General features: G+C 37.4%; 844 protein-coding genes, 18 tRNA genes, 9 pseudogenes, 2 riboswitches and 1 other annotated feature (2 of these 874 cut by a window edge). Of the genes and pseudogenes, 378 read left to right on the forward strand and 493 right to left on the reverse strand.

The annotated features are described in order from the left end of the window. Positions 1-8, reverse strand: the 5' portion of a protein-coding gene (locus SB028_RS08275) for a GNAT family N-acetyltransferase (RefSeq protein ID WP_069369351.1). 586 nt of this gene lie to the left of the window's left edge; only the first 8 of its 594 coding nucleotides appear in the window; its start codon is at positions 6-8; the stop codon falls past the left edge of the window. Positions 9-273: 265 nt separating this feature from the next. Here SB028_RS08275 and SB028_RS08280 point away from each other — a divergent pair, with 265 nt between their 5' ends. Further along, the gene (locus SB028_RS08280; protein WP_069369350.1) at positions 274-612 is read left to right on the forward strand and encodes a tRNA-binding protein; all 339 of its coding nucleotides are present in this window, start codon (positions 274-276) and stop codon (positions 610-612) included. 94 nt (positions 613-706) lie between these two features. Next, on the forward strand, positions 707-1,396 hold the full coding sequence (locus SB028_RS08285; protein WP_069369349.1) for an AraC family transcriptional regulator: 690 nt from the start codon (positions 707-709) through the stop codon (positions 1,394-1,396). Positions 1,397-1,400: 4 nt separating this feature from the next. On the opposite strand, the gene SB028_RS08290 is transcribed toward SB028_RS08285, so the two are convergent. Continuing rightward, positions 1,401-1,841: a PACE efflux transporter gene (locus tag SB028_RS08290; protein WP_074454102.1), complete on the reverse strand. Its 441-nt coding sequence runs from the start codon at positions 1,839-1,841 to the stop codon at positions 1,401-1,403. Between the two features lie 450 nt (positions 1,842-2,291). Between SB028_RS08290 and thrS the strand changes: the two genes are divergently transcribed. The 19 genes from thrS (at position 2,292) to SB028_RS08380 (ending at position 20,893) form a co-directional block, all read left to right on the forward strand. Then, positions 2,292-4,220 carry a threonine--tRNA ligase gene (gene thrS / locus SB028_RS08295; protein WP_069369348.1) on the forward strand — a complete coding sequence of 643 codons (1,929 nt, stop codon included), beginning with the start codon at positions 2,292-2,294 and terminating at the stop codon, positions 4,218-4,220. Between the two features lie 3 nt (positions 4,221-4,223). After that, positions 4,224-4,763 (forward strand): translation initiation factor IF-3, encoded by a 540-nt coding sequence (infC, locus tag SB028_RS08300; protein ID WP_036937410.1) that lies wholly within the window; start codon positions 4,224-4,226, stop codon positions 4,761-4,763. A 94-nt stretch (positions 4,764-4,857) separates the two neighbouring features. Continuing rightward, on the forward strand, positions 4,858-5,055 hold the full coding sequence (rpmI, locus tag SB028_RS08305; protein WP_004263702.1) for a 50S ribosomal protein L35: 198 nt from the start codon (positions 4,858-4,860) through the stop codon (positions 5,053-5,055). A 42-nt stretch (positions 5,056-5,097) separates the two neighbouring features. Beyond that, positions 5,098-5,454 (forward strand): 50S ribosomal protein L20, encoded by a 357-nt coding sequence (gene rplT, locus SB028_RS08310; RefSeq protein ID WP_006537111.1) that lies wholly within the window; start codon positions 5,098-5,100, stop codon positions 5,452-5,454. A gap of 107 nt (positions 5,455-5,561) precedes the next feature. Next, positions 5,562-5,685: a sequence feature (Phe leader region), on the forward strand. Beyond that, positions 5,563-5,610, forward strand: a complete 48-nt coding sequence (gene pheM / locus SB028_RS20745) for a pheST operon leader peptide PheM (protein WP_120655563.1) — start codon at positions 5,563-5,565, stop codon at positions 5,608-5,610. It overlaps the preceding feature by 48 nt. A 100-nt stretch (positions 5,686-5,785) precedes the next feature. Continuing rightward, a complete protein-coding gene (gene pheS, locus SB028_RS08315; RefSeq protein ID WP_069369347.1) occupies positions 5,786-6,769 on the forward strand; it encodes a phenylalanine--tRNA ligase subunit alpha in 984 nt (327 codons plus the stop codon). 14 nt (positions 6,770-6,783) lie between these two features. Further along, entirely contained in the window at positions 6,784-9,171 is a 2,388-nt protein-coding gene (gene pheT, locus SB028_RS08320; protein WP_069369346.1) for a phenylalanine--tRNA ligase subunit beta, read from the forward strand. A gap of 4 nt (positions 9,172-9,175) precedes the next feature. After that, a complete protein-coding gene (gene ihfA / locus SB028_RS08325; protein WP_023582381.1) occupies positions 9,176-9,472 on the forward strand; it encodes an integration host factor subunit alpha in 297 nt (98 codons plus the stop codon). A gap of 369 nt (positions 9,473-9,841) precedes the next feature. Beyond that, positions 9,842-10,852, forward strand: a complete 1,011-nt coding sequence (gene btuC, locus SB028_RS08330) for a vitamin B12 ABC transporter permease BtuC (RefSeq protein WP_069369345.1) — start codon at positions 9,842-9,844, stop codon at positions 10,850-10,852. Between the two features lies 1 nt (position 10,853). Further along, complete coding sequence (locus tag SB028_RS08335) at positions 10,854-11,603, forward strand: ATP-binding cassette domain-containing protein (RefSeq protein WP_069369344.1); 750 nt, start codon at positions 10,854-10,856, stop codon at positions 11,601-11,603. 133 nt (positions 11,604-11,736) lie between these two features. Continuing rightward, positions 11,737-12,882, forward strand: a complete 1,146-nt coding sequence (gene arnB, locus SB028_RS08340; protein ID WP_069369343.1) for a UDP-4-amino-4-deoxy-L-arabinose aminotransferase — start codon at positions 11,737-11,739, stop codon at positions 12,880-12,882. Further along, positions 12,883-13,863 (forward strand): undecaprenyl-phosphate 4-deoxy-4-formamido-L-arabinose transferase, encoded by a 981-nt coding sequence (gene arnC, locus SB028_RS08345; RefSeq protein ID WP_069369342.1) that lies wholly within the window; start codon positions 12,883-12,885, stop codon positions 13,861-13,863. Beyond that, on the forward strand, positions 13,863-15,845 hold the full coding sequence (gene arnA, locus SB028_RS08350; RefSeq protein ID WP_069369341.1) for a bifunctional UDP-4-amino-4-deoxy-L-arabinose formyltransferase/UDP-glucuronic acid oxidase ArnA: 1,983 nt from the start codon (positions 13,863-13,865) through the stop codon (positions 15,843-15,845). Before arnC ends, arnA begins: the two co-directional genes overlap by 1 nt. A 9-nt stretch (positions 15,846-15,854) precedes the next feature. Next, the gene (arnD, locus tag SB028_RS08355; RefSeq protein WP_069369340.1) at positions 15,855-16,748 is read left to right on the forward strand and encodes a 4-deoxy-4-formamido-L-arabinose-phosphoundecaprenol deformylase; all 894 of its coding nucleotides are present in this window, start codon (positions 15,855-15,857) and stop codon (positions 16,746-16,748) included. Between the two features lie 7 nt (positions 16,749-16,755). After that, complete coding sequence (arnT, locus tag SB028_RS08360) at positions 16,756-18,420, forward strand: lipid IV(A) 4-amino-4-deoxy-L-arabinosyltransferase (RefSeq protein WP_069369339.1); 1,665 nt, start codon at positions 16,756-16,758, stop codon at positions 18,418-18,420. Further along, positions 18,420-18,761: a 4-amino-4-deoxy-L-arabinose-phosphoundecaprenol flippase subunit ArnE gene (arnE, locus tag SB028_RS08365; protein WP_069369338.1), complete on the forward strand. Its 342-nt coding sequence runs from the start codon at positions 18,420-18,422 to the stop codon at positions 18,759-18,761. Before arnT ends, arnE begins: the two co-directional genes overlap by 1 nt. After that, positions 18,758-19,156, forward strand: a complete 399-nt coding sequence (gene arnF / locus SB028_RS08370; RefSeq protein WP_069369337.1) for a 4-amino-4-deoxy-L-arabinose-phosphoundecaprenol flippase subunit ArnF — start codon at positions 18,758-18,760, stop codon at positions 19,154-19,156. The genes arnE and arnF overlap by 4 nt, the downstream gene beginning before the upstream one ends. A gap of 148 nt (positions 19,157-19,304) precedes the next feature. Beyond that, a complete protein-coding gene (locus SB028_RS08375) occupies positions 19,305-19,796 on the forward strand; it encodes a C40 family peptidase (RefSeq protein ID WP_069369336.1) in 492 nt (163 codons plus the stop codon). Between the two features lie 77 nt (positions 19,797-19,873). Then, positions 19,874-20,893, forward strand: coding sequence for a lipoate--protein ligase A (locus SB028_RS08380; RefSeq protein WP_069369335.1), 1,020 nt, complete (start codon positions 19,874-19,876; stop codon positions 20,891-20,893). A gap of 87 nt (positions 20,894-20,980) precedes the next feature. Here the strand turns inward: SB028_RS08380 and SB028_RS08385 are convergent, their stop codons facing one another. From SB028_RS08385 to SB028_RS08430, 10 genes are all read right to left on the reverse strand, one after another. Continuing rightward, the gene (locus SB028_RS08385) at positions 20,981-21,349 is read right to left on the reverse strand and encodes a helix-turn-helix domain-containing protein (protein WP_069369334.1); all 369 of its coding nucleotides are present in this window, start codon (positions 21,347-21,349) and stop codon (positions 20,981-20,983) included. A 506-nt stretch (positions 21,350-21,855) separates the two neighbouring features. Then, positions 21,856-22,650, reverse strand: a complete 795-nt coding sequence (locus tag SB028_RS08390) for a heme ABC transporter ATP-binding protein (protein WP_260664750.1) — start codon at positions 22,648-22,650, stop codon at positions 21,856-21,858. After that, a complete protein-coding gene (locus tag SB028_RS08395; protein WP_069369332.1) occupies positions 22,647-23,651 on the reverse strand; it encodes a FecCD family ABC transporter permease in 1,005 nt (334 codons plus the stop codon). Before SB028_RS08395 ends, SB028_RS08390 begins: the two co-directional genes overlap by 4 nt. Further along, positions 23,651-24,466: a heme/hemin ABC transporter substrate-binding protein gene (locus tag SB028_RS08400; protein WP_069369331.1), complete on the reverse strand. Its 816-nt coding sequence runs from the start codon at positions 24,464-24,466 to the stop codon at positions 23,651-23,653. Before SB028_RS08400 ends, SB028_RS08395 begins: the two co-directional genes overlap by 1 nt. 15 nt (positions 24,467-24,481) lie before the next feature. Continuing rightward, positions 24,482-25,531, reverse strand: a complete 1,050-nt coding sequence (locus tag SB028_RS08405) for a hemin-degrading factor (RefSeq protein ID WP_069369330.1) — start codon at positions 25,529-25,531, stop codon at positions 24,482-24,484. A 39-nt stretch (positions 25,532-25,570) separates the two neighbouring features. Next, positions 25,571-27,598 carry a TonB-dependent hemoglobin/transferrin/lactoferrin family receptor gene (locus tag SB028_RS08410; RefSeq protein ID WP_069369329.1) on the reverse strand — a complete coding sequence of 676 codons (2,028 nt, stop codon included), beginning with the start codon at positions 27,596-27,598 and terminating at the stop codon, positions 25,571-25,573. Positions 27,599-27,666: 68 nt separating this feature from the next. Continuing rightward, positions 27,667-29,850 carry a TonB-dependent receptor domain-containing protein gene (locus SB028_RS08415; RefSeq protein WP_069369328.1) on the reverse strand — a complete coding sequence of 728 codons (2,184 nt, stop codon included), beginning with the start codon at positions 29,848-29,850 and terminating at the stop codon, positions 27,667-27,669. An 81-nt stretch (positions 29,851-29,931) separates the two neighbouring features. Beyond that, positions 29,932-30,114 carry a hemin uptake protein HemP gene (gene hemP / locus SB028_RS08420; RefSeq protein WP_069369327.1) on the reverse strand — a complete coding sequence of 61 codons (183 nt, stop codon included), beginning with the start codon at positions 30,112-30,114 and terminating at the stop codon, positions 29,932-29,934. Between the two features lie 231 nt (positions 30,115-30,345). Beyond that, on the reverse strand, positions 30,346-31,395 hold the full coding sequence (locus SB028_RS08425) for a 3-deoxy-7-phosphoheptulonate synthase (RefSeq protein ID WP_069369326.1): 1,050 nt from the start codon (positions 31,393-31,395) through the stop codon (positions 30,346-30,348). 120 nt (positions 31,396-31,515) lie between these two features. Further along, a complete protein-coding gene (locus tag SB028_RS08430) occupies positions 31,516-32,382 on the reverse strand; it encodes a pyruvate, water dikinase regulatory protein (protein WP_069369325.1) in 867 nt (288 codons plus the stop codon). A gap of 221 nt (positions 32,383-32,603) precedes the next feature. On the opposite strand from SB028_RS08430, the gene ppsA reads away from it, so the two are divergent. Next, complete coding sequence (ppsA, locus tag SB028_RS08435; protein ID WP_128860560.1) at positions 32,604-34,976, forward strand: phosphoenolpyruvate synthase; 2,373 nt, start codon at positions 32,604-32,606, stop codon at positions 34,974-34,976. 455 nt (positions 34,977-35,431) lie between these two features. Here the strand turns inward: ppsA and ydiK are convergent, their stop codons facing one another. Beyond that, positions 35,432-36,544 carry an AI-2E family transporter YdiK gene (ydiK, locus tag SB028_RS08440; RefSeq protein ID WP_069369324.1) on the reverse strand — a complete coding sequence of 371 codons (1,113 nt, stop codon included), beginning with the start codon at positions 36,542-36,544 and terminating at the stop codon, positions 35,432-35,434. A 216-nt stretch (positions 36,545-36,760) separates the two neighbouring features. On the opposite strand from ydiK, the gene SB028_RS08445 reads away from it, so the two are divergent. The 11 genes from SB028_RS08445 (at position 36,761) to SB028_RS08495 (ending at position 48,951) form a co-directional block, all read left to right on the forward strand. After that, positions 36,761-39,817 carry an FAD-binding and (Fe-S)-binding domain-containing protein gene (locus tag SB028_RS08445; RefSeq protein ID WP_069730309.1) on the forward strand — a complete coding sequence of 1,019 codons (3,057 nt, stop codon included), beginning with the start codon at positions 36,761-36,763 and terminating at the stop codon, positions 39,815-39,817. Beyond that, positions 39,814-40,227, forward strand: a complete 414-nt coding sequence (menI, locus tag SB028_RS08450; RefSeq protein ID WP_069369323.1) for a 1,4-dihydroxy-2-naphthoyl-CoA hydrolase — start codon at positions 39,814-39,816, stop codon at positions 40,225-40,227. Before SB028_RS08445 ends, menI begins: the two co-directional genes overlap by 4 nt. Positions 40,228-40,399: 172 nt before the next feature. Next, entirely contained in the window at positions 40,400-41,020 is a 621-nt protein-coding gene (locus tag SB028_RS08455; protein ID WP_069369322.1) for a hypothetical protein, read from the forward strand. 416 nt (positions 41,021-41,436) lie between these two features. Then, the gene (gene sufA, locus SB028_RS08460; protein WP_077885145.1) at positions 41,437-41,805 is read left to right on the forward strand and encodes a Fe-S cluster assembly scaffold SufA; all 369 of its coding nucleotides are present in this window, start codon (positions 41,437-41,439) and stop codon (positions 41,803-41,805) included. Between the two features lie 17 nt (positions 41,806-41,822). Next, positions 41,823-43,325 (forward strand): Fe-S cluster assembly protein SufB, encoded by a 1,503-nt coding sequence (gene sufB / locus SB028_RS08465; RefSeq protein ID WP_069369320.1) that lies wholly within the window; start codon positions 41,823-41,825, stop codon positions 43,323-43,325. 44 nt (positions 43,326-43,369) lie between these two features. Continuing rightward, positions 43,370-44,116, forward strand: a complete 747-nt coding sequence (gene sufC / locus SB028_RS08470; RefSeq protein WP_069369319.1) for a Fe-S cluster assembly ATPase SufC — start codon at positions 43,370-43,372, stop codon at positions 44,114-44,116. Then, a complete protein-coding gene (sufD, locus tag SB028_RS08475; protein ID WP_069369318.1) occupies positions 44,091-45,398 on the forward strand; it encodes a Fe-S cluster assembly protein SufD in 1,308 nt (435 codons plus the stop codon). The genes sufC and sufD overlap by 26 nt, the downstream gene beginning before the upstream one ends. A gap of 11 nt (positions 45,399-45,409) precedes the next feature. Then, positions 45,410-46,648 (forward strand): cysteine desulfurase SufS, encoded by a 1,239-nt coding sequence (gene sufS, locus SB028_RS08480; protein ID WP_069369317.1) that lies wholly within the window; start codon positions 45,410-45,412, stop codon positions 46,646-46,648. A gap of 20 nt (positions 46,649-46,668) precedes the next feature. Then, on the forward strand, positions 46,669-47,097 hold the full coding sequence (sufE, locus tag SB028_RS08485) for a cysteine desulfuration protein SufE (protein WP_069369316.1): 429 nt from the start codon (positions 46,669-46,671) through the stop codon (positions 47,095-47,097). 116 nt (positions 47,098-47,213) lie between these two features. Next, a complete protein-coding gene (locus tag SB028_RS08490; RefSeq protein ID WP_069369315.1) occupies positions 47,214-48,131 on the forward strand; it encodes a L,D-transpeptidase family protein in 918 nt (305 codons plus the stop codon). 169 nt (positions 48,132-48,300) lie between these two features. Then, the gene (locus tag SB028_RS08495) at positions 48,301-48,951 is read left to right on the forward strand and encodes a hypothetical protein (protein WP_069369314.1); all 651 of its coding nucleotides are present in this window, start codon (positions 48,301-48,303) and stop codon (positions 48,949-48,951) included. A gap of 138 nt (positions 48,952-49,089) precedes the next feature. Here the strand turns inward: SB028_RS08495 and SB028_RS08500 are convergent, their stop codons facing one another. The 6 genes from SB028_RS08500 to SB028_RS08525 form a co-directional block, all read right to left on the reverse strand. After that, on the reverse strand, positions 49,090-49,329 hold the full coding sequence (locus SB028_RS08500) for an Lpp/OprI family alanine-zipper lipoprotein (protein WP_069369313.1): 240 nt from the start codon (positions 49,327-49,329) through the stop codon (positions 49,090-49,092). A 259-nt stretch (positions 49,330-49,588) separates the two neighbouring features. Further along, positions 49,589-50,653 carry a linear amide C-N hydrolase gene (locus tag SB028_RS08505; RefSeq protein WP_069369312.1) on the reverse strand — a complete coding sequence of 355 codons (1,065 nt, stop codon included), beginning with the start codon at positions 50,651-50,653 and terminating at the stop codon, positions 49,589-49,591. Positions 50,654-50,820: 167 nt separating this feature from the next. Continuing rightward, positions 50,821-52,233 (reverse strand): pyruvate kinase PykF, encoded by a 1,413-nt coding sequence (gene pykF / locus SB028_RS08510; RefSeq protein WP_069369311.1) that lies wholly within the window; start codon positions 52,231-52,233, stop codon positions 50,821-50,823. 466 nt (positions 52,234-52,699) lie between these two features. Further along, positions 52,700-52,776 (reverse strand) — tRNA-Val (locus tag SB028_RS08515). Positions 52,777-52,805: 29 nt separating this feature from the next. After that, positions 52,806-52,882 (reverse strand) — tRNA-Val (locus tag SB028_RS08520). A 148-nt stretch (positions 52,883-53,030) separates the two neighbouring features. Continuing rightward, positions 53,031-54,404, reverse strand: coding sequence for an MATE family efflux transporter (locus SB028_RS08525; protein ID WP_069369310.1), 1,374 nt, complete (start codon positions 54,402-54,404; stop codon positions 53,031-53,033). A gap of 307 nt (positions 54,405-54,711) precedes the next feature. On the opposite strand from SB028_RS08525, the gene SB028_RS08530 reads away from it, so the two are divergent. Next, the gene (locus SB028_RS08530) at positions 54,712-55,368 is read left to right on the forward strand and encodes a riboflavin synthase (protein WP_069369309.1); all 657 of its coding nucleotides are present in this window, start codon (positions 54,712-54,714) and stop codon (positions 55,366-55,368) included. Positions 55,369-55,464: 96 nt separating this feature from the next. Here SB028_RS08530 and cfa read toward each other — a convergent pair whose 3' ends face one another. Further along, positions 55,465-56,619: a cyclopropane fatty acyl phospholipid synthase gene (gene cfa, locus SB028_RS08535; RefSeq protein ID WP_069369308.1), complete on the reverse strand. Its 1,155-nt coding sequence runs from the start codon at positions 56,617-56,619 to the stop codon at positions 55,465-55,467. A 306-nt stretch (positions 56,620-56,925) separates the two neighbouring features. Further along, complete coding sequence (gene punC, locus SB028_RS08540; RefSeq protein ID WP_069369307.1) at positions 56,926-58,143, reverse strand: purine nucleoside transporter PunC; 1,218 nt, start codon at positions 58,141-58,143, stop codon at positions 56,926-56,928. A 118-nt stretch (positions 58,144-58,261) separates the two neighbouring features. Here punC and punR point away from each other — a divergent pair, with 118 nt between their 5' ends. Further along, positions 58,262-59,164, forward strand: coding sequence for a DNA-binding transcriptional activator PunR (gene punR, locus SB028_RS08545; protein WP_069369306.1), 903 nt, complete (start codon positions 58,262-58,264; stop codon positions 59,162-59,164). Positions 59,165-59,190: 26 nt separating this feature from the next. Here punR and purR read toward each other — a convergent pair whose 3' ends face one another. Then, the gene (gene purR / locus SB028_RS08550) at positions 59,191-60,216 is read right to left on the reverse strand and encodes an HTH-type transcriptional repressor PurR (protein ID WP_023582340.1); all 1,026 of its coding nucleotides are present in this window, start codon (positions 60,214-60,216) and stop codon (positions 59,191-59,193) included. Positions 60,217-60,483: 267 nt separating this feature from the next. Between purR and SB028_RS20750 the strand changes: the two genes are divergently transcribed. Next, a complete protein-coding gene (locus SB028_RS20750; protein WP_103004765.1) occupies positions 60,484-60,567 on the forward strand; it encodes a YnhF family membrane protein in 84 nt (27 codons plus the stop codon). A 137-nt stretch (positions 60,568-60,704) separates the two neighbouring features. Here SB028_RS20750 and sodB read toward each other — a convergent pair whose 3' ends face one another. Then, positions 60,705-61,283 carry a superoxide dismutase [Fe] gene (sodB, locus tag SB028_RS08555; RefSeq protein WP_069369305.1) on the reverse strand — a complete coding sequence of 193 codons (579 nt, stop codon included), beginning with the start codon at positions 61,281-61,283 and terminating at the stop codon, positions 60,705-60,707. A gap of 380 nt (positions 61,284-61,663) precedes the next feature. Here sodB and SB028_RS08560 point away from each other — a divergent pair, with 380 nt between their 5' ends. The 3 genes from SB028_RS08560 to SB028_RS08570 all read left to right on the forward strand — a co-directional run bounded on the left by SB028_RS08560 (position 61,664) and on the right by SB028_RS08570 (position 63,161). Further along, positions 61,664-62,188 carry a hypothetical protein gene (locus tag SB028_RS08560; RefSeq protein ID WP_069369304.1) on the forward strand — a complete coding sequence of 175 codons (525 nt, stop codon included), beginning with the start codon at positions 61,664-61,666 and terminating at the stop codon, positions 62,186-62,188. 29 nt (positions 62,189-62,217) lie between these two features. Beyond that, the gene (locus SB028_RS08565; RefSeq protein ID WP_069369303.1) at positions 62,218-62,577 is read left to right on the forward strand and encodes a hypothetical protein; all 360 of its coding nucleotides are present in this window, start codon (positions 62,218-62,220) and stop codon (positions 62,575-62,577) included. A gap of 176 nt (positions 62,578-62,753) precedes the next feature. Further along, entirely contained in the window at positions 62,754-63,161 is a 408-nt protein-coding gene (locus tag SB028_RS08570) for a hypothetical protein (protein WP_077885143.1), read from the forward strand. A 186-nt stretch (positions 63,162-63,347) separates the two neighbouring features. On the opposite strand, the gene SB028_RS08575 is transcribed toward SB028_RS08570, so the two are convergent. Further along, on the reverse strand, positions 63,348-64,163 hold the full coding sequence (locus SB028_RS08575; protein WP_069369301.1) for a sulfite exporter TauE/SafE family protein: 816 nt from the start codon (positions 64,161-64,163) through the stop codon (positions 63,348-63,350). A gap of 205 nt (positions 64,164-64,368) precedes the next feature. Continuing rightward, positions 64,369-65,172: a 2,5-didehydrogluconate reductase DkgB gene (gene dkgB / locus SB028_RS08580; RefSeq protein WP_069369300.1), complete on the reverse strand. Its 804-nt coding sequence runs from the start codon at positions 65,170-65,172 to the stop codon at positions 64,369-64,371. Between the two features lie 527 nt (positions 65,173-65,699). On the opposite strand from dkgB, the gene SB028_RS08585 reads away from it, so the two are divergent. Continuing rightward, complete coding sequence (locus SB028_RS08585) at positions 65,700-66,041, forward strand: Grx4 family monothiol glutaredoxin (RefSeq protein ID WP_006537039.1); 342 nt, start codon at positions 65,700-65,702, stop codon at positions 66,039-66,041. 118 nt (positions 66,042-66,159) lie between these two features. On the opposite strand, the gene rnt is transcribed toward SB028_RS08585, so the two are convergent. Both rnt and gloA read right to left on the reverse strand, forming a co-directional pair. Further along, positions 66,160-66,798, reverse strand: coding sequence for a ribonuclease T (gene rnt, locus SB028_RS08590; protein ID WP_069369299.1), 639 nt, complete (start codon positions 66,796-66,798; stop codon positions 66,160-66,162). A 98-nt stretch (positions 66,799-66,896) separates the two neighbouring features. Continuing rightward, the gene (gene gloA / locus SB028_RS08595; RefSeq protein WP_036937247.1) at positions 66,897-67,304 is read right to left on the reverse strand and encodes a lactoylglutathione lyase; all 408 of its coding nucleotides are present in this window, start codon (positions 67,302-67,304) and stop codon (positions 66,897-66,899) included. A 184-nt stretch (positions 67,305-67,488) separates the two neighbouring features. Between gloA and SB028_RS08600 the strand changes: the two genes are divergently transcribed. Together SB028_RS08600 and slyA are read left to right on the forward strand one after the other, a co-directional pair. After that, positions 67,489-67,728, forward strand: coding sequence for a DUF1289 domain-containing protein (locus SB028_RS08600; RefSeq protein WP_069369298.1), 240 nt, complete (start codon positions 67,489-67,491; stop codon positions 67,726-67,728). Positions 67,729-68,180: 452 nt separating this feature from the next. Then, a complete protein-coding gene (slyA, locus tag SB028_RS08605) occupies positions 68,181-68,609 on the forward strand; it encodes a transcriptional regulator SlyA (protein ID WP_069369297.1) in 429 nt (142 codons plus the stop codon). A 310-nt stretch (positions 68,610-68,919) separates the two neighbouring features. On the opposite strand, the gene SB028_RS08610 is transcribed toward slyA, so the two are convergent. Continuing rightward, the gene (locus SB028_RS08610; protein WP_069369296.1) at positions 68,920-69,387 is read right to left on the reverse strand and encodes a glycine zipper 2TM domain-containing protein; all 468 of its coding nucleotides are present in this window, start codon (positions 69,385-69,387) and stop codon (positions 68,920-68,922) included. A 221-nt stretch (positions 69,388-69,608) separates the two neighbouring features. On the opposite strand from SB028_RS08610, the gene anmK reads away from it, so the two are divergent. The 4 genes from anmK (at position 69,609) to pdxY (ending at position 73,818) form a co-directional block, all read left to right on the forward strand. Next, the gene (gene anmK, locus SB028_RS08615; RefSeq protein WP_069369295.1) at positions 69,609-70,721 is read left to right on the forward strand and encodes an anhydro-N-acetylmuramic acid kinase; all 1,113 of its coding nucleotides are present in this window, start codon (positions 69,609-69,611) and stop codon (positions 70,719-70,721) included. A 43-nt stretch (positions 70,722-70,764) separates the two neighbouring features. Next, a complete protein-coding gene (gene pdxH, locus SB028_RS08620; protein ID WP_069369294.1) occupies positions 70,765-71,418 on the forward strand; it encodes a pyridoxamine 5'-phosphate oxidase in 654 nt (217 codons plus the stop codon). Between the two features lie 132 nt (positions 71,419-71,550). Further along, positions 71,551-72,825, forward strand: a complete 1,275-nt coding sequence (gene tyrS / locus SB028_RS08625) for a tyrosine--tRNA ligase (RefSeq protein WP_069369293.1) — start codon at positions 71,551-71,553, stop codon at positions 72,823-72,825. Between the two features lie 123 nt (positions 72,826-72,948). Continuing rightward, positions 72,949-73,818: a pyridoxal kinase PdxY gene (gene pdxY / locus SB028_RS08630; RefSeq protein WP_069369292.1), complete on the forward strand. Its 870-nt coding sequence runs from the start codon at positions 72,949-72,951 to the stop codon at positions 73,816-73,818. A 179-nt stretch (positions 73,819-73,997) separates the two neighbouring features. Here pdxY and SB028_RS08635 read toward each other — a convergent pair whose 3' ends face one another. The 12 genes from SB028_RS08635 to pspF all read right to left on the reverse strand — a co-directional run bounded on the left by SB028_RS08635 (position 73,998) and on the right by pspF (position 84,891). Continuing rightward, positions 73,998-74,456, reverse strand: coding sequence for a hypothetical protein (locus SB028_RS08635; protein ID WP_069369291.1), 459 nt, complete (start codon positions 74,454-74,456; stop codon positions 73,998-74,000). Positions 74,457-74,488: 32 nt separating this feature from the next. After that, positions 74,489-74,806 (reverse strand): hypothetical protein, encoded by a 318-nt coding sequence (locus tag SB028_RS08640; protein ID WP_069369290.1) that lies wholly within the window; start codon positions 74,804-74,806, stop codon positions 74,489-74,491. A gap of 56 nt (positions 74,807-74,862) precedes the next feature. Next, a complete protein-coding gene (locus SB028_RS08645) occupies positions 74,863-75,408 on the reverse strand; it encodes a DUF4304 domain-containing protein (protein ID WP_069369289.1) in 546 nt (181 codons plus the stop codon). 101 nt (positions 75,409-75,509) lie between these two features. After that, positions 75,510-76,121, reverse strand: coding sequence for a glutathione transferase GstA (gene gstA / locus SB028_RS08650; RefSeq protein WP_069369288.1), 612 nt, complete (start codon positions 76,119-76,121; stop codon positions 75,510-75,512). Between the two features lie 211 nt (positions 76,122-76,332). Then, positions 76,333-77,037, reverse strand: coding sequence for a DUF3592 domain-containing protein (locus SB028_RS08655; protein ID WP_069369287.1), 705 nt, complete (start codon positions 77,035-77,037; stop codon positions 76,333-76,335). A gap of 234 nt (positions 77,038-77,271) precedes the next feature. Continuing rightward, the gene (gene fabI / locus SB028_RS08660; protein WP_069369286.1) at positions 77,272-78,060 is read right to left on the reverse strand and encodes an enoyl-ACP reductase FabI; all 789 of its coding nucleotides are present in this window, start codon (positions 78,058-78,060) and stop codon (positions 77,272-77,274) included. Positions 78,061-78,267: 207 nt separating this feature from the next. Continuing rightward, positions 78,268-79,077 carry a putrescine export ABC transporter ATP-binding protein SapF gene (sapF, locus tag SB028_RS08665; RefSeq protein ID WP_069369285.1) on the reverse strand — a complete coding sequence of 270 codons (810 nt, stop codon included), beginning with the start codon at positions 79,075-79,077 and terminating at the stop codon, positions 78,268-78,270. Then, positions 79,067-80,068: a putrescine export ABC transporter ATP-binding protein SapD gene (gene sapD, locus SB028_RS08670; RefSeq protein WP_069369284.1), complete on the reverse strand. Its 1,002-nt coding sequence runs from the start codon at positions 80,066-80,068 to the stop codon at positions 79,067-79,069. The genes sapF and sapD overlap by 11 nt, the downstream gene beginning before the upstream one ends. After that, on the reverse strand, positions 80,068-80,961 hold the full coding sequence (sapC, locus tag SB028_RS08675; RefSeq protein WP_069369283.1) for a putrescine export ABC transporter permease SapC: 894 nt from the start codon (positions 80,959-80,961) through the stop codon (positions 80,068-80,070). Before sapC ends, sapD begins: the two co-directional genes overlap by 1 nt. Then, positions 80,948-81,913: a putrescine export ABC transporter permease SapB gene (sapB, locus tag SB028_RS08680; protein WP_069369396.1), complete on the reverse strand. Its 966-nt coding sequence runs from the start codon at positions 81,911-81,913 to the stop codon at positions 80,948-80,950. The genes sapC and sapB overlap by 14 nt, the downstream gene beginning before the upstream one ends. A 3-nt stretch (positions 81,914-81,916) precedes the next feature. Further along, complete coding sequence (gene sapA, locus SB028_RS08685) at positions 81,917-83,602, reverse strand: ABC transporter substrate-binding protein SapA (protein WP_069369282.1); 1,686 nt, start codon at positions 83,600-83,602, stop codon at positions 81,917-81,919. Positions 83,603-83,895: 293 nt separating this feature from the next. Further along, the gene (pspF, locus tag SB028_RS08690; RefSeq protein ID WP_069369281.1) at positions 83,896-84,891 is read right to left on the reverse strand and encodes a phage shock protein operon transcriptional activator; all 996 of its coding nucleotides are present in this window, start codon (positions 84,889-84,891) and stop codon (positions 83,896-83,898) included. Between the two features lie 211 nt (positions 84,892-85,102). On the opposite strand from pspF, the gene pspA reads away from it, so the two are divergent. From pspA to tyrR, 8 genes are all read left to right on the forward strand, one after another. Continuing rightward, positions 85,103-85,771 carry a phage shock protein PspA gene (gene pspA, locus SB028_RS08695; protein WP_069369280.1) on the forward strand — a complete coding sequence of 223 codons (669 nt, stop codon included), beginning with the start codon at positions 85,103-85,105 and terminating at the stop codon, positions 85,769-85,771. Between the two features lie 36 nt (positions 85,772-85,807). Beyond that, entirely contained in the window at positions 85,808-86,038 is a 231-nt protein-coding gene (gene pspB / locus SB028_RS08700) for an envelope stress response membrane protein PspB (RefSeq protein ID WP_069369279.1), read from the forward strand. Next, positions 86,038-86,394 carry an envelope stress response membrane protein PspC gene (gene pspC / locus SB028_RS08705; RefSeq protein ID WP_069369278.1) on the forward strand — a complete coding sequence of 119 codons (357 nt, stop codon included), beginning with the start codon at positions 86,038-86,040 and terminating at the stop codon, positions 86,392-86,394. Before pspB ends, pspC begins: the two co-directional genes overlap by 1 nt. Before the next feature lie 119 nt (positions 86,395-86,513). Then, positions 86,514-86,768 (forward strand): peptide permease, encoded by a 255-nt coding sequence (locus tag SB028_RS08710; RefSeq protein ID WP_248620617.1) that lies wholly within the window; start codon positions 86,514-86,516, stop codon positions 86,766-86,768. Beyond that, complete coding sequence (locus SB028_RS08715; RefSeq protein ID WP_069369276.1) at positions 86,749-88,143, forward strand: YcjX family protein; 1,395 nt, start codon at positions 86,749-86,751, stop codon at positions 88,141-88,143. Before SB028_RS08710 ends, SB028_RS08715 begins: the two co-directional genes overlap by 20 nt. Beyond that, a complete protein-coding gene (locus tag SB028_RS08720; RefSeq protein WP_069369275.1) occupies positions 88,140-89,183 on the forward strand; it encodes a YcjF family protein in 1,044 nt (347 codons plus the stop codon). The genes SB028_RS08715 and SB028_RS08720 overlap by 4 nt, the downstream gene beginning before the upstream one ends. Before the next feature lie 376 nt (positions 89,184-89,559). Beyond that, on the forward strand, positions 89,560-89,979 hold the full coding sequence (locus SB028_RS08725; RefSeq protein ID WP_248620618.1) for a hypothetical protein: 420 nt from the start codon (positions 89,560-89,562) through the stop codon (positions 89,977-89,979). Positions 89,980-90,131: 152 nt separating this feature from the next. Continuing rightward, on the forward strand, positions 90,132-91,697 hold the full coding sequence (gene tyrR, locus SB028_RS08730) for a transcriptional regulator TyrR (RefSeq protein ID WP_069369274.1): 1,566 nt from the start codon (positions 90,132-90,134) through the stop codon (positions 91,695-91,697). Between the two features lie 68 nt (positions 91,698-91,765). Here the strand turns inward: tyrR and tpx are convergent, their stop codons facing one another. Further along, the gene (gene tpx / locus SB028_RS08735) at positions 91,766-92,269 is read right to left on the reverse strand and encodes a thiol peroxidase (protein ID WP_069369273.1); all 504 of its coding nucleotides are present in this window, start codon (positions 92,267-92,269) and stop codon (positions 91,766-91,768) included. 223 nt (positions 92,270-92,492) lie between these two features. On the opposite strand from tpx, the gene SB028_RS08740 reads away from it, so the two are divergent. Further along, positions 92,493-94,112, forward strand: a complete 1,620-nt coding sequence (locus tag SB028_RS08740; RefSeq protein WP_069369272.1) for a peptide ABC transporter substrate-binding protein — start codon at positions 92,493-92,495, stop codon at positions 94,110-94,112. A gap of 636 nt (positions 94,113-94,748) precedes the next feature. Here SB028_RS08740 and SB028_RS08745 read toward each other — a convergent pair. Together SB028_RS08745 and SB028_RS08750 are read right to left on the reverse strand one after the other, a co-directional pair. Then, entirely contained in the window at positions 94,749-95,309 is a 561-nt protein-coding gene (locus SB028_RS08745; protein WP_069369271.1) for a porin family protein, read from the reverse strand. A gap of 280 nt (positions 95,310-95,589) precedes the next feature. Then, the gene (locus SB028_RS08750; protein ID WP_069369270.1) at positions 95,590-95,931 is read right to left on the reverse strand and encodes a DUF4377 domain-containing protein; all 342 of its coding nucleotides are present in this window, start codon (positions 95,929-95,931) and stop codon (positions 95,590-95,592) included. A gap of 372 nt (positions 95,932-96,303) precedes the next feature. Here SB028_RS08750 and zntB point away from each other — a divergent pair, with 372 nt between their 5' ends. Beyond that, positions 96,304-97,287 (forward strand): zinc transporter ZntB, encoded by a 984-nt coding sequence (zntB, locus tag SB028_RS08755; protein ID WP_069369269.1) that lies wholly within the window; start codon positions 96,304-96,306, stop codon positions 97,285-97,287. 307 nt (positions 97,288-97,594) lie between these two features. Here zntB and ttcA read toward each other — a convergent pair whose 3' ends face one another. Next, a complete protein-coding gene (gene ttcA / locus SB028_RS08760) occupies positions 97,595-98,518 on the reverse strand; it encodes a tRNA 2-thiocytidine(32) synthetase TtcA (protein WP_069369268.1) in 924 nt (307 codons plus the stop codon). A gap of 500 nt (positions 98,519-99,018) precedes the next feature. Beyond that, positions 99,019-99,609 carry a leucine efflux protein LeuE gene (gene leuE, locus SB028_RS08765; RefSeq protein WP_069369394.1) on the reverse strand — a complete coding sequence of 197 codons (591 nt, stop codon included), beginning with the start codon at positions 99,607-99,609 and terminating at the stop codon, positions 99,019-99,021. A 435-nt stretch (positions 99,610-100,044) separates the two neighbouring features. Between leuE (SB028_RS08765) and SB028_RS08770 the strand changes: the two genes are divergently transcribed. The 3 genes from SB028_RS08770 (at position 100,045) to SB028_RS08780 (ending at position 101,346) form a co-directional block, all read left to right on the forward strand. Then, positions 100,045-100,341, forward strand: a complete 297-nt coding sequence (locus SB028_RS08770) for a putative quinol monooxygenase (protein ID WP_069369267.1) — start codon at positions 100,045-100,047, stop codon at positions 100,339-100,341. A 26-nt stretch (positions 100,342-100,367) separates the two neighbouring features. Next, the gene (locus SB028_RS08775; protein ID WP_069369266.1) at positions 100,368-100,685 is read left to right on the forward strand and encodes a hypothetical protein; all 318 of its coding nucleotides are present in this window, start codon (positions 100,368-100,370) and stop codon (positions 100,683-100,685) included. A gap of 61 nt (positions 100,686-100,746) precedes the next feature. Continuing rightward, positions 100,747-101,346, forward strand: a complete 600-nt coding sequence (locus SB028_RS08780) for a pentapeptide repeat-containing protein (RefSeq protein WP_069369265.1) — start codon at positions 100,747-100,749, stop codon at positions 101,344-101,346. 55 nt (positions 101,347-101,401) lie between these two features. Here the strand turns inward: SB028_RS08780 and SB028_RS08785 are convergent, their stop codons facing one another. Beyond that, on the reverse strand, positions 101,402-101,791 hold the full coding sequence (locus SB028_RS08785) for a VOC family protein (protein ID WP_069369264.1): 390 nt from the start codon (positions 101,789-101,791) through the stop codon (positions 101,402-101,404). A gap of 394 nt (positions 101,792-102,185) precedes the next feature. Between SB028_RS08785 and SB028_RS08790 the strand changes: the two genes are divergently transcribed. From SB028_RS08790 to SB028_RS08800, 3 genes are all read left to right on the forward strand, one after another. Continuing rightward, the gene (locus tag SB028_RS08790; protein WP_069369263.1) at positions 102,186-102,722 is read left to right on the forward strand and encodes an Ail/Lom family outer membrane beta-barrel protein; all 537 of its coding nucleotides are present in this window, start codon (positions 102,186-102,188) and stop codon (positions 102,720-102,722) included. A gap of 198 nt (positions 102,723-102,920) precedes the next feature. Next, positions 102,921-103,376 carry a GNAT family N-acetyltransferase gene (locus tag SB028_RS08795; RefSeq protein ID WP_069369262.1) on the forward strand — a complete coding sequence of 152 codons (456 nt, stop codon included), beginning with the start codon at positions 102,921-102,923 and terminating at the stop codon, positions 103,374-103,376. 172 nt (positions 103,377-103,548) lie between these two features. Next, on the forward strand, positions 103,549-103,830 hold the full coding sequence (locus SB028_RS08800) for a hypothetical protein (protein WP_069369261.1): 282 nt from the start codon (positions 103,549-103,551) through the stop codon (positions 103,828-103,830). A gap of 391 nt (positions 103,831-104,221) precedes the next feature. On the opposite strand, the gene SB028_RS08805 is transcribed toward SB028_RS08800, so the two are convergent. Beyond that, positions 104,222-104,551 carry an HI1450 family dsDNA-mimic protein gene (locus SB028_RS08805; RefSeq protein ID WP_409565727.1) on the reverse strand — a complete coding sequence of 110 codons (330 nt, stop codon included), beginning with the start codon at positions 104,549-104,551 and terminating at the stop codon, positions 104,222-104,224. A gap of 109 nt (positions 104,552-104,660) precedes the next feature. Next, entirely contained in the window at positions 104,661-106,121 is a 1,461-nt protein-coding gene (cls, locus tag SB028_RS08810) for a cardiolipin synthase (protein WP_069369259.1), read from the reverse strand. A 305-nt stretch (positions 106,122-106,426) separates the two neighbouring features. Between cls and SB028_RS08815 the strand changes: the two genes are divergently transcribed. Both SB028_RS08815 and tonB read left to right on the forward strand, forming a co-directional pair. Next, positions 106,427-106,609: a YciY family protein gene (locus SB028_RS08815; protein WP_036913581.1), complete on the forward strand. Its 183-nt coding sequence runs from the start codon at positions 106,427-106,429 to the stop codon at positions 106,607-106,609. A gap of 112 nt (positions 106,610-106,721) precedes the next feature. After that, positions 106,722-107,441, forward strand: a complete 720-nt coding sequence (gene tonB, locus SB028_RS08820; RefSeq protein ID WP_069369258.1) for a TonB system transport protein TonB — start codon at positions 106,722-106,724, stop codon at positions 107,439-107,441. Between the two features lie 147 nt (positions 107,442-107,588). Here the strand turns inward: tonB and yciA are convergent, their stop codons facing one another. Then, a complete protein-coding gene (gene yciA / locus SB028_RS08825) occupies positions 107,589-108,020 on the reverse strand; it encodes an acyl-CoA thioester hydrolase YciA (protein WP_069369257.1) in 432 nt (143 codons plus the stop codon). A gap of 205 nt (positions 108,021-108,225) precedes the next feature. Then, positions 108,226-108,774, reverse strand: a pseudogene (locus tag SB028_RS08830) (septation protein A); the annotation flags it as partial. Positions 108,775-109,083: 309 nt separating this feature from the next. Here SB028_RS08830 and SB028_RS08835 point away from each other — a divergent pair. Then, complete coding sequence (locus tag SB028_RS08835) at positions 109,084-110,889, forward strand: SulP family inorganic anion transporter (protein ID WP_069369255.1); 1,806 nt, start codon at positions 109,084-109,086, stop codon at positions 110,887-110,889. A 109-nt stretch (positions 110,890-110,998) separates the two neighbouring features. Here the strand turns inward: SB028_RS08835 and SB028_RS08840 are convergent, their stop codons facing one another. Next, a complete protein-coding gene (locus tag SB028_RS08840) occupies positions 110,999-111,772 on the reverse strand; it encodes a YciC family protein (protein WP_069369254.1) in 774 nt (257 codons plus the stop codon). A gap of 432 nt (positions 111,773-112,204) precedes the next feature. On the opposite strand from SB028_RS08840, the gene ompW reads away from it, so the two are divergent. Beyond that, positions 112,205-112,864 (forward strand): outer membrane protein OmpW, encoded by a 660-nt coding sequence (ompW, locus tag SB028_RS08845; RefSeq protein ID WP_069369253.1) that lies wholly within the window; start codon positions 112,205-112,207, stop codon positions 112,862-112,864. 673 nt (positions 112,865-113,537) lie between these two features. Here the strand turns inward: ompW and SB028_RS08850 are convergent. From SB028_RS08850 to SB028_RS08880, 7 genes are all read right to left on the reverse strand, one after another. Further along, the gene (locus tag SB028_RS08850; RefSeq protein WP_069369252.1) at positions 113,538-113,852 is read right to left on the reverse strand and encodes a BON domain-containing protein; all 315 of its coding nucleotides are present in this window, start codon (positions 113,850-113,852) and stop codon (positions 113,538-113,540) included. A gap of 274 nt (positions 113,853-114,126) precedes the next feature. Beyond that, positions 114,127-114,933, reverse strand: a complete 807-nt coding sequence (gene trpA / locus SB028_RS08855; protein ID WP_069369251.1) for a tryptophan synthase subunit alpha — start codon at positions 114,931-114,933, stop codon at positions 114,127-114,129. Further along, positions 114,933-116,123, reverse strand: coding sequence for a tryptophan synthase subunit beta (gene trpB, locus SB028_RS08860; RefSeq protein WP_069369250.1), 1,191 nt, complete (start codon positions 116,121-116,123; stop codon positions 114,933-114,935). The genes trpA and trpB overlap by 1 nt, the downstream gene beginning before the upstream one ends. A gap of 39 nt (positions 116,124-116,162) precedes the next feature. Continuing rightward, positions 116,163-117,518 carry a bifunctional indole-3-glycerol-phosphate synthase TrpC/phosphoribosylanthranilate isomerase TrpF gene (trpCF, locus tag SB028_RS08865; RefSeq protein WP_069369249.1) on the reverse strand — a complete coding sequence of 452 codons (1,356 nt, stop codon included), beginning with the start codon at positions 117,516-117,518 and terminating at the stop codon, positions 116,163-116,165. 4 nt (positions 117,519-117,522) lie between these two features. Further along, positions 117,523-118,521 carry an anthranilate phosphoribosyltransferase gene (gene trpD / locus SB028_RS08870; protein WP_069369248.1) on the reverse strand — a complete coding sequence of 333 codons (999 nt, stop codon included), beginning with the start codon at positions 118,519-118,521 and terminating at the stop codon, positions 117,523-117,525. A 1-nt stretch (position 118,522) separates the two neighbouring features. After that, positions 118,523-119,116, reverse strand: coding sequence for a glutamine amidotransferase-related protein (locus SB028_RS08875; RefSeq protein WP_069369247.1), 594 nt, complete (start codon positions 119,114-119,116; stop codon positions 118,523-118,525). Then, complete coding sequence (locus SB028_RS08880) at positions 119,116-120,693, reverse strand: anthranilate synthase component 1 (protein WP_069369246.1); 1,578 nt, start codon at positions 120,691-120,693, stop codon at positions 119,116-119,118. Before SB028_RS08880 ends, SB028_RS08875 begins: the two co-directional genes overlap by 1 nt. Positions 120,694-120,999: 306 nt before the next feature. Here SB028_RS08880 and rnm point away from each other — a divergent pair, with 306 nt between their 5' ends. From rnm to SB028_RS08900, 4 genes are all read left to right on the forward strand, one after another. Beyond that, positions 121,000-121,860 (forward strand): RNase RNM, encoded by an 861-nt coding sequence (rnm, locus tag SB028_RS08885; RefSeq protein ID WP_069369245.1) that lies wholly within the window; start codon positions 121,000-121,002, stop codon positions 121,858-121,860. Positions 121,861-121,884: 24 nt separating this feature from the next. Further along, positions 121,885-122,505, forward strand: coding sequence for an L-threonylcarbamoyladenylate synthase (locus tag SB028_RS08890; RefSeq protein ID WP_069369244.1), 621 nt, complete (start codon positions 121,885-121,887; stop codon positions 122,503-122,505). Between the two features lie 426 nt (positions 122,506-122,931). Continuing rightward, complete coding sequence (gene rluB, locus SB028_RS08895; RefSeq protein WP_069369243.1) at positions 122,932-123,855, forward strand: 23S rRNA pseudouridine(2605) synthase RluB; 924 nt, start codon at positions 122,932-122,934, stop codon at positions 123,853-123,855. A 205-nt stretch (positions 123,856-124,060) separates the two neighbouring features. Further along, positions 124,061-125,008, forward strand: coding sequence for a hypothetical protein (locus SB028_RS08900; RefSeq protein WP_069369242.1), 948 nt, complete (start codon positions 124,061-124,063; stop codon positions 125,006-125,008). 45 nt (positions 125,009-125,053) lie between these two features. Here the strand turns inward: SB028_RS08900 and cobO are convergent, their stop codons facing one another. Beyond that, a complete protein-coding gene (gene cobO, locus SB028_RS08905) occupies positions 125,054-125,644 on the reverse strand; it encodes a cob(I)yrinic acid a,c-diamide adenosyltransferase (RefSeq protein ID WP_069369241.1) in 591 nt (196 codons plus the stop codon). Between the two features lie 25 nt (positions 125,645-125,669). Then, on the reverse strand, positions 125,670-126,431 hold the full coding sequence (locus SB028_RS08910) for a YciK family oxidoreductase (RefSeq protein ID WP_171729951.1): 762 nt from the start codon (positions 126,429-126,431) through the stop codon (positions 125,670-125,672). 213 nt (positions 126,432-126,644) lie between these two features. Here SB028_RS08910 and sohB point away from each other — a divergent pair, with 213 nt between their 5' ends. Beyond that, positions 126,645-127,691 (forward strand): protease SohB, encoded by a 1,047-nt coding sequence (sohB, locus tag SB028_RS08915; protein WP_069369239.1) that lies wholly within the window; start codon positions 126,645-126,647, stop codon positions 127,689-127,691. A 494-nt stretch (positions 127,692-128,185) separates the two neighbouring features. Here the strand turns inward: sohB and SB028_RS08920 are convergent, their stop codons facing one another. Beyond that, positions 128,186-128,434, reverse strand: coding sequence for a YciN family protein (locus SB028_RS08920; RefSeq protein ID WP_069369238.1), 249 nt, complete (start codon positions 128,432-128,434; stop codon positions 128,186-128,188). 307 nt (positions 128,435-128,741) lie between these two features. Between SB028_RS08920 and topA the strand changes: the two genes are divergently transcribed. From topA to cysB, 3 genes are all read left to right on the forward strand, one after another. Next, positions 128,742-131,339 carry a type I DNA topoisomerase gene (topA, locus tag SB028_RS08925; RefSeq protein ID WP_069369237.1) on the forward strand — a complete coding sequence of 866 codons (2,598 nt, stop codon included), beginning with the start codon at positions 128,742-128,744 and terminating at the stop codon, positions 131,337-131,339. A gap of 152 nt (positions 131,340-131,491) precedes the next feature. Next, entirely contained in the window at positions 131,492-132,016 is a 525-nt protein-coding gene (sodC, locus tag SB028_RS08930) for a superoxide dismutase family protein (RefSeq protein WP_069369236.1), read from the forward strand. A 240-nt stretch (positions 132,017-132,256) separates the two neighbouring features. Beyond that, positions 132,257-133,231, forward strand: a complete 975-nt coding sequence (gene cysB / locus SB028_RS08935) for an HTH-type transcriptional regulator CysB (RefSeq protein WP_069369235.1) — start codon at positions 132,257-132,259, stop codon at positions 133,229-133,231. A gap of 61 nt (positions 133,232-133,292) precedes the next feature. Here the strand turns inward: cysB and SB028_RS08940 are convergent, their stop codons facing one another. After that, positions 133,293-134,123 (reverse strand): hypothetical protein, encoded by an 831-nt coding sequence (locus SB028_RS08940; RefSeq protein WP_069369234.1) that lies wholly within the window; start codon positions 134,121-134,123, stop codon positions 133,293-133,295. 219 nt (positions 134,124-134,342) lie between these two features. On the opposite strand from SB028_RS08940, the gene acnA reads away from it, so the two are divergent. Both acnA and SB028_RS08950 read left to right on the forward strand, forming a co-directional pair. Further along, a complete protein-coding gene (gene acnA / locus SB028_RS08945) occupies positions 134,343-137,015 on the forward strand; it encodes an aconitate hydratase AcnA (protein ID WP_069369233.1) in 2,673 nt (890 codons plus the stop codon). Positions 137,016-137,219: 204 nt separating this feature from the next. Beyond that, complete coding sequence (locus tag SB028_RS08950; RefSeq protein ID WP_069369232.1) at positions 137,220-138,629, forward strand: transferase; 1,410 nt, start codon at positions 137,220-137,222, stop codon at positions 138,627-138,629. 55 nt (positions 138,630-138,684) lie between these two features. Here SB028_RS08950 and SB028_RS08955 read toward each other — a convergent pair whose 3' ends face one another. Both SB028_RS08955 and ribA read right to left on the reverse strand, forming a co-directional pair. Further along, a complete protein-coding gene (locus tag SB028_RS08955) occupies positions 138,685-139,500 on the reverse strand; it encodes a MetQ/NlpA family lipoprotein (RefSeq protein ID WP_069369231.1) in 816 nt (271 codons plus the stop codon). 250 nt (positions 139,501-139,750) lie between these two features. Then, the gene (gene ribA / locus SB028_RS08960; protein WP_023582272.1) at positions 139,751-140,350 is read right to left on the reverse strand and encodes a GTP cyclohydrolase II; all 600 of its coding nucleotides are present in this window, start codon (positions 140,348-140,350) and stop codon (positions 139,751-139,753) included. 266 nt (positions 140,351-140,616) lie between these two features. Here ribA and pgpB point away from each other — a divergent pair, with 266 nt between their 5' ends. From pgpB to SB028_RS08990, 6 genes are all read left to right on the forward strand, one after another. Continuing rightward, on the forward strand, positions 140,617-141,336 hold the full coding sequence (gene pgpB / locus SB028_RS08965) for a phosphatidylglycerophosphatase B (RefSeq protein WP_069369230.1): 720 nt from the start codon (positions 140,617-140,619) through the stop codon (positions 141,334-141,336). Positions 141,337-141,555: 219 nt separating this feature from the next. After that, positions 141,556-141,813 (forward strand): LapA family protein, encoded by a 258-nt coding sequence (locus SB028_RS08970; RefSeq protein WP_409565726.1) that lies wholly within the window; start codon positions 141,556-141,558, stop codon positions 141,811-141,813. Between the two features lie 12 nt (positions 141,814-141,825). Next, positions 141,826-142,995, forward strand: coding sequence for a lipopolysaccharide assembly protein LapB (gene lapB, locus SB028_RS08975; protein WP_069369228.1), 1,170 nt, complete (start codon positions 141,826-141,828; stop codon positions 142,993-142,995). 45 nt (positions 142,996-143,040) lie between these two features. Beyond that, entirely contained in the window at positions 143,041-143,775 is a 735-nt protein-coding gene (gene pyrF, locus SB028_RS08980) for an orotidine-5'-phosphate decarboxylase (RefSeq protein WP_069369227.1), read from the forward strand. A gap of 5 nt (positions 143,776-143,780) precedes the next feature. Next, a complete protein-coding gene (yciH, locus tag SB028_RS08985; RefSeq protein WP_069369226.1) occupies positions 143,781-144,104 on the forward strand; it encodes a stress response translation initiation inhibitor YciH in 324 nt (107 codons plus the stop codon). 116 nt (positions 144,105-144,220) lie between these two features. After that, entirely contained in the window at positions 144,221-144,616 is a 396-nt protein-coding gene (locus SB028_RS08990; RefSeq protein WP_139152006.1) for a hypothetical protein, read from the forward strand. Positions 144,617-144,684: 68 nt separating this feature from the next. On the opposite strand, the gene SB028_RS08995 is transcribed toward SB028_RS08990, so the two are convergent. From SB028_RS08995 to SB028_RS09040, 10 genes are all read right to left on the reverse strand, one after another. Then, a complete protein-coding gene (locus SB028_RS08995; RefSeq protein WP_248620636.1) occupies positions 144,685-145,233 on the reverse strand; it encodes an RNA 2'-phosphotransferase in 549 nt (182 codons plus the stop codon). A 182-nt stretch (positions 145,234-145,415) separates the two neighbouring features. Continuing rightward, entirely contained in the window at positions 145,416-147,362 is a 1,947-nt protein-coding gene (locus SB028_RS09000) for an exoribonuclease II (protein ID WP_069369223.1), read from the reverse strand. A 114-nt stretch (positions 147,363-147,476) separates the two neighbouring features. Continuing rightward, positions 147,477-148,115, reverse strand: a complete 639-nt coding sequence (gene nth / locus SB028_RS09005; protein ID WP_069369222.1) for an endonuclease III — start codon at positions 148,113-148,115, stop codon at positions 147,477-147,479. 12 nt (positions 148,116-148,127) lie between these two features. Beyond that, positions 148,128-148,832, reverse strand: coding sequence for an electron transport complex subunit E (locus SB028_RS09010; RefSeq protein WP_069369221.1), 705 nt, complete (start codon positions 148,830-148,832; stop codon positions 148,128-148,130). 1 nt (position 148,833) lies between these two features. Next, positions 148,834-149,460 (reverse strand): electron transport complex subunit RsxG, encoded by a 627-nt coding sequence (rsxG, locus tag SB028_RS09015; RefSeq protein ID WP_069369220.1) that lies wholly within the window; start codon positions 149,458-149,460, stop codon positions 148,834-148,836. Positions 149,461-149,476: 16 nt separating this feature from the next. Continuing rightward, positions 149,477-150,553: an electron transport complex subunit RsxD gene (gene rsxD, locus SB028_RS09020; protein WP_069369219.1), complete on the reverse strand. Its 1,077-nt coding sequence runs from the start codon at positions 150,551-150,553 to the stop codon at positions 149,477-149,479. A 6-nt stretch (positions 150,554-150,559) separates the two neighbouring features. Then, a complete protein-coding gene (gene rsxC, locus SB028_RS09025; protein ID WP_318860116.1) occupies positions 150,560-152,722 on the reverse strand; it encodes an electron transport complex subunit RsxC in 2,163 nt (720 codons plus the stop codon). Next, positions 152,715-153,341 carry an electron transport complex subunit RsxB gene (gene rsxB / locus SB028_RS09030; RefSeq protein ID WP_069369218.1) on the reverse strand — a complete coding sequence of 209 codons (627 nt, stop codon included), beginning with the start codon at positions 153,339-153,341 and terminating at the stop codon, positions 152,715-152,717. Before rsxB ends, rsxC begins: the two co-directional genes overlap by 8 nt. Next, the gene (gene rsxA, locus SB028_RS09035) at positions 153,341-153,922 is read right to left on the reverse strand and encodes an electron transport complex subunit RsxA (protein WP_069369217.1); all 582 of its coding nucleotides are present in this window, start codon (positions 153,920-153,922) and stop codon (positions 153,341-153,343) included. Before rsxA ends, rsxB begins: the two co-directional genes overlap by 1 nt. A 94-nt stretch (positions 153,923-154,016) precedes the next feature. Next, positions 154,017-154,484 carry a DUF2569 domain-containing protein gene (locus SB028_RS09040; RefSeq protein ID WP_069369216.1) on the reverse strand — a complete coding sequence of 156 codons (468 nt, stop codon included), beginning with the start codon at positions 154,482-154,484 and terminating at the stop codon, positions 154,017-154,019. A 131-nt stretch (positions 154,485-154,615) separates the two neighbouring features. On the opposite strand from SB028_RS09040, the gene SB028_RS09045 reads away from it, so the two are divergent. Together SB028_RS09045 and SB028_RS09050 are read left to right on the forward strand one after the other, a co-directional pair. Then, positions 154,616-155,659, forward strand: a complete 1,044-nt coding sequence (locus SB028_RS09045) for an oxidoreductase (RefSeq protein ID WP_069369215.1) — start codon at positions 154,616-154,618, stop codon at positions 155,657-155,659. 22 nt (positions 155,660-155,681) lie between these two features. Then, on the forward strand, positions 155,682-156,671 hold the full coding sequence (locus tag SB028_RS09050) for a bile acid:sodium symporter family protein (RefSeq protein WP_069369214.1): 990 nt from the start codon (positions 155,682-155,684) through the stop codon (positions 156,669-156,671). A gap of 94 nt (positions 156,672-156,765) precedes the next feature. Here SB028_RS09050 and SB028_RS09055 read toward each other — a convergent pair whose 3' ends face one another. Both SB028_RS09055 and add read right to left on the reverse strand, forming a co-directional pair. Beyond that, positions 156,766-157,209 carry a hypothetical protein gene (locus SB028_RS09055; protein ID WP_069369213.1) on the reverse strand — a complete coding sequence of 148 codons (444 nt, stop codon included), beginning with the start codon at positions 157,207-157,209 and terminating at the stop codon, positions 156,766-156,768. Positions 157,210-157,342: 133 nt separating this feature from the next. Next, entirely contained in the window at positions 157,343-158,344 is a 1,002-nt protein-coding gene (add, locus tag SB028_RS09060; RefSeq protein ID WP_069369212.1) for an adenosine deaminase, read from the reverse strand. A 663-nt stretch (positions 158,345-159,007) separates the two neighbouring features. On the opposite strand from add, the gene SB028_RS09065 reads away from it, so the two are divergent. Beyond that, positions 159,008-159,976: a VWA domain-containing protein gene (locus SB028_RS09065; protein WP_128860533.1), complete on the forward strand. Its 969-nt coding sequence runs from the start codon at positions 159,008-159,010 to the stop codon at positions 159,974-159,976. 99 nt (positions 159,977-160,075) lie between these two features. Here SB028_RS09065 and SB028_RS09070 read toward each other — a convergent pair whose 3' ends face one another. Beyond that, a complete protein-coding gene (locus tag SB028_RS09070) occupies positions 160,076-161,761 on the reverse strand; it encodes a YdgA family protein (RefSeq protein ID WP_069369211.1) in 1,686 nt (561 codons plus the stop codon). Positions 161,762-162,331: 570 nt separating this feature from the next. On the opposite strand from SB028_RS09070, the gene fumC reads away from it, so the two are divergent. Together fumC and SB028_RS09080 are read left to right on the forward strand one after the other, a co-directional pair. Next, on the forward strand, positions 162,332-163,729 hold the full coding sequence (fumC, locus tag SB028_RS09075; protein ID WP_069369210.1) for a class II fumarate hydratase: 1,398 nt from the start codon (positions 162,332-162,334) through the stop codon (positions 163,727-163,729). Positions 163,730-163,803: 74 nt separating this feature from the next. Beyond that, positions 163,804-164,163, forward strand: a complete 360-nt coding sequence (locus tag SB028_RS09080; protein ID WP_069369209.1) for a hypothetical protein — start codon at positions 163,804-163,806, stop codon at positions 164,161-164,163. A gap of 8 nt (positions 164,164-164,171) precedes the next feature. Here SB028_RS09080 and tus read toward each other — a convergent pair whose 3' ends face one another. Both tus and SB028_RS09090 read right to left on the reverse strand, forming a co-directional pair. Next, positions 164,172-165,101 (reverse strand): DNA replication terminus site-binding protein, encoded by a 930-nt coding sequence (gene tus / locus SB028_RS09085; protein WP_069369208.1) that lies wholly within the window; start codon positions 165,099-165,101, stop codon positions 164,172-164,174. A gap of 535 nt (positions 165,102-165,636) precedes the next feature. Next, complete coding sequence (locus SB028_RS09090) at positions 165,637-166,923, reverse strand: MFS transporter (protein WP_069369207.1); 1,287 nt, start codon at positions 166,921-166,923, stop codon at positions 165,637-165,639. A gap of 124 nt (positions 166,924-167,047) precedes the next feature. Between SB028_RS09090 and SB028_RS09095 the strand changes: the two genes are divergently transcribed. From SB028_RS09095 to bioD, 3 genes are all read left to right on the forward strand, one after another. Beyond that, a complete protein-coding gene (locus tag SB028_RS09095) occupies positions 167,048-167,962 on the forward strand; it encodes a LysR family transcriptional regulator (protein WP_069369206.1) in 915 nt (304 codons plus the stop codon). A 128-nt stretch (positions 167,963-168,090) separates the two neighbouring features. Beyond that, positions 168,091-169,302: an ROK family transcriptional regulator gene (locus SB028_RS09100; protein ID WP_069369205.1), complete on the forward strand. Its 1,212-nt coding sequence runs from the start codon at positions 168,091-168,093 to the stop codon at positions 169,300-169,302. Between the two features lie 267 nt (positions 169,303-169,569). Next, a complete protein-coding gene (gene bioD, locus SB028_RS09105; protein ID WP_069369204.1) occupies positions 169,570-170,241 on the forward strand; it encodes a dethiobiotin synthase in 672 nt (223 codons plus the stop codon). Positions 170,242-170,540: 299 nt separating this feature from the next. On the opposite strand, the gene SB028_RS09110 is transcribed toward bioD, so the two are convergent. The 5 genes from SB028_RS09110 to dhaT form a co-directional block, all read right to left on the reverse strand. Next, positions 170,541-170,777: a DUF1161 domain-containing protein gene (locus tag SB028_RS09110; protein WP_069369203.1), complete on the reverse strand. Its 237-nt coding sequence runs from the start codon at positions 170,775-170,777 to the stop codon at positions 170,541-170,543. Positions 170,778-170,831: 54 nt separating this feature from the next. Further along, a complete protein-coding gene (locus SB028_RS09115) occupies positions 170,832-171,149 on the reverse strand; it encodes a DUF1283 family protein (protein ID WP_248620649.1) in 318 nt (105 codons plus the stop codon). A gap of 139 nt (positions 171,150-171,288) precedes the next feature. Further along, positions 171,289-172,038, reverse strand: a complete 750-nt coding sequence (ydfG, locus tag SB028_RS09120; RefSeq protein ID WP_069369201.1) for a bifunctional NADP-dependent 3-hydroxy acid dehydrogenase/3-hydroxypropionate dehydrogenase YdfG — start codon at positions 172,036-172,038, stop codon at positions 171,289-171,291. Positions 172,039-172,555: 517 nt separating this feature from the next. Beyond that, complete coding sequence (osmB, locus tag SB028_RS09125; RefSeq protein WP_006536908.1) at positions 172,556-172,777, reverse strand: osmotically-inducible lipoprotein OsmB; 222 nt, start codon at positions 172,775-172,777, stop codon at positions 172,556-172,558. A gap of 275 nt (positions 172,778-173,052) precedes the next feature. Next, on the reverse strand, positions 173,053-174,216 hold the full coding sequence (gene dhaT, locus SB028_RS09130; RefSeq protein ID WP_318860117.1) for a 1,3-propanediol dehydrogenase: 1,164 nt from the start codon (positions 174,214-174,216) through the stop codon (positions 173,053-173,055). Between the two features lie 257 nt (positions 174,217-174,473). Between dhaT and SB028_RS09135 the strand changes: the two genes are divergently transcribed. Continuing rightward, positions 174,474-174,800 (forward strand): metalloregulator ArsR/SmtB family transcription factor, encoded by a 327-nt coding sequence (locus SB028_RS09135; RefSeq protein WP_069369199.1) that lies wholly within the window; start codon positions 174,474-174,476, stop codon positions 174,798-174,800. An 83-nt stretch (positions 174,801-174,883) separates the two neighbouring features. Further along, positions 174,884-176,173 carry an arsenic transporter gene (locus SB028_RS09140; protein WP_318860118.1) on the forward strand — a complete coding sequence of 430 codons (1,290 nt, stop codon included), beginning with the start codon at positions 174,884-174,886 and terminating at the stop codon, positions 176,171-176,173. Between the two features lie 137 nt (positions 176,174-176,310). On the opposite strand, the gene SB028_RS09145 is transcribed toward SB028_RS09140, so the two are convergent. The 14 genes from SB028_RS09145 to SB028_RS09210 form a co-directional block, all read right to left on the reverse strand. Continuing rightward, positions 176,311-177,432 carry a cupin domain-containing protein gene (locus tag SB028_RS09145; RefSeq protein ID WP_069369198.1) on the reverse strand — a complete coding sequence of 374 codons (1,122 nt, stop codon included), beginning with the start codon at positions 177,430-177,432 and terminating at the stop codon, positions 176,311-176,313. Between the two features lie 312 nt (positions 177,433-177,744). After that, positions 177,745-178,101 (reverse strand): DUF4186 domain-containing protein, encoded by a 357-nt coding sequence (locus SB028_RS09150; protein ID WP_069369197.1) that lies wholly within the window; start codon positions 178,099-178,101, stop codon positions 177,745-177,747. Positions 178,102-178,140: 39 nt separating this feature from the next. Next, the gene (locus tag SB028_RS09155; protein WP_069369196.1) at positions 178,141-178,842 is read right to left on the reverse strand and encodes an ArsR/SmtB family transcription factor; all 702 of its coding nucleotides are present in this window, start codon (positions 178,840-178,842) and stop codon (positions 178,141-178,143) included. An 83-nt stretch (positions 178,843-178,925) separates the two neighbouring features. Further along, positions 178,926-179,240, reverse strand: coding sequence for an antibiotic biosynthesis monooxygenase family protein (locus SB028_RS09160; protein WP_069369195.1), 315 nt, complete (start codon positions 179,238-179,240; stop codon positions 178,926-178,928). Between the two features lie 80 nt (positions 179,241-179,320). Next, complete coding sequence (locus tag SB028_RS09165; protein WP_318860119.1) at positions 179,321-181,972, reverse strand: bpX6 domain-containing protein; 2,652 nt, start codon at positions 181,970-181,972, stop codon at positions 179,321-179,323. Then, entirely contained in the window at positions 181,965-183,869 is a 1,905-nt protein-coding gene (locus SB028_RS09170; protein WP_069369193.1) for a hypothetical protein, read from the reverse strand. The genes SB028_RS09165 and SB028_RS09170 overlap by 8 nt, the downstream gene beginning before the upstream one ends. A 41-nt stretch (positions 183,870-183,910) precedes the next feature. After that, the gene (locus tag SB028_RS09175) at positions 183,911-184,339 is read right to left on the reverse strand and encodes a hypothetical protein (protein WP_069369192.1); all 429 of its coding nucleotides are present in this window, start codon (positions 184,337-184,339) and stop codon (positions 183,911-183,913) included. Next, positions 184,336-185,454: an AAA family ATPase gene (locus tag SB028_RS09180; RefSeq protein ID WP_069369191.1), complete on the reverse strand. Its 1,119-nt coding sequence runs from the start codon at positions 185,452-185,454 to the stop codon at positions 184,336-184,338. Before SB028_RS09180 ends, SB028_RS09175 begins: the two co-directional genes overlap by 4 nt. A gap of 225 nt (positions 185,455-185,679) precedes the next feature. After that, a complete protein-coding gene (locus tag SB028_RS09185) occupies positions 185,680-186,921 on the reverse strand; it encodes a lipase/acyltransferase domain-containing protein (protein WP_069369190.1) in 1,242 nt (413 codons plus the stop codon). A gap of 4 nt (positions 186,922-186,925) precedes the next feature. Next, entirely contained in the window at positions 186,926-188,344 is a 1,419-nt protein-coding gene (gene amrS / locus SB028_RS09190) for an AmmeMemoRadiSam system radical SAM enzyme (RefSeq protein ID WP_069369189.1), read from the reverse strand. A gap of 3 nt (positions 188,345-188,347) precedes the next feature. After that, positions 188,348-190,597 (reverse strand): penicillin acylase family protein, encoded by a 2,250-nt coding sequence (locus SB028_RS09195; protein ID WP_069369188.1) that lies wholly within the window; start codon positions 190,595-190,597, stop codon positions 188,348-188,350. Beyond that, entirely contained in the window at positions 190,594-191,616 is a 1,023-nt protein-coding gene (locus tag SB028_RS09200; RefSeq protein WP_318860120.1) for an NAD-dependent epimerase/dehydratase family protein, read from the reverse strand. The genes SB028_RS09195 and SB028_RS09200 overlap by 4 nt, the downstream gene beginning before the upstream one ends. Before the next feature lie 5 nt (positions 191,617-191,621). Further along, complete coding sequence (locus SB028_RS09205) at positions 191,622-192,701, reverse strand: acyl-CoA reductase (RefSeq protein WP_069369186.1); 1,080 nt, start codon at positions 192,699-192,701, stop codon at positions 191,622-191,624. After that, a complete protein-coding gene (locus SB028_RS09210) occupies positions 192,698-193,738 on the reverse strand; it encodes a hypothetical protein (protein ID WP_069369185.1) in 1,041 nt (346 codons plus the stop codon). The genes SB028_RS09205 and SB028_RS09210 overlap by 4 nt, the downstream gene beginning before the upstream one ends. A 447-nt stretch (positions 193,739-194,185) precedes the next feature. Between SB028_RS09210 and SB028_RS09215 the strand changes: the two genes are divergently transcribed. The 6 genes from SB028_RS09215 to SB028_RS09240 all read left to right on the forward strand — a co-directional run bounded on the left by SB028_RS09215 (position 194,186) and on the right by SB028_RS09240 (position 200,031). Continuing rightward, positions 194,186-196,054: an amidohydrolase gene (locus tag SB028_RS09215; RefSeq protein ID WP_069369183.1), complete on the forward strand. Its 1,869-nt coding sequence runs from the start codon at positions 194,186-194,188 to the stop codon at positions 196,052-196,054. Between the two features lie 63 nt (positions 196,055-196,117). Then, on the forward strand, positions 196,118-197,716 hold the full coding sequence (locus SB028_RS09220) for an MFS transporter (protein ID WP_074454099.1): 1,599 nt from the start codon (positions 196,118-196,120) through the stop codon (positions 197,714-197,716). Positions 197,717-197,874: 158 nt separating this feature from the next. Further along, positions 197,875-198,168 (forward strand): VF530 family DNA-binding protein, encoded by a 294-nt coding sequence (locus SB028_RS09225; RefSeq protein ID WP_069369182.1) that lies wholly within the window; start codon positions 197,875-197,877, stop codon positions 198,166-198,168. Between the two features lie 117 nt (positions 198,169-198,285). Further along, on the forward strand, positions 198,286-198,933 hold the full coding sequence (locus SB028_RS09230) for an ArsR/SmtB family transcription factor (RefSeq protein ID WP_069369181.1): 648 nt from the start codon (positions 198,286-198,288) through the stop codon (positions 198,931-198,933). Positions 198,934-199,190: 257 nt separating this feature from the next. Beyond that, positions 199,191-199,511 (forward strand): thioredoxin, encoded by a 321-nt coding sequence (gene trxA, locus SB028_RS09235; protein WP_069369180.1) that lies wholly within the window; start codon positions 199,191-199,193, stop codon positions 199,509-199,511. Positions 199,512-199,548: 37 nt separating this feature from the next. Next, entirely contained in the window at positions 199,549-200,031 is a 483-nt protein-coding gene (locus SB028_RS09240) for a DUF2938 domain-containing protein (protein WP_069369391.1), read from the forward strand. On the opposite strand, the gene SB028_RS09245 is transcribed toward SB028_RS09240, so the two are convergent. After that, entirely contained in the window at positions 200,032-201,198 is a 1,167-nt protein-coding gene (locus tag SB028_RS09245; RefSeq protein WP_318860121.1) for a XylR family transcriptional regulator, read from the reverse strand. It abuts the gene before it with no gap. Between the two features lie 188 nt (positions 201,199-201,386). Here SB028_RS09245 and SB028_RS09250 point away from each other — a divergent pair, with 188 nt between their 5' ends. The 4 genes from SB028_RS09250 (at position 201,387) to xylB (ending at position 206,893) form a co-directional block, all read left to right on the forward strand. Further along, entirely contained in the window at positions 201,387-202,556 is a 1,170-nt protein-coding gene (locus tag SB028_RS09250) for a MalY/PatB family protein (protein WP_069369178.1), read from the forward strand. A gap of 6 nt (positions 202,557-202,562) precedes the next feature. After that, positions 202,563-204,038, forward strand: a complete 1,476-nt coding sequence (gene nhaC / locus SB028_RS09255; protein ID WP_069369177.1) for a Na+/H+ antiporter NhaC — start codon at positions 202,563-202,565, stop codon at positions 204,036-204,038. A 10-nt stretch (positions 204,039-204,048) separates the two neighbouring features. Further along, positions 204,049-205,365, forward strand: coding sequence for a xylose isomerase (gene xylA, locus SB028_RS09260; RefSeq protein WP_069369176.1), 1,317 nt, complete (start codon positions 204,049-204,051; stop codon positions 205,363-205,365). Between the two features lie 73 nt (positions 205,366-205,438). Beyond that, positions 205,439-206,893 (forward strand): xylulokinase, encoded by a 1,455-nt coding sequence (gene xylB, locus SB028_RS09265; protein WP_069369175.1) that lies wholly within the window; start codon positions 205,439-205,441, stop codon positions 206,891-206,893. Between the two features lie 95 nt (positions 206,894-206,988). On the opposite strand, the gene SB028_RS09270 is transcribed toward xylB, so the two are convergent. The 5 genes from SB028_RS09270 to yegD all read right to left on the reverse strand — a co-directional run bounded on the left by SB028_RS09270 (position 206,989) and on the right by yegD (position 214,514). Then, positions 206,989-208,692 (reverse strand): LeoA/HP0731 family dynamin-like GTPase, encoded by a 1,704-nt coding sequence (locus SB028_RS09270; protein WP_069369174.1) that lies wholly within the window; start codon positions 208,690-208,692, stop codon positions 206,989-206,991. Continuing rightward, positions 208,692-211,100 carry an ATP-binding cassette domain-containing protein gene (locus tag SB028_RS09275; RefSeq protein WP_069369173.1) on the reverse strand — a complete coding sequence of 803 codons (2,409 nt, stop codon included), beginning with the start codon at positions 211,098-211,100 and terminating at the stop codon, positions 208,692-208,694. The genes SB028_RS09270 and SB028_RS09275 overlap by 1 nt, the downstream gene beginning before the upstream one ends. Before the next feature lie 471 nt (positions 211,101-211,571). Beyond that, positions 211,572-211,835 (reverse strand): DUF3811 domain-containing protein, encoded by a 264-nt coding sequence (locus SB028_RS09280; RefSeq protein WP_069369172.1) that lies wholly within the window; start codon positions 211,833-211,835, stop codon positions 211,572-211,574. A gap of 174 nt (positions 211,836-212,009) precedes the next feature. Continuing rightward, the gene (locus SB028_RS09285) at positions 212,010-213,035 is read right to left on the reverse strand and encodes a threonine aldolase family protein (RefSeq protein WP_069369171.1); all 1,026 of its coding nucleotides are present in this window, start codon (positions 213,033-213,035) and stop codon (positions 212,010-212,012) included. Between the two features lie 126 nt (positions 213,036-213,161). Further along, entirely contained in the window at positions 213,162-214,514 is a 1,353-nt protein-coding gene (gene yegD, locus SB028_RS09290) for a molecular chaperone (protein WP_069369170.1), read from the reverse strand. A 200-nt stretch (positions 214,515-214,714) separates the two neighbouring features. On the opposite strand from yegD, the gene SB028_RS09295 reads away from it, so the two are divergent. After that, positions 214,715-215,191 carry a hypothetical protein gene (locus SB028_RS09295; RefSeq protein WP_069369169.1) on the forward strand — a complete coding sequence of 159 codons (477 nt, stop codon included), beginning with the start codon at positions 214,715-214,717 and terminating at the stop codon, positions 215,189-215,191. A 90-nt stretch (positions 215,192-215,281) separates the two neighbouring features. Here SB028_RS09295 and SB028_RS09300 read toward each other — a convergent pair whose 3' ends face one another. Beyond that, positions 215,282-215,695 carry a DUF6122 family protein gene (locus tag SB028_RS09300; protein WP_069369168.1) on the reverse strand — a complete coding sequence of 138 codons (414 nt, stop codon included), beginning with the start codon at positions 215,693-215,695 and terminating at the stop codon, positions 215,282-215,284. A gap of 102 nt (positions 215,696-215,797) precedes the next feature. On the opposite strand from SB028_RS09300, the gene SB028_RS09305 reads away from it, so the two are divergent. Then, positions 215,798-216,886, forward strand: a complete 1,089-nt coding sequence (locus tag SB028_RS09305; protein ID WP_069369167.1) for a linear amide C-N hydrolase — start codon at positions 215,798-215,800, stop codon at positions 216,884-216,886. A gap of 73 nt (positions 216,887-216,959) precedes the next feature. On the opposite strand, the gene SB028_RS09310 is transcribed toward SB028_RS09305, so the two are convergent. The 4 genes from SB028_RS09310 to SB028_RS09325 are packed head-to-tail and all read right to left on the reverse strand — an operon-like array spanning position 216,960 to position 221,636. Beyond that, complete coding sequence (locus SB028_RS09310; RefSeq protein ID WP_069369166.1) at positions 216,960-218,429, reverse strand: TolC family protein; 1,470 nt, start codon at positions 218,427-218,429, stop codon at positions 216,960-216,962. Continuing rightward, a complete protein-coding gene (locus SB028_RS09315; RefSeq protein WP_069369165.1) occupies positions 218,429-220,282 on the reverse strand; it encodes an FUSC family protein in 1,854 nt (617 codons plus the stop codon). Before SB028_RS09315 ends, SB028_RS09310 begins: the two co-directional genes overlap by 1 nt. After that, positions 220,272-221,312, reverse strand: coding sequence for a multidrug transporter subunit MdtN (mdtN, locus tag SB028_RS09320; RefSeq protein WP_069369164.1), 1,041 nt, complete (start codon positions 221,310-221,312; stop codon positions 220,272-220,274). Before mdtN ends, SB028_RS09315 begins: the two co-directional genes overlap by 11 nt. A gap of 3 nt (positions 221,313-221,315) precedes the next feature. After that, positions 221,316-221,636 carry a YtcA family lipoprotein gene (locus tag SB028_RS09325; RefSeq protein ID WP_318860122.1) on the reverse strand — a complete coding sequence of 107 codons (321 nt, stop codon included), beginning with the start codon at positions 221,634-221,636 and terminating at the stop codon, positions 221,316-221,318. A 226-nt stretch (positions 221,637-221,862) separates the two neighbouring features. On the opposite strand from SB028_RS09325, the gene mnmH reads away from it, so the two are divergent. Next, positions 221,863-222,948: a tRNA 2-selenouridine(34) synthase MnmH gene (mnmH, locus tag SB028_RS09330; protein ID WP_069369162.1), complete on the forward strand. Its 1,086-nt coding sequence runs from the start codon at positions 221,863-221,865 to the stop codon at positions 222,946-222,948. A 90-nt stretch (positions 222,949-223,038) separates the two neighbouring features. Here the strand turns inward: mnmH and SB028_RS09335 are convergent, their stop codons facing one another. Further along, a complete protein-coding gene (locus SB028_RS09335) occupies positions 223,039-223,782 on the reverse strand; it encodes a DUF4184 family protein (RefSeq protein WP_069369161.1) in 744 nt (247 codons plus the stop codon). A gap of 374 nt (positions 223,783-224,156) precedes the next feature. On the opposite strand from SB028_RS09335, the pseudogene SB028_RS09340 reads away from it, so the two are divergent. From SB028_RS09340 to SB028_RS09350, 3 genes and pseudogenes are all read left to right on the forward strand, one after another. Beyond that, positions 224,157-224,294: pseudogene (locus SB028_RS09340) on the forward strand (DNA-binding transcriptional regulator); the annotation flags it as partial. 177 nt (positions 224,295-224,471) lie between these two features. After that, positions 224,472-224,915, forward strand: a complete 444-nt coding sequence (locus SB028_RS09345) for a GNAT family N-acetyltransferase (protein WP_069369160.1) — start codon at positions 224,472-224,474, stop codon at positions 224,913-224,915. Continuing rightward, a complete protein-coding gene (locus SB028_RS09350) occupies positions 224,912-225,946 on the forward strand; it encodes a serine hydrolase domain-containing protein (RefSeq protein WP_069369159.1) in 1,035 nt (344 codons plus the stop codon). The genes SB028_RS09345 and SB028_RS09350 overlap by 4 nt, the downstream gene beginning before the upstream one ends. A 66-nt stretch (positions 225,947-226,012) precedes the next feature. Here the strand turns inward: SB028_RS09350 and SB028_RS09355 are convergent, their stop codons facing one another. After that, positions 226,013-227,665, reverse strand: coding sequence for a DUF4139 domain-containing protein (locus SB028_RS09355; RefSeq protein WP_248620659.1), 1,653 nt, complete (start codon positions 227,663-227,665; stop codon positions 226,013-226,015). A 354-nt stretch (positions 227,666-228,019) separates the two neighbouring features. Next, on the reverse strand, positions 228,020-229,420 hold the full coding sequence (locus SB028_RS09360) for an amidohydrolase (protein WP_069369158.1): 1,401 nt from the start codon (positions 229,418-229,420) through the stop codon (positions 228,020-228,022). A gap of 172 nt (positions 229,421-229,592) precedes the next feature. On the opposite strand from SB028_RS09360, the gene SB028_RS09365 reads away from it, so the two are divergent. Next, positions 229,593-230,831 (forward strand): TerD family protein, encoded by a 1,239-nt coding sequence (locus SB028_RS09365; RefSeq protein ID WP_069369157.1) that lies wholly within the window; start codon positions 229,593-229,595, stop codon positions 230,829-230,831. 102 nt (positions 230,832-230,933) lie between these two features. Here the strand turns inward: SB028_RS09365 and SB028_RS09370 are convergent, their stop codons facing one another. From SB028_RS09370 to SB028_RS09380, 3 genes and pseudogenes are all read right to left on the reverse strand, one after another. Next, positions 230,934-231,389: a YaiI/YqxD family protein gene (locus SB028_RS09370; RefSeq protein WP_069369156.1), complete on the reverse strand. Its 456-nt coding sequence runs from the start codon at positions 231,387-231,389 to the stop codon at positions 230,934-230,936. A 109-nt stretch (positions 231,390-231,498) separates the two neighbouring features. Then, complete coding sequence (locus SB028_RS09375; RefSeq protein WP_318860123.1) at positions 231,499-231,951, reverse strand: RNA-guided endonuclease TnpB family protein; 453 nt, start codon at positions 231,949-231,951, stop codon at positions 231,499-231,501. Positions 231,952-232,039: 88 nt separating this feature from the next. Next, positions 232,040-232,369, reverse strand: a pseudogene (locus SB028_RS09380) (helix-turn-helix domain-containing protein); the annotation flags it as partial. Positions 232,370-232,425: 56 nt separating this feature from the next. Between SB028_RS09380 and tnpA (SB028_RS09385) the strand changes: the two are divergent. Next, positions 232,426-232,846: pseudogene (gene tnpA / locus SB028_RS09385) on the forward strand (IS200/IS605 family transposase). A 71-nt stretch (positions 232,847-232,917) separates the two neighbouring features. On the opposite strand, the gene SB028_RS09390 reads toward tnpA (SB028_RS09385), so the two are convergent. Beyond that, on the reverse strand, positions 232,918-233,793 hold the full coding sequence (locus SB028_RS09390; protein ID WP_069367193.1) for an EamA family transporter: 876 nt from the start codon (positions 233,791-233,793) through the stop codon (positions 232,918-232,920). Between the two features lie 99 nt (positions 233,794-233,892). Here SB028_RS09390 and SB028_RS09395 point away from each other — a divergent pair, with 99 nt between their 5' ends. The 6 genes from SB028_RS09395 to fhuB all read left to right on the forward strand — a co-directional run bounded on the left by SB028_RS09395 (position 233,893) and on the right by fhuB (position 242,372). Beyond that, positions 233,893-234,375 (forward strand): MarR family winged helix-turn-helix transcriptional regulator, encoded by a 483-nt coding sequence (locus SB028_RS09395; protein ID WP_069367192.1) that lies wholly within the window; start codon positions 233,893-233,895, stop codon positions 234,373-234,375. A gap of 268 nt (positions 234,376-234,643) precedes the next feature. Further along, positions 234,644-236,242 carry an ABC-F family ATPase gene (locus SB028_RS09400; RefSeq protein ID WP_069367191.1) on the forward strand — a complete coding sequence of 533 codons (1,599 nt, stop codon included), beginning with the start codon at positions 234,644-234,646 and terminating at the stop codon, positions 236,240-236,242. A gap of 332 nt (positions 236,243-236,574) precedes the next feature. Next, positions 236,575-238,659 carry a TonB-dependent siderophore receptor gene (locus SB028_RS09405; protein ID WP_069367190.1) on the forward strand — a complete coding sequence of 695 codons (2,085 nt, stop codon included), beginning with the start codon at positions 236,575-236,577 and terminating at the stop codon, positions 238,657-238,659. Between the two features lie 74 nt (positions 238,660-238,733). Continuing rightward, complete coding sequence (locus tag SB028_RS09410; protein WP_069367189.1) at positions 238,734-239,516, forward strand: ABC transporter ATP-binding protein; 783 nt, start codon at positions 238,734-238,736, stop codon at positions 239,514-239,516. After that, on the forward strand, positions 239,507-240,415 hold the full coding sequence (locus tag SB028_RS09415; protein ID WP_074454062.1) for an iron-siderophore ABC transporter substrate-binding protein: 909 nt from the start codon (positions 239,507-239,509) through the stop codon (positions 240,413-240,415). Before SB028_RS09410 ends, SB028_RS09415 begins: the two co-directional genes overlap by 10 nt. Then, entirely contained in the window at positions 240,405-242,372 is a 1,968-nt protein-coding gene (fhuB, locus tag SB028_RS09420; RefSeq protein ID WP_069367188.1) for a Fe(3+)-hydroxamate ABC transporter permease FhuB, read from the forward strand. Before SB028_RS09415 ends, fhuB begins: the two co-directional genes overlap by 11 nt. 42 nt (positions 242,373-242,414) lie before the next feature. Here the strand turns inward: fhuB and SB028_RS09425 are convergent, their stop codons facing one another. After that, positions 242,415-242,942: an MFS transporter gene (locus SB028_RS09425; protein WP_318860124.1), complete on the reverse strand. Its 528-nt coding sequence runs from the start codon at positions 242,940-242,942 to the stop codon at positions 242,415-242,417. Positions 242,943-242,952: 10 nt separating this feature from the next. Between SB028_RS09425 and SB028_RS09430 the strand changes: the two genes are divergently transcribed. Continuing rightward, on the forward strand, positions 242,953-243,117 hold the full coding sequence (locus tag SB028_RS09430) for a hypothetical protein (protein WP_318860125.1): 165 nt from the start codon (positions 242,953-242,955) through the stop codon (positions 243,115-243,117). Between the two features lie 16 nt (positions 243,118-243,133). Here the strand turns inward: SB028_RS09430 and SB028_RS09435 are convergent, their stop codons facing one another. Next, positions 243,134-243,622 (reverse strand): MFS transporter, encoded by a 489-nt coding sequence (locus tag SB028_RS09435; protein WP_318860126.1) that lies wholly within the window; start codon positions 243,620-243,622, stop codon positions 243,134-243,136. A 140-nt stretch (positions 243,623-243,762) separates the two neighbouring features. Between SB028_RS09435 and SB028_RS09440 the strand changes: the two genes are divergently transcribed. After that, positions 243,763-244,353 (forward strand): TetR/AcrR family transcriptional regulator, encoded by a 591-nt coding sequence (locus SB028_RS09440; RefSeq protein WP_069367186.1) that lies wholly within the window; start codon positions 243,763-243,765, stop codon positions 244,351-244,353. A 76-nt stretch (positions 244,354-244,429) separates the two neighbouring features. Here SB028_RS09440 and SB028_RS09445 read toward each other — a convergent pair whose 3' ends face one another. Then, positions 244,430-245,026, reverse strand: coding sequence for a TetR/AcrR family transcriptional regulator (locus SB028_RS09445; protein ID WP_069367185.1), 597 nt, complete (start codon positions 245,024-245,026; stop codon positions 244,430-244,432). 153 nt (positions 245,027-245,179) lie between these two features. Here SB028_RS09445 and SB028_RS09450 point away from each other — a divergent pair, with 153 nt between their 5' ends. Then, complete coding sequence (locus tag SB028_RS09450) at positions 245,180-246,682, forward strand: MFS transporter (protein WP_069367184.1); 1,503 nt, start codon at positions 245,180-245,182, stop codon at positions 246,680-246,682. A 3-nt stretch (positions 246,683-246,685) separates the two neighbouring features. On the opposite strand, the gene SB028_RS09455 is transcribed toward SB028_RS09450, so the two are convergent. Both SB028_RS09455 and accA read right to left on the reverse strand, forming a co-directional pair. Beyond that, positions 246,686-247,573: a LysR family transcriptional regulator gene (locus tag SB028_RS09455; RefSeq protein ID WP_069367199.1), complete on the reverse strand. Its 888-nt coding sequence runs from the start codon at positions 247,571-247,573 to the stop codon at positions 246,686-246,688. Positions 247,574-247,651: 78 nt separating this feature from the next. Further along, a complete protein-coding gene (gene accA / locus SB028_RS09460) occupies positions 247,652-248,614 on the reverse strand; it encodes an acetyl-CoA carboxylase carboxyl transferase subunit alpha (RefSeq protein WP_069367183.1) in 963 nt (320 codons plus the stop codon). Between the two features lie 303 nt (positions 248,615-248,917). Between accA and ydeE the strand changes: the two genes are divergently transcribed. Next, positions 248,918-250,105, forward strand: a complete 1,188-nt coding sequence (gene ydeE, locus SB028_RS09465) for an efflux MFS transporter YdeE (protein ID WP_069367182.1) — start codon at positions 248,918-248,920, stop codon at positions 250,103-250,105. 164 nt (positions 250,106-250,269) lie between these two features. Here the strand turns inward: ydeE and SB028_RS09470 are convergent, their stop codons facing one another. After that, positions 250,270-250,806, reverse strand: coding sequence for a metallophosphoesterase (locus tag SB028_RS09470; RefSeq protein ID WP_069367181.1), 537 nt, complete (start codon positions 250,804-250,806; stop codon positions 250,270-250,272). Between the two features lie 132 nt (positions 250,807-250,938). After that, the gene (locus tag SB028_RS09475; RefSeq protein ID WP_069367180.1) at positions 250,939-251,784 is read right to left on the reverse strand and encodes a helix-turn-helix domain-containing protein; all 846 of its coding nucleotides are present in this window, start codon (positions 251,782-251,784) and stop codon (positions 250,939-250,941) included. Positions 251,785-252,008: 224 nt separating this feature from the next. Between SB028_RS09475 and SB028_RS09480 the strand changes: the two genes are divergently transcribed. Next, positions 252,009-252,566: a GNAT family N-acetyltransferase gene (locus SB028_RS09480; protein ID WP_069367179.1), complete on the forward strand. Its 558-nt coding sequence runs from the start codon at positions 252,009-252,011 to the stop codon at positions 252,564-252,566. A 65-nt stretch (positions 252,567-252,631) separates the two neighbouring features. Here the strand turns inward: SB028_RS09480 and SB028_RS09485 are convergent, their stop codons facing one another. The 4 genes from SB028_RS09485 to SB028_RS09500 form a co-directional block, all read right to left on the reverse strand. Further along, positions 252,632-253,915 carry a cystathionine gamma-synthase family protein gene (locus SB028_RS09485; RefSeq protein WP_069367178.1) on the reverse strand — a complete coding sequence of 428 codons (1,284 nt, stop codon included), beginning with the start codon at positions 253,913-253,915 and terminating at the stop codon, positions 252,632-252,634. A 279-nt stretch (positions 253,916-254,194) separates the two neighbouring features. Next, positions 254,195-254,995, reverse strand: coding sequence for a MetQ/NlpA family lipoprotein (locus tag SB028_RS09490; protein ID WP_069367177.1), 801 nt, complete (start codon positions 254,993-254,995; stop codon positions 254,195-254,197). Between the two features lie 219 nt (positions 254,996-255,214). Next, positions 255,215-255,748 (reverse strand): carbapenem self-resistance protein CarG family protein, encoded by a 534-nt coding sequence (locus SB028_RS09495; RefSeq protein WP_069367176.1) that lies wholly within the window; start codon positions 255,746-255,748, stop codon positions 255,215-255,217. Positions 255,749-255,949: 201 nt separating this feature from the next. Beyond that, positions 255,950-256,327 carry a lysozyme inhibitor LprI family protein gene (locus SB028_RS09500; protein WP_248620667.1) on the reverse strand — a complete coding sequence of 126 codons (378 nt, stop codon included), beginning with the start codon at positions 256,325-256,327 and terminating at the stop codon, positions 255,950-255,952. Between the two features lie 536 nt (positions 256,328-256,863). On the opposite strand from SB028_RS09500, the gene SB028_RS09505 reads away from it, so the two are divergent. Continuing rightward, positions 256,864-257,952 carry an alpha/beta hydrolase family protein gene (locus SB028_RS09505; protein ID WP_069367174.1) on the forward strand — a complete coding sequence of 363 codons (1,089 nt, stop codon included), beginning with the start codon at positions 256,864-256,866 and terminating at the stop codon, positions 257,950-257,952. A 63-nt stretch (positions 257,953-258,015) separates the two neighbouring features. On the opposite strand, the gene SB028_RS09510 is transcribed toward SB028_RS09505, so the two are convergent. Then, positions 258,016-259,398 carry a PLP-dependent aminotransferase family protein gene (locus SB028_RS09510; protein ID WP_260664555.1) on the reverse strand — a complete coding sequence of 461 codons (1,383 nt, stop codon included), beginning with the start codon at positions 259,396-259,398 and terminating at the stop codon, positions 258,016-258,018. A gap of 129 nt (positions 259,399-259,527) precedes the next feature. Between SB028_RS09510 and SB028_RS09515 the strand changes: the two genes are divergently transcribed. Next, positions 259,528-260,403 (forward strand): DMT family transporter, encoded by an 876-nt coding sequence (locus tag SB028_RS09515; protein WP_069367173.1) that lies wholly within the window; start codon positions 259,528-259,530, stop codon positions 260,401-260,403. Positions 260,404-260,455: 52 nt separating this feature from the next. On the opposite strand, the gene SB028_RS09520 is transcribed toward SB028_RS09515, so the two are convergent. Together SB028_RS09520 and ddlA are read right to left on the reverse strand one after the other, a co-directional pair. Then, positions 260,456-260,842, reverse strand: coding sequence for a VOC family protein (locus SB028_RS09520; RefSeq protein ID WP_069367172.1), 387 nt, complete (start codon positions 260,840-260,842; stop codon positions 260,456-260,458). 25 nt (positions 260,843-260,867) lie between these two features. Then, positions 260,868-261,968, reverse strand: coding sequence for a D-alanine--D-alanine ligase (gene ddlA, locus SB028_RS09525; RefSeq protein ID WP_069367171.1), 1,101 nt, complete (start codon positions 261,966-261,968; stop codon positions 260,868-260,870). A 200-nt stretch (positions 261,969-262,168) separates the two neighbouring features. Between ddlA and SB028_RS09530 the strand changes: the two genes are divergently transcribed. From SB028_RS09530 to SB028_RS09540, 3 genes are all read left to right on the forward strand, one after another. After that, the gene (locus SB028_RS09530; protein ID WP_069367170.1) at positions 262,169-262,600 is read left to right on the forward strand and encodes a helix-turn-helix domain-containing protein; all 432 of its coding nucleotides are present in this window, start codon (positions 262,169-262,171) and stop codon (positions 262,598-262,600) included. A gap of 136 nt (positions 262,601-262,736) precedes the next feature. Beyond that, positions 262,737-263,912: an MFS transporter gene (locus SB028_RS09535; protein WP_069367169.1), complete on the forward strand. Its 1,176-nt coding sequence runs from the start codon at positions 262,737-262,739 to the stop codon at positions 263,910-263,912. A gap of 371 nt (positions 263,913-264,283) precedes the next feature. After that, complete coding sequence (locus tag SB028_RS09540; RefSeq protein ID WP_069367168.1) at positions 264,284-266,029, forward strand: ABC-F family ATP-binding cassette domain-containing protein; 1,746 nt, start codon at positions 264,284-264,286, stop codon at positions 266,027-266,029. Between the two features lie 61 nt (positions 266,030-266,090). Here SB028_RS09540 and yqfB read toward each other — a convergent pair whose 3' ends face one another. From yqfB to SB028_RS09555, 3 genes are all read right to left on the reverse strand, one after another. After that, positions 266,091-266,411, reverse strand: a complete 321-nt coding sequence (gene yqfB, locus SB028_RS09545) for a N(4)-acetylcytidine aminohydrolase (RefSeq protein WP_069367167.1) — start codon at positions 266,409-266,411, stop codon at positions 266,091-266,093. A gap of 54 nt (positions 266,412-266,465) precedes the next feature. Next, positions 266,466-267,320, reverse strand: a complete 855-nt coding sequence (gene ada / locus SB028_RS09550) for a bifunctional DNA-binding transcriptional regulator/O6-methylguanine-DNA methyltransferase Ada (RefSeq protein ID WP_069367166.1) — start codon at positions 267,318-267,320, stop codon at positions 266,466-266,468. Between the two features lie 77 nt (positions 267,321-267,397). Beyond that, the gene (locus SB028_RS09555) at positions 267,398-268,006 is read right to left on the reverse strand and encodes a DNA-3-methyladenine glycosylase family protein (protein ID WP_069367165.1); all 609 of its coding nucleotides are present in this window, start codon (positions 268,004-268,006) and stop codon (positions 267,398-267,400) included. A 235-nt stretch (positions 268,007-268,241) separates the two neighbouring features. On the opposite strand from SB028_RS09555, the gene SB028_RS09560 reads away from it, so the two are divergent. Further along, a complete protein-coding gene (locus SB028_RS09560) occupies positions 268,242-269,261 on the forward strand; it encodes a methyltransferase (RefSeq protein ID WP_069367164.1) in 1,020 nt (339 codons plus the stop codon). Between the two features lie 71 nt (positions 269,262-269,332). Here the strand turns inward: SB028_RS09560 and leuE (SB028_RS09565) are convergent, their stop codons facing one another. Beyond that, positions 269,333-269,980 (reverse strand): leucine efflux protein LeuE, encoded by a 648-nt coding sequence (leuE, locus tag SB028_RS09565; protein ID WP_069367163.1) that lies wholly within the window; start codon positions 269,978-269,980, stop codon positions 269,333-269,335. Positions 269,981-270,509: 529 nt separating this feature from the next. On the opposite strand from leuE (SB028_RS09565), the gene SB028_RS09570 reads away from it, so the two are divergent. After that, complete coding sequence (locus SB028_RS09570; RefSeq protein WP_069367162.1) at positions 270,510-270,764, forward strand: hypothetical protein; 255 nt, start codon at positions 270,510-270,512, stop codon at positions 270,762-270,764. Between the two features lie 107 nt (positions 270,765-270,871). Then, entirely contained in the window at positions 270,872-271,639 is a 768-nt protein-coding gene (locus SB028_RS09575; protein ID WP_069367161.1) for a GNAT family N-acetyltransferase, read from the forward strand. A 45-nt stretch (positions 271,640-271,684) separates the two neighbouring features. Here SB028_RS09575 and SB028_RS09580 read toward each other — a convergent pair whose 3' ends face one another. Both SB028_RS09580 and SB028_RS09585 read right to left on the reverse strand, forming a co-directional pair. Beyond that, positions 271,685-272,290, reverse strand: coding sequence for a sugar O-acetyltransferase (locus SB028_RS09580; RefSeq protein ID WP_069367160.1), 606 nt, complete (start codon positions 272,288-272,290; stop codon positions 271,685-271,687). A 72-nt stretch (positions 272,291-272,362) separates the two neighbouring features. Beyond that, positions 272,363-273,130 (reverse strand): DJ-1/PfpI family protein, encoded by a 768-nt coding sequence (locus tag SB028_RS09585; protein ID WP_069367159.1) that lies wholly within the window; start codon positions 273,128-273,130, stop codon positions 272,363-272,365. A gap of 85 nt (positions 273,131-273,215) precedes the next feature. Between SB028_RS09585 and SB028_RS09590 the strand changes: the two genes are divergently transcribed. Continuing rightward, positions 273,216-273,848, forward strand: a complete 633-nt coding sequence (locus SB028_RS09590) for a TetR/AcrR family transcriptional regulator (protein WP_069367158.1) — start codon at positions 273,216-273,218, stop codon at positions 273,846-273,848. Between the two features lie 13 nt (positions 273,849-273,861). On the opposite strand, the gene SB028_RS09595 is transcribed toward SB028_RS09590, so the two are convergent. Further along, on the reverse strand, positions 273,862-274,587 hold the full coding sequence (locus SB028_RS09595; RefSeq protein WP_069367157.1) for a sulfite exporter TauE/SafE family protein: 726 nt from the start codon (positions 274,585-274,587) through the stop codon (positions 273,862-273,864). A 133-nt stretch (positions 274,588-274,720) separates the two neighbouring features. Here SB028_RS09595 and SB028_RS09600 point away from each other — a divergent pair, with 133 nt between their 5' ends. From SB028_RS09600 to glgP, 6 genes are all read left to right on the forward strand, one after another. Next, complete coding sequence (locus SB028_RS09600; RefSeq protein ID WP_077885062.1) at positions 274,721-275,602, forward strand: LysR substrate-binding domain-containing protein; 882 nt, start codon at positions 274,721-274,723, stop codon at positions 275,600-275,602. A 364-nt stretch (positions 275,603-275,966) separates the two neighbouring features. Further along, positions 275,967-278,150, forward strand: a complete 2,184-nt coding sequence (gene glgB / locus SB028_RS09605) for a 1,4-alpha-glucan branching protein GlgB (RefSeq protein ID WP_069367156.1) — start codon at positions 275,967-275,969, stop codon at positions 278,148-278,150. A 1-nt stretch (position 278,151) separates the two neighbouring features. Then, complete coding sequence (glgX, locus tag SB028_RS09610; protein ID WP_069367155.1) at positions 278,152-280,221, forward strand: glycogen debranching protein GlgX; 2,070 nt, start codon at positions 278,152-278,154, stop codon at positions 280,219-280,221. A 21-nt stretch (positions 280,222-280,242) separates the two neighbouring features. Beyond that, positions 280,243-281,592, forward strand: a complete 1,350-nt coding sequence (gene glgC, locus SB028_RS09615) for a glucose-1-phosphate adenylyltransferase (protein WP_069367154.1) — start codon at positions 280,243-280,245, stop codon at positions 281,590-281,592. Beyond that, the gene (gene glgA, locus SB028_RS09620; RefSeq protein ID WP_069367153.1) at positions 281,589-283,022 is read left to right on the forward strand and encodes a glycogen synthase GlgA; all 1,434 of its coding nucleotides are present in this window, start codon (positions 281,589-281,591) and stop codon (positions 283,020-283,022) included. The genes glgC and glgA overlap by 4 nt, the downstream gene beginning before the upstream one ends. Before the next feature lie 45 nt (positions 283,023-283,067). Then, entirely contained in the window at positions 283,068-285,518 is a 2,451-nt protein-coding gene (glgP, locus tag SB028_RS09625) for a glycogen/starch/alpha-glucan family phosphorylase (RefSeq protein ID WP_069367152.1), read from the forward strand. An 84-nt stretch (positions 285,519-285,602) separates the two neighbouring features. Here the strand turns inward: glgP and SB028_RS09630 are convergent, their stop codons facing one another. Then, on the reverse strand, positions 285,603-286,253 hold the full coding sequence (locus SB028_RS09630; RefSeq protein WP_069367151.1) for a helix-turn-helix transcriptional regulator: 651 nt from the start codon (positions 286,251-286,253) through the stop codon (positions 285,603-285,605). A 93-nt stretch (positions 286,254-286,346) separates the two neighbouring features. On the opposite strand from SB028_RS09630, the gene SB028_RS09635 reads away from it, so the two are divergent. From SB028_RS09635 to SB028_RS09650, 4 genes are all read left to right on the forward strand, one after another. After that, on the forward strand, positions 286,347-287,762 hold the full coding sequence (locus SB028_RS09635) for an MFS transporter (RefSeq protein ID WP_069367150.1): 1,416 nt from the start codon (positions 286,347-286,349) through the stop codon (positions 287,760-287,762). Between the two features lie 140 nt (positions 287,763-287,902). Then, the gene (locus SB028_RS09640) at positions 287,903-288,541 is read left to right on the forward strand and encodes a hypothetical protein (protein ID WP_318860127.1); all 639 of its coding nucleotides are present in this window, start codon (positions 287,903-287,905) and stop codon (positions 288,539-288,541) included. Positions 288,542-288,732: 191 nt separating this feature from the next. Next, a complete protein-coding gene (locus tag SB028_RS09645; protein ID WP_069367148.1) occupies positions 288,733-289,122 on the forward strand; it encodes a RidA family protein in 390 nt (129 codons plus the stop codon). Between the two features lie 4 nt (positions 289,123-289,126). Beyond that, complete coding sequence (locus SB028_RS09650) at positions 289,127-290,095, forward strand: threo-3-hydroxy-L-aspartate ammonia-lyase (RefSeq protein WP_069367147.1); 969 nt, start codon at positions 289,127-289,129, stop codon at positions 290,093-290,095. Between the two features lie 122 nt (positions 290,096-290,217). Here the strand turns inward: SB028_RS09650 and SB028_RS09655 are convergent, their stop codons facing one another. From SB028_RS09655 to SB028_RS09715, 13 genes are all read right to left on the reverse strand, one after another. Then, positions 290,218-291,129: a dihydrodipicolinate synthase family protein gene (locus SB028_RS09655; RefSeq protein ID WP_069367146.1), complete on the reverse strand. Its 912-nt coding sequence runs from the start codon at positions 291,127-291,129 to the stop codon at positions 290,218-290,220. 18 nt (positions 291,130-291,147) lie between these two features. Beyond that, positions 291,148-291,753: a dihydroxyacetone kinase subunit L gene (locus tag SB028_RS09660; RefSeq protein WP_069367145.1), complete on the reverse strand. Its 606-nt coding sequence runs from the start codon at positions 291,751-291,753 to the stop codon at positions 291,148-291,150. A 2-nt stretch (positions 291,754-291,755) separates the two neighbouring features. Continuing rightward, on the reverse strand, positions 291,756-292,751 hold the full coding sequence (locus SB028_RS09665; protein ID WP_069367144.1) for a dihydroxyacetone kinase subunit DhaK: 996 nt from the start codon (positions 292,749-292,751) through the stop codon (positions 291,756-291,758). Between the two features lie 148 nt (positions 292,752-292,899). Further along, a complete protein-coding gene (locus SB028_RS09670) occupies positions 292,900-294,390 on the reverse strand; it encodes a tripartite tricarboxylate transporter permease (protein WP_069367143.1) in 1,491 nt (496 codons plus the stop codon). Positions 294,391-294,405: 15 nt separating this feature from the next. Next, complete coding sequence (locus tag SB028_RS09675) at positions 294,406-294,843, reverse strand: tripartite tricarboxylate transporter TctB family protein (protein WP_069367142.1); 438 nt, start codon at positions 294,841-294,843, stop codon at positions 294,406-294,408. 31 nt (positions 294,844-294,874) lie between these two features. Further along, positions 294,875-295,819 carry a tripartite tricarboxylate transporter substrate binding protein gene (locus SB028_RS09680; protein WP_069367141.1) on the reverse strand — a complete coding sequence of 315 codons (945 nt, stop codon included), beginning with the start codon at positions 295,817-295,819 and terminating at the stop codon, positions 294,875-294,877. Beyond that, positions 295,819-297,063: a PfkB family carbohydrate kinase gene (locus SB028_RS09685; RefSeq protein ID WP_069367140.1), complete on the reverse strand. Its 1,245-nt coding sequence runs from the start codon at positions 297,061-297,063 to the stop codon at positions 295,819-295,821. The genes SB028_RS09680 and SB028_RS09685 overlap by 1 nt, the downstream gene beginning before the upstream one ends. Positions 297,064-297,376: 313 nt before the next feature. Continuing rightward, positions 297,377-297,691 (reverse strand): AzlD domain-containing protein, encoded by a 315-nt coding sequence (locus SB028_RS09690; protein ID WP_069367139.1) that lies wholly within the window; start codon positions 297,689-297,691, stop codon positions 297,377-297,379. Beyond that, entirely contained in the window at positions 297,688-298,401 is a 714-nt protein-coding gene (locus tag SB028_RS09695) for an AzlC family ABC transporter permease (protein ID WP_069367138.1), read from the reverse strand. The genes SB028_RS09690 and SB028_RS09695 overlap by 4 nt, the downstream gene beginning before the upstream one ends. A 90-nt stretch (positions 298,402-298,491) precedes the next feature. Then, positions 298,492-299,352, reverse strand: coding sequence for a helix-turn-helix transcriptional regulator (locus tag SB028_RS09700; protein WP_069367196.1), 861 nt, complete (start codon positions 299,350-299,352; stop codon positions 298,492-298,494). Between the two features lie 83 nt (positions 299,353-299,435). Continuing rightward, on the reverse strand, positions 299,436-300,446 hold the full coding sequence (locus tag SB028_RS09705) for a LacI family DNA-binding transcriptional regulator (protein WP_069367137.1): 1,011 nt from the start codon (positions 300,444-300,446) through the stop codon (positions 299,436-299,438). Positions 300,447-300,497: 51 nt separating this feature from the next. Next, positions 300,498-301,904, reverse strand: coding sequence for a sucrose-6-phosphate hydrolase (locus tag SB028_RS09710; RefSeq protein WP_069367136.1), 1,407 nt, complete (start codon positions 301,902-301,904; stop codon positions 300,498-300,500). Further along, complete coding sequence (locus tag SB028_RS09715; protein ID WP_069367135.1) at positions 301,905-303,275, reverse strand: sucrose-specific PTS transporter subunit IIBC; 1,371 nt, start codon at positions 303,273-303,275, stop codon at positions 301,905-301,907. A 677-nt stretch (positions 303,276-303,952) separates the two neighbouring features. On the opposite strand from SB028_RS09715, the gene dmsA reads away from it, so the two are divergent. From dmsA to dmsD, 4 genes are all read left to right on the forward strand, one after another. Further along, on the forward strand, positions 303,953-306,391 hold the full coding sequence (gene dmsA / locus SB028_RS09720) for a dimethylsulfoxide reductase subunit A (protein ID WP_128860461.1): 2,439 nt from the start codon (positions 303,953-303,955) through the stop codon (positions 306,389-306,391). A gap of 11 nt (positions 306,392-306,402) precedes the next feature. Then, positions 306,403-307,020: a DMSO/selenate family reductase complex B subunit gene (locus tag SB028_RS09725; RefSeq protein WP_069367134.1), complete on the forward strand. Its 618-nt coding sequence runs from the start codon at positions 306,403-306,405 to the stop codon at positions 307,018-307,020. Between the two features lies 1 nt (position 307,021). Then, the gene (locus SB028_RS09730; protein WP_069367133.1) at positions 307,022-307,879 is read left to right on the forward strand and encodes a DmsC/YnfH family molybdoenzyme membrane anchor subunit; all 858 of its coding nucleotides are present in this window, start codon (positions 307,022-307,024) and stop codon (positions 307,877-307,879) included. Positions 307,880-308,052: 173 nt separating this feature from the next. Next, positions 308,053-308,664 (forward strand): Tat proofreading chaperone DmsD, encoded by a 612-nt coding sequence (dmsD, locus tag SB028_RS09735; RefSeq protein ID WP_069367132.1) that lies wholly within the window; start codon positions 308,053-308,055, stop codon positions 308,662-308,664. 96 nt (positions 308,665-308,760) lie between these two features. On the opposite strand, the gene SB028_RS09740 is transcribed toward dmsD, so the two are convergent. Continuing rightward, positions 308,761-309,222 carry a nucleoside deaminase gene (locus SB028_RS09740; protein WP_069367131.1) on the reverse strand — a complete coding sequence of 154 codons (462 nt, stop codon included), beginning with the start codon at positions 309,220-309,222 and terminating at the stop codon, positions 308,761-308,763. Continuing rightward, positions 309,222-309,908 (reverse strand): ankyrin repeat domain-containing protein, encoded by a 687-nt coding sequence (locus SB028_RS09745; RefSeq protein ID WP_069367130.1) that lies wholly within the window; start codon positions 309,906-309,908, stop codon positions 309,222-309,224. Before SB028_RS09745 ends, SB028_RS09740 begins: the two co-directional genes overlap by 1 nt. Positions 309,909-310,135: 227 nt before the next feature. Between SB028_RS09745 and SB028_RS20755 the strand changes: the two genes are divergently transcribed. The 6 genes from SB028_RS20755 to kdpE are packed head-to-tail and all read left to right on the forward strand — an operon-like array spanning position 310,136 to position 317,991. Further along, a complete protein-coding gene (locus SB028_RS20755; protein WP_100158289.1) occupies positions 310,136-310,219 on the forward strand; it encodes a potassium-transporting ATPase subunit F in 84 nt (27 codons plus the stop codon). A 2-nt stretch (positions 310,220-310,221) separates the two neighbouring features. Beyond that, complete coding sequence (gene kdpA / locus SB028_RS09750; RefSeq protein ID WP_069367129.1) at positions 310,222-311,925, forward strand: potassium-transporting ATPase subunit KdpA; 1,704 nt, start codon at positions 310,222-310,224, stop codon at positions 311,923-311,925. Positions 311,926-311,936: 11 nt separating this feature from the next. Then, a complete protein-coding gene (gene kdpB / locus SB028_RS09755) occupies positions 311,937-313,994 on the forward strand; it encodes a potassium-transporting ATPase subunit KdpB (protein WP_069367128.1) in 2,058 nt (685 codons plus the stop codon). A gap of 10 nt (positions 313,995-314,004) precedes the next feature. Next, a complete protein-coding gene (gene kdpC, locus SB028_RS09760) occupies positions 314,005-314,601 on the forward strand; it encodes a potassium-transporting ATPase subunit KdpC (protein ID WP_069367127.1) in 597 nt (198 codons plus the stop codon). 1 nt (position 314,602) lies between these two features. Further along, positions 314,603-317,311, forward strand: coding sequence for a two-component system sensor histidine kinase KdpD (gene kdpD / locus SB028_RS09765; protein ID WP_069367126.1), 2,709 nt, complete (start codon positions 314,603-314,605; stop codon positions 317,309-317,311). Next, positions 317,308-317,991: a two-component system response regulator KdpE gene (kdpE, locus tag SB028_RS09770; protein ID WP_069367125.1), complete on the forward strand. Its 684-nt coding sequence runs from the start codon at positions 317,308-317,310 to the stop codon at positions 317,989-317,991. The genes kdpD and kdpE overlap by 4 nt, the downstream gene beginning before the upstream one ends. A 22-nt stretch (positions 317,992-318,013) precedes the next feature. Here the strand turns inward: kdpE and SB028_RS09775 are convergent, their stop codons facing one another. The 3 genes from SB028_RS09775 to SB028_RS09785 are packed head-to-tail and all read right to left on the reverse strand — an operon-like array spanning position 318,014 to position 322,980. Further along, positions 318,014-319,141 (reverse strand): ABC transporter permease, encoded by a 1,128-nt coding sequence (locus SB028_RS09775; protein WP_069367124.1) that lies wholly within the window; start codon positions 319,139-319,141, stop codon positions 318,014-318,016. Further along, on the reverse strand, positions 319,142-321,898 hold the full coding sequence (gene rbbA / locus SB028_RS09780; protein WP_069367195.1) for a ribosome-associated ATPase/putative transporter RbbA: 2,757 nt from the start codon (positions 321,896-321,898) through the stop codon (positions 319,142-319,144). A gap of 8 nt (positions 321,899-321,906) precedes the next feature. Then, positions 321,907-322,980, reverse strand: a complete 1,074-nt coding sequence (locus SB028_RS09785) for an HlyD family secretion protein (RefSeq protein ID WP_069367123.1) — start codon at positions 322,978-322,980, stop codon at positions 321,907-321,909. Positions 322,981-323,821: 841 nt separating this feature from the next. On the opposite strand from SB028_RS09785, the gene SB028_RS09790 reads away from it, so the two are divergent. Beyond that, a complete protein-coding gene (locus SB028_RS09790; protein WP_069367122.1) occupies positions 323,822-324,856 on the forward strand; it encodes an isoaspartyl peptidase/L-asparaginase family protein in 1,035 nt (344 codons plus the stop codon). Between the two features lie 339 nt (positions 324,857-325,195). Then, the gene (locus SB028_RS09795) at positions 325,196-326,188 is read left to right on the forward strand and encodes a tyrosine-type recombinase/integrase (protein WP_069367121.1); all 993 of its coding nucleotides are present in this window, start codon (positions 325,196-325,198) and stop codon (positions 326,186-326,188) included. A gap of 110 nt (positions 326,189-326,298) precedes the next feature. On the opposite strand, the gene SB028_RS09800 is transcribed toward SB028_RS09795, so the two are convergent. The 4 genes from SB028_RS09800 to SB028_RS09815 all read right to left on the reverse strand — a co-directional run bounded on the left by SB028_RS09800 (position 326,299) and on the right by SB028_RS09815 (position 330,818). After that, the gene (locus SB028_RS09800; protein WP_069367120.1) at positions 326,299-327,750 is read right to left on the reverse strand and encodes an AMP nucleosidase; all 1,452 of its coding nucleotides are present in this window, start codon (positions 327,748-327,750) and stop codon (positions 326,299-326,301) included. Between the two features lie 66 nt (positions 327,751-327,816). Next, positions 327,817-329,106: a hypothetical protein gene (locus SB028_RS09805; protein WP_069367119.1), complete on the reverse strand. Its 1,290-nt coding sequence runs from the start codon at positions 329,104-329,106 to the stop codon at positions 327,817-327,819. Positions 329,107-329,232: 126 nt separating this feature from the next. Beyond that, complete coding sequence (locus tag SB028_RS09810; protein ID WP_069367118.1) at positions 329,233-330,141, reverse strand: AEC family transporter; 909 nt, start codon at positions 330,139-330,141, stop codon at positions 329,233-329,235. 191 nt (positions 330,142-330,332) lie between these two features. Further along, on the reverse strand, positions 330,333-330,818 hold the full coding sequence (locus SB028_RS09815) for a GNAT family N-acetyltransferase (protein WP_069367117.1): 486 nt from the start codon (positions 330,816-330,818) through the stop codon (positions 330,333-330,335). Between the two features lie 143 nt (positions 330,819-330,961). Here SB028_RS09815 and SB028_RS09820 point away from each other — a divergent pair, with 143 nt between their 5' ends. Genes SB028_RS09820 through SB028_RS09830 form a run of 3 tightly spaced genes read left to right on the forward strand, consistent with a single transcriptional unit; the run spans position 330,962 to position 335,443 of the window. Next, on the forward strand, positions 330,962-332,071 hold the full coding sequence (locus SB028_RS09820; RefSeq protein WP_069367116.1) for a 1-acyl-sn-glycerol-3-phosphate acyltransferase: 1,110 nt from the start codon (positions 330,962-330,964) through the stop codon (positions 332,069-332,071). After that, positions 332,065-332,946, forward strand: a complete 882-nt coding sequence (locus SB028_RS09825; protein WP_248620696.1) for a phosphatase PAP2 family protein — start codon at positions 332,065-332,067, stop codon at positions 332,944-332,946. The genes SB028_RS09820 and SB028_RS09825 overlap by 7 nt, the downstream gene beginning before the upstream one ends. Beyond that, the gene (locus SB028_RS09830) at positions 332,930-335,443 is read left to right on the forward strand and encodes a PEP/pyruvate-binding domain-containing protein (RefSeq protein WP_069367115.1); all 2,514 of its coding nucleotides are present in this window, start codon (positions 332,930-332,932) and stop codon (positions 335,441-335,443) included. Before SB028_RS09825 ends, SB028_RS09830 begins: the two co-directional genes overlap by 17 nt. Positions 335,444-335,533: 90 nt before the next feature. On the opposite strand, the gene SB028_RS09835 is transcribed toward SB028_RS09830, so the two are convergent. After that, positions 335,534-336,019, reverse strand: a complete 486-nt coding sequence (locus SB028_RS09835; RefSeq protein WP_069367114.1) for a hypothetical protein — start codon at positions 336,017-336,019, stop codon at positions 335,534-335,536. Positions 336,020-336,279: 260 nt separating this feature from the next. Between SB028_RS09835 and catA the strand changes: the two genes are divergently transcribed. After that, complete coding sequence (gene catA / locus SB028_RS09840) at positions 336,280-336,921, forward strand: type A chloramphenicol O-acetyltransferase (RefSeq protein ID WP_069367113.1); 642 nt, start codon at positions 336,280-336,282, stop codon at positions 336,919-336,921. A 70-nt stretch (positions 336,922-336,991) separates the two neighbouring features. On the opposite strand, the gene SB028_RS09845 is transcribed toward catA, so the two are convergent. The 4 genes from SB028_RS09845 to SB028_RS09860 form a co-directional block, all read right to left on the reverse strand. After that, on the reverse strand, positions 336,992-337,984 hold the full coding sequence (locus tag SB028_RS09845; RefSeq protein WP_069367112.1) for an alpha/beta hydrolase family protein: 993 nt from the start codon (positions 337,982-337,984) through the stop codon (positions 336,992-336,994). A 170-nt stretch (positions 337,985-338,154) separates the two neighbouring features. Further along, entirely contained in the window at positions 338,155-339,720 is a 1,566-nt protein-coding gene (gene ahpF, locus SB028_RS09850; protein WP_069367111.1) for an alkyl hydroperoxide reductase subunit F, read from the reverse strand. A 70-nt stretch (positions 339,721-339,790) separates the two neighbouring features. Continuing rightward, complete coding sequence (ahpC, locus tag SB028_RS09855) at positions 339,791-340,354, reverse strand: alkyl hydroperoxide reductase subunit C (protein WP_006536680.1); 564 nt, start codon at positions 340,352-340,354, stop codon at positions 339,791-339,793. A 280-nt stretch (positions 340,355-340,634) separates the two neighbouring features. Continuing rightward, entirely contained in the window at positions 340,635-341,285 is a 651-nt protein-coding gene (locus tag SB028_RS09860) for a hypothetical protein (RefSeq protein ID WP_077885058.1), read from the reverse strand. Between the two features lie 253 nt (positions 341,286-341,538). Between SB028_RS09860 and SB028_RS09865 the strand changes: the two genes are divergently transcribed. After that, positions 341,539-341,712, forward strand: coding sequence for a hypothetical protein (locus SB028_RS09865; RefSeq protein WP_171729892.1), 174 nt, complete (start codon positions 341,539-341,541; stop codon positions 341,710-341,712). Between the two features lie 60 nt (positions 341,713-341,772). Here SB028_RS09865 and tnpA (SB028_RS09870) read toward each other — a convergent pair whose 3' ends face one another. Then, a complete protein-coding gene (gene tnpA, locus SB028_RS09870) occupies positions 341,773-342,165 on the reverse strand; it encodes an IS200/IS605 family transposase (RefSeq protein WP_318860128.1) in 393 nt (130 codons plus the stop codon). Positions 342,166-342,221: 56 nt separating this feature from the next. Between tnpA (SB028_RS09870) and SB028_RS09875 the strand changes: the two genes are divergently transcribed. Further along, complete coding sequence (locus tag SB028_RS09875) at positions 342,222-343,391, forward strand: RNA-guided endonuclease TnpB family protein (RefSeq protein ID WP_318860131.1); 1,170 nt, start codon at positions 342,222-342,224, stop codon at positions 343,389-343,391. A gap of 177 nt (positions 343,392-343,568) precedes the next feature. On the opposite strand, the gene SB028_RS09880 is transcribed toward SB028_RS09875, so the two are convergent. The 9 genes from SB028_RS09880 to SB028_RS09920 all read right to left on the reverse strand — a co-directional run bounded on the left by SB028_RS09880 (position 343,569) and on the right by SB028_RS09920 (position 355,314). Then, positions 343,569-345,092 carry a carbohydrate porin gene (locus SB028_RS09880; protein WP_069369129.1) on the reverse strand — a complete coding sequence of 508 codons (1,524 nt, stop codon included), beginning with the start codon at positions 345,090-345,092 and terminating at the stop codon, positions 343,569-343,571. A gap of 566 nt (positions 345,093-345,658) precedes the next feature. Then, complete coding sequence (locus tag SB028_RS09885) at positions 345,659-345,814, reverse strand: hypothetical protein (RefSeq protein WP_171729941.1); 156 nt, start codon at positions 345,812-345,814, stop codon at positions 345,659-345,661. Continuing rightward, positions 345,807-346,661: a PadR family transcriptional regulator gene (locus SB028_RS09890; protein ID WP_069369128.1), complete on the reverse strand. Its 855-nt coding sequence runs from the start codon at positions 346,659-346,661 to the stop codon at positions 345,807-345,809. Before SB028_RS09890 ends, SB028_RS09885 begins: the two co-directional genes overlap by 8 nt. Positions 346,662-347,063: 402 nt before the next feature. Further along, positions 347,064-348,899 carry a tyrosine decarboxylase gene (locus tag SB028_RS09895; protein ID WP_069369127.1) on the reverse strand — a complete coding sequence of 612 codons (1,836 nt, stop codon included), beginning with the start codon at positions 348,897-348,899 and terminating at the stop codon, positions 347,064-347,066. 515 nt (positions 348,900-349,414) lie between these two features. Further along, entirely contained in the window at positions 349,415-350,437 is a 1,023-nt protein-coding gene (locus tag SB028_RS09900; RefSeq protein ID WP_413242932.1) for an NAD(P)H-quinone oxidoreductase, read from the reverse strand. 131 nt (positions 350,438-350,568) lie between these two features. Further along, entirely contained in the window at positions 350,569-351,453 is an 885-nt protein-coding gene (locus tag SB028_RS09905; protein WP_069369125.1) for a 4Fe-4S binding protein, read from the reverse strand. Between the two features lie 14 nt (positions 351,454-351,467). Further along, positions 351,468-352,340, reverse strand: a complete 873-nt coding sequence (locus tag SB028_RS09910; RefSeq protein WP_069369124.1) for a dimethyl sulfoxide reductase anchor subunit family protein — start codon at positions 352,338-352,340, stop codon at positions 351,468-351,470. After that, the gene (locus SB028_RS09915) at positions 352,337-352,966 is read right to left on the reverse strand and encodes a DMSO/selenate family reductase complex B subunit (protein ID WP_069369123.1); all 630 of its coding nucleotides are present in this window, start codon (positions 352,964-352,966) and stop codon (positions 352,337-352,339) included. The genes SB028_RS09910 and SB028_RS09915 overlap by 4 nt, the downstream gene beginning before the upstream one ends. Further along, complete coding sequence (locus SB028_RS09920) at positions 352,963-355,314, reverse strand: DMSO/selenate family reductase complex A subunit (RefSeq protein ID WP_318860129.1); 2,352 nt, start codon at positions 355,312-355,314, stop codon at positions 352,963-352,965. The genes SB028_RS09915 and SB028_RS09920 overlap by 4 nt, the downstream gene beginning before the upstream one ends. Before the next feature lie 611 nt (positions 355,315-355,925). Between SB028_RS09920 and SB028_RS09925 the strand changes: the two genes are divergently transcribed. Further along, positions 355,926-356,684, forward strand: a complete 759-nt coding sequence (locus SB028_RS09925; protein WP_069369121.1) for an FNR family transcription factor — start codon at positions 355,926-355,928, stop codon at positions 356,682-356,684. A gap of 141 nt (positions 356,685-356,825) precedes the next feature. Next, positions 356,826-357,776 (forward strand): universal stress protein UspE, encoded by a 951-nt coding sequence (gene uspE / locus SB028_RS09930; protein WP_069369120.1) that lies wholly within the window; start codon positions 356,826-356,828, stop codon positions 357,774-357,776. 82 nt (positions 357,777-357,858) lie between these two features. Here the strand turns inward: uspE and pntB are convergent, their stop codons facing one another. After that, positions 357,859-359,247, reverse strand: coding sequence for a Re/Si-specific NAD(P)(+) transhydrogenase subunit beta (gene pntB, locus SB028_RS09935; protein WP_069369119.1), 1,389 nt, complete (start codon positions 359,245-359,247; stop codon positions 357,859-357,861). 11 nt (positions 359,248-359,258) lie between these two features. Further along, positions 359,259-360,788 carry a Re/Si-specific NAD(P)(+) transhydrogenase subunit alpha gene (gene pntA, locus SB028_RS09940; RefSeq protein WP_069369118.1) on the reverse strand — a complete coding sequence of 510 codons (1,530 nt, stop codon included), beginning with the start codon at positions 360,786-360,788 and terminating at the stop codon, positions 359,259-359,261. A 386-nt stretch (positions 360,789-361,174) separates the two neighbouring features. Between pntA and ydgH the strand changes: the two genes are divergently transcribed. Continuing rightward, positions 361,175-362,128 (forward strand): DUF1471 family protein YdgH, encoded by a 954-nt coding sequence (gene ydgH / locus SB028_RS09945; protein WP_069369117.1) that lies wholly within the window; start codon positions 361,175-361,177, stop codon positions 362,126-362,128. A 263-nt stretch (positions 362,129-362,391) separates the two neighbouring features. Further along, a complete protein-coding gene (locus tag SB028_RS09950; protein ID WP_069369116.1) occupies positions 362,392-363,786 on the forward strand; it encodes a basic amino acid/polyamine antiporter in 1,395 nt (464 codons plus the stop codon). Positions 363,787-364,045: 259 nt separating this feature from the next. Here SB028_RS09950 and hrpA read toward each other — a convergent pair whose 3' ends face one another. Continuing rightward, positions 364,046-367,942 (reverse strand): ATP-dependent RNA helicase HrpA, encoded by a 3,897-nt coding sequence (hrpA, locus tag SB028_RS09955; RefSeq protein WP_069369115.1) that lies wholly within the window; start codon positions 367,940-367,942, stop codon positions 364,046-364,048. A 233-nt stretch (positions 367,943-368,175) separates the two neighbouring features. Between hrpA and SB028_RS09960 the strand changes: the two genes are divergently transcribed. The 5 genes from SB028_RS09960 (at position 368,176) to SB028_RS09980 (ending at position 373,428) form a co-directional block, all read left to right on the forward strand. Continuing rightward, on the forward strand, positions 368,176-368,799 hold the full coding sequence (locus tag SB028_RS09960; protein ID WP_069369114.1) for an FMN-dependent NADH-azoreductase: 624 nt from the start codon (positions 368,176-368,178) through the stop codon (positions 368,797-368,799). A 350-nt stretch (positions 368,800-369,149) separates the two neighbouring features. Beyond that, positions 369,150-369,698 (forward strand): fimbrial protein, encoded by a 549-nt coding sequence (locus SB028_RS09965; protein WP_069730307.1) that lies wholly within the window; start codon positions 369,150-369,152, stop codon positions 369,696-369,698. 83 nt (positions 369,699-369,781) lie between these two features. Further along, entirely contained in the window at positions 369,782-370,483 is a 702-nt protein-coding gene (locus SB028_RS09970) for a molecular chaperone (RefSeq protein ID WP_069730306.1), read from the forward strand. After that, on the forward strand, positions 370,473-372,842 hold the full coding sequence (locus SB028_RS09975) for a fimbria/pilus outer membrane usher protein (RefSeq protein WP_318859371.1): 2,370 nt from the start codon (positions 370,473-370,475) through the stop codon (positions 372,840-372,842). The genes SB028_RS09970 and SB028_RS09975 overlap by 11 nt, the downstream gene beginning before the upstream one ends. Before the next feature lie 22 nt (positions 372,843-372,864). After that, positions 372,865-373,428, forward strand: coding sequence for a fimbrial protein (locus SB028_RS09980; protein ID WP_141002575.1), 564 nt, complete (start codon positions 372,865-372,867; stop codon positions 373,426-373,428). Between the two features lie 81 nt (positions 373,429-373,509). On the opposite strand, the gene SB028_RS09985 is transcribed toward SB028_RS09980, so the two are convergent. Genes SB028_RS09985 through SB028_RS09995 form a run of 3 tightly spaced genes read right to left on the reverse strand, consistent with a single transcriptional unit; the run spans position 373,510 to position 376,692 of the window. Continuing rightward, positions 373,510-373,842: a YdbL family protein gene (locus SB028_RS09985; protein WP_069369111.1), complete on the reverse strand. Its 333-nt coding sequence runs from the start codon at positions 373,840-373,842 to the stop codon at positions 373,510-373,512. Between the two features lie 10 nt (positions 373,843-373,852). Next, complete coding sequence (locus SB028_RS09990) at positions 373,853-374,059, reverse strand: YnbE family lipoprotein (protein WP_069369110.1); 207 nt, start codon at positions 374,057-374,059, stop codon at positions 373,853-373,855. Further along, positions 374,056-376,692 carry a YdbH family protein gene (locus SB028_RS09995; RefSeq protein ID WP_069369109.1) on the reverse strand — a complete coding sequence of 879 codons (2,637 nt, stop codon included), beginning with the start codon at positions 376,690-376,692 and terminating at the stop codon, positions 374,056-374,058. The genes SB028_RS09990 and SB028_RS09995 overlap by 4 nt, the downstream gene beginning before the upstream one ends. Positions 376,693-376,841: 149 nt before the next feature. On the opposite strand from SB028_RS09995, the gene SB028_RS10000 reads away from it, so the two are divergent. Beyond that, positions 376,842-377,840 carry a 2-hydroxyacid dehydrogenase gene (locus SB028_RS10000; RefSeq protein ID WP_069369108.1) on the forward strand — a complete coding sequence of 333 codons (999 nt, stop codon included), beginning with the start codon at positions 376,842-376,844 and terminating at the stop codon, positions 377,838-377,840. A 94-nt stretch (positions 377,841-377,934) separates the two neighbouring features. Here SB028_RS10000 and SB028_RS10005 read toward each other — a convergent pair whose 3' ends face one another. The 3 genes from SB028_RS10005 to SB028_RS10015 all read right to left on the reverse strand — a co-directional run bounded on the left by SB028_RS10005 (position 377,935) and on the right by SB028_RS10015 (position 381,210). Further along, positions 377,935-379,527: a methyl-accepting chemotaxis protein gene (locus SB028_RS10005; protein WP_069369107.1), complete on the reverse strand. Its 1,593-nt coding sequence runs from the start codon at positions 379,525-379,527 to the stop codon at positions 377,935-377,937. A 519-nt stretch (positions 379,528-380,046) separates the two neighbouring features. After that, positions 380,047-380,523: an NUDIX hydrolase gene (locus SB028_RS10010; RefSeq protein WP_069369106.1), complete on the reverse strand. Its 477-nt coding sequence runs from the start codon at positions 380,521-380,523 to the stop codon at positions 380,047-380,049. A gap of 66 nt (positions 380,524-380,589) precedes the next feature. After that, positions 380,590-381,210, reverse strand: a complete 621-nt coding sequence (locus SB028_RS10015; RefSeq protein WP_069369105.1) for a TetR family transcriptional regulator — start codon at positions 381,208-381,210, stop codon at positions 380,590-380,592. 90 nt (positions 381,211-381,300) lie between these two features. On the opposite strand from SB028_RS10015, the gene SB028_RS10020 reads away from it, so the two are divergent. From SB028_RS10020 to fetB, 5 genes are all read left to right on the forward strand, one after another. Next, entirely contained in the window at positions 381,301-382,215 is a 915-nt protein-coding gene (locus SB028_RS10020; protein ID WP_069369104.1) for a helix-turn-helix domain-containing protein, read from the forward strand. A gap of 193 nt (positions 382,216-382,408) precedes the next feature. After that, complete coding sequence (locus SB028_RS10025) at positions 382,409-383,341, forward strand: acyl-CoA thioester hydrolase/BAAT C-terminal domain-containing protein (protein ID WP_069369103.1); 933 nt, start codon at positions 382,409-382,411, stop codon at positions 383,339-383,341. After that, positions 383,319-384,224, forward strand: coding sequence for a DMT family transporter (locus SB028_RS10030; protein ID WP_069369102.1), 906 nt, complete (start codon positions 383,319-383,321; stop codon positions 384,222-384,224). Before SB028_RS10025 ends, SB028_RS10030 begins: the two co-directional genes overlap by 23 nt. A gap of 144 nt (positions 384,225-384,368) precedes the next feature. Then, complete coding sequence (fetA, locus tag SB028_RS10035; protein ID WP_069369101.1) at positions 384,369-385,019, forward strand: iron efflux ABC transporter ATP-binding subunit FetA; 651 nt, start codon at positions 384,369-384,371, stop codon at positions 385,017-385,019. Positions 385,020-385,060: 41 nt separating this feature from the next. Beyond that, a complete protein-coding gene (gene fetB, locus SB028_RS10040) occupies positions 385,061-385,834 on the forward strand; it encodes an iron efflux ABC transporter permease subunit FetB (protein ID WP_069369137.1) in 774 nt (257 codons plus the stop codon). Positions 385,835-386,022: 188 nt separating this feature from the next. On the opposite strand, the gene SB028_RS10045 is transcribed toward fetB, so the two are convergent. Genes SB028_RS10045 through SB028_RS10065 form a run of 5 tightly spaced genes read right to left on the reverse strand, consistent with a single transcriptional unit; the run spans position 386,023 to position 389,191 of the window. Continuing rightward, positions 386,023-386,499 carry a DUF6392 family protein gene (locus SB028_RS10045; protein ID WP_069369100.1) on the reverse strand — a complete coding sequence of 159 codons (477 nt, stop codon included), beginning with the start codon at positions 386,497-386,499 and terminating at the stop codon, positions 386,023-386,025. Positions 386,500-386,558: 59 nt separating this feature from the next. Further along, entirely contained in the window at positions 386,559-387,002 is a 444-nt protein-coding gene (locus SB028_RS10050; protein ID WP_069369099.1) for a YcgN family cysteine cluster protein, read from the reverse strand. Positions 387,003-387,038: 36 nt separating this feature from the next. Continuing rightward, positions 387,039-387,695 (reverse strand): fumarylacetoacetate hydrolase family protein, encoded by a 657-nt coding sequence (locus SB028_RS10055; RefSeq protein ID WP_069369098.1) that lies wholly within the window; start codon positions 387,693-387,695, stop codon positions 387,039-387,041. 53 nt (positions 387,696-387,748) lie between these two features. Next, positions 387,749-388,879 (reverse strand): lytic transglycosylase domain-containing protein, encoded by a 1,131-nt coding sequence (locus tag SB028_RS10060; RefSeq protein WP_069369097.1) that lies wholly within the window; start codon positions 388,877-388,879, stop codon positions 387,749-387,751. A gap of 24 nt (positions 388,880-388,903) precedes the next feature. Then, positions 388,904-389,191, reverse strand: coding sequence for a YcgL domain-containing protein (locus SB028_RS10065; protein ID WP_069369136.1), 288 nt, complete (start codon positions 389,189-389,191; stop codon positions 388,904-388,906). A gap of 133 nt (positions 389,192-389,324) precedes the next feature. Between SB028_RS10065 and minC the strand changes: the two genes are divergently transcribed. The 3 genes from minC to minE are packed head-to-tail and all read left to right on the forward strand — an operon-like array spanning position 389,325 to position 391,134. Beyond that, on the forward strand, positions 389,325-390,026 hold the full coding sequence (minC, locus tag SB028_RS10070) for a septum site-determining protein MinC (RefSeq protein ID WP_069369096.1): 702 nt from the start codon (positions 389,325-389,327) through the stop codon (positions 390,024-390,026). 22 nt (positions 390,027-390,048) lie between these two features. Further along, positions 390,049-390,861 carry a septum site-determining protein MinD gene (gene minD, locus SB028_RS10075; RefSeq protein WP_023582090.1) on the forward strand — a complete coding sequence of 271 codons (813 nt, stop codon included), beginning with the start codon at positions 390,049-390,051 and terminating at the stop codon, positions 390,859-390,861. Positions 390,862-390,864: 3 nt separating this feature from the next. Continuing rightward, complete coding sequence (gene minE / locus SB028_RS10080) at positions 390,865-391,134, forward strand: cell division topological specificity factor MinE (RefSeq protein WP_006536628.1); 270 nt, start codon at positions 390,865-390,867, stop codon at positions 391,132-391,134. A gap of 370 nt (positions 391,135-391,504) precedes the next feature. On the opposite strand, the gene rnd is transcribed toward minE, so the two are convergent. The 5 genes from rnd to SB028_RS10105 all read right to left on the reverse strand — a co-directional run bounded on the left by rnd (position 391,505) and on the right by SB028_RS10105 (position 398,135). After that, positions 391,505-392,623 (reverse strand): ribonuclease D, encoded by a 1,119-nt coding sequence (gene rnd, locus SB028_RS10085; protein ID WP_318859372.1) that lies wholly within the window; start codon positions 392,621-392,623, stop codon positions 391,505-391,507. Between the two features lie 98 nt (positions 392,624-392,721). Continuing rightward, positions 392,722-394,410 (reverse strand): long-chain-fatty-acid--CoA ligase FadD, encoded by a 1,689-nt coding sequence (gene fadD / locus SB028_RS10090; protein ID WP_069369094.1) that lies wholly within the window; start codon positions 394,408-394,410, stop codon positions 392,722-392,724. 301 nt (positions 394,411-394,711) lie between these two features. Continuing rightward, a complete protein-coding gene (locus SB028_RS10095) occupies positions 394,712-395,305 on the reverse strand; it encodes a Slp family lipoprotein (protein WP_069369093.1) in 594 nt (197 codons plus the stop codon). 92 nt (positions 395,306-395,397) lie between these two features. Next, the gene (gene tsaB, locus SB028_RS10100; RefSeq protein ID WP_069369092.1) at positions 395,398-396,099 is read right to left on the reverse strand and encodes a tRNA (adenosine(37)-N6)-threonylcarbamoyltransferase complex dimerization subunit type 1 TsaB; all 702 of its coding nucleotides are present in this window, start codon (positions 396,097-396,099) and stop codon (positions 395,398-395,400) included. A gap of 92 nt (positions 396,100-396,191) precedes the next feature. After that, positions 396,192-398,135, reverse strand: a complete 1,944-nt coding sequence (locus SB028_RS10105) for an ATP-dependent DNA helicase (RefSeq protein ID WP_077885135.1) — start codon at positions 398,133-398,135, stop codon at positions 396,192-396,194. An 85-nt stretch (positions 398,136-398,220) separates the two neighbouring features. Between SB028_RS10105 and SB028_RS10110 the strand changes: the two genes are divergently transcribed. Next, on the forward strand, positions 398,221-398,565 hold the full coding sequence (locus tag SB028_RS10110) for a RidA family protein (protein WP_069369090.1): 345 nt from the start codon (positions 398,221-398,223) through the stop codon (positions 398,563-398,565). A gap of 24 nt (positions 398,566-398,589) precedes the next feature. On the opposite strand, the gene SB028_RS10115 is transcribed toward SB028_RS10110, so the two are convergent. The 5 genes from SB028_RS10115 to zwf all read right to left on the reverse strand — a co-directional run bounded on the left by SB028_RS10115 (position 398,590) and on the right by zwf (position 403,629). Next, complete coding sequence (locus SB028_RS10115; protein WP_069369089.1) at positions 398,590-399,462, reverse strand: SDR family oxidoreductase; 873 nt, start codon at positions 399,460-399,462, stop codon at positions 398,590-398,592. Between the two features lie 102 nt (positions 399,463-399,564). Further along, the gene (locus SB028_RS10120; RefSeq protein WP_069369088.1) at positions 399,565-400,530 is read right to left on the reverse strand and encodes a lysozyme inhibitor LprI family protein; all 966 of its coding nucleotides are present in this window, start codon (positions 400,528-400,530) and stop codon (positions 399,565-399,567) included. Positions 400,531-400,789: 259 nt separating this feature from the next. Then, on the reverse strand, positions 400,790-401,122 hold the full coding sequence (gene mdtI / locus SB028_RS10125) for a multidrug/spermidine efflux SMR transporter subunit MdtI (protein ID WP_023582084.1): 333 nt from the start codon (positions 401,120-401,122) through the stop codon (positions 400,790-400,792). 2 nt (positions 401,123-401,124) lie between these two features. After that, positions 401,125-401,565, reverse strand: a complete 441-nt coding sequence (mdtJ, locus tag SB028_RS10130; protein ID WP_069369087.1) for a multidrug/spermidine efflux SMR transporter subunit MdtJ — start codon at positions 401,563-401,565, stop codon at positions 401,125-401,127. A 588-nt stretch (positions 401,566-402,153) separates the two neighbouring features. Further along, entirely contained in the window at positions 402,154-403,629 is a 1,476-nt protein-coding gene (gene zwf / locus SB028_RS10135; protein WP_069369086.1) for a glucose-6-phosphate dehydrogenase, read from the reverse strand. Positions 403,630-403,980: 351 nt separating this feature from the next. Here zwf and SB028_RS10140 point away from each other — a divergent pair, with 351 nt between their 5' ends. Together SB028_RS10140 and pyk are read left to right on the forward strand one after the other, a co-directional pair. Further along, complete coding sequence (locus SB028_RS10140; protein ID WP_069369085.1) at positions 403,981-404,823, forward strand: MurR/RpiR family transcriptional regulator; 843 nt, start codon at positions 403,981-403,983, stop codon at positions 404,821-404,823. 230 nt (positions 404,824-405,053) lie between these two features. Beyond that, a complete protein-coding gene (pyk, locus tag SB028_RS10145; RefSeq protein WP_069369084.1) occupies positions 405,054-406,496 on the forward strand; it encodes a pyruvate kinase in 1,443 nt (480 codons plus the stop codon). An 80-nt stretch (positions 406,497-406,576) separates the two neighbouring features. Here the strand turns inward: pyk and lpxM are convergent, their stop codons facing one another. From lpxM to znuA, 3 genes are all read right to left on the reverse strand, one after another. Next, positions 406,577-407,551 carry a lauroyl-Kdo(2)-lipid IV(A) myristoyltransferase gene (gene lpxM / locus SB028_RS10150; RefSeq protein WP_069369083.1) on the reverse strand — a complete coding sequence of 325 codons (975 nt, stop codon included), beginning with the start codon at positions 407,549-407,551 and terminating at the stop codon, positions 406,577-406,579. Between the two features lie 105 nt (positions 407,552-407,656). Further along, a complete protein-coding gene (gene mepM / locus SB028_RS10155; RefSeq protein WP_069369082.1) occupies positions 407,657-408,982 on the reverse strand; it encodes a murein DD-endopeptidase MepM in 1,326 nt (441 codons plus the stop codon). A gap of 12 nt (positions 408,983-408,994) precedes the next feature. Then, positions 408,995-409,939 (reverse strand): zinc ABC transporter substrate-binding protein ZnuA, encoded by a 945-nt coding sequence (gene znuA, locus SB028_RS10160; protein WP_069369081.1) that lies wholly within the window; start codon positions 409,937-409,939, stop codon positions 408,995-408,997. A gap of 74 nt (positions 409,940-410,013) precedes the next feature. On the opposite strand from znuA, the gene znuC reads away from it, so the two are divergent. Beyond that, positions 410,014-410,739, forward strand: coding sequence for a zinc ABC transporter ATP-binding protein ZnuC (gene znuC, locus SB028_RS10165; RefSeq protein WP_069369080.1), 726 nt, complete (start codon positions 410,014-410,016; stop codon positions 410,737-410,739). Then, positions 410,732-411,517, forward strand: coding sequence for a zinc ABC transporter permease subunit ZnuB (znuB, locus tag SB028_RS10170; protein WP_069369079.1), 786 nt, complete (start codon positions 410,732-410,734; stop codon positions 411,515-411,517). The genes znuC and znuB overlap by 8 nt, the downstream gene beginning before the upstream one ends. Before the next feature lie 110 nt (positions 411,518-411,627). On the opposite strand, the gene SB028_RS10175 is transcribed toward znuB, so the two are convergent. The 7 genes from SB028_RS10175 to aspS all read right to left on the reverse strand — a co-directional run bounded on the left by SB028_RS10175 (position 411,628) and on the right by aspS (position 417,537). Further along, complete coding sequence (locus SB028_RS10175) at positions 411,628-412,104, reverse strand: macro domain-containing protein (RefSeq protein WP_069369078.1); 477 nt, start codon at positions 412,102-412,104, stop codon at positions 411,628-411,630. A gap of 33 nt (positions 412,105-412,137) precedes the next feature. Next, positions 412,138-413,148 (reverse strand): Holliday junction branch migration DNA helicase RuvB, encoded by a 1,011-nt coding sequence (gene ruvB, locus SB028_RS10180; protein WP_069369077.1) that lies wholly within the window; start codon positions 413,146-413,148, stop codon positions 412,138-412,140. A 12-nt stretch (positions 413,149-413,160) separates the two neighbouring features. Next, positions 413,161-413,781: a Holliday junction branch migration protein RuvA gene (ruvA, locus tag SB028_RS10185; RefSeq protein WP_069369076.1), complete on the reverse strand. Its 621-nt coding sequence runs from the start codon at positions 413,779-413,781 to the stop codon at positions 413,161-413,163. Between the two features lie 103 nt (positions 413,782-413,884). Beyond that, positions 413,885-414,406 carry a crossover junction endodeoxyribonuclease RuvC gene (ruvC, locus tag SB028_RS10190; protein ID WP_006536599.1) on the reverse strand — a complete coding sequence of 174 codons (522 nt, stop codon included), beginning with the start codon at positions 414,404-414,406 and terminating at the stop codon, positions 413,885-413,887. 124 nt (positions 414,407-414,530) lie between these two features. Beyond that, positions 414,531-415,286: a YebC/PmpR family DNA-binding transcriptional regulator gene (locus tag SB028_RS10195; RefSeq protein WP_006536597.1), complete on the reverse strand. Its 756-nt coding sequence runs from the start codon at positions 415,284-415,286 to the stop codon at positions 414,531-414,533. 28 nt (positions 415,287-415,314) lie between these two features. After that, a complete protein-coding gene (nudB, locus tag SB028_RS10200) occupies positions 415,315-415,749 on the reverse strand; it encodes a dihydroneopterin triphosphate diphosphatase (RefSeq protein ID WP_069369075.1) in 435 nt (144 codons plus the stop codon). Positions 415,750-415,752: 3 nt separating this feature from the next. Then, positions 415,753-417,537, reverse strand: coding sequence for an aspartate--tRNA ligase (aspS, locus tag SB028_RS10205; RefSeq protein ID WP_069369074.1), 1,785 nt, complete (start codon positions 417,535-417,537; stop codon positions 415,753-415,755). A 266-nt stretch (positions 417,538-417,803) separates the two neighbouring features. Between aspS and SB028_RS10210 the strand changes: the two genes are divergently transcribed. From SB028_RS10210 to SB028_RS10230, 5 genes are all read left to right on the forward strand, one after another. Then, on the forward strand, positions 417,804-418,202 hold the full coding sequence (locus tag SB028_RS10210) for an MAPEG family protein (protein WP_069369073.1): 399 nt from the start codon (positions 417,804-417,806) through the stop codon (positions 418,200-418,202). A 187-nt stretch (positions 418,203-418,389) separates the two neighbouring features. Beyond that, on the forward strand, positions 418,390-419,145 hold the full coding sequence (gene cmoA, locus SB028_RS10215) for a carboxy-S-adenosyl-L-methionine synthase CmoA (RefSeq protein WP_069369072.1): 756 nt from the start codon (positions 418,390-418,392) through the stop codon (positions 419,143-419,145). After that, on the forward strand, positions 419,142-420,116 hold the full coding sequence (gene cmoB, locus SB028_RS10220) for a tRNA 5-methoxyuridine(34)/uridine 5-oxyacetic acid(34) synthase CmoB (protein WP_069369071.1): 975 nt from the start codon (positions 419,142-419,144) through the stop codon (positions 420,114-420,116). Before cmoA ends, cmoB begins: the two co-directional genes overlap by 4 nt. Positions 420,117-420,244: 128 nt before the next feature. After that, the gene (locus SB028_RS10225; RefSeq protein WP_069369070.1) at positions 420,245-421,042 is read left to right on the forward strand and encodes a hypothetical protein; all 798 of its coding nucleotides are present in this window, start codon (positions 420,245-420,247) and stop codon (positions 421,040-421,042) included. Positions 421,043-421,293: 251 nt separating this feature from the next. Beyond that, complete coding sequence (locus SB028_RS10230) at positions 421,294-422,868, forward strand: ATP-binding cassette domain-containing protein (protein WP_069369069.1); 1,575 nt, start codon at positions 421,294-421,296, stop codon at positions 422,866-422,868. A gap of 48 nt (positions 422,869-422,916) precedes the next feature. Here the strand turns inward: SB028_RS10230 and cutC are convergent, their stop codons facing one another. Both cutC and SB028_RS10240 read right to left on the reverse strand, forming a co-directional pair. Further along, complete coding sequence (gene cutC / locus SB028_RS10235) at positions 422,917-423,669, reverse strand: copper homeostasis protein CutC (protein WP_069369068.1); 753 nt, start codon at positions 423,667-423,669, stop codon at positions 422,917-422,919. Positions 423,670-423,823: 154 nt separating this feature from the next. Beyond that, entirely contained in the window at positions 423,824-424,378 is a 555-nt protein-coding gene (locus SB028_RS10240; protein ID WP_069369067.1) for a VOC family protein, read from the reverse strand. Between the two features lie 172 nt (positions 424,379-424,550). On the opposite strand from SB028_RS10240, the gene argS reads away from it, so the two are divergent. Beyond that, positions 424,551-426,281, forward strand: coding sequence for an arginine--tRNA ligase (argS, locus tag SB028_RS10245; RefSeq protein WP_069369066.1), 1,731 nt, complete (start codon positions 424,551-424,553; stop codon positions 426,279-426,281). 148 nt (positions 426,282-426,429) lie between these two features. Here argS and SB028_RS10250 read toward each other — a convergent pair whose 3' ends face one another. The 3 genes from SB028_RS10250 to SB028_RS10260 all read right to left on the reverse strand — a co-directional run bounded on the left by SB028_RS10250 (position 426,430) and on the right by SB028_RS10260 (position 429,999). Next, entirely contained in the window at positions 426,430-426,702 is a 273-nt protein-coding gene (locus tag SB028_RS10250; protein WP_069369065.1) for a hypothetical protein, read from the reverse strand. Positions 426,703-427,724: 1,022 nt separating this feature from the next. Beyond that, positions 427,725-429,260 (reverse strand): murein biosynthesis integral membrane protein MurJ, encoded by a 1,536-nt coding sequence (gene murJ / locus SB028_RS10255; protein WP_069369064.1) that lies wholly within the window; start codon positions 429,258-429,260, stop codon positions 427,725-427,727. A gap of 142 nt (positions 429,261-429,402) precedes the next feature. Further along, on the reverse strand, positions 429,403-429,999 hold the full coding sequence (locus SB028_RS10260; protein WP_069369063.1) for a TetR/AcrR family transcriptional regulator: 597 nt from the start codon (positions 429,997-429,999) through the stop codon (positions 429,403-429,405). Positions 430,000-430,102: 103 nt separating this feature from the next. On the opposite strand from SB028_RS10260, the gene SB028_RS10265 reads away from it, so the two are divergent. After that, on the forward strand, positions 430,103-430,774 hold the full coding sequence (locus SB028_RS10265) for a GNAT family N-acetyltransferase (protein WP_069369062.1): 672 nt from the start codon (positions 430,103-430,105) through the stop codon (positions 430,772-430,774). 86 nt (positions 430,775-430,860) lie between these two features. Here SB028_RS10265 and rimJ read toward each other — a convergent pair whose 3' ends face one another. Then, entirely contained in the window at positions 430,861-431,442 is a 582-nt protein-coding gene (gene rimJ / locus SB028_RS10270; protein WP_069369061.1) for a ribosomal protein S5-alanine N-acetyltransferase, read from the reverse strand. Between the two features lie 197 nt (positions 431,443-431,639). Here rimJ and mdtH point away from each other — a divergent pair, with 197 nt between their 5' ends. Next, complete coding sequence (gene mdtH, locus SB028_RS10275; protein ID WP_069369060.1) at positions 431,640-432,842, forward strand: multidrug efflux MFS transporter MdtH; 1,203 nt, start codon at positions 431,640-431,642, stop codon at positions 432,840-432,842. 42 nt (positions 432,843-432,884) lie between these two features. After that, positions 432,885-433,439, forward strand: coding sequence for a lipoprotein (locus tag SB028_RS10280; protein WP_069369059.1), 555 nt, complete (start codon positions 432,885-432,887; stop codon positions 433,437-433,439). A gap of 109 nt (positions 433,440-433,548) precedes the next feature. Here SB028_RS10280 and SB028_RS10285 read toward each other — a convergent pair whose 3' ends face one another. The 4 genes from SB028_RS10285 to ghrA form a co-directional block, all read right to left on the reverse strand. Further along, positions 433,549-434,127, reverse strand: a complete 579-nt coding sequence (locus SB028_RS10285; RefSeq protein ID WP_069369058.1) for a molecular chaperone — start codon at positions 434,125-434,127, stop codon at positions 433,549-433,551. A gap of 257 nt (positions 434,128-434,384) precedes the next feature. Next, a complete protein-coding gene (locus SB028_RS10290; RefSeq protein ID WP_069369057.1) occupies positions 434,385-434,993 on the reverse strand; it encodes a 2OG-Fe(II) oxygenase in 609 nt (202 codons plus the stop codon). A gap of 248 nt (positions 434,994-435,241) precedes the next feature. Next, entirely contained in the window at positions 435,242-438,106 is a 2,865-nt protein-coding gene (locus SB028_RS10295) for a hypothetical protein (RefSeq protein ID WP_069369056.1), read from the reverse strand. 198 nt (positions 438,107-438,304) lie between these two features. After that, a complete protein-coding gene (gene ghrA, locus SB028_RS10300; protein ID WP_069369055.1) occupies positions 438,305-439,246 on the reverse strand; it encodes a glyoxylate/hydroxypyruvate reductase GhrA in 942 nt (313 codons plus the stop codon). Between the two features lie 315 nt (positions 439,247-439,561). Between ghrA and SB028_RS10305 the strand changes: the two genes are divergently transcribed. Together SB028_RS10305 and dauA are read left to right on the forward strand one after the other, a co-directional pair. Next, positions 439,562-439,649, forward strand: a tRNA-Ser gene (locus SB028_RS10305). Positions 439,650-440,230: 581 nt separating this feature from the next. Continuing rightward, complete coding sequence (dauA, locus tag SB028_RS10310; protein WP_069369054.1) at positions 440,231-441,931, forward strand: C4-dicarboxylic acid transporter DauA; 1,701 nt, start codon at positions 440,231-440,233, stop codon at positions 441,929-441,931. A gap of 136 nt (positions 441,932-442,067) precedes the next feature. Here the strand turns inward: dauA and SB028_RS10315 are convergent, their stop codons facing one another. From SB028_RS10315 to hemA, 6 genes are read right to left on the reverse strand one after another with little or no spacing between them, the layout of a single operon-like run. After that, complete coding sequence (locus SB028_RS10315) at positions 442,068-442,991, reverse strand: TIGR01212 family radical SAM protein (protein ID WP_069369053.1); 924 nt, start codon at positions 442,989-442,991, stop codon at positions 442,068-442,070. An 8-nt stretch (positions 442,992-442,999) separates the two neighbouring features. Then, a complete protein-coding gene (gene kdsA, locus SB028_RS10320; RefSeq protein WP_069369052.1) occupies positions 443,000-443,854 on the reverse strand; it encodes a 3-deoxy-8-phosphooctulonate synthase in 855 nt (284 codons plus the stop codon). A gap of 50 nt (positions 443,855-443,904) precedes the next feature. Continuing rightward, a complete protein-coding gene (gene sirB1, locus SB028_RS10325) occupies positions 443,905-444,714 on the reverse strand; it encodes an invasion regulator SirB1 (protein ID WP_069369135.1) in 810 nt (269 codons plus the stop codon). Further along, complete coding sequence (gene prmC / locus SB028_RS10330; protein WP_069369051.1) at positions 444,698-445,546, reverse strand: peptide chain release factor N(5)-glutamine methyltransferase; 849 nt, start codon at positions 445,544-445,546, stop codon at positions 444,698-444,700. The genes sirB1 and prmC overlap by 17 nt, the downstream gene beginning before the upstream one ends. Further along, complete coding sequence (gene prfA / locus SB028_RS10335) at positions 445,546-446,628, reverse strand: peptide chain release factor 1 (RefSeq protein ID WP_069369050.1); 1,083 nt, start codon at positions 446,626-446,628, stop codon at positions 445,546-445,548. Before prfA ends, prmC begins: the two co-directional genes overlap by 1 nt. Before the next feature lie 28 nt (positions 446,629-446,656). Further along, complete coding sequence (gene hemA / locus SB028_RS10340; protein WP_069369049.1) at positions 446,657-447,919, reverse strand: glutamyl-tRNA reductase; 1,263 nt, start codon at positions 447,917-447,919, stop codon at positions 446,657-446,659. Positions 447,920-448,161: 242 nt separating this feature from the next. On the opposite strand from hemA, the gene lolB reads away from it, so the two are divergent. The 3 genes from lolB (at position 448,162) to prs (ending at position 450,707) form a co-directional block, all read left to right on the forward strand. Continuing rightward, positions 448,162-448,800 carry a lipoprotein insertase outer membrane protein LolB gene (lolB, locus tag SB028_RS10345; protein WP_069369048.1) on the forward strand — a complete coding sequence of 213 codons (639 nt, stop codon included), beginning with the start codon at positions 448,162-448,164 and terminating at the stop codon, positions 448,798-448,800. Continuing rightward, positions 448,797-449,672, forward strand: coding sequence for a 4-(cytidine 5'-diphospho)-2-C-methyl-D-erythritol kinase (gene ispE, locus SB028_RS10350; RefSeq protein WP_069369047.1), 876 nt, complete (start codon positions 448,797-448,799; stop codon positions 449,670-449,672). Before lolB ends, ispE begins: the two co-directional genes overlap by 4 nt. An 87-nt stretch (positions 449,673-449,759) precedes the next feature. After that, complete coding sequence (gene prs, locus SB028_RS10355) at positions 449,760-450,707, forward strand: ribose-phosphate diphosphokinase (protein ID WP_036912921.1); 948 nt, start codon at positions 449,760-449,762, stop codon at positions 450,705-450,707. A 220-nt stretch (positions 450,708-450,927) separates the two neighbouring features. Here the strand turns inward: prs and ychH are convergent, their stop codons facing one another. Further along, positions 450,928-451,206: a stress-induced protein YchH gene (ychH, locus tag SB028_RS10360; protein WP_069369046.1), complete on the reverse strand. Its 279-nt coding sequence runs from the start codon at positions 451,204-451,206 to the stop codon at positions 450,928-450,930. Positions 451,207-451,550: 344 nt separating this feature from the next. Between ychH and pth the strand changes: the two genes are divergently transcribed. The 4 genes from pth (at position 451,551) to SB028_RS10380 (ending at position 455,605) form a co-directional block, all read left to right on the forward strand. Next, positions 451,551-452,135 carry an aminoacyl-tRNA hydrolase gene (gene pth, locus SB028_RS10365; RefSeq protein ID WP_069369045.1) on the forward strand — a complete coding sequence of 195 codons (585 nt, stop codon included), beginning with the start codon at positions 451,551-451,553 and terminating at the stop codon, positions 452,133-452,135. A 182-nt stretch (positions 452,136-452,317) separates the two neighbouring features. Next, positions 452,318-453,409 (forward strand): redox-regulated ATPase YchF, encoded by a 1,092-nt coding sequence (gene ychF, locus SB028_RS10370; protein WP_069369044.1) that lies wholly within the window; start codon positions 452,318-452,320, stop codon positions 453,407-453,409. 215 nt (positions 453,410-453,624) lie between these two features. Then, positions 453,625-454,815, forward strand: coding sequence for a tyrosine-type recombinase/integrase (locus SB028_RS10375; protein WP_281110845.1), 1,191 nt, complete (start codon positions 453,625-453,627; stop codon positions 454,813-454,815). A 172-nt stretch (positions 454,816-454,987) separates the two neighbouring features. Continuing rightward, complete coding sequence (locus tag SB028_RS10380; RefSeq protein ID WP_163761951.1) at positions 454,988-455,605, forward strand: Fic/DOC family protein; 618 nt, start codon at positions 454,988-454,990, stop codon at positions 455,603-455,605. Here the strand turns inward: SB028_RS10380 and SB028_RS10385 are convergent. The 12 genes from SB028_RS10385 to SB028_RS10440 all read right to left on the reverse strand — a co-directional run bounded on the left by SB028_RS10385 (position 455,602) and on the right by SB028_RS10440 (position 468,090). Beyond that, positions 455,602-455,766 carry a hypothetical protein gene (locus tag SB028_RS10385; RefSeq protein WP_006536548.1) on the reverse strand — a complete coding sequence of 55 codons (165 nt, stop codon included), beginning with the start codon at positions 455,764-455,766 and terminating at the stop codon, positions 455,602-455,604. The genes SB028_RS10380 and SB028_RS10385 overlap by 4 nt on opposite strands. Before the next feature lie 404 nt (positions 455,767-456,170). Next, positions 456,171-456,566, reverse strand: coding sequence for a hypothetical protein (locus tag SB028_RS10390; RefSeq protein ID WP_163761950.1), 396 nt, complete (start codon positions 456,564-456,566; stop codon positions 456,171-456,173). Between the two features lie 5 nt (positions 456,567-456,571). Then, on the reverse strand, positions 456,572-457,141 hold the full coding sequence (locus SB028_RS10395; RefSeq protein WP_163761949.1) for a hypothetical protein: 570 nt from the start codon (positions 457,139-457,141) through the stop codon (positions 456,572-456,574). A 602-nt stretch (positions 457,142-457,743) separates the two neighbouring features. Beyond that, entirely contained in the window at positions 457,744-457,920 is a 177-nt protein-coding gene (locus SB028_RS10400) for a DUF4113 domain-containing protein (RefSeq protein ID WP_318860141.1), read from the reverse strand. Between the two features lie 43 nt (positions 457,921-457,963). Beyond that, entirely contained in the window at positions 457,964-459,766 is a 1,803-nt protein-coding gene (locus SB028_RS10405; protein WP_163761948.1) for a UvrD-helicase domain-containing protein, read from the reverse strand. Between the two features lie 2 nt (positions 459,767-459,768). After that, positions 459,769-461,979, reverse strand: a complete 2,211-nt coding sequence (locus tag SB028_RS10410; RefSeq protein ID WP_163761947.1) for an AAA family ATPase — start codon at positions 461,977-461,979, stop codon at positions 459,769-459,771. Between the two features lie 137 nt (positions 461,980-462,116). Then, on the reverse strand, positions 462,117-462,824 hold the full coding sequence (locus tag SB028_RS10415) for a PIN domain-containing protein (RefSeq protein WP_231039576.1): 708 nt from the start codon (positions 462,822-462,824) through the stop codon (positions 462,117-462,119). Positions 462,825-462,827: 3 nt separating this feature from the next. After that, complete coding sequence (locus SB028_RS10420; protein ID WP_281110844.1) at positions 462,828-463,460, reverse strand: hypothetical protein; 633 nt, start codon at positions 463,458-463,460, stop codon at positions 462,828-462,830. Between the two features lie 492 nt (positions 463,461-463,952). Continuing rightward, complete coding sequence (locus SB028_RS10425; RefSeq protein ID WP_163761945.1) at positions 463,953-464,576, reverse strand: hypothetical protein; 624 nt, start codon at positions 464,574-464,576, stop codon at positions 463,953-463,955. Positions 464,577-464,834: 258 nt separating this feature from the next. Then, positions 464,835-466,334 (reverse strand): hypothetical protein, encoded by a 1,500-nt coding sequence (locus SB028_RS10430; RefSeq protein ID WP_281110843.1) that lies wholly within the window; start codon positions 466,332-466,334, stop codon positions 464,835-464,837. Positions 466,335-466,702: 368 nt separating this feature from the next. Beyond that, the gene (locus SB028_RS10435) at positions 466,703-467,809 is read right to left on the reverse strand and encodes a hypothetical protein (RefSeq protein WP_281110842.1); all 1,107 of its coding nucleotides are present in this window, start codon (positions 467,807-467,809) and stop codon (positions 466,703-466,705) included. A 68-nt stretch (positions 467,810-467,877) separates the two neighbouring features. Next, positions 467,878-468,090 (reverse strand): helix-turn-helix transcriptional regulator, encoded by a 213-nt coding sequence (locus SB028_RS10440; RefSeq protein WP_272524065.1) that lies wholly within the window; start codon positions 468,088-468,090, stop codon positions 467,878-467,880. Positions 468,091-468,344: 254 nt separating this feature from the next. Here SB028_RS10440 and SB028_RS10445 point away from each other — a divergent pair, with 254 nt between their 5' ends. Then, a complete protein-coding gene (locus tag SB028_RS10445) occupies positions 468,345-468,941 on the forward strand; it encodes a hypothetical protein (RefSeq protein WP_115166750.1) in 597 nt (198 codons plus the stop codon). 5 nt (positions 468,942-468,946) lie between these two features. Here the strand turns inward: SB028_RS10445 and SB028_RS10450 are convergent, their stop codons facing one another. Together SB028_RS10450 and SB028_RS10455 are read right to left on the reverse strand one after the other, a co-directional pair. Beyond that, entirely contained in the window at positions 468,947-469,468 is a 522-nt protein-coding gene (locus SB028_RS10450; protein WP_281110840.1) for a hypothetical protein, read from the reverse strand. 69 nt (positions 469,469-469,537) lie between these two features. Next, positions 469,538-469,972, reverse strand: coding sequence for a DUF2787 family protein (locus SB028_RS10455; RefSeq protein ID WP_281110839.1), 435 nt, complete (start codon positions 469,970-469,972; stop codon positions 469,538-469,540). Positions 469,973-470,606: 634 nt separating this feature from the next. Between SB028_RS10455 and SB028_RS10460 the strand changes: the two genes are divergently transcribed. Continuing rightward, the gene (locus SB028_RS10460; RefSeq protein ID WP_281110838.1) at positions 470,607-472,865 is read left to right on the forward strand and encodes an autotransporter outer membrane beta-barrel domain-containing protein; all 2,259 of its coding nucleotides are present in this window, start codon (positions 470,607-470,609) and stop codon (positions 472,863-472,865) included. A gap of 230 nt (positions 472,866-473,095) precedes the next feature. Here the strand turns inward: SB028_RS10460 and SB028_RS10465 are convergent, their stop codons facing one another. The 3 genes from SB028_RS10465 to SB028_RS10475 form a co-directional block, all read right to left on the reverse strand. Continuing rightward, positions 473,096-473,407, reverse strand: coding sequence for a hypothetical protein (locus tag SB028_RS10465; protein ID WP_281110837.1), 312 nt, complete (start codon positions 473,405-473,407; stop codon positions 473,096-473,098). 15 nt (positions 473,408-473,422) lie between these two features. After that, positions 473,423-473,764 (reverse strand): hypothetical protein, encoded by a 342-nt coding sequence (locus tag SB028_RS10470; RefSeq protein ID WP_281110836.1) that lies wholly within the window; start codon positions 473,762-473,764, stop codon positions 473,423-473,425. 107 nt (positions 473,765-473,871) lie between these two features. Continuing rightward, positions 473,872-474,147: a helix-turn-helix domain-containing protein gene (locus tag SB028_RS10475; protein WP_001967176.1), complete on the reverse strand. Its 276-nt coding sequence runs from the start codon at positions 474,145-474,147 to the stop codon at positions 473,872-473,874. Positions 474,148-474,284: 137 nt separating this feature from the next. Between SB028_RS10475 and SB028_RS10480 the strand changes: the two genes are divergently transcribed. The 3 genes from SB028_RS10480 (at position 474,285) to SB028_RS10490 (ending at position 477,614) form a co-directional block, all read left to right on the forward strand. Continuing rightward, the gene (locus SB028_RS10480) at positions 474,285-474,701 is read left to right on the forward strand and encodes a hypothetical protein (RefSeq protein ID WP_001967075.1); all 417 of its coding nucleotides are present in this window, start codon (positions 474,285-474,287) and stop codon (positions 474,699-474,701) included. A gap of 61 nt (positions 474,702-474,762) precedes the next feature. After that, positions 474,763-475,593 carry a DNA translocase FtsK gene (locus SB028_RS10485; RefSeq protein WP_281110835.1) on the forward strand — a complete coding sequence of 277 codons (831 nt, stop codon included), beginning with the start codon at positions 474,763-474,765 and terminating at the stop codon, positions 475,591-475,593. Positions 475,594-475,655: 62 nt separating this feature from the next. Beyond that, positions 475,656-477,614: a nuclease-related domain-containing protein gene (locus SB028_RS10490; RefSeq protein ID WP_318859373.1), complete on the forward strand. Its 1,959-nt coding sequence runs from the start codon at positions 475,656-475,658 to the stop codon at positions 477,612-477,614. A gap of 193 nt (positions 477,615-477,807) precedes the next feature. On the opposite strand, the pseudogene SB028_RS10495 reads toward SB028_RS10490, so the two are convergent. Continuing rightward, positions 477,808-478,287: pseudogene (locus SB028_RS10495) on the reverse strand (site-specific integrase); the annotation flags it as partial. 667 nt (positions 478,288-478,954) lie between these two features. Here SB028_RS10495 and budA point away from each other — a divergent pair. The 12 genes from budA to lhgO all read left to right on the forward strand — a co-directional run bounded on the left by budA (position 478,955) and on the right by lhgO (position 491,344). Further along, on the forward strand, positions 478,955-479,782 hold the full coding sequence (budA, locus tag SB028_RS10500) for an acetolactate decarboxylase (RefSeq protein ID WP_069369043.1): 828 nt from the start codon (positions 478,955-478,957) through the stop codon (positions 479,780-479,782). Between the two features lie 67 nt (positions 479,783-479,849). Beyond that, positions 479,850-481,529: an acetolactate synthase AlsS gene (gene alsS / locus SB028_RS10505; RefSeq protein WP_069730302.1), complete on the forward strand. Its 1,680-nt coding sequence runs from the start codon at positions 479,850-479,852 to the stop codon at positions 481,527-481,529. Positions 481,530-482,002: 473 nt separating this feature from the next. Beyond that, complete coding sequence (locus tag SB028_RS10510) at positions 482,003-482,431, forward strand: PPC domain-containing DNA-binding protein (RefSeq protein WP_069369042.1); 429 nt, start codon at positions 482,003-482,005, stop codon at positions 482,429-482,431. Between the two features lie 77 nt (positions 482,432-482,508). Continuing rightward, a complete protein-coding gene (locus SB028_RS10515; RefSeq protein ID WP_069369041.1) occupies positions 482,509-483,090 on the forward strand; it encodes an ECF transporter S component in 582 nt (193 codons plus the stop codon). A 2-nt stretch (positions 483,091-483,092) separates the two neighbouring features. After that, a complete protein-coding gene (locus SB028_RS10520; RefSeq protein ID WP_069369040.1) occupies positions 483,093-483,797 on the forward strand; it encodes an energy-coupling factor transporter transmembrane component T in 705 nt (234 codons plus the stop codon). After that, positions 483,788-484,633 carry an energy-coupling factor ABC transporter ATP-binding protein gene (locus tag SB028_RS10525; RefSeq protein WP_069369039.1) on the forward strand — a complete coding sequence of 282 codons (846 nt, stop codon included), beginning with the start codon at positions 483,788-483,790 and terminating at the stop codon, positions 484,631-484,633. The genes SB028_RS10520 and SB028_RS10525 overlap by 10 nt, the downstream gene beginning before the upstream one ends. Then, on the forward strand, positions 484,617-485,438 hold the full coding sequence (locus SB028_RS10530) for an energy-coupling factor ABC transporter ATP-binding protein (RefSeq protein ID WP_069369038.1): 822 nt from the start codon (positions 484,617-484,619) through the stop codon (positions 485,436-485,438). Before SB028_RS10525 ends, SB028_RS10530 begins: the two co-directional genes overlap by 17 nt. A gap of 58 nt (positions 485,439-485,496) precedes the next feature. After that, a complete protein-coding gene (locus SB028_RS10535; protein ID WP_069369037.1) occupies positions 485,497-486,009 on the forward strand; it encodes a DedA family protein in 513 nt (170 codons plus the stop codon). Positions 486,010-486,397: 388 nt separating this feature from the next. Next, positions 486,398-487,432, forward strand: a complete 1,035-nt coding sequence (locus SB028_RS10540) for a TAXI family TRAP transporter solute-binding subunit (RefSeq protein WP_069369036.1) — start codon at positions 486,398-486,400, stop codon at positions 487,430-487,432. A gap of 12 nt (positions 487,433-487,444) precedes the next feature. Then, positions 487,445-489,412, forward strand: a complete 1,968-nt coding sequence (locus tag SB028_RS10545) for a TRAP transporter permease (RefSeq protein ID WP_069369035.1) — start codon at positions 487,445-487,447, stop codon at positions 489,410-489,412. Further along, positions 489,413-490,123 (forward strand): FadR/GntR family transcriptional regulator, encoded by a 711-nt coding sequence (locus SB028_RS10550; protein ID WP_318859374.1) that lies wholly within the window; start codon positions 489,413-489,415, stop codon positions 490,121-490,123. A gap of 18 nt (positions 490,124-490,141) precedes the next feature. After that, positions 490,142-491,344 carry an L-2-hydroxyglutarate oxidase gene (gene lhgO, locus SB028_RS10555; RefSeq protein ID WP_074454096.1) on the forward strand — a complete coding sequence of 401 codons (1,203 nt, stop codon included), beginning with the start codon at positions 490,142-490,144 and terminating at the stop codon, positions 491,342-491,344. A 66-nt stretch (positions 491,345-491,410) separates the two neighbouring features. Here the strand turns inward: lhgO and SB028_RS10560 are convergent, their stop codons facing one another. After that, on the reverse strand, positions 491,411-492,289 hold the full coding sequence (locus tag SB028_RS10560; RefSeq protein ID WP_069369134.1) for a LysR family transcriptional regulator: 879 nt from the start codon (positions 492,287-492,289) through the stop codon (positions 491,411-491,413). Positions 492,290-492,459: 170 nt separating this feature from the next. On the opposite strand from SB028_RS10560, the gene bla reads away from it, so the two are divergent. Continuing rightward, on the forward strand, positions 492,460-493,371 hold the full coding sequence (gene bla, locus SB028_RS10565) for a class A beta-lactamase (RefSeq protein ID WP_318859375.1): 912 nt from the start codon (positions 492,460-492,462) through the stop codon (positions 493,369-493,371). A 137-nt stretch (positions 493,372-493,508) separates the two neighbouring features. On the opposite strand, the gene SB028_RS10570 is transcribed toward bla, so the two are convergent. Then, positions 493,509-493,973 (reverse strand): Lrp/AsnC family transcriptional regulator, encoded by a 465-nt coding sequence (locus SB028_RS10570; protein ID WP_069369031.1) that lies wholly within the window; start codon positions 493,971-493,973, stop codon positions 493,509-493,511. 161 nt (positions 493,974-494,134) lie between these two features. On the opposite strand from SB028_RS10570, the gene SB028_RS10575 reads away from it, so the two are divergent. Further along, positions 494,135-494,746, forward strand: a complete 612-nt coding sequence (locus SB028_RS10575) for a LysE family translocator (protein WP_069369030.1) — start codon at positions 494,135-494,137, stop codon at positions 494,744-494,746. 56 nt (positions 494,747-494,802) lie between these two features. On the opposite strand, the gene SB028_RS10580 is transcribed toward SB028_RS10575, so the two are convergent. Further along, positions 494,803-495,372, reverse strand: coding sequence for a HutD family protein (locus SB028_RS10580; RefSeq protein WP_069369029.1), 570 nt, complete (start codon positions 495,370-495,372; stop codon positions 494,803-494,805). 113 nt (positions 495,373-495,485) lie between these two features. After that, entirely contained in the window at positions 495,486-496,901 is a 1,416-nt protein-coding gene (locus tag SB028_RS10585) for a PLP-dependent aminotransferase family protein (RefSeq protein ID WP_069369028.1), read from the reverse strand. Between the two features lie 136 nt (positions 496,902-497,037). Between SB028_RS10585 and SB028_RS10590 the strand changes: the two genes are divergently transcribed. The 5 genes from SB028_RS10590 to SB028_RS10610 all read left to right on the forward strand — a co-directional run bounded on the left by SB028_RS10590 (position 497,038) and on the right by SB028_RS10610 (position 501,785). Then, positions 497,038-498,372, forward strand: a complete 1,335-nt coding sequence (locus SB028_RS10590; RefSeq protein WP_069369027.1) for a cytochrome ubiquinol oxidase subunit I — start codon at positions 497,038-497,040, stop codon at positions 498,370-498,372. Next, positions 498,362-499,369, forward strand: a complete 1,008-nt coding sequence (cydB, locus tag SB028_RS10595) for a cytochrome d ubiquinol oxidase subunit II (RefSeq protein WP_069369026.1) — start codon at positions 498,362-498,364, stop codon at positions 499,367-499,369. The genes SB028_RS10590 and cydB overlap by 11 nt, the downstream gene beginning before the upstream one ends. Beyond that, positions 499,350-499,511, forward strand: coding sequence for a DUF2474 domain-containing protein (locus SB028_RS10600; RefSeq protein WP_074454095.1), 162 nt, complete (start codon positions 499,350-499,352; stop codon positions 499,509-499,511). Before cydB ends, SB028_RS10600 begins: the two co-directional genes overlap by 20 nt. 661 nt (positions 499,512-500,172) lie before the next feature. Continuing rightward, positions 500,173-500,556, forward strand: a complete 384-nt coding sequence (locus tag SB028_RS10605; RefSeq protein WP_069369025.1) for a DUF805 domain-containing protein — start codon at positions 500,173-500,175, stop codon at positions 500,554-500,556. A gap of 365 nt (positions 500,557-500,921) precedes the next feature. Next, positions 500,922-501,785, forward strand: coding sequence for a siderophore-interacting protein (locus SB028_RS10610; protein WP_069369024.1), 864 nt, complete (start codon positions 500,922-500,924; stop codon positions 501,783-501,785). An 87-nt stretch (positions 501,786-501,872) separates the two neighbouring features. Here the strand turns inward: SB028_RS10610 and SB028_RS10615 are convergent, their stop codons facing one another. From SB028_RS10615 to phoH, 6 genes are all read right to left on the reverse strand, one after another. Beyond that, on the reverse strand, positions 501,873-502,580 hold the full coding sequence (locus SB028_RS10615) for a molecular chaperone (protein WP_069369023.1): 708 nt from the start codon (positions 502,578-502,580) through the stop codon (positions 501,873-501,875). A gap of 12 nt (positions 502,581-502,592) precedes the next feature. Further along, on the reverse strand, positions 502,593-503,669 hold the full coding sequence (locus SB028_RS10620; RefSeq protein ID WP_069369022.1) for a fimbrial protein: 1,077 nt from the start codon (positions 503,667-503,669) through the stop codon (positions 502,593-502,595). A gap of 11 nt (positions 503,670-503,680) precedes the next feature. Beyond that, positions 503,681-506,194: a fimbria/pilus outer membrane usher protein gene (locus tag SB028_RS10625; RefSeq protein WP_074454094.1), complete on the reverse strand. Its 2,514-nt coding sequence runs from the start codon at positions 506,192-506,194 to the stop codon at positions 503,681-503,683. Between the two features lie 13 nt (positions 506,195-506,207). Further along, positions 506,208-506,900, reverse strand: a complete 693-nt coding sequence (locus SB028_RS10630) for a molecular chaperone (protein ID WP_069369021.1) — start codon at positions 506,898-506,900, stop codon at positions 506,208-506,210. A 46-nt stretch (positions 506,901-506,946) separates the two neighbouring features. Continuing rightward, complete coding sequence (locus SB028_RS10635; protein ID WP_069369020.1) at positions 506,947-507,537, reverse strand: fimbrial protein; 591 nt, start codon at positions 507,535-507,537, stop codon at positions 506,947-506,949. 452 nt (positions 507,538-507,989) lie between these two features. After that, entirely contained in the window at positions 507,990-508,775 is a 786-nt protein-coding gene (gene phoH, locus SB028_RS10640; RefSeq protein WP_069369019.1) for a phosphate starvation-inducible protein PhoH, read from the reverse strand. A gap of 350 nt (positions 508,776-509,125) precedes the next feature. Between phoH and SB028_RS10645 the strand changes: the two genes are divergently transcribed. After that, entirely contained in the window at positions 509,126-509,569 is a 444-nt protein-coding gene (locus tag SB028_RS10645) for a methyltransferase family protein (RefSeq protein WP_069369018.1), read from the forward strand. A gap of 11 nt (positions 509,570-509,580) precedes the next feature. On the opposite strand, the gene SB028_RS10650 is transcribed toward SB028_RS10645, so the two are convergent. After that, the gene (locus SB028_RS10650) at positions 509,581-510,564 is read right to left on the reverse strand and encodes an endonuclease (protein WP_069369017.1); all 984 of its coding nucleotides are present in this window, start codon (positions 510,562-510,564) and stop codon (positions 509,581-509,583) included. Positions 510,565-510,818: 254 nt separating this feature from the next. Here SB028_RS10650 and SB028_RS10655 point away from each other — a divergent pair, with 254 nt between their 5' ends. Continuing rightward, on the forward strand, positions 510,819-511,001 hold the full coding sequence (locus SB028_RS10655; RefSeq protein ID WP_069369016.1) for a hypothetical protein: 183 nt from the start codon (positions 510,819-510,821) through the stop codon (positions 510,999-511,001). Between the two features lie 4 nt (positions 511,002-511,005). Here SB028_RS10655 and SB028_RS10660 read toward each other — a convergent pair whose 3' ends face one another. The 7 genes from SB028_RS10660 to SB028_RS10690 all read right to left on the reverse strand — a co-directional run bounded on the left by SB028_RS10660 (position 511,006) and on the right by SB028_RS10690 (position 515,610). Next, on the reverse strand, positions 511,006-511,479 hold the full coding sequence (locus SB028_RS10660) for a threonine/serine exporter (protein WP_171729939.1): 474 nt from the start codon (positions 511,477-511,479) through the stop codon (positions 511,006-511,008). After that, positions 511,470-512,273 (reverse strand): threonine/serine ThrE exporter family protein, encoded by an 804-nt coding sequence (locus SB028_RS10665; RefSeq protein ID WP_069369014.1) that lies wholly within the window; start codon positions 512,271-512,273, stop codon positions 511,470-511,472. Before SB028_RS10665 ends, SB028_RS10660 begins: the two co-directional genes overlap by 10 nt. Before the next feature lie 301 nt (positions 512,274-512,574). Further along, positions 512,575-512,988 (reverse strand): hypothetical protein, encoded by a 414-nt coding sequence (locus SB028_RS10670; RefSeq protein ID WP_069369013.1) that lies wholly within the window; start codon positions 512,986-512,988, stop codon positions 512,575-512,577. 209 nt (positions 512,989-513,197) lie between these two features. Then, the gene (locus SB028_RS10675; protein ID WP_023582008.1) at positions 513,198-513,635 is read right to left on the reverse strand and encodes a universal stress protein; all 438 of its coding nucleotides are present in this window, start codon (positions 513,633-513,635) and stop codon (positions 513,198-513,200) included. A 66-nt stretch (positions 513,636-513,701) separates the two neighbouring features. Continuing rightward, complete coding sequence (locus SB028_RS10680) at positions 513,702-514,040, reverse strand: hypothetical protein (protein WP_036912877.1); 339 nt, start codon at positions 514,038-514,040, stop codon at positions 513,702-513,704. 115 nt (positions 514,041-514,155) lie between these two features. Then, positions 514,156-514,584, reverse strand: coding sequence for a universal stress protein (locus SB028_RS10685; protein ID WP_036912874.1), 429 nt, complete (start codon positions 514,582-514,584; stop codon positions 514,156-514,158). Positions 514,585-514,725: 141 nt separating this feature from the next. Next, complete coding sequence (locus SB028_RS10690; protein ID WP_069369012.1) at positions 514,726-515,610, reverse strand: NAD(P)H-hydrate dehydratase; 885 nt, start codon at positions 515,608-515,610, stop codon at positions 514,726-514,728. Between the two features lie 261 nt (positions 515,611-515,871). On the opposite strand from SB028_RS10690, the gene SB028_RS10695 reads away from it, so the two are divergent. The 4 genes from SB028_RS10695 (at position 515,872) to SB028_RS10710 (ending at position 519,052) form a co-directional block, all read left to right on the forward strand. After that, the gene (locus SB028_RS10695; protein WP_006536484.1) at positions 515,872-516,093 is read left to right on the forward strand and encodes a DUF2594 family protein; all 222 of its coding nucleotides are present in this window, start codon (positions 515,872-515,874) and stop codon (positions 516,091-516,093) included. A 733-nt stretch (positions 516,094-516,826) separates the two neighbouring features. After that, positions 516,827-517,189 (forward strand): hypothetical protein, encoded by a 363-nt coding sequence (locus SB028_RS10700; protein ID WP_069369011.1) that lies wholly within the window; start codon positions 516,827-516,829, stop codon positions 517,187-517,189. 256 nt (positions 517,190-517,445) lie between these two features. Next, positions 517,446-518,423: a porphobilinogen synthase gene (gene hemB / locus SB028_RS10705; RefSeq protein WP_069369010.1), complete on the forward strand. Its 978-nt coding sequence runs from the start codon at positions 517,446-517,448 to the stop codon at positions 518,421-518,423. Positions 518,424-518,587: 164 nt separating this feature from the next. Then, positions 518,588-519,052 (forward strand): HIT family protein, encoded by a 465-nt coding sequence (locus SB028_RS10710; protein WP_069369009.1) that lies wholly within the window; start codon positions 518,588-518,590, stop codon positions 519,050-519,052. A 105-nt stretch (positions 519,053-519,157) separates the two neighbouring features. On the opposite strand, the gene SB028_RS10715 is transcribed toward SB028_RS10710, so the two are convergent. The 7 genes from SB028_RS10715 to betI form a co-directional block, all read right to left on the reverse strand. Continuing rightward, the gene (locus SB028_RS10715) at positions 519,158-519,502 is read right to left on the reverse strand and encodes a low molecular weight protein tyrosine phosphatase family protein (RefSeq protein ID WP_069369008.1); all 345 of its coding nucleotides are present in this window, start codon (positions 519,500-519,502) and stop codon (positions 519,158-519,160) included. A gap of 2 nt (positions 519,503-519,504) precedes the next feature. Continuing rightward, a complete protein-coding gene (locus tag SB028_RS10720; RefSeq protein WP_069369007.1) occupies positions 519,505-519,723 on the reverse strand; it encodes a hypothetical protein in 219 nt (72 codons plus the stop codon). A gap of 258 nt (positions 519,724-519,981) precedes the next feature. Continuing rightward, positions 519,982-521,259, reverse strand: coding sequence for a cytosine deaminase (locus SB028_RS10725; RefSeq protein WP_069369006.1), 1,278 nt, complete (start codon positions 521,257-521,259; stop codon positions 519,982-519,984). Then, entirely contained in the window at positions 521,249-522,499 is a 1,251-nt protein-coding gene (codB, locus tag SB028_RS10730; protein ID WP_069369005.1) for a cytosine permease, read from the reverse strand. Before codB ends, SB028_RS10725 begins: the two co-directional genes overlap by 11 nt. Before the next feature lie 375 nt (positions 522,500-522,874). After that, complete coding sequence (betA, locus tag SB028_RS10735; protein ID WP_069369004.1) at positions 522,875-524,545, reverse strand: choline dehydrogenase; 1,671 nt, start codon at positions 524,543-524,545, stop codon at positions 522,875-522,877. A gap of 39 nt (positions 524,546-524,584) precedes the next feature. After that, complete coding sequence (gene betB, locus SB028_RS10740; protein WP_069369003.1) at positions 524,585-526,060, reverse strand: betaine-aldehyde dehydrogenase; 1,476 nt, start codon at positions 526,058-526,060, stop codon at positions 524,585-524,587. Between the two features lie 24 nt (positions 526,061-526,084). Beyond that, positions 526,085-526,687 (reverse strand): transcriptional regulator BetI, encoded by a 603-nt coding sequence (gene betI / locus SB028_RS10745; protein WP_069369002.1) that lies wholly within the window; start codon positions 526,685-526,687, stop codon positions 526,085-526,087. Between the two features lie 209 nt (positions 526,688-526,896). On the opposite strand from betI, the gene SB028_RS10750 reads away from it, so the two are divergent. Then, on the forward strand, positions 526,897-528,939 hold the full coding sequence (locus SB028_RS10750; protein WP_069369001.1) for a choline transporter: 2,043 nt from the start codon (positions 526,897-526,899) through the stop codon (positions 528,937-528,939). A gap of 62 nt (positions 528,940-529,001) precedes the next feature. Here SB028_RS10750 and SB028_RS10755 read toward each other — a convergent pair whose 3' ends face one another. Then, positions 529,002-529,616, reverse strand: coding sequence for a LysE family translocator (locus SB028_RS10755; protein WP_069369000.1), 615 nt, complete (start codon positions 529,614-529,616; stop codon positions 529,002-529,004). A gap of 204 nt (positions 529,617-529,820) precedes the next feature. Between SB028_RS10755 and SB028_RS10760 the strand changes: the two genes are divergently transcribed. Together SB028_RS10760 and SB028_RS10765 are read left to right on the forward strand one after the other, a co-directional pair. Beyond that, positions 529,821-530,696 (forward strand): LysR family transcriptional regulator, encoded by an 876-nt coding sequence (locus SB028_RS10760; RefSeq protein WP_069368999.1) that lies wholly within the window; start codon positions 529,821-529,823, stop codon positions 530,694-530,696. 158 nt (positions 530,697-530,854) lie between these two features. After that, complete coding sequence (locus SB028_RS10765; protein ID WP_069368998.1) at positions 530,855-532,012, forward strand: pyridoxal phosphate-dependent aminotransferase; 1,158 nt, start codon at positions 530,855-530,857, stop codon at positions 532,010-532,012. Positions 532,013-532,075: 63 nt separating this feature from the next. On the opposite strand, the gene SB028_RS10770 is transcribed toward SB028_RS10765, so the two are convergent. The 13 genes from SB028_RS10770 to SB028_RS10830 all read right to left on the reverse strand — a co-directional run bounded on the left by SB028_RS10770 (position 532,076) and on the right by SB028_RS10830 (position 547,063). Continuing rightward, positions 532,076-532,633: a fimbrial protein gene (locus SB028_RS10770; protein ID WP_069368997.1), complete on the reverse strand. Its 558-nt coding sequence runs from the start codon at positions 532,631-532,633 to the stop codon at positions 532,076-532,078. An 18-nt stretch (positions 532,634-532,651) separates the two neighbouring features. Then, a complete protein-coding gene (locus SB028_RS10775) occupies positions 532,652-533,647 on the reverse strand; it encodes a fimbrial protein (protein WP_069369132.1) in 996 nt (331 codons plus the stop codon). A gap of 19 nt (positions 533,648-533,666) precedes the next feature. Beyond that, positions 533,667-536,258, reverse strand: coding sequence for a fimbrial biogenesis usher protein (locus SB028_RS10780; protein WP_069368996.1), 2,592 nt, complete (start codon positions 536,256-536,258; stop codon positions 533,667-533,669). Positions 536,259-536,291: 33 nt separating this feature from the next. Beyond that, a complete protein-coding gene (locus SB028_RS10785; protein WP_069368995.1) occupies positions 536,292-536,984 on the reverse strand; it encodes a fimbria/pilus periplasmic chaperone in 693 nt (230 codons plus the stop codon). Between the two features lie 24 nt (positions 536,985-537,008). Beyond that, positions 537,009-537,551 (reverse strand): fimbrial protein, encoded by a 543-nt coding sequence (locus tag SB028_RS10790; protein ID WP_069368994.1) that lies wholly within the window; start codon positions 537,549-537,551, stop codon positions 537,009-537,011. Positions 537,552-537,613: 62 nt separating this feature from the next. Beyond that, on the reverse strand, positions 537,614-538,174 hold the full coding sequence (gene fimA, locus SB028_RS10795) for a type 1 fimbrial major subunit FimA (protein WP_069368993.1): 561 nt from the start codon (positions 538,172-538,174) through the stop codon (positions 537,614-537,616). A 270-nt stretch (positions 538,175-538,444) separates the two neighbouring features. Next, positions 538,445-538,780, reverse strand: a complete 336-nt coding sequence (locus SB028_RS10800) for a helix-turn-helix domain-containing protein (protein WP_069368992.1) — start codon at positions 538,778-538,780, stop codon at positions 538,445-538,447. An 810-nt stretch (positions 538,781-539,590) separates the two neighbouring features. After that, positions 539,591-540,598, reverse strand: a complete 1,008-nt coding sequence (gene oppF / locus SB028_RS10805; RefSeq protein WP_128860328.1) for a murein tripeptide/oligopeptide ABC transporter ATP binding protein OppF — start codon at positions 540,596-540,598, stop codon at positions 539,591-539,593. Continuing rightward, positions 540,595-541,581 (reverse strand): ABC transporter ATP-binding protein, encoded by a 987-nt coding sequence (locus tag SB028_RS10810; RefSeq protein ID WP_069368991.1) that lies wholly within the window; start codon positions 541,579-541,581, stop codon positions 540,595-540,597. The genes oppF and SB028_RS10810 overlap by 4 nt, the downstream gene beginning before the upstream one ends. Positions 541,582-541,591: 10 nt before the next feature. Continuing rightward, entirely contained in the window at positions 541,592-542,500 is a 909-nt protein-coding gene (gene oppC, locus SB028_RS10815) for an oligopeptide ABC transporter permease OppC (RefSeq protein ID WP_069368990.1), read from the reverse strand. An 18-nt stretch (positions 542,501-542,518) separates the two neighbouring features. Next, complete coding sequence (oppB, locus tag SB028_RS10820) at positions 542,519-543,439, reverse strand: oligopeptide ABC transporter permease OppB (protein WP_069368989.1); 921 nt, start codon at positions 543,437-543,439, stop codon at positions 542,519-542,521. A 78-nt stretch (positions 543,440-543,517) separates the two neighbouring features. Continuing rightward, positions 543,518-545,155 carry an oligopeptide ABC transporter substrate-binding protein OppA gene (gene oppA / locus SB028_RS10825; RefSeq protein WP_069368988.1) on the reverse strand — a complete coding sequence of 546 codons (1,638 nt, stop codon included), beginning with the start codon at positions 545,153-545,155 and terminating at the stop codon, positions 543,518-543,520. A 270-nt stretch (positions 545,156-545,425) separates the two neighbouring features. Continuing rightward, positions 545,426-547,063 (reverse strand): ABC transporter substrate-binding protein, encoded by a 1,638-nt coding sequence (locus SB028_RS10830; RefSeq protein WP_069368987.1) that lies wholly within the window; start codon positions 547,061-547,063, stop codon positions 545,426-545,428. A 1,046-nt stretch (positions 547,064-548,109) separates the two neighbouring features. Here SB028_RS10830 and SB028_RS10835 point away from each other — a divergent pair. The 5 genes from SB028_RS10835 (at position 548,110) to SB028_RS10855 (ending at position 553,166) form a co-directional block, all read left to right on the forward strand. Further along, positions 548,110-549,675: an ABC transporter substrate-binding protein gene (locus tag SB028_RS10835; RefSeq protein WP_069368986.1), complete on the forward strand. Its 1,566-nt coding sequence runs from the start codon at positions 548,110-548,112 to the stop codon at positions 549,673-549,675. Between the two features lie 85 nt (positions 549,676-549,760). Then, a complete protein-coding gene (locus tag SB028_RS10840) occupies positions 549,761-550,804 on the forward strand; it encodes an ABC transporter permease (RefSeq protein ID WP_069368985.1) in 1,044 nt (347 codons plus the stop codon). After that, a complete protein-coding gene (locus SB028_RS10845; protein WP_260663984.1) occupies positions 550,804-551,634 on the forward strand; it encodes an ABC transporter permease in 831 nt (276 codons plus the stop codon). Before SB028_RS10840 ends, SB028_RS10845 begins: the two co-directional genes overlap by 1 nt. Then, a complete protein-coding gene (locus SB028_RS10850; protein WP_069368983.1) occupies positions 551,627-552,463 on the forward strand; it encodes an ABC transporter ATP-binding protein in 837 nt (278 codons plus the stop codon). The genes SB028_RS10845 and SB028_RS10850 overlap by 8 nt, the downstream gene beginning before the upstream one ends. Continuing rightward, positions 552,450-553,166 carry an ABC transporter ATP-binding protein gene (locus SB028_RS10855; protein ID WP_409565628.1) on the forward strand — a complete coding sequence of 239 codons (717 nt, stop codon included), beginning with the start codon at positions 552,450-552,452 and terminating at the stop codon, positions 553,164-553,166. Before SB028_RS10850 ends, SB028_RS10855 begins: the two co-directional genes overlap by 14 nt. Positions 553,167-553,269: 103 nt before the next feature. On the opposite strand, the gene SB028_RS10860 is transcribed toward SB028_RS10855, so the two are convergent. Then, positions 553,270-553,914 carry a YchE family NAAT transporter gene (locus SB028_RS10860; RefSeq protein WP_248620231.1) on the reverse strand — a complete coding sequence of 215 codons (645 nt, stop codon included), beginning with the start codon at positions 553,912-553,914 and terminating at the stop codon, positions 553,270-553,272. 514 nt (positions 553,915-554,428) lie between these two features. Here SB028_RS10860 and adhE point away from each other — a divergent pair. After that, the gene (adhE, locus tag SB028_RS10865) at positions 554,429-557,095 is read left to right on the forward strand and encodes a bifunctional acetaldehyde-CoA/alcohol dehydrogenase (RefSeq protein ID WP_069368980.1); all 2,667 of its coding nucleotides are present in this window, start codon (positions 554,429-554,431) and stop codon (positions 557,093-557,095) included. Positions 557,096-558,320: 1,225 nt separating this feature from the next. On the opposite strand, the gene SB028_RS10870 is transcribed toward adhE, so the two are convergent. Next, a complete protein-coding gene (locus tag SB028_RS10870; protein ID WP_069368979.1) occupies positions 558,321-558,917 on the reverse strand; it encodes a thymidine kinase in 597 nt (198 codons plus the stop codon). A 509-nt stretch (positions 558,918-559,426) separates the two neighbouring features. Between SB028_RS10870 and hns the strand changes: the two genes are divergently transcribed. Continuing rightward, entirely contained in the window at positions 559,427-559,831 is a 405-nt protein-coding gene (hns, locus tag SB028_RS10875) for a histone-like nucleoid-structuring protein H-NS (RefSeq protein ID WP_069368978.1), read from the forward strand. Between the two features lie 233 nt (positions 559,832-560,064). Here the strand turns inward: hns and SB028_RS10880 are convergent, their stop codons facing one another. The 3 genes from SB028_RS10880 to rssB form a co-directional block, all read right to left on the reverse strand. After that, positions 560,065-561,072 (reverse strand): NAD-dependent epimerase, encoded by a 1,008-nt coding sequence (locus SB028_RS10880; RefSeq protein ID WP_069368977.1) that lies wholly within the window; start codon positions 561,070-561,072, stop codon positions 560,065-560,067. Positions 561,073-561,338: 266 nt separating this feature from the next. Further along, positions 561,339-562,247, reverse strand: a complete 909-nt coding sequence (galU, locus tag SB028_RS10885; RefSeq protein ID WP_069368976.1) for a UTP--glucose-1-phosphate uridylyltransferase GalU — start codon at positions 562,245-562,247, stop codon at positions 561,339-561,341. Between the two features lie 178 nt (positions 562,248-562,425). Beyond that, on the reverse strand, positions 562,426-563,430 hold the full coding sequence (gene rssB / locus SB028_RS10890; RefSeq protein ID WP_318859376.1) for a two-component system response regulator RssB: 1,005 nt from the start codon (positions 563,428-563,430) through the stop codon (positions 562,426-562,428). A gap of 165 nt (positions 563,431-563,595) precedes the next feature. On the opposite strand from rssB, the gene SB028_RS10895 reads away from it, so the two are divergent. The 3 genes from SB028_RS10895 to SB028_RS10905 all read left to right on the forward strand — a co-directional run bounded on the left by SB028_RS10895 (position 563,596) and on the right by SB028_RS10905 (position 565,296). Beyond that, on the forward strand, positions 563,596-564,069 hold the full coding sequence (locus SB028_RS10895) for a YchJ family protein (protein WP_069368974.1): 474 nt from the start codon (positions 563,596-563,598) through the stop codon (positions 564,067-564,069). A gap of 38 nt (positions 564,070-564,107) precedes the next feature. Continuing rightward, entirely contained in the window at positions 564,108-564,956 is an 849-nt protein-coding gene (gene purU, locus SB028_RS10900; RefSeq protein ID WP_069368973.1) for a formyltetrahydrofolate deformylase, read from the forward strand. Positions 564,957-565,211: 255 nt separating this feature from the next. Next, positions 565,212-565,296, forward strand: a tRNA-Tyr gene (locus tag SB028_RS10905). A gap of 31 nt (positions 565,297-565,327) precedes the next feature. Here SB028_RS10905 and SB028_RS10910 read toward each other — a convergent pair. Next, positions 565,328-566,191, reverse strand: a complete 864-nt coding sequence (locus SB028_RS10910; RefSeq protein WP_069368972.1) for a helix-turn-helix domain-containing protein — start codon at positions 566,189-566,191, stop codon at positions 565,328-565,330. A gap of 447 nt (positions 566,192-566,638) precedes the next feature. Here SB028_RS10910 and xthA point away from each other — a divergent pair, with 447 nt between their 5' ends. Then, the gene (gene xthA, locus SB028_RS10915; RefSeq protein WP_069368971.1) at positions 566,639-567,445 is read left to right on the forward strand and encodes an exodeoxyribonuclease III; all 807 of its coding nucleotides are present in this window, start codon (positions 566,639-566,641) and stop codon (positions 567,443-567,445) included. Positions 567,446-567,512: 67 nt separating this feature from the next. Here xthA and SB028_RS10920 read toward each other — a convergent pair whose 3' ends face one another. Genes SB028_RS10920 through SB028_RS10930 form a run of 3 tightly spaced genes read right to left on the reverse strand, consistent with a single transcriptional unit; the run spans position 567,513 to position 571,089 of the window. Next, positions 567,513-569,474 (reverse strand): DNA topoisomerase III, encoded by a 1,962-nt coding sequence (locus SB028_RS10920; protein ID WP_069368970.1) that lies wholly within the window; start codon positions 569,472-569,474, stop codon positions 567,513-567,515. 4 nt (positions 569,475-569,478) lie between these two features. Next, on the reverse strand, positions 569,479-570,522 hold the full coding sequence (selD, locus tag SB028_RS10925; RefSeq protein WP_069368969.1) for a selenide, water dikinase SelD: 1,044 nt from the start codon (positions 570,520-570,522) through the stop codon (positions 569,479-569,481). A 15-nt stretch (positions 570,523-570,537) separates the two neighbouring features. After that, positions 570,538-571,089: an NAD(P)H nitroreductase gene (locus SB028_RS10930; protein ID WP_069368968.1), complete on the reverse strand. Its 552-nt coding sequence runs from the start codon at positions 571,087-571,089 to the stop codon at positions 570,538-570,540. Between the two features lie 544 nt (positions 571,090-571,633). Between SB028_RS10930 and sppA the strand changes: the two genes are divergently transcribed. The 3 genes from sppA (at position 571,634) to pncA (ending at position 575,423) form a co-directional block, all read left to right on the forward strand. After that, positions 571,634-573,490 carry a signal peptide peptidase SppA gene (sppA, locus tag SB028_RS10935; RefSeq protein ID WP_069368967.1) on the forward strand — a complete coding sequence of 619 codons (1,857 nt, stop codon included), beginning with the start codon at positions 571,634-571,636 and terminating at the stop codon, positions 573,488-573,490. 243 nt (positions 573,491-573,733) lie between these two features. Next, positions 573,734-574,756, forward strand: a complete 1,023-nt coding sequence (gene ansA / locus SB028_RS10940) for an asparaginase (RefSeq protein ID WP_069368966.1) — start codon at positions 573,734-573,736, stop codon at positions 574,754-574,756. A gap of 22 nt (positions 574,757-574,778) precedes the next feature. Then, a complete protein-coding gene (gene pncA / locus SB028_RS10945) occupies positions 574,779-575,423 on the forward strand; it encodes a bifunctional nicotinamidase/pyrazinamidase (RefSeq protein WP_069368965.1) in 645 nt (214 codons plus the stop codon). Positions 575,424-575,529: 106 nt separating this feature from the next. Here pncA and SB028_RS10950 read toward each other — a convergent pair whose 3' ends face one another. Beyond that, positions 575,530-575,811, reverse strand: a complete 282-nt coding sequence (locus SB028_RS10950; protein ID WP_036912841.1) for a YeaC family protein — start codon at positions 575,809-575,811, stop codon at positions 575,530-575,532. Positions 575,812-575,892: 81 nt separating this feature from the next. Then, on the reverse strand, positions 575,893-576,330 hold the full coding sequence (gene msrB, locus SB028_RS10955) for a peptide-methionine (R)-S-oxide reductase MsrB (RefSeq protein WP_069368964.1): 438 nt from the start codon (positions 576,328-576,330) through the stop codon (positions 575,893-575,895). A 343-nt stretch (positions 576,331-576,673) separates the two neighbouring features. On the opposite strand from msrB, the gene gapA reads away from it, so the two are divergent. After that, on the forward strand, positions 576,674-577,669 hold the full coding sequence (gapA, locus tag SB028_RS10960; RefSeq protein ID WP_004243268.1) for a glyceraldehyde-3-phosphate dehydrogenase: 996 nt from the start codon (positions 576,674-576,676) through the stop codon (positions 577,667-577,669). A 113-nt stretch (positions 577,670-577,782) separates the two neighbouring features. Continuing rightward, on the forward strand, positions 577,783-578,667 hold the full coding sequence (locus SB028_RS10965) for a D-hexose-6-phosphate mutarotase (RefSeq protein WP_069368963.1): 885 nt from the start codon (positions 577,783-577,785) through the stop codon (positions 578,665-578,667). Between the two features lie 88 nt (positions 578,668-578,755). On the opposite strand, the gene SB028_RS10970 is transcribed toward SB028_RS10965, so the two are convergent. The 5 genes from SB028_RS10970 to fadR all read right to left on the reverse strand — a co-directional run bounded on the left by SB028_RS10970 (position 578,756) and on the right by fadR (position 585,576). Continuing rightward, the gene (locus tag SB028_RS10970; protein ID WP_069368962.1) at positions 578,756-579,508 is read right to left on the reverse strand and encodes a MipA/OmpV family protein; all 753 of its coding nucleotides are present in this window, start codon (positions 579,506-579,508) and stop codon (positions 578,756-578,758) included. 95 nt (positions 579,509-579,603) lie between these two features. Next, positions 579,604-581,907: a carbamoyltransferase HypF gene (gene hypF, locus SB028_RS10975; RefSeq protein ID WP_069368961.1), complete on the reverse strand. Its 2,304-nt coding sequence runs from the start codon at positions 581,905-581,907 to the stop codon at positions 579,604-579,606. Positions 581,908-581,956: 49 nt separating this feature from the next. Further along, positions 581,957-583,069: an alanine racemase gene (alr, locus tag SB028_RS10980; RefSeq protein WP_069368960.1), complete on the reverse strand. Its 1,113-nt coding sequence runs from the start codon at positions 583,067-583,069 to the stop codon at positions 581,957-581,959. 13 nt (positions 583,070-583,082) lie between these two features. Continuing rightward, positions 583,083-584,387, reverse strand: coding sequence for a D-amino acid dehydrogenase (locus SB028_RS10985; protein ID WP_069368959.1), 1,305 nt, complete (start codon positions 584,385-584,387; stop codon positions 583,083-583,085). Positions 584,388-584,856: 469 nt separating this feature from the next. After that, positions 584,857-585,576, reverse strand: coding sequence for a fatty acid metabolism transcriptional regulator FadR (gene fadR, locus SB028_RS10990; RefSeq protein WP_069368958.1), 720 nt, complete (start codon positions 585,574-585,576; stop codon positions 584,857-584,859). A 233-nt stretch (positions 585,577-585,809) separates the two neighbouring features. Between fadR and nhaB the strand changes: the two genes are divergently transcribed. Both nhaB and dsbB read left to right on the forward strand, forming a co-directional pair. Next, a complete protein-coding gene (gene nhaB / locus SB028_RS10995) occupies positions 585,810-587,354 on the forward strand; it encodes a sodium/proton antiporter NhaB (protein ID WP_069368957.1) in 1,545 nt (514 codons plus the stop codon). A 178-nt stretch (positions 587,355-587,532) separates the two neighbouring features. After that, positions 587,533-588,057 (forward strand): disulfide bond formation protein DsbB, encoded by a 525-nt coding sequence (gene dsbB / locus SB028_RS11000; RefSeq protein ID WP_069368956.1) that lies wholly within the window; start codon positions 587,533-587,535, stop codon positions 588,055-588,057. 81 nt (positions 588,058-588,138) lie between these two features. Here dsbB and SB028_RS11005 read toward each other — a convergent pair whose 3' ends face one another. The 4 genes from SB028_RS11005 to SB028_RS11020 form a co-directional block, all read right to left on the reverse strand. Further along, positions 588,139-588,447 (reverse strand): DUF333 domain-containing protein, encoded by a 309-nt coding sequence (locus SB028_RS11005; RefSeq protein ID WP_069368955.1) that lies wholly within the window; start codon positions 588,445-588,447, stop codon positions 588,139-588,141. A 33-nt stretch (positions 588,448-588,480) separates the two neighbouring features. Further along, positions 588,481-588,813 carry an SMR family transporter gene (locus tag SB028_RS11010; protein ID WP_069368954.1) on the reverse strand — a complete coding sequence of 111 codons (333 nt, stop codon included), beginning with the start codon at positions 588,811-588,813 and terminating at the stop codon, positions 588,481-588,483. Positions 588,814-588,945: 132 nt separating this feature from the next. Continuing rightward, complete coding sequence (locus SB028_RS11015) at positions 588,946-590,175, reverse strand: sugar transporter (protein ID WP_069368953.1); 1,230 nt, start codon at positions 590,173-590,175, stop codon at positions 588,946-588,948. A gap of 459 nt (positions 590,176-590,634) precedes the next feature. Then, positions 590,635-591,054 (reverse strand): hypothetical protein, encoded by a 420-nt coding sequence (locus SB028_RS11020; RefSeq protein WP_069368952.1) that lies wholly within the window; start codon positions 591,052-591,054, stop codon positions 590,635-590,637. 766 nt (positions 591,055-591,820) lie between these two features. Between SB028_RS11020 and SB028_RS11025 the strand changes: the two genes are divergently transcribed. The 4 genes from SB028_RS11025 (at position 591,821) to SB028_RS11040 (ending at position 595,983) form a co-directional block, all read left to right on the forward strand. Next, entirely contained in the window at positions 591,821-592,192 is a 372-nt protein-coding gene (locus SB028_RS11025) for a DUF305 domain-containing protein (RefSeq protein ID WP_069368951.1), read from the forward strand. A 165-nt stretch (positions 592,193-592,357) separates the two neighbouring features. Then, positions 592,358-593,269 (forward strand): AraC family transcriptional regulator, encoded by a 912-nt coding sequence (locus SB028_RS11030; protein ID WP_069368950.1) that lies wholly within the window; start codon positions 592,358-592,360, stop codon positions 593,267-593,269. 226 nt (positions 593,270-593,495) lie between these two features. Further along, positions 593,496-594,665 (forward strand): iron-containing alcohol dehydrogenase, encoded by a 1,170-nt coding sequence (locus tag SB028_RS11035; protein ID WP_069368949.1) that lies wholly within the window; start codon positions 593,496-593,498, stop codon positions 594,663-594,665. Between the two features lie 286 nt (positions 594,666-594,951). Further along, the gene (locus SB028_RS11040; protein ID WP_069368948.1) at positions 594,952-595,983 is read left to right on the forward strand and encodes a glycosyltransferase family 9 protein; all 1,032 of its coding nucleotides are present in this window, start codon (positions 594,952-594,954) and stop codon (positions 595,981-595,983) included. A 190-nt stretch (positions 595,984-596,173) separates the two neighbouring features. On the opposite strand, the gene SB028_RS11045 is transcribed toward SB028_RS11040, so the two are convergent. The 10 genes from SB028_RS11045 to SB028_RS11090 form a co-directional block, all read right to left on the reverse strand. Then, a tRNA-Leu gene (locus SB028_RS11045) sits at positions 596,174-596,260 on the reverse strand. Between the two features lie 172 nt (positions 596,261-596,432). After that, a tRNA-Leu gene (locus tag SB028_RS11050) sits at positions 596,433-596,519 on the reverse strand. A gap of 130 nt (positions 596,520-596,649) precedes the next feature. Beyond that, a tRNA-Leu gene (locus tag SB028_RS11055) sits at positions 596,650-596,736 on the reverse strand. A 5-nt stretch (positions 596,737-596,741) separates the two neighbouring features. Next, positions 596,742-596,815, reverse strand: a tRNA-Cys gene (locus SB028_RS11060). 25 nt (positions 596,816-596,840) lie between these two features. Next, positions 596,841-596,916, reverse strand: a tRNA-Gly gene (locus tag SB028_RS11065). A gap of 141 nt (positions 596,917-597,057) precedes the next feature. Continuing rightward, entirely contained in the window at positions 597,058-597,606 is a 549-nt protein-coding gene (pgsA, locus tag SB028_RS11070; protein WP_069368947.1) for a CDP-diacylglycerol--glycerol-3-phosphate 3-phosphatidyltransferase, read from the reverse strand. 55 nt (positions 597,607-597,661) lie between these two features. Further along, positions 597,662-599,494, reverse strand: coding sequence for an excinuclease ABC subunit UvrC (uvrC, locus tag SB028_RS11075; RefSeq protein ID WP_069368946.1), 1,833 nt, complete (start codon positions 599,492-599,494; stop codon positions 597,662-597,664). Then, positions 599,478-600,137 carry a LuxR C-terminal-related transcriptional regulator gene (locus SB028_RS11080; RefSeq protein ID WP_069368945.1) on the reverse strand — a complete coding sequence of 220 codons (660 nt, stop codon included), beginning with the start codon at positions 600,135-600,137 and terminating at the stop codon, positions 599,478-599,480. The genes uvrC and SB028_RS11080 overlap by 17 nt, the downstream gene beginning before the upstream one ends. A 206-nt stretch (positions 600,138-600,343) precedes the next feature. After that, the gene (locus SB028_RS11085; RefSeq protein WP_069368944.1) at positions 600,344-600,748 is read right to left on the reverse strand and encodes a GFA family protein; all 405 of its coding nucleotides are present in this window, start codon (positions 600,746-600,748) and stop codon (positions 600,344-600,346) included. Between the two features lie 96 nt (positions 600,749-600,844). Continuing rightward, a complete protein-coding gene (locus SB028_RS11090) occupies positions 600,845-603,904 on the reverse strand; it encodes a DUF2339 domain-containing protein (RefSeq protein WP_069368943.1) in 3,060 nt (1,019 codons plus the stop codon). 205 nt (positions 603,905-604,109) lie between these two features. Here SB028_RS11090 and glpX point away from each other — a divergent pair, with 205 nt between their 5' ends. Further along, a complete protein-coding gene (gene glpX, locus SB028_RS11095) occupies positions 604,110-605,090 on the forward strand; it encodes a class II fructose-bisphosphatase (RefSeq protein WP_069368942.1) in 981 nt (326 codons plus the stop codon). 107 nt (positions 605,091-605,197) lie between these two features. On the opposite strand, the gene SB028_RS11100 is transcribed toward glpX, so the two are convergent. The 4 genes from SB028_RS11100 to SB028_RS11115 form a co-directional block, all read right to left on the reverse strand. Beyond that, entirely contained in the window at positions 605,198-606,229 is a 1,032-nt protein-coding gene (locus tag SB028_RS11100; RefSeq protein WP_069368941.1) for a methylphosphonate esterase, read from the reverse strand. A 10-nt stretch (positions 606,230-606,239) separates the two neighbouring features. Then, positions 606,240-607,196, reverse strand: a complete 957-nt coding sequence (locus tag SB028_RS11105) for a DMT family transporter (RefSeq protein WP_069368940.1) — start codon at positions 607,194-607,196, stop codon at positions 606,240-606,242. Between the two features lie 130 nt (positions 607,197-607,326). Next, positions 607,327-608,064 carry a glutamine amidotransferase gene (locus SB028_RS11110; protein WP_318859377.1) on the reverse strand — a complete coding sequence of 246 codons (738 nt, stop codon included), beginning with the start codon at positions 608,062-608,064 and terminating at the stop codon, positions 607,327-607,329. A 27-nt stretch (positions 608,065-608,091) separates the two neighbouring features. Then, positions 608,092-609,312 carry a PfkB family carbohydrate kinase gene (locus SB028_RS11115; RefSeq protein ID WP_069368938.1) on the reverse strand — a complete coding sequence of 407 codons (1,221 nt, stop codon included), beginning with the start codon at positions 609,310-609,312 and terminating at the stop codon, positions 608,092-608,094. Between the two features lie 957 nt (positions 609,313-610,269). Between SB028_RS11115 and SB028_RS11120 the strand changes: the two genes are divergently transcribed. Then, entirely contained in the window at positions 610,270-610,761 is a 492-nt protein-coding gene (locus SB028_RS11120; RefSeq protein ID WP_069368937.1) for a DUF4822 domain-containing protein, read from the forward strand. Between the two features lie 128 nt (positions 610,762-610,889). Here the strand turns inward: SB028_RS11120 and SB028_RS11125 are convergent, their stop codons facing one another. Further along, positions 610,890-612,026 carry an AAA family ATPase gene (locus SB028_RS11125; protein ID WP_069368936.1) on the reverse strand — a complete coding sequence of 379 codons (1,137 nt, stop codon included), beginning with the start codon at positions 612,024-612,026 and terminating at the stop codon, positions 610,890-610,892. Then, complete coding sequence (locus tag SB028_RS11130; RefSeq protein WP_069368935.1) at positions 612,023-612,727, reverse strand: RNA ligase family protein; 705 nt, start codon at positions 612,725-612,727, stop codon at positions 612,023-612,025. The genes SB028_RS11125 and SB028_RS11130 overlap by 4 nt, the downstream gene beginning before the upstream one ends. 250 nt (positions 612,728-612,977) lie before the next feature. Here SB028_RS11130 and SB028_RS11135 point away from each other — a divergent pair, with 250 nt between their 5' ends. The 3 genes from SB028_RS11135 (at position 612,978) to SB028_RS11145 (ending at position 615,439) form a co-directional block, all read left to right on the forward strand. Beyond that, positions 612,978-613,766, forward strand: a complete 789-nt coding sequence (locus SB028_RS11135; RefSeq protein ID WP_069368934.1) for a glucose 1-dehydrogenase — start codon at positions 612,978-612,980, stop codon at positions 613,764-613,766. Positions 613,767-614,378: 612 nt separating this feature from the next. Next, complete coding sequence (locus tag SB028_RS11140; protein ID WP_006532995.1) at positions 614,379-614,636, forward strand: hypothetical protein; 258 nt, start codon at positions 614,379-614,381, stop codon at positions 614,634-614,636. A 110-nt stretch (positions 614,637-614,746) separates the two neighbouring features. After that, complete coding sequence (locus tag SB028_RS11145; protein WP_069368933.1) at positions 614,747-615,439, forward strand: XRE family transcriptional regulator; 693 nt, start codon at positions 614,747-614,749, stop codon at positions 615,437-615,439. Between the two features lie 21 nt (positions 615,440-615,460). On the opposite strand, the gene SB028_RS11150 is transcribed toward SB028_RS11145, so the two are convergent. The 4 genes from SB028_RS11150 to SB028_RS11165 all read right to left on the reverse strand — a co-directional run bounded on the left by SB028_RS11150 (position 615,461) and on the right by SB028_RS11165 (position 618,946). Then, complete coding sequence (locus tag SB028_RS11150) at positions 615,461-616,087, reverse strand: ABC transporter ATP-binding protein (protein WP_069368932.1); 627 nt, start codon at positions 616,085-616,087, stop codon at positions 615,461-615,463. After that, positions 616,081-616,857, reverse strand: coding sequence for an ABC transporter permease (locus SB028_RS11155; RefSeq protein ID WP_069368931.1), 777 nt, complete (start codon positions 616,855-616,857; stop codon positions 616,081-616,083). The genes SB028_RS11150 and SB028_RS11155 overlap by 7 nt, the downstream gene beginning before the upstream one ends. 99 nt (positions 616,858-616,956) lie before the next feature. Further along, positions 616,957-617,712 (reverse strand): molybdate ABC transporter substrate-binding protein, encoded by a 756-nt coding sequence (gene modA, locus SB028_RS11160; RefSeq protein ID WP_069368930.1) that lies wholly within the window; start codon positions 617,710-617,712, stop codon positions 616,957-616,959. Positions 617,713-617,962: 250 nt separating this feature from the next. Further along, positions 617,963-618,946, reverse strand: coding sequence for a sugar-binding transcriptional regulator (locus tag SB028_RS11165; protein ID WP_069368929.1), 984 nt, complete (start codon positions 618,944-618,946; stop codon positions 617,963-617,965). Between the two features lie 368 nt (positions 618,947-619,314). Between SB028_RS11165 and cutA the strand changes: the two genes are divergently transcribed. Then, entirely contained in the window at positions 619,315-619,623 is a 309-nt protein-coding gene (gene cutA / locus SB028_RS11170; protein ID WP_069368928.1) for a divalent-cation tolerance protein CutA, read from the forward strand. A 308-nt stretch (positions 619,624-619,931) separates the two neighbouring features. Next, the gene (gene sra, locus SB028_RS11175) at positions 619,932-620,165 is read left to right on the forward strand and encodes a stationary-phase-induced ribosome-associated protein (RefSeq protein ID WP_036912805.1); all 234 of its coding nucleotides are present in this window, start codon (positions 619,932-619,934) and stop codon (positions 620,163-620,165) included. A gap of 128 nt (positions 620,166-620,293) precedes the next feature. Here the strand turns inward: sra and SB028_RS11180 are convergent, their stop codons facing one another. Together SB028_RS11180 and SB028_RS11185 are read right to left on the reverse strand one after the other, a co-directional pair. Continuing rightward, positions 620,294-621,346, reverse strand: a complete 1,053-nt coding sequence (locus tag SB028_RS11180) for a DNA polymerase beta superfamily protein (RefSeq protein WP_069368927.1) — start codon at positions 621,344-621,346, stop codon at positions 620,294-620,296. Then, entirely contained in the window at positions 621,330-621,707 is a 378-nt protein-coding gene (locus SB028_RS11185) for a DNA polymerase beta superfamily protein (protein WP_069368926.1), read from the reverse strand. The genes SB028_RS11180 and SB028_RS11185 overlap by 17 nt, the downstream gene beginning before the upstream one ends. A 415-nt stretch (positions 621,708-622,122) precedes the next feature. On the opposite strand from SB028_RS11185, the gene SB028_RS11190 reads away from it, so the two are divergent. Next, entirely contained in the window at positions 622,123-622,746 is a 624-nt protein-coding gene (locus SB028_RS11190; RefSeq protein WP_318859378.1) for a helix-turn-helix domain-containing protein, read from the forward strand. Positions 622,747-622,826: 80 nt separating this feature from the next. Here the strand turns inward: SB028_RS11190 and guaA are convergent, their stop codons facing one another. Continuing rightward, a complete protein-coding gene (guaA, locus tag SB028_RS11195) occupies positions 622,827-624,404 on the reverse strand; it encodes a glutamine-hydrolyzing GMP synthase (protein WP_069368888.1) in 1,578 nt (525 codons plus the stop codon). 84 nt (positions 624,405-624,488) lie between these two features. Beyond that, on the reverse strand, positions 624,489-625,955 hold the full coding sequence (gene guaB / locus SB028_RS11200; RefSeq protein ID WP_069368887.1) for an IMP dehydrogenase: 1,467 nt from the start codon (positions 625,953-625,955) through the stop codon (positions 624,489-624,491). 169 nt (positions 625,956-626,124) lie between these two features. Between guaB and xseA the strand changes: the two genes are divergently transcribed. Then, positions 626,125-627,507, forward strand: a complete 1,383-nt coding sequence (xseA, locus tag SB028_RS11205; RefSeq protein ID WP_069368886.1) for an exodeoxyribonuclease VII large subunit — start codon at positions 626,125-626,127, stop codon at positions 627,505-627,507. A 100-nt stretch (positions 627,508-627,607) separates the two neighbouring features. Here xseA and SB028_RS11210 read toward each other — a convergent pair whose 3' ends face one another. The 5 genes from SB028_RS11210 to maeB form a co-directional block, all read right to left on the reverse strand. After that, positions 627,608-629,851, reverse strand: coding sequence for a TonB-dependent receptor (locus SB028_RS11210; RefSeq protein ID WP_069368885.1), 2,244 nt, complete (start codon positions 629,849-629,851; stop codon positions 627,608-627,610). Positions 629,852-630,012: 161 nt separating this feature from the next. After that, complete coding sequence (locus SB028_RS11215) at positions 630,013-632,181, reverse strand: S9 family peptidase (protein WP_077885130.1); 2,169 nt, start codon at positions 632,179-632,181, stop codon at positions 630,013-630,015. A gap of 27 nt (positions 632,182-632,208) precedes the next feature. Next, complete coding sequence (locus SB028_RS11220; RefSeq protein WP_069368884.1) at positions 632,209-633,018, reverse strand: energy transducer TonB; 810 nt, start codon at positions 633,016-633,018, stop codon at positions 632,209-632,211. Between the two features lie 18 nt (positions 633,019-633,036). Next, positions 633,037-633,906, reverse strand: coding sequence for a ChaN family lipoprotein (locus tag SB028_RS11225; RefSeq protein WP_069368883.1), 870 nt, complete (start codon positions 633,904-633,906; stop codon positions 633,037-633,039). A 168-nt stretch (positions 633,907-634,074) separates the two neighbouring features. Further along, positions 634,075-636,357, reverse strand: a complete 2,283-nt coding sequence (maeB, locus tag SB028_RS11230) for an NADP-dependent oxaloacetate-decarboxylating malate dehydrogenase (protein ID WP_069368882.1) — start codon at positions 636,355-636,357, stop codon at positions 634,075-634,077. A gap of 555 nt (positions 636,358-636,912) precedes the next feature. On the opposite strand from maeB, the gene SB028_RS11235 reads away from it, so the two are divergent. After that, positions 636,913-637,536, forward strand: coding sequence for a response regulator (locus SB028_RS11235; RefSeq protein ID WP_069368881.1), 624 nt, complete (start codon positions 636,913-636,915; stop codon positions 637,534-637,536). An 80-nt stretch (positions 637,537-637,616) separates the two neighbouring features. On the opposite strand, the gene SB028_RS11240 is transcribed toward SB028_RS11235, so the two are convergent. Then, positions 637,617-638,177, reverse strand: a complete 561-nt coding sequence (locus tag SB028_RS11240) for a hypothetical protein (protein ID WP_069368880.1) — start codon at positions 638,175-638,177, stop codon at positions 637,617-637,619. Positions 638,178-638,383: 206 nt separating this feature from the next. Here SB028_RS11240 and SB028_RS11245 point away from each other — a divergent pair, with 206 nt between their 5' ends. Genes SB028_RS11245 through SB028_RS11255 form a run of 3 tightly spaced genes read left to right on the forward strand, consistent with a single transcriptional unit; the run spans position 638,384 to position 640,556 of the window. Next, positions 638,384-638,755, forward strand: coding sequence for an ArsC family reductase (locus SB028_RS11245; protein WP_069368879.1), 372 nt, complete (start codon positions 638,384-638,386; stop codon positions 638,753-638,755). A 5-nt stretch (positions 638,756-638,760) separates the two neighbouring features. Further along, positions 638,761-639,891 carry a succinyl-diaminopimelate desuccinylase gene (dapE, locus tag SB028_RS11250; protein ID WP_069368878.1) on the forward strand — a complete coding sequence of 377 codons (1,131 nt, stop codon included), beginning with the start codon at positions 638,761-638,763 and terminating at the stop codon, positions 639,889-639,891. Continuing rightward, positions 639,888-640,556, forward strand: a complete 669-nt coding sequence (locus tag SB028_RS11255; RefSeq protein ID WP_069368877.1) for a M15 family metallopeptidase — start codon at positions 639,888-639,890, stop codon at positions 640,554-640,556. Before dapE ends, SB028_RS11255 begins: the two co-directional genes overlap by 4 nt. A 2-nt stretch (positions 640,557-640,558) precedes the next feature. Here the strand turns inward: SB028_RS11255 and SB028_RS11260 are convergent, their stop codons facing one another. Beyond that, on the reverse strand, positions 640,559-640,942 hold the full coding sequence (locus SB028_RS11260) for a DUF454 family protein (protein ID WP_069368876.1): 384 nt from the start codon (positions 640,940-640,942) through the stop codon (positions 640,559-640,561). Between the two features lie 99 nt (positions 640,943-641,041). Here SB028_RS11260 and SB028_RS11265 point away from each other — a divergent pair, with 99 nt between their 5' ends. Next, entirely contained in the window at positions 641,042-641,251 is a 210-nt protein-coding gene (locus SB028_RS11265; protein ID WP_069368875.1) for a YpfN family protein, read from the forward strand. Here the strand turns inward: SB028_RS11265 and SB028_RS11270 are convergent. From SB028_RS11270 to SB028_RS11280, 3 genes are all read right to left on the reverse strand, one after another. Beyond that, on the reverse strand, positions 641,214-643,262 hold the full coding sequence (locus SB028_RS11270) for a tRNA(Met) cytidine acetyltransferase TmcA (RefSeq protein ID WP_069368874.1): 2,049 nt from the start codon (positions 643,260-643,262) through the stop codon (positions 641,214-641,216). The genes SB028_RS11265 and SB028_RS11270 overlap by 38 nt on opposite strands. Before the next feature lie 2 nt (positions 643,263-643,264). After that, the gene (locus SB028_RS11275) at positions 643,265-643,717 is read right to left on the reverse strand and encodes a DUF441 domain-containing protein (protein ID WP_036936105.1); all 453 of its coding nucleotides are present in this window, start codon (positions 643,715-643,717) and stop codon (positions 643,265-643,267) included. A 61-nt stretch (positions 643,718-643,778) separates the two neighbouring features. After that, positions 643,779-644,663, reverse strand: a complete 885-nt coding sequence (locus tag SB028_RS11280) for a neutral zinc metallopeptidase (protein ID WP_069368873.1) — start codon at positions 644,661-644,663, stop codon at positions 643,779-643,781. A gap of 266 nt (positions 644,664-644,929) precedes the next feature. Between SB028_RS11280 and SB028_RS11285 the strand changes: the two genes are divergently transcribed. Both SB028_RS11285 and SB028_RS11290 read left to right on the forward strand, forming a co-directional pair. After that, positions 644,930-645,628, forward strand: a complete 699-nt coding sequence (locus tag SB028_RS11285; protein ID WP_069368872.1) for a helix-turn-helix transcriptional regulator — start codon at positions 644,930-644,932, stop codon at positions 645,626-645,628. Positions 645,629-645,721: 93 nt separating this feature from the next. Further along, positions 645,722-646,333, forward strand: coding sequence for a glutathione S-transferase family protein (locus SB028_RS11290; RefSeq protein WP_069368871.1), 612 nt, complete (start codon positions 645,722-645,724; stop codon positions 646,331-646,333). A gap of 167 nt (positions 646,334-646,500) precedes the next feature. On the opposite strand, the gene purC is transcribed toward SB028_RS11290, so the two are convergent. The 4 genes from purC to dapA form a co-directional block, all read right to left on the reverse strand. After that, positions 646,501-647,214, reverse strand: coding sequence for a phosphoribosylaminoimidazolesuccinocarboxamide synthase (purC, locus tag SB028_RS11295; protein WP_069368870.1), 714 nt, complete (start codon positions 647,212-647,214; stop codon positions 646,501-646,503). Positions 647,215-647,704: 490 nt separating this feature from the next. Next, entirely contained in the window at positions 647,705-648,295 is a 591-nt protein-coding gene (locus SB028_RS11300; protein ID WP_069368869.1) for a phosphatase PAP2 family protein, read from the reverse strand. Between the two features lie 286 nt (positions 648,296-648,581). Further along, complete coding sequence (gene bamC / locus SB028_RS11305) at positions 648,582-649,628, reverse strand: outer membrane protein assembly factor BamC (protein ID WP_069368868.1); 1,047 nt, start codon at positions 649,626-649,628, stop codon at positions 648,582-648,584. Between the two features lie 16 nt (positions 649,629-649,644). Then, positions 649,645-650,544: a 4-hydroxy-tetrahydrodipicolinate synthase gene (dapA, locus tag SB028_RS11310; RefSeq protein ID WP_069368867.1), complete on the reverse strand. Its 900-nt coding sequence runs from the start codon at positions 650,542-650,544 to the stop codon at positions 649,645-649,647. 215 nt (positions 650,545-650,759) lie between these two features. Between dapA and SB028_RS11315 the strand changes: the two genes are divergently transcribed. Both SB028_RS11315 and bcp read left to right on the forward strand, forming a co-directional pair. Beyond that, positions 650,760-651,317, forward strand: a complete 558-nt coding sequence (locus tag SB028_RS11315; RefSeq protein WP_036912784.1) for a glycine cleavage system transcriptional repressor — start codon at positions 650,760-650,762, stop codon at positions 651,315-651,317. A 17-nt stretch (positions 651,318-651,334) separates the two neighbouring features. Then, the gene (bcp, locus tag SB028_RS11320; RefSeq protein ID WP_069368866.1) at positions 651,335-651,805 is read left to right on the forward strand and encodes a thioredoxin-dependent thiol peroxidase; all 471 of its coding nucleotides are present in this window, start codon (positions 651,335-651,337) and stop codon (positions 651,803-651,805) included. A 75-nt stretch (positions 651,806-651,880) separates the two neighbouring features. On the opposite strand, the gene SB028_RS11325 is transcribed toward bcp, so the two are convergent. Then, positions 651,881-652,957, reverse strand: a complete 1,077-nt coding sequence (locus SB028_RS11325) for an AI-2E family transporter (RefSeq protein ID WP_069368865.1) — start codon at positions 652,955-652,957, stop codon at positions 651,881-651,883. Positions 652,958-653,111: 154 nt separating this feature from the next. Here SB028_RS11325 and SB028_RS11330 point away from each other — a divergent pair, with 154 nt between their 5' ends. From SB028_RS11330 to SB028_RS11340, 3 genes are all read left to right on the forward strand, one after another. Beyond that, a complete protein-coding gene (locus tag SB028_RS11330; RefSeq protein WP_069368864.1) occupies positions 653,112-654,584 on the forward strand; it encodes a tetratricopeptide repeat protein in 1,473 nt (490 codons plus the stop codon). 8 nt (positions 654,585-654,592) lie between these two features. Continuing rightward, complete coding sequence (arsC, locus tag SB028_RS11335) at positions 654,593-654,949, forward strand: arsenate reductase (glutaredoxin) (RefSeq protein WP_069368863.1); 357 nt, start codon at positions 654,593-654,595, stop codon at positions 654,947-654,949. Positions 654,950-655,645: 696 nt separating this feature from the next. Continuing rightward, a complete protein-coding gene (locus tag SB028_RS11340) occupies positions 655,646-656,896 on the forward strand; it encodes an MFS transporter (RefSeq protein WP_069368862.1) in 1,251 nt (416 codons plus the stop codon). Between the two features lie 219 nt (positions 656,897-657,115). Here SB028_RS11340 and hda read toward each other — a convergent pair whose 3' ends face one another. From hda to SB028_RS11360, 4 genes and pseudogenes are all read right to left on the reverse strand, one after another. After that, positions 657,116-657,823 carry a DnaA inactivator Hda gene (gene hda / locus SB028_RS11345; protein ID WP_006533048.1) on the reverse strand — a complete coding sequence of 236 codons (708 nt, stop codon included), beginning with the start codon at positions 657,821-657,823 and terminating at the stop codon, positions 657,116-657,118. A 223-nt stretch (positions 657,824-658,046) separates the two neighbouring features. Next, positions 658,047-659,252 (reverse strand): mechanosensitive ion channel family protein, encoded by a 1,206-nt coding sequence (locus tag SB028_RS11350; RefSeq protein WP_069368861.1) that lies wholly within the window; start codon positions 659,250-659,252, stop codon positions 658,047-658,049. Positions 659,253-659,640: 388 nt separating this feature from the next. Continuing rightward, positions 659,641-659,850: pseudogene (locus tag SB028_RS11355) on the reverse strand (NAD(P)H nitroreductase); the annotation flags it as partial. A 42-nt stretch (positions 659,851-659,892) separates the two neighbouring features. Next, on the reverse strand, positions 659,893-661,062 hold the full coding sequence (locus tag SB028_RS11360; RefSeq protein WP_318860142.1) for an RNA-guided endonuclease TnpB family protein: 1,170 nt from the start codon (positions 661,060-661,062) through the stop codon (positions 659,893-659,895). Between the two features lie 56 nt (positions 661,063-661,118). Here SB028_RS11360 and tnpA (SB028_RS11365) point away from each other — a divergent pair, with 56 nt between their 5' ends. Then, entirely contained in the window at positions 661,119-661,544 is a 426-nt protein-coding gene (gene tnpA / locus SB028_RS11365; RefSeq protein WP_318859379.1) for an IS200/IS605 family transposase, read from the forward strand. A 27-nt stretch (positions 661,545-661,571) separates the two neighbouring features. Here the strand turns inward: tnpA (SB028_RS11365) and SB028_RS11370 are convergent, their stop codons facing one another. Further along, positions 661,572-661,817 carry a hypothetical protein gene (locus tag SB028_RS11370; RefSeq protein WP_197672848.1) on the reverse strand — a complete coding sequence of 82 codons (246 nt, stop codon included), beginning with the start codon at positions 661,815-661,817 and terminating at the stop codon, positions 661,572-661,574. 287 nt (positions 661,818-662,104) lie between these two features. Continuing rightward, positions 662,105-662,407 carry an ArsR/SmtB family transcription factor gene (locus SB028_RS11375; protein ID WP_069367561.1) on the reverse strand — a complete coding sequence of 101 codons (303 nt, stop codon included), beginning with the start codon at positions 662,405-662,407 and terminating at the stop codon, positions 662,105-662,107. Between the two features lie 183 nt (positions 662,408-662,590). Here SB028_RS11375 and SB028_RS11380 point away from each other — a divergent pair, with 183 nt between their 5' ends. Together SB028_RS11380 and SB028_RS11385 are read left to right on the forward strand one after the other, a co-directional pair. Beyond that, entirely contained in the window at positions 662,591-663,463 is an 873-nt protein-coding gene (locus SB028_RS11380; RefSeq protein WP_069367562.1) for an MBL fold metallo-hydrolase, read from the forward strand. A gap of 32 nt (positions 663,464-663,495) precedes the next feature. Further along, on the forward strand, positions 663,496-663,918 hold the full coding sequence (locus SB028_RS11385) for an MAPEG family protein (protein ID WP_069367563.1): 423 nt from the start codon (positions 663,496-663,498) through the stop codon (positions 663,916-663,918). Positions 663,919-664,143: 225 nt separating this feature from the next. On the opposite strand, the gene uraA is transcribed toward SB028_RS11385, so the two are convergent. Continuing rightward, positions 664,144-665,445 carry a uracil permease gene (gene uraA / locus SB028_RS11390; RefSeq protein ID WP_069367564.1) on the reverse strand — a complete coding sequence of 434 codons (1,302 nt, stop codon included), beginning with the start codon at positions 665,443-665,445 and terminating at the stop codon, positions 664,144-664,146. A gap of 191 nt (positions 665,446-665,636) precedes the next feature. Beyond that, positions 665,637-666,263 carry a uracil phosphoribosyltransferase gene (gene upp / locus SB028_RS11395; RefSeq protein ID WP_023581896.1) on the reverse strand — a complete coding sequence of 209 codons (627 nt, stop codon included), beginning with the start codon at positions 666,261-666,263 and terminating at the stop codon, positions 665,637-665,639. A 231-nt stretch (positions 666,264-666,494) separates the two neighbouring features. On the opposite strand from upp, the gene purM reads away from it, so the two are divergent. The 7 genes from purM to SB028_RS11430 all read left to right on the forward strand — a co-directional run bounded on the left by purM (position 666,495) and on the right by SB028_RS11430 (position 674,696). Then, entirely contained in the window at positions 666,495-667,535 is a 1,041-nt protein-coding gene (gene purM / locus SB028_RS11400; protein ID WP_069367565.1) for a phosphoribosylformylglycinamidine cyclo-ligase, read from the forward strand. Positions 667,536-667,548: 13 nt separating this feature from the next. Continuing rightward, entirely contained in the window at positions 667,549-668,178 is a 630-nt protein-coding gene (purN, locus tag SB028_RS11405) for a phosphoribosylglycinamide formyltransferase (RefSeq protein WP_069367566.1), read from the forward strand. Positions 668,179-668,284: 106 nt separating this feature from the next. Then, entirely contained in the window at positions 668,285-668,875 is a 591-nt protein-coding gene (gene speG / locus SB028_RS11410; protein ID WP_069367567.1) for a spermidine N1-acetyltransferase, read from the forward strand. A gap of 46 nt (positions 668,876-668,921) precedes the next feature. Continuing rightward, positions 668,922-671,003: a polyphosphate kinase 1 gene (ppk1, locus tag SB028_RS11415; RefSeq protein ID WP_069367568.1), complete on the forward strand. Its 2,082-nt coding sequence runs from the start codon at positions 668,922-668,924 to the stop codon at positions 671,001-671,003. 4 nt (positions 671,004-671,007) lie between these two features. Then, positions 671,008-672,540 carry an exopolyphosphatase gene (ppx, locus tag SB028_RS11420; RefSeq protein WP_069367569.1) on the forward strand — a complete coding sequence of 511 codons (1,533 nt, stop codon included), beginning with the start codon at positions 671,008-671,010 and terminating at the stop codon, positions 672,538-672,540. Between the two features lie 232 nt (positions 672,541-672,772). Then, a complete protein-coding gene (gene mgtE / locus SB028_RS11425; RefSeq protein ID WP_069367570.1) occupies positions 672,773-674,236 on the forward strand; it encodes a magnesium transporter in 1,464 nt (487 codons plus the stop codon). A gap of 100 nt (positions 674,237-674,336) precedes the next feature. Then, on the forward strand, positions 674,337-674,696 hold the full coding sequence (locus SB028_RS11430) for a VOC family protein (RefSeq protein WP_197672849.1): 360 nt from the start codon (positions 674,337-674,339) through the stop codon (positions 674,694-674,696). A 58-nt stretch (positions 674,697-674,754) separates the two neighbouring features. On the opposite strand, the gene SB028_RS11435 is transcribed toward SB028_RS11430, so the two are convergent. Further along, positions 674,755-674,976 carry a hypothetical protein gene (locus tag SB028_RS11435; RefSeq protein WP_069367571.1) on the reverse strand — a complete coding sequence of 74 codons (222 nt, stop codon included), beginning with the start codon at positions 674,974-674,976 and terminating at the stop codon, positions 674,755-674,757. A gap of 770 nt (positions 674,977-675,746) precedes the next feature. On the opposite strand from SB028_RS11435, the gene SB028_RS11440 reads away from it, so the two are divergent. Next, on the forward strand, positions 675,747-677,120 hold the full coding sequence (locus SB028_RS11440; protein WP_069367572.1) for an MFS transporter: 1,374 nt from the start codon (positions 675,747-675,749) through the stop codon (positions 677,118-677,120). A 165-nt stretch (positions 677,121-677,285) separates the two neighbouring features. On the opposite strand, the gene dtpA is transcribed toward SB028_RS11440, so the two are convergent. Then, the gene (gene dtpA, locus SB028_RS11445; protein WP_069367573.1) at positions 677,286-678,752 is read right to left on the reverse strand and encodes a dipeptide/tripeptide permease DtpA; all 1,467 of its coding nucleotides are present in this window, start codon (positions 678,750-678,752) and stop codon (positions 677,286-677,288) included. Between the two features lie 562 nt (positions 678,753-679,314). Here dtpA and SB028_RS11450 point away from each other — a divergent pair. The 8 genes from SB028_RS11450 to fbaB all read left to right on the forward strand — a co-directional run bounded on the left by SB028_RS11450 (position 679,315) and on the right by fbaB (position 692,650). Then, entirely contained in the window at positions 679,315-680,550 is a 1,236-nt protein-coding gene (locus SB028_RS11450; RefSeq protein ID WP_248620269.1) for an MdtA/MuxA family multidrug efflux RND transporter periplasmic adaptor subunit, read from the forward strand. Continuing rightward, entirely contained in the window at positions 680,550-683,681 is a 3,132-nt protein-coding gene (locus SB028_RS11455) for an MdtB/MuxB family multidrug efflux RND transporter permease subunit (RefSeq protein ID WP_069367574.1), read from the forward strand. The genes SB028_RS11450 and SB028_RS11455 overlap by 1 nt, the downstream gene beginning before the upstream one ends. Then, positions 683,678-686,761 carry a multidrug efflux RND transporter permease subunit MdtC gene (gene mdtC / locus SB028_RS11460; protein WP_069367575.1) on the forward strand — a complete coding sequence of 1,028 codons (3,084 nt, stop codon included), beginning with the start codon at positions 683,678-683,680 and terminating at the stop codon, positions 686,759-686,761. The genes SB028_RS11455 and mdtC overlap by 4 nt, the downstream gene beginning before the upstream one ends. Next, complete coding sequence (gene baeS, locus SB028_RS11465; protein ID WP_069367576.1) at positions 686,758-688,134, forward strand: two-component system sensor histidine kinase BaeS; 1,377 nt, start codon at positions 686,758-686,760, stop codon at positions 688,132-688,134. Before mdtC ends, baeS begins: the two co-directional genes overlap by 4 nt. 24 nt (positions 688,135-688,158) lie before the next feature. Next, a complete protein-coding gene (gene baeR / locus SB028_RS11470) occupies positions 688,159-688,866 on the forward strand; it encodes a two-component system response regulator BaeR (protein ID WP_069367577.1) in 708 nt (235 codons plus the stop codon). Positions 688,867-688,985: 119 nt separating this feature from the next. After that, positions 688,986-690,365 carry a tRNA 5-hydroxyuridine modification protein YegQ gene (yegQ, locus tag SB028_RS11475; protein WP_069367578.1) on the forward strand — a complete coding sequence of 460 codons (1,380 nt, stop codon included), beginning with the start codon at positions 688,986-688,988 and terminating at the stop codon, positions 690,363-690,365. 292 nt (positions 690,366-690,657) lie between these two features. Continuing rightward, a complete protein-coding gene (gene yegS / locus SB028_RS11480) occupies positions 690,658-691,551 on the forward strand; it encodes a lipid kinase YegS (RefSeq protein WP_069367579.1) in 894 nt (297 codons plus the stop codon). Between the two features lie 49 nt (positions 691,552-691,600). Next, positions 691,601-692,650 carry a class I fructose-bisphosphate aldolase gene (fbaB, locus tag SB028_RS11485; RefSeq protein ID WP_069367580.1) on the forward strand — a complete coding sequence of 350 codons (1,050 nt, stop codon included), beginning with the start codon at positions 691,601-691,603 and terminating at the stop codon, positions 692,648-692,650. A 78-nt stretch (positions 692,651-692,728) separates the two neighbouring features. Here fbaB and SB028_RS11490 read toward each other — a convergent pair whose 3' ends face one another. The 5 genes from SB028_RS11490 to thiD all read right to left on the reverse strand — a co-directional run bounded on the left by SB028_RS11490 (position 692,729) and on the right by thiD (position 703,776). Continuing rightward, the gene (locus tag SB028_RS11490) at positions 692,729-694,084 is read right to left on the reverse strand and encodes a hypothetical protein (protein WP_077885084.1); all 1,356 of its coding nucleotides are present in this window, start codon (positions 694,082-694,084) and stop codon (positions 692,729-692,731) included. Beyond that, entirely contained in the window at positions 694,081-700,335 is a 6,255-nt protein-coding gene (locus tag SB028_RS11495; protein WP_318859387.1) for a protein kinase domain-containing protein, read from the reverse strand. The genes SB028_RS11490 and SB028_RS11495 overlap by 4 nt, the downstream gene beginning before the upstream one ends. 17 nt (positions 700,336-700,352) lie before the next feature. After that, the gene (locus SB028_RS11500; RefSeq protein WP_069367581.1) at positions 700,353-700,982 is read right to left on the reverse strand and encodes a 4Fe-4S single cluster domain-containing protein; all 630 of its coding nucleotides are present in this window, start codon (positions 700,980-700,982) and stop codon (positions 700,353-700,355) included. Beyond that, positions 700,982-702,820, reverse strand: coding sequence for an AAA family ATPase (locus SB028_RS11505; RefSeq protein WP_069367582.1), 1,839 nt, complete (start codon positions 702,818-702,820; stop codon positions 700,982-700,984). The genes SB028_RS11500 and SB028_RS11505 overlap by 1 nt, the downstream gene beginning before the upstream one ends. A 158-nt stretch (positions 702,821-702,978) precedes the next feature. Further along, a complete protein-coding gene (thiD, locus tag SB028_RS11510) occupies positions 702,979-703,776 on the reverse strand; it encodes a bifunctional hydroxymethylpyrimidine kinase/phosphomethylpyrimidine kinase (protein WP_069367583.1) in 798 nt (265 codons plus the stop codon). A gap of 51 nt (positions 703,777-703,827) precedes the next feature. Then, positions 703,828-703,917, reverse strand: a riboswitch (TPP riboswitch). Positions 703,918-704,668: 751 nt separating this feature from the next. Here thiD and pagP point away from each other — a divergent pair. Then, complete coding sequence (gene pagP / locus SB028_RS11515) at positions 704,669-705,304, forward strand: lipid IV(A) palmitoyltransferase PagP (RefSeq protein ID WP_069367584.1); 636 nt, start codon at positions 704,669-704,671, stop codon at positions 705,302-705,304. A 110-nt stretch (positions 705,305-705,414) separates the two neighbouring features. On the opposite strand, the gene SB028_RS11520 is transcribed toward pagP, so the two are convergent. Together SB028_RS11520 and mgrB are read right to left on the reverse strand one after the other, a co-directional pair. Continuing rightward, complete coding sequence (locus tag SB028_RS11520; RefSeq protein ID WP_069367585.1) at positions 705,415-706,797, reverse strand: amino acid permease; 1,383 nt, start codon at positions 706,795-706,797, stop codon at positions 705,415-705,417. Positions 706,798-706,945: 148 nt separating this feature from the next. After that, positions 706,946-707,122, reverse strand: coding sequence for a PhoP/PhoQ regulator MgrB (mgrB, locus tag SB028_RS11525; RefSeq protein ID WP_164996175.1), 177 nt, complete (start codon positions 707,120-707,122; stop codon positions 706,946-706,948). Positions 707,123-707,460: 338 nt separating this feature from the next. Between mgrB and SB028_RS11530 the strand changes: the two genes are divergently transcribed. The 3 genes from SB028_RS11530 (at position 707,461) to brnQ (ending at position 710,436) form a co-directional block, all read left to right on the forward strand. After that, positions 707,461-707,847: a helix-turn-helix domain-containing protein gene (locus tag SB028_RS11530; protein WP_069367586.1), complete on the forward strand. Its 387-nt coding sequence runs from the start codon at positions 707,461-707,463 to the stop codon at positions 707,845-707,847. A 127-nt stretch (positions 707,848-707,974) separates the two neighbouring features. Beyond that, positions 707,975-708,781, forward strand: coding sequence for a sugar-phosphatase (gene yidA, locus SB028_RS11535; RefSeq protein WP_069367587.1), 807 nt, complete (start codon positions 707,975-707,977; stop codon positions 708,779-708,781). A 302-nt stretch (positions 708,782-709,083) separates the two neighbouring features. Continuing rightward, positions 709,084-710,436 (forward strand): branched-chain amino acid transport system II carrier protein, encoded by a 1,353-nt coding sequence (gene brnQ, locus SB028_RS11540; RefSeq protein WP_069367588.1) that lies wholly within the window; start codon positions 709,084-709,086, stop codon positions 710,434-710,436. Positions 710,437-710,511: 75 nt separating this feature from the next. Here brnQ and SB028_RS11545 read toward each other — a convergent pair whose 3' ends face one another. Both SB028_RS11545 and SB028_RS11550 read right to left on the reverse strand, forming a co-directional pair. Further along, positions 710,512-711,372: an N-acetylmuramoyl-L-alanine amidase gene (locus tag SB028_RS11545; RefSeq protein ID WP_069367589.1), complete on the reverse strand. Its 861-nt coding sequence runs from the start codon at positions 711,370-711,372 to the stop codon at positions 710,512-710,514. Between the two features lie 107 nt (positions 711,373-711,479). Beyond that, entirely contained in the window at positions 711,480-712,952 is a 1,473-nt protein-coding gene (locus tag SB028_RS11550; RefSeq protein WP_069367590.1) for an alanine/glycine:cation symporter family protein, read from the reverse strand. Positions 712,953-714,298: 1,346 nt separating this feature from the next. On the opposite strand from SB028_RS11550, the gene SB028_RS11555 reads away from it, so the two are divergent. Continuing rightward, the gene (locus SB028_RS11555) at positions 714,299-714,532 is read left to right on the forward strand and encodes a DNA polymerase III subunit theta (RefSeq protein ID WP_069367591.1); all 234 of its coding nucleotides are present in this window, start codon (positions 714,299-714,301) and stop codon (positions 714,530-714,532) included. A 103-nt stretch (positions 714,533-714,635) separates the two neighbouring features. On the opposite strand, the gene yebF is transcribed toward SB028_RS11555, so the two are convergent. Together yebF and SB028_RS11565 are read right to left on the reverse strand one after the other, a co-directional pair. Further along, complete coding sequence (yebF, locus tag SB028_RS11560; protein WP_069367592.1) at positions 714,636-715,025, reverse strand: protein YebF; 390 nt, start codon at positions 715,023-715,025, stop codon at positions 714,636-714,638. Positions 715,026-715,121: 96 nt separating this feature from the next. Next, positions 715,122-715,304 (reverse strand): YoaH family protein, encoded by a 183-nt coding sequence (locus SB028_RS11565; RefSeq protein ID WP_069367593.1) that lies wholly within the window; start codon positions 715,302-715,304, stop codon positions 715,122-715,124. A 110-nt stretch (positions 715,305-715,414) separates the two neighbouring features. On the opposite strand from SB028_RS11565, the gene pabB reads away from it, so the two are divergent. The 4 genes from pabB (at position 715,415) to mntP (ending at position 720,160) form a co-directional block, all read left to right on the forward strand. Next, positions 715,415-716,800 carry an aminodeoxychorismate synthase component 1 gene (gene pabB / locus SB028_RS11570; protein ID WP_069367594.1) on the forward strand — a complete coding sequence of 462 codons (1,386 nt, stop codon included), beginning with the start codon at positions 715,415-715,417 and terminating at the stop codon, positions 716,798-716,800. After that, the gene (locus SB028_RS11575; protein ID WP_069367595.1) at positions 716,787-717,350 is read left to right on the forward strand and encodes a CoA pyrophosphatase; all 564 of its coding nucleotides are present in this window, start codon (positions 716,787-716,789) and stop codon (positions 717,348-717,350) included. Before pabB ends, SB028_RS11575 begins: the two co-directional genes overlap by 14 nt. 184 nt (positions 717,351-717,534) lie before the next feature. Next, positions 717,535-718,896, forward strand: a complete 1,362-nt coding sequence (locus tag SB028_RS11580; RefSeq protein ID WP_069367596.1) for an L-serine ammonia-lyase — start codon at positions 717,535-717,537, stop codon at positions 718,894-718,896. Positions 718,897-719,374: 478 nt separating this feature from the next. Beyond that, a riboswitch (yybP-ykoY riboswitch) is annotated at positions 719,375-719,487 on the forward strand. An 85-nt stretch (positions 719,488-719,572) separates the two neighbouring features. Further along, on the forward strand, positions 719,573-720,160 hold the full coding sequence (gene mntP, locus SB028_RS11585) for a manganese efflux pump MntP (RefSeq protein ID WP_069367597.1): 588 nt from the start codon (positions 719,573-719,575) through the stop codon (positions 720,158-720,160). A 92-nt stretch (positions 720,161-720,252) separates the two neighbouring features. Here the strand turns inward: mntP and rlmA are convergent, their stop codons facing one another. Beyond that, on the reverse strand, positions 720,253-721,068 hold the full coding sequence (gene rlmA / locus SB028_RS11590; RefSeq protein WP_069367598.1) for a 23S rRNA (guanine(745)-N(1))-methyltransferase: 816 nt from the start codon (positions 721,066-721,068) through the stop codon (positions 720,253-720,255). A 146-nt stretch (positions 721,069-721,214) separates the two neighbouring features. Next, complete coding sequence (gene psiE, locus SB028_RS11595) at positions 721,215-721,628, reverse strand: phosphate-starvation-inducible protein PsiE (protein ID WP_069367599.1); 414 nt, start codon at positions 721,626-721,628, stop codon at positions 721,215-721,217. Between the two features lie 224 nt (positions 721,629-721,852). On the opposite strand from psiE, the gene SB028_RS11600 reads away from it, so the two are divergent. Continuing rightward, entirely contained in the window at positions 721,853-722,299 is a 447-nt protein-coding gene (locus SB028_RS11600; RefSeq protein ID WP_069367600.1) for a universal stress protein, read from the forward strand. Between the two features lie 255 nt (positions 722,300-722,554). Further along, complete coding sequence (locus tag SB028_RS11605; RefSeq protein ID WP_069367601.1) at positions 722,555-723,139, forward strand: GrpB family protein; 585 nt, start codon at positions 722,555-722,557, stop codon at positions 723,137-723,139. 73 nt (positions 723,140-723,212) lie between these two features. Here SB028_RS11605 and SB028_RS11610 read toward each other — a convergent pair whose 3' ends face one another. From SB028_RS11610 to cycA, 3 genes are all read right to left on the reverse strand, one after another. After that, complete coding sequence (locus SB028_RS11610; protein WP_069367602.1) at positions 723,213-724,031, reverse strand: MBL fold metallo-hydrolase; 819 nt, start codon at positions 724,029-724,031, stop codon at positions 723,213-723,215. Positions 724,032-724,244: 213 nt separating this feature from the next. Further along, positions 724,245-724,679, reverse strand: a complete 435-nt coding sequence (locus SB028_RS11615) for a universal stress protein (protein WP_069367603.1) — start codon at positions 724,677-724,679, stop codon at positions 724,245-724,247. A gap of 273 nt (positions 724,680-724,952) precedes the next feature. After that, complete coding sequence (gene cycA / locus SB028_RS11620; RefSeq protein ID WP_069367604.1) at positions 724,953-726,356, reverse strand: D-serine/D-alanine/glycine transporter; 1,404 nt, start codon at positions 726,354-726,356, stop codon at positions 724,953-724,955. A gap of 260 nt (positions 726,357-726,616) precedes the next feature. Between cycA and SB028_RS11625 the strand changes: the two genes are divergently transcribed. Further along, a tRNA-Lys gene (locus SB028_RS11625) sits at positions 726,617-726,692 on the forward strand. Positions 726,693-727,460: 768 nt separating this feature from the next. On the opposite strand, the gene SB028_RS11630 is transcribed toward SB028_RS11625, so the two are convergent. From SB028_RS11630 to SB028_RS11730, 21 genes are all read right to left on the reverse strand, one after another. Beyond that, a complete protein-coding gene (locus SB028_RS11630) occupies positions 727,461-729,107 on the reverse strand; it encodes a hypothetical protein (RefSeq protein WP_318859388.1) in 1,647 nt (548 codons plus the stop codon). Continuing rightward, positions 729,104-729,697, reverse strand: a complete 594-nt coding sequence (locus SB028_RS11635; protein WP_196734776.1) for a hypothetical protein — start codon at positions 729,695-729,697, stop codon at positions 729,104-729,106. Before SB028_RS11635 ends, SB028_RS11630 begins: the two co-directional genes overlap by 4 nt. Beyond that, positions 729,669-730,391: a hypothetical protein gene (locus tag SB028_RS11640; protein WP_318859390.1), complete on the reverse strand. Its 723-nt coding sequence runs from the start codon at positions 730,389-730,391 to the stop codon at positions 729,669-729,671. Before SB028_RS11640 ends, SB028_RS11635 begins: the two co-directional genes overlap by 29 nt. Positions 730,392-730,393: 2 nt before the next feature. After that, positions 730,394-732,391 (reverse strand): phage tail protein, encoded by a 1,998-nt coding sequence (locus SB028_RS11645; RefSeq protein WP_318859392.1) that lies wholly within the window; start codon positions 732,389-732,391, stop codon positions 730,394-730,396. Positions 732,392-732,394: 3 nt separating this feature from the next. Further along, positions 732,395-732,952, reverse strand: coding sequence for a phage tail protein (locus SB028_RS11650; protein ID WP_060554721.1), 558 nt, complete (start codon positions 732,950-732,952; stop codon positions 732,395-732,397). Continuing rightward, on the reverse strand, positions 732,945-734,129 hold the full coding sequence (locus SB028_RS11655) for a baseplate J/gp47 family protein (protein WP_318859393.1): 1,185 nt from the start codon (positions 734,127-734,129) through the stop codon (positions 732,945-732,947). Before SB028_RS11655 ends, SB028_RS11650 begins: the two co-directional genes overlap by 8 nt. After that, positions 734,119-734,454, reverse strand: a complete 336-nt coding sequence (locus SB028_RS11660) for a DUF2590 family protein (RefSeq protein ID WP_036935273.1) — start codon at positions 734,452-734,454, stop codon at positions 734,119-734,121. Before SB028_RS11660 ends, SB028_RS11655 begins: the two co-directional genes overlap by 11 nt. Before the next feature lie 11 nt (positions 734,455-734,465). Beyond that, a complete protein-coding gene (locus tag SB028_RS11665) occupies positions 734,466-736,982 on the reverse strand; it encodes a phage tail tape measure protein (RefSeq protein WP_318859394.1) in 2,517 nt (838 codons plus the stop codon). Next, the gene (locus SB028_RS11670; protein ID WP_162837603.1) at positions 736,982-737,125 is read right to left on the reverse strand and encodes a DUF6890 family protein; all 144 of its coding nucleotides are present in this window, start codon (positions 737,123-737,125) and stop codon (positions 736,982-736,984) included. The genes SB028_RS11665 and SB028_RS11670 overlap by 1 nt, the downstream gene beginning before the upstream one ends. A gap of 44 nt (positions 737,126-737,169) precedes the next feature. Beyond that, on the reverse strand, positions 737,170-737,439 hold the full coding sequence (locus SB028_RS11675; protein ID WP_109373044.1) for a putative phage tail assembly chaperone: 270 nt from the start codon (positions 737,437-737,439) through the stop codon (positions 737,170-737,172). 108 nt (positions 737,440-737,547) lie between these two features. Then, the gene (locus tag SB028_RS11680) at positions 737,548-737,922 is read right to left on the reverse strand and encodes a hypothetical protein (RefSeq protein ID WP_249717673.1); all 375 of its coding nucleotides are present in this window, start codon (positions 737,920-737,922) and stop codon (positions 737,548-737,550) included. Further along, positions 737,922-738,254, reverse strand: a complete 333-nt coding sequence (locus SB028_RS11685; protein ID WP_159364093.1) for a M15 family metallopeptidase — start codon at positions 738,252-738,254, stop codon at positions 737,922-737,924. The genes SB028_RS11680 and SB028_RS11685 overlap by 1 nt, the downstream gene beginning before the upstream one ends. After that, positions 738,251-738,544, reverse strand: a complete 294-nt coding sequence (locus tag SB028_RS11690; RefSeq protein ID WP_036935263.1) for a phage holin family protein — start codon at positions 738,542-738,544, stop codon at positions 738,251-738,253. The genes SB028_RS11685 and SB028_RS11690 overlap by 4 nt, the downstream gene beginning before the upstream one ends. A gap of 18 nt (positions 738,545-738,562) precedes the next feature. Further along, positions 738,563-739,015, reverse strand: a complete 453-nt coding sequence (locus tag SB028_RS11695; RefSeq protein WP_318859398.1) for a phage protein — start codon at positions 739,013-739,015, stop codon at positions 738,563-738,565. Beyond that, positions 739,015-740,136 (reverse strand): DUF2586 domain-containing protein, encoded by a 1,122-nt coding sequence (locus SB028_RS11700; RefSeq protein ID WP_318860143.1) that lies wholly within the window; start codon positions 740,134-740,136, stop codon positions 739,015-739,017. The genes SB028_RS11695 and SB028_RS11700 overlap by 1 nt, the downstream gene beginning before the upstream one ends. A gap of 12 nt (positions 740,137-740,148) precedes the next feature. Continuing rightward, the gene (locus SB028_RS11705) at positions 740,149-740,835 is read right to left on the reverse strand and encodes a hypothetical protein (RefSeq protein ID WP_318859399.1); all 687 of its coding nucleotides are present in this window, start codon (positions 740,833-740,835) and stop codon (positions 740,149-740,151) included. After that, positions 740,832-741,320 carry a phage tail protein gene (locus tag SB028_RS11710; protein WP_318859400.1) on the reverse strand — a complete coding sequence of 163 codons (489 nt, stop codon included), beginning with the start codon at positions 741,318-741,320 and terminating at the stop codon, positions 740,832-740,834. The genes SB028_RS11705 and SB028_RS11710 overlap by 4 nt, the downstream gene beginning before the upstream one ends. Further along, a complete protein-coding gene (locus SB028_RS11715) occupies positions 741,317-741,769 on the reverse strand; it encodes a head completion/stabilization protein (RefSeq protein WP_318859401.1) in 453 nt (150 codons plus the stop codon). Before SB028_RS11715 ends, SB028_RS11710 begins: the two co-directional genes overlap by 4 nt. Positions 741,770-741,869: 100 nt before the next feature. Continuing rightward, positions 741,870-742,574 carry a phage terminase small subunit gene (gpM, locus tag SB028_RS11720; RefSeq protein ID WP_318859402.1) on the reverse strand — a complete coding sequence of 235 codons (705 nt, stop codon included), beginning with the start codon at positions 742,572-742,574 and terminating at the stop codon, positions 741,870-741,872. A 5-nt stretch (positions 742,575-742,579) separates the two neighbouring features. Further along, the gene (locus SB028_RS11725; protein WP_196544566.1) at positions 742,580-743,611 is read right to left on the reverse strand and encodes a phage major capsid protein, P2 family; all 1,032 of its coding nucleotides are present in this window, start codon (positions 743,609-743,611) and stop codon (positions 742,580-742,582) included. Positions 743,612-743,621: 10 nt separating this feature from the next. After that, entirely contained in the window at positions 743,622-744,458 is an 837-nt protein-coding gene (locus SB028_RS11730; protein ID WP_219409960.1) for a GPO family capsid scaffolding protein, read from the reverse strand. Positions 744,459-744,619: 161 nt separating this feature from the next. On the opposite strand from SB028_RS11730, the gene SB028_RS11735 reads away from it, so the two are divergent. The 3 genes from SB028_RS11735 to SB028_RS11745 are packed head-to-tail and all read left to right on the forward strand — an operon-like array spanning position 744,620 to position 747,749. Beyond that, the gene (locus SB028_RS11735) at positions 744,620-746,410 is read left to right on the forward strand and encodes a terminase large subunit domain-containing protein (RefSeq protein WP_161752063.1); all 1,791 of its coding nucleotides are present in this window, start codon (positions 744,620-744,622) and stop codon (positions 746,408-746,410) included. Continuing rightward, the gene (locus SB028_RS11740) at positions 746,410-747,444 is read left to right on the forward strand and encodes a phage portal protein (protein WP_286038939.1); all 1,035 of its coding nucleotides are present in this window, start codon (positions 746,410-746,412) and stop codon (positions 747,442-747,444) included. The genes SB028_RS11735 and SB028_RS11740 overlap by 1 nt, the downstream gene beginning before the upstream one ends. Then, the gene (locus SB028_RS11745) at positions 747,441-747,749 is read left to right on the forward strand and encodes an ogr/Delta-like zinc finger family protein (RefSeq protein ID WP_036935239.1); all 309 of its coding nucleotides are present in this window, start codon (positions 747,441-747,443) and stop codon (positions 747,747-747,749) included. Before SB028_RS11740 ends, SB028_RS11745 begins: the two co-directional genes overlap by 4 nt. A 1-nt stretch (position 747,750) precedes the next feature. On the opposite strand, the gene SB028_RS11750 is transcribed toward SB028_RS11745, so the two are convergent. The 8 genes from SB028_RS11750 to SB028_RS11785 all read right to left on the reverse strand — a co-directional run bounded on the left by SB028_RS11750 (position 747,751) and on the right by SB028_RS11785 (position 752,732). Then, entirely contained in the window at positions 747,751-747,933 is a 183-nt protein-coding gene (locus SB028_RS11750; protein WP_060554736.1) for a hypothetical protein, read from the reverse strand. 91 nt (positions 747,934-748,024) lie between these two features. Continuing rightward, positions 748,025-748,459, reverse strand: coding sequence for a hypothetical protein (locus SB028_RS11755; RefSeq protein WP_198631917.1), 435 nt, complete (start codon positions 748,457-748,459; stop codon positions 748,025-748,027). Between the two features lie 208 nt (positions 748,460-748,667). Further along, positions 748,668-750,788 (reverse strand): replication endonuclease, encoded by a 2,121-nt coding sequence (locus SB028_RS11760; protein ID WP_318859404.1) that lies wholly within the window; start codon positions 750,786-750,788, stop codon positions 748,668-748,670. A 1-nt stretch (position 750,789) separates the two neighbouring features. After that, positions 750,790-751,041, reverse strand: coding sequence for a DUF2732 family protein (locus SB028_RS11765; RefSeq protein ID WP_311748393.1), 252 nt, complete (start codon positions 751,039-751,041; stop codon positions 750,790-750,792). 76 nt (positions 751,042-751,117) lie between these two features. Next, positions 751,118-751,465: a DUF5347 domain-containing protein gene (locus SB028_RS11770; RefSeq protein ID WP_259598469.1), complete on the reverse strand. Its 348-nt coding sequence runs from the start codon at positions 751,463-751,465 to the stop codon at positions 751,118-751,120. A gap of 11 nt (positions 751,466-751,476) precedes the next feature. Beyond that, complete coding sequence (locus tag SB028_RS11775; RefSeq protein WP_318859407.1) at positions 751,477-751,812, reverse strand: hypothetical protein; 336 nt, start codon at positions 751,810-751,812, stop codon at positions 751,477-751,479. Between the two features lie 158 nt (positions 751,813-751,970). Next, positions 751,971-752,480, reverse strand: coding sequence for a phage regulatory CII family protein (locus SB028_RS11780; RefSeq protein WP_318859408.1), 510 nt, complete (start codon positions 752,478-752,480; stop codon positions 751,971-751,973). Positions 752,481-752,510: 30 nt separating this feature from the next. After that, entirely contained in the window at positions 752,511-752,732 is a 222-nt protein-coding gene (locus tag SB028_RS11785; RefSeq protein WP_318859409.1) for a regulator, read from the reverse strand. A 62-nt stretch (positions 752,733-752,794) separates the two neighbouring features. Between SB028_RS11785 and SB028_RS11790 the strand changes: the two genes are divergently transcribed. The 4 genes from SB028_RS11790 to SB028_RS11805 are packed head-to-tail and all read left to right on the forward strand — an operon-like array spanning position 752,795 to position 755,811. Beyond that, positions 752,795-753,460, forward strand: coding sequence for a phage repressor protein CI (locus SB028_RS11790; RefSeq protein WP_318859410.1), 666 nt, complete (start codon positions 752,795-752,797; stop codon positions 753,458-753,460). A gap of 2 nt (positions 753,461-753,462) precedes the next feature. Then, positions 753,463-753,948 (forward strand): BRCT domain-containing protein, encoded by a 486-nt coding sequence (locus SB028_RS11795; protein WP_318859411.1) that lies wholly within the window; start codon positions 753,463-753,465, stop codon positions 753,946-753,948. 14 nt (positions 753,949-753,962) lie between these two features. Beyond that, entirely contained in the window at positions 753,963-754,991 is a 1,029-nt protein-coding gene (locus tag SB028_RS11800) for a tyrosine-type recombinase/integrase (protein WP_318859412.1), read from the forward strand. Continuing rightward, positions 754,984-755,811, forward strand: a complete 828-nt coding sequence (locus tag SB028_RS11805; RefSeq protein ID WP_318859413.1) for a hypothetical protein — start codon at positions 754,984-754,986, stop codon at positions 755,809-755,811. The genes SB028_RS11800 and SB028_RS11805 overlap by 8 nt, the downstream gene beginning before the upstream one ends. 396 nt (positions 755,812-756,207) lie before the next feature. Here the strand turns inward: SB028_RS11805 and SB028_RS11810 are convergent, their stop codons facing one another. Both SB028_RS11810 and SB028_RS11815 read right to left on the reverse strand, forming a co-directional pair. Then, positions 756,208-756,471, reverse strand: coding sequence for a hypothetical protein (locus tag SB028_RS11810; RefSeq protein ID WP_139151972.1), 264 nt, complete (start codon positions 756,469-756,471; stop codon positions 756,208-756,210). Between the two features lie 169 nt (positions 756,472-756,640). Next, on the reverse strand, positions 756,641-757,087 hold the full coding sequence (locus tag SB028_RS11815; protein WP_069367608.1) for a DUF6386 family protein: 447 nt from the start codon (positions 757,085-757,087) through the stop codon (positions 756,641-756,643). 184 nt (positions 757,088-757,271) lie between these two features. On the opposite strand from SB028_RS11815, the gene SB028_RS11820 reads away from it, so the two are divergent. Both SB028_RS11820 and SB028_RS11825 read left to right on the forward strand, forming a co-directional pair. Continuing rightward, a complete protein-coding gene (locus tag SB028_RS11820; protein WP_128860583.1) occupies positions 757,272-758,177 on the forward strand; it encodes a hypothetical protein in 906 nt (301 codons plus the stop codon). A gap of 226 nt (positions 758,178-758,403) precedes the next feature. Further along, the gene (locus SB028_RS11825; RefSeq protein WP_069367610.1) at positions 758,404-759,234 is read left to right on the forward strand and encodes a hypothetical protein; all 831 of its coding nucleotides are present in this window, start codon (positions 758,404-758,406) and stop codon (positions 759,232-759,234) included. 117 nt (positions 759,235-759,351) lie between these two features. Here SB028_RS11825 and putP read toward each other — a convergent pair whose 3' ends face one another. Beyond that, positions 759,352-760,836: a sodium/proline symporter PutP gene (gene putP / locus SB028_RS11830; protein ID WP_069367611.1), complete on the reverse strand. Its 1,485-nt coding sequence runs from the start codon at positions 760,834-760,836 to the stop codon at positions 759,352-759,354. 469 nt (positions 760,837-761,305) lie between these two features. Here putP and putA point away from each other — a divergent pair, with 469 nt between their 5' ends. Beyond that, positions 761,306-765,274: a trifunctional transcriptional regulator/proline dehydrogenase/L-glutamate gamma-semialdehyde dehydrogenase gene (gene putA, locus SB028_RS11835; protein ID WP_318859415.1), complete on the forward strand. Its 3,969-nt coding sequence runs from the start codon at positions 761,306-761,308 to the stop codon at positions 765,272-765,274. A gap of 429 nt (positions 765,275-765,703) precedes the next feature. Here the strand turns inward: putA and fliZ are convergent, their stop codons facing one another. From fliZ to SB028_RS11860, 5 genes are all read right to left on the reverse strand, one after another. Further along, a complete protein-coding gene (gene fliZ, locus SB028_RS11840) occupies positions 765,704-766,234 on the reverse strand; it encodes a flagella biosynthesis regulatory protein FliZ (protein ID WP_069367613.1) in 531 nt (176 codons plus the stop codon). Between the two features lie 58 nt (positions 766,235-766,292). After that, entirely contained in the window at positions 766,293-767,015 is a 723-nt protein-coding gene (locus tag SB028_RS11845) for an RNA polymerase sigma factor FliA (RefSeq protein ID WP_036912728.1), read from the reverse strand. A gap of 441 nt (positions 767,016-767,456) precedes the next feature. Next, positions 767,457-768,575 (reverse strand): FliC/FljB family flagellin, encoded by a 1,119-nt coding sequence (locus SB028_RS11850; RefSeq protein ID WP_318859418.1) that lies wholly within the window; start codon positions 768,573-768,575, stop codon positions 767,457-767,459. A 315-nt stretch (positions 768,576-768,890) separates the two neighbouring features. Continuing rightward, on the reverse strand, positions 768,891-770,006 hold the full coding sequence (locus tag SB028_RS11855; RefSeq protein WP_318859419.1) for a FliC/FljB family flagellin: 1,116 nt from the start codon (positions 770,004-770,006) through the stop codon (positions 768,891-768,893). Positions 770,007-770,321: 315 nt separating this feature from the next. Beyond that, on the reverse strand, positions 770,322-771,458 hold the full coding sequence (locus SB028_RS11860) for a flagellin FliC (RefSeq protein ID WP_069368849.1): 1,137 nt from the start codon (positions 771,456-771,458) through the stop codon (positions 770,322-770,324). Between the two features lie 387 nt (positions 771,459-771,845). Between SB028_RS11860 and fliD the strand changes: the two genes are divergently transcribed. From fliD to fliT, 3 genes are read left to right on the forward strand one after another with little or no spacing between them, the layout of a single operon-like run. After that, positions 771,846-773,276 (forward strand): flagellar filament capping protein FliD, encoded by a 1,431-nt coding sequence (fliD, locus tag SB028_RS11865; protein ID WP_069368848.1) that lies wholly within the window; start codon positions 771,846-771,848, stop codon positions 773,274-773,276. 20 nt (positions 773,277-773,296) lie between these two features. Further along, positions 773,297-773,695, forward strand: a complete 399-nt coding sequence (fliS, locus tag SB028_RS11870) for a flagellar export chaperone FliS (protein ID WP_023581844.1) — start codon at positions 773,297-773,299, stop codon at positions 773,693-773,695. Positions 773,696-773,713: 18 nt separating this feature from the next. Continuing rightward, entirely contained in the window at positions 773,714-774,067 is a 354-nt protein-coding gene (gene fliT, locus SB028_RS11875; protein ID WP_069368847.1) for a flagellar protein FliT, read from the forward strand. Positions 774,068-774,301: 234 nt separating this feature from the next. Here the strand turns inward: fliT and SB028_RS11880 are convergent, their stop codons facing one another. From SB028_RS11880 to SB028_RS11895, 4 genes are all read right to left on the reverse strand, one after another. Next, positions 774,302-774,772, reverse strand: a complete 471-nt coding sequence (locus SB028_RS11880; RefSeq protein ID WP_069368846.1) for a GNAT family N-acetyltransferase — start codon at positions 774,770-774,772, stop codon at positions 774,302-774,304. 236 nt (positions 774,773-775,008) lie between these two features. Beyond that, positions 775,009-775,290, reverse strand: coding sequence for a hypothetical protein (locus SB028_RS11885; RefSeq protein ID WP_069368845.1), 282 nt, complete (start codon positions 775,288-775,290; stop codon positions 775,009-775,011). A 184-nt stretch (positions 775,291-775,474) separates the two neighbouring features. Beyond that, a complete protein-coding gene (locus SB028_RS11890; RefSeq protein ID WP_069368844.1) occupies positions 775,475-776,608 on the reverse strand; it encodes a hypothetical protein in 1,134 nt (377 codons plus the stop codon). 355 nt (positions 776,609-776,963) lie between these two features. Next, positions 776,964-777,179 carry a hypothetical protein gene (locus SB028_RS11895; RefSeq protein WP_023581839.1) on the reverse strand — a complete coding sequence of 72 codons (216 nt, stop codon included), beginning with the start codon at positions 777,177-777,179 and terminating at the stop codon, positions 776,964-776,966. Positions 777,180-777,455: 276 nt separating this feature from the next. On the opposite strand from SB028_RS11895, the gene SB028_RS11900 reads away from it, so the two are divergent. Then, positions 777,456-777,683: a hypothetical protein gene (locus SB028_RS11900; RefSeq protein WP_069368843.1), complete on the forward strand. Its 228-nt coding sequence runs from the start codon at positions 777,456-777,458 to the stop codon at positions 777,681-777,683. Positions 777,684-778,291: 608 nt separating this feature from the next. On the opposite strand, the gene SB028_RS11905 is transcribed toward SB028_RS11900, so the two are convergent. Next, complete coding sequence (locus SB028_RS11905) at positions 778,292-779,461, reverse strand: RNA-guided endonuclease TnpB family protein (RefSeq protein ID WP_318860144.1); 1,170 nt, start codon at positions 779,459-779,461, stop codon at positions 778,292-778,294. A 56-nt stretch (positions 779,462-779,517) separates the two neighbouring features. Between SB028_RS11905 and tnpA (SB028_RS11910) the strand changes: the two genes are divergently transcribed. Beyond that, positions 779,518-779,943, forward strand: coding sequence for an IS200/IS605 family transposase (gene tnpA / locus SB028_RS11910; RefSeq protein ID WP_074454066.1), 426 nt, complete (start codon positions 779,518-779,520; stop codon positions 779,941-779,943). Here tnpA (SB028_RS11910) and SB028_RS11915 read toward each other — a convergent pair. Then, complete coding sequence (locus SB028_RS11915; RefSeq protein ID WP_069367492.1) at positions 779,906-780,178, reverse strand: DUF2933 domain-containing protein; 273 nt, start codon at positions 780,176-780,178, stop codon at positions 779,906-779,908. The genes tnpA (SB028_RS11910) and SB028_RS11915 overlap by 38 nt on opposite strands. Before the next feature lie 254 nt (positions 780,179-780,432). Here SB028_RS11915 and SB028_RS11920 point away from each other — a divergent pair, with 254 nt between their 5' ends. After that, on the forward strand, positions 780,433-781,074 hold the full coding sequence (locus tag SB028_RS11920; protein ID WP_069367491.1) for a hypothetical protein: 642 nt from the start codon (positions 780,433-780,435) through the stop codon (positions 781,072-781,074). Positions 781,075-781,181: 107 nt separating this feature from the next. Then, positions 781,182-781,442, forward strand: a pseudogene (locus SB028_RS11925) (integrase); the annotation flags it as partial. Positions 781,443-781,447: 5 nt separating this feature from the next. On the opposite strand, the gene fliE reads toward SB028_RS11925, so the two are convergent. Further along, positions 781,448-781,759 (reverse strand): flagellar hook-basal body complex protein FliE, encoded by a 312-nt coding sequence (gene fliE, locus SB028_RS11930; protein ID WP_004248328.1) that lies wholly within the window; start codon positions 781,757-781,759, stop codon positions 781,448-781,450. 276 nt (positions 781,760-782,035) lie between these two features. Here fliE and fliF point away from each other — a divergent pair, with 276 nt between their 5' ends. The 13 genes from fliF to fliR all read left to right on the forward strand — a co-directional run bounded on the left by fliF (position 782,036) and on the right by fliR (position 793,116). Next, positions 782,036-783,763, forward strand: coding sequence for a flagellar basal-body MS-ring/collar protein FliF (gene fliF, locus SB028_RS11935; RefSeq protein WP_069367490.1), 1,728 nt, complete (start codon positions 782,036-782,038; stop codon positions 783,761-783,763). After that, positions 783,760-784,758, forward strand: coding sequence for a flagellar motor switch protein FliG (gene fliG, locus SB028_RS11940; RefSeq protein WP_069367489.1), 999 nt, complete (start codon positions 783,760-783,762; stop codon positions 784,756-784,758). Before fliF ends, fliG begins: the two co-directional genes overlap by 4 nt. Continuing rightward, the gene (gene fliH / locus SB028_RS11945; RefSeq protein WP_069367488.1) at positions 784,751-785,470 is read left to right on the forward strand and encodes a flagellar assembly protein FliH; all 720 of its coding nucleotides are present in this window, start codon (positions 784,751-784,753) and stop codon (positions 785,468-785,470) included. Before fliG ends, fliH begins: the two co-directional genes overlap by 8 nt. After that, on the forward strand, positions 785,470-786,837 hold the full coding sequence (gene fliI / locus SB028_RS11950) for a flagellar protein export ATPase FliI (protein ID WP_069367487.1): 1,368 nt from the start codon (positions 785,470-785,472) through the stop codon (positions 786,835-786,837). Before fliH ends, fliI begins: the two co-directional genes overlap by 1 nt. A 36-nt stretch (positions 786,838-786,873) precedes the next feature. Further along, positions 786,874-787,320 (forward strand): flagellar export protein FliJ, encoded by a 447-nt coding sequence (gene fliJ / locus SB028_RS11955; RefSeq protein WP_006533149.1) that lies wholly within the window; start codon positions 786,874-786,876, stop codon positions 787,318-787,320. Continuing rightward, positions 787,320-788,723 (forward strand): flagellar hook-length control protein FliK, encoded by a 1,404-nt coding sequence (locus tag SB028_RS11960; RefSeq protein WP_069367486.1) that lies wholly within the window; start codon positions 787,320-787,322, stop codon positions 788,721-788,723. Before fliJ ends, SB028_RS11960 begins: the two co-directional genes overlap by 1 nt. A 177-nt stretch (positions 788,724-788,900) precedes the next feature. Further along, a complete protein-coding gene (fliL, locus tag SB028_RS11965) occupies positions 788,901-789,383 on the forward strand; it encodes a flagellar basal body-associated protein FliL (RefSeq protein WP_069367485.1) in 483 nt (160 codons plus the stop codon). 5 nt (positions 789,384-789,388) lie between these two features. Then, positions 789,389-790,420: a flagellar motor switch protein FliM gene (gene fliM / locus SB028_RS11970; protein ID WP_069367484.1), complete on the forward strand. Its 1,032-nt coding sequence runs from the start codon at positions 789,389-789,391 to the stop codon at positions 790,418-790,420. Next, positions 790,413-790,823, forward strand: a complete 411-nt coding sequence (fliN, locus tag SB028_RS11975) for a flagellar motor switch protein FliN (RefSeq protein WP_006533153.1) — start codon at positions 790,413-790,415, stop codon at positions 790,821-790,823. The genes fliM and fliN overlap by 8 nt, the downstream gene beginning before the upstream one ends. Before the next feature lie 3 nt (positions 790,824-790,826). Beyond that, a complete protein-coding gene (fliO, locus tag SB028_RS11980) occupies positions 790,827-791,273 on the forward strand; it encodes a flagellar biosynthetic protein FliO (protein ID WP_069367483.1) in 447 nt (148 codons plus the stop codon). Next, a complete protein-coding gene (gene fliP / locus SB028_RS11985) occupies positions 791,273-792,043 on the forward strand; it encodes a flagellar type III secretion system pore protein FliP (protein WP_069367482.1) in 771 nt (256 codons plus the stop codon). The genes fliO and fliP overlap by 1 nt, the downstream gene beginning before the upstream one ends. Before the next feature lie 15 nt (positions 792,044-792,058). Continuing rightward, on the forward strand, positions 792,059-792,328 hold the full coding sequence (gene fliQ / locus SB028_RS11990) for a flagellar biosynthesis protein FliQ (RefSeq protein WP_069367481.1): 270 nt from the start codon (positions 792,059-792,061) through the stop codon (positions 792,326-792,328). A 5-nt stretch (positions 792,329-792,333) separates the two neighbouring features. Further along, on the forward strand, positions 792,334-793,116 hold the full coding sequence (gene fliR, locus SB028_RS11995; RefSeq protein WP_069367480.1) for a flagellar biosynthetic protein FliR: 783 nt from the start codon (positions 792,334-792,336) through the stop codon (positions 793,114-793,116). 21 nt (positions 793,117-793,137) lie between these two features. On the opposite strand, the gene SB028_RS12000 is transcribed toward fliR, so the two are convergent. The 13 genes from SB028_RS12000 to flgB form a co-directional block, all read right to left on the reverse strand. Next, complete coding sequence (locus SB028_RS12000; protein WP_069367479.1) at positions 793,138-793,599, reverse strand: hypothetical protein; 462 nt, start codon at positions 793,597-793,599, stop codon at positions 793,138-793,140. Between the two features lie 6 nt (positions 793,600-793,605). Beyond that, positions 793,606-794,010 carry a hypothetical protein gene (locus SB028_RS12005; RefSeq protein ID WP_069367478.1) on the reverse strand — a complete coding sequence of 135 codons (405 nt, stop codon included), beginning with the start codon at positions 794,008-794,010 and terminating at the stop codon, positions 793,606-793,608. A 325-nt stretch (positions 794,011-794,335) separates the two neighbouring features. After that, positions 794,336-795,280 (reverse strand): flagellar hook-associated protein FlgL, encoded by a 945-nt coding sequence (flgL, locus tag SB028_RS12010; RefSeq protein ID WP_069367477.1) that lies wholly within the window; start codon positions 795,278-795,280, stop codon positions 794,336-794,338. A gap of 31 nt (positions 795,281-795,311) precedes the next feature. Then, positions 795,312-796,955, reverse strand: a complete 1,644-nt coding sequence (flgK, locus tag SB028_RS12015; protein ID WP_069367476.1) for a flagellar hook-associated protein FlgK — start codon at positions 796,953-796,955, stop codon at positions 795,312-795,314. 117 nt (positions 796,956-797,072) lie between these two features. Further along, positions 797,073-798,059: a flagellar assembly peptidoglycan hydrolase FlgJ gene (flgJ, locus tag SB028_RS12020; RefSeq protein ID WP_069367475.1), complete on the reverse strand. Its 987-nt coding sequence runs from the start codon at positions 798,057-798,059 to the stop codon at positions 797,073-797,075. Continuing rightward, entirely contained in the window at positions 798,059-799,165 is a 1,107-nt protein-coding gene (locus SB028_RS12025) for a flagellar basal body P-ring protein FlgI (RefSeq protein WP_069367474.1), read from the reverse strand. The genes flgJ and SB028_RS12025 overlap by 1 nt, the downstream gene beginning before the upstream one ends. Before the next feature lie 14 nt (positions 799,166-799,179). Next, positions 799,180-799,923, reverse strand: coding sequence for a flagellar basal body L-ring protein FlgH (locus SB028_RS12030; RefSeq protein ID WP_069367473.1), 744 nt, complete (start codon positions 799,921-799,923; stop codon positions 799,180-799,182). 63 nt (positions 799,924-799,986) lie between these two features. Then, positions 799,987-800,769 (reverse strand): flagellar basal-body rod protein FlgG, encoded by a 783-nt coding sequence (flgG, locus tag SB028_RS12035; RefSeq protein WP_023581819.1) that lies wholly within the window; start codon positions 800,767-800,769, stop codon positions 799,987-799,989. A 19-nt stretch (positions 800,770-800,788) separates the two neighbouring features. Further along, positions 800,789-801,544 carry a flagellar basal body rod protein FlgF gene (locus SB028_RS12040; protein WP_069367472.1) on the reverse strand — a complete coding sequence of 252 codons (756 nt, stop codon included), beginning with the start codon at positions 801,542-801,544 and terminating at the stop codon, positions 800,789-800,791. 21 nt (positions 801,545-801,565) lie between these two features. Further along, the gene (gene flgE, locus SB028_RS12045; RefSeq protein ID WP_069367471.1) at positions 801,566-802,786 is read right to left on the reverse strand and encodes a flagellar hook protein FlgE; all 1,221 of its coding nucleotides are present in this window, start codon (positions 802,784-802,786) and stop codon (positions 801,566-801,568) included. A gap of 27 nt (positions 802,787-802,813) precedes the next feature. Next, the gene (locus SB028_RS12050) at positions 802,814-803,644 is read right to left on the reverse strand and encodes a flagellar hook assembly protein FlgD (protein ID WP_069367470.1); all 831 of its coding nucleotides are present in this window, start codon (positions 803,642-803,644) and stop codon (positions 802,814-802,816) included. 12 nt (positions 803,645-803,656) lie between these two features. Continuing rightward, positions 803,657-804,061, reverse strand: a complete 405-nt coding sequence (gene flgC / locus SB028_RS12055) for a flagellar basal body rod protein FlgC (RefSeq protein WP_069367469.1) — start codon at positions 804,059-804,061, stop codon at positions 803,657-803,659. Between the two features lie 10 nt (positions 804,062-804,071). After that, complete coding sequence (gene flgB / locus SB028_RS12060) at positions 804,072-804,482, reverse strand: flagellar basal body rod protein FlgB (protein ID WP_069367468.1); 411 nt, start codon at positions 804,480-804,482, stop codon at positions 804,072-804,074. A 209-nt stretch (positions 804,483-804,691) separates the two neighbouring features. On the opposite strand from flgB, the gene flgA reads away from it, so the two are divergent. The 3 genes from flgA (at position 804,692) to SB028_RS12075 (ending at position 806,378) form a co-directional block, all read left to right on the forward strand. Beyond that, positions 804,692-805,348: a flagellar basal body P-ring formation chaperone FlgA gene (gene flgA / locus SB028_RS12065; RefSeq protein ID WP_069367467.1), complete on the forward strand. Its 657-nt coding sequence runs from the start codon at positions 804,692-804,694 to the stop codon at positions 805,346-805,348. 276 nt (positions 805,349-805,624) lie between these two features. Continuing rightward, entirely contained in the window at positions 805,625-805,924 is a 300-nt protein-coding gene (flgM, locus tag SB028_RS12070) for a flagellar biosynthesis anti-sigma factor FlgM (protein ID WP_069367466.1), read from the forward strand. A gap of 16 nt (positions 805,925-805,940) precedes the next feature. Further along, on the forward strand, positions 805,941-806,378 hold the full coding sequence (locus tag SB028_RS12075; protein ID WP_069367465.1) for a flagella synthesis protein FlgN: 438 nt from the start codon (positions 805,941-805,943) through the stop codon (positions 806,376-806,378). Positions 806,379-806,497: 119 nt separating this feature from the next. Here the strand turns inward: SB028_RS12075 and SB028_RS12080 are convergent, their stop codons facing one another. The 18 genes from SB028_RS12080 to cspE form a co-directional block, all read right to left on the reverse strand. Continuing rightward, entirely contained in the window at positions 806,498-807,709 is a 1,212-nt protein-coding gene (locus SB028_RS12080) for a filamentous hemagglutinin N-terminal domain-containing protein (RefSeq protein ID WP_069367464.1), read from the reverse strand. A 232-nt stretch (positions 807,710-807,941) separates the two neighbouring features. Beyond that, entirely contained in the window at positions 807,942-810,032 is a 2,091-nt protein-coding gene (gene flhA / locus SB028_RS12085) for a flagellar biosynthesis protein FlhA (RefSeq protein ID WP_248620301.1), read from the reverse strand. Continuing rightward, entirely contained in the window at positions 810,025-811,173 is a 1,149-nt protein-coding gene (gene flhB / locus SB028_RS12090; RefSeq protein WP_069367462.1) for a flagellar biosynthesis protein FlhB, read from the reverse strand. Before flhB ends, flhA begins: the two co-directional genes overlap by 8 nt. A gap of 422 nt (positions 811,174-811,595) precedes the next feature. Continuing rightward, on the reverse strand, positions 811,596-812,252 hold the full coding sequence (gene cheZ / locus SB028_RS12095; RefSeq protein WP_069367461.1) for a protein phosphatase CheZ: 657 nt from the start codon (positions 812,250-812,252) through the stop codon (positions 811,596-811,598). 9 nt (positions 812,253-812,261) lie between these two features. Continuing rightward, positions 812,262-812,651 carry a chemotaxis response regulator CheY gene (gene cheY / locus SB028_RS12100; RefSeq protein ID WP_069367460.1) on the reverse strand — a complete coding sequence of 130 codons (390 nt, stop codon included), beginning with the start codon at positions 812,649-812,651 and terminating at the stop codon, positions 812,262-812,264. Between the two features lie 59 nt (positions 812,652-812,710). Beyond that, positions 812,711-813,763: a protein-glutamate methylesterase/protein-glutamine glutaminase gene (locus SB028_RS12105; RefSeq protein ID WP_069367459.1), complete on the reverse strand. Its 1,053-nt coding sequence runs from the start codon at positions 813,761-813,763 to the stop codon at positions 812,711-812,713. Further along, entirely contained in the window at positions 813,756-814,574 is an 819-nt protein-coding gene (cheR, locus tag SB028_RS12110; RefSeq protein ID WP_231039727.1) for a protein-glutamate O-methyltransferase CheR, read from the reverse strand. The genes SB028_RS12105 and cheR overlap by 8 nt, the downstream gene beginning before the upstream one ends. 78 nt (positions 814,575-814,652) lie before the next feature. Continuing rightward, positions 814,653-816,299, reverse strand: a complete 1,647-nt coding sequence (locus tag SB028_RS12115; RefSeq protein WP_069367457.1) for a methyl-accepting chemotaxis protein — start codon at positions 816,297-816,299, stop codon at positions 814,653-814,655. Between the two features lie 59 nt (positions 816,300-816,358). Beyond that, positions 816,359-818,065 carry a methyl-accepting chemotaxis protein gene (locus SB028_RS12120; protein WP_069367456.1) on the reverse strand — a complete coding sequence of 569 codons (1,707 nt, stop codon included), beginning with the start codon at positions 818,063-818,065 and terminating at the stop codon, positions 816,359-816,361. 383 nt (positions 818,066-818,448) lie between these two features. Continuing rightward, entirely contained in the window at positions 818,449-818,949 is a 501-nt protein-coding gene (gene cheW, locus SB028_RS12125) for a chemotaxis protein CheW (protein WP_023581802.1), read from the reverse strand. A 21-nt stretch (positions 818,950-818,970) separates the two neighbouring features. Continuing rightward, the gene (cheA, locus tag SB028_RS12130; protein WP_069367455.1) at positions 818,971-821,121 is read right to left on the reverse strand and encodes a chemotaxis protein CheA; all 2,151 of its coding nucleotides are present in this window, start codon (positions 821,119-821,121) and stop codon (positions 818,971-818,973) included. 35 nt (positions 821,122-821,156) lie between these two features. Next, positions 821,157-822,203, reverse strand: coding sequence for a flagellar motor protein MotB (motB, locus tag SB028_RS12135; RefSeq protein WP_069367454.1), 1,047 nt, complete (start codon positions 822,201-822,203; stop codon positions 821,157-821,159). Positions 822,204-822,205: 2 nt separating this feature from the next. Next, positions 822,206-823,099, reverse strand: coding sequence for a flagellar motor stator protein MotA (motA, locus tag SB028_RS12140; protein WP_069367453.1), 894 nt, complete (start codon positions 823,097-823,099; stop codon positions 822,206-822,208). A 134-nt stretch (positions 823,100-823,233) separates the two neighbouring features. Further along, the gene (flhC, locus tag SB028_RS12145; RefSeq protein WP_006533207.1) at positions 823,234-823,815 is read right to left on the reverse strand and encodes a flagellar transcriptional regulator FlhC; all 582 of its coding nucleotides are present in this window, start codon (positions 823,813-823,815) and stop codon (positions 823,234-823,236) included. 2 nt (positions 823,816-823,817) lie between these two features. Then, entirely contained in the window at positions 823,818-824,168 is a 351-nt protein-coding gene (gene flhD, locus SB028_RS12150) for a flagellar transcriptional regulator FlhD (protein WP_069367452.1), read from the reverse strand. 3,723 nt (positions 824,169-827,891) lie between these two features. After that, positions 827,892-828,590: an MgtC family protein gene (locus SB028_RS12155; RefSeq protein ID WP_069367451.1), complete on the reverse strand. Its 699-nt coding sequence runs from the start codon at positions 828,588-828,590 to the stop codon at positions 827,892-827,894. 402 nt (positions 828,591-828,992) lie between these two features. After that, entirely contained in the window at positions 828,993-829,187 is a 195-nt protein-coding gene (gene dsrB / locus SB028_RS12160) for a protein DsrB (protein WP_069367450.1), read from the reverse strand. A 109-nt stretch (positions 829,188-829,296) separates the two neighbouring features. Continuing rightward, positions 829,297-829,509, reverse strand: a complete 213-nt coding sequence (gene cspE, locus SB028_RS12165; protein ID WP_004243573.1) for a transcription antiterminator/RNA stability regulator CspE — start codon at positions 829,507-829,509, stop codon at positions 829,297-829,299. A gap of 455 nt (positions 829,510-829,964) precedes the next feature. On the opposite strand from cspE, the gene SB028_RS12170 reads away from it, so the two are divergent. Together SB028_RS12170 and SB028_RS12175 are read left to right on the forward strand one after the other, a co-directional pair. Next, positions 829,965-830,471 carry a YlaC family protein gene (locus SB028_RS12170; RefSeq protein ID WP_069367449.1) on the forward strand — a complete coding sequence of 169 codons (507 nt, stop codon included), beginning with the start codon at positions 829,965-829,967 and terminating at the stop codon, positions 830,469-830,471. Positions 830,472-830,627: 156 nt separating this feature from the next. Beyond that, positions 830,628-830,703: transfer RNA gene (locus SB028_RS12175), tRNA-Asn, on the forward strand. 143 nt (positions 830,704-830,846) lie between these two features. On the opposite strand, the gene SB028_RS12180 is transcribed toward SB028_RS12175, so the two are convergent. Both SB028_RS12180 and SB028_RS12185 read right to left on the reverse strand, forming a co-directional pair. Then, the gene (locus tag SB028_RS12180) at positions 830,847-831,440 is read right to left on the reverse strand and encodes an NAD(P)H-dependent oxidoreductase (RefSeq protein WP_069367448.1); all 594 of its coding nucleotides are present in this window, start codon (positions 831,438-831,440) and stop codon (positions 830,847-830,849) included. Positions 831,441-831,530: 90 nt separating this feature from the next. Further along, a complete protein-coding gene (locus tag SB028_RS12185) occupies positions 831,531-832,475 on the reverse strand; it encodes an AraC family transcriptional regulator (protein WP_260665128.1) in 945 nt (314 codons plus the stop codon). Positions 832,476-832,767: 292 nt separating this feature from the next. Between SB028_RS12185 and SB028_RS12190 the strand changes: the two genes are divergently transcribed. The 6 genes from SB028_RS12190 to SB028_RS12215 all read left to right on the forward strand — a co-directional run bounded on the left by SB028_RS12190 (position 832,768) and on the right by SB028_RS12215 (position 836,269). Beyond that, positions 832,768-832,843, forward strand: a tRNA-Asn gene (locus tag SB028_RS12190). A gap of 346 nt (positions 832,844-833,189) precedes the next feature. After that, a tRNA-Asn gene (locus SB028_RS12195) sits at positions 833,190-833,265 on the forward strand. A 319-nt stretch (positions 833,266-833,584) separates the two neighbouring features. Then, positions 833,585-833,660 (forward strand) — tRNA-Asn (locus SB028_RS12200). Between the two features lie 196 nt (positions 833,661-833,856). Next, a complete protein-coding gene (pyrC, locus tag SB028_RS12205) occupies positions 833,857-834,909 on the forward strand; it encodes a dihydroorotase (protein WP_069367447.1) in 1,053 nt (350 codons plus the stop codon). A 210-nt stretch (positions 834,910-835,119) separates the two neighbouring features. Then, a complete protein-coding gene (gene bssS, locus SB028_RS12210; RefSeq protein WP_064720401.1) occupies positions 835,120-835,374 on the forward strand; it encodes a biofilm formation regulator BssS in 255 nt (84 codons plus the stop codon). A gap of 292 nt (positions 835,375-835,666) precedes the next feature. Continuing rightward, positions 835,667-836,269 (forward strand): LuxR C-terminal-related transcriptional regulator, encoded by a 603-nt coding sequence (locus tag SB028_RS12215; RefSeq protein WP_069367446.1) that lies wholly within the window; start codon positions 835,667-835,669, stop codon positions 836,267-836,269. A gap of 264 nt (positions 836,270-836,533) precedes the next feature. Here SB028_RS12215 and ttrA read toward each other — a convergent pair whose 3' ends face one another. From ttrA to ttrB, 3 genes are read right to left on the reverse strand one after another with little or no spacing between them, the layout of a single operon-like run. Continuing rightward, positions 836,534-839,614, reverse strand: coding sequence for a tetrathionate reductase subunit TtrA (ttrA, locus tag SB028_RS12220; protein WP_069367445.1), 3,081 nt, complete (start codon positions 839,612-839,614; stop codon positions 836,534-836,536). Next, on the reverse strand, positions 839,607-840,635 hold the full coding sequence (gene ttrC / locus SB028_RS12225; RefSeq protein WP_069367444.1) for a tetrathionate reductase subunit TtrC: 1,029 nt from the start codon (positions 840,633-840,635) through the stop codon (positions 839,607-839,609). Before ttrC ends, ttrA begins: the two co-directional genes overlap by 8 nt. After that, the gene (ttrB, locus tag SB028_RS12230) at positions 840,632-841,375 is read right to left on the reverse strand and encodes a tetrathionate reductase subunit TtrB (RefSeq protein ID WP_069367443.1); all 744 of its coding nucleotides are present in this window, start codon (positions 841,373-841,375) and stop codon (positions 840,632-840,634) included. Before ttrB ends, ttrC begins: the two co-directional genes overlap by 4 nt. Before the next feature lie 177 nt (positions 841,376-841,552). Between ttrB and ttrS the strand changes: the two genes are divergently transcribed. From ttrS to SB028_RS12265, 7 genes are all read left to right on the forward strand, one after another. Beyond that, entirely contained in the window at positions 841,553-843,316 is a 1,764-nt protein-coding gene (ttrS, locus tag SB028_RS12235; protein ID WP_069367442.1) for a tetrathionate respiration histidine kinase TtrS, read from the forward strand. A gap of 10 nt (positions 843,317-843,326) precedes the next feature. Continuing rightward, entirely contained in the window at positions 843,327-843,929 is a 603-nt protein-coding gene (gene ttrR, locus SB028_RS12240; RefSeq protein ID WP_069367441.1) for a tetrathionate respiration response regulator TtrR, read from the forward strand. Between the two features lie 74 nt (positions 843,930-844,003). Further along, a complete protein-coding gene (locus tag SB028_RS12245) occupies positions 844,004-844,945 on the forward strand; it encodes a Kdo(2)-lipid IV(A) acyltransferase (RefSeq protein ID WP_069367440.1) in 942 nt (313 codons plus the stop codon). Positions 844,946-845,217: 272 nt separating this feature from the next. Then, positions 845,218-846,426, forward strand: coding sequence for a multidrug efflux MFS transporter MdtG (gene mdtG / locus SB028_RS12250; RefSeq protein WP_069367439.1), 1,209 nt, complete (start codon positions 845,218-845,220; stop codon positions 846,424-846,426). A 420-nt stretch (positions 846,427-846,846) separates the two neighbouring features. Then, complete coding sequence (locus SB028_RS12255) at positions 846,847-848,382, forward strand: peptide MFS transporter (protein WP_069367438.1); 1,536 nt, start codon at positions 846,847-846,849, stop codon at positions 848,380-848,382. Positions 848,383-848,542: 160 nt separating this feature from the next. Then, positions 848,543-849,322 carry a PhzF family phenazine biosynthesis protein gene (locus tag SB028_RS12260; protein WP_069367437.1) on the forward strand — a complete coding sequence of 260 codons (780 nt, stop codon included), beginning with the start codon at positions 848,543-848,545 and terminating at the stop codon, positions 849,320-849,322. 105 nt (positions 849,323-849,427) lie between these two features. After that, positions 849,428-849,838 carry an acyl-CoA thioesterase gene (locus tag SB028_RS12265; RefSeq protein ID WP_069367436.1) on the forward strand — a complete coding sequence of 137 codons (411 nt, stop codon included), beginning with the start codon at positions 849,428-849,430 and terminating at the stop codon, positions 849,836-849,838. A gap of 230 nt (positions 849,839-850,068) precedes the next feature. Here the strand turns inward: SB028_RS12265 and SB028_RS12270 are convergent, their stop codons facing one another. From SB028_RS12270 to SB028_RS12295, 6 genes are all read right to left on the reverse strand, one after another. Continuing rightward, complete coding sequence (locus tag SB028_RS12270) at positions 850,069-850,386, reverse strand: hypothetical protein (RefSeq protein ID WP_069367435.1); 318 nt, start codon at positions 850,384-850,386, stop codon at positions 850,069-850,071. Positions 850,387-850,520: 134 nt separating this feature from the next. Further along, complete coding sequence (locus SB028_RS12275) at positions 850,521-852,173, reverse strand: YadA-like family protein (RefSeq protein WP_069367434.1); 1,653 nt, start codon at positions 852,171-852,173, stop codon at positions 850,521-850,523. Between the two features lie 406 nt (positions 852,174-852,579). Beyond that, positions 852,580-853,209: a CatB-related O-acetyltransferase gene (locus SB028_RS12280; protein WP_069367433.1), complete on the reverse strand. Its 630-nt coding sequence runs from the start codon at positions 853,207-853,209 to the stop codon at positions 852,580-852,582. A gap of 254 nt (positions 853,210-853,463) precedes the next feature. Further along, positions 853,464-854,555: an NADH:flavin oxidoreductase/NADH oxidase gene (locus tag SB028_RS12285; RefSeq protein WP_069367432.1), complete on the reverse strand. Its 1,092-nt coding sequence runs from the start codon at positions 854,553-854,555 to the stop codon at positions 853,464-853,466. Between the two features lie 173 nt (positions 854,556-854,728). Then, positions 854,729-855,007 carry a DUF2798 domain-containing protein gene (locus SB028_RS12290; protein WP_069367431.1) on the reverse strand — a complete coding sequence of 93 codons (279 nt, stop codon included), beginning with the start codon at positions 855,005-855,007 and terminating at the stop codon, positions 854,729-854,731. Between the two features lie 239 nt (positions 855,008-855,246). Further along, positions 855,247-855,585 carry a DUF5713 family protein gene (locus tag SB028_RS12295; protein ID WP_069367430.1) on the reverse strand — a complete coding sequence of 113 codons (339 nt, stop codon included), beginning with the start codon at positions 855,583-855,585 and terminating at the stop codon, positions 855,247-855,249. Between the two features lie 290 nt (positions 855,586-855,875). On the opposite strand from SB028_RS12295, the gene SB028_RS12300 reads away from it, so the two are divergent. From SB028_RS12300 to SB028_RS12310, 3 genes are all read left to right on the forward strand, one after another. After that, entirely contained in the window at positions 855,876-856,478 is a 603-nt protein-coding gene (locus SB028_RS12300) for a hypothetical protein (RefSeq protein ID WP_139151971.1), read from the forward strand. A 688-nt stretch (positions 856,479-857,166) separates the two neighbouring features. After that, complete coding sequence (locus tag SB028_RS12305; protein ID WP_069367428.1) at positions 857,167-857,832, forward strand: response regulator transcription factor; 666 nt, start codon at positions 857,167-857,169, stop codon at positions 857,830-857,832. Next, positions 857,833-859,236 (forward strand): ATP-binding protein, encoded by a 1,404-nt coding sequence (locus SB028_RS12310; protein ID WP_069367427.1) that lies wholly within the window; start codon positions 857,833-857,835, stop codon positions 859,234-859,236. It abuts the gene before it with no gap. Between the two features lie 80 nt (positions 859,237-859,316). Here SB028_RS12310 and SB028_RS12315 read toward each other — a convergent pair whose 3' ends face one another. Beyond that, positions 859,317-859,643 (reverse strand): AzlD domain-containing protein, encoded by a 327-nt coding sequence (locus SB028_RS12315; protein ID WP_069367426.1) that lies wholly within the window; start codon positions 859,641-859,643, stop codon positions 859,317-859,319. Next, complete coding sequence (locus SB028_RS12320) at positions 859,643-860,305, reverse strand: AzlC family ABC transporter permease (RefSeq protein ID WP_069367425.1); 663 nt, start codon at positions 860,303-860,305, stop codon at positions 859,643-859,645. The genes SB028_RS12315 and SB028_RS12320 overlap by 1 nt, the downstream gene beginning before the upstream one ends. A gap of 85 nt (positions 860,306-860,390) precedes the next feature. On the opposite strand from SB028_RS12320, the gene SB028_RS12325 reads away from it, so the two are divergent. Then, the gene (locus SB028_RS12325) at positions 860,391-860,951 is read left to right on the forward strand and encodes a helix-turn-helix domain-containing protein (RefSeq protein ID WP_069367424.1); all 561 of its coding nucleotides are present in this window, start codon (positions 860,391-860,393) and stop codon (positions 860,949-860,951) included. 93 nt (positions 860,952-861,044) lie between these two features. On the opposite strand, the gene SB028_RS12330 is transcribed toward SB028_RS12325, so the two are convergent. After that, positions 861,045-861,899, reverse strand: a complete 855-nt coding sequence (locus tag SB028_RS12330; protein ID WP_069367423.1) for a D-amino-acid transaminase — start codon at positions 861,897-861,899, stop codon at positions 861,045-861,047. A gap of 193 nt (positions 861,900-862,092) precedes the next feature. Between SB028_RS12330 and SB028_RS12335 the strand changes: the two genes are divergently transcribed. Continuing rightward, entirely contained in the window at positions 862,093-862,671 is a 579-nt protein-coding gene (locus SB028_RS12335) for an HdeD family acid-resistance protein (RefSeq protein ID WP_069367422.1), read from the forward strand. 91 nt (positions 862,672-862,762) lie between these two features. Here SB028_RS12335 and SB028_RS12340 read toward each other — a convergent pair whose 3' ends face one another. Next, on the reverse strand, positions 862,763-864,385 hold the full coding sequence (locus SB028_RS12340; RefSeq protein WP_318859448.1) for a hypothetical protein: 1,623 nt from the start codon (positions 864,383-864,385) through the stop codon (positions 862,763-862,765). Between the two features lie 599 nt (positions 864,386-864,984). Here SB028_RS12340 and SB028_RS12345 point away from each other — a divergent pair. The 4 genes and pseudogenes from SB028_RS12345 to SB028_RS12360 all read left to right on the forward strand — a co-directional run bounded on the left by SB028_RS12345 (position 864,985) and on the right by SB028_RS12360 (position 870,441). Next, positions 864,985-866,241, forward strand: coding sequence for a mechanosensitive ion channel family protein (locus SB028_RS12345; RefSeq protein ID WP_069367420.1), 1,257 nt, complete (start codon positions 864,985-864,987; stop codon positions 866,239-866,241). Positions 866,242-866,599: 358 nt separating this feature from the next. After that, positions 866,600-869,032: pseudogene (locus tag SB028_RS12350) on the forward strand (DMSO/selenate family reductase complex A subunit). Positions 869,033-869,043: 11 nt separating this feature from the next. Then, positions 869,044-869,661: a DMSO/selenate family reductase complex B subunit gene (locus tag SB028_RS12355; protein ID WP_069367418.1), complete on the forward strand. Its 618-nt coding sequence runs from the start codon at positions 869,044-869,046 to the stop codon at positions 869,659-869,661. Between the two features lie 3 nt (positions 869,662-869,664). Beyond that, positions 869,665-870,441, forward strand: coding sequence for a dimethyl sulfoxide reductase anchor subunit family protein (locus tag SB028_RS12360; RefSeq protein ID WP_069367417.1), 777 nt, complete (start codon positions 869,665-869,667; stop codon positions 870,439-870,441). Positions 870,442-870,515: 74 nt separating this feature from the next. On the opposite strand, the gene SB028_RS12365 is transcribed toward SB028_RS12360, so the two are convergent. Beyond that, the gene (locus tag SB028_RS12365; protein ID WP_069367416.1) at positions 870,516-871,058 is read right to left on the reverse strand and encodes a DUF924 family protein; all 543 of its coding nucleotides are present in this window, start codon (positions 871,056-871,058) and stop codon (positions 870,516-870,518) included. A 698-nt stretch (positions 871,059-871,756) separates the two neighbouring features. Here SB028_RS12365 and SB028_RS12370 point away from each other — a divergent pair. Both SB028_RS12370 and SB028_RS12375 read left to right on the forward strand, forming a co-directional pair. Further along, complete coding sequence (locus tag SB028_RS12370; RefSeq protein ID WP_069367415.1) at positions 871,757-871,936, forward strand: GhoT/OrtT family toxin; 180 nt, start codon at positions 871,757-871,759, stop codon at positions 871,934-871,936. Between the two features lie 374 nt (positions 871,937-872,310). Next, positions 872,311-873,225, forward strand: a complete 915-nt coding sequence (locus SB028_RS12375; protein ID WP_069367414.1) for a helix-turn-helix domain-containing protein — start codon at positions 872,311-872,313, stop codon at positions 873,223-873,225. Positions 873,226-873,281: 56 nt separating this feature from the next. Here the strand turns inward: SB028_RS12375 and SB028_RS12380 are convergent, their stop codons facing one another. Next, positions 873,282-873,704: a GNAT family N-acetyltransferase gene (locus SB028_RS12380; protein ID WP_069367413.1), complete on the reverse strand. Its 423-nt coding sequence runs from the start codon at positions 873,702-873,704 to the stop codon at positions 873,282-873,284. 223 nt (positions 873,705-873,927) lie between these two features. After that, positions 873,928-875,097, reverse strand: a complete 1,170-nt coding sequence (locus SB028_RS12385; RefSeq protein WP_318860145.1) for an RNA-guided endonuclease TnpB family protein — start codon at positions 875,095-875,097, stop codon at positions 873,928-873,930. A 56-nt stretch (positions 875,098-875,153) separates the two neighbouring features. Here SB028_RS12385 and tnpA (SB028_RS12390) point away from each other — a divergent pair, with 56 nt between their 5' ends. After that, complete coding sequence (gene tnpA / locus SB028_RS12390; RefSeq protein WP_318859449.1) at positions 875,154-875,579, forward strand: IS200/IS605 family transposase; 426 nt, start codon at positions 875,154-875,156, stop codon at positions 875,577-875,579. A gap of 71 nt (positions 875,580-875,650) precedes the next feature. On the opposite strand, the gene SB028_RS12395 is transcribed toward tnpA (SB028_RS12390), so the two are convergent. The 5 genes and pseudogenes from SB028_RS12395 to SB028_RS12415 all read right to left on the reverse strand — a co-directional run bounded on the left by SB028_RS12395 (position 875,651) and on the right by SB028_RS12415 (position 876,893). Further along, positions 875,651-875,740, reverse strand: a complete 90-nt coding sequence (locus SB028_RS12395) for a hypothetical protein (protein ID WP_248620764.1) — start codon at positions 875,738-875,740, stop codon at positions 875,651-875,653. Beyond that, a pseudogene (locus tag SB028_RS12400) lies at positions 875,721-876,062 on the reverse strand (lysis system i-spanin subunit Rz); the annotation flags it as partial. The pseudogene SB028_RS12400 and the gene SB028_RS12395, both read right to left, overlap by 20 nt. After that, a complete protein-coding gene (locus SB028_RS12405) occupies positions 876,059-876,463 on the reverse strand; it encodes a structural protein (protein WP_069368017.1) in 405 nt (134 codons plus the stop codon). The gene SB028_RS12405 and the pseudogene SB028_RS12400, both read right to left, overlap by 4 nt. Continuing rightward, on the reverse strand, positions 876,456-876,608 hold the full coding sequence (locus SB028_RS12410; RefSeq protein WP_077885100.1) for a phage holin family protein: 153 nt from the start codon (positions 876,606-876,608) through the stop codon (positions 876,456-876,458). The genes SB028_RS12405 and SB028_RS12410 overlap by 8 nt, the downstream gene beginning before the upstream one ends. Before the next feature lie 150 nt (positions 876,609-876,758). Beyond that, positions 876,759-876,893, reverse strand: a complete 135-nt coding sequence (locus tag SB028_RS12415) for a hypothetical protein (RefSeq protein WP_282744743.1) — start codon at positions 876,891-876,893, stop codon at positions 876,759-876,761. A gap of 224 nt (positions 876,894-877,117) precedes the next feature. Here SB028_RS12415 and SB028_RS12420 point away from each other — a divergent pair, with 224 nt between their 5' ends. Then, positions 877,118-877,855, forward strand: a complete 738-nt coding sequence (locus SB028_RS12420; protein ID WP_069368016.1) for a helix-turn-helix transcriptional regulator — start codon at positions 877,118-877,120, stop codon at positions 877,853-877,855. Between the two features lie 138 nt (positions 877,856-877,993). Here the strand turns inward: SB028_RS12420 and SB028_RS12425 are convergent. The 4 genes from SB028_RS12425 to SB028_RS12440 all read right to left on the reverse strand — a co-directional run bounded on the left by SB028_RS12425 (position 877,994) and on the right by SB028_RS12440 (position 878,623). Further along, positions 877,994-878,069, reverse strand: a tRNA-Thr gene (locus SB028_RS12425). Between the two features lie 6 nt (positions 878,070-878,075). Beyond that, positions 878,076-878,163 (reverse strand) — tRNA-Ser (locus tag SB028_RS12430). 290 nt (positions 878,164-878,453) lie between these two features. Then, positions 878,454-878,529, reverse strand: a tRNA-Thr gene (locus SB028_RS12435). A gap of 6 nt (positions 878,530-878,535) precedes the next feature. Then, positions 878,536-878,623, reverse strand: a tRNA-Ser gene (locus SB028_RS12440). Positions 878,624-878,826: 203 nt separating this feature from the next. Here SB028_RS12440 and rcsD point away from each other — a divergent pair. Both rcsD and rcsB read left to right on the forward strand, forming a co-directional pair. After that, a complete protein-coding gene (rcsD, locus tag SB028_RS12445; protein ID WP_069368015.1) occupies positions 878,827-881,535 on the forward strand; it encodes a phosphotransferase RcsD in 2,709 nt (902 codons plus the stop codon). Positions 881,536-881,537: 2 nt separating this feature from the next. After that, positions 881,538-882,194, forward strand: coding sequence for a response regulator transcription factor RcsB (rcsB, locus tag SB028_RS12450; RefSeq protein ID WP_318859455.1), 657 nt, complete (start codon positions 881,538-881,540; stop codon positions 882,192-882,194). 222 nt (positions 882,195-882,416) lie between these two features. Here the strand turns inward: rcsB and rcsC are convergent, their stop codons facing one another. Both rcsC and gyrA read right to left on the reverse strand, forming a co-directional pair. Beyond that, the gene (gene rcsC / locus SB028_RS12455) at positions 882,417-885,263 is read right to left on the reverse strand and encodes a two-component system sensor histidine kinase RcsC (RefSeq protein ID WP_074454078.1); all 2,847 of its coding nucleotides are present in this window, start codon (positions 885,261-885,263) and stop codon (positions 882,417-882,419) included. 189 nt (positions 885,264-885,452) lie between these two features. After that, positions 885,453-888,080, reverse strand: coding sequence for a DNA topoisomerase (ATP-hydrolyzing) subunit A (gyrA, locus tag SB028_RS12460; protein WP_069368012.1), 2,628 nt, complete (start codon positions 888,078-888,080; stop codon positions 885,453-885,455). Positions 888,081-888,252: 172 nt separating this feature from the next. Here gyrA and ubiG point away from each other — a divergent pair, with 172 nt between their 5' ends. The 6 genes from ubiG (at position 888,253) to tyrP (ending at position 894,790) form a co-directional block, all read left to right on the forward strand. Next, complete coding sequence (gene ubiG, locus SB028_RS12465) at positions 888,253-888,990, forward strand: bifunctional 2-polyprenyl-6-hydroxyphenol methylase/3-demethylubiquinol 3-O-methyltransferase UbiG (protein ID WP_069368011.1); 738 nt, start codon at positions 888,253-888,255, stop codon at positions 888,988-888,990. A 348-nt stretch (positions 888,991-889,338) separates the two neighbouring features. Continuing rightward, complete coding sequence (gene nrdA / locus SB028_RS12470) at positions 889,339-891,627, forward strand: class 1a ribonucleoside-diphosphate reductase subunit alpha (protein WP_069368009.1); 2,289 nt, start codon at positions 889,339-889,341, stop codon at positions 891,625-891,627. Positions 891,628-891,638: 11 nt separating this feature from the next. Further along, entirely contained in the window at positions 891,639-892,769 is a 1,131-nt protein-coding gene (nrdB, locus tag SB028_RS12475; protein WP_069368008.1) for a class Ia ribonucleoside-diphosphate reductase subunit beta, read from the forward strand. A gap of 25 nt (positions 892,770-892,794) precedes the next feature. Continuing rightward, positions 892,795-893,073: a class I ribonucleotide reductase maintenance protein YfaE gene (gene yfaE / locus SB028_RS12480; protein ID WP_069368007.1), complete on the forward strand. Its 279-nt coding sequence runs from the start codon at positions 892,795-892,797 to the stop codon at positions 893,071-893,073. 90 nt (positions 893,074-893,163) lie between these two features. Next, the gene (locus SB028_RS12485) at positions 893,164-893,397 is read left to right on the forward strand and encodes a YgdI/YgdR family lipoprotein (RefSeq protein ID WP_069368006.1); all 234 of its coding nucleotides are present in this window, start codon (positions 893,164-893,166) and stop codon (positions 893,395-893,397) included. Between the two features lie 181 nt (positions 893,398-893,578). Further along, complete coding sequence (gene tyrP / locus SB028_RS12490) at positions 893,579-894,790, forward strand: tyrosine transporter TyrP (protein ID WP_069368005.1); 1,212 nt, start codon at positions 893,579-893,581, stop codon at positions 894,788-894,790. Positions 894,791-894,881: 91 nt separating this feature from the next. Here tyrP and SB028_RS12495 read toward each other — a convergent pair whose 3' ends face one another. After that, the gene (locus tag SB028_RS12495; RefSeq protein ID WP_069368004.1) at positions 894,882-895,424 is read right to left on the reverse strand and encodes a YfaZ family outer membrane protein; all 543 of its coding nucleotides are present in this window, start codon (positions 895,422-895,424) and stop codon (positions 894,882-894,884) included. A gap of 283 nt (positions 895,425-895,707) precedes the next feature. Between SB028_RS12495 and SB028_RS12500 the strand changes: the two genes are divergently transcribed. Further along, on the forward strand, positions 895,708-897,162 hold the full coding sequence (locus SB028_RS12500) for a catalase (RefSeq protein WP_069368003.1): 1,455 nt from the start codon (positions 895,708-895,710) through the stop codon (positions 897,160-897,162). 84 nt (positions 897,163-897,246) lie between these two features. Here SB028_RS12500 and SB028_RS12505 read toward each other — a convergent pair whose 3' ends face one another. The 7 genes from SB028_RS12505 to SB028_RS12535 form a co-directional block, all read right to left on the reverse strand. Next, positions 897,247-898,128: an AbaSI family restriction endonuclease gene (locus SB028_RS12505; protein WP_069368002.1), complete on the reverse strand. Its 882-nt coding sequence runs from the start codon at positions 898,126-898,128 to the stop codon at positions 897,247-897,249. Positions 898,129-898,206: 78 nt separating this feature from the next. Beyond that, on the reverse strand, positions 898,207-899,628 hold the full coding sequence (menE, locus tag SB028_RS12510) for an o-succinylbenzoate--CoA ligase (RefSeq protein WP_069368001.1): 1,422 nt from the start codon (positions 899,626-899,628) through the stop codon (positions 898,207-898,209). Continuing rightward, positions 899,616-900,587, reverse strand: a complete 972-nt coding sequence (gene menC / locus SB028_RS12515; protein WP_069368000.1) for an o-succinylbenzoate synthase — start codon at positions 900,585-900,587, stop codon at positions 899,616-899,618. Before menC ends, menE begins: the two co-directional genes overlap by 13 nt. Continuing rightward, entirely contained in the window at positions 900,587-901,444 is an 858-nt protein-coding gene (gene menB, locus SB028_RS12520) for a 1,4-dihydroxy-2-naphthoyl-CoA synthase (RefSeq protein WP_069367999.1), read from the reverse strand. Before menB ends, menC begins: the two co-directional genes overlap by 1 nt. 12 nt (positions 901,445-901,456) lie before the next feature. Next, positions 901,457-902,224 (reverse strand): 2-succinyl-6-hydroxy-2,4-cyclohexadiene-1-carboxylate synthase, encoded by a 768-nt coding sequence (gene menH / locus SB028_RS12525; RefSeq protein WP_069367998.1) that lies wholly within the window; start codon positions 902,222-902,224, stop codon positions 901,457-901,459. Then, positions 902,199-903,893, reverse strand: a complete 1,695-nt coding sequence (gene menD, locus SB028_RS12530) for a 2-succinyl-5-enolpyruvyl-6-hydroxy-3-cyclohexene-1-carboxylic-acid synthase (RefSeq protein ID WP_069367997.1) — start codon at positions 903,891-903,893, stop codon at positions 902,199-902,201. The genes menH and menD overlap by 26 nt, the downstream gene beginning before the upstream one ends. 337 nt (positions 903,894-904,230) lie before the next feature. After that, complete coding sequence (locus tag SB028_RS12535; protein WP_069367996.1) at positions 904,231-905,556, reverse strand: isochorismate synthase; 1,326 nt, start codon at positions 905,554-905,556, stop codon at positions 904,231-904,233. Positions 905,557-905,766: 210 nt separating this feature from the next. On the opposite strand from SB028_RS12535, the gene SB028_RS12540 reads away from it, so the two are divergent. Together SB028_RS12540 and SB028_RS12545 are read left to right on the forward strand one after the other, a co-directional pair. Then, positions 905,767-906,981 (forward strand): alpha-xenorhabdolysin family binary toxin subunit A, encoded by a 1,215-nt coding sequence (locus SB028_RS12540; RefSeq protein WP_069367995.1) that lies wholly within the window; start codon positions 905,767-905,769, stop codon positions 906,979-906,981. Positions 906,982-906,996: 15 nt separating this feature from the next. After that, complete coding sequence (locus tag SB028_RS12545) at positions 906,997-908,040, forward strand: alpha-xenorhabdolysin family binary toxin subunit B (RefSeq protein ID WP_069367994.1); 1,044 nt, start codon at positions 906,997-906,999, stop codon at positions 908,038-908,040. A gap of 60 nt (positions 908,041-908,100) precedes the next feature. On the opposite strand, the gene nuoN is transcribed toward SB028_RS12545, so the two are convergent. The 13 genes from nuoN to SB028_RS12610 all read right to left on the reverse strand — a co-directional run. Next, entirely contained in the window at positions 908,101-909,570 is a 1,470-nt protein-coding gene (gene nuoN, locus SB028_RS12550) for an NADH-quinone oxidoreductase subunit NuoN (RefSeq protein WP_069367993.1), read from the reverse strand. Between the two features lie 6 nt (positions 909,571-909,576). Beyond that, positions 909,577-911,106 (reverse strand): NADH-quinone oxidoreductase subunit M, encoded by a 1,530-nt coding sequence (gene nuoM / locus SB028_RS12555; protein ID WP_069367992.1) that lies wholly within the window; start codon positions 911,104-911,106, stop codon positions 909,577-909,579. A 19-nt stretch (positions 911,107-911,125) separates the two neighbouring features. Beyond that, the gene (gene nuoL / locus SB028_RS12560; RefSeq protein WP_069367991.1) at positions 911,126-912,961 is read right to left on the reverse strand and encodes an NADH-quinone oxidoreductase subunit L; all 1,836 of its coding nucleotides are present in this window, start codon (positions 912,959-912,961) and stop codon (positions 911,126-911,128) included. After that, positions 912,958-913,260: an NADH-quinone oxidoreductase subunit NuoK gene (nuoK, locus tag SB028_RS12565; protein WP_023581731.1), complete on the reverse strand. Its 303-nt coding sequence runs from the start codon at positions 913,258-913,260 to the stop codon at positions 912,958-912,960. The genes nuoL and nuoK overlap by 4 nt, the downstream gene beginning before the upstream one ends. Beyond that, positions 913,257-913,790 (reverse strand): NADH-quinone oxidoreductase subunit J, encoded by a 534-nt coding sequence (gene nuoJ, locus SB028_RS12570; RefSeq protein WP_069367990.1) that lies wholly within the window; start codon positions 913,788-913,790, stop codon positions 913,257-913,259. The genes nuoK and nuoJ overlap by 4 nt, the downstream gene beginning before the upstream one ends. A 12-nt stretch (positions 913,791-913,802) precedes the next feature. After that, complete coding sequence (gene nuoI / locus SB028_RS12575) at positions 913,803-914,345, reverse strand: NADH-quinone oxidoreductase subunit NuoI (RefSeq protein ID WP_006533299.1); 543 nt, start codon at positions 914,343-914,345, stop codon at positions 913,803-913,805. 14 nt (positions 914,346-914,359) lie between these two features. After that, positions 914,360-915,337 (reverse strand): NADH-quinone oxidoreductase subunit NuoH, encoded by a 978-nt coding sequence (gene nuoH, locus SB028_RS12580; protein ID WP_069367989.1) that lies wholly within the window; start codon positions 915,335-915,337, stop codon positions 914,360-914,362. Further along, a complete protein-coding gene (gene nuoG, locus SB028_RS12585; RefSeq protein WP_074454077.1) occupies positions 915,337-918,069 on the reverse strand; it encodes an NADH-quinone oxidoreductase subunit NuoG in 2,733 nt (910 codons plus the stop codon). The genes nuoH and nuoG overlap by 1 nt, the downstream gene beginning before the upstream one ends. A 53-nt stretch (positions 918,070-918,122) precedes the next feature. After that, on the reverse strand, positions 918,123-919,487 hold the full coding sequence (nuoF, locus tag SB028_RS12590) for an NADH-quinone oxidoreductase subunit NuoF (RefSeq protein ID WP_069367987.1): 1,365 nt from the start codon (positions 919,485-919,487) through the stop codon (positions 918,123-918,125). Further along, positions 919,484-920,029, reverse strand: coding sequence for an NADH-quinone oxidoreductase subunit NuoE (nuoE, locus tag SB028_RS12595; RefSeq protein WP_006533305.1), 546 nt, complete (start codon positions 920,027-920,029; stop codon positions 919,484-919,486). Before nuoE ends, nuoF begins: the two co-directional genes overlap by 4 nt. A gap of 2 nt (positions 920,030-920,031) precedes the next feature. Continuing rightward, positions 920,032-921,828: an NADH-quinone oxidoreductase subunit C/D gene (gene nuoC, locus SB028_RS12600; RefSeq protein WP_069367986.1), complete on the reverse strand. Its 1,797-nt coding sequence runs from the start codon at positions 921,826-921,828 to the stop codon at positions 920,032-920,034. A 76-nt stretch (positions 921,829-921,904) separates the two neighbouring features. Continuing rightward, complete coding sequence (locus tag SB028_RS12605; RefSeq protein WP_004243697.1) at positions 921,905-922,579, reverse strand: NuoB/complex I 20 kDa subunit family protein; 675 nt, start codon at positions 922,577-922,579, stop codon at positions 921,905-921,907. 17 nt (positions 922,580-922,596) lie between these two features. Then, on the reverse strand, positions 922,597-922,746 hold the 3' portion of the coding sequence (locus tag SB028_RS12610; RefSeq protein ID WP_036912633.1) for an NADH-quinone oxidoreductase subunit A. The gene runs 303 nt beyond the window's last position; 150 of the gene's 453 nt are visible here — the last part of the coding sequence; its start codon lies off the right edge, out of view — the gene reads right to left on this strand; its stop codon occupies positions 922,597-922,599.

The raw sequence follows: 922,746 nt of genomic DNA on the forward strand, positions 1-922,746 counted from the left end.
TTTTTCATAATAAATATTCTCTGGAGTTATTAATAAAATGCGTTTCTTAAGAATAGTTTTTATACATAACAAATTTATAAATTGATATGGTTATTTAAACGGTTATTAAAAAATAGACAAAATTCAGAATGATGAAAATAGAGAAAAAAGAGTGTGAGTGATTCTTTCTCAACAGAGAATGACTGTCTTGCCACAGGTGGGCTAGCACCATGTGTGTTAATCTATAATTCAGTAATAGTGATATAACCGTAAACATAATAGATTGGTAAAAAGATGACAGATTTCATTGAATGGGACGATTTTCTACGTGTAGAAATGAGAGTAGGAACGATTATTAGCGCAGAAATAAATAAGAAAGCGAATAAACCTGCTTATGTAATGGACGTCGATTTAGGTGAGTTGGGCATAAAGCGTTCAAGTGCTCAAATTACGGTAAACTACACACCTGAAGAGCTTGTGGGACGACGTATTTTGTGTGTATGCAATTTCCCCGTTAAACGCATTGCGGGTATAAAATCTGAAGTTTTAATTACAGGGGCGCCTGATGAAACGGGCGCAATTGTATTAGCGGAATTTAACTTACCTTTACCAAATGGTTCACGGTTAGCATAATAAGTATCTTGATAGACACTCTTAAATAGTGATGTTTTGCTGAGTTTTGATATAGTCATTATTCAATAGCAGGATGGATATAAAGGAGTGTCTTTTGTTATTACCTCAATTGCATTTGCGATGTTATACACAAGAGACGGTATCTCATCAGCATGATAATTTATGGCAGATTATTTTCGGGCTTTCGGGTTCGATGGAAGTTAATTTCAATCGAAAAGACTTTCTGATATGTAATCAAAACTGTTTGATTATTCCTCCAACTATTCATCATGCCTTTTCAGGCAATATAGATAATAAAAATCTTATTTTAGAGCTTCCAGCAACCTCACAATGGCAATTAAGTGAGAAAGGTGGGCAATTTGCGTTATCACCAGCAGCCGTTAGTTTATTAGAGTGGTTACATCAATACCCTCAGTCTCCAGATCAATATTCAACGATCACACGCTTATTACTCGCTCAAATGAAAATACAAAAAGGTTGGCGTGATAGTTTAGATGCTTGGTTAGCGAATAAGTTACATACACCATTAACAGCACATGATATTGCTTTTGCTTTTAATACATCAACGAGTACGTTACAACGAAAAATGAAAGCAGAGGTAGGCGTGTCTGTAATGCAATATGTCACTCAACAACGACTTAGCAAAGCTGCTGAATTATTAAAATACACATCAGTAAATATTGAAAATATTGCTCTAGCAGTAGGGTATGACTCGCACTCTGCATTTAGTCAGGCGTTTCGCCAATACTTTAATAAAAGTCCGACTGAGTATCGACAAGATTGAGCCATTACATCACTTTATTTTTTACCGAATAAATACGGGGACATAATTTATCGAAGGCGAAGGTGAATAAATAGGTATAAATAAAGAAGAACACTAATATAGTGATTTCCATGCTTATTGCTTTGATAAAGCTTACATGATACCACCACATATAAAGTGGAATGGTAAAGAAGAACAGACCTAATTCAAAACTTATTGCATGGGTAAGTCGTACAATGACTGTACGTTTTGTTATTTTTAGTTTTAACTCAATTAATTCAAAAAAAGAATTAAAAATATAATTCCAGATCAGAGCAATAATAGAAACAGCAATGGCAACAGGCAGTGAATCATGAGATTGGCTTTGGCTTAATACTGCAAGTAAAACAGTGCTTAACAAAATTGCGAGCATTTCAAAAGTAATAGCATAAACTAATTTACGAGCGCGGGGCTTTAGATAAAACACGTTATACACCTTTTATGTTAACAATAAAGGTTCTGGCCCGCCCCAGAGAATATTATTTTTAAAGCCACGGTTTCCGCTTGATTGGTACTAATGGTAATGAAATCCTATAAAAAAGCAAAGTTTGTCTAAGAGAAAAAAATATCGAGTCACTTATTACATTGTAATTAAAATGTAATAAGTGAGATTTTTTTGTCGTTTCTATTTCGTGTTTTCTCGGGGATATATAGGCAGATAAATGTATAAATCTTTACAGTCTGTGATAATATCCCCCCTGAGTTGCGATAAGGCTCAGTGATGCTATGGGTATTTATAAAATAAATATGTGTACATAACTGCGTACAAACCTCGCGAGGTAAAGTGAGAAATTGTCGTAACGTACTGAATATATATGAAATAAAAAGCTTACAAGTGATCTTGCGTATGGGTCACCACTGTAAATAAGGATTTTAAATGCCAATTATTACTCTTCCTGACGGAAGCCAACGTCAATTTGAAAATGCAGTTTCTGTCATGGATGTTGCTGCAGATATCGGTCCTGGACTTGCAAAAGCATGTATTGCAGGTCGTGTTAATGGTGAGCTGGTGGATGCTTGTGAATTAATCGAACATGATGCAAATCTGGCGATTATTACCGCAAAAGATGATGAAGGACTTGAAATTATTCGTCACTCTTGTGCCCATTTATTGGGACATGCAATTAAACAATTATGGCCACAGGCCAAAATGGCGATTGGTCCTGTTATTGAAAATGGATTCTACTACGATGTGGATTTAGACCATTCTCTAACACAGGAAGATTTAGACACTCTAGAAAAACGCATGCTAGAGTTGGCGAAAACAGATTATGACGTGATTAAAAAACGCGTAAGCTGGGCTGAAGCTCGTGAAACATTCGTTTCTCGTGGTGAAGATTATAAAGTTGCTATTCTTGACGAAAATATTAGCCAAGATTCTCAACCTGGTCTTTATCATCACCAAGAATATGTTGATATGTGCCGTGGACCACACGTTCCAAACATGCGTTTCTGCCATAATTTCAAATTGCAGAAAATCGCAGGTGCATATTGGCGCGGTAACAGCGATAATAAAATGCTACAACGCATTTATGGTACAGCTTGGGCTGATAAGAAACAGCTAAAAGCTTACTTAGATCGCTTAGAAGAAGCCGCTAAACGTGACCACCGTAAAATTGGTAAACAGCTTGATTTATATCATATGCAAGAAGAAGCGCCAGGTATGGCTTTCTGGCATAATGATGGTTGGACGATTTTCCGTGAGTTAGAAACATTTGTACGTTGCAAATTAAAAGAATATGATTACCAAGAAGTAAAAGGTCCATTTATGATGGATCGTGTTCTTTGGGAAAAGACAGGTCACTGGGAAAACTACAAAGAAAATATGTTCACAACGTCTTCAGAGAACCGTGAATATTGTATTAAACCAATGAACTGCCCAGGTCACGTGCAAATCTTTAAACAAGGTTTACGTTCTTATCGTGATTTACCATTGCGTATGGCTGAATTCGGTAGTTGCCATCGTAATGAGCCATCAGGCGCATTACATGGTTTAATGCGTGTTCGTGGCTTTACACAAGATGATGCGCATATCTTCTGTACTGAAGAACAAATTTTAAGTGAAGTAAATGACTGCATCAAATTGATTTATGATGTATATTCTACTTTCGGATTTGAAAAAATCGTTGTTAAGTTATCTACTCGCCCAGAAAAACGTATCGGTGAAGATGCATTATGGGATGTTGCTGAAGCTGACTTAGCAAAAGCCTTAACTGATAACAATATTGAATTTGAATATCAGCCAGGCGAAGGGGCGTTTTATGGCCCTAAAATTGAATTTACACTTTACGATTGTTTAGATCGTGCATGGCAGTGTGGTACAGTACAATTAGACTTCTCACTACCAGGTCGTTTAGGCGCATCTTATGTTGCCGAAAACAACGAGCGTAAAGTACCTGTTATGTTACACCGAGCAGTGCTAGGATCCTTAGAACGTTTTATTGGTATTCTGACAGAAGAATATGCAGGATTTTTCCCTACTTGGTTAGCACCACAGCAGGTTGTCGTGATGAATATCACGGATGGACAGGCTGATTATGTACAAAAACTCGTCAAAGAATTGCAAGATGCCGGAATTCGTGCAAAAGCAGACTTGAGAAATGAGAAGATTGGCTTTAAAATTCGTGAACATACTTTACGTCGTGTTCCGTACATGCTTGTCTGTGGCGATAAAGAAGTTGAATCAGGCAAAGTAGCGGTTCGTACTCGTCGAGGAAAAGACCTTGGCAGTATTGACGTTAACGAATTTAAAGAAAAGCTTCTGCAAGAAATTAGAAGCAGAAGTCTTCATCAGTTGGAGGAATAAGGTATTAAAGGCGGAAAAAGAATTCAATCAACGCGTCAGAATCGCATCAATGGTGAGATTCGCGCTCATGAAGTTCGTTTAACAGGTTTGGATGGCGAACAGATTGGAGTTGTTAGTCTGAAAGAGGCTCTTGAGAAAGCCGAGGAAGCAGGTGCTGATTTAGTTGAAATCAGTCCTAATGCCGAGCCGCCGGTTTGTCGTATTATGGACTACGGCAAATTCCTCTATGAGAAAAGTAAGACTCTCAAAGAACAGAAAAAGAAACAAAAAGTTATTCAGGTTAAGGAAGTTAAATTCCGTCCTGGTACAGATGAAGGCGACTATCAGGTCAAACTACGCAACCTGATTCGTTTTCTTGAAGATGGCGATAAAGCCAAAGTTACACTGCGTTTCCGTGGTCGTGAAATGGCACACCAACAAATCGGTATGGAAATGCTTAACCGCATCCGTGAAGATTTGGATGAACTGGCTGCTGTTGAATCTTTCCCTAATAAGATTGAAGGGCGTCAGATGATCATGGTGTTAGCGCCGAAGAAGAAATAGTTGGGCAATTCAAGTAATAGCGTCAGCCTTTAAAGGCTGATTGCTATTCGCCTCATTATTTTATGTTATTAACAATGCGAAGTGGATTATAGAAATGCCAAAGATTAAAACAGTACGCGGCGCAGCTAAGCGCTTTAAAAAAACTGCTGGTGGTGGCTTCAAACGCAAGCATGCTAACCTCCGTCACATTCTGACTAAAAAATCAACTAAGCGTAAACGTCATTTACGTCCAAAAGGCATGGTCTCTAAAGGAGATTTAGGCCTGGTCGTAGCTTGCTTACCATACGCATAAGTATTACTTTTTTAACAGAATATAGACATTTAGGAGTTTAATATGGCTCGTGCTAAACGTGGTGTTATCGCCCGTGCTCGTCACAAGAAAATTTTAAAGCAAGCTAAAGGTTATTACGGTGCACGTTCACGTGTATATCGTGTAGCTTTCCAGGCTGTAATCAAAGCTGGTCAATATGCGTACCGTGACCGTCGTCAGAAAAAACGTCAGTTCCGTCAGCTGTGGATTGCGCGTATCAACGCAGCAGCTCGTCAGAACGGTATGTCTTATAGCCGTTTCATCAATGGTCTGAAAAAAGCATCCATTGAAATCGACCGTAAGATTCTGGCTGACATCGCTGTATTCGACAAAGTAGCATTCGCTGCTTTAGTTGAAAAAGCGAAAGGTGCTCTGGCTTAATTATTTATTAAGCAATGGAAGAGGGAGTTTTCTCCCTCTTTTATTTTGTCTAAATTTGTGGCTTAATGATATAAATTCAATAAGTTAATATTTTAAGAGACATTATCCATGTTAAATATCGCTTTTTTCCGTTTCTTTTTTTACTTTAGCGCCTAATTCTAGGGGGCTTTTGCGCGTAAGAAAAGAAACGAAAAGTAGCGCCTGAGCCTCCAATATGGAGGCTTTTTTGTTTTCAGATCCCAATACTGGGTTAGAAACCAAAAAGGGCAATTTTATTCGTCATCATTGATAACAACTAATAGACCTCATCAGGTCAAAGGAAGAGGAAACGATGCCACATCTCGCTGAACTCGTTGCTCAAGCTAAAGCAGCTATCGAAGAGGCACAGGATGTTGCTGCGCTGGATTCGGTTCGTGTTGAATACTTGGGGAAAAAAGGTCATTTAACGCTTCAGATGTCCACGCTGCGCGACTTACCCGCGGAAGACCGTCCAGCTGCAGGGGCTGTCATTAATCAGGCTAAACAAGAGGTTCAACAAGGGCTGAACACTCGTAAAGACTATCTTGAATCAGCATTATTAAACGAACGTTTATCAGCTGAGAAAATTGATGTGTCTTTGCCTGGTCGCCGTATTGAAAACGGTGGTCTACACCCAGTAACTCGTACAATTGAACGTATTGAAACTTTCTTTGGCGAATTAGGGTTTTCAGTAGAATCAGGTCCTGAAATCGAAGATGATTATCATAACTTTGATGCGTTGAATATTCCTGCACATCACCCGGCAAGAGCCGACCATGATACTTTCTGGTTTGATGCGAAACGTTTACTGCGTACACAAACATCAGGTGTACAAATTCGTACCATGCAAGATAAACAGCCACCTATTCGCATCATCGCACCAGGTCGCGTATATCGTAATGATTACGATCAGACTCATACTCCGATGTTCCATCAAGTTGAAGGTCTAATTGTTGATAAAGACATTAGCTTTACCAATTTAAAAGGAACATTACACGATTTCCTGAAAAACTTTTTTGAAGAAGATATGGAAATTCGTTTCCGTCCTTCTTATTTTCCATTCACAGAGCCTTCTGCAGAAGTCGATGTAATGGGTAAGAATGGTAAATGGTTAGAAGTGTTGGGCTGCGGTATGGTTCACCCAAATGTATTACGTAATGTCGGTATCGATCCTGAGGTTTATTCAGGTTTTGCGTTCGGTATGGGTATGGAACGTCTGACTATGTTACGTTACGGTGTCACCGATTTACGTTCATTCTTCGAAAACGATCTTCGTTTCCTCAAACAGTTTAAATAAGGTGGGATTATCTCATGAAATTCAGTGAACTTTGGTTACGTGAGTGGGTAAACCCAGCGATTAGTAGCGAAGCGCTTTCTGAACAACTAACAATGGCTGGCCTTGAGGTTGATGGCGTGGAAGCTGTTGCGGGTGATTTTCACGGTGTGTTTGTCGGTGAAGTTGTTGAATGTGGACAACACCCTAATGCGGATAAATTACGTGTAACGAAAGTTAACGTAGGCGGTGACAGATTACTCGATATTGTTTGTGGCGCACCTAACTGTCGCCAAGGGCTAAAAGTTGCGGTTGCAACAATTGGGGCTGTATTACCCGGCGATTTCAAAATTAAAGCAGCAAAACTCCGTGGTGAACCCTCTGAAGGTATGTTGTGCTCATTTTCTGAATTAGCAATTTCAGAAAATCATGAAGGAATTATTGAATTACCTGCTGATGCACCTATTGGCATGGATATCCGTGAATACTTAAAATTAAATGATAATGCGATTGAAATTAGTATTACCCCAAATCGTGCTGACTGTTTAGGTATTTTGGGTGTTGCTCGTGATATTGCTGTTATCAATAAAATGGAATGCCAATTACCTGATATGTCGCCAGTTATGGCAACTTCTTCAGCAACATTCCCTGTACGTGTTGAAGCGCCAGAAGCGTGCCCACGTTATTTAGGGCGAGTTTTCACTAATGTGAATGTGAAAGCAAAAACACCATTATGGATGCAAGAAAAATTACGTCGTGGTGGGATCCGTTCTATTGATCCAATAGTTGATATAACCAACTTGGTTCTACTTGAAATGGGTCAACCGTTACACGCGTTCGATCTTGATCGCGTTGAAGGTGCTGTTGTCGTTCGTATGGGTAAAAACGGTGAGAAACTGACTTTACTCGATGGCAATGAAATTACATTAAAAGATGATGTATTAGTTATTGCTGACGAAAAACAAGCATTAGGTATGGCAGGTATTTTCGGTGGCGAATCATCAGGTGTTAATGAAGAAACGAAAAATGTCTTCTTAGAGTGTGCATTTTTCTCTCCATTGGCTATCACAGGCCGAGCACGTCGTTATGGCTTACATACGGATGCTTCCCATCGTTTTGAGCGTGGTGTTGATTCGGAACTGCAATACAATGCGATTGAACGTGCAACTAAGTTACTGTTAGAAATTTGTGGTGGTGACGTTGGCGAAGTGATTGATGTAACCAATAAAGCACATTTACCAAATATCGCACCAATCAAATTAACACGTAAAAAATTAGACCGTTTATTAGGTCATGTGATTAATGATGAACAAGTTTTAGATTCGTTAACTCGCTTAGGTTTCAACGTCTCTGTTGAAAATGATGGCTGGGTAGCAACTGTTCCTTCATGGCGTTTTGATGTTCAAATCGAAGAAGATCTGATTGAAGAAGTTGCCCGTATTTACGGTTACAACAATATTCCAGATGTACCATTACGCGCTGATTTGGTGATGACTAATCACCGTGAAGCGAACTTATCATTAAAACGCGTTAAAACAATGCTAGTAGACAACGGTTTCCAAGAAGCCATTACTTATAGCTTTGTTGATCCTAAGATCCAATCTTTGTTACATCCAAATGAAGAAGCATTAATTTTGCCTAATCCGATTTCAGCGGATATGTCAGCAATGCGACTGTCTCTATTAACCGGATTATTGACTACGACTGTATATAATCAGAACCGTCAACAATCTAGAGTTAGGTTATTTGAAGCAGGTCTGCGTTTTGTTCCTGATAATCAAGCAGAATATGGAATACGTCAGGAACTTATGCTAGCGGGTGTGATCGCGGGCAACCGTTATGAAGAACATTGGAGTTTAGAGAAGCAAACTGTTGATTTCTTTGATTTGAAAGGTAATATTGAATCAATTCTGGAATTGACAGGCCAGCTAGATGAAATTACATTTAAACCAGCTAATCATTCAGCACTTCATCCGGGACAAAGTGCTGGGATTTATCTGAGAAATGAATATATTGGCTGTATTGGCGTTGTTCATCCAGAGCTTGAACGTAAACTTGACTTAAACGGTCGTACGGTAGTATTCGAAATACGTTGGAATGCAATTGCAAATCGCAGTTTGCCACAAGCAAAAGCAATTTCTCGTTATCCTTCGAATCGTAGAGATATCGCTGTAGTTGTTCCGAATGATGTTGCTGCAGAGGATATTTTAGCCGAATGTAAGAAAGTTGGCGGAAATCAAATAGTTGGCATAAACTTATTTGACGTGTATTGTGGTAAGGGAGTAGCAGAGGGTTATAAAAGCCTCGCTATTAGCATAATCTTGCAGGATATCGAGCATACACTGGAAGAAGATGAGATTGCTGCAACAGTGAGTAATTGTGTAGCAGCATTGAAACAGCGATTCCAAGCATCCTTGAGGGACTAGACCTATGGCGCTTACAAAAGCTGAAATGGCAGAAAATCTGTTTGAAAAACTTGGTGTTAGCAAACGCGATGCAAAAGACCTTGTAGAATCCTTTTTTGAGGAAGTGCGTCGTTCTCTTGAAAACGGAGAACAGGTGAAGCTATCTGGATTCGGCAACTTTGACCTGCGTGATAAAAATCAGCGCCCAGGTCGTAATCCGAAAACTGGGGAAGATATTCCTATTACAGCTCGCCGTGTTGTTACTTTCCGCCCAGGACAAAAGTTAAAAAGCCGGGTTGAAAGCGCAACACCAAAAGAATAATATTTAAAAACATCCAAAACGGCTTTCTTTGAAAGCCGTTTTTTTATCGTTATTATCTGTATCTTATTTTGATGATAAACGTATTAGGATGTTTACATTTATCAATATAATCTGAATAGCTATTTCATCTAAATAGAAATATTTTTATTTTTCATTATCTTTCTTTTTATTCTTATTTTGACTCTTTCTTTTTAACCCTTGTTTCTATCAACATTATAATCATTAATTCTAATATTCCTTCTTTACTAGAAACAGGCTTACATGTTCTAAATTTAGGTTTTCATCATTGAATGCGAACGTGTTATGTTGCTAAAAATTATTTTATAAATAAAAACAGTAAAGCCCATTGTTTTATGAATAGGGAATGAAATGAATAAAGAAGTTAATCCCCTGATAAAATTGACTAAAAGACAACGCATTGATGACAGAAAAAAACTGTTTTTAATGGCGTTAGTATTATGTTTTTTGTTTGTTTTTTCTCTCTCTGTTGGTGAGATTTTGTTATTTCCAGATCAATGGTTAACAGATGAAGCCCATTTATTTGTTTGGCAACTCCGTTTACCAAGAGTACTTGCAGTTATGGCGGTGGGTGCTAGTCTAGCAATTGCTGGTGCTATTATGCAGGCTTTATTTCAAAACCCACTTGCAGAGCCGGGATTATTAGGGGTAAGCAGTGGTGCGGGAGTGTGCGTTGTATTACTTATTGTTTTACAAATTGGTTTAAGTCCTTGGTTAATAAGTAGTGCAGCGATATTTGGTGCATTAGGGATCACTCTCTTATTAATGTTCTTTACTCGAATAAAAAAGCTATCTAATGCTCAATTACTATTAATAGGTGTGGCACTAGGCGTTATGGCGAGTGCAATAATGACTTGGCTTGTTTACTTCAGTTCGGCTTTAGATTTAAGACAATTAATGTATTGGTTGATGGGGAGTTTTAGTGGCATTGATTGGCGCCATCAAATCTTATTTTGGGTCCTTATACCCATTATCTTAATTCTTATTCTACAAGCAGACGTTCTTAATTATTTATCGTTGGGTTCATTCAGAGCAAAGCAATTAGGTATATCTGTCAATCAATGGCGAAATTGGTTTATTTTAGCTGTTGGGATATTGATAGGGTTGAGCGTTGCTTTGGCGGGCGCCATAAGCTTTGTAGGACTTGTTGTTCCGCATTTATTAAGGCTATGTGGATTAACTCATTATAAAACGCTACTACCAGCGTGTGCGCTTGCTGGTGGTGGATTATTATTACTTGCTGATCTGCTATCTCGTTTGATTTTAAATGGTGCAGAAGTTCCGATTGGCGTGATTACCGCAACGCTTGGTGCGCCTATATTTATCTGGTTATTGGCAACAAAAGAGATGGGACGTTTGTAATATGATGTTACTTAAACTTGATAATTTAAGTGTTAACAAACGAATTAACGCATTTACAGAGCAAGTTAATTATGGAGAGCGCGTCCACTTAATTGGTGCTAATGGTGCGGGAAAAAGTACACTCTTAATGGCGATCGCTGGAGAGCTTCCATTTAGTGGTGAAATTATTCTAAACGAAACCTCAATAAAACATTATAAATATAATGATCTTTCTAGAATACAGAGCATTGTTATACAACAATTGGAAGCTTTGCCATTTATGCCTGTTTTTCATTATCTCTCGCTATATCATAAATTGTCGAAAATGGATGCACAGCAATTAAATAATCTGTTAAATGATTTTAAAATTGATAAATTATTGTCAAAAAATATTCATCATTTATCGGGAGGTGAATGGCAGAGGGTTAGAATTGTTGGTGTATTTATTCAATTATGGTCAAGTTATGATTTAAAAGGAAAATTAATGTTACTTGATGAACCAACAAATAATTTAGATGTCGTACAGTTGGCAATTTTAGACAAGTGGATTGAGAAATTTTGCCAACAAGGTGGTGCCGTTATTATGAGTACACATAATTTGAATCATTCTTATCAAAAAGCAGATAGAATTTGGCTCATAAAAAATGGATGTTTGGTCAAGTCTTGTGCTCCCGTGCTTTTGTTGGACGAAAATTTATTATCTACTACATTTAATGCAAATATTAAGTGCATCAATGATGTTGATCATATTGACTGGCTGGTTTTGCAATAATATGGTTGTTATTAAGTTCATCCCAAGGTAATTATTAAGGTTTTTTTAATATTTTCTTAATAAGGCGGATGTCGGTGAGCAATAGTTTGTATATAATTGTTTTTTATTCATTGATTAATTAGGCTACATTTTTATGAGTCACTTCCTTCCTTTCTCTCGCCCTGCGATTGGCGATGAAGAAATCAAAGCCGTTGAGGATGTACTGCGTTCAGGTTGGATTACAACAGGCCCTCAAAATCATCAATTAGAGCAAAATTTTTGTGAAAAATTTGGTAGCAAACATGCTATCGCGGTTTGTTCTGCTACTGCTGGTATGCATGTTGTTTTAATGGCGATGGGAATTGGTGCTGGTGATGAAGTGATCACTCCATCACAAACGTGGGTTTCAACGATAAATATCATTACGTTACTTGGCGCAGAACCCGTGATGGTTGATGTCGACCGTGATACCTTGATGGTGAGTGCAGAAGACGTCAAAAAAGCGATTACGCCTAGAACGAAAGCAATTATTCCCGTTCATTATGCAGGTGCACCTTGCGATCTTGATGCATTAAGAAAAGTTGCACAAGAAGCAGGGATCCCTCTTATTGAAGATGCTGCGCATGCTATTGGGACTCGATATAAAAATGAATGGATTGGTGAAAAAGGAACTTCTATCTTCTCTTTTCACGCAATTAAAAACGTAACTTGTGCAGAAGGTGGATTGGTTGTTACGGATAATGACGAATTAGCCAATAGAGTACGTTGCTTAAAATTCCACGGTTTAGGGGTAGACGCCTTTGATAGACAAATTCAAGGTCGTAAGCCTCAAGCGGAAGTTGTTGAACCTGGCTACAAATATAACTTATCTGATATTCATGCTGCGATTGCCGTGGTGCAATTAGGTCGTTTAGATGAAATGAATGCTAAACGCGCTGAATTAGTTGCACTGTATCGTGAAAAACTCAAAGACGCTCCATTAGAAATGTTGAGTGTCCCTGAATATTCACATCTGCATGCAAATCACCTATTTATGGTGAGAGTCGATAAAAATGCTTGTGGTATCGATCGTGATACCTTTATGGAAAAATTGAAGCAAAAAGATATTGGGACAGGGCTTCATTTCCGTGCTGCGCACACACAAAAATATTATCGTGAGCGCTATCCTTCTTTATCCCTTCCTCAATCAGAATGGAACTCTGCAACGTTATGCTCGCTGCCGCTGTTTCCTGATATGAGTCATGAAGATGTTATTCGCGTTGTCAATGCGATCAATGAAATTCTTTCGGAGCATATTTAAGTGTCAACATTTGAAAAAATCAAAAAAGTATCGGTTGTAATTCCCGTTTATAACGAGGAAGAAAGCCTTCCTCAGCTTTTAGAACGTACCATAAAGAGCTGTAAACAATTAGAACAAGAATATGAACTGATCCTTGTTGATGATGGTAGTAGTGACAATTCAGCTAAGATGTTAGAAGAAGCCGCTGCAATTGAAGAAAATCACGTTATTGCAATTATTTTAAATCGTAATTACGGTCAACACTCCGCCATTATGGCGGGTTTTAATCAGGCTGATGGTGATTTAGTGATCACATTAGATGCTGATTTACAAAATCCACCGGAAGAGATCCCAAGACTTGTCGCGACGGCTGAAGAAGGGTATGACGTTGTTGGAACACGTCGCCGTAATCGTCAAGATTCATGGTTCCGTAAAACCGCTTCAAAAATGATCAACTCCATGATCACTAAAGCAACCGGTCGCTCTATGGGAGATTATGGTTGTATGTTGCGAGCCTATCGTCGCCATATTGTTGATGCGATGTTACAGTGTCACGAAAGAAGTACATTTATTCCTATTCTTGCGAACACATTCGCTCGTCGTACTATTGAAATCGATGTTGCACACGCAGAGCGTGAATATGGCGATTCAAAATACAGTTTTTTAAAACTGATTAACTTAATGTACGACTTATTGACTTGTCTTACCACGGCACCATTACGTTTATTAAGCATTGTCGGCAGCGTGATCGCTGTATCTGGCTTTGTCTTAGCCTTATTGTTAATTATTTTACGTATTATTTTCGGTGCAATGTGGGCTGCTGAAGGTGTATTCACACTTTTTGCAATCTTATTTATGTTTATCGGAGCGCAGTTCGTTGCAATGGGCTTATTAGGTGAGTATATAGGCCGAATTTATAATGATGTAAGAGCGCGTCCTCGGTATTTTATCCAAAAAGTGGTTGGCGTTAATAAACCCAACGAAGATCAGGAAAAAGACTAATGAAAGCAATAGTATTTGCCTATCATGATATTGGCTGTGTTGGTTTAAAAGCACTTGAAAAAGCAGGTTATGATATTCAAGCTGTATTTACCCACACTGACGATCCTAATGAAAATCATTTCTTCTCATCTGTTGCTCGTGTGAGTGCAGAAATGGGGTTGACAGTATTTGCCCCCGAAAATGTCAATCATCCATTGTGGATTGAACGTGTTCGTGAAATGAAGCCTGATGTCATCTTTTCTTTCTATTATCGTCACATGTTAAGTGATGAGATCCTGAATTTGGCACCTAAAGGCGCATTTAATTTACACGGTTCTTTATTACCAAAATATCGTGGTCGTGCACCAATTAACTGGGCGATTGTGAACGGTGAAACAGAAACGGGTGTTACTCTGCATAAAATGACAGCGAAAGCGGATGCAGGTGATATCATCGCTCAAGAAAAAGTCACTATTGCAGATAATGATACTTCTCTGATTTTACATGAAAAAGTAAGAGAAGCTGCTGATAAGTTACTTTCTAACACATTACCCCATATTGCATCAGGAAATTATTCAACAACTGCGCAAGATGAAAGCCAAGCAACTTATTTTGGCCGTCGTTGCGCTGATGATGGTTTAATCGACTGGAACGTAGATGCAAAAACAGTTCACAACTTAGTACGTGCTGTTACAGAACCCTATCCAGGTGCATTCACTTTCTTAGGTGAACGTAAAATGATTATTTGGCGTTCACGCGTTGTTGCTGATAATCAAGATAAACGCCCTGGTACTGTCATTTCAACAGAACCTTTAGTGATTGCGTGTGCGAAAGGTGCAATTGAAGTCGTTACTGGACAAAGTGAAAATGGGCTTTATGTTCAAGGAAGTCGTTTAGCGGCTGAAATGGGCATTGTGACTGATGTTCGTGTTGGACCGAAAGCAACGGCACAAGTTAAACGTCGTAAACGTGTTTTAATTTTAGGTGTAAATGGCTTTATTGGTAACCATTTAACCGAGCGTCTATTGAAAGATGGTAACTATGATATCTATGGTATGGATATTGGTTCTTCTGCAATTGAGCGCTTTATCGGTAATCCACGTTTCCACTTTATTGAAGGCGACGTGAGCATTCATACAGAATGGATTGAATACCACATTAAAAAATGTGACGTTATTCTGCCATTAGTGGCTATTGCAACACCAATTGAATATACCCGTAATCCACTACGTGTATTTGAATTAGACTTTGAAGAAAACTTAAAAATAGTACGTTACTGCGTTAAATATAATAAACGTATTATTTTCCCATCCACATCAGAAGTTTATGGTATGTGTGATGATAAAGAATTTGACGAAGATAATTCACGCCTGATTGTTGGTCCAATAAATAAACAACGTTGGATTTACTCTGTATCTAAACAATTATTAGACCGAGTTATTTGGGCTTATGGTGCTAAAGATGGTCTGAAATTTACATTATTCCGTCCATTTAACTGGATGGGACCTCGTTTAGATAACTTAAATTCAGCTCGTATCGGTAGCTCTCGTGCAATCACACAATTAATTCTGAACTTAGTGGAAGGTTCACCAATTAAATTGGTTGATGGTGGTGAACAAAAACGTTGTTTCACGGATATCAATGATGGTATTGAAGCCTTGTTCCGTATTATTGAAAACCGTGATAACAAATGTGACGGCCAAATTATCAATATTGGTAACCCAACTAACGAAGCAAGTATTCGCGAATTAGCAGAAATGCTGTTAGATTGCTTTGAGAAACATGAGTTACGTGGTCACTTCCCTCCATTTGCGGGCTTTAAAAAGATTGAAAGTAGCAGTTACTATGGTAAAGGTTACCAAGATGTTGAACACCGTAAGCCAAGCATTAAGAACGCAGAGCGTTTATTGGATTGGAAACCAAGTATTGAAACTCGTCAAACAGTAGAAGAAACATTAGATTTCTTCTTACGTGGCGCAGTTGAAGAATTAGGCACTAAATAGGAATAAATAATGAAGAAAGTGGGTTTGAGAGTTGATGTGGATACTTATCAAGGAACGAAACAAGGTATTCCACAACTGCTGGATGTATTTGCCAGACATAACATTCATGCCAGCTTCTTCTTTAGTGTTGGTCCAGATAATATGGGGCGCCATTTATGGCGCCTTTTAAAGCCCAAATTTTTATGGAAAATGCTGAGATCTAATGCTGCATCGCTGTATGGCTTAGATATTTTATTAGCAGGAACAGCATGGCCTGGCAAAAAAATCGCTAAAAATTTAGGTTATTTGATGAAGAAAACCCAAGATGCGGGACATGAAGTGGGATTGCATTCATGGGATCATCAAGGTTGGCAGGCAAACGTTGGACGCTGGTCAACAGAAGAATTAATGCAACAAGTTCGTTTAGGTGTTGAAGCACTGGAAAAAGCACTTGAAAACCCTGTAAAATGTTCGGCAGTTGCTGGATGGCGAGCAGATGAACGCGTATTAACAGTTAAAGAAACTTTTCAATTCGATTACAATAGCGATTGTCGAGGAACGCATCCTTTTAGGCCTATTTTGGAAAATGGTTCTATCGGTACGGTGCAAATTCCAGTAACATTACCAACTTATGATGAAGTCGTTGGTACAAAGGTAAAGGATGAAGATTTTAATCAATTTATTATTGATGAAATCAAAAAAGACAACGGAATACCTGTTTATACTATCCACACCGAAGTTGAAGGAATGTCAAAAGCTGCTCAATTTGAGCAATTATTGGCAATGATTGCAAATGAAGGCATCGAATTCTGTCCGTTAAGCGATTTATTACCACAAGATAAAGAAATGCTTCCGATGGGTAAAGTTGTTCGATCTGACTTTCCAGGTCGAGAAGGCTGGTTAGGGTGCCAACAAGAGGTCTAACGAAACTATGTTGAATAACCGGGCGAGTAAAATCGGGGCCATCCTCTTGGCTCTTTTTTTTGTTCTTACCTACTTATTTCCATTGAACAGCCGGTTATTATGGCAACCAGATGAAACGCGTTATGCGGAAATTAGCCGAGAAATGGTGGTGAGCGGAAACTGGATTGTTCCCCATATGCTCGATATTCGCTATTTTGAGAAGCCCGTAGCGGGTTACTGGATCAATAATGTTAGCCAATTAATTTTTGGTCACACTAATTTTGCGGTACGTTTTGGCTCCGTTATATCTATTCTCTTAAGCACATTGCTTGTTTATTTATTGGCAAGAATGATGTGGCGTAACCGCCAAGTCGCTTTTGTCTCTAGCTTAATCTATTTATCCATGTTCTTAGTGTTTAGTGTAGGCACCTACAGTGTATTAGATCCTATGTTGGCACTTTGGGTTACTGCAAGTATGGTTTGTTGTTTCTGGGCGCTTAAAGCGACCACAGTAAAAACACGAATATTGGCGTGGATAACATTAGGACTTGCATGTGGTATGGCATTTATGACCAAAGGATTCTTAGCGTTAGCTATCCCGGTCATTGTTATGATACCTATCACTTTGTATCAAAAACAATTTACGCAAATGTTGCTCTATGGCTTACTGGCCGTATTTAGTGCTGCATTAATTAGTTTGCCATGGGCATTGGCTGTTGCAAAAGCAGAACCTGATTATTGGCATTACTTCTTCTGGGTTGAACATATTCAACGTTTTTCGGGTGAAGATGCTCAACATAGTTCTCCATTTTGGTACTATATTCCAGTTGTCTTATTAGGTGTTATCCCTTGGCTTGGATTGCTTCCAGGTGCATTAATGAGTGCTTGGAAGAAAAGACGTAAACGTCCTGAATTATTCTTCTTATTATGCTGGTTTGTTGTTCCATTCTTATTTTTTAGTATTGCGAAAGGTAAACTACCGACTTATATGCTGCCATTTATGGCACCGCTAGCAATGCTAATGGCGAAATATGGCGTAGATTGTGCTCGAAAATTTAGAATGAAAGCGCTACGTATTAACGGTTATATTAATATTTTTATTGGCGTTGCTGCTGTTATCGCTATTTTAGTCATCCAACTTGCCTCTTCAAAGCCTATTTATATGCCATATGAATGGTCGAAATGGGTATTAGCTATAGTGGCATTCTCATTATGGGGCATAATTGGCTATCTTTGCTCCACACTTAATGGAAAACATTGGTTGTGGGCGGCATCTTGTTCACTTGGCGTAAGCTTATGTATTGGTCAGGCAATACCAAATAGCAGTGTGGATGGAAAGTTGCCTCAAGAATTTATTCGCCAAAATATAGAGGCATTAAACGCAAGCAAATACATTGTGAGCAATAGTGTTGGTATTGGGGCAGGATTGGCGTGGGAGTTACAGCGTAGTGATATCTATCTTTATGAAAGAACAGGTGAATTAACTTATGGTGTTGAAAAGTATCCAGATTCTCAACACAAATTAATTAAACCTGATAATTTTGCTCAGTGGTTAGAAAAAGCGAGGAAAGAAGGGAATGTTTCAGTTGTTATTTCCTTTAAAGATCCTAAGAAATTAGCACAATTGCCAAGACCTGAAGAGTTGGTGACAAATCATCGCGTTGCTATTTTAACTTATGAGAAACGTAATTGATGTCATTTGTTTTATTGCTAATCGTGAGCTTTTTGACCTGCATTGGACAAGTATGTCAAAAACAGGCAGTGGTTAGCTGGCAAAGTGACTCATTAACAAAAGCCAGAAAAACGATCTTCTGGCTTTTTGTTGCTATTGCAATGCTTGGTTTGGGGATGCTATTTTGGTTACGATTATTACAAATCCTCCCGCTAAGTATTGCTTATCCTATGTTAAGTATTAATTTTATTGTAGTGACATTAATTGGTCAGTTTGTTTATAAAGAGCCCGTTAATATAAGGCATTGGATTGGTATCGCGTCAATTATGGTTGGTATTGTATTGATGAGTATGCAAGCATGAAAGGCTATCTATGGGCAATTGGAAGCGCACTATTAGTAACAGCGGCTCAATTGCTATTAAAATTTGGCATGTCTGAATTGCCGGATTTACAACTAGAAAAGCAGTGGTTTGATTTTTCATGGCTATGGGGCAATATAACGCCACTCGCTATCGTGTTTGCTGGTCTTGTTGGTTATGTCCTTTCTATGGTGTGTTGGCTATTCACTTTACGTACCATTCCTTTAAATAAAGCCTATCCGCTGATCAGCTTAAGTTATGTATTTGTTTATATTCTTGCAGTGATATTACCTTGGTTTCAAGAAACACCCTCATGGACAAAAACAGCAGGTGTTGTATTTATCATGGTTGGTGTGTGGTTAATAAGCCAAAAAACGAAAGAAGCGCAATCACACTAACATAATGATGATCGAATTTATTTTCTGAACTCTGTTGTTAATCGTGCTATTTATTCTACCAATCGTCACTCATTCATCTTCAATAACTTGTTTTTGCTTAAAAAAGCAGATAGATTTTAAAATCTATGATAGCAATAAGGTGGATGCAATGAGAAAGTCCGTTTTTTATCCTTTCTTACTCTGTATTATTCTGTTGGCTGGATGTTCATCAACTCCATCTAAGCGTATTCCACCAGCGCCTCCATTAAAAACACAACTTTCCGATCCTATCATGGTGATAGTGCAATTAAAATCGCAACTCGAGCAATGGTATGGTACGCCATATAGTTATGGTGGAATGACGCCTTCGGGCATTGATTGCTCAGGCTTTGTGTATAAAACTTACAGTGATCGCTTTGATATAAAGCTTCCCCGAATGACCATTGATCAAACTAAATATGGTACACAAATCAGTAAAAGTGATTTAATGCCAGGTGATTTGGTTTTCTTCAAAACCGGTGGCGGTGAAAATGGGCTTCATGTCGGTATTTATGATACTGATAATACATTTATCCATGCATCAACTAGCAAAGGCGTAACGCGTTCATCCCTTGATAATGTCTATTGGAAAAAGACATTCTGGCAAGCTCGTCGATTGTAGTTTCGTGCCATTTAACAGCCTAATATATTGAGAGTTATGGTATCTTATACCTTATTTTCTTCATATAGGTATTCCTTATGTCAGGCAAATTGCGTTTGTTAATTTCCGAGTCTTTTGATCCTTGGTTTAACCTTGCTGTTGAAGAGTGTATTTTTAGACAAATGCCCGCTGATCAACGCGTACTATTTCTTTGGCGTAACGATAATACGGTAGTTATTGGGCGAGCACAAAATCCATGGAAAGAGTGTAATACCCGTAAAATGGATGAAGATGGTGTTAAATTAGCGCGCCGTTCAAGTGGTGGTGGTGCTGTTTTCCATGATCTTGGCAATACCTGTTTTACCTTTATGGCAGGAAAGCCAGAATATAATAAAACGATTTCAACTCAAATTATTCTTAATGGGTTATTAAAAGCGGGGATTAATGCTACGGCATCAGGACGTAACGATTTAGTGGTTCCCCAAGATGAGGGCGAAAGAAAGGTTTCTGGATCAGCCTATAAAGAGACTAAAGATCGTGGTTTTCATCATGGCACATTATTAATAAATGCTAACTTATCTAGATTAGCTAATTATCTCAATCCAGATCCGAAAAAGCTTCAAGCTAAAGGTATCACTTCTGTACGTTCCCGAGTGGCTAATTTGGTCGAGCTTAAACCTAATATTACTCATGAAGAACTTTGTGAAACTATCACTGAAAGCTTTTTTGAATACTATGGTGAGCGAGTCGATGCTGAGATTATTTCACCGCAAAAGTTACCTGATTTACCTGGTTTTGAAGAAACATTTGCTAAACAAAGTAGTTGGGAATGGAATTTTGGGCAAGCTCCTGCGTTTTCACATCTTTTAGATAATCGTTTTAAATGGGGAGGCGTTGAGCTACATTTTGACGTTGAGCGTGGCAATGTTATTAGAAGCCAAATCTATACAGATAGTTTAGATCCTGCACCATTAGAAACATTATCAGAGATGTTGGTAGGGCAGCGTTATACACCTGGATCCTTAAAAGGGCTTATTGAGCAGCTCATTCAGCGTTATCCTAATAATAAAATGGAGCTTAATGAGCTTCAAGAATGGCTTGTGGCAGCAATAGCGTAATTTTTATTAATGCTAAAAAATAATAAAAAATAAAAACCAGCTAAAAGAGCTGGTTTTTTCATTAAGAATAATGTGATGCGAAATTGATTAATGATTTTCACATGACATAAAGCAATGAGTGTCTGGCATTTTGCCATTTTCTCTAAATTTAGCGGGTGTAGTATTGAAATGCTTTTTAAAGATACGTGTAAATGTTGCTTGAGAGCTAAAGCCATACATTAAAGCAATATCTAAAATAGACATGTCTTTTTCTTGTAATGATTTAGCGGCTTCTAATAAGCGACGTTTACGAACATACTCGCCTAATGTGCAGCCTTTAAAATCTTTAAAAATACGCTGCAAGTGCCACTTCGAGTAGCCGCTTTTATTTGCTATCGTATCGATTTTTATACCTTCGTTACGTTGTAACTGGGTTTCTAACCATTTCAGAATATCATTAACGACATTTTCAGCCATAAAACCTCCCACAAAAATGGTGGGGACACGATGCCCAAGTAAATAGAATAGTAACGTATGTTATTTATAACCTATTTTAAGCATGGGGAAAATAACAGGTAGGCAAAAAGTGCTTTTCGTGATTGATAATCATTATCACAATGATAGGTGTATCTTATATAGTTCAACCAAGGTTCAGTTTATTGAATCTTTCAGGTTAAAAATGTTATTTTGTATGACTTTTACTTTGTTGAATTTATTGATTTATTTTTTCAACTTAATAGCACTGTTATACCTTTTATTTTTAACTCTGTTATATTTTTTGTGTGAAATAAAAGCTAATCATTGATTAAGGTGTATTTTAAAGTCAATTAATTTGATTAAATGTCGAAAAATTAAAATAAGATTTATTAATCAATTAAAGGGGGCTTTTACTCTTTTATTTTCAATTGATAAGTTTATTGAGAATAAATTAACCAAGCCAACTCTTAGAAAGTAATGCTAAAAGGTGGCTTGGTCATAAAATTTTACCGACGTAGAAAGACTTGAGGATATAAATGTTCTGGATGAGTATTCACACTCACATCTGCGCCATACCATTTTTGAATATTTTCTGTTGTGAGTACACTGTATGGCGTACCTTCACAAACTAACTTTCCTTGATGCAATAATAGAATTCTATCAGCATAAAGAGACGCTAAATTAAGATCATGCAAAACACAGCACACCATAAGATTTTGTGTTTTTGCCAATTGTTTTAATAAACGTAAACTGTGTTGCTGGTGGTAAAGATCAAGTGCAGAGGTCGGTTCATCGAGGAACAATGCAGCATCTTGTGGTGTAGGGTGCCATAATTGCGCTAATACTCTAGCAAGTTGCACTCGCTGTTGTTCCCCTCCTGATAACTGGCGATAGTCTCTATCCTTAAATTTTAAACAATCTGTTTGGCGTAGTGCGGTTTCAATGGCGATTTTTTTATGTTGCTGACCATGAGGTGTTCTTCCCATGGCAACCACTTCTTCGACTGAAAATGAAAATGAGAGCTGACTATTTTGTCGCATAACAGCGCGGTTTTGCGCTAATTGTTGGCTATTCCATTGTGAATAGGTTTTTTGTTTAAAATAACATAGGCCTTGTGTTGGTCTTATATAGCCTGTTAATAAGCGTAATAGCGATGACTTTCCAGCACCATTCGGCCCAATAATGGTAACTAATTCTCCAGCATTAAGTGAAAGTGACACATCATCAATAATCGTCTTATTGCCAATTTGGTGAGTTAAATGATTTCCATAAAGTAATGGTGTGTTTTGTTTTTCGATCATGACATTCTTCCTGCGGGTTGTCGTAAGATAAGCCAAAGGAAATAAGGGCCACCAATTAATCCTGTAATAAGCCCCACAGGGATTTCTGCTGGAGATACCAGTGTTCGTGATAATGTATCAGCTGCGAGTAAGAGCGTAGCACCACCTAAGATAGTGGCTGGTAATAGCCATACATGATTACTACCAATACGTATACGAATAAGGTGTGGAATTACAAGTCCAATAAATCCAATAACGCCACTTAAAGCGACAGCACAGCCAATTAAGATGGCGCTAAGCAGTAGTAAAATAAACTTGGTTCTTCTTACATTTAGTCCTAAATAATGCGCTTCTTCATCACCAAGTTGTAATAGGTTTAATTTATGACTTTGCCAACATGCCAAAATACTGACAGGAATGATTACAAGGGTTGCAATGGATAAGGTTTTCCAGTCAATCTGGCTTAATGAACCCATCATCCAAAGAGAGAATTGACGTAATTGTTGATCAGTGCTGATATAACTTAATACACCAATAAAAGACATGCATAGTGCATTGATAGCAATCCCAGCAAGCAATAATCGTGCTAAATTACCGTCACTCAATTGGTGTAATGAGAAGATAATCATTGCCACAATTAAACCGCCAATAAAGGCGGCGATAATATGACTGTAAAATGCAAAGGCGGGTGAAAAAGAGAACGGTAGAATAATCACAATGGCTACCATTAGTGCAGCACCACTACTAATACCAAGTAAACCAGGATCAGCTAATGAGTTTCTAAATAATCCCTGCATTATCGCACCTGATATTGCTAAAGCACCGCCAACGAGAATGGCCAATAATACGCGAGGTAGGCGAATATCTAGCCAAATTTGCCATTCCATATCATCAAAAGAGCTATTCCATAATGTATGAAACGAAAGGGCTAATGCACCGCTATTCACAGAAATTAATGCAACAGTAATAAGCAAAAAGAGTAAAACTAAAAGACTCATCCACGGTGAATGAAAACGAGACATTATTGCTCCAACGCTTGACGAATTTGATGCATGACTTCTGGTGTTGAAAGGGTAAAGCCTAATAATCCCATGTCATCAACAACAACATAATGCTTGTTTTTACCCGCAGGTGTGTATTTTATACCGGGCAATTCCCACAGTTTTTCAATTCCGCCAATACCTTTAATACCTTCTTTGGTGACCAGCAAAATATCAGGTTGGCTTGCAATAACCCCTTCTTGAGAAAGTGGACGATAGCTTGTAAACCCTTGCATAGCATTTTTACCACCGACTAATGAAATAATGGTATCTGCGGCTGTATTTTGACCCGCTGCCATTGGAACAACACCACCATGACTCATGATATAAATGATTTTCTTATTGATAGGCGTGGTTGGAATTTGCTTGATTGAGAGGGCCAGTTTCTCTTTTAATTGATCGCCTTCTTGTTCTTTATTTAAAACAGTCGCAATCGTCTCTATTTTTTCATTAATGGCTTCTAATGAATGTGTACCGGTAATTGTTTTAACAGCGACTCCTGCTTCTTTAATTCGACGTAATGCTAAAGAAGGGCGAGCTAATTCGCTGGTAATGATCAACGTTGGTTTGACAGATAAGATCCCTTCAGGATTTAGCATCCGCATATAACCTACATCAGGAAGTGTTTTCACTTGTTCAGGAACTAAACTAGTGCTGTCTCTTGCGATAATCTGCTCGCCTGCACCTAATGCGAAAACAATTTCTGTAATATCACCACCAATAGTAACAATACGTTCATTGGCTGAAGTGATGAACGATAGGGTGCTACACAGGATCAAAAGAAGCCATTTTTTCATTAAACCATTCTCCGATTAGGCGATTTTAGTGAGGGTATTCACTTGTTCACGCCACTGTTGTTGCTCTGCAGTACCTTCAGTGCGTTGTCCATAGAGTTGAGCAATTTGTTGTCCCTTGTTATCAAAGATTTCAAGGCTGGTAACAAAACCATCTTGAGTTGGTTTACGTGTCACCCAACTTTCTGCGATTTCACTTTCAATTAAATGAAGAGTAAAAGCAGGATTGAAAATATTGATCCAAACTTGTTCGCTATTTTCAAATTGATGAGGAACTAGGCGATCAATTTGTCCTGTAAAAATTTGTACACAACCACGGCTACCGACGAAGATCATGATCTCGTTTTGTGCTTCTTTAGCGAGTTCTAATAAAGTTTTCAGTGCGCTGTTATCGACTTGATAGGCGAGATCGTCAGGAACCGCTTTAAATGCTTGTTGACGACTTAAGTTATTTTCTTTTAGTAGTTTGAAGAATTGGTGAACGTCAGTCATTGAACGCCATTGTTGTTCAAGTTGTTCCGCTAATTCATGACTAACTGGCGTATTTGAGTATGGTTCAACAGGCGTGATATCAAGAGCAGGATTTTCTTCCAATAAGAATGATTGAATAAGTGCATTCCATTCATCCATATTTGTGTTATCTGTCGCATAGATTTTATGTAATGCATCACCATGCATATCAAAGAATTGAATACTATAACGGATCCCTTTTGATGTCTCTTCGGCAAGGGCAAAAATGCTTGACCAATAAGCGAAGAAAAAGCGTAAATCCATTGCTCGGGGATTTAAGATTAAACCTGCGTGATCGCTAAAACGTGCATTTGTGTATTCACCAAGGTGTTCATGAACAGCAATATCATTGCGAGTAATAGCTTTGACTTCACCGACTTTACTTAATGCTTTTAATAATTCTTGTACCTCATTGCGTAAACGCATTGCATCGTGTTCTACGCGTGCGTGCGTGAGTTCAGCTTCACTGATATTTAAGTAAGCAGCAAGATCACGCGCATATGATGCTTTTTTATCCGCTTTAGCTTGCAGGTAGCTCTCATAAAGAGATTTATTCACAGAAACTCCTATTAGATAGTTCGTTGATTTTATTGTTAATTACCACTGATAACTTACCAGTACTTTTGCATTTCGACCTTCTTGAGGAATGCCGGCAGAAGAATAATAAGTTTTATCAAATGCGTTACTCAGTACAAATGAAGTTGTTAACCCTTTTAATGCAGCATTACCTTCATAACGAAGGTAAAAATCATTAACGCCATAACCTGCTTGTTGGCGATGGGTTGGGCGATTAAAACGGTCGTGTTTGGTAAAATCCGTTTTTTTGGTAAATTGACTAATCCAACCGACAGAAAAATCGGTATTGGGTACAGGCACATCAAAGCGATTGGTTAATGTATCTGGCTCAATTGAAGTAATTGAGGCGTTAGTCGCATTATCTTTCCCTTTGGTGTGGTTGTAGGCTAAATCCCAATTAAAGAATTTCGATTGGTAACTCATAGAAACATCCCACCCCCAAATAGTTGCTCTTGAAATATTTGTTGATTGTGTATATCCCTGAAAAATAGAGACATCGGCATCAATATAATCTTTTGCACGAGTATTAAAATGGGCAGCTTTAATTTTCAGATTATCATTATTAGATAATAAATCGTCGAATTGAAAACCGAACCCATATTCAGTAGTTGAATTGGTTTCGGGCTTTAAATTGGGGTTTGGACGCCAATAGTTTGTTGGCGCGCCAGGGAAAGGAGCATCAAAATGTTTCGCGTCGTTATACATCTCACCTAAAGTTGGCGCTCTAAATGCCTGTGAATAAGAAGTATAAAGCATTGACCAGTCAGTCGGTGTGATACTCATTGCCCCTTTTGATGACCATTTATCCGCAGTAATGTCATCATAACGATCGTTTTGACTTTTATATTTGTCAAAACGGGTTCCTAAAATTAAGGAGACAGGTAAATCACGTAAAGTGATTTCATCTTGCACCCAACCTGACATAAATCGAATATCGGCTTGTGGGAAGCTTTCGGCATGTTGGCTCGGTGATTGTTTTTGTTTATAAACCTCACCACCATAAGTCAATCCATGTGATGCAAAGTTGTATGTACCGATTTGTGAGCGGTTTTCGAGTTTTACGCCATAGGTTTTTTGTTCTCGACCTTCAAATCCTTTTTGTTCGGTTTTGGCATTGATATCAACTTCACTGTAATAAGCCTGTGTTTTCAAATTAATCCATTGTAAATCTGAAGGATCAAATTGATAGGTTAACTGAACATCTTTTTGTGTCGTGGTGCGATCCGTTTCTACATTAGCAAGTGTAGGATTCGAGGGAATTTGAGGATTTTTAGGTTGATTTGTATTGTTATGGTAATAGCGGAATTGTCCACTTAATGTGTTGCTATCATCAATTAGCCAACGCCCTTTAGAAAGGAGGTTAATAATGGTTTCATCATTTTGAGCGCGATAACCGCCACCATAACGGATATCACCTTTATCGCGAGCTGATAATGCAACGAGCCCATCAAGATTATCGTGTCTACCAAAAGCTGTAACACCCAAACCTTGGCTATGTTGAGCAGTATTGCCAAGACCAGTAATACGCACGCCACCTTGTTTGTTTTTTGGAAGTAGATCGCTTGCATCAACAGTGTCATAAGCGATAACACCGCCAAGAGCGCCACTACCATATAAAAGTGCAGATGGACCACGAATAACCTCAACTTGTTTTATAAGTAGAGGATCAACAAAAATACTATCGATATGCCCCGTATCTGTTCCTTGGCGTACACCATCTACAAGTGTCAGTATGCCATTTTTACTGTATCCACGCATACTGATGGTTTCACCATTAGTACGGCCCGCACCTGAAATAGAAATCCCAGGTACATGACGAAGTAATTCAGAAGCACTTCCTGCGGTTTCTGACCACGCATTATTATTTTTGATAACCGTTGACATTACGGGTAATGTAAAACTATCGCGTTCATTACCTGTCGCATAAACAGTAAGCACCTCAGAGTTTCTTCCTTCATTAGTTTGTGTTTTCTCTTGTGCAGATACACAAGCAGAAGAGATAGCAACAGCAAGCAAACTAAATTTAATCAATATAGATGGCTGAGACATGCGGATGGATCTCCGTTATTTAATGGGCTGTTAAACAGCCCTTTGTGATATAAATCATTGCTCCTCATCTACCAGCGATAACTGACGGACATTTTGATATTTCTGCCTTCTTGTGGCACACCTAATGCCGAGAAGTACTCTCGATTAAAGGCATTAGTGAGTACCAATGCGGCTTGAACATCTTTATTATTTTGAGATTGATAACTGATTGAGAAATCATGAATGCCATAGCCTGGATATTGAGTAATCAGCTCTTGCATTCGATTTGTTGTTTTGCCTTTTACGTGAGGTGCGCGCCCTTTGTGTGTGCCTTTATTTTCTGTTGCACTGGCAAATTTGCCCGACCATCCTAATGAGAAGGACGTTTTAGCAATAGGCAGTTGAATAAAGGTTGTGAGTATTTCAGGACGAACTGGCGAAATGGTTTCATGTGTGGTTAATTCAAGGGTTTTAGTGCGATTATAGCCTAATCCAATAGATATTAATGGATGTGAATAGCGTAGACCAAGATCAACACCGTCGATAAGTGCTTGAGGAATATTAATCGCTTGTAGATGAAGCTTTTTCGTTAGTACACGAGCATCCCAAATATCATAGGTAATATAATCTATGGCTTTTGTATCAAAATAAGCGGCATTCAGAGAAAATTCATCATTAGCTGTTAATAAGTGTGAAAAAGTCAGTTTTCCACCATATTCCCAAGTGCGGTTTTTTTCAGGACTAAGATTAGGATTTGGGATCCAAAATCCTTTTGCTGTACGACCCAAAATAGCAGGTATTTCAAAATGAAGTGAGTCGTTAAACATTTCATTTAGCGTGGGTACCCTCATATTGGTTGAATATGAGGTATAGAGTTGTAACCATTGTGTTGGTGTAAAGGTTAGTGCAATATTTTTACTAATATTGCTGTCACTTGCTTGATGAAAATCGGGTTTATGTTGTTTAAAATCCTCTAAAAGCACACTTAACTCGCTCTGAGGTTTATTTTTATAATAGTGATAACGTAAACCGGTTGTTAATGCTAAAGGTAAATGTGGTGTCGAGAACTGACTTTCTACCCAGCCCGCAGCATAAAGCATTTTGGCGAGAGGGAAGTTTTTAGCTGCTTGGTTAGAAACCATTTTTTGTTGATAAAATTCTGAACCCAAAGTCATTTTTTGGTTTAATTTATCTGAATAGGAAAATTGAGAGAGGTTCTCAATTTTTAATCCATAAGTTAATTGTGTCCGATCTTCATTTTTACCTATTTTCCCTTGTTGATTTTTTCTGCGTTGATAATCAGAAAGAGAGGTATCAGTCAAAAATGTTTGATTAATATTGAATTGTGAATAATACAAATGACTGGTTAGATTAATCCAATTGTGTGTTTCAGGCTCATAATGATAAGTAATCGAATAATTTTTCTGTTCAGATTTACGTTCTACTTGGTTACTTTTATTTTTTCCAAATCCGCCCATACGATGTAACACTTCTCGCTGAGTGCCTTTATTTTCATAATGTCGAGCTGAAAAAATAAGAGTCTGGTTTTCAGTTGGATAGAGATAAGCTTTAGCAAAAAAGTTATTAACATGTTCGTGATTTTCGAGTTTATCACCATTAGCAAGGCGAATAGGGCCTCGTTGACGTTGGCTGTAAGCAAATAAACCTTCAGCTATATCGTGTCGTCCTGCAATCACACCGCCATAAGTGAAATGCTTATCTGCGGAGGAAAGTGAGGTAAATAATTTGGCGCTGAGTTTTTCATCTATTTTTAATAAACTATGAGGATCAAGTGTTTGAAATGAAACAACGCCGCCCATTGCACCATGACCGTGTAATACGGGGGATGAGCCTTGTTTTATATCAATACGTTTAACTAATGAAGGGTCGAGAAAAATACCACCTAAATTGTTGATAGTAGTTTCTAAAGGTTGCTCGATACCATCGACTAAAATCTTGACGCCTTTTTGATCGTATCCTCGCATCAGAATATTCGCGCCATTTGTGATACCCGTTCCTGATAATGTCACACCAGCAACATCTTTTAACATTTCTCCCGCAGTGGATGCGGTTTGTGTTTTAGCTGAAGAAGCATCAATAACAGAGCGAAAATCTGAGGTTCGATCGTCGTTATAGCCAATAACAGTAAGAGAGTCCGTTCCTGTATTTTCAAGATGTGCAGAGGCAATAGGGGAATACAGCAGACAAAGTGCTGTTGCTATACCTGAATATTTGAAATGTTTTTTCAGCATACACATACCATAAATGTCCATAAAAAGTCCTTGTATATGGAGTTATTTAGCTGGCTGCCTAGCTGAAGGGGTAGGTGGCTTGCAAGTTATTGTTAAAAAAGATTATTTAGTCAGGATTAATTTTCCTGATTTTGTTTGGCGTAGTTGATACAACTCTCCGTTATGTTGAATGTAAACCACACCATCTTTACCTAATAACTCAATACTATTAATTGATTGAATTATTAAAAAATGAGAATTTTGTTTAGTTAAAGAACTATCCAAATTATTAGCTTTTTTATTCATAATACACTAAGAGTAATAAGCGTTATCATTATGATAATCATTATCGTTAACAAAAATGTTTAGACAAGCTTTTTTTAACGTAAACCAGTAAATTTAAGTCATATTGTGAATAACAGGGCGTGATACGATGAGAATTAGCACAGTGGAATAAAGGCAAGACTATAATTTTATCAAAATAGAGTAGAAGCAAAATAAAAAAGGGGATAGAAAGTATCCCCTCAAGCATAATGGTTATTTAAATCGATTTTCAACGGCTTGAGCAAGTAGTTCGAGAAGGTGTTCCGTATCATTCCAACTTAAGCATGGATCCGTAATTGATTGACCGTAAACCAAGGGTTTATCTTGAATGACTTTTTGTGAGCCTTCTTGTAAAAAGCTTTCAGCCATCACGCCAACAATCGCTTGTGAACCATCTTTAATTTGTTGACCAACATTTCTGGCTACTTCTAATTGACGACGATGGATTTTTTCACAGTTACCATGGCTAAAATCGATAATAAGATGCTCTGGTAAATCCACTTGTTTTAGTGCATCAACTGCATCAGCGATATCGCTTGCGTGATAATTTGGTTTTTTACCGCCACGCAGAATAATATGACCATAAGGATTACCACTGGTTTGATAAATCGTCATATGACCATTTTTATCAGGCGATAAGAAAGTATGACCTACTCGAGAGGCGCGAATAGCATCAATTGCAATACGGGTATTACCATCGGTGCCATTTTTAAAGCCCACAGGGCAAGAGAGTGCAGAAGCCATTTCACGGTGAACTTGGCTTTCTGTTGTTCTAGCACCAATGGCACCCCAACTAATTAAATCTGCAATATATTGGCCAGTGACCATATCGAGAAATTCAGTTGCAGTGGGTAAACCTAATGCATTTATTTCAATTAATAGTTTTCTTGCAAGGCGAATACCTTCATTGACATTGCAAGAGTTATCAAGGTAAGGATCAGAGATTAAACCTTTCCAGCCAATCACTGTACGTGGCTTTTCAAAGTAGGTTCTCATGACGATTTCTAATCGGTTATGATAGCGTTCTTTCAGCTGATTAAGCTTAGCAGCGTACTCTTTGGCAGCTTTAGGATCATGAATAGAACAAGGTCCGACAATGACGAGCAGTCGCTTGTCTTCACCAATAAGGATCGCTTCAATTCGTTTACGTGCTGATGTGATGTTTTGGGTTATCTCATCAGAAATGGGGAACTCTTTTGCTAAGGTTTCTGGTGTTACCAGACTGTCTAGCGCCTTAGTCCGTAGTTCGTCGGTCTTTAACATAATTCATCTCAATAAATATACAGGGTAAGTCTACCCAGTGATTAAGATCACAATAAACGAAATTCAGCTAATTTCAACAGCGTTCACAGAGAAAAACAAATAAAAAGTCGCCAGAAAGCGTTAAAACATTCTTCTCGCTAATCCCATAGAATCAATTACCTTGGTTGAAATTTCTTCAACAGAATAATTTGTGGTGTTGAGATAAGGGATATTGTTTTTTCTAAAAAGTGCTTCGACTTCAGACAATTCAATTCTGCATTGGCGAATCGATGCATAACGGCTATTTTCGCGACGTTCACCCCGAATAGCAGCAAGACGTTCTGGTGCAATAGTTAAGCCAAATAATTTATGCTGATATTCTTTTAGTTCTGCGGGGAGTTTTAAAAAGTCCATATCATCCGCCGTAAATGGATAGTTGGCAGCTTGAATACCAAATTGCATTGCTAAATAAAGGCTAGTAGGGGTTTTCCCGCAGCGAGAAACACCAATCAAGATCACTTGCGCTTGGTCGAGATTACGTAATGATATGCCATCATCATGAGAAAGGGTGTATTCGATGGCGGCAATACGCGCATCGTATTTACTAAGATTCTTTTCCGTTAATCCATGGGTTTTATTTAATTTTGGTGATGCTTGGATCCCCATTTCTTTTTCAAGTGGTATGACAAGAGATTGCACAATATCTTGGCAAAAACCTTCACTGCTATTTATTATCTGTTTAACTTCAGGGCTGATTATAGAATAAAAAACAAGGGGTTTAGTGCCGCTCTTTTTATAAATTTCAGCAATTTTCTGTTTTATTTCTTCAGCTCTTTCCACCGTCGAAACAAAAGGTAATGTATAACTTTTCATTTTTAATGGAAATTGAGAAAGTACCGCATGGCCTAATACTTCAGCCGTAATTGCTGTACCATCTGAGATAAAAAAGACTGTTCTATCAATAGGTTCATTATTATCACAGTTAATAGAATTCAAGCTTAATATCATAATGCTCACCTTTTTTTTAGCTGAATTAGCAAATCAAACAATATTATCTAAAGCATTTTTAGTGATTATAAAGGATAAAAAAATAAAGTTTTCTGGTTGATCGATTCACCTTTCTATATTCAGCATCACATTGTGATACGCTTATTTACGTTGTCGTTTTGACAGCGGGTTTTTCTTTTTTTCTCTCTCTCTCATAATTGTTTAAAAAAGGATTGTTCTCAATGTCCAGCAATAGCCTCACCCCGTGCAATGTGCTTTGGTATAACCAATTAGGTATGAATGACGTTGATCGTGTTGGTGGGAAAAATGCTTCCCTCGGTGAAATGATCACAAACCTAGCAGAACTGGGTGTTTCTGTTCCTAATGGGTTTGCTACCACAGCGCAAGCGTTTAATGATTTTCTGGAACAGAGCGGTATCAACCAGCGTATTTATGAATTACTTGATAGCGTTGATGTTGATGATGTTCATCAGCTGGCTCAAGCTGGTAATCAAATTCGTCAGTGGGTAATTGATACACCTTTTACGCCTCAGTTTGAAAAAGATATTCGCGATGCTTATCTCACATTAAGTGAGGGTGAATCTGAAGCGTCATTTGCCGTTCGTTCATCTGCGACAGCAGAAGATATGCCTGATGCTTCTTTTGCCGGTCAACAAGAAACGTTTTTAAACGTTCAAGGTATTGATGCCATACTCGTAGCAATTAAACACGTATTTGCCTCGTTATTTAACGATCGTGCAATCTCTTATCGTGTTCACCAAGGTTATGATCACCGTGGTGTTGCATTATCTGCGGGTGTTCAACGTATGGTGCGTTCTGATCTCGCTTCTTCAGGTGTGATGTTTACCATCGATACTGAATCAGGCTTTGATCAAGTTGTCTTTATTACATCAGCTTATGGTTTAGGTGAAATGGTTGTGCAGGGGGCAGTTAACCCAGATGAGTTCTATGTACACAAGCCAACTTTAGCAAAAGGTTTACCTTCTATTGTTCGCCGTAATCTTGGTTCTAAAAAGATCCAAATGGTTTACGCAGACAGTGTTGAACATGGTAAACAAGTCCGTATCGAAGATACGCCTGAATCACTGCGCAATCGTTTTTCCCTGACTGATCATGAAGTTCAAGAGCTGGCTAAACAAGCTGTGTTGATTGAACGTCACTATGGTCGACCAATGGATATCGAATGGGCTAAAGATGGACATAATGGTCGTTTATACATTGTTCAAGCACGCCCAGAAACAGTTCGTTCTAACCAACAAGTTATGGAGCGCTATCAATTAAATGAAAGTGGCTCTGTTATTATTGAAGGTCGTGCTATTGGTCATCGTATTGGTACGGGTACCGTGAAAGTTATTCATAACTTAAGTGAGATGGATAGAATTGAAGCGGGCGATGTGTTGGTCACTGACATGACAGACCCAGATTGGGAGCCTATCATGAAAAAAGCCTCTGCGATTGTGACTAATCGTGGCGGAAGAACATGTCACGCTGCAATTATTGCCCGTGAATTAGGTATTCCAGCGGTTGTGGGTTGTGGTGATGCAACAGAATGTATTACGGAAGGACAAGTGGTAACCGTTTCTTGTGCTGAAGGTGATACAGGATTTGTTTACGATGGCAAACTGGATTTTTCTATTCAGAGCTCCGCAATCGATAATATGCCTGAATTAGGGCTCAAAATCATGATGAACGTCGGCAATCCGGATCGTGCATTCGATTTTGCTGGTCTACCAAATGAAGGTGTTGGTCTTGCGCGTTTAGAATTTATTATTAACCGTATGATTGGTGTGCATCCTCGCGCATTATTAGAGTATGACGACCAAACTGAAGCATTAAAAGCCGAAATCAATGAAATGATGGCTGGCTATGAATCTCCAGTTGAGTATTACATCAGTAAATTAACGGAAGGGATTGCTACATTAGCCGCGGCATTCTGGCCTAAACGCGTTATTGTTCGTTTATCTGACTTTAAATCTAACGAATACGCTAACTTAGTGGGGGGGGATCGTTATGAACCAGATGAAGAGAACCCAATGTTAGGATTCCGTGGTGCAGGTCGTTATGTTTCTGACGATTTCCGTCGCTGCTTCTCGCTTGAATGTGAAGCGATAAAACGTGTTCGTAATGATATGGGTTTAAAGAATGTTGAAGTCATGATCCCATTTGTTCGTACTGTACGCCAAGCTGAAGAGGTGATTGATGAATTAGCCGCAAACGGTTTGAAACGAGGTGAGAACGACTTAAAAGTCATTATGATGTGTGAAATTCCATCTAATGCCTTATTGGCGGATAAATTCTTAGAGCATTTTGATGGTTTCTCTATTGGCTCTAATGACATGACCCAATTAACATTAGGTCTTGACCGAGATTCAGGTGTGGTCTCTGCACTGTTTGATGAACGCAATGATGCAGTGAAAGCATTATTATCAATGGCAATCCAAGCCGCAAAACGTAATGGAAAATATGTGGGTATTTGTGGTCAAGGACCTTCTGATCATGAAGATTTCGCACAATGGTTAATGGAAGAGGGAATTGATAGTTTATCTTTAAATCCAGATACTGTAATTAAAACTTGGGTAAAGTTAGCACAATAGAATTAATATCATAGATATGAATAAAAGCTCACAATATAATGTGAGCTTTTTTTATACAATTATAAAATAATAGGTAAAAAAAAAAGCCTATCATGGGCTGACAGGCAAAGACTACACACAGCAATATTTTATATTCATTAATCCCGCCAATTAATCTATTTATATGAAAGGCGAAATTATTAATTTGATGAAACATTTGTTTCGTTGATATTTATATTAAGAGAAATATGTTAATTATGCTCTAAGAATTATCTCAATAAAAAGAATATTGGATTATTTAAAAATGAATATAACTTGCTGGTAACAAACAGGTTTAAAAAAATGTAATTTGTTTCAAAATGTAAGTTTTAATATAAAAATATAATGGTTTATTCCTAAATTGATAATCTTTATTAAACTTTGCTCTGTTATTTTTAGAGCATGTAAGTAGCTACACTTACATGCTCCATTATTATTTATTCTTTTTCGATAAAGTTTTTATTCATAAATTCTACTGTTTCAGTTAAATCAGGATTAGGTTTTGGTACTTCATTAATCCATGCATTTAATAAACTATGGGCAACAGCGAGAACGACAGGGCCAATAAATAATCCAATCATACCTAATGTTAAAATCCCACCAATAACACCTGTGAGAATTAATACCATAGGCAAATCAGCGCCCATTTTGATTAAATAAGGTCGTAATACACCATCCATTGTTGCAACAGCACCGCCCCAAATCACCATGACAATGCCCCAAGTGGTATCACCGGTCCAAAATAGCCATAAAACGGATGGCACCAATACTAATAAAGGACCTATTTGAGCAAGGCAGCAAATAAACATAACGACGGTTAATACCGTAGCATAAGGTACGCCAGATACAGCAAGACCAATACCACCAACAATTGCTTGAATTAAGGCGGTTAAAACGACACCTAATGCAACAGCGCGAATAGACATAGATGCGAGTAAAATTGCGGCATCACCACGTTGACCCGCTAAGCGAATAGCAAAATGGCGCAACCAAGATACAACATTTTCACCTTGTAAAAACAATAGACCTGAAAATAACAACATCACACCCAAATGTAGGGCAAATCGACCAATATTCAAGGCTTGAGCAAAAAACCAGTTTGCAGCTTGTCCCACATAAGGTTGGATTTTTGTGATTAATGCATTACCCCCCGAGACAAGAATAGAATGCCATGTATCATAAAGCTTGCTTCCTATCATGGGGATATCATTAAGCCATAATAATTGAGGTGGTTGAATATTCGAAGGCGATTTCGCTAATTCAATTAAAGGGGCACTATTATCAATGACGCTACTAATTAATAGGATAATAGGGATAACGAAGATCAGTAATATCAAAATCATCATTATCATGGTTGATAACCAACGATATTTTACTCGTTTTTCAATAATAAGGAGTAAAGGCCACGTTGCCACAACAATCATTCCAGCCCAAATTAAGCCCACAATAAAGGGATTTAGGATCCAAAAACTGGCGATAATAAAAAAAGAAATAAAAAGAACAGTGAATAAAACTTTGGGTATATCTGTATGGATCTGCGGTTTTTCCATGGTTTTAAATCCCTACACGAATAAAAATGCTAGAAGCAGATGAATAAACATTGCAAATATCACGTTGTTTATCTCACTACGCAATTTGCCAGAATTGTATGATAAGGTGAACAGGTATCGGTCTGAAAGTACAAAATGAGGCAAAATCCCTCTTAGTATACATTTCAACATCTAAAATTAAGCAATGTGGACTATTAGATTAAAGAGCTATAACAAATGATCCCACGTATATCGCAAGCACCGCAAGTCAGTGAACTCACAACAGAATTTCTTGATACCCTTAAAAAAAACGGTTTCACCGGTGATATTTCCAGCAGTTACGCTGACAGACTTACTATGGCAACAGATAATAGTATTTACCAGTTATTACCACAGGCTGTCGTTTTTCCCCGCTCCACAGCCGATGTCACTATTATCGCTCGCTTAGTTGATGAACCTCGATTTCATTCACTCTCTCTGACACCAAGAGGGGGCGGTACAGGAACTAATGGGCAAGCATTAACAGAGGGTATCGTGGTTGATTTATCTCGCTATATGAAACGTATTATCGAGATAAACCCGCAAGAGCGTTGGGTAAAAGTGGAAGCTGGAGTGATAAAAGATGAGCTTAATCTCTTTTTAAAACCTTATGGCTTCTTTTTTGCACCTGAGCTATCTACCAGTAATCGCGCCACATTAGGTGGAATGATTAATACCGATGCTTCAGGGCAAGGTTCAATGGTTTATGGTAAAACGTCTGATCACGTTCTTGGTGTTAGAGCCGTTTTGTTAGGTGGTGAATTGCTTGAAACGCGAGCTATGGATACCGCACTAGCAGAAAACATTGCCCAAGAAAGCTCTACAATCGGTAAAGTTTATCGTACCGTTTTATCTCGTTGCAAAGAGCAACGGAAACTTATTCTTGAAAAATTCCCTAAATTAAATCGCTTTTTAACCGGGTATGATTTGCGCCATGTCTTTAGTGATGACATGAAACGATTTGATCTAACGAGAATTTTAACAGGCTCTGAAGGAACGCTTGCTTTTATTACTGAAGCGACACTCGATATCACGCCAATTCCTAAACAGCGCAGTTTAGTCAATGTAAAATACGATTCTTTTGATTCCGCATTACGTAATGCGCCTTTTTTAGTGAAAGCGAATGCTCTTTCTGTTGAAACGGTTGATTCCAAAGTATTAAATCTTGCTCGTGAAGATATTGTGTGGCACTCGGTTAAAGAGTTGATCACTGATGTGCCTGATAAAGATATGCAAGGTCTTAATATTGTTGAATTTGCGGGGGATGATGAAAATCTTATCGCTTCACAAGTGACATCATTATGCCAGCGCTTAGATTCATTAATGAAAGAGGGTCAGGGCGGCGTTATCGGCTATCAAGTCTGTGAGGATTTGGCGGATATTAACCGTATTTATGCCATGCGTAAAAAAGCGGTGGGTTTATTAGGTAACGCAAAAGGGCAAGCAAAGCCCATTCCTTTTGTAGAAGATACCTGTGTGCCGCCAGAACATCTTGCTGATTATATTACAGAATTTAGAGCGTTGCTCGACCGCCATCAGCTTAATTATGGCATGTTTGGACATGTTGATGCAGGGGTATTGCACGTAAGGCCTGCACTTGATATGTGCGATCCACAACAAGAATTATTGATGAAGTCTATCTCAGACGACATTGTTACGTTAACAGCCAAATATGGTGGGTTACTCTGGGGCGAACATGGAAAAGGCTTTAGAGCGCAATACAGCCCCGAATTTTTCGGTGAAACGCTCTATCATGAACTGCGCCAAATCAAAACGGTGTTCGATCCTCGAAATAGATTAAACCCTGGTAAAATATGCCCTCCATTAGAGGTCGATGAACCCATGAAGCAAGTTGATACGATCAAACGAGGTACCTTTGATCGCACAATTCCTTTATCTGTACGTCAAGATTTCAAAGGGGCATTAGATTGTAATGGTAATGGGCTTTGCTTTAACTTTGATGCCAAAAGCCCAATGTGCCCTTCAATGAAAATCAGCGGGCAACGTATTCATTCGCCTAAAGGGCGAGCTGCACTTGTAAGAGAGTGGCTACGTTTATTAACAGAACAAGGTGTTAGTCCAAAACAGCTTAGATCTAGCCTTGAAAATAATAAACCTAGCTTAAGAAGTTTGATTGAGAAAACACGTAATACATGGAAAGCCAAACGTGGTGAATATGACTTTTCTCATGAAGTGAAAGCGGCTATGAATGGCTGTTTAGCTTGTAAAGCCTGTTCAACCCAGTGCCCGATTAAAATTGATGTGCCATCCTTCCGTTCTAAATTTACTGAACTTTATCACCAGCGCTATTTACGTCCGTTAAAAGACCATATTGTCGCGAATGTTGAACTAACAACGCCAATTATGGCAAAAGCGCCGGGATTCTTTAATTTCTTTATGAAGCAACCCTTGGTGCAAACATTAAGTAAACATACAATAGGAATGGTCGACTTACCTTTGCTGTCATCACCGACGTTAAGGCAGCAATTGGCTGGACACAAGGCGTTAGATATGACGCTAGAAGACTTAGAGCGTTTATCTGAAAAGCAGCGAAGTCATTATGTTTTAGTAGTACAAGACCCTTTCACGAGTTATTACGATGCCAAAGTGGTCGCCGATTTTATCAAACTAATTGAAAAAATTGGGTTTAAGCCTGTTTTGTTGCCGTTTTCACCTAATGGTAAAGCGCAACATATTAAAGGTTTTTTACAGCAATTTAGTAAAACGGCACAAAAAACCTCAACTATGCTCAATCGTGTGGCAAAGTTAGGTATTCCTATGGTTGGTGTTGATCCTGCATTAGTGCTGTGTTATCGCGATGAATATCGTGAAATATTGGGTGATAAACGTGGGGATTTTAATGTTCAACTTGTTCATGAATGGCTAAGTAAATTGGTATCTGAGCCAATAGCCATTCGTGATAATGATGAAAAATGGTATCTTTTTGGGCACTGTACAGAAGTGACCGCGCTTCCACAAAGTATGAAACAGTGGCAGGCTATTTTCCAACGTTATGGGCAGCAACTCGAATTTGTGAGCACGGGATGTTGTGGAATGGCAGGTACTTATGGACATGAACTAAATAATTATGAAAACTCGTTAGGCATTTATCAACTTTCATGGGGTAATGCGCTAAAAAAATTACCAACAATGCGTTGTTTGAGTACCGGTTACTCTTGTCGTAGTCAAGTGAAACGTATTGATAATATTGAGCTAAAACACCCACTACAGGCACTTTTGGAGATTATGCCATGATATGGAAACGTGAAACGACAATTGAGTACCTTAATCATATTGGACAAAACAATATGATGAGCCATTTGGGCATAGAATTAACCTGTCTTGGTGATGATTATCTTGAAGGAACAATGCCTGTTGATCATCGTACTAAGCAGCCTTTAGGGCTTTTACATGGCGGTGCTTCGGTTGTTTTAGCTGAAACATTAGGCTCTGTTGCGGGGTATCTTTGTACCGAAGGTGAACAAAAGATTGTTGGGCTAGAAATTAATGCAAATCATATCCGTTCAGCAAGAGAAGGTAAGGTAAGAGGAGTATGCAAACCTATTCATTTAGGTCGATCACATCAAGTCTGGTCGATAGAAATATTTGATGATGAAGGTCGTCAAGTGTGTATTTCTAGATTAACGACATCTGTTATTTCTTAAAGAATAAAAAAGACATACGCACAAAGTGAAATACTCGCTTTGTGCGTTTTTATATTTATAGATAATGTCAAAAAGAATAAAAATAGAGAAAGAAAATAGAATTATTTCTTTATTTAGATTTTATTTTTAATGATAATCATTATCTTCATAATAAAAGATAAGACGATCAATAATGTTAACTATTTCTAAGTTCAACACCACAGTATTATTAATTGCGGGTTTATTAATCAGCGGATGTGATAATAATTCTACCTCTGCAATGAGTAATGATATAAGTAATATTCCAGTACAAACTGTTTCTGGATTTAATATGGTTTATCCCACTTCCTTTACCATGAGCAGAGAAGATACAGAAAATTATTTTAAATTATTACCCGATAATATTCAGGATGTCACAACAGAAATGATGGTTTATAAATCAGAACCCATTTGTGATTTAACAGAAGTTCGTCTGGTTTATTTCAAAATGATTGATGCAATGAGTTACGATGTGGATACAGGAGCACAAGGCATAGTTGATAATATTGCAATAATAGATGGGATGACTGAAATATCCACATCGATAAAACCGTTAACGATCCCAAATGTGGAGAGCCGACATGTCTTTTTTGAAGGGAAATATGCAAAAGAGAATGTGAGCTATGAAGGTGTTTTAGTGGCTGATCTTAAAACGAATCGAGTATGGCAACTGCAATTGATCAGTAACTTCAATAGTCAATCGGACAAACAAAAAAATAGTCAAATCCTTGAATGTACAAACAAATATATTCAAACTATTACTATCAGTAAATAAGTTCAAATAGCACACAATCCAATAAGATAGCATCACATAAGTGGTGCTATCTTACCCTTCATGATAAGCATAAAAATGAATATGAACAGAACTAATAGCCGTGTGTAAAAACACATATTTATGCTTTTTTCTCTCAATTTCAGTGATAAGATGTAAGGTGTATTTATATTGCAACTTATGTGCGTATTGTGCGAAAAATAAGAAAAATTAAAAGTTTTATTTTTTGAAATGAAAGAATAAAAAAGCGTTATATTACATTATGTTAATGTTAGCTATTAACAAAGTAACTGCAAAAATAGAACAAAAAACACACATTTATGGAATATCCTTTCAAAAGACAGGGTTGAAGTGATAAGGGTTATCATTACCATTAGTGTCAGGAAAGATATTAATCTCCTTTCGAAATGAGGTCAGAAATGGCAAACAACGTTGAAACTTTTTCTCTTAATGACACCGTTTGGCAAGGCATTGTATTAACGGATAATGCGGCAAAGCATATCTGCCATTTAGTTGAGAAAAACCCTGAAAAACAGGGGCTTTCCTTAAGTATCAAACCCTCTGGTTGTACAGGGTATGGTTATGTTATTGAACTCGCTACTGCCCCAAATAACGATGATCTTGTTTATGAACATAATGGAGCAAAACTCTTTGTTTCATTAAAAGCAATGCCATTTATCGATGGGTTAGTTGTTGATTATGTTCGTGAAGGGCTTAATCAAATGTTTAAATTTAATAATCCTAAAGCTCAAAACGTCTGCGGATGTGGTGAGAGCTTCGGGGTATAACATAGTGAAGTCAGATTATGTCTCAGAGCAATGTTGAAATTGGTGATGAAGTTCAGGGATGGCTAAGCGATCACCACTATAAAGAAGGTTTTTATACTGATATCTCAACCGACACCTTAGAAAAAGGATTAAATGAAGCGGTTGTGCGTGCAATATCAGCCAAAAGAAACGAACCCGAGTGGATGTTGGAATTTCGTTTAGATGCTTATCGCCATTGGTTAGAAATGGAAGAACCTCATTGGCTAAAAGCAGATTACCCATCACTCAATTATCAAGATTATAGCTATTATTCAGCGCCATCTTGTAGTTCATGTTGTGCTAATGGTAGTTGTGCTGGTGGTACAAATGAAGCAATTGCGAGTGATAAACAAGCCACACAAGACTATTTAACCAAAGAAGTTGAAGATGCTTTTAACCAACTCGGTGTACCTGTAAGAGAAGGGCAAGCTGTTGCTGTTGATGCTATTTTTGACTCTGTTTCTGTTTCAACAACCTATCGTGAAGAACTTGCCGAACACGGTATTATTTTCTGTTCATTCAGTGAAGCAATTCAAGAATATCCTGATTTAGTGCGTCAATATTTAGGTACTGTTGTATCAAGCCATGATAACTACTTTGCTGCACTCAACGCTGCGGTCGCCTCTGATGGTACTTTTGTCTATATTCCCAAAGGGGTTCGTTGCCCAATGGAATTATCGACTTATTTCCGTATTAATGCGGCTCAAACAGGCCAATTTGAACGAACAATTTTGGTTGCTGATGAAGGCAGTTATGTCAGTTATATCGAAGGTTGTTCTGCGCCTGTTCGTGATAGCTATCAGCTTCATGCCGCAGTGGTTGAAGTCATTATCCATAGAGATGCTGAAGTTAAATACTCTACTGTTCAAAATTGGTTCTCTGGTGGCGATAGTGAAGGCGGTATCCTTAATTTTGTGACTAAACGAGCTATCTGTGAAGGTGAAAACGCCAAAATGTCATGGACGCAATCAGAAACAGGTTCTGCAATCACATGGAAATATCCAAGTGTAATTTTAAAAGGGGATAATTCGACAGCTGAATTTTTCTCGGTTGCTTTAACGAATGGCAGCCAACAGGCAGATACAGGGACTAAGATGATCCACATTGGCAAAAATACCAAATCAACCATTATCTCTAAAGGTATTTCAGCAGGTAAAAGCCAAAACAGTTACCGCGGACTCGTAAAAGTACTCCCTAGTGCGCAAAATGCCCGTAACTTTACCCAATGTGATTCCATGTTAATTGGTACGCAGTGTGGTGCGCATACTTTCCCTTATGTTGAGGTAATGAACAACTCAGCACAGCTTGAACATGAAGCGACAACGTCACGTATTGGTGAAGATCAATTGTTCTATTGTCGGCAGCGTGGGTTAAGCGAAGATGATGCAATCTCAATGATTGTAAACGGATTTTGTAAAGATGTGTTCTCAGAATTACCGCTGGAATTCGCTGTGGAAGCGCAAAAATTATTAGCAATCAGCTTAGAACATAGCGTCGGTTAACCATCAACCAAATTCTGAGTATAAAGATACTGAAGGCATATATTATGTTAGAGATTAAAAATTTACATGTCAGTGTTGAAGGCAATGAGATCCTTAAAGGATTAGATTTGCAGGTTCGCGCAGGTGAAGTTCATGCGATTATGGGGCCAAATGGCTCAGGAAAAAGTACCTTATCGGCAACACTTGCTGGTCGTGATGAATATGAAGTTGATGAAGGTTCAATCACTTTTAAAAATAAAGATTTATTGGCATTAGAACCGGAAGAGCGCGCAGGTGAAGGTATCTTTATGGCTTTTCAATATCCTGTTGAAATACCCGGTGTCAGTAATCAATTTTTCTTACAATCTTCGGTGAATGCCGTAAGAGAATATCGTGGTAAAGAGCCGTTAGATCGCTTTGATTTTGAAGATTTTATTGAAGATAAAATTAAATTATTGGATATGCCACAAGATTTGCTAACACGCTCAGTGAATGTGGGATTTTCTGGTGGTGAAAAAAAACGTAACGATATTTTGCAAATGGCTGCATTAGAGCCTGAATTATGTATTTTAGATGAAACAGATTCTGGCCTTGATATTGATGCATTAAAAATTGTCTCTAATGGTGTTAATAGTTTACGCGATGGTAAACGTGCTTTTATTGTTGTAACACACTACCAACGTATTCTTGACTATATTAAACCTGATTTTGTGCATGTGCTGTATCAGGGGAAAATCATTAAATCAGGTGATTTTTCATTGGCGCAAAAATTGGAGGAACAAGGTTATGGCTGGCTTATTGACCCTCAATGAAAAACGAGAAAAACAGCGCCAAGTTGAACTTCGTAATCAACAAGCACTAAAGGCGTTTGCAGCGTTATACCATCAACGTAAAGGCGACGATAATCTCAATGCGCGTAATCACTGGTTGCAAGTCGAAAAAATCGGGTTCCCCGCTTACCGTCATGAAGATTGGCATTATACGCCCTTAGAAGAAACGTTAAGCCAATGCTATCAACAGTTGCCACCTTTTGATGTGCAAAGCTTAATGGCTAAATATGCATTATCTTTTGATTGCTACCGTATTGTTATGGTAAATGGCACATTTTCACCGATAGAAAGTAGTAAAGATTTTGGTCCTTATCAAGTCACTTTACTTGATAATCAAAGTGAGCTCCCTAACGCGGTAAATGGTGAAATTTTTCTGCACTTAGTTGAAAGTTTAGCGCCACACCCTTTGTTGATTACCTTGAAAGCTGGTGTTATTGCGGATAAACCACTTTATATCCTCAATATTACGCAAGGCGACCAAAGCGCAGAGGTAAATAGTGCAAATTATCGTTTTCATCTTGATGTTGGTGCGAATACCCAGATGCAAGTGGTGGAGCACTATATCAGTAGCGACAACGAAAACCGTCACTTTACAGGGGCAAGATTAACTGCAGAGATTGGTGATAATGCCTCTTTTAATCATATTAAATTAAGCTTTGAGAATAGTGTGAGTCAGCATTTTGCTCATAACGACTTGACGATAGGTCGTGATGCTCGGGTCAATAGCTATGCTTTCTTATTAGGCGCTAAACTGAGTCGTCATCATACAAGTTCGGCACTAAAAGGTGAAAATACGTCACTTTCAATGAATAGCGTTGTATTACCTAAAGCAGGTGAAATCGCGGATACTCGTACATGGCTGGTTCATGGTGAGAAAAATTGCCAGAGTCGTCAACTGCATAAAAGTATTGCGATGGATGCTGGTAAAGCCGTATTTAACGGTATGATCACGGTGACACCTCAAGCATTAAAGACAGATGGTCAAATGACAAATAACAATCTGTTGCTGGGTGAGAAAGCGCAAATTGATACTAAACCACAGCTTGAAATCTATGCAGATGATGTGAAATGTAGCCATGGTGCGACAGTAGGTCGAATTGATGATGAGCAACTATTTTATTTGCGTTCACGAGGTATTTCTTTAACTGACGCCCGTAAAATGATCATCCATGCATTTGCGGCTGAATTAACTGAATCGCTAGAAAATAGTGTGGTCAAGGCGCAGGTATTAGAGAGAATTAATCAGCGCTTATTAGAGGTATAAAATAAGGCATTATGACGCATTCCATTGAAAAAGCGCGAGATGATTTTCCAATCCTTTTACAACAAGTAAAAGGAAAACCACTGGTTTATCTCGACAGTGCCGCAAGTGCTCAGAAGCCGGCTTGCGTCATTGAACATGAAACGCAATTTACCTTAACACAATATGCCGCGGTTCACCGCGGTATTCATACGTTAAGTGCAAATGCGACAACGTTAGTTGAAAATGTTCGTAAAAAAGCCAGTGATTTTTTAGGCGCTAATAGCGAAGAAGAGATTGTTTTTGTTAAAGGAACAACGGAAGGGATCAACTTAATCGCAAATATTTATAGCCAACGATTTTTAAATGATGGTGACAATATCATCATCACTGAAATGGAACATCATGCAAATATTGTTCCTTGGTATATGTTGGCAAAACAGTATGGCTTTAATGTTCGAGTGTTGCCACTATTACAAGACGGCACTCTCGATCTGGCTCAATTACCTCGCTTAATCGACGAACGAACAAAATTACTCAGTCTTACGCATCAATCAAATGTATTGGGTACAGTGAATCCTATCGCTCAAATTATTCGTGATGCTCGCCAATATGCTATTGTTCAAGGAGGAGAGTTACATATATTGGTTGATGGCGCTCAAAGTGCAATGCATCAACCCATTAATGTTTCACAACTTGATTGCGACTTTTTTGTTTGTAGTGGACATAAACTTTATGGACCTACTGGTATTGGTTTACTGTATGGTAAAAAAGCGCTACTGGATGAGTTGCCGCCCTGGGAAGGTGGTGGCGCAATGATAAAGCATGTTCATATTAATGGTGATATTACCTATGCAGATGCACCTTGGCGCTTTGAAGCGGGGACGCCTAATATAATGGGAATGATTGGCTTAGGTGCTGCATTGGATTATCTTTCACAATTAGGCATGAATCATATTGCTGAATATGAAAACGGTATAATGAAGTATGCTCAAGAGCAGCTGCAAAAAGTAAAATCATTAACGCTTTATGGCAATGATTGTCGACAAGGTGTGATTGCCTTTAATTTAGGTAAACATCACGCTTATGATGTTGGAGCATTTCTGGATAATTATGGTATTGCTATTCGTACTGGGCATCATTGTGCGATGCCAATTATGGATTATTATCAGGTTCCTGCGATGTGCCGTGCATCTCTTGGCTTATATACCAATAAAAATGATATTGATGCGTTGGTGAATGCGCTATTGCGTGTTGAAATGTTATTAGGCTAAAGATTAAAAAGAGGTTATTCATGGCAGTTGCCAATTTGCCAGATGAAGCAAAACTATTGCGCAATTTTTCTCGTTGCCAAGATTGGGAACAACGTTATCTTTATATGATGGAGTTAGGTGAGCGTCTGCCGCCTCTAACAGATGAACAGCGCATTTCAGCTAACTTTATTGAAGGTTGCCAAAGCCAAGTGTGGATTGCGGTTTCTCTTAATGAGAACAAACATCTGGTGCTGGCTGGCGACAGTGATGCAGGTATTGTAAAAGGGCTTGTTGCATTAGTCATTATCTTATTTCAAGGTAAAACAATTGAACAAGCTTTAGCGACGGATGTAAAACATTATTTTTCATCATTAGCACTAGAAAGCCACTTAACGCCGTCTCGTACACAAGGTTTACATGCGATGGTTACGACGCTTATTAAGCGTTTTTCAGAATACGCTGTAGCATAAATGTTACCTGATCCCACATTAATGTTCTAAACTGACTTATTATATGAAAGCATAACAATGATAATGTTATCATCATAATAGTCAGTTTATTTTATTTCTAACACACGGGATAAACGATGAAAAAATGGTTAACTCTATTGGGAGTATCGCTGTTAGGGATGAGTAGTCACTTATCTTATGCAACAGAATATCTACTACCTGCTGATAACCAGCGTATTATTGGTGAAAACTTTTCATATATAGTTCCCGATGATAAACGCTCACTAGAAGCTATTGCGTCTGAATACCAAGTGGGATTGCTCAATATGATGGAAGCAAATCCTGGTATTGATCCTCTTTTACCTGATGCAGGTAAAACATTAACTATTCCATTACAGATGATTTTGCCTGATACAGTGCGAAAAGGTATTGTAATCAATCTTGCCGAATTGCGCCTTTATTATTACCCCAAAGAAGGTGGCACAGTTGATGTTTACCCTATTGGAATTGGTCAATTAGGCCGTGAAACACCTGAAATGGTGACATCGATTTCTCAATTAATTAAAGATCCAACTTGGACACCAACAGCGAATATTCGTAAAAACTATGCCGCTAAAGGGATCACGCTACCCGCTGTCGTTCCTGCTGGCCCTGAAAATCCAATGGGAGCATATGCTCTAAGATTGGCACATAGTCGAGGTGAGTATCTTATTCATGGTACTAATGCTGATTTTGGTATTGGCTTAAGAGTGAGTTCTGGCTGTATTCGTTTAAGACCAAATGATATTGAGACGTTATTTAATGTGGTACCTAAAGGTAGCCGTGTTCAGGTTATTAATAAGCCGATTAAATTTACTGAAACTGCAGACGGTAGGCAGTTTATTGAAGTTCATCAGCCACTGTCACGCAATGAAAATGACGATCCGCAAACCATGCCTCTTACATTCTCGAAGCAATTTAATGCTTGGTATGAAAGTGGAAAGGTTGATAAAGATAAAGTAGATACTGAAATAATTCGTCGCTCAGGTTTACCTGTTGATGTAACTGCGAATTAATATTTCTGCTGCTTAATAGATATTGAAAAACAGATGCTTAGACATCTGTTTTTTTAATAATAATTTATAAAAATAGTTTAACCTAATAAAGGTGTATTTTTAACATTAAATTGATGTTTTATTCTTTAATATCGATAACTTCTCTGCGTAAAATGAATGAGTTATAGATATGTACCTTAATAAAATAAATGTTAATCCTCATTATTCTGAATGTATTACTTCCAGTGATGGAAATAAAATTAGTCAATTGGGAAATAAAACTACTTCAATAAAAAATAGTATGGAAACTCTTTTTATTGGAAATGAAAAGAAAAGAAAACAGAATATTAATAAAATATGTGGTGAATTGATTCACCGGATCTCAACAAAAACAAAAAATGGTGAATATGAAAGAGTAGAAGCAAATAAATTGAATGATGGTGGGCGTATTAGTACTAGTTTAACTCATAAAACATTGGCTAATGATGTGACTAAATTATTCCACGCCATCAAAAATGAACTAATAAATCAAAAAGATAAGTCTTTATCAATCCTTGTGGGTCATGCTGATAAATCAGTCAATATAATGCTGGCGACACTTTATCAAGTTTATCAACAGGCGGATAAACATATTCAGAAGAATATTAATTTAGGTAATAATTCTTTATTAAAATCACAGATACCTGATTTTGTTAGTAAAGAATTTACCATTCAAAATGATAATTTAATGATTAAAAATCATGACATTATGACGGTACTTGAAGATATATATAAAAAACATCAAGGAGAAATTGAATTATTAAAAAGAAATGCGAGCGATAAAATTAATTCTAAGTTATAGGAAATTGGAAAAGATAGCAGAATTAGAGTATATTAATTTATAGTTTAATATATTAAAAATAAAGCCCCAATCATTGTGGATTGAGGCTTTACTATTAGTACTGGTCTGAAACTGATCCCAGTTTACCAGTCAATCAAATTACTTTTTATAAGTAGTGACTTGGTTATCTAAACGTTGATTTGCACGCGCTGCTTCGTCGTAAGCTGATTTAGCTTCAGCACGAGCTGATTGTACATCACTACTTAATTGTTGAACTTGAGTATTCAGGCGGCTTACATCAGAAGAGATTTGATCTAATTGTGCATTATTACTAGAAGAACAACCTGCTAATAAGCCTGAAGCCAGAATTACCGCACCTAGTACAAGTTTTGCTTTCATAGTTACAACCTCTATTATTAGTTTGTGTAAAGGAACAAGTAGCATTTATATGAAACCATTAGTAAGTATGGCACATATATAGGAAAATGCTGGATTTATTTACCACATTCTACTGAACCAGTAATTGAACAATAGAAAAAATAACACTTAAAACGCAAATATTCAGTACAAAAAATGCGTGTTATTTCACAAAAGATGTTTATTCATAACAGTCTGATAGAAAACATTTTATCAGTGTTGTTTTTATTGTTATTTATCTTTATTGCGCTATATCACCACCTAAATTTACTTTTATGAAAACAGGTTCTACTTCATTTTTAAACGATTCAAGCGTAAATTTTTGGAAGTTGAGATCGTTATATCCTCTAAAGAAGAGTATTCCTCGCTCTAAATCAGTGAGTGTTGTCCATACTGAAAACTCACTTGTATGAAGGGCTTTTAACGTGTTATGACCCAGTAAAGGATCGATAGTGGAATTTTTAGGGCGATCAAAACGGTTCATAATGTGAGCCAGTTCAACAAGTTGTGTGTCTTGATCAGAAACTTGGTGATAATACGTTGTGTAGTAAACGGCACGAATAAATCTATCAACAGACGTATCAGAGCTTGGCAATGTTGCTAAAGCAATCCCACTATCCGGTTGTTTTACCTTCATATTTCCCAGTGTACTGCTAGAAATATTAATATTAGAAAGATGAGTATAATTATTTAAGTTAGTAAGATGCCATGGAAATAATGGGCCATTGGTCATGCAATAAGTCGGATTATCATAAATATGTAACTTTCCTTCTGAAACCTCAACAACAATACAGGCGCCTGTTTTATCATAAAACGCATAATGGAAAGGGCTGGGTAAATTGCGCAATAGCAATAACTTTTGTGACCAAAATGCCGTTTTAGGGATATTTTCTTTTAATTCTTCAACGGTTGAATATTGTGCTAAAGCCCATTCACCAATGGCTGCGATAGGCACTGAGGTCGCGTAGTCTTCTGGGCTAATATCATCGAGCTTTGAATCAGGAAGCATATTCAAACTAAAAGAAAGTCCTTGTGTATTGACGCCTTCAAGTACGTCTTTTGTCCCTTCTAAATTAATTGGTGCTGTAATAGCGATAAATGGGTATTTAGTGACGTATTTTAAGCCTGGTGTACCATCGGGGGCATTTTGCTGGAATGTATGAGCTTTAGGATAATAGGCAAATATTGAGGCAGGTTTGTCTACTGAAAATTCCATTGTTCTACCGTGGTATATACGATTTTTCTTATCTTTAATCGCAAGGGTAGTACAAGCAAAAACACGGGTATTTATTGTATCGTCAGACATTTTACATCCTTATTGTACTTACATTAATAAAATAGTTTATTAAAAGCATAGAAGAAATAAAGGCGGTAAGAGAGAAAAAATCAGTAGACTAGAGAAAAAATAGAGGAAGAGAAGAAAAAAACGCCACGATAACCGTGGCGTTTAAGCGACTATCACATACGGTTAAATTACAGGACGTGAACAGATGAAGTATTTGTTGTACCACTATCAACGAGTGCGCCAGTCACCATAACAACACGCTCACCAGCATGAGCTAAACCACTTGCTAATGCGGCTTCTTTACCAATACGGTAGAAGTCGTCAGTAGACGCGATTTCGTTAACTAATTGTGTTGTTACACCTTTAACTAGCAGTAACTGACGAGCAGTTTCTTCGTTGTTTGTTAATGCTAAGATTGGTGCAGTTGGGAAATATTTACGGATAGAACGCGCTGATTTACCGCCGAAAGTTGCAACAACGATCAAAGGTGCATCTAAGTTTTCAGCCATTTCTACCGCACCGCGACAAACAGCTTCTGTTACGCGTAATTTCGCAGCGGTTTGTTTGTAATCAAGACGAGATTGCATGATACGGTCTGTACGGTCACAGATAGTTGCCATGATAGTCACAGCTTCTACTGGGTATTTACCTTTCGCACTTTCGCCTGACAACATAACAGCATCAGTACCATCTAAGATAGCATTCGCAACGTCACCTGCTTCAGCACGAGTAGGGCGTGGGTTTTTGATCATTGAATCTAACATTTGCGTTGCAGTGATAACAACTTTACGTGCAGCGTTACATTTTTCGATCATCATTTTTTGTGCAAAGATAACTTCTTCAACGGGGATCTCAACACCTAAGTCACCACGAGCAACCATGATACCGTCAGAAGCTTCTAAGATCTCATCAAAATTGTTTAAACCTTCTTGGTTTTCAATTTTTGAGATAATCATAATGTTTTCGCCGCCGTGTGCATTTAAATGAGCGCGCATTTCTTCCACGTCAGAACGCTTACGAATAAATGATGCAGCAACGAAATCAACGCCTTGCTCGCAACCAAAGATAAGATCTTGTTTATCTTTTTCAGCTAATGCAGGTAAACCGATAGAAACGCCAGGTAAGTTAACACCTTTGTTTTCACCTAAGTCACCGTTGTTTAAAACTTCACAAACAACTTCTGTATCCGTTACCGCAGTTACTTTCATACCGATAAGGCCGTCATCAACTAAAACGGTGTTACCAACAGTTAAGTCTTTAGCGAAGCCTTCATAAGTGACAGCAACACGGTCTTTGTTACCAACAACAGTTTTGTCTGTGGTGAAAGTGAACGTTTGACCCGCAACTAAAGTAACATCATTACCACCTTCTAATTTGATGGTGCGGATTTCTGGACCTTTAGTATCTAATAAGATAGCGGCTTTTTTGCCTGTTTTAGCGCAAACGTTACGTAGATTTTTGATACGGTTGCCATGCTCTTCATAGTCACCGTGAGAGAAATTTAGACGCATAACGTTCATGCCTGCGTCCAGTAATTGATTCAGTTTTTCTTCAGATTCGGTTTTTGGCCCGATGGTGCAAACAATTTTTGTCTTTTTCATGGCAGTCTATTTAATGGTTGTATTGTAATGGATGAATATGGATTCATGTCGCTGTTTTCTATTAACAGTATCAACGGTATAAAACTGGATGTACAAACTCATCTCTAATGGATAAGTTGCGCAACATGTTAATGTTTCAGCAACATCATAAAAATCTTGTCACTATTTTGTATCGAAGGTTGGTAGACATCTTACATTATAGTCTATCACGATTCATTTGTTCTGTTTTCTAAAGATGCCCGTAAATCAATACGCTGAAACCTTTCAACAAAATTATGTTTTGTATTATAGAGGTTAATTTCTATGAAGAAAATCGAAAAAAGGTAAATTTAAGTGATGTGATCAAAATACAGCGCTGACTGCTTGTTTTTTAAACACTTTGTTGCGCAATAAAATATTGCAAGCCAGATTAATTATTTTGTAGGGAAGGTAAGATGATAAAAATAAGAAAATAGAGAAAGAGAAATGGTGCGTCCAAGTGGACTCGAACCACCGACCCCCACCATGTCAAGGTGGTGCTCTAACCAACTGAGCTATGGACGCACTGTATTGAGAGGTTGCCGAGAAATAAATGGTGCGTCCAAGTGGACTCGAACCACCGACCCCCACCATGTCAAGGTGGTGCTCTAACCAACTGAGCTATGGACGCATTATCTATTAGGTGACAACGGGGACGAATATTAACGAGATGATTCGATTCTGGCAAGAGGAAAAACACAAATTTATATTCAACTGCTCGTATTTAAAGCTATTTGTTGATATTTGTGTCATTCCCTTGCCTAAATAACCGTTTTTCTTTAACGCTCTGAACGTAATAACACCACTTCATCAGATTGGCGCTGTATCCACCAAATACGGGATCCCATCATAATTGCTGAGGCAGTTAAACCTAGAATAAATCCAATCCAGAAACCAGCCGGCCCCATGGCTTCAACAAAATAATTAGTACGTCCTAAAATATAACCAGAAGGTAATCCAATCACCCAGTAGGCAATAAAGGTAATAAAGAAGATAGAGCGAGTGTCTTTATAACCTCGTAATACACCTGAGCCAATAACTTGCACAGAATCTGACAACTGATAAAGCGCAGCGAATAGCATAAGATGAGAAGCTAATGTCACCACTTCAATATTGTCGTTATACATTAACGCGATTTTCTCTCTAAAAATAATAGAGAAAATTGCGGTACAACTTGCCAACATTAGCCCAACAGCCAGCGCTGTGATGGCTGAAGTACGGGCTTGTTCTGTGGAGCGTTGTCCTAAGTTATAACCAACACGGATTGTTGCCGCTATTCCCAATGAAAGAGGGAACATAAACATCAGGGAGCTAAAGTTAAGTGCTATCTGATGGCTTGCAACCGCAGTAACGCCCAAAGGTGAAACTAATAATGCAACAACGGCAAACAGTGTGACTTCAAAGAATAAGGCTAGGCCAACGGGTAACCCTAGAAATGTAATACGTTTTATCGTGTGAAAATCAGGGCTTACTAAACGTTTTTTGGGCATAACGTCACGTTGAGTTGGTGCTCGGCGCACGTAATAACGCATCATTAAGAACATAGCCCAGAAAACAGAAGCCGTTGCAACGCCACAACCAATACCACCTAATTGTGGGGCGCCAAATTTACCGTAAATAAAGGCATAGTTAACAGGGATATTGATTAATAAGCCAATAAAACCAATTATCATGCCAGGTTTTGTCTTAGATAATCCCTCACATTGGCTTCTCAGTACCTGATAATAAAGGCAACCTGGTGCACCCCACATAATAGCATGAATGAATCCAATGGCCTTTTCGGCTAATTCTGGTTCAATATCATGCTGTGCTTCAATAATAAAACGGCTGTTATAAAGAACAGCAATGACCATGATGGATAAGAAAGTGGCAAGCCAAAAACCTTGCTGTGTACGATTAGCAATGTGTTTTCGTTGTCCTGAACCATTTAATTGTGCAACGATTGGCGTTAACGCCATTAATATGCCTTGGCCTAATAAAATCGTTGGCAACCAAATAGACGTACCTACTGCTACTGCCGACATTTCTGTGGCATTTACAGCACCCGCCATGACAGTATCAACTACACCCATTGCTGTCTGGGAAAATTGCGCGATGATAACGGGGATACCGAGAGCAAGTAAGCTACGCGCTTCTCTTATGTACTTCTGCACGCATACACCTTTATTTATAATAAGAAAAGGAAAGGAAGAGAATAAACATCGTATTGTTAAAATGACGTAAAGAGATCCTCAAGTCAGCTTATTCTAATGATAAAAGTTTAATTAGCAATGAAAGAAGTTTAGCTTTTTAAGCACAGGATTTTGATAATTTATTCAGTGTTTTTACGTTATATTTAACGGCAATAATCGACAAAGAATAAATAAGATATTTGTTCCTTTGTATTAATACGAGCTATGTTATCCTTAATAGCATAAACCTAATTGAGTTTACCAGTTTATCGATCCAAGGAGATGTAAGATGTTTACAGGTATTGTTCAGGGAAAAGGGCGGGTTATTGCTATCGAAGATAAAGGCGATTTTCGTACCCATATCATTGAATTACCCAAAGAGTTAGTCAGCAATTTAGAGACAGGTGCTTCTGTTGCAAATAATGGTTGCTGTTTAACGGTCACTAAAATTGAAGGTACACAGATTAGCTTTGATTTAGTGAAAGAGACATTACGTTTAACTAACCTTGGTGAATTAAAGGTCGGCTCCGAAGTAAATATTGAGAGAGCGGCTAAGTATGGTGATGAAATTGGTGGCCATGTGATGTCTGGTCATATTGTAACAACGGCTGAAGTTGCCAAAATCATTACGTCAGAAAATAATTTACAAATTTGGTTTCGTATTTTTGATAAAGCATTAATGAAGTACATTTTACATAAAGGTTTTATTGGTATTGATGGGATCAGCCTCACTGTGGGCGATGTCGTAAATAACCGTTTTTGTGTTCATTTAATACCAGAAACGCGCGATAGAACAACATTGGGTTGTAAACGCCTTGGTGATAAAGTCAATATTGAGCTTGACCCTCAAACTCAAGCGATTGTCGATACTGTAGAGCGTGTTATGGCACAACAAGCGCAGCAACAAGCTTTATTAGCAGCACAACAACTTAGCAATGAAGAATAAATTTCACATAATTAATGTTGTTGTTCTGAACAGATAGCCAAAGAAAAAGCCAGTTTGTCAATCAAACTGGCTTTTCTCTTTTTATCAAAAGAATAATTAACGCGGGATCTGTAGACCGCCGATCTGGCCTTTAGGACTGAGTACTATTTGCCATAACTGGATATCTCTAGCGCGAAATGCACCCGCACAGGCATTAAGGTAATAGCTAAACATACGTTTAAAGCGCGGAGTGTAGTTAGATTCAATATCTGGCCAACAAGCTAAAAAACGCTGATACCACGCCATTAATGTTTTATCGTAATCAGCACCAAAGTTATGCCAATCTTCCATCACAAATTTATTGTCCATTGCATGAGCAATTTTTTGAATAGATGGTAAACATCCATTAGGAAAAATATACTTGCTTATCCAGCTATCTACATTCACTTTATCGCGATTAGAACCTATGGTGTGCAATAAAAACAGACCATCTTCTTTTAAATTATGGCGAACGACATCAAAATAAGTGGCGTAATTCTTAGGGCCAACATGCTCAAACATACCGACAGAAACGATACGATCAAATTGTTCATGCAAATCACGATAGTCTTCTAAAATAATATTAACATCAAGTCCTTGGCATCGTGCTTGTGCTAATTTCTGCTGTTCAACAGAAATAGTGACCCCAGTGACAGAAACTCCAAAATGTTTTGCGGCATAAGCGGCAAGTCCACCCCAGCCACAGCCAATATCTAATAAGGTCATACCTGGTTTTAAATCTAATTTTCGGCAAATTAAATCTAATTTATGCTCTTGGGCTTGGTCTAAATTATCTGCATTTTTCCAGTAACCACAGGAATATTGCATATTAGGATCAAGCATGGCAGTAAATAGGTCATTACCAAGATCGTAATGCTCTTTACCTACCATCCATGCGCGTTTTTGTGTTTGTAGATTAAAAAGGCGGGCTGTTGCAATCTTAAAAATATCATGTAGGTTTTGTGGGAGCTTATCTTCAAGACCAGCACGTAAAACTTTATGAAAGAATATATCCAGTCGCTCACAATCCCACCAACCATCCATATAACTTTCGCCGAGACCTAATGAGCCTTGCTGTAATACTCTTTTATAAAAATTCTGATTGTGAACCTGAATATCATAAGGTTCTGAGCCATTAACTCGAATATCAGCGTGAGCTAACAGTTCTATTGCGATCTTTTTAAAAGGATCGTTGGAGGTCTTTCGGCCTTCTTCTACACAAGATGTACTCATATACTCTCCGCGTAAACTAAGCGGGTTTTGAAACATAAAGCTAAAAAAGGATGTGTGCAGATTGACAGTATTAAAATGGTATTGTGTTCAAAATGCATTGAACGAATAGAATTAATAAAATAACTAATCTGCCATAATCAGCAAATAATCTGTTTAATGTTTCAAAATCCGAAAGAAAAATAAATAAAACGCTATTACAGCGTATAAGCAAGTATAGAGATGTAAATTGTTTTTCTCTAGAAAAGAAAAAGGCCATTTTTTATAAAATGGCCTTTTTAAGATAAATCCTAAAAGGGAGGGTGGTGATTATTCTACTGTTTGAACCGTGTGTTTGATAACAGATTTATTTCGCTGAATAAAGTAGCCAACAGCCATTGGGATTGCGGTTAACGCCATAATTGCAGTGGTGTTAATCAGAGGTTGTTGGCTGATAAATGCAGACACAATAAAACTGGCTAAGCTGCAAAGACCCAATTGAAGTGCATTTTGTAACGCAGCGGCTTTACCACTGATTTCAGGATAAGCGGATAAAGCATTAGATACCGCGATTGGATAAGATGCACCATTCATTGCGGCCATAATACAGAACGGAATTAAAATAGTCGTTAATGTTGGTTCCGTAAATTTAGCAACAAGGTATAAGGCGGTCATACTGACAGCATAACCAATTAATAACAGTGGTAGTAACGTTTTACCAGTCATTTTTGACAGTAAAATACGGCAACCATAACCACCCACCATAAATGCAATAGTTTGTGGAATATAACTTAAACCGATATCCTGTGGCGAATAACCCATTTTTTCAAGAATGATGGGTGAGCCGGCTAACCAAGCAAAGAAACCTGCACTACAAGAAGCGTAAACTAATACGTTACCTGTATAGAGAGGCGATTTTAGTAAAGTGATAAATGAAGCAGAAGATTGGTTCGCATCTGTGACTGATTTTTGTTTAATGTTTTTTAGCATTAATGTCGGTAGCATTAATACTAACGTTACTGCCATTAACAGCATGAAAATCATACGCCAGCCACCGTGCTCTAATAGCGATGCACCGATTAAAGGTGCAAGTGCAGGTGATAATGCAACCAGTGGCATAATTAAAGCAAAGACATGCTGAGCGCGAGATTCATCAAAACGGTCGATAACAAGAGCTTGCCAAATAACGGCAGCAGAGCAGACGCCGAAAGCTTGTAGGAAGCGCATAGCCAGTAAGCCAGTTGCACTTTCAACCCACAGCATACCAAGGCAGCCTAAAGAGAAAAGGCTTAAACCGATAAGAAGAATAGGTTTACGACCGACTTTGTCAGAAAGTGGTCCCCAAAGTAATTGAGCAACAGCAAAGCCAAATAAAAAGATACTTAAGCTATTACTAATAGCCCCTTCGCTAATAGCGAGTTCACGCTGCATCATACCAAATGCAGGTAAATACATATCAATAGCTAAGTAACCTAGCATACTTAAACCCGCTAGGTACACCATAAAGCTCATAGGTGTTTTTGATTGTGTGGATGTTTTAGAATTCATTTTATTTTCTATGCTATGTGATGTAGAACATTTTATATATTGTAACGAAGACTTATTTTACTTGTGAAACGGGAATATTTGGTTAATGCTGTGAAAAATTTTCAAAGGAATAAACTCTATGTGGTCAGAATACTCTTTAGAAGTTGTTGATGCAGTCGCAAGAACAGGAAGTTTTAGTTCTGCTGCTCAAGAATTGCACAGAGTGCCATCCGCCGTTAGTTACACTGTTCGGCAATTAGAGGAATGGCTTGCCGTTCCCTTGTTTGAACGCCGTCACCGTGATGTAGAATTAACCGAAGCAGGTAAAATTTTTATCAAAGAAGCACGATCTGTTATCAAAAAAATGAATGACACTCGGCATCTTTGTCAACAAGTTTCTAATGGGTGGCGCGGTCAGTTTAGTATAGCCGTTGATGGCATTGTAAAACCAGAAAGAACACAACAACTTATTCTCGATTTCTATCGTCATTTTCCTGATATTGAACTGTATGTCTATCCTGAAGTGTTTAATGGCGTATGGGACTCCTTGGTCAATGGGCGTGTTGATTTAGCTATTGGTGCAACAAGAGCCTCACCAATTGGTGAACGTTATAGCTTTAGAGATATGGGTTTTATGCCGTGGCGCTGCGTTTGTCATGTTGATCACCCTTTAGCAAAAGCACAACATCCATTAACGGATGATGAAATGCGGCCTTATCCAAGTTTATGTTTAGAAGATACCTCACGCAGTTTGCCAAAGCGTGACACATGGGCGCTAAATAACCAACGCAGGATGGTCGTACCAACATGGGATATGGGGCTTGAATGTTTGTTAGCGGGATTATGTGTAGGAATGGTGCCTTGGCACCGTGCTGAATCTTTAATTAAACAAGGCAAGCTGGTTACTTTACAACTAGCACAACCATTGCCAGACAGCCCATGCTGCCTGACGTGGGTCGATAAAAGTGAATCTCCCGCTTTAACATGGTTGTTAGATTATCTTGGAGATAGCCAAACCTTAAATGAGGAGTGGCTTCGTTAGAAATCAGGTCGTTGAATAAATATGAATTAACGACGGTAGTCGATAAAAGGACCATCAGCGACTGAACGACGCTCAACTAATCGTGGATGAACTTCGATTGTTTGGGCGTCTTCGCGTTTATTGACGATGCGATCAAGCAACATTGATAATGCCATTTGACCTAAACGTTCTTTTGGCTGGTGGACGGTCGTTAGGGCCGGTGTAAAATAACGAGCATTACGAATATTGTCATAACCCACAATAGAAATATCGAAAGGAACACGTAGGCCAAGTTCATCTGCTGCACAAATCGCACCCATTGCCATCACATCACCACCACAAAAAACAGCAGTAGGGCGATGTTTTTGATTTAGCATTTGGTACATGGCTTTATAACCAGATTCCGGCTCAAAGTCGCCTTGTACAATCCATTCATCTTTTACTGTGATTTTTGCTTCTTCCATGGCTTTTAAAAAACCTTGTAATCGGCCACCACCAGTATTACGTTCTAATGGACCAGGAATAATACCAATGTCACGATGACCTCGCTCAATAAGATAACGACCCGCAATATAGCCACCGTGGAAAGCGTTATCGATGATGGTATCTGTAAAGTCGCCACGCGCTTTACCCCAATCCATGACAACCATTGGAATATTACGATAGCCTTCTAAAAGAGTCAGAAGGTGATCGGGATATTCAGAACACATGACTAATAATCCATCAACACGTTTTTGTGCCAGCATTGCTAAATAGGCTTTTTGTTTATCAAGGTTATTATGTGAATTACATAAAATCAGTGTGTAACCTTTGCTATAACAACTATTTTCAACAGCTTCAATCACTTCAGCAAAGTAAGGGGCTTCACTGGACGTGGCTAACAGGCCAATAGATTTGGTGTGATTGACTTTTAAACTACGCGCAACGGCACTAGGTGAATAATTTAATTCTTTTATAGCGGCCCAAACTGCTGCCCGTGTGTTCTCAGCAACAAAACGTGTTTTGTTGATCACATGAGAAACAGTCGTGGTTGATACGCCTGCGCGTTTTGCCACGTCTTTTATTGTTGCCATGGTGTGGAAAACTCCTGACCTTCATTGGTCTCTTTTATCTAATTTTGTGGTTTGACTGCCAGTATAGTCATACATAGGGCAAACACTGGCAATAATTTAGCGATTAGCTGTGAATTTTGTATGATCTAGCTCAAAAGTGAAAGTATTAATCAATGTTATAAATTGTGCACTGGTCGCTATTTTAACAAATATTGATATGTGATAATAATTAACCATGACAAGGTTATGGTTAAAATGTGTATTATAATCATTTTGAGGGAGAAATAGATGGATACGGATCTGAAATTTGGTTTGAGTACAGCAGTTGCAGCGCTTGTTATGATCGTTTTATTTTCGACTATGTTATTCTAATCACTGCTTTATAGATTATCCGATCAATTTAAATAATAAATTATCGAATATCTGAATATAACAAAGGGCTCGAGGCCCTTTGTTATTTTATCACCAAAAATGAATCTGAATCACTCACCTTTGATTATCAAGCTCAATTAAGCAAGGTTAGCTTCAACAAATGACCAGTTAACCAATGCCCAGAACTCTTCTAAATATTTAACGCGCGCGTTACGGTAGTCGATGTAGTAAGCATGTTCCCATACATCAACAGTTAACAATGGTTTGTCTTCGCCTGAAACAGGAGTTGCAGCGTTAGACGTGTTAACAATTGCAATCGAACCATCTGCTTTTTTAACTAACCATGTCCAACCTGAACCGAAGTTTTTAGCTGCCGCATCATTAAATTGTTTTTTGAACTCTTCAAAAGAGCCAAATGCTTTGTTGATAGCATCAGCGATTTTTCCTGTTGGTGCGCCGCCTGCATTTGGTGCTAAGCAGTTCCAGTAGAAAGTGTGGTTCCATACTTGAGCTGCATTATTAAAGATGCCACCATCAGTAGATTTGATGATTTCTTCTAAAGATTTGCTTTCTAAATCAGTACCTTTAACCAGATTATTTAAATTGGTTACATAGGTTTGGTGGTGTTTGCCGTAGTGATATTCTAAAGTTTCTTTAGAGATGTGTGGCTCAAGAGCATCTAACGCATAAGGTAATTTTGGTAATTCGAAAGACATTGCGTACTCCTTTAAACTATCTATTTCGGGTTTTGTGCCTGAAATCATTCCATCAAAATCATTTGAATTGATAAAATGAGGCAAATGAATCACTAAGTTGTTACTATTTTGCTAATTATTTTAACAAAAATCTGCTGAAATAACAGCTAAATATCTTTTATCTATAGTTATAAGCCATATAGATTAATTATACTCATAAGAGTATATCCCTCTTGCTTGCACGTAAAGTAGCAAAAGTACATTTGTAATGAGAGAAGTAAAAAGTACAAACTTCATTCTGTTAATGTGGTTTTGTGGGATAAGTTAACATTGTTTGTCAAGATAAGTCGTTATAATAAATACCCACTAATGTGAAGTTACACTCAAAGGAATGTATCAATATGAAAAAAATATTTATTGCTATGGGTATGATAGTTTTTTTATCTAGTTGTGAGCTTAATAGTAATGATCCATTGAAAATGGACTTTGGCAGAAATATTGATGATATTCCTTTTATAAAAAATGGGAAGTGTGAAACGGAAGAAAATATTATAACGTGCTTTTTTAATAATGAACCTCCTTTTGAAAAAGATTCAGATAGAAATGTATTAAAATTTTATGATGGTAAATTAATTGGTATTGGGCAATCTTATCTGGGAGGGGATGATATTGATTCGGTTTGTAAGCTTTTAGCTCAGAAAATGAAAAATATTTATCCCTTAGTTAAGGATAAAAAAGCTTTATTAGCTAAGGTGAATAGTTGCAAAGAGTTAGAGGTCATTGAATTAGAATCATCAAGTGAGGATGAAATATTTGTTTTTTCTGACTTAGAAGGTATTGAAGCTAAAGAAGGAAATATTGAAATAATGTATTCACATAAACCCTATCATTTGTATATTTATCGCAGTAGCAGCACATTATTTTGAATCTATAAAAATAGAATGTGGAGTGTGAAATGAGTTATAACATCGCATTGTTTGATTTTCCTGTTTCTGCTGATTTTGAAAAAGCATGTGAATATTTTGAAATATATGAAGATGAGGGCATAGAAGAATTAAGTCCTTTGATGTTACGTTTTTATCAAGAAATTTCTCATATATATCCGTGCCTTTGTGAATTATCTGATGATGAAATAGATGACAGCGTGTGGTGTGATGGACCTTTAATGAATAATTTTATGACTAAAGTTCCAGTTATTGGCTTTGTTTATTCTAAAGTGGATGAAGCACTACCGGTGGTTATTAGACTGGCAAATAATTTGGGAATCTCAGTTCTGGATTGGCAGCAAGGAATAGTATTTAATGCTGAAAAATAAAAATGATATTTGAGATGATATAAGGGTTGATTTTAATTCTCTGATAATAGTTTACGGTTTTTCAATGGAGTGATACAAGCATGCATGGAAGTATTATTTTTAAGTGTTTTTCTATAAAAAATTTAGCTCAGAGTCTATTTTTGCTTATTTTTTGTTGCGTGCTAAATGGTTGTAGTATGTTTTATGGCATTGCATGCAGTACCCGTATTTTATTTACACCATCAGAATCACAAGAAAAAATCTATATGCCAGAAGCTGTTGTTAATCAAAATTATGATCAACAGATTGAATTGGGTGTGTTTTCTGGTTTAGCTCCATATTATATTGTAGAAAGTTCTGAATGGGTTACTGTGACATTAATGATCAAAAATAAAAATGGGGAGTGGCTTTCTCTTATTACAGATAAAGATTGGCAAAAGTATGTCATGCATCAGGAAGTGCGTCCTATCATTTTTGCTCGCTTACAAGGGACAGCACCTAAAACTGGTAATGTACGGATAAAAATAAAAGCCAGAGTAGGGCGTACTATGTGTGGTACAACGGATCCTGTTTTTACTTTACAAGTCAAAGTGAGAAAAGAATAAAGCTATCCGTAATACTTAAATATATTTGTTTTAATTAGGTGAAGATTACCTAATAAGATCCGTCCATTTTATTTTATCTATAAATACGCTAACTGACTAAAATCTAACATGATTAGAAATATTAGATTTTAGTATTGCTTGTTTTTATAGAATAATTTAAAAGAATATGATTTTCAGATCAGATGTTTATCTTGTAATAAGCGTATACATCATTTTCACGACGACTAAGAATAAGAATAATGCAAATATTTGACGAACTCTAGGAATTGGTAAGCGATAAGCAACTTTAACACCAATAGGTGCGAAGAGTATGCTGGTAATACTTATCCCAATAAAAGCAGGTAAATAGATAAAGCCCAAATAATAGTGACTAATGTCTGTTTGAGCCCACCCATAAATAATACCCATTATCATCCCTACTGAGGCAATAATAACGCCTATCATTGAGGATGTTGCAATGCATTTACGTGTATTAAAACCCCAATGGCTTAAAAGAGGAATGGTGATGGTGCCACCTGCAATACCAATAAAACTTGATATAAAACCAATTAACGATCCACCGCTTATCAATGCGGGCTTAGCGATAATAGGATCTTTTACATCTTCGATGTGTTCAGTTTCTTTCTTTTTTGTTAATAATCCATAGATGGTATAAATCATGAAAATGCAGAACACGATTTGTAATATTGTATTTGACATTTTTTGTACAAAAAATGTGCCAACAAGCATACCGAGCAGTGTTCCTATCGCTAATAAAGGAAATTGATCCCATAAAATAGCTTTGCGTTTGTGATGAGAATAGGCTGAAGAGGCGGTGGAAAATATAATGACAGAAAATGAAGTCGATAAGGCAATTTTCATTACCATATCAGTTGGGATTGCTTGTTGACTCACGACATACATAACAACAGGAACAATGATTGCACCGCCACCAATTCCAAGTAGGCCAGCGAAAAAACCAGTTACACAACCCACAAAAAGAAACAGTAAAATCATGTCCATAATTGATACTCATAATAGTTTATAATAAATTTATGTATCAATATTATATCGCTTTTTGAGATCTGTTTTTAGCCTAAAAAATCAGATTAATGAAACTAATACTTCATCATTGGTTTATCGCACTCACTTAACGTATTAGCGCATCTATCGTTTATTTAAAAGAAAAGTAGAAACCATAAATTAATTATGATTTCTACTTAAATTATTAATCCCAGTGTGGGGCTAAACCTTCTGGGCTTACCAGTCGTTCATTTTTATCTAATTTTCTAATAGCATCTATATCATTTGCATCAAGTTGCAGTGTTGTTGAATGTAAGTTGCTAAGTAAATTTTCGCGTTTTGTTGATGATGGGATAACAGAGTATCCTTCGTGTATCGCCCATGCCAATACTACCTGTGCTGCTGTTGCACCATGTTTTTTGGCGATGGTTTTTATTACTTCATCTTTCAATGCATTACCATAAGCTAATGTCATATAGGAAGTAATATGAATACCATGCTGTTTTGCCCACTCAGTCACTTTACGATTTTGCAAATAAGGTGACAATTCTATTTGATTTGTGGCTATATTTTCTACACCAACGGATTCTATAGCTTGCTCCATTAGTGGAATGGTGAAGTTAGAAATACCGATTTCACGAGTTAATCCACATTTTTTTGCTTCCAATAATGCTTGCATAAATTCATCAACAGAAACTTCATCATTTGGCGATGGCCAGTGGATTAACGTTAGATCGACATAATCCATTTGTAAGTCACTGAGACTTTTCTTTAGGCTAGGGATCAGTTTGTCTTTAGCGAGATTTGCTACCCAAATCTTAGTGGTAACATATAGCTCATTACGCGCAATACCACTTTCCGAGATAGCTTGGCCAACAGCTGATTCATTTTCATATATTTGTGCTGTATCTATGGCTCTATAGCCAACTTCCAATGCATTTTTAACGGATGCGATGACTACATCATCTTTTAAACGAAATGTTCCAACACCAAGTACAGGGACGCTCATGTTTACCTCTTTAATATATTTAATGAGAGAAAATTTGATGAGCACAGAGTACAGGACTGAGTTTTGGGGATATATAGCAAAAACGATAATTAACTTTTGCTCAAAACTCAATAATAGCGAAAAATCTCTTTTATCATTACTATCAATTCTAATGATTAATTTGATGCTTGTGGTTAATTAAATGGGGACAAGGTCACTATGTCGACTAAAGTTATAGCAATTTTACTTTATCCGATGCGTCAAAACCCTCGGTCTTCAGTTCATTCAGGGCAGGGAGGATGTCAAGGCTTCGTGAGAATATAGCAGGATGGATAATAGGGTAAAAAAACACACACCTAAAAACAGTAATACATGGATTTATTTATTGCGGATATTTTTCATCAAAATCAGTGTGATTTTGTTTTAACAAGTTGATTTTTATTAAAAATAAACTTTACGTAGAGCTTTCTAATATAAAGTGGTATTCTTCTTTCATGTTTTCCCTATATAAAGCATATCGAATATAAAAGGCTGTAAGGACGTAATAAATGACGACTATTGAAAAAATTGAACGCCAGATCAATGAAAACCCAATTATTTTATACATGAAAGGTTCACCAAAATTACCAAGTTGTGGTTTTTCTGCTCAGGCAGTTCAAGCTATTTCTGCTTGTGGTGAGCGTTTTGCGTATGTTGATATCTTGCAAAACCCAGATATTCGTGCAGAGTTACCAAAATATGCGCACTGGCCAACCTTCCCACAATTATGGGTAGATGGTGAATTAGTCGGTGGATGTGACATTATTTTAGAAATGTATCAACGCGGTGAATTACAGAAGTTATTAAAAGAGACTGCTGATAAATATCGTGGTGAAGAAGAAGCGCAGTAATTAATTTTTATCGTTTCATATTGAAATGCATAAAAGTAATGATATTTTCAATAAAAAGCCAGTTCATTATGAACTGGCTTTTTATGTTATTCATAAATGTATCAGAGAAATCATGATTTCAAGGTGTAGGCAATGGCCATCCACCAAGTTTTTTCCAACGGTTAACTAATTCGCAAAAAAGTAATGATGTGCGGTTAGTATCGTATAATGCACCATGCGCTAATTTGCTATCAAAGGGAATACCGGCAGTGATACAGGCTTTAGCCAAAATTGTCTGCCCTAATACCAATCCACTTAAAGCTGCGGTATCAAAGGTGGCAAAAGGGTGAAAAGGATTACGTTTTAATCCTGCACGCTCAGCAGCAGCCATTACAAAGCTGTGATCAAAATTTGCATTATGAGCCACAATAATGGCGCGATTGCAATCTGCATCCTTCATACCTTTACGCACCATTTTAAAAATAGCATGAAGGGCTTCATATTCACTCACAGCGCCACGCAAAGGATTGGTTGGATCAATACCTGTAAATTCTAAGGCGGCGGGTTCTAGATTAGCCCCTTCAAAGGGGTCAACATGAAAATGTAATGTATTATCAGGTTTTAGCCAACCTTGTTCATCCATTTTTAATGTTATGGCGGCGATTTCAAGTAAACCGTCTGTTTTCGCATTAAATCCACCTGTTTCAACATCAATGACAACAGGGTAGTAACCCCGAAAACGGTTACAAAGCTTATTGGGATTATTTATATCAGGCATTAAGTTTGTACTTATCCGATAAAAAGAGAATATCGGAAATTGATAATCAGTAAGGCCAGAAAGATAAACATGCTATCTTTCTGGTTTTAAAATAAAATTTAGTTACCTAGAGCGTGACTTGCACTTTTGTTTTCGATGAGCTCGATTTTATATCCATCAGGATCTTCAACAAAAGCAATAATTGTTGAGCCACCTTTTACTGGGCCGGCATCGCGGGTAACATTACCGCCCGCTTGGCGAATGGCTTCACAGGTTGCAGCAACATCATCAACACCTAATGCCACATGCCCAAAAGCAGTGCCCATTTCGTAGCTGTTTACACCCCAGTTATAGGTTAATTCAATAACCGCACCGGTGCTTTCATCACCATAACCAACAAAAGCTAACGAGTATTTATATTCCTCATTCTCGCTAGTGCGTAGAAGTTGCATACCTAAAACCTTGGTATAAAAGTCGATAGAACGTTGTAAATCGCCCACACGGATCATGGTATGAAGTACTCGCATATAAACCTCTTGTGTTTTTTAATGATTAAACCCTACAGATAAACTGATGGCGGGGTACTATAACGCGTTAAAGCCCTAAAGTTCAATTTTACTACGCCTTTAACAGTTCAATAAATCATGTTGTGCAGATAATATCTCTATTAACTATACTCTATTGTAACAAACAATAGGGAGGGAAAATCAAATGCAAGAACAATTAGAATTTTTTGATATTCCTAGTCCTTGCATTGGACGTTGTGAAATGAATGTACAAGGATATTGCGTTGGATGCTATCGCAGTCGTCAAGAGCGCTTTAATTGGTCAACAATGAATCAACAAGAAAAAAGAAATATATTACGACTTTGTCAGCAACGTTATTTAAGAACATTAAAAAAATCGAGTTCTTCAATTGAAAAAGAGAATGAACAACTCAATTTATTTTAAATATTCTACTTATTTTTTAATGTTAGAATAATAATTAATTATCTTTTTTATTCATTATTGTTATTTATTGTAGTTGTGTGGTTTATTATTTTTTCTTTATTAATATAACGCGATGATTTTATAGTGTTGTTGCGTTATTTTTTCTTTTAATTGATTGATATAATAATATATTTCTCCTTCTTCTGATGTTGGTTTTAAAATAATAATAATTATTATGTAAAAAAATATAGATTAGTTTTTATAACAAGGTTATTCTTTATGAACTTTCGCTGCTGGAAAGAAATGATATTATTATGTCTGGAAAATAATTACTTATCTAATAAATGGGATTATAACTATATTAGTTATTAAAGGTAATGTTTTAATTAAAAAGAATAGGTAATAATTGTATTAAAAATGAATATCTAAACTTTGTAATAAGTTGACTGAAAATGCTAATTAAGGAGAGATAAGTGGAATCAAAATTAGGAGCTGATTTAGCGCGTTTAGTTCGATTATGGCGTGCTGTAATTGATCATCGTCTCAAACCATTAAAATTAACTCAAACCCATTGGGTTACATTGTACAATATCAGCCAATTACCTCCAGAGCAGTCACAAATCCAATTGGCAAAAGCAATAGGAATCGAACAACCGTCTTTAGTGAGAACCCTAGATCAATTGGAAGAAAAAAAACTGATATGTAGGCATACATGTGCAAATGATCGAAGAGCAAAACGTATAAAGCTAACAAAAGAGTCTGAGCCTTTTATTAATGAGGTTTATACTGTTATAGAAAAAACGAGACGAGAAATATTAGAAGGTATCCAACAAGACGAAATCGAAAGGCTAATAGGTATAATCCAAAAACTAGAAAAAAACATAAATAGGTTAAATGACTAATAATTTCAAATTTAATATATATTCTATTTAAATAATATTATTAATATGATGTTAACTATACTCTAATTAATTTGTTTCTCAGCGAGATAACAAGTGAGTGGAGCACTAGAGATATATAAAATATGTGATTGGTGGGGGTAAAGGACATCAACAATACTGAAGCTTGAAATATGACGAGTATATAGCAAAAAACATTATATATTTCTAATTCTAATAACTAGATTATATATCCGCTTTCTCTTTAGGTTACTTATTATTGAGTCATAAAATAAAACAGGCAACAATAACGTTGCCTGTTTTTTGTTGCTAATTAGCGAGGAGAAACCGTTAAGTTATTTCCGTTACCAATAACTGCAACACGTTGACCTTGACTATAAACTGTATTATCTGCTTTTTGAACGATAGCAACAGTTTTACCCGTATCTAAACGAACTTCAATTTGAACACCCTTAGTGGTATTTAAAGCACCTTGTGCTTGTTGCCCTGCCATACCCCCTGCAATTGCACCAGCGGCTGTTGCAAGGTTACGACCTGTACCACCACCCACAGTATTACCTAACATACCACCGAGAACGGCACCACCGATAGCACCTAAAATATTTTCATCGCTACCCGCTTGAATATTTACTGCACGCACAGAAACCACTGTACCATAAGTAATATTTTGTGCTTGTTTCGCTTGACTTGCGGTATAAGTATCACCGGATAGTGAATTTGTATTCACACAACCAGTAAGTACAGTCATTGTAAAAAGACCAATAAGTAAATGCTTAAACATAGTTACTCCTAAAGAAAATCTGATGTAAATGGCTCAGATTATACAAATGTTATCTAGTATCAGTTATAGCTTGTTTTTTGCGTATGTCGACACTGATTTTAATAATATATAGCTTATTATATAGTAAAGGCCGATAGTAAAAACAGAAGAGATTTCTGAAAAGAGAGAATATAACATTATATGTTAAAAGTTTGCATCATCTTGATTATAAGGAAAAGAACATGAGAGCAGGGCGGTACATTGGCGTGATGTCAGGCACAAGTTTAGATGGTGTTGATGTTGTATTAGCTGCAATCAATAATAAGTTCGTTGCACAACAAGAAACTCATTTTTTACCTTATCCACAAAATCTACGCCAACGAATTTTAGCTGTTTGCCAAGGGCAATCTACAACCTTGCATGAAATCGGTCTATTAGACGCCCAATTGGGTGAACTTTATGCGCAAGCAATTATAGAGTTGCTTGCAAAAGTAAAACTTAGTGCGAGTGATATTACGGCGATAGGGTGCCATGGACAAACTGTTTGGCATGAGCCAGAAAGTGATATGCCCTTTACTATGCAAATTGGTGACAACAACCGTGTTGCTGCATTGACAGGAATTACGACAGTTGGTGATTTTCGCCGCAAAGATATTGCTTACGGCGGACAAGGTGCACCTTTAGTACCGGCTTTTCATCTTGCTGTATTAGGACATCCTGCTGAAAAACGCGTGATTTTAAATATTGGTGGTATCGCCAATATCTCATTGTTATTACCCGGTATTGCCGTCAAAGGTTACGATACGGGGCCAGGAAATATGCTATTAGATAGCTGGAATTGGATCCATAACCAAACACCCTATGATGATAATGGTAAATGGGCTGCGACGGGTACGGTGAACCCAATTTTATTGAAAGATATGCTTTCGGATCCTTACTTTTCGCGTTCAGCACCTAAAAGTACAGGGCGAGAATATTTTAATACACAATGGCTAAATTACTATTTAGCAAGAGTACCTAATGTTTTTCCTGAAGATGTACAAGCAACACTCGTGGAATTAACGGCGATAAGTATTGTGCAACAGATCCAACTAAACGGTGGATGTGAACGTTTACTCGTTTGTGGTGGTGGGGCGAGAAATGGACAAATAATGCATCGTTTAGCGGCACTATTACCCGGTACAGAAGTTGCGACAACAGATAAATATGGGTTAAGTGGCGATGATATGGAAGCGTTGGCATTTGCTTGGTTAGCTGCTCGTACTATTGCAAATGAATCAGGAAATTTACCTTCTGTAACAGGGGCATCAAGAGAAACTGTTTTAGGGGCGATTTACCCTACAAATCCTCGTTAAGCGTGATATGCTGAATACAGTTTCTCAAAAGAGAGAGTGAAAAATGACAGAACTTGATTTTATTGATGTTGCAGATTTACGCCGCGAATATATGAATGGTGGACTACGACGTCATGAATTAACTGAACAGCCATTAGTTTTGTTTGAAAAGTGGTTGAAGCAGGCTTGTGAAGCGCGTTTGAGTGATCCTACTGCAATGTGTGTTGCAACTGTTGATGAAAATGGCCAACCTTACCAACGTATCGTGTTATTAAAACACTTCGATGAACATGGCTTAGTCTTTTACACTAACTTGGGCAGTCGCAAGGCGAGTCATTTAGAACACAATCAACGCGTTAGTTTATTATTCCCTTGGTATCCATTAGAAAGGCAAGTTTGTTTTTTAGGGAAAGCTGAAAAGCTTTCTCCCATTGAAGTCATTAAATATTTCCATAGTCGCCCTAAAGATAGTCAAATTGCGGCATGGGCTTCTCAACAGTCTTCCCGTATCTCGGCAAGAGGCGTGTTAGAAAGTAAATTCCTAGAATTAAAACAGAAATTCCAAAATGGAGAAGTGCCATTACCGAGTTTCTGGGGGGGATATCGAGTGACATTTGATTCTGTCGAATTTTGGCAAGGGCGAGAAAATCGTCTACATGATCGCTTTATCTACCAAAAATCACCACAAGGATGGGACATTGAGCGATTAGCACCTTAATAATGTGTTAATAAATTTACCTCAAAAAGTCTTTTTCTACTGGTACTTAATGTAGTGGCGCTTTATGCTATACCACTTGTGTTTCACTTATATTTTAAATAGACAAAAAACAATAAACCGATGGAGTCATTGATGTCTAGCAAGAACCTAATCACACAATTGCAGGAGCGTGGGCTAATCGCTCAGGTCACGGATGAGGCAGCTTTAGTAGAGCGTTTGGAGCAAGGTCCTATCGCTCTCTATTGTGGCTTCGATCCAACCGCTGATAGCCTGCACTTGGGGCATTTGGTTCCTTTGCTGTGTTTAAAACGATTCCAACTAGCCGGGCATAAGCCTGTGGCGTTGGTGGGTGGTGCAACGGGTCTAATTGGTGATCCTAGTTTTAAAGCCACCGAGCGCAAACTGAATACCCAAGATACTGTTCACGAATGGGTAGAAAAAATTCGTAAACAAGTGTCACCTTTCTTAGATTTCAACAGTGGTGAAAACAGTGCGGAATTAGCAAACAACTATGACTGGTTCGGTCAAATGGATGTGCTGACATTCCTGCGTGATATCGGTAAACACTTCTCTGTGAACCAAATGATCAACAAAGAAGCGGTTAAACAACGTTTAAACCGTGACGATGTGGGGATCTCTTTTACTGAATTCGCCTATAACCTATTGCAAGCTTATGACTTTGCGTCATTAAATACGCATTTAGGTGTTGAATTACAAATCGGTGGCTCTGATCAGTGGGGTAATATCACTTCAGGTATCGATTTAACCCGTCGTTTCAATCAGAAACAAGTATTTGGTATGACTGTGCCATTAATTACTAAATCTGATGGAACTAAATTTGGTAAAACAGAAGGCGGAGCGGTTTGGTTAGATCCTAAAAAAACAAGCCCATACAAATTCTACCAGTTCTGGATCAACACAGCAGATGCTGACGTTTATCGCTTCTTAAAATTCTTCACATTTATGAGCATTGAAGAAATTAATGCACTTGAAGAAGAAGATAAAAATAGTGGTCAAGCGCCTCGTGCTCAACGTGTATTAGCAGAACTCGTTACTGGTTTAGTTCATGGTGAAGAAGGTTTGATCGCTGCTAAACGTATTACAGAAAGCTTGTTTTCGGGTGCAATTGCAGATTTAACGCAAGCTGATCTTGAACAATTAGCACAAGATGGTATGCCAACAATTGAGTTAGAAAAAGGCAGTGATTTGCAACAAGCACTGGTTAATGCGGAATTAGTTCCTTCTCGTGGTCAGGCTCGTACAATGATCGGCTCTAACGCAGTTTCAATTAATGGCGAAAAACAAGACAACCCTGAATACGTCTTTGAAGAAAATGATTTCTTATTTGGTCATTATTCCATTTTGCGTCGCGGTAAAAAACATTACTGCCTTGTTATCTGGAAATAAATTGACAGTAAAGGGCAGCTGGTGAGTTGCCCTTTTTCTTAATAACAATAAATAAACGTATATACCTCGCCTATGATGATAAAGCTTGGGTGTTGTGTGTATTCACAATAATCGGTTTATGTCATGAAAAATATACTCTCTATTCAATCACATGTTGTTTTCGGTCATGCTGGTAACAGCGCCTCTGAGTTTCCAATGCGTCGTATGGGGGTGAATGTTTGGCCTCTAAATACCGTGCAATTTTCAAATCACACACAATACCCAGAAAAATGGACTGGCTGCGTCATGTCAGCAGAACATATTACTGAAATTGTTGATGGTATTGCCGCAATCGGTAAACTTTCACAATGTGATGCGGTACTAAGTGGCTATTTGGGATCGGCTGAACAAGGTTTACGCATTGTTGATATCGTCAAAAAAGTAAAACAAGCAAATCCTAACGCATGGTATTTTTGTGATCCTGTCATGGGACATCCTGAAAAAGGGTGTATCGTTCCTCCCGCTGTTTCAGGCGTGCTATGTGAAAAAGCATTACCTATTAGTGATATCATTGCACCTAATTTATTAGAGCTTGAAACATTAAGTGGTGGCAAAGCCCTTCATAATGTTGATGAATGCGTCAATGCAGCTCGTGAATTGTGTAAACAAGGCCCTAAGATTGTATTAGTCAAACACTTATCACGTGCAGGATATCGTCATGATCGCTTTGAAATGCTGCTAGTAACGGCAGAACACAGTTGGCATGTTAGTCGTCCATTAGTTGATTTTGGTGAGCGTCAACCTGTGGGTGTCGGTGACTTAACAAGTGGCTTAATGCTGGTGGATTTACTTAAAGGTGTTGAATTACAAACTGCATTAGAACACGTTGCCGCGGCGGTTTATGAAGTGATGCTAAAAACGAAAGAGATGAATGAGTACGAACTGCAACTTGTTGCTGCTCAAGATCAAATGGTGCATCCAACACACAGATTCTGCGCAACACAGATAGATTAATTGTAATAAAACGCATTTAATTAAAACAAGAACGGAGGCTTAATCGTTTCCGTTTTTTTAGGCGGTCAGTTGTCAGATATCGATGGAATATAAGAACAAAAATAATATTATATGTCGTAAAAAAATATTTTTTCGCAGTGCTCGAAATTATTATTTATTTTATTTCCTTTAGTTTTATATTAACTGTATTTTTTTAGTAAGTTTTCTATATTTTTAAAATCAACAGCATAATCATTAAGAACAATACCTTTAAAGGTTACCAATTTATTAAAAAAACTTTGTGCATGTAATGCCATTGTTTTTATAAGCAGATCTTTTTTAATGAACGATTTTCTTGATTTATTGGCATTGATGGTAATGAGCACATTTTCATTGATAGGCTGAAATTTTATTTCAATAGGTTGGTCGGGAAAGTTTGTTTTAAACTCTTGATTTTTACTTATTTTAACTAAACCTTCAATCAGGTAGCTCCATAATTGATCAACATAATCCCACATCCCTGTATCGATTATTTGGATATTATAAATAGATAACTCTATTGCACCTTCAATATAAAAAGTGTCATCTAGATTTCCGGTGTAGTCATTAATTTCAATAAAACTATTTTTAACTTTTAAATAAGTGCGAATGGTTATCATAAAATATTTCTTTTATTCAATTAGCCAAATAATCATGGAAAGATCTTTGTAATTATACCTTCCCCAATATAACCATTCTCCCAAATATTAAAACTCATATTGATTTTTAAATAAGGAAATATTTCTTCAGGCGATAGGAATATGATGGGAATGTTGTTTGCAGTTTCACCTGGATAGAGATTTATTTCTAGCTCGTTGATAAGTATTCTACAATCAAACCCATGTTGTGCTATTTCAATAGGAGATGCGAAAAAAAGAGGGCAGTGATAAGGTCGAGATGAAGTCATCGGTGATCTTCTACCGCCTAATTGTGTTGTAAACAACGTTATTGTCGCATGGATTTTACTCATATTCGTATGCCAATTTCTTTTAACGCATTATCTTGTTAAACACAATATCAAAGAAATTATAGCGTTATAATTTCTTTAAATACTTTTTTCATGCCACCCCCTAATTTTATTTTACTCAATCCATAGTGGGCAAATTCTTTAGCTGTATCAATGTTATTCAATGATAGCCAATATTTAGCACAAACATGACTTAAAGTGGTTTGAGTAATAGTATGCATTAAATAATTGGGAAGTGTACGGTTTTCTATCATATTCAGTGTGATCGGTGAAAACACATCATCAAGTGATATAAAATTATCAAAAAAATCTGTAATTCTAGATTCAAATAAAGATTTGAAAAAATCATGACTATTTATTGTTTCTATAGGAAAATCGCCTTGAGGATGAATTCTAAAACGTATAATGGAATCAATTTCTTTATTTGAGAATGTTTCTAAGTTAGGAATAATAGGGGAAACACCGAGATTAATAAAATATTTATCTCCACTGCTTTTACGTTGTAAGTTAATTGATTTGGTATAAAAATGAGATGTTTGAAAAACATTATTTTCATTAATTTTACGAAATCCCTGTTTAATAAAAAACTGACTAAACGCACTCATTATGGTCGATATCCTTATTGACTTAAATCTAGGAGGTAAATGTTAAAAATAACTCAGATAGGCAATTTACCTGAGTTATTTTAAATAAGAGCTAAGGGATATTACTCTTTAAGTAACCCTTCAGTGACCAGTGCGCTGTGCACATTAGGTCGTTGCGCAATGCGTATTAGGTAGTTTTGTAGGTGTGTTAAATCCGTTAAATCTAAACCAACATGCGGTGCCCACTGGCTTAATGTAAATAAATAGGCATCAATAACGGTAAAATGCTCACCACATGCACATTTTTGTTTACTCAATACATCATTAATATAAGCAAATTTACTCTTTAATTTACTTTTAACAATAGGTATATAGCTTTCAGGTGTCTCTGGTGAAAATAGAGGGCCATAGCCTTTATGCACTTCACTTGCAAGAAAGTTTAACCACTCAATTTGATGATAACGCTCTAGTGATTTTGGGGGCGCAATTAAATTTCTATCAGGTTTTAAATCCGCAAGATATTGAACAATTGCAACACCTTCAGTCAAAATATCACCATTATCTAATTGAAGAACAGGAACTTGCCCTTTGGGATTGATGGTTAGAAAGTCTTTCCCTGATTCTGTTTTCTTAGCACGTAAATCGATACGCTCTATTGAGAAATCTAAACCTGTTTCACGTAAAACGATATGAGGGGAAAGTGAGCAACTACCTGGCGTGTAGTACAATTTCATATTGAATAGCTCCCTATCAATGAGATGGCGAATTAAGTTACAGATATCAGAATATCTTCACTAATATAAGATGATAAGAGGTTCTAAGAAATTAGCAAACTCAAATGGTGCGAATAAAAAAGGCTTTTGTAAATCTGTGAACAAGGCAGTTAATTGATGAAAATACACGAAAAAATACTCCTTATATATTATAAATATAAGGAGTATTTATTTATGACTCTTCAAATGAAGGTAAAAATGAAATATCAAGGTAATAAATTTTAGGATTTTTTTTATCAACATAGACTGTCACGAACTCTCTATTAATATAAGGGGTAGGATCAAAAAAGATATAGCCACTTTTATAACGAATTAATCGATTGTTTAATGTATCGTGATAATCAGCAATAATTTGATAGGGATTACGGTGATTAAAACGAATATGATTATTAATGATAATTTCAGATATTTTTACATTGATAGGCATTCCATCTCGTTTTAATCGTTGATCTCTTGTGGCTCTTCTTCTGATAAAATACAAAGGGATAAGCCCTGTTGACGCAAAAACTAATCCAAAAATACTTAATATTGTTCCCGCACCATATAAACCTAAAAAATTATTTATTGTGGCTCTGTGTGGTTCAGTTGGAAGATAAATAACATTAATTCTTTCGCCAAGGTGAAAGCGAGATTGGCTCCTACCCTCCGGTGAGCGAAATGTTATTTCTCTATTATCTTCTGTGCTAAACTGAATAATAGGGTGATAAAGGTAGCTGCCATTAGATGATTTACTCACACTTTGGTCAATAACAATGCCGGTTGTTTCTATTCCATTTCTTACTACATTTAATTCAGATTTAATAACAAATAAAGCTACAATAAAAATAATTGCACCAATAAGAGCAAAAATATAAAACAGAAATCTAAATTTCTTCATACATTAAATCCTTTTATTAATATGTGATTATTCTATCGCTAATAGAATGAAAAACTTATAGGAATAAAGCTAAAAAAGTGAAATTTAGCTAATGATTTATAATATTAATAATGAAGGAAGAAATATATAAGATAAAAATACAAAAGTTAATCGAGTTAAGAGGAAAAGTAGAAAAGCGGCATAAAAAAACCAGCCTTAGTTGTAAGGCTGGTTTTTATTATTCATAGAACAGAATTATTTTAGTTCTAATTCATTCATTGCCGCGATGCTGAAACCACCATCTACGTGAACGATTTCACCTGTGATACCGCCAGATAAGTCAGAGCATAGGAATGCTGCTGTATTACCCACATCTTCGGTTGTTACAGTACGACGCAGAGGCGTTACTGATTCGCAATGGCTTAACATTTTACGGAAATCTTTGATACCAGATGCCGCTAATGTACGGATTGGACCCGCAGAAATACCGTTAACACGAATACCTTCAGGACCCATAGCATTTGCCATATAACGAACGTTAGCTTCTAAAGAGGCTTTTGCCAGACCCATAACGTTATAGTTAGGGATTGCACGTTCAGCGCCTAAATAAGTTAGAGTTAATAGAGCTGAATTTGGATTTAGCATCTTACGGCTTGCTTTCGCCATAGCAACGAAGCTGTATGCACTGATGTCGTGAGCAATTTTAAAACCTTCACGAGTGACTGCATTAACGTAATCACCATCTAATTGGTCAGCAGGAGCAAAACCGATAGAATGAACAAAACCATCGTATTTTGGCCAAACTTTTGCAAGTTCTGCGTACATAGTATCGATGCTTTCATCTTTTGACACATCACACTCTAATACGATATTCGAGTCTAATGATGCTGCAAATTCTTCAACGCGTGGTTTCAGTTTTTCATTTTGGTAAGTAAATGCAAGTTCTGCACCTTGGTCACGCATAGCTTTAGCAATACCATAAGCAATTGATAATTTACTAGCAACACCAGTAATAAGAATGCGTTTGCTGGTCATAAAGCCCATAGCTGTATCCTTGTTTTTTCGTAAATCGCGATAATAACATCATTCACAGTTTTATTTATCTGTTAGGTTATCACGCTTATTGTTAATAAACGTGGCTGATTCTACCACGACATTTGTAAATTTGTTTAATTTCCCTAGCACCTCCGAGGAGTTAAGGGAAAAGGGTGAAATAATGTGCAATTAACATTAGGCTTATATTGTTTACACTTAAGTTAAATCTTGACGCCAAGCTTCTGCTGTTAAGGCTTCACCAAAGTGGCTTGCTACCAATCTGCGAGTGACTTCATGTAAGGGGGACGCAAGAACTTCTGCTGTATTACCACGCTCAACGACTTCGCCATTATCCATCACAATGATTTTATCGCTAATATGTTTTGTCATGCCCAAATTTTGTGTCACATAAATATAGGCAATATCATGAGTCTCTTGCAGTTCTAACATCAAGTTTATAATTTGTGAGCGTAAAGACATATCCAATGAAGCGATTGCCTCATCGGCAATAATGACTTGAGGTTGTAATATCAATGCTCGTGCAAGTGCAATTCGTTGGCGCTGACCTGATGCAAACATATGAGGATAATAGTTTGCATGTTCAGGCAAAAGACCCACTTGACGTAATGTTTGATAAATTCGCTTCTCACGCTCAATCGCACTTAAGTCTGTATTCAGGCGTAAAGGGATCTCTAACGTTTGACCGATACGTTGGCGCGGATTTAATGAGTTAGTGGGATCTTGAAATATCATTCTAATTCGTTGGCTACGATAAGGGTAATCACCAAAAGACAGTTGATGTCCATTAATAAAAATATCGCCCCCCGTAGGCTCAGTCACACCAGATAACATTCTTGCTAGTGTTGATTTTCCTGAACCATTAGCGCCAATAATCGCTAAAGTTTGTTTGGGTTCTAGCGTAAAACTTACAGGTTTTACGGCTTCTAACTGCTGACGCCGAAATAATCCCGTACGATAGCGAAATGTTTTTGATAGATTTTTCACCTCAAGCAGTTTATCGAACATCAGTTGGCTCCACATTCAACGGAAAATGACAAGCCACGGCATGATTTTTAAATACACGTAACCGAGGTGCTTCAATACACTGTCGTTGCGCATAAGGGCAGCGAGGTCCTAAACGGCACCCCACAGGCAAATGCTCAAGGGAGGGGATTGCGCCAGGTAATGTATTTAAACGGCTCTTATGTGCCAATGAGTTGGTAAAATCGGGAATAGAACGGATCAACGCTTGGGTATAAGGATGATAAGGTGTCACTAATAACTCGTCAGGGGATGCTGTTTCGACGGTTTGACCACAATACATAACCGTAATTTTATTTGCCAATTTACTCATCCATTGTAAATCATGGCTAATCAACAAAATGGTCATATTGTTATTCTGATTGAGCCGAGTGAGTAAACGAAAGATTTGGGTTTGTGTTGCCGGCTCCATAGCGTTAGTTGGTTCATCTGCAATCAGTAATCTAGGCTGATTTGCAATAGCAATGGCAATCATCACCTTTTGGCATTCACCTTCAGTTAATTCATAAGGATAACTGCGCATAATATCTTTGTGATCTTTAATACCGACACGGTGCAACAGTTCAATTGCACGGCGTTTTCGCCAATGAAAGCGTTGCCACCAGTGACCTTTAAAAGTCCAACCGGGGATTGCCTGTATAAGCTGTTGCTCAATTTTTGTCGCAGGATCAAGACAAGATTGTGGCTCTTGGAAAATCATTGAGACATTATGGCCAATGACACGGCGTCGTGCTTTTGGTGATAATTTAAGTAAGTCGATATCATCAAAACGGAAACGATCGGCGGTTACACTGATATTATCTTTCGTCACGCCACAAATCGCTTTTGCAATTAAGCTTTTTCCCGATCCTGATTCACCAACAAGGCCTCTCACTTCACCTTCATTTAGGGTTATAGAAACTCGGTCTACTGCCTTTACTGGGCCATCAGGTGTCATAAATTCAATGGTTAAATTGCGTATATCTAATAAAGGCATTATTCAACTCCCTCATTTATTGCACGCTGCAAACCATCACCTAAAAGATTCACCAATAAAACACTTATCATAATTGTGGCACCCGGAATTAGGACTGTCCAAGGCGCAACATAAATTAACTCTAATGAATCACCTAACATCGCTCCCCATTCTGGTGAAGGAAGTTGGGCACCTAAATTGAGAAAACCTAATGCTGTAATATCAAGAATAGCAATTGAGAAGGCGCGTGTTAATTCAGAAACTAATACTGGCGTAATATTAGGCAACACGGTATACCATAAAATGGAAATATTCGATGCACCATCAAGTCGAGAAGCAATAACATACTCTTTGTTTAACTCATCATTAACAGCAGAGTAAATCATTCTGACTAAGCGAGGTAACAGTGCTAACCAAATTGCGATCATCGCGTGACCAAGACTTGCTCCAACAAAAGCGACAACAATAATAGCAAGCAGTAGGGATGGAATGGATAACAATGTATCTAATATATGATTGAGAATGGCGGATTTTAAGCCATGGGTCATGCCGGCAAAACAACCGATAATTAATCCCATCAGTGTTGCTGCAAAAGTGACAATAAATGCACCACCAAAGGTCATACTTGTACCAATTAAAATTCGGCTAAATACATCACGTCCTAAATCATCTGTACCAAAGAAATAAGAGACATTACCGTTTTGATACCAAGAAGGGGGAGTCAGTTGATGGCCAAAAAATTGTTGGTCAAGTGCATAAGGCGCAATATAAGGACCTATAATACTGAGCACTAAGAGAAAAAGAACGCCATAAAACCCTACCATAGAAATAACGTCTTTAGAAAAACATTGCCAAATTACCGCAGCAGGTGTAGGGGTTTTCTTCTCTTTATAAAATTGGCTATCTAAAGGCATATCCCACCTTGTGTTTCATTGGGTTGCTCATCGCGCCCACAATATCTGATAGTACGTTGACAATAATGACCATTGAACCCACTAACATTACGCCCGCTGAAATAGCCGAGTAATCTTGTTGGCGGATTGCTGTAACTAACCAACGACCAAGCCCTGGCCAGTTAAATACAATTTCTGTCACCATAGTGAGTGTAAGCATGGTGGAGAACTGTAAGCCTAATTTAGGGATGATAGGGGGTAAAGCATTATGAAGAATATGTCGACGAATAATTGTAAAACGAGAAAGACCTCGCGTTGCGGCTGCTTTCACGTAGTTTTCGGACATAATTTCTTCTGTACTGTTTCGCATTAATCGAATAACTTCGGTTGTTGGTGCAATAGCCAACGTTATTACAGGTAAAATCAGATGCTGTAATACGTTAATGATCATTTGTTGGCGATAAGGTGAATCAGATAACCATGCATCCACTAATGCAATGCCTGTAATCGGTTGTAAGTTATAAAGTAAATCAATACGACCTGAAACAGGTAGCCAACCCAAATTGAGTGAGAAGAAAAGAGTGAGTAGCAATGCCAGCCCGAATACAGGCACAGAGAAACCTAAGAGCGCAAAGTTACTGATAATAATATCGGCGGATTTATTACGCCAAACCCCCGCAATAATACCAGCAGGGATACCTAAAATAAGAGCAAAAAGAAAGGCTAATGTACAAAGCTCCATGGTTGCTGGAAGTGCTTCTACCAATTGTGCTTTGATAGGTTCACCATTGATAGAGGAAATACCAAAATCAAAATGGATCATATTATGGGCATAAAAAAAGTAGGCATCAGTGAGTGATGCACCACTTAACGGGGCATTGGGTGTGTAATAACTTAGGCTAAAGCTCACTAGCGACAAAAAGAACAGTGTCACAAGCAATAAAAGCAATCGACGTATTGAATAAATAATCATGGATTATTTTATAGCCTCTTTCTTGTGATTCTGCTCATCTACTTCTGCCTCTCGATAAACACCAGCAAAAGACGCATTACCAAAAGTACTTAATACCAATCCTTTAATATCATAACGATATGCTTGCATACGTAAAGAGTTTGCTAAAGGCAATACAGGTAACTCTTGAGCAAGAATATCTTGAGCCTCATGATAATAATCCATTCTTGAAGCAAGTTGCTGACTATAAAGCGCTTTTTTCAAAATGTCATCAAAGTTAGGTAAACACCAATGACTTAAGTTAGTTTGTGAGCCAATTGCAGCACAGCTAAATAGAGGACGGAAAAAACTATCAGGATCATTACTGTCTGTTGACCAACCAGATAAGGTCATATCATGACTCCGATCCATCATACTCGTCTCTTGATATCGCCCTTCAATAGGACGAATATTCATTTGAATGCCTACCTGTGCTAAATCTGCTTGAATGAGTTCAGCCATTTTTAATGGGCTTGGGTTATAAGATTGTGAAGCGCTAGGTACCCAAAGATTTAATTTCAGCTCATCAAGGCCGAGTTCTTTAAGAATTTGTTTCGATTTCTCAGGATTGTATTCTGTAATTTTTGCTCGATTATCATAAGCCCAAGATGCACGAGGAAGGACTGATGCTGCCGTCTCAGCCGTACCATAATAAATAGATTCCATTAAACGTTCATTATTAATGGCATAAGCAATAGCTTGACGAACTTTAAGATCATTCAAGGGGGGCTTACTGGTGTTAAAGGCTAAATAAGCGATATTCATACCAGAGCGCAATGTTAACCGCAGTCGCGGATCGTCACGTAAAACCTTCAGTTGGCTTGCTGCTGGATAGGCTAAAACATCACATTCACCAGTGAGTAATTTAGAGATACGACCAGTACCACCAGCCCCCATATCGATAACAACCTGTTGCATTTTTGGTTGGCCTTTCCAGTAATTTTGATTTCTAAATAAACGAACAAATTGTCCCGGTTGATATTCATCTAGAAAGAAAGGACCTGTTCCGACCGGTTTCCAATCAAGCTGTGTTTGATCGCCTGATTTTTCTAAATTTTTGGCGTATTCAGCTGAAAGAATAGGGGCGTAATGTGTTGCTAAATGCCATAGGAAAGAGGCATCAGGCTCTTTTAAGCTAAATTCTACCGTGTATTGACCTAGTCTTTTTATTGATTGGATATTATTGGCAAAACTTAAACTATCAAAATAGGGATATTTTCCACCATTGATTTGATTGAAAGGGTTTTGTGGATTAATCATCCTTTCAAAACTAAAAATAACATCATCAGCAGTAAGTTTACGTGTTGGTGTAAACCAAGGTGTTTGTTGAAAAGAGACATTTTTACGTAAATAAAAGCGGTATGTCGCGCCGTTATCTAATGATTCCCATCGAGCGGCAATTTCAGGGATCAAGCGATAAGTGTAAGGGTCAACATCTAAAAGACGATCATAGAGCTGTGCCGCTAGAGGATCAATAATTAATCCACTACTTGATAACTGTGGATTAAAGGTATTTACACTGCCATCAACACAGTAAACAAAGCCATTTTGATTAATTGGAGTTGGCTCAAGCGTTATAGATGGTGCTTGTGTTTTGGGTGCTACATCTGCGAGACAAGCCGCACTTGTAAAGGAGAGTAGCAAAGTACCAATAAATAAAATAGGACGCATAAATAATGTCTTTTAGAGAAACGATTTTGCTATTGTAACTTAAAAAACTTTCTATCCCAAAATAGTCAAAAAAAAACAAAGTGAGAAAAATTCTCAATAAAATGCTTTACAAATGCTAATGATAAAGATTATCATCCGTATTGTCCTTCGGCGGTAAGAGGTTTTCCGCAAAGGGCACGACATTGCTCACATTGCTTCCAGTATTTTTTTACTAGCCAGCTCGGGTGCTGGCTTTTTTTTTGCCTATTATTGACAAAGTCACTTTGAAATTAAAAAATTTATTTATCAATGAATTAAGTTGTTATTTTGTGTTTTTTAATTAGCCCTCTGAATTGATCGTAGCTTAGTGATAACTTTTCAGCCGCCTCTTTTTGGTTATATAAGCTCTCTTTTAATGCATTATTCACTAATTTTTTTTCTACATCATTTTGCCATTGACGCAAATCCAACGGTAAGGTAGGTAGTGAAAAATTTTCTTTAGACGATGTCTTTAATATGGGGATTCTGGGCGTTTGAAGACCAGCAAAAGGATCAATAATAATAGTGTTGAGTGTGTTATCACTGGTTCCATGACGATAAACTGAGCGTTCAACAACATTTTTTAGCTCACGAATATTACCCGGCCATGAATAATTTAAAAGTACTTGGCATGCGCTATCACTAAAACCAGGGAAAAAAGGTAAACCTAACTCTTGGCACATTGAAATAGCAAAATTCTCAGCAAGCAACATAATATCTGCACGTCGTTCTCTTAATGGCGGAAGTCTAATAACATCAAACGCTAATCTATCCAGTAAATCGGCACGAAATTTACCATCTTCAGCCATTGCGGGTAGATCTGCATTTGTCGCGCAAATCAGCCTAACATCAACATGCAGAGATTGACTGCCTCCCACTCGTTCTAAATGACCATATTCAATAACCCGCAGCAGCTTTTCTTGCACAAGCATGGGCGCTGTTGCTAGTTCATCTAGAAAAAGAGAACCGCCATCCGCTCGTTCAAAGCGTCCTTGATGACGATTTTTAGCACCCGTGAAAGCCCCCGCTTCATGACCAAAAAGTTCAGAATCAAGTAAATTATCATTAAGTGCAGAACAGTTGATTGAAATAAAAGGTCCTTGCCACCAAGGGGAAAGGTAGTGTAATCGATGAGCGATCAGTTCTTTACCAGTGCCTCGTTCGCCAATAATTAATACCGGTTTTTTTAATTGAGCAAGCGCTGAGGTTTGTTCTAATACATCAATAAATTGACTATCAACGCCGATTATTGTCTCTAAATTCTCGTTCATTGGTTAAATTCACCATATTGAGGTATTTTTTGCCAGTTTATCATGTGTTTAAAAAATAAGCTAAAAATACAAGTCGCTTATTATCAATGAGTTAAGTGAATCTTAAAAGTTGGCACGTAAATTGTATTAACTAAAGTATGCGGCGTTATGACAATGCGCCATTGTGAATAAATCAACATCACTAATTAGCATAGCTATTAAGGATAACATCATGGGTATATTTTCACGTTTTGCTGACATTATTAATGCCAATATCGCTTCTTTATTAGATAAAGCGGAAGATCCTGAAAAAATGATCCGCCTAATGATCCAAGAAATGGAAGATATGTTAGTTGAGATCCGCACAACCTCTGCACGTACTTTAGCTGAAAAGAAAGGATTAGAACGCCGTATCGAACAAGCTGAAAAACAGATGAAAGATTGGCAGGATAAAGCAGAGTTGGCGCTTATCAAGGGAAAAGAAGATTTAGCTCGTGCAGCATTAATCGAAAAACAACGTGTAGCATCAGTTAATGACACCTTGAAACACGAACTGATTATTATTGATGAAACGTTAACTCGTTTAAAAGGCGAAATTAGCGAGTTAGAAAATAAGCTTACTGAAACACGCGCAAAACAGCAGTCTTTAGTTGTACGTCATCAAGCTGCAAACTCATCTCGTCAAGTTCGTCGTCAATTAGACAGTGGCAAAATGGATGCAGCAATGGCACGTTTTGAGCAGTTTGAACGCCGTATTGACCATATGGAAGGTGAAGCTCAAAGTTACGGGTTAGGTAAAGAGAAATCATTAGACCAACAGTTTGCTGAATTAAAAGCTGATGATGAAATTAGCGCGCAATTAGCGGCATTAAAAGCTAAAATCAATATCAATAAAGAGTAACAGCAAGCGTAATAACCATCTTATAAAGGATATGTAATGGGCTATATATTTCTGGGAATACCACTGACCATTTTTATTTTGTTTATTCTCCCTATCTGGCTGTGGCTGCATTACAACAGCCAGAAAGGCGGAGGTAATGTTCAGCTAACCCAACAAGAAATGCAGCGACTGAGCGCGCTGGTGGATAAGGCTCAGCAAATGCAGGAGCGCATTAAGACATTAGAACAAATACTTGATGCAGAACATCCTAACTGGAGGCAATCATAATGACGATGCAGAGCAAACAATTGTATCGCTTGCCACAAGAGGGCGTGATCCGTGGTGTATGCGCAGGCCTAGCCCATTATTTTAATATTCCTGTTTTACTTGTCAGGGTTATTGCGGTGATTGCGCTGTTTGCTGGCTTTTTTGGTTTAACGATTATTGCTTATCTTGTCTTAAGTTTCTTTATGGAGCCTGCTCCTGCTAATTACCTGCAAGGTGAAGATCAGCAAGAAAGCTTAAAAGAAATTTTAAGTGGGGTAGATAATCAATTGATGCAAGGCGAAAAACGGTTACAACAAATGGAGCGTTATATTACCTCTTCTAGTTATCAGTTAAATAAACGCTTTCGAGATTTGTAATATTTTCGCCATTTAATCTGATAAGACGCTCCATTTTAGGGGCGTCTTTCTTTCAGGCCGTTTATCTTTTTCAATGCTTATATTGTAAGAGAGTAAAATTTCTGATTGAGGAGCGTATTGTGAATTCCAATCAAATATTCGTTTCTTTAAAAACAAATAAACTCGCCCAATTAGCCAAAAAAGGGTTAACATTTGGATTAATGTTATTCACTTTATTTGGACCAGCTGCAATCACAGGCGGTATATTAAAACGAGTAAGTAGCAAACCGTTACGTTGGCTGGTTCTATTGATAGCTGAGCCTATTATCAAAGCAGGCTTTAATAAGCTATCGCGTCAAGTGTCTTGGGAGAAACATGAAACGCCTACAAAATGAACTTACAGCTTTTATTAATCGCGGTGTTGATAGGCATCTTCGTTTGGCCGTAACTGGATTAAGCCGAAGTGGTAAAACCGCATTCATTACCTCTTTAGTTAATCAACTTATTAATGTGCACACTGGTGCGCGTTTACCGCTGTTTTCGGCTGCGCGAAATAAGCAACTACTCGGTGTAAAACGCATTCCTCAACACAATTTAAACATCCCTCGTTTTATGTATGATGAAGGAATGGAGTCACTTTATCATACTCCCCCAAGTTGGCCTGTTCCTACGAAAGGGGTCAGTGAAATTCGTTTACAACTGCGTTATCGATCTAATGAATCTTTAACGCGGTTTATAAAAGAAACATCTTCTCTTTATTTAGAAATTGTTGATTATCCTGGTGAATGGCTATTGGATTTACCCATGCTTGAGCAAGACTATTTTGAATGGTCAGAGCAAATGAATAAGGTCAATCGACAAAGAACGTCACCAGAACAACATTGGCTATCACTTCTTAATAAATGTGATCCTTTTGCGCCAGCGGATGAAACCTTATTAGCTGATATTGCCTCCGCTTACACTGACTATTTATTAGCATGTAAAAAAGAAGGACTTCATTTTATTCAACCAGGGCGTTTTGTATTACCTGGTGAATTAGCGGGAGCACCCGTTTTACAGTTTTTCCCATGGGCTGATTTACAAAAATACGATATTGCTAAATTAAAGAACGCAGATAAACGTACTAATATTGGTATGCTAAAACAGCGCTATGAATATTATGGGCAGCATGTTGTAAAAGGGTTTTATCGTGATCATTTCCAAGGATTTGATAGACAAATTGTTTTGGTTGATTGCCTACAACCTCTAAATCAAGGTGCTGATGTTTTTAATGATATGCGCCAAGCATTAACACAATTAATGCGCAGCTTTCATTATGGAAAAAGAACTTTATTGAGACGTTTATTTTCTCCTTGTATCGATAAACTTCTCTTTGCAGCGACAAAAGCTGACCATATCACGGTTGATCAACATGAAAATTTAGTCTCATTGCTTCAACAGCTTATTCAAGATGCTAAACAAAATGCTATTTTTGAAGGGATCAGTATTGATTGCATGGGACTCGCGTCTATCGCAGCAACTGAAAGTGGAATTGTTGATCATCATGGCGAAAAAATACCCGCCTTAAAAGGTTTTCGTTTAAGCGATAATACACCATTAGTGTATTTCCCTGGCGAGGTTCCTAAGCGATTACCTGAAAAATCATTTTGGGAAAAACAGGGGTTTAGCTTCGAATCTTTTAGGCCTCAGCATATATCAAGGGATAGTGCAGTTCCTCATATTCGTATGGATAGTGCAATGGAATTCTTGTTAGGGGATAAATTAAAATGAATGAGCCATTAAAATCGCGAATTGATTTTAAAGAGCCCATACTTCAAGAAGAAGTTACTTTGAAAAAAGGTGTTGGCTTTAATGAAAATGAGCAATTTTTGCCGGTTGATCCACAATTGGATGAAGAAAATGAAGGACAATTAGAAAGTGATGTTCAATCAATTTTAAAACCGAAAAAAAGTGTTTGGAAACGTTTATTAACAATTGCGAGTACCATTTTAGGGGTTAGTGTTATTGCCCAAACGGGGCAATGGATTTATGACTCATGGATAAATGCTGACTGGATTGCATTGGGTGCAGCCAGTGCAGGTGGGTTAATTGTTGTTGCTGGTATTGGATCTGTTATAACTGAGTGGCGCCGTATTTATCATCTACGTCAACGCGCAGATGAAAGAGATAAAGCAAAAGAATTACTTTATAGCCATGCGATGGGAAATGGTCGGCCATTTTGTGAAAAACTGGCTAAACAAGCGGGTATTAGCTCACAGCATCCCGCATTAATTCGTTGGCAAAGTGCGTTACATGACACACATAATGACAAAGAAGTATTAACGCTTTATAGCCAACTTGTTCAACCTATTTTAGATAAACAAGCCAGAGCTGAAATTAGTCGTTCTGCTGCGGAGTCAACTTTAATGATCGCTGTCAGTCCGCTAGCTATGGTTGATATGGCCTTTATTGGTTGGCGTAATATTCGTTTAATTAATCGTATTGCAGAAATTTACGGTATCGAATTAGGCTACTATAGTCGTTTAAAACTATTTCGTCTTGTTTTGGTCAATATTGCATTTGCTGGTGCGACGGAACTGGTGAGAGAAGTTGGAATGGACTGGATTTCACAAGATCTTGCTGCACGGTTATCAACAAGAGCGGCTCAAGGTATTGGCGCTGGTTTATTAACGGCACGCTTAGGAATAAAAGCAATGGAATTATGCCGTCCTTTACCATGGATTGATGATAATAAACCTAAACTAGGCGACTTTAGAAAAGAGTTAATCGGAAAATTAAAGAATACTATTAGTAGTAAGAAGAAAGAATAAATTATTATATTCATCTTTTAATTGTTTTCAAATAAGAACCGTAGAAACCATTCTGCGGTTTTTTTGTTTAAATGTTGGTAAGATATTGTTTATATAAAATCGTCTTAATAACGAAAGTGATGAAATATTGTTATTAAAATAAGGCATTGAATGCTATAACGTGTTTTTATATCTTAATCAAAATATTTCTTTTTTGAAAGAAAGTATCTTGAGTTTTATGTGATAAATAGCGTTAAACCTTATCAAGGAATAGATTAGAGTTCTATTATATCAATATGGTTACAATCATCTATTTTATAAGGTACTTGATATTTAATAAATAGAGATAGGTTTCTATTTATAAACAATAGTTAATAATTTTTTAAAAGGCTGAAAAATGGAAGAAGTGAAAATATCTTTAATAAAGAAACTTTCTAAATCAAGACGTAAACTTTATATAAGTTCGGCATTTCATATCTCAATTATTGATAATCAACTCAGTATTCTAATCCCTATTATTAGTGAAGCGATTAATGAGATTAAAAAGAGGCAATACCAAAAGCAACTTAAGTCATTTCAAATAAAAGAGATATCCCAAATTTTTGAATATCTCACTGAGTCGGGTAAGAAAGAAAGGGCAATAAACGCATTAAAGTATCTCCTTTTTTGTTTTGATTATGGATGTAAGACTATCAAACAGGTGATCCGTCGAGAATTAAGCCCTTTATTAAAGGATGTCGAACATCTTATCGATTTTGAACTAAAAAAAATAATAAAAACCTATTCATTTCCATTTTTTAGTTTATTTAAAGCATAATAGTCTTGCTTAAAAAGCAGAAGATTAATTTAATTGTGTAAAAATAAATGCTAGTGGTGTCAACCTTTGCTGACAAGCCTCTTTATTTCGTTGATATTTATGTATAATATCTAGAATTAGTTCAGGGTCACTCAGTATTAAGAAGGTTTATAATGCGTTTAGAGGTCACTTGTGAAGATCGCATCGGGTTAACCCGTGAATTATTAGATCTGCTAGTATTAAAAAATATTGATTTACGTGGAATCGAAATATTCCCAATAGGTCTTATTTACCTGAATTTTTCTCAGATTGATTTTGATATTTTTCAACCGCTCATGGCGGAAATACGTCGAATAAATGGTGTTATTGATGTGCGTACTGTTGCATTTATGCCATCAGAGCAAGAACATCGTGCAATTTGGACATTATTAGAATCTGTCCCTGTACCTGTTTTTTCTATTGATACCAAGGCTAAGGTTAAGTTACTTAACCCTGCGACAAGACTGCTTTTTGGTTTATCTCCAGATGATCACTCTGAGAAGACATTTAACCAATTAATTCCAAATTTTAATATTCATCGTTTTTTAGAGCAAAAAGAGCACTTTATTCAAATGGTGCCTATTACTGTGAAAAAACAGAATTTTGAGATGGAAATAGTCCCAATTAAATTGACAGACGATAACCAATATAACCATTGTGTTGGGGCTTTTGTTTTATTGAAATATCATGACATTATTTATGATCACCCTAAATTAGTGGCTAACGATCAAAGTGGATTTGACCAAATTATTGCCGTAACGCCTAAAATGAAGCAACTTGTTACTCGCGCAAAGAAAATGGCAATAATGAATGATCCATTGTTATTAGTGGGTGAAACAGGGACAGGGAAGGATTTATTAGCAAAAGCCTGCCATTTATTAAGTAACCGTTTAAGGTATCCCTTTCTTGGCTTAAATTGCGCTTCAATGCCTGATGATGTTGTTGAAAGTGAATTATTTGGCTATGCAGCGGGTGCTTATCCTAATGCTCTTGAAGGGAAAAAAGGCTTTTTTGAGCAAGCTAATGGTGGCACTGTTTTACTTGATGAAATAGGTGAAATGTCGCCGCAAATGCAGATCAAACTTCTACGTTTTTTAAATGATGGCACGTTCCGTAGAGTAGGTGAAGAAGAAGAAGTTAATGTAGATGTGCGTATTATTTGTGCTACTCAGAAAAACTTGTGGGAATTAGTACAAAAGGGATTATTTAGAGAAGATCTCTATTACCGCTTGAACGTATTAACACTCATATTACCGCCATTAAGGGAAAGAAAAGACGATATCATTCCGTTGACTACTCTTTTTATTAATCAGTACTGCCAAGAACAAAATATGGGTGTTCCGTCCATTTCTGCTGACTTCTCAAATTATTTAATGCAATATTCTTGGCCTGGTAATATTCGCCAATTACGGAATACTGTTTATCAAGCAATGGCTCAATTAACTGGAAATACATTGCGTGTTCAAGATATTACGTTACCTGAGCATACAGGTGAAACATTGTTTGATGAGAATCTATTAGAAGGTTCGTTAGATGAAATGACAAAACGCTTTGAAGCTTCGATTTTAACGCGTTTATACCGTGATTATCCGAGTACACGTAAATTAGCAAAACGCTTAGGTATTTCTCATACCGCTATTGCGAATAAACTAAGAGAATATAATCTTACAAACAAAAAGAGTGAGAAGTCTGAGGATTAATTGAGTCGTAAGATTTATTACATAATAAAAATAGACGAGAATAATACTCGTCTATTTTTTTATTAGTATTATTTCAGTGCTTTTAATGCATCATCATAATTTGGTTCAGTTGTAATTTCATCAACTAACTGGGTATAGAGAACAGTGTTATTTTCATCTAAAACAATCACTGCTCGGCTTGTTAAGCCTGCTAATGGGCCTGATGCAATTGCAACACCGTAGTTTTCTTTGAATTCAGCACCACGCATTGTAGATAATGTCACAACGTTATCTAAGCCTTCTGCGCCACAAAAACGTGCTTGAGCAAAAGGTAAATCAGCTGAAATACATAAAACGACCGTGTTATTTAATTCATTTGCAATTTTATTAAATTGGCGAACACTTGCCGCACAAACACCTGTATCTACACTTGGGAAAATGTTTAGAACTTTACGTTTACCTGCAAAATTCGCTAAAGAAACATCATTAAGATCTTTACCAACAAGAGAGAAATCTGTAGCTTTTTGACCTACGACGGGGAAATTACCCGCTAGTGCCACTGCATTTCCTTGTAAAGTAACTTGATGTGCCATTGTTGTTCTCCTTTATTAGTTGTCAGACTAATTGTTATTAATACTCATTATTAACGATAATTCTCGTTAATGCTTAACCATTATGAAAATTTGCCACTATTGGCATAGTGACCACCGAAAACATAAAAATTTATAAAATATTTGTAATCAGTGATTGTGCCTTTTTATCAGGCTCTTATAATTGTTCTGTTTATTCTCATACAGATTACAGGACGAAACAGACATGCGCAAAATATTCGTCATCTCATGTGCACTTGTCGTTCAAGGATTACTCATATCGCAGGTAAATGCGGCAGTAGTCCCCGAAGGAACGATACTCGATAAAAAGCAAGAAGTGGTTCGACATTTAAAAGATGAGCCTGCATCACTTGATCCTATTAATGCAGTGGGGTTAACAGAAGCTCAAGTGCAACGTGACTTATTTGAAGGGTTGACGATAGAAGATGAGCATGGGCGTCCTATACCGGGAGTCGCTCAAAGTTGGCGTACTGAAGATAATCGCGTATGGATCTTTACTTTACGCGATAATGCAAAATGGTCTAATGGTGAAAAGGTAACAGCAACAGATTTCGTCTATAGCTGGCAAAGGTTAGTTGACCCTAAAAATCTTTCGCCTTTTGCATGGTATGCATCACTTGCATCTATTGAAAATGCACAAAATATTATTGATGGAAAATTAAAACCCACATCATTAGGTGTAGAAGCCATTGATGAAAAGACACTAAAAGTCACTTTAGAACGACCTGTCTCTTACTTCCCAAATTTAACAACTAACTTTTCGCTATATCCTGTACCGCATCATAGTATTGAAAAATATGGCACTGAATGGGTTAAGGCTGGCAATTTAGTCGGAAATGGGGCTTTTGTTTTAAAAGATAGGGTCGTTAATGAGAAAATTGTATTAACGCCAAATCCTTATTATTGGGATCATAAAAATACAGTATTAACTAAAGTCACTTTTGTGCCTATTAATCATGAATCACATGCGACTAAACGTTATTTAGCGGGTGATATTGATATTACAGAGTCGTTCCCGAAAAATTTATATCATAAATTAATGAAAGATATTCCTAATGAGGTTTATATTCCTGATCAGTTAGGGACTTATTATTATGCTTTTAATACGCAATCAGGACCAACAAAAGATATTCGTGTGCGCAAAGCATTAGCGATGGCAATCGATAGAAAAATTATCACTGATAAAGTATTAGGAACAGGGGAGAAGTTAGCAAACCGTTTTACACCTGATGTAACAGCGGGCTTTACTCCAGAACCGACAATTTATGATGAATACAATCAAGATGAATTAGATAGTCAAGCTAAGATTTTGTTAGCTGCCGCTGGATATGGTCCTCATAATCCACTAACACTCTCATTGCTATATAATAATTCAGAGAATCATCAGAAAATTGCTATTGCAGTTGCTTCTATGTGGAAGAAAAAACTAGGAGTAAAAGTCGAATTACGTAATCAGGAATGGAAAACATATATTGATAGCCGAAATTCGGGAGATTTTGATGTTATAAGAGCATCATGGGTTGGTGATTATAACGAGCCTTCTACTTTTTTAAGTTTATTAGGTTCTAAACATGCAGGTAATATCTCTAAATATCAGAATAAGCAATATGATGAAGTGTTAACATTAGCTGGTATGACTATTGATCCAAATGAAAGAAATAGTCTATATAACCGTGCTGAGCAAATAATTGCTGAAGATGCACCCATCGCGCCTATTTATCAATACACAAATGGACGCTTGATAAAGCCGTGGTTAAAAGGTTATCCCATTGAAAACCCAGAAGATGTTGCTTATAGCCATACGCTTTATATTTTGAAACATTAATATAAAGACTAAATTAAAAGCTTAATTTAAAAAAATCATTAAACATCAATTACACCTCAAAGTTAACATCTACTTTGGGGTGTTTTTTTATTCTATTGCCCGTAGTAAAAAGTGAACGTGAATGTAAGAGTGTTGGAATTATAATTTAATATATATCGTTAGTAAGAACGCTCAAAAAATGTAAAAAATAAAAGAGAGTATAAATAAAAGAGAGTATAAATAAAAAAGAACCCCTTTAAAAAAGGGGCGTAGCAAAATAAAGCAGGATGACTTATTGTCTATATATAAATTATATTTTTCATGCTTTCTTTGCACGTTTTTTATTGTATCTAACTGTTACCGTTGTTAATAAAATATTTATAACAAAAAAAATCCCTCTGCTATAAAAACAGAAGGAGACTCAAAAGGAATAAACATTGCAGGTGATATGTTAATACATTTTTATGGTATTGTTTTGACCAATTGTGCAATGTGTTTGATGTTAAATATTATGTCTTATTTTATTTATAAATATAACTGCTTGATTATAATAAATCCTAATGTTTTTGTTATGCTTTTTAGGAGCGCACTAGTAAAATTACCTATTTTTTATTGTTAAGTAAAATTACGGATGAACAATAATTATTAGAAAATTATTTAAAAACGGTATCCTAGAGAGAATTGCAAAACACTTAATTCAATGTGTCGTTTATTTGACGTGGTATCAGAGTAAAGATAGCCTAAACTCAAAGAGATATCCTTAATAGGATTATAATCGATGCCAATTTGACCAATTACACTTGTTGTATTCACAATGTGGGAATCTGTTGTATTTATTTCATTATGATACTTATCTTCTTGATATTTTAATTTATTAGGACCCATTTGAGCATAAACAGAAAATTCAGGTGTTATTCTATAAGTTGGACCGATTAATAGACCTGTGGTTTTGGTTCGGTATTTTATTGTTGAAGGTATGGTAAAGCGGGGGTCAGTAAAATATTCTTTATGATTAGTATTTAAATGCAGTAGCGAAATTAATATTCCCCAAGCATTCTCTGTATCGTACCGATAACTGATTATTTTTCCTTTAGCAGTATCGCCTTTTATTTTACCATAAATATAACCACCAGAGAGAGTGTGTGTCTTCTCATTGGCATACAATGTAGAAGAGTAAGATAAAGCAAAACTAATTAAAATAAGCGCTAATTTATTCATTATAGAGTTTCTATGTTGGTGTGTAGAACACTATTCTTAGTAAAATTAATGTTTGTTTCAATATTAATTAATTGAAATTACTCTTAAAAAAAGTTTGATTGCTTATTTTTAAACTCAATAAAAAATTAAATTAGTATAAATAGCTAATTATTAATTAATATGAAATTTGTTAATGGCAGTATAATAATATGAGGTTATTTGAATAGGATTAAGTGTAATAGGAAAAGAGACTCACAATAAGCCTTAATGCCTATTGTGAGTGAGATTTTAGTATGATGTTCTATTTCTTATCTACAACTTCAATCAGTGTATATTTCACACTTGGTGCATCTGCTGGAGGATTAGGAATATCTGTAACATTAACTTTTAATGTGTATTCAGTGCCTGCTTTATATTCAAAACCATCAATATTTTGATAGAACAAAGACCATTCGCCAGAAGGCAACTCTTTCACCTTCATACATTTCATTGGTGCAACACCAACACAATCATACAGTTGAGGATCTACAAGAAGTGTTTTTGTTGTCCCAGTAGATGATGTTGTATTTGCACTTTCAGTTGAAGTAGCATCATTGCATCCAGCTAAAAGCAAAAATAAAGGAATAGCGATAAATTTTTTCATATTGATGACCTTATTTTAGGGTGCAATAAATGTATTAAAGTATATTTAGTATACACCAGACCGATGGTTATTATAAATTACAGCAGGTAATTTTTTATCTATAAATAAAATAAGTTACATGCCATTGTTTTAAGTATTAATATTTTAGCGTAATTATCAGTATTCAATTTAGTGTAATAATCCTAAAGTAATGAAAATTATAGAGGTTTTAGATAAATGAAAAAATAGTGTTGATATACAGCTAACTAGAAAAGATTATAGGATCATAGTTCAAAATATAGCGTTATAAAATGAAGGTAGATTAATCATATTTGACAGTTGAGCATTGAATTCAAGTATTATCTTTACTGCAAAAGTTATGGAGGAAGCTAAGTGAAAACAATTAATGACTCTGTTATACAAGATTCAGATGCTATTTATACAGCGCAGCTTGATGGGCATGGAGGGGTAACAGAAATCACGGCAGAGACTGTCGCAACAAATGAAAATCCATATTGGGTGCACTTAGATTACCGCAAACCACAAAGTGCGCAATGGATACAAGAGGCAGAATTACTTCCACCTATTGCTAAAGATATATTACTTGCAGAGAGTGTTAGACCAAAAGCACAACGTATTGGTGAAAGTATCATCATTAATCTGCAAACAATTAATAATAATCCTAATGATCGACCTGATGAGCTTGTTGCTTTTAGAATTTATATTAACAGCCAAACAATCATTTCAAGTCGTCACCGCCGAGTCAATTCTGTAGATTCTGTTATTCATGCTTTAGAACTCGGTAATGGACCTGAAAATAGCGGTGATTGGCTAATTACGATGGCTGACGCAGTGACCGATGAAATAGGTGAATTTGTTGAGACGCTACATGACCAATTAATTGAGTTGGAAGATATGATCCTCGATCAACAAATACCGGCAAGAGGTGAGCTTGCATTATTAAGAAAACAGTTAATTGTTTTACGTCGTTATATGGCGCCTCAACGAGATGTCTTCTCAAGACTCTCTATTGAAAAGTTACCATGGATGAGCGACAGCGATAGAGTTACGATGTTAGAAATCTCAGAAAGACTTTCTCGACGCTTGGAAGATTTGGATAGTAGTATTTCTCGTACGGCGGTGATTGCAGATGAAATAACCTCCATGATGGCTGATGCGATGAATAGACGTACTTACACTATGTCGCTAATGGCGATGTTATTTTTGCCAACAACGTTTCTGACAGGACTATTTGGTGTCAATTTAGGTGGGATCCCCGGAAATGAGTTTCCTTACGGTTTTACCATTTTTTGTTTATCTCTCTTTATTTTGATTGTGATTGTTACTTGGTGGTTAAAGCGTAGTAGGTGGTTGTAAATTTTCAGCAAATTAATCGTAACTAAATGGATTTAAAAAAGAATTCTCTAACTCAGTTTGAGATATATCAATTTTTTAAAATAGAACATCTGGCATTATAACTCTCGCAGGTGAATACAACGTTGAGCGATGAACGTTGTGCTCCATAATTGTAGTTTTTCTCATATTGAGTTCTTAATACAGAATAATTGACCATTATTATACCGATGTTTATTAACATCGGTTTTTTTTTGCCAAAATTTATTATTGACTATTATTTAGCCATAAAAATCCTAAGCCCTGTATGCAAGGCTTAGGAGATAGTGCATTATTTCACTTCAACAATATCGAGTTTATTTTGGCTAAAGTCAGGACGTTCATCATCTTCTTCCTGGAACATCACAGGAACGGCTGGAATATCGTCTTTATCAAAAGCTAAATCACCGCCATTAATGACTTCATCACCATGTTTGATATTCGCAAAATCAAATAATTGAGTATCACATAAGTGTGATGGAACAATATTTTGTGTCGCCCTAAACATGGTTTCAATACGACCAGGATAACGTTTATCCCAATCTCTTAGCATCTCTTTAATAACTTGACGCTGAAGGTTCGGTTGTGAACCACAAAGATTACATGGAATAATTGGGAATTGTTTAGCTTGTGCGAAACGCTCAATATCTTTTTCACGCGCATAAGCAAGAGGGCGAATAACGATTTGTTTGCCATCATCACTCATTAATTTAGGGGGCATACCTTTAAGCTTGCCACCATAGAACATATTTAAAAATAATGTTTCTAAAATATCATCACGATGATGGCCTAAAGCAATTTTAGTTGCACCAAGTTCTGTCGCTGTACGATATAAAATACCACGACGCAAACGTGAACATAAAGAGCAAGTTGTTTTACCTTCAGGAATAATGTCCTTAACGATCCCATAGGTATTCTCTTCAACAATTTTATATTCTACGCCAAGCCCATTTAAATACTCAGGTAAAATATGCTCAGGAAACCCGGGTTGTTTTTGATCCAAATTGACGGCAATCAGTGAAAAATTAATTGGCGCACTTTTTTGTAGATTCATTAAGATAGAAAGTAGCGTGTAGCTATCTTTACCACCAGAAAGGCAGACCATGATTTTGTCGCCATCTTCAATCATATTAAAGTCAGCGATAGCTTGCCCAACATCACGGCGTAAGCGTTTTTGTAGTTTGTTGAAATTATACTGCTCTTTTGGGATGCTCATTTTTACGGTTCTATATCGTTGCTGATTATTCTGTAATTTGCCAAACAAGGCTTTGTTCTTCGTTATTTTGATACCTTAACAACATGATATATCAATAAAATATTGATAGGGTCAAATAATAAGTTGTATGAAAAACAAAGTTATTTATGGCAAGAAAATTGATAAGTCGCCAATGATACCAGATGGTAGGGTGGTTTCGATATAGATAACTACGGTTAAGCGATTTCAATGCGGTAAAAATAAGGCGTATAGCCTTATATAAACGGGATAAGGCTATTAAACTTTTTTTGTATCACGCGGTAATTATTAATAAACATAGACCTTAATAAGGTATGGTTGGTCGTTTATGTAAAAGAGCATTTTTTCTACGTTCAGTAGTTAATTGTGACAACGTATTGTCCGCGACAAAATGAACGCATCTTGAGGACAAAACCCAGTATAAGCAGGGTCTTGACCTCTATGATTATATAATAATATTAATGGATATATGTTATTAAAAATTATGATGATAATGTTGCTAATTTAGTCGCGAAGCCCATAAAGAAAAGTCCGATAACACCATTACCTAATTTAGCGATATTTTTACGTGAGCCAAAGAAACGAGCAAGGACTACACCACCAAAGATTAGAAAAGAGAGATAGATAAAGCTAAACGCTTCAAGCATGGAAGCTAGAATGAGATAAGATAATCCGGTATGTGCATAATTAAAATCAATAAACTGAACAAAAAATGAAATATAAAATAAAATGGCTTTAGGGTTGGTCATACTTAAAGTGAGCGCTTTTCTAAAAACGTGTTTTTGTACTGTTGTTGTTTGTTCTGAATGTGATTTTTTAGAGAAAAAAGTGGCATGGATAATTTTTATGCCCAAATAGAGAAGATAAAAAGCACCTAAAAAACGGACAATAGTAAAGAGTAAAGGAGAGGCTTTTATTACAGATGCAACACCAATAAAGGCGAGAAAAATTAAAATAGCATCACCTAAGAACACACCAAATGCCGCACGATACCCATCGCGAACCCCTCCAGATGCACTTGTTTTTAGTACATAGAGTGTATTAGGACCAGGGACAAGAATAATAAAAAACATGCCTGCAAGGTATGTCCAGATATTGAGTACACCAAATTGTTCAAGCCACACGTTAACCCCCAATCCTACTGTCACTTTATTACTGAATGAATTGCTATTATATAAAGAGAATCTGCATTATTTAAACGGATATTTTCACTTATACAGAAGATAAATGTTTGATGCTTACTGCTTTCTATTTGAAACAGTACTTTGTTATTACTTCAATAGGTTACTGCATCGTTTTACCTTTGTTTTCAAAATGAGTTCACGATTAAGGAACGAGTGTTTAAAGAAAAATAAAAAAGGTAGATTGAAAAATTAACGTTATTTTTATTGGTTTTAAAAAGCATATTTCTTATGTAAAGAGGGTAGATCTCTTAAGTTAACTAGACTATATTCATCTGTGTTTTTATACAGTATTCCGTGCTGTCCAGTTATGGTAAGGGAAAAGTGATGTTAAAAGTGATTGCTGAAGATTTTATTAAAACAGAAGCGATAGAAACTGTTTTACCTCTTTATCGTGAACTTGTTGAAGCAACTAAGAAAGAACCTCTTTGTATTAGTTACAATTTATATGTTGATGAAAAAGATCCTGGCCACTTTATCTTTGTTGAACAATGGCCTGATCATGCTGCACTTGATGTGCATTGTGCTAGTGAACATTTTCAGCGGCTTGTTCCTATAATTAATGCATATAAAAAAGCTGAACCTAAATTTTTATTTATGGCAGATGCTTTTGATGAAAAATAATAGGAAGTAAAACAAGAGAGAAGGTGATGTTAGCGAAGTATATATCTCAAATTGTAAACCAAGAAGAGAGCTATGAAACTTTAAGTACACAGCGTTTTTCGGATAACTTAACAGAAATAACCAGAACAATTCATACTTGGCTGTTTTCTGATGGCGTCATCTTGAAATGCACAGAAGAGATGGAAACTGAATACTATGATAATGACGATCAATGTCCTGAACATTGGATCACTTGGGAAATTGTAGAGTCAAATAACAAACCGATTTCTCCTTGTCGAAAAGAGTTTTTTAATTTATGCCAGCAAAGCTTTTGGTTAAAAATGCAACTTGCTAATAGTCAATAATAAGAGCATCACAATCATTTTAATAGCGTTATTTGTTGATATAAATATAACGGAGTGAGTCATGGATAGTATAGAAAATAATCAGGATTATTTAGATATAAAATTTAATAAACTTGATGTAACAGAAGAAGAATTTAAAAATATTACATTTGAGCAATGTGAGTTTCATCAATGTGATTTCTCATCAGTAAATTTATCTCATTGTAAATTTATTAATTGTTTATTTGAACGTTGTAATTTAAGTTTGGCATATATAGCCAATACACGTTTTTCTAATACAGAATTTATCGGGTGTAAACTTGTTGGTATCGATTGGACAAAAGCACATTGGCCTCGATTTGATCTCTATTCACAACTAAGCTTTAAAAGCAGTATTTTAAGTGGATGTAATTTTTTTGGTTTAAAATTATACGAATCTATTTTTGATGATTGTCGATTACACGATGTTGATTTTAGAAATGCAGAACTGAAAAAGTCAGTAATGACAAACTCTGATTTTGCGAACAGTCTGTTTATGCAAACCAATATTGAAGCCGTCGATTTTACAAATTCACATTCCTTTGATATTGATATCCGCCAAAATAAAATTGCAAAAGCGAAATTTTCAAAATTCGAAGCTCTTGATTTATTACGGTATCTTGATATTCAATTAGTTGATTAGTCGTAAGACTTAAAAAATAGAATGCTACGTTCACTTAAGTAGCATTCTTGTGTAATTATGCGCAATATAATTCCAAAGGTAATCCGTCAGGATCTTTAAAAAAAGTAAATTGTTTATTGCTACTAGGATCAATTCTTATTGGTTCACAGGTAATGCCATTCTTTTGTAAATATTCAATGCTTTCTTCTATATTATCAACACTAAAAGCAAGGTGGCGTAAACCACAAGCTTCTGGATAATTTAAGCGAGCTGGTGGAGTTGGAAAGCTAAATAACTCAATTTGGTAGTTTTTGCCAAAAGCTAGCTCCGCCTTCCATGATTGTTGGGAGGCTCGGTATGTTTCTGTTAGTAGTGTTAAACCTAAAATATTACAATAAAAGTGTTTACTTACGTCATATTCAGTACAAATAATCGCGACATGGTGGATTTTGTTGAGTTTTAGCATAAATATTGAACTCTATTTTATTACGATTTTGAATTTTATTCATTATGAAACAAAATAAACGCAACAACAACTGATTAATATTTTAGATTAATACGGATTATTATCTATAAAGTAATATTAAATAAAGAATATCTCTACCTTAATTTATAAAATCATTTAGTATAAAAATAGTCTTAATATTTTATTAATCATAGTGAGAAATAGTACATGTTTGTTTTTAATTAGGATAGATCTTTAATTATCCTTTTAATCATAAATATTCCTTTATAAAAAAACATTAATAAAATATTATTTATAAATAATATTTATTAAGCATTCCGCTTAATTTTAGTCTGAACCTAAATTTTAATTTAGTTTCATTTTTGTATTTTTTGTTTTTATATAGAGAATAAAGATGAGCCGTAATTTATTTATTTCTGCTTCACTGTTAGCTATTTCTACAATTTCTTTTAATGTACACGCAGCTTTAGATAATACTTTATCAGTGGGTTATGCGTATAGCTCAATTAAAGTGAGTGATGATAAATTTGATGATAACCCTAAAGGGATTAACTTTAAATATAATCATGAATTTGATAATGATTGGGGTGTTATTGGATCACTGACATACACAAAATTAACATATAATTATTATGGTCGCTGGGGAAAAATTGGTTCCACTGAAATTGATTATGTTTCACTAACCACTGGGCCTAGTTATCGTTTTAATGATTACTTCAGTGCATATGGGTTAATTGGTCTTGGTCATGTTAACCAAGATGATAAATTTTACTATTCTAATGATGAATACAGTAAAACCTCTATGGCTTATGGATTAGGCTTACAAGTTAACCCAATCCCAAATGTAGCAATTGATGCATCTTATGAATATTCAAAATTTGATGATGCAAAATTTGGTACTTGGGTATTAGGTGTGGGTTACCGTTTCTAATTTTAAGCGAATAAAATAATTTTAAAAGGTCACTTTATGTGGCCTTTTTGTTAATATAAATGTAAGTAGCCATCGCTATATTTGGGACATTAACTTATCAAAATGCATTTAATATACATTAACTGTGTGTTTTTTATGCGTTTTTCTTGACTGTCAATAAAGTAGTTTTAAAATTCCCCATTTTATGGAGAGGAAACGATGTTAACAGTAATAAAAGCAGAACCTTCACACTATGATGAAATGATTGAAGTTTGGGAGTCATCGGTTAGAGCTACACACACATTTCTATCTGAAGACGTCATTTTATCGCTTAAGAAAGATATTGTAGAGCAGTATTTTCCGATGCTTAATACCTATGTTGCGATCGACAATAATAATATTATTCATGGGATCTTGGGTACAGCAGGAAATAAATTGGAAATGCTTTTTGTTGATGCGAAGTCTAGAGGGCATGGTTGTGGTAAATTACTTACAACTTTTGCGATAAATACACTGCATATTGATGAGTTAGATGTAAATGAACAGAATCCTCAAGCAATTGGTTTTTATCTTTATATTGGATTTGAGCAAATAGGGCGTTCAGAATTAGATGGACAAGGCAATCCTTTTCCATTGTTACATTTAAAATTAAATAAAAATAAGTATAAATACTAAATAAAGAAATATTAAAGATACAAAATAGGGCGAAAAGTAAAAAAATCTCTCTATTTTCTTTATGTAAATAATAATTATCCACCGAAGTTTGATTTATATCGTGATAATTACTCTGCTTTAATGAAATAATTTTTTCATAATTAAATAAATCTAGCACAATAGTGGAATAGTTATGAAAAAAACCTTAATTGTTATTTTATCTTTCTCTTTACTACCCGCTTGTTCTGAATCACAAGAAAATAAAGTTATTGAATATTGTATGGATACATTAAATATCTATAGTCATGTGAGCAAAGATCAATGTTTGTGTTTTTATAATGAAGCAAGTGATAAATTTTCTTCAACTGAAATAGACAGAATGGTCAAATCACCACCAATAAAACAAGACAGTACACTTACAAGAGAGGGCACTATGTTTTTAACTATTGCTCATTCATCTAAATGCTTTGAATAATAGATATTACGCGTAATAAGCGACAATAAGCTGATAAAGCCTAAGTAGTAAATTAAGTTGCTTATACCAAAGAGTATTGCCTCTAAAGTAAACACTACAAAATTGATAACCCCATCGCTATAAATTGAATATATCATTACTATTTCTATATACAGTTGGTTGTGGGTTTATCTTTAGTGTGAATTATGAGGAAATTATGTCAAAGCTTCGCTTACCTTACCTTAAACAAAGAGCATAACAATAATAACAACTACGCAGATATACCAATAAAATGCACCAAAGAAAGCTAAAGCAAAAATAGTGTCGATAATAAAGTCGTTTTCATGCATTTTATTTCTTTCTGAAATAAAAAATCACCTGCTAAAATATAAGCAGGTGATGATAAACGTGATTATGATTTCCAGATAATATGGAACATAGGCTGTAATGGATCGCGACTAATTAGAACTCGACCAAAAATATCATCAATATCGGAATTATCATCCGGAGCAAGACCAATAATCACTTCACTAAAACGGGCGGATGTGACAGGTAGACCAACAATAAATTGCCAATCATTACCTAATGGAACCACTTCAGCTGCGCCTCGTTCTTCAAATTGCAAGTTAAACAATAATTGGTCTGCAACATCTAAATTATCGGCGGCTTGTGCCAGAAATAGATCATAAGCTTGTTCTAAAGCGTCGTCTTCACTGATTAAGGTTGGTTCATTCATGGTAATGCCTATCTATTGTTCCAATAATTATCGTGTCATTTGTATCGCATTTCTACTAATCTAGAACGGTTAATTGTTACCAGTTCTGAGTAGTCTATGGATTATAACATTTCTGTTATAACAGAGGGCTAAAGAAATAGCAGATACGCTCTAGTACACGATTTAAGAATGGCCGTTTTTCCCATTCATCGATGGTTAGCTCTGTCGAGCGGGCAATATAATCATATTGAACAATGCTTAAATCACTTCCAAAACCTTCATCATCAATGACAACGGTAATTTCAAAGTTTAACCATAAGCTACGCATATCAAGGTTAACTGAACCTACCATACTGAGTTGCCCATCAACCATCACACTTTTAGTGTGTAATAAACCATCTTCAAATTGGAATATTTTCACACCTGATTCAAGCATTTCTGTAAAGAATGAGCAACTTGCCCAACGTACAAGAAAAGAGTCATTACTGCGAGGAACAATAATGCTTACATTAACACCCCGCATTGCAGCAGTTGATATTGCATGGGCCAGATCATCGCTAGGTACAAAATAAGGTGTTGTCAGTACCAATTCTTTTCTTGCAGAGTAAATGGCTGTTATAAGCGATTGTTGAATTAGCTCATCAGGAAACCCTGGACCTGAGGCAATGACTTGTGTTGTATGGCCGCTTTCTTGCTCACAAGGCATAATATTATCATCTGGAGGAGGGGGTAAATGGCGTTCACCCGTTTCCATTTCCCAGTCAAAGGCATAAATCATACCTAATGTAGTAGAAACTGGACCTTCCATTCTTACCATAATATCAATCCATTGGCCTACACCAGAATCTTGCTTGAAATAACGAGGATCAACCATATTCATACTTCCTGTGTAGGAAATATAATTATCGATCAATACGATTTTTCGATGCTGACGCAAATCCATGCGACGTAAGAAAAAACGGAATAAATTAACATGCAGTGATTCAACAAACTCTATACCCGCGGCTCTCATGACCTCTGGGCCATTAGTACGAAAGAAATTCCAACTCCCTGCGGAATCAACCATGACTCGGCATTTTACACCACGTTTAGCTGCTCTGATTAAAGCGTCGGTGACTTCATCAACTAACCCCCCTGATTGCCAAATATAGAAGACCATTTCAATGTTATCACGAGCGTTATTAATATCGCGTGTAATTGAATTTAGCGAATCTTCGCAGGTGGTTAAAAGTTCAATTTTGTTACCTTTAACACCTTTAATACCTTGGCGCTTAGCGGTTAATTGGAAAAGAGGGGTTGCAATATCGCTCGTACTTGTAGCAAAGATATGCTTACATTTTCTTAAGTCTTCAAGCCACGCAACAACAGAAGGCCACATCTGTTTAGCATGTTCGACACGTCGTTTTCCTAGGTGTAATTCACCAAAAGCAAAATATGCAATAATACCGACTAATGGCAGAATATAGATGATCAATAACCATGTCATCGTTGATGTGACAGGTCGTCGATGCATTAGGACTCGAAATGTGACCCCCGCAATTAATAGCCAATAGAAGAAAAAGGTTAGCCAACTTAATACAGTATAAAATGTTGTCATAGTAGAGCTATTTTCCGTTGAAAATGAATTGCATGGATAAGCTAAAGGCAATTTACTAAAAATAGTTCATTATTTTTGTTATTTGCCGAATGTTGTTATTAAATCAGGATTATTATCTCTGTCAAATCTCTTTCTTAAGAGATAAGCATCAAATAAGCAATAATACTCAATTCTTTATTCATTTTTTCTTTGTGAGAAATGCTAAAATAATGAATGAAATTAAAGCAAATCATAATTCCCCCCTTGGATCACAAAATGAACGTCTTATAATAGTCCACTTATTCGAAAAAATAGGTGCTGATAGCATGAGACATAGTAGGACTGAAGTCGCTCGTTGGCGAATGATGAGACAAGCTATACGTAAACGACGTCGATGGTTAGAAGGGCAATCTCGTCGTAATTTCCGAATTTATAAACTACGTAAACTTGATACTTCTAGAAAACATAGAGCACTTTTATTTGTACAACACATAGAATGGAACTCATAATTTCACTTTTTAACAGTTAATATCAATCATTTTGCTAAACGTTATTGAATATGATTGCTATTTGCATTTAAACTAGGGGCATATTTTTTCTTTAGGTGAAATAAGATCAGTTATGCGTTGGAAGCTTTGGGTATTCATATCGCTTTGTTTACATGCCTCACTTGTTGCAGCTGCGATGTTCTATGTTGTAGAAGATAAGCCTGTTACCCCTGAGCCTATCTCTATACAGATGTTGGCATTTGCAGCGGATGAGCCTGCTGGTGAACCAGAGCCTGTGGTTGAAGAAGTCACTCCTCCTGAACCTGAACCGGTTGTTGAACCAGAACCCGAGCCAGAACCAGAACCTATTCCTGATGTAAAACCTGTTATTGAAAAACCAATAGAGAAAAAACCAGAACCAAAACCGAAACCTAAACCAAAACCTGTGGAAAAACCGAAACCGCCTGTTGAGCGACCACAACCTTTAGTTGTTAATAAAGGTAATGATCTCAAAAATCTTAACCCGACGGCAAAGCCAAGTGATAAAGGCGATGAAAAACCCGTTGCAGTGGCAAGCAGTGGTGAAGGTAAAGTACCAAATGCAGTACGCCAAGGTTTACCTATATATCCACCACGTGCCCAGGCGGTGGGGATAGAAGGTTCAATTAAAGTTCGTTTTGATGTTGATGCGGATGGGCGAGTGGATAATGTAGAAATACTTTCTGCTGATCCTAAAAATGTGTTTGAACGCGAAGTAAAAAGAGCGATGCGTCAATGGCGCTATGAAAAAATCCCTTATAAAGGAAAAGTTGTTGTTATTGAGTTCAAAATGACTGGAATATCAACAAGCTAACTTTGATAAAACTCAAAAGCTAAGGAAAGCAATATCAGTTGTTGGATAGAAAATAAACAAAAGGCACTTTAATAAGTGCCTTTTTTAGTATTTCAAATTTTACTACTTTCACGCTATTTATCGTAATTGAATTGTCGTAATGGTGTTTTATTCCAGAGTACTTGTTAGCGTAAAGTGAGTTTTACCTTCAGGTAAGCGGCGAGCTGAGTTGTTCTCATCAACGGCAACATAGGTAAACACCGCTTCTGTTGCACGATAGCGTTGTCCGACAGGTTCTGTGGCGACTTTTTTAACCCAGACTTCAATATTAACAGTAATTGAAGAGTTACCCGTTTTTAAGCAACGCGCATAGCAACAAACGACATCGCCAACAGCAACAGGTTTAAGAAAGGTGATGCCTGTTACGCTTACAGTAACGACACGACCTAACGCAATTTCTTTTGCTAAAATTGCACCACCGATATCCATTTGAGACATTAACCAGCCTCCGAAAATATCACCATTGGCGTTAGTATCAGCAGGCATGGCTAGAGTGCGTAAAACGAGCTCACCATTAGGCAAAGATTGTTGTTCAGTCATGGAGAATTATTATCTGTCAATGTTTAAACCAAGGAAATATCTACTTATCTATGTCAAGCTAAATCATGATGAGTACACATCTCCCAATACAATAAAATGATTATTCAGATTTTGAATGAGCATCGTGTGATGTTGGCTTAGATGCTTGTTTTGTCATATCACCTGATAATTCGTGTTCACTATTTTCCGTCGTGTCGTTTTCAGTCTGTTCTTCTGGTAAACGGTTATTCCAGATATAAACCACACTCGCGATAGTAAAGATAAAGGTTAAAATAGTTAAGCCAAAAACTTTAAAATTAACCCAAGTCTCTTCCGCTAAAGAAAATGCCACATAAATATTACCGAGAGCACAAGCAAAAAAGAAAATTACCCATGCAATATTGAGTTTCTTCCAGTTTGCTGGTGGCATTGCAAGCTCTTTACCTAACATTCTTTCCATTAACGTTTTTGGCGTAAATAACTGCATTCCAATTAAAACGATGGCAAAAATGGCATAAATAGCGGTCACTTTCCATTTAATAAAATCAGCAGAATGGAAGAAGATGGTTAATGAGCCAAAAATAGTGACGACGATGGCGGTAATGAGTGGCGCTTTCTCAACTTTATGGAAAATAAGCCATGTCAAGCCGACTGAGATCCACGTCGCGATAATTAATGCACCTGAAGCATAGAAAATATCTTGCCATTTATAGAAGATAAAAAATACTAATAGTGGAGCAAAATCAAGTAATTGCTTAAGCCAGCCATTTTTCATAACAGATAGGAACCTATGGTAATTAAATTCATAAACTTGGCTATTCTAATGCAAAGCGACAGAAAATGGGTAAACAATTGCATATCTTTAATGACAGAGTGTTAATTTATACAAAAAATGCGCATTTTATCTGAAATAACTTAATGAAAACTCAACGTAATTGCATTTATGTAAAATTAAAACTCAAGCTTGAGTTATGAAGGAGGATTTAAATATTGCACTAGTATATGATTCATATACTCATCATTATCATCCGCCACTTTTTGATGAATACATAAATAAAAAAGTATTTCTGATAAGAGGAAATCAATGAACGGAAAAAGAATAATAAAATGGATGCCAGGATTAGGCTTATTATTTAACTATAAGCGTGAATATTTTGGCTATGACTTAAAAGCAGGGCTTTCAGTGGCTGCTGTCGCGCTACCTGTTGCCATTGCTTATACCGAATTATTAGGCATTAATGCGATTGTTGGGTTGTATGCCTGTATTTTCCCCATGATTATTTATGCATTATTTGGTACTTCACGCCAATTAATTACAGGGCCAGATGCGGCAACGTGTGCCGTTATTGCTGCGGTCGTTATTCCATTATCTGCTGGTGATGAAAATACACGATGGCAACTTGCAATTATCATGACGGCAATGACGGGGTTTTGGTGTATTTTGGCTAGCCACTTTCGGTTGGGGGCATTTACTGATTTTCTATCGCGTCCTATTCTTCAAGGTTTATTAAATGGTGTCGCGATCACCATTATGGTTGGGCAAATTAGTAAAGTATTTGGTTTTGTTACTTCTCCAGAGCACTTAATTGAAAAATTAATTGAAGTTCCATTTCGATTAATGGATGCACATGTCCCTACGGTATTGATGTCAGCGATAACGCTCGCTTTATTATTAGGCATTCGCTATTTTCGTAGCCGATGGCCAGCACCATTAATTGCCATGGTTGTAATGACCTATCTTAGTTGGCAATTTGATTTAGCAAGCTATGGCATCGCTATTGTGAATAAAGAGGCAGGAAATGTTGATCTATTTCTGCCTGTCGTCTCAATGAGCGGATTTCATCCAGGTGTATTACGAGAATTATTGGTTCCATCTATCAACTTGGCTGTCATTAGTTTTGTGAGTTTTATGATGACCGCCCGCAGTTTTGCCAGCAAAAATGGTTATGATGTCGATGCAGATCAAGAATTAAAAGCATTAGGTATTGCCAATATTGCGGCGGCGCTTTCTCAAGGATTTGCAGTGAGTGCGGCAAGTAGCCGTACCGCAGTCAATGATTCTGTCGGTGGTAAAACGCAATTAGTTTCTATTATTGCAGCACTGGTTATTCTGCTCGTGCTGTTATTTATGACCGATTTTCTCGCCTATATTCCATTATCTTCGCTAGGTATTGTGTTAATTGTTTCTTCATGGTCATTACTAAGTATTCGTCATATTTGGTCTTATCGTAAACGTAATAAACAAGCATTTACATTGGCATCATTTACCTTATTAGCAGTGTTATTAGCAGGGTTGATTAATGGTATTGGTTTTGCGGTTTTATTAGGCTTATTACAATTTTTGCGTATTGTTTTTCGACCAAGCGATCAATTATTGGGTGTTGATGAACAGGGCATGGTTCATTCAATGAATAAAGATAATGGTATTGAACCTATCGATGGTTTAATGATGTACCGTTTTAATTCACCATTGACTTATTTTAATGTGGGTTACTTTAAAAAACGGGTACTTCAACTTGTTGATAGTGCACCTCAACGCCCTGCATGGTTAGCCGTAGATGCGGCTGTCAGCTTCACTTATGACGATGTTAGCGTATTTGCAGCTATTGATGAATTAATACGAGAGTTGCGTATAAAGGGCGTGAAATTGGTTTTAGCTGGCCGTAGAACCGAGTTAAATCGCTGGATTGAACGTAACAGAATTTCGCTCAATGAAGATGACTTAATTATCGCCCCTGATCTCTATTTTGTGATCCGACTGTATCAAAGCCGACAGCAGATCAAAGAAAAGCAGAGAGAAGCAAGAAAAGAAGCATTAAAGCAAGAAGTAGAGGAACACGAAGCATCGATATCAGAAGTGAGCAGAGAGAGTCATACATCAATACCTTAAATAATTTTATATGTGGTGATGAATAAAAGTAAAATCCCGTGATAAGTTCTTAGCTTATACACGGGATTTTTTATCGGTCAATTTTGTCGGTAGCGAGGTTTTGAATAAATTAGCGCGTTTGTTGAGTCGTATATTTGTTTTCAACCAACATAAACAAACGAAACAGGTAAATAATCATCCAAGCGGAAGCCATATTTTTTAGAAGATAGAATAAGAAGTTATGGATAAGATCAGGCAGCTGAATTGTAAGATTACTCACAAAACCAATACCAAACTGCAATAAGATCCAAATACCTAAAGCAGGAATAAGTGAACCTGATTCACTAAATCCAATTTTCCAACCTAAACGAATTGCACTTCCCAGATTTTGTTGGCGCACTAAAACAACCGGCGCTAATGCAAAACCAATGAGTAAAATGATGCCAGGAATAATCATCACCATAAAACCGGCGCTAATTAAAATAGAGCACAGAACAATTAATAAAAACATTTTTGGTAAGCGAGGTAAACATGCGTTAAATGTTTGCCCAAGAGTGACATTGTGACCAGCAGAGATTGCCATGGCGAACATCAATAAAGTTAACACTAAGATGCTTTGTTGTAATGTCTCAAATGCATACAGTGACAACACTTTTTTGGCTATACCCACGACACTGTTTGACATTGCTTCTAACTCATCAGGAGAAGCAGAAGAAAGCTGCGTATTTTTAAAATTAGCCACAAATTCAATCATCAATTGGTATTCTTGAGGATTAGGGCCAATTAAGACATGAATGATCGCTAAAATAACAGCAAGGATAGCGGAAAGGGTAACAATGCTACGTCGTTCATTCTTATAAAAATTCAGACTGTCTCGGTAGATTGTGCGTGCCGTGGTAGGCATGAAACTGCTCCTATAAAAATAGACTGTGTCAATGCGCGCTATTGTACCTTCTACAACAACAAAAAGGGATATTTTCTCTTACTTCTCTTTTGGGTCTTTTTCTTGATGTTAATTATCATAATATCCTTCTCGCTTAAAATAAAACAAACATTATTTTAACATAAAGATAACTTTATTTTTAAATATGTCTTTTAAGGATATTTTTTATTCAAAAATTAGCAGTAACGATAAATTTAATTATAAGAAAAAATTGTATTAATCAGTAATTTGATGTGGATCAATTATAAATAATCGTATTGATAAATAATAAAAAGAGAAATAACACTTTCTGCAAAAATAATTCCAAAGTTGTGATCGGTATTAGATCATAATTATCAATAAATGGTTATATTTTTAGCGGAGATTTTACTTATTACTGGAATGGGTTAAATAATGAAAAAACTTTCTGCGCTTATTTTAGCGGCCGCAACACTTGCGCCTTCTATTTCGTTTGCTCACCAAGCGGGTGATTTCTTATTCCGTGCAGGTACTGCAACTGTGCGTCCTAATGCGGGTTCTGATGCAATATTAGGTGGCGACCACTTTGCTGTAAATAATAATACCCAATTAGGTTTAACCTTTGGGTATATGATTACTGATAATATTGGTGTTGAGCTATTAGCAGCTACCCCTTTTGAACATAAAATATCATTAACTGGTGTAGGTGAAATTGCAAAAGTTAAACATTTACCACCAACATTAATGGCACAATATTATTTTGGTAATAGCGAAGATAAACTGCGTCCTTATTTAGGTGCTGGTTTGAACTTTACCACGTTCTTTGATGAGAAATTTAATAATAATCCTGCTGTAGGTACTGGAGCAGGTGGTTTAGGTCTAAATGGCCTTGATCTTAAAGATTCATGGGGCTTTGCAGCGCAAGCTGGTTTAGATTATAACCTCGATAAAAACTGGATGCTGAATGCGTCTGTTTGGTGGATGAACATCGAAACAAAAGCAAGATTTAATAGTACTGTTGCTGATAAAGATTTTGATGTTAAAACCCGTCTAGACCCATTTGTATTTATGTTTGGTGTGGGCTACCGTTTCTAATTTTTCTTTCTTTAAAAGAATATCTCATAATGAAAAAGCGAAGATTGTCTTCGCTTTTTTTATCTTTTAAATTCAAACTACACCTTTCATCCTTATATGATATAAAGTCTCTAATTTATTGTTGAATACATCGTTTATGAGTAATTAAAAATAGAGATAAATAGGAAAGATGTATTTTAAATAAAACATTCAATATTAAAACACCACTAATAATGTATTTAATATGTATCTTTTATGGTTACCTTCTTAATAAGATAAGAAAGTGTATTGTTTTTATTAGAAACGAATAATTTTTTAATCAATAAAAGAGAGTGTTATATAGATGCATTTAAAATGCATCTTTTATTTGATTCTAGTACACGTGTTTTGTACATCAAGAGATAGAAAGAAATAAAAAAGAAATAACAGGGAATGAAGATAAAACATATTCATAAAAATAGACAGATTATGTTTTAACCATCAAATGATTAGTTATTTTTCTTAATTGTTCTTTTTATGAACGATTTTTAAGGCGAATTAAAAATACCCTTTTTTTAATCTATTGACGTTTTTTATAAAAATTGATCTGCATTATGATAAAAGCAAGATTAAGAACGCAGTGATGACGAAAAAAAGACCACCGCAAGGGTGGTCTAACAAGTAAGGCTAAAGGAAGACTAGAATAAATAGGGGATCAGCGGATCACCATTGAGTTGATAACACCTTTTACGCCAGTCACTTTACGGGTTGTTTCAATGGCACGGTTGGCGTCTGCTTGAGAAGAGACGAAACCACTTAATTGCACTTTGCCTTTAAATGTCTCGACGCTAATTTGTGTTGAGTTAAGATTTTTTTCACCTATTAATGCTGTCTTAACTTTGGTGGTGATCACGGAGTCATCAAAATAACCCCCAGTACCTTCTGATGTGGGCGTGGGTGAACATGCAGACAAGGTGAACGCCATCAGTAACGCTGCCATAACAGCGGAGATTTTTGCCCATAGTTTCATCATCAAACTCCTTTTAATCACATTATTGATTGAGTATTTCTGAAAAGAAAATATAAAGCGCTTTATAAAGTATGTGCAAAAAATAAAATTTTGCCAAATTTTTATTAGAACGGTTCAAGTCTCTTAAAATAAGACAAGAGGGAATATTGCACCATTTTATGCGGGTTAGGCAGCAAAATAAGCAATAAAAAGCCTGAGCTAGTCAGTGTGGATTTAAGAGTAATCCGCTTAGAAAAATAGCAAACTATTCTTCTAAAGCGGATCCAAAAGGTGATTAGGCAAGCGTTGCCGCTTTCATTTCTTTAACAAATTGAGTCAGTGTTTTCAGCATGACATCGGGCTGATGCAAGTTTTTCTCAATAATCTGAACAACTGCCGAGCCTGAAATTGCGCCAGCCGCGCCATTTGCAATCGCCTCTTTCACTTGTTTAGGTTCTGAAATTCCAAATCCTTGTAATGCAGGAGGTGCATGATAGGTTTTTAGTTTGTCAGTAAGATGTGTGAGTGATTGCTCTGCACGTTTATCTGTACCGGTTACACCCGCTCTTGATAGTAAATAGGTATAAGCTTTACCCGATATCGCTAATTCTTGTAACAGTTCATCATCAGCGTTAGGAGGACAAATAAAAATAGGACTGATATTTGCGCGTTCTGCTGCTTCACGAAACACTTTTGATTCACGTAAGGGAACATCACCAATTAAGACAGAATCCACACCGGCTTGCTCGCATTTGCTGTAAAAATTATCAATACCATTACTAAAAACAAGGTTGGCATAAACTAATAGACCAATAGGAATATTAGGATGTTTTTTGCGTACATTAGCTAAAAGTACAAAGCAATCCGAGGGGGTTACACCTACATTCAATGCCCGTAAATTAGCACCTTGGATAGTAGGGCCATCAGCAAGAGGATCAGAAAAGGGAATACCAATCTCTAATGCATCTGCGCCACCTTCAATTAACGCATCAATAATTTGTAATGACAATTCAGGGGAAGGATCACCTAATGTGACAAAAGGAACAAATGCGCCTTGCTGTTTTTGTGCTAATGCTTCAAAGCATACTTGATAACGGCTCATTAGATTTCTCCTCTTGCTGCTAAAATATCGTTTACAGTAAAAATATCTTTATCACCACGGCCTGATAAATTCACAATTAATAGCTGCTCTTTGTCAGGATTTTGTGCAATTAATTTCAATGCATAAGCCAATGCATGAGAAGATTCTAAGGCAGGAATAATTCCTTCTCGGCGAGAAAGTGCTTTGAATGCTTCAATGGCTTCGTCATCAGTAACAGAAACATAATCAGCACGACCAATGCTATTTAAATGTGCGTGCTGTGGTCCAACTGACGGGAAATCAAGACCCGCTGAAATTGAATATGACTCTTCAATTTGTCCTTCATCAGTCTGCATAATTGGGGATTTCATACCAAAATAGATCCCTAATTTCCCATGTTTCAGTGGTGCACCATGTTCACCCGTTTCAATTCCTTTACCGGCAGGTTCAACGCCAATTAGCTGCACCGACGTTTCTGGAATAAAGGACGCAAACAAACCGATAGCGTTGGAACCACCGCCAATACAAGCGATAACCGCATCAGGTAGACGACCTTCACGCTCTAGAATTTGGGCTTTGGCTTCATCTCCAATCATACGTTGAAACTCACGGACAATGGTTGGATAAGGATGAGGACCTGCCGCCGTTCCTAATAAGTAATGCGCGCGATCGTAACAACCAGACCAGTCACGTAATGCCTCATTACACGCATCTTTTAAGGTCGATGAACCACTGTGAACAGGAATAACTTCGGCACCCATTAAGCGCATACGAAATACGTTAGGTGATTGACGTTCAACGTCTTTAGCACCCATATAGATACGACATTTCATATTAAGCAGTGCACAGGCTAACGCTGTTGCAACACCATGTTGACCCGCACCTGTTTCTGCAATTATTTCGGTTTTCCCCATGCGTTTTGCTAATAAGGCTTGACCTAATACTTGGTTAGTTTTATGGGCGCCACCATGCAGCAAATCTTCACGTTTTAGATATAAACGTGTTCGCGTGCCTTCTGTCAAATTACGGCAAAGGGTTAATGCCGTTGGTCTGCCAGCATAATTTTTTAATAAATCTTGGAATTCTTGCTGAAAAGAGGGATCGTTTTGCGCATCAATAAAAGCTTGTTCGAGTTGATCCAATGCAGGAATTAAGATTTCAGGTACATATTGGCCACCAAATTCGCCAAAGTAGGGGTTAAGTTTTCTCATTGTGATGTCATCCTGTTTAAAATTTTTTCTTTGTGAAATTTAATTTAGCTGTAATTGTGCAAATACTTGCTTCAGACGTTGTGCATCTTTTATGCCCGGCGCCGATTCAACTCCAGAGTTAAAATCAAGTCCGATACAGCCTGTTTTCATCGCATCTAGGCAGTTTTCACTGTTAAGACCGCCTGCAAGTAACGCTTTTTCACGTAATGTATTAGGAATTTTTTGCCAATCAAATGTTGTTCCTGTGCCTCCCGTTCCGTTATCAAGTACATATTTATTAACGTGTGAAACGGGGAGGATATCAGTGTGGTTCGCCATATTTATTGCTTGCCAAATTTCACAATTTGGTTGAATTCTTTGGTGAAGTTGCTCAATAAATTGTGCATCTTCTTGCCCATGTAACTGAATAGCAGATAAATTAAGTTTTTCAGCATAGTCACAAATAAGCTCAATAGGTTGGTTTTGAAAAACCCCGACAAATGCTAAAGGAGCTTGTGTTATCAACGTTTGTGCTTGTGACATCGTCACTTTTCGAGGGGATTTCTCTGCAAAAATTAACCCCGCATAATACGCACCCGCTTGATAAACCGCTTCTACATCTTGTGTGCGAGTCAATCCGCACACTTTATGCTTTCCCAGAACGAGCGCTCTCACCGCTTGGTCAATATTGTCTTGTGACATTAAGGCACTACCTACCAGAAAACCGTTAGCATATTGGCTTAATTCTTGAACTTGCTGGTGGGTGTGAATACCTGACTCACTGATCACGATTGCATCTTGAGGTAATCCTTGGCTTAACTGCCGAGTACGCGCTAAATCGATAGAGAGATCACGTAAATCACGATTATTAATACCAATAACTTTGGCATTGAGATTAATGGCACGCTGGCGCTCTTCTTCGGTGCTGACTTCGGTTAATACCCCCATATTTAATTGATGAGCAACGGCTGATAGTGCGCGATATTGCTCATCATTTAAGACAGAGAGCATGAGTAAAATGGCATCCGCTTGATAAAAACGCGCTAAATAGATTTGGTATTCATCAATAATAAAATCTTTGCACAAAACAGGTTGATGTACGGCTTGGCTGACTTGACGTAAATAATCAAAGCTTCCTTGAAAATATTTTTCATCAGTCAATACCGAAATTGCAGCAGCATAAGGTTGATAAATTTTTGCAATCGTAGCGGGATCAAAATCAGCACGAATTAAGCCTTTTGACGGTGAAGCTTTTTTACACTCTAAAATAAAAACAGTATTAGGCTGTGTTAATGCCTGATAAAACGAGCGTGTTGATGGCACTATTTGGTGAACAAATTCTGATAATGGTTGATTCGCTTTACGTGCAATTAAATATTCAGCTTTATCTTTTACGATGGCGTTTAATACAGTCATACTCTTATCCTCTCGCGGCTAATGCTGTTACACGATTTATTGCTTTACCGCTATAAATGGCGTGCATAGCAACTTCAGTATTCATTTTTAAATCTTCTTGCCCATGTAAACGCATTAATAAAGCGACATTAGCTGCAACAGATTCGGTATGTGCTCTTTTTCCTTCACCTTGAAGTAAATCGGCTAATAATTGACGGTTTACTTCTGGTGTCCCCCCTTTTAAATCAGTAATAGCACAAGGGCGAAGACCAAAATCACTGGGTGTCAGTTCATAACGTGTAATGCGACCATTACGTAATTCAGCGACTTGCGTCGGTGCATGTAGTGAAACTTCATCCATTCCACCACTGTGAACAACAGCAGCACGCTCATAACCTAAAACATTCAATGTATCTGCAATAGGCATCAATAATTCTGGGCTATACACACCAATTAATGCTAATGGCGGGCGAGCAGGATTAATCAAAGGACCCAATACATTAAATAATGTACGTGTTTTTAGTTGTTGGCGAACGGGGGCGGCAAAACGAAAACCACTGTGATACTGAGGTGCAAATAAAAAGCATAAACCCACTTCATCCAGTAATTGGCGCGCATCATCAGCACTTCTGTCTAAAGGAATACCAAATGCAGCTAATAAATCAGAAGAGCCCGAACGACTGGATACGCTACGATTACCATGTTTTGCAACTTTGATACCGACTTCAGCCGCCACAAACGCGCTTGCTGTTGAAATATTGATACTATTGGCACCATCTCCTCCAGTGCCAACAATGTCGCAAAACGTGTAATCAGGGCGAGGAAACGGTTGTGCATTTTCAAGTAATGCACGTGCCGCCCCTGCGATTTCTTGAGGATGTTCACCACGCATTTTCATGCTGATCAAAACAGCCGCTAATTGTGATTCGGTTAACTCACCGCGAATAATGGCACTAAACAGTGTTTGGCTTTCTTCTAATGTTAACTGCTGTGCACTAAATAATTTATTGAAGATAGTTTCCATTTTATGCGTCTCCTTTAGGAGTTAATGCCCATGCGATGGTTTGTTCTAAAAGTTGTGCGCCTTTTGTGGTTAAAATTGATTCTGGGTGAAATTGAAAACCACACGTTTTATGTTGACGGTGACGCACCGCCATAACCGTGTTATCGCACCAAGCATTAATAATGAGCTGTTCTGGAATGTGTTCTCCTGACAGTGAATGATAACGAGCAACAGGTAAAGGATGAGGTAAATGCATAAACATTTCACTGTTATCGTGTTCCGCTAATGTCGCTTTGCCATGTAAGATCTCTCCACATGAAGAAACTTTGCCACCGTATGCCTCAATAATGGCTTGATGACCTAAGCAAATACCAATTACAGGTAATGTACCTAATACACGTTTTAACAGTTCAGGCATACAACCTGCTTGTGAGGGAGCGCCTGGTCCGGGAGATAACAGTAAGATCGGGTTATCAAGTTCACGTAATTTTTGTTCAATAAACTCAGCAGAGACGCTATTGCGATAAATCACAACGTTATTGCCAAGAGCACGTAATTGATCGACAAGGTTATACGTAAATGAGTCGATATTATCGAGTAGTAAGATAGTCGCCATTAGCAAGCCTCCTGAAATGGGGTATCAGTATGAGCTTGTAAAATAGCGTTGATGACAGCTTGTGATTTATTGCGTGTCTCTTCAGCTTCCATTTGAGGATCTGAATCAAGCACAATTCCAGCACCCACTTGAATAGTTGCAATATTATTTTCAACATAAGCAGAACGAATAACTATGCAAGTATCGAAATCGCCAGCGCCAGTAAAATAGCCGATAGCACCACCATAACTGCCACGTTTTGTTTTTTCGTAACGAGCAATCAATTGCATTGCACTGACTTTAGGCGCGCCTGATAGTGTTCCCATATTCATACAAGCTTGATAAGCATGAAAAATATCTAAGTCATCACGTAATTTGCCTACGACTCTTGAGACTAAGTGCATGACAAAAGCATAACGATCAACTTTTGTTAATTCTGCGACATAACGGCTACCCGCCTGGCAAATACGTGCTAAATCATTACGTGCTAAATCAACTAACATTACATGTTCAGAAAGCTCTTTCGTATCAGTGCGCATTTCAAGTTCAATTCGGCTGTCTAAATCCGCATTGATCGAACCATCTGCGTTACGTCCTCTTGGGCGAGTTCCTGCGATTGGATAGATTTCAATTTGGCGATCACTTGTTTGATATTTCAATGCACTTTCTGGTGATGCCCCAAATACCGTGAACAAAGCATCTTGCATATAAAACAAATAGGGGCTTGGGTTTTTCTCTTTCAACACTTGATAAGCGGCAAGAGGTGAAGGGCAAGCAACTTGAAAGCGACGTGATGGAACAACTTGAAAAATATCACCACGACGAATATAGGTTTTCATTGCCTCAACGATATCACCATAACCTTTATCATCCATATTCCCTTGTATTGTTGATTCTGCGGCTGTTAACGTGCGACGAATAGGATTTTTTAAGGGTTGTTTAGCCAGAGAAATTAACTCAGTTTGTCGTAAAGTGAGGCGCTGAGATTCGGTTGCATCATCAGTAAAAGCAATGGAAATGAGTTGACTATCTTTATTTTGATGGTCGATCACGATTAATTGTTCTGCTAAGTAAAAGCAGTAGTCAGGGCATGAAAAAAGCGTGTCTAATTCGGGAATAGGTTCAAATCCACTGACTAAATCATAAGCAAATAAGCCACCGACAAAAATAGCATTAGCCTCTTTAGTGTCTTTGTTAGCAAGAAAGAAGCGTAAAGCATCAAATACGCTGGCTGATTTTAATTTGCTTTCTTCATCAATATCTTGTGCAGGTGCTGAAAATGTAAAAACACACTGTTTATCGCTCTCTTGCATTAAGATAGCTTTTTCTTTTAGTGCGATTTTTAAAGCAGGTAATAAAGCTTGTCCATTAACGCTTAATGCATCAATGGTGACTTGGTTTTTTACGGCACTGATCCGTAATGCACTATCAACAATTAACAAACTTTTTAAGTTTGCTTTAGTGTCAACTTGTGCAGACTCTAACAACAATGTGTGATGTTTATTTTCACATAATGTATTGAAAAGTAAAGCAGGTTCGCTGTGATAAGGCAGTGGCGTTGCCTTGGTATTGAATGAGAATGCAAGTGATGTATTCATTATTATCGCTCTATATTATTTTTATTTAACTGTTTTTGGTGCATAAAAAAACCCGCGTAGGCGGGTTTTAGATATCACTGACGTGAAGCAGGAGATCAAACCGCCCATAAAAGAGTATTGCGCCACCAAAGAGCGATAAGATGTTGATTGATATTCATAAAATCTCCTTACAGCTAACGACAGATGATAAGTTAATAGACTAGCTCGTGTTGTGTACTAGTAAACTGGATTGCGTTAGGTTCGTCAAGTACTTTATGGCATACTCTTTAAAATTTATTATCTTGCTAAGATGAAAAGGGAGAAGCGATGACAGAAGTGCTATCTGATTTAAGAGTGATTTATGATTTGCACAGCCACACTACAGCGTCAGATGGCGAGCTTTCACCAGAAGAATTGGTTGAGAGAGCGATAGAGCGTCAAATTAATGTCTTAGCGATTACTGATCACGATACAACGGCGGCGATTACACCTGCTAATGATTATATTGCAGAAAAAAATCTGCCTCTTACCCTGATATCGGGTGTCGAAATATCGACTTTATGGGAGAATATAGAAATCCATATCGTTGGGTTGAATATTGATATTAACCATAACGCCATGAAGACACTGCTTTCGTCACAAAGCCAATGCCGTGAAACACGTGCAATGATGATAGGTGAACGATTAGAAAAAGCGGGTATTGCAAATGCATTTGAAGGGGCAAAGGCCTTAGCGTATGGCGGACAAGTTACAAGAGGACACTTTGCCCGCTTTCTCGTAAATGAAGGGCATGTTGCCTCGGTTAATAAAGTCTTTAAACGCTATTTAGCAAAAGGTAAAACAGGTTATGTGCCCCCACAGTGGAGCTCAATCGGTGACGCTGTCACAGCGATCCATGAGGCTGGTGGTGTTGCAGTATTAGCGCATCCAGGACGGTATGGTCTATCCTCTAAATGGTTAAAACGCTTAACGCTTTATTTTAAACAACTTGGTGGTGATGCGATCGAAGTGGCACAATGTCAACAACCACCACAAGAACGGGAACAACACGCAGCATTAGCGCAACTTTATGGGTTAAAAGCTTCGTTAGGTTCTGATTTTCATCGCCCTTGTTCGTGGATAGAATTAGGGCGTAATTTATGGTTACCCAGCGGTGTAGAACCAGTTTGGTCGCTATGGCAAGAGTAACATTAGAAATTCGTTGAGGGATGTATGAGCCAACTTTTTTATATTCACCCTGATAATCCGCAGGCTCGTTTAATTGAACAAAGTGCTGATATTTTACGCAAAGGCGGTGTGGTCATTTATCCAACAGACTCTGGCTATGCTATTGGCTGCTGTTTAGAAAATAAAGAGGCAATGACGCGAATTTGTCGTATTCGCCAATTAGATAAAAATCACAATTTTACACTGATGTGTCGTGATTTATCAGAAATTGCTAATTACGCCTATGTGGATAATGTCGTGTTTCGTTTAATAAAAAATAACACGCCAGGTAATTATACTTTTATATTAAAAGCGACTAAAGATGTACCAAAGCGTTTGATGAATGATAAGCGTAAAACGATTGGTTTACGTGTTCCTTCTAATCCTATTGCACTGGCATTGTTAGAAAATATTGGCGAGCCATTAATGTCAACAAGCCTGATTTTACCGGGAAATGATTTTGCTGAATCTGATCCAGAAGAAATCGAAGATTTATTAAGCAAACAAGTTGATTTGGTGATCCATGGTGGTTATTTAGGACAAAAACCAACAACGGTCATTGATTTAACAGAAGATACTCCCGTTATTGTACGTGAAGGTACGGGTGATATTACACCCTTTCAGTAAGTCTTTAGCGGCCTAAACTGAATTGAGTGTAAACAACTCGATAGTGAAGAAATTTATCACGCGATAAAGAGATAAAAGGTGAAGGGATTTGTCGCTTGTGTTAAATTTATCCGTTGCGATAAAACATTACACTGTCTGTTTTTGAAATCGGTTATATCAACGCGAATTTAAACGCTAAACTTTAAACGTTAAACATAATCGATTTGCAGACAAACGGCTAATCAGTTGTTAAGAGTTTGCCAACATCATTTTATCGCCACTATTTATCACAATGTTGATGTGAAAGCGCATCAACATTGTTTGCTATTTAATCAATAAATCTATGTTTATTTTCCTTTTAATAAATATGGGTTGTTTTTATCTAATTGATTTTTTAAATAATTCTATTTTTATGACGCCTGTGAAGGCGACACATGAGGTTGTTTCATGAGCGATAAATCGCAACGCACTGAAAAATTACAAAAAATCCTTGCTCGTTCTGGTCACGGTTCGCGTCGTGAAATTGAAGGCTATCTTCAAGAAGGACGTATCAGCATTGATGGTACTAAAGCGAAATTAGGTGATCGTATTGATGTCACCACTACTGCAAAAATCCGCCTAGATGGTCGTATTCTAAATATTCGTGAAGCACAAAAAGATGTCTGCCGTGTGCTTGCTTATTACAAACCTGAAGGTGAACTGTGTACTCGCAGTGATCCACAAGGTCGTCCAACGGTTTTCCAACGTCTTCCTCGCCTTAATAGTGCCCGCTGGATTGCTGTGGGTCGTCTTGATGTGAACACCAGTGGATTACTGTTATTTACAACAGACGGTGAATTAGCTAACCGTTTAATGCATCCTAGCCGTGAAGTTGAGCGTGAGTACGCTGTCCGTGTGTTTGGTGAAATTGATGATGCAAAAATTCGTCAATTAACGCGTGGTGTACAATTAGAAGATGGTCCTGCCTCATTCCGTTCTGTTTCTTACCGCGGTGGCGAAGGCATTAACCAATGGTACAACGTGTCTCTTACAGAAGGGCGTAACCGTGAAGTCCGTCGTATGTGGGAAGCGGTTGGTGTTCAAGTTAGTCGCCTTATTCGTGTTCGTTACGGTGATATTGATTTACCGAAAGGATTACCACGTGGTGGCTGGGTTGAGCTTGGATTAGAGCAAATCAACTATTTACGTCAGCTAGTTGAATTAAATGACGAAACAGTAACAAAAGTTGCCGTAGAAAAAGATCAGCGTCGCATCAAAGCGAATCAGATCCGCCGTGCGGTTAAACGTCATACTAAATTATCAACACGGACTTCAACATCACCAGCCAAAAGAGCCTCAAGTCGTCGCCAATCAGCAGGAAATAAAAAGTAATTAGCGAATAATTATTTATTATTTTAAATTAAAATATCATTTTTTATAAAGAAGCACCTATCGGAATAGGGTGCTTCTTTTTTTGATAGCTTTCTTTTTTCCATAAATAAAATTATGATGCACGGATTGATGAAATGAGAAGTCACGTTTATTAAAATAATATTTTATTTTATTTGTATATTTTACGATAAGGTATACGCGATATATGCATCGTTCTTTTTATTTAACAACAATATTATGTGCGACTACTCTTACTGCGGGTTGTGAGCAAAGAACTAATTTAAATTCACAGTCTGGCGTGTTTTATATTAGTAACAATAAAACAACACCGTTAGTCTTTCAAATTGATAATAATTCTTTTTGGCTTAATACCGGTGAAGTAAAAGAAATAAAATTAGAGAATGGGAAGCATGTATTAGTTGATGCTGAAGGGAAGAAGAAAACCTTTATGATTTATTCTGGCAATCATGGAGGAATAATTAATCCAGCTAAGGAAGTATACTACAGCTTTACTTCTAATTTTTCTCCTAAAGAAGATAATGAGCCTTTGTATTTAACAATGCGTTCTGTTTGGATTGATGGTCAGCTTGTGCATGGGGCGATTAATAGCTCCGATGCGATATTTATTGATAATAATGTTTTCCGTTGTGATGTTCCTTTAAATGAACCTATCCCAACTTATTTACCTGATTGGAGTAATAAGGGGGGAATTAATGTATTAACTAAGTGTTTTTCACAGACTGAATTTCAAGATTTTATATCAAGGAAACCATATGGTATTCATGTCTATTCAGGGCGTAATTTATTGGAAGCACATAAAGAAAAAGATAAATATAATTGGATAGATGATGGAAACACGCGGACAGATGATTTTATTCCAACATTGAGTCATATTGAGTTTAATAACAGAGAACTGTTGAAAGAAGCTAAAAGTATTTATAAAGTCACCAATTCCTATTTAGCTTCACGTGATCCGAATGAAAAGCAAAACTACTATAATGAATATCATTTTCATATAATGATAATGGCTATGGTTTATAGTCAACAAATACAAAATGATATATTTGATGATAAAGAAGCTTACTTTAAATTAATAAATGAAACAGGGCGTATATTTGGTGCAGGCATATTAAGCGAACCTGCTTTAATATAAATAATTATTCAGTTTTTAGTTAATTGAGACTCGGGTAAGAGATTATTACCAATCTATGCCTTTTTGTGCTTTTATCCCACTATCAAAAGCATGTTTAATAGGACGCATTTCTGTCACAGTATCGGCTAACTCGATTAATTTTCTATGACAGCCTCTTCCTGTAATAATGACATTTTGATGAGAAGGACGAGAGCCAATAGCTGAAACAACCTCTTCTAATGGCAAATAATTAAAGCTAATCATATAGGTAATTTCATCGAGAATAACGAGATCGTATTCTGGGTCATTAAGCATTTTGAGTGCATATTGCCAAGTATTTAAACAGGCAGCTGTATCCGTGCTTTTATCTTGTGTTTCCCAAGTAAAACCGGTTTCCATTACATAAAATGGTACACCGAATTGTTCCAGTAGGTTACGTTCACCGTTTTCCCATGTTCCTTTTATAAACTGCACAACACCGACCTTTTTTTGATGACCAACAGCGCGTGTGGCTGTTCCCATCGCTGCTGTTGTTTTTCCTTTACCGTTACCTGTAAAGATCATCAAAACACCTTGTTCTTGCTGAGCTTGCTCAATTCGGGTATCTACTTTCTCTTTTAAACGTTGTTGGCGTTTTTGGTGTTGTGCGTCATTCATTTTGCTACCTCAAACTTAACTTATATTATTCAGCAGGGCCCGCTTTACGACCAGGTTGTGCATCTAAAGACTGTCCTTTTACGTCAATACTGTCATCACTCATTAAATAGAGATATAAAGGCATCAAATCTTTCGGTGTTTTCAATTTTTGTGCATTTTCTTCTGGAAATGCACTTGCTCGCATTGCGGTACGTGTGCCACCAGGATTAATACAGTTAATACGCAAGGTACTATCGTTATATTCTTCGTTAAGTACTTGCATTAAGCCTTCTGTCGCGAATTTAGATACCGAATAAGCTCCCCAGCCATAACGACCTTGGCGACCGACACTCGAGGTGGTGAGGATAAGGCTTGCATGAGGAGCTTTGAGCATTAAAGGTAACAGTGCTTTGGTAAGCATAAATGTCGCATTGACGTTAACTTGCATAACATCATGCCAAAGGTTGCTTGGTTGATTAATAATTGGTTCAACAACACCTAATAGACCCGCATTTTGCAGCACACCATCAAGATGAGGGAAACGTTTAACGAGAGTATCCGCAAATTGCTGAAAATCGTTCTCTGTCGCTGTAAGTAGATCAAGTGGATATAACATAGGTTGTTGACCACCTGATGTAATTATTTCTTCTTGAACATCTTCAAGTTTTGATAGAGTACGACCTAATAAGATAAGTGTTGCGCCATATTGCGCATAAGTCAGTGCGGCTTCTTTTCCTATGCCATCACCAGCACCTGTTACTAGAATAATTTTATCTTTTAGCACGCTATGATCGGGTTGATATTGCAACATATTGATATCCTGTCTAGTAAAAAGTAAATAAAGTGTAACGTCTTATTTGTCTAGCGACCAGTTTCGTCTGACTTTTTGTTTACAATTTGTGGTTACTTTCTTTATTGTATTAAGCAGAATCATGCCTTTGCTGCTGGCGCTAAAGCAGAATTTGGTTAAACTAGGCATATTGATTTTAGTTAGTGTTATTAACCTTAAAAAGAGGTCTTTGTGGAGTATATTTTACAATATGGACTGTTTTTAGCAGAAATTGTCACTGTTGTTGTGGCGATTATCGCTATCGTGTTGTTTTTTGTTGTGATTGGAAATAAAAAGCAAAATCGTAAAGGGACGTTAAAAGTCACAGATCTTGCTGAAGCTTACGAAGAAAAACAGCGCGTTATGCAACAAGCAAAAATGGACGATGCTGAATTAAAAGTCTGGTATAAAGCGTTTAAAAAACAGCAGAAAAAAGAGAATAAACAGAGTAAAAACAATGCAAAAGAAGGTAAAAAAGGCGTTGTAAAACCTTGTTTATATGTGCTTGATTTTAACGGTAGTATGGATGCCCACGAAGTAGGAGCATTACGTGAAGAAATCAGTGCCATTCTTTCTGTTGCACAAGCCGGTGATGAAGTATTACTGCGCTTAGAAAGCCCTGGAGGCATGGTTCACGGATATGGATTAGCCGCAGCGCAATTAACACGCTTAAAAGAAAAGGGTATTAAACTGACGGCGGTTGTCGATAAAGTGGCTGCGAGTGGGGGATATATGATGGCATGTGTGGCAGATAAAATTGTTGCTGCACCCTTTGCGATTATTGGTTCGATTGGTGTTGTGGCTCAGATCCCTAACATTCACCGTTTACTAAAGAAAAATGATATTGATGTTGAGTTACATACAGCTGGTGAATATAAACGCACATTGACTTTATTAGGTGAAAATACTGAAGAAGGTCGTGAAAAATTTAAGCAAGATTTAAATGAAACGCATCTATTGTTTAAATCATTTGTGCATAAATATCGCCCTCAACTTGATATTGATAGCGTTGCAACGGGTGAGTATTGGTATGGCTCAGAAGCACTCAATAGAGGCTTAATTGATGAAGTTGGTGTGAGTGATGATTGGTTGATCAATCATATTAATGATTTTGAAGTCCTCGCTGTCCAATATGTTACCAGAAAGAAAATGGTTGAGCGTGTTACCGGTGGCGCAATGGAAAGTATTGATAAACTTATGATGCGCTGGGTACAAAGAAGTAAGAAACCGCTGCTATAAGCCCAGTTAATACACAATAAATGATATCAGTGATAATGATTATTGCTGATATCATCCTTTCTTACCCACTTATTATCCCTAAATCATCTCAATAAATCTTCTAACTTTCTATTTTTAAACCTTTTCATTTTGATAAGGTAAAAAAAAACCAGTGAAAATTTCACTGGTAATCAAAAAAATAATGATATTACTTATAACAACGTCAGGGTAAATATTTCCTCTTTCTAGGAGGCTTTAATATAGCGGTAAATCGAACATAAAAATAATTGATATTACTGATTGTATTAATAGGTAAGTGTAATCGAATGTTGAAATGGGACAGAAAATTTGTAGCATGATTAAATTGAATTTTTATTCTTTATTTTCATTTTGTTATGCCAGTTATTGGCATGTCAATGAATGCAATAACTGGCAAACAAGCACTCTTTTTTGTTATCGATAAAGAGTCAATTAATTGACTTGAGTGAATAAATAAAAAAGCTCACGAAGGTGACTTATTCTAAATGGTATTTATCAGATAACACATGAGCTAAATGTTTAAACATATTGAATGCAGCAGTGCTTTTTGCAGTGGGTAAACCTTGTTCATCTAAAAAAAATTCACCTTTAAATACGAGGACATTACCTTTTTGTTCTACCGAATCAGCACGCATACCTTGTAAATAATCTTCATGTTCGCATATGATTTTATTCGCTTTTTCAAGTAGCATCTCTGTTGTAATAGGTGTAGTTTGTGTTGACATAATATGTGCTCCTTAGAAAAATAATTTGTTGCGCCTCACTTTTTATCAGGTAGAGTGTGGCATTTTTAAAAGCTTAGCTACTCTATATGTAGCAAACAATGATTTGCCTGTGCCCGATCAAAGCAGAGAGGTGATTAAAATACCTCAAAAAAAGTTATGAGTTTTGAGCTTAAACAAAAGCTTTGAATAAAAACAGGTTGATATATTGCAAAACTAACGCAATATAAAAAAGAGATTTTAAACATTTTTTTAGTTGAGGGTATTAAACGATACCGTCATAACAAAGTTTAATTAGGTAAAGGTAATTATGGGTAAAGCTCTTGTTATCGTGGAGTCCCCGGCTAAAGCCAAAACGATCAATAAATATCTTGGCAATGACTACGTTGTTAAATCTAGCGTGGGTCACATTCGTGATTTGCCAAAGAGTGGTTCTGGCAGCCAGAAGAGCGAAAACTCATCCGCCACGAAAGGCGTGAAAAAAGTTAAAAAGGATGAGAAATCAGCCTTAGTCAGCCGCATGGGAGTTGATCCCTATAATGGATGGAATGCGAACTATCAAATTCTACCCGGTAAAGAAAAAGTTGTGGCTGAACTAAAAGCATTGGCTGAGAAAGCTGATCATGTCTATCTCGCAACGGACCTTGACCGCGAAGGAGAAGCTATCGCGTGGCATTTACGCGAAGTTATCGGCGGCGATGATGAACGATTTAGTCGGGTGGTTTTTAACGAGATCACTAAAAATGCCATTACACAAGCTTTCCAAACGCCTGGTGAGTTAAATATAGATCGCGTTAACGCGCAACAAGCACGTCGCTTTATGGATCGTGTTGTAGGCTATATGGTTTCACCTTTGCTTTGGAAAAAAGTGGCTCGTGGATTATCTGCGGGTCGTGTACAATCCGTTGCTGTGCGTCTTTTAGTTGAACGTGAGCGTGAAATTAAAGCCTTTGTTCCTGAAGAATATTGGCAATTACATGCATCACTGTTAACGCCTGACGAACAGCCATTGCGAATGGAAGTCACGCATTATAATGATAAAGCCTTCAATCCCGTTTCATCCGATGAAACACAGGTTGCGGTAAATGCATTACAAAATGCGATTTTTACGGTAAAAGATCGTGAAGATAGACCAACATCAAGCAAACCTAGTGCTCCATTTATCACATCCACCTTACAGCAAGCGGCAAGTACGCGTTTAAGCTTTGGTGTGAAAAAGACGATGATGTTAGCTCAGCGTCTTTATGAAGCGGGTTATATAACCTATATGCGTACTGACTCAACTAACTTAAGTCAGGATGCAATTCAAATGGCGCGTGGTTATATCAATGAGAATTTCGGTGCTAAATATTTGCCGAAAGAGCCAAATGTTTATTCAAGCAAAGAAAATTCTCAAGAAGCACACGAAGCTATCCGTCCTTCTGATATCAACGTTATCGCAGAATCTTTAAAAGATATGGATAACGATGCCAAACGTTTATATCAACTGATTTGGAATCAATTTGTGGCTTGTCAAATGACACCCGCAAAATACGATTCAACGACATTAACAGTCGAATCAGGTGATTATAAATTACGTGCTAAAGGTCGTACTTTACGTTTTGCAGGTTGGACGAAAGTCATGCCAGCGATGCGTAATAAAGATGAAGATAAAACCCTACCAGCAGTTGATGTAGGGGCAAAACTGACTTTAGCTGAGTTAGAACCTACTCAGCACTTTACTAAGCCACCAGCACGTTTTAGTGAAGCTACGTTAGTTAAAGAATTAGAAAAACGGGGTATTGGTCGTCCTTCAACCTATGCATCTATCATCTCCACTATTCAAGATCGTGGTTATGTAAAAGTTGAAAACCGTCGTTTTTATGCAGAAAAAATGGGTGAAATCGTAACAGATCGCTTAGAAGAGAATTTTAGCGATTTAATGAATTACGATTTTACGGCGCAGATGGAAGATCACCTCGACCATGTTGCTAATAATGAAGAAAACTGGAAAGCGGTATTAGATGCGTTCTTCACCGATTTTAGTCAGCAATTAGAGATCGCTGAAAAAGATCCGGAAGAAGGTGGCATGCGACCAAATCCAATGGTGATCACGTCGATTGAATGTCCAACTTGTTCTCGTCATATGGGAATTAGAACGGCGACAACCGGCGTATTCTTAGGCTGTTCAGGTTATGCTTTACCGCCTAAAGAGCGTTGTAAGCAAACTATTAACCTTATCCCTGAAGATGAATTATTAAATATTCTTGAGGGTGAAGATGCAGAAACTAATGCATTACGTGCGCGCCGTCGTTGCCCGAAATGTGGTACTGCAATGGACAGTTACCTGATTGATACTCATCGTAAGTTACATGTTTGTGGTAATAACCCTGCATGTGATGGTTATGAAGTTGAAGAAGGTGAATTCCGCTTAAAAGGTTATGAAGGTCCAGTTATTGAGTGCGATAAATGTGGCTCTGAAATGCACCTGAAAATGGGACGTTTTGGTAAATACATGGGATGTACTAATGATGACTGTAAAAATACCCGTAAAATCTTAAAAAGCGGTGAAATTGCACCACCGAAGGAAGATCCCGTTCCACTTCCTGAATTGCTATGCGAAAAATCAGATGCTTACTTTGTCTTACGAGACGGTGCGGCGGGTGTATTCTTAGCTGCAAATACGTTCCCTAAATCAAGAGAAACGCGAGCACCAAAAGTGGAAGAACTGGTTCGCTTTAAAGATCGTTTAGCAGAGAAAATGCGCTATTTAGCAGAAGCGCCGGTGGCTGATCCTGAAGGAAACCCAACGATTGTGCGTTTTAGTCGTAAAACAAAACAGCAATATGTTTCTTCAGAGAAAGAGGGTAAAGCAACAGGTTGGTCTGCATTCTATGTTGATGGTAAATGGGTTGAAAAAACCAAATAACATGAGCATTACGTGATAAATAAAAAAGCGACTAATGAGAGTTAGTCGCTTTTTTGTATTAAGAAGGTATGCTAATTAAATATACTGAAACAGTATTAATGGTTGATTTCTATTTGTCTAATATCTTACTTTGCTAATAAGACGGAGATACTATGAAACCGATGTCTTTATTACTATCTGGCTTACTTTTTACTTCTGTGGCAAGCGCTGCAACGTTAGATGTCACGTTAAAAGAAGCTTTACCGACGGGAGCAGGCAACGATATTGGTGTTGTCACTATCACTGAAACTGATTATGGGTTGTTATTTACCCCAAAACTCACTGGATTAACACCAGGTATTCATGGTTTTCATATTCATGCAAATGGTTCTTGTGAGCCTGATATGAAAGATGGCAAACCTGTACCGGCTTTAAAAGCAGGGGGGCATTTAGATCCTGAGAAAGTTGGTGCTCATTTAGGACCTTATAATAAAGATGGGCATCTAGGTGATTTACCTGGATTAGTTGTGAATGACAAAGGTGTTGCTAATTACGCAGTATTAGCGCCAAAACTCACTAAGCTTGAGCAAGTCAAAGATAAAGCAATCATGGTTCATGTGGGGGGAGACAACTACTCTGATGATCCCGAGGCTCTTGGCGGTGGTGGAGCAAGAATGGCATGTGGTGTGATTAAATAATTGAGTCCCACGATGACGATGAAATAAAAGCTGGCAGATAAGGTCAGCTTTTTTTATGCTTATTTATAGCTTATAACTATTTGATATAACAAAAGCTAAATAACCCTATTAATTACGTTAGACCGAAATGAAATAAGTGATATAGTGGTTATATATTACATCTTTATTATTCTTTTTAGTTATATGAATATAAATAGAATAACGGAATAATAAGTCTTTTGTTGAAGGGATAGCCTCTCCATGAAATTACAACAGTTGCGTTATATCGTTGAAGTGGTGAATAACGATTTAAATGTTTCGACCACGGCAGAGCGTTTGTATACATCTCAACCGGGAATAAGTAAACAAATTCGCATGTTAGAAGATGAGCTAGGTATACAAATATTTTCTCGCAGTGGTAAACATCTAACGCATGTCACACCGGCGGGTGAAGAAATTGTAAGGCTGTCTAGAGAAATTTTATCAAAAACAGAAGCGATTCGATCAGCCGCGGGTGAACACACTTATCCAGATAGAGGTTCACTATCGATTGCAACAACGCATACACAAGCTCGTTATGTATTGCCTCCAGTGATAAAAGGTTTTATTGAGCGTTATCCGGATGTTTCATTGCATATGAATCAAGGTTCACCCACACAAATTGCTGAAGATGTATGCAGAGGTAAAAGTGATTTTGCGATTGCCACAGAATCACTGCATCTTTATAACGATTTAGTGATGCTACCTTGTTATCGTTGGAACCGTATTGTGGTGGTTTCAAAAGATCATCCACTGGCACAAAAACGAGAAGTGACACTCAAAGAGCTCGCGGGTTATGATATCGTGACTTATACCCAAGGCTTTACAGGACGCTCCGATCTTGATGATGCTTTCGGTAAGGTAGGGTTAAAACCTAAAATTGTTTTCACTGCCACCGATGCGGATGTGATTAAAACGTATGTCAGACTGCATTTAGGCATTGGTGTGATTGCCAGTATGGCATTTGATCCTGTACTCGATAGCGATTTAGTTGCCATTGATATGCGTGATAAGTTTAGTTATAGCACCACTAAAATTGCGTTTCGTCGTAGTGGGTTTTTACGTGGCTATATGTATGATTTTATGTGGCGTTTTGCACCTCATCTTACGCGTAATTTAATTGAGCAAGCTGTTGCGTTGCGTACGCATGAAGAGATTGAAGCGCTATTTAAAGATATTGAATTACCCTTAGTGTAATACTGAAAGGCGGGTGATCCCCGCCTTCAAGCGTGTTCATAAACCTAATTTCTACGATTATTCACTTCAAATAAAAGTCTCCACTAAAAAAAGCGTCTGATTTTGCAATACTTAACTGACGATACTTATTTAAAAAGTCATAAAACTGTTGATTAATCAGTGGATCATCAAGTGCATTAGCATCAAAAATAGAGGTAATGGTGGTGTACTCTAAAGAGAGGGTAAATTTACGACCTATACAACTGGCGAGAAGCATTTTTGCTGATTGATAAGAAAAACGCAGGCTCAAAATTTTCAACTTTGGAACAAAAATAAGATGATTATTATGATTGAGGATCTCGGTGATCCCCGCAATAGTTATCGTTTGATAACTGTCTAATGATTTTCGTAAGCCGACTTCTATTTTTTGTCCTTGAGTACGTAAAAAATCAATAAATTCTCCAAGTGCAGGAGAGGTCGCATTGATTGCCGCGCCGAGTAATAATTGAATAAACGCTTGAGCAACAGAAAAATCAAAGGTTTGTTTATGAAGTTTCTTTGTTTCGATTTTATTGTGTCCTAGTAGTGGTAAATGGTTGAGAGTATCTAACCAATGTTCAGGACGATAATAGGCTTCATTATCCTCTTTTTTTAATGCAGCAAGATGGTTAGCCATAATAGAAATGAGTCCAATTTGAATATTTTTAAGTTGTGACATTTTTTCTATTTCAGAAGTTTCAAATGGTTTTGGCGACGCAATGATAAATTGTACTAAACCTTCTGAATCTTTTATATTTTGAGAATGTAATGTATTCATCGATAAAGTTTGCGGAAAAGGGGGGGTAATAGGCTCAGCAAAATAGTGATCGGCATTCATAATATTTTTTAGTAAATCAGATTGCTTGTTATTCATAAATAGCATCCTTACACAGTTATACCTTCCTCATTAAAGCCGAATTAAGTGAAAATCTAGAGACTATAATTTATTAACACTATGACAGTTATAACATCGTGTTAACAAATTGTGTGGTCTTTAAGCGAAATTCAGCGTTATATGATATGTTTAATAAATACCCTTACCTATTTTGATAGTTTAAACATGCTGTCAGTATAAAAATAATAAGGAGAAGCTATGTCGTTACGTTTGAAAAAAGAGAGCCATTCCACGCTCTTAGTCGGATCTCAAGAGTACGAGTATTACCGCCTTTCAGAAGTTGCCCGCCAATTAGGCGACATTACTCGTCTTCCTAAATCGTTGAAAGTATTATTAGAGAACTTAGTGCGTTATCTCGACAATGATACGGTTGTTGAAGAGGATATTAAGGCATTAGTTGAGTGGCAAAAAAACGCTCATGCATCACGTGAAATTGCGTATCGGCCTGCAAGGGTGCTAATGCAAGATTTTACAGGCGTTCCTGCGGTTGTTGATTTAGCGGCTATGCGTGAAGCAGTGAAATCATTGGGTGGGCAAGTGGATAAAGTTAATCCATTATCGCCTGTTGATTTAGTTATTGACCACTCTGTTATGGTTGATGAATATGCCAGTAAAAATGCGTTTGCTGAGAACGTGGAAATTGAAATGGCGCGTAACCATGAGCGCTACCTTTTCTTACGTTGGGGACAACAATCCTTTGAACGCTTTCGTGTTGTGCCACCAGGTACAGGAATTTGCCATCAGGTCAATCTTGAGTACTTAGGCAAAGCTATTTGGTCTGAAGTCCAGAATGGGCATCATGTGGCTTATCCTGATACTTTAGTTGGCACGGATTCTCATACCACAATGATCAATGGCCTTGGCGTTTTAGGTTGGGGTGTAGGTGGGATTGAAGCAGAAGCCGCAATGTTAGGTCAACCTATCTCAATGTTAATTCCCGATGTTGTTGGTTTTAAACTGACCGGAAAATTACGTGAAGGGATCACGGCTACTGATTTGGTATTAACCGTCACACAGATGTTACGCGCTCATGGTGTTGTAGGTAAATTTGTGGAGTTCTATGGCGATGGTTTGGCGTCATTACCTTTAGCCGATCGTGCAACAATAGCGAATATGTCGCCAGAGTATGGCGCAACCTGTGGATTTTTCCCAATAGATGATATCACCCTTGATTATTTACGTTTAACTGGACGTGAAGAACAAGACATTGCACTTGTTGAAGCTTATAGCAAAGAGCAAGGTCTATGGAGACATACAGGCGATGAACCTATCTTTACGTCAAAATTATCGTTAGATATGGGCACCGTTGAAGCAAGCCTTGCGGGGCCTAAACGTCCTCAAGATAGAGTTAATCTACCGAGTGTACCTAAGGCATTTAAAGCGGCAGTCGATCTTGAAGCGAATAAGAAACCGCTGACGGCATTTCCTCAAGTAAAAATTGATAATTATCCAGCCTTTGAATTGACCGATGGTGCTGTTGTTATTGCAGCGATCACATCATGTACCAACACCTCAAACCCTAATGTCTTAATGGCTGCTGGATTGCTGGCTAAAAATGCGGTAGAAAAAGGCTTGCAGCGTAAACCTTGGGTTAAGTCTTCTTTGGCTCCGGGCTCTAAAGTGGTCACAGATTATCTTAATCTAGCAGGATTAACGCCTTATCTTGATGAGTTAGGGTTTAATCTTGTGGGATATGGTTGTACAACCTGTATTGGTAACTCAGGACCTTTATTAGCACCGATTGAAAGTGCGATTAAAGATAATGATCTAACGATTGCTGCTGTCTTATCGGGCAATCGTAATTTTGAAGGTCGAATTCATCCCCTAGTGAAAACCAACTGGTTAGCATCACCACCTTTAGTGGTTGCTTATGCTTTATCAGGAAATATGAATATCGATCTTACTAAAGAGCCACTAGGCAAAGATAAACAAGGGGCTCCTGTTTATTTAAAAGATATTTGGCCTGACAGTAAAGCTATTGCTGATGCTGTTGAGAAAGTTAAAACAGAGATGTTCCATAAAGAGTACTCCGCGGTGTTTGAAGGTGATGAAACGTGGAAATCACTGCAAACACAAGACACGCCAGTCTATGGTTGGCAACCAGACTCTACCTATATTCGCCATCCCCCTTTCTTTGAAGGAATGTCAAAGATACCCGCTCCGATTAAAGATATTCATCAAGCCCGTATTTTGGCTATTTTAGGTGATTCAGTGACCACGGATCATATTTCACCAGCTGGTAATATTAAGGCAGATAGTCCTGCTGGACGTTATTTGCGTGAACATGGTGTTGAACCGAAAGATTTTAACTCTTATGGTTCAAGGCGTGGCAATCATGAAGTCATGATGCGAGGCACATTTGCTAATATTCGTATCCGTAACGAAATGGTGCCAGGAATAGAAGGTGGTTTTACCAAGCATATTCCAACGGGTGAAACACTGGCTATTTATGATGCGTCAATGCGTTATCAGCAAGAAGATACGCCGTTAGTGATTATTGCAGGTAATGAATATGGTTCTGGTTCTAGCCGAGATTGGGCAGCGAAAGGAACGCGTTTATTAGGTGTGAGGGCTGTTATCGCAGGCTCTTTTGAGCGTATTCACCGTTCCAACTTAATCGGTATGGGCGTTTTACCGCTAGAATTCCCAGCAGGCGTTACACGTCAAACATTAGGTTTAAAAGGTGATGAGAAAATTGAGATCACAGGACTTAATGCATTAACACCGAGCCAAAATGTCGCAGTGAATATTACTTTTGCTGATAATCGTACCGAAACAATTATGGCGCGTTGTCGTATTGATACTCAAACGGAATTAGCCTATTTCCAACACGGCGGCATATTACATTATGTTATTCGTAATATGCTATAAAATAATTTAGTAGATATAAATTAGAAGGCGAAGAATGATGAATTAATTCTTCGCCTTCTTTTTTAATAGAATATTTTTATATTTAATAATATCGACAAATGACTTCATTTAATACTATAAACCAACCATTAAATGCTAAACATATTTTTAATGAGTGTTAAGTTAATATAAGAATATTAACAGGATTTTATTATCGAGGTATTTATGAAGAAATATAAAATAACGAGTGAAAAAAAAGAATATAATGGTGTTACTTTATATAGAATTAAAAGAGTGTATACGGATAGTCCAGGCGGATGGATAGAAAATGAAAGTAATTTAAGCAGAGATGATAACTGTTTTATTTTTGATAATGTTATGGTATTTGGTAATGCTAAAGTCACAGGTAATGCAATTATCAGGAATAATGTGAAGATCCACGGTAATGCAATAATTAAGGGAAATAGTAAAGTAAATGACAATGCAGAGATTTATGGTAATGCGTTAGTGGAAGATAATGTGACAATATCTGATTACGCTGTGATATATGATAATGCTGTTATTAAAGATAATGCTAAAGTATCAGGAGCGGCTATTGTTCGTGGTGATGCAATAGTTGAAAAAAACGGTTGGGTGACGGGTTATGCGACTATTGAGGGTAGTACGATTGTATCGGAAGATGGGTTTGTTAATAGCCAATCTGGCTCTTGGGATGATATTGATAGACTAAGAGCATTTTATATTTATATTAATAAATTTAATGAAACAGCGACTGCATATGTTAATGGTAGACATCAGGTGCCTATTACTATTTATATAGAAGCCTTAGATAAAAATGGTCGTTTCATAAAAATATCCAAAGAAGATATTTATAGAAATGTACATATAGTAAATGAAAAAAACCTTCCTATTATTAACAATAATAATATTTCTTTGTCTGATAAAGATAATGGGTTTGTATTTCCAAGCAGTCAAGAAGCAACACTGAACTCCACATATGCATCCACTTGTGTTATTTATCTTTCTGTTAATAAAGTGATAGACACCTTTAATGTATGCGCACAAACTCACATTAAAGGAAAAGAGTATACTACAGCCTTTAAAAATAATTACAGTGAATATTTAAACTATATCACTCTGGATGTCGCACCAAAAAAAATATTTACAGAGGCAGATGTAGATATAAATCCACTGGTAAATCCTAAAATAGAAAAAAATGTAGAAACATCAGGTGATGTCTTAACGAAATATTATCTAAGGTTTAACGGCAATAATAAAACGGTAACTAAGAGTGTAGAATGTGAAGAAAATAAATCTTTTCATTTTTATCAAAAAGGTCATTACCAGATAATTAGCACTTCGACTGATAATCATATTAAACAAATTCCATTAACGCCTTATTATTACACTAAGAAATTTCATTTTAAACCTGATACTTTAATTCCAGTCACATCAGAAAATAATGAGGATGGGTTATGTTTCTGGAGCTATAGTATAGAATATGGGAAAGCATTTACATCCAGCAGGGAAGATAAAGAAATGAATTGTATTATATATGATCAATATGGTAATGATCTTAAAGTATCAATTAAAGCAGATGAAAACAATAAATTAAAGTTTTATTTTGGGTCATAACTATTAAATAAAGAGGTCACTGATTATAAGTGACCTGATAAATTATAAGTCGCGTTTACCACCCCTGAATAGCACCACCTTTAAAAATAGTTTCAGCGGCTGTTGCCACTTCGGGGGATTGATAGGCTTTAATAAAATCTCGCACATTATCAGCGTCTTTGTTTTCTTCTCTTGTCACAATAATATTGGTGTAAGGTGAATTTTTATCCTCAATAAAAATACTGTCTTTGGTTGGCGATAAATTAATTTGTTGGATATAAGTTGTACTGATAATAGCGACAGTGACTTTGGGATCGTTTAAAACTCGTGGCAATTGCGCGCCTTCTAGCTCCATAATTTTAAGCTTAAGTGGATTATCAATAATGTCGATAGCTGTAGGTAATAAACCACTGTTTGGTTTGAGTGTAATCAGGTTTTCTTTATCTAATAATAGTAAGGCTCGACCTAAATTGGTGGGATCGTTAGGAACTGCAATGGTATCGCCTAATTTTAACTCAGAAGGATGTTTAATCTTAGTTGAATAGCCCGCCATAGGAAAAACAAACGTATTGCCCACTGCCACTAAATTGTAACCGCGAGATTGATTATCTTGAGCAAGAAAAGGGCGATGTTGAAAAACATTGGCATCAAGTTCTTTGTTTGCCGTGGGATCATTAGGTAATAATGAACCACTGAAACTCACCAATTCAACTTCTAAGCCATATTTTTCTTTTGCGACTTTTTTGGCGACTTCAGCCACATCTTGCTCAGCACCATTAATCACACCTACTTTGATTGAATAGCTGTTTTTATCGCTATTATCACAGCCTGTTAATAATGTTCCTGCTAATAATAGCGCGCTGAAAATCCTACCAGAAAAATGTAGTGGCATAATGCATTCCTATCAAAATTTATTTATTAATAAATAACTTAGAATCAGATGAATAGTCAATGAAATCGCATATGACAAATATTCACATGATATAATTTAATGATAAAAACAATATGAAAATGAGGTGTAGAGTAGAAAAGTAGATAAAGAAGGAATGGCAAGGTAATAGAATAAAAGGAATAAATAAAAATCCGAGCACTCAGGCTCGGATTTGAAGATAATAAATGCGGTATTATTATTTATTACTTTATTATTGCGCTTTCTTAAATAAAAGATGGCCCATTTTATCGGCTTTAGTATCAAGATAATGTGCATTACTTGGATTACGTCCGACGATCAAAGGAACGCGTTCGATAACATTAATGCCTGCAGCTTTCATGATTTCAATTTTCTTCGGATTATTGGTTAATAATCGCACTTCATGAACACCTAATAGATTATACATATCAGCACAAAGGGTAAAATCGCGTTCATCAGCTTTAAAACCTAACTCGAGGTTCGCTTCAACGGTATCTAATCCTTTATCTTGTAATGCATAAGCTCGTATTTTATTTAGCAACCCAATATTTCGGCCTTCTTGGCGATGATAAAGTAATACGCCACGACCTGTTTTGCTTATTTGTGAAAGTGCAGCTTCAAGTTGAAAACCACAATCACAACGTAGACTAAATAAAGCATCACCCGTTAAGCATTCTGAATGAATACGAGATAATACGGGCTCTGAGCCTGAAATATCGCCATAAACAAGGGCGACATGATCTTTTCCTGTTGCGATTTCTTCAAAACCCACCATTAAAAACTCACCAAAAGGAGTAGGTAGTTTTGCTTCTGCGATACGTCTTAATTTCATTATTTTTGACTCATAATTTCAGGTGAAACTCTCGTTCAAGATTATACACTTTATAACGAGAACAAAGAGAAATAAAACACTGAAATGCTTCCATGTCTAATAGGCAAGGAAATGGGATTACACACACTTATAAATTCACACCACTACAAATTATCAGATTTTATGCCTTCTTGCATAATGATTTATTGCTAAACTTGCATCGTTTATACTGATCATCTTTGGCTGTGATCGGAAGATAACATGTGTATTTACAAAGGGGCGATATATTGGATAAGCAAATAACAAAGTTGATTCTGTTAGGTAGTGTGTTGCTCTTAGTCATACCAAGTGTTGTATTGCTATTGGGTTGGAAATGGCAACCGACTGATCATCCTTTAGGCGGTATAAGCACATTATGGATAGCAGATAGTGCAGCAAAACCTTGGGGCGCTGTGACGATGATTGTTTTTTTCGTGTTGCTCTTTAGGATCTTAAAATTAAAAAGTAGCCACTTTATTCAATTAGCTGTGATAATTATTGCTACATTATCTATTGGACAACTCATTAAAGTTGCGGTTAAAAATACAGTAAAAGAGCCTCGCCCTTATGTTGTTTGGGTTAGTGAAAGTTTGCACATGAATTCTGAGGCATTTTATCAAGTACCAAGATCTGAGCGAGAGCAATTACTTCAAAATGGCTTAGCTAATTCACCAGTGATCCCTGAATGGCAACTGAAACATTGGAAAGCTGAAACAGGTTATGCTTTTCCATCTGGTCATAGTTTATTTTCGGCAACACTCGCATTATTTGTTTTTGTCCTTTTTATGTTGCGTCGTCATTATGTTTTAGCGTCACTCGGGTTATTATGGGGAATTGATGTCACAGTAGGGCGTATTGTATTAGGAATGCACTGGGCATCTGATGTGATTGTCGGTATTCTTATCAGCACAGTGCTGGTTTGGTGTGCATTTAAGGTGATTGAGCGACGTTTATTGCTCAAATCCTGACGATAACCCTTATTTTTGAGATACAGAATGTCTTTTTCGATATTTATGTGAAAAAATATACGAAAATCAGATGATTCTAAGAAATGACTTTCTTTGTGCGCAGTGAAAATGCTACCTTTATCTGTCTACTAAAGAAAAGAGAATAAAAAAGGAAATAACGTGAAAAAAGTCCTACTTTTTATTTTGGTTATTCTTGTTCTTGCCATCGTGGTGATTGCCATGACTTTAGGCACAAATAACGATCAGGTAGTCACATTTAATTACCTTATTGCTCAAGGTGAATATCGGATTTCTACCTTGTTAGCGACCTTGTTTGGTGGAGGTTTTATACTTGGCTGGATTGTCAGTGGTGTTTTTTATCTACGTGTACGTTTATCACTAGGTAGAGCGAAACGTAAAATAAAACGCCTTGAAAGCGCCCAAGCAAAACAAGAAAACCAAGAAAGTCGCCCAACGGTTGCTTCTGCTACGAAATAAGGACGATAGCTGATGCTAGAATTGCTGTTTCTGTTATTACCTGTCGCTGCGGCTTACGGCTGGTATATGGGGCGTCGTGGCGCTCAACAGGATAAACAGCAGAACGCCGATCGCCTGTCACGTGAATATGTGGCGGGTGTAAACTTTTTACTTTCTGATCAGCAAGATAAAGCGGTTGATCTTTTCCTCGAAATGCTTAAAGAAGATAGTTCTGCTTTTGAAGCCCATCTTACTTTAGGTAATCTTTTTCGCTCTCGTGGCGAAGTCGAGCGTGCTATTCGTATCCACCAATCATTAATGGAAAGTGCCGCACTTTCCTTTGATCAACGTCTACTCGCTGTTCAACAGTTAGGTCGTGACTATGTAGCGGCTGGTGTTTACGATCGTGCTGAGAATATGTTTCAGCAACTTATTGATGAACAAGAATTTCGTCAAAGCGCACTGCAGTCTTTACTCGCGATTTACCAGTTAACTAGCGATTGGGGAAAAGCCATAGAGACGGCTGAAAAATTGGTTAAATTAGGTCAGCATGAATTAAAAGAACAAATTTCACATTTTTATTGTGAATTGGCACTTCAAGAAATGAGCAGTGATAATCTTGATAGCGCGCTTAGTTTGTTGCAAAAAGCAGGGCAAATGGATCCCCTCTGCGCTCGTGTTTCAATTATGTATGGTCGTATCTATATTGCTCGTGATGATAAACAAAAAGCTATCGATGTTTTAATGAAAGTGATTGAGCAAGATAAAGAGATGGTCAGTGAAACCTTGCCTATGCTTTTTGAATGTTTCCAGGCTCAAAACGATACTTCTCGTTGGGAAACCTATTTACGTCAATGTGTGGATAGTAATTGTGGTGCGATCGCAGAGCTTTACCTTGCGGATATTATTGAAGCTAAAGAAGGTATTGAAGCGGCTCAGTTATATATTAATCGTCAATTAGAGCGTCATCCCACAATGCGTCTGTTCTATCGTTTAATGCGTTACCATTTAGCTGAAGCAGAAGAAGGACGTGCCAAAGAGAGTCTTATCTTATTGCGCTATATGGTAGGTGAACAAATTCGCACGAAACCCGATTATCGTTGCCATAAATGTGGTTTTACTTCTCATGCATTATATTGGCATTGTCCATCCTGTCGTTCATGGGATACCGTTAAACCTATTCGCGGTTTAGATGGTCAGTGACGATGTCACTTTTTTAATAGTCTCTCTATAAATAAAGGCCCTAAAATGTCATTTCATTGTGATAAAAAATCGCCCGAGCTTACCTGCGCGCCCGTTATTGTGGCACTAGACTATGAAGACCAAAAAAGTGCATTAGATTTTGCACAGCGTATCGATCCCTCATCTTGTCGTTTAAAAATTGGTAAAGAAATGTTTACCCGTTTTGGACCTCAATTTGTGACTCAATTACAAAAAGAAGGGTTTGATATTTTCTTAGATTTAAAATTTCATGATATTCCCAATACCGTTGCAAGAGCTGTCGCCGCGGCTGCTGATTTAGGTGTATGGATGGTTAATGTCCATGCGAGTGGTGGAAGTCGTATGATGCGAGCAGCTAAAGAGAGTCTTGCTGTATTTGGTAAAGATGCACCACTTTTAACGGCGGTGACGGTACTGACCAGCATGGATCAATCTGATTTAATTGAATTGGGAATAACATTGACACCTGCAGAACAGGCAGAACGTTTAGCGTTACTGACAAAATCTTGTGGTCTTGATGGTGTCGTCTGCTCTGCACATGAAGCAACGCGTTTTAAACAGGTTTGTGGTGACGATTTCTTATTAGTCACGCCGGGGATCCGTCCAGCAGGAAGTGATGTTGGCGATCAGCGTCGCGTAATGACACCAGAGCAAGCTATTGCAGCCGGTGTTGATTATATGGTGATTGGACGTCCAATTACACGTAGTGATGATCCACTAGAAACGTTGCAACAAATTAATCGTTCTATACAAGGTATGTAATTAACATGGATAATAACTCTCGTTTGGTTTATTCCACAGATACGGGGCGCATAAAAGAAGAAGAACAAAAGCCAACTCGTCCTGCTGGTGATGGTATTGTACGTATTCAGCGCCAAACTAGTGGCCGTAAAGGCAAAGGCGTTTGCGTTGTTTCAGGTATTGATCTTGATGATGCAGAGTTAACTAAACTCGCAGCTGAGCTGAAGAAAAAATGCGGCTGTGGCGGTAGTGTTAAAGACGGTTTAATTGAAATTCAAGGTGATAAACGTGATTTAATTAAATCACTATTAGAAGCCAAAGGAATGAAAGTTAAGCTTGCTGGTGGTTGATTTCACGAGCTAGCAATGAAATGAATAATGGTGCGCTGATTTTTTATTGAGATCAGCGCATTTTTTATTGTTATGAATAGATGTGTTTTTAAAGGTATTTTATGAAAGCGTATTTAATGGCAGTTGTACTGTTATATTCTTCTGTGCTTTTTGCAGAAAACAAGATTGAGAACGTGGTTGTTCATGATAAATATTGCTCTTCACCAGAACAAACTATGGATGAAGTCTTTGAGAATGGGGCACTAACATATTGTGCTTATGCCGGGCTTTCAATTGTAGATGCATATAAAAAATATGTTAATGAGCATGATGAAGATTATCTCGTAAAAACCATTAAGGTGAATAACAACATCCAAAAAGAGTATTTAAAAGACAGTGTTTCTGTTGATTATAAATGGGAAAATTCGAAGAAATTAATGATAGAACAGCAGTTTGCAGGTGGTTTTACGGAACTTGTATTAGAAGAAGATACGACAGGCACTAAAATTACCATTACAGGCCATCCTGATTAATTTTGACTAAAATAGCGAGTTTATAAGTAAAATTATAGGTGACACTGTCACCTTTTTTATGTTTGATTCTATTCTTTTTCATCGATTCTTAGATATTTTACTGGCACTGAACGTGTTAGCCAAACACCGTTATCTGCTTGATAAAATTCAAAACCTTCACTAAACATTTTTCCACTATCTACGCTTAAAACAATGGATTTTCCATGACGATTGCCGACATTCACTGCTGTTTTATAATCTTGTGAAAGATGAACATATTGACGACCATTAGGTATTAAACCTTGTTTAAAAATACTATCGATAAAGCGAGTTGCTGTACCGTGAAAAAGTATTTTAGGGGGAGTAATCGCTGGGTAGTCAATAGTGGTTTTAAGGGAGTGGCCTTGAACGGCGCGGATAAAAAGGCCATCTTCTGAAATAGCAAAACGTTTTTTATCATTGGTTTTTACAACGTCTTTAATTAATTTAAGAGTGAGCGGTGTTCCATTTTTCTGTGCTAATAGGATTAATTTTGATATTTCACCCCATCCTTGCTCATCCAATGTTAAACCGATACTTTCAGGGGCATGACGTAAGATATAGCTTAAAAAACGACTAATTTGTACTTTGTCTTTCATTGAGTTAATCCATTTATTCGTTATTAAATTTATGATGCGAAAAAAATCACCTATGCATCATAAAAACATTTCCTTTTTTAAGGTTTTCTTTTATCGCTAGGTTTGACTAGACATTAAAGATATAAAAAAGCTGATAATTCTAAGTGAACTATCAGCTCTATTGTACACCGATTTAAGTCTTATTAGATAGGACGAGCAACGATATTACGTGTTTCTAGTTTTACATCTTCAATGCGAACAGGAATGATATCATTAAGTTTATAAGCTGTTTCGCCTTTCACAATGACGGTGCCTGTTTCTTGGCTACATTGGATTTCATCACGTACGGCATGTAAGAATGGCGCAGGAATAAAGGCAACCGCACCATTTTCAACGAGACGAACACGAACACCACCACGAGTAATATCGATAATTTCTGCATTAAATGGTGTTTCAGTGCCTGCAAAAGGTTTTAAGAAACGTGCATATAACCAATCACCCACATCACGCTCCGCCATACGGTTAGCTCGACGACGCTCCGCAATACGAATACCATCTTCTTCTTGTGGTTTCTCAGCGCTTTCTTTGCTGATAATCGCTTTGAGCAAACGGTGATTTAAAATATCACTGTACTTACGGATTGGTGAAGTCCATGTCGCATAAGCGTCTAACCCTAAACCAAAGTGAGGTCCAGGCTCTGCTTTGATTTCAGCAAAGTTTTGGAAGCGACGAATACGACTATCAAGGAATTGATTTGGCTGATTATCGAGTTCACGACGCAATTGGCAGAAACCTTCGAGTGTTAATAAACGTTCAGACGTCGTTTCAATCCCGTTATCTTTTAAGGTTTGTACAACTTGATCGATATAAAGTGGATCAAAACCGGTATGAACGTTGTAAACGCCAAAACCTAAGTTTTTCGCCAATACTTTTGCGGCACAGATATTGGCAGTGATCATTGCTTCTTCAACAATGCGGTTTGCGATACGGCGTTTTTCAGCAACGATATCTAAAACATTGCCACTATCATCAAGAATAAAACGGTAATCAGGACGTTCTTTAAAGACCAGAGCATGTTTTTCACGCCATTCATGACGTTTTTCACACATCTCTTTTAATAGCATGACTTGCTTATGAACCATCTCATTTTCAGGTTGCCATTGTGAATTTTCATCTTCTAACCAATCTGAAATGTTGTCATAAACCAGCTTAGCTTTTGATTCTACCCAGGCAGAGTAGAAGTGAATATCTTCAAGTAAACTACCATCTTCAGTGATATTGACTTGGCAAACTAATGCAGGGCGTTTTTCATTAGGGCGTAATGAGCAGAGATTATCTGACAGTTCGCGAGGTAACATCGGGATATTAAATCCCGGTAGATAATTAGTGAGCGCGCGTTGTGCAGCAATTTTATCTAATTCACTGTTTGGCAGAATATAAGCCGTTGGATCGGCGATGGCGATAAATAACGTTAATTGACCGTTCTCTTCTTTACGAATAAAGAGCGCGTCATCCATATCTTCTGTTGATGCACTGTCGATAGTGACAAAGGAGAGAGAAGTCAGATCTTCGCGAGGTAAAACGTCATGTAATGTTAGCGCTTCGTTCCCCATTTCAGGCGCATCACGTTCAAGTTGATGACGCATTAAGGTCACCCACCACGGCGCGAAGTGATCATCTTTATCCGTGATATAGTCGGTTATTTCTGCCTGAAATCCTTTATCACCTTTATTAAGTGGGTGTCGACGCATTACGGCAACAGCCCAATCTTGATCAACAAAGCTATGTGTTAAGCCTTGAGCTGGACGGCAAGGAATAGCATCTTTTAAAAGAGGGTGATCTGGGATTATCCACAGACGATTATCACCTTCTTTTTTCTGAATACGACCGACAAAACGCGTTAAGAAAGGTTCGACTAATTCTTCAGGCTCAACCGATTCTTTATCGCCATTGGTATGAACGGCAGCAATAACTCGGTCGCCATGCATGACTTTTTTCATTTGCGGAGGGGGAATAAAATAGCTTTTCTGACCATCAACTTCAAGGAAGCCAAAGCCTTTATCTGTTCCCTTTACAAGGCCTTCCACGCGCGGTGTCTGGGCATGGAGTTGCTGTTTTAGCTGTGCAAGCAGCGGATTGTCTTGAAACATATTTTTCCGGAAAGTCGGCAGTTTTAATAATAAAAAGTGGGCAATAGTTTTATTCGATTGTGTGTAGTGACGCAAGTAATATTGCATCAGAAAAACAGACAAATCGGTAAAAAATTATTCAGGATCTGTTTTTTCTTTAAATTCACAAAGATCTTCAATAATACAAGAGCCACACCGTGGTTTTCGTGCAATACAGGTATAACGACCATGAAGAATAAGCCAATGGTGACAATCAACTTTAAATTCTGCCGGAACAACCTTTAAGAGTTTTTGTTCGACTTCATTGACATTCTTACCAGGGGCGAACCCTGTGCGATTACTCACTCTAAAGATATGTGTATCGACAGCGATGGTTGGCCAGCCAAATGCGGTGTTTAAAACAACATTGGCAGTTTTACGACCGACGCCAGGTAAGGCTTCGAGTGCTTCTCTGTTTTCAGGAACTTCACTGTTATGCTTATCGACTAAAATTTGACATGTTTTAATGACATTTTCAGCTTTAGTATTATATAGACCAATGGTTTTAATGTATTTCTTAAGACCATCGACGCCTAAAGTCAACATTGCTTGTGGTGTGTTGGCAACAGGGTAGAGTTTAGCTGTTGCCTTATTAACACTCACATCGGTGGCTTGTGCAGAGAGTAATACGGAGATCAATAGTTCAAACGGAGAGTCAAATTTTAGCTCTGTCGTTGGTTGCGGATTGTTATCACGCAACCGAGTTAGAATTTCAATACGTTTTGCTTGATTCATTATGCTCACAAATTAGTTTTTAACAATATGACTACCACAGCCTTGTGCTTTTTCGTAAGTTTTCGTTGTCGAAGCGCTGCGTTTTTTCTGTCTTTCATCAATGAGGTATTTTGCTGCTAGCATAAAGCCTAAACCGATAAAAGCACCCGGTGGTAAAATGGCAAGCAAGAAAGGAGAGTCTAAATGTACTATCTCAATTCTTAATACTCGTGCCCATTCACCTAATAGCAAATCAGCCCCGTCAAATAATGTCCCGTTACCTAACACTTCACGTATAGCACCTAAAACAAAGAGTGCGGCAGTTGCACCTAATCCCATTGCTAGACCATCAATAGCAGAAGGAAAAACTTCATTTTTAGCGGCAAAAGCTTCAGCACGACCAATAACAATACAGTTAGTGACGATCAAGGGAATGAAGATCCCTAAAGATTGATATAAGCCATAGGCGTATGCGTTGATCAGTAATTGCACAGCACTGACGACTGACGCAATTATCATAACATAAATTGGGATACGAATTTCAGAGGGAACCCAACGACGTAAGCTAGAAACGGCGACATTGGTGCAAAATAGGACTAATGTTGTCGCAATACCTAAGCCTAAGGCGTTTGTTGCTGTTGAGGAAACAGCAAGTAAAGGGCACAACCCAAGTAATTGCACTAAAGCCGAGTTATTTTTCCATAATCCTTGAGAAAAGAGCTCTTTAATTGAGTTCATATTAATTTGCCTCACAGACAGAGAGTGTATCGAGTTTCTCTGGTAAAGATTGTATTAACCATGCAGTACGCTTTGATGAGTTGACAACAGCGCGAGGGGTGATCGTCGCACCCGTAAATTGATCAAAATCTCCGCCATCTTTTTTTACTGCCCAGTGCGGATCGTTTTCACTGGAAATGAATTTATTACTCAGTGTTGTGATCCAATCCGAAATACGTGTTTCAATTTTATCTCCCAACCCTGGCGTCTCATTATGAGCCGTTACACGTACCCCAAGGACATTGCCTTTAAAGTCGGCGCCCACAAGAAGTTCAATGGCACCTGAATAGCCATCAGGTGCAGTAGATTCTAACGCAGCAGCAACAGGTTTACCGTCTAAACGGGCAACATACAGTTTATGGGGCTTGGTATTACCTAATTCAGGCGCCGTAAGAAGATAGCAATCTTTGGAAAGTGAATTGTTATACATTGCTTGGGGGATCACTTGATCTAATAGTTTTTGTTTCTCTAAAGCCACTTGTTCTGCGATGGTATTTTCTGTGAGGTGATAGACCACAGCAGTTAAACCCGTCGTACAAGCTGCAAAGATAGCTAATGTGAGTCCATGGCGTTTTAAGATTTCGATCATCATTTTCTCCTTGGTATTAATGCCCGTAAACACGAGGGCGTGTATAGCTATCAATAAGAGGTACAGCGATATTGGCAAGTAATACAGAGAAAGCGACGGCATCGGGATATCCGCCATAAACACGAATAATCCAAACTAATAAACCAATCATTCCCGCATAAATTAAACGGCCTTTAGGCGTTGTTGAGGCACTAACCGGATCAGTAGCAATAAAAAATGCGCCTAACATGGTGGCTCCAGAGAAAATCTGTAATAGCGGTTGTGAGTAACGTGTGGGATCAATACCCCAGCTAATAACCGAACAGAGCGCTAATACAGAAATCATCGCAACAGGGATATGCCAGCTAATAATGCGTTTATAGAGCAGGATTAATCCACCAAATAAATAAGCTACATTCACCCATTGCCAACCAATACCGGCAAATTCACCTTGTAAAATAGGAGTCGCTAAGACTTCATCAATAGGATGAGTGAGTAAGCCAGTTTTAAAGCTATCAAGCGGTGTTGCTTGTGTAATGCCATCAACAGAGCGTCTTAAATCTTCAAGTGTTACGCCAGATGATGTTTGCCCTGTAAAGAAGATACTTAAACTATCCATGACATTATAAGAGACAGCTTGTAGTTCAACAGGGGGCATCCAAGATGTCATTTGTACGGGGAAAGAGATCAGTAAAACCACATACCCCACCATAGCAGGGTTAAATGGATTTTGTCCTAAGCCACCATAAATATGTTTTGCGATAACAATGGCGACGAAAGTACCTAAAACAATGATCCACCACGGGGCTAAAGGCGGAATACTAATGGCAAGCAATACACCCGTTAACAGCGCTGAATTGTCTTTTAGGTAAAGTAAGGGATCTTCTTTTTTGAGCTTTACGCAGAGTGTTTCAGTGACAAGAGCCACGATAATCGCTAACACAATTTGGTAAATAGTGCCTAAACCAAAGAAATAGATTTGGCTTAAGATCCCCGGTAGTGCGGCTAATGTTACCCATAGCATCACTTGGCTGGTGGATTGTTGGTTATGCGTAAAAGGTGAACTCGCAATTTTTAATTTACTATTGTTATTTTGTATTGGTCTGAATTTCATCTGTGATTAATCCAAGGTAACTTCTTCTTTAGCTCGACGTTGTTCGGCTTCTTTTTTTGCTTTTACTCTGGCAATGGCGGCAGCGACAGCAGCTTTACGTGGATCGATATCTTCCGCTTCAACATCTTGAGCTGGCGCTTCTGCGGTTGGTGCTTGAGAAGCTTGCTGAGCTTCTTTTTTTGCTTTTACTCTGGCAATGGCGGCAGCAACAGCAGCTTTACGTGGGTCGACTTCTTCCGTTTTAGCATCTTGAGCTGGTGCTTCTGCGGTTGGTGCTTGAAAAGCCTGTTGAGCTTCTTTTTTCGCTTTTACTCTGGCAATGGCGGCAGCAACAGCAGCTTTACGTGGATCGACATCTTCCGCTTCAACATCTTGAGCTGGTGCTTCTGCGGTTGGTGCTTGAGAAGCTTGCTGAGCTTCTTTTTTCGCTTTTACTCTGGCAATGGCGGCAGCAACAGCAGCTTTACGTGGATCCGCATCTTCGCGCTCACTCGCTATATTTTCACTTGATGTTTCTTGTGCTTTTTGCTGTGCTAATTTAGCGGCTTGTTTTGCTCTGACTTCTTCTTTACGTTTTTTACGTGCGGCAATAGCGGCTGCGTTATCAGGCTCTTCGCCCGCTTTAACAGAAATAATTTTGCCGATACTTTGTTTCGCTTTTACACGAGAAAGTGCAGATTGAACTTCACCGTGATCTTCATCATTAAGTTTTACAGCAGCACGTTGATGTCTTGCTTCGCGTTCAAGTTTTTCACGCTCCATACGTATTTTCTTAGCTTCAAAACGTGCTTTTGCTTCAGTTGCGCGTTTTGCTTCCGCATCAATTTCACGGATTTCTGCTTTTTCTTGGCGATAGTATTGAACTAGCGGAATATTACTAGGGCAAACAAATGCACAAGCACCGCATTCAATACAATCAAATAAATTATGTTGTTGTGCTTTTTCATGCTCTTTACCTTTACTAAACCAGTAAAGTTGTTGAGGTAATAAACCACTAGGGCAAGCATCTACACAATGACCACAACGGATACAGGCTTCTTCAAGGTTATCTGTATCCATCTCTTCAATTGAAGGGATAAGTAGGCAGTTGGTTATCTTAACAACAGGGGCATTTAAGTCTGGTAAGGTAAAGCCCATTAATGGCCCCCCCATAATCACCATTTGTTCAGAGCCTGCTACAAAACCCGCTTGTTTTAGCAATGAGTAAATAGGTGTCCCTAAACGAGTCCAAAAATTACCCGGTGTTTTCGCACCGTTTCCAGTGACAGTGACAACACGTTCAATTAATGGCTCATCATCAATAATGGCACGTTTGATGGCGACAACCGTCCCCACATTTTGCATTAACACGCCGATATCAGATGAACGCCCCCCTGATGGTACTTCTTTACCCGTTAAGATTTTAGTGAGTTGTTTAGCGCCCCCTGATGGGTATTTTGTTGGGATCACACGAATGAAAATACGTTTCTCATCAGGTACTGCACTTAAAGCGTGTTTTAATGACTCAATAGCTTCAGGTTTATTATCTTCAATACCAATTAGCACCTCATCCGGAGAGATAAGGTGAATTAAGACCTGACACCCAGCAATCACTTCATCAGCATGCTCTTGCATTAATCGATCGTCTGCTGTGATATAAGGTTCACATTCAGCCGCATTGATGATGAGTGTTTTTACAAGGTCGCCACCCCCTTTTAATTTTGATGCAGTTGGGAACCCTGCACCGCCTAATCCCGCAATACCGGCTTCATGAATACGGTTAAGTAACGTATCTCTGCTTTCCAATTGGTAATTAATGATAGGGGATTTTTTTCGCCATTCATCTTTGCCATCAGATTGAATTCTTACTGCAATTTCAGGTAATCCAGAAGGGTGAGCACTTGGAAAAGGTTCTATTGCCGTTACCATACCAGAGATAGAGGCATGTACAGGTAATGTTCTACCAATCCCTTTTGTTAAGGGCTGGCCTTTTAATACATGGTCACCTACGTTGACACAAAGTTGACCTGGTACACCTAAGTGTTGATGAATAGGGATAATTACTTTTTCTGGTAATTGCGCTATACGCATCGGTGTACGGCTTGACTGTAATTTCATTTCAGGAGGATGAATACCGCCTTTAAAATCCCAGATTTTATCTTTTTTAAATAACGAAAAGAGATTAAACATGAGCATTATCCTCCGTCTTTAAGGACGGTTCATCTTCAGGTGTTTCTTCTGGTTCTGCCGGAATGTTTTTTACAGGGATTGTATTTAAATCCCATTTCCAGTTTGAGGTGGTCACTTTGACAGGAACTAACGTTATACAATCAGTAGGGCAAGGAGGAACACATAAGTCACATCCCGTACATAAGTCTTCAATAACGGTGTGCATAGCGCGTGTTGCGCCCACAATGGCATCAACTGGGCACGCTTGAATACACTTGGTGCATCCTATGCAATTATCTTCATCAATTACGGCGACTTTTCTAATTGGGTTCAATGCTTCTTCGTCACCCTCTAGTGGCTGAGGGTCAACACCCATCAATTCCGCTATTTTTAACATCACTTGTTCGCCACCTGGCGCACAACGGTTAATCATCTCACCATTGTTTGCAACAGCATCGGCATAAGGACGACACCCAGGATGGCCACATTGTCCGCATTGGCTTTGCGGTAATATTGCGTCAATTTTTTCGACAATAGGATCTTCTTCCACTTTAAAACGACGTGAGGAATATCCCAAAATTAGCCCGAAGATAAGACCTAGTGCACCCAGTACACCAATTGCTATCCATAAAGAATTCATTACAGTTTCACCAAACCACTAAAACCCATAAAGGCGAGAGACATTAAACCAGCAGTAATTAAACCAATTGAAGCACCTTTAAAGGGTGCCGGTACGTTGGCAACGGCTAAGCGTTCTCGAATAGCGGCAAATAATACCATGACAAGAGAAAAACCAACGGCTGCACCAAAGCCATAAACGGCAGATTGCATAAACGTGTGGGCTTGATTGATATTTAATAATGCCACACCTAATACGGCACAGTTTGTGGTAATTAAAGGTAAGAAGATCCCTAATAAACGATAGAGTGTTGGGCTTGTTTTTCTTACGACCATTTCAGTGAATTGTACAACTACTGCAATAACTAAAATAAAGCTGAGTGTGCGTAAATAAAGTAAGTCCAAAGGGACTAAAATAAAACTATCCATCAGCCAAGAACTAATCGAGGCAATGGTCATAACAAAGGTTGTCGCAAATCCCATACCAATCGCAGTTTCTAATTTTTTTGATACACCCATAAATGGGCATAATCCAAGGAATTTGACGAGTACAAAGTTATTCACCAATACGGTGCCGACGAATAGAAGTAAGTAATCAGTCATTGTTATGCCAAAATTGTTAAACAGAGAAACAAAAAGCCTCCTGAAATAAAGAGGCTAAACAAGCGTATATAATATCAAGGGTAAAGGTGTGAAGTTATCGAACTTGTGTGAAAGTTTCACGAACACGTTTAGAGTACTTGATATAAGGCACAAAGCAGGCAGTCGAGAAAACAGACCATAGAAGAGATTGTAATGCGGTTTGGTCGTCAACAGGCGCAAAGCCAAAGCTCTTAATGGCTAAGAGTAAGTTGATAAGCAACCAAAAAACAAATAGGCGTGGAAAGTTTTTAGCACGATAAAAAAATTGTCGGAGTAGATAAAGCGTAAAGCTAAACATTACCCACGTTGTTAACGCAGAAAGATACCAACTTGATATCAAATGAAAAGGAAGCTGGTGGAGGATCGAAAAGTCTGAAAAATATTTAATAACATAGAGAACAGACATCAACCCAGAACCAATAACTGACAAGATCATATAAGCCAATGGCGCAAGCAACCACCCTGTAATAGGCGCTTTTCCTGAAAGGTTATTCTGTGTGTTTGCGTTGAGATCACATTTCATTAATTAATTATTCCTACTCGTATGTATAGAACTAAACGGGATATTATCACAAACTTTGTTATTATTTATTTAGCTACAAAAGTGAAAGTGATTTTTGTTAATAAAAAAACAGATAAAAATAGGATAGGGTTATGGCAATTAAACTCAATGTTGGAATTATCGGGTATGGGTATGCAAGTAAAACCTTTCATGCTCCGCTAATAACAACAACCGAAGGCTTAAATCTTAGTGCAATTTCAAGCTCAGATGAAAATAAAGTTAAACAAGATTTTCCGCACATAACGATTTATGCAGACCCTCAAGATCTTATTAATGATCCCTCAATAGACTTAATCATTATTCCAACACCGAATAATACTCACTATTCACTGGCTTCACAGGCTTTGGGAAAAGGTAAACATGTTATTGTTGATAAACCATTTACCCTGACACTGGAAGAAGCTGAAAAATTGACTCAGCAAGCAACAGATGCTGGTAAGCTTCTTTCCGTCTTTCATAATCGCCGTTGGGATTCTGGTTTCTTAACCGTTAAAAAGCTTTTAGCAGATAAAACCTTGGGAGAGATCAGCGCATATGAAGCGCATTTTGACCGTTTTCGTCCGACTGTACGTCAACGTTGGCGAGAAGATGCAGGGATTGGAGGGGGGCTCTGGTATGATCTCGCGCCTCATGTTCTTGACCAAGCGATTTGCCTATTTGGGGAACCCAAAGCGATTACTGCTGATATTGCTCAATTACGCCCTAATGCAAAAAATGCCGATTACTTTCATGCATTACTAGAATATGACAATCTCAGAGTTGTTCTTCATGCTTCTATGTTAGTCGCGTCTCCAACACCTATTTTTGCTATTCATGGGACAAAAGGAAGTTATGTTAAGTATGGTTTAGATACGCAAGAAGATGCCTTAAAAGCCGGTTATCGCCCTAATCAAACTTATAATTGGGGAATGGATAATAGTGATGGTGAATTAACAATACTATCAGAGTCTGGGGAGTTAGAAACAACCACACTCGCGACACTTTCGGGTAATTATCCTGCTTACTATCAACAAATTTATCGCGCAATTACATTGGGTGAAGAAAATCCCGTTACACCAATACAAGCAACAGCCATTATGCGTTTGATTGAAGCTGGCGAAATATCTAATCGTTTAAAGCAAACTATTACGTTATAGGCAGAAGGGAGCGCTAAATCTAATGTCTTGGTGGCAAAAACTAAAACTTGACCCTTTTCTCATGATTATGATTTGTGTGGTGACGCTAGCAACATTACTGCCCGCACAAGGTGATATCAAAGTTCTATTCCAATATCTTACGACGGCTGCAATAGCATTGCTGTTCTTCTTGCATGGTGCAAAGCTGTCTAGAGAGGCAATACTGGCAGGGCTTGGGCATTGGCGTTTACATCTTACTGTATTTGCCAGTACTTTTATTCTTTTCCCTATTTTGGGACTCGGATTACAAGTTATTGTGCCTGAATGGATGTCTCCAACGGTTTATATGGGGTTCTTATATCTTTGTGCGCTACCCGCAACCGTTCAATCAGCTATTGCTTTTACTTCTGTTGCTGGCGGAAATGTCGCTGCTGCTATTTGTAGTGCATCTGCATCCAGTATTCTTGGTGTTTTTCTTTCACCGGTATTAGTCGGTTTTTTAATGCAAACGCAAGGTTCAGCCAATGATTTTGATACAGCAGGGGCGATCCAATCAATTTTATTGCAACTCATGGTACCTTTTATTATTGGTCACTTATCACGCCCTTTAATTGGTCGCTGGGTCGATAAGCATAAAAAATTAGTTAATAGAACAGATCGTTCTTCTATTTTGCTGGTGGTTTATGTGGCATTTAGTGAGGCGGTTGTGGAAGGGATTTGGCATAAAATTGACGGTTGGTCGCTATTAATGATTGCCGTAGTGAGTTGTATTCTATTAGCAATTGTTATTTTTGTGAACGTGTACAGTGCAAGATTGCTTGGTTTTAATAAAGAAGATGAAATCACGATTGTTTTTTGTGGTTCTAAAAAGAGCTTAGCAAATGGTGTACCTATGGCGAATGTGTTATTTCCTGCTGCCACTGTTGGGATAATGTTATTACCATTAATGATCTTCCATCAGATCCAGTTAATGGTTTGTGCTGTGTTAGCACAACGCTACGCTAATCAGGCTAAAGAAGCGGGTAAGAAATAACGTATTTAAGCTGGTGGATAATCAATAATATTAATCAAATATTGATAATAAAATAAATAAGAAAAGCATCGATTTAATTTTTATCGGTGCTTTTTTATTTGCTATGATAATCATGACTTTTATTATTTTCTTTTTCGTCTGTCAATAAAGAAGATTGAGATTTAAATGGAAGCGGTAGGCCGAATAAAAAATAAATTAAGAAAACAAATCCCATATTTAAATAGTCGGATTTATTATTTTTCACATCAATCTTTAATTCACAGTCGATGGGTTCTAGCTGATCGTTAATGGTATATTTACCTTGGTAAAGTTCATTGAGTATTGCCTGTGCTTGCGTAAATTCTTTATAGTTAACGAGTAATTTTACCCCTCCAGTCGCTTGAGCATACACTTGGTTATTCCAAACAATATTTTCATCTAAAAGGAGCACATCAATACCTTCTGATTGAAGAAGACCCGCTTCAATAGAGGCATCAAGTGGCGATAGATATTGTGCTAATAATATATATTGACCTCTTGTCGGATGGATATTCCACATAGCTTTTCCTTAATGTTCAAATAACGCTTTGAAATTAATTTTAGTCTAAAAGTTATTAATAATTCCATCCATTTTCAATAAATAAAAAAACCACCTGATAAACAGATGGTTTTAATCCAAAAACGATGAAAATTTAACGTGAGCTTACTTTCTTTATTAATGCATCACGTTCTGTTTGGCTAATAAATGCCATTCTTAAACCGTTAATTTGCGTTTGGCGGATTTGCTCCTGTGTTAATCCAGCAGCAGGTGCTGCAACGGTATATTCGTGTTTTAGCTCAATACCTTCAACCGCAGGATCATCGGTGTTAAGAGAGGCAATAATGCCATGCTCTAAAAATGTTTTTAAAGGGTGCTCTGCTAACGTATTGATAGTACTGGTTTGAATATTCGACGTTAAGCAAGACTCAATCCCAATTTGATGCTCGGCAAGGTAGTCCATTAAACGAGGATCTTCAATGGCTTTAACACCATGACCAATGCGACTAGCACCTAATTCTTTAATTGCATGCCAAATACTTTCTGCACCCGCTGCTTCACCAGCATGAACCGTAATATTCCAGCCAGTATCACGAGCACGATTAAAATGAGGTTGGAATAAATGACCTGGGAAACCCAATTCATCACCAGCTAAATCAAGTGCTGTAATTTTATCTTGATGTTTTAGTAAGCCATTTAATTCTTGTTGGCAGGCGTCTTCACCAAAGGTACGGCTTAGAATGCCGATTAAACGAATGTCTACATCGTGTGATTGCAGTGCGCTTTGTACACCATCAACAATCGCTTCCACGACACCTTCAACCGGTAATTGATGTTTCATTGCCATATAATAAGGCGAGAATCGCAGTTCAGCGTAATCGATACCTGCATTAACGACATCCACCACGTTTTCATAAGCAACACGATGGCATGCGTCTAAATCTGCTAAAACCGCTACACCCCAATCTAATTTTTGTAAAAAGCTAACAAGACTTGGCTCATTTTTTGTAATTTGTACATGAGGGCGCAATGCTTCTAATTCATAAGCGGGAAGCGCAATATTATGTTGCTTTGCTAGCTCTAAAATAGTTTGAGGGCGAATATTACCATCTAAATGGCGATGTAAGTCGGTTAAAGGCAACTGTGTGTCAATCACGTGTTATTTTCCTTTTTAATAGAAATAATGAAAATCTATCGTTTATAGTGATTTTCTTATAATCGGGTAAATATAAATGAGTTGCAGATTATTATGACTGATTTTTATTTTGTTCACTAATAAATAAACTTAAATTGGTTATTTTTAAAACTAAAAATACAGTTTTTTCTTGTTTTTAAGTTAAAAAACAAAAAATAGAAAAAAGAACTGTTTATTTATTAACTACAATATTCAATGTAATTGAAGTGTATTATCAAGCAAATTGATACATTAAATATTACGTTTAAAAAAGCTTTATCATCATAATTGAAATATTCTATCAATTATTTTGATAGGTTTGCGGAGGAAGGGGGGGTGAAAAAGATCTGAAATATCATTTTGTTATAATTTTATTTAACAGTTGGCTTATTTATCCAAGATGAAAATGCGTAGATAAAAATGAAAAAACTATTTTTATAAAACTAACAAAGTTTGTTTGTACTTAAATTTATTTATAAAAATAAAACTAAAAAATAGAATATCTCTTTTATTAAATGAGGAATAAAGAATAGGGAATTAACGTCATAATAGGTTGCTGTCCAATAGATATATTCAACTGAATGCCATTATTTGCATAATGATTTTTAATAAATATCTAATTATTTAAAATTAAGGAATATAAACATGAATGAGAATTCTGATTTTGGTTTTGAAAAAACAAATAATAAAGTACAGCACTCATTAATATCCCAAATACTTCCACCTTCATCTGCAAACAATCTTACTTATGGATCACAAGTGGTTACTGGTGATGGTGTAATTGCGTTGGATTTAGTTGTCGTGATTGATACCAGTGGTTCAATGGCTGATGAATCGTCAGACTTAAGTAAAGAAGTGGATGACGCAATACAAGCTGCACTTGAAAAATGCCCATCAAAACTGAGAGTCACCTTTTTAGGTATAGAAGGGACATGGGAAGAGACTAAATTTGATCAATCAGTCAGTGACTATTTAAAAGCACTAGGAGTTCCTGAAAGTCGCTTACAGGCAAGAAAACCCTTTAAAGAGGCTGATGGACGTGATCATGCAGGTAATAGAGAGGATTTATGTCGTGCAGTGATTGACTTAAGTCAGTATTTTGATTGGCGTGATGGTGCTCGTCGCGCTATTTTTGTGCTGGGTGATGAAGGGATGGAAGGAGGCGGTGGTGTTCTTACAAATGAGGCGGTTAGAAAAAATGATGAAGCGATCGCTGTGGCTCAAAATGAAAAAGTTAAAGTGTACACTTATCAAGGAACGCCTGACGATAAGATAACGAATTTAGATCGTTTTCCAAGTATTGCTGATAGAGATAGTATTACAAAAGAATATGAGCGCTTAGCGAAACAGACAGGCGGGCGTTCATATATATATACGACCGGGATTGCACAGTTCTCATTAGTATTACAAGAAATACTCTGTGATAGCTTGACGTTACCGAACATTCCTAAGCCGAATAAAAAAGCACCTGACTGTAATCAGGTGTGTGCACAGCTCAGTTCTATTATTTCAACAGTAAATACGCTTGCCGAAATAATTAATAAAGTCATTGATTCTTGTTGTAAAGAAGAGGGAAACAATCATCATATTCCAACTAAAGACTGCGATTGTTAATTAAAAACAATGCTAAAAAAATACCCCATTGTGTTATTCACAGATGGGGTATTTATTTATTGCTTTAACGAACAACTTATCGTTCTAACAAAAGATTAATTATTGAGCTTGTGCGGGTTGCTCAGGAATTAAAATGTCTTGCTCTTCGATAATTGCTGGATCTTCAGTCATCTCTTCTTGATAACCTTCTTCTGAATAGTCAGAATCATCGTAATCGTAAGATGATGCACCCATACCAAATAACATCGCTGCTAAACCTAACATTTGAGGCGCTTGGGTCACTTCCATAAACTCATCAAAAGTATAAGTTTTACCATTCATAGTAAACTTATCAGCGGCATAGTTCAGTTTCATACTTAATGCTTTACTATCTTGTGCAAGTAACATCAGAGGTAATGCATCTTTCTCGTCTTGAGAAATTTGATTAATATTTTGCTGTAACTCTGTTTTTAACTGTTCAATATCCGCAGCAGTTGCTGCTTCAATTTCTTTTTTCTCTTCATCTGTTAATGCGGTTTCTTGGTAACGAGCCGCATCAAGATATTGAGTGGTGTTGCGGAATTCAGCTAACATTGGAAGAGATAAATCAATATTGAAATCGATGTTTTTAAACAGAGAGTTAAATAACTCGGCAGGTGATTTCTCTTCATTTTCTAATACTTTAACGTTAAACGCATTTAAGTCTAAGTTAAAGGTTAGCTTGCTTGCACCGCTTTTATTTGTTAAAGAAGCTTCATCAATACGGAAAACTAAGCCTTTTTCCAGAACATCACGAACGGCTTGTTCAACGATTTCTGAATTGTCAAAATGTTTTTTATTCCATGGTAATAATGAGTTGTTATAAACTTTGGTTAATAACAACATGGCATCAGGATCTGCTTTATCAATTGAATAGCCAAATTTACCTGCACCAAATTCGAGTCCTCCAACATTCAGTGACTTAAAGTAATAAACTTGAGAAATGTTAAAGAGTTTATCTTTGATATCACTTTTTGTTGTCAGAGATAAATCTTTTAGTGAGAAATCAGATGCTTTGTCTTTGCTGGTATGTGCAATTTCAGCAAAATTTAACAATTGTTCATTAAATAGGTACTGATCGTTATTAACTTTCGTTCCAACAATAGAGCCAGAGATATTTTTAATTGTGAAGGTTTCATCATTATCTTTAGTCACAACAACTTGATCACCGTTAATTTTGGTTGCAAAGTTTGTTGCATCTTTGTCTGATGAGAACTCAACAGTGATAGGTGTCGTTTTAACCGTACCACCGTTTTCAGCAAAATCGATAGAGTTTAGTGTTGCGGTACCGGATACTGAACCATCGAACGCTAAAGAGGCGTGATTATTAAAAATAGATTTTTCTTTAGTCAGTTTGAATAACTCTTTTGTTGAGTTGTTCTCAACCAATGTATTATTCATCGCTGCTAATTTTGGTGCCAGATTAAATTTAGCCAGATCAGAAAGAGGGAATGGACCATGGTCAATATCTGTAGAGAAGACAATTTCTTCTACTTTTTTGTCTTGGTCTGCATCACTAGCTTCTGGCGAAATCACGACAGCAAAGTCTGCATTAGAGGTGAAAACCCCTTTCTTATAGTCACGAATTTCAAGTTTAACATCAGCATCAAACTGTGCATTTTTAGCAAGTTGCGCCAATTGTTCATTCGCTAATTTCGTTTCTTCCTGTAAGCGACTTTCAATTTTGCTGCCCATGTACCACGACGCACCCGTCCAAACAACACCAAGTGCGACGATAACACCAACAGCGACAAGCGATTTCTTCATAATTCTAGTCCATCCTCTGTGTACATCTGGCGATGTACGTTATAAAGGCTGTTTTTGTAACCCTTAAACAACCCGTTAAATTAGTGATAAATTTAAATATAGACAATCCACATATATACATCGCCATCTATATTAACCGTAAATATAGATTTAGTGGAATAAAATCGCAATCAGAACTTACTTATTTAATCGCTAACATAATGAGTTTAAAGCAAAATGAATATGATTTATAAGATAATTTAACGCAAGATTAAAATTCTTTTTTCTTACTCATTTTTAGATTTAGACAATATTTAATTGTGATGTAATTCTATTTATGATGAATAATAAAGGCTCATAATAAGTATGGGTATAAATATGAAAGCTTAAATAATAGCATTGGCAATAAAATAGGGTTGCTAACTGTATTTTTCAAAAAAATCAACAGATTTCATTCTGTTATAAATTCCATAAGCTCGCTTTAGCTCTCATATTTATTATTCTGTTTATGGCATGATATTGGCATCCGAGTTATTTACTAGAAAATGATCCGGAATTAATCAATTATTCTGTGTACTTAAGGAGATTGAAATGGCAGCCACTCGCATTGAAAAAGACTCAATGGGGCAAATCGAAGTACCCGCTGACCAGTTATGGGGAGCTCAAACGCAGCGTTCTCTTGAACACTTCCGTATTTCAGTTGAAAAAATGCCTGTTGCACTTATCCACGCGCTTGCTATCACGAAGAAAGCCGCCGCGGGTGTTAACATGGATTTAGGTTTATTACCCAAAGAACGCGCTGATGCAATTATCGCCGCTGCAGATGAAGTGCTGGCAGGTAAACATCCAACTGAATTCCCATTAGCAATCTGGCAGACCGGTTCTGGCACTCAATCAAATATGAATATGAATGAAGTGTTAGCGAACCGTGGTAGTGAGATACTCGGTGGTATTCGTGGCATGGAACGCAAAATCCATCCGAACGACGATGTTAACAAAAGTCAGAGTTCAAATGATGTGTTCCCAACGGCCATGCATGTTGCTGCTGTTATTGCATTACGTCAGGATTTACTGCCAGAATTAAAATCATTATTGAAAGTATTCAAAGAGAAAGCAGAAGCTTTCCATGACATCGTTAAAATTGGTCGTACTCACCTGCAAGATGCGACACCGCTGACGTTAGGCCAAGAGATCTCTGGTTGGGCGGCTATGCTTGAGCACAACATCAAACATATCGATGATTCAATTCCTCATGTTTGTGAATTAGCGCTAGGGGGGACAGCTGTTGGGACAGGGCTAAATACCCATCCAGAGTATGCTGTTCGTGTTGCTAAACGTATCGCTGAATTATCAGGTCAGCCTTTTGTAACGGCGCCTAATAAATTTGAAGCATTAGCAACTTGTGATGCATTAGTCCATTCACATGGTGCCTTAAAAGGGTTGGCCGCATCATTAATGAAGATCGCTAACGACGTGCGTTGGTTAGCATCTGGTCCTCGTTGTGGTATTGGCGAAATCGCTATCCCAGAAAACGAACCAGGTAGTTCCATCATGCCAGGTAAAGTTAACCCAACACAATGTGAAGCATTAACAATGTTATGTGCTCAAGTTATGGGTAATGACGTTGCTATTAATATTGGTGGTGCATCAGGTAACTTTGAACTGAACGTTTATCGTCCAATGATCATTGATAACTTCTTACAATCAGTCCGCTTACTGGCTGATGGTATGCGTAGTTTCAATGAGCACTGTGCAATTGGTATTGAGCCAAATCGTGAACGTATCAATAAACTACTGCATGAATCATTAATGCTAGTGACGGCGCTAAATACTCATATCGGTTACGATAAAGCAGCTGAAATTGCGAAGAAAGCGCATAAAGAAGGCTTAACACTGAAAGAATCTGCACTGAAACTGAACTACCTGACATCGGAAGAATTCGATAGCTGGGTACGTCCAGAAGATATGGTTGGTAGCATGAAAAAATAAGTGTTAAATACACTTATTTCGCCAATATTAAATCCCGCTTAATGGCGGGATTTTTAGATCTTATAGGAAAAATAATGACTGAAGAAATTACGTTTACTGCGACAGAAGTCAATTGCTATGTTGAAGATGATGTCACCATTATCGGAATAGGGGATGATGCTGTTTCTCCTGAGCATTTCATTATTCTTTCAAGATTTGATGAAGAAGATGAAGATATTGATAATTCAATTGGTTTAATGACTTATTTATCTGATATTGAAGCCATTAATATGCTCGAAAAAATCACCCTAGATCGAAAAAATATTACCTTTGTATTAAAAAACGCGTTGGTGATAACAATCCATTTAGATATTGAAGACAACCACTTTGCTCAGCTTAATGATTATCTTCAGCAAATTCTTCTAGGAAGCTCAATTAAACTGATTGAAAAATAACAAGTTCTCTATTTTTCAAGATACAAATGCATTCTTGGAATAATTAATTGTAGCTTTTTAGCTTTAGGGCGATGGCGAATTTGAATGTTGTCGGCATCATAATCAGGAAGTTCGCCTATAACTGGTTTAAAGTCGCTTTCTTTATCAATATAGAAAGCGAATAAAGGCAAGGGGCACGCATATTGCACTTGCTTTTGTTGTTCTGAATACCAAACACGTGCAATAGGTTGTACTTTGACAGGGCGCTTTATTTTTAATTTTGCATTTTCAGGTAACTGAGAAAGCGTGATGATCTCTTTATCGAGACGTTCAGCCCATTGTTCACGGGTATAGGGAGGGACAGCACGATTGGCTTCACGACTTTTTTCTAATTGAGACAGAACATCGTTACGCGTTAGATTTTTAATAATATTCTTATTAGCCCAACCAAAACGTACTGTATCTGGATCAGACAGTAGGGTGAGGGTACGATAAGCATTGAGTGTAATTAAGCCTTTTAATTGGTTGTGGACGAAATCAAACCGTTCTTCCTTTGATATACCTGACTCTTTAGTGACAATATTGGAAAGCTGTTTTTTCAATAAATTTATTTGCTCAATTTGTTTTTTTACAGACTTAAATGTGTGGTTATCCGTACTAAAGCAGAGTACACCGGGTAAACGAATAGCACGTTTACTACTGATGTGTGGGGCATTGTCATAAATAAACAAGTTGGCTATAAGTTTTAAGGAAAGATCCAGCGCATCTTCGTTGTAACTTGGTGACACTGTAACGTAAGTTACTTCATCGTGTTCTTCTTCTTTACTTACATCAGGTAATTCAAATACAACAGATGGCAGTAAAGTTAACGTTCTAAGCGAAGTCGATAACGTTTCAATTTCTGCTTCTAACAGTTTAAAGCAACGGTTAAATTGCTCGATTAAATTATACTTGTTCACTCTGATATCCTTATTTAGTTACAACATACAATTAGCTTTTACTTAAAACACTACATTAACTTCAGTGAAAAGTACATTGCTCGATAGGGGAAAATGCGAAAAACACGGTATACTGTTTTTATATACAGTATACCATGAAAATAGACTCTTATTACGGTTTTGTGGAACAATCTCTAATAATAACGATGTTCAAAAGCAGAAATATAATAAGGTTCTAACAAATCAACATAATAGCCACTTGACTAGTTTTAGTTAATAAACTCCAAGTCAACAATATCAAAAATACCGTGTTTATTGATTTTGTACCCATACATCATCGCCACAATTAGGATGTGTCGGTGGACATTCTGAAGAAGCGATAGCTGTTGTTGAGAGTAAAACAAGAGAAATAGAAAGTGTCATAAGTAGCTTTTTAAAATAATTCATTATCTTTCTCCTTTATAGTTGGTTTGTCATTGCCATCTTAAAAAAGGAGAAAAATGCAATCAATATTATTAATTATCAACTGGCTATCAATTTTTATTGATGTCGGTAATTAATTTATAAGCGTACTGTTTAAGCGCAATGCAATTAAAAGCGCAAAAGTCATTAATAAGGCAATAAATAGTCCGACACCAAGCCAACCGAAACTCACCCAAAATAATCCACCCACGGTGCCTGCAAGGCTAGATCCCGCATAGTAAGTAAAAAGATAAAGTGAAGAGGCTTGGGCTTTTCCTCGTTTAGCTCGACGGCCTACCCAACTGCTTGCGACTGCATGTGCAGCAAAGAACCCCGTCGTTAAAATAAGCATCCCAATAAAAATAAAAGGTAGTGATTCAATCAAAGTAATCAATATGCCAATTAACATCATTGAGATCCCAGCAATGAAGACTTTACCTAACCCGTATTTAGTGGTTAATAAACCTGCTTTAGATGCACTATAAGTACCACTTAAATAGACGATAGAAATCAGACCCACAGTCGTTTGACTTAATGAATAGGGAGCATCTAATAAACGGTAGCCTATATAGTTAAATAAAGTGACAAAACCGCCCATTAATAAACCACCTTCAATAAATAACAAAGGCAACCCCTTATCTCTAAAATGCAATTTAGTGGTAATCAGAAGATTACGAGGTTTTAATGCGGTCGGTCTAAAGTGCTGTGAAGCAGGTAATATTTTCCAGAAAGTAATCGCAGCAAAAAGGGCAAAAATACCCAGAATAACAACAGATAAACGCCAAGAGTAATAATCACTTAATACCCCTGTAATAACACGTCCGCTCATTCCTCCAATCGAGTTCCCACTAATATATAAACCCATTGATAATGCGAGATAAGCAGGGTGAATTTCTTCACTTAAATAGGTCATTGCCACTGCTGCAACGCCACTTAGTGAAAGTCCAACTAAAGCTCGTGTAATTAAAATACCTGTCCAACTATTCATGGTCGCACTTAATAATGTAAAAAATGCAGCGCAAAATAGTGCGATAACCATGACATTTTTACGACCAAAGGCATCTGAAAGTGGACCTGTAATTAATAATCCACATGCCATTAAAGCGGTTGAAAGTGAAAGCGCTAAACTACTGGTTGCAGGGCTGACAGAAAATTCGTTAGATAATACTGGCAATATGGGTTGCACAAAATAGAGTAAGGCAAATGTCGCTAAACCAACCATAAAAAATGACACTGTCACTTTTATATACAGTGCATCATCACGTTGAATATAGTGTTTAGGGTTAGATTGGTGTTGAGCAGGCTTTTCTATACTAGATGTATTGTCTGAAATATCAGTGCCTAAGCTCATATTTTTACTGTCTATTTCATGAGTATCCATTTTGATTAACTTCCATTACTTAAATTTGATTTATGTCAATGTTAGAAATATTTGATTTTTTTGTCTAATATATTAATCATTAGAAATAAGACTTTTAAAATATCAATAATAATATGAGAGAAATATGAATATTGAACTTAGGCATTTACGCTACTTTATTGCCGTTGCAGAGGAGCTTCACTTTGGTAAAGCGGCTGAAAGATTAAATATTTCTCAGCCACCTTTAAGTCAACAAATACAATCACTTGAAAGAGAAATAGGCGCTCGGCTTTTAGAGCGAACTAACCGAACTGTTTCATTAACACCCGCAGGACAAATGTTTTTAAAAGAGTCGTATCAAATTATGGCGCAGGTCAACGCAGCCGCAACGCGTGCAGCTAGAATGGAAAAAGGCGAGTTAGGTGAAATTTCAATTGGTTTTACTTCAACAACACCTTTTATGCATTTAGTGACTTTAAGTTTGCGACAGTTTAGAGAAAATTACCCAGAAGTGGGTATTCATATGCATCAAATGAATACAAAACAACAGATATCGCCGTTACTGACGGGGAGAATTGATCTGGGGATCATGCGAAACACGACATTACCGGAAAATTTGCACCACCAGCTGTTGTTTCGAGAGCCTTTTATTTTGGCGGTTTATGAGGGACACCCTCTGCTTGCTTACAAAGAAACAGGCGTTAATATTCAAGATATTGGGCAATATCCTTTTGTTTTTTTTGAAAGAGATGTTGGTACCGCACTTTATGATGAAATTATTCAACTGCTTAGTTTGTCTGGAATTACGCCAACAATCGCGCAAGAAGCGGGTGAGGCAATGACAATCTTAGGGTTAGTTGCAGCTGGGCTTGGAATTTCTATTGTGACAAAATCATTTACGCGAATGAAAGTTGATGGGGTGCATTATCTGCACTTTGCAAATTCTCAGGCGTTCTCTGAAGTATGGTTAGTTTCACATAATAAACGGGCTATTCCAGCCGCGGCGAATCGATTAACGCAATTGCTGCTAAAAAATATCTTAGATCACCAAAAATCTTGATTTATCTGTGTTTTTGATCACGCTTTTTATGTAAGTATTGTACAATTATCACAATTTGACGACATAATCGGTAATGAATTATTTGGAGCCTCGAATTAATTATGGCTCTTTAATTAAGGATACACTCAATGGGGAACCAACCTAGCCACATCGATCACGTAAAACAATTTAATCTTGGTACAGTCTTTCGATTGATTGATGAACATGGCCCCATTTCTCGTATTTCATTATCAAAAAAGGCAGAGCTTGCGCCGGCAAGTATTACTAAGATCACGCGAGAATTAGTTGAAGCGCACCTTATCCATGAAACAGAGTTCCCAGATGTAGGATTTCGTGGCAGACCTGCTGTTGGATTAAAATTAGAAAGCCAAGGCTGGCAATTTCTCTGTATTCGGGTCAATAAAGGTAGTTTGCTTTTTAGTTTAAGAGAATTAGACAGCAAACTGGTTACTGAAGATACGTTCGATTTTCCCAAAGAATACAGTGATGAGTTTCTTAATCACTTTTTAGCTGCAATTGATAAATTCTTCGAGCGTTATCAATCTCATGTTGAAAGATTGACGGCAATTAGTATTACAATAAATGCTATTGTTGATCCCATTAGTGGCGTTATTTATAGCTCACCTTATTATGATATTAAAGATATTCCACTTGCCGATAAACTCCATGAAAAAACAGGGGTTTCTGTATTTTTACAACATAGTGTAACCGCATGGACAATGGCCGAGTCTTTATATGGTGCGGCAAAAAATACGTCAGATGTTCTGCAAATTGTTATTGATGATATTGTGGGTGCTGGCGTGATAAATAACGGAAAAACGTTACATTCTAACAGTCATAGCGCCATTGAAATCGGACACACAAAAGTTATCGATTCTCAAAATAACTGTTATTGCGGGGCAAAAGGGTGTTTAGAAACAGAAATTGCGATTCCTCAATTAATTAAGAAAGCTCAATTATTAGCTAAAGAAGATCCCACTTCGTTGCTAAACAAATATCCAATTACCGTTGAAACATTGTGTGATGCGATATTGGTTGGCGATAAGCCAGCGCTTGAAATTGTTAATTTAGTCGCTCAGCGATTAGGTTTTATTTTGGCAGTCATGATTAATATCTTTAATCCGCAAAAAATATTAATTGGTTCACCGCTTTGTCGGGCAAAATCCATTTTTTTCCCTTTGCTTTTGAAACAAGTTCAACACCATGTCATGCCACGTTATGCTCAGTCTTTAATTATTGAAGAAACTGAATTAAGAAACAAAGGAACACTGCCTGCGGCTTCGCTCGTAAAAGAAGCCCTCTACAATGGCTCTTTATTAATTGAGTTGATGCAAGGCTAGAGAAAGACTTAGTCTTATCTAAAATATTTTTAATTTGAATATGCATGATCATCAAAGATTGATACGCACTAAATTAAGTAAAAAAACCGTAACAAAAGTGTTTTTCAAGCGTAAATGCGTCAATTGATCATTAACGAATTCTCTATTTTTGACCAATTAACTAAAAAATTGAGCTATCTCAAGCCACCAGAAACAGTGTTACCCTAAACTCTAATCTCTGTCATTTTTTATGAACCTGATTTATCTGTCATAACGGAAGTAAATTATATGTTAACACGCTTTTTTGTTACGGGGACAGATACCAACGTGGGTAAAACTGTTGTAACCCGAGCACTTCTTCAGTCATTAAATCGTGGCGGGTCAACGGCAGTGGGTTATAAGCCTATTGCAACAGAATTGCATGAAACGGTTGATGGTGAACGTAATCGTGATGCTATGATTATTCATAATTCATCGCCTGTTGAAGTTCGCTACGACGAAATTAATCCTATTTTGCTTGATAATTGTTATGTTAGCGAAAATGAAATTGATTTTAATAAAATTTCAAATGAGCTCAATAATTTAAGTAAAAAAGCAGAGTGTGTTGTTATCGAGGGGAATGGTGGTTGGCGTTATCTGCTCGATGATAATACCTTTTATTCTGATTGGGTGGTAAAAGAACAAATCCCAGTTGTTTTGGTTGTTGGTATTCAACCAGGCTGTGTTAATCACTCAATATTAACGGCGCAATCTATTATTAACGATGGTGTAAAATTAGTAGGTTGGGTTGCGAACAGAATAAACCCAGGATTACCTTATTACGCGAAAATTGTGGAAAGGCTGTCTCAGCATATTCCTGCACCGCTGATTGGCGAAATCCCGTATTTATTACGTCCTGAAGAACGTGATCTCTCTTGTTACCTCGATTTAAGTCAGTTAGAAATCCCTGTACCTGCTTAAGAGAGAATATAAAGAAGTTAAGTAACGAAGTGGATTGCTATCTGTTTTTAAACGATACCAAACTTGTTACTTTTAAACGCCTGATGAGTAAATTCATTGGGTGTTTTTATTTTTTCAGTTTTAGCCTCAAGTATAACTAATGATAAAAATAGCACAAAAAATTAGGGCTAAATAAGATAGATAGAATGCAATAAATAACATATTTTTAAACTAGAAGAGCCGTGATTGATAAATAATGGAAAAGAAAAGGGCGCTAATATTGCGCCCTTTTTTGATGACATGATTTTATCAACTATATATTAATGACGAGTATAGATGATTTTCTTGCTATCATTTTCACAAGTTCCGACAACTTTGCCTTCTGTTTGTGCAACTTGGTCATTTTCAACAACAGTTAAAGTAAAATTAGCGGCTGGCACACCATTATTAACAATTTTTTGTTGAATAGATTCAACGACTTCATCACAACCCGCGTTTGCGGCTAAAGGTGCAAACGCAACTAGTGTGGCCATTATTGCAAATACATATTTTTTCATATCATTCTCTCCTTGCTTTTATGGAGTAAAACATCACTGTTTTACACTATTTTCTTACGGGTTAATAGGGCGACCTGTATTACTGTCTAAACAACGACGAGTTTCTGGCTCCCAATATGCATAGATATTTGTGCTTTTTAGGCAAGCATCTCGCTCATCGATGGCTTTATCTATTTTATTAAATTCAATTTTTTCCCGCTGATTGATTTGGGTACGAAGTTCGCGTTTTTGATCCCAGTCTTCTTTCATTTGTCGAGCTTGTTCTTTATCTAAGACATTGTCATAGCCATTGCCATTAATGGTTACATTCGTTGAAGTGGCAACAGAAGAAAAAGAAGACACGGATAAACCAAGAAATAAGGAGAATACCATGGTTCTCATGACTTGTTTCTTAGTGAGCGTATTTATCATGGTTGCTATCCTTTAAAGTTATGTCGCTATTGCTATCAATGGCTATTATATCTTAACAATTATAGCTGATACCTTAATAAAAAATGTGTTTTCAGTGCGTTTAGTTTTGACGATGAACACTTAACCCTGCAAATGACTGACTTACAGGCATCATTTCTAAGGTGTTGATATTGACATGAGCAGGTAATGTTGCTGTCCAATATACCGCCTCTGCCACATCTTCAGGTGTTAACGCATTTGCATTAGCATAAGTTTGCTCAACTTTATCACTATCACCTTTAAAACGAACCAATGAAAATTCTGTACCACCAACAAGACCCGGTTCAATGTCGGTCACGCGGACTTTTTTACCTTGGAGATCGGCCCGTAACCCTAAACTAAATTGCTTAACAAACGCTTTAGTTGCACCATAAACGTTACCGCCCATATAAGGCCAAGAAGCTGCTGTTGAGCTGATATTAATAATATGGCCTTTATTTCGTTCAACCATAAAAGGAAGGATAGCGCGGGTGATATGAACCAGACCTTTATTATTTGTCTCGATCATCGTATCCCAGTCATCAAGGTCGGCTTTATCGGCGGTGTTTAAACCTAGCGCTAAGCCTGCATTATTGACTAATACATCAATTTCACGCCATTTCTCAGGTAATTGTGTGTAAATTTCACTGACTGCTTTTTTATCTGTCACATCTAACTGAAGTGGATAAAATTGCTCACCTAGCTCTTTATGTAAATTATTAAGTTTATCTAAACGACGAGCAGTGCCAATAACTTTGTGTCCATGACTGATAAAATGACGAGCGATGGCTTCACCAAAGCCAGCGGAAGCACCCGTGATAAAAATAATCATTTAATTCCCCTCGATAGTTATAATAATTAAAAGTAAAAGGCCATCACTAGAAAGAGTCAAGTTTAAAACTCGGCTTTGTGATAAATCAGGCTAAAAATAAGCTTCTTTGCTTATATGAAAGATTTTTATCTTTAATCGTAACCTGTATTTTGGTTTTTTAACTGAGCGAAAAAGAGGTGGCTATTACATTGGTTGCTTATTAAAAATAAGAGGTAAACTTGGCATCACGGTAAAATGAATAAACTAAGTAAGAACATGATGATAATAATGATGATGCTACCAATGACAGCAGTAACCAGTGTAGGTGATAAAAGAAAGCAGAAGAAACACAAAATAAAAGTCACCACGATATGAATTAAATCGCTAAACGACTTATATAAAGCCAAGATGATTTTTTTTAGAAAGATAAACGGGTTGTCCATGCCACACAAAAATAAATGCAGATTATCTTAATGCAACATGTTACTAGACTGAGCAAAAAATATAAACTCAGTCTAGTAGAATAGAAAAAGGACGGTTATTTTTTACCGACTTGATGGCCAATAACGCCACCTAAGACACCACCACCAATAGTGCCCAATGCACTACCATCTGTTAAAATAGCACCACCGATAGCACCTGCACCGGCACCAATTGCTGTATTACGATCGCGTTTTGTCATGCTAGAACAACCCGCAAGTGAAAAAAGCAGAACAGAAGCGACGCACAGTGTTCCAATCTTTTTTAACGTGATATTCATTTTTATAAACTCCGATATAAAGGACAATATAAAAATAAACCTCTCGTATTTATACTGGGATCGGAATATTCGGGAACAACAGAGAGAAAACTCTTAAAATAGGTGAACTCCCATAAAATACATTTTAAATGCACTATGGGAACATGACTAAATAGATAAAGAGTGCGAAATGCATTAAGGGTTTGTGCTTTTAATGGTGTCTCATTATCAAAGAATAATTAGGCATTAACCCACGACGATGTGGGTTAATGATTTTTAGTGCTTTGTTTGAAAAATTAGAAGGCTTGACGGAAAACTTCGATGATCTCTTTTTCATTACCTTTTCGAGGGTTAGAGAAGGCATTACCGTCTTTAAGTGCCATTTCTGCCATATATGGGAAATCAGATTCTTTCACACCTAATTCGCATAAATGTTGAGGAATACCAATATCCGCAGAGAGGCGAGCGATAGCGGTAATAGCACGTTCCGCTGCATCCATCACGGATAATCCTGTAATATTTTCACCCATAAATTCAGCAATATCTGCAAATTTTTCTGGGTTAGCAATCAGGTTATAACGCAGTACATGTGGTAATAGCACCGCATTAGCGACACCATGAGGCATATCATATAAACCACCTAGTTGGTGAGCCATCGCATGTACGTAACCAAGATTAGCGTTATTAAATGCCATTCCAGCTAAAAGTGAAGCATAAGCCATATTTTCACGCGCTTTCAGGTTTGTTCCCAAAGCTACGGCTTGACGCAAGTTACGAGAAATTAAACGAATTGCTTGAATAGCTGAGGCATCAGTGACAGGGTTAGCATCTTTAGAAATATAAGCTTCAACAGCGTGAGTTAACGCATCCATGCCCGTTGCGGCGGTGAGTCCAGCGGGTTTGCCAATCATTAACAGAGGATCGTTAATAGAAACAGAAGGGAGGTTACGCCAGCTTACAATAACAAATTTAACTTTAGTTTTTGTATTGGTCAGCACGCAGTGGCGAGTAACTTCACTTGCTGTACCCGCGGTGGTATTCACAGCAATAATGGGTGGGAGTGGATTTGTTAGAGTTTCAATACCTGCATAATTGTAAAGATCACCTTCATGGGTGGCAGCAATACCGATACCTTTACCACAGTCGTGAGGACTACCACCTCCTACGGTAATTATCATGTCACATTGTTCTTTACGGAACATTGCAAGACCTTCAAGAACATTAGTATCTTTTGGATTAGGTTCAGTACCATCAAATACAGCAACATCGATACCCGCTTCCTTTAGATAATGGATAGTTTGATCTACGGCACCATCTTTTATTGCTCGTAGACCTTTATCCGTTACTAGCAGGGCTTTTTTACCGCCTAATAATTTGCAACGTTCACCGACAACGGAAATAGCACCTGGACCAAAAAAGTTAACATTCGGTACCAAGTAATCAAACATACGATAGCTCATGATAAACCTTCCAATATCAGATTATTATTCAGATAAATTAAAGTATTAGTGCATTCTCACCCCATTGGTTATTAAGTCAAGAGCGATGACTCATCAGTGTGATGAATCGATTCATTTAACTTTGGTTCATTTGATATAAGTCAACAGGATATGCATATTTAAAGGCGGATTAACTCAAAACAACGATTTAAACATATTCGATTTGACAGATATGTATTCCAAGTGTACGTTAGAATTTCTTAAAGAAAGGAACAAATATGAAACCGTTGCAATTATTTAAGGTATTAAGTGATCAAACAAGGCTAGATATTGTGTTGCTACTTAAAGCATCGGGTGAATTATGTGTTTGTGATATCTATACAACTCTCAATTTATCTCAACCGAAAACGTCTCGCCACCTAGCTATGTTGAAGGAAAGCGGACTATTACTTGATTCTAAACATGGGAAATGGGTTCATTATCGTTTGTCTCCTACATTATTACCGTGGGTGAAAAATATTATTGAAGTCACCTATGAGGCCGAGAAAAGTAAAATCGCAGAATTACTTCAATTTATTGAAAAAAAAGGATCGGTTAGTTGCTGATCTGAATAAAAATTTTTATTGAAATATATATGAAATAACAGATATGACCTATCTGTATGATAGGCCTTCTGTGAGAGGTTTTTATGCTTATTGCTGTATTAATATTTGTTCTGACAATTACTTTTGTTATTTGGCAACCTAAAGGTTTGGGGATCGGCTGGAGTGCAACAATTGGTGCATTAGCCGCACTATTACTAGGCGTTATTAGTCTTCAAGATATTCCAGTGGTTTGGAATATTGTATGGAATGCAACTGCTACCTTTGTGGCTGTCATTATCATTAGCTTGATCCTTGATGAAAGTGGTTTCTTCGAATGGGCTGCACTTCATGTCGCCAAATGGGGCGGTGGTAAAGGTCGCCTTTTATTTAGCTATATTATTCTGTTAGGTGCATCCGTTGCAGCTCTTTTTGCCAATGATGGCGCAGCGCTTATCTTAACTCCCATAGTGATTGCAATGTTGTTAGCTCTCGGGTTTAGCAAAGGTACAACATTAGCTTTTGTGATGGCGGCAGGATTTATTGCAGATACAGCAAGTTTGCCTTTAATTGTTTCAAATCTAGTTAATATCGTCTCTGCTGATTTCTTTAATATCGGATTTACGGAATATGCTTCAGTAATGATCCCTGTTGATATCGCCGCTATTATCGCGACATTGATCATGTTACATTGGTTTTTCCGCAAAGATATTCCTCAACAATATGATATATCTAAATTAGCGATGCCTGCGACAGTGATTAAAGATGTGAGAACATTTAAAGCAGGTTGGCTAGTATTGTTTCTTTTATTACTGGGTTTTTTCATACTAGAACCTTTGGGTATTCCAATTAGTGCCATTGCCGCTGTTGGTGCGGTAATTTTGTGGTTTATCGCGGCACAGGGAAAGACAATTAATACTCGGAAAGTTTTACGAGGTGCACCTTGGCAAATTGTGATTTTCTCCCTTGGTATGTATCTTGTTGTTTATGGATTACGTAACGCAGGCTTGACTCAATACTTATCGGAAGTTCTTGATTTTCTATCAAATAAAGGTGTATGGGTTGCAACACTAGGAACGGGATATATCACTGCATTCTTATCATCAATTATGAATAATATGCCCACTGTTCTTGTTGGAGCTTTATCTATTGAAGGTAGTAATGCCACTGGTTTAATTCAAGAAGCAATGATTTATGCCAATATCATTGGTGCAGATTTAGGACCCAAAATTACGCCAATAGGAAGTTTAGCAACATTATTATGGTTGCATGTTTTGTCGCAAAAAAATATGACCATTACATGGGGCTATTACTTTAAAACGGGCATTATTATGACGATCCCTGTGCTAACAGTCACATTGGTTGCATTAGTGTTTAGGCTTACATTAATAAATTAGTGATGATGATATGAGCAAAATTACACTTTATTTTATTGTAATTAAGCCAGTACTATTTGATTTAGAAAAAAGAAGGGCGGAAACGATAAAATAAAACACCTGCAAGCAGGTGTTTTATCAGATCCAGCAGATATCGCTTATTCTTCGAAGTACCAATATCCTTGATTGATAAATTCGGTTAATTCCGCAACAAAGGCTGGGTTCTTCAATGCTTCACCGAGTTCCTCTGCGCCAACCTCCGTAAACCGGCACAATGCATCTGCTCCTTGTGTTTCTTTGGTCGCCCAACCCTCTGTATTTACAAAGAAATGGTCTCCGATGCGTAGGACGCGTAGTCCGCTTAGGCGGATCAATTTTTCACCGTCATTCAGCGCATTCAATATTTCTTCTGGTTGATAAGGCGGTTCTGAAGGTGCAATATCTAGCTCATGGCGCGGCGTCGTTGCAAAACGGCCTAACCACTGTTCAAAATCATCAGGTTTATTGATCATTTCAATCATCATGGCACGTAGGCGTTCAACTTCATAAGTCTCCATTTTTCCTGCATTATCACGCACTGTCAGGTTAGGATCGCCATAATTTATGCCCCCCAGATCTTGTTCCAGTGCATAGTCTGCAAAGCTACTCAGTAAATCACGGCCATTGGGTCCACGAAAACCAACTGAATAGTTCATGGTATCTTCAAAGGTGAAACCATCGTGAGGAAACCCAGGTGGAATATACAAAATATCTCCTGGTGACATTTCCACATCAATAATTGGCTCAAAGGGATCAACATGGAGTAAGGCGGGGTGCGGGCAGAACTGGCGCATAGGTAGGGCATCGCCCACGCGCCAGCGACGACGTCCCATACCTTGAATGATAAAAACATCATAGTTGTCAATATGTGGTCCGACACCACCACCAGGCACGGAATAGGAGATCATCAAGTCATCAAGACGCCATTCTGGTAACACTCGAAACGGTTTCACGAGTTCAGCCGCTGGCATATGCCAATGATTGACAGCCTGCACCAGCAGTGACCATCCTTCTTCGCCTAATTCGCTGAAGTCTTCAAACGGGCCGTGACTTGCCTGCCATTTGTTGCCAGTCAGGCTGACAAGGCGGCTGTCAATTTCTGGTTCCATTGCCAAACCAGCCAGTTCATCTGGTGTGATTGGGTCAACAAAATTAGGAAATGCATTTTTCAGTACAACAGGTTTTTTTTGCCAGTATTTTTCTAAAAATTCAGGCCAGTTAAGATTCAGTTTATTAACCATGTGACCACATCTGTATCAATGAATAAGTGGGTAATTATAGAAGTAATATACGGTGATATTTTTGTTTGGCGTCAAAGGTGAGTCAATAACTCTTGAACATAAAGAGTCAGTAAAAAGACTCAATTAACATAATCAACCAGCCCAAAATAGAGATTTCAATGCCTATCCGTATTTAGATATCAAGGTTCGCATAATGTATATTATGTTAAATGGAGGTTGGAGATTAAAACAGCCAGTTCACCCACACCCATATTCCTCAAACCGAGATTATTAAGCATTTAATAACATCACTTCTAACTCAATTGATTAACCTTAAGCGTTCATTTGATTAACTAGCCAACGATGAATGACTTGAACAATATATGCCTGCTCTTCTTCCGTTAATTGACGATGTTTTTCTATACCATGCCAGGTTTTTAAACATCCACGACAACACGTCGCTGTTGCATGCTGAGCAATAAATACAGGATGTCCTCGCATTGGAGTTTGCTTACCATCATTTTTAGGTTCTTCAGTGGCCAAGCGCTTTTGAATAAAATCTAAAGCATGTTGATCGATAGTATCGGGACCTTTATCGATACAGTATTGTCGCTCTTTGGGTCCTAATTTAAATTTTTGCCGAAAAGTTGATTTGGATAACTTGTTAAATAAAAGATCTATATTATTCATTAATTTTGCTACCGACTAGTTTCATTATTCAAATACACATTATTTCTTTTTTATATCAAAGTGTTGAGCCAATACTTTATACCCCTTCTCACTGATAGTCACTTCCCTATATCCTTGATGGCGAGTTAACCATGCTTGCGTCTCTGCGTAATTAAGAAAAACAGCCCCAATTTGTCCGCCTAAATGAAAACGACGTTCACTCCAATCTAAACATGGACAGCAAATATTACGAGAATGCGTTGCTTGAAATTCAATACCCATATTTTTAAATTGCTCAAGACCTAATGTCGTAATAGCACAACCATCTTCGGTTATCCATTTTTGCTGACAAAGTGAATGGTAAATATCAACGGCAACCTCACCGGCTAAATGATTATAACAAGTGCGTGCTCTCCTTAAGTGTTTGGGGGTTGTGATTTTAGCTTGTGAAACATGATCTGTTGAAAAGCACATTAAATTTTCAATAACATTGGCAATTTCATCGTTAGCCAATCGGAAATAACGATATTTACCTTGAGATATTACAGAGATAAGACCGCTAGTGAGTAATTTGGATAAATGGCTACTTGCCGTAGAGGCAGCGATATCAGCCGCAATACCTAACTCAGTCGCTGTCCACGCCCTTCCATCCATCAATGCACAGAGTATTTTGACTCTGGAAATATCAGATATTGCGGCACCAACAGCTGCTATTGCTGACTCTACGGTGTGTTGATATTCCGATTTTATCACTTTGGTCATTTGAAATTGACGTCCTTTTGATAGCATGCCAGTCATTAATAGTGGAATAACGTTAATTGTGGCAAGGTCACGAGCCTATTTAATTACAGATTTTCTGCATCAAATGAATATTCACGAGCCAAAGAAGTAATGCTAATTTTGTAAAAATCGAAAATAGATTTTCGACCTTCTTGTTGCGCATTTTTATGTAAGATATTTTTCTTCCACTGTAAAACAGCGTCTTCATTTTCCCACCAAGACAGTGATAATAATTTGCCTTCGGTTGATAAACTTTGAAACCGCTCTATTGAAATAAATCCTTCAATACCTGTTAGTAACGGTTTTAAGTCAGCAGCTAAAGCTAAATAACGATCTTGTTTTCCGGGTTTGATTTTTACTTCAAATATTACGGCAATCACGGGTGTTCTCCTTTATTTGTAACGACGAGTGTATTTATAAAAAAGGCAAAACACTTCGATAATCACTGAAATGTTGGTTTTTATTTTAAAAGCAAACTCAATGTATTTACTCGCCCATTATCCCAGTTAAAATGCACCAAACGCCCTGTTTTGTCGAAAAAATACCATTGACTAAATTCATTTCGATATTGTGGTGCGAAAATTGTGGGCCATTTAAGTTCAAAGGTGCAGTGATTTTGATTGTTATATAAACGAAATATCGTTAATTCATCTTTTTGCCAATAAATTAATTTTGCTGATCTTGAAATTAAATGCAAAGAATGTTGTTCTTCAATCGATTGAGTATTAGGCAACTGTAAACGTTGGGTATAGTGTGAGTTTATTGATGTGAGCACGCATTTATCATGTTTTACAGTATAATATGAGTGAGACATCAGGTCATATTTGCATCCCTCACTAAAAGTATGAGATAAGCTTTCTCGCTGAGTTAACCAACGATTGGGTAATGTATACGACCAGCGTTCGTTGGGTTCACTATTAATTAGCCAATATTCGGCGCCATTGTGACGAAGAAGCTCGATAATATCACCATTCAACGAATCCACATTCCAAACTATTTTAAAGTCATTTTTAGTATCAACAACGTGAACGGCATTGTGAATGGCAATAGTCCAAAAAACACCATCAAAATTACGGGTGAAAACAGTACATTTTAGCGTACCAAGTTCTTGGATAAACTGTGTTGTGATTGCTAATGAACTAATCTGGAAATAATCACCCCTTGGTGCCAACAATAAAGCGCTTTGGTTATTTTCTGCGATAACAATATGATAAGTTGGAGTTAATTGATGCCAAAGTTGCTTTCCTGCTTTATCTGTTAACAACACTCCAGATTCGCCTAATGCGATAAGATATTGGTGATCATTTAAGGCAACGACATCGTAAATAGCATAAAGCCCTTGTTCTGGAATAGTGGCAGAAATAAAGTGATTTTGCGCATCTAGTGAATAGCATTTAGGTTCTGGAATATCACTCTGAGGGATATCGACTTTAAATAATTTATTCGTACTTTTATGAATAAATTGGCTAATTTCTTTTCTCTCTAATACAGAATGAGCACCATATTGATCAACTATAATAGGTCGAATTAATTGATTAATCAGTTGTTCAGTTAATTTGGTTTGCTTAGGTAATGCTAATAGCTCTCTGACTAAAATGGCGCGTTGAATAGTGGCAAGTGGATCGTTACATACCTTTTTAATATCATCTTGATATAAATGAACAGTGTCAGGTAATAAAAATATTGATTTTACAATACTACGTAGGCTTAATTCTCCACCAGCTTGATAAGCAATTTCTAACCAATGTTTGGCTTTATTACGACTTATTTCATTGTTTAATTGCCAGATAATATCGATAGCTTGTAAATAATCTTCACAGTCAACCAGATATTCAGCCCACTCTTCACGCATCTTATCTGCAATATCAGGATGTTTTTCTTGTAACTGTAATACGACGTAGGAAAAAGCATTATGTAGGCGAGCATAAATAACAGCAGAATCAATATCGCCCGCTAAGCAATATAAGCGAATAATATAAGCCGGTGGCATTGCCCATAATCGAGCTAGTTCAGCGGCTTGTTGATAGCGTTGAAAGCTTTCTAAATAATCTAGAGCTTCTTCTTTTTCTTGCAATAATTCAGCCAGAACAAATAACGCTTCTTCATTACGCCCTGCTTTATCTAGCTTTATAAACTGTTGACGATAAAGTTGTTTTAAATAATTTTGCAGTTCATCTCCAAAATAAAGACTTTTACGTCCTTGTTGATTGTCTGATATTTCTAGTTTATTTCGCCCTTTTAATCGCCCTAAATAAGGTGAAGGCGTAGTTTCTTGGTTTTCTTGATGCTTACTCAGTGGAATACCATGACGCAATGCTTGATCGACATTACCATCTTCAAACATTTTCATCATTTTATTAATATAATTCGCTTGTTGCTTACTCATCATAGAGGCTAATCCGCTTTTAATTGAAAGCTTATTTAGCCAATGTTGCCACCGTGATAATTGAGATGTCGTTTTAGATGAAGAGTACATCGCTTCACGATTTTGGGGCGTCAGAAAGTTATTAATGATTTTCTGAGTTAGTGATAACGACGCTTTTGCATGAGGTTCTTGTGTTTGAGATGACGACGAAGCGTTTTCAAATACTGTTTTTATAAATTGCTTTTGTTTATCATCTGCCGGTGGAATATTGTCACCAATAATCGTTCTAATATTTTTCTCTTCTGACAATGCTTGAGGTTTTATCTCATATAGACTGGCGTAGTTATCAGTTTCTTCAAAATGAATCTCTTTAATATCAAGATAATCAGCAAGTGATAGAGGTTCAGCTTGTGAAAATAGAAGTGTTGTTACAACACCACTACGAACTAAAGCAAGATCTGCATAAGGAAGCTTTTTGAGCTCATCATCATCTAAAGGTGCTGTGCTATAAAGGCGACCGTAACGAATTAAAGGCCATCCCTCAATGGATGAGCAATCCAGCGTTTTATTTTCAGCAAAACAGAGAACGTCCCCTTGTTCGAATCGATAAATACGACAATTAGTTTGCCAATGTTTTATTAAATAAGTCAGCCGTTGAGTCTCGTTAAACCAGTCATTTGGTAGCCATAAACCTTCGATCTGACGATATCCCAATAACATGGGGTGACGAATATAATCATCACGCATTTGGGGTGTCACCTTCTTGTTCAATGGTATACAGATTTAGGCGTAATTGTTTTTGGTATACATCATAAACAACGACTTGAGCATGCTCTGTTAATGCAGCAAAAAGACCTTTAGATGGGCTAAATGAGTAACGTGTAAACGGATTATCTGCACGATATAAAATTTCTATATCACCGTTTGAATAACTGGCAATATTTCGTTTGTTTGGGCTGATCATCAAAATATTCAAGGTGGTTAAATCGACTTCTGAAGAGCCATCGAGTATAGGATGAAAAAGCCCTATTCCTTGCCACCCTTGAGGTAAGTCTATTGGATAACCATAAACCTCATCAACTTCCATATTATAGACATGCCAACTTTGTCGATTAGTATCTAATGAAATAGCACAAGAGATTGATTTAGAACCATCAGTATATTTATGGTAATAGGCAAATAAGGCACTTCTTTGATAGGAAATAAATTGAGGGAAATAGAGTTGATGTTGATAACGCTTTTGAGAAAAGTCAGCACCCGTGACCATTTGAACTAATTGACTACTCTCATTGAGATAAATATATACCAGCAGATTATCTGCTATTTTCTCTATGCCAAGGACTTTCTCTTCAACGATTTTAAAGCTATTTTTTTCTTCAGCATAAATATTGTGTGAAAAGGCGACCAACTGTTTCGCCCTATCATGAACAAATAAACTGAAATATTCCTTATTATTATTAGCTAAATAAGCACTAGCCAGTGTATTACCTCGCCCAATACCCGCTGAAAACGCTTTATCAGAAGGTCGAGGCATATAAGAGAGTTTGGGTAATTGCCAAAAATAGAGTCCGTTGTTATTGGAAAGCAATGCGCCTACCTTTCTCCCGTGACACTGTAACGCCAAAACAGTGTAACCATCAGGATATACTTGGTATACAAACGGTTTTTTAAGTTCACGGTTTTGATTTAATCTATTCAGTGGTGGAACTTTGATCACTAGAAGTCCAGGTTTGCCTAATAAAGTAACACCTACCGCGCTACCATGAAATGAGATAACAGGCGAAAACATCAGTGATATTTTGTGTTTGTGTTGATGCGTATTTTGCACTGAAGGAGGTCTTATTTGCCCTTTTAATATCTGTGAGCTTAATGCACTAGGCGGTGTTGATAATACAAGATGTCGTTGAAAATGAGGTGTGCGAATTTTGACATCAATCGTTTTATTGAAACAATCATCTGCCGTTAATTCAATATGATGACTTGATGCAATGGGTTTCAATATAGGTTGTTGATGAGCGCCCGTGACTAACCAAATCTCACCGTTTTGTGCATCAATATCTTCGCTAATAACGTTTTGCCAATGTGTAATATTTTCTTGTAAAACAGGAGAGTAAGTTCGACGTGTCAATAATTCATATAGATCATTTATGGTGTTTAAAGGCATTAATGGAATGATTGATTGGAGTGTTCCCCACATTAATGTACACCCCGCTTTTTCTGCTCGCTGAGCCAATAAAATAAGTAATGCAATGTGGACTAGACGACATTCACCCAGTTGCGAAATTCCCGTATCAAAAAGGACGGTGATTTGATTTAAAGATTGTTGAGATTTATAGTTTGGTGCTAAAAAGAGATGTTCTGCATTGATGGCTCGTCTCATAAATTCATCAGGCACTTCATCAGCCATTAACCACTCGCTAAGTAGCAGATTTTGATAATTTCCTTTGCGCTGTATTTGACCAATACCATCTTGTTCAGGTACGCCACCAAGTTGTGCTCCTTGTACAGGGCCCAATACACGATTCAGGCGTTGTAATACATCAGAAAATGCAGGAATTAGTTCGGGATCTAACCAGCTAAGCCAAGGTTGCCAAGGTTGTAGTGCTTCGGGTAACGAGATGGATTGTGTTGTGGATAATGGCATGATGATAATTCGATCCTTGTATCACATTATATTTCACTATTTCACTCGAAACACAACTGGGTGAGTGTTTCCTGTAGCTTTGGTGTTAATGTCCATTGATTATCTAAAGGGATCACCGTTGAAGGTGATGGTAAAAGTAATAATGGCTGGCGTTTAAAATGCTGCACTAAGGCTTGCTCCACCAGCCCATCAGGCAATAAAAGCTGTTGATGTATAGGGAGCCATAATTTTGCTGTTTGAGTAGAAGGTGCAATCAGCGTTATGTTGTCAATCCAAGGTAAATCAGCCGGCTTCCCCAGTACAATCAGCCGATGCTGACTGGTGATCACTTTTAACCGTTTTTGCTGAGCATCAGGCAGATGAATGATTCGCTCAATAAGCTGTTTAGCCGTTATACCTATTGCAACCCCTCCTTGTGGTTTAGGTGGCATTGCATTAGGTTGCCACGTCAGTGGAAATGTTAGGCTCATAATAAGTGACTAAACTGTATTGCTAATTGTGTACGTAATACGGCAAGCTCTTCACTTAACATTTCTGTTGAGAAGTTGGCATCGATTTCTCTTAACGTCAGTTCAATGTCTGCTTTAGAGACAGGTTCTGCATTGAGAACATCTGTGGCTCTTTCAATTAGACGGTGCATACGAGACTGAGGTTGCAATGTCGCCTCTTCTACGGAACTAAATAATCGAGAATTCATTGAAAGTGAGAGTTCTTGTCGTAAGATTTCACGTCCTTGTTGTTGCGCATCTTCAGTAGGCAGTACATACAGTAAAGGCCAGAGATCTTGTTCTGTCGCAATCTCTCGATTATTGAGTACGGTTGCGGCGGCAATAAGACGTTGAACACGAACAATGCGCCTATCTGAAAGCGTGATCCCTGCGTTTCTTAATGAACGCACAGCATTAGCCAGCAACGGTCTGACTTGTGTTAAGTCGACATTTTTAACCGCAAGGTATAATTCATCTAATTGAGCAATATCGAGTTGAGCTGAAAGATGAGTCAGGCTTGAAGCCCATCCACCTTCAAGCATAGCTTCTAATTGGTGATCGGGTATGGGATCAATAAAAAGATGAATAAGAAAGCGATCTGAGAATGCGGCGAGGTTAGGATCATCAGGCAAATTATTAGCCGCACCAATACACACTTTTAATGGACTAATAATATCGGTATGACCACGCTTAAATCGACGCTCATTTAAAATACCTAATAAGGTATTTAAAATTGCCGTTGAGCCCAGAAAAACCTCATCAAGAAAAACAATATCCGCTTCAGGTAGCATTCCTGTGGTATCAGTTTCAACTTTACCTTCTTTTAGTTTTTTGAGGTCAACGGCGCCAAATAACTCTGAAGGTTCAGTAAAACGCCCTAAAAGGTATTCAAAATAACGTCCACCTAATGTTTGAGAAACTCTGCGGACAACCGCACTTTTCGCTGTACCTGGCGGGCCGATAACAAGCAAATGTTCATGAGCAACGGCGGCTAAAACAACTAGCTCAGCAAGTTGCTCTCGTCCAATCATACCTTGCGTTGAATGTTGTATTGCTTTGCGAATATTATCGATAATTCCATTTATATTTGATGTCATATGTTTACGCACAAATTAAGAGTTTAGCAGCGAGATGCTTGCATTATGTGATTTTTTATTTTCTGGCTCAACTTTTTTAATTAAATAACATTTTTATATTTTTTATAAAACGTTTCATTACATATAACTTTAGTAATAATACTACCTATATTAGTGAAAGAAAAAGAAATGGGTTTATCTTTATTTCTCAAATAATGAAAATATCATTAATCAATGAAGATTGATTTATTTGTGTATTTTCCTTCTCTCTGTTGCAATATCAAACGCTAAACTTCGTAAATTAGGGGTATGGTTTATTAATGCACGATGCGTTGATGCTTGGCTAATAAAAGCAAAACTGTTTCCCCACGGATGTTGATAACGATCACGTACAATAGGCGCACTCCAATGTTGTAGTAATCCTTCTAAAGGAAGGTGATCGTCACCTACTGTTAATGTTTGAGCCACTAATTGTGGAAATTCACGTTTAATCTCTTTAGCTTGTAAATACCAGCGATCTCTACCATAAATGGCGGCTTTTAACGTGATATTGTTGTCACTCAAATACCATACTTGTGGCACGGCTTGTTCATCTGCATTAATACCTGAAACCGCATCAGTAAAGCGTTTAGCACCTTGTAAATTTTTTGCCAATGCTTCTCTCACTCGTTGATTTTGAGCTGAACTGATTGATGTTTTATAAGGGCCTAAACGATAGTGCTCCCAACATGCCTCATCATAGATATCAAAATCATTTAATGCTCTGCCGTAGCTATCTATTACCACAGGATTTGGCGGCAATAGTTGATATACAAAAGGACAACCACAGACATCATCAGGAGAGAACCCATAAAGATAACGGCTTCCTGCGTAATAACCTGTCTCCATCATGGATAATGCTTGAAATGTGCCGTGCCAAGGTGGACCAAAAGCGTACCACTTAGCGACTAATGCCCTATTTTCTGGTGTGGTATGCCGTAACCAATAACGAATTGCAAGATTAGACGCAGATTGAGCAATAAAAATAAAAGGCTGGTTTTCGCCAAAAATAGTTTTTAGTCGATCAACTTCTCTATCAATAGTATCCACCAGCACTCGATGATCAGCTCGCCAATCATGGGCAAGGAAAAACAGATCTTGCCCTTCGCGATAACCTAATGCTGTTTCAAGCACATCTTTAAGCTCTTGAGTGACAAGAGTGCTCACTAAATAAGGGACAATCGAAAATGCGTGCAATTGCTCGGTGGCTAATACGCGAGGCGAATGCTGAGTGCTGGGGTACTCATATTCATAATCACTTTTTGTAAAGACACTACGATGATCACCCCAAATAAAGGCCTGCTTTTGTCTATCAAAAAGCTTAGTCCCTAGAATTCCGGGTAAATAAATAATAGGAAGATTCGGTATTTTATCATCAAGTTTCGCTTGACGGATTTGAGCCGCAATAAGTTGAGCACGTATTAATGACCATCCTCTATTGAGTGGCATATTTTTAGCGTCCTTTTAATGGAATAAGTGTGATCGGCACATTTTCGCTACCAAGATGCGTTTTTTCGGCTTCAGTAACAGGAAAGTGAGCACGATCGTAAACCTCAAACAGTTGGCAAGGTTCATTTTGGTGATGATAAAGGCGGATCCCCTCTGCTTTAGGGCTACTTTTGGACAACATAAAGCGATGGCAACAATTGGTGCTGATTGGACCAACAGGCTCTCCCTGTCGCGTAATAAATTGATAATAAATCGGTGAGTCATTTTTTTGTTCAATATGGCAAGCCTGAACAGGACCACGGAAAAGATGTGTAATACAAATAAAATTATCAGGAATACGCTCTGATAATTTGTCAGTGTTAGGATCAGCCCAAGGTAAAATAATGGAAGGTTGGAAATGACAATGAGGACATTGCCCATTATCTAAGTGAGATTGTGCAATTAGCCCACTGCGTTTCACTAACAAGGTTTGGCATTCAGGGCAATAAGAGTTAGCGCTGTCTGTATCAAACACATTCCCCACATAAACATAGCGCATACCTTCATTTAAGGCTTGCTGACGAGCTTGTTCAAGAAAAGAGATCGATGTGCGTTCGACATGGCGATATTGGTAATCAGGATGGAAACGAACATAGTGTAATGGAATATCTGCATCAAGATACTTAAGCATCCAATCTGTGACTTTCTTCGCTTCTTCCAGTGAGTCATTACGTCCCGTCACACATAAGTTAGAGACTTCAAGATGCGGACTATTTGTGGATTTACGCGCATCATAAACTTGTTTAATACCGTCAAGAACGGGCTGTAATCGCCCTCCTGTATGTTTACGATAAAAGCTATCCTGCATTGATTTTAATGAAATACTAAAGATATCCATAACGCCTAGTAATTCATCAATGGCTTTTTCGCTGATATAAAATGCACTTTTATAGAGATTCTTTAAGCCATGTTCACGGGCAAGCTTCGCCGTATCCATAACAAATTCATGCCAAACGATTGGGTCGTTATAAGTCCACGATAGCACACGGATATTGTGTTTTAATGCATAATTGACCACATCTTCAGGGCTGTAATAAGCCACATGACTATCTTGCACATAACGGGCTTGGCTTGTACTCCAGTTTTGGCAAAAATCACAACGTAGCATACAACCGATATTACCTAACGATAAAATACGTTCACCAGGTGCATAATGGTAAACCGCTTCGGTTTCTATCGACTCTTGTGTCATTGGTACCGATTTGCCATAGTTTAGTGTGACTAAACGGCCATTTTCATTACGTCTTAACTTACAAGTCCCTGTACGGCCTAACTGAATTTTACATGCCCGAGGGCACAGCTCACATTGAATGCGATCGTTTGAAATTGGATGCCATAAGCGAGCAGGATGCCCTGTTTGTTGCCATTGTTTCATTCTTGCCATGAATTATTCCTTTTTATCATTACCATAATGGTTATTTGTACAAAGAGGCAAAACGGTTTTTTGCCGGGTTCCTGCTTGCCAACATTCCAATACATGACGCAATGTCCAGTAAAAAGGATTTCCTTTTGCTGGAGTGTTGATTAAATAGTGGCATTCCCCTTGTGGGGTTAAATGGGCGATCAGTTTAAAACCAGGGCCAAAGGTATAAGGCTTAGTTTTAATGGTGTCGGTCTTGCCTATTTGAGATTGCGTCAAAAAATCAGCATTCTGCCTTGTTGCATGAATAGTTTCTCGATTACCGCCTTGATAAGGATAACGCCCCGTTAATAGGCGATTAAGCCACAATGGTTTTTTGATACTATGCTGAAATTCAACGTAAGGACGCTCCATTTTCTGGCTGGCAATTAATGCGCTCGCATAGGTTTCACGAATTATGGTAGAAAGTGCATCTTGCTCAAACTGCCAATCTTGAAGATGGTATTGCAGAATATTGAGTATACTCCAGCGACAACTTGGCCAGAAATCCGTATACAGTGCGCGTGATCCTCTCTTTAGTACCTTCCCTAAAACGCTATCGGTAAGATGCTGTATCCATACATCAAAAAAACGTGATGCATTGAGCTGTTGGGTATCACAATCCCATTGAGAAAGAATTTTATCTTCAGGTATATAAGGTAATAAAAAAGCGAGTGCTTTTTGAGCAAATAGATCGGTTTTGTCATCTTGCATCTGACGAAAAGTTTCAAACGTATGTTCTTGAGTTTGCTGGATCAAATGCTCTATACGTAGCGCTCTTGTTGGTGGATGCCAACGATTAGATAGCGCAGGCTTTCCATCAAAGAGTGAAGCACTGTATTGATTCGCATACAGAACATATCCTCGTTCAGGATTGTATTCGGCAGGCAAATCATCAAAAGGAACATAACCTTGCCACTGATGTAATGGCTCCGTTAAACTCAATACTAAACTGCCTAATTCACTGTGGCGTTTAGGAATATACCCCATACTCTGTAAGCCAATATCCCCATGGATATCTGCATATCCCACCATCATGGGGGAATTTTTCACATGCCTTAAGGCTTCTCTAAATGATGTCCAGTTATGGCATTTTGCGAGTTGATAAAAAGTAATATCGCCACTTGGATTATCTAATGCTGGCCAGCGTAAAAATAAACCGTAGCCCGCTTTTTCAGACATTAACCGACCTTGTGAATAATCATAAGTGACAAAAGTATGTTGACGCTTTGAGGTTAAACCTATGGTGTGAGTTCTTTTTATTAATGGCTCCCATCCATGTGTTGTTTCAACCTTTTCGTTTTCTAAATCAATACGTCCCCAATATAAATCTTGATTATCCGCCATAATGCCGACCATTCCCCAAGCCGCATGAGGATTACGTCCCACAATAATGCCCGGAGAACCAGGAAAATGTGAACCCATCACACTTAAACCTTCTTTACTCTCTAAACGGCATAATAGATTAAAACTTGGGTTAACGTGTCCCATATGGGGATCAGCAGCTAACATAGGTTTTCCTGATCGGGTGTGAGAACCATTCACCGCAATCACATTAGAGCCAGTATCTGGTGATGCTAAACCTAAATGCTGTAAGCCTTTTAATCCCTCTTTAAATGCAGCGATCACTTCAGGATAATATTCCCCCTGTTCATCTAAAGGTAATGGCGGGATTTGATCGCCTTCAAGGCTAAACGTTGATAAAAGTTGCTGATGTTGAGACGGCGTCAGTCGATTGGCTAGACGAGTGTGAAATAATTCATATTGCCAAGCTGAATTAATAAAATATTTCAGTTGTCCTAACAGATAACTATCTGTGGTGGTAAAAAATTCAGGTTTATAACGCAGTAATAAACACTCTATTGGACGGATTTTTAACTCTTTTATGGCTTGGTTAATACCTGCGATATACGCAGTAATATGCTGAAATTGAATCGCTTGCCAGCTGTTAGGTTGTGCATTTTTATCCTCAAGCTCCGCGATTTTGGCTAGTTCAACCAATCCTAATCGGCGTTGGAAAATATCTGTTCTAAGCGCACCATTTCCCATCACTTCACTTAATCGACCGCTAGCGACTCGACGTGATAAGTCGAGTTGCCACAAACGTAAATAGGCAGCACCATAACCTTGCCCATAAAAAACCGCATTATCTGTATCACCTTTGATACTGAGAAGCTGGTCTGTTTCTAGTGACAACGTCACGTTTCCCCATTGCGAAGTAAGTGTCCTTGGCTTCATTTGGACTCCTTATTCAGCAATATAGCTTGTTCAGCAATGCTTCTGGCATAAGTCTTAAAGTCATTTAAAGGCTCACCCGCTGTCCACCCTAATAATTGTTCTGCTTTACAAGATGAATAGGTATAAGTGCTTCCATCCATAATACGCAGTGCCTCACAGGAAAGTGGCATGGAGAAACCAAGTAAGGCAAGTTTATCCATCATCCATGCTAAAGGTCGTAAACTACTGCGATTTTTGATAGGTAAGGGTGCCGTTTTTTGTATTTCACTGAGTAATGTGAAAATCTCTGGCATAGAAAAAACATCACCCGTAAAGAGAACCGTTTCTTGGGGTTTATCTAAGGCAAGTAATCGCAATAATCCATCACATAATTTTTCAACATGGCAAAGTTGAAAGGTGCTATTTGTACTGACTTGAAACGGAATTTTTTGATTGAAAAAAGCAGATAATGTTTGTGCTAAAACGCTCTTATCACCTTGACCAAACACACCGCCACAAATCGCAATTTTAATTGGCATACCTTGTTGTTGCTGATGTTCGACTAATACGTGAGCAATTTGCTTTGTTTCTTCATAATAACTACGAAAATAGCCATTATGACGATGCGTTTCATCAAGCAATAGACCTTGAGTTTCGCCCAGTGCGGCTGTGGTACTGGTATATAAAATCTGAGGGATTTGCGCTCTTTTCGCCTCATTAAGTAAATCCACTGTGCCAGTAACATTGGTTTGATACATTTTTTGATGTTCAAAACGACTAGGCGCAATACCGACTCGATAATCAGCGGCTAAATGAATCATAATATCCTGTCCAACAAGGGCTTCACGATAAGTATCGGGTTGGCATAAATCCCCTTTTATGATTTTCACACCTGACGGCAATTCAGGACGATTAGGATGAATTTTATTGGGTTCTCGACACAATACTGTTAATTCGTCACCAAGTTCTGCAAGCTTCGGTAATAAATAAGAGCCAATGAATCCAGTTGCACCAGTGATAAATATTTTCCGTTTATTCAATGTGACTATCCTTCCTGATTAATAAAAAACACCAGTGTGGCTAACATAAAAAAGCCATCATGCGTTGCTGTCATTGGACGAGAATGCATTGAGCCAATGGGACAATAGCGAGTGAAGCTATATTGTTGTGGTGAAATTGATGAAAGTGAGCCGTGATAACCTAATGTTTGTAAGCGCGCAAACCACTGTTTTTGAGCTAACTGCAAATGATGCTCAACGGAGCCCACAATTAATTGAAAGCCAAAATTAAGCCAATATTGAGGTAAGAATTGGGTTTGGTAAGTGATCGCCCAGCCCGAATTTGCGTCGTAGCGTGTCGGCTTTTCATTATTAAGCAAGTCACGAGATAATGCATATTCGTGTGCTTGTGCCATTTGTTGAAGCTTTACTGTTTCTGGCAATGGAGGTAATGACGCTAATGCCATAGACAATTGCTGATAAAGCTGTTGAGCGCAATTTTCATTCTCTAATAGGATAAAACGTGGTGAGCTACAAACTTGCTGTCTGAATAAACAAACATCTTTTAAAATAAGGGAAATATCAGGTAATGATCTCCCTAAAATAGCCATTGCACTTATTTTAGGCCCTAACTCAATTAATTTAATTGGTGCTGGCGTTACTTGGCGATAATGTTGGATCAGTGCATCACCACCCGCCAATAAAATCGCTTCAACACCGTTAAGAATTCGCTCATCATTTTGATTTTCACTCGACCAATCAAGAATTTCACACTCATTTTCATTTAAACCTAAATAAGCACGTAAAAGATAAAGCCATTGAGTGGATAATCGCGCTTTTATTCGGATAGAGCTCCCAATTAAATAGCCAGCAAGTAGTGCCTCTAATGTACCTAGGGGATCTTTTTCTGATACCACAATGAGTAATTTATTCGGTGCTCGCCAGCATTTGCCCCCCAATTCATTAGCGACTTTTTGTGCTAATACGTCGCTATAAGCCCATTGTGTTAAACGGTTAAGGCAGAATGCTTGCGTCATGGGATCATCAGAGAATAACCAATCCTCATTAAGGCAGTGTATTAAACACTGTTTAATGTTTGCTAAACGAACGTGTATTGCTTCTGTCATTTTACCTGCGCCGCACAAGTGCCCTCGGGTGAAGTCGCTCTGCCGATATAGTGAATATAGGGTAATGGATGACTACAAGCGCATTGTGTGCCCCATAAACCTAAGTCTTGGGTTAATAGGCGCTGAGAAGCTAATGAATCAAAAAAAGGATTTTCAAGTTGGATAAGGCCTACTTTCCTTTCTGGCGCTCGATCACCTGTTTCATCAATAATGGCAAAACGAGAGTAAGCAGGAATGTGGAAATGACCTTCACTGCAACTAATGTAGTGTAAAGGATGCTCTGTCATGCCATAAATATCACGAATATCGACATTGGGAGCATGTAAAGTTTCTTTTAATCCTTGAATAATATCTGGGCGTTCAAGTTGTTTTGTCATCCCTTTCCATCCCCCACCGGTTAGCCCTTTAATCGGTGATAACAGAGTGAATGCATCAGGGCGACTTAAGCATAAATGTTCAAAGAAAAGGGTTAGCCCAAGAATGTAGATAGGCGCAGGATCATTCGCCCAACGTTGCAATGTTGACCATGCTAATTTTGTATCAAACTGACCGTGTTCGGACACCGTAAAAACCAGCTCTTTAATGGGAGCACATTGGGTAAATTTTAAGAAAGCTGTCGCAAAACCAGCATGATCGCCAGATTGAGGATCAGGAGACAACATTAGAAAACGAGCGGGAGTGGTTGATATTAAGCCATTGTGATAGAAAATCTGCGTCATTGCAGTTTCAATGCGCTTTAGGCTGACATCATCAAAGAAAACTTGTGTCTTTCCTTGTTGCCCTGTTCCTGAACTGTTTAGCCAGATACCGTTACGATGTGTGGGTGTGGCTAAATCCATAGTTTTAAATAAATTAACTGGAATAACTGGTTGAGGCATTTTTTGCCATAATGATTGATAGTTAGCATTATTTTTGCGATGCCAGTTATCAGCTTCATTCATAGATGCAGTAAAAAGTGCATCATCAAAACTATCAACAGCATAAGGCTGAGCGAGATTAACTAAATTATCCATCTCATAACGCTGCTCTTCTAACATGTTGTATCCTTACATTGATAAGGGTTATATCAACATAGTCAGCAATTATTTTTACTTATTGAATGTAATTATTCTGAAAACAGGCAAGATGTGATTAGATTTCTTCATTCTTATGTTTTATATCACATTGTTTTATCTAGATTGAATCATCATAATTTGATAAATACATGCTTCTACTTAAAAAACAAAAAGAGCACCTTAAAAATAAAGGTGTTCTTTTTCATGACTTTTTTGTTCATTTTTTTTGTTCCCTTAAAGCAAATGTTTTAAATAGTAATGAAACAAACTTAAGCTACAATTTAATAAATCTCCTGAAAAAAATTAATCTCATTATTTATTTATTTGTTTAAAAAAGAAATAGTTATCTATATTGCTAATAAAGCGCGGTACGCTCACGCCTGTTATTTAACAAAGGGTTAATTCCTTTTAAATAGGAAATCAAAAATCATGAATAAAACTTTCGCGTCTGAAATATTTATCAATGGTGAGATCCATACTCTTGATAGAGAAAATCCTCTCGCTCAAGCGATAGCAGTTTATCAAGGTAAATTTCTTTTTATTGGCTCAAATGATGAAGCGATGCAGTTTCAAAATGCAGAAACAAAAATCATTGATCTAAAAAACCACGTTATTATTCCTGGGCTTAATGACTCACATCTTCACCTGATCCGTGGTGGATTAAATTATAATCTTGAATTACGGTGGGAAGGCGTGCCCTCTCTTTCTATTGCACTTGATATGTTAAAGGCACAAGCTCAAGTGACACCCTCACCGCAATGGGTGCGTGTTGTTGGGGGCTGGAGTGAGTTTCAATTTGCTGAACGCCGTATGCCAACGCTAGATGAAATTAATGCGGTTTCTCCTGATACCCCCGTTTTTGTATTACACCTCTATGACAGTGCATTGCTAAACAAAGCAGCACTGCGTGCAATTGGTTATACCAAAGAGACACCCAATCCACCAGGGGGGGAAATTCAGCGTGATGAGCATGGTGATCCTACTGGATTACTGATAGCAAAACCCAACGCGATGTTGCTCTATTCTGCCTTAGCAAAAGGCCCTAAATTACCTCTTGAGTATCAAGTTAATTCAACTCGTCAATTTATGAGAGAATTGAATCGTCTTGGTGTTACGAGCGCGATTGATGCTGGTGGTGGTTTTCAAAATTATCCTGAAGATTATCAAGTTGTTGATGAGCTTGCCAAAAATAACCAATTAACTATTCGTATTGCTTATAATTTATTTACCCAAAGACCAAAGCAAGAATTTGAAGATTTCCAACAATGGACATCCATGGTATCACCCGGTGATGGCAATGATTTTTATCGTCATAACGGTGCCGGTGAAATGTTGGTTTTTTCTGCGGCTGATTTTGAAGACTTCTTACAGCCAAGGCCTGATCTTCCTGAAAATATGGAAGCAGAATTAGAAAAAGTGATCCGTCATTTAGTGGAACATCGCTGGCCATTTCGTTTACATGCCACTTATAACGAATCCATTAGCCGTATGCTAGATGTTTTTGAAAAAGTAAATAAAGATATTCCTTTCGATGGATTACATTGGTTTTTCGATCATGCTGAAACCATCAGTGAGAAAAACATTGAACGCGTTAAAGCGCTTGGTGGTGGGCTTGCCATTCAACATCGAATGGCGTTTCAAGGCGAATATTTTGCACAACGTTATGGTACAAAAGCACTGAAACAAACCCCGCCTGTTGCCAAAATGCTAAATGCACAGGTTCCTGTTGGACTAGGAACAGATGCGACTCGCGTTGCTAGCTACAATCCGTGGACAGCGCTTTATTGGTTAGTGTCAGGGCGCACTGTGGGTGGCATGCAAATGTATGATGGCGATAATCGTTTAGACAGAGATACAGCGCTTATGTTATGGACGATGGGGAGTTCATGGTTCTCCAATGAACAAGGTAAAAAAGGTCAAATTAAAGCAGGTCAACTTGCCGACTTTATCGCCCTTTCTGCTGATTATTTTCGAGTGCCAGAAAACGAGATCAAAGCGATTGAATCACTTTTAACAGTCGTGGATGGCAAAATTGTGTATGCAAATGGTGAGTTCTCATCACTGACACCGCCTTCTATTCCTGTATTACCAGATTGGTCACCGGTGATCAAAGTACCGGGTCATTATTCTTACTTGCAACAAGAGACAAAAACAGCCGTGTTAAATCAGCTACATCAATGTTGTGGTGCTTGCCATGTTCATGGGCATCAACATGATATTGCTCGCCAATCCTCTATTCCTGTTTCAGATGATAATGCATTTTGGGGCGCTTTAGGCTGTTCTTGCTTTGCATTCTAATTTTTATGATAACGAGGGTCGGTGATGATCCACCGACCCTCTTAAACAAAGAGAGATAAGACGATGGCAACGCAACACGTCTCTGCATGGTCGCCCTTACGTAATCGTATTTTTTTCGTATTATGGATGGCAACGCTATTTTCTAATATTGGTACTTGGATGAATGATGTGGGAGCGGGTTGGTTGATGACGAACTTAAGCCCTGATCCCGTTATGATTGCTGCTATTCAAGCCATGACGACATTACCTGTTTTCTTATTGGCACTTCCAGCTGGAGCCATTGCTGATATTTTTGATAAGCGAAAACTGCTTATTTTCGTCAATATGTTAATGCTCTGTGCGGCATCATTATTGGCAATTTTGGTGTATTTCGATGTTATCAGCATTGGCTGGTTATTATTAATTACCTTTGTTTTAGGTTCTGGTGCTGCGTTTTTAGGTCCTGCATGGCAAGCGATTGTGCCGAGTATTGTCGAGCCTCACGAATTAAAATCAGGTATTGCCTTAAACAGTATGGGAATTAATATCAGCCGTGCAATAGGTCCCGCACTTGCAGGTATTTTAATTTCACAAGTGGGTCTTTATTTACCCTTTTTACTGAATGCCTTGAGTTTTATCGCCATTATTCTGGCTGTCTGGTGGTGGGAAGGTGAGAAGAAAGAAGAGGAAAAACTTCCTGCTGAATCTGTTGTTGCAGCCATGATCTCCGGCTTACGCTATGCGCGTTATAGTCCTGCATTGATAAAAACAATTATTCGAGCCGCTAGTTTTTTTATTTTTGCGAGTGCTTATTGGGCGATGTTACCGTTAGTCGCTCGAGTTTCATTACACGGTGATGCGACATTATACGGTCTACTTACCACCAGCATTGGTATTGGTGCTGTGATTGGTGCATTTAGCTTATCAACATTACGTGAAAAATTAAGTACCAGTACATTGATTGCTGTTGGCACCGTGGGTACAGCATTGGTGTTATTTATTTTCGCCAGTGCGACTTCAAAATATCTCGCCATTTTCGCGAGTATGCTCGCTGGCTTTAGTTGGATAATCACCCTTTCCACATTAATGGTCTCCGCTCAAACCGCTTTGCCTAATTGGGTTCGTGCGAGAGGTCTTGCACTCTATTTAACGGTGTTTTCTGGTTCAATGGCATTAGGTTCTCTTATTTGGGGACAAATTGCTTCACATACTTCAGTGACGATAGCTTTGCTATGTGCAACAGTGGGGATTATTTTAGTTTGGTTATGTGTTTTGCGCGTCAAATTAGAACACGACAACATTAACTTACAGCATTCAGAACACTTTATTCTGGATGATGGGCTTATTGATATTACAACAGATAAAGGTCCTGTGTTAATTACCGTCAATTATCAAATTGAAGCAATCTACCGCGAGCAATTTCTCAGTTTAATGCATCGATTAAAAACGGTTCGTTTAAGAGATGGCGGTTATTCATGGGGATTGTTTGTTTCATCTGATGCGCTGATGGAAAATAACACTCAAACTTATATGGAAACGTTTATGGTGGCTTCTTGGGCTGAGCATCTTCGTCAACATGATCGCGCGACAATGGATGATAAACAGCTGCAACAACAATTAGATAAAATAATTAGTGCCAAAAAAGTGACACACTCTTTTTCTGCTTTTTCACTAAAAAAATAACGACATTAACTACTCATACACCTTATTTATCTTTATTTGGGTCTATAAGGTGTGTGGGGGTTTTATGTTTTTTATCCTTTCATTGCCTCTCCCCCTACTTTCTTGTACTCTGCATCGCTTCTTACCGCTGAAATAACTAAAACGTATTTGAGAAAATCATGACAGGACATCATTCTAAAGATCCACTACACGGCATCACGCTTGAAATGCAAGTAAATGCATTAGTAGCAAAATATGGTTGGGCTAAATTAGGACAACTCATCAAAATTAACTGCTTTAGAAATGATCCTAGTGTGAAATCGAGTTTAAAGTTTTTGCGTAGAACGCCGTGGGCACGCGCGGAAGTAGAAGCGCTTTATCTTGATTCTCTTGAAGCCGATATTGATGATGAGATTGAAATTATCGACCATCCTGATTGTGATCCGTGGGCAAATAGTCGCAATAAACGATAATTTTGTTGATGTTCCTGGTCGCGCATTAAGCCAAGTTTCGCAATTCCTCTCTTTATCTATTAAGATAAACCGATAAATAATGTTCAATTAATCAATAGAATAATATGAGTGCTAAATATGCCAATCAAACCTTATATTGATGAACAACGGCTTATTGAATGTGCGGAGCTTGGACGCGCATTGAGTAGTCATCATCGGATTAATATGATCCAATATCTTTCTCAACAAGAGTTCTCTGTTGAAAATTTATCACAATTACTCGAGCTTAGTGTTGCGAACACCTCTCAACATTTACAGCAATTAAAGCGTGCAGGCTTAGTTGAAAGCCGCCGCGAAGGAAAAATGATTTTTTATCGCCTTGCCTCAGGTCCCGTTCTAAATATTTTATCAGCTTTAAAATTACAAGCTGATTATGCAAGGCGGGAATTTAGCCAGTTAATTAATCAACAAGACATACCTGACGATAAATTAGCACCAATTGAATATGACGAGCTTATTGATGGTATAAAAAACAAACGCATTATGCTGATAGATGTGAGATCACAGGATGAATATGAAAAAGATCATCTTCCTGGTGCGATGAGTATTCCCATTGAAGAATTAGAATATCACTTAGCGCAATTCCCGAAAGATAAAGAAATTGTTGCTTATTGCCGTGGTGCTTACTGTTTTTTATCTAAAAATGCCGTAATAACCCTTAACTTAAAAGGGTTTCAAGCACGTTATTTTAAAGAAGGTATCACAAGTAAATTAAGCAAAGATTAAATTATTCACGCCATAAAATGACTAGCTATCAATATGTTGGTCATTTTATTCCTTTCCTATTTTTTTTAAAACTGCCTACCGTAAGTTATTTAATCTTTTAAATTCAAATTATTAACTCATTTTAGTTAATAAAGTTCTGGCGCATTATTGAATCACTCAAACATTCAATCATCTTATTGAATGTTTGAGTGAAAACAGTTAGGATCCTATTTCTAGAGTGAAATAAACGCTAATGAATAAATGAATAGAGGTTTTTGATGAGCTCATTAATTGAACTAAATGCTGAGAATTTTGATACCACAATTAATAAAGAAGGCCTTTGTGTTGTGCGTTTTTGGGCACCTTGGTGTGCACCTTGTCGCATGGTAGCGCCCATCTTTAACCAACTTTCTATTGATATGAAAGAGAGTGCCACTTTTGCTGAAGTCAATATTGATGATAATCCATCAATTGCGAGTCGATATGCTATACGTAGCATTCCAACTACTGTGGTTTATAAAGAGGGTATGCCTATTGATTCTTTAGTGGGCGCCGCTTCTTTACCAAATTTTAAAGATTTAGTACTTAAACATTTATAAGCCTTTATTTGAATTTTATAACAAGGAGAAAGACATGATGTCTACAATAATACTCGCCGTTATTTTAGGGGTAGGCGCAACGGTTATTATGGATTTATGGGCCGTGTTTTTAGCCTTGTTAAAAATTCCAACATTGAACTTGTCGATGATAGGTCGGTGGATTGGTCACATGTTTAAAGGCCAGTATTTCCATCATCCTATTAGCCAAAGTGCACCAATAAAAAATGAAACCGCATTAGGTTGGTGCGCTCATTATGGCATTGGTATTGTTTTTGCCTTTATTTTCTTAATTGCGATGGGGGAACAATGGTTAACTCATCCCACGTTTTGGTCCGCTTATTTATGGGGTGTCATTACTATTATTGCGCCCTATTTTATGATGCAACCTGCTCTAGGTGCTGGCGTTATGGCTAGCAAAACACCGTTCCCTAATAAAGCGAGATTGTTGAGTTTTTTATCACATAGTGCTTATGGTGTCGGGCTTTATTTTACAGGTGTTGTTGTGAGTTGGTTTTTCTAATTATTCATTCCTAAACTCCTTCGGCGTCATACCAAACTCTTTTTTAAAGATAGAGTAAAAATATTGCAAAGATGGATAGCCACACATCACAGATATTTCTTGGATTGCGAGCGTTGTTGTGGCTAATAAATTTTGAGCGCGTTTGAGTTTCTCTTCATAAATAACAGTGTGAATAGTCTTGCCAATTTCCTTTTTAAAGCGCTGTTCTAAATTAGAACGCGACATATTAACCGCATCTAAAACTTGCTCTGTTTTTATTCCTTTACAGGCATTGTAATAAATATAATGCATGGCTTGAATAACGGTAGGATCGTTAAAAGAATGAAAATCGGTTGAACGACGCTCAACAATTTTAACAGGAGGAACTAATATTCTTTGCTGTTTTTCTATTACATGCCCTTCTAGTGTTTGATGTAACAACTTCGCGGCTAAATACCCCATTTGTCGTGAGCCTTGTACCACAGAAGACAAGGCAATACGTGATAAATAACGGGTCATATCTTCGTCATCAATACCAATAATACTGATCTCTTCAGGCACATTTATATTTAAATTATCGCAGACTTGCAGTAAATGACGCGCTCGTGCATCAGTAACCGCAATAATTCCCGTTTGTGGGGGTAAAGTTTGGATCCAATCGGATAACCGGTTTTGTGCGTGTTGCCAATTTTCTTGGGTAATATCCATGCCGTTATAAACAATACCTGGATATTTTTCACTGGTGACTAATTGACGAAAGGCATACTCTCGTTCATTAGACCAATGAGGGTGGTTTTTAGCTGGTAAGCCATAAAAAGCAAAGTGTTTCAGCCCTTTTTGTTTTAAATGCAAAAAGGCTTGTTGAACTAATTCATAATTATCGGTGGCGATATAAGGTACAGGGGGATAATTTTCTTCTTGATGATAAGAGCCACCGACACCGATAACCGCTAATGGTGATTGGCTTAAATGTTGAGCAATAATTGGATCATCAAAATCAGCAATAATACCATCACAAACCCAATGGTTTATATTATCAAGTCGAGTACGGAAATCTTCTTCAATAAATACATCCCAATGGCACAGTGATGCCTGAAGATATTCTCCAACACCTTCAACCACTTGTCGGTCATACACTTTATTCGCATTGAATAGCAGAACAATACGAAAGTACTTATCTTTTTTCATTTTACTCTACCTGATTATTCAGCTACGCATTAAACCATAGCTTTAATTTTGCTAGAACTCGCTTTCATCGCTATGTGATTACTATCACACAAGCCAAATTTCGTAATAGCAAAGTAAAAAATAGGAATAACCAATGTTAATAACAACGAGTATTTTGTTTTTAAACACGGTTGCCGAGGCGATTTTTCATGTATCAGAATAACTTTAATAACTTAATTTCTAGGCAAAATACCTATAGCGCAAAATGGTCTAATACTAATGTCAATCTGATCCCACTCTCTGTTGCCGATATGGAGATAGCTGCACCTGATTTTATTATTAACAAACTAGCTGAATTTAATCTTAAAGGTATTTATGGCTATACAGACCTTAGCCATGATTGGAATGACGTTGCTGCTAATTGGTTTAAAATGCAATACCAATGGAATGTCTCGCCTGAAACAATTGTATTTTGTCCCCGTGTTATACAAGCTGTTTCACTTTATATTCAGAATTTTACGCAAGTGGGCGATAAAATAACAACGCTATCTCCTGCTTATCATCCTATTAGTCATTCCGTTTGTGTAAATAACCGTGAACTATTAGAAAGCCCACTGATTTATTGTGACGGCTCTTATGAAATTGATTTTGATGACTTAGAAAGTAAGTTTAAACAATCTGTCTGTTTTATTTTGCTATCGCCACACAACCCGACAGGAACGGTATGGCAAAAAGAAGATTTATTAAAAATTGCACAACTTGCACAAAAATATCAGGTTTTTATTATTTCGGATGATGTACATGCGGATTTTATCTTTGATGACGCTATCTATTTCCCTATTTCATCCTTAAATACTTACGTAGAACAACACTCCTTTATTTGCACCTCTCCTGCAAAAACCTTCAATTTAGCAGGACTAGAAATAGCCAATATTATTATTGCCAATCCTGAATATCGTGAAAAATTCAAGCAATGCTTAATTGCTGCGGGTATTCATAATCCGGGATATTTCTCTGTGCCCGCTTTTTTACAAGCCTACACCTTGCAAGGTCAACAATGGGTGGGTGAATTAAAAACGTACCTTGCTGATAACCGACGTTGGGTAAAAGAACAATGTGATCGTTACTTTCCTGATTGGGTTGTCACTCAAAGCCATGGCACCTATATGCTGTGGATCAACTACCAAAAAATGCAGTTATCTGAAGAACAACTAAAACATTGGTTTGTTTCATTAGCTGAAGTGGAAATGAGTTGGGGGCGTGGTTTTGGTGCGGTTGGGGATGGTTTTTTCCGCATTAATATCGCGACACCTCGTTCAATATTAGAAACCGTTTTCACTCGGCTTATTCGTACCTTACCTCACGCCAGTTTGGAATAAATTACAATGAAAACGCAAACGATAAACAGCCCAAGAACGCCAACGCTTCTTGAATCGCTCTTTCCTATTCTCACTATGGTGGTGCTATTAGGAGGAGGTTATGCCGCTTTTGATTTACCACCAGAACCTTTAATGGTGCTGTCTACGGTTGTCGCTGCACTATTAGTAAAACGATTAGGATATCGTTATGACGAGATCTTAACGGCAATTTCACAAAAAATTGCTAAAACCATGCCTGCATTACTGATTTTAATCAGTGTGGGTTTATTAATAGGTACATGGATGATTGGTGGCACCATTCCACTGATGATCTATTACGGCTTAAAAATGATCAGCCCAGAAATGCTTTATGTGACAGCATTATTGGTTACATCATTAGTGTCAGTCTGTACGGGAACGTCATGGGGATCAGCAGGAACCATCGGTGTTGCCTTTATGGGCGTTGCTGTCGGTATGGATGCCAATCTTGCGGCAACAGCTGGTGCCGTAGTTGCAGGTGCCTATTTTGGTGACAAGCTTTCACCATTATCAGGTGATACCAACCTTGCTGCAATGGCGGCAAGGATCGACCTTTATCAACATATTTGGCACTTACTTTACACCACATTGCCTTCGCTGATTTTAACCGCGATTGTGATGACTGTTTATGGCTTGAATGGTGATTTAGCGGGTCAAGGTGTACCAGAAAAAGTAACATTAATTACCAATGGTCTTGAGAATGTTTATAACTTCAATCTAATTCTTCTCATTCCTGTATTAGTGATCCTCTATGGCTCAGTAACGAAAAAGCCCACTATCCCAGTAATGTTAGCCTCCGCCGCCATTGCGATGTTTAACGCTTACCTTATTCAAGGGTTTGGGTTACATGACATCGTAAAAAGTGCAGTTGATGGCTTCAATGTCTCAATGTTCCAAGGGAAAGATGTACCTGAGTTATTAGGTAATTTATTAAATCGTGGTGGCATGAACTCAATGATGAGCACCCTGCTTATCTGTTTCTGCGCCCTCTCTTTTGCCGGCACTTTATCGTTAAGTGGTGCATTAGAAGTGATTGTCCATGCATTATTAAAAATGGTGCATTCAACTGGCTCGATGATCTTAGCCACAATTGCTTGTGGATTAACCATGATTGGCGTGACTTGTAATGGACAAATCTCAATCCTTATTCCTATCGAAATGTTACGCGGTGCCTATATCGAACGAGGTTTACACCCTAAAAATCTCGCTCGTACCGTAGAAGATTCCGCCACTATCTTTGAACCTATTTTACCGTGGACAGCCGCAGGCGCTTATATGGCAGGTACGTTAGGTGTTGCAACCTTAAGTTACTTACCATGGGCGGTATTGTGCTGGAGTGGCATCTTCTTTGCCATGCTGTGGGGTTTCACGGGCTTTGGCATTGCCAAATTAACACCAGAAGAGCAGGAAGAGATGACTGCTGAGCTTGGATCACATTCAGAATTACAACTTGATACTAAATAAGGACGGTTCCATGTCTTACTTTGATAAAATTGAACAAATTCAATATGAAGGCACAACAAGCGATAATCCATTAGCGTTTCGTTACTATAATCCTGATGAGATTATTTTAGGTAAACGAATGGAAGATCACCTAAGATTTGCCGCTTGTTATTGGCATAACTTCTGCTGGAATGGTTCTGATATGTTCGGTATCGGTACTTTTGATAGACCTTGGCAAACATCGGGTGAAGCTTTAAAGCAAGCGAAGCATAAAGCGGATGTTGCCTTTGAATTCTTCCATAAACTCAATGTGCCTTTCTATTGTTTTCATGATGTTGATGTGATTTCTGAAGGGAATAATATCAATGAATATGTTTCTAATATGGCGGCGATCACCGACGTATTAGCAAAAAAACAAGAAGAGACTCACGTTAAGCTATTATGGGGAACGGCAAACTGCTTCACTAACCCTCGTTATGGCGCAGGTGCGGCAACGAATCCTGATCCTGACGTTTTTGCATGGGCAGCGACACAGGTTTGTGAAGCGATGAAAGCGACAAAAACGCTAGGTGGCGAAAACTATGTATTATGGGGCGGACGCGAAGGCTACGAAACCTTGTTAAATACAGATTTACGCCAAGAAAGAGAGCAAATTGGCCGTTTTATGCAGATGGTGGTTGAACACAAACACAAAATGGGTTTCCAGGGCACATTACTGATTGAACCAAAACCACAAGAGCCGACAAAACATCAGTATGATTATGATACTGCAACGGTTTATGGCTTCTTAAAACAATTTGGTCTTGAAAAAGAAGTTAAAGTCAATATTGAAGCCAACCACGCAACATTAGCAGGACATAGTTTCCATCATGAAATAGCGACGGCTATTGCGTTAGGGATTTTAGGCTCTGTTGATGCTAATCGTGGCGACCCGCAATTAGGCTGGGATACTGACCAATTCCCAAATAGCATAGAAGAAAATGCACTCGTGATGTATGAAATTCTGAAATCAGGTGGATTTACAACAGGGGGTTTAAACTTTGATGCGAAAGTTCGTCGTCAAAGTAATGACAAATATGACCTTTTCCATGGACATATTTCAGGAATGGACACCATGGCAATGGCATTACGCATTGCAGCAAGAATGATCCAAGATGGCGGGCTTGATAAATTTACGGCACAGCGTTATTCAGGCTGGAGTGCAGAATTTGGTCAAAATATCTTACAAGGTAAATTAAGCCTTGAAGAAGTCGCAAAATATGCGCAAAGCAATACTTTATCACCACAGTTACAAAGTGGACGCCAAGAAATGCTCGAAAGCTTAGTGAATCGCTATATTTTTGGTTAATTGCATAAACAGAATAAACACAGCGCATTTTCCGCTGTGTTTATTCATTAGAGACAGATCATGAGGTAACTTCATGTATTTAGGGATAGATTTAGGTACTTCAAGCGTTAAAGCGATCATCATGAATGATCAAGGTGACGTTGTTGCCAGTCATTCCGTTTCTTTAGCAATATCACGCCCTCACCCTCAATGGTCAGAACAAGATCCCCTGCAATGGTGGCAAGCAACAGAAGACGCGATCCTTCAGCTTGGACATCATTATCCTATGGATCAGATCAAGGCGATTGGGTTAAGCGGACAGATGCATGGTGCCGTTTTACTTGATGCCCAACAAACGGTGCTACGCCCTGCGATCTTATGGAACGATGGTCGTAGTTTTAAACAGTGCCAAATGCTTGAGACACAATATCCTCAGTTTAGAAAAATCACGGGTAACTTAGTGATGCCGGGCTTTACTGCGCCAAAATTACAATGGGTTGCTGAACATGAGCCTGAAATCTTTCAACGTATTGCACATGTTTTATTACCTAAAGATTTTTTACGTTGGAAGATGAGCGGCAATTTCGCTAGTGATATGTCAGATTCAGCCGGTACGCTTTGGTTAGATATGCAAAAGCGAGATTGGAGTGATGTGCTTTTAAATGCGACAGGTTTAACGCGTCGTCAAATGCCTACATTGTTTGAAGGTAATCAAATAACGGGCTATCTATTAGCTGATATCGCTAAAAAATGGCAAATGAAACAAGTCCCTATTATTGCTGGTGGTGGCGATAATGCGGCAGGTGCAATAGGAGTTGGTGTCTATCAACCTGGTCAAGCGATGCTCTCTTTAGGCACTTCTGGGGTTTACTTTGTTGTTAGTGAGAAATTCCTCCAAAATAGTGATAATGCAGTACACAGTTTTTGTCATGCATTACCGAATACATGGCATTTAATGTCTGTGATGTTAAGTGCTGCCTCATGTCTTGATTGGGTATGCCAATTAACGGGAATTGACAGTGTGAGTACGATGTTTGAAGAGGTTGAACACGCGACTTTTGCCGATAGTCCCCTCCTGTTTTTGCCTTATCTTTCTGGTGAACGGACACCTTATAACAACCCGAATGCGAAAGGTGTCTTTTGGGGATTAACCCACGAGCATCAACGAGCTGACTTATGCCAAGCTGTTCTTGAAGGTGTGAGTTTTGCGTTACGACAAGGAATTGAAGTTGCGGAAAACGCAGGTCAATTCGCTGATAATATTACCTTAATTGGCGGTGGTGCCAGAAGTGACTATTGGCGACAACTTCTCGCCGATATTACAGGAAAAACCCTCGATTATCGTCAAGGGGGGAATGTTGGGCCTGCACTTGGTGCAGCAAGGCTTGCACAATTAGCAGTAAGCCCCGTTCATTTATCACGTGTTATTCTTTCTCAACCTAAGCTTGAAAAACGCCATATACCCAATTTAGAAAAACATAAAACATACGAAAAAAAATATCATGCCTTTAAAAAGTTATATTCATTGATTGATACGATGGAAATATAACTATATTGCGTCAATATCAGGATAAAAAAATAGCGCCATCTTTAAAGGATTGGCGCTATTTTTTATTATTCTATTTAGGCAGTGTTTTATTCTTATTAAGATAAAGTAATTAGCTCACTTTCTAATAATTTGGCTTCTGCTAACCAATTTGAGAAAATATGACTTCTTTCTTTGCTTTCTTGTAAGTTTTTGTCTAATTCTTTTAATTGACTATTAAGATTAATGTAATTAGCAAAAAAATTCTCTGCAAATTCAGGCGATTTAATTAAATCGGTTAAATCTTTTCTTTGAACGTTAAATCCCTCAATCATATCTGTAATAGCTTTTTTAAACTGCTCTTCTTTTTTATATTTATCGTAAGAATCCCAGACCTCAATAGCGATACCAACAAAAGCTAAAGCAGCATTTGCCCCTTTAGCAAATTTTATCGCACCATAAGGATTAAATTTTAAGTACTTACCTACATCAAGACCTAATGTTTTTGCTATGGTGACAATACCATCACGAGTGGCAATGATTGTTTTGTTGTTAATAAAATTACCTTTGAGCATATTATTTACGCCCATTTTTCCTAATGATTTTATCGTCGTATTAAAATGGTTAATTTCATTATCAAAAGTTATTTGCATTTTTTCTATTTCAAGATTAATTACTCCCATCTGGCTACGGAATTCATTTTGTAATCGGCTATTAATCACAATGCCTTCATCACCAATTTCGCGCTCAAAAAACTCACCAAAAGTTTCAAGACTACAACCTTTTGCTTGTATAATTAAATCCGTGAAATAGCTAACCACAAATCTATCTAACGTAATTTGTGTTTCACTAATCTGATTTTTAGTATTTAGCATTTGACTTTCTAATCTATTATAGGCTTTTTCAAGTTGAATAACCTCATGGGAAATAATTTTATTGGCTTCAATTGCTACGGGGAGTTTTTTATGAAGAATATCACTGATAACTGTAGTACGCATTTCCGCATCTAAAGCATCACTTCCTCCATTTTGAATAATTTTTTCCGCTGTTGCTGTTTGTAAACACTTAATATGAGAAAGAGCTTTAAATTGTTCAATATTCTCAAGCCAGTAATTAATACCTTCATCAAAAGGATTAGCGGCAACAGCGACAATCGACAATGTACTGATTTCTTCCGATGTAAGAGAGATCATATCTTGTAAACGACTAATCACGTTTTGTTGCTTTATTTTTAGATTTTCTTGGTAATCTTCTTCATCTTCAACATCAGAAACTTCATCAAAGCGGCTTAAAACAAAAACGGTTCTTGGTAATAAATTAAGTGTACGGAATAGCCAATACATATCTTCTTTATGGCTGTCTTTAATTGGATTAGTTGAGTTCATGACATAAAGAACTAAATGGGCATCACTGACATACTTTTTAGTGAGATCTTTATATTTTTCTATCTCAAATGTTTGTGCATTTTGCTGCTCTTTAAAACCAAATAGCCCAGGAGTATCAATCAAGACAAATTCTTCTCCTATCTCATAAACTTTGACTTCATTAGATGATTCTTGGTGGCTAATTTTCATCGTGGATTTATCTAATTTCTCCATCCACGCAGCTGCAATCGAAGTTTTTCCTTCAGAAAATCCGCCAATTAAAGCAACTTTTAATTTTTCACCTGCAATATTGGCAATATTATTTTCTAATTTTTGAATTAAAGATGGTTCAATAGGAACACCAGCTTGAATTCCTTGTTGTAAAAAACACAGTAACCTTTCTAATAAACTCAAAATTTGAGTTTGTTTTTCATTGAAATTCTTAATTGTATGCTTCATTAGAGATTACCTTCTATTTGAATGTTTTGGGCTAAATTTTTTAAATTTTGATTTGAACTCTGCAATAAGGTTGCTGTTTTTCTTATTTTAATAATAGGCTCATCAAGTGAATTTTTTATAAAATTAATGTTAGTTTCAATATCAGGCAACAATGAATTTAATTTCTTGTGCAACTCATCATTAATATATTTTTCAATATTACGTAAATTTTCATCAGTTGATTTTTTCTGCTGAGACATTTTATAGCTACTACTAAAGTATCCAAAAAGTGCTTTACCCACAGAAACAAGCATGGTTAATGCTGAAGCTCCTGCTATCCACAGGCTTGCACCGCCCGTAACGGGAACTAATGCTAATCCCACTAATGAACTTAATAAACCAACTTTATTTATTCCATTATCAATATTAATATCAAGAGTAATATTTTTATTCACGTTATTACTATGCAGTCTCTTCGTTATATCAATTAAATCTTTAGCCTGATCTTCATAACGTTGAAGTATTTCCGCCGCTTCATTATGAAAACGTTCAATACGAGCTTTTATTGCTTCAGAAAATGAGGTTAAAAGCACCTGTAACTCTTCTTCAATATATTGATTTAAGATTTCTTTAAAACGGTCATTACTAATATCATCTTCAATACGAGAATAGGTTTTTCTTCGTACCTTTTGTAATAACTCACGTATAATATTAGCAATATTACCGTTTAGCTGTGTTTTCATTACTAGAAAGCTTGAATCTAATAATTTTTTTGAATCTTCACAGGTAATAGAAATCTCATCAGCAACTTTTTGATAATCTCGTTCTATCTCTTCTAATCCTTGAATCGTGTTATTAAGTGCTTCCTTTGTTTTATTAAGATTGGCACGATAAATTTTATTTTGACTATCAGGTAATAACTCATGTTCTAATAAGTCAATAAAATCAAGTATCCCTGTACGCTCTAATAATTCATATTCCAGAAAATCTTGTAAGAATTTATTTCGGCGTTTTGCATTTTGAGAACCAGGAACTAAGCAATCTGTTGACGCTAAAAAAGCAGGTAATGCGGTTAAAGAAACAACCTTTTTATAATGGTGCCCCAGTTGTTCACGCATGATTTCATCTAATCCTGCTAGGCTGCTTAATTCATCTTCGGATAATAAAGAACGATTCTTTAATGACAATTTGGGATTTGTTATTTTCTTATTGAAAATAGACCATACTTCAGTTTGTGCATTTAAGTGTAACTTAATTTTTTCTAACGTTCCTATACGGCCTTCATCACCAGTTTGTGGTGGCGCTGCTTTATTAGTGATATAAAATACAGCATGAGCTTGCTGAACGGCATCTTCTATCTGCTTTAAAACAAGCCCTTCTTTTCCTTCAATACCGGGAACATCTAACAATGAAAACACATTCTCTTTTAGTTTTAAATGATAGCGCTTAGTTTCTCGAGTAAAGTCAGCTTGACCATCACCAATAATTTTACCGTCAGCATATTGAATGAGTAATGCGCATTGTTGTTCTGATAGCGTTTTTAATTGTTGCTGTTTTAACGTTAGCGCTAATTTTTCATTTTCTAAAGATGTTATCTTGTTTTTAATTTGAGCTTTTTCTTGTGATAATTTATCGTCTAGGTTTGTTAATTTGCTATATAAAGGCTTCTGTTTTTCTTTAATCAATAATGATTGCTCATCATGTTTTTGACGTAATAGATTACGCTCTATACTATTTAGAACAATCTCGCTTTCCAAATCAACTAATATAAGTTCTTCTGGTAATTTTTTGAAAAGCAATAATATTTTTTGCCATAACGAAGCGTTACTTTTATATTCTTCAATCTGTACATTAATATTACTGATTTGCTGTAATATGGCTGAGTTTGTATTCTCTTTTTGCTCTAATTGATGTTTTATTTCATTCAGTTGATGAGTATGCTGTGCATGCACCTCTTCAATTAATTGCTGAATATCGTGTTTTTTTTGCGCATAAAGATGATTAAGATCATGAATTTCTATTGAAAATGCTTCTAAATCTTGCTTAATTTTCTCAATGTATTGTTGATTTTTTTCAATATCATTTAAACAAAATTGATAGCTTGTCTGTTGCTGTCGATATTTTTTTTGATTCTCAACTTTTTCAGATTCTCGTAATAGGATACGCAAAGTTTCAATTAATGTAGATTTACCCGCCCCTGTTTCACCATAAAAAGCAATCGTAAATGTATTCCACTCTGCATTTTTTTGCAGTGAGGCGAGTTCATTACTTAATAAACCTTGAAAGTTTTCTAATTTACTGCGAGCAATATTTTCTGCGTTATTTAAATTTTCATCTGATGAGAGGCCAGTCATCGAATGTATGATAATGGCTAATTCATTATTAATTTTTTTATATATATCACTAGGATTATGAAGTTTAAATGTCATTATTTAAGCCAGCTAATATAGATATAAGTTAATTTTTCAAATCATCATAATCATATTTTATCATTAAGATAAATATTATGATAATAAATTGTTTTATTATTTTGTTAGTAAAAAGTAACGTTATTAACACTCTAGTAATACTCATTTTAAATGTATTGATTAACGGAAAAGCTGAATATTTGATTTTAATCAAACCTATTTGCTTTTAATCATTCCGTAAATATCAAAGTATAAATTACTAACATTAGTTTACACTTAAAATAGATTGTCATATTAGGGTAAATGTTCATATTTTGGGTTGTAGCCAAAATAGATATGCCATACATAATAGAAAATGTATTATCTAAAACTATCATAGTGGATCTTATTTATTTAATAGGAACATCTACAACTAATGTGGATTGAAGTACAGTCGGTGAGTTATTAATTGCTTAGCCCTGATAAATAAATATATCAGGGCCAGTTAAAAAATTAACGATATCCGCTACGATGGTTTTTAGCTGACCAACTATAGGTTTCATCACTCGGGGCTAGTTTTTGTTTTTTCTTGAGGGCTTGTGCTTTTTTTGTGGCTTTTTCAACTTCGAGGGAGATTTCGGTAATAATGGAATCTTTGGTTCTGTTCATTTCAGCATTTGTTAATTCACGTCCGAACTTCTTTTTTTCTTGGGCTATTCGGGTTCTTACTCGCATTTGTTGGGCGTCTGTCATTTCTTGGAGTGTCAGTTTCTTCATTCTATTACCCTACCTATGTTGAGTGAGGAGATAGTAATATAACATTATTAATGTACCGCTCCAGCATTATATTTAGATTTAAAGTCATTAAAATGCTGATCATAGCGAGAAAATGCATTACACACTTAATAGAATGTAATGCATAAAAATAAGAGATAAGTTTAAACAGAAAATTTAAATTAATTGAAGGAATGCGGTTTTAAATCCATCAATGTCTTGCTGTGTTGTTGCCCACGAAGTACAAAGACGTAAACAACTCAAATTAGGATCTTCAAGTAAAACACGATGAAAAACAAATTGTTGTGTTAATTTTTCTGCAATTGAGTTCGGTAAAATAACGAAAACTTGGTTAGATTCTGGTGGTGCTAAAAATTCAAAGCCTTGTGCAGTAAAGAACGTCGTTAATTGTGATGCCATTTCATTAAGGTGTTTGCCTAATTTAAAATAGAGATCATCTTTAAATAAAGCGCCAAATTGTACGCCTAATAACCAGCCTTTCGCTTGCAATCCTCCCTTTTGTTTTAAGCTAAAACGAAAATCAGTTTTTAATGCTGGATGACAAATAACTAGCGTTTCAGCTGACATTGCACCGATTTTGGTGCCTCCAATATAAAAAGCATCCGTTAAGCTGGCGATATCTTCGATAGTCAGATCGCTTTGTGCAGACATTAATCCAGTGGCTAAACGTGCACCATCAAGGTATAACCACAACTTATTCTCGTTACAGAAGTTACGTAGTGCTTGTAATTCTGCTTTGCGATAAACCGTACCAATTTCTGTGGCATTGGTTATATAAACAAGCTTAGGTTGAACCCAATGTTCATCATTATGCTCAGCAAGGATAGGTTTTAATAGCTCTGGTGTTAATTTGCCATCATCGGAAAATGTGGTAATCACTTTATGCCCTGTTGCTTCAATTGCGCCAGTTTCATGTGTCGCGATATGCCCAGTACTGACAGAAATAACCGCCTGATGTGGGCGTAAAAAATGAGAAATAGCGGTTAAATTAGTGATGGTACCACCATTAAAAAAGTGAATATCCGCATCAGGTTGTTGAATACGCTGTTTTATTGATTGAGCAGCTTGATGACAAAGCTTATCCATGCCATATCCATCATAGCGTTGCCCCACGGTATCAGTGATTGCTTTCATGACCGCGGGGTGTGCAATTTCATTATAATCATTTTGGAAGCGGTACATGTGTTCTCCTGTCGTATGTTGTGTTTTTATCGTGTTTTATAAAGAAAAACGCTCTACATCTAATCAATAGAAAGATTGAATGTAAAGCGTTTTAATATATTGAAAAAGTCAGTTATTTAATACTTATTATTTAAAGCAGACCTCGCCCCAACGCGCTAAACCAGCAGTAACTGATCCAAAGTCATTACCTTTAACAATTGGAATATTAGGCAGTTGTTGTTCAATAGCTTGGCATAAAATAGGTGAGCGTGCGGAGCCTCCCGTCATAAAGACAGCATCGGGTTTTATTCCTCCTTGTTGAACCGCATCATTAACCAATTCAATCATTTTGCTTTTTGGTGATTCAATAGATCCAACCATCTGATCACGTTCGATAGTTAATTCTAAGGTCTCACTTAATAATGCAATTTTAGCAATATACTCAGGAGAATCCGATAAAGCGATTTTAGCTTCTTCAGCACGTCGAACAATGCTGTAACCTAAAGTTTCATTATAGACTTCAATAAGGCGCGTTATTTTTTCTGGCTCTTTTGCGTCCCGTCTTAGCTGATTTAATACAGCTAGATTTTGACGAGAGTAAAAATCTTTTTGTGCTTCAACATTATTAATCGCAATAGGATCCCAGAACTGTTTCAGCGGTAATTTTATACCTGAAGATGTTAGTCCTGTCATACCAAATAATGGCATAAGCTGTTTAAAAGCAAGGTAAATATCAAGATCATTACCACCAACACGTTGTCCACTATGGGCAAGTAATGTCTTTGAACGGTCGGTTTTGCCTTGGTAACTTGGCCCCATTTGAATCAATGAACAGTCAGTTGTACCACCACCAATATCAACAACTAATACAGTTTGATCTTTAGTTAACGTCGACTCATATTCAAGCCCAGCAGCAACAGGTTCAAATTCAAACATAATATTCTTAAAGCCCGCTCTTTTAGCAGCACGGATAAGAATATTTTCAGCTTGTCTATTTGAAGCATCGCCGCCCAACCCATTAAAGTTAATAGGTTTACCAATAACGGTATCTGTGATCGCTTCTTGCGTGCTTTTTTCTGCTTGATGCTTAATATTTGCCATCATGGCGCAAACCAAGTCTTCAAAGAAGCTAATTTGTATATCATGTAGACCAGAAGCACCTAAAAAGGATTTTGGTGATTTAACGTAATAAACATCGCGAGGATCACGTAGATATAAACTTAGTGCTGATTGACCAAAGAGAATATCTTCAGGAACTAATTCAATACCTTCTTCTCGATTAAACGCAATCGACTTTCTTAGTAATTGTTCGCCAATGTCACTGGAAGGTTTAATATTTAAATGGCGAAATAGATGTTCAGAAACAGATTCACGGGTTGGCGCACAAAGGGTTGATGGAATATACACATCATTACCTTCTAAAGGCAAAAGAGTGGGTTTTCCCTCTTTCATCATTGCAACAGAACAATTCGATGTTCCATAGTCAAAGCCAATAAACATTCAGCCTCCCCAAAAGACTTCATTAAAAAAAGACTGAGCACTCTACATCAAGCTTTTTGCAATTACCATCAGATTATGTGGCTTAAAAGAGGAAAAATAAGTGAAGTCATACAGCACATTAGTGGCTTATAATGCAAGAAATGATAGTAAAAATAGTCATAAAACCCGCTAAAAGGCTTGTCCCAGAAAAGAGTAAAAATATGAATACAATTTACTTATGTATTATAGATATATCAGGCTATGAAGGACCTGATTTTATTTTAGGCGCTTTTGACAATAAAGACGCTGCTGAAAAAGCAAAAGCAGTATTTATTAAAGATAATCAAAGTGAAGACAATCAAATTAAAGTACTCGCAAAAAATGACCGATGGATAAAAATTGAAGAGATAAAACTAAGCAGTTTTAGTTGTGATATTCCTCTTTCCGATTTTTATTACATTGTTTCACGATTCAGTGAAGGTTTTGGTCAAATCTATCGTGATATTGACGCTATTTTTGATAACTATGAAAAAGCACTCGCTAAATTAGAACAACTCGAAAAAGCATATGATGAATCTGATGCTTCGTTCCCTGAATATTTTGCGATTGAAAAGCGACAAGCAAATCAAATTAATGCTAAAACCGTAACGCAATGGTTAGCAGATGACTTTTTCGGTGATGAAAACCGTTTATTGTGATGATTTTCTTCTAATTTTGCGTTGATAGTCGCTATTTACACCGAATCGTTCTTCTAAGAAATCAATAAATAGCGTTATCTTAATACTCCTCTATTTTTGAACAACCAGGTTATTATTTAGATCAGAGATAAAGTCATTTTTATCACAACTCATCGTTATTGTTAAATGTGGTTTTAATCCCCCTAAATAGCAGTCAACCGAGTCAGTAAATAAATGGAATAAACACCCTACTGCAATGGCTTTTAATTTCCATGATGGCAAGAACCATATAGCTAAGTAAATTAATGCAGCCCACACAGTATGTAATGGGTGAAAACCCACACTACAACGGTTAGGATCAAAAATAGGCGTGGCTAACAGATGGTCAATATCAATCGCCATTGTTCCTATCATAAGCAATGAAGCCATCTTCCAATTCTTACCCCAAAAAAGATAACCTAACAAAATAGGCGCTAAGAAATGTAAACTGTAGTGTAAAATTGTTCTGCTGATTTCAAATATCACAAGCTCTCCGATTCTTTAAAAATATTTGTCATTTAATTACCAAATAGTTGTTGTCTTTTTTATTTGAACTAAATTTAAAGGAGTTGTTTAATTAAGGAACTTATAATGAAACGCAATAAAATATTGATTGGTCTGTTATCCTCATTACTCGCTGTTTCTATGGCGAGTGAAGCCTGCTCTAGTTTAGCTATACTTGATAAAAATAATAATGTTTACCAAGGTCGAACACTTGAACTAAGTGCTGATTTACCTTCATGGGTTACTTATTATCCTAAAAATACACAATTCACAAAGAAAGCCCCTAATGGTGAAAATAGCCTCAGTTATAGCAATAAATATGACATATTAGCTGTCACAACAGATATTTTTTTTGATGGTGATGATCACAACTTATTACAAGGTTTAAATAGTGCGGGTTTATCATTTAGTGCAAATATGATAACAGACGCTGAATTATCACCACTTGATAAAAAGGATTATGATAAAGCGATTCCCGTCACTTCGCTAGGTGAATGGGCTCTAGCTAATTTCGCCACAGTCGAAGAAGTACAAAAAGCCGTTGAATCAGGTTATTTTTGGGCTCCGGTATTAAAAAATTTTGGCAACCTAAAATCACCTTTTCATTATGCTTTTTATGATAAAAAAGGAGGCAGTATTGTTATTGAAGCCTCAAATGGCAAATTACACGTTTATCAAAACCCAACGCGTGTAATGACGAATGGCCCAGATTTTCCTTGGCACTTAACTAACCTTAACAATTACAGTCAATTAACGAATATTGATAAATCTTCAGGAAAACTAGCAAATATCAATGTCGTACAGCCTGATAGTGGTATTGCAATATCTCAATTGCCTTCATCCGATACATCTGTCGGTCGTTTTGTTCGTGCCGCTTATTTTTCAACCTATGCACCTAAAGCGGGATCGACATCAGAAGCGATGAATACCCTAGCACACATTATGAATCGTTTTGATAGAACGAAAAATATCACGGCTGATGTGATGGGAGAAAGTCAAAGCACAAGTAGCCAATTACAAACAGAATATACTGTTTGGACAACGTTATCTGATTTAACGAATGGTGTGATGAAAATAAGAGGCTATAACAATATAAACTATACCGAATATTCTCTTTCACAATTTAAGGATATGAATAAACCTGTTTTTGAGCAGATTAACTTGAATAAATAATTTTTTATTGCTGTATTAGAGGTTGGCAAATGATTAACACAACCTCTAATACAATAATAAAGAAATAAATATTTTAGTGTGATACTGAATTAGGTAATGCTTTATCGATGTCGCCTAATGCAAATGCTAAATCAACAGCTGCAATTTGCGCGCCTGTATAAGCATCAATCTGAGACATTTGTGCATTTAATAATGCAATCTCAGCGGTATTAATTTCGGTGACGGTTCCCAGCCCATTATGATAAAACTCAACACTGGCGGTATAGGTTAATTGAGTTGTCTCTACTAAATTTTCAGATGCTTTATTCGCCTCAAGTGCTGACTTAAGTGTATTTTCACTTATTGAAATCTCTTTTATTGCCATATCTTGGCTTTTACGTAAATTCTCTTGTGCTAACCGAATCTCTGACTGTGCATTAGCCATTCGGGATTGACGCATTCCGCCTTCATATAATGGAATACTGACTCCAATTAGGATATTAGAAGATGAGGTTCTTTGGCTAATATCAGGAAGTCCTTGCACATCAAAGCTACCTGTTCCTCCTGCAAGGGCGCCAGCAAGATAAACTTTAGGAAAATAATCTGATCCGACTGAGTCAGCGGCCTTGATGGCAGCTTGTTGTAATTCATATTGCGCTAAAACATCAGGACGTTGTGCAAGTGCTTTTTTAATCACATCATGAGTTAATGGTGAAATATCATCAGGAAGTAAATTATCATCGGCATAATTAACGGTTATTTTCTCAAAAGGTGACGCTCCAATAGCAGACAGTAAAATTTGATATTGATCTTTTTCATGACCGTTGGCTAACACGCTTTGTAATTCAACTTGTGCAACTTGTTGTTTAGCTAATGCGACATCTAATACCGTTGCTAATCCCTTCGCCCTTTTTTGTTCAACGGCATATAAAATATCTTTGCTTCTCTGAAGGGCATTTTGCGTGATACTCACTTTTTTTTGTGCTGCACCATAACTAAAATATGCAACGGAGACATCATGAATAATTTTCTGGTGCATCAGATTAAAATTAAGGTTTGTTGCTAAAGAAGCATGCTTAGCCGCATCAACTAATGCCCCTCGTTTACCAAAATCAAAAATAAGCCATCTAAATGTGAGTGCGGGAATAAATGCACTACTCGATGTTTTTATATCATCAACAATAGGATTTTTAGGTAAATCGATTTTTCCATGTTGATACCCTGCAAGTGCAGTCGCGGCGATTATTGGCAAATAGGTGCTTTCTACCATACCAATATCCGTGGCTGATTTTTTTGCTAACTCCCACGCGATGCGGGTATCTGGATTGTTTTGTTGTCCTAAGTCTATAAGGTCAGCTAATGCATAACTGGATTTAATTGTTTTTTCTTGAGTTGATGATAAAAATTGCTCCGTTGATGAAGAAATATATTTTGTATTATCATAATTGATAGGATGTTGAGAGTACTGTTTAAATGAGCTGCTCGTGTCAATACAACCAACAAGTAATAGGCTTAACAGAGAAGATAGAATATTTTTCTTATTATTAATGACTAAGTTTATCATTATGATTTTTCTCTTATTAAATGTTTAAACACATGCTCTCTTTCATTTGTTGGCAATATTTTTAATTCATTATTAAGAATCGATTTTTTAAATTCATCTTTTGATTCTTCATGAGTATTTGAATAAGAGAGTTTATCTTCATAAATAAATTTATGAGCATAATTATGATAGCTAATGTAAGAAATTTTATTTAATGACATTTTGAAAAAAAACATTATATCCTTATTTCTTTCCCTATCTTCTTTTTCGAAAATGAGTAAGTCTATATCGTCTTTTGATTGTGTAATAGACTCATTTACAGATGAAACTAAATCTAACATATCATGTTTATTTGTTGAATATCTTAATTCAGTATAATTATCTAAAATAGAGCTAATTTGTTTGTATATTGTATTAATAATACTGGTTGGCCATACTTTTGTAAAAATAATATACATCACAATATTACCTAACAAAATCCCTAAAATACGATCAGACACTACATCCATATCAAAGCTAGGTTTAAATCCGTGTAATGTTGTTAATAAAAACGCTAACCCAACTTGTACACCAGCATAAGAGATGCGTTCATTACCAACAGCAACCCAAGCTGCAGGTAATAGACAGAAAAATATCAGCACCATTAGCTCAAAAATATCGGACAAATTAGGAATAATATAGAGCAGTGAAATCATGCCAATAAGTGCTCCAATTAGACAACCTGTGATACGCAAAGTTAATTTATGGACAGTTTCACCGACTGATGTTAATGCCACAACATAACAAGTGATCATAGCAGTATGAATACCCTGCCATTTAAAATAATCATAAAATATATAACATAGAATTGCCGCTATCGTAGTTTTAATTGCAAAGTACTTATGATTAGGGTTTGTAAACGCATCACTGACAAAAAAAGGTGTTTTTTTCTGTACAGGTTTAGTTTCTCTTTTATTAAATAAAATCTTATCAAACGTATTTAATAAGTGAATTTTACTTATTGTATTTTGCGTTTGTTGCTTGTTTTTTATTTTGTCTATTTGCTGATGTTTGAAGCAATCGACAAGATCTAAACATCTTTTAGAAAGAAGAAAACGTAGAGAAGTTGGCGTGTTTTTATCAAAAGTTAATGACATAATTAATATCTGGTAAGAATTATCAATGATATTTTCTAACCAGTGAATATCTTCTCTTCCTCGTAAATAAAATATTTTAATAAACATTAAATAACGTTTACATTCTGTCTGTGTACTCAGTAACTCACTGATTTCAAGTTGGCTTTCTTTTCTTCCTAAAAAGAAATCACTCGCGGTAGAGAAGCGTGTAGCGATTCTGTTCAACAGCAGTTTTCGAGGACTAATACCAACAAAAAAATTAAATAAAATCACTAATAGCATTGGCGATACCGCCATCAGTAACGCATAAAGGAGTGCTCTTGTTGCAACATCCCCTACGGGGATATCATCAATTAACGTCATCAAAAAAGCGATAACTAAAGCAACTAAATTACCAATATCACCAAGGCTACTGGCTGATGCTAAATACATAAAAACGGCTGAAAATAAAGCCATAAAAAAGAAGCGTAAAATAATATTTTGTATTGTGAGATTGAAAAGTAAAAAAATAACACACACAACAATAGAACATAAGATAATAACGCCGATAGATAATAATATATTTTGGACTGCATCGGCTTTGATTAAATAAATAATTAGATAGCAACTTATGGCAGATTCGGGAATTTCATAGATCATCGCAATGGCGGCCATTAAAGCGCAAAGCAGTGCGATGCGCCACGTCGTCGCTAAACGAAAATCAAAAGGCAACAAGTCTTTTTTAACTTGCTTCAGTATGAGAGAAGGTTTAACAATCATCGTCGTTAGCTATTATATTGACAGTGGCTGTCGCCCCAACCCGCATAAGATTTTCTGGTGGATTGGTGATAGTGACTTTTACAGGAAAGCGTTGTTGAACTCTAACCCAATTCAGTGATTTAGGTACATAAGGCAAGTCTCTAGGAATATTAATAAGGTCAGTTGACATGATCCCTCGACTAATTCCTTCGACTTTACCTTTAATAGGATGTTTATTATCAATCATTGAGTAGATAACCACACAGTTACCTATTTTTATATTATTTAAATCTGTTTCTTTAAAATAAGCTGAAGCATACCAAGTATCGGTGTCAATTAAAGTAAAAACAGATTGCCCAGAAATAATAAATTCACCAGGTGACAACACTAATCCTGCAACATAGCCATTACTGGGGGCTTTTACCTCTGTATTACTTAATTCCCATTCAGCCATTGCCAGTGAGGTTTTTAAGGATTTCACTAATGCCACTTCTGAATCGGTATTATTAATTAAAGCTTCTGAGGCAACGTTTTGTTTCTGTGCTTGTTTTAATGTGACTTCCGCATCATGTTTTAATGTTCTTGCATCATCAACTTGTTGTGCAGTGACAAATCCTTTTGCTAATAACGGCTCTAATCTATTGAGTGACTGCGTTGCTAATAATAAATTGACTTCGGCTCGTTTTATTTGTTCTTCAGCCACTTCTGAATTTGAGGTTTCTGCAATAATAATACGTTGTTTATTACTTAATGTTGCTTCAGCAATCATGAGTTGCTCTTTCGCTTGCTGAACTCTTAATGCATACATGGTGGGATCAATTGTAAACAGTAAATCCCCTTTATTGACTTTACTATTTTCTTTGACATATATAGCGTTAATTCGTCCAGGTACAGTTGCAGATATGTTAATTTTGTTAGCATCAATGATTGCATCTTCACTGAGTGGATTTAGTGCTGATAACTGAATATTTTTCCACAATAAGATAAGTGTGATCGTAAAAACAATCACAGTGATTATAATCGCTAACTTTTTTTTGATTTTTTTATCCATAATTTAATAAGAAAAATAAAATAAAGAGATAGTTAAAGAAATTGATAACAATATCGCAAAATAAAAAATCAAAGGGAGCGGTAATTTATCATCAATACCCAAATAGATAAGTAATACGCGTATAATCAAAGTTCCTAATAAGCCGATAACAGTACATAACATCCAATATGGGAAATAGGCACCCAACATAGTAATAAAAGGAGAATGGCCTTGAGAACAACCAGACAACAGCAATACAATGATGCTCAAGTGAGTAACACGATAATATTTTCTTATTATGTTCAAGGTAATGTACCTGTCATTTTTCGATAAGTTTTTATTCATTTAAATACTAAAGTATTTTTATTTACAGCTGTTTGATGAATTAATCTAAAACACTACATTGAATAGATGTTAGACGTTTTTTATATTTCAATCCATCGCTTTATCTTAAATTTTTCTTATTGAAAGTAGAGATCCGTTTTCAATATGACTGTAATTATGGGCGTTATCGGATTTTAAGAGTATAGTAGCTAATCTTTCAGCCTGACGAGATACTACGATTTTTATTATGGAATTAGCGTTTTCAGATCAAAATATTCGACATATTCTTGCTAATAACACCCCTATCATTGATGTGCGTGCGCCTATTGAATTTAATCAAGGCTCGATGCCTAATGCGATTAATCTGCCTTTAATGAATGATGAAGAGCGTGCTGCTGTTGGGACTTGTTATAAACAACAAGGTTCACAAAAAGCAGTTGATTTGGGACATCAATTGGTTAGTGGTGAAATTCGTGATAACCGTATCGAAGCTTGGCGCGAAGCTTGTAAGCAATTTCCCAATGGTTATATTTGCTGTGCTCGTGGCGGCATGCGTTCTCATATTGTTCAGCAATGGCTTAAAGAAATAGGTATAGATTACCCATTAATTGAAGGTGGATATAAGGCGTTAAGACAGACTGTAATTGAAATGACCAATGAATTGGTTCAGCGGCCTATTATCTTGATTGGTGGATGCACCGGTAATGGAAAAACGACTTTAGTGCGGTCATTACCGGAAGGTATCGACCTTGAAGGTATTGCACATCATCGAGGTTCGTCTTTTGGTCGCACAGTGGAAGATCAATTTCCTCAAGCGACATTTGAAAATCACCTTGGTGTTGAAATGTTAAAAAAATCACTGAAATATACACGCTGGGTGCTTGAAGATGAAGGTCGTGCAATTGGTGCTAATGGATTACCTGAATGCTTACGATCAAAAATGGTTGAAGCTTCAATCGTTGTTGTTGATGATCCCTTAGAACGACGCATAGAACGCTTGAAGGAAGAATACTTTGATCGCATGACTCATGATTATCTGGTCGCGTATGGCGAAGAAAAAGGTTGGCAAGCATACAGTGATTACTTGCATCATGGTTTATTTGCTATCCGCCGTCGATTAGGCTCTCAAAGAGCAATGGAATTAACTCAGTTGCTAGATAACGCCCTAGAAATACAGAAAAAAGGATCCACAACTGAGGCACATTTCTCTTGGTTAACCCCTTTACTTAAAGAATATTACGATCCTATGTATCGTTATCAATTAAGCAAAAAGGAAGATAAAATTATTTATCAAGGAAGTTATGAAGAGGTTATGCTGTGGTTTAAAAACTAATGGATAATTAAAATTTCTGTATTAACTACCTCTTATTTCAAAGAAAAGCCCCGTAACTTTATATTACGGGGCTTTTTAGGATCTATTTGGTCAAGCTTTAGTTCGATATAACCATAATCCTAAGATTATCATTAAACCGAAGAAAAAAGGTACCGCCAAAGAAAGCTCAAGGAAAATAAATCGATTAATGTTAATTCCCTGCCCTTTATTTGAGAATTGCAAAGCTAAAGGCAAAGCACATAACCCAGACAAAAAGCCGACCCCTATTAAGCGAAATAACTTAGTACGGTTTTCTTTTTGTATTGAATAGTCTTGTTTTCGCTGGTATTCAATATATTTCCAACATAAATAAAGTAGCCCTAGTATAGAACCTAAATGTTGTAATAATTTATAAATAGCAATCTCTTGGCTATTTGTCATTCCTTGTAATAATTGTGCTTGTAATACAGAAAAATATCTGACGGCGGTTCCTGTTTCGTGGGTAAAAGAATCCCATACAATATGCGTTACTGCTCCAATATACAGGGATAAAACAAATAGTATTAATACTTGAATTGTGGGTTTTATCGGTTCATATAGTGGTATAGGTGATACGCACTTTAATGGATTTCTCAGTAAATAATTTAGAATAAAGATCAGCAAGCAAAAAGGAAATGCAGTATAAAACCAACCTAATAAATCATGTGCCGTTGCTGCTGATTGATATAAACCAAAAGAATAGAGTAAATCGGGCGAAGTACTTCCTACAATTAATGCGGGTAAACTCAGTTTTTTTCCTATTCGGGACTGCTTTATGGGGAAAACAATAGAAGGATGTGAAAAAGTCCACGGCATAAGAATTATCTCTATAACAGGAAAATGAATAATAAGAATTAGTATGAGTATATCAGTAGATTAGCTAAGTTTTATCTGAGATTACAACGATTTTTAAGGTTAAAGGCGTTTATTGTCACTAGTAAAAAACGCCACTAATGGTAAGTGCATTAATGGCGTTTTTTATATCTATTTATTTTTTAAAGACCATTTTCTTAATAGTAAAGTAGCACATATAGCCATAGTGAAATTGAAGATCATACTAAAACTAAATGCAATCTTATATTGATTAATCATATTTTTTAATAGCGTGTGGCTGAGACTATCTAGTTGCCTTATTGGTTTTACTTTTTTGCATCTCTTTCGTTCTGCTGGACAACAAAAAAAGGTGAATTGTGATGCATAAGCTATTACATCGGATCGATTTGAATTTGTTAGTTATTCTTCAAATTCTGTTACAAGAACGTAGTGTTACATTAACGGCAAAATGGTTGTCTATTTCACCTTCGGCAGTAAGTAAGGTATTGACTAAAAAATAGTGTTAATCAGTTTATGCATAAAAACACTTATTAAAAGCTTTACTACTATTTATATAAATTGTGCCTTATTGTGCTATCTAAACCTTCTCTTAATCTTTTTTTAATTATATTGCGGATAATAAACAATAAACTTTTATTAATGTGCGATTTAGTTATTTAAAAGAGAATATAATGGATATCAGTTTAAAGTGTATTACTTCAGATAATTATGAAGAAATTAGCCTGCTTGAGGTGGAAGAATACCAAGAAGACTATATTGCTTCTAATATGTGGTCTTTAGTAGAGGCGGCTTATAATGAAAACTATGTCGTTAGAGGAATTTATTTATCAAATGAACCGATTGGTTTTTTTATGTGGGTAAAAGAAAACGATCATAAAATCGCTATTTGGCGTTTTATGATCGATAAAGCATACCAAAATAAAGGTTTAGGAAGAAAAGCGCTTCATCTTGCTTTAAGTGAGATTAAGCAAAATAAAGAAATCAATGAAATTGAGATCTGTTATAACCCATTAAATCCTGTGGCTAAAAAATTTTATGGTTCTTTTGGTTTTGAAGAGATAGGCATGGATAAAGATGGGGATGATATGTTAGCTGTAATAAGAGTTATACAATGAAAAATATAAAAAACAAGAACAAACAAAATAAAATAGAATCGTTGTTGAATTCTATTTCTGATAATGCACCAGGTATTATTATATTAGCTCGTTTTGATGATGGTGTTATATATCAAGCTCAAAAAGGTCTTGCAAATATAACGCAAAATCAATTAATTGACGAAAATAGTGTCTTTAATTTGGCTTCTGTTTCAAAGCAATTTACTGCTTTTTCTATATTGCTTTTAGCTAAAGAAGGAAAATTATCACTTGATGATTCCATTCTTATCTATTTACCTGAGTTATGTGCATATGCCAAAGCGATCACGATTAGCGATTTAGTTTTCCATACCAGTGGGTTAATTGATTATATGGAATTAGCGTTTGAACGAGGCATTTCTTATACAACACCGCTTACGCCAGAAGAAAGTTTTGCTGATATCGTAAAGCAAACAAAGACCTATTACCCTATTGGCAGTAAATTTGAATATAACAATACTGGATATTTTTTGCTGTCTCAGATCATTGAGCGAGTAAGCCAGCAACGATTTTCAGTTTTTGCTCGAGAGCGTATCTTTGAGCCATTACAAATGAACGATACTTTTATTGTTGAAGAATATCCTACAATAAATCCTATTGTGTCTGGATATGCGAAAAATGCGCAAGGACACTATGAATTATCAGAAAGTCCATGGACGCATACTGGTGATGGCGCAGTACATTCAAGCGCAAGTGATTTAATGAAATGGGGTGAAAATTTTAGTACAGCAAAAGTAGGTGATGCCGAGCTTATTGCAAAAATGACACAACCTTTTTCTAATTTTACGCGTGACGGTAAGTTAGTCATTGATTATGAAGCTTATGGATTTGGTCTTTTTATTAATCATACTCTAGGTGAAATAAGCTTTGAACATTCAGGGGGATGGATGGGAACTTCAACCTATTTTATGCGTTTTCCACAATCAAAACTTACTCTTACAGTGCTTTCTAATCGTGAAAACTATGATGTTGATTTACTTGCAACTGAAGTGGCAAAAACTTTGCTTAACTAGTTGGCAAAAAATAGAAAAGGTGCAATGCACCCTTTCTATTTTATTTTTTTAATTTAGATAGGAGAATTATAACCCCATGATTTTTCTATTCTTAGGATATGAAAGCGTATAATTTAGAGGTAATGATCTTTCCTCTTTTGCACCTAATGTAATATCCCATTTAATTTCGCCAGTATTTTTATCAAGCTCGCCATCTTTATAAACCGCATCTGCGACAGTGATATTATTTTCTTGGCTAAGTGGTAATTGATCGTAAATAGTGACTTTGACAGGAGCGTTGTAAGTGTTTCTGACTTTAATAGTATAACTCTCTTTTTGTTCAACTGTTGTACCAATAAAAATCGGCTCTTTTCTTATCTTTTCATTATTAATACGGCTAATTTGAATATTTTTATCTATCCCAAATGGAATGCTAAGTAACTCTGTTAATTCGTTAGTATTAATATAACTATTACCAACAAAGCTATTCATATAGTAGATATTCGCACGACCATTGAGTAAATTTAAGTTTTCCCAATCTTTTACTTCAGCTTGTAAATAAACTTCTTCAACTAATTTGGGCGTCGTTAAATAGCGATAATCTGCAACAACTTCTTTTTGATTAATCACTAGTGTATTAGGTTCTGTGCTATTTTTTAAAGTGTAAGGTAACGCGATAGTATGGCTTAAATTAATCCCATTATTGTTGGTTGTTACATATCGTGTTACACCTTTATTTAATTGTTTTTCATAGCTTTCTTCTCTCATTGCTGCGGGAGATGGTGCTACTGGAGATGCCATCTCCATGCTCATACTTTTATTTCTAAATTTAGCATTATCATTGTAAAGAGCGAGATACCATGGTGATAAAGTTGGTGCAGTAATATTTAAAGATGGATTTGTGGATGTTAAGACTAGTTTTACTTTATCCCAATTGAGTCCTGTATGTTGAATAACATCCGCCTTGTAGGTGAGTAATATCGGTTTATCCATTCCTTGGCTTCGAATATCATAAGCCGGCGACCATCCGGCATCTGGTGTTATATAAGAAATACGCATTTTACTGGTTAGATTTTTTGATGTGCTTAAAGATAAAACAATTTGTGTTTTCTCTTTTGCGATAGTTGGCATATCAATTTCTATTTGTCTGCTTAATTCTTCAGATTGTTCTGTTAGTTCAGCAATTTCTTCACGTGCCATATTTTGTTTATTTAGAATAGCAGTCATTTTTTGGCTAATAAAATCAAATTTTTGCGATGAGTGTTCTAATGACTGAGTTTCATCATGACCAAAAAATGATTGGTCTTTTAATAAAGCAATCTGTTCATCACCCACACTAATATTGATATTTAATCCTTCAATTTTCTTATTAATATCTTTTTGCTTTTCCATCAATATTGCAATTGCAGAGGGATAACTAGGGGCAATAGGAATTTTTTTAACGTTAATTGTGTTAATAATCACATCATCATTATCAATACTAATTGATAAACTTTTAGGATCAATATTGTTTGCAACATTAGATAAAACAACGTCACTCTGCCCTGCTGGTAAATTGAGTGTTATATCATTATCTAGTTCAGCACCCCGTAAAAAAAGAGTTGCTTGATTGAGTTTTATATCATAACTAAGTGGTTTGGTTGGCTCTATTGAATTGATTTCATTAGCAAAAACACTCGTTACACTAACAATAGATAATGTAATCATCGAGAGTGTAAGTTTATTGGGTATAATCATCATTTTCATTCTATCCATAGGTGATGAGCAGCATTAGTGTGAACTGCAACATAGAGATGCGCTGTTGTACAAGTATATTTAGATAGTATTGCATCTCTAATAAATTAGATAACAGAATAAACTTAAAGATCTAATAGGTAAAAAAGGTAAAAAAATAAATAAAACAGTGTGTTATCGCTTTTAATAAAATGAATATTATAAATAATAAGGATTATCTTAATGATAGATAGATATTTAGCTTTTGTTGGCTTTATATGGACTTATTTAGATAAAAATAAGAGAAAGTATTGCTAATAAGCAATAAAAAAGGCAGTTTAAAAAACAAACTGCCTTGGATAAAAATATTGTTATTGGTTTTTATTTAACAACTTCACCGCTGTCGATAACCGTTTTACGTACTTTATTGGAGAAATCTTGTGCTTCTTTAATAATGGCTTTTTCATCAAGGGTTAATAATTGGCGATCTTCCATTAAGATTTTTCCATCAACAATGGTATGGCGAACATTGCTTCCATTTGCACCATAAACTAATGCTGCATAAGGGCTATACATTGGCACCATATTAGGTGATTTAGTATCAACAACAATAATATCTGCAAGTTTTCCTGATTCTAAAGATCCCAGTTTATCTTCCATGTGTAATACTTTTGCTGAACCTATTGTAGCCAACTCGACAACAGTTAATGGTGGCATAGCAGCACGATCTTTATTCTCTAATTTATGGATTTTACCCACGAGATTTAGCTCATTCATGGTCGTTAGCGTATTACTTGACATTGGGCCATCAGTGCCTAAACCTACACGAACCCCTTTTTCTAGCATTGTGACAACAGGCGCGACACCTTTTGCTGATTTAGTATTTGCGCTTATATTATGAGCGACACCAACATCATATTTTTTCAGTAAATCAATATCTTTATCGTCGACCATAATTGCGTGAGCCGCGATCACTTTATTATTTAACGCTCCGATATCTGCCATATATTGAACGGGACTTTTCCCGCCAGTACGTTTAGCGATTTCTTCTTGTTCACGGTCGGTTTCAGCTAAATGGATCATAACAGGAACATCAAGTTCTATTGATAACTTAGCAATTTTCTGAAGGTTTTCTGTGGTATTGGTATAAGGGGCATGTGGTGCAAATGCTGGGGTAATACGAGGGTGATCTTTATATTCTTTAATAAAGTTTACTGCGTATTGGATACCTTCTTCTGGTGTGCTCGCATCAGCAACAGGGAAATTAATAACAGATTCTCCTAGTACCGCACGATTCCCCATTTTATCCACAGTTTTAGCTACTTCATCTTCGAAATAATACATATCAACGTAAGTTGTTACGCCACCTTTTACCATTTCGATATTTGCAAGATCAGCACCTACTCTGACCATTTCGCGTGAAACCATTTTGCTTTCAAGTGGGAAAATATAACGGTGGAGTCTGTCTGGCACATCATCAGCTAATGAACGAAATACAGTCATCGAACCATGAGTATGGGTATTAATTAAACCCGGCATCACAATATCACCATCAACATCTAATACTTTATTAGCTTGATATTCTTTAGAAAGCTCAGGACCACCAACGGCAATAATTTTATTTTCTTTTACGACAACAGTACCCTGCTCAATGATTTTATTTTGTTGATCCATAGTTAGAACAGTGCCGTCAACTATCATCAAATCAGCCTGTTTTGCTGCATAACTAGAAAAGGAGACAGCCATGACAGCCAAAGCAAGCATAGATTTAGAAAATGACATTATTACCTCTCGTCGTGATGGGAAAATTTCCCTAAGATTATAGATAAATTCATTGGTTTTTGATATCAATTGAAAGTGAAAGAGATCACCGAATAAATAATTAATTAAAGTTATTATCGCATTCGTTGCCTAAATTTCTTGCAGTTAGTCTTATCAATCAAGGAGTGGTTTAATGAGTAAAACGTTGCAACCTGGTGAAAATACATCCCTTAGCGAAAATAAAGGGCAAGTTAAAGTATCTCATGCAGTAGGTGATAATCTTGATATTAATCTGACAGCATTTTTAGTAACAGGATCAGGAAAAGTCGTTAATGACGACGATATGGTGTTCTTTAATGCACCTCATCACTCCTCTGGGGCGGCTTCATTTATTTCACCGATAACGCAAGGCTCAACAGTTATTCATAGTATTGATTTTGATTTTTCTCGTTTACCTGCAAATATTACTAAAATAGCAATTACATTAACGCAAGATGGTAGTGCTGGTGGTTTTGCTGTTGTTAATCAGTTAAAAGCACAAGTGTTGATAAATAATGACGTTATTGAGTTAGTACCAAGCCAGTTTTCACAAGAGACAGGTATTATTGTTTTAGAACTTTATGTTCGAAATGGCCAAAATAAAGTTCGCGCTGTTTGGCAAGGTTTTGCTTCTGGACTTGCTGGCTTATGTAATCTTTATGGTGTTGAAGTTGAAGAGCCTACTCCCGTTGTTACGCCACCTCCGACGCCTATTAATATACAAAAAAGTGTAGTTAAACTGACTAAATCTGATAGTAGTCATCGTGTTTCATTACTAAAAGGCAATGATGCGCCTAAACGTATTTTAGTGAGTGCGACATGGATAGATAATGGAGATGGAAAAGATAATGATGATTTAGATCTTCGTGTAGGAATTTTACGCCCGAATGGTCAAATGTCTATTATTCAAGCTCCAGATAAAAGTGGTGCTTTTAATTCAGATCCTTTTGTCTTCCATACTGGTGATGTCGTGAGTGTTAGTCAAGAACAACCTGGTTGCGAAACAGTTGAAATTAACCCTGCTATTTCCCAATTAATGGGCGGTAAAGTCGCGTTGGTTTGTAGTGTTTACTCTGCGATTAGTAATGGTTGCGTTTCTGTTGCCTCATTAAAACCAACAATGCGTATGGAATATGGAAATCAAGTTGTTGAATGTTCTTGTGAATATAAGAAAGGCTTTTTCAATAATATGATTTATACCTATGTCATTGGTATTATTGAGATTGACCAAGATAGCATTACATTAAAACCATCAGGTGTAACATCAAGAGTAGGCAGTGAAGCGACACCTTGGTTAACACGTAATGGCGATGAGCTTAAATTAACGATGGATGGTCCTCATGTTTTTAAAGGGAAGAAACCAAGTATTTTAGGCACAAAGCGTTATGTCTGATCTCATTTTTAACGAAGACATAAGTTAAAGTTTATCTTAAAGAAAAACGGGCAATAATCTCTATGCCCGTTTGTTGATTAAAAGCATTTATTACTGAGTAAATTAAACGCGTTTTTTTTGTTGCAAAAACCACTTATCTAATTCATTCGCAAAAAGTTGGCGGTCACGTTGACTTAAACTTGCAGGACCTCCAGTTTGAATACCACTTGCTCTCATCGTATCCATAAAATCACGTATATTTAAACGTTCTCGAATAGTGGCTTCAGTATAACGTTCACCTCTTGGATTCAGAGCGACTGCGCCCTTTTCTATAACTTCAGCAGCTAAGGGAATATCAGCGGTAATAACCAAGTCATCTTTATTGGTGCGGCGAACAATTTCGTTGTCAGCGACATCAAACCCAGCAGAAACTTGTAATGTGCGTAAGAAAGGTGATGCGGGTACAATTAATCGTTGATTAGCAACAAAAGTAATAATGATTTTTTCTCTATCTGCTGCACGATATAACACTTCTTTGATTACTTTTGGACATGCATCAGCATCAACCCATATAGGCATAACAACACTCTCTTTGTTATTCAGTATTAAATGGTCTGTATTTATGACGTTTAAAATAACACATTAATAGTGACTGCTCCCCACCGTAAACGGTGAGGCTTCCCACTTCTCAAACCGCAACCCTCTGTACGACGGATTTACACTGGTCTCCATGGGCTGAAACGACGAGTCCCGCCGCTTGTAATTCCAATATGCCCTTGTGTCGGATATTGATTGCCGCATTGATATCTCGGTCATGTTCAACTCCACATTCAGGGCATTGCCAGATACGCTTATGTAGTGGCATTTCTGACATTTTATGACCGCAACAATGACAGGTTTTCGAACTGGCAAACCATTGATCCAGTTTTACCAGATGGACGCCTTTTTCTGCGGCTTTGTATTCCAGCTTTGTGATAAAACCATGCCAGCCTGCATCACCGATAGCGCGAGCCAGACAGTGGTTTTTCATCATATTCGCCGATTTCAGTGTCTCGACAATTACCGCTTGGTTTTCGTCAATAATTGCACGAGAGAGCTTGTGTTGAAAATCAGCACGGGCATTGGCTACCCGTAATTTCACGATGTAAACGCGCTTCAATCGGTGCGATTTTCGGGATTTTTATCGCGCCATCAATGACTTTGATCCCGACACAATGATAGCTAGATTGTCTGCCATGCTTACTTTTAAACGTGGGAAAACGGGCTTTTAGTTTCGGATTAAAAAAGTTGGAGAAAGCCACGTCAAGGTTAATCACCGCCTGCTGCAATGCTATGGAGTCATATTCTTTAAGCCACCCATATCTGCGGGATTTTTTCGCCACTGCAAGCAGCGGTTTAAGGTCTTTACGCGGGTTTAAATTTACGCCGTGCCGCTGGTAAGCGTCTTTCTTGATGTGCAGCGCTTTGTTGTACGCAAAACGAACCGCACCGAACTGAGCGTTGAGATATTCAGCCTGTTCTGGTGTTGGGTAGATGCGTACTTTTGTTGCTCTTAATATCATCAGCGCTCATTGATATAATGTTTTTATTTTAACATGTTAGGGCAATATATCAATTGAGTAATCATGATGATTTACTGGCGGGAACCCTCAGAAAGCGGCACAGTGTCAGTAAACTGGTCGTGCATCTGATCTTTACGACAAAGTATTGACGTAAGCTATTGACAAATGATCGCTCAACTGCGTGATGCATTTGACTCCGCTGCGGCAAAACTTGAATGCGAAATTATTGAGATGGACGGAGAGCCTGACCATGTGCATCTGCTGGTTGCTTACCCGCCAAAACTGGCGGTCAGTGTGATGGTCAACAATCTGAAATCAGTATCGTCGCGCCTGCTGCGCCAGCAAAACACACATTTACGGACGCAAAGTAAAACGGGACTTTTGTGGTCAAGGTCGTACTTTGTCTGTAGCTCCGGAGGGGCAACGATTGAAACACTCAGAGCCTACGTTCAGAGCCAGTCAACGCCTGATTGATCTTTAAAGCCCTGCGGGCTTTTCGCCTTATATCCTCGCCCGCACTGGGCGAGGATATAAGGCGTTTTTCGCTAACTAAGTGATTGAAGTTTTACTCTTTCTCGTTTTTCTGACTGTTGATTAGCCCAGATACTGAGTAATATCACGATCATTCCCAGTATTTGTAAACTCGTTAATTGTTGTCCTAGTAATGCCCAACCTAAAATAACTGCACTTAGTGGGCTTAAAAAGCCTAATGAAGCCACAGAGCTTGGGCCTAATAATGCGAGCCCTCTAAACCAGAAAATATAGGTTAATGCGCCACCAATTAAGGTTAAATAAGCCAAGCCTAAAAGGTTAATACCTGTTAATGAAGGTAATGCAGGTTCAAATAATAAGGCAAAAGGTAATAATACAGCACCACCTGCGGTTAATTGCCAAGCTGTAAAAGTTAAAGGTGTAACCGGCGGTTGCCAACGACGACTTAATACAGTACCTGTTGCCATAGAAAATGCGCCTCCTAATCCTGCAATTATTCCGATAGGATCGAGTGCTGCATTTGGTGTCAGAATGAGTATTGCTACACCAAAAATGCCCCCTAATGCGGCTGAGATAGATAACCAGGATAGGCGCGTTTGTAATAACCAACGAGATAAAAATAAAACAATTAAAGGCTGCACCGCCCCTACTGTTGCAGCAACGCCACCGGGTAAACGATAGGCTGAAATAAATAATAACCACCAAAACAGTGAGAAATTTAAAATACCCAAAATAATTACACGTAGCCACCATATGCCCTGTGGCAGTTGTCTCATGATAATTAATAATAAAATTCCTGCAGGTAATGCACGCAATGCAGCTAATGTCATGGGAACATTAGCTGGCAACATTTCCGTTGTCACAATATAAGTGCTCCCCCATACAATGGGAGCCAATGCCGTTAATAGTAATGTTGTGTATCGATTCATAAAATCACTCGGTTAGTTGTTACTAGGCTCATTTATCTTGAGGTCAAGATAAATTGATAATACCTTGACGTCAAGATAAATAATTGACATGATAAATGCATGGATAGAATCGATAACATTACTAAACAATGGCAGCGCGAGCGCCCTGATCTTGATATTAGCCCGATGGGATTAATTGGACGATTGGGGAATATTACTTTGCATCTTTCGCGCGAAATGGAGAAAGTTTTCTCTCAATTTGGCTTAAATACATCAAGTTTTGATGTTCTTGCTACACTACGGCGTGCAGGAGATCCTTACACCCTCTCTCCGGGTGAAATGCTATCAACCCTGATGGTTACATCAGGCACGATGACAAATCGTATTGATCAATTAGAAAAAGCAGGTTGGGTTATTCGTAACGTTAATCCGGAAGATGGACGCAGTTTTTTAGTTTCGCTAACAGCGGAAGGCCTAAAATTAATCAACCAAGTGATAGAAGCACACGCTGAAAATCAAAAACGTTTAGTCTCTGGGTTATCACAACAAGAGCAACAAGCGTTAAATCAATTGCTTAAAGTTTTTCTTAATACGTTAGAATAGGATTTTATCTGCTTTTATTTTCTCCCATTTAGTATAACTCTCATTAACAGTGAAGGTAAGAATAAGGACTTAGTGTTTTTTACTTGCCTTCTTCCCTATCTCTTTTCCTTACTTTTGTTATGGGTAATAACTCACAATATGATGAGTTTTTCTCTTGTAGAAAAAATTCCTTAACAGACATTCTTCACTTTACTGTCTTAATAGGGGTAACTTGTGGCATAATGCCGCCCCATTACCTTTTGTCATTCACTAATAATGAGTATTTGTCTTGTTAATCAGCAATAATATCACTATGCAGTTTGGCTCAAAGCCACTGTTTGAAAACATTTCTGTCAAATTCGGTGGCGGAAATCGCTATGGTTTAATCGGTGCTAACGGTAGCGGTAAATCAACCTTTATGAAAATTTTAGGTGGCGATTTAGTGCCAAGTAGTGGCAACGTGTTTCTCGATCCTAATGAACGTCTTGGTAAACTAAAACAAGACCAGTTTGCTTATGAAGAGTTTACTGTGCTTGATACGGTGATCATGGGGCACACTGAACTTTGGGAAGTGAAACAAGAGCGCGAACGCATCTATAACTTACCTGAAATGAGCGAAGAAGACGGTTTACGTGTTGCTGATCTCGAAGTTAAGTTTGGTGAAATGGACGGCTATACCGTTGAATCTCGTGCGGGCGAATTATTGCTAAATGTAGGTATTCCATTAGAACAACATAATGGTCCTATGAGTGAAGTGGCTCCAGGGTGGAAATTACGTGTGTTACTTGCACAAGCCCTGTTTGCTGATCCTGATATTCTGTTACTAGACGAACCGACGAACAACTTGGATATTGATACCATTCGTTGGCTTGAGCAAACGCTAAATGAACGTAACAGTACCATGATCATTATTTCCCATGACCGCCACTTCCTAAATATGGTATGTACGCACATGGCTGACTTAGATTATGGTTCACTCGCTGTTCATCCGGGTAACTATGATGAATATATGTTTGCTGCAACCCAGGCTCGTGAGCGTTTATTAGCGGATAATGCAAAGAAAAAAGCACAAATTAGTGAATTACAATCTTTCGTAAGTCGCTTTAGTGCTAATGCCTCTAAATCACGCCAAGCAACATCTCGAGCAAAACAAATTGAAAAAATTCAATTAGCTGAAGTTAAAGCATCGAGTCGCCAAAACCCATTCATTCGCTTTGAACAAGAGAAAAAATTATTCCGTAATGCGCTTGAAGTGGAAAATATCTCTAAAGGCTATGATGATAATCCTCCGCTGTTTAAGAACGTCAATATGATGCTTGAAGTGGGCGAAAAAGTGGCCATTTTAGGTAATAACGGTGTGGGTAAATCGACAATGATCAAAACATTAGTTGGTGAATTAACATCGGATACGGGTCGTTTAAAATGGTCTGAAAATTCAAATATTGGCTATTATGCACAAGATCATGCAACTGATTTTGAAGTCGATATGACGGTGTTTGATTGGATGAGTTTATGGATGAAACCAGACGACGACGAGCAATCTGTACGTAGCGTATTAGGTCGTTTACTGTTCTCACAAGATGACTTGAAAAAATCGGTTCAAGTTTTATCCGGTGGTGAAAAAGGCAGAATGTTATTTGGTAAATTGATGATGCAAAAACCAAACATTTTGATTATGGATGAACCAACGAACCACTTAGATATGGAATCTATCGAATCACTGAATATGGCATTAGAACTTTATCAAGGTACATTGATTTTTGTTTCTCATGACCGTGAATTTGTGAGCTCATTGGCAAATCGTATTATTGAAATCACACCTGAAAAAGTGACTAATTTCCAAGGTACTTATGATGAGTTCCTTGCGAAAAAAGGTGTTACGTTTTAATTTCATAGCAGTGATAAAGCAATAAATAAAAAAGGCTTGATAGTATTTATCGAGCTTTTTTTTCACAATAAGAAATGCCAACCTCTTATCAAATAATTTTTTATCTCACCAATAATAATATAGAGTTATTCTGCTAAGTCACAGGATGTGAACTTTATGTTTAGCTATATCGCAGCACTTCTGTCGGCGAATGACTTCCTTGTATTGATATAAACAGTTTATTACCCCAAAAAATTATCATTTATAGGCATTTTTGCATAAATTAATTTACCTTAGTATCAATTGCATGAATAATAGTGGTAATAGTAATGATTATTATTCGGTGACTCATTGTGATTAATTTTTATGCATTTAAATTGAAACCTGTGGCATTACTTTGTTCTGCCACCCTTCCTTTTATTTTGACTACACAGGCTTTTGCGGAAGAAACGGCAAAAACGGAACAAGTTGAGAAACTTGTTGTTAGTGCTCAGGCTCTAAAAGTAAATACTAGCTTGCAAGAAACACCTAAATCCGTTTCTGTTATTTCTCAAAAAGATCTCGAAACACATGCCCCTCAAAAACTCGATGAAGCGTTACGTTATACCTCCGGTGTTGTTTCTCAGCCTTTTGGTGCAGATAACGATACTGATTGGCTTCGCGTGCGGGGTTTTGAAGCTGCAACTTATTTAGATAACAGTCGCCTTTTCCGTGATGGCTATTACACATGGTTATTAGAGCCTTATGGCTTTGAACAAATTGAAGTGGTAAAAGGTGCGTCAGCGGTTTTATTTGGTGAGTCGACACCCGGTGGTGCAGTTAACGTCGTACAAAAGAAACCTAGTTTCAAATCTCAAAATGAAGTATTTCTTGAGGTTGGAAATAATGACCAGCGTGGATTAGGTTTTGATGTATCGAATACAACTGATGATAAACGTGTGCGTTATCGCCTTGTTGGATTAATGAAAAAGTCAGATGGAGAATTATCTCACACTGATAATGAGCGTATTTATCTTGCGCCAAGTGTCGCGATTAATCTGACTGACGATACCGCACTAACCTTTATGGCGACCTATTTGCATGATGATGGCACACCAACCAATCCTTTCTTCCCCGCTGCCGGTACATTAATTTCATCCCCTTTTGGGAAAATTAAACCGTCAACTAACTTAGGTGAACCGGGATACGATAAATATAAACGTACCCAAATTTCAGCAGGTTATTTATTAGAAAGTAGTATCAATGATGTTTGGCGTTTTTCTCAACGTTTAAACTATGGTTATAACGATCTGTTATTGCGTAGTGTCTATGCATTCCCTAATTCAGATATTACAGCAACAGAACTGAATCGTGGCGTTGTTTTCCGTGATGGTAAAAATCAAAGTATCTCTTTTGATAATAATATTGTTGGTGAATGGGATACGGATAATTTTGAACATACATTATTAGCGGGGGCGGAATTGCAATATCACCAAACCAAAGGTGATGAGCAAGATAATTACAGCTTTAGTACGATCAATCCATGGAACCCTATTTACGGTAAATATACCCCGCTTAACCCTGCTAATAATGTCAATCGCACCATTGATAAAACACAGTATAGCCTTTACTCACAGTATCAAACTAAGTTTGATAGTCGTTGGGTTGCGATGGCTGGAGTACGACAAGATTGGGTGAAAACAGAAAATAAAGCCAAAAGCAAAAACGAGGATAAATCGCGTACTGATAGTGAGTTTAGCCTCAATGCAGGATTAATGTACTTAGCAGATAATGGACTATCTCCTTATGTGAGCTATTCCGAGTCTTTTGAGGTGATGAGTACTATCGATCCTGCAACTAAAGATCTGTATAAACCATTAAAAGGTGACCAAATTGAAGCAGGAATAAAATATACACCTGATTTTATGGATGGTTACCTTAATATAGCTTGGTTTGATATCACACAGAAGAATGCGCTGGTTGCAAACCCAACGACATTTGTTTCGACACAAACAGGTAAAGTAACCTCAAAAGGTGTTGAAGTAACAAGTGAAATGCAATTAACGGAACGTTTAGCGTTAAAAGCCAATTACACCTATACCGATATGCAAACCGATGACACGGGTAATAAAGGTAAACAACAAGCTGGTCTCATTCCTAAACATACGGCATCGGCTTGGGGAAGTTACACGATCCCAATTACGGGAACTCAAGATTTAACGTTAGGAACGGGTATTCGTTATTTAGGTAAATCTAAAGATAATCCTAAGAGTAGTGATTTAACAGTACCTAGCGCAACATTATGGGATATGGCTGCAACCTATGATTTCAATAAACAGTGGCAATTACAGTTAAACATCAACAATATTCTTGATAAAGAGTATCTCTCTGGTTGTGATTATTACTGTTATTACGGGCAATCTCGTTCTGTCTTATTGAATGCAAAATATCGCTGGTAATTTTTTTTATTATTTCGCCTTTTGTTGTTAATCATATAATAAAAGGCGGAATATCATTTTATAAATGAGTGACTATGTTTGAACTCTCAAATATTCAAATGGATCGCGGTGGACGCACTATTTTATCCATTCCCTCACTGCGTATTTCAAATCTAGGATTAACCATTGTGCTCGGTCATAATGGCTCAGGAAAATCGACTTTGGTCAGTTTGTTATCAGGTCAACAAGCCCCAGATAGTGGATTGATTACACTAAATAACAGCAATATCTCACATTATAAGCCTCGTGAACTGGCTAAAAAAATCGCCTTTCTCCCTCAAAAGCTTCCTGCTTCAGCAGGATTAACGGTCAGAGAATTAGTCCGTCTAGGACGCTTTCCTTGGCGTGGAACATTAGGTCGTTGGAATAAAAAAGACGATGAAATTATCACCATGGCAATGGAAAAAGCGGGAGTCCTTCCTTTTGCTGACACACTTGCTGATGATTTATCTGGTGGTGAACGTCAACGGGCTTGGGTTGCTATGTTACTCGCTCAACAATCACCTATTTTAATCTTAGATGAACCAACATCAGCATTAGATGTACATCATCAATATCAATTAATGGAATTGTTGAGTGAGTTAAATCAAACTCAGCACGTTGGTATTATCGTTATTTTGCATGATCTTAACCTTGCTTTACGTTATGCCACGCATATCATCGCACTTAAAAAAGGCAAAATTGCGTTTGAAGGTGAAGCTTCATTACTTTTTGATGATGAACGACTTTCCGAACTTTATGAAACCCCCATTAAACTGATTGAGCACCCTGATAATAAAGGTTTAAAACAACATAAAGTGGCGGTGGTATGCGTCTAATATTACAAAAAATAGTTAAATCGCTGTCTTTTGGACTGTTTATTTTATTACTCGCCCCCATCGTTAATGCTACGCCAAATACCAATAAAATACCGCAACGCATTATTGTTTTAGATTGGGATTTACTGGAGCAAATATTAACGCTGGATGTAATTCCCGTCGGTGCGACGGAAATTACTGGGTATAACCAATGGGTGGCTCACCCTATTGCCCCAAACACTATTGAAGAAGTGGGGATGCGGGCAGAACCTAATTTAGAAAAAATGGCAGCGTTAAAGCCAGATCTTATTTTAGCGTCAAGTTCACAACAAGATTTATTGCCGGTATTACAAACTATCGCCCCAGTTGTGTATTTACCTAATTTTTCTCGTCAAGATAATGCTGCCACGGTGGCTTTAGCGCATTTTAATACCCTCGCCACTCTTTTGGGAAAAGAAGCGCTTGCGCAGCAAAAATTAGCTGAGATGGACAGCACTTTTGCACAATTAAGAGAAAAACTACAACGGTCATTTATTACGTTACCAGAAGTAGAAGTAATCCGTTTTTCTACATTAACATCCGTGTTTTTATACACAAAAAATTCAACAACGGAATATGTAATTAATAAGCTGGGATTAAAGTCAGCAATATCGTTACCGCCTCAGCCTTGGGGAATTGACCAAAGAAGAATGAATGTGTTGCAGCATATTAAACAAGGTTATGTTCTTTATATGCTACCCTTTCCCGATGAAAATAAACTGCAAAAATCCGTATTATGGCAAGCCATGCCATTTGTTCAGAATGGGCATTTTCATTCAGTAAAACCCGTCTGGAATTATGGTGGAGTGACCTCGTTAACGTTAATGGCAGAAGCCATTACAGAAAGCTTATTAGATATGGCACCCAATAATGAAAATTAAGCAATATACTTTCTATTTTTTGGCAATTATCTTATTAAGCGTCATCAGCTTACAAATTGATAATTCTCTTTCATTATCTCGCCAATGGTATTTATTAAGACATTCAGAAATACACGCATCATTCGCTGATGTGTTTTTTCTTCATGCCCAATTACCTCGTTTAGCCATGACACTGCTCATCGGAGGAATATTTGGTGTTGTCGGTAGTTTAATGCAGCAATTAACACAAAATAACCTGACATCACCCTTAACATTAGGAACTTCATCCGGAGCTTGGTTAGCGTTAGTTATTGTTAATATCTGGTTTACTGATTGGGTTGCGGATCATAGTGCATTAGCTGCGACAATGGGCGCGTTATTTGCCTTTGGTTTTGTGATTATTATTGCTGGTATTCGCAATATGACCGGTTTACCTCTTGTCGTTTCCGGTATGGTCGTTAATATTTTATTAGTTGCTATTGCAACCGCATTAGTGACATTAAACTCTCAATTCGCTCAGAATATATTTATGTGGGGAGCCGGCGATTTGGCTCAAGATGGTTGGAATTCGTTTTTTTGGTTATTACCTCGAATTGCGCCTGCTGTACTTATTTTTATTTTTGCACCTCGTATTCTCACATTATTACGTTTGGGTCATGAAGGTGCAACTGCTCGAGGATTGTCTGTTTTACCTGCATTTGCCTTTTTTATTATATTAAGCACTTGGCTAGTTTCTGCCTCTATTACTGTCGTTGGAGTGATTAGTTTTATCGGATTACTTGCACCTAATATTGTTAGAACATTAGGTGCAAGAACGGCACGCCAAGAACTTATTGCTAGTGGACTAATGGGAATATGTTTATTACTTATTACGGATAGCTTGGCGATAGGGATTGGTCAGTGGCTTAATACGGTTATTCCGAGTGGTGTTACCGCTGCTGCGATTGGAGCACCTGCACTAATTTGGTTTAGCCGTAAGAAAATGCGAGCCCAAGATCAGCTTTCGATTTCAATTAACTCACAGGCTAAAACAGTATCACAATATACAGTGATAGGAATATTTGTATTATTAATACTCGGATTAGTACTTACCCTTTTCATTCATATTAATGAGCAGACATGGTTCTGGGAAATGCCTTCTGTTTACCAATGGGCATTGCGATCACCTCGCTTAGTGACTGCGTTATTTGCAGGTATTGCTCTCGCTATTGCTGGTGTTATTTTGCAACGTTTAATTTATAACCCATTAGCGAGCCCAGATATTTTAGGCGTTTCATCCGGCGCGACTTTTTCGTTAGTGCTTTCGAGCTTAGTTTTAGGGGGGGCGTTACAAACCTCACAGTGGGGCATTGCGCTATTAGGTAGCGGTGTTGTTATTATTATTTTATTAGTCTTAGGTAGGCGGCATCAATATGCACCAGCCAGCTTAATATTAACGGGTATTGCATTAACCGCGAGTTTAGAAGCCTTTATTCAATTTTTCTTAGCTAAAGGTTCGTTAAGCAGTTATAAAATATTACTGTGGTTATCTGGCTCGACTTATCGCGTTAATAGTGAACAAGCGCTCTATTTTGCATTCGCAATTACATTGATTATAGGGAGTGTCTTCTTATTAACGCGCTGGCTTGCATTAATATCTATTGGTCGAAATTTTGCCTCAGCTCGCGGATTACATACTGGGCAGGCAAGTATTGTTTTATTAATTATTGTATCGTTGTTATGCGCCTTAGTGACCTCAACTGTTGGCCCTATTGCTTTTATTGGTCTAGTTGCCCCTCATATGGCGATATTACTCGGTGCTCAAAAAATCAAATTACAATTAATGGTTTCAGGGTTAATTGGTGGAACCTTGATGGTTTGGGCTGATTGGCTTGGGCAAATATTTATTTATCCCGCACAAATTGCAGCAGGAACTTTAGTGGCGATTTTAGGGGGTAGCTATTTCCTTGGTTTAATGTTGTTAAATCGCAGTCGTTGATTTGAAAAGCCTAAGATATTGTCATTAATTTTTGCTGATATCTTAGGCATCGTTTTTACTATGTTTATGATGAATGTGTTGAAAACCTAAAAATGCACTTAACATCACTAAAGCACTTGCTCCAATTGCAACCCATACACCAGATTGAACACCTGAATAATCAACAAGTTGTCCTGTTAATGTTGCGCCAATTGCTGCACCTACATTTAATCCCGCAAGTAACCATGTCATTCCTTCAGTTAGCTGATTTTCGGGTACATTTTTCTCAATCAGTGACATTGTCACGATTATCATAGGAGCAAAGAAGATCCCCGAAATGAATACGACAAAACTTAAGCTATAAATAGAGCCTACGAAAACTAGAGGCAAAATAGTGAGAAAAGTTGCGATACCACCTAAGCATAATAAACGGTGTAATGGTGTTGATAATTTTAACGTGCCAAAAAATAAGCCTGCAAAACAAGAGCCAACGGCATAGGCTGATAATACAAGGCTTGCACCTGCGGGTATTTTTTGGGCATTGGCAAAAGCGACACTAAAAATATCAATGGTACCTACAATTACGCCCATAAAAATCATAATGGCAGTTAATATTTTTACAAGAGGAAAACGGATCACTGATTGTGTGTTATTAGATGTTGATTCAGATGATATTGATATTATTGCGGGCTCTGTATCTCGTTGTAAGACCAGTAATAATACACCAATGACAAGAAGAAAGGCGGCTATTAATAACCCAGCTTGAGGGAAAAAAGCGACACTTAATGTGACAGAAATGGGGGGCCAAAAATAAATGTAACTTCATCGAATACACTTTCTAATGAGTAAGCGGTTTGTAAACGACTATCTTCTTTATAAATTGCAGTCCATCTCGCTCTGATCATAGCGGAAATACACGGCATAAAACCAGCCAGTACGGCAAAAATAAATAATAAACTAATATGCCACTGTAACCATGTTGCTAATAGCATTCCCCCTATTCCAATAACACTAATTGATGTGAATAAAGGTAAAATTCTATATTGCCCAAAATTATCAACTAAACGTGATATTTGAGGTGATAGCATCGCGTAAGTAAAGACAAAACTAGCAGAAATTGTTCCCGCTAATGCATAGCTCCCTGTAAGTTGTGAAATCATCATGATGATCCCAATCCCCATCATCGGCAGTGGTAATCGTGCAACCATTCCCGTTAAGGTGAAAGAGAGTGTGCCTTTATAGCTAAACAGGGTTCGATACGTGCTTATCATAGTTTTCCTTATGTTTATCCTTGCCATTTTGACGAGGGTTAAAGATAATACATACACTGCGTATGTATAAATCATATATACATACGAACTGAATGTAAATATACAAACACTGCGTATGTATATTTAAAAAAGGAGACAAAATGGCTAGGCGTACTCGTGCTGAAATGGAAGAAACACGACTGTTATTGCTACAAACAGCAAGAAAAGTCTTTTGTGAACAAGGTTATGCAGAAGCATCAATGGATGACTTAACGGCGCAAGTAGGATTAACGCGGGGAGCGTTATATCATCATTTTGGTGATAAAAAAGGATTATTATCTGCGGTTGTTGCACAAATAGATACTGAAATGGATGCGCGTTTGCAGGCTATTTCCGATACTATTGACGATCCTTGGTTGGCATTCTCAATGCGTTGTCATACTTATTTAGAAATGGCTTTAGAGCCTGAAATTCAACGTATTATTATGCGAGATTCACGTGCTGTATTCAGTGATAAATTGACGGAGCTCCCCACTCATTGTGTGATCTCAATGAGCAATATGATTGATAAACTTATTGAGAATAAAATACTTATCAAGACTGACTCAAAAATGTTGGCTCTCTTTATTTATGGTAGTTTAGAGGCAACTGCTTTATGGATAGCAAACAGTCTTGATGGTAAAACTCAACTAGAGCAGGCTAAATCAACATTAGATACTTTATTAAACAGTCTACGTATTTCAGCAGAATAAATAAAAAGGGTAATCGTTATTACCCTTTTCTCTTTTAGAAACCTAATAACGTGACAGTGTCACGATAGTATTTTGTTTATTTTAGTAATTGAGTAAATTGCTGATATAGCATATAACCTAATGTTTTTTCGGTATATTCTTTGCTATGCGCTAAATTATCAACAGCAGCATGCATTCCATGGTAAATCAATGTACTGGTTAATTCTGGTTGTGTAACGTGCCAAGTTTTATTTTCTGTACCCGAAATTAACAACGATTGAATTTGTTGTAGTGCTCTATTCTCATGAATATTATTGCTTTGATGAAACACTTGATGAAAAAGCATATCGTGTAATTTTTGTTTTTCAACATAAGCAATAACGCTAATTTCACACCACTGTTTTAATTTTTCACGATGATCTTGCTGTGAGCAGGCATTCATTGCGCTATCTATTTTATTTAAATACCAATCCATATAACGTGTTCTGAGCGCATCAAGAACGTCTGTTTTAGCAGAAAAATAGTGATAGTACGTCCCCTTTGCTACCCCCGCTTTTTTTACGATATCACTAACAGTTGTGACATCAAAACCTTTATCAAGAAATAATGCTTCTGCTGCATTCATTAACTCTTCTAAACGAACCTCTGCGGGTTTTGTTCTTGGTTTATCGGTTGTTTCTTCTTCTAATGACATTGCTAATCTCCCTCAAAGTCGCGTGTAAAGAGTACGCTATATTAAAGCGACTCACAATAATGACAAATGAAACTCATTATCAATTAACTATTGACCGACGGTCAGTCGATGATTATGATGCTATTATTATTCATCATCAAGGCAATAAAGTTTATGACTTATTTAAAACGACTGTCACTTATCTGTGCCATTTGCTTAGGTACTTTTATGGCAACTCTCGATATTAGTATCGTGAATGTGGCATTACCGACTATTCAAAATGACATACACGCTGATATGGCAACTTTGCAATGGATTGTTGATGCTTATGCACTTTGCCTATCAGCCTGTATATTATCGTCAGGCCCTTTAAGTGATCGTTTTGGACGAAAAAAAGTATGGTTATGGGGCGTGGTTATTTTTACCTTAGGCTCAATAATTTGTGCGATTGCACAGCAACATGAGATATTAATTTTAGGGCGTATTATTCAAGGTATTGCCGCCGCAGCACTTATCCCGGGAGCATTGTCTTTAATCACTCATGCTTTTCCTATTGATATTGAACGGGTTCGTATTATCGGAATATGGTCTTCTGTTAGTGCATTATCACTCATTATTGGCCCTATTTTAGGTGGTGTTTTAGTTCATGCGAGTGGCTGGGCGAGCATATTTCTTATTAATATTCCTATTGGCATTATTACTGTTTTATTAGGTTGGTATGGATTAAGTGAGAGTGCTGATCCTGAAAATGCTGCTTTAGATCCCTTTGGCCAGTTAACCAGTATGCTGGGATTAGGATCACTGACTTATGGTTTAATTGAAGCTGGCTCTGTAGGTTGGTCACATTATAGAACGCTATCAACACTGATTGCGGGAATAATATTTCTTGCCCTTTTCCTAATGATAGAAAAACGCGTTAAACGCCCTTTATTACCGCTGGCTTTATTTAAAGATCGCACATTCTTTCAATATAATCTTTCTTCTTTTACTTTGGGTTTTGCTACATACAGTAATGTATTTTTTATTGCTTTCTTTTTGCAAAAAGCACAAGGCTGGAGTGCATTAGAAACGGGTTGGAGAATGGCGCCAGAATTTATTGCAATGGCACTATTTTCTATGTCTTTTGGTCGGCTCTCTTCTTATTTTTCTGTCAGGAAACTGATGATTGGTGGTTTCTTATTTATCGCTATTTCTTCTTGTTTATTAGCGACATTAGCAACCAATAGTCACTATGGGATCACCGGAAGTTATCTCTTTGTATTAGGCGCAGGGATGGGACTATCAACACCAGCAATAGGTGCTTTAGTGATGAAAAGTGTACCACCTTCTCGTTCTGGTATGGCGTCTGCAACCATGAATGCATTAAGGCAAACCGGAATGACAATGGGTATTGCGCTATTAGGCACATTGATGGTGCAACAAGCAATCCATTATATGATGATCCAAAGTCAGGCATTGGGACTATCTGTAAGTTATATCGATATTGTGAGTTTGGTGACTGAAAATACGACAAAGGGGTTAGACAAAGGATTTGTTACTCTATTACCAGAGGCTTTTAATTCGGGATTTGCTTATGCGATTGCAACCGCGGGGATCTCATGTTTTGTGACCTTATTTATTGTACTCTTTCCGATTAAAGCCAAACATAAGACACTTACTCAACAAATCACGGATTAATATTTATAAACGCTGAGTTAGAAATTCAAGAAAAGACTCTATATTACGTGAAAGTGTGCTACGAGTTGCATATATTGCCACTAAATTAATCGTTGCGGGTTGTTGAGGAAACTCAATAGCGCGCAATTTCCCCTCTTTAATCATATCAATGCAACAGTGTTCAGCTAAAATAGCAAATCCTAATCCTTTTAGTACGGCTGATTTTGCTAATATCGCGCTGTTTACTCGATAATTACTATTAATGGTCACTCTGATTGGTTTTTTATCTTCATCCATAAATATCCAAGGTTGACCTTCTAGTGCGCTTAAGCTTGAAATACAAGGCATTTTGCTTAATTGTTCTATATGTGTGGGTATCCCTGTTTTTTCTAATAAATCATTAGATGCCACAACAATACTGCGCCACGATTTAATTAAGCGTGAGTGATAGCTACTATCTGCTAAATTTCCGCGATGAAAAGTTAATAGCAAATCAATATCATCATCGATGATATTTCTTGGCATTAATTGGGTATCACATTGAATAAGTAAATTAGGATGAAGTGCAGCAAAATCAGCTAAAATATCACCAAGTAATTCGCTACCATATTCACTCGGAATAGTTAAACGAAAAGTGCCCGTTAATGGTCCATCACTGGTGATATTACTTACAACTGAATCTAATTCAGTTAAGGTTTTCGTTCCTTGCTGATAGAGTATTTTACCTTGTTCTGTAAGGCGCATCTTTCGAGTTGTTCTATCAATAAGCTTACAATTGAGTTGCTGTTCAAGCTGTTTAATTGCACGACTAATATTCGAGGTAGGCATCGATAATTGCCGAGCAGCAGCCGCAAATTGTCCTTGCTCTGCTACGGCAGAAAAAATACGTAATAAATTAAGATCGATTTGCATAAATGATTTACTGCCTACTGTATTTTTGTTACTCAATATAGGCAGTATATCATTCATTTCCTTTTCACTTGTTAATAATCAGCAGTAACCGTGAGACATGAGCTTTTGGTAGCGTTTATCTAAAAGCTCTTCGGTTGAATAGCTTTTTAATAGGGCTAAATCAATTAATAACTGTTGTTTAAGAAATTCTGCAGCTTGTTGATGATCACGGTGAGCTCCACCTAATGGTTCTGGGATAATGGCATCGATAATCCCTAATGATTGTAATTTAGGTGCGGTCATCCCCATCGTTTCTGCCGCAATTGGGGCTTTATCAGAACTTTTCCATAAAATAGAAGCACATCCTTCTGGTGAAATTGCTGCATAAGTACTGTATTGCAACATATTAACTTTATCACCAACCCCAATGGCTAAAGCGCCACCAGAAAATCCTTCACCCGTAATAGTACAAATAATGGGGGTTTTTAAACGTGACATTTCAAGAATATTACGTGCAATAGCTTCTGCTTGTCCTCTTTCTTCAGCACCAACACCAGGGTAAGCCCCAGCAGAATCAATAAAAATAATAACTGGGAGATGAAAGCGCTCCGCCATTTTCATTAAGCGTAAAGCTTTACGATAACCTTCTGGTGATGGCATACCAAAATTACGATGGATTTTCTCTTTTGTATCACGCCCTTTTTGCTGTCCAATCACCATGACAGGCATTTTGTCTAAACGCGCTAACCCAGCAACAATCGCTTTGTCATCGGCATAAGCTCTATCACCCGCCAATTCCTGAAAATCAGTAAAGACCGCTTTAATATAGTCAAGAGTATATGGGCGCATGGGGTGACGTGCGAGTTGAACAATTTCCCAAGCACCTAGGTCAGTAAAAATAGATTTTGTCAGTGAAAGGCTTTTTTGCCTTAAACGCGCGATTTCTTCATCTAAATTAATTCCAGTGGCTTCATCCTGAGATTGTTTAAAGGTAAGCAGAGCATCTATCTTTTCGTCTAATTCAACAATAGGTTTTTCAAATTCAAGATGAATAAAAGACATAACGACCTCAGATTAAATGCAGTAAATTAAACAGTATTAGGGGCAGTTTAGGAAAAATAACGCTATGGTGATAGAGAGGAACTTGATAAACACTATTATCAAAAATGGGATAATTAAAAATTGCGATACGTTCCACTAGAAAAAAGACAAGATCAAAAAGAGCTTTTCCTCTGGTTTTAATCTATACAGCACTTCTTAAGTCATGTATTAATATACAGTGCACGTCAGTTCTTTTCTCACCCGTAAAACTGACGTAAGCCATAAAATATTCCATCAAATACAAATAACTAAAATAAAGATAATATGTTCTCAAAAAAAACACGCTCAACAACCGCACTGTTACTTTCATCACTTCTTCTGACAATAGGAAGAGGTGCAACATTACCGTTTATGGCGATTTATTTATCACGGGAGTATCAACTGCCTGTTGATGATATTGGTATTGCCATGTCTATCGCATTGACAACGGGTATTTTTTTCAGCCTGGGCTTTGGGATGCTAGCTGATAAATTTGAGAAAAAACGTTATATGTTGCTATCGATTATGACGTTTATTTTTGGATTTGTGGCTATACCCTTAGTCCATAGCACGATTTTAGTGGTTATCTTTTTCTCCGTGATTAACTGTTCGTATCTGGTTTTTTCAACGGTATTAAAAGCCTACTTCTCTGAAACGTTATCTATTTCAGCAAAACCTAAAATATTCTCTCTAAACTATACCTTTATCAATATGGGGTGGACGGTTGGCCCACCGATTGGCACGCTATTATTAATGTATGGAACGCAATTACCGTTTTGGCTTGCCGCTATTTCTGCCAGTGTTCCACTGTTTATGATCCAGTTATTTGTTCAACGCTCTAAAGCAATAAGTGCTAGTGAAGAAAACGGTGTGAAATGGGATCCGAAAATAATGCTAAAAGACAGAGCATTAAGCTGGTTTGTACTCTCAACTTTTTTCGGTACATTAACATTTGGTTCTTTTGCATCATGTATTTCACAATATATCTTAGTGGTTTACGATGCTAAATTAGCCGAGTCCGTTATTGCTGTTGTATTACCCGTAAATGCGGCGATTGTGGTCTCTTTACAATATATTGTAGGTAAGCATGTTACAGCTGAAAGACTACGTAAATTAATGACGCTAGGTACGCTGTTTTTTATGTTAGGCTTACTTGGTTTTATATTTGCAGGTGATAATTTAATATTTTGGGCTCTGGCTATTGCCATCTTTACTTTTGGTGAGCTTATTTATGCGCCGGGTGAGTATATGATGATTGATAACATTGCACCGTTAGGAATGAAAGCAAGTTATTTTTCTGCACAATCACTAGGTTGGCTTGGGGCAGCATTAAACCCATTAGCCAGTGGTTTTATTTTAACGTCGTATCCCCCTGTTTCTTTGTTCGCTATTTTAATGGCCGTTTGTGCATTAGCTTGGTTTTGTATGATCCAAGGAATGAACGCCAGTAAAAAAAGAACGATTGCACTTTAGCTTTGTTCGGGCAGTCTCTTAGCATTAAGGTGTCATCAGGGGGGCTGTTGTAAAGTGAGTGATGAGTTAGCTTTTCGTATTATGGGGGTCAGCTTGGAAAACGGCCCCCTATAAGGTGAAGAAATGCTACTACTTTGACTAAATAAACATATAACGCAGTAAAACTATTTAGATGTTCTTTTTATGATTGTTTCAATGCTAATAGGGAAAAAATGGTTAACATCCACACCCACGTTAATAGCATTTTTTCCTAAAACATCTAACCTTTTACGTTGAGATGGATCTTTTTGTGAATTATGCACATGACCATAGAGATGAATTGAATCACGGAAAAAACCCGCCCACTCCAATATCGGATAATGAAACATCACAAATTTTCTTTTTTTATAATCTAACTCAAAATAATCTTTTACCCATTCAAATGCAGAGGTATCAAATTCAGGATCATCTAAGAACTTATCATGATTTCCACGGATAAGGTACTTTTTACCTTTTAATCGGCGTAAGATTTGATTGGCATCTCGTCCTGTTCCTCGATAAAGAAAATCACCTAAAATGTAGATTTCGTCATTATCAGAAACGTAAGCGTTCCAATTATGAATTAAAGAGTCATTCATATGACTAACACTGTTGAATGGACGATCACAAAGATTGAGGATATTTGAATGGCAAAAATGTGTATCAGAAGTAAAGTAAATCATAGTAAGTTCTTAATAAATAATAAAATTATTAACCTTAAGAAAATAATTTCCCTCGGTCGGCATAGTGATATTTTTTCAAAATAATTTCCTCCTTTCGCTAAAAAATAAAGCAATAAAACAATATCATCTGTCTTATTGTCGTTGATGTTGTTTACGGTAACCTGATAAAGAATTACCTGTTTCTCTTTTAAAATATCGGCATAAATATGAGGGATCATCAAAATGAAGCTTCATTGATAATTCATTTACCGAAAGTGAAGTGTGCATTAATAATGCTTTTATTTCAAGCGTAACCTGACGATTAATCAAAGTCTTAGGAGTATCATTAAAGAATTGTTTTGTTATTTGCGATAAATAAAACGGTGTTATGTTAAGTTTATTTGCATAGAAAACCACCTCTCTATGTTTTAAACAATACTTTCCAATTAACTCCCAAAACTGCCAGCAAAGTTTTTCTTTACGACTAAATTCTTTTTTAGCAATAGAAAAATGAACGGGTATTGATTCAGTAATCGCAAAAAAGAAATTTTGTAAATGGTTTTTTAACATTAATTTTCTGTGTTCAGAATAGCAGTTATCTATATGTATTAGCTGCTCAGTCCATCTATTTAAGGCTTCATATTGCTCTTTTTGTGGGCGGCAAATAGGGTTTTCATGGAGAAACGTGAATAGAGAGTTAGAAAGAGAATAAGCAATTTCTGAGGCAAAAGATTTATCAAGAAAACAATAAAGTAAGCGAAAGTTTGCTGATTTTTTGCTCAAAAAAGCCATCATATCATCGCCTAAAATAAGAATATCATTTGCTTTAATCGCTTGTTTTTGAAAACCAATATTGATTATCGCCCTCCCTTCTAAGCAAATCATGACAACAATATAAGATAGTGGTAAAGGATAATCTGTTTCATTCGCCATATTGCTTTCACCGATTATGGCATGTTGCGATGATGCATTAAGTTGTGTCAGAACTTGATTCAACATAAATCAATTAATCTCTTCTAATTATTACCTAGTCCATTTACTGTTTTTATATTTCACGATCTTGAACTTAATAACAAGCATTTCCTCTTCATTAGTTTTCAAAAGTACCGATTTTACCTCTTTTATGACATTCGGTTTTTTAGTTGTTTTCTTTAGAATGCACAGACCTTAAAGGTATAAGACAAATTGCAGAATATTTAATAAAATTAAGAGAAGTCATTGAAATGAAAATATTAAAAACAGAAAGACTGATATTACGTCCATGGAAACTTTCTGATGCATCAAGTTTATATCAATATGCAAAAGATGAACGCGTTGGTCCAGTTGCAGGTTGGCCAGTACATAAAAGTGTTGAAGAAAGTGCCGAAATTATTCGCACTTTATTTATGCGTGATGAAGTTTATGCCGTTACGTTAATTGATGATGATCTCGCTATTGGGTTGATTGGATTATCTTTCGCAAATGAGAGTAATTTCTCGATTGGCGATAATGACGCTGAAGTTTCTTACTGGATTGGTGTTCCATTTTGGGGCAAAGGATTAATACCAGAAGCGATAAATGAAATCAGTCGGCATAGCTTTCAAACACTTGGCTTAGATAAGTTATGGTGTGGCTATTTCGCCGATAATATAAAGTCACAAAAAGCACAAGAAAAATGTGGATTTAGATTCCATCATGTTATTGAAGAACAATACGTGGAATATTTAGATGAAGTAAAAGTTGAAAATATTTGTCGCTTAACAAAAGATGAGTGGATTGATATTCAAAAACAGACCTATTAAAACAAAACACCAGATTGTGAGGCGCACATTATCTGGTGTTTTAAAATATTAACACAGCAATTTAATTAAGCACTTGCTAATGCTTGAGATAAATCAGCAATTAAATCTTGTGGATTTTCTATCCCAATAGATAAACGAATAGTAGTATCTTGAATACCAATACGATGCCGTAATGTCATTGGTACACCTGAATGTGTTGTTGAACCAGGATGGCAGGCTAAAGATTCTGTCCCCCCCAGACTTACTGCAAGTTTAAAAATTTTCATTGCATTAAGAAAACGAAAAGCTTCACTTTCTCCACCCACAATATCAAATGAGAAAGTGGAGCCAGCCCCTGTACATTGTTTAGCAAATACGTGGGCTTCAACAGAATTTTTATCCGCAAAAGGTAAATAATGAATTGCTTTTACTTTTTCATGGTCACGTAAAAACTCTGCAACTAATAATGCATTCTGATTGGCTTTTTCCATTCTAATTTGTAATGTTTCTAAAGAACGGCCTAGCATCCAGCAAGAATGAGGATCCAGTTGTGTCCCTATTGCTCCTCTTAATAATCTGATTTGATTAATTAGTTCACGGGAGCCCATTGCGGCACCAGCAACTAAATCTGAGTGTCCTCCGACATATTTAGTTAAAGAATAAACGGAGATATCAGCACCTTGCTCTATTGGATGCTGATAGACAGGGCCAAGTAATGTGTTATCACAAACAATAATAGGACGATAGCCTTGCGTTTTTTCTAATTGGTCAGCTACGTTTTTTAATGCTTCAATATCCACTAATGAATTAGTTGGGTTCGCAGGTGTTTCTGCAAAAATAACAGATACTCGCCCTTTTTGTCGGGCTTTATCTGCGTGTTCTTGAATCAATGAAAAGTTTAACCCGTCAGTAAATGGGGTTGCTTGAATACCAAATTTAGCAAGTGTTTTGGCAATTAATGTTTCTGTTCCGCCATAAAGTGGCTGTGAGTGTAAAATAACATCACCTGGTTGTGTTAATGCCATTAATGTTGTCGTGATGGCGGACATTCCTGATGAAAATAATACACAAGATTGTGTATTTTCATAAACAGCCAATCTATCTTCAACAATTTCACTATTAGGTTGATTAAAACGAGAATAAACTAAACCTGCTTTTTCACCTTCAGGTAAAGGTTTTCTACCACTGACGGTATCAAAAAAAGCTTTCCCCTCTTCGGCACTTTTAAAAATAAAGGTGGATGTTAAAAATACAGGTGGTTTAACTGAGCCTTCAGAGAGTAATGGATCATAGCCATAACTCATCATTAGTGTTTCTGGTGATAGTTTATGTTCACCGATATATTGTTTTTTCAGTTGAGAGTCAGTCATTTTTTATTTCTTATGTTTAATGAAGGATCTTTATCATACTGAAAAAAATTCATGTTGTTAGAATGTTTTATATAGAATAAAAACCAGTAGTTATATAAAAATAACGAGTTTAAACATAAAAATAACGTTAAATAAAAGGTGATATTCGTTAAGTGGTATTTAACCAATGGGATTTGACTAAATAACAGTTGATTATCCTAGTGAACAAGAAGATAAAAAATGGGGGCAACTTAAAGATAAAAAAATGAGTGCCTCTTTTTATCTTTAAGTCAAGGGATGTTACCAAGCTCTTACTGCATCACCTTTGTACATTTCTTTAAATTTTAACTCGATTTGCCTTGAGTGAAGCACTGAAACCAGTTTTTTAATATTTTCGTCATCTTTGTTATCTTCTCGGGTGACGAGAACATTAGCATAAGGTGAGTTTTTATTTTCTAGAATTAACCCATCGCGAGTTGCAATTAACCCAACCTGAGACGAAAAATTATTGTTAATAATAGCCATTGTCACCGATGGATCATTTAATACATCAGTAAGCTTTGGTGTATCAACTTCAATAAAAGTAATTTCTTTGGGGTTGTAGATAATGTCATCGACTGTTGGAGTAAAACCAACATTTTCATTGAGAGTGATAAGATGATTTTCGGCGAGTAACAAAAGTGCTCGTCCTTTCATACTCGCTTCATTTGAAATCGCAACAAGCGATCCTAATTCTAATTCGTTTATATCGCTAATTTTTTTAGAGTAGGCAGCTAACGGAAAAATATAGGTTTTACTCGCAATATGAAATTTATAATTATAATCTTTCATCTGTGTTTGAAGATAAGGAATGGATTGAAACGCATTCGCATCAACATCCTTATCGTTTAGAGCCTGATTAGGACGTTCATAATCATTAAAAGCAATAACTTCAACCTCTAGTCCCTCTGTTAATTTAGCCAAACGAATCACTTCATCCCAAATGACTTGATCAGGTCCTGTATTAATTGCCACTTTTACTTTATGTGTATCTTCTTGAGAACAAGATACAGTAAATAGTGATATTGAGGCTAGAAGTAAACCTGTAATAATCTCCTTCATATCTTCCTCTTAAACAGACCTCGATAAAAACAGCACCATTAATATCATTTTGATTAAGAAATATCCTAACAGTAGATTAATAACAAGGAACAAGAAATGATACAAGTACTCAATGCATATAAAGAAAGGAATATTCCTTGAATTATTGCAATTCATTGTTTTGTAAGAAAAAACAAAAATACATCATAATTTGATGAGTTTTATTTATAACTTGTAGATTTATTCATTAATAATTGTATTTATACAAGCATCAGAATATGCGTCTTCAATGCTAAGATAAGATAATTCAGTGACACAATAAGTTTTAAATTGCCATTTGAACTGAATTTCCTCTCCTTTTTTCTTTTCTGAAATTTCATAATTAGAAAAACGAACAGGGGTAGGTTTTTGTAAATTATTCCCTATTTTTTCAGCACTTAACAACACAATCCGATCTTTTTTTTCAATAAATTTAAAATCTGAAATTATGATATCAGTAGCTTTAATCTTATTGTTGTAAAGACTTAAGGCATTGGCATATATAGATGGGACAATATACACCTTTTGGTCGTTTCCCTTAATATAAACGGTCACCATATCAACAGGCGGTGAATCATTTAATGAGCGTCTAGATTTAATCACAACATCAGGAACCCCATCGCCATTAAAATCGATAAGATTTACTCCATATTCTAGTTTTATATCTGCTGATGTTGAAGCAAATGGTAGTGATAAAAAAAGTAATCCTAGCCCAAGATTTACTATCTTATTCATTGTATTGATTTCTTTTTTTGCTTATTACTTACATATCAGACTACTTTGTAGCAGTGATTAGTCAAGAGATTTTATGTTTCAAAATAATACAAAAGTTACATTTTATCATTTATAAGGTATCTTCATGAAAATCACTATATTTATTCATTATAAAAATAATCTTTTTTAAGACTTATATTTTTTAGTATGTAATATTTCTCTTTAATATAGAGCAATATAATTTTTAAGATCGTTAATTCTTTCTTTTGTTTTATCTTTTAAACAACTGCTATATACCATTGGTGCTAAACCGCCACCTTGATAATAATCAGCTTCATATTGACAAGAGAGATCTCTAAAATTAATCCAAACTTGCTGGGCTTGTTTTAATTGTTCTTTTCGAATAGCGTCCAATTTGGTGTAATATTGTTGATAAATGCGGTTAAGTTCTTCGTCTTTCTGTTGAAAATCCTGATGTACACATTGATTTATTTCAGCTTGTGTTGCTGCATTTCTACAATCAAAATTATCTGCTTGTAAATGTATAGACCAAAATAGTATACCGCCAGATATTGCACTTAATAAGATAAGTTTTTTCATCATATCCTCCATTTTATGATTAAAACATCATTAAAGATATTTATTCCATTTGTTTAATTTAAAAGATAAAAATAAATTCTTTATCATTTTAACAAGTTTTATTACATAGCAATGACATGAAGATAACGAAAAACGACGCTATTTAAGGCTATCAAAATCAGACGATAAAATATTAATGTTTAATAATTATACTGATGCTTTATTTGTAGAAAACACTTATTTAATAAGTCATTAAAAAAACAACAACTCAACATCTCTTTTATTTTAACAATTTATGCTATTTAAAAAAGATTAAGTAAAATAAAAACAGTATTCTAGTGTCATACTTTTTATATTCAATAGCTTTCATTAAGATATCTAATAAATTCAACTTAATGAGTGACTTGTTTTACCTGTTTCTATTTAAGCTATTTTTAATTATACCCGCGTAATTAATTAGACTATTTAGTCTAATTAATGCATATTATATAAATAATGCTATGAGCAGCTTGCTGAAAAATTCGCAATTCTATTCGTTATCGAGGATATTTCGATCTATGAAGAGATGTTTCAAATCAATTTGGTTTTATGTCGCCTTAATGGCACTTATTTTTGTGTTTATCATAAGTAATAGCAGAGTTTCTGATTTTGAATTAGATGCGAAAAAATCAACGATCATACCAATAAGTTTTGTTTCTAGGGCAGACAAATTATCAGGAACATTGATTTTGCCTAGCAATAACGACATAAAAGCAGTCGTTATTTTGATTCATGGGGATGGAGCCCAAGATCGTTTTTCTAATGATGGATATTTACCACTGATTAATCGTTTACTTGCAGCAGGTATTGGTGTTTATACCTGGGATAAAGCAGGTGTGGGAGAAAGCCAAGGAAATTGGTTATTTCAATCTATGCAAGATAGAGCAGATGAAGCGCAAATAGCATTACAGATTATCCAAAAGAAATTTACTCATACAGATATTAAAATAGGTTATTTGGGCTTTTCACAGGCTGGATGGGTTATCCCTATTGCAGCGGCGCAATCTAAACCTGATTTTTCTGTCATTATTGGAGGCGCTGTCAATTGGAGAGATCAAGGTGCATATTATTATCGAGTGCGCTTAAAAGCTAATAATATTGATAGTAATGAAATTAATAGAAGAGTCACTGAACAACTGCAACAAAATGATCGCGTGTTTGGCATTAATGGTAGTCATGATACGTCAGCGCAAGGAGATATGTCTGACGATCGCTTCTATTTTGTTATTCAAAACTATTTAAGTGATTCCTCTAAATATTTACCGAATATGAATGGGCGAGTACTGGCTATGTTTGGTGAACGAGACCTTAATGTTGATGCACCTGAAAATGCATGTTTGTATAAAACATTATTAGGAAATGACGCAGATAATACGGTTGCCCTATTCCCTAACACTACTCACGGGTTGTTAAAAGCATCACTATTTAACTATCAGTTAGAAAACCAGTGGCCATGGTGGAAAAAGATACTCTTTATTTATCTCGGTCAAAAGAGTTACACCTCCGATACTCTAAATATACTCACCTTATGGATAACGGATAATAAATCAGTACCCTCTGAATATAGTGATTTTCAATGTGAAAATACCAATTCAGAATTAAGATAAAATGCAGATAACACCTAAATGACAGAGGCTCTTTATGTGTTGAAGTGTAAAATAAAAAATACACTATAAATCAATCTGATATTCAATAATCTTTCTAATTTGTATTAGCGCATCACGCAATAAATCAATGTCAATTGAAGCTAATGCAATACGAATTGCATGGGGAATATGAGGTGTTGTAGCATAAGGCTCAGCGGTTGCAACAGATATTTGTAATTGATGTAATGAAGTAACGATTTTATCGGCTCTAACTTCTTCTGGTAAAGGGATCCACAAAAAATAGGAAGTTGGATGATGAATATAGGAAAATCCTTCAAATATCTCACTCACTATTTTTTGTCTCTGCTGTGCATCTTTGCGTAATAAACGTTCTAATTTATCAACAACCCCTTCTTTCACCCATTGGCAGATAATGGACGTCATAAGTGCGGGTGTATTCCATGTTGTGACTCTCATTGAACGCTCTAGCGATGAAATCGTATTTGTTGGAGCAACAATAAAACCAACTCTTAACCCAGACGCGATATTTTTAGAAAATCCTGAAATATAAAAGGTAATATCTGGCGCCAAGGTAACAATTGAAGGTGGTGCTTTTTTAACTAAAAAGGCATAGGTTGCATCTTCAATAATCATAAAATGATATTTTCTTGCCAATGTAATTAATCGCTGTCGCTGTTTTAATGTTAATACCCACCCCATTGGATTATGAAGTGTGGGAATACAATAAAGTGCGCGTATGGCTCTTTTTTTACATAACTCTTCCAATTTATCTAGATCTGTTCCTGAAGGTGTTATAGGAATAGGTAATATTTCTAAATGATGAGCGAGTGCCGCTAATTTAAATCCGGGATAACTCAATGCATCTACCGCGACAACATCTCCTGGTTTCAAAGCACTCAATAATGTAATAGCAATACCTTGTTGTGCCCCACTAGTAATAATAATATTTTCAGGTTCAACCTTGATTTCTTTATTTTTAAGATATTGAGAAATCACTATTTTGTCGTGTAGTTTCCCGCTATGGGGTTGATAGCGAAGTAATGATTCAATTTCACCCGATGTCGATAATCTTTTTAGCTCAGTGCGCAATAATTCAGCTTGAATGGGTAAAGAGGGATAATTGAAATTAAGATCCAACATATCTGTTGCCGTAGGGTTTTCTATACCATGGTTTGTTGGAAGTGATAACTCACGTACAAAAGTACCTCTTCCCGTTTCACCAATGATTAACCCCATACTTTCTAATTCGGCGTAGACACGGCTTGCTGTTGCAAGAGACATTTTATGTTCTGCTGCTAAATGTCGATGGGTGGGTAAACGCGTGCCTGGCAATAATTTACCTGTGCGTATTTCATGCGCCAATTTATCAACTAAAGATTTATAACGGGGCTGAACCATAGAAATTGTATCCATGACAATTATTTGATTGTCATAATTTTGACTCATAAGATAGCACTCAGCAAGTGATATATAGATACCATTATTCTGAATAAAATTTTCTATTTCAATTGCTATTACTAAAATGTAATTAACTGTTTTTAATGAAAATAAATCATAATAATGATGGGGCATTATATGCAAAAAATAGAACAAAAAACGCAAACTAGAGGTTGGGTAAATGGTTTTATAGGGATGTTGATTTTTAGTGGCTCTTTGCCTGCAACAAAAGCGGCTGTATTAGGTTTTGATCCCTTATTTTTAACTGCTGCAAGAGCAACAATTGCAGGGTTATTATCTTTAATAATGTTGCTGTTATATAAAGAGAAATTACCTACATTTAAACAGTGGGTTTCATTAACCGTTGTTTCATTAGGTGTTGTTGTGGGTTTTCCATTATTAACGGCAATTGCACTACAAGAAATAACTTCAGCACACTCTCTTGTTTTTTTAGCTTTATTACCATTATCTACGGCAATTTTTGCGGTAATACGCGGTGGTGAAAAACCTCGCCCTATTTTTTGGTTTTTTTCTATTATTGGTAGCTTATTAGTGATGGGCTATGCCCTTTCTCAAGGTGGAGGATCATCAATCAGCGCAGATTTATTAATGATAGCGTCAGTGATTGTTTGTGGTTTAGGTTATGCCGAAGGTGCGACTTTAACGAAAGCATTGGGTGGGTGGCAGGTTATATGTTGGGCATTAATTGTATCTTTACCTCCCATGATTATTCTTAGCTTTATTCTTATGCCTGAAGAGCTCGCGACAATTAGCCTTTCAGCATGGTTAGGCTTAGGTTATGTCTCGCTTTTTAGTATGTTGATTGGCTTTATATTTTGGTATAAAGGATTATCGCAAGGCGGGATCGCAACCGTAGGACAACTCCAATTATTACAACCATTCTTTGGATTAGGTTTAGCGGCTGTATTACTTCATGAATCTGTGAATTTATTGATGTTATTCGTCACTATTGGCGTTATTTTTTGTGTTGCTGGCTCAAGAAAATATGCCTAATTAAAAGTTTCCTTTAAAACTAAAAACACGCTAAATAGGCTATTAGCGTGTTTTACTCTTCAATTAAATTGGCAATTTCAAGCAAGTTATTATCCGGATCACGTAAATAAACCGACATAATAGCGCCAGTTGCACCCGTTCTAGAAACAGGCCCTTCTTCTATCTTTATACCTTGCTGATTTAAATGCTCAATGACCTCTGATAACGGCGTTTGTGTTAAAAAACACAAATCAGCTGAACCTGCAGTTGGTTTTGCTGCTTTGGGAAGGAATTCTTTTCCTACTTGATGAAGATTTATTTTTTGAGAACCAAAAGTGAGTGCTTTGCGCCCTTCTTTAAACGTAATGACGTTAAAGCCTAATACGCGGTGATAAAAATCACACGTTACCTGAATATCAGCAACAGTTAATACTAAATGATCAAGGTGTGTAATTTTCATCAAGCCCTCACTTTTTATGTATCAATTAAAGTTCACACTTTGTTTTTAAAACGGCCGTTTTTCTATGGTGATCTAGCGCTAACTCAATAAGTTTGGTAATTAATGATTGATAGCCTAAACCTGCACTTTGCCATAATTTTGGATACATACTGATATTGGTAAAACCTGGTAGTGTGTTTATTTCATTGATCACAACGCGATTATCTTGCGTTAAAAACACATCTACACGCGCCATACCTAAGCAATTCAGAACACGGTATGCTTTTAATGCAACTTGGCGAATATGTAAACTCGTATTTTCATCCATTATAGCTGGAACAACAACTTTAGCACCATCGTCATCAATATATTTTGTGTTATAAGCATAGAAAGCATCGTTTAATACGATTTCACCACAAGGGCTAACGTTAGGATCTTCATTACCTAAAACTGCACACTCTATTTCACGACCTACAATAGCACTTTCAACAATCACTTTAAGGTCGTATTCAAACGCCATTTCTAATGCGGCGTTGAATTCTTCTTCATTATTAACTTTACTAATTCCTACTGAAGAGCCTAGGTTCGCAGGCTTAATAAATAAAGGAAGTCCTAATTGACGAACCATTTCGTTGTAAGGAATATCATTAATTTGATGCGCCATGATAGTAATAAATGGTGCAACCGCTAATCCTGCACCATCAAGTAGGCGTTTAGTAATATCTTTGTCCATGCAAGCTGCTGAACTCAGGATATTTGGTCCTACATAAGGCATATCAATCATATGTAATAAGCCTTGGAGTGTTCCATCCTCACCGTATGCACCATGTACTATCGGGAATACAACATCGATTTGAGGTAACGCCTGACCATCTTCAAGTGAAATAAATTGGTTTTTTACACTACCAGGAATAATAGCAACCGCTCTTAAAGGTTTGCTTAATGAAATAGTTTTAGGATTATCGCTATTTAGTAAATAATCAGTTTCTGAATATTCATGCCACTGACCCTGTTCATTAATGCCGATTAAGCAAAGGTCGAATTTCGTTCGATCTAATTCATTAATAATATTTTTTGCTGATTGTAATGAAACTTGATGTTCTGTGGATTTACCACCAAAAATAATAGCGACTCTTAATTTACTCATTTTCTAACCTTTTATAGGACAGCTATAGCGAATAGGTAGCAATATATCATGATAAAAACCCCCAATGTAGGTAGATAGTTCTTATCTGGGAAAAATTACGATAAAATGATGAAATTCTATGATTTAGCGTGTTAAAACATCACTATTTTATGTTATAGAGTTTCTATAATAGCAACTTTGCGATAAAAAAGAGTCATGCAATGACTGAGATAAAACAACCGATTGAGATGGATATTACGGAAGTGGTAAAAGCGACAGGACTCGCTTCTTCAGCGATCCGTTATTATGAGAAAAAAGGGCTTATTCATTCGATCGGTCGGAAAGGACTTAAACGAGTTTATCATCGAGATGTTTTGATGCGTTTAGCGTTAATCTCTTTAGCACAACAAGCCCATTTTTCTTTAGATGAAATAGCGCAATTAAGTGTTAATCAAAAAGTACCTGAAATTAATAGAAATATGGTGCATTCAAAAATTGAAGAGATTGATACTAAAATTAGTGAATTAATTCAATTACGAGATGGATTAGAGCATATTTTATTTTGCCCTGAAAAAAATCACTTTCAGTGCAAGCATTTTCAAGATGATCTCGCATTAAGTTTAGAAAAAAATAAGAAAAGACAGCTTAAGTAACTACCTAAAATCTATTTTTAACAGTTAAAACAATAAATTAAAAATAAGCCTAATAAAAAAACGCCCATTGACTTGAAGTCAACTTCAAGTTGTATGATGCAAATTCTTTCTTTATTTGTATCAATGGAGACTTTTTATGCCTAAATCAGTTTGGTGGTTGGCATTTTCTTTAGCGCTTTTTATTACAGGCAACGCATTGGTTCTTTCTGTCGCCGTTATCGTTGGTGAACAACTTGCTAAAGATCCTATTTATTCAACAGTTCCGTTATTAAGCCAATATATTGGCATTATTTCAGCCACTATTCCTATGGCCTACTTTATGATGAAATATTCACGGAAGGCTGGCTTTATAATTGGTAATATTGCGGGTTTAGTGGGGGCTTTATTTGCTATTGCCGGAATATATTATCAGAACTTAATTTTATTTTCGGTAGGAACATTATTTACGGGTGTAGCTATTGGTACAGCACAACAATATCGATTTGCTGCCATTGAAGAAACGCCAGCTAATCTGCATGCAAAAGCAATTGGATTGGTCATGAGTGGTGGCATTATTGCGGCCATTATTGGACCAACCTTAGCCATTGCCTCTCGTCAGTTTTTTACTGATTATCCTTTTATAGGCCCTTTTCTTTCCCTCGCGGTTATTTATATTTCGGCATTTATTCTATTGTGGAAAATTCCATTAAAAAAAGTGGTTAAAGACACAACAATACATAGGGAAAAAACCAGAAGTTACTGTCAACTTTATCGCCAACCATTGTTATTTTTGGTCACAATAGTCAGTGCGTGCGGTTATGGTATTTTAGTTTATATCATGGCGGCAATCCCGTTATCAATGAAGCAAAATGGGTTTGAATTTGCCACTATTGCTTTTGTATTTCAGTGTCATATTTTAGGGATGTTTGCCCCCTCTTTTATTACAGGTCAACTCATCCACCGATTTGGAGTAAAGACGTTCTTTTTCATTGCAATCATATTGCTCATCATCGCTCTCACCATTAATTTAACGGGAATAAGTGTCTATCACTATTTCATCAGTTTTGTTCTTATCGGCATTTCATGGAATCTAAATTTGATTAGTTCGACACATTTATTATCCAATACTTATTTACCTCATGAGCGAGCAAAAGTACAAGGAACGAATGATTTTTTGATTTTCTTCTTTGGTGCAATAGGTAGCATTACAGGCGGTATCGCTTTTTACCTTATAGGTTGGCGTAATACTAATCTCATCAGTATTGCCATCAGTATCATTATCTTATTAATTGCAATTAAACTACGAAAGTTTTTATCTGTTGCGACACAATAGAGTAATCCATAAATGTACGGCAAATAGAAATCGTTCTTTATTTGTTCATTATTATCTTAAGCCCGCTATTTTAAGTGGGCTTTCACACAAAATGATACCTTTTGTTTTTCTTGTTGGATTGCATATCAGAAATCTATTTTGATAGAATCATAATATCGATTAACTTTTAAACTTAGAGAAGGAGGCTAATTATGCTTTTGTGTGATCTTATTGAATACTCACACTTCTTTGGTAATCGCCACAGCTCAGGCCCTCACAGTATTTTACTGCGTTAACCTGCCTGAGCGACGTTAACTATTACCTCTCCTCAGCTTACAGGGTTATCGCTTGATATTACCCAAGGCATTGTTGTGCCTAAAAATGAGTAAGCTATGAGCACATTATTATCTACACAAAATTTATCTTTCCATAACAATCACGGTTTATTATTAAACGATATTTCTTTAGCGCTAATTAAAGGTGAGAAGATTGGTTTAATTGGTTATAACGGTTGTGGCAAAAGTACTTTATTAAAATTACTTTCACATCAATTATCACCAAGTTCAGGTACTATTTCTGTCGCTAATCAAACGGTTATAGCGTATATAGAACAGCACTTACCCACGGAATTACAGTCAATGACTTTAATTGATGCTGTACTTCATAAATTGCCTGAAGAATACAGATTATCTGAAGGCTGGCGAGCTGAGTTATTACTAAGTGAAATGGGGTTTAAACTTCACGAAAAAGATCTTCTTGTTTCGCAATTAAGTGGTGGTCAACACACGCGATTATTATTAGCGAGAGCGTTAATTATTGAGCCTGATTTATTATTACTTGATGAGCCCAGTAACCACCTCGATTTACCCACTATTTTATGGTTGGAAACATTTTTAAAACAGTGGCGTGGTAGCTTCATTCTCGTGTCTCATGATAATACGCTATTAGATAATGTTACGAATTGTACATGGATTATTCGTGATAAATCGCTGTCTCTCTTTCGATTACCCTGCTCTCAAGCTCGAGTAGCACAAGAAGAGCAAGATCTCAGTGCACAACATCGCCGTCATGCACAACAAAAAGAGATAGATAGAATAGCCCAAAGTGCGAAGCAACTCGCAATATGGGGTCACGTTTATGATAACGAGAATTTATCACGTAAAGCCAAGCAGATGGAAAAACAGATTGTTCGTTTAAAAGATGAGCAGACTGAAGTAACGTCTGGAAACCAGTGGGTATTGCAATTTTCGGGTACAACATTACGTGCTGATAGGCTCTGCGAATTAAATCAACTTGCTGTTATTCCTGCTGAAAATGCACCTACTTTGTATACCGTTGAAAATCAACGCATAAAAAGTGGTGATCGAATAGCAATAATTGGTGCTAATGGAACAGGCAAATCATCATTATTAAAGATGATTTGGTCACTTAGTTTAATTGAAACAAGTGAACAAAATGCAATAAAGCTGCATCCCCGAGTTGAATTGGGTTATTACGATCAAAAAATTTCTCAATTAGCTGATCATGATACCCTTTCTGATGCATTAAAACCTTTTGCACCATTAACGGATGAACAGAGAAAAATGGCACTTATTAGTGCTGGCTTTGTTTATACACGTCATGGGCAGAAAGTGAGTACATTAAGTGGAGGTGAACGTGCGCGCTTATTGTTTGTTGGCTTGAGTTTGGCAAACTATTCTTTATTAATGCTAGATGAACCTACAAACCATATTGATATGGAAGGCAAAAAGGCATTAGCTGAACAAATTAGCCAATTCCCTGGCGGTGTTTTATTAGTTAGCCATGATAGGGAGTTGATTGAAAATAGCTGTAATCGGTTTTGGTATATTCATCATGGTATTTTAACAGAGCACCATGATATTGAAGCCATTTATCAGCTTATTTCTGAAGAAGAAATACCAGAAACTCTGCTAATAGATAAATGCAATAATTTGCAGGATAGCTCATCAGTTACATTAGCTTCACATGATGATGACGAAAAACTCGTTAAGTTAATTGAGTTAGAAGAGAAATTAGAAGCTGATTTAGCGCGTAAAACTAACCATCAAAAACCGGCTTTACAGGCACAATGGAGATTAGAGATTAGTCAGTTAAAGCAAGCACTTAAATTGATTTAAAATAGATAAGATTTTGTTTAAACAAAAAGGATCACGGTGTGATCCTTTTTTATTTCTGTTCTTATTTTACTAACTGATATTCAATAAGATATAAAGACTTCGTTGTCGGATAAATATCTTTGATAAGTGCTTTCAACACTGGGAGTGTCATCCCTTCTTGTTGTGCGTGATATTCATTGATATCGTCATAACCTAAAGGCGATACTGATATGATTTTCAGTTTTCCGTAATAAGTACGATGTTCATTAGCAAATAATTCAACAATGCTTCCCGGTTTGTAATCACTTTCACTTTCATCTCGAATAGTAATCACTTTTTTTTCTTCAAGAATCGAAGGGATTAAACGCTCAAAAAAAGTAATTTCTGTTGGTATTGCCGACATAATATAGACTCATAAATTTATTGATAATTTGCTTATTATCTTATCATATAAGAACTATTGTTTATTTTTTTTACCCGCTGAGGTGCTATGCAGGGCCTCTCTCTGAAGAAGCTTAGCCTTTCGCTCAATCCCCCAACGATAACCGGATAATTCACCATTTTGTCGAATGACACGATGGCATGGAATAGCAACTGCGAGCTTATTAGCTGCACAGGCATTAGCGACGGCTCGATATGCCTTAGGCGCGCCAATTTTATCGGCAATTTCTTGGTAAGTCATAGTGTGACCCAAAGGAATATCTAGTAATGCTTGCCAAACTTTTTGCTGAAACACAGTACCTTGAATATCAAGAGGTAAAGATAAGGGTTGTTTGGGTAATTCAATAAAACCGATGACTTGTGCGACGATTTGCTCAAATTCTTCATTTGCACCGATTAATTCAGCCAGAGGAAATTGTTTCTGCAAATCTTCTAATAATCGCTCTGCATCATCACCTAACATAATGGCACAGATCCCCTTTTCACTTTGCGCCACAAGAATACTCCCTAAAGAGCACTGAGCAATTGCAAAAAAGATAGCAATATTCTTACCACCTGTACGCCAATTTGTTGGTGTCATCCCTAATATTGCAGTTGCATTTTCATAGAAACGGCTATTAGCGTTGAAACCTGATTGATAAATCGCATCTGTAATACTGCCATCTTGCACTAACGCTTTTTTTATTAATTTTTGACGATAAGCATTCGCATAATCTTTTGGTGTAATACCCATAATGGATTTAAAGAGACGATGAAAATGATATGGGCTTACCATAACATGCTCTGCAATACAGGTAAGCGACACATCACCGTTATTTTGTTCAATAAAACGGCAGGCTTGCTCAATAAGTTGATTATATTTACTCTCCATTATGGTAGTCCTTTCAATACGGGATTATGGTTATAATGGACAAACATAATAAATAAGTAACTCCGTTTATTGCTCTGTTACTCAGGTTTTTTAGATAATGCCCATAGATAAAGTGATGCCGTGGAGCCATAGGGTGAATAGCGTTTTCGGTAACGTTCGAAGCGGGCTTTATCCAATGTTTTATGACGATAAAGGCGCATAATTCCGCGTTGAATAGCCAAATCTCCCCAACTTAAAATATCTGGTCGATTAAGCGAAGAAATTAATAACATTTCTGCTGTCCAAATCCCAATACCTTTTAGTTGAGTTAAAGTATCAATAACCTCTTTATCTGTCAGATCAGGAATTTTATTTAAATTTAATTTTTCTGAAATAACGGCGTCAGCAATACCGATAATATAATTGGCTTTGCGCATAGTCATTCCGCACTGTTGTATCTCTTGCTCTGATAATTTTATGACACGCTCTGGCGTGTAAGTGCCTTCACATAAATTGAGTAACCGCTGGTTAACGGTGATGGCCGCAGAAATCGATATTTGTTGTTCAATAATGTTTTTAACTAATGCTGTGAATAGATCAGGTGTTAATGGTCGTTTAATTTCCCCTATTCTTTCAATAAGTGCTGCTAAACGTTTATCACACTGTTTTAACGCAGTTATCTCTCTTTCTCCATACTGAAAATACATAATCCCCCCAATAGAATAAAATACTGCAACAGTATAATGTAAAAATGCAAATGTGATGCACTCCATTTCTTGCTTTTTTATTTTTCACAATAAAATAATATCAATTAATAATTAAATAGGAGTTTAATCACCTATAAAAATATAAAGTCACCTCAGAATTACATTCTATACTTTATTCGAATCTGTTATTTGAATTCTATTTGCGAACATTTTTTATATTATAGGATAGCATATTATGAATGATAGTTTAGACTTAAATAATAAATCAGCGGCATTAGATTTAATGAAAAAATCAATATGTTTTACTATTCCAGCAGCATTAAGAGTTGCGGTGAAATTAAAAGTTGCAGATTTATTAAAAGACGAACCTAAAAATATTAATGAACTCGCAGAAAAAACAAATTCAGTACCTTGTATTTTAAATAGAATATTAAGAATGTTAGCATCTGAAAACATATTTTATGAGTTAGAAGGTTCTTATTACTCTTTAGCTCCAGCGGGGCACTTTTTATTAAGTGAACATAAATACAGTCTACGTGATGCAGTGTTGATGTTAACAAACGAAACGTTTTGGGGTCCAGTGGGAGATGCTATTGGATCAGTTCAAGGTACTCCTGCTTTTGAAAATTTATATGGCATGCCTTTTTATCAATATTGGCAAGAAAATGTAAGAGAAGATCATGATTTTCAGGCGGGTATGAGCTCGTTATCAAAAATAGAAAATTATTTTATTATTAAAAACTATGAGTTTCCAGAAAATAAAATTGTCACTGATATAGCTGGTGGATTAGGTGGGTTATTATTAGAAGTCTTAAAAGAAAACCCAACCCTAAAAGGACAATTATTTGAACATGAACATGTATTAGAAAGATCTAAATTAGTCGAATTAGGCGATGACAGTCGCTGGAAATTAATACCAGGTGATTTATTTGGAGATTATCCTGAATCTGATATTTATTTAATTAAATATATTATCCATGATTGGGATGATAACAGTGCTATTAAAATTTTTAAACGCGTTCGTAATGCTATGAAGAAAGACGCTACAATACTTATTATTGAGCCTATTATCTTTAAAAAGAACATTCCAGATGTTGCCAAGTATATGGATATTCTTTGTATGAGTGCATTCCATGCCTCAGGGGAGCGTACCGAAGAGGAGTTTGTTGAATTATTAGATAAAGCAGATTTAAGAATTAATAAAGTCATTAAAACAGAAACATATAACTCAATATTAGAAGTCATTATTAAATAATATATTTTAGTGGTTATTTGTTTGCAACAAAAAAGCCACTTTTGAAAGTGGCTTTTAAATTTAAATAAAGATTATGCAGTTAATGCTAGTTTTGCACCAAAAAGTAAGAATACTGCACCAATACAACTATTTGATAATGAAGCTAACCGTTTGTTATGTTTTACTTTATTAGTAATAGCAACACCGCCAAAAATAAGAACTGATAAATAAAGCATGCTGCATATTTCTAAAATTGCACCTAATACAAAGAATGGAACACCTGCATTTTCATATTTAGGATCGATAAACTGAATAAAAAAAGAAACATAAAAAATGATCATTTTGGGGTTAAGCATACTCAAAAATAACGCCTTAACATAAAGACCATCTTTTGCTTTTACAGTAACTTCAGATAGTGGCTCAGTTGCCTCTTTTTTCTTTTGGAACGTTGCATATAGCGTTTTTAACCCTAAATAGGTTAAGTAAAGCGCACCCGCATATTTAATAACAATAAAGAAAACGGGTGAAGTCTTGACTAATGAAGCAACCCCCAAAAATGCCAAAAAGATTAATAATGCATCACCCGTAAAAACACCAAGAGCGGCTTTATACCCCCCTTTTACGCCATGCTTCGCGCTGGAAGTAAGGACGAAAATCGAGTTTGGACCTGGTACTAAAGTAATAAAAATAACGCCTAAAAGGTATGTCCAAATATTTGAAATACCGATACTTTCTAACATACGACGCCTTTTCTTAAAAAATAACATGCTGAATATGTGAGCTATCATATCCATAATAATTTTTTTGTAAAACAATAATCTTTATACCAATAAAAGATAAGTTAATTACTCTATATTTTAACGCAAAAAGCAGTTGATAGCTCCATTTTTTACTGGCAATCAAGATTAAAAAACCAGTTTAAATGTGCGTTATAGTATGATGCTGAAATTAAAATTTATATAGATTTAATAACCATCAAAAGATACTAAACTAGAATTTTAAATCGATTATTAAATTTATTTTAGATATAAAAACCTATTGTTTGTTTTGTGTTATAGTATATTGTTCTCTTTGTGATCTTGAGCAACGTGTTGTTTTTAAAATTAAAACAGCCTTACTTATTAATCTTATGAAAAATAAGTGTTTTTTTAGTGTTTAGTGAGTTGATTAGCACGAAAAGCGAGAGAATAAAAAAGATTACATTTACCAAAACTATTATTCTAGGTTGTTTTTTATTTTTAGCATAAAGAAATATGCTTATTTCTAGAAATGGAGTTACGCTACTTTGCTCAAAATGAGATTATTGCAGCTGAAGATTACATTGATAATAGTGATGAACATCACCCTGAGCGTATTGCGTGCCATGCACAAGCGACTTTTTATGATAATTTTACGCAAACAGGTAAACTAATAATAAAACAGGTTGCTGTGAGTGAAAGGCCTATGCCTAAAGATGAAATGCCAATTATTGGAGAAATATCGCCTTATCAGGGATTATATATTGTTATTATGCACGCGACGTGACATTGTCACCTTTGTTATGTGAATTAGCTGCACAAGCACTCATTTACAAAAAAGCGGAACCTCTATTAACGCCTTATCGAGTATCACGATTCAGCTAGAGAACTATTATGGATGCACAACTGTATAAAGAATTTAAAATAGTAGAAAAAGCCTTTTGGTCAGAAATTTGTGAAAATAATATTCGTATTGGTGATCATACTCACTGCTTTATGACACCAATGGATGCTGCCATTTTTAACTTTATTTATTTGCGCCAAGGTGCAACAGAAAGCTCATTCCAGCAAGCCAGCACCCTTTTTACTTCGCAGAAAAAAAATCATATTTTGGTATTACCAGAGTCCTTATTGCCTGAATTCGAAGAAATAATCAAAAACGCAGGTTATACCGGTGATGGTATGACAACGGCCATGTATTTAACGCTATCAGACGCGGTTTATCCTGCTTATCGCAATAATCCTTGTGATATTATTCTTACCAATCATAACCTCGCACAATGGGCTCATCCGTTAAAAACAGCTTTCCCTGTGGGTGATGATAGTGAAGATACCATTATTAATGAATATATTCGTTATCACCAAAAAGCATTGGATAATGGGGCAACCATTTTCCATTATGCGTTATTAGTTGAAGGTCAACCCGTCTCGTCATTAACGCTAACAATACATGATAAGTTAGCGCGTTTTGATGATATAGGGACAGATATTGCCTATCAAGGCAATGGTTATGCGACACATTTAATTAAACATGTTTTAGAGTTTTGCCGTGAACAAGGCGTTGAGCGTTGTTTCTTAGATGCATCAGCAGATGGTTTAGCGCTATACCGTAAATTTGGTTTTAAATCGCTCTTTAACTATCTCAGCTTTATTAAAGAGTAAAAGCATAATATGAATAGGCTCAATCATGTCTGTTGAGCTTATTTTTCAAATAGTCATAAAGGTAAGCCTTTTCTCGGCATCTCGTTTATCTTTATCGCTAATTTGCCTTATTACACGACAAGGATTTCCAACAGCAACGCAATTAGCGGGAATGGATTTTGTTACTACACTGCCCGCCCCTATAACGCAATTATCACCAATAGTTACACCAGGTAAAATAATGCACCCTGCACCTAACCATACTGAATGACCAATAGTAATAGGTAATGCATATTCCAGTTCATCGTTACGTATTTCAGGATCAATAGGATGAGTTGCCGTTAAAATACTGACATTAGGCGCACACATCACATTGTGTCCAATTTTCACGGGTGCACAATCTAATATTGTTAAATTAAAATTAGCGTAAAATGCTTCACCAATTTCAATTAACTGACCATAGTCACAATGAAATGGCGGTTCAATAGTGAAATTATTGCCCGTTTTTCCTAAAAGCTGTTTTAAATATGTCTTTCTCTTTTCAATGTCAGAAGGTCGCGTCATATTAAAATCATAAATAATTTCACGCGCTTTGGCTCTAAGTGGCTCTAAACTATCGTCTTTACTAGCATGATAAAGATGACCTGATACCATTTTTTCGTATTCTGTCATTGTGATACTCCTAACTTAAAATAAAAACAGTTTGGATAAAGGGCAATATTTATTTCCTTATTCTAATGTTAATTAACTTAAATTAGCGCTGTTTTTAAGTCCATTAAGTGCGGCTTGATGAAATTGATGATTTAAATTAGCGGTTAAACTTTGTGATATAGCCGTCAGTTCAGTTCCTGCTAAAGTGGGTGAACCTGTGCCGAAAGGAGGACGAGGATCATACTCAATCGCTAATTCAACTAATTGCGCAAAATGTGTACCTAGTAATTGTTCTAATACTAATAATGAAGCATCAAATGAACCAGTTGCAGGCCCTGAAGTATAAATATTACCATCAATAACAACATCACTCCCTTCCACTGCTATGGCTCCCATATCAGGTAACATCGGAACAACATTTGAATTACTGGTCGCTTTCTTACCTTTTAATAACCCAGATGCTCCCAAAACCAAAGAACCATAACACGTACCAATAACATAACGCGCTTTATTACCCATTTTAGTGAAAAATGCCAATGTCTCTTTATCTTCAACCACCTCAGGTGGCACCATTCCAACCACTAAGACATCCAGATCTTCTGGGCACTCATCAAAAGTCATCGTCGGCATTGTTGGCCAACCAATATAGCCTTCAACTAACTCTATCTTTTTCCATATAAAATAAATTTCTGCGCTTGCAATAGTGAATACTGATTGAGCACCATTAATATCCATAGGCATAAAACCGGGACAAACAAAAATACCGACTTTAATTGGTTTAGTTTGTTGTTTACGCCCTTCTTCAACAAGCTTAATAATTGAAGGCATATTTTTTCCATACCGCATTTCATTATGGTTCATTTCATTTTCCTATTTTGTACTGGTTAGTAAAATAATGGCATTTGTTTTATACTGAGTAAACACATTTCTTACTAATTGGTATAAAATGAAAAAAAAAGGTCGACCTCGCCGTTACGATAGTGATGCTGCACTCGAAAAAATAATGGCATTATTTTGGCGTAAAGGATTTACAGCAACATCAATGGATGATTTAGTCATTGAAACTCAAATGAATAAACCTAGCCTTTATGCTGCATTTGGTAATAAAGCAGTATTGTATGAGAAAGCCATTGAGCGCTTTAATCATATTGCATCTACACGTTATCGCCATGAACTTGAGAAACAATCCTTACAAGATAAAGTGATAGAAAGAGTAAAGCGCTATCTAATTTCAGCTATCCATTTTTATACTGATAGTGAAGGATTAACTGGCTGTATGGTACTGTCAACCGCAGTGGCTGAGGTTGAAGACCCGACAATAAAAATGATGCTAAATCAGGTTATTAACGCACAAACTCAGCAAGTTGAAGATGCCTTACAAGAAGCATTAGAGGTAGGTGAGTTAAAAGAAGGAACAGATATTCATGCTATTGCTTTGGGTGTAGTTGCCCTTTTACATTCAATCTCATTGAGGGCAAGAGCGGGTGCCACAGTTAATGAATTACTGCCACTAGCTGATATTTCTCAGATTTTAATAATGCCTTATGTGTCAGATAATAATGAAAGTAAAGGCTGTTAATACAGCCATTTTATTAAGAATAAATACCATTAAATAGTAGTGAACAACCAGCAAAAAGCAGCATTACATCTAAAAACCATTGAAAAAGTTTTGGTGTCAGTTTTAATACCAGTTTTTTGCCAAGATAATTTCCTACGACTAAGCCACAACCTACTAATGCCCCACTAATTAAGATAAAACTATTCACTGCGCCAAGTTGGTTAAATGTTAGGGCTTTGGTGAGATAAATAATAAATGAAGCGGCTGCTTCAGTCGCAAGTAATGGTCCTAATGTCAGACCATATGCAGAGAATACGGGAATAGTTAATGGTCCAGTGGAAAATACAATCCCAGTTAAATAACCGATAATTGCACCAGCAATAATAACTTGGTAGGTTTTCATTTTGATTTGATGCATGCGCAATAAGTGGAGCACGGGGATCATCAATATAAAAAACATTCCCATACCCATATTTAGCCATTTTTCAGGCATTACCCATAATGTATTAGCGCCAAGAATAACGGCAGGAATACCAAGTAGCAGATAATAAAATAGTGGTTTAAAACGAATACTGTGACGCCATAAATAAATACGCGATAAATTCCCCATCACTGAAGCTAACGCCATAATAGGTACGGCTTCCTTAGCACCAAACACATAGGTCAACGCGGGAATTAGCAAAATAGAAGCACCCGTTCCCACAACACCACTGATGACACCTGACAATATTGCCAATAAAATAACAGCGATAAAACCCATTATCATCCTTTAAGTTCAATAAGTTAAAGACGCCGTATCATACCTGTCTTCTTTATTTTTACCTGTGATAAAATGTCACAATGTTGTGAATTTTAATCAGAAAGCCGAATGAATAAACGATAACGAGAAAATTATGATGAGAAATCTTCCTCCATTACCTTCATTGCGTGCTTTCTTAGTCGCTTGCCACAGCCAAAGTTATACTGAAGCGGCACAGACATTATGTGTCACTCATGGCGCGATCAGCCGTCATATCCAAGTGATAGAGAAATGGTTTGGTGTCACTTTATTTAATAAGCAAGGTTTACGCCGAGTCCCCACTCCTTATGCATTGACACTGGCACAAGAGCTAAGTGACGTTTTTGATAGATTGAATGATATTAGTTTTCGTTATGGTAACGGTGGAAAAAACGATATTTTAAATATCAGTGTTCCTACAACGCTTTGTTTAAAATGGCTTATTCCACGAATGGAAGATTTTTATCTGCAATATCCTGATGCAAATATCCAAATTGCTTCAGCAAATAGCGAGCGATTTCATTTGATTAGTCATGATGATCTAATTATTCGTCCTCAACCTCAGCAACAAGAGTATTCATCTGTTGTTTTTTTAGAGGATAAGCATTGTTTAATTGCTTCTGCAAAATTTTTAAAACGTTACAATGTCACTCAATTTGAAGATGTTTTTAACTGTCCTGTTATTGATACGCTTACGCGCCCAGGACATTGGCAACAATGGTTAATCGCGACTCATCTCAATACACAACGCTCATTTTCACGTCATTATCGCTTTGATCACTTTCATATTTCTCTTCAAGCAATTATTGAAGGATTAGGCCTTGGTATTGGCCCTATTTCGATTTTATCGAGTGAAATAAATAACGGTACTTTAAACGTATTATTTCCAGATATCCAAATTGCCCCGATGAGTTATTACGCTTTAACACCATTAGGTGTACAAAAAACCAAAACACATCTTGATTTTGAACAATGGCTCACTCAACAAAAAAGTTAATTTCACTAATTAAATAAGTCATTGTTTTTCATAAAAGTGGTGATTTTAACGCTATTAATTACACTTTTTAAAACGACTTTACCATCATTTTATTAAAAAAATCTAATCATACCCTTCTTTTTATGAGTAGGTAAAAGCGCTAATCGTGCTGTTTTTATAATTCATTATTTTCATCTGTCAATTTATTAAATTCTTTTTAATTCAATGTATTAAACCTGTAAAATAAGTGTATTAACCTATATTTATTGTTTTAATTTTAAATAATCAGTTATAAACACTTATTGTTCAACTTAAATTAACGTTCTATGCTGATATTGATACATAAAATTTGTTAATTTATTTGCTGGCAATGAAGGACGATAAGATGTCTGTCGCTGTGACAAAAAAAGCAATAGAAAAACTAATTAATGGATATGAGTCTGATCCTTTTGCGCTTCTTGGTATGCATGAAACATCGGCAGGCTTAGAGATCCGTACTTTTTTACCTGATGCAATTGCAGTCAGTGTTATCGATAGAAAAAACGGCCGAAAAGTAGCAACACTAACGTGTAAACATCCTAGTGGTTTTTTCTGTGGCACTATCCCTCGTCGTAAACGTCGTTTTAGTTATTGTTTAGAGGTAACGTGGGAAAATGCTCAAGGTGTCGTTGATGATCCCTATCAATTTGGCATTTTATTGCAAGAAATGGATATTTGGTTTTTAGCGCAAGGCCACCACTCTCGCCCTTATCAATGTTTAGGTGCACATCCTGCAAAATTGGGTGATATCGATGGAATTACTTTTGCTGTATGGGCACCCAACGCAAAAAGCGTAAGCGTTGTGGGCGATTTCTCATTCTGGGATGAACGACGTTTTCCTATGCGATTACGTCGTGAAAGTGGAATATGGGAGCTTTTCCTTCCACAAGCTCATCTTGGTGATTGCTATAAATATTCTATTCTTGATGCTAATGGCGAACGTCGATTAAAAGCTGATCCTTATGCTTTTGAAACACAAATACGTCCTGAAACTGCATCAATTATCAATATATTACCCCCCATCAAACCAATGCCATTATCACGCCAGCAACGAAATCAACGCGATGCTCCTATCTCTATTTATGAAGTTCATTTAGGTTCATGGCGTAGACATGCGGATGATCAAAGCTGGTTAAGTTATCGTGAATTGGCTGAACAGTTAATTCCATATGTTAAAGAGATGGGTTTTACTCATATTGAGTTGCTTCCTATTAATGAACATCCTTTTGATGGTTCATGGGGCTATCAGCCCTTAGGGTTATATTCACCCACTCGTCGTTTTGGCTCCCCAATGGATTTCCGTGATTTTATTGAAGCGGCACATCAAGCAGAAATTAACGTTATTTTAGATTGGGTTCCTGGGCATTTTCCTGAAGATGACTACGGATTACGTAATTTTGATGGCACATCACTCTATGAATATGCTGATAGGCGTGAAGGATTTCATCCCGATTGGAATACGTTGATTTATAACTATGGTCGCAATGAAGTGCTGAATTACCTTTCTGGTAATTTATTATATTGGCATGAGCATTTTGCACTAGATGGTTTTCGTTTCGATGCTGTCGCCTCAATGCTTTATCGTGATTACAGTCGAAAAGAAGGTGAATGGATCCCAAATAAACACGGTGGGCGTGAGAATTTAGAAGCCATTGACTTTATTCGTTATACCAACAAATTACTGGGTACAACGTGTCCTGGTACAATTACGATTGCAGAAGAATCAACCGATTTCCCAGGTGTTACCTTACCGCCTGATGATGGAGGCTTAGGTTTTAATTACAAATGGAATATGGGTTGGATGCATGACACGTTAGCTTATATGCAACGTGATCCTATCTATCGTAAATTTCATCACAATCAAATGACTTTTGGCATGCTCTATGCCTATAACGAAAACTTTGTTCTGCCGCTTTCTCACGATGAATTTGTGCATGGTAAAGGCTCGTTAATTGGTCGCATGGTAGGCGATGATTGGCAAAAATTTGCTAATTTACGTGCCTATCTCGGCTTTATGTGGGCTTATCCCGGCAAAAAACTACTCTTTATGGGGTGTGAATTTGCACAATGGCGTGAATGGGATCACGACAGTAGCTTGGATTGGCATCTTCTTGAAGAGCCAAATAGTCCGCATCAAGGTGTTCAACATTTTGTACGAGATTTGAACCTTTCCTATCGAGCTAATGCTCCGCTTTATGAATGCGATTTTGAACGTGAAGGCTTTGAGTGGCTAACCGTTGATGATCACGATAACTCCGTTTTTGCTTTTTGCCGTAAAGATGCACAAGGCAATGAAATTATTGTTATCAGTAATTTTACGCCTGTTGTTCATCATAATTACGTTATCGGTATCAATAAAAAAGGGGCTTATCAGGAAATTCTCAACAGTGATTCTACGTTTTATAACGGCAGCAATGTCGGAAATTTAGGTGAAATAGAAACAACCACCAGTCCATTTAATGGCAAGCCTTACTCCTTATCATTGTCACTGCCTCCACTTGCGACACTGTATTTAAGATTGAAGGATTAATATGTCTTTAGATTATGGACGTCCTTTCCCAATGGGCAGTCATTATGATGGCTATGGTGTAAATTTTACACTCTTTAGTGAAAATGCGACTAAAGTCATTCTTTGCCTGTTTGATAAAGCAGGCAAAGAGATCCGCTACTCGTTACCAGGTAAAACTGGGGCAATTTGGCATGGGTACTTGCCTGGTGCAGGGCCTGGTTTACATTATGGTTATCGTGTTGAAGGCGAATGGAATCCAGAGCAAGGATTGTTCTATCAACCTCAGCAATTATTGCTAGATCCTTATGCAAAACAGGTGACAGGTATTGTTGATAATACATTACCTTACACTTCTCCTGTTTTTAACGCGTTAGAGCATGATGATAGTGCAGTGACACCTAAAGCCGTTATCACCGATGATAGTGGTTGTTTTTGCCATTCTTATAAAGAACAAAAGACTTATCAACGCTTAAATACGCCGTGGTCAGAAACCATTATTTACGAAGGGCATGTAAAAGGACTGACAAAACTGCATCCTGACATACCCGAAAAATTACAGGGTACTTATGCCGCATTAGGGCACCCTGCTTTTATTTCACATCTCAAAAAATTAGGTATTACGGCATTAGAGCTATTACCTATCCAATATCATTTAACAGAGCCGCACCTTCATAAAATTGGTTTAAAAAACTATTGGGGCTATAACGTATTAGCGCCTTTCGCTTTATCTACCCAATATTATTCTAATTCGGGTCGAAATATTATTGATGAATTTCGAGAAGCGGTAAGGAGTCTACATAAAGCCAATATTGAAGTGATTTTAGATGTGGTATTTAACCATACTGCGGAATTAAGTGATCAATTCGAAGGTTATATTGTTTCGCAACGCGGTATTGATAATCAAAGCTATTACTGGCTAAACGACGAAAACAAAGCTCAAAATTGGACAGGATGTGGGAATTCACTCAATTTAAGCCGCCCTGAAACAGTGCAGTGGGTTATGGATTGCCTGCGTTATTGGGTAACAGAATTTCATATTGATGGGTTTCGTTTTGATTTAGCGACAAGTCTTGGTCGAGTTCCTTATTTTGATTCTCAATCACCACTATTGACAGCGATTCGACAAGATCCACTCCTATCCCGTATTAAACTTATTGCAGAGCCTTGGGACCTAGGCTTTGATGGTTATCAAGTGGGGCATTTTCCTGTTCCATTTACAGAATGGAATGATAGCTATCGCGATACTGTTCGTCGTTTTTGGTTATGGCGTGATGTCTCTATTGCAACATTTACTGACAATATCACGGGCTCTGCAAAGCTGTATCACAAAAATGGCAGACCCCCCTATTCTAGCATCAATATGATCACGAGCCACGACGGCTTTACACTACGGGATTTAGTGAGCTATCAAAACAAACATAACGAGGAGAATGGAGAATCAAACTTAGATGGACATAACACCAATTACAGTGTGAATTTTGGTGAAGAAGGTTTGATAGTTAACGAAAAAATAAGTCAACACAGATTGCTTGCAATAAGGAACATGCTGGCAACATTACTGCTTTCTAGAGGAACACCTCATTTACTCGCTGGTGATGAAGTGGGTAATACGCAATATGGTAATAACAACGCTTATTGTCAGGATAATAAAGTCAGTTGGATCAAATGGTTTCAACAGCCTTACAACTTAACTGATTACATTCGCTACCTTATTGAGTTACGTCACCAAATTACACCTTTAAGTTCGCTCAGATGGTGGGAAGAAGAGAGTCAAAATATTATTTGGTTAAATCAAAATGCTCACCCTATGAGTCATGAGGATTGGCAGCAACTTCCCCCTTCACCATTACAACTTCTTTTAGCGCAACAATGGATCTTAATGTTTAACCCATTAAGAAATAGTGCTGTTTTTTCTTTACCTGAAGGAACTTGGTCTTGCTTGCTTGATACGGTTAGCTGGCCTGATTGTCACCCGACACAATCTCAGCATTGTGAAGTACAGCCTAACAGCATCACCCTTTGGCGAAATCGCGTTTTTAATACTCAGTCTTCTACTGAAAAATTACCCATTATTTCCTCCCAAGTTAAGTAATTTGATTGGAGTGCTATAACTATGATGACAACAGAACAAAGCCAAAAATTAATGTTGGCACAACAACTTCCTAAAGAGGCAATTGCACTCGTTTTAGCCGGAGGTCGCGGTACACGCTTAAAAGCATTGACTTCAAAACGAGCAAAGCCGGCGGTTTTCTTTGGTGGGAAATTTCGAATTATCGACTTTACGCTATCAAACTGTCTTAACTCTGGGATCCGTCGTATTGGTGTAATTACGCAATATCAGTCTCACTCATTGGTTCAACATATTCAGCGTGGTTGGTCATTCTTCAACGAAGATATGAATGAGTTTGTTGATTTATTACCCGCTCAGCAACGTTGTAATACCGGACATTGGTATATGGGGACTGCTGATGCGATCTATCAAAACCTCGATATTCTTCGTAGCTACAAAGCAAAATATGTCGTGATCCTAGCGGGTGATCATATTTATAAAATGAACTATGCGCGTTTATTACTTGATCACGTTGAAAACAAATCAAAATTCACCGTAGCTTGTATTCGTGTTCCTAAAGAAGATGCCTTCCAATTTGGTATTATGGATGTCGATGAAAATCGCAGGGTACTCAATTTTTTAGAAAAACCATCTATTCCACCTTGTATTCCAGACGATCCAGAACACTCATTAGCCAGTATGGGTATTTATGTCGTTGATAGAGACTACCTCTTTAATTTATTAGAAGAAGATAGCCGAGATCCAAATTCACACCATGACTTTGGCCAAGATATCATTCCTAAAATCACAAAGCGTGGTGATGTGCTTGCTCACCCCTTTGAGCTCTCTTGTGTCAGTTCAGATCCTTCAGTACCACCCTATTGGCGCGATGTAGGAACCATTGAAGCATATTGGTCTGCTAACCTCGATTTAGCCTCTGTAACACCAGAGCTTGATATGTATGCGAAAGATTGGCCTATTCGCACCTTTATGACCCCTTTACCGCCAGCCAAATTTGTTCAAGATAATCATGGCGAACATGGGCAAATGATGAATTCGCTCATTGCTGACGGTTGCATTATCAATGGTTCAACACTCTATTCATCTATTTTATTCCCGTTAGTTCGCGTTGAATCTTTCTGCCATATTGAAGATTCTGTGATTTTACCTGATGTGACGGTGAGTCATCATTGCTACTTAAAGCGCTGTATTATTGAACGTAGCTGTACCATTCCAGAAGGTACGGTTATTGGGATGAATGCAGAAGAAGATGCGGCTCGTTTTCACCGCACTGAAGAAGGTATCGTGCTTGTAACAAGAGAAATGCTTGAGCAATTAACATGTAAAGAAAGAGAAACGCCAACTGAAATAACCACAGAACAAAAACCTCAAAATGAGGAGGCATTTTCGTGAATGTCCTTCACTGTTGTTCTGAATTATTCCCTCTGCTTAAAACTGGGGGATTAGCGGATGTTATGGGCTCCCTGCCTTTAGCTCAGAAAAAAATAGGCTTAGACGCGCGGATTGTTATTCCTGCGTTTCCTGCTATCAAAGATAATATTCCCGATCTGAAATTAGTGACTCATATCGATACGTTTGCAGGTAATGTTTCACTGCTCTATGGGCAATACCAAGGTATTGCTATTTATCTTATTGATGCGCCTCATCTTTATCAACGTACAGGTAGCCCTTATCACGATACGCACCAACACGCTTATGGTGATAATGTTTTTCGTTTTGCCCTATTAGGCTGGATGGCAAGTGAGCTATCAGCAGGGTTAGATCCTTTATGGCAAGCTGATGTTGTTCATGCCCATGATTGGCATGCAGGACTTGCTTGTGCTTATCTCGCGATTAAACATTACTCTGCAAAATCTGTTTTTACTGTTCATAATCTGGCTTATAAAGGTGAATTTTCATCTTATCACCTGCATCAACTTGAATTACCTGATGACAGTTTTTCAATTAATGGACTGGAATATTATGGTCAAATTTCATTCCTAAAAGCAGGTCTATTTTATGCCAATCACATTACGACAGTCAGCCCAACGTATGCTAAAGAGATAACCACTCACGAGTTTGGTTACGGTTTAGAGGGGTTATTACGTCAACGTGCTTATGAACAGCGCTTAAGTGGCATTTTAAATGGTATTGATGAAGCGGTTTGGGATCCTGCAACAGATAACTTAATTACGTGTCGTTATGATATTAAAAATCTGAACAAGCGCTTAGAAAACAAAACGGCATTACAGAAAAAATGTGGTTTACCCGTCAACAATAATGCACCTCTTTTTGCGGCTGTAAGTCGTTTAACTTCGCAAAAAGGGCTTGATTTAGTTATTGAAGCGCTTCCTGATATTGTGGAACAAGGTGGTCAGTTTGTTTTATTAGGTACTGGCGATAGCCATCTTGAAACCGCCTTTTTACATGCTCAACAACACTATCCGCAAAATGTAGCAGTACATATTGGCTATGACGAACGTTTTTCACACCAAGTTGTCGCGGGTGCTGATGTGATTATGGTGCCTAGTCGTTTTGAACCTTGTGGATTAACGCAATTGTATGGTTTGAAATATGGTGCCCTACCTTTAGTCAGACACACCGGTGGATTAGCCGATACGGTTAATGATTGTTCATTAGAAAATTTAGCGCATCACCAAGCAACGGGGTTTGTTTTCTATGAAGCAACATCAGATTCTCTGCGTCAGGCGATAAATCGTGCCTTTACCTTATGGAGTATGCCTAAACAGTGGCAACAAACTCAGGTTGATGGCATGAACCAAACTATTTTTAGTTGGGAAACTGCTGCAAAAACGTATGCGGCACTGTATCAACATTTATAGACATGATGTCTATTTGAATCCATGGATAACAAAAAGAGATTTATAATGAAAAACTTATGTGCATTTGATTATCTATCACCCGATAAGGATATTGAATCATTAAAACGTTCAATTGTTTATAAACTGATGTTTATCGTTGGTACGTCACCCAAATATGCAACACCAACAGATTGGTTAAATGCCACATCCTATGCGATTAGAGACCGTTTAGTTGAACGCTGGTTAAAGTCAACCAAGGCAGAACTTTCACCGAAAATAAAACAGGTTTATTACATTTCGATGGAGTTTCTTATGGGGCGTTTTTTAACGAACGCTATGCTCTCTTTAGGTGTGTACCACGAAGTCAAAAAGGCATTAGAAGAGTTAGGTCTTGATCTTGAGAAACAGATCGAACTTGAGCCTGATCCTGGTTTAGGTAATGGTGGTTTAGGTCGTTTGGCGGCTTGTTTTCTTGATTCTTGTGCCACACTAGGTTACCCCGTCACAGGTTATGGTATTCGTTATGAATACGGAATGTTCCGCCAACAAATTCAAAATGGCGAACAACATGAAGTTGCGGATAACTGGCTTGAAAAAGGCAATCCTTGGGAATTCCCTCGCCATGATCTGCAATTTAAAGTGGATTTTGGCGGACGTTTACAGCAAGAAGGCGAGAAAAATTTTTGGGTTGATACCTTAAATGTGATGGCACAACCTTATGACTCCATTGTTCCCGGTTATAACACACAAGCGACAGATACCATTCGTTTGTGGTCAGCCAAATCAAATGTTGCCTTTAACTTAGGTAAATTTAATCAAGGTGAATATCTAGAGGCAACAGAAGCAAAAGATCGCTCTGAAAATATTTCTCGTATTCTCTACCCTGATGATTCAACAATGTCGGGTAAAATGTTGCGTTTACAGCAAGAATACTTTTTAGTGAGTGCTTCTGTTCAAGATATTTTGCAACGTCATTATCATCTGCACCAACGCTTTGATAATTTAAAAGATTTCATTGCAATTCACCTTAATGATACTCACCCTGTTCTTGCTATTCCAGAGTTAATGCGTCAGCTGATTGATAATCATGGATTTAGCTGGGATGAGGCATGGGAACAAATTAATCATATATTTTCATATACCAATCATACTCTCATGGGGGAAGCATTAGAGACTTGGCCTGTTGATATGCTAGGTCGTTTACTTCCTCGTCATTTACAGATCATTTTCCAAATCAATGATAAATTTTTGAAACACGTTATAGCCCAATTCCCTAACGATAACGACTTATTACGTCGTGTTTCTATTATCGATGAAGAGAATGGCCGTAATGTTCGTATGGCATGGTTAGCTGTTATCATTAGTCATCAGGTTAATGGTGTCTCTGAACTTCATAGCCAATTAATGGTGCAATCTTTATTTGCTGATTTTGCGATGATCTACCCTAAGAAATTCTGCAATATTACCAATGGGATCACACCACGTCGCTGGTTAGCATTAGCAAATCCTTCACTTTCTAAAGCAATTGATAGCCATATTGGGACAAATTGGCGAACTAATTTAGAGCAATTGGGTGAATTAATGCCATTGATAAAAGATAAAAACTTCTTATATCAATTAAAAGATTCAAAACGTATCAATAAACAAAACCTTGCGCAGATTATTAAGGAAAATCTAAATATTGATATTAATCCTGATGCGCTATTTGATGTACAAATCAAACGGATCCATGAATATAAGCGTCAACTTCTCAATGTGTTAGGCATTATCACTCGTTATAATCGTATTTTAGAAAATCCAGAAAAAAACGGGGTACCTCGTGTATTTATTTTTGGCGGTAAAGCTGCATCGGCTTATTATAATGCGAAAAAAATTATCAATCTTATCAATGATATTGCAAATAAGATTAATAATGATGAGCGTATTAAAGATAAACTAAAAGTGATCTTTATTCCTAATTACGGTGTAAGTTTAGCGCAACACATTATCCCAGCAGCAGATTTATCTGAGCAAATATCATTAGCAGGAACAGAAGCTTCTGGTACAGGAAATATGAAATTTGCGCTAAATGGTGCGTTAACCATCGGAACGTTGGATGGGGCTAATATTGAAATTGGTGAACATGTGGGGTTTGATAATATGTTTATCTTTGGTCACAATGCACAAGAAGTCGCGGAATTAAGACAGCGTTATTCCCCTCGCCGTTATTATGATGAAGATATTGAGTTACATACTGCGCTTAATCAAATCGCTAATGGTTTCTTTAATCCCACTGATCCAGATAAATACAAATCAATTTTTGATAGCTTAATTGAATTTGGTGACCATTATCAGGTATTAGCCGATTATCGTAGCTATGTTGATACTCAAGATAGTGTTGATATTCTCTATCAAGATGAAGATGCTTGGTTGAAAAAATCCGCGTTAAATATCTGTCAAATGGGCTATTTTTCTTCAGACCGTGCAGTAACAGAATATATGCAACGAATTTGGAAAGCTTCTGCGATTACATTGTAAAAACGAAGCTAAATTTCTAAGGACAGAACAGTAACCGCGCTTTATTGCGCGGTTTTTGCTTCTATCAGTTCAAGGCTAAATAAATTAGATTTTAATTAGGTAAGCGCAACGTCTTGCGCCTTCTAAAATATATTCAACACGTTGCAGTTCAACTCCTAGTGTTTCAGAAAAGAGCTCTTTTTCTGTATTACAAAACCCTTGGCATACTTTAGCGGCTGCACAAATTGGGCAATGATCTTCAATAAAAAGATATTCATTATCTTTTACTTGTTTCCAGTGTGCCATATAGCCTTCTTGACTACGAAGTGTAGCTAAGATATCTAAACGTTCTGTTAGTTCATCTACATCTTTTATCGCTTGTATATAGCGATCATAGCTCTGTTTTTTTCGTGCTAAAATAATTTTATCAATCGCACTTTCACCTAATTCTTCACGAATAGTCAGTAAAATCTGAGCAGTTAATTCAGCATGAGTATCCGGAAATTGTTTCTGCCCTAATTCGGTTAAATGCCAATATTGAATCGGTCTTCCGACACCTTTTGGCTCAGTTATCGCTTCAACAAATCCTGCATTAGCAAGTTTTACAAATTGTTGTCTTGCTGCTTCACCACTTGTACCCAGACGTTGTCCAATCTCATTTGCTTGCATAGGTCCATGTTTTTTAATTAAAAATAAAATTTTGTCGCCAACCGTTCGTTGAGCAGGATAATTATATTCCAAGTTTTTTCTTGACATATTCAGCGTCTCAGTATTTATTTATCCAAGTTTTATCTTGGTAATTTAACGAAGCTATGTCGTAATAGCAATGAAAGAAGGATATTTTTTCTCATGCACCCAAATAATAATAGCCAATGGCGCGATCTTTTTTCAGGACGGAATGGTGCAATTTCTTTTGCCCTCTCTTTTGGTGTCGTGATCCATGCAATTAATATTTTAATGGCAACAACGATCCTACCTTCTGTCGTAACAGACATTGGAGGCATGACGTTATATGCATGGAATACCACGCTATTTGTAGCGGCTTCAATTATTGGCTCCGTATTGTCTGCTCGCTTACTCAGCTTATTCGGTGCTAGAGGTTCATATTTATCCAGCGCAGTCTTATTTTTTATTGGTAGTTTATTGTGTGCAATTGCACCGAAAATGGAAATCATGCTCATTGGCCGATTTATTCAAGGTCTTGGTGGTGGCCTTTTATTTGCGCTTTCTTATGCCATGGTGAATATCGTTTACGATCAAGCTTTATGGCCAAGAGCAATGGCATTAATTTCAGGTATGTGGGGTGTTGCTACGTTAATTGGCCCTGCTATTGGGGGAATTTTCGCTCAATTAGACGCTTGGCGTTATGCTTTTGGTATTATGTTACCTATTATGCTTTTTTATGGTATTTACCTGTGGTTTATTTTGCCAAAGAATGACCATAACGCTTCAAAATCAACATCACAAAGCCTACCTTATCTTCAACTGATAATTTTAACAGTCGCAGTTCTGCTGATTTCATCGGGGAGCCTCTCTTCCTCACTTACCCTTAATTTGATCAGCATTGTGGCTGTGTTTGGTTTGATTGGTGTACTTATTTTCTGTGAAAAGCGTTTTACCGTTCGATTATTACCTACCAATACATTTAAAGGGCTCTCTTTACATGCGTTGTTGTATTTAACTATTTCACTATTAGCCATTGGTATGACTTGTGAGATCTTTGTTCCTTATTATTTACAAAGCTTACATATGCAAACGCCTTTAGCTTCAGGTTATATGAGTGCATTAATGGCATTAGGTTGGACGGTTGCTGAAATAATTAGTGCGAGCTGGCAAGGGGCTAAAATGCGTTTTAGCATTTTGAGTGGCCCTATTATTGTTTTTATCGGTTTAATCGTGTTGGCGTTTGTTATTCCAAATCCAATGCTGCAATCAGAAAATGCGATTAGTCTTTTTATTATTTTATTTGCTTTGTTTTTAGTGGGTTATGGTATCGGTTTTGGTTGGCCTCACCTGTTAACTCGTATATTACAAGCAGCTTCCACGCAAGATAAGGATATTGCCGGTGCCTCAATTACTACCGTACAACTGTTTGCAACCGCGTTAGGGTCTGCATTTGCGGGTATGATAGTTAATTTAAATGGTTTCAATAGTGGTACACCTGAAGGACTTTCTTCTTCTGCATCTGCCCTTTTCTTATTTTTAGCATTAGCCCCATTAATGGCGATTTATACAGCGTGGAAAATAACACGTTCTTCTTATTAAACCTTATATTTAATATCATATAAAAAATAAAAAGAGGTGAAAAAACATCACCTCTTTTTTATTAGATTCATTTGTTTTATTTATGAAATAATTTGTTTTTTATTCTGCCAGAATTTTCACTAAAAATAGAGGGATCTTTTATGTCAATGATTGAACAATATTCTTTAAATACTCAATTTAAATTAGGTAATACTTTTTGCAATGGGGATCTGAGCTGCTATGAAAATCTTTTAAAGCGAATTGAAAACATTAGTAATAAAAGTTTAGATATACCCATAGATTACAGAAGAAATGGAATAGAACTGAGTGTAGATATTACTAAAATAAGTAAGGAATTAATATATAAAATATTTAATACCTATCTTGAAAAAAAACGCCTTCATAGAGATAAAAATAAAATAAACAAGTTTTTAAAAGAATCAAAAAAACCTTGCACAGAAGAAAAAGAACTTTTTTCAGGATGGTGTAAAGATGAAAAAGAAGTTTTCCCTTCTTCAAAGATCCATCGTGAAATAGATAATCAATGTAAAGATTATAATTTATCTCTCTCTGAAAAGGATAAAAAATATATATTTTTTTATATAGCTAATAGATTAAATATAAAATTAAATATTAAGGCAATTCAAAGTACAATGGTTCAACAATTAATAGACATTCCTGACGTAATAGAGGTAATAGATAAATTAGGAATTACGCATGATCACCGGTTAAAATACGATTTCTACTATTTTTTGGCTGAAAATATTTACAACCTTTTATTAAAAAATGAAAAAAAATAGATTTTATTAGCATAAAAAATGCTATTAAAGAAATAATTCAAGATAAAATAAAAAGTACCTCTACCTCTACCTCTTTTTATCCTAAATATACATTTGTTTTGTAGTGAGTAACTATACAATTGAACTAAAATTAGACATTGTGTATAGTTTGTTGTACATTTTATCTAACTTAAGTGAAATAGGAAAATACAATGACCTCACATCTTACACAACAAAATATTGCGGCACTCGCTTCACCTGGTGGGCATTACTCTCATGTTGTTACTGCAAATAATATGTCGTTTGTTTCTGGACTATTGCCTTTAGATAAACAAGGAAATTCATTAGCAAACAAACCCGTTGAAATTCAAATCACACAAGTACTTGAAAATTTAAATGCTTGCCTTCTCGGAATAAATGCAAAGAAAACTGATATTGCTCAAGTCAAAGTCTATGTGACTGATATTAATGAATGGCCTATCGTTAATGAGTTATATGCAAAGTGGATTGGTGAACATAGACCAGCAAGATTAGTCGCAGGAGTAAAAGAGCTTCATTTTGGAAGCAAAATTGAAATTGAAGCCATTATTATTAAGGAATAATCGTATGAATAAGTTACCTACTCCTACTTATAAAGATGTTGCTGAAGCACATCAACGTATTCTGCCGTATCTTAATAAAACACCTGTCCTAACCTCTCGCACTATTAATGCGCTAACAGGGGCACAATTTTATTTTAAATGTGAAAACTTCCAGAGAATGGGGGCATTTAAATTTCGCGGTGCAATGAATGCGTTATCTCAATTTACCGCAGAACAACGTAAAAATGGTGTCGTGACTTTTTCATCAGGTAATCATGCACAAGCTATTGCGTTATCGGCAAAGCTATTAGGTATTCCTGCAACAATTATCATGCCAGAAGATGCGCCAAAGGCAAAAGTGGCAGCAACAAAAGGCTATGGAGGGCGTGTGATCACCTATAATCGTTATACAGAAGATCGCGAAAAGATGGGGCAACAACTGGCACAAAACGAGGGGCTAACCTTAATTCCCCCTTACGATCACCCTCATATTATTGCTGGGCAAGCTACCGCAGCAAAAGAACTATTTGATGAAGTTGGCGAGTTAGATAGGCTATTTGTTCCATTAGGTGGCGGTGGCTTGCTTTCAGGCTCGTTGTTATCTGCCAATGCCCTTTCACCAAATTGTAAGATATTTGGCGTTGAACCTATCGCTGGAAATGACGGACAGCAATCATTACGTAAAGGCGAAATCATTCATATTGATACACCGAAAACAATTGCAGACGGTGCGCAAACCCAGCACCTAGGCAATTATACTTTTGAAATTATTCGTCACTATGTGAGCGATATTTTAACTGTCACAGATGAAGAATTAATTTCGGCTATGCAATTTTACGCCCAACGAATGAAAATAATTGTAGAGCCAACGGGCTGTTTAGGTTTAGCGGCAGCTCGTCAATGTGGTGATAAATTAAAAGGTAAGAAAATAGGTATTATTATTAGTGGTGGTAATGTCGATATCGCGCAATATGGTCGCTTTTTAGCGCAATGACTTATGGATCTTATGCGTGTTCTAATATGAAAAAAAGCAGTATAGAAAAACCTATACTGCTTAAAAAAAAACAATATACAACCAATCAACTAAAATAACGGGGGCGTTTGTTTAACGACTTTTTAGTTAAGTAAAAAAGTCATACCTGCTTCTTTACATAATTGTGTCAGATTTTCTTTTAATTGTTGGTTTTCTTCTGGCAATAAATCGAGTTGTGGTAAACGCATATGACCGCCATCTAAACCTCGCATAGTTAATGCCGATTTGAATATTGCCATATTCGCACCAGACTTAAGCGCATCACTAAATTTCACACAAAATTGTTGCCACTGTTTTGCTTCTTGATAATTACCTGCGATATAGGCTTTATACATATTCACAAATGGTTCAGGGAATACACAAGCACAACCTGAAACCGTACCGTCACAACCTGCATCTAATAAACCTAAGAATAATTTATCGTAGCCATGAAGGACAGAGAACCCCTCAGCAACAGCAAGATAACTTAATGTTGTATTGTTATCAGCAAAACTGTATTTAATACCAATGACATTTTTACACTGCTGCTGTATTTTTGCCGCTAATTCAGGCTTGATATTATTGGCAGCACATTGTGGGATATTATATAGATAAACAGGAAAATTATCCGGTACGCTATTTGCCACTGTCACAAAATAGTTTTCTAATTCTCTGTCTGTTGCACCAAAAAATTGTGGCGTCACTACACCAATACCATCGGCACCAATTTCAACGGCATGTTTTGCTAATTCAATGGTTTCATTTAATGTCATTGCGCCAACATGAATAAAGACAGGTAACCGTTTATTCGCTGTTTCCACAACCGTTTTCGCAACACTTTTACGCTCTAATGCAGATAAACGCAACATCTCACCCGTTGTACCACAAGGATAAAGGCAATCAACGCCCTTGGTGACGAGCATTTCAGTTAATGCAGATAACGCTTTTATATCGACTTGATCCTTTGAATCAAACGGGGTAACCATTGCCACTGTAACGCCAAATAATTTTTTCATAGATAGACCTTTATTAAATCAGATTGCTTCAACAATAACTTTAATTGCCAACATACCCGGATCATCTAAACCAATAGACTTTTCTGGGAACATACGAGCTCGACCTAATAAATTAGGTTTTTGGCGAAATTCATTTAGCGTACTATCGACACTTTGTAAGGCTGCTACTTTTAGATTATCGATAGCTAAAGTGGGCTTTAGCGCTTCAGATAAATGGTAAAGAATATCGAGTACGGATTTTTGCCCTAACTCCCCTTTTCCCCTCGCCATCATGCTTTGGTATGCAACAGTTAATAGCGGTGAAATGTCGGAAGGTGATATTTCTTGAAGTTGGTTTTCTTTGCAGTATTTTGCCATTGCCATAAAAGCAGTCGCTTGCAATGTACCAAAAGAAGAAGCACAAGCTTTTTGTAATGATTTACTGCACTGAAAAAGCGCTTTGCTGAGATCATCTTGCCAATCTTGTGAATCGTCTGCAATTTGTCGCCAACCTTTTTGCATGGTGATCCCTAAATCTCCATCACCTAAACGGCTATCAGCTTCACACAGCATTGGTTGAGATTGCTCGCAAGCGATAGCGATACGGAGTACCGCTTGTTTAAGCATTTCAAGCGTAATATTCATCGCTATACCCTCCAGAATGCACAATGAGCGGGTGCATTCATCAAGGCTTCTAGCTCATCATCCAATTTGCACAATGTTAAACTTGCTCCCGTCATTTCCATAGACGTGGCATAACGACCGATTAATGGATGTACAATTGTTGCACCTGTTTGATCAACCAGCTGTACAATCTTGTTATACAGAATATAAAGTTCTTCTAATGGCGTTGCGCCTAAAGAGTTCACTAATACAGAGACTTTATCACCCGTTTTTAATGATAACTCTGCTTGTAGACGCTCAAACATCTCTTGTGCAATATCATCGGCACTGCGTAATTTATCACGCCAAATACCCGGTTCACCGTGGATCCCCATTCCCATTTCCATTTCATCTTCATCAATTTCGAAAGTAGGATGACCTACTGCGGGTAAGGTACAAGATGTCAACGCACAGCCAATAGTTCGGGTATTTTCCATCGTTTTTTGAGCAACTCGTGTGACTTCATCAAGGGTTGCCCCTTCTTCGGCTTTGGCTCCTGCCATTTTAAAACCATAGATCATCCCAGCAACACCGCGGCGTTTATGCGCTTCTTCGGGGTTGGCTGAAGCCACATCATCAGCAGCTAAAACCGTTGTACAACGAATATTATCTTCAAAATCAACCGTTTCCGTCGCCATATCAAAATTCATGATATCGCCACCGTAATTACCATAAAGTAGCAATACACCTAAGCCACTATTGGCTTCACGAATGGCATCTGCCATTAAGTCTGCTGAAGGTGAAGCAAAAACATCACCCACTGCAGCTGCATCTAATAAGCCCTCACCGACATATCCTGTAAATACAGGTAAGTGACCCGATCCGCCCCCCGTGACAATACCCACTTTAGGTTTATTTGCTTTTTGTGAACGAGTAATCAATCTTGGCTGTGGTTGACGATAAATATGACGATGAGCAAGGCATAATCCTGCTAATGTTTCATCAACATAATTTTCTGGCTTATTTAATATTTTTTTCATGCGATCACCCGATATTTTTATTTATCTGCTGATTTCTGAACACCTTAAATAAATTTATTTTATTTAAGATGAGTTTTCCCTGATACTTAAAAAGTATCTCTCTATAAATAAATGCTTAGTAATAAATATTGAGTATTTAATAGATTCTTTATTTAGCTTTGAATGCACCCCTAACTTGCATAACAACAATAAGAAGAAATACACTGGCTAATACCATCGATATAGGTCTGTTAATAAAATTAATAAAATCACCATCAGATTTCATTAACGATGAGAGTAAATTCTTTTCTAACATTGGCCCTAAGATCATGCCCAAAATAATGGGTGATATTGGGAATTTTCGTTCTTGAAGGAAATAGCCTATAACGCCCATGACTAACATAACAACAATAGAAGACATCGTATTTGTGATTGCGTAAGAGCCTACGATACTAAATAAAATAATTGCTGGATAAATAATTGCATTATCGATAGCAACGAGCTTCTTCAATAGATTGACAACAATAAAAGCAATCGGTAATAAAATTAGATTAGCAATAAAGAAAATAATAAAAACAGCATACAGTTTATCAGGATTGAATAAAAATAGTGTTGGTCCCGGTTGCATATCTTTCATATATAATACACCGATAATAATTGCAGCCGCAGAATCGCCAGGAATACCAAATACTAAAGATGGGATCCAGCTTCCAGCTAAGCTTGCATTATTACTGGCTGAAGCATCAACAATACCTTCTTCAGAGCCATGACCATATTTCTCTGGCTTTTTGGAGAGTTTCTTTGAAACAGCATAAGAGATCCATGCTGCAATATCGGCGCCAGCACCGGGTAAAGCACCTATTAATGTTCCTATTATTCCGCTACGGAAAATCCCCCCCTTACGCTGACGAACAACCCCGCCAATGCCTTTAAAAATATTGTAAGAGTTATTTTCGACATTCACTTCACTCAGTGTGATTTGTTTTTCTTTCCAACGCTCAACGTAATATTTAATTGCTCCCGAAATTGCAAATAATCCTATCATTGCTGGAATAAAGCTTACGCCTTGCATTAGAGAGACTTCACCGAAGGTAAAGCGTGCTTGCCCCGTAAATTCATCATAACCAATAGTGGCTAAAGCAATACCAAAGAACAGTGCTAATAAGCTTTTTCTAATATGTGAACCTGAAACAATAGTTGCACAGCTAAGCCCAATTAAAGATAGCCACATATATTCATAAGAGCTAAATTTTAAAGCAAACTCAGCTAAAATTGGCGCTGTTGACGCTAATATAATCGTACCAATAACACCACCAATGACAGAGCTTGTTAATGACATACCTAATACACGGTTTGTTTTACCCTCTTTAACTAAGGTGTGTGCATCATTGGTATAAGCTGCCGACGCAGGTGTACCCGGAATATTTAATAAGGCACCAGGAATATCACCTGCAAATATAGAAGATGCGCCAACAGCAATCATTAAGGCTAATGCTGGAATGGGATCAAGAAAAAAGGTAAATGGCACCATTAATGCGATAGCCATTGTTGATGTTAATCCTGGAATTGCACCAACAAACAAGCCAAATAAACAAGCACCAATAACGACAAGTATTGTTGTGTAATCAATATAAGCAAGTGCACTAATTAATATATCCATACTGTTTTTCTCTATTTATGAAAATAGCTGAGGTAGCGGTACTAACAGTACAGCGGTAAATAAGTAATACACACCTAACACCACAGAGGCTGAAATAATAAAACTATATATAGGTTTTGTTGTTGCATATTTCATCATTAACGGTGCGGTCATAATTAACCCCGTTAAAATAAAACCTAGATAATCTGATGCAAAAACATAAAAAAGGATAATACCAATAATTAATAAAACAAATTTTATTTCATGCCATGAAACTAATGGAATATCACTTTCTTGGTTGCGTGAGAATATATCTATTAATGAAAATACAATCATTCCCCCGCCAATAATAGAAGGCATAAATGCAGCACCATATTCATTAAAATCACCCAATGAATACGCACTATAAACAATAAGAAATAAACCAAAGCAACAAAATAGTAGCGATAGAATATGACGATTTAGCATAGGCATAAAAACGGCTGTTGTTCAGCCGTTTCCTCAGTTATTTCTTTATAATTTCACCAAACTTTTTATCTTCATTTGCCATAAATTGAGTGGCATCATCACCATATAATTCAATAACTTCAAATCCTTGTTTATTTGCAAATTCGGCTAATTCACCAGAGGCATACACTTTTTTCATTGCAGCAGTGAGTTTATCTTGCACTTCTTTATCTAACCCTTTTGGCGCAACTAACATATTCCACGCTTGCAAATCCCAATTATAAGGTGTGGCTTCTTTAAATAATGGAACATCAGGATAAAAAGCTGATTTCTCATTTGACATAATTGCCATATGCTTCACTAACCCCGCTTTTACCATACTGTCCGCCTCTCCTAATGAAGAGGTCACAATATCAACACCACCAGAAGCAAGTTCTTGTAATGCAGCACTTGCCCCTTGAGATGGGATAAAGCGAATGGCATTATCAGGTAATCCAGCAGCACGCAACATACCAATAGTATTAAGATGCCAGATTGAATTTAAGCCACTGCCAGATGCCTTTAATTTCCCTGGATTTGCTTTCGCGTAATCAATAATTTCCTGTGCATTTTTAAAGGGTGAAGATTTCCCGACTTGTAATCCACCATAAATAACGGCAAGACGTGTAATCGGTGTGTAATCTTGATACGTTAAATTTGTCATTCCTTGATGATGCATCATGGTAATTTCAACCGTTGCAATACCAAGTGTGTAGCCATCAGGTTTTGCATTTTTAATGGCATCATGACCTACAACACCACTGCCGCCTGTTTTATTGACCACATTAACAGTAACGCCCAATTCTTCTTGTAGCCCTTTTGCGGCTAAACGTGCAACCGTATCGGTATTACCGCCTGCCGCCCAAGGAACAACAATCGTAATCGGCTTTTCAGGGTATTGAGCAAAAGCCGGAAGTGAAAAAATGGAACTGCATAGGGTAAATGCCAGAAGTGTTTTTTTCATTATATGCACCTTTTCTCATTGCAGATTATTTGTGGCCGAATATCTTCAAGCCTTGATTTAAGGCGAGCCTGAACTTGGGAAAGGACAGGCATTGCTGTTACGCCTTTTTGTTCTATAAATGCAGAGAGGAAAGCACTGGCAAATAATACACTTTCATGCATTGTGCCTCCTGCCGCTATTTTTGAAGCAAATGCGCCATTAAAAGCATCCGTGGCTGCCATCGTATCCACTCGTAACGATGGCATAGGAGGGATATGAAAAGTGGCTCGTCCATCAAAATAGACCACACCAAGCTTATCCATATAAATAATAACTTTCTTTTTTTCATCACCAGAAATAACGTCAATAGCCTGTTTGGCGTCATTAATATCGTTTATTTCAATGTCAGCCCAATGTGATGCTTGAATCGCATTTAAGGTAATAAAATCAAGCTCTGAATAAAGCTGCTTTAAATTTTCGTTATAAGGTGCAACATTAAGTATCACTATTTTATTAACTGATTTTGCAAACAGTGCAGCTTTAATATTGGCTTCTATATTAATTTCACCTTGGAGTAATAGCACGTCAGCTTCACTTACATAAGGTAAAGAAATATCAATCTCTTGATCTGAGAATGTATTGTTCGCCCCTAAATAAGTCGCTGTAATATTGTTTTGTGTTTTATCTGCTAAATAACTAATTGAACTGCCTGTCGGCTCTATTTCTGTTTGAAATACCGTGAAAGAATCAATACCACTTTCTTGTAAATATTTATAAGCGTATTTACTAAAATGATCTTCACCGACTTTCGTAATTAAATGTACTTTTGCATCAGAGAAACTGGCAGCCATTGCCTGATTCGTTCCTTTGCCACCGGGACCTATCGAATTACTTTTAGAGTTAATTAACTCACCGACTTTTGGAAAAGAATCAACATTAGCAATAATATCTACCACAAACGATCCAAGTACACAGACTTTGCCTTCCGGCTTTCTATCTTTACGTTCTCTCACGATTAATAAATCGTGTAATAAACATGAAATATCAAAACTATCACTAAATTTACTTATTTTTTTAATTTCTTGTTTCCCTAGTATGGCGCCACCATGACAACGTTTGATCAACCCTTCTCCTTCAAGGTATTTCAAATCACTGCGGATCGTTTCCAGTGTGACACTGAATTTTTCCGCAAGCTGAGCCACTTTAACTTTCTTTTGTTCCCTGATGATGGTGTAAATTTCCTGTCGCCGCTCTTCTGAAAACATATAAAGTGCCTCCGTATCATTGATAACGAGAATAAGGAGATTAGGTCAGTGATTCTGCGATGGTATTCAAAACAAAAAACCAAAAACAAAAGCAAAACCAAATCGAAGCAATTTAGATCACATTTTTTTAACACAATATCAATTGGTATACGCTAAAAGTGAGAGGTGAAACGAGTCGAATAAAGAATAATAAGAAAGAAAAACGAGGTAGGATCAGCCGTTCAATGACGGCTGATTAAATAACGGATTAGATTATTACAAAAATAATAGTTTTTAAATGTAAATATAATGTTAAATAAAATCACCGCGATATTTAGTTTAACAACGTATTAAGCAGATAAAAGCCGACTAACGTCAGTAAAACCACCACTAGTGTATGACGTATTTTAAGCGCTAATCCTACACATAATAAGGTTCCCCATAAGTAAGGATTATCTAAAACACCTCTAAATTCGCCCTTTTCTAACAATACGATTGGCGCACAAATGGCAGTTAATAAACAAGGTGCAGAATATCCTAACGCTTGTCTGATCACTAACGGTAATTTGACGGGGATCGCGGGTTCAAGAAAGAAATAACGCAACATGAAAATGACCAGTGCCAGCACTAATAATAACGACCATGTCATTTTTGTTCTCCTCTGAATCTAGCAACACACACAGCGATAAACATGCCGGTTAACCCACCAATAACGACGCCACCTTCTATATTCAACCAACTGAAAATAATCGATAAACAAAAAGAGACAATAACGCCCACTAACGTGCTAAATGTTTTTATTAATGGGATAACAATTGCCAATAACGTGGCAACAATAGAGAAATCAAGATGATAACTTGATAAATCAGAAACTTGGCTTGCCATAATAATACCAACAATACTGACCGCCACCCATGATAAATAAAAACATAATCCCGCACCTATCATATAGGCGGGAGTTAGCTTCACTTTAGGTTGTGCTGAAACCGCAAAAAGCTCATCTGTTAATAAAAAGCCTATCGTAATGCGTTGATACCACTTTAAGTGGGCAACATGAGGACGTAATGTCAATCCGTATAAAAGATGTTGTGCTGTAATAAAAAAGACAGAAACAATAATCGTCAGCATACCTGCACCAGAAATGACTAATCCTAGTGTGACGAGTTGTGCTGCTCCAGCAAATATAATGGCAGACATTCCGACGCTTTGTGCAAAGGTTAATCCTGCATCGACAGCCATTGATCCCGCTAATATTCCCCAAGGAATAACGGCAAGGCATAAAGGCAAAACATGCAAGGCACCTAAACCAAAAGCACGTATTACTTGCCTATCTTCATGATTATTTCTGATTTTTTCCATTTACGTTTTTCACTTCAAATACATTAATTCTATGGAGAATGATTATTAGTCAGTAAAGATAAATGGGATTGTATAAAATTGCTATTTTGTTTATTTCTTATAACAAGACGGGGTTTTTAAAGAGGAAGATAATCGAAGCCCTTTCACATAATGACCTGGCGTAACACCAATGGCATTTTTAAAATGGCGATGGAAATGGCTTTGATCTGAAAAACCACAAAGTTGTGTAACATCAGAAAGCGAATGACCTAAAGAAAGCAATTGCCTTGCTTTGCGAATTCTTGCTTGAATAAGCCAAGCGTGGGGAGTCATACCCATCTCTTTTTTAAATTGACGTAGAAAATGCCAAGGACTTAAATTTGCCATTTCCGCTAAGGTATTAAGTGAAAATTCATTTTCAGGTGTGTCATTCATTAATTCACTTATCCATTGCAACCGTTGTCCTATTGCACTCAAAGGCTTTTCTTGAGTTCGTGTTTTGCTATAACGCAATATCAACATTGCCATTGTTGAAAGTAATAATGACTCTTTAAGAAGAAAATTATTGGGCTGTTCTAACAATGAAAAAAGTAATAAAAGTTGCTGACTTAAACCAGGATCGTGAATAACAGCATCAGGAAACCATGGGATTGAACCACGTTCTTGTTGTAAGTCTTGCGTTAATGTTTGCAAATACTCTGGCGTGGGATAAATAGCTTGATATGCCCAACCTGATTCTACCGCGGATGAGCCAGTGTGGACTTCATCTGCATTGACAATAATAATATCGCCTTTAGGCGCTATATGTTCACTGCCTGTGCGATAAAACTGTTGAGCACCATCATCAATAACACCGAAACAAAAACCTTCATGAGTGTGACGTGAAAACGTTTGATGCAAATATTCAGCTTGCAGATAAGCAAGGCTATTCAGCTCAGGAAGGTGGATAAGTTTAGCCTGCTCTTGCCGCATTGAATAATTGACTCCATCAACAATAAAAATCATCAGCTTGTATCATAAACACTATACTGATGATTGTATAAAATTGCTCAATCTTACTTATGTCGCTGATGAATTTTTGCTGGAACAAAAATTTGCTGAACGTCTAAGTTTGTCTGGTTAATTAATCCCATAACCAATCGGAAACAGTGTGATGCTAATTCAGGATTATTTTGTGCAATGGTATCTATTGGGATTGATAATGAATCATAAAGATAGTGATCATCAAAACCCGCTAAATAGACTTTATTTTGTATCATTTTATTTTGACTTATATAACGCAAAACACCGTCTAATAAGCCACACGCAGAAGTAAAAACAAATTGGGGTGGACGCCCCAAAGAGGCGCATAAAGAGCCGAACATTTCATAGCCGGAATTTGGGTGATAATGCCCATGTATGATCCACTCTGATCCCAGATTGATATTCGCTTGTGAAAGCCCTTGCGTAAAACCTAAAAGGCGATCGTTGGTGGGTGAAAGCGTTGATTGTCCACCTAAAAAGTAAAATTCATCAATGCCTTTTTTTGACGCAATCTCTGCAATAAGTTGTTGTGTCATGGTTGTTGAATCGGTGACAACAAAAGGTAGTGTTGTTCCTTTAAAATAACGATCAAATAACACAACAGGAATTTGTTGGCTCAAACGTTGATATTCTACATCACTTTGCAAACAGGAAGCGACAATCAGACCATCTATCTGTCGTGATAATAGATGCTCGATTACCAGTGTCTCTTGAGCGGCATTTTCATCAGTGCAGGAAATGAGTAATTGTATACCCGCTTCTCTACATAATATTTCTAGCTCATAAGCTACGGAAGCAAACCCATAGTTAGTAATATCTGGAATAACTAATCCCAATGCATAACTACGATTGTCACGTAAAGAGCGGGCATGAATATTGGGTTGATACAGATATTGTTCAGCAATGGACGTAATACGCGCAATAGTCTCATCAGAAACGCGCATCTCTTTACCTCGGCCATTTAATACCAAACTTGCCGTTGTTTTTGAAACCCCTGCTAATTTTGCAATATCGGTGATCGTGATACGTTTTTGTTTTTTCACTATTATTCTACTTAATGTCACGTTTACTGAACGTAAACGGTTTTATCGTTTTTAACTAGGTAATGCATTCTTTAATTGCCAAGTTGTGAGGTTGATGGTGTCTTTCCCCAAGAAACGGATAGCCTGTTTTTCTGAAGGGAAGAATCGGCTACTCATCACACCCGCACCATTATTAAAGAAAATTTCTACACTCGAGTTATCACATAATATTTGAAGATGTTTTATATCACCAAACCAGAAACGTGATTGCCACTCCCCGTTTTTAACACTGCGACGTTTTAACTCAGCGCGATTATTCTCAATGATTAACGCAAGAGTATCAGAAAAATAAATAGTCAGAGAGCCAAATAGCTCGACTTCAAGTTCAACTGAAAATTCGTTAATGTCTGGTACATCATTAGCCAAACCTTGCCAATAGACTGGATTTTGTCTGAGTTGCTGTAATTCTTTTACCGGCTGTTGATAAAGTTTATTTTCTTTTATCCGTAATTCGCGGGGGCAAGTCATTTGATGTATCCAACCATTAGCAATGGTTGGTTGATACATTTCCTCTCCATCAGGAACCCCCATCCAACCAAATAATAGGCGTCTGCCATTGGCTAATGTCGTTTGAGGCGCATAAAATTCAAATCCTGCATCAAGCTCAATTAAATCACCATGTTGAAATTGTAAGGTTGAATAATCAAAGCTCCCGATTAAATAAGCACTAGAGTGAGAATTTAAAAAACGATGTTGTTCTTTTTTGATACCTTGAGGACAAGTTAATAAAACAAAGTGTCCATTAAGCTCAAAGAGATCTGGGCATTCCCACATATAACCCGCATCAGCTAATCCGCCTAAATAACTCCCTGCTAACTCGCCGACTAATTGCCATTGATATAAGTGAGAGGCGCGATAGAGTAAAACTTTACCCTGTTTATCTAAAGTTTGCGCACCTAACACCATGTACCATATATCGTTATATTGCCAAACCTTAGGGTCACGAACATGACCACTGTAACCTTCTGGAAGCCCTAAAACGGGCCCTAACTTATCAAAACCACCCTGCTTATTTTCTACCGCTAAACATTGCCAAGCTGTACGAGCGCCATCTTGAAATTTTACATTCCCGGTATAACAGAGCGTTAATTGTCCTTCATTGATCACTGCACTGCCAGAATAACAGCCATCTTTGTCATAAAATTCATCAGGCAATAAAGCAATGGGTTGATGTTGCCAAGTAATAAGATCCTTTGAACGCCAGTGTCCCCAACATTTATTTTTATGCTCACAAGACAAAGGGTTCCACTGATAAAACAGGTGATAATACTCACCATCGAAACAAAATCCATTGGGATCATTTAATAATCCCGTTACTGGTGCTAAATGCCAACATGGATAGTATTTATCTTTTACGGCATTAGCGCTATTACACATAACCGCTTGTAAAATTGCGGATAACCCTTCACTTTTTGTCATTTATGCAGACTCCACTTTATATTTAAGTAACAGAGAAAGAATAAAAGCGGTTAAAAATGCAATCACTAAACCAACAATATAATTAATAATTGAACCTGCTTGTACAATCGCGATCCCTGGAATAGCGGTAAGACCAACGGCGGTCATATAAACATGAGAACCTACAACCCAAGCTCCACCAGCGGCACCACCAATCAACGCTGCAATGAAAGGTTTTCCATAACGTAAATTAATACCGAAAATGGCCGCTTCAGTGATGCCTAACATAGCGGAGAAACCCGATGGGATCGTAATTGCTTTAATTTTCGCATCGTTGGTTTTAAACCAAACAGCCATACAAGCACCACCTTGAGCAATATTAGCCATTGCCCAGATAGGCAATAAGAAATTAACCCCAATATTTGGATTGCCTAATAAACCAGCTTCAACCGCATGAAAACTATGATGAATACCCGTGATAACAATAACAGAATAGAGTCCACCAAAAACAACACCTGCGATCCAACCTGTTTCTGTAATCAGTGTACTTAATATAAATGAAATACCGTCGCCTAAAAGACGGCCGACAGGACCAATAACCAATAATGCGACAAAACCCGAAATAATAACGGTTAAAAATGGTGTGATTATTAAATCAAGGGCATTAGGAACAACTTTACGTAATTGTTTTTCTAACACGCTCATAAACCAGACGGCAAGTAATACCGGAAAAACTGTGCCTTGATAACCAATCATCGCGACTTCTAATCCAAAGAAATTCATGGTATTAAAGCCCGCCGCAACTCCCCAGGCATTAGTTAATGCAGGATGCGTTAAAATCCCCCCAAGTGTTGCACCAAGATAAGGGTTTCCACCGAACTCTTTTGCCGCAGTAAAACCAATTAAAATCGGTAAAATAATAAATGCTGCGGAGCTACACATATCAAGCATGATATAAAGTGCATTATCAGGGCTTACCCACTGATTCGTTTTCATTAGCCCCAATAGTCCCATTAATAGACCTGAAGCCACAATGGCTGGAATAATGGGCACAAAGATATTAGAAAGCAGTCTTGCTATTCGTTGAAATGGATTGAGCTTTTTAGCTGCAATATTGGCGGCTTCAGATTTACTTGATTCACTAATACCTGCGGCAGCAATAAATGCAGCATGTACTTTATTCACTAATCCTGTACCGAAGATAACCTGAATTTGCCCTGCATTACTAAAACACCCTTTTACTCCCTCTAATTTGTTGATTGCTTCTTTGTCTGCTTTTGAGTCATCGACAAGAACAAGTCTTAAACGCGTAGCGCAATGTGCTGCACTTGCAATATTTTCAGCACCACCTAATAAAGGCACAAGTTGGTGAGCAACTTTTTCAATATTCATCATAGCCTCTGTCATTCTTTTTTATTTATGTAGCGAGTATTTAGTTTAATCGAGAAAACTAAAACGGTTTAGCTAGTAACTTGATTAAATAAAAATCAATTCAAGATAGCAATAAAAAGACAGATAAAGGGCATTTAATTGTGATCTCAATTACAAAAAGTCTATTTATTAACCCTATTTTCACTTATTTAAACAATTAAAAATAACATTTAGCTAAACAAGTTTTATTTTTTTGTTTAGCTAAATAGGTTAATTGATTGTTAGATAATTATAGCCTCTAAAATGCCCGTTAAGTATTAATAAAAATAACTATTGAAACGAACAAAATCATAGAGATAAAAACAAATCAGCAACCTTATAAATGTTACTGATAACATAAAAACACCTAACTAATCGCTGTATAATTTTTTATATAAAGATGTTAATCAAATGATTAAATATAATTAATACAAAAGCTTAAGATAACCTTAAAAACTGGTAACACTCGTAATAAATCACTTTTCTTTGATGTAAAGCAACTACCACTTTTAAAAAATACGTAGTATCCACATTAACAGTTGGGTTTTATTGCCTACGTTAGAGTGCTTATTTTTTAACAATCATAACAATAATTATTTCTTTATAAGCTCGTTAGCTTCTGTTTTTTCTTAAAATATAAATAATCAAGTGAGTAATGTATGAAAAACATCAAAGAGATGGCGTTACTTTCCACTCCCTTATCTCGCCGTCGTTTTGTAAAAACAGGTGCAGCGGGTGGTTTAGCGATAACCGCAGGTGGATTATCACTCCCCTTTCATCAAGCCGTTGCCTCAGAAACACAATCAACAACAGACAGTGAAAAAGTCGTATGGAGTGCCTGTACAGTAAACTGTGGTAGCCGTTGTCCATTACGCATGCACGTTGTTGATGGTGAAATTAAATACGTCGAAACTGACAACACGGGCAATGATGTCTACGAGGAATTACACCAAGTTCGTGCCTGTTTACGTGGTCGTTCGATGCGTCGCCGAGTTTACAATCCAGATCGTTTACGTTACCCAATGAAGCGTGTAGGTCAACGCGGTGAAGGTAAATTTGAACGTATTTCATGGGATGAAGCCTTTGATACTATTTCAGATACCATGAAACGTTTAATCAAAGATTATGGTAATGAATCTATTTATTTAAATTATGGTACAGGCACATTAGGTGGAACCATGACGAAGTCTTGGCCACCAGGTGCAACATTAATTGCTCGTTTAATGAATTGTTGTGGTGGTTATCTTAATCACTATGGCGACTATAGTACGGCACAAATCGCAGCGGGTTTAAATTATACCTATGGTGGTTGGGCGGATGGTAATAGTCCCTCAGATATTGAAAACACTAAACTTGTCGTGATGTTCGGTAATAATCCGGGTGAAACACGTATGAGTGGTGGCGGTGTTACCTATTACGTTGAGCAAGCCCGCGAAAAATCAGATGCTCGCATGATTATCATCGATCCACGTTATACCGATACTGGCGCTGGTCGTGAAGATGAATGGATCCCTATTCGTCCAGGCACAGACGCGGCATTAGTTAATGCATTAGCTTACGTTATGATCAAAGAAGACTTAGTGGATAAGCCTTTCTTAGATAAATATTGTGTGGGTTACGATGAAACCACTATGCCAGAAGGTGCGCCTAAAAATGGTCACTATAAAGCCTATATTCTCGGTAATGGTGCAGATGGTCAGCCCAAAACACCTGAATGGGCAGCACAGATCACCGGTATTCCTGCTTCACGCATTGTTAAATTAGCCCGTGAAATCGCAACAGCAAAACCTGCTTATATTACACAAGGTTGGGGGCCTCAACGTCGTTCTAACGGTGAACTTGCTTCGCGTGCTATCGCGATGCTCTCTATTTTAACAGGTAATGTAGGCATTAACGGCGGTAATACGGGTGCCCGTGAAGGCTCTTACAGCATTCCTTTTGTTCGTATGCCAACTTTCACTAACCCCGTAACCACCAGCATTTCTATGTTTATGTGGACGGATGCTATTTTGCGTGGTCCAGAAATGACAGCAACTCGAGATGGTGTTCGTGGTAAAGATAAACTTGATGTCCCCATCAAAATGGTATGGAACTACGCGGGCAACTGTTTAGTCAACCAACATTCTGAAATCAATCGTACTCATGACATTTTACAAGACGATAAAAAATGCGAAATGATTGTGGTGATCGATAATCATATGACGGCATCTGCTAAATATGCCGATATTCTACTTCCTGATTGCACCGCATCAGAGCAGATGGATTTTTGTATGGATGCATCAGCAGGCAATATGGCTTATGTTATTTTCGCAGATCAGGCGATCAAACCTCGCTTTGAAAGCCGTAATATCTATGAAATGACCAGCGAAATAGCAAAACGTATGGGGGTGGGTGAAAAATTCACTGAAAACCGTACTCAAGAAGAGTGGCTACGTCATCTTTACGAACAATCTCGTCAAAACTTACCTGAATTACCGACTTTTGAGGAATTCCGAGCTCAAGGTATCTTTAAAAAACGCGATCCTGAAGGTCATCACGTCGCTTATCGACAATTCCGTGAAGATCCTGAAAACAACCCATTAACAACACCATCAGGTAAAATTGAGATTTATTCTTCTCAACTTGCTGACATTAAAGCGACATGGGAACTGGCATCTGACGATGTGATTGATCCACTGCCTATCTACTCCGCGGGCTTTGAAAGTTATGGCGATCCTGCAATGGAAAAATACCCATTACAAATGACCGGATTCCACTATAAATCACGCACTCACTCAACTTATGGCAATGTAGATGTCTTAAAAGCTGCTTGCCCACAAGAAATATGGATCAACCCTGTTGATGCGTCTAAACGCGGTATCAAACACGGTGATTTAGTGCGTATTTATAATGATCGTGGTGAAGTTAGAATTAATGCGAAAGTCACACCGCGTATTTTACCGGGCGTTGTGGGTTTAAGTGAAGGGGCTTGGTATAACCCAGATAGCAATCGTATCGATCATGCAGGTAGCATTAACGTGTTAACGACACAACGCCCTTCACCGCTCGCTAAGGGTAATCCTTCTCACAGTAATCTTGTTGAAGTCGTCAAGGCGTAAGGAGTCTGGTTATGTCAACGCAATATGGTTTTTATATTGATTCAAGTCGTTGCACCGGCTGCAAAACCTGTGAACTGGCGTGCAAGGATTTTAAAAATTTATCCCCTGAAGTCAATTTCCGCCGTATCTATGAATATGCTGGTGGCGATTGGACAGAGCAAGATGGTGTTTATACACAAAGCGTATTTGCTTATTACTTATCTATTTCTTGTAACCACTGTGACGATCCTGCTTGTGCCAAAGTTTGTCCAAGTGGTGCGATGCATAAACGAGAAGACGGCTTTGTTGTCGTTAATGAAGATATTTGTATTGGTTGCCGTTATTGTCACATGGCATGTCCTTATGGCGCACCGCAATTTGATGAAGTCAAAGGTCATATGACCAAATGTGATGGTTGCTATGAACGTGTCGCTGAAGGCAAAAAACCTATTTGTGTCGAATCTTGCCCACTGCGTGCATTAGACATGGCACCGATTGAAGAGTTACGTGCCAAATATGGTGATTTAGCTGAAATAGCCCCACTTCCTTCAGCAAAATACACCAAACCCAATATTGTCCTTAAATTAAATGCCAATAGCCGTCCTGTGGGTGATACCACTGGTCATCTGGCAAACCCAGAGGAGGTTTAAAATGGTGGGATTGCATGAATGGCCACTCATGTTTTTTACCGTTATCGGTCAAAGTGTTGCGGGTGCCTTTATTATTATGGGATGCGCTATTCTTTCGGGTAAGCTTCCCGCAGAAATGAACCGAAAAGTACATTACAGCATGTTTGGTCTTTGGGCATTAATGGGAATTGGTTTCTTATTATCCATGATGCATATGGGAACCCCATTACGTGCATTTAATTCATTACTTCGTTTTGGTCACTCATCATTAAGTAATGAAATTGCCAGCGGTTCAATTTTCTTTGCACTAGGGGGTATCTACTGGTTGCTGGCTGTACTGAATAAAATGCCGGCTGCACTAGGCAAGTTATGGGTCGCACTAGTTATGGTATTAGCTGCATTATTTATTACGGCGATCTCTCGTGTGTACCAAATTGATACCGTTCCGACTTGGTATAACAGCTATACCACTTTTAATTTTGTGCTGACAGCCTTTATCTGTGGACCTATTTTAGCGGCACTCTTAATGCGCATTGCAGGCTTTAATTTAAACTGCGTCAGTGCATTACCGTTACTCAGTGTTATCGCCATTGTTGTAAGTGCAATTGTGGCAACATCACAAGGTTTTGAATTAGGTTCTATTCAAACCTCTGTACAAAAAGCGACAGATCTGGTGCCTAACTACGGCACTTTGATGGGCATTAAATTAGTGGCTTTAGTCTTAGGTTTAAGTTGCTGGATTGCCCCACTACTACGTAAAAATAACCCTTCTATTGCTTTGTTAGCATTAGGTTTTATTTTAGTATTTGCGGGCGAGTTTATAGGACGCGGCGTGTTCTATGGTTTACATATGACTGTCGGTATGGCTGTCGTTGGTTAATTAATTTCTCCCGTCTAAACCGCTGTAATAGTTAAAAAGCATACTCTTTTTATCTGTTATAGCGGTTTTTCTTTTATATTGCGGTATCACTCTTTTTTAATCTTCGTCATTATGTTTAGATAGAAAATCGCATATGGTAAAGACAATAAATCTAAGCGGATTATAAAAATATTATGGAACAACAAGTTATTACTGATATTTCTCTCACTGCCCGTATTCTAGGCGCGGCATTTTATTACGCCCCTACTGAGAAAAGTGACATTGTCGAGCTACTGTCTAGTCAAAAGTGGGTTGAAGAATGGCCTTATGGTAGTGATGAAGAAAAACAACGCATTGCTAGCCTTCTTTCACAAACCACATTATCAGAAGAAACGTTAGCACAGGCATATCAACGTTTATTTGTTGGCCCTTACGCACTGCCTGCGCCACCTTGGGGCTCTGTTTACCTAGATCATGAAAATGTATTATTCGGTAATTCAACATTAGATTTACGTGAATGGATGCTAGAAAATGGTATTGATATTGCGTTAACTCAAAATGAGCCAGAAGATCACTTTGGTTTAATGGTGATGATGGTGGCATGGATTGCAGAAACTCGCCCTGAAAAATTAAAAGAGCTATTAGCAGAACACCTTCTGCCGTGGGCTTATCGTTATTTAGAGAAGTTATCTCTGCAAGGGGCATTCCCTTATTATGAAGGTTTAGCCATGCTGGCAACATTAACACTAAAAAACTGGCAGTCTCTGTTAAATGTAACCCCAGCTGAAAAACAATTGTTTTGTTGATTAATTAACAATATAAAAGTCCTAAAAGTATCTCATTTTATGCTGTGGCTTCAGCGCTCACTTTTAGGACTTTTATTTATAGAAAAATTGACCTGTTTAAGCGTGTTTTGACCAACGCTGATAAAGTGCAGGTTTTATTTCATCCTCGTTTTTTATTTGTATAAATTGAAGACCTTCCTGTTGTTCTGGTGGCTTTCTTAATGCGTTGGCGATACTGGCAGTAGAGAGTCCGTAAGGTTCTGCATCCTGATTAGAATAGGCATAAAAAATTTTAGAAATTCCCGCCATACGCATTGCAGCAAGGCACATTGGGCAAGGTTGCCCACTGGCATAAACAACACAATCATCTAATTTTGTTCTTCCTAATACTTTACCAGCTTCTCGTAATGCTAATAATTCAGCATGGGCTGTGGGATCATTTGTCGTTAGTATTTGGTTAACGGCACTTGCAATCACTTTGCCATTATTCACAATGACCGCGCCAAAGGGTCTTCCCCCTACGTTCACATTATCCATTGCAAGCGAGATAGCTTGTTGTATAAATTGATTATCTGACATTATTTTGCCCCCGCTTGTTCAAGTATATTAACAATGTTGGTATAGCCTTTATCTTTCGCTAACGTTAACGGTGTGCGACCAGCGCCATCGGCAAGGTTAACATTAGCGCCACCTTCAATAAGTAAAGTCACAATTTCTTCATATTTTTGGCTACCATCACCTAAAATAATAGCCTCGATCAAAGCCGTCCAACCTAAACGATTAATATGATCAACGTCCACACCAGCATCAATTAATGTCTTTACTGTTTTTACATGACCTCGCTCAGCAGCAGGAATTAATGCTGTTCCACCATAACGATTAACACTTTTAAGCGAGGCACCATGTGATAAAGTTAATTCTAAGATCTCCTGTAATCCTCTAGCCCCCGAATAAAGATAGGGTGAATCATGAATAGCATCACGGGCATTAACATCTGCGCCATGCTCAATCAGATATTTTGCAACTTCAATTTGGTTGGCATGTGTTGCCGCCATTAATGGTGTGCGTAACTTTAGATCTCGCTGTTCAATATCCGCACCTTGTTCTATCTGACGCTTTAATTCAGATAAATTGCCCTCTTGTGCCAGTGTAACTAGGTATGCCTTATCAGAATTTGCCATTGCTTTGACCATGAAGGTAGATGAAATGATTAATAGGCTTAAGAAGTATAAAAACCATTTTGCCTTTAGATAGAGAGTATTCATTCAATATCCCCTAAGTGTGCTAATTTCCATTCATTTAATTAGCAATATTATTTAAACCTAACTTAGATCTAACAAAGGCATGACTTTATTTCAACCAATCAAGGCGTGAATGAATCACCTATCAGCCATTTTTATACTTTTTTTACACTACTCACTTCTCTTTTATCAACATCTTTACAGACCTTTAAGTACGCTTACTCAATCTAAAAAGTAAAAGGATTGTTCTGATGTTGATATTCGGTGCTGTGACGTTAGTTGTTTTGCTCACTGCTTATCTTATCTATGTATTATTTAACGCAGAGGCATTTTAAAAATGGCAACAATGATGTTGATATATCTTGCTGTTTTTCTAATCACATTATTAGTGATGGGGAAAATGCTTGGCTATTATTTAGCCCGCCTTATTGAAGGTGATTTACCTCATTGGGTTACTCAAACCGAACATGTTATTTGGCGTTGTTGTGGTTTTAAACCCGCAGGAAAAGCAATCCAGCCAATGAGCTGGTATCACTATATGCTTGCCCTACTTATTTTTAATTTAATGGGGGCAGTCCTATTATTTGTCATACTACTTAACCAAGGTTATTTACCTTTAAATCCTCAATTTGCCCCTAATATGAATTGGGATTTAGCGCTAAATACAACCATCAGTTTTATTACAAATACGAATTGGCAAGCTTATAGTGGCGAAACTGCGGTCAGTTATTTAAGCCAAATGACAGGACTTGCCGTACAAAACTTCTTATCTGCAACAACGGGGATTGCTGTTGCCTTTGTGCTAATTAGAGCGTTAACACAATCTTCTTGTACTTCAATCGGGAATGCGTGGATTGATATTGGGCGTATTACACTCTATGTCTTACTGCCTTTATCAATTATTTGGTCGCTATTATTTGTCAGCCAAGGCGTTATACAAAACTTTCACCCTGCGGTATTAAGTCAAGGTCTTGATGGGCAACAGCAGTGGTTACCTATGGGACCCGTAGCCTCTCAAGAAGCGATAAAGCTATTGGGAACAAATGGTGGTGGCTATTTTGCTGCAAACTCGGCTCACCCTTACGAAAACCCAACATCATTAAGTAACTTCTTACAGATACTTGCCATATTTCTTATTCCTACCGCCCTATGTTTTGCCTTTGGTCGATTAAGTGGAATACAACGCCAAGGTTATACCTTGCTTTGGACTATGACGTTGATTTTTATTGTCGCTGTTACGGTGATTACTTGGGCTGAATGGCAAGGAAATTCAGAATTTATCTTTGCAGGTACAGATAGCTCGCTGAATATGGAAGGCAAAGAAACACGTTTTGGCATATTAGGTAGCGCTATTTTTATTGCGGTCACAACAGCCGCATCTTGTGGTGCAGTTAATGCTATGCATGACTCATTAACCGCTTTAGGCGGCATGGTGCCAATGTGGTTAATGCAAACAGGAGAAGTAGTCTTTGGCGGTGTAGGTTCAGGGTTTTACGGCATGATCCTCTATGTATTATTAGCGGTATTTATCGCGGGATTAATGGTTGGTCGAGCTCCTGAATACCTTGGTAAAAAGATTGGTGTTGCTGAAATGAAATGGGTAGCCATTGCTATTTTAATTTCTCCAATCGTAATTTTATTAGGTACAAGCCTCGCCTTATTTACTGATGTTGGTCGTGAAGCCATTTTAAATCCAGGTCCTCACGGCTTTAGTGAAGTGTTATATGCCTTTACTTCTGCTGCTAATAATAACGGCAGCGCTTTTGCTGGGCTTGACGCCAGTTCACCGTTTTACAATCTATTATTAGGGCTTGCTATGTTAATTGGTCGCTTTGGTGTCATGTTACCTGTTTTAGCTATTGCGGGCAGTTTAGCCGTGAAAAAACGTCAGCCTGAAAGTTTAGCAACCCTCTCTACCACATCACCCCTCTTTATTTTGTTATTGATCCTCACTGTATTAATGATCGGCGCGTTGACTTTTGTTCCGGCATTAGCACTTGGTCCTATTGCAGAACACTTACAACTGTTTTGGGCTAAATAAGGAAACGTATCATGAAAACAACCCAACTCTTTGACAGAAAAACTGTGATATTGGCTTTCTTTGATGCGATAAAAAAATGTACGCCCCAAGCACAATGGCGTAACCCTGTTATGTTTATCGTTTATGTTGGTGCACTTTTAACTACCGGAATTTGGATTACTTCATGGTTGAATTATCTCCCTGATGATAATCACTTTACTTCACAAGTGATGCTTTGGTTATGGGTGACATTGCTATTTGCCAATTTCGCTGAGTCATTAGCAGAAAGTCGAAGTAAAGCACAAGCGGCTAGCTTACGTGGCGCTAAACAACAATCCAAAGCGACACGTCTACTTCACGCAGAGATTAATGCTCAAAAAGAAACCGTTGACTCTTTCTCATTGCATAAAGGCGATATCGTTTTAGTCAATGCTGGCGAAACGATCCCTTGTGATGGTGAAGTCATTGAAGGTGGTGCCTCAGTTGATGAAAGCGCGATCACGGGTGAGTCAGCACCGGTGATCCGTGAATCAGGTGGTGATTTTTCCTCAGTGACTGGCGGGACTCGAGTATTATCAGATTGGCTGATTATTCGTTGTACTGCTGAAGCCGGTAATTCATTTCTTGATCGAATGATCGGAATGGTAGAAGGCGCAAAGCGTAGAAAGACACCGAATGAAATTGCTTTAACTATCTTATTAACAGCTCTAACACTTATTTTCTTATTGGCTTGCATTACCCTTTATCCATTCAGTGTTTTTGCTGTCGAGTTTCAAGGGCATGGCGATGTGATTTCGGTTGTGACTTTAATTGCTTTATTAGTTTGCCTTATTCCTACTACGATTGGCGGTTTGCTTTCATCAATTGGTGTGGCAGGCATGAGCCGAATGCTTGATGCCAATGTGATTGCAACCAGTGGACGTGCTGTCGAAGCAGCAGGTGATGTTGATGTCCTACTGCTTGATAAAACAGGCACAATTACTCTCGGTAATCGTCAAGCTTCTCGTTTCATTCCTCTTTCTGGGATTAGCGAAAAACAACTTGCTGATGCCGCACAGCTAAGTTCACTTGCAGATGAAACACCTGAAGGTAGAAGCATTGTGATCCTCGCTAAACAACGTTTTAATTTACGCGAACGTGATTTGGCGTCCATTGGTGCTTCATTTATTCCCTTCTCGGCAATGACAAGAATGAGTGGTGTGAATTTAGGAGAGCGTTTGATCCGCAAAGGCTCCGTTGATGCTATTCGTCGCCATATTGAAGTCAGTCACGGCGATTTTCCTGATGAAGTCACCATCATAGTCGAGCAAGTCGCTAGAACAGGTGGAACACCACTGGTGGTCGTTGAAAATCAGAAAGTCTTAGGGGTTGTTGAACTTAAAGATATTGTGAAAGGTGGGATCAAAGAGCGCTTTGCTCAACTGCGCCAAATGGGCATAAAAACCGTGATGATCACCGGTGATAATCATCTTACAGCGGCCGCTATCGCCGCAGAATCTGGCGTTGATGATTTTCTGGCTGAAGCAACACCTGAGGCAAAATTAGCCTTAATTCGTCAATATCAATCAGAAGGTCGATTAGTCGCCATGACGGGGGATGGTACGAATGATGCGCCTGCATTGGCGCAAGCCGATGTTGCTGTTGCGATGAACTCAGGTACTCAAGCGGCAAAAGAAGCGGGAAACATGGTTGATTTAGACTCAAATCCAACAAAATTAATCGAAGTTGTGCATATTGGTAAACAAATGCTAATGACAAGGGGCGCTTTAACGACATTTAGTATTTCTAACGATATCGCCAAATATTTTGCCATTATACCGGCTGCTTTCGCTGTCACCTACCCACAGCTCAACATGCTTAATGTTATGAACTTACATTCACCCGCATCTGCAATGTTATCCGCCGTTATTTTTAATGCCTTAATTATTGTCTTTTTGATCCCCCTCGCGCTTAAAGGTGTTCATTATCGCCCTGTTTCTGCGCATTCATTATTGCGCCGTAATCTCTCTTTATACGGGATCAGTGGATTATTAGTGCCTTTCATTGGCATTAAAATCATCGATATGATTTTAGCGTTTATTGGGTTTTAAGGAGTTTTATATGCATCTATTTCGTTCATCATTAGTGATGTTATTATTACTCACATTGATAACTGGGCTCGCCTATCCTTTGCTTATTACAGGATTAGCCAACCTTATTTTTCCTTGGCAAGCGAATGGCTCACGGATTTACCAAGACAATAAACTTATTGGCTCTGAACTGATTGGGCAACAATTTACGCGAAATGATTATTTTAAAAGTCGTCCATCAATGACGTCAGAAATGCCTTATAACAGTATGGCATCAGGCGCCAGCCAACTAGCAACATCAAATCCATTACTTCTTAATGAGATAACTAAGCGTGTTCAAGTATGGAAAAAAATAACCCATAATCAACACGTTGTTCCTGTTGATTTAGTGACGGCATCAGGAAGTGGGCTTGATCCTCATATTTCATTACAAGCCGCTTATTATCAAATTGAAAACATTGCATATTCTCGTCAACTCACTAAAAATGAAATTAAGCAATTAATAAAAGACAATACAACATCGCCGCTAATGTCATTTATGGGGAAGCCTGTTGTGAATGTATTTATGCTAAATCAAGCACTTGATAAATTAAGTGCAGAAAAACAGCAAAAAGTGAGTACTCAATAAAATGGAACTCGATCACGATCAGCAATGGCAACGTCCCTCACCCGATGATTTACTCGCTTCAACTCGAACCACAACGCGTGGACGATTAAAAATATTTTTTGGTGCTTGTGCGGGAGTCGGGAAAACTTACGCCATGTTGCAAGAAGCTCAACGTCTCCACCAGCAAGGTATTGATGTACTTGCCGGGGTTGTTGAAACACACCAAAGGCAAGAAACGGCTGCATTACTTCACGGATTACCTTTATTGCCACCACAACGTATTCATCATCATGGTAGAAAGCTTGTCGCGTTTGATTTAGATGCCGCGTTAGCCAGACATCCTGCTGTGATCTTAATGGATGAATTGGCCTTTAGTAATCCTCATAAATGTCGGCATCCTAAGCGCTGGCAAGATGTTGAAGAGCTATTAGATGCGGGTATTGATGTACTTACGACAATAAATGTACAACATATTGAAAGCCTTAATGATATCGTGGGAAGCATTACAGGAATTCGTGTCCAAGAGACGATCCCTGACTATATTTTTGATAGTGCTGATGAAGTGGTTATGGTGGATTTACCGCCTGATGATCTACAACAACGTTTGCACGAAGGTAAAGTATATCTCTCCGGACAAGCAGAACGTGCCATTGAACACTTTTTTCGCAAGGGTAATTTAATCGCACTACGAGAGTTAGCGTTACGCCGTATGGCAGATAGAGTTGATACACAAGTTAAAGAATTTCGAGATAGCCAAGGAACGTCTCCTGTTTGGCATACCACAGATAGTCTGATGGTATGCCTTGGCGCTCACGGCGGTAACGACAAATTAGTTCGTACGGCTGCACGTTATGCTGCCGCCTTTGGTTGCCAATGGCATGCTATTTATGTTGAAACACCTAAACTGCATCAAATAGGAGAACATAAACGCCGAGCAATCTTGCACTCTCTAAAACTGGCACAACATCTAGGTGCGAGAACAGCTATCCTTTCTGATAACCAGGCGGAAAAGGCTGTGATCCGCTACGCCAGAGAGCATAATCTTGGGAAAGTCATTATTGGTCAACGTGCTTACCAAAAATGGCAATGGTTAAAACGCTGGGTGCGGATGCGCTTTGCAGAAAAATTAGCACGCTATGCACCCGATATCCATGTTATCAGTGTTGCGCTCAACGATGATGACATACGTTATAAAACCAAAACAGCACCACTGCAGCCAGAGAAATGGCGACAAGAGATAAAAGGCTATTTTACAGCGATTGTCTCATGTTTAGTGATCACCTTATTTTCTCGCACATTTCTATTAGCGCTAGATAAAGCCAATTTAGTGACACTCTATTTATTGGGGGTTGTATTAATTGCGCTCTTTTTTGGCCGTCGCCCTTCTATTTTTGCCGCATTAATCAACGTTATTAGTTTTGACTTATTTTTTGTACAGCCTCACTTTTCACTCGCTGTACTGGACATGCAGTATTTAATCACTTTTACCGTCATGCTTATTGTAGGCTTAGTCGTCGGTAATTTAACAGCGGGTATGCGTTATCAAACTCGCGTCGCCCGTTACCGAGAACAACGCACTCGCCACTTATTTGAAATGACGAGAGAACTGGGTCGAGCAGTAACGTTACAAGACGTTGTTCGTACTAGCTATCATTTTTTATCCAGTGCATTTGATGCTAAGGTTTGCTTATTACTCCCCAATAAACAAGGCGAATTAATGCCTTTTCATGCGCAAGGCATGGGAGCATTACCTATTGATAATGCAATTGCACGCTGGTGTTGTGATAAAGACCAAATTGCGGGCGCAGGTACAGATACGCTGCCAAGTGTGCCTTACCAACTACACCCGATTACCGCATCTCAACAAGTTTTAGCGATTTTAGCGATCGAGCCAAATAATCTTCGCCAACTGCTTATCCCTGAACAACAGCAATTATTACAAACGTTTAATGGTTTGATTGCGAATGCGCTTGAACGATTACAACAGGCTGAAATTGCAGAACAATCTCGAATTAACATAGAAAGAGAGCAATTAAGAAATGCATTATTAGCTGCACTTTCTCATGATTTAAAAACACCCCTTACAGTGCTTTTTGGACAATCAGAAATTTTACTTCTCGATTTAAGCGCTGAAGGTTCATCCCATACAGAACAAGTTAACCAAATTCGACAGCAAATCCTGACAACTTCACGATTAGTCAATAATTTACTTGATATGGCGCGTATTCAATCTGGCGGTATTCAAGTTAATTTACAATGGAATTCGCTACAAGAAATAACGGGAAGCGCCATTCGTTCACTCTCTTATTTACTTGATAAACATCCATTACAAATTGATATTTCTGCTGAGTTATTGCTTTATTGTGATGGTAATTTAATAGAACGAGTTATCACAAACTTACTTGAAAATGCAGTAAAATATACGTCATCAAGCACAAAGCTAGGGGTAAAAGCCTATATTGAAGCCCCTAAAATTCATGTTGAAGTGTGGGATGAAGGTCATGGGATCCCCACTGAGCAACTACAACTTATTTTTAATAAATTTTCACGCGCAGTAAAAGAATCCGCCATTCCTGGTGTGGGATTAGGTTTAGCAATATGTAGCGCGATTATTCGCTTACATGAAGGTGAAATTTGGGCGGAAAACAATAAAAAAGGTGGAGCAAGTTTTCACTTTGTTCTACCTTTAAAATCACTCCCTGATATTGATGAGATTGAAATAAAACAGTGACTCCATATAACATTTTAATTATTGAAGATGAAAAAGAGATCTTACGTTTTGTTCGGCTTGCATTAGAGAACGAAGGATTTCGTGTTTATGAAGCCAATGAATGCCAACGAGGATTAATTGAAGCCGCATCAAGAAAACCTGATTTAGTGATCCTCGATCTTGGTTTACCTGATAAAGATGGCCTCTGTTTTATTCAAGACTTTCGTCAATGGAGTAGCACACCGGTTATCGTACTTTCAGCACGAGATTCAGAACAAGATAAAGTAAAAGCACTAGATGCTGGAGCGGACGATTATCTGACAAAACCCTTTGGTATTAGTGAACTCCTCGCCAGAGTCAGAGCATCACTACGCCGTTTTGTTAAACAAGAAACACAGAGCTCACAATTTTCTTTTGGTGATATTACAATTGATTGGGTTAATCGTCTTGTTACTCGTCAAAATGAACCTGTTCATTTAACGCCAACAGAATTTCGTTTGCTAAGTGAATTGGTTAATAATAGTGGTAAAGTGCTTACGCAGCGGCATTTAATGCAACATGTCTGGGGGCCTAATTTTGTTGAACATAGCCACTATTTACGCATTTATATGGGACATTTACGCCAAAAACTAGAAGCAGATCCCGCATGTCCAGTGCATTTAATGACCGAAACGGGGATCGGCTATCGATTTATGCCTTAATCTTCTTCATGAGATTATATGATTAAGCCATCGCCGAAATCGTTTTTCTAAAACGTAATAAAGCCAAGGCGAAAAAGACGGAACCAATAATAATCAAGATAATAAATTGTGGCCACACAATTGAGAAGTCAGCACCACGATATAAAATAGCCTGAGCTAAGCTAACAAAGTGCGTAGTTGGCATTGTTTGCATTACATCCTGTACAAACTGAGGCATGCTTTCTCGTGATGTCATCCCTCCTGATAACATATTCAATGGTAACAATACCATAATCATCAATAAACCAAATTGAGGCATTGAACGAGCCATTGTTCCTAAAAAAATGCCGATTGAGGTTGTCGCAAATAAGCTTAAAGCAACACCACACATAAACAGCAGAACAGAGCCTTCGATAGGAACATGGAGTAAAGATTTCACAACTAATACTAACGACATGACTGATGCCAATAAGACAACCAACCCCATTGACCATATCTTAGAAAGCATAATTTCAAAAGGCGTTACTGGCATAACCAGTAAGTGCTCAATGGTACCATGTTCACGCTCTCGGATTAATGCAGCCCCAGTTAATACTATCGATAACATAGTGATATTATTAATAATTGCCATAACAGAACCAAACCAAGATTGTGTCAGATTCGGGTTAAAACTCATTCTAATTTCCAAATCAACAGGCAGTGGATCATTGGTTCTATTTTTCGCTAAAAAGGTTTTTGCTTCCCCCATGACAATGTTTTGAATATAGCTATTACCTAAGAAAGCTTGGCTCATCCTCGTTGCATCAATATTAACTTGTATTTCAGGTTTTCGACCCGCTAAGAGATCTCGCTGAAAATTAGGTGGAATATCAAGTGCAAAGGTATAAGTACCTCTATCCAATAAACCATCAATTTGCTCAGGCGTAATATCAGCTGGGGGTAAGAAATAAGGCATATAAAAACTATTTACAATACGTGCAGATAGCTGTGATTTGTCCTGATCCGCAACGGCAATCGGTGCGTGATGTAACGAACCAGGTGTAACCGTCGCTGATGAATAAATTGACACCGTAAAGGCAAACACAATTAACGCCAGCATAGCTTTATCACGAGAGAGACTGCGTAGCTCTTTTACGCCTAAATTAAACACATTTTGAATTGTGCGCCACATTTAAGCCTCCTGCTTTTTCAAGAAAAAGACACTCAACCCAATCACAATTGGGATAGTGATAAGCAAAGGAATAAAAGACCAAGGTAAATCAAACAGGTTTAATCCCTTAGAGAATGTCCCTCGTGAGATAGTTAAAAAGTGGGATGTAGGATAAATATGCCCTATCCATTTACCTATACCTTCCAGAGACGAAACAGGATCAATCATTCCTGAAAATTGTGTTGCTGGAATTAAGGTAATAATTGAAGTACCAAAGATGGCCGCAATCTGGCTTTTCATAAAGCAAGAAATAAGCAATCCCATTCCAGTGGCAATCGTAATATAGAGTAATGCACCTAAAGAAAGCGTTAACATACTCCCTTTAAAACTTACTCCAAACACAAAGACCGAAAGCGCACAGAGCATAAAAAAGTTAAACATACCCAATAAGATATAAGGAAATTGCTTACCTAATAAAAACTCTGCTTTGGTAATAGGTGTAACATAAAGGTTGATAATGGAGCCAAGCTCTTTTTCACGAACAACGCTCAACGCACTTAACATTGCGGGGATCATCATTAATAAAAGAGGAATAACAGCAGGTACAATTGCGGGTAAACTTTTAACATCAGGGTTATAGCGATAGCGAGTTTCGATATCAATGGGTGATAATTTATCAACCACATTTGTTGGCTGACGCATTGCCATATCAAGCATCCATGTTAAATGCATAGCCTGAATATAACCGCGAACAGTTTCAGCCCGATTAGGCATTGCACCATCGATCCAAACACCTATTTTTACAGTATTACCTTTGGCAACATCCCGTGCAAAGTTAGGTGGGATTTCAATCGCCACCGTAATATCACCACTACGTAACCGTTTTTCCAATTGGTCATAATCTGTGATGGGCGCCTTTTCAATAAAATAACGAGAGCCTGAAAGGTTTTGGCTATATGCCTGACTTAACCCTGTTTGATCTCTATCCATAATACCGAAGCGTAAATTTTCAACATCCAAACTAATGCCGTAACCCATAATAAACATCAGGATCACCGTACCTAACAGCGCTAAAGTAAGACGTACAGGATCTCGGCGTAATTCCATACCTTCACGAATACTATAACTAAATAAACGTCGTAAGCTAAATCTTTGTTTTAACGCTTTTTCCGCACTTTCATGAGTGGATGCTGGAAGTTGTAGGCTTTTTTCATCAAGTTCAGGTGCTTCTTGCTCACCAGATGCTTTTTTAAGGTAATCAATAAAAACGGCTTCAAGCGTATCAAATTGGCTATTTTTAACTAAATTTGCAGGTGTATCTGTGACTAATACTTTACCCGCATGCATCAGTGACATTCGGTCACAACGTGCAGCTTCATTCATAAAGTGAGTTGAAATAAAAATAGTGACACCGTCACGTCTTGATAAATCAACCATCAAGTTCCAAAACATATCTCGTGCAATAGGGTCAACCCCTGAAGTCGGCTCATCCAATATCAACATTTCAGGTTTATGGATAACAGCAACGGCGAGCGATAAACGCTGACGAATACCTAATGGCAACCCATCGGGCATCATTTCTTCAACATCAGTTAAATTAAAACGCTCACTCATTTCCTTAACACGTTGAGGAATGTCCTCTTCTGGAATATGAAAAAGCTTGGCATGTAATTCAAGGTTTTGACGTACAGTCAATTCACTATAAAGTGAAAATGCTTGAGACATATAGCCAACACGTCGGCGCGTTTCAATATCTTTAGGATCAACTTCTTGACCAAATAACCAAGCTCGCCCTTCACTCGCCTCAAGTAAACCTGTCAGCATTTTCATGGTGGTCGATTTACCACAACCATTTGATCCTAAGAATCCAAAAATTTCACCTTTAGGAATACGAAAGCTTACATGGTCTACGGCAACAAATTGTCCAAAACGCATGGTTAAATCTTGTGCTTCAATGGCGATAGTATCATCGTCACTTTTATCTCTGGGAGGGATAATCACTTTTTGGTGATCTTTCTTTTTCTCTTCTGGCAATAACTCGATAAAAGCAGCTTCTAATTCATCAGTATGAGTTTGAGCTTTTAATTCATCAGCGTGACCTGTTGCTAATATTTTTCCTGCATCCATAGCAACCAACCAATCAAAACGCTCAGCTTCTTCCATATACGCGGTCGCAACTAATACGCTCATATTTTTTTTGCGCTTACGTATACGATTAATTAACTCCCAAAATTGTGCTCGTGATAATGGGTCAACGCCCGTAGTCGGTTCATCAAGAATGAGTAATTCTGGATCATGAATAAGCGCACAACATAACCCCAGTTTTTGTTTCATTCCTCCTGAAAGTTTACCCGCAGGTCTATCTCGAAATGGCGCTAACCCCGTACTTTCAAGTAAGTCATTTATGCGTTCTACCCGCTCTTGTTTTGATTGCCCAAATAAACGTCCAAAGAAATCAACATTTTCAAAAACAGAAAGTGTGTGATAAAGATTTTTACCTAATCCTTGCGGCATATACGCAATAAGTGGGCAGACGGCTCTTCGGTGTTCAACATCATTCATATCACCGTTTAAAACAATTACTTGTCCTGTTTGGATTTCTCTTGCACCAGAAATAAGAGAGATCAAGCTTGATTTCCCTACACCATCAGGACCAATTAACCCGACCATTTTTCCAGCAGGAATAGCCAATGTCACATCATCAAGCGCTTTGGTATCGCCATAATGTTGGGATACATGAGTCAATTCAATGATATGAGAATGGTTTTGCGTTCTCATTGTTTGACTCATTGCGGTAATTTCACCTCTAAATCAGTTGGCCAAGATTGAGTATTATCTAAACGAATATAAGCACGTCCTGGTAAACCCGTTTTTACATATTCAAGGTGTTTTTCAAGTAATTCAGGTGAAATTCGCGCTCTTACACGGAACATGAGTTTTAATCGTTCATTATCAGTTTCAACGGTTTTGGGTGTAAATTGAGCGACACTCGCAACGTAAGTTGTTTTTGCAGGAATAACAATATGAGGTGCCGCATCTAAAATAATGTGAACTTCACTTCCTAATGCCGCTTTACCCGCCGCTTCTGTTGGTAAAAAGAACGTCATATAGACATCACTGAGATCGACCATATTTAATACACGGCCCCCCGCACCTAAAACTTCACCCGGCTCTGCGACACGATACTGAACTCGACCATTACGTGGTGCTTTTAAAATGCTGTCATCTAATTCTGCTAAAATGCGTCTTTCAGTTGCTGTTGCAGCGTCCACTTTTGTATTAGCTTGAATGATCCCTGCTTTAGCCGATTCTATTGCTGCGATGGTGGCGGTTTCTTGCGCTTTAGCGGCTTCAACGGCTGCTCTTGCCCCTTCTGTTCTAGCAATATCATCATCTAATTGTTGAATAGAAATCGCATTCGTTTTGACTAATGCACGAGAACGATTGAGTCTTTTTTGTGCGGCATCAAGCTCAGCAATACGTTGACGAACAACGGCCTGAGCAGCAAGTTGTTCACTTTTACGTTGCGACAATGCTGATTGTGCAGTCACCACACTACTTTTTGCTTGATTTAATTGCGCTTGAACTTCATGAAGTTGTTCTTTAAGTGTTCGAGTATCCATGTTTGCTAACACTTCACCCGCTTTAACAAAATCACCTTCTTGAACTAAAATAGAATCGATTCTTCCCGGAGTTTTCGTTGAAATATCAATTTCTGTTGCTTCTATTCTCCCATTACTTTGAGCAAATCCTGAAGGAAGTGTTGGTGCCTGAGATTTCCACCAAAAAATTCCCGCGGCAATAATCGCGACGAGAATAATGCTATAAACAAAAAAACGACTCTTTTTTTGATTTTTCATATAAATTATTTAACCTTCCTTTAGCCATAAAAGAATACCAAAAATATGTTTATCCGCTGTATGTAAGAAAATAGTTAAATAATGAAGCGTATTAATTTTTTATTTTATCTCTATTTAAAAATAGTTCATTTTTATTGATAAAGCTAACGTACGCACTATAAAAAAATAAAAAAACTAAAGGCTAACCTTATGAATTATAAATATTATGTCATTATAATAGAGCCTTAACTCAAATTAATGTAGTACTTTTATCACATAATCGACCATCTATTTTTGATTATTCAAGGAAACACACAAATTGTATATAGAAACCCCATTTTTCATTACATGAAAAACCAAATGAAATAATAACAAAGTGTTATCAACATATTAATCAATATAAAAAACCACTTATTTTTTTAATAAAAATCAAGCTCAAAACTGAGTCATGCCCTAATTTAAAATCATTAAAAATTGTATTTGTTATATCATTTAGTGAATTTTATATTTTAAATTTCATCATATAAAATAAAAACAAAAAGTAAAAATAGCATTATTATTTTTAAAAATACGATTAGCTACGTTTTATATTTATTCTCTTCATTAAATCAAAAAATATTTAAAATATGCAATATATTGATTTTATTTAAAAATAATAAAAATAAGCGATTATATGATGAAGATCGACAAATTAAAAAGAAAGTTGAGTGTTCAGACCACTTATACCGTAAACTTTTTATATAGTGATTATTGCAGTTAGTTATCAAAGTACGTTGATGTAATTAATTAGAATTTCAGATCAAGATCCTAACATCCACATGATGATACCACGTCAATTTTAATTAAAAACGAGAAAGATTATATGAATAATATTAAATATAAACTTGCCACAATGACACTTTGTACCCTGTTTGCTAGCTCTGTTTTTGCAAATACCGAAGCCCCTATTCGTCTTGTTATTCATGGTGGTGCAGGCACAATCACTAAAGACACCATTACGCCAGAACAAGAAAAAGAATATAAAGAAAAACTAACCGAAGCATTAAATGCTGGATATGCTGTTTTAAATAGTGGCGGCACCAGCATCGAAGCTGTTCAAAAATCCATTAATGTCATGGAAGATTCCCCCTTATTTAATGCAGGGAAAGGGGCCGTTTTCACCCATGATGGCCGTAATGAACTTGATGCTTCTATTATGGATGGTAAAACCCGTAAAGCTGGCGCTGTTGCGGGTGTAACTACAGTTAAAAATCCAATTAATGCGGCCATTGCCGTGATGGAAAAAAGCCCACATGTTATGATGGTTTCTAACGGTGCTGATCTTTTTGCTAAAGAACAAGGGCTTACTATCGTTGATCCGTCCTATTTTAGAACTGAACATCGTTGGCAACAACTTCAAAAAGCCATAGAAAAAGAACAAGTCGTTTTAGATCATGATGGTAAAACAGCGGCTCTTTTTGTTGATCCGATGATGTATGATTATAAATATGGCACTGTTGGTGCAGTTGCTCTTGACCAACATGGAAACTTGGCAGCGGGAACCTCTACGGGAGGAATGACAAATAAGCGTTATGGTCGAGTCGGTGATTCCCCTATTATTGGTGCAGGTAATTATGCTGATAATGAAACTGTTGCGGTATCAGCAACAGGATCGGGTGAAATGTTTATTAGAACCTTAACTGCCTTCAATATCGCAGCTCAAGTTAAATATAAAAATTTACCTTTAGAAGAAGCGGCTCAAAATGCACTTGATGAAGTTAAAGCGATTAATGGTAGTGGCGGTGTTATCGTATTAGATAAGACAGGTAACTACACAATGAGTTTTAATTCTGAAGGTATGTACCGTGGCACAATTGGTAATGATGGAAAACCCGTTGTCGCAATTTATAAAGAGTAATTTAACTACCCCTTGATGATTTCGCACCCAATTTTTACCCGTTTCACCGCAATTTTTAAGCGGATAAAAGGTGAAAATCGTGGGTGCGAAAACGATATAAGCGCCTTTTTCCTCTTCTTAGTCCCTACTCTTTTTCTTAATCCTATCTGCCACTTTTTTCCCTTAACTTAATGAGTCTGTTATTTACCCTAAAAACGCTCACTTAGCCCTCATTATGACGATAAAATAAACAAGATCATTTCTACTTATTAAAATGATCCTTTGAAAAAGTAGCTTTTTTCTTTTTTAGATCTGTTAGAATATTCATCATGGTTATGTTGGTTTAATAAGGAAATCACAGTGGAATTTCACCACGACGATCAGGAGCTTCCGCCTGAAAAATCACTTGTATTGTCTGAAAAACACACATTATTGGATCTAAATGCAACATTTACCTCACCCGCTCATACCAATCCCGCATTAGCCTATTTGATGAGTTTAGGGTCAAAACGTAGCCGTCAAACAATGGGATCTTTTTTAACTATTGTGGCTAAGATGATCGGTTTTTCTTCTCTAAAAAATTGCCAATGGGGAGCACTTCGCCGTCATCATATTCAAGCTATTATTGATATGTTATCTGATGCCAATAAAGCCCCCGCGACTATCAATACATATCTTGCCGCATTAAAAGGTGTTGCTTTAGAAGCTTGGGCAATGAAACAAATGGATACTGAAAGTTATCAGCATATCCGCCAAGTTAAATCGGTAAGAGGAAGTCGATTACCCAAAGGTCGCGCACTAACCAGTAATGAAATTCGTGCTTTATTTAGAAGTTGTGAAAAAGACAATTCATCGAAAGGTTTAAGAGATGCCGCAATATTAAGTGTGTTATTAGGGTGTGGATTACGTCGTTCAGAAATAGTGGCACTTAATTACGAGCATATCCAATTTCGCGATCAAGCTTTTCTTGTTAGAGGTAAAGGTAATAAAGAACGAATGTCTTATATGCCTGATGATACTTGGGATCGTGTTCAATTATGGATTGATGAAATAAGGGGCACACAAGATGGCCCTCTTTTCACTCGCATTCGTCGGTTTGATGATGTCACCGATGAGCGGATCACCGATCAGGCCATTTACTATATTTTAGAAACTCGGCAAAAAGAAAGTGGTATTGATAAATTTGCTCCTCATGATCTAAGAAGAACATTTGCATCTGCTATGCTTGATAATGGTGAAGATATTGTCACTGTAAAAGATGCGATGGGACATGCCAGTATTATGACGACTCAACGTTATGATAGACGTGGAGATGATCGTTTAAGAAAAGCAGCGAGACATTTGCGTTTTTAAATTTTATTTATAAATACCCTATTATAAAAAATATCTATTTGATAATACGTCTTAAAATCCCCAATTATCGGATTGTTGTCCAATAATTAGGGATTTTTATTGCTTACCTTTTATCTGAACGGTGGCTCATTAAATGTCCTTAATTTACGGGAGTGTAAATTACTCTCTTCTTGTTTAAGTAATTCAATAGCTTGAATACCAATTTGTAAATGCTCTGATACCGCCCCTTCATAAAAATGATTAGCCTGACCGGGTAATTTAATTTCACCATGCAATGGTTTATCTGATACACACAATAAAGTGCCATAAGGAACACGAAAACGATAACCTTGTGCGGCAATTGTGGCACTTTCCATATCAACAGCGACAGCACGACTTAAGTTAAATCGTCTCGCTGAAACCGAAAAACGTAATTCCCAGTTACGATCATCTGTTGTAACAACAGTCCCTGTTCTTAATCTTTGTTTTACTTCATGCCCAGGTTTACCGCTGATCATTTTCGTCGCATCATAAAGTGCACGTTGTACTTCAGCAATATTTGGGATAGGAATATCAGGAGGTAAAACGTCATCTAAAATATGATCATCACGTAAATAAGCATGAGCTAAAACATAATCACCAAGTTGTTGGCTTTCTCGTAACCCGCCACAATGACCAATCATTAACCAAACATGAGGACGTAAAACGGCTAAGTGATCACAAATTGTTTTCGCATTTGAAGGACCAACGCCAATATTCACTAATGTTATTCCGGGACCTTCTTTAGCAATTAAATGATAGGCGGGCATCTGATATTTCTTCCAAGTTAAATCCGATATTAACTTTTCAGGATCAACGGTTTCTGCTGTAATTCGCTGAAACCCAGCACAAGAAAGTGCACAATATGGACTATTTTTATCAGCAACTTGATCGCAAGCCCAACGAACGAACTCATCAACATAACGATTATAATTTGTGTATAAAATATAGGGCTGAACATCTTCAGGTAATGTACCTGTGTAATGTTTTAAACGTGCCAATGAAAAATCAGTACGTAATGCATCAAAATGAGAAAGTGGTAATATTTCCCTATTACAACTTACACCATCGGTAATTTCATCACCGATTTTAGATAAATCAGTGGTTGGAAAATATTTTGCTAAAGAGGCACTCATCTTTCTATCAAAACCAATGCCTGTTCCATCAATCACAAAAGGATAAGGAATTTCTTGTTTTGAAGCGGTCACTTCAAAAGTGGCATGGTAAGCATCAGCAATAAGTTGTAGTTGTTCTGACAGATAATTTTCAAATAAAGCTGGATTAGTGATCGTGGTAGAATAATTACCTGATTTTGATAATCGACCATAAGCGCGTGTTTTATCTTCTGTTTTAACTTCACCTGACCAATATACCGTTAATTGAGGATAAGCAAATAATCCTTCCGCTCTCTGTTTTACATCAGGTAACTTTCCATCTTGAGCATAATCAATAATGGCATTGCGCAAAGCATCAACAGCATTTTGATATTGTTGTTTTAACTCATTAATAATTTTTTGAATTTCTAGATTATGAGGTTGTGACATAAAAGAGCCTCTTATTTATTATTGGTTTTATAGCTATCATAACAAGAAGCTCTCTTTATCCCAAGATCAAGATTTTAATAAACTATATTCAACTTTACTTTCATTAGGGAGAATGGTTAGTTTTTTCATCAAATCAGGATTAAATTCAAATTTGATATTTATACTTTCTTCCAGTAAAAGAAATCTATTTTGTTTATAATTAAATTTATCGCCAATTTTATCGCTCATTCTATTCATAATTTCATTTTGATATTTAGCTAATGCGGTATCTACCTTTTCCCTTGTTATAGGAGAATCGACAAAATTTTTAATGTATAAATTCATAGAATTATGATCAAATTCATTTAAAATAGAGTCTGATAGCTGACTTACCTTTTCAATATCACAATCTGTAATTTCCTTTTTATTGTTGACCGTTATAATGTATGAGTTATCTTTCTTTTCTATATTAACAGATGTCTTTCCTGTAAAAGGTGAGTACATTGAAGCTATATGCTCATATTCTTCAAATGAATTTTTTATTATTGGGAAAATACCTTGATTGAGCAATTCAAAGATAATCATAGTATCTTGATTATTTAATGGTTTAAGTTTATTTTCTAACAAAGCGATATCAGATATCTTTTCACCATTGAATTTCAAATCATATCTTGATATATCGTTCTCTACCTGTTCCCTAAGTTTTTCGTAACTATGCGACTCTGTAGAATCATATATATTTTTGACTAATTGTTCAGTATCAATATTAACTAGATATTTTTTACTATTTTCTTTCAAATAATCGTATTTATCATTGAATGATTCTTTTGCATCAAAGGCATTACTATCAAACCGTTGATTGTCAAGAGAACTATCTTCATCATTAAGACATTCAGTAAGAATTTTTCTAAATGCACTAAACTTTTCCCCAAAATCATTGTCATCATTACTTAATGTAGACAGTTTATAACTATTATTAATAAATTCACCTAGTTCTTCACTACTATAGTTTTTTAAATTTAAATTGAGTTCATTCTTTATAGCGTTAACAAGTGGTGTGACATCACTACTTGATTTAATAATTTCACCATTAAAATCAATACAATAATCAATATTATTGTTATTTAATTCATATTGAAAATTATTTCTATACTGTTCTCCCGCAAGTTTCTTTAAGTGAAAGAAATCTCTATTTTTTTCTAGCACTGTTGTTTCTTGGCTAAAATAAATATTATGAATTAAGGTTAATACTTTTTTTTCCTGACTAAATCCAAACCAGTCTTTTATTTTTTCCCAAATAGTCATTACATCAGATGGTGAGTTATCTGCTAATTTATTTATTTTTTCCTGACTAATATTCGCATTTGAAATTTTCATATTTGACTTTATTCCCAATTTAAACAAATAAAAAATAAAGATAATGAAAAATAAAATATTTTAATATAAAGAAACGTCACAAAATCATGCATAATTAAATATAAAGAATATTTCACTTTTAAAAAATCATCCTGATAGCAAGCTTAATACAATAGGCAGTGTGATTGCTGCAAACATTGTTTGAGAAGTAATGATCCCTGCCATTAACTCAGAATCGCCCCCTAACTGTCGGGTTAAAATATAAGATGTCGGAGCCGTTGGAATAGAAAAGAAAATAACGAGAAGTATTGTGACAAGTGGTGATAAGCCTAAAAAGTAAGCAACACTATACGCGATCATCGGTACAATAAGTAAACGAGTAACGGTATTAATACTAATCATTTTACTTTCTGCTTTTAGTGTTGATAGATGTAATGCCGCACCAATACAAATAAGTCCCAAAGGTAAGCTGGTTGCTGCTAACAATTTGAGAAATTGATCGCTCCCAAAAGGAAGCCCAACGCCTGACAGATTTATTATGATCCCAATAATACAAGAGATAATTAAAGGATTTTTTATGATAGGCAATACGAGTTGACGCAAAGTCACATTTTGTCCCGCGGTTAAACAAAGCACTGAAGTAACATTGGATAATGGAACTAGCGTTGCCAATATTAATGCAGCGATCCCTAATCCTTCAACACCAAATAGATCAGCGACAATGGCTAACCCTAAATAAGTGTTAAATCGAATATTACCTTGAACAATTGCACCAAAACGTCCAGCAGACCAACCTATCGTTTTTTTCAACACAACACATAATACTGTGACAATAATCACCACAGAAAAAATAGCCCCGGCAAGATGAGGTAATTGAGGATCAGATAAAGGCGCATTTGCCAAGCTATTGATCAATAAAGCAGGAAAAAGTAAAAAGTAGTTAAGTTTTTCAGCTCCAACCCAAAATGCCGGTTCAAACGTTTTATTTCTTCTTAAAATTGCACCTAGCGCAATTAACGCAAATAACGGCCATAACGTTAATAACACATTTTGCATAATATTTGTCCTAAAGATATCGTAATACTTTACAATATCGCAACATCATGCAGATTTCTATTTTATGTTATTAATATAAAAGCCAATTCAAAAAATGATAAAAATAAATTTATACCGCATTTTAAGAATAGCTTTTTTATTATTATTCCATTATAAAAACCCTCTTTTTAAGATGGTCAAGATACATACAGCTAATCTAAATCAATCCACATACGGTAACAATGTAAATTTGCTTTCGCTAAATCAGAATAATAATCACGTTCTTCTAATGCTTTAAATCCCTGCTTTAAATAAAATAACACTGCATTAGGTGTTGCATCTAAAAATAACTTGGATTGCCCTCTCTTCATTGCTTCATGTTTTAGCTGTTTTAAAATGAGTCCTGCAAATCCTTTCCCCATATATTCAGGTAAAGTAAAAATCGCTTCAGCAAAACCCGTTTTAACATCTAAAAAACCCGAGGCAATAGGAATATTATATTCTTGATAATCAATTACATAAAACGGATTGTCAATAATAGCCCGTCGATATCCTTCAGGCATTTCATCAGGCGTCCATGCGGCTAAAACTTCTGATGAATAAACATTCTCACAACCAAATCGCAGTGCTTGATTTCGTAAATACCACAACCTTTTGGCTTCCTGTGGTTCAGCGAGTCTAAGTTGAATCATACTCATTTTCATCTTATTCATTAGAATTAAGAGCCTCAAATTAGTGTAATTATTTTATTCTACTGATGTTTTTAAATTTTAACTTTTTAGTGTTACTTTTTTTAAGCGCGTGATATGTTTTTGAAGAAGGAATAATATAAGGAAATCTCATGCCTAATTCAGCACTATCTTCACCAATAAAAAAAAACGCCCCTTTTGTTGCTGGTTCTCCACTTCCTTTTTATTATCAATTTATCTCTTGTGCAATTAGAGAAATCTATTTTTCTAAAGTTTCACTTATTTACCATAATAGATCTCAAGCTGAAAATACACATCCTAAGTTAATTCTATGCAGCCATCGTAACAGTGCTTTTGATGGTTACATTGCATTAAAAGCCTTTCCTAACACTCAAGCTTTAGCTTCAATTCAATTGTTAAATAGCCCTTTGATGAGAAGTTTTTTTACGGGTATTCCCGTGGTCAGGAAAAAGGATAGACAGCGTTTAGGTATAAATGCAAATGTATTTTCAAGTCCTTCAGATGCTGCAATTGCACATATAAAGGCGGGTGGAGATCTCCTATTATTCCCAGAAGGCAGTAGTGAGTGGGGTTTCCAGCCATTGCCTTATCAACGAGGTGCCGCAAGAATAATCAGAACATTGCTCAGTGAGGGCGTCATTTTTGATATCGTTCCTATGGGATTGTTTTATATCGCTCCTGATAAATTCAGTTCAAAAGTGGAAGTTTATATTGGTGAAAATATTTCTATAAACTCACAAAAAGATAATTTATCAATCAGAGAATGGGAAAAAAATATTCATACGGAAATTTCCACATCACTAAATAAAATTTCTGTTAATTGCCCCAATATTGATATTTTTGAGAGAGCATCTGCTTATGCTTTTAATAAAAATAAAGAAGGTGAATCTTATGCCAAATCCTTTATTGATTATCAAAATAACCCACCTCAATCAAGTAATGATGATCAATATATAGAAAATAAGCCTCAGCTCTCTATATTAATTTGGCGTTATATTTCATTTTTATTTATGTATATTTTATTTCCAATATTATTATCATCATTTATTGCGTCTCATTTTGCTGATGCCCGTAATACTATTAGCTTTTTTAAAATAGTCGGTGGCGCAATAGCAACTGCTATTTGGATCCCTATCTTAGTCATACTCCTATTCTTTTTCCCAATATTTATTGGTATAAGTTTAGCTAGTGCATTATTCGGTTTTATCTTAATAAGGAAGAAAGGCGCTCAAATATGTTAACCACTAAAGCCAGGATGCTTTTTAACCATTTATTTTCTCTACAACTATTTATTATTTGGGCTTTGGGAACTTATGGAAGTTGGTTAACGATGCAGACAGAAATGTTGTTCCCCATATTTTTCGGCTTCTTTTTATGGGTGTTGCTCATTTTTGTTGGATACAAAACACAACACGCTCCCTTTCAGTCTCGATTCTATTGGTTTGGTTTATTACAGCTGATTACTTGTTGGACTATTTTCCCGCTGTTTAAATCAATTCGCTATGGTTTATACCAATGGAATTTTGATGATATTTTATATCATCTAGATAAACTCCTATGGTTCGGGAAAAGCTTACCAGAATGGACTATTTCTTTGCAGTCTGGTTGGCTAAGTGAATTCCTTTCCTTTTGCTATTTTAGTTTCTACTTTTTGATTATTGGTAGCGCCCTTTTCTTCTTTTTTAGTCGAAATAGTATACTGACTAAAAACTATTTTTTTGGCTTAATGCTAATGTATTTTTTTGGTTTTATAGGCTACTTTTCGATTCCAGCCGCAGGCCCTTACGCTGCATTTCCTTCTGATTTTAGTTATCCCGTTCACTTTGGTTCTATGACTCTATTTCTGACAGATCTCGTTGATAAAGGTATTACTGGAATGGATGTCTTTCCTTCATTACATACAGGGATCACACTTTATCTTGTTGGTTTTTTCTATTTTTCTGGTTATCGAAAAACAGCATATTGTTTATTTCCTATTCTAATAGGACTAATCTTGGCAACCGTATATTTACATTACCATTATGGTATTGATGTTATTGTCGGTACCTTACTTGCATTATGCGTGCTTTATATCACTTGTAAAAATAATAAGGTCGAATATGGAACTCATTTATAAAATTAACGAGCCAATCGCTTCTGAAGTCTCTATTAGCGGAGGTAAAGGCGCAAGTTTAGCAAAAACAATTCAATCATTACCTGTCCCTGATGGTTTAATTCTTTCTTGCCAAGCTTACCAATTATTCATCACGCCCTTACTACCTGAAATCAATCGTTTATTATCAGAAAAAAAGCAAGAACTTGAAGTCATTAGTAAAAATATTCGCCATTTAATTTTACAAGCTTCTATGCCAGAGGAATTAATTCACTCTTTAAGTTCAAGACTCAATGAACTCCAATTAAATGATACTGCTTTAGCCGTCAGATCTTCTGGGACATTAGAAGATATGCCTGGCGCTGCTTTTGCTGGTCAACATGACACCTTATTAGGTATTAAAACGTTATCTCATTTGCTCGATGCTATTCGCCAATGCTATGCCTCTTTATGGCATACTCACGTTATGCTTTATCGCCAACATTTAAATTTGCCACACACTCAAGCATCAATGGCTGTTGTATTACAAAGAATGATAAATGTTCAAAAACAAGAAGCCGCAGGTGTCGCTTTTTCTGTTGATCCGGTTCAAGGTTCTCTTTCTACGGTATTAATTAATGCAGCCTTTGGTTTAGGTGAAACCGTTGTTGCAGGTGAAGATCCTGTCGATGAATTTCTTATTGATAGAGAAAGTTTAGAAATAAAACAGACAACTATTGCTCAAAAAACAAATGCCATTGTGATGATTGATAATGGCACTGAAATTTTGCCACTTGAACCCCAAAATCAATCTATCCCCTCTTTAACGCCAGAGCAGTGTAAACAAGTCGCTGAGCTCGCTATCTCAGCCGAAAAATATTTTGATTTTCCGCAAGATATTGAGTGGGCATTTCACGATGGTAAATTATGGCTTTTACAATCGCGTAATGTGACACAAATTGCTCCCATTTGGACAAGAGAAGAATCAGCAGAAAGGTTTCCTAATCCTATAACGCCATTAACATGGGATATGTGTGAAGCTGGTTTTCATTCATCATTAAACTTTAGCCTTAATCTTATGGGACTTCCGTCATTTAATGGCAAATGGTTCGGGGTACAAGGTTATTATATCTATGGCAACCAAAATGCGGTTTCCTTGTATAGTAACCGGCTCCCCACATCAATGATGAATGATTTGCCTACCTTGTTAAAATCTTTGCCTGAAATTGCACAAAAATTCAGTTGGGTGCAAGAATTACCTATTACTTGGATGCGCGATTTAGATAAATATTTAATCTCTATTGGTGCATTGATGAATGAACCATTACAGGATAAAAATTTGTCTCAATTATGGGATTATGTGCAAAGAATTAATAAGTTAGGTGCTGACTATTTTTTACCTAATATTGCCATATCCTTAACTCAGCGTTCACTCTACTCTGCATTGATGGCATTGCTAAAGCTCTTCTTTAAAGAAGAAAAATATGCTCATACCGCATTCGATAACTTAATTGCTATGTCTGAAACTAAAACGGGACAAGTGAATGCTGAACTTTGGGCACTTTCTCGCTATGTTCGTCATCAACCAAAACTTCTTAATCTTATAGCATCTCTTGTTCCAGAAAAGATTATGCAAGAAATCGAGGAATGCGATCCCCATTTTTACCAGCAGTTCTCATTATTTTTGGCAAATCATGGACATCGAGAATTAGATTTTGATGCCTATCATCCAACATGGTTGGATGCTCCACATATTGTATTAACTCAGATTAAAGCAATGGCTGATTTAGCTGATGATAAACAAACAGATGACCCATTAAGTAAAAAAATTCTACAGTCAGAAACTGAATTTTCAATTATTTCGGATGCTCCTGAAGAATTACGTTTCTTTTTACAAGAAATAATTCGGTTAGCGCGCGTTTATACTGCATTAGATGATCTAGAACATTATCAAACAACTCGACTCGCACTACCTATGCGTCGTGGATTAAAAGCATTAGGTGAAAGATTAGTTATTCGCAGTGTTTTAGATAACCCTATGGATATTTATTTTGCTAATGAACAACCTTTAGCTAACGCAATTCTTGCAGATAATCCCACTGAGTGGAATCAGCTACGCCATCATATATACCAAAATAAGGCAGGATATCTAAAAGCAAAATCAGTCACACCACAATGGGTCTATGGTGAAGAGAGTTGTAATGAGCTAAATACAAATGCGCATCAATTAAAAGGACTGGCAGGCAGTGCTGGAGTTATTGAAGGTGAAGTTTATCTTGTTTATGGTCCAGAGAATTTTGCCGAATTTCCTCAGAATGCCATTTTAGTTGCTAGAACAACTAACCCTGCTTGGACGGCACTCTTTTATCGAGCATCTGGCATCATTACAGAAAGTGGTGGTCCTCTGTCCCATGGTGCGGTTACGGCCCGAGAGTTAGGATTGCCTGCTGTAATGGGTGTACGTAATGTATTAAATATGTTGCAAAATGGTCAAAGAGTCAGAGTTGATGGACAAAAAGGAATAATAGAGATCTTATCTTAATAATGGAATAAATAAAATCATTGCTGTGAAATTAAAAAAGCATCTTTCCTGATGCTTTTTTAATTTTTTATATAATAAAATATTAGTTGATTATTTTATTATTCTGTCATATTTATCGCTATTATTAGTATTAATGTCTACCTTATAAGCAGATGGTGCTAATAATGCAACAAGTCCTCCAAGTAATAAAATAAAAGAAAATACCATCATCATGGTTGGTGCATTAAATAAAAAATAAGGTATTAATACTATCGGGCTAGCTGTAAAGATGAGTGAGATAATGACTGGATATTTAATACCAATATCTCTCACTCGTTGAGATAAAATAAGCGTAAATACGTAAATTTGTATCATAACTAATGCTGTTTCCATTACAGCATAGAGTGTAAAAGAGAAACTATAATAAAATGCATTTTCAATAATGGAAGACGTATCTTCTGGATAAAGACGTATATAGATTTGCTCTATCAAGATATCAGCGATACTAAATAAAACTGACCAAACAATTTGTGCACCTAAAAAAGACAATCTTCCTCGCCTTTTTTGTTTCCATAGATAAGCAAGTTTAGCTTGCATAATAAATCCTTTCATATTTTTCAAATAAAATTCTTATGTTTTTATCATAATACACTTAATGCCTTTATCCAAACCATTACTACTGCAAATTAGTAAAGCACAAAAATACCTTTATAAATTAGTGGATATTGCGATAATCCTTACTCTATTAAGAATAAAAATTTAATTTATAGGGAGTTATCATGCAACCCATTCAAACAACCCGTTTAGCCCTTCTTTTTTAAAAAATCGTTATATTATTTAATAAGAAGGGCTTTAAAATGAACTATAAAAAAATCGATTTAGAACAGTGGAATAGGAAAGAACATTTCTTACACTATCGCCATAACTTACAGTGCGGCTTTAGCTTAACAACTAAAATAGATATTACTGCCTTAAAGGTTGTATTATCTAAAAATAATCTTAAGCTTTATCCTGCTATGATCTATTTGATTACAAAAGTAGTTAATAGCTATCCTGAGTCTAGAATGGCAATAAAAAATGATGAGTTAGTTATTTGGGATAAAATCAATCCTGCGTACACTATATTCCATCAAGAGACTGAAACATTTTCTGAGTTATGGAGTCAGTACTTTGAAGACTGGCACTCTTTTTTACAAGGATATAATCAAGATTATCAAAATTATAAGGATAATCTTAGCCTATCAGCAAAGCCAGATTTTCCTGAAAATCATTTCTGCATTTCAATGATCCCATGGATAAGCTTTGATGGATTTAATTTAAATGTAGCTAATGTAAAAGATTATTTTCCTCCTATTTTTACTATGGGAAAATACTCCCTACAAAGTGACAAAATTTTATTACCAATATCGATTCAAGTCCATCATGCTACATGCGATGGTTTCCATATGGCTAGAATGATCAATAAACTGCAAGTGTTATGTAATGAGTTTTCTGGCTAATAATATTAATCATTAAATAAAAAACCGCTCTTTTATCGACTAAATAAAAGAGCGGGTTATTTTTTTTAAATTATCTCACTTGCTTATTGATCCATTTAATTTCTTCATTAGTGAACCGAATATTACTTTCTTTAGTTGTATCAGTATCTAACAAAATTTTATCTTTAATTAATTTACTGACAGGCACAATAATATTGAAATGATCACCATTTTTAATGTTATATATTTTTAATGGAATATCATGCATTATTGCTACACCACGTAATTCATTAAATTCACTCCAAAAATAATCACGTCCTTCAAAATAGAAAGTAGGTGTTTTTATTGATTTAATATAACGGTATACAGAACGAACATTAAATTCTTCTTCTTTATTTCTATCAAAAGGCAATTCAACTATCATATTCCCTTCTGCGCGTAATTTAAGATCGGGTATTCCGCCCAACGAGAAAACAGCTCTGAATTTATCACTATATTCACTTGCTAATAATGCTCTGGTACCTCCCGTACTATGTCCAACAACATAGATGCGTTTAGAGTCAATATAAGGCAATGATGCTAAATATTCCCTCGCCGATTCTAAATCTTCTAATTCGCCATAAAACATTTCATAGCGGCCTGGGTTGGTATTTTCACCACGGAAAGAAGGTATCATCAACACCATATTGGGATCACGAAATATAGCACCCGTTTGATCGTTATCAACCGGTTTAGGTTGCCAAAAATAGTCGTCACCACCAATTCCACCATAACCTCCATTTAACCAAATCACCGCAGGTAATTTCACTTTTTTATTTGCAGGTGGTGGTGTTAAATAGGCATACATATCCCCTGGTTTTGCTGGATATTTAATCACATTAAATATTTCTGGTGGTGCTTCCCAAGGCGGATCAATATTATCAAAACTGTCGTTTATAATTTCGGTTTTAAAGCGTTGATGCGCTTCAAATAGCGTTTCATCACGAACTTCAATCTCTGCATTAACAGAAAAAGTGCTAGCATATAGCAGGGAAAAAAGTAGCGCAGGAACAATTTGTCGAAAATGTTTATTTTTTATATTCATATCAATCAACTTCCCTATAGATTATTTCAGTGCCAAGATAATAACATAGATTGTTTAGAATTTATGAATAGGCAAAGGAACGAAAATAAAAAACAGGAAATAGAAAAAAGCACCTCAATTGAGATGCTTTAGACAATATAAAATAGTTAACTTATTTGATAATACTTTTCTTATTTTGCACTCGTACGAATTAAGTAATCAAATGCGCTTAGCGAGGCTTTTGCTCCTTCACCGGCGGCAATGATGATTTGCTTATAAGGTACTGTTGTACAGTCACCCGCAGCAAACACACCTTTAATATTCGTTTCGCCACGGGCATCAACAATAATTTCGCCCATTTTATTGCGCTCAACAGTACCTTCTAACCATTGTGTATTAGGTAATAAGCCGATTTGAACGAAAATGCCTGCTAATGCAATATCATGCATAGAATCATTAGTACGATCTTTATATTTTAGACCCGTTAACTTAGTGCCATCCCCATAAACTTCTGTAGTTTGTGCATTTAAGATAACGTCTACATTGCTTAAGCTACGTAATTTTTTCTGTAATACCGCATCTGCTCTCATTTCTGGAGCAAATTCTAATACTGTTACGTGCTCAACCAAACCCGCCAAATCAATTGCAGCTTCAACCCCTGAGTTACCACCACCAATAACAGCAACTTTTTTGCCTTTAAACAGTGGGCCATCACAGTGTGGGCAATAAGTTACACCACGTGTGCGATATTCATTTTCGCCAGGAACATTCATATTTCTCCAGCGAGCACCTGTTGCAATAATTAAGCTACGGGTTTTTAAAATAGCGCCTGATGCTGTTTCAATTTGATGTAACTCCCCTTCTGATGCCCCAGGAATTAAGCGACTAACAGTTTGACTATCAATCACATCCACTTGGTAATCATCAACGTGTGCTTTTAGTGCGCCCGCAAGCTTTGCACCTTCTGTTTTTGGTACAGAAATGTAGTTTTCAATATCAACAGTATCCAGAACTTGCCCACCAAAACGTTCACCAATAAGACCTGTATTTAAACCTTTACGTGCTGAATAAACCGCCGCTGATGCACCAGCAGGACCACTACCTACAATTAATACATCAAAAGCATCTTTTTGGTTTAACAATTCTGCCGTACGTTTTTCTGCATTACTGTCTACTTTGTTAACGATTTCCGCTAAGGTCATACGACCCTGACCAAATTCGTTACCATTTAAGAATACAGCAGGAACGCCCATGATATTACGTTCCTGAATTTCATTTTGGAACATGCCTCCGTCGATCGCTGTGTGAGTGATCTTCGGATTTAAAATCGCCATTAAGTTTAATGCCTGAACAACATCAGGGCAGTTATGACAAGAGAGCGAATAATAGGTTTCGAAATGAAACTCACCGTCTAACTGACGAATTTGTTCAAGTAATTCTTGTGCTTCTTTTGATGGATGACCACCCGTTTGCAGTAACGCTAAAACTAATGACGTAAATTCATGACCTAATGGCGAACCTGCAAAACGAACACCCGTTTCTTTCCCTGGGTTGGTAATAAGAAAAGATGGTTTGCGTACATTAGCGTTATTATCTTCACGATAAGTGACTTTATCGGATAATGGTTCGATTTCTTTTAATAATTCTTGGATATCAGCAGAATGTTTGCTGTCGTCTAATGTTGCTACTAACTCAACTGGCTGGGTTAATCGTTCTAAATAAGCTTTCAATTGAGCTTTTAAATTATTATCTAACATTTTTGCACCCTCAATAAAATCGGGTGCCGAAACACCCGATAAATAACTTTTTTAGTGGCTTAATTCTTATTTAGATTTTGCCAACTAAATCCAGTGATGGAGCTAAAGTTGCATCACCTTCTTTCCATTTTGCTGGGCAAACTTCACCTGGATGGCTAGCAACATATTGAGCAGCTTTAACTTTACGCAGCAGATCTGATGCATCACGGCCAATGCCTTCAGCAGTGATTTCGATTGCTTGGATGATACCTTGTGGGTCAACAACAAAAGTACCACGATCTGCAAGACCTTCGTTCTCACGCATATTTTCAAAGTTACGAGTTAATGCGCCAGTTGGGTCGCCGATCATGCCATATTTGATTTTACCGATAGTTTCTGAGCTGCTGTGCCATGCTTTATGGGTAAAATGTGTGTCAGTAGAAACTGAATAAATTTCTACGCCCATTTTTTGGAACTCAGCATAATGGTCAGCTAAGTCGCCTAATTCAGTTGGGCACACAAAAGTGAAGTCTGCAGGGTAAAAGAAGAAAACGCTCCATTTGCCTTCGACGTCCTTTTCAGTCACTTCTACGAATTGACCGTCTTTAAATGCCATGTTTTTGAATGGTTTGATTGGGGTATTAATTAAAGACATTGTATTTCCTCCTGTTTGGTATGGGAACTAATGTACCTATTCCACTTGAGAATAGCTAATACATTCCTGCTATCAGTTCAATAGGTTTTACCTAATGAGTTGAAGAAATTGATAGAGCCAGGTTAACTAAATGTAGCGATTAAAGCAAATACACAACAAGTCAATTGCGCCTATCTTTTATTGTTTTCCCCTTTGTTTAACATCCTTAATTTTAGTAAAAATAAACTCATAACATTATGAATTATAAACTAATATTAGTGCTTCATAAATCAATTCAATATTATGGTGTCAATTTGGCAGGCTTGAGAAGAGTATAAGTACATTCAAATGCTGCCTTCTGAATACGATAAATATCTTGGCTATCTGTTGTGGATTGGACAACGGCATCGCCCGATTGAAAACGTTGCAATTCCCCCCAAGGTGCCTTCATAACAAATGGAGGTGTAGATTCCGGTACAATAAAGTAATTCATTTCGATACCTTTTGGCGTAAAAGGCTGATAATCACTAGGATAAGAACCTACATTAATTTCACTATTTTCTGCGATATTGTAACGTTGAACAAATTTGGCTTTTCTTACCAAGATCTCTTCATTACCTGTTTCTGGGCAAATATTTTGTACTACCCAATCACCTACTTTTGCTGGTTCTGAAACGGTTTCAATTCCTTCACCTTTAATTATCGTTGTGATGATCTCACCTTCTTTAGCGGGTCTTGCTAAGACCGGTTTTGTTTTAATGGCAACACCGGTGATCCCTGCTTGCTGAGCTTGCGTAAAGTAAGCTACGCGTTCTTTTTGCGGTAATTGAGAAAGATCATTAGCACATACAAATGAAGGAATTAAGGTTAAACCTATCAATAGTATTTTTGTTCTGTTTTTCTTATAGAGCTTGTCGCGACTTGAATAACGGCTTTGTATATAAAAAGGCATTGAATTGTTTCCTGGTAAATATCATTCGTACTTAATACGCTAGTGAAGCATCTCTAAATGTTAAAGCGATTATGGCAGGAAATAAAACATTGGCACGAGTAAAATCAGTTACCTAGCCGAAAAAGATCAAAAAATCGAGAGTTCTCACAACTTAGAAAAGAAAACATGTAATTAAGAGAAAAAAGGGGTAAGTCGTTAAATAAAGCATTAGGATGTTTCATCATCAAGCCTATTTAATTAAAAGGAATTACTTATGCAAATAATTTACCCTGATGACTATTCAAAAACAGGAAAACCTGATGAGGCCTTTGAACAAGAATATCGTTGCGTTCAAAGGCTAAATATTCATTGTTTGTTACTCTCATCAGAAGATATGGCATTAGCGAAAAACGCCGTAAACCCTCGCCCAGTGCGGGCGGAGATATAAGGCGAAAGGCCTGCAGGGCTTTAAAGATCAATCAGGCGTTGACTGGCTCTGAACGTAGGCTCAGAGTGTTTCAATCGTTGCCCCTCCGGTGCTACAGACAAAGTACGACCTTGACCACAAAAGTCCCGTTTTACTTTGTGTCCGTAAATGTGTGTTTTGCTGGCGCAGCAGGCGCGACGATACTGATTTCAGATTGTTGACCATCACACTGACCGCCAGTTTTGGCGGGTAAGCAACCAGCAGATGCACATGGTCAGGCTCTCCGTCCATCTCAATAATTTCGCATTCAAGTTTTGCCGCAGCGGAGTCAAATGCATCACGCAGTTGAGCGATCATCTGTCCGTCAAATAGCTTACGTCGATACTTTGTCGTAAAGATCAGAGGCACGACCAGTTTACTGACACGGTGCCGCTTTCTGAGGAATTCCGCCAGTAAATCATCATGATTACTCAATTGATATATTGCCCTAACATGTTAAAATAAAAACATTATATCAATGAGCGCTGATGATGTTAAGAGCAACAAAAGTACGCATCTACCCAACACCAGAACAGGCTGAATATCTCAACGCTCAGTTCGGTGCGGTTCGTTTTGCGTACAACAAAGCGCTGCACATCAAGAAAGACGCTTACCAGCGGCACGGCGTAAATTTAAACCCGCGTAAAGACCTTAAACCGCTGCTTGCAGTGGCGAAAAAATCCCGCAGATATGGGTGGCTTAAAGAATATGACTCCATAGCATTGCAGCAGGCGGTGATTAACCTTGACGTGGCTTTCTCCAACTTTTTTAATCCGAAACTAAAAGCCCGTTTTCCCACGTTTAAAAGTAAGCATGGCAGACAATCTAGCTATCATTGTGTCGGGATCAAAGTCATTGATGGCGCGATAAAAATCCCGAAAATCGCACCGATTGAAGCGCGTTTACATCGTGAAATTACGGGGGCGCTGAAAAGTATCACACTGAGTCGCAGCGCAACCGGAAAATACTATGCGTCACTACTCTGTGATGACGGGGTAGAAGCACCGGCAAAGCCAACATTGATATCAAATATCACGGGGCTTGATGTGGGGCTAAGTCATTACGCCATCAAATCAGACGGCAATAAGATTGCTAATCCGCGCCACCTTATCAATGCCAGCCGTCACCTACGTCGAAAACAAAAAGCCTTATCTCGCAAGCAAAAAGGGAGTGCTAATCGCCGTAAAGCCCGAATACAGCTTGCAGGTGTACACGAACGGGTAGCCAATGCCCGTGCTGATTTTCAACACAAACTCTCTCGTGCAATTGTTGACGAAAACCAAGCGGTAATTGTAGAGACACTGAAATCGGCGAATATGATGAAAAACCACTGTCTGGCTCGCGCTATCGGTGATGCAGGCTGGCATGGTTTTATCACAAAGCTGGAATATAAAGCCGCAGAAAAAGGCGTCCATCTGGTAAAACTGGATCAATGGTTTGCCAGTTCGAAAACCTGTCATTGCTGCGGTCATAAAATGTCAGAAATGCCACTACATAAGCGTATCTGGCAATGCCCTGAATGTGGAGTTGAACATGACCGAGATATCAATGCGGCAATCAATATCCGACACAAGGGCATATTGGAATTACACGCGGCGGGACTCGTCGTTTCAGCCCATGGAGACCCGCGTAAATCCGTCGTACAGAGGGTTGCGGTCTGAGAAGTGGGAAGCCTCGCCGTTTACGGTGGGGAGCAGTCACTTGAGGCTTTTCTCTTATCTGGCCTCTGATATTCTAGTAGATAGGCAAACTATATAAAAATATAAAGACCTCAAAAACCAGTGACACGCTGGATCTTGAAGTCTTTATATAGCTAACAAGAAGTACTAAAAGTAAAGTTAAAATAGATATTTAAAGCGAATACGGGCACCGTAACGATCTTTATCACTGTTATGTACATTAATATCGTCTTTACCATCTATTCGTGAATAATAAGCACCTAAATAGGTTTTAAAATTATCCATATCTAAAATATTGGGTAGTTCATAAGACGCAAATACAGTGTTGATGTTGTACTTACCAGGATTGAGCGTTAAGTAGGTGTCATTTTGATTGCTACTGTTTCCACTTTTTTGATAATAAGCTTTGATATCATTATGAGCATAAATGTAACCAAGTTGGAATTTGCGCCATAACACATTACTACCAATAGAAAAATCATTTTCATCTTTAGCGTCGAGATAAGCCGCACTTAAATTTGCAACAATACCGTTAATAGGATCATCCGTTAATGTATCCCATTTTACTGTTAAGCCATAACCCGTACGTCGTGATTGATCTTGAAATTTTCCATTTTCATCATCATAACCATAGGCTTTACTTATCACGTTCGCATCTATTGCTCCTGCAATAGTTAAATTGTCTTTCTGCCATGCAATAACAGGACGCATATAAATAACATTTTTGCGATTATCAAGTTTACGCCCGTGGTACTCTTGGTCTTTAAAAACGGACGTTCCATCTTCAATTAAAGTATTTAGTTCAAAATACCAATCGTTATAGTATGTGTTAACCATCATACTACCACCATCACTACTACGACCTCGCCCTTCTTTCATCATATAAATATAGCCAAATCCATCACCATATAAATCATTTGCTGTATTACCTGAATACTCAACAAAAGTATCTTGATTTAGAGGGAACATGTCGTAAGCTTCATAACGACCAATTTTATATTGCCATTTATCACGCTGCCCAAAATAGAAAACAGCATCATCTAAATTCATTTTACCTGTCATGTCAGCCATGGGCTGAGCGCGAAACCCCGCATAATTGCCGTTTTTTAATTCTCGTTCACCATCCACACCAATCAAAATACGCCCGTTAAGTGACCATCTTTCATTATCATTAAAGTCTTTTTGATGGCCAGGTATCATTCTCATCGATGTTAGTTGCCCTTTCTTACTTGCAGCATCGATATTATATTCAACGTCACCATACAGTTTGAGATCACCCCAATTTGTATTGGTAGAAAAAAAACCTTCACCTTCTTTATTTTTCGTATTCGTAAGTTGAGCCGATTGTTTTTGTTGGATCTCATTAAGTTGAGTTTGTGCAATATTGGCTTTTGCTTGAGCTTCATCAGATTGTTTTTCTAATATAGCAACGCGCTGCTCCATGTTGATGCCTGTAACATGATCCGTTGTTTTCTTTTCTTGAGGTAGGCTGTTGGAATTAATTAATTGCTCAAGGCGAGCTGCCTTTTGTTCTGCGACAGCAGCTCTCGCTTCAGCGGCAGCCGCACGTTGTTCAAGAGCATTTAACCTTGCTTCAATTGCACTTATATCGGTTTGTGCGTTTGCATATAATGGCGTAGTGAGTATTAAACTTATCAAAACAGATAATGCTTTTACTTTCATTCGAATATTCCTAAATTAGCAAATGTTGGTTTAACAGGTACGGCAAATACATAACAATCAATTTAGTTGTTCGATTGTTCTATCTGATGAGCGTATTGTTATTCTTATTCGATAATATCTTATAAATATCAAATAGTTATTCGCATCACTATTTCTATTCTTAACAATAAATAAACCGATACTTTTATTACCTTGCTATGATTTATTGCTGGTTAACTTCCAGCATCATAAGTAAGGATACGTTTGAACTAAGGCACTTATTCTCGTTTAAGTACTTACAGACGTTTATTATTTTGATACGGTAGTTAATGTATTGTTACTTTAAGCATATCTCTGGTTTAAGTTTTCAAATTTTATAATGGATTCACTAGCCTAAATAAAATAAACACTAATATGGAACATTTCCATAATCATTTGTTATTTTTTTGATGTGAGTACAATAACCGAAGAAAAAGGACGAAAATGACCATCAAAAAATGAAATATGGCGGGGAATGGATTGGATTAGAAAGGAAAGGAGAAGGACTGACAGAGGTCATGTCATTATATAACCTCCGTCCATCATTATCATATTCTGCCAGGTTTACGTAACGCTCTACGAAAGTAAGAAACAGGCATTTTAGGGCAAGTTTGTTCTTTTACTGCTGGATTATTTTCCAACTCTTCTTTGTCTATTTCATTATTTCTTCTTGAATTTTGTAGCTGAGTATCTGTTTTATTCATCTTCTCTTTCCTCTGAGATCAGTGCCTCATTGATAGCTTCAATTTTCTCAACTGCTTCATTAAGAATAGAAGCAATACGTCCTGCTCTTTCCACAGAGAGCTCTTTTAAAACTAATTTATGGCGTAACACGGCTTTTAATTTACCAACAGCAGATTCAATTTCCTCAGACACACCACCTGCGTTTTGAGATAAATCTCTTGCATAAGCCAGTTTTTTTTGAATATTGGCATCTATATCTTTATGTTCTGCTAAAAATGCAGTGCCTTCAGATGTAATGCTGTAGTTTTTACGACCTTTTTCAGCAATCGTAGCAACTAATAGATCTTGCTCTTCAAGTAGTGTTAGCGTTGGATAGATAACACCAGGACTAGGTACATATAATCCTGAAGAAGCCTCATCTATTTCTTTAATAATTTCATAACCATGACTTGGTTTTTTCGAGATCATACTAAGTAATAAAACGCGTAAATCACCATGATCAAACATACGTTTTAACTGACGACTACCTTTACCTCTGCCGCCACATCCGCGACCACGTTGTTTTCTATGTCCATCAGAACCATGACAGCATTCACCACGCCCTTCATGTCCGTGACCATGTTCACCATGACAGCATTCACCACGTCCTTCATGTCCGTGACCATGTTCACCATGACAGCATTCACCACGCCCTTCATGCCCGTGACCGTGTTCACCATGACAGCAATGCTCGCTATGATTTTCTTGGTGGCTATTATGTTTACCTTTACCACTGCAACGCCTTTTTCCGTGACCTTGTCCATGACAACTATGTTCGCCATTTTCAGCACGCTGTTGATAAAGTGAGTTTAATGCTCGAATCATCATAAATATTCCCTCATTGTTTTAGATATATCGAATTTATGTCATGCAATATAATCCGATATATCTAAATGATCAAGCTTTAGATATATCTAAATGAAAATCTAAATTGACCATCTGGTTAACAATATGATTTATCTATGATTAAATATTTTAGAACATATGCTAATTATGAATGATTATCATTCTCTAGTTTGATTTTATGTGCTATCAATAAAGATAAAAATAGATAAGTAATAGAGAGGAATAATAAATAGACATGAAACAACAAAACGTATTTAGAGTAAAATAAGTGACAGCGTCACATTAGTCTAATAAAAAAAACGAAATAATGGGTAATGACCCACTACTTCGCTTTTTAACAACATTTATTTTAATTGTAGAGAATATAACAAAAAAGAGGTATCACTACTTGTCTAATGCGGATAAAACCACTTTCTTAATATATTGGTATCCAGCCTCAATTTGAGGCTCATCACAGATTTCAGTACTTTTTATCGTAAGCTGCAATAAATTCAAATGTTTGATAGTTTCCCACTCATTACTATCAAAACCGCACTCAGAACAAAACTGCGCAGGCGCATCATCACTATTACGAGCGCAAAGTGTTAACAAACTTAAATCTTGCTTATGATGGCTTTTAATAACCAAGTTTTCATAGATTGTTTTATTAAGATTATTTTGTGCTGCTAAGTCCTTATTTCCTTTATTTACAATCGCAAAATTTAATTTATTAAAGTCAGATGAAGATAAAACACGAATATAATAGTGCTCACCTTCTTTTTCGAAAGCAATCGCTTGATTAAAGAAATGCTCAAGTTTGATACGCGTTTCCCATTGAATTTGCGCATATTTTCCATATCCAGATGAAGTAAAAGGATAGAGTTGATGCACACTCCACATCGAGGCTACTGCTGGTGCGGATTGTATACCATCAATTTCAGGAACATCATCAGCTTGCTCTGGGCATAATCGAGGAGGATTTGTTAAAAAACGACTAATACGCGCATCTTTAATACATACTACACCCGTAGGATATGGTGAAAATCCCGCTTGAAATGGTTCAAAAGAGACTGAATCAGCGAGAGAAAGTTGTGTGATACTTTCATATATTTCAGATGTCAATTCGAGTAATGGGGCTTCTTTCTTTAATTTCTTACACAAGATCTGATATGGAATAAGATCATAATTATCATCAAGAAATAAACTTTTCATATAACCAAATTGCGATGCATCAATATGGATATAAAATGAATTGTTGTATTTTTCTTCGCACTCTTTTCTTAGTTCAAAAAGAGGTTTTAACTTATCAACACAACCATAAGACGGTGCTCCTAATATTCCTATCACACCAAGAATAGGCTCACCTTGTTCAATTAAACGAAAAACAATGTTGCGTGTTTTTTCAGTATCAGTTTTAAACGTTTCGTCAATAGGCAATGCAATAAGGTTGTCATATCCCAACCCAAGTATATCCATTGCTTTTTTCCAAAATTCAAAACGGGAAACGGGAACCAGCAGTTTTCCTAAATGCATGGTTTTTGTCATCCCCGTTCCTCGGCATGTTAAATGACTAACATCATCAAAAATCCCGCGTTCATTGAGCTGTTCACTTATTGCTAAAATATCCGAAACAGACATATTGAATAGCTCAAAGGCTTTTTTATCGGCAACTAAATCGCGTGATTTTGGATGGCGAGCAATTGCCATTGGTAATGTTTTTAAATTTCTAATCGCCCATAATATTTCATAGCAAGCAAGCGTATGACTTGTTGTGATATGACCAAATGCATCTTCTGACGAGAAACCGATTAATTTACAGAGATCATCTGTAATTTTCTTTTCTTGTTCTTTTAGTAAGGGGGAATGATTATTAAAAACATTATCTGAATTGTATGCTAATGCAGAAAGATAACCGAATTTCGCCAGTTGCATCACTTGTGAATGATGATGGGAGAAATAAGGTTCAATATCAGATTGAGTATAATTATTTTGCTGTTTTAAAGTCTCTAAAATACTTTCATAAGCATTATCTACTGCTTTTTTTTCAATAGTGTTACTTTTTATTTTAGTATCTAAACGCTCACTATTATTTCTTTTCACTTTATTTGCTTTAGAAAAAGAATACTCACTATTCATTAGTAATTTTGCCATCTCTCGATGATAACATATAAGAGTATCAATGGTTCGGGTATGGTATACACGCTCTGTAGCACTCAGACAGGTTTGTTTGTAATTTGCCATCATCGCACCTATATATAAATTTTTATTATCTGTATTAATGAGAATTGTGTTTATTAATCGTCAATAATTAATCTTTATTCAAATGATATACCACATGATGAGTAAGAATCTTCTTTATTTTATTGATATCAGTTAATATTTTTCTAATTTGATTTAAGCAAATGACACTTTAATGATAAATGATTTAGCTTTATTTGTTAGTTTCTTTAAATTATTATCAATTTTGATTTAAGTTATATTTCTGTGAATGTGATATTATTTTTGTTAAGGTCAATATTTAAATCTATCTTAATTAGAATCAGCGAGTATTTCTATTGCTTAATATCTATTTAAAAGAACAAATATTAAATTACCTATCTAAAATAAGCGCTTTTTTATTTAAATGTTATTCATCTTTATTTCAATATATAAAAAAACACATGGAATGTTGAACATGTGTTTTTCAGAATATTCGCTTTTAGAAAGTAAAATAAATTCTTACGCTTATATCAAATAAGTTTTAATTACTATTATTTTTACTCCCTTCCGTTATAAGGAGGAGTTTCAAGTATCACTTTACCAATTAAATCACCAGACTCCATTAACTGGTGAGCCTTACCCACTTCTTCTAATGAAAAAATAGCATTAATGATTGGTTTGATTTTTCCTTTAGCAATCAATGGCCATACTTGCTGTTTTAGTTCTTGCGCTATTTGTGCCTTTTCTTCTATTGAACGAGATCGCATCGTTGAACCAGTATGAATTAAACGTTTAATCATCATTGGCATCATATTTAAATTTTTCGGCATTCCTTTCATCATACCGACTTGTATAACGCGCCCAAACTTGCTAGCAACTTGATAATTTTTTTCTACATAATCCCCACCAATAATATCAAGAATAACATCAATGCCTTTTTCTTTAGTTAAAGCAGGAATTTCTTTAGCAAAATCGGCTTGTTTGTAATTGATGACATAATCGGCGCCAAGATCACGTGCTACAGCCGCTTTTTCTTCAGAGCCAACCGTTGTATAAACAGTTGCACCTATTGAGTGAGCAAGCATTATGGCAGTAGATCCAATTCCCGATGTTCCGCCATGAATAAGAACAGATTCGCCTTGTTTTAGTTTTCCTAACTGGAATAAATTAGCCCAGACAGTAAAGAAATTCTCAGGCAATGCCGCCGCTTCAATGTCCGTTAAATCCATTGACGGTAATGCGATGTCTTCATGCGCAATACAATATTGAGCGTAACCACCACCAGCAACTAAAGCACAGACTCTATCTCCTAGCTGCCATTTAGTGCAGCCTTCACCTAATACGACGATCTCTCCAGCGACTTCAAGCCCAGGGATAGGTGAAGCATCTGCGGGTGGCGGATAACTACCTTGGCGTTGAAATATATCGGGGCGATTAACACCAGAAGCTGCAACTTTGATCAAAAGATAATGAGGAGGAACGGAAGGTATCGGAGATAGTTGAGGTTGTAATTTATCTATACCGCCTGGCCCTGTAATGGCAACTTCTAACATATTCTCAGGTAAATTCGTTGTTTTCATCATATGTTCCCTTTTATTTGGTTACTCTCGGAATTTAATGATAAATAAGCAAAATCAGCATATTATTTCGTATTTCAATAAGGATATTGGCTTATTAAGGCAATAAATAACTTAAGTGTATTTGAGAGAAATTATAACCAACCTTGTTTCTGATGTTGTATGCAAATTGGGCACAATTTTGCTTCTGGAGTCCACGATAAGAAAGCTAAACGACATTTTTCACAGTGGGCATCATAATAATGATAGTGTATTGGTTCGTTATTTTTAGCGACACGTTCATTAACATGAATAGATTTAGGAAAACAAACAACTTCACAACTCATACAGCCCGTACAACGTTTTTCATCAAGCGTAAATATATTATTTTTAAGTTCAATCGCAGCTTCATCACACACATTGGCGCAGGCAGAACAAAGAATACAACTCTCTTTATCTAATTGAATTTGGAACCAACTATCTTCAGGATAAAGTTGTTTTCTTGCATTTAATCCTGTTCTTACTTGATTTTTTTTGAGTGGTTTTTCATCCAGTTTTTGACGAAAAAGCATAAAGCGACGCCCACTATCAATATCCGTAGGCTCTGTGATAATTAATTGCCAAATAGGTTCTTGCAATGTTTTTAATCGAAGGTTTAAGTTTGCTAAAACAGTAAGCCATTTATCCACAAAAGGCTGTGCTATCTTCATTCCTCTAATTTGATATTGGCGGTGCCATACTAATAATTCTTCTATACTTGCTAATGGTTCATCATGATTAACAACAAGGTAATTATCTTGGTGTGTTCTTTCGTGAGGAGAAATATTTTCTATTGCATCAACGGGGCAGGTAAATAGACAATTACCACATTGAAAGCAGCGTTCATTGTCTATTTTTACATCTAAATGAGCAAAAGTGATAGCGCCCACAGGGCAAACTTTGGAGCAACTATCACATAGGCTTTGTTTGAGGCGTTTTCTAACACATTTATCATTAATAATTGGTTCAGGAGGAAGTTCCACCTTAATAAAACGCCTCATACATCACTACTCCACTACTTGACAATAAAGAATGCAAAACGATTAAGAATCTCTGCAATCAGTATTATTGCGCTACTTGCTAATACCATACGCAATCCTGAAGTAAATACAGCGTTGCGATATTTCCATACGCTGTATCCCATCATTAAAATACCAAGAACTGACATAAGCCATGCGGATATTCTTAATCCGAATGTCTCATTATACGCAATGATAGGCGTATGGGGGAACGTTATTGCATCATTTGTTGAAATGACTGCTGACAACCATTCTAAATAATATGGTTGTACAGCCATACGTAATGTTACAGCAAGGAAAACAACCGCTAATGCACTTATTACAATCCTTTTTGCTAATTCATCATTCACAAATGCTTTAACACGATATGCCGTTATTGATAGCGCTACAACGGCGCCAACTGCAAATAATGCACCTATAAACATAAAATAGGTATTTGCGTGCATCCATGTCAGCATCGAGGTGTTGTAATACAGTGACGCCATACAGAATATATCGATAATGCCAAGTAAACCAATAATTGCCAGTATGGTTTTATTCATATGCCCTTTTATCAAAATAACTAAGGTATAAAGGCATAACGCACCAAGATAAACAGCAGCAAATATGATTTCACGACTGAGCCATGATGAAGAGATATGGCGTAATGCATGAAAAGCATTCCATGGATATCCCATATGTAAGGTTGAAGCTAATAATCCTAAGCACCCCAAAATAGCACCTGTTAATAACACAGGACGCATAGCAACGGTTGCTCGTTGATTCCCAATTTCTTTTTCTAGCCAGCAAAAATAAAGTGCGGTGAAAATAGTCACACCCACAGAACCTTGGACGAATAAAGTAAAGGTAACTAATGGCCATTCACTCATGCTTGAACTCCTCCCTTTTTCGTCGCCCCAGTATGAGGTTTGATAACTAAATTCGGATTGGTCAGTGTAAAATCGGGTAATCCTTGAACTTGACTTAAGTGCCCGTATTTCGCCCTTAGATCTTTAATTTTGCCAAACTTAATCGCATTTAGCGGACAGGTATCAACGCAAATTGGATTTTTGCCTTCAGCTAATAAATCGATACAAAAATCGCATTTTGACATCTGTCCAGTTTCTTCATTCATTTGTGGTGCACCGTAAGGGCATGACCAAGCACAATACCCACAACCTACGCATTTAGAGGTATCAACACGAACAATGCCATCACCTTCACGCTTATGCATTGCGGTAGTTGGGCAGTTTTTCACACAAACAGGATCAGTACAGTGATTACAAGAAATCGTTAATGTATAAGCAAACACATTATTAACCAAACCACCTTGTCCTGTTGGCGCAAATCCCCCACCTTTTACTTCATAAATACGCCGAAAACGACGCCCTACTTCTAAATTATTTTTATCTTTACATGCCACTTGGCAAGCTTTACAACCAGAGCAACGAGAGGAATCAATAAAGAAACCGAGCTGTTCATCACTCACTGGTGCATATTCTTTAAAGTCGCTCATGCTTTGGTTACCTCAACTAAGACGGTTAAATGCGAGTTACCATGTGCTAATGGTGTCATTCGTGTTGATGTTAAAACATTAGGGCATCCGCCATGATCAACGCCATTTTCATCAGGCGTCCACCATGCGCCAGCTTGCAATCCAACCACACCAGGAATAATACGTTGTGTCACTAATGCAGGGATTTGGGTGATCCCTCTGTCGTTATAGACACGCACCATATCACCATTTTTGATACCTCTATTTTCAGCATCAATTGGGTTTATCCATACTTCTTGACGTTGCACTTCTTGTAACCAAGGATTGGCATATTGCGTTGAGTTTGCGCGGTTTTTCCCTTTCCAAGTTAACATTTGCAATGGATACGTTGCTGTTAACTTATCTTCAGGACCTTCAATCGCCGGAACATAATGAGATAAAGCAGGAATATCGGGATCGTTCATGTCATAAAGTCGCTTAGAAAAAATCTCAATTTTTCCTGATGGCGTTGGGAATGGATTATTCGCAAAGTCATTGATATTTTTTTCAAAGGCAACGAACGGTTCATCTTTGAAAAGGTAACGACGTGTTTTTAGCAGCTCTTCAAAATTAGGAAAGTCAGGTCTATCTTGGAAACGCTCTTTATTGGTATCAACAAGATGAGCTATCCACTCTTTTTCACTTCGACCTTCAGTAAACGCCTCTTTTACCCCCATTTTTTCTGCTACGTCTGTTATCCATTCATAATCAGAACGACGCTCAAAAGCAGGTTCAATCACTTTTTCAGACAGAAGGAAATAGTTACCCGTTCCCCATGTATTACCAATGTTCCAACGCTCTAGAAAACTTGTTTCTGGTAAAACAAGATCCGCATATTTTGCCGATGGAGAAAGATATAAATCACTAGCAACAATAAATTCAACTTTTGAATCATCAGCTAATAATTTAGCAGCTGCATTTACATCTGGGTTTTGGTTAACTAAATAATTACCAGCTAAAGAAAATATCATTTTGATATTGGTATCGAGTTTATCAACACCTAAAAGGCCATCTTCAACACGTATTTTACTTGCATCATCAACCGCTTGCATCCAGTTCATAATAGAAATTTGAGCTTTAATTGGGTTCTTACCAATATTCGGACCGCGGATAGATTGACGATTACCAATACCACCGTAACCCGCTGCCCATGCCCCTTTTTTCCCCACATTCCCGGTGATCGCAGCTAATAATGTTGAACCTCGAGCGCTACGTTCACCACAAATATGGCGCTGAGGTCCCCAGCCTTGAATTAGCGCCGCGGGTTTTGTCATGGCATATTCGCGTGCGAGCTGGCGAATAGTATTTGCAGGTACTCGAGTGATATTTTCTGCCCATTCAGGTGTTTTTTCTATTCCGTCTTTTTGGCCTGTTAAATAAGCAACCAAGGATTCATTAGCAGGAACGCCTTCAGGCATATGCTCTTCATCAAAACCAATGACATATTTGTCAATAAAAGGTTTGTCATGAAGGTTTTCGGTGACAATGACATACATCATTGCATCCATTAAGGCATTATCTGTTGTGGGTAAAAGAGGGATCCATTGATCAGCAAGAGACTGAGCTGTATCTGAATAACGAGGATCAACCACAATAAATTTGGTGCCCTTATTTTTCATTTTCTGAAAATAATGGTTTGTATGACCAAAAATAGTTTCATTGGGGTTATGACCCCATAAAATCACGAGTGGTGTATCTTCAAGTGTATCGAGTGAACTGCCTGTTTTAGATATACCGTAAGTATAAGGGGTCACTTTGACCGTATTCCCTAAACTAACAGAATGATAATAAGGTAAGTATCCACCAGTTAAATTGAAGAGTTTCTTCATCATGGTATCACCAGAGAAGATCCCCCCCGTTACAGCGGTATTAACCGTTAAAAAACGGCTTGCTGCGCCATACTTTTCAGTTAAACGCGTAATATTTTCAGCGATGAGTGTTGTGGCTTCATCCCATGAAATACGTTCAAATTTACCCTCACCGCGCTTACCCACGCGTTTCATCGGATATTTTAGCCTGTCTGCATGATAAGAAAATTTACGATACCCTCTGCCTCTCACGCACGCTCTCATGATAGGCATCGATTCATCTAATTCATTATCAGGTCTTGTTGTGATCCGAGTGACAATGCCCTCTTTTATATGGGCTCGTATATCACACTTTCCACCGCAGTCAAAAGTACTGCATGTTGCTACAACAGTGGCGGGATTCCCGTTCATTTTTGCAACGGGTAAACTTTCATCTACATTAGCTTGTGCATTTCGTGCGAAAAATGGCACCGTAATTAATGCCGCACTCGTTTGAACAAAGTGGCGACGACTTAGTGACATCTTCCCTCTATTTTTATCAATTTTTTCTATTTTTTTTCATTAGCTTATCATTCTCACATAACAACGTTATCAGTGAAAATGATAGGATATAGTGGTAAACCCTCATTGATGTATATCAATACCACTAAAGAGGTAATAGAATGTTTCAATATTTCGCACTTCTTTGCTGATATCCCATTTTTTATAAGGAAAAGCTAATTCAAGGTAGCATTAAGTTGCATCAAAAATACACCTAGTTAACTTTACCTAATTTTTTGTTATAAAAATAATGAGTTATATATGAAAAACACTAATTTAAGATAAAACCGTAAATAAAATGTCAATATAAAGATAGAAAATATTGAAGCACCTCTTCATTTTTGGTTTTTGAGAAGGATAATTTAGTAATAGCACTATGACTTCGTTAAAAAATCGAATAATATACCAATTGAGTATAGGGTTAGCGCAAATTGTTCTAAATAGAACTTTAAGCAAAACATTGTTTTTATCAAGATACATGTTTTGTTACATTCAGAATTATTTCCACACGTACCGTTATTCCCCTTACTAATTACTGCAACATGTGTTAAAATTGACGCATATCAATATTTTTATTTGTAATGAGCAAGCTTATGATCCCAGAAAAACGCGTCGTTCGCCGAATCCAATCTGGCGGTTGTGCAATCCATTGTCAGGATTGCAGTATTAGCCAGCTCTGCATCCCGTTTACTTTAAACGAGCATGAGCTTGATCAACTCGATAATATTATCGAGCGTAAAAAGCCCATCCAGAAAGGTCAAACCTTGTTTAAAGCAGGTGATGAGCTGAAATCACTTTATGCCATACGTTCTGGTACAATTAAAAGTTATACCATTACGGAAGAAGGCGACGAGCAAATAACAGGATTTCATCTTGCTGGTGATTTGGTTGGTTTTGACGCCATTATTAATACTGAACACCCAAGTTTCGCACAAGCTTTAGAAACATCGATGGTTTGTGAAATTCCATTCGAAACTTTGGATGACCTGTCAGGTAAAATGCCTAACTTACGTCAACAAATGATGCGCCTAATGAGTGGTGAAATCAAAGGTGACCAAGAAATGATCTTACTGTTATCGAAAAAGAATGCAGAAGAACGCCTGGCCGCTTTTATTTATAACCTCTCTCGTCGTTTCGCGCAGCGTGGTTTTTCTCCACGTGAATTCCGTTTAACCATGACTCGTGGTGATATCGGTAATTACTTAGGTTTAACCGTTGAAACGATTAGCCGCTTACTTGGTCGCTTCCAGAAGAGTGGCATGTTAAGCGTTAAAGGCAAATACATTACTATCGAAGATAGTACACTGTTAAGTGAACTTGCAGGCAAACTTCCTTCGTCAGTTGACGTTTAATCTGTTACATTTCACACGCCAATTTTATAACGGGGCACACAAATTTGTGCCCCGTTTTCTATTTTGTGCTATTGCATTTTATCTTCTTGGGTTATCTTTAAATTGTAGATGGATAAATCCAGCCCTAAAGAGGATATTACAATGGAAAAATATCAAAACCTTCTCGTTGTCATTGATCCTAACCAAGATGACCAACCAGCACTTCGCCGTGCTGTCTATATCGTTCAGCGTAATGGTGGGCGGATAAAAGCTTTTCTACCTGTTTATGATCTCTCTTATGACATGACAACCCTTTTATCTCCCGATGAACGTAATGCAATGCGTAAAGGTGTTATCAGCCAAAAGGCTGCTTGGATCAAACAACAAGCACGCTATTACCTTGAAGCGGGTATAGAGATTGATATAAAAGTCATTTGGCATAATCGTCCTTATGAGGCAATTATTGAAGAAGTCGTTGCAAATCAACATGACTTACTCATTAAAATGGCTCACCAACATGATAAATTAGGTTCACTTATTTTTACCCCTCTAGATTGGCAATTGCTTAGAAAATGTCCTTGTCCAGTTTGGATGGTCAAAGATAAAGAGTGGCCTGAATACGGTACTATCGTTGTCGCTGCAAACTTATCAAATGAAGAGTCTTATCATGATGCCCTTAATCTAAAACTGATTGAGCTAACAACGGATCTCTCTCATCGCATACAAAAAGATCCTGACGTCCATTTACTTAGTGCCTACCCTGTTGCGCCTATTAATATCGCAATAGAGTTACCTGATTTTGATCCAAATCTTTATAACAATGCACTACGTGGTCAGCACCTTATTGCAATGAAAGAGTTGCGCCAGAAATTTTGTATTCCTGAAGAGAAAACGCATGTTAAAGAAGGATTACCAGAGCAAGTGATCCCTCAAGTTTGTGAAGAACTAAATGCAGGTATTGTCGTTTTAGGTATTTTAGGAAGAACAGGCCTATCCGCCGCATTCTTAGGTAATACAGCCGAACAACTTATCGACCATATCAAATGTGATTTATTGGCAATCAAGCCAGATGGTTTTACCTGCCCTATTACTGTCGATAGTGATCACGAATAAATTTCCATGAATAAATAAAAAACGCCAGTAAATTAAGTTTTAACTGGCGTTTTATTTTTATAACAATTTTTGGCTTATCACATTACAGTGCTTTTAAAATTGCATCCACACTCGCTTTAGCATCGCCAAACAACATTTGTGTATTCTCTTTAAAGAACAGCGGGTTTTGAACCCCAGCATAACCTGTATTCATTGAGCGTTTAAACACGATAACATTCTGTGCTTTCCACACTTCTAATACGGGCATACCTGCAATTGGGCTATTAGGATCATCTTGTGCCGCAGGATTCACTGTATCGTTAGCACCTATAACTAAAACTGTATCAGTGTCAGCAAAATCATCATTAATTTCATCCATTTCTAATACAATGTCATAAGGTACTTTAGCTTCTGCTAACAACACATTCATATGACCCGGTAAACGCCCCGCGACTGGATGAATACCAAAACGCACTTTCACACCACGTTGGCGTAATTTTTCAGTAATATCATGCACAGGGTATTGTGCTTGAGCAACCGCCATTCCATAACCTGGGGTAATAATAACTGAGGTGGAGTTTTTCAGCATATCCGCCACTTCTTCAGCGGTTGTTTCGCGGTACTCACCCATTTCCCCTTCTTCTGTTGAAGCTGAGCCATCAGTACCAAATCCACCTGCTATTACGCTAATAAAAGAACGATTCATCGCCTTACACATAATATAAGAAAGAATAGCACCTGAAGAGCCCACTAATGCACCCGTTACAATTAACAAGTCATTGCTCAGCATAAAGCCTGCAGCCGCCGCTGCCCATCCTGAGTAAGAGTTCAGCATCGAAACAACAACTGGCATATCTGCACCACCAATTGATGCAACTAAATGCCAACCAAATGCCAGGGCAATTACTGTCATGATGATGATTAAGAAAACTTGTAAGCCAACACTGTCAGTTTTAACAAACCAAATCATCAATAAAAAAGAAACAACCAAAGCTGCAAGATTTAATTTATGACGATTAGGTAACATCATCGGTTTAGATGACATTTTCCCACTTAACTTACCATAAGCGACAATAGAACCCGTAAATGTGACTGCACCAATGAAGATCCCTAAAAAGACTTCGGTTAGGTGGATATTCACCATGACAGGATCCATTGCTGTATTGTGGTCAAGATAACTATTAAAACCCACTAAAACTGCCGCTAAACCCACAAAACTGTGTAAGATTGCGACCAATTCTGGCATTTGAGTCATTTCGACTTTTTTAGCTAAACGAATACCAATAACGGCACCGATTGCCATTGCAATAATGATCCAACCCACATTGCCAGCATAAGGTCCGAAAATGGTTGCGAACAAGGCAATTGCCATCCCTGCAATACCAAAGTAGTTACCTTGTTTAGAGGTTTCATGCTTTGATAAACCGGCAAGGCTGAAAATAAATAATATCGCGGCGACAATATATGCCGCTGTAACAACTCCGCTGGACATAATTGTCTCCCTTATCCTTTACGGAACATTTTCAACATACGTTGAGTAACAGTAAATCCACCAAAAATATTAATACTCGCAATCAATATTGCGATAAACGAAAATAAGCTAACCCAGCCCCCACTACCAATTTGGAGTAAAGCGCCGACGACGATAATGCCTGAAATTGCGTTTGTCACTGACATTAATGGCGTGTGCAATGAGTGACTTACATTCCAAACAACGTAATATCCAACAACACAAGAAAGTGCGAATACCGTAAAGTGAGATAAAAATTCTTTCGGTGCAACATTTGCGAGCCATGCAAACAATAAAAAGGCGACTGCTAGTAAACTGTATTTCTTCCAAGGTGAAACAGGTTTAGCAACGGGTTTTTCTTGTGGTTTTGCAGTAGGAGTGGCTTTAGGTTGTGCGGAAACTTGAATAGGTGGCGCAGGCCATGTTATTTCACCAGCACGAATGACAGTTACACCACGAATGACAACATCATCAAAATCAATATTAATATTGCCGTCTTTCTCTTTACACAACAATTTCAATAGGTTAACTAAGTTAGTGCCATAAAGTTGAGATGACTGTGCAGGTAGACGAGCCGCTAAATCGGTGTAACCAATGATTTTTACACCATGTTCTGTCGTAACGACTTCATTCGGCACGGTATATTCACAGTTACCCCCGTTTTGAGCAGCAAGATCGACGACAACACTTCCTGGCTTCATTAAATCGACCATCTCTTTCGTAATTAAACGAGGCGCTGGTTTTCCTGGAATTAATGCCGTCGTAATGATGATATCAACATCTTTTGCTTGTTCTGCAAATAATGCCATTTCAGCATCAATAAATGCTTTTGACATTACCTTAGCATAACCATCACCACTGCCTGCTTCTTCCTTAAAATTCAGCTCAAGGAATTCAGCACCCATGCTTTCAACTTGCTCTTTAACTTCTGGGCGAGTATCAAATGCACGAACAATTGCACCAAGACTTCCGGCAGCACCAATTGCAGCAAGACCTGCAACACCTGCACCGATAACCATCACTTTAGCTGGTGGTACTTTACCTGCGGCAGTAATTTGTCCAGTAAAAAATCGTCCGAATTCATGGGCAGCTTCTACAACGGCACGGTAACCTGCAATATTAGCCATTGAACTTAACGCATCAAGAGATTGTGCACGAGAAATACGTGGTACACTATCCATTGCCATAACGTTAATATTCTTTTCAGCTAACTTTTCGAGCAATGCCGCATTTTGAGCTGGCCAAATAAAACTGACCAGTGTTGCGCCATCTTGTAGCAACGCAATTTCATCATCCAGAGGTGCATTTACCTTCAAAATAATGTCTGATTCCCAAACATTTTGAAGAGTGAGGATCTCAGCGCCAGCTTCCTGATAAGCTTTATCTTCAAAGCTTGAGGCAATGCCAGCACCATTTTCAACTGCGACTGTAAATCCTAATTTTATGAGTTGAGCCACTGTAGCGGGTGTAGCGGCAACCCTTGTTTCATTAGAAAGTCGCTCTTTGGGTATACCAATTCGCATAATTTTCCCTTCTTATCCATAGAGATCTGTTAAAACTTCTCCGTTAACTTCACATTCATGCAAAAAAAATGTTAAAAATAATAATATACATGTCATTAATCGGAGTTCTAATAACCTACTGAAAATAAAACCAATAATCTATATCTGTGTAAAGCTAAAATTGAACTTAATTGGATCATTTTAGTCGAAAAGGCATATTTATGAATTATTCACTATATTCAGGTAAATATCTGGTAACATATACTGGTCATTTGACTCTGTGGTGATTCGCTAAATAAAATAATGCGACAAATGCTATTATTACATGTAATAATTAATCCCTATGTGATAAACCACGACGTTCAGCACATGACCAATATTAATTGCGCAAGGCGGAAGGATTTTGTATGAAGCTGAAAACCTCAGTCATCGCAGCAGCGATGTTATCTTTAACTAATATCACTGTTGCGCAGGCTGCTCAGGAATTAACACCCGAACAAGCTGCAGAACTAAAACCATTTGAAAGAATTACAGTTATCGGTCGTTTTAACGCTATTTATGAAGCCGCTGATGCGGTCTCTCGTCGTGCGGATAAAGTCGGTGCTGATAGTTTCTATATTCAAGGTCTAGATGATATTAGTGATAGCGGCAACATGAGTGTGACTGCTGATCTCTACCATAAAGATGCCCCCAAAGCAGATCAAGAAACCTATCGCGTTTTTCATGGCGTGAAAGAGCTACCAAAACCTGAAGCAATTCTGCTACAACCATTTGATACCGTTTCTATCCGAGGTTACTTCCCTACAACCCCTGATATTAACGACGCAATCGCAAAAGCGGCAGCTAAAAAAGGTGCTGCATCATTCTTTATTGTTCGTAACGTAACAATAAATGATGGTGGTAACCAAGAAGTAACAGCTTATATCTACAAAAAAGATGCACCTAAACGCGCTATTCAAGCACCAGAAGCTGTTGTTCCTTATGATTCTGATGCGGGTCGCGCACTGATTGCTGAAGGTGGTGCCGCTGCAAATAAAGTTGAAAAGCCGGGTCTTGCTTCAAACACTGATTTTGATAGAAGTGTAGGTGCTTTTGCTGAAACACAAAGCACGGGTACAAGTGGCCGTTACACTGTCACTTTACCAAATGGGACTGAAATTCAAGAAGTCAACAAAGCAGCTGCTGCATTAATGGATCCTTTTGATACCATTACTTTTAGCGGATACTTTGTCAACTCTCCAGAAATTTCATATCAGGTTGCTAAACGTGCAGCCGCAAAAGGCGCTAAGTTCTACCATATTACAAATGAATGGCAAAGTGACGGTGGTACAGTCACTATTACTGCCGACCTATTCAAGTAATAAAAAATTTCCTATTGAAAAACCTTGCTCTGGCAAGGTTTTTTTTATTCAAAATTTAATCAATTAATCATTATTTTGTGAAAGTGAATAATTTTTATGATTTAATGCATAGACAACCAAATTAACTCTCCGTAAAACCCCGCTGTTTTTTAGTGTTTTTATCTTTCTTTAAATTTAAGATATTTATATTTATTCTATTTATTGACCAAAAAACAAGAAAATACGCTATTTATTTACAATTTTAATCATGTAGGTAATTATCCTTGAATAAAAAACTCGGCTTAATATCACTCACCGCATTAGTATTAAGCTCAATGGTTGGTGCAGGTGTATTCAGTTTGCCTCAAAATATGGCCGAAGTTGCCAGTCCTGCTGCATTGATTATCGGCTGGACGATAACAGGCATTGGTATCCTCTTTCTTGCGACATCCTTATTACTCCTCTCCCGCCTTCGACCTGATCTTGATGGTGGCATTTTTACCTATGCAAAAGAAGGGTTTGGTGAATTTATTGGTTTTTGTTCAGCATGGGGATATTGGGTCTGTGCTGTTGTTGCTAATGTTTCTTATCTTGTTATTGTTTTTGCTGCCTTTAGCTTTTTTACAGATACACCAGAAAACGTTATTTTTGGTGATGGCAATACATGGCAGGCATTACTTGGAGAGTCAATCTTACTTTGGGTTGTTCATTTTCTTGTTTTACGTGGTGTTCAAACAGCAGCCAGCATTAATCTAATGGCAACCATGGCAAAACTCCTTCCTTTGGGATTATTTGTTATTGTCGCTCTATTAGCTTTTAATATGGATATATTTACCCTTGATTTTAAAGGTGTAAATCTAGGTGTCCCTGTTTGGGATCAAGTCAAAAATACCATGCTAATTACACTATGGGTATTTATTGGTATTGAAGGTGCTGTTGTCGTTTCTGCAAGAGCTAAAAATCGTCGTGATGTGGGTTTAGCAACCGTACTTGCCGTTGTCATCGCATTAGTTATCTATATTCTTGTCACTTTGTTATCACAAGGTTTAGTTAGCCAAACAGAATTAGCCGCGATGAAAAATCCATCAATGGCACCATTACTCGTTCAGCTTATTGGTAGTATAGGCGAGATAGTTATTGCCGCGGGGCTTATTCTCTCTGTATGTGGTGCTTATTTAAGTTGGACAATCATGGCAGCTGAAGTGCCATATATTGCCGCATTACACCACTCTTTCCCTAAACAATTAGGGAAGCAGAATAAAAATGATGCTCCTTCATCTTCATTATGGTTTACCAATTATGCAGTTCAATTCTCGTTAATTTTAATTTGGTTGACAGGAAGTAACTACAATACATTATTGACCATAGCATCAGAGATGATCCTTGTGCCTTATTTTCTCGTAGGCGCATTTTTATTTAAAGTGGCAATTACACGCAGTAGTCGTGCTTTATTATTAATAGCTATACCAGCGAGCCTATATGGTTTATGGCTACTTTATGCATCAGGCGTCATTAATTTATTGCTCTCTGTCGTATTGTATGCGCCAGGTATCCTGATATTTCTATACACACGAAAGCAATATCAAGACAAAAAACCCCTATTATTCAGTGAAAAAATTTTATTGGTTCTTGTCTTATTTGGTGCGATCCCAGCTTTAGGCTATTTAGCTATTTACTAAAACACTCTTAGAGGTACTGGAAAAACAGTACCTCTTTTATTCTCGTTCTCACCTCTCTTCAAAAATAAGTCAAAAAATCTCACTTAAGACCAAAATTTCCCTTTTAAGCTGTTATTTATAACATTGATGGTTAGGTGCTTATAAAGATAAAAAAATATAGTATGTTGTAACTAATTTAAAGGTAACTATTAATTAGCAAGCCAATAAAAAACCCACAAGAAACCTATGTTCTCGTGGGTCTACACATACTATCATTAAATTAGTTAAAACTAATTTGTTCCATCGCCTGCAATATACGTTTATCCGATATTGGATACGGTGTACCTATCTGCTGAGCAAACAGGCTCACTCTAAGTTCCTCTATCATCCAACGAATATTTTGTACTTCATCTTGCTGCTTTTGTTTTTCTGTAAGTTTACCTAACCACTGTTGCCACTGTTGAATAACATTTTCAACTCGACTCATTTGAGCGCGATCACGATTAGGATCAATAGCCAGTTTCTCCATTCGTTTTTCAATGGCACTTAAATAACGAGGGATGTCTGCAAGACGCTTCCATCCATGCGAGGTAACAAAACCAGGAAAAACTAACTGACCAAGTTGAGCTTTAATATCAGATAATGCAAAAGCAACGCTAATATCTACCCGCCCTTTTAAACGTTTATTAATAGCAAATACTTGAGTTAAAATCGCTTCAACTTGCTTTGCTATTTCAACCACAGCATCATTTAATTCAGCTCTGACATATTCTTGCAGTTTTTGATATTCATCTTCTTGCCAAATTAAACCACCATAAGACGCCATTAATTTATCAACACCACAAGCAATACAATCATCAATCAACTCTAGCACTTTGCCATAAGGGTTAAAGTAAAGACCTAGTTTTGCTTTATTCGGTAATTTTTCATGCAAGTATTTTATCGGTGACGGAATATTTAATAATAATAATCGTCTTATCCCTTTCCACATTGAAGTTTGCTGTTCAGATTCTGTTTCAAAAAGCTTAATACCTACACTGTTTTTTTCATCCACAAGTGCTGGATAAGCCTTCACTGAATAGCCACCTCGTTTTTGCTCATAACGCTGAGGCAAATCACCAAAACTCCAAATATGTAAATCGTGTTGTTCAATACCATGATCAGCGACTGCTGATAGTGTTTCTTGGACTTTTTCCTTTAAATTCTCTTTTAATTTATTGAGATCTTTACTTTCTGCCAGCGTTTTATTTTTATCGCCAACAACACGGAATGTCATTTTTAAGTGATCTGCAACTTGATCAAGTTGCCAACTCTCTCTATCAACGGTCACTCCCGTCATACGACGCAATTCTTTTTCAAGTCTATCGAGTAAATCGCCTTCAACTTGGGGTACACGTTCTAAAAAAGCAGATGCATAATTAGGTGCTGGTACAAAATTACGGCGAATAGGTTTTGGCAATGACTTAATTAATGCCACGATCAATTCATGACGAATACCCGGAATTTGCCAATCAAAACCTTCGTCTTTTACCTGATTTAAAATAGGTAATGGAATATGGACAGTCACACCATCAGCCGCAGTACCTGGTTCAAATTGATAGGTTAAACGTAATTTTAGATTATCTTGATGCCAATAATTTGGATAATCTAATGCGCTAACACGTTTGGCATCATCTTTAATCAGCATACTTTTTTCAAAGTTAAGCAGATCAGGTGATGACTTTTGAGCCTCTTTCCACCACTTATCAAAATGTCGAGATGAAACAACATCCTGAGGTATCCGTTGATCGTAGAAAGTAAACATTGTTTCATCATCAACAAGAATATCTCGGCGACGAGATTTATGCTCTAATTCTTCAACTTCTGTCCGTAATTTTAAATTGTCACGAAAAAATGCATGACGAGTTTGCCAATCCCCCTCCACTAATGCATGGCGAATAAAAAGTTCACGACATAAAAGCGGGTCAATTTGACTGTAATTAATAGGTCGAGAAGCCACAATTGGCAAACCATACAAAGTCACTTTTTCATTCGCCATTACAGCGCCTTGCGCTTTTGACCAATGAGGTTCGCTATAGTGATGTTTCACCAAATGTTCAGCAATAGGTTCAATCCATTCGGGTTCAACGCGTGCCGCTATTCGCCCCCATAAACGAGACGTCTCAACTAGCTCCGCCACCATAGTCCATTTTGGTGGTTTTTTAAACAACCCCGAACCTGGATATATAGAGAAACGGGCATTTCTTGCACCTGTAAACTCTTGTTTATCTGCATCTTTTTGCCCAATATGCGACAACAAACCACTTAGTAGTGCTACATGAACACTTCTGAAATCAGCAGGCTCACTATTAACAGGAAAGCCTAATTCTTTAACAACCTGCCGCAATTGCGTATAAACATCTTGCCATTCACGAACACGCATAAAGTTTAAAAACTCTTGGCGACACAACTTTCTAAATTGAGAATGACTCAACTCTTTTTGTTGTTTTTTTAAATAATCCCACATATTTAAAAAAGATAAAAAGTCAGAGTCTTTATCTTGGAAGCGTCGGTGTTTTTCATCAGATGCTTGCTGTTTATCCATCGGTCTTTCACGTGGATCTTGAATTGAAAGTGCGGATGTAATAACCATCAATTCTTTGACTGCACCATATTTACGCGCTTCAAGTACCATTCTCGCCAAACGAGGATCAATAGGAAGTTGTGCAAGTTGTTTCCCCATAGGGGTTAAACGATAAGCACCATTGTGATCGGTTTCGTTTTGTAATGCGCCTAGTTCTTCTAATAAACGAACACCATCTTGAATGTTACGTTTATCGGGTGGCTGTACAAATGGGAATGCACTAATATCGCCTAACCCTATTGATGTCATTTGCAAAATAACAGATGCTAGATTAGTTCTTAATATTTCAGGATCAGTAAATTCAGAACGGGAAATAAAATCATCTTCAGAATAAAGGCGAATACAAATACCATCAGAAACACGACCACAACGCCCTTTTCTTTGATTTGCTGAAGCTTGAGAAATAGGCTCTATTGGAAGTCTTTGTACTTTAGTTCGATAGCTATAACGACTTACACGTGCAAAACCGGTATCAATAACATACTTAATACCTGGTACCGTTAATGACGTTTCGGCAACGTTCGTTGCTAAAATAATACGTCTGCCATTATGAGGATGAAAAATTCGATTTTGTTCGCTGTTAGATAAACGGGCAAATAAAGGCAAGACTTCAGTATGTCGAAGTTGCAATTTATTCAGTGCATCAGCAGTGTCACGAATTTCTCGTTCACCACTCATAAAAATAAGAATATCACCCGCACTTTCTCTGCTTAATTCTTCAATAGCATCAACAATACCATCAGTCATATCCTTATCACTATCAAGCTCGTCGCCACCAATAGGACGATATCTGACTTCAACAGGATAAGTCCGACCGGAAACTTCAATGATCGGTGCTTGATTGAAATGTTTGGAAAAACGTTCAGGATCGATGGTCGCAGAAGTAATAATAACTTTTAAATCAGGGCGTTTAGGTAATAATTGCTTTAAATAGCCAAGGATAAAATCGATATTTAAACTACGCTCATGGGCTTCATCAATAATGATAGTATCATATTGTAATAGCAGTTTATCTTGCTGTAATTCAGCCAATAAAATACCATCTGTCATTAGCTTAACAAGGGTATTCTCACCGACATGATCACTAAAACGAACCTTATAACCTACTGATTCTCCTAACGTACTTTTTAATTCATGAGCGATACGTTCAGCGACTGAACGCGCAGCTAAACGACGAGGCTGAGTATGACCAATAAACCCCTTGATCCCTCGCCCTAATTCAAGACAAATTTTAGGGATCTGAGTTGTTTTACCCGAGCCTGTTTCCCCTGCAATAATAACGACTTGGTTATCTCTGATTGCATTATAAATGGCATCTTTCTTTTGACTAACAGGAAGGTTTTCAGGGTAAGTAATTTCAGGACAATTAGCACGACGGCGAATTATCATCTGTTGTGCTTTTGTAATATCGTCTTTAATTGCACTTAATACCGCTTGTTTAGACTCTTCATTATTGATTTTAGCGACGCCACGTAGACGTTTTCTTAATCGTTGCTGCTCCCGCAACGATAATTGCTCTATTTCTTGATAGAGCGTGGCAGATGATAATGTCACCTTTTATTATCCTTTTTGAGGTTATTCTAATCAAAACTAATGTCTGTATGATATCACAACAGGCTATTGGCACATAAAGGCTTGATTAAATTTCTTATTATATGATTTCATATAATCAATAATTTTGAATAGCATATTCAAAGGATTGTAATGTGATCTTTTAAAGATAAGGTAAACTACTATTCACTAATAAATTTAAACAAATAGAACATGTTATAAACTACGGGAAGAAAATGAAAAAAATCCTTGTACTGAAATCCAGCATTTTAGATAGCTATTCACACAGTAATAAAATGACCGATTACTTCATTGAAAATTGGCAGAATAATCATAAAGATGACTTAATCACAGTACGTGATCTTGCTAAAGATCCTGTGCCTGCTCTAGATCAAGCGACTCTATTTGCTTTTGGCAAAGAGACAGCAATGCTATCGGATGAACAAAAAGCAGCTAGAACATTATCAGATGAATTAATTAGTGAATTAAAAGCTCACGATATGATAGTCATTGCTGCACCCATGTATAACTTTTCAATTTCATCTCAATTAAAGCATTATATTGATTTTATTGCTCGCGCGGGTGAAACATTTAAATATACTGAGGCGGGTTCTGTCGGTTTGATTGAAAATAAACAAGCGATTGTATTAACCAGTCGTGGTGGTGTCCATAAAGACCAACCTTCCGATCTTATCGTTCCTTTTCTAACACAGTTTTTAGCCTTTATTGGCATTAAAGACGTACAATTTATTATGGCCGAGGGCACGGCATTTGGTGAAGAATACGCACAGCAATCTCATCAACAAGCACAAAAAGAAATTGATACTCTAATTAGCACAAAAAATATTACCGTAAAATAATTTTTCTCTATATATAAATATAAAAGCACCTGAATTAGGTGCTTTTTTTGTATCTCAATATTAATTTTCATAAAATATTTTTTTATATTTTTTATAAAAAAAACTTTTTAAATTATAATTAAAAAACTTCAACAGTAGATAAATCTAAAAAAAATATTTTATTAAATAAATAATTTAACACGTGCCATTTTAATGACTTTTTTTTATCATTTATTCTTTCATTCAGCGTGAAAATAAAAAGATAAATTAGAATTAATTTTGAATGGAAAATAAACTTATGTAATATTTTATTGTTTCTAGAGATTAGAGACTATTAAATAACTTTATTAATTCAAGAAATGGAATTTGAAATGAAAAAGAATTTACTTTCAATAATTGTCCTATCTACATTTTTTTTATCCGCTCAATCAAATGCTATTGAACATACAGAAAAAAATGTAGGTACAATTACAATTAATGGGTCTGTTACAGCAAATCCAACTTGTCAATTACAAGATATACAACCTGTTCTATTACCCCCTGTTCAAGCAAGTAATTTCGGGGATGACCGTATAGCAAAAACAGATGCTCAACCACTTTTCATCCAATTTTCCAATTGTAATGATAGCATTGCTAATATTCAGTTAAAAATTCCAAAACAAGCAAAAAGGTTATTAAAAAACCAAGTGGAAAATAGCAGTAATGTTGATATCGCCATTTTTGATGCAAATAAAAATATCATTGATTTAAGTAATGAAAAACCTAAAGAATTTAATTTAAATATTGATTCAGATACTAAAACAGCGGATTTTTCATTTGAAATCAATTATATGAAACCAAATGGATTAGATGCAACTCCAGGCTTAGTAAAGTCTAGCTTAGCATTTGATGTTATTTATAGCGATGTCGTTGTAGATTAATATCTATAAAACTAACAAAGCTGGTTATCCAGCTTTGTTTTAATATTCTTTTTATATTATACCTCATCATAAAATAATAGAAAATGATTAATAAAATTAAATTCACTATATTATATATAGCTATCTCTCTTCCTATTTATGGTTATACTTCAATAGAAATAAACAAGGATAAATTTATCTTTATTGAGAGCAAAAACCAAGAAGTTATTGAAATAAAGAATAGTATAAATAGTGATTATTTTATACAGAGTTGGATTTCACATTATGATGAAAATAATGATTCTGAATTACCTTTTATGATCACCCCACCACTCTTTAAAATAGAGAAAGATGAAGACTACTCTTTGAAAATTTTTAAAATTGATGAAATAGAAAAAAAAGACAGAGAAACACTATATAAAATAAACATTAAAAGAATACCTGTATTATCTGATTCAGATGATAATAAAAATTTATTACATATTTCAATAAACTCTGTTTATAACTTAATATATAGACCTATATCAATAGAAAAAAATGCAGTAGATGCATATAAAAAAATAGAGTTCTTAAAAAATCAAAATAATGAATTTATTATAAACAATCCCACACCTTATTTTATTACTTTACTTAATGTTCATCTTGAAAATATTTCATTAATTAGTAAAAGTATAACCATTCCACCATTTAAAAAATATAACACAAAAAACAAAATTAAAAAAGATGGATTAATAAAATGGAAAACAATTGACCAGTATGGTGTGGAAATAAAAGCAATAGATAAGGCTATAATGAATGATGATTAAATTAAAAAAAAGAAAATTAACTTTGTTTATTCTAATGATTATCTTTCATAGCAAAGCTATCGCAAAAAATAACACCATCTCTCTTTATTCTAGTCTATTTTCTAATGTTAGTGATGAAAAAATTAAACAGCTTCTTGAAAATAAAAAACCTGAGGGATTTTATCATTCTATTATTTATATTAATAATAGAAAAAAAATGGTAAAACTTATTTATTACAAAGATGTAGAAAATAAATTAACACCTTCTCTTTCTATCAAAGATTTAACATCTTTGGGTATTGATACTGATTTTTATTCGATCAATAAAAAAAATTCAGATCCTATACTGTTAAGCGATTATTCAATTGATTTTAAATACCAATTTTCTAATCAAAAATTAAATTTAATTATCCCACAAAAAGCATTAATCAAAAAAACAGACTATGTCATTGATGAACAAAGCTGGGATGATGGGATCACAGCTTTATTTACTCAATATTCATATTCAATTAAATATCATCAAAAAAAACCTATTGGGCAAAAACTTAATTTACACTCAGGTATCAATATCGGTGCTTGGCGTGTGCGTAGTCGAAACGGAATAGATTGGACTAGAGATCGTTATCAGTCTCAGCTTTCGTCAATTTATGCATACCGACAAATTAATTATTTTTCTTCTTTTTTTTATGGCGGTAAATTTTCACCTACAACTCGAATACTTTCAAATGAGAAAATAATTGGCTTTCAATTAATATCCAACAATCTAATTGCAAATAATACGCTCTATGCTAATAGCCCTATTATTGAAGGCATTGCAGATACTCAAGCTGATGTAATCATAAAACAAGGCGATAAAGTCATCTATGAGAAAACGGTTCCTCCCGGGCCTTTTCTTCTAAATTCATTACCTTCTATAGGTAGTGAAAAACTTACTTTAGAGATCAAAGAAGCAGACGGAAGAGTCAAAACTTCAACACATTATTTCACATCATTGCCTAATCAATTAAATAAAGGCATCTATCAATATAATATTGTATCAGGTACGCTACCTGATCATCCTAATAATAAAAAAGCACTTTTTCTTTTAGGTGAATTTTCATATGGTCTTAGTCAAAAAATTACTTCTTATAGCGCAATAAAGAAACACGATAACAGACAAAATTATTTATTTGGACTATCTCTGGATTTAGGTATATTAGGTGGTTTATCATCAGATATAAATTATGAGAAAACTGATAACAATAAAGTAAAACATCAATTTAGTTATCAAAAAAGCATGCCAGAAAAACAAACTTATTTTACGTCCAGAATATCATTCTATCATTATTTAGATAATTTTTTAGTAGAAAAAAAGATAAAAAGAAATTATTCATTCTTTTTATCTAAAGGCATTAATAAACTAGGTTATTTATCTTTACACTACCATGATAAATCCTATCATAATTCATCTAAAACATTTGAAACTAGAACATCCTTTTCATCTTCAATAAATAAAATAAATTATAATTTAAAATATGATTTTAAAAAAGAAAGATATTATTCAGAACACTATCTTTCATTTAATTTTAATATTCCGATAGGAAATAATACACATCATCATTGGTTCAATAACCAAACAGATTATCAAGTAAATAATAACCGTTATGCAAGCAGTACAAATATTGGAGGAACATTACTTAATAATAATTTAGGGTATTCAGTAAACTATCAGTATGCACATCATCCTAAAAGAAAATTTGATCAATTTTCTATGCATACACGTTATCAAAATAATTATCAATCTTACCTTTTCTCTGGAAATAAGTCAGAAGATAATTACAACTTAAATTTTGCAGTTAATGGTGCATTAGTGCTTCATTCAGAAGGTGTTACTCTAGCCCCTCGTTTAGGTAAGACCTTTGCATTAGTGAATACACAAGGCATTACTGGTATTAAAACATCATCTTCATCAAATTTGGAAACAGATATTTTGGGTAATTTAATTTTAAGTAATATAGCACCTTATCAAATAAATAGGATCCAGCTAAATGCTGAATCACTTCCTTCATCCGTTGAAACTGAATATTATAGTAAAAATGTTATTCCTACATTTGGTGCAATACCTAAAGTTATTTTCCCAATGAAAATGGGCTACCGTGTTATTTTTAAATCAAAAACGCCTCTCCCTTTCGCATCAAAAGTTATTGTATTGGATAGAAAAAATAACATTATTTCACAAGGATTAGTAACAGAAAATAATATTATTTTCCTTTCTGGCATCCCTGATAATGGATTAATAAAAGTAAAGCTGAGAGACGATAAACAATGCCAGTTTGATTATGAAATAAACGCTAGTGATAAGCAAAAAGCGTTGATAAAAAAAGAAATCAATTGTCAATAGCTCAATAATAAAAATCTTAAATATGAAAAAAAAACAATACATCATCTATTTAATTATTACTTTACTCTATTCATCATTCTCATTTTCATCACCCCCAAGGCGTGGTGATCATGATATGATATTAAGCTGCGATATAAGTTATATCTATGAAAATATAAATGATCGTCTTTCTATTAATGGAAATGACTTTTTATCATATGAAAAAGGAGAGTTAGCGAATATTGATCCTCACATTATCCTTATTACTATCAAAGATTGTTCTAAAAGCCATGGTAATGTTCGCTTAAAAATTGAAAATACGAGTATTGATAGTTCAACAGGTTACTTAAAAAATACCATTAGTGACGATAGGGCAAGCAGTAATATTGCTTTTCAATTATTGTACAATGAAGAAGAAAGACCCATAAATCTCAATGAAAAGAATGAATTTACTGAAGAACTGATTGATGGTGAGGCTGAATTTTATTTTTTAGTTAACTACGTTAAAAAAGATAATATGCCTCCCTCTTCTGGTTATATAAGTTCAAACATTCATTTTAGTATCATGATAAATGACGATATTGTTAATTTTAATGATAATGATTAATGATAAAAAGCACGATAGAAATTTATCATATATCGTGCTTTTTAAAAATAAAATGGCATTAAATATCTAGTTAAAAATTAACTACTTCTTTACCCATTTACCATTAATACCTTTCACAAACTCACCTTCATTAGCTCTTGCGACTAATTTTTCACCCGCGAGCCTAGCAACAGAATCGGGTGTTACTTGGTTAGTTTTGGCAATTTCAGCGTATTTTGCTTTTCTAGCTTGATTGATTTCATCAACAAGCTGTTGAGCTTGTTTATTGTTTGTCTGTACCAGTTCAATATAACCGCTAAAAGTTTCCCCTACTAATCCTTGTGATCTCGCCTCATCAAGTGTTAATGCCATAACATTCATACTCGTTAAAGCCATTATTAGCCCAAAACTTAAGAGATATTTTTTATAATTCATCATTTACCCTTTAAAAAATGGCGCTGTTATTTTTTAAGAGATCTTCCACTTGGCGATCTATTTTTACATTAATCTCATGTTCAATTTTAACATTCATATTAATGTTAATCGGTTTATCCGGTGTGGCCACTTCTAGTCTAATACATCCTGTTAGCACCGAAATTTCCATCACTAAGGACATTAATAAAAATAGTTTTTTTAAAAATAATGGTTTCACTCTGACTCACTCCCTAAATCTGATAAGCTTTTTTCTAACCACTCTTCCAATTGTGAACCAAATCGTAAACTTCGCCATAATTGGAAGACATTTTCTTCGTGCCGATAATTAAAATTAACCTGACGACGTTTATCTTCAAGAGGGTTTGTTCCTTGGATCTCAGCCTCTAAGACTAACTCACCTAAATTGCTTAAATTAACACGAGTCCAAGAACGACTGATTTCTAGATAACGCAACCATGCCATAGCAACGCCTGCTGACATATTATTCTCGTCAATTGAATCAACAAAATCTTTATCCAGTCTTAGCGTCAAGTAAGATGAATTAGCCAACCAACCATCTTTAATAATCCACTGATTATTATTAATAAAGAACGGAAATTCTCCACTCACTTTACCCGATGCTGCAAATTGCGTCACTTTTAATAGAGTAAATAGATGACTTAATTGAATGTTATCAATAGAAATAATCGCAGCATCATGTTGTGGTATCGCTAATTTGGCTAAAGATATTGTTCCATCAAGCATCGCTACATTAACGTTAGATAAAACTAACGGCTTACTTTCAGTTGCTGGATAAAAGCCTTGTAAATCTGCTGTAATATCAGTCATTTCAAAAAGATTGTTAACACGTTTTATCCGTAACTGGACAGGTTGCTTAACCCCTAATTGCCACTCATCCCCGTTTAAACGCCAAGGCAAGATAAAATCTAAACCTTCTAGAACACCATCTTTAAGCCACATACCACCTTGCTTAACAACAAGGTGTCCACCAGCCATCAATCCTTGTCCTGGCGCAATAGAGAAATCAGCTTGCGTATATAATTCCCCTTTATCAAGAGTCATTCCTAAATCTGCTGGAATAAGTGATTGAAAGACATTGATGGGTTGAGAAGGCCAACGCATCTGCCCTCTTAATCTTGCACCATCCCACCGCGTATTTATTGCAATAGGTCCTATAGTTGGCTTCGCACTTAATTCTCCTTTTACATTAAAGTTAAAAGGAGAATCACCATTAACTGTGGCAATAAAGTCGGCTCTATCTAAAAAACCGCCCTCAGGAAAATCAATACGCTGACTCGTTAATTTTAACTTTCCATTAAATACGGGATTTTGCTCATCTCTTATCCAACGAAACGGGCTTTCTAACGATAATCGAGGCGCCGTCATCGTTGTATTTTGATATTTTAAAACATCAAAACCTGTAGTGAGTTTTTCAAAACTCACTACTTTATCAGCCCAATAACCTGTTCCTGCAATATCCCAACGCGCTTTTAATGGGAGTAAATTTCCATCCCCCCAATAGCGCCATTGCCAAGTCCCATTATCAGGTAAAAAATCAATCGCTTTACCTTGAAAATGAATGCGGTAATCACCCCAAATACTATCTTGGGCAACGACTATCGCATTTAAACGCCCATTAAAACCTTTTGATGAAAGTGTCGTCCCAGCTAAAGGTAAACGCGCATCTGTGATAGTCAGTGTTTCAGTGACGGGCCCTTTAAAACGAAATAAAGATCCAGATTGAAATTCAATAGTAGGATCTGTCAGCATGCCAGTGACTTTAACAGGTAATTGTGCACTGGCTTGCATTAATTCTTTATTAACAACACCCGTGATTTGAATAGGAATTTCAGCATCTAACCAATTTACTGCCGTTTCAGGGATCGATAAGACTAAATTTCCTTTCCCTGCTTTACCTTCTGTCATCACATTTAATCGTGCTGTTAATCTTAAATCAGCCAAACCTTTTTGCCATTGGCCAATATTAATATTTACACCGCCTCGCAACGGTTGATCTACGCCAAACCATTCCCAACGCCCTTGCTCAATGGCAATATTTTCAGGTGTTACAGTCCACGGCAATAAAGCTAATGCATGCCCCCCACCTTGTTCAGCAATTGAAATAGTGCCAGATTGCCCTATCCATTCCAGAATAAAAACTAAAGGATGGGGGTAATGAGAAGCTAATAACGTGGCATTAATTGTTCCTTTTTCAGGTAATGACGCGATATTTAAAGGAAGTGCTATTTCAGCGGCAAGTTCAATATTATTATCATCAGGTAAATTCACTTTAAGCTGTTTAATATCTAGCCACTGGTTATCTCTAATAAAAAGACCGAGTTGGGCATTTTTTCCTTGGTAAGTGATTAATCGCCCATTGTTTTGTGTTTTTAATTGTAATGCACCTTGGTAGCGAACATTTTCTTTAAAAAGCACATTGTCGATATTGACAGATAAATGAGGTATTGAAGTTAGTAATGAATTTATCTCAAGAGGAACCGTTGCTGTTTCTTCTTGCTTACTTGTAGGCATCATTGAAAAACATTGTTCATCAATGGCAAGTTGTTGGCTGTTAAATTGAAGTTTATCAATCTGCGCTTTGTGATAAGAAAAAACGAAGTTATCAAGATTAGCTAAAGTGCAATTCTCTGTCTTTAATGCGATGTGTTCAATTGAAATCCCCATACGCTGTAACTTGGGCTGAGATACAGAAAGTAATACACCTTCAGGTAAGTAATAATGGGCAACAGCAGGTAGCCAACGAGGAATAGACACCCATAAAGCAGTGCCTATTAGACCGACGCCTAGTAGTATCGTCCCTGTCCATTTGATTGTTTTTCTTAACAACACATCATATTCCTTTTAAACAAACCTGAATCATCCACTTACCTCGTTAAATTGTTTATAATGATAGTATTAATTTCTTTCATATTGGGGCTGGATAATTCTTGTTTTTCCAGCCTCTGAATAAAAATTTAATCGAGAGTAGAGAAGACTGGATGAAAATCGTTTCCTATAGTACTAAACATTATGATCGTAAGCACATGGAATGGGTTAATCAACATAATGGATATCATTATGATATTGAATATTTCGATTTTAATTTGACAGAACAAACCGCAAAAAATGCCGTTGGCGCTGATGCTGTTTGTATTTTCGTCAATGACGATGCAAATCGTGCGGTTTTACAAGAGCTTGCTGGTCTTAATATCCGTATCCTTGCATTACGTTGTGCAGGATTCAATAACGTCGACTTAAAAGCTGCGGCTGAATTAGGTATAACTGTTGTCCGTGTTCCAGCTTACTCGCCAGAGGCTATTGCAGAACATGCTGTTGGTATGATGCTCTCACTTAATCGTCGTATACACAGAGCTTATCAACGTACTCGTGATGCTAACTTCTCATTAGAAGGCTTAACTGGCTTTAATATGCATAATCGTACTGCTGGGATTATCGGTACAGGTAAAATAGGATTAGCGACATTACGCATATTAAAAGGCTTTGGCATGAAGTTACTTGCTTATGATCCTTATCCAAATCAAGCCGTACTTGATTTAGGTGCTGAATATGTCGATCTACCAACACTCTATGCAAACTCTAACGTGATTTCGTTACACTGCCCATTAACCGCAGATAACCATCATCTATTAAATGAAACTGCTTTTGCACAAATGAAAAATGGTGTGATGATTATTAACACCAGTCGAGGCGCTTTAATTGATTCTGCGGCTGCCATTAATGCACTAAAACAAGGCAAAATTGGTGCACTAGGAATGGACGTCTATGAAAATGAACGCGATCTTTTCTTTGAAGATAAATCAAATGACGTTATTCAAGATGATGTTTTCCGTCGACTTTCTTCTTGTCACAACGTGTTGTTCACTGGACACCAAGCCTTCCTAACAGAAGAAGCATTAATTAGTATTAGTGAAACAACGCTGCATAATATTAAAGATGTGGCCTCAGGTAATGAGTGTGTTAATCAGGTCAAAGCGTAGTTTTAAGCATTAAGAATAAATGTAATAAAAAACCCCCTTCACCATAGATTAGCAAGGGGGTTTATTTTACGTATTATCGATATGATACTTATTTTTATTGATTATCAATAAGTTCTATTGATTTCGTAGGTTCAAAGTGTGAACGAGTCTTTTTCTCTTCATCGACTTTAAATTGTGAAACCAATTTAGCTAATTGATGAGCTTCATCATCCATATTCGCTGTTATAGCCGCTGATTCCTCAACCAATGCGGCATTTTGCTGAGTAACAGTATCCATTTCACTGACCGCCAACGCGATTTGGTTAATCCCCATGCTTTGCTCATTAGAAGCAAGTGCAATCTGTTGCATAAAGTCATTTACCTGATTGATGGTTGTAACGATCTCTGACATTGAACGCCCAGCTTGAGCAACCTGCTGCGAACCAATATGCACTTTATTAACAGAATGTGTAATCAACTCATTGATCTCTTTCGCAGCTTCCGCACTACGGCTGGCTAAACTACGCACTTCAGATGCCACAACAGTAAATCCTCTACCTTGCTCACCAGCTCTCGCGGCTTCAACAGCGGCATTCAATGACAAAATATTCGTTTGATTGGCAATGCTATTAATAATGTCATTGATATCTGCAATTTTCTTCGCACTTTCAGAGATGGAGGACATCGTCTCGATCACACTATCCATCACATTTTCGCCATTTTGGGCAGATGCCGTTGCTGTTAGTGCGAGTTTGCTTGCTTCACGTGAATTATCTGCATTTTTCTCAACTGTTGTTTTAATTTGCTCCATGCTCGCAACAGTTTCTTGCAATGCACTAGCCTGCTCTTCAGTACGGGAAGATAAATCGGTATTTCCTGTCGCTATCTCGCTTGCACTCACGCTGATGGTATTAACCGCATTTTTCACGGAAGAAATCATATGACTTAATGAATTCTTCATCTTATTCATTTCGTTGAATAACTGACCAAATTCATTAGTACCATGATTATCTACACGCATACTTAAATCGCCTTGGCTCATTTTACTAAAGATATTGATTAATATTCTGATATTGCCAATAAAAGTATGGGAGAACCAACGCAATATAATAATAAATAAAAGAATAACAAGAATGCTTGTCGTGATTGATACCAGTATTAAACGTTCTTGAGATGTTTTTGCAATATCGATGTAGCTATTCTCAATACTATTAGCAACGGCATAATATTGCATAGTAATATCATTTAGTTCATCCATTTTAGCACTGGCGGAGTGTGTTGTTAGCTCACCTTTACGTAGTCTATCTAGTGCACCAGTGAAGATATCAAGCAATTCATCAAAACGCTTTGTCATATCATCCGCTAATTCTCGTCCTTCTAAGGTCAGTTTTTCTGTATCTGACCAACGGTGGATCTCTTCACGCGTTATTTCAATATATTCTGCGGTTTGGTGAAAATATTTTGCTGAGGGCTTTTCATTAACCCGTAATTGTCCATCTAATCCATTAATATTTGCTCTGATCACGGCCATTTGATATCGCGCTTTACCCATAAGTAGCATTTGCTGGCTTAAGCTATTTGATGAAACAAAATTATTATAAGATCGAGAGGAAGCATCATAACTAAAATAAATAATGCTCATAATCAACGCAAATAAAATGGCCAGCATGACCTTAACGGTCTTTTCTATACTGATATTTTTAAACATGGTCATATTCCATCAAAATATACAGAGTTTTTTATCTGTACATTTGTAAGATATCAGAATGCACTCTTTCTCTGACAAAGAGCATATTCCCTAGTGTAAATAAAATAAGGCTAAAATTTATTCATTAGAATATAAAGGCGCGTAGGATCTGCCTTTGTTTATAATGTCGGTAATAATGAGGGAAAACTTTAGAGTGCAGTAAAAACCATTTTTCATTTATTAAATAAACGATTGTTTTATCTATCTAGATAGAAATTAATTATATAATATCCCGCAATGAAGGTGATTTCACTCAGAAAAAGATAATTTATTAATTATTTTTTAGTTTTTGTCATTTTATTTTTATGTTTTCATTTTACGTTCTAATAGGTACATATCCTATTAACATTAATTTACTTAATTTAAAAATTATTTATAATGGCTTCTGCAAAATGTTTTATTTCCAATAAAAATAAAGCACTTTCTAAAAAATGCTTTTATTGTTTATTTATTATGAATAATTTAACTTTATTAAGAAATTTAAATAATTTTTTCTATTAATAGTTTTTCAGTTAGTTCAATAAGTCTTATCACATCTAATGGTGTTTCTATTTTTTTTATTTCTTCCAAAGAAAACCATTGGAAAGATTTATTTGTTAATTGGCTATTTTTTAACGGTTTACAAAGATAAATCATATCGATGTGATAATGAAACCCTTGCTTTTTATCGTGAATAGGTTCTTTTAAAATGGCGAGCGGTTTTACAAGCTCAATAACATCATGGTTATTTAGGTTAAGGCTAAATTCAGGTTGATAGCAAAGGCACTCACACAATAAACCTGTTTCTTCTTCAATTTCTCTTAATACTGCATCTTGTGGCTCTTCATTTTCTTCTATATGACCACCTGGGGGTAACCAACAACCAATTTTAGAATGTAAATGGAGAAGAAATTTGCCCTGCTCATTAAAGACAATACCCGTTGCGGTGAAATGACTCTTAGGCACTTCTATTGTCATGATACTCTGATCCTTTACTCTATTTATGTTTATCTAATGTACATCATATCGATTATTATTTTTATGTTAATTATGGCCTTTGGCATTTATTGAAGATTGTTTTATTCCCATTAAAAAATCAGAAAATATTGTTTTAAAGTCCTTACAAGCATTTTCAGGTAGTGTTGCTTCATTTTTTAAATTAATCGCAATATGTGTAACAAATCCATAAATTAAATTCACCACAATATCAGGAGAATAGGTACAAATTTCCTGTTTGTCATAAAGAATATCTACACATTTTTTAATTCGAGGGATAAGAATTTGTGAATCAATTTCGTCCCACTCCTTCCAGCCTAAGACGGAAATTATTTCTTGTAAGGGAATAAGCTTATCTTTATGTTGATAAATATGATCAACACAGAAACTAAAAATAGCGTCTAACTCTTGCCACTTATCATCATAGATAGGAATTTGCACGAGTTTTTCAACGACTTTATCAACCTGAAAAAGGTAGCACTCTTTTAATAGGGCTTTTTTATTACTAAAGTGGTGATAAAAAGCCCCTTTCGTTACTCTTGCATGACGTGATATTTCATCGACAGAAACATCGCAATAACTCTGATTTATAAATAGTTCTTGTGCGGCTTCACGTAATGCTGCACGCGTTTGCTCTGAATTCTCTTGTTGCCGTGATTTTATTTTCATGATAAAACCCTAAAAACATACCATAAGTATGTAATAATATATGGGTATCAGTTTTGTGTAAACTGAACAAAATATTTTCAGGAAATTATCATGTCATCTCAGTACAATGGGCTTACCCCTTCAAATACCTTATCCACCTTTAATATAGAAATTATCAAAGAACTTCTTCTCTGGATTGAGGTGAATCTGGAAAAACCGTTGCTACTTGATGATGTTGCGATCCGTTCTGGTTATACAAAATGGCACTTACAACGCGTATTTAAACAAGCAACAGGGTTAACACTTGCTTCGTATATTCGAGGAAGACGCTTAACAAAAGCGGCAACAGAATTACGTTTAACCAAATTGCCCATTCTGACTGTGGCATTGCGTTATCAGTTTGATTCTCAGCAATCATTTACACGTCGTTTTAAAGCTACATTTGGTGTAACACCAACAGAATACCGTAAACTTGATAATCTTTGTGGTAATAACTTTCAGCCGCCAATCAATTTTGATGTTGTTGATTTGCCGATCCCTAAAATTATGGAATTACCTGAAAGTTATGTTTATGGGATGCAATATCAATATTTTTGCTCTATCGAAGATATAGGAAAATTACACGAAGATATTCGCCACCAATTTTGGAATGATTTTTTACTGTATACAGATAAAAAATTTTCAGAAAGTACGGTGCTTATCTCATACCAACCTAACACATTACGTAAAAATAAAATCCAGATTGATTATGAAATTGGGTTAAATAGCTTAGATCATTTTACAAAAACCAGCGGTTTTAGAAAAAGGGTGATTGAAGGTGGACGTTATGTCAGATTTCAATTTAAAGGAACGTTAGAAGAATATAAACAATTCGCGATGAAAATTTATTTTTATACCCTGCCTGCATTAGGTTTATGTCGTCGCTTAGGTGCTGATATTGAAAGATATATCTGTATAGAAACGGATGTTGATTTAATGGAACTACCAAAAACCTTAGAAATTGATTACTTTGTTCCCATTCATTAATGATCCTCACATAGCCTGACTATTCAGGCTATTTTTATTATAGCTTTATTAAAAGTAGATTAATTTTATAGCGATTATCTGTGCGATAAATTTTTCCTCCCTTGCTTCTGTACAATATTTCACTAAATTAATTGTTTACTTATTATTAGAACAAAATTTCTTATAGCCCCCTACAAAAATAAATAAGGTGATCATGCGTACTCAACTTCTATTTTTACTCTCTACTTTTTTACTTCCTTCTTTTGCTAGTTATGCAGAAATATCAACACATCTACTCCCACGGAAAGATGGTAGTGAAATTAGCTATTACTTGGATAAACGCGCTGAAAAAAATCAAACTCTATTAGTATTAATGCAAGGCTCTGACTGTAACAGCATTAAAAATAACACGTTTATCCAAGAAACCTTTGGGCAATGGTTACCAAATAGTGATGTTTTAATGGTAGAAAAATACGGCATTACCGCTCAATTACCTTATTCACAATATGAAGGTGAGCGTATTGATTGTCCAAAAAGCTATAAGCGTCATGATAATCCCACACAACGAGCCGAAGATTATGAAGCTGTATTAGATAATTTATCCCCACAGTATCCGAATATTATTTTAATTGGTGGAAGTGAAGGCGCCACGATGGTGCATTTAGTGGTAGCTAAACGAAATGATATTAAAGCAGCGATTGCGTTAAATGGCGGAGGGCGTTTTTTTCTTGATGATGTTCTTTATAATGTCCGTCATACCACACCGAAAGAACACGTTGAAGAAGCTCTAAATGGCTTTCAGCAATTTGCTGACGCCATAAAAAATAATCAAATAGATGATGAACAATTTATAAGTGAACACAGTAAAATATGGTGGCAACAATTTTTTACTATCGATTTACTTAAAGTCATTAAAAGTAATCAACACACGCCCATATTAATTATTCAGACACTTAATGATACTAATGTAAATGTCGATGCATTTTATCAATTGAGCCAAGATATCAACCAGCCTAATGTGAAATTTATTAAATACGATAAGTTAGATCATGGATTTTATAATGAACAAGGTGAGCGTTTAACGGATGAAATAATCAGCGATATACAGCAGTGGTATTCTCAATATGAAAAACAATCCAAAGAATGATTTAACGGCTTATCTATTATTAGCCTTAGTCTCTATCGTTTGGGGTGGGACTTTTATTGCAGGACGAGTTATCTCGCCTGAGATAGATGGTTTATTACTCGCAACATTGCGATTTGTTATCGCGACTCTCTGTCTGCTGTTTATTTTATTTTTAACGAAAACCAAATGGTATAAGCCAACTAAAAAACAAGGTACTGTTTTACTGTTATTAGGACTATTTGGTATTTTCTTTTATAATTTATTTTTCTTTGAAGGTTTGAAATTAACACAAGCTTCTAGAGCTGCATTTATCGTTGCCTGTAATCCAGCTATGATAGCCTTGCTATCCGCTTTAACCTTAAAAAAATGGCCTTCACTCAAGCAATTTGTTGGTATTCTATTTTGCCTAGGTGGTGCTTTTTCTATTATTCTCTCTCGTAGTGATATCTCTACTCCCTCTTCATCTTCGGCTAGTTTAGGCGATTTACTTATTGCAGGCTGTGTGCTGAGTTGGGGAATTTATACTGTATTTGCAAAACCCGTTATCCAATCTATTGGCGCTTTATTAACTGTCGCATATTCTGTTTTTATAGGCACTATTTTACTATTAGTCAGCTCTTTAATAATGGGCCGTATTGATATTCTGATCCACACAACATTTTCTCAAATTGATATTGCTTCCTTGCTTTATTTAGGCATTTTTGGCTCTGCCCTTGCCTATTACTTTTATTATGCTGGGATTAAGCAAATAGGCGCGACACGCGCAGGTGTATTTATTGCGTTAAATCCGATTACAGCGGGGATCTTAGGTTATTTTTTACTAAATGAAGCGCTATCAAGTCTTACTCTAATTTCAGGTTTATTGATCTTATTTGGCATTTTTTTAGTCAATCGAGAAAAATAATTTTCTCATTTTTATTAGTTCGCATCCTTATTCTCCTATACTTAAATAGTCAAAAATTTGCTTACTAACTGATTTAAAGCAGGATCATTGTATGGTTAATTCTATATAATGATAATTATTCTCTCTTTTAAGTTTAGGATAAGAATGGAAAGCACGACTACACTTTTACGTCTTGATAAAATAAGTTATCAAGTTAATAACAAAACTATCCTCGATAACATCAATTTTGAACTTCAACCTTCTGAATTTAAACTTATCACAGGGCCTTCAGGTTGTGGCAAAAGCACCTTACTCAAAATTATCGCTTCTCTACTCTCCCCCACAAAGGGAGCCATTTTCTTTGAAAATAAAGACTATTTAACGTTGTCACCCGAAGGATATCGCCAACAAGTTTCTTATTGCACTCAAACACCAATGTTATTTGGTGAAACTGTTTACGATAATCTTAAGTTTCCTTATTTCTTACGAAAACTCTCAGTGGATGATAAAAAGCTGGCACATGATTTGGATTATTTTTGTTTACCTGAATCCATTATGAAGAAAGGAATTAGTGAACTCTCGGGCGGTGAAAAACAGCGTATTTCACTGATAAGAAATCTACAATTTATGCCAAAAATATTATTACTTGATGAGATAACAAGCGCATTAGATGAAGATAATAAAACAAAAGTGAATGATGTTATTCACCATTATGTTAAAGATCAAAATCTTGCCGTGTTATGGGTCACTCACGATCAAAATGAAATAAAACATGCTGATGATGTGATCTTATTACCTTCTCACAATGATGCTTAATTTTTATCCGTCACCCTTTTGTTATGAGCGAACATAATATTATGAACGAACATACGATAAGCAATGAATCTTTGATTTTCTCGCTTTTATTAGTTCTTGTGGCTATTTTTATTAGCCGCAAAGAAAAACTCGCTTTAGAAAAAGATATTATTTGGAGTACAGCAAGAGCCATCGTCCAACTATTAATTGTTGGCTATGTCTTGACCTATATTTTCCATGTTGACCATTTTATTTTGACCTTCTTAATGGTGTTATTTATCTGCTATAACGCTGCTTATAATGCTAAAAAGCGAAGTAAATACGTTAAAGATATTTTTTTAATCTCTTTTACTGCTATTACGACTGGGGCATTATTAACGCTAGCCATTTTGTTGCTCACCAGTTCAATTGCTTTTACCCCCATTCAAATTATCCCTATCACGGGGATGATTGCGGGTAATGCAATGATAGCAACAGGGCTTTGTTATAATAATTTAGGTCAACGGTTTCAAAATCAACAACAGCAATTGCAAGAGATGTTAAGCCTTGGTGCGACACCTAAATTAGCCTCAATGAGTATTATTCGAGATAGCATTAAATCTTCATTGATCCCAACTGTTGATGCAGCAAAGACAGTGGGTATTGTCAGTTTACCCGGCATGATGTCAGGGCTCATCTTTGCGGGTGTTGATCCATTACAAGCTGTTAAGTATCAAATTATGGTGACTTTTATGTTGATGGCAACAGCCAGCATTTCAACCATTATTGCTTGCTATTTAACCTATAAGAAATTTTTTAATCAGCGCCACCAGCTTATTAATCTTGAAAACCGATAACTATAGCCACTTAAACTATATTGAAAAAAGTCACTCAATTGAGTGACTTTTTTATTCCTTACTAAGAAAGCGGTTTAAAATCTTATATCTTTACTATTTCATCAATATATTTTCTAGAATATATCGTTTTATAAATTATTTCTTCGCTTATTGGCATCAAAACTAGAATTTTTATTATTGATATAATGTTAACCTGTATAGTTAACATCCCATCGTTTTTCTAAACTTTCACGTAATTCAAAAGTAAGCGAAATCACCACATTATCACCAACGTAAGGATATCTGACGATAAAAACAACCTGATTATTATTCGGTAATTCAAAGACTTCTGCTTCACCTAAATGAAGTGACATAACAATATTCTTTTTAGCAAAACGGATCGGTTTTCCATAATGCGCATGTAACCACTCTTGTGTCATTAATGGCTGTAACCCGAAAGGAAGTGCATGAGGGAAATGAAATTGCTTTGTTTTTTTATCAAATAGCGTCAGTGTGATTTTGCTTAGACCAACGCCATACGGCTCAAAGTGTAAGTGAAGAAATTCTTTTTTCATCGCCAAACTTCCATTTTTAGGTTTGGACTTATAAGGAATTAAATTTTTATCGTAAACATCTTGATACTTTTTTCCTAATTGAGCAATCAGCCCAGCAATATCTATTGTCATTACTTACCTTCCTTAAACAAAAAACGCCTATAAAGGCGCTTTTAAATGAAAATAAGAAACTAACCACGCCCTTTGGGGCGATTAAGAATATGATCTTCCCAATCTTCGACTTCGGTTTCTGGCACCGCAATATGTCTTACAGAAATATTAGCTTGGTGCATTCTTGCTTTATTACCCGCAATCAGTGGATGCCAACTTTGTAACGCCTTACCTTCTGCTAACAGACGATACGCGCATGTCATGGGTAGCCACTCAAATGTGGGTAAATTATACCGTGTAAGCTTGATACAATCTGGCTCATAACGGAAACGATCTTCGTAATTACTGCATTGGCAGGTTTTAATATTTAGCTGATTACAAGCGACATTAGTAAAGTATATCTCGTCAGTATCATCATCCATTAACTTGTGTAAACAACACTGTCCACACCCGTCACAGAGTGACTCCCACTCATCATCACTCATTTCATCTAATGTTTTAGTCTGCCAAAAAGCCTGTGTCATCTCTACGTTATTACCTTATTACTCATCTGATACGAATTAAATAACCCGTGTTGTCAGCTGATGTTCATTAACACTTAATACCAACATATCGCCTGATTCTAGAGGACCAACACCTTCTGGTGTCCCCGTTAAAATCACATCACCAGGACGTAGGGTAAAAAAGCGAGACATATAGCTGATAAGGGGTAAAACAGGGGTTAGCATATCACGACTGTTACCCTGCTGACGAATCTCGTCATTCACTCGTAACATTAAATCCGCATTCTGTGGGTCGCCAAATGAATTGACAGGGATAAAACCGGATAAGGGTGCAGAGCCATCAAATGCTTTACTTTTTTCCCATGGTTGCCCTGCTTTTTTCAATTTACCTTGTAAGTCACGTAATGTGAGATCAAGACCAATACCGAAACCCGCAATAGCACGATCCACTCTATCTTCATTTGCTTGCTTAAGTGGCTGACCAATAAGTACTGCTAGTTCGATTTCGTGATGAACCGCTCCCATTTCTTTTGGAATAGCAATAGGTTGGCGAATATCACACATAGCAGTTTCTGGTTTGATAAAAATCACAGGCTCTTCTGAGCGAACCGATCCCATCTCTTTAATGTGATTGGCATAGTTGCTGCCAACGCAAATCACTTTATTGACAGGAAAATCAAGTAACGCACCTTCCCAATCACGATGTTGATACATAATGTGTTCCTTTTAGGTAAATTGCTGTGTTTTATTTCACTGTAAAAACGCGATTAGCTCGCATTAGGCAGTGAATTTATTTTATTAGCAACGCCATCAGCCATTGTGACAATGCTTAGGGCAAAAAAGTAAGAGCTGTTCCAATGCATAATCGTACGGAAGTTCTGTGTCACTAAATAACTTCTGTGTAAATCATCATCAGGAATAATGAGCCATACCAGCATTGCATCATTCAATTGGCTATTTACAGGTAATTGAACCCCCAATGCTTTCCATTGAGCGACCGTTTTTTTCTGTTCAGCCTTAATGCCTTCAAGCTGTTGGTTAAAATCTACTGATAAAGTAACCTGTTCGCCCCAAGGAAGTCCACTTTTCCAACCTTCAGTCGCTAAATAATTAGCCGCTGAAGCAAATGCATCTTCTTGCGTATTCCAAATATCAATTTTTCCGTCACCATTGCCATCTGCGGCATAAGTTAGGAAAGAAGATGGCATAAACTGAGTTTGCCCCATAGCGCCCGCCCAAGAGCCTTTGAGACGCTGTCCTTGAGGAAGGTGACCTTCTTCAATAATCTCTAATGCTGCCATCAATTGACGAGCAAAGAGTTCCTCTCTACGGCCTTCAAACGCGAGCGTTGCAAGTGCGGAAACAACATCTTCTTTGCCTTGCACCTTACCAAAGCCACTCTCTAGCCCCCATAACGCAACAATATAGTTTGCAGGTACACCATATTTTTCGCTAATTTTTTCTAGGGTATCTTGATTCTCTTGGTAAAGCTTAGCGCCTTGGGTTAAACGACCATTAGTCACAATGCGGGGTAAATAAACATCGAGTGTGATTTTCTTTTCTGGTTGATTTCGATCTGATTTAATCACTCGTTCAATAAAATGTGCTTCTGAAAAAGCAAAATCTATTGTTTCTGGTTTATATCCCAATTGAGCAGCTTTCAATTTTAACGCATCAACATAAGCAGGAAATTGTTCAGAAGTACGAGTTTCTTTAGGAAACGCTTGTTCTAACGATGCAACATTCACTTGTTTCCATCGAGGTGTTGTTTTTTGCGCTTCAACTGCCGTTATTTCTGGTGCAGTATTTTGTCTTTCAGCCAACTTTTGTTGGCTATTAGTACACGCAGATAACATAAAACCGGAAACAATCACAGCGATGAATGAATATTTGAACATTTATGCTCCTTTTATCTCGATGATTTATTCAGTTTTTTCTGATTTTTTTAATTCATCTAAATAAGCATTTAACATGCTTTCGACAGGTGGTGGTACTTGTAAGTAAAAACCCTGCTCAACTAATGCTTTTTTGACTTTTTCAATGTCAGCATGCGCTAAACGCTGTCTATCCGCGAGATTAAGCAACATTGAAAACTGTGGTTCGCCAAAACTTTGTAATAATTCGTCCGGAATTCGAGAGAAATCATCCTTTTTTTCGATGTATAAATAAGTTTGATCACGTTTGGTACTGCGGTAAATTGCACAAATCATTTTCATTAAACTCTAATTATTAAAATAAGCGACTTGCCTGAATATTTTAGTAAATATAACATGCTTATATACTTTCGTAATATCGTCTCTGGTTTTTTGTGCCAGATTATAAAAAATTTACTGAGTCAGATAGATGTCAAACACGCCCATTGAGTTAAAAGGCAGTAATTTTACCCTTTCAGTGCTCCATTTAAATGATGGTTCACCGAAAGTGATTCGTCAGGCTATTTCAGAAAAAATTGCACAAGCGCCTCAATTTCTGAAAAACGCACCTGTGGTTATCAATGTTTCTGCTTTAGCAGATGAAAATATTGATTTTAAAAAACTGAGGCGAATTGTAGAAGATGCTGGTTTACGAGTCGTGGGAATTAGTGGTAGTTCAAACGCTCAACAGAAAGAAGCGATAATTGCCGCACAGTTACCTATCTTAAATGAAGGTAAAATAGCTAAACCAAGCACTCAGGCAAATAACGATAAAACGAATGAAGCACTGGCAGTTGTCCGTCAAAAAACAAAAATTATCCACACACCTGTTCGTTCAGGTCAGCGCATTTATGCTCAAAATAGCGATTTAGTCGTTATTAGTAACGTGAGTGCAGGCGCTGAATTAATTGCTGATGGTAATGTTCATGTCTATGGTGTGTTGCGTGGACGTGTACTTGCGGGCGCATCGGGTGATCAAGATAGTCATATTTTTTGTACGCATCTGTCTGCTGAACTTGTTTCTATTGCTGGCCAATATTGGCTAAGCGACCAAATTCCTACAGACTTTGTTGGTAAGTCAGTACAACTCAGTCTGCAAGAGAATGAATTAACAATCGAGAACTTAATTTAGAGCATCGACAAGGAATCACTCCATGGCACGCATTATTGTTGTTACGTCAGGTAAAGGTGGGGTTGGTAAAACAACTTCCAGCGCGGCCATTTCTACCGGCCTCGCTCAAAAAGGTCATAAGACGGTTGTTATCGACTTTGATATTGGGTTACGTAATTTAGACCTTATCATGGGTTGTGAACGTAGGGTCGTCTATGATTTTGTTAATGTTATTCAGGGCGATGCATCTTTAAATCAAGCATTGATTAAAGATAAACGTACAGAGAACCTGTTTATTCTCCCTGCTTCACAAACAAGAGATAAAGACGCTCTCACTCGTGATGGTGTCGAACAAGTATTAGATGAACTCGATGAAATGGGTTTTGATTTTATTATTTGTGATTCTCCTGCGGGCATTGAAAGTGGTGCATTAATGGCCCTTTACTTCGCAGATGAAGCCATTATCACAACAAATCCTGAAGTATCATCTGTACGTGACTCCGACCGTATTTTAGGCATTCTTGCCTCTAAATCACGTCGTGCTGAACGTGGTGAAGATCCCATTAAAGAACATCTACTCTTAACCCGTTATAATCCTGGCCGCGTTAACCGTGGCGACATGTTAAGTATGGAAGATGTTCTTGAAATTCTATGCATTCCACTATTGGGTGTTATTCCAGAAGATCAATCTGTTTTACGTTCATCTAACCAAGGTGAACCTGTTATTTTAGATGGCGAATCTGATGCAGGTAAGGCCTATTCAGATACAGTAAATCGTTTGTTAGGTGAAGAACATCCATTCCGTTTTATTGAAGAAGAGAAAAAAGGCTTTCTGAAACGCCTTTTTGGGGGGTAAAAGATGGCTTTACTAGATTTTTTCCTGTCGCGTAAAAAGTCGACAGCTAATATTGCCAAGGAGCGTCTACAAATTATCGTAGCAGAGCGTCGCCGTGGTGATAGCGAGCCAGCTTATTTACCTGATATGAAAAGAGATTTATTAGGTGTCATCTGTAAATATGTGCAGATAGACCCTGATATGCTTTCTGTTCAATTTGAACAAAAAGGCGATGATATTTCTGTACTAGAGCTAAATGTGACTTTACCTGAGAGTGAAGAACCAACAAAGTAAATCATATTTTACGCTTTATCTAAGTCATTATTCACAGAGCCAGCCATAAACTATAATTAATTTGATTGGCTCTGTGTTTAATTATATATATATTGAAAACACCTGAATGCCCAAATAGCGCTATATCTCGTTGCTATTTTAATCATTGGTGATAAGTCAAAGGAGACAGGTTATTTCACAATAACATCTATATTTACTCATAATTTATTTAACCTATATATTATCTCACCTTTCCTAGGTGTTTTTTGTGTGCAAAAAAATAAGAGCCTCAAAAGAGACTCCTATTCGTCATACATCAATTTGTTTTTTTATTAACTAAAAATGCCATCTTATTTAGGCATTAGTGATTGGAAAATAAACAATTAACAAATTATGGATATTGCGCCAGGATTTCTGTCACTTTCTCTTCTAATAATGCTTTACGCCAGCGTGAAATCAATTCAGGCTGCCCCTCTTTTATTTTCCAATGAATGCTCAATAATTGGTTAATCTGTCTTCTCGACGCTAATAGCTCAGGGTTGTAGCGCTTATCTTCACTAATATCTTGAATAACCGCTTTAATCGCTTTAAATGCTTTTTTGTAGTTTGGTTGTTCAATTAAATTACCGATAGGCTCTGGACAATCTTCATCTTTAATTTCTTTCGCTTTAACAACAAAATCTAATAAACGGCGACCATGGCAACGGATCTCTTGACCTGAAAGTGACAAGGCATCAAGTTCGGCTAATGAGGAAGGAAGATAACGAGCAACAGACCATAAATGCTCTTCTCTCACAACAAAGTTTAATGCCATATCACGAGATTTAGCTTGTTCTAAACGCCACTTTGCAAGCATTTGTAAGCATGCTAGCTGTTGACCTTTTAATTGCCATGCGTTGCTAATATCACGATAAGCAAGCTCTGGTATAACCGTTTCTTGTCGACGCTCTGCAATCATTTGGCATTCATCTACAATGGCATCCATATAGCCAGCTTCTTCAGCTTCTTTAATTAATTTTTCAGCTAAAGGTAGCAAATAGAAAACATCACCGCTGGCATACTGACACTGTTTTTCAGTTAAAGGACGCGCTAACCAATCTGTTCGGGATTCACTTTTATCTAGCGCAATATTTTCATATTTCTCAACTAATGTCGCAAAACCACAAGAAATCGGATGGCCTAAGAATGCAGCAACCACCTGAGTGTCAATCATGGGTGTTGGAACACAGCCAAACTGGTGAGAAAAAACTTCGAGATCTTCACTTCCCGCATGGAGAAATTTCATCATGCTTGGGTTTGTTAATAGCTCAACAAAAGGAGTCCAATCCTTAATTGTTAACGGATCAATAAGAGAGATCTGTTTACCGTCATACATCTGGATCAAACCAAGATGCGGATAATAGGTACGTATGCGGACAAACTCTGTATCTAAAGCAATGTGTAAAGCCTCTGAAGCAGCTTTACAGGCGGTATCTAGTTCAGTGTCTGTCGTAATCAAATAATAATTCAAAACAGGTTTCTCTTGTTTTTATGTCTAGTGACTTTTTATGTAATCACAAAAACGCCGGTATAAACCGGCGAAATTGAAAAAGGTTATTGAGTGTTGTATCAAGATTCTGTTGAGGTTTTCAACTCTTTTTCTTCATTTCTTAACTCTCTGCGTAAAATTTTACCAACATTTGATTTTGGTAATTCATCACGAAACTCAATAATTTTAGGTACTTTGTAACCTGTTAGGTAACGACGACAATGTGTTTTTATCTCATCTTCTGTTAATGATGGATCTTTTTTCACAATGAATACTTTAACTGTTTCACCTGAGTTTTTACTTGGTACGCCAATCGCCGCAGATTCTAAAACTTTAGGGTGTGTTGCAACAACCTCTTCGACTTCATTAGGGTATACATTAAAGCCTGAAACTAGGATCATATCTTTTTTGCGATCAATGATACGAATAAAGCCTTCGTCATCCATTGTGGCAATATCACCGGTTGCAACCCAACCATCGTGTAAAACTTCATCCGTTGCATCAGGGCGATTCCAATAGCCTTTCATGACCTGAGGGCCTCGCACCCACATTTCACCGCCTACCGTGCGATCAACCTCGTTGCCTTCATCATCGATAAACTTAACATCTGTTGAAGGTACAGGTAATCCAATACTGCCACTGTATTTTTTCAGATTATAAGGGTTACCAGTGACTAAAGGAGAGCATTCCGTCAAACCATAACCTTCTAACAAATGCTTGCCCGTTAATTCTTCCCACTCTTTAGCAACACTACTTTGTACTGGCATGCCACCGCCAACAGAAAGGTTTAGTTTGGAAAAATCAAGTTGACGAAATTCTGGATTGTGCAACCAAGCATTAAATAAAGTATTTACGCCAGTAATTGCCGTGACAGGGTAACGTCCTAGTTCTTTAATTGTCCCTTTCACATCACGAGGATTGGTAATAAGTAAATTTTTACCACCAATTTCAATAAAGAGCAGACAGTTTACGGTTAAAGCAAAAACGTGATACAACGGTAACGCGGTAACCACCAGCTCTTTACCTACATTGAGTGCCGGTACATAAGCCGCTTTTGCTTGCTCAAGATTTGCCAACATATTGCGATGCGTTAACATAGCCCCTTTCGCAATTCCCGTTGTTCCGCCTGTGTATTGTAAAAAGGCTAAATCTTCCCCTGTAATTTCAGGTTTAATATATTGCATACGATAGCCAAAATGCATTGCTCTACGAAATGAAATTGCATCAGGCAAATTATATTTAGGCACTAATCGTTTGATATATTTAACCACAAAATCAACTAATGTTGCTTTAGGACGAGATAGCTGATCACCCATCCGGGTTAAAATAACGTGTTTAATACTGGTATTAAATACGATTTTTTCGAGCGTATGGGCAAAGTTTGAGACGATGACAATAGCACTTGCACCACTATCATTTAACTGATGTTCAAGTTCTCTAGGTGTGTAAAGTGGGTTTACGTTTACGACGACCATGCCTGCACGAAGAATACCGAAAAGCGCGATGGGATATTGCAGTAAATTAGGCATCATTAAGGCAACACGATCACCTTTTTTTAATCCTAAGCCATTTTGCAAGTATGCTGCAAAAGCACGGCTACGCTCTTCAAGTTTGCGATAAGTCATGACCTCGCCCATATTGATAAAGGCGGGTTGATCTGCGTAATTTGCGACAGCGTTTTCAAGCATCTCAGCAAGAGATGCAAAACGATCCGGGTCAATTTCAGCCGGGACATCTGCCGGATAACGTTTAAGCCAGACTTTTTCCAAAGTAGTACTCCTGATTAATCGCACTTCTTGGGTTAATATTATGTTTTATTTTTAACAAAGTATTAACTCATCCTACCAGCACAAACAATTTTCTGTTGTGAAGATGCGAAGTGTGTCACTAAATATTTTATTTTTAGATTAACAAAAAAGAAGGCGGTCAAAACCGCCCTCTCCTTTATTTTTATTCAACTTTAATAACTCTATTAGATAGTTACCTAATATATTATAGATATTGATTATACACCGTTTCACACAAATGGAGATGAAATATTATATCGTCATATGGTTAAACACCCATTTTTTATTCCAAAATGGGTACGATTTGACCAGCTCCATATGGATATCCACCATAGCCACCATATCCAGGGTAATAACCCCATGGACCATCTCCATAATATCCCCATGTCATAACAGGTGCTGGCATAATGACTTGCTGTGTCAGTGTCCAACGTTTCATACCTGTCACATCAATACGTAAGAATGGATAACGGGCTTCACCCACTTTGCCTGTTTCAACACCTTTGATCGTACCAACAACAGTGACATACTGGTTTTTGTAATCAGCAGGATCTAAGAAATGCATAACATTAGCATAGAGACGCCCAATAGAAGGTTGTTGTAATTCAGGGGCGGCATCGTATTGAGAAAGAGGCATAACAGCAATTTCTAGCTGTGTTGATGATGGGAGATTCTTAACATCGATCACACGTCCACCAAAACGCCCTTCTTGACCAACATAAAGCTCAGGTGCAACAAAAACGCTATTTAAATTCGTAACAGGTGTTGCTGATGTTCCTTTGATAGCTTCAGGTATAGAGACGCATCCCGCTAGAAACAAAGCACCAGATAGAAATAGCGCTTTGCTTACCAAACGGTAGTTTAATTGTCTGTTCATAAACCACCTCATTGCAAGTCAATATTAACGTTACTCTATAATAATATTATAGCTTAGTTTCATTCTTCGACGTCTAATAGATACTCATAAATCTATTCACGCCCAGGCAGTTTTTTCCACGTCACTTCATTACGCAAATAAACAGGCTCAGCATCTTCAACTTTCGTTGCTTTACCTTCATGCCAAGCGGTTACAGCAAGAGGTAACATATCTTGCGCAGCAGGAAGTGTAATTTCAGTTTCAATAACCGAGAAAGGTAGCTTTCCTCTTAAATCAGGATAAGCTTGCCAGCCCGTACCGGCAATTCCCCATGTCCCCGTCGTTGATTGTAATGCTTCAATAAATTGCTCAGGTTTCATTACGGCTTCAGAGTCTTCCCCCATCCAAACACCTGCATCATTACGCTGATATTGAGCGCAATAAATTTCCCCCATACGCGCATCTATTGCGACAAGAACTTGTCTGATACCCGTTGTTCGAAAGACACCTTCAGCCATTGTGGCAAGTGATGAAATACCAATCATAGGTAACTCTGCACCTAACGCGATACCTTGTGCAACACCTACACCAATACGAACACCCGTAAAACTTCCAGGACCTCGTCCAAAAGCAAGTGCATCTAATGATTGTAATGTGATATTTGCTTCTTCTAAGGCGCTTTTCACCATCGGTAAAATCTTTTGTGTATGTTCACGAGGTGAGATTTCAAAACGTGAAGCAACAACGCCTTCATTCCAAACTGCAACTGAACAAGATTCTGTTGCAGTATCAATTGCTAAAATTCGCAGTGACACGCCATAACTCCGGCAAATTCGATAATTAAAAGAGGAAGAATAATATCATAATAGTGTTCAACAGAATAAACACACATTCTGTGCGATCGCTATTATGAATCCGATATTTCTTGTGTTTCATTATGCTGTGCGCGTTGGCTCAAAAATTTCATTGTCTTTTCGAGTGAACGCGTTCGTGGTGAGGGTGGCAAACTACTTAGAAAAACCTCGCCATAAGCACGAGAAACCAACCTATCATCACAAACTATAATTGCACCATAATCGTGTACATCACGAATTAATCGCCCAACACCTTGTTTTAAACTAATAACAGCATCAGGAATTTGAACATCCTTAAAAGCATCTCCGCCCCGCAATTCACAATCTTCAATACGGGCTCTTAATAAAGGATCATCAGGTGCGGTAAAAGGTAATTTATCAATAATCACACAAGACAGTGTATCGCCGCGCACATCAACGCCTTCCCAAAAACTTTGTGTTGCAACTAAAAGCGCATTACCTGATGAGACAAATTTTTGCAGTAATTGTGTCTTACTCATTTCGCCTTGCATCAATACAGGTAATGGCAAACTGGCTTTAAATTCTTCGGCAAGTCCACGCATCATGGCATGTGAAGTACAAAGGAAAAAACAGCGACCTTGGTTCTTTAAAATAACGGGCGTTAGCATAGCAGCTAAACGTTTCGCCGTATAAGACTGATTTAATGGTGGTAAATAACGCGGGACACAGAGTAATGTTTGATGTTGATAATCAAACGGACTGTTTAAAATCAGTGTTGTCGCCTTTTCTAAGCCCAATCTATCTGTGTAATAAGACATCTGCTCATTCACAGAAAGTGTTGCTGAGGTAAATACCCAACTGCTTTTATGCGATTTGATTAATTCGCGAAATTTATCCGCAACAGAGAGTGGCGTAATCGCTAATAAGAAATGGCGACCATAACTTTCAAACCAGTAGCTATAACCCGGGATTGTGGTATCAATCAGACGTTTTAAGCGATTGCGATAAACGGTGGCGCGTTCAAAAGCACTATCGAGTAGTTGGCTTCGTCCTAATGAGAGTTTCATTACGTCGTAGCTCAGTTCTAAGGCATCATCCAATAACGTAAGAAAACGTTTTGTTTCACCACCTTGCAATAGCTCACGTAAGTTTCCTCGATAGCCTGTCTCACCTAACGCTAGGCGAAAATCCATCACCATTTGCGTTAATCTATCCGCACTTTTTTGCAACTGAACTTGATCACGAACTTCAGTGCGATAAGCCACCGTCATATCTCTGGCGAGATCAAAAAGCTGCCTACTGGTAAGTTGCTGACCAAAATAGTGGCTAGCGATATCTGGAATTTGATGGGCTTCATCAAAAATCATAATTTCAGCTTCCGGAATTAGCTCACCAAAACCGGTATCTTTAACGACAGTATCCGCCATAAATAAATGATGATTAACCACTACAATATCTGCATCCATTGCTTTTTTACGAGCGCTTAAAACATAACACTCTTTATAGCGAGGGCAATCACTCCCTAAACAGTTATCGTTAGTGCTTGTGACTAAAGGCCAAACTCGGCTATCCTCCGCAACACTATGGCAACGGCTAACATCACCATCTTCTGTTTGTGTTGACCATTGGCGTACATACATAACATCAGACAAAACTTCAGCGTCAAGATCACCCCCACTGAGCATTTGCTGATCAAGTCGTTCTAAGCAAAGATAGTTTGAACGCCCTTTTAATAATGCGGTATTACCATCATAATTAATTGCTTCAATGATCGTGGGTAAATCTCGACTATATAATTGATCTTGCAAGGCTTTAGAGCCTGTTGAAATAATCGTTTTCTTACCCGAGCGCAATGCGGGCACGAGATAGGCATACGTTTTCCCTGTACCTGTCCCTGCTTCAGCGATAAGTACACCTTGCTTATCAATAGTTTCCGTTATTGATTTCGCCATTTGTCGTTGAGCTTCACGGGGATGAAATCCTGGAATAGTTCGGGTTAAAATCCCGTTTTCTGCAAAATCGTCTGACACAGGCATACTCTTTTTATAAAATAAGACGTAAATTATGCCAGTGGATAACCAAAAGTACCACCTATGCTGTTAATACAAAGGAGAACTCGTAATGACAATTAAACGTATCGACCCTGAAGATCGCTGGTCTGAAGCCGTTATTTATAACGATACGATTTATTACACAGCAGTGCCAGAAAATTTATCAGGCGATATTATTGAACAAACAGCAGACACATTAGCGGCAATTGACGTTTTGTTACAACGTGTAGGTTCTGATAAAACTAAAATTCTTGATGCGACAATTTTTTTAGCTGATAAAGCTGATTTTGAAGGTATGAATAAAGCGTGGGATGCATGGGTTGCTAAGGGTAGCGCACCTGTACGTTGTACTGTGCAAGCACAATTAATGCACCCTGAATATAAAGTCGAAATTAAAATTATTGCAGCAATGTAACCACGCTGTACTCAGCACCCTATTTTATGGGTGCTTATTTTTTGAATTTAACTTATTCGCTAAGTCAAGATAGTAATCTGATAAATGCTCATCGCCATAAATCTCACCAATATGGCTATTTCCCATAAATGTTAAGAAAAACTCAAAAGGCCCATAAAATTTTTGAGAAGTAAAATGGCGCAATATAAAAATAGTCATTTTTCTTAATGAGTCTGGGAGATGGATAATTTTTACTTTTTTATTTAATGCAATACCTGCAAGCTCAGCAATTTGATTTAATGACACAATATCAGGTCCGCCCACAGAAATTTCTTTCACATTATGCCCTATCATTTTAATCACAAACTGGGCAAGATCTTTACCTGAAATAGGATTAATTTTTTGTTCGCCCGAACCAAATAAATAGACTTTTCCCGCCGAAGCCATTTGTAAAAAATCGCCCATATCGCTGAAGTAGCCATTAGGTCGAATAACACAATACGATAAATTAGATTGTTTTAATTTATCAACAAAACGCTCTTTAGCTTCAAAGATTTTTAATTGACGGTATTTATCTCCATCTATGGCGGAGATATAAATAAACTGTTTAACTTGTGATTTTATAGCCTCTTCGAGAAGGTTTACGTTCGCTTGATAGTCAACATCCATATAAGTTAATCCCTCTTTTTGCCGAGTGATCCCTACTGTGGAAATAACACAATCAATATCTTTAGTAATCTCTTTTATTTGGTCAGGATGTGTTATTGCACCAATAAAAACATCATCCATATTCGTAAACTGTGTTGCTTGCTGGTGATTTCTAACTAAAACACGTACCCAATAACCTTGTGTTTTTAGTTCTTGCACAAGAAATCGTCCTAAATAACCAGTTGCTCCTGCAACTAATATCCGTTTCATATATTCTCCTTGTTTAAATAATAAAAAATAACATAAAAATAAAAAAAACGGACAAATTTAATTAGCACCTACCATTAATGACAGATGCTAATTTTTATAACTTTATTTTAACTCAGGGATCCTGCTTTTTATTGCCTCAGCATGACAACTATATATTTTTGCTAATTTTTCATCACTGCCTTCAGATGTTACTTTTCCACAAATAAGATCTTTATTTTTTATCCACTGGCGTTGACCTAATAATAACGCTTTTCTCTGTTCACTACTTAAACTTTGCCATTTATTATTTAATTTAGCATCTGCGGTAAGAAAATCTTGTTTTGCTTGAGAAAGTGAAAGTTCTGGTGCTTCTTGCAAAGCTTGTCTTTGACGACGAACTTCTTGTTGTTCTAACGCCTGTTGACGTAGTGATTCTTGTTCTGCTTGTTGATCTAATAATTGTTGTTGTCGATTCAATTCTTGCTGTTGACGAAGTTCATCTTGTTTCTTTTGTAATTCCTTTTCTTGCTGTTGTTGCAATATTCTTTGTTGTTCTTTAATTGGCTTAATTATAGATAACGTGGAAACAAAAGCTGCGCCATTAGAAATACTATTTCTTGTAGCAAGATTGACAAATACTGTTTTATTATCATCGGTTGGTTGAACGCTATAATCTATTCTCGCAGAGAAAGTATTTGCATTTTGCTCTAATGATAAGGTTTCAAGGGTTTTATCAAGGTTACTGTTGAATTCCGTGCGATAATAATCATGTAATATTTCATAATTATTTGCCGGTATAGTCATTGACACCATTGCGGAACATGATTTCATCGTACTATTAGGATCATTCGCCTTGGTCATTATTTCAGACACACTAAAGCTAATTTCTTCTAATGTTGCTCGTTTTAATTGATTTGTGACATCGGAGTAATTACTTGTTTGGCGAGAAATTTCCTCTAGTGTTGTTTTTTTCAAAGCATCTATAAGAGAAGATTGTGTTAATTCTGAAGAACAACCGATAGGCTCTGTTTTTTCACCACAAGCCGTTAGTAATAAAGGAAAGCATAAAGCGATATATTTTAGTTTCATTGTCATTTTCCGATAATCTCAAACAGTCTCATTTTAAAGTAAAAATAGTTAAATATATTTTATATTAAATATATTTAATTTCACTTTATTTAACTGCTATCAGAAACACAAATTTGACTAAAAAAATAGAATGATAATATCTTAGATATAAAATAAAGGGCTGAATTCAGAAAAGCTCAGCCCTTTTTTATTTTCTAATTTTACTGTGGTATTTATCTTGTTGCTCTTACCTATTCATTACTCATTAAGTTAATTAGATTTAGGCAAATTTAATCATTACCATGCCAACCAGTAATAATATAATCCCACCCCATCCTTTATAATTGAGTCGTTGATTAAATAAAATCCAACCAGCGGCGATAGTTGCAATAATTCCGAATGCTCCCCAAAGTGCATAGGCTACCGAAAGCTCTATTCCTTTGACGGCCATCGCAAGCGCACTAAAAGCACCTAACACACAAAACAATGATAATATTCCCAATCCCATTCGGCTAAAGCCGTTAGACATTTTTAAGAATATATTTGCGACAATCTCGAGCACTACGGCAAGTATTAAAAACGCACCATGCCACCATTCAAATTGAGCTAACATAATTAAGCCTCCTTGATATTGGCAGGAATTGGCTTATTCGCTCCTTTTACAGCACTGGCAACATGCTTGGCTTTACCCGCAATACTTTTCACCGATTCTGTTGTTTTCTTAGCAACCGTCGATTTTTTAGTACCTGATTTGATCAGTGTGATCCCTGCAATTAACATTGCAAGACCACCTAATTTTAATGGTGAGAGTGATTCACCAAACCACAGAACGCTAAATGTTGTAATAATGACAATTCCAATACCTTCCCACAGTGCATATGCTACACCTAATGCCACTTTTTTGACGGCTATGGCTAAAAAGATATAGGAAGTGGCAATCATTAACCACATCACAATCATACCAGTGTAACCACCGCTCACACTGGCGTACTTCATCGATAAAGTACCGATAACTTCACAAACAATAGCTAATGCTAAAAATATCCAATAAATCATTTTTTTCATCTCTCATACATATTCGAAATACGCCAAAACGTTTCTTGCACAGAAGATAGAGAATATGTAGATAGTCTTTCTGGCGGCAATAGTAACCGAACGTTAAGGCAACGTCGTTTCCTGATAACTCAGGGATTAAGATGAGAGGTTTCTATAATGCGCCACACCAGTAGTGTTCGCTGGATAAAATAGCAGAAAGGAATAACTTATAGGTAGAACGTTTAACTTTGACGCTTTTGGCGCTAGTCATGATTATTTATTCTTTCATCGCACAGACCATCCGCACGATATACTCCGAACCCTCATATAAGATGGTTAAATGTTACATGATATTTCTATCATGCCAAATTATTTAAAGCAATGCTTTTAAGGAAATTTTTTTCGTTAATTGGTTGGTTTTGTTTAAGTTTTAATTTTTTATTGTGCTATGGCTTATAAGTCTTATGAATAGTTATTGAAACAATTTTCGTTTTAGCTTGGTTTTATTCATTTATTAGCCAGTAATTATGCTTAAAAATAGTTACTGAAGAGAAAAACACCCAGCATAGCTCTGGGTGTTTTCTTTTTAGAATGGACAATCAAAATCAATTATTCAATTTCATTCCAAGAGCGACCATCACGGGTGATCATGGCAACAGATGCAACCGGTCCCCATGTCCCCGCTTGATATGGCTTAGGCAACTCATTATCGCATTCCCATGCATTGATAATTGAATCAACCCATTTCCATGCTTCTTCTACTTCATCACGACGCACAAATAGCGCTTGGATCCCGCGCATAGCTTCTAACAATAAGCGCTCGTAAGCATCCGCTAAATGTGTTTGATTGAATGTTTCAGAGAAGCTCAAGTCCAACTTGGTTGTTTGTAAACGGTGTTTATGATCGAGCCCCGGTGCTTTATTTAGCACTTCAATATCGATGCCTTCATCGGGTTGTAAACGGATCGTCAGCTTATTTTGTGGTAACTCTTGATAAGTCTCACTGAAGATATTCAGCGCAGGCTTTTTAAAATAAACCACAACTTCTGAACATTTGCTTGGTAGACGTTTACCCGTTCTTAGATAGAACGGAACACCTGCCCAACGCCAGTTGTCAATATCAGCGCGGATTGCCACAAATGTTTCTGTATTACTGGTTTTATTAGCACCTTCTTCATCTAGATAACCTGGTACTTTTTTACCTTGCACAAAGCCACCCGTATATTGTCCACGAACCGTTTTTTCGCGAATATTCGTGTTATCAATACGGCGTAATGAGCGTAAAACTTTTACTTTTTCTTGACGAATACTGTCAGCAGTTAAATCCGCCGGTGGTGACATCGCAATCATAGTCAGGATTTGTAATAGGTGATTTTGCACCATGTCACGCATTTGACCCGCTTGATCAAAGTATCCCCAACGCCCTTCAATACCCACTTCTTCTGCAACCGTAATTTGGACATGATCAATCGTTTTATTGTCCCAGTTGTTAACAAATAATGAGTTTGCAAAACGCAGTGCTAATAGATTTAAAACCGTTTCTTTACCTAAATAGTGGTCAATACGATAAATTTGAGTTTCTTTAAAGTATTTCGCTACGCTATCGTTAATAGAAACAGAAGACGCTAAATCTGTCCCTAATGGTTTTTCCATTACGACACGGTTAGGCTCTTTATTTAATTTTGCATGACCTAATCCCTGACACATTGCGCTAAAGGTGCTTGGAGGCATAGCAAAGTAATAGATAGCCGGTAATTTATCTTGTTTTAGATGCTTTGATAACTCAATGAAATGGTCTGTTTCATTAACATCAAGATTACAAAAATCTAAGCGCTCACTTAAACGTTGCCAAACTTCAGGGTTAATCTCTTCTTTTAAAAAGGTTTTTAACGCTTCATGAGCGACATTTTTATATGCCTCAACATCCCAATCAGCACGACCGACACCAATAATGCGAGAGTCAGGGTGAATATATCCTGCTTTTTCCAATTGATATAATGATGGAATGAGCTTACGGCGTGCGAGATCCCCTTTCGTACCGAAGATAACCAGATCACAGGCCTGAGCAGTCGATATCGCTGCCATAGAACGTCTCCTCATGATGAGATTTTGTAATTTTGTTACAGAATTTTGTATTAATGTACTCTTTTGGGTGTATTCAGTAAATACACTTGCGCATTTTAGTCTCTAACTTACCACACATCTTGTAATGCTTCATTTTATGCCGAGTGTTTTATCTCTTCTTGTAACTTTACAACAGTTTTGTTTCTTGTTTTCAGCTTTGAAAGTTAGACACTCGTCATACTTTAACGAAAAAAGCCCTGTTTGCCGATGGATTACACTGCAAGCCTTGTTCTTTGCGTAGTATATTTTCATAAAACTGTTATAGATTTCTCCTTTTATTGAAATTGGTAAAGCCAAGGATCTGTATATTTAATGAATATATTGGAAAGAGTTCAGTCTAATCTGGACATCTTGAGTAAATCAGAAAAAAAAGTCGCAGAAGCTGTTTTAACTGCGCCACAAACCGTTATCCATTCAAGTATTGCTTTAATGGCTAAAACGGCTGATGTCAGTGAGCCAACTGTTAATCGCTTTTGCCGTCGTATGGCAACAAAAGGATTCCCTGATTTCAAATTACAATTAGCACAAAGCATTGCCAACGGCACACCTTATGTAAATCGTAATATTGATGATTCCGATACTGTCTCTTCTTATACCAATAAAATTTTTGAATCTGCAATGGCAGGACTTGAAGACGTTAAAAATAATATTGATATCGCAGCTATCAATCGGGCCGTTGATATTTTGACGCAAGCTAAAAAAATCTCTTTTTTTGGTTTAGGTGCATCGGCAGCCGTTGCTCACGATGCCATGAATAAATTTTCTCGTTTTAATATTCCAATTACTTATTTCGATGATGTTGTTATGCAACGCATGAGTTGTATAAATAGTACTGATGGTGATGTTGTTGTTATTATTTCACATACTGGGCGCACTAAAAATTTAGTTGAAATTGCCAAAATCGCACGCGAAAACGACGCCGCCGTTATTGCCATTACAACTCAGGGCTCTCTTTTAGCCTCTGAAGCAACCCTTCCCATCTTGCTTGATGTGCCTGAAGATACTGATATTTACATGCCGATGATCTCCCGCCTAGCACAACTCACCATTATTGATGTTCTTGCAACAGGATTTATTTTACGTCGAGGACCAAAATTCAGAGATAACTTGAAGCGCGTCAAAGAAGCTTTACGTAATTCACGGTTTGATAAGTAACCGTTTTTAATTATTCTGTTAGTATTGTCACACTTCCATTGTGCCCCTGACTAGATAAGTTTTTGAAAAATGGTAGCATATCTGCGAGCTAACTCTCGCATATAATGAAAACAGTCGTGTATGTTACAATTAGCTTGAAGCGTTTCACTTAACATATTGGATAAAGCGCAGTCTAATTTCTGTTTTATCCAATTGCCAACACCTTTCTTTCAAGGTCAACGGAGTAATACATGTCCAGACGGCTCAGAAGAACAAAAATTGTTACCACCTTAGGCCCAGCAACAGATCGTGATAATAACTTAGAAAAAATTATTATTGCTGGCGCAAATGTTGTTCGATTAAATTTCTCTCATGGTTCTGCGGAAGATCATCTTGCTCGCGCTAATCGCACGCGTGAAATTGCAGCTCGATTAGGTCGCCATGTTGCTATTCTTGGGGATTTACAAGGCCCTAAAATCCGTGTATCTACCTTTAAAGACGGAAAAATTTTCCTGAATGTCGGTGATAAATTCTTACTTGATGCCGCGCTCGAAAAAGGCGAAGGCAATCAAAATCAAGTAGGTATTGATTATAAAGGCTTACCAGCCGATGTCGTTCCAGGCGATATTTTACTTCTTGATGATGGTCGAGTTCAGTTAAAAGTCCTCAAAGTGGAGGGTTTAAAAGTCTTTACTGAAGTGACTGTCGGTGGTCCTTTATCTAACAATAAAGGTATTAATAAGCTCGGCGGAGGCCTTTCTGCTGATGCATTAACAGAAAAAGACAAGCAAGATATTATTACTGCGGCAAAAATCGGTGTTGATTACCTTGCTGTTTCATTCCCAAGAACGGGCGAAGATCTTAACCTTGCTCGCCGTTTAGCCCGTGATGCAGGCTGTGAATGCCAAATTGTTTCAAAAGTAGAGCGAGCTGAAGCGGTTGCTAATGATGAAATCATTGATGAAATCATTCTTGCTTCAGATGTGGTGATGGTTGCTCGTGGGGATTTAGGCGTTGAAATTGGTGATCCGGAGCTGGTTGGCGTACAGAAAAAATTAATTCGTCGTGCTCGTCAGCTTAATCGTGTCGTTATCACTGCGACGCAAATGATGGAGTCAATGATAACAAATCCTATGCCAACTCGTGCCGAAGTAATGGACGTTGCTAACGCCGTATTGGATGGTACAGATGCCGTTATGTTGTCGGCAGAAACTGCCGCAGGGCAGTACCCCGCAGAAACCGTCGCTTCAATGGCACAGGTCTGCCTAGGCGCTGAAAAAATGCCCGCTGCCAATGTTTCTAAGCACCGTTTAGATATGGTGTTTGATACCGTCGAAGAAGCCATCGCGATGTCTACCATGTATGCAGCTAACCATATGAAAGGCGTTAATGCGATTATTGCAATGACTGAATCAGGCCGTACTGCACGCATGATGTCTCGTATTAGTACAGGTTTGCCAATTTTCTCCATGTCTCGCCATGAAAAAACATTAAATCAGACTGCACTTTATCGTGGTGTCACACCTGTTTATTGTAGTACTCACACTGATGGTATTGCTGCGGCTAATGAAGCAATTGGTCGTTTGCGTGATAAAGGTTTCTTAGTTTCTGGTGATTTAGTGTTAGTCACTCAAGGTGACCTAATGGGTACCGTCGGTAGTACCAATACATGTCGTATTCTGACTGTTGAATAACACCAAATCCTAAATCTTAATAACAAAACGGGCACTTAATAAAGTGCCCATTTTTTATTTCCTTATTTTTAGTGCAAAAACTAGTCCAGAATATTCTCTTTCGCATAAGGCTCTATTTCGCCCTCTTTACGTGTTTTCAATAATTTTAAGATCCACGTATATTGCTCTGGCGTTGGTGTCACTAATGCTTCTAACTCTTCATTCATTCTACGTGCAATGTATGCATCATCTTTGTCTTCAATATCATCCATGGGTTCACGAACAATAATACTAAGCTGATGTGTTTTATGACAATACACTGGGAATAACGGTACGATAGCCGCTCGACATACTTTCATTAACCGCCCTATCGCAGGTAATGTCGCTTTATAGGTACCGAAAAAATCCACAAATTGGCTATGTTCTGCGCCATGATCTTGATCTGGTAGATAATAACCCCAGTAACCTTGTCGCACAGAAGAAATAAAAGGCTTAATGCCTGCTTCGCGTGAATGTAATCGACCATCAAAATGATGACGTGCTTTATTCCATAAATAATCAGCAACGGGATCTTTTTGGTGATGAAACATCGCTGCCATTTTTTGGCCAGTTGATGCTAATAGCATTGCCGGAATATCAACTGCCCAACCATGAGGCACCATAAAAATCACATTACGACCTTGCGCTTTAAAACGCTCAATAATGTCTAATCCCTGCCAAGAGGTACGTTTTAATATACGATCAGGGCCTCTTAAGCAAAGCTCTGCTAACATCACAAAAGATTGAGGCGCCGTTTCAAACATACTGTCGAGGACATTTTCACGTTGTGTTTTATTCCATGTTGGAAAACAGTATCTCAAGTTGATATCTGCACGACGTCTTGCACTTTTCGCTTTACGCCCAACAAAACGACCAATAGAAGCAAGAAAGGGATCTCGCCATTTTACTGGCATATAAGCTAATGCACTTAATACACCTGCACCTAACCATGTTCCCCAATGACGAGGATGCAAATATGCGCGGTGAAAAGTGGGTACATAACCCGCTTTGCTATCTGTATCTTTTTCTTTATTCATCAGATAACTCTCTGAACTGATATCCCAAATGGGTGTAAAAAATATTAAAACAAAAACGGATGATAACAATCATCCGCTTTTATGTCTTTAAAATCGTGTTTATTGTCAATCAGCTAGCACTAATTGAGGTTTAATCTCTTTTACTTTGGCAAGATATTCTTGTTTGTCTTTACCCGTTAAACCGTCAGCACGAGGTAATGTTGCCGTTAGTGGATTAACTGCTTGTTGGTTGATCCACAGTTCATAGTGCAAATGAGGCCCCGTAGAGCGTCCTGTATTCCCTGATAACGCAATTCTATCCCCACGCTTAACTCGTTGTCCTGGTTTTACAAGTAACTGACGTAAGTGCATATAACGTGTTGTGTATTGGCTACCGTGGCGAATAGCTATAAAGTTACCTGCGGCACCACTGTATTTTGCCACGATAACTTCACCATCTCCTGTTGCTAATACAGGAGTGCCTACTGGCATAGCAAAGTCGACTCCTTTATGAGCGGCTAAACGGCCTGTAACAGGGTTAATACGACGAGGGTTAAATTGAGAGGAAACTCTAAACTGTTTCACCGTTGGGAATCGCATAAATCCACGTTCTAACCCACCAGCTTGACTATCATAAAAACGACCGTCTTCCGCAAGGAAAGCATAATAATCTTTGCCTGCGCTACGTAAACGCACACCAATCAGTTCACTCTGCTCTGTACGACCATCCAGCACTTCACGAGAAAAAAGTGCGGCAAACTGATCACCACTTTGTAATTTTTTAAAGTCTACTTGCCATTGCAATGCTTTAGTCACTGCACGGGCTTCTGAATTCGTTAAACCTGCATTCGTTGCACTAACAGAGAAACTGCCACGAATAACACCGGTGGTAACACTGTTTTTCCACTCACCTTTTTGAAACGTTTTTGTCTCATTAAAACCCGTTTCTGTACGGGTATAAACACGCGTTTCACGGCGAGAAACACCCCAACTTAGCTCTTTTAGCAACCCATTATCATCAAGTTCCCAACTAATAGGCTGCCCGATTTTAAGGTTTCTAAGATCTTTATTTTGATTAGAGATGGTCGCGATATCAGCAGAATCAATACCAAACTGTGTTAGTATTGAACTTAGTGAATCACCACTAGAGACAATATAAGTATGAGGGACTTGGGCAACTGCGATGCTTGTATCTGAGCTATCATCAGCATCGACTAAACCTTCATCAGTGAGTTGATCACTACTGTCAGTAATAATGTCATCCGTATTTTCACTTTGTACTGTTGAAGGCATTTGAATGCTGACAGGGACTTCTCGGTTTTGCTCGTTTTGAAGAACCACTGGTCGCCAAATTGCGACGGCCAGTGTTGCAGCAGTTAACGAACCGAGCATGATCTTATGTGGGAGTGGTAAACTTAAATATACCTGTGCAATGGATTTCTTCTGCTGCACTTTCTTAATTCCTTATTGTGTTTCATTCAGGCAGCTCGCATATTGGTTAGCTAGTTGGGTAAGGAATTTTGTATAACTCTCTTGAGTCAGTGCAATCCCACTTCCTAGGGGGTCTAATACACCCATTTTAACCCCAGTGCCTTTCGCCACTGTTTCTATTACTGTCGGCCTAAATTGTGGCTCAGCAAAAATGCAGGTTGCTTTTTGCTCAACCAACTGTGTTCGTATTTGATGTAATTTCTGCGCACCCGGCTGTATTTCAGGGTTGATCGTAAAATGACCTAACGGCTTTAAATTATAATGTTTTTCGAAGTAGCCATAAGCATCATGAAAGACAAAATAACCCTTATTTCTCACAGGCGACAGAATATTAACAAGATTTTTATCAGTTTGCTTGAGTTGTTCGCTGAATTTACCTAGGTTTACGTCCAGAAGTTCTTTTTTATCTGGATAGAGCATAATTAACCTTTCATGGATCTGTTTTGCAGACGACAACGCAATCTCTGGTGATAACCAGATGTGCATATTATAATCACCGTGAGAATGATGTTCGTGATTTTCCTCATGTTTATGGACATTGTCATCATCATCTTTCAATAAAAGTGACTTTATTTCGTCAGTTTCCGCTAAAGCCAACTTATGATTGTCAGTAAGTCTGTTTAATGGCTTATCTAAAAATACTTCCATATTAGGTCCAACCCATACCATCAGGTCGGCGGAAGTGATTTTCTTCAAATCCGAGGGTTTTAATGCATAATCGTGTGGAGATGCCCCATCTGGTAATAAAACCTCTGTTGGTGTTACTCCATCAGCGATAGCCGCAGCAATAAATCCTATTGGTCTAATGGAAACGACGACATCAGCCTGCACTGAAGCAGTGAATGAGCTTATCATCGCTGTCGTTAAAAATGATTTCAATAAAAAACGATGCGCAAATTTGTTGTTTTTATGTAACATAGGAAGAATTCTCGTGAATCATCATTGGAAATGTTATATTATAACGTTTCAATGATTCTGCAAGTGCTAATTTTATGTCTGACTTGATTTGTTTAAAATCGGTTTCTGTTTCTTTTGGTGAAAGAGAAATTTTAAAAGATATCTCTTTTGATTTAAAAGCAGGCCGTATTCTTACTTTACTTGGCCCTAATGGTGCGGGTAAATCCACGGTTATCCGTTTAGTTCTTGGTTTATTACATCCAACCTCTGGAAAAGTTGAACGTCAAAATGCGTTACGAGTGGGTTATGTGCCACAAAAACTTTATCTCGATCCCACCATGCCACTCACCGTTAAACGGTTTATGACACTAAAACCAGGTGTTCATGATAGAGATATTCTCCCTGCTTTAGAACGCGTTAATGCGGCTAAATTAATCAATCAGCCTATGCAGAAACTTTCTGGTGGTGAGACACAACGTGTATTATTAGCAAGGGCCTTACTTAATCGACCTCAGCTTTTAGTCTTAGATGAGCCGACTCAAGGTGTTGATGTTAATGGTCAATTAGCACTTTATGATTTAATTAATCAGCTACGTCATGAATTAGGTTGTGCCATATTGATGGTTTCTCATGATCTTCATCTTGTAATGGCAAAAACAGATGAAGTCCTCTGTTTAAATGGTCATATTTGCTGTTCGGGCACACCTGATGTTGTTTCATCTCACCCTGAATTTATTGCCATGTTTGGAAGTCGTGGTGCTGAGCAACTGGGTATTTATCGTCATCATCACCAACATAGTAAGGAGTGTCGTCATGATTGAGTTGCTGTTACCGGGTTGGATTGCCGGTATGCTCTTAGCAATGGCGGCGGGCCCTTTGGGCTCTTTTGTCGTTTGGCGTCGTATGTCTTATTTTGGTGATACCTTAGCGCACGCTTCACTACTGGGTGTTGCTTTTGGTTTGCTGTTTAATATCGAGCCTTTTTATGCTGTTATTGCAGTCACGCTTCTTCTCGCCATTTTATTGGTCTGGTTAGAGTTAAAACCTCAACTTTCTGTTGATACTCTTTTAGGGATCATGGCACACAGTGCGCTCTCTTTAGGGCTTGTGGTTGTGAGTTTAATGTCGAATGTACGTGTCGATTTAATGGCTTATCTGTTTGGTGATTTACTGTCTGTAAACTATCAAGATGTTATCAGTATTTTTATTGGTGTTGTGATTGTTCTATTTGTGATTATTCGTTCATGGCGCCCACTGCTCTCCATGACAATTAATCAAGATATGGCATTTGTTGATGGTGTAAATATTCAGCGAGAACGCTTAAAGCTAATGATGATCACTGCATTAACCATTGGTTTAGCCATGAAGTTTGTCGGCGCGTTGATCATTACGTCTTTACTCATCATCCCTGCGGCAACGGCACGTCGTTTTGCTCGTTCTCCAGAGCAAATGGCATTAATTGCAATTGCTGTTGGTATGTTGGCAATTACAGGCGGTTTAACCTTCTCTGCTTTTTATGATACCCCTGCTGGCCCGTCTGTAGTTTTAGCGGCGAGTTGCCTGTTTATCTTGAGTTTATTTGCACCGGCTAAACAGTAATATTTCCAGCACGTTAGATAGATAACGAAATAAAAATAAACCCCAACAACACTATGTTATTGGGGTTTATTTTTATCTTTATTCAATTGAATATCTGAACATTGATATTTCTATTTTTTACTTAATTCTGTTTCGTCTATAGGAGAATAAATTAGCACATGAACATCCGTTAAGGGTTCCATTGCGCTTTTAATTTTTTCATACACCATAGACCATTCTAAGCCACCTAAACCCGCCCCTAAAGGTGGAATAGCAATAGACTTAATCTTGCGCTGTTTAATTTCATCAACCAGTGTAATTAATCCAGCTTCAATATCTTCAATGCAACTTGCATTTCGCCAGTGTCGTTTAGTCGGGAAGTTGACAATAAAACGGGGATTAGTCGCTTTTTTTATTTCATAAATAAACATCACACCCGGTGTCAGTTCTTTATTTTTGCATGCTAGAGCATAAGCTTTAAAATTATCAGGCCATGCTTTTTTAAACTGTAAGGCAATACCGCGCCCCATGACACCAACACAATTGACAGCATTGACAATTGCCTCAGTGTTTGCATGTAAAAGATTACCTTGTGTCAGTTCTATCATTTAAATCACCTTCAACCTCATCCGATACCAATTTTAAGGCTCTTCAACAATACGATTAAAATGACGATAAGCATGATTAGTGGCAACACGACCTCGTGGTGTGCGCTGAATAAAACCTTGCTGAATTAAATAAGGCTCTAATACATCTTCTATGGTTTCACGCTCTTCACCAATAGCTGCCGCAAGGTTATCTAGTCCTACTGGGCCACCCATAAATTTATCAATGATGGCAAAAAGGAGTTTACGATCTAAATAATCAAAACCTGCTGCATCTACATTCAACATATCAAGCGCTTTAGATGCAATCTCTTCATCAATAGCACCATTGCCTTTTACTTGAGCAAAGTCTCTCACTCGGCGCAATAATCGGTTAGTAATACGTGGAGTGCCTCGTGAACGCATTGCGATTTGACGAGCACCCTCATCTGTCATCTCTAATCCCATAAAACTGGCACTACGAGACACAATGTGTTGTAGATCGTCAACATTATAAAACTCAAGACGTTGAACAATACCAAAGCGGTCACGCAATGGTGAGGTTAAAGAGCCCGCTCTTGTGGTTGCCCCCACTAAGGTAAATGGAGGTAAATCAATTTTAATTGAACGAGCCGCAGGCCCTTCACCAATCATAATATCAAGTTGATAATCTTCCATTGCTGGGTAAAGAATTTCTTCAACAACCGGTGAAAGACGATGGATTTCATCAATAAATAATACGTCATGAGGCTCAAGGTTAGTTAGCATCGCGGCGAGATCGCCTGCTTTTTCAAGTACAGGGCCTGATGTCGTACGTAAATTAACCCCCATTTCATTCGCAATGATATTTGCCAATGTGGTTTTACCTAATCCAGGAGGTCCAAAGATAAGCAAATGATCGAGCGCATCTTGACGCAATTTAGCCGCCTGAATAAAAATCTCCATTTGTTCTCGAACTTGCGGTTGTCCGACATATTCGGCAAGAGATTTAGGACGAATAGCCCTATCAATAATTTCTTCTTCAGGTTGTTGAATTTCTGCTGAAATCAGGCGATCTGCTTCAATCACAATGTGTTACTCCTAAATAGCCGCACGCAACGCTTCTTTGATAAGCGTTTCGCTATCTGTACCCAGTTTTGCCACTTTACTGATCATTTTTGCAGCTTCTTGTGGTTTATAGCCTAATGCGATTAATGCAGCAGAAGCTTCGGCTTCAATATCAGCCGCTTTTGGCGCTTTAGGAGAAGTACTTTCTGGTAACTCGATATCATTATTTTCAAATAAATCACCATTAAGACCTTTAAAACGATCTTTCATTTCAACAACCAAACGCTCAGCTGTTTTCTTACCTACACCCGGTAATTTTACTAATGACGTGATAGATTCATTTTCAATAGCCGTCACAAATTGGCGAGCAGACATGCCAGATAGAATAGCTAAAGCAAGTTTAGGTCCTACACCATTGACTTTAATTAATTCACGAAAAAGTGCGCGCTCTTGTTTTTGATTAAAACCATAAAGTAATTGTGCATCTTCACGTACGATAAATTGCGTATAGATAATGGCTTCTTGACCAATATCAGGCAATTCATAAAAACAGGTCATTGGCATATTGATTTCATAACCTACGCCATTACCTGCCTCGATCAGCACCACTGGTGGCTGTTTTTCAAGAATAATTCCTCTGATACGACCTATCACCCTAATGCCTCCGCAAAAATAATTACGTCAAGTTTATAACATAAAAAAAGCTGGACGTATATCCAGCCTGTGAAAAACCAAAGACATTTACTAAGATAACAACTTATCTTAACCGACCTCGCGTTAATACTAAGCGCGGATCACCTACACGTAATAAATTTTGGTTAAAATGACAATGTGTAATCGCAATTGCCAATGCATCAGCAGCATCCGATTGTGGAGCCGCAGATAATTTTAATATTGAACGCACCATATGTTGCACTTGGCTTTTTTCAGCAGCTCCCGTTCCTACAACAGTCTGTTTCACTTGACGCGCCGCATATTCAAAAACAGGAAGATCATTATTAACTGCGGCAAGTATTGCTACACCACGCGCTTGTCCAAGCTTGAGTGCAGAATCAGCATTTTTAGCCATAAATACTTGTTCAACCGCAAACACATCGGGTGAAAATTGAGTAATGATTTCACTAACACCCGCATAAATACGTTTAAGTCGATTAGGAAGGTCGGGAACTTGTGTGCGAATACAACCACTTCCCAAATAGATAAGTTGTCGCCCTTGCTGTCGAATTACACCATAGCCTGTAACACGTGAACCGGGGTCTATACCGAGAATGATAGCCATATCAATTCCTGTTGCCGATATGGTCGATGGCGAGAGAAAAGAGCAAAAAAAGCTGCGCTGCTCTTCTCTTCGCACTTTTAATAACAGCAGTCAGCACTGTTATTTTCGATAATCGCTAGAACGATTACAGGATATCTTCCAGTTGTTTTGCAACTTCATCCGAGATATCACCATTGTGATACACTTCTTGTACGTCATCACTGTCTTCTAGCATATCGATAAGACGCATTAATTTAGGTGCTGTTTCAATATCTAATTCTGCTTTAGTCGATGGGATCATTGAAACTTCTGCTGATTCAGCAACAAAACCCGCTGCATCCATTGCATCTTTTACTTCACCAAACGATTCTGGTGTCGTGTAAACATCAATAGCACCATCATCATAAGTTTCAACGTCATCCGCACCCGCTTCTAATGCCGCTTCCATAACAGCATCTTCATCAACGCCCGGTGCGTAAGAAATGACACCTTTTTTAGTAAACAGATAAGAGACAGAACCATCTGTTCCTAAGTTACCACCAGTTTTGGTAAATGCATGGCGAACATCGGAAACAGTACGGTTACGATTATCACTTAAGCATTCAACCATCACAGCAGTACCCGCAGGACCATAACCTTCATAGATGATAGTTTCCATATTATCATTTTCATCATTACCCACACCGCGTGCAATCGCACGGTTTAAGGTGTCACGAGTCATGTTGTTTGATAATGCTTTATCAACTGCCGCACGTAAACGCGGGTTAGTTGCAGGATCACCACCACCTAAACGTGCTGCTGTAACTAATTCACGGATGATTTTAGTGAAAATTTTACCGCGTTTCGCATCTTGCGCTGCTTTACGGTGTTTTGTATTGGCCCATTTACTATGACCTGCCATGAAAATATCTCCAAACGTGGTCTAATCATTAAATAACAAATTCTTCAATCGCTTGTTGATTACTGGCGGATTTTGTTAATTTTGCCGCCAGTGGTGCGTCTAGCCATTGGTATTGCGAATGCTCAGTTAGCACAAGTTCTCGCTCCGCGGGCAGTGCTAATGTAAACCAATGTTCCTGACAATGTGTCACATCAGGTGCATAACGATGCCGAAAATGTGCAAAAATTTCAAAAAGAACTGAGCGATGGCAATCCACCAGCTCAAGATTTTCTTTTATGATATCAATTCCAACTTCTTCTTGCACTTCACGTAACGCCGTTTGAAATGGCGTTTCGTCTGCTTCTAAGCTACCGGTTACAGATTGCCAAAAATCAGGATCATCTCGACGCTTAAGCATAAGCACCCGTTTGGTCTCTTTTGCATAAATAACAACTAAAACGGATATCGGGCGCTTATATTTCATCTTTTACTCGTTATCTTCGCTAACTTCTTTTTGAGTCACTGCAATTGCTAACTCTTTTAAAGCATCTTCATTAGCAAAGCTTGGTGCATTTGTCATTAAACACGCAGCTGCGGTTGTTTTAGGGAACGCAATAACATCACGAATGTTATCAGTACCAGTTAACAACATCACTAAACGGTCTAAACCAAATGCTAAACCTGCATGTGGTGGAGTACCAAATTTAAGTGCATCTAATAAGAAGCCAAATTTTTCTTGTTGCTCATCAGGCGTAATACCTAAAATGCTAAATACCGCTTGTTGCATTTCATTACGGTGAATACGCACTGAACCACCACCCACTTCATAACCATTGATAACCATATCATACGCATTGGCTACCGCACCTACTGGATGTGCTGTTAACTCAGCAGGTGATAGGTCTTTTGGTGAAGTAAATGGATGGTGCATTGCACTTAAGCCCCCCGTTTCTTCATCTTCTTCAAACATTGGGAAGTCGATAACCCATAATGGTTTCCATGCGTTTAAGTCTGTCAGCTCAAGATCACGACCGACTTTCAAACGCAGAGCCCCCATCGCATCACTGATTGTGCCTTTACGACCCGCACCAAAGAAGATTAAATCACCATCTGTTGCGCCTGTTGTTTCTAAAATTGAGTTAACAACATCGTTAGTCAAGAATTTAGCGATTGGGCTTTGTACACCTTCAATGCCTTTCGCACTTTCGTTGACTTTCATCCACGCAAGACCTTTAGCGCCGTAGATACCAACGAACTGTGTATATTCGTCAATATTTTTACGCGTTAATGATGCGCCGCCTGGTACACGCAATGCGATAACACGACATTTTTCATCATTAGCCGCTTGTGCAAATACACTGAACTCAACATCTTTGACTAAATCAGCAATGTCTTTCAGTTCCATTGGGTTACGTAAATCGGGTTTGTCTGAACCATAACGACGCATGGCTTCAGCAAAAGTCATTACTGGGAACGCACCTAAATCGACATTAAGAATATCTAACCATAATGCATGGATCATACGCTCCATGACTTCGCGCACTTGGTCTGCACTCATGAAAGAGGTTTCAACATCGATTTGTGTGAATTCAGGCTGACGGTCAGCACGTAAGTCTTCATCACGGAAACATTTTACGATTTGATAGTAACGATCAAAACCCGACATCATTAACAGCTGTTTAAAAAGCTGTGGTGATTGTGGTAATGCGTAGAATTTACCTTTATGTACACGACTTGGTACTAAATAGTCACGCGCACCTTCTGGTGTCGCTTTTGTCAACATTGGCGTTTCAACGTCAAGGAAACCTTCACCATCCATAAAACGGCGAACAAAGCTTGTAATTTTAGCACGGGTTTTTAAGCGTTCAGCCATTTCAGGGCGACGCAGGTCTAAATAACGATAAGTTAAACGACGCTCTTCCGTATTTGTTTGATTACTATCTAACGGTAATGGCTCTGAACGGTTAAAAATAGACAGAGATTCTGCCGCTAACTCAATTTCACCTGTTGCCATATTTTTATTAACTTGGCTATCAGGACGAGCGCGTACTGTTCCTGTGACTTGAATACAAAATTCATTACGCAGTTCTGAAGCCTGAGAAAATGCCTCTTTCTGCTCTGGGTCAAAGAAGACCTGAACAATACCTTCACGATCTCGCATATCAATAAAGATAAGTCCACCTAAGTCACGGCGACGGTTAACCCAACCACAAAGAGTCACTTTTTGGCCCACATGGGCGCTATTCAACTGCCCACAATAATTAGTACGCATACAATATCCTTTTACTCAGCTTGTTGTGCTTTCTGCTGCGGAAATTTTGGCAATAGTCTTTTTCGAGTAGTGTCAAAAAAAAGGCAGACATTATAACGAAAATTCTTCCCGGAGATAAGAGTATAGACCTAGATTATATGATACATCTTTTCAAGGATTTGCTAATCCCCAAACAATTAATTAATAATAATTATTTATAGCGACAGAAGTCGCTTTGAGGTTTATCATTAAATTCGCCGTTTTTTGGCTTTGGCAATGGAGAAAAGATGGTTAGCTCGCTTTATATCATACTGGGCGCACTATTATTGATTAAATTATCCCTCAATGTTGTAAAACTCAGAACACAATATCGAGTTGCTTATGGCGATGGTGGCTTTTATGAATTACAAACAGCCATCCGTGTTCACGGCAATGCGGTAGAATATATTCCGATTTCGATGATCTTATTACTGGTCATGGAAATGAATGGTGCTTTTGTTTGGATGGTACACATCTGTGGCTCAATTTTAATCGCAGGTCGCTTTTTACACTCTTATGGGTTAAAACACCGTGAACTTCGCTGGCGTCGTTCAGGCATGGCAGCCACTTATTTATCAATGCTATTGATGATCATTGCTAATATTTATTTCCTTCCTTGGATACAAATCTTTTCCTTTTATTACTAAGTCCTCGCAGGAATAACATGATCATCCATGATCAAAATCGACATCCTTGCTGTTGTGTCTAATAACGGCAAGGTATCAAAAAGGTTTATTTATTTTTTCCCAATTCTTTCTAAATAATGCAACTTTGTGAGCACCGTCGCTTCTGATAGAATACTCGCTTCTTTTATTCCTTAAACCTATTTTAGTTATGTCGAATTCAAAATCATCACAACAAGACAGCTTATTTGCGACACCTATTGCTAATCTTGGTGACTGGCGCTTTGATGAAAAAGTCGCTGAAGTATTTCCTGATATGATAAAACGCTCAGTTCCCGGTTACTCTAATATCATCTCCATGATTGGTATGCTTGCAGGTCGCTTTGTTACGCCCAATAGCCAAGTCTATGATTTAGGTTGTTCTTTAGGCGCAGCAACCCTTTCCATGCGTCGTAATATTGATGCTACTGGCTGTAAAATTATTGGTGTTGATAATTCACCCGCCATGGTAGAACGCTGTCAGCGCCATATTGATGCCTATAAAGCTGATACACCCGTTGAGATTATTGAAGGTGATATTCTTGATATCGAAATTAATAATGCTTCAATGGTCGTGCTTAATTTTACCTTACAATTCTTAGCACCGAACGATCGCCAAATACTCTTAAACCGAATTTACCAAGGCCTTAATCCTGGTGGCGTGTTAGTGCTTTCTGAAAAATTCAGTTTTGAAGATAAAGAAATTGGTGAGTTGCTATTCAATATGCATCATGATTTCAAGCGAGCTAACGGTTACAGCGAATTAGAAATTAGTCAAAAACGGAGTATGTTAGAAAATGTTATGCTGACTGATTCTGTTGAAACGCATAAAACTCGTTTACATAACGCAGGTTTCCCACATACGGAAGTTTGGTTCCAATGTTTTAATTTCGGCTCTCTTTTAGCGATTAAAGGCAACAATGAATGATTAATTTTGGCGCGTTTTATCAACTTATTGCGCAGGATGAGCGCTTATTTCATTGGTTAGATACATTGCCTGCCCAATTATCAGAATGGCGTTCAAATGCGTTACACGGTCACTTTTCCTCATGGGAAAGAATGCTTGAGGGTTTACCTGAAATTACACCCACTGAGCTTGATTTGAAAAATGGAGTGACTGCTCAGCATACTCCAGCATTAAGCACAGGCGAGCAACTGGGATTAAGCAACGTTTTAAAAAATTTAATGCCATGGCGTAAAGGTCCATTTTCACTTTATGGCGTTAATATCGATACGGAATGGCGTTCTGATTGGAAATGGGATCGTGTTTTACCTCATCTTTCACCGCTTGAAGGCCGTTTGGTATTAGATGTTGGTTGTGGTAGTGGCTATCATATGTGGCGAATGTTAGGAGAAGGCGCAGAATTTGTTGTCGGGATCGACCCGACTCAACTTTTCTTATGCCAATTTGAAGCGGTCAGAAAATTATTAGGTAATGACCAACGCGCACATTTAATCCCTGTGGGTATTGAGCAAATGCCTGAATTAAATGCCTTTGATACTGTATTCTCGATGGGTGTACTTTATCATCGCCGTTCCCCCCTTGATCATTTATGGCAATTAAAGAACCAATTAGTTTCTGGTGGTGAATTAGTCTTAGAAAGCCTTGTTGTTGATGGTGATGAATTCCAATGCCTGATCCCAGGTGAACGTTATGCACAAATGCGTAACGTATATTTTATTCCATCTGCCAAAATGCTAAAAGTTTGGCTAGAAAAATGTGGTTTTAAAAATGTACGTATTGTCGATGAAAATACGACCTCTCTTGATGAGCAACGTAAAACCGATTGGATGGTCACTGATTCATTAGATGCATTCTTAGATGCTGATGATAAAACCAAAACCGTTGAAGGTTATCCCGCACCTAAACGTGCAATATTAATTGCCACTAAGCCTTAGTTTTTTTATTGAGTTCTAAAGGGATATCAAGTTATTTAATATCCCTTTCTTTCATAATATTCATCTTGTTTTTTATTAAAAATACCTTATACGTCCTCTTATTTGCAGATGAACGATTAAAGAAATCTATGGCAAAGGCATCAAAGAGCAAAGTTGCTACTCAAAAAGAAATAACACGAAAAAAACAACACGCGCTTTTACAAAAAAATAAGCGTCAGCAATATGATGATCCTATTTTCTCGTCCTTTGTCGAAACCACATCAGCAAAACACCTTCCATTAACGCCATTACAACGAGGAGTACACCTCTTTTTTTCATTATTTGACTATGCCACACAACTTTTATATATCGCTTTTATTATTACTGTTTGGTGGTTTCCTGAACATTTCTCAGTTCAAACCATTTATAATCTAACGGTTTTATTTTTATTTGAGTTTATTCTTGTACATTCCGGCGTTTTTATGGCTGCATTTGCTCGAACGAAACTTGTTTTTGCTCTTATTCCCTTTTATGGAATATTTGCGCTTATTATCAATAGCATGATTATGGGGGATGAAAACCTGATTATTTGGCTCTATGCTGTGATTGTTGCCAATCGAATTATCAATGGTTACCAAATAAAAACTAAAGAAGAGATGGGGAAAAACTTATTCTATTCTGCACTCTTAGTGTTAAATTTTATGCTATGCCTTTTTTCTGTCATGATATTTAAGTTCTTAGTCCCTTATGGTGGGTTAACGCCACAATATTTAAATGAAATTAACTATCTTTATTTAATTCCACAGCACAGCGACTATTTTAATGTTCCACATGTTGGTATGGCTTACGGCACATTATTCTATGGTATTCCTTTGGTTTTTATTACGATAAATAGTGTAATCCCTATTTATCAGCGTGTAATACAAAAACTAAAACAACCAAAATAAATACAGAACAATCATTCTAAAATAGAACACTTGTTGTTCATCTTTATTCATGTTTAAATACGTGCGTTACCACACTGATTATTTCTCTTTTTAAGAAGGCACTTCCCTACGATGAATTAAATTCTGCCAGAAAATTTCTCATATACCTTTTGGGGTATTCATTTTCTGTTACTGGCAGACAATAATTTATTTCGTCGCATCTAGAAAAGATCTCGGCTGTCTGCCACCTATTTCACTTAGGAGGTATTACTATGACAATAGCCTGTCACTTTTCACAACTGACTATTGAATTTAATCAAGGAACGCTTTTTCCGCCATTAACTCGCTCACTGACTTGCCAGCAAAATGCATTAATCGGCGCCAATGGTAAAGGGAAATCCGTACTATTAAGATTATTAGCGCAAAAAATATTACCGACTTCAGGTCAAGTTAATTGGAATATGCCTTTTGTTCATGTTGATCAATTAACACGACTACAAGGCGATACACTTGCTCAAGCATTAGGTATTCATAAAATTAACCAAGCATTCCAACGTGTTGATGCGGGTATTGCTACATTAGAAGATATTGAGTTACTCGATGGTAAATGGCAACTTCCGGCCATGTGGCAGAATATATTAGATTCAGCACAACTTCCTGTCGCATTAGATACCCCTATTGCCAATCTAAGCGGTGGAGAACAAACACGTTTAGCACTTTGTCGCGCTTTTTTATGCGAGAATAGTTTTTTACTGCTAGATGAGCCAGATAACCATCTTGATTATCAAGGGCAGCAGTGGTTAATAAAACAATTAGCTCAGCATAAAGCGGGCTCTCTTATGATAAGTCACAATCGAAACTTACTCTCGTATGTGGATACCATTTTTGAATTAAGTGAGAAAGGTTTATCTGAATATGGTGGAAATTATACGTTATATGAGACTCAAAAAAGTGCAGAAATAGCATCATTGGAAGCCGCAAGTGAGCGACTAAATAGCCAAATCAAAAATGAGAAACGCCAGCAACAAGCAACATTACAAAAAGCAGCACAACGGAAACGACAAGGCGAATCACTTAGGCAAAGTGGCTCTCAAAGCTTACTTTTATTAGATATGCAAACCAATCGAGCGGAACAACGACAATCAGCAGTTGCTAAGCGACATCAGCGCGTAATCGATGAGATGCAATCACAAAAACAAAGCGTTGATGAGGAAAAAACACATATTCATCAGCAAAAAATGGTCTTGGACTACCAAAGCGATGGTCATCGTTTAAATGTATTTGTTAATAATCTTCAGCTTCCGTATGGCTTTCAGCACCCTATTTCATTTTCAGCCTACGGCAATGAGCATTGGCATATAAAAGGTAAAAATGGGTGCGGAAAATCCACACTATTAAAATGTTTGATCGAACACGTTGCACCACTTTCTGGTGAATTTCGTCTCAATAAAAACTATTGTTATCTTGATCAACATCTTGCTTTACTTGATAAAACGTTACCGGTTGCACAAGCACTCCATCAATATCAACCGGCGATTTCTGTCGAACAATGGCGAACACGTCTTGGAATGTTGAGAATTAGAGGTGATAAATCGTTACTACCACTTGAAAAACTCAGTGGCGGTGAGCAATTAAAAGCAACGTTATTAGCGTTAACACATAGCCCCAAACCCCCTGCTGTATTATTACTTGATGAGCCAGATAATCACCTTGATATCGAATCCAAACAACTATTGGAAAATCTACTTATTGAATACCAAGGCACATTGTTACTGGTTTCGCATGATGAAGCTTTTGTTAAACGTTGTGGTATTACTCATACGCTGTTATTAGACAAGACTATATAAAAAACTGCGCCACAAAAGGCGCAGTTCTAGGCTATTGTAGCCGTGCAATCAAGATGCTAATGGCGCATGAATACTCATAATATCTTTCATCGCTTCAACAGTATCTTCATCCACGCAGTAATGTGTAAATTCATCCACCTCACTGTCAGAGCTCATCGTTACACCCGCTTTACGATAAATCATGGTTGAAGGTGCCTGTTTTCCTGCTGAACTGTGTATTTCTTTTAATCCTACATCGAGGAATTTTTGGATATTACTGAGCCTTACACCCGCTCCAGCCATAATTATAGGGCCTTGTGTTTTTTCATTTAACGTTCGTAATAATGGCAAACCTAGTTCTGCATTTGCCTGCTGTCCTGACGTTAAAATACGAGAAACACCGAGTTGAGTCAGTTGTTCCAGCGCTAATAATGGATTAATGCACATATCAAAAGCACGATGGAACGTAATGGCTAATGGACCTGCAAGCTCCATTAAAATTTCCATTTTAGGCAAATCAATATGCCCTTCTTCATTTAAAAGACCAACAACGGCACCTGAAAATCCCATATCGCGGATCAAACTAATATCATTTTTCATTGCTGAAAAATCAGCTTGTGTATAACAAAAATCACCACCACGGGGGCGAACGATAGGATGAACGGGAATACGAACCAGATCTCTGACTTGTCGTAGCATTCCAAAGCTTGGTGTAATACCACCTTCTGCCGGACTCGTGCACAGCTCTATTCTATCTGCGCCTGCTCGTTCTGCTACCAACGCACATTCAGCGCCAAAACAACAAATCTCCAATGTAGCCATATCATCCCTCTCCATCCTTAATAAAGAAAGTAATCAGAAAATAAATATCATTTCTCAGCGATTGCTAACAATAGTTGTCGAATCTCGTTACTCATTCAATTCTGTTATCAGAATTTTGTGCTGACACAAGCAAACTATTTTCTTAAAGTGTCGTTCAACACTCACTTTCAACGATTTCAAGTAACGAATAAGGATGATACTTTACGGTCACTTTTCCATTAGAAATAGCCACCGTTGGATTAGGTAAACGCTCTTTCTCACCTTTAGGTTCGCTAATTTTTAAGCTAACACCCTCAGGTAACGTTTGAGGTAAAAAAGACATGACTTTATTCACTAGATCCGTAGGTTCAACAGTGATCACTTGTTCAATATGCTCCCAACCTTGGTATTCATATTTTTTGTTCGTAGGAAAAGGCAATTCAACCATTGAAACAGGTTGGTTTAAAATAATTAATGGCGTTTCTAAGTGAAATAGATATATTGGGCGCCCATTAATGACATTATCAGAAATACACTTTCCACATTGGCTTAATCCTGTTCGCCACTGCTCCGCTAACACTAAATCGTGACAACGTAACGATACATGATCAGTCAAATAGGCGGATAAATCTATACCCAAACTCTCAGCAAATAGCGTCATATTTTCTTCAAACAAAGAAAGCTCGTGAGTTAAATCATTTAATTGAGAAACTGAAGAAAATAACACCATTTTGAATAACCTTAATGAAAAAACAGAGAAAAAACCTTAAAGATAAGCCCGAGATGGTAGCATGTTCTAGCCGGAATATGTTATAAATTCAAGGTTAATCCTAATTCTTTATAAGAAACCTGTCAGACTTTTGTCGTCAGGTTTTATTTTCTCAATAATTTAAGGTAACCCGGTGAATATTCAGGCTTTTCTTTCAGAAAAAATCAGTGTGGCAATGTGTGCTGCTGGTGCACCCGCTGATAGCGAACCTCTTGTCCGTCAGTCAGCCAAAGTACAATTTGGTGACTATCAGGCAAATGGTGTCATGGGAGCTGCAAAAAAAATGGGGATCCCACCCCGACAACTCGCAGAAAAGATCCTAGAAAAGCTCGATATTACGGATATTGCAGATAAAGTTGAAATCGCAGGTCCAGGTTTTATCAATATCTTTTTATCTCCACAATGGGTTGCAAAGCAAGCTGAATACGCATTAGCAGATGAACATCTAAACGTAACACCCGTTGAACCTCAGACTATTGTTATCGACTATTCATCTCCAAACGTTGCAAAACAGATGCACGTTGGTCACTTACGTTCGACCATTATTGGCGATGCAAGTGCACGTACTTTATCTTTCTTAGGTCATCATGTTGTTCGTGCTAATCACCTTGGTGATTGGGGTACACAATTTGGTATGCTAATTGCGTATTTAGAGAAAAAGCAGAATGAAAACGCCGCTGATATGGCGTTATCTGATCTCGAAGCGTTCTATCGTGAAGCGAAAAAACACTATGATGAAGATGAAGTATTTGCAGAGCGTGCCCGTAATTACGTTGTAAAATTACAAAGTGGTGATGAATACTGCCGTACAATGTGGCGTAAATTAGTTGATATCACTATGCAACAAAACCAAGTGACTTATCAACGCCTTAACGTGACATTAACCGAAGATGACATTATGGGTGAAAGTCTTTATAACCCCATGTTGGCAGGTATTGTTGCCGATTTGAAAGCAAAAGGTCTTGCCGTAGAAAGTGAAGGTGCAACCGTTGTTTTCCTTGATGAATATAAAAACAAGGAAGGCGAACCTATGGGGGTTATCGTTCAGAAAAAAGACGGTGGTTACCTATATACAACAACTGATATTGCTTGTGCAAAATACCGTCACGAAACATTACATGCTGATCGTGTACTTTATTATATCGACTCTCGTCAGCACCAGCATTTAATGCAAGCTTGGACAATTGTGCGTAAAGCTGGCTACATCCCCGACTCAATGTCACTTGAACACCATATGTTCGGTATGATGTTAGGTAAAGATGGTCGCCCATTTAAAACGCGTTCTGGTGGCACTATACGTTTAACCGACTTACTCGATGAAGCTGAAGAAAGAGCTCGTGTATTAATTGCTGAAAAAAATCCAGATATGGATAAAGAGGAATTAAATAACGTTGCTCGTGTTGTGGGTATTGGTGCTGTTAAATACGCTGATTTATCTAAAAACCGCACAACAGACTATATCTTTGATTGGGATCTAATGCTGAGTTTCGAAGGTAATACGGCACCTTATATGCAATATGCCTATACTCGTGTTGCTTCAATTTTCAAACGTGCAGAAATTGATGAAAATGCGTTAACACAACCTATCTCACTAACACAATCTCATGAAAGACAACTTGCATTACGTTTAGTCCAATTTGATGAGACTATTATGCAAGTTTCTCGTGAAGGAACACCTCACGTTATGTGTGCTTATCTTTACGATCTAGCACAAACCTTCTCTGGCTTTTATGAAAACTGCCCTATCTTATCTGCTGAAGATGAAAACACACGTCAAAGCCGTTTAAAACTGGCTCGTTTAACCGCGAGAACCTTAAAACAAGGTTTAGATACCTTAGGTATCGAAACAGTCGATAGAATGTAATTTATCTCTGTTTTTAAATAGAGTGATAAAAAAACCGATGGTAATTTATTTAGCCATCGGTTTTTTATTAAGCATTAATTCTTAATTCAATATTGCTAAAAAACACTTCAAACAATGACTCAATCAAATTTCCAATGCTACTTAATCATTAATCTTCGTTAGCAGTTATAACATCCTGACACAACAATCCTCTAATATCTTTCACGTCAATCCAACCATCGACACTGTCTATTGGCTTACTAGGGCTGTATAAACGGTCATTGTCGTCTTTCGCTGTGAAAGCTAGATCCTCATTAGTTTTGTCAAATACACCGACACAGTTAACTGGAGTGAGTTTTGAGGTATTAATTTTTCCGTCAGCAGTACAACCTGCAAGAAATAACGTAGCTAATGATACAGAAATGATAATTGCTTTTTTCATAGTAGCTCCTTGAGCACTCTTATTGTTATTTTTACCAAAAATCACAAAGTGAACATTTAGTATGTCTTTAAACTAGAAATATCTAATGATTCATAACTCCTTCAAGTATAACGAATCAATAGAAAAATATTTGAGTTATTGAGCTATTAACGAAAAAATAAGAAATATTGAGAAGGAATAGAAAAGGAGGGAAAAACAGAAAACAATGGCGGACAAATGAAAGCAATAATTAGTGTACCATACTGAATTTTCAGTAATCTAATTATCTATTAATAATAGATTTAGCATTAATTTCATTATTCACACGACTTATTGTTTACTGCTTATCCCCAGCAATCGTGTTACCTATTTGAAGCGCAGACAAAATAGATATGATCACTTTCAGTAGTACTGAACGATAACAAGCAAATAACTTTACAGTCACGGTTAATCTACCTGAATAAAGAAATAATAATATGTCTTAAATCAAAAAAATTAAATGTTTTAAAATATACTGCAATATTTTGAAATATTTGTAATATCTCATCATTAAGTAAGAAATATTTAACAGATGTGTCAATTTTTAAACCTATACGACATAAGAGAGTTTATCTAAAAAAAGATAATTCGTCAAACCGTAAGTACCTAGAATATAGTGTCTATTTTTTTACTTTATGTAGAATCTCACTGCTAATAAACAAATTGTCTAAAGCTATTCGATATGATTAATGTTTAGATAAATTAATTAATTATGATTAAAAAATGCTTTTTAATGCCGAAAAACTGTATAAATCATTTAAAAATTGGGAAAAAAATTTAATAAAAAAAGTGAGAAAAAAGATTTTTGCTTTTTTCCCCACCCTTTTCTTTTTCTAAGCGTAGCCAAATTCGCGTAACTAAATGCTAGAAGTGTGATCAATGTTGCATTATAAATAGTCTAAAAATAGAGAAAGGTTCTAAATAAAGAGAGTTACATTGAGAAAAATATTGTTAATTTTTTCCCCCTCGCTTTTTATATAAAAGCGAGGGATCTGTGTTATCCGCTATAAAGCACGTAGTGAGAAATGACGAGGTCTAAATCCTAGGGCATACAGTGCAACAAAATAACTTCCTGCTCCAACGACTACAACTAATAACAAGCGTAAAATACGCATTAGCATACTGCCAATATCCCAACTAGGCATGATCCACAGCATTCCAGCTAATACCCCACCCATTACGGCAAGCGCAATAACAAGTTTTAATAAGAACATAGGCCAACCCGCTAAAGGCTGATAGATATCTTTCTTACGGATCTGCCAAAACAACATAGAGGCATTAAAACACGCCGCAATACCAATTGAGAGCGCTAGCCCCACATGTTTTAAGCTACCAATAAACGCAAGGTTCATTAATTGTGTGAGGATCAATGTAGCAATCGCAATTTTTACTGGTGTTTTAATGTCCTGACGAGAATAGAAACCTGGTGCTAAGATTTTTATGATAATCAATCCCATTAATCCAACACAGTAAGCGATTAGCGCTTGTTGCGTCATCAATGCATCATGAGCATTAAAATTACCATACTGGAACAACGACGCCGTTAAAGGTCCTGACAATACCGCTAAACCAATAGTACAAGGCAGTGCTAATAAGAAACACAGTCTCAATCCCCAATCCATTAATTTTCTATATTCTTCTGTATTGCCACTGGCAAAACTCTTAGACAATGAGGGAAGTAAGATTGTACCTAATGCAACACCTAATACCCCTGTCGGTAATTCCATCAAACGGTCGGCGTAATACATCCAAGAAACTGAACCAGAAACTAAGAAGGAAGCAAAAATCGTATTGATAATTAATGATATTTGGCTAACAGAAACCCCTAAAATAGCAGGTCCCATCAGTTTCATCACACGCCAAACACCGCTATTTCTAAATGAAATGCGGGGTAAAACAAGCATACCAATTTTTTTCAAATGCGGTAATTGATAGCCAAGCTGTAATATTCCGCCAGCAACCACCGCCCAAGCCAGTGCCATAATAGGAGGATTACAATAAGGTGCGACGACTAAAGCGAAAAAGATCATGCTAACATTGAGTAATGTCGGTGCAAAAGCGGGTACTGAAAAACGATTCCACGTATTTAAAATAGAGCCTGTCAATGAAGCTAATGAAATAAGAAAAATATAAGGAAAGGTGATCCTTAATAGATCGGTCGTTAATTGAAATTTATCAGGAGAACTACTAAAGCCGGGTGCCGTAACATAAATCACCCAAGGCGCAGCAATAATACCAATCACAGTGACTACGGCTAAAATAAGCGTCAGCATACCCGAAACATAAGCAATAAAAGTACGCGTTGCTTCCTCACCTTGCTGATTTTTATATTCGGCTAAGATCGGGACAAATGCTTGAGAAAAAGCCCCTTCTGCAAAAATACGACGTAATAAGTTTGGCAATTTAAACGCAACAAAAAAGGCATCTGTTGCCATACCGGCGCCAAAAATACGCGCAATAATCGCATCACGAATAAATCCTAGTACCCGTGAAAATAAGGTCATAGAACTCACCGCAGCAAGTGATTTAAGTAAATTCATAAGTCATTCTAATTTTTGTTGAATGGAATAAAAAGAAAGGGACTATACTCCGTCTCTAACATCGAAAAATCAATCCTCATTAGCTAAGAATATGCGAATTCGGCTTACCTTAGACTAATTAATGTGATTAAAAAATAGCTATTTATGGCTTTATGAGCATTTTTCTCAACATGATTTCCAACATAACGTGATCCTCATTGCCATTAAACTCAGGATCAATAATATTTCTTCCCATGGAACCATCTGCGATGACTAACAGCCATGTTGCAATTTTCTCGGGCTCTAGTGTTGGGTCTATTTGTCCTTTTTTAATACCGTTTTTCAGCATCGCAATCAAACGCTGTTTGTTTTTTCTTTCATTTTCAATAAAAATCTGGTGAATGCTCGCATTACGCGATGCTTCAGCAAAAATTTCAATACTAATACGCGCATATTCGGGGTGATTATAGAGCGCTATAATTTCCTTCATTAAATCGATGATTGCTTGAATACACCCTTCTTCGTTTTCATAGCGACAAAAGATACTGTCAAACAGTTGTGTATCTTCTAATGCAATTGCCTCAATAATCGAATTCTTATTCGGAAAGTAATGAAATACATTCCCAGGACTCATACCCGCCTCATGACAGATTTCTGCTGTTGATGTGGAGTGAAAGCCTTTTACAGCAAAGCAACGTATTGCAGCATCAATAATGTGCTTCATTTTCGCTTTTTGTTTTTCAGTAACCGTCTTGTTCATAACATTAAAAATCTCTGGACAAAATAAATTAGACTGATTAGTCTATAAAAAATAGACCAAGCAGTCTAAAAAGTTAACCCTATTATTGCAGAGTAACAATATCATGCAATTACTTAATGAACACTATCAGCTTCGTGTTGCAGAACCTTCAGATATTCCTGAGATTATTCAATTATTTGCACAAGCATTTTATTGTAAATTGAACGCTTTTAATATTGATAGCACTAATCCTAATCAACATCGGCAATTAGAAGCAGTTTGGAATTCATTAGCATGTAAAAAAAATAGCCAACAATTTGTTGTTACTGATAATGGCAAGATAATTGCGACATTTTGTTTAGTGATAAAAGAAAACAGCTTTATTTCAAATCCTTTTAGTAAAACACCTTTTTGGAATTATTGGCGCTTTGGTATCACTCATTATATTAAGCAAAAGATCTTCTTTTCTTTATTTGATTATATGCCAAATGAAAATGAGGCTTATTTGGCACATATTGCTGTTTTATCATCATATCAAGGACATGGCATTGCCTACGCTATACTTGAGTGGTTAACCCAATATAGTAAAGATGTTCTGAAAAAAGCGTATTTATCGCTTTATGTCGATATTCATCATGAAGGTGCGCTTTATTTGTATCAAAAGAATGGATTTTATATTGAAAAAGAAGAATCATCACGCTTAACACAGTCTATTTTCCATATTCAACATTGGTACTATATGTTGAAAAAAACGGGTTTCATGCCTACTAGTTCTCGCAAACCTAGATCTCGCTAACATTGTTAAAAAGTAGCTAAAAGCACTGACATAAAGGCATTTTTAATATAATTATAAACAGTGCTTTTCTTCCCTCGTATTCAATATTAACGTTTTAAATAAGTGCGCGTTGTTAATGCAGTCAATATGTGATCTCGCCACTCTTGATTAATTTGCAGATAGTTTTTGGCATACCCTTCACGTTCAAAACCATGTTTAGCTAATAGATTCCCACTGCGTAAATTGTGAGGCATATAATTCGCCATAATACGATGCATTCCTTGCTGTCGTTGCATATAACGAAGTGTTTCCGTTAACGCTTCTGACATATAGCCCTGACCTTGCCATTTTTCACCGACGGAATACCCTAGAAAACAGGCATTAAAAGCGCCACGCATAACATTGCTGTAATTAGCAACACCAATAATTTCCTCTTCTTTTTGTGTTAATAGCAAAAAATGAAAAGCACTTTCTTGCCTGTGTAACTCGTTCATATATTGTAAACGGTGCTCCCAGCCAGAGGGTAAATAATGTGTTTTATCTCTTACGGGTTCCCAAGGAATTAAAAAACGACGATTTACCGTATAATAATCCGCCAGTTTTTCAGCATCTCGCTCGTATGCTAAACGAATAACCATTCTTTGTGTTTCAAAACGAATTTTAGGAATTCCGCTACGATAACCAAACATTACGATCTCATTATCCTTTGATATAAATAAGTCTAATTCTGAAGCAACTCTTCTTATTCTGCCACTAACCTTAATAAAAAAATATCATCTTTAATTCACTAGGAATTATGCACATTTAGAGACAGAATAGTCGAAGAAATAAATTATTTCATTCCCCCCTTATTTTATTTAAATTATTTGCTTATTGATGGTGAGTAATGGCGCTGGTAACACAAGCCCGCACTTTGGGTAAATATTTCCTCCTAATTGACAATATGTTAGTTGTCTTAGGTTTTTTCGTCGTTTTTCCACTTATTTCTATTCGTTTCGTCGAACAATTGGGTTGGGCTGGTGTTATTGTCGGCTTTGCATTAGGCCTTAGACAATTAGTACAACAAGGTCTCGGCATTTTTGGCGGTGCGATTGCAGACCGTTTTGGCGCTAAACCCATGATAATAACAGGCATGTTATTACGAGCTTTAGGTTTTGCTTTAATGGCAATAGCAGATCAACCGTGGATACTTTGGTTATCTTGCATTTTATCTGCATTAGGAGGGACTTTATTTGATCCGCCTCGTACAGCGTTAGTTATCAAATTAACCCGTCCTTATGAACGTGGTCGTTTTTACTCTTTATTATTAATGCAAGATAGCGCGGGTGCCGTTATTGGTGCACTCATCGGTAGCTGGTTATTACAGTATGATTTTCATTTAGTTTGCTGGGTTGGTGCGGGTGTTTTTGTTATCGCAGCCTTATTTAATGCTTGGTTATTACCTGCTTACCGTATATCTACAACTCGAACGCCAATCAAAGAAGGGTTAAAACGAGTATTTCTTGATAAACGCTTTGTCAGCTATGTCTTAACGCTGACAGGTTATTTTGTGTTATCCGTTCAAGTCATGTTGATGTTTCCTATCATTGTCAATGATATTGCGGGTACACCGACAGCAGTAAAATGGATGTATGCCATTGAAGCACTGCTTTCTTTAACATTGCTTTATCCTATTGCTCGCTGGAGTGAGAAACGTTTCAAATTAGAACAGCGGTTAATGACTGGCTTATTTTTAATGAGTATCAGCATGTTCCCTGTTGGTATGATCCATTCATTACAAAGTATCTTCTTGGTTATAGGTCTATTTTACCTTGGCACTATTACTGCTGAGCCTGCACGCGAAACATTAAGTGCATCACTTGCCGATCCTAGAGCTCGTGGTAGTTATATGGGCTTTAGCCGCTTAGGCTTAGCATTTGGGGGGGCTATTGGATACACCGGTGGTGGATGGATGTATGATTTAGGTAATCAATTTGATATGCCAGAATTACCTTGGTTCTTGTTAGGAACCGTAGGTTTTATAACGCTTTATGCATTACATCGCCAATTTAATCGTAAAAAAATAGAAACAGCCATGCTTACGCCCTAAAGATCGGGTAAACTTTTAGTTATCAATGATCAAGGAGTGTTTATGAAAGCAATCTTTCTAACAACTATATTAATATTGGCAAGCTTAGTCACAGGGTGTGATCAGCTAAAACAATTAGATGTGAGTGAAAACCTTATTAATGACTATATCAGTCAAAAAATAAATCTCCAGAAACATATTGGTGAAGATGACGTTGTATCCGCTGATATTAAATTAAGCAATCTTTCCATTCAAATTGGGCGTACTGAGCCAGGTAAAATTAATCTTTCTGGTACAACCGATCTGATAATTAATTCATTCTTTGGCAAAACAAGTGCTAAAGTTGAGCTTACGTTATCAGGTCAACCTTATTATCAAGCTGATAAAGGGGCGATATACATAAAATCAATGACTATTGATAGCTACAAAGTCTCTCCAGAAAAAATGGATGCCGTCGTTGTGGCACTAAAACCCTATTTAGATACGACAATCACGACTTACTTTGATAATCATCCTGTTTATGTTCTTAATCCAGAAAAAAACAGTGCTGAAGCAGCCGCATTTAAACTGGCTAAAGGAATTGAAGTTAAGCCGGGTAAATTTGTGATCCAACTCTAATAGTTACTCGAGTTGATTAAAATTATTTATCGTCATTAATGAGAAAGGCAAACCTAATGGTTTGCCTTTTTTATGAATAATAAAAGACTTTTACAAAGAAATAGTTATATTACTCTGCTTCTGTATCTTCTGCTTTATCACTCTCTTCATCTGAAAGCTCTTCACGTAATGCTGATAATGCGCCACGAGTAATACCTGCTAATGTGCGATAAAAGCCACTTGTTGCGTGAGATTCAACCTTACCTAAAAATGTTCCAGCCCAAGGTAGCAGATATTCATCAAATAATTGTATTTGTGCTAATACTTCATCTTCCGCTGCGTTATCTTCAAGCCATGAAGCTGCAAGTAATAAAGAACCAAAACTGTCTGTTGGATTATCAGTAACAGGCATCCCCCTTGAAACTAAGAATTGACGAATATCGCCTTCTTTGATCGCTTCATAAGCATGGGCATAAACAGACACCGCGGGCGCTTCCCCACCAAAAAGAGATTGGTAGTCAGCATCAACAATAGCCAAATCATTGACACTATTTTTTAATGTATTAAATAGCGCATCTTGCTCTAATGGCCATAGCTGGCTAAGTTTCCCATCACCAATCATTTTAATAATGGGTGATAAAATAGGATCCTTGGGCTCACGCTGAAATAATGTACCTAAAAGTCGGCAAACGATTGAAAATTCATTCATTGTATTTTTATCCTAGAAAGTTTCGCGTTATTGTGCTTTTAATAGTAAGAAAATCAACTTTTTTCGTCATTTCTCTTTTATTGTTAATATTCATCTTACTCTCTTCAACCTCTCAACACAGAAAAAGCGCGCTCTTATTATTAAGTCTTTTACTTAATATAAGAAACGCGCCTAATCCCATGCTATTTATCTTCTAAATCAGTTTTATAATAAAGTAATAAAAACGATTTTATGACAACAGCACTTTATTGTATTTGTTAACTAGCGATATCAAGAAAATTATCTCTTACACCATTCACACGAAACCACCCTGCAATACTTATTCTCTCTTTATAAGTAGGAAGCACTTCGTGAGGAAATTGTTCTGAAAGAAAAACGACCAAACGTCCACCTTTAGGAGCGACTGTTGCAAGTTGATTATCTTCTAAATCATAAATAATTAACTCACCACCATCTTCTTTTTTCCAATCCTCATTAAGATACAAGACTGTCGTTAAGCGTCGAGTCACATTTTCTTTAAATGCATCCAGATGTTTTTTATAAAAAGCGCCTTTTTCATAACAAGCAAAATGTGCTTCATACTCAAAAAGACCTAAATAAAACTCTCGATTAACGGCACGCTGAATAGACTCCATTTGCATTAAGTAATGCTGAACGGGTGCCCCCATTTCTGGTTCTAACCAACGTATTTTATCACTTCGAATTGTTGTTTCTGCAAGTCGATTCTCATGACGACCAATACGCGCTTGTTGTGCATTGCCATCAAAACAAGCGCGTAATTGTTGAACAGCCTCTAGTGTGAGGAAATCATCCCAGACACACCATCCTTTCTCTGCGATTTGCTCAAGAAGCTCTGCTATATTCATTAAGTATATTGTCTTATTAACATGGGAAATAACTTTATATCACCAAATTAAGTAAATTTGCAATTTAATAAACTAATCTTCTCGACAACTCAATTTTATTAGAGGTAAGCACTGATAATTGAAACAATAACAACATAAAACAAAATTTTATATCACTGATACTTATTAATATATTCTGACAAATCACCTTATATAGAAGAAACTAATTGATAACATTAAAAAATAGTTAAACTAAACAAATGATTAATTTAGAAATAGTAATTTGTATTAATTTTGCTCAGTGTTTTATCACCATTTTCTTCTTGTTCATAATCAAATTTAATTTCACCTTTTACTTGATGATGTGAAATCGATTTTTTACTTTCCAAACTTAAGAGTACAAGAGGTAATGACTTCCCTTTATAAGCTAATTCACTCACAGACATGACATCTATAGAATTAATAATATACTTAATTTTAATTAAATCTTTCTTAGATGAATCATATAAATTATCTAACCGAACCTTGATGTCTTTTAACGTAAGCTTATCTTTTTCTTTCACTTCATCTAAAAGCGTTTTAATTCCTTTTTCAATCTCATCATAAATTTTTTCACTTTTTTCTTCTAATTGATATTTAGAAATAAAATAAGGTTTGAATTTTTCATTCATACTATCTTTTTCTTGTGAAGCTAATGTCTCCTTTTTCTCTTTTAAATCTGCTAAAAATTGTTTAACTTTAGCATTTCTACTTTTTGAATATATTGGCTTATCTTTTAATTTATTACTCTGTTTTTTATCGGCAGATAAAGACAAATAGATATCATCAAGTTTCCCAATACGACTAGAAGTATTATATTCTTTAGGGTATTTATCAAGTAACTTATTTAGCTTAAGTATTCTTTTATATATTCCTTTTAAATCTTTCCTTTTTTCTTCAAATTCTGTCTTATTCTTATAATACTCACTATCATAAATAGGTACCTTAAATAAAGAATTGATCTTTTTTTGTAGCATCATCTCAAAACTATTAACCGCAGCTAAGGGATACCATTGAACATGACTTGTAGGGCTTGTTGTAGAACTTGCTGTTGAAGGTGTTACCCTTAAATCTCGATAACCAGTTAAATTTAAAATTAAAAAATCAAGATTGAGTTTTCTTTTAGCTTCTTTAGGTTCTTCTTCTCCATAAGAAATAATTTTATTTATATTTAAACCTAGTTTCATCAAATTTAATGCTATATTACCACCTATAGCATTTCTTGGAACAGCAACGTATCTATCGTTATTGGTATTAGTTTCAATATTTAAACTAATTTCACTTCTTAATTCAGCCACTAATGAAAGTTCTATACTTTTATTATTTTCAAGTTTCGATTTATTAATAATTTCAGATTTATAAAGAGATAGGTTTCCATTAATAAAATTAGCCACTTCGTTTAATTCAATTGAAAATGAAAAGTTCGATTTTTTTTCATAGTTTAGATTAAGGAGTACACTTGCCATGACAGGAGTAATAAATCCATAATTAATAGCGTTCTCATTCCATTGCTTGTTATAACTTGTTATTCCTGCTGATAGGCCTCCAGAGACATTGGCATTTACTTTATTAACAAATGAAAATGTGACTTGATCCTTTTCATTTTTTGATAATGTAAGCGATTTATTTTTAGCATAATTAGCTAATAAAAAAGCATTTACCCCAATATTATCTGATAAACTAAATGCATTGATACCAAAAAATGCACGAATGCTATTTTCATTATTAACCGTAATACTTTCATTCTTTTTTAATTCTTTAACTAAAGAATAAATAATTTCCCCTTGCTTTATACCATTATTAATTCCTTTAATAACTCTATTTATTATTTCATAACTTTTATCCATATTTTCCTTTTCCCGATGTAAAGCTATATATTTATTTTCACTCGGTGAAATCGATGAATTGGTTAATCCTTTAATACTAGAGAATAATCCTCTAAATCCAGGATCAATACTTTTAGCGATATTTTTTGTCATTTCCTTATATTTTTTTAAGGCATATTCCTGTTTTGCCTTATCAATATGGATCCTTGCATTATCAATATATGATGAAATAAAAGGAATATGTCGACTACTAAAGTTACCTATTGTCTGAGTCGAGAATGGTTGTCCTGAATGGTAGTTCTTATAATTATTTTCACCTATCATAGAATAAAAAGATAAAGGAGGCTCTTGTTTTAAACGAGTCACTTCATATTGATAATCCTTAATGGAAAAAATATTTAAAGGATCAAGATAATATATTTTTATTCTATTACCTTTATCAACAACAAGTTGAATCTGATTGAGTACAGGTTTAATTGCTAATATTTTATCCGTTTCTTTTAATGGAAGTTTAATTTTATATTTTCCTAAACTTTCACTATCCACTTTATTATCGGGTTCATCTGCTTCACTTTTTATAGTCTCAGGTAACCCCATTGCAAGAAGTTGATTATCTTTGACTTCTATTGTAATATTCAATCCTTTTCTATTCACTTTTAAAATATTATTCTCTGTTTTCTCCACAATATTGTTGATACTTGACAAATCATGTCTTACACTATCTGCGACTATATATTTTTCATATTCTATGATAAAATTACCACTATTTTCATTTAATGAATGACCATTTAAATCATAATTTTTTTCTATTTTTTTGAATTTTATTTTATAAAGCTCAGTGTTATTTTCATTATCCCCCCCCGATTTATCTCTTTTATTTCCAATTAAATTTCCTTGAGAATCAACGTAGAGTTCTTTAAATTTAATATCATCACCCGTTTGTGACTCTATATTAAACACATTATATTTAAATCCATTTTTTATATGTTTTTGATATAAACCAGTAAATAAATCATGTGTTTTCCCTTTAATTAACATTAATGAGCCATCATCTGATAAAGTGATCCCCATATTGTTAAGAAGTGGCATATTAGTTGAGCCTAAATACACATAATTATTGGCATTATTTAAACTAAACTCACTTTCTTTTTTTTTCACATTATATTTTGTAGTACTATTTTTTATGCCGATTATATTGTTATTCTCTTTATTATTATTAAATATACCTATAGGACGAAGCACACAATTAATTAAACTTACTCCCTTCATTATCTCACCCCCATTTTCAAAAGAATGGGATAATAATCAAGAAGATAAAGACTAAGAGATATCTATTATAGTCAGATTTTTATTAAAATATGCAAATAATAAGAAAAATGATATTTTATGAAAGTTAAAACAAAAAAATAAGCGATAAATTAAAATTTATCGCTTATTATATAAAATGAGAATGGCGTTTAGATATATTTAATACCCGCTCTTCATATCTACCACTCCAAAAGGTGCTTCACCTTTTTCAATTCGCTGGATATTTTCAACAATCGTATCCATTGCAATAGTAGGAATGGTAAACGCAGCAATATGTGGGGTAATAGAAACACGAGGATGTGTCCAAAATGGGTGCATTCCCGCTAAAGGTTCTTGAGCAAAAACATCCAAGGTCGCATCAGCTATATGCCCTTGATCAATTGCCTCTAATAAGTCCTGATCGACTAAATGTGCGCCGCGCGCCAAATTAATTAAATAAGAAGAAGGTTTAAGTTGCTCAAAGAGTGAGAAATTCAAAATACCATGCGTTTCTGGTGTATAAGGTAATAAGTTAATCAGTAAATTACACTCTTTGAGGAAATCGCTGAGTTGCTCTTTACCATAAAAACTTTCAACATTGTTAATTTGTTTTTCACTGCGACTCCAGCAACGAACTTTAAATCCAAGCTCGGCGAGTTTAGTCGCAACACTCCCACCTAAAGCACCGGCACCTAAAACACCAATCACAAAATTATCATAAGTATGCGCTGGAAGTTGTTTCCATAAACGTTGCGATTGTTGACGCTTATAATCATCCATTCGACGAAAATAATACATTACTTTAGCAATCGCATATTCTTGCATTTGAAGTCCCATTCCCGTGTCTTCCAAACGCATAACAGGGACACCGGTTGGTAATGTGCCGGGCTTTTGTTGTTCTTGCTTTAAAATAGCATCAACACCAGCCCCTAATGCAAAAATACCTTTAAGGTGATTACGACTTGCAAGCATTTCATAAGGAGGAAGCCAAACCATGGCGTAATCTGCAGGTTGATTATCGCCGGGTTCCCAAATGCGTATATTGGCATTTGGCAAACGCGCCTTCATACCATTGATCCATGTTTCTGCGTCAAAAAAAGGATGATAATAAATAATATTCATTTTGCCTTCCTCCAGCATTTTTATCATAGGGTGCGAGGGTTACGTTCTGATTTCAAGTCTCTTTAAATAAGTTGTTAATAAAAATGTTGAGAATGTTAACCAGTTAACGAAATTTTTTAATTCTCATTTCAATGCAACCATTCATTGCTATTGCTTTATTGCATAATTTGCCTAGCTTTTGTGCATATTGTTTTTTATTTGACTGCTTGAGTCAAAAGTTAAAGGAAAAATGCATTTAGCTGTTGACGCCTATGATCCTTTTCCATATAGTAGCGCCCCGTTGAGAGATGTTAAGTACATATCCAACAACAATACGGTGAGATGTCCGAGAGGCTGAAGGAGCACGCCTGGAAAGTGTGTATACGGCAACGTATCGAGGGTTCGAATCCCTCTCTCACCGCCATATTCTAAGAGAGAGCCTAGCTAAATAGCTAGGCTTTTTCTTTTTAGTATTTCTAAAATAGACCTTATCGTCTCCATTCTCTTCACTGAGTTGTTTATCTCCCCATTATTCTTCATTTTTTGATAACATTATTGATAGTATACAACACATTTTTTATTTTATTTTTTTCTTAATCGTTTATTTAATAATTTCTTATCACTTAATAATCTCTGATAATTAATTTTAATGAATCAAAATAACTTATGTAGTTGTTATTTATGTTTATCCGATTTTTATGACATAAAAAAGTTTTTATTATCCTATCTATAAACGACATTTATTCTAAAATAAAACGCTTTTTATAATTTTAAAATAAATTTAAACTTTATTTTCAAGCAAGCAACAGAATAAATACAATAATATACATTGCATTATCTATTTAGGTTAACTTATTAGTTTAATTGATTTTATTTTTGCTAAGCTTTAAGATATACATTAATAATTTGATATATCACATTATTATCAGCGAATAAAAGCGATATCCTTTCTTTTCCTTATCGCCGTTATTCGGCATCTGACTTCTTATTTTGGTTTGATCCTAAATGAAAACTCATAAAGTTAACAGGGTTCGCCCCTTTAGTGCATTTATTGATGCATGTGTAAAAGAGCCTTACTCTTTTGCGCGTTTATTAAAAGATATTATTGCAGGGATCACCGTGGGTATTATCGCGATACCTCTAGCCATGGCTTTGGCTATTGGTAGCGGTGTTCCTCCGCAATACGGTCTTTATACCGCAGCTATTGCCGGTATCGTTATTGCTGTTTCTGGTGGCTCTCGATACAGCGTTTCAGGCCCTACTGCCGCTTTTGTTGTGATCCTTTATCCTGTATCACAACAATTTGGTTTGAGTGGCTTACTAATTGCTACGCTTATGTCTGGCGTGATCTTAGTGGTTATGGGATTAGCGCGCTTTGGTAAGCTCATTGAGTATATTCCCGTTTCTGTTACTCTCGGTTTTACATCAGGGATTGCTATTACAATCGCCACAATGCAAGTAAAAGATTTTTTTGGTCTTGAATTAGCACATGTCCCAGAAACCTATATTGATAAAGTTATTGCCCTAGGCTCTGCATTACCGACTATTCATATTGGTGATACGCTGATTGGTTTGACAACCCTATTTGTTTTAATTTATTGGCCTAAGCTGAATTTACGTTTACCTGGTCACTTACCTGCTTTAATCGCAGGGACTGCGGTAATGGGTATTGTGAATATGTTCGGTCATGATGTTGCGACAATTGGCTCACAATTTAGCTATACCCTTCCTAATGGAACAACAGGACAAGGAATTCCGCCTATACTGCCTCAGTTTGTTTTACCTTGGAATTTACCAAGCTCAGGTACATCACTTGAATTAAATTGGAGCACCGTCTCTGCGTTATTACCCGCTGCCTTTTCAATGGCAATGTTAGGTGCCATTGAATCGTTGTTATGTGCAGTTGTCCTTGATGGCATGACAGGCAAAAAACATCACTCTAATGGTGAATTAGTGGGACAAGGGGTTGGTAATATAGTCGCACCTTTCTTTGGTGGTATTACAGCAACTGCGGCCATTGCGCGTTCAGCAGCTAACGTGCGTGCGGGTGCAACATCGCCCGTTTCTGCCATTGTTCACTCATTGCTAGTATTACTGACTTTACTTGTATTAGCTCCCTTTCTTTCGTATTTACCTTTAGCTGCAATGTCTGCACTGCTGTTAATTGTTGCATGGAATATGAGCGAAGCACGTAAAGTGATTGATCTTATTCGACACGCCCCTAAAGACGATATTATTGTCTTAGTATTATGTTTATCGCTTACCGTTCTCTTTGATATGGTTATTGCAATTACTATCGGTATTGTGTTGGCTTCACTGTTATTTATGCGTCGTATTGCTAATATGACCAAAATAACAGAATCCCCTTATACTGATGATGATAAGCAGTTATTAGTTGTGCGTGTTAATGGCCCATTATTCTTTGCCGCCGCTGAACGTATCTTTAATGAACTACGTGAACGCAGTAAAGGTTACAAAACCGTGATTATGCAATGGGATGCTGTTCCTGTATTAGATGCAGGGGGATTACATGCGTTCCAGCATTTCGTTACTGATGTTAAAGACGATACTCATGTGATTGTGTGTGATATTCCTTTTCAACCCTTAAAAACGTTGGCAAGAGCAAAAGTGACACCGATTGAAAGTACACTGAGTTTCTATCCTTCATTGCAAAAGGCACTGGATGATTTGGAATTAATTCAGTAGTGGTTTAGATTTTTCAGAGAAAAAATTAACGCCTTTAATTAATATTAAATAAAAGTTAAAGGCGTTTTTAATTCTAAGCGTTAATTTGATAAATGATTAACTTCAACCTTTATTGTTAATATAAGAAATAATTCACTTAATAAGGAATAAACGCCTTACCAATTCCACTTCCTTGCACACCCTTTTTTAATAAATCTTGATAAAGTGCATTCATACCCAGCCAATGGTTTTCACACCAGTCAGGCGCTAACAAAGTGGGTTTTCTGGCACTAGCACACACACGATGGTAGATCATTTCAGGAGGTGTATGGCGGATCATCTCACCCGCAGTATAAACATACTGTTCCTGCGTCAATGCATTAACACGCCCTGCTTTCCATGCTTTTGCTATCGTGCTCCCTTCAACAATATGCAAAGGGTGTAATTTAAGTCCATCAGTACCCGTAGCTACAACACGTTCTAAAGTTTGCATATTAAGCTGATGATCTTCACGTGGTAACCCAACAATAAGATGTGTACATACCTTTAAACCTCGCCGACGAGCTTCACGCGTCGTCGCTTGGTAGCATTGAAAATCATGTCCACGATTAATGTGCTTCAATGTTTTATCATGAGCCGTTTGTAAACCGAGCTCCAACCATACTTCATAGCCTTGATCATGATAACCTTGCAATAAATCCAACACACTAATGGGGACACAATCTGGTCGAGTTCCTACACACAACCCGACCATATCTGCTTGTAACAACGCGGTTTCATATAACGTGCGTAAATATTCTACTTCGGCATAAGTACTGGTATAGGCTTGAAAATAAGCAAGATAACGACGTGCGCGGTTAATATTTTTAGCTTGTAATGCCACTTGCTCTTCAATGGAGTGATATTGCGTTTGCTCATCAGCAAAAGAAGAGACATTACAGAAAGTACAGCCTCCCCGCCCCAATGTACCATCTCTATTTGGACAGTTGAAACCGCCATGAAGGGTGATTTTATGGATTTTTTCGTGATAACGGCGCTGAAGATCAGCGCCGAACATATTAACAACGGTATGCAGCTGCATAACACATTTTATTTACTGGTATCTAACTCTGGGAAATTTTTTACCACTTCATCAATCGCTTTAATTTGAGCTAAGAAAGGCTCTAATTTCGCAAGTGGTAATGCTGATGGGCCATCACAAAGTGCATTATCGGGATCTGGATGCGCTTCAAGGAATAATCCTGCAAGACCGACAGCCATACCTGCACGAGCTAATTCTGCAACTTGTGCACGACGTCCACCTGATGCAGCACCAAATGGGTCGCGGCATTGTAGTGAGTGCGTAACGTCAAAAATAACGGGTGCACCTTGAGAAGCTTGCATCATGACATGGAAGCCTAACATATCAACAACTAAGTTATCGTAACCAAAATTGCTGCCGCGATCGCATAGAATAACTTGATCGTTACCGCCTTCTTTAAATTTGTCGACAATATTTCCCATTTGTCCTGGGCTTACAAACTGCGGTTTTTTTACGTTGATCACAGCACCTGTTTTTGCCATTGCTTCAACAAGATCAGTTTGACGTGCTAAAAATGCAGGTAGCTGGATGACATCAACAACTTCTGATACAGGTTGGGCTTGCGCGGCTTCATGAACATCCGTAATAATTTTAACGCCAAAAGTCTCTTTTAACTCTTGGAAAATTTTCATCCCTTCTTCTAAACCTGGACCACGGTAAGAGTGGATTGAAGAACGGTTTGCTTTATCGAAAGAAGCTTTGAATACATAAGGAATATTCAGTTTTTGAGTTACAGTAACGTAATGCTCGCAAATACGCATGGCTAAATCGCGCGATTCTAATACATTCATGCCACCAAAAAGTACAAATGGCAGGTTATTTGCTACCTTGATATCACCAATATTCACCACTTTATGTTGCATATTTATCCCTATATTGTTTGTAATGTACATCGAGTACGTTGCGTAAACTTTTAATGTAAAACAACTGGATGTTGCTCTATCGAATGAATTTGAATTTTGATCATTTCTGAAATTGGATCTTCGGGGCATTGCTCAACAAAATAGTTAAGGTCAGAAATTGCCACATGATGACACTCTAACTGAGCAAAAATAAGCCCACGATCACGTATCTCATAGGGATCTTCAGGATCAAACATCAATACCGTTTCACTGGCTTTCAATGCTTGTTCCATATTCTTTTCTTCCATCAAAGACACTTTTAAAGTATCTAAAAGCTTACGAATAATAGAGCTGTATTCTGATTCTTCTAAATCGGCATCTAATAACACCGAATTACTTCCTACATTCCCTTTTAACCAAACTTCTAGGGTATGTTGTGAGAGATATTCACCATTTATTGGGTTTAAAAATAACGTTTTTTCATTGGGAACATCTATTCTGATGATAAGTTGTGTAGGAAAAATAACGGGAGCTAACGGCAGGTTTAACGCTTGTGCAATATAAATAAGAATCGAACCTAGTGAAACAGGAGAACCTACATGTGTCGCTAATACTTTATCTAACCATAAAGTATCAGAAAGGCAATATTTGCCACTTGCACCACTAAAATGCCACTGCTTATAAAACAATTTTAGCAGTGCATCTATCTGCTCTTTGACGTTTCCTTGCTTAGGAATTTCAGCTTCTGCTTGTTCAACTAACTGTGCCAGTTGATAACCAACAGAAGTAGTTGGAAAATCAGGTCGAATAGCCTGAGAGATAAGGATCATGCCCTTAACTAAAGGAGCTTTATTAAATTCGTAATCAGCTATGGTTTCTATCATAATTCCAACGACCTACTGTCACTCGCTCATTACCGCCATAATCGTGGAAAGTTTCCACACAGCAGTAACCCTTATCAATAAAAATATTACGTACACCTTCACCCTGTTGCCAGCCATGCTCCAGCAATACCCAGCCATTATCCGTTAAAAACTGACGAGCAGTTTCAATGATAATCTCGATATCAGCAAAACCGTTATTACCAGCAACTAACGCGGTTAAAGGTTCAAAACGAACATCCCCCTGATGAATATGCTCATCATTTTCATCTATATAAGGAGGATTACTAATTATCATACCAAATTGATACCCAGAGAGTGAACTAAACCAGCAACTTTCCATAAATTCTGTGTTGTTTAATGCTAAGCGAGTCGCATTCTCTTGCGCTAACGCCACCGCTTCAGCTTGAAAATCGACACCAATGATAGAGCAATCTGGGCGTTCTGATGCCATTGCTAACGCAATAGCCCCTGTTCCTGTTCCTAAATCAAGAATACAAGTTGGCTCTGAAGGCAGTTTTTCTAATGCTTTTTCAACAAGGCATTCTGTATCTGGGCGGGGAATTAATGTTGCAGGTGAGACTTTTAAAGGAAGTGACCAAAATTCTCTTTCACCAACTAAATAGGCAATAGGTTCACCTTTAATACGTCGAGTAAGTAATTGTGATAATTGCGCTAATTCGTCTGACGAAAGTACGGTTTCATTAAAAGCAATTAAATAAGTGCGGGTACGTTGTGTAACGTACCCAAGTAGAATTTCAGCATCACGTTTAGGGCTGTCACTTTCAATTAATTGCAAGGCTGCTTCACGCAGCCATTGTTCATAATTCATTAATTTAACTCAGAAAGTGCAGAAAGCTGATCCGCTTGATATTCGGTCACAATAGGCTGAATTAATGGATCTAATTTTCCTTCCATCACTTCATCTAAGCGATAAAATGTAAGGTTGATACGGTGATCAGTGACGCGACCTTGTGGAAAGTTGTATGTTCTAATTCGGTCAGAACGGTCACCAGAGCCTAATAAGTTACGACGTTCAGAAGCTTCCGCTTCTTGACGTTTTTGTATTTCAGCCGCACGAATACGCGCACCTAATACGGACATCGCTTTGGCTTTATTTTTATGCTGTGAACGTTCATCCTGACATTCCACCACAATTCCTGTTGGAATATGTGTAATACGGATAGCAGAGTCGGTTGTATTAACGTGCTGACCACCCGCCCCAGAAGAACGGAATGTATCAATACGTAAGTCACTTGGACTGATTTCAGGCAATTCCGCTTCTGGCACTTCCGCTAATACAGCAACTGTACAAGCAGACGTATGAATACGACCTTGAGATTCGGTTTCTGGTACACGTTGAACACGGTGACCGCCTGATTCAAATTTCAATACACCATAAGCGCCATCACCAACGACTTTGGCAATGACTTCTTTATAGCCACCATGCTCACCTTCGTTAGCATTCATGACTTCAATACGCCAGCGACGTGATTCTGCATAACGGCTATACATACGGAATAAATCACCTGCAAATAATGCAGCTTCATCTCCGCCTGTTCCCGCACGGATCTCAAGAAAACAGTTAAATTCATCATCAGGATCTTTAGGCAATAACAGCACTTGTAGCTGCTGCTCTAAATCATCGTTTAATGCTTGTGCTTCTTTTAGCTCTTCATGTGCCATCTCTTTCATTTCAGGATCATCAAGCATCATTTCTGCTGTTTCGATGTCGTCTTGCACTTTTCGCCATTGGCTAAAACAAGCCGTGACGTCAGTTAATTGAGAGTATTCTTTTGAAAGCGCACGAAAACGCTCCTGAGAGGCAATAACATCGGCTTCTGACAGAAGAGCCTGAATTTCTTCATAACGCTCTTGTAGAGCTTCCAACTTAGCGACAATAGAAGGCTTCATTCGTAGATTAAGATCCTGTTAGACAAAGTTAATTATGGGTAATACCCAAACTTTCACGTAATAGATTCAGGCGTTCAATATCACCATCACTGGCAGCCTGTTGAAGAGATTTTGTTGGTGTGTGAATAAGACGGTTCATCAATTGATGAGAGAGTTGTTGGATAACTTTTTCTGCATCCGCTCCATTTTGTATCAATGTGATGGCTTTTTCTGTCATTTCTGCACGTAAACATTCAGCACTGTCTCGATATTCTCGAATGGCTCCCACAGCACCTTGTGCCCGTAACCAATCCATAAATTGCCCGCTTTCTTGCTGGACAATATGTTCTGCTTGAATTGCTGCAGCTTGGCGTTGTTCACGATTGTGTTGAATGATCGCTTCTAAATCATCAACGCTATAAAGATAAACGTTATTCAGCTTTTCAACATCTTGCTCAATATCACGAGGAACAGCAATATCCACCAGCAACATTGGCTGATTACGACGTTTTTTCAGCGCCCTTTCAACCATACCTTTACCAATAATGGGTAATGGGCTTGCCGTAGAACTGATGACAATATCCGCTTGTGCAAGGCATTCATCAATCTCTGATAATGTAATAACTTCGGCATCAACTTCATTAGCTAAACGCTGTGCACGCTCTTTTGTTCGATTAGCAATAATGATTTTTTTGACTTGATGTTCACGTAGATGGCGAGCGACTAGCTCTATTGTCTCGCCTGCTCCCACTAATAAAATAGTCAAAGAAGATAACGATTCAAAGATTTGACGCGCTAATGTACAAGCAGCAAAAGCAACAGAAACAGCATTAGCACCGATTTGTGTCTCTGTTCTCACTCTTTTCGCAACTGAAAAAGATTTCTGAAACAAACGTTCCAGCTCTGAAGAGAGCGAGTGATAGCTTTGAGAATCGGCGAAGGCTTTTTTAACTTGCCCTAAAATTTGAGGTTCACCTAATACGAGAGAATCTAAACCACTTGCCACTCGCATTAAATGACTGACAGCTTGATTATCTTGATGCCAATAAACACTGCTTTTCAGTTCATTTGGCTCTATTTGGTGATATTGGCATAACCAACGAATAAGCTGCTCATGGCTATTTTCTTTATCTTCCATACTAAGATAGAGCTCAGTACGGTTACAAGTAGACAGCACGACACCGCCTCTGACAGCGGGTTGCTGTAAGAGATTATTTAAGGCATCACCCATAGTATCGGGAGAAAAAGAGACTTTCTCACGTAAAGCAACGGGGGCTGTTTTATGATTAATACCTAATGCTAATAACGTCATATCAACTATATCGAGTTATGAATAAATACCGCCTCGCGACTTGACTTAGTGTAAACCTAAAACAGCGCATTTAGTATGGACTCTTCATTTCTCCGTCATTCTACTTGATGAACAGATTCAATAAAAGGGCTTACTTGAGTGATAGGAGATTTCTATACACTATTTAACGAAATATCGTTATATCATAAGGTTTATGATACTCTTTTTTTCAACTAATAACGAATTAAAGGAATGTCTCAGCTATGCGTTCACGCTTTTTTTCTACCAAACGACTCCTGCGCCTTATCCCGCTAACGGCGTTGTTGCTGAGTGCCTGTAATCTAAATCAGATAAAGACGCAAGGTTCGGCATCTGATCACGATGTGCAATGGCAAGCTCGCCAACAAGCATTAAAGAATATTTCACAATATGAAACCCGAGGCGCTTTTGCTTATATCGAAGATACGAGTAAAACCTATGCCCGATTCTATTGGCAAGACAGAGCCGACGAACGTTATCGCTTATTGCTTACCAATCCTTTAGGCACCACAGAACTCGATTTAAATGTTATGCCGGGTGTGATTGAAGTTACTGATAATAATGGTAAAAAATATTATAGTGATAATCCTGCTGAAATGATCTACCAACTTACAGGTATGGTTATTCCTCTCAAAAATCTGCGTGCCTGGCTTATCGGTTTACCCGGTGATGCAACTGATTTCGAATTAGATGCTAATCATTTATTAAAATCAGTGACATTACCTACACCTGAAGGCGATTGGATTGTGACTTACCAAGCTTATGATTCAAGTACTTCCCCCAACCTGCCACAGCGCCTTGAATTAAAACAGGGTGAACGCACTATCAAATTAAAAATGGATAACTGGGATATACAGCAATGACACTAAGTTGGCCTTCTCCTGCCAAATTAAATCTTTTTCTCTACATCACTGGGAAACGCCCTGATGGTTATCACAATCTGCAAACGTTATTTCAGTTTTTAGATTATGGTGACACATTAACGATTACACCTCGTGATGATACCCAGTTAACGATTTTAACGCCGATTGATGGCGTAGAAGATAAAGATAATTTAATTATTAAAGCGGCAAAATTGCTGCGTGATTATTGTCAACAACATAATATTGCTTTGCAATATCACGGCGCAGATATCCACGTTGATAAAAAACTTCCTATGGGCGGTGGCTTAGGTGGTGGTTCATCTAACGCAGCAACAACATTAATTGCACTTAACTACCATTGGCAAGCAGGATTAAGTGATGAAATCTTAGCCGAATTAGGCGTTAGCTTAGGTGCAGATGTGCCCGTTTTTGTAAAAGGTCATGCAGCGTTCGCCGAAGGGGTTGGTGAAATTTTGACCCCCGCAGAGCCAAAAGAACAATGGTATTTGGTCGCTCATCCCGGAATTTCCATTCCAACACCGACAATCTTCACAGATCCAGAATTAAAACGTAATTCTCCTATTCGCTCTCTTGGCGCATTATTAAAGGCTCCGTTCGAGAATGACTGTGAAATGATCGCAAGAAAACGTTTTCGTGAGGTTGAATATCTGCTTTCGTGGCTGTTAGAATATGCACCGTCACGCTTAACTGGGACAGGTGCATGTGTGTTCGGTGAGTTCGACTCACAAGTTACCGCTAGTGAAGTGTTAATTAACGCCCCTGAGTGGGTGCATGGGTTTGTAGCGCAAGGCGTCAACATTTCTCCTCTGCATTTATTCCGCTCAAGGATACCTGTGTTATTGCACCCGTAAGATGATGTTTACAAACCTTATGTTCATAAACACGTTCTTTACTGGTCAACAATATCTCTCTCTGGACGCAAGCCTGAGGTTTTTCTCGTGCCCGATATGAAGCTTTTTGCTGGTAACGCAACCCCGGAACTGGCTCAACGTGTTGCCAACCGACTCTATACTAGCCTAGGAGACGCGGCTGTAGGTCGTTTTAGCGACGGTGAAGTCAGTGTGCAAATCAACGAAAACGTACGTGGTGGTGATGTATTTATCATTCAATCAACCTGTGCACCAACTAATGATAACTTAATGGAATTAGTGGTCATGGTTGACGCATTACGTCGAGCTTCCGCTGGTCGTATCACTGCTGTTATTCCTTACTTCGGTTATGCCCGTCAGGATCGCCGTGTTCGTTCAGCCCGTGTTCCTATTACGGCAAAAGTTGTTGCGGATTTCTTATCTAGTGTAGGCGTAGACCGTGTTTTAACCTGTGACTTACACGCAGAACAAATCCAAGGGTTCTTTGATGTACCGGTTGACAATGTCTTCGGCAGCCCAATTCTTTTAGAAGATATGCTTCAAAAAGATTTGGACAACCCTATTGTTGTTTCTCCAGATATTGGCGGTGTTGTTCGCGCTCGTGCTATCGCTAAACTTCTGAATGACACTGATATGGCTATCATTGATAAACGTCGCCCTCGTGCTAACGTTTCTCAAGTTATGCATATTATTGGTGATGTTGCTAACCGCGACTGTATCCTTGTTGACGATATGATCGACACAGGTGGTACATTGTGTAAAGCAGCTGAAGCACTGAAAGAACGTGGTGCGAAACGTGTATTTGCTTACGCGACTCACCCTATCTTCTCTGGTAATGCTGTTGAGAACATCAAAAGCTCTGTTATTGATGAAGTGGTTGTCTGCGATACAATTCCGTTATCAGCAGAAATCAAAGCATTAAATAAAGTCCGCTCATTGACCCTTTCTGGCATGCTGGCTGAAGCAATTCGCCGTATTAGCAATGAAGAGTCAATCTCTGCGATGTTTGAACATTAATTTGTTATAACATTCATTGCAATTTTGAGATAACTAAACCCGCTATAACGATGTTATAGCGGGTTTTTTGTTGTTTTTAGGCAACAAAAAACCCGTTCTCATTAAACGGGCTTATAGGTGTGTACTGCGACGCATAATGGACAACTATTATTCACTAAACATCAGTTTTTAACTTTATTATTATTTTTATTTATTCTGATAATTATCTGTAATAATAACATTATGGATAACGGTGATTGTCATGACGACGATAACGTTCATCATGGTTACGTAACCACCAATATCTTTCTGCTATTGTTTCTCTACCACCGATACGGGCGCCCGCTAACCAAACCAAAGCACCAACAAAAATCCCCATTAAAGAAATATCTGATAAAAACTCAGGCAATCCTAATGGGAAAATATGGGTAAGAAGCGTATAACCAAGACTACCGAGCATGACAATCATCCCCGTAGCCATACATAAATTACCAACTGCAAATGCATGTTTATATTTCATGTTGCACCTCCAAGCGCGTCGTCAGACGATTCAACAAAAAAATACATCGAATAACCTTTTATTCTTTGTAGTTATTATAGCCATAAATACTAAAAAGTTATTGTCGAAGGGATCACACCGTTCTGAAATTTATTGACAAATCTTCACAAAAAATGTGTTTTTTCTTTAAAAAAGAGAAAATAACACTCTTTTTATCCCTTTCGCTCTTTTTGTTAAATTAAATTAAGGACATTTTCTCAGCTTACCGTTTCTAAAAGTCATTCTATATAATCTATTTTGTGCTTCTGAGCTTAGACAGGTAAACTATGTCCTTTCTTTTAAGACGATAACAGTGAAAGGCTATTGTGAGTAAAATTAAACTTATCGTCGGGTTAGCAAACCCCGGTGCAGATTATGCCCAGACCCGCCATAATGCGGGGGCTTGGTATGTTGATTTATTGGCTCAACGTCATCAACAATCTCTAAAAGAAGAGAGTAAATTCTTTGGTTACACCGCACGCATTAATTTGAATGGTAATGATGTTCGATTATTAGTGCCGACTACTTTTATGAACTTAAGTGGTAAAGCGGTACAAGCGATGGCAAATTTCTATCGTATTGAGCTTGATGAAATTTTAGTTGCCCATGATGAACTCGATTTACCTCCTGGTGTTGTCAAAATGAAATTAGGTGGCGGCAATGGCGGGCATAACGGATTAAAAGATATTCAAAGTAAGTTTGCTAATAATCCGAACTTCTATCGTTTACGTATTGGTATTGGTCATCCTGGTGATAAAAATAAAGTTGTTGGTTTTGTCTTAGGTAAACCCCCAATCAGTGAACAAAAATTAATTGATGACGCTATTGATGAAGCACTTTCATGCACAGACATTTTAATGCGTGATGGTTATGAGAAAGCAATAAACCGATTGCATAGCTTTAAAGCGTAATCATGATATTGATAAATTAAGTCATTTTAATATTCCGAGGGGCCCCCTCCCTCTTCTTTTATGCAAATACTCCCGGATGATTTAATCAAACGGGGATTTGCTCTATAATAGCGCCAATTTTTTTAACCGCGCACAACAGGAATACTCCCTCCTGTTGTTTTTATGTGACAAGGTGAACGTTTATGGGATTTAAATGTGGTATCGTCGGTCTGCCTAACGTAGGGAAATCTACACTGTTTAATGCCTTAACTAAGGCAGGTATTGAGGCAGCCAACTTCCCATTCTGTACTATTGAGCCAAACACAGGTGTTGTTCCAATGCCTGATCCTCGCTTAGATAAACTGGCTGAAATTGTTAAACCACAGCGTATTTTACCAACAACAATGGAATTTGTTGATATTGCGGGTTTAGTAAAAGGGGCATCTAAAGGTGAAGGTTTAGGTAACCAATTCCTGACAAATATTCGTGAAACTGAAGCGATTGGTCATGTGGTTCGTTGTTTTGAAAATGACAATATCATTCACGTTGCAGGTAAAGTTGATCCTGCTGAAGATATCGAAACTATCAATACTGAATTAGCCCTTTCTGACTTAGACACCTGTGAACGTGCAATGCACCGCAATCAGAAAAAAGCCAAAGGTGGCGATAAAGTTGCTAAAGCAGAAATGGAAGTGTTAGAAAAATGCTTACCGCATTTAGAAAATGCAGGTATGTTACGTGCTTTAGATTTAACTGAAGAAGAAAAAGCGACTATTCGTTATTTAAGCTTCTTAACGTTAAAACCAACAATGTATATTGCAAACGTTAATGAAGATGGTTTTGAAAACAACCCATATCTTGAAACGGTTCGCAAGATCGCAGAAGCAGAAGGCTCTGTGGTTGTTCCTGTTTGTGCCGCGATCGAAGCGGATATTGCTGAGTTAGAAGATGCTGAACGCGAAGAATTTATGCAAGATTTAGGCATTGAAGAACCTGGCTTAAACCGTGTTATTCGCGCAGGTTACGCACTACTGAACTTACAAACTTATTTCACTGCGGGCGTTAAAGAAGTACGTGCATGGACAATCCCTGTTGGTGCAACCGCACCACAAGCGGCGGGTAAAATCCACACTGACTTTGAGAAAGGCTTTATCCGCGCTCAAACTATCGCTTATAACGATTTTATCACTTACGGTGGTGAACAAGGCGCTAAAGAAGCAGGTAAAATGCGTGCAGAAGGTAAAGAATATATCGTTCAAGATGGCGATGTCATGAACTTCTTATTTAATGTGTAAGCCTACACTTAAGTCTCACACTGTTTCACAAAGTATCACTTAATAAGAAAATAGCATAAAATTCATGATATTAACTGGGTTTTATGCTTTTTTATGTCTCATTAAGTTTCATAAAAGCTCGCGATTAAATGAGTACATAACTGAGTACAACTTATTTATCTTCCCTTTTTAAGTGAGTATAATAATATCAACTTACATAACTAGTTGAACTTATTATGCTTACTGATACAAAATGCCGAACTGCAAAACCTAAAGAAAAACTTTATCGTATCAATGATTTCAACGGTTTGTACCTTGAAGTGAAACCTAATGGTAAGAAAGCATGGCGATTCCGTTTTCAAATAAATGGAAAATCAAGCATGTTCGCATTGGGTAACTACCCATTAGTAACACTAGCTGAAGCCAGATCTAAATGCGATGAGGCCAGAAAACTCGTATCAGAAGGAATTAATCCAACACAAGCTAAGCAACTAGACAAGATCAGAAAAGCGAACGAATCTGCGAATACATTTCAAATCATCGCAAAAGAATGGTTACAAATGAAAGATTGGGCTGATGTGACAAAATATCGTCGCCTTGATATGTTGGAGCGCATTGTATTTCCTTCTATCGGTGCATTACCAATAAGAGAAATTACATCTCACCACATTCTCAAAATATTGCAGCGTGAAGTTCAAAGAGGCGCTCCAACGGTTGCTGCTGAAGCTAAACGGACGATATCCTCGATTTTTGAATTTGCGGTTGCCACATTAAGAGCTGATAGTGATCCAGTATGGGCAATAAGAAAAGCTCTCCCAGCAAACAAAACACAACATAAAAAAGCCCTCACTACGGATCAAATAGGTCAACTACTCAATAACTTTGATAATAGCCGTGGCACCTTTCAACTGAACTATTGTATGTGGTTAATGTGGTGGACGCTTTCTCGTCCATCTGAAGTCGCTGAGGCTGAATGGTCTGAATTCGATCTTGATAATGCACTTTGGACTATCCCAGCTGAGCGTATGAAAGCACGAAGAGAACATATTGTTCCTCTGCCTACACAAGCTATTACGATTCTAAAATCTCTTTATGGTTTTACTGGTAACCGCAAACATTTATTTCCCGGTCGTGATTCTTGCCATAAACCAATGTCCACTAACTCACTAAGGCAATTTCTTAAAACGAGAGGTTGGAGTGGTATATATAGCCCTCATGCGACACGCACAACAGGCAGCACACGATTAAATGAGCTTGGATATAGACCTGATGCTATAGAAGCACAATTAGCCCATATGGACTCAAATAGCGTTAGACGTTCATATAACCATGCAACTTATCTTGAAGAGCGAAAAATCATGATGCAAGATTGGGCTGATAAACTCGATATTTGGGTAAAACGGGCCAACCTTGAATCAAATTCATGATGCATGGGTGTGTTATCTTTGATATATAACGATATTTATGAATTTTTTAGCAAAACCTACAATTTAACCTATACTTAATTAATCCTTTGATTTATAGGTAGTTATTATTTATTTGATGTTTTTAGCATTATAACGTACAAAATTCATCCCCACACCACAAGTACACGCTTATATGAATAAATACGACGTGTTTAACAGCGAAGGAAAATTTGCTGATGGTTCTGATGAAGAAGTGCTAGCTAATAAGCTAGGGCTTTCAAACGTTGATGATATCAATGATGCAGAGCTTGTCCTGTTAGAAAAACTGTATCAAGTCATTTTTGAAGAACAATTTCCCACTGAGCAAATTACCGTATCACTTATTCAGCGTTGGCACCGCCAATGGTTAGGGAATGTTTACGAGTGGGCAGGTCAATTACGCACGGTGAATATTAGCAAGGGTGGCTTTATGTTTGCCCCTGCGGGTCGTGTTGCAAAGTTACTTGCTCAATTTGAAAAAGAGTATCTAGCGATGTACACGCCTTGCATCAATATGAGCCGAGAACAAGTCATAGAGGCTATTGCCACGGTACATGTGGAGTTGATTCTGATACATCCATTTAGAGAAGGTAATGGGCGCTTATCGCGCTTACTTGCCGATGTAATGGCAGTACAAACTGGTTTCCAGCCGTTGGATTATGAAAGTTGGACTCAACACCCCGAGCAGTATATTGCAGCAATCCACGCAGGGTTAAACCTTAACTATGAACCCATGAAATATTGGGTTAGCGAAGCCTTAAAAGAAAGCTAAATCGCCAGTTTCAAATGACCAAACTTCTCACGCTTTGCTTTCATTTCTTCTTCAAGGCGACGAGACTCCTGCCCTGTTTCAATAGCTGTAGAGGTTGCTACCGAACGAATAAGTTGAGTACGAGTTGGTCTTGTTGCTTGAATTAATTCATTCTTTTTCATGGTAGTCTCACTTCAAACTGACGATAGTGCATTTTATCACCGTTAGTTTATATGACAACATAGAACACTTTTCTAATCAAAAATTTTACAGCAGAACAATTTAACCAGTGTGTTGTATCCACCGGTTGAACTCACAGCGAATTGCGGACTTAACACCGTGCTCTATCGATAGCAGCCCCTTATTACGAGATTTCTAGCTTTCCGCTCGATTTTAGAAAAATACCAGCTTTAAATGCCGCCCAAATTAATGCACACAGTAAAAGCTCCTAAAAAAAGCCCCATTTTCAAAACGATACAAAATCAAAAATGTTCATCTGGCTAATGGGACTCAAAACGCTTTGATCACCGCTAAATTGCGAACGCAGCGAATAATTTATCCGTGAGTAGAAACTTGCTAAAAACCATTAGCTTAGCAGTTTTCTCAATAACCACAATTTCCAAACCAACACCCACATGTAGCTGGCAAGCACTATAGATAATATTGTTACGAAGCAATACGCTGTTCGGACCGCATCATACCTATAGAGATCATAATTACTCGAAGCATAAATCAAGAATGATTCTTTGGTGATTTTAATAGCGTCCGGCAGAAAGATAAGCGCCACTGAAAGTGCCATTATTGCCACCGGTAAGGCTTTACTGAAAATCGTGGTAGTTACTAATTGTTTGGCCGCTACATTATCCTCACTATGGCTCTTAGGAGATATTTCTAGGGATTTCGAAATATCTCCATACCAAAGACTAAATAAAATTGCCGAAATGGCCATGAGCAAGCTTGATGCTGAAAGTAAATCACTCATAGGAATCAAGGTTTCGGCTGGACGTTAAACTTGGCACAAAGGCGATTATAGGAAGAAGGTGATATTTCATATGTAGATATGCTTCCCCTCTTCTTTCCAACAGGCGCAAGACTTCCATCAATATCAGAAAGAGCCTTATTCAATTCATCGACTACGTTTTGGCTATTAATAACTACAGTATAATCTTGAGTGTTATTCTGTCGGTCAGCTGCCATTAGTGATGAGCTGAGAGTTCTTTCGATGTGCGCCTTCAATTGATATTGATATTTTGAAATCACAGATCGAATAAGAGATCGACTTTCTGTCAATGTTGTTTGAAACAGACTGCTGACTGTACGCTCGTCGGGGATTGTGCCATTGAATGCCGTTTCGATGAGGAGCAACAGCCGATACTCAAGCAAATCGCTCCCTCGTTTAAATACCTTCTGCCCACGAAACATTGCTAAGTACTCTTGGATAGAGGCAGAAAGGCACGAATTAAGACGAGTATTTAGATCGACAACGTCACAACCTAATATCGCAGATATTTCGGCTTCCTCTGCAGCTGTAAGAGTAAGTTCAGTGGTTATTTGCATATTTTTCTCCCTGTAGTTTCTAACATTTAATTCATACGTGTGCGTGTTTTCATGTTAGATCAGTAAAAATACGCGCAGTTAACTATATGTATGCAATGAACTTATCAGCTTTCTATCAAATACACCATATGGAAAAACGAGCATGCATGTTTTTAAAATCTATTAACTAAAAATTAGATATCATAACAATATGATTTTATTGTCATTTTTTCAGTGTGGTTAATTCTCACTGGTATTACCTTAAAATTACCCCAAAATTTCTAAATTTAAATACGACTGTATACCCATACATTATTAGTCTCTTTACGGTAGGGCCAAGCATAGACGAATAGATGAGAATTTATATGGAAACAGGAGTGGGATCTTTTAATTGAGCTAACGAGTCAAAACACGGAATGGGATAATAAGCTGGTAGAGCCTTCATGCAATGACCGCTGTTGGCACAGAACCATCTATTAAATTCAATTTGCTCCATACCGCCGTCGGGTCAAACCTAAACAATAAAGAAAAGTCCATATTTTTAGGTTTTGTAGTTCTGCTCCCTATTTTTTTACTTATCCAGCTATACGTTTAAAACGTCCAGCCCATTTCTTAGCTTTTAACTACTGGCAATTCAGCAAAATTTGTGTGCAAGCAGGCGATAACATTTCTCTTTTCATTTTGTATCCGCTATCCCCCTTACTTGCAAACCAAACTTTATCCTGCCCACTCTTATTAATGACATCTGATATTTTCATTAACTCATGGCTATTACAAAATGGCTTTTGTGTTGAAAACATATCAATTGGATAACTGAATATCCAAGCTATCAATCCACATTTATCATATTAAATTTGAGTCATATGTAAAATTCAACTGGTGTAGGACTTCTGTAGGCTGACGCGCTCTTCTATATTGACCATAACCAGTCATCCGTCCTGTTTCTGAAATAAGATGTAGGTTCTTTCTAGCTCTAGAGCCAATTACATACAGCAACTTTTTAGCACTTTCAATCGAAGGGTCATTAAAATTCGGAACCAAATCTTGAAGAAGGCCGAAGGATATCACAACATCATATTCACCGCCCTTTACTCCGTGTATTGTTGACACTTTGATACCAGTTCTGGGTTTAAATGCTTTGCGAAACGCCTCAATGTCTGTTGCAAATAATGCATTCTCGTTCCTTAGCCTACAAATCCTATCCTGTGTACTATTGAAGAATGATTCGTGATGCTCCTTTAGCATAGGATATAGCATGAAATCTATTCCCAATTCTCCAAATAGTGCTTCAAAGAATGCTCGAAGATAAGCGATGCCGTCGTCTTCATCTATCGAAATAGAGTTGACAGTCTTTAGAAACTGTTTTGGTGGGATCGAATGAACATCGACAAGTGCAAGTTCCATATCATATAAAATATCAGATGCCCATCGAAGACGCTTAACATACATATTAGGCGATGGCTCTGTTAGGATAACTTGAGTCAACTTGAACCAAAAGTTATCTATATCTCTTGAAAAAGGAACAAGACCAGGTCCATCGAAACTATACTGAGGCAACCTGTTTACCAAGTTACGAGTTAGTGCTGCCAAGTGCATCCACCAAGGTGCAATGACGCATATTTCCTTCTCTAAGATGCCCAGATTTTGAACACTATACTCAATGTGTCGGCTGACTTGCTCCACCAAGTTATCCTTATGAGTAATCTGATCATAGGTAATAATACTGGGATAATCGCGATGTTCACCTTCAGCAACAGTGGCACTAGGGGTGACATTAAAATTACGATAATAATCTATGATCTTTCTAGAGCTTCTATAGTTCTTATCTAATGCCATTGGAGTAAATGACACTTCTGCTAACTGCTCAAGTTCCAACTGTGTTATTGCGTAACCACCGAGCGAACCGTAGATAGCTTGGTTTGGATCACCAACAATGAAGGTTCTCACCCGACCTTGGCTAGCTTTTATAATACTCGCAACAATTGAATATTGTACCTCCTTGGTATCTTGATATTCATCAACAAGAATGTAAGAGAACAAATTTGCCAGTATCTTAGCAATAGATGAATTACTAGATAGAATTTCATGAGCAAAATATAGCATTTGCTCAAAGTCGATTAGGTCATTTTCTGCAAGATGCCTGTGATAATCATCTAATACTCGTCTTGCTAGTGAAATTTTACTTCCAGCGCAAGTTAAAGTTAATCCTCGAGGAGTGTAGAAATGGCTACACTCTCCATATCTAATACGTTCAGTACGAATACTAGAGCATATTTGAGATATTATTTCTTCAGAATCATAAGAGTTAACTATTTTAAATCCGTTTTTCAGCTTGTCATGATATAGGCCATATGGCTTCAATATCCATTCTAAACAAAATGCATGAATAGTACCGATCCACAACTGAGATGTATCTACACCAAGAATTTCAATTCGCTCGCGAATCTCATCAGCTGCTCTATGCGTGTAGGTAATGGCCACAACCCATTTTTTAGGATCCTCTAAACCTGAAAGCTCAGAAGCTATTTTATAGGTAAGAGTCCTAGTTTTGCCACTTCCTGGACATGCAACCAAAAACACATTATTCGGCTCGTTAATCGCTGCAATTTGTTCATCGTTTAGATCACCTTCATCCCACATAAACATGATTATATCCTTGCTAATATGTCGTTTTGCTCAGAAGGTAAATCGTTCATTAGGTCGATTTTGAGTGTAGCTATGTCGCCATCGACTGGATTAAAGGCTTCCCACTTAGGAGTGAATATTAATAAACCAGTCTCATATGGGGTCAAGTATGTTTCCCATTGCTGCCTTAGAGCCGTATCACCATTTGCATTCAGACTTTCGATAATTTTTCTACCAAATTTGACATGTTCAATGACTGAGTCGTAACGGTGTTTAAGTATTTTGAAAGTAAGTCCTGCATTGAAGTCTCCATGCGCAAACTTGATGGCATCAAAAATGTACTCTGGAATAGCTACTTTAAAGTCAACCACTTTACCTAGCGTAAGAGCAAACCAACCTTTACCTTGATAGTTTGCCATAGTTAATGCTCTTGAACCTGAGATAGCAATATCAGTTGAAGATAGTTCAGTTATAGCAGTATTTATCGTAGCTTGTTGAGTGTACACATCTCCAACAATGCTCTTGAGGTAATTGCTGTTGGATGACTGTATAAAATCAACCTCAAACGTATGATCTGCATAAAAAACCGAAATCCAAGGGTTATTTTGACAGAAGTAATCAAGCCTACTTTTACGAGCAAGGCCAGCTTCTTGAGAGCCAAGGGCTTTCTCTTTCTTCTTTTTATCTGAGTCACTATCTGTAGAATAAATCGTTGTATCAAAGAAGGCTTCATCTAGGTCAGTGATAATGCTGCAACGCTTTTTGATTCTTTCATTATCAAATAACATTGCAATATTCTCGAAACCAGTACTTCTGATGTTGACTAGAGTGATACCAACTTCATCTAAGCTCAATCCTAAAACTTTTTTCATTAAAATAGGAATAAGGATCTCTTCGGCATCTCCTTCGACTAAAACAACACTTCGGGCAAATAGTAAGTTACTACGGATGGCATCAAGGTAACGTTGAACGAATCCCACTTTCTCGTCACTAAGCCCTACGGAAGGTTGAAATACTTCGCAAATACTATCAACAAAACCTATAATATTCATACTCTTAATATTACTCACTTCTGATATGTGAGATGAGTGAGTTGAATATATTATCTGAGTGTTTTCATAGTTAATGTTGTCGAAAAGTGATTTTTGAATGTGGGTGTGGATGTGTGCTTCTGGTTCTTCAATTAGTAAAAAGTTAGCAATAGATTGATTTGCTTTTTGGTATTTGAATTCTAGTAGCTTTAGTGTGAGAAAAAGTAGGTTAGCACCGCCTAAACTCATTTCATGTATGGTCCCCTCGTAACCATCATTTGACTCTGCGACAAAGAGTTTTAATGATTGAAATAACTGATCAGACTCGTTACTCAAACTAGAGCGAATAGAGATTGAATTAGGTGAATATGTATCTCCTACTGTATCACTAATAGTAGTTACAATATCATCACGAACGTCACAAATGTCTGATAGAGCTTCAATCTCATTATTTAATGTCTCAATTAAATCTGCAATAGGCTGGAAATCAGTTTGATTAATATTTCCGGATTTACCCTTTAATAGTGTGAGCAAAGGATTGGTTCTATTGCTATGGAAATCCGATACTACATCCCTTAGTGCTTTAATAAAGGTAAATGAAACTTCATTCGGCATATTGAGAATGTTCGGCAACCGTATACCAATGTCAGGGTTATTTAATACCCTAGGAAAATCGACTCTCTCGAAGTCTCCAACTATACTTTTGTATACAACTGGGTCATTGAAATCAGCGATACTTTTGCCAGTAAGGACGGTTTCATAATCATCAATAGTTATACAATCCAAATACCTTTCTAGAGCAACTATATCCCCTATTGTAAGTTGTGCCAGTGCTTGACGGATGTTTGCTTTAGGTCTGAAAATCAGATTGTATGTTGCTCTAGTAACAACTTCATCCTCCGCATTCCCTGCACCATGAAGAAATAAAGACTGACTAGCTTCATCACTAGCAATGTCATTAAACTCAATACTAATAACGATCCAGTGACCACGCCAATCACCTAATGTCCTACAAAAGTCGCCTTCAGCAAGCTTAGTTGCCGAGCGAGGCATTGAATTATCAAGCAGCAATCTCATCGCTCGGAATAAGTTAGTCTTACCAGAACCATTCTCGCCAATAATTGTATTTATTCCCTTATTAAATAGAAACTTTACGTTTTTAAAATTTCTGTAATTTACTAGAGAGAGCTTTGTGATGTGCATACGTCCTCTGGAATCTGATTACATTATATTTCTAGAAAAATATTGAACTGATATATGCCTATTTACTTATTGACTCTAAAGCAGCACTCATTATTTCCGAGTAACACAGGCACTTAACGTCCAACAGCCGCCGCTTGTTATGCTTGGCCTTTTGCAATAGCCAAAACATGGTCAATATTGTCAATTAGCTCTGCGTTTATAGCAGAAAATTGGCTATCTAGCGGCTGCTTTAGTTCTTTATTAGTGCCGAAATCATCTTTATTCGCAGTAAAGAATATGAGCTTCTTAGAAAATCCAGAAGCCCTTAATTTTTGGCCAAGCTCCAGAAAACACTCAACAATCTCACAATCTTTTGGTTCAGGTTTTCCCTTTCTGGCTGGTGCCTCATTTTTTCTAACTCTCTGCATTGCTCGCAATGTGTGAGCATCTTTTCTCTCTAACGAAAGGCATGTATCTAAGACTGTTTTAGAAAGTGATCGTATATGCGCAGAGATATTTAAAGATGATATTTTCTGTGGCAAAGAGTAAGAAGCATTAAGTAGAGTATTACTAACCGTGAGCATAGATGAAATATTACGATCTATTTTTAAGACTTCTCTCTCCATAGTTGCAATTACAGAATCTATATTATCGTTCCATTCTTCCCTTACATTTTGGCTTGTAGTTAGCCAAATATCATTCCCATGCAGCTTGCTAAGTTCGAGTGCTGAAATAGCGTACCTCTCAGATAAACTGTTCATGTGTAATGAATTGATGATATTAAGAATGGAGCAGGTATCAATGAAGAGTACAGGACTCTCTTTTTGCATAATGTCATTACAAATATCACTAACACTTCTACACATGGCTTATCCCTCCATGTGTTTAATAAGATCTCTGCCAAACTCAAATTCAATTATAAGACCCAATGCAATTTCTTCGCTCCAACCTTGTTGCTGTAACAAACGCTTTAGGTTACCTGTGTCAATATCAATTTTTGAATTACATGCTGCGACAATAAATTCAAGCCATCTATTCCTGTCCGATGGATGCGCACTCCCAGTTGATTTATTGGCACAATTAGAAAATGTCTTTAATAATTTAGCGGGAATTTCTCCAACAATATCTTCATCCTTCAGCTCACCAGTGCTTATTTCAACAGTAATATCGTGCTGAGCGGATAAAGGCATCAAACAGCTTTCGTAGAAGTCTGTAATTATTTCATTATATTCTTCATAACTTAGCTGTCCTGTCTCTATCGGCACAACGTTAGGGATATACCATGAATTGCCATCTTTTTGAAAAATGCTCAGACCCGCAGCAGGTAATGCTGAATCGCCTTCTCGCTGAAAACAAAAAGCAACTTCACCAAGATACTTAGAGTTCTCTTCGTTTTCGTAAGCTCGCTTCCAAGGCTTTTTCAGCTCATTCGTTACATCTCTTATATAGTCAATAATCCCCACATCCCCAACTCTGATAAATACGTCTTTAAATGTTTTCATAACAATCCTCGATTTCAAAATCTGGGATATTGCCCATCGGGAAGAATAACAGTGTCTTTTCAGCAGACATTGTCTATATAATATTTTCATAAAATACAGACACCATGCAGCGACATACTGTTCTATTGGTCTTATATTTCCTTGCACTCACAAATTTCAGAACATATCTGTATAGTCATAAGTGCTCAACTAAGCTCATAGTCTACTATCAGAGAAAGTTGGTCAAGAATATGACATGAGAAAGTGGTTAGGAGTCTCAAACTAAACGATTTTGGGGCAGAAGAGAGCCAGAGTAACATTTCGGATCGGCTGCATCGTGATTTGAATTTGGCGAGTTGAGTCCAGAGTAGTGCAATTCAACTGTATTTTCTCAGACTTGATCTGATGGCTTTCACTGGCAGCATACAATCAAATCTGACAGTCTGCTTTGAGAGAGAAGCGGGAGTTTGCGTATTCAACAGTGTTACAGTTGACATTGCTTTGACCGAAAGGTTAGAAGTCACTCAATAAGGTACGCAGGCTCTTGAAAACTTCTTCATGAGGATTTTCAACAATATATTCCTTTAACTTCCTTACTTGTGCCATTAGAGCCACAGTGTCATCCTCGTCAGGCGTAATACCATAAGGCTCGCTTGATTCGAACACACCATCTACTCGGCGGAAGAACACTCTTAACGCTTGCATTATCAATTTCGTCGATAACGGATGAATGTTTTCATAATTTTGATAACCCGTGCTTGCACCTTTTTGCTTTGCCGAATGATGGAAACCAATAGTATTTCTGATTATTGTAAGTGGCTTTTCGATTTTTTCCCATTGCTCCAAAACCAAATCCCTAGCCCCATGCGCATCTGGTGGAAGGTGAGGTAAAATTTCCTCAGTTATTTTTCTGAAGTTGACAGCACTAGGATCAAAGAGACTAAAGATAAATGAGTAGTAAGCAATAAGTAATGTATGAGTAGTCTGGAACACAATAATGTCATTGAGACATGTTTTATCATTTCCTGCAAGTACTTCCCTATTAAGGAAAGTATTATATGCCACCCTCATCTCGATCGTTCGAGAAAAACGATGCCTTAGCATCTGAAGAGCTTCAGGCTCAACTAGCTTAGTCATATATACTCCTAACGTTTACAAATCACATTCCCGCATAAACCAACTTCACTCGAATTTTATCAAGTTTATACAATACTGAAAAATCCAAGTTTTCATCAAGTGATAATAAAAATATGCACACAAAAAAGTACTCGCAATAGCTATGAGTAACTTTACTACCAATTCTGGTACAGAACGCCCATTTAATTAAGTATGATCCTGTGCAGTTAAGATTATACAAGCTATTTCCCCCAAATTAATTTTAGCTTCGATTCACGACTAACCGCTATGCTTCAACACTATCTCCAAATACTCGTGCTGCCAATCACCATCAGACAGCTTATGCAAGCTCACAAATCCATCATGTTCTAATGCACAAACACCGCTGTGTGAACTCACATAATCATAGACTGCACGGCTTTCTAGTCCTTGAATCATATGGGCAAGCAACTTTCGCTTCATCTTTTTACTATCTTTAGTCCATTTTTTCCACTCACCGCTATGTAACTTCCTCCACGTTGTGTTAAATGGATGTCCTACCGCATTTGTAACACATAACCCATATCCGTTTTTCTTTCCTGTATTTAGATACTCGTCAAGAAGCAGGTTTAAACTGTTACAAAGTTCTTTTGTTTCTAATTCCCAATGTTTCAGCATTTCTGATACATAATCGTCGGAATAAAGCTTTTTTAGCTTTTTCACCATATTCCCCTTAGGCGAAAAATTAACTATTCCAGCATTAAATATAGTGCCGTAGCGGATAGTTTTAACGAGCGCATCATCTACCCCTAGCGTATCTTTGATAAAGTCGGTTTCTAATACAGATAGTGAATCGGTGCTAATGCCATATTTCTTGAATTCTTGCTCTAAGATAGCTAACTGACACCCTTTAATATCATAATTGTACCCGTTGGCTAAACATGCCCATTTCATCTTGCTGGGTAAATATTGAAAGCCTGTACCTATCTCAAAAGAACGGCTTCCCACTTTGGCGGTTTTATACGCTTGTCGATATTCAATAATCAATGGCGTTTTGCTAATTATCTTGACGCCCACCTCCATCAAATGAGAGATAAAATTAAAATAAAAGCTCTTATTCTTTGCGGTAGGATGGTCATTACAATATGCTTGTAGTTTATCAAGGTTGATAGGTAATGCTTCGAGTTGTTGATACGCACTGATAATACGCTGTCTAAAATTGTCATTTTCAATCGCTAGTTTATGCTTAGGCGGCTTTACGTTGTAAGAGCTTTTTAACATCAGTTTATACAGTGTTTCGGGTTTCTTACGTTTATCAAAAATATTCGTCAAATAGGTATAGCGATCTGTACGTTTAAGATAATCCTTTCGTTTACCGGGAAATAAGGCTTTAAGGACACTTTTAGATAAAGCAAATTCTCGGCACTTATGGGTTCCATAGCTATGTTGGATAATTTTAATAATTTTAGCTTGTTCTAAGCACTCTAAACCGCGTTCTAAGCCTAAATCACGACTTTGCTTAAAAATCATAGGGAATTTCTCTTTCCCTAGTTCAGCAGGAAATGGCACAGAGTACGTCCATTTTTTATTTCCTTTAAACCTCGCTTTTTTCTTCGTATTTTTGCTAACTGTCGCACTGCAGATAATATGCTGTAAGAACAAAGCAATTGCACGGTGATATTTAGATTTTTGACGTTGATCGACGGTCTTATCAAAGGGAACACTCAAAACAATCGCTTTATAGGCTTCAACTGTAGCTTCTGTGACAAGAATGTTATCTTCGGTGATATATGCTGTCATTTCAATTTACCATGTTGTTAATAGTAAATTGAATTACGCAAATGCATTTTTAATGGGGGTTACCGCTAACCCCATTTTTTAGTAGGTGATTAGAAAAACCGAGAAAGCGTCAAATACCCGTGCCAGCTACTCAAAACGATCCGTTAAGACGAACAACTCGCGGTCTAGGCGAAAATAGCTACCCCCCAATATCCCACGCTATAGCCATATATAGATAACGTTATTATTCATAGCCATTATGCTTATGATGCTTGCTAAAACTTGCTGTTATGCTGGTAACCAGCATTGATATATACATATATTATTATGTTGAGTCGCCACACAATACCGCCGCAGCGACCCAACACCATTACCCGTGATACAGGCTACTAATAACCGTGTTTGCGAGCCCACTTTTCACGCAAACTCTTCTGCCAAAGAGCATCATTGCCAAGAATGCCGAGCTTCTCAACCAATAAATGAAAGTCGTACCAAATTTCATCTTTATCGAAAAGATCAACTTGATTGTTTTTCAATCTATTATCTAGACGTTTTAAGATCTTTTTAGCCTCCTTTGGGTTGGTTTTATTCACATAATCGCGTAGCTCAGGTAATATCATGCCCGACAGTAACAACTCCCAATCTAAATCCCCTTCTTTGGTACACAGTGGCTTTTTATAGAACCCAATACGTTCCAGCAAATTGTGAAGATTGCGAATATCTCGTAATAATAGCGCTTTACATCTCGGTTTATAACGAACTTCTAAGCGCAGGAAGCGGCGGTAATCCTGTATTTCGCGCCAATTAGTGATTATCAGTTGTAGATCTTTATCATGTAAAGTGTCTAAGTCATCACCAACATCCAGCTTCTCATAGCAAGAGGCGTGATACTCTGATTTATTGCTACCAAGCCGTTGCCCTTGAAACTCTCCTTCACTTGAGTAACGTTCGCCACAACATGCCCCCTTAAAACCAATATGATAGTCTGAGAGACGCATATCATATATGTCTAAAGCATAATCAATGCGAGTCACCCATGCGCTTTTCAATATTTTATACAGATACTTACCTAGGCGCTTCTTCTTTCCTAAATAAAGAACTAATTTATTAATATCATCAACAGTAAAATGTTGAGGACTAAATTCAAACCTAACAGCACCTCTTCCTTGATATTTATCTGTTTTCTTAAAATCCATTTCCGTCGGCTTATAATAGATCATAAATGCTTGCTTCGGATTATATTTGTTTTTCACCTTAACTTGATAGCGATAAAGTTTCTTAATATATTTACTTTTCGTTTTTCTTCTTCTAATTGAATAAAAACGACTGCCTTTCATCTTATTTAATCTATCGAACAATTCATCGGTATCATCAATTTCAAGATCACCTACAATACTAAGTTTATCTATTCTATGCATCATTTCGTAATGACCTAATTCATGAGGAATAGCAATTGATTTCTTCAAATTATCAATATTAGGTTTAAGGGTAGACATAGCTACCCCCATCACTTACTTGAATATTATTATTCTCTATATAATCATATAAAGGGGTTATAACAGGCTTATAGATCCACATAGTTATTGCCCCCTTTTTTCACACACTCGTCGATCCACTTCTGCACTTCACTAGCTTTCCAACGAGCAGTACGCCCTGATACAGTCAAAGAATATTGCGCAGGGAACCCCCCTGCACGGATCCAGCGGTAAATTGTCGCGCGTGAGACCTGGGTGATTTCTAAAACCTGTTTCATTGTTAAAAAGTGTTCGTGTTGCATGAGACATAACTCCTGTCAGTTTATGGAGTTACTCTTTACAATCACTCAGAACGGCTATTTTGTGATAGTCACAACAACAAAAAAGCAGATTAAGTGACGGTCACAGTGATTTTCTTGACTAAACCTGCTAAAATTCTTTAAAATATTAGTGACGGTCACACATAAAAATCACCGTGATGTATGACCGTCACAATTATTGGGTGTTTTTACTAAACTCATGAGAACTACATGACTGTCACAAAATGGAGCATCTAATGTCTGGAAAAATAGGTCAGAGAAAGAAGATAGAACAAGAAAATAAAAAGGAAGATAATTGCAAAAGGGCAAAAACAAGCAGAGAGAATAGACTGAAAAAATTAGGCGCACCATTCACCATTAACATGCATGATAAAAATAAAACAAGATTGAGAGAAATCTGTGTTCATTTTGGTCATGATGACATGATGGAAAGAGAAAAAGCCACAGGACGAATTTTCAGCCAAACAATTATGAATGTTATCGATTATTATTATATTACCGCAGTTATTGAGTCTAAAAATGACAATGCAAAATTATTAATAAATACGTTTAAAACCATTTGGAAAGAATGTGTTTTAAACAAAAACATTTTCATTCTTAAAAACGAATTTGAAACACTTCCTGATAATAAAGAAAAGAAAATAATCGAAGGAGAACTAAAATCAATTGCCAAATCCATGACTAAAACAAAGTGTTTCATTCCTCCCTATATATTCAATAATAATTTTGATGAAAGAAATATTACAACATGGACACCGTTAGATATTTTATATTTGCTAGATACTCAATCGGTCATTAATAAACTTAAAAAGTTAAATACATTGAAAAAATAACCTATTTATAAAGGTGATATTTCAACAAAATAAACAGATTCACTATACAACCGCCGTACTTTGTTACCTCTTAATCCATAGCTGGTGCGGCTCACTTTCTCTTGCTGGTGGCTATCAAAGAAATAGAGATATTCACTGTCCATATGCTCCACCAGCGACCAATGCCACTGATCACCCAGAAGAATAAGCCGACGTGACGTTGTATGAGCGCTTAGGAAAGCCTCGCATGCAGACAATATTTTTTGTGTTGTAAGTCCATCTTTGTAACGAAATGGCGTGGTGACGCGTAGAGGGGCTTGTGATGGGTATTTTGAGGTTAGGCGCTTAATCAAGTAATCCATCTCAGGAACATCAATACCTTGGGTTAAACACTTGTACAGTGACCAGTATTGACTGTATTCACGCAGAAGATAGTTAAATAATGGGCGGGACTTAATGCGGTCTCCATAGAACCATGTACCCATATTGACCAGACTGTAAATCCCACAGAGGCAATCTAAATCCCCTTGCTTGGACGGTATCAACATCAACTCAAACCTTCTATTGATTGTACTGTACTTAATGAGATCACCAGCGCTGGTATTATTTTTACTTAATTAGTGAGTTTCCCACTGAATACTGACTTCGTAACATTTCATTTTGTGGTATTGAATAAAATTGCGTTGCCACAGTTCAAACAGTGCTCCACCCTCTTCTTCATCAATATCCCCCATCATAAAATGATAGATATAACCCTGCGACCAACAAATATCGAGTTCCTTTTCAAGCTCAGGATAATAGCTCCCCATGAATGAAAAATCTGTCACATAATCAAACTGCCATTGCTCATGCAGCCGAAACAAGCGTATTTCAACAGGATGGAAGCCGCCTGTTTCAGCACTATACAATGGGTCTCGAAAATTCATTGTAACCGCCCGAACAGTGGTTAAATCAATCGCTGAGTTAACAACTGAATTGTCCAGTTCATGTAATAACAATTGGCTAAATACTTGTGCGACAGGCAAGTGTAGCCCTGACTGATGAATAGTCATATAAAGTTGCCTTTAAATAAAAAAGTGGAAATAAACTGTATAAGCACAACCCAATCATATTTTGGACAATAGTGCCATGCTAATATTTTACCATAATCACTAGCAAAGTAAAGTATTTTATTGTTTATAATCAGATAGTTACTGAATTTAGCCATCATTGCTATTTTGATATACGTACAGTGATTTTTATTGAAATGAAGACACTATCAACGTTCGCGTTAGCCCAAAACGTAAAATATCCGTACATCAGATTTATTTGAAACTACCCACTACCCAAAGAATCTCCTATCCCCCTTTATCCTCGCGTTATATCCGGACGTTTATGACAATCCTCCTCAAATTTTCAACTCACATAAGAATCTCAATAATCCATGACCGATCGTTTTTAACGATCGATAAATCATTATTGATAGGCGTAATTGATTTTAACAATCGTTTTGATCATATTGATAGATAAAACAGATCATATTTTGTAAACTTGTGTTTGATAGGTTCACACGTTGTAGCCCTTTTTAATTAAAATTTTTGTTATTTTGTTCTACAAAAGGTTATCAAGTGAACCTAATAATCGATGTAACCGCCTATTTTAACAGGCGCTTATCCATTTTTTTCATCAATTAATAAAGATGTCATTATGAAAAAACAATTAAATACAAACTATCGTCTTGTCTGGAGCGCTGTCCAAAACGCGTTGATTGCCGTCTCTGAACTAACCCATGCAAAAGGTAAGAAAACAGCGGGTATCATCGCACTTTCAGCATTATCATCACTGGCTTCAATACCTGCCTTTGCCAATGATAGCCGTTGTGTCAATGGCACAACAGTGACCGATAATTGCACCGTTGAGGCTGGGGAAACAGTGTCAAATATGACCGTTAAGGAAAATGGCAATTTACGAGTAAACGGTGAATCAAATAATACCGTTTTAACAGGACAGAAAAATCCAACCGGTTCAGGGTCGTCATTTGATGATGGAAGTCGGTATGATTCAGCGACAGAATGGGTTTATGGCACGGCGACGGGCACCATCATCAATGCAGGTGGGATCCAAAAGGTCGACGGTGGTACAGCCGACCAATCAAAAGTCAATTATCACGGTGTATTAGAAGTTAACAACGGGGGCACAATCACTAATTCAACAGTAGGCTCTAATGATGCCGTTGATGGGTTAAAAACCGATGAAGCCTATATTTCTGTTATCGGTAATGGTAGTTCAGCTAAGAACACCCATATTAACAATGGTGGCGTTCTGAGTGCGTCAGAAGGAGCTATCGTCACGGATACAACCATCAATGCCGGAGGGCGTCTAGAACTTTCAGTGGATAATGACCTCGATAACAACGAGTTTAGGACGAATGCAGGCATAACTACAGCTAATGGTGTAACAATTAATAAAGATGGCATACTGGCGCTTGATAAGGATACAAAAGCAACCGATGTGGCCGTCAATGAAGGCGGCACCCTATGGGCTGAAAATGGCGCTATTCTTGAAAATATAACGACCGTTGGAGGAGAAACTAAAGTTCAAAATGCCACACTCACTGGTAGCAACGTCTTTAATCAGCAAGGAACATTGACCGTCTCAGGGGATGTATCTGCGGAAATCATTGAGTTGTATGATGCCAATATTCAATTTGAGGGGGCGTCTGTTTCACAAGCCTCTTATCGCCGTAACACACCAGAGTTCAATGCGGGGCATCTTACCGTGAAAGAACTGAAAGGTGAAGGTGACAATAACAACATTACTCTGCGTATAGATGCCACATCGGGAGAGCATGACACATTACAAGTGACTGACGCTATTGACGGGCATTTTAATGTCAATATTAACAGTCAAGGTAAAGAAATAAACACATCGGCGTTAGATTCAAGTTTCATTGAAGCAAAAGGCAGTGATGCTCATACGTTCTCTGGTGATACTGATATTGGCGCTTACAACTATTCGCTTTACCAAGATGGCGATGACTGGCGGCTCCAACGCAGCGGCAATTTATCGGCATCTTCGAGCAATGCCATGATGCTCGCAAACGTCACACCAACAATTTGGGCGAGCGAATTATCCGTCTTACGCAACCGCCTAGGCGAACTCCACGCAGATTCTGAACAAAATGGTGTGTGGCTGAAATACATAACTGCCCGTAACCGCGTTAATAATAACCAGACAAGCTACAAACAGGACATGAACGGGTTTGTCCTCGGCGGCGATCGACAGCTTGATGTAACTAATGGAAAACTGTTCCTCGGCAGTCAGTTCGGTTATTCCTACTCATCTCTTGATGCAGCAAGCAGCGACGGACAAGTCAAAAGTTACAGTTTAGGCCTCTATGCGACATGGTTACACAATAGCGGCTACTACGTCGATGGCGTACTCAAAGGAAATCGATTCTTTAGTGAGAATAATGCACGCTTCAATCAAGGTACATCGAAAGCCAATGATGCGACCAATGGAATTGGATTCTCTCTTGAAGGAGGGAAACATATTAATATCAATACGTACCAAATTGAACCTTATGTTCAACTCGCTGGATTCCAAGGACAAAAAACACACTACACGTTTGATAATGATCTTCATGTTAATGCGAATGCAACCCGCTCTTTAAAAGCTGAGATAGGTACAACATTGGGTAAAGAATTTACACTACCTAATGGCGGTAATGCAAAACCTTATATTCGTCTGGCGGCAAGCCAAGAGTTTATCAAAAATAATGATGTCACTATCAATAATACCGAACGCTTTACCAATGATATGTCTGGCTTAACGGGGAAATATGGTATTGGTATGAATACAAACATTGTTAAAGATCTGGACATGTATGGTGAATTTAATTATGCCAAAGGCAACAAGCTTGAAACACCGTACAGTGGCACTGTGGGGATAAGATACAGTTTCTAACCTTTTCACTTAGCCCTCGACTATCAGTTTGAGGGCTTATTTAAACCACTTCCACCATGCGATATTAAAAATCAGTCTTTAGATGACTTTTTATCTCAATTGCTCCCTTTGGCGTGATTAAACAACGTTGATGATTTTTTTATGGCGGAGAATATTGATGTGGAAAGTGAATGAAAGAATAGAAACATCAAATGGTAAAATGCCAACCTAATAATAGGCTGGCATAGCAATTAACCGTTGAGTAACGTAACAACAAAACTTTTTTTATCATCCGCGAGCTGCACGGAATAAATTACCGTGACAGAGCCTGCTTTCCCCGTTGCTTCGGCAGCACAGAGATAAACGCCTCGTTGCGTATTTTGACGTTGCGTTCGCACATTCTCAAGCTGCTCATACATCGCCCAACCGACATGTTGATTGACCACTTGTAACGCTAATGCTTTTGCACCATCACTGTTACAATTAACGGTGCTCTCATTACATCCCGTTAAACCAACCATCGCCGTTAATACGCTTAATTTCATCCACTGGTTAAGTTTCATTTTTACATTGTCACCTTACAGCAGAAAATTTACGGTTATTCCTGCTAATATATCGAGTGCAATCACAACCAACGCCGCGTAATACCAAGCACGACGATTCGGTATTTTCACGATAAAGTAAAAACAGCAAACATCCCAAATAAGAATCAATGCTTCTACTTTATTCAATGTCACCTTTTTAGTAATAAAAAATTCAACGATATTTAAGAATAAAATCGGTAAAAACCAAAATAGCCAAAAGGTTTTAGCTAATCCAAAGCCACCGTTGAGCAAACGCTGTTTAAATAAAGCCGGATCATTTAATCCTTTCGCTTCGTTTTCTTCTCGAATTTTTTGCAATTTATTTTTGATAGACATGACTGTTCCTTCAATTAAATGAATTAAGGTTTTTTTCCATGATGTTGACGCCAGAATGGGTGCAATGCCTTACCGATAGGCAAGGGTAAATATTTAGACTATTTCAATTACCGTCCATGATTATTAGAGGGTGGCTTGTTGATGTAACGACTCGGCCATATTGTTTCGGGAGCCGTGCCAATCACATCCGCAATGATCTGTTCAGCTCTTGGGTACGCTCGCTCTAGCGCATTATTTAACGTCCGAGAAGAAAGACCATGCTCACGAGATAATTGCGCTAGTGTGACCCCTTTTTTATGCAAAGCCGCCACAATATCCGCACGGTGCCAATCCGCAGCGCTTCCTTTTCGGGGCTTTTTTTGAGATGCTACAGGGTTAGACATAGTAATAACTCCACTGTTTAATTCCTCGTCTATTAAAAACCAATTAAAGGGAATTATCAATAGATATCCTTATGATTTTAACATCTTTCTAGTGCGGTTATTTTATCCTTTTGATATGTATGGGATTTATAAAAATCATGACTGATAAAAAACAACTAACTGAAATGGATAATGCGCCCAAGCTCTGGTTTACCAGTGGGGAGCTAGCTGCTATAGGAAAAGAAAAAGCAGACGATCCAACACGTTACCCTGAATATAAAGATATGGATATCCCTACCACCGCGAAAGGCGTTAGAGTCCGTCTAGAGTCAATCACAGCCCTTCATCCCCACTTTCGCAAGAAGAACCCTAATAAGCGCGGCGACCTCTATCATATTGATGCATTTAAGGTGATCCTAAACACGGATGAAAAAGAGCTCATCAAGCAAAACACACTATCTTCTGAAAGTGCAGATCTTAACCTTTTACTTGAAATCTACAAATCACTGTCAGTTGAGAAAAGAAAAGCGTTATTAAAAAATGCACTCACAATGAAACAGGAAGAATTAGATTAGTATCTTTTGATATCTTTTGTTATTTTAATAACTGTATTTTCGTCACTGACTCAGAGGCACTATGCAGTTATCTCACCACAACATGCTAGACAGCAGCTATGACCCATTAACGGCTAAAGCTATTGATTATGTCATTCTCATTAACAGAGCATCACCGAGGCGTTTACAGCGCTATTTTCGGATAGGATTTCACCGTGCTGAGCGTATTATTCATCAACTGGAGTATTTGGGTGTGATTACGCCCTTGAACCAGTATGATTATCGTGAAGTACTCGGATACCCAACTCACTGCGGCTCTTTTGATGCATCGGCCTTTACAGCACCTATTGAGACATCACAAACACCGTTATTCACTGATTCACCACTAGATACGCAATCACTCGAATACCGCTGCCTAATACAAGCTATCGTCTGGCAACGGATCGTGGTTTGGGTCGAGGAAATCGAAATTGAAGGTGGAACGGCTAATATATTGAAATCCGCTTCGCCGTTTGAGTACTTAATTGAACCCCACAATGATGAAATTTATCAAGATGCACTCCGCAACAACGCTGGCTCTTACCGTTTCCTTGCCACACTGCGCCCTGAAACCCCATTGGATGTGCTACGACAACATGGACGCATTAGCTATCAGCCCTGCTGGAAGCTACCCCGTATAGCACAGGAAGAGTGGCAAGGTTTATGGGTGCCGAATGAGGCTGGCTGGGAAAGCCTATCTGAGGAAAATATTCATCAGCAAAGAGGAATTGGTGAGTGGCCTGATTTACCCCATAAAAGCATGAAACCCTTGGTGCATGGGCTGCAAGAAGATGGAGGAGATTATTTGCGGTACTTAATTTATTGGAAAATGAGCATCAAATATAGGCTACAGACTAATCTTAATAAAAAATAAGTGTCACTATATCTATGATAATATCATAACCCCATTTATTACCTTATAAAAAGGAATAGTATATGAAAGAAGAACATGAAAAAATAATTAAGAAACTCGAAAAGTTCGATGAGAAAGGGATCAAAAAACTAAATGAAATTGATGATTCACAACTTGGTAAGATATTAAAATTATCAGTATTAAACAATAAAAGTATTATTATTCATGACATAAAGAAAAGGCAGGTAAGAGATAATTTTTTTGAAAATCTTATTGCTGAAATACCTAATGATATTTATAAGAAAGATATAATCAAAACCCTTGATATATTAAAAGGCACTGAAGAAATATATGATAAAATAAAGAATTTCATAAAAAACTCTTACATCTCAAAACATGATATAGAAAAACAAATTTGGGCCCACATAAATAGAGCAGAATCGGAATTTGAATATGCTTATAATGAAGGAAACAAAAATCTTTTGCATACAATAAGTATGAGTGATGGTTTAACTGGTACTTATATTACAGGTGTGGATGGTTCAGTAGCTCATATAGATGTTGCTATAGAAACCTATAATTTTTATCTTTGCATGTATTTGAAAATGTCTGCATATGAAAATAAATTATACGATATAAATGGAACACTTATATTACCTCCTGAAATCACTATCAGTGAAGAATCTATTTTTGAAGCTGGATCAATATTGGCATCATCAATATCGTGGGCTAAATTAGAAGAGTTCTCTAATAAATCTCTTTGCTTTGGAGGAAGTTACACTAAAAGTAAAGTAATATTAGATGAAATAGAAAAAAATGATATTAATTTAGATAGCAATGTTAAAGATAGATACGTACATAAATTCAATATAGAAACAGATAATTATTTAGCATCTGACATCATATCTAATGCAAGATATTTCTTCAAAAAATACCAAAATAATATTGAAATAAACTTTAAAGAAAACATACCTCTCGATATGATAAAAAGTATTGGGCTACAAGATTCTACCGAATTTAGTGCCCTAATGTTTATTCAAAGTACGTTATTCTTGAAAAATGATGTTATCACAAAAAAATATGGTAAATTAACTTTAATTGAATGGATTATTGGGTATAGCGAGCTTAGTAAGTATGCAAAAGAAAACATAAAAACACAAACTTTAATTTTATCAAAAAAAGAAATTTTCAATCTGATAAATAATAGATTAAACTCTTCAGAAAAAACATATTTACTAATAGACTATCTGACTTTTAATAAAAAAAGCAAAGACCTATTTGATTCCCCATTAGTCAAAGTAAAAGGTGGTTTATACTACTTATGTAAACCATCACTAGTTACTATATCAATCGATGAAGCTATTTTATCTACATTTGCAACCTTTAATATAGCTACAGATAAAAAAGGTTATAAATTTGAAGAGTTTATGAATGAAAACCTAGAAAGGTTAAACTTAAATCATTCACCTTTAAAGTTTAAAATCAATGATGAAGAATACGAATATGACTGTATTTTGGTTTTAGATTCTAGAGTTTTTATTCTAGAATATAAAAATAGAACCCCAACTAAAAATTATATAAATAGCATTGTTAATAAAAAATCAGATTTATATGATTATATAGAACAAGTTAAACGCTTAAGAGATGGATTAATTAACAACCCACAGAAATTCAAAGAAAAATTCGATGAAGATCTTGATAATTATGAAATAATCCCTGTAGTTCTATTTAATCATACATTTACACATCCAAAAACAGAGGATAATGTATATATTACAGATAGCTCTATATTTCTTCGATTCTTCAAAAAACCATACATAAGCATGGATATATTGAAAGATGGAAAGGAATACAATATATATAAAAGCGATAAATTTTGGTTAGGAGAATCACCTACTTCAAGTGAACTATTAACCTACATGGAAAATCCACCACAAACAAAGCTATTTATCAATAAGTTAAAATATGATGAAAGATATTATCCTATCGATCATGAGAATATGCTTACAGGTAATGATTTAATCATCTCAAACTTCTTATAATCTTATATAACCAATGAAAGACACGATCGCAACATCATGTCTTTCATATTTTTTAAATATCATATAATTAAAATATCAGCATAACCATACAAATATTATTCACCAAGTAAAACACTCTTAATATTTAAGAACTAGCTGTAATATCTATTTTGTAGATCGAGGATAAATTTATTTATATAATCACTTCAACGTCTCAAGAGAAGTTATCCATATGATCTGCCCATTTCTGCAACCACACCTTACATTCACTCTCATAACCATATAAATCATACGTTCCTTCGATACCACTACGTGAATGCCCAAGTATCGCCTCCCCCACTTCATTGGGGCAACCTAATTTAGCTAGCCCAGTACGTACTGTTCGACGTAAATCATGAGGTGACCAATCAGGGATATCTAGCATCTTGCCTTCTTTGCGTAAACGCCACGCACATTCTGTTAGATATTTTTGTTGAATCGGCAACTTGGTTACTTGAGATGGGAAAAGATATTTATCGGAGTTCATGCGCATTGATTTCAAGTAGGTGACTGCTTGCTCGGGTAATTGCACGTATCGTTCAATTCCTGTCTTGGTTTCTTTCAAATGAATAGTTCCTTTTTCAAGATCCACATCATCCCAAGCCATTGCGCACACTTCACCAGTTCGGCAGCCTGTCCAAAGCGTCAGACGGACTGGTAATATCCGTATCAATAGATAGCAAGCTAATCAAGTTAACTTTACCTATAATGCTCTTTAGCATATTATCTAAAAAGGAAAATATAACTTTATGCCACTTTATAATAGTCATTGCGAAGTAAATTTATTGTATGGAATTGTTTAATTTTAACAATAATACGCTATTTTATCAGACACCTTGTTCTAAATGAGTACACCGCTGAGTACAAAATCAATAACACAAAATTAAATCAATAAAAATCAAATAAATACACCCCGAATTAGGGTTTAATGTGTAACGACTTATATTAAATCTCATTACTAAACCCACGGTCATTCGTGGGTTTTTTATATTTTTTATACTCACGCACAACTCATTTTATCCATTCAAATAACGCAACAGTAAAACCATCAACCTAACGCTTTATAACTATCACCCTTACCACACATTACATAAAAATATTTTATCAATAAAAATATACCCTATTAAATTATTTTTTAATTAATAAATCACATTAATTAAACAACCACAAAACAATAAGATACATTTAAACTTTAAATAAAGAATTATCACCCTCACACTTAATTACAATTAAAACATTTGAAATATTTATGGATTGATACAATACTTAATTTGACGTTCCGTTTATGATTGTTACTAATAAAATAAAGGAATTGCTTTACCATGAATAAAAATTTTCAATCTAATGTGCGAGATAATAGTGATATAAAACACAATAAAAGTCATCCTTGCCAATGTGGGCAGGAAATAATAACTAACATAAACAATTATATTAATAATCATCCCGAATGTACTATTTATCAAAATTCATTAATGAGTAGTTTAATTGCGGGTGTATATGATAGCGATGTTACTATTGCTGATTTATTAAAGCATGGTGATTTTGGTTTGGGGACTTTCGAGCAACTTGATGGTGAACTCGTTGCATTCGACAATAATGTTTTTCAATTACGCTCCGATGGGAGTGCTCGTGAAGCTTTACATTCTCAAAAATCCCCTTTTGCTGTAATGACATTTTTTAATTGTGATATTGAACATCACTTTTCTTATGGTGCATCACAAAAAGAAATACATAATATCATTAATCAGTATGTTCCTTCCGACAATCTATTTTGTGCAATCAGAATTGAAGGTGAATTTGAATTAGTTAAAACACGCACGGTTCCTCGTCAAGAGCCTCCCTACTTACCCATGTTAGACGCTATCGAAGATCAGCCTCTTTTCACATTTCATCATGAAACAGGGATTATTGCAGGTTTTCGTTCCCCACAATTTACTCAAGGGATCAATGTTGCTGGTTTTCATGAACATTATATTAATCAACAACGTCAAGGTGGAGGTCATGTTCTTGATTACTACTTAAAAAAAGGAATATTAAAAATCGGTATTATTTCCCGCTTTACCATTGACTTACCCAATCAATCATCTTTTCTTCAAGCTAACTTAATGCCAGACAACCTCCATCAGGCAATAGAACAAGCCGAAAATTAATTTAAAAACGGCTTCACTTTATTCTCAATCCAATTTTTTATTCACTTGCAAAATCAAAGAAGGTTATATGAATACTCCTCATTGGAAATGTGGTGCAGATTTAGTTGTCAAACAATTAGAACGACACGGCATAAAACAAGTATTTGGTATTCCGGGTGCGAAAATTGATCGTGTATTTGATTCTCTTGTTGATTCTAGTATTGAAACAGTGGTTGTTCGTCATGAAGCTAACGCGGCATTTATGGCTGCTGCCGTTGGACGTTTAACTGGTAAAGCGGGCGTTGCTATCGCAACATCAGGGCCGGGTTGTTCTAATCTTACAACGGGCATCGCAACAGCAACGTCAGAAGGTGATCCATTAGTTGCATTGGGAGGCTCAGTAAAATCCTCTGATAGATTAAAATTAGTTCATCAAAGCATGGATACCGTTACCATGTTTAATCCTATCACTAAATTTTGTGCTGAAATTGACTCCTCAAAATCAATTTCTGAAACCATGGCGAATGCCTTTCGTCATGCGGAATCTGGAAGACCCGGTGCGGCTTTTTTAACTTTTCCAATGGATATTTTAAATAATGAAGTTAATAGCCCAATATTAGTCCCAAAATCAAAATCCAATATTGGTAGTGCAAATAATGAAGCTATTCAAGAAGCCGTTAAATTGCTATTGAATGCTAAAAGTGCGGTTATTTTATTAGGACTACAAGCGAGTTATCCTGAAAATGCATTAGCATTACAAAAGTTACTTGATATTTGCCCTCTACCGATTGTAGGTACTTATCAATCAGCTGGAGCAATTGCTCAACGCCATTTTTCTTTATTTGCTGGTCGTATTGGTTTATTTAACAATCAGCCCGGTGATGAATTATTATCTCACGCTGATTTAGTCATTACTTTAGGTTATAGCCCTATCGAATATGAACCTTCATTGTGGAATCACAATAACGCTAATATCATTCATATTGATGAAATTCCAGCTGAAATCGATTTAGCTTACTGCCCTGATTTAGAATTAACAGGAAATATCAAATTAACGATTGATAATTTAACTCAATATTTTTCTAAACAATCGGCATCTCAAATGACACTCTCAAATAATACTCATCAGATTTTAGAAAAAATTCGTCACCAAAGAGAAGCTCTGCAACAAAACAGTTATTTTCGTCATGGTTCTCCGATTCATCCTTTAACCATCATTTATGAGATGCAAAATATTATTGATAACGATGTAACACTCTGTATTGATATGGGAAGTTTTCATATATGGCTTGCACGTTATCTATACAGTTTTAAAGCAAGACAAATGTTAATTTCTAATGGACAACAAACTATGGGCGTTGCATTACCTTGGGGAATTGGCGCTTCTTTTGTTCGACCTTCAGATAAAATTATTTCTGTTTCTGGTGATGGTGGCTTTATGCAATCGTCCATGGAATTAGAAACTGCCGTTCGGTTAAATACAAATATCTTGCATATTATCTGGGTAGATAACGCTTACAATATGGTAGAAATGCAAGAGCAAGAAAAATATGGTCGTTATTCTGGCGTAAAATTTGGTGCAATTGATTTTAAACGTTACGCTGAATCTTTTGGAGCTAAAGGATTTTATGTTGAATGTGCTTCTCAATTACGTACCGTTTTATACGAAGCAATGGCTGTGACGGGTCCTGCGGTTCTTGCTATTCCTGTCGATTATAGTGATAACGCTAAATTGATGGAACACATTGATTATAATTTGATTATTTAGTCTATTCTAAACTAATCACATAAAAGCCCTCAGTAATATAAAATACTATTGAGGGCTTTCTCATATAGCCTTACTGTTTATTTTAATTTAAATATTCAACAACACAAGCTTCAATATTTTTACACTCACACTCTGGTAAATTCATTTTCCTGATCGGGTATTCATCTCTACAAGTTCGCCATCAAACGGTAATAAAGTCTATTCTGTATTTCTGCTAGCGCTACCTGATATAGAGCCAATCGTTTCTATCTAGAAAGAAAACCCTGAAATAACAGCGATTAACAAAATAAACATAATCATATTGATTATTTCACAAGAAATAATCAATATTTTACTTGTTTGATTTAAGTATCTATTCCCTTATTAATCTATTCCATGAATAATAAAGCGGAGATATTCTAGATTTAACGAAAATCTATCAATACCTATTTCGTGAATAAATTCAAATCCTTATTAATCTTCAGGATAATACCATGCTACAATCGCCTCCTCTTTCTTCTCATGCCCGCTTTATTGCACTTCGTCTTCACCCTAATGAGGATGTGATCATCGCATTACGACAGATTATTAAAGAAAAAAAACTGAAATCGGCATTTATTGCAGGTTGTGTGGGAAGTTTAACAAATGTGGTATTACGTTTTGCAGGACGTGAAGATAATCGCTATCTTACCGGTCAATTTGAGATTGTTTCACTTATTGGAACATTAGATGAGCAAGGTGAACATTTACATTTAGCTGTCTCAGATGAAAATGGATTAATGTGTGGTGGACATATGATGCCAGGTTGTACAGTGCGCACGACGCTAGAACTCGTTATTGGTGAGTTAGAGCAAGTGACTTTTAGCCGTCAGCCTTGTGAACACTCTGGTTATGAGGAGTTGGTCATCACACCGCGGCAATAACCTTATTCTAGAAAGAACGTTATTGACGCAAAATAATAAAACCAATAGTCACTATCCTTTGTAAAGGTTTTTAAACTATGTCTACAACTCCTCTAATTTCGAGCCGTACGCTTGTGCTCATTGTTGTTTCTATTGCAATTAATATGATCGGTGGTCAAATCACCTCAATGGTCAAACTTCCTATCTTTTTAGACTCTATTGGTACGCTTATCTGCGCCTTATTAGGCGGTCCATGGGTTGCATTATTTACGGGATTATTAACCAACCTCTTGTGGGGATTAATAAGTGGCCCAATGGCTGCTGCATTTGCACCGGTTGCTATGATGATAGGATTGAGTGCAGGTTTATTAGCGCGTGCTGGTGGTTTTCGTTCATTAATTCGTGTTATTGGCTCAGGTATTATTATTACTTTAGCATTAACGATTGTCGCCGTTCCAATTCGTACTTATTTATTTGGTGGCGCAACAGGTAGCGGTGCGGATTTCTTTGTTGCTTATTTCCATGCAGTGGGTGAAGGGCTTATTGAGTCTGTTGCCATTACTGTATTAGGCGTCAATCTCGCAGATAAAATCTTATCAGCAATTATCGCTTGGTTATTAGTACGTCAGTTACCACAACGAACACAACGTAATTTCCCAGCGATTGCCAAGGTTCGTTGACAATGCATCCATTTACCTCATTAGCATTATGGCTTGGGTTAAGTGCTAGTGTGCTTTTTTTATCATTAGGTTTACCACTGCTGATAATCAGCAGTGGTATTTTTATTAGCTTATTGATTTGGAAAGCATCTCGCTGGCGTTGGCGTTTTATTGCTTGGTTGATGATCCCCATGGCAATCGGATTATGGTTAGTCCATAGTGGCTGGTTAGCTTATTGGTTAACAGGTGAACCTTTAAATACCAGTAAGCAAACTATGGCAATAACACTATGGCTAAGATTATTAGCAATAATAAGTGGCGCTCAATTGTGGTTGCAATACACGTCAACAGAACAATTTATTAGAGCGTTATTTGCTAGCCGTTTACCCATGAGTCTTTCCTATTTATTAGCAGGACCTTTGTTACTTGTAGAACAATTGCGCCAACAATTACACAATATAAAAGAAGCACAATTAGCACGAGGTGTCCCCCTTGATGGATCATTCTGGCAACGACTCATCACATTACCCGCGATTATTCTGCCTCTTATTAGTCATGTATTAAGTGATTTAACCATTCGAAGCGCTGCATTAGATATGCGAGGGTTTCGTATTATGGCAAAACGTACCACGCTTTCATCTCCTACCGATTCACCACTACAAAAAATGTTACGCTATCTTATTTTACTGCTTATCTTTGTTGAAGGAGCTATTTGGCTATGGTACTAAGTCTTCAGCAATTTAGTTTTACCCCTAAAGACAACACACAGCCTATTCTTGGTCCTATTGATCTCCAATTAAAACAAGGGGAATGGCTTGTTGTTTTGGGCGGTAATGGTAGTGGAAAAAGTCTTCTAGCCCAATTACTCGCAGGTTGGTATCCCGATTTATTAACAGGCTCGGTACAAGGCTTAGGTAGAGTACAAAACATTGCTCTGGATAAAAGCCGATTAGTGTCGCTAGCTCCAGGGCGACAACTTATTCAACAATCACCACAATTACAACTATCAGGATGTGCCTTCACCGTAGAGCAAGAAATTGCCTTTGGCCCCGAAAATTTGGGGTTGAGCGATAATGAAATTCAATTCCGAGTAAAAGAAGCCATGGCATTAACGCAATGTGAATACTTACGTTTTCGCTCCCCTTCAACCCTTTCTGGCGGAGAGGCTCAACGTGTTGTGATTGCCAGTGCACTTGCTATGCGCCCTAAGTTATTACTACTTGATGAAGCATTTAGTCGTTTAACACCCAATGCAACAGAGCAATTACAACAGCGCATTAAACAGTATGCACAAGCGTGTCAATGTAGTGTGATTATTTTTGAACGCAACCTATTGCCCGCAATAACGCTTAGTGAACAATTTTTATTGTTAGAAGCAGGAAAAACAAAAGCAGCAGGTAGCTTAGAAGATATATTTCCTTTCTTATTTACAACCATTAATGCTCCAGATGCATGGCAAGCTTTAAATTGGTTAATTGAAAATCATCATTGGAATAAGAATATTGTGAATAATGATAAAGCCTTGCTTAATGCGTTTAAGGAATTTTATGTTACAGCTCAATAATGTCACTTATCGCTGGAGCAATGATGTTCCACCTTGTATTTCTCAATTATCATTAAGGTTAAATCAAGGAGAATGGATAGCCTTAGTCGGTGATAATGGTGCCGGTAAATCCACCTTATTACGTTTAATTGCAGGATTGTTAACGCCTAATGAAGGTGAGATAAAACTGAATAATCAGCCATTATCTCAAATGAAAGCCGAGCAGCGCGCCCAATATATTGGTGTATTATTCCAAGAGCCTGAACGACAAATATTTCATAACACCGTAGAAAAAGAAGTCTCTTTTGGTCTGAAACAACGCAAATTTTCTAAAGAAGAGATTAAAAAACGAGTAGATGAAACATTAGTACTTTGTGGTTTAAGTGATGTCGCAGATGTTCATCCTTTAGATCTACATGCAGGGCAACGCAGAATGGTTGCTGTTGCCAGTTTGAGTATTCTATCACCTCAAATATTACTGCTTGATGAACCGACTCGCGATTTCGACGCACATTGGTTAGCTTGTTTTGAGAACTGGCTTCAGGTACAAAAAACAGCAGGCACTTCGGTTCTTGCTATTAGTCATGATCTTGATTTTACGGCACGCCATTTTCAGCGAGTTATCCATTTATCTTCAGGCAAATTAATTGCTGATGGCGCGCCTGAAAATGTATTAATGAGCTCAACTCTGCAATCTCTTTCAGATATACCTGCGCCTACGTTATACTCATTAAGCCAAAAATTAAAATTACCGATTAAAAACTCTCCCATTGAATGGGCTACAATGCTCATTGAAATGAATAAAAATCATAAAATTAACTCATAATAATCTTAAGGTTTATTTCTATAATTGTATTTATTTATATGTGGTAGGAGATAATAAAATGGAAATGATTCACACCCTATTAGACTCATTGAGTCATTTATCTCCTATTACACTTTTTCTCTTTATTACAGTAATCACAGCAGGAAAATCGACTATTGGTATTTCTTCATTCTTGCCTCCAGCCTCTTTAATGCTGATCTTTATTTTTGGTGCCTGTTTACCTCTTTATTCTCCTATCTTTCTTTGGTTAGCAACCAGTTTTGGAGCCTTATTAGGTTCAATTATTAGCTATGAATTAGGTCGTTCTATTTATCGATTTCCTCGACTTAAAGCATGGGTTAAACGTTATCAGTCAAAAATTAATCGCGTTCAACAACTATTGAAAAATAAAACTCACTATATTTTATTTATTTCCCGATTTCTTGCCGTGTTTCGTTATTTAACACCCTTTAGTGCTGGTTTATTAAAACTACCTATATACGGTATTTATATCACCAGTGCTATTTCTGCATTAATTTGGTCAGCCATGTTTGTACTGATTGCGACAGGCGTACTTTCTATTGCTCTATAAGATCCGTCATAACTACTGAACCTTACTCATTCTCTTAACGCTAAATGGGTCTATTTTTCTCTTTCTTTATCCTATTATTTATCGATTCTCTGATCTCCCAATTTTTTCATTTTATTTTTTAATATCGATAAATTGATTGTTTTTTAGCGCATTTTATCGTTTCTCTAGCAAGTTATTGATATTTTCTTTTGCATTTTATGACTATCACCATAATTATGATTAAAAATTGCATAATTACTATGTTGATCACAATTTGTTATTTTCTTGTTTTGATTTCATTACTCTGGTTCACAATTTCTTAACGTTCCTTATTTCTATAAAAGTTGTCATGTTGTATACAAGTTGGTGTGAAACATTCACCTGCGTTTTTATGTACAGGAACAACATCATGAGAATAAGAAAAACAAAACTTGCCATCGGTATTGTTGCTGTTATTGCTGTTGTCTCATTAGCAGTAATCGGCAAAAAAGAGAATGCGAATAAACAATTTCTCTCTGTAGCAACCGCTTCAACAGGAGGAACGTATTATCCGATGGGAGTGGGTTTAGCAAACGTATGGAGTACGCATCTTAAGGATAGAGGCATCCAAGTAACAGGGCAATCTTCTGCGGGTTCAATAGAAAATATCTATTTAATGCAGAAAAATGAAGCTCAACTTTCAATACTACAAAGCCTTTTAGCCGTAGAAGCCTACGAAGGCGTGCGTAATTTTGAAGGTAAACCAGAAAAAAATCTGCGCTCCATTTCTATGTTATGGCCGAATGTCGAACACTTTGTATTGATGGATAGCAAAGTGAAAACCGGTACATTAGACGATATTCGTGCAACAAGTTTTTCCGTTGGTCCTCAAGCCAGCGGTACTGAACAATCTACAATTATTATCCTTAAAGGCGTAAATTTAACGAAAAAAGAGATCACTCCGGAATATCTTGGGTATGGCGATACCGTTTCTGCTATGCGAGATGGTCGCCTTGATGGGGGCGCATTACCTGCTGGGGTACCCGCGTCTGCGGTAACCGATATGTACGCAAGTGGTGTCAGTGCAAAATTACTTGAGGTCACAGATAAACAACTTGATGATATCAACCATGTGGCAAATTCATGGTTTCGTTTTGAAATCCCCGCCAATACCTACCCTCGTCAAACTGAAAAGGTCAATACGATTGCTCAACCTAATATCTTAATGGCCACCACCAGCATTGATAATGATCTGGTTTATGAATTGACAAAAACCATGTTTGAGAACCTTCCTGAGGTTCATCAAGTTCACAGTGCAGCTAAATACATCACCACAGAAAATGCATTAAAAGGTGTTTCTGTACCATTACACTTAGGGGCTTACCGCTACTATCAAGAAATCGGGTTAGAGATCCCTGATTACCTTATTCCACCAGAAGCTCAAACGCAGACTAATAATAAATAACAGGAGTGAGTTATGATTAACAATGACCACCTAACTCCGGTAGAGCCACCTGCATTAGATAAAGAAGCAAGCTCCGGCAATCGCCAACTTGCAGGTATTTACCTGAAAATTACCACGACTCTTGCAATATTAATTTCGCTTTACGCTATTTATTCCAACGCTTTATCAAATACTCAAGAATTTTACCGTAATACGATTTTTCTTAGTGGTATTTTAATTTTAGGCTTTATTTTGTTTCCATTCTCTAAGCGTTTTTCAACGCCTAAATTTAATGGATGGGATTATCTTTTTATTGCTTTAACCTTAATCAGTTATGGTTATTTTTTCTTTAATTACGTTGATCTTCACGTCGTGAGAAAAAGTATTCCAAATACTACTGATTATGCCATGGCTATATTAGGCATTATTGTACTGTTTGAAGCTGCAAGAAGAACCACTGGATATTTCATTCCTGGGCTTGCAACTTTTGCCATTATCTACGCTTTATTTGGTCAGTATTTTATGGGTATTTTCGGTCATGCAGGATTCTCTGTAGAAAGATTGTTATACCGTTTATTTATGACCAGTGAAGGTATTTTTGGGATCACCCTTTCAACCGCATCAACTGCGATTGTTGTCTTTATTCTTTTTGGCTCATTCTTAAGTGTGAGTGGCGCAACCGCGTTGTTTAATGACTTAGCACTTGCGCTTGCGGGTCGTCGCCGTGGTGGTCCTGCTCAAGTTGCTGTTATTTCATCTGCATTAACAGGTTCATTAAGTGGAAGTGCTGTCGCCAACGTAGCAACAACAGGGACTTTTACCATTCCTTTAATGAAAAGCATTGGATTAACGCCTCGTTTTGCCGGTGCCGTAGAAGCAACCGCATCAACGGGCGGTATGATAATGCCCCCTATTATGGGTGCTGCTGCATTTATTATGGCGGGCTTTTTAGGTATTTCTTATACCACAATTGTTATTGCCGCGATTATTCCAGCGTTGTTGTATTACGCCGCGTTAATTATGGCGATTGATATCGAAGCCAAAAAACAAGGATTAAAAGGATTAAGTAAAGAGAATATTCCACAAGTGAAAGCGGTATTAAAAGCGCGTGGTTTATTATTACTGCCTTTAGTTATTGTTATCGGTACCTTATTAGTCGGTAAAACACCTATTTACGCAGGTTTCTTAGGTATTCTAACTATTATTGTTGCAAGTTGGATAACGCCTGATAAATCAGTCCGTATGACATTAACGAAAGTCGCTGATGCCTTAGCTGAAGCTGCTCGTGGCTCGGTTCAGGTCACTGTTGCTTGTGCTGCGATTGGTGTCATTATCTGTGTTGTTACGATGACAGGTATTGGTGCAACATTGGCATTTAATATCGTTTCAATGACAGATAACACATTATGGATGATCTTATTAGTCGTGATGCTGGTGTGTATTGTATTAAGTATGGGTTTACCTTCAACGGCGTTATATATTGTTGTAGCCGTTACAGTGTCACCTATCTTAATAAAAGCAGGTGTAATGCCTTTAGCGGCGCACTTCTTTGTTTTCTGGTTTGGTGCTTTATCCAATATTACACCACCCGTCGCTTTAGCAAGTTATACCGCAGCCAGCATTGCCAGAGCTGATCCAATGCAAACATCATGGGATGCGGTTCGTTTAGCACTTCCCGGTTTTATTATTCCGTTTATTTTAGTCTATAACCCTGCTTTACTGATGCAAGGTGATAATTTAGGTGTACTTTCTGTTGGATTAATGATTATTAGTGCATTAATCGGAATTTATGCGCTAAGTATCGCAACGGCAAACTTCTGGATGATTAAAACAACGTGGTTTGAGCGTATTGCATTTGCAGCAGCGGCAATTCTAATGATTAAACCGGGATTATATACCGACCTTTTAGGTGTTGCCTTGATCCTATTAACTGGTGCATTCCATTTATTACGGTCTAAAAAACAGTTAGCCAATATGGAGCATGCATCTGGAGAAAATTAGATGATACAAAAGATCTCACGCCAAAAAGCGTCGCATCAAATTCTTGAGCAGATAAAGCAAAATATCAGTAACGGGACTTACCCTATTGGTGAAAAGTTACCCTCTGAAAATGTACTTGCTGATGCCTTTGGTGTCAGTCGAGTTCCCATCAGAGAAGCATTAGGTGTCTTAGAAGCCAGTGGCATAGTGACCTCACGCCAAGGGGGCGGTCGTCGTGTTATTGATCACTCTATACTCAGTAAATATGAACCACTGGTTATGGAAATTGCTTGCCCTGAAGAGATAGATTCACTGCTTGAAATGCGTGAGGTCATTGAACATGAAGCGGCTGCTATTGCCGCTTTACGTCGAACGCCAGAAGAATTACGCGCTATCGAAAATGCCCACGATGCCTTTGTTTTAGCAACAAGACAAAACAAAAGTATTGGTCATAAAGAAGACTATCAATTTCATCGCGCTATTATGGTTGCCGCTCATAATCCTTTTTTTGTCCGGATTTTAGATAACTTACACGAACTTTACCTTGGCGTATTAATGTATTCGTTAAGTAAAAACAGAGGACGAGATACTGAGATTGAGCGAGTGATTGCAGAACATGAGGCAATTGTTGAATCTATACGCCAACAAGATCACGATGAAACAAGCCATAGAATGCGTCTTCATTTAACCAATGTACGTGGCAAATTAAAGCGCTTACAACAAGAACCCTGATAATTTAAAATTGATAAAATGGATAATATTATGACTTATGACGTGATTATTATTGGTGCGGGATTAGTCGGATTAGGGGTTGCAAGTGCGCTACAAGAGAGCCAACCTGAACTAAAATTACTCGTGATTGATAAGGAATCAGGCCCTGCGGTTCACCAAAGTGGACATAACAGTAATGTTGTTCATTCAGGTATTTATTATACACCAGGGAGCCTTAAAGCAAGGCTGGCAAAACAAGGTAACATGACAACCTATGCGTTTTGCCAACAACATAATCTCTATTATGACCGTTGTGGCAAAGTGATTGTTGCGACCAATGAAAAAGAGTTAGAAGCGTTAGAAAATATCTATCAACGTGGCATTGCAAACGGACTTGAAGTAATCAAAATGACTGAAGCAGAGCTTAAATTGAGAGAACCTTACGTTAATGGTATAGCGGCTCTATTAGTTCCTGATGCAGGTATTGTCAATTATCCTGAAATTGCAGCGAAACACGTTGAAATTATTCAATCACGTCGCGGTGAATTTGCGTTTGGACAAGCGGTTACAGCAATTAATGAAACCGATGATACTGTCACTGTTACAACCTCCAATAACCAATTTACAGGCAAATGGTTAATTAATTGCGCCGGTTTATTTAGTGATCGTATTGCTAAAATGGCAGGTTATGACACAGGCATGAAAATAGTCCCATTTCGTGGTGAATATTTTATGCTTAACGCGAATAAAAACTACTTAGTAAACCATCTTATCTACCCTGTTCCTAACCCTGATTTTCCTTTCTTAGGTGTGCACTTTACACGCATGTATAACGGACACCGCGACGTTGGGCCTAATGCGGTATTAGCTTTTAAGCGTGAAGGTTATAAAAAAAGCGACATTAACTTAAAAGATCTTGCTGAAGTTCTCACTTATAAAGGATTTTGGAAAATTGCAGGTAATTATTTAGGTGAAGGAATGGCAGAGCTTCGTCGTTCATATTCCCGTAAATTATTTACTGCAAATGCACAAAAACTCATTCCTGATTTACGTGAAGCCGATATTCATCCAGGTCCCGCAGGTGTTCGGGCTCAAGCCTTAACTCGTGAAGGGAAATTAGTGGACGACTTCCATTTTGTAAAAGGTAAACGCTCACTGCATGTTTGTAATGCTCCATCACCTGCCGCAACAGCATCTATTGAAATAGGCAGAGAAATAGTCAGAGAGCATTTTTCTTTGTAATTGAAAAAATATTACGCGTTAAAACAATAAATAGCACTGAAATTAATCGGTGCTATTTATTTTATATCACTCATTACATTCTTTTTGCGCTTCACTTATTAACCACTGTTGAAATATTTCCATTGAGGCTGTCATTGGCTTTGATTTTAAATAGGTTAGCCAATATTTTCCCATTTCAACTTCTATTTTAAAGGGTTGTATTAACTGACCATGTTTAATTTCTCTTGAAAACATTTTTGCGGGTGCTAATGCAACTCCCCCCTCATAAATTGCACTTTCAACCATCAAGCGGGAAGAGTCAAAAATAGCCCCCGTTATTTTTATCGGCGACATATCTGCTTTTTCAAACCATTGTAACCACTCATCTTCTCGATAAGAACGATAGAGATTTTCATTTATTAAATCAGTCGGATGCTGTAAACGTTTCGCCGTATTTAATGAACATAACACCGTCAATGGTGCAGAAAATAATGTTTTATTATGCGTCAATGGCCATAAGCCTTCACCAAATCGGATCGCAAAATCTAATCCTTCAGTAGCCAAATTAACCACATTATTATTAGTTCTTAAATTCACTTCTATTCTTGGATATAACTGCCTAAATTCAGTCAATCTGGGTAATAGCCATCCCACAGCAAATGTGCCGACAGCCGCAATTGAAACAACATCGCGATATTCACCACGTTCAAATTGCTTAAACACACGCTCAATATCACTAAAAGCCGTTGTTAATACAGAAAATAAAATCTGAGCATCATCCGTCATTTCTAAGCCCCGAGGTAAGCGCTTAAAAAGAATAACGCCAAGTCGCTCTTCTAACATTCTCACTTGTTGGCTAACAGCCCCTTGAGTGACATACAGCTCTAATGCTGCTTTGGTGAAATTAAGGTGTCTTGCTGAAGTTTCAAATGCACGTAATGCATTTAGGGGGAGATGAGTTCGCATAATACCCTTAGTCATTAGATTTTCTATAAGCTAAAGTGATTTATTATCGATTGTCAATAAATCAATTAAATAGGATATTTGCACTTATAAATAAACGGCTCTATATCTACTCAATAACTGTCTATTTATATTGATATTTTTTCATCAACTTAATATGAGCAACAATAACTATGTTTAAAATAACATTTCGCCAAGCAGCCACGATCACAGTTTCATTAATATCTCTATTGGCATCTCCAATACTATGGGCTAACACCAATAATACGATTGAAGCGCAATTAAGTACGCTTGAAAAATATAGCCAAGGTCGTTTAGGCGTTGCTTTAATCAACACGGAAGATAACTCACAAATAACATATCGGGGTGAAGAACGCTTTGCGATGGCAAGTACAAGCAAGGTTATGGCTGTTGCTGCTATTTTAAAAGAAAGTGAAAAACAAGCTGGATTATTAGATAAGAATATTACGATTACAAAATCTGATTTAGTCGCTTACAGCCCTATTACAGAAAAACATTTAGTAACAGGAATGTCTTTGGCTGAATTAAGTGCTGCTACATTACAATATAGTGATAATACAGCAATGAACAAAATATTAGATTATTTAGGGGGTCCAGCCAAAGTCACTCAATTTGCACGCTCAATTAATGATGTGACATATCGCCTAGATCGTAAAGAGCCTGAATTAAATACAGCAATTCATGGTGACCCTCGTGATACAACATCTCCAATTGCCATGGCTAAAAGTCTTCAAGTATTGGCATTAGGTGACGCTCTGGGCGGATCTCAACGTCAACAACTGGTTACTTGGTTAAAAGGTAATACAACAGGTGATCACAGTATTAAAGCCGGTTTACCAAAACAGTGGATTGTTGGGGATAAAACGGGCAGTGGTGACTATGGTACGACTAACGACATTGCTGTGATTTGGCCTGACAATCATGCACCATTAATTTTAGTCGTCTATTTCACACAACAAAGACAAGATGCAAAACACCGTAAAGATATTATTGCTAAGGTAGCAGAAATTGTAACAAAACCATTTATCACATCACAAAAAAATAGGAATAACACGCTATTGTAAACATCAATAACAATAAAAAAGCTGAGTACAAATCTTGTTTGTCTCAGCTTTTTTGCTTTATTTTTTATTTTATCTTTAATCTAACTTTGCTATGCAATGTGTATTAAATCATCTCAAATAAGATAGTTGTTATCATATTAAAGGGGTAAAGCAAAACTCACTTTTACCGTTTCCATGGGGACTTCTGTTTTTATACTTTGGATGCTTGGAATTTGCGTTAAATAATCGGCATGAAAGCGGCGATAGGTTGCTAAATCTTTAGTCACAATTCGAATAAGCGCATCGCATTCACCTGCCATTAAATGACACTCAACCACTTCAGGTAATACCTTGATAGCCTTTACAAATTCTTCAATAGTTTCCGCATCTTGAGCTCTAAACCAAATTCGAGCAAATAAAGATAATCCTGCATCAACCTTACCACCATCTAATACAGCAACATAGCGAGTGATCACACCCGACTCTTCGAGTAAACGCACACGACGAAGACAAGGAGAAGGTGAAAGCCCAACCTCTTTTGCTAGCTCAATGTTCTGGATTTTGCCATCACGTTGAAGCACCTGCAAAATATGCTTATCTATCTTATCTAATTTTATTGACATCAAAGATTAACCTTAATTCTATTTGTGGAATTTTATTGCCAATTAATTCTTTTTGTTAGCAACAAAGCAACCCGATTTTTTCGAAAACATCATATAATCTTTCCGCTAAATTTCACAGCAAAAACGATATTTCTCTTAAACTCTCTCTATCAGGTGAAAAGATGGAATTTAACACTTTATTATTATTCGCACTGACGGTTCTACCGCTTATCTGTACGCCTGGGCCCGATATTCTTTTTATTTCATCCCAAGGGCTATCGGGTGGTATGAAATCAGCATGGATTGCTAATACTGGCGTTATATCAGGCTATTTAACCCATGCATTACTGAGTGCATTAGGGCTTGCAGCCTTAGTATCAGCATCCCCCATTTTATTTCATTTACTCAAATGGGTTGGTGTGTTCTATATCAGTTATCTTGCAGCCAAAATGTTGATATCTGCCTGCAAAAAAGGCCAATTAGCCCTTGATGCATCAAAAACCTCTCACCTATTTCGTAAAGGTTTTTTAACCAGTTTTTTAAACCCCAAAGGACTCTTAGTTTATCTCGCTATTTTACCAAACTTTATTGATAATCATAATGATATCGCGACACAATCATTACTGTTATCTGGGATATTTATCACGACTTGCTTAATTATTTATGGTCTGCTCGGTACCTTTTTTGCTTATATTGGTTTAAAAGGCGGTTTTAGTGAAAAACGTCGCCGCTGTAATGATGGCATTGCAGGTGGATTACTCACTTTTGCGGCAATTAATCTGGCTTTAAATTAGCCTTAATCCTAAGCACTATTTATTATTCTAGTCAGAATTTGACCACAAGAATGCCTCTATTTAAGTGGTCGAATATCTGCCCATAATAATTGGCAATTTGTGGTTAACGGTCTTATTTCACCTTCTCGAATATCAGGTAACCACCAAGCCCCCTGTCCTTTTGATAAACGCTGACAAGTCGCGCCTATTAAAGCCCATTCACCTTGAGTGACATAAATTAATCCAGCATGAGAACTAGGTAAAATAAGCGGTTGTGTGACTAGCGTTGTATCTGCTTTCCAACACGTCCGACGTACCATAATATTTAAGCACTTTACGCTACCTTTAATAAGTTCAGATTTAACATGGATATCACCTGAAAAATCAAAAGGCTGATAAGAGTCTGTAACGGAATGACTAAGAAAACCGGGGCTATTTAAATTGATACCATTACCTTCTAATAGCACCATTTGCCGTTCAATATCAGGAAACTGACCTAATGAGCTATTCTCTTCGATAGAGGTTAAACACGCTCGCCATGAAAAATCATTATTAACCGGCCAACATACAATTTCTTGCGTTGTGCCTTTTTGATTACTCCATGGTATAAACGGTAACTCTTGTTGATCAAAACAACGTAGCTTCATTGTATCCTCCTGCAATATCTGGCATCAGTCTGATAATGAGGTTAAGAATTAATCATTGGAGATTACCGTCAATAAATCAATAAATAACTTTTAAAAATGTGCGCTGACGTCAGCTATTTACGTCGTAATTTCCTGCACCCTTCACCAATAATTTCCATTCCTTTTTCAGTACGATTATTCCATTGAAAAGAGGAATTTAAACGAAAGGCATGATTAAATTGAGAGCTAGTGGAAAACATTGAACCCGGTGCAATACTGACACCTCTTTCTAATGCAAAGTGATAAAGTTTATTCGCATCAAATGTTGATTCAAACTCTAACCAAAGAAAATATCCTCCTGATGGAATATTCACTTTCACATCTTCTGGTAAATACGTTTGTATCGCCTGCAACATACGATAACGCCGTTGTTCTAATAATAATCTTAATCGGCGAAGATGCGTATCGTAGCCACCTTGTGACAAATAATCAGCAATAGCTTGTTGTGTTGGCATACTGGCAGACACAGTACTCATCATTTGTAACTGCTGTATTTTTGTTGCATGTTTTCCAGCTGCAACCCAGCCCACACGAAACCCAGGTGCAAGACATTTAGAAAATGAAGCACAATGTAAAACGCTATTTGTTTTATCAAAACCTTTTACTGGCATAGGTGCTTTTTGACTATTATAGAGTTCTCCATAGACATCATCTTCGATTAGCGTTATCTGTTTCCTCGCCAAAATATCCACTAGCCTTATTTTATTTTCATCAGGCATTGTCCCACCTAATGGATTTTGACAATGACTCATTAACCAACAGGCTTTAATATCGTATTGTTCAACGACTTTTTCGAGTTCATCTAAACAAATTCCTGTTACGGGATCGGTTCTAATGGCAATCGCTTTTAATCGTAAACGTTCAATGGCTTGTAATGCACCATAAAATGCGGGTGATTCAATCACAACCCAATCACCCGGTTCGGTAACCGCTTGCAAACTAAAACTGAGTGATTCCATTGCACCCGCAGTAATCACAATATCATCAGGAGAGACATGAATTCCTTGTAATGCATAGCGTTGCGCAATGTTACGGCGTAACTTTTCATTTCCTGGTGGAAGATTGATCACGGAACTTTGAGGTGCTAAATGCCTTGCGGCAGAAGCCAATGCACTACTTAATTTAGGCTGAATGAATAAACTGGGATCGGGAAAAGCAGAACCAAAAGGAATAATTTCAGGATCTTTACACGCTTGAAGTACATTGAAAATGGAGGTGCTTATTTCAACATTTTCACTCATGTGTAACCCTTTACTGGCTGTCACTTGACCAAAGCGTGTATTACGATGTGCAACATAATAACCGGATTGTGGTCGCGCGGTTATCCATCCTTGGCTTTCTAATAACTGATACGATTGCAAAACGGTCATTAAGCTTAAACCTGATTGTTTCACCGTATCCCGCAATGAAGGTAAACGGTCGCCAGATTGCCAGATATTATCTTCAATTTGTTGGCGTATTTGCGCTGCAAGCTGTTCATATCGAGTCATATAAAACTGTTTACCTCAGAACTGTTATAGTCATTTTTAAACTTATTGTCACTATTATAGTTTACTGTCATATGGTCTACTAATCCACACGATTTACCTGCAATTTACATTTTTATATCTATAAAACGAGGTTTTTATGCTTGGGTTAAGTGCCTTTGATTTGGCGCGTATCCAATTTGCGTTCACAGTTTCTTTTCATATTATCTTCCCCGCAATTACTATTGGACTGGCTAGCTTTTTAGCCGTATTGGAAGGTTTATGGTTAAAAACTCGCAATAAGGATTATTTAGCGCTATTCCATTTTTGGTCGAAAATATTCGCTGTTAACTTTGCTATGGGCGTTGTCTCTGGTTTAGTGATGGCCTATCAATTTGGAACCAACTGGAGTTTCTTCTCTGATTTTGCGGGCTCAATTACAGGCCCTCTACTCACTTACGAAGTACTTACTGCTTTCTTCTTAGAAGCTGGTTTCTTAGGTGTGATGTTATTTGGCTGGAATAAAGTCGGTGAAAAGCTTCACTTTTTCGCAACCTGTATGGTGGCATTAGGCACATTAATGTCTACGTTTTGGATCTTAGCTTCAAATAGTTGGATGCAAACACCTCAAGGGTTTGAAATTATAAATAACCAAGTGGTTCCAGTAGATTGGATCGCCGTTATTTTCAATCCATCGTTCCCATATCGTCTTGCTCATATGGGTGTTGCTGCTTTCCTAGCGTCTGCCTTCTTTATTGCTGCATCTGCTTCATGGCATCTGCTCAAAGGTCATAAAACATCCGCCATGAAAAAGATGCTTTCAATGTCTTTATGGATGATTTTAATTTTAGCGCCCATTCAAGCCTTCATTGGTGATGCCCATGGTTTAAATACCCTAAAACATCAACCCGCTAAAATTGCCGCTATTGAAGGTCACTGGGTAAATGAACCGGGAGAAGCAACACCGTTAATTCTCTTTGGTGTACCTGATATGAATGCTGAAGAAACGAAATATAAGATAGAAATCCCTTATCTTGGCAGCATGATCTTAACTCACAGCTTAGACAAACAAGTTCCAGCATTAACAGAGTTTCCTAAAGAAGATCGACCTAATTCACTTATCGTTTTCTGGTCTTTCCGCATTATGGTTGGTCTTGGCATGTTAATGATTTTAGTCGGTGTTTGGGGAACTTGGCTGCGATATAAAAAGAAACTGTATGAATCTAAAGCGTTCTTACGTTTAACTTTCTTAATGGCACCTTCAGGACTTATCGCTATTCTTGCGGGTTGGTTTACAACAGAAGTAGGACGTCAACCTTGGGTTGTTTATGGCATACAACGAACACGAGATGCGGTATCTGCACATGGCGAAATGCATATGAGCATCAGCCTGCTGATCTTCTTAGTTGTTTATAGTTCTGTATTCGGTGTTGGATATGCCTATATGTTAAAACTGATCCGAAAAGGTACGCCGGAGGTTCATCATGGGAATTGATTTACCCGTTATTTGGTTCATTATTATCGTATTTAGTACGTTAATGTATATTGTGATGGATGGGTTCGATCTGGGTATCGGTATACTTTACCCATTTATTAAAAGTGACCAAGATCGTGACTTAATGATGAATACCGTTGCCCCTGTATGGGATGGTAACGAAACATGGTTAGTTCTAGGAGGAGCTGCATTATTTGGTGCCTTCCCATTAGCTTACTCGGTTATTCTTGATGCTTTGGCAATGCCTTTAACCTTAATGCTTGTTGCCTTAATTTTTCGTGGTGTCGCTTTTGAATTTCGCTTTAAAGCCGATGACCACCACAAAGGCTTTTGGGATAAATCATTTATCTTGGGTTCTATCTTAGCCACCTTTATGCAAGGTGTTGTCGTGGGTAGCGTTGTTCAAGGTTTACCTGTTGTTAATCGCGCTTTTGCAGGTAGTTATTTTGACTGGTTATCCCCTTTTGCTCTCTTTTGTGGGGTTGGATTAGTTATCGCCTATTCATTATTAGGGTGTGGCTGGCTAATTATGAAAACCGAAGGTCATTTACAACAGGAACTCTATAAGGTTGCTAAACCTCTTACACTTATTATGCTTGCGGTCATTGCCGTCGTCAGTGCATGGACACCATTAGCACAACCTGCGATTGCTGAACGTTGGTTCACATTACCGAACCTATTCTTCTTTTTACCTGTTCCTCTTTTAGTGTTGTACAGCACTTGGTTAATTTTACGCTCAGTGAAAAAGCGGGGTCATTATCTTCCTTTCTTTGGTGCACTGGCTTTAGTTTTCTTAGGTTTTGCAGGATTAGGGATAAGTATTTGGCCTAACATTATTCCACCTACAATTAGTTTTGTAGAAGCCTCTGCACCACCTGAAAGCCAAGGATTTATGCTAGTTGGCGCACTATTTATTATTCCAATCATTCTCGTTTACACATTCTGGAGTTATTACGTTTTCAGAGGAAAAACAAATTATGAAGAAGGTTATCACTGATCCACAAATACAAAATAAACCCTCATTATTAAAAAAATGGGGATGGTTGATTACTATTTGGTTTTGTAGTGTATTAGCTTTATTTGCTGTTTCTTCTCTATTTCGTTTTTTAATGACATTAGCGGGAATGAAAGTCAAGTAAAGGCAAAGTCCATACAGCAATATAATTAATTAGCATCCAATACGGTAAGCTATGGAATAAAAGTAAAAAAGGGCTGGAATTATCTTCAGCCCTTTTATCTTTATTTAAGATAAAGGGTACGCTTTAATGTCAGTAAAACTTAAACTATTCTTATTAGATACTTTTTTACAGCTCATTTTATATAAATGACTTTGTTATAAAAGAAAACACAAAAACAAATATTTTTATTTTCCTATGATTAACTAAATTTAGATCATACTCCTTGATAAAATCACTTTAAACACATCACTTTTGATTAATAATAAGAGATAAAATCTTTTTTATGCATTTATTACGATAAATTAAAATATAGATAATCCTATAAAAAGCCATCTTTTCTAGAAATAAGATGGAATGAATGTTGAATTAGGTTTCCAAAGTAATTATGATATCGCCGCCTAGAGCAGTTATATCTGTCTGTATTTTTAAATAAAAACACGTCAAGTGCGTCATTTAGATATGCCTATATGTTTAATTCAAGAATTAAATACACTCCCTATTAAAAGGGTGGATAATCTCTGTTAAAAATACAGATTTTGATAATTTAGATTTATCTTAATTGATAAGAAAGATCACTTACACTAGGCTTACGTATTGTTGCTACTAAATTAAGGATGAAGTCATGAATTGGTATTTGGAAGTCATTAAAAATAATTACGCTAACTTTTCAGGCCGTGCTCGCAGAAAAGAATATTGGATGTTTACACTCGTAAATACCATTATTATTACTGTTTTATACGCTATTGTAATTTCATCAATAGATATGAATACGGGTGAAATGAGTGGATTAGGTTCAATTGTTGGTATTATTTTAGGCATCTACTCTTTAGCTGTTATCGTACCTAGCATTGCAGTAACTATTCGTCGCTTCCACGACCAAGATAAATCAGGTTGGATGTTCTTACTTGCATTTATTCCCGCTATTGGTGGATTAATTGTTTTTGTCTTTATGTGCCTTGAAGGTACTAAAGGTGACAACAGATTCGGCCCAGACCCTAAAGCTTAATCTATTGCTGAATTAATATGACAATACAGTGAGTGTACCTATATTAAGTTTACTCACTGTATTAATTGATTTTCCCCACTTTTATTACGACCATCTGAAAACATGTCCTTTCTTTAAATCACTCCCCCATCTCCTACCGCATTATACTTTGCTATTTTTATTTACCTCTGAATTCTCTAATTAATGTTACAGAGTTCTTACATCAAACTTATCGCATTGATTCTTAAATTTTTTATTACTCGTTTGGCCCTAATCACACTATATAAGTAAAAAATACGTATTCCTTTACTAAATCAATGCTAACGTTGATAATGACTATCATTATTAATTGAAAATGATAATATCTACGTCGAAAAAACAATTAAATGAGTCAGGTAAAAAACGTGAGTAACCTAAAAACACCTCAAGAAAAAACGATTTATAAACCAGCGCCTCCTCGTCTAGTTCAAGTAAAGCGCATTACTGATGTGACACCAGGAATGCGTTGTATCACTTTTACAAGTGATGATTTAGATACTTACCCAGCAAATACTGCGGGGGCACATTTAAAAATATTCTTACCTTTAGAAGGTCAAGTTAAACCAACCGTCCCCGGCTTTTCTGAAAAAGGTCCTAAATGGCCTGAAGGCGAACCAAAATCAATCGTACGTACCTATAGTGTTCGAGCTATTCGTCCTGAACAAAAAGAGTTAGATATTGAATTTGCGGTACATGACGATGCAGGCCCTGCTATTCACTTTGCGCTAAATGCTCAGCAAGGCGACTATATTGGGATCACGAATCCTGGTGGCCCTGAGCCTTTATTAGCACCCGCTTCACATTACTATATGGCAGCCGATCCGAGTTCATTACCTGCTTTAATGGCTTTAATTGAAACCATGCAACCGAATGTTCAAGGAAAAGTCGTTATACGCGTAGAAGACGAAACTCATCGCCAAGAAATTAACCACCCAAGTGGCTTAGAGATAATTTGGTTAATAGGTTCTGTTGAAGAACAAACTCAAAACTTAATTAATGAATTTATATCATGGGAATTACCTGCTGAAGATGTCGCATTTTGGATTGCCGGTGAAGACAAAATTATTCGTGCATTAAGACGTCATATTCGCCGAGATAACGGGTACGATCGTAGCTTGATTTATGCCATTCCTTATTGGCGTTTTGGTTATGACGAAGAAGGCTATCACGCTGAACGTCACCATGTTATGGATAATGAAGACGTAAGCTAAGCGATACATTAAAAATTAAGCGTTAACCGTCAGGCTGCCTATTAACTCTCTCAATAATAAGCAGCCTGTTTTATTATAAAAACGTAATTAATGTATATTTTTCTTATTTTGCTGATAACGTCCATCATCATCTATATAGCTGATTGTAATGTCTTGGTTCATGTCAATTCGCTCTTGATATTGAATTTGCTGTTTTGCAAAAGGAGCAATCATAATAGCATTTGTTAAAAGTTCTTCTTTTTTATCATCAAAAGAGAGCTTCGAAATTGTAAAATAATAAGCAGTAGGATTATTTATTTCTAAATATTTTCCATGATGAGTTATCACTATTTGTTTAAAAACCTCTTCGGTAGTTAACTTAAGTTGTGCGGGACGATAAAAAAGTTTAATACGCGTTTGCAATGCTAATTGCAACGTACTGAAGTTTTCTTTATTTTGGGGTTTCGGTGCAATATCTAATACATTTAAATAAAAAACAGATTCTCTATCTTTAGGCAACCTATTTTCTAATTGTTGTATTTTTAATTGTAATCCCCCCTTTGCCGTCATTTTCGCCATCGGGGGAATAACAATAAAAGGGACCGTTGTCGTCTCCGGCGTTGATGCAATATCACCATCATCTATCCAAGCTTGAATTAATGTGGGTTGTTCACTGTGATTAAAAATTTGCAATGTGCGTGTTGAATTATCCATAGGAAAAATTAGACGAGTACGCTCAAGTACTACACTCGCCTTGGTTATGGATGTGATAAGCATAAATAATAAAATAAAAGTCGCATTCATTATTTTTTTCATTAGATATACTCTTTAATCATAAGACATGACTAACGTCGCCGTGCTTGTTATTTTCCCTTGAGTGACGGAGTTAACATTATAAGGATAATAATAAGCTCCCATATTAATAGAGAATGCAGAGGATAAGGTTCCACCTTGATTGACACTAAAAATGCTAGTCGCACTACCTTGTGTATTAATGTTGTCAGATAAAATAAGCGGACTTGTCGTGTTATCACTTTTTACTATACGAAATCCAATCCCACTCGCGCCTTGTGCTGTTGTGTTGGTTAATACCGTTTTATCCGTTGCCAATAAATTTTGGCTTGATAAAAACATTTTAATATTACGTGATGTTTTTGAACCACTTAAAAAGTCTTGGCACGTAAAGTTTAATATAAAGGGAGTATATCCTGCTTTATTTACCGTTTTTGCCTCTTTAATACTAATTAATGGTAATGAAACAACTAAACCTGCATTAGAAAAATTACAGGTTGTCATCACTGGGTTATAAGTAATTTGCATCGGCTGTAAAAAAATATCGTTCTGATCAACGGGCCATTGCCAAGTTAATAAAAATTGAATTAACTTGGTAACAATAGTCAATAACCATTGAACAAGTCCCATACTTGATGCATCTGAAGCTAAAATAACAGGATTTACAATCGCTGTACTACCACTAACTTCTGTGTAATTGCTTGAGGGTTTACTGCTCAATAAGGTAAATTTCAAGGTAAAATTAGTATCTAAATCTGATGCGGGATGTGTGCCCGCTGAAATATTCGTTACATTATCTTTTTCTAATGCCGTTAACGTAATAGAGACAAATTGCTTACCACCATTAAAACCAATTGTTCCCGTTCGACCATCATTAAAAGGTGAAGCAATTCCTACTGTATTGGGAAATAATCCTCTTGCTGTGCATTTAAATGTACCAGGAAATGTTGTTCTGCTCGTTTTGGTGATTGTTGTTGAAGTTGCATTTAAATCTGCAGATAAATCAAAACTCACATTGGGTGCAGTAATAGTGCTATCGGGTTTACAGTTAGCAATAGCTTGCTGACTTATTGTTCCTAATAGCATTAAAAATATAAAGGCAGATGATTTCATATGGCGTTCCTTTATCGACAAATATTACTATTTTTATCCATCGTATTAACTAAATGATTAATCACACACTCTGTTTTTCCTGTTTCATTTAATTTAATCGAGATAGAAGAAGGTAATGCATCGCTTTTAAAATAAAGTACACTCGATTGCCCCACATAACCGATACTCTGTTTTTTATTATTTAAAATTTCAGTACCGAAAGGTAAGCTTTCATTATTTTCTAAAGATGCTCTAATAATAAAAGTTTGGCGTTGATCCGTGGTTAGTGAGAGATGATTAACCGCACCTAAATAAGGCGTAACATGCGTTATATTTCCTACAACTTCTGCATTCGATGGATATTCTGTATTCGTTAACACATAGGTGTTAGTACGATAAGGGATCGTATTCGCCACTAAAACAACACCATGATTATTAGTTAATGTCGCTTTATTCCCATTTACCATCATATTATTCGCCATAGGGGCTTCAATAATGGTATACGTATTTCCTGTATCTCCAGAAAATACAATATGATTAGGAATAGCGACAATCGTTCCTCTAGTGCCTAATCCTCCTTGGCGATAATTATTGGCTTCAGTGTAAGAGGCAGATAAGGTGCTATAAGGATGTCGATAACTCATATTCGCGCCGATTAAATTATTGCCACCCGTTTGATTTGAGCTGGTTAAAGTATAATTGATCAAATCATCTTGACCCGCAGTTCCACTTATACTCAATGTAGATTGCTGATAGCGTGAATCAGTCGCATAAACTGAAGTATTAATATTGGCTCTTTTGTCAAAAAATGAAATTGGCACACTGACGTTTAAATAATAACGAGTTTCTTCTTTATTATCGTAATTTCTTAATTTCGATACAGAAAAATTATAAGCAATATCTTTATAGTTATTTGAATAACCTAACTGATACTCACGATTACTCTCATCCGTATTCCAATAGTTTCGATGTGTTCCTGAAAGAAAAATAACGCCACGCTGCCCACCTAAATATTGATTAAGATTTACAGTAAACGTATTTTTTGCTCTAGAACCTCGTAATGCATCAAACGTTGTGAGATCTAAATCAGAAGAAGCATTATTATTCCCCTGCTGTTTAGCAAGATCATGTTGATAATCTTTCCAAGCCTGATAGTTGTCATGAGCGTAAATTGAGTCCACAAAGCTATAATAATCACGGGTAGAGTAACGATAAGCCGCCAATGTTAAATTCGTTAGTGTCGCATCCATATATTTGCTATATGAGAGACGAAAACTTTGTCCTGTTTTTTTGTCTTTTTGTAAATCTGCACTTGCATGAGTAATATCAGCAGAAATCGCCCCAAACTTAAAATTCCAACCACTACCAATCAATGCTGAATAATAATCTTCACTGACAATGCCACCTGCATAAAGCGTAACCAGATTATTTAAACCATAATGAAGTTCACCTTGCACAAATTTAGGTCGGTAATCTGTATTGTTTATTCGTGACTCTCCCAGTATCACGTTATAACGATAAACCCCTTCTTTTAGCATGTCGGGAACGGCTGAAAATGGCACTGTAAATGACTCTCTTCTGCCATCGGCTTCTTGAATAACCACTAACAGATCACCCCCACCAGCCGTTGGCTGAATATCACGGAAAGAAAACTCACCCGGTGGTACATTCTCTTGAAAAACTAAGTTTTCATTTTGATAAACACTAACTAATGCGTTTGTTTGTGCAACGCCACGAATAATAGGAGCAAATCCTTGGCTTGAATTAGGTAACATGCCCATTTCAGTTGCCAATGACGCTCCTCTAAATGAAATACTGGTAAAAAGTGTTGCCGGCGTATAAAAATCGCCAATTGTTAAGCCTGCGGTTATCTGGCTTAATGCTTTATAAACATAGCGTGTATTATTTTTCCATTGGCTTTTGCCATGAGAATAATAAGAGTAGTTAGATTCATCTCTAAATTGCCACGCGCCTAAATTAATACCTGAATTAATATTGGCAAAAAAATTCTCGTTATTGCTTTTACTTCCTTTTTTTTCTTTATAGTTATAATAGTTTAAATTATAAGACAATATCAGTGCAGAAATGCCTTGCTCCCAATAACTGGGGTCTACATACCCTACTTCTGATTGTTTAACAGAGATCTGAGGTGCAGTGATATCGAGCCTTAATCTATTAACATCTAATGTTGAAGCAACCCCTGTTGCCAACTCATTGGATAAAATTGTGTTGTTCTGTGCTATTTTTTGTTTTGCTAACAACGATAAATTTAAACCTAACTTATTTACATCATTCGGTTCAAAACTAATACCTGCATTATTCCCTAGCACATTGACTTCAAATTGTCCTTTCCATACTTGATTAATATAAACATCGACTAGTTGTTTTCCTTCTGGAATTTTGTCATCAATATAAAATCGTGAAATATCACTATTCTTTGATTTTCCTACTAATAAAGATGTATCAAATCCCTCTGCATACAGATCCTGAGCATAACTTTGTATTCCTAAAAAAATAAGGATTGAGAGATATTTTGGATTATTCACGATGTTATCTCGATTAGAGTTTAATATTCTGTGATTTATAAACACCAAAATCATCAACATAAATAACAACAACGGAATTACTTATTAATCTATTAATTAAAGGTAACTCACGAGAAGATTGTGGAGGGATCATTTCAGAATCAGTAAGCGTAAGACGTGGTGTCTCTTGTGTAGAAATAGATGCGATTGTGAAATGATATTGTGAGTTATTTTTAACTAAAACTTTATTACCATTTAATTGATAAGTAACTTTTTCATTAATACGCTCTGGATTATCAGTAAGTCCTTCAGGTCGATAGAAAATTTTAATTCTTGTTTTCATTGCTAATTGAAGATAGCTTTTTCCTTTTAGTACTTCCGCATTCTCTGGAATATCCAAAATATTTAAATAATAGACTTGCTCAATATTGCCCGATGATGTTTTATCAGTATTTTTTATTTTTAATGTTTGACCTTGCCTACCTGCAATTTTTACAATCGGTGGATATAAATAAAAAGGAGAGTTTGCATCTTCAGGTGTTGAATTTATGTCACCATCATCTATCCAACTTTGTACTAATGAAGCTAAATCACCATTATTAGTTAATTGAATATTAACACTGTCTGTTCCTTCATGATAGATAACACGAGTACCATTAATAATAATATTCGCTAATACAGTCGAGGGTAATATCAAGATAATTAAAAGAAATATTAATTTTTTCATTATAAGCCCCCAAAAAAGCCAGACCCATTGAGTCTGGCTTTTTATATTATAAATAAGATACTGTATAAATAACGCTAGAATGCACGGGCCCTGTTTTAGCCGCCGTCGCATTTGTTTTATAATAACTGGCAATTAAACGCAGAGTATCTGAATCTGGTGCTGTTTTATCACCTTTAATGCCTGTATCAAAAGTTGCATTCAGTGGTATCGCAACCGTAGGTGCGGCGGGTGTTGATAAACTAAAACCAACATTTTTTGCCACTAAGGGATCATTTTCATTAGTGGTATCATTGACTAAATATAATCCATTTGTGGATATGGTATTTGCAGATGAGAAATGTATCTTTAAATTACTTCCACTCGGCGTAGATGCTGGCGCACAATCAGAGAATGTCAAAGCAAACTCTTTTTGATTTTTGGCAATAACAGTATTTGCCGTTGTTCCAGCATCCGTTACAGTAATAGGATCTAATAAAATGGAAAAGTCCGCACTATTTCCTCCATTAATTGTACAAGTGGTATCACTAATGGCACCAGAGAAAGAAATTATTCCACCAGCGCTGTTGGTTGCGGCAAATGCCGACGTCGACAATATAGCCACTGATAATAATGACAGTGGGAGTTTATTTTTAAACATATATAACCCCAAGAATAGATAAATATTTAATTAGCAAAAATAAGCTTCTATTATTGCCATCATTAACTAAAGGTGAAGAATGAAGACCCTAGTCAATTTGATATTAGTCATACTTTAAAAAACCAACAGAGCAATTTATTGAGTTTTTTAAAATTGTGATTTAAGTCAAACATAATTGGAGTTGTATTTAATAAATATATGAAATATTAATATTCTATCATTATCATCTAATTGAAATATTATAAACCAAAAAACAATAACAATTAATTTATTAATAACTAATCAGAAAAGGAATGCTTATTAATTGACTTGTTTTGATAATCTTTTATTCAACTTAAATGTTCTATAATTAATAAAAAAGATAAATAAATAGTTTATTTAAAGATATAAATAAAAAAGGTCACATTAATATGTGACCTTTTAATTTTTATACAAAATTTCGCATACTCTCTTTAATCATTATAAGCTGCAAGTACATGCTGACATAATGTAGAGCGTACACAATCTTCTTGCATAAATTTAATCACCCCTACTCGGTTATTAGCCTCAAATCGAACCAGTGCATCTGCTAATCCAGACGGTACATTAGCAGGTAAATCACACTGTGTAATATCCCCATTGACGACAACGGTGACATTTTCACCCATTCTAGTTAGAAATAATTTCATTTGATTTACAGTAACATTCTGCGCTTCATCTAAAATAACAAATGCATTTTCAAAAGTACGACCTCGCATATAAGCGAAAGGCGCAATTTCGACTTTACCAATTTCAGGCCGTAGACAATATTGTAAAAATGAAGCGCCTAAACGTTTAACTAATACGTCGTAAACAGGACGAAAATAAGGTGCAAACTTTTCAGCAATATCTCCGGGTAAAAAACCGAGGTCTTCATCAGCTTGCAATACTGGTCGAGTCACTATAATACGCTCTATTTCTTTATTAATTAAAGCATCGGCGGCCATTGCAGCACTAAGAAAAGTTTTACCACAGCCAGCTTCCCCTGTGGCAAAGATAAGATTCTGATGTTTAATTGCATTTATATATTGACGTTGAGCTTCGTTGCGAGGCGATAATACACGCTCATCACGTTTTTCTCTCGCCATACCAATCGTATCGATATCCCCAAAGCCTGGTAAAACCATAACATTATCTCGATGCGCTCCATTACGTTGTTCTTTACGTGAGGTGCGTTTATTTTCTCGGCGTAAACGTGTTGCTGCTTTTTGTCTACTCATAGTGGTATTTACCCTTGTTAGTCTTCAAAAAGTCATCGACATCTCTGTTTATATTCCATTCACTTACCGATGAGTCCCCTTCAGACTCGGTTTAGTCGCAGAAAACAAAAAAACCGGTCACAATCCTGAACATTAAACATCAATGAACGGTTGTTGCCGGTTTTCTGTAAGTAACGAGATATTTCCATTGCTTCTGTCATTCATATTCCCCATCATGGAGTTAGAGTGAAAATTAACGAAGCTTTATGACAGTATAATGACAAAAGAAAAATATTTTCAATACTGAGATGCTTTATAACGAGATAGACTTAACATAAAAATAACAATAAATGTTATTTTAGGGGGAGTTAATGAATTTTTTGCGATTACCTTTTATCTATTGGCTGCTACTTAACCTAATCCCATTTATCGGTTTTGAACTTCACTCTGGCTCTCTTAAAATGGGCTTCTTTTTTTACCTCGGTTTACTTACCATTACAACTTCTGGGATCTGGCTTTTTTATTGTCTCTCCTTTTTTATTAAACAAAAAACGTCTCCTAATCCCAATCACACACCTCGGCAATTAGTGACAGCTGGTCCTTATAAAATAAGCCGCAATCCTATGTATCTCGGTTTTTTAGATATGAGTATTGGGTTGTTTTTTATTTTTGGTAATTGGGGATTTTTAGGTGCGGCAATTGCGTTTTACTTTATTACTGATCGCTATACGATAGTACGTGAAGAAAAAATCTTAAGTGAATTATTTCCGCAAGCGTGGCAACAATATTGTCGCCACGTTCGTCGTTGGATGTAAAATAATTACAATTAAGGTTGTTTGCAGTTATTCGCTAAACGATAGCCAGCCTTAATCGCCTCGCTCTCTGTTTTAAACAAAACCGCATTTTTGTCTGACATTGTTTTATAACCCGAGCAATGTGAAAAATGGTAAATCTTACTATTTACATTACCTTTAATATCTTCAGATTGTGATGTGTTTATTTGCTTAGGTATTTCAGTTTTAGCTTTAGTCACTAACGTACTATTTGTTGCAGATAATCCAACACCACTGTTTTTATGCCCTAATTGCCATTTCATTTCACCCGTCACAAAGGGATTGTGATATCCAACAATACGAGCAATACGGTTATCACGCTCTTTTTCCCATGCTGTTGGTGGATAAGCATTATCCCAAGCCATTAATAGCTGTTGTTGCTGACGTGACATAGAGAGGTTATAACGATCATGCAGATAGAAATAAACCCTTGCGACTTGACCTTTAACGTCATTACGAGGTTCAAAAGTCCGTGAAGAAAAATCAACACGGCTACGACATTGACCATATTGGTAAGGCGCTTTTGCAGGTAATTGTCCAAAACTAAAATTGCTACGATCACCGTTAACTTCACCAATAGATGGCGCTAAATTGTGTAAATCCGCTTCAATTTTGCCAAATACAGGATCGTTTTTTACGCAATTTGTTCGCCCTCCATTTTGCCAACATTGACGTTGATGACCAAAAACCCATGCAGGTACAATATGCTCCCACTCAATACGTTCCGCTCTCGTTTGCTGAGTTCTGACATTATAACCACAACTGGCTAAATCAACCCGTCCTCCAGATTTACCTACCCATTCCCAATCACAACCACAATAAATAGTACCTTGTGATTTTTGATTTTGATCATAATAAATACGTTCTCTTGCTATCTCTTTTGCTTTTGTAAAATTTTCAGGAGCCTGAGCTTGAACATTTGATGTGATAAAAAACAAACTTAATACAATCGCGGTATAGTGTAATATTTTTCTCAATGTGGTATCTGCCTTACTTTTTATTTTATTAAACCCAATAAGAATTATCTTTAATAACTCTCTGATAACCTTATTTTTATTTATCCTAATATTACCTTTTTTTTATTTATTTTGGACAATCTTTCTTGCTATTTTTTGTATAAAAAAATAAAACAATAAGCGTGAATGGTGATAGAAAAAGCCGTTATTCTCGACATTAACGCAAAAGGGATTTGCTATGGTTTAGTCCATCAATGATTTGGAGAAATTTAAAAATGAATGAGAATATGCTGAATTTAATGGACGAATTAGTCGAGATAACAAAAAAGCATGCGAATAACGAAGATGTTAAAGCGCATGCCAGTTTAGAATCTGAGAATAAACTACGAATTCAAATTATTATTTCCGATAAAAACGAACTGGATATTACATTAAACTCTCTACAACACGCAATATAAGTCATTATACACTCGGACGCTTGCGATATAACCATAATCCCGGCAAGGATAGCCCGATAGAGAGCGCACCGACAATAAATGAAGCTTTAAGGAAATTAGTAACTAAAGCTTCAAAAATTTCTGCGCTATAACCAATTTGTGTTAACTTCACCACTGAGATCATCGCGATATATGCATTTATTCCAGGGAACATTGGAATAACTGCGGCAACAGTAAAGACTTTAGGGTGTGCAAGCCACCAACGTGACCATTGAATACCAATGCACCCGACTAAAATAGCGGCACAAAAACTTGCCCATTCTATATTCATCCCACTCATGACTAAAACAGTGCGAGAGCCGTGACCTATTGCTCCTAATAATGCGCAATATTTTAATGCTCTTAAAGGCACATTAAATACCATTGCAAAACCCACAGCAGGAATAGCCGCTAAAACCATATCTTCAATTAGGGTAAGAATTATCATTATTATGCCCAATCTCTTAACCCCCATACGGCCATGGCTAAAATAACGCCTAAACAGGTTGCCAATGTTAACATGGTTGCCATTGCCCAACGCGCTAAGCCGGTATTAACATGCCCTTTAAACATATCAGCAACAGCATTAATTAAAGGAAATCCGGGAACCAACAATAAGACACTAGCAGCCATTGAAATCGTTGCCGTCGTTTGAAAATAAGAGAGTTTTAATAATAGACCTGAGACTGAAGTCGCTACAAATGCCGTAATACAGAAATTAATTAATGGATTCATTTGGCGATGTGTTAATACTTGACGTACAAACATACCCAGACCACCACCAATGGCAGAAACTAAAAAGCCATCCCAATTGCCGCCATTTAATTTAGAAAAACAACCACAAGATAAGGCAACCATAACAATAATTACCCAACGTGGATAGCGTAAGGGTTTTATATGTTCAAAACGTTTTCTTGCTTCATGAATATCTGCAAGGTGATGTTCAACCAAAATAACAATATGCTGAACCTCTGTCACAACATGCATATTAATACCGCGGTCAACTATCTTTCGTGTTGAAGTTTGGCAATGTCCGTTAACAATCGTGGTTAATACAACCGCATTAGCAGAAATTGCACTTTCGACTTGATGTACACCTAAAGCTAAACCTAAACGGGTTGAAAGCTGTTCAACCAGCATGCTTTCTGCGCCATGTTGCAATAGTAACAGCGCAGTTTGAATACATAACTTGGTAATTTCACGCTGTTTATCTTGTGAAATGGCAGTGCACTCCGCCATTATCTCATTATCCATACTATGCCTTAGTTTTAATCAAAAACGAGCCATTGCTAATATAAACTTCATCAGCATAGCGCATTTCTCGCTCTATTATCTTTCAATACTATTATGAACAAATAAAATATTTTAGGCAGTAGGTAGATCAATTTTATAGATGGATATTCATAAATATTGCTACAGGAAAGTACCGTATAATAATAAAACACACTTTCATATTCTAACTCACATAATCAAATGGCTGTCACTGTCTTAATAAAAAAGCACTTATACAAGTGCTTTATAAACCCACTTAATTAAGAAATTTAATAAGGTTTAATTACTTCACTAATTTATTAGCTTGGATATACGACTCATCCAGTGTTTCTGCAACAAATACCGATACACCATAAACAGAAGAGATAACAGAAGAGAGTTGAACGAGTTGCTCTTTATCATTTTTTTGTGGATCGGCAGTCATTATCATGCCTACACAATATTCGCTAAGAAGCGCTTTCCCCTCTTTTAGCCAACGTCTAACCGCTTTCATTCCCTCCATACCTTCTTTATTATCCACTTTATTCTTTTTGTTGATAGAAGGATAAACCAAGGCAAATTTTCTTTTTTCGTTTAGTACCACATCCATTTCAGCAATCCAGTTATTCGCATCGTCTAATGTTTCTGGGAAAATTTTCATCGTAATCACTGGAAATTGGTCAACATTCATAACAATAAAATTTTTATTATTCAACATAATACTCATCTCTAATTAATAACAATGACTCCACTTTAGAATGACTATCATTCTCAATCAATAAAGATCTGGGTATTTAAAATAAAACCGCATTAATAAGCAATCTCATTCACAAATCAATTTAAAATGGTTAGGCTTAAATACAAAAAATAAAAAACCCCTAAATAGAGATCTAGGGGTCAAAACTATTTTCTAATTTTTATAAAAAGTTAGCGAACAACTAACACGGACTGTTTAGCATAAGCGACAATACCTGATGCATTTGAGCCCAATAGGTGAGTTGAAATACTTGGACGACGAGAGCCTATTACAATCAAATCGGCATGAATTTTTTCAGCGAGTTCTAAAACTTTATCTCTTGCAGAACCAAATACGGCTGAAAATTCAACTTGTTCATTTGGTAAATCAATGCCATTGGCTAATTCTTGCAGTTGCTCTTGTACACGCTCAAGTGCTTTATTTGCAAAAGAACTGAGCATGTCGTAATGGTAGCTATAACTAATAGAAAACCGTGAAATATCAGGAATAGCATGGAAAAGATGCAGTTTTGCACCTTCTAATTTGGCAATATAAACAGCGTGTTGTAAGGCTTTAGTCGTTAACTCATCTTCTGAAATATCAACAGGTACTAGAATTGTCTTGTACATAGCAACTCCTCATTATCAGATTATTGTCTGTTTATTATTGTAGCGTTAAACCCACAGCTTGCTTATTTAATCTTCCTCAAGATGCCATTTATGCAATTGTCGATGAATAAAAGGTGTGACTACAAGCCCAATTGATAAAATAAAAACACACTGAAGAAATAAACCATAAATTGCAATAAAAAAGCGCCCTGTTGGGGTTGCAGGTGCTGGCTCTACCGGTTGACCACTTAACATAGAAATTGCGTTTAATGAAGATTCCATAAAGGTATGACCTTCGATTAAATAAAAACCTAATACTCCCGGTAATAATCCTAAGAAAAAGAAAATAGAGCCTATTACATAATAGCGTAAGATGCGTAGAATAAAATGATCGAGCCTTAAAAGTTCTTGAGTAAATTTTTCCATTCTATCGATTTTCTAGACTGTTTATTCAATAAACTTATATTGAATAAATAAGATAAGCTACGCAAAAACTAAAAAAATATGCTACGAGAAATACTCATAGCATATTAGTAATAGATTAACGAACAACTAGCACTGAAATTTCAGCATAGCGAACAACACCCGCTGCCGTTGAGCCCAATAAATGAGTGCTAATATTCGGTCTACGTGAACCAATCACGATTAAATCTGCTTGAATATCTTTTGCTGTGACTAAAATTTCATCACGAGGTGAGCCAAAAGTAACCGTATAAGCGACCTTTTCAGCAGGTAAATCCACCGAATCCACCAACATTTGCATATCATTCTCTGCTTTCACGGTTGCTTTATCTTTAATTTCTGGATACCCCAATGAATAAGCATTAATAATTGCTGAAGAGATTGGAAGAACATGAATTAAATGTAAATTAGCTCCTGTTTCTTTTGCTAAATACACAGCATGTCGTACCGCTTTACTGGTTAACTCTTCTTCCACAATATCAATAGGCACTAAAATCGTTTTATACATAATAACTCCTCTCAACTCTCCATTTGCCTTAATCTTATCGCAATAACCCAAAGATTACTGTGAGTGAATTAACTAAAAACAATCTAACTTTAATAGAAACCTACTTTAATTATTAATACGTTAAGCTAAAAATAAAAGTGATCATTCAAAATAGTTTGCATTATGTTGTTGCGTTAATGTCCATATTTGATTGCGAATATTTCGGATACTATCGATCAATTCTGATGCGGTTAATCCTATTGGTCCAATACCTTTTTTAACTAAGATATCCGCTGACATTCCATGTATCCAAACCGCGCTTTTCACTGCATCAGACATTGTCATTCCTTGTGCTAAAAAACTGCCCATAACGCCTGTTAACACATCACCGCTCCCTGCGGTTGATAATCCACTATTACCCGTTGTATTAATTGTAATTTCCCCTTTCGGAGAAGTCACTACGGTATTTTGTCCTTTGATAATTGCCCAGCAATGATAAATTTTCGCAATTTCCTTCGCCGCATCTTCTCTATTATTTTGGATATCATTTAGCGTGCAATTAAGCAAAATAGACGCTTCTTTGGGATGAGGCGTTAATACACATTGCTGATTAAGCGAGTATTCTGATCTATGTTTCGCTATTAACACTAATGCATCCGCATCAAAAACATAAGGTCTATTTTCATTACACTGTGCTAAAGCTATTGATAACATCTCTTCCGAGTTTTCAGATAATCCCAATCCACATCCAATCGCCCAAGCAGAAATATCTTGCTGATCTATCAATGCTTGTGCTGTTTTAAGCATAAGCTCGGGAGCACTATCAATAAAAGGGACAGGAAGTTGTGGCTGAGCAAAGCCAAGAAATACTTTTCCACACCCTGCTTTCAATGCACTTTTACCTGCTAACACAATAGCACCACTCATTCCTTCTGCGCTGCCTATAATCCCTAATGTGCCGAATGTTCCTTTATGTGTATTTCCTGATTTGCGCTGATAAAGTGCGGGATAATGAGTGATCGCCTGTAACAGTTGTTCTTCATTCATATGATGCCCCCTTCTTTTTCTGCATTTTTTCTTATTGCTCGCAATGGGCGTTTTATCACATTCTGTTTGTATTAACGTTCAAAGTATAGCGTGGTTTCAACAAATAAATGGGATCACAGACTATTTTGTCTCTTTATCATGCTAATAATTTCAATATGATAAAATGCTTTTATCATCACTATTCATACCTTGCTGAGACTTTGCTATTCTAATGACCTAGCTTGATATGATTTATAAATTAAAGACACAGGAACGTAGATAATGAACGAGAAGTTTAAAACACAAGCAGATGTGGAAACATTAGCAGAAGAAGTCGCTTGCTTAAAAACATTAGTCACCTATATGTTAAAAGCATTAGGTCAAGCAGATGCGGGACGTGTTATTTTAAATATTGAACGTGCAATTGCGGAAGTTGATGACGAAAAACAAGCAGAGACATTCCGCAATACGATTAGCCAAATTAAGACAGCTTATCGTCAATAATACGTTGATTTTCGAATTGAGTGTTTGTACATATTTTTACTTTATTCTCTAAACTTTTTGTGCTGCACAAATAAACAAATTTTGGGATCAAATTTCCTATATACTCATTCTCGAAATAAACCATTCTTTATTCATTTAGCTACCCCTCTATCTTTATAGAGGGGATTTTTTTCTTTTTATCCCCCATTTTCAATTCAAGCCATTTTCATGCCAACCAAGTGATAATGCGTTTATTTTCTTTATTTTTATCTAATATTCATTATCAAACCAATTTTTGTTTAAATTTTTTAATGTTATTTAGATTAAAGAATAGAATTAGGATCCTTCCCATCATTGCCAACACGTACATAGATTAAGCGATTAAATACAATGCATTAAAATTACCTTAACGCTAACGGATGAACATTTAGTTTTTTTATTCTGATTTTTATGTTTAAAACACACATTTCGTTATTTTTAACACAAATAAAAACTAGCAATATAAAATGTAAATAAAGATAAATCCTAATATCACTATATTTTTAGTTATTTTTATTTACTGTGACTTATGAAATTTTATTAAATAAAAAATTGCTAGCTTATTGTCCCTAAACACAATTATAACGAAAATAGCTAAACCCAATAGGATTAAAAATATTAACCATTTGTATTTTGCACTTATTCTGATTTATCGTCATCCCTGTTTATATGTTACACTCAATAATTACGCACTAAAAATAAACATGAGGCTAAAATGAAACCACTTCTCTTATCTCTGCTATTATTACCTGCCGTTGCTTTTGCGAACCCAACAAAAATGGCAGATGATTACTGCGATACCTTTAAAGATATCTCAATTAAAGCTTATGATACAAAAGAGCCTGCAGAGAAAATTGCTAAAGATGCAATGGCTTCTCTAAACGCAAAGAAATTTGATTTTGCAAAACTGGATGCAACGGAAGCGCAATTCACTGAAGGTGCGATTGAGGTTGTTAATTCTCTACGTGAAGCCAAATCTGAAATTGGCTCTCGTGCAGAATTCCAAGACGGTTTAACTCAAATTATTGCGGCTTGTAAAATTCAAATGGTCGCGGCATTAGAAGAGTCAAAAAAATAATCTTCTTATTAAAAAAAATGAGTAGCAATCAATTTAAAGAGTAGAAATTATCCTGCTCTTTTTTATTTCTTTCCATCAATTATTCTTCTTCCCTTTTGCTTTTGTTTTTTCTCTTCCTCTATAAATAATTCAAGATGTCGTTAGGCGATAGCTTGATGTATAACGAGTATCAATTATGCAGTATCTATCTATCGATATTAAGGTTTATAATACCTCGGTAAATACTTGTTAGTACTGGCCATAAAAAGGAGATATTGTGAGCAACGAACAATCCATCCAGCGTTTAAGAAGACTACGCCAGTCCGAAAACCTGCGCGCACTCTTTCAAGAAACCACACTGACTAAAAATGATCTCGCTCTACCTATATTTGTAGAAGAAGGGCTTGATGATTATCAACCGATTAAAAGCATGCCCGGTGTCGTTCGTATTCCTGAAAAACGTCTTGCTTATGAAATTGAACGTATTGCAAAAGCAGGCATTAAGACAGTCATGACTTTTGGGGTATCTCATCACCTTGATGAAACAGGGAGTGATGCTTGGAAAAGTGATGGCTTAGTTTCTCGTATGTCGCGTATTTGTAAAGATGCCGTACCTGAAATGATTGTCATGTCTGATACCTGTTTTTGTGAATACACCTCACATGGTCACTGTGGTGTTTTACATGGTGATCATGTTGATAATGACGAAACTATTTATAATTTAGGTCTTCAGGCTGTTGCTGCAGCACAAGCGGGAGCTGACTTTATTGCTCCATCAGCCGCAATGGACGGTCAAGTCGCTGCTATTCGTGCCGCACTTGATAAAGCTGGGTTTAGCAACACAGGTATTGTTTCTTACTCAACTAAATTTGCGTCTGCCTTATATGGTCCTTTCCGTGATGCAGCGGGCTCTCGCTTAATTGGTGATCGTAAAACTTATCAAATGAACCCAATGAACCGCCGTGAAGCGATCCGCGAATCATTAATTGATGAGCAAGAAGGCGCTGATATGCTGATGGTAAAACCCGCTGGGGCTTATTTAGATATTATTCGCGATGTGCGTGAACGCACGCTATTACCTTTAGCGGCTTATCAAATCAGCGGTGAATATGCACAAATTAAATTTGCAGCATTAGCGGGTGCAATTGATGAAGATCGTGTTGTGATGGAAACATTGGGCTCCATTAAACGTGCTGGTGCAGATTTAATTTTATCTTACTACGCACTTGATTTAGCGGAAAGAAACCTACTTTAACAATCTTATGCTCGATGAGTAGATACTCTAAATAATTCAAGATGTAGCTAGGTGACAAATGCATGAGTCACTAGGCGCATACAAGATATGTGACTAGCGCGAATGAACGCAGTCAACAACGCGACAACTTGAAGTATAACGAGTACTTTTATTATGAGGCGACTATGGATAACTGTATTTTCTGTCAAATCGTTGCTGGAAAGGCACCTTGCCATAAAATTTGGGAAGACGAACATCACCTTGCATTTCTGTCTATATTTCCGAATACCAAAGGCTTTACCGTTGTTATTCCTAAAAAACACTATCCAAGTTACGCCTTTGATCTCAGTGATGAAGCTTTAGCTTTATTAGTGATTGCCACAAAGAAAGTAGCAAAAATCTTAGATAAAACATTTCCTGATGTTTCCCGCTCAGGCATGTTTTTTGAAGGATTTGGGGTTGATCATGTCCATAGTAAGCTTAGTCCGATGCATGGCACGGGTGATATGACGAAATGGGCGCCCATTGAAAATAAACAGAAAATTTTCTTTGATAAATATCCAGGTTATCTTTCATCTCACGATTTTGAACGAGCGAATGATGAGGAGCTTGCACAATTAGCGGCTCTGATCAGAAAAAATAGCCAATAGTAAAAATCTAGTCAGCGCTTCTTATACATATAAGAAATCTTTAGATAATAAAAAACGCCCAGTTTTAATTTTTGAACTGAGCGTTTTTTTATCAAGATTAAAACATTATTGAGTTGGAAGCTTGGCTTCCATGGGTAAATAAAGCTGAACTTTCCGTTCAAGAAGCTCAATTAATGCCGGATCGTTAAAGCGATAATTATCAGGAATTCCCAATAAATATGCTTTTTTATAGCGCATTGTTGCAGGAAAATATGCCAATAATCGATTTAAATGTTTAGATTCCATGACAAGCACTAAATCAGCCCATTTTAATAATTCGTTATCAACGACACATTGCGCATCTTTGCGCGTCCCCGCTGAAAGCGTATTAATACCTTCTCTATCTGCAAACAACAGTTCCGCAGTTGGGCTTCGCCACTGATTTTTACTGCAAATAAATAAGATATTCATCTTTATTCACTATCAGATAACGCATTTAATCGACGCTGACTACGAGAAATTCTTGGGTATTCAATTCCTAGTTGTGCAGCTCTGGTCATTTTCAGTGATCGAGTATATAAATTAGACCATTTTTTTTCTGGTTTAAACATTACTCGTGAACAACCCATTTCTTGATGTTTATTTTTGCGGTTAACGCATTGACGCCAACCACGATCTCTTTGTATAGACATAATAACCTCTCAGATTAAAGGGATAGCAGCCGCAGTAATACGGAGAGGATCTAACAAGGCACTATTTTAGTTGAATTAGGTAAATCTGCAATGGTTTATTTTTATACAAAGAGAAATCAGCGAATATAGATTTATTGTGCAAAGCATATAGAAGAAATAAACAAAATTATGGGATGAAGATGAGTTAATTACTAATAAAAAAATAACGAATAAGCCATTATTAGACTTATTCGCCATTTAAAAATAAAACCGGTCAGATTATTTATAATTAATCGCTGTTGGCTTATCTAACATAATCTCAGCTTTTGCGGGTTCTGTCTGTGCAATCACTTTACCTTGGCGAAGAGAATAACGCACCGGTACTTGGCGACGTAAAGCGTCAAATCCATTATCTGCAGGCAAAATAATCATATTTGCACTTTTTCCTACTTCCACACCGTAATCAGTGAGTGCTAATGTTTTAGCACTGTTATGACTAATTAACTCTAATCCATTATCAATTTGACCATAGCCCATTAATTGGCAAACATGTAGCCCCATATGTAAAACTTGGAGCATATTTGCTGTGCCTAATGGATACCAAGGATCAAAAACATCATCATGACCAAAACAGACGTTAATATTATTTTCTAACATCTCTTTTACGCGAGTGATCCCTCGACGCTTTGGATAAGTATCAAAACGACCTTGAAGATGAATATTAACTAAAGGATTCGCCACAAAGTTAATACCCGACATTCTTAATAAACGGAATAAACGCGAAGTATAAGCGCCATTATAAGAGTGCATTGCAGTTGTATGGCTTGCTGTCACTCTTGAGCCCATATTTTCTTTATGTGCTAAAGCGGCAACAGTTTCAACAAAACGCGATTGCTCATCATCAATTTCATCACAATGAACATCAATTAAGCGATCATATTTTTGTGCTAATGCAAAGGTTTTATGGAGTGACTCAACACCATATTCACGCGTAAATTCAAAATGTGGAATAGCGCCTACAACATCCGCACCTAATTTTAATGCTTCTTCTAATAATGCTTCACCATTAGGGTAAGACAAAATACCTTCTTGTGGAAAAGCAACGATTTGTAAATCAACCCAAGGTTTAATTTCTTCTTTCACTTCCAGCATGGCTTTTAATGCTGTGAGTGATGCATCCGAAACGTCAACATGAGTTCTAACATGTTGAATACCATTAGCAATTTGCCATTGAAGTGTTTGCCATGCGCGTTGTTTAACATCATCATGAGTTAACAGTGCTTTTCTTTCAGCCCAACGCTCAATACCTTCAAATAACGTTCCCGATTGATTCCAATTCGGTTGCCCTGCTGTTTGTGTGGTATCTAAATGAATATGAGGTTCAATAAAAGGAGCGTGAACTAAACCACCTTGCGCATCTAATGCTTCAGGATGAAAATCATATTCAGGTTGTGGCTCTATCGCTTCAATTTTGTTGTTTTTAAGCGTAATACGCCATAAACCTTCTTTTTTAACTAGACGTGCATGATTAATTTGTTCGATATTCTTACCCAGCATGACTTATCTCCGCTTGTCGAGCTGCACGACGATTTAATATTGGATTTAATACAGCATAACTAATTGCACCACCTAATACGGCATTAACAGGTACGATACCTGGTAACCAGTGCCCTGCCATAATGCCAATGGCAACAGCGAGTAACGCAACCCAATTAACTGATTGCATTTTATCAACATTGAAAGTGTTATAACGCGCTTTATTCATCAGATAATCTGCAATAATAACCCCACCTACGGGCGGAATGGCTGCAGATAAAAAGGTTAACCAACCGACAAAGTTATTATAGAGCCATAATGCACACAGTGTACCAACAATGCCATTTATCACTGAAAGCTTTTTACTTGATAAGCCCGTGATATTGGCAAAACCTAATCCTGATGCATATAACGCGTTGTCATTCGTTGTCCAGATATTTAAACCCAGCACCACGATAGCCGGAAGTAATAATCCTTGCGCTATCATCACATCCGAAATATCAGCCATTCCTAATGATGCGGCCCCCGCGGCACCAAAGACAAACATCAATGTATTTCCTAAGAAGAAGGCAATAATGGCGACAATCACGGCAACTTTCGGGTTTCGTCCAAAGCGGACAAAGTCAGCGGTAAGCGTTCCCGCACTAATAAACGATCCAACGACCATTGCCAGCGCTAAATTAAAATCTAATGGCTGAGCAGGTTTAACCGCCATTAACGTTGAAAGCCCTCCCATATCATGTATAGCAAGATAAACCGAGTAACTTCCAAGGATAGCAATGGCAGGAACAGCAATGATAGAGAGGACAGTGAGCGCGGAAATACCGAAGAAAACAGTGATGGTCATTAAAATGCCAGAAACGGCGATAAGGAGATTAATATCAATACCCGTGGCTTTTCCTACTGGTATGGCAAACATTGCCACTCCCACACCAAACCAACCGACCTGAGTACCACCGAGTAAAAATGAAGGGAGCCAAGAACCTTTAATACCGAAAGAGTAACGCGCGAGGAGATGAGTAGTAAGACCTGTTTTTGAACCAATAAAACCAAGAAATGCGGTGTAGATACCAAGAAGAAGATTACCAATTAGAACTGCGAGGAAGAAATCATTAAAGGAAAGACCAGTACCAAGAGCGCCGCCAGTCCACATACTGGCTGAAAAAAACGTTAATCCCAACATCACAAAGGTTAACGCCAATCCACCCTTTCTTGCGGATATGGGCACAGGGCCCTGACTGTAATTGTTGTCCTGAGACACTTTAACCCCCTATTAATTTCACCAGGCCAAAAAAATCTGACGAATTCTATCTACATAAAAATAATATGCAAACGTTTTCGTTGTCTGTTTACGATAATTAATGGAAAGTGTCATTGACAGAGAGTTGATATTCATCACAAAAACAGGAGAAAAATCGTTGTCTTTGTTGAATTTATCTCATTATTTTGAATGACTTTTATAAAGTCATTTTATTTAGAAATATTTATAATAGGAATTAATCATATTCCTTTTCCCAAAAACCTCTACTTACATAAATATTTTTTATATAAACTTAGAGGAACCATAAAAAGAAATATTGATAAAAACAAAAAAGAGGGATTTCTATCCCTCTTTTACCTATTGTGGATCACTCACTTAAGCGAGTCTTTTTACAGGAGCACTCCCTGCAACATAGTATTTCGCTTGACTTTTAGGTAACGGTTTAATTCCTCTGATCTTATCCGCTATCTTTTCTGCCATCATAATGGTTGTCGCATTCAAATTGCCCGTGATGATTAAAGGCATAATTGACGCATCAATAACCCTTATGTTTTCGATGCCATGCACTCGCCCTTCACTATCAACAACAGCCATGTCATCTGTTCCCATTTTACACGTACCACAAGGATGAAATGCCGTTTCTGCTCGTTCTCTAATAAAAGTATCAAGCTCTTCATCACTTTGGATATGTTTACCCGGACTAATTTCTTCCCCGCGATAAGCATCTAACGCTGGTTGGGCCATAATTTCTCGCGTGATCCGAATTGCGGCTCGAAATTCTTCCCAGTCCTGTTCTGTTGACATGTAATTAAACAAAATTCGAGGATGTTGATGAGGATCCGTAGAGGCTAATCTTACACGTCCTCGGCTAGGGGAACGCATGGATCCCACATGTGCTTGGAATCCATGGATCTCTACGGCGTTGGTTCCATTATAATTAATCGCAACCGGCAGAAAATGGAATTGAATATTGGGCCATGCAAATTTTTCACTCGAGCGAATAAAACCGCCTGCTTCAAATTGATTACTTGCCCCGATCCCTGTTCCTTGGAATAGCCATTGTGCACCAATCTTCGGCTGATTATACCATTTTAAAGCAGGATAAAGTGAAACGGGTTGTTTACATTCATACTGCAAATACATTTCTAAATGATCTTGAAGATTTTCCCCAACCCCGGGTAATACATGAACCGGTGAAATATTAAATTCATTTAATACTGCCTCAGATCCAACACCAGAACGTTGTAAAATTTGAGGAGAAGCAATTGCACCTGCGCAAAGTAATATTTCTCGATTAGCTTTGGCATGAATAGGTGTGGTATTTTCCCCTAAAAAATAGCGAACACCAATGGCTTTTTTACCTTCAAATTCAATAATATCTGTTGTAGCGTGAGTCTTAATCGTTAAGTTTTTTCGTGCTTTTGCTTGATCAAGATAACCTCTCGCGGTACTTGCTCGGCGGCCTTTAGGCGTCACCGTTCTATCCATAGGGCCAAAACCTTCTTGCTGATAGCCGTTAAGATCGTCGGTTTTAGGATATCCCGCTTGTACACCCGCCTCCACCATCGCATGAAAGAGAACATTATTGCCTTGTTTGGGTGTTGTTACACTAACAGGCCCTTTATTACCATGGTAATCATTAGCACCAATATCTCGCGTTTCCGCTTTACGAAAATAAGGCAAACAGCTTAAATAATCCCACTCTTCAAGACCGGGTAATGTTGCCCATCCATCAAAATCCATCGCATTACCACGGATATAACACATACCGTTAATCAGTGATGAGCCACCTAGCCCTTTACCTCGACCGCATTCCATGCGTCGGTTATTCATATGTGGTTCAGGCTCTGTTTCATAAGCCCAGTTATATCGCCTGCCTTGTAACGGGTAAGCTAATGCCGCTGGCATTTGTGTACGAAAATCGAACCTGTAGTCCGGACCTCCAGCTTCAAGGAGCAGCACAGTAACTTCAGGATCTTCTGTCAAGCGGGTTGCAAGAACGTTACCGGCTGAACCAGCACCGATAATAATGTAGTCATAGACCATTGTTATCTCCTCTGTTTCAGTCATTAAAAAAAGAATGGATTAAAAAACGGATGAGAACTCCCCAAGTTCAATTTGAATAGATTTTATTTGCGTATAATTCTGTAATGTGACCAGCCCGTTTTCACGCCCGACACCAGAATGTTTATAACCACCAACGGGCATTTCTGCTGGCGACTCACCCCATGTGTTAATCCAACAAATCCCAGCGTCCAATTGGTGAATAACACGGTGAGCGGTTGTAAGATCTTTGGTAACAAGACCCGCCGCTAAACCATAAACGCTATTATTTGCGCGTAAGATCACTTCATCTTCCGTTTGATAACTCAGAATACTCATTACTGGACCAAATATTTCGTCTTGCGTAATTTGCATATCATCTGTGCAATCAGTAAAAACAGTTGGCGCAACATAAGCACCTTGTGCAAAATCACCGTCTAATAAACGATGGCCACCACAAAGTAATCTCGCCCCTTGAGATTTACCTAACTCAATATAATTCAAGACTTTCTCAAGATGTGAAAAGCTGACCAAAGGACCAAAATTGATGTCCATTTCAAGAGGAGAGCCGATTCGAATGCGAGAGACACGTTCAGTGATTTTGGCTTCAAATGCTTTTTTTAACGTTTCGGGTACAAATACGCGCGTTCCGTTAGTGCAAACTTGACCTGAACTATAAAAGTTAGCCATCATTGCAATATCCGCAGCAGTATCTAAATCGGCATCATCAAAAATAATTAAAGGCGATTTTCCACCAAGTTCCATTGTCACTTCTTTTAAACTTGATGCAGAAGCATTTGCCATCACTTTCTTGCCAGTTTCAATTCCCCCAGTAAAAGAAACTTTTGCAATGTCAGGATGTTGTGTTAACCATTGCCCCACATTGGCTTTTCCAGTAACAACATTAAAAACCCCTTTCGGCAATCCCGCCTCTGTGTATATTTCAGCCAGTTTTAAGGCGGTAAGTGAGGTCATTTCACTCGGTTTGAAGATCATGGCATTGCCTGCGGCAAGTGCAGGTGCAGATTTCCACAATGCGATTTGAATAGGATAATTCCAAGCACCAATACCCGCAACGACCCCCAAAGGCTCACGACGAGTATAAGCAAAAGCAGTTTTCCTAAGTGGGATTTGTGTTCCTTCAAGTGCGGGAATAAGACCTGCGTAATATTCTAATACATCAGCGCCTGTCACTATATCGACATAACGTGTTTCAGATAGCGGTTTACCCGTATCTAAGGTTTCTAAATGAGCCAATTCATCATTACGTTCACGTAAAATATCAACAGCACGTCTCAAAATTCGAGCTCGTTCTATCGCAGTCATTGCACTCCAAATTTGTTGCCCTTGCTTTGCACTCTCGACAGCCCAATTGATATCTTCTTCACTTGCCGATTGTAAATGAGCAATGACTTCGCCATTAGCGGGATTGATCGCATTAAATTGTTCACATTCCGGCTCTGCACAATCGACATATCCACCATGAATATAGAGTTTATGTAACGGTGGGTTTGGCATATTTTCTCCTTTATTATTACTTTTTTAAGTCTTTATTTGACTCCGATTTTTCAGTTGCATATCGATATATTCATTGGTAATGATTTTGGCTTCATCAAGAGAGAACGGCACATTACTTAGTGCACTTCGTAGCCATAAACCATCAATTAATGCAGCTAACCCTTTTGCTGCCAAACGTGCTTGATCTTTCGTAAGAACACGCCCAAACTCGTAACTTAAGTTGGAATAAAGCCTTTTATCATTGACCTTTTGTAGACGATTCAAATTAGGCTGATGCATACTACTTGCCCAGAATGCTAGCCATGTTTTCATTGCTGCTTCACTGGTTTGAGTCGTATCAAAGTTACCTTCAACAATGGCTTGAATGCGTCGCTTTGGTGTTGCATCACTTAACATTCTTAAGCGTATCGCCACTGCAAAACCTAATTGGTACTGAATATGGCGCATAGCGGCTTCTAATAATCCATTTTTATCACGAAAATAGTGACTAATAATGCCGTTAGAAACACCGGCTTTTCGAGCTATCAACGCGATGCTCGCCTCTTGCATTCCAACCTCATTAATGACGGCTAACGTCGCTTGGATTAATTGCTGTTTACGTATCGACTGCATTCCTATCTTCGGCATGTTTTAAAGACCTAAAAAATACATTGAACACGGTTATTAAACGTTTTTTTAATTGAACATTCAATCAATATTAACTATTGTTTATCACAATTAATTTACAATTTGATTTAGGAGGATATTGTGAAAATTTGAATCTTTGCAACTAATTCAATTAGTTAACAAAGAATGCAACTTTTAACTTTTAGATAAATAAATTTTTGGAATTTCTGATGACAACTCTTAACAGCACAAAAAAACCACAGAAAGATAAGCTAAATTCTGTTGTTTTTTTCGCTTCAGCAACGCTAATTTTAGCGTTTTCTTTTTTCACTATTTTGATGACAGAAACCGCAAATACTTGGATTGTGGCCACACTGGGATGGGTATCAAAAACCTTCGGTTGGTACTATTTATTAGCCGCAACGTTATACATTGTTTTTGTTATTTTTGTCGCCACTTCTCGTTTTGGAAATATCAAATTAGGGCCCGAACAATCAAAACCTGAATTTAGTGTTTTAAGTTGGTCTGCAATGTTATTTGCAGCGGGTATTGGGATTGATTTGATGTTTTTCTCAGTCGCAGAGCCAATTACACAATATATGCTACCGCCAACTGGCGAAGGTGAAACAATAGAAGCAGCCCGTCAGTCGATGGTGTGGACTTTATTCCACTATGGCCTGACGGGCTGGTCTATGTATGCACTTATTGGTATTGCGCTAGGTTATTTTAGCTATCGTTATAATTTGCCGTTAACCATACGTTCTGCACTTTATCCTATTTTTGGGAATCGTATTTATGGTCCAATTGGTCATACTGTTGATATTGCCGCAGTATTAGGCACTATTTTTGGTATCGCCACGACGCTAGGTATTGGTGTTGTACAACTTAATTATGGCTTAAAGGTTCTTTTTGACTTGCCCCAAGGGCTAGGTGTTCAAGGTGGATTAATTCTATTATCGGTTATTATGGCCGTGATTTCGGCAACATCAGGTGTTAACAAGGGAATTAGGATTTTATCTGAACTCAATGTATTACTCGCACTGGGGCTGATTTTATTTATCTTATTTGCGGGTGATACTGAGTTTTTATTAAATGCGCTGGTATTAAATGTTGGTGATTATACTAGTCGCTTTTTAGGTATGACATTAAATAGCTTTGCATTTGATAAACCAACCGATTGGATGAATAGCTGGACACTCTTTTTCTGGGCTTGGTGGGTTGCATGGTCACCTTTTGTTGGTCTATTTTTAGCACGGATCTCAAGAGGACGAACCATTCGACAGTTTGTTATCGGTACTTTAATTATTCCTTTTGTTTTTACCCTGCTATGGTTATCCATTTTTGGTAATAGTGCTTTATATGAAGTGATCCATGGCAATAAAGAACTGGCACTAACTGTTTTAGAAGCCCCCGAAAAAGGATTCTATTCATTATTAGAACTCTATCCCGGTTTTGGTTTAACCGCTTCTGTTGCCACCATTACAGGACTACTATTTTATGTCACCTCTGCCGACTCCGGCTCATTAGTATTAGGTAATTTTACCTCTCAATTAAGTCATGTTAATAACGATGCACCTAACTGGCTTCGTATTTTCTGGTCTATTGCTATTGGATTGTTAACATTGGGTATGTTAATGGCTGATGGTATTTCAGCCTTACAAAACACAACAATAATAATGGGATTACCTTTTAGTTTTGTTATTTTCTTTATAATGGCAGGACTTTATAAATCATTAAAAGTCGAAGACTTTCGACGTGTTAGTTCACTCAATACCAATGCACCCGCTCCACTTTATGGTAATACCACGATGAATTGGAAACAGCGTTTAGGACGGGTTATGAATTTCCCAGGAACAACCTATACACAACGCATGTTAGATTTAACCTGTATGCCAGCCATGCAAGATGTAGCTAAAGAGCTTTTATTGCGAGGGGCTAAAGTCGAATTCAATTATTACCCCATTGAAGATAATGAACGCTTACACCATTTAGAACTTGTCGTCGATCTTGACCAAGAACAGAATTTTATTTATCAAATTTGGCCCCAGAAATACTCAGTGCCCGCATTTACCTATCGTGCTCGTCGAGGTAAATCAGATTATTACCGTTTAGAAACGTATTTATGGGAAGGCACACAAGGGAATGACTTAATGGATTACACCAAAGAGCAGGTTATTACAGATATTTTAGATCAATATGAAAAACACCTGAATTTTATTCACCTTAGTCGTGAAGCACCCGGCACGACATTAACGTTCCCAGAATCAAATTAAATAGGCACTAAAAATAACAAAAGGAGATCACTTATTGATCTCCTTTTTATTAAATTAATTTTTTAATTTACTGAAATAAACAACAATCCAACACCTAAGAGAATTAATAATACACCAATAATCTTATCCGCAATTTTCTGATGAGAAAGTATTTTAGCTCGTAGAAGTGGCGTGGAAAAAAAGAGTGCAACACAGCTAAACCAAATCCAATGCACCATCGAGATAAACATACCATAAGAGAGATTTAGCCAAAGAGGATTACTTAAGTTAGCCACTTGAGTATAAAGCGCAATCACAAATAACATTGTTTTAGGATTTAAAGCATTAGTAAAAAAACCAACACGTAATGCCTGAAATACACTAGGGGCTGAATTTAATGCATTTTCAATCGTCAATTGTGCGTTATTGGTTAATGACTTAAAACCTAAGTAAATTAAATACCCAACACCTAATAATTTCATAATAAAAAAGAGCATTGGTGACCCCATAATAATAAAAGAGATACCAAATACGGTGTAAAAGACATGGACTTGTACTCCAATCGCAATCCCCATTGCGGTAATAAGTCCAACCTTCACACCATAGGAATAACTGTTTTTTGTCACCATAGCAAAATCAGGCCCAGGACTAATTACTGCCAATATAGTGATCATCGCCACCGCAATTAGCTCACTCATTGTTTTTCTCACTCTCACTTTTGAATCAATAATAAGTCATAAAAAGTGACATAAAATAAGTTTTTACTTTAATAAAAAACTCTTTATCTCACTAGGAACCACTCTATTTTGCTAATTTGACTAAAAATAAAAAGCGATTTATCTTGCAATATATCTGTGATTTTTCATCGTCTATTTTTATGACTTAATTTATGGTCAACTCCTATGAAAATGCCCTCTTTAACATCATTGCGTTTTTTTAATAGTGCAGCAGAAACAGGCAGTTTTGTCAGTGCGGCAGAACAACTTCATGTCACTCACAGTGCGGTGAGTCGACAAATACGATTATTAGAAGATGAATTAGGCATTCCTTTATTTGAGCGACGTAATCGGGCGGTTTATTTAAATGAAGCGGGACGATATTTATATAAAACAACCTCTTCCATCTTTGAACAACTTGAAGAAACCGTTTCACATCTACGTTCCCCTTTAAATAGCCCCGTGTTAGTGGTTTCATGTGAGCCGACTATTGCGATGAAATGGCTTATTCCTCGTTTATCTTATTTTTACGCTTTATATCCTGAAATAACGCTGCATTTAGTGGCGGCTGGTGGCGCTATTGATTTCAATAAAGAAGGTGTCGATTTAGCATTTCGACGAAATGACTTCCTATGGCATAAGAATATTTATGCAACAAAGGTCTGTAATGAAAGAATTGGCGTTGTAATAAAGCCTAATAATATCCATCATGCAAATCATCAATTAACAACGTTATCGCGTCCTCAAGCTTGGCAAGATTGGTATCAATATTCGGGTATACAATCTACTTATTCTCATACCAGTCAATATGAACATTTTTACCTTGCTATTCAGGCAGCGCTTGCTGGATTAGGTACAACAATTGCCTCTTTTCTTATGGTACAAGATGAACTAAAAGATCAACAGCTTATCGCCACACATGGATTCGTTAAAGATAGTTCAAGCTATTACTTGCTCTCACCACGTGAAATCATGCCTAATTCTAAGCAAGATAAGTTTAAAAACTGGATCATTGCTGAAGCAGAGAAATGTGCAATCGCAATTAAAGACTCATCGAGATAAGCCTCTTTTCATCTCAAAATACTTGATTATCTGTTTACTCCCATAAAATCAAGATGAATAAATAATTATTTATTCATCATATTTATTTACTTCTGTCTTTTTTTTAGTAATCTATAAAAACTAATAAAACATAGAATAATTTACTTGGGAAACATAACATGAATCGTCGGTCATTTTTAACATCATCCAGCCTTGTTATTAGCGGATTATCATTAAGTTCTTTTGTGAGTTCAGCTTATGCAAATGAAGTACTGAAAAGTAAATTGGCAGTTAATGCAGAAAATCCGTTACTGCTTAATTTCAATGAAAATTCATTAGGTATGTCGCCCAACGCCCAGAAAGCGATTATCGCTGCTTTACCCAATGCATTTAGATATCCAGATGATGCGCGTAGCGAATTAATTAGCGAATTAGGAAAGGAATTTAAACTTTCTGATAAACACATTACCTTGGGAAATGGCTCATCTGAGACAATTCAAGCAGCAGTTCAATATGTCGCCAATAAAGGTCAAAAAGAAGGTAAAGCGGTTCAACTTATTGTGCCTGACCCGACATTTAACTATGCCGAACTTTATGCTGAACCTTTAGGTGTAAAGATCGTTAAAGTCCCTGTTGATAAAACACTGGCATTTGATTTAGCAACCATGCAGAAAAAAGCGCAAGAGTTTGATGGTATTAGTATGGTGTATTTGTGTAATCCAAATAACCCAACCGCAATGTTAACCCCGAGCGCCGAATTATCGAATTGGGTGAAATCAGCAAAAGAGAATGTCTTTTTTATTATTGATGAGGCTTACGCTGAGTTTGTTTCAACGCCCGAATTTACCAGTGCTATTGCATTAGTTGAAGCAGGTTATAAAAATCTGATTGTTGCGCGTACTTTCTCTAAAATTTATGCGCTAGCTGGGCTACGTGTTGGTTATGGTGTTGCCGCACCTGAAATTATTACCGATGTTGATGTGTTTGTTTCCATTGATAATACCAATACTGCAGGTGCGGTAGCTGCATTAGCTTCGCTAAAAGATAAAGCCTATGTGGAATATAGCCGTAAATCAATTGATGTTTCACGTCAAATGGTGGTTGATGTCTTAAAAGAGCTGAATATTGAATACGCCCCTTCTCATGCAAACTTTATATTTCATAAAGTGAAAGGCGATGTAAAAACCTATCAAAATAGAATGAAAGACGCGAATATTATGGTAGGTCGTGAATTCCCGCCTGCTTTTGGTTGGAGTCGTTTAACGTTAGGGACCCCAGAAGAGATGCGTTATTTTGTAGCTACATTAAAAACCTTTAGGGCTAAAGGTTGGATTTAACTTTATTCCAATTAATTTATAATGGGTTATGCATAAAGGGAACTAAAATGTTCCCTTTATCATTTAAAGATATTCTAAAGAAAACAAAACTTCGCCATTTGCACTACCACTCACAACAGCCGAACCCGTCGCTGCATATTGTGCATAAAAATCAAGCGCAATATTATTGATGGTTCCTACGGGATAAATAATGCTACTTTTCCCTGGTAATACCCTATCTTTATTTTTATCTAAAATTGCAATTCCAATATTTTTTGCAGAATCATTTTCTGACAATTTAAATAGTGTATTATCTTGACTATCAGTATCCCCTTTAAAGGTCACTTTCACTCCCGTTGTAAATACACCACAATCCGTTAAATTAAGCGTAAATTTTATCGGTTCTGTTGTTTTGTTTTGCTTAAGATCTTTCGTTCCCCATACTCCCAAATCTACAAATTTATTCATGGATTCAGGGCTTACTCTACATGTGTTTGCAACAATATTTGCTTTTATAACAATATTGGTATTTGCCAATTCAGCTTTTGCGCTTTGAACGAGAAATATTAAACACCCGACCACTAAAAAGAGTAACCATAATAAAGAGCGTATTATCTTGTTACTATAAAATAATTCATTCATGATATGAGCCTATATAAATTAAGGGAAATCGACTCTTAGAAAACCACTCGATGTCACAGCCCCTTCTGTCGGTGTTTTACCATCAATGCTGACAGGATACACATTGATGGTAACATTAGAGTCAGAATTCCCATTTAGTTTAAAAGGAATGAAACTGGATAAATCATTAGGGGTTAATTCCGCACCATTCGCGTTCGCAATAATAAATCCAACACTTTTATTAGTAGACACTATTGCATTACCCTGCACAGAATCGGCTTGTAAGCGCATCGTTAAATCGGCACTGGCATCTATATTGTCACATTGAATACTTAAGTTACGGGAAATTGTATTTACACCTTCGGCTTTTTTCCCCGCTTCTTTAAAACTTGATGCAGGAATATTATCAAAATCAATATTTAACACTTGACCTGAATTAATAACACAAGATTGTGGTACAGATATCGAAAGATTTAAAAATAACTGAGTGATCACAGCTTGTTTTGTGGCGCAATTTTGGGGTTGGCAAAACCCAAATTCACCAACAAAAATATTTTTTACATAAGTACCAGAAATAATCGCTTTATCAATTTTTATTCGGGTCTGATATTTTCGTGTGGATACAACCCCTTCTTCACCTTCTTTATAAGAACGCGGGCCACAAGTAGAACTTAAAGTAGGCACATTATAAGGTACATAAATTGTTCTACAATTATTTGTCATCCTTAAAGCCACTGAAATGTAATCATCTATTCTTGAGTATACCCAATCATTATTACTCGTATTTGCAGTAGGAATATTGCCATTAGAATATGTTGCCCAAGTTTGTCCTTGACCTGCATTCCAGCGTAATGTGGTTCGATTTGTTAAACTAATATCAGAAGCATCTTTAGTGATCCCTACCTTATTTTCATTTTTTGTTAACTGTCCACTTAGTGTTGAAATTTCATTAGCATTACAACCACTGATACAGCTAACAGCAATAGCACTATTTGAAGCAATGGCTATTATTGTAAATAATAATATTCTCATCATAATAAAACCCATTCAGTTGCTATTTATCTGATTGACACGTAGAAGAAATAAAATAAATCCCTTTCTCTTTAGATAATTTATCGTTAATTTCATAATTAAATGCACATTGTTGATCTTCCTGTCTTCCCCATTTGGCTTTTAATTTCCCTATCGGTGCTAATCCAGAAATAAAAACATTACCGTTATCACCAACGATCCCACTCACAGAACGTTCTTCATCGACAACCATTGCACCAAATGGAATAATCGCACCATTTTGTTTCTTTAAATTGACTATCGCTCGATAACCGATATTTGTTTTAAAATCAGCCTGTACTAAGGCTCCTTTAGTAGGAATAACATTCATAATTGCATTTTCTAATTCAACATTCTCACCTAATGAATTAATATCTAAAGAAACACGATTATTCTTATAAATAGAGGCATAAGGTAAAACAGCATATCCTTTACTGTTAGTTAATATACCATTAGCATTCTCTACTCTAATATTATTAGCATCATTTGCTTTAATAAGAATATTTGTATCACCTAAAGGTTGACTTAACGTTATTCCACCAGAATGTGCAACCACTCCACCATTTAAATTATAATTTAATTCATGCCAATCATTATTATAATTATATCCACTTCCTATATTCGCATATTTCCCTTTATAATTAGCATAAACCATACCTGAATATCCGCCGCCATTATGTGCATATCCTTGTTGGATATTATAATTTAAATTATTATCTTCAAGTAATGTCCCTGTTAATCCCGCCTGCTGTACCCACATATTGTCATTACTTCTATTCATAGAATAAACGGCATACATACTATTTTGGCTAGAATTTAAATCATTAACTCTATTTTGATTAAAAAGATCATTGATAGGTATAGAAATGTTAAAGGCAATATTTTTATTATCTCCGCTCATACCAGGCGATTTAGATTTAGAAAAATTCAAGCTGTAATTAATTTGTTTTATATTTCCATTATAACCAATTTGCCATAGTTGTTCCGTTTCCGAGGTGCGCCAATAATTTTGATAAGAGCCTAATAGATATAAAGAACTGTTATCTGTCACTTGCTGATTAATATTAACTTGAAAACGTCCTTTTTTAGAATAATTTAAATTATAATAGTTAGATAGATTTTCATTATCTCGTATTATTCCATCAGGAGTGATAATTTCACGCCCTTCCATCCTTTTGTAACTCACTTCATTTAACGTATAATATCCTTGTGTAGAATATCGATATCCCATAATTTGGAAATTAGTCCCAGTACTATTAATTGACTTTGCATAGAGTAGACGGAATGACTGTCCTTTTTTATGTTCATCATTGGGTAAAATACTATTTGCTTGAATGACGTCAGCTGATATCGCGCCTAAATTTCCCAAATTGCCACCAAGACCAATAGCATAAGCTTGATAGTTATTCGAAAACTGACTTCCTCCATAGAGCGTTAAATTATGAGGCAAACCATAAATTAAACTTAATTGCCCAAAATTTGGTTTATCTTGAAAATCAGACCCACTTCTAAATTCCCCACCAATAAATTCATATTTAAGACGTCCTTCACGTTGCAAAATAGGCACATTAGAATAAGGCACAACAAATTGAGTTATTTCTCCATTATTCTCTTTAATTACGACATCTAAATTTCCACTGCTTGATGTTGCATAGAGATCTTTTATTTCGAATGCACCGGGAGGAACTGAAATTTGATAGATAACAAAACCATTTTGTCTAACAGTAACGATCGCATTGCTATTTGCAATCCCTTTAATTGTAGGAGCGAAACCTCTCATACTATCTGGTAGCATGTTATCATCAGATTCTAGCTTAGCACCTCTAAAACCAAGGCTGTCAAAAATGGTACCACTAGAAAATGAATCACCTACTGTCAGTTCTGCTTTTAATGGAATTATAGGTTTTTGTACATATGTTCTTATATTACGCCACTTATTCTGATCACTTTCACCGCTAGCGTACGTCCATGTGCTTTCATTACGTAAACGCCATGACCCCACATTAATACCCGGGTTTATATTTAAAAAGTAGTTATTATTATTAATATTATCTTTATAGTTTTTACTATTTCTTCCTGTAAAATTGTAATTTAATAAAAATGCATTAATACCGTTATCCCATTTTTCTGGAGGAATATAGCCACGAATATTATTTTTAAACATTACTTGTGGAATACTTAAAAATAATTTTTGACTTTCAAAATCAAATCTAATACTTGATTTTTCAATTTCATCTAAAATATTAATACAACTTTCACTATTAATACTCTTGCTATTTTCATTTAGACTCACGCCTAGATTGTTTAATGTTTGACTATTCAAACAAGGTAATAATCCTGTGCCATCAGATGATTTATTATCTTCATAAAAGGAAATGTTTTTAGTTTCAATATATTCATTATTGACATAAATCTCTACTGAATACATTCCTTCAGGCTGACCTTCACCTTTATCAAAGCGTGATAAATCTGCAACTTCACTATCAACACTCGATATCAAATTAGGATTAAAAAAACTATCTGCATGGCTAATGCCCGAATAAAAAGTACCTAAAATGAGATGGAGATTAAAAATTATAGTTTTAGATTTTAGCATAATAAAACCTTATCATTAATTAATCTTGCAGTATTATTTACCAACCTTTTTTATTATTGTCGGCGTGCTAGCACCATAATCATTAATAGTTTGATAAGATATTTGATTATAGCTAGGATTATTAATTTTTATTTCTATAGACCCTTTGGGTGGGACCATAGTACTATTTAACCTTTCATCTCCCAGTTTTATATTAATTAAAGTCGCATAATATGGCGTTGGATTATTTATTACTATCCCACCCTGTGAATATATAAATTCTAGGCTATTAGGAATATCTTCCGTTTTAAATTCCAACCCTTGAGGTCTAATAAATATTTTTATTCTAGATAAAACGGCTAATTGTAATATGTTTTTATCTTTAATATCTTCTCTTTCTATTTCAGGTATTGCTTTTGTATTCAACCAAAATAAGCTTTCTCTATCAGTAGGTAAAACTTTTCCTGCATATATTATTCTTAATTTATTTTCACTTTCAGGTTTACTCACAAAAAGGGGCGGCGTTACAATAAATTCATCTGTTTTTTTATCGTTGTTATCATCAATCCATGATTGAACTAAAAACCGTAGTTTTTTATCTGTATTATTAATAGTAATTGATGTTTGTTTAGCATCCATTGGATATATTATACGAGTTGCAGCCAATGCCACTCCCCCAGCATAAGAAAATGAAGAAAAACAGAAGAGAAAAAATAAAAAAATATAATTTCTATACATTAAATACATATGAACCTCGAGTAATAGGTTTAATTAATGATAATTAAAAACAAACCAAACAACACTATCAGCCTTACCGCCAATAACCGTTTTTCTTGTTGCTAAATAGCTTGCTTTAAATTCTAGCTTTAATTCATTCTCTTCAATAAACTTATATTTATTAATATTGTTTGGAATTATTATTTCATCTTTAGCGTTAAATAATGCGACACCAACGCCTAAAGCTGAGTTTTGTTTTTCTGTAATATTAAATAAACGTTTATCTTTATTATCCACATCACCTAAAATGTATACACTCACTTTATCAGCCATATTTTTATTGCAGTTCATTAGCTTAATAAAAAAAGGAATTTTTATTGAATGGCTTCCTACACCATTAAATTGATTACTGCTAATAACACCTAAATCTACAACCTGATTTTCACTTTCTGGAGATACTGTACATGCTGGTTCAACAATCCCGCCCCTAAAATAAACAATACCATCATTTAAAAATACTTTATTCCGTTCCATCGAATATGTTGTAAATGAAATAGAAAAAAACAGCGCAATAGAATATATTAAACTATATTTCATATTTGCCTCGATATAGAAGTATGACCTTTATCAGGCCATACTTCTCAATAAACTAATTAGACTTATTCATATTGCATTCTGAAAGTCACATTGGCATCAGCCTGACCCGGTGTTACTGTATCTAATGTTGATTTATAGCGAGCAACAAAATTCAACGTGTTAGCACCGTCAATTAGTTGCTTAGCCGTAGAGAATACAGAACCATCTGGTGATAAAACCTTACCGGTATGATCGGCGATCTCAATACCCACGCCAGTAGCTGCGCCTGCACCACCCGTTGTGATATTACTGACTGCTAATACTGTTTTGTCATTTGAATCGCTAACGCCTGAAAACGATGCAGAGGCATTTTTTGCAACCGTCGTATCACACTCTTCTAAATCAATCGAAAAATCCGTATTTCCAACAGTTTTTCCGACACTATCAAATTGAGCGGTTCGATATTGACCAATATTGATTGTTTGATTCATTGATTTTGCGCTAACAGCACATGCTGCATTCACTATTTGACCCGTAAAATTAATTTTACCACCATTAACAACAGTAGCCGCCGAAGCAATACTACTCAGTGATAAAACTGATACAGCAAATACGGTTTTAACTAGCATTTTTCTTTTAAGCATTGACTTTTCCTTTTTATATTTCAGGTAAATACAAACAACATCTTCACTTCAAAATAGACTCAAAATAATAAGGCTATATTAAAAATATAATATTAAGAATGGACAATAATATCTAAATTTAAATTTTAGATATAAATATTTAAAATAAACGGCACGAAAAAATGGTTCAATAGATATGTCGATATCACATAAATAGAATTCAATTTAAATTCATATTAAACAGTGTAATATTGGTATATCCACATAAATAAATTAATAGATTAAAGTTTATTAAATAACATTTTTGAAAAAAGGAATGTTATTATCAGAATCATATTTTATCTTATATTTTAATGTTATTACTCTATTTCTAACTCGTTCAAAAAAATCACTAATTGAAATATCAAATATGTTTAATATATAAAATAACATATCAACAGGTATTTTATTTATACCTCGTTCATAACGAGATATCTGTTGTTGAGAAATATTTAATATTTTTCCTAGTTCAGCCCCCGTCATTAAATTGCGTTGTCGTAAAAGAGAGAGTTCATATCCTATCGAATGACAAAATATCTTTCTTTCTGAAATATATTTAAAATTCAATGAGAAATCATTTATTTCCAAAATCGCTTTCCTCAAATGTATTTGTATTTAATTTACGTTATGAGATTAATAAAATCAAACATTCAAATTTTTCTAACCAATTAAAATACGCATAATAAAACACTAAATAAGTGTAAGTAAATATACGCAATTACCTTATATCAGGAAGTTAATGACGCACTTTAGTTATACTGTCTTTTTTGTACAGGGATAAACTCTAAAAAATAATTATTATTTAAGAAAATAAAAGATATTATTCTGTTAAAATGGGGAGGGTTAATACTTATCATTTAATATTGAGAGGTGTTTTTTAGGATTTTAATATTCCGTTGAATACAACAGCAAAGAAAAAGATAAAGACAAAGATAAAAAAACACTTTTTTACCCTCGCAAATTAAATTAAAAAAAGATAAATCATTAATTAACCTTATAAATAAAAGAAAAAAAGCCATCCAATATGGAATTTATTGATAAAAATCAATCTTTATGTTTATTAATTTTTTATTACAATTAAAAAAACTTAAATTTCATTTAAGTTACATCTAACACATTAAAAACTGTATTCTTTTCAATATGTAGGGGTCCCTAAAAAGAGCAAATATCGTTGATATTAAAAATAAACACTCTAATAGGTTGATAATTAAAATATTAATAATAAAACAATGTGTTTAAATTTTCTTGAATAAAAATACGATAAATATTAAAGCAAGACAATTTAATAAAATATCTTTTACCTATTAGACAACATAGAATTGACGACAATCTTTTAGGTAAAAAAAAAGTCTGAATAATTTCAGACTTTTTTATTCATTAATAAATTTTCATTAAAATTTAAAGCGGATCCACTTTTAAGCAAGAGACCGCATGGCGGAAGCTCCCTTCTAATAAAGGTCGTGTTTTGGCACATTCTTCATCTGCCATCGGACAACGTGTACGGAATATACAACCTGATGGTGGATTAATCGGTGAAGGTAATTCTCCCTCTAATAAATCAATGTGCTTATTACGCTCTTTATCGGGATCAGGAATAGGTACTGCTGACATCAACGCTTTAGTATAAGGATGAAGTGGATGATGATAAACTTCATCATAGGTTCCTAACTCCACTGCATGCCCTAAATACATCACCAAGACACGATCTGAAATATGTTTTACCACTGCCAGGTCATGCGCAATAAAGATCAAAGATAATCCCATCTCTTTTTGAATATCTTTCAGCAAGTTAACCACTTGAGCCTGAATTGATACGTCTAATGCTGAAACAGGTTCATCACAAATTACTAATTTTGGTTCTAAAATTAACGCACGCGCAATACCAATACGCTGACATTGTCCACCTGAAAATTCATGAGGATAACGGTTGATTAAATTTGGCAATAATCCGACTCGCATCATCATTGCTTTGACTTTTTCAACCACCTGCGCCTGTTTCATTTTAGGGTGATAGGTTTTAAGCGGTTCAGCAATAATATCGCCAATCGTCATTCTTGGGTTTAAGGAGGCCAGCGGATCTTGGAAAATCATTTGGATATCTTGGCGAATATCGCGCCATTGCTTATTACCCATTCCCAGTAAATCATTGCCTAACCAAGTGACTGTACCGCCAGAGGCTTTGACTAATCCAATAATGGCTCGCGCAAATGTCGATTTACCACAACCCGATTCACCAACCACCCCTAATGTTTCACCTTCATATAAACGTAATGTGACACCATCAACGGCTTTAAGACTTTTTTTAGGTTGCCAGAACCACTGTTTATTATCTTGAACATCAAAGTAAACTTTTAAATCATTTACTTCTAAAATAACTTTTCTCTCTTGTAATGTGGCTTGAGTCATACCAATTCCTCCACCGCTTTAAAACAGGCACGTAATCGCCCTTGTGCAAATTGCGCTAATTGAGGTTCACTCGTTAAGCATTGCTCTGTTGCATACTGGCAACGTGGTTGGAATGGGCAGCCTTTTGGTAAACGCAATAAATTAGGCGGATTTCCTGGAATGGTGGCGAGTCGTTCATCTTCACCATCTAAGCGAGGAACAGCCTGTAACAATCCAATAGAGTATGGATGTGAGGGTTGATAGAAGATATCACGCGCTTTACCGTACTCCATGGTACGACCTGCGTACATCACCAAGACTTTATCACAGATACCCGCAACAACCCCCAAGTCATGGGTGATCATAATAATCGCGGTGTTTAAGTCACTCTTAAGCTCATTGAGTAAGGTCATGATCTGAGCTTGAACCGTCACATCAAGTGCCGTTGTCGGTTCATCAGCAATTAAAAGTTTTGGCTTACAGAGCAATGCCATAGCAATCATTACGCGTTGACGCATGCCTCCTGAAAACTCATGAGGATACATACTCATACGTTTATGGGCTTCTGGCATTTTTACCGCATCTAACATACGTACTGATTCTGCATAAGCATCGTTTTTACTCATGCCTTTATGTAACATTAATACTTCAATAAGCTGCGCACCGACTTTCATATACGGGTTTAATGAGGTCATTGGATCTTGAAATATCATGGATATTTCTTCAGCACGCATTTTATTTAATTCACTTTGGCGCAGATTTAAGATCTCGCGACCATTAAAGTTTGCACTACCCGCTGTGCGACCATTTTTCGCTAATAAGCCCATTAATGCGAATGCGGTTTGGGATTTACCTGAACCCGATTCACCGACGATCCCTAGGGTTTCACCAGCGGCTAATTCAAAGTTGAGTTTATTAACGGCAGTAACATCACCATCTGGTGTACCAAAAGTCACACAGAGATCTTTAACACTTAATAACGACTTGCTTGTTGAATTTGTCATTTTGTTCTCCTTAACGATCTTTCGGGTCTAATGCGTCACGTAAGCCGTCACCGATAAAGTTAAAGCAAAACAGTGTGACAACTAAGAACGAAGCCGGGAAAAGTAACAACCAAGGAGAAACTTCCATTGAATTTGCACCATCGCTTAATAGTGCTCCCCAACTACTTAATGGCTCTTGTGTTCCTAACCCTAAGAAGCTTAAGAAGGATTCAAATAAAATCATACTAGGGACTAATAAAGAGGCATAAACCACCACCACACCCAGTACGTTAGGGACGATATGTCTTAACACGATATTGCGTGATGACACCCCACAAACTAACGCAGCTTCAATAAATTCCTTGCGTTTTAGGCTTAAGGTTTGTCCTCTTACTATACGAGCCATATCGAGCCAAGATACCATTCCGATCGCAACAAAGATCAGTAAGATATTTTGACCAAAGAAGGTCACTAATAAGATAACAAAGAACATAAATGGGAATGAGTTTAAGATTTCCAGTAAACGCATCATCACAGAGTCAACACGTCCACCAATATAACCTGCCATTGCGCCATACAGCGTACCAACAATTACGGCAACAAAGGCTGCTGCAATACCCACCATTAATGAAATACGTCCACCAATCGCAACACGGACTAATAAGTCACGACCTGATGAGTCCGTGCCAAAATAGTGAGAAGAGGCAAAATCAGGTGCCATTGACATCATTTCCCAATCAGTATCGTCATAAACAAAAGGCGATAACATAGGGGCAAAAATAACAAATAATATAATGAAGAAAAGCAATACAAGGCTCGTGATGGCCGCTTTATTGTGCATAAAACGACGACGAGCATCTTGCCATAAACTACGACCTTCAATATCTAGCTGCTCCGAGAAATTCCCCAGAGCTTCGCTGTTTTCTTTCAGTGATAACATAACGTGCTCCAGTGTCTATTAATAACGAATTTTCGGATCAATAACGGCATATAAAATATCGACAATCGCATTAAAGAAAATCGTTAATGCACCTACGATAATGGTTAAACTTAATACCAATGAGTAATCTCGGTTTAAAGCACCATTCACGAATAATTGTCCGATACCCGGTAATCCAAAGATAGTTTCAATCACCATAGAGCCCGTAATAATACCGACGAATGCAGGCCCCATATAAGAGATAACAGGTAGCAACGCAGGTTTTAAAGCATGACGCAGTACAATTCTTTTCATCGGCAAGCCTTTCGCTTTTGCCGTTCTGATAAAGTTTGAGTGTAAAACTTCAATCATTGAACTACGGGTAATACGCGAGATACTGGCAATATAAGAAAGCGATAACGCAATCATAGGTAGCAACATATATTGCACTGCTCCCCCATTCCAGCCCCCCGCCGGCAACCACCTTAGCGAGATAGCGAAAATAAGAACCAGTAATGGTGCGACAACGAAACTCGGTATTACAACCCCCGTCATGGCAAAAGTCATGACGGTATAATCCCATTTGGTGTTTTGATTCAGTGCGGCTATCACGCCTGCCCCCACACCTAAAATGACAGCGAAAATAAATGCCGACAACCCTAATTTAGCCGAAACAGGGAATGCTTTACCGACTAAGGTGTTTACACTGTAGTCTTTATATTTAAAAGAAGGCCCCAAATCCCCTTTCGACAATTGAATTAAATAATCGAAGTATTGCTTATAAATGGGATCATTTAAGTGATATTTCGCTTCAATATTTGCCATAACTTCCGGTGGAAGTTTTCTTTCCCCTGTAAAAGGGCTACCGGGTGCCAAACGCATCATAAAAAACGAAATCGTTATTAGAATAAATAGAGTCGGTATCGCTTCTAAAAAGCGACGAAATATAAATTTGAGCATTGCCCGTTCCTATAACACAAACCTATTCAGGCGTGACGATAAAAAGACCTTGTCTTAAGCAGACAAGGTCTCGCCCGATTACTTAGCAATAATGTACAAGTCTTTAGTATGTAAATTATCTAATGGATCTTTACCTGAATAACCACCCACATAAGGTTTAACTAAACGGGTGTTTACATAGTAGTAAAGCGGAACAATCGCCGAATCTTTATCTAATACGCCTTCAGCTTTTTGATAAATGGCGGCACGTTCGTCATCAGATTTCACACGTAAAGATTCTTTGATCAATGCGTCAAATTCTGTGTTTTTATAGTGAACCGTGTTGTTACTGCTGTAAGACAGCATCATGTTTAGGAATGAAGAAGGTTCGTTATAATCTGCACACCAGCCCGCACGTGCAACATCATAAGTTCCTTGGTGACGTGTATCTAAGAACGTTTTCCACTCTTGGTTTTCAAGAGACACCTCTGCACCTAAATTTTTCTTCCAAATTGAAGAAGCGGCAATTGCCACTTTTTTATGAAGATCAGAAGTATTGTACAGAAGTTTAAATTTCAGTGGGTTTGCTTTGTTGTAGCCCGCCTCTTCTAACAATTGACGTGCTTTTTCATTACGTTGCTCTTGAGTCCAAGTCGCAAACCACTCTGGTTTGCTCTCTTTAATTCCATCTGTGAATGGTGGGGTAAAGCCATAGGCTGGGATATCACCTTGGTTTTTCACTTTATAAGTGATGATATCTCTGTCCATTGATAGTTTCAGCGCTTCACGAACACGAGGATCGTTAAATGGGGCTTTTTCATTATTAATTTCATAATAATATGTACATAAGTATGGGCTTATACGCAATTCATCTGGGATCTCTTTTTTCAGTTTTTGGAAAAGTTCGATCGGTAAATTGCTATATGTCATGTCGATTTCACCCGCACGATAGCGGTTTACGTCAGTCACTTCTGATGAAATAGGTAAAAATGTGACTTTATCTATAACAGTACTTTTATTATCCCAATATGTCGGGCTACGCTCTAAAACAATACGTTCGTTGACTGTCCAATCTTTTAAATTATAAGCGCCGTTGCCGACGAAATTAGCGGGTTGTGTCCATTTTTCACCAAATTTTTCAATCACTTTTTGATTAACTGGCGACATGGAGGAGTGAGCTAATAGTTTTGGTAAATAAGGCACCGCTTCAGATAAAGTAATTTCTAATGTGTTGTTATCTAATGCCTTAACACCTAAGTCTGTGGCTTTTTTCTTACCTGCGATAATATCGTCGATATTCACGATATGTGCATATTGCAGATAGCTTTCATAAGGAGATGCCGTATTAGGATCGGCTAAACGTTGCCAGCTATAAACAAAATCTTGTGCTGTAACGGGGTCACCATTTGACCATTTAGCACCTTCACGAATTTTAAATGTCCAAACAGTAAAATCTTTATTTTCCCAGCTAGTTGCAGAGCCTGGTAGAATTTCGCCATCTGGTCCAACAATCGTAACGCCTTCGAAGAGATCACGTGCTAATGCAGATTCAGGTACGCCTTCGATTTTATGAGGATCAAGCGATTGTGGCTCAGAGCCATTATTACGTACAAGGACTTGTTTTTCAGCTAATTTCACCCCATCAGGAACAACTGCGGCGTTAGCCGTTAGCGCTGACAATCCAAAGATTGCACTTATTGCAATCGCCAACGCACTCTTTTTAGTTAAATGACTCATCTTATAAAGTACTCCCAGTTAGTGAGTTGGTTGTTAGACAACCATTCTGTGATGTTCGGTTGTGTTTTAGAACGGTTTACACAACTTATTGTTTTTACAAAAAATAAATAAATCTTGCTTATTTGCTATCTGTGCTTAATTGCCAGATAGCATTATAATTTTTTATGCCGCTATCTTTTTCATGTAGCTTTTTATTGTTTCGCTACTTTTTAAATGACGTCGAATGATTCAAATCGTACATAACTATAGAAAATCGATAATTTACCAGTTTTAGTTATCTACCTTTATAAAATAGCGCTTTAAGTCCGTATAATCAAAGGGGTCTTTGCCTGTAAATCCACCTATTTTTGGACTAACCAATCTAACACTGACACGGTAATAGACAGGCACTATCGCAGAATCCTTGTCTAGCAGGGCTTCAGCACGTTGATAGAGCTGATGGCGAGCCTCTTTATCAACGGCAATTGAGGCATTATTTAATGCATCATCGTAATCATTATTTTCATAAAAGACGGTATTAAGGCTACTTGTGGAAAGAAACGAGTTTAAAAATGAGGTTGGTTCATTATAATCCGCGCACCATGTCGCCCTCGCGACTTGGTAATTTCCTTGATTACGGTTTTCTAATGCCGTTTTCCACTCTTGGTTTTGCAACGTCACATTTGCACCAATACTTTTTTTCCACATTGATGCTGCCGCTATTGCCTGCTGTTTGTTTTGATCTGAAGTATTGTAGAGCAAAGTAAAAGTCAGTGGATTATGTGCATCAAATCCTGCTTCTTTTAATAATTCACGCGCCCTTTCATTACGTTGTTGTTGTGTCCAATACGACCATTTGGGTGGTTTAAAATTGCCATTACCAATAAAAGAAGGAGTAAATGAATAAGCGGGTATTTGCCCTTGTCCCATTATTTTCTCAGCAATCACTTGTCTATCAAGAGTCAGTTTCACTGCTTCACGAACACGGGGATCATCAAAAGGCGCTTTTTTATTATTTAATTCATAATAGAAAGTACATAAATACGGTGTGACATGTAAATTCTCTGGCTGCTCTTGCTTCATCTTTCTATAAAGAACAGGAGGAATAGCGCTATTAGTGATATCTATTTCACCACTACGATAGCGATTTATATCACTGGTTTCTGAGCTAATTGGTAAAAATGTGGCTTGTTCAATAATGGTGTTTTTATTATCCCAATAAAGTGGATTACGTTTTAAAGTGATCTTTTCATTTACAACCCAATCTTCAATAACATAAGCACCATTACCAACAAAGTTTTCTGGGCGAGTCCAATTTACACCATATTTTTCAACAATCTCTTTTTTAACTGGTTTTAATGGAGTATGGCTGACCATATCAACTAAGTAAGGAATTGGCTTGGTTAAACGGACTTGCAAAGTATGAGGATCTATCGCTTTCACACCTAATGTTTCAGGGGATTTTTTGCCACTAAGAATATCTGCAACATTTTCAACATAAGCATATTCGAGATAACTGGCATAAGGTGAACCTGTTTTAGGATCTACCACTCGGCGCCAGCTATAAACAAAGTCTTCAGCGGTAACGGGTGAGCCATCACTCCACTTTGCATCTTCTCGCAAATAAAATGTCCACACCTTGTTATCATCCGTTTCCCAACGTTGTGCAACACCAGGCATACTTTCACCATTCGGTCCAACATAGGTCAATCCCTCTAATAAATTTAAAATAATATTCGTTTCTGGTGCACCTTCTACTTTGTGCGGATCGAGGGATGAAACTTCAGTGCCGTTATTAATCACAATATTCTGTTGTTTCGCCAGAATAGTGCCCTCAGGAAGAGTGACGGCATGAGAAAAAAAGGAGGTTAAGACAAGTGACATGATACTGAGTGGAAACACTGTTTTTAACGTAACTTTATTTTTCATGGGTACCTCTCCTAATAAACAATAATTTATAGCGGGGTCGCGCAATTAACGATATGTATCGTTGTTAAATTTTGATTGTAATATTTATGGCTCTCAAACGTTTAATAATATTAATGAGATAAAAATGATACCAACACTCTTCTTTTTTACTCTTATCGTAAATTTTGTCAATTAATGCGGTATTCTTATCACTTAACTTTATTGAGCCCTCTAGAGTTCTATCCTGAGAAAATAAAAAATATATATCGAGAGAAGCAAAACAACAAATAAACATTAAATTAACATCATGCAAGTTTTATAGATAGAAAACCTACTTAGCTCACAAAATTAATATAATTAGGATGGATTTTATCCGACTAACAGAACTTTATGGTGCTTTATTTGTAAAGAATTTCTCTTTACAATTAATTGAAAATAACAATAAATTCACCTTTAAGATGAATAACAATTCTAATCTAAAAATATTTATAGATTATTAAATATTCACTTTTATTATTTGTTTTTAAAAATTAGTCTAAATTTTTAGTTGAAATAGAATTAGGCCATTTTTCATTTATATTTCTATATGTTAGATAAAAAAACCTCTTTAATATACATATCGGATATTAAAGAGGTATTTAGTTTTAAAATGATACCCTCAATTTTTTCAGCTAGTTAGCTGATTTTGATTGAAACCATTGTAGCTTCTCATTCAGTTTGACGACCTCTCCCACAATCATCAAAACGGGGCTTTTCATGGTTTCTGCCATCTCTGTTAGTTGACGTAATTGACCAACAACGACTTTTTGTGTTGTTAATGTCCCTTCTCGATATAACGATGTCCTACCATACCGTTACCAATGATTGCGAGTATTTCATCATCATGCTCTTGCGGTTAATTATTCTTCCACCATAATTAATCATGATTGCTTATAACGAAGTGTTATATGTAAGCGTAATTAAAACTTTGCGCATTGGTCACGTTTTGCCTAAGTTAATTTCACAAAGTAATAACTAATAAGTTATTGACATAACGACTTTAGCTATACCGTTTCAGGGAGCGTCTCATGAAAGCAAAATTATTATCATTATTCGTTGTAGGTGCCCTTTCCGTACCTGCATTTGCAGCAACACCAGCTAATACATTAATTGTGGTACAAGGGCTTGATGATATTGTCAGTCTTGACCCCGCAGAAAGTAATGAACTGTCTAGTATTCAAACCGTTCCTAGTTTGTATCAGCGTATTGTTCAACCTAATCGTGATAACCCTGAAATAAATGAGCCGATTTTAGTTGAAAGTTGGCAAGCTAACCCTGAACAAAAAACAATCGTATTTAAAATTAAGCCAGATGCAAAATTTGCATCAGGTAACGCTGTTCGCCCTGAAGATATTATTTTCTCTTATCAGCGTGCGATCACCATGAATAAATCCCCCGCCTTTATTCTAAATGTTTTGGGTTGGAAAGCGGATAACATTCATTCGTTACTAAAAAAAGTCAGTGATAACGAATTGGAAGTACGTTGGACTGCCGATGTCAGCCCTGATGTTGTGCTAAATATTCTTTCAACCCCAATTGCTTCTATTGTTGATGAAAAACTGGTTTCTGCTCACATTAAAAATAATGACTTTGGTAATAGCTGGCTGAAAATGAATTCAGCAGGAAGCGGTGCATACAAAATGCGCGCTTATCAACCACGTCAGGCTATTGTGTTAGAAGCAAACCCGCTATCACCAACTGGCGCGCCTAAAATGGCGAATATTATTATTAAAAACGTGCCCGACCCAGCATCACGCCGCTTGTTGATTGAAAAAGGTGACGCAGATATTGCCCGTGAACTGGGTACCGATCAAACAGCCGCGTTAGCAGGCAAGGCTGGGATCCAAATTTTAGATATCCCTTCGGCAGAACAGGTTTATATGGCTTTTAATACTGCCAGCGGAAACCCTGTACTGAGTAATCCCGCATTTTGGGAAGCATCTCGTTATTTAATTGACTACAAAGGTATTACTGAAGATTTAATGCGTGGTCAGTATTTTATTCATCAAAGCTTTTTACCCGTAGGTTTGCCCGGTGCACTAAAAGATAATCCATTCACTTTTGATCCCGAAAAAGCCAAAGAAATTTTAGCCAAAGCAGGGATCACCAATGCACGCTTTACGTTAGATGTCGAAAATAAAGTCCCTTACATCACTGTGGCGCAATCTATTCAAGCAAGCTTTGCTCAAGCGGGTGTGCAAGTCGATTTATTACCAGCAGCAGGTAGCCAAGTGTATAGCCGTGTGCGCGCGAAACAACATCAAGCAGCGATCCGCTTTTGGATCCCTGATTATTTTGATGCACACTCAAATGCCAGTGCCTTTGCTTATAATGATGGACAATCCAATACGGTCGCTTGGTTAAATGGCTGGAATATTCCTGAATTAAGTCAGCAAACATTGACTGCACTTAATGAAGCAGACAAAACAAAACGTCAATCGCTCTATACAGAAATGCAAAAAGAGTTACAACGTAGTTCACCTTATGTATTTATCGATCAAGGTAAAAACCAAATCGTCATGCGCGATAACGTCAAAGGTTATGCGCAAGGCCTGAATGCAGATATGGTCTATTATGACAAAGTAACTAAGTAATATTAGTAATATTTTTTCTGAAACCATCCACAGTCATGATACCGTGGATGGTCTATTTTTTGCCATTTCACTAGGCTATTGCTGTATGAATACTGCTATGACGTTACCTTTTCGTCTAAAAGGTCAGTTAATTACCTTTGCGCAAGGAATACTGACACTGGTGCTGACTCTTCTCGGCCTTCTTGTCATCACTTTTACGCTTTCTGCACTTTCACCTGTCGATCCTGTCTTACAAATTGTCGGTGATCACGCAAGCCTTGAAACCTATAACCAAGTAAAACATGAATTAGGATTGGATTTACCTATCTATATGCAGTTCTTTCACTATGTGGAAGCATTGCTACAAGGACATTTAGGTACAGCAACATCAACAGGTCAGCCCGTACTTGATGATTTATTAGCGACTTTCCCCGCTACATTAGAATTAGCAACGGTTGCCTTACTGATTGGTGCCAGTCTCGGGATTTTATTTGGTGTTTTATGTGCGCGGTTTGTGGGAACCCCCTTTGATTTTATTTTGCGGATCCTAACGTTATTAGGTAGCTCAGTCCCTATTTTCTGGCTAGGTTTGATTTTGCTATTGATCTTCTATGCCACATTACAATGGACGGCTGGTCCTGGGCGATTAGACGATATCTATCAATTCACCATTGAGCCTATCACGGGTTTTGCCTTAATTGATACCTTATTAGCGGGCGATAAAGATGCTTTTTTTAATGCATTATCACATCTGATTTTACCCGTATCCCTATTAGCTTATTTTGCCCTTGCTTCTATCACTCGTTTGACTCGATCAGCCTGCTTAAACGAAATGAATAAAGAGTATGTCACGTTAGCAAGAGCAAAAGGCATTGGTGAGTTGCGTATTCTTTTTTATCACGTACTACCTAATATTCGCGGTGTTTTAATGACCATTATCGCCCTATCTTATACGGGGATGTTAGAAGGTGCTGTATTGACAGAAACCGTCTTTTCTTGGCCTGGAATTGGTCGATATCTTACTACGGCGCTTTTTGCAGGCGATACCACAGCCATTATGGGCGGCACTTTAATTATCGGCTTATGCTTTGTCTTTATTAATAATATGACCGATATCGTTATTCGTTTGACTGATCCGAGGCTCCGCTAATGTCACACTCATTTTTAAGAAAAATAGCGCGTTCGCCTTCCGCATTTATCGGTTTATCGTTACTTATCTTGTTATTAATTATTGCGATTTTTGCACCTTGGTTAGCCCCTTATGATCCCAATTGGCAACATGCTGCTCAACGTCTGTTAGCCCCCAATGCTGAACATTGGCTAGGCACCGATAATTATGGACGTGATATTCTTTCTCGCCTTATCTATGGAACTCGTCCAATGTTAGGTTTAGTGGGACTGGTGGCAATTATTACGCTACCTTTGGGATTATTCATTGGGATTTTATCTGGATATTACGGTGGTTGGACTGAACGTATTTTAATGCGCTTCACCGATATTGTGATGTCAATGCCTTCTCTTATTCTCGCTTTCGCCTTTGTTGCAATGTTAGGCCCTGGTCTGCTCAATGGTGCATTAGCCTTAGCGTTAACGGCATGGCCTGCTTATGCGCGACAATCACGCAGTGAAATTCAGCATTTACGCAATAGTGATTATCTTGCTGCGGCTGAAATGATGGGAATTAAAGGTCTACGACTGTTATGGGGACATATTTTACCGCTATGCTTACCTTCAGCCATTGTACGTTTAGCGCTGAATTTAGCGGTAATTATCCTCGCTGCTGCAGGATTGGGATTTCTTGGATTAGGCGCACGCCCCCCCATGGCAGAATGGGGAGCAATGATCGCAGAAGGTATGCCCGTTATTTTTGATCAGTGGTGGGTTGCCGCTATTCCGGGTACAGCAATTTTAATCAGCAGTCTGGCATTTAATTTATTGGGTGATGGGCTACGGGATGTATTGGGAGATACCCATGAATAAAACACCATTAATTGAGGTCAATAATCTTTGTATCGATTTCCCTAAGGCAAGAGTAGTCAACAATGTCTCCTTCACTTTAGGTCAAGAACGTCTCGCCGTTGTCGGTGAATCAGGCTCAGGCAAATCAATGACTGCTCGTGCATTAATGGGATTAGTTCGTCAACCGGGAAAAGTCAGCGCAGATAAATTAAACTTGCAGGGAAATAATCTATTGAATTTCTCATCTCGCCAATGGAATAACATTCGAGGTAATACGATTTCAATGGTATTACAAGATCCTCGTTATGCCTTAAATCCTGTAAAAACGATTTATCAACAAGTAGAAGAAACCGTAAAACAGCATCAAAAACTTTCGCGCCAAGATAGACGCCAACTTATCATCGATACACTGCTGTCTGTTGGCTTACCTGAACAGAATATTTATCGCTATCCCGGTGAATTATCAGGTGGTATGGGGCAACGAGCAATGATAGCTATTGCACTAATTAATAACCCTACTATTTTAATTGCTGATGAACCAACATCTGCACTTGATGCTCAGCTTCGTCATCAAATTCTTGAACTGATCACCACACAGTGTGAACAACGTAACATGGGCTTATTGCTAATTAGCCATGATTTGCCTCTTGTTGCTGAATATTGCGAACGTGTGATGGTGATGTACCAAGGTGAACAAGTTGACGAACTCAATGCCAAAGCGTTGCCAACTGCCACGCATCCTTATACTCGTACACTTTGGACATGCAGACCGAGTGCAAGCACTTATGGCACTCAATTGCCCGTATTAGATAGAACGCTTAATTTCAAGGGGCTGCATCATGCTAATTGATATTCATGATTTACATGTTCAATTTGAGCAAGGTAAACAAGCAAAGCACGTTGTAAAAGGGATAAATTTACATGTTCAACAAGGTGAAACCTTTAGCTTAATAGGTCGTTCTGGTTGTGGAAAATCGACTGTTTTACGAGTGATTGCCGGATTATTGTCGCATTGGCAAGGTGATATATCGCTTTTAGGGCAAACCATTAAACCACAACAACGTTTTCAAGGAGCGCTACGCCGTAATATACAGATGGTGTTTCAAGATCCCTACGCTTCTTTACACCCTCAACACCGTATTGAACGTGCGTTTTCTGAGCCTTTAAAAATCCATCAAATTCCTTTTAATAAAAGTACGATTGAACAAGCATTAGCCCAAGTTGGTTTACCTGCGGATGTAACAAGCCGTTATCCTCATCAACTTTCTGGTGGGCAACGTCAACGTGTTGCCATTGCAAGAGCACTTTTATTACAACCTCAATTATTGCTTTTAGATGAGCCAACTTCAGCACTAGATATGTCAGTACAAGCCGAGATCTTAAATCTGCTTAACACGCTGAAAAAGGAACACCATATGACATACTTATTAGTCAGCCATGACGCGGATGTCATTGCACATATGTCAGATAGAGCGGCATTAATGGAAAATGGTGAACTAACACAACATTATGATCGAGATGCGTTATCAAAAGGGATACATCGTCTTGATTGAAATAAACGAGAATAGATAAAAGAAGAGATCCGAGCAGTATTACGTTATTAATACTGCTCTTTCTAAGAGTATTGTACCGTTTTTTAATTGTTCTGCGCTGTGTTTAAGCTAACAAGCCGGGGAAAATAGAACGCAATCCCGTCACAATAAATTCAATACCTAACGACATTAATAATAAGCCCATTATACGAGTAACTACGTTAATGCCAGTTTGCCCTAAATATTTCACTAATAGCGTTGCACTACGAAACAGCAACCAACAACAAAATGCAAAAAAGATACTGGTTGCAGCTAATCCTAAAAAGTTAGTAAAACCTTCCCAACGAGAGCTCCAGACAATACAAGAACTGATCGCCCCAGGCCCTGCCATCAATGGTAATGCTAAAGGTACAACAGCAACACTATTACGTACTGCGGATTCGTTTCGTTCTTGGTTATTTTGCTTATCTTCTCCTAAACGTCCATTTATCATGGTCATCGCAATAGTCACAATCAGCATTCCCCCTGCTATACGAAACGAATCGATAGAGATACCGAAAATACTCAGTATAGAATCACCGATTAATAGAGAAGAAACCAAAATAATTGCAACGGAGCCATTCGCAATTAAGTTTGTTTTATTGCGCCCTGCATCAGTTTGATAACTTGTCATACTGATAAAGACTGGCAAAATACCAATTGGGTTTACAATCGCAAAAAGACCGACAAAAAATTTAATATAACCGGATAAATCCAGCAGTGACTCCATGAAAAGCCCCTTCTTGGCTAATAAACATGCGAATTATTCTATAAAAGATAGAGTAACTCCAAAAAATGCGCGTTACTTTAAATCAATAAACCAGTTAATTCTATTAGTTAACAAGTTTTTACCTAAAATATTCTCTTGTAAACCGATCAAAACCTAGTGGTTTAATTTTATATCGAAATAAAGTGTACGACAAAAAAATCGTTGAACATTGATCGCATATAAGAATTATTCTCATAAAAAGCCATGCTGAAAGGTGTCAGCTTGCTAATTTTGTGATGTATATCACGTTAATTAATTAGAAAGATGGTAAGCTGTTATCATTCGAAGAAAGAGGGGTACTTCGAAAATATATTTATCTTTATTATTGTTTTTTTTAAGTTTTTTAAGCAAATTATGCCCTCTAATAATTATTACTGAAATGAGCACATAATCATCTATCTAGGCTATTCTTATTAGTTACGATGATAACGGCTAATTTGCTTAAAAAATTTAACATTTTATCAGGAGTCTCTTTATGTCTGTAACTAACGTTACTGAACTCAATGATTTGGTTGCTCGTGTAAAAAAAGCTCAACGTGAATTTGCTAACTTCTCTCAAGAACAAGTTGATGCTATTTTCCGTGCAGCTGCATTAGCGGCCGCTGATGCCCGTATTCCTCTTGCAAAATTAGCGGTTAAAGAGTCTGGTATGGGTATCGTTGAAGATAAAGTGATCAAAAACCACTTTGCTTCTGAGTATATCTACAATGCGTATAAAGACGAAAAAACCTGCGGGATTTTATCTGAAGATCTCACTTACGGTACAATCACCATCGCTGAACCTATTGGAATTATCTGCGGTATCGTACCAACAACGAACCCCACTTCTACTGCGATTTTTAAAGCATTAATTAGCTTAAAAACACGTAATGGTATTATTTTCTCTCCACACCCTCGTGCAAAAGAAGCAACAAACCGTGCTGCTGAAATCGTCTTAAATGCGGCTATCGCTGCAGGCGCACCAAAAGATATTATTGGTTGGATTGATGAGCCTTCTGTCGCCCTATCCAACGCATTAATGCACCATGATGATATTAACCTGATCTTAGCGACGGGTGGTCCAGGCATGGTTAAAGCTGCGTATAGTTCAGGGAAACCGGCTATCGGTGTGGGTGCAGGTAACACGCCTGTTGTTATTGATGACTCTGCTGATATCAAACGTGCCGTGGCTTCAATCTTAATGTCTAAAACTTTTGATAATGGTGTCATTTGTGCGTCAGAGCAATCTGTCATTGTTGTTGACAGTATTTATAAACAAGTTCGTGAGCGATTCTCAACTCACGGCGGTTACATGCTGACAGGTAAAGAATTAAAAGCAGTTCAAGATATCATCTTAAAAGAGGGTAACTTAAATGCGGCTATTGTGGGTCAGCCTGCAACAAAAATTGCTGAAATGGCTGGCATTGAAGTTCCTGTAAATACCAAAATTTTAATTGGTGAAGTAAAAGAAACCACAGAAGCAGAGCCTTTTGCTCACGAAAAATTATCTCCGCTATTAGCGATGTACCATGCTCAATCGTTTGAAGATGCTGTGCTAAAAGCTGAAAAATTAGTTGAGATGGGGGGCATCGGTCACACATCTTGCTTATATACAGACCAAGATAACTGTCCTGAGCATGTCGCCTACTTCGGCGACAAAATGAAAACATCCCGTATTTTAATCAATACGCCAGCATCTCAAGGTGGTATTGGTGACTTATACAACTTTAAACTTGCTCCTTCTCTAACGTTAGGTTGTGGTTCATGGGGTGGTAACTCCATTTCTGAAAACGTAGGGCCAAAACACCTTATCAACACTAAAACCGTGGCGAAAAGAGCAGAAAATATGTTGTGGCATAAACTTCCTAAATCTATTTACTTCCGCCGTGGTTGTTTACCTATCGCACTGGAAGAGATTGCGACAGATGGTAAAAAACGTGCCTTTATCGTGACCGATGGTTTCTTATTCAACAATGGTTATGTTGATGAAGTCACCCGTGTACTGAAAAAATTTGGTGTTGAAACAGAAGTCTTCTTTGAAGTTGAAGCAGATCCAACATTAAGCGTTGTGCGTAAAGGCGCAGAACAGATGAATAGCTTTAAACCTGACGTGATCATCGCATTAGGTGGTGGTTCACCAATGGATGCTGCAAAAATCATGTGGGTTATGTATGAGCACCCAGAAACTCACTTCGAAGAATTAGCATTACGTTTTATGGATATCCGTAAACGTATTTACAAGTTCCCAAAAATGGGTGTGAAAGCACAAATGGTTGCTATCACAACAACATCAGGTACAGGTTCTGAAGTCACCCCATTTGCGGTCGTCACTGATGACGAAACTGGTCAGAAATACCCATTAGCAGACTATGCATTAACACCAGATATGGCTATCGTTGATGCAAACCTTGTTATGAACATGCCTAAATCACTATGTGCGTTTGGTGGTTTAGACGCGGTGACTCATGCATTAGAAGCCTATGTTTCTGTATTAGCGAACGAATATTCTGATGGACAAGCGTTGCAGGCATTAAAATTACTGAAAGAGCATCTGCCAGCAAGTTATCATGAAGGCGCTAAAAACCCAGTTGCTCGTGAACGTGTTCATAATGCAGCAACTATTGCAGGTATTGCTTTTGCTAACGCATTCTTGGGTGTTTGTCACTCAATGGCGCATAAATTAGGCTCTGAGTTCCATATTCCTCACGGTTTAGCGAATGCGTTATTAATTTCAAACGTGATCCGTTATAACGCTAATGACAACCCAACAAAACAGACTGCATTCAGCCAATACGACCGCCCTCAAGCACGTCGTCGCTATGCAGAAATCGCTGACCACCTGGAGCTTTCGGCACCTGGTGACCGTACTGCGGCAAAAATTGAGAAGTTATTAGCGTGGTTAGAAGAAATGAAATCTTCATTAGGAATTCCATCTTCTATTCGCGAAGCCGGTGTTCAAGAAAATGATTTCTTAGCAAGAGTTGATAAATTATCTGAAGATGCGTTTGACGATCAGTGTACAGGTGCTAATCCACGTTACCCACTGATTTCTGAACTCAAACAACTGTTATTAGATTCTTACTACGGTCGTGAATTTAATGAACATCCCGCTGTTGAAGTGAAAGAAGAGACAAAACCAGCTAAAAAAAGCAGTAAAAAATAATCGAAACACGCTGTGTTAGTGTGATCCTCACTATTTCGATTATTTATTCTTAAATAGAGAAACCCAGTCCTATTATTTTATGGCTGGGTTTTTTTATAGCTTCTCATTGGGTTATGTACATCTTGCTACTGATTTCTGATACTAAGGAATAAGGCGTAATGCGTCACTATTCCATCACAGCTAATAGGTATTTGTACTTGTTTTGGCGTTTGATTTTTAATATAAAAAGAGTGTCTTACTTTATGCATTCATGATTAGTGCTAAAAAAGCCTCTGAGCGACGTATATCTTAAGCCATCTCATCGTATTACCACATTATAAAAAACGTCTTATAGACGATTACAGGAGGTGTCAAACTCGCCTCTCCTTTCATTAGTTGGTATATTATTTCACTCTTACCTTATTTGCTTCATAAAGTGATGATAACAAAATGTTGTTTATAACCCTCGTGTTCACTTTACGATTTATAACCATAGTTTTTATTCTTATCCCATAAAGAACAAATGACCTCATCATTTTTGTTATTAATGAGTGACCACAATATAGATATATAAATATTTTATATCTCTAGCTGTATTGAATTTATAAAAAATATAATTTCAATAAAATATTATCAAAATGAAGCTTGCTCGCTTGCTCAAGTAATAACGTAATAAAGGTTGCTATTTGTGCATTGTACTTAGAAAGTACTCCTTTAGTAGTATAAAAGGAGCCTATTTATCCCTATTAACAGGCATAAAGTGAAAAGCTTTATTTATTTAATATCAACTTAAGCATCCTATAATCAGCATCCATAAAATCTGATATAAATATTTCATTATACTCACGCTAGATAAAAAATGTTTTTGGGTATTTTATGACTATCTTTATTCAATTTTATTAAACTATGAATAATATAAATGCATCAAATGTCTTTCTCTCTTATCATTTGTAAAAAACAATATCGGCATCACAAAACAAACACCTTACGTATATTTGATTATGCCTTTTTTGATTAATGATAAAGAAATCGATGAAACAAATAAATTTTTCCATCAAAAAATAACATATCCTTACAGAAGAAAATCAAACTCACTGCAATTTGATATAAAAAAAGCCAATAATTTGACTAAAACTTAAAAATATATAAACATTTTTTAGTATTACCTAATATAACATTTTATTTGTAGGCTTATTTTATCTCTCTTTCACCTTAGCAATTTAGTGAAAGAGAGAATTTGAAAAGGTTACTCTTGTTCAATACACCCTTTTAGCGTTGCCTGTGTATAATGTTTACGGCAGACTGAAACATATTTTTCATTTCCACCAATTTCAACTTGAGCACCATCACTCAGGACATTTCCTTTATCATCTAAACGTAATACTTTATTTGCCTTTCTACCGCAATAACAGACTGTTTTAAGTTCTACGAGCTTATCAGCCCATGCTAATAAATAAGCACTACCTGTAAATAACTCTCCTCTAAAATCCGTTCTTAGTCCATACGTGAGAACAGGAATATCATAGGTGTCTGTTATATCGCAAAGTTGTTCGACATGTGCTTTACTTAAAAATTGGCACTCATCAATCAATACACAATGAATAGTCTGTTTGTTATGCTCAGCAACAATAACGTCACGAATATTCATATCATCACTAAAGAGTAATGCATCCGCACTTAATCCTATTCTCGAACTAATCTTTCCCTTTGCAAAGCGTGTATCAATAGCCGCAGTAAAAATCAATGTGCGCATGCCTCGTTCATTATAGTTATAAGAGGATTGCAATAAAGATGTTGATTTTCCAGCATTCATGGCTGAATAATAAAAGTAAAGCTGAGCCATCAGCTCTCTCCTTAAATAGTGTTTATTTTCACGAGCGACAGTCTAACATAAACAATCTACAAGTTATCCATAACAAGTATTTATTACCTTTATTTCTATTCTAGATATACCATCAAAAGATGAGGTTCGTTGTTAATGCTAATTTTTGCTTAAAAAATAAATAGCTTTAATAAGTACTTAACATATTAAAACACACCTTGATATACCTTTATTAAAGTATGAAAGTTAGTCCGATTCCATTTTTAGAAAAAAGTCCGTTATTATAAAAAAATGAACAAAGCTTTCTATTCTTTAGCATTAGCGTTATCATCCGTTAAAAGATGCATCTCCTTACTAATATTTCCTTTATTGACTAAAGATGCCTCAAGTTTTATTATTTTTTTCGTTGAGATATTAGTTTAAAAAAAAGAAATTTTACGTAAGGTTTGTATTTAGGTATTGCAGAAATTTAAATAGCAATCTATTATTAGTATTACATCAGCCAACAACATTTATTTGAGACCAGGAAAATGAGCGAATCTTTAAAAATATTAAATAACATCCGTACTCTCCGCGCACAAGCAAGAGAAACTTCTTTAGAAACTTTAGAAGAAATGTTGGAGAAACTCGAAGTTGTCGTTAATGAGCGTCGTGAAGAATTCTCATTAGAAAAAGCAGCTGAAGAAGAACGTGTTCAGAAATTACAAAAATACCGTGAAATGTTAGAAGAAGCGGGTATTGATCCAACAGACTTGCTTGAAGCAAGTGCGACTAATAAAACTGGCCGTGCTAAACGTGCAGCTCGTCCAGCTAAATACTCTTACGTTGATGAAAATGGTGAAACTAAAACTTGGACAGGCCAAGGTCGTACACCAGCTGTAATCAAACGTGCTATTGATGAAGAAGGCAAATCATTAGACGATTTCCTGCTGTAATTTAAGTCAATACTCTATTTAAAATACCCTTTTAATTATTTAAAAGGGTATTTTCTTGTTTGCTCCATTTAATTAAACAAGCGTTTAATTTTAATATGTGCTGATGTTGTTTGTGTTAGATAGGGGTAAGCGAAAATAAAAATATAACAACTGCGTTATTTATTTTTATTTATAATGAAAAAGGAGCTTTTATAGCTCCTTTTCTTTGATTTGATTTAATTAGACTAATATTATTAGTTTTTATAATAAGTTAAATACCAATCAACAAACTGTTTTACGCCATATTCTACGGCGGTATTCGGCGAGAAACCGATTGTCTCAGACAAGTCTTGGCAATCCGCACAAGTCGAAAGAACATCACCATCTTGCATCGGCATTAAGTTCAATTTAGCTTTAATATTTAATGATTTTTCTATTGCTTCAATGAATGACATCAATTTAGTTGGTTGCCCATTCCCCACATTATAAATTTTATAAGGTGCAGAACTTGAAGACGTTTCGCCTTTCTCTACTGTCCAATTTTTATCTGCTTCTGGTACAACATTGATCAATCGAACAACTGAACTCACAATATCATCGACATAAGTAAAATCGCGCGTCATTTCTCCACTATTATAAACATCAATAGGCTCACCAGCTAACATTGCCTTAGTGAATTTAAATAATGCCATATCAGGACGTCCCCAAGGACCATATACAGTGAAGAAACGTAATCCCGTTGTTGGTAATTGATATAAATGTGAATAGCTATGAGACATTAACTCATTCGCTTTCTTTGTTGCCGCATATAATGAAACAGGATGATCAACGCTATCTTCTGTTGAAAAAGGCTGTTTCTGATTTAAACCATAAACAGAGCTTGAAGAGGAGTAGATAAGATGTCCAACTTTATTATGGCGACATCCTTCTAATATATTAATATGACCAATAATATTCGCATCAATATATGCCATTGGGTTTTTAATTGAATAGCGAACCCCCGGTTGAGCCGCTAAATGAATAACTCGGTCAAATTGGTGTGATACAAATAATTGAGCCACTTTTACTGAGTCAACGATATCAAGTTTCTCAAAATGAAATTTTTCTAGCTGTTGTAATTTAGCTAATCGAGCTTCTTTTAGGCGCACATCATAATAATCATTCATGTTATCTATTCCGACAACATGATAACCCATTTCGATTAAACGCTGACTCATATGATAGCCAATAAACCCCGCAGCACCTGTTACCAATATTTTCATATAATCACTCAAATAACCCAATAATTTATTTTTATGCCAACGCTATCATGCTTAATATCACCTCGATTAAACATCATAACGCTTACATCATCATACATTACAGAAATCAACATGGCTCAATACTCAATGTATTGAGCCATACCTTAATATCTTACCGTCGCTTTATCTAGCTTTTCTCATAAAATAATCAGCTTGTCATACATCATGTATTTGCGGAGCTTATACAATGAGAGCAACCATATAAATGCTTATTAAGCCGCTTTATTTCACTGTATTTTTAATGATTTTAGCCATTGTGAAAAATCTTCGCCAAACTCTTCGTGCTGTATTCCATACTCTACGAAGGCTTTCATATATCCTAATTTATTACCACAATCGTGGCTTTTCCCTTGTAGGTGATAAGCTTCAACGGCTTCTTTTTCAATCAACATGGCAATCGCATCAGTTAACTGAATTTCATCTCCAGCACCGGGTGCTGTTTTCGCTAATAGTGGCCAGATACTTTCAGATAATACATAACGCCCTACGATAGATAAATTTGAAGGTGCTTCTTCTTTCTTAGGTTTTTCAACAACACGTGTGATTGGTTTGCTATCACCTGGGCATAAATTTTCACCCATGCAATCGACAATACCGTAATTAGAGACTTCATCTTCAGGCACTGGTTCAACAAGGATTTGACTTGCGCCAGAGCGTTCAAAGTGAGAAAGCATCTCTTTTAAGTTAACTTTCGTTAAATCAGCACTGTATCTATCTAAAATAACATCAGGCAGGATAACAGCGAAAGGTTCATCGCCAATTAATGGCTTAGCACATAAAATAGCATGGCCTAATCCTTTTGCTATTCCCTGACGAGTTTGCATGATAGTGACATGACTTGGACAAATACCTTGTACTTCTTCTAATAACTGGCGTTTAACGCGTTTTTCTAAAATCGCTTCTAATTCAAAACTCGTATCAAAATGGTTTTCAATTGAATTTTTAGATGAATGTGTAACAAGTACAATTTCATTAATACCTGCTGCAATACATTCATTCACTACATATTGAATAAGAGGCTTATCAACCACTGGCAACATCTCTTTTGGAATTGCCTTGGTTGCAGGTAGCATTCTTGTTCCTAATCCAGCAACAGGGATCACCGCTTTTCTTACTTTACGTACTGCTGATGACATTATAATTCTCCTGCAATTAGTACCGTTCTACTTTCAGCTTTGAATGGGCACAATTAAAAATAATTGCCAGAGTATACCAGCTAATATCTAAGGATAAACAGAGCCCTACCCGTTAATTGAGATAGTTCTTCATTTATGTTTAATATATGCACAATATTCTATTTTATTTAATCTACATTTAACTTTTATAGATAGGGGAAAACATTAATTTAATCTGATTTCTGCTGTCCCAAATTTTACATTGCCAATTTGTTCCTTCGCATTTTACTTGATTAATATATAAAAGTTGCAGCGTGCCTAAAGGAATACCGCTATTTAACTCAAATTTTTTATTTTCTGTTTTTATTTCGGCTTTTAAACCTGCTGAAGCTAAAAGGATATTCTTTTTCTGTGTATGATAATAACCAAGTATAATAGGAAAGGTCCCTTTCACTCCAATTTCATTAAGCATTTTATTTAGTTTATTCAACATATTATACATACTTGGCAACGTTTTTACTTTTTGTGATGACTTTAATACATCATTAAAAACAACCCGTAAGAGTAAAGCGACCAAAAGTCCATTTTCATCATCCCTCGATATATCAACACAATAGAAAATAATTTGGTCTTCAGATAAAGCTGCAATATCAAATAACAACCCCATTTTAGTGATATCATTTAATTGACGATAATTAACACAATATCCCGCAACAACCTGTTTAACTTGAGGTTGCATCTGTTTTATGAACGACTGAATATAATGGGTATCTTTTCGTAAGCTATTCCAAAGTGGTTCAAAATGTATACCTTCTATTAATACTGATTCAAAAAAGCCAGGACATAATACTTCAATAACTTTTTGTTTTAATTTCTCAAGATGTGTTATTGGCTTTAGAAAAATCTCTTGCGCCCCTAAACGCAACATATCATCTATTTCAGCCATATTGTCTGTACATGAAATAGCAATAACAGGAATATCCAATTTACGTTGTTCAAGGTGGCACAAAAAAGTGGGGCCATTCATTACTGGCATACGGATATCACATAAAATCAGATCGGGGAGTACTCCCCCTTCTAATAAAGATAATGCTTGGCTACCGTTATCTGTTGTATAAACACAAGCTTTCTCATGTGAGAAATATTCCGTCAACATTGTGCGAAAAACGACCTCATCATCAATTATTAAAATTTTTTTACCCACTAAGGCTTTGTTCATTGGTGACTCCGGTAACTATCGTTTCACATGCTGATTAATTAGCGCTACATTATTAGTTTAGTTCAACATTGACGTTAATTATTCCCAATCGTTACTTTTTTCAATCTACGGGGAAATCGTCATACTAATAACGTGATTTAGGACATTATTTTGTCAAGTTTATGCCCCTGCAATAGTCAATTATTCTACTCTGATTGCTGTGAGCCTTACCATTTAGGTCAAAAAAACGCTTCAACAGCAGAAGCATTGATGCGTTCGCGTTATAGCGCGTTTGTTAAACATAATGCTGATTACTTAATAAAAACGTGGCACCCTTCTTGTCGTGTTGCATCTTTGCATGATGAATTAGTTTCAGGCTTTCCAAATACACAGTGGCTTGGACTCAATGTCATTTCATCGCAAGCGAGCACAAATAAAAATGAGGCATATGTTGAATTCTCGGCTTGCTTTATTGAAAGAAATGCCGATGATAAACAGTACTTACATGAACGCTCTCGTTTTCTAAAAATAGATAACTGTTGGTTTTATATTGACGGTGTGAAACCGAAAGTGGGACGAAACGATCCCTGCCCTTGTGGTTCTGGACGTAAATACAAAAAATGTTGTGAAAATAACATCAAATAACTGCAAACATAGAAGTAAAAGAAAGGATTTATCCATACATGCAACACCAAAATACTCAAAAAAAAATACTGCGTACTATTTGCCCTGATGCAAAAGGACTTATCGCTAAAATCACGAATATTTGCTACAAACATCAATTAAATATTGTTCAAAATAGTGAGTTTGTTGATCATCGTACAGGTCGCTTTTTTATGCGTACCGAGCTTGAAGGCATCTTTAATGATGAAACCTTTCTGGCCGATTTAGATGATGCCTTACCACAAGGCTCAAAACGTGAATTAAATACCGCAGGCCGTCGTCGCATTGTCATTATGGTGACAAAAGAAGCACACTGCTTAGGCGACTTATTAATGAAAAGTGCATTTGGTGATTTGGATGTTGAAATTGCCGCTGTCATTGGTAATCACGACACACTAAAACATTTAGTAGAACAATTTGGTATTCCTTTCCATCTTGTTAGCCATGAAGGCTTAACCCGTGATCAACATGATGAAAAGTTAATTGCGCAAATTAATCAATACAAACCTGATTATGTTGTACTCGCAAAATACATGCGTGTACTAACACCCGCATTTGTACAAAACTTCCCAAATCAAATTATCAATATTCATCACTCCTTCTTACCTGCCTTTATTGGTGCACGTCCTTACCATCAGGCTTATGAGCGCGGTGTCAAGATCATTGGTGCAACAGCGCACTACGTAAATGATAATTTAGATGAAGGCCCAATCATCACTCAAAATGTGATTAATGTTGATCATACGTTCTCTGCCGAAGATATGATGAGAGCTGGTCGAGATGTTGAAAAGAATGTACTTAGCCATGCCTTATATTGGGTACTTTCACAACGTGTCTTCGTTTACGGTAACAGAACAATCATTTTATAAATTTTCTGTCACCAATAATGCAAACATGATGACTATCTAAAAGTAAACCGCGATATAAAACATATCGCGGTTTACTTTTTATCTCTTATTAATAAAGATGATATTGCTTAAAATCAATATGATAGCGCATAAAGCTTGAACGATACGCACATTTTTACAGCAGTCAGTCTATTTTTAGCAAAATAGCGCTTTACAGATTTCAGGTATTTGGTATTATTGCGCCCGCTGTCACGGACAGCAAAACAATTTAATGTTGGTGGGATACCCAAGCGGCCAAAGGGAGCAGACTGTAAATCTGCCGTCACAGACTTCGAAGGTTCGAATCCTTCTCCCACCACCATCTCCTCTTCGCTTTCTTCTCTAAAATTATCTTATTCCATTTTATCAATTAAATCCAAAAATCGATTCAATATGCTTGAATGATACTTAGATTTATAGATATAACAGCTATACCGCATTTCCGGTTGAGTTAATGGTATAAAGCATAAGTCGGCTTCATACTCACTTTTCAATGGATTTTCATCTGTTAATAAAAGAGAGTGGTGTGTTTGAATAAAACGTAAACAACAATTAAGATCATCCATTATTCTGACACTCACAGCCTTTCCTCTATCTCCAATTTCACTCTCTAATTTTTTTATCTTAGCAGTTTTGTATAATGCCGGATCACAGAGCCAAATATTTTCACTTAAGAGTCTATCAAGATTATTATTTACACTATTCACCAGTGTTTTTTGACAACAAATGCCCAAGTGCTTATTTTCTATTTTATGAAGAAGGCTAAATTTTTCACTAATAATTTTCTCAGAACTTAATATTAATGTATTACCATCATAATCAGGTATTTCTTCAAAGTTTTCTCTTGAAAATCGCATTATATTTATATGGGAATAATTTTTATTTGCTGCTTGATAAAACTGAGTTAAATACTGACTTTTTCCCCAATCATAATAAACATGAATGCTATTGTTTATAATTCCCGAGATATGTTTTTTAGTTATCTCTTTTTCTTGAAGATAAAGCGATTTCAAATCATTATAAAGTTCAAGCCCTTCCTGGGTTAAACTCATACCAAACTTCTCTCGCTTAAATAAACGCTTACCTAATACGGCTTCAAAGTCTTTGATAGATTTAGCGACGGGAGGCGTCGTGCGATTCATCACCCGCGCAGCTTTACTTAACGAGCCATTTTCGACAACAGCCATAAAGGCTTCTAACTTACGAGAAAAAAACATAATTCACCATTCCTTTGCTGTGTAGAATAAAATAATTTCATTGATTCATTTTATGTAAATAAAATAGTGATTAATTAATTTAAAAATTAATTTTATATAAAAGCAGTTTTATATAAATATTTTTTTACCTCCTTTTAATGAATACAATTTATAACTACAATATTATTTTTATTATGTCATCATTCTTCACATATAAAGAATAATAATACTTATATTCTTCTATCAAAGATTAGTTTATGTTTCTAGTTTGTTTAATTAATATTTTTTGTTATGCAATTAATTATTTTTATTAAATTAACACACTCTATTTAATCGCTTTTATTTTTATCTAATTTTATCTTTCTCTTGATAAGCTGTGCCATCATTTCCGTGATTTGCTTACATTCATTTTATGATCCTGCTAGTATTAGACATCCTATTATTCAATATATAAATGGTTACAGTCACATGAAATTTGTCTCTTTCAATATTAATGGTTTACGCGCTCGTCCTCACCAACTTGAAGCTATCATAGAAAAACATCAGCCAGATGTTATTGGTCTTCAAGAAACGAAAGTTCATGATGATATGTTTCCATTAGATACAGTGGGTGCCTTGGGTTATCATGTTTTCTATCATGGTCAAAAAGGACATTATGGGGTTGCCTTACTCACAAAAGAAAAGCCTGTCGCAGTACGTAAAGGCTTTCCTGGTGATGACGATGATGCTCAACGTCGAATGATAATGGCTGATATCGAAACACCCGCGGGTTTATTGACTGTGATGAATGGTTATTTCCCTCAAGGTGAAAGCCGTGATCATGAAACTAAATTTCCAGCAAAAGAAAAATTCTATGCGGATCTTCAAAATTACCTAACCAACAGCTTAAAACCGACCTCTTCCGTACTTATTATGGGGGATTTAAATATTAGCCCAACGGATAAAGATATTGGTATTGGCGAAAATAATATGAAACGCTGGTTAAAAACGGGTAAATGTTCTTTTTTACCAGAAGAGCGGGAATGGCTGGCAACTTTAATGGGCTGGGGATTAACAGATACATTCCGCCAACAACACCCTGAAGCTGATGATAAATTTTCGTGGTTTGACTATCGTTCTAAAGGATTTGATGATAACCGAGGCTTACGTATAGACTTACTTCTAGCAAGTCGCTGCTTAGCGGAGAATTGCATTTCAACAGGCATTGATTACGAGATCCGAGGGATGGAAAAACCATCCGATCATGCACCCGTTTGGGCTGAATTTAAAATCTAAATAGATCCAATCTTCATTTCATAAAAGCACTTCCCTAAATAATGAAGGAAGTGCTTTTTATTTGTACTTAATGATCCGTAGCCGCTTCTTTACTCTGCGCTTTATTTTTTGTAGCACTTCCTTTATTACTTCCTTTAGAAGCTGCCTTTCGCTTTTTATTATGTGCCGGTGCAGGAAGATTTCTAAACGCTTGAATATTCGGACGACGTTTTGCTTGAGTAATCAACTCTATTAAAGTGCTATTTAATGGCATCATAAAGTCTTGATATTTAAATTGCTTTTCACTAATTTGCGTAAGTATCGATTCCCAATGTGCGGTCATATCGGGTAAAGTTGCCATATCTGGCAATACATGAATTAACGCTCTTCCCGCTGGCGTTGAATTAATCGCTCGTCCTTTTTTTTGCAGAAAGCCACGTTTAAATAACAGTTCAATAATTCCCGCTCTTGTCGCTTCAGTGCCTAATCCATCCGTTGCTCTTAGTATTTTTTTAAGTTCTTTATCTTGAACAAAGCGCGCAATTCCGGTCATAGCAGACAGCAATGTTGCATCAGTAAAAGGCCTTGGGGGTTGCGTTTGCTTTTCAACAATCTCTCCCTTTTCACACAACAACTCATCGTCTTTAGCCACTATTGGCAATGCAGAACCGTCATTTTCAGCATCTTGCTCTTTCGCACCTAATAATATTCGCCATCCTGCTTGTGCTAAAAAACGCGCTTTAGCGATAAATTTGCCATTCTCAATATCAAGTTCAATAACGCATTTACGATAAACAGCATCAGGCATAAATTGCATTAAATATTGACGAGCCACCAGATAATAAATATTTTTCTCATTTTCAGTTAATGAGATCTTACCTGTTTTTGCCGTTGGAATAATTGCATGGTGAGCATCAACTTTTTTATCATCCCAACAACGATTCTTTTTATCTATATCTAGGGTATCTTGCGGTAATAAGCTTGCGTCATGTGTGCTAATCGCATTAATCACAGCATGACGACCAGCAAAATGTTCATTGGGTAGATAACGACTGTCAGAACGTGGATAAGTAATGAGCTTATGTGTTTCATATAAGCGTTGGCACGTATCTAAGACTTGTTGTGCGCTTAAGCCAAAGCGTTTTGCCGCTTCAATTTGTAATGCGGAAAGTGAAAAAGGAAGCGGCGCTATTTCAGACTCTTGCTTATCTTGATAATCCGTTACATTCGCAGGTTTGCCTTTAATTCTCTCAACAACATGCTCTGCAAGTTTACGATTTAATAACCGTCCTTCCTCATCTTGCCAAGGTTCACAATGTTCACTTGGTTGCCAAGTCGCAGTAAAGCGTTCATCGGCAGGTGTTACAACATGCGCTTTAACTTCAAAGAAATCTTTAGGAACAAAGTTTTCAATTTCTTCATCACGCCGAACCACTAAACCTAATACGGGTGTTTGCACTCGCCCTACTGATAATACACCTTGGTAACCATTGCGTTGACCTAAGAGCGTATAGGCTCGAGTCATATTAATACCATAAAGCCAATCAGCTCTTGCTCGCGCCAAAGCAGATACACACAATGGTACAAATTCATGGTTATAGCGTAGCTTATCAATAGCACGCGTCACTGCCGCTGGATTTAAGTCATTAATTAAGCAACGACGCGCCTGTTTTCTTTGCTCTTCGCTGATATTTAAATAGTTAAGCACTTCATCGACTAACAGCTGACCTTCACGATCTGGGTCGCCTGCGTGGATCACTTCTTTTGCCTGCTTAAGTAGTGTTTTGATGGTTTCTAACTGTTTTTTTACATCAGCTCTGGGCTTGAGTTGCCACTTTTCAGGAATAATGGGCAAATCATCTAACGACCAGCGGGCGTACCGCGGGTCGTATGCATCCGGCTCAGCTTGTTCAAGTAAGTGACCAACACACCATGTCACATACTGGTTATCACCACAAAGAATAAAACCATCGCCCCGTTTGTGAGGCTTTGGCAATACATCAGCAATAGCGCGAGCAAGGCTGGGTTTTTCTGCAATAAATAATCTCATTACGTTAGTCAGTCACTTCAATCAACGCTTTTCCCGCTACTGGTGCCGTTAATTCACCAATAGACGTTAATTCAATATCAAAACGTGAGGCAACTTCTTTCACTTTTTCAACCGCTTCAGGTAATACGGCTAATAGTAAACCCCCTGATGTTTGTGGATCACAGAGCAACTTACGTTGCATTTCAGTGATCTCACCAATTAAATGACCATAACTTTCAAAGTTACGACCTGTTCCCCCAGGAACACAGCCTTGTTCTATATAAGACTCGACTTCTGGCAATCTAGGGACTTGTGAGAAATGAATAGTCGCTTGTACACCAGAGCCATCACAGATTTCGCTTAAATGTCCTAATAAACCGAACCCTGTAACGTCGGTCATTGCAGTGACACCTTCAATATCAGAAAAATCAGAACCGGCTTTATTCATACGGCACATAATTTCTGTCGCTAAACCTTGGTGTTCTGGTTTTAGTAGCCCTTTCTTCTCAGCGGTTGTTAATACACCAATACCCAAAGGTTTCGTTAAAAAAAGCTGACATCCTGCTTTAGCTTCGCTGTTTTTCTTCACTTTACTGACGGGCACAACCCCTGTTACAGCAAGACCAAAAATAGGCTCAGGTGCATCAATTGAGTGACCACCAGCGAGTGAAATGCCTGCTTCTTGGCAAGCAGCTCGACCACCCTCAATCACTTCGCGTGCGATTTCCGGTGCCAGTTTATTAATTGGCCAGCCTAAAATAGCAATCGCCATAATCGGTTTTCCGCCCATGGCAAAAATATCGCTAATTGCATTTGTTGCCGCAATACGCCCAAAATCATAGGGGTTATCAACGATTGGCATAAAGAAATCAGTGGTGCTGATAATACCTGTACCGTTTCCTAAATCATAAACAGCAGCATCATCTTTGGTTTCATTACCGACAAGTAAATGAGGATCATGAAATTTAGCTTGTTCACTGTGTAAAATGGTTTCTAAAACTTTTGGCGAGATTTTACAACCACAACCTGCACCATGACTGTATTGTGTTAAACGAATTGCTTCAGACATAACATGCCATCCTTTTTAAAAATAAGTCACAAAATCAGTTAAGTCGGCAGGAGAAACTGTCATTGGTGCTTTCAAGGCTGGCGTACCTAAATAAAGGAAACCAATAATCTGGTCGTGTTCGCTACAGCCAAGTCCTTCTCTTACAACGGCATCATGAGTCCAAGAGCCTGAACGCCAAATTCCCCCAAATCCTTGCGCAACAGCCGCCATTTGCATTGCTTGCACACTACAACCAGCGGCAACAACTTGCTCCCATTCAGGAACTTTAGGGTGTTCTTTCACTTTCGCAATAACCGTGATAATCAATGGGGCACGAAAAGGTGCATTTTTTGCTTTTTCTTCAACTTCTGGTCCTAAATTACTCGCTATTGCCGCCTTATGCAGTAATTGGCTAAAACGCTCAATGCCTTCATTTTGCATCACTATAAAATGCCAAGGCTTAAGTGCACCATGATCAGGCGCGCGCATACCTGCTTGTAAAATAGTATTGAGGGCTTCACTATCAGGGGCTGGCGTAGTCAGTCGAGAAGCTGAACGGCGGTTCAAAAGCAGTGTTAATGCATCCATTTTTATTCTCCTGTCAGCATTTTATTTTAGCAAGATCCCCTTCTTATGGGGATGGACAGTTCTTATCAATTCGCAGTATAACAAACTGTGATATTACCACCATCCGCAGATTTAGGCGGAAATTTTTCTAAAAATCAGCTGAGTGGTTATTTTATCGTAATTTATTGTTCATAAAATGATTAATCTTGGCTTACTCAGTTAGTTTAAGTTTGCTTTGAGCTTATTTTTCTTTTTAACTCAGCGCTCCTCTATATCACTTTGATGCCTTTTTGTGTGAGTTTATTTAGCTATTTTTACGTAAGATAATTTTTACTTAATAACATCTTAAGTAAAAATTTATCATTAGTGGTTTCCTAAAAATCAATGACAGACATTCAATAAGAGCTATATTAGAATATTCCTTCATTGTTATTGCTATTCTCTCTATTGTTAACAACACTTTTTGTTTTAATAGTATGAGATTATGTGGATATAGCCTGCTTACCAATAATTCTAGCATGACTGTTTAGGATTAAATTTTAGCTTTACATGATGTGGAGATAGTATGAATAAAATTATGGAGTTAATCGGCGCAATATTAAAATTCAGTTGGCAAGCCATTAACTTTATCCGGAAATTAATCTTAAACGTTATTTTCTTTTTTCTTCTCTTTATGGTCATTGGTATTTTCTTAATTAGTAAAGAAGCACAAAAACCGATGAGTTATGAAGGTGCCCTTCTTGTTGATCTTAAAGGTGTGATTGTTGACCAAACTGCGACCCAAAACCCTTTAGGAGAAGTTGGACGTGAGCTTTTAGGCGTTTCTAATAGCCAGCTCCAAGAAAATTCATTATTCGAAATCGTCGATACGCTACGCAAAGCCTCTCAAGATCCGAAAATTAAAGGTATGGTGCTCAAACTTGATGAATTTGCAGGTGCAGATCAACCTTCGCTAAATTATATTGGTAAAGCACTTAATGAATTTAAAAAGACAGGCAAACCGATTTTTGCCGTGAGTGGCTATTACAACCAGCCACAATATTATCTTGCGTCTTATGCAGATAAAATTTATCTCACTCCTCAAGGTGCAGTCGGGGTTTATGGTTTTGGCTTTCAAAATCTCTATTACAAAACACTGCTAGAAAATTTAAAAGTAAGTACTCATATTTTCCGTGTAGGGACTTATAAATCTGCCGTTGAACCATTAATGCGTAATGACATGTCTGCAGAATCTCGAGAAGCTTCATTACGTTTAGTTAATGCACTGTGGTCTACTTATTTAACTCAAGTTGCAGAAAATCGTAGTATTACCACCGAGGATGTTTTCCCTGGTGCAAAAGAGATGATTGCACAGCTACGCAATGCCGATGGGGACAACGCAACTTATGCGCTAAATCGTAAATTAGTGGACGCAGTAAGCTCATACGCTCAATTTGAAGCAGATATGACAGAAACCTTCCAATGGGATAAAGAGAACCAGCAATTTAACAATATCAGCATTTATGATTATGCCGATACGTTAACTTCATCATTACCTGCAAATGATGAAGGTAATATTGCCGTAGTCGTTGTTCAAGGCGCCATTATTGATGGTGAAAGTATTCCTGGGTCTGCGGGGGGATCAACTATTGCGAATCAAATTCGCCAAGCACGTTTAGATCCGAATATTAAGGCACTTGTATTACGTGTCAATAGTCCAGGGGGGAGCGTTTCTGCATCAGAGCAAATACGCAGTGAAGTTGCCGCCTTTAAACAACAGAAAAAACATGTGGTTGTTTCAATGGGAGGCTTAGCCGCATCAGGTGGATATTGGATCTCAACCCCTGCAAACAAGATTATTGCGAGCCCATCAACGTTAACTGGCTCAATTGGTATTTTCGGCGTTATTAATACCTTTGAAAATAGCCTAGAATCTATTGGTGTTTATACTGATGGTGTCACAACTTCACCATTAGCCGGATTATCTGTTACAAATAAACTCCCTGAAGAATTTGCAGAACTTTTACAGCTAAATATCGAAAGTGGCTATAAAACGTTTCTTAATTTAGTGGCAGAATCTCGTAAGAAAACACCTGCTCAAATTGATCGTATTGCTCAAGGTCGAGTATGGGTAGGAATAGATGCAAAAACGGTTGGTTTAGTTGATGAATTTGGTGATTTTGATGATGCCATTGATGCTGTTGCTAAAATGGCAAAAATTGAGCACCCCGTTATTGATTGGATGAAGCCAGAATTAAGTCTCTCTGAACAGATCATTATGAGCTTATCATCTAACGCAAAAGCACTTATTCCTGATCCGTTACAAGCATATATACCTGCACCTGTTTTAAAAGAAGTCAAAACACAGACAGAGTTTTATCGCAACATGAATGATCCGCTAAATCGCTATGCGTATTGTTTATCTTGTGGCGATATTCAATAATCTTGTCTATTCATACACCTGCTCATCAGGAACAGGTGTATTCCTCTCTTTTTTCTGACTTTTATAGAATGATATTCTGATGAAAATTTTTGTTTGTTTGTCTTCATGCTATTTTTAACACAATGATTTAAAGCAGATATTAGTTATTCTCTATTTTCTTTTTTTAGCATCCTTTCCTTTTTTTATTCTGCAAACTCCCTATAATCAGGTATTTCTCACAGCTTAATAAGAGTGCTTTGTCTGATGCAAAAGAAATCAATCTACGTTGTTTATACTGGCGGTACTATTGGTATGCAACATTCTGAACATGGCTATATCCCGGTATCAGGACATTTACAACGCCAATTAGCTAAAATGCCAGAATTTCACCGTGAGGAGATGCCTGATTTTACAATTAAAGAGCACCTTCCTTTAATTGATTCTTCAAATATCACCCCCGAAGATTGGCAATCTATCGCAGATGATATTAATGAAAATTATCACAATTATGATGGGTTTGTTATTCTTCATGGCACTGATACCATGGCATTTACCGCATCAGCACTCTCTTTTATGTTTGAAAACCTTAGCAAACCGATTATCGTGACTGGCTCTCAAATTCCTTTGGAAGCCTTACGGTCTGATGGACAAACAAACCTATTAAATGCACTTTATCTCGCCGCACATCATCCAATTAATGAAGTGGCTCTGTTTTTCAATAACACACTGTATCGTGGAAACCGTACAGTAAAAGCACATGCGGATGGCTTTAATGCCTTTGCGTCACCAAATAGCGCACCATTATTAGAAGCTGGCATTAATATTAAACAATTTAAAATTAATTCCTTTCCTAAAGGAAATGGGGAATTTATTGCACATAATATTACGCCTCAACCTATCGGTGTGATCACCATTTATCCAGGGCTTTCAGATGAAGTCGTTAAAAATATCCTGATGCAACCTGTGAAAGCCTTAATATTGCGCTCTTATGGTGTCGGTAATGCCCCCTCACACCCTGCTCTACTTTCTACCCTACGTGAAGCAACAGAGCGGGGTATTGTTGTTATCAACCTTACACAATGTATTTCTGGTCGAGTCAATATGGAAGGTTATGCAACAGGTCAAGCATTAGCGGAAGTGGGTGTGATCAGTGGCTTTGATATGACATTTGAAGCAACATTAACTAAACTGCATTATCTTCTTAGTCAACAATATCATTACACTGAAATCTGCCAACTAATGCAACAAAACCTACGCGGTGAAATGACATTAGACGATAACAACTAAGTTTAATCAAAAGGTAAAATAGGTGAAAAACGCGGCACTGTTATTAGTTGATATACAAAATGATTTTTGTACAGGTGGTGCATTAGCTGTTAATGAAAGCGATAAAGTGATACAAACCGCCAACCAACTTATTCATACTTTCAATCAATCTAAAAACCCGATTATCGCCAGTTTAGATTGGCATCCAGCCGATCATCTTAGTTTTGCTGAAAATTCAGGCACTGTGGTGGGAGAAATTGGCACCCTTAATGGATTACCACAGGTTTGGTGGCCCGTTCATTGCGTACAAAATTCTTATGGTGCTGCATTTCATCCTGAATTAAACCAAGCCCAGATTAATCACATTATTTATAAAGGGCAAAACCGTCTTATTGATAGTTATAGTGCTTTTTTTGATAACGACCATGAATATCAAACAGGCTTGCACACACTTTTGCACACGCTAAATATAAAACATCTTTATATTTTAGGAATTGCTACGGATTACTGTGTCAAATTTACAGTGCTAGATGCGCTGTTATTAGGGTATCAAGTCTCAGTCATTACAGACGGTTGTCGTGGCGTCAATATTCAAGAAGGCGATAGCGAAAAAGCATTGGAAGAGATGCAGGCAAAGGGCGCGACATTAATTGATTCAGCACATTGGCTTAATCGTAACAATCAATAGGTTCGTTATTTTCTTTATCTTAATAAAATGAGAAAGGGGCTATTTTTAACCAACCTGGTTAATAAACATCCCCTTTTATCTCTATTTTATCCATTCAACACACTTTTTAGTCATCATCCATTGGCGTTAACGTTGCCAAACGTTCAGATTGAAACTGAGCTTTTAATTCTTGTTTACTCTTCATGGTAATTTGCCCATTCGTTCCTACTGTCATATGTTCAGGTGTGTGGTTATTTTTCGCCTGCCATAATAAAACAATCTGCATACAATGCTCTTTTTGCTCATCAGTCAATGCAACGCCATCAGGCCATTTACCTAGTTCAACCGCTGTTGAAATACGCTGGTAAATCTCAGGGGTTACCATCGAAATAAGTTCATTAACTTCCATTGATTGCTCCATAAGCTAAATAATCACTTGAAATGGCTGAATCGTTTTTTCTTTTGTTGTTATTTTGTTAATTTAACGAAATTAACCAACTTGTTTTTCGCCTGTTTCACTATTCGTAAATGAAAGAGAGGCTGAATTAACACAATAACGCTCTCCTGTTGGGGCGGGGCCATCATTAAAAACATGGCCTAAATGTGCATCACATTGCTGGCAACGTATTTCAGTTCTTTTCATATTATGAGAAAAATCATCAATATAGCGAATTGCATTATCACTAACGGGTTGATAAAAGCTGGGCCAACCACATCCCGCATCAAATTTCGTCTCTGAATAAAACAGAGGCGCAGAACAACATAAGCAGTGATAAATCCCTGTTTGACGATTGTGTAATAATTTACCACTAAACGGAGGTTCTGTACCTTGCTGTTGAGTCACATAACGTTGCATTTCATTGAGTGTTGATAAATCAATGTGATTGTTATTACTTGAAATATTCACTTTCTTTTCATTATCTGCCATATCGACCTCTTGCCCAGTAAAATGCTTTTTAAAACAACAGTGAATAATAACAAAGATTTAACAACAAATCTGAAAAATATAGTCTAAAATCATCAAGAGTAATCTTTAGTTTTTGAAATGTGATGAATTTCACATAACGGAGCAAAGGTAACTTCATTTATCGGTATTGATCCCGATAATACACAGCGTAACATTTAGCTAAAACGACCAATCTTTAAGCGAAAAGTGTTTTTTTAATTGATTTTTTGCAATTATTGACACGATTCCGCTTGACGATTGGCGCGGTTTTGGTAACTTTAGAATCAACTTTTTAATTCACTAAATTAAAGCTGGTGGAATACATATGACTATCAAAGTAGGTATTAATGGTTTTGGTCGTATCGGCCGCATCGTTTTCCGTGCTGCTCAAGAACGTTCAGATATCGAAATCGTAGGTATTAACGATCTGTTAGACGCAGAATACATGGCATACATGCTGAAATACGATTCAACTCATGGTCGTTTCAACGGTACTGTTGAAGTAAAAGATGGCCACCTCGTTGTTAATGGTAAAACCATCCGCGTAACATCAGAAAGAGATCCAGCAAACCTGAAATGGAACGAAATTGGTGTTGATGTTGTTGCTGAAGCAACTGGTCTGTTCTTAACTGATGAAACTGCTCGTAAACACATCCAAGCTGGTGCGAAAAAAGTTGTTCTGACTGGTCCTTCAAAAGACAGCACACCTATGTTCGTTATGGGTGTAAACCACAAATCATATGCAGGTCAAGATATCGTTTCTAACGCATCTTGTACAACTAACTGCTTAGCGCCTTTAGCAAAAGTTATCAACGACAAATTCGGTATCGTTGAAGGTCTGATGACAACTGTTCACGCAACAACTGCAACTCAACGTACTGTTGATGGTCCTTCAATGAAAGACTGGCGTGGTGGTCGTGGTGCTTCTCAAAACATCATCCCTTCATCAACGGGTGCTGCTAAAGCAGTAGGTAAAGTTATTCCTGAACTGAACGGCAAACTGACTGGTATGTCTTTCCGTGTTCCTACTCCTAACGTTTCTGTTGTTGACTTAACTGCACGTCTGGAAAAACCAGCAACTTATGCTCAAATCTGTGAAGCAATCAAAGAAGCTGCTGAAGGCGAACTGAAAGGCGTTCTGGGTTACACTGAAGATGCAGTTGTTTCAACTGACTTCAACGGTGAAGTATTAACTTCAGTATTCGATGCTAAAGCAGGTATCGCGCTGAATGACAACTTTGTTAAATTAGTTTCTTGGTACGATAACGAAGTTGGTTATTCAAACAAAGTTCTGGATCTGATTTCTCATATCTCTAAATAATTAGAGTTTAGAAAGTCACGATTTCTTTTAGAGCCACCTTTTCGGTGGCTCTTTTATTTTCTAGCCAGTCAGTTTATTGTATTAAAATAGTCAGTGACATAAGGTTATAGATAATGAATGAGAAAATTTTTTCTTTGCCGATTATTGAACAAATATCACCTTACTTAAGTCGTCGGCAATTAGGCGAACTTCCTATCCTTGTTATTTCGCATCCTAAAGTACGTGCTGCTATCAGCCTTCAGGGCGCACACTTAATTGCTTGGCAACCCGCACAAGAGCATCCTGTCTTTTGGGTAAGCGAAGCCTCTCTCTTTACTCCTGGTGTTGCCATTCGTGGCGGTATTCCTATTTGCTGGCCTTGGTTTGCTTCTGCGGGTACACCAAGTCATGGATTTGCGCGAATTCTTCCTTGGGAATTTAGTGCCCATACCGAACAAGATGATAGTGTTCTCATCACCATGACATTAAAAGAGAGCCAACAAACACAAAAATATTGGCCACATCCCTTTACGGTTATTGCTCGTTTTAAATTAGGCGCAACTTGTGAGGTTGAATTAGAATCTTACGGTGATTATGAAGCAACAGCAGCCCTTCACTCTTATTTTAATGTGAGTGACATTGATAATGTCTCTGTAACAGGTCTAGGAAGCCACTACATTGACACAGTGGCAGATAAAGAGGTTTACACTGATGAAACCTCATTACGTTTTAATGGGCGTACTGACAGGCTTTATACAGAGCCTGACGATTTCAATCTTATACATGACGATGGTTGGGATCGCACAATTGAAGTTCATCATTACCATCATAGTGATGTCGTATGTTGGAACCCCGGTGCAGAGCTTGCAAGTTCAATGAAAGATATGAGCGCAGGTGGTTATCGTAAGATGGCTTGTGTAGAAACCGCTCGTATCCACCAACCCTTAAAACCCGATAACGTTCATCCTGGTCGCTTATCTCTGGTCGTTCGTGTACGTAAAAATATTGCTGAAAAATAAAGCATTACTGACATTTGACACAATAAAAAAGCTTCGAGTTTGAATCGAAGCTTTTTTATCATAGCTAATCACACTGATTTTTAGCGAATTAGAATGTGTAAGTCACACCTGTCCACACAATCGCAGTCACAGATTTATTCACCATTGGGCTGTCTTTCACTTCGCTCGGTAAATGGTCAACACGTCCCATCGCAAAGAAATTCCATTTTTCTGTAAATTTATAATTAGCAGAGATTTCAAAATAAGGTCTCCAGCTATCATTTGGCGTATATTCAGCTAAACCACTGCGTTGAGATTCTGCATGACTAATTCCATAAGCATAACGGTTCTGCTTTTTGTTTTCCCAAACAAAACCGATACCGGGTTGTAAAGACCAGTTACCCAATTCGAAAGGATATAAATAAGCAGCATCAGCGATAATACCATTACTTTTGCCTAGCATATCACCCGATACAATTGCCCTTAAGCTACCCCATGATTCATGGTGCTTATAAGTAAAGCCCCCCATCATAGTGTCACGACGACGATTTAATTTTTTCATTTGCTCATCGTCACTATCGCTTGGTTTATAAGCCTGAGGATAATAGTGTAAATCAACAGAGAGTTGATCTTTAGGTGTATTCCACAGGTAATAACCCGCCGCTAATGTGGCGAAATAGAAATTCTCTGACTGGTAGTTAACTTGCGGTACGGGTAATAAATAATCTTTTGATTTAGCCCCCTTATAAGGAGTAACTTGTGCTAAAACGGATCCCCCTATTGACCATTCTCCAGCAAATGCTACTGGTGTGCTAAGCCCTGCGATAACGGCTAAAGAAATGATAATCTTCTTATTACTCACGATGATTTTCCATTATTGTCATTAATAAAGTAGCAACCAAAACCCTATTTCAGTCACAAATAACTAAGATTGATACCATTTTACCTATAATCATTTTAATTTTGCATTAAATGTGTAGCAATCAATGCTTGTCCTAATGCAATACCACCGTCTCCAACGGGTAATATCATAGGGATAAGTACTTTTTTATTGTTTAATTTTTTCTTAAACAGGTGTTTGAGTAATGTATTATTTAACACCCCTCCCGTAAGTACAACGGTATCAATCTGATACTTATCAGCATATTGCAATGCAATATTGCCCAAGCTTTCCGCTAATAGATAATGAAATAGCCAAGCTTTTTCACTGACACTAAGCTTTACATTTTCCCATTGAGACCAAAAAACAGACAGATCAAGCAAGTTATTTTTTATAGGCATTAAATGCCCATATCGCTTAATAATTTCTGTTTGTTTTTCGTTCTGACACGCCAATGCAGCAGTTTGTAAGTAACATGCGGCTTCGCCTTCCCAGCTTATCTCTTTCGGGGCTAATCCTAATGATGCCGAGACGGCATCAAAAAAACGGCCACAAGAAGAGGCTTTAGGTGAATTTATGCCACGTTTTAGGGCTTTACTTAATATCTGCAACTCATTGTTAGGTATCATTTGGGTGATAACACTACCTTGCCAATCTTCAGAAAAAGTAGCTAAATGTGCGAACCAGTTTCGCCAAGGTTGAATAGAAGCAAGATTACCTCCAGGCATCGCAACAGCTGGGAGTCCACCAATCCGCTCTGAATTTTGATAGTCCACCCGCAGGCATTCCCCTCCCCATAGCGTGCCATCTTGCCCAAAGCCTAATCCATCAAGAGCAATACCAATGACAGCTCCCTGTTGATGTGTATGACCATGTTCAGCAAGACAAGAAACAATATGTGCATGGTGATGAGAGACTTCAATAATAGGAAGATTTTGCTCATGAGCAAACTGTTTACCCAACTGATGACTGATGTAGTTAGGATGTGCATCTATTGCAATGGCTTTAGGTGCAAAACGATAAATCTGTTGGAAGAGATCCAACGATTTTATCAACTGTTGTCGCACGCTTAAATCATCAAGATCGCCTAAATGAGGCCCCATAATGGCTTGATGTTGACGTAATAAGCAAAATACATTTTTAAGATCCCCCCCCATAGCGAGTACTGAGGGTTGTGCTCCAAAATCTTCAGGGAGTGAAATCGCATCAGGGACATAACCTCGGGAGCGTCTGATCATAACGCTCTGTTTACCCTCAATGCGAACCAATGAGTCATCAGCCCTTTGTATAATTTCTCTATTATGCATTAAGAATAAATCCGCAATATCTTTCAATTGTATTAAAGCTTCTTCGTTACTTAATGCAGGTGTATGACCTGATGCATTTCCTGATGTCATAACAAGAGGAATGTTCGTGCCACGTGCTAATAAATGTTGCAACGGGTTAGCGGGTAACATAACACCAATTTCAGTTAATCCCGGCGCAATAAGCTCCGCTAGTTTAGGTGTGGCGGTTTTAGGGACTAATACAATAGGGGCTGCCGTGCTTTGCAATGTTTGAATGGCTGTTGGAAGAAAATCTGGATCGTGCTTATCTGCTTTAATTTGATCGATTCCAGTGATCATCACCGCTAGTGGCTTAGCTGGTCGGTATTTACGTTCACGTAATAATGCAACACTGGTATTATTACGTGCATCACAGACTAAATGAAACCCCCCAATCCCTTTAACGGCAACAATCTTTCCAGCAAGTAAAGCTTCACATACTTGAGTTAATGCAAGCTCTTTTGTTGCTAACACTTTACCTTGATTATCTGCAAGCCAGATATGGGGTCCACACACAGGACATGCATTAGGTTGAGCATGAAACCGTCTATCAGAGGGATCTTCATATTCATGTTTACATTCAGGGCAGAATGGAAATTCAGACATTGAAGTAAAAGGCCGATCATAAGGCATTTTTTTTATGATGGTAAAACGCGGTCCGCAATGTGTGCAGTTAATAAAGGGATAATGATAACGACGATTTTGTGGATCAAACAATTCATCAATACAAGCTTGGCAAGTCGTTGCATCAGGAACAACTTGCGTATCCATTTCGCCACCACCACTTTTTACAATAATAAAGTCAGTCGGTAGCTGTTCCCATTGAAAAGGAGATCCTTCTATACGTTCAATACGTGCTAGTGGTGGGCATTCTGCTTTTAATGCTTCTATAAAGAGTGCATTTTTAGGTGAAGGCATTAAATGTATCAATACCCCCAAACTATCATTGCTCACCTGCCCTAATAAACCAAAGCGATGGGCTAATTGCCAAACAAATGGGCGAAACCCAACGCCTTGAACTTTTCCTTTTACACGCAATGCAATGCCGTTACTCATAGGATCACCAAATCAAAATAAATTTAGTCTTATTCTAGTTTAGTGATTATCAACAACTTTCATTTAGATCAGAAAAAGTGGCATTAGGTAAATTTATCATCACTTCTACTGCCACTCTTGGTGTGATTGCACACAGTAATTCGTAGCCAATAGTGCCACATGCCATTGCAACATCATCAACTGGCAGTTCTTCTCCCCATAATTCAACGGGGCTACCATAATTAACATCAGGAAAATCTGTAACATCAATGGTTAGCATGTCCATTGAAATACGTCCAACCAATTGTGTTTTATGCCCATTAACAATTACAGGTGTACCATCTGGTGCATGCCTTGGATAACCATCAGCATAACCACAAGCAACAATACCAATCCGCATATCACGATCAGCGGTATATCGGCTACCGTAACCTATTTGCTCACCTTTTTTAACTTGTTGAATGGCGAGTATTTCACTCTTAAATGTCATGACGGGTTGTAAATCGAAACCAGCAATATCTTGCCAAACCCCAGAAGGCGAAACACCATATAAAATAATACCTGGGCGTACCCAATCTTGATAAGTTTCAGGATCAAATAACGTTGCCGCTGAATTTGCCAAACACCGAGGTAATTCATTAACCATTGCCTGATTAATGGCGGTTTTTTGTATATCCATGTTCAACCCAGTATCTGCATTAGCAAAATGCGACATTTGGATAATAGAACCAATATTGTTGATACTTTTTGCACGAGCAATGGCTTGTTTATAGGCGTCTGGTCGATAGCCCAACCGATTCATTCCACTATTCAATTTAAGATAGATATTAATCGGTCTTTCTAATTGCGCATTTTCTATGGCATCAAATTGCCAATCAGAATGCACTACGGTTGTTAGAGAATAGCGTTCTAATAAATAAACATCTTCTGACTTAAAAAAACCTTCCAGCAAAAGGATAGGACCTACCCATCCCTGCTCTCTTAACATAATAGCTTTGTCTAGCTCAATTAAGGCAAAACCATCAGTATGACTTAATGCCGGCCAAACGCAGGATAATCCATGTCCATAAGCATCTGCTTTCACAACAGACCACACTTTGCTGCCTTTGACTCTCTCTTTAATAACAGACAGATTATGGCTTAATGCATCGAGGTTAATGGTTACTTTTGTGGGTCTGGACATGGTTTTTCCTCAATTAATAAGCTGTATCAAGTTTTTGCCCCGGTAAGAGCAATTTAGTATTAAAGCCATCGATATACCGAAACACAGATAAGTCATCAGCGGCAATAGCGGGTTTATTCCCTGAAATTAAATCAGCCAATAATTGTCCCGAACCACATGCCATTGTCCAACCTAATGTACCGTGCCCTGTATTTAATGATAAATTGCGATAAGCCGTAGGCCCTACAATAGGTGTACCATCAGGTGTCATAGGTCTTAGCCCCGTCCAAAATGTGGCTTTTTCAATATCACCCCCACCCTGATAGAGATCTTGTACAACCATTTTTAATGTTTCACAGCGCGATTTTAAAATATTCAGATTAAAACCAACGACCTCAGCCATTCCACCGACACGAATTCGCTCATCAAATCGTGTTACCGCAATTTTATACGTTTCATCTAAAATCGTAGATGTGGGTGCTCTTGATGCATCAATAATCGGCATCGTAAGTGAATAGCCTTTAAGGGGATAAACAGGAATAGCAACTTTATTTTTCAAAAATTCTGTCGAATAAGAGCCCATGGCGACAACATAGTGATCGGCTGTTAATAGCCCATCATGACATTGGACACCCACTACTTTATCACCATCAAATAACAAATGTTTGATTTCTTTGTTAAATAAGAACGTAACCCCCGCATCTTCTGCCATTTTAGCGAGTTTTTTTGTGAAAATTTGGCAATCACCCGTTTCATCATTTGGTAAACGTAAACCACCGGTCAATTTATGAGTGACATGTTCGAGTGCTGGTTCTGCTAATTTTAGTTGGTCTGCCGTTAACAATTCATAAGCAACACCCTCTTGCTTTAATACAGCAATATCATTAGCCGCATTATCAAATTGCTTTTGATCACGGAAAAGTTGCAGAGTACCGCCTTGGCGTCCTTCATATTCAATGCCTGTGTCTTGGCGTAATTGGCGAATACAATCACGACTATATTCGGCAATACGTACCATACGGCTTTTATTCATAGTGTAATGTGACGCATCACAATTACGTAACATTTGCCACATCCAACGTAATTGAAAAAGTGAGCCATCAGGTTTAATCGCTAATGGGGCGTGCTTCTGGAACATCCATTTAACGGCTTTTAATGGGATCCCAGGAGCCCCCCAAGGGGTCGCATATCCTGGAGATATTTGACCCGCATTACCTGCACTCGTCTCTTCTGCTGCACTATTTTGTCTATCAACAACAATAACTTCATGACCTTGTTGCACAAGATACCACGCACTTGTTACACCAATAACGCCGCCACCTAAGATGATCACTTTCATGGCAAGACTCCAATAATTTACATTGATATAACATAAGAATAATATTCTATACACAAAAAGCCAATATAGAATAATCATCTGAGCCAATAAAAAGATAGATTTTAGAGTTAAGTCACATTTGATTGTTATTCGACAAGCCATTTTCAAAAAAAATTTCAAAATTAACCCATAAAATCAAATAGATAAAAAATTTACTATTAATTATCAAAATATCAATTAGTAGATTATTTTAAATTGAAGAGAGTTTAAAGCGGATATAAAGAAAATTTTTATTTTATTAAAATCTATAAAACAATTTGTTTTTAGATGATAACACTTAAAATAACTCACTTTGGTTATTCTTTTTACTAAAAATAACCTATTTAAAGCATTGCCTAAAAATGACACATTATTTTTAAAAACGAAAAAACCAGTATCACAAATTGTATGAGTACTGGTTTTTTCTATTGTGATAAAGCAGTAAACGTAATTAGCGTTTTACTTCTTCTAGATCACTCGGTAATGGGGACTGTAAACTTTGCCAGATAATGCCGCTGTCTTTACCATATTGACGGACACATTCCATAACATGCTCGACATCTTTTTGCTCACATAATATAGCCAGTTTTTTATAGAAAGCTAACGCGAGTTCTTTGGCTTGAAGATTTGAGAAATAATAACGGCCTACGCGAGTATAAAGCCCTTTTAAGCCGTTTAAAATAAGACCATAAATTGGGTTACCTGATGCAAACGCTAATCCACGGAAAATGTTGTAATCCAGCTCACTAAACTCATCAGCGCTATTTTCAGTGGTAAGCTCATGGTGTAAAACTTCAATGCATTTTTCAGGACTATTTTTAAATGCGGTACGTATAAAAATAGCTGAAATATTGGTTCTAACAGCCAATAAATTATCTATTAATTGTGGCACGCGATCATGATCAAGGCGAGCGACTGTTTCAAGGATATTAAGGCCCGATGTTTCCCAGAAATTGTTTACCTTTGTTGGCTTTCCATGTTGAATAGTTAACCAACCATCACGGGCTAGGCGCTGCAATACTTCTCTTAATGTGGTTCTTGTAACACCGATTAATTCAGAGAGCTCACGTTCCGCTGGAAGAATAGATCCAGGAGGAAAGCGATTATTCCAGATACTTTCAACAATATACTCTTCCGCAAAACCTGCGGGGCTTTGAGCCTTAATAACCATATTTTTATTTCTTCCGAAGCGATTTTTCTGCTAATAATGGAAAAGATAATATCAGAATGCGTAATTTTGATATAGCTCAACCATCATTAAATAGTGAATGGCATCATAAAACTTGATGTCGTTTTATCAATTTATTATTACTAATACGCTTAATTTCACAGCGATTAGCGCGTACTATGGTTAGATTGCGCATCATTGCGCTTAAAATCTCTGTTTGGAGGATGAGAAACCTAATGGATATGAGTATAAGACAAGCACTACTAAAGAATTTTATGGGAAACTCCCCAGATTGGTATAAGCTTGCTATTATTACTTTTTTAATTATCAACCCACTTATTTTTTTCTTTATTGACCCTTTTGTCGCCGGCTGGCTATTAGTTGTAGAATTCATTTTCACACTGGCTATGGCGCTAAAGTGTTACCCGTTACAACCCGGAGGATTACTTGCTATTGAGGCCGTCATCATTGGTATGACAAGCCCAAAACAGATTGGTCATGAAATTGCCAACAACCTTGAAGTGATTTTGCTTCTTGTCTTTATGGTTGCGGGTATCTATTTTATGAAGCAATTATTGCTGTTTGCTTTTACGAAACTGCTGTTATCCATTCGTTCTAAACGAATGTTATCTATTGCCTTTTGCTTCGCAAGTGCCTTTTTATCTGCTTTTTTAGATGCTTTAACCGTTATCGCGGTTGTAATCAGTGTCTCTCTCGGTTTCTACTCTATTTATCATAATTTTGCTTCTAATCAATCAGGGGCAGAATTAAATAATGATGGATTTATTGATACTGCAGAAAAAAAACAAACTTTAGAACAATTCCGTGCTTTTTTACGCAGCTTAATGATGCATGCTGGTGTAGGTACTGCATTAGGTGGCGTAATGACCATGGTGGGTGAACCACAAAACCTGATTATTGCAAAACATTTAGAGTGGGATTTTGTAACCTTTTTTATCAGAATGTCACCCGTCACGATCCCTGTTTTTTTTGCGGGTCTTGCTGTGTGTTACTTTGTAGAGCGTTTTAAACTCTTTGGTTATGGTGCTGAATTACCTGATTTAGTTCGTAAAGTTCTTACTGAATACGACAAGAAAAACAGTGAAAAACGCACTTCTCAAGAAAAAGCACAACTGATGATCCAAGCATTAATTGGTATTTGGTTGATTATTGCTTTAGCACTCCATTTAGCAGAAGTCGGTATTATCGGTTTATCTGTTATTATTCTTGCCACTGCATTTTGTGGGATCACAGAAGAACATGCTCTTGGTAAAGCATTTGAAGAAGCCTTGCCTTTCACTGCATTATTGACCGTTTTCTTCTCTATTGTTGCGGTTATTATCGATCAGCAATTATTTGGCCCTATTATTCAGTTTGTTCTTCAAGCTTCAGAATCTTCACAACTGTCTCTTTTTTACCTCTTTAATGGTCTACTTTCTGCTATTTCAGATAACGTGTTTGTGGGTACAGTTTATATCAGTGAAGCTTTAACCGCATTGCAAGATGGATTAATTAGCCAATCACAATATGAACATATTGGTGTTGCTATTAATACAGGTACAAACTTACCTTCTGTTGCAACCCCAAATGGTCAAGCCGCATTCCTATTCTTATTAACATCAGCACTATCACCACTCATCCGTTTATCATATGGCCGTATGGTGATAATGGCTCTGCCGTATACGATTGTAATGACATTGCTTGGCTTACTCGCCGTTGAGTTTTGGCTTGTTCCTGCAACACATTGGTTCTATGAAATTGGTTTAGTTGCTATTCCGTAACAATAGATCCACAGTTACACTACATAAATAGGACTTTTATTAAATAAAAGTCCTATTTTCTTCATTAAAAAAAGCTTAAATGTAAATATTTGTGAAATAACGGGTTCTAACTTTTTTTGCTCTTGATTTTTGGGCAGAATAGATACTTATTTTATTTAATATTTAAATGGATATTATTATGCTGACTTCTCTTCGTCACTGGTCACAAAGCCGTTCTTCATGGCTATTGCTTGCATTAACAGCAATAGGTCTTGAAGGTGCTGCATTGTATTTTCAGTACGGAATGGAATTAATGCCTTGTGTAATGTGCGTCTATCAGCGCATCGCGGTATTAGGGATCTTAGTTGCTGCATTGATTGGGGCATCTGCGCCTAAAATGGCACTTATGCGCATGGCAGGTGGTTTTTTATGGATTTATTCCGCATACCGAGGAATTGAACTTTCTTGGGAGCATACACAACTTATTCTGAATCCATCACCTTTTGCAACCTGTGACTTTTTTGTTACTTTACCTTCATGGTTTGCCCTGCAAGATTGGTTCCCTGCGGTATTCCAAGCAACGGGTGACTGTTCTGTCAGTCAATGGCAATTTTTAACTTTAGAAATGCCACAATGGATGCTGATTATTTTCTCTGCTTATTTTGTTGTCGGTTTATTAGTATTAATGAGCCAAATAACAAGTTCTTTTAAAACAAAAGAATAAAGAAAATAGCCCTTAGCAATAAACTAAGGGCTATTTTTATCATAGAGAAATGGTGATTAAGCATTCAATCCCAAATAAGCTTTAACCAGGAATACAAGCCCCTTCAATTAAAGCTTGTTCACTACAACGCTTACCATTCGCAAATTGACACACTGGTGTCTGACCGCCATGTAATTCATAGTTTAAAGAAGGCACGCCACCTGAAAAAACACAGGTTGCCTTGGCTGATTCTTCTAAGGGAATATCAAGGCTGGTTGTCGGTATTGTTCGACTTTTACTCACCATTTGTGTAGATGAATGTTGTGTCTGCGCTGAATGACTGCATCCTGCAATAAAAGCAAAGCTAGCTAATATAAATAGATAACCCGCTGTTTTAAATTTCTTTTGCATCAAAGACACCCTAATTTCTTCCTGTTATACCTATTAGTGTGAAGCACTTTTTGAAAGTAGATTTATCACTAAAACACCAGCAATAATTAAACTCATCCCAATAATGGCAGGTAAATCGAGTTTTTGTTGATAGAGAAACACAGCAGCAACAGAAACTAAAACTATTCCTAACCCACTCCATATTGCGTAAGCAATACCTAATGGCATGACTCTTACCACTTGAGAAAGTGCCCAAAAAGAAAGACAGTAACCAATGACGACGACAATAGAAGGATATAATCGGCTAAAACCATCAGAAGCTTTCAGCATTGTTGTCGCAATAACTTCTGATATAATTGCCAACATTAGGTAAGTTAATCCATTCATTTTTTCGTCTTAATCCTATACAAAGTCAATTTTGTGAATTCTATCACAAGCGAGATTGAGGATATTTATCTACAACAAATAAAAAGGCACTCTTCTTATTGAATAAGTGCCTTTTACCGTGGAAATGCTTATTTAGTGTTGATGAAGTTGATTCTTTTCTCGGGGTTTTCCCCCCATAGAGACACGATAGCGGTTAAAAATAAAACCACACCAAATCACTGCAATAACACTTAATATTGTTCCTGCATAGCCAATGTTTGTCATTCCGGCATGTAAAATAACTTGATTACCAATCAATGCTCCGGCACCAATACCGATATTAAAAATGCCAGAATAAATAGACATAGCGATATCTGTTGCATCAGGGGCTAAATCAATCACTTTGACTTGCATTCCAAGACCAATGCACATAAAGCCGATCCCCCAAAATATAATCAGTATAATAAATGACGTTAAATTTTGGCTACTCATCATTAATAAGCTTAAACAAAATGTCAGCAAAATTAAGGCAAAGAACAAGAAAGATGTAGGCATTTTAGCATTATATCGACTAAACAAAACACTACCCACAATGCCTGCACCACCAAAAATAAGTAACACTAAGGTAGCAAAGTTTTGATCTAAATGTGCGATATCGACCACAAAAGGTTCGATATAACTATAAGCAGTAAAATGCGCAGTAACCGCGATCACTGTTAGCAGAAAAATGCCCATGAGTGGGCCACGTTTTAATAACACAGGTACACTTTTTAGTGATCCTGAATGCTCACTTGGTAACAGAGGTAAATAACGCATTAACGCAAACATGGTCAGTAAAGCTAAAACGCCAATTCCCATAAATGTTGCACGCCATCCTAACCACTGTCCAACTACACGGCCTAAAGGTAAACCAAGTACGGTTGCTAATGCAGTTCCTGTCGCTAATAAACCTAACGCCTGAGCGCGCTTACCAGCAGGTGCCACCCTAATAGCCAGTGATGCGGTAATAGACCAAAATACGGCATGAGAAAAAGCGACACCAATACGCCCTGCTAACAGCGATTTAAAATCCCATGCTACGCCAGATAAAATATGACTTAAAATAAAGAGCATAAATAAAATAATAAGTAACTTACGTCGCTCAACTTTACTCGTCATAATCATTAAAGGAAGAGACATTAAAGCAACAACCCAAGCATATATTGTGATCATTAAACCTGTTTGGGCAGGAAGCATATCGAAGCTTTCAGAAATATCACTTAGCAGTGCAACAGGAACAAACTCTGTTGTATTAAAAACGAAAGCCGCGAATGATAATATTATTACCCTGATCCACGCTGTTTGACGGCTAACTTCATTTACATTTGATGTCGCGATATTCATAATTAATTGATGTTTTCTTAAATTATATTGATATATATACTATGCTTTTTATCGGAGCTTTTATCCGATTTGCTTTTCTTACTCTAGCTAAAATAGATTTATAATATTAAAAATAAAAAATAGCATAAAAATGAAAATGCATTTTATTAAAAACAAAAAATAAACCAACTTATCACTAAATCTCGCTGCTAAAGCGAATCAGCTATCAATTTTAGCATATTCATATCACGACTTTAAATCCCCTTAGCCACTTCTTTTTAACGTTAACATAATCGTCTAATAGCAAGATTATCAATATAGATAACCTATCACTATTTTATGTCGAAGAAGAAAAACAGACTGTTTTTAAGAAAAATATATTGTATATTCATTGGATTAAGTTAAGAAATATTAATTTAATCGCCGAAAATAATCTTACTATCGGATAAAAGATAAATAAAAATAGAGGGGATAATGAGATCACTGACTTAAGTCATTAATAACTTGGAGTGCTTGCTTGCAAGCAATGTTTTTCATCGGTGATGTTGAACCATCAAAATCATTTTTGATCGTCAAGATTTGTTCTTTTGCTGCTCGTGGTAGGATTAAATTTCCATTAGAGAGTGCTTTTTCAACATCATCTAACTTTTCAGTTAACTGCTGACAACTTCCATAATTATCTTTAGATTGATAAACCGCCATAAGCGTATCGCGTTTTGCCTCTACCGTAGAAAGGGTTTTACGTACTGTTGATGACGAATTTTCAATCACTTCGCAACTTTCATTCAAAAACTCATCGCTATTTTCTTTAACGACAGACACAATCAGAATAGCGACAAGAATAGCCAGTATTATAGTCAGCGATAAAATCCCTCCTGCAATAATAAGTATCTGTTTCATCGTAAACTCCACATATAAACCATATCTTTTTCAAGATTTATTTTTAATTTATATAATTAAAATAAATTAGGTTCAATCTGGATTACGATTCTTTTTATTTTTTACATTTTATTACGGAGGTATACAGTTCTATTTATTTTTATTTATAGAAAAAGCACCTAATTTTACTTGATTAGCATTAAATAATATATAAATTTTATTTAATAAATTTATTTTTTAGAACAACACGCAATATAATTTAAATTATGCCTATTTTCTATAAAAAATGAAATATGGATAAAATATGATCTATTTTACTTATTTAACAACTTATTCTTAATTATCTTGATTATTCTAAATAAGCCTTCATCAAAAATTAAACCAATAAGTGATATTAAACTTATGTTACCCGATATTATTTATACTTCTGGAAGCGAATATTAATAAATAACTCATGCCCGATCTTTGAGTGTACTTGAGACATAGACTGTGTTGGAGTTTAATGTTTCATATAACCTGCTATTATATTGCATCAATAATATAACTTTATAATGACATATTTAAAATAAGAACAGTTAGTATTAATCTTCTTTTTTGCCAAGAAACTCCGATGATATCAATTTGAATATGGGTATATAACCAATTGAAATAAAATAGATTAAAAGGCTATTTTGTAATTACGTCATTAAAAGTAAAGAACATTAAACTTTGAATAACAACATTGACCTTCCCCTAAGGGGAATCTTTAAAGTGATAACAATTTCACGATAAATCAAAGGAAACTGTTATGAAAAAAATCTTACCTGCTACGGTTATTTTAATGAGCGTCATCTCTTTTGGTGCAATGGCAAATAATACTCATATGAACATGAATATGGATACACCTCATGGCAGTTCACCAATGCAAAAAGAGCTCAATGATTCCATGAACAAAATGCATGCCGATATGGCAAAAGGAATGAATACTAATAATGCAGATGTTGCATTTGCTGATGGCATGATTGCACACCACTTAGGCGCCATTGATATGGCTAAAATTGAGCTGAAATACGGTACCGATCCTGAAATGCGTAAACTCGCCCAAGCTATTATTGATGCACAAGGCCCTGAAATAGAGCAAATGCAAAAATGGTTAGAAAAAAATAAAAATAATAAATAATAACTTCATAAGGCTGTGATTTATTAGGCGCAGCCTACTTTATTTTTAATATTCCCTTCCAGTTTATTATTAGAAATAAATCAAATAATTTTCTAATATTCATCTCATATATTATAATTTTGTGACGACTACAATATTAATCGCTTTATCCAGTATGGAGTCCATATGAATAATTTAGAAAACATGGCGTCATTAACTCAAAAACTCGCTATGCTGATAGAAAAATGGACTTATGATACTAATCAATTAAAAACCCCGATCCCGGGATTAACGCTGACACACTGGACTTCTCCTACACCAATTACTAGCCACACTCACAAATCAGGAATATGTTTAATTGCCCAAGGTGAAAAGAGAGTGATCTTGGGCGAAGAAAGCTTTATTTACGATGCCAGCCATTTTTTAATTTCTTCAATAGAACTCCCCGTTATGGCGAATATTATGAAAGCGAGTAATGAAAAACCGTTTTTAGGGCTAGTTATGGAGTTAGATTTGCAAGAAATATCACAACTCATCGTTGATAGTGAATTAACATTTAACTCTGATTCAAATGCTCAAAAAGGAATTGCTATTGGCGAATTATCAGAGCCTTTAGTCAATGCCTTTATTCGCTTACTCACTCTTCTTGATGAACCTAATAGCATTAAAATTCTCGCTCCAGGTATAAAGCGTGAAATTTTTTATCGTCTACTTGTTACAGAGCAAGGTGAACGATTGAATCAAATCGTCACCGCGGGTAGTCATAGTCATCAAATAGCGAAAGCAATTGATTGGTTAAAAAACAATTACATAAAACCACTAAATATCAATGAATTGGCTTTGTGCTCTGGAATGAGCAAATCTGCTTTTTATACTCATTTTAAAACAATGACATCAATGACACCGCTCCAATTCCAAAAAAAATTACGACTGAGTGAAGCTCGCCGATTAATGTTAACGGAAAATTTAGGTGCAATAACAACAACTTTCCGCGTGGGTTATGAAAGCCCTTCTCAGTTTAGTCGTGAATATAGCAGATTATTCGGAGCTCCACCGGCAACAGATATAAAGATGCTTAAAGAAACGGATCGTATTTAACCGTTATAACTCTCTTATTCTCTCTCTTACCTAATGTATATTATTCATAATCCGTATTTTCGTTTTTTGGAAAAATAGGCAAGAGACTAAGAAGATCAGACATTCATTTCTAACTACAAAAGCGATAGCATTCTCCTCAACAATTAATCTATTCCTATCTTATTTGAAGTTAAAAGCACAATAAACTTTGATTAGATCCTCTTTAATCTGGTAATAGGATATCCAAATGCAACTCGATTTCTCTTACTATAATCCAACCACCATTCATTTTGGTAAGAACTCCCTTGCTAAATTAAATGATGAATTATCACATTATGGCGAAACAGTTATGCTGATGTATGGCCGTAACGCGATTAAATCGAATGGACTCTATGATGATGTTATAGCAATACTTCGCCATGCAGGTAAAAATATTGTTGAATTATCAGGCGTCATGCCGAACCCAACTTATAAAAAAATGATGGAAGGTGCTCAATTAGTTCGTGAACACAATGTCAGTTTAATCTTAGCGGTTGGTGGTGGCTCCGTCATTGATTGTGCGAAAGGGATTTCCATTTCAGCTTATTGTGAAAATGAAGATCCTTTTCAAAAATACTGGGTTGAATATCAAGATGTAACAAATAAAATTGTTCCTGTCGCATCAATTCTTACCATGGTAGGCACTGGCTCTGAAATGAATGGTGGCTCAGTGATCACCCATGAAGAAACTAAATATAAAATCGGACGTGTATTTCCTGCAAATGCATATCCTAAGTTCTCCATTTTAAACCCAGAATATACTTTTTCTGTTTCTCAGTATCAGATGGTCAGTGGTGTTTTTGACACTATGTCGCATTTGATGGAGCAATATTTTTCTGATCAAGGTGCAAATACAACCGATTATCTAATTGAAAGTTTATTAAAATCTTCAATTGATAATTTACGTATAGCACTTAAAAATCCAAATGATTACGAAGCAAGAAGTAATCTTATGTGGAATGCAACACTTGCATTAAACACCCTCACAGGATTATCAAAAACGCAAGATTGGCAAGTTCATATGATTGAACATCAATTAGGGGCTTATACAGACTGTGCTCATGGAATGGGACTTGCAGCAATTTCTCTGCCTTATTATCGTTTCATCTATAAGTTTGGTATAGAGAAATTTGTACGATTTGCAACTCAGGTATGGGGTATTTCCGCAGAAGGAAAAACGCAAGATCAAATTGCTCTTGAAGGTATTGATGCTCTAGAACGTTTTACAAAGGAATGCGGCATTATTACATCATTAAAAGCTTTAGGTGCAACAAGAGAGATGCTTCCTGAAATTGCACAATCAACCACAATTCTGGGTAGAGGCTATAAAAAGCTAACGACTAAAGATGTGCTCGATATTTTGGAAGCGTGTTTTTAATTATTCGTCAATACCATTATAAACACAGTTTTAGTCACTAACGATAAATTCCATTTAAGGCATATAATAAATACGATGATTATCTAAAAAAATAGTCATCGTATTATCAATTGCACAGCATTTGAGCTTATCCTCTTCTCACACCCTCTCCAAAAATTAGATTAACTCTCTAATAAAGATGCCTCTGCATATCGAATCGTTTATAATCATAAATATTTAATATAATTACTGATGAAGTCATGCTTACCAGTAATGAATCTTCTCATCCAAATATATATATATAATTATGCCAAAAATATTAATAATACAAAGAGATAACATTGGTGATTTAATACTGACAACACCATTAATTGACGTTCTTGCCCGTGAATATAATACAAAAATAGACCTGCTAGTAAACTCTTATAATCAAGCCATTCTGGAAGGTAATCCTTCCGTCGGGAATGTACATATTTACAGTAAGTTACATCATAAAAAATCAGGACAATCATCCTTAAAGCTTATTTTGAGTCGCTTGAAAATTATTTTTGATATGCGTCGTCAGCATTATGATATTGCGATTGTAGCGCGTGATCATTGGGCGAAAAGAGCACTGCAATGGGCAAAATTATCTGGTGCTAAGCGTATTATCGCTATTGGCGATGACGCGCCTTCGGCAGTGACAGATCCAATTCCAACACCAACTCATAAAGGCCATATTGCTGAGTTGTTCTGTCAACTCGCCCATCCTCTGGGAATAGAAAAAAAAGCCGGTCCTTTAAAATTATATGTCAAAGATGAAGAGATCTCTGCCATTCGTCAACGCATTAAGATAGCTGAAAACATTCCTGTTTACGGCCTACAAATCAGTTCACGTAAACCACAACAACGTTGGCAAGCAGAAAAATTTATCGCGTTAGCGCATCAATTAACACAACGCGAAAAATGCCAAATTCTTCTCTTTTGGTCGCCAGGAAACAACGATAATAAACAGCACCCTGGTGATGATGAAAAAGCACAGTTTATCCTTGAACAGTGTAAAGATATCCTTATTACGCCAGTACCTACACAAAATCTTAGAGAATTAATGGCGGGTATGTCCTTATGTGATCAGATGCTAACCAGCGATGGTGGTGCATTACATATTTCAGTCGGTGTTGGTGTGCCAACAGTCGCGATGTTTGGTAATAGTGATGCAGATTTTTGGGGACCGTGGCATATTGCCAGTGAAGTACTGAAGGCACCTGAAGATAATGTAGGGCTTCTTACGATAGACGATGTATTGACTCGTTTTATTACACTAAGAGAGCGCGTTATTGATTTAAATGCAAATAGCTAATTGTCGATAACTCATAAGAAACAATACTAAATCTAAATCACCCTATTACGACAACTGATAAGGTGATTTTTTATTTCCCCCATCACATTGATAAAATTATATTTAAGTAGCAATAAGATAATATATTTGATCTAATTTTTACTTTTTTATGATCAAAAAAACGGACCTCAATGAGGTCCGCTTTTTTATATGGTGCCCAGGGCGGGACTTGAACCCGCACAGCCTTACAGCCGAGGGATTTTAAATCCCTTGTGTCTACCGATTTCACCACCTGGGCTAAATTGTATTTACTTGTTATGCTTATTATTTGTGTATCAAACAAGCTAAATAACAAATAAATTTAAATCATCTAAATCTAAAATAACTCACATTATTTCTTACCTTCTATCACTCACTAACTTTTTGATAGAGGAAGAAAAAACGGACCTAGGATAAGGTCCGTATTTATATGGTGCCCAGGGCGGGACTTGAACCCGCACAGCCTTACAGCCGAGGGATTTTAAATCCCTTGTGTCTACCGATTTCACCACCTGGGCTAAATTCTGTGGTGCGCCCGTAAGTTCTTATTACTAAGATAAATACTGGTATGGACGACTTATTGACTTCTCAACAATGCCATTTTTAATGGACTTTCTTTTTTGCACCAAACTCTTTTATTAAAAGAGATGGTGCCCAGGGCGGGACTTGAACCCGCACAGCCTTACAGCCGAGGGATTTTAAATCCCTTGTGTCTACCGATTTCACCACCTGGGCATTAATGGAGGCGCGTCCCGGAATCGAACCGAGGTACACGGATTTGCAATCCGCTGCATGACCACTCTGCCAACGCGCCTCAACTACTCAATCTCATCAGAGATTGGAGCGGGAAACGAGACTCGAACTCGCGACCCCAACCTTGGCAAGGTTGTGCTCTACCAACTGAGCTATTCCCGCTTTACCGAACTTGCTGATTTACTTATTTATTTCTGTAAACCGTTGTGCCTTTCGATGCGTTGCATTCTACTGATTTCCTGAATCTAGTCAACACTATATTTGCATCTTTTTGACTGTTCGGTGAATTTTCAGTCATTTCGATCAACCTTCGCGCAAATCTGACCACGCAGCGCTCAAATATTGAAACATTGACCAGAAAGTCAACACTGTTGCGATATATAATAAAGCGAATCCAAACCACTCAGCTTCAACAGTAGGTCGCCATAATAACACAACAAGAGATCCCATTTGTGCTGTCGTCTTCACTTTTCCTATCCAAGAAACTGCAACGCTGTTACGTTTTCCTAATTCAGCCATCCACTCTCTTAGTGAAGAGATTATAATTTCACGAGCAATCATTGTTGCTGCGGGTAAGGTTATCCACCACTCATGATAATGCTCAGTGATTAAAACAAGTGCTGTTGCAACCATTACTTTATCCGCTACTGGGTCAAGAAAAGCACCGAAGCGGGTAGTTTGTTTCCATCTACGAGCTAAAAAACCATCAAACCAGTCTGTTGCAGCGGCTACCATAAAAATAATGGCGCAAACTAATGGTGCATCTTTGAATGGTAAATAAAACACCAAAACAAAGAATGGAATTAGAGCGACACGAAATAGAGTTAGCCAAGTTGGGATATTTAGTTGCATAGCGTTCTACACGACCTAGAAAAGTGAGAGTTATTAATATGGTGCATCAATACACTTAGTGTTTCAACGCATTAAAAATTTTTTCTGCTAATGCAGTCGAAATTGTGGGGACTTTCGCAATTTCTTCAATACTTGCATCTCGTAAAGCTTGTAGTCCTCCCATATATTTCAACAACATTTGACGACGCTTAGGCCCTACACCTTCAATAGACTCCAGTGAACTGGTATTTTTTACCTTTGCTCTACGTTGACGATGTCCCGTTATTGCATGACGATGCGATTCATCACGAATATGTTGGATCAAATGTAATGCCGGTGAATCAGAAGGTAACGCCATTCCTTCACCTTCAGGCACAAAAAATAAAGTTTCAAGCCCTGCTTTACGATCACTCCCTTTTGCGACACCAATTAATTTAGGGTGTGATTTGTCCCAATCAACATTAAGAGCATCAAATACCTCTATTGCTTGTGCTAATTGTCCTTTACCACCATCGATGAAAATAATATCAGGAACCTTACTATCTTCTAATGATTTGCCATAACGTCGAGTGAGCACTTGATTCATCGCCGCATAATCATCACCAGGAGTAATACCACTGATATTATAGCGCCTATATTCAGATTTTAGTGGGCCATTCATGTCAAATACTACACATGAAGCCACAGTTTGCTCTCCCATAGTGTGACTAATATCAAAACATTCCATTCGTTTTATCTCTTTCATATTAAGAAGAGACATTAAAGAGGTATAACGTTGTGAAATTGTCGATTGCTCGACTTGTTTTGAAGCTAAAGCTGTTGCTGCATTTGTTCTAGCTAATTTCAAATAGCGCGCCCTATCACCACGCGGTTTTGTCTGAATTTGAATTTTTCGCCCAGCAATTGAAGATATTGATTCAGAAAGAATGGCTTTATCTTCTAAATTAAAATCGAGCAAAATTTCAGTTGGCAAAGTACGAATTGCACTACCTTGTAAATAAAATTGGCCAATAAAAGTCTGAACCACTTCATCGATTGAGGTATTTGCAGGGACTTTAGGAAAATAACTCCGACTTCCTAACACTTTACCTTGACGAAAAAAAAGAACATAAACACAAGCAATCGCACCATTAAAAGCAACACTGATAACATCAAGATCATCACCAATATTGGCGACAAATTGTTTTTCGGTCACTTGCCTCACGGCTTGAATTTGATCACGAATACGAGCTGCCTCTTCAAAATGTAACTCTTGGCTAGCTTCTTCCATACGTTTAACTAATCCGTTAATAACTTGCGTATCATCGCCTGAGAGAAAAAGTCGCACATAATTAACTTGTTGGGCATATTCTTCATCAGAAACATAGCCTTTTACACAAGGTGCAAGACAGCGGCCAATTTGATATTGCAAACAAGGTCTTGAGCGATTGCGATAAACACTGTCTTCGCATTGACGAATAGGAAACAATTTTTGCATTAATGCCAATGTTTCTCTTACTGCAAATGAGTTAGGAAAAGGCCCAAAATATTCGCCTTTGGCATGTTTTGCACCGCGGTAACTTGCAAGTCTAGGGTGTTTATCACCACTTAAATAGATATAAGGATAGGATTTATCATCACGTAATAGCACATTATAACGAGGTTGATAACGCTGGATATAGCTGTGTTCAAGCAATAAAGCTTCCGTTTCTGTATGCGTGATCGTGACATCAATATTGGCGATACACTTCACTAAAGCTTCGGTCTTACGACTATTCACCTGTGTACGAAAATAGCTCGAAAGTCTTTTTTTCAGATCTTTAGCTTTACCAACATAGATCACTGTGTCTGTCGCATCATACATCCGATACACACCCGGCTTATCTGTGACTCGGCTTAAGAATGCTTTGGCGTCAAATTTGTCTTCCACTTTGTAAATGACTCTCTATCTCAATTAACCCATAGCGTATTGCTATATGTGTTAATTCTACATCACCTGAGATTTTAAGTTTACTAAACATTCGGTAACGATAGCTATTTACTGTTTTTGTATTAATATTCAACTCACTTGCAATTTGTGTGATTTTTTTTCCTCTAATGATCATCGACATAATTTGCAACTCTCTTTCAGACAAATGATGTAAAGGATTTAGTTCTTGTTGTAATTTTGTTAGCGCGATTTCCATCGCTAACTCTTGGCTTATATACCGTTGACCAATACAAACTTGTCGGATAGCTTGCAAAATATTTTCACAAGAAGTATCAGCAATAATAAATCCCTCAATACCCAATTGCAGAAGTGTTATTGATAATATAGAGTCTGTTTTTGGTGAAATAACAATGATTTTAATTGATGAAGACGATCGTTTTATTTTTTTTATAGAATCAATTAATAAGACTGAGGGCGTTGAGTAAATAATAATAAGGTTAACCGAAAACTGTCGACAATAACGAAATGCATCATTTTCATCATTCATCACTTTTCGGACATTAATTTTTTTGATCTGACTAAGAAGTATTTTTATTCCCAAGCTAAATATTTCAACTCGACTTATTATCAATGTGTTTATCAATAACTCTCTCCTTCAAAACTACACTATAACAAAGAGCATTCAATCAACTTACCATAAGTTTTAATATAAATATCATACTATAGTAAAAAATATCGACCTATTACTTTTTTAACACCGTATTAAGATTTATTTAATAAAATTAAATCATAAAAAAGACTCATATAGAAAAGAGTCTTTAAAAATATAAAAAATTAATAAATAAAATATTATTTATTAAACATATTCATAATATCTTGTTCTGTTAGCATTGATGTTTTTTCTACAAAATTATAATAATGAGGCTTGCTATCTATATAAATTTGCATTGTCAGTTTGCTATCTTTCGCATCAGGGAATAACCCAGCTGATACATAATAAGTCTGACTTTCTTTTAGATGATAAAAAAGATGAGAGCCACATTGATTACAAAATGCTCGTTCTCCCCATAGAGATGAATCATAGCGTGTTATATTTTCTTCACCATCAATCTTCAAATCTGATTTACAATCAATTGAAAAACCAGGGCCACCATTCCAACGTAAACACATACTGCAATGACAAACACTGATCTCAGAAATATCTTGTGCTGTGGATAATTTAACTTTACCGCATAAACATTGACCTTGATGCATTCTCGTTCTCCTTTCCATTAAATCATGCATTAATCACTTAAGATTATATGCATGATTTAATTTATAAAATAAACATAATACAAGCATAAATATTATCTACACACCTGTATTATGACTTTGTTTTTTCGGTGGTAATGGTGAGAAATACCCGATTAATAAAATCAGTATTGCAACACCAATAAAGGCCAATGCTCTGAGCAATCCACTACTTAATGATGTATCAATTAAGAAAAGTTTAGCGATAACCACAGCTAACAATCCCCCACCAATAAACCATTGTGAACGTGACTTCTTACGTGTCGCCATCACCATAGTTACCAACGCAGTAATTGCCCAAACAATAGCTAATACTGTTTGAATAACTTTAGAATTAATTATTGCATAACTCGACCAATCAATATCTGTTGCAAAGACTAATCCTCTTAATAATATACCGTTTGCCCACCAAAAAATTGCAGCAGGGATAATGTAATTAAATATGGCTACGTTATTTTTCAATAATGCTTGATATTTAGGTGATTGTTTTATTAATGAAATAAATTTATAACCAACCCAAATTCCAACAATACCCATTAGATCCATTAAATTAAATAATGGAATAAATTTAACTCCACTTTCAGTTCCAGCATTAAAGTTTGCAAAAATTAATGAAAGAGCCAGTAGACCTAAAATAGGTAAAGTAACTATCCAATAAGCATTTTGATACTCTTTTATCCAATTAATTTTCATTGCTAGCAAATAGCTTATTGCAATAAATAAGCTTATAGCAAAAATAACACTAGCAAAATGTAAACTCACATAAAGGTACGTAGCATCCATAAGCCAAATAATTTCAGTAAATAAGAATAAGCCAATAAAGATAAGATGCATACAGTGGATCAATGCTTTATTTATCCTTTGTTTGGATAATAACGTATTTACTTTAAGCAAGTAGAAACCACTCACAAAAATTGTGATCCAGATAATTGCACTGAACCAATTATTAATTAACGAATCTGCAATATAGATGTACACCAACATAATAAGTGCTGATATCGGCCATAATAAAATAGAGCAACTTGCCAACTCAGAAAATTGGGTTTTCTTCCCTGCAAAAAACATGCCCCAACAACTCATCAGAATATAAGCAAAGGTAATAGATTTTACTTCTGGAGAGAGCCAATTTTCGCCATATTCTTGTAAAAGTAAAACGCTATATCCCCAACTTACAGCGGCGATAAATAATGTTACATATCCAATAGCTCGATTATCAAGATGAGTAAATCGAGCTTGATACCACAATACTCCGACAGCAAATACAACGATGACTTGTGTCACAAGCATTAGCCAATCACCTAATGAGATAATAGGCATGTTAACTAATAAAACAAAAGAAACAGCAACTAAAATAGTCCCTGCAATAGCTGGTTTCTTTTGTTGCTGTAAAACAGAAAATGCAAGGATCATTACCCCTTCAATTGCCCATACAATCGATGTCCATTCAGCAGAGAATGCAAATGGTACGGCTAAAGTGGCAAAGGTAACCGAGAGCATAAAGAAGGCAATTGCCAGTAATTTACCCTCTTCACGATAACGCTTAAGCGCAAACCAACTTAGTGCAAAATAAGCTAACCCATAAAGTGATGAAGCAATAGCAACACCATATTGCCATTCTGAAGCTAACCGATGTTGGAAAATAAAACCAATTAATGGCGTACCGAATAGTAATGTTGCATCAAAAGGAATATTAAGTTTCAGTTTATTTTTTAGTGTTGATAGTTCCGTTGCAACACCAAAAATCAACCAATTTGCAATTAAAAATAGCTGACAAGGTAAATAATCTGCATGAGTGTAATTTGGTATTGCCCATATAAAACCAATACCAAAAGTAAAAGCAAATCCAATAAGATTTAATAAACGCCAAACTTGCCAATGACTAATAATAAGAATGCCGATTGAAAGAATAAGATAATAACTAAATAACGCAATATAATTGCCACTTCCTGTGGACAATAAAACAGGTGCTAAATACCCTCCTAGCGAGGCTAACACTGCTAAGCTAATTGCTCGATGAAGAACGGCTAAAATTACACTGACAATACAAACAAAAACCATTATGGCTAAAGCGATGCCAATAGGAATAAAGTCATAAATTTTAGTGGCCGCAAAAATAGTAATGTAAAACCCACCAATGCCACCACCTTGTAAAATTAATGCATATATCAGATTTTTCTTTCTAAGCCACCAGCCAATACCTAATAAGGCTAAACATCCTGTTCCTGCCATCATTAAACGTGTTGATGCTGAGATTAGCTCATTCTCAATACTGTATTTAAGTAAATATGACAGACCAAAAAAGAGTAATAACATCCCTATTTTAGCCAGCGGATTACCGGTTACCACCCAATTCCAAATAAGTCCCAAAATCGATTTTTGTTGACGTTTTGGACGAGAATTTAAATTAGGCCGATATTGCGATGCAGGTCTATTTGCTTGAGGCGTTGCATCCCCTAAATAATCTGTTTCCGATCCCACAAGGTTTGCACTTGCCCCATTCGCTCTATTCTCTACAAGCTGATCAGATGTTGATTTAACATATGTTTGTTTTGCCTCTTTTTGGTAATGATGAGCAAAACGACTTGTTGCTACCTTAGGTCGATAAGGCTCAACCTCTTTAGGCGTAGGGGCTGTTGATATTTCTGGCTTATTAGACTGTTTGTTTTCAAGGTTAATATCATTAACCATAGGAGATTGAACAACAGCATTTTCTTTTTTAGGGGAATCTTTATTAACTGCCGTTTCTTGTGATACTTGTGCACGTTGATATACCGGCACATTTTTATTCTCAACCTTATTTTGCACATGTTCTATTGTGTTAATAGGTTCAACTGTTTTGGATTGATAAGTTGAAGCTGGTGAACCGGTTGGTTGAGGATCTTTTTTTATATCACGAGATACATCCTTAACTTCGCCTTTCTGAGCGTCAAGTTCTGTGCGAATATCCACAGTACTGTCTTTATTTAATAGCTTAAATAATTTCTCTTGTTGCTCAGTAAGCTTTTCTTCAAGCCATTTAATTCGACGCAACAATGAGTTGCTATTTGTATAAGCGTGGTATTGCCAATACAAAGATACCACAACAAATATTATAACAACGAGCGCCAAAAAGTCGTCCATAAATCTAATCCTTTTGCGTTAAGCGTCACTTGATTTTAATCTCTAACCCTTAGTTATACTTTAATTTTTACTAATTTATCTTAGTTTATTCCTAAATAACCTATTTTGAGAACTCTTGATTTAAACCTAGCACATAATTTTAAAAAAAAGGTATGATCAGTAACCTATCTTAATCTTCCTTTATATAGCAAAACACATTCATAATATGAAATTAAATGACGAATTAACTAATGCTATCGCTTCTGTAACAGAAGCCGCAGCTATTGCAGCAATGCCTTGGATTGGAAAACAAAATAAAAATGCAGCAGATGATGCTGCTGTTAGTGCCATGCGTGAGCGTTTAAATAGCCTGAATATCAATGGTGAAATCGTCATTGGTGAAGGTGAAATAGATGAAGCGCCGATGCTCTATATTGGCGAAAAAGTGGGTAATGGGAAAGGTGATAAAATAGAAATTGCGGTTGATCCAATTGACGGCACTCGTATGGTCGCCATGGGTGAAAACAATTCTCTAGCTATTTTAGCCGCTGGCTTTGAAGGCAGTTTTTTACAAGCTCCCGATATGTATATGGAAAAATTAGTGGTTGGTAAGCAAGCTGCCGGTGTGATTGATCTTAACCATTGCCTCGAATATAACCTTGATGCTATCGCACAGACATTAAATAAATCTCTTGAGCAGTTAACTCTCGCTATTTTAGATAAACCGCGTCACCACGATATTATAAAAGATCTACGCACGAAAGGCGTTAATGTTATTACACTACCTGATGGTGATGTTTTAGCCTCTTTATATGCCACGATACCAAACAACAGTATTGATGTTATGTATGGCATTGGTGGAGCACCTGAAGGTGTAATTAGTGCAGCTATTGCTAAGGCATTAGGTGGTGATATGCAAGCACGTTTAATTACTCGTGATATTGCAAAAGGAAATAGTGCAGAAAATAGAGAATATGCTGTTTCTGAAATTGCTCGTTGTCATCAAATGGGTACTGATGTAAATATTAAATTGTCATTAGACACATTAGTACGTAATCAAGATGTTATGTTTGCAGCAACCGCAATTACCAAAGGTGATTTCTTAGCTGGTGTTAATCAACAAGCTCAATATTTACAAACACACTCTTTAGTCATTAATGGCTCAACACATTCATTACGTTATATTGAAAATTACCATTTACGCTAATATATCAATGGATCTTTCTCTCTGAGACATAAAAAAGCGGCACTTTATTAAGGTGCCGCTAAATTGACTTCAAGGGGTATGTTTATTTTTATTTAGTCACTTCAGATTTAAGCCAATAAATTGGCTGGATTCTCAACACATAATTTTTTGATAATAGACTTATCAATACCACGTTGAGCCAATAATGAAAGGAATACATTGGGAACAAATCCCCAACCATTTCCCCCATTTTTCGCCCACATCTGTTTTAAGAACACATCATGACTTAATACGATTTGGCTACCATACCCCCTTTCAATTAAGGTTGCGACAGCTTCTACTGTATCCATAACACTTGGTGCTGCACCTTCTTTAGGGAAAGAGATATCCAAACCGATCATATCAAACTCAAGCCAAACACCGCGATCTAACATTTTGCATTGATAATCAATATCCTTACCGGATGGATCAGAGTGTGCCAATGAAATCTTAGAGGGGTTACATCTCATTTCTGTTAATAAAATGTCTAAAACTTCATCACCTCGACGCTGCCAACCAGGCATATGAATATTCATCGAAGCATGAGGATTACTATTTTGTGCAATAGCAGCAGCACGTAAGCTATTTTTCTCGCCATCGGTAAAGAATGGAGAAACACCAATTTCACCGATCATGCCAGCACGAATATCAGTACCATCAATACCTATATTCAATTCGTCATCAATGATTTTTGCCATTGCATCAATATTATTCGCCAGTCGTTCCCCTTCAAATTTTTCAATATAAAGCCCTGAAGAAGCAACAACATTAATGCCCGTTATCTCTGCAACTTGTCTTAGTTTTCTAATATCACGCCCAATTGATGAAGAGCCTGTTGCATCAACGATGGTTCTTCCACCTAACTCTTTGAAATTATTTAATTCAAAAATAACATCTTCAATTGGTTTTTTATCCATATTATCGCAACAGCAATATGGATCGTATTTAAGTCCCCACTGAATATCTGCACTCACTTTTTTATCAACTAACGCATGCGAGAATTCATAAAAAGGTTCATCAACAACACCTGAGAGATCATTAAAGAGGTGTTCATGGGGCAATGTTAGCCCCATATCTTCTTTTTTAACGGGGCCTGTTACAGTTTGGATATAACCTTTCATCACGATACTCCTACGCTTTTGCTGACTTAGTCGCTCTAAATTCAGGAATTGTGGTTACAATCGCACCTACTAACGCAAATAATGTGCCGATGATTGTCACTAAATAAACGGTATTGCCTAATGAAGGTAATAATAAATCAATTAATACAGAGCCTAATAATTGACCCGCTGTTGACGCAACACCCAACATCAGTAAACCTAAACCACGGACTAAAATAGCCATTAATGCGATAGACATCAGCCCTAAAGGACCCCCTAAATACATCCACCAAGTACCCGGTAATTCAAGAGTGATATGGCCTAATGCCATACGAACAATAAGCGCAATCGTTAAAACAGTGAAGCCAACAATAAAGTTCCAAGTGATAGACACCATCATAGAACCGGTTGCTTCTGCAACTCTAGAGTTACCAGCTGGCTGCCAACCCGCTAATAAACCAGCAAGGAAAGGTAAAATTGCTAAATAAATAAACGAGGTTGAATGCCATTGTGGAGAAACGACAAATAAAGTTGCAACAACAGCTAACACAGCACCTAGCACTCGATATGGAGTGAAATATTTTTTCTCATCAACACCAATACCAAAACGGTCACATAATAAGCCTGATAATAAGAGTGCTGAAATTAATGCTGTTTGGAATGTTGCAATCCCTAATGCGCTCGCAGAAGCCCCTTCAGAGAATACAACCATTGCACCGCAAAGACCCGCAAACCAGTTCCATAATGGAATTTTGCGCGTTTTAATTAAACTTGGAATTGAAGCAAATTGCTGACGATACTGTTTTTTTGACATGATGATAAAAAACATCACCACTAAGCCACTGGCAAAAGAGATAACGGCACTGGCGTTACCATCTTTTAAAACATGCCCTAACTGCCCATTCACCGCAGACTGCATTGGTGATAGCATACCTGCTAAAACCGTTGCTAACATCAGCAATGGTGTTGATAAATTTTTTGTACTCATAAGATGTTCCTTTTGGATTATTGGCTATGAGTGATTTCTTTTTTTATTTTTCAAGTAATCGGTTTTTTATTAGCGCAGAGCGGCAACTCTGCGCTTTTTTACTTTTTATGACAGTGATTCTTAATTCAAATTAACGGGCAATTTGTTTAAGAATATTGACCCACATATCAGCATAATGAGGCCATGCTAAAAATTCTTTGCTACCCCAGTGAGGAGAACAGTCACTCATAAAGCAGCCTGTTTTTCCTTTTTCAAACTGACCAAATACCAGCAATGGGTCTTCACCAATATTTAATACCGTTTCTGTGTTCTCTTTAGCTGAAACCTTGTTATAACCAAGGAACATAGGCCATTCACCAAAACCTTTTACTGACGCATGCTCAGCATTCACCGCACTAGCAAATACACCTTCTGGTGCTTCTACGCGATCGTCTCCATCCAACATTTCAACAGGCAGAACTTCTGCAAGTAATGTATTTTTGTAGTTTGCTTTAGCCTCAATACCCATAAATGACAGGTAACCACCAATCATTAATAAGCCGCCACCATTAGCTACGAACTCTTTAATTATCCCTAATGCATTAGGGATAACTTTCATGTTGTAGAAGGTATCGTTTTGTAGAAGGAAGGTATTTGCACCAATGTCACTAATAACAATGACATCATATTTAGCCAATGCTTCTGCCGTTTGTGGGAATGCAACCTGAACGGTATGAGCAGGCATATAATCAACTTCAATACCCTTTTCTCTTAAGCAACTTAATAAGAACGTTGAACCTTCTTCATATTTGCTGGAAGTGAAGCTGTCGTAACCTTTAGAGTGGATCATATGAATATGCCATGACTCACCAATAAATAAGATTTTCATTTTTATTCCTCTTTCAAAAAAGATTATTTATTCAGGGGATTGGGTGACAATCTGTGAATATGTTGTTTGATTGATGCGATGCATGACATTAATATCTTCAGGCATTTCTGAAGCATTACTCGTCTCAACAGCTAAAGATGAAAAAGCTGATGCATAGCGTAACGCATAAGAAAACTGCTTTCCTTTTGCCAACGAGGCAGCGAGCGCACCATTAAAAGCATCACCTGCCCCTGCTGTATTTTTTACAACTGCCGGATATGCCGGCGAATAAATATACTTATATCCGTCATAAGCTAACGAACCTTTACTACCTAGCGTAATAACTACTTTATTCACACCTTGCTGATAAATGGAAACGGCAGCATTTTTTGCGGACTCTAAATCGAGTACTTCTATCCCAGATAATAAACTGGCTTCCGTTTCATTAGGTGTTAATATATCTATCATTGGAAGTAATTCATTCACTATTTTATTGTAAGGTGCTGGATTAAGAATAATAGGAATATTATTTTCGTTTCCAATAGCAATAATTTCTTTTAATGCTTCAACATTCGTTTCTAATTGAAGTAAAATTATATCTGCATCAATAATTTTATCTTTCTGGATTTTTACTTCATCAGCAGAGATATCCATATTAGAACCAGAGTAAATAGAAATAATATTTTCCCCACTCTCTTCCGAAACAAAAATAGATGCAGTTCCTGTTTGATAATTTTCTGTTTGATATATCGTTGATGTTTTTATTCTTGATGACGATATAAAATTAACGGCATAATCACTAAATTGATCTGTACCAATCTTCGTAATAAAGTGTACCTGTGCATCAGCATAACTCGCTGCTAGTGCTTGATTACAGCCTTTACCTCCTGGTGAAAAGATAAATTTATTCGATAATAAGGATTCCCCGGCTTCTGGCAATCTGGGAAGATAGCTAATCATATCAACATTAAATGAACCCAGCACGCACACCTTATTTATTGCTGTCTTATTTGCTAAATCGTTTTTATCAATTTGATCATTACATTCTAGAAATTGTATAATTTCTTTCTTAGCGACTTTATCTAATGTTTCAAATTCTATAAAAGCACCACCATGGCATCTTTTTATAATTCCTTTTTCTGCTAGTGTATTTAAATCTGATCGTATTGTTTCTTTGGTAACATGAAGTTCTTTAGCCAAAACAGAAACTTTTACTGCACCATTACCTTTGATCAGATTAATTATTTTTTTATGACGTTCTGCTTTCATTTAATGTTACCTCTATGGCAACAACTTTAGTTTATTAGTTGTTATGGGATTGTGATTACAATCATATGTTATTTATTAAAAGCAAAAAAAAGCAGAAATACAAAAATAAAAAACAAAAATAAACAGAAATAAACAATGACAATAGTAAGCATATTTAATAAATAAAATTAGAATTTATTCTTTTTTAGAAAAAAACGAATTAACTAATAACGTCATTTTAATTTACTGAGCATAAATAAATTTAATATTATTTCCTATATAAAAATAAAAAATAATATTATAAAATTATTTATAAAAATAAAATTTACTTTTATAAATAAGACATTACAAAAAACTCTTCTCATTTCTCTGCAAACTATCCGTAATAATGCTTAAATAAAACACAATACAATTGAATCGAGCAATGCATTAATTATTTTTATCATCTCTGTTTTTTAAAACACATCTACTATAAAGAAATTCTAATCATTAAATGCCAAAGAAAACGATATCCTTTTACCAAAGACCGTCAGTTACTTAAGCAATACAAAAGCAATGCTTAAAACACACTCAGTTTTCATCTTTCATTTTTGTGATCTAAATAACATTTAGTTAGATAAAAAGTCATCAAACTTTGTCGACTTAGTTCATCAATGAGTCAATCTTTTCGTTCATATTGTAAATCAAGAAAGGTTTTTATCTATTTTCCACACCATTTATAAATATAATTTGTTTTTTTAGTCATTCTATAAATAGCAATTACTTCTAGAATAAGAACAAATGCAGTTAATAACACTAGTAAATATAAACATACAGATACATTCAACTAATTATTTTTGTAAAGAAACATTATTATTAGAAACATTTGGACATACTTCTTTCCTAGCACTTTGCTCATTTTATACTTAAATTTATTCATACCGTCAGTCACAACATAAATTTCTGACAAAAAGCACAACATAAAATAAGGATATATTAATGAAAATAAAATCACTTATCGCAATCTCATTATTAAGCGCTAGTTTTTCTCTTTTTGCTGCAGAAAATTCAACATCATCTGCAAATATTCAAACTCAAGGCGTCATCCAGGCTCAAAAAGAGTTGAATGACTATGAGAAAATCATGATAGAAAAAGTTTGGGTAACGACCGATGCTATCGATGAAAAAGGAAATAAAACAGCCCCAGATAATGCGCAAGTGAGTAACTATTTTGGACTTGCTGAATATTATCCTAATGGCACCTTTATTATGTTTACACCTGAAGGTAAACAAAAAATGCAAGGTGATTGGTCAATGTCAGATGATGGCAAAATACGTACCTTAGTTGCCAAAGATACTGAAGGTAAAACGCTATTTACCCGTGATGTAGAAAATATCACGGTTAAAAATGACGAGTATACTTATCGTATTTATCCAAATGCTGATGATCGTAATACCTATTTCGATATTATTCATCACGTTAAAAAATAAATTTAGTACGTTGTTTTACCTGTAAATTAATCTTACTCAATATATAAATAAGGGTTACTTATAAAAATAAGTAACCCTTATTTTATTTTTATAGCTTACTTCTCATTTTGCCGAAATTAATCAAATCATTAAAATATGCTCTGAGATTGCCCTTCAATCCAATAAATCACTTTATGTGCTTCTTCTGGTGTTGGTATTTCTAATTTACTCAACATACGTTCCATTACTTTAGCTGGCACAGCTTCGTTTCTTGCATTATTTTGTCTCTGCCATTGCGCATATGGAACTTCAATATAAACCAACGTAATTTTTGCATTATAACGATAAAACAAAGAGATAAGTTGATCTCGCATTTTTCTTGTAATGTTGGTGGCATTCCAAACAAAAGATTTATGCTCTCGTAAATAAATACGAGCTTGCTCTTTTGCTTGCTGTGCTATCCAACCATTAGCATCTCTATTATCTGGTTTGATATTATTCTGGCGACGGAGCTCATCTAAACTCACAATCGGAAGATCTGCACAATGTTGACGAATAAAGGTATCTTTTCCCATACCTGGTAATCCACATAACACCGTAACCTCACTTCCTTTCTCAGGATAAGGCTCATAATTACAGTCTGTGCTATTTTCTGTATAAAAATAGTGAAAGCGGGCATCATCTGAAGGAAATAGAGCGCTTTTGCGCCAACAGTTTAACTCTTCACAATAAAGTATAAATAGTTCAATTTTATCAAAAAGTGCCTGCTGATCTTCACAATCTCGCCCTAAAACATCCGCTTTAGCCAATAATGCCAACAAATAGCAATCTACTCTTAATGATGCAGAAAGCAGTGCTTTTTTAGGATCAGGTTTATCCATCACCCATAACGGTAATCCATGGAAGCGAACTAACGCTGCAATCTGTTCTCTATCAGCAAAGTTTAAAGGAACTTTTTCATACAGAAAAAGACGTGTTGTTAATTCACCTTTACGTGCATGACCCGGTGAAACAATACGCCCCTCTTCTTCTCGTGTTGTAGAACGTTTTTCCACATCATGAAATAGTGCTGAGATCCATAAAATTTGCTGCTCTCTTTCAGTTAGTGTCTTATATTCTGGCAATGATTTAACTGAATTGATTACTCTTTGTGTATGAATCGCCACATCACCTTCTGCATGATGAATAGGATCTTGTATAACACCAGCCATATCACGCATTTCGTCATACCGTTCACAGAGGTATTCCCATGACATTTCAGTGTGTAATTTATTATGAAGCATCATTGAGACTCCTGTACTTTTTCCCATATCAGAGGGGCTCGTCGCCAATTTTTTTTCCAATGAACATCTGTTTTAACATGATCTTTTCTAACGTATTTAAAAACACGATGTGAGAAATCATCTAAAGAAAATGCGTGTGCATCTCGTGTAACAATGCCTTCCATTGGGCTCATTTTTTGCGTTAAAACATCATAAGATTGAAAGAAACTTGCCTGTTTAGCTTGTGAAACGATCATATTTTCAAAATCAGTTTTATCCTGACATTTAGGCAGTGTAATCTCTGGTACCGTTGGAAGATCAAACAAAGAAGCATAAAACTGCACTTCTTCCCAACTAAGCCATTTATCTTTATAACGAACTGCAAACACATAAAAATATTCTTCTAGATGTGCATATTCAATAGAATGGATGGCATATAGATTTTCACCGAAAATATCTAACTCACCTAAATCATTTTTCATCATTTGCCAACGTTGACGTAATTGAGATGTCCACGCTGATTGTGTCGGAGTCGCATGCGAGCGTGCAAAAACGCCCATTTTATTTAGGCAATTATTTTCTCCATCGAGTTTTTCTGTATGGATAAGTTGTTTTATTTGGCAAATATCCTGCCACCATTGCGCATTTATACGATCGTCGTTTGTTGTGCCTGGTGAAAAAGGATAGTGATAGGTTCTATCATATTTTTGTGATTGATTATTCATTATTTAATACTCATTAAGTAACAGAATCTCTACCAAATTTAAAAAAATTTAGTAAGTTAATTTTTCTGTATCTGCACTATTCCTTCAGTGCCTTAATGCGTATTACATAATAACGACCTACAATAAAGAGAAGTGAAAATAAAATAAGTAGCTATATTAACCATAAGCTTAGTAGAGTGCTAGATAAATAACCTTTTTTATCTCTTATATTACTTTTTGCTTAATTCTCAAATCGAATGTCGGAGGAAATATGTACAACGATCTTCAAGGAAAAGTAGCTGCCGTTACGGGTTCATCAAGAGGAATTGGTGCTGCTGTTGTATCACGATTAGTCGCTGAAGGAATGAATGTCGTGATTAACTATCATTCTGACGAAGAAGAGGCCCAAAGCCTTGCCGATGATTTAAATAAATTAAATTTAGGTAAAGCCATTATTTTTGGGGGAGATATTAGTAACGAAGATGTTGCCCATAATTTTATTTATTGTGCCATAAACCATTTTGGTAAACTCGATCTACTTATTAATAATGCTGGAATTGAAGCACAAACACCTTCCCACGCTGTTGATTTATCCGATTGGCGTAAAATTATAGATGTGAATTTAACTAGTTATTTTCTTACCGCTCGCGCTGCACTAAGATATTTTGTAGAAAATAAACTTCAAGGCAATATCATTAATATGTCATCTGTTCATGAGATTATCCCTTGGCCTACTTTTGCAAGTTACGCAGCAAGTAAAGGTGGAGTAAGAATGCTGACTCAATCTCTCGCTCTTGAATATGCAAGTCAGGGTATTAGAATTAATTCAATTGGTCCTGGAGCAATCAACACCCCCATCAACCAAGAAAAAATGCAAGATGATACGCTTCGTGAAGAATTAGAAGAGATGATCCCAATGAAATATGCGGCTGAACCAGAAGTTGTTGCTAATGTAGCCGCTTGGTTAGCATCTGAACAATCAACCTATATCACAGGGCAGACTATTTTTATTGATGGAGGGATGACTCTTTATTCCTCCTTCCAATCTGGTAAAGGTTAATTAGTAATAAAACTCCCACTTTTTGGTTTCTATATGACTAGAAAGTGGGGGACATCATTAATTATTCTTGTTCTAAATCAAGCACAACATTTTTAGATTTAATCAAGTTATTTGGAAAAATAAACTCGCTATCAAAAATAAATGGTGCATATAATTTTCGAGTCTCCATGAAAATAGAACCCTTTACTTTTAACCATGCCGTAACAACAAGTTCGCGCCAACAAGCACCTCATCTCGAGCAAAAGCTAAATATAATGTTTTTACCTGAATCTATCTAATTAATAAACATCATTTAACTTCATATTTCATGGGGAAAATTAATTAGTATTAACAAATAACAACATTACAACATTACAACAATTAAGCAGACTAAAAAACAATTCTATTTGTTTTCATTCTATATCATAGTACATCATTGTGTAATATTTAGGTTATTTGCCTATAACACATTGCCAAAAAATACAAATAAACACTAGAAAAATTGTGATCACATACACCTTTTTGCATCATTAATGCTATTTAAGACAAATAGAAACTGTTTTTTTATCAACAAATAGGTAATCTAGCAATCTGATTTTGATGACCAAACATGAATAGTTAAAAGGATATTTTATGTTTACTTCACAGCTCATGCTGGTCGGTTATGTGTTGTTGGTAAGCCCTTGTGGAAATGATTCTTGTGATGCAGTTCCTGTTACAGAAACTATTTATACTAAGGATGAATGTACAACACGACTTAACTACTTAAAACAAAAAAGACCTGACCTTATTATTTTCTGTGGAGAAGTCTTGAGAGATCCTGAAGTTACTGATGAAAATCCTTATCTCACCCCACCAGATAGCGCAGATGACGTTTTCAAAATTAAGTAATCACTCTATTCTTAATTTTATTTTTAAGATAAAATACAATTTAATTTGTTTTCTTTTTACGATATACTCTTTGTACTTGAATATGTAAGGACACGTATTAGGAGTCACTAATGTCTATTGCGAAACGTACCAAAGATAAACGCATTGCGTTAGGTTTAACACAATCAGAGCTTGCTACTTTAGCAAGTACAACACAACAATCCATAGAACAACTAGAAAGTGGTAAAACTAAACGTCCCCGTTTTTTACCTGAATTAGCAAAAGCATTAAATTGTGATTTAGCTTGGCTGCTTGAAGGTGAAGAACGTCCCAATGCAACTTCTGAAATTCCCCCCGAAAATGAATGGCAAGCTGTCAGTGAATGGGACAGTAATACTCCTTTAGGTGCTGATGAAGTGGAAATTCCCTATTTTAAAAGTATTGAACTCGCAGCAGGTGACGGTTGTTGTACTAACGAAGATCATAATGGATATAAATTGAGATTTTCAAAAAGCACATTACGCCGTTATGGCGCATCTTCTCAAAACGTTATTTGTTTTTCCGTTTATGGCGATAGTATGTCACCAGTTATTCCTAATGGCTCAACAGTCACTGTCGATACAGGCAATACACGTATTGTTGATGGTGGGATTTATGCTATCGAACAAGATGCCTTGTTTAGAATAAAACTACTCTATCGTCAACCAGGCGGTAAATTGATTATACGTAGCTATAATAAAGACGAATTTCCTGATGAATCAGCGGAAACTGATTCTGTAAAAATTATGGGCCGTATTATCCATTGGTCAGTAATGGCTTGGTAATCAATATTCAAGACAATAGTTTCATAATATAGAATGTTCAGTCACCACTTGTCCTTTAGACAATAAAACCGTTTTATCTGCTAATGCTTCGATTTCTCGAGGTTCATGAGTAACCATGATCATCGTTATTTCCTTAGATTTTAAGAAATCAATTACATCCCAAAGCTGATAACGTGTTTCCCAATCCAAACTTGAAAAAGGTTCATCCAATAGTAAAAGTTTGGGTTGGCTAATAAGTGCTCTTGCCAATGCAACGCGTTGTTGCTCCCCTCCTGAAATTTGATAAGGATAACGTGCAGCGAGATGCACAATTCCCATTTGTTCTAATATCATCTTTTCCCTCTCCTTACTTCGTTTCTGTTTTGCTCCATATTGTGCTAGCCATAAATTTTGAGTCACCGTCATAAACGGAAATAAATAAAGCCGTTGATTTAAATATCGACAAGAACGTAACCATACTGGTTGCTCATTTATATTTTTATCTGCAAGGTAGATATCACCGGAGTATGAAGTATATCCAGCAATCGCATTTAAAAGTGTTGTTTTGCCACTTCCAGATGTCCCACTTATTCCTAAACATGTTCCTTTTTCTACATACAGCGAAACATCTTTTAATATACCGGTTGTTAATGAATGAATTTCTAGCATGATCTTTCCTTTTCTCGCTGTAAACGATGTAATGCAAATAATAAAATAATCGCGATAGCGATAAGAACAAGCGCACAACCTATTGCCAAAGTGAAGTCGCCACTAGCAATATTTAAATAAATTGCCATGGGCAATGTTTCTGTTTTTAACCTTGTTGCACCAGCTAGCATTAACGTAGCGCCAAATTCACCTAAGGCTCTAGAGAATGCAATAATACTTCCGCTTATTAAAGCCGACCAACACAATGGTATTTCAACTAAAAAAAATGTTTTTGTTGGTGTTAATCCTAAATTGTGTGCAGTTTGAATATAAGCAGGGTCAACAGACTTAAAAGCCGAGAGACCATTTCTCATAATAATTGCACTAGCAACATAAGTTTGAGCAATAATAATGCCCAATGGTGAAAACAGAGAGCGAGATAATTCAGGAAAAACCCCTGCTAAAGGTCCCTGATTTCCTAACAATAATAATAATCCGATACCGATCACTAATGGAGGCGTCACCAAAGGTAAATCTAATAACGCATCAATAAAACGATATCCTTTAAAAGGGATCCTTGCCATTGCCCATGCGGCAGGCACACCTAAGATAATTGCTAAACATAAAGAAATTAACGCGGTACTCAGTGACATACCAATAGCAAAATGGAATTCAGGATCGGTAATAACTTGCTTCAACTCAACAGAAGAAAGCTGGCATATCAGCGCAATTAACGATCCTAATATCAGAAATAACAATAAAAAAAGTGGAATTAATGCCCATCGAAACACGTTATTTCCTTTTTTGAGATAGATATTTATTTTGCTGTAATAATGAAAAAAGCCACCTGTGAGTTGGTGGCGAATAAACACAATGTATGTGAGAAAAATCTATGGTTTCGAAATGACAGGAAGAAAACCATAATCAGTAAAAGCCTTTATCCCTTCAGTGCGAGAAAAATAGTCAGCAAGTAATTGTGCTTCTTTCGGATTTGCTGATGTTTTTAAAACAGCAAGTGTTGCTACTTCTTCTGGGCTGCCTTCAGGAACTGGAAGTAAAACAAGTTTATCTTGATTTTTCATTGCATCTGCATATCCAATAATAGCGGCATCCACCTCTCCATTTAATAAATACATAAGCAATTGTTTAATAGTTGCCGTGCGTACAACAACCTTATCACGTAATTTATCGCCTTGACCTGATGCCTCGATAAGTTGCTCACCACTTTTTCCTAATGCGATAGCTTTAGCATCACCCATACCTAGTTTTAATGAGCTATTTGCAAGATCTTCTACTGTTTTAATATTACCCGCTTTATCTTTACGTACAGCAATAACGGGAATATGGCGAACAATAGAATATTGATTAGCGACTTGTCCTTCTTTATCTAATTTTTCCACATAATCTTGTGAACCAGGAAAAAATAAATCTCCCTGCTTAGTTAAATTAAAGCGTGTTAATATTTGCCCTGAACCACCATATTCAATAGTAACTTTGTTTCCTGTCTCTTTTTCAAAAAGATTTACAACTTGCTCTATCGGTTGTTTTAATCCAGCACCGGCATAAAGATGAAGCTCAGCTGCAAATGTATTATGGCAAATTAATCCTAAAGCTAGTCCCAAACCAGCAAGCAATGGGCGTTTCATATAGTGGGATCCTAATTATCGCTATATAATTTTTTATATAATGAATGATGCAAGCGTCTAAGGCAAGTGGCTCACATAAAAAAAGAGAAAAATGTTAACAACATATCATTTTTTATCTTTTTCTTTATGTCTTAGCCTTACAAAAGAAATTGATCAAAAAAATATTTTAAATACTTATTTTTATTAGAATATAAGTAGATCTTAAATAGTTATTTGCCAACAAATCCTCGCTTTCACGAGGATTTTATGACTAATTATCTAGCTCTAATAATGCCAGCGCAGTCACTTCATCAATCACAATATCAGTGGCGTAACCTCCTTTTATCGCCCCTATTGTTGCCTGAATATTTTCCACACCACCAGCAATAAAAAGACGCTGTGTTATTTGCCTTAATTGAGCAAGACTTATTCCCATTATCCTCAGGTCAATATCAGAAACCAATGGATTACCTTGTGCGTCATAAAAACGTCCACAAATTACACCAACAGCGCCTAAATCACGATATTGAGCCATTTCACTACTCGTTAAAACACCTGTTGTTACTAAAGGATTATCATCAAATGTATTGCCTACAACAAAAAGAGCTTTATTACACTGATTTAACGCTGAAAAATTACGCCTAATAATAGGCTCAGCTTGTAGCTCCATTGCTAAACGGGCACTAGAAACCACTGCAGGTACATGCAAATTAATACTGCATCCTGACAACTTATTTGCAATTAACGCAGCTGCTTCTGTTGTTTTAAAATCAGGCTGTGGCGCTACTGCACCTATCATTTGTAATACTGTGATATTTTTTAATAACTTGGGAGGAAGATAATTACCCAATTTATAAATTGTTCGTCCCCATGCAACACCTAAAATATCATCGTCATTAATTATCTGAGAAAGATACATCGCTCCAGCTTTTGCTAATCTTTCTCTGTTCATATTTAAAGTGTGTTGCGATTTATTCTTTTCTTCATCGGGTAAAATAAGCACATTATTAAGATCGAATTTTGCTTTTATTCTGATGGCATAATCAATCGTAGAAAATACTGATGAATCCAAGTTAATATTTACGAATCCTTTTTCTCTAGCTAGATGCAAATATTTCACGACGGTGACACGAGACACGCCCATAATATTTGCCACTTCACTTTGGCTGAGTCCGTCCTGATAGTAAAGCCACGCAGCATAGAGAACGGGATCATTATCAAATAAACTCGCGTTTTTTAGCGAATTATTATCCATTTTAACCCCCACAAATTTTATAAATCTTATGACTAATTAGTTTATTTTATATTAGAGATATTATTAAAGATAAAATGCCTTTAGACAAATTAATCCTTATAACACAAATAGATACATTTCATTAATCTACTAATAGTATCGGCACCCTGATATTTTTCTTTACTACAAGAATCTTATAATACGTAAAAAGCCCTTAATAATGCCGTAAACAGTTCATATCGAGAAAGTTTTTTTTGAAAATACTGTTTTATTTTGCTAGAAATAAAAATATTAGCTTTAAGTTTTAAAAAGTTTTATTTTGATAAAATTAAAATCACCCAAGTATTATTGTTGCTATCAACAATCAATTAATTTTAAAAGGAAAAATAATGATAATTGCATACTCCACAGCACCAAATGAAAAAATCGCTAATGAAATTGCTCACTACCTCATCAATACAAAACTTGCCGCTTGTGTAAATTTAATACCTCAAGTTAAATCTATTTATCATTGGGACAATAAAATTATTGAAGATAATGAAATACTTATGATGATAAAATCCGAGAAAAGTAAACAGCAAAACTTAATTAATACTCTTGTCGAAATACATCCTTATGATACTCCTGAAGTGATTATAATACCGATTGAAAATGGTTTTAAAGGTTATCTTAATTGGGTACATACCTCGTTGAATTAAAATAACGTTAAATTTTTACTGAGGTCTCATTCCTGATATTTTGTTTAAAAAAATGATAATTAATTGTAAATAAAAGTATCTTATACCATCTAAATTATGAGACAAATAACTCATTGTTAATATTAAGCTAAACTTTTTGTTTTAAACTATGAAAAGTATTTTCAATACACTTTATAAGTTTGAATATTTTTAAATACATAGATAAATAGCTTTTAATACTAAATTAATAAGGTTACCAACATCTTATTCTTTTTATTTTCTGTTATAATAAATAGGCTTTCTCTAAATTAAACAAAAAGGAGTGAGTTGTGAAAACAAACAGAGTCGCAAGACGTATTTTAGGTTTACCTTATAATTTAAGTCGGTCTAAAAAGAAAGTGCGTTTTTCCATTATTGCCTCTACAAACGCTGAAAATATACCTGCTGAGTTAAAAAATACAGCTAAAGTCTGTTTAAAACAGGATTTCAGAAAGAATGCAGAGCATAAGCGTATATATATGAAGTTAACAGATGCTTATCCAGAGTATCTTGCAACTAATTAATATCTTTATACGCTAACGCTATTTAATCAATATTTTCGTATTTAGTTTGTATACTTGAAATATTAAAAATAGCATATCCCTTACATTACGTAAGGGATATTAGTTTTTTGGATTGGTTCATTTTTATACTATTTATAAAGCTCTTTTCTTATATTTATAAGAGCAACTTCTGCAATTGAAGGTTCAATTTCATCAGGTAATAGGCTGTGTTGAAATGCACTCTTAATAGTTTTAATAAGAATTTCACTGCGCTCTAATAATTCATCATAACTAAACTGACCTGCTTTAATTGCTAATAATTCATCTCTATTATCACACCACACTTTCACTTTTCCTTCTTGTGCGATCCCTAATGCAATATAGAGTAATCTAAAAGTATGCATCATATTCTTGCTATCGTAACTTCTTCCATGGTCGATATTTTGCTGGTAACGAACATCATTACGTTGTTCAACCCACTGCCAATATTCATGATATTGCTTACGATATGCACTATAACCTTCTTTATTAAAGCTAAGATAACCTTCTAATTTTGCTGTTTTAGAAACACTACTGAGTAATACATCACTCGCATTTTCTTTTTTTATTATTCCTTGATAAGGTAATTTATCATTATAATAAATTGCATAAATATCTTGAGCATGGGTAAGCTTTGTTAACCCAATATGCTCTTGTTTCCAATGTCGAGATCCTAACCAAGTATTGATTAATATTGTCTTTCCATCTTCAATGACATAACAAAAATCGAGAATAGTTTTTAATTTTTTCTCAACTGGATTTACTATTTTTTTGTTGAGTCCTTGAGCTTTCTTAATCTGCCCTTTGGCATAATGCACAAATGTTTGAACACAAGTTTTAGACAAAAACCATTCTGGTTTTATCAGTGACATTAAAGGGTGTCGATAAATAACCATCTGTTCGGGTGAATTAAGTAGCTCTAAAATATTAGGATTAGATGCACACAATAGTTCTATAAATCTTCCAAGCTCATAATAAACTATATCATTAGTTTCATTACTGACTTGTGGTGTGTATTTCAACCCATAAAAAAGATCTTTAGGGAGGTAAAAGACACCCTTTATATCAGTATCTGACGTTTCCGTTGCAAGATTATGTGAACGACTTCCAGCGATACTTTCAAATAAAAGGTAAGGTTTTATATCTTCAATAGTCAGTTTCATCTAATTTATTCCTAACCCAATTATTTAAAATATCATTATCGGGTACTGTTCTTTTAGTTAAATGAATATTTGTCTCTTGCCATAAAAAAATTACTAAATGTTGCATCGCCTCTGTTGGGATCCAAGTAAAATGTTCATTTTTATCTGATTTGAAGTCTACTAATTCTTTGATGGCATTTTGCTCTTCAATAGTTAAAATTTTTATCAGCTCACTCAATTCCATAGGTGGAATATCACCTGTTTTCACAGTCCAATAAGCGGATAAAAGAGAACGTAACATATAAAACCATTTTTTTAATTTTATTGACTCTGCTCTAATCTCATTTTTAGGGTTATTTTCCGGAGAATAGCCACTCACCACTTAGCAATTCCTCTGTAATGATGAACAATGACTTTGGGTTGATAATAGAGTTTTGCAAGCTCAGATAACTCTTTTTGAACATTAGGATATTGTTGATAAATTATTTACTATTTATTTTTGTGAGTTATCTCCTCAGCAAGATTTTTGGATAGTCCCTTGTAACTCTGCGCGTTATGTTCTTTTTAATCAATTACAACATTGTTATTAAAATTATTTTTTCATTTTAATAAAACTTTTAAGTGTCAATTTTATCATTATTAATCAGTTAGTTGTTCTGATATTTACAACCCATAAATAGACATTTATTGTTATCAAAAAATCAACTTATCTTTATTTTTATTCGTCAAATAGTTAAATTTAATTATATAAATAACAAAAATATTTACAGATAAAATATAACCATAAGAGATAATCTATGAATACTAAAGATCTAAAAAGTATTACTGAGATAAGAAAAAATAATTTAATTTATGTGATTGAACGCTATTACGATGGTAAACAATATCGATTAGCTAATGCCCTTGGTATTGCTCCAAGTATGATATCTCGTTACCTGTCATCAAAAGACTTAAAAAGTCATCGTGAACTTACCGATCCCATGTCACGAAAAATTGAATATATAACTAAAATTAGCAAATATTGGATGGACATAGACCATCTGAAAGAAGATCATACAGTATCAGAAACAAAAGAATATATTCCAACAGAAATCGGCAATATCCTTTCAGATAACATCACAACATTTATGTTACATGATGGTATTAAATCCAGAGTAAAGCTGGCAACTGATTCAGATCTTGGCCAATCTACGGTGAATAGAATTATTAATTCTGAATCTAGTGCAACTGTAGAGAGCATTGATGCAATAGCAAAAGCTATGGGACGTCAAGCTTATGAATTGTTAATCCCTAAGAATGATAAAGGCACTATTAATTATGATAGAAAAGCTTATTCAAAATTACCTTTAAGTGAAAAAATATCAATTCAAAACTTTATTGAATTTATTATTTATAAAAATAATCTCGCCAGAAAAAAGTAATATATAAAAAAAGCCACCAGTAACATACTGATGGCTCTTGGTTTTTTAACCTTTATCAACTATTGCTGATAAACGGTATTTTATTCCCACTCAATGGTTGCTGGTGGCTTACCGCTGATATCATAAACAACACGAGAGATACCTCCCACCTCATTGATAATGCGGTTAGAAACACGGCCTAAGAAATCATAAGGTAAATGAGCCCAATGTGCGGTCATAAAGTCCACGGTTTCAACGGCACGTAATGAAACAACCCAATCATATTTACGACCGTCGCCCATAACACCCACTGAACGTACTGGTAAGAACACGGTAAATGCTTGGCTTACTTTGTTATATAGGTCTGCTTTATGCAATTCTTCAATAAAGATAGCATCAGCACGACGCAATAAATCACAGTACTCTTTCTTGATCTCACCTAATACACGAACCCCTAAACCAGGCCCTGGGAATGGGTGACGATAAAGCATATCGTATGGTAAGCCTAACTCTAACCCAATCTTACGCACTTCATCTTTAAACAGTTCTTTTAATGGCTCAACTAAGCCCAGCTTCATATCTTCTGGTAAACCACCTACGTTATGGTGTGATTTAATCACATGGGCTTTACCTGTTGCTGATGCTGCTGATTCAATCACATCAGGATAAATAGTCCCTTGAGCTAACCATTTAACTTGCGGCTGTTTAATAGCTTCTTCATCAAAAATTTCAATGAATGTATGACCAATGATTTTACGTTTTTTCTCTGGATCGTTTTCACCCTTCAACGCAGTTAAGAAGCGATCTTCCGCTTCAACATGGATAATATTTAGGTCAAATTTACCTTTAAACATTTCCATGACTTGTTCTGCTTCATTCAGGCGCAATAAGCCGTTATCAACAAACACACATGTTAAACGCTTACCAATTGCACGGTTTAACAGTAATGCGGTCACTGAAGAGTCAACACCGCCTGATAACGCTAAAATAACGTGATCATCACCAATTTGTTCTTTTAAACGAGCAACCGTGTCTTCAATAATTGCGGCAGAAGTCCACAAGGCATCACAACCACAGATATCTAAAACGAAACGTTTTAAAATCGCTAAACCTTGATGTGTGTGTGTAACTTCTGGATGGAATTGAACACCATAAAAATGTTTCTTTTCATTCGCCATAATTGCAAATGGGCAAGTTTCAGTGCTAGCTACTGTGACAAAGTCTGATGGAATAGCCGTTACTTTGTCACCGTGGCTCATCCATACATCTAATAATGGTTTGCCATCTTCGCTAACTGAGTCTTGAATATCATTGAATAGTGCGCAAGTTTCACGAATTTCAACTTGTGAATAACCAAATTCACGCTCACCAGAAACTTCGACGTCGCCACCTAATTGCATCGACATCGTTTGCATGCCATAACAAATGCCTAATACAGGAACACCTGCATTAAATACATATTCTGGTGCACGAGGGCTGTTATCTTCAGTCGTACTTTCAGGACCACCAGACAGAATAATACCATTAGGATTAAATTCACGAATTTGTTCTTCTGTAACATCCCATGCCCAGAGTTCACAATAAACGCCGATTTCACGGATACGGCGAGCAATAAGCTGCGTATACTGTGAACCGAAATCAAGGATAAGAATGCGATGATTATGGATATTTGCTGTCATTTGTGGTGAATTCCAAAACAGATAAAGTCATAAAGTTGAAAGGCTTGCTAATCTAGCATCAAAACAAGCCTTTCTCGGAATAAATTACATACCTAAGCGATAGTTAGGTGATTCTTTCGTGATAGTCACATCATGAACATGGCTTTCTTGAATACCAGCACCACTGATACGGACAAATTCAGCTTTAGTATTCAACTCTTTAATTGTTGCGCAGCCTGTTAAGCCCATGCATGAACGTAAACCACCCATTTGTTGGTGAACAATCGTTTTCAATAAACCTTTATAAGCAACACGACCTTCGATACCTTCTGGTACTAATTTGTCTGCCGCATTATCAGTTTGGAAGTAACGATCTGATGAACCTTTAGACATTGCACCTAATGAACCCATACCACGATAAGATTTATAAGAACGGCCTTGGAAAAGTTCGATTTCGCCTGGAGATTCTTCAGTACCTGCAAACATTGAACCAACCATAACACAAGCTGCACCTGCTGCTAATGCTTTTGCGATATCACCAGAGAAACGAATACCACCATCCGCAATAACAGGAATATTGCGATCTTTTAATGCTTCAACTGCATCCGCAATAGCGGTAATTTGCGGTACACCAACCCCTGTTACGATACGTGTTGTACAAATTGAACCAGGACCAATACCAACTTTAACCGCACTTACACCTGCATCTGCCAATGCTAAAGCCCCTTCTGCGGTTGCAACATTGCCACCAATAATAGGGAGATTTGGATATAATGCACGAGTATCACGAATGCGCTGTAATACGCCTTCAGAGTGACCGTGAGAAGAGTCAATAAGTAAAATGTCGACGCCAGCAGCAACTAATGCTGCAACACGTTCTTCGTTACCGGCACCAGCACCAACAGCAGCACCTACACGTAAGCGACCGTGTTCGTCTTTACATGCATTTGGTTTACGCTCTGCCTTTTTGAAATCTTTTACAGTGATCATCCCTTTCAAGTGAAAGTTGTTATCTACCACTAAGGCTTTCTCTACGCGTTTTTCATGCATTTTTTGCATGACAACATCTCGAGCTTCACCTTCTTGTACAGTCACTAAGCGCTCTTTGGGTGTCATTACCGCAGTAACTGGTTGATCTAAATCAGTAACAAAACGAACATCACGACCCGTAATAATACCCACTAATTCGTTATCATTAGTCACAACTGGGTAACCCGCAAAGCCATTGCGTTCAGTCATTGCTTGAACTTCACGTAAAGAAGTTTCTGGTGTTACGGTAATAGGATCAGTGACAACACCACTTTCATGTTTTTTCACACGACGGACTTCTTCAGCTTGGCGTTCGATAGACATGTTTTTGTGGATAAAACCGATCCCACCTTCTTGAGCTAATGCGATAGCTAAAGGTGCCTCAGTTACAGTATCCATTGCAGCAGAAAGCATAGGAACATTTAGGCGGATTGTTTCAGTCAGTTGTGTAGACAAGTCGGCGGTATTAGGAAGAACTGTGGAGTGTGCAGGAACTAACAAAACATCATCAAATGTAAGTGCTTCTTTTTTAATTCGTAACATAGCAATATCTCACCAAGGCGGCTTTTAGGAAATAGAAAATATTGCCGCGGAATTATACACACCGTAATCGGTTGCTTCTAGCTTTTTTTCAAAATTTTTATTGATCCTGCCACTAACTTAGGTAGTATCAATCAATTAAGTCTTTGTTTTAAAATTTGATCTGGCTCACATGACACTACCGATAAACAATAATATTTTTACTGTTAGCCGTCTAAATAAGACCGTTCGCCAGTTATTAGAAATGGAAATGGGTCGCATTTGGATCAGTGCTGAAATTTCTAATTTCACTCAACCCTCTTCTGGTCACTGGTATTTTACGTTAAAGGATACTCACGCCCAAATTAGAGCGGCGATGTTTCGTGGGCAAAATAGTAAAGTCACTTTTCGTCCTCAACACGGCCAGCAAGTCTTAGTGAGGGCAACAATTACATTGTATGAACCACGAGGCGATTACCAATTAATTGTTGAAAGTATGCAACCTGCTGGTGACGGACTCTTACAACAACAATTTGAGCTATTAAAACAAAAACTTAGTGCAGAAGGGTTATTTGATGCTATTTATAAAAAACCGCTGCCATCACCCGCAAAACAGATTGGTGTAATCACTTCATCAACAGGAGCTGCACTACACGACATCTTAAATATTCTTCGTCGTCGTGATCCTTCTTTGCCCGTACTTATCTACCCAACTGCGGTTCAAGGTGCTGAAGCGCCTATGCAGATTGTTCATGCCATCGAACTTGCTAACCGCCGTAAAGAGTGTGATGTTTTAATTGTTGGTCGAGGTGGCGGTTCGTTAGAAGATCTCTGGGCATTTAATGATGAACGCGTTGCTCGTGCTATTTTTGCCAGTAAAATTCCGATTGTGAGTGCAGTTGGTCATGAAACCGATGTGACCATTGCTGATTTTATTGCCGACCTTAGAGCACCAACCCCTTCTGCTGCGGCAGAACTTATTAGTCGTAACAAACTTGAGCTATTGCGCCAATTGCAGTCACAGCAACAACGCCTTGAAATGGCTATGGATTACTATTTAGCGAAAAAATTACGCGCAATAACACAGCTTCATCATCGTTTACAGCAACAGCATCCTCATTTACGTCTTGCGCGTCAGCAAAATGTATTAGCTTCCACACAACAGCGTTTAGTGACTAGTTTTCAGCAGCTATTGCAAACCAAGCAACATCAACAACTACAACTACAAAAACGCCTTAATTACCAAGAGCCTAGTTCACAAATCCAAGCATTACTTCGCCAACAACAACAGTTGATTTACCGTATGAGAGAAAGTATTTCACTACGGTTATCACGTCAACGTGAACAGTTTGCTATTAGCTGTTCTCGTTTAGAAAGTGTGAGTCCTCTCGCAACACTATCTCGCGGTTACAGTATTAGTGAAACAGCGTCTGGCGAAGTGCTGAAAAAGACCAAACAAGTGAAAGTGGGCGATCCGTTGAAAACACGCGTTGAAGATGGTTGGATCACCAGTGAAGTGGTTAAAACACAAAAAATAAGAGCTAAACGTAAAACAACACCTAAAAGTGATGATTAACTTAATTCTTGTTGTTTAGTGAATTGTGATATAGAAAACGGCACCCATTTTCCTTTGATGCCGTTTTTTTATTATGTCTTAATATCATTATTACGTTATTTTAAAAACGGACTTCTCCTGCAAAAAGGTAACTTCTGCCACGGGCAGTTTGTGTGTTTGCACCCGGATCTTGCATAATTGGCGCTGAATTACTTCTATCAAGTGCATTAGAATAGTTTTTATTCATTAAATTATGCACCGCAAACTTCAAAGAAATATTCTTATTAATTTTGTAATTACTATAAAGATCAATAACTGTCGGAATATTATCTTGTTGTACCATAGGTACCTTGCCTGTGTCATAATCTACGCCTTCAGGTGAAGTTTTACGCGATTTCCCCGTTATTTGGATCACAGTACCGACTTCTAATGAATGGTCATCAAAGAAGCGAACACCCGTATCGATGGTGGCGTAATATTTAGGAAGCTCAGAGGCGGGTGTTTGTCCAAAATCTGTACTGGCAATCGACGTCGGCTGTGAAGTTCGTTGGTCACTGTATGATAAGTGAGTGTAAAACACTCCTGCGTCATAATTCGCTTGTAGCTCATAACCACGTAAAGTCACTGGCTCTAGGCTATTGGTATACAGAAAAATATTCCCATCATATTCTATCCCCGCGTAATCCTCGCCAGTTAAAGAACCGTCATTTTTACAACGCACTCCACCTTTACATACAAAATAAGAATCACTGGAAATGTAGTCTTTAATTTTTGTGTGATACCACAATCCTTTAAATCGTAAGCTATCACCTTCAAAAATTAAATCTGGACGATAACTATTAAAACCAATTTGCACCGTATCGGCTTTTTCACTTTTTAAAAATGGGTTCATTGAAGCACCACCCTCATTAGCAAAAAAAATCTCTTGTGATGTTGGTGCTCTCATGGTGTGTGCATAGCTTACAAAAGGCTGAAATTCAGGAATAATTTCGGCAGAAAACAACATACCAGGATCCCAATTTCTATCATGGCGATTGAGGTTCATTTCCCCTTCAGGGAAGCATGCGGCTCGTGGATCACAAGCAGGTTTTCGCCCTTTGATATGATAATCGACATAATTTAAATTAAGATCGAGCGTATAAATATCATATTCAAATTTCATTTGTGAAAAGAAGCTGGTTAAATCATTTTTTCCTTGAGGTGCAAACGTATTATATTCAACCATGTTTTGTGATTGCCACAGATCAGTAGAAGGTGCAATAACACTGCGCTTGTATTCCGTTGACATTAATTTAGAACCGAGTGTTAATGCCATATCTAATTCGCCGTAGTTAAAGCGACTGGTATTTTTTGCGACTAGTGAATCAGATATATTTTTTGCATTTGCTTCACGTAAACTAACGAGAGAATCACCTGCAAATTTTTGTGATGCCTGACTATGGCTAAGCAGAATTTCACTATCAAATAGATCGTTTAGCGGTGTATAGCGATATTTCGCATAATAATCTTTTGCCTCAATTTTTCGTCGATTAAAATCATTGTGATAAAAACGACCACTTAATTCTAATTCATGAGAATCGTTGGGTTTAATCTTAATTTTAGTCAGTTCTGAATGCGGTCGTTGATTGAATTCTTTGCTTGTCGAGAATTCTTCGCTATTAAAACCAGCACCATTTTTATAGGAAGATTCTATTTTGTGCCCACTTAAGGCAAGCATTGCACCAATGCTACCGTCATCATTAAATAATGAACGTTGCCCTGCAAAAGCAACCATGCCGTTATAACCTAATCCATTTGTGCCACCAGCCGCTTTACTTCTAATTCCCCAAGAGTGTCCTTGAAATAAAATATCTTCTACACCAATAGTTTTAAAATTAGCACTTCCTGCCAGCGCATTAATACTATTTTCACCATCTTGTTGACCACGAGAAATATCAATTTGAATAATAAAATTCGGATCGATCATACTATTAAATTGGTTGTAGGGTTGTGCACCATGCGCATATTGGCTAGGTGATGTGCTATACATCGTTTGTGTGACACCGTCCACCATCATATTCACGCGACCAAAACCACTAAGCCCGCGAATATTAACACTAATACCCGGTTGACTCACATCCATTTGAGTATATGTGCCAGGTGTTGAACGTAATGTTTGTTCAACAGATTCAAGATTATTAATTTCACCAATAGCGCTATAAGCACCAGGCTTTCCCAATGCTTTTTGTTCGGGTGTTTCTTTTTGTGCTGATGAAACTTTTAAGCTACTAAATTGAATCGCTTTATCTGTTTCAGATGCAATGGCAAGATGATTAGCACCCGAAAATAAAATAAGAGTGCTAAGTATTTTCCTTGTAAATTTCATAATAAACCTATTCTTTATTTTTATTTAAATAGGCTCACGTTGCTTTATATAAAGTCACAAACTAGAAAATATTATTATTGTATTTACTTTAAATAATAGCCCTGTCTCTCTTTAAGAGAGACAGGTTTATTTATTAAAATTATTGCTTATTACTGATTATTCTATTTTATATTCTGAGTGTTAAAATAGACTTCAGGCTGTTCTAACATCAAAATAAAGGCATATTCTTTTGCAGTATCGCGCAGACGATTAAAACGTCCTGATTTACCACCATGCCCTGCACTCATATTAGTATCAAGTAATAATAAGTTATTATCCGTTTTTAATTCACGCAATTTAGCAACCCATTTTGCAGGTTCCCAATATTGCACTTGTGAATCATGTAATCCTGTTGTGACTAATAGATGAGGATAAGCTTTAGCAACCACATTATCGTATGGGCTATACGATTTTAAGCGGAAATAAACTTCTTTATCAGCCGGATTTCCCCATTCTTCATATTCCCCAGTGGTTAAAGGAATTGAAGCATCGAGCATTGTTGTCAACACATCCACAAAGGGAACCTGAGATACCACACCACGGTATAATTCCGGTGCCATATTCACAACAGCACCCATTAATAAACCGCCTGCACTCCCTCCCATAGCATAAACGTGTTTAGGTGCTCCGTAACCTTTAGCTATTAAGTCGTTAGTAGCATCAATAAAGTCGGTAAAAGTATTAACTTTATGTTCCATTTTACCTTGGTTATACCAACGCTTGCCTAGCTCACCACCACCACGCACATGCACAATGGCATAAACAAAACCACGATCTAACAAACTTAAACGAGGTGAGCTAAATGAAGGATCGATGCTACTACCGTAAGAACCATAGCCATAAATTAAGATAGGGTTTTCACCTTTCTTGAATAAGTCTTTGCGATAAACCAATGATACAGGAACTTCAACACCATCTTGTGCTTTTACCCAAATACGCTCACTTTCATATAAATCACGTTCAAAGCCTTTTACTTCTTGCTGTTTCAGTAGTTGCTTTTGATGCGTTTGCATATTCCATTGATAAGTTGAAGAAGGTGTCGTCATAGACGTATAACCAAAGCGAAGCTCTTCACTATCTGCTTGAGGGTTAAATCCTAGCCATGCCATATAAACAGGATCGTCAAACGTAACATATGTTGATTGACCTGTTTTCCAATCAATCTGGCGTAATGACACTAAACCTTGTTTTCTTTCTTCAACAACTAACCAACGATTAAAAAGATCAAAACCTTCTAAATCGACCTCTTTTTGGGGTGCAATGACGGTTTCCCAAGGTTTATCGATTGATGCGGTTTTATAAAGACCAAACAGCTCACTCTCATGATTCGAACGAATATAGAATTCACCATTAAAATGGTCGATATCATATTCACGCCCTTCTTGACGCGCAGAAAAGATAACCATCGGTTTTTCTGGTGCATTTGCGTCAATTAAACGAGATTCAGAGGTTGTTGAGCTTTCGATAGAGACAAGAATGTAATCTTCAGATTTGCTTTTACTTATCCATGTATAAAAGCGATCGTCGTTTTCTTCAAAGATTTTGATATCTTGTTTACGATCAGTGCCATATTGATGGCGATAGATTTGGTAAGGCAGTAGCGTTTGCGGATCTTTATCAACATAAAATAGTGTTTTGCTATCATTTGCCCACACTAAGTTTGCTGAGATATGAGTTAACACATTCTCTTTCCATGTGTTATCTGATAAATCTTTATAGGCAACATTATAGTTTCTGCGGCCTTCTTTATCTTCTGCAATAGCAATGCGTTTGTTATCTGGGCTGATAGTGAGATCACCTAATTGATAGAACTCATGCCCTTTAGCACGTTCGTTTCCATCAACGAGAACTTCCCATTCACTGTCACTATTTACGGGTTTACGCTGATAAATAGGAAAATCTTTACCTTCTTGGTAAATAGTACGATAAGTATAGCCATTGTAAATGTAAGGTACTGACTCATCGTTTTGAGCCATGCGACTTACCATCTCATTGAAAAGCGTTTCTTCAAGGGCTTTACCCTCTTTCATCACTGATTCAGTATAAGCATTTTCCGCATTCAGATAATCAAGTACTTTAGGATCTTTGCGTGAATCATCTCGTAGCCAATAATAATTATCGGTGCGCGTATCCCCATGCTCTGTCATCACGTGAGGTACTTTATTTGCTTTTGGTGGCATCACTAGGGAGTCCTTCTGATTTTGAGCCAATACAGGTGTTGCTGAAATTAACAATGCTATGATCGCACTCGTTAATTTCAACGTCATCCGTTTTTTTGTTGCGATTAGCATAACGTTTTATTTCCTTTTTACCCGTTGTTAGAACGTTAGTGTAGAAAACTCGATAGGCATTTCAACCATTATTTTACCTTGTGACAATAACTCTATTGGCGGTATAGGTAAGGGTTCTGCACGTTTGAGTACTCTTTGTGCTTCTCGGTCTAAAGAACGCACGCCACTACTGAGAATTAATTCACTTGATATGACATAACCTTGTTCATCAACAATAAAGCGTACTTTAGAAACTCCCGTTCTACCTTTGCTTTTTGCTTCTTCAGGATAGGCTTTATAGCGATTAAGATGCCCTTTTGTTTTCGCTTGCCACAATGCTAACGCACTTTCTGAACTCTCAGAATCGCTGTCATAGTTTGCACTAACATCATTAGATTGTTGTTTCGCCACAGAGCGACTGCTTGAAGGTGCTGATTGACTAGACACATTTTCACTAATAATAGGTGAAGGTTTTACAGGAGAGATGACGGGTGTTACTTTAGCCATTTCCTCTCGATTGACCCTTTTTTTAGGTTTTTCGATAAGAATATCTGCATTTTCATTCACAATCAGATCAGGCTGTTTTTCAGCAACGTCTTGCTCTACCTTTTTTTGGCTTGCCACCGCCAGTTGTTGATCAACACCTACAATCTGTTTTTCGTCGCTGATCGCTTGTACGTTTTCACTTAAGCTCATCATTACCGCTAATTCTGGCTCTTGTATTAATACCGTATTCTCTTTATTGAAATAAAAATAAGCCATGACATAAATAGCATGTATACCGATTGCCAAAATAAACGCTTTAGCACTACAAAGCTGAAATTTTGGCATTTGATCCATACAAGAAGAAGTAATCATATTCGCGCAGCCAATAAATTAAGGTAATGCAACTGGTGTTATCCAAAGATAATCCGCATGAACTGAAGTCACATCACTCCCCTCTTCCGCCATTATTACGACGGTCACATTTTCATTTGGCGCTAAGTCAGCAACATGTAAAGGTACACCCATGACTTTCGTGGCATGAAAAGAACCCGCAATTAAAAGTGCAGGTGTCGGCGCATCTAATAAACGCTTAGCCATTGCACGATCTCGTAATTGCTGAATAACCGTCATTTTTTCTGCTTGTGTCTTATCAAGCTCACCGCCATGAGAATACTCGATTGTTTTTTGAATACGTTGGCGAACAGATATATCCGTTGAATGCACACCATCAATAATAGGAGGGTTTTTATACGCACTATATATTTCACTGCGATCAATATTTGCAGCTAATAAAGGATAATTAGCGCTTAGCCCTGCTTTAACAATATTGCCATACCATTTCCAAGGCCAACCTGAATTCCATTTCAATGCAGCCATTAATCGCTCATCCCGCAAGTATTCAGAGCCAGAATAACGTTTTTTTGTATTATTAACTAATGATTGCTGGCTTGGTGTTAGCATCTCAAGTAAAACGGATCCTTGAGGACGTTTTTTAGGCAATTCTGTTATTAACCAATACTCAATATCATGATGATAAGTATTGTCATGTTTTTCACCAATAATCACTCGTGATTGGTTTGCTAATCGTGTTAACAACGTATCTGCCGTAATGGATTGCCCAGTTTGGGTATCAATGATGTTTGCCGACTGAATAATTGCCGGCTCTACGGTTGATACTGGCTGTTTCTCTATCGAATGACATGCTGAAAGATTTATTAATGAAACGAGTAGTAAGATCCTTTTTGGCAGTGAGAAAAACATAATCATCCTATTAGCTATATATACTTACCCTGATTAAACGAATAGGTTAGTATTAATGCTAATAATAATCAATATCATTTTGATATTAAATTGCATTTAATGTTTGATCTATCCATTTTAAGTGTATAAAAAGGCGCTTTATAAATAGAATCATTTGATTAGTAACAATTAATTCTGAGACTGTGTCTGAGCTTCAACAACAGCTAATGCCACCATATTCACAATACGACGTACTGAGGCAATGGGTGTCAAGATATGGGCCGGTTTAGCAATACCCATTAATACTGGCCCTACTGTTACACCATCAGAGCTGGTGACACGTAATAAGTTATAACTAATACGTGCGGCTTCCATTGTTGGCATAACTAATAGATTTGCAGAGCCTTTTAATGGGCTATCTGGCATCACATCACGACGAATAGATTCCACTAATGCTGCATCTGCATGCATTTCACCATCAATCTCTAATTCAGGTGCACGTTGCTTGATTAGCTCTAATGCTTTTCTGAGTTTGATTGAAGATGGGCTATCAAATGAGCCGAAGCTTGAACGAGAAACCAGCGCTGCTTTTGGCTCAATACCAAAACGACGGATAGTATCCGCAGCCATAATCGTAATATCAGCAAGTTGTTCTGCAGTCGGATCTTCATTGACGTAAGTGTCTGTGATAAAAGTGTTACCACTTGGCAATAACAATGCGTTCATTGCACCCGCAGTTTCCATTCCTTCACGTAAGCCAAATACATTTTTGTAGATTTCAAAATGTTCAGAATAGCTACCCACAGTACCACAAATCAGACCATCTGCTTCACCTCTGCGAACCATAATGGCACCAATAAGTGTTGGATTGCCAATCATTGCACGACGAGCTTGTTCTTGTGATACACCGCGACGTTTCATGATTTGGTGATATTCTTGCCAATACTCTTTGAAGCGTGGATCGTTTTCATTATTCACGACTTCAAAGTCTTTACCCGCTTTAATATGTAACCCCAATTTCTGAATACGCATTTCAATCACACTAGGGCGACCTATTAAGATTGGTGAGGCTAATCCTAATGTGACTAATTCTTGTGTTGCATGAAGTACACGATTTTCTTCCCCTTCTGCTAACACAATACGTTTTTTCTCTTTTTTCGCTTGAGAGAAAATAGGTTTCATAAATAAGTTCGTTTTATAAACAAACTCATTAAGATGTTCGATATAAGCAGAGAAATCTTCAATTGGACGAGTTGCAACACCTGAATCCATCGCCGCTTTTGCAACTGCCGGCGCAATTTTCACAATCAAACGTGGATCAAACGGTTTTGGAATAATGTATTCAGGACCAAAAGAGAGTTCCTGATCACCATAGGCAGAAGCAACTTCTTCATTCTGCTCAGCGAGTGCTAATTCTGCAATCGCATGAACACAAGCGAGTTTCATCTCTTCATTAATTGCGGTTGCACCAACGTCTAATGCGCCACGGAAAATGAATGGGAAACACAATACGTTATTAACTTGATTTGGGTAGTCAGAACGCCCTGTACAGATAATCGCATCTGAACGCACCGCTTTTGCTAATGGTGGTAGAATTTCTGGCTCTGGATTTGCAAGGGCGAGGATCAGTGGATCACGTGCCATTTTTTTGACCATTTCTTGCGTTAATACGCCAGGTCCAGAACAACCTAAGAAAATATCAGCATTATTAATAACATCATCTAATGTACGAGTACCGTTATCTTCAATCGCATAAGCAGCTTTGGTTTCTGCCATATTCGCTTCACGACCGCGGTAGATCACACCCTTAGAGTCACATACAGTGATGTTTTCGCGTGTTAGCCCTAATGCAACTAATAAGTTCATGCAAGCAATAGATGCGGCACCCGCGCCTGATACCACTAATTTCACTTTGCTAATGTCTTTTTTAATAATACGCAATCCATTGAGAATAGCGGCAGTAGAGATAATCGCTGTACCATGCTGATCATCATGGAATACAGGAATATTCATTTTTTCACGCAGTTTTTTCTCAATATAGAAACACTCTGGTGCTTTAATATCTTCGAGATTAATACCACCAAATGTTGGCTCTAATGATGCAATAATATCAACAAGTTTATCAGGATCAGTTTCGTTCACTTCGATGTCAAAAACATCAACGCCAGAAAACTTCTTAAACAAAACGCCTTTACCTTCCATTACAGGCTTACCTGCTAAAGCGCCGATATTGCCAAGTCCTAATACCGCAGTACCATTTGAAATCACTGCGACAAGATTGCCTTTGGCTGTGTAGCGATAAGCGGCAAGAGGATTTGCTGCAATTTCTAAGCAAGGAACAGCGACACCAGGTGAATAAGCTAATGCTAAATCACGTTGGGTTATGAGTGGTTTTGTTGGTACGACGGTGATTTTGCCTGGTACGGGAAATTCATGAAAATCTAGGGCGCTTTGTTTTAATTTGTCTTCCATCTTCATATCCTTTGTATCAATAGGGTAAGGGCTTCGTTAGTATAATGGTAATGGAGCGTTAAATCATGACGGCTCCGACACTTTTTTCAAATTAGTAAACTCGATTTATTAAAAACCATTAATACCTAGTTATAGGTATATTATTAGCACTATTTAATTTCATCGGTGTAATAAACGCGAACAGAAAAAAGACAATATTTGTTTATTATTTACCAAATATTAAATTAACATTTAAAATAATTAAAATTTTTATATAGTTAAAAAAAACAATAACTGTTTTCACTTTCTGTGTATTTTTAATATACCCTGACCATCATACAAGTCATTGTAACTATAAAGATTTTATAGAATTAGATTTTTTGTTAGTCTTTTGGGTTATTTTCTTTTTTACCCGTAACAATAATTGGTGTAATATTGCCAACCGTCAATTTATTTTCTTATTGTTTTAATAAGATGTCTGATTCTAATTTTTATTCTTCATTTGGAATTTACTTTTTTATTTTCTGCTATTGGAAAGATTACGCACATTATTATTTTTTTTTAGGGAGAGGGGTTATGCCTAGCTACTCAATTATGATAGTGGATGATCACCCTATCATGAGATATGGATTACGGCTATTGTTAGAAAAAGACAAGGATTTTGTCGTAGTAAGCGAAAGTGGCAATGCTCAAGAGGCAGTAACTGCTGCAAAACAGTTAAATCCAGACTTAATTATGATGGACTTAAATCTACAAGGGCGTTCAGGTATTGATATTATTCGAACACTTCGTCGCTCTGGTTTAACATCTTATGTTCTTGTTTTATCCGTTTCTGATTCACGTAATGATGTTTATGCTGCGTTGGATGCAGGCGCAAACGGTTATCTTTTAAAAGAGTGTGAATTAGACATGCTATTACTGAGCCTACGCAAAGCTGCGGTTGGACATCCCGTTTATAGTGAGCGAGTGTGGCAATATATTCAGCTTAGGCAAAACTATTCTGACCCACTTTCAGCGTTGACTAAAAGAGAGTTAGATGTGCTTCATGAAGTGTCTGCGGGAATGAAAAATAAGCAAATTGCTGAAAATTTATTTATTTCTGAAGAAACAGTGAAAGTTCATATTCGTAATATTTTAAAGAAGTTGCAAGTCACTTCTCGTTTAGCTGCCAGTCTTATTCTTATTAAACATCAGTATTAAACGTATTACCCCGACACTGGGTCGGGGTAAGAAAGAGATATCGCTTTATTATTTCATTTAAGTCTATATCAAGCCATTGATTACTCAATAGGTACTGGATAACTCAATACTTTAAAATGGTTATCGGGTAACTTTTCGATATTTAACTGATACAGTTCGCGATTTATTCCATTCAGCACAATATCAAGTTCACTAAAAGCGGATTGTATTTCTTCATTGGTTGCCCATGAAGGGATCCCTTTCACACCATAATAGAAATAAATTTTACTTTTATCTGAGTCTATTGGTTGAATTTCTTTTATCTGACTAATAAAAAGATGACCGTAGCAAAAGTCTTGATAAGGTTGCCAAGCTTTACGTCCTTTTTCACTAAGATTAAACACCCATTCTTCTCCATTTTCGGTTTGTTCAATCAATCCAGCTTCAACTAATGCATGCATTCTTTCTAATACCCATGGTGCATCATCTTCATTGCTGTACACAGGCCATTTCCCTTCGCCCAAACACAATAAATAATCACTGTTAAAAAAAGCCTCTAAGGCTATTTTATACTCATCAACTTTTCTACTGTCTTTTTCTTCGTCAGCCCAGCTAAAAGAAGAGAGTAAAAGCAATATAAGACTCAGTGAAATACTTTTCATATTTTCTTTTACCAACGGAAATCTTTATTCGTATTTGTATTACTCTACGCTACACAATTCGTTACACTAACGTGACAGTTTAATATCCGATATATTTTATAATGTAAATAGGATTTTTCACTACAACAAAAGCTGTTATTTTGGAATTGTATAACACTCATTCTCATCAATACTAATATTACGTATTGTCATATAAGGAAAATATCATGTCCACGACAAACCTGACATACACCATGTACGGCATAAAAAATTGCGATACTATCAAAAAAGCGCGTAAATGGTTAGATGATAATCATATTCCTTACGTGTTTCATGATTACCGCAAAGAGGGTTTGACGGAAGCATTATTACGCACCTTTACAGAAAATTTAGATTGGCAGACACTTGTGAATAAAAGAGGAACAACTTGGCGTCAATTATCTGATGAAGAAAAGAACACTATCACTGATGTTACCTCTGCAATCTCACTAATGTTAGATAAACCAGCCATCATTAAACGCCCTATCCTTGTGTCATCAGACAACCGCTTTATGGTTGGTTTTGGTGTCAATGATTATTCGACCTTTACAGGAGCCTAATTTTTATGTCCTGTCCTGTTATTGAGCTTGCACAACAACTGATTTCGCGTCCATCAATCAGCCCTGATGATCAAGGTTGTCAGCAACTGATTATCAATAGGCTTGCTCCTCTTGGTTTTACTATTGAAAGAATGCCTTTTGGTGAAACTGAAAATCTCTGGGCTTGCCGTGGTGGTGAAGGTGAAACACTGGCTTTTGCTGGCCATACTGATGTTGTACCAACAGGGGATCCTAATTTGTGGGATAACCCACCTTTCGAGCCGTCTATTCGTGATGGACTATTATATGGGCGCGGTGCGGCAGATATGAAAGGCTCGCTTGCCGCCATGATTGTCGCGGCTGAACGTTTTGTTCACTCTTATCCCGATCACCGTGGACGACTCGCTTTTTTAATTACATCAGATGAAGAAGCGAAAGCTGCAGATGGCACGGTTAAAGTCGTACAATCTTTAATGTCTCGTGGCGAACGTCTCGATTACTGCCTTGTGGGTGAACCTTCAAGCCAACATCATTTAGGTGATATGGTAAAAAATGGTCGTCGTGGCTCAATAACAGCAAATTTAATTATTCAAGGTGTGCAAGGCCATGTTGCTTATCCTCACCTTGCTGAAAATCCGATTCATCTTGCTTCCCCTTTTATCCAAGAGCTTGTTAATACTGTTTGGGATGAAGGTAATGAATTTTTCCCAGCAACCACAATGCAAATTGCCAATATCCATGCAGGCACAGGCAGCAATAATGTGATCCCCGGTGAACTATTTCTTCAATTTAATTTCCGTTTTAGCACGGCCATTACCGATGAAGAAATCCGCCAACGCACTGAGGCATTATTACAAAAGCACCAACTTCGCTATCAGCTGGAATGGGCTTTATCTGGTCAGCCTTTTATTACTGGGCAAGGCAAACTACTTGAAGCTGTACGTTACTCCGTTAAACATTACACCAATTTAGAGCCAGAACTCTCCACCAGCGGAGGCACTTCTGATGGACGATTCATTGCCCAAATGGGCGCTCAAGTCGTCGAATTAGGCCCCGTTAACGCAACAATTCATAAAGTCAATGAGTGTATTAGTGCAGCAGATTTACAACAGCTTAGCCGAATTTATCAGCGGATCATGGAGCAACTTATTTTATGATGACACCTTTAATGCTCACAGGCCGTTCTACCGACCATTTAGTCACTTTATCTGGTCAGCATCGTTTGCAATTTAATGCCACTAAGGCTTTTTTAGCATTACAACAACAAGCCACAAAAGCAGGCTTTAAATTAATGCCAGCCAGCTCTTTTCGTGATTTTAATCGCCAGTTAGCTATATGGAATGGAAAGTTTGAAGGTACTCGTCCTGTTTTAGATGCACAAAGCCAGCCAATGGATATTCATGCATTATCAGAAGGTGAACGCTGTATCGCTATTTTAAAATGGTCAGCATTACCTGGTGCAAGTCGCCACCATTGGGGTACTGAAATTGATATTTACGATCCTTTTCGTTTGCCTGAAGGTCAATCATTACAATTAGAACCTTGGGAATACGAGGATAGTGGTTATTTTGCAGAGCTTAATGATTGGTTAACGGAAAATATGTCAGCATATGACTTTTATCGCCCTTTTACTCATAAAAAGAGTGATATTGCTTATGAGCCATGGCATATCAGTTATTGGCCTCTTTCTCATGAAGCTTCTCTTGCTTATACACCTGATATTCTGAAATCGGTGTTAGAAGAAGAGCATATTTATGGTAAACAGTGGCTATTAGCGAATCTTGACGAGGTATATGCTCGTTATATTGTTTTGCCTGAATAATCTTATTTTTTATATGGGACTTCGTGTTGATCGTTAACAGGAAGTCGCCACATAAATATCAATAAACACACTAAGATTATCAGTAATAATATTCTGACCCAAAGCATAGACACTAACCACAGTGAAATCGCAAAGGTAATTAAGATCACCAAGATAGCTTTAGGTTTCGCCCCTTTAGGCATAGCGCGATAAGTTTGCCAATATCGTAAATAAGGGCCGAACCAAGAACGATAAAGTAACCAATAATGAAAGCGCTTTGACGAACGAGAAAAGCACCATGCTGCAAGTAGTAAGAAAGGTGTAGTGGGTAAGACAGGTAAAATAACCCCTAGCGTAGCTAATCCAACGCATAACCAACCTGCTATAATCAATAATATCCGTTTCATGCAGTGCTTTTCCAACTCATGCTGTATTGCGTTATTTTATCGAGTTAAATAAAAAAGATCCTCATTCTCAATAACAATTTTAAAACAGAAGGCGTATTTATGCACTGGTTTGCTGATTATTGGTGGGTAATTTTAATTCTTTTAGTGGGAATTATTATTAACGCTATTAAAGAGATGAATAAAGTTGATCCTAAAAAATTTCTTAAAAATAAGCGAAAACTCCCTCCACATCGTGATTTTAATGATAAATGGGATGATGAAGATGATTGGCCTAAACAAAATCAAAACAAGAAGGATGAGAATAAGTAGCTAACCATTGTTGATAACGCGATGTTAATTGAGCATTTTTTTCGATCATTAATTGTGCACATTGCGCTCTTAATTGCTTAGTTAAGCTTTTTTTTCCCGATAAAGAAAACTCAGATACGCACTGTTCAACTGACTTATTGTCAACAAAAAAAGCCACCAATAACGGATAGTGTTGCTCATAACCGACCAAAAAGTTAGCAACACTCTCATAAACAGTAAGGGCTGGACGATGAGCAAATGCAAAACCCGCCATCATTAACCAGCTGTCTTGCGGTGTAGCAAGATGATTTGATATTAAATTATCCGCTAAATAGCATTTTGTTTGCTGTTTTATCTGCGGATATTGTAAAGAAAAGGCACTTAAAGCAGATTGTAATAACGTCTCACCTTGTTCTGTTAGCGGATAAATCGCCATTGCAGTGTAACATCCACTGCTTGCCTCTTTATGTACGCCTAACCGTACTATTTGAAAGCCACATTGCTTCCAAAACTGCGCTAATACGTCAGTGTAACCAAAACTCACCGAAAGATAATCAATAGCCTGTTTTTGGCTCTCTTTTACAATATTAGCAATTAACGTCGCGGCAATTTTTTGGCGCCGATATTGAGGTAAAACAGCAATACGGCTAATACGCAATGAATTCAAACACATGGCATCAGGAGTTAAACCATAAGTGACTAATGATTGAGCAACCAAATTACCTCTCGGCCTACGAACCCCTAGCCAGACATCGTGAGCAAGTTCGAAAGGTGCTCCCCCTTCTTCAATACACCACACCGCACCCACGATTTTTTTATTCATTGACGCTGACCAATAACGCTGTTTTTGACCATCAAGCAAACGTCGTAAATCAAGTGGCGTTGTTCGATAATGTGCACTCGTCAGCAATTGATAAAAATTATGAAGTTGTGAAATATTATTATGCCAATTTCCTTGAAGTTGCTGGATATCGACTTCACCTTGTTGCTGATAATCAAAATCATACTCAGGCTCATCAAGTAATAACAATTGATTAAGCCAATTTTCTAATGGACAATCTTTAGCCCAACGAATGGGGGCTTGTAATTGATAAGTACGCAAATTAGGGATACTGTCTCCTAATTTCAGCATAAAACCTCGTCCTGTTCCTTCGTAGCCTTGTACTGTGGTTGTCATTAATACATTAGGAAAATAACGGCACAATGCCTCTAGTTGTGCAATGGGCAGAGAAGCCGCCTCATCAATAATCAGCCAATCGCTTTGAATATTGTTATTTACACATAGCGCTAATAAATTATCAGGAGAGTAAAATAAAATCGCTTTATTGGTATGTGAAGATAAAACATCTATACTCTTTTTCGCTGGCGCACAGACCAGTACATTTCCTGGATATTGTTCGATAAACATTCCCGCTAGTGCTGACTTTCCTCTACCTCTTGGGGCAATAACACTCCAAACACAGGATGTTGATAAGAGCAAATTATCTAAAATTACTTGCTGTTCTGCGGTTGGTTTACCTTGTGGAAGTGCCCAAGAGCCAGCCGTTTCAATGATGACGGGTAATTGTAATAATGCTGATTGCTGCCAGACGATCACTTGGTCATCACCTAAAGTGATATTTTTTAGCCACGCCATAAAATTTGGTGTTGAAAGTACACCTTGAGCATCATTCCAGCGCTGACTATCGTTATCAATATAATTGCCCCAACTTTCAATATCTGGCAGACATAGGATCAATATACTACCTGCTTTTAATGTGCCCGTTAACATGGCTAAAGCATCCGTGTTAAATCCTAGATTGGCATCAAAAACGGCATGAAGAAACTCACGACCTAATAGGCGAATTGCTTGTTCTGGCAAAATAGCATGGGGTTGATTTGAAGATATCGTGATCCAATCACCTTGGCATAACTGAGTAATTTGTTGGATCTGCTTCATTTGCCACGTAGGGTCGCCTGTTAATAGCAGTAACTGACGTTGCCCTAATTGCGCTAATTTTTGCTGATATTGATGTAAATAGGAAAATGGCACAGCTAGGATTTACCGATTAACAATGACAGAATACCCGCTGCAATTAATGGTCCAACAGGTACACCTCGGAAAAGTGCGACACCAATAACGGTACCGACTAATAAACCAGCAACCGTGGAAGGTTGATTATTCATTAAAGAAACGCCCCGAGCGCCTAACCAAGACACCGCGACACCTATTGCAATTGCTAGCAGTGATTTCCAATTTAAAAATGAATTGAGAACTTCCTGTCCTGAAATACGCCCCGTTGCAATGGGTGTCATTACCCCAATGGTCAAAATTAAGATCCCGATAGTCATGCCATATTTTTCAACAACAGGAAAATATTGATTGAGCGGTGTAATTTTTATCACTAGCAAAGCAAGCATTGCTAACGTTACAGTCATATTATGACTAATAATGCCAAGCCCTGCGAGCACCAGCAAAATTAATAGAGAGGGATCAACGTTACTCATGTTTGTTCCTAAGCCTTTCTCTTTATCGCGTTAATTATTTTTTATTCAACGACGAATGGTATTAGTTCAAAGACGAAGAAGCAAATGTATCGCAAGATTTGATACTGCCACTATTATAGCCTCTCATAAACCACGTTTTACGCTGCTCTGCTGTGCCGTGTGTAAAACTGTCAGGCACGACATAACCTTGCTGTTGTTTCTGTAATTTATCATCACCGATGGCTTGCGCCGTTTTAATCGCCGTTAATAAATCGCTTTCGTCAATACGGCCTTCACCTGCAATAAAATGTCCCCACATTCCCGCAAAACAGTCTGCTTGCAACTCTAATTTTACGGATAAACGATTTGCCTCTGCTTTTGAACGCGCCCTTTGTTGTTGTTCGCGCATTTGATTAGTGATGCCTAATAAATGCTGAACATGGTGCCCGACTTCATGTGAAATTACATAGCCTTGAGCAAATTCACCACCGCCACCCAGTTTATGTTTCATTTCATTATAAAAAGAGAGATCGAGATAAATCTTTCTATCCGCGGGGCAATAAAAAGGTCCCATTATTTTTGTCCCTGTGCCGCATTGCGTTGTGGTGCTATTGGTATATAAAACGAGTTTCGGATAACGATATTGTTTGCCTGCTTGTGCAAAAAGAGTTTGCCAAAAATCTTCTGTACTGGCTAAAACAACGCTACTAAAGTCTGCGGCCTCATTATAAAGAGCGCTTTGTTGTTCGTTAGGTTGTGGCACTTGGTTGGTTTCACCTGTTAAAGAGTTAAAATCAAACCCCATAAAACTCGCTAACACTAAAACAATAATAATCACAAACCCATATTTAGTACGGAGTAAAAGTGCAATTAATCCTAAAGGGAGATTACTACCGCCTGATGCGGAGGAAGATTGCCCTCTTCTATCTTCAACATTGTCACTTCTTCGGCGATCATTCCAACGCATAACTTATCCCCACAGTTTAAATAGACGATTTTAGCTTTATTATGAACAAATTTATCACTTGATTTGAGATAATAACAAAAAATTGCAATCTCTATTCCCTATTTTTTAAGAGCAAGATAATAGGGACTATCAGAGTAAAATAGCCTCCATTGTCACAAGAAATAAATATATATCATAAGAAATTAAAACTGTTTTTTTAACGAGTTCATAATAGAATTCTTGTTCCTACCCTTGTATCCTTTATTTACTCATAAATAGATAATTTAATGACTCGAACTCAACGTTTACTCACTTTATTGCAGATTTTAAAAGAAAATCGCTACCCGATAACGGCAGATGTACTTGCAGATAAATTACAAATTAGTGTCAGATCTATTTATCGTGATATTGACTCTTTACGTCATCAAGGTGCTGAAATCACGGGTGAAGCAGGTATCGGTTATCAACTAAAGTCAGGATTACTCCTGCCACCATTAACCTTTGATATTAATGAGCTTGAGGCGCTTATTTTGGGTTTACGTTGGGTAGAAAGTCATACAGATAAAGAATTAAGCCACTCCGCATTACGGGCAATTAATAAAATCAATGCCGTGGTGACCACACAACATCAAACATTGCTTGAACAAAATACCTTATTCGTTCCCACTAACCAAATTATTGAAGTTGATCATACCATCGCTAAAGATATGCGTTTTAGTTTACGTGAAGAAAAGAAAGCCAGAATAGATTATAAAGATGCTCAAAAAAAATTAAGCTCTCGGATTATTTGGCCTATTGCTGTGGGTTACTTTCAAGATTCTCAAGTTATTGCCGCATGGTGTGAATTACGTCAAAGCTATCGCCATTTTAGACTCGATAGAATTATCTCTTATGATGTATTAAGTGATAATTTGCCTTACCCGAAAAGCTATTTATTCTCACGCTGGAAAAAAGAGCTCTTGAAAGAGACTCCTGACAAAAATTGACACACAGTTTGCGTAATATTTTCCTCAGTTGTTCTTGGTTTAGCTGTTTCAGTTTAAACAACATCCTATTAATCAACATAGTAAGGAAACATTATGAGCGAACTTATTCTTTATACTAATACAATGTCTCGCGGCAACACAGTTGAGCTTTTCTTAAAAATATTAGATGTGCCTTATCAGCGTGTTGAATTAGAATATGGCGAGCCAATGCGCACTCCTGAATATCTTGCTATTAATCCGATGGCAAAAGTTCCAGCATTAGTTGATGGCGAAATTATCGTTACAGAGACAGCTGCAATTTGTGCTTATTTAGCTGATAAATATATTGAAAAAGGATTTGCCCCTGCCCTCCATTCTCCTGAGCGTGCGACTTACTATCGCTGGTTCTTTTTTACTGCGGGTCCTATTGAATCCGCATTTACGGTAAAAGAACTGGGTATTACACTTAATGAAGAACAGCAGAAATCATCTGGTTTTGGCTCTTTTGAACGTACTTTTCATTGTTTAGAAGCAGGCTTAGCCAGCGCAAAACCTTATCTTTGTGGTAAAAATCTGACTGCTGTTGATGTTTATGTTGGCTATTTCCTTATATTTTTATGCAAATATGCACTTATCCAACCTACGCCACTGATTAATCAATATATTGATAGCCTCGCGCTTAATAATGAAATTAAACAATTATTAGAAAGCTTAGGATTGCGATAAATTTTTTATGATTAAACGCCACTCAATCAAGCTATCCGTATCGCGCTACTGAGTTATATTCGTTTAACACATCCCATTTAAAACGGACTATTTAAGACAAAAGGTCAGCTTTTAAGCTGACCTTTTCTAATTACATCTTGTTTAACTTGACGTAATCGTTTGCGTATTTAGTCTAAAGAAACACCGATTCGACGTGCAACTTCTTCGTATGCTTCAATTAATCCGCCTAAGCTTTGACGGAAACGGTCTTTATCCATTTTATCTAAGGTATTTTTATCCCATAAACGGCTTCCATCAGGAGAGAATTCATCACCTAATACAACTTTGCCATGAAATAGACCAAACTCTAGTTTAAAATCAACTAAAATAAGTCCTGCTTTATCAAAGAGTTCGCTAAGGACATCGTTTGCTTTATAACTCAAACGCTTCATTTCTGCGAGGTTTTCTTTAGACACCCAACCAAAGGTTTCACAGTAAGATTCATTCACCATCGGATCATGGCGAGCATCATCTTTTAAGAATAAATCAAAGATTGGTGGATTTAAAAGTGTACCTTCTTCGATACCTAAACGTTTGACTAATGATCCTGCTGCACGATTACGAATAACACATTCAACAGGTACCATATCGAGTTTTTTTACTAGCACTTCATTATCAGAAAGCAAACGTTCCATCTGCGTTGGGATACCCGCTTCTTCCAGTTTATTCATAATAAAATGGTTAAATTTGTTATTTACCATTCCTTTACGATCAAACTGTTCAATACGTTGGCCATCTAACGCTGATGTATCATTTCTGAATTCAAGGATAAGAAAATCAGAAGATTCAGTGGTATAGACCGTTTTGGCTTTTCCACGATACAACTCAGCTTTTTTCTGCATCTGACACACTCCAAAGATGTGATAGGTTTAACAAGAAATTTGCTTCCCATACTCTACTCTAGATTAGATAAAAAAGCTTTTAAAACGTGAGTACTATCACTAAAAATCTTATCCACAACACACTGTTCACAACATTTTTTATTGAACACCTCGCCATGATTAAAAATCATATTTTAATTAATTTTATTGAATGATTACACTAATAAAAAATGGTTTGATAAAATTATCAAATATAAAAAGTCAGAATAAGAATATTAATAGATTATATCACCATATTATTTATATTTTCAGATGATATTCTTAGCAAATATTAGATCTGTTTCAAACAACATTTATTTTGAGTAATGAATAATAAAAAACCAGATTAATTTCTTTTTATTAAAAATTAATCTGGCTATCAAGGGTAATATGACTAAGTTTTAATGATTTATCCCTTACCTGTTTTTATATTTAAAAACACATGTTATCGCTTAATCATAGTCTGCTTTAGTTAAATAATAAAACAGTAGATCTCATAAGCAAACCAGCCTAATAAAGCACCAGCGGGTAAATCAATTAAGTAATGTTGTTTCGTAAACATGCAAGATAATGCAATCAATAAAGGGAATAAGAAAACCCAGGGTCCTAAAGTTGCATAAGCAAGACATGCTGTGAGTGTTGCAACGGAAACGTGCATACTTGGGAAGCAGTTTGAGGAATCATCAAAATATTGAACAAACTTAAGAAATTTCTCTGACGCCGTTTTTCCTGGATTTAAGGTACGCCAATGCGCTGGGGTTGCCACAGGGAACACAATAAAGAAAAACATTTGCATAACTAACAAAACAATATAACTAAAAACAATCATAATAAATTGTCTTGAGTCTTGAATGATCCAATTAAGATATAAAATTGCAGGATAATATAAAAAACTATAGATCCATGACCACCATGGCCAGAAGGGAATTTTTTCATCGATTGGTGAATTAATAATTTTCACTTCTCTCAATGTATATCGTTGAGTAAAAAAATAAAATTGATAAACACCTACAATAAGTATTCCACTTAATATCAAGTGAATAATCATATCACCTGCACTCATAAATACTCCTTCATATAGTCAGAGAATGCTTTGTTATTTTTATTTAAGAATAAGAATTGACGCAATATTGCATAAAATTAAGCATATTGCATTAAGATTAATATTATTAATAAAATTAAGCTAAACCTATCATTAAAAGAGTATTCCATTAATGATGTTTAATCTGATCGTTCCAATTATATTTTGATAAATAAATTTCAATTTATATTAATAAAATTAAGTTAAGAGCATAAAAAAGCCGCACAACATTTATTGCGCGGCTTCTCATTTTTTTAAAAAATAGTGCTTATTTAACAGGCTTACTAAAAGCAGCTTTCAGTGCAGCAACCATTTGATCATTTTGTGATTGTGTTAATGGTTTACCTTTATCACTGATAAATTGTAAACTACTGCGGTTATTTAAATCGCCAACTTGTAACTTATAATCAGCTTCTTCAACCGTTGGTCTATCAACCCCTAACGAACTCCAGTTTGCACTGCTCATTCCTTTATAGGTTACTTCAATTGAACCTTTAGAACGTGTACGATCGCCCATCTTCATACCCACACTTTCTAATGCAATAGGTAATCTATCCCAAACGACATCAAATGGTGCACGAACGATAATCACTGGAAGACCTGCATTATCACTGCCACTTTGGACATCAATAATACCTTGTAAGCTACTGCTTGCCGTATTTTCGCTTAAATTACGCATACGGTTTAAACCATCAACCAATTCGTTAAGCATTAAAATATTGTAACGCTTCACTTCAGACGGATCCGTCACCTCAGTTTCGCCTTGACGTAAACCTTCGTTAGTCACCGTTAACGAAATCACATTGCCTGACTGAGCAATCACTAAACGCTGACGTGTTTGGAAAGGTACGTTTTCATCAGCACGTAACCATGTGATCCAATCAGTATGGATCTCTTTTTGCCCTGCATCACTTTGAGCAATCGCAACCCCTTTTTCTTTTAAGATAGTATTAATTTGCTCATACAAGGTTGTATTTTCAGGTGAATTTGGTAATAACAGACGGCTGTTATCTGCATTATTTTCACTACGTGAACCACTTAACAAATTCAGTGCTTGAGTTGGTGGACGAATATCAAGCGCTAAACCAACAGGTTCAGTTTTTTTAGGGGTTGGAATATCATATTCCCCATTTTGCAAAGGCAACACCATACCCGCCGGAATCGCTAAATTCTTTAGCCCTGCCGTCTCTAAATAAGACTCATCACCACTGACCTGACGTTTATAGCGCTGATCACTTGAACAGGCTGCCAGTAAAACCACCAGCGACAGACCCGCGACTTTCATAATCTTTGATTTATGCAATAGTGTTGCCATTAAAATTCCCTAAGTTTTACAGTATTCCCGCTGTTAACAGCGCTTTCTCAACAATTTGCTGACCTGATGATGTCAATGGAGTCATAGGTAAGCGCAATGTGGCGTCTTCAATCAATCCAATACGTTGACACGCCCATTTAGCAGGGATTGGATTAGGTTCAACAAATAACTGATGATGTAGATCCATCAGACGTCGATTCAGTTCACGTGCTTTCGTAAACTCACCCGCATTTGCTAATCGACATAATTCTACCATCTCTGACGCTGCAACGTTAGCAGTAACCGAAATAACACCATGGCCGCCAAGTTGCATAAAGTCTAATGATGATGCGTCATCACCACTTAATAAGATAAAACTATCATCATTAACCAACTCTTGGATTTGACTAACACGACTTAAGTTCCCTGTCGCCTCTTTAATTGCCACAATATTATCCAACTTGGCTAAACGTGCAACTGTTACAGGCAATAAATCACATCCAGTACGACCTGGTACATTATACAGGATTTGTGGTAATGCCGTGCTTTCAGAAATCGCTTTAAAGTGCTGATATAACCCTTCTTGTGAAGGTTTATTATAATATGGTGTTACACTTAAACAACCTGCAATACCTTTATTTTCAAACTGTTGTGTAAACCAGACAGCTTCAGATGTTGCATTAGCACCTGTACCCGCTATGACCGGAATACGCCCATCAGCCATATCTAGCGTCATCAGAACCACATCAACATGCTCGTCATGACTTAATGTTGCAGATTCTCCTGTTGTACCGACAGAAACAATGGCGGCACTGCCTGCATTAACATGATAGTCAACTAATTTACGTAAACTAACCCGGTCAACATTGCCTTTTGCGTCCATTGGTGTAACCAATGCCACCATACTGCCTGTAAAATTAAATTCGTTATTCACCATAATCATTGCTCCGAGATAGACGTATACTCAATGGTACTCATTCATTGCTCTATTGAAAACTACTTAACCCTAGGTTTCTAATGAAATTTGCTAATATTCTTTGATATGAATTAAAGAGATATAATAATTGAAGATAGTGAGCAAGGGATCTTGGCAGAAATCAAAATTTGTGTTTACCTGTTAAGAATAAACTGAAAGTCAAAAGGAACCTTATTTTGCCCATACCTGATAAACATTTTCTCGTCATTACTGCATTGGGGGCTGACCGTCCTGGTATTGTTGATACCATTACACAATTAGTCAGCCAGTGTGGATGTAATATCGAGGACAGCCGACTTGCGATGTTTGGTCAAGAGTTTACGTTTATCATGCTACTTTCAGGTGGCTGGAACGCTATCGCACAATTAGAAGCGTTGTTGCCCATTAAAAGTGCGGAACTGGATTTATTGACCGTAATGAAAAGAACCACCAATGGCGCACCGATTACCTATCCTTCAACCATCGCAGCGAAAGTTGATATTGAAGATGCGCCCGGTATTGTAGAACGCTTTACTAATCTATTTAGCCAACATAATTTTAATCTTGCTGAATTAATATCTAAAACACATCCATCAGAAGATGGCTCACCTGCCCGTTTAGAAATACAAATTACGGCGCATAATCCATTAGATGATCATGGTCTTGTTATTAATGAGAAATTTAATCAATTATGTACAGAGCTGAACGCTCAAGGCACAATAAGTATCGTAAATAGTCTGATGATGAAACAGTAAAAATGGAGAATGACCTAATGAACCCATTAAAAGCCGGTGAAAAGGCGCCTCAATTTAGTCTGCCCGACCAAGATGGAGAAACAATTAATTTATCTGATTTCGCAGGCCAACGTGTGCTCGTTTATTTTTACCCTAAAGCAATGACACCGGGTTGTACGACTCAAGCTTGTGGCTTACGTGATGAAATGGATGCTCTAAAAAAAGCCAAAGTTGAAGTATTAGGCATCAGTACAGATAAATCAGAGAAACTTTCTCGTTTCGCTGAAAAAGAGATGTTAAATTTTACATTACTTTCAGATGAAGATCATAAGATCGCAGAAGAATTTGGTATCTGGGGAGAAAAGCAATTTATGGGGAAAACTTACGATGGAATTCATCGTACCACATTCTTAATTGATAAAAATGGGGTTATCGAACACGTATTTGATAACTTTAAAACCAGTAATCACCATCAAATCGTTCTTGAATATCTCGCTCAGCATCCATAATAAAGATTTCGAATTGATAAAAAAACAGACAGTGTAAACTGTCTGTTTTTTTAATGCATTCCCTGTTCAAAAAACTTAACTTTTCTTTATATGTTGCTCATTTGCAATTTCATCAGGCAATGCATGCAATACTGCTTTTATCAGTGTTGCTAATGGGATAGCAAAGAAAACCCCCCAAAAACCCCACATTCCACCGAATATAATCACTGATAATATAATGACTAAAGGATGCATATTTACAGCTTCAGAATACAAAATTGGCACTAATAAATTACTATCTAATCCTTGAACAACAAGATAAGCAATAAATAATGCCCAGAAATCAGAGCCTAATCCCCACTGAGATAATGCAATCACAATAACGGGGATTGTTGCTAAAACGGCACCAACATAAGGGACTAAAACAGAAACACCAACAATCACAGCCAGTAATACAGAGTAGCGTAAGTCAAAGAAAGCAAATACAAAATAAGTGAAAATACCCACAATTATCATTTCAGTGACTTTACCGCGAATATAATTCGTAATTTGTTGGTTAACTTCAATCCAAACTTGTGCTGCCAATATTCTGTTTTTGGGTAAAACACGACGAACTGCATTGAGCATTTGTTGCTTATCTTTAAGTAAGAAGAACGTCATTAAAGGAACAAGAATAAGATAAATTGACAGTGTAATAATGCCGATTAACGAAGCTAAAGACACTTTTAATACTGATTCCGCCACTGTTGAGAACTTACTGCGTAAGTTTTCTGCCATCATATCAACAATGCCAGCATCCATTAATGCGGGGAAACGATCGGGTAATTCATGTGCAAATGCATTGAACTTATTGATCATATTAGGGATGTCTGAAATCAATGTCATCCCTTGCTGCCATACGGTTGGCGCTAAAATCAAAATAACAATGGCACTAATACCGATAAAGAGTGTCAGAATTATCGATACTGCCCATATACGAGCACATCCTAATTTTTCAAGTAAATGCGTTGGCCACTCTAAAAGATAAGCGAGCACAATTGCCACTAATAAAGGAGCAAGTATGCCACTAAAGAAATACAGAATTGAAAAGCCAGCAATCAAAATGACCACAAGGGCGATAACTTGTGGATCAGCGAATCGGCGTTTGTACCATTGAACAAGCAAGTCCAGCATGAAAATAAAGATCCTTTATAATAATCAAAACAATAGAGCTGTATGTATTCATTTACATAAGCAATAATCTTTTGACAGATTTTACGTTAGGTTTTGCTATCATACATCATCAATTATTAATTTTTCGTTAAGATAGCCATCAGGATACAGTTGTATGAAACTCAGACTTAAAAAACCCTTAGTCGCGCTTCTTGTTTCTGCGTTGCTATCAACATCAGTAATGCCAGCACATGCTGCGATTGATATTGAAGACTCCTTACCTGATATGGGAACCACTGCTGGTTCAACGCTGAGTATTAACCAAGAAATCGCTATGGGTGATTACTATACTCGCCAACTGCGAAATAGTGCACCATTAGTTTTTGATCCGTTACTTTCTAACTATATTAACAATTTAGGGCAAAAACTTGTTTCTAATGCCAGTTCGGTAAAAACCCCTTTTCATTTCTATCTCGTTAATAATCCTAATATTAACGCCTTTGCTTATTTTGGGGGAAATATTGTTTTACATTCAGCCCTCTTTCGATATAGCCGAAATGAGAGTGAATTAGCTTCTGTCATAGCACATGAAATCACACACGTTACTCAACGACATCTAGCGAGAATGCTTGAAGATCAAGCTAAAACAACGCCTCTTGCCCTTGCTGGTGTATTAGGCTCTATTCTAATCTTTATGGCAAACCCAAATGCAGGCCTTGCAACTTTCACGGGAAGTATGGCGGGAATGCAGCAGAATATGATCACATTCACACAAATGAACGAACAAGAAGCAGATCGTATCGGAATACAGACACTTTATCGTGCAGGGTTTGATCCCAAAGGAATGCCTGACTTTATGCAAATTCTTGCTGACCAAGTGCGATATAGCTCCAAACCACCAGAAATGTTATTAACGCACCCCTTACCCGATAGTCGATTATCCGATGCAAGAAGCCGAGCAAGTCAATATCCTGCGCAACAGGTTCCACAGTCGGCTGACTTTCTGTTTGCTAAAATGCGTGTCTTAACTATGCTGACGAAAAATCCTACATCAGAGAATGCATTACAAACGATACTTGATCAATTTAAGCAAGGTACAGCGCTTGAAAAGTCAGCCGCAAATTATGCGCAAATCCTGATCTATTCTCGTGATCGCAAATTTGATGATGCAAGAAAACTACTCACTCCGATGTTAGAAAAAGAGCCAAATAATATTTGGCTTATTGATGCCATGACGGATATCGATTTAGAACAAAATCGGGCAAGTGATGCAGTTGCAAGATTACAATTAGCGTTAAAACAAAGACCTAATAACAATGTTATTATTGCTAACTTGGCAAATGCCTATATGCATAATAAGCAATATAACGAAGCGAATCGACTGCTTTATCGTTATACCTTTGATAATCCAAATGATCCTATTGGCTGGCAATTAATGGCCGAAAACGCAGCTAAACAAGGTGACCGAGCCCATGAATTAGCCGCTTATGCGGAGGATCTAGCACTTAGAGGTGATTTTGAAACAGCGATTCGATACTTAGGTGATGCAAGTAGACAAGTTAAACTAGGTAGTAATGATCAAGCTCGCTTTGATGCGCGCATTGACCAGTTAAGAAAACTACAACAAAGAGACAGTCAATTTAAATAAGGGACACTATGACCAAGAAAGTGACTATTTATCATAATCCACGCTGTTCAAAAAGTCGTGAAACTTTACATTTACTAGAAGAAATGCAAATAACGCCTAATGTTATTCACTATCTAGATACAGCACCTTCCGTTACCGAGCTGAAAACACTACTGAAAGCACTAGGTTTTAATGATGCAAGAGCATTAATGCGTACAAAAGAAGACATTTATAAAACGCTAAAACTCGCTGATGAAACATCACAAGATGCATTAATTCAAGCAATGCATGAAAATCCTAAGCTTATTGAACGCCCTATTGTGGTTGTCGGTAATAAAGCCCGCCTAGGTCGCCCACCAGAGCAAGTAAAAGAACTGTTTAATTAATCTTCAAGGTTCAAAGCCCATATTTATGTTCTGACATCTATGGGCTTTTTCTATTTACTTCATTATTCATCCCGCAATCGTTTACTCTATTTTCTCAATTAAGAAATAAATTATTTAATGTTGTAAAATTGTAAATATTACAATTAGCAAAGTGTTCCTTATTTCCACAATAGAAAAAAACTAACCGCTTTATGCTTTCAAAATTTTTCATCTCAATTTCATATTTTTTATGAGTAAGAAATCGACATTTTTGAAAACTTTTATCAAGATCACATCTCACCGCATAAACTCACAATTATAAGAAAAAAATAATCATGTGTTTCATTTATATTGTGACTCAAGTCTCTTTACACAAATGCATTCCTACATATCATGGTCATCAGAAAATATGATAGCAGAATTGCTAAACAATAAATTCTCGCCAAAATATTTTTTCACTATCATCCAAGAAAGAAATTAACAAGACATATACATTTAAAACAATACTGCAACACAGCAATAAGCTTTCAATTTGTTATTTGCTCTATCTCTTCTTTTATTGTTGTTTTTTCAACTTGATTACAATTAATCAGTGTGAAATGAAGTTATAGATGCATATGAAATAAACAACGTTATAGCCAACATGATGGGCAATTAAAACTGACCAATCACCATTATTGGTGTCGGGTGATTGCTAGGCGGCTAATAGGAAAACAGATGAATATCGTACTTAGATTAAAACTTGTCTCATTCCTCCAGTTCTTTATATGGGGATCCTGGCTTGTCACATTTGCCTCGTATCTCTTTGGAGAACTGCATTTTAAAGGCAGTGATGTTGGGCTTATTTTCAGTGCTCTTGGACTTGCCTCACTTATCGCCCCCGTTATCATGGGATTCATTGCAGATAAAATAAATAACCGCAAATTAGTGTATATTACCCTGCATATTTTATCCGCCTTAGCATTAGTGTTAATGTCGCAAATGACGACAGTCACCACGCTATTTTTTGCGACTTTATTACATTTATTGTTCTTTATGCCAAGTATCTCAATGGCAAACAGCATCATTTTCGAACTGTTAGAACAAAAACAGTTAGAGCCTAATAACTATTTCCCTAAAATTCGTGTTTACGGGACTGTTGGTTTTATTGCAGCCATGTGGGTTATTAGCTTCTTAGGTTTAGGTAATAGCTACCACCAGCTCTTTGTTGCAGCGATCGCTTCTATCGTTCTAGCTGTATTTGCAATGTTCTTACCTGCAACTAAAGCGACTGATAAAAACGAAACGAAATCCGAAGAAGTGGCATTTAGTATTACCAATATCTTGCAAGTATTTAAAAAGAAAAATGTCGTTGTTTTCTTATTTTTCGCAACATTATTAGGATCGGTATTACAAATTACTAATACATTTGGTGTGCCATTCCTACAAGATATTGCACAATCTCCAAATGCAGATGATTCATTCTTTGCTCGTTATCCTTCCGTGTTCTTGTCTATTTCACAGATTTCAGAAGTCGTATTTATTCTTTTTCTGCCACTGTTATTAAAACGTGTAAAAATCGAAACTATCGTTTTATTTAGTATGATTGCTTGGATCTTACGTTTCGGCTTCTTTGCTTACGGCGACTACACATCGTTAGGTCAAATCGTCTTATTGTTATCAATGATTGTGTATGGTTGTGCATTCGACTTCTTTAATATCTCTGGTTCGCTATTCTTAGAAAAAGAGATCCCATTACAATACCGTTCAACCGCACAAGGTATGTTTATGACCTTAGTGAACGGTTTTGGTACTTATTTAGGTGCAATGTTAAGTGGCTGGGTCATTGATTTATATACCACCAATGGTGCGGTTGATTGGAAATCATTCTGGTTAATCTTCACTGGCTACACTGTTGCTATTACTGCACTTTATCTGATTTTCTTACTGGTTCCTCAGAAGAAAACCAAAATAGTAGAAGCAAACTAATTATTTACCCCTCCTCCTTTATTGTTTGTGTCTCTCACCGCTTGCCTTGATACAAGACAAGCGGTTTTTTTATCTCATATTTTTATCAGAAACGATAAAGACAGAACGTTCATCGTTAATAAATAACAAAAAATACTTATTTTCTTTGAGTGTCGAATTTAGAAAAATAGAGATAGGATTGAGATTATTCGCCTCACCAAATAAAGTGAATGAGGCTATTTAAAGTTTGAGTATATCTTTCACAAATGGGATGGTCAGTTTACGTTGAGCAACAATAGAAGCGTGATCAAGTTCATCAAGCATTTCAAATAAGGTGCGCATTTTTCTATCTAAGCGTTTTAATACAAAACGACCAACATCTTCAGGTAATTCAAAACCACGAAGTTTGGCTCTTAATTGTAGCGCTTGAATTTTTTCTTCATCACTTAAAGGTTGCAAACGGTAGATTTGTCCCCAATCAAGACGAGACGCTAAGTCAGGAAGTTGTAGCTCAATTTGGCGAGGTGGTCTATCCCCTGTAATTAATAAACAGGTTCGTCCATGCTCTAACACGCGGTTATAAAGATTAAATAAGGCGAGCTCCCACTCTTCGTCACCCGCAATACATTGAACATTATCAATACACACTAAGGATAAATGTTCCATACCTTCAAGAACATCGGGAACAAAGTAAGCGCGTTTATCAAGAGGAACATACCCAACAGCATCGCCTTTTAATGAAAGTTCAGCACAAGCGGCATGTAATAGATGGCTCTTTCCACCTCCGTCACGGGACCAGAAATAGATATAACTGCCATGAGATTGATGAATGGCGGTTCGAATTGCCGCGACTAATGACGCGTTTTCCCCTGCATAAAAGCTATCGAATGTCTCATCATCGGGTAGAGAGAGTGGTAATGATAGCTGTGACGGCGTATTCAGAAGCACCTCACCTGAATAGTTTAATAAACGTGGTGATTCTAACACAAATTCTCACAAGGTCAGAACCAATATTAAAAAAGCACATGACACTGATTAAGATAACAGCAAGATCAGCGTGATAAGTCTATTTTATATACTTCTCGTACCTCATTAAATGACCATCTAGCACTACGTTGCGTTATTTAGTGCTAATTTAGAAAACATTCCATATTTAATTAGCTTCACGTTATTATCTCAGTTTTAATTTCGCCACATCATTACCGGAAGGTTGTTGATAAATGTCGAGCTTAAAATATTTGGCTGATGCATTAATATACTCAAAAATTTCAGATTGAGTCTCTTCATATTCAACCCAAGTGGTTGCGCGAGTAAAACAATATAACTCTACTGGTAGTCCCATTGGTGTAGGTGGCATAGTTCTGATCACCAAATACATATCAGGTCGAACATCACCACGCATTTTTATCCAATTTAGCATGTACTTACGAAACAATTGTAAGTTAGTCACTCCTTTTGTTTCTAACCACTCATTAATATCGCCAATCTCTTCTTCTTTTCCTTCTAACATCGTTTCTATACTTTTACGCAGCGGTGCTGTATTTTTTAACTCTAATACTAACTCTTGTGTTGCAAATGAAATCGAAGATTGGTCAATATAAAAACTACGTTTAATCCGACGCCCTCCTGATGAAAACATCGGTTGCCAGTTAGTATATTTTTCGGTCAAAAAATCTTTGGTTGGAATACGGGAAATTGTATTATCCCAATTACGTACAGTGATCGTATGTAATGCGATATCAATAACCTCACCGCTGATATTACTACTGGGTAACTCAATCCAATCATAAAGCTTTAATACTTTTCCATTAGAGATAAGAATATTGGCGACAAAAGAGATAAGTGTATGCTGAAAAACAAACATCAACACCGCAGCAATAGCACCAAAACTTGAGATAATAATAAGTGGTGATTGTTCAGTAAATAACGCAATGATTAAGATAAAAGAGATAATCCAGACTACAATTTTGGCAATTTCAATATAGCCTTTGATGGAATTATTCCGATGCCACGCTTTTTTAGCATGCCTAATATTAAAGATATCAAGCGCGTTATTCAGTAATGAAGCAATATTGATGATAATAAAGGCGCGAGCAACCGTCTCAAAGATAATATTTATTTCAGCTGAAAAAGACGGTAGGAGCTGATTAATATAGAGAACGAGTGTAACGGCAACAATAGATGCACTCTTTTTAGCAATATCTTCTATGGTTTCTTCATCTGAAAGCTCAGTAAATAAAAAAAGTAAACGCTTGGCTATTCGGCGGAAAATCATTTTGGCGAGAAACCACACCACCAGCAACACAATAACTAAAAATATTGTGGTAAATATCTGCTTTGATGTAATGAAATCATAAATTTCAATCAACTTTTCCATAAATTGCGCTATACCTTTTTTTAGACACCTCAACTTTAAAACGAAAATCACTTAGATAGCAGATAAAGTGCCTATTTCGCATAAGAACAGCCCCATTGTCTCATTTATTTTATTTAAAAAAAATTATGATTAATTTAATGTGGCTTTTTTAAGATTTAAACACTATAAATAACAAAAATCTTAGTTTTTCATATTAGCATAAAGCAAAGCACAATAAAAAAAGCAGAAATAATCCGTTGACTCTTCTTAACCTGAATGAGTGAGACAAGAATATGAAGATCGTAAAGAAAAACCGTCACGCTATCGATTGTAGCACCACAAAATGCGTAATCGGCAAACATGCGGGCTTATTGCCCGCTTTTCTTATCACCCAAAAATCTGTACTCAATTAGATTTCAGTGATGATCTCTTCTTCAGGTAAACGAGATTTAGCTAAATTCGCATTAAAATCATCTTCTGTATGATATCCCAGCGCTACCATTGCAATAGGTTCTAACCCTTGCTCTGTCAATAAAAATTCGTGATCAAGGATAGCGAAATCCATACCTTCCATTGGAACGGCATCAAGACCTAATGCTGCAACACCTAATAAAAAACTACGTGACTGCTCCCCGCCGTAAACGGCGAGGCTTCCCACTTCTCAGACCGCAACCCTCTGTACGACGGATTTACGCGGGTCTCCATGGGCTGAAACGACGCGTCCCGCCGCTTGTAATTCCAATATGCCCTTGTGTCGGATATTGATTGCCGCATTGATATCTCGGTCATGTTCAACTCCACATTCAGGGCATTGCCAGATACGCTTATGTAGTGGCATTTCTGACATTTTATGACCGCAGCAATGACAGGTTTTCGAACTGGCAAACCATTGATCCAGTTTTACCAGATGGACGCCTTTTTCTGCGGCTTTATATTCCAGCTTTGTGATAAAACCATGCCAGCCTGCATCACCGATAGCGCGAGCCAGACAGTGGTTTTTCATCATATTCGCCGATTTCAGTGTCTCTACAATTACCGCTTGGTTTTCGTCAACAATTGCACGAGAGAGTTTGTGTTGAAAATCAGCACGGGCATTGGCTACCCGTTCGTGTACACCTGCAAGCTGTATTCGGGCTTTACGGCGATTAGCACTCCCTTTTTGCTTGCGAGATAAGGCTTTTTGTTTTCGACGTAGGTGACGGCTGGCATTGATAAGGTGGCGCGGATTAGCAATCTTATTGCCGTCTGATTTGATGGCGTAATGACTCAGCCCCACATCAAGCCCCGTGATATTTGATATCAATGTTGGCTTTGCCGGTGCTTCTACCCCGTCATCACAGAGTAGTGACGCATAGTATTTTCCGGTTGCGCTGCGGCTCAGTGTGATACTTTTCAGCGCCCCCGTAATTTCACGATGTAAACGCGCTTCAATCGGTGCGATTTTCGGGATTTTTATCGCGCCATCAATGACTTTGATCCCGACACAATGATAGCTAGATTGTCTGCCATGCTTACTTTTAAACGTGGGAAAACGGGCTTTTAGTTTCGGATTAAAAAAGTTGGAGAAAGCCACGTCAAGGTTAATCACCGCCTGCTGCAATGCAATTGAATCATATTCTTTAAGCCACCCATATCTGCGGGATTTTTTCGCCACGGCAAGCAGCGGTTTAAGGTCTTTACGCGGGTTTAAATTTACGCCGTGCCGCTGGTAAGCGTCTTTCTTGATGTGCAGCGCTTTGTTGTACGCAAAACGAACCGCACCGAACTGAGCGTTGAGATATTCAGCCTGTTCTGGTGTTGGGTAGATGCGTACTTTTGTTGCTCTTAACATCATCAGCGCTCATTGATATAATGTTTTTATTTTAACATGTTAGGGAAACATATCAATTGAGTAATCATAATGATTTACTGGCGGAATTCCTCAGAAAGCGGCACAGTGTCAGTAAACTGGTCGTGCATCTGATCTTTACGACAAAGTATCGACGTAAGCTATTTGACGGACTGATGCTCGCTCAACTGCGTGATGCATTTGACTCCGCTGCGGCAAAACTTGAATGCGAAATTATTGAGATGGACGGAGAGCCTGACCATGTGCATCTGCTGGTTGCTTACCCGCCAAAACTGGCGGTCAGTGTGATGGTCAACAATCTGAAATCAGTATCGTCGCGCCTGCTGCGCCAGCAAAACACACATTTACGGACACAAAGTAAAACGGGACTTTTGTGGTCAAGGTCGTACTTTGTCTGTAGCACCGGAGGGGCAACGATTGAAACACTCAGAGCCTACGTTCAGAGCCAGTCAACGCTTGATTGATCTTTAAAGCCCTGCGGGCTTTTCGCCTTATATCCCCGCCCGCACTGGGCGAGGGTTTACGGCGTTTTTCGCTAAATTGATAAAAGTTTGATTTTTCAACCACTGAGGTAAGTCTTTTAATACATTTTCATGATAGTTAACAAAGAAATCCCTTGCGCCAGCCATCATCGCTTTATGTTCCTCTAACGCATACCGACCATCTAAGGTTTCTTGTTCAAGGATTCTATTGGTATAAGTCGTATCAACATTTGTTTTTGTGCAGAATAGCACCACGCATCTGGGATCATTTTAGCGGGATCAAATGACTTTGCTGCATAACGTTTCATTGCGATATCAATAATTGGCATGATTTTTTAACTCGTATCATCATCTTAAGAATATATTCATTTGATATATGTGGACACTGTAGAAAATATGAGAAACAGTGGTATGACACAAAGAAGAAAACGAAGGTAAAGAGAAACCTATACCTTTTTACTCACCTTACATTAAGGTTTATTGGGTATTTTTAACGTCGATAAGTGACTGCTCCCCGCCGTAAACGGCGAGTCTTCCCACTTCTAAGGTGCGTAGATATCCCTTAATGTACCAATAATTTTAGCAACATCTGGATTATCAATATGGTAATAAATTACCTGTGCATCGCGTCTAAAGGCGACAAGACCTTCTTCTCGCATTTTTGCTAAATGCTGAGATAAAGCAGATTGGCTCAACGACACTAATTTATGCAGTTCTCCCACCGCAATTTCATCATATTTCAGCAATAAACACAAAATGAGCAATCGATGTTCATTTCCTATTGCCTTCAATAATTGTGCCGCCTTTTTGGTTCCATCTCGTAAAAAGTCGTCTTGATTAGTCATGCTTTCTCCTTTGTATGCAATGAGATGTTAGCCCCTTTCCTTTCCGAACTGTGCACTGTATAGCACAACCTAAATATTAGCAAATATTAATTTAGACACTTCTAAATTAGAAATTAGTAAATTAGATCTTGCTAATTTAGTATCTGCTAATATAATAAATTTTCGATAAGAGAGGAGGACATCATGAATACAGCAATCAACATTCAAGCGTTTTTTGATGAAGAAAGCCATACAGTGACTTATTTGGTTTCCGATCCTAAAACAAAACAGGCCGCAGTCATCGACCCTGTACTGGATTATGATCATGCCAGTGGAACCGTGAGTACAACTTCCGCTGATACAGTATTAAAAAGTGCATTAGAACAAAAATTAACCATCATTTGGATATTAGAAACTCATGCACACGCCGATCATCTGAGTGCAGCAGTGCACATACAAAAACTTACAGGAGCCCAAATAGCCATTGGTGAACACATTAAAGATGTGCAAAAGATTTTTGCTGAGAAATTCAATCAACCGCATATTTCAACTCAAGGTATTGAGTTTGATAAACTTTTAGCTGACGGTGAAGAGATCATGCTTGGGCAGATCCCGATAAAAGTGATCCATACTCCAGGGCATACACCTGCGTGTGTCTCATATCATATTGAAAATGCTGTTTTTGTTGGTGATACACTCTTTATGCCAGATTACGGCACGGCAAGAGCTGACTTCCCCGGTGGGGATGCAAAAAAATTATATCGCTCGATTCAAAAATTGTTTGCACTCCCTGAAGAAACAATCCTGTATATGTGCCATGACTACAAAGCGCCAGGGCGCGACCACTACGCATGGGAAACGACTGTTGCAGAGGCGCGCAGCTCAAATATCCATGTCCACGAAGGCGTCACTGAAGAACAGTTTGTCACTATGCGCAAACAACGTGATGCAGGTCTTGCAGCGCCTAAATTATTACTGCCATCTATTCAGGTTAATATACAAGCAGGAGAATTTCCTGAGCCAGAATCAAACGGCACACAATATTTAAAAATCCCGCTGTCTTTTAAAACTAAATAATATTTCTCCTATTTAATTAATTGGAACACAAAATGAATACACCAACTTGGATTTTATTAGCGTTTGCTGGCTGGACACTTCTCATTTTATTTGGCACCGTTGGTGTATACCGCTGGTCACGTATTTTAACTGGCCGCGCAACCGTTGGAGAGTGGCAAGCAAATAAACCACAAGGTAGCGATTGGTATCAGCGTGCTATTGCAGCCCACCGTAATTGTATTGAAAACTTACCCGTGTATACGGCGATTGTTGTCGCCATGAATTTCACTCACACAGAAAGTTATCTTCTTAATATTTTAGCAATTATTGTTTTTATCAGCCGAATTGCACAAAGTCTTATTCATATTTGTCTGACACAAACCGACAAAGTAGCAACATGGCGGTTTATTTTCTTCTTTACACAAATCGTGATGATGATTTGGATGGGAATTAATATCGCTATTAATGCAATTTAAAAAGAACATAAATAATTACGGAACGGCCTTAATAATAGATTCCGCAACATTCTTCAATAATAGATTGGGGAAAATGCCGGAAGGATCAATATAGCTCTATAATGAAAAACGACCACACTTATCATTAAACTATAAAACGCCCGATGAAGTTCATCGAGCGTTTTATGCCTAAAAAATTATCAACCTATATCAAACCAGAATATAAATTCTGATCTTCTGACTTAATTACTTTTTGTTTGCGGTCCCACTAACCGATTCAATGGTGTTATCTACGAGTTCTGTTTCAGGACGAACAATACTGACTAATTTAAAGATTAGGCTTAAAACAATACCAACTATCGTCGCTAAAGCCATACCTTTTAACTCCGCCGCACCGATCTGAATCGATGCACCACTGACACCAACAATCAGAATAATTGCCGTTAATATCAAGTTTTGAGGTTTGTTGTAATCCACTTTTGAATCTAATAAGACACGAATACCTGATGCACCGATGACACCGTAAAGCAGTAATGAAACGCCACCCATAACTGGAACAGGTACAGCAGCAATAGCCGCCGCGAGTTTACCAACACACGATAATAAGATGGCGAGAATTGCCGCACCACCAATAACCCATGAGCTATAAACCTTAGTGATAGCCATAACACCGATGTTTTCACCATATGTGGTATTGGGTGTTGAGCCAAAGAAACCGGAAATAATGGTAGAGAAACCGTTTGCGAACATAGAACGATGTAGGCCAGGGTTTTTCATTAAATCACGTTGTACAATATTGGCTGTAACAACAAGGTGTCCAACGTGCTCAGCAATAACAACTAATGCAGCCGGTAGGATAATAAAGATTGCACTCCATTCAAAACGGGGAGAATAGAATGTCGGTAGTGCAAACCAGTTAGCTTCTTTTATGGGTGTAATATCAACGACGCCCAAGAAGAAAGAGAGTGCATAACCTGCTAATACCCCAATAAGGATAGGAATAATAGCAAGGAATCCTCTAAACATTACAGAACCTAAGATAGTCACACCTAAAGTGACCATAGAGATAAGCAGTGTCTGGCTATCAACCGGTGTATCTTCACTGGGTAATAATCCTGCCATTCCAGCAGCCGTTCCTGCTAATTCAAGCCCGATGACGGCAACGATTGCGCCCATTGCCGCAGGCGGAAACATCACATTAATCCAACCTCGCCCTGCTATTTTGACAATACCGGCAACGAGACAAAATAACACACCACAGACAATGAATCCCCCGAGTGCTAATTCATACCCTAAAGGTAATAATAAAAGTACAGGTGAGATAAATGCAAAACTTGAACCTAAATAAGCAGGAATGCGTCCTTTACAAATAAAGAGATAAAGCAGGGTTCCGATCCCGTTAAATAACAATATTGTTGCCGGATTAACTTTAAATAAAATTGGCACAAGTACGGTGGCGCCAAACATTGCAAACAAATGTTGAAGGCTCAACGGAATTGTTTGTAATAATGGTGGGCGCTCTTCTACCCCGATTGCACGACGAGTCATGCTTACGACCTCTCTTTAATATGAATGTAAAATTGGTTTATATTTTTAACTTTATACTTGTCCTACTTTAAATCGCCGCATTGCTGACTACACCTACACATCGTCGTCACCTAGCAGCACCTTAAAATATTTAAAATATAGAACAAATATGTGATCCAAAAAAAAGCCGACTATCAAAGTCGGCTTAATTATTATTTTGTACCAAATATCTTATCGCCCGCATCGCCAAGACCTGGAACGATGTACCCGTGCTCATTAAGATGACTATCAATAGATGCAGTATATAACTCCACATCTGGATGAGCTTCTTCTAATGCCTTAATCCCTTCTGGAGCAGCAACCAGAACTAATACTTTAATTGAAGTACAGCCCGCATTTTTTAATAAATCAATTGTGGCAATCATAGAGCCGCCTGTTGCTAACATAGGGTCAACAACAAGAGCCATACGCTCTTCAATATTGGATGCTAATTTCTGGAAGTAAGGGACAGGTTTTAATGTTTCTTCATCGCGGTAAACGCCAACTACACTGATTCGGGCGCTAGGAATATTTTCTAATACTCCGTCCATCATCCCGATACCGGCACGGAGGATAGGAACTACTGTGATTTTTTTTCCTTTAATCTGTTCTATCTCTACCGAACCACACCAACCTTCTATTGTTACCGTCTCTGTTTCTAAATCGGCGGTAGCTTCATACGTCAGTAGACTGGAAACTTCTGAAGCCAGTTCACGAAAGCGCTTAGTGCTTATATCATGATCTCGCATCAGCCCCAATTTATGTTGAATGAGTGGGTGTTTTACCTCAACGATCTTCATAATTTCTCCTAATGTACGACGCAGCCTGACAAAAAAATCGCGAGATTATACCGCTTTTTTGCCAACATTCCATCGTTTTTCTATTGATATTGATCAAACGCACAGCTTTTAACCACACCAACATGAATAATTGTGACCTATAAAGAAGATCCTCGCAAACGTTTGCTTTGCCTGTTAGAATAGCCCCCGCACACATTTTTTCTTAACAGCAACTTGCCGTGAGGGCTCTACGTGACTAACAAATCCTCTCTCAGCTATAAAGATGCCGGTGTCGACATTGACGCAGGTAATGCTTTAGTCGATCGTATCAAAGGTGTAGTAAAAGAAACCCGCCGTCCTGAAGTTATGGGAGGTTTAGGTGGTTTTGGCGCACTTTGTGCGATCCCATCTAAATACCGTGAACCTATTTTAGTTTCAGGCACCGATGGCGTAGGAACTAAACTTCGCCTTGCGATGGATTTAAATCGCCACGATGACATCGGGATTGATTTAGTCGCAATGTGTGTCAACGATTTAATTGTTCAAGGTGCAGAACCCCTTTTCTTCCTTGACTACTATGCCACAGGAAAATTGGATGTCGATACCGCAGCACGCGTAGTAACAGGTATCGCAGAAGGTTGTAAGCAATCGGGTTGTGCATTAGTGGGGGGTGAAACGGCTGAAATGCCGGGAATGTATCACGGTAATGATTATGATATCGCTGGTTTTTGTGTCGGTGTGGTTGAAAAATCAGAAATTATCGATGGTAGCAAAGTTAAAGCGGGTGATGCGCTGATTGCTTTGGCATCAAGTGGACCTCATTCTAATGGGTATTCATTAATCAGAAAAATTCTTGAAGTTAGCAATACCCATGCTGAAAACACTTCCTTAGGTGATAAATCATTAGCTGATCACCTATTAGCCCCCACTCGAATTTATGTAAAATCACTGCTTTCATTAATTGAAAATGTCGATATCCATGCAGTAGCACATATTACAGGTGGTGGCTTTTGGGAAAATATTCCTCGAGTATTACCAGAAAACACTCAAGCACGTATTGACAGTAAAAGCTGGGAATGGCCAGTGGTTTTCAAATGGTTGCAAGATGCAGGACACGTCAGCACACATGAAATGTATCGTACCTTTAACTGCGGCGTTGGATTATTAATTGCTGTTAACCCAAATGACGTTGAAAAAACATTAGCACACCTTGCAGAGTGTGGTGAAAACGCCTGGTTAATTGGTGAAATTGCGCCACAAGCTACGGGTGAAGAACAAGTTATTATTAACTAATGAAAGTATGTGAATGAAAAATATTGTCGTCCTCATCTCAGGAAACGGCAGCAACCTACAGGCGATTATTGACGCCTGTAGGGCGAATAAAATCACGGGTAATGTGGTTGCTGTCTTAAGTAATAAAGCTGATGCATATGGTCTTGAACGGGCAAAACTTGCTGATATTCCCGCTTATTTTGTTGATCCGACTCTCTATAACGACAGAGCTGACTACGATAGTGCGTTAATTAAACAAATCGATGCTTATCAACCCGACATTGTGGTTTTAGCTGGTTTTATGCGTATTTTATCGCCTGATTTTGTGACACATTATCAGCATAAATTATTAAATATTCATCCTTCTTTGCTTCCTAAATACCCCGGATTACACACTCACCGCCAAGTTTTAGCGAATAAAGACGCTTTTCATGGCGTGACCGTCCATTTTGTGACAGAAGAACTTGATGGAGGTCCCATGATTATTCAAGCTCGCATTCCTGTTTTACCGGATGATACTGAACAATCATTACAAACAAGAATACAAACGGAAGAGTATCGTATTTACCCATTAGCGATCGGTTGGTTAGCTGAAGAACGATTAAAAATGAAGAATAATCAAGCTTTTCTCGATGACATTGCGCTTTTCGACAGCCTTGGTTAACTATTTCGTTTAAGATAAAAAGTCACATTGTGCTACAATGTAGCCCACGTGACTTTTTTTGTGTCACCCTTTTCTCTTTTTATTCAATGCATTCACCGAGGTGCTTATGTCTGGTGGTAAGAAAGTTCCACCTATAAAATTACGTCCTCTCGAACGAGAAGATCTCTCTTTTGTCCATCAACTTGATAATAATGCCAGCGTTATGCGTTATTGGTTTGAAGAGCCTTATGAAGCTTTTATCGAGTTAAGCGACCTTTATGAAAAACATATTCACGACCAAAGCGAACGTCGTTTTATTGCCGAAAGTGACGGCACTAAAGTTGGACTTGTCGAATTAGTTGAAATTGATTATGTTCACCGTCGCGCTGAATTCCAAATTATTATCGCCCCTGCGCATCAAGGTCATGGATATGCTGCACGAGCAGCAAAACTTGCGATGGATTACGCTTTTTCTGTACTCAATTTATACAAACTCTATTTAATCGTTGATAAAGAAAATGCTAAAGCGATTCATATTTATCAAAAGCTTGGCTTTAAAAAAGAAGGTGATTTAATAGATGAGTTTTTTGTTAACGGTGCCTACCGTTCTGCGATTAGAATGTGTACTTTCCAAGCGCCTTATTTTGAAAAAAAAGCCAAAGAGGCGAAACCCGAAAATTTTGTTAAACCGGGTGCGACTATTAAGCAACATGTCTGATTTATTCAGATATTAAGTATTAACTTTAACCCTTGTTGGAGTTCAGATGTCCCAGGAACGACTCTATATTGATAAAGAGATCAGTTGGCTTGCGTTTAACGAACGTGTATTACAAGAGGCTGCTGATAAACGAAACCCGTTAATTGAAAGAGTCAGGTTTCTGGGGATCTATTCAAATAATCTTGATGAGTTTTATAAGGTTCGTTTTGCCGATGTAAAACGCCGTATTTTAATTAACGAGGAGCGTGGCTCACGCTCTGCATCAAGTCATGCTCGCCATCTTATAAAGAAAATTCAATCAAAAGTGGCTAAAGCCGACCAAGAGTTTGATGCTTTATACAATGATTTGTTATTAGAGATGGCACGAAACCAAATCTTTCTAATTAACGAACGCCAAATCTCTCCGAATCAACAAATCTGGTTACGCCAATATTTCCGTCAAAATTTAAGAAAACACATCACACCTATTTTGATTAATCCTGAAACAGACTTGGTGGAGTTTCTTAAAGATGACTATACCTATTTAGCGGTTGAAATTGTGCAAGGGCAAATTATTCATTATGCCCTGTTAGAAATTCCATCAGACAAAGTCCCTCGTTTTGTTATTCTCCCAACAGACCAAGGACGTAGTAAGAAAAAATCCATGATTTTATTGGATAATATTTTACGCTACTGCCTTGATGAGGTATTTAAAGGCTTTTTTGATTATGATTCATTAAATGCTTATTCCATGAAAATGACGCGAGATGCGGAGTATGATCTTGCGACAGAAATGGAATCAAGTTTACTTGAAATGATGTCATCAACATTAAAACAACGCCTGACTGCAGAGCCTGTCCGTTTTGTTTATCAGCGTGATATGCCTGATGAAATGGTAGCATTATTGCGCAGTAAACTCGGTTTATCGAATAATGATTCCGTTATTGCGGGAGGTCGTTATCATAATTTTAAAGATTTTATTAACTTCCCCAACGAAGGCAGTAAATTCCTATTAAATAAACCCATCCCACGTTTACGCCATGTTTGGTTTGATAATTTCCGTAATGGCTTTGATGCCATACGTGAGCGCGATGTCTTACTCTATTATCCTTATCATACTTTTGAACATGTGCTGGAATTGCTACGTCAAGCCTCATTTGATCCAAGTGTTATCTCAATAAAGATTAATATTTACCGTGTTGCTAAAGATTCTCGGATCATAGATTCGATGATCCATGCTGCTCATAACGGTAAACGTGTCACGGTCGTTGTTGAGTTACAAGCGCGTTTTGATGAAGCCGCGAATATTCACTGGGCAAAACGTCTGACAGAAGCGGGGGTACATGTTATTTTCTCTGCTCCAGGCCTGAAAATTCACGCGAAATTATTTATTATTTCTCGCTTAGAAGACGGTGAAATTATCCGTTATGCCCATATTGGTACGGGAAATTTCAACGAGAAAACCGCGCGTCTCTATACTGACTATTCACTATTAACTGCAAATACTGAAATTACTAATGAAGTACGTCGCGTCTTTAGTTTTATTGAAAACCCTTATCGCCCTGTGACGTTTGAACATTTGATGGTTTCACCACAAAACTCACGTACCCTTTTAAATCAATTAATCACCAATGAAATTCACAGTGCTCAAGCAGGACATCCCGCGGGGATCACATTAAAAGTGAATAACTTAGTTGATGAAGAGCTAGTTAATCGCCTTTATGATGCCTCAGAAGCGGGGGTAAAAATACGATTGTTAGTCCGTGGTATGTGTTCTTTAGTCCCTAATCAACCGGGATTTAGTGAAAATATTCAGGTCACCAGTATTGTTGATCGTTTTTTAGAACACGACCGTGTTTATGTGTTCACGAATAAAGGTGATGAAAAAATCTTTCTCTCTTCTGCGGATTGGATGACGAGAAACCTTGACTATCGTATTGAGGTTGCGGTGGCTTTGCTTGATCCTCAACTTAAGCAACGCGTTCTTGATATACTGGATATTCAATTTAATGACACCGTAAAAGCTCGTTATATCGATAAGGATTTAACAAATAGCTATGTTCCTCGTGGAAATAAACGTAAGATCCGTTCCCAACTTGCTGTCTATGAATATATTAAATTGTTAGAACAACCCAGTTCACGAGCGTAATTTTATGCCTTTATCACAAGATGACTCTTCACCACGTCCTTTAGAAATTGCGGCTATTGACCTCGGTTCTAATAGTTTTCATATGATAATTGCGCGTGTTGTTAATGGCGCATTACAAGTATTAAGCCGTTTAAAACAGCGAGTTTATCTTGCTGATGGACTTGATGATGATAACGAATTAAGCGAAGAAGCTATGTTACGTGGGCTTTCCGCCCTTTCTCTTTTTGCTGAAAGGTTACAGGGCTTTCCTGCTGAAAATGTTACAGTCGTAGGCACACACACTTTGCGTGTCGCGACGAATGCGAAAGTCTTTCTTCAACGGGCTAAAGACGTTATTCCTTATCCTATTGAAATTATTTCTGGGCATGAAGAAGCTCGACTTATTTTTATGGGTGTTGAACACACTCAATCTGAAAAAGGTCGAAAGCTCGTTATCGATATCGGGGGTGGCTCAACCGAATTAGTGATTGGTGAAAATTTTGAGCCCATTTTAATCGAAAGCCAACGTATGGGGTGTGTCAGTTTTAGCCGCCAATTTTTCCCAGAACAAAAAATTAGCGAATCCGCTTTTCGTAAAGCACGAGAAAAAGCAGCGCGTAAAATGGAAAAAATTGCATGGCAATATAAAATGACGGGTTGGGACGTGGCTTTAGGCGCATCAGGAACAATTAAAGCGGCTCATGAGATCTTAGTTGAGTTCGGTGAAAAAGACGGTGTTATCACACCAGAACGTCTACTTATGCTCACTAAACAAGTTTTACGATTTAAGAAATTTAAAGATATTACCCTGCCGGGTTTATCCGATGAACGTAAACATGTTTTTGTTCCAGGTTTAGCGATTTTATGCGGTATTTTTGATTCATTAGGATTGAAAGCGCTACACCTATCTGACGGTGCATTACGTGAAGGTGTGCTGTATGAAATGGAAGGCCGATTCCGTCATCAAGATATTCGCCAACGCACAGCGAAAAGCCTTGCAGAGCACTATAATATCGATAGAGAACAAGCCAAACGTGTTCTTGAAACCATGCAATCTCTTTACGCTCAGTGGGCACAGCAAAATTCAAAACTGGTTCGCCCTGATTTAGAGGCTATTTTAGTTTGGGCTGTCATGTTACATGAAGTCGGATTAAGCATTAATTTAAGTGGATTGCACCGCCATTCTGCCTATATTCTTTCAAATACTGATTTACCCGGTTTTAATCAAGAGCAGCAGTTGTTATTAACAACCTTGGTTCGCTATCACCGCAAAGGGATCAAGTTAGATGAATTGCCTAAATTTAATCTTTATAAAAAGAAACAGTATTTCCCTCTCGTACAAATACTAAGATTAGCAACTTTACTTAATAATCAGCGACAATCGACAACAAAACCTGCATCTTTGCGTTTAGTCACAGAGGAAAATCATTGGACGCTTTATTTTCCTAAAAAATATCTTTCCGATAACACATTGATGGAATTGGATTTAGAAAAAGAACAAGAACATTGGCAGTCTGTTCCGGGGTGGAAACTGGATATAAAAGAGGAATCTGCTTAACAATATGATATTATAAAGAAAAAGACGCTAGTCAATGCGTCTTTTGTTGCATATATCATACAACAACTATCACATAACAACATAGGTTTGATTTGTGACCATAATATGAACATCACCAACGCAATATTGTTCAAGATTCATATTTTTTATACGGAGAAAACCGATAATCATCCTAAAATGGAATAATTAGTGTCTATGGTTATCTCCCTCATAAGAATTAAAAAGGAATAACATGTCTCAAACAGCTATCAACAATGATACTGCGGCTGCCATCAATCCGTATTCACAAAAAGTGGCACACCTACGTCAACAAATTTTGAACATCTTTCTCGAAGATGATCATTTTGTTGAAACCGTTTTAGGTGAAGCAAGTGAAAATGATAGGCTGAGCCACCATGAACTTCATGAAAAAATCACCACTGTTAGAGAATTACTACAAGATCTACACGCGGCAGATATTGCAGATATTCTTGAAGCCCTTCCCTATGACGAACGTCTAGCTTTGTGGCATTTGGTTGATAATAATGAACGCGGTGCTGTTTTAGTCGAAGCTTCTGTCGCCGTTTGGGACAGCTTAATAAAAGATATGACTGACCGTGAATTATTACGATCGGTCGCTACATTACATGTGGATGAGCAAGCGTACATCGCAGAGCACTTACCTCGCGATACGATGCGTCGCCTTCTTACCTATTTAGAACCAAGCCTGCGTAATAGAATAAGAGAAGTTCTTCAATATCCTAAAGACAGTGTCGGTCAGATGATGGATTTTGAATTCGTCACTGTGCGAGGTAATGTCACATTAAAAACGGTACAGCGTTATCTACGCCAGCGAGGCTCTATTCCTGAAGCAACAGATAAAATTTTCGTTATTGATAATAAAAACCATCTGTTGGGCGAGCTTCCATTAACCACCGTTTTAACGCAATCTCCTGATAAGCTTGTCTCTGATGTCATGAAAACAGATACCGTTAGCTTTATGCCTGAGGAAAAAGGCGAAGATGCGGCGGGCGCGTTCGAACGTTATGACTTAATTTCAGCGGCTGTTGTTGATAGTAATGGTCTTTTAATGGGGCGATTAACCGTTGAAGATATCGTTGATAATATGCATGAAGAGAGCGATACCAATATTCGTCGTATGGGGGGGTTGAGCCCAGAAGAAGACGTCTTTGCTCCCGTCGGGCAAGCGGTGAAAACTCGTTGGACTTGGCTTGCCATCAACTTATGTACGGCTTTCGTTGCCTCTCGTGTTATCGGTGTCTTTGAACATACTATTTCGCAACTCGTTGCGCTTGCAACGCTAATGCCCATTGTGGCAGGGATTGGTGGTAACACAGGTAATCAGACCATCACAATGATTGTCCGCGCATTAGCACTGCATCAAATACAAACGGGTAGTTTCTCTTTCTTAATTTTAAGGGAGTTAGGTGTCGCCCTTATTAATGGTATTGTTTGGGGAGGCATAATGGGCGTTGTCACCTTCCTTCTCTATGGCGATATCGCGATGGGTGCAGTAATGACCATGGCGATGGTATTAAACCTCTTAATGGCAGCCATGATGGGGGTATTAATCCCAATGACAATGATTAAATTAGGTAAAGATCCAGCAATTGGCTCAAGCGTTATGATCACCGCGATTACAGATACGGGGGGCTTCTTTATCTTCTTAGGTTTAGCAACCATCTTCTTGGTTTAAAAGAAACCACATTAAAAAACGCCACTGTTAAGTTCGATACAGTGGTGTTTTTTTTCTCACCATATAAACATGTTATTGTCTTTCTTAAGCATTCAATATTATGAATATCAAACCCAGTGCTATTCTTATTCACGTTCCCAATGTTTCCGAAGGGTTAGCATGGTATCAACATGCTTTTCCATCTGCGGTTGCGCAATATCTACCTGATTTCAATTTTACCTTATTACATATCGGTGATTTTACTATTGAGGTTGTTCAAGCCGATAGCAAAGTGAGCGCAGGCAAAAAAGGCACTGTTTTATATTGGCAGGTTGATGATTTTAATTGCGCACTTACGCATTTTCAAAAAATAGGGGCAACACTTTATCGAGGTCCTATGGAAATAGATAATGGGTTTTATATGTGCCAAGTCGAAGATCCTTTTGGCAATTTAATCGGTTTAAAAGGTCAAAAAGCTTAAGATACAGGGTTAATAACCACAGTGCTATCACGTGGTGTAATAGCACTGATAAAACAAACTAGACCGTTGTCGAGAGATAAAAGTAAATAAGTAATAAGGCAACAATTAGCGATGTGACAAAGGTTTTTCTAACAGAAGAACTGAGTTGATGGGTATCACTTTGCTCTGCATTATTCAGTATGGTTTTTAGTACCAAACCACCCCCTAATGCGACAATAGAAAGTGATGCAAACAGCACAATTGCGGCTAAGAGAACCGCACTCATTGAGATAGAGATCATAAATCCTCCGATATACCAACTGACTTTCTGATGTAATTATAACCAAGGATCGTTTTTTTGATGCCTTTTCTTGTTTTTATTTTCAACCCACCGAAAAATCACATAAAAACTACATTATGCATAAAAACACAAAAATAAAATTATCATTATAAATTTTATTGGATTCTAATTTTAAAAAATAGCAAAAAAATGGAATTTAATATCAAGGAAGTGGTATTTAACATACAGCAGAATATTCTAACAATTCATTTTCTATCAGAGCATATCTTTCATTATTAATACTGTTAGCTTTCTTAATTATCTAATAATAACTTTATTTATAGAATAATAATAAATTAACTTATACCTTAATTTATTATTCAATTATTTATTAAGGGTTGAATAAATATATTCAATATTAAGCTTTTTTTATTTTAAACACAGACTTCTTACTTACTTTTAATTCATATTATAATTTTATTATATATTGCATAAATATAATAAAATGAAATTTAAATTTACTCAAGTCAATCAACTAAAACAATAACAACAAACAGTGGTAAAAAAACAGTTAATAATGTTGTTTTAATTTCACCTATTTACATTATTAAGAGCTTCCTGTTATAACTTAAACTATCATCACAATATTATTCTTTCTCGCATAAATAGTTTTTAAATAACCTTTCACAGTTATTTATTTTCACCCTATTTTATTTGCTAACTTAAAAAGAATCTAATGGTGATCTTATTACTTAATATTTTTATCACGATGATTATTATAGGTTGTTATTATGACATCACAATCACACTCCACTCAGCCGTTGAGTCAACCTACGGCAAGACCATTGAATCGCAACGACTATAAAACGTTGGGTTTGTCCTCACTAGGGGGAACATTGGAGTTCTATGATTTCGTGATCTTCGTGTTCTTTACGAAAACATTGAGCCACTTGTTCTTTCCTGGCGATAACGCTTTTATTGCACAAATGCAGACATTAGGTATTTTTGCCGCAGGTTATCTTGCTCGCCCTTTGGGTGGCATTATTATGGCGCACTACGGAGATATTATTGGACGTAAGCGCATGTTTACTTTAAGTATCTTCTTAATGGCTGTACCCACATTAGTGATTGGTTTATTACCCACTTATGCCAGCATTGGTGTTGCAGCACCATTATTGTTGTTATTAATGCGCATTATGCAAGGTGCCGCCATTGGTGGTGAAATGCCTGGTGCTTGGGTGTTTATCGCAGAGCACACCCCCAAACAACGTTATGGTTTAGGTGTAGGAACATTAACCTCGGGTATTACAGGCGGTATTTTATTAGGCTCAATCGTGGCAATTATCGTTCAACGTAGCTATACCGCTCAAGAAGTAAATGATTTTGCATGGCGTATTCCTTTTATTTTAGGGGGCGTATTTGGCTTAATCTCTGTTTACTTACGTCGCTTTTTACAAGAAACCCCGATCTTCAAAGAAATGGCGGCAAAAAAAGCGTTAGCACAAGAAATGCCTGTGGTTTCAGTTATTAAGGGTCATAAGCAAGCATGCTTAATTACAGCTGCATTAACATGGTCTTTATCAACCGCTATCGTTGTCACCATTTTGATGACACCCGGTGTCATTGTTGAAGGGATCTATAAAATTGATAGAACAACGTCATTAGAAGCAAACTGTGTTGCAACATTAACTTTAACCTTAGGTTGCATATTCTGGGGTTGGATTGGTGACAAATTAGGAACACGTGCATCAATGACATTATCATGGGGCGGTTTAATTCTTACTGCATTCCATTTCTATGGCAGTTTAGATGCAGCGATGTCAAGTTTTCAATTAGCGTTTAACTATGGTTTGATGGGCTTTTTTGTAGGCGCGATTGCAACTACACCTATCGTTAGCACAAGAGCATTTCCACCATCAATTCGTTTTTCTGGTTTATCTTTTGCTTATAATATGGCTTATGCCTTGTTCGGTGGATTAACACCAATGTTAACAGGAATATGGTTAGAAAAAACAGCAATGGCAGGTGCATATTATGTTGCTGGCGTATCATTATTAGCAATTGCTGTCGCTTTCTTACCTTTAGCTTATAAAGGGTGGACAGCAGTAAAACCGACAACCAGAGAAAAAGAGGTTGCATTACAGATTGATAAAGTGAGCGGCTAGACCTTTATCAATATCAACGCATCGTTCTATCCGTCCCCGAATACAATACCGCCCTTAATAAAGGCGGTATTTTTTTATGCTGCATTCGATGGCAATAAATAAACAAAAAAGGATGCCTTATAGCATCCTTTATTTTTCTTAAACTTTGTTTTTTAATGGCACAAATTACTGTGTCATTTTACTTAGCATAGGCGCCGTGATCAGCATTAGAATTGCGATAACACCCGTTACAATACCGATTTGTAAGAATACACTGCTGTAAATTTCTAATGAAGCGTGAGCGCTTTGTACATCTTCTGGTACTGCCATTAAACTCGCCACTTTACCGGCAATAATTGCAGCCGCTGCCGAAGTTAAGAACCAAGCACCCATAATAAAGCCCATTAAACGCTGCGGTACAAGTTGAGCAACCATGGCAAGACCAAGTCCTGAAATCATTAGCTCACCAATGCTTTGGAAACCATAACTTGCGACTAGCCACCATGAAGACACAATACCCGCTTCATTTGCCATGCTTGCACCCAGTGGTAACACTAAGAATGCCGTCGCACTTAAGAACATCCCTGCGGTGAACTTATATGGCATCGGCAATCTATCACCCATAAAGTTATAAACTGCCGCTAATAATGGGCTTGCTAACATGATCCAGAATGGATTCAATGATTGGAATTGTTCAGGTTCAACGCTAAAACCTAAAATTGAGTGCTCAACGTTATGGATTGCGAAGAAGTTTAACGATGTTGGCATTTGATCGTAAAGAACGAAAAAGACCACGGCTTCAACCATCAGCAAAAACGCGACAATCATCTTACGGCGAGCAGCACCTTTCATCATAAAGGTTTCACGTGCAAAAATCAGGATGATACCGAGTGAGATAACCGCCAAAGACCAACTTGCCACTTCATTATGATGTAATAGCCAAGTCGATACAGCCGTTAAAGCGACGATACCCACCAGCGTTAATAATAATTTTAAATAATTAAGCGGTTCAAAATCAGGTCTAGAGCCTTTATCTTTGATCCAACTACGGCAAACCATAAAGTTTGCTAAGGTGATCAGCATACCAACAACACTTAATGCAAATGCAACATCCCAACCATAATTAGCCGCTAACCATGGCGTTGCTAACATAGATAAAAACGAACCTACGTTGATAGACATATAGTACATCGTAAATGCACCGTCTAATTGCGGATCATCTTTCTCGTAGCAAGTGGCTAATAATGAAGATGGGTTAGCTTTAAATAAACCATTACCTACTGCAATCGTTGCAAGTCCCCAATAAATCACGTCTTTATTGTGATCAGAAAATGCTACCATCGCATAACCAATTGCCAGTACGATTGCGCCAAGAATAATAACCCTTTTAGTACCAAGGACTTTATCCCCAAGCCATCCACCGATAGCAACAAAACCATAAACTAATGCGGTAAATGCAGCAAAAACGGTGATAGCTTCTGCTTCACCCATGCCCAGCATTTTAACCAAGTAAACGGCCATGATCCCTTGTAGGCCGTAATAACCGAAACGTTCCCATAATTCGATTGAGAAGATGAGATAAAACGCACGAGGCTGTTTAAATGCATTCAGGCTCGGTTTTTGTCCATCGTCAGGTGTGTTTGCAGTTGACACTAAAAACCTCTAATTATTCTATTACGCCTTTATATTTAGGCTAATTTTTACAAAAATTTCGTTATTCAAGACAGAGTTAAAGCTCGGTGAATTTCATACTGGATTGTTATTCTTTGAAAAGAGTTCAACGCAGAGAAAAACAAGGTTGGCATTCTATCACTGGAAAGCATAATTATCTAAGAATTATAACTAACTATTGCGTTTTATCATAGTTACAGGCATTTGTACAAAATAGTTATGCGATTAAAAAAACATCAAACAAAATAACTTACTGATAATCAATAAATTATTTTCCACTTAATTATCTCCATATAAACAATTAAGCTACGCTACTGCTTATTGCTCTTTTTGCTCAATTAACGTTTATTGAATAACAACGATAGAATAATGCCAGTAGCAATACGTTTTAATTGATTAAAATAGCGCCAACAAAACACATTCCTTGACTTAATTTCCATATTTCCTTCATTTTTAACGATGAAGAAACAGGTAGAATGTCACCATTCCAGATTTTCATTTCAGTATTTCTGATTAGCTAGTTGCCAGTGAGATCACAAAAGTAATGAATAAAAACAAAAATGTTAAAAAAAGAGTTTCTCTCATCATCGCTTTAATTGTCGTCATCGCAGGGGGTTACGCCTATTGGCAATTTAATGCAGCAAAAACAGCATCACCTGAAAATAAAGGGGCTCAAGCAGCAAACTCACAAAGTCGAGGTACCTCTGGATCTCGTCGTCCACCTTTACCACCTGTTCAAGTTGCAATGTCAACGCAAGAGAATGTTCCCCAGTTTTTATCTGCTTTAGGAACGGTTAAAGCCACTAACAGTGTCACCGTCACTAGCCGTGTTGAAGGTCAATTAATGGCATTACATTTCACGGAAGGACAACACGTTCAACAAGGTGATTTATTAGCGGAAATTGACTCTCGCCCCTTTGAAGTTCAATTAGCTCAAGCCAAAGGACAACTGGCAAAAGATCAAGCAACATTAGCTAATGCTCGTCTTGATTTAGCACGTTATCAAAAATTAGCGAAAACCAATTTAGTCTCACAACAAGAATTGGATAATCAACAAGCTTTAGTTAAACAGTCTGAAGCTAGCATCCGTATTGATGAAGCGGCTATCAGTAATGCACAATTACAACTCACTTACAGCAAAATCACCGCGCCTATTTCAGGTCAAGTGGGTTTAAAACAAGTTGATGTTGGTAATTATATTTCTGGTGGCTCCTCTACACCTATCGTCGTTATCAATCAAATGGATCCTGTTGATGTGCTCTTTACATTACCAGAACAAGATCTCGCGAATGTTATTCAAGCGCGTAAAAATAATGCCGATTTACCCGTCACCGCATTAGATAGAAATAACCAATTTGAATTAGCTAAAGGCAAATTATTTAGTGTTGATAACCAAATTGATGCAACAACTGGCACCATTAAATTAAAAGCACGTTTCCCTCAGCAAGAGACAACGTTATTCCCTAACCAATTTGTTAATGTCCGTCTTTATGTCACCACATTAGAAAAAGCAGTCGTTATTCCTAATGCGGCGCTGCAAATGGGTAATGAAGGTCACTTTGTTTGGGTTGTCGATAGCGAAAATAAAGTGAGTAAATTACGTGTTGAAGTGGCATTACAAAATGCAGAAAAAGTCGTCATAGCTTCGGGTTTATCGGCAGAACAGCGGGTTGTAACCGATGGTGTGGATAGATTAACACAGGGTGCAAAAGTTGATATCGTGACCCCCACAGCACCAAAGACGAAAGATAATAACCGTGTTGTTGCGGAGAAAGCGTAATGACCGAGAAAACACACGGTACAAGTGGGGGCCCCTCTCGCTTATTTATTCTGCGCCCTGTTGCAACCACCCTTTTTATGGTCGCCATACTCCTTGCAGGGATTGTTGGCTATCGTATGTTGCCCGTCTCTGCATTACCTGAAGTTGATTACCCCACTATTCAGGTCGTTACACTCTATCCAGGAGCAAGCCCAGATGTAATGACATCAGCAGTTACCGCTCCATTAGAGCGTCAATTTGGACAGATGTCTGGATTAAAACAGATGTCGTCACAAAGTTCTGGTGGTGCATCAGTGATCACACTGATGTTCCAATTAACATTACCATTAGATGTTGCAGAGCAAGAAGTCCAAGCTGCGATAAATGCGGCCACTAATCTGCTACCATCCGATTTACCGTATCCACCGATTTACAGCAAAGTAAATCCCGCAGATCCGCCTATTTTAACCTTGGCGGTGACAAGCTCAATATTACCCATGACACAGTTGCAAGATATGGTTGAAACCCGTATTTCGCAAAAAATTTCACAAGTTAATGGTGTTGGTTTAGTCTCTTTAGCGGGTGGGCAGCGCCCTGCGGTTAGAATCAAACTTAATGCACAAGCCGCTGCATCTTACGGTTTAGATAGCGAAAAAATTCGTGTAGCCATCAATAATGCGAACGTTAACTCAGCAAAAGGGAGCCTTGATGGACCCACTCGCTCTGTGACGTTATCCGCCAATGATCAGATGAAATCATTAGAAGACTACCGTCAATTAATCGTTACTTATAAAAATGGCGCCCCAATTCGTCTATCTGATATCGCAACAATAGAACAAGCACCTGAAAATAATCAACTCGGTGCATGGGCGAATAATAAGCAAGCAATTATTATTAATGTTCAACGTCAACCCGGCGTTAACGTCATTGATACTACTGATAATATTCGTAATTTATTACCTGATTTAGTTTCTAATTTACCAAAATCCGTTAATGTTGAGATCTTAACAGACAGAACCACAACAATCCGTGCTTCTGTTAAAGATGTGCAGTTTGAACTGGGTTTAGCTATCGCCCTTGTGGTGATGGTCATTTATCTCTTTTTACGTAATGGTGTCGCCACCTTAATTCCAAGTATTGCTGTACCGCTTTCATTAGTCGGTACGTTCGCCGTGATGTATTTTTGTGGATTCTCTGTCAATAACCTCACCTTAATGGCATTGACCATTGCCACGGGCTTTGTTGTCGATGACGCCATTGTTGTGATTGAAAATATCTCCCGTTACCTTGAACGTGGTGATAAACCATTAACAGCCGCGTTAAAAGGGGCTGGCGAAATAGGTTTTACCATTATTTCCCTTACCTTCTCTCTTATTGCCGTACTGATCCCCCTGTTATTTATGGGCGATATTGTCGGACGCTTATTTAGAGAGTTCGCAATCACTCTTGCTGTCGCCATTTTAATCTCTGCTGTCGTTTCGCTCACATTAACGCCAATGATGTGTGCCCGATTGCTAAAGCCTGAAAATGAAATCAAACACAATCGTTTTGAAATGGCGTGCGAGCGTTTCTTTGAAAGAATGATTGCGGTATACGCCGTTTGGCTCAAACGTGTTTTAAACCATCAATGGATAACGCTTGGTGTCGCACTGAGCACATTAGTGCTCACTGTATTGCTCTATATGTTTATTCCTAAAGGCTTCTTCCCACTACAAGATAACGGGTTATTGCAAGGAACCATTGAAACCTCACAATCCATTTCTTATCAAGCAATGGTAGAAAAACAGCAGCAAGTCGTTGATAAATTAATTGATGATCCCGCTATTGATAATATTGCTAGCTTTGTAGGGATTGATGGAAGCAACGCAACACTCAATACAGGACGATTACAAATCACGCTAAAACCCCTTGATCAGCGTGATGATCGGATAGATGTGATTATTCCTCGTTTACAAGAACGCATTGCGGCTATTTCAGGCATGACGCTCTATCTGCAACCGACTCAAGATTTGACAATTGATACGCAAGTTTCTCGTACTCAGTATCAATTCACGCTACAAGCAACATCCTTAGATGAATTGGCTTATTGGGTGCCAAAGCTCTCCCAAGCACTAAAAGATAGCGCTGAATTGACCGATATCAGCAGTGATTGGCAAGACAACGGCATGATGGCGTATATCAAAGTAGATAGAGACTCAGCAAGCCGTTTAGGTATTTCGATGAGTGATATAGATAATGCACTTTATAACGCTTTTGGTCAGCGTTTAATCTCCACTATCTATACTCAAGCTAATCAGTATCGCGTGGTTTTAGAACAAGATATTCGTAATGGTGATGGACTACAGGCTCTTTCAGCCGTGCATTTGACCGGCAAAGAGGGGGCGATGGTACCTTTATTGTCTATTGCATCCGTAGAGCAACGCTTAGCACCACTTTCTATTAATCATCAAGAGCAATTTCCTTCAGCAACATTCTCATTTAATGTCGCTGAACAATCCTCTCTTGAAGAAGCCGTAAAAGCTGTAAAATTAGCTGAAGAGCAAATTTCTATGCCAAGAGATATCACCACCCAATTCCAAGGGGCAACACTGGCATTTGAAAGTGCGCTTTCGAGTACTTTGTGGCTGATTATCGCGGCAATTGTGGCAATGTATATTGTATTAGGCGTGCTATATGAGAGTTTTATTCACCCTATCACTATTTTATCTACGCTGCCAACAGCGGGTGTTGGTGCATTATTAGCTTTAATCGCCGCGGGCAATGAGCTGGATATTATTGCAATTATTGGGATCATCTTACTCATCGGGATCGTAAAGAAAAATGCGATCATGATGATAGACTTTGCCCTTGCCGCTGAACGAGAGCAAGGTTTAACCCCTTACGAAGCTATTTATCAAGCATGTCTATTACGTTTCCGACCAATCTTAATGACTACAATGGCGGCGCTTTTAGGTGCCTTACCTTTAATGTTAAGTACCGGTGTAGGAGCCGAGTTACGTCAGCCATTAGGGGTTTGTATGGTTGGTGGCTTAATTATGAGCCAAATCTTAACGCTATTTACGACCCCCGTTATTTATCTATTATTTGATAAGTTATCGCTCTATATCAACCGTAATAAACACGTTGAGAATAATAACGGGGCTGTATCATGAAGTTTTTCGCCCTCTTTATTCAACGTCCCGTCGCAACGACGTTACTCAGCTTGGCGATTTCGCTATGTGGTGCATTAGGTTTCATGTTGCTCCCTGTTGCCCCATTGCCACAAGTTGATTATCCCGTTATTAATATTTACGCCTCATTACCAGGGGCATCACCAGAAACGATGGCATCTTCTGTGGCAACACCACTTGAGCGCTCCCTAGGGCGAATTGCGGGTATTGATGAGATGACATCAAGCAGTTCGCTTGGCAGTACCAGTATTACTCTAGTGTTTGATTTAAACAAAGATATCAATACAGCAGCTCGTGATGTACAAGCCGCATTAAATGCGTCACAAAGCTTATTACCTTCAGGCATGCCAAGCCGACCACGTTATTATAAATCAAATCCTTCTGATGCACCGATTATGATCTTAACGCTCACCTCTGATATCCAAAATACAGGGGAACTTTACGATCTCGCCTCAACAAGATTGGCACAAAAAATCTCGCAGATTGAAGGTGTCAGTGAAGTATCTGTCGGTGGTGGCTCATTGCCAGCGATACGTGTCGCCCTCAATCCTGATGCGTTATTTAACCAAAATGTCAGCCTCGATGATGTCAGAAAAGCCATTAACCAAGCGAATGTGCGACGACCTCAAGGCTTTGTAAATAATGACGAGAAGCGTTGGCAAATCCAAACTAACGATGAGCTCAGCAAAGCAGCAGAATATCGTCCTGTGATTGTGCATTATAATCAAGATGCTGTTGTACGTTTAAGTGATGTGGCACAAGTTACCGATTCAGTACAAAACGCTCGAGCGGCGGGAATGAGTGGCGGAGAACCTGCGATTTTGCTCGTTATTCGTCGTGAAGCGGGTGCCAACATCATTGAAACCGTGGATCGCATTCGTAATGAGTTTCCTGACTTACGTGAGTTGATCCCAGCCAGTGTTGATTTAAAAGTAGCACAAGATAGAACCCCGACTATTCGCGCATCCCTAGCTGAAGTAGAACGAGCGTTAGCCATTGCTGTGGCGCTCGTGATTTTAGTTGTGTTCTTATTTTTACGCTCAGGTCGTGCCACGCTGATCCCTGCCGTTGCTGTTCCCGTTTCATTAATTGGGACCTTTTCAGCCATGTATCTTTGTGGCTTTAGTTTAAACAATCTTTCATTAATGGCATTAACCGTAGCGACGGGCTTTGTGGTTGATGATGCTATTGTGGTACTTGAAAATATCTCTCGTCATATTGAAAATGGTTTAAAACCCAAAGATGCCGCTTTAAAAGGCGTTGGTGAGGTTGGTTTTACTGTCCTGTCGATGAGTATTTCTCTTGTTGCCGTTTTTATTCCATTACTGTTAATGGATGGTCTTGTTGGGCGATTGTTTAAAGAGTTTGCCATCACCTTAACAACCGCTATTGCTATCTCGCTATTTGTTTCTCTTACGCTAACGCCCATGATGTGTGCGCATTTACTAAAAGGCATGAAGCCTAAAGCCCAATCACATTTACGAGGCTTTGGTAAGTTGCTTTTCCGCGCCCAGCAAGGTTACAGTGTCACATTACAAGCCGCATTGCGCCATCGACGCTGGATTATGGCTATTTTTTTCGCCACGTTAGGCTTAAATGCCTATTTATATATCAGTGCCCCCAAAACATTTTTCCCCGATCAAGATACGGGTCGCTTAATGGGATTTGTACGTGCAGACCAAAGTATTTCATTCCAATCGATGAAAGAAAAAATGACCCGTTTTATGCAAGAAATTAATGCAGATAAAGACGTTGATAGCGTAACGGGTTTTACCGGTGGAGGGCGTATTAACAGTGGATTTATGTTTATTTCTCTTAATCCATTATCAGAGCGTACTGATAGCGCCAATCAAGTAATTAATCGCCTACGGGCAAAATTAGCCAATGAACCCGGTGCCAACCTCTTTTTAATGCCAGTGCAAGATGTTCGAGCAGGCGGGCGTCAAGCCAATGCCAGTTATCAATTTACATTATTAGCTGATGATTTAAGCGAGTTGCGTAAATGGGAGCCTATTGTCCGTAAAGCGTTAGGTGAATTGCCTCAACTTGTAGACGTTAACTCTGATAAAGAAGATAAAGGCGCAGAAATGGCACTGACTTACGATCGCGATACCATGTCGCAATTAGGTATTAATGTCAGTGATGCCAATAATCTACTGAACAATGCTTTTGGTCAGCGTCAAATATCCACCATTTATGCGCCACTAAATCAGTATAAAGTGGTCATGGAAGTCTCTGAACAATACACCCAAGATGTTTCGGCGTTAGATAAAATGTATGTGGTCAATAATCAAGGTGAACGTATCCCATTATCCGCATTTGCGAGTTGGTATCCCGCTAATGCCCCATTAAGTGTTAATCACCAAGGATTATCTGCTTCTTCAACTATTGCCTTTAATATTCCTGAAGGCTATACATTAGCTGATGCCATTAATTCTATTGAACGTACAATGACAGAGCTAGGTGTACCGAATACCGTCAGAGGCTCTTTTGCAGGTACCGCACAAATTTTCCAAGAAACCATCAAATCACAACTCATTCTTATCTTAGCGGCGATTGTAACGGTCTATTTGGTATTAGGTGTACTGTATGAAAGCTATATTCATCCGCTGACTATTTTATCAACCCTACCTTCTGCTGGTGTGGGTGCCTTATTAGCATTACAGCTTTTTAATACACCTTTTAGTCTGATCGCACTTATTGGCATTATGTTGCTTATTGGTATTGTGAAGAAAAACGCCATTATTATGGTGGATTTTGCAATTACAGCACAGCGTGAAGGCAAATTGTCAGCTAAAGAGGCCATTATTCAAGCCAGTTTATTACGTTTTCGTCCTATTATTATGACAACTCTTGCCGCATTATTTGGTGCATTACCATTGATGTTAGGTAGCGGAGATGGTGCTGAATTAAGACAACCGTTAGGAATAACCATTGTAGGGGGCTTATTAATGAGCCAACTACTGACCCTGTATACAACCCCTGTTATTTATCTATTTTTTGATGGATTGCGTGAACGTTGGCAACAACGACGGATCAGCAAAAAAGAGGCAAATGCATGAAATTGAGAAGCAAGCTGTTCTTAGTGGTTTTCGCGACTTGTATGGTGGTTGTTCTCGCTATGCATATTGGTATTCGAGGCAGCTTCCAGCAAGGATTCATCGGTTATATCAAGAAAAACAGTGAACAGCGTGCAACTCTTTTAGCTGAAGCCTTAACTGAACAATATGCATTGACAGGAGATTGGCGCTTTCTCAATAGAGATGATCGTTCTCTTTATCAAATATTACGAAGCATTGATCAAATAAGTCAAAGTAGCGAAGGCCCTCCTCCCAGAGGTTGGCGTACGCAATTTTGGATCGTTGATAAAGAGATGAAGCGCTTATTTGGGCATGACAATCAATTTCCCGCAGAAACATTTAAAAAGCCCATTACCTTTCACAATGAAATTGTTGGATGGGTGATTGTCAGTGCGGCAGATAAAATCAGCAGTGAAGCCGATATCAGTTTTGATAAACAACAACTGCGTACCAGTTGGGTCATTGCTGGTTTAACGGTTCTTTTTGCGTTATTGATCACTCTTATTCTTTCTCGCAATATGATACGCCCAGTTAAACGACTTGTTGAGGCGACTCATAAATTAGCAGCGGGTGACTTTTCTGTTCGTGTGACGCCCACAAGCAAAGATGAAATCAGTCAGCTCGCTACCGATTTTAATCAACTAGCCAGCACACTAGAAAAAAATGAGCAAATTCGTCGCGATTATATGGCAGATATCTCACATGAATTGCGAACCCCTCTCGCTATTTTAAAAGGTGAACTTGAAGCGCTGCAAGATGGTGTCAGAAAGCCAACAAAAGAGACATTAAACTCCCTTCTATTTGAAGTCACCAACCTGACAAAATTAGTTAATGATCTCCACCAGCTTTCGCTATCAGACAGAGGTTCTTTAACTTATCGTAAAGATTTTATTGATATTAATGAGGTCATTTTGTTGGCAGTGGCTTCTTATCGTCACACATATCAAACTAAAGAGATTACTTTACTCACCGAATTAGATGATCTGTCTCCATTGATTGTGCAAGCCGATCCTGACCGATTGATCCAGCTTTTCCATAATCTGCTGGAGAATAGTGTTCGTTATACTTATTCAGGTGGTCAATTGCATATCAGTACCCAAAAAGCACAAAATCATGTTCTGATTTCATTAGAAGATAGTGCTCCAGGGCTAGATAACGCTCAATATAACGTTGTTTTCCAGCGGTTTTATCGTGCAGAAAACTCACGAAATCGTGCAAGTGGTGGCTCTGGTTTAGGTCTTGCGATTTGCGAAAATATTGTTGAAGCCCATAATGGTAAGATAAGTGCAATGCCGTCCTCTTTAGGTGGCGTGAAAATCCTTATAGAATTACCTGCATATTCTGATGATCTTTAAGCCTAATAACCCTTGAGCCAATAAATGACCGTATCTGAATCACCCTATTCAATCCTGATTGTTGAAGATGAACCCAAACTTGCCCAATTACTTATTGATTATCTTCAAGCATCAGGTTATCAGACTCATTGGTTAGCAGATGGTGCTGAAGTGAGCGATTGTATAAAACAGCAACACTACGATTTAATACTATTAGATCTGATGTTGCCCGTTAAAGATGGCATTACGATCTGTAAAGAGTTGCGTCAGTTTTCAGATATTCCCATCATTATGGTGACAGCGAAAACAGAAGAAGTTGATCGATTACTCGGGCTTGAGATTGGCGCTGATGACTATATTTGCAAACCTTATAGTCCAAGAGAAGTGGTAGCCAGAGTCAAAACGTTATTGCGTCGTTTTTATCGCCCACAAGATATTATTCAAAATGAAAAATTCGTCGTCATTGATGAGCAGGCTTACCAAATCCAATACAATAATAAGATCCTCGATTTAACGACGGCTGAATTTCGTTTACTAAAAGCTTTAGCCACTCAACCTGGAAAAATATTAACTCGCGATCAACTGATGGATCATCTTTATGATGACTACCGCATTGTGACGGATAGAACCATTGATAGTCATATTAAAAATTTACGACGCAAACTTGAGCAATTGAACGATCAAATTGAATTTATTCGCTCAATTTATGGTCAAGGCTATCGTTGGGAAACCCAAGCTTATCGTTTTCGATGATATTTTTTCAGGAATACATTGAACCTCGCTACACTTAAGCGCTAGAATCCACCCCTTTATGATATACCCCTACCCAATGTGTGGGGGACTGACTTGAAATCAGAACCAGGAAATTAACCATGTTTACACCCGAATTACTCTCTCCTGCTGGCTCATTAAAAAATATGCGCTATGCATTTGCTTATGGCGCAGACGCCGTTTATGCAGGTCAGCCACGTTATAGCTTACGTGTGCGTAATAATGAGTTTAACCACGAAAATCTTGCTAAAGGTATTCAAGAAGCCCACGAATTAGGTAAGCGCTTCTATGTTGTGGTTAATATCGCACCGCATAATGCTAAATTAAAAACCTTTATCCGTGACCTAAAGCCCGTCATTGATATGGGACCTGATGCGCTGATTATGTCTGATCCGGGTTTGATCATGATGGTACGTGAAGCCTTCCCAGAAATGGATATTCACCTTTCAGTACAAGCCAATGCCGTTAACTGGGCAACCGTAAAATTCTGGCGTCAAATGGGATTAACTCGCGTGATCCTTTCTCGTGAACTCTCTATTGATGAAATTGCAGAAATTCGTAAACAAGTTCCTGATATGGAATTAGAAGTTTTCGTTCACGGTGCATTATGTATGGCTTACTCAGGTCGTTGCCTATTATCTGGCTATATTAATAAGCGTGACCCAAACCAAGGCACATGTACTAACGCTTGCCGTTGGGAATATAAAGTTGAAGAAGGCAAAGAAGATGAGGTAGGTAACATCGTTGAAAAATACACGCCAATCCCCGTTAAAAACGTCGAGCCTACGCTAGGTGTTGGCGCACCAACAGATAAAGTCTACTTAATCGAAGAAGCAAAACGTCCTGGTGAATATATGACTGCGTTCGAAGATGAGCACGGTACTTATATCATGAACTCTAAAGACTTACGCGCAATTGAACACGTTGAGCAATTAACGCAAATGGGTGTGCATTCACTAAAAATAGAAGGACGTACTAAATCCTTCTATTACTGTGCCCGTACTGCACAAATGTATCGCCGTGCAATTGATGATGCGGTTGCAGGTAAACCCTTTGATCCAACATTGCTCACCACATTAGAAGGGTTAGCACACCGCGGTTATACAGAGGGTTTCTTACGTCGCCATACCCATGATGCGTACCAAACTTATGAATATGGTTATTCTGTCTCTGACACTCAACAATTTGTCGGTGAATTTACCGGTAAACGTGTAAATGGTTTAGCTGAAGTTGATGTGAAAAATAAATTTGTTTTAGGTGATAGCCTAGAATTAATGACACCCACTGGAAATATTCAATTTACGCTAGAGACGCTATTTAACAAAAAACAGCAGCCAACCGATGTTGCACCAGGTAATGGTCACATGGTGTATTTATCTGTTCCCGAAGATGTTGATTTAGATTTTGCACTGCTGATCCGTAACCTACAAGGTACAACAACACGTCAACCGCATAAGATTGATGCGGTAGAAGTGAAGTAAAGCGTCATAATCTGATTTAAAGTGGTCAATTTCAAATACAGATCACATCAATAATAATTTGTTTACCGTATCATCAGTTCCGAAAAATAAAGAACTAGAATGAATACAGTAAGACTAGGAACCACCTCCTTGGCAAATCCAATCTCCCTTGGATTTGCCTTTTCTTTTTATCCCTTTCTTATCCTCCCTTTTATATAAAACGCCTCCTTTTCGTTATCATTTGTAAAAAAAATAGTAATTTTCTTGATATCCATTACCTTTAAAAGAGTGATTCAATCAAAAGGACTCATCAATGAGTAAAATTAGTTTGCTAATCATTAATGGAAAAAGCGCTAACAATAGTGCATTGAGAAACGCCGTTTACCAATTACGTGATGAAGGTTTTAATCTCCAAGTAAGGGTGACTTGGGAATCCAGTGATATACACCGTTTTGTACAAGAAGCTATCGATATGCAAGCCGAAACGGTGATTGCCGCGGGAGGCGATGGAACGATTAATAGCGTTGTATCTGAACTCATTCATCTCTCTCCCTCATCGTTACCAACACTGGGCATTATTCCATTAGGCACAGCAAATGATTTTGCGACTAGCGCACAAATTCCTCGCGATATGGAAAATGCCCTTAATTTAGCCGTTAAAGGCCGCTCAGTCCCTATTGATGTTATCTCTGTGAATAAGACGCACTATTTTATCAATATGGCATCAGGTGGCTTTGGAACCAAAATCACAACAGAAACACCTAAAGCGTTAAAATCAGCCTTAGGTGGAGCCGCCTATTTTATTAATGGCCTTTTAAGTATCGATTCGTTAAAAGCGGATTATTGCACAATTGAAGCGGAAAATTTTCACTGGGAAGGTGAATCACTCATTCTCGGTATTGGTAATGGTCGTCAAGCAGGAGGAGGACAACAACTCTGTCCCGACGCTTTAATTAACGACAATAAACTCAATATTACGATTGTTGAAGCACACGAATTACTCCCTTCTCTTTTGAATAGCCTGTTTGATCGTAAAAAAAATGACAAGATAATCGAGCGTGAAAGTCATTGGGTAAACATTAGTGCTTCTCATGAAATGGTCTTTAATTTAGATGGAGAACCCCTTTTAGGGAATAAATTTGAATTTATTGTGTTACCTGAAGCGATCCACTGCCGGTTACCGCCTCAATGTGACTTGTTATCTTAATGTAGATAAATGACAATCACTCTCATCTCATCATGAACTGGAGTATGTAATGACTGATATAGTAAGTTTGTTAGGCGCTGATGCAAAATCATTATTAGAACATCGTTGCCAAACTATCCCAAATGAAAATCTCTACCTGCCAGGTTTTGACTTTGTTGATCGTGTTATGATTGATAACAATCGCCCTAATAGCGTGTTACGTTCAATGCAAACCCTGTTTAATCATGGACGTTTAGCAGGAACGGGGTATCTGTCTATTCTCCCTGTTGACCAAGGCGTTGAGCACTCTGCTGCCGCCTCTTTTGCCGCAAACCCACTCTATTTTGATCCAAAGAATATTGTTGAATTAGCCATTGAAGCGGGTTGTAACTGTGTTGCTTCTACTTATGGTGTTTTAGCGTCTGTTTCTCGCCGCTATGCACACAAAATCCCTTTTCTTGTGAAATTAAACCACAACGAAACCCTAAGCTACCCAGCGCAATATGACCAAACCTTGTATGCCAGTGTAGAACAAGCCTTTGAAATGGGTGCTGTTGCAGTGGGTGCAACCATTTACTTTGGTTCACAAGAAAGCCGTCGCCAAATTGAAGAGATTTCAATGGCCTTTGAGCGTGCTCATGAATTGGGTATGGTAACCGTATTGTGGGCTTATTTGCGCAATCCAGCCTTTAAGAAAGATGGTGTAGATTACCATTCAAGTGCTGATTTAACCGGTCAAGCAAACCATTTAGCCGCGACGATTGGCGCTGATATCGTTAAACAAAAAATGGCTGAAAATAATGGTGGCTTTAAAGCGATTGGTTTTGGTCATACTGATGAGCGTGTTTACACCAAACTCACCACTGAAAATCCAATTGATTTAGTCCGTTACCAATTAGCAAACTGCTATATGGGTCGTGCGGGATTAATTAACTCTGGTGGTGCGTCAGGTAATAATGACCTTGAGGATGCAGTTCGTACCGCTGTCATTAATAAACGTGCGGGTGGTATGGGATTGATCTTAGGGCGTAAAGCGTTCAAGAAATCAATGAAAGACGGCGTTGCGCTAATTAATGCAGTACAAGATGTGTATTTAGATAAATCAGTCACTATTGCTTAATTGGTAGGTTTAAATGTGGAAGCCACTCAAATGAGTGGCTTTTTACTTATTATTTATTTTTTACTTATCATTTATTTTTTACCGACTGAATGTTTTTGGTTTTTGAGCTTGTGTTACGGCATGTTGATGTGCAGTATCTTCATTCTCAATCACTTTCATTACGTTGTGCCCTGCCGGCAATGCTCGCTCAATCAATAACTCGGCGTGCGACTTCGCCAAAATTTTTTGCAATTGCTGATGCTGACCGCACCAAATGGCATCAACATCTTTATCACGCGTTGTATCACGTTGGTGTGTTAACGCCACCGTTCTCGCTTGGAAACGTGCCTGCCTTCCGCCTAACTCTAAACCATAATCAGGAATTGTGGCATGAGGTACAACAACTTGCCCATTATCAAGCCATGAATTAACTGCATTTTCATGCACCACATAACCCAATTCACTTAAACCAGCCAATACTGCCTCACATTGCTGTCTCATCGAAAGTTGCTGTTCATGAGTTTCAATGGCCTGTTTTAGCTTTGTGATCATTACATCAAGTTGCTCGGCGGTTGCTAATGAAGCAACCGCTTCTGTTTCTCGACTAAGCGTCAACATCTGTTTATCATCAAAGCTTTCAATCTCTGCACATAAACGTGTTAATTCTTCCATTAATTCAATACGTTTTACACTATTACGCAAACTTTCAGCGATATTCATGATCATTGAATCAGCTAATAAACGCTGTTTTTTACTATCAAAAAGCGTCTGCATTTCAATAAGCTGGCTTGCATTATCATTCGCTTCTGCTTCATTGCCCACCAGTCGTAATTTTTCAATCATCAACTCAATTTGGTGACACTGTTGTGCAAATGAGCATTGAGGCTCGCCACCTTGCCATAATTGTTGGGTATATACAGATTGCGCTTTTAATTGCGTCAGTAATTCTGTTTGAGCGGGACTTAGTTGCCCTTTTTGCGCATCAATTTCACCCGTTACACGAAATAGCAATAAGCTAATTTCTTCAGCACTCATATTGTCGCTGTGTTCAATTTCAGTCATTAAAATACTGTTGGATGCTAATTGTGATTTTAATTGTTTTAACAGTGCCGATGATTTTTGTTTACCTTGTTGGATATGACGCGCAAGCGCTTTTTCTTCAAGCACTTGTTCGCGTAAATTTTTCATATCTTGTCGTAATGGCACAATAAACTGGCTTAATTTATCCGTTAATCGGCTCACTGATTGTGCATCTAATGCATTCAATTGCTGGTTATCTTTAACTAAGGCATTAAAGGTAGATTCGATTTGGCTCACTCTTTCATCTTGATATGTGAGTTGTTCAACTAACGCCTTCCATTGCTTGACGTATTTTTTGCTATGCGCTAATTGTCGCTGATAGCGGATAACCGTGGTTTCTTTCACAGAAATATAATGTACTGATGAACTCATCATTTACTCACTTTTTCATTCAGTAAAGAGGCATGTTGTAAAGCTTCAAGAAGTTGTTGTTGCGCTTCTTGACGATGATAAAACCATTGTGTCAACGAAACACGATAATGATAAGGCACCACTTTACGCAAAATCTCTTTTCGCCATAACTCACGTGCACACGCCTGAGATAACCACTCATGTTGTGGCATATCGCACTCAATGCCCATCAGTAATTGACCTTGCTGCTCATCTTCAATTAAACAGTCAAAAGAGAAAATACCCGCTTGTTGTGATGGTGCAATATGATATCCCTGAGATTGAATAAAGCGAGTTACATCAATAATAAATTGATCGTTTGACTGATCTTGAGTGACCACACTAGCTTGCGTACGACTGAAACGAGCTAATAAACGTTTATTTTCCTCTTGTTTATTAATCTGATGGCAATGACTCGCGTAAGTCAAATAGCCTTGTAAATAATCACGAGGAATTTCAGGATGTTTATTGGTGCTTAATAAGTCAGAGATTTCATCAATCGGCATTGATGACATGATCACCACTTGCTTTTTCGCTCTAGTGATAGCGACGTTTAAACGACGCTCTCCCCCAGTTTGCCCTAACACACCAAAATTACGCCTAAAGGTACCTTGCATATTGCGACCAAAAGTTGTCGAAAACAAAATAACATCTCGCTCATCACCCTGCACATTTTCAACGTTTTTCACAAAAAACGACATATCTTCATCGTTATCCAAGCGTGCACATTCTTCCGTGTAAGCCTTTAAAAAATCCATATCATAGTTATTGCGATCAAGAATATGCTGATTAATTAATTGAGCTTGTTTTTGATTAAACGTCACCACTCCCACAGAAGGACGTTTATGAAAAGGCGTTTGCCATAAGGTTGCTAAATGCTCAACGATCGCCAAAGCCTCTTTTTCATTGGTTTGATTAACATAGGTGCCATTGATCGCCATAAAATGTAGCGGTTTTACTCGACTAATGGTTTTCGCTGAATGTTGAGCTGGAATATTTAGCCGATTTTCATAAAAGGCATAATTGGAGAAATTAATTAACTCTCGAAATGCCGAACGATAATGAATATCTAAAGTATGAATCGGCAATACCGTTCGAGCGAGATGAAGTAAATCGGGACAATGGCAAATTTGGCTTGGATCCCATTGTTCACTGTTTTTCTCTTGTTGTTCATCTTCCTCGTTATCATTATCTTCGTCGTCTTCATTTTCATTAAATTTACCACTGAAGAAAGATGAAGGTGGCATCTGTTTCTCATCACCGCTCACAATGGCTTGTTTACCGCGATATAATGTCGGTAAGGCAAATTCAATTGGCATTTGTGAGGCTTCATCATAAATAACGCTGTCAAAAAGTCCGGCTTTTAAGGGGAGTATTTGGCTTGCCACATCTGGTGTCATCAGCCAAATAGGACGTAATTTTAACAATCCCATTTGTGTCGCTTTATCAATAAATTCGCGTAACCGTAATGATCTTGGCCCTGTTAAACGCGTTATTGTTTCCCAATGACGCGCATTTTCAATTTTTGATAACTCGATATTTTCAGTTAACAACTTGCGATTAATATTTTGTAATTGCTGATAATTTTCCGTTAATTGTTCAATATATTCCTGCAATTGTTGAGCCGTAGTCTTTAATACCGTGTTTTTTAATTCAATCTCAGTTTTGACTGCGACATAAAACAGATAACTCAATATTGCTTTTAAAGGCGCTACTGGATCAGAAAGTGAACTTTCACTTTCTTCTATTAACTGGCGCGATAATGATAAAACTTGCCAATCATCGTGGGAAAAATGCGCCGTTTTTTCTCGAAATAACTGGAACTTGCCTAAAAAAGGCAAACTTTGGACTAATTGCTGTAATCGAGTTGTCAGCAATTCACCTTTGTTAATCGCATCATAAAATTGCTGATAACATTGTTCGGTGAGGGTTTCTTGTAAGTTTGCTAATTTAGCGAGACTTACTTGCTGTGTTTTAGCACGAACAATAGCATTCTCAATTTCTAAACATTGCTGTTCAAAGCCCTGTTTTTTGGCTGATTGAATCGACTCAACAAAATGTTTAGGCTGAGGATATAACGCTAATATCGCAATATCATCATCACAAGCTTTAAGCTCCGTGATCACACTATTAATAGTGTCCTGCCATGGCGTATTTTGTAGATCAAGGCGCTGTTCTAGCCCTAGTTGTTGATAAATAGGTTGCAATTCTTGATACAACAAACGCCATTGTTGTTCTGTGGTGATCGTTTTATGTAGCGTAATATAGTGCTCGACTTTATCGCCTATACCACTTTGTGCAATAAAATCTTTTAACTTACTGTTCCTACTATAATAATAAGGATTTAAGAAGCGTAAAAATGAGGGAGTGATCTTATCAGCCACCGCTCTTGATAGCGTCGCTAATGTTGCATTATCTAATGGCGCGAGTAAGCGGAAAATTAAAGGATCGCAACCTTCACTATCAATTTGCAGTAAACGTTTTTCTAATTGCTCCAATTGAGCAATGATCTGTTCTCCTTTATTTTGCTTACCTTGTTCATTTAAAAACAGCGTTAACCAATGCGATAAATTATCCCATTGTTGCTCATTGTGAGTTTTTAACTGCTGTTTGCACTGCACTAGTGTTGTTTCGTGAGTGGTTAATTTATCAATTGTGATTTGTTGATAAGGCAAACTATATGCCATATCACGCTGTTTTTCTGCTTCGATAAACAACGTAATATTTTCATTAAATTGGCGATATAACGTACTTTCAGGTGAAAACAATACAACACCATTTAATGGTGTGTTTTCATAATTAATTGCATACCAGTCTAAACCATATAACGTTAAATTATCGATAAGCTGAACAAACGTTGTTTTATTATATTGAGAAAGCAGTGTGGTTAACGCATCTGAACTTATTGCTAATTTTTGTTGCGATTCTAATTCGAGTAGTGCAGACAACACTTCTCGGTATGAATAATCATATTGTTTATCCGTTCGGTATAACGCTTTATAGTAGGAATCTAACGTTGTTTCATAAAATTGAATTAAATTAAGCGTTCTATCACGATCAAAGGAAGTATCTTGCTTAACATCCGCGATCAATTGTCGCTTCCGCTCTAATGCCAATTGTTCTCTGATCGCTGAAATAATCTCTCGCCCTTTAGGGTTTTGATGAATAATCAGTACCCTATCTTGTAAACCATTTGCGACCAAGCGCTTATATACCACATCTAATGCAGCAGGCTTTTGACAAAGTACCAATGCTGTTTTTTGTCGCCCTATTGCATCAGCAATTAAGTTGACAATCGTTTGGCTTTTACCTGTTCCAGGAGGGCCTTCTATTAATAACCCCGTTTGCTTTCTTGCCGCTTGAATAATGGTATTTTGAGAAGGATCAGCCAAAGAGAGCAAATAATTATCTGCAAGTGGATCTTGTGTCTCTAAAGCTTGTGCCTGCGTATTTACTTTCAGCATGGTTGCAAGCGCAGTGCCATTGATTGGTAAATTAGCAATTTGTTGTAAATCAGCACTTATCATTTGCCCAATAAAAGAGGTGTGAAATAACACCGCAGAACAATGAATATAAGCACTGTTTTCTGGTATTTCCTCAGTTAATGAAGGTAACGGCCTTAATGAATGTTCCCCGGTGGTTAATAAGGATGAGAGCGTACTCATCATTTCACTGACACTCAAGCCCGTTTGTGACATTAAGCTATCGAGCACTTTTTGCCATTCATTAACCGCTGGAATACCGACAAAATTCGCAAGAGCAGGATTTAAACGTACTGATGCACGCTCTGTATCAAATGCAATTTGTACCGCACCTTGAGCGCCCCCCAAAATATTCATTGATATTGGCCACAAAAAAAGAGGGGCAATACGTGGCTTTATTTTATTGGGCTGTGTATTTAGCACTAAAAAAGGAAAGCCTAAATACATGCCATTAATACCTGTATCTCGTTGGTAAGACTGAGTATTAAGTTGTAAGAGCCACAAGCGATGATTTAATTTCTCACGTTGACGTAAAACGTCACCTTCTAATGAAAACAACCTTTTCTTGCGGTTAATTAAATGCTCAAGTAAGTTTGTCGCTTTTTCATTATCAAAACAGCATTCGGTTAAATCAACACGCCCCGCGTTTGGTGTTAAACGCATTCTAACTAAGTTACCGCGTTGACTTGTAGAAACTAATTTTTTAGAAAAAAAGTGCAATACTTCTAAAATATATCGTTGTGATCCAGGTATTTGCCATTGCTCAGCGGGAATGCAAAGCATGACAATAATATGGTCAAGAGGTAATCTGCGCGTTAAGAGAAAATCATCAGCCCATCTATCAATAATATCGTTATTAACACGCTTAAAATCCCCTATTCTTTCACTAAGTTGTTCAATAAGTTGATATCGAGGTGTGGCTAATAATATTTTTGCTTGTTGTTTATCAAACGTCTTAATCGCCAGGTTTCTCGCTAATTTAGCGGCATTATTCACCAGTGAATCTAGCGTAATATATTGCCCAATCTCAGCACTTAATAACAAAATATAGTCATTTTCATGCATATTCTTACGATCGATTAAAGCCCGTAGATTTTCATTATACGCATCCGGAAATTCTGCACGAATAATCTCCCAACGAGCGACTAATTGACTTAAAGACGTGATTAACAAATAAAGCTGTAAACTTTCTTCATTTAGTGGAATACGTTGTTGCAGTGCTCGTTCACGAACAGCGCATTGACGATAATAAAGCTGAACAAGCCAATGTGTCTCATCAATAGATTGCAGCTCAGTCGCAAGTGGCTGACAAATTAATTGATAACCTAATAAGGGATGCTCTAAAAGCCATGAAGGTGTAATGATCTCGCCACGGTAAATCAATGGCATATTAGGATTTAAAATTCTCAGTGCGAGTGTAAAACGTAAACTTGGCTCAATATCTTGTTTTTCAATTAATGCCTGCAATTGGGTAATTTGTTTGCCACGATTATCAAATTGGCTTAACCAAGTCGTGATTTCACCATGAATAAGCAATGCCGTTGCTTGATCCCAATATTGTGCTTGTGCCGCCACCATTGCAAATGTATCAGGCTGATTAAATAGCTGATCGGCAAATTGAAATTGATAATATTGCTGATTTCCATTGTTGTGATTAATATTCGGCGCTTGTACCGCTAAACCTTGTAGCCACGCATTAACTTCGTTCCATTGCCATCGTTGAAAGCGATCGCGGCAGAGCAAACCCCGTAAAAGTAATTGAATATTTGGATCTAAATCATCCGCTAACTCAACACCATTCGTCATTACTTGAATTAAAAACGCATTATCATGGACATGTTTAAAACAAGCTCCTTGCGTTAATTGCTCAAGTAAAATGATCCCTAAACTCCACCAATCTGATGCTGCCGAAACACCACCCGCTAAAATTTCTGGCGCACTATAACGTGAAATTTCAAGCGGCGAGACAATATCGAGATCGAATTCAGATAAACACGCCGAACCATACTCAATCACCACAATATCAAGGGGATCTCGAGAACGGATCATCAAGTTCGAGGGCTTTAAAGCACGATGACGCACACCATGTTCAGTTAATGCTGCAATAGCCGTACCTAATTCTGAGACTAATGCGTTAATTTCATTCGATTGCCAAAAATCACCGCGTTCAATGAATTGGCTTAGTGAGCCACCTTTTAATCGTTCGGTGACATGCCAAACACGATTCTCCCATCGACCCGTTTCATAAAATACTGGAATATGGTCAGTAGAGATCAGATTTAATACTTGATAAATAGCAGGATCAGGCTCTTCACCTTTAAGATAGAGTGTTAATACGCCTTCTTGCTCTGTTTTGATATTGCTTACGTTATAGCGTTCTCTTTCGCTATTAATAGAATTGATACGTTGTTCAAGACGCCAATCACCAATCAATCTAAACGTTTCATTATCGCTAACGGCGTTATTTTCAATCTCATCAGCCGGATCAGCACCACATTCAAAACAGATAAAATCGTCTTCTCCCATCAAGTGTCCGTTAATACACTTTCTCGGCTGATCGTGATGAAGATCGGGCGTTATTGTAGCGCTCTCGATAGATGAAGATATTGGCGGAGATGGACGCCATCCAGACTCATGAATAGGTTCAATTGTTAGATCCCATCCACACGGTTTTTCATTAACCTGTCCTGCACAAAAAATCTCGGTTAACTGGCGCTCCGTTTGGCAGTGAGGACAAAAACGTATCATGGCCATCCTTTATTCCATCTCTCTTATCTTTTTATCTGTTTTAATTGAACATCTTGTTGTGTTAATACTTCACGCAACCGAGCCATATCACCCTTTTGAGGAATACCTGTAAGATAAATACGCCCTTGGTTATCCATTGAGAGATCAAGCACTTTATCTTCTTCTGTCACATGTCGTTCAAAAGCGCTAAAACGCGCACGTCCCATCGCCGTTAAACAATGAAGTTGCTGATTATCACTGCCTCGTAACATCAAACTTTGTGTAGTTTCTGCTTGATATCGACCGCTCATTAACGCATCAATTAAACCTGACATTTTAGTCACTTGAGGTGCTATCTCATTCCAGTGATAACCACTGTAAATAAAAATATCCCCCGTAAATTGCTGACGTAGCGCTATTAATAACGCATAAAGCGCCTCTGGTTGTTCAAAAGGTTCACCGCCAGAAATCGTAATACCATCAGCAAATGCAAACCAAGGTTGAATTTGTTGAATAATTACATCAACCGTGACACTTTCGGCTTTTCTTTCCCATGTATCTGGTGATAAACAGCCTTTACAACGCAAAGAGCACCCTTGAAACCAGATGCCAATTCGTTTTCCTGGTCCTAATGTTGTCACTGGGAAATGAAGCCGAGATAAACTGATCTGCATTAATTTGCCTGCGGCACTAAAATAATATTGGTCGTTTCACCTATTTGAATATCAGCAATTTGATAGGCTTTTCCTACCGCTAAATCACTGTCAAAAATGGCTCTTGAGAGAGGATTAATAAGATAAACCTCTAATTGGTTACGAATACCACGACCGCCATTTGATAAATCAGATAAACAGTAGAATTTTAACGTCGATTTAGCCGTTTCTGATATCGATAATGTGAGTAATTGTTTATCAAGGCTAGATAAGATATTTGCTACCATTTGTTCAAATATCTGCTCAGCAACATCTTCCCGAATAAAATCAAATACAATAATATTTTCACCAATACGGTTTAATAATTCAGGTCGATTTAAAACCAATTTAAAATGGCGCTCTATTTCACTTTTTACTTTACGGCTGACATTTTCAAAAGGTTCATCAGGTAGAACATTCGCGACTCTTTCACCATTATTATCAACACGGTAGATCCCAAGATTTGAGGTAAATATAATTAAGGCTTCAGAAAAATAAACGCGGTCGCCACGTCCTGATGTTAATACCCCATCATCAATAATCTGGAGGAATTTATCCATTAAATGAGGATGCGCTTTCTCTATTTCATCAAATAATACAACGCTAAAAGGCTTTTCGCGAATAGCATTGGTTAATTCACCGCCAGAGTCATAACCCACATAACCCGGAGGCGCACCAATTAAACGTTGATCAGCATGTTCGGCACTAAATTCAGACATATCAAAGCGAATATAGGCACTTTCATCACCGAAAAGCAATTGAGTAACCGTTTTTGCTAACTCAGTTTTACCGACACCAGTTGGTCCCGCTAAAAACAACACTCCTCGTGGTCGTCCTCCTTTATTGCTACCCACACCCGTCATGGCACGCTTAATAATATCTAATAAATGCGTGACTGCATGTTGTTGTCCTTTAACACGACGCTGTATAACTTGTGGTGCATTACGAATTTTTTGTTTATCGATTTTTTGCCAAGGATCTTCTGTAATACCTACCTTGTAACGCCTTACTGCATCACTAATTCGCGTTATTTCCACTTCTTCAATCCGCGCTAATTGCACTATTGCCACTAAATCCAGCAGTAATAACCCTTCTGTTTCATCGATAAAATCATTAAGAAGCGACGCTTTTTCATTCTCAACAAGTAATGAAAACCCTGCTAACGACATCAATAAATTGGGTGCCAACACTCTGCGGATCTGACTATCGGGTTTTGCGACAGGAATGGCTCGAATTCGAGGATTATTAACAGTAAACCAATCGGGTAAATCAGTTTCTTTTTCTACGATCCAAAAAATACTATTGAAGAAAGGTTGATTATATTCGCCAGCAGGTCTCGCTTTAGCTTGATGCGAAGTCATTAATGCTCGCGTAAATAAGTTATGTTCAGCAGGCATAAGATTATCACGATGAGAAAGCAAGCAAGAGGCAAAATCAATACATAGTGCAATCGGCTGACCAGTTATTGTTTGCCATTTTTCTAATACACTATTTAGGCTATCAATATTACCTGGCGCGCGATCACCTGTAACGGTTAATCCTAACTGTTGCATTAACATTGCACCATCTTGCAAAGAGAGCGTAGGATTCGCGATCCATTGAAACCCCGTTAACGGCGTATAAGTGATGATATGAATATAACCTACTTCATACAAACTGTTATAAAGCGTCTGGTTAAAAGGCAATGGCGTTATAATATTAGGCGCAACTTCACTGGCTTGTAAGTCACGTACATTACCAAATAACACAAACTGACTTTTCAATGGAATAAAGCGAAGTAAATCACGTAACCAGCGTGGTTTTTGAAAAGCAGTATTCATATCATCCCTCATTGAAAATAAAATATATCTTACCTTAATTCCTCAATATACGGGCTGTTTATATTGAGAATAGTGTTAACTCTCTGAAGCGTCCGATCATAAAAATGAAAATAGAGCCATAACGACTCTATTTAAGATAAGTGTTGTTGTAATCAACATTACCACCAGCGATGAAAATGGTGTACGGGACCGAAACCTTGTCCAACGTCTAAACTGTCTGCATGTTCTAACGCTTGCTGTAAATAGATTTTTGCTTGTTCAACACAAATTTGCCAATTAGAAACCTGGGGACGAATAGCGGCTAAAGCAGCCGAAAGAGTGCATCCTGTGCCGTGGGTATTTTTCGTATTTACGCGTTTGGAGGTAAATCGCCACTCGCCATCTTGAGTAAATAACCAATCAGGGCTTTCATTCTCCGTTAAATGACCGCCTTTCATCAACACCGCTTTGCATCCTTGTTTTAGCAATGCATAACCTTGTTGCTTCATCGTTATTTCATCTTGAGCAACTTCACAACCTAATAGTGCTGCTGCTTCAGGTAAATTAGGTGTGATCAAATCAACCAGAGGCAAAAGCTGATTAATCATTTTATTCATTGCATCAGGCTGTAATAGAGGATCACCACTTTTTGCAATCATTACGGTATCAAGTACAACAAAGGGGATCGCATATTGCTGAAGTTTGTCGCAAACCACATCAATAATCGAGGCATTAGAGAGCATACCAATTTTGGCGCTATCAATTCGAACATCAGACAAGACAGCATCTAATTGAGCGGCAACAAAATCAGGGGATAAATCATAGACACGACGAACACCACAGGTATTTTGAGCAACAAGTGCTGTCATTACTGTTGTGCCATAGACACCCAGTGCGGAAAATGTTTTCAGATCGGCCTGAATACCTGCACCACCACTCGGATCAGTGCCTGCGATAGACAATGCATTGAATCTCACTGATTAACTCCTCCTTTCACCAGTTACAGAAAAGTCGGGCTCTGTTAATCAGCAGAGTTACCTTGACTTCCCTACGCTGGCATTATCCAGATCAGGTTATACGGGTTCATCTCAGCCAATAAGGCGCCCCGAGCCAAAGCCTGTAAATTCAGGCGATAAGGAGTATCGCATGCTCAAGATAAAGATGCTAGTTTGATAGCGAATCTCAACTTATTAACGCCCTGTTTTTAAGATTTGTGATCCAGTAAGAGAAATCAGCAAAGGCTATATATAATAAATAACCTATTCACCTCATGAAAGGGTGTAAACAATGATGCTTTAATTTACACGCCCTCAACATCGGATTATTTGTATAAAACACACATTACACCCCCGTTGTGCCACTTAAACCTAAACGTTTTATAAACCAATACAGAATTTTTCTTTTTTTTATTTAACTCTTCTTAATCGTTATTCTATTATCCTGCTGGAAATTAATCTATTTTTATAACCTGATGTTATTAATATTAAATTTATCTCAATATTTTAATTAAGTGATAAAAATAGATACTTTATAGATTTTTCCTGTTGAAAGTAACTAAACCTAAATTATATCTTTCAGGACTCATTTATCAGCTATTTATTTCAAATCTAATAAAAGCTTAATTTTCCATTAAAAACAATACATTATTATAAAAAATAACAGCCTTTAATATCAAAAAAAATTTCGTTCATAAGTACAATAAATCTATTTATTTTCTTCTTAACCGATTCTAATCCCTTAAGATTTTATTTAAGAAGTCAAGTTTCAGATACCTCTTATCTTAAATACTTGTCGATTAAATAACACTATTAATAATGTTTATTTGTCATCACTAGAAACACTGTTTATGCCGTACTCGGAGTTATATTTATGTCATCATCCTATTTTCACCCTAGCGTATTAGCTACAACGCTGTTTTCTCTTGCGTTAACAACATCCGCTTTCGCTTCTGAAAATAATACAAATACCTATCAGACTATTACGACAGAAAACCAACAAGTCACCAGTAAGTCATCTCCGTCTAATAATGAAGAGAGCTACTGGGGAAAATTCAAACGTAATATCAATCAAACTTGGGATAGCGACCAATATAATTACTATTTACCTGTATGGACTTGGCATAACCGTTTTACTTACGATAAAGAAAAAACAGATCGCTATAACGAAACACCTTGGGGCTTTGGTATGGGTAAATATCGTTATGACAATGATGGTGATTGGCACTCTCTTTATGCAATGGCATTTATGGATTCAAATAACCGTGTACAGCCTATTATGGGCTATGGTTTTGAAAAAATGTGGTATCCCGGTGATAAAGACGGCTTTCGTATGGGGGCAGGATTTACACTAAGTATTACAGCGCGTCATGAATACAACTATATTCCTATGCCACTTCCTTTACCGCTAGTTTCTGTTGGTTACGGGCATCTTTCACTACAAGCCACCTATGTGCCAGGGACTTATAACAATGGTAACGTCTTATTTGCTTGGTTACGTTGGCAGTAATGTCATTATTTTGCCGATCAGAATAAGTGCGAATAATAAAAATAGAACATAAAAAAACGCATCTTAATGATGCGTTTTTATTATTCAACAGAGGCTCAATCTATAATAACTTAAATATCTTGACTTGCTTGAACACGATTAGACGTTTTCTTCATACGGGAAATCTTAAATCCAACCCATAAGAATGCAATCCAGAATGGCATTAAAATTACTGAAATATTCACTTGAGGCATAAATAAGATAATCACTAAAATCATGCATAAGAAAGCAAGGCAGATATAGTTACCATAAGGATACCAAAGTGCTTTAAAGAAAGGCTCTATACCCTCTTTCTTTTTTGCAGCTCTGAATTTTAAATTCGCCAAACAGATCATAATCCAGTTAAGTACCAAGGTGGTAACAACTAACGCCATTAATAGCTCTAACGCTTGCTCAGGTAATAAATAATTAACTAAAATCCCTAATGATGTCGCAATAGCAGACAAAAGTAACGACACAACGGGTACACCACGTTTATTAATGCGAGACAGTGCATGTGGTGCATTACCTTGTTTTGCCAAGCCATAAAGCATACGACTATTAGAATAAACACCACTGTTATAAACAGACAGTGCCGCAGTTAATACCACTGCATTTAAAATATTCGCAATTAAGAAATTATCCAAGTTATGAAAAATCAGGACGAATGGGCTTTCACCTTTTACGACTTGAGTCCAAGGATAAAGTGAAAGTAACACTAGCAACGAACCAATATAGAAAATTAAAATACGATAAACAACTTGATTAGTCGCTTTCGGGATACTGACTTTTGGATTTTCAGCTTCAGCCGCGGTGATCCCCACCAGCTCAAGTCCACCAAAAGAGAACATCACAATGGCTAATGCAGACATAAAGCCCGTAAAGCCATGAGGGAAAAAACCGAGCTCCCATAAATTGCTAATCGAAGCTTGAGGGCCACCATTACCACTGGCTAGTAAGTAGCTCCCAAATAAAATCATGCCAACAATTGCCAACACTTTAATAATGGCAAACCAGAACTCTGTTTCACCATACATTTTAACGTTAATCAAATTGATTAAGTTGATTGCTACAAAGAAGATAGCAACGGACACCCAAACAGGAATATCAGGTAACCAATAGTTAATGTATTTGCCTGCTGCGGTTAATTCTGCCATACCGACAAGAATAAACATCACCCAATAGTTCCAGCCTGATAAGAAGCCAGCGAATGGGCTCCAATATTTATTAGCAAAGTGACTAAACGAACCCGCAACTGGCTCTTCGGCAACCATTTCGCCTAATTGGCGCATGATCATAAACGCAATAAAACCACCAATAGCATATCCTAATATTACTGATGGGCCTGTCATATTAATAGTTTGCGCTATACCAAGAAACAGACCAGCGCCGACAGCACCACCCAGCGCAATTAGCTGGATATGTCGATTTTTCAGACCGCGCTTAAGTTCTGTCTGTTGCGACTCTCTCGCCATACATCCTCTTCTCTTTATTATTTTATCAACTTAAAGTGTAAACTAATATTTACGTTTTGTTTATTTCAAGCCACTATTAAAACACTATTCTGACTTGAATAACAAATACATTTTATGCTAGGCAAAAAATAATAAGAAAAGCTATCTTTTAGTGGTGTTTAGAGGGGAATAATGTGGTGAAGCGGCAAAGGCCTTGTTGGAAATCCTCTCCCCGATCGCAAAAATTATCTAATGCCACAAGATAGAGACCAAAGGTAATGGCTAATGCAATAATTAAGCTAATAATTATTTTCTTTGCGTTCAATTTAAAATCCTTTAAATACATTTTGTTAGTATGACTGATCACATTATAAGCATTCGCTTAAATACGATAACAAGACAGGGAGTTGTTGTTATAAAATTCGCAATCAATTATCTCTATGAGTAAATTTAGCATAACTTTCATAATGAAAGATAAACGCTTCCTCGACAGACTTCAGATAATTTGCATTATTTCGCTCTAAACGGGATGTAAAATGACCTTATATTATTTAAATACACATTTTGCCAACGATGAGAGATAGCTATCCATTAATATGGATTTCTCTGTCTGCTATTTTTTGTATAAGATTAGGGAGTTAATTTTGATTTTTACCTTAACTTCATTGATAGAATGGAACTGTAATGCCACAAGATAATCATCTCGCATTGGTTTGCGCGCTAAGTAAATGGATTGAGGAGCATTTAGGTCGTGTTATCCATCTTGAAGAGTTGGCGGCTTATTCTGGGTATTCTCTTTGGCATATGCAGAAAATCTTTAAAGAAGTCACAGGCACCTCTTTAGGTAAGTATATCCGTCAGCGTAGATTAGCTGGTGCTATTCATCTATTGCGTACCAGTGAGCGCTCTATCTTCGATATTGCCCTTGATTTCGGCTTTGGTTCACAATCTCACTTTACTTATATGTTTCGTAAAGAGTATGGCATCACACCTTTCGACTTTCGACAAAATCAAGAGATCGTTTTAGAAACCAAACAACCTTTACATTTACAATCGCCTTGTGCTGATTAACCCTTCTATTTATGTGACATTATACAGATAGCCTTTAATGTCACATAAATAATACGCAAGCTATGTGATGATAGACCGCTTCGCCCTTCCTTTATCATGATTGCTTTTATTTAATATGGGGATGCTAATGAGTATTAAGCTTATCGCTATTGATTTAGATGGAACCTTGCTTAACAAACAACACGAAATTACGCCAGAAGTAAAACAAGCAGTTCAGCGAGCAAAAGAGGCGGGAGTTAAGATTGTTCTGGCTTCAGGGCGCTCCTTTAATGGCATCTCTCCCTATTTAAAAACACTCGGTCTTGATACCTCTGATTGTTACTGTATCAGCAATAATGGTAGCCAAATCCATCAAGCAGATAATGGTGAAGTTATTATTCAAGATCTGCTCAATTTTGAAGATTACCTCTATTTTGAAAATCTCGCTCGTGAGATTGGTGTCCATTTTCACGTTATCAGCGATAATAAGATTTATACCACCAACCGTCATATTAGCCATTTCACGTGCCAAGAAGCCTTTTTATCTTGGACTCCACTCTATTATCGTCCACTAAATGAAATGCAAACTGATATGTATTTTAGTAAGTTTATGATTGTGGATGCACCTGCCGTTTTGGATAATGCCATTCAATATCTTCCTGCTAATATTTATGAACAATACAGCATATTACGTAGCGCCCCTTATTTTATTGAAGTGTTAAACACCCATGTCAACAAAGGGAGTGCGGTACAAAAAGTCGCTGAACATTTGAAAATCACACCAGAAAAAATCATGTGTATTGGTGATCAAGGTAATGATTTAGCAATGCTGAAATATGCGGGTTTAAGCGTTGCGATGGGAAATGCTCCTGAAGAAGTGAAAAAAGTCGCTAAATTCGTCACACTTTCTAATGAAGAGCACGGCGTTGCAGTGGCGATCAATAAATTTATTTAAACACGATCTTTTTTGTGTTTTATCGCGAATGTCTACAAAATTATATAGCAATTGTGATCCTTCGCAGAGGATCACACTGCTTTTCGACCAAAAACATAGCCTTTTATGATTCTATAATTGCTGTTAAATGAGCGTTAAATCTGCCTTTCTTCTTACATATCCTTCAGAATTTGTTACTATCAATTCACTTTTCGTTATTCAAACTGCATTTTCACAACATATTAAGCTGTTAATTAGGCTAGATGTAGAATAACAAATATAAATCATTTATATATTTTCTTCACAGACAGGTAGTTTAAGTTATGCTTTCTACAAAAGATATGCTCGTTCTTGGAATGATGGTTTTTGCACTCTTCCTTGGCGCTGGCAATATTATTTTCCCCCCTATGGCGGGTTTTCAATCGGGAAACCTCTGGTTTAGTACGTCTTTAGGTTTCCTCGTTACGGGTGTCTTACTCCCTTTCCTAACCTTAGTTATTGTTGCAATTCGTGGACGCGGTGAACGCCTTTCTGTTGATTTACCTTCATGGGTTGCCGTCATTTTCTGGGTAGCACTGTATCTTATCGTAGGTTCCACTTTTGCGATGCCTCGTGTCACTAATACCGCTTATGAAATGGGTTTTTTACCTTTAGGACTTATTGAGAAAAATACGGCAACGCACCTTACTTTTGCACTTGTTTTCAATATCACAAGTATGTTCTTCATGCTCAAACAAGGCACAATGATAAGCGCCATTGGTAAGTTTATGACGCCCGCACTGTTAGTCTTACTGGTGGTTGTGGGCATTGCGGTTGTGGCAAAACCGATTTCCCCGATTGGTGAACCAACAGGCCTTTATGCTGTAAATGGCTTCTTTTCTGGCTTTATTGATGGTTATCAAACCATGGATGTCCTTTCTGCCATGGCATTTGGAGGGATTGTTGCCCGTGCTTTATATACTAAAGGTATCACTGAACCACGCCAAATCGGTTTTATTACCGTAAAAGCAGGTATGATTTCAGTCTTACTGTTAGCCGCACTTTATCTGTGTCTTTTCTACTTAGGGGCAACAAGCTATTCTGTTTCTGTTTTTGCTGATCCTGCACTCAATGCCACTAACGGTGGTCAAATTTTCTCACGTTATGTTGATGCATTATTTGGCTCTGTGGGAACTTGGTTGATGGGCGGTATTGTTTTATTAGCCAGTATGACAACACTTGTCGGTGTCACTAGTGCGGCGGCTGACTACTTTGCGACATTCCATCACCGTTTAGGCTATCGCTTTTGGGTTGTGATATTTACATTAATGACCACAATCGTATCAACGTTTGGTCTTGATACATTATTACGAGTCACTATTCCTGCATTATTAATGATTTATCCAACATCAGTCACTTTGGTATTACTGCAATTTATCCGTAACAAATTAAAAGCGCCTCGCTTTACCTATCGCTTTACAATTGCAATCATTGTCTTAATGAGCCTTTTCGATACATTAAAACAATTGAAGTGGTTAAATGCTGATTTACTGCAATTATTTAGCTATATCCCTCTGTCTGATTATGGCTTAGGTTGGGTATTACCAGGTATCATTGCATTCGTTATTTCATTAATCATCAGTCTCAATTTTAAAGAAACTGAACCTGAAATTGCTACTTCTAATACTATAAAATAAATAATTAGCCCCAAAGCAGATATCTGCTTTGGGGCTAATTTTTAATCACTATTAACTCATTGAATACTCTGTTACCTACATAACGGGTTGTATCCATTTCGTTCGATATTTATCAATCAATGCCATTAAAATTGCTTCTGATTGCGCATCAGGAATACCTTTAATATCACTTGCTCTAAAATGCATCTGAAATGCGCTGACTACTTTCTGTGTCTCAGGATCTAATACGCCACTCGTAGGTGTTTGATAACCATATTTCGCTAAAAGAGTTTGGAAATTAGCAATATCAACAGGCTCAGCGCTTTCTCTTCCCGCTAAATAAAAAGTCACGGTATCGTCATCAGGCCAAGCGCCTATTCCCTGTTTTGCTAACTCAGCCCATGGGAAAAGTGGTCCAGGATCAACCTTGCGTTGTGGTGCAATATCGCTATGGCCAACAACATTTTGTGGTTCAATACCATAACGTTGAATAATATCTTTCATCATAACGGCTATTGTGGAAATTTGTTCTGAAGTATAAGGAAACCATTTTCTTAATTTTCCCTGATCTTCATAACCATAATTGACTATTTCAATACCGATAGAACCATCATTCAAACCAGCACTATTTCCCCACTGGCTTAAACCTGCATGCCATGCTCTTTTATCTTCACTGACTAGATAGTAAACAACGGGTTTATTATCAACTAATTCTGGTTTAGAAGGGATTAGATAATGGCTACTCACATTCCCCGACGTTAACGTTTTTAACGATCCTTCATCATCCATTGCGGTATAGTGCATGACTAAAAATTTTACACGATTATCTTGCCCTGGGTTATTAGGAACAACTTGCGCAATATAGCTACCTCTATCAATAAGCTGAGGTTGCTGAGAGCAACCTGAAAGCAATCCCAAAGTAATAAGTAAGCCTAAGCTATAGCGATTAAAATTCATCATCCATCCTGAATAATGTTAAACAGTAAATTTAAGGCTAAATTGTAGACAAAAAACCCATATTAAAGAATATGGGTTTTAAGTTTTGGTTGTTTTTTATTATTACTTCAGTTATTACCTACTTTTTCACATCGAACTAAAGGTTCATCAGGAACAATATTCTCATCCCAAATACCTTCTTCAATATCATCTTTCAACTCTGGATATTGTCGAATATCAAATGTAGGCAGTAAACCGGCTTGACGCTGCTGGTTATAATCTTTAACTAATTTTAAGGCGACACCAGAAAGCAATATGATTGCGATTAAATTAGTCATCGCCATTAATCCCATAGAGAGATCTGCCATTTTCCAAACAAGCGGCATATCCGCTAAAGCCCCAAACATCACCATAGCTAAAACCGCTGAACGTAAAAGAAATAGCCCTGTCGTGTGATTACGCCCAAGGAAAATCATATTACTCTCAGCATAAGCATAATTGGCAATAATAGAGGTAAACGCGAAGAAGAAAATTGCAATCGCAATAAAAGTACTCCCCCAACCTCCCACACTCGATGACAATGCCAATTGTGTTAATTGAATACCGTTAATCCCTTCGGGATAACTGTCGAGCACCCCAGATGATAAAATGATCACCGCAGTGGCACTACAAATAACCAAGGTATCCATAAAAACCCCTAGCATTTGGATATAACCTTGAGATGCAGGATGTGGTGGATACGGTGTAGCTGAAGCAGCCGCATTAGGTGCTGATCCCATACCCGCTTCATTAGAAAAGAGACCGCGTTGAATACCTTGAGTCATCGCTTGACTAATACCATAGCCAATCGCACCGGCTGCGGCTTCTTGTAAGCCAAAAGCACTTTTAAAGATTAAAATGAAAACTTCAGGTAAACGCTCAATATGATCTGCAACGACCCAAAATGCTAATAATAAATAAGCCGTTGCCATAATAGGAACGACTAATTCAGCAACTCGTGCGATCCAACGCAGACCACCAAAAATAATAAATCCGCTGGTTAGTACTAAAAAGATCCCTACATAGAGTGGTTCAAAATTAAAGGCTGAAGCTGTGGCTTGAGCAATAGAATTGGCTTGAACAGCATTAAAAACTAAACCAAAGGCGATAATTAAGAAAATGGCGAAGAGAACCCCCATCCAGCGCATTTTCAATCCTTTCGTCATATAATAAGCAGGACCGCCACGGTAATTCCCATCATCATCTTTTGTTTTATAAAGTTGTGCTAATGTACTTTCTATTAACGATGTTGCCATGCCAATTAAAGCAACGACCCACATCCAAAAAATAGCACCAGGGCCGCCCGCTGTTAAAGCAATAGCGACCCCCGTCAAGTTTCCAGTACCTACACGCGCAGCTAAACTGGTGCATAATGCCTGAAAGGAAGAGATCCCTGATTTATCTGACTTATGGCTATTTTTTAAAATAGAGAACATATGACTAAAATGTCGGATTTGTATAAATCCGGTACGGATAGTAAAGTAAATACCGACTCCAAGAAGTAAGTAGATAAGAACATATCCCCATAAAATGTTATTCGCAAAGTTTATTAGCCCTGTCAAATTAATCCCCTTATATAATAACGTATATAGCCTATCCTTACATCGCTATTGAAATAAAAAAGTAAGCAGATATCGTATAATTGAGTCAATTACTGATCCGAATCCGTCTTAAAGTAATATCAAAGATTACTGTGTGAAAAGCGAAGCAAATGTAACACAATATTGTGTGATATGTATATTTTTTGTTTATTTTTTTGCGTGTTATTATTTTATTTTAATTATCTCATTAACTAGAACAAACAATATTAAAAAATAAAAAAACCATATATATCATTATGATAAATAATCATTTCTTTATTTCATTAACTCGATAAAGTAAAGTAAATACTTTAGTCATTAAGTTAATCAGTCATTTTAGAAAAAAGAACGAGTAGATTAAAAAAACATCAATTAATAATTTTTTCTATTTATCTAAAATAAGATTTAAATGAACGATTAAAATGGTTAATTAAGGTTCTTTTTAATATTCAATTTAACATTTAAGTTGTTAACATTTTAGAAATAAAGATTTTTACAGCAATTAACAATAAATATTTTATATTGAAAAACAAATAAAATTCTTTAATATTAATAAGATATTAGAACAAGAGAAGAAATAAACTTAACTTCTTTATTTTATCACGTTTCTTTTAATACATTAATTATCATATGGATTGTTATCTTTCGTTTTTAATGAATACTGTTAATGGATTTCTCTTCTCTTTTTTATTCACTTACTATTCATTAATAACCTTATTCTTTTTTGAATATTAATTAAAATTTAATAACACTTAATTTTATATTAATAAAAAAATGTATAATCACGTAAGTTTACCTATTAACCATTAAGTTAATTTTATTTATACTATGTTTTTCCCTGGTGTTGTATTATTTTTCGCCCTGTTTCCCCAACAGGGCATTTTTTTTATCTCAATATTTCAGTGTATTATCATAACCCCTTGTCAAACAATAGAAAATAAAAAAACATGAAATGTCCAATTTATAAATTAATATTATTTACCTATTTTTAATACAAAATCCCACTCTCTTTTCATTGATCTAAATCAAATTAAACATTCATATTATTTATTCTTTGCATAAAAAAACCGCATTTTCTCTATTTTAAAATCTATTTAATCCATGTTGAAAATGCCCATTTTATCATTCGCTTTATTTAAGTTACCTATAAAGTAGTATAACAATTAAAGAGAGATAAAATTTTATTGTTATATTTAATCGCTTTGATTAAAAATTGTTCCAAATAAAATGTATTATTTTTACTTCACATAAATGACTAATATCTTTCTTTGCTTGCATTAATAAGCATCCTCTTTTACCTTACTGATATTGTTATAGAGGGAAAGATAATGAGTTATAACCTTTCAGAATTAACACAAGAAGAAAAAGATAAGCTAAATATAAGTTTAGCGGCTTCAGGCGTCGCTTTTAAAGAGCGCTATAATATGCCCGTTGTCGCCGAGGTCGTTTTAAGAGAACAACCTCAAGCATTTCAAGCCTTCTTTCAAGAAAGACTCGCATTTTATCGTGCAAGAAGCCAACACTATACTCGTTTACCTTATGAACCACCGGTAAAAAAATAGCCCACAATTTTCCATTATTTTGATAGTGGTAAAAAAAGAGATAAACCTAGGTTTATCTCTTTTTCTTTCAATTAATTAGCTATAACTTACTATCACCTATCTATTATTTAGGAGAAACATAAGTGATGGTATTATTATCACAATTAACTTGAACGTTGTAACGAAGATCTGTTCTCGCCCCTCTGACATTCAATACCATCTGATAATTATTATCCATTTTAATAATTTCATTAGCATTAATACTTGCAACAGGTTTTGGTCCTAATGCATTTTTATCATCTTGCCAACGCGGTAAACGATTTTGTAAATAATCATTTTTTACTCTTGTAACAAGTTGATTATTATCTAAATTAACGCAACTCGCAAAGGGAGCAGAACGTACAATATCTTTATTAACATTTTCGATACTTTCTGCAGATGCTCCAAAAGAAACAGCAAGTAAAAGACCTGCTCCAAGTATCCCTATTTGACCAACAAACTTGCTTAATTTCATATAACCTCCCGAAAATATCCTTTAAAACAGGATGTGTTTCCATTAAGCATAGCACATGGGTAATAACACAATTGTGACACTTGTTAAAAAAATGTTTTATTCATTTTCATCATCAAAAACGATAGAAACAGATTCACGGGTTGTATGTTTCTCTCTTAATTCTTGAGCAACTAACTGAATTGCCTCTCCACTGCTCATTCCCTCAGCCATTAGAGATTGAATTTTTTCTACTGCTTTTTGCTGCTCTTCATGTGTTAATGTAGGCATTCCTAGAAACATAATGTTACTCTTATCTTTATTAACGTCTATTTTAGATTTACATGAATGTAATCTGTTTGATTACAATTTTGTGCGAATAATACAACACACTTTGTTTACATGGTCATAAGATGGATATGCAATTACAACAACGCGAATTAACGTATACCCCTGAGCTAGCCTTGCGAGTATTTTCCCCTATTGCGTCATTGCCTTGGTCTAGTTTACTTCATTCTGGCTTTGCCGAACATCCTCATAATCGTTTTGATATTGTTGTCTCTGATCCTGTTGTGACCTTAGAAACTCGCAAGCAAACAACAACAATTAAAGAAAAAAACGGCACACTAAAACGTTCCAAAAAAGATCCCTTCACGCTTATTCAATCTGTGTTAGAACAATTCCATTTTCACCCAGAATATAATGAGTCATTACCTTTTTTAGGCGGTGCTTTAGGTATTTGGAGCTATGATTTAGGACGTCGTTTTGAAAACCTACCTGAAATCGCGAAAAATGAACTTAATTTCGCAGATATGGCAATCGGTATTTATGACTGGGCCCTTATTGTCGATCATCACTTAAAAAAAGCGACTTTGATTAGCTATCACGATATTGATGAGCGTTTACAGTGGTTAGAAAGCCAAACATCCACAGCGCTCGATTCGCCATTCACCTTAACAAGTGATTGGCAGTCAAACATCAGTAGTGATGAATATAACGAGAAAATTGCTAAAATTCATCAATACTTACTTTCGGGTGACTGCTATCAAGTTAATTTGGCTCAGCGTTTTTCTGCAAACTATACAGGTAGTGAATGGAGTGCATTCTTAACATTAAATCAAGCAAATAAAGCACCATTCTCTTCTTTTATGTGTTTACCCAACAATTTTGTGATGAGTATTTCACCTGAACGCTTTATTCATTTAGCTGATAATAAAATAGAAACACGCCCAATAAAAGGAACACTACCGCGTAAATCATCACCAGAAGAAGATGATGAACAAGCCCAATTATTAGCAAATTCGCGTAAAGATCGCGCTGAAAACTTAATGATTGTAGATTTGATGCGTAATGATATTGGTAAAGTTGCAGTCACAGGCTCAGTAAAAGTGCCAGAGTTATTTGTTGTTGAGCGTTTTCCTGCAGTACATCATTTAGTGAGTACGATTACCGCACAATTGCCTTCTCATTTAACAGCAACTGATTTATTAAGAGCGGCTTTCCCCGGTGGTTCTATCACAGGCGCCCCAAAAATCAGAGCAATGGAAATTATCGAGGAGCTTGAACCCCATCGTCGCCATGGATACTGTGGCGCAATTGGTTATATCAGTTTTTGTGGCACCATGGATACCAATATCAGCATCCGTACTTTATTGACTGAAAAAAATAAAATTTACTGCTGGGCTGGTGGTGGTATTGTTGCTGATAGCGTTGCTGAAAAAGAATACCAAGAAACATTCGATAAACTTGGTCAAATATTAACTGTTTTAAGTGAGTCTACTATCGATGACACCCATTGATACTTTTATTAATCGCTTTCAACTCACGTTACCAAATGAAAAGGTAAATCAGCCTCTTCATGCCCCAAAATCGGCAGCCGTCTTGCTGCCGATTATCAATAAACCTAGCCCAACATTATTATTAACTGAGCGTGCATCAACACTACGCTCTCATGCAGGGCAAGTCGCTTTACCCGGCGGTAAACGTGATCCTGAAGATAGCAGCCTTATTGCAACTGCACTAAGAGAAGCACATGAAGAAGTCGCTATTCCACCTAATGCCGTATCCGTTATTGGTCAATTAGCTCCTTTGCAAAGTTCTAGCGGATATTTAGTTACGCCTATTGTCGGTGTTATTCCTGCGGGTTTACCGTTACGTCATAACCCGGCTGAAGTTGCCTCTATCTTTGAAATGCCACTCAGCCATGTACTTAATGCACAACATTATCAACCATTAGATTTTCATCGTTCTGGTGAAAATCATCGTATTTATTTTTATCCTTATAATGGGCATCTCGTCTGGGGATTAACCGCCGCTATTTTGCACAAACTCGCTCTACATATTACTTAATGCGCTATTTTATATTCATCCAGTGCTTTTTATCACCGCTCTCACAACTCTACTTAGCTATTTTAAAAAAATGTTGTAAACTACATTATTAACGGGACGATATAATCGTAAAAACGATCCCTTTACTATAAATAACTATATTTTATTCTTTTTAACCCTCTCTCTTATTATTAAGGAGTCTGACGTGATTAGCGTTTTCGACATGTTTAAAGTGGGCATCGGACCATCTAGCTCTCACACCGTAGGGCCAATGAAAGCGGGTAAAGAATTTGTCGATGATTTAGTCAGCCAGGAATTGATTGCGTCTGTCACTCGTGTAGCTGTTGATGTTTACGGCTCCTTGTCTTTGACAGGCAAAGGTCACCATACTGATATCGCAATTATTATGGGGTTAGCCGGTAATGCACCAGCTACTGTCGATATTGATAGCATTCCCGGTTTTATTCGCGAAGTGGAAGAAACTGGCAAGCTACCACTAGCAAATGGCTTAAAAGTAGTTGATTTTCCAGCAGAAAGCATGCATTTCAGCAATGACAACTTATCATTACATGAAAATGGTATGACAATCCATGCTTTTGCGGGCGACAAAGAAGTTTATAGAAAAACATACTACTCTATTGGTGGTGGTTTTATCGTCGATGAAGAAAACTTCGGTAAATCAACATTAAATAGCAAGCCTGTATCATACCCTTATGCGAGCGCAGAAGAGTTATTAAAACACTGTAAAGAAACAGGTTTATCTATTTCTAGCTTAATGATGAAAAATGAGCTGGATCTCCATACTCAAGCAGAAATTAATGCTTACTTCGCTGATGTTTATAAAACAATGCAAGAGTGTATTGAACACGGTTTAAATACAGAAGGCGTATTACCAGGACCATTACGTGTACCTCGTCGTGCAGCCGCATTAAACCGCTTATTAACATCAAGCAACAGCCTATCAAACGATCCAATGAAAGTGGTTGATCTGATCAATATGTTTGCACTGGCTGTAAATGAAGAAAACGCAGCAGGTGGACGCGTTGTAACCGCACCAACAAATGGCGCCTGTGGTATCGTTCCTGCTGTATTAGCTTACTACGATCGTTGCATCGAACCCGTTACACAAGAAACCTATTTACGCTATTTTTTAGCATCTGGCGCAATCGGCATTCTTTACAAGATGAATGCTTCTATTTCAGGTGCTGAAGTAGGTTGCCAAGGCGAAGTTGGCGTCGCTTGTTCAATGGCTGCGGCGGGTCTTGCTGAATTATTAGGTGGAAGTCCAGAGCAAGTCTGTATTGCCGCTGAAATCGGTATGGAACACAATCTGGGGTTAACGTGTGATCCTGTTGCAGGTCAAGTTCAAGTGCCTTGTATTGAACGTAATGCTATTGCTTCAGTTAAAGCCGTTAATGCCGCACGTATGGCAATTCGTCGTACCAGCGAACCTCGCGTTTCTCTCGATAAAGTCATTGAAACCATGTACGAAACAGGTAAAGACATGAATGCTAAATACCGCGAAACATCACGCGGTGGTCTCGCAATCAAAGTACAGTGTGACTAACCCCCCTTATTTAAACGAAAAGCCATTCAATATGAATGGCTTTTTTATTTTAAGCTCTTTATTTTTAATTATCGATTAACCCTTAGATAACTAAAGATAATAATCATTAAATACACATTTAGAAATAATTAATATAATTTTTATATTTTAAACTTTTCTTATTTTTCTATATTAAATATACGCATTAAATATAGGTTTATTTAATATTCATTTAATTTTACAGAAAATAAAGCTTATAATTTTTAAGTGTATTTATTTCTATAAAAAATTAATTTTTTATTATAAAGATAATTAAAACCCACTATTTATTATAGGGTTAATTATTCATCACATTGAAAATTATCATTTTTTTAACATCTGATTATTATTTATAATATATTTAAAGCCACCAGATTTAATAATGATAATTATTATCAATATCATCTTTGAAATATAATAAATAATATGTTGCCTTTCAGAAATAATATGTTATCTTCTGCACCAAGTCATTGGGGAGTAGCCTGTCTTAAAATAAAAAATATTATTTTAAGAAATCTGTATCAACATACTCGCTTATTTTCATCTAGCGTGGTACAGATGCCGTAATACGGTTGGCAAGACCATAGACACATGATTGTACTTCTTTGGTTGGGGGTCAATTGTGTGTATATGGAAATACCCCAACCGAGGCTTTATTATGAGTTTCTACGCAACTATCATTCTCGCCCTAGCCCTTTCCATGGACGCATTTGCTGTCGCTGTCTGTAAAGGTGCCACATTACACAAACCTCGTTTTCGTGAAGCACTCCGTACTGGATTTATATTCGGTATTATTGAAGCCAGCACACCTGTTATTGGTTGGGCACTAGGTTTATATACAAGCCAATATATTATTCAATGGGATCACTGGGTTGCCTTTGGATTATTGTTTGTTCTTGGTAGTCGAATGATTTACCAAAGCTTAAAACGTGGTGATAATTGCCCTTGTGAAGAAGAAGCCCCACAACGCCACGGCTCACTGTCTTTAATCGCAACAGGAATTGCAACAAGTCTTGATGCAATGGCAATTGGTGTCGGTTTAGCATTCCTTCAAGTAAATATTGTTCATACTGCAATGACAATTGGTATGATGACCATGATCATGGCAACTTTGGGTATGTTAATTGGCCGTTATATTGGTCCAGTACTTGGAAAAAAAGCAGAGATTATTGGTGGGATCGTATTAATTGCTATCGGCTTTAATATTGTATTTGAACACTTAGAATTATTTATGTACGCAAAATAATCACGAATAAAGCATATAAAAAAGCTTAGGTTTAAAATATTACAACCTAAGCTTTTTTATTAGTTTAACTAAATACCTTTTATTTCACTTTATTAAGCATGGCGTTGATAGACTCGAATTAAAAAATCTGTTTCACATTCAAAGCGTTTACTTTCCGCTAATGTCTGTTTTACTTCTTCACTTGCACGCCATGCAAATGGTGTCATTTGTAATAAATCAAAAGCTTGTTTACCATTTAAATTCATCATATAAGCAACTTGATGTTCAGACACTTTATTAAACCCATCAAAATATTCTTCTTTTAATGGATGAAGATGTACTTCTGAATAAATCAGTGCTTTTAACTGATAAAGATGGCGAGGAGCGGGTGTAACCGTAACAATATAACCATTGTGCACAATAACTCTTGCTAATTCATCATGATTACAAGGGGCGTAAATACGGACAACCGCATTTAAAGAAGCATCACAAAAAGGTAAACGTTGACTTGATGCTACACAAAAATGAATTGATGAATAGCGTTTAGCTGCATATTTAATGGCAACCTTAGAAACATCTAAACCGTATATTTGTGGATTAAGCAATTTTAGGTTTTGATAGAGCTGGTTAGTGTAATAACCCTCACCACAGCCAATATCCAATACAGCGCTGTTATCTTCAGGCAATAATGTTTGTATTAACTCAGCCACTTTATCTCGCATTGGCTGATAAAAGCCTGCATCTAAAAATGCACGGCGTGCGCTTATCATTTCAGCACTATCACCAGGCTCTTTTGAGCGTTTAAATTGCACTGGCAACAAATTGACATACCCTTCTTTAGCACAATCGAATTGATGATTATTTTCACAAACCCAACTGTGAGCTTGAAGAAAAAGTGCCTGATAACATAATGGACATTGATAAGACATAGTAATATTTTTGTATAACCCAGAATAGAATTAGGAGAGATAATAACATACCTCTCCCAATCTTGCGGAAAACCTGACTCTTTATTTTTAATTTTAAGTCATGCTTTCTATGCTGAATCGCTTGTTGAGCACAACTTATCGTTGAATCAAGTTCGTTTTAATTTTTCAGTGTTAGCGATAAATAACGCAACAACTAACAGTAATATTGCACCTGATTGAATTAGCGTATCAACGGAGTCTTTATGCTCAACAATAATTAAACGCACTATTGCGGTTATTCCAATATAAATAAAATATCTAAGAGGAAAATGTCCACCAGATAAAAAATACTTAACAATAAGTGCAATAAACTCAAAATAAAGAAAGTAGATCAAAATACCTTCTAGTAATTGATAAGAGGACTCTTCTGCACCTAAATTAAATAATAATGAAGCAATGACATACGTTTCTTTGATAAGAAAACTGACCAATACAATTGCTAAAATAAGCAATCCAATGTTAAGCACCCACTGTAATATAGTGGCAATACATTTCAGTAAGTCTTCGCTTGATTTTTTCATATAAACTATAACCTATCGGTATCATTCCGTGATGTGTAAAAATAATAAAAGGTCTATTAGACAATTTTAATGGATTTACACATTTACCACACCATTTTTTTATCTTTTAGCGCCAAAACACCCAAAATAATGACGCAATAATCGCAATATTTACTTTTAAATTTCAACTTATAAGCTGATTTACCTATACTTAATTTAAGGTCTAATTATTGAAAAGGCACACTATGGCTAACAAATATCTTGTTGCAATTGATTTATTAGAAGATAGCAGAATTCAACGCATGATCGAAGATATTCACTTTCTAGCTAGGAAACCAGAAAATTATTTCCATTTCATTACCGTTATGCCTAACTTGCGCTCTTTAGAGGCTTATGGACTTAATTGTGATAGCACGTCTGTTGTTGAGAAAAAGCAACAAGCTTTAGTTTTATTAACTGAAAAATTAGAGCTATGCGTAAAACAACAATTTAACTTATCCAGAGAACAATACCAATGCCATGCTGTGATTGGTACGCCTAATTATAATATTCTAGAGTTAGCAGAAAAAATTGATGCAGATACCATTATTATAGGTTCAAGCTCACGTAACCAAAACAATATATTACTGGGTTCGACAGCCGATTATATTGTAAACAATACGTCACGTTCAGTAATGGTCATTCGCAAGTAAAAGGACTCATACCCCTTCCATTTGGCAATAAATCTACGTCATTTATTGCCAACAAGTATTCAACCATTCTCTCCGTTATAAATAGCACTAAATGTGCGTTAATTTTTTTGTTTCAATAGGTTAATTTGCTAGAATACTAACCAAAAAAAATAAAAAATCATCTCTTTTTTATCGCTATTTCTGCATTTATCATAAGTTTAATTCAAATATATTTATTTTCATTCTCTACCTTCCAAAACCTTAAATGAGATACTTATGAATCAAGATCTAAAACAGCAAATCTGTACATTTGAAGAAAGTTCTCCTGATGAAAATCCATGGGTGAATGGAAAACCGACACCAAGTGTAATCAACATTGAGCCATATAATAAATTATGGGTAACATTATTTAATCAACAAAAAGAAAATATTATCGAAAAATTAAAAGATAAATGTTTAGCTATTGAACATATTGGATCAACAGCCGTCCCTGAATTAAATGCAAAGCCGATCATTGATATTGACTTAATTGTTGCTGATCCTGCAGATGAACCAAGCTATATTCCTTGGTTAAATCAGTTAGGTTATAAACTTACGGTGAGAGAACCTTCATGGTATCAGCATCGTATGCTAAAACTAGAAACACCTAATGTGAATCTACATGTATTTGCACCTAATTGTCCTGAACATCTCAGACATATTTTATTTAGAGATTGGTTAATTAACCATAAAGAAGATAGAGAGCTATATATAGATGCAAAACTCACTGCAAAAGAAAATGTTGAAAATGTACATCAATATAATCAGAAAAAAGACCACATTGTAAAAGTCATTTATCAGCGAATTTTTGATTCACTATAAATAGCCTATTTTCTTTTTTATTTCATATCCTCACCTATTTCTAAAATGAGGATATAAATTTGTCTGTTTATTTTTATTCAAAAAATAAAGATTGTCCTGCATTGAAATCTTTTGCATTAAGGTATTTTCGTCCTAATACACCCGTACAATGACATCCATACACATCAATATTTCCATCTATGGCTTTTTTAGCACGTTGTAATGCAGAAGGTGTTGCACAGCGTAAATGCAATCCCCCTACAATCGCTTGAATATTATTATTTCCTGTTATTTTTTTTGCGTGCTCAATGATAGATTCAATACCCGAATGACTACAACCAGTGATAATGACTAGGCCTTTTTTTCCTTGCCAAACAAGAAAGCTATCATCAAGAACGTAATCATCTTCTTCACCTAATTCATGAATAATAACACCATAGCGTTTATTCACTTGGCGTTGAGTCACTTCTCCTGAATAGATAAAATTTTCCTCTAAGAGTAGCGGGGCTTGTGTTAATTCAAAAGAAAACTGTGATTCGAGTTTTACACGATCAAATAAAGGTGCTAACCGTTTAAATTTGATATTTTTATTGCCTAAAAACAGTGCTGAATAGCGAACAGAAAACAAATGAGGATGAGCAATAACTCTTGGTTTATGGGTAAAAAAATCTGTTGGCAAACGAGTCAATCCACCAAAATGATCATAATGCCCATGAGACACAACAATCGCTTTCAATGTAGTTAAATCAATACCCATTTTTTTTGCATTTGAAATAAAGGTAAGATCTTTTCCAGTATCAAAGAGAATTTTAGCTTGGCATTCATCATCTTCTAACAATAATGACAAACCAGGATAATGGTTAAGTTCAGGATTAATCGATTTGTTTTCTAGTAATGCGGTGATCGTTAACATAGGGATTTTTTAATTATTATCAGGAGATAACTTAATAGTAATTAAAAAAAGTTTTTGTTCCAAATATAAAAACTGCTAATTTGTGCGATTACCTTACCTTTTTACTTGTAGAGTCGCTGTTACGTGTGCACAAAACATAACAGCGATATAACTAAATCCTGTAAATATTCTTATTTATTGCATCTAAGCCTATTAGATTTATCGTGCCCCCAACTACCTCACCACCATAACAGAACGTTTTGCATAACGTGTAATATCTGCGGCAGTTGAGCCAATATGATAAGAATCATCTTCAGGATTATGTGAGCCAATCACAATTAAATCCGCATTTATTTCATCAGCAATCTGTAATATTGCATCTCGTGGTGTACCAATACAAATGTGAGTTTGCATTCTGTCATCAGGTAAATCAAAACGCTCGATTATTTTTTTAAGCTCTTTTTCCGCTGACGTTTTTAAGCATCCTTGATCCAATTGATCGCCATTCATAACAAGTCGATAATAAGAAGATTGTGGAAGTTTAGGAAGTACATACAAAAAATGAACATAAGGATCTTCATTTTTTGCAATATTTTCCACTAACGGAATTGCTTTGTTCATCAGGTTATCTTCATCAATATCAATGGGAACCAAAATATTCTTATACATACCGTCTCCTTTTATTTTAATTGTAGGATAGTGTATTTTTAAAAAAATACCGGATGTAGTTAACATATTTAAAAAATAATTCTTTTTAGAAAAATAACATCTGCATTCCACTTGAAATAATGGTAAAAAACAAATACAAACTTTATTTATAATGATTTTTTATTTTAATAAATATCAATTATTTTATTAGCAATAGCATTTTATTTTTAATAAAAAGCCTTATTTAATAATAAGGCTTTTCACTTTTACACTATCACTATTAGCACTATTGGATTATTTTTGAGCCAGTTTTTTCTTCTTAACGAATTGATAACCAACTGCTAATGCGATAAACCATAATGGAGTCACACTTAATGCTTGACGAGTATCATGCTCAAAAGCTAATAACACTGTCATAAATACAAAAAATGCAAGACATAACCACGACATAATAATGCCCAAAGGCATTTTATAGATAGACTTCTCATGCAGTTGCGGACGTTTTTTACGATATGCCAAATAAGAGCATAAAATCATACTCCAAATAAACATAAATAATAATGCAGAGACGGTTGTTACCAAGGTAAATACATGCATCACATCAGGAATAAAGTAAATTAATATAATTCCACATGATAGGCATAAGCTCGTAAATAACAACCCATTGGCAGGTACTGCACGTTTAGATAATTGACTAAACTGTTTTGGTGCTTCGCCTTCTTTAGATAAACCAAACAACATTCGGCTAGTGGAAAATATCCCACTATTCGCAGAAGAGGCGGCAGCGGTTAATACCACAAAGTTGACTAAACTTGCGGCAGCAGGTATCCCTATCATAACGAATAACTCAACAAATGGGCTTTTATCCGCCAAAATAGAACGCCATGGTGTTACTGACATAATAATGGCTAATGCTAATACATAAAAAGTAATAATACGGATAGGAATAGCATTGATCGCTTTCGGTAAAGATTTCTCTGGATTACGCGTTTCAGCAGCAGCAGTACCGACTAATTCAATCCCAACAAAAGCAAAAATAGCAATTTGAAATCCGGCAAAAAATCCACTTAATCCTTTAGGGAACATTCCCCCATCATTCCAAATATTTTCTAGTGCCGCCGTGTGTCCTGCTGGCGATTCAAACCCAATACTGATAAGAACAATACCAACAATAATTAAAGAGACAATGGCGGTTATTTTTATCATGGAGAACCAAAATTCCATTTCTCCAAAAAGTTTGACTGTTGCTAAATTTAAAATAAGTAACGTCAGTACACAAATAAAGGAAGTGCCCCATTCAGGAAAGTGAGGAGCCCAATAACTAATATAAGATGTTATCGCGACAATATCTGCAATACCTGTAATGACCCAGCAAAACCAATATGTCCACCCCACAAAGAAGCCAGCCCATGGTCCGAGTAAATCACCCGCAAAATCACTAAATGACTTATATTCTAAATTTGATAATAACAGCTCCCCCATTGCTCTCATCACAAAGAACAAGACAAAGCCAATTATCATATAAACAAAAATAATTGATGGTCCAGCGAGCGAAATAGTTTTCCCTGATCCCATAAATAGACCAGTACCAATAGCACCACCAATCGCAATTAATTGAATATGACGATTTGTTAGCCCACGCTGAAGAGTAGCGTTCTTTACTCTAGCGGGAGGAGAAATTTCTGTTTGATCTTCCATACCATACCTGAAGTGTTTTCATATTTTCGATGTTGTTTTCACCGCTATTTTATTTTTTGACGCGGCAATGTGTTTGCGAAATTATTGTGACACAAATCTCAGTATAAGTAATGAAAAGATCACTTTTAGTAAAATGAATGATGCTTTGATAACCAGACAAGATCCTTTCTTTAATTTATATGGCGATATTTTATCCATTTGAAAAAAAATCAAAATAAGCACTTGACCATCGCATTTGAGAGGAGAATAATCAGCACATCGGGTTGTTAGCTCAGTCGGTAGAGCAGTTGACTCTTAATCAATTGGTCGGGAGTTCGAGCCTCCCACAACCCACCAATTTTAAGCTGATAAATCAGACATTTATGCCACTTAACAATAAGTGGCTTTTTTGTTTTTATAGCTGAGTGTCGCAAAAGTGTCGCACGAGTTTTTTTATCTCTCCCTTCCGAAAGCCGAAATTTATCGATTTTATTTAAAAATAATTAGTCATAATAAATTTAATAATTAATAAAAAACATACAGAATAAAAAACTATTAAAAATAATAAAGCCAGATAATCCATTCACATTCACTCTATGTTAACCAAGCATCTCAAAAATAAATTTTCTTAATCATTTCAGTTTCAAAAATATATAACTCACTGAAAAATAAATATTCTCTAAAATGCTCTCACGTAAAATGTGGATCATCAACCCCACGTAAAGTATGAAATCTCTTTTACTATCAATGCATTAATTTTTTATCGAGATCCTTTTTCTATCACTCAAACTGAAATCACTTGAAATCTTTTACAATCATTTCAGTTTGACGCCAATGCAAAGAACCCAATCACTGCGCCCCCTCGCAATATGTTTTGTAAAAAATTCAAACTGAAATAATTTTTAGATCCAAATTGTGCAGGCGGGTGCGGAGTAGTGCGTTTTACGTGGTGAATGATTTTATTTCGTGGAGATTATGCGCCCTGTGTCGCACGCTATCAACGCGATCTATTTTGAGTTAATGCAGATGTATTATGAGAATTGAACGCCGTAGCGTGGCGTAGAAGTGGTTATATTGAGGGTATAAAAAAGCCCGCAAGCGCGGGCAAGGATGGTAACAATTTTATCACCCAATGACAGGTGAATACTTCTTCTTAAGTCCTGTTGATTTAGTGCCTGTGTTGCTAATGGCAGAGGCATTTAATGGACTGCCCGTGTTGTTATGAGTATGGCTTGCCGTGAGTGTGGCCAGCTCATTGACGACGTCTAGCGTATCTAACATGCACTGCATCACATTCAATTGTTCATTACCCAAATAAACAACGGGTGCCATGATTTTTTGCATCGCGCCTGCAATACTTGAACGCACTGCCCCGATTTTTTCCTCCAGTTTCTGACCAACATCAATCGTCATATTTTGCCCCACAGCAATAACTCTATTGGCTTGCGTTGCTTGGCTAAAATCACCTTCTGCAATTTGCATAATAGCACCTGCCATTAACGTACTTGTGCCAATGACTGTCGTTTTATCGGTGGCTTGTACGGTGGTTTCTCTGGCGATAACGGTGCGATTTTCCGTATCAGTTTTCACCTCACGATGCATCGACTCTTCAATAATTTTCTGGTCAGTTTGACGATGCCATGTGCCGTCCTGCGTAACCCGTTGTGATACCTCTTGGCGTTGCTGTTGCAGTTGTTCGCCTGGCTTAATGTCGGGCAAGGTATTGCCATGACTTAACACTTGGCGAATAAAAGGTTTATCTGCACGGCCATTTTCAAACGCAATTTCAACCATTGAACCCACAGGTGGATATTGAAACATCCCCGACTCATTGCCTGCCATGGGCAACGGTAACGGCACTGCGTGATAAACGGGTGCCACATCATTGCCGTCAGCATCAACCATTTGCACGTCAACGGCGTATTTCGGTCTAAAGGGGTCTGAAATATCCCCCGCGGTGGTGTTTTCGGTGGGTGCTTCAACACGGGCAAATTTCGGCAAGTGCAACCCTGCAGAAAGTTCGGGGTAAGCATTATCAATTTGTTGCTGGGCTATGGTGCGGTTTTCGGCTCGTCCTGTAATCGCATCGGGGCTAATCCATGTTAGCGTCATATTGTCGTTATCCAGTGCCACACGCTCTAAGCGTTTATCGTTAACTTTCACACCAGGGCGCAAACTTTGCACCATCGGGATAGTCATTTGATTACCGGCACGTTGTTCAGAAGAAAACTGATTGTCTATTTCAATCTCTTTATCTTTCCAAAATGAATCATTCCAGCTTCCTACGAACACGTCACCGTCTGGTGTTTGATACCATACGTAATCGGGAATATTGAAGACTTTGCCCAGGCTATTTAATAATTGATAACCCGTACCGTTATGGGTGTAGTGTGGAATTGGGGTATTCACATATTCGGCACTCGGTAACACAAAATGTAATCCGCTGTGCTCTTTTAGATAATCGGTGATCTGTTTTAAGGTGGGATGCTGAAAAGAGCATGGCCACATTCTGTCGAATACGCCAACCAATTCGCGCACGAACAATTTTTGAAAACCATTTTGTGACGGTTGCGAACGCTCCACATAGCCCGTGAAATACCGTAATAGTAAATCCGTGTAGCCAATATCAAGGCGCACCAATTTACCCGTGTAGTCTGTGTCTGTTTTAGCAGTAATAAACCCTCGGCCACATTGAGATAATTCCAGCACCATTTTAACGTCAACGAGGTGTGTTTCATCACCCGATAAATAAAGTCGATTAATTGATTTCATTTAAATATCCCACCGAGTCCGTCGTTAATTGGTTTTAACACCTCTTTTTCAAACCGACTCAATTCCTGCTCTTGTTCTGGCGCTCCTTCTCCGTTGGCTTTCGGCTTATCACTCATGTTTTGTGTTTTAGCCTTAACTTGCCCTGCCGAACGACTCTCACGTTTTTCGGGTACCGATAAATGCTCACGCAGAGTAAAAGTAATTTGCCAAGCTTGCTTGCCGTCCATTTTTGAAGCATCGATGCCATTAGTGAATGTGCCCAGGCGAAAATTAATCGCGCTGGCCATACGGTTGGCCACACGGTAACGTTTTAATAATCCGTTTTCTTTAGCTTCGGCCAAGGCAAATAAACGGGTTAGCGTTTTTTCTTCGGTAAAAGGGATCGTGCCCGTGATGCGGAGTTCTTTGGGCTTAATGCCCTGCTCACTATTGACGGTACTTGATGACTGCCCCGACTGGTCTTTATCTTGATACATCATGGAGGGTGTAACCGTGAGGTTTTTTAATAAAATCGCTTCACCGTCCAGCGCCAATGTAATGATTTGGCTGACTTTCGGTGTGTTATTTTCGTTGAGTGGTGTCTGTGTCATGCATCATTCCTTTGATTGCATCAATATCGCCCGCAAACAATGTGGCCAAGGTATAAACCGCATCTTGTTCAGGGATTTCTTTTTTCATTTTGTCCGCTAATTCTGCGCCGTTACCTTTTCCCTGGAACACCCAAACCGTGGTTGATTTTCCCAGTAAGCCCGCCAATGAATCAGCCATGCCTTGCAAGATATTTTTTCGACTTTCCGCAAATCCTTTTACGCTAGAAAGTAACCTCGCCACACTTGCCCCGCTTGAGGCTTCACTTTTTGCTTTTTCAATTAATCCCGCATTGATTACCGCACGGCTATTATTGGTTGATAACGTTTGAGGTTCAGGAATACCCGCTAACGTTTTAGCGGGTATCTGCATTTTGGTGATATTCAGGCTTTCGGCTGTTTTGGCCATACGTTCAACTTGGCTAAACACAGGCAAAGGCAATACGCCCGAATAGGCTTGAATTGCATTGATAAACTCGTCATGAGTACGGGCACAAATCATTGTCACCATAATATCAACCTCACCCGCTCCCTGAATTTTATTCGCAATATAATTAATCGCATTGGTGGGGCTTAAATAACTGCCTGTGGCGGTATTCTGTCCGACACCATAAATAAAGGGATGAACGGGCAATAACGAACAAGTAACGCCTGTTAAATCGCCTGATAGTGAAAACTGCTTACGTTGCCATTTCATAGTTAATACCCAATTGCTATCCAGTAACATTCTGTTTTAACTGTCGAGCCACTTGGTGTTTTTATAGAGAAATTAAATGACTCTTTTTTTATTGCTGATTGATTAATAATTGCACCATCAGAATTACCAGAAGCATTTATTCTAGTTACTTGCACATTTACACTATAATTGGTTGATGAAAATGCCACTGGAAATATGATTACACCAGGTAAGCTATATCCCCACTGAAAAATCACACCAGTATCACCGCACTTCCACCATCCAGACTTGTCCTTCTTAGCTGAGTTTCTAGCGCCAGCCCCCACATCTCCCGCGTTTAATGTGATATCTGCATTTAACTGCTTACCATTCACTTTACGAGTATTAGGCACACGACCATTGGCATTGTTATTGGCATTATTGGCGGTGGTTTGTGCGGTATTGGCTTTACTCACGCCATCATTGGCGGTTCTTTGGGCATTGTCAGCCTTAGTTACGGCACTATTTGCCGTATTTTGTGCATTAGTCGCCATGGTTTTGGCTTCATTGACTTGTGCGGGCGTGGATGCGCCCACATCGCCCGCCGTTAATGTGATATCTGCATTTAACTGCTTACCATTCACTTTACGAGTATTAGGCACACGACCATTGGCATTATTATTGGCATTATTGGCGGTGGTTTGTGCGGTATTGGCTTTACTCACGCCATCATTGGCGGTTTTTTGGGCATTGTCGGCTTTAGTGACAGCACTATTTGCCGTTCCTTGGGCATTATCGGCTTTAGTCTCCGCTCTATTTGCCGTATTTTGCGCATTGGTGGCCATGGTTTTGGCTTCATTGACTTGCGCGGGCGTAGCTGCCCCCACATTTCCCGCCGTTAACGTAATATCTTGCGTACCATCAAACGGCACCCCCGAAATTTTGCGCGGTGTCGCTAGCTTTTGCGAGGCAACGGCCGTTCCCGTTGACGGTAATCGGGTATTAGCATTGTCATTCGCCGACTTGGCTGAAGCCATAGCGTTATTATGTAAATCAGTCACTAATTTTTGTGTCGGAGCTAATGCCTGGCTAGTGCCCGTTTTATCCGTTAGTTGGGTAAATCCTTTTGCCGTCAATGTTGCATCGGGATGATTACGGGATTTTTCGTGCGCTTTTAACGCATCATCTAATTGTTGAAAATCCAGTGTCCCTTTAGGGCGTAAATCGGTAATTTGCCCATCTGCTGAAATCGACGCAATCGCAAACACAAAATGCGGAAAACCCGCGTTATCGATATAGTTTTTTAAATCAGGCTTAACGGTCAGTTGAATCTGAGTTTGCCAACGACTGGTAATGTTTCCTTGGTAACTGACATCAGCATAAACCTTGGTACTTTCCGCTGGCACGGTGATATTCTGGTTTGAGGTTAATTCCGCTCGTAATCCACCAATGTAACCAATACCTTTTGTGACAAAATATTGATTCCCTGTTTTACCCACTAAAAACGCATCGCCAAAAAAAGAGGCTTCACCGTAATTGTCGGTATTAACCAGGCGTTGCATTTCATCTATGCCAGAAAGCCTAGCGGTAAAATCAATCTGCCACATTTCTGCTGGGGTATTGATAGCGGTTTCTTTGCTGGCACCTAAATACTCCAACAAGAAAGAACGGGTTAATACGTTACCCTGTTGCCCTGCTTGGGTTTTAATTTTGCGTTGGGTAGGTGCGTGCACAATCATCGCTACCGTGCCAGATTTTTTATTTAATAAACCAATCCAATTAAAATCAAAATCTCCAATTTCAGCACCAACAGTAACCGAATAGGCCACCGCATTTTGATTGACGACGCCCGTTTTATTTACCATTTGACGATGCACAATGTATTTTGCATCGGGCAACCCTTCATTGCGGTCAATCGGTTTTTCAAGCTCTAAATTCGGGATATGTGCAAAGACAAATTCGTCTAATACAATCAAGTTTCCATCAATCGACTCTTGGGCTTTCCAGCGCTCAAATGCCGTTGTAATAATAGATTGTGACATTTGTTACTCTCCTTGTAACAATGACGCGCTAAAGGTCTGATATTCACAATCAGCCCAACCAAAACGCATCACTAATTGATTATTGGTGATCACTTCAAAACGATAACGGCGACAGGTGCGCCCATACTGGCGAATAATGCCCATTAATAAATCGGGATTACCTGCGATTTGCCCGTCACTAACCCGTAAAATAATGACATCCCAATCAATATCAGGCTGGCGCTCTAACAGCTCGACATAGCCCACACCGAGGCGCTCAAAAATAGCAATAAAGCCACTGACCGAACCCGCATCGCGCGCATTAATAAACGCAAACTTTACGCGCTTGCGAAATAAATCTAATGGCTCGCCTTTAAAACGGTGAATATCGCGTTGATACGCAAGCACCGATAACAATTCTTCTGAGCAGGTTTCTGCGTCCAATTGTTTAAGTGGCCATAACATCCAGTCATAAACACCCGACCAAAATTTGCGCACCGCATTTAACAGCTTTGCGGGCTCACCTTTGTTCATCCATGACGGCAAATTTAAGCCTTTTAATCGTTCCTTGAAATCAGGCATCTTGTAACTCCACGGTCAGCGATTTTAAACGGGGCACACTCAATTCACTGATAATGTCTGTTTGATTAAATTGCAGGGAATCGACCAGGGTAAAATGGCGGTGAATTTCACGACCTAAGTTAGAGAAAGAAAAACGCGAGTATGGCCATGTTTTTTTCACGTCATAACTGGTGTTTTCACGAAACGCACAGCGCACCAGATTTTCAATATCTTGTTTGAGTTTGCTCTGCTCATTAGCGGTTAAGTTGGTGATATTTTCCACATACACCGTCAATGTAATGGCGTGTTGTGTTTCAGGCATGGTCATACATTGCATATCATCACCGTGTCCGTGATGCCCTTGTGTATTGACGTAATCATTGACTTTGTCGATAAACGGCTGGCTAATCACGCCACTGTCTAACAGTAAATAGGCATTGGCGGTACCCGCGCCTCGAGGCGCATCATGTAAAAAGAAAATACGGTCAATGCTCAAACCCACCACGCTGGCAATCATCCCTTGATATACCGCGTCAGTATGATAGTTCCCCACTAAATTATATTGGTTACGGCAACGATCACGTAAATCATCATCGCTCTCTTTATCTGCACCCGGCACTAATAACCAGTTTTCTTCATTTTGTGCCCGCTCAATACCTGGCACGGCAACGGGTAAAATACGGAAATAGCCTGGCGCGAGATTAAAGGCGCCACCTGCATCACTGGCATCAACCGCAATCAAGGCAGACTCTTTTTCAATCGTGACCGTTTCCGTCGTCACGACACTGTAAATCTGCCCGTTAATGCGCTCTGTCTGCACGACGGTGCCCGCTGGCACTGTGACACTGTTTTGCCCTGCTACACGATAAAAGCGTACTTGTCCTTTGGCTTTCGTCGCAGGCTTACGTTGTAGGTTCACACCCCATGCGAACATTTCTAGCCACGCCCCCGATGCGGTAGCCAGATACATATTGGTGAACACCAAATTAATCAAGGCGTCTTTGAGCCATTGAACGGGGGTTGTGACAAGGGTATTAATCAAACGCCAAAACGGTGACATAGAAGAAGTGTTGGTAATTAAGCCTTCTTCTTTCACTATGTCATTAAATTGCTGATTAATGTCATCGGCAGTAATGGGCATGCCGTTGTCTTTTAATGCCAACTCATAGTCAATTTGTGGACGTTGTTTATTCGCCATAATTTACCCCGACACTAATACGGCCAAAATCATAGGTATCTGCGGTCACCCATAATTTTTTTACGTTTTCTTCATCAACGATAATCGTGCCTGGAATCAGTCGCACATCATCTTCAACCAGTAACACAATCTGCATCCGAATATCGGCGCGCAAAGTAGGGCTACGTTCGGCGACTAATTGTGTCGCTAAACCACTTTCAATAATCGCATGTGCAATGTCTTGTGTGATACTTTCACGGTTATTACACAATTTAGGCTCAAAGCCTGCATTGAGCGTAAAGTCACGCTCGGTTATCAATAAATCAATGTATTTCGCCTGTTCCATGGCTTCTATCCTTAATTAAGCGCGCTCCACTCTTCCAAATCCGCGGGTGACATCACATTGCCATTGTTGATCGTGATATTTCCGTATTGTCTGCGATTATCAACATTGGTTTGATTGTTATTAATTTCTTTATTTAAACCGCCTTTATTAATGCCTTTTAAATCCCCACCCGTTAATAATGACGGCTGATAATCAAAACGGCGGTTAGGTTGATTTTGATTAATGGCATTAAAATCAGGTTGAACCGGCACACTGGACAACGCCGAATTGACGACGGCGGTTTCAGTTTCTTTTAAATCAATGCTCACGCCAGGGAGATAATTTAATTTGCTGGCCACCGCATTAAACACGCTGTTAAAACTGTCACTTAACCAATTCCAAAGCCCATCAAATACGCTCTTAATGGAATCTGAAATACCATTAAATGTGTCACTGATAGAGAAGTTTTCAAACCAACCGCACAAGGCATCCCAACCGCCTGCGACCCCATTCCATAAATCGGCAAACAGTTGTGATACCGTGTTATAAATCGCAATAAAGGCTTGCACAGGTGACAATGAGAAAAACCATTGGCACACGGCATCCCAACCTTTGGCAATGCCTGCATACATCAAATTTGTTATGCGGGTAATGGATGCCCAAAAACTGGCAAATACGCTAACGGGATTGATGCGTTCTAAAAATTGAACGGTAGCATCCCAGCCCTTAATAATATTGGTTTTTACGCCATCCCATTCCTTCACTATCCATTTCGCGCTATTCGTAAATGCAGTGGCAACCATCATTACCGCTTTAATGGTCATTCTTAATGGGAATGTCAGTAACGCAATGGCTTTCGCCACACTCTTACCAAACGCCTGCCCCGCAATCGTGGTTTTATTCAGTGTCTTTTCTGAAAACTCAATAGGGGTAAGTAAATCCGTAAACCAATTAAAAACCGTTTTGACCGCTTCCCACACGACACCCAACGCTTTACCGATGTCCTCAAACATGGAACCAACGGGCGACATAGAGTCAAAGGCCTCTAAAAAACCTTGCACAAAACCTTTAAAAAACGCCTTGATAGGTTGCCAAAATTTCACAACTGCGATCGCAATCAGGGCAAACAAGCCGATTAACAATAAAACTGGCCATGTGATAGAGGTAAATCCTAATGCTGTGGCAAAAGAGGCAATTTTTGTGGTATTTAAAAATCCCGTCAGTTTAGCGAGAGAACTGCTAAAAAAGCCTGTGGCTTTCGTCACTAAATCGTATTTGCCTTTCATCAGTGAGAGCAACACGCCCCCCGTTTTCCACAAAGGCAGAATACCCACCCACAGCAATCGACCGATACCCAACACGATATTCGCCATGGCACCCATTGCAGTGAAGGCAATAAACCCCGTCACCACATAACCAATCGCGCGGGCAATATTTGGAAATAATGTTAACCAACGCACGAGCATTTGCCCCATATCGGCAATTTTATTAATCAAGGGCACAATCACAGGCAATAATGTCATGCCGACCGCAATGCGGATAGACTCCCAAATCGACAATAACCGTTCCCACGGATTGGCTAACATACTCGCCATTTCTGTGGCACGTTTCATCCCGTCGTCACCGCCTAATGCCGTGATATTTTTTCGCAACACATCGACGTTATTAAACAGCGATTTAACGACAATAGCGGAATCGCCAAAAGCGTCCTCTATTTCTTTTTGTGCCTTTAAATTGCCCGCAATCGATTTGCCGTATTTGCCTTGCAGTTTCTCCAGCATTTCGGGCATCGTCAGCATTTGCCCTGACGCATTAACAAACGATAGACCGAGTTTTTTCGCCCCGTCCGTTGCTCCTGACAGAAACGACTCATATGCGCCACTGGATTCCGTGCCTAATGAGCGTTGTAGTTCCCCTAATACCGCTAACTGTTCATCAATACCAACCCCAAATTGTGTACCCGCAGAGCGAGCCCCTTCCATCAAATCAGTGATTTCAGCCATAGAAGTGCCGAACGTTTGCGACATAATAACGGCCTTGCCTGCCAGCGCTTCCGCGAACGTCACTTTGCCCACGCTATCAGCATAGCCTTGAAATTGGGAAAACATTTTCCCCATATAGGCATTGGATTCTTCGGCAGTGGTTTTTAGTGCTGATGCCGTAATGTTGCTGATTTTGGTTAGTTGCGGGAGTTCATTATCAGAAATACCACTAATGGCCTTTCTGATAGAAAGAGAAGATTCAACGAATTGCACGGCGGATTTACCGTATTGTGCGCTAAAGGTCAGCGCATCATTGGTAATTTTTTTCATCGCGCCATCGTCTACACCCGTGACTTTTGCCATGTCGAGTGCGTCTTGAATAGCTAACGCGGGGTCTAAAACGTTTTTCAACGCAAAGACAGAGCCAGCCAAGCCAGCCCCACCGACCGCGATATTTTTAAATGCTTCTTGTGAGGTTTCAGCGAATTGAGTCACGCCTGCTTGCACTGCCTTCAAGGGCTGAGTGACTTTATCAATCATGCTGAGTGTAAAATCTAATGTACTCATCATTCACCCTTGAAAGCTAATGCAATGCCATTTGCGACCGCAATGCGGTGATTTTCTGTGAAGTGGTTATCTAGCCAAATTGCGCATGCGAAGCTGTCGATATCATCCTGTTCATGAGGGAGATAGTGCCGTCGTAACGCCATATATTGTCCGAGGGCACTGCGTTCAATCGCTTCGACTCGCGCCGTTAGTTTTTTAGTTCAATATCCAATTTAGGTGCGTATTCTGAATTCACCTTTTCCAGTAATTGCATCGCCGAACCTGGGATATTCAAAACCTCTGTTAAGGCTTCTTTGCTTTCAGGGGTAATAATTCGGCGTAAATAAGTGACAGTGGGCGCGACTTTATCCGTTGCTGAAATTTCATTTAACCAGCCGTTATACGCCGTCATATTCGGCTCAAAAACCAGTTCTTTACCCATCACGACTAAGGTAATTGTATTTTTCTTGGTACTCATTTTTCCATCCTTTGACGAATTTCGTCCGTTAATTGGTTGTGCCGAACGGCACATTTTCCGTAAATCTCATGGTATTTTAATAATGCAGTGGCTAAATCTGCCCCTGTATTACCGTTTAGTTTCGGTAAGGTTGTCGTGCATTTTGTCAGTAGATTTTCCTGATAAGGCACGTTCGGTGCGCTCAATGGCGTCGTTGTACATCCTGATAAAATCATCACTAACACAAACGTGAGTGAACACAGGCTTAATAATTTCGGTGCGTATTTCAGGCGGTTGCGCATTGGCGAGTTCCTCCAATTTATTTTCTAACGTCCTTGCTGATTGACTCGCTAAATCGTGTTGAGCCTTTAAACTGGCGTTATTAACTTCATTAGCTGTTTTTAATGCGACCAGTTCAAGACTGTCTTGATGCCAACCTTTAACCAACCAGCCAGCTCCAAAAGCTAAAATAAACGCAAAGATGATCGCCGTTGCTTGTTTCATTATTTCACGCCGTTGTGCTCTAACGAGTAGTGATTACCGTCATTGAAACGACCGCCCCACGTACCGCCAATGGATTCCCAATATTCGCCAAGTGGCTGATGGTCAGTTGTCTTGGTGAGATAAACACCCTCTTTAAACAGGTTAAAATCCACGGCCAATCGCTGAGTGTGTAAGCTGTTTTTAATACCAGTGCCTGATTTAGCGTTTAACTTTGCTTGTTCTTCTGTGCGATACGCTTCTGAAAATGTCAGTTCATAACCGTTGTCATAAGCAAAGAGGATCAAGTCTGCAATCATGCGCGTAAACTTGCGTTGTTTTTCGCCGAGTGTCATTTTTTCAACTTCCCTGTCAGTAAGTCACTGCCTCGTTTTTTCAGCCATAATTCCACTAACTGAAAGCCTGCAATACCTAACGCTGAACCTAGCCCCGTAATCGCCAGTGGCGAAAGACCAGGGATCCAAATCAACAATCCCCCTGCCATTAATGACACTGCCGAACCCAAAATGACACGACCAATAAAGAGGCGTAACGTAATGGGTTCACTGCCTGACATCATTTTGCCAATCGCAATTAAAGCGCCCAAGATAATCAAAGAAATCAGTGTTTTGTTATGTTCTTCCATGAACAAAAATCCTTTCAATTACAATTTATCTGTCAATTCAGACTCTAAATAAGGAATGCCGTTAATACGCACAAAATCGGGGGAAGTGACAATATATTTAATTTTATGCATCAGAACAGCACCGCCTTTTGATTCTGCATCCAAAATATCAGTGAAATTTAATTTGCAACCAAACGCCTCAACCTTAAATTCTTCCGTACCTGCTTTCGCGTACCACATAAGGTCAACTGTTGGAATTGCACGCCATGAACCTGCTTGACGTGCTTTGGCAGTGAAAATGGATAAATATTTTGTCGCTAATTCGATTTCGCCTTCAGCAGAAACATCGCCATTAATAAACCCATCAGGCACCCCTTTCGTTTGAGCTACGGCAGTGTTATCTGTAACAGTTAAACCCACTTTGTCAGCATGGACTAAATCGCCATCCATATTAAAATCAATCGACTGCCCCGAAATCCGTTTTCCACTCATTATTCATTCTCCAAGGATGTGTCTAACAGAATGCCAATGGTGATCCCTTTCGGGCATTCATAAGTTCTCACCGTGATATACACTTCAACGTTATTTTTGTTTTTCCATGTAATAACCACATCGCCTTCTTTCGGTGGTTTTACTTCGCCTGGGAAACTCACCCCATTAATTTGCGTACTGCGTGACATTTCACGTAGCACTTTGGCAAAGTAGGCTTGATGAGCTTCAATGCTGGACGGGGTACTGTTTAAACTGCGGTCGGCAATTTTGGCAATCGCACGAATACGCACCGTGCGCGCGACTTTATCAACAATACGCAAGTTTTCGATTGACTGATAATCACCCACTTCAACGTCTAATGTGCGACCGTCAGACCAATAAATGCCGTCATAATCGGGGTACCACATCGGCACACTAAAACGCTGTTTTTCCAACGCTTGCAGTGTCGCCAAATCAAGGCTTTTCCCCGTGCCGTCTAATGGAAGATACGCACTACCTAAATCGGTTAATGCGCCCGTTTTAACGCGTGCAGGGCTATCTGCAATCGTCACCGCACGGTTACATAATCGCCCAGCCAGAGCACCAGCCTCATTTCCCCATAGCATTGGCACTAATTGAATGGCGGGTTCCGCTTCCCCTTTTGATAAAGCAGACAAGCGTTCAACATAGCCCGACCATGCTTCATCGTCTTGCGTTGCACCGACACCTAAAATGGCAAATAACCAGCGCCCGTGTTTTGCGATTAAATCAGAGCGTAGGGATTTAGCCGATTGAATAACGGTTTTTGTTGCATCACCAATTAATACATACCCTTCGCAACTGGCAACTGCTTGTGCATCTATCACCGCGTCAACAAATGCCAATTCTTCCGCATCCTCTGCTAATACATGCACATAACCTGACCAGTTTTGACCTGCGTTACGCATCGCCGATAACACGTTACTTTTTAACGAGCTATCTGGCGTTCCTAACACATCATCGAAATCGGTTTGCGTATTGACCGCAATAGTTTTACCGACATTGGTTTTTCCTTTACCAATAAACAGCAAAATGCGCTCAATTTCCTTTATTTCGCCTTGAAGTTGGTTATGTTGATTAACCTGAACAGTTGGCCACATAATGAAATTCCCTTTCTATACACCGTACCCGATGCCTTGTAATTGTCGTTCCAGTGACTTAATAAAATCCTCATCACTGATACCGAGAAATACCCGTGATGGAATATCTACTTCCCACGAACTTTGTGGGGATTTACCGCTTAATTTGCGAATTAATGCACCTGCCTGGAAAAAAAACATATTTTCCGTAATTTCTTTTAAAGCAGGCTTTTTCCAACGTTTCCCTTTTTTCACTTTATAACCAAGTGCGCGTAATTTTTTAGCCTGTTTGGGCGTCGCTTTTTTATCTTGCGCCCCTTGTGAGATATTGCTGTCTTGTGCGTTTTTACGGCTAATTTTTGCTGTCATGCCATTTTGTTGGCTATACCCCACAACACCCGCGTCAATGGGTTTATTGCCATTGCGATAATTGCCACCGCTAAGATAAATTCGCACCATCTCTTTTTCAGGCATTTCGCGGATATGCATCATTGTCGGCATATTGCGGAGCATCTTTTTTTTGTAATTACCGTGCCTGCTCTGCCATGCTTCCCCATCGGGATTACTCTGTTTTCTGATATTGCGCTTTGACGCAACGATTACGCCATATTTTGCAATTCGCCAAAGTAATCGCTGGCGCTTTTTCTGGGGCAATTCCAAGTCTTTTAATTTGGCTCTTAATGCCTTTAGTTGTTCTGCGTTTAATTGCCCTTGAATGCTCATTTCACACCACGGGGGATCACATCAATATTTTCAGCAAATAACACTTCTGGGTTAGCTAATGACCAACGTTTATCGTCAAATGGCACAATGCCGTTTTCATCTTCTTTTAACACAATGGCGTCGCTTAATTTAAGGGTGACAACAACCATTGCGATATCCTCGTCCACATCAACATCAATCGTCGGTGGTTCATCATCAAAATCGGGTTCAGTTAAATCTGTTTTTAACTCTTGATACCAGGCCTCAATCAAAATAGGGATATAACGTGTATCTATTTCACGATATGGCCAACGTCCCCAAGCAATTACCGCATCATATTCTTGCGTTAAAATTTGATATTGTTCTTTATTCGACTCATCTTTACCCAAATCTCTGTGAGCACGTTTAAAAACAAGTTCATCCACTTCGCTACTAAATTCTGTCGCAAATAAGGATTCAGGCAAATTTGCACGTAAGAACGCAGTCAATTTTTGTAGTCGGGTCATATCATTTTCACCGTAATGCGAGGCAACTGTTTCATATTGCGAATAACAAAAGTTGATTCCGCTAATAACCGTGACCGTAATTCGTCGCTTTCTTGCTGTGGGTTGGGCGTTCGACTGACAATCGACAAATATTCACCCAATAAATCCGCTTTTGCCCTGGCATACACCGCTTTTTTATACTGCGCACAAAGGGCATTAACGCCTTTTATTTTTGCGCCTGGGGCGTCTTTTGCCTGATTAACACCTTTTGATAGCCAATAACTTTTCACATCTTTTAATTCACAATTAATTTCCGTGACCGTGGTTAATAATGCATCAGCAATAAAATCGGCATCGATATTGGCGGGAATAGCGCGACTTTTTTGAAAATCACCTAAATTTAAATCAGGCCAAAATTCATCATTTGTCAGTTCTTCATTTTTATAGGCAATGCCATCGCCATTTAACATGCTGACCTCTAAATAAAAAAACGGGCGAACAGGTTTCCACGACCAATAAACAATCAAATTGTTTTGTCTCCACCCTGCCCGTTTTGGCTTGCGGTAGTCTTTACGCTTGCTCTAATGCCCGTAATCGTGAGGCAATGCGCAAACGATGCGTTTTAACCCCACTTTTTGGGTTTAATTGATGTGCTCTAGCAAGATAGGCATCGGCTTGATTCAACGTATCAACACAATCAATTGCGCTGGCTCTTGCATCACCCACATCGCCTTTTAATAACTCTAACGCGTGGAATTTAAACCACTTCGCTTGTATTTTTTCGTGAACTCGCCAAATTTCTGTGACATTCTTAAATGTCCTTGAAAAATAGGGCTCAATGGGGTTTCCTGCTTCCACTTCTAACTGTGCCCATGCAAGGATGGTATCAGCCACAAAAGCAGGGAAACCGCTTTTAAAATTGTCGGGGGTGCGCTGTCCTTGCGCGATGGCGATATCCGCCCAGTCCAGTCCTTTATCGAACTCCCCCACATCAAATAGCCAAATGACGCAATACACAAAAATCGGGTTTTGATACACTTCACCTTCATCTAAATAGCGTTGTGCCGTCGGTAGATACATGGGCAATAATTCATCTCGTTTCATGGCCACACGTTCATATGTTTGATTGAGTGCTCGCAGTCGTTTGACATCCCGCTCAATGGCACGCGCTTGAAGATGCATACTTTCACCGTCAGCAATGGCAACTGCCTGTCGCTGTTCAAGTTTTTGTTGCATTTCAATTTTTTGCTTGTGTCTTTGAGCGGGTGATAGCATGACGCTTAACCTTCTACTTTTTCAGTCGGCTCGGTGACTTTACCGATAGTCACAGCAGATTCGTCGATAGCTGCATAAAGCTCTGGTTGCTCAATGGCATAACCTTCATTACGCAGATATTTGTTTTCATACTGTTTACGGTCTTCAACAAACTCCGCTTTACGCTGACGGGTATTACGTTGCGTATAGATATGAAGATTTGTTGGGATGGTGACTACCATACGTTTACCAGGCATAAATGGTGGAACCATAGCAGGACGGCCAGCAATCGTAGAACCGAGCATTTGTGCAGCAATCTTTTCTGTTGGCTTATCAGCACCTTGATATAAGCGGTATTGTTCTGCAGAAACTAAATCAGCACCAACCATGACCACTAAACGTGGATCATTTCTAAATTGTGGCGGAATACAGGTGTTAATTAAATCTGACGCCATGGCATCTAATGAACGGTAATCACCGCTATCATCTAATGTAATTGCATCAGTCAGAACTTGAGAACCCTTATTCCACTCTTTAGCGATTTGATGCCAGCCTTTGTTAACATCTTCACCATTTGGATTTTTAACTGGGTCAGTATTTTCTGCAACAGATTGACCATTCCAACCAATACGAAGCATATCTAATGCAAAAGATTCTTGAACAAAGGCTTGCATGCGATTAATAAATTCTGCTTCACCGCCTGAATTTGCCCAAACTGACAATAAATCCCACGGTAAAATCGCACCCGAATCTGTTTCGACTAATTTATAGTCATTACCATCAACACCAACTTTACGACCAAAGCGACCATCTTTAGAACGTCCCGTAAAGAGACCAGGATTACCTACGGAAATAACTTGCCCTGTTAATTGGTCAACATCAGCAACAGTAATCATTCTTAGAAATTCAGATGTTTCTAATAATGCGTCACGTAATTGTGTTTCTTTAGGTTCAGTTAAATAAAAATATTTACTAACATTAGGCACACCGCATGATGCAGAAAATGCGGCTCTATACGCATTCCAATACTCACTAGCACGTTGATTATTTAATGACATAACAATCCCCTTACACTAGGTTAGCAAAGCGTTTTTCTTTACTACCGCGTGGATTTTTACCAGGGATGCGTGTTGCCACATCATCCAACTTACTGAATTTACCTAAAATGGAAGATAAGTTATCTTTCAATTGTTTAAATTCAGGTGTATCAACAGCATCTTTGATGACTTCCACATCCTCTTCAACATCATCCACTTTTTCTGTTGTTGAAGTCAGTTGTGTTTCAATTGCTGTGACACGAATTTCAAGCGCAGATAATGCTTCCGCAAGTGCTTGCATTGCATCAGAGGCACCTGTTTCTTCTGGTGTATCATCAACACTTGGTTCATCAATATTGAAAAAACTACGCCAGCCTTTTCCTTTAGCCATTTTTTCTTCCTTAAACTGTTTAACTTCATCAAAAACCAACGGTTTTAATGCACCATAGCGAAACTTCTTACCTTTTTTATTAAACTGCAATCGGTCAGTACCAACGCTGGCTGGCGAACAAGTCACGCCAAGCCCTTCAAGATAAGTTTTCCCTGTTCCGCGAAAATTACCCGTTGGGGTAAACTCTGCGGAGGTAAAAAGCAATTGGCCGTCACGATTCGCTTGTAATAAATGCTGATTAGGACGTAGCCGAGCATAAAGTTTTAACGTTCCTTCTTCGTCACGTTCAGCTTTTAGCTCTAACACTTCGCCCATCGAACCGAACCAGCGCTCATGCTCTGGCCAAATACAAGCGGTATAGAGTTTGCGATCATAAAGTTCAGCAGAATCTAAAATCCAACTGTCCTCAATAATTCGACCATCAACCGTATCTCCCGCTGTTGCGATACAAAGCCAATTTGTCATTAATTGTGACATTACATAGCATCCCCCATCCGTGGGTATTTTCATCACTTCCGTTTGAGTCAATAGTATTGCGAAATTCCATCAGGTGGGCGAATGGTTAAATTTGGATATGGCGCATAACCAAATTTATGGCAACGCCAGATAGGCTGTGACTCGGCATAATGTTTTACATTATGGCGAACTCACGATATTCAGATGAATTAATAGGAGTAGCGAAATCGCTGTACTTGCGACGCTATACTCCTGCAGAAATTGCAACCGAACTTAATTTGCCGAATAGGCGAATCGTTTACTATTGGGCTGAAAAAGGGAATTGGCAGGATTTACTCAGTCATGAATCGGTTTTAGATGCGATTAATCGACGCATTATTTTGCTCAGTGAGCGAAACAATAAAACTGTTTTTGAACAAGAGGAGTTAGACCGTTTAATTAACCATCATATCAAATTGATGGCGCAACAAAATAAACACGCAGAGAAGCTGGCGCAGGCAAAAGCACAAAATAATCAATCTGGTTACTCAAATGATAATGAGTCTGACGATGGTGAACCAAGGAAGAAAAAACGCTATCGTAAAAATGATATTTCTGAATTAACAGAAGAACAATTTCAGCAATTCGCTGACAAAATGCTTTTTGGCTATCAAAAACATTTACGCAATAACATTAAAAAATCCATTCGTAATATTTTAAAGTCACGCCAAATTGGGGCGACTTGGTATTTTGCGTTTGAAGCGCTGGAAAATGCGGTACTCACGGGCGACCCACAAATCTTTTTATCCGCATCAAAACCGCAAGCCGAGGTTTTTCGCTCCTATATTGTCAATATTGCAGAGCAATTTTTCGGGGTCACATTAACAGGCAACCCGATTCGTTTAAGCAATGGCGCAGAACTTCGCTTTTTATCCACCAATAAAAACACCGCGCAAAGCTATTCAGGTCATCTTTATTGTGACGAATATTTTTGGGTACCGAACTTTAAACATTTAAATGAAGTTGCCTCTGCAATGGCAACCCATGATAAATGGCGCACAACCTATTTTTCTACGCCTAGCTCAAAAACCCATCCCGCATATCCGTTTTGGACGGGTGACGAATGGCGCGGTACAGAAAAAGCCCGTAAAAATATCAAATTCCCTACATTTAAAGAAATGCAGGACGGTGGACGCGATTGTCCTGATGGTCAATGGCGTTACGTCATTACGCTGGAAGATGCGATTAAGGGCGGTTTTAACCTGGCATCCATTGAAAAACTTCGCAATCGTTATAACAAAGATACGTTCAATATGTTGTATATGTGTGTCTTTGTCGATAGTGGCGCATCCGTCTTTAAATATAACGATTTAGAAAAATGTTGGGTTGATGTAGGGCTATGGGAAGATCACTTTCCTGATGAACCACGCCCATTTGGTAATCGTGAAGTCTGGGGCGGTTATGACCCTGCCCGTTCAGGAGATACCTCCGCATTTGCTATTTTAGCACCGCCTTCTGTATCTGGTGAGCGGTTTCGTGTTCTGGCTATTTATTACTGGCAAGGTATGGCGTGGAAACATCAAGCTAAAAAAATCCAAGAACTTTATGGGCGTTATCGCTTCACACATATCGGTATTGATACGACAGGTATAGGTCATGGCGTCTATGAGATGGTGCAAGATTTTGCGCCACGCGAAACGATGGAAATTCGTTACAGCCTTAGCATGAAAACCCAACTCGTTTTAAAAATGGTGGATTTAGTCGATGAAGAACGTATCGAATGGGATAGAGAGCAAAAAGAAATCACCGCCAGTTTTTTGGCTATTCGTCGAGACACAACCAGCAAGGGCGGTGCCATGACCTTTGTGGCTGACCGCAGTATGGAAACTGGTCATGCCGATAGTTTTTGGGCAATTGCTCATGGCGCAATCAATGAACCGTTGAATACTGATAATCAACGTAAATCAAAATGGATATTTCAAAAGGCATCATAATGGCTAAGAAAAAATCACGGAAGAACCTCTCTATTTCGGCCTCCAATACTCCTAAAAAAAATATGAGCATTATTACACTGGGTAAACCCGAGCCGATATTAACAACGCATACAGACTATCAAAATATCTGGTATGACAATGAACATGATCATTATTCACTCCCGATTGATAGAACCGCGCTTGCTCAATTAGTTAATTTAAATGCTCAACATGGCGGAGTAATTTATGCGCGTCAAAATATGATTTTATCCGATTTTTTAGGCGGTGGTCTTAGCCATGAACAACTAAAAGCGTCCGTAATGAGTTACCTTATTTTTGGTGATACGGCCATTCTAAAAGTGCGAGATTATTGGGGGAATGTCATTCAACTTTTTGTTTTACCGTCACTTTATCTTCGTTGTCGAAAAGACGGTGATTTTGTCATTTTGATAGAAGGTGAACCGTTAGTGTATCCACCTGAAGATATCATTTTTATCAAACAATATGACCCTCAACAGCAAGTTTACGGTATTCCCGATTATATCGGTGGTATACATGCGGCACTCTTAAATAGTGAAGCCACTATTTTTCGTCGTAGGTATTACCACAACGGGGCTCATACGGGCGGTGTTTTTTATTGTAATGACCCGTCTCTCACTGATGAAGTGGAAGCCCAAATCATTAAAAATCTAGAAAATAGCAAAGGCATCGGTAATTTTTCTACGATGTTTGTGCATATTCCCAAAGGCGATCCCGAAGGGATTAAATTTATGCCTATTGGGGATATTTCGGCTAAAGATGAATTTAATAATGTCAAAAATATCAGTGCTCAAGATATTTTAACCGCGCACCGCTTCCCCGCAGGTTTAGCGGGAATTATTCCTGGCAACGTTGGCGGTTTAGGTGACCCCATCAAAGCCCGTGAAGCCTATCGACAAGATGAGGTTATTCCCGTGCAACGCATGTTTGAGAATGCCGTCAATAGTGACCCGGATATACCGTCACATTTGCATATCAACTTTAAGAAAGATAACAACAGTTTGGGTGCAGAATGAGGCAAAAAAAGGTAAAATTACGTAAGTTCGATTATTTTGGAGTTCGTAATATGAAAGTGATGAAAGTCCTCTGCCCCGCGTGCGGTGAAAAGGCAATCATAAGAACAACAAATAGAAAACATCGCCAATTTGCTGACCTTTATTGTCAATGCACAGACTTAGAATGCGGAATGACTTTCGTTTTAAACGTCACTTTTAGCCACACACTAAGTCCTAGCGCCAAAGACGTGAATAAAATGATTGATAAACTGCTACCGGATAATAAACAAATGGCGCTTGATTTACTCAAAGCGCCCATTGCTTAAATTATTGAGCCACATTTTGTGGCTTATTTTTTTCCAATAAGTCCACTCTGGCATTGTCAGCTAACTCAAATATTAATGATAAAACAATATCTTTTTCCTGCGATGTGAAAGAATCAAAACTTCCTACTTTTGCGATAAGTGCAATTCTTTCAAATGCTTCCATGCTTTTTATATTATCTGTCATTATCATACCCTTAAAGAATACTGTATGAATAAACAGTATAATAGCTTTGTGATTTTTGTGAACCCCTAAGTGATAATAATGTGAGATATAATTACTTATTATGTGAACCTTGATATTTCGTCACGTAATATCGGGTATGGCATGATAATGAATCAATTAAATATTCTTCGATATCACTTGGTTGTTGAGGTATTGCATAATAAACATCACCCGCCAGACCGCCAAATAATGGCTTTTTAAAATCCTCATGACTAACAAAATAAAATTTTGCACCTTCCAAGACAAATCGCCTAACACTTGTATTTTCAATACCAAGATGATCGCAAAAACAATCTAAAATATGATTAACCTCGCATTCATCGCCAATGAAGAATTTATTTTTCCCTGTTAATAATGCGTTCAAAATTGATTCTAAAGAAAAATACTCCGCATGAGAGAAACTTGCCCTTTCGGACAAAACACTGACTTGCTTAAAATACAGGCGAGCCAATAAATCTAACGTCAGTTTTATTTTTTGCACACTCATAGATTATCTCTCCTCGCTCATACCAATAAATTTGCGATATTTCTCTGCAAGAAAAAAATAGGATGCAATCAAAATATAAAATGGCCATAGCATTGAGTAATCTATCGCTTCACTTAGGCTGTATTTATCATGATAGCTTTTTTTAGACTTCATCGTTCTGCGTATAAAAAGAACTATTGATATCAATAAATAAAATAAAACCAAGTACTTATACATTCATTCCTCTCAACTTATTTACTTTATTAAAAATACGGTCTTTTCGTTCATGGAATTGACGGTATTTCCGTTGTGTTGTGCCCGTTCTTATCAAAGAACCGTCTTTAAAACTTCTAAATGCCTTATCATCAATGACTATTCCCGACCCATTTCTCATTTTTTGGGCATCCTCTAGGGTAATTTCATGCCCGATTGACCTGAAATTATCTAAAATTTCCGTTACCACCTTTTCTTCATCGTTAATCGTTCGGGTTTCCCCCGTACAGTTATTGACAGAACTCCAAGGGGCGCTAATCGCGCCATCAAAAACCAAACCACTCCCTTTAACTGAGGTAGATTCTTTGGCAACCAGTTCCCACTTAGCGGTGCGAGTAAGATAAAAAGAGTCCTCACACGCAAGCGGTGAGTAAACCCCTTTGATTTTTTTAACGTCTTCGCCGTATTCATTCCCCATTTCCGTGACTTCATAAGAAAGTCTCACGGTTAAATCTTGGCGTTTTACTGTTGCACCACCTTGTAACTCGGTGTAGGCATACCAATCGCCCACATCTGACGCAAAACGCACGTTATCCATATCTTCCGTTGCTAGAATTTGCTCATCACCTGGCAAGCGACGCAACTCACGCCAAACCGACACAGGAGCACCGCCAATTTGCTGAAACTGACGAATGCGGTGTAAGCTCGCCCATGCTGAAACCGCTTTGGCCATGTCTTTGCATTTCTGCCCCGTTTCATCGTCTATCTCGTCATCCATTGCGTAACCATCAATATTTTTAGAAATATATTTAGCGATATAACCCGTAGCGGAACCCTTTTCTTTATCAATAGGCTCAACATAAAAACGGGCTTCTTTTGCCTCTTTGGTTTTTAACTCAAAGGCATCCTCTTCACGTGCATATTCCGCAAAGATCTCTCTCAGCTTTTCAACGTGGTCAGGATGAACAAATAACAATAAATGCCAGTGAGGAGTTGAATCATGATGGGGTTCTACAACACGGAAACCGAATGGACGAATTCCTTCGCGGGCATATTCAGCGCGAACTTTTGACCAGACTTTGCAAAGGTATTTCTGAACATCACGAGGGGATGCGCCATTCCATTGTTCAATGAAACCGCCCTTACTGTATGCATTGTGATATTTTGATGGAGCAGTGAGCGTGTAAAACTCACCGACATAACCCATTTCGTTAGCCATATTTTCAAACCCACGCATACGCACCATCAATTCACAACGGCGAACAGCAGGATTAGAAACACTGGCTAATACCATTTCTTCAAGAGAAACACGATCACCATGCTCATTGGTTAAATCGAAACTTTTTATGTAATCCCAGTTACGTTTTTTTTGCTCTATCCATTCATGTAGGGCTTTTCTTGAAATATAAGGTGACGCACTTTTTTGTACCTGTCCGACAGCAATAGCAAGATGCTCAGCGCGTAAATCACGCATACGCTTTAAACGTCCATACCACCACTTATCAGACATCATACGTAATAAACCAGAAAGCAACTGGTTTTCGGTTGGCTTACGTCTCCCCTTAATAAATTGTTTCCAATACGGCGGGATGGTACCAATCTGTAAAGTAATCTGACTTATTTTTTTGTAGCCAGATTTAGCACTTTCAGAAGTCTCGCTATAATTTGCACGTTGGCAAAATTCGGTAAATGTAGAAGTGAGATAACGAGCAATACCGTTCGCCAGCTCTTTGATGGTTCCACGGTCTAGGGAATGTAAGTTAGAAAGTTGTTCGACATAATTTTCAGGGAAGAAATCATAACCTGATGTTACGCCATTAAATTGATATTGAGATAAAACGAGGTTGTATCTTGGTAATACATTCTTAGCCACTTTACGTAAAAATGTATTAGCAAGACGTCTATTATCTTTTTTAGCAGTCTTAAATATTTTTGAATATCGGGTAGCAAAATAGATAGCCAAACTATCAGGCATATTACCCATGATGCTATTGCGATATTCAATATCAAGCGGATTTGCATCATACATAATGCGTTCAGCCAAGGACGCTTTTGGCGATAACCCTGGCTGAAATTCTTCTTTTTGGCGACGCATTGAGATAAATACGTCGCTGTTATTCTCCACCGCGATAGTCATATCAAACCAGTTCTTGCGCTTGACGTTCTAACTCTGACGCTTCACTTTCCAACAGTTCAGCAACGTCGGAGTAATCCATTTTGTTTTGAATGATAAGGCTAGATAACTTGCGAATACGGGATGCGTATTTATCAGCGCAGGCTTGCTTTTGCTCATTACGTGCTAACGCTAATGTGGAATCTAAAACAATAGCGTGTTCGTTATTAGCAATTTGCGCAGGCATAAAAATGGGAGTTGGTATTGATACACTCATTGTTAATTTCCTTTATTTAGGTTGCAAAAAGCCCTGACCGATTAAGGTCATTTATTTTTACTTTGGGTTTAATTAATTATTGTGGTAGTGCTAATTTTTTAGGTAATAATGCCGTAACGGCTTTGATATGATTAATAGCTTTAATAATGTCGAAAACTTCTTCTGTTTTAAAATCTTCAAATTTTAAATCATGTCTTTCTTTTGGAATGCCTGCCATATATAAAATAACACCTAAAAATTTTTTATTTTCTTTATGGCAATTATCAAATGGATCTCTCATATCAAAAAAGAAACGTTTTAATTCTTCATTCTGTAAACCAAAATGAAGAGAGTTTAATTTAGAAGTATGGTTTAACCCATCCACACGGTCAGCAATAGGAATATGAAAAGCACGTTGTTCATTTTCAACTTGATTCTGATACATAACAACCTCGCTTAAAATGGGATATCGTCACAATCAATTTCTAAATTTTCGCAGACAATAATAAATTCATGCGCAAAAGATTTTAATTCATCATGAATAAGGTCTACACATAAACCACTATTTTGTGCATTATTAACTGCATCTATTAATTGTTCTCGTAACATTTGTTTTCTAGCTTGTAATTCTTTTAAACCTTTCGTTATGCAATTTTCTTTTTCTAAAGAAACCGTAAACTGATTTTCTTCAGTTAATTTACCAAGCGCAACTTTTTTTAAATTTTCAGCTCGCTCTATTTGTTTCTCTTTTGCACCAGGGAAGATTTCATCAAACATATTTTCTTTAGACATAAATACCTCTAACTTAAAGCTGATATTAATAAATAACCTATGAATAAAATAAAACTAACAATATAAATAGAATTATTATTTTCATTTTTAAATGAATCACTGGATAATTTATATTTGTGTTGTTGAAGCTGTAATGAATTTAATTTCATTTTAAAACCTCACATCATTGATGGGCTAAGATTGGTTACTGCATCCACTGCACAGACAAACGCTGGATTAGTATGTAATCTTGCTGATAATGTTATTCCTGCCAACGTTAAACAACGAATTGCCGTATTAACAGAACGTTTAAATTCAGCGACGCGCGCATTATTTAAATTACCGCCCGATACTGTATTTGTTGCTAATTTTCCAACTTCACTGACTGCCGTTAATAAATAAGTGGGAACATTGGAACCGCTCATTTCATTAACTGGCACTGACGGCTGACATTGCATCTGTTCTAGAACTCCATCAAGAATAGAGGCGTCCTCAGTTGCATCAGTCAGTTTCATTAAATCAATGCACGTTAACTGGTGCGGTTGTTCAGGATTTAACTTGTTACGCAACATTTGGGCGTTCATGCCGATGCTTTCAGCTATTTGCACTAAATCCCCTTTATGGGTATTTGCGAAAGCACGACATGCATTATCAAAGTGCGCTTGTTTGGAAACCTGATAATCAAACATGGTGTTTATTCTCAAAATGCGAAAGACTGACTACGCTTCTAGTGAAACTTCATACCCACTTAAAGCCATAACAGTCAAAGCAACCATATTGACTTCAACCAAACCTTTTTTTTGATCACCTTTAGGTTTAATGGGTAACTTTCCATACTCAATTAAACGACGGGCAGTAACCTTAGCTGTACCTGTACGGCGACAGTATTCATCTAAAGGTAAGTAAGGCTCAGGTATAGCAATTGTAATTTTAGGTCTCATAAGGCAAACTCCTGAGTGACATTAATGATCAATATCGTCAAATATTGATAAATATTTTCTTTTTGAAAACTAAAGAGAACAATAATGCTCATTTTGCAAATAGTCAAGGGCATTTGTTTTCATTTTGGGAATTAACTCTTATGGGAACGTTTAAATTTCAGCCAGAAGATGACAATACAGCGGTTTTAGATCGCATAATCGAAGCTTATGGATTTTCTTCAAAAGCAATGTTAGCTATTCATTTTGAGATGGCAGCAAGTAGTTTATCAGGACGTTATAGAAGACCTGGCTTTCCTGCGGATATGGTTGTGAGATGTTTAGCAGAAACAGGCGTTTCTCTTGAATGGTTAGTTACAGGTAAAGGTTCTAAATTCGAAGGACAATCTTCTGATATCTTAAGATTAGATAATTATAAAATTATTGATGGTGAACTTATTCATGCTGATAGTTTACTGATTGATAAAGTAATTTTCTTTGGTAACACCCCACTACCATCCAATCCAATTAGTGTATTCATCAATAAATGCTATTACGTTATAGATAAAAAATTCGATGATATTTTTGATGGTAATTGGTTCATAAAAATTGATGGCAAATATAGCGTGCGAAAATTGACAAGAATGCCAATGAAAAAAGTTCGCATATCTAACCAAGATACCTCATTTGACTGTGAACTGTCTGACATAGAAATTATTGGTCGTGTTGTTGCAGAAATAAAGGTTAGTTGACTATGGCATCTATACTCTATTTTGTTTATTTCAGTGCTAGAGAAATTCTATCAGTACAAGCTATTACTAATGTTTCTCAAAATGAGGATTACTTACAAGGGATTAGTGTTCTCTATGATGATAAAGGTTCACTAAAAACATTTAGAAAAGATAGAGTCGTTGAATATTTAGACTCTCTTGAAGAAGCTAAAGAATTTCTACTTGGCTGTTCTCTAAGTGATTTTACAGTAAGAAAACCTAAGCCAGAAACATTTGATATTCACTTCACAGGTTTCAAAAAGGCTGATAAGGAAGAATTAGAACGTATCGCAACTGAAGCAAATATGGAAGTTAGAAAGTCTGTCACAAAGAATTTGAATCTTCTCTGTTATGGCTATAACGCAAGTCAGATGAAAATGGATAAAGCCCGTTCTATGGGGATTATCATTCTTAATGAATTCCAATTTAGAAGTTTCTTAGAAACAGGTGACTTTACTGATAGCAAATAAGATTAATATATAAAATGACTGTTAGAAAATTACCATCTGGCGAATGGATTGCTGACTTTTATCCAGAAAATAGAGAAAACGGCAAAAAAGGTAAACGGGTACGTAAAAAATTTGCCACTAAAGGTGAAGCCCTTAACTATGAACGTTATGAGATGGATAAGGTTGAGGGAAAACCATGGATAGAAGAGAAAAAAGAAGATAAGCGTCGCATGACCGAGTTAATTAATGCTTGGTATAGTTCGCATGGTGTGATGTTAAAAGACGGCAAAAATAGACTCGATGTTATGCTATGGGCTTGTGAAAAATTAGGTAACCCACTTGCTACTGAGTTTACAGCCCAATTGTTTTCTAGATATCGGGAACAACGTTTATCTGGAAAATTATTCAGAACAGAGAGGGTGAAAAAAGTCTCACCTCGCACAGTAAATCTTGAGCTATCTTATTTTCGTGCTGTATTTAATGAATTAGAAAGATTAGGCGAATGGCAAACAGAAAACCCTATTAAACATGTCCGCCCTTTCCGCACTGATGAATCCGAAATGGCATTTCTTTCACAGCAACAAATAGAATCGCTATTAAAGTCATGTCGCCAGAGTATGGCTAAAGATTTGGAATTAATTGTGAAAATTGCACTATCAACAGGTGCAAGATGGTCTGAGGCTGAAAGTTTAACAGGACGACAAATTACACCTTACAAAATTACGTTTACTAAAACAAAAGGTAAGCGCAATAGAACAGTACCTATAAGTAAAGCTTTGTACGATGAAATCCCTAAAAAGCGTGGTGCTTTATTTACCCCTTGTTATTCTGCTTTCAGAATGGCAATGAAAAGAACAGGTATAGAATTACCTCACCGCCAATCATCACACGTATTAAGACATACATTTGCATCACATTTTATGATGAACGGTGGCAATATTCTTGTGTTACAAAGAATTCTCGGTCATACGGATATCAAAATGACTATGAGATATTCTCATTTCTCTCCAGAGCATTTAGAAGATGCTGTTAAATTTAATCCTTTGAGTAAACATTATGAATGATGAATTACATACAAAGTTCCTAGATTTTCTTTATAAAAATATTAATTCGATTTTATTTTGGGTAATCATGTTTTTTATTTTACCTATAATCTTTTTTATAATCACATATGGATTTTTTTCGAATAATATTGATAAACTTGGCGCATTTGGTTCATATATAGGAGGAGTATCTACTTTTTTTATATCCGTGCTAACACTATTTACTTTAATTATGTTATATATAACATATATAAAAACCATAAACTTCAATAAAAATCAATTAAAAATCGCACAGTATGAACTAGAAATCAATAACTTCACCTATATTACAAATATAATAAAAGCCAATTTTGAAAATATAATAAAAGACGATATTAAAAATCATGAAAAAAGCACAGCCTACTTACCCGATGAATTAAAAAAAATATATACTTTTGAAGAAACAAGAGTAGATTTCCTTTCTAATTATTTTATTGGTCTATTAAATGACCCTAACGGTTATATTATGAAAGAAGATTTATCACCTGAATTAATTAATTTCTTAAATAAGAGACTAGCTGATAAATCGCCTAAAATAGACATTCGCTTATATGCGAAAGAATATGTCAAATATATGGAAACCAAATATCTTAACTCTATATACCCATTAATAAAATCATTATGTGTTAAAATAAATAATAGTACTGATAAGGAACAAAAAGAATTATTAAATGATATATTGATTGCATCAATAGATAGCCAGATTTTATTTTGGAGTTTAGCTCTGATTAATGACTCTTGTTTTGATAAATTTATGGTAATTCCAAGTTATATTATTGAAAAAGTTAACTTTGATGTCTAAAACAAAAAAGTGTCGCAAAAGTGTCGCACAAGAAAATGAACATTGAGTATTATTTATCTTTATTGTTATTTAACTTATTGTTTTTATTCGTAACCTATTGTTTTATATATTGCATTTAAACGACTCTTAATCAATTGGTCGGGAGTTCGAGCCTCCCACGACCCACCAAATTTACGCTGAGAAATCAGACATTTATGCCACTTAGAGATAAGTGGCTTTTTTGTATCTGGAAGAAAATGGCGACAAAATGGCGCCTTTATCTTAAACTAATAACTCAGCACAATACGGTAATTAAAAAAATAGAATTTGCTTATATTTTATTCGATTTTTATCATTTATAGAATCAACAAAAACAAACAATTAATCTAATTTAATTACATAACTCGATACAAACCACTATAAAATCAACTTTATCTCTTTCTTATCTTTAAACTCCCCACCAAAATCATCAATCAAAACGTAACTAACGGTATTTATTTTACTATCCGCTAAGTTGATTTTCTGTTTGGAAAATGGCGCTATCATAGGAATAAGAATATTAGGATTATTTTCGCCATATGCTGATTTAATGGTGACATAAAAAGGCGTCGGATTTTCAATTGTTAACTGTTTATCTGATTTCGTAAAAATAAGAGAGCCACTGACATCGGAAATTGCCATGATTAAATCATCAGGACGATAAAATACACTCGTCACATCATAATTAATATAACCCTAAGTTATTTTCTTTATATTTACTAACTTATTAATAAAAAATAAAAATGATACTTTAAATAATGGGTTTTATTCACTCGCTACTATACTTTTATAGTATCATTAATATATTCCTTTAATCTAAGCGCAAAACATTCTCAAATTTATTTTTTTTCGCTTTACTGAGAATGAAAGAAATATAAAGCATATTATTTATCTTCTTTAATGAAACTTCATAATCACCTGCTGGGAGTAAAATAATTTCTCCTGCACGATATTGTGGATCATCTGGCTCTAAATCACCGCCAGTTGTATCCTCTCCTGCACCAATAAAAATGTCACCTGATGGACAGATTATGTTTATTTTTACATCTGGATCGTCAATTTTATCGCATAAATTAATTGTGTAAAAACCATCATGACCTAAACCAATAAATGCAATATTGCCTTTGTTCATTTCATCTAACTCATCATGCGGAATGCTCCACCAATCTGCTGTATCTGACTTTCGATGTTTGATCGCTTGTAAATCAAAAATAGCAAGCGTTGCTGTATCAGTCATAAAAGAAAAGGTGTTTGACATCTAAATGCTCCAAAAATAGTTCTGATCGTCCCAAAATATTATCCTCCCTTTATATATTGGCTAATTATATGGGATTTTATCTATATTATTTATCAAGCCAATTATCTATACTGAACTCATACTCTAAATAAATCTAGATGTGGCAAGGCGACAAAAGCAAATTACTCGACTCATACAAAAGTATATGACTAGCATTGAGTCAGTACGCCCACAACACAACAACTTGAAGTATGACAATATCATGGATGGTCTTATGAAATTACCACTACTCTTTATCACCCTTTCCTTTTGTGCAGTTTCCTCATTGCCTGCCGTCGCGGCTTCAACCCAATGTACAGAAACTGAGAAACAAGCCAATATTGCCAATAGCGATATTATGTTGCTCATCTCTTATAACGGTCCTGTTAAATCAGTCACGATGACAAGCACGATACCCCATGACGGACGTTTTAAAGCATTAAAAGGCGAAATTCACTTTGATGAATGCGGAAAGTTATTGAAAGATAGCACATCAATGCAAGAGTACGTTGAAGGTAATGTAGAAACTCATTTAATAAGAACATTGCCTAATAACCCTTCTGTTATCCGATATCAATTCCAAATAAAAAATGCCTATGGTGCACACTCCATTTACATGCAAGAAACTTATCATAAAAATGGACAGAACCAGTTCAACAAAAGAGTCATTGAATATTACGCCAATGATGGCACTTTACTGGATACCATCACCAGCCAATTCGACTATCAAGATGGTCGCATTGTTAAAGAAACAAGCAAATCCTCTGATCCGACAACTGAGGCTATCACGACAGAGTACCAATATAATCCTCAAGGAAAACTACAAACCGTAATAGAAGACGGAAAAATAAACGTAGAATATCAGTATGATCGAGAAGGAAAAGTTATTACTCAATCAAACTACGTCAAAGGCATAAATGGAGAAGATAAATCTTTTATCACTACTTGCCTTGAATGGGACAAATTTGCTAATTGTTCAAAAGAAGAACTTGAAAGTACAATTAAATTTAATGATGAAGTCATTAATTTCAGTAAAGCCACGCTTCATAATGAGTTTATTTACTACGAATAATATTTAGATTATATTTTTGTATCTAATTTAAGTTAAAAATATAAAAATCAGACTATCAAAAATAGACTGATTTTTATATTCATTACATGTTTTCTTATCTATGAATAGATACTTCCTTGTGATGCTTTCATTAAAAAAATTTTTGTGTAAAACTACTTAAATCAATTAATGATGAATATGCTTTATAACGTATTCTTTTTTAATAAAATTTAAGATGACTCATTATATGAAATTACCTCTTTTTTTTATTTCTTCTCTCTATATACTTTTTATTTCACTCCCAGCATTTGCGGCATCAACATCTTGTCAAGATCAACAAAAACAGGTGAACCAGTCTAATAATATGCCCACTATGTTAGAATTTTATTATGGGCCGATAAAATCAATCACCATTACTAGCTCATTACCTGAAAAAGGTCGATTTAAAGCCTATAAAGGTGAAATTCAATTTGATGAATGCGGCTCTCTCACTAAATTTGATTCTTCGACACAAGAATATATTCATGAGCGAATCGAAACAAATCTTGTAAGAATGTCAACACCTTATAATATCAAATATAAATATCAGCTGAAGAGTTTACACAAAGTCTATACTCTCTATCTTGATGAACTGTATGGTAAAAATAATCAAAACCAACTAATAAATAAAACTGCTCATTTCTATGATGGAGATGGATCACTTATAGGTACTGATTTATCAGAAATTTTCTATGATGGCAGTAAGATTGCATCTGAAACCATTATTGAATCTAGTGCTGAAAATCAGGGAAGTACCATTTATTATTCTTATGATAATGAAGGCCGCCTGTTAAAAGCAATTGATAATGATGAAGTTATGTTAGAATTTAATTATGGCGAAGACGGTAAAATCTTACATAAAATACAAATATTTACGAGTATGTATGATGATATAAGAGAATATGACGGTACTTGCCAAGAATGGGATAAATATAATAATTGCTTAACATGGAATATGGTAAGTGAAGTTAGACAAAATGGCACAATAATCGATACCAGCACTGCAATTGTATATAATAAATTTGAATATTATGAATAAGTTATGAGTGTTAAAAATTTAAATTATATTCCCTTTTAAATTGATGGTGAGTTTATATAACAAAGACCACTTTATTAAATAAAGTGGTCTTTTATTTATCTCATTTTCTCTATTTTATTATGTATTACGATATTGAGTTTCAGCTTCATCAAAACGTTGTTGGTTCTCTTTACTTGGCTCTTTCCCCATTAAACTAATGGCAACGATAGCAATAGAGGCAAAGATAAAACCAGGAATAATTTCATATAACCCAAACCATTTATATTGCATCCACACTAACACGGTTAAAGCACCAATCAACATTCCAGCAAATGCACCATTACGAGTCATACGTTTCCACATGACAGAAATGAGGATCACTGGACCAAAAGCAGCACCAAAACCTGCCCACGCGTTACTCACTAAATCAAGCACCTTATTATTTGGATCACGCGCTAAGAAGATGGCAATAATCGCAACCAGTAATACCATGCCACGTCCTACCCAAACTAGCTCTTTTTGGCTTGCACTTTTACGAATAAATGGTTTGTATAAATCTTCAGTTAACGCACTTGCACAAACTAATAATTGACAGCTTAATGTGCTCATTACCGCAGCTAGAATGGCAGATAGCAGAATACCTGCAATCCATGGATTAAAGAGCAGTGAAGCCAGCTCCATAAAAATACGTTCATTTTTAGCTGTTACAGCACCCGCTTGTGCTGGATTCATTTCAAAGTAAGCAATACCAAAAAATCCAACCGCAACAGTGCCACCTAAACAAAGGATCATCCACGTCATACCAATACGACGTGCTTTACGAATGGTTTGATTAGAATCAGCAGCCATAAAACGTGCAAGGATATGAGGTTGCCCAAAATAGCCCAATCCCCATGCTAATAATGAAACAATTGCGATAAAATCAAGCCCTTTAAACATATCCAAATAAGATTGATCTTTTGCTTTAATAATAGCAATAGAAGTATCAATGCCACCCACTGAGAATATAACAATAATAGGTGTCAGGATCAGAGCAAAAATCATTAACGTCGCTTGAACGGTATCTGTCCAACTTACAGCAAGAAACCCCCCTAAAAAGGTATATGCGATAGTTGCAAGTGCACCATAAATCATCGCTTCGTGATAAGGAATATGGAACGTAGATTCAAATAGCATTCCACCAGCAACCACACCTGATGCACAATAAATAGTAAAGAAGGTAAGAATAACTAATGCTGAAATGATACGCAGTATTTTACTTTTATCATCAAAACGTGATGTCAAATAATCGGGTAATGTTAGTGCATTATTGTTTTTTTCAGTTTGTAAACGTAAACGTCCTGCAACTAAACGCCAGTTTAACCACGCACCTAAGCAGAGTCCAATAGCAATCCAACTCTCTGAAATACCAGCAAAAAACACCACGCCTGGCAATCCCATTAATAACCAACCACTCATATCTGAAGCACCCGCTGACAACGCAGTAACTACACTGCCCAGTCGCCGACCACCAAGAATATAATCATCAAAGTTTTTTGTTGAACGATAAGCAAGGTAGCCGATAAAAAGCATACCCAAGATATAGATCGTAAATGTAATTAGCATTGGCGAAGTTAGAGCCATAATTGCAGTTCTCCATAAATCTGTTTCCGATCATCGGTATGCTTTTGACTTGTACAGGAACGTTGCACTTCGTTGCGCATTAATGATCTTTTCAGTTTTTAATTAAAATAATTTCTTACAGCAACAGATAAAGCATTCACATCAATCCTAGAATAGGTTAACTGCATTTAACAAGAAATTAACGTTTAAATGTTTAAATTTTGTATATGACTTCACACTATTTGTCTTAATTCGAGAGTGTATTATAAATGTAAGTATTAATAATATAAACACAATTTATTGATTTATATACAAATATATTGTGTGAATAAATTAATTCTTTTTTAATCATCCATAAAACCTGACTACTTTCACATTATTTATAAATAAATTGTTAACAATGTTGCACAAAGTTGCAACATGAATGATATTAATAAAAATAACGGGTAACTGTACTTGTGAATGAGAAATAGAATATGAGGAGCACTGCATGAGTAGCACGACAATGGGTGTTAGACTTGATGAAGAAACCCGCAATAGATTAAAAGAAGCCGCACAGAAATTAGACAGAACATCGCATTGGTTAATTAAACAGGCTATTTTCAATTATCTAGAACAAATTGAAAATGATCAGGTTAATCTTGGTCACTCAACAGTTGCAGAGCAAGATATTGATGAAAGCACAGAAACGCTAACTGCCTATTATCAGCCTTTCTTGGAATTTGCTGAGCATATTCATCCTCAGTCTGTTTTACGCTCCGCAATTACTTCTGCATATCGTACACCTGAGACACAAGCTGTACCTATGCTCTTACAACAAGCGACCTTACCTGAAAATGAGGCCCAAGCAACACATAAACTGGCCTATTCCATTGCTGAAAAATTACGCCAACAAAAAAATGGGATTGGACGTTCTGGACTGGTTCAAGGTCTATTACAGGAATTCTCACTTTCTTCACAAGAAGGTGTTGCTCTTATGTGTTTAGCAGAAGCTTTATTGCGTATTCCAGATAAAGCCACGCGTGATGCACTTATCCGCGATAAAATCAGTCATGGAAACTGGCGTTCACACTTAGGACAAAGTCAATCGATGTTTGTGAATGCGGCGACATGGGGCTTATTATTCACAGGCAAATTAGTTTCTACACATAATGAAGAAAAGTTATCTAACTCTTTAAATCGCATTCTCACCAAAAGTGGCGAACCATTAGTTCGTAAAGGTGTTGATATGGCGATGCGTTTAATGGGGGAGCAGTTTGTCACGGGTGAGACTATTTCTCAAGCTCTCGCGAATGCACGCAAACTTGAAGAAAAAGGCTTTAGCTACTCTTATGACATGTTAGGGGAAGCGGCATTAACCGAAAAAGATGCACAAGATTATTTAGTTTCTTATCAACAAGCCATTCATGCCATTGGTAAAGCCTCGAATGGTCGTGGTATTTATGAAGGTCCAGGCATATCTATTAAGCTTTCAGCATTACATCCTCGTTATAGCCGAGCTCAATATGAGCGAGTGATGTCAGAGCTTTACCCTCGTCTACTCTCATTAACATTACAAGCAAAACAATACGATATTGGCATTAATATTGATGCAGAAGAAGCCGATAGACTTGAGATTTCACTCGATTTACTTGAAAAACTCTGTTTTGAACCTGAATTAGCAGGCTGGAATGGTATTGGCTTTGTGATCCAAGCTTACCAAAAGCGTTGTCCATTAGTCATTGATTATGTCATTGATTTAGCACGCCGTAGCCGTCGTCGCTTAATGATCCGTTTAGTGAAAGGTGCCTACTGGGATAGCGAAGTAAAACGCGCTCAAATTGATGGCCTTGAAGACTATCCTGTCTATACTCGTAAAGTGTATACTGATGTCTCTTATCTGGCATGTGCAAAAAAACTACTCGCATCACCTCATTTTATTTATCCACAATTTGCCACGCATAATGCACACACACTGTCAGCAATTTATCATTTAGCAGGTCAAAACTATTACCCTGGACAATATGAGTTCCAGTGTTTACACGGTATGGGTGAACCACTTTATGCTCAAGTCGTGGGTAAAATAGCAGACGGAAAATTAGGTCGCCCTTGTCGTATTTATGCACCAGTAGGGACTCATGAAACATTACTTGCCTATTTAGTCCGTCGCTTACTTGAAAATGGGGCTAACACATCATTTGTCAATAGAATTGCTGATACCACTATTTCTCTTGATGAATTGGTGGCAGATCCCGTCAAAGAAGTGAACAGAATGGCGCAAGCCGAAGGCCAAGTTGGGCTTTCTCACCCTAAAATTCCGCTTCCTAATAAACTGTATGGTGATGAACGTAAAAACTCGCCAGGCATTGATATGTCAAACGAACATCGCTTGGCATCACTTTCTAGTGCTTTATTAACATCAGCAACTGAAAATAGACATTGCGAACCTTTATTAGGTGATACGTTTAATTCTTCAGAAAAAATGCCAGAACCCCAATCTGTATTAAACCCTGCCAATCATGCAGATGTTGTCGGTACAGTAAGAGAAGCGACAAAAGCCGAAGCCGATTTTGCCTTAACCCTTGCTCAAGAAAAAGGCGAAATCTGGTTTGCAACCCCACCAGCGCAAAGAGCTTCATTTTTGATCCGTGCTGCGGAATTAATGGAACAGCAAATGGGATCGCTTATGGGAATATTAGTGCGTGAAGCGGGTAAAACCTATAACAACGCGATCGCTGAAGTTCGTGAAGCCATTGATTTTCTCTATTATTATGCAGCCCAAGTAGCTCAAGATTTTGATAACAATACACATCGACCTTTAGGCGTTGTGGTTTGTATCAGCCCTTGGAACTTCCCATTAGCGATATTCAGCGGACAAATTGCTGCGGCTTTAGCTGCGGGTAACACGGTGCTTGCAAAACCTGCAGAGCAGACACCTTTAATTGCATCAAAAGCGGTTGAACTTTTCCATCAAGCTGGTATCCCTTCTTTTGCTTTACAACTGCTACCAGGGCAAGGTGAAACCATTGGTGCACGTTTAGTGGCTGATGAACGTGTTCGTGGTGTGATGTTTACAGGTTCAACAGATGTTGCTCATATTTTACAAAAGACCTTAGCAGGTCGTTTAGATAACGAAGGTCATCCAGTGCCTTTAGTGGCAGAAACGGGTGGCTTAAATGCCATGATTGTTGATTCATCTGCATTAACAGAACAAGTGGTGACTGATGTTATGGCCTCCGCTTACGATAGTGCGGGTCAGCGCTGCTCGGCTTTACGCCTGTTATGTATTCAAGAAGAAGTGGCTGATCATACTATCGAGATGCTTAAAGGTGCGATGGCACAAGCCACAATGGGTGATCCAAGTTTGCTATCCACAGATATTGGCCCTGTTATTGATAAAGAAGCAAAATCAGGCATAGAAAAGCATATCCAATCTATGCGCACAACAGGCTTCGATATTTATCAAGCATCACACAATGAGCTATCAAAACATGTTGAAAATAACAGCACCTTCATTCAACCGACGTTAATTGAGTTAGATAAAGTTAGTTCATTGAAGAAAGAAATCTTTGGTCCTGTGTTACATGTTGTACGTTATGCAAGCCAAGATTTACCTGCTCTACTAGATGAGATTAATGCCACAGGATATGGGTTAACAATGGGCGTTCATACACGTATCGATGAAACGATTGCTTATGTTGCCTCAAATGCCAAAGTGGGAAATTTATACGTAAACCGCAATATGGTTGGTGCTGTTGTGGGCGTTCAACCTTTTGGTGGTGAAGGATTATCCGGTACAGGTCCCAAAGCAGGTGGCCCAGTTTATCTGTATCGCTTATTATCTAAACGCCCTGACAATGCCGCAACACAAACACTCGCCCGCCAAGATGAGACACTTCCTCTAGATACGTCTCTTCGTAATACGTTATTACAGACTTATCATAAGTATATGGAATGGCTATCAAGTAAAGCGGATAAATCACATTATGAAGCTTTAGAGAAATATGCCCTTGCATCCCAAGCTGGAACATTACGTGTATTACCGGGTCCTACGGGTGAACGTAATACGTATCAATTAGTCCCTTGTGGTGATGTACTGTGTATTTCTGATAACGAACAGGATGCATTCACTCAAATTGCCGCGGTTCTCGCTTCTGGTTGTCATGCTGTTGTCGTTAATAGCCAGTTCTCACAAAAAACATATCGTGAGTTACCAGATATTGTCAGAAAAGCCATTACACTGACAGAAAAATGGAATGATGATTCACTGAAAATCAATGCGGTCATTTACCATGGTGATGGTGATCAATTACGTGAAACTTGCCAGAAAATTGCTCAACGTAAAGGGGCTATTATTTCTGTTCAAGGATTTTCTCGCGGTGAGACAAGTCTGTTGTTAGAGCGTTTGTTACATGAAAGAGCATTAAGCATTAATACAGCCGCCGCAGGAGGTAATGCGAGCTTGATGACGATTAGTTAATTCCCCTCCTCTCTTTCTCTCCTTGTCTTTGAGACCACCTTTAAAGTTTGTTTTCTTAAAGGTGGTTTTTTCTTTTGTTACTCTATTATTTCTAAAGATATCGTCGAAAGTGTTATTTTTTGAATGCTGTGATGACTCTCACTTTTTTTATATTAATTATTCGCGGTGAATTCGTTTAGTAAATATACTTACACATAAGTCAACCTAGAAGTTGATTTAATTATATCTTTATGAATACCTGAAACTTGCGCCCCACTGTGGGCGCTTTTTTATCTATCTTTGATCAGTGTGAGTGTTCTTCTTAAAGAATAAATAAAGCGCTTTTTTAAGATAAGAGGAAAAGTATCAAGGCAGGTAACGGGTGATTATAAACGACAAAGAAAAAGGAGTAGGCTAGGCTACTCCTTTTAAGGTCTCTCTTGAGCGCAATTAGTGATTGCTATTCATCGATGATGGCTCTTGGCACCAATCGAGATATTGCTCGTACTTACGTAGTGCAATATTGTAGTTACTAAATGCAGAGGGAGTGAGCTTTTTACTCAAGTCTGACTGAATTTTCTCTGTCGTAAACTCTTGACGTGGAAAATTAGTTGAAGTCAGTAATTCATCGAGCCGACGTAAACGAACCACATACTCACGAACAGTACTGTGGCTCATCTCCGTTTGTTCAAACAAATACTGCTTAAAAGACATAATGTCAAAGTAGTCAGTTTCACTATTACAGTAAATCTCACTACAAAAACGACACAGCGCAGAAAACTTCTCTTGTAACGTTTCCCACGTTTCATCATCAATTAAATCTGTCATTTCAGAAATGGCTTCTTTATTGATAACTTGGCGATTGAATACAAGAGAGATCCGATCAAGCGCCTTGTGGCAATGTAGACAATGAGTCTGGCTGTGTTTATAGTCTTTAATGTAACGGCTTAGCGGCCGTTTCTTTTGTGTTGAAACAGACATAAGAGATAAAGCCCTGTGTTGTAGTCTTAATAAACAAAAACAAAAATAAGCAAAACTTCTATTTCTCTGGGTTTAAGCGTGCTCGCAGCCTTTTTATGGCTTGGCTGTGTAGCTGGCTCACGCGGGATTCCCCGACATTAAGCACTGCGCCTATTTCTTTCAAATTAAGTTCTTCCTGATAATACAGAGTAAGAACCATTTTTTCCCTTTCGGGAAGCAATTCTATCGCGTCTATGACTCTTTGGCGAATATCACTTTCTAATAACATCTGTAATGGGTTGTCATCATGATCTTCGTCTTGAGACGGTTCACAGCTTTCACCGTAAATTTCATGCCATTCGTCATAAGAGAACAATTGGCTGTTATTCGTATCCAATAGGATCTGCCGGTATTCTGCTAACTCAATCTGCAAATGATCAGCAACTTCCTGTTCTAATGGTGGTCGTCCTAGATCCTGCTCGAGTTGATGAATAGAATGAGTCACTTCTCTTGCATTGCGACGCACACTGCGGGGCGCCCAATCTCGACTGCGTAGCTCATCCAGCATCGAGCCACGGATACGTTGAACAGCATAAGTGGTAAAGGCAGCGCCTTGCATTGAGTCATAACGCTCCACGGCGTTTAATAACCCAATTCCACCCGCTTGCAAAAGATCATCCAATTCAACACTCGCAGGTAACTTGACCTGTAATCGTAATGCTTCATGGCGAACCAACGGGACATATCGCTCCCAGAGGCTATTTTTGTCCATCACGCCTTCGGCGGTATACAAATCACTCACAACAAAAGACACCTTTGGATAAAAGACCGGAAACCATTATCTGGCGAAATAGATTTAGCAATCGGCTGAACAGTGAAGCAAAAGCACCTCTTTTTCACCTATGCCAAATTTTCAGTAAAAATCGGGTTTTCATTGATAATTAATTTGTCATTGCATTACGAGAACTACTTTACCTTAAATGATCGGCGACTAATCCTTAGAAAAACCGTTAATTAAATTGATAATTTAGCTCATTAAAAGAAATCGATGAATTGAATATGCATTCTGTTCATAAAAAAATAACATATAAATCATAGTATTTTATTTTGTGAGATTTTAGCTTCTTGGCAACAAGTTAAAATACTCATAAATGATTAATTAAGAAAACGATTGTTTTGATGATAAAACACCCACTGCAAAAAATTGCAGTGGGTGTTATTTGAGGATTATTTAAGATTAAATTTAACGTAACAGTGATAATACGTTTTGTGGCATTTGATTAGCTTGTGCCAATACTGAAGTACCCGCTTGTTGTAAAATTTGGTTTTTACTCATATTGGAAACTTCAGTTGCATAGTCTGCATCTAAAATACGGCTACGTGAAGCAGTCAAATTATTAACAGTATTACCTAAATTGGTAATGGTTGAATCTAAACGGTTTTGCACCGCACCCATTGCACTGCGTAAGCTATCAACTTGAGCCAGTGCGTCATCCAATGCTTTCAATGGTTTTTCAGCGAGCATATCTAAACCCGCTACCGCTGTTGTTGTAACATCAATCTTTGCTTTAGCACCTGCTGCACCTGCGGTTACCGATGCATCGAAGTAACCTTCAACGCCTTTTGCATCCACAGTTTGTACGATAAGTTTTGATTTATCGTCTTTACCATCGGCACCTTTTGCATAATAAATATCATAGCTTTTAATTGTGCCATTTGTAATTTTGTCATCTAGCGCTTTAGTATCAAACTGTTGCATTTCTTTTGTTGTATTAGGAGCTGTACCAATGGTTACTTCAACTTCAGTGGCTTTAGAACCAACTTGGCTTTTTGCTGATAAATCCAATTTATCAATACCCAGTGTAGTCGCATCCGTTTTTTTCAAATCAACACTGATTTGCTCTTTATCATGCGCGCCAATTTGTAAATTTAATGTACTATCTTCACTTAACACTTTGACGCCATTAAATTGTGTTTGTTCTGATATACGATTAATTTCAGCAGTACGTTGGTTCACTTCTTCTTGGATAGATTTAATATCAGAATCTGAATTAGAACCATTTTTAGCTTGTACGGTTAATTCACGAATACGTTGCAGGTTATTATTAATTTCATTTAATGCCCCTTCTGTCGTTTGGGTAATAGAAATACCATCGTTCGCATTACGTGAAGCTTGAGTCAACCCATTAATATTAGAAGTAAAACGGTTCGCGATAGCTTGACCTGCGGCGTCATCCTTGGCGCTATTAATACGTAAACCCGAAGAAAGACGTTGAATTGCTGTATTTAAGGCGCTTTGTGAGCGATTTAAATTCTTTTGAGCAACCAGTGATGTTGGGTTAGTCATAATTACTTGTGGCATACAATATTCCTTCGACTTGATTTTAAAATACTTTTAAATGAATAGGTTAGTTATTACGTCACTGTAATAACGTTACCTATACACTATCGTCACCAGTATCGAGGGGTTTACGATTTTTGACGTCGCTAAAATTGCAAAAAGAGCCAGTCGGTTAATTTTTAAGGAATAATTGATTGCAGAAAAAAGTAAAAGAGGTTGAGAGAAAAAATAAAACTAAAAAAGATGAGTTTAAATATAAAACACAAAAAACAAAAAAAGGCTCTCTTACGAGAACCTTTTGAATATCGAAAAGTATCTTTTGGGTCAGTGTACGAATTAACGTAACAGTGATAATACGTTTTGTGGCATTTGATTAGCTTGTGCCAATACTGAAGTACCCGCTTGTTGTAAAATTTGGCTTTTACTCATATTGGACACTTCAGTTGCATAATCGGCGTCTTCAATACGGCTACGTGATGCAGTTAGATTATTAACGGTATTGCCTAAGTTGGTAATAGTTGAATCTAAACGATTTTGTACTGCACCCATTGCACTACGTAAGCTATCGACTTGAGATAACGCTTTATCTAATGTTGCTAATGGTTTTTCAACAATATCATCGAGTTTCATCGCGGTACCTGATGTGGCTACTTTTACTGTTTTACCTGCTGTAGCACCTGTTGTGGCAGCGATACTAAAGTAATCATCCTTACCGTTTTTATCTACGGTGTGAACCACCAAGGTAGATTTATCGTCTTTGCCATTAGCATCTACACCATAAGAAATCTCGTAGCTTTTCCAATCCTTGCTGGTGATTTTTGCATCTAAATCCGCTGTATCTAGTTTTTGCATCTCTTTTGTTGCAGGAGTACCCGTTAAAGTGACTTCAACTTCAGTGGCTTTAGAACCAATTTTGCTTTTTGCTGATAAATCCAATTTATCAATACCCAATGTAGTCGCATCCGTTTTTTTCAAATCAACACTGATTTGCTCTTTATCATGCGCGCCAATTTGTAAATTTAATGTACTATCTTCACTTAACACTTTGACGCCATTAAATTGTGTTTGTTCTGATATACGATTTATTTCAGCGGTACGTTGATTCACTTCTTCTTGAATAGATTTGATATCTGATTCTGAATTAGAGCCATTTTTAGCTTGTACGGTTAATTCACGAATACGTTGCAGGTTATTATTAATTTCATTTAATGCCCCTTCGGTAGTTTGGGTAATAGAAATACCATCGTTCGCATTACGTGAAGCTTGAGTCAACCCATTAATATTAGAAGTAAAACGGTTCGCGATAGCTTGACCTGCGGCGTCATCCTTGGCGCTATTAATACGTAAACCCGAAGAAAGACGTTGAATTGCTGTATTTAAGGCGCTTTGTGAGCGATTTAAATTCTTTTGAGCAACCAGTGATGTTGGGTTAGTCATAATTACTTGTGGCATACAATATTCCTTCGACTTGATTTTAAAATACTTTTAAATGAATAGGTTAGTTATTACGTCACTGTAATAACGTTGCCTATACACTATCGTCACCAATATCGAGGGGTTTATGATTTTCGGCATCGTGAAAATAGCAAAAAAAGCCAGTCGGTTAATTTTTAAGGAATAATTGATTGCAGAAAAAAGTAAAAGAGGTTGAGAGAAAAAATAAAACTAAAAAAGATGAGTTTAAATATAAAACACAAAAAACAAAAAAAGGCTCTCTTACGAGAACCTTTTGGATATAGAAAGGTATCTTTTGTGTCAGTGTACGAATTAACGTAACAGAGACAGAACAGTTTGTGGTACTTGGTTTGCTTGAGCCAGTACTGAAGTACCCGCTTGTTGCAGAATTTGACCACGGCTCATGTTAGAAACTTCTGTTGCATAGTCAGCATCTAAAATACGGCTACGTGCAGCAGATAAGTTGTTAACAGTATTGTTCAGGTTGTTGATAGTTGATTCAAAACGGTTTTGAATCGCACCTAAAGAAGAACGCATACCATCAACGGTGTTGATTGCTTCATCTAATTTAGATAAAGCATTAGTATTTTGCTCTTTACCTGCTTCTTGTGCTGCTTTTAAATCAAACTCATCTGCTTTAACTGTAACTGTTACTTCACCTGTTCCAGCATCAGCTTTGCCTACATCAGCTTTGTACTTAACATCTTTGCCATCTAATTTACCAGTAACGAAGTAATCATCACCAATTTTTTTCAACTCAGCACCTTCAAGCACTTTTTCTGGTACAGCTGGTGTTGGTGGAGTGGTAGATGTATCTTCTGGTACTGCAGCAATTTTAACTGCATCAGCATTGATTTTTAAAGATTTACCATCAGTGATATCAGAAGCTTTAACTGTTTGTGCATTTAAACCTTCCGCTCCAACTGAGAAATCTTTTAATTTCAATTCGTTGCTATCAACTTTTTTCAGGTCAAATTCAATTTTTTCTTTGTCGTTAGTACCAACGTGAACGGTCATTTTTTCTTTTTCGCCGCTCAATACTTTAACGCCATTGAATTGAGTTTGTTCAGAAATACGGTCGATTTCTTTTAAACGCTCGCCAACTTCTTCTTGGATTGATTTGATATCTGATTCTGAGTTAGAACCGTTTTTCGCTTGAACAGTTAACTCACGGATACGTTGTAAGTTATTGTTGATTTCGTTCAGCGCACCTTCAGTCGTTTGAGCGATAGAGATACCATCGTTCGCATTACGTGCAGCTTGAGTTAAACCATTTACGTTTGAAGTGAAACGGTTAGCAATCGCTTGACCTGCTGCATCGTCTTTAGCGCTGTTGATACGTAGACCAGAAGACAGACGCTCGATTGCACTTCCTAAAGCTCCCTGAGATTTGTTCAGGTTGTTTTGAGTTACCAGAGATAGATAGTTGGTATTAATGACTTGTGCCATAGCTAGATTCCTTTAAAATCAAGTCGATAAAATAAAAGTTTGCCTATTCATTTACGGTGTCAATCACCGGCAACAAGTTTATCGGCACCCCACATACAACCTTTAACTTTTCCTACAAATATTTCTGCAATTTTTTATAGAATTAATATTAACTCAATGATAAATAAAGAAATTAATTTATTATTTTTTTATTCATTTTTTATCAATTTTCGTCTCAACCCTTTTCTTACTCTTCTAAATTCGACTTTGGTCATCAATAGCAATAAAAGGCTTCTATATGGCAGCCTGTTTATGTCATCAAAAATACCAAATAGACGTAAACTTTTCGCCGATTCTACCGATAACGGTTTTTGAGGATTATTTTACGAACACAGAAAGGAGACCGGTATGGCTGGTATTGCTTCACTCGGCGTGGGCTCAGGGATGCCTCTTAGCCAAACATTGGCACAATTGGAGGCGGCGGAAAATAAACGCCTTGAACCCCTAGATAAACAGATGAAAAGCTACGAAGCGCAAATTACCGCTTACGGTAAGATCCGTAGCCAACTTGATAAATTACAGAAAGCGTCTGAAGATTTAAAAAAATTCGATAAAATCGTTGCAACGAAAGTTGATGATGAGTTTGATGCTTTTAAAGTGACGACAGATGGTAAAGCCAGTATTGGTAACTATACTGTCTCAGTTAAAGAGCTTGCTCATGCACAAACATTAAAATCAACTAAAGTTTCCGATGTGAAAGAAACCTTAGGTGAAACGTTAGGTGAAGGTAATAAACGCACCTTAGTGATAACCCAAGAAGGTGAAAAAGAACCTTTACGCATTGAATTAGAAGATAAACAAACTTCGATCATTGAATTGCGTGATGCAATCAATAAAAAAGAAGGTAACGTTTCAGCCACTATTGTTAAAGCAAAAGACGGTGAAAACTATTTAGTCCTCACTTCTCGTAAAGAAGGCACTAAATCTGAGATGAAAATCACCGTTGAAGGTGATGATAAACTTAATCAATTTCTTTCTAATTCACCCGCAACCGATGAAGCGTCCCATACTTCAGGGATGAGAGAAATCGTTAAAGCGAATAACGCACAATTAACGATTAACGGTATTGATATCGAGCGTCAAACGAATGAGATCAAAGATGCGCCAGAAGGGCTCACGTTAAATCTTAAGAAAACGACATTTGATAATAAAGACAAAGCAGATAAACCAGAGATAGTCACTGTTGCTCGTGATATTGAGCCAATGAAAAAGGCGATTAAAGCTTGGACTGACGCTTACAATGAGTTAAACAGTACGTATAAATCTCTGACTAAATATACGCAAGTTGAAAAAGGCGAAGAGTCAGCAAAAGACAACGGTGTGTTATTAGGTGATAGCACCAGCCGTATGATTATGTCTGAGCTAAAAAGCTTTATTACTCGCTCACAAGAAACTTCAGATTTAGATACCCTAAATAAAATGGGGATTAAGTTTAAAGTCGATGGCACATTAGAAATCGATAATAAAAAACTGGATGATGCGTTAAAAGAAAAACCCGCTAACGTAAAAGAGTTTTTTATGGGGGATGGTAAAGAGACGGGTTTTGGTACACAAACCTATAATTACCTGAAGAAAACGCTGCAATCTAATGATGGTACTTTAGATATTGCCACTGATGGCGTAAAAAAACGCAAGAAAACATTAGATAGTCAAATTAAAAATACGGAACGCAATATTGCCGCCACGATGGAGCGTTATAAAAACCAGTTCCAACAGTTAGATAAAATGGTCAACTCCATGACTAACTCCAGTGCCTCAATTGGCCGTTTATTAATGTAATTTTTTAAAAGTAGGACACTATGTATCAACAATCAGCCAGTAAAATGTATGCTCAAATCGACGTTGAAAGCGAGATTTTAAATGCCACGCCTTACCAGCTGATCCAGATCCTATTTAATGGGGCGCTTAGCGCCCTTCGCCGTGCATTAATCTTAATGGAGCAAGGAAATATCGCCGGTAAAGGCGAAAATATTTCTAAAGCCATTAATATTATTGGTAACGGATTAAAACAAGGTCTGGATAAAGAAAAAGGAGGCGAGCTTGCAGAGAATCTGGAGCTCCTTTATGACTATATGGTTAATCAGCTACTCGATGCTAACTTAAAAAATAATCCAGAAAAAATTCATGAAGTCATCAAGCTCTTAACTGAAATTTCTGATGCTTGGCAACAAATCGGCACACAGATTAATTCTTATTAAATTAGAGTGGACAACAATATGGATATTATGGCGGCTTACGAGCATGTTTTAAAATCAAGTGAGCAAATGTTAACGCTTGCCAAAGATCAGCAATGGGATAAGCTGATAGAAATGGAAATGGATTATTTAAAAAGCGTAGAAAGTATCACTAAGATGGTAAAACCTGCTGACGGTGAGCTGAGACTACAGCAATGCCTCACAGATATGCTAAAGAAAATCTTAGAAAACGAAAATGAGACGCGAAATTTATTACGAGCTCGTTTAGATGAGCTTGGTATATTAATAAGACAGACTGAACAAGAGCAGAGGGTACAAAATAGCTATGGTCAGTTTACCGAACATAGTTATTATCCTGATCTCAATCTTAAATAACTCTCCTCTGCGCCAAAAGCGGTTTTATTAGCTAATGGCGTCTTTACTTAGAAAAAACAATCCTTATTATTCAGCTTAACTTGTTATCGGTAACGTAAGAACCAACGTTAGCCATTTTATATTTTTTGTTTTTTATTTTTTATTTTTTATTTTTTATTTTTTATTTTTTATTTTTTATTTTTTATTTTTTATTTTTTATTTTTTATTTTTTATTTTTTATTTTTTATTTTTTATTTACACAGACATAGATTGTACAGATTGCACTAACACCATATCAATATGAGGTATGTTATCTTCAAGATACGTTTCCGAATCGATAACAAAACCGTGTGATTGATAAAATGAGACTAAATAAGCCTGCGCCATTATTTTTATTGTATGGGTATTAAAATGGCGACATGTAGTTGCAATTGCCTCTTTTATTAACTGATGTGCAATACCACTTCCTCGCTGATTTTGAGCAACAATGACCCGCCCTATTGACGCTTCTTTAAATGCAATACCTTGCGGTAATAAGCGGGCATAAGCAATGAGTTGCTGACTCTCTTTCTCTTTCGCAAATAGATGTAATGTCTTTTGATCTAGTCCATCAAGATCTTGATAAGCACATTGCTGTTCACAAATAAAAACCTGATTTCTTAAAGCTAAAATGGCGTAGAGCTCATCGGTGGTGAGTTGTGAAAATGATTTTAAAATCCAATTCATGCACTTTATCCCTTGGTTTAAAAGTGGCAACAAAACAGTCAATGATAATGCAATATCATCGATAAAATGTGTGTTTACTCTAATAATGAAATAATACGTTGATAGTCCGTTTTGCTAGTGAGGAATGCAGAAAATGGGCGATAAAACCGTTAATATCAATACATTCAGACTCCCCCATGAGCCTTTATTACTTTTATTACCTTTATGACTTTGCTTATCTATTTATAAAGATAATCTCAAAGTCGCTCTAACCCTTTCCACGCTCTGTTTTTTACTTCAGTCACTAAAATGGCAGGATTTAAGGTTATTTTTTCTGCAATTGAAAAAGCCAACTCGATAACTTCTTTGTGATCTTTAGTTTCAGTATGATAATTAAACTCTGCAACAGGCAGAACATATTTACCTTTCAAACCATCAATCTCTGTTTTAAATCCTTCTTTTACCATCTTTTGTGTTAATAACACATAGTCTGCATTTTCAGGATCGGATAACTCGACTCTAACAGTAAATTCAGGCATAGAAACCTCCTACAATCTGTCTATGTCTAATAAAATTCTGTTAGCTCTCATAAGTCAGTATATTAAATCAACAATCATTTTCCTAGTAAGAAACTGTGATAAATAATGTGATAATGATTGTAATAGAAATCGCCCACTTCACTGTGGGCGACATGTAGATCACTATAATCTGATAAATGATAATTTATTTAATTACATCATAGAGTTGTGGATTAGATAAATAATCTGCGGCTAAACCTACTGATGGGTTATATTGTCCACCCTGGATCTCAGAGAATGCTTTACCCTCTTTACCTAATGAGACTTTGCGTTCATCTTTACCCGTACTTTCATGAATAGAATAGGTTTTACGACGCATTGCTATATATTTATCTGCATCATTAGCAATATCGGTGTGATAACCTGTAATTTGTGTATCCGTTAAGGCTAATTTATTTGATAAATCACAGCCCCAACGCGTTAAACAAACTTCTGCAAAGTGGCGAACGACTAATCCTGGTGCATATAATGCATTTTCACCTTCACTACCATCAATAGCAGCATTACCCACTAATGTGGCGTGGCGTCCTGAAATAGGGAAAATATGCATTTTAGTGTCTGCCGTCACCGTTGGGATCACGCAAATAAATCCTTTTGAACGCTCATCTTTTGCATAAAATCCAACATATTCTTTGACGTTTTTACCAAGCGTCACTTTTTCAGGTTGGAAATTTAATGGTCCCGGAACAGGATCGATAGCAAAAATATTCACTGGAATATCTTTTAATTGAGGATCTGCCAACATCGCATTTGCTAACATATGGCAAGTAATACCACCACGGCTCCACCCCACTAAGTTAACTTGTGTTGGAATAATGCCATCTTTACGAAAGATACGAATAATTTGCTGTTGAAGTTGTTGCTGAGTGACTTGACGATCGCCATAGTCATATTTACGCCATAAAAAAGAGCCTGTTACCTTAACATCTTCAATAGGGATGCCCGCTTTTTTCAGTTGGTGATACTGCTCTTCTGTTAACTTTTCACGTTGCCAATCAAAGTTACCTTTCATTAAGCAAAGTGCGTGATTAACATTTTCTTCCCAACCACTACCAAAGAGAGATCCCTTGATATCAGAGTAATTAGGGCTTTCAACCCATAAATCATCTTCTTGCAAATTACCACTACCGGGTCCATCAACAATAAACCACTGAGCAAACTCACGTCCTTGGTTATTTTGCGCTAAAGTAGAAACTAATTCGCCTTGCCAGAAGGTTGGGTTATTATTATCAAATGAGCTAGAACCTGTACCACATAAATAAACGGTTAATACTGTCATAATTAAATTTCCTTTTTTAATGACTAAAAAATCAAAATAATGATTTTTATTTCCTTGTATTGAGCTATTCCTTAGCCCACGAGCACATTAGCCATAAGTTTTTTTTTATTCAATTAGCAAAAGTAAATTAGTAGAGCTGAGATCACATAATTCAAATTTATTTAAGTAAAAGAAATGCAAAAACGCTATCTGATCAATGTAATTAAATTATATAAATGAGTGCCTTCTTTTTTTATCGTTTCTACTAGTAAATCAGTTTATAAACAAAGCATATTAAATAGCCAGCTCTTACATTTAGATAAAAAAAAATCCCACATAATTAAATGTAGGATTTCTATTAGGTAGATAGAATTTCTTATAAACGATTAAAAGCAACAACTCTTACCGCAGGAATATCAGCTTGTGCCCCTTCAGCAACTTCCTGACATGCTTTTTCTAACGCAATATGGGGTGTGATCCCACTTTCTGTTTCTACAATTTTATGTCCGGCGTAGGTATCACCATTTCTGGAACGCACTTTATACGCAATAAACCAATATTCCATATCATCACCGTTTACGTTATTAATCATGTAATTACCATAGCCGTTTATGACCTGCTTTAATGTGATAATAATCAATAATTTTTAGTTTAATAAAAATGATTTATAAAAAAGAGAAGTGATTTCACTTACCCATAAAAGTTATTCCATACTTGGATCAGTAACCACGCAACAATTATCCAACAAACCATTGAATAGATTATGGCTAACATAGGAGACAGTGACGATGCGAAACATTAGGGTTAATGTATATAAATACTGATAATATTTGCTACAATTGGAGCAGGATTATTGTTTGGATAATTTATGGATATTATTGCTGAAATTGCTTTTCGTATTATTGCGTTAATGATTGACATTATTTATACCACTCTTCGTTTTTTTGGATTTAGAATCGCTGTGCTAGGAAGTGGTTTTTTCCTTCTTCATATGCTCAGTTATCATCCTATTTTCATCATAATATTTATAGTTGTGGTGATCGCGTTATACGCACCAGTAATATATAAATTAGTGAAGAAAAGAAAAAGCAATTAAATACGTTACACACTCCTGCTTGATATAATGAAATTAGTTGGAATGACGACAATCATTGACAGTATGATAAACAACCATGTCTTTTATATATTGGTTATCACTTGAATTGTCGATAATATCCCCTGTACTTAGTTAATTCGATGCGTTGGCTCTTTAAAACACAAAATGCCGAATCTCATCAATCCTGAGTTTTCCGTAGTCCGTTGTGAGAAGAAATGGGAAATAACTAAAATATTTCCTTATATAAAACATGTTTTCTTCAAAGAATACTTTCTGTCCAAGCAATCCACCTCACTATCTGTTGTATGTTGATTTTAATTTGAGAACTTAATTTACGCGCTATCTTTTGTGGATATTTGCACTCACAATATCGTTTAATAGCGACATGTCGAATTGGATTTTTAGGTAGCATATCAATACCATCATGGTGATTGGCTATTACGATTTCACCAAGGCACGGCTAAATCAGATAGCCAATGTGTATTCCAATCGCATTGAGCTAAATTTGATTATTTAGCTCAAAAGCAGTATTAAGCCGTGTTCTTAAACATCTAGCATGCTTAAGCATGTGACTGCTCCCCACCGTAAACGGCGAGGCTTCCCACTTCTCAGACCGCAACCCTCTGTTCGACGGATTTACGCGGGTCTCCATGGGCTGAAACGACGAGTCCCGCCGCGTGTAATTCCAATATGCCCTTGTGTCGGATATTGATTGCCGCATTGATATCTCGGTCATGTTCAACTCCACATTCAGGGCATTGCCAGATACGCTTATGTAGTGGCATTTCTGACATTTTATGACCGCAGCAATGACAGGTTTTCGAACTGGCAAACCATTGATCCAGTTTTACCAGATGGACGCCTTTTTCTGCGGCTTTATATTCCAGCTTTGTGATAAAACCATGCCAGCCTGCATCACCGATAGCGCGAGCCAGACAGTGGTTTTTCATCATATTCGCCGATTTCAGTGTCTCTACAATTACCGCTTGGTTTTCGTCAACAATTGCACGAGAGAGTTTGTGTTGAAAATCAGCACGGGCATTGGCTACCCGTTCGTGTACACCTGCAAGCTGTATTCGGGCTTTACGGCGATTAGCACTCCCTTTTTGCTTGCGAGATAAGGCTTTTTGTTTTCGACGTAGGTGACGGCTGGCATTGATAAGGTGGCGCGGATTAGCAATCTTATTGCCGTCTGATTTGATGGCGTAATGACTCAGCCCCACATCAAGCCCCGTGATATTTGATATCAATGTTGGCTTTGCCGGTGCTTCTACCCCGTCATCACAGAGTAGTGACGCATAGTATTTTCCGGTTGCGCTGCGGCTCAGTGTGATACTTTTCAGCGCCCCCGTAATTTCACGATGTAAACGCGCTTCAATCGGTGCGATTTTCGGGATTTTTATCGCGCCATCAATGACTTTGATCCCGACACAATGATAGCTAGATTGTCTGCCATGCTTACTTTTAAACGTGGGAAAACGGGCTTTTAGTTTCGGATTAAAAAAGTTGGAGAAAGCCACGTCAAGGTTAATCACCGCCTGCTGCAATGCTATGGAGTCATATTCTTTAAGCCACCCATATCTGCGGGATTTTTTCGCCACTGCAAGCAGCGGTTTAAGGTCTTTACGCGGGTTTAAATTTACGCCGTGCCGCTGGTAAGCGTCTTTCTTGATGTGCAGCGCTTTGTTGTACGCAAAACGAACCGCACCGAACTGAGCGTTGAGATATTCAGCCTGTTCTGGTGTTGGGTAGATGCGTACTTTTGTTGCTCTTAACATCATCAGCGCTCATTGATATAATGTTTTTATTTTAACACGTTAGGGCAATATATCAATTGAGTAATCATGATGATTTACTGGCGGGATCCCTCAGAAAGCGGCACAGTGTCAGTAAACTGGTCGTGCATCTGATCTTTACGACAAAGTATCGACGTAAGCTATTTGACGGACAGATGATCACTCAACTGCGTGATGCATTTGACTCCGCTGCGGCAAAACTTGAATGCGAAGTTATTGAGATGGACGGAGAGCCTGACCATGTGCATCTGCTGGTTACTTACCCGCCAAAACTGGCGGTCAGTGTGATGGTCAACAATCTGAAATCAGTATCGTCGCGCCTGCTGCGCCAGCAAAACACACATTTATGGACGCAAAGTAAAACGGGACTTTTGTGGTCAAGGTCGTACTTTGTCTGCAGCACCGGAGGGGCAACGATTGAAACACTCAGAGCCTACGTTCAGAGCCAGTCAACGCCTGATTGATCTTTAGAGCCTGCGGGCTTTTCGCCTTATATCCCCCCGCCCGCACTGGGCGAGGGTTTACGGCGTTTTTCGCTAAATGTGTTTTCTTTTTTTCTATTGTCGCTGTTTCATCTTTATTTTTACAGCAATCATGTGAACCGTTTTTATCATGATGATGTTTATGCATAAAGAGGTGCATCAGCGGACAAAGTAATAACATAAAAATAAACCAATTATCTCGTAAAAGTTCCCACATAATCATCTCCTTAAATCACGTTAAAAAAATGATAGGGGTTACTCTAAGAGGAAGGTCTAGTATGGATTTGTTATTTAATCCGTATTTTTGTCAATTACCTTTCCACATGTTAATTTGAGTTTCTCCACAATAATGAGCTTTATAAAATTAAATTTTATCCCTCCCTGCTATACTGTAATAACATTAATATTTTAAGTATTATTAACTATAATTCTCAAATAATAGTTAAAAAGTTATTTAACATGGAGGTTCGGATGAAAATATTTTTTCAAATATTATTAATTGCCTTATTTCTTAATGCCTGCTCTTCATATAAAAAAATAGATGAAAGTAAAAGTGGAAATGTCATTGAGGTTAAATCAGCACTTATTGAAGATGATAATTTGTATATCCTTAGTCGTTCTGCTAACTATCATTTTAAGGGTGAAGCGATTACTGCATTGAAAAAATTTGCCACTTCTAAATATAATGATAAGGTTATTTATTTTAGCGCTAGCCTAGGAATAATGGGGAGCGTTGTTAATGGTAACTATATGATTTATTTAGATCCTAAAGATTTCTCTATAGATGAACTCTATGATCTTGCCAGTAACTATCATTTTTATAAAAGCAATTATCAGTTTAATAGTGATGAGGAAATGATTAAAAATCAGATACCTGATTATCAAAATAGATTTTTTATTATTGGTCAATTTAATGCTAATGGAGAGAGGGTAAATTTATCCAATAAAGATGAATTATTAGAAAAATATCCCTTACCTCAACCTGTTTTTGTCAAAATTAACTATTATTCGAAACATTTAGAACCATCAGAAACATTAAAAACAATCGCATTAGTGCCACTCCAAGCGATGAGTCTTATTTTGATAGCACCGCTTTATATTTTTATTTATTAAAGCTACCTGCCCTTCCCTCGTAGGGACTTATGTCTCTACTGAAATACAGGCACCACCCTTTTATATTCAAAAAACAAAAGATGACACTTAGGATTACCTCTTTTTTTGGTGTTAGGCACAGAAAGTCATATCAAACAAGACACACCTATGCTTGTTGGATGTTATCTGCTGGAGCAAATCCTGCATTCATTGCAACACAGATGGGGCACTCATCATCAAAGATGGTACACGATGTTTATGGTTCTTGGACGCCTGAGAACGATCAAGACCAAATATCGCTATTAAACCAAAAATTGAATGATTCAGTCCCCTATGTGTCCCCATCGAGTCATAATAAAGATAACATTCGATTTATATCAAATAGTTAACCCTATCACACCTGCATACTCATAATTTCTTGATAAGCAGCAACGAGCTTATTACGCACTTGTACCCCCATTTGTAATGAGATACTGGATTTTTGCATATCCACCATCACATCATTTAATTCAACACCGGGTGTACCTAAGGTAAACGCTTGAACTTTGTTGGTTGCATTCACTCGAGTTTCATTAATTTTACCCACGGCTTGAACAAGCTGAGTGGCAAACCCTGCCTGTACTGGCTGGGGTTTCGCAATATTGGATGCTTGTAAAGTCTGGATTTGCATTTTATCCAGAACACTTTCAATAGCTGGAATTGACATATAAACCTCTGCGTTAATCATCTAATTCAATTATTGAATCAATGTCATAGTAAGGAAGTGAACCAACACGCTTACCGAGTTATACCCTAACACAGGGGCTTCATTCCAAAGCGAGTAATTAACGCAAAAGTTAAGGGCTAATTACGCCATTAAATGAAACGCAAAAGGCCAATAATGAGACACCTGAGAGTAGGTTTATTTATTTGCGTAAGGGGAGTCTGTTTTGTTACGCCACGCTTTTAGTATTCATCCCGAACTACAAGGCAAGGATTGTCTATGAATGCCGAAAAAACCGACGTTGTGAACCAGAATAAGGGTTTTAACGCCATTATTAACCGGATAAAAGCCGATCCGAAAATTCCGCTCATTATTGCGGGTTCAGCGGCTATTGCCATTTTTGTTGCTGCATTTTTATGGTTACAAAGCCCTGATTATAAGGTGCTTTATAGTAATCTTAGCGATAAAGACGGTGGCGAAATTGTCACACAGTTAACACAGATGAATGTACCTTATCGCTTGTCACAAAATGGCGCGGCGATTATGGTGCCTGACAATCAGGTTCATGAATTACGCCTGAAACTCGCGCAAGCGGGGCTTCCTAAAGGCGGTGCTGCCGGTTTTGAACTGTTAGATAAAGAAAAGTTCGGGATCAGCCAATTTAGTGAACAAATTAACTATCAACGTGCACTTGAGGGTGAGCTTGCTCGCACTATCGAGACATTAGGTCCTGTACAAAATGCTCGAGTTCATTTAGCACTACCAAAACCATCTCTTTTTGTTCGTGAACAGAAATCCCCTTCTGCATCCGTTACGGTGGGTCTTTTACAGGGTAGAACACTGGATGAAGGTCAAATTAATGCCATCGTGCATATCGTTGCGAGCAGTGTTGCTGGTATGCCTGACAGCAGTGTGACCATCGTTGACCAAAGCGGTAAATTATTGACACAACCTGATACGTTAGGTCGTGACCTTAATTCTATCCAACTGAAATATGTTCAAGAGCTAGAGAGCCGTTATCAGCAACGTATTGAAACGTTATTAGGCCCAATTGTGGGTCGTGGAAACGTTCATGCACAGGTAACTGCTCAAATTGATTTCTCTCATACAGAAGAGACAGCAGAAGAGTACAAACCAAATCAGCCACCCAATCAAGCTGCTGTACGTTCAAAACAGTTGAGCCAAAGTGAGCAAAATGGTGGCATGTTAGCGGGTGGTGTTCCTGGGGCATTATCTAATCAACCTGTTGCTCCCCCACAAGCGCCTATTGAAACATCAAAAGCGCAAGAAGGTGAGAAAACAGATGACGCCAATGCAACTGGAACAAATCGCACATTAACGCGCAATCCAAACAGCAATAGCCGTTTAGATGAAACAACTAACTATGAAGTTGATCGCCGAATTCGTCATATCAAGCGTCCAGTAGGTAATATCGAGCGTCTTTCTGTCGCTGTTATTGTGAACTACAAAACCGTTGAAGATAAGAAAGAAGCCGCAGAAGGCGAAGAGCCTGTTGTTGAAACTAAACTTGTTCCGCTAACTGATGAGCAAATTCAGCAAATTGAAGGGCTTGTTCGTGAAGCGATGGGCTATTCTCAAGAACGTGGTGACTCTTTAAGTGTCGTGAACTCTCAGTTCAACGATATTGAAGAGAAAGTAATCACTGTTCCTGTATGGGAAAACCCAGAAATTCTTGCGAAAGCATTAGATTTAGGTCGCTGGTTATTACTTGTCATCATCGCATGGATCTTATGGCGCAAACTGGTGAAACCACAGCTTGAAAAACGCCGTGAAGCTGAGATTGCGGCACAGAAAGCCGTGCTGAAAACGCAGCTACAAGTTAAAGATGATGTAGATGAAGCCGAATTAGATGACGAAGCACGACGTAAACAAGCACGTCAACGTGTCAGTGCCGAATTGCAGAGCCAACGTATCCGTGAAATGGCAGAGAAAGATCCTCGTGTCGTTGCAATGGTTATTCGTCAATGGATGAGTAAAGAACAATGAGTAATAACTTAACTGGAACCGAAAAAAGCGCCGTTATGTTACTAACACTCGGTGAAGACCGAGCGGCGGAAGTATTTAAACATCTAAGCACACGTGAAGTTCAACAGCTAAGTATTGCGATGTCTTCAATGCGTCAGATCTCAAATCAGCAATTGATTGATGTGATGGCAAGCTTTGAAGAAGATGCCGTCCAATACGCAGCATTGAACGTCAATGCGAACGATTATTTACGCTCTGTTCTTGTTAAAGCTTTAGGTGAAGAACGTGCGAATAATCTTTTAGATGAGATCTCTGAAACTCGTGAAACCACAACGGGTATCGAAACACTTAACTTTATGGAGCCACAAATGGCTGCCGATATTATCCGCGACGAACATCCGCAGATTATCGCAACCATCTTAGTTCACCTGAAACGGGGTCAAGCTGCAGATATTTTGGCACTGTTTGATGAGAAATTACGTAATGATGTGATGTTACGTATCGCAACATTTGGTGGTGTTCAACCGTCAGCATTAGCAGAGTTAACTGAAGTACTGAATAACCTGCTTGATGGTCAAAACCTCAAACGCAGTAAAATGGGTGGTGTTCGTACTGCGGCTGAAATCATCAACTTGATGAAGAGCCAGCAAGAAGAGAATGTTATTACTGCGGTTCGCGATTACGACGGCGAATTGGCACAAAAAATTATCGACGAAATGTTCCTGTTCGAAAACCTTATCGATATCGACAACCGTTCTATCCAGCGCATTCTACAGGAAGTGGAATCCGAGTCCTTGGTTGTGGCATTGAAAGGATGCGATCAAGAGCTACGCGATCACTTCCTCAACAATATGTCGCAACGTGCTGCTGAAATCATGCGTGATGACTTGAGTTCTCGCGGCCCTGTTCGAATGTCTCAAGTGGAAGCAGAGCAGAAAGCAATTCTGCTTGTGGTACGCAAATTAGCAGAGACTGGAGAGGTTGTTCTTCATGGAGGAGACGATACCTATGTCTGATAAACATACTGATACTAACTGGAAGCCTTGGGTTCCCAAAGAACTCACAGATTGGGCATTAACGGTCGAGGAAACGACAGAAGACGAAAAGGAAGTCGAAAAACAGGAAAAAGAAGTTGTTCAGCAACAGAAAGTTCTTGAGCAAATTAATATGCTTGATGACATGAAAGACAAGGCCCAGAAATTGGGCCACGCTGAAGGCTTTGAGGCAGGGAAAAACCAGGGTTATCAGGAAGGCTATCAGGCTGGATTACAATCAGGTATTGAAGAAGGCATTCGCCAAGGAATTGCTCAACAATCGCCATTAATTAATGAATGGCAAGGATTGTTGGCTGAGTTTAAGCACTCTTTAAATGGGTTAGACAGTGTTATTGCTTCACGTTTAATGCAAATCGCGCTCACAGCAGCAAAAGAAGTTCTGGGTCAGCCTGCGGTGTGTGATGGTTCTGCATTACTGACGCAAATCACCTTAATGTTGCAACAAGAACAAATGTTCTCAAACAACCCACAGTTAAGAGTTAACCCAACACATATTCCACAAATTGAAAAAGAGCTGGGTGACTCACTTTCTGCTCATGGTTGGAAAGTGGTTGCCGATAACAGTATTCATGTTGGTGGATGTCGTGTTGTAACAAATGATGGCGATCTTGATGCCACGATTGCAACTCGTTGGCATGAACTTTGCCGTCTTGCTGCTCCGGAGGCGTTGTAATGACAGCAAGATTGGGGCGTTGGTTAGAAAAACTCAGTGATGCAGAAGCGCGTTTAAATAAAATTCCGCGTGTGCGTCAATATGGACGTTTAACCAGAGCAACAGGTTTAGTCATGGAAGCTAAGGGGCTTGTTATGCCTCTTGGTTCTACGTGTTTAATAGAACGTACCATTGGTAAAACTGTTGAAGAAGTTGAAAGTGAAGTCGTTGGTTTCAATGGCAGTCAAATGTTGTTAATGCCTTTACAGGAAGTCGAGGGATTAACACCAGGTGCTCGTGTTTATGCACAGGCGACTCCAGGTGGGGAAAATGAAGGTCGTCAGTTGCCGCTTGGCGATGCGCTATTAGGGCGCGTGTTAGATGGCTCTGGTTATCCTTTAGATGGTTTACCACCACCCGATGCAGATTATCGTGCGCCACTGATCACACCTCCTATCAACCCACTACAACGCACCCCAATTACCGATGTACTGGATGTGGGTGTGCGTGCAATCAACGCACTGTTAACCGTAGGGCGTGGTCAGCGAATGGGGCTTTTTGCAGGCTCTGGTGTCGGTAAAAGTGTGTTATTAGGCATGATGGCACGTTTTACTCAAGCTGATGTCATTGTGGTTGGATTAATTGGTGAACGTGGACGTGAAGTTAAAGACTTTATCGAAAATATTCTCGGTACTGAAGGTTTAGCACGCTCAGTCGTTGTTGCAGCACCTGCTGACGTATCCCCCCTTCTTCGAATGCAAGGCGCTTCTTATGCAACACGTATTGCTGAAGATTTTCGTGATCGCGGAAAACATGTCTTACTGATTATGGATTCACTCACACGTTACAGTATGGCGCAACGCGAAATTGCCCTTGCTGTCGGCGAACCGCCTGCAACCAAAGGCTATCCACCTTCTGTATTCGCGAAATTACCCGCACTGGTCGAACGTGCAGGAAATGGCGTTGATGGTGGCGGTTCTATCACGGCTTTCTATACTGTTTTAACAGAAGGTGATGATCAGCAAGATCCCATTGCTGACTCTGCGCGTGCGATTTTAGATGGTCACATTGTGCTTTCGCGTTCTCTTGCAGAATCGGGGCACTACCCTGCTATCGATATCGAAGCCTCAATTAGCCGTGCAATGACATCACTGATTGATAAAACACATTATCGTCGCGTACAAGTGTTTAAACAGCTTTTGTCTAGTTATCAACGTAACCGAGATCTCATTAACGTAGGTGCTTATGCCGCGGGTAGTGATCCTATGCTTGATAAAGCCATTGCGCTTTATCCATCCCTCGCGAAGTTCTTACAACAAGATATCCAAGAGCAATGCAGTTATCAAAGTGCATGTGAGCAACTTAATCAACTGATCACAGTGAACTAATTCTGAACATAATCAGAGAAAGTAAAGAGGGTTCCAATGCGGGAGCAGTCACCTTTAGTGACACTGAGAGAACTGGCACAGACAGCGGCTGAACAAGCCGCTATTCAACTGGCTCAGGTCCGGCAGAGTCATCAACAAATGGAACAGCAACTCAATATGTTGATTGGGTATCAGGATGAATACCGTGTACGTCTAAATGAAACGTTGAATTTAGGGGGGATGTCGTCAGCATCGTGGCAAAACTACCAACAATTCCTCAAAACGCTCGAATTGACTATCGAACAACATAAACAACAACTTCAACATTGGCAGGCGCAGCTTGATCTTGCAACTGAACAATGGAGAGAAAAACAGCAACGACTCAATGCATTTGAGACTTTGGAGCAACGCGCTGAAGATAGCCGTAAGCGACATCTCGATCGTATTGAACAGAAACAAATGGACGAGTACGCACAGCGTAGTACTTTACGGAGAACAACTTGATGGAGATAACGCTTCTGACCATGGATGTCGCAGCAGCCTCTCCGGGAACGACATCTGCTTCAAATAGTCAGCCCGGTGATAATGCCCCGACATTTGCTCAGCTTTTGGGTTCTCAACCTCAAAATGCACAGAGTGATAAAAAGACAGCCAATATCACAAACCACGCAACGAAAGAAAACAAAGCACATTCACACTCTGATGAAGACAAAACAAAAGAAGAAGGTAGTCATCTTGCGTCTGTCACCACAGAACCTAATGTGATAGAAGAGTCATCTCTTGAGAAATCTCAATTGACGCTTACTTTGCCGGATAATGAACAATTTGCGGCTATTGTTGAAAATAAAAACCCATCTTTATTAATGTCTGCAGAAGAGCTTGCCGCTGAACTTCCCGTTCAGTTAGCCGGACTCCCTGGATTAAAACGTCTTACCCTTCCCTCTGATCAACTGACTCAAGCATTACAACAGCCTCAGTCAATGAAACGTGAGGAAGGTTTAGCCTCATTAGCACGCACTATTTCAAAAGATCGCGATATGTCGGACTTCAACCTTGCCGACAAACTCAATTTATCAAAATCAGATGAACAGTCCTTGTTAACCCAACGACGACCAGAGACAGCGACGTTAGCCACAGAAAGCACACTCGTTAGTGCTAATCAAACAGAAAAGCCTTCTGCGAAAAAAGTCGATAGCATGGCATCGCTTTTAACACCAACAGCAGAAAAAGTGAATGCGTTACTAAACGGCGATAAGCAAGTTGCCAATACAAAATTAGCGGATAATGTTGCTCAGCAAATAGCGTCAACAAACCACGTTGTAGAAAACGATCTTCACAACACTCTTTCTAACTCCTCTTCTTTGGCTTCACAAAGCATTACGGGTCATGCTCACTCTTCAACCCAACCACAAATGCAATTTTCACCGATGGTAACACAGGTATTAAATGCACAAGTGGGAACGCAAGAGTGGCAACAGCAACTCAATCAACAGATTGTGATGTTTAGTCGAAATGGTTTACAAAAGGCAGAGCTACGTTTACACCCTGAAGAGCTAGGTTCATTGCATATCCGCATGAAAATAGAAGATGGGCAAGCACAGTTACACCTTGCTTCACAAAACGGGCAAGTTCGTTCTGTATTAGAAAATGCCATGCATCAATTGCGTCAAGCTCTCTCTGAAAATGGGATCCAGCTCACGCAGAGTCAGGTGTCTAGCGACACTCATGACAGTTGGCAACAACAAAATATGTCAGATTCCTCTCAATTTAGTGGAGATGGTGCCGATAATCATCAAGGAAGCGAGGGTAATTCTCTGCAGTTAGCCTCTGAAACGGCACTACAAAAGATAACTCTTACGCCTCAAGAATTAGCATCTGCTCGTGGTGGTGTTGATATTTTCGCCTAATACAAATGTATTGGGACGACACCCTATGTCAATAAACGTAAGAGTTAATGGTTTTTTCCCTATCTGTTTCTGCCATTAAAAAACAGAAATAGCGGGATAATTAAGGTTGATTTAGATGGATATGGAAGTCCACAACAGTGAACACGTATCCACTACAAAACAGGAATTTAACTGTCCATGTCTAATTACAGCAATGAACGTAAAAGCTATAGCTTAATTCTGATCATCGTATTATTGGTGATCGCCATTATTGCAGCGGCATTCGGTGGATATAGTTGGTGGGCATTGAAGCATGCTAAATCAGGTTCAGCGGGCACAAGTCAGCAAAAAGTTATACCAGCACCCGTTTTTATGTCATTAGAACCCTTTACGGTAAATCTCATTGATGACGAAGAACACTTAGACAGAGTGCTCTACATAGGGATCACATTAAGATTGCATAATGAAGAGACTCGTAAGCGTCTACATGATTATTTACCAGAGGTTCGTAGCCGCTTGTTATTACTGCTTTCTCGTCAACAGGCTAATAAGCTCGCGACAGACAATGGAAAACTCCAGCTAATGACGGATGTAAAAGAAACGCTGAGACCGACTCTCGTACCGGGAGAATCTGAACAGATCCTCTCCGATGTACTGTTTACCACGTTTATTCTGCGATAATCATTATGAGCGATAATATCCTTTCACAGGCAGAGATTGATGCTCTGTTGAATGATGACACATCAGGTGACAACGCCCAAAAAAGCGCGAACAAGGAACCTGCGATAGCGAAGGATCCGAATGAACCGGATATTCAGCCTTATGACCCCAACACGCAACGCCGTGTGGTTCGAGAACGTTTACAGTCGTTAGAAATTATTAACGAACGCTTTGCACGTCAATTCCGTATGGGACTATTTAACATGCTCCGTCGGAGTCCTGACATTACGGTTGGTGGCATTAAAATTCACCCCTATCATGATTTTGCTCGTAATTTACCTGTGCCAACAAACCTTAATTTGGTGCATTTAAAGCCTTTACGAGGAACCGCATTATTTACCTTTGAACCCAATCTGGTTTATATCGCGGTAGATAATTTGTTTGGTGGTGATGGCCGTTTTCCAATCCCTGTGGAAGGACGTGAATTTACCAACACAGAGCAGCGGATCATTAACAAAATGTTGAAACTGGCACTTGATGCCTACCGTGATGCTTGGGATTCCATCTTCAAAATTCAGGTGGAATATGTTCGTTCTGAAATGCAGGTGAAATTTACCAATATCACCTCATCACCGAATGACATTGTTGTTACGACACCTTTTCAAGTAGAAATTGGTTCAATGGTTGGGGAATTTAGTATTTGTATTCCATTTGCCATGATCGAGCCATTACGTGAACGACTGATCAATCCACCAATTGAAAATGTTCGTCAAGAAGATGGGGTATGGTTAGATAGTTTAGTCAACCAAGTTCAGCATTCAGAGCTTGAACTGGTCGCAAACTTTACTGACATCCCACTGCGTTTATCAAAAGTGTTAACACTTAAAGAAGGAGATGTTATCCCGATTGATAAACCAGAAAGATTGATTGCACATGTTGATGGTGTGCCCGTATTAACAAGCCAATACGGTACAGTAAATGGGCAATATGCCCTTCGTGTTGAACACCTAATTAACCCTGTTTTAAACGCTCTGGATGAGGAACAAACCAATGAGTGATGCAAATCGCCCAACTGATAATTCACAATCGGCTGAGGATATGTGGGCTGATGCAATGGAACAGCAAACTGGGAAAAGCCAGGATAATAGTTCCGATCTATTTGAACATCTGTTACCTGAAGACGATACACTGAATCATCTATCTGACATCAATTTGATTATGGATATTCCAGTCAAATTAACAGTAGAGTTAGGTCGCACCAAAATGACCATTAAAAAATTACTTAGCCTGTCACAAGGTTCTGTCGTTTCCTTGGATGGTCTAGCTGGTGAGCCTCTTGATATTCTTATCAATGGCTATTTAATTGCTCAAGGTGAAGTTGTGGTTGTTTCTGATAAATATGGTATTCGCATTACCGATATCATTACACCATCAGAACGTATGCGTCGTCTGAGCCGTTAATCTATGGAACAGCTTCCTTCCTTTTCCAGCCAAGGTGCGGTAAATACTACCGCACCCGCTATAACACAAACTGTTCAAACACCGACACAACCGTTGCCTGTGAGTCAAAGCCTTGCTCAAGTTAGCACGGCACTCGCTGGCATTATCGTTCTTATTATTATTGCTATGTGGTTATTCCGTCGTTTTGGCTTTACCCGTGGTTCATTTAAAGGAACGACAACACAACTTAGCGTCAAAGCAAGTTGTTCATTAGGTGCGAAAGAACGTGTGGTGGTGGTTGAAATAGAACAGGAATGGCTCGTATTAGGGGTAACTGCATCACAGGTAAATCTGCTGCATAAATTACCCGTCCCTGATAAAGCCTCGCAGGAAGCGACCTCATCACCAACATCGCCATTGTTTACTCAACTATTACAAAAAACGCTAAAGCGAGATAAAGGCAACTCATAATGCATCAGTGTGTCACTTTTTTTAACGCATTAAAGCGTTGGCGTCTCTTCGCTAGTGTGCTGGTTGTACTTTTGTTACCTACCAGTGCGTTTGCCCAATTTCCGGGTGTTATTACACAGCCTTTACCGGGTGGTGGTCAAAGTTGGTCATTACCCGTACAAACATTAATCTTCATTACCGCGTTGGGATTTATTCCTGCTGTTTTGCTGATGATGACAAGTTTTACTCGGATTATTATTGTCCTTGGATTACTACGTAATGCGTTAGGTACACCTTCTGCACCACCAAACCAAGTGGTTCTGGGTTTGGCGTTATTTATGACTTTTTTCATTATGGCACCCGTTTTTGATAAAATTTATCAAGATGCCTATATGCCATTTACTGAAGATCAAATTACCTTTGAGCAAGCCTTAGAGAATGGCGCAAAACCTTTGCGTCAGTTTATGATGCAACAAACGCGTGAAACTGACTTGGCTCTGTTTGCCCGTCTTGCCGATGCACCCGCGTTTGAAACGCGCGAAAGTGTACCTATGCGTATTTTGGTACCCGCTTATATTACGAGTGAGCTAAAAACTGCCTTTCAAATCGGTTTTATGATTTTTATTCCTTTTCTAATTATCGACTTAGTGGTTGCCAGTGTGTTGATGGCGCTAGGTATGATGATGGTGCCCCCTGCCACTGTTTCATTGCCATTTAAACTCATGCTATTTGTTTTAGTCGATGGTTGGCAATTAATACTGGGCTCGCTTGCACAAAGCTTTTTTAATTAGCGTAGAGGTAACGTCATGACACCAGAATCCGTCTTAGCTCTAGGTACTGAAGCGATGAAAATCGCTTTATCGCTCGCAGGCCCTCTTTTATTGTCCGCGCTGGTAACGGGTCTTGTGATCAGTATGCTGCAAGCTGCAACGCAGATAAACGAAATGACATTATCGTTTATTCCAAAAATTCTTGCTGTATTAGCCGCTATTTTAGTTGCAGGCCCTTGGATGCTAAGTTTGCTTGTCGATTATATGCATAACTTATTTACAGGCATTCCAGGGATGATTGGTTAATAGCAATGATAACCCTGACCAGTGAAATGCTTAACGGCTACATTAGTGATTTTTTCTGGCCATTTGTGCGGATCCTCGCCCTTTTTAGTACTGCGCCGCTATTTAGTGAAAAGCAAACACCTAAAAAATTCCGTATTGCCCTCGCTTTTTTAGTGACGGCATTAGTCGCACCAGGTTTACCGCAAAGTCATGTACCGTTATTCTCGCTTATTGCCTTTTGGATTTTGGTGCAACAAATTTTGATTGGTACCATTCTAGGGTTATCAATGCAATTGGCATTCGCTTCTGTTCGTCATGCGGGTGAAGTGATTGGTTTACAGATGGGGCTTTCATTCGCCACTTTTGTCGATCCATCAGGTGGCCCTAACATGCCTATTCTCGCACGTATTTTTAATATGCTAACAATGCTATTATTTATGGTCTTTGATGGTCATTTATGGCTATTATCTATATTAGTTGATACTTTCTATGTTGTTCCTATTGAAAATCAGACTTTTAACTCATTAGGCATACTAACTTTAGTTCAAAGTGGTGGCACTATATTTATTAACGGTATGATGTTAGCCATGCCATTAATTACCCTACTCCTTGTTCTTAACCTTTCATTAGGTATTCTAAACCGTATGACACCACAGCTTTCTGTCTTTGTAGTGGGTTTTCCTCTTACGCTGACTATCGGTATGTTAGCATTATCCATGATCATGCCTGCATTACCTGTGTTTACAGAGCGTGTCTTTAGTGATACGTTTAATCGCATCACATTGATATTGCAACAATTAGTTTCTTGATATGGGCTAATAATCAGCCCATTATTTATTTTTTATACTTATGACTAAAGCGTTTTCAGTACCTATATTGGGATAAAATATTTTTTCGAACTCTTTTATTGTTTCAATATGCTCATAAGTTTTCGACATAATATCTTCATGTTGTTGAATAATATATATATCTTCTTTTTTGGCTAATAATTCATTGATAAATCTATGGAATTCTTCAGCATTATTCTCTGAATTTTTTGCTGTTATTAAATGATTGGTTGAATCTTCTAAAACATAAACCCAATAATCATCAAGATTTAATCGCTTTGAAAATAAGCATTCTAATGCACTACCGCAGGCTTTATATCGTGTAAATATAAACGTGTTATTCCAAGAGTATTTTTTAGGATCTTGTGAAAATAACTCATCACCCCAGCTAACTTTTTGCTCAATACATTTGATTAAAGAAAGCGGTATTGATTTATTAATCAGTAATTCAAAATAAGCACACATAATTTTCTATCTCAACGATTCTAACCACAACAGAAAAAACTCACGTTGTTCCGAAGGTGTAACTAAGGTTTCATTTCGATAGTCATTAAATGTACCGACTAAATCTTCTTGGAGCGCTTGCTTTCCCATTTTCATACAATAAACTGCCATACCACTTCCCATATCACGAGACATTCCTGATGGATAGGTATCTATTCTTGCGCCATGGCAGTGAAAAATAACATCCGTTAGTTGATTACGAATAGCATCTAAACAGGCAAAATAATCTGTTGCTGAAAATTCACCATAGTGATGGCCTTCAATATCGACAGTAATTTTACATTTTCTTTCAGGAGAGGTTGTCAATCGTAATTCAGCGATAGCGTCTTTATGATTAATTGTAATTGGGATATCGAATTGTTTTCCATTCATAGATAAAAATCCTTTGTTGTTTGCCATTTAACATTCTAATTTATTTTCTATTTACTCATTAATAATTAATCCACTTTTAATCTAATCGTACATATTTATTACTATACAAAAAGATATAAAATCAAATTTACAACCCAATACTCGTGAATGTGCAATTATTAATACTGCTACTGGCGATATTATTTAAACCACAGAACCTTTCATGTACATGATGCCTAATATAGGAAAAATAGTTTACCTGTTTTATCCAATAAACAATAAAAAAACCCCTGATAAATAAATATCAGGGGGGATATCAAAAAAGACTTAAAATAATATTGAAATATTAGCGATACATTTTGAACATCGACATATCTTTCATGTCGTTAAAGACTTTATAAGAAGCCTGTAATACAGACTCTTCTTGGTAATAATCTGAAATTGCTTGTGTCCAATCTAAGTCGCGCAATTCGCTTAAACGTTTTGCATTTCTTAATGATGTGTCCGCACCTAAATCATCTAAATTATCAAGTTCTTGAAGTTGTAAACCTAACTTCGCTTCAACACTAGAAATATTATTTAATGTTGCGCGGTTAACCCTGTTTGCCGTATCAATTTTCGCTAATGCAGCTTCACGATCAGCTTGAGGTTTACCTGTTAATGGTTCGCGTAATGCAGTAATAGCACTATCTAATGCTTCAAAAATATCAGGTGCTGTTCCTTTACTCCCTGATGATTGTAATGTTTCAATCCCAGTGAAGTTAGTGACCATTTCAATATTACTATCTACTTTTTGGGTAATTTGCTTATCACCACCTTGATAGGTGATTTTGCCAGTTGCATCTGCTACAAAAGGGGGTTTATCTGATTGGAAACCGGCAAAAATATAACGGCCAACCCCATCTTTTGTGTTACCAATACCCACTAGCTGATCTTTTAAACCCTGTAATTGATCTGCTAAAGAGGAACGATCTTCATCACTTAGCGTGGCATCATTACCCGCAGCAATCAGTGTTTCTTGAATTTTGGTTGTAATATTCACCATTTGGCTTGCTAAGCTCATTTGCAAAGACATACTGTTTTTTGCAAATCCACGCGCTGTCGCATACTGTTGGTTACGTGATTCAGATTGTTTCACCATCACGGCTTGAGAAGCTGCCATCGGATCATCTGAGGGTTTCTCAACACGACGACCACTGGAGATTTTGTTTCCTTCAGTCATCCATTTGCTTTGCGAACTGGTGATATTGTCCACTCGCTGACTAAAAATTTGATTTGAACTTAAACGCACCGTGTTATTCCTTATTCTGATGAAGGGTTACTTAGAAAACTTGCATAATCGCATCAAACATACTGTTTGCAGTTTGAATCACTTTCGCATTTGCCATGTAATATTCTTGAATACGATACATTTCACCGTACTCTTCATCCAAGTTCACACCAGAAACAGATTGTTGTTGTGACTGAATACTTTTCGTGATTGATGCCTGTGCATCAAAATCAACTTGTGCGGTATTCACTTTATTACCGACCATACTGATCAGTGAACCATAGCCACCAGCAATCGTTGTTTTTCCATCAATAATTTTTTGGTCAGGTAACTCAAACAGTTTTTTCATGTTTTCGTTATCACTAGGCCCCGTATCTTTAGAGCCAGCCGCCGCAATCTCACTAGGATCTGTTACCGCAACTGACATACCCGCAATCACATTACCCACAGATTGAACAATGAGAGAATCGTCTTTTTGTGCTGTGCCATCGACTTTAATATTCATCCCTTCAAAGGTCAGCTCTTTCTTTGTCGCATCAAATGTGGCGGCAACTTTACGACCACCTGGCTCTACCGTTACATTCCAATTGGTGCCGTCATATTTAACGGTATAGTCAGCCGCTTTCACTGCTTTAGTATCGGTATATTTCACATCAAAGGTTGCGTCACCTTTATTTTTACCATTAGGCATGACGTGAGCACCGCCAAGGTTGAAGAACTCTTTACCTTTATCGCCATTTAAATCAAAACCTTGCTCATGCTGTTTATTAAATTGATCACCCAGCACTAACGCTAATTGGTTTAATTGATTACGACTTGGATCTAACACTTCTTCACGGCTACGATAAGCACCACCCAGTTCGCCACCTTTAATGCGTTTTGCATCTACTTCGCGTACTTCATCAATACCATTGCTATAACCGATAACAAGACGTTCACTGTTTTTGTTTGATGGAATAGCAGAAACTTCATAGGCGCGCGTACCCGAGACTAATGGCAAACCATTTGCAAATGTGACGTTAACAAAACCACCATCTTGTTGCGTCACTTGTACATCAACCAGTGTGTTTAATTCTTGAACTAAACGGTCACGTTGATCTAATAAATCGTTAGGATCAGCGCCATTAAAGCCTTTAGAACGGCTAATTTCGTTATTTAATTTTGCGATTTGCTTTGTATATTCATTGATATTTTTAGAGGTGTTTGTCACCTGACTATTAATATCTTTTTCTAAATCACGTAGCGATTGGTCTGCTTTAGCAAACATATTGACCATGGCTTCTGCTTTACCAATAACCGTTGTACGCGCAGGATTATCTTCTGCATTATTCGTAACATTAGGTAAGCTCGTGAAAAATTCATCAATCGCACTAGAAACGTCATTACCTTTATCGGCTAATAAATCATTAATTTGTGAGATATTTTTGGTATAACTGTTTAAGGCAAATTGTTTTGACGTTGCTCGGTTCATTTGACCAGCAAGGAATTCATTATACTCACGATGAATTCGGCTAACATTAACACCATTACCGATATAACCATTACCGGTCATAGTGCCACTGTTTTCATTAAAAACAGTCATTTGACGGTTGTACCATTTTACATTTTGGTTAGCGATATTATTACTCACAGTGCTCATCGCAGCTTGTGCCGCATTAAGTCCGCTCATCGCTGTATTAATTAAACTGTTGGACATTTGTCTATCCTTTTACGTTTAGTCATCACCCGTATGCACGGAGCATAGCTGGCAAGTTAAATGGATGCTCTGGTCTTTATTATCGGTTCTTCCCCTCTAAACTTGAGGGGAAAATGATTAAAATAGATCGCTTAAATCGTGGGTGTAAGTTTTGGCAACTTGCTCCCCTGATCCTTTTAATTGACCAATAATTGAAACCAGTTTTTTCGCATAACCTGGGTCGGTGGCATAGCCGGCTTCCTGAATACGGTAAGCCGCTTGTTCAGGTGTTTGAGCTTGAGGTACTTTGGCGTAACGAGGACTTTCAGTGATCAATCTGAGGTAATCTTGGATCGCTTCAACATAGGAGCCATAAACACGGAAATTATCACGCATTTTTATCGATTTCCCATTGATCACTTCCGTTGTCATGATATTCGTGACAGGCCCTTTCCAGCGACTTCCTGCTTTAATACCGAACAGGTTATAACTCGGTTTACCATCACCGGTTAGAATTTCACGCTTACCCCAGCCTGATTCAAGTGCAGCCTGAGCAACAACTAAAAGATGGTGTACACCCGTACCTTCTGTGGCTTGTTTTGCAGGTCCTAACAGTTTTGATGCAAAAGAAGCACTGCTTTCAGATAACCCCTTAAGCTTACCTATCGTACTTTCAACGGCATTTTGATAAGGCTGCATCGCACGATAAATTTGTCCCAATGCTTGCGTTGGTATGGATTGGAAAATATCGCTACCATCTAATGGCATCGGTGTTTTGCCCGCCATTTCGCTTGGTTCCATCGTCACTTTGGCAGAAAGTTGTTTTTCTATCATGTCAGCAAAGCCCAAGCCTTTTTGTGATAAGTCTTGAGCAATTTGTTGATCATAAAGAGAGGTGTACATCTTGGTACTTTCTGAGTTGAACATGCTTTCTTGAGGAATAGCATCACGCATGCTTTTTAACATCATTTGAACGAAAACACCTTCAAGTTGCTGCGCCACTTGACGCAGCCCTTGCTGATCAGCATTTTGTCCAACCTGATATTTAAGTTTATTCAATGCATTACTATCATATGCTGGCGATGACATCGTCGGCATTGAAGAAAGCAGAGATAAATCTTTCATCAGATAATCTCCAATCTCGCACGTAAGCAACCCGCGCTTTCCATTGCTTGCAAAATTGACATTAAATCTGTTGGTGTTGCACCCAATGCATTTAATGTGCGGATCACTTCGTTTAAGCTTGCGCTTGCATTCACTTGCTGTAATGAACCACCTTGTTCACTCATATTCACGCTAGTATTACGTGTTACAACCGTGCTCCCTCCCGCAAACGGAGTATTAGGTTGGCTGACATTGACTTGGCTATCAACCGTAACGGAAAGGTTGCCTTGAGCAATAGCACAGCTTCCTAATGTCACATCACGATTCATCACAACAGAACCGGTTCTTGCATTAATGATCACTTTTGCATCTGCAACAACACGCTTAATTTCAAGGTTTTGAACTTCAGCCAAGAAACGTACTTGTTCACTTTTACCAATAGGAACACGTAATTGAACTGTACGGGCATCTAATGGAATAGCCGTTCCCACACCGCGTAATTTATTAACGGTATCCGAGATATGTTGCGCCAATGTGAAGTTTTCTTCATTCAGTTGTAGGTTCAGCAAACCTGTTTGACCAAATTGCGAAGGCAGTTCACGTTCAATGATAGCGCCACTGCTAATACGTCCTCCCGCCAATTGGTTCACTTTAACGCTATTCCCTCCCGCAGATGCTCCTGATCCTCCGACAACAATATTGCCTTGTGCTAAAGCATAAATCTGATTATCAACACCTTTTAATGGTGTCATCAGCAACGTACCACCACGTAAGCTTTTTGCATTACCTAAGGATGAAACCACAACGTCGATTGATTGCCCTGTACGACCAAAAGGCGGTAATTTTGCAGTGACCATTACCGCCGCAACGTTTTTCAATTGCATATTGGTGCCAGGTGGTACGGTGATCCCCAATTGTGAGAGCATGTTATTCAGACTTTGCGTGGTAAACGGGGTTTGCATTGTTTGGTCACCCGTTCCATCTAATCCCACGACCAAACCATAACCAATCAGCGCATTTTCTCTTACCCCTTCAACAGAGGTGAGATCTCTGATCCGTTCGGCATGAGCGGAAAAACCGACACATGTCATCACGATAAAGAAAAGGCTCATCGCTATTTTTTTCATCTGGACCCTACTCATTAAAAAGGTGATACATTTAAGAAGAAGCGTTGTAGCCATCCCATAGACTGCGCTTCGTTGATATAACCGTCTCCGATATATTCAATACGAGCATCAGCAACTTGGGTTGAATTTACGGTATTAGCACCACTGATTGTCCTTGGGTTCACAACACCTGAGAAACGGATAAATTCAGTACCTTGATTGATAGCAATTTGCTTTTCACCGATAACGTGCAGATTTCCATTAGCAAGAAGCTGATCGACGGTAACCGTAATGGTGCCTTTAAAGGTATTGTTCGCATTTGCGCCACCTTTACCGCCAAAGTCACTGTTGCCTTCCATACCCATATCAGCACGGCTATTACCAAACAATCCTTCCAAAAATCTTGGTGTGATTGAAGCAAGGAATCCAGCTTTACCATTACGGCTCGCATTTGCGGATGAGTTTTTGCTTGCACTCACGTTTTCTTGCAATGTAATCGTTAGCGTGTCACCAATATTTCGAGGACGTCTGTCTTCAAATAGAGGTTGATAGCCAAAATAAACAGGCTGAGCTGACTGAAAAATAGAGCCATTAGGTGCAGGTGCTGTTGGTGCCGTTGGAACTGCCGTTGTGTTGCCTTCTACCAACGGTTTTTTAGGTATATGAGCGCATCCCGCCAGTATCAGTACCAACAGGGCGGTACCTAAACGTTGATGACGACGCCATCTGACACTAAGCTTTCTTGCCCCAGAATTGTCAGTAATGACCTTTGTATCCATCTTCGATACTCTTTTAGTAATACGCCTGACAGGAAACCCTGTCAGGCTAATGAACAAACGAAATTAGAGTTGCGTAAGTTTCTGTAACATCTGATCAGACGTTGAAATCGCTTTACTGTTAATTTCATAAGCACGTTGAGTCTGGATCATATTGACCAGCTCTTCAGCTACGTTAACGTTAGAGGTTTCAACATATCCCTGATACAACAAGCCTGCGCCGTTAATACCCGGGGCATTTTCAGTCGGTGCGCCAGAACTTGCGGTTTCTAAATACAAGTTTTCACCGACACTTTCTAATCCGCTGTCATTAATAAAGGTTGTTAGTGTCAATTGACCCACTTGTTGTGGTGCAGGATCACCTTCAATCTCAACACTGACAGTACCATCACGACCAATCATGACCTTTTTAGCCGTTTCAGGCAGAATAATTGCTGGAACGACTTGAAAACCACTCGTTGTCACTAATTGCCCATTTTGATCCATTTGAAAAGAACCATCACGAGTATAAGCATCGGTACCATCAGGTAACTGAACATGGAAAAAACCTTGTCCTTTAATTGCTACATCACGCGTACCGTTTGTTTGAGCCAAGTTACCTTGACTATGTAAACGCTCAGTAGCAACAGGACGAACACCTGTACCAATTTGTAAACCTGACGGCGCATTCGTCTGTTCTGATGTCATCGCACCCGGTTGACGAATAGTTTGATACAGTAAATCTTCGAAAACCGCACGCTGGCGTTTAAAACCATTGGTGCTGACGTTTGCGAGGTTGTTGGAAATCACATCCATGTTTGTCTGTTGTGCATCCAACCCAGTTTTAGCAATCCATAAAGAACGGATCATGGTTTTCCCCTTACACTATTTAACTCATTGATAGCAATTGGTTAGCTCGTTGCGCGTTATCATCAGCGCTATGAATAACCTTCATTTGCATTTCGAAACGTCTTGCGTTTGCTATCATATCGACCATGGCTTCTGCTGGATTGACATTACTGCCTTCTAACACACCAGCTAATACCTTCACGCTATCATCTGCGGGTAATTCCTCACCCGCACGCGCAGTTCCTTTCGGTGATAAATGAAATAAACCATCATCGCCACGGACTAAATCGTTTTGCTCTGGTTTTACCATTTTCAAGCGACCAATTTGACCCAACATTTTTGGAGGATCAGTAGGTACATGCGCCGTCACAATACCGTTATTGGCAATACTGACATTGGCTTGAGCAGGTACTTCAATTGCACCGTTATCGCCCATTAACAAACGTCCTTGTACCATCAACATGCCGTCAGCGTTACGTTGGATATTCCCATTTCGGGTATAGGCTTCAGTACCATCTTCAAGTTGAACCGCTAAATAGCCGTTATCACTTAATGCAACGTCCATTGATCTGCCGGTATAGTTCATCGTTCCTTGACGCTGATCGCTACCTGGCGTTGAAGCGACCGTTAATGTACGAGTCGGCAAGGTATCGCCATTGACAGGTACGGCTCGCATTGCACTAAGCTGCGCTTTGAATCCTGGCGTTGATGCGTTTGCTAAGTTGTTCGCCACGACAGCTTGATTTTCCATCGAGTGTCTGGCGCCGCCCATCGCGGTATAAATCACATGATCCATAACAGATTATTTCCGGCGTTATTAGCGCAAGCTAACCAGAGTCTGCAGGATCTGATCCTGAGTCTTAATGGTTTGTGCGTTTGATTGATAGTTACGTTGAGCAACGATCATATTGACTAACTCTTGGCTCATATCCACGTTAGACGCTTCTAATGCGTTATTGGTTAATTTGCCGAATACACCAGAGCCTGCGACACCCACGATTGGTGAACCTGAACCATTAGTTTCAGACCACATGTTGTCGCCTTGTGAGCTTAAGCCGCCTGGATTTGCAAAGCTAGCGAGGGCGATTTGACCAACAACTTGGCTTTGTTGGTTTGAGTAAGTCGCCATGATTGAACCATCTTGCTCAATACGGAAGTTGGTGAATTCACCCGCTTGGTAACCGTTTTGCGCTAATTTAGACACGCTTGATTCAGAGACTTTTTGTTGAGTACTGCCTGTAAAGTTCATCGCCATATTCATTGGCTGTGAACCTTTATAAGCGAGGGTGGTGAAATTATTAATACTGGTTGCAGTCTCGTCTAATACACCATTATCTTTATAAACGAGCTTACCTAAATTTTGAGCAGCATCACCCGTAGTTGTGTCTTGGGCATGAACTTCCCATTCATTATCTTTGGTTTTCACAAAGAATAAGTTCAAGTTATGTTCATTACCTAAGCTATCATAAGTGGTAACGTTGGTGCTGAAGTTATAAGAGTCGTTATCTTTAGGATCAAACGCATGGGTCGTTTGGTCAATTGGCTCTTCAGCAGAGTTCAAGTTAACCGTCATATCCATTTTATCTGTTGCGCTAGCGTTCATCATGTCGGTAGGAATAACGATAGGTGCTGGCGTTGCGCCTTTTTGAACCACGTTTTTACCATCAACATTTTGTACTGGATAACCTGTTACACGCATACCTTGCATGTTCGTTAGGAAACCATTTTTATCTTTTCCAAATTCACCATTACGTGAATAGAAAACGCCACCGTTTTGGTCTTCAATACGGAAAAAACCACCGCCAGAAATCGCCACATCAGTTGGGCGGTTAGTGGTTGTGATACTGCCATCTTTAAAGTTTTGGCTAATGCCTGCAACTTTCACACCCAGACCTGCACCTGAACCTGCAAAAACGTCTGCAAAAGAAACTGTTGCACCTTTAAAGCCGTAGGTTGCGGAGTTGGAAATATTGTTACCGATAGTATCTAAGTTAGCGGCTGCTGCGTTTAAACCACTTACTGCTTGTGAAAAGGACATGCGCCCTCCAAGTTGAATATGTGTTAGTTAAAGAACCTGACGAATTTCATCCAATGAAACGGTATTACCTAAGCCAACATCAAGGCGGGCACCACCATCCACCATGGACACACTATTCACCAGCGCATAATTCAGTGTCTTAACAGGGACCTGAGCATCATTAAGCGTGGCGTTAACGGTAAATTTATAACTGCCTGGTGGAACAGGATTGTCATCTTCATCAGTACAATCCCAAGAGAAGTTATAAACATCCGGTAGCATCTTTTTGTCCATTTTGATTGTACGAACGGTAGCACCACTGGCATTAGTGATGTTTATCGTAAGAGAATCGGTTGGACTGAGTAATTCAAAACCAAAAGGTGTTGAAAATAGGTGTTCATCGCTAGGCGCGGTTGGGTCAGTATCTTCTGCTTTATACATTCCCATTTGCTGGCGCGTTTTTTCATTTTGAGTATCAGGTGTTTGAATTGTGTCATCCCCATCACTGGATTTTTCAGCCTCACCTTTACCGTCGGTTGGCTGAAAGACAACAATTTTATTCCCAGAGACCATAACGCCACGGCCAACGAGAGAAGAAGCGCGCAACGCCTGACTTTGATCAATCTGCCCAACAATGTTATTCACTGTTTTATTCAGCGTTTCAATGCCTTCAACCGTTGAAATTTGTGCCAACTGGGAAGTTAACTCATTGTTTTGCATTGGATTTGTTGGGTCTTGATTTTTCATCTGGGTGATGAGAAGTGTCAGGAAATTCCCTTTAATATCCTCACTACCACTTTTTTTCGTATGGTATGAAGAAGGAGCATCCCCGATAATGGTATTATCATAAGGTTCATTCATTGAGGAGGAAATACCCACAATTTATTCTCCCTATTGACCTATCATCAGTGTTTTTTGCATCAGTGATTTTGCCGTGTTCATCACTTCGACGTTAGCTTGGTAGCTTCTTGATGCAGAGATGGTATTAATCATTTCACCCACGACATCAACATTCGGCATACGTACATACCCTTTTTCATCAGCGAAAGGATGCCCCGGCTGATATTCCATACGAAAAGGTGCTGGATCATCCACCACTTCAGTGACACGAACACCACCGACTTCTTGACCAGCAGGTGCGTTTACCTGAAAAACAACCTGTTTTGCACGATAAGGGTCACCATCTGGACCCGCAACACTGTCAGCGTTTGCCATATTGCTGGCACTCACGTTTAAACGCTGTGATTGCGCTGAAAGTGCTGAACTTGAAATATCGAAAATACTAAATAAAGACATGTTCTTTACCTTACTGTTGCAATACAGCCATCATGCTTTTAACTTGCGAGTTAATAAATGTCACATCAGCCTGATACTTAAGGCTATTGTCAGCAAAATTACTACGTTCCATATCCATATCCACGGTATTACCATCCATCGCCGTTTGGTGAGGCACGCGATACAGTAAGTCCGCTTCTAAGCGATAACCGGGTTTGATCGGGATATGGCGTTCTGATGTCATCGTCAATTGCATGCCATGACTACCAGCACGTCCGTTTTCAATGGTTTTCTTCAATTCAGCAGCAAAATCAATATCACGAGCCTGAAAACCTGGGGTATCTGCGTTAGCGATATTCGCAGCGAGAATTTCTTGGCGTTTATTGCGTATTGAGAGCGCTTCTTGTTGAAAATGAAACGTATTTTCTAATTTATCGAGCATCTTCTATCCTTGGTGGCTAAGCCACTTACCTCAGCTGATAAAACAATTTCAGTTGACAGAATAAACGCTCAAAAAAAAGATGATTGGAGGAATAGGCGTAAATTGGATTGCTATTTATGCGTTTAAGGTGTGTAAAGTCGATGTACACTGTTATTGCTAAATAATGACAAACGCACAATTAGCATCAACTCTGTAAGGTGATACAAATTATGTTAGTTAGAACTCTTATCGGTCTATTTTCTTTTTTCTTTATGGTGAATGTGAGTATCGCGAAATCACTCCCTGAAGAACTACAAGATTTCTTTGTCGCACTACATCAACAAGGCGATAAAGTGACGGTGACAGTTTTAACGCCTGAAGAAAAATGGCCAGTCTGCCAAACGCAAGCGATCCAACGTCATGCAGGCTCTCGTAATTGGGGGCGTCTTTCAATCCCAATTCAGTGTGATAAACAGCGTCGTTTTATTCAAATTGATGTTAGCGTGAATGGTAAATACTTAATCGCAAAAAAAGACATTAACCGTGATGATATTATTGAAACATCTGCCGTTAGCATGACAACGGGCGACTTAGAAAAATTACCTTACGATGTGTTACGTGATCCCGCATTAATTAATAATGCAATCGCAATGCGACAAATATCTGCAGGAAAGCCTTTAACCTCGACAATGATTCGTCGCCCTTGGGCTATTTTAGCAGGACAAACAGTCACCGTATTTGCACAAGGTCCTCACTTTCAGATCCGTTATGAAGGTAAAGCAATAAACAATGCTGTTGCCAATGAAACCATTCGAGTCAGAGTAAAATCAGGTCAAATTGTCACCGGTGAAGCGCTTGAAAATGGCTCAGTTCGCATTCCTCTTTGATAGATAAAAAACTGATAAGCAGAATAAGCCTAGATTGAATTGCTTGTTACCCGTTTCAGTTATGGCAAACCAAGGTAAACTTTCTTGCGTTATATTTTTGCTCTAAATAATTTAAGTTTGTAGCCAATAACACTACAGCTTAAAGTATGACGACTAAAATTAAAGTTTTTGATTTCACAGCCGATATAAAGAACCAAGATGATAGGCGAAAACACATAGGTTGTTTTACAATGGCTTCATCTGACTATTAATTGATGCCTAACAAAGGATTTTCCTATGAGTATTGAACGCGCGAATCCACTACTTCCGATTACCGCAATTACACAACGTAACCCGAGTGAAATCACTCAGGGCTCTCGTAAATCGGGAACGACTGAACAAAAAACGGCAACGGGTGACACTTCTGTAAAACTGAGTGAAGCGCAGAAAAAACTTGTTCAACCAGGAAACAAAGACATTAACGTTGAGAAAGTTGCTCGCTTAAAAGAAGCAATTGCCAACGGAACATTAACCATGGACAGCGGTAAAATTGCGGATGCTCTTTTCCGTGAAGCTGCTGAAAGCATAACTCAATAATATTTTAATGATTATGATGGAAGAACTTCGCCAGACTTTAGATCTTCAATTATCACAGCTTAATACCATTGCGGGTATTTTACGTGCTGAACAACAGTTATTATGTGCAGGCAATATTGATATCAATGCCCTACACGAAGTCACTGAACAGAAGAATTTTGTCTTATCGGCTTTAGGTCATACAGACCAACAACGTCATACGCTAAGCCTACAAGCCGGTGTAGAAAAACCTTATACAGGGTTACCGTTCCTATCTGATTTATGGACACAGATAGTAGACATCACGGCGGAGTTAAGATATCTGAATCAACATAACGGGTTACTGCTCGATCAACATATCTCTCGCAATAGTGATGCGATCCGTTTTTTGCAGAAGAACCACAGTCCAACCCTTTATGGTTCTGATGGACAAGCACAGCGTTCAACACTGGCTGGGCGTAAAATTCAGGTTTAGATGTTCTCGGCAATGATCAGGATTACACGATACGCACGCCATCAATTATGATGGCGCTATATTTTATCACACACAAACAATTATTTTACGCCAATAAAATCTGTTTTTTCTTAATAAACTCAATGGATTTTACTTATCACTTTATCTTGATTTGCAGTGTGAATATTAATAATACTTCCTCGGTTTATCCTAATTTTATCGTCAACATCATTACCAACAGAATGAATTTTCCCATTTAAATCAACACGATCATCAATATTCAAATTTACTAATGAAAAAATATTAACGAGATTAGCATCCTCTTTTTGAAAGACATTTTTTACTTTAAAATCGATATCGGAATGCTCAAATCGCATATTGCCTTTATTAATAAAATCACCCTCAGATAATTCAACATCTAAATTTGTCTTATATACAGTAAATTTTGCACCCTTATTATTTGAAAAAATAGTTGATTTAATTCTTGAATGCGTTTTAGTGTTTATTTCATATTTTTCTTTAATATCAAACATCGTAAGAAGAGGAAGAATACGGCCAGTCTGTATATTTATTTCTTTAAAATTTTTAAACATTGCATTAGATTCTAGTGTAAAACGTCCTACATTAATAACGCCACGATTAATAAAATTGCTTTTGTCTGATATAACAGAAAAATCATGTACATTTAACGTTACTCTTTTTTCTATGGAAGTCTCAGCATTATAATCAACTTTATATTTAGGGGTATTAAAACCATATAAATTATATATTAAATTATCATTGATGATTTTCATTTTATTAGCATAAATACTTCCATCGCCTTTAAATAAAATATTATGAGAAACAATGGAAATATCATCATACATCATTTTATTTTTAGTTATAAACGTGATATTTGATTGAATAGGTATGAAAAAATCCATCGGTTTTTTACTGTTAGTAAATCCTGTTATGAAAGTTAGTTTTCCTATATTATCAAAATCACAATTCGAGCAAGTAATCCCATTAGGGTTAGCAATTATCATATTAACAGCTCTTCCCTCTACTGATAATTTACCTTTTAAAACACTTTCATTACTTGAGGTTACTTCATTAATGACTGTTGTCGGCGAGTTTCCTTTACCAAAGGTAAGTAATGCACCTTCTTTTCCTATATTAAAATTTTCATAATAATTATGGGAAACACCTTGAATATTCATTTTCTCTATTTCTATAATTGGCTTCTTGCCATCATAATGAATAGTCAAGCTTTTAGATAAAGAACTATCTTTTTTAATAAGCTCATAGCAAGATGATGGTGTTGAGTAAAAAGCAGAGATAATAATAAGAGTGACAACTCTATTATTTATCATATTTAATTCCTTTTTCATTAAAATTGATAACAACAATAATTATTATTAAAGAAATTAAATTAAGATATTATAAATAAAACATACTTTAAAATTTCTATATTTATAATTTAAGAATAGATTTAACGAATAAATTTATCGCTCATCTATTTATGTCAAGAGATGGCGATCCATAGAGACAAAAAGACCACTTATATAAAGTGGTCTTTTTAGTGGATAGATATCTTATTACCGATTAATGAGGCTGTCCACCAATCATCGACGTCATACGAATGCGACGACCTTCACTAATCTCCATATTTGATAATACGGCTAATTGTGGCAGGCTACGGCGTAAAAAACGGGATAATAATGAACGTAGCGAATGATTCACTAATAATACAGGGGCGCCACCAGACATCTCTTGGTGACGAACAGCATCTGCCGCTTGTTGTTCAATATTTTCAGCAAGCCCTGGCTCTAATCCACCGCCACTTTGCATCGCTTGAACAAGAATACGCTCTAAGCTTGCATCCAACCCAATAACTTGGATTTCATCTTGATCACCAAACCAGTGTTGTGTAATCGCACGGCGAAGTGCAACACGAACAACGGCGGTTAATTCAGCGGGATCTTTCTGCTCAGGAGCATGCTCTGCTAAGGCTTCTAATATGGTCCTCATATCTCGAATCGGCACCTGTTCAGACAGCAAGTTTTGCAATACTTTGTGCAATACCGTAAGGGAAAGCATATCTGGGATCATACTTTCTGTCATTTTAGGAAGCTCTTTACTTACCCTATCAAACAACATTTGAGCTTCTTGACGACCAAATAATTCCGATGCGTATTTCGCTAAGACATGATTAAAGTGCGTTGCAATAACGGTACTTGCAGCAACCACTGTATAGCCTTGAACCTGTGCTTGCTCTCTTAAACTGTCATCGATCCACACTGCGGGTAAACCAAATGCAGGCTCTTGTGTAATATCCCCTTCTAACGAACCAACAGCATTACCCGGATTGATCGCCAGCCAACGCCCCGGATGCGCTTCACCGTGACCGATTTCAACCCCTTTCATTAGAATACGATAAGACGAAGGTTTTAATTCCATATTGTCTCGGATATGAACAACAGGAGGAAGGTATCCCATTTCCTGAGCAAACTTTTTACGAATACCACTAATTCTGCCTAACAGCTCACCATTTTGGCGATTATCTACCATTGGAATTAAGCGGTATCCTACTTCCATCGCTAATGGATCTTCAAGTTGTACATCTTCCCATGAAGCTTCAACAACACGATTTTGTTTTTCAACTTCTTCCATCTCTTTTTGTTGTTGCACTTCAGGATTAGCGTTACGACGTAAAATATACCAACCGAGTCCACCTAATGCTGCGGTGAAGAATAAGAAAACAAAGTTAGGCATTCCTGGCACTAAGCCTAATAGACCTAGCACGCCGGCGGTTAACATAAGAACACGAGGATTATCAAATAGTTGTGTAACCATTTGTTGACCTACATCTTCATCTGTTGCAACACGCGTCACGATAACACCCGCGGCTGTTGAGATAATTAATGCAGGAATTTGCGCAACCAGACCATCACCGATGGTTAAAAGGGTATAAGTCGTTGCTGCATCGTTTAATGCCATTCCGTGTTGAGCAACACCAACGATAAGCCCCCCCACCACGTTAATCACAAGGATCATTAAACCCGCGATGGCGTCACCACGAACGAATTTACTCGCACCATCCATTGAACCGTAAAAGTCGGATTCCAATGACACTTCTTTACGGCGTTTTTTTGCTTCGTCTTCGTTGATAATACCCGCATTCAAGTCAGCATCGATTGCCATCTGTTTACCTGGCATTCCATCTAACACAAAACGCGCACCGACTTCAGCAATACGTCCCGCACCCTTAGTAATAACCATAAAGTTAATCAAAATAAGGATGATAAAGACCACTATACCGATAGCAAAGTTACCGCCGACAAGAAAATGGCCAAAGGCTTCAACAACTCGCCCTGCGGCTTCTGGCCCTGTATGTCCCTCCATTAAGATGATACGTGTTGAAGCCACGTTTAATGATAAACGTAACAACGTGGTAAACAGCAAAATAGTTGGGAAAGCAGCAAAGTCCAACGTACGTCGTGTGAACATTGCGACCAACAGCACCATGATGGAAAGTGCGATGTTAAAGGTAAATAATAAATCCAATAGAAAAGGTGGCAATGGCAATACCATCATTGACAGTATCAACAAGATAAGCACTGGCCCAGCCAGTATCTGCCACTGAGAACTTTTCCAATTTCCCGGCAAGCGGAGTAATGAGGCCAAATTAGCCATGACGATTATCTTCTCCAGCAAAGTCCAGTGCGGGAGGCACTGGCAAGTTCATAGGTTGTTTAGGTTTTAAACCACCTTCGGTTTTCCATCGTTTCAGTTGATAAACCCATGCAAGCACCTCTGCAACCGCAGCATAAAGGGTTGAAGGTATTGCATGGCCTATTTCACTGTGACGATATAACGCCCTAGCAAGCGGTGGCGCTTCTAGAAGCGGAATTCGATTTTCTGCACCAATCTCTTTAATTTTTAACGCAATAGCCCCTGCCCCTTTTGCTAACACTTTAGGTGCAGTCATTTTGTCGTTATATTGCAGTGCAACAGCATAGTGTGTTGGGTTCGTCACAATAACGTCAGCTTTCGGGACATCCGCCATCATTCGACGGCGAGACATCGCGTGTTGTTGCTGACGGATACGCGCTTTAAGCTGCGGATCACCCTCTTGCTGTTTAAATTCGTCTTTAATTTCTTGGCGTGTCATACGTAGCTTTTTCAAATGGCTACGAATTTGGAAAATAATATCGAATGCCACCATCGGTATCAGCATGAAAACCGTAATGTAAACTGCAAAAATCAGCAGTTGCATCGCATTAGCTAGCGCACTCAGCGGTGGTAGCGTGATCAGATGGAGAATATCATTCCAGTTGTGCCATAAAAAAACGGTTGCGGCGATCCCCACAAAGGTTGATTTCAGTATTGCTTTAAATAACTCCGCTAACGCATTCATAGAAAAAATACGTTTTAACCCAGAAATAGGATTCCATTTTTTGGGATCAAATTTAATGGATTTACTACTAAAGTTAATCCCACCTAATAAGGCTGAGCCACCGATTGCTACAAGTACCAACCCAAAAAACACTGGGGATAACGCAAAAACAGCTTGTTTAATCAAGCTACCAAATCGAGGGATCAACAAATTCTCATTACCGATAAGGTGATGATTAAACGTAAACCCTTCTGTTAACATGGCATGTAGCCCACGAGTGATAAACCCACCACTCATCCACAGCAAACTCACGCCCCCCAAAATCATTAATACGGACGATAGCTCTTTAGAACGGACAATTTGCCCATCCTTTTTCGCTTTTTCCCGTTTATGGGGTGTGGGCTCTTCTGTTTTTTCGAGATCGCTATCTTCAGCCACAGTCTGTCCGATTTAGATATTGAGATTAAAAGCATGAATGAAATGACTCTAAGCATGACAAATTCAGAGAAAATTGATGGGCGGAACAATCGCAAATTTACGGGGCTTTTTGGGCTATGACAGTATATTCAGAAAAAACAACCCAATGATAAAAATGGAGATATAAGTAATATTGGCGCTGATTATAAGGAAATCAGCAAAATTAACAGAAAAATTGAGTAATTTTATTTTCGATGTTTATTTCGACAATATCAAAAGCCGCTTAAAAAAAGCGGCTTACATTTTCTTCAATAGCGTGGGCTATTAAAGCGTTATTACATGATTTTTTATCCATAAAGTACATCATCCTAAAAGCGCTGAGCATAGAGCGAATGCGTCCTGCATATCTCAACGTCCTTATCGCCCTAAAACTCATTAGAAGGTTAGAAACCTAAACTTTCCAGTAAATCATCAACTTGATCTTGATTTTTGATCACACCCGCGTTGTTTTTATTCACCTGTGGACCATTTAATAAAGAGTCAGTCTCTTTCTTCACATTAGACTTTTCAAGTTGCTCTGGTGGCAGGTTTTCCATTAATACCATCACGAGTTGTTTTTCAATTTCTTGAACGACACTCATCATGCGTTTAATGACCTGACCGGTCAGATCTTGGAAATCCTGTGCCATCATAATTTCCAATAGCTGACTGTTAGTAAAAGCCGCACTCTCAGGGATATCCCGCAAATAATTGCGGGTATCGGTTACAAGAGAGCGTACATCTTTCAGCTCTTCTGGCTGTTCAAACCATTGGTCCCAACGTTCAGTAAGCTTAGTCGCCTCGGAACTTAACGCATCCTGTTTAGGCTGCGCAGCTTCGACACAGTTCAATGTACGCTCAGCTGCCTGAGCGGTCATTTGAGCAACATAATCCAGTCGTTCCCTAGCGTCAGGGATGGCTTCTGCTGCTTCGGCTATTGCTTTATCCAATCCTAATTCTCGCAAACTGTCGCGCAACATCCGCGTCAATTGTCCGATCCGGCTGATAATATCAGATGTCATTTCAATATTATCTTTCGGCATAATTGGATTCCCACTCATTGCGACTCCTTAGATGCCCAGTTTTTCAAAAATTTTATTTAGTTTTTCTTCAAGAATTGCTGCTGTAAAAGGTTTAACAACATATCCACTTGCACCCGCTTGCGCTGCTGCAATGATATTTTCTTTTTTAGCTTCAGCGGTAACCATAAGTACTGGTGTTGCTGCAAGTCCCGCGTCACTACGAATATTTTTAAGAAGCTCTAGACCATCCATGTTTGGCATGTTCCAGTCTGTAATCACAAAATCAATTGCCGAATTGCGTAATTTAGTTAACGCGTCAGCACCATCTTCTGCTTCTTCTACATTCGTAAATCCTAACTCCTTTAGTAAATTACGAACTATGCGGCGCATTGTTGAAAAATCATCAACCACTAAAAATTTCAGATCCTTACTTGCCATTGAAAACTCCTTCAAAATATATCGGCAAATTACTGTGTTGCTTTTTAAACTGAACTTAATCAGATACGCAATGATTGTGTGCTGCTGATTTTCATCAGTACGGCTTTACTCATTGCGCTTATGCTTTTCACTTCGTCTACTGCGCCTAATTCAACCGCAGCACGAGGCATGCCAAAGACGACACAACTCGCTTCATCTTGTGCAAAGGTATAACTACCAGCGCGACGCATTTCTAATAAACCAGCAGCACCATCACTTCCCATTCCGGTTAAAATCACACCGATGGCATTACGTCCCGCATATTTTGCGACAGACCTAAATAGCACATCGACAGAAGGGCGATGACGGTTGACCGCAGGCTCTTTATTAATGTGGATCTGATAGTTAGCACCATTACGACGAAGCTCCATGTGATAATCACCTGGTGCAATATAAGCATGTCCAGGCAATACACGTTCGCCGTCTTCTGCTTCTTTTACACTAATTTGACATAGACGATTTAATCGTTCTGCAAATGAGTGTGTAAACCCTGCGGGCATATGTTGCGTAATTAATATCGCAGGGCTGGTAATGGGTAATGGTTCTAAAAAATTACGAATAGCCTCTGTGCCACCCGTTGATGCACCTACCGCAATCAACTTTTCACTCGAAATCATCGGTGTAAATGACAATGATTTAGAAGGTGCTGCTTGTACGTCTCGACGATTAATCCGTGCCTGTGCTGCAGCCCGAATTTTCTCAGCAATGAGTTCACTATAAGCCATCATACCTTCACGTAAACCAAGCTGTGGTTTAGTCACAAAATCAACCGCACCCAGTTCTAACGCTTTTAACGTCACTTCTGAGCCTTTTGCTGTTAATGATGAGACCATAACGACAGGCATTGGTCTTAATCGCATCAGTTTTTCCAAGAAATCAATACCATCCATACGTGGCATTTCAACGTCTAACGTTAATACCTGTGGGTTGTACTTTTTTATTAAGTCACGAGCCACGATAGGATCGGGTGCACAATCAACAACTTCCATATCACTATGACTGTTGATGATTTCTCGCATGATTTGACGCATTAACGCCGAATCATCAACACAGAGTACCGTTATTTTATTCATAACCTCTCCTTGCTGGTGTCAGCCCGTAAACGGTATGCCCATGCAAGTAGAAATCCTTGCTAAGCTGGCTTACATTCTCAGAATGTCCAACAAACAGCATTCCGTCTGGCTTAAGTAATGAGGTAAAGCGGTTAAGTAAGGTTTGTTGTGTCGTTTTATCAAAGTAAATCATGACATTACGACAAAAAATCGCATCAAAACTGCCTTCTAAATCCCATTGCTTGTCGAGTAAATTCAAATACTGAAAAGAGACCATCTCGCTAATTTGCTGCCTAATTTTCACGTATCCTTCAAAATCGCCGACACCTTTGAGAAAATATTTTTTCAAATATTCATCATTTAATGTTTTAAGCTCTTCCTGTCGGTAAACACCTTTTCGTGCTTTATCCAACACATTAGTATCGATATCACTGGCAATAATTTTGGTTTTATAAGGGTTATTCCCAAAAACATCGCGTAAAGTCATCGCAATTGAATAAGGTTCTTCTCCCGTAGATGCAGCTGCACACCATACTCGGTAGACGCCTCCTGCTCTTTTTCTGGCATGTTTTGCCAAAATAGGAAAGTGATGTGCTTCCCTGAAAAATGCAGTGAGATTGGTGGTTAATGCATTTACAAACTCTTGCCATTCAGGGTTGCGTACATCACTTTTAAGAAACGCAAGATAGTCACCAAAGTTATTCATCCGTAATTCACGTAACCTCCTAGTGAGACGGTTATAAACCATCTCCCTTTTGTTGTTAGTCAGCACAATACCCGCCTTTTGATAAATCAATTGGCATATAGATTGGAACTGATCATCGGACAACATGAACCGTTGGGTAAAAATATCCAACGGTTGAGCAGCGATATCTGATAAGACTTCAGTAACATTACGTTTCATTGTTTTTTAATGGGTCTTTTTAAAAAATGATTTTTTATCTGCTTTTTTCAACCCATTACCTTCTAGGGATGAAGAATGATTATTCTCATCCGTGTCAGGCAACTCGAATGCCGATACAGCATTAACAAGGTTATTAGCCTGATCTTCTAATGCTGCGGCAGCAGATGCTGATTGCTCCACCAAAGCCGCGTTTTGCTGAGTCACCTGATCCATCTGACTGACTGCATCAGCGACTTGGTGAATACCTCGGCTTTGTTCATCAGAAGCTGAGGCGATTTCTGCCATTAATTCAGTGACTTTGTTTACTGATGTGACGAGTTCCTCCATTGTCTGCCCTGCATTATTAACGAGTTGAGAACCTTGAGAGACACGTAAAACCGATTCATCAATCAATAATTTAATTTCTTTTGCAGCATCAGCACTACGTTGAGCAAGATTGCGAACTTCTCCAGCAACCACAGAGAATCCTCGCCCTTGTTCACCCGCGCGAGCAGCTTCAACCGCCGCGTTAAGTGCTAATATATTGGTTTGGAACGCAATACCATCAATCACACTGATAATAGCCCCTATCTTTTGAGAACTTTGTGTAATCGCATCCATGGTTTCAACAACACTATGCGTAATTTGACCACCACGTAAGGCTGTTTCAGAAGCAGACTCTGCGAGCTTACTCGCTTGCAGGGCGTTATCAGCATTTTGTTTTACCGTTGCTGTTAACTCTTCCATGCTTGCTGCAGTTTCTTCTAATGAAGCAGCTTGTTGTTCAGTTCTTGAGGATAAATCCGTATTTCCTTTGGAAATTTCTTGAATACCAGAATACATAGCATGGCTGTTATCACGAACAATACGAATAGAACGCACGAGTTCACCCCGCATATCTCGTAGTTGTCTAAACACATCCCCTATTTCATCATCGGTGAAGACAAGAATTTCACGATTTAATTTGCCGGTGGCAACATCATTAAAGTAACGACTTAAACTTGCGAAAGGTTTAATGATATTAAAACTTAGCCAGCGATGAGCGGCGATTGATACAACAATAACCATCGCTATTGCACCGATAAACATCAAGATAGCAATAGTATAAGAGCGATGTCCTTGCTCTATAGATTCAGTAATTTCTGCCTGAACGTAATTCATATAAGTATTAAATGAATTTTCCATCGCCGTTTGATAACGTTCCGTTGGTTGATCTAAAAAGCCTTGGAAGTTATCGTTTTTTAACATGCTATGTAATTCAGTTAATGCACCATATAAAACGTGGTAATTATTTTTCACTGCTTCAACGATTTCTTTTTCTTCTGTCGGTATTGCCTCTTTATTTATCTCAGCAAGGAAATTTTGAAAATGAGTATTCGCCGTTTCCAAACGTGAAAGTGCAATTGATTCAATAGATTGAATATAATCTGTTGACTGTTCGGTTTTCACTGCAATAGCTACACGATTAATCGCATTACGTGTTTGTATTAAAGATGCCCAACTTAATCCTAATTCATCTCGCTTAGATGTATCTATATCTACTCTGGTGATCTGTGCGTTATTCAAATGAACGATCCCTAGCGAAATACCACTAGAAATCACCTGCATAACGCAAAACATCATCAGTAATAAATAGAGACTGGTGGATATCTTTAATTTGCGAAACCTAAACATGCCTTCACCTCGTTTAAAGCGGTGGTTAAAAGCCACCGCTTGTCAGCCACTTGTTGTTGTTAGAAAGTTTCCCAGTTAGCGGGATCTTCAACACTGCTGCTCTTTTTCTTTTCTGAGGTTCCTGGTTTTATAAGTGGAGCAGCGGCTTTAACTACAGGGGGTGCATCCGATTCCATTCTTTCTAGCGTTTTTTCTTCCTGGCCCGGTAATTTGAAGATTGAAACTAAGCGGGTTAATGCAACTGCTTGATCTTCAAGACCAGCAGCGGCGGCTGCAGATTGTTCTACTAAAGAGGCGTTTTGCTGAGTGACACGATCCATTTCAGAAACCGCAAGACCAACTTGTGAAATACCTCGGCTTTGCTCATCTGATGCAGAAGCGATTTCGCCCATAATGTCAGTAACACGCGTTACTGAATCTACAATACGCGTCATCGTCTCACCCGCACTTTCAACGAGTACAGAGCCCGTTTCAGTACGACTTACAGAATCTTCAATCAGTGTTTTTATTTCTTTAGCAGCTTCTGCACTTCTCTGTGCAAGGTTACGAACTTCACCGGCAACTACCGCAAATCCGCGACCATGCTCACCGGCTCTTGCTGCTTCAACAGCCGCATTCAGTGCCAAAATATTGGTCTGGAATGCAATGCCATCGATAACGGCTGTGATATCGGTGATTTTCTGAGAACTTCCGGCTATGTCGTGCATCGTTTGCACCACATTAGCCACAACTTTTCCGCCTTGGCGGGCTATATCTGAGGCGTCATTAGCTAGGTTACTTGCTTGGCGAGCATTGTCTGCGTTCTGTTTTACTGTCGCCGTTAACTGTTCCATACTTGCAGCCGTTTCTTCTAACGAAGCCACTTGCTCTTCTGTACGAGCAGATAAGTCATTATTACCAGCAGCAATTTCACTTGTGCTGTTATAAATGTTTTCCGTACTTTGATAGACACCACGAACAGTTTGAATAAGCTCTTGTTGCATGTGTTTTAAACCATTGGCTAACAAGCTCATTTCATTGCGTCCATTTACTTCGATATTTGGACGTAAATCACCTTCAGAAAAAGTTTTAATACTTAATAGAAGTGAGTTTAATGGTCTAATTAAAGCATTACGTAATGCAAACCAGCATAGAATTAATGATGAGATAACGATAATCGCTAGCACAGCCATAGTCATGACTGTACGTTGATGAGAGGCTTCTAGTGCCACATTTAACTCTTCGTTAAATTTCTCATTACGCATGACATATGCAAGATATTCTTTATAAAAAGCATCTTGATAACCCGTAGTGGGTTGCTCAAAAAAATCTTTTAAGTTTTTATCTTGCAGTAAAATTTCTAATTGGTTTAATGCGGAGAAATATTCGATAAAACGCCCTTTTAGGCTACGAACATCATCTTCTGAGTGAACTTGATAAGCAGTAATATTCTTTTCAAATTCTTTAAATTTCTCGTCTGCACGAGACATGTTTTTACGAGCAAGACCCGCCAGATAATCAACAGACAAGGAATCATCTACGTTAAGATTTTTATCTTGTAATAAAAAACTAATCGCAGCACGGTTAATGTTATTACGAGCTTGTAGTAAATTAGCCCAGGTTTCATCTAGGCGTTCACGTTGATCTTGTATTGTCAGTGTTTTATTAAGGTCGTTTCTTGTCTCAACAATATTTGAGTAAAAAACGCCTCCTGAGACAAATTGCAAAACACCAAACAACAGAAGAATGGATAATAATCCAGTCACTATTTTCATTCGGCTAAACATAATTTCCCTTTTTATAATAAACGGTAATGAGCAAGTTATCGGCAGACTTAAGAGAAACTTTATAGGATTCATTTCGTCTTAGTCACGTTTTTGCTCCATTAGAAAGCAGTGGTAATACTGTTTTTAATTAAAATTATAAGTATAAAAAACGTTAAAGTTATTTCCGTCAATAGAAAAATATTACAGCCAAGTGATAACTACTTATAAGTTAATAAATAATAAAATAGAACTTAACTAAAATTATTGGTTCCTTTTTATCTTTTAATTTCACTTAATGTTAATTTGATGCTTTAGCACTCTATAATAAAATAAAAAAAGCTAGAAATAGCTATTCCGGCAAAATTACCGGAACAGTATTTAGATTATTTTTAAAAAATAAAAACTTATTTAGCTTGAATTGTTGCGCTATCAACTAATTCCATTTCTTCACTGTTGAGTAATTTTTCAATATCAACAAGAATGAGCATTCTTTCGTCTAAAGTCCCTAAGCCTGTTAAATACTCAGTAGACATTGTGACTGCAAACTCTGGCGCAGGGCAGATCTGCTCTGGCTTTAACGTAAGAACATCAGAAACACCATCAACAACAATTCCCACAATTCGATTTAATAAGTTAACCACAATCACAACAGTATTGTCATTATAAGTTACACTTTCTTGTGAAAATTTAATACGCAGATCAACTATTGGAACAATAACGCCCCGTAAATTAGTTACGCCTTTAATAAAGCTAGGTGAATTAGCAATACGCGTGACTTGATCATATCCACGAATTTCTTGAACCTTTAAAATATCAATTCCATATTCTTCATCGCCCAGCGTAAAAATTAGAAATCCTTGTCCAACAGTTTCACCGGATAATTTCTCGAAATGTTCCGAAGCCATAATCTTATTTTATCCTCACTATTAAATGACTGCGCTTGCAGTTGTATTCTTTTTCTTATTTGTCATTTGTGTATGACTTAAACGTTGCAATTCTGGTACATCAAGAATTAAAGCCACACTACCGTCGCCCATAATTGTTGCAGCAGATATTCCAGGCACTTTTCGGTAATTGCTTTCTATATTTTTAACAACAACTTGATGCTGACCAACTAATTGATCTACTAATAAAGCATAACGACGTCCGGCACTTTGAACTATAACCGCAATTGCTTGGGTAATATCAGTTTGGGCACCTTCAATATTAAAAGTACGGTGCAGCTCAATCAGTGGTAAATATTCCCCTCTAACCTGCAATAATTTTTCATCGCCAGCCAATGGATAAATATCATCTTCTTCCGGTTGTAAAGAACTCACTACCGTTCCTAATGGTAAAATAAAGACTTCGTCATGAACTTTAACAGACATGCCATCTAAAATTGCTAATGTCAGTGGAAGTAAAATACGAATACGAGTTCCTTTACCAACTTCAAAACTGATTTGAATTTGTCCCCCCATCTCTTGGATATTTCGTTTTACAACATCCATACCCACACCACGGCCAGAAACATCCGTGACGACTTCTGCAGTAGAGAAACCTGGTGCAAAAATCAGCATAGCAATTTCTTCGTTACTCATATTTTCAGAAACTGCAAGCCCAGAGGAAATCGCTTTTTTCAAAATACGTTCGCGGTTTAATCCTGCGCCATCATCAGTCACTTCAATACAAATATTACCGCCTTGATGTTCCGCAGACAGCGTTAATTGCCCCGTTTCCGGTTTACCCACAGCAACACGATCGGCTGGCATTTCAATACCATGATCAAGACTGTTGCGAACTAAGTGAGTTAAAGGATCGATAATTTTTTCAATTAAGCTTTTATCAAGTTCTGTTGAGCTACCAATCATATTTAGCTCAACTTTTTTATTCATTTTACCGGCAACATCACGCACAACGCGAGGAAAACGACTGAAAACATATTCCATCGGCATCATACGAATTGACATAACAGATTCTTGCAAATCACGAGAGTTACGCTGCAACTGAGCAATACAACTTAGTAAATCACTATATATTGCAGGCTCTAGGCTACCACTGTGCTGTGCCAACATTGACTGTGTGATGACCAGTTCACCCACTAAGTTGATTAATTGGTCAACTTTTTCAACTGCAACACGAATACTGCTTGATTCTGTTTTTGGTGTAGCCACGGCAACAGGTCTTTTCGCTGGCGCTGCCGATGGCGTCACTTTTTCAGCAACCGTTTGTTGTACCGGTGCGGGGTGTTCAACGTGACTTTCAACATGAACATCATCAGTAGATGTTGTACTTTCTTCTATAACTGTATTTTTTTCTGGTGCTTTTTCTGCGATAACCACTTTTTTAAACGAAATTTGTTCAGGTTCAATCACAAAACAAAGTACAGCGCTGATATCTTCTTCTGTTGCCGTGGTTTTTAATATTGCTTCAAGACCATGATGCTGTTTTTCAACTTGGCTAACTTCACCAAGATGCTTTAATTCATCCAGCATTAAATCAATATCTGTCTCTTTAAGATCAGACAAAATGATATGATGGTGATAATGTCCATCAGCCGCCATTGTCGATGGAACTTCAATAGGTTCTGCGGCTTCACTTTGCATACCTTCAGTGTCAGATGACAAAACCGGCGTTTCAACCACGGTGGCCTGTGAATCTGAAGCATCAGATCCCGCAATAGCCTCAACTTGAGGAGCGGATTGTTCTTCTTTTACATCGAGAGCCAGCTGACGCAACTTCTCACAAATATAGTTAAATGTTTCCTCATCAGGTTCTTGTGAGTTTTTATGTGCATCCAATTGCTGTTGCATAATATCTTTCGCTTCCAGAAACAGGTTAATAATGTCGTCGGTGAGCGCCATCTCATGACGTCTTGCACTATCGAGCAAGTTTTCAAGCACATGAGTGGTCTGTTGAAGTTTAACGAAGCCAAATGTTGCAGCTCCTCCTTTTATGGAGTGTGCACTACGGAAAATCGCATTCATCTGTTCTTGATCTGGATTTGCAGGATCAAGTAACAGCAAATGCTGTTCCATATCAGCTAACAACTCATCTGCTTCATCAAAAAATGTTTGATAAAACTCAGTAATATCCATCGTTACTCATTCACCTTTACGCGATTACTAACAAATTAGGGAGCGGTTCCCTGCTTTGTAGTAATATTTGTCGATTGTGATGGCAAACTTTCCCCAGAAACTCCTGTTTCAACATTTTCCTTTTTTGATTCGGGAAGCTCAGATGCAGAAGACACAGACGACCCCGTCTGTGTGTTTTCTGCTTTTTCTTGTGGGGTTTCTTGCCCAGAAAGTAGAGGTTCAATTTCTGAAGCCTCTGTTACTGTCGGTACAACCCGCTCATTTTCTTGTACAATTTTTTGTTCTGCTTGCTTCGTTAAGACCAAAATACTGATCCGCCGGTTAGCCGGTGCAAAACCATCCTCTTTAACTAAATGAACTGTTGATGCCATACCCACAACACGCAACACTTTCCATTCACTTAAGCCAGCACCAATTAGCTCTCGACGAGAAGCATTTGCGCGATCTGTTGATAGTTCCCAGTTACTATATTTAAAAGCACCACTTGCATAAGGAATGTCATCGGTATGACCTGATAAACTAATTTTGTACGGTGTGTCGTTTAAAATAGGGGCAATTGTCGTCAAAATATCCTTCATATAAGGTTCGACGGTGGCACTACCTACTCTAAACATGGGGCGATTTGCTTTATCGATAATTTGAATACGCAAACCTTCATCCATCATGTCGATCAGTAAATGAGGCTTCAGATCTTTTAATCTAGGATCATTTAAAATGACTTGTTCTAAATTCTCTTTTAATCGGCGGAATTGTTGCTTTTCATTAAGCTGTTTATCTTCCTGGCCTTTGGGCAAAATATCACCTTCGTTATAGACAGGATCACGCCCTCCACCAGGAATAGGATTGGTTGCATCTCCACTAAATCGCCCTTTTTCAATCGCGACTTTTAATGGCGTACGAAAATATTCAGCGACACGAGTTAATTCTTGCGGGCTAGAGATTGAAAGTAACCACATCACCAAAAAGAAAGCCATCATTGCGGTCATAAAATCAGCATAAGCTATCTTCCATGCACCACCGTGAGCGTTATGTTGCTTTCTCCCTCGTTTTTTAACTCGAATGATTTGTGAATTACTCTTCATAATTACTCTTCTTTCATTGCATCAGGATTTGCCTGCATTGGTGTCCGTACCTGACGTACATGTTCTTCCAACTCAATAAAAGAAGGTCTGTCTGCCAGAAAGAGGGTTTTGCGTCCAAATTCAACCGCTATCTGTGGCGCATATCCATTCATACTAGATAACAATGTTGTTTTAATGCACTCCATCATTTTCATTTGCTGACTAGAGCGCTGTCTGATCCTAGAAGCTAATGGCGAAATAAAGCCATAAGCTAATAAAATACCTAGGAAAGTACCGACCATTGCATGTCCAATTAATACGCCCATTTCACCCGCGGGTCTATCCGCAGCGCCTAACGCATTAACAACACCCATAACTGCAGCAACAATACCAAACGCAGGTAGTGAATCCCCCATCGTTGATAAGCCTGTTGCAGGTACTTCGCTCTCTTCCTCAAAAGTTGCAATCTCTTCATCCATCAGAGATTCAATTTCATAAGGATTCATATTTCCTGTCACCATCAGACGCATATAGTCAGTAATAAAACTGAGCATATAAACGTCTTTCATAATGCGAGGATATTGGGAAAAAATGTCACTTTGTTGTGGATTTTCGATATCTCTCTCTAATGCCAACATTCCGTTTTGACGTGCTTTTGACAATAAACGAAACATCAGTGCCATTAAATCCATGTACATCGCTTTATTGTAATTTGTACTACGAAGTAATTTGGGTAGGATCTTCATTGTCGATACAATTGCTCTACCATTATTACCTACAATAAAAGCACCGACACCGGCACCAAAGATGATTAAAAATTCGGCTGGCTGGTACAAGGCGCCTAAACTACCACCGACGAGAAGATATCCCCCGATGACGGCGCTCATAACCACGATATATCCTAAGAGTACTAACACGCGATATCCCTTTAGCTAATTTCGTTATAGAGAGAATGGCGAACATAGCAGCAAGAGATAGGAGGGGGAGAGGAAACGGTTCAGGTTATAGATCACTAAGTTCTATAACCTGATATTTAACTTTCAATCTCGAATCACATTGCAAACTGTTCAAGACCATCCAACAGTTGTAAGTTAATATCGGCAGGATTGGCGGAAAGTTTACGTTTTTTTATTGCGCGAGAAGGAGGCTGGCAAAGACTACAAACATAATTGCTAGCTGGCTGGTGTGCGTGTGTAATAAATGAACCATTACATTTGGTACAAACAGAAAGTTGCAACATGCCACTTTCAACAAAGCGTACTAATGTCCATGCTCTTGTTAGTGCTAAAATAGGTTCTTGATCTTTAACAGGCGGACATTGCTCTAAGTATAAACGATAAGCTTTAACAACAGCCTCAACGCCAACACAACCACCATTTTTTAATAAAAAGCGATAAGCGTTATAAAACATTGAAGAATGGATATTTTGTTCCCATGTCATAAACCAGTCCGTTGAAAATGGCAACATTCCTTTTGGAGGAGGGCTCCCTCTTAATTCTTTGTATAGTTTAATTAAACGCCCCCGACTTAATTGAGTTTCACTTTCAAGCATTTGTAAGCGGGCACCCAAGGTGATTAATTCCATTGCTAAGCGAATATCTTTCGCTTCTCGGACGATACTTTTCTCACTCATTGTTATGCCCGTTTCTTTGTCGCAGTAGTCTCTTGTTCCGATAACTGACGAAACAAGTTAGAAGAAAGAAGAATGCCAGTATGAATTTGTTGTAAATCATCCACTCTAGATTCTTTGGTGAGTTGTTCTATTGTTTCGCTGTCTTCAAACCGGAAATTACAGATTAGTTGGTTTGTTTCAGCCAACTTAACCAATTGAGGCAATGTAAGCTCTGCCAGTGCATCCGCCATAGAGTCACTAATCCCAAGCCGAAACATTGCGGAAGCCTTTTCTTGGTTAATTAACCTTTGCGCCAAAAGCAAATACGATAAATTTATGTCATAAATATGCTTAAGCAATTCAACCGTACTCATCTCTTTACATCCCGTCCGATTATATTGAACAAAGAGGATCTCCCTAATGAAAGATCCCGAGGAAATTAATATAAATGTAATATTAAATTTCCAGGCCCCATTTTATGAACATGACACGTAGTAACACTACCTTGTATTACTTAGTTACGGTCATTTTCAAAAGTAGCGAAAAAAACATTTAAATTAAAAGTAAACTTTAAATGCTCGCCAATATAGCTCGTTAAGAATAATCCTAACGCAACAACTTTACTCCTTAACGATTAAGTTATTCAACGGATAAAGTAGTCTAATTTAAATACTATGTGAGTCACATCACAAAAAGATAATCATTATTATGGAATTAGTTCATTAACTATTCAAGTGATAAAAGTAATAAAACTTGGTGTAAATTAATAAGCTAATCTACCCAAATTAAAATATTAACGATAATTTTTTATTTTATACGATCTATTAAACTTATAAACCTAAAATTACAGCATAAAAAATTGACAAATCCACAATTGAGGATTTTTTTGATCACAGTAACATATATTGATATATCTCCTCCTCATCTTTATCTAAACAAGCATCCAAAATTTAATAAATATTTCTATAGATATTATTTTTTTCATCATTTACGTAAACCTTCATAAATGATCACTTTTTATTTACAATTCGCTTAAAAAACAATCTACCCTAATTATTTATAGTTATCCTAAATTTTTTCATTATTTAACGATTAAAATTATACTTTTAAATCAACATGATAAGTTGATAAAGTTATTGCACAGGACGATAAGTCATATAAAATTAAATTCTTAGTTATGCATCTTCGCCCTTAAACCATTGAATATTTATTTCCACTTTATTAAAGTTTCAATTGTAATAATACAATTATACTAATACTTGTTAAGTGCTATTTAACACTTAAATTACAGAACTCTTAATAAGTGTTTTATTGGCTATAAATTAGTCACAGAGAAATAATATCTATATATAAATAAGTTTTTTTTATGAATTACTGTGTATTTTATATACAATGTATTTTTAAAATGACCATCAGTTTAATATAAAAACAAAAGAATTATTTTTATTTAATTAAATAAAAAACGTCTTAAATTTAATTTCAAAGTAAAAAAGAATATAAAAATAATATAGCATTTAGCTTAAGTTAAATTTTAAAAAACATATGTTTTTTTATAAAATAAAGTCACAATTTATTAATATAAAAAAATTAAATTTAAATTTTCTTATTTTTCACTTTGTATTGATATCAATTAACCGAATCATATACAATTAATTAAAAAAATAATAGCCAGTAAAAAATATAAATAAGAAAGAAAAATTTATAAATTATATCTTATATAATCACACCTCAATTATTATAAAAAAAGACATCTTTTTGAAATATAAATTTCAACTTCATAAAAAAAACTTCAAAGAAGCTCCAGTATAAAGTAATTAATTCATAAAATAATAAATCAAAATATAAATTCTGTTTTTCCTGTCATCCGTATTCCCCCTATACAATAAACGGTTGTAATGACAACTATGACAACCCAAGGTTAACACTTGTATACATCAACCTTTTAAATGTAAAGACAGAAAAACAAATATGATCGAAATAACATCTTATTGATTATTCTACTAGCATTAATTTTAACTAAAAAATATCAAATGTTACCTTTTATCCCCCAAACAGTCCTAAAAGCGATTTGCTTTGCTCTTACAAATGATGAGCATTTTTTCACTTTCCTTTTTATCATGCGGTTAGCCTGTTTTTTTTAACCTAGCTAGCACAAGTCTCAAGACATTACGGGACTAAACGTGCTGACTTCGTAACAACACCATTGCTTAACAAAAGTTGATGTTGACGGGCTTAGGAGAGTGTAAAGATTTAAATAGCGGTATATTTTTACTTAACGCGTTAAAATATATCTCTCAAAATTCCTCTACTTTAACCACTAATTTGACTCCTTTTGTTACCCTTTTTATGAGTAATTCTGAGTTTAAAAAGACTCTTCCTCTCAATCAAAACCTAATAAACGTATTGATATATCTAAATAATCAATACTCACATCTCATTTATTAGATTAATCTTAAAAACCAATATCAGTGCTTAGTATTCCAGGCTCCAAAAATGTTCTAAACTTTTGGAAAAAGAGGGCTTTGAAAAATATTGTAACCGTATTTTTCAAAAGTAATAATTGTGATTATTCACGAGGTGAATACAAATGCTTTGTGTATTGCTGTCAGTTTTATTGAAATGAGTTACATTCTTTTTTAGTAAGTAAACATAAAATGATTGTTCACCCTTTTATACCGGCAATTTTTTAAATTAGTATTCCTCTTATACTTGTTTTTATCTTTTTTGGTAAATCAAAAAAGGTCAGTAGCACAATTATCCTTTATATATATATTCTTGCAGTAAATACCAATGACTCACCTATTTCACACTAAGATAATTCTCCTTGTGTAATAAGTAAGATTTACATCCTTGACAAAGTTATAAACAATATAATTTTGAAATTATTATTTTATCGAATGGAAAGAACGGTGTGTTTTTTCTACTCTTATTATAAGATTACTTATTGGTATCATTTTCTCTACATGCCATTTACAAAAAATTCTATAATTTTTCAAAAAAATTTTATTCATCAATGATGAGTGATTACAAACATCATACCACTGCAATTCATCAGCTTTACTTTAGCAGTCTAAACTCACTGTTTTCCTGAATTCTTCCTCATTTTTTAAGAGTCTAATTTGATTAAATTAAAAATATTACTCAAAAAATCATACTTAAATTAAATACGAGCGAATATATTGATAAAATTTTCGCCAAATACATTGAAATAATTTGAGAGTATAATTTAGGTATTAAAAAAAAATCCAATATAATCAATGGAAAACATCATTTTCTCTCCCGAATTCTATACTGCATTAAGCCCCTTAATAACGACTTTTTGTCCTACAATACTCCTAAGTACCTCATTTAATAAGTAAACTATGGGTTGTAATCGCTTACTTGATTTTTGTTTTTCCGACTTGTTAAAACAAAATAAATGGAGATAAATCAAATCTTCTTAAAACGAACGATTAATAAAGATGAGAAATCACGCCAAATATCTCTGTATGCTATCCAACCTTTTTCATTCACAACTCATTATATACGGGTTAACCACAATTCAAATAATTGTACATTAATCAATTTAGGCAAAAATGTTTGTTTTTATTAAAACGAAAATGAATATATTCCACCCTATTGCGTATTTTAATTAGTTTTTGAATACATTTTTCTGTTTTTCATTCCGTAAAGTAATAGTTACAATAATAATAATTACATAAATAAAATACTTTATTTTTATATATCAGTAATAATACGTAACACATGACTAAGATCTCATTCATCTCATTAAAGGTATTAGTTTTAGAATTAGGTATTATGTTAATGCTCTAAATAATGTGAGGTTTGAGAGGTAAAAATGTAGAGTTTGCTAAGATCGTACCAAAGCATGTGACTGGTGCGAATAAACATAATCAGCCACATAACAGATTAAATATGACAGGTCTATTATTTACAAATTGCAACGTTATATTCTTTATAACTTTTATTAATACCTATATTCTTTTTTGAAATAACTCTATCATTTGTCATTGTTTTTAGTATCGATATGATAAAAGAAGCTCCTTATACAATATAAGGAGCCTCAAGTAGAAAGATATTGCCTTAAAAAAGATCTGTTAAACGGGATGCTCTGCTGCTATCTTCCAATTAATTGCACTGACACTCTTTTCTAAACTGACTCTACACACAATCGCTTCTATCTCCTTTTGTTCAACAGGTGTTGCCAGTAATTCTGCACAAACCTCCAACTGACTAGGCATCAATGTATCAGCACTGCTTAAAGACTGTAATCGAACATGTAATCCATTTATGGCTTGTAAAATGAGTGTTCTTACTAAAACTTCATCTTCTTCATGACAAATAATTCGTATTGAGTAACGTTGCTCAAGATCTATTGCTTGATGTTGTGGCTGAGCATTGATCCGCTGAGCAGCTTCTCGTAGCAAAATATTTGCACAAAGAATAAGAAGTGTTGCTATGGTCGCCAATTGATATAAACCTAAGCCACATAACACGCCAATTGCTGCTGAACACCAGAGTGTTGCGGCTGTATTAAGTCCACGTATATTCATTCCTTCACGCATGATCACACCCGCACCCAGAAATCCAATACCTGAGACAACTTGAGCCGCGATCCGGCCAGGGCTATCTGGGGAAGTTTCTATTGAACTTAAAATAAAAACAGCCGCGCCGGTTGCAACTAATGCATTTGTTCTTAAACCAGCCATTCGTTGTCGCCATTGACGTTCGGCACCAATCAAAGCACCCAGACACATTGCAATCACGAGATTTAAAATATAAGGCGTCATCGTCATGTTTCTTTCCTCCACATGATGATTAAAATCGATATGAAAATTTTGCTCTGATAATTAAGAATATTGAAATTAATTCATCAGGTTAGGTGGAGGAAACAAAGAGAAAAAAATATAGCACATGAAATTACCCTGCTTGTTTTAGCGGTATAAGGGAAATCATTTAGGGATGTGCAAATAGGAATATATAAGAAAAGAATATTACAACGCACTGCCCACCAAGATGGTAAGCAGTTTTAGTGAAGAAAACAGCTTACCTGTTATTTTGAATAACATTATTCTCTGTTAATGGGTTTATCATTAACCTACAACTTTGTGTATCCATAGGTGTTTCCTCTTAACTAAAATTGGCAAAAGTATAAGAAATTGATTTAAAAATGTAAATGAACAGTATCTAAACGTCAGTCACTTTTGCTGTATTGGTCTAACAAATGTTCCTTCACCGCCCTCTTTTTCATTAAAAAACCAAATGCCTTTTGGATATTCAGGAAGTGATACTAAATACATTATACCTTCATTAAATTCTTCAATAAGTAGGATAGTCCCTTCACGATCATCACTACCATCTGTTTTCACAACAACGTTATCATTAACCTGCATTTTCACTCCTGATAAATATTATCATTCTCTTTTTCTTTATTTTACCCATAAAGAAAAAGCCTGCCACCATAAGGTGACAGGCTTGAGAAAATTTTTAAAAGGCTTTAAATTACAGAGCTGTTACGTTAGCAGCTGCTGGACCTTTTGCACCGTTTTCAATTGTGAATTCTACGTTCTGACCTTCAGCCAGAGTTTTGAAACCGTTACCTTGAATGGCAGAAAAGTGAACGAATACGTCTTTGCTTCCGTCTGCTGGAGTAATAAAACCAAAGCCTTTAGACTCGTTGAACCACTTAACTTGACCTTTCATTTTGTCAGACATGTGACTTTCCTATATATCAATAAAACGTTGCCTTCTCGGCATCTACTGGCCTGAACTACCTATAACTTATGGGCACACATGAAGAAAACGGTCAAAAAGCGATGCTGTTTAAAACTCATTAACTTAGAATGTCAATCATAAATCAGGTCTGTATTGAGGCCTTACTCATTAACGCATGAGACAAGTTTAATAGCAATAGTTTTATGCGTCTAAAGATTAAAAAAATGCAAATTGCACATTAAAAATACAATTCTTCCTCTATTTTTATCACTGAGCATAAAATTTATTTGATATTTTATCTCTATTATTAACAACAACTAAGAATATTCCTAACAGCCTAACAATAACAGTTAATACCAGAATTAAAAAAAACTGTTCTACCCGCTTTTCTTGTCCCCGTGATAATCTAGTAATAAGAAACAAGTTTGCAACATTCATCTCTTAAGGTGTTTACAATGAATGTATTAAAAGAAATCTTAGAGCGTGATTTAGATCGGATCAATAAAGCAGAAAAAAGAGACGGGAAACCCCATCTTAATAGTCAGTTTTTAAAAAATCATATTTGGTTATGCATCAGCATGGTTCTCTCTTATGTATTACTTGCTGCATTATTAATTTATTCACCTTACTTTGGTGTTATCTCGCTCGTTCTCTTTACTGTGATGTTCTTAGTTATGGCAGGTATCTTGTTATTTGATATAAAACCTATCTATAAATTTGAAGATATTGGTGTTCTCGATTTAAGGGTTTGCTATAACGGTGAATGGTATACCTTTGAAAAACTCTCTGATGAAGCCATCAATGAGATCTATCAGCACCCTGCAATATCTCAACAAATAAAAAAAGACATTCGCGAGATCATCAATAAAAAACAAGAAATTCATTTTTACGATGTGTATTTAATGGCATTTGATCCCGTTCAACAATCCATTTCAGCATCACAACTATCCCCTCAAGCCTAAGTAATTCTCCGTGTTACACACAAAAACACGGAGAATTACTTCTATTATTTAGCCACTTTGGCGATAAACCAATCAAACAGATATTTTATCCACTTTTAACGTTGACACTCTGATATATCATCGTTATTATGCGCCTCGTTCTCAAGAGAACTCGCTTCCTCCATAGTTCAGTCGGTAGAACGGCGGACTGTTAATCCGTATGTCACTGGTTCGAGTCCAGTTGGAGGAGCCAAATTTAAAAGAGCCTGCACTATTTAAGTGCGGGCTTTTTGTTTTCTGTGTTCTTATCATCTAAATTAGCGGCCTAAAATCCAATCTAGATCGCTACCTTTATTGATTAATAGAGCGATAATCGATATCTAGCAAGATAAATAGCTAACCCACTATTCCAACAATTTCGTGTTTTAAATGTTGTTTATACGCCTCAACATCTTGTTCAATTTGCGGTTGTTTTACCACATCAAACATTCCGAATGTTTTTAAACCTTCCATACCTAAAAACTGGTTCGCTTTATGGAATGGGAAATAGACAGCATCAATACCTTTTCCTTCAAAGAACTGTTCTTGTTCTTCAAAAGATCCAACAGGTGCATTCCAAGTGACAGAAAGAAGATACTTTTTACCTTGTAGTAACCCACCTGAACCATATTTTTTCAACGGATCTTTTCGTGTACGGCCATCATCAATATACATTTTGCCGTATCCAGCACTAAATACATCATCAATGTATTTTTTTAAGATCCAAGGACCTTCCATCCACCATGCTGGCATTTGATAAATGATGACATCAGCCCATAAGTATTTATCAACTTCTTCGTTATTATCATAACCATCATCAATGCGTGTTGATTGCACATTTATCTGATACGAAGACAACAACTCTGTGGCAACTTGCGTTAAATGGTCGTTAAGCTTCCCTTCAGAACCATCAAACGCTTTTGCTGCATTAATAATAAAAACATTAGTCACTTCTAAACTCCTTTGCATACACATAGTTGATAAGCTGACTGTAACGTAATTATCTATTGCTAGCTTAACTCATTTCTCCATTATTCTTGCCTAATAATCCAAAGATATGCTTTCTGATCCTGATGCTTTTAAGCGTTGAATATCTTTTAAGGGCGATAATCCAAATAATCGCTGATATTCACGACTAAACTGTGATGGACTTTCATAACCGACAATAAATGCCGCTTCAGAAACATCACTCATTTCAATCAACATGATCCTTCTCGCTTCATTCAGTCGTAACCATTTTTGATATTGCAACGGCGTCATGCCAGTTCGATTTTTAAAGTGAAAATGAAATGAAGAGGTGCTCATACCCACTAATGTTGTGAGAGCTTCAATCCGAATTGTTTTGCGATAATGTTGTTTAATCCAATCAAGAGCATGACTAATTTGCCGACACTGAGGATGTTGTGATGCTAATAATTGCTGACGCGCACCATCATTTGATCGTAATAAGTAATAAAGGATCTCTTTTTGGATCAACGGAGCAATAAAAGGGGCATCTTCGGGTGTATCAATGAGTTTTATAAGCCTTGTTACAGCTTGTAAGATTGGCTCGGTTGCTTGAACAATTTGTTGAGCCCGAATTTTGTTATTTTCTTGTAGTAATTCAAACTTATTTTCAGCGAGCAGTTCAGGTAATAGCGCGAGGTCTAATTTTAGCAATATCGCTAAAAAAGGGGTTTCTTTTGACGCTTCACAAACTTTAGCAAAAGTCGGTATTTCTGATGATGTTAAAAGCATATTCATAGGGCGATAGCAATTTGTCTCTAGCCCTATCGTTATCTGCTTTGCACCTTGCGCAGCAATAGCTAAGCTTGGCTCATACACCCAGCCTTCTGGTTCTGTCATAGAAGTATATCGGCATAACGCTAAACCAGAAACCGTTGTATCCCATCCCCCCTCTTTATCTTTTGTATATAGAAGAAGTGTTTTTTTAAATTGCTCAAACGCGAATACCATTGGTACTGATAATTTCGTAGTATCCATCATCTCTGGATCTTTAATTAGTCTTTGAATTTATCAGATTGTATTACTAAACAGTATGAAAAACTTTCTTTTAAAAAAAGCCTTATCTTTTCTTGCCAATATAAGACACGGTTCATCAAGTAAAAATGTTATTTCGAATATTATTTCTACTGATAACCATTTATTTTTTATACATTTTTATCAAAAAAGAAACAATCTGATGCACTCTTGAACAAACAGTTATTTTTTTCATTTTTTTACTTTACAAGGTGAGCGAGGATAGCTATTATTCGCCTCGTTCTCACGAGAACTCACTTCCTCCATAGTTCAGTCGGTAGAACGGCGGACTGTTAATCCGTATGTCACTGGTTCGAGTCCAGTTGGAGGAGCCAAATTTAGAAAAGCCCGCACTATCATTGTGCGGGCTTTTTGCTTTCTATTCATCCACTATTTTTGTTCCTCTATTTTCTTATTTATTTCTTTTTGCATATCGATCTTATGCATCTTCTATATCAATTTCGTGTTAGCTCAAAGTCATCAATAAAAGAATGTCTTTTTATAAAATCATTCCAATCAATACGGTTCTACCTAGCGTTTTTTAAACTCAAAACCACCTTATTTGATTTAAAAACTATAAATTAGTTATTTTTTAACCACTTAAACTATTATTTCACTTTTTTTACTTTACAAAGTTCATCACCCTCGATATTATCCTTTCCGTTCTCACGAGAACTCGCTTCCTCCATAGTTCAGTCGGTAGAACGGCGGACTGTTAATCCGTATGTCACTGGTTCAAGTCCAGTTGGAGGAGCCAAATTTAGAAAAGCCCGCACTATTATTGTGCGGGCTTTTTACATTCTGCCCTTTCTATTGCCAATACCGTCCTTATTTTCTATCCATTTTCTTTTTCAGATCCTAGTCTTGTCTGAAATACGTTATCGCTTTATTTTTAGTTTTATTTTCTGTATTCAGTATGAAAAACAACTCGTTAAAAATGCACATTAACTCATTATTAGGTTATCTGTTTTAGAAATGCGCAATATGTTGATTATCTATGCACTTAAACAAATATCGTCGATTGCCCTTTGACATATCAAATCCCCCGCTATATGATACGTGCCACTTAATGATGTTCCTCCATAGTTCAGTCGGTAGAACGGCGGACTGTTAATCCGTATGTCACTGGTTCGAGTCCAGTTGGAGGAGCCATTTCTTTTGTGTCACCCTCATAACCTTTTGATTTTATTCTCTGTTTTACCTTACACAATTCCAAAAACATAATAAAAAAAGTGATTAAAAGGTAGCTATTTAATCGTTTTCGTATTAGCATTCATTTCCGGCTTGACTATCCAGTCCAATCCAATCCTTGATCTTTCGATTTTCCTAAGACACACGGAGCCGGTATATGACCACTGCACAACCTATCCCCCTCACTATTCGCCGTCCTGATGATTGGCATGTTCACTTTCGTGATGATGACATGCTAAAAACCGTTGTTCCTTATACTAGTCGCTATTTTGGCAGAGCTATTGTCATGCCAAATCTTGTTCCACCCGTTACAACGATTGAAGCGGCTCGTACTTACCGTGATCGTATCAAAGCCGCTATTCCTGCTGGAGACAACTTCGAACCCTTAATGACCTGTTATTTAACAGATAGCACACTGCCTTCAGAAGTCGAACAAGGTTTCTTACAAGGTGTTTTTACTGCTTGTAAACTCTATCCAGCAAATGCAACAACTAACTCAAGTCATGGTGTATCCGATATCACAAAGATTTACCCTATCTTAAGTGTGATGGAAAAAATTGGTATGCCATTACTGATCCACGGCGAAGTGACTGCTTCAAGTATTGATATTTTTGATAGAGAAGCACGTTTCATTGATAGCGTTATGTCTCCTGTACGCAAGCAATTTCCTGAGCTAAAGATTGTTTTTGAACACATTACAACTAAAGAAGCTGCTCAGTATGTATTAGAAGGAAATGAATTTCTCGGTGCCACCATTACACCGCAACATTTAATGTTTAACCGTAATCATATGCTGGTGGGTGGTGTTAAACCTCACCTATATTGCTTACCTATTCTTAAACGTAATGTTCACCAAGAGGCTTTAAGAGACGCGGTTGCATCAGGAAATTCTCGCTTTTTCTTAGGCACTGATTCCGCACCTCACTTACAACACCGCAAAGAATCCTCTTGTGGTTGTGCTGGCGTATTTAATGCACCAACTGCACTGGCAGCCTATGCAACCGTCTTTAAAGAACTCAATGCATTACAACACTTTGAAGCCTTCTGTTCTCTAAATGGTCCTCGTTTCTATGGTTTACCTGTTAATGAAGGAACCATCACATTAACTGAAAAAACTATCGAAGCCCCTGCGCAAATCCTTTGTGGTAATGAAGCACTTATTCCCTTCTTAGCAAACGAAAATATTCATTGGGATATCTCTGTTAATTAATTCTTCCCCTTGATATTTATCTAAAATGCACCATATAACATTTGTTCGACTGTGAATGGTGCATTACTCTTTTATCAGAGTCAGCACACATTTTTTGTTATAATAAAAATTTATCTTTTTTATCACGATAAATCTCGTATACTGAAAAGTAACCACTTTATGTGGATGCTTCTCTCTTAGTCAAAACCGGTTGTATGATTAGGAGGTATTATGAGTAGAAAAAACGAAGTTATTCAGACACATCCTGTTGTAGGCTGGGACATCAGTACCGTTGACATCTACGATGCCATGATGTTACGTTTACATTATCTTCCTGAAAACGAACATCATCCAGAAAACGCAGTTGTAGATAAGACACTTTGGCTCACAACAGACATAGCTAAACAGTTGATTCATATTCTTCAAGCAGGTATTGATAAAATTGAATCATCTGAAGATTCTGTTTCAGACAACACCAAGCATTGATACAAAGATTTAGAAAAGATAGAGAACGCAAAGCAGGAGTACTTGGTACTCCTGTTCTCATTTTATTTTTCTATGATCCACCATCACATATTAATTATATCCATATAAACCCACGATTACTGCATAAAAATAATTAGTCATACTAATAAATGAACGCCTATTTAATGGAAAAATAATCATAATTATTTTATTCGATATATCTTCAAAAAAAAAACATATAAGCCGAATTGACATAAAATAAGGTTATCTTTATTTTAATAAATTAAAACGGCTACAAACAAGGAAGTTATTTGTGAAAGTATTAATTATTGACGAATGTTTTTTTACTCGTAATGGTATAAAACATTATTTTTCGAAGAAAAATGTAAGACATGAAATAATTGACATATCATCTATACAAGAAGCCAATAATTATATTAATTATTCAATGCCAGATATTATATTTATTGATCTCACAAAATATTGTCGCGAAATAGCGCATTGTCCACATTTACAACTTTTCTTTATTTCAACAAAAAGCTGTCGCCTTTATCTTTACATCGATGCTAACTACCCTGACAAAGAAAGACCTATCGCATTGACAAATAACTGTTTTATCCTTCCCAAAAAGATACTTCCTTGGGTGCTTGAAAAAACATCTTTGTTCACTTCTCGGTGCCAAGTTTTCTTTCCTACCTATAAGCATTCATTATGTTCTATTTTTAGTTCACAAGAACAAAAAATCATTAATTATTGGATGGATGAAATCCCTAATCATCAAATTGCTAAAAAATTGTCTATTAGCAATAGTACAGTATATTCACACAAAAGACATATTACCGAAAAGATTAATGTAAAAAATCGAATTGAATTATTTTTCATATATAATATTTTAAAATACATATATGAGAAATAACCCTATAACATTCCGATTATAAATAAAAAAGAAAAAAGGAGTCCAATTCCCATTATTACTCACTGTAATTTAGGTAGCTAATAAGCGTGTTAACCACCTTAAACTTATAATAATATTATGTATGTAGGATACATGTGATATTAAAATAATTAAACTGATATAGCTCTATCTTATAAAAGAGAAAATAAAACTTACTTGTTGTGCAATCACTTCACTCTTTTTTTAATAAAGAGTGAAGTGATTATTAAAATATAAAATTGATAATTAAGCTATACGCTCAATTTTAGCAGGTAAACCTTGACGAACAGATGCACCTGATACCCAATCTAACCATGTATTAGTGATTTGACGTGTTGGATCAGCAAACCCTAAATCATTAAGGTTGATACCACTGCCAATACCTTTATCCATCGGTAATGGTTGTTCATCTAAGTAATGCTGACGAGAGCCTAACTCTTTATGCCCATAACCATGTTCAATCGCTAAAACGCCCGGCATGACGCCATCGAGTAAACTAATCTCTGCTTCAACTTGTCCACCTGGTGTAACAATGCGAACTTTATCACCATGATTAACACCCCATTTTTTACCATCCTGGGGATTAATTGCGACTAAATTACTCGGTTTGACCATTCTTAAACGCTGGATCATACCTGTTGAACTACTCACCACATGAGACTTAAAGGACATTAATTTTAGTGGCCACTGCTCTTCAGGATAGTGCTGATGAATATCACTGCCATCTGATAAACGTGGTGGATAATAAGTCGGGCAACCACTATAACGTTCACCCGTTATTGCATGATGATTCTTCGCGACTTGTTCATTCCAAATCTGTAATGGTTTTTTCCACTGTGGACCCGTTTCATCACCATTCCATGCTTTGTCATAAGGAGCAAAACGACCGCCTCGTGTATAGATATATGCAACCTGAAGAACTTCGTCATTTTTTAACGTTGACGTTATCGTTGGTAAAATACGATCTACACCACTCAATAAAATATCTTCATGAGTTGCGGGGGCAACCGGTTTCTCACCCATAAATGCCATATTGGCGGCAACTCGTAAATAATAGTCTTCTGCACTATTGATGGGATAGAAATTACCTTCCATGTCTTCAATTGCTTTCTCACCAAAACCAGGTAAATCTAAAGCTTTGGCAACAGCGATACAGAATGTTTCCATTGAAATGGGCTGCCCCTCTGCTGTTTTTGCAACACGAGGTTCAATAATCGGCCAACGCGCTGTGCTCGCTTTAGTTTGAACGCCAGACCAAGGCGCACTAAATCCCCAGCTTTCAAAGTTATGCGTATCTGGAACAATATAATCTGCCAGCGCTGTTGTCTCATTCATAAAAGCATCAATACCAATAATCAAGGGGAGATGCTTCGGATCTTTCAAGCGTTCTTCCATCACTTGACGAATACCCGCAATCCCATACACAGGATTGGTCATATTCGTTATCCATGCTTTTAATGAATAAGGATAACCTGCTAATGCAGAGCCTAGCTGTTCGGTTAATTGTCCCGCAGCAAATGGATACCAAGGTGCTTTTGCTGGGTATGGAGATCCCCCTTTCTCTACACGCTCACGGTACTCATCAGATTTTTCATAGGCGACTTTACTGCGTGATAACACCATACCTTTTGGTTTAACTTTACCTTTAAAGCTATCCATTTTGTAACATGGACCATCAGTTGCACCATTAAACTTACCGCCGCCAACAGAAACGCCACCTTTAAGGTTTAAGTTACCAATGAGCGCATTAAGCATAATGACGCTCCACGCTGTATAAAAACCATTACCACTCATCATCCCGCCATGAGAGATCACCGCGGCTTTTCGACCATAAGCAGTAAATTCACGACCTAATGCAACAATTGTTGTTTCGGGTACTTTACAGCGCTCACTATATTCTGCCAGTGTCATACGTTTAGCGGCTTCATCGAGTAATTGGAAGCTCGATTTTACGGTAACTTCAACACCTGTTTTTAATGTAATTTTATGTGTTGCAAACAATTCAGCACGATCAACTTTTGTTGCTGGTGTTAATTCACCATCAAGTGAGAGAACCAAGTTGACTTCTTCCCCCTCAGCAACATCATTCAAATGTGCAGTAGTCAGCATTTGTCCTGACAGTGGATGTTTTTCATCACAGATCACAAGGTGAGTTGCATTCGTCCAGCTCTTCTCACCCACATTTTTCATTGAAACTTCGCTCGGTACTGACAAATATTCTGCATTGTAGCGATTGTTTTCAATGATCCAGCGGATCATTCCCATCACTAAAGCAGCATCCGTTCCTGGTTGAACCGGAACCCAATGCCCATGATCGTTAGCTAATGTCGTTGTTAAAGGCAAAGCAGGAGCAACAACCACATAATTAAACGAGTCACGAATTCGTGCATTAGCTAACTGACGACCTTGACGCTTAAATGGGTTACCTGATTGTGCTGGCGAGGTTCCTAAGAACAGAGCAAATTCAACATGATCCCAGTCTGGCTTAACGTGAGCATTTTTATCTAAATCATTCATTAACGCACCCGAGCCAGCACGGTACGCCAATCCACAATAAGAACCATGAGCACCAAAGTTTTTACTACCAAATGCGTTTTGAGCAAAGCGACGAATAAACGTATCACGACCATCATCACCGGCATTTGTCACCAGTAATTGATTCGCTTTAGGGCCTAAAGATGGCTGCTTTGGATCGATTAACGTGTCTAAATCGCGAATGGCTCGCAAACCATCAACATGACCTTCACCAAAAAGATCACCACCTTCAACAACTTCTTGGATCAACTGCTCAAAACTAATGCGTTTCCATTTCCCTTCACCGCGTTTACCCACACGTTTCATTGGTTCAAGAATACGAGTTGGACTATCAAGGCTTTCCATCATGGTTGCACCACGAGCACAAGCCGTAGAGCGGTTTTCTAAACCACTCTCTCCTCCCATTTTTCCAAATGCCTCTTTAATTGGCATGTTATAGCTAAAATGATGATCATGAGAAAGTGGGTGATAAGGATTACCAGCAATACGTAATACTTTATTATTTGCTCTATCAACACGGGCACGAACACCGCATTGTGTCCAGCACCCAAAACATTGCGTCATACAAACAGCTTGATCAGTATTCGGTTGCCATTTTGCGTCTTTTACAACTTTGCCTTCAGGTAATAAAGAATTTCCGTTGATCCGATCCAGTGTGACTTTGCCTGATGTGCCATCAACTAAACCATCTATGGCACGTTTAGCAACATCACGGTAACTGGCAGCAAATGCGGCAATACCACCGATAACTAATCCACCTTTAAGCCATTGACGTCTTGTAAACTTAGCCATGCTGTACTCTCCTGACAACCCAACGAATACTTTCTCTAAATAAAATGATTAACGCTATCCACAATCCAAATGTACCGATAATTCCCATCAATCCATCATTACCTAGCGGAAATTCATAAGGGTTTGTAATTATGTTATATTTAGGAATATATTGAGCACCTATCAACATCAACCAGCGTAATACCCACGCAAGTCCCATTGATACAAATGCCATGATGGTAATAAACGCAACCGAGCGTGCTTGTTTTGCCATCAAAAGTCCCATCGCGACAGAGATACCCCATAGTGCGATAACACCAATGGCACTCCACCAGCCAAGACTTCCCATTGCTAATTGTTCTCTAATTGCCTGGCCTGAAATTGTATCGCCAGCAACCCAAAAGCCCGTACAGACTGCTAATAACATGAGTGAACTCACAAACCACATAGCTAATTCACGCTGATGTACAGGCTCACGACGTGTTCCTAATGCAAGTAATGTTGGGAGTACTTGCATTGCACTAAAGAACAGTAGTATTGGTAACCAGTAGGTATACAACACAGGTCTTGCTTTTAAGATAGAGGCTTCGCGACCTGTATATAACAGCAAACCAATCGCCGTTAATGAACATGCTAATGCTACCCAACGCGTTAATTTATATTCACGCTTCCATACTAAGCGAACGACCATCGCTGCAAAGTAAAGTAGACTAAATGCTGAGAATAACGGCAATAACAGTGAGCCCCATGCCATCCATGACCACGGTGTTGGATAAGCATAAAAATGCCACACGCGTGCTGTTTGGTGTAAATCAGCGGTTAAAGCTAGAGGGGCTGTAATACCGGCTGTTACTGCAATAAATACAGCAACCGCTTCTAAACGTTGATTACCTGCACTGCCTTTCCAGCATTGCCAACACGCATAAAGTGTTGCGCAACAAGCAATACCGATGAAGAAGAAATATTGTACAGCCCAAGGTAACCAAAAATATTCTTGAGGGATCGCGATCACTTCTTGAATTTGAGAAACTTGCGGGATCATGAGTGAACCTCCTGCTGCCATAATGCGGGTTGTCCTTGACCAGCTAACGGTTGTACAAATGCATCATCGAGACCAAGATAGAAAACTTGTGGCAACGTGCCGCTTTCTGGTTTTAATACTTTCAGCTCTTTTTCATGTGTATGCAGCATTTTGCTGATCGTACTATTAGGATCTTTCATATCGCCGATAATACGCGCACCACCGACACAAGATTCAACACACGCAGGCAGTAATCCAACTTCGAGGCGATGAGCACAGAAAGTGCATTTATCTGCGGTTTGTGTTGAGTGATTAATAAAACGTGCATCATAAGGACATGCTTGAACACAATAAGCACAGCCAACACAACGTTCATTATCAACAACGACAATACCGTCTTTACGCTGGAAAGTTGCTTGAACAGGGCAAACAGGTACACAAGGAGGTTCATCACAGTGGTTACACAATCTAGGTAGTAAGACGTTGGTTATCCCTTCTTGCCCCTTGATAGCAACCTGATATTGGTTTACTGTCGTCCTAAATTGTCCTTGAGGTGTCTGATTTTCAATATTACAGCTTACTGTGCAGGACTGGCATCCTACACAACGGCGTAAATCAATCAGCATTCCGTAGCGTTTATCTTCTGAGCCCTCACGACGCTCAGGTGATAATTTAATGCCGGCTTCAGCTAAAGGAACCAGTGAAGCACCCGCAGTAAGGACCCCTAATTGTTGTAAAAATTTTCGTTTTCCAAGATCCATATTTGTCTCCAGCATCACTCAATAACACAATCTCACTATGAGTGAAGGAAATAGAAATTAAAAAGTATGTGTTTTGTTATAAGTGCATTGTAAAAATTACTGGAGACGGCACCTATTGTGGTTTACCACATACCCAGTACGAACTTGATCCAAGACAATATTTAACATTAGATATTTATGACGATAAAACAGATAATTGGGATAAGAAACGCGGTAAGTATTGGGTTATTACTGCTCTTTTTTGTACTTCCTCTGCAAGCCACCGCAAAAGAGTGGACCATCGGTGTTTTAGCACTACGAGGTGATGCATCCACACTAAGACACTGGCATCCACTTATTGACACATTAAATGAACAATTTCCTTCAGAAAACTTTGTATTAATGCCGTTAAACCTAGAAGAGATGAAATTAGCGGTGGCGAAGAAAAATGTTGATTTCTTACTCACAAATCCTGCGCAATTTGTTCAATTAGATAATGCCTATCCATTACGTTGGTTGCTTTCCTTACGCTCTGGTTATGAGCCTGATAACACGACACGAAATGTCATTGGCAGCCTAATTCTTGTCCGTCACGATAGCTCAATTACTTCTGCCCATGAATTAATTGGAAAACGTGTTGGTGCCATCGCACCTGATGCTTTTGGTGGTTATCTTTTAGGTTACAAAGCGCTACGGGAAGAAGGTATTGATCCTGATAAAGATTTCACATTGCGTTTCACTGGGTTTCCCGCTGACGCTTTACTTTATCTCTTACGAGATAAAGATATTAATGCGGCAATTATTCCCGTCTGTTTACTGGAAAATATGGATCATGAAGGGCTTATTCGTAAAAGTGATTACCGCCCCGTGATTTCCTATCAAACCAATACGCCTTGTTTAACCAGTACGCCGCTCTATCCTAATTGGTCATTTGCAGCGCTAGATACCGTTCCTGATGAACTTGTCGATAAAGTCACACGCGTTTTACTCACTGATGACAGTAAACCGATGAAATGGGGAGCCCCAGCTTCGCATACACAAGTTGAAAACCTATTAAGAGAAGTCAACCAACATCCTCGACAAAGGCAGCTTTGGCAAGATGCGCAAAGTTGGGCTATTCAGCACCAATTTATTATTGGTCTTTCATTGGCGGCTATCCTTTTTCTTATCCTAAACCAAGTCTGGATCAGCTATTTAGTTAGGCGTCGTAGTCGCCAACTGGAACATGCTCACAATCGATTAAGACAGCAAAAGGAAGAGTTAGAACACGCGCAACGTTTAAATATATTAGGAGAAATGGCATCCGGTTTTGCTCATGAACTTAATCAGCCACTTTCGGCAATTAAAAGTTATGCACAAGGGAGCGTTATTCGCCTTAAAAAAGAGAATGAATTGCATCCATTACTACCTGCATTACAACAAATAGATAAGCAAGCACAACGCGGTGCTGATATTATTCGAAATCTACGTTTATGGGTTGGAAAACAAACACCTAATACTGATACCATTTTGCTTTCCCATCAAAATATTGCGGAATGTATCCAACATATCTGGACGCTTTTACGCGTAGAAGATAAATATCCACAGGTTTCACTTATCACCCATATTGATGAACATGATACTCTATGTTTACCCGAAACATTATTAGAGCAAATTTTATCGAATTTAATCACTAACAGTCTTCAAGCTGGCGCTAACGTACTAAAAATCAGCACCCATAAAGCACCTGATAGGTTGCTTATTGTCATTGAAGATGATGCGGGTGGAATGAGCCACAGCCAACTTGAACAGCCTTTTTCCCCATTCCAAACAACAAAAACGGAAGGACTTGGATTAGGTTTGGTGATTTGCCAACGTTTATTGCTTTCTCAAGGTGCTGAAATTCATATTGAGAACCAGAAGAATGAACAACATAAAGTTGGAATAAAAATCACACTTATTTTCCCTAAAAAAAATAAATAATGGAGAAAAAATGCCAACAATTCATCTAGTTGATGATGATCTTGCTGTCACTGATGCTTGTCAGTTTTTATTAGAAAGCCTAGGTTATTCAGCCCATGTCTGGAATGATAGCGAGTTCTTTATCAACAACGTCAATCTCTATCAGAGAGGGGTTGTATTATTAGATATGAGGATGCCAAAACCCGATGGTAGACAAGTTCACCAGCATTTAATTGATAAGCACAGTACTCTTTCTGTGATTTTTTTAACCGGTCATGGCGATATCCCCATGGCCGTTGAAGAGATCAAAAAAGGCGCTATCGACTTTCTGCAAAAACCCGTTGATAGCAATGCGTTGTTATCTGCTTTAGATGCAGCATTTATTGAAACCAATACCCGTTTTACCGCACATGATATTCGCCGCCGTTATGCTTCATTAACCCCAAGAGAAAAAGACATTGCTTATTATGTTATTCAAGGATTAATGAACCGCGAAATTGCAGAAGTTGCTTGTGTTTCAATAAGAACCGTCGAAGTGCATCGAGCAAAAGTAATGGACAAAATGGCAGCTAAAAATATTGCCGAATTGGTGACTGCATTACAAGGCATTGAAATAATTTCACCTAATTTATGACAAAATTTCTTATCTGCGTTAAAAAGTGTCACAATATACGATATTCATTGGAAAAATAGTAAATAGATAGGCTTATGATAAAGTCACCTCCATTTAAAAAATCATTTTTGCAGCCTAAATATTGGCTGACTTGGTTCGGGATCGGATTGCTCTATATCCTAGTTCTCCTTCCTTATCCTGTCATTTATTGGCTGGGCACACGCCTAGGTCGTTTTTCGAAACTTTTTTTAAAAAAACGGGTTCAAATAGCAGAACGTAATATTGAGCTCTGCTTTCCACAGATGCCCAAAAGTGAGCGAGAAGCCCTAGTTAATAAAAATTTTGAATCGGTTGGTATGGGATTATTCGAAACTGGTATGGCGTGGTTTTGGCCAGATTGGCGTGTCAAACGTTGGTTTAAAGTCAGCGGGATTGAAAATGTTTCAAAAGTGCATGAAACTGGGAAAGGCATCTTACTTATTGGGATCCATTTTCTCACGCTTGAACTGGGTGCACGTATTTTTGGTATTTATACCCCAGGAGTGGGTGTTTACCGCCCTAACGATAACCCCGTTATGGACTGGCTACAAACATGGGGCCGATTACGTTCTAATAAATTTATGCTCGACAGAAAAGATGTCAAAGGCATGATCCGTAGTTTAAAAGCAGGTGAAATTATTTGGTATGCACCTGACCATGATTATGGCCCACGTAAAAGTGTTTTTGTGCCTTTGTTTGCGGTTGATAAAGCGGCAACAACAACAGGAACTTATATTCTGGCAAAAACCAGCCATCCTGCATTAATTCCATTTACCCCAAAACGTTTACCTGAAGCCAAGGGGTATGAGTTAATTATCTCACCACCTGTTGCTGACTTTCCTATCGATAATGAGGAAAATGCCGCTAAAGCGATGAATAAAGTCGTTGAACAAGAGATTTTACGCGCACCAGATCAATATATGTGGTTGCATCGTCGCTTTAAAACTCGCCCAGAAGGTGATGCTTCTTTATATAACGAAATAAAAAAAGTACACTAATCACAAAGTGGCTGTTTTATTCCCAAACAGCCACTTTAGCATATTGCAATACACTGAAATAAAAATAATAAAATCAATAATGACACAAGCTGTAAACTCCTGCAAAACACATTATAAGAGCAAGACCTATCGCACTTATTCTGTATCATGGCTATATTCTTATTCATCTTAAAATAAGAAAACCGACCTGTTGTTGCCACATTCAACATCGCTACGGTTATTTTCAGTCTATTTTCTTGGTTTGTTCTCTCGTTCTCGGCTAAAGGAGTCACATGGATCTCAAGCCCCGAAATAATTCTTGGAAACGTAATCTCTATATTGTCTGGTTTGGTTGTTTTCTAACTGGTGCTGGTTTTAGCCTGATCATGCCTTTTCTTCCACTCTATGTAGAAGAGCTTGGTATAACCGATCACGAAGAGCTTAATCTTTGGACCGGTGTTGCATTTAGTATTACCTTCCTTTTTTCTGCCATTGCAGCGCCTTTTTGGGGAAAATTATCAGATAGAAAAGGACGAAAATTAATGCTGTTACGTTCTGCCCTGGGTATGGCGATTGTGATGGTATTAATTGGGTTTGCTCAAAATATATGGCAATTATTAGTACTGCGAGCCTTGCTTGGTGTATTAGGTGGCTTTGTTCCGAATGCAAATGCGTTAATTGCCACTCAGGTTCCAGTTAAAAAGAGTGGTTGGGCATTAGGTACACTTTCAACGGGTGCTGTAAGTGGCGCATTAATAGGTCCTTTAATTGGTGGTATGCTTGCCGATCTCTATGGTTTACGGCCTGTCTTTTTTATTACGTCTGCTGTTTTATTTATTTGCTTTTTAGTCACCCTCTTTTTTGTAAGTGAAAACTTCACACCTGTTTCTAAAAAAGACGCGCTCACCACAAAACAGGTCTTTTCATCACTTAAAAATAAAAGACTCGTTGTATGCCTATTTTTCACCACGATGATCATTCAAGTAGCAACTGGCTCTGTTACACCTATTTTGACACTTTATATTCGTGAATTAACAGGTTCAGTCAGCAATCTTGCCTTTATCAGTGGTGTTGTTGCCTCCGTACCCGGTATTGCCGCACTAATTAGCGCACCTCGTTTTGGCAAATTAGGTGACCGAATCGGCCCCGATAAAGTCCTTCTGTTTACCCTCGGGCTCTCTATTTTTATGCTCATTCCAATGGCGCTGGTCAGTAACTATTGGGAACTTGGGACACTACGTTTTTTACTTGGTGCAGTAAATGCCGCCATGTTGCCTGCGGTACAAACGCTTATTCTCTATAACATTACCCCTGCTATTGCGGGTCGAATTTTCAGCTATAACCAAGCACTCAGAGATGTTGGAAATGTTACAGGACCGTTAATGGGGGCTTTTGTTGCTGCAAGCTATGGATTTAGAGCTGTTTTTTATTTCACCGCAGCCGTCGTCTTTTTTAATTTAATTTATTCTTGGCTAAGCTTTAGAACACCACAAGAAAAGTAGTCAAAAAATCGACAAATAAGATCAGTTAATCGTTTTTTTTCTTCAAAAAATTACACTTTTACATTTAAAGGCTCAATTGTTATTTTTTTTATTCTATTTTTTGTAAATTATTGTTTATTAATAATATTCTAACCCCCTATTTGTTAATGTCTCTAAAATTTTCTTGTCCTCTTTTTTCAAAAAATTGCAAGGTTAACTATTGCAAAATGAGATTTTTATCGACTTTTGCACCAAAAAATGGTTTATAAAGTATTAAATATACTTTTAGTCGCTAAATTCTGACAAAAGTATGTTAAAAATATATTAATTAAATGCAGTGGTAATTGATAACAGAATGAAATAATTTTGTTTAACCATTCGCTAATATTTTGTTCTTTTTACTTGCAAACGACCTGTAGAGGTTTTTTTTGGGAATTTAAGATGCAATCTACTCACTCAAAATCTAGCCGAACTTTCTTTGGCCATCCCTATCCATTAAGCTCCCTTTTCTTTACCGAAATGTGGGAACGCTTTTCTTTCTATGGTATTCGCCCATTATTAATTCTATTTATGGCGGCAACCGTTTATGAGGGTGGCATGGAAATCCCCAGAGAGCAGGCATCTGCCATTGTGGGTATTTTCGCAGGCGGTGTGTATTTAACATCGCTGCCAGGAGGTTGGCTGGCTGATAACTGGTTAGGTCAGCGCCTAGCGGTATGGTACGGCTCTATCTTTATCGCATTAGGACATCTATCCATCGCACTTTCAGCGTTTTGGTCACAAGATCTGTTCTTTATCGGTTTATTACTCATTGTATTAGGTACAGGACTATTTAAAACCTGCGTCACTGTGATGGTAGGAACCTTATATAAAAGGGATGATACTCGCCGTGATGGCGGATTTTCCTTATTTTATATGGGTATCAATATGGGCTCATTTATTGCACCACTCATCACGGGTTTCTTAGTTCGTGATTATGGCTGGCATTGGGGCTTTGGTATCGGTGGAATTGGTATGCTTGTTGCGCTACTGATTTTCCGCTTTTACGCAGTACCGACCATGCGTCGCTTTGATAGCGAAGTCGGTTTAGATTCAAGTTGGGATCGCCCAACGGTTGTTCGTCGTAATGTCGGTCAATGGATCTTAGCGTTATCTGTCGTTCTTATAGCCATTGTTGGCCTTATTATTTCTGGCGTTATTCCTTTTAACCCAGTTGTTGTGGCTAACTTTATGGTCTATGTGATTTCAGGTAGTGTTATCGCCTATTTTATCTATTTATTCCTATTTGCTGGATTAAGTAGCAGTGACCGTTCTCGTTTATTTGTTTGTTTCCTCTTATTGGTTTCAGCCGCCCTTTTCTGGTCTGCATTCGAACAAAAACCGACATCATTTAACTTATTTGCCAATGACTATACTGACTTAAACTTTATGGGTTTTGAGATCCCTGCTGTTTGGTTCCAGTCTGTTAATGCCCTATTTATTATTATTCTTGCGCCTGTATTTAGCTGGCTATGGCCAATGATGGCTCGTAATAATATGAACTTAAGTAGCATGACTAAGTTTGTCATTGGTATTTTATTTGCAGCAGGTGGCTTTACCGTCATGATGTTTGCATCTGAAAGTGTCATTGCAACAGGGCAAGGCGTTTCACCGCTTTGGTTAATTGGCAGTATTTTATTACTGACATTAGGTGAATTATGCTTAAGTCCAATTGGGCTTGCGACAATGACTATTTTAGCTCCAGCTAAAATGCGTGGTCAGGTTATGGGATTATGGTTCTGTGCAAGTGCATTAGGTAATTTGGCAGCAGGTTTAATGGGTGGGAATATCCGTCCAGACAAACTGGATGTAATGCCTGACTTCTTCTCTCATGTTTCTATCGCTCTGGTTATTTGTGCAGTTGTTCTTGCTGCACTAATTATTCCAGTGCGTAAGCTGTTACAAAGCGCAGATAGTAAAGAGAAAGCTCAAGCTTAATTTAATGCGTTAATTATTAAAGCCATGTCTAAATCATTAGGCATGGCTTTTTGCTTTATATTCGACAAGTTGAAAGCTATTTTTAAGTATTGCACCTGATATTTAAAACGCTTAATCTCATTACCCTCTATTATTGATAGTTGATTACTAAGGTAATGCGATGACTGTTCTTCCTATTTATTATGTTAATGCTTTTTCCTCTCAACCTTTTTCAGGAAACCCAGCAGCTGTCGTTTTGTTAGAAGAATGGTTGCCTGATGACACCTTAATTACACTTGCTAATGAGATTAATTTACCTGAAACCGCTTTTTTAGTGGGTAATCATATTCGTTGGTTTACACCTAAAATTGAAGTTCCTCTTTGTGGGCATGCAACATTAGCCACTGCTTTTGTACTCAAAACGATAAAACAATCCCCTACTGATCTCTTTAAATTTCAGTCTCTTTCAGGTGAGCTGACTGTTTCTTACCAAGATCCTTTCTTTACCCTTAATTTTCCGGCTATATCCGCGACATTAAATAACGATATAAAATCAGAACTTGAAGAAAAATTAGCATTACAAATAGAGCAAGTTTGGCAAGCGCGTGATCGCTATATTTGCTTTTTATCTGATCCAGAAACAGTCATTAACTACCAACCTGATTTCGCTCAAATCACACAATTGCCTTTACCGGGTGTGATTATCACCGCCAAAGGTCATGCTCCTTTTGACTTTATTTCTCGCTTCTTTGCCCCTGTAAAAGGGGTAAATGAAGATCCTGTTACAGGTACATCGCATTGTGTATTAGCACCGATTTGGGGGGATAAACTCAATAAAACACGGTTACAAGCAAGACAAGTTTCAAAACGCGGTGGGAATATAGACTGTGTGCTAAAAGGTGATCGAGTTTTACTAACAGGAGATGCTGCACTCTTTTTAATTGGCGAAATAACCTTTTAATTATAAAAGACATAATCACTCATTCATCTACTTTGCTTTCAATTTACTCTATTTTATACTGTGAGGAATTTCCCTTACAGTATCAAAGAAGAAGGCTTTATTTTTATGTCTATCTCTGACTTATCTCCTGAACTACAAAATAAAATTAAAAATTCAGTTACCCGTGTATCTAAGGTCATATTTCCCACCACAACTAATCACCACTCAACACTCTTTGGTGGCACCGCATTAGCTTGGATGGATGAAGTGTCATTTATTACGGCCACCCGCTTTAGCCGTAAACGCCTAGTCACGGTTTCAACTGAAAAAATAAATTTTAATCACCCAATTCCATCAGGGACGATTATTGAACTCGTGGGTGAAGTTATTCGTGTTGGACGCACAAGTTTAACGGTGAATGTTTCTATTTTTCTTGAAGATATGTACGCAGAAGGTCGTGAAGAGGTGATCCATGGTCAGTTTAATTTTGTTGCTGTTGATCATGACGGAAAACCTACCCCATTATTCGATAAATAGCGTTTTATAAAGAGATTTATCATGTTTTTTATCTCTATTAATTAAAAACCACATTATTTTATAATGTTCTTTATCATTTTGAATAATAACAAAGTATTAAGGACATTAATTTAAATGGATATTTTTCAATCAATATAAAATATATAATAAAATCAATTAATAATAAGATTACTAACATGTAAGACAAGAGTTATCCACAGTTAATGTGGATAACTGAATAACTCCAAATATCAGAGAACACAGATTTTTGTTACTGCAAATTCAATCTGACAAATGGTCAGTTTCTTTCCTGCTGTTGCACTTTCAGCAACCACAATATCCATGGATTGTGAATACTGTCGTCCCACTTCAAGCGCTAATTCAATAGTGGGTTCAATCAGTAAGATCACCCCAACATCTTCAATATCAACAGAGAAGTCTGCAAATGTTCTAAGTTGTGCAACTTTTTTTCTCTTATTTTTAGCAAGTTCTTGCGCTTTTTCCGTAGCGACCTGATTAACTCTTGCTTGTTTTTCAAAAATACCACCACCAGAATGAAGATAGATCATAAGTTACTCATTATAGAAAACAAAGGCTGTTACCTTTATTATTCAAATCCAAAACATAAAAGCCAGTAGATAGATAAAAAAGAAACAGCCTTATCTCTATTTTTTTATTCTATTGGGCACACTACAAAAGTGCTTTACCAGCCATAAGAGACACCTCCGCCAACAACACCGCGATCTTCTGTATTCCATGAAGCAGAAACGCGAATAATGGCGCTTTCTGTTATTTGATACTGAGCACCTGTTGCAAATGCATTAGCATCTCGATAATTACCAACACCGACGCCTAAACTAAACGTATGATTAGTTACATAAGGAATATTAGCCATTGCCGCAACAGAGGCAATACCCGCGCTTGCTCTTTTGTCTACTTTATTGATTTTATTATCCATATTTTTAAGTGCAATATCGTTATCAATAAAGATATTCTTAATTTTATTATTGGTATATTCGTTAGCGGTAGAGATTGAATCATGTTTTGTATTTTCAATATACTCCTTCAGCGATTCATCCCTTTCATTAATCATATTATTAGTGATATTAATATATTCATTTCCTTTTTGAGTAACATATTTTTCACGCTCTTTAATTATTTTTTCATTATTGTTATTAATAATCCTTTCTACACCTGTTGTTATTTTATTGATCTCAATATCCGTATAATTATTAGCTTTTTTTTCTGATGTTTTAATTTTCCCTTCTGTTGAAGCCGTCAGTTCATCTCTAACGTTACTCACATGCTCAACTATTTTTTTATCATGCTCATTAACTTTAAAATCCGTATATTCTTTACCACTATTTTCAATCTCAATAATTTTATTATTTGTATAGTTTTCAGAGTCTTTTTTTATATCTGACAACCTTCCTTCATTATAAATGTACATTTCATTTTTAACTTCGTTGATATGATTGACTGTCTTCGCTTGATGTTCATTTATTTTACTATCCGTATACTGATTTGATTTCTTTTCTGCATTCTCTGCAAATGTTTTAGCCTTTAATTCACTTTCTTTTAAAACCGTTTCATTTGCTTTTATGATATCTCTCTGTATTACTTTATTATTATCATTTATCTGTTGAGTTGTTGTTTCAATAACCTTGTTTTTTTCTTGCTCTATCTTATTGTAAATAGAGGTATTATTTTCATTAATACGTTTATCTGTCTCAATAAGAACATTATCTTTTTCTTTTCTTAATTGAGATACATTTACCGCATCTGTATCTTCCGTTCCTGCGGCTACATTAATAATTTGTCTCTGATTTTTGTCACTGCCGATTGATAAAGTATTATTGCGATCATTGCTACTATTATCACCTAATATAATAGCATTACTTGCTGATCCTGAAGATTTACTGCCAATAATAACTGAATTATCTGCATTATCGGAAAGGCGACTGCCACTCCCTAAAATAACGCCATTTTCAGCATTATTTATAGTTTCCTTACCAATACTTATTGCATCTTTACTTTCACTATACGCTTGAGAACCAATAGAAAGTGAACCGTCACCGATTGCCATTGCTCCACTTCCCAACGACAATGCATTATCGCCTATTGCTGTACTTCTGTGGCCGATTGCGGTTGCATTTTCACCTTCGGCTCCCGCATTAGCGCCAATCGCGGTTGATTGGTCCGAATGTGCCCATGTATTATATCCAAGCGCTGTCGATTCATTACCATCTGCTTTACTATTCCCACCTAATAAAGTGGTATTATTAGCATAAGAGAAAGTGGGTGAAAATAATATAATTACTAATAATTTAATCTTGAAATTTATATTCCAAATCATATCTACATTACTCCTAAATTAAAAAACCCATATATAGAGTAATATGTATTTTATTTTTTACACCTTATATATTTTATAAAACCACTTAATATTTCTTAATGATTCTATTAAATATAAATAATAACATTAATTGATAATTATTATATCAATTAAAAATAAAAAAAGATTTTTTAATTTTTAATATTAAATCAATAACTAAAGAAAAAATAAAAATAATAAAAAACAAAAACAGACCTCATAATTTAAAATAAAAAACATTCTTGTAAAATTAAAATATTCTAGAATTTGAGAAGGAGATCAAATAAAAAATAACATTCTTTTTTATATTTTAGTGACATAACTAAAATATACTACAATAACATCTAAGTAAAAGCCCCTAAACATCTTTATGTTTAGGGGCTTTGTTTTACTCAATAAAATTCGCTTCCGCGATTAATAATTTATCAATTGATGATTGGCATAAAAGAGGTCTAAGTGATTCAAATTTTTTTTCTGACCATTGGTAAATCTTTAAAGATAAAAGTTGCTCAATAATATTTGGCTCAAAACGATATTTAAGCTGCCGCGCGGGCGTTCCTCCCACAATACTATAAGGCTCAACATTTTTGGCAACAACGCTATTTGCCGCAACAATAGCCCCTTCTCCAATCGTTACACCAGGCATTATCATTGCACGCATTCCTATCCATGCACCATCGTGAATATGAGTGTCACCCTTACCAATATAGGCTTCCTCAATCTTATCCATAAAAGGATAAAGCGAGAACCAATCCATGCGGTGAGTATGATTTCCACCCATTAATATAACCGCCTGTGCACCAATACAGACATAATCGCCAATATATAATTTGTCAATTTCCCACAATGGTTCCCATTGTAGGCTAACTTCATCACCATAAAGATAACGAACCACAGAGGTTTCAAATCCGTCATCCCAGCAATCACTGTAATAACTGTGTTGCCCTTTAATGATAATGTTTTTATTTTTAACTGTTTCGTGCAGATATTCTACACGTGACCAATGTTTATTTTTCATAATATGACTCGCAATAAATTAGTGAGTCATCAAAGAATGCTTAATTCTCTGATGATGTGTTCGCATTCAAAACACATCGTCTTAAGCAATCCTTGGTTGAACCAATAGGAAGTTCTTCTTCATCTTGTTTACCCCCCATTTTTACAGCGCAATACGTTAATGCTTGCCGTTTATCTGCTCCATAATAAAGCTTATTAAAGAAAAAGCCACGGTTCCTCTAATAATCCCCTACTATTCTCCGTGGCTTGGTATCACTATTTAAAAAAATCTTTACTTCCATGAGGCGCACAACGTAAATATTGAGGTGCTACTTTTATGGTTTGTTTAAGTTTTTCTGCCGCATGCCAAGGCCAACGAGGATCGTAAAGAATACCTCGACCTAATGCGATAAAATCAGCCTGCTCAGTAAGTAAAATAGCTTCAGCTTGTTCGGGTTCAGTAATTAGGCCAACGGTAATAACAGGTAGTTGTGTTTCATTATAAATTGCTTGAGCAAATGGTACTTGATAATTAGGTCCTAGTTTAATTTCTTGTTTTTCTGATAATCCACCAGAAGAAACATGAATATAATGGCAACCTAATTCTTCAAGATGTTGTGTTAAAGCAATCGCACTTTCTAAGTCCCAGCCACCTTCAACCCAATCTGTTGCAGAAATTCTTACACCAACACAAATATTATCTGAAACTGCATTTTTCACAGCAACAAAAACATCCACCAACAACCGACTACGATTATTGAAATCGCCACCGTATTGATCCATTCTGTGATTGGATAATGGAGATAGAAACTCATGTAATAAATACCCATGAGCACCGTGGATCTCAATAACATCAAATCCTGCTGACTCAGCTCTTCTCGCGGCATCAACAAAAGCGTGTTTTATTTCTTCAATTTCATCAATAGACAGAGCATGAGGCTGATGAGCCTGACCAAAAGGAATTTCTGAAGGTGCGACTTTTTGCCAACCATTAGGAGAGTCTGGTGCTAATGATGCACCACCATTCCAAGGCAAATCAGTCGATGCTTTACGTCCTGCATGTGCAATCTGTATACCTATTTTTGCCGTTGAATATTGCTTAACATTATCGACAAGTTTTTTTAATTCGCTGCTATGTTGATCAGACCAAATGCCTAAATCTTTATAACTAATGCGACCTCTAGGCTCAACCGCTGTTGCTTCAACAATCACTAACGAAGCACCCGATAGTGCTAGCTGCCCATAATGCATAGTATGCCATGCTGTCGGGAAACCATCTTGTGCTGAGTATTGGCACATAGGTGCAACAATAATACGGTTATCTAACTGATGGGGGCCTAATTTTTTAGGGGAGAACAACAAACTCATTTAAAGCCTCCTGCTATCAATAAGAATTTATGCGAAGAAAAACATCTTCGCTTTTCGATATACCATTTAAATATACAAGTTTAAGGCTATCGGATCTTATTTATTTAGGCGATGCTTTACTTCACATTGTGAAAAACAAAAAGATCAGCATCAATTGCTGATCTCTTTTTTAATTAATCATTGGATTTGGCTGGTTTCACTAATAATAGTGAAAAACGTCTTGCAATAGGTAAGACGAATAAAACAGTAGGAAAAGCAATCATCCAAGAGATCCCCCAAGAAGTTAACCATGGGGAGATAACGTGCATTCCCATTCCTAACGATTTGATGGTACTAATAAAAGCAACAATACCTGACATAATAAAAGAAAGGAAAAAAGGAACAAGAAAAATCATTGCTCGAGTAGGAAGTTTAGGAATACCTAAAAAGTAATTTTTGTCCTGAAAAGACATAGATAAAGACTCCAATAATGCGATTGTATAACAGCACATAACTGCCAATACAACAGGCTAAAAAGTTATATGCGTTGATTAACGTAAACGCTTACGAGTCTTTTTGACTAAACTGAGAGTCAGTTTATTAATAAATATGTCTTTGTCAACTAAATTATTCTCATTATCATTTAGGTGATAGTTGATAAAATTCAGATTAGTGAAAATGAGAAAACACATTATGGCTTTCTCATCTTTTTTTACCAATCTCGTGTTGCAATTAATTCTTCTACATCAGCATCTTCAAAGCCATATTCATCAGCGATAACACCAAAATCTTCAGCGATACACTCTCTTGCTACTGTTTCAATTTCGCTATCTTCCTCATAAAATTCTTCAGCTAGTTCATTAAATTGATCCGTTGTTTCTTGTGTTAAAATATAAAGTTCTGCCAAATTTTTAGGTGAAGTTGCTTCTATTTTGACACAAAGCGATTTTAATAAATCTTGCCCTTTTTTTACAAGGTGTGTTGGATAATAATTATCATTGTCCATTTCTTTTAAAAAAGAATACTCGGCTAATACTTTATTTTTAATCATGAAGAACATCCTTATCTAAATATTTATCTTAAGGTTATTAAAGTGTACTTATTATCTTAATTATTGGAAAGTATATTACGTTTCTTAATTAAATGTCTCGCGTTTATTTCTATACATTTGTAGGATCCTGATCAGCAAACAAAAACAGGTAATTAATTAAAATGGCTAAAAAAATACAAGTTATATTTCTTTTTTTGACTATTGCACTATTCTCTTTTTTGGCCATTAATAAATATTTAAAAAGCTCACCTTTGGCAACATGGTACTTCTATGGTAATAACGGGGAATATATGACTGGTCATTACTACCCACCAGCAGAAGATGATGCAACAGATACGGTGATCTCCATTCCAGAAAAACCCACTAAAGAAGGTTTAACAATAACACATTGGGACACTTGTAATATTGAATTGAATATTGATAATAAAACGCTTTATATTTCTTATTTTACAAGCGGTCTTATTCAAGCCACATTATCAATAAAAACCACATCTTATGTTGCACTAACTGAGTTGTATTTTTATCAACCTGATGATATGCATTGGTCAATAAATCGGCTAGAGGATGGGACATACAAAGGTTGGATATGGGATAATGTTGCAAATCAACTTATTTCTGTTCGTTATCAAGAAGATAAAAAAACAATCATTGACGGTACAAAATATACATTGATGCCAGAAAGTTATTGGCTCTTTCAACGTTGGGCTAATGGCGTTTTAGTGGAAGAATACGCTTTAGATGATTTACCAGCAAAAGATGGTTTTATTCCTGAGATAGATAAACAAAGGCTAACTCAAGCAAAAGCAGCGCTTCAAACTACGGTGAATGAATTAGTGATACCATTAAATTTACCCTTTAACGTAATGCTGTGGGATAACTCACTTTGTAAGTAATAATATCATGTGAAATGCTCCCAGAGGGTTGGGAGCATTTCTGACACAGAACGATTTAATTTATATTAAATAATACCATCTAATTTCATGTAAGTTCCTTTTATTGAAAATCCAATTCCTTTCAAGTAGCTAATTTTTGCTGTAAGAGTATAGATGAATAGTGTAAATAATTTAAATCTAATAAAAATGTTGCACAACAGGGATATACTAAAACAATTATCTATTTTCAATAAAAGGATAAGATATCAATTTAATGGCTATATTATTCAATAAAATCAATGTTTTATATTTATATTATTTTAAATATGAAACCTTATTTATTAAGTGTTGATTTTTAATAGAATTCTATTTTAAATCTAAAGTATTTTAAATAAACTATTTAAGTTATCTTAGCACAACAGAGCTAAATATTTATTAGCCATATTAGATTAATGACACTAGTTTTATCTAAAAGAATACTTTTTAATTAACATTAAATGCCTTAGTGAGATAAAAATGAAATAAGCAGCATTCTTGTCTCAATCTATTCCTAAAAGTTTCAGTTATTTATTTTTATTAAAACATATTAAATAAAAATTTATCTTACATTAAGAGTTCATTAATCAAACCTTGCTTTAGATTTTATTATATTGCTCAATTTTTATTTGGCTCTTATACTTTCTTAAGACGATTTTAGGTAGGTGTTATTATGAATATTTTATTAGTTGAAGACGATTTACAACTCGGTAAAGCACTTTGTCGCGGACTTGAAATTGCAGGTTTTCAACCATGTTGGGTTAGATTGCTTGCAGATGCTCGTGTTCAATTAAAACAACGCTCTTTTGATTTAATGCTATTAGATTTAGGTCTACCTGATGGTGATGGGCAAGATGAACTGATTGCGCTAAGAAAAAGTGGCGAGAAAATCCCCATTATTATTTTAACTGCCCGCACTCAAATTGATAATTTAGTACAAACATTAGATTCAGGCGCAGATGATTTTTTACCAAAGCCTTTTGCTATGCCTGAACTTATTTCTCGCGTAAAGGCGGTTAGTCGCAGAATGGCGGGTTTTTCTTCACAAATATGGTCTATTGGCAACTTACAACTTAATCCAGCAAACCATCAAGTCACTTTAAATGATGAATTGCTTTTATTATCAGGCAAAGAATATCAGCTTTTATATGAATTAATGCGCAATACTGACAATGTGGTACGTAAATCAGATTTGGAGCAACGTTTATTTGGTTTAGACGATAAAATTGAAAGTAACTCCCTTGAAGTACATATGCATAATTTACGGAGAAAAATAGGCAAAGAACGCATTATCACGGTTCGTGGCGTAGGTTATTTATTAAAAAAAGAAACTAATTAAATGCAGATCCGCTCCTTCTTTATTTACACCATAGTCCTTCAGATTATCTCCATCGTTATGCTTTGGGGCGTTTGGTTAGCTTGGATACAATTTGATTATCTTGCTGAGTTCGAAAAAGTTTATAATAAACAGCAAGAAATTATTGCTGAGGGTTTTGCTAATACCTTAGAGATTGTCGCCGACCAGCCTGAAGTTCTCAAAGAAATCGCTCATAATTTACAAGGTATGTATATCGACGCCATGCTCAATGGTGAAGATGACGAACTACAATATCTACCGTGGCTTATTGTGTTAGATGTAAATAATACTCTCATTTATACTAATCGCCCTGAGTTACCTATCCCTACAAAAGTACTTTCATTAGCATCAGAAAAAATATCTGTCGCAGGTGAAAAATGGATCCTCTCTTTTAGTTGGGGAGAAAAACATAAAATAAAAGTCTTTATTGGTGAATCGGTTGAAGACAGAGGCCATGTTATTGGTAACCCTATTGAAGGTACCTTTGTGCCTTTCCTATTTATTCTCGCGACTGTAATTTTTGCGATCTTAATTACCGCTTATTTTAGTTTACGCCCTTTAAGACAAGCTGCAGAGCTTATCTCTAATCGTAAGCCACGCAATTTAACGCCAATTAATGTAGGTCAGCAATTTAAAGAAATTCGCCCTATCTTTAAAGAACTAAACCAATTAATGGCCAGAATTGACGCTGCTAATATTCGAGAAAAACAATTTATGGCTGATGCTGCTCATGAATTAAGAACACCAATAGCGGCTGTTATCGCTCAATTACACCTACTCTCTTTAGTCGATGATCAGCAAGAACGCGAAGAAATTGTTAATGATATGAAACAATCTCTTGATAGAGCTGCCGCTCTATCTCATCAATTAATTGATTTAGCACGATTAGAATGTGACGATTTCCCATTAAAAATAGAATCTCTCGATATCTATAACGTCATTGGAAATGCAATAGCACAACGCGTTCCTTATGCGATTACTAAGAATATTGAGTTATCACTTAATGAAGGGTACGCTTTAACGCTGAAAACCGACAAACAGGCTTTACTCTCTATATTTAATAATCTACTTGATAATGCCATTAAATATTGTCCTAACGGTAGCCAAGTTGAAGTAACTATTGAAAATCGATACGCAGAAGGGATCCATGTTATCGTGCGTGATAATGGTCCTGGCGTTGCAAAAGAACATATCAATGCTCTATTTTCGCGTTTTTATCGCGTACCAGGCTCTAACGAAACGGGTAGCGGATTAGGTCTATCTATTGCACAAAATCTCGCTAATAAAATTCAAGCATCACTCATTGTCACTGAAGGGCTAAATAATAAAGGGATTGGTTTTATTATTGTCTTACCTTTAGAGGCTAAATCACCAGATAACGATTAATAGATAGATAACCGCTATTTCAGAATAAAGGAGGCACTACACCTCCTTTTTATTTTGTCTTGATGAGTCTTTAAAGGATATTACCCCAAAAGATTAATTAACCAGCGTAGGCTCGCTGTTACTATTGCTGCGCTAATTACAATCATAATAAAAGGTTTTTTCTGCCAAGTAAGTACGCCCGCGACACCCACACCAATGATTTTTGAAATATCGGCAAGTTGGTCACCATCAAAAAATGTCGATGTCATCGCCACTGAAAATAGAATAACAATCGCCGATAATGAGAGGATTTCTTTAACTCTCTCAGATACACCTGCTTTATTATTGAGTAATATTCCAGAAAGGCGCATAGCGTATGTACCAACAGCAAGGATCATAATTCCTGTAATAATAGAAGCTGCGGACATTATATTTTCCTTATCACAAACAATACGCCTAATAGCGATAATAAAACGGGGATCCCTGCTGGGAGAAATAATGTGGTTGAGAGCGCAATAATGCTCCCGATTATTGCGGCATGACGAGTAAGTTTATTTTTTAATGCGGGTAAACTTAATGCGAGAATGATAGCGGGAAACATCGCATCTAGTCCTAACATCTTTATATCGACAATAAATGATCCTAAGTAAACACCAAACATGGTACCTAAAGGCCAAACAAATAAAATTCCTAACCCACAAGCCCAAAACGCTAATTTATTTTGTTCTGCGGTACGTTGAGATAAACCAAATACAACACTTTCATCATTTAATATATGAAAACCTAATAATGATTTAAGCCCTTTCCCTGGTAAATCCTTTACTGCCAGACTAAAAGGAATATGTCGTGCATTGACCATTAATCCAGCAAGAGCTGCATATATTGCACTTCCTCCCATTGCGATAATACCAATAAAAAGAAATTCAGAAGCGCCCGCTAAAACAAAAATGGATAACACCAACGGTACCCAAAAATCAAAGCCTTGTGTATATGCTAGCGCACCATAAGAGATACCGACGATACCATCTGCTAATGAAACAAGCACAATATCTCTAAGTACGTTATTATCAAGACGACTGTTAGTTTGCATAGAATGTAGTATTTTTTATCGAACCATTCGTTCATTATGTTGAACGATTTGGTTTTTTGCAAGATGATTTTTAAAGGAAGCTATAATGTCATCGCCTTGTGCACCTATTGAAATTATTTCTCAAGCACTGGCTAGAGAAAGAAAAAAAGCGGGCCTTTCACTTGCTGAAATAGCAAGACGAGCGGGTGTTGCAAAATCAACATTGTCTCAATTAGAAGCAGGACAAGGAAATCCGAGTATTGAAACACTTTGGGCGATTTGTGTTGCGTTAAATATCCCTTTTTCTCAACTGATTTCGGCACCAAAACCAGAGATTAAGGTGATCCGTAAAGGTGATGGTTTTAAAATTAGCGCAGAAAAAGCGTATTATCATGCTTTTCTACTTTCTTCCTGTCCTATGGGTGCCAAACGCGATATATACACTGTAATTGCACAGCCAGGAAAGGATAGGATTTCTGATCCTCACAGTCAGAATGTCACTGAACATATTATTATTATCAGTGGTAGTGCAATAGTGGGAACGTTAGATAATCAGCAAGAATTACAACCCGGTGATTATATTTGTTATCCCGGTGATGTCACCCATGTATTACGCGCTTTAGAGCCAGATACGACGGCCGTTATGATTATTGAGCATCATAATTAACGTAATAAAATGATAAATTTATCGCACTGCGATATTGCAATAAAAATTTGAAAGTAGTGCGATAAATTTGATAGAGAATATCTGTCTAGTCAATTATTTTTTAAGTGCTTTATCAAGGTAAATCTGTCGTAATCGTTGAGATAAATGCCCAACAGTCCCCTGATTTATCTCTTCATTATCGATTGAAATAATTGGCCAAATTAAGGTGGTCGCTGAACTAATAAACGCTTCTTTTGCTTTTTTGGCCTCATCAAGTGTAAATCGGCGCTCGGTTATTTTAAGTCCTTCTTCTTGTGCTAATTGAATAATAGCTTGGCGTGTAATACCAGGTAAAATATCCTGACTCAACGGTCGTGTAATGATTTCATTATCATGGTTAACAATAAAGAAGTTACTTGAACTACCTTCTGTTATATAACCATCTTTAATTAAAATAGCATCATCAGCACCTTGTTGATGTGCATGATGTTTTGCTAAACACGCCGCTAATAATGCGACTGTTTTAATATCACAACGTTGCCAACGAATGTCTTCAACACTCATTACTGAGATCCCTTTTTTAGCATTAGGATGATTGACCACAGTTGAATGTTGAACAAAAGCCACTATGGTGGAAGAGACAGATGAAGGTGGAAAATCAAAAAAACGAGAAGAGTCTGTACCTCGAGTTATTTGCAAATAAATAAGGCCTTCATGAAGATTGTTTTTTTCGATAAGTTGATGATGAATATTAATTAATTGTTCTTTGGTAATAGGAATTGATAAGCCCAATTCTTTGCATGATCGTTGTAAACGTTGGAAATGACCGTCAAAATCGATAAGTTGGCTATCGATGACCGCAGTCACTTCATAAACCGCATCTGCAAATAAAAAGCCACGGTCAAAAACAGATACTTTAGCCTGATCTTTAGGTATAAACTGATTATTTAAAAACACGATATCAGACATTTTACCTCCGTTATCATTTTTATTAACATTAATCTTAGCTCACTACCTTACTCCTTCAACTTTATATTTCAAAGGTGATTTAGCTTCTTCGCGTCCTCTTTTTTATTAAAATTTTATGTCGCGAAGTCATGCTATATCGATAAATATTGCTATAATTTAACTTATGTACAAAATATAAGGATAAGAGGTAGTTATGTTAGATATTAACAAAAATAATTTATCTCAGCTGACAGAACAACGAGTAAAGAAACAATGCACTTTAATGACTGTTATCGCTATATTGGGTTTTATCGCAGGTATTATCTGTATTATTAACCCACTCTCTTCTGGCGTTATTATCAGCGTATTACTTGGTGTGGTATTTTTTGCCTGTGCGATATCCAGCATTATTGGAGGTTTTAATTCTCAAGTCTCTTCTGGGTGGTCAATGTTGATTACGCTATTAGCCGGTTTTATTTATCTTCTTCTTGGTTATATTTTTGTCACTGATCCACTAAAAGGTATGCTAAGCCTCGCCTTTTTTATCGGTTTTTTATTTATTTTTGCAGGTGTACTGCGGATAAGTATAGGCTTTAAACAGATCAAAGATAATTTTTATGGCTGGTTTAATATACTGGTTGGATTCTTAGATTTAGTCATTGCCTATTTCTTACTTGCTTTTGGTCCTGAAACATCAGCAGCACTCGTCATGACATTAATTGGTATACAACTTATTTTTAGCTCTATCACCATTTTATCAATAACCACTGCGTTAAAACGAATGACTCACTAATTGAATGTTTAGTGAACATTATCTTATTTATTTTATATAGACTAAGAGCCACATAAAGTGGCTCTTAAATAGAAAACAGAATAAATTTGTATTAAGCACAAGGTAAACGCAGAGATACTGTGTACATATTTTCTCCACAAAGATAACAATTTCCTGTCTTTTCAAAGATCATCACCTGAATACCAAGTTGCCCTACTTCAATATTTGGCAATGCATCGGCTAAAATACTCTCTAATGCAGGCTCAATAATTTCAACCATGTTAATAGGCTCGTTATTAGGTGTTGTATTATGTAAGAAATTCCCTAAACGAGGATCATCAGAATAAATTTCAAGTGTAGAGCGATATACTAACGTCCTTTCACTCCCATTGACTTTAGAATAACCATTAAAGATGATCACCATTTTTTGGATATTCATCTGAGATACACGATTTTTAATTTGTAAGCACAAAGAAGGAACTAACCTAATATTGATGGAATTAAAGTAACGATCGCAAATTTGCGGAATGGTGACGCTAATACAAGGTTTAGGTGCAATATTTTTAATTTGTTTACTGCATTCTCCTGTTAGAGAGTTATCAATAATAATTCGTTCACGTCGAGAAAAACAAACATTATCGAAGATATCAACAGTAAAAAATGAGATGTAATGAATACCATTAGTTAATAATTGATTTTCCAATCTTACCGAAACAGCGGACTTGTCAGTACATGGCAACATCTTAAGCTGATCATTAAAATAGAAACCAACTTGTGTGCTTTCACTAATATCACGACCTAAAATTAGGTTCGCATTAACGCAATAATTTTCAGCGTGATAGCTTAAAATACCATTTAATGTTGCAGGGACTTTCGGAGAGGGTAATTTCTCCGTTGTCATTTCAACATAGTAATCTCTTGATTTCAGCGATTCTAACGGATCTTCACTACTTTTAACCTCTGCATAAAAAATGGCTATTTGTTTAGGCTCACTCTTTTTAAATTTGACTTTAAAATTCGCGATACCGTATTTATTTGTCTTGCTAGCATTCGACATTTCACCATCAGAATTATAAATCTCGGGTTCACTCATTAATGTGCTGTTTTCAACGTCATAAACAAGATTTACCTCTTTATTTGAAACATCCTCACCTTCTTTATCTTGTAAATGCACAACAAAACTTTTAGAGACATTATCCCATTTACTTGGCCATTGCATAGATTCCGAGCGTATTGTCAGTAAATCATAAAAGGTCTCACAATTAGAGGCCGCACAATCATTATTAAGATTTGGCTTGGAAGGGGTTACACGTATTTGTATTGGCGTTGCGTAATACACAATACTTTCATCATCTTCATCTTTTAATATCAACTGCAATGATGCCACACCATTACGATTACCCGTTAAAGAGATTTTCGTTTTATTGTCGTCAACAATTGAGATGTAAACATCTTTATTATTAGGTAATATCAAAATACCTTTCGGGCTTGTACGCCATTCAGCCAGCCGCAGCTCTATCCCTGTTATAATCACTTCATACTCGATAACTCGATTCATTTTGACTTCGTTATCAGGCTCTTCAGGGGATGATTTAAGCTGATTAAACTCAATTTTCACATCGGCATCAATCACAGCTTGCGACTGTACACTATAAGAAGGCGGCTCAAGTGCTAAAGCGTCTTTCTCCCCTTGCATAATTTTTTGCAAACGTTCTTCTTTTGTTTCTATCTTCATTGAGTAATTTCCTTTCTTTTGATAATTCCATTTTTACCTTAAAGCAAAAAATTTGAGTGAAAATCACAATAGAAAAAAGAAACCTAAGATTTGTTAACAGAAAAAAACAAAAAAAACGTTATTAAACAAAAAGATAAAGAGAACACTGAACCTTATTCTTACGATCCAATAAACAAAAAACGCCACAATCATAAAAAATAATTTAAAAATTAAAATATTTTTGCATAAAGCTATTGACTGTTATGGAAATGTGATTAAAATCAATTCTAGAAAATATTTGTGACAAGCATCACATTTTATTAATAGGATACTGAATATGAAATCAATGACTTCTTTTATTACTAGCCTGCACCAAGTTGTTGTAAAATTATCATCAACTTGTTTACTGTAATTATTTGATTTAAAATAAAATACAGTATAAAGCCAGAAATAGCACCCTCATCGCACAAAAGACTATTTCTGGCTTTTATTCACTTCATTGCCCTTATTTATCATCTCGTTTACCCCGCATTTTTCGTAACAAAAAATTCACCTTCTTGAACTAAGCTCTCTTTTCTGTACTCTGGATATATAATCTATATTAACTATGAGGATATTTTATGCAGCAGCAACTGCTTACATGGATACGTCAATTCAATGAGGAGTACGCCCAAATCGCTTCTCTCCTGCTCGTTTTAACCATTATTTTTCTTGTCGCAATCATTCTTCATTTTATTTTGCACAAGTTGGTCTTACCTAAAATTTCCAAAGCAATAAGTCAGTACGATCAGAAAAAGCAACTATCTCTAGAAATAAATAAACTATTTAGCCGTTTTGCTTTTTTAATCCAAGGTGTTGTTGTTAATATTCAAGCGCTGGTGTGGATGGGCCCAGGTAAAACACAAGAAATTCTCACCACCAGCGCTCAAGCGTGGTGCTTAATTTTTGGCTTGTTAATGCTTTTCTCTATTATGGATCTTTGTATGCAGATCATGAGAAATTCATCTTCATTTGGCCGATTACCCTTAAAAGGTATTTTTCAAAGCCTAAAACTCGCTGCCTCTGTACTGATTGGGATAATGATTATTTCCCTGCTTATTGGAAAATCTCCCCTGATTTTACTCAGTGGTTTAGGCGCCATGACGGCGGTATTAATGTTGGTGTTTAAAGATCCTATTATGGGATTAGTCGCTGGTATTCAATTATCTGCAAACAACATGATAAGCCTTGGTGACTGGCTAGAAATGCCTAAATATGGTGCTGATGGTGCCGTCATTGATATTAGTTTAACAACTGTTAAAGTGCGTAATTGGGATAATACGGTTACAACTATTCCCACTTATTCTTTAATTTCAGATTCCTTTAAAAACTGGCAAGCAATGACAAAATCAGGAGGACGTCGTATTAAACGAAGCCTTTCTCTTGATATTAATAGCATCCATTTTTTAGATAAAAAACAACTTGATGATCTAGAAAAAGCGCACTTATTGGCTCCTTATATAAAAAATAAGGAAAGTGAAATTAATCAATTCAATGCAACCTTAGGTAATGAATGTCAAACACCATTAAACCAACGTGGCATGACTAATATTGGCACCTTCCGTGCGTATGTTGAAGCTTATTTAAAAAACCATCCTAATGTTCATAAACAAATGACAATTATGGTAAGACAATTAGCACCAACCTCGGATGGTCTTCCCATTGAAATTTACGCCTTTACGAATACCACCGTTTGGGTTCAATACGAGGCGATTCAATCAGATATATTTGATCATATCTTTGCTATTTTGCCTCAATTCGGCTTAAGGGTTCACCAATCTCCAACCGGCGATGATGTAAGAGCACTCAGATTTCCTGTCGAAAAAGATCTGCAATAAGTTATTTTCATATTAAGTAAAAAAGAAGAATTATTCTTCTTTTTTACTTTTCTTATTAACAAATATTGATGTTCTGTTATTTGTTATCATGTTAACAATCTTGTTTTCCCCCTATATTAACAAACATCGATATATTATATTTTATATATCGAACGATTGTTAAATCCTATTTATTTGATGTTTTATTTACCACTAAAGTGGTATTAATTAGAAATTGTAACCATTTGTTTAATAATTATTTTTTTATATAACGTTATTAACATTTTTTATATTGATATAAATCATTATAGGTAGAAGGGTTATAACTTAACATATATATACAACTTTACTTGTTGTAAAAAATGTTAGGGTAATGTCAATGTCAAAAATTAAAAATAATACTTCTATTACTGAAATGAGTCGGCGTGGATTCATTCAGTCTGCGGCAGTTATTTCTGGTGCTGCTGCGGTTGCAGGAACGGTTTCATTACCATTCGCTGCTAATGCTCAAACTCCCCAGGGTATTCGTCCTGATGAGACTTCTGAAACTATCAAATACAGTGCATGTTTAGTGAACTGTGGTAGCCGTTGTCCATTAAAAGTTCATGTGAAAGATGGCGTTATTCGTCGTATTTCGAATGAAACGATGTATGACGATTCAACATTTGGTCTTCACCAAATTCGTCCGTGTCTGCGTGGTCGTTCTGTGCGTTGGAAAACGTATAACCCAGACCGTTTAAAATACCCCATGAAGCGTGTTGGTAAGCGTGGTGAGGGTAAATTTGAGCGTATTTCTTGGGATGAAGCCACTTCAATCATCGCGGAAAAATTAAAATATACCATTGAAAAATACGGTAATGAGTCTATTTATTACCAATATGGTACAGGCTCTACCGGCGCAAACCTACACGGTAGAACGGCATGTAAGCGCCTATTAAGTACAGTGGGTGGTTTTTTAAGTGACTATGGTACTTATTCATACTCTCAATTAACCGGTATTGTGCCTTATGTTTATGGTGACATGCTGGAATCACTATTAACAGAAATTGAGAATTCAGATTTGGTCGTGATGTTTGGTCATAACCTTGCTGAAACACGTATGTCTGGTGGTGGTCAGTTCTATGAAACGTTAAATGCGTTAGATAAGAGCAAAAGTAAAGTTATCATCATTGACCCTCGTCGTACCGACAGTGTGACAACATTAGGCGCCGAATGGATCCCCATTTATCCAGGTACTGATGCCGCGTTAGTCGCTGCATTAGGCTATGTGATGATCCAAGAAGGCATCACCGATGAAGATTTCTTACGTGAATATTGTGTCGGTTGGGATAAACAAACATTACCTGCGTCAGCACCTGAAAATGGCTCTTATAAAGATTACATTTTAGGTAATGGTCCTGACGGCATTGCAAAAACACCAGAGTGGGCAAGTAAATTAACGGGTATTTCTGTTGCTCGTATTATCCAATTAGCGCGTGAAATTGGCGGTGCAAAAGCTGCGTGGATCTCTCAAGGTTGGGGTATCCAACGCACTTCAAATGGTGAGCAAGCATGTCGTGCGATTATGATGCTACCATTAATGTCAGGTCATATTGGTCGTCCTGGTACAAATACAGGCTGTTGGGGCGGTAACGTGGCTTATCCAGTTGCGAGTTTTGCGCTACCTAATCCAGTTAAGACATTAATTCCAACATTTATGTAGTCTGAAGCAATTGCTCGCGGTGATCAACTTACCAGTAAAAATGCGGGGGTCAGAAATAAAGATAAACTCGATACGGGTATTAAATTTATGTGGTGTTATTCCAGTAACGTGATTGGTAACCAACACGCTGACTTGAATAAAACACATGATTTACTTCAAGATGAATCAAAATGTGAGTTTATTTTAGTGTGGGATAACCACATGACGCCTTCTGCAAAATACGCCGATATCTTACTACCAGATGTGACAACCGTTGAGACAAACGATCTTATCAATAACTCTTACGCAAGTGGTGCTTACCACTATGTCGTTCGTTTACAAAATGCAATTAAACCACTTTGGGAAAACCGCCCTTGCTATGATGTTTTAACCGACATTGCAGAAAAGATGGGCACCAAAGAGCAATTCACTGAAGGTCGTACTTACGAAGAGTGGATTGAATATTGCTATAACCAAATGCGTGAGAAAAATCCTGCACTACCGACATTTGCAGAAACTAATGATGTAGGAATTATCGATCGTAAATTACCTAACCGTAATCAATACGTTGCACTTGAAGCATTCCGTCAAGATCCTATCGCTAATCCATTAAAAACAGCGTCAGGTAAAATTGAAATTTATTCTGAAAAATTAATGCAAGATACCGATGGCTGGATTTTACCAGAAGGCGACCGTATCCCTGCAATTCCAGAATATTGTAAGAATGAAGAAGGCGTTGAAAACGTTAAGCTTAAAGAGAAATTCCCTCTGCAAATGACGGGTTTCCACGATAAAGGTCACGTTCACTCTAGTTACTATAATGTTGCTATGTTACGAGAAGCGATCCCTCATCAATTCTGGTTAAATCCAATTGATGCTGCTGAACGTGGATTAAAATCTGGCGATATTGCTGAGATTTATAATGATCGTGGTCGTTTAAATATTCTTGTCAAAGTGACCGATCGTGTATTACCTGGTGTGATTGCTGTACCGCAAGGTGCATGGCGTTCACTTGATACAACAGGTGTAGATACTGGTGGATGTATTAATACATTAACAAGCTGGCACCCATCGCCGTTTGCTAAAGGAAATCCACAACATACAAACCTTGTTGAAGTGAAACGTGCATAAGGAGTTAACTCATGAAGCAATATGGTTTTTATTTTGACTCCACCAAATGCACTGGCTGTAAAACCTGTCAAGTCAGTTGCAAGGATGAAAAAGATTTAGATTTAGGCCCTAAATTCCGTCGTGTTTATGAATACGGTGGTGGTAGTTGGGCAAAACAAGACGGGATCTGGACACAAAATATCTATAGTTATTATTTATCCATTTCTTGTAACCATTGTTCAAACCCTACTTGCGTTGCAGGTTGCCCAACTGGCGCTATGCATAAACGTGAAGAAGATGGTTTAGTGGTTGTCAACCAAGATATCTGTGTCGGTTGCCGTTATTGCGAATTACGTTGCCCTTATGGTGCACCACAATTCGATGAGAAGAAAAAACTCATGTCTAAGTGTGATGGTTGCTACGAACGTGTAGCACAAGGCATGAAACCAGTTTGTGTTGAGTCTTGCCCTCAACGTGCACTTGATTTTGATGATATTGAAGTGATCAGAGCAAAACATGGTACTGAATGTGGTATCGCCCCAATGCCTGATCCTAGCTTGACCAATCCCAATATCGTGATCAAAGCACACAAAGACGCTAAACCTTCTGGTGATAAAACCGGCTCAGTTCAAAATGCGGCGGAGGTATAAACCATGCATGAACTTCCTCTAGTCTTTTTTACTGTTTTAGGTTCATCAGCAGCAGGCTTGTTTCTTATTGCTTATATCAGTAAAAAATTAGGTCAAATTGATGAAAACCAGCTGCGTAATGCCAATATTTTAGCTTTAGTCTTAACATTAATTGGCTTAGGTATTGGTGGATTACACGTTGGTCAACCATTACGTTTTTTCAATATGCTCTTAGGCGTTGGTCGTTCTCCAATGAGTAACGAAGCGTTTTTAAGTGGTGTGTTTACAGGTTTTGCTTTTGCAACTGTTGCGCTCACGATAATGAAAAAATGGAAAGGATTACGTGAAATCTGTAATCTGCTGACTGTTGTTTTTGGTTTAGCTTTTGTTTGGTCAATCCCTCAGGTTTACCACATTCCAACTATTGCTAACTGGAATACTGATTACACCACATTGCAATTCTGGATGACGCTGTTAGTCGGCGGTGGTGTCTTAGCAATGGCAACAGGTGCAAGACGTTTAGGCGCATTGTCTTTTATTATCGGTGCTATTATCACTTTTGCTACACGCTCTGGTTATGTCAGTTTTCTTGGCTTTACAGGCCCTCAACTGAGTGCTGACCAATCTCTTTTCTGGGGATTCCAATTAGCGGTATTAGCATTAGGTATTGTTATCGTAGGATTTACTGCACTAAAAGCACAGGCATCCAAAATGACACTGGTCACTTGTGCTGCGGCAGTGATTATTGCTGAGCTATCAGGCCGTATCGCGTTCTATAACTTATGGCATATTACAATGTAATCTTGATGTTATGGCTGATTAATCAACCATAAAAAAGAAACAAAAATGCATACCCTTTTAGGTATGCATTTTTTTTAGAATGAAGAACCTGGTTGCTGTAAAAAATCGCGTTCTTCTGGTGTAGATGTTCGGCCTAAAATTTCATTACGATGAGGATAGCGACCATATTTATCAATAATTTCTTTATGCCTTAATTCATATTGATAAGTATTTTCATCATTAATTTGAGAAAACAAGATAACTGCATCTTGATGAATTTTAGGGGATTCTGAATGCATAAATGGCATGATCATAAACTTACGTTTAACGGGTGTTAATGTCAGGTATTCAGGTAACTGGATAGCTTCTTGTGCTAAGACTAATGCCATATTATCTTGGGCAAAGGCTTTTGGCGTATCACGCCAAATATTACGAGAGAACTGATCAAGAATAATGATCTCAGCTAAGCGCCCTTCTATTGTTTCTCTCCATGATGCCAGTTCACCACGACTTGCACTTAAACATAATTCACCAAATCTACGGCTAATTTCTTTATCAAACTGGCTATCTTTTTTAAACCATTGCTCTGGCGTGCATTCTTCAAACCAAAACGTCAAAGTTGATTGATAAGGGATCATAAAAACTACCACGCTAATTGTTTATTAATCAAAACAGCGTTTATTTTCATCGAAATAAACGTCATTGACGGGTTACTACTTGAGTAAGTTACCATGTTAATGTAGCGACGGCTATCAACCCCTATCCAAAATAGACATAAAAATAAATCCCCTTTTCAACCTTTAAAGGGGATTTTAAATGCTTCCTAGCTAACGCTTAAATCCATTAAGTCGCGCCATCCATAAGCCCATTTATCTACAAGTATGTATAAAATGGTATTTATCCCATTTGTTACATTTTGTCGATCTCATGATGTAATATAATTAGTCCGCACATTTTACAAACATAAAATTTATCTCTTCATCACAATCCTGCCTTAAAAATCAGCATTTAAAAATTTTAATTTTTATAGTAAAACCACTAAAAAAGATCTATATCGTTTTGTTCTATTTTTTATAAATACCGCATCAAAACAAGAAAAATTGTTATTAATAACAAGTTAAATCAATAAACTAGATGCCGTTTTTTGATTTTTTGACTTTAACTTTGTTATTATCTTGTGTGATTACTCTCAAAAGAAACTAGAGATCAAACGTGAGATGAATGTTTAAAATTTGCACATTAGTAATGACATTTATTGAAAAGTTTGCCCTATTCCTCTGTTTCTTTAACAATTTTGGAGTACAATTGTTGCAGTCTATTTACTGAATGATCTGTTATGTCTGCTATCTCTATTATTGGAATAAGCTACCTTATTGGGGCTGGAATATCGTTTATTATTACTTTCTTTTTAACCAAAGATCCCAGCCTAGCCATGCGCCTTTTAAGTGCATTATTAATCGCTTTAACTTGGCCTCTTAGCTTTCCTATGGCACTTATCTTCTCTATTTTTAGTTAACTTTTTAAATAAAAATTAATAATAGTAGTTATATTCTATTAAATTAGAATAATAGCTATTATATTTCTATTCTTAAATAAATATATTAATGACTTTATACAAATAACACTTTTAGCTTAGATTTTATCTAAAAAAGAATATCTAATTGTTTGTTATTTTACTCAGTCAATTAAAACATTATTATGTAATATCAGTATGTTATAATTAATATTCAGTTTACCTAAATAATGCATCGCTTTAAAAGCTAATATTAGAGTAAATATTTTTATAAATTTACAATCAAACTTAATTTCATTACAGTATCTTATGTAAATTGGTCAGGTACGCGTATTATTTACTATCACCAATAATAATTTTTTAATTAGAGCTAGAATATGTTTAGTGAAAATGTCATTACAGATATTATCTATTGGATTGAAGAAAATTTAGAGAAAGATCTAAAACTTGAGAATGTTTCACAAAAATCAGGATATTCCAAATGGCATCTTCAACGCATGTTTAAGGAGCAAACAGGACTGACATTAGCGTCTTATATTCGAGCAAGACGACTATCTTGTGCTGCTGTTGAATTACGCTTACAAAGAACACCGTTACTTGATATTGCGTTAAAATACCGTTTTGACTCCCAACAAACGTTTTCTAGAGCGTTTAAAAAGCTGTTTAATATGACGCCCTATAATTATCGTAGAAAAGAGAATTGGCAAGCGCATGGCTTTACATTACCGTTAAGAAAATTTAGTGGTTTTAATTTAGATATTGAGATTGTCACCATTGACTCTCTTCCGTTAATTGGTATAGAGCATACCTATAAAGCGAATATGATTGATTGGAATTTCAGTACAGAAAAAGCACGAGAAGAATACTGGAAGGTTTTCTTTCAATATGCACTTTATAAACATGATAAAGTCTATGCAGTACATAATATTTTGTCTAATAAAAATAATGAATTAATCGTTAAATATTCAACTATGATGGAAAATAGGCCTGAAATTTATAATGCCCAACTTACTCATAAAATTCAGATAGAAAATATAAGATATTTAAAATTTAGCATTCCTGAAGCATTATTAAAATTAGATTATAAAGATATTATCTATAATACCTATGGCATTTTACTCAAAAAACTCAATATACCAAGAAAGAAAGGTGCTCCAGATATTGAAGAGTATATTTTTAAAGAGGAATATCCAGTTTCGATTCTTTTAAGCAAACCCGCATCATTATTAAAAGATGTGAATTACTATATCCCGATCGAAATTGAGCTCAACGATAAAAATAAGATAAAATAATTTTGTTAAAAACCATCTGATTCTGGATGGTTTTTTGTTTAATCCACTATAAAAAGTTATCTTTGCTTAATAAAACAATAAATAATTTCAAGATCGTTTTCATCAAGGTTTTCGATACAACCACTTTCAATAAAACCTAACTGAATTAATATATTTCGCATTGCATAATTAGATTTATTGGTTGATGTAAATAGCTTATCTCCTGGCGTATTTTCTTGAAAATAAGCAATCAGGCATTTTCCATAACCTTTCTGACGATACTGCTTATCTATCATCACAAGTTCAATAAATGGATTATTAAAAAAGTGATGATGAATAACACCATAACCTACAATTTGCGAATTTATTTCAAGAAGATAAATAGCTTGGCAAGATAGCCAAGCTTTAATTTCTTCAATACGTGAAGCATCCTGTTGAGCATAAGTATCTAATTCAATAAGCACAGATAGGTGATGGTCTGTGGCAAGAGTGATTTTCATAAGGTTTTTATAAGGAACTATTTTAGTCAATAGATAAGTTTATATTACTAAAATAATATAATAATGTAAGTACTCATTACTTAATAAATCTCTTTTAAATTCAATTTATTTCATGAAAATAATATAGAATAAGCCACATCCTCGATTAATGGATACACTCTTGGCGAATATAATCTTGTAAACGTGACTGCTCCCCGCCGTAAACGGCGAGGCTTCCCACTTCTCAGACCGCAACCCTCTGTACGACGGATTTACGCGGGTCTCCATGGGCTGAAACGACGCGTCCCGCCGCGTGTAATTCCAATATGCCCTTGTGTCGGATATTGATTGCCGCATTGATATCTCGGTCATGTTCAACTCCACATTCAGGGCATTGCCAGATACGCTTATGTAGTGGCATTTCTGACATTTTATGACCGCAGCAATGACAGGTTTTCGAACTGGCAAACCATTGATCCAGTTTTACCAGATGGACGCCTTTTTCTGCGGCTTTATATTCCAGCTTTGTGATAAAACCATGCCAGCCTGCATCACCGATAGCGCGAGCCAGACAGTGGTTTTTCATCATATTCGCCGATTTCAGTGTCTCTACAATTACCGCTTGGTTTTCGTCAACAATTGCACGAGAGAGTTTGTGTTGAAAATCAGCACGGGCATTGGCTACCCGTTCGTGTACACCTGCAAGCTGTATTCGGGCTTTACGGCGATTAGCACTCCCTTTTTGCTTGCGAGATAAGGCTTTTTGTTTTCGACGTAGGTGACGGCTGGCATTGATAAGGTGGCGCGGATTAGCAATCTTATTGCCGTCTGATTTGATGGCGTAATGACTCAGCCCCACATCAAGCCCCGTGATATTTGATATCAATGTTGGCTTTGCCGGTGCTTCTACCCCGTCATCACAGAGTAGTGACGCATAGTATTTTCCGGTTGCGCTGCGACTCAGTGTGATACTTTTCAGCGCCCCCGTAATTTCACGATGTAAACGCGCTTCAATCGGTGCGATTTTCGGGATTTTTATCGCGCCATCAATGACTTTGATCCCGACACAATGATAGCTAGATTGTCTGCCATGCTTACTTTTAAACGTGGGAAAACGGGCTTTTAGTTTCGGATTAAAAAAGTTGGAGAAAGCCACGTCAAGGTTAATCACCGCCTGCTGCAATGCTATGGAGTCATATTCTTTAAGCCACCCATATCTGCGGGATTTTTTCGCCACTGCAAGCAGCGGTTTAAGGTCTTTACGCGGGTTTAAATTTACGCCGTGCCGCTGGTAAGCGTCTTTCTTGATGTGCAGCGCTTTGTTGTACGCAAAACGAACCGCACCGAACTGAGCGTTGAGATATTCAGCCTGTTCTGGTGTTGGGTAGATGCGTACTTTTGTTGCTCTTAACATCATCAGCGCTCATTGATATAATGTTTTTATTTTAACATGTTAGGGCAATATATCAATTGAGTAATCATGATGATTTACTGGCGGGATCCCTCAGAAAGCGGCACAGTGTCAGTAAACTGGTCGTGCATCTGATCTTTACGACAAAGTATCGACGTAAGCTATTTGACGGACTGATGCTCGCTCAACTGCGTGATGCATTTGACTCCGCTGCGGCAAAACTTGAATGCGAAATTATTGAGATGGACGGAGAGCCTGACCATGTGCATCTGCTGGTTGCTTACCCGCCAAAACTGGCGGTCAGTGTGATGGTCAACAATCTGAAATCAGTATCGTCGCGCCTGCTGCGCCAGCAAAACACACATTTACGGACGCAAAGTAAAACGGGGCTTTTGTGGTCAAGGTCGTACTTTGTCTGTAGCACCGGAGGGGCAACGATTGAAACACTCAGAGCCTACGTTCAGAGCCAGTCAACGCCTGATTGATCTTTAAAGCCCAGCGGGCTTTTCGCCTTATATCCCCGCACGCACTGGGCGAGGGTTTACGGCGTTTTTCGCTAAAATGATCTGTTCTGACTGCGCAATTCGTTCTCGGAGTATCCAATAATTTCGGATAGCGGCGTCAGTAGGTCTGGCGGTGTTTGCATTAACCAGGCTGGTGGTGGAAGTGACTGATATTTTGAGGCATTCTGCTTTGATATACACCCGCTCAGGAGTACGCTCACTAATATCACGCAACTGATCAATTTCTTTTTTTGCATGCACAAGTTCCTGTAAATGACGATTATCAAGTTGATTAAGCTGATTTATTCTTAATTGATAATCTTTATTTTCTGCAATTTGCTGAATAAGAGTTTGATTAATATTATTATATTCCTTTTTCAAGGCTTTATGTTTATCAATTAGCCAAAGTAATCCTGTACCTAAGCATAAAACCACTATTACCATTATTTTTGATAAATAATTCATAATAACAACCACGCATCTTCAAAAACTTTTTCAGAATAAGGTTGATAACCTAGTTCAATATTAACAATCGCCACAGCTAAAGGAATAGCGATATTTTTTAATTGTGTATCAATTAAATTATCGGCCTCGATACCAATTTCTTCTGATGCTCGCCTAATATAGCCTGCTGTATTATTTTCGTTAGGTGGAGCATAACGATTAATAATGGTTTTAATGGTATTTAAACCATATTTTTTTTGGTACGTTTGTAATAATTTGTAGATAGCTCGTATTCCATATTCAGGTGAAATAAATTGGCAAAAATCGTTATCTGTTTGCTCTATGGATAATCCTTTCCATTTCGAGCCGTGCCGAATATTACCAGGGTTATTATTACGCACACCTCGTACTTTTTTAGCCATTTGTAACTCCTGCTCTTCCTTTAAGGAGTTTACTCACGGGATCTACTCCGACATAACCAATAAACACACTGGCTAAGTAAGCAAACTCATGATTAATATTAAATAAAATTAGAATATCTTTAAACCAAGCAAACATTGCACACATCAGCCCAGCTAGGGAGGCTGATATTCTTTATTCTTTCATTGTTTCTCATGGCTTACCTCCAGTAGGAGGAACTGTAATAAATAATATACTCATCCACCGTACTTAAATTTAAGTACTGTTTTAACATAAGTATGGTTATGTTTTATTTATCTAATAAGCTAAATGGCGGGTATATAATATCATTACATCAGTAATTGAGAGTGAATCTACTGCTTTAACTGTTTTTACATCACTTAATACAATGCTTTTTGGTGGAAAATATTTAGGTAAATTTGCTCGTCTCATTTAATACTCCTTTTGATTTCCTATCACGACTCATTGATCATCCATGTATCACGGCATGGCATTTATGTATCTAAATTCCCCCGCATTTTATAGCGTTACCTTAACGTGATTTTTACTTACCACTCTTATATCGGTTTATTTAGTTAACCCTCACACTTTTATTAACCGATGGTTAATGTTATATTTTAACCAAGATAACGTCAAGCAGCAAAGGAATTTAACCAATGGTTAATTATGATAATAAAACAGAGTTCACAAAAAGGCTTCAAGAAGCTTGCTTAGATTCAGGAATTGCAGGTCGCGGAGTCGGTAAAAGAATTATAGATGCACTTGCTGAACAAGGGATAAAAGTCAGTGCTCCCGCAGTGTGGAAATGGTTAAATGGTGAATCAATTCCTGACCCAACAAATATTTTAGCACTAAGCCAATGGTTAGATGTTCGAGCAGAATGGTTAGAATATGGGCGCGGAGCTAAAAAAAATGATGGTATCTCAGTCAGTGAAATGACAAGGGTTGACGAGTGGGATAATAATACGCCCATAGAACGCGATGAAGTCGAAATCCCCTTCTATACCACTATTGAATTAGCAGCAGGTTTCGGAAGTTGTACCACTGATAATCAGAAGGTGGAATTATTGAGATTTTCTCGTTCAACATTTAACCGTTATGGTGTGCAGCCGAGTGATGCGGTTGCCTTTAAAGTCCACGGAGACAGCATGTCTCCTGTTATTCCTGATGGTTCAATTGTCACTATCAGTACAGGACATACGAAAATTGTTGATGGCGGTATTTATGCTATTCAACAAGGTGACCTTTTGAGAGTCAAAATTTTACATCGACTCCCTAATAATACCATTATCATCCGTAGTTATAATACAATTGATTACCCAGATGAGCGTTCTACATTAGAAGAAGTGAAAATTTTAGGGCGAGTATTTAATTGGTCCGTGATGGGTTGGTGATCGTGATAGGTAGATGATTTTAGTAGTACACAAAAATGCCACAATCTTTTTTGTGGTATTTTTTAATGCATATCCATTTATATTAAAATTTGCCCAAGAAAAAACCCGCTACCTCTTACGAGATAACGGGTTCTTATATGGTGCCGGCTACCGGAGTCGAACTGGTGACCTACTGATTACAAGTCAGTTGCTCTACCAACTGAGCTAAGCCGGCTAATTCTGGCGGAAGGATAGAGATTCGAACTCTAGGATGGTTTCCCATCGGCGGTTTTCAAGACCGCTGCCTTCAGCCACTCGGCCATCCTTCCATAGCGCCGAATTATGCCTCTCTCTGACCCCGCTGTCTAGTCCTGATTGTAAAAAAAATGACTTTTTTATCTGTTTGCTCAATCTTCAAACACTTCCTGCTTAAAAAATGCTAACTTACTAATATAGTGGTTAATTTTTGATAACTAAAGATAAAAAATCATCATGATGTCGAAAGATAAATGACGTAACTCAAAAAGAATTACATAGAAATAAATAAGAGGGAAAATAAAAAAGAGAATTATCGATAAGAAAAAACCCGTTACCTCTTGCGAGATAACGGGTTCTTATATGGTGCCGGCTACCGGAGTCGAACTGGTGACCTACTGATTACAAGTCAGTTGCTCTACCAACTGAGCTAAGCCGGCTAATTCTGGCGGAAGGATAGAGATTCGAACTCTAGGATGGTTTCCCATCGGCGGTTTTCAAGACCGCTGCCTTCAGCCACTCGGCCATCCTTCCATAGCGCGGAATTATGCCTATCTCTGACCTCGCTGTCTAGCTCCGATTGTAAAAAAAATGGATTTTTTGGTTTGTTTGCTCAAAGTTCATCCGAATATCCCTTTTAAATAGATAACCTGTTAATATAATGGCTGAATAATGGTGATTGTTTATTCAATTTATCTATTTTTAATTACATTGTCTCTTAAAGGCTCGCAAACTGAATGCGTACATTGAACCAACTCAAGCCAAATACACTAACTCGCTTATATGCCCTGTTTCTTCTTTTTATGGTCATATCACTTTTTCTATACGCTTACAGTTATTTTGATGTTTGGCTAGATAGCAAAAAGAACGCTATCAATAATACAACTCACAAATTCGCTCGACAGGTTGAAGATTACCGTTATCACTCTAACCAACTTTTTCAGTTATCAAATAAAATAACCGATACCTCGGCATTCCCTATATTGAAACTTAATCCAATAAAGTTACGTTCTGATGTATTTTGGCTAGAGGGGCGAGACCAAACCGTAGATTCCATTGTATTTGGTAAACCCAATGAGCAAACCTTTCAGTTAGCGCAACGATTTGCAAATTCACTCGAAATTCTTTGGGGTGTACGTAATGATTACAGTTCACTTTATTATCTAAATGGCAAAGGGAATGATCTTATCTTAATTACGACCCATTCGGTGCTTAAGCCAGAGATCCGTTACAAAGAAAGCTATTTAACATTAACCGCGGAAAATAAGCGTTCTGAGTTATTAATGCAATCAACGGCATTAGATGAAAAAGAAAGTCTTTCTCCCATTAGGAAGATGTCTACGGAAAACATCTATTACTACACTTATCGTATTATGTTTAATGTGCCGGGTCAGTTAACCAGCGTAGTGGCGTTTGATTTACCAATCAATAATTTCTTGCCTTCAGAGCTCTCTCCGCACTACTTAAGATTACTTCCAACAGGTCAGCAATCTGTTTATGACAAGAATAACATTGAAATATCAACTGATGGCTCTTCACTGATTTTCTCTCAACCGATTATCGGGATCCCATATTCACTCTCTTATGAATATCCGATAAAATCGATGGTAAAAGAAATTGCCTACAAAAATATTTGGTTATTAATCAGCCTATTGGCATTTATTTCTATCTCCGTCTTTGGTCATATCTATATCCGTAATAAATACGTTTTCCCTTATATCTCTATGACCCGTAATCTACGGATCAAAGAAGAAATGACAAATGACATCATTTCAAATCTCCCGATAGGATTATTAGTCTATAATTTTTCCTCTAACCATAAGATTATTAGTAATAGTCATGCAGAAAAATTACTGCCTCATATCGATTTATCTAAGATCCGTCAGATGGCGGTTGAGCACAATGGTTTAATCCAAACGGCCATCAACAACGAAATTTATGAAATAAGAACAAGTAATAACAACAATATTGACAATACATCATTATTCATATTTCTGAATAAAGATAACGAAGCACTTATCAATAAAAAATTACAACTTGCACAGCAAGAATATGAGAAAAACACCATCGCACGACGCAAGATCTTATCTAATATGTCATTAGAATTAATGCGTCCCATCAAAGATATAAATGAGATGGTTTATCAGTTCAAGGAATTATTGCCCGAAGACACTCACCAGCAATTGCTTAGCTTATTATTAGAAAAAACAAATTACATTTCTGAATGGATAGAAAACATTACATTAATTAATAAGTTAGAAAATCAAGAATGGAAAATTCATCAGGATGAATTTGAACTATCAACATTAGTTGAATCTATTCTAATAACAGCCTCACCTTTTATGATAAGAAAAGGCCTAACACTTTATTTCCACAATAATATAAGTCCTGGTTTACTTTTAATTAATGATGGCCCTGCTTTAAGTAAGATTATTTTATCATTGATTAATTATGCCATTAGTACGACTAATTATGGAAAGATAACCGTTAATCTGAATTTAGTTAAAAATAAAGATAAAGAAGAAATACTTATTGATATTATTGATAGTGGAAGCGGCCTTACACCTCAAGATATTGCTAATATAAAATACCCATTCTTAGGTGAAGCAATGGGAGACAAATATTATTCTAATTCAGGTATCATTTTTTATTTATGCCATTTGCTATGTAATAAAATACAAGGAGAATTAACGATTAAGAGCCAAGAAAGTATTGGTTCTCATTTCCGAATTGCACTCCCATACCAGCATATAGATACGGAAGAACGGACGTTTAACGTATTATTAGAAGGAATAAATGCAAAACTCGCCATAAAAAACCCTGAAATAGAAAAAATCATCTGCCAACAGCTTGATAAATATGGCGCTACATACTTTGATAAAAATAGAGAGAATCTTTATCCTGAATACGATATCATACTTAGGGATACGCCGAATGATAACCCTGAATCACCAACAATATTATTAATGAGCTCTATTGTTGGATTTGAAAAAATATCAAAAGATTTAATAAAGTGTAACTATAACTTCGGTGATCCTTTAATAGAGGCTATTACTTATTTAATTGAAGAAAATGAGTCATTTCTTCTAGATACATGCCAAGAGAGTATTTTGAATGAAAATAATAACCTTGATAAATACGAAGTAATTCTTAATAATTATAGGAAGAAGTTGAATGGTAGTGATTATAAGGAACTATTTATCAGTACTGTTCCTATTGATGTTGAAAAACTACACTTAGAAGCAACAAATAAAGACTTTCATTCTCTAGCCCAAACAGCTCATCGTCTAAAAGGGGTTTTTGCCATGTTAGATTTAGAATATCTCAGAGAAAGCTGTGAATATTTAGAGCATGACATAAAAAATCATAATGAATTAGAGATCAAAGAACGTATCACTCAACTGGATAAATGGATTCAACAGTTGCTGCAGCAAGGTAACAATTAAACATGAATAACCTTAATATTATTATTGCCGATGATCACCCAATTGTTTTATTCGGCATTCGTAAATCTTTAGAACAAATTGAATGGGTTAATGTTGTAGGTGAATTTGAAGATTCAACTTCACTTATCAATAACTTACCCAAGTTAAATGTAGATGCTTTAATTACAGACTTGTCTATGCCTGGCGATAAGTATGGTGATGGTATTACACTCATCAAGTACATCAAAAGACATTATCCTAATTTGTCGATTATTGTACTCACAATGAATAACAACCCTGCTATTTTAAGCGCAGTTCTTGATCTTGAAATTGAAGGTATTGTACTTAAACAAGGTGCTCCAACTGATCTACCGAAGGCCTTAGCTGCACTGCAAAAAGGCAAAAAATTTATGCCTGAAAGCGTAGCGAAGCTACTTGAAAAAGTAAATGCAAATGGTTATGGCGATAAGCGTTTATCACCAAAAGAAAGTGAAGTACTGAGATTATTTGCTGAAGGTTTTCTTATAACCGAAATTGCGAAAAAACTTAATCGTAGTATTAAAACGATTAGTAGTCAGAAAAAATCAGCCATGATGAAATTAGGTGTCGATAACGATATCGCATTACTTAATTATTTGTCATCAGTGACTATTGATAAGGAAATTAACGGCCCAGATTAATTTCACTACAGTTATCTTAGTCGCACCGATAAAATCAGGAAGCTCAACCCTTTGTGGGAGCTTCTCTGCTTTTAGGTGTTTACTCTTTATCCTCCATTCTGTTAGGGCTTTCCTCTTTCTTCCCTACCAATATTTACCTGTTTAGAAGCACCTTATAAGCGATACCGCTTATATTATGCCTTTTAATCCGTTTTACACTCACAGGCTGTAATAGAAACGTCTTCACGCTCTAGAATGATCTTTTGGAATATACTTTACCAATACTTCTCTTAAAATAGAGAGCGAAACAGGTTTAGAAACACAATCATTCATTCCTGCATCAATACAGCGTTGCTTCTCTTCTGCAATCGCATTCGCCGTCACACCAATTACTGGCATATTACTGCCTATTTCTCTTATATGTGTTGCTAGCTGATAGCCATTCATATTTGGCATATTGACATCCGTCAGAATGATATCAACATGATTTTTAGTTAAATACGTTAATGCATCACAGCCATCTTCTGCGGTGGCTGTATTAAAACCGATTTTTTTCAGTTGATCGGTCAACAATAAGCGATTTATTGGGTGATCATCAACAATAAGAACCGTTAAGGTTTGTAAGCCACAATCCGTATCTTGCTTCACGATTTCCACGCAATTTGCTTCAACTTTGTTTTGCGGCAGCTGGAGTATTATTTTAGTTAACTCGTTTAGTTTATAAGTACTGCAAACCCATACATTTTCAGCTGTTTTCTTCGACGGCTCAAAGTAATGCTCATTGATCCTAATAAATTGGCAGTTATCTTTTCTTGGTGTATCGTAATCGGTGATAATAAAATCGGTTGAAGAGATCACCACTTCTTCAGTAAGCAATTCACAACTCAAGCCAAAATAACGAAGATATCGATTAATAAAACCTTCTAAATAAAGATTTTTAATATCAATAAAACAACGAATATTACTTTCTTTATAAATATTCTGTTTAGAGAAAGGCTCTATTTCTTTTAAAGCACCATAAAGGGGTATACGAACCGTAAAACGACTCCCAATATTTTCTTGGGAAACGACGCTGATATCCCCATCCATTAAGTGGATCAACTTTTCACAAATAGCTAAACCTAATCCTGTTCCTTCTGAGGCACTTTCTGTATTTTGAGACACTTGGAAGAAAGGTTCAAAAAGCTCATGTAATGCTTTGTCACTGATCCCCCGTCCTGTATCGTGAATATCGAAATAGAGATAATAATCATCTTTATAAAGATGTAAGGTAATACATCCCGTCGTGGTAAATTTTATACTGTTATTCAATAGATTAGAGATAACTTGTTGTACACGAACAGGATCACTATTGACAATTTTAGGTACATCAGGTTCGATAAAACAGTAAATAGCCAAGCCTTTTTTCGCAATCAAAGGTAAATAGTTAGAGATAACAAAAGAGAGCACTTGCCGACAATTAAAAGGCTGAATATCGATTTTTAACTGTTTAGATTCAATTTTCGAGAAATCGAGAATATCACTAATAATTTTTAGTAATAACGATGAGGAGTTATCCATTGTTTTTAACAATCGAGCAGTATCATCGCTTTGTGTCAAAGATTGCAATAACTCTAAATTGCCAATAATTCCATAAAGTGGCGTTCGTAATTCATGACTAACCGTTGCCAAAAACATCGATTTCGCTTGGTTAGCTTGCTCCGCAGCTGTTGCCATATTTTGTAGTGAGCGCTCCATTTTAACCCGTGCGCTAATATCCACTAAAACACAAATAGCCACATCTTCATTTTGATAACGTGAATTAACAAAACTTATTTGCAGATGGTTACGATTATTCGTCACAACATCGACCATATTGCTACTTTTTTCAGCAATAATAGAAAGAATATTTTGTTTATCGCTATGGCTAAGTAAGCGAAAATAGTTATGTGCTAACTCGTTACTTAAAATGATCATGCCATCACGTATTCTAAGAATACTGATCCCAACTGGCGCCGATGCCACAATCTTGTGATTAAATTGTTCGTGTTCTTCTAGGCGAGAGGCATTATTTTCGGCTGGAGAGAATATTTTTCTCTCAAAAATCCATACGAAGATGAAAATCACAATGGCTGAAATAATATTTAAGATTAGCGCATTAAAAATTGTGAATTTGAATTCATTTAAAATTTGCTTAAGGGGTAATGAATACACCACACTAAAAGACGAAGGCAATAATTTACGCTTAGCAACTAAGTCACTAAAGTCTTCATCAAATCCAAAATAAGGCGCACTGACATCAGGAACGTCTTTAACCGTATGATAATTATTTTCTGCAGGGTAGCTTAAAATCGTGGTATTTCTGCTATTAAGAAGATGAATTGAAATCACTCTATCTTTGGCAGGAGAAAAATATTCAAGACGAATAGCCCTCTCAATACCAATCAAACCAATAAATTTACCTGAGGCATAAACTGGTGACATAACATATAAAATGCCACTATCCCCTTTTGCATCTGGTACTATCCAATATTGGTTAACTTCTTTACCTTGTGCGCGTTGATTGACATAGTTACGTGTATTTTCATAAACCATCTTTTTCAACATTTCAGTATCAACAGGAGATGCACGCAAAGGGAAGTTAATCATACACATGCTATGGGAGCCAACCATAAAGACTTGGTTTATCCCTTGTAAGGCAGGGGTATTATCTTTCCAATAATATAAGATACTGTTAAATGAGCGGAAATAGTTGTTTGTTTGCCCTTTAAATAGTTCACAATCAGCAGTTTCATTAAGCTTATGAAGTGAAAATGGCCCTTCATAAAATAATGAATTTTTCATACTTGGGTTTAAGTTAATTTGTTCTTGGTGACGTTCTGCAAGGTATTGTAAATCACGGATAGTGCCAGAGGTTTGTCTAAAGAAACCAAGGAGATTAGTATAGTTATTACTATACTCTTGTCGAATATCGGATTTAGTATCATTGAAGATATTGATAAGGTAAAACATGGTTAACAATGCGCCCATTGCCCACAACATAATACCTAATATGCGAAAAAGGTAGCGGGAAATTTTTAACGATGTTTTAAAGGACGAGAGATATCTCAAACAACCACCCTAATCAATATTCCTATCGCATAAGCAACTTATTCTATTCTAGCAGAAGTTACTGCATGTCTGAATGATATGATCTTTATCATCAGGATAATTTTTTCTGATGATAAATTGTGCCTACCACATAAAAAAAGCAGGCAATTATGCCTGCTTTATTTTATTTATACACCAAAATAATAAATATTATTCTTCGTCCGCATCATCTACTGAATCTGAATCAGGTGCTTCGGATGATTCATCGTTAATCACTTCATTAACTTCATCGTCGTCTAATGCATCATCTTCATCTTCAACACGCTGCAAGCCAACAACCAACTCACCTTCCGCTGTACGAATTAAAGTAACACCTTGTGTATTACGTCCAACAATGCTGACTTCAGAAACACGAGTACGAACTAATGTACCTGCATTGGTGATCATCATAATTTGGTCAGTTTCTTCAACTTGAATTGCACCAACAACTTTACCGTTACGCTCACTCACTTTAATAGAGATAACGCCTTGTGTTGCACGATTTTTCGTTGGGTATTCGCTTTGAGCTGTACGTTTACCATAACCATTTTCAGTTACGGTTAAGATATCACCTTCACCACGAGGAATGATGAGTGAAACCACTTTATCGTCATCACTCAATTTCATACCACGAACACCGGTCGCAGTACGCCCCATTGGGCGAACACAATCTTCTGCAAAGCGAACCACTTTACCTTCGGCAGAGAACAACATCACTTCGTTAGTGCTATCGGTTAAATCAACACCAATTAACTCATCGCCTTCATTTAAATTAACGGCAATGATACCTGCACTACGAGGACGACTGAAATCTTGCAGAGGTGTTTTCTTCACGGTTCCGCTTGCCGTTGCCATAAAGACAAACTTATCTTCTTCATACTCTCTTACTGGCAAAATAGCGGTAATACGTTCATTTTGTTCAAGAGGTAATAAGTTGATAATTGGACGACCACGCGCACCACGACTTGCCTCTGGTAGCTGGTAAACTTTCATCCAATAGAGACGACCACGGCTTGAGAAGCATAAAATCGTATCATGGGTGTTTGCCACCAATAGACGATCGATAAAGTCTTCTTCTTTAATTCTCGCTGCTGATTTACCTTTACCGCCACGTCGCTGTGCTTCGTAATCAGTAAGTGGTTGATATTTTACGTAACCTTGATGAGAAAGTGTCACTACAACATTTTCTTCATTGATCAAGTCTTCGATATTAATATCCGCTGTATTTTCAGTGATCTCAGTACGACGAGGATCGTTATATTGATCTTTAATCGCATTTAGCTCTTCACGAATGACTTCCATCAGACGCTCTGGGCTTCTTAGGATATGTAATAACTCAGCAATTTGGAGTAATAGCTCACGATATTCATCTAACAGTTTTTCATGTTCAAGGCCTGTCAGTTTCTGCAAACGCAGATCCAAAATAGCTTGAGCTTGTTGCTCTGTCAGATAGTACTTACCGTCATGCACGCCATATTGTTGCTCTAACCATTCAGGACGAGCAACATTGCTGTCGCCAGCACGCTCTAACATGGTAGAAACACTACCTAAATCCCAAGGTTGTGCAATTAATGCCGCTTTTGCTTCTGCTGGATTTGGTGCTTGACGGATCATTTCAATAACAGGGTCAATGTTCGCCAAGGCAACAGCTAATGCTTCTAAGATATGGGCACGGTCACGCGCTTTACGTAATTCATAAATCGTACGACGAGTAACAACTTCACGACGGTGACGAATAAAGGCAGAGATAATTTCTTTTAAATTTAATAGTTTTGGCTGACCTTGGTGAAGAGCAACCATATTAATACCGAAAGAAACCTGCATTTGTGTTTGTGAGAATAAGTGATTTAATACCACTTCACCCACAGCATCACGTTTGATTTCAACGACAATACGCATGCCGTCTTTATCAGATTCGTCACGTAGTCCGCTAATGCCTTCAATACGCTTATCTTTAACAAGCTCTGCAATTTTTTCAATTAAGCGAGCTTTATTCACTTGATAAGGAATTTCTGTCACGATAATCGTTTCGCGACCTGTTTTCTCATCAGTTTCGATATCAGCCTGAGCACGGATATAAATTTTTCCGCGACCAGTACGGTAAGCATCTAAAATTCCTCTGCGGCCATTAATAATAGCCGCCGTCGGGAAATCAGGCCCCGTAATATGTTCCATCAACTCTTCAATCGTGATGTCTTCATTATCAACGTAAGCAAGACAACCGTCGATAACTTCGCCTAGGTTATGTGGAGGAATATTTGTTGCCATCCCTACCGCAATCCCTGAAGAACCATTGACTAACAAGTTTGGAATACGGGTTGGCATTACTGCCGGAATATGTTCTGTTCCATCATAGTTAGGAACAAAATCAACCGTTTCTTTTTCCAAATCCGCCAGCAGTTCATGGGCGATTTTCGCCATACGAACTTCGGTATAACGCATCGCAGCCGCCGAGTCACCATCAACTGACCCGAAGTTACCCTGCCCGTCAACCAACATGTAACGCATAGAAAAAGGCTGTGCTAAACGAACAATCGTTTCATAAACAGCACTGTCACCGTGCGGGTGATATTTACCGATAACATCCCCAACAACACGGGCTGATTTTTTATAAGGTTTATTCCAATCGTTTCCTAGTACATTCATCGCGAAAAGCACTCGGCGGTGTACTGGCTTCAGTCCGTCTCGAACATCGGGTAATGCGCGTCCTACAATAACAGACATCGCATAATCCAAATATGAGCTTTTCAGCTCTTCTTCGATATTAACTGGTGTGATTTCTCTGGCAATGTCGCTCATGGAGCCACTGTCCCTCATACTACGGATTCAAAGGTTTAGAACTATACCACAAATCGCCAATTTTTGGAAAAAGGAAACAACTAAATTAATGATCGTTTCTCTATTCTCTTCGATTTCGGCGTCTAACGTTGGTAGAATCATGACAATATAAAAATAGGAGTAATACTTTCTGATGAATGATAAAACAACCTCTTTACATGCTAACGTGGATCAGCATGAAATCGACAAGTTTGAAAGCGTCGCATCACGGTGGTGGGATCTTGATGGTGAATTTAAGCCATTGCACCGCATCAACCCACTAAGACTCAACTATATTCAAGAACGCGCTGACGGCCTATTTGGAAAAAAAGTCCTCGATGTTGGTTGTGGTGGCGGTATTTTGTCTGAAAGTATGGCATGCGTTGGGGCTGAAGTAACGGGGCTTGATATGGGTACAGAGCCATTACAAGTTGCACGTTTGCACTCACTCGAATCAGGTATTCCTGTCACTTACATTCAAGATACCGTTGAAAACCACGCAAATGAAAACCCACAAACTTACGACGTTGTTACTTGCATGGAGATGTTAGAACACGTTCCTGACCCATCTTCTGTTGTAAGAGCCTGCGCCAAACTGGTAAAACCAGGTGGACATGTTTTCTTTTCAACCATCAATCGTAATAAAAAAGCGTGGCTAATGCTGGTCGTCGGTGCAGAGTATATTCTGAATATGGTACCTAAGGGCACACATGATGCTAATAAGTTTATTCGTCCATCAGAATTACTGAGTTGGGTCGATGAAACCGATTTACGTAGCAAAAATATGATTGGTTTACATTATAACCCTATCACTGATAAATTCCGATTAGCGCCAAATGTTGATGTGAATTATATGGTGCACACACAATCGACACATAACTCGAATTTGTGAAATTGAAAGTTTGATTTGGTTTAATAAAACATCAAACGATCACATTTTTTAAAATTGACTTTACATCGATGTCACTTGAATTTGTGTTTCTTACTGCCTGTATTTATGCAGGGTACAGGCAGTTATTAAAAAATTTATCCCCTATTTATCCACAGAAACAATCAGATTTGTACACTTGATCAATCTCTCAATTACCTTTATCTTGTTATCACCATTTGAACCAACCCCTATATATTGTGTTTCCTTAAATTTCACACCACAAGACTCCTTGGCACAGATTGTCATCGGGAGCGTTTTTTTGCGGTATAAAATTTCAGGTAGCACTAATGCAAGAAAGGTGCATCGCTCATGAATCACAGCCTACTCGTTACAAAACGTGATGGTCATAAAGAACGCATTGACTTAGACAAAATTCACCGTGTTATTACCTGGGCCGCAGAAGGTCTAGAAAATGTCTCTGTATCTCAAGTTGAATTACGTTCTCAGATTCAGTTTTATGATGGTATCAAAACTGCTGATATCCATGAAACGCTGGTAAAAGCGGCTGCAGACTTAATCTCTGGTGAAACGCCTGATTATCAGTATCTCGCTGCCCGTCTTGCCGTATTTAATTTACGTAAAAAAGCGTATGGTCAATTTGAGCCACCGACACTGTATGAGCACGTTAAAAAATTAGTCGATTTAGGCAAATACGATCGCCATCTTCTTGAAGATTACACACAGGAAGAGTTCGAACAGATGAATAGCTTTATTGTTCATCAACGTGATATGAATTTCTCCTACGCCGCGGTTAAACAATTAGAAGGTAAATACTTCGTTCAAAACCGTATTACAGGCGAAATTTACGAAAGCGCACAGTTCTTATATGTTTTAGTTGCAGCTTGCTTGTTCTCTCGTTATCCACAAGCAACACGTATGGACTATATCGAACGTTTCTATAATGCGATTTCAACCTTTAAAATCTCATTACCGACGCCAATCATGGCGGGTGTAAGAACACCAACTCGTCAATTTAGCTCTTGTGTTTTAATTGAGTGCGACGACAGCCTTGATTCTATCAATGCGACATCAAGTGCGATTGTGAAATATGTTTCTCAGCGTGCAGGTATTGGGATTAATGCAGGTCGTATTCGTGCATTAGGTAGTGCTATTCGTAATGGTGAAGCATTCCATACGGGTTGTATCCCATTCTATAAACACTTCCAAACTGCGGTAAAATCTTGCTCGCAAGGTGGTGTTCGTGGTGGTGCGGCAACCTTGTTCTATCCATTATGGCATTTAGAAGTTGAAAGCCTGCTGGTACTGAAAAATAACCGTGGTGTTGATGATAACCGTGTTCGTCATTTAGATTACGGCGTTCAATTAAACAAATTAATGTATGAACGTTTAATCAAAGACCAGAATATTACTTTATTCAGTCCTTCTGATGTCCCTGGTTTATATGATGCATTCTTTGCTGATCAAGATGAATTTGAACGTTTATATGTGCAATATGAGAAAGATAAGAGCATCCGCCAAAAACAAGTTAAAGCGGTTGAATTATTCTCATTAATGATGCAAGAACGTGCCTCAACTGGTCGTATCTATATTCAGAACGTTGACCATTGTAATACACATAGCCCATTTGATCCGGCAATTGCACCAATTCGCCAATCAAACTTATGCTTAGAAATCGCACTGCCTACTAAACCATTAAATGATATTAAAGATCCTAATGGTGAAATTGCACTGTGTACATTATCTGCATTTAACTTAGGTGCAATTGAAAATCTTGATGAATTAGAAGAACTTGCTCGTTTAGCTGTTCGTTCATTAGATGCGTTATTAGATTACCAAGATTATCCAATCTTAGCAGCCAAACAAGGTGCAATGGGTCGTCGTACCTTAGGTATTGGTGTCATTAACTTTGCTTATTATTTAGCGAAGCACGGTGTTCGCTACTCCGATGGTAGCGCAAATAACTTAACCCATCGTGCATTTGAAGCCATTCAATACTATTTATTAAAAGCATCTAATGAATTAGCGAAAGAACAAGGCGCATGTCCATGGTTTAATGAAACCACTTACGCTGAAGGTATTTTACCTATTGATACCTATAAAAAATCATTGGATGTACTGACAAAAGAACCGCTGCATTACGATTGGGAAGGTTTACGCAAAGACATTAAAGCGCACGGTTTACGTAATTCAACACTGTCTGCGCTGATGCCATCAGAAACATCTTCACAGATTTCGAATGCAACAAATGGTATCGAACCACCTCGTGGTTATATCAGTATTAAAGCCTCTAAAGACGGTATTTTACGTCAAGTGGTTCCTGAGTATGAGCGTTTAAAAGGCGCTTATGAATTACTGTGGCAAATGCCAAGTATTGAAGGTTACTTGCAGTTAGTGGGTATCATGCAGAAATTCGTTGACCAAGCAATTTCAGCAAACACTAACTACGATCCTACTCGTTTCCCTAGCGGTAAGGTTCCAATGAACCAACTGCTGAAAGATTTGCTGCTCGCTTACAAATATGGTGTAAAAACACTTTATTACCACAATACCCGTGATGGTGCAGACGATGTACAGGGTGATCTGGAAGTCGTTGAGACAGAAGATTCAGATTGTGAAGGCGGCGCGTGTAAAATTTAATTGAGGAAGCTATGTCTTATACTACTTTTTCACAAGTTAAAAATGATCAACTTCAGGAGCCCATGTTTTTTGGGCAATCTGTTAACGTAGCGCGTTATGATCAGCAAAAATACCCTATTTTTGAAAAGCTAATTGAAAAACAACTCTCCTTCTTCTGGCGTCCAGAAGAAGTGGACGTTTCTCGTGATCGTATTGACTATAATGCGTTGCCTGATCATGAAAAACATATTTTTATTAGTAATTTAAAATATCAAACACTGTTGGATTCAATTCAAGGAAGAAGCCCTAACGTGGCTTTCTTACCTTTAATCTCAATTCCAGAGTTAGAGACATGGGTTGAAACATGGTCATTCTCTGAAACCATTCACTCACGTTCTTATACACATATTATTCGTAATATTGTTAACGATCCGTCCGTTGTATTTGATGACATCGTTGAAAATGAAGAAATTTTAAAACGTGCGCGTGATATTTCTTCTTATTATGATGAATTAATCAAGCTGACCAATCTTTATCACATGTATGGTGAAGGTGAACATCAGGTTAAAGGTAAAACAGTTCATGTCACATTACGCAAATTAAAGAAACAGCTTTATCTGTGCTTAATGAGCGTCAACGCACTAGAAGCGATCCGTTTCTACGTTAGTTTTGCCTGTTCATTTGCCTTTGCAGAACGTGAACTGATGGAAGGTAACGCGAAAATCATTAGACTCATAGCGCGTGATGAAGCGCTACACTTAACAGGTACACAGCATATGCTGAATTTATTGCGTTCAGGTCAAGATGATCCTGAAATGGCAGAAATTGCAGCTGAATGTGAGCAAGAGTGTTATGACCTGTTTGTTGAAGCCGCTGAGCAAGAAAAAGAGTGGGCTGAATACCTATTCTCTGAAGGCTCAATGATTGGTTTAAATAAAGATATCCTTTGCCAATATGTTGAATATATTACAAATATTCGCATGCAAGCTGTGGGTCTTAAATTACCATTTAAAGCGCGCTCTAACCCTATTCCATGGATCAATGCATGGTTAGTGTCTGACAACGTTCAAGTTGCGCCTCAAGAAGTGGAAGTCAGTTCTTACCTCGTGGGTCAAATCGATTCACAAGTTGATACTGATGACTTAAGTAACTTTGAACTGTAATACTGAGAAATAATAGCGATACGTTATGGCATCTCATAAAGTGACCCTGCATCAGCAGGGTCCTTCAAAACCACTAGAATTCCATACTGACACCCATCCTTCTTTGCTTGATGCATTAGAACACGGGAAAGTCCAAATCGAATACCAATGTCGCGAAGGCTACTGCGGCTCTTGTCGTCTACGTTTAGTGAAAGGCAAAGTTTGTTATCACAATGAGCCTTTAGCCTTTATTCAGCCTGATGAAATCTTACCTTGTAGCTGTCACCCTATCAGTGATATTGAAATAGAAATTCACTCTGAATAATTTGAATCATCTTAATTTGAGCTTTTTTCTAACACTCTTGTTCAACTTTGACTAAGGTTAAGTTAACACGATAAAAAAAGGAAAAGCATTATGAAATTAAAGTCTATTTTCTCAGTCATTGCTATTTCTACCTCAATTCTGCTCGTTGCAGGCTGTTCAAGTCCGCAAAAAATAGAAACAGTAAATGGGGAAACAATTTTAACAACAGATAAACCCCAAGAAGATGAAGCAACTGGATTAATTACCTACAAAGATGCAGAAACAGGACAGCTTAAACAAATTAATCGAGATCAAATAAGACGAATGGTAGAGCTTGACGATTAAGTCTCTTATAAACCTTCCTCTTTAAGCGCCAATTCATATTTATGATTGGCGTTTTTTTATTCATAAAACATTTTTTGTAAACTAATGATTACACTGTACGTAATTAAAATTTGACAGAAATTTACCATTCTTATACTCTGCTTTTCAAGTAAATAAAATAGTCTCGTGAACAGAGGATCTTGTGAAGAATCGCACTATAGGCAGTGTTTTTATTGTTGCAGGAACAACAATTGGGGCAGGTATGTTGGCAATGCCACTTGCTGCGGTGGGTATTGGTTTTAGCACAATGATGCTATTACTTATTGGCTTATGGTTATTGATGAGCTATACCGCATTATTGTTGGTGGAAGTTTATCAATACAACGATCCCCATACTGGTCTTGGCTCTATCGCAAAACGCTATCTCGGTATAGGCGGTCAAGTTATCACTGGACTCGCACTATTGCTATTAATGTATGCGCTAACAACAGCTTATATTAGTGGTGCAGGTGAACTCCTTTCCTCCACCCTCTCATCTTGGATTGGTCATGAGCTTTCTGTCACACAAGGTATTATTATCTTTACAGTGATTGGTGGCGCTGTGGTAGGAATTGGGACAACATCGGTTGATATGATTAACCGTCTATTATTTACCGCGAAAGTTTTCTTCCTCATATTTATGCTGATTGTGATGTTACCTCACGTTGAATCAGTAAACTTAACCTCAATGCCTGTGGCGTATGGGCTTATTCTTTCTGCTATTCCTGTTATTTTTACCTCATTTGGTTTTCATGGGAGTGTGCCAAGTATTGTCAGTTACATGAATGGGGATATTAAAAAGCTACGTATTATCTTTATTATTGGTAGTGCGATCCCACTTGTTGCTTATATTTTATGGCAAATTGCCACGTTAGGCGCTATCCCAACAAATACTTTTATGGGAATTATGGCGCAACAATCTGGATTAAATGGCTTACTGACAGCTATTCGTGATGTTGTTGCGACACCTCGCGTAAATATTGCAGTTAACCTATTTGCCGCATTAGCTTTAGCGACTTCATTCCTTGGTGTTGCATTAGGCTTATTTGATTATCTCGCTGACCTATTCAAACGCAGTAATCGCGCAACTGGGCGCATGCAATCAAGTCTATTAACGTTTGTACCGCCTTTACTGTGTGCGCTTTACTTCCCTAACTTTGTGCAAGCTCTAGCCTATGCTGCTATTGCGCTGTCAATCTTAGCGTTGCTTCTACCGGCTTTATTAGTATGGAAAGTCAGACAAGAAAAACACGGGACAGATAAATACAAAGTTAAAGGTGGGAAAGGTGCATTAGGTATTGTGTTTATTTGTGGACTCGTTGTAATTGGTATTCAAATCGCGATTACTTTTGGTTTATTACCTCAAGTAGGCTAACATTTTTATATCCGCTTTCTTATAGGCAATAAAAAAGCAGGTGCAGTTCATTGTGAACACCTGCTTTTTTGATTCAAAGATAGCGCTGGGATCAAAAACTTAAACCCGCTCCCACATAGAAACCATCCGCTAATTTATTGTTGCTTCTATTATGTGAGTTTTCGATTTCAATCACACGATAACCCGCATTAACATGCAGTGGTTTAAATACCATTAATTGAGCCCCCACATCGGCTTCATAATAAGATTTACTGCCAGAGGTTAACCCTTCTGGAGATGCATAAGCTTCTCCATACACACTTAAAGAAGGCAGAACATTCCAGTTAAGACCCACACCACCCGCTAAAGCGGCACCATCATCACCATTTTTTGGTGATAAGTAGAGTGCTTTACCTCCAACACTCGCTGAGAAAGGCCCTAATGGCAATGCGAATTTTGCACCGAGGCTACCTGTCTGACCATCATGATCACTACGTGCCCAGTTTCCGTTAAAAGAAAGACCCGCTGTAGGATCACCTAAACCAGCGCGAACATCAGTATAATGTTTCCCTGCTTGAATATTCATTGATACTGCATTGGCATTTCCAGCCACAAACAGTGCACTTATTGCGCCGACCAATAAATATTTTTTCATTGTTATTACTCCAGAAAATAATTATCCAAACTTATAATTATACAGCAAATTTATTAAACAAATTGAGTGAAAATTGAAAGATAACCTGTAGAATTTTCAATCTATGTAAATAAGTTACGTCTATTAATATTATTGGTCTAATTGGTTTTATTAATGAGTTTAATATTGCTAAAGTGGAATTACGGTCAATATAAACCATAATAAATATAAGGCTGTTCGCTTAGTTTTATTCACGCATGCTATTTTTTAGAACGTTAACTATTTCATAAACTGGAGATATGTGATGGAAAAGAAAAAGCTCACAACGGCGTCAGGCGCACCGGTTGTAGACAATAATAACTCGATGACAGCAGGCCCTCGTGGTCCAATGTTACTTCAAGATGTCTGGTTTCTAGAAAAGCTGGCTCACTTTGATCGTGAAGTTATTCCAGAAAGACGTATGCACGCGAAAGGCTCTGGTGCTTTTGGTACATTTAAAGTCACTCACGATATTACAAAATATACTCGCGCTAAAATTTTCTCTAAAGTGGGTAAAAAAACAGAAATGTTTGCGCGTTTTTCGACAGTTGCTGGTGAAAGAGGTGCAGCAGACGCCGAGCGTGATATTCGTGGCTTTGCGTTAAAATTTTATACTGAAGAAGGTAACTGGGATATGGTGGGTAACAACACTCCTGTTTTCTACCTTCGTGATGCTCTGAAATTCCCTGACTTAAACCACATTGTAAAACGTGATCCTAAAACTAACCTACGCAATATGGCATACAAATGGGATTTCTTCTCACATTTACCAGAAGCATTGCACCAATTAACTATTGATATGAGCGACCGCGGTTTACCACAAAGTTATCGTTTTATTCATGGTTTTGGTAGCCATACTTATAGCTTTATTAACAAAGATAATGAGCGCTTTTGGGTTAAATTCCACTTCCGTTGCCAGCAAGGCATTAAAAATCTGATGGATGATGAAGCTGAAGCGCTAGTCGGTAAAGATAGAGAAAGCTCGCAACGTGATTTATTTGATGCTATTGAACGTGGTGATTTCCCTCGTTGGAATTTACAGATCCAAGTGATGCCAGAAAAAGAAGCGTCAAAAGTCCCTTATAATCCTTTTGATTTAACTAAAGTTTGGCCTCATGCGGATTATCCTTTAATCGATGTAGGCTATTTCGAGTTAAATCGTAATCCTGAAAACTACTTCTCTGATGTAGAGCAAGCGGCATTTAGCCCTGCTAACATTGTTCCAGGCATTGGCTTCTCGCCAGATAAAATGTTACAAGGTCGCCTATTCTCTTATGGTGATGCTCACCGCTATCGTTTAGGTGTTAATCACCATCAAATCCCCGTCAATGCACCACAATGCCCATTCCATAATTATCACCGTGATGGTGCAATGCGTGTTGATGGCAATAGTGGTAGTGGCATTACTTACGAGCCAAATAATGGCGGAATGTTCCAAGAACAGCCTAATTTTAAAGAACCACCATTATCAATTGAAGGTGCGGCAGATCATTGGAATCATCGTGAGGATGAAGATTATTTCAGTCAACCACGTGCGCTGTATGAATTACTGAGTGATGAAGAGCATCAACGTATGTTTGCGCGTATAGCAGGTGAGTTAGTGCAGGCAAGTAAAGATACACAAAAACGTCAAATTGCCCTATTTAAGAAAGTTCACCCTGAATATGGCGCTGGCGTTGAAAAAGCAATGAAAGCGTTAGCGAAAAAAGACGCTAAATAACCGTATAATAAGAAGCCTTGTGAGCAACTCGGCACTCATGCCCCTAGTAAAAAGCTAGGGGCATATTTTATATTAAAGAAATATTTAATTATATGAATTAAAGACTTTTACTTTAGTATTAATTCGTTTAAAAATATTTACTCCTTCTACGGATTGATTCTTATCTATCTGAAAAACCCCTAGAAACCGATATAACACTCGGTTAAGTTCATCTCGAGAATGAGCCATAACAATACGATAATCCCAATCTTCGATATAGTTGTTATTGACTTCAAGACTTTTCTCTGTGATCCATTCACCATCACGAGAAAGCTCATTATCCCAAACACCAGCTTTATAAAGACGAGGAAACCACACCATTGTACGACCAGATAAACCAATCGCTTTTACAATATTTTCGGGTAACTTCCAACTACCAGACTGGTGATGCCCTTTATTAATATAGCCAAAGCACTCTAAAGCATCACGATGGTAGCGAAAAATAGCATGAGGCCCAACTTCCATAAAACCAGCATTTATGTGGCGCTCAGCTGTATATTGTGCGTTATAGTCCCAAGGTAGAAAATTCTTTTGCGCCTTTAGCTTTTCTTTAGTGTCTATAAGCAAATTAACAAATTCGTCTATACTAGCATTTAACTGTTCTAGAGTAACGTTACTAGCAGGGATCCGATTTTCGATAAAACCAGTAGTTTCAATAATATCAAGCCGTCTAATTGCATCTGCTTTTTTAGCCTCATCACTATCGTGATGCTCTTCATCTATTTCCAAATACAGCTCAAGTTGCGGAAAGAATAAATCAGCAAGATATATTTTACCTGGAGAGTTTGATTTCCGAATACACTGCTGACAAACAAATTCAATTTCGGGATCGTCTAATTTATGAAATATACGGTTGATAACATAATGTTCCCATCGTTTTTTAGTTATCTTTGAAAGGGAACGTAAAATATAATCTGTTTTACTCATAAGAACATCACATCAATATCATAATAAAGTAAAATAAGCGTTTAATATTAAATAATAACAATTATATATAATTAAGGATCATTTGCCCTTTACCCACTCTTGGACTTGCTTACGGGAAATTTTAATTCCCCCATTTTTAAGGCTTTCAGGGAGTTGTAGGCAAGCAACGGGTCGTTGAAACCCCGCTAATCGGGAGTGATACCACTGCGGTAATTGATTGATTATTTCAATATCAGCATCGACAACGGCAACGGGGCGTTGTCCAAATTCTGCATCATCAATAGGGACAACAAAAGATTGGCTAACCCCTGAATGTGTATTAAGAATTTTTTCAATATCTTCGGGTTGGATCCCTTCTCCTGCACTAAAAAAGAGATTATCCAAACGACCTAAAACACGCCATTCATCAGCAATAAAACCGCCTTTATCTCGCGTTGAATACCATCCATCAGTCGTGAGTGATAGCGGTTTTAATTTACCATCAAACCAATAACCTAAAGCAACACTGTCAGACATTATCTGGAGTTCATCATCCACTAACCGAACCTTCTTGCCTTTTAATGGAAGCCCTACTCCAGCTTTACCATCAGCACGCTTTGCGCAAACGGTCGATGCCATTTCCGTCATACCATACCCACACCAGCATTGGATCCCCCAATGTTCTGCTTCTTGCGTTAGCTCAATAGGGATCATCGCGCCCCCTAGTAAAACAGATTTTAAGGTCATCGGTTGTTGATGATTGTGTTGCGCTCTATTTTGTAAGAAGCGCCATAATTGTGTAGGAACTAAAGAGGCATGAGTACAACCTTGTAAAGCCTCTTCAAATGGGTGCATTTCACGCACCACCAGCGTTGCTCCTCGTAATAACCAGCGCCAAAGTATGCCTTGCCCTGAAACATGAAATAGAGGCAAAGAAAGTAGCCAGCTATCCCCTTTTTCCAACGGCATTAATGACAAAACACCTATTGCACTACAAAGATGGGCATCAAAGGTATGGACTGCGGCTTTGGGCAAACCTGATGAGCCTGATGTCAAAATAAGTGTTGCCATACGAGACGGATCCCATAGGAGATCATTGACTCTTTGTGTTTTATATTGACGTGAGGTGTTATCTCGCTCAATACCACTAAGATCAAGCAAGGTTCCTTTAAAATCTAGCGGTGAACTACTCAAATCAGCATAAAAATCAATACATAAGTGAGGCAATAGTTCATCAAGTAAAGATTTTGGAAGTTGTGGATTTAAAGGTAAAACCTTAGCACCACATTGAAAAACGGCGAGTAGTGCAAAAACAAGATTGAGGTGATTTTTTCCACGCAACAGCACGGTACTTTGCGAATCAACACCTTGTTTTGCAAAATTGTCAGCTAAGTAATTAATATGACAACTAAGTTGCTGCCATGTAATAGGTGAGGAACCTGAAATAATGGCCGTTTCATTTGGGTATAATTGTGCCCAGTGATGCCACGGCCATTGTGTAAAGGGAACTACTGTTGCCATACTGTCTCTAGCTGTTCAAGAGAGATAAGTGGAATATCTACATTTGGCCAAGGACGAATAAGTTGTTGTTTAATTAAATCAACAGTATCAAGCCCTGGAATGCTATTAGGCGTTAACCATTGTGCAATTCTTGCTAATTGAGTGAGCCCGAAACTACTTTCAATACTCGAACTGATAATAGCATCTAACCCTAGCGCATGCGCTTGTTTAACAAGCAGTTGACAGCGTTCAAGACTTCCGACTAGTGTAGGTTTGATAACAATCGTTGTGACACCAGATTGCGCTTTTACTTCAAAACCGTCATCACGTACAGTTTCATCCCAAGCGATATTAATACCCGTCGCTTGAGAAAAAGCCAGTGACTCTTCAGGCGTTTTACAAGGTTCTTCTAAAAACGCAATGCGTGAGCGCCATTGCGGATTAACATACTTCGCAAAGCCTTCGGCTTTTGTCGGTGTCCAGCTTCGATTCGCATCAAGTCTAAGTTTTAAATCAGGAATAGCTTCTAATAACAGATTAACCACTATTCCATCACGCACAGCTTCATATAAGCCTACCTTGATTTTAGCGACCTTTTCACCTTCCATATCATTAAGGCTTAAAATCAAGTCATCCGGATCACCATTACATAAAGGTGCAGTACGATAATTTGCGTCTTGAGGCAACGTATCATCAAGCTCCGCTAATGCACAGCTAATACCAAAAGCCACGCTTGGTAGTTCACTATGAACAGGATTTTCACCTGCACACCAAGCTGTTAACCAAGATTGTGCAGCTTCTTGTGCTTGTTCTAAAGTTTCACGGCTAAACTCGGGAAGAGGTGAAATCTCACCCCATCCTTGTTTGCCATTTTGCTCTACACAGACAAGAAAACCATCACGCGTTTTTAGCCTTTGATAGCGCAGAACAACGCCTGCATCTACAGGTAGGCTGAATGAATAGAGTTTGGCGTTTCGCATTATGGGTTACGTTTAAATCGAGTGAAATCAGGTTGACGTTTTTCATTAAAGGCGTTGCGACCTTCTTGGCCTTCTTCTGTCATATAGAATAACATCGTTGCATTACCCGCTAATTCTTGAAGACCCGCTTGACCATCACAATCTGCATTTAATGCCGCTTTCAAACAACGTAAAGCCATTGGGCTGTTTTCCAACATCTCACGACACCAGCGTACCGTTTCTTTTTCAAGATCGGCATAAGGAACAACAGTATTTACCAAGCCCATTTCTAATGCTTCTTTTGCATCATATTGACGGCATAAGAACCAGATTTCGCGGGCTTTCTTTTGACCAACAATACGCGCCATATAAGAAGCCCCCCAACCGCCATCGAAAGAACCGACTTTAGGCCCTGTTTGACCAAAAATAGCGTTTTCAGCAGCGATAGTTAAATCGCACATCATATGAAGTACATGACCACCACCGATAGAATAACCCGCAACCATTGCGACAACAGGTTTTGGACAAGTACGAATTTGACGTTGGAAATCCAATACGTTTAAGTGGTGTGTACCGCTATCATCGCGATATCCGCCGTAGTCGCCACGAATTTTTTGGTCACCGCCAGCACAGAATGCTTTTTCACCCGCGCCCGTTAAAATGATCGTACCAATTGTGTCATCATAACGTGCATCAGCTAATGCTTGGATCATCTCTTTCACTGTCAAAGGACGGAAAGCATTACGCACTTGCGGGCGGTTAATCGTAATTTTTGCAATGCCATCGACTGATTTATGATAGAGGATATCTTCAAAACCTTCAGAACAATCCAGCCATTCAATCGGTGCATATAATTTTTCTTCGCTCGGGTAAAGCATAATTAGGTTCCTTTAACCAAAGAGGGATAAAACATGATTTATCACCGCGGCATAAGCAACAGGCTGTGCCTGATGGGCATTATGGCCAGCATGCGGGATAGTCGTTAATGGCAGCGAATATTGCTGCGCTATCGCTTGAAATTTATTATCTTTTTCACCACAAAGCCAAATAAACGGCAATGTGAGTTGCTGTAACTCTGTGACAAGCCAAGGCTGATGACCTAAAGAAAGCGTTTCTAAACTTTCTGCAATACAAAAACCCGCGTTACGACGACGTTTTTCAACGAGTAACTGGCGTTTTTCTTCACTTAAATCGGCAAAGACGGGTTGTTGATACCACTGTATCAATACGTCACTGATAGGTTCATTACGAAAACGCTCAGCCCAATGTTTATCATGAACAATACGACGTTGTCTTTCCGTTACATCATATAAACCCGGGTTTCCACCTTCTACAATCAGCCCCATTAATCCCGTAGTATCACCAAAACACGCGTGATACATCGAAATTCTGCCACCTAACGAGTAGCCAATTAACCAATAGTGGTCAATACCTTGCTCTTTAAGTGTATCTGTCAGTAACTGACTAACTTCAACAAAACTTTTCGCGCTGATAGAAGCAGAACCACCATGACGAGGCAAATCAATCACAAGTGAGGGATATTCATGACAAGCCTGAATAACTGGCTCCCATTCACAACCTTCACCTAATAGCCCATGTAACCAAACTAACCAAGGTCCTTCATTATGGGTATTATATCGCTGACATGCTAAAGTCATGAGATGTTACCTGTTTTACCAGTTGATTTAATGTTTTTGCACCCTCAGTATCATCAACAATTAATTCAATTAATGTGGTTGTTGGCGCCCCTGCCCAGCATTTCTGAACAGTAACTAATAGTGCATCCCAACTTGTTGGTGATACATAATGCAAGCCAAACATGGCAGCAGCATGTTTGAAATTTAGTGAATGAGGCATACAGTAAAAGCGCTCTCGCTCAGCCTCTGGCGTGGGTAGCATTGAAAATATTTGCCCACCATTATTATTCACAACGATAATAACATTAGGCGCATAAACTTGTTGATGCAACGCTAAACTATTTAAATCATACAGTGCCGATAAATCACCTAATATTGTTAATGTTGGCTTTTCTGTTGCGCGATGAACGCCCGCAGATGTTGAAATTAATCCATCAATACCACTCGCGCCTCGATTGCTCATCACAGGATAACCTTGCGGTAGCTGAGCAAATGCATCGATTAATCGTACTATCAGACTATTGCCAACAAATAATTGCCCATTATTAGGAAGTAATTTATCTAATTGGTGTGCAACCTGTGCTTCACCAAAGTAATCGGTTATTTCACTGACTTTCTGATAGGTTTGTTTGGCTATATTAGCTAATGCATTAGTCCACGGTGAATTATCGATCGCAGGATGTGCTGTTAACCACTGCATAGGTGATAATGTAAATTTCTCACCTTGATGATGACCAGGATCTAAACGCCCAGGAATAGGATCAATAATCCAATACCTTTCTGGGGAGCATCCTACTTGCCATTGTAATAAACGTTTACCCGTTAAACTTGAACCAAATTGAACCACGATTTCCGCTTTATTTAATTCTGATTTTATTTGCGGGTTATTCAACCATAAATCAGCACAAGGTAGAGGTTGCCCTGTTTGAGATAACACATCCCCCAATAAAGGCCAACCTAATTGCGAAGCCCATTTTGCAACTTCAACCCCCTCTTCTGGACGAATACGCCCTGCTATAACGACTCCTTTTTTCTGACGTAATACATTCCATTGAGGGTGCATAGTAACAGAAGTAAAAAGTGTTTCTTGTAGCCACGGTTTATCACTTTGCCACCAATCGCCTAAAGCTTCAGTCCATGGCATCGATGTCTCAATATCATCACCATATAAAGGTTCTGCAAAAGGACAATTGACGTGTAATGCACCATGAACCAATGTATTCATGGCATTATCGAGGGTAGAAACTAACCAGCTCGCAGAAATATCTGCTGTTGGTCTTGGTAAGGAGAGCGTTTGCGAAGGATGCGTTGCAAAAATACCTTGCTGACGGATAGCTTGGTTTGCACCACAATCAATTAATTCAGGTGGTCTATCCGCAGTTAAAAAGACAACACGTTCACCGGTTAATCCCGCTTCAATCAACGCTGGGTATAAATTGGCAACGGCAGTTCCCGATGTCACAATCACAGCAACCGGCTCTTTAGTTGCTTTTGCAAGCCCTAAAGCTAAATGCCCTAGTCCACGCTCATCAAAATGCGTATGGCAAACCAATTTTTGATTGGCAGCCGCCGCAAGTGTTAAAGGGGTAGAACGAGATCCAGGTGCGATACAGATATGGCGTAAGCCATGACGAGTCAAAGTTTCGAGTATAACTTTAGCCCATTGGCGATTAAACGAACTATTAGACATTGATCATCCCAACAACGAAAACCTGCAATTGCTATTATAATATCTGTTCCTAAATACTTTTCCTTAGCCTAGTTCAATGAACAGAAGTTTTCGTTAAATAAATCGTTAAAGAAAACACTTAAAAAGTGCATTATTTAGGCTAATCATCCACTCTATTTTCAATAAGCTCTTTTTATAGTTAAAAATAGGAATAAATAGCACTACTGCTCTAAAGAATAGCATCAATTAGTTAACAACTCGCAGTTGTTATTTGAAGAGTAGCACTAAATTATTAGCTTTAAAAAACGACTCATCAAAATTTGATTATTACGCTGATGTTATCTGTAAAAAATTAACGCTATTTTTCCAACAATGTTCGTAGACCAGCCGCTTTATTTTCAATTTCAGTCCACTCTTGCAGGGGATCAGATCCGGCAACAACACCAGCACCAGCGTATAAAGTTAAAGCATCATCATGTAACTCACCACAACGTAAACTAACAGCAAACTCTGCATGAGGAAGAGATAAATATCCCGCAGAACCCGCATACCAGCGACGTTCAAAAGGTTCATGCTGACGAATAAAAGCACGAGCAACACTTCTTGGTAATCCACATACGGCGGCCGTTGGCTGCAATCGTTTTAAGCAATCAATATCATTCGAATAAATTAATTTACCATGTATATAGCGACGAAGATGTTGTACTTTACGCAACCGAATAACATCTGCGGGTGAAACATCGATACCTTCTACTCCGCCTTGTAATCGTTGACAAATATCATCGACCACAACCAGATTTTCATGTTGATTCTTTTTATCATTCATCAACCAATCTGCAAATTGAGTGGCTTGTTGTTCGTTATCAGAGCTTGCCACAGTACCCGCTAATGCTTCGGTATAAAGCATCAACGCATCACGTTTATATAATCTTTCTGGGGTAGATCCCATAAATGCATCTGAAGGTGAAAACGCCAGCATATAGTGATAACAATGATGATTAACATCACGACTCGCTTTCATAAACTGGATCGCTTTAAGCGGGTTATCCAATGTTAAGCACGTCGCTCTTGCGGGGACAACTTTTTCAAATAAACCTTGGCTAATCTCATCTAAGGCAATATTAAGATAGTGAGTCCACTGCTCTTTCGTTAAAGAATGATTAACATGGGTCACAGAAACAGAAAGTGGGTTAATTTCTACGGCTTGATTTAATGTTTGTAAAAACTCTAATGTATTTTGCTTATCACCTTCATCCAACATATTTAGATGAACAGAAAACTGTTGCTGGTGGCGTCGGATCTCAATGCGAGGTAAAAAAAGGTAGGCATCATCCCCTTTTATTTCATCTATACGACCCGGAATAATGGTATCCCACGCATTTAAACCCCAAATACGCACATCATCACTATTTACATCACAATGATGCAAATCTAAGAATTGGCAAGCATCTTGAATATGGTTAAAACAGCGCAATTGCCCACACGCAGCCACTTCTTCATGTTCATCACGATGCTGCCAATAAAATTGCGGATAATATACCTGAGCAGCAAGCCACGAGAGCAAGGAAAATGAAACTTCTGATGGCAAGGTGACTTTCAAATGTAAAAGATTACCTTGTGCTGTCAGATTTATATTTTTAACTTTTTCGTACAGTGTCGAAAACACAGGATTAACCTTTTCCACTCCAAATACCCACAACTAATTAAAAGGAAGATTATACGTCTCTATACAAATTATCAAAGGGTTGATTAATTATAACCTTTGTCATTTATCAAAGTTTTGTATTTTTCATGTTACAAAGTAGAAGCATTAACTCGCACTTCTGAAATAACCACAAACCTTTATGAGATAAAGTGGTAAAGATAAAAATTTATTATACATAAGTGAGGTTATATGGATACAACCACCTTTGAACACGTCGATAAAATCATTGAGACCTCCGATATTCCAAAGGTTGCTTTGGGATTAATATTAGGTATAGATATTGAAGATGGTCGATTACCCGGTATTGTAACTTCTCATGATTTAATTAAGATAAAAGCTTATATTAATAAAGCACTCTCCCTCCCTTACAAAATAGAAGATGTCATCAACTTTATTCATTACAGTGAAATAAGTGTACAACAACTTTCACCTGATAATATTCTTTCTCTTTTTACTCGGATCCGCGATCATGCTTTTGAGTGGAATAAAATAGAATATGCAATTAAGCAACAAGCAATTGATTTAGAAATAATCGGTAGAGAAATCACATCTACGGGTGAAAATATTATTTCATTTATTAATCAAATGTCTTTATTAACAAAAATATCTACTGTTATTAATGAACTTTCTGAACAAGAATTAGAAAACATTCAATATAAATCTCAAGATAAAGAAGTTGCAACACAACTTATTCATATATTAGAAAGTATGAAAGAGGATATTGAAAATGAACGTGATAAGACGATTAAGCTAAAAGATAGTTTATCTACTTTTCGAAGTAAAATTATAGGAGGGAAAGATACTCAAAATGTCACTCACAATTCTATTTACCATGATATTCTTAATAAAAAAAGATTTATTAATGAATCTTATACTGATAATAGTCATTCACTTATTGAAGAACGCGATTTACTGCTTGAAGAAATCGCGATGCTCAAAGATGAATATAAACACTATGTAGGCCTAGCGTTTACCGGACTCGCAATGGGTATTATTGGTGTTATTATCACAGGGGGAATATTCGGAGCAAAAGCTGAAGTTATACGTAAAAAGAGAAATTCACTTATTCAAAAAGTGAAAAAAATCAATGCTGATATCGACATCTATGCAGGTTTATCTTTGCATTTAAATACACTTTATATTGAATTATCAGAAATAGAACAGTTTATTGAAGATTCAAATCTGGCGTTAGAGCATATTGAATATGTATGGCAAGCCATCTTAACAGAAATAGAAGCATCAATAACGCATTTTAATAAAATCAACAATGCATTAGAGTTGATTAAATTTAGTATTTATCTGGAAAAAATTATTGCACCTTGGTACATGGTTATTGGTTACTCAAAGGAGATGCTGCTCTCTTTTGATAATGCGCTTTCTACGTTTTATTCATCTAAAAATTAACAAAGGGATATTGTTATGACTCATAATGAAAAATCAGTGATATTAGAAAAACGTTTTGAACATAAAAAGTTATTTCATGCACACAAAAGTATCCTCTACTTAAGCAATAGTAAATGTTATATAGATAACTTTCTTGAAAATGAGATAAATAACATATTAGAGATAAATAATAAAAATATTGAAAAAATCATTTATTTTTCACTTAACTTAAAAAATAAATTAAGGCAAAATTTATTTAGCGATATATTTAAAGCAATTAATGAAATTGATGGCGAAATAAAAAATGAGACACATAATAATGAACTCAAAGACAGATTAGAAGATGAAAGAAAAGAAATACTAAATATTTTTTATAATGAAATAGATGAAACAGTAAACCTTATAGAAGAACATAATCAATCCCTCTTATTTGAGATTGAAAAAATAAAGACTCTATTTATCACAAATAAAACAACTCCCTTTATTTATGATAAAAAAAGTATAATTGAAGAAAACTCAAAAGAGATTATTATTTTAGAAAACACGTCAAAGGAAATAAAGAAGGAACTCGATATCATACGCGATAGCGAAAGTATTTTACATAAAAAAAACTTTTTCGACCTTTTTAAAAATGAGATACCTAGCCAATCAAAAATTGAAAGTCTAAATATTGAGTGGCAAGAAAAAAGTATTTTATCTTCGTTAATAGCAATATTAAATAATTTGGTTTCTACATTAGATAATGGTTTTTCTTATAATAAAATCGTTGAGACTCGCCATCAACTTACTTCACTTTATTTAACAAAAATAAAAAAACTTCATCAATTAAAAACTGAGCAACAAAATACACTATTACAGTTAAAGCATTATTATAAACTCGCAGATATTGATTATTTCCTTCACATATTGATTAAACAGTTAGAGTTTCTATCTGAATATTGGAAAGAAATAATTTTAAAAGTATTGATGCTAAAAAATAACACCTTATTAGGTGAAGAGATTGTTATTACAATTTTTCCATTTTTAGATGACTTTTCTTTATATTATGAGGATATAGAAAAAATAAAAACACATCAGTGATAACGAAAAAACGGCTCTATAAAAGAGCCGTTTTACTGTCTACTTATTTAATAATGTCAATTAATTGGCCGCTGGCGCAATAATCGCAAAATGAGTTAACTCAATAAGTGGTTGTGGCCATACCCCTAAGGCGATCACAACAATTGCACAAATTAACGCAACAAATGTTGCCATGTTTTGTGATGTTGTTGAAATAGCGGGAGTGTTGTCATTGTCTGGTTTGCGTAAAAAGACAATGGCCGCAGCACGTAGATAGTAAAATAAACCAATCGCACTACCTAACACAACCATACCGGTTAACCACCACAAGCTTGAGCTAATGCCCGCAATGATGACATACAGTTTACCAATGAAACCTAATGTAATTGGTACACCTGCTAGCGATAGCATCATTAATGACATCACCACAGCGACAACAGGACGGCGCCAGAATAATCCGCGGTAATCCTCTAGTGAATCCATTTCGCTTTCACGATAAGGACTTGATGCAACTGCAATAGCACCAAATGCGCCTAGACTTGCAAACAAGTAGCCGGCTAAATAAATTTCAGCGGTTTCTTGCGCTAATACAGGGCTGTATTGCAACACAATTAATGCGACTAGCAGATAGCCAAGGTGCGATACTGAAGAGTAACCCAATAAGCGCTTCACACTTTTTTGCGTTAACGCCATGATGTTACCAAACAAGATAGAGGCAATTGCCATGAAACCTAAGATCATACGTAAAGTTTCACTATCCGCAGCGGGTGCTTCAAGGAATAAACGCATCACAACAGCAAAAATACCAATCTTACTTGCTGTCGCTAAGAACGCGCCTGTTGGTGCTGGTGCACCTTGGTAAACATCGGGTGTCCACAGTTGGAATGGGAATAAAGATAATTTAAATCCAATCCCCACTAACATCATACCTAAACCAGCGAGTACTAATGGTTTATGGATATTGCTATCACTTAAACTTTGTCCCATTGCAGTAAAGGAGAGATCCCCTGCTTCTGCATAAAGAAGAGCCATACCAAACAGTAAGAAAGAAGATGCCGCTGCCGAAAGCAGCATATATTTAATACCCGCTTCCAGAGAAGGACGTTGTTGGAATGCATAACCGATAAGACCAAATAGCGGTAATGTCAGTAATTCAATACCAATAAACATCGATGCGAAATGGTGAGCCGAAGAGAGTAAAATCCCCCCAATGACGGCAATCGCAATCAGCAAGTAAAATTCTTCTTTGTTATCTTGATAGCCTTCTAACCAAGGATAAGCAAAAGCGATAGTTCCAATACCAGAAAGGATCACTAGTGCAGTAAAGAAGCTAGAGTATCCATCAACATGGTAAAGCGTGGTAACGTCCACTACGCCTAATGCATTAACGTAATAGAGTGATCCCAGCGCAATGATGAAACCTGTTGCTGTCAAAGTGGCAATAGTAAAATGATCGCGTCGCCACGCAATGGACAGCATCACAACCACCACCGTCAATCCGACGATCAATAGCGGTAGCATTGCGATCAATTGTTCAGGAGTTATTGTCATGGCGAATTACGGCCTTACTGTTGAAATAGAAGCGGAATACCAAGTCTGGAGATTTTCCATCGCTGATATTGATGTGTCTAACACAGGTTGTGGGAAGAAACCCAAAATAACCAGTAAAACAACCAATGTGATCAGAATAATGAATTCTCTCAGATCTAACCCTTTATAGGTTCTTTCAGCTGTTTTCGGTGAACCATAGTAAGCTTGTTGCATCATCCACAATGCGTAGACAGAAGCAAAAACTAAACCAAAGACCGAAATAATCGTAATCAGCTTAAAGTTGCCATAAGTACCAAACAGGATCATAAACTCACCAACGAAGTTACCTGTTCCTGGCATACCTAAAGAGGCAACCGCAAAGAACAGTGAAAACGCAGGTAAGAAGCGGATACTTTTCCATAATCCCCCCATCTGGTTCATATCACGCGTACCTAAACGCTCATACAGCATGCCACACATGATAAACAGACCAGCGGCTGACAAACCATTGGTGATCATTTGAATAATCGCACCTTGGTAAGCCAATACAGAGCCCGCATAAATCGCAATTACGATAAAGCCCATGTGAGAAATACTACTGTAAGCCGCAAGACGTTTGATATCAGTCTGACGAAATGCCAGTAATGCTGCATAAAATACGGTAATTAAACCTAACCACATCGCCACAGGAGCCAGCAATGCTGACGCTTCTGGGAAGAGCGGTAAGTTAAAACGTAATAAACCGTAAGCCGCTGTTTTTAGCAAAATACCTGACAAGTCGACAGAGCCTGCTGTTGGTGCTTCTGCGTGAGCATCCGCTAACCAGCCATGTACAGGAACAATTGGCATTTTCACTGCAAATGCAGCAAAGAAACCTAACATCAGAATAAATTGCAGTTCAGCACTTAAAACAGTATGTGCTTGTAATAAGGTATCGTAGTTGAACGTCCAACTACCTGTTTCACGGTAGAAAGCCACCGCAAGACCGATAATGGCCAGCAACATTAACAGGCCACTCGCCTGTGTATAGATAAAGAATTTAGTTGCTGCACTAACGTGTTTTTTATCGCTACTTCCTTTGTGTCCCCATAAAGAAATCAGGAAATACATTGGGATCAACATCATTTCCCAGAAGAAGAAGAATAAAAATAGGTCGGTGGCTAAAAATACCCCCATCACACCTGCTAAGATCCACAGCAGGTTAAAATGGAAAGCCCCTTGTGATGGCTGATTTTCATTCCACGATGAAAGTACCGCTAAGATACCTAAAATCGCAGTTAATACCGTCATCAACAATGACATACCATCAAGTGCAAATTGGATATTGATCCCTAAAGCAGGGATCCACGGCACAAAGTAATACTCTGTCCAACGTGGTGCTCCATCAGCACTAAGTAGTTGATAATCGCCTTGCAACCAAAGTTGCACAGAAATAACGAGTGTTAATCCCATCGTCAGCAACGCAACCCAACGAGGGACTTGCGAGCCGATTCGTTCAGCCTGCCAACTTAGCAGGCCACCGATGAAGGGAATAAGTATTAGCCAGGGTAATAACATGGCGCAATGTGTCCCTTAATTAAACCAGAAGCAGCAGAGCGATGACCAGCACTGCACCTAAACCGAGAGAAGCCGCATACCAACGCGCTAATCCATTTTCACTGAAACTTAATCCTTTATTGGTCCCTTTAAGCAGGCAACCGAATAGATTAAAGAATTGGTTAACAGGATCATTTTGGATAAGCCACGCCGCCCCTTTATAAGGTTTGACAAACAGCACCTCATACAATGCATCAAAGCCCCAAGCATGGAACCACCATGTTGAGAAGAAACGCCCTGTACGAGTATTAGCAACCTTAGAAACACATTGACGCTGTTTCAGGTATAACCATGCTGCAATGGCAACGCCTACTATCGCTACCACACCAGAAAGAACTTCTAATACATATTTACCCTCATGCGATGTATTTCCTTCAGGGAATACAGCACCTAACGGTTGAGTAATTAATGCACCGATAAATGTGGATAACAGTGCTAATACCGCTAATGGGAAAGTATGAGTAAATCCTTTAACTTGGTGTGCTTCGGTTTTGGTTTCACCATGGAATACGATGAAAATCAAACGGAAGGTATAAAGTGACGTAAATAACGCGCCAATTAAACCTGCAAGCATTAAGTTAAAATGTCCGTTTGAATACGCACCCCATAAGATTTCATCTTTACTAAAGAACCCTGCGGTTAACAGTGGTAATGCCGCTAATGCGCCTCCCCCAATAAGGAAACAGGCATAAACAAATGGGATCTTCTTACGTAATCCACCCATCTTAAAGATATTCTGTTCATGGTGGCAGGCAATAATCACAGAGCCTGCAGATAAGAACAGTAATGCTTTAAAGAAAGCGTGAGTCATTAAGTGGAAAATTGCCGCATCCCATGCTTGAGCACCTAAAGCCAAGAACATATAACCAATTTGGCTCATCGTTGAATAAGCAAGAATACGTTTGATATCTGTTTGTACTAAAGCGGCAAAGCCCGCTAATACTAATGTAACTGCACCGATAATACCGACTAATTCCAATACTTCTGGTGCCATTAAGAATAGCGCATTGCTACGTGCCACTAAGTACACACCTGCCGTAACCATTGTTGCGGCGTGAATTAACGCAGATACAGGTGTTGGACCTGCCATTGCATCGGCTAACCAAGTTTGTAACGGAAGCTGCGCAGATTTACCCACTGCACCGCCTAATACCATTAACATTGCCCAGTTAATGACACTTGAACCTACGGCTAATTGCTCAGGAGCAAGTACGGCCATTTCACGGAAGCTCAATGTACCTAATTGGTCAAACAGGATAAACATACCGATAGCTAAGAACACATCACCGATACGCGTTACGATAAACGCTTTCATCGCTGCCGCGCCATTGGCAGGATTGCTATAATAGAAACCAATTAACAAGTAACTACATAGACCAACCCCTTCCCATCCCATATACATCAGCATCATATTATCAGCCAGTACTAAGACAACCATACTTGCGATAAATAAGTTGGTATAAGCAAAGAAACGAGAATACCCTTCTTCACCACGCATATACCAAGATGCATACATATGAATAAGGAAACCAACGCCTGTGATAACACCGAGCATTGTTAACGAAAGACCATCAAGAACCAGTGTAAAAGGAATATTGAAATTCCCTGCTGACATCCAGTTCCATAAAGTCAGAACTTGAGTTTCTTGCCCATTGGCAAAGAAATCCATACCAACCCAAAGTGCCACTAAAGCTGATAGCCCAACCGAACCAGTACCAATCCATGCTGATACGTTTTCAGACCAACGACCATGCGAGAAAGCGAGCAATAAAAATCCCAGCAGTGGTAGCAGAATGGTTAAATAGAGTATATTCATCCGCGCATCTCACTGACTGTATCAATATTGATGTTTTGGCGATGTCGATGAAGCTGTAACAACAATGCCAGACCAATACTTGCCTCTGCCGCTGCCAAACTGATTGCCAGAATATACATTATCTGACCGTCTGTTTGACCCCAAAAGCTACCACCGACAACAAATGCCAGCGCAGCCGCATTAATCATAATTTCTAGTCCGATCAACATAAACAACAGGTTGCGGCGAAGTACTAAGCAGGTAAAACCTAACACAAACAGTACCGCAGCCAAGATCAAACCATGTTGAAGAGGTATCATTTTTGCTCCCCTGCATTTTCGTTTTCGACGAGATCGTCATGGCTCTGATCACGACCAATGTGATAAGCGACAATTAATCCTGACAATAAGAGTACAGATGCTAATTCGACAGCCAAAATATACGGCCCAAATAAGCTAATTCCGACCTCTTTCGCGCCAATCACTTCCCCAGTAATTTCGCCGTGAGTCACACTAGTAATTGCGTAAATTAATACGATTAATAGCGTCAGAGATAAAAGCGCAGGCCCAATCCAAAATTTCGGTTGTAGCCATTTTTTCTCTTGATCAACGACGGATTTACCTAAGTTGAGCATCATCACCACGAAAACGAATAACACCATAATGGCGCCAGCGTAAACAATGATTTCTAATGCACCCGCAAAATAGGCACCTAACGAGAAGAAAACTACTGAGAGCGCAATCAATGAAATCACTAAGTACAACAAAGCGTGTACAGGATTGGTATGCGTAATCACTCTCAATGTTGCAAGGATGGCAATCAGCCCCGCGATGTAAAATGCAAATTCCATGAATATCGCTCCTTACGGTAACAGGCTTTTGACATCGATAGGTTTAGCTTCATCATCCGCATCACCTTTGTCTTTGCCGTTAATCGCCATACCTGTTTTACGGTAAAAGTTATATTCAGGATATTTACCAGGTCCAGAAATCAACAGATCGTCTTTTTCATAAACCAGATCCTGACGCTTAAACTCACCCATTTCGAAATCAGGCGTTAATTGCAGTGCCGTTGTTGGACAAGCTTCTTCACATAAACCGCAGAAGATACAACGAGAAAAGTTGATACGGAAAAACTCCGGATACCAACGACCATCTTCATGTTCTGCTTTCTGTAATGAAATACAGCCTACTGGACAGACTGCTGCACACAAGTTACAAGCAACACAGCGCTCTTCACCATCAGGATCACGCGTCAACACAATACGTCCACGATAACGTGGTGCAACATTGACAGGTTCTTCCGGGTACATCTGTGTTTCACGTTTGGCGAAGGCATGCAAGCCAATCATCCAAATGCTTCGTACCTGGGTGCCGAAACCAGTCAATAACTCTTTTAAAGTCATGGTTCAATCACCCCTTATTGAGCGTTGTAAAGTATCACTGCAGCAGTTACCAGCAGATTAATAAGTGTTAACGGTAAGCAAATTTTCCAACCGAAAGACATCACTTGGTCGTAACGCGGGCGCGGTAACGAAGCACGGATAAGGATAAACATCATCATGAAAAATCCTGTTTTCAGTGCAAACCAAATGAATGACGGTAAGAAAGGACCTTGCCAACCACCAAAAAATAACGTCACGATAAGACCCGATACCGCAACGATACCGATATATTCACCAACAAAGAATAAACCAAATTTCATACCAGAATATTCAATGTGGTAACCATCAGCCAGCTCTTGCTCTGCTTCTGGTTGGTCAAATGGGTGACGGTGACAAACAGCAACCCCCGCTATCGCAAACGTAAGAAAACCAAAGAATTGTGGGATAACATTCCACATATTGGCTTGTGAGTTTACGATGTCAGTCAGGTTAAAAGAGCCGGCTTGTGCAACAACACCTAAGATTGAAAGGCCTAAGAACACTTCATAACTGACGGTTTGTGCTGATGCACGCATCGCCCCTAACAGGGAATATTTGTTATTACTTGACCAGCCTGCAAATAACACGGCATATACCGCAATACCAGCAACCATCAAGAAGAACAAAATACCGATGTTTAAGTCAGCGACAACCCATGTTGAACTAACAGGTACAATCGCAAATGACAGCAATAAAGATGAAAACGCAATCACTGGTGCAATGGTAAAGATAAAGCGGTCAGCAAATTTCGGGATCCAGTCCTCTTTAAAGAACATTTTGATCATATCCGCAATTAGCTGTGCTGAACCTGCATAACCGACACGGTTAGGCCCATAACGATTTTGGAATAAACCCAGTAAACGGCGTTCACCCATACTCATAAAAGCACCACAAGTGACCACAACAAGCAAGATCACGACGGCTTTTAAAACGGTGAGTAAAATCTCTGTAACTTCAGGAGATAACCAGCTCATTATGCAATACCCCGCAGTTGACGAACCGATACACCCACCAGCGATGGAGAAATACCTGCCATACCTAACGGCAAGCCAATTTGACCTTGAGTCAGGTGAGCACTGATTTTCACAGGTAAGGTGAATTCACGGCCTTCGTAAGTAAACATCGCTTGCTGACCTTGAGTTAACGCTAATGCTTGTGCATCTGATTCACTCAATGTTAAATAAGCGGCTTCCATACGAGATTGGATAACTTCCGAACGTTGTGATAACTCTTCACTACCAAATAAACGGTAGCAAGGTGCGACAGTCCATTGATTTTTCTGTGCATTAAATGGCGCAGGAATATCAGTGAAGTAGCCCAGTGTATTATCACCACATTCAATTAAGCGCACACCGGGATCGCCAAAACGTAAGCTGCCCCCCACTTCAGCTTGGAATTTATTCCATGCTTGTGGTGAGTTCCAACCCGGCGCCCATGCAAATGGAATTTGCTGACGAGGTGCTGTTGGGCTGTTATTACCTTCCATTGAGAATGCAAATGGGGTGTCGATATCTTTGGGTTGACGCTGTTCATGAACAGACACATTCGCCAACATAGAAGTACGACCACTATAACGATGTGGTTCACGCGCTAATTTCTGCCCACGAATACGGAATGATGCATTCGGCGCAGCATCAACGATGCCAGCAAACTGAGGAAGACTGGTTGCACAATGCGCAATAACATTGTCTAACTGTGTCCAATCCAGCGTTCTTTCATGCCATTGTGAATCAACAGCACTCAACCAACGCCAGCTTTCATGCATCACCACATCTTTGTTATAGAAAGAAGGTTCGAAAACTTGGAAGTAACGTTGTGCTCTACCCTCTTGACTCACCATTGTGCCATCGCTTTCAGCGAATGAAGAAGCTGGGAGAACAAGATGGGCTTTCGCCATAATGTCTGTTTGCTGATGGTCGATAACAATAATGTTATCTACTTTAGCAATCGCATCATCAATCACGTCTGCATCGTAATGGCGATACAAATCGTTTTCCATTACCACAACCGTGTTAGCTTGACCACTACGCATCATTTTTAATGCATCATCAAGTGGCTGTGCATTCATCATGGCAAGACCCATGCTGTTCGCATCATCAGCAACGAAAGAAAGTCCTACTTCATTACCTTTTGCTTTTAATGCAAAAGCAATGTTAGCTGCGGCTTTAATAACGTCTTCGCTACCGGCATGACTACCACTGATAATTAATGGTTTCTTCGCTTGAGAAAGTGCTTGAACAACCATGTCGATATGTTTCTTCAGCGCTTCATCAATGCCATCAACAGCAGGTGCATCACCGTTAATGTTATTAGCAATCGCAAAGCCCAAACGCGCTTGATCAACAACGGGAGCACGATAACTCCATGCAGCAACATCATCGAGGCGAGTTTCATCAACATGAGTAACAAATAGCGGATATTTTGCACGTTGCCCGATATTCATAATCGCAGCAATTTGCCAGTCAGCCACTTTCTGAGCTGCCGCCATTTCACGCGCTTTGCCTTTCACTGCCTGACGTACAGACAATGCCATACGAGCACCTGTTTGTGTTAAATCTTCACCTAACACTAAAACCGCATCGTAATCTTCAATTTCACGTAGAGATGGAGTGTGAACTCCCCCTTTTTGTAAAATATCTAACATTAAAGTCAGTCGTTTTTGCTCTGATGCAGAGATACCGCTATAAAAGTTTTCAGCGCCTACAACTTCACGTAATGCAAAGTTACTCTCAATACTTGCGCGTGGGGAACCGATACCCACGATACGCTGGCTTTTCTTCAGCATATCCGCAGCGGCTTGAGTTGCCTGAACAGCGTTAATTTCTAACCAGTTGCTGCCTAAACGTTTTTTAGGCTGACGAGGTCTGCTTGCTAAATTCACATAACCATAGCCAAAACGACCTCGGTCACAAAGAAAATAGCGGTTTACCGTTCCGTTATAACGGTTTTCGATACGACGTAATTCACCATAGCGTTCACCTGGGCTTGTGTTACAACCCATGCTACAACCTTGGCAAATACTCGGTGCAAACTGCATATCCCACTTACGGTTATAACGCGATGAGTGAGTTTTATCAGTAAATACCCCAGTCGGACAAATTTCAACCAAGTTACCCGAGAATTCGCTCTCTAATGTGCCATCTTCAACGCGTCCAAAGAATACGTTGTTATGCGCACCAAAGACGCCAAGATCAGTACCATCGGCATAGTCTTTGTAGTAACGAACACAGCGGTAACAAGCAATACAACGGTTCATTTCATGAGAAATAAACGGTCCCAGATCTTGGTTTCTATGTGTGCGCTTAGTAAAGCGATAGCGACGCATAGTATGACCCGTCATTACCGTCATATCTTGAAGGTGGCAGTTACCGCCTTCTTCACAAACTGGACAGTCATGAGGATGGTTTGTCATATACCATTCAACAACGCTTTCACGAAATTTTTTCGCTTCTTCGTCATCAATAGAGATAAACGTGCCATCAGTCGCGGGTGTCATACAAGACATCACTAAACGACCGCGGGTATCCTCAGCATTTTGATACTGCTTCACCGCACACTGGCGGCAAGCGCCAACGCTTCCTAGCGCTGGGTGCCAGCAAAAATAAGGAATATCTAAGCCTAAATTAAGACAGGCTTCTAACAGGTTATCAGCCCCGTTAACTTCATATTCTTTGCCGTCTACATGAATCGTAGCCATAGTCAGCATGCTTCCCAAAGGCCTGCACAGCAGGCGTTAAACCTAGAATGTGTCGTGAAAAATTACCAGCGGCTTTTCAGCAAGTTAGGCTGAATGCCTCTGATCAAGTTGGCATTGGTATAATCTTCTTGAATAATGCCAGCCTCAAATTCTTCACGGAAATATTTAATGGCGCTTTGTAAAGGTTCTACTGCACCCGGTGCGTGAGCACAGAATGTGTGTCCCGGACTTAAAGAACGACATAAATGCTCAAGGGTTTCGATATCACCGGGGCGACCTTTACCTTTTTCTATCGCACGTAAGATTTCGACACTCCATGGCAAGCCATCACGACAAGGAGTACACCAGCCACAAGACTCGCGAGCAAAGAACTCTTCTAAGTTACGGGTTAATGAAACCATATTAATTTCATTATCTACCGCCATCGCAAGTGCGGTGCCTAAACGGCTACCTGCTTTCGCAATCGTGCCAAAATCCATTGGAAGATCGAGGTGATCTTCTGTTAAGAAGTCAGTACCTGCTCCACCCGGTTGCCATGCTTTCAGCTTAAGCCCATCACGCATACCACCAGCGTAATCTTCAAGGATCTCACGCGCGGTGGTGCCGAATGGTAATTCCCATAAGCCTGGATATTTCACACGGCCTGAAAATCCCATTAATTTAGTTCCCGCATCAGGGCTTTTACCTTCACTTAAGCCGATATACCAATCTTTGCCATGTTCAATAATCGCAGGCACGTTACACAGTGTTTCAACGTTATTGACACAAGTTGGTTTACCCCATACACCTGATGTTGCAGGGAATGGCGGTTTAGAACGCGGGTTAGCACGACGGCCTTCTAATGAGTTGATTAATGCTGTCTCTTCACCACAGATGTAACGACCTGCACCAGTGTGGACAAACAGTTCAAAATCAATTCCTGAACCAAAGATATTTTTGCCAAGAAAGCCAGCTGCTTTTGCTTCCTCAATGGCATGGCGTAAATTCTTAGCCGCTTCGATATATTCACCACGAAGGAAAATATAACCACGGTAAGCTTTTAGTGCGTGAGCACCGATAATCATTCCTTCAATTAACAGATGTGGAAGTTCTTCCATTAAGAGACGGTCTTTATAAGTACCCGGCTCCATTTCATCTGCGTTACAAAGGATGTAACGGATATTCATGCTTTCATCTTTTGGCATCAGGCTCCATTTCAAGCCTGTTGAGAATCCAGCACCACCACGACCTTTTAGCCCTGCATCTTTAACTTCAGTGGTCACCTCAGTCGGTGACATACCTTTTAATGCTTTCTCTGCCGCTTTATAACCGTTTGTAGCACGGTATTCATCCAGCCACACAGGCTGACGATCATCACGTAAGCGCCACGTTAGCGGGTGCGTTTCTGCGCTACGAATAATCGGTTTTGCTCCTGAAATTGCTGTCATGGATACTGCTCCAGTAACGTTTCAATCTCTTCAGGTTTAACAAAGCTGTGAGTATCGTCATCTACCATCATGGTAGGACCTTTATCACAATTACCTAAACAGCAGGTTGGTAGTAACGTAAAGCGACCATCTGGTGTAGTTTGACCAGGAATGATATTAAGGTGCTTTTCAATTGCTGCCTGAATGCCTTGATAACCTGTAATATGACAAACCACGCTGTCACAAAAACGAATAATGTGACGACCAACGGGTTGACGGAAAATTTGACTATAGAACGTAGCAACGCCTTCAACATCGCTAGCGGGGATCCCAAGAACATCCGCAATCGCATAAATTGCGCCGTCTTCAACCCAACCGCGGTTCTTTTGTACAATTTTCAGTGCTTCAATAGAGGCTGCACGCGGATCTTCGTAATGATGTTTTTCTTGTTCAATTTCAGCACGTTCTTCTTCAGTTAAAACAAACGTTGCTTTCTTTGAATGTGTGACATCAACGATTTCGATCTGCACTGCATCATCTTTTTGGTTTAATTCATTTTGCATGATTAACGATCCACATCCGACATTACAAAATCAATACTTCCCAGATACACAATCAAGTCAGAAACCAGACTACCGCGGATAACCGCTGGGATTTGTTGCAAGTGAGCAAAACTTGGCGTACGAATACGCGTACGGTAACTCATCGTGCTGCCATCACTGGTTAAGTAATAGCTGTTGATCCCTTTAGTGGCTTCAACCATCTGGAATGATTCATTAGCAGGCATAACAGGACCCCATGAAACCTGTAAGAAGTGGTTAATCATGGTTTCAATATGCTGTAATGTACGCTCTTTTGGTGGAGGCGTTGTCAGTGGATGGTCTGCTTTAAATGGCCCTTCTGGCATATTTTTATAGCACTGTTCCAGAATGCGTAAGCTTTGGCGTAATTCTTCTACCTTCAGCATGACACGGTCATAACAGTCGCCATTACTTGCTACTGGGATTTCAAATTCAAAGTTTTCATAACCTGAATATGGACGCCATTTACGGACGTCAAACTCAACGCCTGTTGCACGAAGACCCGCACCTGTTACCCCCCACTCTAATGCTTCTTTAGCATTATATGAGGCAACGCCAATAGTACGACCTTTCAATATACTGTTTTGCAATGCCGCTTTTACGTAAGAATCTAGACGTTTTGGCATCCAATCTAAAAATTCACGTAATAAGCGCTCCCAACCTCGTGGTAAGTCATGAGCAACACCACCGATACGGAACCATGCTGGGTGCATACGGAATCCCGTAATCGCTTCAACAATGTTGTAAACTTTTTGACGGTCAGTAAAAGCAAAGAACACTGGCGTCATTGCACCAACGTCTTGGATAAAAGTACTGATATACAGTAAGTGGCTATTAATACGGAATAGCTCTGACAGCATGACACGAATGACTTTAACGCGTTCAGGCACTTCAATACCGGCAAGTTTTTCCACTGCAAGTACATAAGGCATTTCGTTAACGCATCCGCCGAGGTATTCGATACGGTCTGTGTATGGGATATAGCTATGCCAAGATTGGCGCTCGCCCATTTTTTCAGCGCCACGGTGGTGATAACCCACGTCAGGCACACAGTCAACGATTTCCTCCCCATCAAGCTGAAGAATAATACGGAATGCACCGTGAGAGGATGGATGGTTAGGGCCGAGGTTTAAGAACATAAAGTCCTCATTCTCCGTACCGCGTTTCATCCCCCACTCTTCAGGTTTGAATGTCAGCGATTCCATTTCCAGATCCTGTTTCTGCTTTGTCAGCACATAAGGATCGAACTCTGTTGCACGAGCAGGATAGTCTTTACGCAGTGGATGACCTTCCCAATCAGGAAGCATCATAATACGGCGTAAATTTGGATGCCCATTAAAGACAATCCCAAACATATCCCAGACTTCGCGCTCATACCAATTCGAGTTAGGAAAGAGAGATGTAATAGTCGGAACATTAAGATCATTTTCACTTAATGCGACTTTCAGCATGATATCTTTATTACGATCGATTGATATCAGATGATAGAAAACGGAAAAGTCTGCTGCGGGTAAGCCTTGACGATGCGTACGAAGACGCTCATCAAAACCATGCATATCAAACAGCATGACATAAGGTTTTGGTAAAGATTTGAGATATTGTATTACCTCAATAAGTTGTTCCCGTTTTACCCAAACAACTGGCATGCCAGTACGAGTAGGCTGGAACGTAAACGCATCTGGCCCAAATTTCTGACGCAGTTCATTAACGACCTGATCATCAATATGATCGGTCGTTTCCCACGCTGGCCGAGCGCCTTTTTGCGCTATCTGATCGGTCATTTCTATTCACCACAACGTTGATCAGGGTTACTATGATCGCAACACATTGCTCTGGTTACGTCTTAGGCAAAAGCCTTTAAATTTCGTCAGGAGTTCGCAGGTTTTTCACTGCAATACGTTCACCGTGTTTTCTTTCTCGTTCTGATTGCATATTGGCACGGTAAACGCCTTGGTCGCCGACAACCCATGATAATGGGCGACGTTCTTTACCAATGGACTCTTGTAATAACATCAATGCTTGCATGTAAGCTTCAGGGCGTGGTGGACATCCAGGAATATACACATCAACGGGAATAAACTTATCCACACCTTGCACTACTGAATAGATGTCGTACATACCACCAGAGTTTGCACATGCCCCCATAGAGATAACCCATTTAGGCTCTAACATCTGATCGTATAAACGTTGAATGACGGGAGCCATCTTAGTAAAACAAGTACCCGCAACAACCATAAAGTCAGCTTGACGAGGTGATGCACGTAATACTTCTGAACCAAAACGAGCCACGTCATGAACAGCTGTAAATGACGTCACCATTTCAACGTAACAACAGGAAAGACCAAAGTTATATGGCCATAAAGAGTTTTTCCGTCCCCAATTCACAACGTCATGCAACGCATGTTCCAGTTTTCCCATATACACGCTGCGATGAACGTGAGCATCTAATGGGTCACTGACAATTTCCTGTGATTGCAGGGGATAACGGTCATTCTCACCGTTCGGATCAATGCGGGTGAGCGTATAATCCATTTCTAATGCCTCGCTTATTACTGCTGCGGATGTTTGCCGCTGGTTAATCGAACATGGCTTTTACTCGCAGTTTCACGGCGAGAGCGAACAGGTGTCCAATCTAATGCACCTATACGAACCAAATAGAATAATCCAGCTAATAAAATAGCGATGAAGACTGATGCTTC

The sequence above is a fragment of the Proteus vulgaris genome (assembly GCF_033708015.1).
Lineage (GTDB): Bacteria > Pseudomonadota > Gammaproteobacteria > Enterobacterales > Enterobacteriaceae > Proteus.

What these genes read in the sequence shown, in the direction of transcription:
- SB028_RS09975 (WP_318859371.1), top strand. Translation starts at nt 370,473, where the DNA reads ATGATGATTAAATTAAAAAAAAGAAAATTAACTTTGTTTATTCTAATG.
- SB028_RS10375 (WP_281110845.1), top strand. Translation starts at nt 453,625, where the DNA reads ATGCTTACTGATACAAAATGCCGAACTGCAAAACCTAAAGAAAAACTT.
- SB028_RS09220 (WP_074454099.1), top strand. Translation starts at nt 196,118, where the DNA reads ATGGCAACGCAACACGTCTCTGCATGGTCGCCCTTACGTAATCGTATT.
- SB028_RS11235 (WP_069368881.1), top strand. Translation starts at nt 636,913, where the DNA reads ATGCCTAGCTACTCAATTATGATAGTGGATGATCACCCTATCATGAGA.
- SB028_RS11735 (WP_161752063.1), top strand. Translation starts at nt 744,620, where the DNA reads ATGGCGAACTCACGATATTCAGATGAATTAATAGGAGTAGCGAAATCG.
- SB028_RS09815 (WP_069367117.1), bottom strand. Translation starts at nt 330,818, where the DNA reads ATGAGTATGATTCAACTTAGACTCGCTGAACCACAGGAAGCCAAAAGG.
- fliS (WP_023581844.1), top strand. Translation starts at nt 773,297, where the DNA reads ATGTATCAACAATCAGCCAGTAAAATGTATGCTCAAATCGACGTTGAA.
- SB028_RS11100 (WP_069368941.1), bottom strand. Translation starts at nt 606,229, where the DNA reads ATGAAAGGTTATATCCAAACTGTAACAGGCCCCGTTAAAAAAGAAGAT.
- SB028_RS10455 (WP_281110839.1), bottom strand. Translation starts at nt 469,972, where the DNA reads ATGACTATTCATCAGTCAGGGCTACACTTGCCTGTCGCACAAGTATTT.
- sufS (WP_069369317.1), top strand. Translation starts at nt 45,410, where the DNA reads ATGACGCATTCCATTGAAAAAGCGCGAGATGATTTTCCAATCCTTTTA.
- SB028_RS09425 (WP_318860124.1), bottom strand. Translation starts at nt 242,942, where the DNA reads ATGGGCGTAATTGTAGGTACCATTGATATTTTTAGTGTCGCTTTTGCC.
- SB028_RS08880 (WP_069369246.1), bottom strand. Translation starts at nt 120,693, where the DNA reads ATGAATACATCACTTGCATTCTCATTCAATACCAAGGCAACGCCACTG.
- menI (WP_069369323.1), top strand. Translation starts at nt 39,814, where the DNA reads ATGATATGGAAACGTGAAACGACAATTGAGTACCTTAATCATATTGGA.
- SB028_RS10755 (WP_069369000.1), bottom strand. Translation starts at nt 529,616, where the DNA reads ATGAGTGAGCTAATTGCGGTGGCGATGATCACTATATTGGCAGTAATT.
- SB028_RS10410 (WP_163761947.1), bottom strand. Translation starts at nt 461,979, where the DNA reads ATGCACATCACAAAGCTCTCTCTAGTAAATTACAGAAATTTTAAAAAC.
- SB028_RS10195 (WP_006536597.1), bottom strand. Translation starts at nt 415,286, where the DNA reads ATGGCAGGTCATAGTAAATGGGCCAATACAAAACACCGTAAAGCAGCG.
- SB028_RS11905 (WP_318860144.1), bottom strand. Translation starts at nt 779,461, where the DNA reads ATGTTAAGAGCAACAAAAGTACGCATCTACCCAACACCAGAACAGGCT.
- SB028_RS09790 (WP_069367122.1), top strand. Translation starts at nt 323,822, where the DNA reads ATGAATAATATTAAATATAAACTTGCCACAATGACACTTTGTACCCTG.
- SB028_RS09450 (WP_069367184.1), top strand. Translation starts at nt 245,180, where the DNA reads ATGACTTATTTAAAACGACTGTCACTTATCTGTGCCATTTGCTTAGGT.
- cheA (WP_069367455.1), bottom strand. Translation starts at nt 821,121, where the DNA reads ATGGATATTACTGAGTTTTATCAAACATTTTTTGATGAAGCAGATGAG.
- SB028_RS11325 (WP_069368865.1), bottom strand. Translation starts at nt 652,957, where the DNA reads ATGCTGGACTTGCTTGTTCAATGGTACAAACGCCGATTCGCTGATCCA.
- SB028_RS11745 (WP_036935239.1), top strand. Translation starts at nt 747,441, where the DNA reads ATGAGGCAAAAAAAGGTAAAATTACGTAAGTTCGATTATTTTGGAGTT.
- SB028_RS10295 (WP_069369056.1), bottom strand. Translation starts at nt 438,106, where the DNA reads ATGAAGGGAGTAAGTTTAATTAATTGTGTGCTTCGTCCTATAGGTATA.
- SB028_RS10720 (WP_069369007.1), bottom strand. Translation starts at nt 519,723, where the DNA reads ATGTCTATACAAAGAGATCGTGGTTGGCGTCAATGCGTTAACCGCAAA.
- SB028_RS08645 (WP_069369289.1), bottom strand. Translation starts at nt 75,408, where the DNA reads ATGAGTGCGTTTAGTCAGTTTTTTATTAAACAGGGATTTCGTAAAATT.
- SB028_RS10460 (WP_281110838.1), top strand. Translation starts at nt 470,607, where the DNA reads ATGAAAAAACAATTAAATACAAACTATCGTCTTGTCTGGAGCGCTGTC.
- SB028_RS10470 (WP_281110836.1), bottom strand. Translation starts at nt 473,764, where the DNA reads ATGTCTATCAAAAATAAATTGCAAAAAATTCGAGAAGAAAACGAAGCG.
- fliF (WP_069367490.1), top strand. Translation starts at nt 782,036, where the DNA reads ATGAATGCCGAAAAAACCGACGTTGTGAACCAGAATAAGGGTTTTAAC.
- flgK (WP_069367476.1), bottom strand. Translation starts at nt 796,955, where the DNA reads ATGTCCAACAGTTTAATTAATACAGCGATGAGCGGACTTAATGCGGCA.
- rsxA (WP_069369217.1), bottom strand. Translation starts at nt 153,922, where the DNA reads ATGACTGATTACTTACTTCTATTCGTCGGCACCGTATTGGTGAATAAC.
- SB028_RS12265 (WP_069367436.1), top strand. Translation starts at nt 849,428, where the DNA reads ATGTCTATCTCTGACTTATCTCCTGAACTACAAAATAAAATTAAAAAT.
- SB028_RS09800 (WP_069367120.1), bottom strand. Translation starts at nt 327,750, where the DNA reads ATGTCACAACCTCATAATCTAGAAATTCAAAAAATTATTAATGAGTTA.
- SB028_RS08720 (WP_069369275.1), top strand. Translation starts at nt 88,140, where the DNA reads ATGAATGAGCCATTAAAATCGCGAATTGATTTTAAAGAGCCCATACTT.
- SB028_RS10610 (WP_069369024.1), top strand. Translation starts at nt 500,922, where the DNA reads ATGAGTCAGGTAAAAAACGTGAGTAACCTAAAAACACCTCAAGAAAAA.
- fliL (WP_069367485.1), top strand. Translation starts at nt 788,901, where the DNA reads ATGTCTAATTACAGCAATGAACGTAAAAGCTATAGCTTAATTCTGATC.
- SB028_RS11675 (WP_109373044.1), bottom strand. Translation starts at nt 737,439, where the DNA reads ATGAGTACCAAGAAAAATACAATTACCTTAGTCGTGATGGGTAAAGAA.
- acnA (WP_069369233.1), top strand. Translation starts at nt 134,343, where the DNA reads ATGTCGTTACGTTTGAAAAAAGAGAGCCATTCCACGCTCTTAGTCGGA.
- minC (WP_069369096.1), top strand. Translation starts at nt 389,325, where the DNA reads ATGTCAAACACGCCCATTGAGTTAAAAGGCAGTAATTTTACCCTTTCA.
- SB028_RS11615 (WP_069367603.1), bottom strand. Translation starts at nt 724,679, where the DNA reads ATGTATAAGAATATTTTGGTTCCCATTGATATTGATGAAGATAACCTG.
- SB028_RS08425 (WP_069369326.1), bottom strand. Translation starts at nt 31,395, where the DNA reads ATGTTAAAGACCGACGAACTACGGACTAAGGCGCTAGACAGTCTGGTA.
- flgC (WP_069367469.1), bottom strand. Translation starts at nt 804,061, where the DNA reads ATGTCTTTATTTAGTATTTTCGATATTTCAAGTTCAGCACTTTCAGCG.
- flhA (WP_248620301.1), bottom strand. Translation starts at nt 810,032, where the DNA reads ATGGCTAATTTGGCCTCATTACTCCGCTTGCCGGGAAATTGGAAAAGT.
- SB028_RS09215 (WP_069369183.1), top strand. Translation starts at nt 194,186, where the DNA reads ATGAATAAAACTTTCGCGTCTGAAATATTTATCAATGGTGAGATCCAT.
- SB028_RS09650 (WP_069367147.1), top strand. Translation starts at nt 289,127, where the DNA reads ATGAATAAGTTACCTACTCCTACTTATAAAGATGTTGCTGAAGCACAT.
- SB028_RS10225 (WP_069369070.1), top strand. Translation starts at nt 420,245, where the DNA reads ATGGCAAAGGCATCAAAGAGCAAAGTTGCTACTCAAAAAGAAATAACA.
- SB028_RS11035 (WP_069368949.1), top strand. Translation starts at nt 593,496, where the DNA reads ATGCAACTCGATTTCTCTTACTATAATCCAACCACCATTCATTTTGGT.
- SB028_RS11655 (WP_318859393.1), bottom strand. Translation starts at nt 734,129, where the DNA reads ATGGCGAATAAACAACGTCCACAAATTGACTATGAGTTGGCATTAAAA.
- pspA (WP_069369280.1), top strand. Translation starts at nt 85,103, where the DNA reads ATGGGTATATTTTCACGTTTTGCTGACATTATTAATGCCAATATCGCT.
- SB028_RS10425 (WP_163761945.1), bottom strand. Translation starts at nt 464,576, where the DNA reads ATGACTAAGCTAGTTGAGCCTGAAGCTCTTCAGATGCTAAGGCATCGT.
- SB028_RS12405 (WP_069368017.1), bottom strand. Translation starts at nt 876,463, where the DNA reads ATGGCTAAAAAAGTACGAGGTGTGCGTAATAATAACCCTGGTAATATT.
- SB028_RS09110 (WP_069369203.1), bottom strand. Translation starts at nt 170,777, where the DNA reads ATGAAAAAATATGTATTTGCAATAATGGCCACACTAGTTGCGTTTGCA.
- SB028_RS08375 (WP_069369336.1), top strand. Translation starts at nt 19,305, where the DNA reads ATGAGAAAGTCCGTTTTTTATCCTTTCTTACTCTGTATTATTCTGTTG.
- arnE (WP_069369338.1), top strand. Translation starts at nt 18,420, where the DNA reads ATGTCATTTGTTTTATTGCTAATCGTGAGCTTTTTGACCTGCATTGGA.
- SB028_RS10630 (WP_069369021.1), bottom strand. Translation starts at nt 506,900, where the DNA reads ATGAAAAAATTAATATTTCTTTTAATTATCTTGATATTACCCTCGACT.
- sufE (WP_069369316.1), top strand. Translation starts at nt 46,669, where the DNA reads ATGGCAGTTGCCAATTTGCCAGATGAAGCAAAACTATTGCGCAATTTT.
- SB028_RS09875 (WP_318860131.1), top strand. Translation starts at nt 342,222, where the DNA reads ATGTTAAGAGCAACAAAAGTACGCATCTACCCAACACCAGAACAGGCT.
- SB028_RS09045 (WP_069369215.1), top strand. Translation starts at nt 154,616, where the DNA reads ATGGCAATTAAACTCAATGTTGGAATTATCGGGTATGGGTATGCAAGT.
- pabB (WP_069367594.1), top strand. Translation starts at nt 715,415, where the DNA reads ATGGATATGCAATTACAACAACGCGAATTAACGTATACCCCTGAGCTA.
- glgB (WP_069367156.1), top strand. Translation starts at nt 275,967, where the DNA reads ATGTCTGTCGCTGTGACAAAAAAAGCAATAGAAAAACTAATTAATGGA.
- pagP (WP_069367584.1), top strand. Translation starts at nt 704,669, where the DNA reads ATGTCATCATCCTATTTTCACCCTAGCGTATTAGCTACAACGCTGTTT.
- SB028_RS09645 (WP_069367148.1), top strand. Translation starts at nt 288,733, where the DNA reads ATGACCTCACATCTTACACAACAAAATATTGCGGCACTCGCTTCACCT.
- SB028_RS10665 (WP_069369014.1), bottom strand. Translation starts at nt 512,273, where the DNA reads ATGGATAATGAGATAATGGCGGAGTGCACTGCCATTTCACAAGATAAA.
- ydeE (WP_069367182.1), top strand. Translation starts at nt 248,918, where the DNA reads ATGTTCTCAAAAAAAACACGCTCAACAACCGCACTGTTACTTTCATCA.
- SB028_RS08775 (WP_069369266.1), top strand. Translation starts at nt 100,368, where the DNA reads ATGTTAGCGAAGTATATATCTCAAATTGTAAACCAAGAAGAGAGCTAT.
- SB028_RS08280 (WP_069369350.1), top strand. Translation starts at nt 274, where the DNA reads ATGACAGATTTCATTGAATGGGACGATTTTCTACGTGTAGAAATGAGA.
- SB028_RS09145 (WP_069369198.1), bottom strand. Translation starts at nt 177,432, where the DNA reads ATGGTTAATAAACTGAATCTTAACTGGCCTGAATTTTTAGAAAAATAC.
- SB028_RS12245 (WP_069367440.1), top strand. Translation starts at nt 844,004, where the DNA reads ATGATAAAGTCACCTCCATTTAAAAAATCATTTTTGCAGCCTAAATAT.
- SB028_RS09655 (WP_069367146.1), bottom strand. Translation starts at nt 291,129, where the DNA reads ATGAAAAAATTATTTGGCGTTACAGTGGCAATGGTTACCCCGTTTGAT.
- SB028_RS10785 (WP_069368995.1), bottom strand. Translation starts at nt 536,984, where the DNA reads ATGTATTTAATGTATAGAAATTATATTTTTTTATTTTTTCTCTTCTGT.
- flgG (WP_023581819.1), bottom strand. Translation starts at nt 800,769, where the DNA reads ATGATCCGTTCTTTATGGATTGCTAAAACTGGGTTGGATGCACAACAG.
- SB028_RS09745 (WP_069367130.1), bottom strand. Translation starts at nt 309,908, where the DNA reads ATGAATACTCTCTATCTAAAGGCAAAATGGTTTTTATACTTCTTAAGC.
- msrB (WP_069368964.1), bottom strand. Translation starts at nt 576,330, where the DNA reads ATGGCAGATAATGAAAAGAAAGTGAATATTTCAAGTAATAACAATCAC.
- sufB (WP_069369320.1), top strand. Translation starts at nt 41,823, where the DNA reads ATGTCTCAGAGCAATGTTGAAATTGGTGATGAAGTTCAGGGATGGCTA.
- SB028_RS08640 (WP_069369290.1), bottom strand. Translation starts at nt 74,806, where the DNA reads ATGAGTAAAATCCATGCGACAATAACGTTGTTTACAACACAATTAGGC.
- SB028_RS12605 (WP_004243697.1), bottom strand. Translation starts at nt 922,579, where the DNA reads ATGGATTATACGCTCACCCGCATTGATCCGAACGGTGAGAATGACCGT.
- SB028_RS11680 (WP_249717673.1), bottom strand. Translation starts at nt 737,922, where the DNA reads ATGAAACAAGCAACGGCGATCATCTTTGCGTTTATTTTAGCTTTTGGA.
- kdpC (WP_069367127.1), top strand. Translation starts at nt 314,005, where the DNA reads ATGCATCTATTTCGTTCATCATTAGTGATGTTATTATTACTCACATTG.
- cheY (WP_069367460.1), bottom strand. Translation starts at nt 812,651, where the DNA reads ATGGCAAGTAAGGATCTGAAATTTTTAGTGGTTGATGATTTTTCAACA.
- SB028_RS11240 (WP_069368880.1), bottom strand. Translation starts at nt 638,177, where the DNA reads ATGAAAAGTATTTCACTGAGTCTTATATTGCTTTTACTCTCTTCTTTT.
- SB028_RS10560 (WP_069369134.1), bottom strand. Translation starts at nt 492,289, where the DNA reads ATGCGAACTCATCTCCCCCTAAATGCATTACGTGCATTTGAAACTTCA.
- SB028_RS11630 (WP_318859388.1), bottom strand. Translation starts at nt 729,107, where the DNA reads ATGAAATCAATTAATCGACTTTATTTATCGGGTGATGAAACACACCTC.
- SB028_RS12335 (WP_069367422.1), top strand. Translation starts at nt 862,093, where the DNA reads ATGTTAGATATTAACAAAAATAATTTATCTCAGCTGACAGAACAACGA.
- ttcA (WP_069369268.1), bottom strand. Translation starts at nt 98,518, where the DNA reads ATGAGCATCCCAAAAGAGCAGTATAATTTCAACAAACTACAAAAACGC.
- SB028_RS11855 (WP_318859419.1), bottom strand. Translation starts at nt 770,006, where the DNA reads ATGCCACAAGTAATTATGACTAACCCAACATCACTGGTTGCTCAAAAG.
- SB028_RS09555 (WP_069367165.1), bottom strand. Translation starts at nt 268,006, where the DNA reads ATGTATTTTCAGTATGGAGAAAGAGAGATAACTGCGTTAAAACAGTGT.
- purU (WP_069368973.1), top strand. Translation starts at nt 564,108, where the DNA reads ATGCAACACCAAAATACTCAAAAAAAAATACTGCGTACTATTTGCCCT.
- SB028_RS09885 (WP_171729941.1), bottom strand. Translation starts at nt 345,814, where the DNA reads ATGAATAAAACAGATACTCAGCTACAAAATTCAAGAAGAAATAATGAA.
- SB028_RS10840 (WP_069368985.1), top strand. Translation starts at nt 549,761, where the DNA reads ATGAATACTGCTATGACGTTACCTTTTCGTCTAAAAGGTCAGTTAATT.
- SB028_RS08745 (WP_069369271.1), bottom strand. Translation starts at nt 95,309, where the DNA reads ATGAATAAATTAGCGCTTATTTTAATTAGTTTTGCTTTATCTTACTCT.
- sapF (WP_069369285.1), bottom strand. Translation starts at nt 79,077, where the DNA reads ATGTTCGATAAACTGCTTGAGGTGAAAAATCTATCAAAAACATTTCGC.
- SB028_RS09515 (WP_069367173.1), top strand. Translation starts at nt 259,528, where the DNA reads ATGCAAAAAATAGAACAAAAAACGCAAACTAGAGGTTGGGTAAATGGT.
- SB028_RS09775 (WP_069367124.1), bottom strand. Translation starts at nt 319,141, where the DNA reads ATGTGGCGCACAATTCAAAATGTGTTTAATTTAGGCGTAAAAGAGCTA.
- SB028_RS10510 (WP_069369042.1), top strand. Translation starts at nt 482,003, where the DNA reads ATGCTACAATCGCCTCCTCTTTCTTCTCATGCCCGCTTTATTGCACTT.
- SB028_RS09805 (WP_069367119.1), bottom strand. Translation starts at nt 329,106, where the DNA reads ATGAAAATTTCAAATGCGAATATTAGTCAGGAAAAAATAAATAAATTA.
- SB028_RS08530 (WP_069369309.1), top strand. Translation starts at nt 54,712, where the DNA reads ATGTTTACAGGTATTGTTCAGGGAAAAGGGCGGGTTATTGCTATCGAA.
- SB028_RS10790 (WP_069368994.1), bottom strand. Translation starts at nt 537,551, where the DNA reads ATGAAATATAGTTTAATATATTCTATTGCGCTGTTTTTTTCTATTTCA.
- SB028_RS11785 (WP_318859409.1), bottom strand. Translation starts at nt 752,732, where the DNA reads ATGAGACCTAAAATTACAATTGCTATACCTGAGCCTTACTTACCTTTA.
- SB028_RS10005 (WP_069369107.1), bottom strand. Translation starts at nt 379,527, where the DNA reads ATGTTTAAAAATATCAGTATAGAAAAGACCGTTAAGGTCATGCTGGCC.
- SB028_RS10290 (WP_069369057.1), bottom strand. Translation starts at nt 434,993, where the DNA reads ATGAATATAGCAGAGCTTCTTGAGCAAATCGCAGAGAAAGGATGGTGT.
- SB028_RS08635 (WP_069369291.1), bottom strand. Translation starts at nt 74,456, where the DNA reads ATGATAACCATTCGCACTTATTTAAAAGTTAAAAATAGTTTTATTGAA.
- lapB (WP_069369228.1), top strand. Translation starts at nt 141,826, where the DNA reads ATGCTAGAATTGCTGTTTCTGTTATTACCTGTCGCTGCGGCTTACGGC.
- SB028_RS10285 (WP_069369058.1), bottom strand. Translation starts at nt 434,127, where the DNA reads ATGAATGAATTTTCAATCGTTTGCCGACTTTTAGGTACATTATTTCAG.
- accA (WP_069367183.1), bottom strand. Translation starts at nt 248,614, where the DNA reads ATGTCTTTTATTCATCTTGAATTTGAAAAACCTATTGTTGAATTAGAC.
- trxA (WP_069369180.1), top strand. Translation starts at nt 199,191, where the DNA reads ATGAGCTCATTAATTGAACTAAATGCTGAGAATTTTGATACCACAATT.
- SB028_RS12500 (WP_069368003.1), top strand. Translation starts at nt 895,708, where the DNA reads ATGGAAAAGAAAAAGCTCACAACGGCGTCAGGCGCACCGGTTGTAGAC.
- brnQ (WP_069367588.1), top strand. Translation starts at nt 709,084, where the DNA reads ATGCTTTCTACAAAAGATATGCTCGTTCTTGGAATGATGGTTTTTGCA.
- SB028_RS09690 (WP_069367139.1), bottom strand. Translation starts at nt 297,691, where the DNA reads ATGACATGGTCGTTATTATTAGTGCTGGCACTGGTCATTTTCATGTTG.
- nuoN (WP_069367993.1), bottom strand. Translation starts at nt 909,570, where the DNA reads ATGACAATAACTCCTGAACAATTGATCGCAATGCTACCGCTATTGATC.
- SB028_RS12495 (WP_069368004.1), bottom strand. Translation starts at nt 895,424, where the DNA reads ATGAAAAAATATTTATTGGTCGGCGCAATAAGTGCACTGTTTGTGGCT.
- SB028_RS09895 (WP_069369127.1), bottom strand. Translation starts at nt 348,899, where the DNA reads ATGGCAAATTACAAACAAACCTGTCTGAGTGCTACAGAGCGTGTATAC.
- SB028_RS09595 (WP_069367157.1), bottom strand. Translation starts at nt 274,587, where the DNA reads ATGGGTTTTATCGCTGTTATTTTATTGGCAATATTGTCAGGTGTCATC.
- SB028_RS12355 (WP_069367418.1), top strand. Translation starts at nt 869,044, where the DNA reads ATGAAGCAATATGGTTTTTATTTTGACTCCACCAAATGCACTGGCTGT.
- trpCF (WP_069369249.1), bottom strand. Translation starts at nt 117,518, where the DNA reads ATGACTGTATTAAACGCCATCGTAAAAGATAAAGCTGAATATTTAATT.
- ubiG (WP_069368011.1), top strand. Translation starts at nt 888,253, where the DNA reads ATGAATGATAAAACAACCTCTTTACATGCTAACGTGGATCAGCATGAA.
- SB028_RS10835 (WP_069368986.1), top strand. Translation starts at nt 548,110, where the DNA reads ATGAAAGCAAAATTATTATCATTATTCGTTGTAGGTGCCCTTTCCGTA.
- yfaE (WP_069368007.1), top strand. Translation starts at nt 892,795, where the DNA reads ATGGCATCTCATAAAGTGACCCTGCATCAGCAGGGTCCTTCAAAACCA.
- SB028_RS09635 (WP_069367150.1), top strand. Translation starts at nt 286,347, where the DNA reads ATGCACCCAAATAATAATAGCCAATGGCGCGATCTTTTTTCAGGACGG.
- SB028_RS11360 (WP_318860142.1), bottom strand. Translation starts at nt 661,062, where the DNA reads ATGTTAAGAGCAACAAAAGTACGCATCTACCCAACACCAGAACAGGCT.
- SB028_RS10615 (WP_069369023.1), bottom strand. Translation starts at nt 502,580, where the DNA reads ATGAAAAAAATAATGAATGCGACTTTTATTTTATTATTTATGCTTATC.
- cydB (WP_069369026.1), top strand. Translation starts at nt 498,362, where the DNA reads ATGGGAATTGATTTACCCGTTATTTGGTTCATTATTATCGTATTTAGT.
- modA (WP_069368930.1), bottom strand. Translation starts at nt 617,712, where the DNA reads ATGAAACGCCCATTGCTTGCTGGTTTGGGACTAGCTTTAGGATTAATT.
- SB028_RS08850 (WP_069369252.1), bottom strand. Translation starts at nt 113,852, where the DNA reads ATGAAACTATGGGCAAAAATCTCCGCTGTTATGGCAGCGTTACTGATG.
- mdtN (WP_069369164.1), bottom strand. Translation starts at nt 221,312, where the DNA reads ATGGATAAAAAAATCAAAAAAAAGTTAGCGATTATAATCACTGTGATT.
- zwf (WP_069369086.1), bottom strand. Translation starts at nt 403,629, where the DNA reads ATGGCAGCGATATCGACTGCTCAGGCCTGTGATCTGGTTATCTTCGGT.
- glgP (WP_069367152.1), top strand. Translation starts at nt 283,068, where the DNA reads ATGAAAAACTTATGTGCATTTGATTATCTATCACCCGATAAGGATATT.
- selD (WP_069368969.1), bottom strand. Translation starts at nt 570,522, where the DNA reads ATGTCTGAAGCAATTCGTTTAACACAATACAGTCATGGTGCAGGTTGT.
- arnT (WP_069369339.1), top strand. Translation starts at nt 16,756, where the DNA reads ATGTTGAATAACCGGGCGAGTAAAATCGGGGCCATCCTCTTGGCTCTT.
- SB028_RS08505 (WP_069369312.1), bottom strand. Translation starts at nt 50,653, where the DNA reads ATGTCTGACGATACAATAAATACCCGTGTTTTTGCTTGTACTACCCTT.
- SB028_RS11495 (WP_318859387.1), bottom strand. Translation starts at nt 700,335, where the DNA reads ATGGCCATGATACGTTTTTGTCCTCACTGCCAAACGGAGCGCCAGTTA.
- SB028_RS11350 (WP_069368861.1), bottom strand. Translation starts at nt 659,252, where the DNA reads ATGGAAAAGTTGATTGAAATTTATGATTTCATTACATCAAAGCAGATA.
- SB028_RS12285 (WP_069367432.1), bottom strand. Translation starts at nt 854,555, where the DNA reads ATGAGTTTGTTGTTCTCCCCTAAAAAATTAGGCCCCCATCAGTTAGAT.
- SB028_RS09205 (WP_069369186.1), bottom strand. Translation starts at nt 192,701, where the DNA reads ATGACAGAAGCAATACACGTTCGTTTAGCAAACATTAAACAGTGTTTA.
- yidA (WP_069367587.1), top strand. Translation starts at nt 707,975, where the DNA reads ATGAGTATTAAGCTTATCGCTATTGATTTAGATGGAACCTTGCTTAAC.
- SB028_RS08570 (WP_077885143.1), top strand. Translation starts at nt 62,754, where the DNA reads ATGTTTTATGGCATTGCATGCAGTACCCGTATTTTATTTACACCATCA.
- SB028_RS08385 (WP_069369334.1), bottom strand. Translation starts at nt 21,349, where the DNA reads ATGGCTGAAAATGTCGTTAATGATATTCTGAAATGGTTAGAAACCCAG.
- ihfA (WP_023582381.1), top strand. Translation starts at nt 9,176, where the DNA reads ATGGCGCTTACAAAAGCTGAAATGGCAGAAAATCTGTTTGAAAAACTT.
- SB028_RS12325 (WP_069367424.1), top strand. Translation starts at nt 860,391, where the DNA reads ATGTCATCGCCTTGTGCACCTATTGAAATTATTTCTCAAGCACTGGCT.
- SB028_RS10700 (WP_069369011.1), top strand. Translation starts at nt 516,827, where the DNA reads ATGAAACCACTTCTCTTATCTCTGCTATTATTACCTGCCGTTGCTTTT.
- SB028_RS11110 (WP_318859377.1), bottom strand. Translation starts at nt 608,064, where the DNA reads ATGAAAATCTTATTTATTGGTGAGTCATGGCATATTCATATGATCCAC.
- SB028_RS10685 (WP_036912874.1), bottom strand. Translation starts at nt 514,584, where the DNA reads ATGTATAAAACGATTTTAGTGCCTATTGATATTGTGGAAGAAGAGTTA.
- SB028_RS11150 (WP_069368932.1), bottom strand. Translation starts at nt 616,087, where the DNA reads ATGCTAGAAATTCATTCATTAACAACCGGTATATTAAAAGATGTTTCG.
- znuC (WP_069369080.1), top strand. Translation starts at nt 410,014, where the DNA reads ATGTCTGACTTGATTTGTTTAAAATCGGTTTCTGTTTCTTTTGGTGAA.
- SB028_RS10020 (WP_069369104.1), top strand. Translation starts at nt 381,301, where the DNA reads ATGTCATCTCAGTACAATGGGCTTACCCCTTCAAATACCTTATCCACC.
- rcsB (WP_318859455.1), top strand. Translation starts at nt 881,538, where the DNA reads ATGAATAACCTTAATATTATTATTGCCGATGATCACCCAATTGTTTTA.
- bcp (WP_069368866.1), top strand. Translation starts at nt 651,335, where the DNA reads ATGAACCCATTAAAAGCCGGTGAAAAGGCGCCTCAATTTAGTCTGCCC.
- leuE (WP_069367163.1), bottom strand. Translation starts at nt 269,980, where the DNA reads ATGTTAGAAAGTATCGGTATTTCAAATATTTGGACATACCTTTTAGGC.
- SB028_RS10060 (WP_069369097.1), bottom strand. Translation starts at nt 388,879, where the DNA reads ATGTTCAAATATTCATTCATCGCTGTGATTGTTTCCGGTTTTATGTTA.
- xylB (WP_069369175.1), top strand. Translation starts at nt 205,439, where the DNA reads ATGTATTTAGGGATAGATTTAGGTACTTCAAGCGTTAAAGCGATCATC.
- cspE (WP_004243573.1), bottom strand. Translation starts at nt 829,509, where the DNA reads ATGTCTGACAAAATGAAAGGTCAAGTTAAGTGGTTCAACGAGTCTAAA.
- pdxH (WP_069369294.1), top strand. Translation starts at nt 70,765, where the DNA reads ATGACAGAACTTGATTTTATTGATGTTGCAGATTTACGCCGCGAATAT.
- nrdB (WP_069368008.1), top strand. Translation starts at nt 891,639, where the DNA reads ATGTCTTATACTACTTTTTCACAAGTTAAAAATGATCAACTTCAGGAG.
- mdtJ (WP_069369087.1), bottom strand. Translation starts at nt 401,565, where the DNA reads ATGATTTATTGGATATTTTTAGCATTAGCTATTGTTTGTGAAGTTATC.
- SB028_RS11115 (WP_069368938.1), bottom strand. Translation starts at nt 609,312, where the DNA reads ATGAAAGCAGAACGTCATAAAAAAATAATTAATCTGATCAAAGGTAAT.
- SB028_RS08940 (WP_069369234.1), bottom strand. Translation starts at nt 134,123, where the DNA reads ATGAATAACAAGCAATCTGATTTACTAAAAAATATTATGAATGCCGAT.
- fliT (WP_069368847.1), top strand. Translation starts at nt 773,714, where the DNA reads ATGGATATTATGGCGGCTTACGAGCATGTTTTAAAATCAAGTGAGCAA.
- SB028_RS12280 (WP_069367433.1), bottom strand. Translation starts at nt 853,209, where the DNA reads ATGAAAAATAAACATTGGTCACGTGTAGAATATCTGCACGAAACAGTT.
- yegS (WP_069367579.1), top strand. Translation starts at nt 690,658, where the DNA reads ATGAGTAAAATTAGTTTGCTAATCATTAATGGAAAAAGCGCTAACAAT.
- SB028_RS11640 (WP_318859390.1), bottom strand. Translation starts at nt 730,391, where the DNA reads ATGAAATGGCAACGTAAGCAGTTTTCACTATCAGGCGATTTAACAGGC.
- SB028_RS08400 (WP_069369331.1), bottom strand. Translation starts at nt 24,466, where the DNA reads ATGAAAAAATGGCTTCTTTTGATCCTGTGTAGCACCCTATCGTTCATC.
- SB028_RS10775 (WP_069369132.1), bottom strand. Translation starts at nt 533,647, where the DNA reads ATGATGAGAATATTATTATTTACAATAATAGCCATTGCTTCAAATAGT.
- sapD (WP_069369284.1), bottom strand. Translation starts at nt 80,068, where the DNA reads ATGCCTTTATTAGATATACGCAATTTAACCATTGAATTTATGACACCT.
- SB028_RS11385 (WP_069367563.1), top strand. Translation starts at nt 663,496, where the DNA reads ATGAATACACCAACTTGGATTTTATTAGCGTTTGCTGGCTGGACACTT.
- SB028_RS12290 (WP_069367431.1), bottom strand. Translation starts at nt 855,007, where the DNA reads ATGTCTTTTCAGGACAAAAATTACTTTTTAGGTATTCCTAAACTTCCT.
- SB028_RS11245 (WP_069368879.1), top strand. Translation starts at nt 638,384, where the DNA reads ATGTCCACGACAAACCTGACATACACCATGTACGGCATAAAAAATTGC.
- pspC (WP_069369278.1), top strand. Translation starts at nt 86,038, where the DNA reads ATGACGATGCAGAGCAAACAATTGTATCGCTTGCCACAAGAGGGCGTG.
- SB028_RS08445 (WP_069730309.1), top strand. Translation starts at nt 36,761, where the DNA reads ATGATCCCACGTATATCGCAAGCACCGCAAGTCAGTGAACTCACAACA.
- betI (WP_069369002.1), bottom strand. Translation starts at nt 526,687, where the DNA reads ATGCCGAAGATAGGAATGCAGTCGATACGTAAACAGCAATTAATCCAA.
- sufD (WP_069369318.1), top strand. Translation starts at nt 44,091, where the DNA reads ATGGCTGGCTTATTGACCCTCAATGAAAAACGAGAAAAACAGCGCCAA.
- arnB (WP_069369343.1), top strand. Translation starts at nt 11,737, where the DNA reads ATGAGTCACTTCCTTCCTTTCTCTCGCCCTGCGATTGGCGATGAAGAA.
- SB028_RS10010 (WP_069369106.1), bottom strand. Translation starts at nt 380,523, where the DNA reads ATGACAATAGAAGTGCCTAAGAGTCATTTCACCGCAACGGGTATTGTC.
- SB028_RS12270 (WP_069367435.1), bottom strand. Translation starts at nt 850,386, where the DNA reads ATGATCTATCTTCATTCTGGTGGTGGTATTTTTGAAAAACAAGCAAGA.
- cheW (WP_023581802.1), bottom strand. Translation starts at nt 818,949, where the DNA reads ATGGCTTCGGAACATTTCGAGAAATTATCCGGTGAAACTGTTGGACAA.
- mntP (WP_069367597.1), top strand. Translation starts at nt 719,573, where the DNA reads ATGAGTTTCTACGCAACTATCATTCTCGCCCTAGCCCTTTCCATGGAC.
- nuoG (WP_074454077.1), bottom strand. Translation starts at nt 918,069, where the DNA reads ATGCTGACTATGGCTACGATTCATGTAGACGGCAAAGAATATGAAGTT.
- SB028_RS10445 (WP_115166750.1), top strand. Translation starts at nt 468,345, where the DNA reads ATGTCTGGAAAAATAGGTCAGAGAAAGAAGATAGAACAAGAAAATAAA.
- SB028_RS11670 (WP_162837603.1), bottom strand. Translation starts at nt 737,125, where the DNA reads ATGGCGTTACGACGGCACTATCTCCCTCATGAACAGGATGATATCGAC.
- SB028_RS12395 (WP_248620764.1), bottom strand. Translation starts at nt 875,740, where the DNA reads ATGCAAACACCGCCAGACCTACTGACGCCGCTATCCGAAATTATTGGA.
- SB028_RS11015 (WP_069368953.1), bottom strand. Translation starts at nt 590,175, where the DNA reads ATGAATATCGCGACATCAAATGTAAATGAAGTTAGCCGTCAAACAGCG.
- glgX (WP_069367155.1), top strand. Translation starts at nt 278,152, where the DNA reads ATGTCTTTAGATTATGGACGTCCTTTCCCAATGGGCAGTCATTATGAT.
- arsC (WP_069368863.1), top strand. Translation starts at nt 654,593, where the DNA reads ATGACCAAGAAAGTGACTATTTATCATAATCCACGCTGTTCAAAAAGT.
- SB028_RS08430 (WP_069369325.1), bottom strand. Translation starts at nt 32,382, where the DNA reads ATGATATTAAGCTTGAATTCTATTAACTGTGATAATAATGAACCTATT.
- SB028_RS11105 (WP_069368940.1), bottom strand. Translation starts at nt 607,196, where the DNA reads ATGAGTACAAAAAATTTATCAACACCATTGCTGATGTTAGCAACGGTT.
- SB028_RS11660 (WP_036935273.1), bottom strand. Translation starts at nt 734,454, where the DNA reads ATGGAACAGGCGAAATACATTGATTTATTGATAACCGAGCGTGACTTT.
- SB028_RS12345 (WP_069367420.1), top strand. Translation starts at nt 864,985, where the DNA reads ATGCAGCAGCAACTGCTTACATGGATACGTCAATTCAATGAGGAGTAC.
- mgrB (WP_164996175.1), bottom strand. Translation starts at nt 707,122, where the DNA reads ATGTATTTAAAGGATTTTAAATTGAACGCAAAGAAAATAATTATTAGC.
- SB028_RS12260 (WP_069367437.1), top strand. Translation starts at nt 848,543, where the DNA reads ATGACTGTTCTTCCTATTTATTATGTTAATGCTTTTTCCTCTCAACCT.
- SB028_RS10115 (WP_069369089.1), bottom strand. Translation starts at nt 399,462, where the DNA reads ATGAAACGGATATTAGTTGCAGGAGCAACTGGTTATTTAGGACGATTT.
- flgA (WP_069367467.1), top strand. Translation starts at nt 804,692, where the DNA reads ATGTTAGTTAGAACTCTTATCGGTCTATTTTCTTTTTTCTTTATGGTG.
- SB028_RS09480 (WP_069367179.1), top strand. Translation starts at nt 252,009, where the DNA reads ATGAAAATATTAAAAACAGAAAGACTGATATTACGTCCATGGAAACTT.
- SB028_RS09390 (WP_069367193.1), bottom strand. Translation starts at nt 233,793, where the DNA reads ATGAATCGATACACAACATTACTATTAACGGCATTGGCTCCCATTGTA.
- SB028_RS08560 (WP_069369304.1), top strand. Translation starts at nt 61,664, where the DNA reads ATGAAAAAAATATTTATTGCTATGGGTATGATAGTTTTTTTATCTAGT.
- SB028_RS10830 (WP_069368987.1), bottom strand. Translation starts at nt 547,063, where the DNA reads ATGAAAAATAAAGTTACGTTAAAAACAGTGTTTCCACTCAGTATCATG.
- pntB (WP_069369119.1), bottom strand. Translation starts at nt 359,247, where the DNA reads ATGTCCAGCGGAGTTGTTACAGCGGCATATATTGTCGCCGCGATATTA.
- purR (WP_023582340.1), bottom strand. Translation starts at nt 60,216, where the DNA reads ATGGCAACAATAAAAGACGTGGCAAAACGCGCAGGCGTATCAACCACG.
- fbaB (WP_069367580.1), top strand. Translation starts at nt 691,601, where the DNA reads ATGACTGATATAGTAAGTTTGTTAGGCGCTGATGCAAAATCATTATTA.
- nhaB (WP_069368957.1), top strand. Translation starts at nt 585,810, where the DNA reads ATGGATATGAGTATAAGACAAGCACTACTAAAGAATTTTATGGGAAAC.
- SB028_RS09860 (WP_077885058.1), bottom strand. Translation starts at nt 341,285, where the DNA reads ATGCCTTTTTATATACAAAGCCGTTATTCAAGTCGCGACAAGCTCTAT.
- xthA (WP_069368971.1), top strand. Translation starts at nt 566,639, where the DNA reads ATGAAATTTGTCTCTTTCAATATTAATGGTTTACGCGCTCGTCCTCAC.
- SB028_RS09505 (WP_069367174.1), top strand. Translation starts at nt 256,864, where the DNA reads ATGAAGAGATGTTTCAAATCAATTTGGTTTTATGTCGCCTTAATGGCA.
- dapA (WP_069368867.1), bottom strand. Translation starts at nt 650,544, where the DNA reads ATGGTGAATAACGAATTTAATTTTACAGGCAGTATGGTGGCATTGGTT.
- menC (WP_069368000.1), bottom strand. Translation starts at nt 900,587, where the DNA reads ATGCGAAACGCCAAACTCTATTCATTCAGCCTACCTGTAGATGCAGGC.
- SB028_RS10380 (WP_163761951.1), top strand. Translation starts at nt 454,988, where the DNA reads ATGAATAAATACGACGTGTTTAACAGCGAAGGAAAATTTGCTGATGGT.
- SB028_RS10065 (WP_069369136.1), bottom strand. Translation starts at nt 389,191, where the DNA reads ATGATTTGTGCAATTTACCGCAGTACCAAACGTGATCAAACTTATTTA.
- SB028_RS09240 (WP_069369391.1), top strand. Translation starts at nt 199,549, where the DNA reads ATGTCTACAATAATACTCGCCGTTATTTTAGGGGTAGGCGCAACGGTT.
- SB028_RS10870 (WP_069368979.1), bottom strand. Translation starts at nt 558,917, where the DNA reads ATGGCTCAGCTTTACTTTTATTATTCAGCCATGAATGCTGGAAAATCA.
- pyrF (WP_069369227.1), top strand. Translation starts at nt 143,041, where the DNA reads ATGTCATTTCATTGTGATAAAAAATCGCCCGAGCTTACCTGCGCGCCC.
- SB028_RS09165 (WP_318860119.1), bottom strand. Translation starts at nt 181,972, where the DNA reads ATGCGTGATGATTATATTCGTCACCCCATGTTATTGGGATATCGTCAG.
- SB028_RS09140 (WP_318860118.1), top strand. Translation starts at nt 174,884, where the DNA reads ATGCTTATTGCTGTATTAATATTTGTTCTGACAATTACTTTTGTTATT.
- SB028_RS11890 (WP_069368844.1), bottom strand. Translation starts at nt 776,608, where the DNA reads ATGACAGTATTAACCGTTTATTTATGTGGTACAGGTTCTAGCTCATTT.
- znuA (WP_069369081.1), bottom strand. Translation starts at nt 409,939, where the DNA reads ATGTTACATAAAAACAACAAATTTGCGCATCGTTTTTTATTGAAATCA.
- SB028_RS09210 (WP_069369185.1), bottom strand. Translation starts at nt 193,738, where the DNA reads ATGTTAGAAGAGCAGCGTTATGAGATGGATAATTTAGTTAATCTCGCT.
- hemP (WP_069369327.1), bottom strand. Translation starts at nt 30,114, where the DNA reads ATGAATAAAAAAGCTAATAATTTGGATAGTTCTTTAACTAAACAAAAT.
- SB028_RS10715 (WP_069369008.1), bottom strand. Translation starts at nt 519,502, where the DNA reads ATGAATATCTTATTTATTTGCAGTAAAAATCAGTGGCGAAGCCCAACT.
- SB028_RS10645 (WP_069369018.1), top strand. Translation starts at nt 509,126, where the DNA reads ATGAATTTTTTGCGATTACCTTTTATCTATTGGCTGCTACTTAACCTA.
- SB028_RS11285 (WP_069368872.1), top strand. Translation starts at nt 644,930, where the DNA reads ATGACTCGAACTCAACGTTTACTCACTTTATTGCAGATTTTAAAAGAA.
- SB028_RS09430 (WP_318860125.1), top strand. Translation starts at nt 242,953, where the DNA reads ATGGCAGTTAATATTTTTACAAGAGGAAAACGGATCACTGATTGTGTG.
- SB028_RS08970 (WP_409565726.1), top strand. Translation starts at nt 141,556, where the DNA reads ATGACTTTAGGCACAAATAACGATCAGGTAGTCACATTTAATTACCTT.
- murJ (WP_069369064.1), bottom strand. Translation starts at nt 429,260, where the DNA reads ATGAATTTACTTAAATCACTTGCTGCGGTGAGTTCTATGACCTTATTT.
- thrS (WP_069369348.1), top strand. Translation starts at nt 2,292, where the DNA reads ATGCCAATTATTACTCTTCCTGACGGAAGCCAACGTCAATTTGAAAAT.
- SB028_RS11650 (WP_060554721.1), bottom strand. Translation starts at nt 732,952, where the DNA reads ATGCCTGATTTCAAGGAACGATTAAAAGGCTTAAATTTGCCGTCATGG.
- SB028_RS09865 (WP_171729892.1), top strand. Translation starts at nt 341,539, where the DNA reads ATGCAAATAATTTACCCTGATGACTATTCAAAAACAGGAAAACCTGAT.
- SB028_RS11210 (WP_069368885.1), bottom strand. Translation starts at nt 629,851, where the DNA reads ATGAAATTTACAAGGAAAATACTTAGCACTCTTATTTTATTTTCGGGT.
- gloA (WP_036937247.1), bottom strand. Translation starts at nt 67,304, where the DNA reads ATGCGAGTACTTCATACCATGATCCGTGTGGGCGATTTACAACGTTCT.
- punC (WP_069369307.1), bottom strand. Translation starts at nt 58,143, where the DNA reads ATGAATTCTAAAACATCCACACAATCAAAAACACCTATGAGCTTTATG.
- SB028_RS11760 (WP_318859404.1), bottom strand. Translation starts at nt 750,788, where the DNA reads ATGACTATCGCGGTGGAGAATAACAGCGACGTATTTATCTCAATGCGT.
- SB028_RS10045 (WP_069369100.1), bottom strand. Translation starts at nt 386,499, where the DNA reads ATGACAATAGATATTGCTGGGCTGATTGCTCAATTAGGAAAAAAGTAT.
- SB028_RS09180 (WP_069369191.1), bottom strand. Translation starts at nt 185,454, where the DNA reads ATGACATCAAATATAAATGGAATTATCGATAATATTCGCAAAGCAATA.
- SB028_RS11850 (WP_318859418.1), bottom strand. Translation starts at nt 768,575, where the DNA reads ATGCCACAAGTAATTATGACTAACCCAACATCACTGGTTGCTCAAAAG.
- putP (WP_069367611.1), bottom strand. Translation starts at nt 760,836, where the DNA reads ATGGCTCTAACTTCGCCAATGCTAATTACATTTACGATCTATATCTTG.
- osmB (WP_006536908.1), bottom strand. Translation starts at nt 172,777, where the DNA reads ATGAATATCACGTTAAAAAAGATTGGAACACTGTGCGTCGCTTCTGTT.
- SB028_RS11085 (WP_069368944.1), bottom strand. Translation starts at nt 600,748, where the DNA reads ATGCATCAAGGTCAATGTTTATGCGGTAAAGTTAAATTATCCACAGCA.
- SB028_RS09600 (WP_077885062.1), top strand. Translation starts at nt 274,721, where the DNA reads ATGATGAGAAATCTTCCTCCATTACCTTCATTGCGTGCTTTCTTAGTC.
- SB028_RS09080 (WP_069369209.1), top strand. Translation starts at nt 163,804, where the DNA reads ATGACTGAAGAAATTACGTTTACTGCGACAGAAGTCAATTGCTATGTT.
- SB028_RS11215 (WP_077885130.1), bottom strand. Translation starts at nt 632,181, where the DNA reads ATGCTAATCGCAACAAAAAAACGGATGACGTTGAAATTAACGAGTGCG.
- kdpB (WP_069367128.1), top strand. Translation starts at nt 311,937, where the DNA reads ATGAAAACAACCCAACTCTTTGACAGAAAAACTGTGATATTGGCTTTC.
- amrS (WP_069369189.1), bottom strand. Translation starts at nt 188,344, where the DNA reads ATGGCAAGAATGAAACAATGGCAACAAACAGGGCATCCTGCTCGCTTA.
- tonB (WP_069369258.1), top strand. Translation starts at nt 106,722, where the DNA reads ATGCGTTGGAAGCTTTGGGTATTCATATCGCTTTGTTTACATGCCTCA.
- kdpD (WP_069367126.1), top strand. Translation starts at nt 314,603, where the DNA reads ATGGAACTCGATCACGATCAGCAATGGCAACGTCCCTCACCCGATGAT.
- aspS (WP_069369074.1), bottom strand. Translation starts at nt 417,537, where the DNA reads ATGCGTACTAATTATTGTGGGCAGTTGAATAGCGCCCATGTGGGCCAA.
- SB028_RS09490 (WP_069367177.1), bottom strand. Translation starts at nt 254,995, where the DNA reads ATGAAGGAGATTATTACAGGTTTACTTCTAGCCTCAATATCACTATTT.
- SB028_RS08610 (WP_069369296.1), bottom strand. Translation starts at nt 69,387, where the DNA reads ATGTTTAAGCATTTACTTATTGGTCTTTTTACAATGACTGTACTTACT.
- yciA (WP_069369257.1), bottom strand. Translation starts at nt 108,020, where the DNA reads ATGACTGAACAACAATCTTTGCCTAATGGTGAGCTCGTTTTACGCACT.
- uspE (WP_069369120.1), top strand. Translation starts at nt 356,826, where the DNA reads ATGGAAAAATATCAAAACCTTCTCGTTGTCATTGATCCTAACCAAGAT.
- xylA (WP_069369176.1), top strand. Translation starts at nt 204,049, where the DNA reads ATGTCTTACTTTGATAAAATTGAACAAATTCAATATGAAGGCACAACA.
- SB028_RS11140 (WP_006532995.1), top strand. Translation starts at nt 614,379, where the DNA reads ATGTTTACTTCACAGCTCATGCTGGTCGGTTATGTGTTGTTGGTAAGC.
- SB028_RS09675 (WP_069367142.1), bottom strand. Translation starts at nt 294,843, where the DNA reads ATGCCTATGCTAAATCGTCATATTCTATCGCTACTATTTTGTTGCTTT.
- SB028_RS09580 (WP_069367160.1), bottom strand. Translation starts at nt 272,290, where the DNA reads ATGACAGAATACGAAAAAATGGTATCAGGTCATCTTTATCATGCTAGT.
- SB028_RS09700 (WP_069367196.1), bottom strand. Translation starts at nt 299,352, where the DNA reads ATGCGGCAAGAGCAGGCTAAACTTATCCACCTTCCTGAGCTGAATAGC.
- SB028_RS10635 (WP_069369020.1), bottom strand. Translation starts at nt 507,537, where the DNA reads ATGTTTAAAAATAAACTCCCACTGTCATTATTATCAGTGGCTATATTG.
- SB028_RS10025 (WP_069369103.1), top strand. Translation starts at nt 382,409, where the DNA reads ATGCGTACTCAACTTCTATTTTTACTCTCTACTTTTTTACTTCCTTCT.
- SB028_RS10480 (WP_001967075.1), top strand. Translation starts at nt 474,285, where the DNA reads ATGACTGATAAAAAACAACTAACTGAAATGGATAATGCGCCCAAGCTC.
- ttrR (WP_069367441.1), top strand. Translation starts at nt 843,327, where the DNA reads ATGCCAACAATTCATCTAGTTGATGATGATCTTGCTGTCACTGATGCT.
- SB028_RS10910 (WP_069368972.1), bottom strand. Translation starts at nt 566,191, where the DNA reads ATGTTTTTTTCTCGTAAGTTAGAAGCCTTTATGGCTGTTGTCGAAAAT.
- SB028_RS08840 (WP_069369254.1), bottom strand. Translation starts at nt 111,772, where the DNA reads ATGCCTACCACGGCACGCACAATCTACCGAGACAGTCTGAATTTTTAT.
- yqfB (WP_069367167.1), bottom strand. Translation starts at nt 266,411, where the DNA reads ATGTCGGCAATACCAACAGAAATTACTTTTTTTGAGCGTTTAATCCCT.
- SB028_RS08785 (WP_069369264.1), bottom strand. Translation starts at nt 101,791, where the DNA reads ATGCTAAAACTCAACAAAATCCACCATGTCGCGATTATTTGTACTGAA.
- arnA (WP_069369341.1), top strand. Translation starts at nt 13,863, where the DNA reads ATGAAAGCAATAGTATTTGCCTATCATGATATTGGCTGTGTTGGTTTA.
- sapC (WP_069369283.1), bottom strand. Translation starts at nt 80,961, where the DNA reads ATGCCTTTAGATAGCCAATTTTATAAAGAGAAGAAAACCCCTACACCT.
- SB028_RS11565 (WP_069367593.1), bottom strand. Translation starts at nt 715,304, where the DNA reads ATGTTTCTAGGAATGCCTACATTAACACATGAAGAGCAGCAAAAAGCA.
- flhD (WP_069367452.1), bottom strand. Translation starts at nt 824,168, where the DNA reads ATGAGTACGGTTGAATTGCTTAAGCATATTTATGACATAAATTTATCG.
- sufC (WP_069369319.1), top strand. Translation starts at nt 43,370, where the DNA reads ATGTTAGAGATTAAAAATTTACATGTCAGTGTTGAAGGCAATGAGATC.
- SB028_RS09275 (WP_069369173.1), bottom strand. Translation starts at nt 211,100, where the DNA reads ATGACATTTAAACTTCATAATCCTAGTGATATATATAAAAAAATTAAT.
- SB028_RS08575 (WP_069369301.1), bottom strand. Translation starts at nt 64,163, where the DNA reads ATGGACATGATTTTACTGTTTCTTTTTGTGGGTTGTGTAACTGGTTTT.
- gstA (WP_069369288.1), bottom strand. Translation starts at nt 76,121, where the DNA reads ATGAAATTGTACTACACGCCAGGTAGTTGCTCACTTTCCCCTCATATC.
- rsxD (WP_069369219.1), bottom strand. Translation starts at nt 150,553, where the DNA reads ATGAAATTCAGACCAATACAAAATAACAATAGTAAATTAAAAATTGCG.
- SB028_RS11610 (WP_069367602.1), bottom strand. Translation starts at nt 724,031, where the DNA reads ATGTTAACGATCACCGCATTACTAGAAAACAAATCGATTAATCCTGAA.
- SB028_RS08585 (WP_006537039.1), top strand. Translation starts at nt 65,700, where the DNA reads ATGACGACTATTGAAAAAATTGAACGCCAGATCAATGAAAACCCAATT.
- prfA (WP_069369050.1), bottom strand. Translation starts at nt 446,628, where the DNA reads ATGAAGCCTTCTATTGTCGCTAAGTTGGAAGCTCTACAAGAGCGTTAT.
- SB028_RS08410 (WP_069369329.1), bottom strand. Translation starts at nt 27,598, where the DNA reads ATGTCTCAGCCATCTATATTGATTAAATTTAGTTTGCTTGCTGTTGCT.
- SB028_RS11900 (WP_069368843.1), top strand. Translation starts at nt 777,456, where the DNA reads ATGGATATTATTGCTGAAATTGCTTTTCGTATTATTGCGTTAATGATT.
- SB028_RS11450 (WP_248620269.1), top strand. Translation starts at nt 679,315, where the DNA reads ATGAATAAAAACAAAAATGTTAAAAAAAGAGTTTCTCTCATCATCGCT.
- SB028_RS09725 (WP_069367134.1), top strand. Translation starts at nt 306,403, where the DNA reads ATGTCAACGCAATATGGTTTTTATATTGATTCAAGTCGTTGCACCGGC.
- SB028_RS11380 (WP_069367562.1), top strand. Translation starts at nt 662,591, where the DNA reads ATGAATACAGCAATCAACATTCAAGCGTTTTTTGATGAAGAAAGCCAT.
- SB028_RS12075 (WP_069367465.1), top strand. Translation starts at nt 805,941, where the DNA reads ATGGAAGAACTTCGCCAGACTTTAGATCTTCAATTATCACAGCTTAAT.
- oppF (WP_128860328.1), bottom strand. Translation starts at nt 540,598, where the DNA reads ATGACTCAAGCCACATTACAAGAGAGAAAAGTTATTTTAGAAGTAAAT.
- SB028_RS10725 (WP_069369006.1), bottom strand. Translation starts at nt 521,259, where the DNA reads ATGCTGGGTAAGAATATCGAACAAATTAATCATGCACGTCTAGTTAAA.
- SB028_RS11635 (WP_196734776.1), bottom strand. Translation starts at nt 729,697, where the DNA reads ATGACACAGACACCACTCAACGAAAATAACACACCGAAAGTCAGCCAA.
- mdtC (WP_069367575.1), top strand. Translation starts at nt 683,678, where the DNA reads ATGAAGTTTTTCGCCCTCTTTATTCAACGTCCCGTCGCAACGACGTTA.
- flgB (WP_069367468.1), bottom strand. Translation starts at nt 804,482, where the DNA reads ATGCTCGATAAATTAGAAAATACGTTTCATTTTCAACAAGAAGCGCTC.
- SB028_RS12120 (WP_069367456.1), bottom strand. Translation starts at nt 818,065, where the DNA reads ATGTTTAGCCGAATGAAAATAGTGACTGGATTATTATCCATTCTTCTG.
- sppA (WP_069368967.1), top strand. Translation starts at nt 571,634, where the DNA reads ATGAATAAAATTATGGAGTTAATCGGCGCAATATTAAAATTCAGTTGG.
- SB028_RS09455 (WP_069367199.1), bottom strand. Translation starts at nt 247,573, where the DNA reads ATGCAAATCGATCTTAATTTATTACGTATTTTTTCTGCCGTAGCAGAG.
- SB028_RS10850 (WP_069368983.1), top strand. Translation starts at nt 551,627, where the DNA reads ATGAATAAAACACCATTAATTGAGGTCAATAATCTTTGTATCGATTTC.
- SB028_RS11010 (WP_069368954.1), bottom strand. Translation starts at nt 588,813, where the DNA reads ATGAATGGATTAACTTACCTAATGTTGGCAATTATATCAGAAGTTATT.
- ispE (WP_069369047.1), top strand. Translation starts at nt 448,797, where the DNA reads ATGACACTAAGTTGGCCTTCTCCTGCCAAATTAAATCTTTTTCTCTAC.
- cobO (WP_069369241.1), bottom strand. Translation starts at nt 125,644, where the DNA reads ATGAATGACGCACAACACCAAAAACGCCAACAACGTTTAAAAGAGAAA.
- SB028_RS10570 (WP_069369031.1), bottom strand. Translation starts at nt 493,973, where the DNA reads ATGTCAATAAAATTAGATAAGATAGATAAGCATATTTTGCAGGTGCTT.
- SB028_RS10780 (WP_069368996.1), bottom strand. Translation starts at nt 536,258, where the DNA reads ATGCTAAAATCTAAAACTATAATTTTTAATCTCCATCTCATTTTAGGT.
- SB028_RS12340 (WP_318859448.1), bottom strand. Translation starts at nt 864,385, where the DNA reads ATGAAGATAGAAACAAAAGAAGAACGTTTGCAAAAAATTATGCAAGGG.
- SB028_RS09175 (WP_069369192.1), bottom strand. Translation starts at nt 184,339, where the DNA reads ATGAGCCTAACATTTCCACTGACGTGGCAACCTAATGCAATGCCACCT.
- SB028_RS10030 (WP_069369102.1), top strand. Translation starts at nt 383,319, where the DNA reads ATGAAAAACAATCCAAAGAATGATTTAACGGCTTATCTATTATTAGCC.
- fimA (WP_069368993.1), bottom strand. Translation starts at nt 538,174, where the DNA reads ATGCTTAAAAGAAAAATGCTAGTTAAAACCGTATTTGCTGTATCAGTT.
- SB028_RS08790 (WP_069369263.1), top strand. Translation starts at nt 102,186, where the DNA reads ATGAGCCGTAATTTATTTATTTCTGCTTCACTGTTAGCTATTTCTACA.
- SB028_RS09925 (WP_069369121.1), top strand. Translation starts at nt 355,926, where the DNA reads ATGATCCCAGAAAAACGCGTCGTTCGCCGAATCCAATCTGGCGGTTGT.
- SB028_RS08815 (WP_036913581.1), top strand. Translation starts at nt 106,427, where the DNA reads ATGAGACATAGTAGGACTGAAGTCGCTCGTTGGCGAATGATGAGACAA.
- SB028_RS11820 (WP_128860583.1), top strand. Translation starts at nt 757,272, where the DNA reads ATGACTAGCATTGAGTCAGTACGCCCACAACACAACAACTTGAAGTAT.
- SB028_RS10120 (WP_069369088.1), bottom strand. Translation starts at nt 400,530, where the DNA reads ATGAAACTAAAATATATCGCTTTATGCTTTCCTTTATTACTAACGGCT.
- SB028_RS09010 (WP_069369221.1), bottom strand. Translation starts at nt 148,832, where the DNA reads ATGAACTCAATTAAAGAGCTCTTTTCTCAAGGATTATGGAAAAATAAC.
- SB028_RS08600 (WP_069369298.1), top strand. Translation starts at nt 67,489, where the DNA reads ATGCAAGAACAATTAGAATTTTTTGATATTCCTAGTCCTTGCATTGGA.
- SB028_RS11265 (WP_069368875.1), top strand. Translation starts at nt 641,042, where the DNA reads ATGCACTGGTTTGCTGATTATTGGTGGGTAATTTTAATTCTTTTAGTG.
- sodC (WP_069369236.1), top strand. Translation starts at nt 131,492, where the DNA reads ATGAAACCGATGTCTTTATTACTATCTGGCTTACTTTTTACTTCTGTG.
- tyrR (WP_069369274.1), top strand. Translation starts at nt 90,132, where the DNA reads ATGCGTTTAGAGGTCACTTGTGAAGATCGCATCGGGTTAACCCGTGAA.
- SB028_RS10485 (WP_281110835.1), top strand. Translation starts at nt 474,763, where the DNA reads ATGCAGTTATCTCACCACAACATGCTAGACAGCAGCTATGACCCATTA.
- SB028_RS09920 (WP_318860129.1), bottom strand. Translation starts at nt 355,314, where the DNA reads ATGTCACTAAGTCGTCGCCACTTTGTTCAAACGAGTGCGGCATTAATT.
- SB028_RS09530 (WP_069367170.1), top strand. Translation starts at nt 262,169, where the DNA reads ATGACTGAGATAAAACAACCGATTGAGATGGATATTACGGAAGTGGTA.
- rimJ (WP_069369061.1), bottom strand. Translation starts at nt 431,442, where the DNA reads ATGTTTGGTTATCGTAGCGGAATTCCTAAAATTCGTTTTGAAACACAA.
- SB028_RS11490 (WP_077885084.1), bottom strand. Translation starts at nt 694,084, where the DNA reads ATGATGAGTTCATCAGTACATTATATTTCTGTGAAAGAAACCACGGTT.
- guaA (WP_069368888.1), bottom strand. Translation starts at nt 624,404, where the DNA reads ATGACAGCAAATATCCATAATCATCGCATTCTTATCCTTGATTTCGGT.
- SB028_RS09050 (WP_069369214.1), top strand. Translation starts at nt 155,682, where the DNA reads ATGTCTTGGTGGCAAAAACTAAAACTTGACCCTTTTCTCATGATTATG.
- SB028_RS08455 (WP_069369322.1), top strand. Translation starts at nt 40,400, where the DNA reads ATGTTAACTATTTCTAAGTTCAACACCACAGTATTATTAATTGCGGGT.
- fhuB (WP_069367188.1), top strand. Translation starts at nt 240,405, where the DNA reads ATGAAAATTAAGCAATATACTTTCTATTTTTTGGCAATTATCTTATTA.
- punR (WP_069369306.1), top strand. Translation starts at nt 58,262, where the DNA reads ATGTGGTCAGAATACTCTTTAGAAGTTGTTGATGCAGTCGCAAGAACA.
- fliM (WP_069367484.1), top strand. Translation starts at nt 789,389, where the DNA reads ATGAGCGATAATATCCTTTCACAGGCAGAGATTGATGCTCTGTTGAAT.
- SB028_RS12410 (WP_077885100.1), bottom strand. Translation starts at nt 876,608, where the DNA reads ATGTGTGCAATGTTTGCTTGGTTTAAAGATATTCTAATTTTATTTAAT.
- SB028_RS10400 (WP_318860141.1), bottom strand. Translation starts at nt 457,920, where the DNA reads ATGTTTTCAACACAAAAGCCATTTTGTAATAGCCATGAGTTAATGAAA.
- pspB (WP_069369279.1), top strand. Translation starts at nt 85,808, where the DNA reads ATGGGCTATATATTTCTGGGAATACCACTGACCATTTTTATTTTGTTT.
- SB028_RS09295 (WP_069369169.1), top strand. Translation starts at nt 214,715, where the DNA reads ATGAATACAATTTACTTATGTATTATAGATATATCAGGCTATGAAGGA.
- leuE (WP_069369394.1), bottom strand. Translation starts at nt 99,609, where the DNA reads ATGTTTTTTATTATTCTTGTCCCTGGTCCTAATACACTCTATGTACTA.
- SB028_RS11665 (WP_318859394.1), bottom strand. Translation starts at nt 736,982, where the DNA reads ATGAGTACATTAGATTTTACACTCAGCATGATTGATAAAGTCACTCAG.
- glgC (WP_069367154.1), top strand. Translation starts at nt 280,243, where the DNA reads ATGATGACAACAGAACAAAGCCAAAAATTAATGTTGGCACAACAACTT.
- SB028_RS12185 (WP_260665128.1), bottom strand. Translation starts at nt 832,475, where the DNA reads ATGATGGATACTACGAAATTATCAGTACCAATGGTATTCGCGTTTGAG.
- SB028_RS10015 (WP_069369105.1), bottom strand. Translation starts at nt 381,210, where the DNA reads ATGAAAATAAAATCACGGCAACAAGAGAATTCAGAGCAAACGCGTGCA.
- SB028_RS08490 (WP_069369315.1), top strand. Translation starts at nt 47,214, where the DNA reads ATGAAAAAATGGTTAACTCTATTGGGAGTATCGCTGTTAGGGATGAGT.
- SB028_RS10880 (WP_069368977.1), bottom strand. Translation starts at nt 561,072, where the DNA reads ATGAAAATATTGGTAACAGGTGCTGCGGGGTTTATTGGCTATCATATG.
- SB028_RS10590 (WP_069369027.1), top strand. Translation starts at nt 497,038, where the DNA reads ATGCTTGGGTTAAGTGCCTTTGATTTGGCGCGTATCCAATTTGCGTTC.
- hypF (WP_069368961.1), bottom strand. Translation starts at nt 581,907, where the DNA reads ATGAGTAACGGCATTGCATTGCGTGTAAAAGGAAAAGTTCAAGGCGTT.
- SB028_RS12105 (WP_069367459.1), bottom strand. Translation starts at nt 813,763, where the DNA reads ATGAATAAAATAACGGTACTCTGTGTTGATGATTCGGCGTTAATGCGT.
- SB028_RS11810 (WP_139151972.1), bottom strand. Translation starts at nt 756,471, where the DNA reads ATGGCAATTTCCGATGTCAGTGGCTCTCTTATTTTTACGAAATCAGAT.
- cutC (WP_069369068.1), bottom strand. Translation starts at nt 423,669, where the DNA reads ATGGCTACATTGGAGATTTGTTGTTTTGGCGCTGAATGTGCGTTGGTA.
- SB028_RS12040 (WP_069367472.1), bottom strand. Translation starts at nt 801,544, where the DNA reads ATGGATCATGTGATTTATACCGCGATGGGCGGCGCCAGACACTCGATG.
- SB028_RS10580 (WP_069369029.1), bottom strand. Translation starts at nt 495,372, where the DNA reads ATGAAGCTACGTTGTTTTGATCAACAAGAGTTACCGTTTATACCATGG.
- SB028_RS09155 (WP_069369196.1), bottom strand. Translation starts at nt 178,842, where the DNA reads ATGACCAAAGTGATAAAATCGGAATATCAACACACCGTAGAGTCAGCA.
- SB028_RS09185 (WP_069369190.1), bottom strand. Translation starts at nt 186,921, where the DNA reads ATGCCACTCAATAGAGGATGGTCATTAATACGTGCTCAACTTATTGCG.
- SB028_RS10540 (WP_069369036.1), top strand. Translation starts at nt 486,398, where the DNA reads ATGAGAATAAGAAAAACAAAACTTGCCATCGGTATTGTTGCTGTTATT.
- SB028_RS09585 (WP_069367159.1), bottom strand. Translation starts at nt 273,130, where the DNA reads ATGAACCATAATGAAATGCGGTATGGAAAAAATATGCCTTCAATTATT.
- SB028_RS11555 (WP_069367591.1), top strand. Translation starts at nt 714,299, where the DNA reads ATGAGTTATAACCTTTCAGAATTAACACAAGAAGAAAAAGATAAGCTA.
- SB028_RS10605 (WP_069369025.1), top strand. Translation starts at nt 500,173, where the DNA reads ATGAATTGGTATTTGGAAGTCATTAAAAATAATTACGCTAACTTTTCA.
- SB028_RS08495 (WP_069369314.1), top strand. Translation starts at nt 48,301, where the DNA reads ATGTACCTTAATAAAATAAATGTTAATCCTCATTATTCTGAATGTATT.
- SB028_RS08380 (WP_069369335.1), top strand. Translation starts at nt 19,874, where the DNA reads ATGTCAGGCAAATTGCGTTTGTTAATTTCCGAGTCTTTTGATCCTTGG.
- dsrB (WP_069367450.1), bottom strand. Translation starts at nt 829,187, where the DNA reads ATGCAGGTTAATGATAACGTTGTTGTGAAAACAGATGGTAGTGATGAT.
- SB028_RS12415 (WP_282744743.1), bottom strand. Translation starts at nt 876,893, where the DNA reads ATGAGACGAGCAAATTTACCTAAATATTTTCCACCAAAAAGCATTGTA.
- SB028_RS11520 (WP_069367585.1), bottom strand. Translation starts at nt 706,797, where the DNA reads ATGGCGAGAGAGTCGCAACAGACAGAACTTAAGCGCGGTCTGAAAAAT.
- SB028_RS10395 (WP_163761949.1), bottom strand. Translation starts at nt 457,141, where the DNA reads ATGCAAATAACCACTGAACTTACTCTTACAGCTGCAGAGGAAGCCGAA.
- SB028_RS11455 (WP_069367574.1), top strand. Translation starts at nt 680,550, where the DNA reads ATGACCGAGAAAACACACGGTACAAGTGGGGGCCCCTCTCGCTTATTT.
- SB028_RS09335 (WP_069369161.1), bottom strand. Translation starts at nt 223,782, where the DNA reads ATGCCGTGGACTTTTTCACATCCTTCTATTGTTTTCCCCATAAAGCAG.
- lpxM (WP_069369083.1), bottom strand. Translation starts at nt 407,551, where the DNA reads ATGAATAAAGAAAAAGATACAGATAGCAAAGCGGGTTATGTACCCACT.
- SB028_RS10050 (WP_069369099.1), bottom strand. Translation starts at nt 387,002, where the DNA reads ATGACACAGGCTTTTTGGCAGACTAAAACATTAGATGAAATGAGTGAT.
- betB (WP_069369003.1), bottom strand. Translation starts at nt 526,060, where the DNA reads ATGCCAAACCCACCGTTACATAAACTCTATATTCATGGTGGATATGTC.
- SB028_RS12300 (WP_139151971.1), top strand. Translation starts at nt 855,876, where the DNA reads ATGACTGGTCATTACTACCCACCAGCAGAAGATGATGCAACAGATACG.
- adhE (WP_069368980.1), top strand. Translation starts at nt 554,429, where the DNA reads ATGTCTGTAACTAACGTTACTGAACTCAATGATTTGGTTGCTCGTGTA.
- SB028_RS10710 (WP_069369009.1), top strand. Translation starts at nt 518,588, where the DNA reads ATGGATAACTGTATTTTCTGTCAAATCGTTGCTGGAAAGGCACCTTGC.
- SB028_RS09985 (WP_069369111.1), bottom strand. Translation starts at nt 373,842, where the DNA reads ATGAATTATAAAAAATATCTCTTAAGTTTTGGGCTAATAATGGCTTTA.
- SB028_RS10765 (WP_069368998.1), top strand. Translation starts at nt 530,855, where the DNA reads ATGAATCGTCGGTCATTTTTAACATCATCCAGCCTTGTTATTAGCGGA.
- SB028_RS09590 (WP_069367158.1), top strand. Translation starts at nt 273,216, where the DNA reads ATGAAAAAAAAAGGTCGACCTCGCCGTTACGATAGTGATGCTGCACTC.
- minE (WP_006536628.1), top strand. Translation starts at nt 390,865, where the DNA reads ATGGCTTTACTAGATTTTTTCCTGTCGCGTAAAAAGTCGACAGCTAAT.
- trpA (WP_069369251.1), bottom strand. Translation starts at nt 114,933, where the DNA reads ATGAGCCGTTATCAAGTATGCTTTGAAGCATTAGCACAAAAACAGCAA.
- oppB (WP_069368989.1), bottom strand. Translation starts at nt 543,439, where the DNA reads ATGCTCAAATTTATATTTCGTCGCTTTTTAGAAGCGATACCGACTCTA.
- mdtH (WP_069369060.1), top strand. Translation starts at nt 431,640, where the DNA reads ATGGCGCTGGTAACACAAGCCCGCACTTTGGGTAAATATTTCCTCCTA.
- ghrA (WP_069369055.1), bottom strand. Translation starts at nt 439,246, where the DNA reads ATGAATATTATTTATTATCATCCTTTTTTTGACGCAGAAACATGGATC.
- SB028_RS08390 (WP_260664750.1), bottom strand. Translation starts at nt 22,650, where the DNA reads ATGATCGAAAAACAAAACACACCATTACTTTATGGAAATCATTTAACT.
- fadR (WP_069368958.1), bottom strand. Translation starts at nt 585,576, where the DNA reads ATGGTTATTAAGGCTCAAAGCCCCGCAGGTTTTGCGGAAGAGTATATT.
- SB028_RS10055 (WP_069369098.1), bottom strand. Translation starts at nt 387,695, where the DNA reads ATGTATCAACATCGTGATTGGGAAGGTGCGTTACTTGATTTTCCTGTC.
- SB028_RS20750 (WP_103004765.1), top strand. Translation starts at nt 60,484, where the DNA reads ATGGATACGGATCTGAAATTTGGTTTGAGTACAGCAGTTGCAGCGCTT.
- fliE (WP_004248328.1), bottom strand. Translation starts at nt 781,759, where the DNA reads ATGTCAATTCCAGCTATTGAAAGTGTTCTGGATAAAATGCAAATCCAG.
- SB028_RS10965 (WP_069368963.1), top strand. Translation starts at nt 577,783, where the DNA reads ATGAATGAGAAAATTTTTTCTTTGCCGATTATTGAACAAATATCACCT.
- fliQ (WP_069367481.1), top strand. Translation starts at nt 792,059, where the DNA reads ATGACACCAGAATCCGTCTTAGCTCTAGGTACTGAAGCGATGAAAATC.
- pyk (WP_069369084.1), top strand. Translation starts at nt 405,054, where the DNA reads ATGTCCAGACGGCTCAGAAGAACAAAAATTGTTACCACCTTAGGCCCA.
- SB028_RS10670 (WP_069369013.1), bottom strand. Translation starts at nt 512,988, where the DNA reads ATGTTGAATAATAAAAATTTTATTGTTATGAATGTTGACCAATTTCCA.
- trpD (WP_069369248.1), bottom strand. Translation starts at nt 118,521, where the DNA reads ATGGAAACTATCTTCAATAAATTATTTAGTGCACAGCAGTTAACATTA.
- SB028_RS11440 (WP_069367572.1), top strand. Translation starts at nt 675,747, where the DNA reads ATGACATCACAATCACACTCCACTCAGCCGTTGAGTCAACCTACGGCA.
- sufA (WP_077885145.1), top strand. Translation starts at nt 41,437, where the DNA reads ATGGCAAACAACGTTGAAACTTTTTCTCTTAATGACACCGTTTGGCAA.
- SB028_RS12000 (WP_069367479.1), bottom strand. Translation starts at nt 793,599, where the DNA reads ATGTGTGCTTATTTTGAATTACTGATTAATAAATCAATACCGCTTTCT.
- SB028_RS11375 (WP_069367561.1), bottom strand. Translation starts at nt 662,407, where the DNA reads ATGACTAATCAAGACGACTTTTTACGAGATGGAACCAAAAAGGCGGCA.
- SB028_RS11755 (WP_198631917.1), bottom strand. Translation starts at nt 748,459, where the DNA reads ATGAGTGTGCAAAAAATAAAACTGACGTTAGATTTATTGGCTCGCCTG.
- SB028_RS12115 (WP_069367457.1), bottom strand. Translation starts at nt 816,299, where the DNA reads ATGTTTAGGTTTCGCAAATTAAAGATATCCACCAGTCTCTATTTATTA.
- SB028_RS09435 (WP_318860126.1), bottom strand. Translation starts at nt 243,622, where the DNA reads ATGATAAGCACGTATCGAACCCTGTTTAGCTATAAAGGCACACTCTCT.
- gyrA (WP_069368012.1), bottom strand. Translation starts at nt 888,080, where the DNA reads ATGAGCGACATTGCCAGAGAAATCACACCAGTTAATATCGAAGAAGAG.
- SB028_RS09825 (WP_248620696.1), top strand. Translation starts at nt 332,065, where the DNA reads ATGTTAACCACTAAAGCCAGGATGCTTTTTAACCATTTATTTTCTCTA.
- SB028_RS08715 (WP_069369276.1), top strand. Translation starts at nt 86,749, where the DNA reads ATGAAACGCCTACAAAATGAACTTACAGCTTTTATTAATCGCGGTGTT.
- putA (WP_318859415.1), top strand. Translation starts at nt 761,306, where the DNA reads ATGAGTAGCACGACAATGGGTGTTAGACTTGATGAAGAAACCCGCAAT.
- SB028_RS12360 (WP_069367417.1), top strand. Translation starts at nt 869,665, where the DNA reads ATGCATGAACTTCCTCTAGTCTTTTTTACTGTTTTAGGTTCATCAGCA.
- SB028_RS10240 (WP_069369067.1), bottom strand. Translation starts at nt 424,378, where the DNA reads ATGGTGTTATTTTCTTCAGTTTCTCAATTAAATGATTTAACTCACGAG.
- SB028_RS11545 (WP_069367589.1), bottom strand. Translation starts at nt 711,372, where the DNA reads ATGAATTTTAATCGCTATAGCTTAGGCTTACTTATTACTTTGGGATTG.
- SB028_RS10760 (WP_069368999.1), top strand. Translation starts at nt 529,821, where the DNA reads ATGAAAATGCCCTCTTTAACATCATTGCGTTTTTTTAATAGTGCAGCA.
- SB028_RS08770 (WP_069369267.1), top strand. Translation starts at nt 100,045, where the DNA reads ATGTTAAAAGTGATTGCTGAAGATTTTATTAAAACAGAAGCGATAGAA.
- SB028_RS12255 (WP_069367438.1), top strand. Translation starts at nt 846,847, where the DNA reads ATGCAATCTACTCACTCAAAATCTAGCCGAACTTTCTTTGGCCATCCC.
- fliJ (WP_006533149.1), top strand. Translation starts at nt 786,874, where the DNA reads ATGCGGGAGCAGTCACCTTTAGTGACACTGAGAGAACTGGCACAGACA.
- SB028_RS09250 (WP_069369178.1), top strand. Translation starts at nt 201,387, where the DNA reads ATGTATCAGAATAACTTTAATAACTTAATTTCTAGGCAAAATACCTAT.
- nuoE (WP_006533305.1), bottom strand. Translation starts at nt 920,029, where the DNA reads ATGCAAAATGAATTAAACCAAAAAGATGATGCAGTGCAGATCGAAATC.
- SB028_RS09270 (WP_069369174.1), bottom strand. Translation starts at nt 208,692, where the DNA reads ATGAAGCATACAATTAAGAATTTCAATGAAAAACAAACTCAAATTTTG.
- oppA (WP_069368988.1), bottom strand. Translation starts at nt 545,155, where the DNA reads ATGAGTCATTTAACTAAAAAGAGTGCGTTGGCGATTGCAATAAGTGCA.
- SB028_RS09495 (WP_069367176.1), bottom strand. Translation starts at nt 255,748, where the DNA reads ATGAATAAGATAGTAAATCTTGGGCTAGGATTACTTTTTTTATCACTA.
- hns (WP_069368978.1), top strand. Translation starts at nt 559,427, where the DNA reads ATGAGCGAATCTTTAAAAATATTAAATAACATCCGTACTCTCCGCGCA.
- SB028_RS09810 (WP_069367118.1), bottom strand. Translation starts at nt 330,141, where the DNA reads ATGCAAAATGTGTTATTAACGTTATGGCCGTTATTTGCGTTAATTGCG.
- SB028_RS11135 (WP_069368934.1), top strand. Translation starts at nt 612,978, where the DNA reads ATGTACAACGATCTTCAAGGAAAAGTAGCTGCCGTTACGGGTTCATCA.
- SB028_RS12080 (WP_069367464.1), bottom strand. Translation starts at nt 807,709, where the DNA reads ATGATAAATAATAGAGTTGTCACTCTTATTATTATCTCTGCTTTTTAC.
- ddlA (WP_069367171.1), bottom strand. Translation starts at nt 261,968, where the DNA reads ATGAGTAAATTAAGAGTCGCTATTATTTTTGGTGGTAAATCCACAGAA.
- SB028_RS09055 (WP_069369213.1), bottom strand. Translation starts at nt 157,209, where the DNA reads ATGTGGAATATCCATCCGACAAGAGGTCAATATATATTATTAGCACAA.
- SB028_RS10655 (WP_069369016.1), top strand. Translation starts at nt 510,819, where the DNA reads ATGAATGAGAATATGCTGAATTTAATGGACGAATTAGTCGAGATAACA.
- SB028_RS11915 (WP_069367492.1), bottom strand. Translation starts at nt 780,178, where the DNA reads ATGTGGGAACTTTTACGAGATAATTGGTTTATTTTTATGTTATTACTT.
- SB028_RS11765 (WP_311748393.1), bottom strand. Translation starts at nt 751,041, where the DNA reads ATGAGTGTATCAATACCAACTCCCATTTTTATGCCTGCGCAAATTGCT.
- dsbB (WP_069368956.1), top strand. Translation starts at nt 587,533, where the DNA reads ATGCTGACTTCTCTTCGTCACTGGTCACAAAGCCGTTCTTCATGGCTA.
- SB028_RS09355 (WP_248620659.1), bottom strand. Translation starts at nt 227,665, where the DNA reads ATGATGATTATACCCAATAAACTTACACTCTCGATGATTACATTATCT.
- SB028_RS11860 (WP_069368849.1), bottom strand. Translation starts at nt 771,458, where the DNA reads ATGGCACAAGTCATTAATACCAACTATCTATCTCTGGTAACTCAAAAC.
- motB (WP_069367454.1), bottom strand. Translation starts at nt 822,203, where the DNA reads ATGAAGAGTAATTCACAAATCATTCGAGTTAAAAAACGAGGGAGAAAG.
- fliO (WP_069367483.1), top strand. Translation starts at nt 790,827, where the DNA reads ATGGAACAGCTTCCTTCCTTTTCCAGCCAAGGTGCGGTAAATACTACC.
- SB028_RS11780 (WP_318859408.1), bottom strand. Translation starts at nt 752,480, where the DNA reads ATGTTTGATTATCAGGTTTCCAAACAAGCGCACTTTGATAATGCATGT.
- fliN (WP_006533153.1), top strand. Translation starts at nt 790,413, where the DNA reads ATGAGTGATGCAAATCGCCCAACTGATAATTCACAATCGGCTGAGGAT.
- SB028_RS08920 (WP_069369238.1), bottom strand. Translation starts at nt 128,434, where the DNA reads ATGTCAACACAAACTACACCTATTACAACAGAGATGCTACTTGAAAAA.
- SB028_RS09470 (WP_069367181.1), bottom strand. Translation starts at nt 250,806, where the DNA reads ATGATTTACTTTACTTCTGATACACATTTTTGCCATTCAAATATCCTC.
- SB028_RS09820 (WP_069367116.1), top strand. Translation starts at nt 330,962, where the DNA reads ATGCCTAATTCAGCACTATCTTCACCAATAAAAAAAAACGCCCCTTTT.
- dhaT (WP_318860117.1), bottom strand. Translation starts at nt 174,216, where the DNA reads ATGAGCTATCGTATGTTTGATTACTTGGTACCGAATGTTAACTTTTTT.
- SB028_RS10280 (WP_069369059.1), top strand. Translation starts at nt 432,885, where the DNA reads ATGAAAGCAATCTTTCTAACAACTATATTAATATTGGCAAGCTTAGTC.
- SB028_RS09570 (WP_069367162.1), top strand. Translation starts at nt 270,510, where the DNA reads ATGGAGTTACGCTACTTTGCTCAAAATGAGATTATTGCAGCTGAAGAT.
- SB028_RS09170 (WP_069369193.1), bottom strand. Translation starts at nt 183,869, where the DNA reads ATGCCATTATCCACAACACAATCCATCTCGTTACCCGAAGCACTACAA.
- SB028_RS09540 (WP_069367168.1), top strand. Translation starts at nt 264,284, where the DNA reads ATGAGCACATTATTATCTACACAAAATTTATCTTTCCATAACAATCAC.
- SB028_RS10230 (WP_069369069.1), top strand. Translation starts at nt 421,294, where the DNA reads ATGACAATAGCCTGTCACTTTTCACAACTGACTATTGAATTTAATCAA.
- SB028_RS09090 (WP_069369207.1), bottom strand. Translation starts at nt 166,923, where the DNA reads ATGGATACTCATGAAATAGACAGTAAAAATATGAGCTTAGGCACTGAT.
- SB028_RS11300 (WP_069368869.1), bottom strand. Translation starts at nt 648,295, where the DNA reads ATGAGTGCAGGTGATATGATTATTCACTTGATATTAAGTGGAATACTT.
- SB028_RS08995 (WP_248620636.1), bottom strand. Translation starts at nt 145,233, where the DNA reads ATGAAAGACAAAGTACAAATTAGTCGTTTTTTAAGCTATATCTTACGT.
- SB028_RS12485 (WP_069368006.1), top strand. Translation starts at nt 893,164, where the DNA reads ATGAAATTAAAGTCTATTTTCTCAGTCATTGCTATTTCTACCTCAATT.
- SB028_RS09360 (WP_069369158.1), bottom strand. Translation starts at nt 229,420, where the DNA reads ATGTCATTTTCTAAATCTATGCTTGCTTTGGCTGTCATGGCTGTCTCC.
- SB028_RS08795 (WP_069369262.1), top strand. Translation starts at nt 102,921, where the DNA reads ATGTTAACAGTAATAAAAGCAGAACCTTCACACTATGATGAAATGATT.
- fliR (WP_069367480.1), top strand. Translation starts at nt 792,334, where the DNA reads ATGATAACCCTGACCAGTGAAATGCTTAACGGCTACATTAGTGATTTT.
- SB028_RS09835 (WP_069367114.1), bottom strand. Translation starts at nt 336,019, where the DNA reads ATGCAAGCTAAACTTGCTTATCTATGGAAACAAAAAAGGCGAGGAAGA.
- fliZ (WP_069367613.1), bottom strand. Translation starts at nt 766,234, where the DNA reads ATGTCTGTTTCAACACAAAAGAAACGGCCGCTAAGCCGTTACATTAAA.
- SB028_RS09150 (WP_069369197.1), bottom strand. Translation starts at nt 178,101, where the DNA reads ATGAATAATATAGATCTTTTATTTAACAAGTTATCCAAATCAACTTTT.
- SB028_RS09730 (WP_069367133.1), top strand. Translation starts at nt 307,022, where the DNA reads ATGGTGGGATTGCATGAATGGCCACTCATGTTTTTTACCGTTATCGGT.
- fliG (WP_069367489.1), top strand. Translation starts at nt 783,760, where the DNA reads ATGAGTAATAACTTAACTGGAACCGAAAAAAGCGCCGTTATGTTACTA.
- btuC (WP_069369345.1), top strand. Translation starts at nt 9,842, where the DNA reads ATGAATAAAGAAGTTAATCCCCTGATAAAATTGACTAAAAGACAACGC.
- maeB (WP_069368882.1), bottom strand. Translation starts at nt 636,357, where the DNA reads ATGGAAGACAAATTAAAACAAAGCGCCCTAGATTTTCATGAATTTCCC.
- flgM (WP_069367466.1), top strand. Translation starts at nt 805,625, where the DNA reads ATGAGTATTGAACGCGCGAATCCACTACTTCCGATTACCGCAATTACA.
- SB028_RS11705 (WP_318859399.1), bottom strand. Translation starts at nt 740,835, where the DNA reads ATGAGCATTCAAGGGCAATTAAACGCAGAACAACTAAAGGCATTAAGA.
- gpM (WP_318859402.1), bottom strand. Translation starts at nt 742,574, where the DNA reads ATGCTATCACCCGCTCAAAGACACAAGCAAAAAATTGAAATGCAACAA.
- sodB (WP_069369305.1), bottom strand. Translation starts at nt 61,283, where the DNA reads ATGTCTTTCGAATTACCAAAATTACCTTATGCGTTAGATGCTCTTGAG.
- SB028_RS09785 (WP_069367123.1), bottom strand. Translation starts at nt 322,980, where the DNA reads ATGAAAAATCAAAAAAAGAGTCGTTTTTTTGTTTATAGCATTATTCTC.
- SB028_RS10950 (WP_036912841.1), bottom strand. Translation starts at nt 575,811, where the DNA reads ATGGAAGTTAATGAACTTATTTCGATGGTAACCCCTGAGATTTACCAG.
- SB028_RS12420 (WP_069368016.1), top strand. Translation starts at nt 877,118, where the DNA reads ATGGTTAATTATGATAATAAAACAGAGTTCACAAAAAGGCTTCAAGAA.
- SB028_RS09665 (WP_069367144.1), bottom strand. Translation starts at nt 292,751, where the DNA reads ATGAAAAAAATATTAAATAAGCCAGAAAATTATGTTGATGAAACATTA.
- yciH (WP_069369226.1), top strand. Translation starts at nt 143,781, where the DNA reads ATGGATAATAACTCTCGTTTGGTTTATTCCACAGATACGGGGCGCATA.
- SB028_RS10985 (WP_069368959.1), bottom strand. Translation starts at nt 584,387, where the DNA reads ATGAAAGTGATCATCTTAGGTGGCGGCGTTATTGGTGTAACAAGTGCG.
- fetB (WP_069369137.1), top strand. Translation starts at nt 385,061, where the DNA reads ATGAACGAACATACGATAAGCAATGAATCTTTGATTTTCTCGCTTTTA.
- SB028_RS09410 (WP_069367189.1), top strand. Translation starts at nt 238,734, where the DNA reads ATGTTTGAACTCTCAAATATTCAAATGGATCGCGGTGGACGCACTATT.
- SB028_RS11260 (WP_069368876.1), bottom strand. Translation starts at nt 640,942, where the DNA reads ATGAAACGGATATTATTGATTATAGCAGGTTGGTTATGCGTTGGATTA.
- ruvC (WP_006536599.1), bottom strand. Translation starts at nt 414,406, where the DNA reads ATGGCTATCATTCTCGGTATAGACCCCGGTTCACGTGTTACAGGCTAT.
- SB028_RS12545 (WP_069367994.1), top strand. Translation starts at nt 906,997, where the DNA reads ATGACTCATAATGAAAAATCAGTGATATTAGAAAAACGTTTTGAACAT.
- nuoF (WP_069367987.1), bottom strand. Translation starts at nt 919,487, where the DNA reads ATGACAGCAATTTCAGGAGCAAAACCGATTATTCGTAGCGCAGAAACG.
- SB028_RS11800 (WP_318859412.1), top strand. Translation starts at nt 753,963, where the DNA reads ATGACTGTTAGAAAATTACCATCTGGCGAATGGATTGCTGACTTTTAT.
- purC (WP_069368870.1), bottom strand. Translation starts at nt 647,214, where the DNA reads ATGCAGAAAAAAGCTGAGTTGTATCGTGGAAAAGCCAAAACGGTCTAT.
- rsxB (WP_069369218.1), bottom strand. Translation starts at nt 153,341, where the DNA reads ATGAATTCTTTATGGATAGCAATTGGTGTACTGGGTGCACTAGGTCTT.
- SB028_RS08800 (WP_069369261.1), top strand. Translation starts at nt 103,549, where the DNA reads ATGAAAAAAACCTTAATTGTTATTTTATCTTTCTCTTTACTACCCGCT.
- SB028_RS11825 (WP_069367610.1), top strand. Translation starts at nt 758,404, where the DNA reads ATGAAATTACCTCTTTTTTTTATTTCTTCTCTCTATATACTTTTTATT.
- gapA (WP_004243268.1), top strand. Translation starts at nt 576,674, where the DNA reads ATGACTATCAAAGTAGGTATTAATGGTTTTGGTCGTATCGGCCGCATC.
- SB028_RS12310 (WP_069367427.1), top strand. Translation starts at nt 857,833, where the DNA reads ATGCAGATCCGCTCCTTCTTTATTTACACCATAGTCCTTCAGATTATC.
- mgtE (WP_069367570.1), top strand. Translation starts at nt 672,773, where the DNA reads ATGTCTCAAACAGCTATCAACAATGATACTGCGGCTGCCATCAATCCG.
- SB028_RS09135 (WP_069369199.1), top strand. Translation starts at nt 174,474, where the DNA reads ATGAAACCGTTGCAATTATTTAAGGTATTAAGTGATCAAACAAGGCTA.
- rsxC (WP_318860116.1), bottom strand. Translation starts at nt 152,722, where the DNA reads ATGTTTAATCTCTTTTCGTTATTTAAAAAAGATAAAATCTGGGATTTT.
- SB028_RS11690 (WP_036935263.1), bottom strand. Translation starts at nt 738,544, where the DNA reads ATGGAAGAACATAACAAAACACTGATTTCTTTGATTATCTTGGGCGCT.
- SB028_RS09575 (WP_069367161.1), top strand. Translation starts at nt 270,872, where the DNA reads ATGGATGCACAACTGTATAAAGAATTTAAAATAGTAGAAAAAGCCTTT.
- ychH (WP_069369046.1), bottom strand. Translation starts at nt 451,206, where the DNA reads ATGAAATATAAACATGCATTTGCAGTTGGTAATTTATGTATGGCTACG.
- cheZ (WP_069367461.1), bottom strand. Translation starts at nt 812,252, where the DNA reads ATGAGTGGGAATCCAATTATGCCGAAAGATAATATTGAAATGACATCT.
- SB028_RS11740 (WP_286038939.1), top strand. Translation starts at nt 746,410, where the DNA reads ATGGCTAAGAAAAAATCACGGAAGAACCTCTCTATTTCGGCCTCCAAT.
- alr (WP_069368960.1), bottom strand. Translation starts at nt 583,069, where the DNA reads ATGTCCAGACCCACAAAAGTAACCATTAACCTCGATGCATTAAGCCAT.
- oppC (WP_069368990.1), bottom strand. Translation starts at nt 542,500, where the DNA reads ATGTTATCACTGAAAGAAAACAGCGAAGCTCTGGGGAATTTCTCGGAG.
- pyrC (WP_069367447.1), top strand. Translation starts at nt 833,857, where the DNA reads ATGACCACTGCACAACCTATCCCCCTCACTATTCGCCGTCCTGATGAT.
- pdxY (WP_069369292.1), top strand. Translation starts at nt 72,949, where the DNA reads ATGAAAAATATACTCTCTATTCAATCACATGTTGTTTTCGGTCATGCT.
- SB028_RS10860 (WP_248620231.1), bottom strand. Translation starts at nt 553,914, where the DNA reads ATGGAGTCACTGCTGGATTTATCCGGTTATATTAAATTTTTTGTCGGT.
- SB028_RS11225 (WP_069368883.1), bottom strand. Translation starts at nt 633,906, where the DNA reads ATGTTTTTCTCACTGCCAAAAAGGATCTTACTACTCGTTTCATTAATA.
- cfa (WP_069369308.1), bottom strand. Translation starts at nt 56,619, where the DNA reads ATGAGTACATCTTGTGTAGAAGAAGGCCGAAAGACCTCCAACGATCCT.
- flgE (WP_069367471.1), bottom strand. Translation starts at nt 802,786, where the DNA reads ATGTCCTTTTCACAAGCAGTAAGTGGTTTAAACGCAGCAGCCGCTAAC.
- SB028_RS10105 (WP_077885135.1), bottom strand. Translation starts at nt 398,135, where the DNA reads ATGCCTGTGTCAGACGATTTTGCAGAAAACGGGATTTTAACCCGAACT.
- ppx (WP_069367569.1), top strand. Translation starts at nt 671,008, where the DNA reads ATGCCTTTATCACAAGATGACTCTTCACCACGTCCTTTAGAAATTGCG.
- dauA (WP_069369054.1), top strand. Translation starts at nt 440,231, where the DNA reads ATGAAAACTCATAAAGTTAACAGGGTTCGCCCCTTTAGTGCATTTATT.
- SB028_RS10210 (WP_069369073.1), top strand. Translation starts at nt 417,804, where the DNA reads ATGGTTAGCTCGCTTTATATCATACTGGGCGCACTATTATTGATTAAA.
- betA (WP_069369004.1), bottom strand. Translation starts at nt 524,545, where the DNA reads ATGGTCTATGACTACATTATTATCGGTGCTGGTTCAGCCGGTAACGTT.
- SB028_RS09230 (WP_069369181.1), top strand. Translation starts at nt 198,286, where the DNA reads ATGCCAATCAAACCTTATATTGATGAACAACGGCTTATTGAATGTGCG.
- SB028_RS09890 (WP_069369128.1), bottom strand. Translation starts at nt 346,661, where the DNA reads ATGATGATTCGAGCATTAAACTCACTTTATCAACAGCGTGCTGAAAAT.
- sapA (WP_069369282.1), bottom strand. Translation starts at nt 83,602, where the DNA reads ATGCGTCCTATTTTATTTATTGGTACTTTGCTACTCTCCTTTACAAGT.
- SB028_RS09960 (WP_069369114.1), top strand. Translation starts at nt 368,176, where the DNA reads ATGAAAAAAATCCTTGTACTGAAATCCAGCATTTTAGATAGCTATTCA.
- SB028_RS09715 (WP_069367135.1), bottom strand. Translation starts at nt 303,275, where the DNA reads ATGAATATTGAAAAAGTTGCTCACCAACTTGTGCCTTTATTAGGTGGT.
- SB028_RS10545 (WP_069369035.1), top strand. Translation starts at nt 487,445, where the DNA reads ATGATTAACAATGACCACCTAACTCCGGTAGAGCCACCTGCATTAGAT.
- SB028_RS08725 (WP_248620618.1), top strand. Translation starts at nt 89,560, where the DNA reads ATGGAAGAAGTGAAAATATCTTTAATAAAGAAACTTTCTAAATCAAGA.
- SB028_RS09905 (WP_069369125.1), bottom strand. Translation starts at nt 351,453, where the DNA reads ATGAGGCGTTTTATTAAGGTGGAACTTCCTCCTGAACCAATTATTAAT.
- bamC (WP_069368868.1), bottom strand. Translation starts at nt 649,628, where the DNA reads ATGGCAACACTATTGCATAAATCAAAGATTATGAAAGTCGCGGGTCTG.
- SB028_RS09830 (WP_069367115.1), top strand. Translation starts at nt 332,930, where the DNA reads ATGGAACTCATTTATAAAATTAACGAGCCAATCGCTTCTGAAGTCTCT.
- rnm (WP_069369245.1), top strand. Translation starts at nt 121,000, where the DNA reads ATGACAGAAGTGCTATCTGATTTAAGAGTGATTTATGATTTGCACAGC.
- SB028_RS08750 (WP_069369270.1), bottom strand. Translation starts at nt 95,931, where the DNA reads ATGAAAAAATTTATCGCTATTCCTTTATTTTTGCTTTTAGCTGGATGC.
- SB028_RS10810 (WP_069368991.1), bottom strand. Translation starts at nt 541,581, where the DNA reads ATGACAAATTCAACAAGCAAGTCGTTATTAAGTGTTAAAGATCTCTGT.
- SB028_RS10260 (WP_069369063.1), bottom strand. Translation starts at nt 429,999, where the DNA reads ATGAACAAGACGGTTACTGAAAAACAAAAAGCGAAAATGAAGCACATT.
- SB028_RS09070 (WP_069369211.1), bottom strand. Translation starts at nt 161,761, where the DNA reads ATGAAGAAATCGCTTGTCGCTGTTGGTGTTATCGTCGCACTTGGTGTT.
- SB028_RS09500 (WP_248620667.1), bottom strand. Translation starts at nt 256,327, where the DNA reads ATGAAAAAACTTATCTTATTAAGTGCAATATCTGGCGGTATACTATTT.
- SB028_RS12275 (WP_069367434.1), bottom strand. Translation starts at nt 852,173, where the DNA reads ATGATTTGGAATATAAATTTCAAGATTAAATTATTAGTAATTATATTA.
- SB028_RS08395 (WP_069369332.1), bottom strand. Translation starts at nt 23,651, where the DNA reads ATGTCTCGTTTTCATTCACCGTGGATGAGTCTTTTAGTTTTACTCTTT.
- phoH (WP_069369019.1), bottom strand. Translation starts at nt 508,775, where the DNA reads ATGAGTAGACAAAAAGCAGCAACACGTTTACGCCGAGAAAATAAACGC.
- SB028_RS09310 (WP_069369166.1), bottom strand. Translation starts at nt 218,429, where the DNA reads ATGATAAACTTAGTCATTAATAATAAGAAAAATATTCTATCTTCTCTG.
- cutA (WP_069368928.1), top strand. Translation starts at nt 619,315, where the DNA reads ATGATAATTGCATACTCCACAGCACCAAATGAAAAAATCGCTAATGAA.
- SB028_RS09100 (WP_069369205.1), top strand. Translation starts at nt 168,091, where the DNA reads ATGGGGAACCAACCTAGCCACATCGATCACGTAAAACAATTTAATCTT.
- sapB (WP_069369396.1), bottom strand. Translation starts at nt 81,913, where the DNA reads ATGATTATTTATTCAATACGTCGATTGCTTTTATTGCTTGTGACACTG.
- SB028_RS08875 (WP_069369247.1), bottom strand. Translation starts at nt 119,116, where the DNA reads ATGGCGACTATCTTACTACTCGATAATATCGACTCATTTACGTATAAC.
- SB028_RS10265 (WP_069369062.1), top strand. Translation starts at nt 430,103, where the DNA reads ATGCAATTACTTAATGAACACTATCAGCTTCGTGTTGCAGAACCTTCA.
- pykF (WP_069369311.1), bottom strand. Translation starts at nt 52,233, where the DNA reads ATGAAAAAGACAAAAATTGTTTGCACCATCGGGCCAAAAACCGAATCT.
- SB028_RS09560 (WP_069367164.1), top strand. Translation starts at nt 268,242, where the DNA reads ATGAATGATAGTTTAGACTTAAATAATAAATCAGCGGCATTAGATTTA.
- SB028_RS08740 (WP_069369272.1), top strand. Translation starts at nt 92,493, where the DNA reads ATGCGCAAAATATTCGTCATCTCATGTGCACTTGTCGTTCAAGGATTA.
- ttrS (WP_069367442.1), top strand. Translation starts at nt 841,553, where the DNA reads ATGACGATAAAACAGATAATTGGGATAAGAAACGCGGTAAGTATTGGG.
- SB028_RS09475 (WP_069367180.1), bottom strand. Translation starts at nt 251,784, where the DNA reads ATGTTGAATCAAGTTCTGACACAACTTAATGCATCATCGCAACATGCC.
- flhC (WP_006533207.1), bottom strand. Translation starts at nt 823,815, where the DNA reads ATGAGTGAGAAAAGTATCGTCCGAGAAGCGAAAGATATTCGCTTAGCA.
- menD (WP_069367997.1), bottom strand. Translation starts at nt 903,893, where the DNA reads ATGTCTAATAGTTCGTTTAATCGCCAATGGGCTAAAGTTATACTCGAA.
- SB028_RS11255 (WP_069368877.1), top strand. Translation starts at nt 639,888, where the DNA reads ATGATGACACCTTTAATGCTCACAGGCCGTTCTACCGACCATTTAGTC.
- cls (WP_069369259.1), bottom strand. Translation starts at nt 106,121, where the DNA reads ATGACAACATTTTATACTGTATTAAGTTGGCTAACCTTTTTCTTCTAT.
- pheT (WP_069369346.1), top strand. Translation starts at nt 6,784, where the DNA reads ATGAAATTCAGTGAACTTTGGTTACGTGAGTGGGTAAACCCAGCGATT.
- xseA (WP_069368886.1), top strand. Translation starts at nt 626,125, where the DNA reads ATGACACTACCGATAAACAATAATATTTTTACTGTTAGCCGTCTAAAT.
- SB028_RS09285 (WP_069369171.1), bottom strand. Translation starts at nt 213,035, where the DNA reads ATGTACCGCTTCCAAAATGATTATAATGAAATTGCACACCCCGCGGTC.
- SB028_RS11895 (WP_023581839.1), bottom strand. Translation starts at nt 777,179, where the DNA reads ATGATTAATAACGTAAACGGTGATGATATGGAATATTGGTTTATTGCG.
- topA (WP_069369237.1), top strand. Translation starts at nt 128,742, where the DNA reads ATGGGTAAAGCTCTTGTTATCGTGGAGTCCCCGGCTAAAGCCAAAACG.
- fumC (WP_069369210.1), top strand. Translation starts at nt 162,332, where the DNA reads ATGGCAGCCACTCGCATTGAAAAAGACTCAATGGGGCAAATCGAAGTA.
- dmsA (WP_128860461.1), top strand. Translation starts at nt 303,953, where the DNA reads ATGAAAAACATCAAAGAGATGGCGTTACTTTCCACTCCCTTATCTCGC.
- SB028_RS08955 (WP_069369231.1), bottom strand. Translation starts at nt 139,500, where the DNA reads ATGCCACTACATTTTTCTGGTAGGATTTTCAGCGCGCTATTATTAGCA.
- SB028_RS09225 (WP_069369182.1), top strand. Translation starts at nt 197,875, where the DNA reads ATGACAGGACATCATTCTAAAGATCCACTACACGGCATCACGCTTGAA.
- SB028_RS09670 (WP_069367143.1), bottom strand. Translation starts at nt 294,390, where the DNA reads ATGGATATATTAATTAGTGCACTTGCTTATATTGATTACACAACAATA.
- fetA (WP_069369101.1), top strand. Translation starts at nt 384,369, where the DNA reads ATGGAAAGCACGACTACACTTTTACGTCTTGATAAAATAAGTTATCAA.
- SB028_RS10620 (WP_069369022.1), bottom strand. Translation starts at nt 503,669, where the DNA reads ATGAAATCATCTGCCTTTATATTTTTAATGCTATTAGGAACAATAAGT.
- SB028_RS11340 (WP_069368862.1), top strand. Translation starts at nt 655,646, where the DNA reads ATGAATATCGTACTTAGATTAAAACTTGTCTCATTCCTCCAGTTCTTT.
- cysB (WP_069369235.1), top strand. Translation starts at nt 132,257, where the DNA reads ATGAAATTACAACAGTTGCGTTATATCGTTGAAGTGGTGAATAACGAT.
- SB028_RS09520 (WP_069367172.1), bottom strand. Translation starts at nt 260,842, where the DNA reads ATGAAAATTACACACCTTGATCATTTAGTATTAACTGTTGCTGATATT.
- speG (WP_069367567.1), top strand. Translation starts at nt 668,285, where the DNA reads ATGTCTGGTGGTAAGAAAGTTCCACCTATAAAATTACGTCCTCTCGAA.
- kdsA (WP_069369052.1), bottom strand. Translation starts at nt 443,854, where the DNA reads ATGCAACATAAAGTGGTGAATATTGGTGATATCAAGGTAGCAAATAAC.
- SB028_RS10680 (WP_036912877.1), bottom strand. Translation starts at nt 514,040, where the DNA reads ATGGAAAAATTTACTCAAGAACTTTTAAGGCTCGATCATTTTATTCTA.
- rcsD (WP_069368015.1), top strand. Translation starts at nt 878,827, where the DNA reads ATGCGTACATTGAACCAACTCAAGCCAAATACACTAACTCGCTTATAT.
- SB028_RS11730 (WP_219409960.1), bottom strand. Translation starts at nt 744,458, where the DNA reads ATGTCACAATTAATGACAAATTGGCTTTGTATCGCAACAGCGGGAGAT.
- SB028_RS11040 (WP_069368948.1), top strand. Translation starts at nt 594,952, where the DNA reads ATGCCAAAAATATTAATAATACAAAGAGATAACATTGGTGATTTAATA.
- SB028_RS12330 (WP_069367423.1), bottom strand. Translation starts at nt 861,899, where the DNA reads ATGTCTGATATCGTGTTTTTAAATAATCAGTTTATACCTAAAGATCAG.
- SB028_RS10520 (WP_069369040.1), top strand. Translation starts at nt 483,093, where the DNA reads ATGCATCCATTTACCTCATTAGCATTATGGCTTGGGTTAAGTGCTAGT.
- SB028_RS09395 (WP_069367192.1), top strand. Translation starts at nt 233,893, where the DNA reads ATGGATAGAATCGATAACATTACTAAACAATGGCAGCGCGAGCGCCCT.
- SB028_RS12320 (WP_069367425.1), bottom strand. Translation starts at nt 860,305, where the DNA reads ATGCAAACTAACAGTCGTCTTGATAATAACGTACTTAGAGATATTGTG.
- fliI (WP_069367487.1), top strand. Translation starts at nt 785,470, where the DNA reads ATGACAGCAAGATTGGGGCGTTGGTTAGAAAAACTCAGTGATGCAGAA.
- dmsD (WP_069367132.1), top strand. Translation starts at nt 308,053, where the DNA reads ATGGAACAACAAGTTATTACTGATATTTCTCTCACTGCCCGTATTCTA.
- prmC (WP_069369051.1), bottom strand. Translation starts at nt 445,546, where the DNA reads ATGAATTATGAACAATGGCTGCGTGAAGCAGCCTTGCAATTAATTGAA.
- SB028_RS11805 (WP_318859413.1), top strand. Translation starts at nt 754,984, where the DNA reads ATGAATGATGAATTACATACAAAGTTCCTAGATTTTCTTTATAAAAAT.
- ydgH (WP_069369117.1), top strand. Translation starts at nt 361,175, where the DNA reads ATGAAGCTGAAAACCTCAGTCATCGCAGCAGCGATGTTATCTTTAACT.
- SB028_RS09065 (WP_128860533.1), top strand. Translation starts at nt 159,008, where the DNA reads ATGAATGAGAATTCTGATTTTGGTTTTGAAAAAACAAATAATAAAGTA.
- SB028_RS12295 (WP_069367430.1), bottom strand. Translation starts at nt 855,585, where the DNA reads ATGATTAAAAATAAAGTATTAGCCGAGTATTCTTTTTTAAAAGAAATG.
- SB028_RS10550 (WP_318859374.1), top strand. Translation starts at nt 489,413, where the DNA reads ATGATACAAAAGATCTCACGCCAAAAAGCGTCGCATCAAATTCTTGAG.
- SB028_RS09040 (WP_069369216.1), bottom strand. Translation starts at nt 154,484, where the DNA reads ATGAAATGTGATCTCAACGCAAACACACAGAATAACCTTTCAGGAAAA.
- SB028_RS09535 (WP_069367169.1), top strand. Translation starts at nt 262,737, where the DNA reads ATGCCTAAATCAGTTTGGTGGTTGGCATTTTCTTTAGCGCTTTTTATT.
- nuoI (WP_006533299.1), bottom strand. Translation starts at nt 914,345, where the DNA reads ATGACTTTAAAAGAGTTATTGACTGGTTTCGGCACCCAGGTACGAAGC.
- SB028_RS09910 (WP_069369124.1), bottom strand. Translation starts at nt 352,340, where the DNA reads ATGAGTGAATGGCCATTAGTTACCTTTACTTTATTCGTCCAAGGTTCT.
- tyrS (WP_069369293.1), top strand. Translation starts at nt 71,551, where the DNA reads ATGTCTAGCAAGAACCTAATCACACAATTGCAGGAGCGTGGGCTAATC.
- SB028_RS10450 (WP_281110840.1), bottom strand. Translation starts at nt 469,468, where the DNA reads ATGTTGATACCGTCCAAGCAAGGGGATTTAGATTGCCTCTGTGGGATT.
- SB028_RS09640 (WP_318860127.1), top strand. Translation starts at nt 287,903, where the DNA reads ATGTCAATGATTGAACAATATTCTTTAAATACTCAATTTAAATTAGGT.
- bioD (WP_069369204.1), top strand. Translation starts at nt 169,570, where the DNA reads ATGTTAACACGCTTTTTTGTTACGGGGACAGATACCAACGTGGGTAAA.
- budA (WP_069369043.1), top strand. Translation starts at nt 478,955, where the DNA reads ATGAATAAAAATTTTCAATCTAATGTGCGAGATAATAGTGATATAAAA.
- SB028_RS11430 (WP_197672849.1), top strand. Translation starts at nt 674,337, where the DNA reads ATGAATATCAAACCCAGTGCTATTCTTATTCACGTTCCCAATGTTTCC.
- SB028_RS11505 (WP_069367582.1), bottom strand. Translation starts at nt 702,820, where the DNA reads ATGAATACTGCTTTTCAAAAACCACGCTGGTTACGTGATTTACTTCGC.
- SB028_RS09195 (WP_069369188.1), bottom strand. Translation starts at nt 190,597, where the DNA reads ATGAAGCCAAGGACACTTACTTCGCAATGGGGAAACGTGACGTTGTCA.
- SB028_RS11880 (WP_069368846.1), bottom strand. Translation starts at nt 774,772, where the DNA reads ATGAATTGGATTTTAAAATCATTTTCACAACTCACCACCGATGAGCTC.
- SB028_RS11030 (WP_069368950.1), top strand. Translation starts at nt 592,358, where the DNA reads ATGAATAATTTAGAAAACATGGCGTCATTAACTCAAAAACTCGCTATG.
- SB028_RS11685 (WP_159364093.1), bottom strand. Translation starts at nt 738,254, where the DNA reads ATGACACTCGGCGAAAAACAACGCAAGTTTACGCGCATGATTGCAGAC.
- dkgB (WP_069369300.1), bottom strand. Translation starts at nt 65,172, where the DNA reads ATGAGCGTCCCTGTACTTGGTGTTGGAACATTTCGTTTAAAAGATGAT.
- SB028_RS10140 (WP_069369085.1), top strand. Translation starts at nt 403,981, where the DNA reads ATGAATATATTGGAAAGAGTTCAGTCTAATCTGGACATCTTGAGTAAA.
- SB028_RS11645 (WP_318859392.1), bottom strand. Translation starts at nt 732,391, where the DNA reads ATGTCACAATCTATTATTACAACGGCATTTGAGCGCTGGAAAGCCCAA.
- SB028_RS11770 (WP_259598469.1), bottom strand. Translation starts at nt 751,465, where the DNA reads ATGTATCAGAATCAAGTTGAAAATGAACAACGTGCTTTTCATATTCCT.
- menB (WP_069367999.1), bottom strand. Translation starts at nt 901,444, where the DNA reads ATGCTTTACCCGAGCGAAGAAAAATTATATGCACCGATTGAATGGCTG.
- SB028_RS12005 (WP_069367478.1), bottom strand. Translation starts at nt 794,010, where the DNA reads ATGAATGGAAAACAATTCGATATCCCAATTACAATTAATCATAAAGAC.
- SB028_RS12540 (WP_069367995.1), top strand. Translation starts at nt 905,767, where the DNA reads ATGGATACAACCACCTTTGAACACGTCGATAAAATCATTGAGACCTCC.
- SB028_RS10675 (WP_023582008.1), bottom strand. Translation starts at nt 513,635, where the DNA reads ATGTACAAGACAATTCTAGTACCTGTTGATATTTCAGAAGATGAGTTA.
- SB028_RS10920 (WP_069368970.1), bottom strand. Translation starts at nt 569,474, where the DNA reads ATGAGATTATTTATTGCAGAAAAACCCAGCCTTGCTCGCGCTATTGCT.
- SB028_RS11020 (WP_069368952.1), bottom strand. Translation starts at nt 591,054, where the DNA reads ATGAAACAGATACTTATTATTGCAGGAGGGATTTTATCGCTGACTATA.
- SB028_RS09445 (WP_069367185.1), bottom strand. Translation starts at nt 245,026, where the DNA reads ATGTCATTAGAAGAAGAAACAACCGATAAACCAAGAACAAAACCCGCA.
- SB028_RS09695 (WP_069367138.1), bottom strand. Translation starts at nt 298,401, where the DNA reads ATGGAAAAAATCAGAAATAATCATGAAGATAGGCAAGTAATACGTGCT.
- SB028_RS10600 (WP_074454095.1), top strand. Translation starts at nt 499,350, where the DNA reads ATGAAGAAGGTTATCACTGATCCACAAATACAAAATAAACCCTCATTA.
- SB028_RS11280 (WP_069368873.1), bottom strand. Translation starts at nt 644,663, where the DNA reads ATGCGTTGGAATGATCGCCGAAGAAGTGACAATGTTGAAGATAGAAGA.
- SB028_RS09845 (WP_069367112.1), bottom strand. Translation starts at nt 337,984, where the DNA reads ATGAATATAAAAAATAAACATTTTCGACAAATTGTTCCTGCGCTACTT.
- SB028_RS10420 (WP_281110844.1), bottom strand. Translation starts at nt 463,460, where the DNA reads ATGAAAACATTTAAAGACGTATTTATCAGAGTTGGGGATGTGGGGATT.
- SB028_RS09660 (WP_069367145.1), bottom strand. Translation starts at nt 291,753, where the DNA reads ATGAATATTACGCTTGAAATGCTTAAACAAGCGGTACTCCGTATCGCT.
- SB028_RS12370 (WP_069367415.1), top strand. Translation starts at nt 871,757, where the DNA reads ATGTCTGCTATCTCTATTATTGGAATAAGCTACCTTATTGGGGCTGGA.
- SB028_RS11715 (WP_318859401.1), bottom strand. Translation starts at nt 741,769, where the DNA reads ATGTTAAATGGCGATGGCATTGCCTATAAAAATGAAGAACTGACAAAT.
- SB028_RS09970 (WP_069730306.1), top strand. Translation starts at nt 369,782, where the DNA reads ATGATTAATAAAATTAAATTCACTATATTATATATAGCTATCTCTCTT.
- SB028_RS11605 (WP_069367601.1), top strand. Translation starts at nt 722,555, where the DNA reads ATGAATCAAGATCTAAAACAGCAAATCTGTACATTTGAAGAAAGTTCT.
- SB028_RS08565 (WP_069369303.1), top strand. Translation starts at nt 62,218, where the DNA reads ATGAGTTATAACATCGCATTGTTTGATTTTCCTGTTTCTGCTGATTTT.
- kdpA (WP_069367129.1), top strand. Translation starts at nt 310,222, where the DNA reads ATGGCAACAATGATGTTGATATATCTTGCTGTTTTTCTAATCACATTA.
- SB028_RS10440 (WP_272524065.1), bottom strand. Translation starts at nt 468,090, where the DNA reads ATGCAACACGAACACTTTTTAACAATGAAACAGGTTTTAGAAATCACC.
- yegQ (WP_069367578.1), top strand. Translation starts at nt 688,986, where the DNA reads ATGTTTACACCCGAATTACTCTCTCCTGCTGGCTCATTAAAAAATATG.
- SB028_RS11500 (WP_069367581.1), bottom strand. Translation starts at nt 700,982, where the DNA reads ATGCAGATCAGTTTATCTCGGCTTCATTTCCCAGTGACAACATTAGGA.
- SB028_RS09710 (WP_069367136.1), bottom strand. Translation starts at nt 301,904, where the DNA reads ATGACAAAAAGTGAAGGGTTATCCGCAATTTTACAAGCGGTTATGTGT.
- pspF (WP_069369281.1), bottom strand. Translation starts at nt 84,891, where the DNA reads ATGAACGAGAATTTAGAGACAATAATCGGCGTTGATAGTCAATTTATT.
- arnD (WP_069369340.1), top strand. Translation starts at nt 15,855, where the DNA reads ATGAAGAAAGTGGGTTTGAGAGTTGATGTGGATACTTATCAAGGAACG.
- SB028_RS08415 (WP_069369328.1), bottom strand. Translation starts at nt 29,850, where the DNA reads ATGGACATTTATGGTATGTGTATGCTGAAAAAACATTTCAAATATTCA.
- SB028_RS11180 (WP_069368927.1), bottom strand. Translation starts at nt 621,346, where the DNA reads ATGAAACTGACTATTGAAGATATAAAACCTTACCTTTTATTTGAAAGT.
- nuoJ (WP_069367990.1), bottom strand. Translation starts at nt 913,790, where the DNA reads ATGGAATTTGCATTTTACATCGCGGGGCTGATTGCCATCCTTGCAACA.
- SB028_RS10315 (WP_069369053.1), bottom strand. Translation starts at nt 442,991, where the DNA reads ATGCAGCTGCATACCGTTGTTAATATGTTCGGCGCTGATCTTCAGCGC.
- bla (WP_318859375.1), top strand. Translation starts at nt 492,460, where the DNA reads ATGTTTAAAATAACATTTCGCCAAGCAGCCACGATCACAGTTTCATTA.
- SB028_RS10250 (WP_069369065.1), bottom strand. Translation starts at nt 426,702, where the DNA reads ATGAAAAAAGCAATTATCATTTCTGTATCATTAGCTACGTTATTTCTT.
- hemA (WP_069369049.1), bottom strand. Translation starts at nt 447,919, where the DNA reads ATGACGTTATTAGCATTAGGTATTAATCATAAAACAGCCCCCGTTGCT.
- catA (WP_069367113.1), top strand. Translation starts at nt 336,280, where the DNA reads ATGAACTATAAAAAAATCGATTTAGAACAGTGGAATAGGAAAGAACAT.
- ttrA (WP_069367445.1), bottom strand. Translation starts at nt 839,614, where the DNA reads ATGGCTAAGTTTACAAGACGTCAATGGCTTAAAGGTGGATTAGTTATC.
- SB028_RS09900 (WP_413242932.1), bottom strand. Translation starts at nt 350,437, where the DNA reads ATGAAAACAACGAATTTACCTGAGAATATGTTAGAAGTTGCCATTACA.
- SB028_RS08780 (WP_069369265.1), top strand. Translation starts at nt 100,747, where the DNA reads ATGGATAGTATAGAAAATAATCAGGATTATTTAGATATAAAATTTAAT.
- SB028_RS09325 (WP_318860122.1), bottom strand. Translation starts at nt 221,636, where the DNA reads ATGAATAAAAACTTATCGAAAAATGACAGGTACATTACCTTGAACATA.
- fabI (WP_069369286.1), bottom strand. Translation starts at nt 78,060, where the DNA reads ATGGGCTTTATGACCAGCAAACGCATTCTTATTACTGGTGTTGCTAGT.
- SB028_RS11435 (WP_069367571.1), bottom strand. Translation starts at nt 674,976, where the DNA reads ATGATCTCTATCTCAATGAGTGCGGTTCTCTTAGCCGCAATTGTGCTG.
- yegD (WP_069369170.1), bottom strand. Translation starts at nt 214,514, where the DNA reads ATGTTTATTGGCTTTGACTATGGAACATCGAATTGTTCTGTTGCAATG.
- SB028_RS10930 (WP_069368968.1), bottom strand. Translation starts at nt 571,089, where the DNA reads ATGGATGCATTAACACTGCTTTTGAACCGCCGTTCAGCTTCTCGACTG.
- fliH (WP_069367488.1), top strand. Translation starts at nt 784,751, where the DNA reads ATGTCTGATAAACATACTGATACTAACTGGAAGCCTTGGGTTCCCAAA.
- SB028_RS11600 (WP_069367600.1), top strand. Translation starts at nt 721,853, where the DNA reads ATGGCTAACAAATATCTTGTTGCAATTGATTTATTAGAAGATAGCAGA.
- SB028_RS09680 (WP_069367141.1), bottom strand. Translation starts at nt 295,819, where the DNA reads ATGAAAAAAACACTTCTGGCATTTACCCTATGCAGTTCCATTTTTTCA.
- SB028_RS11885 (WP_069368845.1), bottom strand. Translation starts at nt 775,290, where the DNA reads ATGCCTGAATTTACTGTTAGAGTCGAGTTATCCGATCCTGAAAATGCA.
- SB028_RS09510 (WP_260664555.1), bottom strand. Translation starts at nt 259,398, where the DNA reads ATGAGTCAAAATTATGACAATCAAATAATTGTCATGGATACAATTTCT.
- ttrB (WP_069367443.1), bottom strand. Translation starts at nt 841,375, where the DNA reads ATGGATCTTGGAAAACGAAAATTTTTACAACAATTAGGGGTCCTTACT.
- SB028_RS09365 (WP_069369157.1), top strand. Translation starts at nt 229,593, where the DNA reads ATGAGTAAAACGTTGCAACCTGGTGAAAATACATCCCTTAGCGAAAAT.
- SB028_RS11005 (WP_069368955.1), bottom strand. Translation starts at nt 588,447, where the DNA reads ATGCAAAAGAAATTTAAAACAGCGGGTTATCTATTTATATTAGCTAGC.
- SB028_RS11190 (WP_318859378.1), top strand. Translation starts at nt 622,123, where the DNA reads ATGAATACTAAAGATCTAAAAAGTATTACTGAGATAAGAAAAAATAAT.
- SB028_RS12030 (WP_069367473.1), bottom strand. Translation starts at nt 799,923, where the DNA reads ATGGATACAAAGGTCATTACTGACAATTCTGGGGCAAGAAAGCTTAGT.
- SB028_RS12315 (WP_069367426.1), bottom strand. Translation starts at nt 859,643, where the DNA reads ATGTCCGCAGCTTCTATTATTACAGGAATTATGATCCTTGCTGTTGGT.
- SB028_RS08990 (WP_139152006.1), top strand. Translation starts at nt 144,221, where the DNA reads ATGGCAGTTGTACTGTTATATTCTTCTGTGCTTTTTGCAGAAAACAAG.
- nuoC (WP_069367986.1), bottom strand. Translation starts at nt 921,828, where the DNA reads ATGACCGATCAGATAGCGCAAAAAGGCGCTCGGCCAGCGTGGGAAACG.
- SB028_RS10475 (WP_001967176.1), bottom strand. Translation starts at nt 474,147, where the DNA reads ATGTCTAACCCTGTAGCATCTCAAAAAAAGCCCCGAAAAGGAAGCGCT.
- nrdA (WP_069368009.1), top strand. Translation starts at nt 889,339, where the DNA reads ATGAATCACAGCCTACTCGTTACAAAACGTGATGGTCATAAAGAACGC.
- nuoM (WP_069367992.1), bottom strand. Translation starts at nt 911,106, where the DNA reads ATGTTATTACCCTGGCTAATACTTATTCCCTTCATCGGTGGCCTGCTA.
- SB028_RS10535 (WP_069369037.1), top strand. Translation starts at nt 485,497, where the DNA reads ATGGAAATGATTCACACCCTATTAGACTCATTGAGTCATTTATCTCCT.
- SB028_RS10515 (WP_069369041.1), top strand. Translation starts at nt 482,509, where the DNA reads ATGTCTACAACTCCTCTAATTTCGAGCCGTACGCTTGTGCTCATTGTT.
- SB028_RS09980 (WP_141002575.1), top strand. Translation starts at nt 372,865, where the DNA reads ATGAAAAAAAAACAATACATCATCTATTTAATTATTACTTTACTCTAT.
- SB028_RS09350 (WP_069369159.1), top strand. Translation starts at nt 224,912, where the DNA reads ATGAAAAATATAAAAAACAAGAACAAACAAAATAAAATAGAATCGTTG.
- ydiK (WP_069369324.1), bottom strand. Translation starts at nt 36,544, where the DNA reads ATGGAAAAACCGCAGATCCATACAGATATACCCAAAGTTTTATTCACT.
- ydfG (WP_069369201.1), bottom strand. Translation starts at nt 172,038, where the DNA reads ATGATTATTTTTATCACGGGTGCTTCCGCTGGCTTTGGTGAAGCCATC.
- bssS (WP_064720401.1), top strand. Translation starts at nt 835,120, where the DNA reads ATGAGTAGAAAAAACGAAGTTATTCAGACACATCCTGTTGTAGGCTGG.
- nuoH (WP_069367989.1), bottom strand. Translation starts at nt 915,337, where the DNA reads ATGAGCTGGTTATCTCCTGAAGTTACAGAGATTTTACTCACCGTTTTA.
- SB028_RS10095 (WP_069369093.1), bottom strand. Translation starts at nt 395,305, where the DNA reads ATGAACAGACAATTAAACTACCGTTTGGTAAGCAAAGCGCTATTTCTA.
- SB028_RS11090 (WP_069368943.1), bottom strand. Translation starts at nt 603,904, where the DNA reads ATGGACGACTTTTTGGCGCTCGTTGTTATAATATTTGTTGTGGTATCT.
- psiE (WP_069367599.1), bottom strand. Translation starts at nt 721,628, where the DNA reads ATGAAAAAATCAAGCGAAGACTTACTGAAATGTATTGCCACTATATTA.
- cmoB (WP_069369071.1), top strand. Translation starts at nt 419,142, where the DNA reads ATGATTAATTTTGGCGCGTTTTATCAACTTATTGCGCAGGATGAGCGC.
- SB028_RS11130 (WP_069368935.1), bottom strand. Translation starts at nt 612,727, where the DNA reads ATGAATAATCAATCACAAAAATATGATAGAACCTATCACTATCCTTTT.
- fliD (WP_069368848.1), top strand. Translation starts at nt 771,846, where the DNA reads ATGGCTGGTATTGCTTCACTCGGCGTGGGCTCAGGGATGCCTCTTAGC.
- SB028_RS10435 (WP_281110842.1), bottom strand. Translation starts at nt 467,809, where the DNA reads ATGTCTACCCTTAAACCTAATATTGATAATTTGAAGAAATCAATTGCT.
- ppsA (WP_128860560.1), top strand. Translation starts at nt 32,604, where the DNA reads ATGTCCAGCAATAGCCTCACCCCGTGCAATGTGCTTTGGTATAACCAA.
- ttrC (WP_069367444.1), bottom strand. Translation starts at nt 840,635, where the DNA reads ATGATCCCGCAAGTTTCTCAAATTCAAGAAGTGATCGCGATCCCTCAA.
- SB028_RS09345 (WP_069369160.1), top strand. Translation starts at nt 224,472, where the DNA reads ATGGATATCAGTTTAAAGTGTATTACTTCAGATAATTATGAAGAAATT.
- SB028_RS10405 (WP_163761948.1), bottom strand. Translation starts at nt 459,766, where the DNA reads ATGTTTATGTGGGATGAAGGTGATCTAAACGATGAACAAATTGCAGCG.
- SB028_RS09965 (WP_069730307.1), top strand. Translation starts at nt 369,150, where the DNA reads ATGAAAAAGAATTTACTTTCAATAATTGTCCTATCTACATTTTTTTTA.
- SB028_RS12305 (WP_069367428.1), top strand. Translation starts at nt 857,167, where the DNA reads ATGAATATTTTATTAGTTGAAGACGATTTACAACTCGGTAAAGCACTT.
- SB028_RS10690 (WP_069369012.1), bottom strand. Translation starts at nt 515,610, where the DNA reads ATGAATGAAGAACAACTGTTACAGGCGATCACTCATTATCCCGCACTT.
- ansA (WP_069368966.1), top strand. Translation starts at nt 573,734, where the DNA reads ATGCAAAAGAAATCAATCTACGTTGTTTATACTGGCGGTACTATTGGT.
- rplT (WP_006537111.1), top strand. Translation starts at nt 5,098, where the DNA reads ATGGCTCGTGCTAAACGTGGTGTTATCGCCCGTGCTCGTCACAAGAAA.
- SB028_RS12380 (WP_069367413.1), bottom strand. Translation starts at nt 873,704, where the DNA reads ATGAAAATCACTCTTGCCACAGACCATCACCTATCTGTGCTTATTGAA.
- SB028_RS10110 (WP_069369090.1), top strand. Translation starts at nt 398,221, where the DNA reads ATGACAATTAAACGTATCGACCCTGAAGATCGCTGGTCTGAAGCCGTT.
- SB028_RS10585 (WP_069369028.1), bottom strand. Translation starts at nt 496,901, where the DNA reads ATGACTCGATATGAACAGCTTGCAGCGCAAATACGCCAACAAATTGAA.
- SB028_RS11815 (WP_069367608.1), bottom strand. Translation starts at nt 757,087, where the DNA reads ATGTCAAACACCTTTTCTTTTATGACTGATACAGCAACGCTTGCTATT.
- SB028_RS09630 (WP_069367151.1), bottom strand. Translation starts at nt 286,253, where the DNA reads ATGTCAAGAAAAAACTTGGAATATAATTATCCTGCTCAACGAACGGTT.
- SB028_RS11530 (WP_069367586.1), top strand. Translation starts at nt 707,461, where the DNA reads ATGCCACAAGATAATCATCTCGCATTGGTTTGCGCGCTAAGTAAATGG.
- lolB (WP_069369048.1), top strand. Translation starts at nt 448,162, where the DNA reads ATGCGTTCACGCTTTTTTTCTACCAAACGACTCCTGCGCCTTATCCCG.
- SB028_RS11695 (WP_318859398.1), bottom strand. Translation starts at nt 739,015, where the DNA reads ATGAGTGGAAAACGGATTTCGGGGCAGTCGATTGATTTTAATATGGAT.
- ppk1 (WP_069367568.1), top strand. Translation starts at nt 668,922, where the DNA reads ATGTCCCAGGAACGACTCTATATTGATAAAGAGATCAGTTGGCTTGCG.
- SB028_RS11125 (WP_069368936.1), bottom strand. Translation starts at nt 612,026, where the DNA reads ATGATGCTTCATAATAAATTACACACTGAAATGTCATGGGAATACCTC.
- SB028_RS09915 (WP_069369123.1), bottom strand. Translation starts at nt 352,966, where the DNA reads ATGAGCGACTTTAAAGAATATGCACCAGTGAGTGATGAACAGCTCGGT.
- alsS (WP_069730302.1), top strand. Translation starts at nt 479,850, where the DNA reads ATGAATACTCCTCATTGGAAATGTGGTGCAGATTTAGTTGTCAAACAA.
- anmK (WP_069369295.1), top strand. Translation starts at nt 69,609, where the DNA reads ATGAGAGCAGGGCGGTACATTGGCGTGATGTCAGGCACAAGTTTAGAT.
- SB028_RS10525 (WP_069369039.1), top strand. Translation starts at nt 483,788, where the DNA reads ATGGTACTAAGTCTTCAGCAATTTAGTTTTACCCCTAAAGACAACACA.
- guaB (WP_069368887.1), bottom strand. Translation starts at nt 625,955, where the DNA reads ATGTTACGAATTAAAAAAGAAGCACTTACATTTGATGATGTTTTGTTA.
- znuB (WP_069369079.1), top strand. Translation starts at nt 410,732, where the DNA reads ATGATTGAGTTGCTGTTACCGGGTTGGATTGCCGGTATGCTCTTAGCA.
- SB028_RS09245 (WP_318860121.1), bottom strand. Translation starts at nt 201,198, where the DNA reads ATGAAAAAAGATAAGTACTTTCGTATTGTTCTGCTATTCAATGCGAAT.
- SB028_RS08950 (WP_069369232.1), top strand. Translation starts at nt 137,220, where the DNA reads ATGAAGAAATATAAAATAACGAGTGAAAAAAAAGAATATAATGGTGTT.
- trpB (WP_069369250.1), bottom strand. Translation starts at nt 116,123, where the DNA reads ATGAGAAAACTTAACCCCTACTTTGGCGAATTTGGTGGCCAATATGTA.
- upp (WP_023581896.1), bottom strand. Translation starts at nt 666,263, where the DNA reads ATGAAGATCGTTGAGGTAAAACACCCACTCATTCAACATAAATTGGGG.
- SB028_RS11145 (WP_069368933.1), top strand. Translation starts at nt 614,747, where the DNA reads ATGTCTATTGCGAAACGTACCAAAGATAAACGCATTGCGTTAGGTTTA.
- cheR (WP_231039727.1), bottom strand. Translation starts at nt 814,574, where the DNA reads ATGTTGTCCGATGATCAGTTCCAATCTATATGCCAATTGATTTATCAA.
- SB028_RS12385 (WP_318860145.1), bottom strand. Translation starts at nt 875,097, where the DNA reads ATGTTAAGAGCAACAAAAGTACGCATCTACCCAACACCAGAACAGGCT.
- SB028_RS12505 (WP_069368002.1), bottom strand. Translation starts at nt 898,128, where the DNA reads ATGAGTAAAACAGATTATATTTTACGTTCCCTTTCAAAGATAACTAAA.
- SB028_RS11960 (WP_069367486.1), top strand. Translation starts at nt 787,320, where the DNA reads ATGGAGATAACGCTTCTGACCATGGATGTCGCAGCAGCCTCTCCGGGA.
- SB028_RS09315 (WP_069369165.1), bottom strand. Translation starts at nt 220,282, where the DNA reads ATGATTGTTAAACCTTCTCTCATACTGAAGCAAGTTAAAAAAGACTTG.
- SB028_RS10575 (WP_069369030.1), top strand. Translation starts at nt 494,135, where the DNA reads ATGGAATTTAACACTTTATTATTATTCGCACTGACGGTTCTACCGCTT.
- menH (WP_069367998.1), bottom strand. Translation starts at nt 902,224, where the DNA reads ATGACTTTAGCATGTCAGCGATATAATACCCATAATGAAGGACCTTGG.
- ahpF (WP_069367111.1), bottom strand. Translation starts at nt 339,720, where the DNA reads ATGTTAGATAATAATTTAAAAGCTCAATTGAAAGCTTATTTAGAACGA.
- fliP (WP_069367482.1), top strand. Translation starts at nt 791,273, where the DNA reads ATGCATCAGTGTGTCACTTTTTTTAACGCATTAAAGCGTTGGCGTCTC.
- arnF (WP_069369337.1), top strand. Translation starts at nt 18,758, where the DNA reads ATGAAAGGCTATCTATGGGCAATTGGAAGCGCACTATTAGTAACAGCG.
- SB028_RS10770 (WP_069368997.1), bottom strand. Translation starts at nt 532,633, where the DNA reads ATGAATGAATTATTTTATAGTAACAAGATAATACGCTCTTTATTATGG.
- ychF (WP_069369044.1), top strand. Translation starts at nt 452,318, where the DNA reads ATGGGATTTAAATGTGGTATCGTCGGTCTGCCTAACGTAGGGAAATCT.
- SB028_RS10415 (WP_231039576.1), bottom strand. Translation starts at nt 462,824, where the DNA reads ATGTGTAGAAGTGTTAGTGATATTTGTAATGACATTATGCAAAAAGAG.
- SB028_RS11575 (WP_069367595.1), top strand. Translation starts at nt 716,787, where the DNA reads ATGACACCCATTGATACTTTTATTAATCGCTTTCAACTCACGTTACCA.
- SB028_RS10390 (WP_163761950.1), bottom strand. Translation starts at nt 456,566, where the DNA reads ATGAGTGATTTACTTTCAGCATCAAGCTTGCTCATGGCCATTTCGGCA.
- ada (WP_069367166.1), bottom strand. Translation starts at nt 267,320, where the DNA reads ATGGAGAGTAAATATAATCAACTTATTGAGCAAGCCTGCCGTTTTATT.
- SB028_RS09415 (WP_074454062.1), top strand. Translation starts at nt 239,507, where the DNA reads ATGCGTCTAATATTACAAAAAATAGTTAAATCGCTGTCTTTTGGACTG.
- flgJ (WP_069367475.1), bottom strand. Translation starts at nt 798,059, where the DNA reads ATGAAAGATTTATCTCTGCTTTCTTCAATGCCGACGATGTCATCGCCA.
- baeR (WP_069367577.1), top strand. Translation starts at nt 688,159, where the DNA reads ATGACCGTATCTGAATCACCCTATTCAATCCTGATTGTTGAAGATGAA.
- SB028_RS08335 (WP_069369344.1), top strand. Translation starts at nt 10,854, where the DNA reads ATGATGTTACTTAAACTTGATAATTTAAGTGTTAACAAACGAATTAAC.
- pgsA (WP_069368947.1), bottom strand. Translation starts at nt 597,606, where the DNA reads ATGCAACTAAATATCCCAACTTGGCTAACTCTATTTCGTGTCGCTCTA.
- SB028_RS11750 (WP_060554736.1), bottom strand. Translation starts at nt 747,933, where the DNA reads ATGACAGATAATATAAAAAGCATGGAAGCATTTGAAAGAATTGCACTT.
- SB028_RS12170 (WP_069367449.1), top strand. Translation starts at nt 829,965, where the DNA reads ATGAATGTATTAAAAGAAATCTTAGAGCGTGATTTAGATCGGATCAAT.
- SB028_RS10175 (WP_069369078.1), bottom strand. Translation starts at nt 412,104, where the DNA reads ATGATAGAACTGACACAAGGTAATCTTTTACATGCAAACACTGAGGCA.
- mdtG (WP_069367439.1), top strand. Translation starts at nt 845,218, where the DNA reads ATGGATCTCAAGCCCCGAAATAATTCTTGGAAACGTAATCTCTATATT.
- ompW (WP_069369253.1), top strand. Translation starts at nt 112,205, where the DNA reads ATGAAAAAACTTTCTGCGCTTATTTTAGCGGCCGCAACACTTGCGCCT.
- SB028_RS10750 (WP_069369001.1), top strand. Translation starts at nt 526,897, where the DNA reads ATGACAACTCTTAACAGCACAAAAAAACCACAGAAAGATAAGCTAAAT.
- cycA (WP_069367604.1), bottom strand. Translation starts at nt 726,356, where the DNA reads ATGGAAGATCAAACAGAAATTTCTCCTCCCGCTAGAGTAAAGAACGCT.
- ribA (WP_023582272.1), bottom strand. Translation starts at nt 140,350, where the DNA reads ATGAAATTAAGACGTATCGCAGAAGCAAAACTACCTACTCCTTTTGGT.
- SB028_RS20755 (WP_100158289.1), top strand. Translation starts at nt 310,136, where the DNA reads ATGTTGATATTCGGTGCTGTGACGTTAGTTGTTTTGCTCACTGCTTAT.
- mnmH (WP_069369162.1), top strand. Translation starts at nt 221,863, where the DNA reads ATGGAATTAGCGTTTTCAGATCAAAATATTCGACATATTCTTGCTAAT.
- rnt (WP_069369299.1), bottom strand. Translation starts at nt 66,798, where the DNA reads ATGCCTGATATAAATAATCCCAATAAGCTTTGTAACCGTTTTCGGGGT.
- yebF (WP_069367592.1), bottom strand. Translation starts at nt 715,025, where the DNA reads ATGAAATTAAGCAAGTTTGTTGGTCAAATAGGGATACTTGGAGCAGGT.
- menE (WP_069368001.1), bottom strand. Translation starts at nt 899,628, where the DNA reads ATGGCAACAGTAGTTCCCTTTACACAATGGCCGTGGCATCACTGGGCA.
- ahpC (WP_006536680.1), bottom strand. Translation starts at nt 340,354, where the DNA reads ATGTCTTTAATTAATACCCCAATCAAACCATTCAAAAACATGGCATTT.
- SB028_RS09440 (WP_069367186.1), top strand. Translation starts at nt 243,763, where the DNA reads ATGGCTAGGCGTACTCGTGCTGAAATGGAAGAAACACGACTGTTATTG.
- nhaC (WP_069369177.1), top strand. Translation starts at nt 202,563, where the DNA reads ATGAAAACGCAAACGATAAACAGCCCAAGAACGCCAACGCTTCTTGAA.
- SB028_RS12375 (WP_069367414.1), top strand. Translation starts at nt 872,311, where the DNA reads ATGTTTAGTGAAAATGTCATTACAGATATTATCTATTGGATTGAAGAA.
- SB028_RS09370 (WP_069369156.1), bottom strand. Translation starts at nt 231,389, where the DNA reads ATGCCTATATGGGTTGATGCTGATGCATGTCCAAAAGTAATCAAAGAA.
- SB028_RS09115 (WP_248620649.1), bottom strand. Translation starts at nt 171,149, where the DNA reads ATGGTATTCTCCTTATTTCTTGGTTTATCCGTGTCTTCTTTTTCTTCT.
- SB028_RS11920 (WP_069367491.1), top strand. Translation starts at nt 780,433, where the DNA reads ATGAAAATATTTTTTCAAATATTATTAATTGCCTTATTTCTTAATGCC.
- SB028_RS12025 (WP_069367474.1), bottom strand. Translation starts at nt 799,165, where the DNA reads ATGAAAAAAATAGCGATGAGCCTTTTCTTTATCGTGATGACATGTGTC.
- glpX (WP_069368942.1), top strand. Translation starts at nt 604,110, where the DNA reads ATGAAATTAAATGACGAATTAACTAATGCTATCGCTTCTGTAACAGAA.
- rluB (WP_069369243.1), top strand. Translation starts at nt 122,932, where the DNA reads ATGAGCGATAAATCGCAACGCACTGAAAAATTACAAAAAATCCTTGCT.
- lhgO (WP_074454096.1), top strand. Translation starts at nt 490,142, where the DNA reads ATGGATAATATTATGACTTATGACGTGATTATTATTGGTGCGGGATTA.
- SB028_RS08500 (WP_069369313.1), bottom strand. Translation starts at nt 49,329, where the DNA reads ATGAAAGCAAAACTTGTACTAGGTGCGGTAATTCTGGCTTCAGGCTTA.
- nudB (WP_069369075.1), bottom strand. Translation starts at nt 415,749, where the DNA reads ATGAAATATAAGCGCCCGATATCCGTTTTAGTTGTTATTTATGCAAAA.
- SB028_RS11290 (WP_069368871.1), top strand. Translation starts at nt 645,722, where the DNA reads ATGAGCGAACTTATTCTTTATACTAATACAATGTCTCGCGGCAACACA.
- SB028_RS11775 (WP_318859407.1), bottom strand. Translation starts at nt 751,812, where the DNA reads ATGTCTAAAGAAAATATGTTTGATGAAATCTTCCCTGGTGCAAAAGAG.
- SB028_RS11025 (WP_069368951.1), top strand. Translation starts at nt 591,821, where the DNA reads ATGAAAAAAATCTTACCTGCTACGGTTATTTTAATGAGCGTCATCTCT.
- baeS (WP_069367576.1), top strand. Translation starts at nt 686,758, where the DNA reads ATGAAATTGAGAAGCAAGCTGTTCTTAGTGGTTTTCGCGACTTGTATG.
- SB028_RS12155 (WP_069367451.1), bottom strand. Translation starts at nt 828,590, where the DNA reads ATGACGATGACGCCTTATATTTTAAATCTCGTGATTGCAATGTGTCTG.
- rsxG (WP_069369220.1), bottom strand. Translation starts at nt 149,460, where the DNA reads ATGATCGAAATCTTAAAACGCCATGGACTCACATTAGCTATCTTTGCA.
- SB028_RS10695 (WP_006536484.1), top strand. Translation starts at nt 515,872, where the DNA reads ATGAACGAGAAGTTTAAAACACAAGCAGATGTGGAAACATTAGCAGAA.
- SB028_RS10530 (WP_069369038.1), top strand. Translation starts at nt 484,617, where the DNA reads ATGTTACAGCTCAATAATGTCACTTATCGCTGGAGCAATGATGTTCCA.
- SB028_RS08890 (WP_069369244.1), top strand. Translation starts at nt 121,885, where the DNA reads ATGAGCCAACTTTTTTATATTCACCCTGATAATCCGCAGGCTCGTTTA.
- purN (WP_069367566.1), top strand. Translation starts at nt 667,549, where the DNA reads ATGAAAAATATTGTCGTCCTCATCTCAGGAAACGGCAGCAACCTACAG.
- SB028_RS12365 (WP_069367416.1), bottom strand. Translation starts at nt 871,058, where the DNA reads ATGATCCCTTATCAATCAACTTTGACGTTTTGGTTTGAAGAATGCACG.
- SB028_RS09685 (WP_069367140.1), bottom strand. Translation starts at nt 297,063, where the DNA reads ATGTTTTCAGAAGAGCGGCGACAGGAAATTTACACCATCATCAGGGAA.
- SB028_RS10845 (WP_260663984.1), top strand. Translation starts at nt 550,804, where the DNA reads ATGTCACACTCATTTTTAAGAAAAATAGCGCGTTCGCCTTCCGCATTT.
- rbbA (WP_069367195.1), bottom strand. Translation starts at nt 321,898, where the DNA reads ATGAGAACGCAAAACCATTCTCATATCATTGAATTGACTCATGTATCC.
- SB028_RS09740 (WP_069367131.1), bottom strand. Translation starts at nt 309,222, where the DNA reads ATGTCAGATAATCAATTTATACAACAAGCTATCTCGCTTGCAATGGAT.
- pntA (WP_069369118.1), bottom strand. Translation starts at nt 360,788, where the DNA reads ATGCGAATTGGTATACCCAAAGAGCGACTTTCTAATGAAACAAGGGTT.
- SB028_RS10490 (WP_318859373.1), top strand. Translation starts at nt 475,656, where the DNA reads ATGAAAGAAGAACATGAAAAAATAATTAAGAAACTCGAAAAGTTCGAT.
- minD (WP_023582090.1), top strand. Translation starts at nt 390,049, where the DNA reads ATGGCACGCATTATTGTTGTTACGTCAGGTAAAGGTGGGGTTGGTAAA.
- SB028_RS08835 (WP_069369255.1), top strand. Translation starts at nt 109,084, where the DNA reads ATGAACGGAAAAAGAATAATAAAATGGATGCCAGGATTAGGCTTATTA.
- SB028_RS11275 (WP_036936105.1), bottom strand. Translation starts at nt 643,717, where the DNA reads ATGAGTAACGTTGATCCCTCTCTATTAATTTTGCTGGTGCTCGCAGGG.
- SB028_RS09095 (WP_069369206.1), top strand. Translation starts at nt 167,048, where the DNA reads ATGAATATTGAACTTAGGCATTTACGCTACTTTATTGCCGTTGCAGAG.
- SB028_RS09280 (WP_069369172.1), bottom strand. Translation starts at nt 211,835, where the DNA reads ATGAAGAAACTGACACTCCAAGAAATGACAGACGCCCAACAAATGCGA.
- SB028_RS09000 (WP_069369223.1), bottom strand. Translation starts at nt 147,362, where the DNA reads ATGTTTCAAGACAATCCGCTGCTTGCACAGCTAAAACAGCAACTCCAT.
- SB028_RS11795 (WP_318859411.1), top strand. Translation starts at nt 753,463, where the DNA reads ATGGCATCTATACTCTATTTTGTTTATTTCAGTGCTAGAGAAATTCTA.
- SB028_RS11725 (WP_196544566.1), bottom strand. Translation starts at nt 743,611, where the DNA reads ATGTCATTAAATAATCAACGTGCTAGTGAGTATTGGAATGCGTATAGA.
- SB028_RS11120 (WP_069368937.1), top strand. Translation starts at nt 610,270, where the DNA reads ATGAAAATAAAATCACTTATCGCAATCTCATTATTAAGCGCTAGTTTT.
- uraA (WP_069367564.1), bottom strand. Translation starts at nt 665,445, where the DNA reads ATGACTCGTCGTGCAATCGGGGTAGAAGAGCGCCCACCATTATTACAA.
- SB028_RS10430 (WP_281110843.1), bottom strand. Translation starts at nt 466,334, where the DNA reads ATGACAGCATATATCACCGAAGATAACATTCTTGTCACAGAAGCTACA.
- SB028_RS08655 (WP_069369287.1), bottom strand. Translation starts at nt 77,037, where the DNA reads ATGAAGAAATTTAGATTTCTGTTTTATATTTTTGCTCTTATTGGTGCA.
- rlmA (WP_069367598.1), bottom strand. Translation starts at nt 721,068, where the DNA reads ATGTCTTATCAATGTCCATTATGTTATCAGGCACTTTTTCTTCAAGCT.
- nuoL (WP_069367991.1), bottom strand. Translation starts at nt 912,961, where the DNA reads ATGAATATACTCTATTTAACCATTCTGCTACCACTGCTGGGATTTTTA.
- SB028_RS10465 (WP_281110837.1), bottom strand. Translation starts at nt 473,407, where the DNA reads ATGAAACTTAACCAGTGGATGAAATTAAGCGTATTAACGGCGATGGTT.
- tpx (WP_069369273.1), bottom strand. Translation starts at nt 92,269, where the DNA reads ATGGCACATCAAGTTACTTTACAAGGAAATGCAGTGGCACTAGCGGGT.
- SB028_RS09485 (WP_069367178.1), bottom strand. Translation starts at nt 253,915, where the DNA reads ATGACTGACTCTCAACTGAAAAAACAATATATCGGTGAACATAAACTA.
- SB028_RS09880 (WP_069369129.1), bottom strand. Translation starts at nt 345,092, where the DNA reads ATGAAAGTAAAAGCATTATCTGTTTTGATAAGTTTAATACTCACTACG.
- nuoK (WP_023581731.1), bottom strand. Translation starts at nt 913,260, where the DNA reads ATGATACCTCTTCAACATGGTTTGATCTTGGCTGCGGTACTGTTTGTG.
- SB028_RS10000 (WP_069369108.1), top strand. Translation starts at nt 376,842, where the DNA reads ATGAAAATCGTTTCCTATAGTACTAAACATTATGATCGTAAGCACATG.
- nth (WP_069369222.1), bottom strand. Translation starts at nt 148,115, where the DNA reads ATGAATCAAGCAAAACGTATTGAAATTCTAACTCGGTTGCGTGATAAC.
- SB028_RS08900 (WP_069369242.1), top strand. Translation starts at nt 124,061, where the DNA reads ATGCATCGTTCTTTTTATTTAACAACAATATTATGTGCGACTACTCTT.
- cmoA (WP_069369072.1), top strand. Translation starts at nt 418,390, where the DNA reads ATGTCGAATTCAAAATCATCACAACAAGACAGCTTATTTGCGACACCT.
- mdtI (WP_023582084.1), bottom strand. Translation starts at nt 401,122, where the DNA reads ATGTTAGCTCAATTTGAATGGTGGCATGGTGCGTTTTTAATACTTGCC.
- SB028_RS11220 (WP_069368884.1), bottom strand. Translation starts at nt 633,018, where the DNA reads ATGATTACTTCTTCTTGTATGGATCAAATGCCAAAATTTCAGCTTTGT.
- dapE (WP_069368878.1), top strand. Translation starts at nt 638,761, where the DNA reads ATGTCCTGTCCTGTTATTGAGCTTGCACAACAACTGATTTCGCGTCCA.
- SB028_RS10385 (WP_006536548.1), bottom strand. Translation starts at nt 455,766, where the DNA reads ATGAAAAAGAATGAATTAATTCAAGCAACAAGACCAACTCGTACTCAA.
- SB028_RS11330 (WP_069368864.1), top strand. Translation starts at nt 653,112, where the DNA reads ATGAAACTCAGACTTAAAAAACCCTTAGTCGCGCTTCTTGTTTCTGCG.
- SB028_RS11710 (WP_318859400.1), bottom strand. Translation starts at nt 741,320, where the DNA reads ATGACCCGACTACAAAAATTGACTGCGTTCTTACGTGCAAATTTGCCT.
- galU (WP_069368976.1), bottom strand. Translation starts at nt 562,247, where the DNA reads ATGTCATCAGCAGTACGTAAAGTAAGAAAAGCGGTGATCCCTGTTGCT.
- rpmI (WP_004263702.1), top strand. Translation starts at nt 4,858, where the DNA reads ATGCCAAAGATTAAAACAGTACGCGGCGCAGCTAAGCGCTTTAAAAAA.
- SB028_RS11165 (WP_069368929.1), bottom strand. Translation starts at nt 618,946, where the DNA reads ATGGATAATAATTCGCTAAAAAACGCGAGTTTATTTGATAATGATCCC.
- pheS (WP_069369347.1), top strand. Translation starts at nt 5,786, where the DNA reads ATGCCACATCTCGCTGAACTCGTTGCTCAAGCTAAAGCAGCTATCGAA.